This window comes from Methanocella arvoryzae MRE50 (assembly GCF_000063445.1).
Taxonomy (GTDB): domain Archaea; phylum Halobacteriota; class Methanocellia; order Methanocellales; family Methanocellaceae; genus Methanocella_A; species Methanocella_A arvoryzae.
Genome location: NC_009464.1, coordinates 1193551 through 2102326, shown reverse-complemented (window position 1 = coordinate 2102326; position 908776 = coordinate 1193551). Strand labels below are relative to the sequence as shown.

The following is a 908776-nucleotide window of genomic DNA, read 5'->3' as shown; positions in this document are numbered from 1 at the left end:
TAGTGCGCTGGTATTCAAGCATATAGAGGACTTATCCGACAATCCCCCTGTTGCCCGGCTTGCGCACATGTACCCAGGCAAAATAAGAGGTTGGGGAGTGCCCGGAGATCAGAGAGACTTTTTTCAAACTGAGAGGTCAGGGAGGTCAGGAGGTCTGAGAGGAGGAATGTGAGGAGCCAGAGAATTGGAGAGGAAAACCGGCTGTCGGGAATCGCCTGTTGAACGCCTGCATTCGCAGGCGTTCTCAAGGCGAATATCCGGCAAAGGAACTGTCCAAAAAGTTACAGGAAAGACCATACACGAAGTTTTACGATAAGATCATCTTACAGCATGCCGTTTTTACTGTACTTTGAGTACCTCGTGTACTTCGGGTACTTCGTGTAAATGGTACGAGCACTCGTACAAAACGTTCCAGTAAGGACTCGTGGATGAAAGGATATTTTCAAGGGGAGTATGAAAAATTGAAAGTTGGCCCCCATAGGTTGAAAATACCGCCAAGCCCGCCAAGAGGCCAAGAGCGCCAAGAGCTAATTTTTCATGGAACGCCAAGCCTTATTTAGCTATTCGTGACGGTCCTGATCGAAAAGCCTTTGGCGAGCCTGGCTTCCTGGCGAGCTTGGCAGCCCAATAACCATAGCCGAAATAACACATTTTTCACAATACTATAATCAGTTTTCGGTTTTTTCGAGATGTTGATCTGTTGCTAGGCGGCTGCTAATTGCGAGAAAAATAATCTGAGTATAAAAAGAGATAAAAGGGCTTACAGGTAGCCCTTCTTCTTCAGCAGTTCAGCGTTCAGCACGCTGGCGCCGGCGGCGCCGCGGATGGTGTTGTGCCCCATGCATACGTACTGGATTGAGTCTGCCTTGCCGGCCCTGATGCGGCCGACGGAGATGCTCATACCATTGCCCTGCATGCGGTCCATGCGGGGCTGGGGCCTGTCCGGCTCTTCCCGGACGATGATCGCCTTCTTCGGGGAAGTCGGCAGATCGGACAGCTTCGGGTCGAACTTGAGGAAGGCGTCCTTGACCTTTTCGGGGGTGACCTTCTTGTTGAACCTCGCCCAGATGGACATGGTATGGCCGTCGAGGACTCCGACCCGGTGGCAGGCGGCGCTCACCCAGAAGGGGGCCTCTTTGACCTGCTTGCCGTCGAAGTCGCCAAGGAGTTTCAGCGTCTCGGTTTCCATCTTGCCCTCTTCGCTACCGATGTAGGGGATCATGTTGTCGATGATGGCCATCGAGGGCACGCCCTCGTAGCCTGCGCCGCTGACCGCCTGCATCGTGGACACGTGGATGTTCTCGATGCCGAACTTCATGAGCGGCTTGAGGGTTACGACCATCATGATAGTGCTACAATTGGGGTTGGTGACTATGGCGCCGTCCCACTTGCGCTTCTTCCGCTGGACGTCGATGAGGCCCAGGTGCTCGGGGTTGACCTCCGGGATCACGAGGGGGACGTCCTTTTCCATGCGGTGCGCGCTGGCGTTAGAGCAGACCACCATGCCGGCCTTCGCGAAGTCGGCCTCGATCTTGATCGCGTCTTCCGCCGGAAGTGCCGAGAATACCAGGTCCGCGTCGACTGCCTCCGGCTTAGTCGGGACTACGGTTAACTCCCTGACTTCCTCTGGAAGATCGGTGTCCAGCCTCCATTTGGCGACCTGCTCGTAAGGCTTGCCCGCGCTCCTCTCCGAAGCGGCGAGGGCGGTGATCTCGAACCACGGGTGGCCTGCCAGCTGCTGGATAAACCGCTGGCCTACATTCCCTGTGGCCCCTAGTATTCCGACTTTGATCATATGCTCACCGACGTAATGTAATGTTACTATATATAGCTAAACTATATTAGTTCTTTTCGATCTTGATGGCCTGGGTTGGGCAGGCGTCGACGCAGGTGGCGCATTCGTTGCAGCGGGCCTCGTCTACTTTGGCGAACTCGTCGTCCATTTCGATGGCTGCTTCAGGGCAGGCATCTACGCATGTTCCGCATCCTACACAAGCTTCTTTGTCGACTTTTGCTGGCATGAAGTGTTTAGCCTCCGGTTAAATGTAGTAAAACTAAGTTGGCCATCGTACTTAAACGTTTTCTGATTGCGGCTGCCGCCACAACAAGCGTAGGGCAGGGGGAATTTCCCGGCCACAGACACGGGTAAGCATATGTAAGAAAAGAAACCACAATAACATGTTTCAAAATCATACGTCAGAGGTCGGAAAATGGACGAGCATGTCATCGAAGGCCTGGGAAGGGCCCGAATCGTAGTCAGAGACGGCAAAGTCGTAGAAGTAGGAGAGCCGCAGATCAGCTACTGCCCCATATTCGATAAGCACCGGGGCATTAAAAAGCTGGACCCAGAGACTATCAAGAAGAACATAGAGTTCCGCATCCAGGATTTCGGAATGTGCACGCCCGACAGAGTCCTGAAGATGAAGGACTTCCTCTCCTTCGGCGTATCCGAGATCGTCTGCACTGCCATGGTGAAGAAGCTGATCGACGCCGCGGTCATCGTCTGCGAAGGCACCGGCACCCTGGTGGTCACCGACCCGGAGATGGTGCAGGGCATCGGTGGCAGAGTTTCGGGCCTGGTCAGCACCACGCCCATCCCCGAGGTCATCGAGAAGGTCGGCAGGGAGAACGTCGTCGACCCGGCCACGGCGAAGATCGACCAGGCGGGGGGCGTGAAGAAGGCCATCGACATGGGCTACAAGAACATCGCGGTCTCCATCATCGACGGCACCGGCGCAAAGCAGATGAAAGAGATCGAGCAGCAGCACCCCGGCGTCAGCATCTACACCTTCGTGGTGCACACCACAGGCATGCCGGAGAGGGAGGCCGAGCTGGTCTACAGGTACGCCGACATAGCCACAGGCTGCGCCTCGAAGTTCATCCGGGAGTACGGCGCCAGATGCAACGTCTACAAGGTTGGCGACTCGATCCCGATGTTCGGCATCACTGAGAGAGGCATCCGCCTCATCGAGGAGCGCATCAGGTTCACAGGGAAGGAGATCAAGTCCAACCCGGACGCGCCCCAGCCGGATAAACTACTTTAAAGCGTTTTCTTTGCTCCCGGGCGGCGGTCACGCCGCTCCGGAGATATTCCGGGTATTTCTCCCTTCCAGCAGGTTATAGGCTGCCATCAGCAGGAAGAAGGGTATGAAGCACAGGAAAATCGCCTGCAGGCCTGTGAAGCTGCCGACGATGCCGCCGAGCACCGGCCCGGCCACCATGCCGGCCTTCTGCCCGAAGGAGAAGATGCCTGAAACCTTGCCCTTTTCCCCCTCGGTGCTGCCGACCTGGGTAAACGTGACCAAGGTCATGACGCCGGAGAACAGCCCGAGGATGACGGAGGCCAGCATGAGCAGCCAGACGTCTTTCGAGGTGCCCAGCAACAGCAGCCCTGCGGCTGAGAAGATAAAGCTGGCTACGTAGAGGCGATAATGGTTAAGCTCCAGCAGTCTTCCCCCGAAGAAGACGACCACTATATTCGCGAGGCCCCTGAGCGAGATCAGTAGTGCGGCCATGGCTATGCTGAGGCCGAGGCTGGTGATCACCATGACGGCGACGAAGGTGGAGAAGGTGATAGCGAAGGCCGTGTTGATGCATTCTGTGATCGTTGCCGACACCAGGATTCTGTCCCTCAGCAGATGACGGTAGCCGTCTACCGAGCCCTTCAGGCCTCTTTTCTTTCGGCTCGCCGGGATCATGAGTTCGCTCTTGCCGCCTAATGCCACGAGGATGGGGGCCAGCAGGAACATGCTTGCCGTGACGAAGTAGCCGGCGAAGCTGACGGCGACCGCCAGAGCGCCTCCGATGAGGGATCCAAGGAACTGGGCGCCCACCGTCATCGAGCCTTTGTACCATCCGCCCTTGCCGGCCCCGATGGTGTTCATGTGCTGGAAGAACGACGCGTTCAGCGAGGTGGTCCGGATCGACCGGGCCATGCCGTAGAAGATCATCATGACGATGAGCGCCCATGGCGTCCATGCCAGCGCCAGCAGGATTGTGATGGCCCCGCCCACAGCGCAGCTGGCGAGGTACATTTTTCTGGAGCCGAAGTAGTCGATGAGGAGGCCGGCAGGCAGGACAAGCAGCAGGTCCCCGACGCCTGAGAGCCCGCGCACCAGGCCTATTTCAAATGAGCTGGCGCCGAGCGATAGCGCGAAGACGGGGATGATGAAGTTGACCATGCCCACCCATGTGCCTGTGCATACGTTGATGAGCATGAATCTCATGATCAGATCGTTGCTCTTGTATAGCTGCTGAAGGTTGCTGCGAAGCTGCAGTCGTTCGAGGGGACGCATCATTACACCAGTTGTAACATACTGCCGATGAGTACACAGGCGCCTATGGCACATAGAGCGGCATTATGGGGCTGCTAAACTTTTACGACACGTCATTCAAATAGCTGCTGCATACCCAGATGAAACTATGGGGTACGGGCACCAGAATTTTATACCTCGCGGTACACTTCACAATTGTGACAGTGATGGGACTGTACGGCGTGGGAGTAGTTCATGCTTAAGAGTCATGGCGTCGTAGTACAATGACTGCAGAGGAGAGAGCGTATGGATAGTAGTGTCAGGAAGAAGGCCGAGCTTATCGAGGCGGGGGGCACCACAGTAGACGACAGTTTCCTGCCGTACCAGAGCAGGTCTACCGCGGGCCCGGGCGCCGGCCTGGAGTCAGTATTCGTCAACATTGACGGGCACAGGGTGAGGCTGGGAGTCCGCCAGGCGTCGAAGTTCAGCGCCACCCTGAAGGACGGCATGGTCACGATCTACGCCGGCGGGGAAGAGTTCGCCCACGGCAGGCTGGAGCACGCCATATCCCACTGCCCTGAGCAGGTGTACGTGACCGTCAGCGAACGGTGCGCCTTCGACTGCAAGTTCTGCCCGGTCCCGAAACTGCAGGGGAAAATCAAGTCGGACGAAGAAGTCCTGGAGCTGGTCAGGCAGGGCCTGAAAAGTCCCGACCTCAGAGCTATTACCATCACGTCGGGCGTGTGGACGACGCCGGAGGAGGAGGCGGGCAGGATTGCCCGGATCGTCAGGCTGATCAAAAAAGAGCTGGCCGGCAGGGACATCCCCATCGGCGTCTCCATCTACGCTACCGACAATTCGTCGGAACTGCTGAAAGAGGCGGGCGCCGTCGAAGTCAAGTATAACATAGAGACGGTGGACAGGGAACTGTTTGAGAAGGTCTGCCCCGGACTGTCTTTCGACTACATCGTGCAGGCCCTGGAACATGCAGTAGAGGTGTTCGGCCGTAACCACGTGGCTTCCAACATCCTGATCGGGATGGGCGAGTCCGATGAGACCGTAATAGAGGGCATGGAGATGCTCGCGAGTAAGGGCGTCATCCCGATCCTCAGGAAGACGAATCCGCACCCCCTTCGCGCAGGGGATATCAAGGTCGAGCCTGTGAGCGCTGACAGGCTGCTGAAGCTCGCCGGGGAGCAGCGCCGAATCCTGGAGAAGCACGGGCTTGACCCGACCAGGGCCCTGACAGGCTGCGTGCCGTGCACGGGCTGCGACATTACTCCACGGATAGACCTGTGAATCCTGCCACCATGCCCGTGATAAATAGGAAACACGGGCGGAGCACGCCTTATCGCGGCCACAGTTTTGCTGTCTGGCCGCGGAATCCGCAGCCACGTGAGGAGGGTGCCCGGTGAAACCGCCGGCGGCGGCGGGAAGTCCTGTCTGGCGCCCGGGAAAGGTATATCTGGCCGCTTTTATCCTGAACTGGTTAAAGATGGTAATAAAACGGAGGAATGGTGTTAAGATGAACCTGTTCAGGATCGAGCCTGACGCGCCGGATGAGTATGAGGAAAGTATGGAAAAACTGTGGACCTACGGGGAGTACGTGGCCGACATGGTACAGCTACCCCAGTACCGCAGGTTATTCATCCGTCTGTCCCGGATGATGCGGATCACCGGGACTATCGGGGGCAACTGGAGATCCATGTACAGGGAGCACGCGCTCGCCGAGCTGGCAGAAGTGATGGCCAGCCTGCACGAGATGGAGGCGGAAGCCGAGCGCATCCAGGACACCATGCTCCGGGAGCATGTCTTCGACTGGATCGACAGCATCGCCTGCATGCGCAGGTCGATCGCCGAGGAGATCCGGTGGGACCTGGAGGCTGCGAAAGCCGGCACAGTACCGATGGAGAGCTAAGACAGGAAAAACAGGGATACGATGGCACACACTAACGCAACAGATGTCTACGATGAAAGCTACGACTATGACGAGGAACTCATGGAGCCCGCCACCCGGATCAGTCCGGCAGAGTTCGCAGTAGCTATCCGATTATACAGCGACGCGGAATACAGCCAGAACCACGATGCCTCCTGGTTCCGCAGAATGCTCAGGCTGCACAGCGAGCAGGTACTCGTTGCCTGCTATGGGAGCCTGAACTGAACTAAACTATACAGATCAGTTTTGCCGCCTGTCCGTGACGGCCGCCAGAGTCGCCCTATATATCGATGACTCTGGCGTTTTCCACTTCATACTGTACTAGTTTATCGAACTCGAACTGCTCGTTCTCCATCCTCACTACCTCTTCCAGCCGGCCGTGAATCGACGGGTATTTCGGCACAGCCATACAGCCTCCGGCCTTACGGATAGAGATGTCGTAGGTGCCGATCTTTTTGGCGATGGTCATGATCTCCTCCTTGTCGAGGCCGATGAGCGGATGATAAATGGGAAAGTCGACGTCGTAGGCTTCGGCCATCATGTTCTCGGAAGTCTGGGAGGCGACCTGGCCCAGGGACGAGCCGGTAATGATGCCGTGGGCGCCCTCTTTTTCTGCAATGGCCCTGGCCACTTTGTACATGAGGTGCTTGCAGAAGACGCAGGTGTACTTTTTGTTGCCTTTCTGCAGGAACTCCCGAAGGGGCTGGCCGTGTGGGGCGATATACATCTTCATCTCCCGGCCCGGCGCCCACTCGTGGAGCTTGCGGACGATGTCGATAGTCTTAGCCTTAGCGTCTTCGCCCAGGTAGGGGGTGTTATCCATGTACAGGGGAATGATTTCGCAGCCCCGCTTCATCATGAGCCACGCGGCCACTGGGGAGTCGATGCCGCCTGAGATCAGCGCCACCATCTTGCCCTGGCTGCCGATGGGCATGCCGCCAACCCCCTTGACCATTTCGGTGAAGATGTAGGAGGCGGTGTCCCTGATCTCCACGTGGATGGCGTGGTCGGGATTTTTCAGGTTGACCTTAGGGTGCCGGTCGATCACGGCGTTGAAGACCGCGTCGCCGCACATGCGGCCGATGTCCTGAGAGGTGAAGCCCTTCTCCACTCCGCCCGAGCGGCGGGCCATGATGCCGAAGGACTGGCCTTCCCGGATGACCTCTCTGCCTACTTCCGCTGCCACGGCGCAGGCTTCTGCGATAGTAGGCCCGGTGGTTATGGCGGGGCTGCACGAGACTACTCCGAACACTTTAGCGACAGACTGCGGAGCCTTAGTGTCCTTTGTCTTCACGAAGATCCGGCCGCGCTCCTTGATAATTGCCTCGTACTCGATGTGATCCTGGTCGAGCATGGCCTTGAGGTTCTGGATGAGGAGGTCTTCGAACTTCCTCCTGATCTGCTCGCTCTTGATGGCGATTTCGCCGTACCTGACGATAGTGATATCCGAATCCACGATTGATACTCCCTGCGTGCGCCCCTGCTACAGCTGTCACAGGAGACCTGTTTCTGTACCTGATAAGGATCTTCTGGCGTATAATTTCAACGCATCATAGTTTCAGTCCGTTTACACCAAAGACATATATACTGAAATACCCTCTTTCCCGGCGGAAGCAGAAAGGCTCTGATTAAGAAGAGAAAAGAAAAGGGGCGCGAGGCGCCCCGTGTTATTTATGGCTAGTCAGTTTAGCTGATCACGATGTTCAGCGTGAAAGTCTTGTCTGAGTCTGTGGCAGGCTCCCATGCGCGCTTGTAGACGCCGCTGAAGGTCTGGTTGCCGTCACCCGTAGCGGTGATCTGGAAGGTGTGGTTGCCGCCGACGCCGACCATGCCCGGAGCTGCTTCGCCGTGGACATGGCCAAGGTCCTTAACAGTCAGCCCGTCGGTAGAGTTCACGATCCACATGTATCCGGTGGAGGGGTTCTCGGCAAGCTGGACAGCGATGCTGTCGCCCTTAGCCACAGTGACAATCTGGTTGTCGTTCGCCTCAGTGTAGGTCGTCATGTTCATATCGCCGATAGCCGGGATAATGTGGAGAGTGTAGGTGGTCTCGTTGCCGAGCACGGGGTCCGCCGACCTCTTCTCGATGGCGCTGAAGGTCTGGGCGTCGCTACCGGTCATCTTGAGCACCCAGGTGTGGATGCCGCCGGCGCCGATTAAGCCGCTCTCGTTGGCCGCGAAGGTGTCGTTAACGAGCTCGAGGCCGGGAGTAAGGGTCCAGTTCCAGGTGTAGCCAGTGGAGGGGTTCTCGCTCAGGCTGACGCTGAAGGTCGCCCCTGTCTCGACCTGTACTGTATGGTCATTGTATGCCTCGTCGAAAGCTGCTGCCGGCACCGTGCCGTCGCCCGGGACGTCAGTCGGAGTGGGCGTCGGCGTCGCGGTGGGCGCTGGAGTGGCTGTCGGAGTCGTACATCCCGCAACGATTGCGGTGATAGCGATTAGAGAGATTGCAATCGCAAAAAGTGTCTTATGGTTCAAACTCTCACCGTATGAATATCTGCATCAAGTATATTTAGCTATTGTTTAAACTACAGGTAAAATTGCAGTTATATAATTATAATACCATTTTCGAAACGGGGCTGAAAATATTTAGAGAAAAGGGCATGTGTCAGGTGATCTTACAATAAATGAGGGGCACCGCCCGGTGCCCGCTCAATCTTTGAACACGTCATCCATGGAATAAATGCCGGGTTCCCGGGAGACGATCCATCTCGCAGCCTTGACCGCGCCGGAGGCGAGGGCCTGCCGGGAGTGAAGCTGGTGCTTAATCTCAATCCGCTCGCCGTCGCATGCGAATAAGGCAGTGTGATCGCCGACGATGTCTCCGCCCCTTACCGCGTGGATGCCGATCTCGCCGGCAGTCCTCGGGGCCGTGCCCTCACGGCCGTAGACGTACTCAGGCTTCTCCGCTAACGCAGAGGAGATCACGTCTGCCGCCTTTAACGCGGTACCGCTGGGAGCATCCTTCTTCTTGTTGTGGTGGGCCTCGATAATCTCTATGTCACAGTCGCCGAGGTTCTTCGCCGCCTCCCTCAACAGTTTAAGGAAGACCTGGACGCCGAAGGAGTAGTTGGGTGATATGATAGCCCGGATTTTGCCCGCCTCAATGGCATTCTTCATCTCGGCGTTCTGGGCTTCGTCGAAGCCCGTGGTGCCGACGACGACGCTGACGCCGTTGGCCGCGGCCGCCTTGACGTTGTTCACGCAGGCCGCCGCGACTGTGAAGTCGATGAGGACGTCGGGCTTCGTGGCCTTCAGCACCCTGTCTATGTCGGAGACGCTGGAGACAGTGATATTGCCGATCTTCTTGCCGGCGACGAGGTCGAAGCCGGCGACGATCTCCATGTCGGGCTGGGCGAGCGCCGCGTCGGAGATCATCGTACCCATCCGGCCGTTGATGCCGGTGATTGCTACTTTGATGACCATGGGAATTCAGCTCGCCGGGTTATTTCCTCGCTGTCTTTTTGACAGGGGCCGCCTTCGGGGCGACTTTACCGCCGAGCTTTACGCCGTAAGCCTCGAGAAGTCCCCTCAGCTTCTTCTGGTTCTCGGGAGCCATCTCGGTCAACGGCAGCCTCAGCGAGCCTGCGGCGATGCCCATCATGTTGGCCGCTGCCTTGACGGGTATCGGGTTGGTCTCGATGAACATGGCCTTCATGATCGGGGCGATCTTGTAGTACATGTCGATGGCCTTGTCGTGGTTGCCCTCTTCGTAGTACCTGACGATGGTGCACATTTCCTTCGGCATGATGTTGGCGAGGACTGATACCACGCCTTTGCCGCCCATGGCCATGATGGGGAGAGTGAGGTTGTCGTCGCCCGACAATACGGTGAACTTCTTCCGGTAGTCCCGGGTGAGCTCGATGATCTTCTCCACCTGCTCCATGTTACCGCTGGCTTCCTTGACCCCGACGATGAACTCGTCCTTCGCGAGTTCCGCAATCGTCTCGGGGAGCATGTTGGTGCCTGTCCTTCCGGGCACGTTGTATAGGATGATCGGCATCTCGGCTTTCGCCGCGATAGTCCGGTAGTGGAGGATCTGCCCGGCCGGCATGGGCTTGTTATAATAAGGAGTGATCAGCATAGCAGCGGCAGCCCCGGCCTCTTTCGCGTACTGGGTCAGCTCCAGCGCTTCCTGGGTATTGTTTGACCCGGACCCGCCGATGACCGGTACTTTCCGCTTGTTCCTGTCGACCTGGTCGACGGCGATCTCGAGCAGCTTCTTCTGTTCCTCGAACCTCAAAGTAGCCGCTTCGCCCGTGCACCCGCAGGGCACGATGCCGTCGACACCGCCCTCTATGACGTAGTCGATATTCCGGCGGAAACCGTCTTCGTCGATCTCGCCGTTCTTCTTAAAAGGAGTAATGAGGGCAGGATAAACGCCCTTGAGCGTCTTGAGCTTCATTACTTCTTCCTGCCTTTGGATGCCATTTTTCTGGTCACGTAGCCAGCGATGCGGTTCCTGACTTCCTTGGTCTGGACGGACGCAAGCTGCTCGACCTTTGCCTTGTTAGCCGTGAAGTCAGAACCGAACTCGTTCGGGTACTGCCTCAGCAGGGCATCGGTGGTGCTCTTGATGTAAGTCTGCCTGATACTTCCCATGGTCTACCTCCTTTTGCGCTTTAACACGGCCGGCTCAGTCCGGCACGGTCGTCGCACGTAGATAGTCGTACTAAATATCTATACGACACCTATTATACATTGCGATTGTCGGCCGGGGTCGTGCGACAATCCTTAAACCTTAATGGTACAAATAATTTTTCTATCCATTTTACTATCTGGATGGCAGGCCGGGCTTCGCACGGCGAAAAAACGGGGCAAAGCCCCGGAAAAATCGCATTTTCCGGCTACTTGAAAGCCGGGCGCTGGCTGAGCAGCTTGGGCAGCGCCAGCGGCCGGTAAGGCCTGCCTGCACAGTGCCTCCTGACCTCCTGCGCCAGCTCTTCCCGGGTCATGGTCACCCGCTTGCCGGTTTCCCGGATACTGACGGAGAGCACGCCGGATTCCGCCTCCCGGTCTCCCACCACGGCAACGTAGGGGATCCACTCGGTGCTGGCTTTGGCGATCTTCTTCGCGAGGGTCTCGTCGCTGTCATCCACGTCGTACCGGACGCCGTCGATATCCAGGTATCTGCAGTACTCCAGCTGTTTCTCGGACACCGGGATGATCCTCACCTGGGTGGGCGAAAGCCAGACCGGCAGGGTGGGCTGCTCTTTCTTCAGCGCCTCCTCGAGGAGGGAGTAGTACCACCGCTCGATGCTGCCGATGCTGGAGTGGCAGATAATACAGCCTTTCTTTTTGCCGTCCCGGTCAGTATAGTCGATGCCGTACACCTGAGCGTCCTTGACGTCCAGCTGCACTGTGGAGAGCTGAATGCATCCCCGGGTCGAGTCCACGCCCTGGAATTCGTTCTTGACAGCCCAGTAGTGCTTGGCCTCAGACAGGACTTCGATGAAGGCCGGCTGGTTAGAGTATTTCACCAGGTCCACGATTCTGGACCGGTTCTCGTTATAAAAGGACTCCACGATGCGGAAGACAATCGCGTACTCTACGCCGGAGGCGTCCGCCAGGTCAGAATAGTTACGGTAGAGTTCCTGGTACTCCGTCCAGCCCTCTTCCATGTCCCGGCAGAAGCAGTGAATGTCGGGCATGTGGAAAGCCCTCAGCCTCTTCAGGCCGGACAGTTCGCCGCTCCGCTCGTACCTGAAGCTCTTGCTGAACTCGTACATCCGCAAGGGCAGGTTCCGGTAGCTGATGGTGGCGTCCTTCATGATCTTGAAGAGCCCGAAGTCGCCTGCAAACCGCAGGATGAACTCCCGGTCGGAGTCAGGCGGCCTGACCGAGTAGTGGCGCTCATGGAAGGTGCCCGCCTGCTCCCGGATTTGGGGGTCGTCCCACGCGTAGAGCAACGGGGAGTCGATCTGCAGGGCCTTGAACCTGTTCACCGCGATCTCGTTCGCCCAGTCGTGCAACAGTTGAAAGATCAGGTACCCCTTGGGATAAAACCGGAAATTGCCCGAGTCCGAGGAAGGCTCGTAGCCGACCAGCTCGTGCTGCTGCATGATCTTGACCGAAGGGGGCTCTATTCCGGGAGGCCTCTTCAGCTCCTCCGAAACCACGTAGGCCTCGAGCGGCTTACATTCCGCTTTCGCGAGCGCGGCCATGACTTCGTCCTCCTTCGAAAGGTCCACGGGCAGCTCAGTCCCGTCGGGCAGAAGGATGATCCGCCTGCTCTGAATGTTCTTCACGACTTCTTCCCTGTTTTTGAGCTCCATCAAGATCAAGTGCCTCCGAAAAGCTGAGCAGCGAGGGCTTCGGCGTCCTCACTGGCCATTAGTAGTAGTAGTGGTGGTAGTGGTAGTTGTAGTAGGGATAAAATTACTGGTATAAGGGCATATTAGTACGATTGTCGTAGGTACCACCATTACTACTATAAGCCCGCTGTATAAAAATATTACCGTGATAAGCGGTTAAGGTTTAACGCCCAGCACTGCGGGGTTAACGATATTCCGGGGCTTCCCCGACAGATAAAGCGCCACGTTTTCCGCAGCAATGGCGATGCTCTGCTCCTTCGCCTCCCGGGTATTGTATGCTATGTGAGGCGTAAGAAGCGTATTACTCATGGCTAACAACGGGCTGTCCGGAGGCAGAGGCTCCTGATCGAATACATCAAGGCATGCCCCGGCGATCCTGCCCTCGTCAAGAGCCCGAAGGAGTGCAGCCTGATCAACGACAGGCCCTCTTGCGGTATTGATGATGACCGCCCCGGGCTTCATCAGCCGGAACGATTCCTCATCGATCAGGCCACGGGTATCAGATGTCAGCGGCAGGTGTACAGTAATGAAGTCACTCTCAGCACAGAGCCGATCAAGGCCAACGTACCTGAGCTTCTCAGCCACCGCAGGATTACGGCGAACGTCGTAGGCGATAACATCCATACCAAAACAGCGGGCGATCTCAGCCACACGCAAGCCAATCTGCCCGGTGCCAATGATCCCCATCGTTTTGCCCCTGAGCTCCCGGCCCTCGAAAGCAGTACAATCGAACTTCTCCTCCCGTATCCAGAAATCGGCTTCGCTGATCCGTCTGATAAAGGAGAGAAGCATCGCGAAGACATGCTCTGCAACCGCTTCGTTCGAATAGCCCGGAGCATTGGCAACAGCAACTCCTTTCAGGGTCGCCGCGTCCAGGTCAACGTCGTCGTAACCAGTCCGGGTCAGAGCGACCAGCTTAAGAGTACTTGAATCAAAAGACCGGGCAGGCAGCTTAAAGTGACTGACCACAGCAACGTCTGCTTCGGCAATCCGACAGAGATATTCTTCCATCGACAAAGGCGGACCCCGGTATACCTTTAAATCCCCGATTTTACCGAAATGGTGCTCGTAAAGCTCGTGCTTCGAAACAGCATCCGCGATGACAATGAAAACCATATTGCGAAACAGTTGATTGATAGAGAGATAGCACTTTGTCTGTTAAATAACGGGTGATAGGATATGAAATAGCTGAAGCTATGAGATTATTATTGTAGTGATAAGAAGGTTGTTTTGGTTATTGTTGGTGGGTTGGCAGCGTATTATGGTTCCCAGGGACTCGCGTACCTTAGTACAGCATATTACGTGACCAGGCTTAACTTCCGGGTTCGGAATGGGACCGGGTGTAACACTGGTGCTATGGCCGCCAAAACCCACAAACAATTACAATGATTTATGAGTTAAGGATTCGGTTGGTTGAACTGTCTGTGTAAAGCTTGTTTCGCTCTGGATTTCGCTTTGGAATGAGAACCCCGACTATAACAAGTTGTTAGTTATAGTTAGTGTTTAGGACCCGGTACTCGTTGTTGTTTTTTGGCGGGTTGGACTTTTAGTGGTTGCAGGCTGAGCACCTCGTTACCTTGGTGTGTACACCTCAACTCTATCTAACTCATCTTTTATGAGTGTCCGTGTGAAAGTCTCTTTTCAGGGTGTTTTTCGGGCTTAGATGCTTTCAGCCCTTACAACTTAGCGTGTGGCTGCCCAGCGATGCCCTGTCGGACAACTGGTAGACTAGTGACGCCGTTGCCTTGTTCCTCTCGTACTAAAAGCAACTTCCCCTCAGACTTTCTTGCACCCCTAACAGATAGTAACCGACCTGTCTCACGACGGTCTAAACCCAGCTCACGATCTCCTTTAATAGGCGAACAACCTCACCCTTGGCAGCTGCTGCACTGCCAGGATGGAAAGAACCGACATCGAGGTAGCAAGCCGCCGGGTCGATATGTACTCTTGCCGGCGACGACTCTGTTATCCCCGGGGTAGCTTTTCTGACATCAATAGCCCTCACTTAGAAGGCGTAGTGGTTCGTTAGGTCCGACTTTCGTCTCTGCCAACCTCATTATGCGGTTGCCAGTCAAGCCAACTTATGCCCTTACACTCTCGGTCGAGTTTCTGACTCGATTGAGTTGACCTTAGAGCGCCCTCGATATTTTTTCGCGGGCGTGCCGCCCCAGCCAAACTGCCCACCTATCGGGGTCCTCATCTCTGAGTTAGGGTCGTAGTCCAAGAAGGGTAGTGTCTCATGAGCCCCTCCACCAAAACTAGCGTCTTGGTTTCGACGGGTCCTACCTACGCTGCACATCCAGGGCCACAACCCAGCGACAGGTTGCAGTAAAGCTCCACGGGGTCTTCACTTCCCATTAGGGGTCCCTAGACTCTGCACTAGGATGTAAAGTTCACCGGCGCGTGGCCAGGGACAGTAGAGCGCTCGTTGATCCATTCATGCAAGCCGCCAATTAAGCGGCAAGGTACTACGCTACCTTAAGAGGGTTATAGTTACCCCCGCCGTTGACAGGCCCTTCTTCCCCTTGAACGAGGTTTTCAGGTACCTGCACTGGGCAGGATTCACTGATCGTACTAGACTTTACAGTTTGGCGATCAGCTATGTTGTTATTAGACAGTCAGCGCTCCCTCGTCACTGCGACCTGCCATCTTCATGGCAGGCACCCCTTATCCCGAAGTTACGGGGCTAATTTGCCGAATTCCCTTGGCCACGGTAAACCGACACGCCTTAGTCTACTAAACTAGGGGCACCTGTGTCGGATCTCGGTACGGTTCTTGCATTCCCTTTTCATGGGCTCCAGGGTGGCATTTCTTACGTCATCACATGTTACCCCGCTTCTCACCATTACGGTTCTCCACGAGGCTATTAGCTTGAACAGGCAGACGAGCCTGCAAATGTTAACCTGAAGCGTTGGTTTCACTATGCAAGAGTACAGGAATATTAACCTGTTTCCCTTTTGACACATTCCGGTTAAGATGTATCTTAGGACCGACTAACCCTCGGCTGACGATCATTGCCGAGGAAACCTGGCCCTTTCGGCGGCAAGGATTCTCACCTTGCTAAGCTGCTACTAATGCCAAGATTTTCGTTTCCAGGTGGTCCACAAGACTTTACAGCCTTGCTTCTACCCACCCGGAACGCCTCCATACGCGATTACCTCTCGGTACGCCTGGGTCTCGGTTGTAGGCTTGAGCCCCGTCCATTTTCGGGGCCCCAAACCTCGACTGGTAAGCTGTTACGCTATTTTTAAAGGGTAGCTGCTTCTAAGCTCACCTCCCAGTTGTCTAGGGCTTGGGACGCCCTTCAGTGTTTACACTTAGCCTACAATTAGGGACCTTAACCCAGGTCTGGGTTGTCTCCCTTACGGACTAGAAGCTTACCCCCCAGCCCGGACTGCCCACAGTCTACAGCGAAAGCCGCTTTGGAGTTTGACAAAAGGACGAGCAGTTTCCCGCCCGGCTCCCTTAATCAGTGCTCTACTCGGCCTCCGGCCTCGTGTGAGGTCATACTACGATATGTTTCTGGAGGAACCAGCTGTTTCCAAGTTCGATTGGACTTTCACCCCTAGGCGTAGGTCACGGGAATGATTTGCACGTCAAAACCCCTAACGATCCTCCACGTAACTTTCGTTACGCTTCAATCTGCCCACGTCTAGATCACCTGGTTTCGGGTCGTACCCTAATGACTCCACGCACTTGTATACGTCGCCTCTCATTGCTTGCAGGCTTGTTGGTTTCCCTACGACTCCCCCACTACTGGGTTAGCCTCGCCATTCGAGTACACTCCTTGGCCCGTTCTTCAAAACGTACGACAAAACATTGGCAACCACTCTCGTACAACAACCTCGCGGTTGCTTCCTTCAAGTGGAAGATCCTTTAATGCCTTGTCCCTCCATCGCCGTCTCGTTTCAGGCTCTTTTAACCTCCCTTCTCAGGGTGCTTTTCAGCTTTCGATCACTCTACTATTGCGCTATCGGTCTCAAGATATTTTTAGCCTTGGAGGTAAGTGTCCCCCAATATTCCCGCGAGATTTCCGACCCACGGTACTCAAGCACACGCTACAACCACCAGATAGCGACTACGGGACTATCACCCTCTACGGTACCCCGTTCCAGGGGACTTAATCTTATATCTGGCCGATTTAAAAAGCGGGCTTAAAACACCACATCTCCCTTCCTCTTACAAGGAGGGATTCAGTTTAGGCTGTGCTGTGTTCACTCGCCGTTACTAACAGCATCACAAAGTTTGTTTTCTCTTCCTGCCCCTACGCAGATGTTTCAACTCAGGGCGTTCCCAACCCTTATCGGGTCAACACAAAAAGTGTTAGGAGTTCCTATTAGGAGATCCACGGATCAACGGTTCCTTGCGCCTCCCCATGGCTTATCGCAGCTTGGCACGTCCTTCATCGGTTCTTGAGCCCAGCCATTCACTAGACGGCATAGCAACGCCAAAAGACAATCGGAATTACCGAATCTTATCTCTTTGCAGTAACTAAACTATGCTAACATTAATTGCTATTATCGGAACATATTCACATTCCAATACAGCGTCCAGAGCAAAAATTCCTTTACACAGCATCATCGATCGCAAACTGGAAAGAAGACCAACTATTTTTTAGATCCCTTATTTGCGAACATCAACCCTTCCCACATAAACCCCAGTCTACGTGGTGCACCGATCATCTGTGAACTTTTAGATGAATATTACTACGTTATTTTCGCTTGCAACACTTTCCTTGTTTTGGGGTGTTGCGAGCTCCATACAAGTCGTGCTTCCTATTTAAGGATTACGCCCAGTGTATGGTAGTGGACTTGCTGGGATTTGAACCCAGGGCCTCCGCCTTGCAAAGGCGGCGCTCTTCCAACTGAGCTACAAGCCCCCGAGGCAATCAAGGCCTGGCACTGCGCTGAGCAGCTCCAGCAAACCATTCATACTTGATTGGTTGTTTATCGACTCCCCGACTGGTGACATAGGATCTTGATTCTATTAACCCGTTTTGGGGTTGTTCGTGTCCTGGGGACACGATTCGTTAGGAGGTGATCCAGCCGCAGATTCCCCTACGGCTACCTTGTTACGACTTAACCCCCCTTACAGAGCATGAATTCGAGCCTCTCAATGAAAGAGGCCCTCATTCAAACCCCACTCGGGTGGTTTGACGGGCGGTGTGTGCAAGGAGCAGGGACGTATTCACCGCACTGTTTTGAAATGCGATTACTACGGATTCCATCTTCATGAGGGCGAGTTACAGCCCTCAATCCGGACTAAGAACTGGTTTAAGAGATTGACCTCACCTTTCGGTGTCGTTACCCATTGTCCAGTCCATTGTAGCCCGCGTGTAGCCCGGGATATTCGGGGCATACTGACCTACCGTCGACCACTCCTTCCTCTGACTTAGCGCCAGCGGTCTCCACCGTGTACTCACCATCTATTTCTAGAAGTGTTAGCAACAGTGGATATGGGTCTCGCTCGTTGCCTGACTTAACAGGACGCCTCACGGTACGAACTGACGGCGGCCATGCACCTCCTCTCAGCTAGTCCGGCAAGGTCTTCAGCCTGGCCTTCATACAACTGTCGATCCCGGTAAGCTGTCCGGCGTTGAGTCCAATTAAACCGCAGGCTCCACCCGTTGTGGTGCTCCCCCGCCAATTCCTTTAAGTTTCAACCTTGCGGTCGTACTTCCCAAGTGGCTCGCTTCACGGCTTCCCTACGGCACCACAACAATTCACGATTGTTGTGACACCTAGCGAGCATCGTTTACGGCTAGGACTACCCGGGTATCTAATCCGGTTCGTGCCCCTAGCTTTCGTCCCTCACCGTCGGACCTGTTCTGGTAAGACGCCTTCGCCACCGGTGGTCCCCAAAGGATTACAGGATTTCACTCCTACCCCCTGAGTACCTCTTACCTCTCCCAGTCCCAAGCAATGTAGTATCTCCTGGCCGCCCAACGGTTAAGCCGCTGGATTTCCCAAAAGACTTGCAAAGCCGGCTACGGACCCTTTAGACTCAATAATATCGGCCACCACTCGAGCCGCCGGTATTACCGCGGCGGCTGGCACCGGTCTTGCCCGGCCCTTGCTAACCACCGTTTTTTAGACGATGGGACAGCCCACCAAAATGATGAGCACTCGATGTTCCCCTATCGCAGTTGCCTGCATTGTAGAGTTTTCGCGCCTGCTGCGCCCCGTAGGGCCTGGATTCGTGTCTCAGAATCCATCTCCGGGCTCTTGCTCCCACAACCCGTACGGATTACAGGCTTGACGGTACGTTACACCGGCAACAACCTAATCCGCCGCAGACCCATCCAAAGGCCCCGGAAGTTTCAACCACAAAACCTTCCAGTATTTGTGACCTATCCGGTATTATCCCCAGTTTCCCGGGGTTATCCCGAACCTTTGGGCAGGTTGTCCACGTGTTACTGAGCAGTACGCCGAGGCCATGACGCCTCTCGACTCGCATGGCTTAATCGAACACCGATAGCAGTGACCTCTGGCAGGATCAACCAGAATTAAGCACACAAAAGCTTATCTATTTTAATCCCACACAAGAGAAGTCTAAAATCTTAGTTCAAGGAATCAGATGCGGTACACCAACACACAGATTACCATGTGCATGTACACACACTAACTTATGTACTAACATTCAATATACTTCAACTGGTGAAATGACAAAACCCAAATCACCAATCAAGGAAATATCGAACAACCAACCAACATCAAAGCCACGACCACACCACAAAAAGGTGCGCCCCTCAGCTCCTCATTATGAGATTTATGATTCCCCGCAATTTATGCGGGATTGTACAAATGCCATTCTTAGTATTTATAGTTTTGCATTCGTCCGTTCGGAGAACCGAAACTTATGGCATATGTACCACGATATTAATCAAATATCGTGCCATTTTTTACTCGCACTTAAGCGCTGTCTTGCGACATGCCCCGTGCGGGAACACACATATACCGCATTAGTATTTATAGTTTTTCATTTGCCGGTCAGACGAATGAATAAAATGAGTATATTTACTATGGGCTAATGCAGATTTTTTAGCCGCTCTCCACCCTGCGCCGGATAGCAGGATCCTCCACCATTAAATCGTGCAGTACCTGCTCCGGAGTCTCTCCCGGGGCCAGCGGACGTTTGAGATATACGCCGGTCCGTCCCACGTCAGCCCTCCGCTCCAGGACTCTGAGCCGCTCTTCGACGATCTGCTGGCCTACTTTGAGCTTTCTGGCTACCGTGCCGGGGGAGAGGTCGGACAGGGGGGTCTCGATGTGGCCGGCGGGGGTGGGCTCTATGAGCATGAGGCGCTTGTCCACGCCGGGAGAGCGTTCGCCCTTGCGGAGCCTGGCGAGGTCTGCCGAGCCGCCGAACCGGTAGAACTCAAGTTCCACTTCTCTCGGGGATATCAGTGGGAAGGTGACTGTCGTGTTGTCCTCCAGCTCGACGTTGGCTTTCACCAGCGCCCGGGGAGTGGCCTGGACGATGGAAACTCCGAGGATGCCTGCCGGCTCCATGCAGAGCGAGACTGTTACCGAACTGACGACTGCAGGGATGAAGATGTCGATATCGCTGGCAGGCCTGACGTCACCCCGGGCTACGCTGCCGAAGACGAAGCCGTCGAGCTGGCAGGCTTCGAGCAATCCAAGTACTTCGATGGCCCGGGCTCGCTTCTCTTCCAGCAGCTTCCACCGGGCCTCGTCGTAGATGACTTCCCTGCGCTCGCCCATCTCCGCGGTTTTACGCCTCATTGTCTGCCAGTCTCTTTTCCGACCCATTCCAGATAGGGGCCGTGGCCGTCTGCGATGCGCCAGGAGGTGATGCAGGGGATCTCGTAGCTGTGGAGCTCTTTGATCCTCCTGATGGCGGCAGGCACCAGCTCAGTCCTCGTCTTGCAGATCATGGCGACTTCGCTGCCTTCCTCTATGTTGCCCTCCCACCGGTAGACGGAGGATACCACGAATAGGTTGGCGCAGGCGATCAGGCGCTCCTCGACCAGATAGCGGGCGATCCGCCCGGCCTCTTCCATGTCCCTGGCGATGACGTACACAGCTGAAAACATAGTAACCTTGCACCTCGTTCTGTGCAAGTACAGGTTAAAGGGGCGTGCTTAAAATAATTTTCCCGGAGGGTCTGGCTGAATGTTTTTATACTAAAAATATAGTAAAGCTACATAGACTGCCTAATATTTAAAGGAGAGACTTTCATTTGGATAACCTTATCTGGGTCGAGTTATTTGTCGGCTTTATCATATGGTGGACAGCCGTCACCATTCTGAACAAGGCGGGTGTGCTCAAACGCTATAATATTACAGCGTACGGCCCGCTCATCATGTGGAGAACCTACCGCGGCCAGAAGTTTCTGGATATGCTGGCGTCCCCGGCGAAGTTCTGGAAAGCGCTGATAACGATATGCATGCCGCTGGTGATCATATCGATGGTGCTGATGCTGCTCATGGTCCTGCTGACCAGCGTCATCATGATCTTCAGCACTCCGGTTCCCAGCCAGGTGAACGCCCCGCAGAACATCCTCGCCATCCCGGGTGTCAACGAGTTCATACCGTTCATCTGGGGCTGGCTGGCCCTGATCGTGGGCATGGTCGTCCACGAGTTCGGCCACGCCATCATGGCCAAGGCTGAGAAGATCAAGGTCAAGTCTCTGGGCCTGCTCCTGATCCCGGTGCCCCTGGGCGCCTTCGCGGAGATCGACGAGGAGGAGATGTTCGGCACGAAGTCGGAGAGCGGCACGGCCGAGATCCTGGGCCCCATGGACACCAAAGCCGAGGGGACCGGCAACCGCAAAGCCTCCAGCATGGCGCTCATCCGCATCCTGAGCGCGGGCGTCATCTCCAACATCCTGATCGCCATCATCGCCTTCGCGCTGCTGTTCGGCCCGGTGCTCGGAGCCATCGCGGCGACCAACACGGAAATGGTAGTCCTGAACGTGGCCCCCGGCTCTGCAGCGGACGTCGCGGGCATCCACAAGAACACGATCATCAAGTCCGTGGACGGCACTGAAGTGACCACCCCTGACCAGCTCAACAGCTACCTGAAGAGCAAACAGGGCAGTACCGTGACCGTAGAAGGCATGTCAGGCGATAAGCTGATCAGCTATACGATGAACGTCGGCGACACGAGAGGCATCTACATCCTCGGCGTCATCCCCGGGCTGCCCGCGGAAAAGGCAGGCATAAGCTCCAATGATCGGCTGCTCTCGATCAACGGCACGGCCATCAACTCGTACGCAGACTACAACGAGTACATGAAGAACACCGTCCCGGGCCAGGTGCTGACGCTCGGCATGATCGACGGCCAGGGCAACCCGGTCGAGAGGACGATCACGCTCAGCAGCGGCGTAGAGCCTAAGGGCTATATGGGCTTCACAGGCACCGACCTGTCCGATAACCCGCTCGGCATCATGGTAGGGACGTTCAACGCCCAGAACCACATCGAGATGCTCCGCGGCCTGCCGGCGCCCACCGGAGACAGCCTCGGGCAGAAAGCGATGAGCATGATCACCGGGTTCTTCATCATCTGGATCATGCCGGTCTGGGAAGTCACCGGAGGCATGACGGGCTTCAACGTATTCCAGAGCGACCTCGCCAGCCTGTACTACCCCGTGGGCTGGGCCGAACCCCTGGGCGGCGGCATCCTGTACATCGCGCTCGCGCTGTTCTGGATCGGCTGGCTGAACATCAACCTGGCCATCTTCAACTGCCTGCCCATGATTCCGCTGGATGGAGGCCACCTCTTCCGGGAGATGGCCCGCAAAGGCCTCAGCTACATCATCAGGGACACTGCGAGGGTGGATCAGATCTCCAAGACCGTCGTCAACATCTTCTCGGTCGTGCTGATCTCGTCCCTCGTCTTCGTGATGGTGGCGCCCTACATCGTCCATGGGCTGTAAGCTTAAGGGAAATAAGATAACGCGGGCATTATGCCCGCCCCCCTACTTTTTGCTGTTAGAAAAGATTAGAAAAGAAATGTTTTTTATTTTCTGGCCATCTTAAGCACGCCTTTGCTCACCAGCAAGTTCAGCACATAGTTCTGGAGGAGGGTGAGGATGAGCACGAGCACGAGGGCGATGACCATTGTGGGCCAGAAGCCGTACTGCTGGGACAGCACGGGCATGAGGCCGTAACCGACGCCGATGATGAAGGCGAACGCGAGCGAGTAGACGGCGCTGTAGATGGCTCTGGACTTCTGGTCGCCGTATTTCATGTAGAAGGGCGTCAGGAAGTAGCTGAGCAGAAAGAGGAGCACCCACGAGCCGAGGAAGACGACGACGGTGGTGGTGAGAAGACTTGGATAGTCCACGGTTACCATATTGATCAATCCATACAAGACCACGGCAGATGATAAAGTTAATGCCGCCGCCTATGCGGCGACGTACGTCCGGCGCTTTTCCTCGGGGCTGTCGGAGATCGGGGCCCAGAACTTCTGGTAGTCCTCGATGGTGCCGGGGAACTCGGCGTGCAAGGCCTTTCCCGGGCATACCCTGATGCACTGGAAGCAGTGCATGCCGCCGATGCACGTCCAGCTGAACTCGGGGAACGCTTCACCGGAGGTGATACTTTTAGTGGGGCACGATTTCTTGCAGGTCTCGCAGAAGAGGCACTGTTTATCGTCGAAGACGATCTTGCCCTGCACATTCTTGAAGATGCTCCTGAGCACCTCTTGCCGGGGCTTATTCCGGCTGCCGACGAAGAATTCGTTGGTGCTGGCCAGCTTTTCCGGGTCGAGGCTGCGGCCGGACCTGAGGGCGTCCAGGATTTTGCCGGCGAACTCGTCGACGGCGTTCATATCGGTGCCGTCAGGCCTGCCGGCGTTGATCCGGAGGGCGATACCCTGGGGGTAGTTGTCCGCTCCCTCTATTTTGAGGCCGCCGAGGAACCTGTAGCCCTTCTTAGCCAGCGCCGATGCCGCATCGTAGAGGCTGTCTCCCGCGGTGGCGCCGCCGTAGGTGGTGAACACGAAGGCGCCGGTGCCGTCTGCTTTGTCCAGCCCGGCGATCATGTCCAGGACAAACTGCGGGGGGTATCCGAAAAAGGTGGGGAAGCCGATGCCCAGCAGGTCCACTCCCTGCAGTGCCTCCGGAAAGTCAGCCACGTCCTCGAAGAGGAGCGGGGTCACTTCGTAGCCCGCCCGCTGGAGCTGGTCGGCCAGCTCGTAGGCGACCTTTTCAGTGTTGCCGGTCTGGGAGAAGTAAACGATAGTTGCCCTCATGGGAATCGCCTTACAGGAATTTGCTCGTCAGGTCGGCGACCATGACGTAGTTCTCCGCCACGCAGGAAAGCGGGTTGTCGTCCCTGAAGCACTGCTTGTCGAGCTGCTTCGTCGGGTCGGCGCCGGGCCAGATGCGCCAGCTGTCGTTGTCGATCACGTCAGCTATGACAATTTTGCCGTCGGACTGGCGGCGGCCGACCTCGATTTTAAGGTCGACGAGGGCGACTGGACCGTAGGCGGTCTCTACCTTTTTCCACGCCTCTTCGAGCGCCAGGAAGCAGGGCAGCATGATCTTGTTGACGATTTCGTCGAACTCGGCCTCTGTGCAGGGCGGCTGCGCCTCCATGAGGGGCTCGCCTTCCACGGGCTTCTTCGCAGGGTACAGGAACCAGTGGCCGTCCTTGACCTGGATGTACGGGTCGGTGTAGACTCCCTCCGCCCACTTGCCGTTCTTGAGAAACTTTGCCCGGGCCTCTTCCTCTCCCGTCTGGTAGGGCCTGTCGGTGATGGGCCGGGCTATTACTGACTGCTTGTGGAACAGCTCCCACACCGGCGTCTCGAATCTGTGGGGCCTGTCGCCCTTGAACTGGGGATTCCGGTACAGGTAAGAGCCCCACGCGTACCGCCTGACGACCAGCTCGAGAGGCAGCATGTCGCACCCGTAGCAGAGCAGCTCGTTCGGCGAGGCCCGGCGGATGAAGGCCGTGGGCAGGCCTTTCTTGTTCAGCAGCGAGAATACGTTAGCCGCCTGAGTCGTCTTATGGATGCCGATCTCGTGGATGGTCTCCTTCTTTGCGGCATCCCCGCCCGTGAGGACATCCTGCGTCTCGAGTAAAACAGTATGCGGCTCCGGGCCGGGCTTCACAATCTTAGTCTTCCCTTTCGCGATGATCATGATAACAGCTCCCGTGCTCTCCAGTGGAGCGACTTCGGGTTCCTGTATTCTATGATCGCCCGGTTACATAAATAGTCTATGATGGGGCGATAAATGCGAAGCCGGGCAAGCCAGGGAAAATGAACGTCCGGGGATAGCGTTGCAGAAAAGAGGTGACAGGCAGAGGTCCTGTCACGTTCCCTGCTCTATGGAAAAATCGCGGCACCATCCTCAAGGTTACTGATAGTAGGAACTGCCAAGGCCGACGCCGGGCGTGCCGTAGCCGGTGGTACCGACACCATAGCCGCCGAGGCCAGATGTGCCTACACCGTAGTTACCGAGGCTGGAGCCGATACCGCAGCTACCGGTGCTAAGGCTGGGTAAATAGCTGGACGTGCCGAGACCGTAGCTGCCGAGGCCGAGGCCGGGTGTACCAATACCACAGCTACCGAGGCCAGACCCCAGGCCATAGCCACCGAAGCCAGCGCCGGGAATGCCACAGCTACCGAGCCCGAGACCGGATACTCCAAGGCCTGGCGCTCCGAAGCCGCAAGGCGAGGGCGCGCATAAGGGCGCTGCGGGAACAGCGGCCGGAACAGGGGCCGGAACCGCTGCCGGAACGGGCACGGGCACGGGCACCGGGTATCCGAAGAGGCCGAACGGGAAGAGGCTGCCCCCGCAGCCGAACGGCCCGATCCAGGCCGCAGCGGGAGCGGCAAACGTCAGGACAGCCAGAGCTGCCAGGCTAAAAATTACTATTTTCTTTAAATCCATTGAATTCCCCCTACGCTTGAAACTGCTCCACTTATGGATAAAAAAGCAAATGTGAGTAATTATCGAAAAGCCGGCTGTTTTACTTGATTAGATTCAAAAACAGCTCGCTGATGGAAGATTGTGCCGGGGGCGGACGGGTCGATGCCGGCCGCCGCCACGGACCTTTCATTTACTCGTTTACGGCCCGTTATCAACAGAAACCGAAGCCGCCCAGCCCCAGGCCAAAGCCTGCCAGGCCGAGGCCGAATCCCGCCAGCCCCAGTCCGACAACCGCACTCTGGCCCAAAAAACGGTATCCGCTGCCGCGTTCCCGGCCTTACAGCCGAAAAGCCGTTAAGATTATATGTTATAACCCTAACAATAACGTGACGCGACTCTTATATAAGAGTTGTAATGCCGTCTGGATGGTACTATATGGTCAAAATAACGGACACGATCCTGCGCGATGCGCACCAGTCACTGGCTGCGACGCGGATGAAAACCGACGATATGCTCCCGGTTGTGGAAAAGCTGGACCAGGTAGGCTTCTATTCTCTCGAAGCCTGGGGAGGGGCCACTTTCGATACCTGTATCCGGTTCCTCAATGAAGACCCGTGGGAGCGGCTGAGAAAGATCAAGGGCGCTGCGAAGAACACTCCGATACAGATGCTTCTCCGGGGCCAGAACCTCGTGGGCTACCGGCACTACTCCGACGACGTCGTGGAGAAGTTCGTCGAGCTGGCGGCTAAGAACGGCGTGGACATTTTCAGGGTTTTCGACGCGGTCAACGATATCCGGAACATGGAAGTGTCCATCAAGGCTGCGAAGAAGGCGGGCAAGCAAGTTCAGGGTACCATCTGCTACACTATCAGCCCGGTGCACACCAACGACGCGTTCGTGGCCATGGCCAAAGAGCTCGCGGCGCTCGAGTGCGACTCCATTTGTATCAAGGATATGGCAGGCCTGATCGGGCCTAAGGACGCGGCCGATCTGGTGCCCCGCCTGAAGAAGGAAGTGGGCCTGCCCGTAGACCTGCACTGCCACTGTACCAACGGCATCGCCCCGATGAGCTACTATGCAGCCATCGAGGCAGGCGTGGACATCGTCGACTGCGCCATGTCCCCGTTCAGCTTCGGCACGTCCCAGCCGGCCACGGAGACCATCGTGGGCGCCCTTATCGGGACGAAGTACGACACTGGCCTCGACTTGAAGCTGCTGGCGGAGATCGCCGAGTACTTCCTGAAGGTCAGGGAGAAGTACGATGCCATCATCGACCCCATCACAGAGAGAATCGACGTCAACGTTTTAGTGTACCAGATCCCTGGCGGAATGCTCTCCAACCTCGTATCCCAGCTCAAGCAGCAGAATGCCATGAGCAAGTACGATGCCGTGCTCAAGGAAGTTCCCGTCGTGCGCAGGGAGCTCGGCTACCCGCCCCTCGTGACGCCCACCAGCCAGATCGTGGGCACCCAGGCGGTGCTTAACGTGGTGCTGGGCGAGCGGTACAAAGTCATTCCCAAGGAAGTCAAGGACTACGTCAAAGGCCTGTACGGCAGGGCCCCCGGCCAGATCGACCCGGAGGTGCAGAAGAAGGTCATCGGCGAGGATCAGCCCATCACCGGCCGGCCGGCCGACCTGCTGGCCCCCGAGATGGAGGAAGTGCGGAAGAAGGTCGACGAGCTCGGCCTGGCCAGCGTGAAGGAAGAGGACTACCTGACTTATGCCCTGTACCCGCAGATCGCCGAAAAGTTCCTGAAAGGCGAGATTGTCGCGGAGCAGATCAAGCCCAAGGCACAGTCGCTGCCCTCGAAGCTGGGCCCGAACGCCCAGAAGTTCCTCGTGGAGCTGGACGGCAAGGTCATGGAGATGCGCATCGAGGCCGTGGGCGCTCCCGCAGGCGCGATGCCGCTGTTCGCCCAGGCTAAGACAATGGAAGCCGCAGCGCCGGAGCCGGTAGTCGAAGGGGACGTGGACGGCGGAGTCATCAGCCCCATGCAGGGCACCATCCTGAAGGTCAACGTGAAAGTAGGAGACACAGTCAAGAAGGGCGACGTGGTAGCGGTCCTCGAGGCCATGAAGATGGAGAACGACATCGTGGCTCACAGCTCGGGCACCGTCAAGGCCGTGTACATGCAGAAGGGCAAGAACGTCGACGCCAACGCATTGCTGGCGGTCATCGAATAGACGGGCGTGGGGACATGTTCAACAAAGTACTGATCGCCAACCGCGGCGAAATTGCGCTGCGAGTCATCAGGGCCTGCAGGGAACTGGGCATCCAGTCTGTGGCCGTCTACTCCGAGGCGGACGCGAAGTCCCTGCACGTCAAGCATGCTGACGAAGCTTACTGCATAGGGCCGCCACCGGCCAAGAGCAGCTACCTGAACACCGACGCGATCATCGAAGTCGCCACGGATTCAGGCTGCGACGCCATCCACCCCGGCTACGGTTTCCTGTCGGAAAACGCCCCCTTCGTGGAGTCGGTCCGCAAGGCAGGAATTGAGTTCATCGGGCCCTCAGCATCAGTGATCAAGAAGCTGGGCGACAAGACCGTGGCCCGGAACACCATGAAGAAGGCCGGACTGCCCCTTATCCCCGGCTCGCCGGGCACCCTCAAGAGCGAGAACGAGGCCATCGAGCTGGCCAACCGGTTCGGCTACCCGTGTATCATCAAGGCCTCGGGTGGAGGCGGCGGCAGAGGCATGCGATTAGTGTTCTCGGACGCCGACGTCCCCGACGCCTTTCACAGCGCCAAACGCGAGGCGGAGGCGTTCTTCAACAACGGCGACGTCTACATGGAAAAATACCTGGAGGAGCCCCGCCATATCGAGTTCCAGATCATCGCTGACAAGAGCGGCAACGTCGTCCACCTGGGGGAGAGAGACTGCTCCATCCAGCGCAGACACCAGAAACTGCTGGAGGAAGCCCCGTCTCCGAGGATGACGGCAATGCTCAGGGAGACCATGGGCAACGCGGCCATCCAGGGTGCGAAAGCGGTCAAATACGAGAACGCCGGCACCTTCGAGTTTTTACTGGACAAGTACGGCAACTTCTACTTCATGGAGGTCAACACCCGCATCCAGGTAGAGCACCCGGTCACCGAGCTGGTCACGGGCATTGACCTGGTCAAGCAGCAGATACTTGTCGCTGCGGGCGAAGAGCTGCCGTTCAAGCAGAGCGACATCAAGATCAACGGCCACGCCATAGAGTGCAGGATTAACGCTGAGGACCCTCAGGAGAACTTCTTCCCGTCCCCGGGCAAGATCACCATGTACAACCCGCCCGGAGGCCCGGGCGTGAGGCTGGACGGCATCTCCTACACGGGCTACGAGATTCCCCCGTATTACGATTCGATGGTCGCCAAGCTTATCGTGTGGGACTCGAACAGGCAGGGCGCTATCAACCGCATGCGCCGGGCGCTGGACGAGTACACCATAGAGGGCGTAAAGACCACCATCCCGTTCCACAAGATGATCCTGTTCAACGCCTACTTCAGGAAAGGCGAGTACAGCACGAACTTCATCCCGAAGCGCATCCTGAACGAGGACAAGCTAATCCCGAAGGAGATCAAGAAATGCCTCAAGACGAAGGTCTTCGGGCACAAGATCCACTACTTCGAGGAAGTAGCGTCCACGAACCGGATCGCCAAGGAGATGGCGGCGACGGGAGCCGAAGAGGGCACCATGATCCTCGCAGAGACCCAGAGCGGCGGCATCAAGGGCCGCATCGGCAGAGAGTGGATCTCGCCCTTCGGCGGCGTCTCCTTCTCGCTGGTGCTCCGGCCCAAGGCAGCCCCCCGCAACGCGTCCAAGATCACGCTGGCGGCGGCCTCCGCCGTCTGCAAGACGATCAGGGAGATGTACGGCCTCGATGCCCGGATCAGCTGGCCCAACGACGTCCTGATCGGCGGCCGCAAAGTCTGCGGCATTTTGACCGACATCGCCATGGACGTCAACTCGATCAAGTACATCGTGCTCGGCTTCGGCGTCAACGTCAACGTGGAGATGCTCTCCTTCCCCACCAAGATCCAGAAGTCGGCCACCTCGATCAAGGAAGAGCTGGGCAAGACAGTTTCCCGCAAGGACTTCATCGACGCCCTGCTACGGGAATTCGAGATCCAGTACGAGCACTTCAACGAAGGCAGGTACGAGGAAATCCTGACCGGGTACAAGAGCCTGATCTATCCGCTGGGCAGCCGGGTCATCGTCAAAGATCAGGACAACCTGTACGAAGGAATCTCCGTCGACATCACCGAGGACGGCGCGTTCGTGATGAAAGCCAAAGACGGCTCCCTCATGACCTTCATGACCGGGGACGTGCACGCCCACCCGGACGAGATTATAAAGAAGCCTGCGCCTCAGCCTTCGTAAGTTTTAGAGGGGGTGTCGGGGGAACCTTTTCCAAAAAGGTTCCCCTGACTCTCGACACCCGAACAAGCCCCGAAGGGGCACTGGAAAGCGATGTTTTTGAGGGGGCGCAGGGGGAACTTTTTACTAAAAAGTTCCCCCGTACGCTAATTTTGGTAAAGATTTTTAATGCGTCTTTAACTTAAATCGGTATGAGTAATCGTAGATACCCGAGGTATGGCACTCTGTGCTTGGCCACACCCATGACCCACTCTTCTCTCACCGGCTCCAGCGGGCAGATGCCGGAATCCGGATATTGATCATACCGGCCGCCGTTGTTGTCGCCGAGGGTGATGTACCCCGAATGGGGGGCTGGCGGTCCCCGGGGCCACATGGGCTCGGATTCGTTGACCCAGTAGATGGCCCTGTGAATGACGGGGGTGACGTCGGTCCGGCCGGACGGCCGGTACACGATCACGTCGCCGTAGCCGCCGTAGGTCATGTAGCCGGTGATAAACGAGTCGTGGGCGGTGTGTATGCCAGCCTTGCCCGGGCTCTGGATGAACACCTCGTCTCCCCGGTGCATGTGGGGCTCCATGCTGGAGCTGATGATGCTCACCGCGGGGGGCCAGGTGCCTGCGTAGCCGTAGAGGACGACGATCAGCGTCAGAAATAGTATGATCGCCGGGAGAATTTCCACGGCAAGCCTGGCTGCCGGGTGAATCTTGGACGGGTCGTTGTCCGGGTAACGAGAAATCATGTCAGCTCTTTGATAAATGCCAGCCAGTTCTGGGCGTCTTCAATCCTGCGCCTGTTGACCGTGTGCCGTATGGTACACCGGTCCTTTTTACCGACCAGGCTTTTGAGGCTCATGATAGCCCGGAGCAGGCCTGCGGCTTCCTTGTAGATCTCCTTTGCCTCTTCGAGGGTGAGGTCGTTGTTGTGCAGGATCTCCTCGTCGGCCTTCTCGTGCTTAATCAGTTGCCAGATGAGCCTGCGCACGTCCTCTTTCTCATCTTCGGTCAGGCAGTCCTTGGAGAGCAAGTCCCAGACGATGTCGTGGAGGGGCAGTTTCTGGCCTTTGAGCTCGAACTCCAGCGGGGTCATCACGCCCACCCAGACGAGCAGGCGGTGCAAGCGAAGCTCCAGATCACGGCGCTCTTCCGGGGTGATCATCCGCTTCTCCGGCGGGATGAGCACCTGCGGCGCCGCTGGCCTGAGAAGCTCTTTTTTGAGCTTGCGGACGTCGCGGAGAACTTCTCCGGGCTTCGTGCCTTTGATGGCACTCATGGACTGGCGGTCGAGGGTCTTCTGAATAGAGAGGCCTCCGGTGGTTTCTCGCTGATTAAAAAGATAGTAAAAGGGGAAATAATTATTTCAGCTTCTTCTCGAGCTTTTTCAGCTTCTTCTTCGCAGAATCGCTGCCGGCTGCTGCCTGCTTGGCGAGCTCTTCTGCTTTTGCCTTCTGCACTTTCTTAAGCTTTTCCATCTGTTTCTTGCTTGTAGGCATAATAATCACCCGCCGGGTCTCAAGCTTTGTTTCAGCTTTTCACCCAGCCTTAGTTGTAAAACGGCTCCAAGGATTATGTACATTCCGGTCACGATCAGGGTCAGCACAGGGTCAAAGACAGGGACGGGGAAGCCCACGACTGACTGCATGATCGCGTCGATGATGGCCATGAAGTTGAAGGTGCCGTGCATCACGATGGCGATCGGCAGCCCCAGGAAGAATCCCGCAAACCCGAAGCTGCGCAGCGATCTCCGGGATTTCAGGAACCCGATGGCCCCGCCGGTGGCCGCGGTGAAGCACCCGTGGGCGAGGGAGCACAGGATGGACCGGTACAGAATATTGAAAGCCCATGGGCCGAGGCCTTCTACCGAGACCGGGTTGGCGTTGGCGGCGAAGTAGAGCCAGTTCTCGACCACGGCGAAACCCATGCCAACCGCAAAACCGTACAGGATGCCGTCAAAGGTATCGTCGAACTCGTGGTGGCCGGATACGATGAGCAGCCCCAGACCTTTCGCGGTCTCCTCCACGACAGGAGCGACGACGACGGCCGTGATCAGCGTGGCGATGCCCGAGCCGAGGAGCAGGCTGCCGAACAGGTCCAGCGTCGTGTTGAGGAAGAAAGATATGAAGGTCGCGAGGATGCCCCACATGAACATGGCGATGAGGAACCGGAAAGGCTCCCGCTCATAGTAGTCTGACACCCAGCAGATCACCAGGAAGATGACCGGCATGAAGATGGCGGCGACTCCGCCGATGACGAACACCAGCAGGCCGATATCCGAGGGCAGGGTGGCTATGGCAATGATGAACACGAAGAGGATGAGGATCGCCCCGAGGAACAGCTCCATACCCCAGAAGAAGGGGTGCACCAGGATGTTGGCGATCTTCTCCGCCAGCGGCCTCGCTTTCATGAGCGGGAAGAAGAGAGTCCACCAGGTGTACTCCCCCTTGTCGACTTCCTCATGCGTGGTGGCCGCCGCCACTGCGATCACACCTGCCATAACGATGAGGAGCACCGCGAGCATGACCACTGCGATAAACATGCCGACCACCGAGAGGGAGGACCTCAGGGTGTTTTCATACTCGGTCCAGTCCTCGGTCACAGAGAACGTTTTACCCACGTAGCCCGAGGCGGTCTCTCCGATGATGCCGAACCGGTCAGTCTCAGTAGCCTGCCCGGCGTACTTGAACTTGACAGGGTACTCCAGCATGGCACTCCTGCCAGGCTCCACGCTGCCGATCCTGTCCAGCACATTCCACTGGCCGTCCCGGTAGACGGCCAGGTAGACGGCCACTTTCGAGTCGGTCGGATTAGTGACGTCGAACGTCAGGTTCTGAGAGGACGTCGGATCGCTGAAAGCATAGTGCGTCGGGCTGACGAGCCTCACCGATAGAGAGCCATCCTTGAACGAGCCTGCAGGCAACACCTGTTCGGCCAGGCCGTTTTCCGGGCCCTGAGCCTGCGCCACAGTTCCAGACAGAAACAGTAGCAATGCCAGTGCCGGCAGTATGAGCAGCAGCTTTCTTCCCATCACATACACGTGTTCAAGTATGTATTCTGGAGCTTAAAACATTCGTGACCGGTTCAGGGCGACCATGGCCGGCGCACCGCCGGTCGTCCGACCCGTGTCTGGCGGTCGTCCGACCCGCGCCTGGCGGTCGTCTATTTATACGATGAGGGAGACCTCTCTAACGGTGATCTAGTGAAGAAAGCGGTGATAGAGACCGACAAGGGCAAGATCGAGCTGGTCCTGTTCGAGAAAGAAGCCCCCAACACTGTGAAGAACTTCGAGAAGCTGGCGAACTCCGGATTCTACGACGGGCTCAAGTTCCACCGGGTAATCCCCAACTTCGTCATCCAGGGCGGGTGCCCGAGAGGCGATGGCACAGGCGGCCCCGGCTATACGATCAAGTGCGAGATCAACATCCACAGGCACGGCACCGGCGCGCTCTCCATGGCCCACGCGGGCAAGGACACCGGCGGCAGCCAGTTCTTCATCACCCACTCCCCCCAGCCCCACCTGGACGGCGTACACACCGTCTTCGGCCAGGTCGAGAAGGGCATGGACGTGGTCAAGAAGATCCGCCAGGGCGACAAGATGAACAAGGTTACGGTCTTCGAAGCGCCTTAAAATAGCAATGAGCCGGCTGTCGCCGGACACTTCTTTTAATTTTACTCGAAGAGAGCCCGACTACTTCTTGTAGACGGCCCAACTACTTCTCGTAGACGGCCCGGCTATTTTTCATAGACGGCTATCATAGCCTGGCCAACTTCTTCCACGCTGACCGGGTCGAAGCTGTCGTAGAACCGCCTGAGCGTATTCTTATCCATCCAGGATTCGTCCTGGCTGTTGATGCCGTCGTCGTCGATGAGCTTGACGAGGTTCTTCGTGATCCGGTTCCTGCCCGGGACTTCGAAGGGCTCGCAGATGATGACCCGCTTCCTGACATCCCTGAGCACCCGCTCGACGAACTCCTCGTGGCGGGGGTTGATGTGGTGGAGCACGTCCATGACCACGCAGGCGTCGAACTCGTGGAAGCGATCGAATGTAAGGGCGTCCTGTTTCATGACGTTTCTGCCCCGCTTTCTGGCGTGGCGGAGGAAGTTGTCGTTCAGGTCGATCCCGAGATATGTACTGTCGGGGGGAAGGTATTCGAAAAGCTTGCCTGTCCCGCAGCCCACGTCGATCACGCTGTCACCGGCATGCCGGGCGATGTAGCTGTACCGCTTGTGAAGCGTCCGGCCGTGCATCATCGTAATGCCGGCGCTGTAGAGAGAACCCGACCAGTATAAAGGTGACTGCATCCCGACCCAACCCTCAGTTATCTCGACTCTAATGTATAATAAGCCTTTTGATATGAGGGCGTTGACTATGATTTCTACTGACTATAAAATATGCCTGCCATACTGGCCTGTCGGATGATCTCTTTCAAAACCCCGGTATCGACGTCTGCCAGCTTGTTGATATACAGGCAGGATTTGCCCGTCCTGTATTTGCCAAGCCGGCCCAACAAGGGCTGATAATCGGTTAACCCTTTATTAATGTATACAGTCAGGTTCTGCTTGCGGGGCGAGAAGCCTACCGGAAACCAGTCCAGCTCCCTCCCTGTCTCGTACCTCAGGTGGACGTCGCCGAAGCCCACGATGTTCGCGCCCCACATTTTCGGCTCCTGGCCGGTAGCCTCCCGCATGAGTTCGAGCAGGGTAAAGCTCTCCTGGCGCTTCCGCTCGTCCGCTATGCCATTGAGAAAGTCGGTAACGCTTGCCTCGGTCTTTCGGGTTTTGAGCTCAGCCATAGAACATCCTCCAGCCGATCGATCGGATATCTCTCGAACTGTTCTAATTATAAGCATCTCTTCGGCAAGCTATAATCTTTCTCGCTCTTGTCAGCTACCTGCCCCGGGAGACTGCCCGTGCTTTTGCTTTCCGCCCCGGCCTGACCGCGTACTTCAGCTTCGCTATACAGATCTCTGCCGGCATTACCACTTTCCTCAACAGCGGATCGCCGGGGTGCAGCCACCCGCCGTAACTGACCGGCGCCGTTTTCAGTTTCCTCGTGAGGTCGAGGGTAACGTCGGCGACGATGACGCCGTCCTCCTCCGGCCCCAGCCGGGCAAGCAGCGAACCGTCGGAGTCCGAGATGGAGGAATAGCCGGCATTACGGTATACCGCAGGATCAATCAGCCTGCCCAGGATTCCTTCCCAACGCTTCGGCCCTATGGGCCCCACGGCATTGACGAAGACAGATGGAACGCCCAGCATCCTGGCGAAAAGCTGAGAATACCCCTTCACGTTCTCCTGCTGCTCCCTGACATCCTCCTCTTTGACCACTCCTGCGGCCTTGAAAGGTATGGGCCAGGCGTGGGGCATCAGCAGCAGGTCGATCGACTTCTCCTGCATCTCCAGGGGCATGTCGATATAATGGTTGTCGGCACAGATTCCGATGCCGATCCGGCCGATCTCCGTGTCGATGATACGGGAGCCCTCGCCCGGCTTGAAAATGTTGTACTCGGTGTGCACTTTTCGCACCTTACCGGCGATCCTGCCGTCGGGCGATGCCAGCACGTACGTGTTATAGAAGTCCTCCCCTTCGGCCTCCTCGACCCCGATGCCAAGGTAGATGCCGAGCCTCTTCGCCGTCTCCTTCAGCCACTGGACGGTCGGCCCATCCACGGGCTCCGCGGCGATCCACATGCTATTCTCGATCGAGTACCCGGAAGCCGCCATCTCGGGCAGCACCACAAGCTGAGCGCCTTCCCGGGCCGCCTTCTCGATAAGAGGCGTGGCCCGCTTCAGGTTTGACTCCCTCTCGCCTATCTCTGACCTCATCTGGACGGCGGCCACCCTCAGCCGGTTTGTGCCGGCCCGGATATTCTCAGACATATTAAACGCCTCCTTTGCCCTGCGCTTTTCCCGCTTCACCCAGGATCAGCCTGTCGCCGATCTTGTTCAGCATGCCGACGAAAGCCCGGCGCTCTTCGTCGCTGTCCAGGGCCCCGAGCATCTTAGAGGCGCTGGCCAGCCGGACCTGCTGCTGCTCCTTCCTCAGGTCCGCCCCTTTCGCCGTGAGCTTCAGGCCGAACGACCGCCGGTCTCTGCCGCTGATGACGCGTTCGATGAGCCCCTTCTTCTCGAGCCTGTCGATCAGGCCGGTGAGGGTGCTGTTGGGCACGTCCAGGTAATTCCTGAGCTCCTTCAGGATTACGTCGGGCCGGGCCTCGATGAAGGCAAGTATGTGGAGGTCAAGTGGTGTCAGCCCTTCGAAAGCTGGAGACCACGCAGAGGGCCGGTCCACCCTCATCGCCCACATCACTTTCACCAGCCCGGGGAGCAGGGCATGGGCCTCGCTTTCGAGGCAGCATTGTCCGGCCACGACAGAGTTTTCACCGACTTTTTTCACATGAATCACCAACATTCAAATTATTACGTAACTCGTAATTTACTTAATACGTTATAAATTTACCGGTGACACCAGAGCAGCAAACGTCAGGGTAGAATAGCTATTTGGCCCGGGAAGACAAACAGGATTATTATGAAGATCACAGCAGACGCCCTCGAGATGGCCAGAGCCTCGGCCAGGGAATCGGAAGTGCCACTGATCCTGGTGGGCGAGCGCAGCGTAATCACAGACGTCATGATCGCGCCTGACCGCAAAGCTTACGATACCTCTGCAGGCCAGCTGATCAGCATGCTCCCAGTCGGCATCCGCAGGTACGGAAAAGTCGTCACCAAAGCCTCTCAGGACCTGGAGCCCGGCTACAACCTGATCGAGGACGAAAACGGTAACTGGAAGTTTGTGGATGAAGACGGAAAAGAAGTGCAGGTCGAGGTCGTCGAACCTGCGGACGAGAAGACTGACGGATAATCAATCATTCGACGCTCTCGCTCGTCGAAGCCTGGCTGGCCCGGGCGGCGACCATGATGCCCTTGACAGCCTCTGCAGGCCTGGCGGGGTTGTGCTGGACGCTTTCGCTGGTGCGCTCGATCTCCCTCGCCCGCAGTGCCAGTTCTCCTGCTTTGCTGGTGCTGGTGCTGATGCTCTCGGCAATCAGCTCCAGCGTCGAGACGAGATCGTACCTGCCGGTCACGCATTCTACGCTGAGGCTGCCGACGGTCTCATACAGGTCGCTGGTGTCACGCTTGACCTGGTCGATAGTCTGCCGGATGCTGGCGTAAGCCCGGAGCGAGCAGCCCTCGCATCGGTCTCCGGTATACGGGTTCCCCCGTCCGGTCCACCAGAGCTTGTGTGTCGTCTGGTAGTAGTACGTGGTGGCATCCTTCGTCAGGTACCGGCAGTTTGTACAGTCCTGCTTGAGCCAGTCTTTACAGTCCTTTTTCAGGCCGCGTGCGTCCATGGCGTGGTTTTTCTTGCACGTCCCGCTGGACGGCCTGACATGTCTACAGTTTGCACAGGTTTTCATGCTGACAGTACCTCCATTGCTTTGCTAACCGGAGCGTTCTCGAAGATCAGCGCCTCCAGCGCCCGGGCGATCTTGTCAGGCCGATCGCTCTGCCACACGTTCCTTCCGACTGCGACGCCGCAGGCGCCTGCGTCCAGGATGTCCCGGGTCTGCTGCATGAACGTGTTCGCGTCGGTCTTCAGGCCCCCCGCACAGACGACCTTCGACCGCCCGGCCATCTGCACTACCCGCTTGAACGTCTCCTTGTTCCCGGTGTACTTGACCTTGAGCACGTCCGCCCCCAGCTCGAGGCCTACTCTCGCCCCGTATGCGACGATCGTGGGATCGGTGTCGTTGGGCACGTACTGGCCGCGGGGGTACATCCACCCGATCACGGGCAGCCCGTATTCCCTCGCCTCTTCGTGGACCCGGCGGAAATCCTCCATGGCCTTCGATTCGAGAGGCGAGCCGACGTACAGCGTGTACCCCACGGCTTCCGCTCCGAGCTTCACCGCGTAGTCTACAGAGCAGACAACAGGGGAGAAGGGTTCAGTTTTAGCGATGTTGTCCTTCCCGTTGACCTTGACGATCAGGGGTATTTTGCCCGAGAAGTGCTCATGGTACTTCTCGGCCAGCCCCTTGTGAAAGATGAGCCCGGTGAACTTATTCTTGAGCGCTATGTCGATGATATAGCACGGATCGTAGTTCCTGTCGTTGAAATCCTTCGGGCCGTGTTCCAGGCCCTGATCGTAGGCCAGGAACATCGCCTTGCCATCCCTGAACAGACGGGACATGTATTTTTCAGACGCTCCGACCATAGGTATCAGAAAGTCGATTATTGCTACTATAATATATTAGTGAGCAACAGATTTTGCTGAAAAAAGCGGGGTTAGCTATGATTTAATTGGTAATTATAGAATAAATTCATGCCAATCAAGCCCCGATTTAGCCTCTGCTAGTACAACAAACCGGCAAACATCGCTATGATTCAATTTAACTGGCATCATAACGCCAATATTTTCAGTACGGGCTCTAGAAAAGCCTATTAAGCATGCGGTTTTAACCGTAGCCGGGGATCGATTGGACAGAACCGGCCACTTCGGAGGCTCGCTACTCCTCTTCTACGGCATACTATCCGTCGTCGGCGGAGGCGGGGACACAGCACAGACCTTAGCCCTCTCGCTGGTCGCAGGCGCCATAGCCGCAGCAATGTCCGTCTCGCCCGACGTGGACACAGGCCTCGGAGGCATCTTCCACCGCACCTGGATCACCCACAGCCTGACTACAGTATTCATCGCCACCGGCGCGACTTACATATTGTTCGACGACATCTTCCACGCCGGGCCCCTATCAGGCTACGTCACCCTCGCCGTCCTGAGCGCGACGCTGTCCCACGTGCTGCTGGACTCGCTGACCAGAAAGGGCGTGCCACTCTTCGGGCCCTTCGACGAGAAAATGCGCGGCCTCAAGTGGTTCAAGAGCAACAGCCTTGTGCTAAATATTATATTCCTGGGCGCCGGGCTGGCTGCTGCCGCTTATTACTATGGGCTGATAAGATTCTAAAACTACGCGAATTTAAACGACGGTGGACGGCTCATAATCCAGACATCTGGAAAACAAATGTCTAACCACGGCGACACGGCGACACGGAGGCAAAGTGAGAAACGACTGCTGGAGGGTTATTTAAACCACGGCGGCACGGCGACACGGAGACAACCGGTACCCGAATAACAAAGCCCTCTTTTTAGGTCCACGGTGACACGGCTGGCCGACGGCACAGTAACAATCCGTCTATTGTTACCATACTGGAGAAACCAAGTATCACTATAGAGAGTGGTTTACCGGATTTGTGATCATAACAATATACGGAAACACCTGGCCAGTAAACCGTTTTAGTTAATGGGCTGTCTCCGTGTCGCCGTGGACTGAAAAAGAAGTGCCTCGTTATGGTGTCCCAGTAGTCTCCGTGTCGTTGTGCCGCCGTGGTTTCAGTTTTTCTATCGGTCGTACTGATACCAATATGTCTCCGTGTCGTTGTGCCGCCGTGGTAAAAAAGTAAAATCCCTTTAGCCTGTCACGGTTTTGGGCGCGATCAGCGACACTAGATCGTAGAGCGCCTTCTTTGGGTCCTTTGCCTTGACCACGCCCGACGCTAGCAGCACGCCATGAGTGCCGAGCGCCAGCGCTGCCTTGACGTCGTCGCCGGTGCTGATGCCCGCGCCGCAGAGCACCTTGATCTCGGGGTCGGTGACCGCATTTACGGAGTTGCGGACGATGTCGGGGTTGGCTTTTGATACGGGTATGCCGCTGCCGATGAGCTCGGGCGGCTCGATGGCGATATAGTCGGGCTTGAAGGCTGCGACTTCTTTGACCTTCTCGACGCTCTCGGCACATACGACAGAGGTCAGCCCGTGCTTGCGGCACAGCTCCACGCACTTCCTGATCTGGTCGGCGGGCATCCGGTCCTCGGAGTGGTTGATCAGCGTTCCGGTGGCGCCGGCGCATTTCAGGGCCTCGGGCAGGATGTGCCCGGTGTGGCCGCCCGGCTCGATGGGGTCGACGTGCTGGGCGAAAATTTCAATATCCAGGTTCTTGTGATGGTACATTTCGGGCAGCTGCGGGCAGGCGACGATCCGGACGCCGGTCTCCTTCATGACCTCCATGGCCATCCAGGTGAGCTTCCGGCCCTGCTCGCCCATGCTCTCCGTGTAAGTCTTGTAATTGAGGATGATGACGGGTTCCTTCGCTGGCATAATGTGATCAGTATTGCCCCGACGGATAATAGATTCTTCCCTGTGAAAACATGATATACTCAGAGCCACACCGCAGAGAAGGCATCAGGTAGCGAGAGCTTGCATAACATCGGCAGTAGATGCGGGATTACTATGGCTTCAGCAGTCATCGTTATATGCCTGGCCGCCAATACTCTTGTGGTCATATCATGAGCTATCCTGGCGGCATAACCAAGGCGATCATTGCAGGCGTACTGATGGTCGCAGTCGTATCATTCGCAGTATACTTCGTCAGCCGGCTGATCCCGGCGAACCAGACAGTGTACTTCTTAGCCTGGGCCTTCGGAGCCGTGCCACTGGCCCTCATCCTGACGGGATGGCTTGCCGCCCGGGAAGCGTATTTCGCCTGCCTCGGCCCCAACTCATCAACCGCCAGCGCCGTGGGAGCAGCCCTGATAGCGGCCATCGCAGGCATGCTCCTGTGGTTCCTGATAGCGCCGATGCTCGGCGTCCCCGAGCAGATGCGCCTCTTTACCGACAGCCTCGACCGGTACGGCCCCTTAGAGCTAATCGCCATCCTGATCACCTATGCCCTCGCCGGGGCTATAGGCGGCATCTTCCACTACTTTACGCTAAAAGGCAGGAAGTGCGAGACCAGAAATAATAAACAATAGGCCGATCAGTTAGCCATCTTCGCTGCAGCGATCTTCACCACGCTGGAAACGTCAGCAGCGCTCCTGACCTCCAGCCTCACCGCCCGGCCTTCCACGTATTTCTGGGCTGAGTCGATGATCTCCAGCACCGAAGCGGGCAGATCGCTCTCGTGAAGGGCCTCCACGGCTTTTTCCCCAAGCGCAAACGAGGCTATAAAATAGTCTTTGCACGGAGTCATGTAGAGGACTACCCGCTTGCCCTTCTCCGCCCTCATCCGCATCCCCCAGCCCGATTTCTTGCTGGCATAGCCCCACTCGGGGGAGGCAGAGTAAGTCAATGCTATTTGGTTCTGTAGATCAGTCCAGAGAGCATACGCGCTGCCGAGGGTTGCTTTGAGGTATTCCTCGGTCGGCTGTTTAGACCTGTCATCAAAAGCGCTGATTGCCATTTGATACTTCCTCAGGGCTGTATAATCGAGATCAGGTTGCCGCACGTATCGTCGAAGATGGCGCCGGTGGCCAGACCCATCTTAGTCGGAGGCACTGTGAAGACGACGCCCAGGTTTTTCAGCCTCTCGTACTCCTTCTGAATATCTGCGACCTTGAACATGGTCGCCGGTATCCCCTGCTCACGTAAGGCTTTCTGGTACGCTCTGGCGGCCGGGTTCTCGTCAGGCTCGAGGAGTAGCTCTACGTCGGCCGGCCCTTCGGGAGAGACGATGGTCAGCCACCGAAACTGGCCGGCCGGCACATCTGTCTTTTTTATAAAGCCGAGGACGTCAGTGTAGAACTTCAAAGCTTTTGCCTGGTCGTCGACGAATAAGCTGGTGATAAAAATTTTCATAACTTATAACTCTTGAGGTTGGTATATCTAATTTTTCTGTGCAAGAATATACCGGTAAAGCGGTTATAAAAGAAGATATGAGGGCATGCTGAGCCCTCAAATGTATGTTTAGAAGTCCGTCATAATTCTGTATTGATCGATCTCGTCCTTCTTCATCGCCTGGAGGAACCTGCGGGACTCGCCCTCGATGTCCTTGGCGTTGGTAATAGAACGGCCAACCACAAGAATGTCTGCGCCGCCCTTTAATGCGGTCTCGACGTTCTCGACCTTGACGCCGCCTGCGACTGCCACGAGCAGCTTCTTGCCGCCCGCCGCCTTCTTGATCTCGGGAATGTTGCCCCACGCGTGCTCGGCAGACTGGCTTTCCGTATCAATGCCGCGGTGCAGCTCGACGATGTCCGGCTTGACCTTGAGAGCTGCGATGAGCTTGGCCGGGTTCTCGACGTTGAGGGTGTCGATAATGGAGTAGATGCCGACCTTGCGGGCTTCCTCGATGAACTTCTCGATCGTGGCGATGGGTGCCAGGCCGGAGCAGACGACTGCGTCGGCGAGGTTGTCGGCTGCCATGCGGGCTTCCAGGTTGCCGGTGTCCAGGGTCTTCAGGTCGGCGACGATGAAGGCGTCCTTCCTGATCTCCCGGATCTTGCTGATGACCGACAGGCCGTACCTCTTAATGAGCGGGGTGCCTGCCTCTATAATGAGGTGGTCGTTCTTGGGGACGTTCTTCAGGACGCGCTCGACGACGCCGAGGTCCGGCGCGTCGATGGCGATCTGCAGGTAGGGCGCGTCCCAGAGCCTCGTGATCTTGTAGCCCATGATGGCGTGTACTCCCCTGTCCTTCTCGTAGGTGACCTTGTCGACGCCCGGGAACTTCTCCATGGCCCTGGTCAACGCCAGCTTGGTCGCGCCGTAGTTGTACTTGTAAATCTTAGTGGGATCCTGGGCCTCGGGGTGGATGAACACCGAGACTATGATGACGACGTCCTCGCAGAGATCCTTGGGCACTACGCCTTCCTCTACTGCGTCGGCGACTGCCTTAGCGACGGCTGCCTGGGCAGGGCCGAAGATCTGGGCCGCCTGGCCCATGTTCTTGACGGTGACTTTCGGTACGATGAGAGTCGCGGGCTTGGGGATTAAGTTAGGCCTTACGACTGCGAGCAGGGGCGTGTGCCCCATGGATAACTGGGTCATGCCATTAGCGAAAGCGATGCCAACGGGGCCGTTCTTATCTCCGATAAGAAGGTCGATGTGGGCCACCTCGTTGCCCTCGCCGATGAGAGCTTCTCCGATCTGGTACATGAATAGAACCTCACTTCGTGTCCTAAGACACTCTTTATTAATAACCATTTGGGTAAACTGAAGAGTGGTGAATGGTTGTAGTGGGCCTTCGGCCCGGAGATGGTGTACTAATGAACAGGATAATCGCTAGGCCACACCATATGAAGTATAGCTCCACGACTGGTTTTCAACTGTTGTGTTACCGTTCTTGTTAGTCGAGACAATGGAATAAGTCCAGTTTCTGGGCAGGTACACTTGAGTGCCGGCACGTGGTGAACCCAGGAAGTTGTCTACTCCGCTGACTATCCGGATGTTGACACGCAGATCTTCGCCATCCTTGCTAAAGTGCACGGCATCGGGGCCCACGGTTGCGCCCCAGATCTTCACCTCAAGGTCGTTTCCACCAGAGTCGAGATATTCCACCTGATTAATTAGTACCGGGTCAAACTCGGCGTTGATCAGCACGCGATCGACTGAGCCGTTCCCGCTCAGGTTATAGCTATAATGATGATCAGGGGGTCTTTCAGTATTGACAGGCGGGTTCTGCAGGTAGCCGCACAACATGCAGATTCCCCACAGAGCAAGGAGTCCGAGGATAAAAACTATAACGGGTATTGGTTTTCTCTTTCCCTTCCCGGGCAGCATATAAAAACATCTGGCATTATAAACATATTATAGTTAGTGGTTGGCGGGTATCCGCTATTAGTTACCTCTGGCAGAGAAGATCAGCCTCAGCGTCTCCTCCGGCACCTCGTCTACAGCCAGCTTCCCCTGTACCATGTCTGAGATGAACAGCGACCTGGCGATCAGCCCGATGGGGGGCTCCGATGTCAGGCGGGGCAGCGCCTTGCTGTACCGGCGGAGCGGAGCGAAGTCGATGTCGGGCAGCCGTCCGGCCATGAAGTTTTCTCCGGGGGCATCGAGGATCTCGCTGAAGGCGTAGGCGAGGAAGATGTTCGGGGGAAACAGCGGGTTGTTCCGGGACGAATTTAAAAGGTAGTCCAGCGCGCTCGGGGAGTACCGCCTGACGGCGATTACCATGTCCCGCTGATAGGGTGGAATGATGAGGTCCTCCATGAGGGCGAAGAAGTCCTCGGAGGCCAGCAGCCGGACGATGCCGGTGAAAATGTCGCCCAGCTGGTCTATGTCGCCTTCTCTCATCATGTCCCCGATGGCCATGAAGCTGCCCGAGAGAGAATCGTCCCTATCGCTTGCCCGCACCCGGTCGACCCACGCCAGGATCTTCTCCCGATCATCGCCGGCCGCCTCCAGCAGGGCCTTGATCTTTTCGTAGCCCCGGTCGTCCTGGATGATCTCAGTCAGCTCCATCAGCGAGTTCCGGACGATGTTGGTCCTCATCCTCGTGTCGAAGGATTTCGAGGATGTATATTCCACGAAGTACTTCGTCTTCATCAGCGAGGGAACCATGCCATACTCGTTCAAATAATTGTGCAGCCGCTTCAGGCTGTTGAAGCCAGAGCGGATTCGATAAGAGTTGGCAAGGCCGGAGCCATGGGAGACCTTCTCCAGCAGCGCCAGCCGGTCGTCTGACGCCAGATCGTTCAGGTGCAGCTTCACGTCCTTGGAGCTCTTGATGTTATGCCGCTCCTGCAAATGTTCCCGTATCTCCGTGAAGGTGCTCTCGCCGTTATCCGCGAGGTATAGCAGGATGGCAGATTTCGTCCTGCCTGTAGGCTCCCGCTCGCCTCTCGCCCTTGTCTTGCCGCTCATATCCTGTCGCCCGAGTATTTTATGAAAGTATCATATACCCGGGTATATGTACCTGTCGAAAAATCGTTAATACGGTGCTACGCTATTGTGATGCATGGAATTAGTGATCAAGACAAGAAGCTATCACGTTAATTCGAGAGGTATCATGATGAGCACGAAGAATTGTAACCCCCTCAACTCCGTATATTGCAACTTAAAGATCAAGCTGGCCGGCAACCTGAGCGAGAAAGACCTCGCCGGCCTGTACAGCTGTACTCTGTGCAACGATTGCCACACCGCCGACTTCAACAGGGGCGCCAGAGAGATGGCGGTCAGCAGGAGCCTTGTCGCACCGCATGTCAGCACAATAGGCAGGAACATCCGGGAGAAAGGCAACCCCTACGGCATCTCGGGTAACAGAGCCGGCTCGGGCAAGTGCGACACCATCCTCTTCCGGGGCTGCACTCCCACATACAAGGCGCCTGAGATCCTGGCCGCCGTCGAAAGCCTGCTCGGGAAGAAGGGCGTACAGTACGGCCTGATCGATAACGAGACGTGCTGCGGCAACGTGCTGTTCAACCTGGGCGATAAAGCCTCGGGCGCAGAAGTCGTCAGGGCTAACATCGCTAAGTTCAAGGCCGCCGGTGTGAAGAAGATCATCACCGTCTGTCCCGGGTGCTACACCTCGTTCAACAAGTACTACAAGGGTCAGGACGGCTTCAACCCAGAAGTAGTGCTGGCAGTCGACCTGCTGAGCGGTTTCACCCTGGCCGGCGACTTTGCCATCCAGGATCCCTGCCACGGCAAGGAGAAAAGCGAAGTGGTCCGCAGTCTGCTGCCTGGCTCGGCGAACAAGAGCGTTAGCCCGTGCTGTGGTGCCGGATCCGGAGTAATGACTCACGACAGGCTTCTCGCCAGCTCGAAAGCGGAGAAGGCGGTGGGCGCCAGCCAGTCGAAGATCGTCACGTACTGTCCTTTCTGCTACCTGAGCCTGTCGGCGGCGAGACCGGAAAAGGTTTCGGACATATACGTGATGCTCGACAAACATGCCAGGCCCAGTGCCCCGGCGCATGAGTAGCCGGGCTGCACTTGCCGAATTCCTCCGCCCTGCCAGCTGGCTCTGGCATTATACTATTTTTCTTAATTAATTGCCAGATAATTTTTCAATTAACATTTTATGACATAAATGTTTTATAGCATATTGCCCAAGCCTTTCTTGCACGTGCATTAAACCACCATCAGGAGGGTATAATGTGCAGGATAGCGAAAGCTATTGTCTTTTGAAGGCCGAAGGCCTGACGAAGGCGTACGAAAGCGTAAAAGTAGTCGACGCAGTCGACCTCGAAGTGAAGGGCGGGGAGATTTTCGGGTTCCTGGGGCACAACGGCGCGGGCAAGACCACTACGATCAACATGATGGTAGGGCTGATAGAGCCTACTTCGGGAAGGTGCCTGGTGAACGGCATCGACGTGATCAGGAAGCCCACCGAAGCCAAGAAACTGATAGGCTATTTACCCGACGGGGTAGGGTGCTACTGGCACATGACCGCCCGGCAGAACATGAAGTACCTGTCGAAGTTTTACCGCTCCAGGGAGATCGAAGGCCGGATCGACGAGCTGATCAAGTACGTCGGCCTGGAGGGCGTGGAGAAGCCCGTGGGCAAGTATTCCAGAGGCATGAAGCAGCGGCTGGGACTGGCGCTGGCTTTGCTGCACGACCCGCAGGTCCTCTTCCTCGACGAGCCTACGAATGGACTTGACCCGGAGGGCGTGCTGCTCTTCAGGAAGATCATCAAGGAGCAGGCAGAGGCTGGCAAAGCGGTTCTGTTATCGTCTCACGTGCTGGAGGAAGTCCGGCAGCTCTGCGGCTCGATCGGCATCATCTCTAAGGGAAAGATTATAGCCCGCGGCCCCATCGACGAGGTTAAGCGCTCGTTCAGGCCGGACGGCAACGTCAGGGTGCGGGTGAAGGTATCGGGCACCATGCCGGCGCTGGATACGCCCGGCATCATCAGCGCCGTCTACTACGTGGACGGGGCAGAGGTAGTGGCCAGCGAGGACATCACCGACCGGATATCAGTGGAGCTGATCAATAAAGGCGTGCCAGTCAGGCAGCTGACCACCGTGGAGGCGTCTCTGGAAGACGTGTTCCTGGGCACCGTGTACAGGGGTGTCTGAAATGAGCGGCATCTTAACAATTGCGGAGAAAGAGCTGCGCGATTTCGTCACCGGCAAGCGATTTCTAATCATCTTCAGCATCATCGTCATCATGACGATCTTCGGCGTGATCACCGGCATGCAGGACTATGACAGACAGCTAGAGCAGTACAAGCAGCAGCAGGCGCAGAACCAGCCGATGATCGCGAGCATGCAGAAGCAGATCGCTGACGCTGAAGCTAGGGGCGACGACCCTGCGATGATCCAGGGCATGAAAGATCAGCTCGACTACCTGTTCAACCCGTGGATGCCGTCGATCGTCGACATCTTCTACCGGGTGTCCACGCCGATGAGCATGGCAGGCGCAGTGTTGGCCATCGTGATGGGCTTCGACCTGATCACGAGAGAACGGGAAGAAGGGTCCCTGAAGCAGTTGCTGACCCGGCCCATCTACCGGGACACGGTGATCATCGGCAAAGCGATCGCCGGCATCCTGGCCATCGTCATTATGATAGGCGCCACGTTCCTCATCGCCATGGCCATCCTGCTGATCAACAGCATGGTGCCGGCGGGAGACGACCTGCTCCGCATCTTAGCGTTCTTCGGGATATCGGTGCTGTTCGTCGTGTGCTACTTCACCCTATCCCTGATGGTCTCGACCATCACCAGATCGTCGACGCTGGCTATACTATGCATGCTCGGCCTGTTCCTGATCTTCTTCGCGGTGCCTAACATATCGTATGAGGTCACTGCGCTGATCACCGGACCCTACCCGATACAGCCGGACACATCAAGCATCTACCAGCCATCCTTCGACGGCAACTATACTCCCCCGACGGAAGCCCAGACTGCCGCCATGAACGAGGCTCAGTGGAAGTACCAGAACGAGACTATAGCCTATTATAAAAAACAACAGCAGATAAACGACATCATCTCGTACCTCTCCCCGCAGAGCAGCTATAACGCCCTGTATCAGGCGGCACTCAACAGGCAGAAGCAGTGGGATCCGGCAGAGGCGTACGCCGGCCACTGGTCGCAGAAGCCCCTGCCCATAGACCAGACGCTGTTCCCCAAGTGGTCCTACATGCTAACCTTACTGGCAGAGATCACCGCGGCCCTGGGGCTGTCGTACGTGCTCTTCATGAGAGCGGATGCCACATGAGACACTATATAACCATAGTACTCGTAGCGCTTTTGCTGCTGGCCGCCCCGGTGGCGGCCGCCGAGAGCGGCTACGAGGTACTGTATTCCCAGTGGACGAAGGACGGGACGATCGTGTCGGCCAACGGCTGCTACGTGACTCCCGAGATTACCAACGGCAGCAACGTCCACCTGTGCGTGAAAAAGCCGGGCGGCTATGCTGAGACGAACTACTCCGCCTCCGTGGATGGCTTGATCCACTACTATGATCAATTAAGGATCTACGTAATCGACGTCGACTATGCCGGCGGCCAGGTCTACCTGGAGCTGTCCAGGCCGACTTCAGGCGGCGGCAGCACTTCTGCTTCAACCGGCACCAGAGTCTCTTGCGATACCCCCGGACAGAGCGCCCTGGGAGGGGATAAGGTATCCTTCCCGATCGTCATCCAGAACAACGACAATGACGATCGGACGTACTCCCTGAGCGCCCAGAACGACTATCCGGAGCTGGGCTGGACGACCTGCTTCTCCTACGGGGACAAGACAGTATACAAGGTGAACGTGCCGGGGAAGCAGTCTAAGACCATCAGCTTCGACGTGCAGACCACGTCATCCTCCACGCTGGGAGAGAAGAAGCTGATCGCCAAAGTGGGAGACAAATCTATAGACCTTTACGTGGACATCACCAGCGTCAACCACACCGCGGATTTATCGGCGAAGTACGGCTCCGTAGTCGAGTCGATCGGCAACAAGATCTTTTATGAGCTGCGGATCAAGAACATGCAGCCCAACGAAAACGACTACCTGCTGTCCGTAACCGGACTCCCTGAGAACTGGTACGCCCAGTTCAAGGAAGATAAAGCCAGCACCAGCGAGATGGCCGAAGTGATCGTGCCCGCCGGCTCGGAGAAGACCATTTTCCTGGAGATCGTGCCCCCGTACAGCGTGCAGCCGGGCGAGTACAACTTCACCGCCGTGGTATCGGCACCCGGCAAGGACACGCTGACCAAAGACCTCACCCTGAAACTGAAGAGCAGTTCGGACATGGTCGTCTCCAGCGGCAGACTATCGTACGAAACCAAGCCCGGCCAGCCCGTGGAGTTCGACGTCTACGTGTCCAACACAGGCAAAGGCGCCGCCCTGACAAACGTGATGATCGAGACCCAGGCGCCCAGCGGCTGGTACGTCACCGTCACCCCGGAGAAGGCGAACAGCATCCAGGCCGGAGGCAGCCAGAAGTTCCACGTCAAGATCGACCCGCCCGGCAACATCGTAGCCAGCGACTACGGCGTCACGCTGAAGGTGAAGAGCGACCAGACAGCCAAGAGCATCGACTACCGGATCACCGTGACCACCGACTCGTACATCCCCTACATTGGAGGGGCAATCGTGGTGATCGTGCTGGTATCGCTGTTCGTAGTGGTGAAGAAGTTCGGGCGGCGGTAAAACACAGAGGGCATAGAGGTTTTACCACAGAGAACACAGAGACGCACAGAGGTATTACCACAGAGGCACAGAGATACACAGAGACGCACAGAGACTTATAACTGATTTACAGTTCAGCCTTATATCTAAAAATCTCTGTGCGTCTCTGTGCCTCTGTGGTAACCACTACTCTGTGAGCCTCTGTGGTGAACAGTCGATGTGCTGGTCGAAAATGAAGGTTGTTTTAAGATGCCTTTTCGGCGGTGATCGCCGCCATCGCCGGCTGGCTCATGTGGCTGTGGCCACTGAGCTTAATGAACGCAGTGCTGGCCTCAGCCCTGACGAAGTACTTCTTGTACTTGCCATCCTGCTCAAAGCCCACTAAACCGTCTTTCAGGAACCGCTCCATGTGCCAGTGGACGGTGCTCTTATCCAGCGAAAACCGCTCCGAGAGGACATTGTTCGTAATCCCGGGATTGTCCATGACGACCTGGAGGATGTTCCTGCTCGTGTCGTTTCTCAGGTAGGAGGCGACGACCTTCTCCATGTCGTTGACGCCGGCGTTGTTGTAAAATCTCGTAAACTTACCCATCCTGCGCTTGCTGACCTTGCCTTCCAGTTCCAGCATGAGCAGGTGGTACTTGACCGTACTATTGTTCATGTTCTGCCGGGCGGTGATCTCGGCCGGGGTGCAGCCCGGATTGTTGAGCACGTAGTAGAAGATCGCCTGACGATTGCTGTTGTCCAGCACGTCCTGAATCCGCCCGATGATGGCGGGGGCTACTCCGATCAGGCCGATGGCGATGAGGAGAGCATCGAGGGCGGAGGCGATTTTGACCCACAGGGGCAGGTTCCCATACGATGTCAAAGGCGCGTCAACCGGGGTCTTGCCCGCAGAGCCGTCCGGCGCGGCGGGGGTGACTACGTAGCCGCCGGAATCGCCGACCGTGACCGCCGGGGCCATGGTAGTGGTCAGCACTCCGAAGATGGTGACGGCTGACATGACAAGGATAGCCACTGCAGTAATAACGAGAGGTATGCGCATGTTTTCCCTGCCTGCCTTGTATTCCCTATGAAGTCTTCACGTAGTAGTCGGTCTCACCGATTTTTGCGGTATCGGAGACCTTCAGGTACCACTCGCCCGCGGCCAGGCCTTCGCTGCGGGTGATGTTCAGGTTGATCCGGTCGTCCGCTGCGCCGTCCGCGTCGTCGTAGTACGGGCCGAGGACTTTGCCGTCGGGGGTGTAGATCATGAGCCGGAGATCGCTGTCGCCCTCTTCCCACTTCAGGTCGACGTCCAGCGAGTCGATGGCTTCGGCCACGTTGACGGTGTGCCAGTTGTCGTCTCCGGCTTTGACGGCCTGGTTATACGGGCTCGGGCCTGCGCTGTACTGGCTGATTACGTAAGCACGGTCGGCCAGCGCTGCCTCGTCGAGAATGATTTTGCTGCTGAACTCGTAGATGTCAGACCTGTTCCCTGCATCGATCCCGCCTCCGGCGATCATCACGTGTGCTATGAACTCAGGCTTGCCGGGGAGATGAGAGCCGTTCTGTTCCCACCGTACAGGAAACTTTTTAGGGGTCAGGTTGCCGGGCTCGTACAACATCACGTTACCGACAAGGACTGCCTGAGCCTCAGCACCGGGAAGGTAGTTTGCAGTCAGGAATACGGCGCCTGTCGGGGTAAACGTCTGTCCCTCGAGAAGCCTGCCTTTGCCGGGGAACTGCGGCTCTAAGCGGATGCTCTCCATGTCGACGACTACTGTAGTATAGCTCACCCCGGCGGGAACTGCGTAGACTCTGTCGGAAGCCACGGCCACAGCCCCCTGCCCAGGGAACATCGTCACCCCGGGAAAAAGGCTGTGCGGCTCAGCCGTCACAGTGACCGTCGTGACCGTCGAATAGGCGGCCGTGTTGCTGACAGAGCCGACGGTAAAGGACAGTATCAGCATTATCAGCATAGCCACGGATGCAGTTCGCTTAAACATAAGCCCATTGAATATGAGAGCCTCGTGGATATATAACCATTTTGACCTGATCATCCAACTGAGGCCAATTCGAAGCCTGCTGGACGGTATTTCCCTTCTGCGATTTTATCGTTGGATGATATGGTCAGAAATGATTTATCAGCGCTCTCCAGACTATCGCTCACGACAGGGCATCCGGCATGGGTGCCCGGAGGCAAACCACATGATAAGAACGGAGAATCTGACCAAGGTCTACAACGGCGTCAGGGCCGTGGACTCGGTCTCCCTGAACGTGGGGAAAGGGGAGGTCTTTGGCTTCCTAGGCCCCAACGGCTCGGGAAAAACGACCACCATAGGAATGATCGTGGGCTTGATTGAGCCCTCTGAGGGCAAATGTTTCATCAACGATGTTGAGGTGACCCGCAATCCGCTCCAGGCGAAGAAGATCACCGGGTACCTGCCGGACGGCATAGGGTTCTACCCCACCCTGACGGCCAGGCAGAACCTCAAGTACTTCTCAAAGTTTTACGGCCTGAGCGACGCTGAGGCGGACAGGCGCATCGACGAGCTGCTGGAATATGTCGGCCTTAAAGGGGTGACAACGCAGACAGGCGGCTTCTCCCGGGGCATGAGGCAGCGGCTCGGCCTCGCCCAGGCGCTCATCAATGATCCGCAGGTACTCTTCATGGACGAGCCGACCAACGGCCTCGACCCCCAGGGAGTGGTTCAGTTCAGGCACATCATCTCTGATCTGGCGGGCAAGGGCAAGACAATCTTCTTCTCATCCCACATACTCTCGGAAGTCCAGCTCGTCTGCAAGAACATCGGCGTCATCTCAAAGGGAAAGCTGATCGCCAGCGGCACCACCGACGAGGTCAAGAGAAAGCTGCAGAAGGACGATCTGGTGACCATAGTGGTAAAAGTGCCAGGTAAGCTGCCGGAGCTCAAGACCCCGGGCATCGTCGAGGCGTCGTACAACTGCAGCACCGCCACGATCCGGGCCCGTACCGACATCCGGGACGAGATCTCGGACGAGCTGTTCAGGCAGGGCCTGCACGTCAGCGAGCTGAAAGTCGTAGAGCCGTCGCTCGAGGACGTATTCCTCGAAACAGTCTACGGGAGCGCGTAACATGGCTGCGAAAGAAACGAGCCCGGTTCTGATAGTGGCTGCCAAGGAATTCAAGGACTACCTTGCCAGCAAGAGGTTCCTGGCCCTGTTCGGGGTGCTCGCGCTGCTGACGATCATCGGTGCTATCACTGGCCTGATCAATTATAACGAGCAGCTGAGCGCGTACAATGACAACCTCCAGACCGTGAAATCGGATACCGCGGGCGTAGGCGGCATGGTCGTGAGGATGATCGGAGGAATGCCGTCGCTGCTCAGCATCTTCCAGTCCTATGGCTCCTACATAGCATCCTTCGGGATGCTGCTCGCAATATCCATGGGCTTCGACATGATCACCCGGGAAAAGGAAGAGGGCACCCTCAAGCTGCTGCTCACGCACCCGGTGTTCAGGGACTCCGTCATCAACGGCAAGCTCCTGGGCGCAGGCGCCATGCTGTTCATGGTGCTGGCGTCGACCTTCCTGGCGACGATCGCGATCATGATGTTCTTCGGCATCGTGCCGGGCATAGATGACCTCGCCAGAATAGGGGCGTTTTTCATGATGACGCTGCTGTTCCTGTTCACCTACCTGGCGATAGCGGTAACCGCCTCGACTATTTCCCCCAACTCGTCCATGGCGGTCCTGATCGCCATCTTCGTCGTGCTTATTGGCGCGGTCATCCCGGGCATCTCCAGCACGGTAGGCTCGGCCATCATGGGCCCTGCTCCCGTGATGATGATCCCCTCGACTTCGGGCTCTACGTCGGGCGATTCGGCGCTGCCGGGCTCAGTCTTCGTCGGCGGCCCGGGCGGCACGACGACGGTGGTCACCTACGCGGTCTCGGACGGAGGCCCCGGAGGAGCCCCCGGCATCAACAGGAACGGCACCCCGATGGCGATCAACCCCGAGTACACCAGCTACTGGAGTACCAGGAATACCATCGAGGGCATCATGAACGTCATCTCCCCGAGCTACAACTACGAAGTGATCTCCCAGGTCATCACTGAAAAGCTGGCCAGCCCCAGGACCAGCGGGTCTAACCCGGGCCTATTCCAGCGGTCGGCCGACCAGTCGGTCTCGCTGATGGAATCCCTCTCCTCGGTCTGGATGAACATCCTGGCCCTCGTGGTCATGATCGTCGTGGGCTTCGGCATATCGTATGTGAAGTTCATCAGGGCTGATGTCAGATGAGGCTGAGAACCCTGATAATCGCTTTTCTGGCGCTCTGCCTGGCCACTGCGGCAGTATCCGGGGCCGCCGAAGCTAAAACCAGCTACGTGTCAGTCTACTCGGGGTGGATCAGCGAAGGCAGCACTACGCCACAGAACAGCCTGGGGGTCTACGTGACACCCAGCTTCCCGAACAACAGCATAGCCTTCAACGTCACCAGCCTCCACATCAAGAGCTCATACTACAGCGGGAATAACGCCCTCCTGTCCGAAGGAGACTCGTACGACTACTATGACGTCGCCCGCATCACCGTGCTGGACACCAGAGTATACGATGGCGTCCCCCAGGCATACATCGACATATCGGCGATCACCTCGGTGAACAGGACCGAGGGCACCACGATGTACAGCGATACTCCGGGCCTGGTAGCCAGTGCCGGAGACACCGTGTCCTTCCCCATCGTGATCCAGAACAAAGATGCCGTTGACCACACGTACAGCCTGGCCGCCTCGAGCCCGGCGGACTGGGACACGGCCTTCAAGTACCAGAACAGGGAGATCTACCAGATCTACGTCCCCGCCGCCCAGTCGAAGATTATAACTCTCGAAGTGGACACCCCGTATACGGCAAGCCTGGGTGAGCAGCGGTTCACCGTCTACGCAAACTCGTACGCCATCAACCTCAAGGTGGACGTCAGGAGCGTCAACGAGTCGGTCGAAGTGTTAATGCCGGCCGGCTCGTCGGTGATCGCATCGCTGGGCAACAAGGCATACTACGACATCACCCTGGAAAACCTGCAGAACGAGCAGAACGGGTACAAGCTCTCGGTCGCCGGGCTGCCGGAGAACTGGTACTACATGTACCTGGATTCGAGGAGCAGCACCAGCGAAATGGCAGAGGCCATCGTGGCCGGCGGCGCTAGCAAGAGCCTGGTGCTGGCCATCGTCCCGTCGAACAGCGCGGAGGTAGGCGAATACAACTTTACGGCTGTGATCACCACCCCGGACGGCGTGGAGGTGACCAGAGACCTGACCCTGAAGCTGAAAGGCGGAGCCTCGCTGAGCACGAGCTACGATAAGCTCTCATACTCGTCTAAACCGGGGCAGCCGTTCACCATCAACGTCTACGCCACCAACAACGGCCAGGGCTCGGCGCTGACCAACGTGTACCCGAGCATAGAGGTCCCGTCCGGGTGGACGGTCAGCACCAGCCCGGAGTCGGTCAGCAGCATCAGGGCAGGGGAGACGCAGGTCTTCAAGGTGACAGTACAGCCTCCCGCCAACATCGTGGCCAGCGACTACAACGTGAAAGTGACGGTAAAGAGCGACCAGGCTACCGCAGACACGCTCGACTACAGGATCAACATCACCGCGGACTCTTACATCCCGTACATTGCGGGAGGCATCGTGGTCCTGGTCCTGGCAGGCATCATGGTGGTCATCAGGAAATACGGGCGGCGATGATCATTCGCCGTCACGCTCTTTTTAGCCCCGGGCACTGGTAGTACAGCGGCAAATGTTCCATCACCGCAGGCTTCGCGGCCTCTGACACACAGTAACCGCCATCGGCATCACCCTCGACCAGCCCGAGGCCTGCAAGTCGCACAAGGCACGCCCTGACGACGCCGGGCTCCAGCCTCGAACGATCGGCCAGCGTAGTTGCTGAGATGCCCGGGTTTTCCACCACAAGCCGGAGGATGGCGCAGACCTTATCGCTGGCGATAGCCGCCCTTACCGCGGCATCCATCCCATCGTCTTTTTTCCTGAGCCGGTCCCGGATGAACTTGAACATGCCAGATCAATAAGTGGACGCCGGGAGATAAATATCCGGCGACGGCATAAGACCAGCCAACGGGCTCTTTTTTCGTCATAGTTCTCGTGCACGCTTTTCCCCCTGTACGCGGAACATTGGCTGCAAGGGGGAGTTGGAAACGAAGAGCATTCACAAAATACTAGTCCTGGCTACCGCTGTGCTGCTGCTCACAGTTGCACTGCCGGCGGCTGTCCTGGCCCTTCAGACCTACGCGGGGGCCGGAGCAGGCACCTCTACGGGAGGAGGCAGCCAGTTCGTCGGCGTAGGCAGCACAGGAGGAGGAACTACGCAGACTTTCTCGCTCGGGGGCGGCTTCATGTACTCCATGACCTCGGTCAGCCCGGAAGACGCTGCCAGCCTGCAGCAGCAGGGCGTCAGGGTGATCAACGTCCCGGCGGGCACTAACGTGTACGTCACAGCAACCACAGGCCAGCCACCGCAGATCACCACCGGTACCGGGCCCACTAACATGATCGTCTTCGGCCCCGGAGGCTTCGTAGGCGCAGGCGCATACGCAGGCACCATTCCCGGAGTCGGCGTGGGCGTCCAGGTACCCGGAGCAGGAGCAGGCGCTGGAGCGGGAGCAGGAGCGGGAGCAGGAGCAGGCACGACAATTGGAGGCACCGGCGGCGGAGTCGTCGTAGGTCCGGGCGGCGCCATGCAGATGTACTCGTTCACCGGCAGTCCGGGTCAGGCCTTCCTGATCACCCAGCAGTCCGGCGGTACGATGGACAGAGTCCTCGTGGTGTTCCAGTAGGCCAGAGTTTAGTGGCTCACCATCTGGTGGGCCTTACTTTTTCTATAATAGTGTTATCACGATCCACGCCAGTATGAGGTAAAGTAGATCGGCAATAACAGGGTGGTAAATAGAACCACGGCAGCACAGCCCCTTATTCCGGCAAATGGAAATCAAATGATGGAACCACGGCGGCACAGCGACACAGAGACAATGCGATCAGCTACAAATAGATGGTAACTAGAACCACGGCGGCACAGCGACACAGAGACAATGCGACGCCGAACATGGTATTCTTTTTTAATCCACGGCGACACGGAGACAGTGCATTAACCAAAAACGGTTTACTGGCCAGGTGTTTCAATATATCCTTATGATCACGTGACCGGTAAGCTACTATCTATAGCGATTCCTGAGTTCTCCAGATAATAACAATGGAATGATTGTCTCCATGCCGTCAGCCCGCCGTGCCGCCGTGGTTCAATAAAAAGAGGACCTAGTTATTCCGATACGGTTGTCTCCGTGTCGCCGTGCCGCCGTGGTTCAAATAACCATCCAGCCATCGCTTCTCGCACGGTCTCCGTGCCGCCGTGCCGCCGTGGTTAGAATAATTATTCCCCAGTTGTTGGGATAAAAAGCCGTGACCGCCATGGTTTATTCCACGACGGCCCTGACGGTTCTGGTAGCCTGTTTGAGGCTGCGGACGTACGCCTGCAATTCCTCGGTGGTGGCACCCTTCGCTATAAGGTCCACGATGGCGCTGCCGACGATGGCGCCGTCGGCGCCCATGGATATGATCTCGGTGACGTGGTCGGGGCCGGAGATGCCGAAGCCGACTGCTACAGGGGTGTTGCCTGCGGCTGCTTTGGCCCGGTCGAGGACTTCCTTTATGCCGGCAGAGAGGCTGGCGCGCTTGCCGGTGACACCTCTGGTGGAGACAAGGTAGGCGAAGCCCGACGACTCGGCCAGGATCATCTGCATGCGCTCCGCGCTCGTGTTGGGCGTGACGATGTGGATGTAGTCCACGCCGTTGTCCGCGCATGCCTGCCGGACTTCCGCACCTTCCTCGTAGGGCAGATCGGCGATGATCACGCCGGAAATGCCCGATTTTTGGCAGGATTCGAAGAATCTCTTTACCCCGTACTGGAGCACGATGTTGTAGTACGTCAGGTACACGATGGGCACTTTCTTGTCAAGCTGCGCCGAGATCTCGAAAGCAAGGTCAGTGTTCATGCCGGCCCTCAGCGCTCTGTCGACGGCGTTCTGGATGACCGGCCCGTCTGCTATCGGATCGGAGAATGGCACGCCCAGCTCCAGCACGTCTACCGCGCCTGAGTCGATGAGCGACTGCGCTATGGCGAGAGACTCTACCGGGGAGGGGTCTCCCATGGTGATGTAGGCGACAAGGGCGCCCTCCCCGTTGCGGCGCAGCTCGGCGAATTTTTCGGACAGCTTCATATTTCTTCTCGACGTCATCAGATGTCGACCCCCATGCACCTGGCTACAGTGTACACGTCCTTGTCTCCTCTGCCGGACAGGTTGACGATGACCGTCTGGCCCTGGAACTGCTTCCTGTTCTTGATTACGTAACCCACTGCATGCGAGGATTCCAGCGCGGGCAGGATGCCTTCCACCATGCCCAGCTCCTGGAATCCGAACAGTGCCTCGTCGTCGGTGCAGTAGCTGTATTCTGCTCTCTTTAGATCCCTCAGTAAAGCGTGCTCGGGGCCTACGGCGGCATAGTCCAAACCAGCAGAAACGCTGTGGGTGTCCGAGATCTGTCCGTACCTGTCCTGCAGCACGTAAGTGTATGAGCCGTGGAGAACGCCTTTGGTGCCGGTCTGGAACCGGGCCGCGTGCCTGCCGCTTTCAATACCGCAGCCGCCGGCTTCCACGCCGATCAGGCGGACGCTTTCATCGGGTATGAACCCGGAAAATATCCCGATCGCGTTGCTGCCTCCGCCCACGCAGGCGACGACTGCATCTGGCAGCCTGCCTTCCTGATTCAGCACCTGCTCTCTGGCCTCTTTGCCAATGACACTCTGGAAGTCCTTGACCATTTCAGGGTATGGGTGGGGGCCGTATGCGGTGCCGAACAGGTAGTGGGTGTCGTCCAGACAGGTGACCCAGGACCGCATGGCTTCGCTGATCGCGTCTTTTAAAGTGCGGGTGCCGTTCTTGACAGATACTACTTCGGCGCCGAGCAGCCGCATCCTGAACACGTTCATCTTCTGCCGCTCGATGTCGACCTCACCCATGTAAATCGTGCACTTCATGCCCAGCGCCCTCGCCGCCGTTGCGGTAGCGACGCCGTGCTGGCCTGCCCCGGTTTCGGCGATCAGCCGGGTCTTGCCCATCCGCTTCGCCAGCAGAGCCTGCCCGATGGTGTTGTTTATTTTATGAGCGCCGGTGAAGGCCTGGTCCTCCCTCTTCAAATAGAGAGTGAAGCCGTACTTCCGGCTCATGTTCCTGGACTTCGTCAGGGGTGTGGGCCTGCCCACGAACTCCTTCATGTAAGCGTCGAGCTCTTCCCGGAACGCCGGATCGTTCCTGTATCTCTTGTAGCCTGCGTCGACGTCTTTCAGCGCCGGGACCAGCATCTCCGGCACGTAGGTGCCGCCGTACTCCCCATACCTTCCCTCTGTCATTTTGTAACCCTTACCTGCTCGATGAACTCCCGGACCAGCCGGAGGTCTTTCTTTCTCTTCTCTGCTTCCACACCGCTACACACGTCGACCGCGTAAGGCCTGGCGGCCTCAATAGCTTCGGCGACGTTCTTCGGTGACAGCCCGCCCGCCAGGATGACAGGCAGCCTTACCGAGCCGATGATCTCCCGGGACACATTCCAGTCATGGGTAATCCCCATGCCCCCTCCCCGGGCTGACGCAGTGTCCAGTAGAATGGCATCGGCTACACCCTCGTACTGACGGGCCTTCTCGATCTCGCCCCCCTCGCCCACGTGAATGGTCTTAATCAGCCGAACGCCGGGCACCTGCAGCTTGATGTGCTTTAAAAAATCGGGCGGCTCGCTGCCATGTAACTGGACCGCTGTCGGCCTGATTTTCCTGACAGCGTCGACCACTTCGCCCGGGGTGGACGGCTGCATCACGATAACGCTGGCGACGAAAGGCGGCAGCACCGACGTGATCAGCCTGGCCTGGTCGGCGGTGATACATCTCGGGGAAATCCTGACGTCCACCAGCATCCCGATGGCGTCGGCACCCGATACGGCACATGCAAGGGCATCCTCAGGCGTGGTTGTGCCGCAGATCTTTACTCGTGTCACGCTGCAGCCCCCTTCGAGAGCTCGATGTATCGTTCCATGACTGCCAGCGCCCTGCCTGAGTCGATGGAGTCTGCGGCAAGCTGCAACGCTTCCTTGATGGAGGTGGCTGCTCCGCCCACGTATATGCCGCAGGCGGCATTCAACAGCACGATGTCCCGCTTCGGGCCTTTTTCGAGGTCTCGCAGCAGCTTATAGGCCAGCTGAGCATTCTCCTCCGCGCTGCCGCCTTTAAGGTCCCGGGGATGCACCTGGGGGAGGCCGAACTCCCCGGGGCTGATCTCGTAGGTGATCACTTTGTCATCCTTTATCTCGGCCACTAAAGTCCGGCCGAAGGTGGAGACCTCGTCCAGACCCCCAATGCCGTGGACGACCATGCCCCGCTCGGCGCCGAGGTTGCGGAGCACTTTGGCCACCGGGACCACCAGTTTTGGATCGTAGACGCCTACGAGCTGGGCCTTTGCCGAGGCCGGGTTAGTGAGAGGGCCGAGCAGGTTGAAGACCGTCCTGATGCCGACCTCTTTCCTCGGCCCTATCGCATGCTTCATCGACCCGTGGAAGACCGGGGCGAACATGAAGCCGAAGCCTATCTGCTCGATCGAGCTCTGCACGTCAGCGGGTTTCCCGTCGATCTTCGCTCCAAGTGCTTCGAGGATGTCGGCGCTGCCCGACTTGGAGGTGACGGACCGGTTGCCGTGCTTGGCCACCGGGACGCCGGCCCCGGCGACGACGAACGACGATATCGTGCTGATGTTGAAGGTCTTGATCGTGTCCCCGCCCGTGCCGCACATGTCCACGACAGGCCGCTCCGTCTTCGGGCTGATCCTGGTGGCGAACTCCCTCATTGCCAGTGCAAATGAGGTGATGTCCGAGATGGACTCGCCCTTGACCCTCAACGCTGTCAGGAAGCTCCCGATCTGCGCAGGTGTCGCTTTGCCGGCCATGATCAGCCGCATTGCGTCAGTGGCCTCGGCAGGGGTGAGGTCGGTGCCTTCCACGAGCTTCTCGATGTAGTCCTTCATGGTGCCGCCGTACAGGAAGTTGAGCATCATCTTCTTCCCGTCCCCGGTCAGGATGGACTCGGGGTGGAACTGCACTCCCTCGATGGGATATTCCTTGTGCCGGACGCCCATGATCTCCGAATCGTCTGCGGAGGCAGTGACTTTCAGGCATTCCGGGAGCCCCTGCTGCTTGATGGTCAGGGAGTGGTACCGAGTGGCCTTGATCGGGCCTGTCAGGGTGCTGTAAATGCCGGTGCCGTCATGCTGGATCATGCTGGTCTTGCCGTGCATAGCAGCCGGAGCCCTGGAAACGGTGCCGCCGTAGGCGATGCCGATGCACTGGTGGCCGAGGCACACGCCCAGCACAGGTATCCTGGTGCCGAGCTGTTTGATGATCTCTACGCAGTTGCCCGCGTCCTCCGGCTTGCCCGGGCCGGGGCTGAGGATGATCCGGTCCGGCTCCAGCGCCTCTATCTCCTCTACTGTGGTGGTATTCGGCACTACCACAGGGTCTGCGCCAAGCTCGCCCACGTACTGGTACAAGTTGTAGACGAAGGAGTCCACGTTGTCGACGATCACTACTTTCATGTCACTTCCCTCCGGCTGCCGTCTCGAGCGCCCGGAGCATGGCGGCGCCCTTGCTCATCGCCTCGTAGTACTCGTTTTCGGGCACCGAGTCCAGCACGATGCCTGCCCCGGCCTGCACATATGCTTTTCCGCCTTTGAGGACGATAGTCCTGATGGTGATGGCCATGTCAGTGTTGCCGTTGAACGAGATGTACCCCACGCAGCCTGCATACAGTCCCCTGCGCCGGCCCTCCAGTTCTTCGATGATCTGCATGGCCCTCGTCTTCGGCGCCCCGGACACGGTACCGGCCGGGAAGGTGGCGGCGAGTGTGTCGACTGCATCTTTTCCATCGGCCAGGTCGCCGACCACGTTGGACACGATGTGCTGGACGTGAGAGTACTTTTCCACGCCCATGAAGTCGTCCACCTTTACAGAGCCGAACTTCGACACCTTGCCCACGTCATTCCTGCCCAGATCGACGAGCATCACGTGCTCCGCTACCTCTTTGGGGTCGGCCTTCATCTCGGCCTCCAGCACCTTATCCTCCTCGTCCGATTTACCCCGGGGCCGGGTGCCCGCGATGGGCCTGACGATGACCTTTTTGTCCTGCAGCCTGACCAGGATTTCCGGGCTGGAGCCCACGACTGAAATGTCCCCGAACTCCAGGAAATACATGTACGGAGACGGGTTGATCTGCTTCAGGTGCCTGTACAGGGCAACGTGGTCGACGTCGGTCTCCACTTCCTGCCGCTGGGAGAGCACGATCTGGAAGGCGTCGCCGTCCAGGATGTACTCCTTGCTCCGCTCCACCATCTTCATGTACTGCTCTTTTGAGGTGGGGCACTTCACCACGAAGGGCTTCTTCACGGCAGGCGGCCGGGAGACAGTACTGGCCGGGTGGGCGAGCCTGTCCTCCATGGAGCGAAGCCTTTCCCGGGCCTGCATGATCGCCGTGTCATCCATGCCGTCGGCGTTTGCTATGAGCAGTTTCTTCCGCCGCACGTGGTCGAAGACCACTAAATCCTGCACGAAGAGTAATTCGACATCAGGGCAGTTCAGGTCGTCGACTGCCGTGCTGCCGATCGGGTCCACGTACCGGACGAAGTCGTAGGAGATGTACCCGGCCAGCCCGCCGGAGAACGGGGGCAGAGGCGGGTTTTCACCGCTGAAGGACTCCTTCCTGACGTAGACCGGTGCCTGCTGCCTGTAGCCGGCCATGAAGTCCTTGAGGAAGGCCACCGGGCCTTTTTCGGACTTGACTTCGGCGCCACCGACTGTGATGCGGCCGTCTTTTACCACAATTGCTGTGGCCCCGCTGCCCACGAAAGAGTAGCGGGCCGACTTGCCGCCGATCTCGGCGGACTCGAACAGGAACGAGCGGCTGCCCGGCGCGGATAATCTTACAAATGCCTCGAGCGGGTCTAAGTCCAGCTCGAGGGCCTCCACGACGGGAACCATAAGCGCGGGCTTAGCCCGCCGGGTAACGATTTCCTCAATAAGCATAGCAGATCACCAGATCAGGTTCTGAAGAGCCGAACCCGGACGTTCAGCCCTCATTAACGCGGTGCCGACAAGGGCAGCGTCGGAATACGAGAGAACAAATTTCAGTTGATCGACGGTGGACACGCCGGACGCGCTGACTACAGTACCGTCTATCGCAGGAGCCAGATCCCTGGTGCGCCGGAGGTCGACCTTCAGGGTGTGCCTGTCGCGATTGTTGACCGCATACAGCGTGGCTCCCGCCGATGCGGAGCGCTCGACGTCGTCCCTGTCGTGCACTTCGACCAGCGGCTCCATGCCGTACCGCCGGCATTCGGCGATCATGGCGGCGAGGGAATCGGCAGAGAAGAAGGACGAGATCAGCAGCAGGGTGTCGGCACCATAATAATACGATTCTTTTACCTGGGAGAGGTCGAACAGAAAGTCTTTCCGCAGCACGGGCACGCTGATCCCGGCTGCAGACTGTAGATTGGCGAGCGAGCCGCCGAAGTATTTGGGCTCTGTCAGTACAGAGACACCGCAGGCCCCGGCACCGGCGTATTCTTTCGCGATCTCCGCCGGGTCGCCGACCGTCCTGATGGCGCCTGCCGTGGGCGACGCGGGCTTGATCTCCGCGATCACCGGCCGCCTGCCGTCCTTCTTCGCCGCGGCGATGCTGTCGACGAGGCTGGCGGGCTTCCTGGTCATCTCTACCGTGCCCTCAAAGGGCTTGTAGGATGCCTTGCAGGCCTGCATGATCTCGCCGAAGTCCAGTTTAGACACCACCATTATGTACAATGTTATACATTAACGATATATGTTGTACATCATACATAGTATATAAACATTACCCGTTGGAGCATCAGGACATAGCTACAGCTATACCGGAGCTTCTATGGGGAGCAATGAAGAAAGGCGATCGCTGTGCTGGCGCCACTGATTCCGCAGATTGATTCGGTCGTGAAAAGGGCATTTTCAAGTACAGCTCATGAAAAACTGGAGGTCGGAGAGTTCCCGGGAGTATGAGAGGATATTCAAAGTGGGAGGTCAGAGAGGATGGAGAGGTCGCAGAGGAGGTCTGAGAGAATGGAAAGGTTAGAGAGGATAATTTTTTAGTGACTCCCGGTTTCTCGGAGGGTCAGGTACCGTTTACACAAAATATAATCATTACTGAAACGTTTCGTACGAGTGCCCGTACCATTTACACGAAGTACACAAAGTACACAAAGTACACGAAGTACTGTAAAAAACGGCATGCTTTAAGATGATCTTATAGTAAACTTCGTGTACTTCGTGTACCTTGTGTACTTTGTGTAAACGGTACCTGACTGTCCTAAAAGTTTCAAGAATAAATATACACAAGGTAGACGAAGTATTGTCTATCCCAAAACTTTTTAAGCAGTTCCTGTGCCTGGATATTCGCCTTGAGAACGCCTGCCATGGCAGGTTCCAATCTGTGCAATTGGTCAGAATCGCCATATTCTGCATCATTTGTAGAATCTGTGACGCCTGCATAGCGCAGTGATCATCTTGCTTATCGGGTGATGAGATACTATCTGTCCGCATCACCCGGATAGCGCCGGGATAAAGCGCACTTATGCTTTTATATTTGGCAAATGAGTAGCAAAAGTTTTTAATTTTGGCTATCGTACAGGATACCGGGTGTATCAGCCTTGTCCCTGATCGATAATATTGTCAGTGAATTCTCCAACGACGACGGCAAGTTCGATCCCAACGAGAACATGGACAAGTTTGCGCTGATCTATATGGCTACACTCTTCGTGTTCTGCCTGGTGCTGAAGGCTATGGGCGTCATCTGATCACAGGAGAATCTTCCGGCAGCTAACCGGCAACTGGCGTACTTCACGTCTTTTTATGGCTCTGATAGTCTGTCGCATAGGGGTTGGGGTGCACGGGGAGCCAGGGGTGTGGCCCCCGTGCCGTGTTTGTGGGGTTGGCGGGGTTGGTATACCGCCGTTTTCGGAGAGTTGGGTTTGTGTACAAATTGTTTTGATAATCGTCAGTTAGCGGCGGCCGTATTTCCAGACGATGAAGCCGAAGGCCAGAATCGCTAGTAACGCTACACCGATGCCGATGCCGAGCCAGGAATTGCTCCGGGTCACACTTACTTCGACGTACTTCTGCTCCGTCTTCGCCTCAGCGCTCACCGCTCGCATGTACAGTCTGTCAGTGCCTTCGGAGGCGTCAGCCTTGGCCGTTATCTTGACTACGAACCGCTTCGACTCGCCCGGGCTGAGCTCGCCAGCTTCCCGAGTCACTACCTCTGCGTTCAGCGATTCCGGCACATCATCGCTCCCGATGTCAATCCTTACACTGGAAAGCTTACCACTGCCATTATTCTTAACGTAGACATCAACATTTTTACTCGTTCCGGCAGCGAGGCTAAGATTATCTGGTAAGGAGAACTCTATCTTGTAATCAGTATCCTCTGTGGAGTCCACGTATAACTGTACCTGGCCCGAGTCGCCTTCACTGCCAGCGATAATGGTAATCACATTATTGCCTGCCGATAAAGGAGTAGTCTTGACCTGGAAGGTCTTAGACGTTCCTTTCTCTACGAAGACCCGGCTGATCACGTCCGAGCCGGACAGTAATTGAACGTTCCACCCGGCGGGAGCATCCTTTACACTGACAGCGTACGACTTATCCACGATACCATTGTTAGTCAACGTGACGTCGAAGGTGACAGTCTGGTTGACTTTGATGACTTTCCCAGGGTAATCTGTAGTCAGCTTCACGCCGTTCAAACTAGTAATATTATTATCAGTAGCAATTGGCAGGTACCCGATGTACAGGCTGCTGTCCAGCACGTGGTACCCTGCACCCTTGTCATCCATTACGGTTAGCTGGTAGAATGGAGCCCTGACAGTAACACTGTAGTAACCGTTGGAGACGGGAATGCTGAATACGCCGTTGTCATTAGTGCCGCCGGTGTACGACTTATCAGTCTCCTTGTTAGTGATCGTTATTGCAGCATCCTTTACTGGCTGGCCAGTAGCCGAATCGATCACGGTGCCGCTTAACGTGTAGAGGTTAGTGAGAGTGATAGTAACCGTGGAATTGTCGCCGACCGTTGCAGTTCCACTTCCACTCGCATATCCTGTTTTTGAGGCGGTGAAGTAGTACTGGCCCGGGGGCAGGGAGAAGTTGCCGATACCGTTCAGATCGGTCTGCGTAGAATGGGTGACGCCGTTGACCTGCACGGACACCAGGGCCCCGCCGACCGCCCCATTCTTATCCTTCACCAGAACAGTGACGGGACTGTCGGCGAGGGCTGAGGTGGAGGTGGTAACTAAAAATATGGAAAGGAGGATTGGGAGGAGTAATCTAGTTGAGAGCTTCATTCTTTCACCTGAACAGGCCGGGTGACCTCTAAGAAGATCTCGTTCAACGTAGGCCGGTACACGTCTAACTCGGTGACCAGACCGCCGGTCCTGCATACAGCCCGGGACACGTCTTCCGAGACGTCCTCAGAAGCATTGATCACATAGAAACCATTATTCCTGGCGACAGAGGAGATGCCGGTAATGCCTGAAATGGAATTCCTCACGACCGGCTCGTCGATCTCTTTTACTCTTAATCTGAGCTGGTAACCCTGCCTACGGGAGAACTGGTCCACCAGTTGATCGACGTTGCCGCAGATCTTCATCTCGCCGTTCACGATGATACCGATACGATCGCAGATCGCCTCTACTTCGGGCATGACATGCGAAGTCAGGAAAATGGTCTTACCCTTCGCTTTCATTTCCAGCATGAGGTTGCGGAAGTCCTCGGCTCCCTGAGGGTCTATGCCGGCGGTGGGCTCGTCGAACATCATCACTGGTGGATCGTGGACGATGACCTGGGCGACGCCGAGCCTTTGCTTCATGCCTTTGCTGAACTTGTGTACCTTCTTGTGCTTGGCATCGTGAAGGCCGACCTTATCCAGCGTCTTATCCACCTTCTCTTCCAGTTCCTTGCCACGAATACCGTATAGTTTGCAGTAGAATTCGAGGTTCTGCCACGCAGTCTGATTCTCGTAGAAACCATAAGGATCGGGAAGGACACCGCAAGCCTTTCTCACCTCCAGCACATCGTGGATAATATCGTGACCGGCCACCTTGCCCGTGCCCGAAGTGGGCTGCACCAGCCCGAGAAGCATCTTCATCGTCGTGCTCTTCCCAGCGCCGTTCGGCCCCAGAAAGCCGAAGATTTCACCTGCACCTACGCTGAAACTCAGGTTGTTGACCACTGCCTTCTGATCATAAAGCCTGGTCAGGCTCTGCGTCTCGATCATCTGGAGGCCTCCAGCACGAGAGCTGCCCTTGCCCCTTTATCAGTCAGAGTAAGGTAGCAGCGGTCCTCAACCTCTTCACAGCAGACAAGACCGGTATTTACAAGTGAATACATTCTCTTGTACTTCCGGTCATCACCGATAACGGCCAGCTTGATGTTGGTATAGCCCAGCTTTGTCAGCTTGGACGCATCATACATTGTGGTCGTTTTCCCGACGGCCTTCAAAAACAAGAGTAATTCTTGCCTGACCGTGCTCCGTGACAGCGAATAGTAGACGTCAAAGCCAAGTTCTTTAAGCCCCTCCAGACGCTCACGTCTGCGGCTCTCTTTGGTTTGAACTATATCGTCCTGGAAATTTTCCGTTTTATACCAACCCCTTAACTCACTATAATAAGGGGTTAATAAGTAGGTGTATATAAATGGCCTCTCCTAATCGCCTAGGAATCGTGCGCTATATTATTTATTTTATACTATTCATCAAAAATTAGCCCAAAATAAGTACCTATCAACGAGAGGTAGTGATACGTATCAATACTACTTTATATAATTCCTCTTGTAAAACAATAAATCGGCAGGCAAGGCAATGCCTGCCGAACAATAAATGGATTTGGTATCGTGAAATACAACAAAGTCTTTGTATTGGCGTTTGCCGCAATAATACTTGCGGTGGTCGCCAGCGGAAGCGCATTTGCGGCATCACCATATGATGGCACGTTTGAAACGACCTATTCGGGTAGTTATCCATCAGTAAACGGGTACTCGTCCGGATCTCGGGATGTAACCAGTGGTAGCGATCTGCTTACCTGGTTTAACACTATGCACAACAATGTTGGCAGAAGCGTCACAGTTTACAATGATGCATTCGCAACAAACCGCTTTGGCCAGTATGCTGACGTGTTATACAATACTGAAAACACTTTCGGCATGTCGCAGAACAGTGTTACCTCCAACACATTCCAGACTCTGGTCGACGATTGGTCGAACTCCTATACGATTCAGGCGACTCACTCGTACAGGGATGGCTCATACAGCTACACATCTCCGGTAAATTCGCAGATGACGTTTTATTAAATGAACGGCTGAGGATGAACTCCTAAACTTTTATTTTTTTTAGTGAGGATTTTATGAGTAACATAATGGTCATGGCCAGGAAAGAATTCGTGGATTTGTTGAGTAATCCAGTGGTTCTTGTTGTTATTATAGCTTATTTGGTATATTCAATATTCGTTATTTATGACTATAGTATCGTTTTTTTCGGGGGCAGGCCAGGGGTTACTGTATTGTTTCAAGATAATCCTGGGGTTGCCTGTGCTAACTCGATCTTTTATTCGATAACCTGGATTGGCACATTGATTGGTATTATTATAGGATGTTCGACGATTTCTTCGGAGCGTTTCAGTAATGCCATTAATACTTTGATTGTTAAGCCGTTGTATCGGGATACGGTTATTAACGGGAAGTTGCTTGGCTCGATCGCTTTTCTCACATTTACGATGGTTTTGATCATTGCCACATTTACGGCGGGATTTCTAATATTATGCGGTAATGCCTTTTCTGCCTATTTACTCGATTACCTGGCCCGTCTGCCTTTCGTTTTGATATTCGCCTTGATCTACGTGTTGGTGTTCTTGCTGCTGTCGATGCTGATCTCATTGCTGGTCAGGGATCAGGCTTTCGCAATGATTCTTAGCATTCTTACCGTGTATTTGTCTCTGATCGTCTACTTCTATACAATATCCGCTTATATTGACAATATCTTGCCCGGTTCAGGATTGGGTGGTCTGCTGGTGAAGTTGTCGCCGAGGGGAATATTGGAGCATGCTCAGCCTTTGATCATGAACACGGGGGTAGATGCTTACGATGCGTTTCTCGACTGTCTTCCGGATTTCTTACAGTTGCTTCTGTACATGATCATCTGTTTAGTTCTGAGTTATATCGTCTTCGTGAAGAGGGATATTTTGTGAATATGAGGGTTATGCTTATGATCGCAATGCAGGAGTTTACTCATACTCTAACCCATCCGTTAGCACTCCTGGTAGGTGGTATCGTACTAGCGGTAGCTTATATCAACGGTGCTGGCGGTGTAGATACTCTTGAGATCGTAAATGCGCAGGCTGATCTGGACGCGGTCATGGTTGGCTTCGGCCAGTCCTGGCAGGCTACGTCTATGATCTGCACGATTATGGCAGCGTTTCTCGGGGCCACCACGATCCCGTATGAAAAGTGGAAACATACCCTAAACGTGCTTTTTACCAAACCCCTGTACAGAAAAGATTATATTGCCGGAAAATTCGTTGGACTGACCGCGTTTATGCTGGTCTTCAACACCTTTGCCGTCATGTTTACCGGCCTTCTGATCATAGTCTACTTCAGAGAGCCCTTATCCGTTTCGGATTTCCTGCTTCGGGTCATAGCGTACATCATTGTAATGACAATGTCCTGCTCTCTGGTGATTGCGTTAAATATGCTGATCGGTGTTCTGTCTAAAAACATCCTAGTGGTCACCTCAGCAGCCATGACCTATATCTACTTCGACTGGATCTGGAATAACGACCGTATGCTGGGCAACCTTGCCTTTTTAACCCCGATGAACCTGTATAACAAGCTTATCAATCCGATCACAACCCTGTATCCGACTCTGTACGATACGCTTACTCCGTTCACCTTGTGGTTTTCCAGCGCAGTCCCATATATCGGGCTCATGCTCATCGAAATACTCGTATTCCTGCTGGCAGGCATCCACCTGTTCACCAGGGAAGACAAAATCTGAAATGGAGAGAGAAACTTGTACTTCAAACTTACATCCATAGCATTCTTAGCAATATTGTTCATAGTGGTATTGCCGTGTACTGCCGAAGCGAGAGTGACTTCAATAGCAGCGGGTGGCGGACATGTGCTCGCCTTAAATGACGATGGGACCGTGTTAGCGTGGGGACATAACCGTATGGGTGAACTAGGCATTGGTGTGGCCGGAAACTCGCAAAAGACTCCTCAGAAAGTCCTCATCGATAATGTGACCGCTATCGCCGCATCGGGCTCCAATAGCCTGGCTTTGAAGAAGGACGGCACAGTCTGGGCATGGGGAAATGGAGCGGATGGTAGTCTAGGAAATGGCGGGACCGAACCTAAATATTCTCCGGTGCAGGTGACCGATCTCACCAATGTGACTGCCATTGCTTGTGGTTATGGCTGTTATGCTTTAAAGGACGATGGCACAGTCTGGGCATGGGGTAATAATTATAATGGTGCACTTGGTGATGATACCACTGAGAATCGGTTGATACCGGCCCAAATAAATGGGCTGACGGACATTGTTGCCCTGGGCGAAAAAGGATCGTTCGCCATTAAGGGTGATGGCACAGTCTGGGCATGGGGAAGTAACGACTACGGCGATTATTATACGATTTCATACGGTGCCCTCGGTGATACGACAGGGCCTGGGGTACGGACGCCATTCCAGGTGGGTGGCCTCCAGAATGTTAAGCAAATTATCAGAGGCGGGGAATCTTACACACTATATCTTCAGAATAATGGTACCGTGTGGGGATGGGGCGGCAAATTTTATGGTGAACTAGGAGATGGTAACCAGAATTCTTCCTGTTGTCCCCCGTTCGTTGAGGAGATTACCAATACCCGGGTGCAGGCAAAAATATCAGATGTAGAAAAGATATCCTCCACTTTTTATCACACTGTGGCGCTTAAGCGTGACGGTACTGTCTGGTTCTGGGGTAAGTTCATCGACGGCAGAACAATGTATAATAACGTGCAAGGTACGTCGACACCTTACCAGATTAGTGGTCTTGATCAAGTAGTGGACATAGCCGCAGGGGATCAATGCTGTATCGTGTTAAAAGAGGATGGCAGTATCTGGGGATGGGGAGATAACCACTATAATGCGTTACTAGATCATGGTAAATATGTAGCCGAGCCAGTTATGCTCCTTGAAGGTTCACCTGTGACGACATCTACTCAGATGATTGAGCCGACGAACACGGCCATAAATAATTCATCATTTCCGGGCACTCTTAACGATATAAGCACGGTCACGCCCAATACGCCTGTCACAACACCAGGCTTCAGCTTCAACAACATCGCCGGACTTTACAGCTTGTTAATTATCGTAGGACTACTGACAGGATTCGTGAGAAGAAAAGGCAGGTGACTTCCTGCCTTTTCAACTTCAATGGCTGCAATCGATAGAACCCTATTACTGACATTAGGAAATTGTTAGATAAAGAAGGAAAGCATCATGTGTATTGTCGATCTGGTACTTTAAATCTAATCCCATACGCTGAATATTATAATTATTTTTCCTAGACGATTAGTAGAGGCCAGTTAAGACAAGTTGATCAAACGATCGTTTGGTGGTTACATGCCAAACTATCGTCGCACCATCGTGTTTGCAACCTTTTTAGCTGCCGTTTTCCTCACGGCAGGTACGGCTGTCGCATCGAACGTAGATGCGGATTATGAGAGCAAAGGCGGATATATTGTGGAGCCCGGGACAAGTTACCCATGGTCATTTGGAATATTAACCATATCCGGATCGATTACTCAGGGAAATTTAAACCTGCACTATAAAACTGTCAGCGGCTACTATACGAATCTGCCTGTTGATCTGGACTGGGGGAATTCCGCGAACTCCCTGAGACTGAATGTATATTCTCCGGATAAGATTACCTTCGGACCATTTTACGACAATGCCGACGGAGTGATCGATGGTAAAATCAGCATTAACATAAGGAATTCCAACGGCATCGCACAGGGGACATGGAAATACGAGGTCTATGGGCATAGTGTGTCAGGAACGCAAAGTTATACTATTTGAAAGACTAATTAATAGCCCATGCACTGGAAGCCTCACCTCTGCGTGGGAATTCTAATTTTATTTCTCGCCATTTCCTGCTCTTTAGCATATGCAGAGGGCGGGTATGAGGTGGTAATTGGCCCCTATCCGGGCAACGTGAGTCCAAACGGAGGCGCTGCTGCAGGCTATGAAATCGTGCTCACCCCGCATCCGGACGACATATCTGCTACAGGCGGCGCTGATGGAGATCTAACCTTCTGGGACCTTCCGTTGTGGATTCAGATAGCTATCATATCTGGGGCGATCGGAGGACTTTCATTTTCTCTGTTAGGGATTGCTAAAATTATCCCATTCATTATAGCTAAAATTGCCGATGTCCTGGAAAACCAGAACAGAAGAAGAATTTACACCTACGTGGAAAAGAACCCCGGATGTACTACCGCCGAGATCTCCAGGAACGAGAGCCTCAACCTCGGCACTGTGAAACATCACACCAGCATGCTGGAGCGTTCGGCGAGGATCACCACGGAGAAGATCGGAAGATACGTCCGGCTGTTCAAGAGGTCCGACGACTATTCTGAAAGAGAAAAGCGATTGATTGCCGCCATGAAAAGTGAGACTGGCAGGATGATCCTGATTATCATAAGAGATAATTCAGGCATTACGAACGCCCGGCTGTCGGAGATGCTCGGCATCCCGGAGGGTACGGTACACTGGCATACCAGTCGATATATTCGGGACAGAATAGTCATCGCTGAGAAGAAGATGAAGCTGAAAGAGCTTTACATCCAGAACGACCTGAAGCCGGCCTTAGACATGATTATTGCCAGCGGCCAGGATTAGCCCGGCACGGAGCAGCGATAGTAATTACTACATGGGCTCATTGTTGAAAATCGACAGCGCCCGCTAAGCCCATTTTGTGAGATAACCGTTTACGCCCTATATCCACGACCGCAAAGTTATATATCACGCTCGATTATAATACCACTTTCATGCGATCGAAGCTCCTGATTTGCATGGCCTTACTACTCGTCGTGCTGGCATGGGCAGGCCCGGGAGCACATGCATATAACGAAAGCGACGTCATCCAGCGTGTGGGCCCCTATGAGGTAGTGCCTGCTCACGTTATTGAGAATGAGACTGACAATGCCAGCCTGATCGGCGACACCAGCGGCGCCGACGGCACGATCACCTTCTGGCAATTGCCCCTGTGGATCCAGCTCACCCAGGTCACCTGGATAGCCACGTTATCAGCAACTGCACTGGCCCTGATCCTCAAGTTCGGGCCGCTGATTATAGGCAAGCTGAAGACGCCCCGGGACAACGAGATCAGGGACCGGATATACAATCACATTAAAGACAACCCCGGGTCGACCGTGGCCAGCATCGCCCGTAAAGAAGGCCTCAACCTCGGCACCGTCCGCTACCACGTCGGCCAGCTCCAGTCCACCCACCGGATCACCCTGGTCAAGTCCGACAAGTTTGTCAGGCTCTTCCAGAACTCCAATACATATACCGACCGGGAAAAGACCGTCCTGTCAGCCATCAATCGCCCCACGGCCCTGTCCATCGTCTCGTACCTCCACGACCACCCGGGCACCACCACTCCCCAGATCGCCGGCAGCATCAACATCACCGACAGCGGCACCAACGTCCAGCTGAAAAAGCTGCTGAGAGACCAGATCATCAGGGCAGAGCCGGCCGGGAGGTACCTGAGGTATTACCTGAGAGAGGATGTTAAAGCTCTCATCGACAGGCAAAGCTCGGCCTGACCATATTCGATTTAAAAGAAATCGACTGACGTTTCATATGTAATATAGTCATGATTGATCTACGGTTGCCTGATCTTGTGTTTGTAGGCCGCCAAGCACTCGCCTAATGAAAAATGGATATTCAGGTAGAGGCTATGAAAAATTAATAGTTGGCCACGTATAGGTTGAAAATACCGCCAAGCCCGCCAAGAAGCCAAGCTCGCCAAGGGCTTTTCGATCAGAATTAAGACGAATATCTAATATGGCTTGGCTTTCCACGAAAAATGTGTTTCTTGGCGTTCCATGAAAAATCTGGGTCCGGGAGGTGTTGAGAAGTCGGAGGGGAGGTCGGAGAGGTTCACGGAGTATAGAGAGAACGTTCAAGCTGGGAGGTCATGGAGGTCATGGAGATCAGAGAGAAGGTTATGTGAGGTACCCGGAGGTCAGAGAGAATATCTTTAAAAAATCCTCCCAAACCTTTCCACACTCCCAATCCTCCTCTCAGACCTCTCCACCCTCCCCAACCTCCCAGCCTGAAAATCCTCCTAGACCTCCCGGGAACTCCCCAACCTCCAGGAGTTTTTCATCGGCTTTACTTGAAAAACCAGTTTTCATGAGGCGAGTGCTTGGCCCCTTGGCGAGCTTGGCGGTATTTTCGACTCACACGGGGCCAACTTCCAATTTTTCACAGCCTTTACCTGAATACTCCATTTTCCATAAAGCGAGTGCTTCGTGTAAATGGTACGGGCACTCGTACAAAACGTTTTAGGGAAAATATACTTCGTGCAAACGATTCTGGCACTCACATTAAACTTTTACCGATCCAGCACGTCGGCCAGCCTGCGGCCCTCTGGCGTCAGCGAGTAAACATTAAGCCCCCGGTTGCCCTTTTCCATCCGCACCAGCCCGAGGTGGATCAATGAGCGCTCTTTCCCGTACCTCTTCCCGAACCCGGCGATGGCCCCGGTCGCGTTGGTGTAGGCAGTCCTCGTGTCCCGGGCGATGTCGTACATCGTGGACGCGGTGGAGTGATACAGGTATAATAAAATCTTCTTCCTCACCGAGCTTCGCCCTATGGAAGCCACTATATCGTCGCTGAATTCTGACATGTTAACCCCATCAATCTACAAGGGTAAGAAGAAGTTGTATATAACAGTCGTCTACGATTCGCTTAAGAACGAACAAAATTAGACGATTGGAAAGCCGGAGGTCGGGGAGTACCCGGAAGGCGGGGGAGGATTTTCAAGCTGGGAGGTCAGAGAGGTAGGAGAGGTCAGAGAGGAGGTCCGGGAGTGTGGAAAGGTCAGAGAGGATTTTCTGATGTTAATCCTCTCCGGCCTCCTCACTTACCTCTCAGAGACTTTTGCATAATTCACTCGATGATTGTTGTCCGTGGGTTTGCTCCTTGTCTGATCTGGTAGAGTACTTGGATTTGTCGTGCGATCAGGGTGAGTCCGGTCTTTGCTGTAACCCTAAATATTCTGGTTGTTTTTACTCGTTTTAGGTCCAGATGCTCCTTCAAAAGGTAGTTCGTGTACTCGCAATGCATTCGATTTTTATATATCTTGTTCATGGTGATGTCATGGAAGGGTATCTTCTCCTGTATCCGGTACCTGGGCAGCTCTTTCTTACTGTTCCTCGGGTTGACCCGGTTAATCAAAGGTATGCCTACCTGGTAGAGACGCTCCAGGTTTTCTTTCGAGTCATACGCCATATCAGCGAGCAACCCATTCATCTGCAGTGTTCGTGCGCCCATTTTCTTTAGCAAAGGGAAGAGTTGAGTGGTATCATGGATGTTGGCGGGAGTAACTACACTGCAGATGGGTGCCAGTGTTAAAAGGTCGTACAGTAAGTGGATTTTGTACCCATAATACCATTCATCAGTGATATGATCGAGACCCCACGAGGCGTCAGGATCTTTCTGACTGTAAGCGTTCAGACTGGTACTGTCCACACCGACCATACACATGAAGTCCTGTTCCTCATCTTTAATCATGCTTGCGATGATAGTCAAGATCCGGTCGATATCCACAGTATCTTTGAACCTGCTGAACGTGCTTTCACTAGGCAACTTATTGAGACCGAGAACATTCATTTTATAATAGTCGCCCTTGAGTATTCTTACCAGTTCACTAACACTCGAGAGATTTGCCAGCTCCATATATAGAAGCGCCCGAAGCAAGGCGATCCGACTGTACGTGGAGGGTCTGCCCATCTTATTATTCTTCTCGAGATACCTGAAACGCTGCCAGTCAACCGCTTCCAGCATCATGAGCGGCACATCAGAAAGTATTTTACACTGGCAATCGAAGCAAGAAACGGGCATCTGCCAGCCCGTACCAACGTTTTTACTTAGCATGAAAAACGACACGGCTGCAATGCCCATATACTTGTTACCGACTTATGCAAAAGTCACCAGAGTCTTATCAACCTTCTCCTCCAGCTCCTTGCCACGGATGCCGTACAATTTACAGTAGAATTCAAGGTTCTGCCACGCAGTCTGGTTCTCATAGAAACCATAAGGATCAGGAAGGACACCGCAAGCCTTTCTCACCTCCAGCACATCGTGGATAATATCGTGACCGGCCACCTTGCCCGTGCCCGAAGTGGGCTGCACCAGCCCGAGAAGCATCTTCATCGTCGTGCTCTTCCCAGCGCCGTTCGGCCCCAGAAAGCCGAAGATTTCACCTGCACCTACGCTGAAACTCAGGTTGTTGACCACTGCCTTCTGATCATAAAGCCTGGTCAGGCTCTGCGTCTCGATCATCTGGAGGCCTCCAGCACGAGAGCTGCCCTTGCCCCTTTATCAGTCAGAGTAAGGTAGCAGCGGTCCTCAACCTCTTCACAGCAGACAAGACCGGTATTTACAAGTGAATACATTCTCTTGTACTTCCGGTCATCACCGATAACGGCCAGCTTGATGTTGGTATAGCCCAGCTTTGTCAGCTTGGACGCATCATACATTGTGGTCGTTTTCCCGACGGCCTTCAAAAACAAGAGTAATTCTTGCCTGACCGTGCTCCGTGACAGCGAATAGTAGACGTCAAAGCCAAGTTCTTTAAGCCCCTCCAGACGCTCACGTCTGCGGCTCTCTTTGGTTTGAACTATATCGTCCTGGAAATTTTCCGTTTTATACCAACCCCTTAACTCACTATAATAAGGGGTTAATAAGTAGGTGTATATAAATGGCCTCTCCTAATCGCCTAGGAATCGTGCGCTATATTATTTATTTTATACTATTCATCAAAAATTAGCCCAAAATAAGTACCTATCAACGAGAGGTAGTGATACGTATCAATACTACTTTATATAATTCCTCTTGTAAAACAATAAATCGGCAGGCAAGGCAATGCCTGCCGAACAATAAATGGAGTTAGTATCGTGAAATACAACAAAGTCTTTGTATTGGCGTTTGCCGCAATAATACTTGCGGTGGTCGCCAGCGGAAACGCGTCGGCAATGGTGCCGCAGGCATCGTTGAATGATGGGCCAAGCGCAGGATGGGATAACGATCCGAGTAACAGTTTTACTGTTGCACGAGGTAGTACTTTTTCCGAGACCTGTAAATGGGTGTATGCTACCGATGATATTTCGGGTAATATAGATGGTGTATACTGTTATTCCAGTATTTACACGTCGCCACAGTATAATCAGGTTCTCTACAGGGATCTGCTAAGTGCGCCAGGTCAGTCTCAAGAGAGGTCCACGACCGTGACGGCGAGTAGTACAAATTATGGTGCGAATAAGCCCTACAATATTTGCCTTGGGTTCTGGTGGGGTCTGAATAATTACTTCACGTCGACGGATCAGGAAACCATCACAGTGACTTAAAATGGTTGTGGAGTATCGAGATAGCCACATAGGTACCTAGGTGGCCCTTTTTTCGGAGGGAGTCTGTTGAGAAATATCGGTGTCATAGCTGTAAATGAGTATACTAACCTGTTGCGAAGTAAGCTGATTCTCGTAATTGGCGCCATCTATGTCTTGCTATTTGTCAAAGTTATGATCGAGATTCAGGCGCCCGGGAATGAGGCTTACTCACAGACGCTTTCTATGATTCATATGATGGGGGTAGGGGATTCTGATTATTATACGTCCGTTCTTCTCTGGAACATCGGATATGTCCTATGGTATTATGGGGCATTTTTCGGGATGGTTCTCGGCGTATATACTGTGGCTGCAGAACGGTACAATAATACTTTGAATACTTTGACAGTAAAGCCACTCTACCGTGACACTATACTTAACGGAAAGCTACTCGGCTGTTCTCTATTTATCTTATCTATCTTCGTCCTTTCCATTTTAATTTATACAGGTTACATTCAGTTTTTTTGGGGCGGCTCTTTTATCTCGTTGGCCGAGGGATATTTCGTCAGGCTTCCGATTATAGCACTAATTTCATTGCTCTATGTGCTGTTTTTCTTCTCCTTATCCATGCTGATATCACTGATCGTAACCGACCTTGCCTTCGCACTGATCCTGAGCATGATGGTAAAGTGTTTTTTTGTCGACGCCCTTTCGGTGGAAATTTCCGGGAAGTTAACTACTCTGCTCGGCATGAACTTTAATACCGGTAATCCATTCCACGATTTCATACCGAACGGTATCATGAGTAGCATTTTTAAAAAACCTATCGAGAGCAACAATATCCTGAGGCCTTCTAATGACTTGATCCTGGCTTTATCTGAATCGATGCCCAATGTTGTTAAATTGCTCTTGTATGTGGTTATTCTGGTTATTATAAGCTACATTATATTTCTGCGGAGGGATGTGGCCTGATGTACCGGAATCCGTTCAACGTACTTATTAATATTGCCCTGAATGAGTTTGCCCGAGTGTTTTATCATCCAATGACTCCGGTGATTGTTCTCCTGTTGTCGTTTTTAGCGGTTTTAAACGGGGCTGGCGGTACTGCTGCGAACTTTATAGGAGGACCCGATGAAGCTGGCCTGTACTATTGTATCGGTCAGACATTTATGTTCACGTCGATCTATGGTGTGGTCGTTGCCGTGTTTATAGGTGTGATGTCGGTCGCTGAGGAGAGACGGAATCATTCGCTGAACATCGTTTTATCCAAGCCTGTATACCGGAGAGATCTTCTCGCGGGGAAGTTCCTGGGTTTAAACTGCTATATGCTAGCAATTATTGTTTACAGTATGCTTCTTGCAGGATTGGTGCTATCACTATTTTATTTCACCCCTACGAATCCCCTAGATTTTCTCGCTAAGATCGTTATATACGTTATAATCGCGTTCTGCTATACGTCTATAACGCTGGCTATCGCTTTGCTGATCAGTATTATTTTTAGGGATTTACTGATCTCGACCACAGTGGCTATAGCGTATATATTCATGGACGGCTATGTCGGCTGGACGTGGCTGCTTCCAGGCCTGAGGAATTTCAGCCCGAGAAGTGCGATGTGCAACCTGTATATCAGTAGCGCAGCCAATCTTCAGAGTACTTCTTTAACGGTCAGCCAGTGGTTCAGCGCTAACCTACTCAACCTGTTTTTCCTCGCGGCAGCGATCGTTCTCATCTGTCTGGTTGCGATGTCCGTATACACGAAAGGTGATAACTTGTGATTATGTGTAAGAATTATATTAAACCTGTTATCATTCTGGTTCTGCTATCAGGTTTGGTCGCGATTATACCGGTGACCGCTGGAGCTGTCACTGTAAAGGAAGTATACGCAGGAGGCTTTACTAGCTATGCGGTGGATGTTGACGGTAATGTCTGGGTGTGGGGTAGTTTTCTCAATGAGAAGTATGCACATCCGACCAGGCTGTCGTTTATCGATCATGTGAAGATGATAGCCCCGGGTACTGCCGGGTGTGCTGTAGCGTTAAAAGATGACGGAACAGTTTGGGCCTGGGGAAACCTGCCAGCAAACTGTGCTGGTGCTTATCCTGGCGATAACAGCACTATGCCTATCCAGATCCCTATATCTGATGTGAAATTTGTCGCCTGCACAAGCTCTGGCAGTTCTGTATACATGGTAAAGGAGGATGGCAGCCTCTGGATGTGCGGAAGTGAGCTATGCCTGAGTATGGATGATATTTTACATACAGAGCATATTTACGATCCAGTACAGTGCCCCGTGAGTGATGTCAGTAATATAGTTGTGACGTCGAGTTTTGTGTATGTGCTGAAGGATGACGGTTCGTGGTGGAGCTGGGGCGAAAACAGGGATTACCAGCTAAATGATGGTACTAACGTCTCTCGGGATACGCCGGTCAGGATGCGGCTTGCTAACGTTAAAGAGGTCAGCGCTGAGTCCATGTGCTTTGGTGTCAACGATGAGTTCGTGTCTGCCTCCAGCGTGCTGGCGCTGGATGAGGTTGGACAAGTTTACGGTTGGGGTGACAATACATACTGGGTGGCCGGCGATTCCAGTTTCCCAACCAGCTCTATCGTTTCTTCCCCTCACCCCGTGCCACGGATGAGCAACGTCATTGAGATCGGCAGCGGAGTTGATTATTATGCAGCTTTGAAGAAGGATGGTACCGTCTGGGCATGGGGTAGTAATCCCTACTGCTATGATGGACAAAATTCCCTCGACAGCAACACGCCTGTAAAGCTGGCGGGCTTCACAGACATCGTCTCAATCGCAACGGGTAGTCAGCACCTACTCGGCGTTAAGAAGGATGGCACAGTCTGGGCATGGGGATGTAATAAACATGGTGAGCTGGGTAATGGAGAAATCTCTGGCATAGGCGGCAAACCCTATGCTGTGCAGGTGACCGATCTCCATGTGGATTTACGGGCAGTAACAGGTACCTCTTTGGTGACTTCGACACCAGCGCAGGCACCTACGTATACCGCTATTCCTAACATGGAGGATAATTCGACTGAAACATCCAAGCCTGCAGCAGTAGCCCCGGTTTCTCCGACTCCAGTCCCGTTACCAAGCGTAACCCCTGAATCTACCCCGGGCTTCGGCTTCAACAACATCGCCGGACTTTGCAGCTTGTTAATTATCGTAGGACTGCTGAAAGGATTCGTGAGAAGAAAAGGCATGTGACCCCCTGCCCTTTCAACTCCAATGGCTGCAATCGATAAAACCTTAGTACTGACTTTGTTGGAAATGTCCAGTAAAGTAAAGCACCATGTGTATTGTCGATCTGGACATTAGATCTAATATTATACTTTAAATATTATAATTATTTTTCCTAGACGATTAGTAGAGGCCAGTTAAGACAAGTTGATCAAACGATCGTTTGGTGGTTACATGCCAAACTATCGTCGCACCATCGTGTTTGCAACCTTTTTAGCTGCCGTTTTCCTCACGGCAGGTACGGCTGTCGCATCGAACGTAGATGCGGATTATGAGAGCAAAGGCGGATATATTGTGGAGCCCGGGACAAGTTACCCATGGTCATTTGGAATATTAACCATATCCGGATCGATTACTCAGGGAAATTTAAACCTGCACTATAAAACTGTCAGCGGCTACTATACGAATCTGCCTGTTGATCTGGACTGGGGGAATTCCGCGAACTCCCTGAGACTGAATGTATATTCTCCGGATAAGATTACCTTCGGACCATTTTACGACAATGCCGACGGAGTGATCGATGGTAAAATCAGCATTAACATAAGGAATTCCAACGGCATCGCACAGGGGACATGGAAATACGAGGTCTATGGGCATAGTGTGTCAGGAACGCAAAGTTATACTATTTGAAAGACTAATTAATAGCCCATGCACTGGAAGCCTCACCTCTGCGTGGGAATTCTAATTTTATTTCTCGCCATTTCCTGCTCTTTAGCATATGCAGAGGGCGGGTATGAGGTGGTAATTGGCCCCCCTCCGGGCAACGTGAGTCCAAACGGAGGCGCTGCTGCAGGCTATGAAATCGTGCTCACCCCGCATCCGGACGACATATCTGCTACAGGCGGCGCTGATGGAGATCTAACCTTCTGGGACCTTCCGTTGTGGATTCAGATAGCTATCATATCTGGGGCGATCGGAGGACTTTCATTTTCTCTGTTAGGGATTGCTAAAATTATCCCATTCATTATAGCTAAAATTGCCGATGTCCTGGAAAACCAGAACAGAAGAAGAATTTACACCTACGTGGAAAAGAACCCCGGATGTACTACCGCCGAGATCTCCAGGAACGAGAGCCTCAACCTCGGCACTGTGAAACATCACACCAGCATGCTGGAGCGTTCGGCGAGGATCACCACGGAGAAGATCGGAAGATACGTCCGGCTGTTCAAGAGGTCCGACGACTATTCTGAAAGAGAAAAGCGATTGATTGCCGCCATGAAAAGTGAGACTGGCAGGATGATCCTGATTATCATAAGAGATAATTCAGGCATTACGAACGCCCGGCTGTCGGAGATGCTCGGCATCCCGGAGGGTACGGTACACTGGCATACCAGTCGATATATTCGGGACAGAATAGTCATCGCTGAGAAGAAGATGAAGCTGAAAGAGCTTTACATCCAGAACGACCTGAAGCCGGCCTTAGACATGATTATTGCCAGCGGCCAGGATTAGCCCGGCACGGAGCAGCGATAGTAATTACTACATGGGCTCATTGTTGAAAATCGACAGCGCCCGCTAAGCCCATTTTGTGAGATAACCGTTTACGCCCTATATCCACGACCGCAAAGTTATATATCACGCTCGATTATAATACCACTTTCATGCGATCGAAGCTCCTGATTTGCATGGCCTTACTACTCGTCGTGCTGGCATGGGCAGGCCCGGGAGCACATGCATATAACGAAAGCGACGTCATCCAGCGTGTGGGCCCCTATGAGGTAGTGCCTGCTCACGTTATTGAGAATGAGACTGACAATGCCAGCCTGATCGGCGACACCAGCGGCGCCGACGGCACGATCACCTTCTGGCAATTGCCCCTGTGGATCCAGCTCACCCAGGTCACCTGGATAGCCACGTTATCAGCAACTGCACTGGCCCTGATCCTCAAGTTCGGGCCGCTGATTATAGGCAAGCTGAAGACGCCCCGGGACAACGAGATCAGGGACCGGATATACAATCACATTAAAGACAACCCCGGGTCGACCGTGGCCAGCATCGCCCGTAAAGAAGGCCTCAACCTCGGCACCGTCCGCTACCACGTCGGCCAGCTCCAGTCCACCCACCGGATCACCCTGGTCAAGTCCGACAAGTTTGTCAGGCTCTTCCAGAACTCCAATACATATACCGACCGGGAAAAGACCGTCCTGTCAGCCATCAATCGCCCCACGGCCCTGTCCATCGTCTCGTACCTCCACGACCACCCGGGCACCACCACTCCCCAGATCGCCGGCAGCATCAACATCACCGACAGCGGCACCAACGTCCAGCTGAAAAAGCTGCTGAGAGACCAGATCATCAGGGCAGAGCCGGCCGGGAGGTACCTGAGGTATTACCTGAGAGAGGATGTTAAAGCTCTCATCGACAGGCAAAGCTCGGCCTGACCATATTCGATTTAAAAGAAATCGACTGACGTTTCATATGTAGTATAGTCATGATTGATCTACGGTTGCCTGATCTTGTGTTTGTAGGCCGCCAAGCACTCGCCTAATGAAAAATGGATATTCAGGTAGAGGCTATGAAAAATTAATAGTTGGCCACGTATAGGTTGAAAATACCGCCAAGCCCGCCAAGAAGCCAAGAGCTAATTTTTCATGGAACGCCAAGAAGCCAAGCTCGCCAAGGGCTTTTCGATCAGAATTAAGACGAATATCTAATATGGCTTGGCTTTCCACGAAAAATGTGTTTCTTGGCGTTCCATGAAAAATGGCTCTTGGCGAGCTTGGCTCCTTGGCGGGCTTGGCGGTATTTTCGACTCACACAGGGCTAACTTTCAATTTTTCATAGCCTCTACCTGAAAATCCCCATTTATCATCCAGCGAGTGCTTGGCACCTTGGCGAGCTTGGCGGTATTTTCGACTCACACGGGGCCAACTTCCAATTTTTCACAGCCTTTACCTGAATACTCCATTTTCCATAAAGCGAGTGCTTCGTGTAAATGGTACGGGCACTCGTACAAAACGTTTTAGGGAAAATATACTTCGTGCAAACGATTCTGGCACTCACATTAAACTTTTACCGATCCAGCACGTCGGCCAGCCTGCGGCCCTCTGGCGTCAGCGAGTAAACATTAAGCCCCCGGTTGCCCTTTTCCATCCGCACCAGCCCGAGGTGGATCAATGAGCGCTCTTTCCCGTACCTCTTCCCGAACCCGGCGATGGCCCCGGTCGCGTTGGTGTAGGCAGTCCTCGTGTCCCGGGCGATGTCATACATCGTGGACGCAGTGGAGTGATACAGGTATAATAAAATCTTCTTCCGCACCGAGCTTCGCCCTATCGAAGCCACTATATCGTCGCTGAATTCTGACATGTTAACCCCATCAATCTACAAGGGTATGAAGAAGGTGTATATAACAGTCGTCTACGATTCGCTTAAGAACGAACAAAATTAGACGATTGGAAAGCCGGAGGTCGGGGAGTACCCGGGAGGCCGGGGAGGATTTTCAAGCTGGAAGGTTAGAGAGGTAAGAGAGGTCGGAGAGGAGGTCCGGGAGTGTGGTAAGGTCAGCGAGGATTACATTAAAAATCTCTGTGCGTCTCTGTGGCCTCTGTGGTGAACCGTTCTCTGTGAACCTCTGTGCGTCTCTGTGCCTCTGTGGTAAGCCGATCGCTCTGCTACGCCCGGGCTGAGAGAAAAATAAGGGGTAGATAAGCGCCGCTACGGACGCTTATCTTTAGCATGGCCCACGAAGGGCATCCACCAGTTGTACTTTTTCATCAGCACCATAATGGCGGGCACGAGCATGAGCCTGATCACCGTAGCGTCGAGGATGATTGCCAGGGACAGCACGAATCCGAACTCCTGTAGCTCGGCGCTGGTCGACAGGAGCATCGATCCGAAGGCCGAGGCCATGACGGCGCCGCACAGGGTGATGATCGAGCCGGTGGACTCGACGGCGGTTTCGATGGCTTCCTCGTCGCTCTTCCCTTTCATCACTTCTTCCCTCACCCTCGACACCAGGAAGATGTCGTAGTCCACTCCCAGTCCCATTAATGCGCAGAAGAGGAAGATGGGGAGGATCCATGAGGTGACGTAGCCGAACATTATCTGCATGATGAGCACGTAGGCGCCCAGGGTCCAGACTACGCTCATGAGGAGGGTGATGATCAGCCTGAGCGGGGTGAACACTGATCTCAGCACGGCGGCCAGCACCAGGAAGATGCCCACGAAGACTGCCAGGTACACGAGCGGGTAGTTGCTGGTGCAGGACTTCTGGTAGTCGTATATGCCCGCGACGCTGCCGCCGACCATGGTGGTGACGCCTGTGGCGGCGGTGTAGTCGGCCAGTTTGGCCCGTATCTCGTCTACGGACTGCATGTTCTCGTCCGAATACGGAGAGCCTTTGAAGGAGGCGTACAGGACCACGGTTCTGTCGTCATTGCCGAGGCTGTCGGTCATATACGACCGATAGTACTCCTTTTCCGTCATCGAGTAGACGGACAGGTTATTGTAGTTTATAGTGGCGCCCTCGGGCCGGGTGGGCGAGTTCACTTTGTCGATGCTATGGATGCCCGCGATCACGCCCGACAGATGTTCGATGGTGTCGAGCGAGGCGGCGGTATAGTTGCCCGATGCGTCGGTGACGTTCTGGGGCAGGGTGGCCAGGATCATGACCCGGTCGATGCTGCCGCTGCCCATCGCGGCGTTGATCGCGTCGAAGCCCTGTTTGCTCTCGATGCCGGGGGACATCATGGAGACGAAGTCGTTGCCCAGCGTGATCTGGGTGGCGAGCAGGACTGCGGGTATGCTGACCAGGATGGCGGCAATCAGGACAAGCCGGGAATGCTTGAGCACCTGTCTGGTGATCCTGGACCAAAGGTTCTTGACAATGCTGCTGTCGCCCGAGTTGTAGAGCTTGCGAGGCCAGAACAGCCGGTCTCCCACAAGCGTCAGTACCGCGGGGAGCAGCGTCGTCGCCACGAGGATGGCGCAGAAGATGCCGACGGCCACGCTGATGCCGATGCCGCCGAAGATGCCCCGGTCGACGAGCAGCAGCGCGCCGAAGCCGATCATGGCGGTGCTGCCGCTGGAGACGATGCTCTTGCCGGCGTGCTCTACGGCGGTGATGATCGACTCTTTCTGTTCCACGCCCTTCGACCGCTCCTCGGAGTACCTGGAGAGCAGGAAGACGCAGTAGTCGGTGCCCGCGCCCAACATGATCACCATGACGAAGGTCATGATCAGGCTGTACATGGGCATCACGTAGCTCAACAGGGTCAGCCCGCCGAAGGCGGCCACGATGGCGATGCCGATAGTTAATAATGGCACGAACGGGGTCAGGAATGATCTGAAGTACAGGCCCAGCAGGATCAGGATGAGGACGATCGCTATGCGGTCGATGTTGTTCACGTCGGCCATGGCCGCGGCTTCCGCGTCCAGGCTCATGGCGGTGCTGCCGGTGACGTGGGCGTCGACCTCGCCGTATTCGGGGCGGCTCTCGAGGCCGTCGACGCATGCCCGGATGGCGATGACGTTGTTCTTGGCGGACAGGGATTCGTCGCTGTCGCTGGTGCTGACCACGAACATCGTCAGGTTGCCGGCGGCGAGGTTCTTGACCACCGAGTCCGGCATCAGCTGCGGGTTTGTGTAGTCGTGGGTGGCCGCCCAGTCAGCGGCGAACGCCTCGACCTCTGCCTTCGTGGCGTTCCGGTCCAGGTCCAGCAGCGCGTACATGTAGGACAGGTTGCCGGTCAGGTTGAGCTCGTCGTTGACCTTGCCGACCACGAAGGCCTTGACCGTGGCGTCGCCCGGGTTGTCCCCGAGGTCGTAGACGTCGGCCAGAAAGTCCCTCTCAGTCTGGTTCAGGTCCTCGCCGGCCTTGCCCAGCACGTAGTCCCTGATGACAGTAGCGCCCGGGTTCGGGCCCCAACCGTAGATCACCAGGAAATCGGCCTTCTCCGACTCGTTCATGTCCTCAGTGGCCTTGCCGATAATGTATTTGTCGAAGGTCTCGTTAGTGGCCTGAGGGCCCAGGTTCCACGCGTCCCGGATCAGGTCTTTTACAGTGGAATTGTTCTGGGCGCTGACCGCTTTGTCGACGACGTAGCTGCCGATGCGGTTCCTGTCGTTGCCGAGGCCGTAAAGCTCACGGGCCTGCGAGGCTGCGTCGCCGTCCATGCCCGCTGTCACAAAGCCGAGAGTCAGTCCGTCGATGTCCCGGTTTCCGCTCTCCACCTGATCGTAGATGGCGTTCATCCGGGCACGATCGGCGTCAGAGGTCATCCCTCCCTGGCTCATGACCATGCCCACGAAGACGTTCTTTCTTGTCGAGGCGTCCTGGTATGCCTGTATCGACGGGAACGAGTCCAGTATGGCCTGCATCATCTGCTTCTCTTCAGCCGATGCAGGAGCGCTGTTGATGAAGTTCGCCGCGAAGCCGCCCTTAACGATGTCGCTGGCGTGCTGCACCGAGCTTCCGGACGGCGTCGTCCAGGTGGAGTTGAAGGCCTGCAGGTAGCCGATCGCCAGCTGCTGGGCCGGGCCAGATGGCACCGTACCAGCGATCTGATTGTATGCTGCCGCTTTTCTCGCTCCTTCGTCCATGCTGGTATTGGCAGCCCCGATGTCATCCCACGCCCGGGCGTAGCCCGCGGGCAGGCCGAAGAGCACGTCGCCGATGCCTTTCATCTGGGCCATGCCATCGTATGCTGTTTCGATCCCCGCCCTCGCATCGTACATCTGCTGGCTGGCGCCGGCCGCCTGGCCCCATGCGGTGTAGAGCTCGCTGTTGATCTTCGTGACGTTGTCCCGGAGGTAGTAAACGTCCCGGCTGGCGTCGGCCAGATCACGGGTGGCGTTGTACAGCTCGCGGTTTACGCTCGTGGTATTATTGTATAGATCGTGCAAGCCGGCGTGGAGGTCCGGCGAGGCGTTGACCAGCGCTTCCCGCTGGATGTCGTAGATCGACGACGTGGAAGTGATGTTCTTGACTGACCCGTTGTTGATCGACTGGTTCAGCTCGTCGATGAAGAGCGCGGAAGCAGTCTTGTTTTCTGACACTACGGCCACGATGATCTGGCTTTTGGCCGTGTCGGGGAACAGAGACTCGTAGACGTCGCCGGTCTTGACCGATTCCAGGTCGTCCGGGATGAAGGTTTCCATGTTGTATGAAAGGCGGTCCCCGAAGGTGATTGCCAGGGGAACTGCCGCCAGGAGTATGATGATCCAGACGGCGATGACCGCCACCGGGTGCCGGGTGATGAACTGGCCTAGTTCTTTGAACATGATGATCGCGCCTCCGGCGCTAACTATCCGTGAGTCGTGAATAAGCTGCGGTCCGTGGACGGGGTGATGTGCAGAGATCCTCTGGCGATGCCCAGTGCCCGTTCGATGAGCCTCTCGGCAGCCCGGAGCCGGGTATCATATCTGGCATCCTGTGGAGACCTGGACAGGGCGTCCTCCAGGTAGCCGAACGCGTAAGCCATCATCTCCACGGTCTCTTCGGGGTAGTCGACGTCGAACGCGCCCGCCTCGATGCCCTGCCTCACGATCTTCGTCATCAGCGGGATGGTCTCCCCGAACGACTTGATCATGTACTTCTGGTGGGTGACGAGGTTTTCCTCCGAGTGCAGGAACTCGACGAACTGCCGGTCGCAGGTGTGCATGCCGAGCGCGTCGTTCACGATGATCTCGACCTTTCTCAGGGGAGTCAGGCCCTCGTCAGCCAGCAGCCTTTCCAGCCCTGCCTTGTAGTTGTCGATGTAGTGGTCGATCACCGCGTTCAGGGCGTCGTCCTTCGAGTCGAAGTAGTAGTAGAAGGTGCCCTGTGCCACGCCGACTTTCTTCACGATGTCGCTGACCGAGGTCTGCTTGAAGCCTTTCTCGCGGAAGAGGATTTCTGCGGCCTCGATGAGCTCGCTCCTTCTGACGTCGGGGTTTTTCGAAACTCGCATTTTTATCACGACGTAATGATTGACTGATTGTAAGTCAGTGTTGACTGACGCTTAGTCAGTAAGAATTATTGGTATTTAAAGGTTTGCGAAATATGCTACAGACGCGTTACGGCAATCTATTTATTGCCCCGCCCCTTAACCAAATTCAGTTGTACTACCGCAACTTTACTTTAACAATCCATGACGAGGCATTTCATGACTATCCCCCGCATCATCGTCGCAGGCACCCACAGCGGCTGCGGCAAGACCACTGTAGCCAGCGGCCTGATGGCCGCGCTGGTTGCCCGTGGCTACACGGTACAGCCCTTCAAAGTAGGCCCGGACTTCATCGACCCGTCCCACCATACCGCCATCTGTGGCAGGGCGTCCCGCAACCTGGACGCGTTCATGATGGGCGAGCAGGGCATACTCGACACGTTTAATGCCGCCTCCGAAGGAGGCGCTGCCTGTGAGGGAGCCGATATTGCCGTCATCGAGGGCGTGATGGGCATGTACGACGGGCTGGAGGGTACGGATACGGCGAGCACCGCCCACGTTTCTAAAATCCTGAAAGCGCCGGTGCTGCTGGTCGTCGATACAGGAGGCATGTCCCGCAGCGCCGGTGCCCTGGTCAAGGGGTTCAGGGAGTTCGACCCGGCCGTCGACCTGGCCGGAGTGATCTTAAACCGGGTCGGAGGGGAGAGCCACAGGCGAATGATAGAGCCCTCCCTGCAGGTCAGGCCGGTCGGATGGATACCGTTCGAGAAGACGGTGAACGTGAAAAGCAGGCACCTGGGCTTAAATATGGCTCACGAGGCGGATACCCTGAAGAAGGCAGGGGAAATCGTCGAGAAATACTGTGATGTGGACGCGATTTTGCAGATCGCCGGACAGCCCCGCAAGACAGCGGCTGCCGACGGCGCGGGAATAACGGCCGCCAGGAAAGATGTCAAAATAGGCATCGCCATGGACGAGGCGTTCTGCTTCTACTACCGGGACAACTTCGACCGGCTGACCGAAGCGGGTGCAGATCTGGTCTTTTTCAGCCCCGCCCGGGACAGGCTCCCGGACGTCGACGCCGTTTACCTCGGCGGAGGCTACCCGGAGCTGCATGCCGGTAAGCTCGAAGCGTCCCGGTGCAGGGACGACCTGAAGAAAGCCGCAGAGGATGGCATGCCCGTCTACGCCGAGTGCGGCGGCCTGATGTACCTGACCGAGAGCATCTCCACGGCGGAAAAAGAGCACCGCATGGCCGGCATCCTCCCCGCAAAGGCGGTTATGACCACCCGCCTCCAGGCCCTGGGATACGTGGAAGCGAAGGCGATCGCCGGACCGCTGTTCGCCCGGGGCATGGAATACCGGGGCCACGAGTTCCACTATTCCAGGGTAGAGCACAACGGCGATGCCCGATTCGCCATCACGATGGCCAGAGGCAAAGGCATTGCAGACGGCCTCGACGGCATGTACGAGCACAACGCAGTCGGCACCTACACCCACGCCTACTTCACGCCAGAAATGGCCCGTGCCCTCGTCGACAGCGCCCGCAAGTATAGAAGAAGATAGGCCCTGTCCAATAAGCCAGCGCCTATTGAGTGCCGTTTGACGCTCTGATCTTTTTGAGCTCTGCCACGGGTGCTTCGGGGTGCTTTGTCAGGTGCTTTGCGGCCTCGGGGTGGTGGAGGAGGGTGCAGTCTTTGCAGCCCCATACTGGGCAGCCGCTGCTGCTCATGATCCATTCGCCCAGCTCGGGGTCTTCGCACGGGTACAGGGGGCAGAAGCAGTAGGTGCAGTCCTGGCCTTCGTAGTGGCACGGGTAGTATTTGCAGGCGCCTTTGCCGCGCTTCTCCGGGGGGAACTCGATCCACCGGAAGCCGTCGTCGCCGCTGGCGAGCACGAACAGCCTGCTTCTGAGGGCGCTTTCCTCGCCGATGCGGTGCTGGCGCTTGATGCCTTCAGTCACGCCCTTTTTCACGCACCGGTAGATGCTCTGGCCGATCTCGGTGGCGGTGCCGGAGTACTCGTACCGTGGGGGTTCGCAGATGCCGGTTTCCCGGGGCTCGGTGAGCACTGCGACGGCGTCAGTGGTGGTGCCGGTGAAGTCGAAGCCCATCTCGAACAGGGCTTTGGCTTTGGCTTCCGTGGCGGTGATGATGGCGCTGGACAACGCGCCTTCCGTCATCCTGCCGGGGATCACCAGTAGAATATTGATAGTGCCGGGCACGCCGGGGTCGTGGCACTGGTTGCTGACGCCGGCGGTGATAAACGCAGTGACGAGCCGGTCGCTGACGATGCACAGGTTGGTCATGTGCACGGCGGTCATGAAGCCGAAGTACGGGCGTTCCACTGCGAGAGAATCGGCTACCCCGTCCAGGTACTGCATCGGATCGGGCTCGTTGAAGTTTTTGCCGACCTCGTGGTTGATCACTGTCCGGACTCTGCCTCTGCCGCCGTTGATCCCGGTGCTGATGCCGTCGAAGTCGCCCTTTATGACCAGCGTTTTGTTCTTAACGTAGTATCTCACTTTCGCCACCGCCGCAGGGCCGGTCGGCCCGCGTGTTTTTCGATACTGTCTCCGCGCTGGCATAAATACTTAACTTGAGGCGGGGGCTTGCACAATAATCTATATATATGATCGTCATAAATACACAAGTAAATTTGATTTAACTTAAATTAATTTGAGGTGTGTGAATGATGAAGCGCATTACAATCGTAGCGATACTGATAGCACTGATCGTAGCTATGAGCGGCTGCACTACGCCGTCGCCCGGCCCTTCGGCCCCGGCGAGCCCTACCGCCACTCCGGCCGCCGGATCGGCTTTCCCCGTGACGATCACCGACGCCTTTGGCAAGACCACGACCCTTGATAAGGCTCCGGAGCGTATTGTGTCGCTCTCCGCCGCCAACACAGAGGTCCTCTTCGCCCTCGGGCTGGGGAGCAAGATCGTGGGAACCGACGACTACAGCGAGTACCCGCCCGAGGCGAAGAACATTACTCACGTCAGCGGGTATAGCGGCGTCAGCTACGAGAAGATCATAGCGGTTAACCCGGACGTGATCTTCGTGGAAGACATTGTGGGCGAAGAGGCTGTGACCAGCCTGAAGGATAAGGGATTCAAGGTCATTGAGGTCAAGAACAACAACATGAGCGCTATCGTGGAGACCATCGAGCTCATGGGAAGGGCCACGGGCACTGAGAGCAACGCTGCTGCGCTCATAGACGACATCAACGCCCGCATGGATGCCATCAACTCTAAGACTGCAGATCTGGACGAGAGTCAGAAGCCTACGGTGCTGCTGGTGGCAAGCTACCTGACCGGCGAGTCGATCTACGTGTACGGTGCCAACACCTACGGCGACGACATGATCAGGCTGACCGGCGGCATCAACGCAGCCGGAGACGTCACCGAGTACAAGGTCATGAGCACCGAGGCGATCATCGCGGCGGACCCGGACTTCATCATCATCCCGGTGGACGGCGTGATGACGACGCAGAGCAGCTTCGACAACTTCAGGTACGGCAACGAGTCGTGGATGCAGGGCCTGTCTGCCGTGAAGAACGGCAACGTGATCCAGGCCGACGGCAACGTGATGATGCGCCCCGGCCCGAGGATGCCGGACGCAGCCTTAGACATCGCCCGCGCGATCCACCCGGAGCTTTTCCCGTAAGCAACGGGTTTCTGACACAGTAAACGGCATGCCCTGTGTGCATGCCCCTTTTTTCCATGCCTTTTCATGGTAAACATTATTTACTAGATATCACTATCTACAATGGTCAATAATGATAGATTCCTCTACATGGGGATGCTCAAGTGTAAAATAATATAATAGATTGAGTCATATAAAAACTCAGGGATGCGGAATTGCAATGTTAGAAAAGATGTTTTACCCGGCAAGCGTTGCTGTTATCGGAGCATCGCAGGAGAAAGGTAAGGTAGGCAGAGATGTCCTCAACAACCTGATTGAGGAATTCAAGGGCGCGATCTACCCGATCAACCCCAAAGCGACGGAGATCGAGGGCATCAAGTGCTATAAAAGCGTGCTCGACGTGCCGGGCAGCATCGACCTCGCGGTCATCGTCATCCCCGCCAGGTTCGTCGCTCAGGCGGTTAAGGAGTGCGGCGAGAAGGGCATCAAGAACGTCATCATCATCTCCGCCGGCTTCAAAGAGGTCGGCGTAGAGGGTGCCCGTCTGGAGAACGAGGTCAAGGAAGTAGCCAAGAGCTACGGCATCCGCATCGTAGGTCCGAACTGCCTGGGCGTCCTCAACACGTACTCCGGGTGCAACGCCTCTTTTGCCAAGAAAATGCCGCCCCGGGGGCACATGTCTATCATTTCCCAGTCGGGCGCGCTGGGCACCGCCATCCTGGACTGGTCGGAGAAGACCGACATCGGCTTCGCCAACTTCGTGAGCTTCGGCAACAAGGCCGACCTCAACGAGATCGACTTCATGCAGGCGTGGAAGGACGACAAGGAGACCAACATCATCCTCGCATATCTCGAGAGCATTACCGACGGCCAGCGGTTCATCAACGTAGCCCGGGAGGTCTCCAGGGAGAAGCCCATCGTGATCATCAAGAGCGGCAGGACCAGCGCCGGCGCCAGGGCAGCCTCTTCGCACACGGGCAGCCTGGCCGGGGCTGACGCTGCGTACGATTCCGCATTCGCCCAGTGCGGCGTCATCAGGGCGGAGACCATGGACGAGTTCTTCGACCTCGCCGGCGGGTTCTCCAACCAGCCGATCCCCAAGGGCGACAGAGTCTGCATCGTGACTAACGCCGGCGGCCCGGGCATCATCGCCACCGACGCCTGCGAAAGGTACGGGCTGAAGATCGCCACGCTGTCCACCGAGACGGTGGACAAGCTCAAAACGACTCTGCCGCCTGCTGCCAACTTCTACAACCCGGTAGACGTGCTGGGAGACGCCCCCGCGAGGCTGTACGAGTTCGCGCTCAACACCGTGCTTGCCGACGACGGGGTCGACGGCGTCATCGTGGTCGCCACCCCGCAGTCCATGACGGACCCGGTAGGCATCGCCGAAGTCATCGCCAAGGCCAAGAAGACCACGGACAAGCCCATCTTGCCGTGCTTCGTAGGCGGCGTGGTCATGGACGAGGGCGTGAAAGTCCTCAGAAAGTACAAGCTGCTCAACTACAACGCCCCGGAGAGGGCGGCATACACTATGCGTATGCTGACGAAGTACAACAGCATCCGCAACAGGGTGTTCGAGAAGCCCCGGCAGTTCGAGGTGGACAAGGACACAGTACGCAAGGTCATCGACGACGCGAGGAAGGCAGGCATATCCGTCCTCGGCTTAGAGGCGCTCCCCGTCCTCGAGGCGTACGGCATTCCCACGCTCAAGTACCGCATTGTGGACAGCGCTGACAAGGCGGTCGCCACCGCGAAGGAGTTCGGCTACCCGGTAGTCATGAAGATCGTGTCCCCGCAGATCGTCCACAAGTCGGACGTGGGCGGCGTCAGGGTCGGCCTCGACAGCGACGAGGCGGTGCTGAACGCCTATAACAAGATGATGAGAGACGTCAAAGTGGCAGTGCCCCACTGCCAGATCAGCGGCGTCCTCATCCAGCAGATGGCGGTCGGGGGCAAGGAGGTCATCCTCGGCGTGAACAGAGACCCGCAGTTCGGCCCCCTCATCATGTTCGGCCTGGGCGGCATCTACGTCGAAGTGTTGAAGGACGTCCAGTTCAGGGTAGCCCCGCTGTCGGAGCACGACGCACTGGGCATGATCTACGGCATCAAGGCTCACCAGCTACTGGAGGGTGTCAGAGGCGAGAAGCCCGCCGACATCGAGAAGCTGGTAGAGTTCCTGCAGAGGCTGTCCCAGCTGGTCACCGACTTCCCGGAGATCCTGGAGCTGGACATCAACCCGGTCAAAGTGTACGAGAAGGGCACCGGCTGCCTGGCGCTGGACGCCAGGATGACCATCTCGTAAACGGAAAACAGCAAGGGCTGCCTCCGGGCAGCTCCGGACTATTTTTAATGCCGCCCGCGGAAGAAAGCATTTATTAATTCGCCCCCTAACCTACGGTAAAGAGAACAGTTGGGAAGGGTACGCTATGATCAGTTCGGGATTGAAGACTCAGATTCAGGACATCCTCGTGTCGCTCCTGATCATAGGCGTCATCGCGTCCATCCTCGCCATTCCCTTTTTCCGGCCTGAGTTGAGCATCTACATTACAATCATCGCGTTAGGGGCCTCGGTGGCGCTGCAGAAGTACATCGCCAGCTTCGCCGCCCACTTCGTCATCAGGCGGTCCAGCGCCGTCGACGTCGGCGACCGGATCATGATAGGCCACATCAAGGGCGACGTCCGGCACATCGGCCTCTTCCACATCATCCTCGACGAGGTCGGCGACGACGATAAAATGGGAGGCGAGCTCACCGGCAGGCTGCTCCACATCCCGAACCTGCTTGTCCTCGACCAGCCGGTGCGGAACTACTCCAAGGACTACTCGACCAGAGACCAGCTCATCACCTGCGACTACATCTTCGACGAGATCAGGATACCCCTGACGACCGATAGCGACGTCACGAAGGCGGCCCAGATATTAAGCGATCTGCTCAGGGTGGAAAACGCTGCCTTCGCCAGGCAGGCCATGGAAACCTTCAGTGAGGACGACCTGCCCAACTTCTTCCACGACCTGCAGAGCGGCCCTAAAATCACCATTCACATCGACGAGGAGAGGATCTGGATCAACGGCCGGTTCGTGACGACCATCAAGACCCGCAACGATCTGAAGACCAAGATCAGCCTTGAGTTTATAGAGAGGATACGGGGAGACGGCAGTATCCACCTTAAATAGCGGACATCTGCGCCGGCTACCTGACCGCATTCAGCTTATTCTCGTACCACTGCCTGAACTCCAGCAGCGCTCTCCGCCGATGGCTGACCTCGTTCTTCTGCTCCACCGTCATCTCTCCCACCGGGAACCTTCTGTATGAGAATATCGGATCGTACCCGAAGCCTCCGGTGCCGACTTCTTCGGTCAGCAGGTCGCCCCACCAGATGCCGGTGAACACGGTAGGCTCCTCGCCGGGGGCGCAGTAGGCCACTACTGAGCGGAACTCAGCCCGCCTCGCAGAAACGCCCTCCATCAGCTTTAAAATCCCCTTGTTGCCGATGGTTTTCTGGACGTACGCAGAATACGGTCCCGGGAAACCGTTCAGGGCGTCGATGAACAGCCCGGAGTCCTCGACGATGACGGGCCTGTCGAGCTCTACGGAGCAGTACCTTGCCCCGTACGCCGCTATCTTAGAGAGGTCATCCTCCTGCAGCTCCGGGTAGGTCATGTCGATCTGCTCGAGGTTGAAGTACTCCCGGAAGAGAGCCTGAGCCTCCCGGAACTTGCCGGCGTTGTGGGTGACAAAATAAAGTGTAGGTTTCTGCATAGTAGCTAATAGATTCCTGTGCAAAAAATTGTTTCGATAGGCACTTCCGGATAAATATATAATTATATAGGGGTAATATGGACTTAGCGGCTGAGTTAGTATGGCTGCCGCAGGCAGGATGTTTTTATGAAGACCGAGATCAGGCCCGGTATCTACTGGGTAGGAGCCATCGACTGGGACTTGCGAGACTTCCACGGGTACACCACCCCGAAAGGCTCGACGTATAACGCTTACCTCATCGTGGACGAGAAGGTGGCGCTGGTCGACACGGTCAAGGAGCCGTTCAAAGACGAGTTGTTGGCCCGCATCAGCGAGATCGTGGACCCGGAGAAGATCGACTACCTGATCGTCAACCACCTCGAAAGGGACCACTTCGGCTCGTTCGCCGGCGTCATGGAAGTGGCGAAGAATGCGCAGGTGTACTCCGGCACCATGGGCAGGAAGGGCATCGTGGACGTCTACGGAGAGCGGTGGCCGGTGACGGCGGTGAAGACAGGCAGCACGCTATCGCTCGGCAAAAAGACGCTTCGCTTCATCGAGACCCCCATGATGCACTGGCCGGACAGCATGATGACCTACGTAGAGGAGGATAAAGTCCTGCTGTCCAGCGACGCATTCGGGCAGCACGTGGCCTCATCGGAGCGGTTCGACAGGGACGCCAGCTTCGATCCGGTGGCGGAGGCTAAGACGTACTACGCCAACATCCTCATGCCCTTCTCCCACCTGATCCAGAGCCTGCTCAGCAAAGTGCCTGAGCTCAACCTCCAGCCAGAGATCATCGCCCCCGACCACGGCGTCATCTGGACAGACCCCGGAAAGATCATCGAAGCCTACGGCCGGTGGTCGAGGTTCGAGGCCAGGCCCAGAGTGGTCATCGCCTACGATACCATGTGGGGCAGCACCGAGAAGATGGCTCACCTGCTGGCCGAAGGAGTGATGGACGAGGGCGGAGTAGAGGTGAAGTTCTTCAACATCCGCAAGTCCACGAACAGCGAGATCATCAGCGAGATCCAGGACGCTAAAGCCGTGCTACTCGGCTCCGCCACGCTGAACAACGGCATATTCCCGCCGGTCGGAGGCTTCCTGTACTACCTCAAAGGCCTCAGGCCACAGAATAAGATCGCCATGGGCTTCGGCTCCTTCGGGTGGATGGGCGGAGCCGTAAAAGAGATCACCGCCCGGCTCAAAGAGACAGACATGGAAGTCCTGGACGGGCTGGAGATCCGGTATCCTGCCACTAAAGCTCAGGTGGAACAGTGCCGGGAGACAGGCAGGATGATCGCCAGGAAAGTCAAAGGAGGCCAGTAAAAAGATGAAATGGATGTGCAAAGTCTGCGGCTACATACACGAAGGCGAGGAACCCCCCGAAATATGCCCGATATGTGGGGCGCCGACAGAAGAGTTCGTGCAGGTGCCGTAAAAAAGTACAGGGGCAGCCGGGTTAACCAGCCCCCATACTCTTTAGGCTCTCAGGCCCCGAACTTCTTGGTATTGTTTATCAGGTCCATGGCGATGTTCATGACGTCCATGCCCCTGATGCGACACAGCCCGCCCTTGTGGGCGGTGAGCTCGGTGTACCTCGTCACTTCGTCGACTCTGACCCCGGGGCCGTTCATCAGGATGGGCACCGGGTCTGCGGAGTGATCTTTCAGCGTTACGGGGGTGCTGTGGTCGACGGTGATGATGACCAGCGTGTCCTTGAGGTTCTTGAGCGGGGCGAACGCTGCATCCACCGCTTCCAGGAACTGGACTTTTCTCTCGAAGCCGCCGTCGTGGCCGGCCTCGTCCGCGCCCTTGATGTTCAGCAGCACGAAGTCGTGGGTCTGCAGCGCCTCCAGGGCCTTATTCACCTTTACGCTGATCCGTTCCACCGGCTCCATGCTTTCCATGCCGCTGACGGTGAGGTGTTCAAGGCCGCACATCTTGCCTATACCGATAATCAGGCCGGCGTTGGCCACTACTGCGGCCTTCAAGCCGTGCCTCTCGGGGAAGGGCGGTATGTGAGGCACTTCGCCGGCGCCCCGGATGAGGATAACGTTGCCTGCAGGCAGGCCCATTTTGCGGCGCTCGACGTTGACCGGGCTCTGGTCGATGGCTTCCAGCACCTGCTTCGAGACGCTGTTCACGATTTCAGCCGTCCGCTTTGCCTCCGGGGAGTCGTCGGTCGGGTGGCACTCCTTAATAGGAAGACCTTCTTTCTTCGGGTCGGTGTCCGTGATCGCGGCGGAGAGGCCTTTTCCTCTTAGCACCAGCGCAGCCCTGTGGCCGGTGGAGCGCTTGAAGATGACCTCGACGCCGGGCACTTTGACCTTCTCGTTGATGGCCTTCGCCAGCTCGTCGGTATCCTCTATGCGGCCTGCCCTGCGATCGGTGACTATGCCGCCCTCCAGAGTGGCGAAGTTACACCTGAAAGCGATGTCCCCGCCCTTGACTTCGATGCCCACCCCGGCGGCCTCGAAGGGGCCTCTGCCAGTGTAATACTTATATGGATCGTACCCGAGGATGGCGAGGTGAGAGGTGTCTGACCCCGGCCGGATGCCCGGGGCGATGGTGTCCATGAGGCCGTTGATGCCGCCGAAGGCGAGCGCGTCCAGGTTGGGAGTGACCGCGTGAGCGAGCGGAGTGGTGCCGTTGACCGGACGATCGGACGCCCCGTCCAGCACGATGAGCAAAATTTTACTAGCCACGTCTGACATAGAAATCATACATAAATAGCCTGCCATGTATAAATAATTGCGAACCAGTTGTCAGTATAATAATAAAATTATGCGCCTTAAACGGGCCGGCGCTCGCATGTTTATAAACCCCTATAAGTAAATTTTTGTAACAATATGCTTTTATATGTTTTATTCTAATAGGTTACTGATGAACCTCCTGGACAACTTGACCAAGGAAAAGATCGAAAACAAAGTGGACATGGTGTTTAAGGAAATCAGGAACGCAAAGACTCCGGAGGAGATCGTCCCGCTCCTGATAGAGCTAACCGAGTTCATCGACCGGGAGAACCTCACCCCAGAGCAGCTTGAGGAACTGAAAGGCATGGGGGCCAGAGCGATGGCCAGACACAGCCGCATGGAGATGCTCAACAACATCGGCGCCGTTGTATCTATCGTCACCGCCAGCATGATCGCCGGCTCCGCCATCACGATCATGTACTACCTGCTCACGACAGGCATAGACAGCCCCGCCGCAATTCTGCTCACCCCGCTCGCGCTGCTGCCGGTCTACCTGCTATACTACGGCAAGACCCAGAAGTGGTTTAGCGAGTAGAGCATACGCCCACATTTTTCAAGAAGTTATCACCAGGCCGGCGGAAAACAAACAAGCGCTGTGCTATGACCGCAACTAGCCTATGCCCGCTTACTCGACTCTCCGAGGACAATGCCTGTCGCTATCAGGTGAGCGAGTCTCAGGGGCTCTGGCAGCCGGCTGTGGATGGCGGTGGCTGCGACGAGTTCTGCTGCGGCGGCGGTTTCGATGCCCTGGCACTGGATGTATACGGGCTGACCTCGCCAGGGGGTCTGCACTTCCGTAATGGGCCCTGCGTTCAGGATGGCCTGGTACCTTAGCTCCGGGTCCGGCAGATTGTCCAGCGCTGCTTTGATGCTGGCCATGTCGGGCAGGTGTCTCATGACTGCGATGACAGGCAGTCCCGTTGCCCGGTGCAGCTCTTTCAGGTCGACCACGTTGAAGCCCCCGAATGTGACGCCGTTCAGCATGACGATCCGGATCTGGCCGTAGTGCTTGCTTCCGGTGATCATGGCCGCAAGGCGCTCGCCTGCATCCGTGCCGTCTCTGGCGACGCAGGTGCTGAGCACGCCGTCTACCCAGCCGCTGCCCCGCAGCAGAGCTCCGACTACGAGGATGCGGTCGGATAAAAGGGGCGAGTCGTCGATGCCGAGGATGCGGATCTCGGGCTTTGGTTTAGAGCGCAACCGCTAGTCACCCCTGTCCTGTGCCCGGCGCACGGCCATGAACTATGCAGGGTGGACGGACGAGAAATTCGGGCAGTTTTACAGCGATCGCTATTGAGCTGAAAGCACTGCCGTAGAGAAGGAAAAGTCTCCGAGCCATAAGTGAACCCGCCCGCCTGAACCCCGCGGCGGGGCTATCATTTCAGGTATCTGGCGGGCCAAGCTATAATATTTTGCCCGCCGAAATTTTTTTCGTGTACAAAAAAATCCTGGTCCCGGTAGACGACTCGGAGCAGAGCTTCGGCGCGGTCAAAACAGCAGGCCTGATAGGGTCGACGACAGGCGCGTCCTTGACCTTGCTGCACGTGCGGAAGCCGGTGCCGGAAGTAATCACGGACATGGTGACGAGAGACAAGCTCTTCGAGCTTCCGGAGAAAGAGAAAGAAAAGGCGCTTTTCCAGCGGTGCCGCGAGGCCCTGGAAGAGTACGGGGTGAAGGCCGATGCCAGGACCGTCGTCAGCGAGAACGTGGCGGAGGCGATCATAGACGAGGCTTCGGCCGGGAATTATGACGCTATAGTGATGGGGCACCGGGGCCGCAGGCACTTAAAACAGCTGTTGATGGGCAGCGTCGCCCATGGAGTGCTGGTGGAAAGCAGGTGCACGACGATCATGGTGCACCAGCCGGACAGACAGGGGAGCAGGCAGTAGGGCAAGCAGGCAGATATGATGGTTGGCGGTAAGGCAGTGATGTGGGTATGAGAGAAAGGACGTTTGTGGGTAAGGTGCTGTTCAGGCGGGAGAGCCTGGTGCTGGACGTGCTGCATCGCTATCGATCTTCCCGGATGCTGCTGTTCATGGCCGCCATCATCATCGCAGGCTGCGTGCTCGTCATCGCCTTCTCCCAGATCGCCCTGCTGTTGCCGGGTGACATGCAGCAGAGCGGTTTTTACATGCTGGTCGTCTCGGGCCTGGCAGGGCTTTTTATCATATCAGCTCTCGTGGCGATCCTGGGCGAACGGAGGACCACGGTGATCACCGACGCTGGCATACTCTACGGCGACATGTTCCAGAGGTGGCCGGAGATCCGGTGCTGCGAAATGCGCAAGACCAGGCGGGGCCTGATCGTCTGGATCCGGACCAGAAAGCGCATCCGCATGTACTTCCGGGGCAGGGACTCGGAGATCGTGGAGAAGCTCTTCAGGTCTTTCTGCCGCAAGGATGCTTTTGATTACGAGTGCGCTTAGCCCCCGGAGCATAATCCATAAAGCCAACCGTAACATAATACGCAGAGGAGATAATTCTCATGTCTGCGCCGACCGGGGGCCCTTTCAGCCCCGATAATCCCCTGGTGGCAGGAGCCGGCAAATCCCGGAAGCCGCCACACATAATTACTCTGCTGTTGCTGCCGCTGGTCATCGTCATCGCGTTCTCGCTGATCGGAGGCATGATCCTGAATGCAGTTCTGCCGGAGAATATAGCAGGCTCGTCTCTGGCCCTGGCGTTAGTAGTCCAGAACCTCGACTACGTCATCCCGTTCGGGCTGATGATCGTCGCGCTGGCGGCGTGGGTGCTGCTCCGGGAGAAGAGGCCGCTGTCGACGCTGGGGCTGGGCAGGAGGGGTGCTGCCTGGAAATATGCGTTGGGCATGGCCTGCGGGATAGCCCTGTACCTGGTCTGCATGGCCTTGCTGATTGCAGCCGGCGCAGTCCGGGTGGAACAGGCTCTGGAATTTGGGCCGCTCGTCGCCCTGCTGGTCATTTGGGGCATGGCGGGCTTCGTCGTCCAGGGTGCGGCAGAGGAGATCATCTTCAGGGGCTGGCAACTGCCGGCCCTGGCGTCGAAGTACGGGATACCTGTAGCTGTCGGGCTCTCTGCCCTGACCTTTACCGCGCTGCACCTGATCGCCGATGTCGACAGCCTCCTGGTCTTCCCGTTCCTGTTCGTGTTCGCCGTGCTCCTGTCACTGTACGCACTGTCTGACAGGTGTATATGGGGTGTCTGCGGCTTCCACGCCGCGTGGAACTGGATGGACACCAACCCGTTCGGCATAGCGGGACAGGGAACCACGTTCAGTACGTCACTCTTCAGCTACACGGTCACCGGCGACCTGTACTACGCAATCAACATCGCAGTCCTGTGCGCCGGAATTGTCGTCCTGCTGGCCATGCTGGCTGCCAGGGCCAGAAATTCGGGTAGCGAGCCGCTCCCGGGCGAAAGAGTCAAAGAGAACGCGTGATACTGGCAGGCATTATGTTCCAGTGCAGAATCGACGCTGAAACCGAGCTCCGGCTGGTGGAAGAGCAGGATGTGCAGGAGATCTTCGAGCTGATCGACAGCAGCCGGGAACACCTCAGGCCCTGGCTCCCCTGGGTGGACCTGACGACCACCTCCGAGGACACGGCCGGGTTCATCCGCCGATCGCTGGAGCAGCACGAGAAGAACGAGGCGATCATCCTGGCCTTGATGTACAGGGGTAAGATCGCCGGCATTGTCTCGCTGGTCACCATCGACTGGGAGAACGAAAAGGCGGAAATGGGATACTGGATCGGCACACAATACAGGGGAAAAGGACTGGCGACCAGGGCATGCCGTGCCCTTGTCACGACAGCTTTCGAAGACCTCGGGCTGCACCGGGTGGAGATCCGCGTGGCGACAGAGAATGGCCGCAGCCGGGCGATCGCTGGGAGGCCGGGCTTTACTCAGGACGGGGTCCTCCGGGAGGCAATATTGCTCTACGGCCGCTACCACGACATGGTGGTTTACTCGATGCTGAAGGCCGAATGGCCGGCAGCACTGTCCCGCACCCGGCCGAAGGCGCCATGATTAAGGGGCCACTCTACATTTTTCTGGCCCGGAAAGAGCGGGCAACCTAATTATGCTTCGATGACGTCGTCTTCATGGGGATCATGGCATGGGCATAGATAAGAACGTCAAAGTCGAGCACGAGGATGTGGAGGAGCACAGGCCGCTGACCGGCGCTGAGAAGGCGGAAGTGAAAAGGTACGAGAAAGCGAAGGAAAAGCGCGAGATCGAGGCCGGCTACCGGACTGAGATTGACAAGGGCAAGTAATAGCTAGTATAGCCCTATGTGAACTTTTTTTAGGCCTGGCAAAGGATAAGTTTAAGGAGATGGCCCGTGTACCCCGCAGGAATATTATATAAACGTCGTGATAGTAGTTACCTGGTGAGGAGATTGTATGCCAGAGTTCGCTACTAATTTTTCGGGCATGAAAGCAGACCGGAAGCTGACCGACGAAGAGCTCAAGAGGGCGATACGCTTCGATATCGCAGCTGAATACGAGGCAGTCCAGCTTTACCTTCAGCTCGCCGAGTCTACGGATAACAAGCTGGCCATCGCGGTACTGAGAGACATAGCGGAGGAAGAGCTGGAGCACGTGGGCGAATTTCTGAGGCTGCTGGACGAGCTGGCTCCGGACGAGAAAGCGCACTACGAGGAAGGTGCCAGGGAAGTCGAGGAGATGATGAAGAAGCTCAAGGCCAGGAAAAAGTAGAAGACGTGACACTCGTCCCGTAATCATTTTGATAAAGCCCCGCATATATCCACATTTATGGCGGGGCAGGAATTCGAGGCAATTCTGGTCAAGGACGACGACAGCGGCGGAGCAGGAGTAAAGATACCCTTCGACGTGCAGCAGGCGTTCGGCCGAAAAGGCCAGGTGAAAGTGCGCTGTACCATAGACGGCGTCGAGTACAGGGGGTCAATCCACCCCTATGGAGGCGTCTATTACCTGGGCGTGGTGAAGAAGATCCGGGAGGCCATCGGCAAGGAGCCCGGGGATAGCGTGCACATAACCATGGACGTGGACGACGCGCCGAGAGTCGTAGACATGCCGGAAGACCTTGCCCGGGCATTGTCAGGCTGCGAGATGGCACGTTCGGCCTTCGAGAAGCTGTCCTATACCCATAAAAGGGAGTACATAGAGTGGATCACGGAGGCGAAGAAAGAGGAGACCAGAGCCCGGCGCATAGCGAAGACCATAGAGAAGCTGAACGGTAGCGCGGCTACTGTTAGTAGCGGTAAGTAGCGGTACTACTATTAGCGGGGATTATCCGTGATCAAGGGCAGTGTGACCACGAACTTCGCGCCTTTTGTATAATCCCCCTGCACCCTGTCCTCGACCTCCAGCCGGCCGCCGAAGTCCTCGACCAGAATTTTTGACAGGCACAGGCCGAACCCGCTGCCTCTCGCCCTCTTGTTGTCCATAGACAGCCTGTCGAACAGCTTGCCCTTCATCTCGTCCGTGATGCCCTGCCCGTCGTCTTCCACGGTCACCCTGCAGTAATCCTTGCCCCCTGCGCCGCTGATCTTATCCACGGCTACCCTGATGCAGACAGGCCCTTCTGTATGCTTGACGGCGTTGCCGACGAGGTTGTCGAACACTTCTCCCAGCAGTTCGTTGGCCATGACGGTGCAGTCCTCCCCGATGCACAGGCTCACCCGGACGTCTCTTCCTGCGAGGCCGGAGTACCGGGAGGTCACGCCTGCGAGCGTCTCGCCTACGTCGACCGGCTTGTGCCGGTACTCCCCGGCCTTCTCCTGCTGTAGCTTCCTGATGTTGTAGATGATGCGGGAATTGTGGGCCAGTGCTTCGATCGGCTTCGACAGCAGGTACAGGTCATCCTCCCCGAGCCGGCCTTCCTGCCGGAGCTTTTCTTCGGCGATCTCCAGAAAGCCCATCGCAATCTGGTTCATGTTGTTGACATCGTGGCCCATCAAATCGACGTATAGCTCGGTCTGCTTTTTTTCTATCACCAGCTGGTCCTCGAAGGCTTTCCGCTCGGTGACGTCGTCCAGGATGATGACAATGCTGGCGACGAGGCCGTCTGATCCGCGAGTCGGGAACGCCTTCATGCGGAAGTACGCAGGGGCTTTGCCGGCCCTCTCGATTCGCAATCCGTCGACGGTGAAAGCCCCGGTACCGGTCGTCAGCCGGGATAGAGGTGGCAATACTTTTCCTGCTTCAGGTAGCGCCTGAATGACGGTAAGCCCGCCCGGCGCATCGGGCCGGCTCAGGCCGCAGATGTCCAGGAAGCGATCGTTCGCCATCAGGATAGCGCCCGTGGTATCGCATATGCAGATGGCCAGCGGCGACTGCTCCACGAGGTCGGACATGAGCAGGGTGACATCGTTCAGCTTCCTGGATACCTCCTCCACGGTTATGACCTTGATGTTGCCCAGCGAATACGCCAGCAAGGCCAGCCCGGTAAAGTTGATCATGATCGCGTAGACAAAGCGCCCCACATCGAAAGCCTCGTACAGGTTCAGGCTGTCGATCAGCACAGCGACATCTGCCACCGTGCTGAGAAGGTAAGTGATGAGAATAATGGATAGCAGGTACCGTAGCTTGCCCTGCAGGTGGGTGAGGATCAGGACAGACGTCAAGGCCAGCACGACGATGTCGAGGAGGATCGACACGGTATAGTTTATGATGCCGAAGGTGTCCGCCCCTGCCCTGCCCGCGTTTGCGAGGGCGTAAAAGGCCACGACCAGCGCGGAGACGACGCTGAGAAATACGATAGCAGCTTTGTTATACGGCTCGATTTTCAGGTCCCTGGCCCGGGAAACCGCCAGCAGGGAGACTAGCAGAGGCAGATAGGTCAGGAGAGTGAGGAACTTGGTGACGTCTGTCAGCCAGAAGTAGCCGGGAAACTCTGCCAGATACCAGATGATAACTGCGAGAGAGGAGATCAGGAACACCATGATCAGCCCTGCGAAGAGTACCTTGAGCTTACGGTCCCGGCTCGAGAAGTACTGGAGAACAGACAGGGGCAAGCACAGCACCACGAGAGTGATGGTCGACACCGCGGTGATGATCGACATGAAAAGCCCGGACCCAAGGTAGGAGAGCAAGACGATGATGCCCAGCAAAAGGAGGAACTGGACCACTATCAGCAGTAAGATAAAGGTATTAAAGCCCTTGGCCAGCATGACCCTCCAGTCCATAATATAACACTATGTTTACTTCTTCTCATAAGGGTTGCTGATGCGGGAACACGCTGTGGACGGGAGGGTTAACGGATTTAAGGGTAGCTGCCGGAGCTTCACCACAGGATATAATCAGGTCTCGAGCCCCATCTCTTCTTTGAGCATCGCTTTGACGTATGGCATGATCTTCCCGTTGACGTGGATCTCGTCGGCCACGAACTCATCCTTTACAAAACCCTGCTTATCGGCCACGACCGAATATATGTCGAGATACTTGATCTGGTTCGCCTTGCAGAAGGCTTTCAGCTTTTCGTTGAACCGGCGGTTGATATAGCTGCGCATTTCTGGAGAAGCCTGGTAACGATAGCTGCTTTTAAAGCTGTTGACCAGCTCTTCCCGGATCTTCTTGGTGGAGTAGGGAGGGTAGCGGACCACGTCCCTCGCCGCCGGGACTACCCCGTACACCAGGAAGTTGATGCCCTTTTCCCGCAACTCGAAAAGGACCTTGCCGTAGTTCTCGATCGTCATGTCCATGAGGCTGTCAAGGGAAATTTTTCCGCCGTTTTTCATGTACTGGTTATAGAAGTGCACCCGGCAGTCGATCTCCCCGAATGTGAGGATGACGTAGTCCTTGCGCCGGTCGATCTTCCCTACAGCCTGAAGCAGTTTCCGGTACGACTGGATGGTGCTGTCCTGATTGCACAGATTGTAAGCGGTAGCCGGCCCGATGTTATTGATGATGAAGGACCTCTGCTTCTTAAACGCCCACGAGTGGCTGTCCCCGATAACGTAGATAAGAGGCTTGTTGAACACCCAGGCATACAAGTACGAGTAAACCTGGTACAGTTCCCTCACCACCATATCCACATATATGGCAAGCGTGTACTTGATCAGGAAAATGATGCCACGCTCACCGATAATTTCCGACACGAGCCAGTAATAGCGATTGGCGTATATGCAAATCAAGCCCCTAAATCAATATATTATAGTTATATTAATAATTTATTATATAATAATTTGGTCGAACGCCTCTCCAGGTGGAGTCGATGGCGGCATATACTATAGATATGACAGGAAATGCGCAGTAGATCCTTTGTGAGATATGACCGGCTAATCATCTGACGGGCCGGCCAACCACCGGCAGAATACCCCTTGAAGTAATATTATATAATAAGCCACATATTATATTTGTTGATAGGTAGCATGAGCACCACGGTCAAGCACTACTTCGGCGGGTTAAAACGCAGCCTGAAAGACCCGTTCTTCAAGAACTCTTTCTTCATCATGGCGAACAAAGGCCTGGGCGTTGCCGCCGGCTTCTTCTTCTGGGCGATAGCGGCCAGGCTATACTCAGTAAACGACGTCGGCAACGCCGTAGTCCTGATATCCGCCGCGTCCCTGATCCTCGCCTTCTCCAGCATGGGCTTCGACATATCACTCCTCCGCTACTTCCACCACTACGACAAGAGCAAGGCGTTCAACACCTCGATGGTGGTCATGGTATCCACCGCCTTAGTGCTGGGCCTGCTGTACGTGGCTACCGCACCGTACATATCACCCGACATCGCCGGCCTGCTCGACTGGCAGTACATCCTGATCTTCCTCGTCTTCGTCGGCACAGGCGCCGCAGGAGCCGTCGCCACCCAGACCTTCATAGCGATGAGGGACGCGAAATACACGTTCATCCAGAACCTGCTTTACCTGACGAGGCTACCCCTGCTGTTCCTGCTGGCCGCCCTCGGGTTCTTCGGCATCTTCAGCGCCAACGTGCTCTCCTATATAGTGGCCTTCATCTTCGTGGCCTGGATACTGCAAAAGGTGGTCAGGTTCGACCTGCGGGTAGACCCAGAGTTCATCAAAACCAGCTTCAGGACATCATCGAGGAACTACGTGGCCAGCATCCTCTATAACGCCGCCTACCTGTCAGTGCCCCTCATCATCTCAGCACAGCTGGGCGAAGCGCAGGCAGCCATCTACTACATTGCGTATACCCTGGGCAACTTCCTGCTCCAGATCCCGATCTCCCTGAGCACCTCCTTCTTCGTGGAAGGCGTATACGGGGAGAGCCTGAAGAAGAACTTCACCAGGGCAGCCCTGACCGTGTACTCCATACTCATCCCCGGCGCCATCTTCTTATTCTTATTCGGTCCCGCCATCATGGGCTTCTTCGGGCCCCGGTACCTCGAAGGCCTGGAGCTGATGAAGCTCATCGTCCTCGCCAGCTTCCCTTATACCATATACTCGCTATTCATCCCCGTGCTCAACATCAGGATGAACGTGAATACGATTATTTTGCTCAACGCCATCATCTTCGTAGTCCTGCTGGGCGGGACCCTCCTGCTGATACCCACCTACGGCAGCAGCGCTTTTGGGTACGCCCTGATAGCGACGTTTATTATCGTGGATATCGTAATCCTCATGCTAGCCAGAAGGTGGAAATGGATTTAAGAAGAGTGAGACAACAGACGGACGCTGAGCTGTGCCAGACCCTCAGAGATTCCCATGATAATCGGGGCAGCGTTCGGCGCCAGGCCGCCTTGTTATTAGTTCGCAAAGGCGCAAGGACGCTTGCAAGGCCGCCAAGCACGCCAAGAAGCCAAGCACGCCAAGGACTTTTTCGATCGGAACCACGCGGATCACTAAAATTATTGCTTGTCGTTCCGTGAAAAATTATATCTTGGCGAGCCTGGCTCCTTGGCGAGCTTGGCGGTATTTTCGACTCACGCAGGGCCAACTTTCAATTTTTCATAGCCTCTACCCAAATATCCTATTTATCATATGGCGAGTGCTGGCAGCTTTAATAGCGGGGAAACTGAGAACTGCCAGTTTTTCATCACTTATGCCTGATCAAGGCTCCGATCATCACCGGACTCTTTGCGATTAAAAAACGAGGCCTCTCGGGGCCGAGCCATCTGTGGAATCTCTGTGGGTCGGGCGCAGCGCAGCGTTCGTCCTAGTTCACAAGCTCATGATGCCATTGACTCAGTGTGATCAGCGAGGTTTGATCGCTACGGCGACGAGGCTGCTCGTCGACAGCACGATGCCGGCAGGGGTCCTGAAAGCTTCCAGTTCCCGGAGGATATCCTGCCTGGCCAGGGCTCGCAGATTTACGGGCACGTGAGCCAGCAGAGTGCCCGCAGAGTCTGCCTCCGCCTGCTCCAGTGCAGCCTCAGGAGAGCTGCGGACCCGGTTTAGCTCGTGGAGAGTCACATCAATGCTCCCGAAACCAGCCTCTGCCAGCATGGCCTCCAGCTCTTTCCGGCTCACTGGCCGCCTGGCAGCCAGAGAAGCATCCACTCTCCCCGCATAGGGCGGCTGAAGCATAAGCCGGTCCATGACTGCCGGTACGTTCCTGAGATCGCCAGCGTCGGCCGTAGTGATGCCGATCCGCCCGCCCGGCGCCAGAACCCTGAAAGCCTCTCGCAGTGCGGCCTTTTTATCGCTGATCCAGTGAAACACAGAGGAATAGTAGACGTGATCGAACGCCTGGCCTGGCAGGAAGCTCAAGTCTTCGGCCCTGCCGACGACGAACCGGACGCTGGAATGTTCACACGAGGCCAGCTTGCGCCGGACCAGCGCGATGCGAGGCTCCGAGGGGTCGACGCCCACCACGCACCCCGAAGGCCCCACAAGCTCAGAAACTCGCAAGGCCAGCCTGCCAGTCCCGCACCCCACATCAAGAACTCGATCCCCGGCCCCGATGCCCATGCGGGAGATCAGCACGCCGCCCTTCTCGAGCTGGCCGTCGCTAGTCCTGTCGTATGCCTCTGCGAGTTCCGGAGTATCAGGGCTAAAGTCACTCATAGATAGTAATCCGATGAACTGCCTTATGGTTGAAATACGTTATCCGCCAGAGTAAAGGTATGCTAGAAAAGTTGTTATCCAGTAAGATGAAATAATAAGCCGTGGATAAAAACTATTTCCTGGCCATCCTGACTGTAGTAGCCATAGCAGGGGCCGCGTTGATTTTCGCAGTACAGCAGGGAGGCTCGGTGCCAGTGGAGCAAATTACTCCGCCTGCTCCCGGCTATATCCAATCAACCCAAGTATACCTGATCGACTCCAATCTCAGCTACGATAGGTTCGAAGACAGCTACGTCTTGTACCTGATGGATAAATACTTCTACATAAAGGGAGACCCGTGTGTCGTTGTCAGGGGAACGATCAGAAATGACGGGGCCGACGACTGCTGGGTCGGCATCACTACCAGGCTCTATGATAGAGGCGGGCAGAGCGTCGGGACTGTAATAACAAAGTCGGCCAGGCCGTGGTTCCAGTCGGTCTTTGTCGAGAGTAATGGCACGGCATCGTTCGAGATACCTGTCAAGTACGGTAAAAAGGACGTTATGAGGTACGAGTTTGCCCTGAACTGGGGGCCGGCCGCAAATCCTCCGCCGTAGCCAGAGTGCTTTAGTTATTATTCAGCCCGTGGTCGACGGGGGCTTTTCGGGCTACAACAGATGACCGGGCACTGGTACCGGTACCCAAGCGCAAGCCATGGTCGAGAATGGTGAACTTCTATCATAAGCAGCCAATTATCCGATACTGAGAGAACCTATATTTAAGCTGTCACTGTTTATTCGATCAGTGGTTTGATGAAACGGAGCAGCATATTCACGGCGATCCTGATAGCAGCCCTCGTCTTCATGGCGGCGACGCTTGCCGCCATTATGCTGGATAACAATAGTGAAGGACCTGTGGAAATGTGGTCCGTCAAAATCAACGATACTGGCATTAATTCAAAACCATATGTCGAAGATGACGATACGTTCTATTTCATCAGTGGCAAAACACTTCACGCCATGGGCCCTCAAGGCGCCCGCTGGAATGTGGTTCTGCCAGTATATGACGAGGCAGCCGGCAAGTACGACAACTGGAATATGGAAACCGCTGTATCGGATAATAATACGATCTACATGTCAGTTTATCCGTCAAAAGGTAGCGTCCGCAATAATTGGAGCCGGGGAGAGAGTGAAATCGTAGCAGTCTCACGCAGTGGAACCATACTCTGGTCCAGACAGCTGAATAACTCCCAGACCGTAAAGCTGACCCTCTGCAACGAGCGAATTTACGCTTACGTAAACGGCTATTCTGTGATTGCGTTCGGTAAGAATGGTAGAGAGCTATGGCGGCAGGCTGGCATCCTCTTCAAACCTGCCTTCGATGAAGGAGGAAATATGTACCAGCTCTCCGGTTCGCTTGACATGACCGGAGTTATCGCCCGCTCGCCAAACGGAACGACAGCCTGGCAGCGCAGCCTCGCCGACTACGGAGTACCTTTCAGGGCGTGGAGAGCGATCTCCTACGATAACGGGACGGTGTACTTGTGGACGCATGACAGCCTTGTGGCCATCACTAAAGACGGCTCGCTGAAGTGGGTGAAGACCAGCCCGGAAGGATGGATGAGCCCTATATACGGCTACTTACCGGATGCTCAAGGCCGGTTTTTCGTGTCTGGAGGGGACGTCAACTCACCTATCCACATTATTACAGTTGATGGCGGAGAAACGATACTTGAAAACAATACCATGAGAATCAATACCGCCAACATAAAAAACGGCGTAGCATACAGTACAGATGTTAACGACGTAGGGGATAGACAGGTGGCTAACCTGTATGATTTCCAGCCTGTCAAGGTCAGCGCCCACTATTCGGAGACAGGCGAACAGATCTGGCAATACACCATTCCCGCAGGAAAGGTCTACGCAATCAGGCCAGATGCACATGAGTTCAACATAATCACGAACTCCTACGAACCCGCTTTCAGCGTTGAGGCCAACGAAACTCCTGCCGATGAGTGGTATCAGGAACGAGGCATGAAGCCTGGTTCGCAGATTATCAAAAGCCATGCCATCGCCTGGGTGGTACCGGGCAATAACACTGTATACGTTAGCTACTGGGTCTCAAACTACGAGTACCCCTTCTTCGCCGGCCGATCCAACTGCACGTATACAGGAGGAATATATGCGCTGGATATGGCAGATGGTCACCTGCTGTGGAGCCGGCCGACAGGCTCGCTTGTAATAGACATGGTCGAGCGAAATGGCACACTCTACTACAGGACTGCCGATGGCAAGCTGTCTGCCATCGGCTTCGGCATAGCAGCTGGTTTGGCTGCGGCGGCCGGCTACCTTTGCCTGCACGTTCTATCCGCGGGCACTATTACCCGCGCTCGCTCCAGGATCGACAGAAACGATAACAGGAACAGGTTATACAAGCTTATTGCAGATCGGCCGGGGTCCACCCTGCACGAGCTATCCAGGGAACTGCCGATGAACGTCGGTACCGTGAGGTATCACTTGCTGATCCTGTCGATGAACCACAAGATCACGGAGTACACCGACGACACTAAATACGTCAGGTATTTCACCAATTCCAACAGCTACTCGCCAGAGGAAAAGCTAATCATAGCCCTGCTGCGCAGGGAATCATACGGTCGGATGATACTTGTCCTTCTGAACAGCCCGGGCATCACAAACATGGAGCTCGCGGCGAAGCTGGGCCTGCCCGAGAGTGCGGTGAGCAAATACTTGCGTGTGCTATATGAGAAAAGTGTCGTCGCAAGGACGACAGAGACAGGACAGAAGCCGACATACAGGATCAGCGATCGATTCTTGCCGATAGTAAAGGCCTGCTGTGAGAAACCGGGGATTATAGATCAAGTAACCGATCCGCTAAGCGGAGCCTAGGGTAAAACGTATGGGTAAGCGGTCGACGGAGGCTTTTCGGGCTTGTCCTGCCATCAGGCAGGATGCGGAGATGGCCGGGTAATGGACGACTGCCCATGGCAGTCGTCGCCTACGAAGTGGCGTCGCTTAGGACTTGCGAAGCAACGTAAACCGGCGGCTGCGAAGCGCCAGCCGGGTTTCCGTTGCGAGGGTGCGAGTCCGGCCCGGACATCGGAGCACCCGAAAAGCCGGAGTAGGACGACCCGAAGGGTCGGACGTCGACTCGCGAAAGAGTTTATTGAACTGTAGTAATAGCCCTTTTAATGATAGGTGTTAGGGGGGCTTTTTGTAAAAAGCCCCCCTCGCCACCCCCTCAAAAACATCGCTTTAAAAATGCCCTTCGGGCTTATTCGGGTGTCGAGAGTCAGGAAAACCTTTTTTGGAAAAAGGTTTTCCGACAGCCTTTCGAAAAACTTAGTGGACACGTCGGGAATTGAACCCGAGGCCTCTTCCATGCCAAGGAAGCGATCTACCCCTGATCTACGTGCCCAAATGTGTAGAATCCAGCACTTCATAGTGCCACATAACTTATAAATCTATCGGTAGATAGCGACGGAAAAAAGGAGAAAAGTACGGCCATAGAGCACCAGGCATATAAACTATAAGTTCACCGGCCGCTCCTCTTGCAAGGTGCCAGCATCTGCAGGATCTCCCGGCCCCTCGGCGTCACCCGGTATGGGAAGCCGCCGGAGTCAGGGCTCTTCTCGATAAACCCGGGCTCGACGGCGCACGATATCTCGGCCAGAATAAGCTCGTCAATCTCCGCCCGGCTCATTCGCATGAGGTCCTTTTTCTTGTCAGGCTCCACGAATGCAAGCACGAGGTCCTCGATATCGTCTGGTATGCGCATAAAAAGAAAGAATGTCGGTCGAGCTACGATGGGCAGGGGATATCAGACACCATTCCCATCGTAGCATTCGAGCGGACTATTTTTGTCAGGCTACTGCGATCCTGCCTTCTAACGTCGGGCAAGCCCGAGCCGAAGGCTATTTTATCAGCAGGGCCGGCCTGCCGGGTATAGCATGCCGCCTCTTGTTCTCGGGGTCGGTCTCCGGGTTGACGGTCACGGTCATGCCGACCTCTCGACTAACAAAGTCCTTCGCCTCGTCGAGGACGGCCTTTTCGTCTACTCCGCTGTACACGAGCCGCTCGCTGACGACCTTGCCGACGTACTTGCTGACTTCCTTGCCATGCTTTCGCATCTCCGCATCCGCCATGACATCCTTCATGGCGTCGCCCATGTTCTTGCCGGAGGCCAGCTGTAAAGCCTTGTACTTCCACTCGTCGGCGGTGTAGATGAACACCTCTTTGGCCTCCTTGAGCTGGGCCACTTCGACGATCTCCTGGATGTCCTCGATCACGTTGCGGATGAAGTCCTCGGACTTCTCGATGGACTCGTCCACGGGCACGCTGTCGTCCCAGGACGGGTAAGGAGCCCTGGCGATGAAGCCCTGGCCGCCGATCTTCTCCCAGATCTCCTCGCAGACGTGCGGGCAGAAGGGGGCGAGGATCTTGGTCTCCGCCTCGATGAACCAGCTGATGAGCCGCTTGTTGGGCACGGGCGACCTTCTGATGTACCATTTGAGATACCGCTGCATATCAAAATACCCACGTTGAATTGCCGAGCGGAAGTCCATGTTGTCCATGGACTCTTTGGTCAGCTTGAGGGTCTTGATCGTCATGGACTCCAGCCACCGGTCGATGTACTTCTCATCGTCCCGGCCTTTGCCGTAGTTCTCGACGGCGAACTCGTACCACTGGGTCAGCCTCGGGCCGGCGTTGCGGGCGAACTCGCTGTCCCAGTTGGGGTCTTCGAGGCCTTCGCCGCCGTACATGAGGGTCATCCGGGTAGCGTCGGCGCCGTACAGGTCGCAGATGTGGCGTAATGTGTGGACGTTGCCCTTGCTGGTGGACATCTTCTGGCCGTCCAGCTGGAGGAAACCGTTGACGCTCATGCCCTTAGGCCAGTACTTCTCCGGGAAGAGGGCGGTGTGGTTGAAGATGCAGAATGCCAGGTGGTTCTGCACGAGGTCCTTGCCGCTGTTCCTCAAATCGAAGGGATACCAGTACTCGAACTCCTGCTTACACGTGTTGAGCAGGTCCTTGCTGATGCCGGTGTGCTTCGAGACGCTTTCGGCGTCGCCGATACTGAGGAACACGTAGTCGAAGAACTCGTCCGTGAGCTGCTCCGGCTTGATGCCGTACTCCGGGTTCTCGATGTACTTGGAGATCGTGTAGAACGCCATGTAGATGGTCGAGTCGGACAGGGATTCTACCACCCAGCGCTTGTCCCAGGGCAGCTCGGTGCCGAGGCCGTATTCCCTGGTGCACGCCCAGTCCTTGAGCCAGTCTATCACGTAGTCGAACTGTTTCCGGGCTTTCTCCGGGTACAGTTTCATCTGGTCGAGGGCTTTGTGGGCCTGTGCCTTCCAGATGGGGTTGCTGTAGTTGAGGAACCACTGGTCGGAGACGATCTTGACCACGCACCGGGTCAGGTCGCGACAGACAACCGGCTCGGGCAGCTCGTAGAAGATGGCGGCCTTGTCGGCGTGGACGAAGTCTGACACAAGCTCCAGCTTCGCCTCCATGACTTTCTTGCCCTTGTACTTGCCCGTGTTCTCGTTCAGGATGCCGGTGTGGAACTCCTTCTTATAGATCTCCTTCGTCGCTTCTTCCAGCTTGGGATCGTCCTGGTTCTTGATGTTCATGCCCTCGACGATCTCCTTGGCGGGGAACTTGCCGTAGCCGTCGATGGTGATGAGGTTGACGAGCTTGATGCCGCTGATGACGCTCTCGTCCAAGCCGAACTTCTTCGGGTCGTTCTCGATGTCCCTGAGCGCCGCGTAGTCATACGGAGCGTGGGCAGGCACGGACATGACCACGCCGGTGCCGACGCCGGGGTCGACGAACGTCGCGGGGAGAATGGGTATCTCGGTGCCGGTGACCTGGTTGAGGACCTTCTGGCCGATTAAAGTCTTGCCGGGGACCTTCTCCAGGATGGTCACGGCGAACTTCTGGTTCTCCAGCTTGCCGATGGTCTCCTCGGAAACGATCCAGACCTCGTCGTTGACCTTCGCCCTGACGTAGGTGACCTCGGGGTTGAGCCAGAGGTTGGTGACGCCGAAGGTGGTCTCAGGCCTGTAAGTGCCGCAGGGCAGAATTGCGTCGCCGACCTTGAACTTGATCAGGTAGATCTCCTCGGGGGTGACGCCCTCGCCCTCGAGCCTGCCGTGATCACCCACGGGCGACTTGCACCTGGGGCACCACACGACGGGGTGCTCGCCCATGACGATGTAGCCGCCGGCCTTGAGCTTCCGCATCTGCCACTGGATGAAGTGATCGTACGGCGGATTTAATGAGGTGGTGATGAACGACCGGGTCCAGTCGACCGCGGCGCCGATGCGCTTCAGGTCCTTCTTCGTCTCCCTGGGGAAGAACTCAGTCCAGTATACTGGGTCGGCGAACTTCGGGATCTCCTCCTCGGGGATGCCCATCTTGCGGAGGATGTCCATCTGCTTCTTCTCGCCCTCGGCGATGCGCTCGGCCGCTGCGACGATCGGCGTGCCGGTGCAGTGGAACCCGAACGGGAACAGGACGTTGAAGCCCTGCATGAGCTTGTACCTGGCCATGACCTCGGCCCGGATGCCGCTGAAAGCCCGGCCGATGTGGAAGTAGCCGTTCATGTACGGGTAGGGGAAGGTGATGAAGTACTTCGGCCGGCCCGGCTCGACCACGGGCTCGAAGGCCTTAGCGTCCTCGTAGCGTTTCTGCCACTTTTCTTCGATAGCCTTGAAATCCATGTTTGAATGCCTCGCTGGAGAATGATAGTGAATCTGTTAAGTCTTGTCGTAGTCTTATATAAGTATGACTGTATAAGGCTTTTCATTTCAGCATCGGCCGAGGCCGGGGACAGGGACAACACTTTGCGCTTCCCTATCTGCCGGGCTGCGGGTGAACGACAGCAGGAAAACTAATTAAACGCCAGGACGCCAGGACACCGAGTATTTTAGACTATGTAGCCCTGCAGCCAGATGATGCCGCTCACGTGGTCGCCCGGGGAGATCTTCTCCGAGATGGCGTTGGAAGTGGCGCAGAGGTACAGGTCGAACGGGGCGGAATCGGGGCCTGTGCGGGCGGTGGTCTTGATGATCACCGCTTTCTTGTCGAAGGCGGTGAAGTCTTTTACGCCCTGTACGACGCCTCTGAAAACGTAGTCGTCGACGTCGCCGTTCTCGTACCGGATGAGAACTTCGTCCGCGGCCGATTTTAGATCATGGGACTGGGCTCTGGCTTTGCTGAGCACGTAGGCGACGCCCGAGATGAGCACCCGCACGTCCTTGCCCGGGTAGTACGAGTTGCGGTTCTTGAAGTATAAAGAGTCGAAAAAGGTGGCTGTGCCCTCGTTCAGCCAGACTTCGAGCTGGCCTTCGTACGTGTTGTTACACTCGGTGATCTGGGTGATCCTCGCCGGGAGCGGCCTGCCCACAGGGAACAGGGGGTAGACGGCGAGAGTCTCGCCGTTTTTGGTGAGCGTCAGGATCTCCAGCGGGCCTTTGCCCGACAGGTAGCCGGAGATGTCGTCGGTGCCATAGTGCACCGTTTTCCGGTCCCTTGACGCCCCCAGCGCGTCGATGCACAGCCTGCCGGCCTCCTCGTCGTTCCTCGCCAGGATGCGGAGGTGCCCGGCGTGGTCCACGTTGCCCTTGAGGAGGTCGGGCTGCCGGATACGCTCCCCGCCCATGTCGGTCGTGGAGTCGGTAAAAGGCAGGAGGACTGGCGCCTCGATCTGGATGCGCTCCTGAACAGGCTGCTGTACTTTCTTAGCCGGCGTGACTGCGGCCTTTCCCTTCAGCGCTTCCCTGAGCTTGTCGAACACTGCTACACTCCCCCTTATCGATGGGACTTATATCAGCGTGCTGTATTAAGCCTTTTTATCGCGGGCTTAATATGCAAGCCTATAGTATCCAGAGATCAATGGGATAGTGATGGATATTCAGGTATAATCGCTGAAGTCTGCGCTCTGGCTCCGCGATACTTATTTGGTGGATGCAGCCCTGATCAGCCTCTGCTTACAGGTGTTACTTACTATGACCGACATTCCACGAGATCATCCGCGGTACCAGTCCCTGGTGACCAGGGAGATGCTGGTGAAGGGCGTGCGGGACGGCATCACGAGTATGCAGGGGCTCATCGCCCATGGCAGGGGCGAAGCTTTCGACTACCTGCTCGGCGAAAAAACGACAGCCCCGGCGCTCGGCGCTGAGAAGGCTGCCGTGGCGATGCTGTTGCTCGCCCGGAACCCGGTCGTCTCGGTGAACGGCAACGCCGCGGCCCTGGCGGCGCCGGAGATGGTGGCGCTGGCGAAAGAGGTGAACGCAGGCGTGGAGGTCAACCTGTTCCACCGGACCGAGGAGAGGGTGGGCAAGATCGCCGGCCTGCTCAGGTCTAACGGCTGTGAGCCCCTCGGAGTGCACCCTGACCGGCTTATTCCGGGCCTGTCTCACGACCGGGCGAAAGCTTCTTCGGAAGGCATCTTCACGGCGGACGTGGTGCTCGTGCCGCTGGAAGACGGTGACCGGTGCGAGGCGCTGGTGAAGATGGGCAAAAAGGTCATCGTCGTTGACCTGAACCCGCTGTCCAGATCTGCCAGAACTGCGACGGTCACCATAGTCGACAACATCGTCAGGGCGCTGCCGAACATGGTGAAGCTGGCTGAAGAGATGAAGAGCCTGCCCCGGCCCGAGCTGGAAAAGATCGCCGGGGGATTCAGCAACGAGACGGCGCTCTCCGCGGCCCTCGATGCCATGATGGAGACCGTGCAGAGCTCCAAACAGCACTAACCCTTCAGCCCGGCGCCGGGGCTGCTCCGCCTTCGGCGTCACCCCATACGTTTTTCTCTTTATCGATAGCCGTGCAATCGGTAACAAAACATTATTATATTATTAAATTAATACAACTGAGTGTTGATCGATATGGCGGAAGATGTAGAACAAATGATCGGTACCACCACGTCTACCCCGCATGCCAGAACACAGGCTGCGTTAAAGGCAGAGCGTTTAGTCGATACCACAGTATCCAGGGCTGACGAGATGAAATTGCATACAGCCGAGGCTCTTGCGGAAGCTGCCAGAAAGCTCAGGGAAGCAGACCTCGGATCCAAGGGCCAGGAAGTCAAGGCCATCATAGACGACATCGAGGCCCGCACCGCGGAGCTCAAGGCAGAGGTAGACAAGAAAGTGGAGCCGGTAGAGACGTTCATCGTCGAGCACCCGTTTGCTTCGGTCATGATCGCCGTGGGCATAGGCTTCATGGTAGGCTCGCTGATGACGAGGCGCGACTAAGACTAAAAGAGAGACCAGGATAGAGAGAAAGAGAGTGACTGAGAACATGGATCAGGCCACAGGCGGAACCACGGCAGCATCATCTGCCACAGCTGCAGAGGAAAGCTCGATTGAACAGGAGTTCGCCGATCTGGTCAAGTACTTAGATCTATACGTACGCCAGAAGACAGACCTGTATTTACAACACTATGTCTTCGACCCGTTCGACTTCCTGATCAGGCAGCTGATCTACGTTTCCGTGCTGGCCGCCCTGCTGGTCGCAGGAGCGCTGGCCCTCGTGGCCGGATCCATCCTCTTCATCTCCACGCTGATACCGCTCTGGGCAGCGCTCCTCATCATCGGAGTCGTAGCGATTGTGCTGGCAGCAGTCATCGCATACTTCCTGTTCTCCAGAGTGCCGGTCCTGAAGACACCCAGTACCACGGAGATGGTGCAAAGTGGCAAAGCATAAGGTGACCGAAGAGGACATCCGCCTGACAGAAGCACTGATAGGCCAGTCCTTCGGCAGGCTGAAAACGACTGTAGCCAGAGCCCCGCACGACCTCATCAGGCCGGCGACCAGCACGATCAGGGACCACCCATTCATGACCACCGCGGCCGCCGTAGGAACGGGAATCGTCGCCTTCAGGATAATCAGGATGCTCACTCCAAGAGTCGTGGTCAAGGAAGTCCCTGCCAAGCACAACATCACCGTACAGGAAGGCGGCGGAGGAGGCAGCATGGTCTCCCAGATACTGGCCCTCGCCGCACCATACGTCATGGGCGTCCTCCAGCAGGAGCTGGGAAAAATGATGGCCGGCCCCCAGCAGAAGAGCCGGTAGCTTCTAATTTTATTACAGGGTTGCGCCGATGGAACCACGACAGCACGGCGATTATTCACCACAGAGGCACAGAGAGCACCTATAACCACAGAGTGCACAGAGACTCACAGAGACTTACTTAATAAGTAATCATATCCAGAGATTAATAGAATATCTCTGTGAACCTCTGTGCGTCTCTGTGCCTCTGTGGTAACCAGTCCTCTGTGAACCTCTGTGCGTCTCTGTGCACTCCGTGGTGAATAATCGCTCTCGGTGAATTCTGCAGCAAAAAAGTTAATCAGTGCCCGTGATGCCCCTTGTGCCCATGTGGTCTGGACTCAAGGCGCTCGCCCGCGATTACCCGGAGCAGGTTGGGCGTCTCCAGCTCTCTGGTGCCCGCGCCGTAGCCGGCCTTCTCCACGCGCATCCGGGGCAGGGGGCCGAAGCCTTTGCAGGCCTCCGCGAGGATGGCGGCGCCTGTCGGCGTTGCTAGCTCGGCCTGGACGCCGGTGGAGTACACGGGTATCCCGGAGAGGATTTCGAGGGTGGCGGGGGCGGGTACGGGCAGCAGGCCGTGAGAGCTCCTGACGAAGCCGCTGCCCACGTTGACAGGGGAGGCGTAGACCTCTTCGATGCCAGCCTCCTTAAGGCAGATGGCGGCTCCGACTACGTCGGCGATGGTGTCCAGCGCCCCGACTTCGTGGAAGTGCACCTGCTCGACCGGGATGCCGTGCACCTTAGATTCGGCCGCGGCGAGGCGCCTGAAGACGGCCCGGGAGAGCTTGCGTACTTCGGGGGGCAGGCCGCTGCCGTCGATGATCCCGACGATCTCCGGGAGGTGCCGCTCCTCCGTAGTGTCGGGGACGGCCACGTCTACCTTCGTGGCCGCGATGCCGTTCCTCGTAACCTTCTCTGCGGTGACTTTCAGCCCCGGGAGGCCCAGCGCGTCCAGCCCCTGAGACAGCACTTCAAGGGGTACGCCCATATCTACCATGGCGCCGAGGAACATGTCCCCGCTGATGCCCGAAAAACAGTCGACGTATAAAATTTTCACTCTTATCGCCCCTTGAGTATCTCGTTCAGGCTGCCGGTGCGGAAGCCTTCGAGATCGAGCGCCACGTAGGTGAAGCCTGCCTTCTTCACCCGTTCCACAATCTCTTTCCTGAACTTGAGGACGCTCTCCAGCTCAGAGTCGGGTACCTCTATCCTCGCTACGTCCCCGTGATACCGCACTCGCAGCTGGCCGAAGCCGAAGCAGTGCAGCGCCCGCTCGGCCTCGTCCACCATTCGGAGTCGATCCCTGGTGATCTGCGCGCCGTAAGGAATGCGGGAGGCCAGGCAGGCCCGGGAAGGCCGATCCCATGTCGGCAGGCCCATCAGCCGGGACAGCTCCCTGATCTCGCTCTTGTACAGCCCCGCCTCCCGGAGGGGGCTGCGGATCCCGAACTCTTTCATGGCCTTTTCACCCGGCCGGTAGTCGGCCTCGTCATCCTTGTTCGAGCCGTCCACGATGTAGTCCAGCCCCAGCTCGTCCTTCAGGTGTACCAGCCTGGCAAACCGGCCCCGTTTGCAGATGTAACACCGCTCGGGAGTGTTGGCGACGAAGTCCGCGTTCTCCACCTCGTCGGACCGGATGATGATGTGCCGCACTCCCAGGTCCTTAGCGATCATCGCGGCGTCGTCCACGTCTTCCCGGTGGGTGATCTCCGAGATGGCCGTCGCAGCAGCAACTTTGTCGGCGCCCAGCGTGTCCACGGCGCACTTCAGCAGAAGGGTGGAGTCCACTCCCCCGGAGAAGGCTACGAGAACGCTGCCCAGCTCTCGCAAGATGCGCTGGAGCTTGAAGAGCTTCGCCTCTGGCGTAAGTTCGGGGGATACGAGTGTCATTGTACCTTAATTGGCATCCATGTATCTAATGGTTTGCGCGTGCGGCGCACGCTGAAAGTATTATGAGCCCGGGGCTGCCAGAATAACGTTCACCAATGCGAAAATTAGTTTGCAGGACCCGTAAACTCCCCAATGCGATGCATGGATACTTTCGCCGCATAGCGGCTATACTTTTGCGCAGCATACAGAGAAAGAATTTGAAGTATGTGGCCAAACTTTCCCGCTATATATTGATCATCTACAGCAGGTTATCTACACATGACAGCGAAGAGAAAGAGAAAAACGTATACGCCGCCCTCTTCCGTGAGCTACGCCACGCTCGATCACACGGACGAGGAGATACTCAGCCTGTTCGAGCCGTCGGTCCGCCAGTGGTGGACGGAGACCTTCGGCCCGAAAAAGCAGGTCAACAACGGCTATTTTACCCCTCCCCAGCGGCTCGCCATCCCCCTCATCCACCAGGGCAAAAACGTCCTCATCTGCAGCCCCACGGGCTCAGGTAAGACCCTGTCCTCGTTCACCGCCATCATCAACGAGCTGTTCCTGCTCGCCAGCTCTGAAGGGCTTGAGAACAGTGTCTACTGCATCTACATTTCACCGCTCAAGTCGCTCGCCAACGACATCCACAAGAACCTGGAGCAGCCTCTGGACCAGATTAGCAAGCTGTACGGCGACGAGAAGCTGATCCGGGCCGCCATCCGGCACGGGGACACCGCCAGCGACGAGCGCTCCTCCATGCTGCGCAAGACGCCCCACATCCTGAACACCACGCCCGAGACGCTGGCCATCCTCCTCAACTCTCCCAGGTTCGTGGAGAAGCTGGCGACGGTCCGGTGGGTGATCATCGACGAGATCCACTCCATGGCCGACACCAAGAGAGGCGTCTTCCTCTCGCTCGCCCTGGAGAGGCTGGAAGAAGTGGTCAGAAAGCCGTTCGTCCGCATCGGCTGCAGCGCCACAGTGGAGCCGCTGGATAAAATTGGAGAGTTTCTGGCCGGGTGCGAAAATGGCATACCCAGGGACGTCACGGTGGTAGACACACGCTTCGTCAGAGAATTTGACCTAAAGCTGTTATGCCCTGTACCCAACCTGATCGAGGCTTCCGCCCAGGAGGTCAACCACGCCCTGTACGAGATGATCCACGGGATGATCCAGGAGAACACCAACACCCTCGTCTTCACCAACACGAGGAGCGGGGCGGAGCGCATCCTGTACCACCTGCGCAAGGAGTACCCCGACTATTACAACGAGGAGAACTCAGGCTGCCACCACGGTTCCCTCTCCAAGGGAGGCCGCCTCGACATCGAGGACAAGCTGAAGGCGGGCACCCTCAAGGTCGCCACGTCATCGACTTCGCTGGAGCTGGGCATCGACATGCCGTACCTCGATCTCGTGATCCAGGTGGGCTCCCCGAAGTCGGTCTCCGCGCTGCTCCAGAGGGTCGGCAGGGCCGGCCACAGCCTGGGCCAGGTCGTCAAGGGCCGGGTCATCGCGCTGGACCGGGACGAACTGATCGAGTGCGCCGTCATGCTCAAGAAGGCGCAGGACGGCTTCATCGACGGCGTCAACATCCCGGAGAACTGTTTAGACGTCTTAATCCAGCACGTGTTCGGCATGGCCATCAACGAGCCCATGGAGCTGGAGAGGGTCAAGAAGATCGTCCGCCGGAGCTACTGCTACCGGAACCTGAGCGACGAGGACTTCGACGAGGTCATCAAGTACCTGGCGGGAAGTTTGCCGGGCATGGAGGACCGGAGCATCTACGGCAAGATCTGGCACGACCCGGAGACGGGAAAGATCGGCCGGAGGGGGAAGCTCGCCCGGATGATTTATTATACTAATATCGGCACCATCCCCGACGAGTTCTCCTGCGACGTCATCACGAGAAGCGACCAGAAGTGGGTGGGCAAGCTCGACGAGCAGTATCTGGAGAAACTGCAGAAGGGCGACGTGTTCGTGCTGGGCGGCAAGTTCTTCGAGTTCCAGTACCGCCGGGGCAGCAAGGTCTACGTCGACCCGTCCCACAGCCGGCCCACTGTCCCGTCGTGGTTCTCGGAGAGGCTGCCGCTGTCCTTCGACCTGGCGCTCCACATCCTCGACTTCCGGGACATGATGGCCCGCAGAGTGGGGGACCGCAGCACCCGCAAGTGGCTGTTAAATACATATCCGCTGGACGAGAACAGCGCGGAGAGCATCTACCAGATCTTCGACGAGCAGATCCGGTACAAAGGCGAGAACTCTATCTCCACGAGGAAAAAGTTCGTCATCGAGGAACATTTAGACAAGCCTCACTTCCGCCGGTACTACTACTTCCAGTCCAACTACGGCAGGCCGTTCAACGACGGCCTCAGCAGAGTATTAGCCTATATCGTTTCCCGCCAGCGCACCAGCAACGTGACCCTGTCGGTCAGCGACAGCGGTTTCTTCATCTCGGTGCCGCTGTCCAAAAAGCTGGACCTGCTGGACTACATCGAGTCGCTGGACGAGACCAAGGTCAAAGACTTACTAAGACTATCGCTCGAGGAATCTCAGCTGCTGAAGCGCATGTTCAGGATCAATGCGACCAGATCGCTCATGATCCTCAGGAACTACAAGGGCCACCAGAAGAGCGCCAAGCGCCAGCAGGTATCGGCAGACATGATGCTGTCGTACGCGCACAAGCTGGACAACTTCGCGGTGCTCGAAGAGGCCTACCGGGAGATCATCGAGGACAAGCTGGAGATAGCCCACATCCAGCAGATCATCCGGGGCATCAAGGACGGGGAGATAGAGGTCGAGCTGATCCCGGTGGAAACCCCGAGCCCGCTCAGCTTCGGCATCGCCTCGCTGTCGGCCTCGGACGTGGTGCTCGCAGAGGACAAGAACTCGCTGCTGAAAGAATTCCACCAGCGGGTCATGGAGAAAATCAAGGCATGAAGATCGAGTACCTGAACGGCGCCGCCTACTTCCCCGAGACCGGGACGTGCGCCGTCTCGGACGTCCACATCGGCATCGAAGGCGCCCTCCAGGCGGAAGGCTTCGCCATGCCGCTGGACGAGGACAAGGAGCTGCTTAAAAAGTTCAAGTCCATAGTGCAGCGGTTTTCCCCCAAAACGATGGTGCTGGACGGCGACGTGCTCCACGAGTTCCACAAGCTCCGGAAAAACACGAAAAAGTCGTTCGACCGGATCATGATGGCCCTCCTCTCCTCGGTGGACGAGGTAGTCCTAATTACGGGATCGCACGACAGGATGCTGGACGCCGCCCTGCAGGACGTCGACGGCATCAGGAGCGAGCAGTTCTACGTTTCAGGAGGGATCATGTTCGCCCACGGCGACGCCATACCCGAGAGGGCGAACGATAAGGACATCAAGCTCATCGTGATCGGCCACGAGCACCCCACCCTCGACATCGAGATGAAGAAGGAGCCCTGCTTCCTGTACGGTAAAAACGCCTGGCGCGGCAAGGACATCCTCGTGCTGCCGGCGTTCAATCCGCTCTGCGCCGGGACTTCCATTAATTACATGGACTCCCGGGACTTCATGTCAGCGTTTATAAGAGAAGGCGACATCGGGAGTTACCGGCCCATCATCGTCGTCGAAGGCGAGACGCTGGAGTTCCCGCCGCTGAGAGAGTTCAGAGACTGGATACAGTATCAGTGATTTTTCTGACAGACTGCACAGATGGGAATAGGAGGTAGTATTCGGCGCCTGGCCGCCTTGTTATTATTTCGCAAAGGCGCAATGACGCAACGGCGCAAAGAAATAAGAGGAAAAACTTAGCGTCCCATGAAACTTGTTGTTTCGGCGAGGGTTGCATGGCCCCCAAGCACTCGCCTTATGAAAAATGTGGTATTCAGGTAGAAGCTATGAAAAATTAGAAGTTGGCCCCACATAAGTCGAAAATACCGCCAAGCCCGCCAAGGGGCCAAGCTCGCCAAGAGCTAATTTTTAATGGAACGCCAAGAGATATTTTTCATGGAACGCCAGGAGGCCGGGCACACCAGGGACTTTTTCGATCGGAACCACACCGATCACTAAAATTATTGCCTGGCGTTCCATGAAAAGTCTGGGTCCGGGAGGTGTTGAGAGGTCGGAGGGGAGGTCGGAGAGGCTCACGGAGTTCAGAGAGAACTTTCAAGCTGGGAGTTCAGGGAGTTCATGGAGATCCGAGAGGAGGTTATGAGAGTACCCGGAGGTCAGAGAAAATATCTTTAAAAAATCCTCTCCGATCTTTCCACACTCCCAATCCTCCTCTATGACCTCTCCGCCCTCTCCAACCTCCCAGTTTGAAAATCCTCTCCCGTCTCCCGGGAACTCCCCGACCTCCAGGAGTTTTTCACCGGCTTAAATAGAAAAACCAGTTTTCATGAGACGAGTGCCTGGCCCCTTGGCGAGCCTGGCGGCTTTACAAGCGCAGAAACTGAGAACTGCCAGTATTTCATCACTTATACCTGATCAAGACTCCGATCATCACCCGACTCTTTGCGTCGGCGCCTTTGCGATCTAAAACCGAGGCCTCCTGGGGCCGAGACTACCCCATTTTTCATACCCACAATTTGAAAAACTCTTTTTCACGAGTTGGTATGCTCAGGAGTTTACCCGAGCATCATATCTTTTTCAGTCACATGCGGGTGGTGGTACCTGGCGATCGCAGGAGTTTTCTTGCCAAGCTGCACCGCCTGCTGTGGGCACCAGTGGAAGCAGGCGATGCACTTCGCGCATTTATCGCCCCACGTCACCGTGGTGCCGTTGACCTTGATGTTGCCGGCCGGACAGATATTCTCACAGGTGCGACAGCCTGTACAATTGCGTGTCGTGAAGAAGCTTTTCTGCGTGCAGCGACTTGCCGGTGCCGGAAAAATAATAGATAGTCGTTGTCAAGGTCATTCCTCCGCGAGGATCATCTGCCTAATCGCTTCCGCCAGCTCTACGAGCTTCCTGCAGTCCACCAGCTCAGGGACGTCTCGGGAAGTGTGGGTGATGTCGGCCGTCAGCTCCAGCAGGTACTCCGAGGTGAATGCGATAGTGGGCACTCCGCTCATGGCGAAGATCATGTGATCTCCCTGGGGCCACTCGGGCCCTTCGGCGATGCCGCTGAACTGCCCGAAGACCTCGTCTGCTTTCTCCTGCACCCCTTCCGGGCAGCCGTAGAACGAGTAAGCGGTCTTTCCTTTAACATACCCTGCGCCGTCGATGTTGAGGGCAAGGCGGACTCTGCCGATCTCCTCCCCGTACCTGCGGAGGTAGTCCATCTCCCCGGCGGCGCTATAATTATCCTCCCCGTTGATGGCAACGATCTCGATGCCTGTCGGGCCAGTGTAGTTTTCTAGCATTTCTGCCAGCAGCATCAGCACAACCACGCCGGAGGCGTTATCGAGGGCGCCTGGGGTCGTGGCCTTCGCATCTACGTGAGCGGTGACGACCACCTTTTTCACAGCATCTGGATTCCTGACGGCGATCACGTTACAGGCCGTCGACGGAATGCGCCGGGCATCGATGGTAAGCTCGACTGATTTCCCGCCGTGGGCTGATATCTCCTCCCCTAGCACGTCTGTGCAGTATGCAGAGGGTATGTCGAAGTTGCCGTCCTCGATCATTGGGTAAGGGTACATGCCTCCGACCATTGCCGGGTTCTTGCCCGTAGCGGTAATGATCGCTGCCGGCTGCTTCTTTTCCAGCAGCTTGTGCAGCGCCCTGTGGTGGTCGGGGTAGAAGAACGGATAGTCCTTCGGCATCAGCTGCTCCTCGCACAGCTCGCCCTTCAGGAGCAGGATCTTCCCCTTGCACCGGGCTTTCTTCAGCTCCCCGAGGGTGGAGGCGGCCACGAGCTTGCCCGATCCGGCATAGCCGGGAGAGTACGGGCTCGAATAAAGGTCGTACGATTCGCCGCCGCATTTTAACGACGAGGCCCCGCTCTCGAAGTCCAGGCACTCGAAAGGTGTGGTATCAACTGTAAACCCGAACCGGCCAAACGTCCGGGCGACGAAGCCAGTGGCCTCTTTGTTACCGGGCGAGCCCACGCTCCGACCGGGCTGGCAGGCGCATAAAGTATCGAGGTATGCCATGGCTTTTTGCGTTAAATCAGGTGATGTGGAAGGTACGCTAACTTGCTGTATGGTTCTCATATTGTATCAGTACAATATGGTACTAATGCAATATATAAAACTGTCGACGATCAGGGGGCATGGGAAAAATTACGTCAAATAATGGCTGGCAATTTAATCGAGGAGAACGCCGGGAAAAGAGGGAAGCATGGCGTTCCATGAAAAATCTGGGTCAGGGAGGTATTGAGAGGTCGGAAGGGAGGTCGGAGAGGTTCACGGAGTATAGAGAGAACGTTCAAGCTGGGAGATCAGGGAGGTCATGGAGATCAGAGAGGAGGTTATGTGAGGTACCCGGAGGTCAGAGAGAATTAACTTAAAAAATCCTCTCCGACCTTTCCACACTCCCCAACCTCCTCTCAGACCTCTCCGCCCTCCCCGACCTCCCAGCCTGAAAATCCTCCCCGGCCTCCCGGGAACTCCCCGACCTCCAGGGGTTTTTCATTGCTTATCTTGAAAAAACAGTTTTCATAAGACAAGTGCTTGTAGAGGGCGCAGATATTGACAGCGAGCTACTGCTCGCTGCACATCCTGCCGCCGATGGCCCAGTCCTCTTTCTTCACGCTGATCAGGACTACGTGGACCGCTTCGGCGGGCACGCCCTGGTCGGTGAATACTTTGGTGATCCCTTCGACGATCTGCTTCTTCTGCTCGGCCGTGCGGCCGTCCCACATCTTGACTTCTACGACTGGCATGAATTAAAGTAGAGCGCCGGCGCTTAAATATTTAGAGGTCGCCCAGCGTCTTGCTGGCGTGCAGGTAGAACGCCTGCAGCATCTTCACGGCCTTCTCCGTCTTTTTCTCTAAAGCGAAGGTCATGATCTTGTCCCTGTCAGAGTGGACGTACTCCAGCACCGCAAATGACATGGTATACGAGATACCCCTCGCTCTGCGCCTCGCCCAGTACGCCTCATTTTTCAGACCGTAGGCGTCGCACATGTAGCCGATGAAAAGATACGGGTTAAAGTCGGTCTGGTCCCCGGCCATGATGGCGGTGCAGAACCAGTAAATAGACTTCTCGAGGTCGCCCGTGCAGAAGTAGCACTCCGCCAGCCGCCGGCACAGGGCGCTCTTACCCCTGCACTTCTCTATTCCAGAGCGCAGGATGTCTTTCGCCAGCTCGTAGTTGCGCTTCTTCATGTAGTAGCTGGCGCACCAGTAGTACGGTACGTGGTAGTCGGGCTGCAGCCGGCGCTCGTCTTCGAAGGTGAAGATCTCCTGCGGCCGGGGGTTGTCCTCGTGGTCCTGGAAGTCCTGGATGGCGTCGGCCAGCCTTCTGTTGTGGGCCAGCATCCGGGGCTCCGGCTCGTCCCTGATCGAGGCGTCGTAGACCTGCTCGAGCCCGATCGGCAGCGGCTTTTCCGCCCTTCGGGACAGGAAATCGAGGATGCCCATAGTACTTGTATGGTACGGGCCGCGCATATATATTGATTATCGGGCCGGGCAGGGGAGCGAGTTCATTGCGGCCTGCGGCAATCCCTGATGCTTCTCCGGGCTTTTCCTGCGATCACCTTTTTGCTGCGCCCTCCGAATCTCGTATGGTGTTGGGTATGAAGCTGACAGTCATCGTAGTGGCAACAGTACTGCTGGCATGCATGGCGACAGGGATGGCGGTGGCGCAGAAGGTGTCTGCGGACCCCGTCCTGAGCGAACTGGACTCGCTCGCGCTCCGGGCGGACAACCTGAGCGACAGCGTGGAGTCTCAGCTGGTGGATATGAACGTCGCTGCGGGCGCAGGCGAGAATAATGCTACTGGAGTGCCTGAAAGCGATCCTGGAGCGCTCAGAATGATGGCGGAGAGAGGCAAGAACAACGCTGATACTTATGAGGCACAGCTATCCGAGATCGAAAAGGGCCTCCGGGATGTCCAGAGCCGGTACGACCCGGAGCAGTATGGCCACGGCGACGCCACAGCAATCGAGAGCCGGATGAGCTACCTGGAGAACAGGATCGGGCACATCCGTAACATGATCAATGACGTGCGGGCCGCTGCGGACAGGATCGGCCGGGCCACGTAGTCGAAAGATCTGTGAGCTGGCTGTAAGCGATTTGTACCTGGCCGGCGGTCGGGGGCATCCCCGCGGACACATCGAGATATCGCCTCTAGACAGCTTTTCTGTCCGCGGGGATGCTCCCGACCATGCGGAGCACAATGGTAGCAGGAGCCCGGCCAGTCAGTAAAGCTTTATAGCTTCCGGGGCCTATTCTTCGGCGATGGCAGCCGAAAGTAGCCTTCCGCCCGGGGACATGGAGATGAGCCTGTCGGAGCACCTCAGGGAGCTGAGGAACCGGCTGATCATTGTGATCGCCGTCACTCTTTTGCTTATGCTTGCTATCTTTCCGTTCTCCGCCGGCCTGGTGGACGCAGTTCTTGCCCATGCTGTGCCTTCTTACGTGAAGATCACGACTTATGCGCCGATGGAGATGTTTAAGGCGAGGCTGACCATGTGCTTCATCGGGGCGATCACCGTGGGCTTTCCGCTGCTGGTGTACGAGGCGTTCCGGTTTGCAGCGCCGGGACTGTACCCGCATGAGAAGCGTTTTCTGTACCTGGTGTTCCCGTTCTCGCTCCTGCTCTTCGTCGCGGGAGGCCTCGTCGCATACTTCGTGACCCTGCCGCTGTTCTTCAGCATCGTCATTGGGCATGGGCTGGAGGTAGCCGCGCCTGCGTTGTCCGTGGGCGAGACGTTCTCGATCGTGACCAACTTCGTGGCAGGCCTGGGCCTCGTCTTCCAGGTGCCGCTGATCATCGTGCTGGCGATCAAGATGGGCCTGGTGAAGAGAGAGACGCTGGTCAAAGGCCGGCTGGGAGTGTACGGGCTGCTTTTCGGCGTGGCCATGTTCTTCTCCCCGGACCCGACGTTGTTCTCCCAGCTCATTGTACTGGCTGTGCTGGCCATACTGTTCGAGGTAAGCATGGTGCTGACCCGCTTCCTGTGATATGAGAAAGAATTTTAAGAGCTAGTGCACTAAGTTATACAGCTATCAAGAGATGAGCCTCTGGCTCGCGGGCGGGATGGACGATGACGGGAGAAAAAATGGACGGCCCAGTATTGCCGGGGCTGGGCAGGAGAGCGTTTCTTGCACTGGCCGCTACGACCGGAGCCGCCGCTTTTCTCGCAATGCACAGCCCAGGCGTCGCCGCCGCGATCGCGGACTCCAGAAAGAAGCTTTTATGGCTGAGGGGCTCGGGCTGCGGAGGGTGTACTGCCTCGTTCCTGAACGGTGGGTACCCGGACGTGCTGGCGGCCCTCGACAGCGTTGGAGCGGTGATTACGTATCACGACGGCCTCATGGCCCAGCAAGGCATCACCCTCGACGGCGTGTCCAAGACTCCCGACACTTACAATGCGCTCAAGAAGCTCGACCTGCTCATCGATTCGGGCGACTACGTGCTGGTGGTCGAGGGCGCCATTCCTAACGGCCCTGATGGCACCGGCAAGTATTGCACCACCGGCGGCCGGGCGGTGAAGGAGATCTTTTCCGAGGCGGCGGAGAAGGCCGAGACGATCATCGCGCTGGGAACGTGCGCCGCTTTCGGCGGCATTTCCTCGGCCGGCCGGAGCGTCACCGACGCCCGCGGCGTCGCTTATACGGGCGCCTCCCGTTTTAATGGCATCCTGAGCGAGCTGAACATGCGCAAGAAGGTGATCAACGTCCCGGGCTGCCCCGCGCACCCCGACTGGTTCCTGCTGACGCTGGCCGACGTGCTCTCCGGCGCAGAGGTGACGGTGGACGATTATCGCCGGCCTGCGGCCTTCTTCAGCAAGAGCGCCATCCACGATACCTGTACGAGACGGGGCTCTTACGATCAGGGGCAGAGAGATACGCAGTTTGCAGGCGAAGGCTGCCTCTACGGCGCGGGCTGCAAAGGTATGATCACATACGCAGACTGCCCTGTCAGAAGGTGGAACGGCGGGGTAAGCACCTGCACCCTCGCAGGCGGGCCGTGCGTGGGCTGCGTCGAAGCAGAGTTCCCGGGCGCTTTCATGCCCTTCTTCAACAGGGTGGAGGACAGGAGCCTGATATCAGGCACCAACGTCGACCTCGGGGCCAAGGTGATCCTGGGCGCCGCCATTCTCGGGGCGGGCGTCCACGCGGTAAAACGCCTCGCGATAGGGGACAACGATAACGAAGGCGACGGCGACGAGGAGAAGCTGTCTGAAAAGCGCAGCAGGAGGGGTCGGTAACGGTCAGGATAGATATAGACCCGGTAAGCCGGACGCAGGGTGGGCTCCGGGTCTCGGTGGAGATGAAAGACGGCTCGGTCGTCGACGCGAGGTGCTCCGGCACCACCTACCGGGGCTTCGAGCAGATGATGATCGGCCGGGACCCCATGGACGCAGTATACTTTACCCAGCGGGTGTGCGGCATGTGCTCGACGCCCCACGCCACGGCGGCGGCCGGGGCAGTCGAGAGCCTGGCCGGGGCTACAGGCCAGATACCGAAGGATGCGCTGCTCGTGCGCAACATCCTGAACGGCCTGGCATGGCTGCGCAGCCACGTGGAGAACCTGTACCTGTCGTTCCTGCCTGACCTGGCGGACCCGATCTACGGCGATCTCCTCAGGTATTCCGACGTGGGCACCGCCCTGACCGGAGAGCTGGCCGGCAGGTTCAACGTGCCCGGCTACGCGTCTACAGGACATACGGCCCCGGGGTCGGCGTATACAGACGCGATCAGGTTCGTCAAGCTCACGGGAGAGGCGGAAGCCATTCTGGGCGGACGCTCCCCTCACTCCCCGGTAATTGTGCCGGGAGGCGTCACGGTCCGGCCTTCCGCCTCAGACCTCATGAAGCTCAAAGGATGCTACGCCAGCATCGTGGACTTCCTGGAGAGGCGGCTCACCTACCCCCTGTCGCTGGACGAGTGGCTCGAGAACACCCACAGCACGCAGGCTAACCCCGACTTCATCCTCAACCGGATCAAATCCCTCCCGACCGGAGACCTGTCCATGGAGAAGGGCTGGAATGACATGCAGCTCTTCTCGGTGTTCTGCTCCCGGATGATGAGCTATGACTTCCTGTCCATGCCCATCTACGTTGAGCTGGATACGCTGGGCGGCTACCCGCTGTACGATCAGCTGATCGGGTTCCTGAACTACGGCGGGTTCTACAGGGTCAGGGACAGGGCCGGCAACTTTACCGACGGCTATTCCCCGGTGGACGGCGAGGAAGGCACCTTCGAGATCCCCTCCGGATTCACTCCGGGCAGCATGCCCAACCTCTTCGACAGCCCCGGAAAAGCAGACCCCGCAATGGTGGCAGAGCAGGTAAGCGGCTCATTCTTCTCCTACAGTGGTGGTGAGACGGCCCTGAAGCCTGAGGCCGGAGAGACATCCCCCTCCCCCAGAGCGGCAGACATCGACTACTCGGGGCATAAGTACAGCTTTGTCAAGGCGCCCAGGTATGGCAACGTGCCCTGCGAAACAGGACCCCTGGCCAGGATGATCAACTCCAGAGAGCCCTACATCATGAACATCATGCAGATGATGCATTTCAGCAACCCTGTATTCTCGAGCGGCAAAAGCTACAACAGGACCAGCGTCTACACCAGAGTCCTGTCCCGCATGCAGGAGTGCCTGATCACCGCGCAGCTGCTCGGCAGGTGGATCGACGACCTAGAAGTCCACTCCGACCCGAGGAAGTACTGTGTACCGGTCACCCCCGGCCGCGGAGAGGCCGGGGCATGCATGATCGAAGCGCCTCGGGGAGCCCTCGGCCACTGGATGCGTCTGGACGAGGACGGAAGGATCGCCGGCTACCAGATCATCTCCCCGACCACATGGAACGCCTCGCCCCGGGACGCCGAGACCAAGTTCGGGCCGATAGAGCTGTCCCTGATCGGCGCCAAGACCACCCCGCGCGGGAACATACCCGGCTCGGAGGTCAACCCGATCAGCCTGTACCACATCATCCGCTCGTTCGACCCCTGCGTCTCCTGCGCCGTCCACACGATCAGGACAGGGTGAGATGAAATGATGGAGAAAGAGAAGCCGAAAGCCGGCAACCGGATGATCGTCGTCCGCCACACCACCCTGGAAAGGCTGTCCCACTACGCGAACATTGTCTTCCTGACCGCCCTCCTCCTGACCGGTTTCTGCGTCTACATGGGCCTCCCGTACCTGAGCTATAACGACGCCTTCGCGATACACGTCCTTTCTGGCGCCGCGTTCGTGGCAGTCAACTGGATCGTGGTGCCCTACAACGCCATCGTCAACGGCAAGCTGGCCGAATACTGGCTGTGGCCCTCCGACATCAGGAGGCTGGCCAGGACCCTGTCCAGCTTCTTCTCGGGCAAAGAATCCCCGCGCTACACGATCTACGACGAGCAGGGCCGCCGGTTCATAAACCGCCTGCACCCGGTCACCAAGCTGCTGATCTACTCCCATTATGTTGCCCTGTTCATCGCATCGTTTACCGGGCTGGTCCTCTACTCCACCACGCTGACAGTGCTGGACACGAACATATCTGGGATAGTACTGAAAGTGCTGGACTTCGTCGCGCCGACCATGAGCCTGTCGGGATTAGGGCTTGCCAGGTTGCTGCACATAGCGGCGGCTTACTGGTTCATCATCGAGACAGTCATCCACGTGGGCATGGTGCAGTTAGACCCGAGGAAATTTTTGCATATAAAATCGATGTTCCTGACAGGGAAGGAAGACCTGATGCAGGACTCGACTGCTGAAATTGTGAACACAAAAGAAGATTAAAATTCAGCTATTCGGCCGGCATGTCCTCCGCCCGGTTGACATTGACGAAAGTCTTCAGGTCAGGGTCGATCTCCCGCAGCTTTTCGACCGGCACGTAGACGACGTCTTTTAAATAGTCTAAAGGCGCCGCTATCCTTCTCCTGCCCCGGCGGATCGCTTCGTCTACCGCTTGTATCATCGCCTCTCGCCGGTATACGGCGTGGAGGGGCTCGATGAAGCCGTTCTCCCGGACAGGGACGGCGGCATCGTGGCCTTCGGCTGCCTTGAACAGGTAATCGACGACCTCCGGGCTGATGAAAGGCATGTCGCAGGCCACCACGACCACGTACTCCCCCTTCGCCGCCTTCAGACAGGCGTTGACTCCGGCTAGAGGGCCGATGTCGTGCAGCTCGTCGTACACGAAGGGCGTGATCTCTCTGAGGTAGGGAAAGACGAGGTCCCGCTGCTTCTCGTCCCGGACCGACACGATGATCTCGTCCACGACATTGTCCAGAGAGCCCTTGACCCTGCAGATCATAGGCATTCCCCCGACTTCCTTCAGCGACTTCTCCCCGCCGCCGAACCGGGTGGACCGGCCGCCCGCGAGGATGATACCCGACCTCATGCTGCCAACTTATTGGCTTAGCTGATATAAAAACACTTACATCTCAGGATTTATGGAGATTACTTGCTCACCACATAGCTCACAGAGAAACACATCAACTGTTCACCACAGAGCTCAAAGAGACGCACAGAGAAAGATTCACCACAGAGGCACAGAGAAACACAGAGAACGGCTTACCACAGAGGCACAGAGAAACACAGAGACGCACAGAGCGATTTTTTTATTATAAGGATATAACGGCAATCACCTATTAAGTAAATCTCTGTGAGCCTCTCTGCACCTCTGTGCCTCTGTGGTAAACCAGCCACTACGTGCACCTCTCTGGTGAGAATAATCGCCATACTGCTAACGCTCTGCATGTTAGCGTTTACATGAAGAACAAGTAGTAGACTGCCATGGCGAACAGCCCGCCGAAAAGCGTGGCTACGAAGTTGACGCCGGCGTTGGACAGTAAACCTCTCCGCTGTAATGTAGCTCCGAAGAGGCTGTCTATGTTTGTGCCGAGGAAGCCGGTGAGCACGGTGATGAAGACCATGGTTCCGACGCTGTTGGCACGGAGCCCCAGCGGGATGGCGATGACGGCGATGGCGAGCGCCCCGAAGATGGATGCGGCCTCGCCCAGCGGTGACACGCCGCCGTCTGTGCCTGGGGGCACTCTGCGGAGGGTGGTGATCATGATGGGCTGGCCCCGGTAGGTGCTGCCGATCTCGCTGGCCAGCGTGTCGGCCGTGGCGGTGGCCATGGCGCCGAGGAAGCCGATCAGGAATATCGACTGGTCGATGTAGCCGAGGTAGGGCACGTAGGTGGTGCCTCCCAGCACCCCGTAGGCGACGACGAAGATGAGGGGGACGAAACAATTGCCGAAGACGTTCTTGTAGCCCCTGGAGCCCTGGTTGGACTCGGCGGCGCCGACCTTGCGCTTGTACTGGTACTTGTACTTGGTGAAGATGGTGCCCAGGATGAGGAAGGCCAGCAGCAGGATGAACCACTCGAAGCCTCCGAATACTATCAGAAGTACGCCGCAGAGCACGCCGCTCAGGGCGCCCGAGAGGTCGACAGCGTTGAGCTTGTAGGTGACGATGCCTATGGCCAGGGGAACGGCGACGGCGAGGGCGATCTCTGCCGGGTCGGGCATGGCGGAGTATGCCAGCGAAGAGAAGAGCCACATGGCCATGCCCGCGCCCAGCGGGATGGCGATGTCGTCCTCGTCCACTATGGTATATAGTAAAGCTCCGGTGACTGTGCCGATGACGGCGAGGAAGAACATGAAGTGGACTGGATTAACGTTGATACTGGCGGGCAGGCCTCCGTTCACGATAACCCAGTAGCCGAAGAGGAAGGCGAAGGCGGTGCCGAGGACCAGCAGGGTGATGCTCCAGAATATGGCCGGGTCGCCCTTGACAAGCCGGGTGACGATGGTGGCCACCCCTTCTCCGAACGCCACTGTGCCGATCACCGCGGACAGCACGTACACCGGGAAGTCCAGCACCATGACCAGGATCGCGAGGAGTAATATTGCGAAGCAGAACTTCAGGGGGCCGAGGAGAACGCCGGTCTCCCGGTCCTTTTCGGACGAGAGTGTCTTGAACACCGGGGAATCCCGGGGCATGTACATGATGATCAGGGTGACGATGAACACGCCCAGCACGATCAGCCCTTTCGGCAGGAAGGGAAAGAGCAGCGCGAGGAGGCCGAGAGAAATGTACGCAGACTGCCGCTTAAGCTCGTACTTAAGGGAGTGCTGCGGGGAGTGCGGTGGCTGCTGTCTGCCTGCGCCTCCTGCCCTGGTGCCGGGATACATATGGGAGAGTCTATGCCCCCGTACAAAAAATACTTTACTATGTGAGCGTATTAGATGACTGGAATGCTCGCCAGACAAATTGCTTACAGGTTTTACGAGAAATCCATGCTCAGGAGTATCAAAGGCGAGCGCGTACCAAAGTGTATCGCGGTCGTCGTGTCGGACGCGGACCTCGTAGACAGGCCATCCACCCTCAAGCTCGCCAGCCTGGCGGAGTGGTGCACCGAGATGGGCGTCGGAGAACTATCGATCTACGTGAGCACAACCGAAGGAAGCACCGTGCCAGGCCTCGCGGACTGCATCTACCAGACCCTGCAGGGAGCCGGCTTTCCCGGGAAAGTGGTGTCCCCGGGCAAAGTCAGGCAGCTGACCGGCCACAAACCCCTGACCGTGAGCCTCTCTATCGGCTACGGAGGCAAACACGAGCTGACCAACGCCCTCCGGGAAATCATGGAAGACGTCAGGGCTGGCAAAATCCAGCCGAAAGACATAGATGAGGCCATGGTCGAAGCCCACCTCATCTTCCGGTGCGAGCCCGACCTCTTCATCAGGACCGGCGAAGAAAGGCTGAGCGACTTCCTCATCTGGCAGTCCGTCTACTCCGAGCTTTATTTTACGGACGTCAACTGGGAAGAGTTCCGGAAGGTGGATCTGCTGAGAGCCATCAGGGACTACCAGCTCAGGCAGCGGCGGTTCGGGAAATAGAACTTTTCTGCCATGAGCCGTGCTATAATCGGGCCGGCAGTTACTCAAGCTCAAGCCGGAAATTCTGATATACTATTGAAGCAATCTGGTATCATGATTTCCGAAGCCGACGTAAGGTTCCCGGACATTCCCTTCAGCAAGACGGCGATCCTCATCGTCGTAGGGCTGGTCATCTACTTTATTTACCTCTACCTGGTCGGCTTCGAAAGCCTGGCGAACGTGCTGAAATCGGTGAGCCTGCCGCTCATGGGGCTGGCCTTGCTCGTGGCTCTATGCGGCAACCTGTTCCACGCCGCCGGGTGGTGGGTGCTGCTGCGGGACACGGGGCACAGGATATCGCTCGGCTGGGCGTACCTGATCTACCTGTCCAGCATCTTTTTCACCAACCTGATCCCCTCGGCTGCGGCCAGCGGAGAGGTGGCGAAGCTGTACTTCGTGCAGAAATCGGTCGAGGGAGGCCGGTTCGATAAGACGTTTGCCGCCGGAGTCATGAGCCGGCTGCTGGAAGTCGTGCCGGTAGCGCTCGGCACCGTCGCCGGTGTCATATTCGTGGCGCTATACTATGAAGTGCCGACGTGGGTGCTCGCCTTCTGTATCTTCGTCGCGGCGACCGTCAGCATCGCCGCTGTCGTGATCCTGGCCCTGAGCATGAATGCCGGGCTGCTCAGGACTATTGCGAACTCGGTGGTGCGGGTGGTCGCCAGGGTGCTACGGAAGGGAGATCAGTCTGCCATGGAAGAGAAGGTCGGAGCGCTGGTCACCCAGTTCGACGGCAGCATGAGGACCATCGCGGGCAGGAAGCTGACCATCGTCAAATCGCTCGGCCTCATCCTGATCGCCTGGGGCTTCGACGTGGCAGTGGCGTATATTGCCTTCATGGCCATCGGCTACTCAGTCTCGCCCGGGGTAGTGGTGACGATCTTCTGCATCATGGTTCTCCTGCAGCTCATCCCGACCTTCCTGCCGGGAGGCCTGGGCATCGTGGACGCGGTGATGACCGTGCTCTACCTGTCCATGGGAGTGCCCCAGCTGGCTGCGGCAGGGGCGACCATCATGATCCGGCTGGTCACGCTCTGGTTCCTGACCGCCGTCGGAGGTCTCACGACACTCTACTTAGCCCGGGTGGCGGGCACCGGGGCGAGCACAGGGCAAAAGCCCGCATAAAGCCCCCACCAGGCCGCACATCAGGCGATTAAAACCAAATAAATATAGCCTAAAGTTATATACTCGAAAGCCGATGTGAGCTTATGAGCGATTACGTGCCGGTGAGCGTGAAGGGGGTCTACTTTGTGAGCACGATCACAGGGCCTCAGGCTGTCGTCTTTCTCTCGGACAACGAGGACATGATGGTGCCGATTTACATCGGGCCCGCGGAAGCGATCTCCATAGACGTGGCGCTCCGCAGGGAAACAACTCCAAGGCCGATGACCCACGACCTGCTCAAGACGATCATGGACAACTTCAGCATCGGCATCGACCGCATCATCATCGACGACCTCGACGAGCAGGTCTTCTACGCGAGGCTGATGCTCCAGGACGGGGACAGGCAGGTGGAGATCGACGCCCGCCCCAGCGACTGCATAGCCCTGGCAGTCCGGACCAACGCCAGCATCTTCATCGAGCGCGAGATCATGGAGAAAGTCTCGATAGACCGGAAGGATATCGAGGCCGCGGGGAACTTAGAGGACTTCGCGGAATAACTTTACACCAACAATACATCGGACGCCCGGCAGATTACTTTCACTACGGTGAATCTAAATGCTCATCTACTTATTTTCAATAATATGTAAACATGTTCATACCTCTCAACTCAACAGACGACAACGACTGGCCGAACATCCTCGTAGCCGGGGATACCGCCAGCGTGTTCTACCTGCTCGGGCTGCTCAGCCTGTACAAGCTTAACGTGTTCGTGGCCGACACAGGCGTGGAAGGGAGATCGCCCCTCCAGTTCAGGAGCGGCCGGGGCAACCGGAAAGACGTGGCCGGAGCGTACTACGACTTCTTCGAGGCGCCCTGCCGGATAGGTGCCGGCGTCCTCAGGCGGTTCGATCTTTTATTGCATACGACGGGCGACGGCTACCTCCAGGGCTGGGCGAGGCTCCTCCGGGTGCCTTCCATGCGGATTGAATTCCAGGCTAACGGTAAGGCTGCGCTGGAGCTGGAAGGCGCCGTACCCGGATCCGGCTGCGTCTCCAGTTGCCGGGACCAGGACAGCGCACTGACAGAAGCTCTTCTGGGATTCATCGACGCATCCGCATACGGCCGCTACAGGGGAATCGCCACCCAGGTGACCGTCGACGCCCGGGGGGCGGTACAGATCAGCCCGCCAGCGGCGCTGAAGCTGCCCGAAATGGCGGTGCCCGAGGAGACGAAGTACAGCACCTGGGACTATGTAGAGGACCTGCTGGAGGCCACCGGCACCCGGGTAGTCTACGCCGACGGCGAAACCCCTCTGGCCATCTCGGCCGGCGCCGGAAACGCCCGGATGATAGAGCTGGGAGTGCCCGAACTGCACATCCTCCGCTCATCGAAGCCGGAGCTGAAGTATGTCGAGCTCACAGGAGACGTGGGGAGAGTGTTCGACGAACTGATGTAAATTGTTAAAAAAGAGAACGTCGTGGAACTTTTAGAATATGGCTCAATAGCACCTGCACCAGAAAATGTGAGGTTATGCCATTGTGCTCGCAATGTCGGCCAGCCGGTCGAGGAGCTCGTCGACGCCCTGGCCCGTGGCGGCGGAAAATGGAAGGACGCAGGCGTTGCCCGAGTCCCGCCTGACCCGGTCGACGGAGGCGCCGGGAAGGTCTATCTTCGAGGCCAGTACCACGCACGGTACGTTGTGCTCTGTCAGCTCGGCGAGGATCTTCTTCTCAAAAGAGGTCATGCCCCGGACAGAGTCCACCACCACGATGCCGGCGTGCAGGCCGAAAGATACCACAGCCCTGGCCACCCCGAAACGATCCTGGCCAGGGGTGCCGTAGATGAATATTTTATAGCCCCGGTGTTCCCGGATGCCGAAGTCCAGAGCGACGGTAGTCCCGCCTTCTGGATTGTATGCCTCGGTCGTACGGGTAAGGGGGTCGATCGAACGGATCAGCGAGGTCTTGCCAGAGTGATATGAGCCGAAAGCTACGACTTTGACCCGGTTTTCCCGGTCTCTGACGCTGACCCTGGTCGCATGGTGTTCGAACATTAAATATGCGTATTTTCGGTGATAAATTATAAATTTTGCCCTTTAATGGCTTAAAGTGGCACTGAAAGCGATTTACGTGTAACCGGCTGAAATAAACCGTACTTTCCAATACGGCACATGGACCGATATACGGGCAACCGGCAAGCCATATCAACAAATTGATATAGTCACAACAATTATTATGGGACATGAACTCCAGAATCGGGACCTCAGAGCTCATCGAACTGCTGATCGCGTTCGTCGTGCTGACCTTGGCGTTCAGCTTCATGTTCGCAGGGGTAAGGCTGTTCAGCCCTAACTTCGGCAACCTGACAGCAGAAGTGTTTTTCGTCGCTGCGGTGGGCGTCGGCAGCGGATTCCTGCTCCACGAGCTTGCCCACAAGTTTACCGCCATGAGGTACGGTTACTACGCTGAGTTCAAGACCAGCCAGAACGGCCTGCTCCTCACCATCGGAAGCGCGCTGTTAGGCTTTCTGTTCGCGGCCCCTGGCGCGGTGTACATCTCCAGACCACTGTACGGGTACGATGGCAGCCCGGAGATAGCGGGCAACCCAGATGACGACGAGTACTGGGATAACCTGACCAGCCGCCGGAAGGACGATAAGGAGCTGAAGATCTCGATCGCCGGGCCGGTGACCAACCTGGTTCTCGCAGCGCTGTTCTTCGTCCTCATTCAGATGGGCGTCCTGTCAGGGCTGATCCTCACCGCCGCAGTATACGGTATCATCATCAACCTCATCCTGGCCGCCTTCAACATGATCCCCTTCGGCCCCCTGGACGGCGCCAAAGTCTTCCGGTCCAGCCCCATGGTCTGGGTAATCGTCGGCATACCTATGATACTGCTGGGCCTCGTCGCCATGTTCGCGCCGGGGATTCTGCTGTCGCTGTTCTAAAATGAGAGCCCTGTCTGGGGATTTTTCCCTTTTCCATTTTACATGAAATCCGCGAGCCCTGTCTGCTTGCTCTTGTCGTTCTCAAATAAGCTTTTGATCGACAGGCTCAGCAGCTCAAGCCGCTGGATCGTGTAGCTGGGGACTCCGTACTCCTTCGCGATGGCCAGGGAGACGTCCATGTACTTAGTCACCGCACCTTCGTGGACGGTCAGGATGACTCTGCCTCCGCCGCACCTGGGGCAAGTTCCGGTCAGAGGGGGCCTGCGGTACCTTTCGCCGCACTTGACGCACCGCATCTGTTGCGTCGAAAAGGCTCTCAGGTTGCCGATCAGGTCCGGGAGGAAGTGGGAGTTGATCACCCGCTCCGCCACGTCCTTCTCGTCCACCGCCCGGAGCCGCCGGCCCAGCTCGAGCTGGGCTTTGAGCTTATCCTCCATGCTGCCCAAGGTCTTATAGGCGGAGTTGGCGGGCCCGGCGGCGATGTCGCTGGTGCCGTGGGTGAACTTGAAGCCCTCGTACTGCTCCGGCGTTCCGAGCCGCTTGGAGACGAGGTCCATGATCTTCTCCACGTCCTTGGGGGCCTTGAATTCCCGGGTGGCGAGGTAGAACTCTTTTGGATAGCGGGCCATCACGTCGATGTTATGCGATTCCTTGTCGATCTCCTTGGGGTCGATCCGCATCGACAGCACGAGGGGGGCGTCCATCTTGCCGCCCCGGCGGTCAGGCAGGTAGGATAAAGAGAAGTTCAGCAGGCCGTCCATCAGCATCATCACACAGTCCTCGTCCCCGTCGCAGTTCCTCCTTTTAGCGGCGTGGAAGAAGGGGTGGGCGTAGCCTGCCGATGATGAGACGAAGCCTATGATGCGGCCGAGCACCCCGGCGGAGGTATGCGGAGCCAGCCCGATGACCAGGTGGCCGATCAAATCCTGCTCCTCGTGGACGTTGTAGTACCTGGGCAGGCCATAGTACTTCTCCAGTTCGTCGTCGAGGAACGCGCATACCTTCAAAAGGTAGTTAGAGGCATCGTGGGACAGGATGATGTCCTGCACCCGGAGCTCGCACACCTGCTCTGGCGACTCCAGGGGAGCCCCGTAGGTATCCTTCTCGTAGCCCAGTTCTCTGGCCTTCTCGACGCTGAGACCGATCTCCCGGGGGATAAAGTGGGTGAGGGGCACGTCGCTCATGTCGTAACGGATGGTGCCGTCCTTGAACACGAAGACTTCGTGCTTGGCCCTGAGAATGCCCTTCTCCAGCGGCTCCGGGGTCTTCTCCTTCGAGATCAGGCCCTGCACGCCCTTGAGCACCTCGAAGTTGTCCCGCTCCCCCACTCTCTTCAGGGCGGCTGCATAGAGGCCCTTGACGTCGATCTTCTGCTTCACGTTCGGCGTCGTAGGCTTGTGGCACTTCGGGCAGTCGCCCTCTATGCCGGAGATGCCGCAGTCGGGACACCCATAAACAGGGATGGTGTGCCCCCCGCACTCGCAGGCCACCATGTAGGTCATCTTCCCGCAGTCCGGGCATTTGCGCCTGCCGACCTCTACCTCGATCTCCCCGATCCTGTCGGTCATGGACTTACTGTAGGCGCTCGCGTCCTGCAGGGACCTGCGCATGCCCCCTGCTTCGCCCACGGGGAAGAGCACGTGTACCGGAGGCTTCATTTCCCGGAGCTTGCTTTTTTCAGGCCTGCCCATCCTCGCGCCGATCCGGGCGGGAGCCCGGTCCATGACTGTGACGCCGCACAGCGCTGACACAGCCTTCCAGGCGTGGGAGTCGAGGCCGGCATAGGCGTCCGGGTTCTTCATCGACAGGTCGGGGTTAAGGCCCAGGCATCTGCAAAGGATGTACGTATCCTCCGCTGAGAGGATGACAGTGTTATCCCGCACCTTCTGTGGGATGAGGAGGATTTCGAGCAGGCTCTTGGACCGCTGCTCGACAGGCAGCCGGAGTTCGCCGTTCTCCACCATGCCGCTGGCGCTGATGTACCGGGCGAGGTAGACCACGTCGTCCGTGGTCAGGTCCATCCACATGTACGTGTACTTCGGGTGCAGAGGCACGCCGTACTTCTCAGACACTGCAAAGGCTTCCTCCGGTGAGTTAACCTCTACCTTGTCCTTCGTCTTCTCCTCGAGGTCCTGGATCCACCACTCTTCCACGTATGGAGAAGGCACGAACGTGTGGTTGTTCTCCAGGAAGTCACCGTAGTTGATGATGATCTCCCCGTTGTCCAGGATCTGCGATACGTCCGGGCGCACTTTCAGCGCGGTCTTTTCATCGCTGATGCGCACCACGTCACCGTTGAACAGGCGCACGGTAGGCCCTTCGAGGCTGTCCACCGGGACCATGGCCGCAGCCTTGCCGGGGCGCTCCACTTTCAGCTGAGTGCCCGTGGCGATGAAGTCGTCCATGATCGTCATGGAGGCAGGGTGAATGCCTGCCGTGGCAAAGCCCGTGTTCCGGGACCGGCCGTACCTGAGCCGGAAGCCCCCTGCCCTCGAGGGATGCCCGAACACGGGGCGGCCTGCGATCAGGTCCGCCAAAAATTTGTCCTTGGGCTTGATCTTCTTCTCCTCTTCCTTGTTCTCTCCCCCGGCGGGCTTGGAGCCGGCGATGATCTTGTCCAGCCACTCCCATCCGTCGAACTTGAGCTTGTCCACATGCTTCTTGACTTTCGGGGCTTTGAGAATGATGCCCTCTGCGATAACCAGCGCTATGCCGCCCCGCACCCGGTTGGTCTCCACCCGTTCCAGATTGCGGTAGCCCTGGACTTCCTCCTGCTCCGTCGGTTCCCCGTCGATGCATACGGGGCAGTTCCGCACGATCAGCCGGATCTCCTCGTCGGTAGGGGTGTACTGCAGGTGGGCGATCGACTTGTAGAGCATGATCTCTTCTACAAAGCGCTCCACCTCGACGTCCCTGATCTTGTAGGGCGCCCGCCCGGTCTTACGGCGGACGTAGTCGGCGGCCAGCACGGCCAGCGCCTCCGCCGTGCCCCCGGCGCTCCGGATGGGGCCGGCAAAATAGACCTTGATGTACTCGGTGCCGTCGTCGTTCTTGGCCAGCTTGACGGCGGAGATGCCCTCCAGCGGCGCGGCCACCACGCCCTCGGTCAGGACCGCCACAGCAGTGCGGACGGCGCACTGGACGGCCTCCTCCTCGTCCTTGAACTTGCCGACGAGGCCTTCCGCAATATCGGCCGCCACCTGCAGCGAGGCCTCTTCACGGGACATCTTCTCCTCGCACTTGCGGATGTGCGCCGCCAGCCCGGGCACGCCCATGATGACCTCTACACGGTCAGCAAGGTCCGTTGCCGAGGGGATCTCGACCTCCAGAGAAGGATCATAGCCCTTCCTCCGGGCGGCGGTAGCGATCTCCCTGCAGTGGAGGAACTCCGCCTCCAGCTTCTTGAAATAGGCTTCCTGCGCTTCGCTGGTCTTCGGGGGCATAGCAATGACATGCTTAGTAAAGCGCTAATAAGGATAAGCCTGACGGATAAGCGGCTTGAAAATATATGGGTACGGGTACGCCATGGCGGAACAAAGTGGAGAAAATCTTACAATAAAATTTATGTGCGGTAGATTTATCTTGCCAACTATCATATATGATCACCGATAGATATGAAAAGCGGTCGCTTAGTAGCCGCGGCCATTACGCTGGCGGCATCATCGTGGATTATGGCAGTCCCGGCTCAGGCCAGCACTCGCGGGTACGACACGAGCGGCAACCCGTGGACAGGCCTGCTTATTACGATTTTAATACTACTGGCAGTGATAGCCTTCGCCCTCGCCTACATGTGCATGGACAGGCTCGAGCAGCGGAGGATCGACGTGAAGAAGAAGCGAGGGGATATCGACGGCCTGATCAAAGCCCTCCGTGTGCCCTGGCTGAGCACGAAGGCCGCCCGGGCGCTGGGGGAGATAGGGGACGAGAGAGCGATCGAGCCGCTGATCCAGGCCCTGAGCTGCCGGAGCGCCGAAACCCGGGAAGCCGTCGTGGACGCGCTGGGCAACATCGGCGACCAGAGGGCGGTAGAAAAGCTTAACGCTGCCCTGGACGACCGCTACGTCAGCGTCAGGGAGCACGCCCGCAGTTCTATCGAGAAGATCAGGAGCAGGGCACACCCCGCCGGCAATGGCAACGCCGGCGCCTGATCGAAGCTTACTTCGTGTAAAAGGTGCCTGGCCGTCCGGTGAACCCCACAGGTGATTAGATTATTACAATGATTCCTCCCGGGCCTCCGGGTAACTCTCATAACCTCCTCCCAGACCTCCCCCGTCCTCCGGGACCTCCCACTTTGAACGACCTCTCACACCTCCAGAGGCCTCCCGGGCCTCCTCGCTTATCCTCTCAGTACCTCCCGGGTCCAGAATTTTTCACAGTGTGCCGTAGCTGGCCATATGATAGGTCACCGGCACCGCAATGATTAATATTCCCACACCCGATCACTTGCGTAGCAAGCGTATGAGGCGGGGATATCACGGTTACCATATGCGTCATCGATACTGAGACTACGGGCCTCGGCATCTTCGGAAAAGAGCGCCGGGAGGATTACGCTTTGAGCATCGGCATGCTGGTCGCCGATATCGACCTCGAGGCGAGAAGGATAGAGTGCCGGGACTGCATGGATTCGCTCATCCGCATTCCCGACCCCTCGATGGCGGAGGATACCTTTTTCGTCCACGGCATCACCCCTGAGCAGGTGGCCGCCGCCCCTGCCCCGGAGGAGGTCTGCCGGAAGTTCCTCACGCTCCACAGCAATCACAGCTTCACCTTTGCCGGGGCGTGGAACCACAAGTTTGACAGGTATTTTGTCGATAAGCTGTTCAAGCAGACCGGAGTCAGGCAGCCGGGCCTGAGCTGGATCGAGATGCAGCCGAAGCCCTACGCGAAGCTTGACCACTACGCCGATTCCATCCAGTGCGAGAAGATCAGGGCCCTGCCCGGCCACAACGCGCTGAACGACTGCTTCAGGGCACTGGGAGTCTACGCTACGATGGGCGGCTTAGAGATGGATGTGTCGAAAGTCTCTGCCCGGTGGCTTTAACCCGCCGGAGAACATAGATTAGTGCTGACCAACAGAATTCCCGAGGGTAAGATAATGGAAAAGGCATCACACGAGAAGCACCAGGAGAAGTCGAAAGGCCAGTCCTACAAAGTAGCCGTCATCATCGCCAGCACTTCCAGGCACCAGCAGTATGGAGACAGCGACTCGCCGGAGAAGTGCGGCGACGAGTCGGGCAGGATCATCCTGGACTACCTCTCCGGGGCCGGGCACAAAACGGCATACCGGCTGCTCCCCGACGACGTGGAGAGGCTGAAGTCAGGGCTGCAGGAGATGCTGGATGAGGGCGCCGACGCTGCCATCGTGTGCGGCGGCACTGGCCTGACCAGGGCAGACGTGACGATCGAGGCTATCACACCCCTGTTCGGGAAGGTCATCCCGGGCTTCGGGGAGCTGTTCCGGCTGAAAAGCTACGAGGAGGTCGGCACCGCCAGCGTCCTGAGCAGGGCGGCGGCAGGCACCATCGGGGACAAAGCGGTATTCTGCATCCCGGGGTCCCCGAACGCGGCCAGGCTGGCACTATCCCAGATCATACTGCCCGAGCTCGGGCACATCATCTCCCATATCCGCAAGTGAGCGAGTAAGCGAGGGACCGAATACGACTACCGCAGCCGACAATATTTCCATACGCCCGTTCACGGCAGCTGACGCCGAGGACTGCTTCCGGATCAGGACTGAAGCCTTCGTCCGGGAATTCTACCCCATGCAGGACCCGGTCGTGATCGCCGCGGGCATCAACGCCTACATGCCATCCGACTACGTGCACATGGGCGAGACTATGATCGCCTTCGTGGCCACCTCCGGAGGCGAAGTGGTCGGCTTTTACTTCGTAAAGCAGCTCGACCCTTCGACGGCAGAGCTCATGCTGCTGTACGTGAAAGGCGGCTACAAGGGCAAGGGCATCGGCACAGTTCTCCTCGATCACATGGAAAGCCTGCTGCGGACCAGATACCCGGGAACCCGCAGGGTTGAGCTGGACACCATCGTGCCCGGGTATAACGGGAAGTTCTACGAGAAGAAGGGTTTCTGCCGCACGGGAGAGAGCGAACTGCGATACCCGGACCGGATCGTGAAAGCCGTGCGCATGGCTAAAGAGCTAAGGCAGACGACAGCCGGATAAAGTGGCTTGACTGAGAGGGCATGAATCGTGGCAGAGAATAAGAGGTACGTGAGGCTTGGCGCATATTTTGGCATGGCGGCCACCGCAGCGTTCGTGCTGTTCACGCTTATTGCAGTATATCTGTACCCGGGCCCGTTCAGCCCGCTGGAGAGCACCGTCAGCCACCTCGGCAACCCTTCGGCCAACCCGGACGGTCACCTTGTCTTCGACGCTGGTTGCATGGTCGGAGGTGTGCTGTTCTTGCCCTTCGTCGCCAGCCTGGCGTTCCTGAGGACTGCGAGCAAATGGCAGAGCCGTCTTGCTGCCGCGGCCGTAGTACCGGGCATAGTGGCGAGCGTCGGCCTGGCTTTGATCGGCCTGTACCCTGAGACCGTGCGAGAAGTCCATGTACCGGCCGCCATGTTGACCTTCCTCTGCCTGACCGCCATGCTACTGCTCGTTAATCTGGCACTGTGGGGAGAGCCGAAATACCCCGGCTGGCTGGCGTTTATCGGCGCCCTGGCGATCGTCAGCAACTTCGCCCAGATCGGCCTGGTACTAACGGGCAGCTTCCCCACCATCGTCGAATGGCTGTCCGCCTACCTGCCCCAGGCCTGGGTCCTGTTATTCTGCTGGCACACCCTGACTGAAGCCTGATAGCGATGTCTGGCAGGCCCGCATAGCCAGCATACTGCAGCTAGAAAACAGCATATATACCCTGACGTAAGATATTTAGAAGGGATTGAGATGGATGAGGCAGTGTTGAGAAGGCTCGGCGCCTGGTTCTTCGTCGCCGCCCTCGGGATATACGTTCTCTGCACGATCGTCTCGATCTTTTTGTTCGGGCAGATCATGCACCCGCTGAGCAACTGGATCAGCGACCTGGGCAGCACCACCATCAACCCGAACGGCGCCCTCGTCTACAATATTGGCCTCGTGCTGACAGGACTGCTGATGATACCCTTCGTCCTCAGCTTTGCCACCTGGCACATCGGCCCGAAGTGGTCGAGGTACACCCTCATCGTCGCCGAGATCGCCGGCATCGGGTTCTGCCTTGGCATGATCCTGCTCGGCGTCTTCTCCGAGGAGTCAGGAACCGTCCACCTGCGACTGTCAGAGTTCGTCTACGCCACCCTCACGGTCGTGATCCTCCTCGTCAACGTCGCCCTCATACGCAACGTCAGGTACAGGCTCTGGATCATCCCGGCATGGGGCTTCGTTGCCTTCCTGCTCAACTGCGCCCAGATCGTGCTCTACCTCATGGGCTACAAGCCGATCTCCTTCATCTGGCTGTCAGTATACTTCTCCCTGGGCTGGATACTACTCTTCTGCTACAACGCCCTCGCGACCAGAGCGCCAGACCTCGTCGAGACGAGGCACAAACTACTGTGAAGCTTTTTGAAGCAGTCGCTCGTAGACGTCGACTGCTTTGCGGAGCTCGGCGATTTCGATATATTCGTCGATCACGTGTGCCTGCTGGATGCTGCCGGGGCCGAGGATCACGGTGGGAATGTCCCGGGCACGGAAAGCCCACATGTCGCACCCGGCGGGGAAGCCGTTGGGCTCGGGGTTCAGGCCCATGCCGGATAAAACGGAGGACGCCATTTTGACGATCGGCTCGGACAGAGGGGTGGACGATGGGGGGTAAGAGGACAGCAGCTCTATCTCGGCCCGTGCCCTGTATTTTCTGGAGAACCGCCTGACGACCATCTGCAGGTCGTGGTAAGCCTCGTCGATGGTCTCGTTAGAGACCAGGCGCCGGTCGATGCAGACGGTGCACTGCTCGGGGATGACGTTGATGCGCTCCCCGCCCCGGATCATCGTGGCCTCTGACGATGATCTGCCCAGGAGAGGGTCCTTATTTTTGCTAACCCGGTAAGCGTAGGAGTTCAGGGTGACCAGCAGCTTGCCCATGGCGGAGATGGCGTTGACTCCCCTGCCGGGATGGGAGGCGTGGGCGGCCATGCCGTGGACGGTGATCGCCGGGCGGAGCGCGCCCTTGTGGGCGACGGCGGCCCGCAGGCCCGTGGGCTCCCCGATGATCGCCATTTCAGGCCGGTACTCGGTGAGTAGCCTGCGGGCGCCGATCGAGCGGCCGGTCTCCTCCTCGACGACGGCGGCGATCGCTACCGAGCCATTGAGCAGTTTACCCTTCAGCCTGGCCATCGCCTCCATCATTGCGGCGAGCGAGCCCTTTGCATCCGTCGCCCCCCGGCCGTAGATGCGGCCTTCTCTTTCCGAGGGCTGGAACGGATGAGTGGTCCACTTGGACTCGTCCAGCGAGGGGATCACATCCTCATGAGTGCAGAGCATGAGCCTGATCGGCCCTTCGCCCAGGGTGCCGATCACGTTGTAGCGGTCGCCGTCGACGTGCTGGACCCTCGTATCGAAGCCCAGGCTGTTGAATTTATTGACCAGGTAATCCTTGATCAGCCCCTCGGAGCCGGTCACCGACGGTATGGCCACCAGCTCTCTCAAAAAGTCCTCGCAGGGGGCGGCATTATCGCTCATCGACCAGCAGGTAGGCTGCGATCGTATATTGCTTTTGCTGTCTGCCTGGCAACGAAAACCATTTTACTGCCCGCACCCTATGTAATACTACAATGCCCCCCAACAACGACCTGCTGGAAACTATCCTGATGGCCGGAAAGTACGCCCTCTCCAACCTGGCCACGCTCCTGGTCGGGGGCATCGTCGTGGCGCTGTCGTTTTTAGTGATTGGCCTGCCGTTCTTCCTGGGCTTCGTGACCCGGTGCATGCGGGAGATCGTCAGGGGCAACGGAGTGCTGCCAGAATGGGTCGAGATCGGCCAGATGTTCGTGGACGGGATACGCATGACCCTCGTCTTCCTCGCCTACGCGGCTGTTTACGCCCTCATCGTGCTCATACCCGGCATACCCGTGCTGGTCTTCAGCTATACGGACATGACCTTCCTTCTCCTCATCAGCACCATCCTGCTCGTAACCACCATGGCCATCACCGCCGCGACTCTCGCGTTCGTATTCTTCGCCTCATGGGTGCTGTACGCCAGCACCGGCAGCGTGCGCAAAGCGATCAACATCAAAAAGGTCATCGGCTTCATCCTGTACAACCCCGAAGGCTTCCTCGTGGCCATCGCATCGTCCGCAGCCATCGCCGCAATAGGCGTCGTAGCCATGACGCTCGTCGTATCCATCCCCTGGGCCGTATTCACCATAAGCGTCGCCATAACGTTCATCTATGCCCGGTTCTACCAGGACACCGCCAAGCTCCAGCCGAGAATGGTCGAATGGCTGCGCTAAGGTCCTATGCACCACAAATTCACCACAGAGGGCACGGGGAACCACGGAGACGCACAGAGTAAGGTTTACCACAGAGGCACAGAGACTCACAGTGGTCAGTGCCCAAACATTTTTGTCCAACATCCGGCAATCTAAGATGTATGAGCGATTACCTGCCCCTCTACATCGACTTTAAAGGCCGGCGCATCGTCATATTCGGCGGGGGCGGAGTGGGCGAGCGGAAGGCGCGGTACTTTTCGGGCGTGGCGGACGTGACGGTGGTCAGCCCGGCGTTTACTCCCGCACTGGAGGCGATGGGCGGCATCACCCGTATTCAGAAAGCCGCTGCCCGGGAGGAGATCGGAGAGCTGATCTCCGGGGCCTTTCTGGTCATTGCGGCCACTGGCGACGAGGAGTTCAACAGTGCGGTGGTACGGGAAGCGCAGAGTGCCGGGATACTGGTGAATTCGGCGCACGGTGAGTCGGGGGTGATCCTGCCCTCGAGGATTACGAAAGGGGACATTTCCGTCGCCATCGCCACAGGGGGTAAGAGCCCCGCCATGTCGAAATATCTGCGGCAGCGGCTGGAGGCGGCGCTCGGCGAGGAAATGGCCGACATGGTGAGGCTGCAGGCCGACGTGAGAGAAGTCCTGAAGAAGGTAGTGCCAGAGCAGAAAGACAGAGAGCGGCTACTGTGGGACATCCTGAAAACGCCGGCAGTCTGGGAGGCGATGAAGACGTCGTACGACGACGCCCTGACGCTGGCGCTGATGATGATTGAAGAGAGAAGACCGTGAGGCTAATGGATAACGACCCTCTTGATGCCGTCTGCGATGTCCTCGCAGTTGAAATTGATCAGCATACCGACGCGCTTGTTGTAGATCCTCAGGTACGTCCGAACCTGCAGGTAGTGTAATGGTATAATCCTGTCGACGGCCTTTACCTCGATGATCAGGTCGTCCTCCAGCAGTAGATCGACCCGGTACGTGTCGCCGATCTTTTCGCCGTCGTAGATGACCGGCAGGTTTACCTGCCTTCTCACATTCAGGCCCTTTTTCCCCAGTTCTTTCGCGAGGCACTTCTCGTAGGATTTCTCCTTCAAGCCAGGGCCCAGCTTGTCGAATACGGTTGTAGCGGCTCTTTCTGTAAGTCTCACGTATGCATATGTCTCATAAGGGATGGGCCAGGGATTTACCTGATACTTACATTGTTTCATGGTCGCTCTGATGGTAAGTATAACTAATTTACAGTATGTTGCATATATTGTTTAACAGCCCCCTGACTGAAAGTATGCACCTGGCAATCTTTTACTCCGCAAGTTTTATCCTGTTATAGTGCTAAAAAATTAAGTAAAAGTGTTACTATATCATATGATTATACTTAAAAAGTGATCACATGGCTCAGGTTTGCAGCATCTCGGTCAACCACAGGCATGCGGGCATCGAAGGCATCGAGCGCGCCCGCTTCCGGGACCCGGATGTGGCGATGCTCAGGCTCCTCTCCCTGCCCGGGGTATCGGAGGCCGTCGTGCTGCAGACCTGCAACCGCGTGGAGATTTACGCAGTGGCCGAGTCGGTCGAGGATATCGTCGGCTTCGCCCGCGCCGAGGGCATGCCTCTCGAAATCGCCGAGGTCAGGGCCGGCGACGACTGCCTGAAAGGGCTGTTGAGGCTGGCCTGCGGCCTGGAGTCCATGATCGTGGGCGAGGATCAGATCCTGGGACAGCTGAAAACTGCGCTGCTGCAGGCCCGGCGGCTCGGGACTATAGGCCCGGTACTGTCGACCGCCATACAGAAATCCATTCACGTGGGCGCCCGCGCCCGTATTGAAACAGAGATCAACAAGGGCTCGGTCTCGATCGGGTCTGCGGCGGTAGAGCTCGCAGAGTCGCTGCTGGGCGACCTCCGGGGCCGTACTATCCTGGTGGTCGGCGCCGGGGAGATGGGCACCCTCGTGGCGAACGCGATGGCTGAGAAGAGCCTCCGGGCGATCTACGTCGCCAACCGCACCTTCGAGCAGGCTGAAAAGCTGGCCTCAAGCTTACAGGGCGTCGCCATCAGGCTGGAACGCCTGTGCGACTACATGGGCAGCGCCGACGTGGTGATCTGCGCCACGGGCGCACCTCATCTCATCATCACGAAGAAGATGGTGGAGCAGTGCAAGGGCGAGAAGCCCCTCATCTTCATCGACATCACAAATCCGAGGAACATCGAGGAAACCGTGGGAGAGGTGCCCGGGGTGACGCTGCACAATATCGACAGCCTGCGGCAGATCAACGAGGCCAGCATGAGGCGCAGGCAGGGCGAGGCAAGAAAAGTAGAAGCAATTATCGAAGAAGAGCTGGTTCTGCTTCAGCGGGACATCAGGCGCCTGCATGCCGATCGGGTCATCGGAGACCTGTACCAGCGCACCGATCACATCAGGGCGACGGAACTCCGCAGGGCGGTGGCCCGCCTGAGCACCGCGGGAAGCCTCACAGAACAGCAGATCAGCATCCTCCACGACTTTTCGATGGCCCTGACCAACAAGATACTGGCCGCCCCGACCAGGCAGCTCAGGCGGGCTGCCGAGCGGTGCGACGAGGACTGCCTCCGCACGGCGGAGGAACTATTTGACCTGTGGGTGGAAGAGAGCAATGGGATACCCGGTAACAAGACTAAGGCGTCTAAGACAGACTAAGCTCATCAGGGACATGGTCAGCGAAACCTCGCTCGACGTCAAAGACCTGATCTGCCCCATATTCGTGGACGAGAGCGCTGAGGAACGCAAGCCGATAGGCTCCATGCCCGGCATAGAGAGGCTGCCTCTCGCCGGCCTCGAAGCGGAAGCGGACGAGATCGCAAAGCTGGGCATACCAGCCGTCATCCTGTTCGGCATACCGGAGCACAAGGATCAGACCGGCGACGCCGCGTACGCAGCCGGCAACGTGATCGAGCAGGCCATCAAGGCGATCAAGCGCCGGAACAGAGACCTTTTAGTCATCGCAGACGTGTGCCTGTGCGAATACACCACGCACGGCCACTGCGGGCCGATCAAAAACAATACGGTCGACAACGACGCCACGCTGGACATTATCGCCAGGACGGCGGTCAACTACGCCAGGGCCGGCGCAGACGTGGTCGCCCCCTCGGGCATGATGGACGGCATGGTCCACGCCATCAGGAGCGAGCTGGACTTCTACGGGCTGAAGGATACCATCATCATGTCCTATGCAGCCAAGTACGCCTCTGCATCCTACGGCCCGTTCAGGGAGGCCGCCTCCTCGGGATGCCAGGGCTTCGACCGGTCGACGTACCAGATGGACCCGGCGAACTCTGACGAGGCGATCAGAGAAGTAGCCCTCGACCTTGAGGAGGGCGCCGACATCGTCATGGTCAAGCCCGCCCTGTCCTATTTAGACATCATCTACCGGGTCAAGTCCGAGTTCCGGGTGCCGGTAGCAGCATATAACGTGAGCGGGGAGTACGCCATGATCAAAGCGGCGGCCGCCAACGGGTGGATAGACGGCGAGAAGGTCGCCCGGGAGACGCTGCTCTCCATGCGCCGGGCGGGAGCGGACATGATCATCACCTACTTCGCGAAAGAGATCGCCCCCACGCTGGGGAAATAATTGTATAAAATGGACGTTTTACAGTAAGGCAATAACAGACAGAGGTATCATCTTGAAGCAGGATCATTCAGCGCAGCTATATGACGAGGCGAAGTCACTCTTCCCGGGCGGCGTGTCCAGCCCGGTCAGGGCAATCAAGCCGTTCCCATTCTTCACTAAGTCGGCAAGCGGCAGCCACATCACAGACGTGGACGGCAACGAGTACATAGACTGTTGCCTCGCCTACGGGCCGCTCATCCTCGGCCACGGGCACCCCGCCGTGAAAGAGGCGATCACGAAGCAGCTGGAAAACGGCTGCCTCTACGGCACGCCCAGTGAGATCGAGGTGAAGTACGGTAAACTAATACAGAAGTACTACCCCGGCATGCAAAAGCTGCGGTTCGTGAACACCGGCACCGAAGCCACCATGGGAGCGATAAGAGCGGCCCGGGGTTTCACCGGCAGGGACAAGATCGTCAAGATCGAGGGCGGCTTCCACGGCGCCCATGACGCCGTCTTAGTCAAGGCCGGCTCGGGCGCTACGACCATCGGCGTTCCCGATTCTCTGGGTGTCCCGGTGGACGTGGTGAAGAACACCCTGCAGGTGCCGTACAACGACATCCATGCGCTGGAGGAGACCCTGGAGGCCCATAAAGACGAGATCGCCTGCCTGATCATGGAGCCGGTCATGGGCAACATGGGGCCCATCCTGCCTAAAGACATGTACCTGCGGGCGGTGCGCAACGTGACGAGAGACTACGACGTCCTCCTCATCTTCGACGAGGTCATCACCGGCTTCCGGGTGAGCATTTTCGGCGCACAGGGCTACTACGGCGTCGAGCCCGACCTCACCACCCTGGGCAAGATCGCCGGCGGCGGCCTGCCTATCGGCATTTTCGGCGGACGGAAGGACATCATGGAAACCGTCGCCCCGCAGGGAGGAGTCTACCAGGCTGGCACGTACAACGGCAACCCGCTGTCGCTTACGGCCGGAATGGCCACAGTCGAGGTGCTGGAGAAGGAGAGCGTCCACCACAAGGTGAACGCAAAGGGCAAGGCCCTGTGGCAGTCTTTAACAGATATCGTACGGGGCCTCAGGATGGAGGGCCAGGTCACTCCTACCGGCATCGCCTCCATGTTCCAGCTGTTCTTCGGCCCCCAGCCCGAAAACTACGAGCAGGCCCTCAAGTGCGACAAGCTAAAGTTCAACGAGTTCTGGAAGCACATGCTCCAGAATGGCGTGTTCTTCCCGCCCTCCCAGTTCGAGACCAACTTCCTGTCGCTGGCGCACTCCCAGGCCGATATGGAGCAGATCGTGACAGCGTGCAAGAAGTCGCTGGCCGCGGTGAAATAGGAGCACCAGAATGAGGATAGGAACCAGGGGAAGCAAGCTGGCGCTGGCGCAGGCGGAGAAAGTCCGCCGCCTGCTCAAAGAGCAGGGCGTGGAGGCCACAATTACGGTAATCAAGACCTCCGGGGACGTGCAGAAGGACAGTCCGCTGTACATGATGAAGGGCTATGGAGCCTTCGTCCGGGAGATCGACGACTTACTGTTAAAAAACGAGGTCGACCTAGCCGTCCACAGCCTCAAGGACATCCCGACCGTACGCCCGGAAAATCTGGTGACCGCCGCCGTGCTCAAGCGCGAGTCGGCGCTCGACGTGGCGGTGATCAGAAATGCAGAGCGGCTGGCAGACCTGCCTGAAGGAGCGGTGGTGGGCACTTCCAGCACCCGCAGGGCGGCTATGATCTACCGCCACTACCCCGGGCTCGTCACCAAGGACATCCGGGGCAACGTGGACACCCGGCTGCGCAAGCTCCGGGACGGAGAGTACGACGCGATCCTCCTGGCAGAGGCCGGGCTGATCCGGCTGGGATTGGACTTGAAAGTAGAAAGACTTGACCCATACAACTTTGTCCCGGCGGCCAACCAGGGCGTCATCGCCATCGTGGCCAGACAGGGCACTCCAGAAGCTGAAGTAGTCAAGGAACTGAACGACGAGACCACCTGGATTGAGACGAGGGTGGAGAGGATCATCGCCGCCGGCCTCGACGGAGGCTGCGTAGTCCCGATGGGCGTCTACGCGACCAGAGTCGGGGACGAGATCGACGTGATCGGCGAAGTGCTCTCTCTGGATGGCAGGCAGCAGGTCAGAGTAAGGGAAACCATTCCCGTGGCCGGGTGCGAGGAACACGCGAAGCAAGTATCTGAAAAGCTCGTGCTGGCCGGCGGACTGAAGCTGGCCGAAGAGGCCCGCAAGGAGCTGGACAGGTGATGCCTACGACTGGAAAAGTGTACCTTATAGGCGGCGGACCGGGCGATCCGGAACTGATCACTGTGAAGGCAGTGAGAATCCTCGGGCAGGCAGACGTCATCCTGTACGACGCTTTAGTCGGCCCCGGCATCAGGCAGTACTTCAACCCTGCAGCGGAACTCATCGACGTGGGCAAGAGGGCGGACAAGCATACAGTGCCACAGGAAGAGATGAACCGGATGCTGGTGGAGCAGGCCAGAAAGCACCGCATCGTCGCCCGGCTGAAGGGAGGAGACCCCTACGTGTTCGGCAGAGGAGGAGAAGAGGCTGAAGAGCTGGCGAAAAACAATGTCGAGTTCGAGGTCATCCCCGGCATCAGCTCTGCCATCGCAGCCCCTGCAGCAGCCGGCATACCCGTCACCCACCGGGACCTGGCATCTTCAGTCACCTTCATCACGGGGCACGAAGATCCCACTAAGGGAGAAAGCGCCCTGAACTTCAAATCGCTCGCCGCGATGAACGGCACTTTAGTCATTTTAATGGGCGTCAGCCGCCTCAGGGACAACGTCAAAGCGCTCCTTGACAACGGTAAAGCCAGGGACACGCCGGTGGCCATCGTGGAGAAGGGCACGACCTCCGGGCAGCGGGTCACAATCGGCACGCTCTCCACCATCGTCGAGTTAGCGGAGAAGAGAGGCGTGGAAGCCCCCGCCATCGTGGTAGTCGGCGACGTCGTCAGGATGCACGAGGTGCTCGGCGGATGAAAAGAATAGCGGTCACCAGGCCGAGAAAGTTCCTGCCCGACACAGTCAGGATATTAAAAGAAAAAGGCCTCGAAGCCGTGCCCGTGCCCATGATGGAGATGATCCCCCGGAACGACGGCGCCCTCGAAGCCTTTTTCAAGAGGCTGGAGGCCGGCGAGGCAGACACGGTCATCATCACCAGCCAGAACGGGGTACAGTTCATCTACGATAAAGCCCCGGATCCGGCTGCGCTGACGAAGCAGCTGAACTCTGTAGAGGTCATCGGCATCGGCCCCAGGACTAACAGCGTCCTGACTGAGCGGGGCATCACCCACCTACAGATGCCCGGCACCTTTTCCAGCGAAGGCCTGGTGCAGGACTTCTGCGCTAAGCTGAAAGGCAAACGAGTCGAGGTGCTCCGCAGCAACCATGGCAACCCGATTTTAATCTCAGGATTGGAAGCCGGCGGCGCGAAGGTCAGGGAGATCATCGTCTACGACATCGTGCCCCTGAAGGGCGAGGAACAGGCAGCGTTCGTCAGAGAAGCCCTCGAAGGCAGGATCGACGCCTACACGTTCACCAGCACTATGACAGCGAGAAGCCTGCTCATGATGGGCGAGTCCATGGGCGTGCTGGATCCGTTGAAGCGCGAGATCAACTCTAAGAAAGTGGCTGTGATCGGCCACCCGACCGCCGACTTCCTCAAGAAGAGCGGCATCAGGGTCGACGCCGTGCCTGAGCGGTTTACCTTCGAGGATATGGTTGAGGCACTGCTCAGAGTTTTATAATCCACAAGTTTTAGTCGGCGCCAGGCCGCCTTGTTCTTAAATCGCAAAGGCGCAAGGGCGCAACGACGCAAAGGTTTACCATATTTTGTACGATTTTCTTCGCGCCCTTCTGTCACATTAAAAATTTTTCATAGTTCAGACTTAAGCGTACTGCTGCTCATCGATCAGACTCCTATGAAACTTGTTGTTACGGCGAGGGTTGCAAGGCCGCCAAGCACTCGCTTTATGAAAAATGGGATATTCAGGTAGAGGCTATTAAAAATTAATAGTTGGCCCTGTGTGAGTCTAAAATACCGCCAAGGCCGCCAAGGAGCCAAGCTCGCCAAGACCCAGATTTTTCATGGGACGCCAAGGGCTTTTTCTATCGGAACCTCGCCGATCACTATAATTATAGCTTGGCGTGCTTGGCTCCTTGGCGTGCTTGGCGGCTTTACTATCGCAGAAACTGAGAACCGCAAGTTTTTCATCACTTAAGCCTGATCAAGGCTCCGATCATCACCTGACACTTTGCGCCCTTGCGAACTAAAATCGAGGCCTCCCGGGGCCGAGATTATCCTTTCAAGCCACAGGAGGCCCTCTGTGCTCGGGGTTCTGCCGGCATATCAGGTCGTAGACCTGCCGTGCATCTTCGATGTCCTCGAACGCAAGGTCGAACAGCCGCTTTCCTCCCCGGACGTGCTCCATGCCCACATAGGTCAGTACGCCCTCGCCGAAGTAGATCGTGCCCCTCTCGCCGGAAGACATGCGAAGCCTGACCGGATTGCTTATATCTATCGCCACCAGCACGGGAACCCTGTACTGGAATAGGGCCAGCGCCCGCCGGTTCGTCAGTGCGTAGTACGCCTTCTTCCGGGCCAGGAAGCCTCCGCCGACCTGGTTGAAGGTGGCGTAGATGCACATGGCACAGAAGAGCAGGCCCAGAATGGCCGCTATCGCCCGGTACAGGGTATTGTGGACCAGCAGGCCGGCGAGCACCGCGAACAGCAGGGAGATGATCGCTGCAGCGCCGGTGACGAGCGTCGACTTAGGGTTCAGGGGCACTACCGAGTCCTGCCGGGGCCGGCCTGTCCAGACTATACGCTCTCCCCGCTCGAGCACTCCTTCGAAGACCTCAGAATAGTTTACAGGATTATCCGTAGCCATTTCCGCTCCCTCATAACCTGTACCTGATACTGGCTGCGATATTATCAAGGTATGGGTGCAGCATAACTATACCAGAGGCATCAGTATCATGGTCACGTGTCAACACTGCGGAGCCGATATCCCTGCGGGTGCCAGGTTTTGCCCCCGGTGCGGCAGCTACGCTGGCGGGCCCTTCGAGAAGGCCTACGGAGAGATCAAGCGTGGCTATCGCAAGAACACACGATGGTCGCGACAGCAAGGCCTGCTCAAAATGATCATGCTGGCTCTTCTGGTCATCTATGCCGGCGCCATCATGTACCTGACCTCGTCCAGCCTGACCAGCCTGATCGGGAGGCATAACGCCTGGGCGTACCTCCTCGCAGGCTTGGTAGCTTACCTGATCATTCGGGTTGCTGCCAGATATCTGATGAGGTAAGACTATCAGGGTTCGGCGCCAGGCCGCCTTGTTCTTAAATCGTAAAGAGTCGGATGATGATCTGAGTCTTGATCAGGTATAAGAGATGAAAAATCAGCAGTTTCCCTGATCTGCGCATATATCACCGCCAAGCTCGCCAAGGGGCCAAGCACGCCAAGCTACATATTGAGGATCGGTGCGATTCCGATCGAAAAAGTCCCTGGCGTTCCATGAAAAATTAGCTCTTGGCGGGCTTGGCTCCTTGGCGTGCCTGGCGGTGTTTTCGACCTACTCAGGGCCAACTTTCAATTTTTCATAGCCCCTACATGAATATCCCAGTATTCATATGGCGAGTGCTTGGCTCCTTGGCGTTCCATGAAAAATGTAGATATTATCGGCGCCGGGACGCCATATTTTTTGTTCGCAATATGCAAGGATTCGACCCTTCGGTCGCGTCGACGCAAGGGCGCAACGACGCAAAGGATATCTGAAAAATCTTTGCGCCTTTGCGTCGTTGCGTCTTTGCGATTTATAACCGAGGCCTCCCGGGGCCGAGATTTATTATTTCTTCGCCAGATCCACGTGGTACTTCACGAAGCAGCTGTGCTCGATCATGGCCGTGGTGTTGAAGCAGTCCGCCAGGTCTCCGCCTATCGCGAAGGAGCCGTGGCCCCGGTTGAGGGCGCCCTTGTACTTGCCCGTGGAGAAGAGCCTGGAGACGTTGTCATACAGTAGCTGTGAGCCGGTCTCGCCGTCGATGATGGGTATGGTGCCCAGGAAAGGCAGGCCTTCACTGTCCAGCGGCTTGACCTCGTCCTTCTGCAATAGCGACTCTATGATGCCGAACCTCGGGTGGGCGTGGATGATCGCTCTGGCGTTCGTAGATAAATAGATCGCACAGTGGCTGGGCGTCTCGGTGGATGCCAGCGACTCTATGGAGTCGTCTTCGTCATCCGAAGGGTGTAAGCCCACTTCGACGAGGTCTTCAGGTCCCTGGATGTTCCCGAGCATGACGCCGCTGCGCTTTATCAACAGACCGTTTTTCGTCCGCACGCTGATGTTGCCGAACCGGGAGCTGACCAGCCCCGCGTCGTCCAGCTTTTTACCCCAGTAGGCTATTTCTCGCCACATCACCTATGAATTAGCGACTACATTTTATAGCTCTTCCGCTACCTGATATAATGAGATACTCGCGGTGGGCTTGTTCCACAGGAAATAAAGGGGTTCTGAGGGCATGGAAGTTTCGCATCTGAAGGCGTGGAAGAAGGAATACTCCAGCGTGACCTGGAGGGGCCCCTATGATATCGGCCCGATCAGGGCGGCGGTACCGCCGGGAGCCCTGGTGCTGGACGTGGGCTGCGGCAGCGGCAAGATCATGGCTCCGCTCCTGCGGGCCGGCTATAACGTAGTCGGCATGGACGTGGCGAGGGAGGGGCTCCTGATGGTCAGGGAGGGAGAGAGGATCGAGGGAGATGCCCGGCACCTGCCTTTTAAGGATAGCTCGTTCGACGCGGTGGTATGCTACGATGTCCTGCAGCACCTCCTCGAAGCCGAGAGGCAGATGGCCGTGGCAGAAATAAAAAGGGTGCTGGCGCCGGGCGGAAGGGTCTTCGTAGAGGTCTTCGGCAGGGAGGACATGAGGTACGGCGGCACTGCGGTCGAGCCCCATACGTTCAGACGGGAGAGCGGGATCATCTACCATTATTTCTCTGAAGCAGAGCTTCTCGAGCTGCTGGAAGGGCTGGAGCCCCGTGTGGAAAGTCGGCTGACGCGCAGGGTTTTCCGGGGAGAGGAGCACGTGCGGCACAGGCTGTTTGCGGCCGGAAAGAGGCAAAAATAAAATGTAGTGCAACCATTAGTTTACATATGGATCAAATTTTATAATATGCTTGAGCGCTACAGATGATCGGTTGCCAAACGAAATATTTTAAATAGATTCGTGCCAGAATGATAGTGACTTTCGGGTGGACCTTTCCATGGACATATTAAGCCGCCTTTACGACCTCACTGGCACGTCGGACCCTGCCCAGCTCGCCGTTACTACCCTGATCGCGCTGGTGCTCGCAGGAGGCCTCGCAGCCCTGATACTGGAGGCTGTCAGGATCGTAAAAGAGTACTCCAGGCAGGAAGTACCGCACGCTGCCCCGGCGCCGGAGCCGAAGCCGGAAAAAGCGCCTGAAGCTCCGGGGGAAAAGCCTGCGGAAAAGCCTCCGGCGAAAGCCCCCGAAAAGCCCGCAGTCCCCGGGATCGAAGTGGTCAAGGGCACTGTGAAGGAAAGCATGGAAGCGCTGGAGAAGAAGTACAGGCTGAACGCCGTCACGCTTGCCACGGCAGACGGCCTGGTGATCGCCTCCACAATCAACGATCCCGACGAGGAAGCGGCCGTCTGGTCCGGCAGGTTCAACGAGATGCACAAGGAAAAGCCGGGCAGCTACTACCCGGTGGCCGACAAGGGAGTATACCTGTACTCGACGGAGAGTGCCGGCAACAAAGTCATCGGAGTGGCCCGAAGGACCGTTGCGCTGGAGCAGGACGAGATCAAAGGCCTGCAGGACGACACGAAGAAGATCGTGGACAAGTTCGCGCCGGCCGTCAGGAAACCTTAATTTTTTACCGCCGCTGCACAAAGATATTATGTTTATCGCCGGGAATGTATACGTGGAGTCATCATGGCCGGCATAGAGGCAGTTACTTTCGATCTCTGGTTCACCCTTATAGCCCACGATCACCTGTACGACGACCGGTTACGCGCCGCCCGCACGGCAGGCATCAGGGACGCGCTGGAAGCAGAAGGCATCTCAGTGACGGATGATGCGATTACCCGGGCATACGCCACCTCCGAAGGCTACCTGCAGCAGCGGTGGTCCCGGAACCTTGACGTCGACACCCCGGAACAGGTAGAGATTCTACTGAAATGCATCGGCATCAAGCCGACACCTGAGCTGGTCAATGCCGTCGATAAGCCGTATTCGGACGCAATCCTGCATGTCGAGCCGGACCTCGTCGACGGTGCAGAGGAAGTCCTGGACTCGCTGAACAGCACCGGAGTGAAGCTCGGGCTGATCTCCAACACTGGCCGAACCCCTGGCAGGTCTATGCGGAAGATTATGGACCGCCTTGGTATCCTGCGCTACTTCAAGGTGACCACGTTCTCCAACGAGGCAGGCTACCTCAAACCCGACGGGCGCATTTTCGCCTCCACGCTCGACCTGCTGCGGACAGTGCCGGAGAAAGCCGTCCACGTAGGCGATCACCCCATGCTAGACGTGCAGGGCTCGAAAGAGTTCGGCATGAAGTGCATCCATTTCACCCGATACGCCCCGGCTATCAAAGCCCCGCACGCCCCTGACCGGGCGGTGGAAACGCTGAGGCAGATTCCGGAAGCGATCTCTCATCTCGACCGGTGAACACTGAAGGAGCAGGCACTTATGACGATCGATACAGTAACCTTCGACGTGTGGAACACTTTAGTGGTACACGAGTTCTACGACGACCGGCTGAAAAACCACCGCATGAAGAGCATCCGCGATGCACTGCGGGAGCACGGCCATTCTTGCACCTGCGAGGAGATCAGGATTGCCTACGACTACACTGAGGAGTGCCTGACAAGGATATGGCAGACAGAGAGGGACCTCAGCAACGACGGCCACCTCGCCCTATTCCTGGAAGGAATGGGCCTCGATCCTGACGACGACACCATGGAGATCATCCGGGAACCGTACTCCTGCGCCTTGCTCGACTTCCGCCCGAAGCTGGTGGACGGAGCAGCAGACATAATCAATACCCTGAAAGACCAGGGCTACAGGCTCGGGCTCATCTCCAACACCGGCCGCACCCCGGGGAGGACGATGAGGGAAGTGCTGAGCGAATACGGCCTCGCCGGCTGCTTCACGGCCATGACCTTCTCGGACGAAGTCGGCCACATCAAGCCCGGCCGGCAGATCTATGACAGGGCACTGAAAAGCCTGGGCTCTGCCCCGGAGAAGACCGTCCACATCGGAGATAACCCGCTGCTCGACGTGTACGGAGCAAAGGCCTGCGGCTGGAAGGCTATTCTCTTTACGAAGTACATGGCCAGCTTCGAGAAGTACGCCTCCAAATATTACAACGCCAACGGCCGCACGGCCGAGCCGGACTACACGGTCGAGACGCTCGGCCAGATAGTGGATGCGCTGGCCGCTCTCGATAGCAAGAACGTAGAGTAAATAACCATACTCAGTATTCCTGGGCATGGGCATATCAAGTCCCTGCATGGTGGGACAGCAATACGAACGCTGCGCTGTGCTAATCCTCACAGATGCCACAGATTACGTTTGATTCCACAGATTATAGTAGAATAATATGATTAGGGGAGAATCCACGGATTATTACTCGATAGCACAGATGGGCCTTATTATGGTTAAGCGCTAATTGATAATTCTGATTATGCTTTTCTTCATATCTGTCGTATTGAAGTTAATAAGTAGAGCCAGCTTTAAGCCGCTAAGTTTTAAATAAGAAAGGGTCTGAGCATGATGTAACGCTGTTAGATTTTCTACTGCTTTAACTTCCACGATCAACGCTTTTTCTACCAAAATGTCGATTCTCATTTGCTTATCGAGACTTTTCTCGTTATACACGACTGGTAGTGACACCTCGGACTCTACTGATAGACCTTTGTGTTTTAGTTCTTCAATTAAACATGTTGTATAGATGCTTTCAAGCAACCCCGGGCCTAGTTTATTGTAAACTTTAAATGCAGCTCCCCTTGTTGCATACGTCAGCTCATTGAGTTTCTCAATGGGATAATGCACAAATCTCTGATCCATATGCCCTCTTTAAATCACTTAACTTATAACTATTTTTCTAATAATTGAAAATAAGATATGCGTTAACTACTCACACATCTTTAAAAATAACCTATGCACTGGAAAACTAGAGCCGCCTCTTTCAACTAACTCTGATGACGCTACAACAAGACGGGTACTGGGCTTTGCGTTTTTTGTTTCCGTGTGATGTGACAGCAAGACGAACGTTGCGCTGTGTAAAACCACACGGATTCCACAGATTGAAACCGATTCCACAGATAACGAAATAAATCAGACGATATCTCTCTGCCTGATAGATTACTGATTAATTAGAATTCCATGTATTTTCTTTCCGTGATATCATGTCAGTATCTGTGGATTCTCACAGTATTCCCATATAGTATAGTTATCTGTGGAATCAATTGTAATCTGTGGCATCTGTGTGGTTTAGCACAGCGCAGCGTTCGTATTGCTATCTTGGAAAAACCTATGCAATCAAGTAAGGTACAACTCAGCATTCGATTGTTTTTAACCAATTCTAACCGGGACAGAAGAAAAGTAAATATAAAATGAGTGGTGACGTGCCTGTGATGTACTCCGACACAGGGTCGGTCGACCTGCGCTCGACCATGGACATCCAGATCACCGCGCTGGAGTGGATGCCGTTTGGAGACGGATACCTCAAGTACTACCCCGATACCGACGAGGACGTGTACCTGGAGCAGACGCAGGACGGCTCGCTGATCGTCAGGCCGGAGAAGTACCGGGAGAGGGTCCTGTCCGAGTTCGACTACCCCCTCGACCAGGTCTACCACGGGGAAAATGAGTTGCTGCTGCGGCTGAAAGAGTACTATAAGAACTGCTGGGCCCTCAAGCTGCACGACCCCTACATTTCTCTCATAATCACCATTCTCACCCAGAACAAGACCGCGGACAGCGCCAGGAAGACGTTCCACCGCCTGCAGCACCACTACAAGGGCATCGACGTGTATAAGATGGCGTCGGCAGATAAAAAGGAGCTTGAGGAGCTGATCCGGACTTCGGGGCCTTACAAGGCGGATTTTATAATCAGGTGTTCGCAGGAGATCATTGACCGGTGGGGAGGCAGCCTCGAGTGGATGCGCACCGCCCCGACGCAGGAGGCCCGGGAAGCACTGATGAGCCTTTATGGGGTAGGCCCCAAGACCGCCGACTGTGTGCTTTTATTCGCTCTGGGCCATAGCGTCGTGGCGGTGGACACTCACATCTGCCGGGTCTCAGAGCGTACCGGCCTGAGCCTGGCCACCGGCGACAGCGAAGCAGCCAAGCGCAGGGTGAAGGAAGACCTCGAGCGCAAACACCGCATTCCTGGCATGGCCCACCTGCTCATCATCAACCTCGGCCGGGACTTCTGCAAGGCTGTGCTGCCGCTGCACCACGAGTGCCCGGTGGAGGACATCTGCCCGAAGAGGGGCATCAGGAAAGAAAAGGGACTGGGATTAATCGAGGAGTGACTCCTATGGCCAAAAAGCGCACCTCGACCATTATGGGCATCGACGAGGCAGGCCGGGGCCCTGTCATAGGCCCGCTGGTCGTCTGTGGCATAATTGTGGAGGAAAAGGATTTGCCGGCCATCGAGGCCATGGGCCTCAAGGACTCCAAGAAGCTCAGCGCCAAAAAGAGGGAAGAGTTCGCCGCCGCCCTCAAGAATAAGTACAAGTACGAACTCTCCGTTCTCCCGCCCCAGGAGATCGACGCCCGTTTCGAATCCGAGGACAACCTGAACCGGCTGGAAGTCAACTGCTTCGCCGGCCTCATCCGCTCCGCAAAGCCGACCATTGCGTATTTAGATGCGTGCGACGTGAACGCCGAGAGATTTGGCATAAACATCAAGAAATGCCTCGACTTCGAGCTTGAAATTGTATCCGCCCACGAGGCCGACAGCAAGTACCCCATAGTGTCCGCCGCTTCAATCATCGCCAAGGTACATCGGGATTCCCTAATCAGGGAGATCTCGGAAAAGATGGGCGAAGACGTGGGCAGCGGCTACCCCGCAGACCCGGTCACAATATCTTTTCTCAAGAACTATTACATGAAACACAAGTGCCTGCCCGACTGCGCGAGGAAGTCCTGGAAGACTTCTAACGCAGTTATCGCGGATTGCCTGCAGGCCCGGCTGTTCCAGTTCGAGTAAAGACCACGACGGCTCTTTTCAACCACGGCGGCACAGCGACACGGCGACAATCCAACCCTAAGCAACCAGATGGTAACTATAACCACGGCGGCACAACGACACAGCGGCAATCCAACCCCACACACAGGTCACTCCTTTTTTAGTCCACGGCGGCACGGAGACGGTGCATTAACCAATTACTATTTGCTGGCCAGGTGTTTCAGCATATCATTATGATCACATGACCGGTAAACTACTTTCAATAGTGATTCCTAGTTTTCACATATAATAACAATTGAAGGATTGTCTCCATGTCATCAGACCGCCGTGCCACCGTGGATCAATAAAAATAATGCTCTTGGCCGTGTCGTTGTGCCGCCGTGGTTAAAAACCTACTCTCACGTTGTCAGGATAAGGAGCCATGCCGCGGTGGTTCAAAAGTTTGCCGTTGCAGAAAAAAGAAGTGCTGTGCCGTGGTGGTGAGCACTGGCGGCACTTTTTATACGGTTCCGCTTGCGAGGAACCGCTGCTTCGGATCCTCTAATCTCGAGATCAGGAACAGGTCGCCCGTCGTATAAGCGACTTCCTTGTCGGTCTTGAGGTGGACGACGTACTTGCCCGCGGATTTGGTGGACTCGACTTCCTTGCCGTTCTCCAGGATCTTGACGATGTTGCCCGGGGTGGACTGCAATCCCGCATAAACGTGGACTTTGTCCCCGGGCTTGAACTCGCCCTTGAACTTAGCCGTTACGCAGTTTAGGGCTAATTCGTCGCCGACCTCTTCTTTTACCGAGAGGATGTGGCCTCTGTCGAGGTCCTTGCTCTGCACGTTCTTGAGCGCAAGTCCGACTCTCGAGCCTGTCGGGGCTTCCTTGACGTCCACGTCGTTCATCTGGATCGAGCGGATTTCGGCTTCCTGCTGGATGGGCCAGACCTTGATCTTCTCTTTCACGTGGATGGTGCCCTGCCTGACGTATCCGAGGATGACGGTGCCGACGCCGGTGACGTTAAAATGATGATCGATGGCCACGCGGGCTGGCTTATCGTTGAGCGCCTTGTTCTCTTCCTTCAGCTTGTTGTCCAGGTCGAACAGAATGTCCTTCAGCCTGTCGATGTTCTCGAAGGTCTTGGTCGAGGTGGGCAGGACTTCCCACGACTCCAGGACAGTGCCCTTCGTCATCAGCCTGATCTTGTTCTTCAGCTCGTCTATGGCATAGGGGTTGGAAGTGTCGGACTTGGTGATCGTGATCAGGCCGTGCTTCGGCTTGAGCAGGTCCAGCATGATGATGCACTCGCCGGCTCTTGCGTCCAGGCCTTTGGCGTCGATGCAGAAGACGATGACGTCGGACATGTTGGCCGCGTTCACCAGCGGCTTCGGGGACTTCGGGTAGCCCACCGGATCGATGACTGCGAGGATGTTGTCTCCCTTCACGAAGTTGTAGAGCACGATGTCGGACTCGGTGCCCTTCTTGCCCAGCTTGGCGGCCAGCGTGGTCTTGCCCGACTGCTCTCCGCCGATCAGTGCTGCGTTTACCATAAAAATCACTCTGCTTGCTTGGGTAGTAAGATGCGAATAATAGTTAAATATGTTACTCTGAATTATCAAAGCTGCGCGAAGGCGACAGATATCGAGGATGCCTGTTCGCCGGCGATTATCTCCCGGGCTTCGCGATAGCCCGGACTTCCAGCGCTGCTTTATCGATCGCTTTCAGGGCCTCTGCCAGCGTCGTTTTGGGCCCGACCATGGCGACCAGCAGAGCCATGGGCCCGGCGCCTACTTCGATGAGCCTGTGGTCCCCGGATTCGATGATCACCCTGCGGGGCACGCCTTGCTTCAGCTCGGATGTGACAGTCTCGGCAGCGCCCAGTACTGCAGCCGCCATGGCAGCGAAGGTTGCCTTCTCCTCTTCCCCTGCCTGCATTTCGGAGTGCAGGATGAAGCCGTCCCTGCTCACCACAGCGGAAGCCTCGATGCCGGACTCGTTGAGCTTGCGCAGGACTGAGCCAAGCTTGCCACTCCTGTCCTCCATCGTGCCTTCCATCATCAGCAAAACCCCATCTGTTGATCAGGATAGTAATTCCCCGGCATATGGAAATAATTAATGGTGAGCCGGAGTGCAGAGGGTTTCCCGGGCCGGAGATTATCGACTGCCACGAAGACATGTAACAGCGCCGCTATCGCCTGTATACGGACGATTTTCAATTATTTCACGCAATAGTTGCAAATTTAAGCAATTTTTCATTAATTTGTCGTAAAATTTTCATAAACCACTAAAACGGTTATATATATGGTCGTTCATACGATCAAGCATCAATATCCAGAGGAGGTTGAGATTCTGGACATGGATGAAAAAATGCGTAAGCTCCTGGCACTCGTTGCCATGGTGGCTATCGGAGCAGTAGTGCTCGTAATCGCGGGAGAGGTGGCGAAGTACATCATACCCCACGAGGCGCTGTACTTCCTGCTGATCAACAAGGTCTACTTCCTGGCCGCGGCCATTTTCCTGCTGCTGCTCGGCATCGACAAGATCAACATGAACAGCGCCCGCAATCTGTCGGCGACCTTCGTGCTGATCATCATCGGCGTTGTGCTACTGTGGTTGCTGGACAAGGCAGCCAGCGGCATGCTGTGGGGCGGAATGTACCCGTCGGTATACGGCCGGATCCCGGCACAGTACGTGACTCTGTTCCTCCAGGCCCTCGACATCATCGCCATCGCGCTGGGCGCCCTCGGTGGCTTCCTGGTCCTGCTGAAGGCGATGGACAAGATAAAGGATCTGCTCAACGGAGCCACTACAACTACGACGGTGAAGACCGAGACCAAGGAAAAAGAGATATAAAGAGAGCGAAAGGCCCTTTCAGACTCACCCGGAAAGGGCTGCTCTAATTTTAATATTATCCCGGATCAGCAGATTATCAGAGCCAGGCGATAGTAAGCTTTATCATATACGATGATAATATAAAGCTCGTATCAGATCCTTTATGTTTAGCAGGCCAGTCTTTGCGGGCCAATGCTTGCTAAACATATCTTTCAGATATCTTCGATAATGTTCAATCACTCAACCACCAGTATTCGCAGTAATCATCTCACTTAGCCTGCAAGTAATAAAATTATAAGGAAGTAATAGTACGTAGAGTACCTTGATCCTCGTTACCGGTAATTTTAAATGGCGTGCTGTTCTGTACCTTGCCATTATTTTCTGTCTGTAGTAGATATGTTCCCGGCTTCAGGTCTTCAAATATATAAAAACCGGAATACGGAGCCGGTTCTGACAGTGTTGAGCAAGCCCCGTCCGCAAGGGTATAAATTGTTTCCTCAGTACTACCCCGTTTAAGTAGAGTTACCTTGACACCGGGCATGTAATCATAGTAGAACATATGTCTTACCCACCCGTATACTGCGCCACCCGTGATATTGGCTGAGGCAGGTACCTGGAGATCAGGATCGTCAACCATTGTGCCGAGAACGCCACCGTCTGTCGCCGGTTGCATTAATCCACTACTTTTATAAGTTTTACCGTTTTTTTCTGAGACTATGACATAATTTCCGTATGGGACATTATTAAATTGGTAAACAGGGCCATAATTGCTCTTATCCGCGTTTACTGTATAAAGAGGATTGCCAGAGATGTCCAGCAGAGTTAAATCTGAATTATTATTTGAAGTATATATGCTCACTTTCGCGTCCGTAATGAATTTATTTTTTCCGTATTGTAACTGGTAATTAACCGTCCCCGTATCACCGTTGTTTTCGTGGTTGGGAAGGACAATGTTTGAATCGTGGGGTATACTATATACATTGGCAGGTGTCTCGTTGCCAGAGATGCTGTTAGATTTGACAACAACTGGGCCTGATTCTGCCTTTTTTTGGCCAATGATATAAGCGGCACTTACGATAACAATGCATATAACCAGTACGGCTGGAACTATTACAGATGTTTTCATGCGTTCTTCTCCGTTTATAATTCTTCTTTGTTAAATATAGTGCAGTTGATCAAGGTTATGACCACGACCTCGGCGACCATTAAAACGACGTAAGGTAGTGCATGACTAGCCCATGACAAGTAAGGAATTGAAGTTGAGTACAAATTTTGGTTAATACCGCAGGAAAACGCAGACAGGTACAGGCTTACCGGATTAATTATCTCTAGATCTCCGAGGAATGAAGGGACCCATGGTGTCCTGGCCAGATACTCAAGGGCTATAAAGGCTATGGAGGCCATCATTGCCTCTGCTTTACCAAGTAAGATACAGAAGAAAGTTGACAGGCCGACACTAAAGCTGCAATTTAAAAATAGCAGCAGGACAAATGATCCGGATCTCAAAAATAATTCCGAAAGTGAGCCTGGCCCTCCGTATACCACCATTATCAGAGAGACGAAAATGCTGACAGTAAAGGCCATCATCAGGAATAAAAACGACAGGATTCCGAATAGTTTGCCGCCGATAACATTTCGCCTGTAAACTGGTTTTGTAAGGAGAACCCTGAATGCCCCTTTCTTCTCATCTGAAAAAGACACAATCGTGATACAAACAGATAAAAATGAAAAAAGCGAGGAAAAATTCCATAAAAAATTACCCAGACCCACAAAAAAGAAGGCCTCGTCGTGGCTCATGAAACTGAACCTTGGTAACACCACAGAGCAGCCTGCAGCGTTCGTTAATGATAGGATGATCATGAGCATCACAAAAACGATTACTATAGGGCTCATGCACAACTTTGAAAACTCGCAACTGGCGATACAGAGCGTTACTCGAGCTTGATCACTCAATTGATATCCCTCCGAATAAATGCAATGTAGGTTATGATCACTGTGATAAAGGTATACAGTGATAATTTGATCAAATCGGTGTTGCCGTATACTGTAGTAGCCATCAGAAGGTCAGGCTGTTCAAGCACTGAATGTACCAGCCAGGAAGGTGAGAAACTACAAATTAAATACTCTAACTCTGAGCTATGGAAAAAATAAGATACATACCCCGCAAACCAGTTATCATTGATCAGGTAAAATAAAATGATCCATAACAGGCAACTGGAAAAGAGACTAAGTACCTGATCTTTAATCAAAATACAAACCATCATAGTCAGCGAATAGAAAAATATGATACATAAAATGGAGAGGAAAAACATCAAAGGCAGTATATTAAAGAATAAGGACAGGATTTCGACCGGGTCATTATAATAAATTAAGATAGCCAGTATATAGAGAACAGTAGTAAAAGCAAACAAGCCAACGGATAGTATCAGTGCGTTAAGCAATTTGCCATTGATAATCGTATCCCGGTATAACGGCTTAGTTAACAATGTATTGATAGCTTTTCCATCCATCTCCGCGAAAAAAGAAGAATAGCCAAGAGACATGGCAACCAAGGTACTATAATAACACGTAGAGTACGTAAATAGCATGAAAAGATTACCGATATTTTCCGATCTAAACGAAACGCTGTTGTTAAAGGAGAAGACAAATACTATAACATAAAAAATTAGCATGATCAAGACTAATTTACTATTTAAAATATCGGCAAGTTCTTTTTTAGCTATACATAAGGTGGTGTCCATGGTAATACAGCCCGGGTTAAATAAAAAATAAATAGATGTTTAATTTGTTTAGCAATACTGCTTGTCGTTTTGACCGTAGTTCATATCCTGACCGGCACAGTACCAATGCGTTACCGTCCATGTACCGGATGAAGAGCCTGCATTAACAGATCCATCCGGACACCACGCATAATTATAGCTTAATCCGCTGGGAGAACTCTGGAAACTTGAACTCTGCAGATCGCCTGACCACTCAAACCGTGGATAATAGTACGAGTTCGGTCTACCATTTACTAATGTATTTTGCCAGGTAAGCTGATCACCGGCCGATACCGATGGGTTTCCAGTAGCTTCCGAAGTATAGGTAACACTATCGGAAGTCAACACTGACCACTCAACATTACTATATGAATATGCTAAAGCGTTTCCGCTGGCCATCACCGCAAGCACAGCTGTGGCTATGGTCAGCATCAGAATTTTTTTATAGTTCGCCTTTGATTCCTCCTTAATATTTAACAAGCTATTGTCTTTGCGGGCCAATGCTCGCAAACCAATAATATGCATACCATATATTTAAGTTATATAAGGCAGGTACTAGAGTACCTGCCAAAAAACTATAAATAGTAGAAAAATATCGGAGTGCTCTGGCACGATCTCCCGAAAATTGAAACAAATGATTACACGTACTACTAATTATATAAACTAAAGACAATTGATCGATTGTGACATAAGCTATATATATATATCATGATTTCATTATCTTAGAAATAATAGTAGTGTAGGGGATTGAAAAATTTGGATAAAGCCATAGCTGGCAAACTCCGGGCTTACGGCGATATCATATACCATTCGATGATCAGAAGCCAGGCCAGAAGAAAAATACTGCTCGACCTAAAAAGAAACGGTCCGGGCAACACCACAGACCTCTCAACCCGTACCGGCTACCATTACAGCAACACCCGGGGAGCCCTCGTCGGCAACGGCGAAAAATACGACTCAGAACTATCGCTCGTCACAACCGGCCTGGCAAATGCAGACCCGGGAACCAAAGAGATAATTTACTCGCTGACACCGACAGGAGAGGAAGTCGCAAACATAGTTGAGCAGATCTGGGATAATTGAACCGTCTTAGACATTGTCATAGTAAAATGCTATGCGTCATTGGATAATAGAAACTACCAGGCCAAACGTAATAATAAAGAAAAAGGCCTGATCAGGCCTTCGGTTTTGCCTTAAACGCCTTAGCCTCGTGCTCGCTGCCATCCACGTTCACGTAGCCCTCCGCCAGCTTCTCCTTCACGTTAATCAGATCAGAGTACCCGTACGCGAAGTTATCGCCGCGGAAGATGACGGTCCTCCCCTTGAACTCCTTCTTGAAGCTCCCGACCGCCTTCATGAGCGTGCCGAAATCGGCGCCAGTAACTACGACGTCCACCGTATCGCCCGGCTTGCCCAGAGCAGCAGCGATAGTCTGCTGGACCAGTTCAGCCTGCAACTCCTTATTCTTCTTGCCCAGCTCCTTCCACTCGTTGAAGAACCTCTGAGCCGTCTTCGGGATGTCATCGTAGCCCACGCCCCACAGGTCGGAAACCTCCCTGAGGATGGACTCGTGGTGCTGGATCTCGCTCACCGCGTTGTCCAGCGACTTGAACTCGAGACGGACTACGCCGTCCTGGATGCGCTCGCTGGAGAGCATCTTGATGAAGCCCACCTTGGAAGTGTTGTCGACGTGGATGCCGCCGCAGGCCTCGACGTCGTAGCCGTCGATCACTATGATGCGCAGGATCTTGCCGGGCACCGCTCCGCCCTGGTAGATGCGCATCGAGTACTCCATCTCCGCCTCGGTCCTCGACATCTCCCTGACTACTACGGGGATCTGCTTCATGGCCAGGTCGTTAGCGACCCGCTCAATCTCCTGCAGCTGCTGGAAAGTCAGCGATTCATAGTGGGTGATGTCCAGACGGGCTTTCTCTGGCGTCTTCTCTGCGCCTGCCTGCCACACGTGGTCGCCGAGCACCTTTCTGGCGGCGTAATTGACGATGTGGGTGGCGCTGTGGTGGGCGGCGAGGATGCGCCTCCGGGCCTCGTCCACCTCTCCAATCACCTTAGTAGTATCGGGGGGCATCGGGGACTCGAGCACGTGGATGATCACGCCGTCCTGCTTGTACACGTCTTTCACCTTGATGCCGTTGACAAACCCGGTATCGCCGGCCTGGCCGCCGCCGAGCGGGTAGAACAGCGTCCGGTCGAGGACGAGCTTCGTCGGCGTCAGCAGCTTGACCACGTTAGCCTCGAACTTGAACTCCCGGGGCTTTTCGTAGTACATGGGCTCGGTCTTCGGCAGGCCCTGGGTCTCGTTGACCTCGATCTTGCGGGTGGCCTTCGCATCGTGCCTGGCCTGTACCCGGGCGTAGAAGTCCTCCGGGATGACGACGTCCGGCTTGGCCTCTTTGATCAACTCGGGAGAGATGCCCTGGGAGTCGTACAGTTCGACCAGCTTGTCCGCCGTCAGCGTTTCCTTCGCCTTGACCATCCGCTTGATGATGTCCTTGCTCTTGCGGCGGGACTCTTCGTACCTCTTCCGCTCCACGTCGATGATGTCGAACAGGCTGCCGTAGTCCTTTAATTCAGTGTACCAGCTGCCGAACTCGTCGATGTGCGATCTGAAAATGTCGTTGAGGTCGATGTCCCACTGGTACTGGTCGATGAGGGACCAGCACCTGCGGAGCAAATTACGCAGGTTGTAGCCGCCGCCGACGTTAGACGGCAGAGCGCCGTCGTGAATCGCAACCAGCAGGCTCCTCGTATGGTCGGCGAGGACGTACTGCGCCCGGATCTTGTAGACCATGTCTTTCAGTTCCCCGAGGTCCATCTCCATGCTCTTCGCCACGTCGTTCCACGCGGAGCCGACGTCCTCGATCTCCTCGACGTTCAGGATGCCCGCATACTTAGCGAACTTTGCGTGGAAGACGGGGTCGGCACGGTAGCCGGTCTTGTTATAGATGAACTCCATGGTCTTCGGGAACGTCGCATCGTACGACATCGGGCAGCCCTGGCTGAACCACGCCCACCTTTCGAGGCCGGCGCCCATGTCGATGACCTTGGTCCTTAATTCCTTGAAGCCGCCGTCTGGGGTCTGCTCGTACTGCATGTACACCTGGTTGCCCAGCTCTAAGCCCCGGGAGAAGTACTCGATGGAGGGGCCGAAGTTGCCGCCGCCGGCCCACACGTCCTCGTGGAACACGATCTCGTGCGCCGGAATACCTAAACCCTGGGTGAGGAAGTGCTGGATCTGGCCGATGCCTTCCTCTTTGAAGTAGACGTGTTTCTCGGGGGTGTTGAACGTGTGCTGGCCCACCATGATGAAGCCTGTATAATGCCGGCCGGTGATGCCCACGTTGTCGATGTCGTTGAAGCGTAAACAGAACTGGGGCTCGAGCACCGCCCTCGCGGGGGGCTCGATTTCGCCCGAGACCACGTACGGCTGGAAGTCGTTGATGCCCGCCGCCACAAAATAGAGATCCTCGTACCACCTGCATACGGTCGGGTACCTTTCGAGGGGGACGTAGCCCCACTGCTCGAACGTCTTGACGTAGGTGTCCCAGGCTTCCTTGTACTCGAACTTCTTCCGTGTCAGGCTTTCCCCAATAAACCTGTAGCCGCCGCTGCACTCCGCCTCGTCGCAGAAGTCCCGCTCCACCTGCGTCCAGAAGCCCCGGCCGCACTTCTTGCAAACCCTGCGGTGGTAACCCATCGCAGTCAGCGTCTGCACCGGATAGTACTTCTCGTAGTTCTTCGCGAACTCCGGCTTCATGAGCTTCTTGATCTCTTTATCGTCCATAGCAAAATTCCTCTGATAAGTGTGAAAATGGATGCTTCTTTCGCCTTATGTGGCCGCAACACATAAACATATCGGTTTTTGGATGTGATCGACCCCACAGTCCTTGTTAGGCCTGAAAAGACTGAAGCGCAGGCGAAACCTGAAAATTCGATCCCGCTCTCTCTGCCGGGACAGCTCCCGGCCGCCGAGGCCAAAAGGTTTATTGTATAGCAGATTAAAGTTAAAACGCTTCTGGCAGGTTTTATATGTCCGGCTCAAACACGACTCCAAAGAGGAAGTCCTTCGGCTTCGACAGCATCCTTTCTATTCTCGACGGCAAGAAGGCGAGGCCGCCTGCCCGGCCTGCACTGCCGCCTTCGCCGGAGCCCGAAATCCAGGCCGCTCCCGAGGTGGAGACGCCTCAGGCTCAGCAGCAGCCCCCGAAGGTCATCGCGCTGCCGGAAGACCACACTCTGGTGCCGAAACTGCTATCCGACATCGACCAGAAGAACGCTGAGATCATCAAGCTGAACAACGACGTGGTCACTCTCAGGTACGAGTTGCGGGAAAAGGAGTTCATGCTCAACAGCCTCACGCTGGACAACGCTAACAAGGAACTGCGTATCAAAGAGCTGCAGGCAGCTATCGACGATCTGAAAGCAGAGATCGCCACGCTTAAGGCAATCAGGCCTCAGCAGCCTGTCGTCTTTACCCCCGCCCAGGAACGGCAGCCACCTGTGGCCTCCGAGCCGGCTTCCCCGGAGCCTGAGGCCCCCCAGATTCCCCTGCAGATCACCCAGATCATGGAAGCAGTCCAGTCGGCCAAAACCGCTCAGCAGCCCCCGGCACAGCCGGAGACTTCCGCCCCTGCCCCGGCCCAGGTACAGGCAGATGCGGCCGGAACAAGAGCCATATCAGAGCAGTACAACCTCAAGGAAGACGTCGTCGAGGAAGACGTGGCCACCATCTTCAAGCGGCTGGCCATGGCACACGACGAGGCCCCCGCAGAGGGCGACAACGTCATAGAAGCCCCCCGGCGGCCGAGATCGGCCAAACTGTACGACCTGTAAGGTCGTCGACCTGTAAAGGTCGCCCTTATATTATGATTTCCTGCTTTTAAATAACTCGTCTGCCTGACCCAAAATCCACCGAAAACTTATAATACATATTAAGTAGGAAGTTACTTTCCGCCATTAAGATAATAAGCAACGGAAAGCTTAACTCCCACACATGACCAAAGTAACGAAGGACGTTGTGCTCCAGCGTGCCGAGACACTGGGCGTCAAGTTCATCAAGCTTCAGTTCTCGGACGTGTTCGGTACGACTAAAAACGTCGCGCTGCCGGTCTCTCAGCTGGAGAAGGCGCTCGATGGCGAAATCATGTTCGACGGCTCCTCCATCGAGGGCTTCGTCCGCATCGAAGAGTCGGATATGTACCTGAAGCCCGACTTTGACACGTTCTCCCTGATCCCCTGGCAGAGCGAAAATGGCCCCGTAGCGAGGCTGATCTGCGACGTGTACGGGTCGAACAACAAGCCTTTCCCGGGCTGTCCCCGCGTAAACCTGAAGCGGATCATCAAGGAGGCGGAAGCCATGGGCTTCACAATGAACGTGGGCCCGGAGGCCGAATTCTTCCTGTTCGAGAGAGACCAGGAGGGCAGGCCGACGACGAACACCAGGGATCACGGCGGCTACTTCGACCTCTCCCCGATCGACATGGGCGACGAAGTCAGGCGCTCCATGGTCGTGGCTCTCGAAGGCATGGGCTTCGATATCGAAGCCTCGCACCACGAGTGCGGGGAAGGCCAGCACGAGATCGACTTCAAGTACGCCAACGCCCTGGCGACCGCGGACAACATCGTCACCTTCAAGTTCGTCGTCCGCAAGATCGCGATGGAGTACGGCCTGCACGCCACTTTCATGCCCAAGCCGGTATTCGGCAAGCCGGGCTCGGGCCTGCACATCAACCAGTCGCTGTTCAAGAAGGGCAAGAACGGCAAGGAAGTCAACGCCTTCTACGACGAGAACGGCAAGTACAAGCTAAGCCAGACCGCGCTGAGCTACATAGCCGGCCTGCTGGCCCACGCGAGGGGCTTCTGCGCGATCACCAACCCGCTCGTCAACTCGTATAAGAGGCTCGTCCCCGGCTATGAGGCTCCGGTATACATCGCCTGGTCCGAGAAGAACAGGTCCCCGCTGGTCCGCATCCCCGCCCGCAGAGGCGTCGGCACCAGGGCCGAACTGCGCAACCCCGACCCCGCGTGCAACCCGTACCTCGCGCTGGCCGTGACGCTCAAGGCCGGCCTGGACGGCGTCAAGCGGAAGCTGGACCCCGGAGCGCCGGAGAACGTGAACATATACCACATGACGAGGGAAGAGCGCCTCCAGAGAGGCATCCGCAGCCTGCCGACCAACCTGTCGGAAGCGCTGGACGAGCTTGAGGCGGACGACCTCATCAAGAGCGCGCTGGGCGAGCACATCTACGACCGGTTCATGGAAGCCAAGCGCATCGAGTGGGACGACTACCGCACCAAGGTCCACCAGTGGGAGCTGGACAACTACCTGGCCACCTACTAAGACAGTATCAACGTCCTCGAGACTCTGGTTAAACGACGCTACGCCACTGGCGTAGCGTCCCTTACTTTTATCGATAGCCTGCCTCCCCTACGAGCAGGTACCTCTTGCCCTCCGCATCACACGCATACTCGATCTCCAGCGCATACCGGCCGCCATGCAGTACGACATGCTCAGCCTCGAGCACGGAGGACAGCGTCCCGTCACCCCCGGACCTGAACGATACGCCTGCGTCTACGACTATCGTCTTTTTACTGCCAGCCACTGAATAGCAGATGATGCCTCCGCTGGCACTTTCTCCCCCGGGATCGCAGCCGAGCCCGAAATACTCGGTGGAATCGGGAAGGGAAAGCTCCACAATTTTAGTGGCCCCCGCCGGAGACCCAGGGTCGTCAAGGTACCTCGGGGCGCAGGACAATAAGGCCCTGCAGTCTGCCGCCAGAGCTTCCGCCTGCGCGTCGACGGAGCCGGTATCCACAACTGGAGAGACGTTCCTGATTCCGGCTGCGGCTATACCGACGATGGCTGCAGCGATGAGCAAAGTGGCGATGAACGCGATCGGAAGGGTGTCCGCCCCGGCATCGTCCGTCATCATGAACCCCCTGATAGTACTGAGCAGGCTCCGGCAGAGAGGATAAAGGCTGCCAGAAGCGATGGCCCCAGCTGCCGGCCGCCACTATCATGGCGGTGCCTGTTTTTCGAGTCGGTCAGCCGGTACATCCACCTGACAGCGACTATGAGGGCCAGGCCGCTGGAAAAGGCAATGATGAACAACAGCACTGGAAAGGCCGGGCTGACGAGCAGCAGGGCGCCGAGGCAGGCCTTAGCGTCTCCGCCGCCCCATGACCCGGTGAACCACAGCAGATACGTCAGAGCGAGAGAGACTCCGGCTGTTAACGCGGCTGTCCATACGGGATACCCGTATATGCACTTTACTGACAGGATTGCCATGCCCGCCAGGATTGAGAGGAGCGTCAGCCAGTTGGGAATGCGACCGGACCTGACATCGATACAGGCGGCAACGGCGAGCAGGATACCTGCAGCCGCGATCGGCAGGAGTTCAGTCAGCGCCATAGATTTCCGGCTCTCCGCCGCCGTGCAGGCTCTTCCGCTGCCGGACTTTGATCACGTGGTAGGACTCGGTCGCGTCGTCCACCACTATGGCTGCACCCCTCGTGTTCCCCAGCCTGGCCAGCGCTTCTCGAACCGGCTCCTTGACGTAGAGTGGCCTGGCCCGTTCCAGCGCTTCCACGTCGTCCCTCAAAGTCAGCCGGTGGCAGACGATCACGTCGGCCTGGGACAGCACATCGTAGCCCAGCGCTGACGGCCGCTGGGTAGCCAGGACCAGCGAAAGCCCGGGCTGCCTGCCCTGCCGCAGCCACTCGTTGACCAGCACCCGGCCTGCACCGGAGTCCGGTTGCAGGAACATGTGCGCCTCATCGATCAGCATCCAGATCAGCGGCACCTCCCTCGACCCGTTCTCCCGCCGCCTGGCCCTGACCCGGACGTCGTATAACGCCCGGGCCAGCGACGCAACTGCACAGGATTTAATTCCGGGGTCGTGGCCGTAGCCGCTGAGGTCGATGATGTTGATGCTGCCCGGCTCGAGCAGAGAGGCAAAACTCGCATGCGGGGAAAACAGTTTCCAGGAAGATGCCATGGAGAGGAGGCCGCAGACTGCCGAGGTCACCCCGGGGGAGGCGGCTGAGGAGTGGATACGGTCGATCAGCGACTCGATGCTGAACGTGTCGCTCTCCGAGATCGCGCTGGCCAGGACAGCTCCATGGGGGCTTAGAGGCTCGATTCCCAGCAGTTCGCAATAGTCGTAGACAGACAGAGAGCCGGTGGGTATTTCGAAGGGCAGCGCCCCGGCAGGCATCTCGCTTAAAAACGGGGCCGGCGTGAAGACCCTGGCGCCGATGCCTCCGGGGCCGGCCATACTGCCGAATATGCCCATGGTGTCGACTACGATGACGGAAAAATTCCTGCGGAGCGCTTCGGGAAGGCCGGCGAACTCCTCCACGAGGACTCCCATGGTATACGATTTACCGTAGCCCCTTTTGCCACAGATCACCACCGCGTGGGGTTTCCTGACGTCCAGCAGCACCGGCGCTCCCTGAGATCCGTCCAGGGCGAGATAACGGCCGAGGTACAGGGAAGAGCGGCCGTCGCCGGCATTGCCCAGCAGGTAGTGGCGCCCTGTATACAGCATACTAATTTACATCATAATGAAAAATAATAAAGGTTTCTATGCCACGTATTGCTGCCGGGCGCGGATCAGCTCTTTGGAGGCACCAGCGTGCATGTGCCCAGGTCTGCCAGCACCTCTCCGTCCGACAGGTCCGGGAACTTCTGGTAATAGCTGGCCACCGCGAACGATCCCTGCTCCTGCACCGCCAGGCAGATGACTTCGTCCGCTTCCTCCTCCAGCCTCTCCACGGAAGTCCTCGGGCTGCAGGGCACCGCGACGACGACCTTTTTCGGGCCCTTCTTCTTCAGCGCCCTCACCGCGGCGATCATCGTGTACCCCGATGCCAGGCCATCGTCGACCACTATGACGTCCCTGCCTTTAGGGTCGATCGGCGGCCCGAGCCTGTACTCCCTTATCCGCCGTTGCACCTCGTCGAGCACCGCCATGGCGATGGAGTTGATCTCGTCCTGGTCCAGGCCAATTTGCGACACGAGGTCGTCGTTCAGCACTATGGTGCCGTCCGGCGCCACAGCCCCGAAGCCCGCCTCCGGATTGTACGGGACAGGGAGCTTTCGGGGAATGATCAGGTCCAGCGGAGCTCGGAGCTTTCTGGCGATCTCGCACCCTATGGGCACGCCTCCCCGGGGAATCGCGAAGACCACCGGCTGGTCCCACTGCTCCTGAGCCAGCCGCTCTGACAGCTTTCGGCCTGCATCTTTCCGGTCCTTGAACATCATGCCTGTGCCCTTGCCATCTCCGCTGCAGTCATGCTCTTCCCGGGGGACATGGCCTGTATGATAGCGTCGCAGAAGAACCCGAGGTCCGAAGGCTGCCGGGAGAATATGTACTGCTGGCTGATGACGACCGGCTTATCGATGTAGTTAGCTCCCGCGTCCTCCATGTCCACCCTGAGAGACTTCCAGGCCGTCGCGTCCTTGCCTTTCAGCAGGCGGGCGGTGATCAGGATCTGAGGCCCGTGGCAGACTGCGGCTATCGTTTTCCCGGTCCTGTCGAAGTCCTGCACGAACTTGATCACCTCCGGGTAGATGCGGATATGGTCCGGGCTCTGCCCTCCGGGGATGACCAGCGCGTCGAACTCGTCTGGAGCCAGGTCTCTGATCGCTGCCTCACTGGTGACGGGCACGCCGTGTTTGCCCTTCAAAGTCTGCCCTTTCTCGATCCCCGCCACCGTAACGTCGGCACACGCCTCGTACCTGAATCGGTACAGAGGATATAGTAGCTCCGAGTCCTCGAACCCGTCTCCAACGATCATCACGATCTTCCTGCCCTTTAGCTCGTTCATGTCTTCACCTGATCACAGTTTCGGCCGCGGGTACTTGAAGAGTCCCGGCGTTATGCGCGCCTGCAAACGTATTTATTCCTTGACAGACACTTATTTACAATCTGGTGTAAATATGTTTGACAGTGGTCTGCTACTCCGGCGGATAGCAGGACTGGCAGGGGCTGAAGAGAGTAAAGGCACGGCCTGTACGGCCCGGACGAGGGCGGGCATGACGGGCACAGAGATGATCATAGACTGCTCCCGGTGCAAAGGGAGGTCGTCCATGAACGATCCGGCGTGCAGGGAAGGCATCCTGGCCGCGCTTGCGGGCAAGGGCGGGATCGAGCGCCTGCAGCTCGAGCGGGACTTCGTCAGGGAATACGCTCACGAGTCTCTGGAAGCCATCCTTCGCCTGGCGGCGTTTTGCGAGGACGTCAGGCTGCACGCCTCGGCCTTCACAAGGTACGGGTGTGGCAGGTGCGACCCCCGGCGGGAGAACGAGACCCGCAGAGTGTCAGCGCTGGCATACCGTGACCCGCTCGACGCCGCCATCGAGATCAAAAGCCTGTACACGGAGAGCTTTGAGGCGGGCAGGACCGGGCAGTGCAGCCCCTGCGTGGACCGGTACGCCGCCTACGTGGGCGACCTGGCCATCATGGCAAGGGAAATAGAGGACGTCAGCTATTCGAAGATCGTGCCGTACATCAGGCCCCGGTTTTCCAGGTCCCGCATCCTCTCCGAGCCCCCTGACGGCTCCACATTTCTGAGGTCTTACGAGGTGGAGGGAACCGACGGCCTGTCTCCCCTCCTCCAGATCTCCATATACCGGCTGCCGGACAGCCTGGAAAAGCTCTACTTCGTGGTGCCGTGGGAATACGCGGTGGGAGGAGAAGACCTGTCGGTGATCGTTGCGGCAAGGGAGCGCCTGCTCAAGCACCGGCCTTACGACGACGGTTTCATGGACCCCGCGGGGGCCCGGGCGTTCTTCACCAGACAGGCCAGGGAAGCCATAGTGGATGCGGCCAGGGAAGCCGGCATATACCTGGACAGGCCGAGGCTGGAGAGGCTGACCTTCTCCTTCGTCAAGTACACGTCGGGGCTGGGCATCATCGAAGACCTGCTCAACGACCCTCACATCCAGGACGTATACGTCAACGCCCCGGTAGGCATGACTCCGTTACACGTGGTCGTCGACGGAGAGGAATGCACCAGCAACGTATACCTGTCGGAAAGCGACGTGGACTCGATGATCTCCCGGCTGAGGGCGATCTCGGGCAGGCCGTTCTCCGAGGCCAGCCCGGTGCTGGACATGGACCTCGGCGAGTTCCACACCAGAGTGTCTGCCATCGGCAGCCCCCTGACCAGAGGCCTCGCCTACGCATTCCGCCGGCACAAGAAGACCCCGTGGACGCTGCCTCAGCTGGTCAACAGGAAGATGCTATCGCCGTATGCAGCCGGATTGCTGTCAGTGCTGGTAGACGGCCAGGCCTCGATGCTGATCACAGGCTCCAGGGGCGCCGGCAAGACGTCGCTGCTCACCGCGCTCATGCTGGAAATAGCCCGCAGCTACCGGATCCTCGCTATCGAGGACACGCCGGAGCTGCCAATCGAGGACATGCAGCGGTGCGGGTGGAAAGTGCAGGGGATCGGCACCAGAGCAGCGGTTTCAGGCTCGGAGGCCGAGTTCCAGGCATCGGATGCGCTGAGGGCCACGCTGAGGCTGGGAGACTCGGCGATCGTCCTCGGAGAGGTCAGAGGGGCTGAAGCGCGTTCCCTCTACGAGGCGATGCGTGTGGGCGCCTCGGGCAACTCGGTGATGGGCACCATCCACGGCGCCTCCTGCAGAGACGTGTTCGAGCGGGTGGTCCACGACATAGGAGTGCCGCCAGCCTCATTTCGGGCCACGGACGCTGTGGCGGTCTGCTCCACGGTCCGGCCGGGAGGCAGCGTGATCAGGGAGAGGAGAGTGACCCAGGTGGCCGAGATCGTCAAGCGAGCGGCAGACGATGACCCTGAAAGCGCCTTTAACGACCTGCTTTTGTATGCCGCTGACAGGGACTCCCTCGTGCCCATGGACCGCATCGATACCGGCCGATCTGAGGCACTGCAGGCGATATCTGTCCGCTGGGGGCTGTCGCTGGAACAGGTCTCCGCCTGCGTGAGAGCCCGGGGAGAAATGATAGGAGCGGTAGCCGCTGCTGGAGAGGCCAGGCCGGACCTCATGGAGGCCCCGATGTACGCCCGGCACATGGACAAATACCGGGCGTGCTGCGAGACCATTCGCAGAGAGCACGGCACGATAGACTACAATGAAGCGCTGGCCTCCTGGAAACAATGGCTGGGCAGCGCCATCCGGGAGAGCAGATGAGATCTGCGCCGGGACTCTTTCCGCAGGCGTGCAAGGCATCCTGCCGCCTCTTAAGCCAGATTATAGGCAGGGAAAGGCTGGCCGGCTATGCAGAAGCCAGCACCAGCCCTGAGATGGAGGAAGCGCTCGCCTTTACCGGCATGGAGACAGAAGCTGTCGAGGTGCTGTCACTGGCGATCATGGCAGCGGCCGCCTCGTTCGCCCTGATACTGGCGGCCGGACTCACAGCATTTACAGCGGGAATGCTCGATAACATCACCGCAGGCATCGTGATCGCCTGCGCAGGCATCATTCCGGTGGTGACGTTCGTCATAGCGGGAGAATACCCTAAACGGCAGGCCTACTACATGCGGGTCCACTCCCTCGGCGACATGCCCGAAGTGGTCAGCTACATCGTCATGGCCATGAAGCTCAACCCCAACATGGAGCGGTCTTTACGGTTCACCGTCAAAAACTCGAGAAGGCAGCTCGCCCGGGATATTAGAAAGCTCATGTGGGACCTGCAGATCCGGGCCTACGACAGCATGGACGACGCGCTGGACGCGCTGGCAGGGCAGAACACAGGCTTCAGCGACCACTTCAAACGATCCCTCTTCATCATCAAAAGCTCGACCGGGGAGCGGGAAGTGGCAATGCGCACCATATCCCTTAACAGAGCATTGCAGGTGATACTCGACGGCACCCGCTCCCTCATGAGCACGTTCTCCTCCACGCTCCACGCCCCGACGCTGATCCTCTATTCGATCTTCGTCATGGTACCCCTCGCGCTGGTAGCCATGCTGCCGGCAGCGGCCGTGGTGGGCATCAGAGTGAACGCCGTACAGCTATTTCTCCTCTACGACCTCGCCTTTCCCCTCGTGACGCTGGCGTACGCCCACAGCATCCTGCTGAAGCGGCCTGCCGCCTTCGCCCCGCCGGAAATACCACCTGACCACCCGGAAGCGGCCGGGACGCCAAAATGGGCCTGGGCGCTGACAGGAATCGGCCTCGGGGCGGCTATAGCCAGCCTCTACTTCTTCCTGCCTGTGGATGCCCTGCCCTTTCCCGGGACGACGTTCATTCTATGGGGCATCACCGCAGCCATATCGATCTACTGCTACTGCGCCTACAGGCCATACAAGCTCATCAGGGACCGGATCGTAGCCATGGAAGGCGAGTTTGCCGACTCCCTTTTCGTGTTAGGGCGGCGTATATCAGAAGGCCGGTCCCCCGAAGAGGCGTTCGCCTACACCGCCCGAATCGTGACCGGCACGACAATCGGCAAAGCCTACGCCCGGGCAGCCTACAACATCCGGTGCCTCAGAACCACGCTGAGCGAAGCCGTGCTGGACCCCGATTACGGCGCCTTCTCCGACGTCTACTCCGACAGGATAAGGGCGACCATCAACATGCTTGTCGAGACCTCCGGCATGAGCGGCGAAGTCGCCGGCACCTCCGTCATCGTGCTCGCAGATCACCTGAAAGAACTGCAGGCTATCGAGCAGGAAGTGAGGAAGATGCTGTTCACCATGACCAGCATGCTCAGGACGACCTGCATCGCCTTCGCCCCCTTCATCGGAGGCGTCACCCTCGCCCTCTCAGGCGCAGTGACAGCCGTCATCGCCGAAACCGCCATCGATCTCCAGAATATGCCCGAGGCGGCCAAAGCCTACTTCCCCATGGTACCCCAGGTGACGGCGCCCCTGGTTTCTGCGGACGAGTTCATGCTCATCGTCGGCCTCTACATCGTGCTCCTCGTGATCATCCTCCTGAGATTCGTCAGCGGCATCGAGCACGGCGACGACGAGTACGAGTTCATGTACAGCGTGGGGACGACACTGCCCTTTTCAGTGGCTGTATTTACGCTTACTACCGTAGTATCAGGGGTCATGTTCAGCGGCATGATGTGACGAGAGTATCACCAGGATATGCATTTATGGTTGCTTATACGTCATGAGACAGCAAGACGATCGCTGCGCTGTGCCAGGGTCACAGATTGCACAGAGATAGCATACTTGGTTTCACACAAATGCAAATTTTTAAATACAATACTTGAATACTTATTTTCAATAATTTGCAAGTGATGCTCATGAGGAAGAAGGGATTCTTAAAGGACGAGGCAGGGGTGGAAGGCCTCCCTGTAAGGCTGATAGTGGTACTGGTGATCGGAGTCATTGCGCTAGCCGCAATGGTTTCAGCCCTGAACGGCTTCAAGCCCCAGAAGACGCTCTCCGCCTCTATTATTGAGGTGAGCGGCAAGCAGGGCAACATGCTGATCGTAGACAAGGCAGGCTTCGGTAAAGTAAACAAGACGTGGACGTGCAAGGTTAAAGTGACAGACGCCGCCGGCGACCCGATCGAAGGGGCCAGCGTAATCGTCTACGGCATGGGCGGCGCAGGCTCGGACATGACCAACAAGACAGGGCAGGCTTATTTGATAAAAACCAACGATATCGTGCTCAACCCCAACCAGAACTCCGGGTACATGACCCTCGAAGTTTCCGCCCCAGGGTACATCACCTACAAGAACGAGAACGCTCTGGTAGTAGTCAGAGCTGACTGATTTGAGAATTCACCACAGAGACGCACAGAGAGCCATTTTACCACAGAGGCACAGAGAATCACAGAGACGCACAGAGGATTACACGATAATAGGTTAAAATCAAGCATCAATATAAAAGTCTCTGTGCGTCTCTGTGCCTCTGTGGTAAAACAATAACTCTGTGAACCTCTGTGCGTCTCTGTGCCTCTGTGGTGAATAAGCGATTGCTGTCGTGGTCTAATTCACAGCTGTCTTTTTAGCCACTCGAACCCTTCGGCGGCGCCTTCGCCGTAGCTTTTCTGGCACACGTAGTCGGCCGCAGCCTTGACCTCCGGCGTCGCGTTGCCGACGGCGATGGCGATGCCGGCCTCTTTTAACATCGGTAAATCGTTCTCCGAGTCGCCCATGGCGGCGAAGTTCTGCGTGGACATGCCGAGGATTTCGGCGATTTTGCGCATGCCGGTGGCCTTGTTGACGTTTCTATGCTTGAGGTGTAAGGCGAACCGGGTGTCCACGATCTCCAGGCCGGGGTAGTCCTCTGCGATGATGCTCCTGGCTTTTTCAAGGTCGATGCCCCGGCGGAAGGCGAGCTCGGATTTCCGGTAGGTCTCGTCCAGCGACTCCAGTTCCGGGAATTCCTTTAGTAAAAGCTCTTTGCCCCGGCGGCACTCCTCGATGTCGGCAAGCACGATGGCCTTAGCATCGAAGCCGTGGAGTACCACGCCGCCGTTCTCCCCGATCATCGTGTTGCTGGCGCCCAGCAGCTTGGCCGCAGCCCGGACGAAGCAGATCACATTCCCCGAGCAGAGGATGACGGGGATCGGCATCTGCCGCATAGCGGCGACGGCCTCGAGGCTGATGAGGCGGCTCATGTCCGTCAGAGTGCCATCTATGTCGACTACTATCGCCTTGATTTCCGGGAAGCCGCTGCCTTCGCGCATGATGGAAGATAGAGAGGCGGAGAATGTAAAATAGCTGGTGGTTAGGACTCGTGGCTAACAAAAATGAATTGCTCGCCCCTGGGAGGCCTCGGTTTTAAATCGCAAAGACGCAAGGGCGCAAGGGCGCCAGGCACTCGTCATATGAATAATGGGATATTCAGGTAGAGGCTATGAAAAATTGAAAGTTGGCCCTGTATAGGTCGAAAATACCGCCAGGCACGCCAAGGAGCCAAGCCCGCCAAGAGCTAATTTTTCATGGAACGCCAAGAGGCCGGGCACGCCACGGACTTTTTCGATCGGAACCTCGTCGATCACTAATTATTGCTTGGCGTGCCTGGCCTCTTGGCGAGCTTGGCGGCTTTACTATCGCAGAAACTGAGAACTGCCAGGTTTTCGTCACTTATGCCTGATCAAGACTCCGATCATCACCTTACTCTTTGCGAACTAAGAACAGGCAGCCCGGCGCCGGGCTTATCGTATTTCCGTTATTTTGCCTCCGGGTGAGCCTTGATGAAGTCCTCAATAACCCGCCTGATATCCGCCACATCCTCAAGCACCGTAATTGAATCCATCTTCCTGATCCTGTCCACGTTCTCCACGTCCACATCCCGGATGTACAGCGTCAATTTTTTACCGCCCGGTAAGATCGTCTCCAGCTCGCCGGGCTTATTGTCGGGCGGGTACAGGTAGATGGGCACTCTTGCCTTGGCGCCCTGGGATACTGCGTTGGTGATCAGCGTGTCGGAGATGCCGTGCGCTATTTTGGCCGTGGAGTTGGCGGTGACGGGGGCGACGAGGAACATGTCGTAGTGGCCGGTCTGCAGTTTTCCGACCAGGAATGGGGAGTTGGCGTCGACCTCTACTCTTATGTCGTAGAACTCGTTCTCCAGCATCTGCCAGAGCTTGTACCATTTCAGCACAAGCTTCGCGTTCTTGGAGATGTAGATGTCCACGTTCAGGTCGTACTGCCTTTTGAGATCGACCATCATGTGGGCGATTTCTTCGATTTTATCCCCGCATCCTGTGATGCCCCATGCTATCTTAACCATCGGAATTACCTCTCGTCTTCTCCATTAGATCATAAAACCGCTTAACTGTCTTACGCACCGTCTTCAGCCCGTACTCGTCGGCCGCGATGCCCTCTGCGCCCCGGTCCTGCGACCACAGCGCCCCGCCGAGGTTGGCCCCGAAGCTGCCTCCGCCGGAGGGGATCATCTCGTTGAGTATGTAGTATTCGTGGATCTGCTGGAGGGCGATCTCCTGGCCGCCGGCCCGGTCGCCGCCTACTGCGAGGCCCATGCCGATCTTGCCTTTCAGGATCTCGGGGTCCTTCGCCAGGATGGCCCGGGATCGGTCCATCAGCGTCTTGACCTGGCCGCTCAGCATGCCGTGGTAGCAGGGCGTGCCTATGATGATGCCGTCAGCCCACATCATGCCTTCATAGTACTCGGCCAGCCCGTCCTTGTGAACGCAGCCTTTCTTCTCCCTGACGCAGTAATCGCAGTGGATGCAGAACTTGATGTCCTTGCCCCTCACGTGGAAGTACCTGGTCTCACAGCCCTTCTCTCTAAGGAGATTAAGCGCGTAGTTGACCGCATAGTCGGTGCCTCCCAGCCGGGGGCTGCCGCAGATGCCAAAAACTTTCATAAGTGTTCCTCGGGCGGCAATTTTCGCCGGATCGTTAAAAAGTAGTTATGGGCAGGAGGACAATAAAGTTTCTCATCTGCCCCTGGCGGAAAAAAGTTTACCGGCGCTTGGTCTTGACGTTGCCGGTCGTCTTGTTCTGCCGCATGATCTCGCCGATCCAGGCCATGATGATACGCTCATCGCTGCTCTTGATCTTGCCTGCGTCTATGGCGCTGCCGAACGCCTCGATGGCGTCCTGCACCTTGAGGAACTTTTTCTTTTCCATGCACTGGTCGATGTAGAGCGGGTATATCTCGTCCGACAGGCTGTAGAGTTCCTTTATAGGCGTCATCTTCTGCACGAGCTCCGCCTTGACTGATTCTTTGTTGCCGTTCGACAGCCCCCGGATGAGGTACGAAAAGACCGTGGCTGCGGTGTTCTCCTGCTCGAGCTTGTCCATCTCCATTTTTAGATCACCAGTTCCACCGAGAGATTAGTTTGTATATGTACGTACCAATCCATATGTGTGCGGCGATATAGACTTTCCGGTGCTGGAGGAAAGAGGTCAGTCCCCCCTATCAGTGCCACTTACGGGATGCGGACGTACACAGCACCTCGTGTGGCAGGCAGCTGACAATGCCGCCGTCCGATCGATGGCGGCTAACAGAGCGTGCAGCCCGGCCAGCAGCGCATAGTTGAGCCTGGTGAAGAACTCGATGACCAGCTCGAACAGGTCGCTGAGCCTGCCCAACTGCGTGGTCGCCACGGACACGACGGGAGGTACATGACGATCACCCAGATCGAAAGCGAACGGCTCGTGTGGAGGCTGGCGGTTATAGCCGGCAGCGCCAGGACCACGATAGTCGCGTCGATGGAGGCCATCAGCATCCCCATGACCAGTATCAGGAGTACTTTACTGTCCCTTTGCAAGTATTCCACCTTTATGTGGCACTTTTTAAAAATAGTCTGGAGAGAGCCCGGACGACAGTACAGACAGATACCCGGAACTTTTCCCTTAGCGCCTGATCTTCGACACTTGCTGGCCCGCCACGCCCATGTTTTCGCGGGGGAGCTCCCGTATGAGCACCACCATCGCCTCGGCCGGCATTCCGGTCACTTCGCAGACGTCCCGGGTGAAGGCGACGATGAGCTTCTCCTTCTGTTCGGTCGTCAGCGGCCCCATTTCCAGTGTAATAATTGGCATTAGTTCATTCCTCCATTGTTTCATGCATTTTCGGGCTGCGTGTGATCGATCTTCCGTCGCCATACCTACTACACACCGATAGTATATAGCGAAAACAGAATACAATGTGGTATATACTACCAGCCTGTATAGTGGTAGATGACAGGGGAAACTGTCCATGCAAAAGAAGAAGTACCACGGCCCGGTCGAGGCGACCGCAGACATTCTCAGCGGCAGGTGGAAACCCTTGATCCTCTGGGCTTTGAGAGACGGGACGCTCAGGTTCGGGCAGATCGAGGAAGAGCTCTCGGCCTATAAGCCTAACATCACCCAGAGGATGCTGACGAAGCAATTGCGCGAGCTGGAAAACGACGGGCTCATAGCCAGGAAAGTGTACCCGGAGGTGCCGCCCAGAGTGGAGTACACGCTGACAGAGCGATACAGGTCGCTGATGCCGATCGTCGAGCAGATGTACAACTGGGGCAAAGAGCACATGGCCGACCGGATCGAGCACGAGTGAAAAGTCCCTGCGAGGCGGGGATCAGCTTCTGTAATCCCCGCGCTCCTTGCTCTTCCGGATAGCCTCTCCCAGCTGGCCGATCTTCTTCCACTTCTTCCGCTCCTCGGCCATCAGTGCAGGGTTCTTCTTCCGCTCGATGGCGAGCTGCTCTTTCTGGAGTTTGCGGTAGCTTTCCAGCCGGACGACTGAGAGGGTGCCGTCGCTGAGCGCCTTTTTGATAGCGCAGCCGGGCTCGGTCTCGTGCCTGCAGTCGGAGAACTTGCACTGTTTCCCGAGCGCTTCGATGTCGGCGAACTGGCTCAGCAGCCCGTCCCCGGCGTCCCAGAGCTGCAGCTCCCTCATGCCGGGATTGTCGATGATGATGCCGCCTTTCTCCAGCATAATGAGAGTACGCTCGGTGGTGACGTGCCTGCCCCGGCTGTCGTCCTCCCGGATATCGCCGGTCTTCTGGACCTCCCGGCCTTCGAGGGCGTTGACGAGGGTGGACTTGCCGACGCCCGACGAGCCAAGGAGTGCGACGGTGCGGCCTTCCTGCAGATACGCCGAGAGCTGCTCCAGGCCCCGGTTTTCGGCGGAACTGATGGCGTGTACCGCGACGTCGGGGGCGATTTCCTTGACGGCGGCGATTCTCGAGGCCACATCATCGCAGATGTCGGCCTTGCTCAGGATCACGACCGGCTCCGCGCCGCTATCCCTGGCGATGGCGAGGTAGCGCTCCAGCCGCCTCAGGTTGAAGTCCTTATTGAGCGAAGTGACGAGGAAGACGGTGTCGATGTTGGTGACGAGCACCTGCTCGCCCGTGACCCGGCCAGCGTCCTTCCGGGAAAACTTGCTCTTCCGGGGCAGGATGGCGTGGATGGTTGCCGTGCCAGTAGCGTCTCTAGAGAGGGCTACCCAGTCACCAGTGGCAGGCTGATCGCCGTTCTGGCGGAGGCTGCCCGCAGCTCTTGCCCGGACTTCTCCGTCTTTAGTATATACAAGGTAACCGGTTTTGTGCACGGTCGAGACCCGGCCCGGCTCGTACGCTCCGGCGTATTGTCTGAAATTCTGTCCAAAAAAGGCGTTCCAGCCCAGTTTTTTAAGTGTTGGATCCACAATGGTCATCTCCGGAGCAAGCAATATATTTAGGGCTATAAATGGATGGCGGTAGCCGGAATCCCGACCGGGGGCCGGCGGCCGCAGAAAAATTTTTTAGTCGCCCTTCGTGCTACAGCACGAAGACCTGGCCTTGGCCTTGGGGTCGAACAGACCAACGCTGATGTCGTCGACGTTTCCGCCCTTGCGCACGTAGTCGCTGAGCGTCTTCTTCGTCCGTATGTACACTCCCTCGTACATCTCGAACGGGAAGGGCAGCGTCTTCTCCGCCGCGGCGCGGACCTGTTCGATGACCGGCGTGTCGGTGATCTCGATCCAGATCCTGCCGACCTGCACCGTGAGCTCCACCTGCTCGCCCTTGATGTTCAGGTACTTCTTGTCCGTGGCGCCGAACTTGCCTTCCAGCAGGTCGTCGGGGTTCTCCCTTGGCAGCCGGGGGCCGTGCACGACCATCCTCGTGATGCCGTCGATCTTGTTCAGCTCGTCGATCAGCTTCTGCGCCGTCTCCACGTTGAGCACCCTGAGCGGGAAAACCTCGATCTGCATCAGCCCTTTCTCGTTCCTCTTGCCGGATATTGGTGTGTTGAATCTGGACATATTGGACCTCCGTTATGAAAGTAAATCCGAAGACGCCCGCAGTATCTCACGCCGGCCTCCCGGAACATTTACATTAGCTGCCCCGGTACAAATATTAAACGGTTCATGAGCATGTACTTTGCCCATGGCAGAGAAGCAGAGACTCCTCTGGGCACCCTCGGGCTGGCGAAGGAGAGGGGCTGCGCCCCAACCTGGTGACCGGGATGAGACAGAGAATCATCCCGCGAAAGCTGTATAAAAAGGCGGGAACCTCGCGGTCGCCTTTATTGTTGGCCGGTCACCGCAGTATCCTGTACCGATCTTTTCTACGACTATGCGCTGCCAGACCGTTCAGCAGCCCGCCCAGGATGCCGAGGATGAAGCCTAAAGCGGCAAGCAATGCCGGAGTTCTCACCCCGCCGATCCCCGTCAGCGCGGTGATGCCGCTGAGCAGCGCCGAGTTGAAGTTGGGGAACATCTCGATGATCCACCCTACGATATAGCCGAACACCGCGCCGATGACGGCGCCTAACAGTATCCTGAGAATCATTTTGAAGCCTCACCGGAAACAAGTGCGCACGAGATAATCTAGCATTCCCGCTCTTTCTACGGCCAGCAGGCGAGCAGTTGCAGGAAACCAGGTGAAAGGCCACGTCGCAGGCAGTTCGATCGATTATCGGGTAACCGCTATAACTTTCACGGTGCTGCACATAGTTGTTAGACTAACAGACAAATATTTATAGTTAGTCTAACAACTAAGGCGTGTAAGACTCAAATACCGCCCGTCTGACAATCCGCCTAAAATTGTCAGACTGTTATTTTATACTAAGTCCCACAACTCACAGGCATATTCACTCACACCGAACGCGGCGAAAGCACCACCGCCGGATTATCATGACAGGCAGAGAAGGGAAAGTTAAACAGGCCATGTTGGACAAGCTCGAGGAGATCAGCGCCAGGACCGAGGCCATTAAAGCCCGGATCAAAGCCGGCGACAGCGACATCAGCCAGGACACCAGAGACCTGGACCGCCTGGTCAGGGAACTGAAAGCCTTCATCGGCCAGTCGGCCTTCGACAAGACTGCATATCAGCGGGAATACATGCGCAAAAAGCGCGCCGAAGACCCGGAGTACAGGCCCATCATGCAGGGCGTCAAAAGCCTGCCTGACTGGCGCAAGCCTCCCCTGGAATAACGATTATCACATACCAGCAAATGTCGGGCCGATCTGGACGAACGTTAGCACCCGAAAGGCCGGCCCGTCACTATAATTCATATTTCCACCCCTCAGTTTTCAGCGCCTTCTTTCTCGTGTCGCAGTCCGGCATGATCGACTTCAGGACAGCCCAGTACCGGGGGGAATGGTCTTTCACCTTAATGTGGCAGACTTCATGGGCGGCCACATATTCCAGCTGCTCCAGGGGAGCCATGACGATCTTCAGGTTGAAGTTGAGCAGGTTTTTCGCCGTGCAGCTGCCCCACCGCTTCGACTGGTTCTTCACCTTGAATGGGGGCGGGAAAACGTCGAGCGCCCTCGCGTAGGAGGCCACGGGCTCCCGGAGATAAGTTTCGGCCTGGAAACGGTACCACCCGAATACCGCCGACCTGATCGCCTCCCTGTCACCCGGGTCCTGGACGAACACGTTCAGCGTCTTATCCCCGAGCGTCACCAGGGGCTCGGGCCCCCGGGAAATTTGCAGCGCGTACTCCCGGCCGAGAAATAGGAAGATTTCTCCGTCGACGTACCGCTTCTTCACGTCCCGGGCGCCCTGCGCTTCGAAGGCTTTGAGCTTGCCGAGCACCCACCCGGCCTTCTGCTCCACGTACCGCCGGGCCTGGGCCTCGCTGGTCCGGGCGGGCACCGTCAGCCTCACCTCGCCTGAAGGGTACACAGTGATGCAGGCCGTCTTCCGCCGGGGGCTGCGGACTATGGAAAAGCTGATAGTCTCGGCGCCGTACCGGATGCTGCCAGGTTCAGATGTGGATAGGCCCATATCGCTATACTATACGCTTCTGATAACATAAAAAGTATAGAGGTCTGCGGCCTGAATTTGATACAATATGGGTACCAGAGCCGGATAACTTTCACAAAAGTAGTCTCAAATTGGTAAGATTAGCTTCTTATGCATTACCCGCTTACCTGATGGTATCAGGGGGACAGCGCCATGATGGAAACCCGAAAGCTGATTACAGGCCTGCTAATTCTGGCCACTATTGTCTTAGCCGCATACGGCGCGGCTACGGCTGCAGTTTCCGCGCAGGCGGCCGGCAATTCAGGCACCGTCACCGGCACGATCTACGATTCCATCGGCAACCTCGTGCCTGACGCTGACGTATACCTGTGCGACGATCAGGGCATCGTCACCGGGCTTACCGCAACGGACGGAAACGGGACATATACGTATACAGAGCTGGACCCGGGTAACTACTCGGTTATCGTTCAGGTGGACGGGTACGCCTGGCATAAGAAGTTCAGGGTGTCCGCGGGAGCCCTGAACGAGTCGAACGTTTACATACCCGATTACATCCACTACCCGATGGTCACCCCGTGGCCGGCCCTGAATGCGAAAGATAACTCTACATCAACTGACAACACGAAAGTGGCCACAGTAACTCCTACGCCTGAGCCCGCCCGGACAAACGAGACTATCGTCCACACGGCGCCGGATATGAGTCCCGAAGTCGAAAGCGGGCCTGCAGGGGAAGAGGAGAGCGGTGGATCGCCCTTAGACGATTTCATTAACGGCATCGTGAGCTTCTTTAAATCAATTTTGGGGATGCCAGAGTAATAAGCTAATGTATAAACCGTCATCCTCGCGGTTCGACGTCCGACCCTTCGGGTCGGCCTACTCCAGTTTTTAGGGTGCTACGCCGTCGGGGCCGCGCTCGCACCCTCGTCGGTACGACCTGGCTACGCCTTCGGCTGCGCCAGTCGAACCTCCTTCGCAAGCGCTAAGCGACGCCGCCTACGGCAGGCGTCCATTACCCCGCCGCCTCCGCACCCCTCCGCTTCGCTCCGGGCAGACCCTAAAAACCTCCGTCGAACGCTAAATATTAGAAGGGAATTGTCCCATTTGCTTGATCATTAAAATTCGTATTTCCATCCATCATTTTTCAGTGCTTCTTTCCGTTTCTCATATTCAGGCATGACAGACTTTAACATACTCCAAAACTTCGGTGAATGATCTCTAAATCTCATGTGGCAAAGCTCATGTGCAACAACATATTCAAGCTGAGAGACAGGAGCCATAGCAATTCTTGTGTTAAAGATCAATTGATTCTTAGCAGTACAGCTACCCCATCGCTTTAATTGATTCTTAACAACGAATGCAGGCACTGGCAGATTTGATCTTTTACAATAAAAGTTAATGACTTCTTTAATTTTTTCGGCAGCATGTGTCCGGTACCACTCGTATACTAATTTTTTAGCATACTCGCTCTTATCTGATCTAACACTTTCTGGAACACTGACATATAAGTATTTGCCTACTAGTTTTGCGGATGACTCTGATTTAGTTTTTAGTATTTTTAACCGGTACTGCCTGCCAAGGTATAGAAACGTTTCACCGCTCACATACTCTTTACTGGCAACTTCAGGGCTGATACACTGAAACATATCGATTTTTTTAATCACCCAAGGGGCTTTTTTTATCATCAGGGACTGCGCCTGATCTCTATTAGTATCCTGTGGAACAGCGATCTGCACAGTCCTATCTGGAAGGACAGTGATCGTTGCATTTTTCCTGCGCCTGCTCCTGATTAACTCGTACTGAATTGTTGTAGTTCCAAATTGAATACAGTCAGTTTCCATAGCCGGATAGCCTCCGGGCGGCGAGGTCCATGATCTTAGCAATCATATCTTGAATTTGTTCAGGAGGATACTGGACATCCTTCAGTTTTCGCTTGATGCTTTTCCGCATTTCGCGTTTGGTATCCTCCTTATGCTGCCAGTCTACGACTGCAAAGGTCTTCAATGTCGAATATATATCACCGGCAACCTGTTTCATAGCCTCGACATTATCGAACTTTTCGGCCAGCAGGGAGTAGAATGGGACTACGTCTGGCTCAAGCCCCATCTCAGAAGCTCTCTTTTCTGGTGCCCGAGTACTATCGAGAAGATCTCTTAATAGCTGGAGCTGTACGGCTGAGTTTATCCTTCCTTCGATGTAGTCCTTTATAATACGCTCAAGGCGAATCCTTAAAGATTCGAAGAATACCGGATCATCACCCATCTTCACGTTGATCTCATGCCTGATCGCATGCTCGATGTAGCTGGCTTTAGACTCAGCAGAGCCGAGCTTGTCGATCTCTTCATCGAACTTCTGGGAAAAGATCGGTACTGCCTCCACGAGGGTAGTAATGCCTTCGACTTTGATGTGCTCATCGATCAGCTTGCGAACTTTCTCGCTGCAGCCGTCCAGCGGTGTCTGCTCTTCACGGTAGACGTTACGGGCAGTCATGCGGATGCCGGCCATCCATTTCAGATCATGCATGAAGTCAAGCGCCCGGGGATCTGGCAGCAGCATGTCCATGTACCTGGAGAATAGCTTGAACCGCTGATCAAATGCAGCCCTGCGATCTTCGGGAGCCAGATACCTGACGCATGCCTCATCGAGCGTCTCTCCCGGCTTCTGTGTCGCCTTCGCGGCGTCGAAGAAAGTGATCGCGCTCCTGTATGCCATTTCCAGCCGGGGCAGAATCTCCACTTTATAGTTGGTCAGGATCATGCCCTGCCGCTCCTCGGCACTGTACATGTGCAGGGCTTCCTGCAGGTCTTCTGAAACGCCCCAGTAATCGATGACGATGCCGAAGTTCTTGCCCTCCCGCTTCCGGTTGACACGACCCATTGCCTGTAACAGCGTATGCTCACGCAGCGGGCTATCGAGGTACATGACCTGCTCGACCGGAGCATCGAACCCGGTCAGAAGCTTGTCGCATACCACGAGGATTTTCGGGTCGGCCTCTTCCTTGTAGCGGCGGATGACCTCCTTCTCCTCTTCTTTTGACTTCTGGAACTCCATCAGGTTCGACTCGTTGTGGCCGACTGTGATCAGTACCTCGCTCGATGGCGCTCCGAGGCTGTCCAGAGTTCTCTTGTACTTGACTGCCATCTCCCTGTTCTCGGCAACTATCTGGGCCTTGAAGCCATTTGGCAGAATATGGCTTTCATAGTGCTGGATAATGTCAAGACATATCGCGTTGATACGTGGCGTAGCCATAGCTATCGCTGCTGTAGTAGCGTACTTCTGTTTGATCCGTTCCCGGTCTTCCGGGGAATAGTCCCTGAAGATACGATCAAATAAAGCATCGAGAGATTTGCCGCTCACGCTCAGCTCGGGCATTCGGCTCTCGTATAAGATAGGGACGGTGACTTCATCCTGTACAGACTGGTTATGATCATAACGGTCGAGGTATGGCCCGAACTTGTCGAAGGTGTCCCGGTCACGCTTGAAGATGGGCGTGCCGGTGAAGCCGATGAAGCAGCCGTTCTTAATAGCACGGCGCATGTTCGCTGCCAGCGACCGGTATTGGGTGCGGTGTGCTTCATCCACCAGGACGAAGATGTTGTCATTCTCGGTGAGCACCGGGTACATGTCTGCCGCATCCTGGAACTTCTGGACCGTAGTCATGATCGTCTGCCCTACAGGGTCACGCAACAGTTCCTGCAGGTGCTTCGACGATTTTGCCTTCACAGGATTGGGGAAGCCGCACCGCTTGAACGTGCTGAAGATCTGGTCGTCAAGATCAGTCCGATCAGTGATGATGACGATGGTCGGGTTCTCCAACTCTTTGTTTAGCCTTAGCTTCACAGACGTCCAGAGCATGGTCAGGCTCTTACCGCTGCCCTGCCAGTGCCATACGACACCACCCTTGCGCTTTTCCCGTGATATGCCCCGCAGGATGTTCCTGACTGCCCGGTACTGCTGGTACTTGGCGATCTTTTTGACAGTCCTGCCGCTCTCCCGCTCGAAGACAACGAAAGTGCGGATGATATCCAGCAGGTTCTCTTTAGAGCAGACGCCATAGAGGAATATATCCTGCTCGGTAGGCGGCCTGCCGAGCTTCTTCGCGAGGTCGTCTAAGGTAAAGGGGAACGGCTCCCGCCAGATCGACCAGTCTCGCCGTGGAGTATAGTTTGTCGCGTACTTAGTCTTGTGCTTGAAGGTGGAGGCGACGATTTGCACCGTATGGAACAGCCTGGGAGCGCCCATGTTCCGGTCCGCATCCTCCATCTCCTGGTACCGGCAGATTTGCCTGATTCCCTCATCCATCGGGTTCTGGATCTTCGGGCTCTTACACTCTATAAGCACGAGAGGTATGCCATTGATGAACAGAGTGATGTCAGGAATTATATCTTTGTAGTGCTGCACTCTGAACTGCCGGACAGCCACGAACTCGTTGCGCTCCGGGTTCTCGAAGTCAATGAGAAAGACATCGTGGCTTTTGATGCCGAGGCCGTCGTTCTTGTCCTGCACGACAGTGACGCCCCGCTCCAGCATCGCGTGGATCTTCTCGTTTGCCTCCAATACTGACGTGGCCTGAACGTTCGAGATGTCCCGGGCGACACGGTTGGCGTTGTCTGTACTGATCCATGGGTTCAGCCGCTTGATTGCGGCGATGAGCATCGGGGTAATGACTGTCTCTTTAAGCGACGTGCGCAGTCGGTCGATGTCCTTCGCGAACATCTCCTTCCAGCCCAGGTGTCGGGTGAGGACTTCCAGGGCGGGATCTTCGACTTCGAGGATTTCGGAGTCGGACATTTTAAGGGGTCGCCTCCGGTGCAATAGTGTCGGGTTTTACGCGGATTCTGCCGGTGAGGAGGTCTTGCATGAGTGCTTTTTTAACAAGCTCTATACGCTCACGGTATCGAATTTCCCAAGTTATTTTACTATTGATTTCCCTGATAACCGATGCGATTTTTTCTTGCTCGTCTTTCGGAGGCAACGGAACCAATATATTATCGAGGTCGTCCTGGTTAATCGTCGATTGAGCGATCGCCGATTTCACGAATTTATTAACCTGATTGCGGTACATAGAACTCTGGATGAATAGACCCATGAACTCAGGGAGTATCATCGAGCGGTTGAGTCGGACACGGATATTTTTACTTTCGAATGTGACATGACCCAATCCTGCAGGCACAATACCTGCTTTACCGACAAGATCACGGCTGTTTACCCTGTTAATTAATAGGTCACCTTCAGCAAGCTCATATTCCTTTAACTCGGCATCTGTGACGTTTAAAAGCGGGGAATTGATAGTATTTACAGTACCATCCGCAATGTTATACATCCTGATGCAGGGGTACCCGGAGCCATAGTATTTATCGTGCTTATATATACCATTCTTATATGTGAGAGATAAGGTAGCAAACGGCACACATTTCCAGTGCTTGGGAATCATGCCGAGGGCAGTATCTTCAAGCTCTACATTTCCCATACCTTCCGTCAGGAACTCCTGTATCAACCCTTTCTTTAATTGCCCAGTTCGGGCTACAACACGGTCGGTCTCCTCGATCAGAGAGTCCAGAGTGCCAAGGATGGCGGCGATCTTGCGCTGCTCGCTAATTGGTGGAAGTAATATTTGCTGATCGAGTAGGTCATTATCGGTAACAGCAGGATATCCTGAACCACATTGCAAATCGCATAATTTACCAATAAATCTATCAGTAGTAACAGTTTGAAATACGAAATAAGGCTCTGCAATGTTTTTCATACACCGAAGTACACAAAATGCTGTTGAGCATAGTTGACCTTCTAGATCATCACATATTATGGCTACTCTTTTCAGATTCGGTCGTATGGTTGCAAAGATAATATCGTCGGTTCGTACTATTCTCCGAGCACGACTTGGAGCATTTATTCCTTTAAACTCGTTTACAGATACAACCTTTAAACTCTCATTAGAGACGCTTGAGACATCTATATATTTGAAATACTTGTCAGGCTGTTTTTGAGGGTCGATCTGCTCTGTTTTCTCAACTATGTTCTTTATACTTACGATGCTCCACTCTTCCGGTATTCGTCCCATCGGCGTTTCTTTGTACCCATCATCTGTTTTTCTATGTTCGAGATAATAGGATAGAGCCTTTGTATCCCCATTACTCGACATACCCCAGCTCCTTAAGGTAAGCATCCATCTTCTTCCCGATCTCCGCACGTCGCACCTCGATCTCCTTCAGCTCTTTCAGCACAGCCTTAATATCGATCGGAGGCTCTTCCATAGTAGTGTCGACATACCGGGAAATGTTGAGGTTGTAGTCGTTCTCCTTGATCTCGTCCAATGAGACAATCCTACTATACTTGTCAATATCAATATATTCCCTGACAGCTCGGACGATCTTCTCTATATCCTGATCTCGGAGATAGTTCTGGTTCTTGCCCTCCTGATACTCATCGACGGCGTTGACGATGATGATCTTGCCCTTTCTCTCGGCGGGCTTATCCCTGTTCATAATTAGGATAGCTGCGGGAATGCCTGTCCCATAAAAGAGGTTTGTCGGCAAGCCTATGATCGCCTCGATGAGGTCGTCTTTGATGATGCCTTCCCGGATTTTGCCCTCGGCCGCTCCTCTGAATAAAACACCGTGGGGAACAACTACGCCGAGCTTGCCTTTGCTGTTAAGGGTGGCGATCATGTGCTCAACGAAGGCGAAGTCGCCCTTGGTCTTGGGCGGTATGCCGTAGCTGAATCGGCCAAAGCCATCCTTTTCCGCTTCCTCCCGGCCCCATTTATCGAGGCTGAACGGGGGGTTTGCTATGACGCGATCGAATAGCATCAGCTGTCCGTCCTTGACGTGCTTGGGGTCTCTGATCGTGTCGCCCTTCTCAATGTTTACATCGACATAGCCGTGGAGAACCATGTTCATCTTACAGATGCCCCAGGTGCCGATGTTCTTCTCCTGGCCGAATAGCGATAGGTTCTTGGAGTTGCCGCCATGCTGCTCTACGTAGTGGGCCGATTCGATGAGCATGCCGCCAGAGCCGCAGGTAGGGTCACAAATGCGCATCCCCTCTTTCGGCTCTAACAATTCGACGATGAGCTTAACTACCATCCGTGGTGTATAGAATTCTCCGCCCTTCTTGCCGGCATCATCGGCGAACTTTTCTATCAGGTACTCGTAGACCCTGCCTAGCATGTCGGGCTCGGCAAAGTCGGAGTTCCGCATGGGGATTTTGGAGAAGTGCTGGATGAGCTGGGAGAGCGTGGCGTCGCGCTGCTTGGGTTCGCCGAGCTTGTCTGTGTTGAAGTCGATCGAGGCGAGCAGCCCTTCGAGGACGTTGTTTTTATCTTCGATGGCCTCACAAGCTTTGTTCAGCTTGTCGCCGATATTGGAAGACGATTTCTTGAGCTCCGACCAGCGGGCCTTTTCTGGCACGAAGAACTGGTGCTCGTCAGGATCGTTCCAGGCGGCGTCTTTGTCGCCAGTCTCCTTCTCGATCTTCTCCGCCTCTTCCTCGAATACATCGGACAGCCTCTTCAGGAACAGCATGCCGAAGATGTAATTCTTGTAGTCTGCCGAGTCTATGGAGCCTCGCAGAATATCGGCAGCCTCCCAGACCTTTGCCTTCATCGTCTCAAACGTCAGTTTCTCGCTCATTCCATGACATCTCCTATAATAGTATTTTTTAGCTGTTCTAAGATCATCTGCTCTCTATCCAGTAGTTTCCTGCGTTCCCGTGCCAGTCTCAGGTACCCGGCAATACTCGCCTGCTTATCCGGAGGAGGTACTGGCACAGCCACTTCGAGTAGCGTTCTGGTGTTCAGCCCAGGCATAGTTGAACCGCTTGCTCTTGCCCTCAGTTCTCGCTGACCATAAGGGCTGTTCAGGTATGCCTCCACGATCTCCGGCAGGATTCTATCATTTAGCGTGAACGCGATCAGGTTGGAGCTAATCGCATAGCCTTCATGTTCGCTCCCAGCCACTGCAGCCTTGTAGTTCTGGCCTTTGATGCTTACGACGATATCGTCTTTACTCAAGATGTTTTTAGCAAGTAGCTTCGTATCCTTGATCTTGACTTTATCGACCGAGCGAGTGATGATATTGCCATCCTGGAGGTCTTTGATGTTAACCATCGGTACCACTAAGTCGCCCCCATTGGTGTAATAGGAAGAAATCCCAGACTTTACCGAGACGACTAAGTTGCCGATTGACATTTTTGGTATTTCATTAGATGGCATATTATCACTTTGTCTATTGCAATAGATAATATAACATTATAGTATTTATAGGTTGTTAACGGAGGACTATCAAGCTATTAGTTTACTTTGATATAGAATCGTTTTTAAGGAGTTTTGTTTCATAGAATAATCGGAATATTTTCGGCCTGCATATGGCTCATGTTCAAAAGATCGGACGAATACACTTATGTACTCATAATATAATATGGGTAGGATAGGAAGCCATATGGACCCGATGGATGCAATTTTATTAACGATAGATGCGGCTGGCGGGACGGTCAGCGGCCGTACGGCGATCCAGAAGCTGGTATACTTTGAATCGCAGGCTACAGAAATAAACGCGTGTTATCAGCCGTATTATTATGGTCCGTATAGCGCTGAGGTCGCAGGTGCCACACAGTCTCTGGTATCTTTGCACTTTCTAACGGAAGAGATAGATTACAAAGAGAGTAAAAAATTGCACGGTTCCGAAGACTGGAAGACTTATAAATACAAGCTTTCCGACGACGGTAAAAAGGTTCTCGACATGATCAAGAAGAAGTACCCGGAAGAGTGCGAAGAAATTAAAAAGATCGTCGAGATATGCAAGCAAGAATCTGATTTGGATATTGGTCGGCTATCACGAGCAGCTAAAGTGCACTATCTTTTCAATACATTAACTTGCCAGGATGGAACTGCGTTATCCATATCGGACATATCAGTGATTTCTGAAGAGTATGGCTGGCAACTTTCTGAAGACGATGTCGAAAATGCGTTCGATCTAATCGGCTCGATACAGGTTAAAGCATCAGGAATATGAGCGGCTATTACAAGATAGTCAGAGATCCATTATATGGATATGTTGGCCTTACTCAGGATGAAGTCCGACTTGTAAATACGCCGATTTTCCAGAGACTCCGAAGAATAAAACAGCTGGGAGACGCTCACCTTGTATACCCTGGTGCGTGTCATACACGTTTCGAGCATTCTATCGGTGTTTTGCATGTTGCAGGGCAGATGGCTGATCGTCTAAACCTCAACCCTGATGAAACTGAGATTGTAAGATATGCGGCTTTGTTACACGATGTTGGCCATGGGCCTATGTCCCATAGTTTTGAAGCGGTCATCAATAGTGTGAATAAGACTTCCGGCCATAAGCAAAAGGTTGATCACGAGTATATCGGGCAACAGATCATAGATAATGATGCGGACATAACTGAAGTGATTGGTGATAAAAGAACACAAGTTATCAAATTATTGGCCGAGAAAAAAGATTCACCAATGAAGCAGATTATTTCCGGTAATGTCGATGCCGATCGCTTAGATTACCTCAGAAGAGATTCTTACCATATCGGAGTAGAATACGGTCATTACGATATCGACCGGATTTTATATACAATTAAACCCGTCAGGAAAGGGTCTAAATCGTTCTTCACCATTCACGAAAAAGGTAAGGATGCGCTTGAAAATTTCCGGATGGCACGTTACCTGATGTATACCCAAGTATACTTCCATCATGTGAAGCTAATTGCTGAGAAGATGATGCAGAGAGCTGTGGAAATCGCTGTAAGAGACAAAATAATCGATGGCGATTCGCTGACTTTCTCAAATCGACGATTTATTGAAAACTACCTGTCATATGATGACTATAACTTGTTTTATCGGATCATGTCATCGGACATAAAGAGTACTTCAAAAGAGATAATCAGCAAGATAATGAATAGAAAACTCTATAAAAGAGGATTCGATAGGAGTCTCATCAACATCGAAGACTCGGTATTGCGTTATAGGATATCACAGATGAAAGAAAATGATTTTAGGAGACTGGAAGAGGCTCTTGCAAGTAAATGTGGCTGCGATAAGGACTCTATCATCGTATTCATCCAGCAGATAAATAATCCATTGTATAACTCAACATACCAGATTCTCAAGGATAACCAGTTACCTGTGTATATATCGTTTAATGACAAGAATATAGAATATCTTAGCAATATATCCCCGTTCACTATGGATTCGGATCCCCTTGACAGGTTTTACGTATTTTGTGATGGCAAACACCGAGAGGATATTAAGAAATATACTCTTGATGTTGCAGATGAGGTTTTAGAGTAACACTAACTTAACTCCGATAATTTAATCGTGGTCGGCGAGGCGTTTCAGGCACCAGTCCTGCTCATCAGGGCAGGATGCGGAGATGGCCTGGCAATGGATGCCTGCCGTAGGCGGCATTGCTTAGCGCTTGCGAAACCATTGAGCGGAGCGAGCAAGCGAATCTGCGAGCTCTGCTGAATGACGAGGGTGCGAGCGCGGCTAGGACATTGAAGCACCCGAAACGACGAGTAGCCCGTCATCAGACAGGCGCCGAACCGCGAAGAGAAGTATTGATAACTGAGAGAACTGAAAGAACGGGCGCCGAACCGCGAAGGGAACGGTGTAAGTCAAAGATATCTGGTTTTGCTTCAAGCTGAAGTGATAATAAAAAAGAAAGAGACTGAACTTTTTTCAGTCCCTCAGTCCCTCGGTCGTCACCGAGAAGATCGCCTCGCCCTCGGGCAGGTTCGGGCTGTCGACCAGCCTTGCGATCCTCTTCTCGCCCTTCGACTTCCTCAAGTACAGACGGAACGTGGCTGTGTGCCCTACAATATGCCCACCAATAGGCCTCGTCGGGTCGCCGAAGAACGCGTCCGGCTTGGCCTGCACCTGGTTGGTGACGACGATGGCGGCGTTGTTGATATCGCCGAACCGCATCAGGTCGTGCATGTGCTTATTCAGTTTTTGCTGCCTGTCCGCTAAAGTTCCACGGCCCACGTATTCGCTCCTGAAATGCGCGGTCAGCGAGTCCACGATTATTAATTTTACAGGTCTGTCGGAGTCCCTCATCTTCTCCGCCAGCTCAGAGGCGCTCTCCACTAAGAGAATCTGGTGGTTGGAGTTGTACGCCCTGGCCACGTGGATGTTCTTCAGGAAGTCCTCCGGATCGAGGTCTTCTCCGCCTTTGAGGCCCTTGACCATCTGAGCGATACGCTCCGGCCTGAAGGTGTTCTCGGTGTCGATCATCACCACTGAGCCGCCCAGCCCGCCCTGTTCAGGGGGGAGCTGCACATTGACTGCCAGCTGGTGGGCTACCTGGGTCTTGCCGCTTCCGAACTCGCCGTAAAACTCGGTGATCGACTGCGTCTCCACCCCGCCTCCGAGCAGATCATCTAAGGAGTTGCAGTTGGTCTTGAGCTTGCCTACGGCTTTGCGCCTCTCGAACACGGTGTCGCCGGTCTCGAAGCCGCCGATGTTGGAGCATTTCTTGGCTGCGGCCACGATCTTGGAGGCGGTGTTCTCGCCGACCTCCGCTGCGGCTGCCAGCTCCGACGGCGATGCGACAGCGATCGCCTCGATGGATGTATATCCTGCCTCTTTGAGTTTTTCGGCGGTAGCAGGCCCCACGCCAGGTAAGTCTTCTATGGTTAGTTTCTCTGCCATTTTGTAACCTCACGGCTATTAATTAAATAAAATATCGCCTGTGTATATAGAACGTTATCGTAAGCGCATTGAAAGTATTACGCCGCCCCCACATACAGGCCTCTGTATCATCTAGCGGGTGGGCGATCTATGTATACTTTCTCAGCCCGGAAAAAAAGAAGAAGGCGGGTCCGGGCAGGGCGGCTGACAGGCAGGCATACTCTTGATAGTTCTCCTGTGGACACACTCTGCCGGGCCGTCATAAAAGTTTCAGGAATAAATAGACTATAAGAATATCAATTTGTAATTACTGGTTAGGTAGGTTATGTTTATTTTAATAGTGGGTGAAACAAGAGTTATTCGCGCGAGTAAGCCGGTTTAGCATCCCGTTGCCTGCGCTGACATCCCGGGTGGAAAATGAAGCTGCTTACTGGTACACTGGCCATTATGCCCTTTACTATTGCTGGCGTGATCCTGCCAGGGTACGGAGTGTCTCAAACCAGGGCGAATACGGTGAGAGACAGGAGCAGAACGGCGGCAGGGTACCAGGGATGTATCCGGCGGCGTGGCCGGGAGGAACAGCCGTGATCGGGTATACAGGAAGGTGCCTATACAGTTCTCTGACAGGGGGAGAGCGGACATGATCTTCTACTTTTCGCCATACATAGTCGTGCTGGTGATCTGCGCCATCATCTCGGCAGTTCTGGCAGCGTACGTCTGGCGGCGGAGGGCTTCGCCGGGGGCGGTGTATTTCATCCTCCTGATGGCGTGTGCCGCCGAATGGTCTCTTGCCGGCGCTCTGAAGATGGTCTCGCCTGACCTGCAGGCAAAAATCATCTGCACCCAGCTATCCTACCTGAGTGTCGTCTTCATCGGCCCGCTATGGGTGCTCTTCGCCCTGGACTACAGCAGGCACAGGGAGTGGATCACCGGCGGCAAAACTACGCTGCTCTGCATTATCCCCCTGGTCACGCTCGCTTTCGTGCTGACCAACGGGTGGCATGGGCTGGTATGGCCTCAGGTCACGCTCGCCTCAAATGCGCCGGAGGCCACCCCGATCTACCAGCACGGGATCGTGTACTGGATCCACACAGCGTACTCCTATGCTTTACTCTTCCTTGGCTATTGTATTCTGGCGATAACGGCAATTCGCTCTACCGGTCGGGAGCGCCTCCTGATCATGACAATACTGGCATGCGTCGCCGCCATGTGGGCAGGAAGTATGCCGTACGCCATCACGGGCGCCCCGTTAGTGGACGCGGACTTGACCCCGGTGGCAATGACCGTTACGGGATTCCTGTTAGCCTGGCTCATTTTCCAGAAACGGCTCTTCGACATAGTCCCTGTGGCCCGGGAAAAGCTGATCGCCAGCATGTGCGACGGAGTGATCGTGATCAACGACGAGGGCCTGGTCGTGGAGATTAACCCTGCGGCGCGTGAGCTAACGGGTGCCCGGGACGGGGATATTGGAAAGCCCGCCGCAGAAGTACTGAAGCAGTGGCCGGACCTGAGCCGCTGTTGTACTGATGGGGCTATCGGTGCCCCGGCGGAGATCCTGATGGATGGCCAGGGAGGACCGAAGTGGCTGGATATCAGGATATCGCCGCTGCAGAGCGCAGGATCCGGGCAGGCCGGGCGCCTGATTGTCATGAGGGACATTACCGAGCTCAGGCGGAGAGGGGAGGAGCTGAAACGGTCCCACGAGTCGCTGCAGGCCGAGATGTGGGAGCGGAAAAAGGCAGAGGAACAGATTCGGCATTCGCTCCAGGAAAAGGAGGTGCTCCTCAAGGAGATCCACCACCGTGTCAAGAACAACCTGCAGATCATCTCCAGCCTCCTCAGCCTCCAGGCCGGCACCAGCAGCAAGGAAAGCGCAGCCGCCTTCACCGAAAGCCAGAACCGGATCAGGTCCATGGCCCTGATCCACGAGAAGCTCTACCAGTCCAGTAACCTCTCCCGTATCGACTTCGGCGGGTACGTCTCCGGCCTCATGAGCCACCTCGTCAAATCGTATGCTCCCGGCCCCGGCATCTCAGTCGATATAGACATCGAAGACATCGCCCTCGACATCGACCTGGCCATACCCTGCGGCCTCATCATCAACGAGCTGGCCAGCAACTCGCTCAAGTACGCTTTCAAAGACGGCCGCCAGGGCAATATTCTGATCCGCATGGAGAAGACAGGGTCCCTGTACACGCTTACTGTAGGCGACGACGGCGTCGGCCTGCCGCGAATACTGGATTTCCGCGACTCCCCGTCCCTCGGCCTGCAGCTGGTCAACACGCTTGTCGATCAGTTAGAAGGCACCATCGAGCTCGGGCAGGATACAGGAACAACATTTAAGATAACCTTCAAAGAGATAACACATAAGGAAATGAGGGAACCCGGGTGAGCGTATGGTAAAGATTCTGGTAGTAGAAGATGAACACATCGTGGCGATGGACCTGCAGAGCAGGCTGGTAAGCCTGGGGTACGAAGTGCCCGAAACGGCCTCGTCAGGGGAGGAAGCGGTGGAGAAGGCAGGCCGCATCCGCCCGGACCTGATTCTCATGGACATCTTCCTGGGCGGGGAGATGGACGGCATCGACGCCGCCGGAAAGATCAAGGAGCTCTACAACATTCCCCTCATCTACATCACCGCCTACGCGGACGCCAGCACCCTGCAGCGGGCCAAGCTGACCGAGCCGTTCGGGTACATCCTCAAGCCCTTCGAAGAGCGGGAGATGCTCACCAACATCGAGATGGCCCTGTACAAGTCCCGTATGGACTCCCGGGTGAAAGACAGCGAGCGCTGGCTGGCCACCACCCTCAAGAGCATCGGCGACGGCGTGATTGCGACGGACGACAGGGGCGAGATCAAGTTCATGAACCCGGTCGCCGAAACGCTCACCGGCTGGATGCAGGGCGCAGCCATGGGCCGCAGGCTGACCGACGTCTTCAGGATCACCTCAGAGGCCGGAAAGCCCCTTGACGAATCGGTGGGAGAGCTGCTGGGCGGGGGCGAAACTGAGATTCCCCCTAACGTCCTGCTCATAGGAAGAGATGGAAAAGAGACGCCAGTCTACTGCAAGGCCGCCCCGATCAAGGCCGCCGAAGGAGGCAGCACGACGGGCGTGGTCGTCATCTTCAGCGACACCACCGAACGCAAGCGGGCGGTAGAAGCCCTGCGGCGTAAGAACCGCGACCTCGAAGTCTACAACGCGATCACCACTGCCATCAACCGGTCCGGAAGCATCGAGGAAATGCTCAACGAAGCCCTGAAAGAGTCGGTGGAACTGCTGGAGGCAGACTTCGGCGTGCTGTACCTCTTCGAAACTCAGGAGCGCTACGCACAGCTCGCGGCCATCGTGGCAAAGCCGGGGTCAGAGAAAGCCATCCGCTGCAGGCAGGTGCTCCACGACGTCGCCATACCCCTGGGCACAGTCTCCACAGGTGTCCAGTCTATCTTCGAGGACTCTATCGTTGCCACAGTAGTGCCCATTACGGCCAGAGGAAACCTGCTGGGCCTCATGGCATTCCACGTGTCCGGCGACTGCAAGGCCGTAGAGGGCTGTGACCGGGCAGCCATGCTCATCGGCGCCGGAGCCCAGATCGGCATCGCTGTGGAAAACTACCGGCTGTTCAAAAATGTGCAGGACACCAGCCGCTATCTCGCGGACATCATCGACGAGTCCCCCGACGCCGTGCTCACCGTGGACATGGGCGGCTTCATCGTCTCCTTCAACAAGAGCGCCTCCCGCCTGCTGAAATACACGCCCGCCGAGGTCAAGGGCCGGCACATCACCTCGCTCCTCCCTGACGAGGCAGGCGTCGACCGGGGCGAGAACAGAAACTACGTCCGGGACTTCAAGTGCAAGGACGGCTCCGCGATCACCCTGAACATCTCGACGTCCACCATCATCCGGGACGGCCGGAAGAACGGGTTCATAGTGACCCTCAAGGACCTGTCCGCGATCACGGGCCTCAAAATCACCCCCCTGATGGAAAAAGCCGTCGACACCGCCCAGCGGTACCACTTCGAAAAAGGGAACATATACCTCTTCGACCGGCGTGCCGGCCACCAGTATATGGAGGTATTTGCAGATCAGGTGAAACACAACATCCAGGGTTTATGTATAACGAGGCAGAACCCGAAGAAGGTCCGGGAGAAGTACGGCCTGGAAAAGACTCCCATCGTCTGGCTCACCGGCGGGGACGACCCCGGCGGAGAGATCACCATGAGGCCGGACAACCTCACCGGCCTGGGAGCGACGCTCGGCAAGTTCATCACAGGCACTCACAATGGCCTCGTCCTCATCGACGGCATGGAGTACCTCATGACCCGCAACGGCTTTGAGGCAGTACTAAAGCTCGTCCAGTTCCTCAACGACAGGATCATGCAGAGCGACTGCGTCGTCCTCCTCTGCATGGACCCGCTGACTCTGGAAGAACGGCAGTATAACATACTCAGGACCGAAACACAGGAATTCACCGGATAATACAAGGTGGCCGGCAATGGAACAGAAAACGCAGCCCGACGAAACAGAGAAGACGATAAGCAGGCCCGGATGCGACGTGCACTACTGGGTTTCCGGGAACAGCAGCAAGCCGCTGATCATCCTCATCCACGGCGCCTGTGCCGACCACCGGCAGTTCGACATGCAGATCCCCTGCCTGATCCAGGACTACCAGATCGTGCGAGTGGACGTCAGAGGCCACGGGCTTTCCAGACCCCTCGCAGGCCCTTTCAGCGTCCCCGACGCGGTAGAGGACATCGTCAGCATCCTGAAAGAGACGGGCCGGAACAACGCCATCTTCCTCGGCCAGTCCAACGGCACCTACATCATCCAGGAGCTTGAGTTCAGGCACCCCGGAATGGTCAGGGCCATGATCATCGTGGACGGCACCTACATCTTCCAGAAGCTCTCCCGGGCTGAAAAACTGCTTCTAAAGCTGACACCCGCCATAATGAGCCTGTACCCGTACGGCAGCCTCATCAAAAGCATGGCGGACGGATCCGCGGTGAAAGAGTCGACCAGAGCATACCTTCGGGAGACCTTCGGCCGCCTCTCCAAAGCCGAGATCATCAACATCATGAGCGGAGTCTCCGGCTGCGTCCACCCGGAGCCCGGCTACCGCACCGGATGCCCGCTGCTGTTGATTAGAGGAGAACATGATAAGCTGGGCAACATCAAGGCCGCGATGAAAGAATGGTCCCTCCGGGAGCCCCGGAGCAAATACGTCGTCATACCCGACGCGGGCCACTGCTCAAACCAGGACAACCCAGAGCAGTTCAACGCCATGATGATGGAATTCCTGAAAGGGCTCCCCGAGCTTGTAAGCTACAGCAGGTAAACGTATACGATATACACGAGCAGGGCGTTGATCATCGCGAAGGTCATAACCCCAGCCGCCCCCAGCGCCCCGGCGCCGAGAATGATCGCCGCCGTGATCGCCTTCTGCGCCAGGTTGTAGACCCAGTAGACCAGCCCGTAAATTTTTTTCACCACATACAGCCCGAAGCTGGTATAGCCAGCCGCTTTCCCCGGCCTGTCCCCGATGTAGCCCTGCAGTATGGCCAGAATGTCCCTGATGAGCTGGTTGACGATCTCCTGAAGAAAGTCTTTGACAGCGTTGACCAGAAAGTACCCTGCGACCAGAGCGCCCAGAATAACCATCCCCGCGATCAGGATGAAGTCGATCATGAGCAGGACAATGATGACCAGGTAGACCAGCCATTCAGAAGCCATATCACTAGTTCCATATGATATCTGAGATAAATAGTTTCACAATCGTGGTTACTGTATCAGCTGAAGCACAGTCATCCGGGGCATGAAGCCGAAGGACTCGTAAAACGGGATCGCCGCCTCGTTGCCGGCTGCGACTGCCACGATGATCTTCTCCGGGCCGGCGGCTTTCAGCCAGGCCAGCGCCCGGTACATGAGCTGCTCCCCTATGCCACTGCGACGATAGGCGTCCTCGACAAAGATAGAGTCGACCTCCCCCGTGTCCCCTGCAACGGTGCAGACGCAATAGCCGACGGGCGCCCGGTTGCAGATGGCGATGATGACTCTGAGCCGCTCCTTCTTCAGAAGATCAGCCTTGCGGACGTCGAAGGTCATCTGCTCGTAGTGCTGGCGGAAGCCGGGGGAGCGCACCAGGTGATGAACGTTCAGCTTCTCCCACAGGGGGCGGATTAATTCCAGGGACTCCGGGCCCAGCTCTAAGTAAGTGACGTCTGCCATACTGGTCGGCCTGATCATAGTACCTACATGCCTATTTGCTTTACTGTCGAGAACAACAGTGGATATAATAAGGTGTTATATAGTAAGCCGTTAATAGTTAGATACCATATGAAGTCAGGGTGGCAGGCATTATGGATCGTGCTGGTGCTGATAGCCGGCACGCTTGCCGTCAGCGGATGTACCTATGACAGCCAGATCACATCACCGCAGGGCAACGAGCAACTATCGCTGCCACAGGACAAGTACGTGGCTATCGAGGAACATCTACAGGTCAGCAGCAAGCTGATCAATGGCACGTACCCATTTCCGCCGCACATAAATTTGTCCGTGATATACAGCTATGATGGCATCATTGATCCGGGGCTAACATCAAGATATAATTACTACCCGGAGGTCAATGAAAGTTTTAATGTCCTGTACGGCACGACCTTCGCAAAGGACGTAACTTACTGGAATACCATGGTCGGCTTGAGAATCAAAGGTGTATATCACTTCCCATACACTGGAGAATCTGGCTTTAAGCTACAAAGAGTAGACAGCGACGGGACGATATACGCTAGTTACAATAACACTTCGATCGTTTTAAAGGCTGGCGACAAATGGGTATCCCCTACATACAGCGAGGCCAGAACAGATAGCGGAATGGCTTTTGGGGAAACCCCTTATCAGTACACTGCCGTATACAACACGACCTGGACTGTGACGAACCTGGGAGTCTTCGATAAGGCGAACCTTACGAAATATCATAATAACCAGTCAGATACCGGATTTTACATGCCGTATTAAGAAGAGCGGACAGGTGAGTAATAATGGCCCGAAGCATTACCAACTTACTTTTGTTATTACTTATCGCATGCATGCTTACATTGAGCGGATGTATCTCAGGTAGCCAGGATGCACAACCACAGAATATCGGAGAGAAAACCCTGCCTCAAGATATGTACGTGGCAGTCGAGGAACACCTGCTGGTCGACAGTAATCTAATCAAGGGAACATACCCATACCCCATGAGCATCCCGCCACCGTCCGCCTTTTATTATGATGGCACGACTGCAAGCTCATCCGGTCTCCCGTCATCCATCGACGAAGGCTACTACCCCGAGGTCAACGACAGCTTCCAGGTACTGTATGGCACGACTTCTAAGCGTAGCATCGCTCCGAATGCGGTCAGATCTGGCCTGCTGATAAAAGGTGTTTACAACCTTCCATATGCGGGTGAATCCGGCTTTACCATCCAGAATATCGCAAGAGATGGAACTATTTTCGCTAACTACGGTAATGCGTCTGTTACGTTGAAGCCCGGGGAAGAATGGGTTTCGCCTGTTACTACTGAGATCAGCAAGGGTAACGGCTCATTTGCAGGAGCCTCGTATGCATATACTACGATTATCAACACCACCTGGACCGTTACAAATCTTGGTGTCTACGACAAGGCGAACCTGACCAGGTATCGCAATAACCAGTCCGATACCGGCTACTATAGGAGTTATTGAGAAAGAGAACGTAAGAGAAGTCAACACTTTACGTTTTTAAATATGTGCTCGTACATATGACACGAAGTATAGTCACATGAAAAATTTTTTCATTGTTCAGACTTGAGCGTACTGCCGCTCATCGATCAGAAGCCTGCGAAAAATGCGTTATATCGGCTATGGGTATAGGGCCGCCAGGCACGCCAAGAGGCCAAGCCCGCCAAGAGCCATTTTTTAATGGAACGCCAGGGGCTCTTCGATCAGGATTGTTACGAATAGCTAAATATAGCTTGGCGAGCCTGGCACCTTGGCGGTCTTGGCGGTATTTTCGACCCTTTCAGGGCAAACGTTAAATTTTTAATATCCCATTACTTGAAAATTCCCTTTTCATCCACGAGTCATTACTGGAACATTTTGTACGAGTGCCCGTACCATTTACACGAAGTACCCGAAGTACGCGAAGTTCTCAAAGTACGGTAAAAAGGCATGCGGTAATATGATCTTATAGTAAAACTTTGCGTACTTCGCGTACCTTGTGTACTTTGTGTAAACGGTACCTGACAGTAAGAAAAGTTTCAAGAATGACTCTACTTGAAGTATGGTCTATCCCAAAACATTTTGGACAGTTCCTTGCCAGGATGTTCGCCTTTTGAACGCCTGCGAATGCAGGCGTTCTCAAGGCGATTCACGACAGCCGATTTTCCCTCCCCTTTCCTCCGGCCCCTCACTGTCCTCCTCTCAGACCTCCTGACCTCCCGGACCTCCCAGCTTGAAAAGTCTCTCAGACCTCCGTGCACTCCCCAACCTCACATTTTGCCGGGTACGTGTGCGCAAGCCGGGCTGACATGGAGGTTTCGGAGGCTCCGGAGATCAGAGAGAACGATCTCGGGGAGAGGTCAGAGAGGTCAGGAGATCAGAGAGGAGGACAGTGAGGAACCGGAGGCTCCGGAGGATTGAATGACGAATATCCAAAAAGTTACAGATACTTTTTACATCATCCGATGGTCGTCGGACTCAAAAAGGAAAATAGACAATTGCATTGAGTGACGCCGGCGTACAGGCGTCACGTCACAATAAGTTAAATCACTCGATCTTCCGGACCGTGCTGCGCCAGTTCGCCGAAAGCTCGATCTCCTGCTTCATGTTGACCCTGGCCTGGGCATCAGTTACAATAATCTTGTCGCCCACGGACAGCGCTTCTGCGACGTTGGCCAGCTCGCCCCAGAAGACGACTCTGATGCGGCCGGACTCGTCGGAGATGTGCACGCCGCACAGGCGCCCGGGCTTGCCGTCCTTGGTGGTGAACTCCCTGACGCCGTCGATGCCCGTAACCGTACCCTTGACATTATAGTACTGGTCCGGCACGATCTCGCCGATCTTGGTGACCTCTTCCTCGTACTGCACTGGCTTCTCTGCCTTTCTTATGATGCCCCGGCTGCCGACCTGCAGCTCGACGCCGCCGTTGAAGGACTCTCTGGTATAAGCATGTAATAGCTCGATGCTCTCCCCGGGCTGGAAGGGGTCGAGTTCGGCGATCTTGGTGTCCCACACAGTCACGCGGATCTTGCCGGTGTCGTCGCCCAGCATTAAGGAAGCGAGGCTGCCGGTGGAGCCGTCCTTCCGGGTGAAGGTCCGGGGCTCCTGCCGGGACAAGATGACTCCCTTTACGGACACGTTGCCCAGCCCGGCCTTGAGGTCCTTGATCTTGCTCATGGAGTCCTTGACGGTGATCTTGGCGTCATCCTTCATAAGCCCGCCGCCCCGGCCGATGCTGACTTCCAGGCCCTGCTGGCCCTCCTTGATGTATCCCTTGACCCGGATGACGTCGCCTTCCTTGAGGTCGCCGGTCTTTATTAAATCTGCGAGGTCGTCCCACAGTACTACCCGTATTTCCCCGGTCTCGTCGGCCACGAGGATGTTGGTGACCCTGCCTGCGGTGCCATCCTGGCGGGTGAACTCCCGGGGCGGGAAGGCGCCGGTGATCTTGCCCACGAACTCAGCGTTCCGCTTGTCCAGGGTGATGTCCTTGATCTTGATGGCTGCCGCTCCCTCGACTCCCAGGTCGTGCGCCACCAGCATGGCTGCCGTGCGCTCGTCACAGAGGCCTCCCATTGCCTCCATCTTCTCGTCTACCAGCTTGCTAAATTCCTTCTGGGAAATCTTACCGCCCAGCTTTTCGTAGATGTCAAGGGTATCGGACATGCTCAAGTCACTCGCTGAAAGTAAGCCTTAGAGTATATTAATGTTGTCGATGCGGGCCTGAAAAATGTAAAAAAAGCCGGCGGCTGAGGAGGTCTGCATCGCACTCATTAAAGATAGCCCTGCATGCGACGGCCTTCACCGGTACTTCTCTTTATTCTCGATGGCCTGCCGCAGCATGTCCAGGGTGAAGTAGACGATCTCATCCCTCGTCGCTGTCGGACTGCCCCTGGTAACATGGACCTCGTGGGAGGTCCGGATCATGGCGGTCGTGGCTTCCATAAGGAGCAGCGCAGTCTTGCGGGGCTCTGCCGTCGGGCGGATGGTGCCGTCCGCTATTCCGACCCTCACCGCCTCGACGGTGGTCTGCAGAGCCCGGTGCTTGGCATGGAGGAACTCGTCCCGGACGGTCTCGCTCAGAGTGCCGACTGCGCTGCGCTGCTGGGCGTCGAGCAGCATGCCGAAGTAGAAGGGGTATTTCCTGGAGAACTCGTAGTAGGCCAGCCCGCCTGCGTAGGTCTTGCTGATCCCCTTCTTCTCCCGGGCCATGGCCGCTCCGATCATCTCTCCAAGGAGGGCGACCCCCCGGAGGACGACTGCGATGTACAGCGCCTCCTTGTTCTCGAAGTACAGGTAAAGCGTGCCCTTGGCCAGCTTAGCCTCTTTTGCCACATCGTCCATCCTGACGCTGTCGTAGCCCTTCACAGAGAACAGCCGCTCGGCCGCGTCGACGATGGAAGCGCGGCGCTCTTCTTTTTCCTTCTCCTTTCGCTCTGCCGTGGTCCCCACGATCATCACGCCCTGCAATCCTCGATCATTTCATGACCAATGGTCATATGATGACTTATGGTCACTTTTGCATATATAGCTTTGCGTACTGCGATTTAGGATATAATTATAACTTATTTACACTGTAAAGTCACTTTAGTCCATGGGTAGATTTATAAAGGGCACAGAGCAACTAGCCAGTGTAATCATTATGGCCACCAAGCTGACAATCACTGAAAAGATCTTCGGCAGGGCCTCCGGGAAGAGCGTGAAGGCCGGCGATTTCGTGCTGGCCGACATAGACCGGGCGATGACTCACGACATCACCGGGCCGCTCGCCGTAGAGGGCTTCTACGAGATCGTGAAGAACCAGGAAGAGAAGAAGGTGTGGGATCCTGAGAAGATCGTCATCCTCTTCGACCACCAGGTGCCCGCGGACTCTCTCGCGGCGGCGCAGAACCACATCATGCTGCGCAAGTTCGCGAAAGACCAGAAGATCAGGCACTTCTACGACGTCTTCGAGGGCGTCTGCCACCAGGTCATGCCGGAGAAGGGCCACGTAGAGCCGGGCATGCTGGTCGTGGGCTCCGACTCGCATACGTGCGCCTACGGCGCGCTCGGCGCCTTCGCCACGGGCATCGGCTCCACAGACATGGCCGCCGCCTTTGCGCTGGGCAAGCTCTGGTTCAAGGTGCCCGAGACCATCAGGTTCGAGGTCAACGGCAGGCTGGACGATCGTGTGAGCAGCAAGGACGTCATACTCAAGCTCATCGGAGACGTCGGCGCGGATGGCGCACGCTATAAGGCCTGCGAGTACGCCGGCGAGGTCATCGAGAGCCTCGACATCTCCCAGCGGATGACGATCAGCAACATGGCCATCGAGATGGGCGGCAAGGCCGGCATCGTCGAGCCGGATAAGAAGACAGAGGAGTACGTGAAGGCCAGGGTCAAGGGCTACAAGCTCGACAAGAACATGAAGAGCGACGAAGGCGCGAAATATGCCGACGTACGGGAGTACGATCTCTCGGAGATGCCCCCGCAGGTCGCCTGCCCCCACAACGTGGACAACGTGGTCGACATCTCTGAGGTAGAGGGCAAGAAGATCGACCAGGTGTTCCTGGGCAGCTGCACCAACGGCCGGTTCGAGGACCTCAAGATAGCGGCCGAGATCATGGGGTCTAAACCCGTTGCCAGAGGCGTGCGGATGATCGTCATCCCGGCGTCGAGGACCGAATACATGAAGGCCCTGAGAGCTGGCCTGATCGACCAGTTCATGACCGCCGGCGCTATGGTCGAGAACCCGTGCTGCGGGCCGTGCATGGGCGGCTCCTTCGGGCTGCTCGGGCCGGGAGAGGTAGGCCTTTCCACCTCGAACAGGAATTTTAAGGGCAGGCAGGGCAGCGCGGACGCGTTCGTGTACCTGAGCTCGCCCGCAACCGCGGCGGCCTCTGCGATTAAAGGCAAGATCACCGACCCGAGGAGCGTGTGAGAAACATGAAGGTCTGGAAGTTCGGAGACGACGTGGACACCGACGCAGTGATCCCCGGCCGTTTCCTCATCATCAACGATCCCAGAGAGCTGGCGAAGCACGCCTTCGAGGGCGTCAGGCCGGAGTTCCGGGAAAAAGTGAAGCCGGGCGACGTCATCGTCGCGGGAGAGAACTTCGGCTGCGGCTCTTCGAGAGAGCACGCCCCGCTGGCGCTGAAAGGCGCCGGAGTCAGGTGCGTCATCGCGAAGTCTTTTGCGAGAATATTCTTCAGGAACTCCATCAACATCGGCGTCACCCTGCTGGAGTGCCCCGACACCGATAAAATATCGGAGGGCGACGTTCTTGAGATCGACGAGAAGAAGGGCGTCATCCTGAATAAGACAAAGAAGGAGAAGTACAGGGTCACCCCGGTGCCCGAGTTCCTGGCGGAGATCGTCCAGAGCGGCGGGCTGATCGAGTACGCCCGCAAGATGGTCGACTCCAGGAAGAAGCCGGCGAAGAAAGCGGCGGCTGCGGCGGGCAAGAAGAAGCCGGCCGGCAAGAAGGGGGCTCAATAATGGTTTCCTATAAAGTACCGGTCATCGCCGGCGACGGCATCGGCCCCGAAGTGATAGCAGAGGGCCGTAAAGTAATCGCAGCAGCCCAGGAAGTCTACAACTTCGACGTCGAGTGGATCGACATGCCGTTCAGCGCTGATCACTATGTGAAGACCGGGGAGACGATCAGCGAATCCTCGCTCAAGGAGCTCTCGAAGTACAGGGCGATCTTCCTCGGCTCGATCGGCGACGACAGGAAAGTCAAGCCTGGCGTGCTGGAGAAAGGCATCCTCCTCACCATGAGGTTCTACTACGACCAGTACGTGAATCTCAGGCCGGTCAAGCTCATGGAAGGCGTGGAGACCCCGCTGAAGGGCAAGACCGCGGCAGACATCGATTTCTACGTGGTGAGAGAGAACACCGAGGACTTCTACGTGGGCATCGGCGGCCGGAGCAAGAAGGGCACCAGCAAGCAGGAACTCGAGGTCATCAGGCAGATGTACTCCGTCAAGTTCGGCCTCGACGTGGAGACCGACAGCGACGAGATCGCCTACCAGCTCGGCGTCGTCTCTAAGGAGGGCGCGAAGCGGATCATCGAGTACTCCTTCGATCTCGCAAACTCGAGGCCGAAGAAGCACCTGTCCAGCGTGGACAAGGCGAACGTCCTGACGGACATCTACGGGTTCTGGAGAGAAGTCTTCACCGATACAGCGGCGAAATATCCCGATGTTAAGACGGACTTCAACTACGTAGACGCCGTAACTATGTGGTTCGTCAAGAACCCCGAGTTCTTCGACGTAGTCGTGTCCCCTAACATGTTCGGCGACATCATCACCGACCTCGGCGCCATGATCCAGGGCGGCCTCGGCCTCGCCCCCGGGGGCAATATTAATCCGGAGGGCACCAGCATGTTCGAGCCCATGGGCGGCTCCGCTCCTAAATATAAGGGTCTGAACAAGGTCAACCCCATAGCGACGATCTGGGCCGGCGCCATGCTGCTGGAGCACCTGGGAGAAAAGCAGGCGGCAGCAGGCATCGTCGACGCCATCGAGCAGAACCTGAAAGAGAAGAAGATCAGGACATACGACCTCGGCGGCTCTGCGGGAACGTCAGACGTCGGCACCGATATAGCGAGAATCGTCAAGCAGCAGGGGCGCCAATAACTATGCGCCTCTTTTTTTATCTGGAGAACTACTCTCTGCCCTTACAGGCTCACGAGAGCCGGCGAGCGAAGTATCGTCGATCGGTAAGGCCATAACGCTTAAGTATTCTACGGCACACAAATCAAAATATTACCGGATAGTATTCAGGCGTAAATATGAAAACAGGATATATCCACGTCATTGCAGCGATAATTACCATAGCGGCTGGTATCGCCATATTGAGTTATTGCGCTAACGATACAGGTGAAAAGGACGAATCCAGCAACTTCAAGAGTACACTGGGGTGGCCTGGCCGATGAAATCGCAAGAAATGATTCACGGTTCAGAGAACTGATAGGTAACGGCAGTAAAGTCAGCGGCATAATTGGGGAGGGAACCTACGCCTACCTGTACTATGACGCTCATGGTAAAACATACAATGTCAGCATCGACCTCAAAGATGGGGCTGTCACGTCCATCGAGGAGGTAAAGGACGAGAAAACGCTGCGATTTCTGCAGAATGCGAGAAGCCTCGCGGTGAGCGCGAGTAATACTACCCTGAGCCAGACAGCCCCCTGAACGCCATCATAATCGTTCTTGTGTAGCCGACTGGAAGCAGTCCGTAGCATAAAGATCACAGATTCTCAATATTCCCGCGCCCTAAAACAGTTGAACAAGCGGTCGCCATCGTCGAACGACATACTGATTATGTCGTTGTCGCCCGGCTTGCGTATCCGTACCCGGCAAAATGAGAGGTCGGGGAGTGCCCGGAGATCTTGGAGACTTTTCTCAGGGGGAGGTCAGGGAGGTCAGGAGGTCTGAGAGGAGGAAGGTTAGGAGCCGGAGGATTGGGAGGGGAAAATCGATTGTTGGAAATCGCCTTGAGAACGCCTGCATTCGCAGGCGTTCAACAGGCGAATATCCGGGCAAAGGAACTGTCAAAAATGGTTCAGGAAAGATTCATGGACGAAAAGGGTATTATCAAGTAGGGGTATGAAAAAATGAAAGTTGGCCCTGCGTGAGTCGAAAATACCGCCAGGCACGCCAAGAGGCCAAGCACTCGCCTTATGAAAAATGTGGTATTCAGGTAGAGGCTATGAAAAATTAATAGTTGGCCCTGTGTGAGTCGAAAATACCGCCAGGCTCGCCAAGGAGCCAAGAGCGCCAAGAGCCAATTTTTCATGGAACGCCAAGTTTTTTGGCGATATTCTGATCCTGATCACAAAGACCTTGGCGAGCTTGGCGGCGTTTTCGACCTATGCGGGGTCAACTTCTAATGTAACCATGGGCCACATGAGCAAGGAGGTGCCGGGAATATGTGACGCCAGCGCAGCGATCGGCCACGTTCACGGGTTTACATGCAACTTGTTCCGCCCGATCTGTCGGGCACTCTTTTCCCGTCCCGGCACAATCTTCAACCAGTGATCAGAATGGGATGGAAATGGATTTTACTGCCATGCCTGGCACTTGTACTCTTGCTGGCAGCCTCGGGCATAGCCAGCGCTGACAGGGCTGAAGTAGACGTGGACGCTCCGGATACGGCGAGGCCCGGGGAGACCGTTCAGGTAAAGCTGAATGTGCATCACGAGGACTCGGCGCCGGGGCATTACGTGGACAGCGTGAAGCTTTACGACGGTGACAGGCTGCTGAAAGAGTGGACTTATGACAATAGTAACTTTGAAAGGGCTGAAGAGTGGTCGGTCACATATACGGGCAGCTTCGACAGGGACGTGAATCTCCGGGCGGTAGTGAACTGTAACCTCCACGGGGGAGAACCGGATACTGAAGTTATTATAGTGCGGTGAACGAGAGGCATGATTGCAGGTGCGAAAAATTTTTTACCCGCATCATCGTAGAATCTCGATATGAAGATCGCCATATGCGGAAAGGGCGGCAGCGGCAAGAGCACGATCACGGCGCTGCTGGCGAAGAGCATGGCCCGGCGGGGCCGGAGAGTGCTGGTAGTGGATATGGACGAGTCCAACCTCGGGCTTCCCTTATACCTCGGCATGAAAGGGCACGACAGCCTCCTGGCACAGCTCGGCGGTAAAGCGGAGTACGGCAAACGAGCCCAGGGCGCCCGGCTATCGGGAAAGAGCATCTTCGACTCGAAGTGGAAGTTCGAGGACATCCCGGCTGACATGGCGGGGGAGAAAGACGGTATCAGGCTCCTCTCCGTGGGCAAGATCCAGAAGTTCGGGGAAGGCTGCGCCTGTCCGATCGGCACTCTTTCCAGGCAGTTCTTCGACAACCTGATCATGGACGAGAAGGACGTCGACGACATCAGAGATGTCGTCATTATGGATACGGCCGCCGGCGTAGAGCATTTCGGGCGGTCGGTCGAGAAAGGCTTCGACTACGTCATCGCCGTGGTGGAGCCCGCTTACGAGTCGGTGGTGCTGGCAAAGCAGATCCGGGACATGGCCTCGGGCCACGTCAGCCGGACTCTATTTGTAGTGAACAAGGCTGACGCCGAGACCAGAGAAACGATCATCCAGGCCCTGGGCAGCGAGGACGTGGCAGCCGTATTGCCTGCGGACAAGAGCCTGCTGAAGGCCTCGGTCACGGGCAGCGAGCTTACCATGGCCGTAAAAGAGATCGATGATCTGGCGGATATGCTCGAAAGAGATCACTACCAGAGCAAGTAATTTTCAGGAGGTCTCGTGGTAACTGTACTGTGAATAGGAGGTTGTTTCTGTGTGGGTGAACGTACACGAACGCTGCACTGCGCCTCACCTGATCACATAGGCTCCCCCGAGACAGCAAAACGAACGCTGCGCTGTGCTAATCCTCACAGATTCCACGGATTGCGATTGATTCCACAGATTCCCTCTGCTGAATCCACAGATTACTACTCGATATCACAGAAGGAATACTCTAATACTATTCGAACACTGATAGCAATCATAAAAGCACTCGATCAGAAAATTTTAGTTAATCTGTGGAATCGAGCGTCATCTGTGCAATCGGTCGAAATCTGTGGATTCTGTTTCAATCTGTGGCATCTGTGAGGTTTTGCACAGCGCAGCGTTCGTCTTGCTGTCACACCATACCCAAGCAACCAGAGAACGCACGGCACAGCGTTCGTCTTCCCGATCTCTTACAGCCCTCACAGCTTCAAATACCACGTAGCGAAACTCAGGTACACAAACACCCCGATGACGTCCGCGATGGAGGTGACGAGTGGCACGCTTGACGATGCGGGGTCGAGGTGGAAGCGGGTCAGGAGGAAGGGCAGGGACATGCCGATGAGGGAGCCGATGACGACGACGGCTATCATGCTGAGGCCGATGACGACGGCGAGGTCGGGGCCGCCGCGGTACAGGCCGAGGAGGGAGACGACGATGGCGAGGGTCATGCCGATCAGTAGCGCCACCATGGTCTCTTTGACCAGCAGTGCCAGCCAGTCCTTCACTATCACGTCTCCCGTAGCGAGGGCACGTACGACCAGTGTGGCGGACTGTGCTCCGGCGTTGCCGGCGCTGGCGACGATCAGGGGCATGAAGAAGACGAGGACTACTGCTGCGGAGATACTCCCCTCGTACATGGCGATGGCCGCGCCGGTGAAGACGTTCATGATGACGAGGATGAGCAGCCAGGGCACCCGCTTCTGGTAGAGGAGCCAGGTGCTCGCGTCTTTCAGGCTCGTCTTGATGACGCCGACGGAACCCAGCTTCTGGAAGTCCTCGGTGGTCTCTTCCTCTATGACGTCGAGGACGTCGTCGAAGGTCACCGTCCCCACCAGCCTCTTTTCGCTGTCCACCACCGCGATCGCAGGAAGGTCGTAGTCAACTACGATCCTGGCCGCCTCGGCCCTGGTTTCCGAGGTGTACACGAAGGCTTCCGGGTCTCTCGCGAGGTCTCCCATGAGCATGTCGGGCTTTGCTTTGATCAGGCTGCCCAGAGTCACGTAGCCCTTGTAGACGCGCTGGTCGTCGGTGACGAAGATCACCTGCATCTCGTCGGGCCGGAGGGGCGTGGCGTGGAGGGTGGATAGCACATATCCGGCGGTCCTGCTCGCTTTTGCTGACAGGTATCTCGAGGACATGATCCTGCCGGCGGTGCCCTCGGGGTAGCCCAGGATCAGGTTGACCGACTCCCTCGCCTCAGGGCTGAGCGCCCGCAGGAGCTTCTTGGTGACGATGGCGGGCAGTTCCTCGAACAGGCGGGCCCGATCATCAGGGTCCAGGCTCTCCACCAGCTTGATCGTCTCGGGGTCGCCCATCATGTCGATGAGCCGGGCCTGGTCCTCCACGTCCATCAGCTCGAAGAGCTGCAGTGCCTTATCTTTGGGGAGAAGCCTGAAGGCAGGCACCATCTGGCGGGGGTCTATGTCCCGGAACAGGTCGCTCAGCTCTACTCTGTCGAGGCTGTTCAGGTAGTCCCGCAGCTCTCCCCATCGTTTGTTTTCAAACAGCTCTTCGAAGGTAGAGTCGGGCATCTGAAACATCCTTTTATCAGAGAGATATAGGCGTACCTGCTATTATAGATTGGGAGCTAAAAAAGAAGAGGATGGCAGCGCAACTGCTAACGGCGACGTTTGCCGGCGGCTGCAAGACTGCCGGCAGCAAGTCCGGCGAGGATCGCTACGGCGCCTGCGGGCGTCGTTTCAGCGGCAGCAGGGGTCCTTTCCTGCTCTAAAACCAGCAGCTTGTTGTACTTGAGCACATCGGCCATGGTCGTCGTGTCAGGCACCGAGCCCGGGAAGTTGGTGAAGATCACCCGTTTCGCGTTGATGCCCTTGTCTTTCAGCGCCTCCTCCACGCCCTTGGCGAGCTCGGTGGACTGCATGTTCTCGATAACATATTTTACATTCCGGTACTTCTCGGGGTTCGCGTTGATGTCATCAACCAATTTCGCCGGAGTCTTGGTGCCGTTCATGACGAACTCGGGGGCGAAGAAGTTGACCACTTTCATGCCGAGCCAGTTCTCGACCGGGTCTTTCTGCCAGAACATGACGATGACCTCGGTCTGGCCGAGCTGCTCCCGCTCTTCGGCGGTCGGGCCGGCGGCGTCGAACGTTTTCACGTATTCGACGTACCGCTGCTCGTAGTAGTCCTGGTTAGCCGGGTCTTCGGCGACGAGCCAGCCCTTCACTTCTGCTGCAAGGGCTTTCGACTTCTCCGGAGTGTTCCAGCCGGCGCCCGGGGCGGCTGACTCCACCCAGGTAACGTTACCGTAGCCGTTGGCCTTCATGAAGTCGTTGACCGCGGGCATATTGTACGATACGTCGTTGTTATCGCCGTAAGCCACGAACAGGTCGGCCGTCCGGATGAACTCTCTGTTGAGCTGGAGCCGGTTGGGCAGGATGTCTGCCTGGAGGTGCGGGCACATCGTCGGGTCGGCCACCGAGATGGCCTCGACTTTCTCCCCGCCGATGAACTGGACGGGGTCCTGGAGAACTGAGGTCGTGCACACGACTTTTAGTTTCTCGTCTGCCTGCTGGGCAGAGCAGACAGGAGCTATCATCTCGTCTGCCTGCTGGGCAGAGCAGGCAGGAGCTATCAGTGAGATCGATAGCAGCACCATCAATAGAATTGAGGATAATCGCCAGTGTATCATACATATGAAGTAGTAACACTTAATATTTAATTCTTATTACAGGTTATCCGTCTTTTTGTAGATAGTATTACAGACAGCGCAAATACGAAAGTGAAGGCCATCCCAATGAGGGGCCCGATCGGCAGGTTGTACTCAAACCCCGCGAACACTCCGGGTATGCTAACCGCCAGTGCCACCAGCGGGGCCACGATGAACATGCCCCGGACGTTGAAGCAGAACTGGTAGGCGATCGCGGCCGGTACCACGAGCCAGACGTAGATGATCAGGCCGCCTACGATGTTGATGCTCAGCGCGACGGAGACGGCGATGATGAAGAGGAGGGCGTAGTAGACCAGCTTCGTGCGGATGCCGGAAGCCTCTGCGATCTTCATGTGGAACATCAGTGACAGGATTTCCTTGTAGAAGACCACGATGAACAGCACGGTTAGCAGGGAGACCAGCCCCAGCAGATAGATCTCTTCCCGGTAGAGGGAGATCAGATCGCCGAACAGGAGCCCTCCGGCCGAGATGCCTTTGCCGGAGTACTGCATGTACGAGATAAAGAAAACAGCGACCGCCATTGACATCGCGAAGAGGACGCCCAGCGTGGTGTCGGCCGACATCTTCGCCCTCTCACTGACCGGCCCGATCAGGGCAGCGACGCCCAGGCTGAAAATGACTGCGGTCAGGATCGAGTCCATGCCCAGAAACAGGCCGATCGCCGCTCCCGCGAAGGCGGCGTGGGACATGGTGAAGCCCACGGAGGAGATGTTCATCCTCGCGATGATGACCCCCAGGATGCTACAGGAGATCGACGCGAAGATCATCGCCTCTACCGCGTGGCAGACGATGTTGTTGGGGATGAGAAACTCGAGCACCTTCAGTTCACCGCCACGGCTGAGCGGCCGATCGAGAAACGGACCACGTCCTTCACTTCGGCGGGGGCGCAGGTAATGTCGCCCTTGACCTGGCCGTCCTCCATGATGATCATACGGATGTCCCGGTCCGGCAGGTCGTCGAACGCGTGAGAGACAATCACTACCGGCGTGCCTTTCTCCACCAGGCCGCTCAGGATGCCGGAAACGAACTCCCTCGCCTGAAAGTCGAGGTTGCTGAAAGGCTCGTCCAGCAGTAGGACGTCCGGCTCTTTGGCCAGGTTCTGGGCGATCAGCGTCTTCTGCTGCTGGCCGCCGCTCAAGGTTCCGATCGGCTTGTGCGTCAGGTCTTCGATGCCCACGAGCCGGATGGCACGCTCGGCGGCGTCAAAGTCTGCCTTTCCCGGGCGACGCAACATGCCCAGCCTGCCGTACCGGCCCATCATGACGGCCTGCTCCACTGTGAAGGGAGTGAACGGATCGAAGGAAAAGTTCTGGATGACGTACCCGACTCGTTTCCTCACTTCGCAGCCCGCCCTGCGGACGTCGATCCCGCATACCCTGGCACTTCCATGGGTAACCCTGACCATGCCGTTGATCGACTCGAGCAGCGTGGTCTTGCCCGCGCCGTTGGGGCCGCCGATGATCACGAACTCGCCTTTGCCGATCCGCAGCGAGAGGTCTCTGATGACGGGCCGATCGCCGCCCTCGTAAGCCGTGTAGATGCCGTCCAGCTCGATCATGGAGGACCTTGCCTACTGGGAGCTGACTTCGAACAGCTCTGTGTCGTCCATGCGGTACATGTCGACGGCAAGCTGCTCGATCTGGTGGAAGTAGTCCTCGCCCCGGGGAGGGAACTTCAAAGGCTTCGGCCTGATCACCATCTTCTTCCCTTCGGCGGATGTAAACTCGCACGCGATCGAGTCGCTGACCCGCAGCTCGAGGTTCCTCTTGCCAGTGGTGCAGCCGCTGCCGATCTGGACGCCGTCGGCGAGGCACGACTGAGGCGGAGTGCCAGAGCAGCCGACCACGGCGTGCATCTGGAAAGCGTCGTCGCAGAAATACTCTCTAGCGTACCGGCCGATGCGGTATCCGAGGACGATGTACGGGCCGAGGTGACCGTGGAAGGCGGCCAGATCTTCGATGGAGTACTCCCTGTCCATGTGCGTATATTTACAGCCTGGCATGTCGTGCATGCGGATAACTCGTCTTGCAAAAGCTTAAATCTTACTATTTTCATACGATTTAACACGTTTATAAAAAACGTGTTAAATAATCAAACGATACTCGATGATATTATGAGACTATTCCTGGCAGGGCCGTTTTTCGACGACGAAGAGGTAGAGAGGCTGGATAAAGTGAAGGCCAGGCTGGAAGACCTGGGCTTCGAGGTATATAGTACATCTCACAGGAACCAGAGGATAGACCTGAGGAAGCCGGAAGAGAAAAGCCGGCGGTTCAGGCTCCTGTGCGAGGAGATCCGGAGGAGCGACGGAGTATTCGCCGTACTCGACGGCAGGGATGCCGGTACTATCTGGGAGATGGGATATGCTTTCTCGGCGGGGAAGCCAGTCATAGCCTTCGCCGAGGAGGAGGGCTTCTTTTCCCTGATGATCGACCAGTCAGCCACGTATCTGGTTGGCTTCGACAGCCTCGACCGCAGGCTTTACGAGTACCTGCAGGCCCGAGACATCAACTCCACCCCGAAGTACACCGGCCACATGGTCGACGATTACTGAGATAAGGACGGGCCCGGCCGGGCCCGCCGGTTACCCCATTACTTGTGCTGGCACTTGCAGTCATCCGGGGCCATGCCGCATCCGGGGCAGCGGCCCTCCTTGAGTGGCTCTCCGCACTTGCAAGTCAGGCCTGATCCGTCTGGAGCGATGTGGTCTTCCATGATAAATCACCTGCACAGGTATCTACCGGCCTGGTTATATTACAGCAAGCAGACGATTTACGAATTATGTGTCTTTAGCCGCAAAGTTGCCGGGAACCGCCGGCGGCTATAGCCCCCGGAGCGAATCGGTGCTGAACACCGCCTCGATGACCTTCCGCCTCACCAGCAGATCGTTTGAGACTATGCGGGAGGGCAGTGTGTAGAACGTCTCCCCGACCGCTTCGTGGCTTTTGAGGTTTTTGAGGTCGTCGTAGATGTCCTTCCTTGTCTTGCCATACACGTCGATGACGACGCCGTCCGGCGCGTCCAGGCGCAGCATGTTCCACTTGTTCTCGATGCTGTCTACGATAGTCTTTCGATCGTGCTCGTCCCCGCCCTTGAAAACGATGTAGAGGCGGTTAGAGGTCATGCCCTGGAACATGCCGGGCTGGATGACGATCGTGTGGGAGAACGCGCCTCCGGTCAGGAGCTTTTCCATGCGCCGGTTCAGCGATCGCTCCGGAACTCCGAGGTCCCGGGCCATCTTATCCTCCGCTGCCCGGGGGTCGTCCATGAGATACTCCACGATCTTCCAGTCCTGGCCTGTCAACTGCACAGATGGCACAGGCTCGTGCGGCTGGAGAATACTTGTAATCCTCGACGGGCTGACCTTCGCCCGGATCAGGTCCACCGTGTCCCTGAGGTCCTGATCATCCCGGAACAGGACGTATGCCGAATAGATTTTGCTCGTGGTCTCCACGATCTGGGTGATCCGGTCGACGGTGCGCAGCGCCCTGACGTCTTTCTGCTTACAGTAGGAGCGGTAAGCCTCCGCCAGGACAATCGCCGGCCTGCAGCCGAACAGCAGGGGGCTGACCCTGGTGCGGTACTCGCTGATCACGCCTGCATCCCACATCAGGAAGACGCGGTTGATGATGACGCCTTCGGACACCCCTAACTCGGCAGCCATGGACTCATAGGAGAGCCGGGCGTTTCTAAGCAAGAGACCCAGTATACGGAAGTCGAGCGCGTCCACTGATGACCACTAGTGTTTAGATTAGATGCTTAAGGTATAAAAAATTAATGAATAATCGTGATGGTTTCACGAATTCGGAATCTACATGTGCTTGCACGCATCAGGCCCTTCAGACCGCCACTGTGCGCTTCACCGGGGCGGCTGCATAGGTTTTTAACCCTTAGAAACTTAAATTCATGGCATGACCACCGTTCAGCCTCATACCTTTACCTGTCCGCTCTGCAACAACGTGTTCGAGACCAATCTGGTCACATCCAGCAACTCTTTCGGGCCGCTCCACTCCGATTTCTACCGGGAGGCCGCCGGAGCGCAGCCGGTCTGCAACTTCGCCCACACCTGCACGAACTGCGGCTTCTCCGGCTTCGACGGTGACTTTGCCTCCCCGCAGGCTTTCACCGAGGAGTTCAGGCAGAAGGTGGCCGACGTCATCACCCCTGAGGTCAGGGCCAGAAAGATCGAGACTAACGGGCACTATTACCTCGTGGCGCTATGCGCCGAATGGCAGGGCGCCACCCCGCTGGCGCTGGGCCGGATATACCAGATGGGCGCGTGGTGCCACCGTACCAGAAACGAGCCGGAAAAGGAGAAATTTTTCCTCGCCAGGGCGGCGGAGTTCTTCGAGAGGGGCATTCAGGCAGGGGAGGCGCAGGGAGAAAATAAGGCGCTCTACACGTATATCCTGGGCGACCTGTACCGGCGCCTCGGGAACCCGGATATGGCAAAAGAGTGGTACAGGAAGGCCATAGAGACCGTCAGGATCGGCGGCGGAGACCCGAAAGTGGCCGAGATCGCAGAGCGTCAGCTCGCAGACCCGAAGGACATACTGTAAAAGAAGTTTTTTCGCAGGCCTCTTGATGAGGCCTGCTGCAAATACCCCTCCAAAATTTGGAACTGAATCGTGATCGTAAGAATTGTGCAAAGTAATGCGGGGCCCGCCGCGCTCGCATCTGGGGGTTAATTCGGGGGTATACTAAAGACAGCCGCGCGATTGCCTTTATACGGTTGCCTTGCGCGAGTATGAGCGGTCCGCGCCCTTCGCACTACAAGCTGTTAATAGTCAGGTGAATATAAAACGATACTTGCCATTGCAGAAATTTTAAAACTTTACAGTAGCTCGGATGGGCAATTGTAGCTTTATCGTACGTCTGATTCCTTTAAAGTACCACTTATTAAGGCTTATATCATTAACATGCTAAAAATTAGGCTTGTTTCGTGTTATTACCGAATAATATCAGGGGGACTTGAGCAGCCCGGGATGCTTGCCAGAGCACCCCCCAGAGCGGTCCCAGGCCATATCCCCCGCCTGCGCCATGGCGGCGATAAGTTTATGTAATGATGAGCACATTATGTGGAACGCAACTTCCGCGCCGTTTTACAGAGACGTGCCCCGATAGGGTAGTGGATATCCTTGAAGCCTGCGGAGCTTTAGACCTGGGTTCGAATCCCAGTCGGGGCGCTTTAAAGTTTTTCGAAAGGCCGTCGGAAAACCTTTTTCCAAAAAAGGTTTTCCTGACACTCGACACCGAAGCAAGCCCGAAGGGCATTAAAAAAGGTTGTTTTGGAGGGGTGCAAGGGGAACCTTTTACCAAAAGGTTCCCCTGTACACCACTCATCATCAATGGCTTCTCGAATGGTTCCCCTGTACACCACTCATCAGCAAGATCTCCTCAAATGGTTACCCTGTACGCCACTCCTGAGCAGCTTTGAGGGTTACTCGTTATGGACTTCCACATCCGGGAAGGGCAGCGTGCTGAACGCGCGCATGACCCGGTAGTTGACCGCCCGGGAGAAGGCCTCTGCGTACTCGATCTCGACCTGCATGCCCCTGTACCTCGCGGTGGCTTCCTCCCGCTCGATGAGGTGCTCTATGCTGCCGAGGTGTTCGACGCCCTCTTTCTCGTACAGGCTCTTGTGTTCTTTCAGCGCCTTGATCTTGGTCTCGAAGGTGCTCCCGATGTCGACGTAGATGTCTGCAGTGGAGTTTACCCCGCTTGAGGTCTCGGAGTAGTACAGGCAGGGCACCTTGTAGGGCTCATGCCTGGTCTTGACCTCTCCCACCCTCGCGAGCAGGCAGGCGCCCAGGACTGCCTGGGACAGGGCCCGGTGGTCCGGGTTGTAGTCGGTGGGCTGGTGGGTGATCACTATGTCGGGCCTTGTCGACCGGATAAGCTCGACGATCTTGTGTACGGTCTCGGTGTCGTTCTGGATCTCGCCCTCCTCGAGGTCGAGGAACATGGTTTCGCAGCCCAGGACTGTGGCTACCCGGGTTGCCTCTTCCTGGTTCTCTTCGCAGGAAGACACGCATATTACTCTGTTTCCTGCTTTGGCGAGCTTTGCCAGCGTGCCGCCGCACTGGTACGGCATATCAAAAGGATCGGCGTGGGCACCGATCGCTAATACAGTAAGCTTTGCCATGTATAATGCTCCTGAAATATTCTTATGCAGATATGTCGTTTGAGCTATATAAGTGCATGGCGATGATACCGGGGACGACAGACAAGGCCGGGCAGTTATCTGTGGGCTGTTGCGGCGGGTTTCCCCTCCCGTTCCTTAGCCTCGGCGATCATCGCGGATACGGTCCTCGCGATCAGGTTGAGAGTATCCATGCTCTGGTCGGAGAAGTCTCTGGCGCTCAGGTTAGAGTCGAGGATCATCGAGCCGAGGAAGTGTTCCCGGTCCATGAGAGGCAGGACTACCACGGACTTGATGCCCAGCCGCTCGATCATGTGCCGGTTTGCTGTGCACAGAGGATTTTCCTTGGTGTCCTCTACTATCAGGGGCTTCTTCGTCTCCATCACCCTCCGGGTGAACAACTGCTCGTCTTCCGCTGAGATGCAGGTCATGCGGTCTTCGCGCCTTGTCCCTTTTTCCGTTTCCCGTTCCGGCCACATCGCCTCGACAGGAGTGAAGGAGCGGTCCTTTTCGTCGTACAGGACTATGTCGCACCGGTTGGCCATGACGACCCGGGGGATGCTGGCAGCGATGGTGCTCAGCATCGCCGGCAGATTTGTGACTCCCCGTGTGGTCGCTCCCGTCCTTCCCGAGAGGTCGCGGACTGTCACCACACTGGAGAGCAGCCTGCCGCTTTCATCCCGGACGGGATGGCTGGAGTAGGAGCCTGTGAACTCCCTGCCGGTATCTCTGCGCTTCATGATCAGCTCTTCGTCCCGGTAATCCATGCCTCTGCCCGCCCGGGCGAGGGGGACGTCGCTGGCAGGCACTGCCCGCCCGTCAGAGTACCGGGCTTCGAAGACCGCCGGGTCCCTCATCATTTTGATGCCCTCGTCGGGTGAGCTGAAGCCGAACATCCTGGATGCGGCCGGGTTCATGTAAGATACGGTTCCTGAGTGATCGAGGGCGATGATTCCGTCGTCGGTATTGCCCAGTATGCCCTCCAGGAATCGCACCCGGTCCTCGCATCCCGTTTGGCCCGCCCTTTCTCCCGGCTTCGCAGCACCCTTTTCGCGAGTAATGCCCTCTCTTGTTTCTACGTCGTATTTCATGTCAGACACTCCACTGGTAATGTTAATGCTGATAAGTGGTTTAATAAGACCATTTATTATTCATTCACAAAATTTAATGATGAATTTATTATATTTTATAAGGTGATCTGCACCCAAGGCTAATAACTGTGGTGTTATCCTTTTCACCAGCGCCAGTTACTGTGCTACCTTCGAACTACAATCCTCAGCAGCACGTATATGAACATAATTATAATATGATTAATATAATTAAAATAGGGGAGACGTAAGCCGATTTCAATAATCGGCATGCGTAGGCCTCAAACCTGCATTTTCCGCGGAAAACGCACGCTATAACGATCACAACCGCGGAGGGCCAGTGTCTTTTCCGTGATGCGATAACACAGGTTTAAAGAACATAAGGGGACACCTATGACTTGAAATCCGTAAAATCGGAGAAGGTTAAAGCCATGATGACCCAATTTGCTACCACCCCCAGGACTGTACTGACATATAACATCACTGAGAACATCCGCAAGGATCTCGAGCAGAGCGTCAAGCAGATCGAAAGTATCAAAGTGGTCAAGTTCTCCGACAGGCTAAACACCAGAGGCGTCTACGTCTGCACCGGGGACGACGACGTGCTGGAAGAGATCGCCCCGACGCCGTTACAGGCATGCGGACTGGTGACGATTATGAACGGCAAGTTCGTGCTGATCGAGAGCGGGGGAGAGACCACGCTGCACTTCGCCAACGCGAAGTCCGAAGACGACGTCATCGACCAGGTACACGTCCTCTCAGAGGACAACGGGCTGGCAGACGGCATCAGGAAGTACAAGAGTATGATCGGTAAGCTCGAGCCGTTCAGCAAGGAAGTGATGGCCTGAAGGCCGTCACAGAAGCCTTATTTTATCAGAGTTGCACATAATTCGGAGTATGCCGGCACCATAAGTGCTATATGCGCAGAAGTCTACTTTTATAAGTATGAAGGTCACCGGCATCATCGGCAGCCCACGGGGCAAGAACAGCTCGACGCTGCGGCTCATGGAAGCCGCCATCGAAGGAGCCTGTCAGGAGGGGGCGGATACCGAGATCATCGATGCCACCCGGCTGCGGATCGGCTTTTGCAAGGGCTGCGGCGCCTGCTACCGCCGGGGCAGGTGCGAGCAGGACGACGATTTTTCCTACGTGATGGAGAAGATGCTCAAGGCAGACGGCCTCATCCTGGGCAGCCCGTCGTACATGGACGGCGTCACCGGCCAGATGAAGACGCTGATGGACCGCATGAGCGATGCCATCCACTGCCAGCAGTTCAGCGGCAAGCACGGCATGGCGGTGTGCACCACGGGCAGCAGCGGCGCTGAACTGGTCGCAGACTACATGAACAAGTTCCTGGTCAGCTGCGGAGCCACCGTCGTAGGCAAAGCCGTAGCCGCCATAGGCCAGCACCCCGGCTCGATCAACGATGCCGTCGAACAAGCATACCTCCTGGGCAAAGACCTGGTAATAGCGATCCGGGAGCGGCGTACCTACCCCGAGCAGGAGGCTGTCCACAGGAGGAACCGGGAAGTGTTCGGAGAGTCGATCAAGGCCAACAAGGAAAAGTGGGCCCACGACTACCTGTACTGGGTACAGAAAGGATGGGTTTAGAGCCCCTGATCGTGGATTATCGCTAATTTACAGGTTCGGAGCCAGCGTCTTGAGATACCCGAGGTAGGGCACCCTGAACTTCACGACCCCGTGGACCCACTCTTTCCTCACAGGATCGTTATAGCTGACGCTGCCGGCCTGGTCGTAGACGCCCCGGTTGTTGTCGCCCAGGGTGATGTAGCCTTCGTGAGGGGCCGCCGGGCCGCCGGGCCACATGGGCTCGGACTCGTTGACCCACCGGATTGCCCTGTGAATGATCATGGACCGGGAAGTGTCCCCGTGTGGGTAATACACGATCACGTCGCCGTACCCGTTATATGTGATATAGTCGGTGGCGATGGACTCTTCGTAGGTTTTGACCGGAGAGCGCTCGATGCTCTGCAGCAGGACCAGATCACCGGCCTGCAGGTTAGGCAGCATGCTCGTGCCGATGACGGCCGCCTCAGGGGGCCAGGTGCCCGCGTACGCATAGAGGATCAGCGCGATCAACGCCACGATGGCCAGCGAGAAGATGAGGTCCTGAGCGAAGCTGTAAATTTCAGGATGCTTTTCCTTGAATTTTTTTATCCAGTCACGTAAGCCGGCCATGAGAAAATGCTCCTGTAACAATCGTTATGGTGCTAAGTTAACAAGCCGTTTATATAAATATTTTATCCGGCACGTAGCCCGCCGGCAGGGGGCCACGGCTGAAAAAATCGGACTGCTGTGGCCTGGTGGTATTAACGTACCTGTCTGGAACTAGAGCCCTTACCCGGGTTCGCTGGCGCTGGCAATCTTTACCGGGCCGTGACAGGCTCACACCGCCGGAGTTAACATATTTACGATAAAATAAGCCCGCATAGGTTAGATTTTTCTATTATGTGACCGGTAATAAATAATGCGATCGCATGCCATATATTTATATAATAAAAAGTTGACAATATAATGATTGCTATGGCAGCAAATGCGAGGCTATCCAGGAAAGTCCACATCGGCGGCACGATTGACAGAGATGTTGCAGACTGGCTCGAGAGGACGAAAGGCAAGGAAAAATTTTCCACTCACCTGAACAATGTTTTACGGCAGGCCATGGAAGCCGGCACGACCAGTGAAGAGAGGGTCCTTCAAAGCTTTCAAGGCACCCTCAGCAACATAGAGGGGAAAATAAACGCACTTCAGGACCGGCTGAAAACCATCGAGTCGGGCGCTAAACAGGTCAGGCCGGAGGTCAAGCGCGGCAGAGGCAGGCCCAGGAAGATCAAGGCTGTCGATCATGTCAGGATAGGCGGCAAAGAGGTAGACACGCTGGCCACGGAGTACGACGTGCAGAGCGACATCAACTGGTACCTCAGCCACGACAAGTACAAGAAGATCAAGCCCGAGCCGCTGGTGAACGCCTTCGACTTCGTGGTCGGCAAGTTCGACACCGGCAAGCCCATCACGATCAAGACGATCGAAGAAGGGTATGACAGAGGCCAGATTGGCGTGCCCTTCCCGACTTTCAGGCTGTTCTACTTCCCGCTGATCCGGGACAGGCTGATGGAAAAGAAGATCATCGAGAAGGTGGAGAAGCCCGGTAAGAAGGGCGTCTACCAGAAGCGCACGTAAAACGGGAAATGGGGTTAGTCTTCCCCGGACTCCCCGGCGTCTTCCTCGAGGCCGCCGCCTTTCTCCAGCTCGTCGCCGATGCGGATCAGCTCCTCCCCGAGCTTGCGGGCGTACCGGGGGTTGAGCTTGAACCGGCCGATCTTCATTTCCTTCCGGACCTTGGCTATCTCGATGAACTGTTTGCCATACTTGTCCACGTCCATGCGGATGGTCATCTTCCAGCCGCTGCCCATATTGATTTCCCTTTCTTCCATTACACAATCCCCTCGGTTACAGGCGGCAAATCGGTTACACTGGCCGGGGTCGCTACCACAGGTGCATGCCGCCCCGATCATATTATAGTCATTCTTGAAACATATTATTCGGCCCGGCGCTGTGCACAGCGCCGGGCCGAATAAAAAGTTTCACAAAGGACTATCATAATCCGGCAGCTATATTATATGTTGCCTGTACGGTACTACTCATTATAAATACAACCTGCATGAAGAGGATAGGCGAGCGAAGCAGAGTGATCACTTATGATATTTGAAAAGATCAGCACCATACTAACCGCCGACGAGCTGGTGGACAAGGCGTTCTCCCGCTCTGTCCGGGCCGGCAGAGGCAAGATTGGCGGAGAATACACGGATAAGAAAGAGATCGAGGAGTCGATGGTGCTGACAGCGGGCAACATTCTCGGGGACAACCTGCGCAACGCCGTCAAGGACTGGCCGAACCTGGAGAGGATCGAGCCATTCTACAGGGACCTCACCGACATCCTCGTAGGCGTGGACGAGCTGCGGAAGAGGCTCGCCTCTGTGAGCTGGGCCTCGGAGAAGACGAGGGAGATTTCCCGCAAGTACGTGGGCATGATCCGGAAGAGCCAGGATCCCGTACTGCTGAGAAAGCAGGCGTTCGCCCGGATGGCGTCCATCGTCTACGACGTGGACAAGGACCTGCGCTTCCTGAACGACGCCCGGAATAAGTTAAGGCAGCTTCCCGACATCAAGGATGAGCCCACCATAGTCGTGGCCGGCTACCCCAACGTGGGCAAGTCCAGCTTCACCGCCGCGGTCACCGGGGCGAGGCCGGAGATCGCCCAGTACCCATTTACCACAAAAGGCATCATCATCGGCCACTTCACCAGAAACCGCATCAGGTATCAGGTAATCGACACGCCCGGGCTGCTCGACCGCCCCCTGGAGAAACGAAATGACATCGAGCTCCAGGCGATCGCCGCGCTCCGTCACGTCGGCCACGTGCTGCTCTTCATCATCGACCCGAGCGAAACCTGCGGGTTCACCCTCGAAGAGCAGATGAAGCTGCTCGAAGAAGTCCGGGACACCGTGAAGATGCCGGTGCTCACCGTGGCCAACAAGATCGACGTGGAGCACTCGAAAGCCGACGCGGACATGGAAATGTCGACGCTGAAAGGCGAGGGCGTGCTCGCCGTGAGGGACCGGCTCGCCGATATGCTCGAAGAGATACTGAAGCCGAAGCCGCCAGAGGAAAAGAAGAGGGAGCAGGAAGAAGAGGTCCACCAGATTCCCCCTTCCCGCAAGAAGAGGAAAGTCAAGACAGAAGAAGCCGGCGAAGACAAAAAGTAAAGTCACGGCCGGATCGCGGCCGCTTTTTTATACAGTTTAAAATGGTTTAAAAGAAGGGGTTGATCCCCGCAGCGAGGCAGCCCAGCAGGAACCCGGCTATGGCGCCAGTGCACAGGAAAGGCAGGCCGGCCTGAGGCTTGCCCTTCATCACGAAGTACATGAGGACCGCGTAGCTGACCAGGGTGCCTAAGATTACGCCGATGGCGGGCACGTTGGCGAACCCCAGGACCTTCGGCGCTTCAAGGAAGGCGCTGGCCGATACCGCGAGCACGGTGGGCATGACCGCGTCGCCCAGCCCCATGAAGTAGGCTTCCCGTTCCTTGCCAGGCTCCAGCTTCTGCGTTCTGCTCCGGACGTACGAGTAGCTGAGCTTGCGGGGCAGCACGAACAGGATGGGCAGCTTCAGGTCCATGACGCCTTCGGCGAGCTTGATCATGTGCTTGGTCTTGTACACCGCGATGAAGTCGTACACCGCGAGCAGGACGAGCAGGATGATGGTGGGGATGACCGAGAGGGATATGCCGAACAGGGCGCTGGCCCCGGCCGCGACCATGATTCCCACCGCGTCGACGATGTACCACTCAGGGTAGACGACCATGAGGGCCGTGAGCAGGATGGAGATGATGATGGAAGCCGCGAGGATGATCTCCCAGCCGTACTGTGGTGGCGGCAGCAGCATCGTGCCCATGCCGAAGAGCACGTATATGAGGGTGGAGAAGACGGCGAAGATCATGAAGAGCTGGATAATCCACTTCATGTTGAACTTGATGATGAGGAGCAGGACTGCGCTGAAGAGGATGATGAGGACGATGTAGAAGACCGGGTTCCAGACGCTCTGCGGGTTCTCGAAGGCCTTCAGGTCATAATAGTCGGTCAGCGGAGCTACAAGCAGCAGCGAGAGGATTTGCACTACCAGCATGAAGATTCCCATGCCGACAGGCCCGGCAAGATCAGTGAGTCGCAGCTTCAAACGTTATCACACTACCTTTCCAATAAGCGCTAAAGCGAAATAAAGATGACCCCCATAGTTGCCTGTGGTCGAAGCCTATGACTGGCAGTGGTGCCTGATTTGATCGGCGGCCCGGCGAAGGGGGCGGGTCTCAGCAAAAGTCTTCCTGCAGATAGCAGTATCCCCGATGGAATACCACCGGCGCCTGAAGATCAGCCCGGAAGGGTAAGCCAGCCTGAGCGCGCTAAGGAAGCCCCTGATGATCTCCCGGTCGCCCTCGGCGAGCAGCCCGAAGCACGTCTCCTTGAACCTGAGAGGCAGATGAGAGAGCCAGCCCGCACAGATCACGGTGGCAGGCCTCACCCCGGCCTCGGGGTCCATGACGATCATCCAGGTCTCGGCGCCATCAGAGCTATCGCCTGGACCGGGATTCGCTGAACATGTTGAACTCATACAGTCGTGTGAAGTAGCATTCCGGACACAACGTCCGGACCCGCCGCTCGTCCACGTTCACCTCGTTGTCCACGCAGTTACCGCAATTGACGCATTTACCAGTATACCGGAAGTTCCAGATGTCGTGGCGGAGGCGGAACGCCTCGTCCTCGAACGCCTCCGGAGGCGTATCCGGCACCTCGACTTTGTGTATCGTGTAGTGGCGCTCTGCCATACAGTTTGTACAGGTGATCACCGTCTCCACAGGGGTGATCTCTATCAACTGAATGGCGCCCTTGTGGCAGTTGAAGCACGCCGTTTCCTTCTCTATATCCCACCGCTCTCCAGTCATCGGCTGGTCCATCATAACGATCTCCTTGATACGTGATACCCTGAAGTATAAAACAGTGTCCCGCCGGAAGCGTAGTTTTTTGACCGCCTGGCATGCGCACGCCCGGTCAGCCTCTTGCTGCATCCTCGCCGAAGGTCTCCCCGATGTAGACCCCGCTGAGGCGGTAGTGCCTGGCAGCGCCGCAGTTCATGCAGGTCACGATAATCTCGTCAGGCCTGAGATCGATGCGCTGGATGGCCTCCTTACCGCAGTTGAAGCACTCCGTCGCCTTATCGAAATCCCGCTTCACCACCGACGGACGTCCCTTCGCGCCCATGAATAGTGGTTTTCCTGCGGAGATAAAAATCAATAACCTGTTATGAGCGGCAAGGCACTCCGGCCACGTTTCCCGGCGACGGTACCCGGAACGAGCGCAAGTATCGTAAAAAACTTATTTATCACATGCCACCAATAAGCACAGCAGGTGAATTACTTATGTTTCCGGGCATGGGCGGCAGGGGCATCAACCCCAAGCAGCTACAGAAACAGATGAGGGCCCTCGGCATCGACATGTACGAGATCGAGGACGTAAAGCAGGTCATTATCAGGACAGGCGACAAGGAGATCGTCTTCAACGACGCGCAGGTCACAGTCATGGACGCTAAAGGCGCCAAGTCTTACCAGATCGTCGGCACTCCGGAGGAAAAGACGCTGAGCATCGCCGAGCAGGCGGCAGCCGCAGGCAAGCCCGTCGAAGAGGCGAAGCCGGCGGAGATCCCCGAGGACGACGTCACCCTCGTGGCCACCCAGGCCAAAGTCAGCCGGGAAATGGCCAGACAAGCGCTGGTCGAGGCGAAAGGAGACCTCGCGGAAGCCATCATGAAGCTGGCCGGGGGCCAGTGAGGGCGCTTCGCGCTGAGGGTCGACGAACGCTACGCTGCTAGTGCCGCGTAGCGTTTACCTGAACTTTTCTATTACGGTATACTCATGATCGAAAATGGCGAGCAAATCCTCTTAAGGGCCGAAGGCAGGGAATATTTCGCGGTGGCGGGCGACGAGAAGCCCATGCATACCGACCTGGGCATCGTAGACCTGAAAGCCGTCCCGGGGAGGGAGTGGGGCGACACAATAGCATCTCACAAGGGCGTCGGGTTCACGGTCGTCAGGCCGAGGGCGCCGGACCTGTTCAGGCACATGAAACGGACGGGCGCCCCCGTCATGCCCAAGGACATAGGGGCTATCATCGCCTATACAGGGCTATGCCCCACGGACGTGGTGCTGGACGCGGGCACCGGCTCGGGCGTGCTTGCCGCCTACATGGGGATCATCGCCAGAAAGGTCATCACCTGCGAGGCCAGCGAGCAGTTCGCCGCCAACGCCCGCAAGAACATGCAGAAGGCGGGCCTGCACAACGTGGAAGTCAGGCACGCCGACATCCTCCAGGAGATGGAGAAGCTCCAGGGCGAAGGCCTCGTGTTCGACGTGATCACGCTGGACCTGCAGGACGCAGCCCTGGCAGTCCCGGGAGCCCGCAAACTCCTCCGCACGGGCGGATTCCTCGCAACATATTCCCCGTTTTTCGAACAGGCCTCCGCAGTGAGAGCTGCAGTGGAAACAGAGGGGTTCCAGGATATTTTCACCATCACCGTCAGCGAGCACGAGATGGAGTACAGCAAGCGCGGGACCAGACCTTCGACCAGAGTGGGGCACACCGGGTTCATAACAATAGCCCGGAAATTTTAATGCCCTTTTAAGGCTTGGGGGAAAGATAACGAACAATGCGCTGTGCTAGTCCTCACAGAATCCACGGATTGTGACAGATTCCCAGTATCCACGTGGTGTGTGGTGGTGGTTGGGTGGGTGTGGTTTGTGTGGGGTGGGATTGGTGTGCTTATCCGGGGGCGGGCTTATTTACGAGTCGGTGTTAAAAATTGGGGGTTTAATAGGTTTTTGTTGATAGCCTGAGCTATCCGGTTGGCTGTTACCAGGCAACTTTTAGGTGTTTTGAGATCATGTTGTCTGGTCTCTTAGGTAGTTGTAAAATTCTTTCCAAAAATTGTTTCAGCATGTTTTTCATCTGGTTAACAGTGATCTTTGCTTTTTGATGTGTCTTTTTCATGATGCCGTGCAGGTTCAGGATTAGGTGGCTTAAACCGAATACTAAGGTGCGGTAACCGTGATTCCGACTGTTTGTTTTTATCGTGTACTCCTTAGTCTCTTTATACCCGTTCTCAATATTCCAACGGTTAGCGTACGCTTCAGCAAGAATTGTGAAACTCATCCTGGTTACCGGGAGGTTGGTAGCGAAGCCACAGTACGCTTCAATTCCAAGATCCTCGAGGTACACGTCATACGTGTACTCCAAAGACTCCCCACCACGCATCGTGTACTTCCAATGAGACACTCCGGTAAGCTCTAACAACCGGTACAGGAGGGACATGCTACCATACTGTTTCACCGGTATAATGTACTTGTAACCCTGCTTGTCCACTGTTTTCATAACACTGCTCAGGTAGAATCCTTTATCCATGAGCACTGCGAAAACACTGAGTTCCTCCGGGACCAACTTTAAAAGTCGTTCCACCACCCGGTCCAGGGGTTCATCCCTCTTTTTAGGCGTAACCCCCAAAGTGAATTTAAAGTTCTTCGTCACGATACTGATCGAGGCATACCGGAGAACACTAACCCGTTTCTTCTTCCGCCCCTCCATCTTCAAAGTACGATGCACATATTCATTATCGACTCCATAATACCGTTTATCCGTAGTATCAATAGCCAAGAGGACCGGTGAATCCACGATATCCGGACAATACTGAACCGCTCTTTTCCATAACAACTTGAAAGAATGATACAGAAGCAGGTTCACCCCGCAAGTGATCTCTTCAATACTCATCCGCCCCAAGAATACAAAGAGTTGATCGCTGCTGAAAAACAATTTTTCAGACAAATCCTCCATACTAGTCTTCTCCAACGCACACCAGATCAATAGGAGGAAATACCAACCAGCCCTACTGAACTGGAAGTATGCATTAAACACCCGAGATAAAGACTTTAAACCAACACACTTATGATTCACATCTGAGGGCGGAAGAGGCTGTCTCATACGTTATTACCACAAACCATGAGATAACCCCGCCCCCACACAAATACCTCACTTTACTCCACCCCCCAAACCACCAGCAACCCAACCACCAACACCACAAACACGGGGATACTGGATTCCACAGATTCTGGCTCGATAGCACAGATGAATGAAGATATCGCAGGTACCGTTCATCGATCAGACAAGTTTGAGATGCATAGCCCATAACTTATTTTTTATTTGTGGAATATCAGAATAATCAGATTCTGCATAATCCGTAGGAATCTGTGGAATCTGGCAGAATCATCAGATTCTGCATAATCCGTGGAATCTGTGAGGTTTTGCACAGCGCAGCGTTCGTCTTGCTGTCTCGCCTCATATGAACAGTCCCAGGACTGTGATGTCGGCCATGTCTTTACTCTTACCTCTTTTCGCCATTTGGCGCCTTATCGTATGGCTGTAGGGACAATATAGGTTGCTATTCGACAGTTATCGTATTAGCAGGCTTGTTCCACAGGAAATGAAGGGGTTAAGACATTTGCATGGCGCTCTCCGCCAGAGCGATTAGGTAGTGCCTGCGCAGGCAAAAACGGGTACGGGCTGTGCCGCGATAGCCGGGCACAGCGTAGCGATGGTATATTTCTTACCGCCCGTACTTCGCGTGGGCCCGGGCGAGGTCGTGGGAGGCCTGCGCCCCTATCAGGGACAGTTCCCCGGCCAGGGATGCGGACGCGACGATCTCCGCCAGCTTGCGGGCGTTGGAGCCGGGCGGGTTGCCGCCTCCTCTGACGCCCAGCAGGTTGAGGCATTCGGCCTGGGTGCAGAGCCCGGTGCCGCCTCCGACGGTGCCCAGCGGCAGGGACGGCATGGAGACGGAGAACTGGAGGTCGCCGTTTTCGGTCAGTTCTGCGGAGGTGATGGCGTTGCTGCCTTCGACCACGTGGGCGGGGTCCTGGCCGCAGGCGATGTACATGGCGGCGACCACGTTGGCCACGTGGGAGTTGAAGCCGAACGACACGGCCCTGGCCGACCCCAGGAAGTTTTTGCGGTAGTGTACGTAGCAGATGCGCTCCGGGGTGGCCTTGAGCTTCGAGGCGACTATGTCTTTAGGGATGGTGATCTCGGCTACGGTGGTCCGGCCTCTGCCTTCGGTGACGTTGATGGCGGCCGGCTTTTTGTCCGTGCACATGTTGCTCGACACGGTGACGTGCCTGGTGCCGGGGAATTTCTTCTCGAGGAAGTTCATCACGGCCTCGCTGGCGATGGTGACCATGTTCATGCCCATGGCGTCCTTGGTGTCGTAAGCAAAGCGCAGGAAGACGCTCTTGCCTACCACATAAGGATCCACCCTCAACAGCTCGCCATGCCTCGTGGTCGTGGCCACTACGGCCCGGATCTCGGCCATTAGTTCAGGAGTCTTCAGCGCGGCCATGATCTCCTTCGCCTGCGCGAGGCTCTGGACAGTCATCACCGGCGCCCGGGTCATCTCGTCCTGGAAGACCACGGTGTTCACCCCGCCGGCCAGGGTGCAGACTGAGCAGCCCCGGTTGACGCTGGCCACGAGGGCTCCCTCGGTGGTTGCGAGAGGAATGTAGAAGTTTCCCTGCGCGTATTCGCCGTTGATGCGGATCGGCCCCGCCACGCCCACAGGCACCTGGACGGCGCCGATGGCGTTCTCGATGTTCTTCTTGGTGACGGTCTCCGTGTCGTAAGAGTAGTGGCCGATTGAATCCAGCCTGACGCCGGTGAGCGTCTCGATCGCGGCCCTGCGGGCCTCTACGGCGTCCTTCCTGGTCGCGGTGACTTCTTCCACCTGGTAAAACTTCAGCTCGCCGTTGACGAGCTTCCTGACGATCTCTTCCCTTTCCATCCCTGTACCCTCGAAACTTGTTAGAGTAAATGTTATCAGAGCAGGTGATCTGCGATCTCCTGGTCGATGACGTATTCGCAGTACGAACAGCGCAGCTGTATGTCGTCGCCTGTGCGCTCTACGGTGAAGCGGGAGGTGACCGGCTCGTTCGTGTTAGAAATGCAGTTGGGGTTGCCGCACCGGACCAGGCCCGAGACTTCCCGGGGCGGGTCCACCCGGTGCTTGCCCACGACTTCGTAGTTGCGGATGATGTTGATGGTCGCCCTGGGGGCGATCAAAGCGATACTGTCCAGTTCTTCAGGGTCTAGTTCCCTGTTCTCGATCTTGACCACGTCTTTGCCCTTCATCTCCCCGCTGGGGACGTTCATGAGCACGCTCACCACGTACCTGGAGGCGGCGTTGATGCCCAGAATTTTCAGCACGTTGAGGGACTGCCCTGAGGTGATGTGATCGATCACCGTGCCGTTGACGATCGGCTTGACCCTGAGCTCTCTTTTGCCTGTCATATGTCCACACCCATTACCAGCGAGAGGACTGCCATGCGTACGGGGACTCCGTAGAAGGACTGCTGGAAGTACCGCGCGTGCTTCGTCGCGTCTACCTCGGGGGCGATCTCGTCCACCCTCGGGAGAGGGTGCATCACGATCGTATCCCTGCCGACGCCGGCCAGCGTCTCCGGAGTGATCCGGTAAGTCCCGGCCACCTTCTGGTACTCGGCGGGGTCCGGGAACCGCTCCTTCTGGATGCGGGTCATGTAGATCACGTCCGCCCGGCCAAGCACGTCCTGCAAGCTGGAGGTCTCGGTGATGCTGAGGCCTTTTCGCTTCAAATAGTTGATGATGCTTCCCGGCATCTTCAGCTGCTCCGGGGAGACGAACGACAGGTTGGCGCCGTAGAGCGACAGAGCGTAGGCCAGCGAGTGCACGGTCCGCCCGTACTTGAGGTCTCCCACGATGGCCACGTTGAGGTCGCAGATGGCCTTTTTGCACTCCTTCCGCATCGTGTACAGGTCGAGCAGCGTCTGAGTCGGGTGATGCCCCGCCCCGTCGCCCGCGTTGATGACCGGCACCCGGGAGATCTCGGAGGCCATGCGGGCAGCCCCCTCCTTAGGGTGCCGCAGGACGATGGCGTCCGCGTAAGAGTCGATGATCCTGATGGTATCGGCCAGCGTCTCGCCCTTCACCGTAGAGGAAGAAGCGGCGCTGTCGAAGCCGATGGTCGTGCCGCCCAGCCTCTTGACAGCGGTATCAAAAGAAAGACGGGTTCTGGTAGAAGGCTCGTAGAAAAGTGTGGCAACAATGCTGCCGTTGAGAACAGTGCTACCCTTGCGGGCAAACGGCTCAAGCCTGGCCGCCCTGTCCAGTATGAAGTCAATCTCATCTCTGGAGAAGTCCTTGGTAGAGATGATGTGCTTCCTCTCGAAATTCATCGTAGCTAATTGGTGAAAGGTAGATAAAACGTTTTGGGAGTAGTTTTGGAGGGGGTGTCGGGGGAACCTTTTCCAAAAAGGTTCCCCCGACTCTCGACGCCCGATCACAGCCCGAAGGGCAATCAGGCTAGTGTGAGAGACGTATGCTCGTTGATAGATCGTGAGAGAAACGCTATATATATTCTCTATATTTTTTAATTTGTGATTACATGAGAGTCAATATATTTATCACGTGCTTGCTCATCGCAGTGCTGGCATTTGCATTTTTCGCCAGCCCTTCGCTCGCCAAAACGGGAACGATTGATTTAGTCCATGGCCAGGTAACAAATGCGAACTGGGAGCCGCTGCCCGGGGCCGACGTCGTGATCGAAGACGGCTCCCACAACCAGATCGCCAGAACGATCAGCGACAGCAGCGGCAACTTTAGTTTCACCAACGTCAGCGACGGCGGGACCGGCAGGATCAGAGTTATCACATGGTACACTCTGGGTGCCACCACGTACAATATTACCAGGTTTAGCCCGGAATGGTACCCGGCTAACCAGTCAATCATCAACGTCAGTCTGTCAGATACCCACATAGCCACGCCTATGACTACGCCCGCCGGTGATGCAGGGCAGGCAGGACAGTCTCTTGGTAAGCCATTTACGGCTCTGGGGCAGGTTATTGACGCTGGCGGCAATGGCATTGCCGGTGCGACAGTCACCCTCTACGATGGCATCTACCAGGTGATAGGGACTAACACAACCAATCAGGATGGCACGTTTGTCTTCACAAATGTGATAGCCAGTTCCCCCGGCTGCAAAGCGAAGGTGAACTATACTGCGGCAGATGGAACAAGTTATGAGACCCGGCTGAACAACGTGCTCTGGTATCCTACTGACACTGGCATTGTCAGGTTTAATGCGCAGGATACCCAGTTGACAGACTATCCTGGCCCATCTGATTCAGGATTCGTCTGGGGTAGCATCACCGATGCCGCCGGAAACCCGCTGACCGGCACCGTATATCTCGCCAACGAGACAGCGAACCTGACTATACCGACCTACGACTCCGCAGAGGCCCCGGGCTTCATCTCCGAAGTCCCCGTCGGCAAATACACCGCTTACGCTGAGCACGTCGACGCTAACGGCAGCCTCAAGTCGAAGCCGGTCAGCATCGACGTCCTGCCTGCCTGGAAGTACCTGGACACGAATGCCATGACCTTCGTCGCCGATCAGTTCACCCCGGCAGCCACAGATACGCCGGCAGCAAATGCCACCGCCCGGCCGGCGCCGTCGCCGTTCAACAATCCGGCCTTACTGATTATGGCGCTTATCGGAGCGGCCTTCGCCATCGGGGCGACAGGTTACCTGAAAAAGAGAAAATGAGTAAATGCAGGAGCGGTGTGCAGTTCACCGCTCTGCGTACTTTTATCTCCTGCATTGCGAATTCATGTGTTTTCAGACCTACTACCAACGCCTGACAGCGCAGCTTTCAGCCCCAGTAGACCTCGATCACGTCCACCACTCCTGGCGGGGTGTATGTGATCCAGTGGTATTCTTCCGAGTTCACGAGCTTGCTGCGCCAGGCTTTGAGGTTTGCGAGCTTGCTGTCGAGCTGTCTGCTCCACGCGTTCAGCCGGGACCACTCCGCGGAGTACTGGTCGTACTTATCGTCGAGCCGGGCTTTCCAGGCCTGCAGCTCGGCCAGGTTTGTGGGAGCGGGGGGCACTGGCTTGCTACCGGTCAGTATGGCCTGGTTGTGCAGGCTCATCTGGTAGTTGTAGGCTGCTATGGCTGCGGCGTACTGGTCGCATTCGGCGCTGTATGAGTCATAGAAGCGGTTGTTGGCGGCGGACTGGGCGTTGAAGGCGACCACTTCGAGGTTATACTCCGAGAGATTTTCGCCGTACTGTTTCCACTGCTCGTGGTAGGCGAGGATCTTCGCCTTGCGATCGAGGTAGAAGTCGTAGTCGAGGTTGCCCGCGACCTGTGTCATGGGGAGAGAGCCGAGCTCTTCTCCCTTTTTGAGGTAGATCACGTTGTCGGTGGGCCGGTCGCCGTCGGCGAGGCGGGTCTGGTTCAGGCCGGTGCTGTCGATGTAGACCAGTCCTTTGTCGGTGGTGGGGAACACGTTGAACGCGTGGCCGTCCTTCCTGCCCTCGAAGGATACGGCGACGATGCCGCTCTTGATCCCCGCCTCCCCGGCCCGGTCGTGCAGGGCTACCGCGAAGTCGAGGCAGGTGTACTCGGGCATGACGTAGATCTGGTCCTCAGTACGGTCTGCTGCGAGGAAGCGCTCCAGCTCGGCGTATGTTACGGGCTGCGAGTCCCTGCGCTCGATCGCTTCAGGGTGTCCTCCGCTGGCGTTCATCGGGGGCAGCCGGAACTTCCACGAGTCCCTGAGCAGCCGGATCCGGGAGTAGTCCAGCCCCGGGTAGTCGGAGGCGGAGACGTTCATGGCGGTCAGGTCGACGTAGACCATGCCTTCGTCCGTGGTATGAAACGCTACGAGGGCGTGGCGGGGAACGTTGCCGGCCATACTGGTGCCGATCACGCTGCAGTTGATCTGGTGCCGCTGGGCTTCGTCGTGCAGCAGGACCGCGTACTCCACCGGCCGGTATTGCGGATCCTCGAAGATCGAGGCCTCTATAGCCGGCGTTACAGAGTCTAGGAAGATGGAGAGGTTAGCTGCAGAGACGTCGGTAGCGTTGCGGTATTTCGTCACCACGTCGTACTGGCCTGTGCTGTTCTTGAATGGCAGTTCCTCCGACCATACTGGCGGAAACAGGATGCTGTAGCCGATCGCTCCGATGCCGGCCAGCAGAAGAATGGTTATGGCAATGGCGACCAGGAGGACCACTATCCTGATCCGGCCGGTTTCAGGCTCGCCGTCTGACATAGTTTAACGGCTTACTTGTATGCCGCTAAAGATATATCAACTATCTCGTTTTGCTTTTTAAGCATCTACGCTTCCGGCATTAGCACATCAGGACAGCCATCATCGTTAACGGGCCTGGTCGGCTAACCCTATAGGCCAGTAATAGAATTATTATCTGTCCGTCTTTTACTGAGCTTCGGCCTCCGTCGGCGCCTGTTCCGTGGTCTCCTCGGCCTTGAACGTATCTCCCGCCCGGGTCAGCCTGAGCTTGACGTTGCACCTCGGGCAGACCGTGATGCACCCGTCATACGTATTTGTGGTCACCGGAGTCTCGAGGCTGCAGACAGGGCATTCGTACTCGAGGCCGCCGACTTCCTCTGATTCGACCGGTACCGGGCCCTGTATGCTCATGACTGTCATCGGGTTATCGGCGGCCATGATCCCGTAGGCAGAACCTGCCGGCACGTAGATGGCTTCGTTGGCGTCTACCGACTTCTCCTCGTCGTCGACGAACATGATCCCCTGGCCCTGGACGACGTAGAGAAGCGTGTCGCTCCCGGGGTTCTTATGCATGGATAGCGCCTGCCAGGGCTGGAAGTCGATCACGCTGAACTCCAGCTTAGCCTCCGGCTCTTTCCGCTCTTCTCCTGCGGAGGCTTCACCGCTCATGTGAGAGAGCTCCGGCTCCGGCGGAGGCGTCTCGGTCGTCTTCTCAGCCCTGTAGCTGTCCTGCCCTTTGGTCAGCTTTACCATGGTCTCGCACCGGGGGCACATGTTGAAGTCTCCGGTCTCGGTCCCGGTGGTCAGCGGCGCCTCCAGCTCGCAGTCAGGACACCTGAAGAAAAGGCCTCGTTCCTGCTGTACTTCCACCGGCTTCGGGCCCTGCACCGTGACCACGTTCAGGTCGTTCTCCCCTGCCAGCACCCCGTAAGTGGCGCCGGCTGGCACATACATGGCATCGCCGGGGCTGACGGAGAACACGGCGTCGTTGATGAGCATGAATGCCTCCCCGTCGACGAAGTACATGATCGTGTCGCTCCCGGGGTTCCGCTGCATGGGCAGCGCCTGCCACGGCTTGAAATTGTAGAGGCTGAAAGCGATCTTATCAGTCTTCAGCGGGCTCTCGCGGTAAAACTCCCGGTCCTGAAATTGTTCGTCGACCTTGACATTCACAGTCTCCATCGGATCACCAAAATTATATGATGTGTTTATTATATTATTGTTGTGCGAGGACAAAGGGCGGCGCCAGCGGGTAGTACGCGAGAAAATGAGCCCTATGAACACTATCTAATGTAAGGTGGTTTTTCAAGTTAAGCCGACGAAGAGCTCCTGGAGGTCGGGGAGTTCCAGGGAGGACGGGGAGGATTTTCAGGCTGGGAGGTTAGGGAGGGTCAGAGGTCAGAGAGGAGGTCTGGGAGTGTGGAAAGGTTTGGGAGGATTTACTTAAATATATTCGCTCCTGCCCCCAGGTGCCTCACATAACCTCCCCTCAGATCTTCGGGCATCTCCCCGACTTTTGCCAGTCAGCCGGCCTGTAGAATTAGAACAGGCGTCTCTTAACGACGCCTGTAATATACTATTCCAACGACTGCCAGCGCAGCTGCGAGCAGCCCGGGGAGCGGGCACCATGAGGACTGGGGCTCAGGGCCGGCGGTGGGCAGAGGCACCGGGGTTGGGGTCACGGTCACGGTCGGGGTGGGCACGATCGTGGGCGTCACTGTCGGTGAGGGATTCGGGGTGGGGGTGGCCATGATCAGGGAGTCGGGCAGCATCAGGGAGATGACATCTCCATTCACGGTGGCGAAGTAGAGGTGTTTCTTCCTGTCCGTCCCCAGGCCCGCCATGGGGGTGGTGTCTACGGCGCTGCCAGCGTTGTACCTCCAGTACTCCAGGCCCATTCTGGCGTCGACGGCGTAGACGTGCCCGTCGCTCGAGCCAAAGTAGAGGATGCCGCTGTCGAAGCCGGGGGTAGCCCTGATACCGTTCTGGGCCGCGAACTTCCATATCTGCCTGCCGTTGGTTTCGTTGACTGCGTACAGGTTGCCATCTGCAGAGCCGAAGTAGACGGTGTTCAGCTGTACCAGGGGCCGGGATACGATGGCGCCGTCTGTTTCGAACTTCCACTGCACGTTACCGCTGAAGCGGTTGATACAGTAGAGTACCCCGTCCTGAGTGCCCACATAGATGTTATCCCCCGAGACGACGGGAGCGTTCACCCGGCTGTTGAGGTCCACCTTCAGCTTCTGCTTGCCGTTGCCGACGTCCAGGCTGTAGAGGTGGCCGTCCCAGGAGCCGAAGTAGATCTGGTTGTCCATAGCCGCCAGGCCGTCGCTGATCCACCCGTCGGCGGTGAAGTTCCAGCACTGGTTGCCATCCTCTGCCGACAGTGCGTACACTTTACCGTTGAAGGTGCCGAAGAAGATGACGCCGTTGTAGAGCACCGGGGTACAGTCGATGGAGGAGTCCGCCTGGAAGCGCCATACTTCTTTCCCATTGATATCAACAGCGAACAGGGTGCCCTGACCGCTGCCGAAGTATATCATGCGCTGTCGGGTCACCTCGTCAGTCGCCACAAGGGGTGCAGCAGATATAGCCGTTGGGGTCTTGTTGTCAGTGGTGAAGGTCCACTGGGCCGAACCGTAGGGAGCGTAGAGCGAGTAGAGCTTGCCGCTCTGGGTACCCACGTAGAGCACGTTGTTCTGGTACACCGGCGAGCCGGTAATGTACGCGTTCGTGGAATAAGTCCACTCCTGCTCCGGCTGTTCAGCCATGGCCGGCTGCGCGAACAGCGCCACGGCGAATACGATCAAAGAAGCGATCAACGCAAACCTTCTGAGCCTCAACACAAGAATACCGCCTTTTATTTTACCCGGTTAATACTAAGCGAATACTAGCCATATCAGGCGGTGGGATAATAAGCTTTACGTCTGCTGGAGTACGGGAATTCAGCTACTGGCGCCATTGCAGGATATCCGGGACGACAGGGCTGAAATACAGGCTTTCCAGTAGAAATAAAGGGGTTAATTATTGCGCTGGCATTAATGGAATAGGATACAACCGCGCCGGTACCGGCTGCCGGAGATCATTTGAGCCGGCTGCAACTGAAGGGCTTCCGGGGGCATCTAAAATGGAGACCAGAATCGCCCTGCCTGAGCCTCGAGGTACTCGATCACCGCGGTCATGAACGTGGAGTGCGACCAGGCGAGAGGGAGCACTGAGACGGGCTCACCCCTTTCGTTCACCTGCTCGGGCATGAGGCCCCCCTTTGCCGAATGGCTGATTGCCCAGCGGATCAGCGACATTCCCCGTTCCAGGTCTCCTCTGCACAGGTACCATTGTGCCAGCCACAATGTACAGAGGGGCCAGCTATTCATGAAGCCCTGGTACTGGTCGCCCTCGTATCTGGCGATCCCCCCGTCGGGCCGGGTGAGGCGGTCTTCCACCGCCTTCATGGTGCCCGAGGCCGCAGGATGGTCAGGCGGAACCAGGCCCAGGTACCAGACGGCGAACAGCGACGCGTCTACCGTATCGTCTCCGACGCCCCGCCTGAACCGGCCGAGCGCGGGATCATACATGCGGCGGATTGTGGCGTCCCTGACTGAGGCTGCAGCCGAGTCCCACCGGGCTCTGGCACCCTCGTCACCTATGAGAGAGGCCATTTCCGCGGCGCTGCGCAAGCCGGCATATACGCAGGCGCAGGAATAGGCGTAGACACCTTTGCGCTCCTCCCACAGGTCGAAGCTGGGCTGGGGCAGGCCAGTACCTGGATCGATGAAGCTTACGAGAAAGTCGGCGGCCGGCCGGACGAGGGGCTCGTACAGGGCCGAGATGGTCATGATGTTCCTGTCCTCCAGCCAGTGCCGGTACAGCGCGTACAACGGCAGCCCTGTCTCATCGATCTGGACCATGGGCAGGGGATGCCAGGTGCTTCCCAGATCGCCGGCTGGCGTGTACTTGTGGCGGAAGAAGCCCCGGCGGTCGAGGATTTTGCTGAAGAATTTGTAGGTGTTGCGGCACAGGTACCGGTAGCCGGCCCGGTCCAGCGCCATCGCTACCCACGCGGCGTCCCGGGGCCAGCAATAAGTGTAGTAATCGGCTCCCTGCTGCTTGATCTGGGAGTCGCAGGACGCTATGATAGAGCCGCCCCGATCGATGTGGCAGAACACCGTGAGCAGGCTCCGGGAGAACGCGTCCCGCACGTCGTCCGGCAGGGAGGAGTAACTGGATAGATGGCCGTGGCTCTGGGCTTTTACCGAGAAGGATTTCCAGTAGCGTGAGCTTTCCCGGTAGAGGCTGTCCAGGTCACGGGACCTGACCCAGTCGTGTACCTCCTTGGCCTCCCGGAAGTGGCGGCCGACGCAGACCCAGAAGTGCACTACCGCACTTTCGCCCTGCGGTAGCTCAGGCAGTGTCCAGCCCACGGTGGAGTCCACTGTGCCGTGGGCGACGATGTTGCCCTCCAGCACGCCGTCCTCCGCGTCCTTCCAGGTGCCCTGACGGTCCCTCCACTCGGAGATCCCCGTGGTGAACTGGTCGAACACCGGCCTGGAGCTCTGGATGAAGAACCGGTCTCGCTTGTAGTGGTTCAGCATGGGGCCGTCCCTCACCGCCGTGTTGGCGAAGTTGTTCTCCAGGATGTGGTAGCTCTGGGAGGAGAACAGCCGCAGCCGGGAAGGCTCTCCCGAGGTGTTTTTCACGGTGACGGTCCGTAGGAAAAAGTTCCGCTCGTGATGCACCATGCTCCTGACCGCCACCTCCGCCCCGAAGTCGGGGCTGAAGTAGTCCGTTTCCCCCACCATGGAGACATCGTATGCCGACCCTGAAAGGTCTGGCGCTTCCCGGACATAGCTCTGGCTCTTATCCCAGTCCTCCAGCCACGCGAACCGCTTCCTGGCGAGGTCGTACAGCCCGAGCCGCATGAACCCGCCGTGGTTCTCCATGCCGGCATACGGGTAGTAAAAGTCCCTCACTATGCCCCTCTCGTCCACGCAGACGAGGAGCGAGCCGTTTCCGAATATGAGCGGTCTCATCTGCACGTACCTGCGAGGAAAAGTCGCCCTCCGCTTTAAAATAATTATGGAATGGCAAATGCCGGTATCCGGACGAACGTTGCAGGCCGGGCAGGCTGGCGCCGGAGACGAGGGCGATCTTTAAGACATTGCAGACCCATGAGTGTTTCAGGCCAGAGAGGATTACTATGGTAGAACAGGAGAAGTCAGATCGGTACCGGAGAAGGTTGAAACTGCTGTCTATCGCGATCACGCTCCTGATCATCGTCTCCATGCTGGCGCTGGCCGCTTTCTTCGGCCTCTTCTTCGCCTACATAGGCTCGATCGACGATCCCTTTGCGCCCCGGGCCCCCTACTACGAATACGAGCTATCGGTCACCGGCCTCGAAGGCTTCGCCTCGGAAAACGGCACCGCCGTGATCATGATGCCCCTGCCCGGCGTCAACGGCACTCCGGTGCTTGAGGAGGGCTGGTGGGTAAACTACAACAAGGACGGCAGGTACAGGTACCACGGGATGCAAAGCCTGAAACCCGTGGATGCCACAGAAGGCCCCATGCTAGAAGCCCGGATCGTCACGACTGACTATTACGAGAGCTATGCCGGTGCTACTCCTATAGCCGTTTCTCCCGGCCAGGATACATCAACGCTTCCGGGGGTGGTGCCGGACAGGATCAACAAGACACCGTCCTTCGATGACGTGCATGTCATCGCTTCAGGGTATGTGGAGGCGCTGAACTACCCGACCGGCAGCGAAGGCCGGGCAGCGGTAAAGCGGTTCCTCGACACGCCGCTGCTGCCCGTCGCTTACGTGCCCGAGCTTTGCACCCTGGAGACCAATTACAGCACGTACATCTACGTAGACCCGGCGCTCAGGCCCCTCAGCAATGACAGCAACCTCCGGGTAGAGGGGAAGCTGAAGGTGAATCTCAACCACAACAAGGTGAACGCCCCGGAAGAGGGCGTCCGCAGGTTCGAAATCCACACCTACACGATCGACGAGACAATCCCCGGCGGCGTGACAGGCTACGTGCCGGTGGAAGTCCGCTACCAGTATTCGGTCGGCGTATAACGGGGATAACAAGAAAAGCGGACGTCCCGGCCTGCTGAACAGACCGGAAGATCTCTCAAAAAACTTAGCGCTCGAACAGCCGATCCACGAACCAGTCCGTCTCGAACTTCTTCAGGTCCTTGTACTCCTGGCCTACTCCCAAAAACAGGATCGGCTTGCCCGTGATATGGGCGATGGAGATGGCTGCGCCGCCCTTGGCGTCCGCATCAGCCTTGGTCAGGATAGTGCCGCTGACTGGCACGGCGTCGTTGAATAATTTTGCGCGCTCGACGGCGTCGTTGCCGGCGATGGCCTCGTCGACGAATATTACTAAATCGGGCTTCACGACGCGGTTGATCTTCCTGAGCTGCTCCATGAGGTTGATGTTCGTATGAAGCCTGCCTGCCGTGTCAGCTAAAACTATGTCTTTCTTGTTGTTTTTGGCGAACTGGACGGCATCGTATATTACAGCGGCGGGGTCTGCGCCCTGCGCGTGCTTGATCATCTTGATGCCGAGACGGTCGGCGTGCTTCTCGAGCTGCTCGATGGCCCCGGCCCGGAAGGTGTCGCCCGCGGCGATGACCACACCATAGCCCTGCTCTTTCAGGCGCTCGCCCAGCTTGGCGATGGTGGTGGTCTTGCCGGCGCCGTTGACGCCGATGAAGGTGATGACTACCGGCCTGTTGCTCTTCCTGACGAAATCGTCGAAGTCCAGTGCGTTAGTGTTAAGAATGCTCGCGATGGAGTCCCTGAGCGCATCCTCGGCCAGGTCTCCGGTGGAGCGTAGAAATTTCTTGTGCTGCCCGGTGAGGTCTTCCTTTACTCTTTTAATGATGGACTCGGCCACCGGGAGCGCGACGTCGCTCTCCAGCAGGGCCATCTCCAGCTCCCAGAGGGGGCCTTCGAGGTCCTTTTCGGACAGGACGACTTCACCCTTGGTCAGGGCAATTGCCTTGTTCAGGATGCCGCCGGCCGGCTTCGGCGCCGCCGGAGCTTCTGTGGGCTTGCCAGCGGGAGCTTCTGCCGGCTTTTCGGCCGGCGAGGGCTGCGGCGTGGCCGCCGCAGAAACCTGGGGCTGCGGCTGGGAAGGCTCTGGCTTAAGAGCCTCAGTTTCGGGAGTCGGCGCTTCCGATGGAGCTGGCGCTCCTGAGACTGCCTTAACCTTCTCGTCGATGGTTTGCTTGAATTCGTTGAGCTTTTGTTTGAGCTTATCGAACATCAAAGGCACCTCCGGCCGCTATTAGTCTCTGTCTATTGTCTGTATTTCTCAGCCTCTTGCTGGAGCCTCATGAGCTCTCCGGCGACCTTGTTGAGGACGCCGTTGGTCTCGGCCAGGGCTTTTTCAAGCTCGGTGCGCCTCGCCTGGAAAATTTTCCGGGCGTCGGCGACGGTCCGCTCGACGCTGATGTCCGCGCCCAGGCCGACGAGCACCTTGTCCGGCTTCGCGATGGTCGCGTGGACGAACGAGCCGGCGCCGATGGGAACCAGCAGTTCGTGGCCTTCGCCGGCGCCTTCCAGAGAGGTGATCGCCTTGAGGGCGGAGTCCACGTCGTTGATGGAGGCCTGGATCAGGTTAGCCTGCTGCTGCAGCGCCTCCATGCGGCCCTGGTAGGCCTGCATCTTCGCGACTAGTTCGCGAATCTGGTCCTCATTTGCCTCGGCTGCCATGGCTTACGCCTCTTTCACGGACTCGATCTTGATCAGCCGGCGCTCGACCTTGTGCTTGCTGCCGAAGGTGGTGTAAACCTTCTCCTCGGCGTTCCTGGCATTCACGGCCTCGACTTCCACGGAGAACTTCTCCCGCTGGACGCCGGCCTGGAAGGATCCCTGCACTACGAATTTAGCCATAATGAATTCACTCCTCGATAAAGCCCAGAGCATCCTCGATCCGGCCTAGCTCCGGACCGGATGTCCTGGTGCCTGTAATCAGTCCCTTAGTGGTAGCGAGGATGGCGGATCCCACGAGCGGGGACCCGAAGCTGACTGTGCCGATGTCCACCGGGAGCTTGAACAGGTCTTCTAATACTGTGAGCTCCTCCTCGGTCGCCCGGGGGTGGACGAGAATGCCCTTGTTGGTGGCGCATCCGGCCATGCCGACGGTTTTGAGGCCGCCGATAGTGCCTCGCCTGACTTCGACCTTGAGGGTCTTCTCGATCGCCTCGATGTTCTTGTCGGTCAGCGCCGGGTGAACCAGCGCAGCCGTATCGTTGGCCAGGATGAGGTTGCCTGCCGCGGTCATCTTGCCCTTGAGCCGGGTTACTTTGCCGTGCTCCTGCAGCAGATTCGCCTCCCTGTCCAGCGTCAGGTCCGAGACGATGAAGCCGTTGCTGTTGCCCGTCATCATGGAGCCTATCAGAGTGCTCTCGTTGATGAGGGTACGGACGACGGCTGTGCCCAGCGTCTCGGCGACGAGGTCCACGGTGGCCTGCGGCAGATCTGGCGGGAGCACTACCACCTGCTCTGTGTTCGCGGCGTAGATGCCCACGTACGGATAGCCGTAAAAGTCAATCTGCCTGATCATCATCGGTTAATCGCCTTTTAGTATCTCTCGCTTTACTCGCTGCCATTAATGAATAAACCGCTAATAGCGGTTTATTCGGCACCCACTACCTGCGCGGTCACGCCTTCCTCGGAACGGACGGCCTTGACACGGACTGCGCTGGGCGGCTTCTCGATGCCGTGCTCCCAGACAGCTTCGTTGAGCTCAGAGCTGATCTTGATCTTTTCCTCCTCAATCTTCATGTGCTTGCTGAGGTACTCACGGATGACCTTGATCGCCTTGTTGCTCCGCTTCCACACGGGGTAATCCTTGACTTCCCTGAGCGGAATAGTGTAGATCTGCTCAGTTGCCTTGTTCTCTTCTGCCATAATCCGACACTTCCTTTACTCGGGCAGGCTGGTTCTGCGCCAGCTCCGCCTCTGCGGGTGGCTCATGACAGCCCTGTTGGTCTTCATGATCACCCACGCCGGAACTCTTCTGTTCTGGTTGGTGTATTTTGCCAACCGCATCTTCTTGCCCTTCGACTTCTTAGTCATGAACTATACCTTCTCAGTACCCTTGACTGGGTATGCTCAGGGGGAAAAACCCTGTCATAGGTTTCAACCCCCAGGCGTGTCTTCATCGATGATCGGATCTCAGTCTCGTAATCTGCCTTTGGCACCGCCGAGGTGTCGCCCTCGATGATTTCGAGGTGCTCAGCGATCAAGTCTTCGATCGCGCGGCGGCCGTAACCTGCGAGCGGCCGGATATATCTGATACCATGCCGGTCTTCCAGGCTCCTGATTTCTCCCATTGAAAGCTTCGGTGCGCGGTCATCCCGCCTGGTGCCGTCGGCGACGTATTTCGCCTCTCCCAGCACTGCTACGGTCTCGAGCGCCCTTCTGTGCACGAGGCTTATCCCGTGCCGGGGGTACCCGAATTTGAGCATTACGTCGATGCCTTCGTCAAGGATCGCAGGATCGAGCCTTACGAGCTTGAACGGAAATCCTATCGCGCGGGCCGCTTCTTCAGCGTGTTCCCACGTGTTCTCCAGCCCGAACGTGCACGTCACAAGTTCCACGTCAAAGAAAGGTTCAAGCAATATGGCTGCCAGCGAGCTGTCTTTGCCCCCGCTGTACAGGACCTGTACCTTCATTTTCGGGTGATTCTTATATCGCGCTTCTTGGGCTGTATCTGTTCCAGAATCCTGACCAGCTGCTGGTCATCGATCTGTTTGGCGAGCCTGCCTGTCTGCGCCAGCCCGATGAGCTGGGCCTCGACGTTCTCCACGAAGTCTGGCCGGGTCATCCGGATGGTGTTAAGCCGCTCGCGGGCTTCCGGGGTGAGGATCTGACGTAAGATCATAGCCTTCTGCTGCTCGACCTGCTGTCGCTGCTGAGCTCTGGCTATATCATCCTGCTGGGCTCTCTGCAACTCTTCCAGCTTGCGCCGGCGAATTTCATCCAGCTCGTCACCACTCATCTTCATTCACTCCGGTTAGTGTTATATTACGTATATTACGTTGTTAGCAGTTCAGGTTTCAGGTTGCTTATGCCTGAGGCTTCTGCTGAGCCTTTTCGTTCACCATTTCCGTGGCGATCTTGTCCAGGAACGACATGCCTTCGGGGGTGATGACCCTGCCGTCTTTTACGGCCTTGACGTACCCTGCCTTCTCCAGCTGCTGGAGCGAGTTGCGGATGATTGCGCCGCCGCTGCGCTCGTGCCTGTCCGGACGGGCTCCACGGTTCTTCTTGCCGCCGTATAGCGACCTGAGCCTCTGTACGCCGACGGGACCATCTGTGTAGATCCTCCTCAGCAGTGAGGCGCTTCTGGTGTAGAACCAGTCAGGCTGTGCGGGCGGCAGCTGTCTGTGCATGCCGGTCTTGACGTCAGCTGCCCAGGCGGGCGGCGTGACTTTGCCGGTCTCCTTAAGCTTCTGTGCGGTCCTGTTGATAAATGCAGTGGCCGGCACATCATAAACTACTGCCATCTGATTCCTCCTTATAGGAAAGTTTAGCCTCTTTGATAAGGCCAGGTAGATAATCCAGCCTAATTGATAAGGCTCGATAATCCAGCACATTTGATGGGTTATGGGTACTTATAGTTTTTCATGGCCGGGCTGATGCCCGGCGGCATGCTGAAACCTGATTCCCGGCCGGATAACGCCGGCCGGCAAAGCTGCTGTTCATATTAAACCCGCATCCTCATAAATAGATAGGCCGGGATAATACGGGAGCAGTAGGACAGCGAGGATAAGAAGAATCTGGCGGTTTTCAGTCATTGCCGGCACCGGAGGAAATATTGGTCGGAGAGTGCCGGCATGACGGGAAGTTTTATTGAGGCGGCTGGTGCCTGAAACGGAGCTGGCTACGATCTCACTCGGACTCGAGGTCCTGAGAATCGTCCGCAGTCTCGGTCAGGGCTTTCTGGTCTCGTAGTGCGCACAGGCACCCGGGCTTTCCATAGTTTTTACAGTTTCCACCGCAGTTGCATCCCATGTTATTACCTCTTTCTTTGATCTGGCGCGGGGTTGCGGCACCGCGCCGACAAACACTACATGGCCGTTAGGTGGCAATAACGCCTCCCCGATCGATGTTCGGAGATGCCGATGCATCTCTAAAAAAACTAGACTCGCCGGTGCCGGCCCTAGTTTGCGATGCTGATAGCCTGTGCTCTCTGGCCGCCCTCAAGGGCGGCCACCAGCTTCTTCAGCTGCTCCAGCGACTTCGGGCTCAGGTGATGCTCGATGACGCAGGCGTCCTTATCGGCTATATCGGCGGGCACGCCGGCAATAGACAAAAGCCGGACAAGAGTATCGTGCCGGTCTTTGATGGTACGGGCGATCTCCTCCCCCTCCGGGGTCAGTACGATGCCTCCGTACTTCTCGTAGCGGCCGAGTGCCAGTATTCGCCATTCCGCAGATACCGCAGGACACCATTTTATCCGCGCTCTTCGTTTTAGTATCGGTGATACTGATGATCGGCGTATCTGACGAAGAGAAGAAGTGGATAGAATCATCGTGCAAGTGTCCGGAGTGTCCGACCAAGCCCAAGGAAGAGGCTAAAAAAGCGTACTGCTACAACGACCGGAGCGAGGCGAAGCCCAACGCGGTGGCCTGCATCTGCCCCACCTGCGACGTGTACAAGAACAAGAACTTCCTCGGCACGAACTACTACTGCATCACCGGCAGGCCTATCACGAAGATCGCCGGCGCAGAAGTGCACGAGGCCCTCGGCGGCGGCAGGTAGGCAGGTAAGTAAGTAAACTTACGCGGGCATACGGCCGCTCGTCGGAAGGCAGCCGGTAACCGGAGCCGCCAGGCCCCGGTTAAAATGCCGATTTTTTATCGGGTACTGTTTTATATAATCATTAAGCCAAATTTATTATGCTATTATTATATGAGGGTAGATAAACATGGCATCGCAAGAGCTACTAGATATGCTGAATAAAGCCATTGCGCGGGAACTGCAGGTATCCATCCAGTACATGTGGCAGCACGTGCAGTGGTCCGGGGTAAAGGGTTACGCGACCAGGGACGCGTTCAGGAGCATCGCCATCGCGGAGATGAAGCACGCGGAGAAGATCGGGGAGAGGCTGTTCTACCTGGGAGGGAAGCCCACCACGAAGCCGGAGGAGATCGTCGTCGGGGACAACCTGAAGCAGATGGTCGAGTCGGACATCGGGTCTGAAAAGTTCGCGGTCGACTTCTACAAGGAGATCATCCAGAAGGCTGAAAAGGAAGGGGACGTGACTACGGCCCACATCTTCAGGTCGATCCTGGAAGATGAGGAAGACCACCTGGACACGTTCACCTCGCTGAACGAAGAGATATAAGTAAAAAATGCCGAAGGCCAGCCCTGGCCGTGGCTGCCTTCACCTTTTATAGCTCAGCATCCGGCAGCCCGGCCCCGGCCGGCCCCGGAGGCGGCGGCCTCCGGCCCTATCCGGTAGGTGCCCGGCTTGACCGGCCTGCCGGATACGAGACGCTCGATGATCTTCTCGTAGATGTCCCGGTCCTTGGCGTCTTCCAGCCCGCCGTAAAAGCTGGGGTTGTCGTTGATCTCGATGCAGTAGTATTCGCCGTCGACCTCTTTGATGTCCAGGCCATAGAGACCGTCTCCGACGCACTTCGAGACCCTGACGGCCAGCTCTTCCAGCTTCCGGGGAATGTTCTTCCTGAAAATGGGCACGGTGTCGCCCCAGACGTGCCTGCCGTTGACGATGGACTTGACCTTCCACCCGCCCCTGGGCATCATATACTTGCAGAGATACAGCACTTTATTGTCGAGCATGCCGACCCGCCAGTCGAAGGAGGTGGGCATGAACTCCTGCAAGACGATAGGAGTGGCGTTCTTGAGGTACCGGGCCGTGACCTCCCTGAACTCAGTTTCGTCGTGGGCCTTCTCCACGTGGGAGGAGAACTTGGTGTACGGGGCCTTTACCACGATCGGGTATCCGAGGTAGCCGGATATGCTGCGCAGCCGCTCCGGGTGATAGTCGCCCTCGAACAGCAGCGACTTCGGCGAGGGGATGCCGTTCTGCTTGAACAGCCCGTCCAGCACGACTTTGCTCGAGCAGATCCTGATCGAGTGGGGGTCATCGATGACGACCTTGCCCATGGAGTCGGCCATCCGGGACACGACGTACGCCGTATTCATCGGGTCGGTGTTCGCCCGGATGAAGATCGAGTCGAAGTCCTGCAGCCGGTTGAGGTCCTTCTTGAAGATGAACTCGAAACCGTGCCCCATGGCCTCGGCCGCGCTTTTGAACCGCTCCAGTGCAAGGGTCTCGTCTTTGGTGTGGAAGTTATACTTCTCTACGAAGCACCCTATACGCATGATGAGCTCCGGAGGCAGCGCACCTGATCATGGACATAGCCCCAGTCGACCTCGCTCCTGAGCGCCGGCTCGAAGTGGGACAGGCGAGCCTCTCCGCCGTCGACCACCTGGAGGATGAGCTTGCCGATCGGAATCCTGAACTCCTCGTAGAACTTCCGGGCGATCGACTTAGCCTCGGGTACGTCAGTCTCCCCGAACACCTGTACAGCCTCGATGACGTCGCCCACAAGAGGCTGGACCGACACCGGGTAGCGGTTGTTCATGCTGAGGCTTTTGAGCGTGCGGAGCATCTTGGACTCCGACTTGACCTGGGTGACGGAGTTGCACGTGTACGGGTTTACGGCAAAGCACAGCGCCGGCAGGCACATGTTCCGCTCGTACCTTGAGACGAGGGTGTACGGGAGGCAGGGAATGCCCGCCCGGGCCGCCCGGATCATGAGCAGCGGGTTGCGGTGCGAGTCGAGGATGTCGGAGCACCTCGGGGTTACCGGGCTGCCGCACATCTCGGCGTGCATGGATACGTAATACCCCATTTTCTGGTACCGGTAGTCGTGTGATACGTTCAAAACGTCGCCCTTCACGGACGACTGGAGAAAAGCAAACGGACTATAATCCGCTTCGTCGTCTTCTTCGCTCACAATGATGGTCACTAAGGACACTTCCGTGTTAGCTGTAATTAGTCGTATGTTTGTATATAGCTTTGATGGTCCCTAAACCAAAAAAGCTGCCGTCTGAACGGTTATCAGGGCATATGGCCGTAAAAAGAGCGGTTGATCCGGCAATAAGCGCCGGAAACGCGAGCTTCCCCGGCCACCGGTGGAAGAATGGCAACAAAAAGACGGGCCTCGCCCCATAAGGCGGGCGCAGGCGGGTGGATTCCAGTAGAAATAAAGGGGTTAACGGCTGGAATTTCAGCCGTTGTCTCTGGACGGCTAAAGGCTTCAGCCGTCGACGGAGATCGTCTCCAGCTGGCTGGCGATGTTCCAGATCAGCGTCCTCGTGTGCAGCGGGATGTTGGGGTCGTTGGAAATCTCGTCGAGGATGGATATGCTCGACGCTGCCCTAACCGCCGGCGTCTCGCTGTTGTTGAGCAATATGTTTTTCACGGAATCCGCGTTTCTCCTGATGTTGCGGGGTACTGTGTCGTCGTCCTTGATACGGGACAGCACTTCCACACACTGCTTGATTACGGCGTCAGCGTTTGATGACATGTGGCACCACCTTGGTTGCTTGATCGATCGAAAATCAGATCAGTACGGCGCCTGTGAGGGGCTGCCGGTACTCATCGTTTTATGGAAAAAAATTTTCGGTCTTCTCTATATGAATAATCGCAGGGCATACATATAAACCTTACCGGAACCTTACCGGGCCAGGCTGTTAAGCGAGCGCAAGACGTATGAGCGTAGCTTGAGGTAGAATGCCACGCTTCTGGACAGGAAGATGGCGCAGACCGCAGCCAGGAAGTAGAAGATATAGAGGTTCTCCCGGCCCGGACCCGCCCAGGGCACGCTCAGCCCCAGCATGCCGAAAGCCGCAATGTAGGCCACGGTAGAGGCAATGGCAATGTAGAGCGTCGCTGCCCAGAGCGCAGCCCGGGCTTTCCCCCTGCCCGGAGCCCGGTGCTGGAAATCGCCCCTGAAAAAGCTGAACACCGCCCAGAAGCACGCGTACGAGACAAGGAAAGCAGCCAGGACGACGGCGAACGAGTACGGCGGTACCCCGAAGATCTTCTCGAAGTAGATCGCCCCGCCCAGAGTCACCAGAGTCAGGACACCCGTCACCACTACCAGCGCCCTCTCCATCCGCAAAATCTTCCTCGCCTGCGCCTCTAACGACCGGTTCAACACGTCGCTCATCATCTACTAGGCGGCATTTCAAGGCTATATACTTTAGCAGAGCAGGATAGGACAGGGCAGAGCCGGAGTGGGGGCAGAAGAAAACATTTATGATAACGCCCCTAAAACTGATAGGACGTGATACGATGGAAGACCAGGACCTGAAAAAGGTGACCCAGATGCTGGAGCGCGGCGGCACGATGCTGGCCAAGCACTGCCAGTGCGGCGCCCCCATGTTCAAGTACCACGGCAAGGTAGTCTGCCCGGTATGCGACTCCGGGGAGAAGAAGGAAGAGGAGTCCAGGCTCGCAGTGCCCGTGGAGACCAGGCCTGCTGTATCACCTCAGGCCTTAGAGCCCGTAAAGAAGGGCAGAGTGGCGGAGATACCGCAGCAGCGGCAGGTCAGCGTCGTCATGGGGGACACAAGTTTAGATGAGGCAGCGATCGAGACTGTTGTGATCGCCAAGATCAACGAGATAGCGGGCCGGATGGCTACCGAGATTTACCCCGAGCGCATCAAGATGTACATGGAGATCCTGGAGACCTCGCTGAAAGTGCTGAGAGAGCTCCGGAGCGTGTCCCGGTAAGTATTAAATCAGGAACTTCTGCGGCTGCGAATAGCCTGCAGAAGGCTCTTCTTTTTCGCCTTTATCTCCAGCGCCTGCTCATAGACCTTTAATAACTTGTCCGCCGACTTCTCCAGCGAGTGCTCTGACGCCGTCCTCAGCGCCCCGGCCTTCAGCTTCGCCCGCAGTTCGCCATCGGTCAAAATTCTGGTCAGGTGCTCTGCCAGCGCCTTGCTGTCGTCCGGCTTGAACAGGTAGCCGTTTTCCCCGCTGACCACCGCGTCGGGGATGGCAGCGGAGTCGGCGCCCACCACGGGCAGCCCGGTCGCCATGGCCTCCAGCACGATGAGGGACTGCGTCTCCACGGGGGAGTTGATGGCTAAAACGTCCGCGGCGGCGAACATCTTCGGGAAGTCCTCGTCGCTGACATAGCCGGTAAACACGACGCTCTGCTCGATCCCGAGGGCTTTCACTCTGCACTCTAAGAATTTCATCGCCGGGCCTCTGCCAACTATCATGAGCTTCGCGTCCGGCACTTTCTCTAAAACCAGAGGCATAGCGTCGATAACTCCCTCGATCCGCTTCTCGTAGCTGAGCCGGCCGCCGTGCATGATTACGGGCCCGGTCAGGCCGAACCGCTTCCGAACTTCCTCCCTGCCTTCGGGGCCATATCTCGAGAGGTTCAGGCCGTTGGACACGGTGACGATCGGCTTGTTCTTCACGTGAAGGTACTTCGCCGCCGACGGGGCGGGGACTATGATGATGTCGCACCGCTTGTAGAAGAAATCCTGGTACTCTCTGGCGATTCTCTTCAATAAACGCTGGCTCATTTTCGAGTGCTTCGCCACGTACATCACGTACTCGTCGACCGGGGTGTGAAAAGTGCCCACGAGGGGCACGCCGAGCCGCTTCGCCGCCATCCATGCGCTGTAGCCCATCATGAACTGGGTGTGGGCGTGCACGATGTCGGGCTTGAACTTGATGGCGCTCGCTGCGGGGCCGATCACGTTGGGCGAGGGCTCGAACTCGGGGTAGGGGGGCAGCGTGAAAGCGATGTACCGCCGGACTTCGGCGCCGTCCATCTTCGAGACCCCGGGCTTCTTGCCGGAGGTATAAACTGTAATTTCGTGGCCCCGGGCAGTTAGCTGAGAGTTGAAGTTGCGGATGGCGTTGACCACCCCGTTGACCTGAGGGTAGAAGGTGTCGGTGAATACGGCGATCTTCATTTTCATCTGAAGATAAAGAATGTTCATACGGTATAAGGTCTTTGCTTTCAGCAAATGTGATAGCGTAGCTAGCCTAATAAATCAAAATTGGCCCGGCTTAACAAACCGGGTAAGCAGAGGCAGTCCAAAGAAATGCGTACCCAGGCCGTATTTATAGTTCAATTTCGAGAACGATAGTAGCAAGCAAAGATCTAGTTTTGTGATTAAATAACCTATACGGATCATATGTTAAATTGATTTAACATATTGTAAATACAATTTTATACCATGAAGCTAAAACAGGCTTTGAAGAACTATGTCTCTCCAATCGTTTCTCGGGCGCTCATCCGAGATCACCATCGTCGACTTCCTGGCTGAAAACAACGATTTCGCTTATACCATCTCAGAGATCAGCGAGTTCACCGGGCTTTCCAGGCCTACTGTGCACAGTAAGCTGCCGATGTTAATTCATAACCGTCTCATAGAAATCGACAGCCAGGCAGGCCACGTGAAAACGTACAGGCTGGCCAGGAACGAATTTGTCGGGACTCTGATCACTGCCGTTTATCAGCACAGTTTCCTGATGGCCGACGCTGAAGCGGACAGCGTAGCACTCGATAAGATCGGCGCTGAGATCGACCGGAAGCCGGAGTATAGTGAGAACCGCTACTACACACCAGCGGAGCGTGGAAATAATAATAGAAATATGAAGCTTTCGTCGAGGCACCCTACGCAAATAAAATAATTATTTGGTTCTTCTTTAATTGTCAGGCGAAGATCGACGCGCCGATAATTGGCCATTGATCCTGCATAGGTCGAAAATACCGCCAAGCCCACCAAGGAGCCAAGCTCGCCAAGAGATAAATTTTTCATGGAACGCTAAGATTTATTTTAGCGATATCTTCCGATCCTAATCACAAAGTCCTTGGCGAGCTTGGCTCCTTGGCGAGCTTGGCGGCCTGCAAACACCAGATTAGAACAATAGCCGGTCACTTTTTACTCTCCGCCAGCAGCTTCTTCAGCTCGGCGATGTTCGTCAATATCTGCCCCTCGATCTCTTCTATCCTATGGATGATGACCTCGGGCTTCTCGTACTCCACTTCCTCGTACTCCATCTCCTTGTACCGGGATATCGAACGATCGTAGCCGTTCTCCCTGATCTCGCCGACAGGCACATAGAAGCACTTGCCGTCGATGAAGTTACGCTTGTCGCCAGGAGAAGCTCCGCCCTAAACTAGTGTGTCTGCCAGCACTCAATATTCTTAAATATCGGCCGATATTAAAATATGCTTATGTCAAACCGTTTTGTTCTCGTGGGCATGACAATACTTACCGTCGCCCTCTGCGTTCTGCTCTCCGGCTGCATCTTCAACCAGGCTCCGCCGCAGGAGGCTTTCGACGCTGCGGACCCCACCGCCGAGGCGGTGTTCCAGTCGTTCAACACCGGGGACTACGGCCAGTTCTCGGCGTACCTGACCGACCCGATGAAGAAAGGCGTAAACGAGAGCAGCTTCATGGACATCAGGAACCAGATCCACGACAAGTATGGCAACTACACCTCGAAGCCTGCTCCGCAGGGCAGCGTGATCAACGGGTACAATAACTTCTTCTACGATGCGCAGTTTGAGAAGGGCACCTTGAAGATCCGGCTGGTCATGAACCCTGATAACCAGTCCCTCGTCGACGGACTGTGGTTCCCCAACGGCATTTAGCGGAGAGGTGTCATCCGATGATCTCGTGGCTTAACCTGCTGCCCGGGCTGGGCATGATCGCTGTCGGCGCAGGCGCCATGGCGTACTGGTACTACAAGAAGCGGATCAGCCCCGTATACTTCCTCCTGGGAGGTATCCTGTGGGCGGCCGCCATAGCGATCAAATTGATAATGGACCTGACCATCAGCCCTGCGCTGGCCCAGCAGGCGATGATCATCTTCACCCCGCTCGCGGCCGCGGTCCTCCTTGGAATCTATTACGGCCTGAGGACGGGCATCCTCGAAAGCGGCATCTCGTACCTCGCCGTCCGGTTCACTAAACTCTCAAAGTCCGGTTTCGATGAGGCAGTAGCCCTAGGCATCGGGTTCGGGGGGACTGAGGCTGCACTGCTGGGCTTGCTGTCGCTCGTCAATACGGCTGCCCTGTTGATGGTGCCGGAACTGTTCGCGACACTGCCGGCATCAGCACAGGAACAGTTCGCGCTGTTCATGATACCGGTGCCGATCATCGAGAGGCTGTTCACGCTGTTCTGCCACGTCTTCGCCACGGTGCTGCTGGTCTATGCGGCCAGATTCCACGCCATCGTATGGCTGGCCTTATCGATACTATATAAGACGGTGCTGGATGGGATGCTGCCGATATCAAATTATCTCCTGGCAGGCATGGGCACGTACGCCAGGTACGGAATCATCGAAGTATTCGTGATCGCCATGGGCATCACAGGCCTGGCGGGGCTGGCCTGGATCAGGAAAAAGTGGCTGTTGAGAGCGCCGGACGGTAACAGGACGAACGAGTGATGTGCAGGTCAGGCTCGAATAGTTCCGTCACGGACTATAGTAAAGTATATGCTTGCATATCCAAAATGACAATCATGACAAAAATGACAAGAAATGACAATCATGACAAAAATGACACAGTGGTAGTATAAGATGCCTGGAAAGACTTGTGCAATATGTGGCAGGCAAGTGTACCCCGGGACAGGGATGTACTATAATGGCAGGCTTATCCACAAACGGTGCGAGGGAAAAGCGGAAGCATTGTGGTTCAGTGTCGGCAGGAGAAAGTGACAATCATGACAAAAATGACAAAAGCTAAAACCATGCGCTTCGTTAATCCTTTCAATGCCCAGGGGCCGACCAACCCGAAGTACTATGCTAACCGGGAAAAGCTCCTGCTGACCTTCCATCGCAGCGTAATGGCGGTATCACGGTCGGGAGGCGTCACTCGCCCGGTTAACATCGCTGTCATGGGGGGCTGGGGAGTAGGTAAGACGTCTACGCTCCTGAAGTTCAAGGATATGATTAAAAACGAGAGTGAAGGTGCCAGGATCTTTTCTGCATGCGTACCATTAAGCCCTAACTGCTGCTCTGATGCAGATACGTTCTTCGTATACCTCATGGAGAGCATATTTCGAGAGTACGAGAGCACTGTGGAGCTACCGCAGCGAGTCGTAGACTTTATCAGAGAGGAGCTGAACGTCTTCGAGAACTGGAAAATCTCAAAGGTATCTATGACCCCGGAGATCGAGCGCAGAGAACACTCTCCGCCCAGAGGTATAAATTTCAAGGAGACCATGATCAAGTTCTGGGAAAAGCTTCATGCCGGCGGGATCCAGCTTGCCGTCGTTATGCTGGACGACATTCACTATGCCCTCGCCTCCCGGGAAAACGCCGAGCTGCTGTACGACCTGCGGACGGTAATGCAGGGGTTGTCGGCATCTGGCGCCCAGTTCATGTTCATCATCACCGGGCCGGCCAACCTTTACCCGGAGATGAGGGATAAAGCCGAGCCGTTTACCAGACTATTCGAGCGGTTTGATCTGGAACCATTTGACATAGAAGGGACCCGCCAGCTAATCGAAAAGCCCCTCGAAGCCGAAGGCATTGATCTCACGATCGATGATCCCGTCGTCGAGAAAATTCACCAGATCACCGATGGCCACCCATATTTCTTGACTGTGACCATGCGGGACGTGCTCGACGAGATGAACGAAGGCCGCCTGACGATCATGGAATTCAAGGGAATCTGCCCGGCACTCATCGAGCACTTCGCAAGGCTTAAGTTCCACGATGATCTGGACAGAGCCTCGGATGCAGAACAAGAGTTGCTATTCCGGATGGCCCTGGCTCAGCAGAGCGAAATCACCCCGTCCGAGCTGAAAGGCAGCAGTGTGACCAAGCTATTGGACCGGCTTGTTAAAAAGGAGCTGGTCGTCAAGGTGGCCAGGGGCAGGTATCGTCTCTACAATCCGCTTTTCCGTGAATACCTGAAGAACGTCAGGCCGCTGGCAGAGTAAAAAGATCTGCACGTCCGAGGGTCATTTCTCCATACTTTTATAGCCCCACATCATCAGCGATATTTTCACCAATAGCTCCACTATCTCCTCATCGGAGTCGAAGGGCGTGGGGTAGACCGCGTGATGCAGCATGATGCTCTTGACTATGTCGGACCATTTGGCCATGAATAGTCGGGGCTCGCCCTTGTCGGAGAGGTCGATTCCCCGGAAGTTGCCCAGGAACAGGACGAGGCCGTCCAGGTTTTCCAGGCCGGCCTCCTCGAACCCCTCGAAAATCTTCCGGTCCTGGAGAGTGGCCACCATGAGAGCGGCGATGAAGCGTTTGTTATTTCGGTAGTACTCGACGGTCCTGCTGAAGAACACGCGCAGAAAGCCGGGGAAGTCGTCGAAGTCGACGCTGCCGGGCTTGCCCGCCCCGGTCATCTCGGTGATGAGGCCCATGCCGATCTCCCTGATAATTTCAGGCTTGCCCCCGGGGAAGTATTTGTAGATCAGCCCTACGCTGACCCCGGCTTCCCGGGCGATGTCCCGGATGGTGACATCCTGGTAGCCGACAGTTTCTATGAGCGTTTTACTGGCGCTGAGGATAGAGCGTATCTTCTCAGCCTTGTTACGCACAGTCTTTTTCTCCGGCATGCCATCCTCCGCCTCCGCCATCTTTTTATAGGACCTGGTGAACCTTGTTCAATAACTTTATTAATACCTTATTTACTTATCCTTTTTTGTAGTGAACGTCGTTCACTTTTTGTGAGCGCATTCACTTTACCATATGAGGCGAGTGCTATGATAGAAGTCAAAGACCTTACATTCACTTATCCGGGCGGCAAGAAAGAGGCCGTCAGGAACATCTCCTTCGAAGTGAAGCCCGGGGAAATCTTCGGGTTCCTGGGCCCCAGTGGCGCCGGGAAGAGCACTACGCAGAAGATCCTGACCGGCCAGCTCACGGGGTACAGGGGAAAGGTAGCGGTCATGGGCAGGGACGTCAGCTCCTGGAAGTCCTCGTTCTACGAGAAGGTCGGGGTCTCCTTCGAGATCCCCAACCACTATCTCAAGCTGACGGCCCTCGAAAATTTAAACTATTTCCGCTCGCTCTACAGCGGGGAGACCGAAGACCCCATGGAGCTGCTGAAGCTGGTGGGCCTGGAGACCGACGCCAACAACCGCGTGGCCCAGTTCTCCAAGGGAATGAAAGTGAGGCTGGGCTTCATTCGGGCGCTGCTGAACAAGCCGGACCTGCTGTTTTTGGACGAGCCGACCTCGGGCCTGGACCCTGTCAATAGCCGGATCATCAGGGACATCATCCTGCGGAAGAAGACGGAGGGCAAGACAATCTTCCTCACCACGCACAACATGGCCCTCGCGGACGAGCTGTGCGACCGGGTCGCCTTCATCGTGGACGGGGAGATCAAGCTCATCGACTCGCCCCGGCAGCTGAAGCTGCAGCACGGCAGGCGCGTCGTAAGGGTCGAGTACAGCGAGAACTCTCACGTAGAGACCCGGGAATTCAACCTTAAGGACCTGGGGGATAATGCCGAGTTCCTGGCACTTCTACGCTCGAATAGCGTCCAGACCATCCACACTGAAGAGGCGACGCTGGAGGACATCTTTATCAAGGCTACAGGAAGGAGTCTCGCATGATCAACAGGCTGGTCCCCACGCTGCTGGTAGACTTCAGGCAGCAGGTCCGGTACGGCTTTATCGTTGCCTCGCTGTTCACGATGATCGTCTTCATCGCCATGCTCAGCCAGTTCAGCCAGTACGGGTCCCCGGTTTTCGTCCCTCTGTTCGTCTTCGGCAACCTGATGATCGGCACCTTCTTCTTCATCGGGGGAATGGTGCTGTTCGAGAAGGGCGAGGGAGTCCTGCAGGCGCTGATCGTCAGCCCCCTCCGGGTGGAGGAATACCTGGGCTCCAAGGTACTTACGCTGACTGCGCTGGCCTTCATCGAGAACATGGCGATCGTCCTGGCCATCTTTGGCACGGGCTACAACGTGCTGCTGCTGGCCGCCGGCACTATACTGGCAGCGGTGATCTACGTCCTGCTGGGGTTCGTGATGGTGTCCCGGTTCAAGTCGATCAGCGAGTACCTCATGCCCGCTGCTTTCGTGATAGTCGCCCTGATGCTGCCGCTGGTCGACTACCTGCAGATCTTCGAGACGCCTTTAGTATACTTACACCCGATGCAGGCGCCGCTGCTGGTCATGAAGGCCGCATTTGTGCCGGTAGAGTCGTGGCAGCTCGCCTACGGCGTGCTGTATTCACTAATAGTGATTGCTGTAGCGTTCGTCCTCTCGAAGAGGGCGTTCGATCGACACATCATCAACAGGAAGGGAGGTAACTGAGATGGACTACCTGAAAATGCTCCGCTCTTTCGGCTCCGGCGACCTGCTGAACGTGATCCGGGATCCGCTGCTGAAGTGGATGATAGTGATACCCTTCGTGATCGCACTGGCATACCGGTACCTGATACCGGTAATCGCGGCCTGGGCTGCCCCGATGTTCGACCTGGTGCCGTTCTACCCCATGCTCATGGGCCTGCTGATAGTCATGATACCCATGTTCTTCGGGGTCTGCATCGGGTTTCTGCTGCTGGACGAGCGGGACGAGGGCATGCTGGCCGCGCTGAAGGTGACGCCGGTCTCCATGGCGCAGTACCTGGCGTACAGGATCTCGGCGCCGGTGATCGTGAGCTTCGTCACCACGCTGATCGCCTGCCCAATAGCCGGGCTGACCGGCGTCGACCTCACCACGCTGGTGGTGGTTGCGCTGGTCGCCTCTCTGGAGGCGCCCCTGTTTGCGCTGGTCTTCGGCGTATTTGCGGAGAACAAGGTACAGGGCTTCGCCATCCAGAAGATGCTGGGCACGGTCCTGTCGATTCCCCTGCTCGCCTACCTGATCGACCCGAAGTGGGAGTTCGTCTTCTACGTCATCCCGACCTTCTGGCCGGTCAGGGCGTTCTGGGAGGGCTCGACCGGAGGGGCGAACTTCTGGCCATACGTGCTGGGAGCGGCCGTCTTCCATGCGGTGCTGATCCTGGTATTGTTGAAGCTCTTCGATCGCAAGATGCATAAGATAAGTTAAAGGACTTTCAAATGCTGCCCTGCCAGCAGGCGGGGGAGCATCAATATTTTCAGCCAGCTTACATCACGCTTAATAGCCCGGCTGCCAGAGAAGCTCCCAGCTACTATTTGTACCATGGGCAGCCGGAGTGCGTAATGGATGGAGAGACTCGAGATCACCAGACAGCAGGCCCGTAGCTTTTTGCTCGCCCACCAGGGCCTGTGGCCGCCGGGAGAGCTGGAAGGCAAGGCAGGCGTATCGGCGTACATCAGGCGAGTCAACTGCATCCAGTTCGATCCTTTGAACGTCGCGGGCCCGAACCACGAGCTGGTGCTGCAGGCCCGGGTGAAGGATTTTCGCTCTTCCATGCTGCAGGAGCTGCTTTACCGGGACCGCACTTTGATCGACGGGTGGGATAAGAACATGTGTATCTATCCTGCGGAGGACTGGTCGTACTTCCGGCGTGCCCGGGAGAGGGCGAGGAAGAGACTGGGCGGCAAGTCCCACCCGATTACCCCTTACCTGGACCTGATCAGAAGAGAGATCGAGGAAAAAGGGCCGCTGACCTCTGCCGATCTGGCTTTCGACGACAGGATCGACTGGCCCTGGGGCCCGACAAGAGTATCGAGGGCCGCGCTGGAGAGCATGTACTTCTGGGGAGAGCTCATCGTCCACCATAAAGTCGGCACCCGCAGGGCCTACGACTTCGCACGCCGCCACCTTTCGGACGAGATCCTGAGCGCGCCCGACCGGAACCGGACGGAGAAGCAATATTACGACTGGTACGTTCACCGGCGGATAGGCAGCATCGGGCTGCTCTGGAACCGTGCGGGAGACGCGTGGCTGGGCATCCACGACATCAAGAGCAAGGACAGGAACGATGCGATCGGGCGGCTGCTCCGGCAGGAAAAGATCGTAGAGGTATGGGTGGAGGGTATCAGCCATCCTTTCTACCTCCGAAACGAGGACATGGCATGCATGGAGAGGGCGCTGAGGTCTCGCAGAAGCCCTCAGGCCCGGGCGTCGGTTCTTGCTCCGCTGGACAACCTGATCTGGGACCGCAAACTCGTGAAGGAGCTTTTCGGCTTCGAGTACCTGTGGGAAGTGTACAAGCCCGCCGCGGAGCGCCGCTACGGGTACTATGTGCTCCCGGTGCTGTACGGCGACCGTTTCGTCGCCCGGTTCGAGCCGGGCAGGGGCGAGGACGGAGCCCTGCTGATCAAGAACTGGTGGTGGGAGCCTGAGATCGAACAATCTGAGGAGCTGCGGTCCGGCCTGCTCGCCTGCTTCCGCCAGTTCTCCCGCTACCTGGGCGCGGGTCGGGTCGCTGCCGATAAGAAAGTTTCAAGAAGAGAGAAGCTGGACTGGCTGGCACAGTGAAACTGGCAGCCGTTTGCGCGGTAACAGGGCTCTCCGGCTGATGAAAGTATATAATCCAGCACCTTTTTCAAATGTAGCAATAATACTTTCAATTCGCTCTATCAGAGCGGTATTAACCTCTAAATACAGAAAATTCCCGTATATATGGCACCTAAAAACTGTAAGACGGCAAAGGAACTTGCAAAGGAAATGAAGGAGATCTCCTTCAGCGAGTTCATCGCCACTAACCCTCATTTAGTCGGCTTCGAGAGCTCGGTGAAGATGATCCCCATGTCCATCCACGAGATTCTCACCAACTCACTCGACGCCTGCGAATCGGCAGGCATCCTCCCCGAGGTCTGGATAGACCTGAAGAGCCTGGACGATAAGGGCCGGCTCAAGCGCTACAAATTGACGGTCCGGGACAACGGGCCCGGCATCCTCCCTAAGAATGTCCCTCTCGTGTTCGGCAAGCTGCTGTACGGCAGCAAGTTCGGCGTCCGCCGGCAGTCCAGAGGGCAACAGGGCATCGGCGTGTCCGCGGTCGTTCTCATATCGCAGATCAAGACGGGCGAGCACGCGATCGTGAAGACGTCGACGAACGGGAAGAAGTCCCACGTCTTCGAGCTTTCGGTGGACGTGGACCGGAACTCGGCGAAGGTGCACGACTCGCACGAGGAGAAGGCCGAAGGCTGGAAGGGCGTCGAAATCTCCGTGATCCTCGAGGCCCAGTTCTCCGCCCGCATCATGGAGTACATCGAGCTGACCGCGGCCATCAACCCGCATCTGAGCCTGCACTATGATGGCGTGAACGAGGCCGACCGGCTCGAAGTGCCCAGGCGCACCGAGGAGCTGCCGGCCATCCCGGTGGAGACGAAGCCCCACCCCTCGGGGGCTGACTACGACCTGCTGAAGCGGCTCGCCGCCAGGACAAGATATAGTACGCTCAACGATTTCCTGAAGGGCGAGTTCGACCGGGTCCGGTCCGACGTCTCGAAGCAGATCATCGCGGGCTGCAAGGACCGGCTAGACGTGAGGAAGAAGCCCGCAGACCTCTGCAAGGAGGAGCTGATGGCGCTCGCCGAAGCTATGAGCGGTGCTCAGACGCTCCCGCCTTCCACCGAGTGCCTGTCGCCAGTAGGCGAAGCCACCCTGGTGCAGGGCGTGGTGAGCAGGCTACAGCCCGCCTTTATCGAGGCGGTCACGAGAAAGCCCCGGGCGATGAGAGGCCAGCCATTCCTGGTGGAGGTGATCATCGCCTACGGCTGCGGCGCCGAGCTCGGCGGCACAGGGGAGTCCTCCATCGACCCGGTCACCGGCGTCTACATTCACCGGTTCGTCAACCGGGTGCCCCTCCTCTTCTCGGAGTCGGGCGACGTGACGCTGAAAGCGGCGAGGGACGCGGGGCTGGCCCGGTACGAGATCGCCCCGGAGACTCGCAGTCACTTATTCGTACACGTGGCGGGCGTGAACATCCCCTACACGAGCGAGAGCAAGGAGGCGATCAAGTTCGTGGACGAGTACTACGAGGAAATCCGCCTCGCGATCCAGGAGTGTGGTCGCAAGATCTCGAAGCATATCCGCCGGATCAAGAAGTCCGAGGAAGAGGCGGTCAAAGGCAAGCGGAAGGCGATCATTCACTCTCTGCTCCTGAGACAGCTCAACCGGTACGCGGGGGCGAAGGTCGCGGGCCCCGAGTATGCCGCTGCCTTCGGCTTCGACAACTGCGTCTCCGAGGTAGAGGAGGAGTACGGTCTGGACGTCTTCCGGGAGGAGAAGCCGGAGAGACGGGCCCCTGAAAGCAGGCGGGCAGTGGCAGCGGCGGGAGGTGACTGAGCGTGGCAGCGAGAAGGAAGAACGATAAGCTGTACGAGGCCATCGAGGACGCCGCCCTCGCGGACGAGTTCGAGGCTATTTTCGAGATTGCTCACGACGCAAAGCGCCAGGACTTCGTGAAGATGCTCGCCTCCCGGACCAGCGACGGCTCCACCATGGCCATGGCCCACGACATCCTGAAAGAGCGCCGCCTCACCAGGGATCAGGAGCGGTCTATCAAGGTGCTCTCGGCGTATTGCCTGGGCGCCGTGATCCGGGCCGAGAACGCCCTTCCGTACACGTTCAAGGCGCTGAAGGTCGATCGGGCCTCGGTCGAATACGACGACGTCGAGGGGTACAGCACATCCGGGGACACGCTCTCCATGACGACGGCCAACATCGACCAGGCTGCGTCGCTGGCGAAGCTGCAGTTCCTGATCAACCACGTCATCGAGACCATAGTGGCGAACTCGGTGTCGACGAAGAGGGACTGCTACTACATGCTCAAGAACCAGTTCCAGAAGTACCCGTGGATGGACCTGACCGGCCAGGGAGAAAGCGACCGGCTGATCGACACCCTGGAGCGCATCATCCGCCTCAACCGGGAAAACCTCAACGTAATCGCCGATCCCAAAGGGCTGATCTACGGCGACATCACCATCGTGGACGAGGAGGGCACCGAGTTCACCTGCGGGGAAAGGGAGCAGAGCATCACCGGGTTCGCCGGCCAGTGGGAGATCAAGAAGTACGGCGTCAAGGCTGTCATTCCGATAGAGAAGACCGGCGTGTTCATGGACCTGAAGAAGCTGAAGGTCGCGGACGAACTGAACATCGGGCTCGTCCACCTCGGAGGCCAGCCGGCAAGAGGATGCAGGGCGCTGATCAAGCTATTGTCAGAAAAGGGCATCCCCATAGGAGTCCTCACCGACTTTTCCCCGTGGTCGGGCATGATCGCCAAGTCCGTCATGAGCGGCAGCATCAACGCCGCGCACTTATCCGGCCTCCACGCCTCCAAGGCCGCCTTCCTCGGCATCGAGTCCGCCGACGTGGACACGTGGCTCAAAGACGTGTGGAAGAGCGTGCAGGAACCCCTGAGCAAGAACGATCTTTTGAGAGCGCAGAACAACCTGTCTCTCCCGTACATGCAGGACGACTACTGGAAAGGCGAGAACGAGTGGTTCGTCAGGCACGCCAGAAAGACCGAACTGGAAGCGTTAGGTACGGCCGCGGGGTCTCCGCTGAAGAAGAAGGAGTTCTACAAGAGCTACCTCCGGGCGAAGCTGCGGGAGAAGCTGAAAGTAAGAGTATAGGCGTACTGTGGTGATGCTTTCTAAAAAGGGGAAAAGTAAAAGCTTACTGGTTTTCCAGGAGCGGCTGCAGCCGCGACTCGATGTACTGCCGGGGCACGGCGCCGACGATGGTGTCGACTTGCTTGCCTTTGGCGAAGATGAGCAGGGTGGGGATGCTGAAGATTTTGAACTGCTGGACTACCCTGGTGCTCTCGTCGGTGTTGAGCTTGTAGAACTTGACTTTGCCCTCGTATTCCTGTGCCAGCGTCTCTATGGTGGGAGCGAGCATTCTGCATGGCCCACACCAGGGGGCCCAGCAGTCGATGACTGCTAGTGAGCTGGATTTGACCGCGTCGTCGAAAGTGGCGTCAGTGAGGTCCGTGACGAATTTTGATGTCTCTGCCATAAGTTTACCCCTAGGTTATAGGCGCTTAATGCTTAAATGGTTTCGGGCATGGCCGGGCTGTTGCTATAGCGTCGTTCACTTGAGGAGCGGCTCCAGCTTGCCCTCGATGTACTGCCTGGGTACCGCGCCGATGATGGTGTCGGCGAGCTTGCCGTCGGTGAAGATGAAGATCGTGGGTATGCTCCGGATGCGGAACTGGGACGCGACCTGCGGGTTTTCGTCGGTGTTGAGCTTGTAGAACTTGACCCGGCCGTCGTAGTCCCTGGCGAGACTCTCGATGGTGGGTGCCAGGATCCTGCACGGCCCGCACCATGGGGCCCAGCAGTCGACGACGACCACCCGGCTGCTCTTGATAGCGCTGTCAAAGCTGGCGTCACTGGTATCCATTACTAGCTGCGATGTCTCGGCCATGAAAATGACTCCTATATCATATGCAGGACGACGCTTTTATTTATAGGATTGGCGCGGTAAACGCGCTCGGCGGGAGGCAGAGGGACATACGCCCGGCCGGAACGGCTTCGGCCGTGGGTTTCACCCGGGCACGTCCGGTGCGGCCTCCGGCTCCGCGGCCGGTATCATGACCACGAACCTGGCGCCCCGGGTGTGATCGCCTGAGACTCTGTCTTCGACCCACACCTTGCCGCCGTAGCTCTCGACCAGGTATTTTACCAGGTACAGCCCCAGGCCTTTGCCGCCTGCCTTCGTCTCGCCCCTGCGGAGCCGGCCGAAGATTTTGTCCTTCATCTCGTCCGGTACCCCGGGGCCGTCGTCCTCGACGGTTATCCTGCAGTAAACCCTGCCGCCTTCTGCGCTTCGCCCGGCCCTGACTTTCACCACAGGCCTGCCCTTTTCAGCCGAGTGTTTGATCGCGTTGCCCACCAGGTTGGAGAAGACGTCGAACAGCAGCTCGTTTGCCATCACCTCGCAACCTGCAGGTCTATCATAGTCGACGAGGGCCTCGCCCCTCGTGCCCGCGTAGTGGGACTTCACCTCGTCCAGCACCTGCCCGACGTCGACTTTATGGCTGCGCATCTCCCCGGACTGCGCCATCTGGAGCTTCCGGACGTTCCGGATGATCCGGGTGCTGCCTTCCAGAGAGTCGATCGCCTTGTGCAGCAGCATCCGCTCCTGCCGGTCAAGCCGGGGGGAGTCCAGCAGCAGTTCCAGGAAGCCGATGCCTGCATGGTTCATGTTGTTGATGTCGTGGCTCATCAGATCAAGGTACAGCTCGGCCCGGGTCTTGGTCTCTTCCAGGGCGTCCTCCGCCCGCTTGCGCGCAGTGATGTCCCGGACGTGCTCGATGACTCCCGTCAGGTCGCCCCGGTCGTCCAGCAGGGGGAACGAGTATATTTCGAGCCAGCCCTTCTGCTCCCCGTGCTCGCCATGGAGGGGGACAATCTCGCTTTGCATAGTCTTGAGCTTCATCGCCCGAAGGCTGGGGCATACCTCGCAGGGCTTGTCCCTGCAATGGAAGGCGTGGTAGCACTTTTTACCCTGCAGAGGCATCATGTAGGGGTGCCAGTTCTCCATGATCCTGTTTACCCGGACGATGTTCAGGTCCTTGTCGAGGATGCCGATCCCGTCCTGGAAGCTGTTGAAGATGTGATTCAAAAATTTCTCGTTCTTTCGCAGGGTGTCCTCCACTTGCTTCCTCCCGGAGATGTCCCGGGAGAAGGAGATGATGTACTCCTGGGCTCCGTATTTCTGGTAGTGTGTGGTGACCTCCACTGGGATTCTGCGGCCCGATTTCGTGACGTGCTCGGATTCGAAAGTGAGAGCTTTACGCTCCTGGATGGATTGGATAAAAGCGGCGAAGCGGTCGCGGGAGTAGTTGGGGGCGATATCGGACACCGACATGGCCAGCAGCTCATCCCGGGTGTAGCCCAGCATGTCGCACGTCGCGTCGTTTACGTAGAGGATGCGGGCTTCCATGTCCGTCCAGATTGCCGACTCCGGGAAGTGGTCCATGGAGTACTGAGTCAGGCGAAGCCTCTCTTCCTGATCGACACGCTGATCTGGGACTGAGCCGGCAATTTTCCCGGGCTTTGGCCTTATCCCGGGTTTCACAGTATATGTAGGTCGGGACATATCACATCCGAATTTGCCATGGTATAATGATTATGTCTGACAGCCGTGCTTAAATAATGATGCTGCCTAATGCAGCTTAATGAAGCGAGCGGGGGCTCCCGGAGCCCGGAGCTGTTCAGGGGTGAGGCTCGTGAGCTATTCTCCACCTCTCTGTGCTTCGCCGATCGCCGGCAGGTACACTAAAAACCGGGAGCCTTTAGTGTAGTCTCCCAGGACCCTGTTCTGTACTTCGACGTAGCCGCCGAAGCCTTCCACCAGACTCCTGACGAGGTACAGGCCGAGTCCAGTGCCCTTTGTTTTCGTGTGCCCGCGCTTGAAGCGCTGGAAGATCTCATCCTTCTTCTCGTCGGGGATGCCCTTGCCATTGTCCTCTACTGCTACCCGGTAGTACGAGCGGCCGTTCAGGTTGATCTTGTGCAGGTCGATCCCTATCTCGAGGGGGCCGGAGGAGTGCTTCACCGCGTTGTCGATCAGGTTCAGGAACACGTCCCTCAGGAGCAGGTTAGCCCGTACTATGCTCCCCTTGCAGGGAGTGTAGGTCAGGGTGATGTCCCTGCCCGGTATGTTCGTGTAAGTGTTCAGGACGTCCTGGATCAGCGCGGCGAGGTCCAGCGCCTCCAGGCGATAGTCGCCGGTGTTCAGCTTCTGCAGCTTCCTCACATTATCGATCAGCCTGGCGGCCTTATCCATGGTTCTGGACAGGGACTGGAGTATCTCCCGGTCGTCGCCGTCCAGCTTTCCATCGCTCTGCAGGATTTCTTCCGCCAGCTCTATCTGCATCAGCATGATCTGGTGCATGTTGGAGATGTCGTGGGCGATCAGGTCCAGGTACAGCTCGGCCTGCAGCTTCGCCTCTTCCAGCTCTTTTTCAGCCTTTTTGCGGCGGGTGATATCCTGTCCCTGGGCGATCGTCGCCACCAGGGTATGGCTATCCTCGTCGTAGACGTTGGCGGAATTCCAGAGGGCTATGCGTACGCTGCCGTTCTTGTGCTGGATCGGTATCTCGACTGATTCCCAGTGCTCGCCCTTCAGAGTATTCTTGATCTGCTCCAGCGACTCATACCGGCTGGAGGCAGGGAAGAGGATGCTCAGGGGCTTACCGACGACTTCGTCTGCCATGTACCCGGAGATCCGCTCGAAAGCCCTGTTGAACCGGGTGATCGTGAAGCTGGGGTTCCACACGATGATAGGGGCGTTGGCGTAGTTGATCAGGCTCTCCAGGTAGACCTGCGTCTCTCTCAGCCGGGCCAGCAGCTGCTCATTTTCTTTTTCCGTCCTCTTTCGTTCCGTGATGGGCCGGGTGGTGATCACGATGCCGTCCACCCCTGGCACGCCGATCATGTTGACCCCGGTAGATTCGACGTCCAGGTATTCCCCGTCGGCTTTCCTGATCCTGAACTCCGTCGGCGTCCCCCGGTTAACGTTCAGGTAAACTTCGCCCAGGGAACTCTGTACAAGTTGCCTGTCGTCCGGGTGAATGAAGTCCAGAGGCGACCTGCCCAGGGTAAAGCTCGGGGGATAGCCGAGGATACGCTCTGACGAGGGGGAGTCGAAGATGATGCGGCCCTCCCGGTCAAGGATGCGGATGATGTCGAACGAGTTCTGGATCAGCGACCGGAACCTGATCTCGGTCTCCTGCAAGGCTTTTCTGGCCTCCTTCTGCTCCTTGCTTTCGATGAGCTTCCACTCGCCATCCCGCTTGCTCATGGCGAACTGGTGGGTGCTCACCACGTCCAGGATGTCGTTGGCACTGCACCGGTCGAGGGAATACGTACAGAGCGCGATCATGCTGTATTTGCCAATGGTATCGTTGATAGCCTGCTCGTAATCGAGGAAGTCATTCCAGCCGGACTTTTCCAGCCAGAACGTGTTCCCCGACAGCCTCAGCCCGCTGAAACCTCTGGACAGCGCGCTCTGCAGCTTTTGCACCCAGCCGCTGAGCACCCTGCCGGAGTCGAAGACGCCGTCGATCACGTACCACTGGTCGTACGGGATGATCTCTATCTGCCCCCGCTCCAGATACTTGCCGAAGTCGGGCACCGCCTCAAACATCCGGGCCTTCGCCTCGGCCTCCTCGAGGGGCTCGGACGTGATCCACACGCAATACTCGTTGTTCTCCAGGCCTGCCCGGAAATAGGGGATGAGAACGTTTGCCAGGTCCTGCCTCGTCTGGTAGAAAAGGCAGAAATGCGTACCCCATGGTATGCGGCCAAGCACTTCGATACCTGATTCCCGGATGTAAGTATTCACGACCACGCCTCAGATCAGATAAGCCTTAATATTAATCATATAAAATTTTTCTCAACAGGGTAATATATCAAAGATTTTGTAATATTTTATAATACGCCCATATCGTATATGGTTTTCCCGGATAACTGACACACATGAGCTCTACGTCGTGGGATACCAGTACACAGCTAAAGGCTCTGCCAGGATAGCGACCGCCAGGGGACTGGTGGGTTCTGGCATGGCGCAGGAAAGCTGGCGGAGCAACCCCTTATTCTGCCAGTACGGGCAGCAGGACGATGAACTTCGCCCCTTGCCCGGAATCTCCAGGCACCCGGTCCTCGACCCGTACCTTGCCCCCGAACTCCCTCGCCAGCGTTTTCACCAGGTACAGGCCGAGCCCTCTGCCGCTTGCCTTAGTCTGGCCCCTCTCGAACCGGCGGAAGAGCTTCGCCTTCAGCGCGTCCGGTATGCCAGGCCCGTTATCCTCTATGCTGATCTCGTAGTAATCCTTATCATCCTCCTTTTGCCGGCTCACGCGGACGTCGATCGTCAGCGGCTTACCGGGGTCCGAATGCTTGATGGCGTTACCGATGAGGTTGGAGAACAGGTCCTCGAGCAGCTCGTTGGCTATAACAAAAGATCCGGGCGGGCACTCGAAATTGACGGTGATCGGCCTGCCCGGGAGGTCGGAGCTCTTCCGGACCACCTCTCCCAGCACGCTGCACAGGTCGGTACGCTTCATTTTGAACTCCTGATTGCCCGCGGCCTTCTGCAGCTTCCCCACGTTGCTGATCAGCTCCGAGCTGTTCCTGATCGATCTCAGCGGCTTATCCAGCAACTCCCGCTCGTCGTCGCTCAAATCCATCGTACTAAGAGCCATTTCCAGGAACCCTATCGCGATCTGGTTCATGTTATTGATGTCGTGGCCCATCAGGTCGAGGTACAGTTCCGCCTGGGCCTTCGCATCCTTCAAAGCCTCCTCGGCCCGCTTTTCTTCCGTGATGTCCTGGATGATGGAGAGCATGTATTTAACTGATCGGTCGGGGTTGCGTATGCAGCCTGCCGAGAGGTACGTGGATACCAGGCTCCCGTCCTTACGGACGAACCTCTTCTCGAGTGTGTAGGTATCGATCTCGCCGGCTATGACCCTGTCTAAAAGCTCGACGTTTTTGGACAGGTCTTCGGGATAGGTCAGCATATCCCAGGTCATCTTTAAAAGCTCCTCCCGGGAATAGCCCAGGATCTCACAGGCCTTATCATTCAGGTCCAGCCACTGCTTATCAGGCGACGAGATGGCAATCCCGACCAGGGGAGACTCGAAGTAGCTGCGGAACCGGGCTTCGCTCTCCCGGAGCTGTGCCAGGCTCGCTTCCTGCCTGCGGGCCAGCTCTTCAATTTCCCGCCTGCTGGCATCCTGCTCCGCCATATTCCTCCTGATAGTATACACCATGTCGTCGAACGCCCGCGCGAGGTCTCCGACCTCATCCTTACGCTCCAGCGGCAGGAGCCTGCGATAGTCGCCCGACTCCTTCACTCTTTTCATGGCCATCGACATGCTGGCGATCGGAGACGCAATGCGGTTACCGACCAGTATGCCGAGCAGGACCGCCCCCACGGAAAAGATCCCGATCATCGCGGCCATGATCCACGCTGCGCCCCATACAGGCCGGTAAGCGATCTCCGTGGGCGTCGCCACGACCACGCCCCACCCAAACGACTCTACGGGAGCGTATGCTCCGATCATGAGCATCCGATCAACGGGGTTCTCGTACTCGAGGATGCCCGAGCCTCCCCCCAGCACACGCTCCACCACGGGCACGGAGGAAAAGTTAGTCATCATCCAGGCATGGCTGCGGTTAGTATGCGCCATGACGTGGCCGGTCCGGTTCACCAGATAGGCGCACTGTCCGCGACCTGCCAGCGACTCATCCATGATCTGGGAGTACTCTTCGAGGTCGACGATGCCCACCAGCACTCCCAGAACAGTGCCGTTCGCATCGACCACAGGTACGCCTACAGGCACCATCGGCCTCTGATCGAACCCCGGCTCCGCGTCACCGATGACCGGGCGGCCGCTTTTTATTACACCGCTGACGTAAGAATGGTTATAATAATCAGCACCGATAAGGCCGGCGACCTCCGAAGTACCCTCGATAATCTTGCCGTTGCTATCGGTGAAATATATGCCCCTGACCCTGGTGGAGTTATTCCCGTAGACGGCGACGGAGTGTAAAAGAACAAGGTCATTATTCTCCATCGCCCTGATCACCAAAATCCTGTCAGCAAGGCTCTTCAGGTACAGCTGAGAGCTTTGCAGATAATCCGGGGCGAGAGCAGAAATCGTCATAGCCGAGCCAAGCTGGTTGTCTTCGATATCCTGCTTTAGTATGCCCTGATAATAGAGAGTACCAGCTACGCCCAACAAGATGGTAGGAAGGGTCATAAGCAGCACGAGCAATACGATCTCCACCCTGATCGACTGCCACCATCGCTTTGCCGTGGAATGATCGTTTCCCCTGCTCATACCCCGCATCCGTTAAAGCAGCCCCATAAGCGGTAAATATAATTACATTAGTTATACTTACTATTATAACTTATAACTTTGTCATGCACAAGATCCTGATTATTACATGCAGGAATTTGGACTCAGCCGTTACTCCCATGTCTTCCTCGACATCATCTTCCAGCCCGAGATCGCCGACACGATCACGCAGGCCAGGAACCAGGCGTAGCCTATGCCGATCAGGCCCAGCTTTTGCAGCAACACGTAGCCGAGGCCGAGGGTCAAAGCCGTGACGGAAAAGCGGACGAAGTTCAGCATCACCAGGTTCTTCCGGACCTGCATCACCGTAAAGTAGACCTCGATGACCGCGTAGAACACGCTGGACAGGGCGAGCAGTAGTAGCAGCTCATAAGCGGCGGCCGAGTGCTCCGGGCTGAACAAGCGTAGCAGGTTATCGCCGAAAAAAACGGCCGCCAGCACCAGCGGGACCAGGATGGCGAGGGCGAACCTGAGCGATTTTTTTGCGGTTTCCCTGAGCGGCCGCTCGTGGGCACCTTCCACAAACATGGAAGCCACGATAGCGTCAGGGACCAGCAGGAGGAACGCGGCGATGGAATACGCCGCATAATAATACGCCTGCTGGCTGGCCCCCATCACGTTCACCACCAGGATCGGGATCAGCGTATACGGCGCAGTATACATGATCAGGGCCAGGTAGTTGCTGAGAGAATACTTCATGGTTCTCCGGGCCTGGCCGAAGTCTACACGGAGGTCCCGGGCTATGCCCAGCCGGTACAGGAACACGACGCCCACCAACATCATGATGAGGTAGGTGACGTCCAGGGCGAGGAAAATGCCGAACAGGCCGAGAGACCCGGTAATGAGCAGCAAAGGAATCCTGAGAAACAGGAGGGCGTATTCCATCAGCGCCAGATCTGCTCTCCTGCTCGCCACGAGGGTGGTGCCCTGCATGTTGCACACCGACGTGAGGAACACCAGCACCACGAACGGCAGAAGATACTGCCACTCCCGAAGAAAGAGCAGCGCCGGCGAGATCTGCCGCAGCCCCGCCATGAAACCAAAGAGGACGACGACCGTCACCGCCAGCATGATGGCGATCAGGGCATTCACAAACCCGCCCCTGTCCTTCGACTGCGGCAGGAACCTCGTGATGCTGTCATCCATGCCCAGCCGAGAGATTGCGGCGATCATCATCGACGCCGAAACCACCGCAGTGGCCAGCCCAACATGCTCAGACGAAACCACCCTGACCGCGAGGATCCAGAACACGTAGTTGAAGAGAGTGACCAGCCCCGTGTTAAGCATGATGAACACAGAGTTACGGTACAGAGGATCCTGGAAAAAGCTGGCCGGGCCCGGCATCGGTGTGCCACCGAATAAATGGTGATCTCGGTAAATGTAATACCTATCCCGGTAATTACCCGGGAATAAATGCAGAGAGAGCGCCGCCATCCTTCGCAAACTGCCCCGGCCCTTCATTGATCTTTGGCCTGGCCGGCGAATCACGCCCTATCTTGGTGGCTCTTGCGCTTGAGGTATAGAGAACGGATATGAAGGAAGAAGGCTCATGAACAGAGGAGGACGAGGGGCTGATCCTGGGAACGTCTAAAATAGGCACGCTGAACGAAAAGCCGCTGCACGAGGCCCTGAAGCAGTGGTACGCGCAGCCCGGTGACCTGTTCGAGGTGCCGGTGGACGGGTTTTACGTAGACATAGTGAGAGGCGACTGCATCACAAAAAGCCTCCTCATCGAGATCCAGACCCGGAACTTCAGTGCCATAAAGCGGAAACTGGAAAAGCTCTTAAGCAGCCATCCGGTGCGGCTGGTCTACCCGATAGCCAGGGAGAAGTGGATCGTAAAGCTGGCAGACAACGGGGACGGCCCTATCATCCGCAGGAAATCCCCTAAAAGAGGCGCCTTCGAAGACGCTTTCCTGGAGCTGGTGAGGCTGCCTGAACTGCTACGGAACCCCGGCTTCTCGATAGAGCTGCTGCTGATAGAGGAGGAAGAAGTCCGCCGGTACGACGGCGCCCGGGGCTGGAGGCGCAGAGGATGGGTCACAGAGGAACGCAGGCTGCTGCAGGTGGTGGATCAACGGACGCTGAGCACGCCGGCAGACATGCTCGCTTTCATCCCCGATACCCTGGCCGAACCATTCACAGTCAGCGAGCTGGCAGCGGCCACCGCCAGACCCGCATGGCTGGCGGGAAAAATGGCCTACTGCATGCGGAAAGCCGGCTGCCTGACACCTGTGGGAAAAAGGGGCAACGCAATATTGTATGCCCGGCGGCTGTCTGATTGAGTCGATCACCAAAACGGGTTACAGGTCAAAAGTCGATCTGCAGATGAACGCTGCGCTGTGCCTCACCTGATTGCACAGGCTCCCCGAGACTGCAAAACGAACGCTGCGCTGTGCCTCACCTGATTGCACAGGCTCCCCGAGACTGCAAAACGAACGCTGCGCTGTGCCAATCCTCACAGATGCCACAGATGTCAATTGATTCCACAGATTCCTCTGCTGAATCCACAGATTCCTACTCGATAGCACAGAAAGAAAACGCTAACAATTCGATCACCGATTGCAATCATAAGTCAATCGATCAGATATTTTTGTTTATCTGTGGAATCCGTCGCCATCAGTGCTATCGAGTAGGAATCTGTGGAATCCTGGCAGAATCCGTGGAATCTGTGTGGTTTGGCACAGCGCAGCGTTCGTATGCTATCTCACCGTACATAAGCAAGGGCAGGGTTTAGTCACCATATATTGTACAGGATACCCAGAATTATTCAACAGAGCAAGGTAATACGGCAGTGTTGAAGCTTCGGTGGGTCTATAGATCAGACGCGTTGAAGTAGCGGTTGTTGAAATCGGTTGGTATGAGGCTACCATCTTTCAGGAGTGCTTGAGATGGTGTCCATTCTTTTTATAGAGTCCGGATCAAGGGCAATTATACTCCGAATGTCTACTGGTTTGTAACTTACGAGTTCTGCGCTTACATTAATGGTTTTCGTTTCGCCGTTGATGAATGGATAGTTGTAGATGTCATTGTTGTGGGTGTGTCCGTGGATCGTCCACCCACCCCAATTTGGAATTGATTTTGGGGAATGGACAAGTAAAAATTGGTACTTACCATATGTCAGAATTTCATATGGTTTTGTATTAAAGCGGTCATGATTGCCGTCGATGAAGTATATATTGCCGTTAAGTTGGTTCATCCAGTAAGTTGCTCTACGCCCTTTGAAAACTAAATCCCCTAAGAAGTACACTGTATCGTTATTTGATATTGTATTATTCCAGTTAGTTAACAATACACTATTCATATCATGCACGTTTATAAATGGTCGGGCACAGTATCGTATAATATTCTCGTGGTCAAAGTGTGTATCAGAGTACAGAAATATTGTAGGCTCTGACGAGTATGAGGGATTATTTCGTTGCAACCCTTTTTTATTACGGAGTATGCTGAGTGTAGTGGCATATACGTCCCTGTTTAGTGCATTTGTACGGTTAAGCATCCGTTTTTGTAGCAGGTCGTATTCGCAGTAGATTCTGCGATTGTCGTTCAGCATTGTGATACGTACCCCATCCATTGGTAAATATGGACGAAATTGCCTTATTTGTGGTTTTGAACCTGTTAGGAATGAAAGCAGTTTTTGGATGAATGATTGTTTGCCAGTTTCGAGGTACTGGCGAACATTCTTGTACTGTGAGTATCGAAGTCGGTGAGCTATTGTGATATGAAATTTGAAGTCATCGTCAGAATCCCAATCTCTTAAAGATGGGGCTACCTTGATCATCTTACTACTTAGGTCACGTCTAAAATCCACGAGCGGTGTAGATGGTATGACCTTTAAAGCACATACATAACCATGTTTCCCTTGAAAGAAGTCGTATCCATCAATATGAAACGGTAATGTCTCATAACATTTTGCAGTTTCCATAATTACAGACTTTATCCTTGGAAAAGAGCTGGCTGGCGCTTTGAAGTCGCCATATAGAGTCATATGGGGGACGGTGTGCTTAGAATATAGTCCACTGCCCTTGTGAGCTTTTTGAATGATCTCTTTGATCTTTTCCTTTTCAGGCCCGATGCGAACTTGGATGATCAATTGTACCTCATTCCTGATGTGTCCCATACATTTGTGCGGAGTTGGGACATGGCTTCTTCTGTCACGTTTTTACCGCCCAATAGATTTCTAATGGCTGCCATAGGCGTCCATATAAACCCCCAAGGGAAGCCCCACCACCCAAAAAGAAGAGAGAATAGTGTCGCCGTATAGCGTTCGTTTGGGTATTTGCCATTTGGCTTAATATGGTAGATATCAGAACTGCTTAGGTTACTTACTATAAGAAGAGATACACATCTTTGGTATACTACGAATTTGCTACCGTTGTTTAATTCGTCAGAGAGTTGTTCATGGGTTATGCCCTCTAATCCAATAATTTTATTACCATTAGCCATAATATTCGGGGTTTCTTAAGTCTTTATCAAATTACACTTTGTAAATGAGATTCATCGCTATTTTGTAAAGAAGTTTACAGTAGCAGTTTTGCGATCCACGATAATGTTCCCTGAATAGATGATACTGCTACCGCTTCCATCCCAGATCATGATTGAGTAGTTGCCATATTGTAGATGGGTGATAGAATAGTACCCATTATTGTCGGTGGTTACTGATTGGGGTGTACCGGCGGGGACTAATACATAACCTGATTCTGTAAGGATGGCATCGCCCATTTTTTTATAAGATATAGTTGCATGCGACACTTGATCCGTCCCTTTATACACTTGACCTGAGATATCACCATATTGTACTTCGTAAGTAGATTGTGGTGAATCGGTGGGTAAAGGCGGCTGCTGTGGTGTGTAAGACTGTTCGGATTGTTGTGGAGTTGTAAGTGCACCAATTAGCATAGGCGTAGTTGCCAGCAATAACATGACTACAACTAAAGCAATTAAAAGGGTTTTTGCGTTAGCGTAAATCCAATTCACTGCCGTAACGATGGGGGATTGCTTTTCGGTTTTATTATTACCCATTGTATCAGTGCGGATAGTAGTTGTGTCTGTTCTGCTCTTTGTACAATGGTGGGCTTGTGAACTAATGTGGTCGCTACAATACAATCCTCCGCAGTATCTACATTTTTCAAGTACATCTTGAGCATAACAATATGAGCATCGTTTAGTTGTGTCTGAACTCGGTGGGCGTTGTTCAGGTTGTGGTTTTTTGGGTTGCTCTTTTGCGGTGTTCTGAAATGTTCTACCACAATCATGGCATACGAACGGTGGTAATACACTTGTGTTGTCATATCCTTCGCAGTATGGGCATTTTCTAGATTGATCGAACATTTTGTTTTTTCGCTTGATCCAATAGATGGACTCTCGTACAGCGTTCATCACCATTTCATTGTTTTCGTACTCCGTAGAGTCCATTCTTTGAAGATATAGCAACGCTTCGGGTGCTCCAATATTGCCTAATGCGACTGCTGTATCGAATCGAATTTGTGCCCAATCATCTTTTAACCCTTTAGCTACGTCCGCGACAACAATAGGATTTCCAAGCCTACCAAGTGAAATGATCGCGTTCCTCCGTAACATCATATTGGGCGATTTCATAAAGCTCAGTAGAGCGGATATAACAGTCTGGTTTGAGTAGTACTGCCTTGAACCAAGTTCTTCAATTGCCTGTCGTTTTACGTTTACATCTGCGCTATCAAGCATTGCCAATAATTTTTCAAGTGGCGTGAATTGTTTAGAATTATTTCCAGTGGTAGCACGAGTACTACGGGTACTCGTTGCCGTGTATTTAGGTATGTCAGGTCGTTTACCATCCTTCACATCAAGAAGGTACTCATATGCTTCTACGATTGCCCTAAACTTTTCAGGAGCATCTGGGCTATGATTGATATCGGGATGGTATTGCTTCGCCAATCTCCGATAGGCGTTTTTAATGTCATCACGAGTACAATCTCGATCAAGCCCAAGAATAGAATAGTAATCCTTCATGCCATTCAGAACGCTTAACAGTGCCCTTATCGGTAGGGTTATTGATGGATGGATGGAGTATATAAGCAGTTAATCATATTATAGTTTTTTAATAATCGCTTAGTGATCAAACATTTTATATTTACTTAAGTATCAATCATCATATAAAGATTACATTAGCCCTATAAGGTATGCTAATCTGCTCAGCTATAGACGAAGCGATCAGTGCTGTGTTGCGGTTCATAGCATCAACTATATTCGATTCACTCAAAAATATCGATCCCGGCTTTACCCAGTTCATAGGTGGCGATAATACCTTAACAATTATACAATTAAGTATAGTCCTGTTAGCCGTAGTATGTGATATATCGGCTTAATACTTGGACTCTTTATAGTGTTCACGAATCATCTAAGAGATATCCCGTTAGATTAGAACTATCTAAATCAATAAATCATCAACCGTTATCAACAATCGCAAATTCAACGCTTCTATTCTAAGTAGCCAACCGAAGTTTCAACACTGCCAGCAATACATACCCTTTTATAGTACCTGACCCTCTTGGTTAATGCGGAGAAATTCTTCGGTGGAGAAACATTTCTCCGGCGTGGAAACCTTTTCTGCTTGAGAATTTATCATGAGAGACAGTGGATTTAGAGGACCCCGGAGAAGCTTCGGTGGCCCGAGGGAGATGCACAAGGCGGTTTGCGCCGACTGCAAGAAAGAATGTGAAGTACCTTTTGCGCCCAGCGGAGACAGGCCGGTCTATTGCCAGGACTGCTTCCCCAAGCACAGAAAGCCCAGGTTCTAAGATTAAATATCTTATTGCATGAGCCTATCTTTTTCTTTTTAGATTTATAAAAATGAAAATGATTCAACTGAATTTTTAATCTGAAGGTGGAAAATTGTATAAACCAAGAAGCCAGGGAAAAAGGAAACCGGCACAAGCCGGCGGCGAAGTAACCAGGGTCAGGACCCCCCGGAGAGGTGACGGAGAAATTTTAGGTACCGTGACCAAGCTGTTAGGGGCAAGCCACCTGAACGTCGTATGCATGGACGGCGTCACCAGGATGTGCCGCATCAAGGGCACGATGAAAAAGAGGACGTGGATCCGCGAGGGCGACATCGTCATCGTGGTGCCCTGGGAGATCCAGGAAGATAAGGCCGATGTCGTATACAGGTACACAGGGCCGCAGGCAGACTGGCTCCGGCAGAAAGGGTACCTGAGCGCGCCCGGGTCCTGATCAAACAGATCTCTCAGATTCGCTCTGAGAGCCCCATAACTTTTTATTGCGCCTCCAAAGAGGCAATACGGTAGACGCCGTTCCGGGACACTGGCCATCATCGCCAAAAGAGCGAGCCTGCCCGTAATAGCATCGCTCTTCGTTGAGCACCCGGCCCCTAAAGAAGGGCAATAAGCCGGCCACAATACTTGCTGGCCCCGGCCCCGATGATAAGTTGACCCTTTCGGATAATTAGAACGATAGTCTTGTGTCAACTATTATCATTTTGGTTTCTTTCGGTTTTTTGGGTGAACGACACATGGATGATGATATCAGAAGACTAGTCGTGATACTACTCGCGCTGTCAGTTATCACAGGGCTTGCTGTACCGGCGCTCGCGCAGACCGCTGAGACTACGAGCCAGAACACGATCCTCCAGAACCTCGCCGGCAGCAGCGGCTACTCGACGCTGACCAACATGGCGAAGACCGCCGGCCTGGACAGCACGCTGGCCGGAGCCGGGCCTTACACGGTCTTCGCGCCGGGCAACACGGCCTTCGGCCAGATCCCGCAGGAGTCCGTCAGCGCGCTGATGAACGATAAGGCGAAGCTGGGAGAGCTGATGAGTTACCACGTCGTGCCCGGGAAACTGTCCGCTTCCGACCTGGCAAACCGGGACTCGCTGCAGACGATCGACGGAAAGACCCTGCCCGTGAGCCGGCAGCCGGACGGGACAATAACCGTCGGAGGCGCCACGGTTACAGGCTCGGGCATCGACAGCAGCAACGGCATCATCTATCCGGTGAGCGGCGTGATGACTCCCCCGGGCTTCGTCATGCCCCAGGCTGCCCAGTCCCCCGCTCAGGGATTACCCTGGTGGATCCTGCCGCTGGGCCTGCTGGCACTGATAGCGATTGGAGCATACATGATGATGAAGCGCAGAAGACATGCAGAGCCCGCACCGCGGGAGGCATACAGGGAGAAGGCTCCGGCTGAGCGGACCGCACCCCGCTACGAGGAAGAGCGGGCACATGCGGAGACCACCGGGCGCACACCCGAGGAGACCATGAAAGAAGTCCGGGAATCCACGGCCGCGTACAAAACGCCGCAGATCGCAGACATTGCCAAAAACCTCAACCTCCCGCTGTCAGGCGTCGCACTGGCCGGGCTGAACGCCCTCATCAGCAAGGGCACGTTCAGCGACAAGCAGGACTTTATCGGCTTCCTGGGGAAAACTTTCTTCGCGAACAACATGGAGTCTGCCATGGCCGGCGGTAAGGAGCCCAGCGAGTCCATGATCATGGACGTCATCAACAAGACTGGCATCGCGAAAGGCTTCTCCCGCGACGACACTATGAAGATGCTGGTGCCCCTGCTCATCACCGGGTTTACCGCCGTCTACAACTACCTGCACAAGAAGCCTGCTGCGGTGACCAGATAACCAGCCTCGCAGCTTTTAATATTTCTTAAGCCAGTTTACGATAGCGTTTAATGCTTCTTGATCAAGCTCTATGCCTGGCGCATTATAGTTCATGCTAACATACTGGGCGTCCAGCTTTTCTTCAGGGGCCTCTTCGTGCTTCAGTACGTGATTTGCGGTTTCAGGGTACACGAAAGATGCCTCTGAATTATGCCTGACTGCTTCTTCCAGGGCCTCGCCATCCGCCTTCCAGTCGACCTGGATGTCCTTTTTGCCGATGACGACGAGTAGCGGCTCATTGACCTTTGCAATGTGGTCTGCGAGGCTGTAAGCCCATAGTTCTCTGCAAAACGGCAAGTTGGAAGGGGTTTCTAGAGTTAGCAGTATGTTTTTGAGGACTTCCGGAAGCGAAGGATCGGGGGTAACTGGCTTACCGGCGATAAACCGTGCTATGGCCTCATCGTAATATTTCATGACGAGGTCTCCGCCGGGCAAAGGCTCAAACTGCCTGGAGAGCTGGACACTGGCCAAGTCGCCGACCGATCTTGCGGGCGCCCCGGTCAGCACCAGTCCTTTGAAGCGATTGATCTTTGCCTGCAACTGGTAGTTAACAGCATGAATAGTGCCTTCACTATTGGCCAGAACGAACAGATTATCCTTTTTAACGTTTGTTTCTGCCAGTAATGTTTCAACGGCGCCCGTAATCTCCTCTATGTAGTATTGCATGCTGATTTTGCCGTTAAACTTTGATAAGTTCTCTACGACGTTTGGTCCGGATCCGAGCTTGTCATAGCGCAGAGTAGCAAAGCCCTGGCTTGCGAGCGCTTCAGCCAGCAATCTGGCGCTGCCGTTCGTTCCGGGCAGGAGCGGCGTGCACCAGTCTCTGTCTGTCGGGCCGCTGCCTGCTATAAAGATAACTGCCGAATGCGCTTCTTTATCTGCCGGCGCCGTAATCGTCCCATTTACTGTAATACCCTGTACGTTCCACGATACTTCTCTGTTTTCGATTGCCGTTTTAGTCATGTTTTCCACTTTTCTCCTTTGAATCCTGTTTCCCGGTCCCGGCCTGTTCTCGCAGGAACCCGCCGCTGAACTTTCTGGCCGCCTCGAGGAACTGCTCGTCTTCTACCAGCCGCAGCATGATCGCGACCTGGTAGGCGTTAGCCACGACCAGGCGGTCTTTCTCCACCTGCTCCAGGCCCGACTGCTGCAATTCCGCTAGAATGGCCTTGCTTCTCCTGTCCATAGCCATCAGGTCGCGCTTCGCCTCGGCCATTTTTCCCGGCAAGACGTTGTACCCCATGTAGCTCAGCGACTTGATCAGCTTCTCCCAGAACTCCTCGTTGATGCCGGCCGCAACTGCTGCCGCAGCCGACGGGCTCGACGGATCAGAGATATTAAAGGTGAAGTTCATGGCCGCTTTCCGATAGTACTTCTTGACCACGCCTCCGACGATCTCTTCCCTGACCAGCTTGACCAGGCCATGCTTTTCCAGTTCCTTCATGTGGTAGTATACGGAGCCTGAATTGGCGCCGAGCTTCCGGGCCACGTCGGACACGGAAAACTCTTCCCCGCTAATAATCCGAATGATCTCAGCATACCTGGGACTGCATAGCAACTTGATGGCGTGGGGATCTTCGACAATCATGATTTCCTGAATCGCCGAGTCCGGCCTTTGCTTATGAGGCATGGCCTATCCTATGCACTGCCAGGTTATAAATTTTTTTATAGGTGCTAAATAAGTTATAAGGATAAAAAATTTTATACATGCCATGCTGGCCTGAATTTTTCACTCCGTAAGCTGGTCAGGTATCAGTTGGCCTGCGCTATCGATGCGGCTACTGGTACCATGATCGACGCCATGCCCGGGGCAGAAGTAACCGGCGTCGACCCAGACTAATTCAAGTATAGGTCCACGGAGTGCGGAAGCATTGTCTCTAAATATTTTGCGACCCATAGGACTCTTGATTAGCATGAGGATAGCGAGAGGTGCCCGGGTTGAGCGTACATGAAGACACTACTGTCAACAGTGAGCCGGCACATCTGTCCCCGGAAGAGGTGCGGTGGCAGCGTCTTCATGCTCAGCACCTGGATGTAAAGGCGCCTGTGGATCGGCTCGTTGAGGTTGTGCGTTCTTTATGCGGGGCAAACGCTCAGTCCAGACAGGCGATGATGTTATCGCTCAGGGCACGTATCGGAGGGCTTGAGCCGGCCTATGTAAACAAAGCGTTAGAGGAAAAACGCCTGGTGCGGACGTGGGCTATGCGTGGAACGTTGCACCTGGTCGATCCGCAGGACCTCAACTGGATAGTCCCGCTACTCGGCCCGGGCCTCATAAAAAAGGGCATGGGGAGACGCCTCGAGCTCGGGCTCGACGAGAAGAAGGTCGCACTGGGGCTCGAGGAGATTCGAGACATCCTTCGTGAAGAGGGGTCTCTCACCCGGAGCGAGCTTGTCGAAATGCTGAACGAACGGGGAGTGGATATTGACCCTAAAAGTCAGGCACCATACCATTTACTCGCCCGCGCAGCCCTCGAAGGTATTGTCGGCATAGGCCCGGAGAACGATGAGGGCAAGCAAACATTTTACCTCGTGGCTGACCCTGGCGCCATACGAAAGCGTATGTCTGACGAAGAGTGGCAGGCTGAACTCGCCCGGCGGTATCTGCCAGGGTACGGGCCTGCAAGCCTGAAAGACTTTACCTCGTGGTCCGGGCAGTCGGTTTCCAGGGCTAAGCGCGGCTGGGACATATTGCGGGAGAACGGGACCATTATGCCGGTTACGGTAGAAGGGCAGGTACTCTGGTCGCTCCGGACTCAAGATGAACATTCCGATAAATTGGCTGTTAGTGGGACGGTGGTGAATCTCCTGCCAGCATTCGACCCGTACGTCCTGGGCTATGATGACCGAAGATACCTCGTTCCTGAATCGTATCATGGCGAAGTATACCATGGCGGCCAGACCGTGCCTGTCGTGCTGATCGATGGCCTCGTAGCCGGCGTGTGGCGGTACGAGCGCAGTGGAAAACGGCTGGACCTGAAAATCAAGCCGTTTAAGCCATTTGACCACACCATTCGAAGGCTTGTAGCAGAGGAAGCGGAAGACACCGGACGTTTCCTGAGCCAGTCGCCATCGGTCGTCTACATCAAATAGCGTCATCCGAGAGAGTGAGAGTAAAAAATGATTAGACCGGGCGTCCGGCGACTGCACTATGGGAGCCAGATTCGTAGTTATGCTGCTCGCTGCTTAAACTGACTTATTTTTAATAGCTCAGAATTATATGACATAAAAAGAAGGGGATTTATATCCCCCAAATTTTTTATGGGACAACCCAGATTTGAACTGGGGTCCAAGCGTCCCAAACGCTCGAGGATGGACCAAGCTACCCCATTGTCCCGTCTTTGACTGAATCGTAGTCGCGCCGGGAAGATAAATATGTTGCGGTGCTTGCATGCTGCCAGATATCGCCCGTGCCTCCCCGAAAAAGACTGTCTCTACACTCTATTCTCCCATCACTATTATCCAGCCCTCCCTGACATCTGTACCTCCCTGACCTCCTTCTTTAAAACCCTCCTTTAACCTCGATGACCTCCCTGACCTGCCTCCTATCCTCCAGTGCCTCCCTTTACTCGGGTATATGCCGGGGATGGCCTGCACCAGCAAAATGCAGAGGACCAAGGAGGTTCAGGAGGAAAGGAGGCAGGTTAAAGGAGATACACGGAGGTCGGGGAGGGTTTAAAAAAGGGAGGTTTAAGGAGGTAAGGAGGTCGGGGAGGGTGATATCCGTCGCTGCAACACTCGCGGAGAAGGATTCACAAGCGAAATTCTGTGCTTTCTCCACAGGAAACCGGGGGCTTCCAATGGCGAGATTTCGACCGAGCTGGACATCCAGAGAGCATCGCCAGCCGGTGCACCAAAGAGCTTACTGACAGAGGACTGATCATCAGGGAGCCTGAGAGCAGGGGCTTCAGAGTGAAAGAAGAGTTCGGTGACCTGGTAGAGAAGATCGCCGGCAGGCCCTGAGAACGGCCCACCAAAGCTATTTGTATTCTCCTGTCCCACTAAAAGGCATATGCCAGTACTGCCCCGAGATTTCTACGATCGGCCCACGCTCGAGGTAGCCAGAGACCTGCTCGGCAAAACCCTCGTCCGGCAACTCCCTGCTGGCAGAGTCGCCCTGAGAATCGTCGAGACCGAGGCATATATCGGTGAAAACGACAAAGCCTGCCACGCCAGCAAGGGCATGACAGCCCGTAACCGGGTAATGTTCGGCCAGCCCGGCCACGCTTACGTCTACCTCATCTATGGCATGTACAACTGCCTCAATCTCGTAACGGAGAAAGACGGCTACCCCGCCGCAGTCCTCATCAGGGCAGGCGAGCCGATCGAGGGGGAGGAGATCATGTCCTCCCTCCGCCCGAAGGCCAGAAAGCACCATGAGATCGCCTCCGGGCCCGGCAAGCTGTGCGGCGCCATGAGCATTACCAGAGCCCTAAACGGCGCCGACGTCTGCGCTTCAGGCGAGCTGTACGTCGAGGACGGGCCGGCAGTGAAGAAGATCGTCGCCTGCCCGAGAATCGGCGTCGACTACGCCGGCGAAGATGCGCTACGGCCGTGGCGGTTCTATGACAAAAACAGCCCGTGTGTGTCTAAACGAGCGCCTGGCGACATATAAGATATCGATTTCACCACCGAGACATACAGAGTACTATTCACCACAGAGGCACAGAGAAACACAGAGAGCGGTTAACCACAGAGGCACAGAGAAACACAGAGTTTTTTTATGATCTGGATTGATAATCTCTAATAATTTAGTAAGCCTTTGTGCGTCTCTGTGAATCTCTGTGCCTCTGTGGTAAAACCAGTACTCCGTGAACCTCTGTGCGTCTCTGTGCCTCTGTGGTAAAACAGCCTCATGCCGTGGTGGTTAGTCTGAGGCAATGGATAAAAAGGTGTTTTTAGTCTATCTGCCTGTACAGCTTTGGATTGAGCCGGGGTATCATGGCCATGAGGACGCTCTGCTCTGTTAACTGAGTACGATCCAGCATACCACGGGATAAATAACCAATAGCGCCCATCTTCTGTCCTAAATTCTCAATGCCCGTGAGTTCGCTCATGACGTCGCCGACTTCTCTGCCGGTGAGCACTTCGGCGAGGACTGTGGGCGGGTACTGGAAGCCGCTGCCGCAGCCTGTCGTGCAGTCCAGGCCGTCGAAGACGGCGCAGAACTGGATGTCTAACACGTAGCCTTCCACGTCGGTCAGGCCGGCCTCGATGCCGACGCCGTAGTCGTAATCTCCTGTTCTGTAAGCGTTTTTGGCGCGGTTGATGGCGCCCTTGATGGTCTCGGATCCGAAGGGCTGGTCGGGCACGCCCGAGCCGACCTTGCGGCCTTCGACCTCTACGTTGTCAAACAGCTTGCCGAACACGTTTTTGACCGCGTTGACCTTGACCGGGTTCACGGTGCCAACTGCCACCTTCATCAGTAATCTCCTTCCTTTCTGGCCAGCAGGTTGCCGTGGGAGTCGATCTCGCCCTCTACGATCCGTGTGGAGGAAATGGGCCTGCCGTCCTCGGCGAGGACGTACTCCACCCTCACGACCTTGATCGGCTTCATGCCCTTTTCTTTGCGAATCTGGTTGATCTTCACGGCCGTCGGATACGTCTCGGGTGATACCACTATGTAATCGTAGTCCTGGACCAGCGTCTTCCCGTAGGGATCGTCGATCTTCATGATGTGGGGCTCGATGCCGAACTCTTTTTTGACCCAGTCCCGGACCGCCTTTTCTCTTTCACCGTACGTCTCCACGTCTCGGGTCCGCTTGCCGGTCGCCATGTCGTCGGAGGTGAGGCCGATGTCCACGTCGGCGCCGAGGTTATATGCTGTGCGCAGCAGCAGCTTGTGCCCGTCGTGCAGCGGCTGAAAAGTGCCGCCGACCGCGATCTTCACCACTTACTCATCTCCGCATCGCTTCCAGGTACTTCCTGGAAAGCTCAACGTACTCTTCGCAGTTGCCCTCGGGGTACTTCATCTGCTCGGGGGAAAGCTGCTTGACTACCTTCGCCGGGACGCCCACGACGAGCGAGCCTGCGGGGATTTTGTCGCCCTCTTTGACGACGGCGCCGGCGCCGATGATGCAGTGGTCGCCGATCTCCGCTTTGCTCAGCACTATAGCGCCCATGCCGATCAGCGCATACTTCCCAATCGTACACCCGTGGATAATCGCCCCATGGCCGATCGTCGTGCCCTCGCCGATGAAGACGTCCTCCCCTGGCCCGGAGTGCACCACAGAGTTATCCTGTACATTCGCTTTCCGGGCGACAGCGATCTTCCCCTTGTCTCCCCGGAGCACAGCGCCGTACCACACGCTAGCCTCGTCCTCCACGTGGACGTTACCGATCAGCACGGCGGTCTCAGCGACAAAAGCAGTTTTCGAGATTTCGGGTTTCCCAAAATAATCGAGGATCATGATTGGTCAATCATTCGTGTGCTAGTCTAAAAAACTAACGTTGTATTATGTCCATTGTGAAGAAAAAGCTCGATGTGCTCGGCCCCGGGAGGCCTCGGTTTTAAATCGCAAAGACGCTAAGACGCAAGGACGCAAAGATTTTTTGATGATCGTGGCGTCTTAGCGCCTTAGCGCCTTTGCGAACTAAGAACAAGGCGTCCTGGCGCCGAGCACACTATCAATAACGTTGAGCCTCAGGCTTCGAGCCTGAGCCTCCTGGTCACGAACTCTGTGTCCAGCGCCAGCACGAACGGCCCGAGTTTCGGGCCTCTGGGCTTGCCGAGCAGCAGTGTGTACGCGGTCTTGAACAGCTTGGCGGGCTTGATCTCCCTGCGCTTGGCCATCTCGAAGATCTCGTACTGCGTCTCCTCCTCGGTGTGCTTCGCCTCGATGTAATCGGCCAATTCCTTCAACGCGTCCTTCTCCGCCCCAGTGATGTCCGCGGGAATCTCCAGGTTGTCCTTGATGGAGATGTTATACTCGTCCGGGCCGTAGTGGTGAGCCCAGAAGCCGGCGAGGCTGACCCTCATAAATATGAAATAAATTTCATTTTTTTGTTTGATAAATATATCGAATAAATATCTATGACGAAAAATTAATAAATAATTAAGTAGTACAACCGCTTGCAAGATGAGACGTAGATGGAAACCCGGCGACGTTCTGGAACAACATGCCGGGCCGCCATCGCCAAAAGGCAAAATTAGGTAGACTCATGATCAAATATAGTTTACCTCTATTTTGCCTCCTTTTGAGACATCGACAGATTTTACTGTCGGGGAAACAAGTATAAAAACGACCGATGCGATTGCGAAAATGGCAAATAATTCCAGGGTAGAATCGGTGAAGAAAGACACCTACATGTTCCTCAATAAAACGCGTACTATCCAGACTAAGCCCGAAATAACCTATCCTGAAGAGTTAAAAAAGAAGGGTATTGGTTATAAATCGGATAGAGTAACAGTCGGTTTTTGGAAGCTTCCAGCATCCCTGGATGAATTTGGGAAAAAATACGGAGGCAAACTAGTTCAACCTACCGATGGAGATCTAAAATTGCAATCAATTGTCTATGAAACTGATAATATAGACAATTTCATTAACAAAGCATCAAGCGATCCATATGTAAGCAATATCTGCCCTGCTATAACTGGACATATTGATGGTTACTCGCCAAATGATCCCGGTTTCACAAGTGGCAATCAGAACTATTTAAATTCAATTTATGTTCCGGATGCATGGAACTATCAGAAAGGTGATAGTAATATCATAGTAGCCGTTCTTGATACCGGTGTTTGGAGCGGCCACCCCGACTTAACTGGACGTATATTGAGTGGTTATAATTTTATTAGTAATAATGCTAACACGAATGATGATAATGGGCATGGCACAATGATGTCCGGTATCATCGCTGCCACAATAGATAATGGGGTAGGTATTGCAGGTGTATCCCAATCGAGGATACTACCAGTTAAGATTATGGATAGCGCTGGAAGTACCGATTCGATCTATGCAAGACAGGGAGTAGAGTATGCAGCAAGCCATGGTGCAAGAGTAATAAGCATGAGTTTTGAGATAGACGGCGATGATCCAAACCTTCGGCAAGCAATTGATAATGCCTATGGTGCAGGGTGCGTTTTAGTTGCCTCTACTGGAAACACATACCCACAAGCCAATAGTATTATAATAAAATATCCGGCAGGATATGGAAATGTAATCGCTGTTGGAGCAATTGATAATAGTAACAACCGTATGGGAATCTCAAATTATGGCCCCCATGTTGATGTCGTGGCCCCTGGTGTACAAATAGCCTGTACACAAATTGGATCAACACCACAAACACAATATGGAACAGCCAGCGACACCTCTCCTGCCGCTGCTCTGGTTTCAGGTGTTGCCGCTTTAGTGGTATCACAGAACCCTTCGTACAGCAGTTGGAAGGTTGGAGATGTACTTAGAAGAACCGCTATTGATTTAGGTCCAAGTGGATTTGATAATGAGTATGGCTACGGTAAAGTCAACGCATATTCTGCAGTTACGACCGGGACGATAGGATTCGGAGGATCTGGTAGCCTACCTGCGCCGAATTATTATGGTTGGTGTACCTACAGCGTACCTGTCGATTCGTATACAACTGTAGTTATGGTCGGAAATGAAAATGCGGATTTCGACATCTATGCTAAGTGGAATTCGTTGCCTACGACAAGCAGCTATGATGCTAAGTCAGATTCCGTGGATTCCCTTGAACGCTTGACGATCAAAGGGTCAGGAACACTGTATGTGATGGTAATATCATATAGTGGTAGCGGCAATTTCAAGTTATATATAATGAATGGTAATCCATCGTATGTATCAACAAGCGGTGGAATTATTTCCGCAGGTGGTACAAACTCCGCAACATTCCAAAACAATGGTGAAGGAAGATGTTATACATTCAATTCAGGCCCCGATGGAAGTAACTTTAACTTGTACCTGAGATGGAATGCACCAGTGTCTACGACAAGCTATGATGCAACAGGCCAAAGCATAGATGCGCAGGAAATTGCGTTAACTTCATCGTGGGGAGGCACGTTGAACAACATGATATATGCGCAAACAGGAGGAGGGGAATATAGAGCATTAAGCTTAATATATTAATGCTCTATTTTTTATTTTTTGGTGATAAAATGAAAGAATTATTACAAAAATATTTTTTATCAATAATACTGATAATAGTACTATCGCTAACATTAACCTTGACCTATGAAATAATTACAGATCGTTTTTATAGCTATAGCAAACCAGAAATTGTGTACCCTAAAGACCTTGATGTGAAAGGAATTGAATACGATCATAACAATGTATCTGTCGTTTTCTGGAAACTTCCTGGCTCAATCCAAGGATTCGGGAAAAAGAATGGCGGAATGCCGATTCGCCTAACAGAGTGGAATATGCAGTCCCAATGTATAGTATATGAAACAGAAAACCAGACCGACTTTATAGAAAGGGCATCAAAAGACCCTCGTGTCAGGTATATTAACCCTGTTTACATAGGGCATTTAGTCCCAGCAAACGTGACAGTTGGCTTGCCTTCGATGAATGAACTTTCCAATTTATCAGCTGGAAAACCTGAAATTGTGTACCCCGCAGACCTCGATGAGAAGGGGGTTGAATACGATCATAATATTGTAACGATCGGATTCTGGAAACTTCCTGGTTCTCTGGAAAGATTCGGAGATAAATATGACGGAAAGGTATACCGCCTGACAGAGGAAAATTTGCATTTACAATCCATTGAGTATGAAACTAATAATCAAACCGACTTCATCGACCGAGCATCGAAAGACCCGTTGGTAAAATATATTCATCCGGTAGGTATCGGACACTTTACACCTGTCAATGGGACCTATGGTTTGCCATCGATCGATAATATTTCCGCAGACTCTACAGGGTAAGATTCGGCAAAACTGTTCTTATAAAAAGTTAAAATGCTCAGGCCTCGAGCCTGAGCCTCTTCGTCACGAATTCGGTATCCAGCGCCAGCACGAACGGCCCGAGTTTCGGGCCTCTGGGCTTGCCGAGCAGCAGTGTGTACGCGGTCTTGAAGAGCCTGGCGGGTTTGATGTCCCTGCGCTTGGCCATCTCGAAGATCTCGTACTGGGTCTCTTCCTCAGTGTGCCTTGCCTCGATGTAGTCGGCCATCTCCCTCAGGGCGTCCTTCTCGGCGTCGGTGATGTCGGCCGGAATCTCCAGGTCCTCCTTGATGGAGATGTTGTACTCCTCGGGGCCGAAGTTGCGGGCCCAGTAGCCGGCGAGCTTGACCCGGGTGAGGGCGTCCTGCTCCTGTTCCTTCGTGGCGTCGGCGGGCAGGTGGCCGGTCTTCTTCAGGGTGCGGAGGATGTGCTCCTCGTTCTTGGAGACGCTGACCATGGCGGCGAAGGTGTACGGTATCCTGATTTTGCGGCGCTTCTCGATCGGAAGCATGGGGTACACACGATCGGCCAGTTCCTTTTCCTCGGCGTCAGCCGCTTCCACTTCGTTATAGTATAAACGCTCGAACCGGTCGAAGCCGTCCACGAGGAAGTTGATGTTCTTGACTTCGAGGTTCTTCTGCTTCATGGGGTTGAGCGAGTAGAAGTACAGGAAGGCCTCGGGCTCCATGATTTTGTTCATGTCCTGGGTAATGTAGACGTTGCCGTGCCTTGTGGACATCTTGGCCGAGTTCACGAGGAAGAACTCGTATACTGAATACACGGGCGGCTGCCTCTTGAGGATGACCTTTGATATTTCCTGACCGGATGGCCACGAGCCTTCGTAGTGGTCCTTGCCGAAGGGCTCCATCTTGACGTCGAAGATCTGCCACTGGGAAGGCCATTCAAACCGCCACGGCAGCTTGCCGTTGTTCAGAGAGGTAGTGCCCTTGTGGCCGCAGCCCGGCACCTCGAACTCGCCCGCAAGCGACTTGCTTTCGCAGACGTAGTCCACGGTCCAGTTATCGAGGTCGACGGAGACTGCCTTTGCCGTGATACGGCCGCAGTTCTCGCATATCGGGTTAAAGGGAATGTAGTCCTCGGGGGTGTTCTTCTGGTATTTTGAGATGACTTCCCTCGCCAGGGGAATGTCCGAGAGGATCGTCCTCGTCGGAGCCTCGAACTTGCCCTCGTTATACAGGGCGTGATTGCTGTAGTCCTCTACTTCCACTCCAAGGGACCTGACGCCGTCGAGCCACACGTTGTTGAAGTGCTCTGCCCAGGACTTGCAGCACCCGAACGGGTCGGGGACATGCACATAGGGGAGGCCGACGTACTTGTTCAGCTCTTTCAGCTCTTGTTCCGTCAGAATTTTCCAGTTGCCCTCACGGTCGGGCATCCTCTCCGGGATCTTTCTCAATGGATCACGGTCGTCGCTGGTGTGGACATGCCTCGTCCTGACGCCCATGCTCTTGAGCGACTCCTTGATGAAATATCCTCTGAGAATGTCGTTGATGTTGCCGATGTGCTTGCCGCCCGAGGGCGACGCCGCGCACTTGACGACGACAGTGTCGTCGACTTCGCCGTCCTTGCCGTAGCGCTCGATCACTTCGTCGGCTAGAGTGTCTGCCCAGAAAACCCTGTGAACCATGATAGTGCCTGCCTGTCTGTGTCTCTGTTCGCCTGAATCTAATACATCATCGTATAAGTTATTTTCCAAGATACAGAGGCCGAATACATATTATATCATATGATATTATATTTATTACCATGAAAGAGGCTGCGGAAAAGCGAACTAGAACGTACCAGCTATACATGAAACTCAAGGGAACAAGTCCGCCCCTGTGGAGGAGGCTGAAAATCAGCGGAGATTCGACCCTTGCCGAGCTCCATAGCGCCATTCAGTGCCTGATGGACTGGGAGGAAGAGCACCTTCACGTCTTCCGGATCGGCAGGAAAGAATACGGCAATAAGAATTACGACGAGGATGTAATCGACGAGAAGTGCGCCAAAATAGAAAAGGCATTAAAGAATGTCAGCGAGTTTACCTACGTTTACGATTTTCGGTCGGAGCAGGTTGTAAAGATCAGCGTAGAAGCAATCCTGCCTCCGGAAGACCTTCCCTATCCTGTATGTACCGGGGGTCAGCGCCCGGGGCCAGGAGAGTACGAGATGTTATGGGGCGATGAGGAACCCCCGAAACGAAAACGTCGGCCGTCATTTGATCCTGAGACGGCAAATAAGTGTATTGCGAGCTGGGCTCCTAACCCGTATATGTTACACTAATTAGCCGGCAGTGATTTTCGATAAAAAATAGTCTTAGTCCACCAGGATGTCCGGCGACCCGTACCTGTTAGTCAAGTACATCAGCGCCCTCTGGTATCTGTCCAGCCTCTTCAAATCCCAGGATTCGACCTTCCTGAGGCGGCCGAGGTCGGAGTTGTGCCTGAGGTCGGCGATCTTGACTTTCGTGGCGAGGGGGTTCTGCTTAATGCGCCTGATATAATAGCTGTACCTCTCCTTGCCATTTATGTCGTAGACACCCGATCCGGCCTCGGCGGGGTTGGTTCTCTTGGTGAGGCAGTCGAGGGCATCGACGATGTTGTCCGGGTAGCCTTTCGACTGGAGGTCGCTGAGCGTGACACTGGTGTCCTCGACCACGTCGTGGAGGACCGCCACGATCATGGCGTCCTCGTCGGCCGGGTCCATTTCCATCATCACCCTGAGCGGATGGAGAATGTAGGGCAGGTCAGCCCGGTCCCGCTGGCCTTTGTGGGACTGGGTGGCGAGAATGATCACGTCTTCGAGGGAAGGCTTCTGCATCGGTTTCACCGGCTATGAGTGATTGGCCATCTAATCGATAAAAAGCTGTTCATCATCATGCCCTGCTCCAGATACGAGAATATAGCCAGATACTTTTTCCATCGGACGTACAGCGCTAGAAAGTCTTCGGAGGTCGGGGAGTTCACGGGAGGTCTGGGAGGATTTTCAGGCTGGGAGGTCTGGGAGGGTGGAGAGGTTTGAGGGGAGGTCGGGGAGTGTGGAAAGGTCTGAGAGGATATTTCTAAGTTAATTCTCTCGGACTACTATTACAATGACAAATGCCGATTTGCACTACTTTGATAACTCTGGCACCTCTTCAGCCCGCCTCGTTCCCTCTTCTATGAGCCGCCTCCTGTACTCCCCGTCCCAGAACCCCAGCGAAGCGATCTTGTACAGGGACTGGGATGTGTAGAATGGCAGGAGATCCTGAATCTCATTTCGATGCTTTCTATCCGGCTCATATGCCCTGATGAAATGCTGCACGTAAGGCTCTGCCTTGTTGCCGTCCCCGCCCTCGTAGGCGAACTGGTGCCACAGATCCGCCGCTATGCTTCCTAAGTCCACGCATTTGCTGCGCCTGGGCCGGCTGCGCTCTACGTCGAAGGCGTAGATGATGCCGTCTTTGATCTTGAAGTTCGAGGGGTTGGCGTCTCCGTGCACCGTGACGCCTCTCTGCCTGAAGAGGGGCTGGTGCTCGTACCACCTGGCCATGTTGCGCATTGCTTTCCTGTGGAAGCCTCCCAGCGCCCCTGTTTCTTCGAGGCGGAGGAGGGCTTTCAGGTACGAGTAGAACATCTCGCACTGGTCGATATAGTAGCTCTGGGGCATCTCTGTGTGGATGCGCCTGAGGAGGCCTGCGGTCAGCTCTAGCCCCATATACAGTTCGGCGGGGCCCCTCTTGCCGTGGATCACGTCCTGTATGAGGGACTGGAGGGTGAAGCCTCCCACGTATAAAGTGGCAAGCGCGCAGTCAAGGCGCTCGTCGCTGCCGAGGGCTCTCGCTACCTGATACTTGCCGGATCCGAACCCTCTTCGCTCGTATTCCTTGAGGGTGGCGAATTCCGTCGCCATCTCCCTGCAGGGCTCGTAGGTCGTGCTTGTAGGCCCCAGCGTTCTGCGGAAGAACTTGACGTGGACCCGCTTATCGTCGATCTGGTAGACTTCGGTGACGTGGGAAGAGGCGTGCTGCTCTTTGACGGGCCTGATCTTCCACTGCCCGCCTCTGCCGAAGATATCGGGGTTTTCCCTGGCCAGGCGACGCAGCCACCGGTGGATCTCACCGGATGTCCGTGGAGACTCTGATCTGGCGGATGCTCTTTTTTTCGTTTCCTGCACTGGAAATCACCGGGTAAAACTGCTGTAGATAGCTGAAAACCGGGCGGGCGACAGCCCCCCGGCGTACCTGTCCGATATGGGTGCGAATGAGATCGTGTGGAGATAAAAATGAGCCCTGACGGTGCTGCAAGTGTCCTGATCGACATCACTGATCGACATCATCAGACGAATTATATTATCTGCTGGAAATAAATATTATTCCCGGCCTTACGATACCGGGGCCGTGGAATCAGTCGCCTGGGAGAGGCTCAGATGACGGGGGCTCAGATGACACAGTCGATTTAGATGACAGAGTCGATCCAGACGACGTCAAAAGTTTCAAGATCGATGATGGCTGCCTGCCCTTCGGCCGCGTAGCCGGGATTGATCAGCCAGGCACCGTCTTTGACTTTGCCTCTGGCTTTGTGTATGTGGCCGCAGATGATCAGGTCGAACTTGTCCAGCGCTGCCCTGAGAGACTTGCTGCCCATGGCACCCTTCGGCGTCATGTCCAGCGTGTCCAGCGGAGGCGCGTGTGTCACGAGAACTTTTCTGTCCACCGCGGGCATCTCTCTAAAGAGCGTCTCGAGCTTGTTTGCGATCTCCTCCTCCGATATTTCCGATGGAGTATTGTTGCCTGTCGGGTTAGAGTAGCCTATGCCCATGAACAGCGTATTCTTGATAATCCTCGGAGACACGTCCAGGTTGATGGCATCAGTGTACCTGCCCAGGCCTTCGACGACTTCCCGGGTATCCCAGTTGCCCGGGACAAAGAGCACTGTCGGGCAGAGTTGCTTCAGCTCCGAGATCGTACGAACCGCGCTCACCTCCGGGCCTCCGTGAGTGATGTCTCCGCAGATGACGATGGCGTCTACCGGATCGCTCTTCTTGATAATTGCGTCGAGCCTGAAAAACTTACCATGCAGGTCGGATAGGGCAAGTACCTTCATAATAACAGCATTGGGCTGGTGGATAATATTTATTTCTATAGATGTTCTGTGGCACGACTATAATTGTAGCACGTCTGTAATTCTGTAGCATGTCTATAATAGCGATAGACATTGTTCTTACGTAAAAATTCCATAAAAATTTTTAGAGCTCACTCGCTAGCGGTAACACACCTACCCCTTTATTTCCAATGGAGCCGGTATATCGGGATTTTCGGCTCAAGATAGTCTGAAATTTGATGTAATATTGGAAAATAAGTCAAAATAATGATTATTTCATTATTCAGTACTATGGATCATCCCATATTCAAAAGATAATTTTCCCGCGAAAATCCATTCTATTTTAGATTAAACTTAATTAAATAAAAATAATCTATTAAGCTATAAATCGTTATCTATAAATACTTTGATCTGCAAACCACTACAACAAGGTATTTTCATCTGACAAATCTAAAGCTTGGCTTTGGATTTTCAGTTCCAGTAGAAATTAAGGGGTGGGGGTATCCGGCATAAAATAAGTTCCAGTGGAAATGATGGCCTTACGTCGGCACGATTTTTGATATTCTGGCTCTGGACACTTTATGGACTTACAGTGCAGAAGAAAAAATTTTTATTTGGCATTAAATATCGTTAAATCAAAAACACATCTCAAATTGTCCGAATTTCCACAAGAAATAAAGGGGTTCTCTCTACCACAACTATTAATACATGACAAATACTATCATTTCCTCTGGAAACGCCTGGTTCTGGTGCATATCTTATGTTGACTGACAAGACCACACCACCTCTTCCCCCTGGAGGTGCCGAGACTAACACCCCCACAGATGCTGGAGCATCTGCTGATGCTGGTAGAACATCTTCTGATGTTGGTAAATTATCTGGTGATAGTACAAAAGCATCTGCCGATGCCGGCATAGTGGCATCTGATAATGCTGCTAAAGAAGGTAATAAGGACAGCAAGGGACTTTTCGACAACCTTGTGAACAGCGCAGAAGATAAGTCCCTCGACAACATCTTCCAAAACCTGCTCAGCATGAAGGGCATATTCCAGAACCGTGAAGTTCTCCGTTCATCTTACACTCCTGACTACCTGCCTCACAGGATGGACCAGATCAACGCTGTGGCAGAGATTCTCGTATCGGCTCTCAGGGGCGAATCGCCGTCCAACATCCTGATCTACGGCAAAACCGGCACTGGGAAGACTGCTACGCTCGAGAGCGTGAGCAAGAAACTCATGGATCTGGCGGAAAAAATGAACGTCGAGTGCAGGGTCCTCTTCATCAACTGCGAGCGCATAGACACGCAGTACAGGATCCTCGCCCACCTCGCCAGGCACTACAACCGGGAAGTACCAATCACCGGCTGGCCCACCGACCAGGTGTTCAACGAGTTCCGGGACGCGCTGGACAAGAAAGAGCAGGTCGCCATCATCATCCTGGACGAGATCGACAACCTGGTAAAGAAGAGCGGCGACGACATTCTCTACAATTTATCGCGCATCAACTCTGACCTTAAAAAGGCCAAAGTCAGCATCATCGGCATCTCCAACGACCTCACGTTCACCGACTACCTGGATCCCAGAGTCAAATCGTCCCTGGGCGAGGAGGAGATCATCTTTCCGCCATACAATGCCCTGCAGCTCAGCGATATTCTGGAGCAGCGCAGCAAGATGGCGTTCAAGGAAAATACCCTCGAACCCTCGGTTATACCGCTGTGCTCGGCCTTCGCGGCCCAGGAGCACGGCGATGCGAGAAAGGCGCTCGACCTGTTGAGGGTATCGGGCGAGATCGCCGAGCGCTCTAGAGACTCGGTTGTCAAAGAAGAGCACGTGCGCAGGGCCAGAGAGAAGATCGAGCAGGACCGGATCACCGAGGTCGTCCGGACGCTGCCGACCCAGAGCAAGCTCGTGCTGTACAGTATAGTGCTGCTCGACAAGGGCAACGATACCCACGAGCTCAACACCGGTGACGTGTATAACGTCTACCGCCGGCTGTGCCGCATGATCGACTCCGACGTGCTCACCCAGCGCAGGGTCACAGACCTGATCAGCGAGCTGGACATGCTGGGCATCGTCAACGCCACCGTAGTCAGCAAAGGCAGGTACGGCAGAACCAAGGAAATCGCGCTGAGCGTGCCGGCGGAGAGCACCCGCAAAGTCCTCCTCGACGACTACCGGCTGAGGTCGCTCAAGGATAGCAAGCCGTTCTACAACCAGCAACGGCTGTAACTTTTCGCTATACCCCGAGCAACGTCCTTAGCTTCCCCAGGTATGGTATCCTGAACTGCGAGACCCCGAGGACCCACTCTTTTTTCACAGGCTGGTTCTGGGAGATAGGGCTGGACTGGTCGTACAGGTAGTTGTTGTCGCCCTGGGTGATGTAGCCGGAGTGAGGTGCCGGAGGTCCGCCGGTCCACATGGGCTGGCCTTCTTCTACGTAGTACATGGCCCGGTGGATGACGGGCGTCACTGTGGAGTCGCCCATAGGCTTGAAGACGATCACGTCCCCGAAGTCGTTGAACGCCTTGTAGCCCCGGTCGACGGCTTCGTTATACGTGGTTACGCTGGCCCGGTCGAGGCTCTGCATAATAATGAGGTCGTCGGGCTTCAGGTTGGGGAGCATGCTATGCCCTTCGACGGCGACCATCGGGGGCCACACCCCGGAGTAGGCGTACAGCAGCCCGACGAGCACGAGCACGAAGCCTGCCGTGAAGGCCAGATCCTTGGCCAGCTCGATCCAGAAGTCCTTCGACATAAAGATGGCTGCCAGGCCCCGGGAGCTTCGAGGTTCCATGATCGAGATATAGGGAGGCCGTCACATAAATTCTCGGGCATTTTCCTCCGAAAATCCGGGGAGTATTCCGCGAGGCAGCAGGTGATAAATACGGGGTAGAATCGTCTGGCAGTTTATTCTTGGGGACTCTATTTAACAATGCAGCCGAGAGATTTCTACGATCTGTATGTACAAGATGATCTTAAGGCTGGACGTGGGCAGCCGGGCGGAGGACGCCAGGCTGAAAAACGCCGATGGCAAAGACGTTTCCCTCAGCGACTACATAGGCAGGAGCAACCTCGTGATGATCTTCTTCCTCGGCGGCTTCGACCTGCACTCGATGCGCAGCCTCCGGGACTTCATCGACAGGTACCAGGACCTGAGAGAGCTCGGCGCAGACGTGATAGCTATCACCCCCGAGCTCCCCGGCAAGGTGAAGACGATCACCGAAAACCTCAAGCCGCCGTTTACGCTGCTGAGCGATCCTGAGCTCGACTCGGTCAGGAAGTACGACGTCTACAACCCCACGACCAACTGGACCTGGCCCGCTGCCTTCATCATCGACAAGGACGGCGTCATCCAGTACGCTTACCGCGGGGCCAGCCCGCCCAACGTGCCCGACCTCGGGTATATCACCATGAAGCTCAGGCAGATGGCCGGCGCTAAGTAATTCAGATCACAGCCCGAATATGCCGATCAGGCTCCGCACGTACCCCAGATACGGTATCCTGAACCTGGCCACCCCGAGGATCCAGTCTTCCTGGACAGGCGTGTTCGGGCAGATGGCGCAGCTCTGATCGAACAGGTAGTTGTTGTCGCCCTGAGTGACGAAGCCGCTGTTGGGCGCAAGGGTGCTGCCTTCCCACATGGGGCTCGACGCGTTGACCCGGGACATGGCCCGGTGGATCACGGGCGTAATATCGGTCCGCCCGAAGGGCCTGTAGACGAGCACGTCGCCGTAGCCGTCAAAAGTCTTGTAGCCTGACAGTTTAGCCTCTTCATAGGTCTGGATCTGGTCGGAGCTCAGCTTCTGTATGAGAATGAGGTCTCCGTCCTGCATGTGCGGGTGCATGCTGAGGCCGTTTACGCTCACCAGCGGCGGCCATGCCCCCGAATACGCGTACAGCGCCCCTGCTACCACCGCGATGAAGGCGAAGGCGAACAGGAATTCCCTCGCCGTAGAAACCCAGAAGTTCTTGCTCTTCAAAAATTTCCTTATAATGTCCACCCTATCCGCTCCAGAATAAAATATCAGCATTATTATAATATATAGATATCCGCTGGAGCCCTGTGATGCCGCCTGGTTAACCAAAAGTTAATTGGCACATCGGTACATTGCCTATACTGCCTATGTCCGGGATGGAGATCGTCAACAAGCTGGCCAGCAGAGGTTTCATGGTAGAGCCGGAAGCCCTGGAACTGCTCAAGGCTAAAAGCAGCCGCGACCTGGAGCGCCTTCTTGACGGGATGGACGCTTCCGCGTTCATGGTCACTGTGGAGGACGTCAGGCGAATCCTGTCCTCAGAAGAGGTGATCAGAGCCTCCGTATCGGGCAGCTCTGACAGATCTCATGGGAGCACTGTTCCGCCATCCCAGGCCACGCCTGCCTACAGGTCTCCGGCAAAGCCCAGGCAGATCCAGCCCGTCGCATCTGCAGGAGAAGTCAGGGTCCTCAACGACATTACTAACAATTCCACCTGTATCGGCGACTACGACGAGTTTGTAGGATATTTCCGCTATCGTTATACAAAGCTGGGCGACATGATCCGCAGCCGGGTCAGCTCCCGCCCCATCGAGAGCCTCAAAAAGGGCGGCCGCCGGTCCAGTAGCGGAGACGGCAAGAGCGAGGTCGCGGTCATAGGCATGGTCAGCGATCTTCGCCAGACGTCGGGAGGCCACCGCATGATCGAGCTGGAGGATCCCACGGGCTCGATCAACGTGCTGATCATGAAGGACAGTGACATCTTCGAGAGCCCGCTCATCCTCGACGAGGTGATCGGAGTGTCCGGCCAGCTGTCCGGCGACGGGGGCCTGCTCATCGCCAAATCCCTCGTCTACCCTGACGTGCCTTACACCAACATCCCCCGCCGCTCATCAGAGCCATCCATAGCAGCGCTGATCTCCGATGTCCACGTGGGCAGCGACACCTTCCTCGAGGACGACTGGATGAAGTTCCTGGACTGGGTGAACGGGGACTGCCCCACCGACAGAGACGCCGACCTTGTGTCCCGGCTCAAGTACATCATAGTGGCCGGCGACCTCGTGGACGGCATCGGCATCTACCCCGGGCAGGAAAAAGAGCTGCACATCCTCGACGTCTACGACCAGTACCGTAAGGCCGCCGAGTACTTCTCCATGATCCCGAAGCACATCCAGATCGTCATTTCTCCAGGAAACCACGACGCCGTCAGGCAGGCCGAGCCCCAGCCAGCCCTTTCCAGGGAAGTGCAGGACATGTTCAAACAGGGCAACGTCACCTTCGTCGGCAACCCGTCTGCAGTGGAAATAGAGGGGGTAAGAGTCATGATCTACCACGGCAGGTCCATCGACGACCTGGTATCCAATTTACCCGGCGCATCGTACTCCCGGCCCGAGCTCGCCATGGCCGAACTCCTCAAACGCCGCCACTTATCGCCCATCTACGGAGGCAGAGTGATGATCGCGCCCGAGGAAAAAGACCACTTCATCATCGACCCCATACCCGAGATCATCCACAGCGGCCACGTCCACACCGTAGGCGTCTGCAGGCACCGCGGCGTCATCCTGGCAAATTCCGGAACATGGCAGGGCCAGACCGAATTCCAGAAGAGAATGAACATCCAGCCCGACCCGGCCCGCATACCCCTCGTCGACCTCAATACCGGCGAGGTTTCGATAGTCGGGTTCCGTGAATAGCTCCATGGAATTGCTATCACCATAGAGGCACAGAGGTGCACAGAGTTCCTAGTTTACCACAGAGGGCACAGAGGGCACAGAGGGCACAGAGTACTGGTTTTACCACAGAGGGCACAGAGGTGCACAGAGGCTTATTTAACAAGTGATTATTTTTCAATACATTTCATCAAAATTCTCTGTGTGTCTCTGTGCCCTCTGTGGTGAACCACTCTCTGAGTATCTCGGTGGTGAATAGCCGATCCATCCTCTATGGTTCGCTGCGGGCTGCCTTTAAATACCGGGAAGGCGATACTTAAGTGATATCATGCCGGGGAACATCAAGCTCAAGCTGTACCTTGATTCGGGCGTCCTGCTCAGTTTGCTGAGGGATGAGGAAGCGAACGGTGTCAGGCTCGGGGAGAACGTGGCGAAGCTGCTCTATGAGGCGGCGGAGGGGAAATACCAGGTGCTCGTATCCGAGCACACCGCAGCCGAGCTGGTCGCCGCGGGGGCTCCGCGAGAGTACGTGGACCAGGTGCTGCGGCCTATGATGCTGCTGCACGGCGGGGATTTGCTGGTGGCCAACGAGAGCATCATCATCGGGGCGCTGAAGCTTTCGAGGACCTACGAGATCCCCTTCCTCCGGGCGCTGCACGTAGTTTTTGCACACCGGAACAACGCGCTGATCGTCACGAGGGATATGAATACCATGCTCAACGTGCGCAGCTTTGCCGGGATCATGTCCCCAGAAGACCTGATCAGCATGGGCTGACAGCCGCCGGTAATGTGACTGGCACGCTTTAAGACCGCCTCCCCCGGGAGGCAGTTCACATTTCTCAAAACAGTTCTATCGGCTGAACTTCCCGATCTCTTCCACGTAAGCCCGGGCAGCCTTCTCGTCGTCGCCGCCGGCCTGCTCCAGCAAGGCCTTCCACTTCTCCTCCCGGAGCTTCTCGATCTCTGCCACGGTATCGCCGGAACCCCGGCCTTTGAGCATGCCTTTCTGGTAGTCGATCAGCTGCTTCATGAGGCCTGCGATGGCGGCTTTCCTGTCGGGGTAGTCTCCCCTGGTGACTGCTTCGTCGATCTTGCTCTGTACGTCCGGTTCAGCCATTGGATCACGTCGATAGAATCTTGCCTGCAATACGCAGGCTATATTAAGTAGTCTCAGAGGATAAAAATAAAAAGCTGTCGCCTGCTATGCGCGTAATCCGCGCGGCCTCCGCGTATGCCTTATAAACGTCGACGGTTGCAACAAAATCCCTCCTCCATTCCGCCCACAAATTTTAAATATTATCTATGATAGGATTCTTGCTGGAGTTCAGTATGACATACGTTGACGACGACGACTTCGACGAATTTGATGCAAGGGACGAGATGGACGACGACCTGGAGGCTGACGAGTCCGGACGCTGCGACGAGTGCGGTCTCAAAGTCAAGAAGGACGACGCCACCGTATGCCCGGCCTGCACTGCCACCTACCACCGGTGGTGTGTGACCGAATGCAACCGCTGCAACACTCCGCTGAATTCCGACGAGGCCGAAGAACGCCGGCCAGTCAGGGCAGCAGGAAAACGTGCGGCACCTAAGAAGAAGACGACAGTCAAGGCTGCGTCCACTGTAAGAGCTTCGAGGGCGCGCTAAAGCATCTCGGCTCTATACTTTTTTGAATTGCTTTCATGCCGTATGTGTGAACTCAAAGGGGTGTCGTCTGCCTCGAGCTAGTTCAGCTTCTTAAATCATATTTTGCTTACATCGCCGGTCAATACCAGCAATAGCGATTTTCTATAACAATTCTCGCGGGTCGACGGCCGCCCAAAAAGAATATAACCTAACACGCGGGTCGACGGCCGACCTGATGGTCGGCCTACTACGGTTTTTCGGGTGCTGCGCCGTCAGGGCCGGGCTCGCACCCTCGCAATGACAGGCCGGCTGGCGCTACGCAGCCGCCGACCTCACATTGCTTCGCAAGCCCTAAGCGACGCCACTTCGTAGGCGTCCATTGCCCTGCCGCCTCCGCATCCCTCCGCTTCGCTCCGGGCAGACCCGAAAAACCTCCGTCGACCGCATACAGTTAGTACTTATTCTATCGGCGAATCGGTACTACTTGAAAGGTTTAGCGGTCGGCGAGGCGTTTCGGGCTTGTCCTGCCCATCAGCGATGATACGGAGATAACGGGGCAATGGACGCCTACGAAGTGGCGTCGCTTAGCGCTTGCGAAGGGGGTTCGACTGGCGTAGCCGAAGGCGCAGCCAGGTCGTGCCTCCGAGGGTGCGAGTGCGGTCCCGGCATCGGAGTACCAGAAAAGACGAGTAGCCCGTCAGTGGACGGGCGTCGACCCGCGATGAATTCTATGGAAAAACCGTATTATATAAAAAAGAAGATGTTTAAGCCTCTCACAAGGAAGCTTAAACCACCTCGATTTTCTCCAGGATCATGCCCTCGACCATCATGATCGGATTCCTCAGGGACTCTTTTATCGCAGCGTCCAGCTTCCACTCCTTGTCCGCATACAATGTAAAGAGTCCGTCGCCCTTCTTCACGTACTCCCCTTTCTTCTTGTGGAGAATGACGCCCACTCCTTTGTCGTGGGGGGCGCCGGCGAGGCGGCACATGTAGACCAGTCTCTTGTTGGATATTTCGAGGACGTAGCCGTCCTGGGGGGATAGCACGGTCGCGACCTTGTCGCCGATGGGGACCATGTCGGAGGTGACCTTTGGGTCGCCGCCCTGGACTTCGATGATCTCCTTGAACTTTTGCAGGGCTTTGCCGCTCTTGACCAGTTCGACGGCCATCTTCGCGCCCTCGTTCTTTGGGGCGACGCCGCCCATTTCCAGCATCATGCCGGAGATGGCGATGGTCTTCTCCAACAAGCTCCGGGGCCCTTCGAACTTTTCAAGCATGACCATGGCCTCCCTGACTTCCACTCCGCCGCCGATGGCCCGGCCCAGCGGGGTGCCGCCATACGTTAAGGCGCACTCGATCTTCATGCCTAACCGGTCGCCGAGTTCCATGAAGTCCCTGGCGAGCTTCCTGCCTTCCTGCACTGTCGGAATCTTGGTCTCGTTGCCGCACGGTATGTCGAGCACCATAGTGTCTGCGCCTACGGCAAACTTCTTGGCCATGACCGACGCCAGCAACTGGGATTTCGGGTCGATGGACAGCGGGTATTCGACGTTGATGATCTTGTCGTCCGCCGGGGCGATGTTGGTGGCCCCGCCCCAGACGAGGCAGCCTCCGACTTTGGTCGTCATCTTCTTGATCTCGTCCGCCCTGAAGCTGACGGGGCAGAGGATTTCCATGAGGTCTGCGCTGCCTCCGGCGCCGGTGATGGCCCGGCTGCTGGTCTTGGGGATCAGCAGGCCCGCCGCGGCGATGATGGGCACGATGCAGAGCGAGATCTTGTTGCCGGGGACGCCGCCGATGCTGTGGTGGTCCATGACCGGGTGGACGTCGAACGAGATCTGGTCGCCCGTCTTCACCATAGCCCGGGTCATCCACTCGATCTCGTCCGAGTCCATGGTGTAGATGTACGATGCCGTGACGAAGGCGGTCAGCTCGACCTCGGTGAGGTTGCCGTCCACGATGTCCTCGATGATGGCGTGCATCTCTTCGCTGGTCAGCTTTTGCTTGTCCATCTTCTTCCTGATGAAGGAGACTGACTTGGGCTTGGCCGCGGGCAGCACTTCGACCACCTCATCGGGCACTACCTTAATGGATTCCCACGCTTCGCGGTAGATGCCGATTTTGCCCGGGCTCACGATGGCGTCCGTCGTCTCTACGACCGCAGTAATAGTATCCTTGTCCTTCACCTGGACGCGGTCGCCCGCCAGCACGCCTAGCTCCTCCGCGTCGGCGGAGTTGATGATCACTTCGTACCGGCCCACTTCGATGTCATAGGGCTGTGCTCTGAGCTTCATTCATTAACCTCGATGGGGTTGATGTAATTAGAGTTACCCTGATGACAAATATACTTTCTTGGGATTAACTTCAGGGCCTTCAGCCTGGTACAGGTGTCGGTAAAGGTCGGCCTCGGCCCGGCCTAAGGTATGCCATATGGGGAAACCATAATAGAGTAATCGGGCGATCCAATCAGTTTACAGGCAACCGCCTGCTAACAGAAAGTATTTTTCCTTTTTAGCCGAGCTATAAGCGCCAAAAGCTGATACGACCAGTATTATTGGCGATATTTTAATAAGAAGGTGATCATTTGAACGCTCGGCTCGTGGCAATGGCGTTAGCCATGTTCTTATTCGCCAATATTCTTCTCTTCGCCGGCGCAGCAGGCGCGGAGGCCTCTGTCTCGACAGAGATCGTAGACACAGGGTATCGTCCCTGGACTCACGGCTTCTCTTTCCAGAATTTCGGCGACCCCGAGGTGTACTACGGCATCGACCTCGGTGCTGTGCTGGGATCCGATTTCCACGACGAGATCTTTCGCCACACGGGCCACTGCTACGGGATGGCCAGCGCGAGCGTCGACGACTTTCTGGCCAACCGCACTCCTGCAGACCAGCCGATCGACGAAGCCATGCCCTGCATCGACCGGATCCAGACAGATCAGTCCTTCTACTATATTGCGGAGTACGCCCGGTTTCCGTTCGGCGGCAAAGCCCTGGACAACCGGGCCGAGTACGAAAAGATCATAGAACGGCTGAAGTCGGGAAAGCCTGCGGTGATCGGCGTCTACTATTCGGCGGGAGGCCATCCGGGGCACGCGGTGGTCGCGTACCGGGCGGACGTCGGCGAAAACGAGACGCGTATTTCGGTCTACGATCCGAATCTGCCCCCTGCCATGTATCCCTATGTGGAAGCTCCGCTGACGGCCGTCTACTACCTGAAAAACGGGTCGTTTCAATACGATAATGGCCAGCCTTTCGACCAGGTGCGGCTGAACGACCTCGACGCCTCGGGCATCGCCGCAGGCCGGGCCCTTGCCGCCAGCCTGGCGTCTCTCCCCGGAGCCCTGCTTTTCCTGCTGCTCATGCGCCGATTTCCACCAGGACTTTAACGTCTTCCTTATCCCCTTTCAGGCCTTCTTTCACGTTCTCCAGGCGGACCCTGCGGCTGAACATCCGCTCCAGCAGGCCGGGCCACCGGCGCTCTATCGATGTCAGCCGGTCGATGCCCCGCTCGAAGTGGACCCGGTTGCTGCTCACCGTGCCGAAGACTGCCTTGTTGTGCATTACGAGATCCTGGTTTACGCAGTCGGTGCACACCGAATGTGTCCGCTGCTCCGGGGATAAGCCGGTCAGGCAGACGATCCCGTTGCTGTCAGTGAGGCCTATCGCCTTGAACGCGATCTCGCTGGAGCCCGTCGCCTCCACGATCATGTCTAAGGGCCCCTGCAGTTCGGCGATTTGCTCGATCGGGGTCTCCTTCACGTTAAAATACTCGATGCCGGCTGCTTCAGCTATCCGGGCCTTCAGGCTCTCCCGGCTCCGGGTGGCGAAGGTGCTCACCTCCAGCCCGACGTCTCTCAAAATAAGCGCAGCCAGCAGCCCGATGGGGCCTGCGCCCGCGACCAGCGCCCTCCGGGGACGCCAGATCATGCGTTCCTGGATCTTGAACGCCTGCTCGATGCCCTTCTCCACAATGCTCAGGGGCTCCAGCAGCACTGCGACCTTCCGCAGGGACTGCGGGACTGGGATCAGGTTTTCCGGGCGCTCGGTGTAGTATTCAGCCATATACCCGTGCATGCCCTTGATCCCCCGCTCGAGGTAGTCGTCTGAGTCGCACATGTCTGGCTGTCCCGTCCTGCACGCGAAGCACATCCCCGGGCACGACCGGCGGACGGTGGCCACGACCAGATCGCCTTTCCGAAAAGCCCTGACGTCCTTGCCCGCCTCTTCCACGACTCCGAGGTTCTCGTGGCCTATGATCAGGTAATCGCTGCCGGCAGGCGCCTCCCCGATGATGCCCAGGTTGAGCTCCTCGTCAGTGCCGCAGACGCCGGCCTCCAGCATCCTCACTAAAACTTCGCCAGCCCCGGGCCGGGGCCGATCGACGTCGATGACCCTGAGGCTGTCCTTCTTGCCGGGTGTGATGGCTGCCGCTTTCATAAACTACCTCGAGATCGCTGGATCAGGGATATTGCCGGAGGCCGGGATTATGGATTTATTACTGGCGATTCTCCGAATCCTGTCTTAGGCAGGGTCGCCCGCCGATCTTCCGGCTACAAGTACATGCTCTTCTCGATCTCCTTGCTGCCCTTCCGTTTCAGTTCTCCGCCCACGTTCTGGTAGAATCTCATAGCCTCGTCGGTTACCGAAGGCTCGGTGGTCTTCAGGGCTTCCATGAAGTGCTTCTTTCTGACGACGGTCGCCTTCAGGTCTTCCCTGAGCGCGAGCCTGCCGGCTTTTTTGCACAGGTAGGCGATGTCTGCGCCTGTGTACATATCGGTCCTGTCCACCAGCTCTTCCAGCTTCACGTCCGGGGCGACAGGCATGCGGCGCATGTGCACCTTGAAGATCTCCCTCCGGGCGCCCCGGTCGGGCACCGGCACCAGGATGATCTCGTCGAACCGGCCCGGCCGCAGCAGGGCGGGGTCGATGATGTCCGGCCGGTTGGTCGCGCCGATGACGACGACGCCCCTGAGCTCTTCCAGGCCGTCCAGCTCGGACAGGAGCTGGTTGACGATCCTTTCCGTGACCCTGGGCTCTCCGCTGGCCCCGCCCCTCACCGGGGCGAGTGCGTCCAGCTCGTCGAGGAAGACGACCGCGGGAGAGACCTGCCGGGCCTTCTTGAACACCTCGCTGATGTGCTTCTCCGACTCGCCGTACCACTTGGACAGCAGATCGCTGCCCTTCGCCGTGATGAAGTTCGCCTGGCTCTCGTTGGCGATCGCCTTGGCCAGCAGCGTCTTGCCCGTGCCGGGCGGGCCGTACAGCAGCACGCCCTTCGGGGCTTCGACGCCTATGCGCCGGAACGAGTCCGCGTATCTCAGCGGCCATTCCACGGCTTCCCGCAGGAGCATCTTGACGCTCTCCAGGCCTCCGATGTCTCCCCAGGTGACGTTGGGCACCTCGATCATGATCTCTCTCAGCGCGGAGGGCTGGACGATCCGCAGCGCCTCCTCGAAGTCCTGGCGGGTGACGCGCAGCTTGTCCAGTACCTGCACGGGCAGAGACTGCTCTTTCATGTCGATGTTCGGGAGCACCCGGCGCAGGACGTTCATGGCCGACTCCTTGCAGAGCGCGGCGATGTCCGCGCCCACGAAGCCGTACGTCCGGTCGGACAGCTCGTCCAGGTCCACGTCGGGGGTGAGCGGCATACTCCTCGTGTGGATCTGCAGGATCTCCTTCCTTCCGGCCTTGTCCGGCACCCTGAGCTCGATTTCACGGTCGAACCTGCCCGGCCGGCGCAGCGCGTTGTCGATCGCCTCCGGCCGGTTGGTCGCGCCGATGACGATGACGTTCTTCCTGGACTTCAGGCCGTCCATGAGGGACAATAGCTGGGCCACCACTCTGCGCTCCACCTCCCCGGTAACTTCCGCCCGCTTGGTGGCGATGGAGTCCAGCTCGTCGATGAAGATGATGGCGGGAGCGTTATTCTCCGCCTCCTTGAACACGTCTCTGAGGTGCTGCTCGGACTCGCCGTAGTACTTCGACATGATCTCCGGGCCGTTGATGGAAGTGAAGTACGCGTCCGACTCGTTAGCCACAGCTTTGGCCAGCAGCGTCTTGCCGGTGCCCGGGGGCCCCAGGATCAGCACCCCCTTCGGGGGATCTATGCCCAGCCTGTTGAACAGCTCGGGGTACTTCAACGGCAGCTCGATCATCTCTCTGATCTTCTGTATGGCGTCCCTGATGCCCCCCAGGTCTTCATAGGTCACCTCTGGCACCTCAGTCCTGGAGATCTCGGTCGCCTCCGGCATCAGCTGAATTTCAGTCACCTCGGTTATCTTTACTATGCCCGCCGGGACGGTCGACGCCACGGCCAGCTTGACCTCGCCCAGGCCCAGCGAAGGGTTGGAGAAGAAGTCGCGGAAGAACTCCTCGAACATCAGGTTGGAGTTGAACGACTGGCTCGGCGGGTTGTACGTCGACGTGGACACGATGTCCCCCTGGGACACCGGCCGGTTGAGAAATGAGGCCTGCAGGCTGTCGGGAGATGCGTAGATGCGTATGCCTTTCTGAACAGGCGTCAACACCACTTTCCTGGCCTCGTTCCACCGGGCGCGGGAAATCTCCACATAGTCCCCCAAAGTAGTCCCCGCGTTGTGCCGGACGATGCCATCCACCCTGATGATGTCCAGGTGCATGTCCGAGGGAAAGGCGCTGCCCACGATGGCCGAGGTGGTCCGGCGGCCCGTGATCTGGATGATGTCGCCGTACGAGACGCCGATTTCCTTGATGTGGCGCTCGTTGATCCTCGCGATGCCCCTCCCGACCTCGCGCTTATCTGCTTCCGCCACCTTCAGCCGCAGCTTAGCTTTCTCCTCTTTCTGCACGGTCATCGTCAAACCTCAACAGAATAATAAATATAATCAATATAATATAAATGTGAGTTTCGGTTATCACGGCATTTAGCGCAGGCTAGAATAATGGCATGCATGGCATGCGGTAGGCTGATCTTACAGGTGATCAAGCTGGCCAGATAATATAGTTATATACAAAATTGGATTTTTTAAGTCAAGCTGGTGAAAAACTTCTGGAGGTCGGGGAGTTCCCTGGAGGTCTGGGAGGATTTTCAGGCCGGGAGGTTGGAGAGGGTGGAGAGGTCTGAGAGGAGGATTGGGAGTGTGGAAAGGTCTGAGAGGATTTACTTATATATTCTCTCTGACCTCCGGGTACCTCACATAACCCCCTCTCAGAACTCCTGATCTCTCTGACCTCTCAGCTTGAAAGTCCTCTCTATACCCGGAGAACCTCTCCGACTTCATTTACGAGTGCCTGGCGGCATTTTCGACCAATAGCAGGGTAATAGCGCAGCGTACGCCGGTTATGGAAGTATTAAGGCTTAGCCTGTGCACTTTACTTAGCTATCCTTTGATCTTGACTCCATTGTACTTTCTGAGGACGTCCACTACTTCCCGCAGCTTGTCCTTCGGCTCCCCGTCATCGAACTCTCCGAGGGACTGCTCTATGAACTCGATCCGCTTCTCCACCTGCTTCATGCAGGCATCTATTGCCTGTTCCCGGGGCATGGTTTCGAGGTACATGAGGGGCAGGATGTAGGACTGCTGCAACGAGATCTTGTTCTCGTCGTCGATCCGGGTGAACTCGATCAGGTCGTCCACAATCTGGTAGGCGATGCCGAACTCTTCTCCCATCTTCCGGCAGAGCTCTGCCTTATCGTCGGAGACGCCCGCGATCCTCGCGCCGATCTCGAAGCACGAGGCGAAGGCCGTCGCAGTTTTCCGGCGGACGCACTCGAGGTAGTAGGCCTCGTCAGTCTTCGATCTCCTGGTTTTGATGTCGAGCACCTCTCCTTCGGCCAGCTCCAGGCCCATCCGGCCGAATGCCTCGATCGACTTCGCATCGTAGCCAGAGTAGAGCATCACTGCCCTGGATATCAGGTAATCGGCGGACACAGTGGCGATGAAGATGCCGAACTTCTCGTGGGAAGTCAATTCTCCCCGGCGCTTCAGGCCCTCGTCGAGTATGTCGTCCTGGATCAGGGACGCCGTGTGGATGCACTCTATCCCGAGCGCGGCGTTCAGCGCTTTTTCAACGGTACCGCCGTTCAGCTCTGCCATGATTAACAGCGTGAGAGGTCGCAGCCTCTTCCCGGAAGTCTTCAGCGAATGGGCCATGCCCTGCCTGATCTCCGGCAGCTCGACTCCGGCCAGCAGCTGATCAATACCCTCATTGATCGCCCTCATCTCTTTCCAGTTTTGCATACGAGTCACTAGATGATGATAGATTGCCGATTAATTATTGCTGCAAGCTTATATTTATTCCTGTCCAGCCGCTGCGCCCGCGTACAGATAGCGTAACTAATACAGGCGACTATATTACAGATGCTTTCTATCCGGCACCAAAAGGTTTAAGCGAAATCCCCCCGCATTTAATGCCTATAGGGGATAATATCGATGGATGGTGCAGGAACGACCATTTTCGACAGGATAGAGCAGAAGCTCTCCGCGGCTGGCGCAGAGGTCGACATCACGGACCTCAAAGAGGCGGTCAGCCAGTACGATGCGAAGATATCGGAAAACCCGGCGGACACCGAGAGCCGGATCATCGGCCTCGAGCTCAAGCTCGTCATGCTGGCCAGAATGCTGAATGCGGCCATGGACGTGCTGCCCAGTGGCAGCGCGGCAGCCTCAGCCAGCGTTCCCGAGACGCCCTTCGACGACGAAGCCTCCGCTCCTAAAGCGGCTCCGGCACAGGCTGCCACCAGCAACGGCCCGAAGAAGAAGCGCCTCAGGCAGAACCCCGCGACCGGCGTCATCGAGGAGATCGAGGACACGGAAGAGGACAACGTCATCGTGGCCGACGGCCGGATCAGGTTCAGCGGCGGCAAGGCCATCCCCGTGAGGGATGAGAAGAAGTGCGTCTTCATCAACGCAGTGGACGACGAAGCTCCCGGCCCGATCAAGAAGAAGTAAGTGGACCGATAGCGCAGAACGCCTGTCGTACTGACAATTATCAAAGATGGCTGTGCTTTAGATAGCCACAGCCATCTCCCCCCAATTTTAAGCGAGAGTTTCTCTGAATCTGTGGCGAACCGTTCTCTATGGGTCTCTGTGGTAAATTATTCACCACGAGCTAGTAGTCCTCGTCCTCATCGTCGTCCAGCGCAGCTTTCGCCTTCTTTCTCGGCGCATACGTCCGTTTCCTGGTGGTGCCCACTAAAGCGTTGTACTGCTCCTGGGTGATCTTCTCCGGATCCTCGACGCCCTCTCTCAGTAACTTAGCCTCCGCGGCGGCCGGGTTGAGCCGCTCGATGCGGGCGATCTCGTGGACGGCGTCCAGGTTTCTCACCGTGCGATCCAGATATCCCAGGATGTCGCCTTCGAAGGCGTTCAGGTTGTAGTCGGCGGCTATCGCTCTCGCTATGCCGTGGGGGTCTTTTCCTTTCAGACGATAGGCGATCAGCTTCTTGCTGAACTTGCGCTCGGCGCAGCCGCAGAACGGGCTGTCCTCGCACACGCAGTCCAGGAAGTCGGCGCTGAACTCCAGGAACTGGTCCCGCATCCCGTGGTCCATCTTCGCTATCGCGTCGCAGGAGAAGACGATGTCGAGGCTGGACGGGCTGAACACCCTTGAGGGCACGCTGATGCCGATGATCTTCGATAACCTGTCTGCTCCTCTGAAGTACACGGCGTCGAACGCCTCCAGCTCGACGGCGATGTCCAGCGGGGCGACCTTCTTTCGCAGCCGGTCCCGGATCAGGAGGGCGTTCGCGACGCTGAGGAAATGAGTCACGACAGCCCGGCCCATCTGCGTCTGCTTCACCAGGCCCTTTTCTTTGACCAGCAGGCCGCCGGAGACGCATTTCTGGACCAGCGCAGAGGTCGGGCAGGTGATGCCCAGCATCCCGTCGTTGATCTTCTCCAGCACCTTCTCCTCCGGTGCGACGCTAGTATTCGCCAGGCATTCCTCCATCTGCTCCGGCTCGTCATAGCAGACGTTCACGTGCTCGGCGCTGCCGCCCAGCAGGCGGAATGCGACCTCTTCCTCGCTCTCCCCCTCGATGGTGCTGTCGGGGTCGGAGAGGACGACGACCTTGCCGAGGTCGTGGAAGTCTGGCCTGCCCGCCCTGCCCTGCATCTGCTGGAACTCGCTGACCGACAGCCAGTCTTTGCCCATCGCCAGGGACTCGAAGATCACCTGCGAGGCGGGGAAGTCCACGCCTGCCGCAAGAGCTGCCGTGGTGACCACTACCTTGATCTCGCCCTTCGCGAACCGGTCCTCCACGCTCTTGCGCTGCGGGTACGTCAGGCCGGCGTGGTATGGGGCGGAGTTGATGCGGAGCGCCTGGCTGATGGAGTGGCACTTCTTCCTGGAGTTGGTGAAGACGATGGTCTGGCCCTTGAAGCCTTTCGAGGAGGTCTTCGAGTACTCCTTGGAGGCGTACTCGTCGATGAGGCGGTACTTCTCGTGCTCCTGCGCGAAGATCAGGTGCCTTTCGAGAGGCACGGGCCTGTGCTCGTACTCGACCAGCGTCCCGCCCAGGTGCTTTGCCACCTCTTTCGGGTTGCCGATGGTCGCCGATAAAAAGACGAACTGGGCGGCGGGGGCGCAGGCCTTGAGCCTCGCTATGAGCCCGTCCAGCCGGTGGCCTCTCTCCGGGTCCTCCAGCATGTGCACCTCGTCGATCACCACGGTGCCGATCTTTTTTACCCCGGCGGGGCCGGAGGTGCGGAGCACGTAGTCCAGGCCCTCGTACGTGCCCACCACGATGTCCGAGTCCAGCGAGGTGTTCAGCTTGACCGAGTTCAGGGAAATCCGGGACGTGCCCACCCGGATGGCGGTCTTCAGCCCGAGGGGGGAGTACCGCTTCTTGAACTGCTCGTACTTCTGGTTGGCCAGCGCGACCAGCGGCACCAGGAACAGCATCTTCCCTTTGCCGGCCAGGATGTTGTTGACGCCCGCGAGCTCGCCGATCAGCGTCTTGCCCGTGGCGGTGGCCGAGACGACGAGCTGGCTCTTGCCTTCGAGCAGGCCGGAGCTCACCGATTTGGACTGCACCGGGAGGAGGCTCTCCACCTTGCCGAGGAGTACCTCTTTGAGTTTCGGGTCGATCTTGAGGTCGGAGACCTTCACCGGCTTAATCCTCGACTCCGCCGCCGGGATCAGGTCGAACTTCGTCAGCTCCGGGGGCAGGTTGGACGGGTTGAGCAGGGCGAGCACCCGGTTCAGGTCCCTCGTCTTCTCGAGGATGGCCTCCATCCGGTCGAGGCCCTTCGAAGTGATCCTGCCCCGGAAGCTCAGCTCCCTCTTCAGCTCTTTTTTGGCGCAGTCCAGGCAGACCAGCTCGCTCTTGAACCTGACCATGTCGGGCTTCCTGAAGGTGATCTTATCCTCCATCAGGCAGAACCGGCAGACGCCTATCCTCTGGGACGTGAGCTGGTAGGCTTTCAGCATGTCGTTGAGCGGCTGCTCCTGGGCGTCCGCCATCATCGTGGTAAAAAGGCAGTCGGCGGCCTTGAGCAGTTCCGTGAACGTCGACACCGGCAGGTACTCGTCTCCCTTTTCCTTGATCACCCTCACCTTGAGCGGCCTGATGCCCCTGGAGGTCTCCTGCACGGTGAGCACGCCCGAGAAGACGGGCGTGCCCTCGCCTTTCACAGGGTAGACCCGGTACTCGTCCTTGCGGTAGGGCACGAAAACGACGTATAGCGCCATGTATTACTCGGAATAGATGATGCTGCTCATATAAATCGTTATTTGCTCCCGAGAATATATGCGGAATGAGCGCGGATAGTGCATCATGGATCTCGAAAGGCCCCGGTACCCAGAGTCTCTCATCGACCGCATGAAGAAAGAATACCCGTTATCCTGCATCGGGTGCGAGTTCCTGCGCGCTCTGCCCGACCGCACCACCCTGTGCACCTACGGCGGCAGCCCCAGAAAGGTCGACGTCCTCGACCCGCTGGTGTCCAACAGGACCTGCAAGCACAACAAGCCGGAGCCGGGCATACTGGACATGCCGGAAATCCCGAAGCCGGGATCGCCTTCCGGAGAGCGGTAGCTTTCCCCTGTTCTATCTGCCCAATCGCCCTGAGGGTGGATTAACAGATTATGACAGAAAGGGTTAATACTAGCAACCCAGATATCCTCCCGGCTCAGGCCTCGTTCTGGAGGCGGTCCAGGAAGTCTAACCGTGTCGGAAGGGCATAGATCATCTTCAATGTTGCTGGCGTGTCTGCTGTTCATCGGCGTGATGGTCGCAGTAGTTCTCTTCTACGGCGCGCTGTCCGGCAGTCAGGCAGAGCCTGTCATCGCTACGCCTACAGCGGGTAACATTAGTTTCGTGAGCGCCGATCTGGACCAGTGGCAGCCTCTCGGCAGCTCTCACTCGTCCACCGTCACTTTCCGCAGGGACTATTCGGGCGTGGAAGAGATCAGCGGCAACCTGACCTTCAGCCTTCCCGACGACGGTTATAGCGCTAAATCCGTCTCTTTCAAAAACTGGACCCGGGGCTCGGACCTGACCCTCGAGTTCGACTACACAGTGCCCCCGGACGGGTACGCGGGCGCCATCTCTCCGGAGTTCCGGCTCGACCTCGACGAGGTGAACGAGACGCTGGCCTTCGATTACCTCGACGAGACCGGGAAATATATTTTCGTCACCTTCGCCATATCCGATCCCGACCCCGCGGGCGACAACCTCGGGAACGACGATCTCAGCACCCTCGTGCCCACCGGCTACTATGATCAGCGTTTCTTCACGAGGCAGGCGGAGGCGTACAATAATTCCCTGCACGCTGCCATGGGACTGACCAACGGTGTGGAGCCCTACCGCACGAAAGACCTGTACGGGGCTATGAAAAACCTGACCTCGTACGTAAACCGCCAGATGACCTCCGATACGGACCGGTGGCAGAAAGACCCATATTATGGTGAATTCACCCAGAGCGACTGGTACATAGGGTTCAACCAGTCAGGCTACGGCCCCCGGTATCACGGGATCTGCAAAGACTACGTCTCGCTGGCCCGGTCCTACTACAGGTCCATGGGCATCCCGGCAAAGTTCATCATCTGCGTGGAAAAGAACCGGAACGACTCCGTCTACAGCCACGCCTGGCTCGAGGCCTGGGACGGCTCGAGGTGGATCCACGCCGACCCCACGTGGAACGTGTTCGACAATCCCCGGCACTATAAAGAGAATGGCTACTACGACATCCAGATCAGAGAGCTTTCCGTGTGCGTCAAAAAGCCGACCAGCATCAAGACCTCCGGCGTCGACGACCTGATCTTCCAGGCGTGGATCTACTGGGACTGGGAAGACCGGCTCGACTTCGACGTCGTGGTCGACAGAGGCATGGACCCTATGTATAACTAGTTGCAAACAATCCCGGGACGCGATCGTTTTTCTTCCCGCGCCTTCAGATGGGGAATATGTTCCTGGTGATCTTGCCCACCCGGCCGCCGATGACCCACCCGGCGACGGCCATAGCGGGGGCGAGTCCGCAGCACCCGCATACTGGATTGAGGCCGAGGCCCGGCTCGCCGAAGATGGCGGTGAATATGGTAGCCCCGGCGACTGCTATCGAGAGGGTGGCTGCCAGGGCGATGGCGCCGGCCATCCGGGCTTCGCCGTCGCTGCCGATGGATTTGCGAAGCTGGATCACGGTGAGCACCGGCGGGGCGAAGGTGGCGACGGCCGCCAGCATGAGCGCCGCGACCAGGCCGGGACGGGTGTCGAGGCGGATGCCCAGAAAGACGAACGCGACCGCTATGATCGCGCCTATGGTGGCGCCGGTGATCGCCGCGGCTACGAGGTTTTCGAACGAGAAGTAGACGGTGTGGTGGTAAACGTTGGTGTGCCGGGGGGCCTCGTATCCGTAATCGGCCCACGTATTGCCGGAGTATCCGGTGCTTCTGTATGTCTGGTACCCCGGCGAGGGCGATCGCAATGCCGCATCATATCGCTCTCTGGCTACGGGGTCTGAAAGCGTCTGGTACGCCTCATTGAGCTGGCGCATCTTCTCCGCAGCCTCTGCCGACTGGTTTTTGTCCGGGTGGTAGTGTAGGGCGAGCTGATGGTATGCCCGCTTGATTTCCCCGGGGCTAGCGTCCCGGCCGACTCCCAGCACATCGTAGTAGGTCCTCATTTTGCCTCCCGGAAGCTAGTGAAGTTTGATCGATCAGTCACGGCGGCAGGGATTATATATTTAATGCAGAGACGCGGAGAATCTATCATGGAGCTGATTCCTTGCTCGCGGCGGTGACCAACCGGGATTTCCCCATGCTGCGCGCGGTGCTCGCGAAGCTGTTCGAAATCGATCTCGAGTACGACCCGGCGCTGTTCCCGGACAGCAAAGCGTTCACCGGCCCCTTCAAGCCGGATAATGGCGACAGGCAGGGTAGCCGCCTACGATCGCTAGCTTCTTCTATGGGCCGCAGATATAAAGTATACAGAACCTTCCGACAGGTCGTCCGCCAGATCAGGGCCGCGGACCCGGAGAACAGGATAAGGATCGTTTTCGTCGACGGCGCCGAGGACCTCGCCTTCGGGATGGCACCGCACACGAACATCATCGGGTTCAACGTGGCCAGGCATAAGCTCATCTTCGTAGGCGTGCCTCCGGAGCTCGACCCCATCTCTCCGGACTGCGATCACACCCCGGAAACCATGGACTCTTACCTCGTGGCGGTGGCGCTCCACGAGCTGTACGAGAACCTCACCGGGGACGTCAGCCACTGCCGCAACCCCGGGAAGTGCATCAACTCTGTCTGCCGCCACCACGAGAACGGGACGTGCTGCGTCTGCATGGGCGGGCTGATCGACAAAAAGTACCCTGATTTGAGGCTGGAAGACCTGTTCTGCGAAGAAGATCTGTCGGAGCTCCGCAGGGCATTGAATAAGATGACCTGAGCCCGGGCTTCGGCTTCGTTCAGCTCTGGCTCAGATCGGCGATCTCGTACCCGACCCCGGCAGCCTCGAGCTTCTGGACCGCCTGCGGGGCCATGTCCTCGGAGATTACCAGCGAGGCTTTAACTCCCTTCATCGCCGCTTCCACCGCGGCTTCGACGGCCCCGAACCGGACTTCGGGCTTCAGCCCGGCCTTCCTCAGCGCTGCCAGCGCTTCGATGCCTGACACGCACACGATGCCGCTCACTGAGCGTTTCAGCGATGCACAGTCGACGTTATGCGAGCCGCCGCTTGCAATGGCCGGCACCCGGACCACAGTTACTTTTTCCTGCTTCAGCGGTATGAGGCCTTTCAGCCCTGACACGCCCACGTCCTCCCCGGCGCCCGCCGCGTTGATCGCGGTGCCGCTCGCGCTTCCGCTCCCCCGCCCGGCGTAGAGGACGCCCTCCTCCATGGTGAGGCTGACCACGTCATCCTTCTTTACCGGCTCCCGGGCGATCGCCGCCCAGACCGTAACCTGCCCGATCACGTTGTTGAGCACGTACTCAGAATAGTCTTTCAGCTCCCGCGCCCCGGAAATGATGGACTCTACACCCAGCGGTGTCACCGTGTACTGGCCCCGGCCCCCGGAGCTAATCATGCCCTCGGCTACCAGGTCTTTGATGTACTCAGATACGGCCTGCGGGGTAATCCCCAGGGAGTCGGCGATCTGGCTCTGCTTGATCTGGGGCTGGCTCGCGGCGACCTCCACGAGGATCTGGAACCGCGTCACCTCCCGCTTCTTCTCCAGCACCGTCATGATCTTATTCCCTGACTCGTCACGGCCGGTCCCTGACGATCTCCAGCCGCTGTCCCTTGACCGCGATGCGCCCCGACCGCTTGGCTATCGCCTTCAGGAACATGGGGCTCCGTTCGAACACCCGGGCGAGGTTGATCAGGGAAGCGTTCCCCTTTTCCACCTCGGCCTCGATGTCCTCGGCCAGCTTTCGCAGGCCCTCGTCCATCGAGAACGAGATCATGATCAGCTCGCTCATCTCCTTCATCGTGCACTGGAAGCTGGCTCGCACCTCGCTGTAGGAAGTACGGTACTCCAGCACCGGCTGCTGGCCGGGCTCAGGCATACGCCACCTGCTCTCGACAAGGCCGCCCTGCCGCAGGGCCTCAAGGCTCTTGGTAGTATCCTTGCCGGTGATCGTGTCCAGCTCCTCCTTCGTCTTCCACCCGGCCGACACCTCGTCGAATACCTGCGAGTGCAGTCGCGAGTTGAATACCTGCAAAAGCGGCACCATGTCCGCAGCATCATTGATGATCTTTGTCCTCTTAACGCTCGGCTCCATTAAACTGGGCTCCATCCATAAAACATGACATAGAAAAATATATCACAAATCGGCAATAAACTTTTTGAAGCATCACACCAATCTGAGCTAGTTTTATGAAAAAGGCAAAAATTACGGTAAAGGGTATTGTCCAGGGGGTTGGCTTCCGGCCGTTCGTCCACAGAATCGCAAACGAGGCCGGCGTCGTGGGATTCGTGCAGAACCTGGGCACCAGCGTCGCCATCGAGGCCGAGGGCGAAGACGCCGCCGTAGAGACCTTCATCGCCAAACTCAGGATCGGGCCGCCCCTGTCCCGCATCGACTCAGTGGAAGTAGAGTACCAGCCCTATGAGGTCAAATACAAGGAATTCGTAATCGAAAAGAGCGGCCTGTCCGGCTTCGGCGGCTTCATACCCCCCGACACCGGCATCTGCAATTCTTGCATAGACGACATGCGGCACACCGCTCACTATAAAGACTACTGGGCCACCTCCTGCGTAGACTGCGGGCCCCGGTACGCCATCATGGACACCCTGCCCTACGACCGGGAAACCACCTCCATGACAGACTTCCCGCTGTGCGAGGACTGCCTGAAAGAATATACCAATCCGAAGGACAGGAGGTACCACGCGCAGACCATCTCCTGCCCTAAGTGCGGGCCTAAACTCAGCTTCTATAATTCCGAAAGACAGGAGCTCTCGCCTCCCCTGGAACAGACGATCTCCGCCCTCCAGGACGGTAAAATAGTGGCCATCAAGGGCGTCGGCGGTTTCCACTTATGCTGCCGGATGGACGTGACGCCGCTGCTGCGGGAGCGCAGGAAGCGGCCGGAGCAGCCCTTCGCGCTCATGGCGCCGCTGCCCATGATCGAGGACTACGCCTGCGTATCCGAGGGCGAGCGCGGGCTGCTCGACTCGCTGAAGCGGCCGATTGTGCTGCTGCGGCGGAAGGACAACGTGCCCGAAGCGGTTTCCCCGGGCCTGCATACCGTGGGCTTCATGACCCCGTACACCGGCTTCCACCACCTGCTGTTCTCGAAAATTCGGGAGCCGCTCATCATGACCAGCGCCAACCTGCCCAGCGAGCCCATGGTCAGGGACAACGAGGAGGCTTTCGAGAGGCTGGGCGGCATCGCCGACTGCTTCCTGCTCCACAACCGCCGCATTTTGAACCGGTGCGACGACTCTGTCCTGAGGTGGAACAACGGCAGCATGTTCTTCACCAGGATGGCCAGAGGCTACGCTCCCACGTCCTTCGTCATGAAAGAGAAGGCGCCCAAAGCCATTTTAGCCATGGGCCCGGAGCTCAACTCGACCATATCGATCTACAAGGATAACCTGTGCTACGTCTCCCATCATCTGGGCAACATCACGAATCCGCTCGCGCTCGACAACCTCCGGGAAACCGTAGACCGTCTATTGAAGATGACCCAGGTGAAGCCGGAGATCATAGCCTGCGACCTGCACCCCTCCTTCCTGTCCACCCGGCTCGGCAGGGAGCTGGCGCAGAAGTTCGGCGCCTCGGTAGTGCCGGTCCAGCACCACCGGGCGCACATCGGCTCCCTCGTCATCGAGCATGTCGGCAGCGCCGACGTCAGCGTCGACGACATAGTCGGGGTGGCCATGGACGGCGTGGGCTTCGGGGAAGACGGCACCGTCTGGGGCGGGGAAATATTTACCGGCAAAGGCCACCCTGTCGGCCTGCTCCCGGTACCCATGCCCGGCGGCGACCTGGCCACCAGGTTCCCGCTGAGGATGGTCGCCGGCCTGCTGCACGGCTCCTCGATCGAGGATAGCCGCATTATAAAGATGCTGGAGCAGGGAATGACGGAGATCGAGGCGAACGTGGTCATGCGGCAACTCCAGACCGGCCTCAACGTAGCCCGCACCTCCAGCGCCGGCAGAGTGCTCGACGCGGTCGCCGCCGTACTCGGAGTATGCTACCGCCGGACCTACGAAGGCGAGCCCGCGATGAAGCTGGAGAGCGCCGCCTATTACGGCGACGCCAGCAACGTGAAGCTCCGCTGCGACCTGATCACGGAGAACGGCATGCAGTTCGTGGACTCCAGATCCCTGCTCGTATCAGTAGTAGAGGCACTGGATGCAGGCAAACGAAAAGCCGACATCGCCGCAGCAGCCCAGGAGACGCTGGCAAAGGCGTTCGCAGACCAGGCCTGCGAGGAGGCCAAGAAGGCCGGCAAAAACATCGTCGGCTTCAGCGGCGGGGTCGCAGTCAACGCGGCCATCGGCGCCGTCATCGAGAACACGGTGAAAGAGAATGGCCTCAAATTCGTCACCAACCACAAGCTCCCCTGCGGCGACGGCGGAGTCTCCTTCGGCCAGGCCGTGCTGGCCAACAGAACAGTCGAGAAATGAGCTTACGGGGGCACAGGGATTTAGTTTACCACAGAGGCACAGAGGTTCACAGAGATTTACTTAATAATCATGGGGCGTGCCCATATCTTTCTTTTAACTTATGGATTGGCCTACGTGCATCAGGCCTATATAGTTGATATAACCGAACAGCTTCGACACCCCAATACTTAAAATAGAATATTACTCTGTGTGTCTCTGTGTCTCTCTGTGCCTCTGTGGTGAGCCGTCGACGTGTTTCTCTGAAGCCTGTGGCTATTATTAAAAAAGGATTGCCGGGCCGGGGTAAGCCTTTATTCTATTTTTCCACTTTTTTGGTCACGATCTTGCCCCTGGTCTTTTTGGCCGGCTTTTTGCCGTAGTATTCGATGAGTCCATTGGACTGGAGCTCGCCGAAGGCCACGTCGGGGCGGATGACGGCGCTGCCTTTGCAGGTGACCTTGCCGAGGACTCTGGCGTGGTCGAGGGCCATGAGGTCGCCTTTGACGGTGAGGTCGCCTCTTATGATGGTCCAGGGGCCGAGGATCACGTTGTTGGCCTTGACGTCACCCATGGCCTGGGCGCCTTTGCTCAGGATGAGGTCGCCGTCTATGGCGACGTGTTCCAGCAGCCTCGAGTTCATTCCGGCCAGCAGGTTGACCCTGTAGTTGATAGGCTTGATATAGTTGGAATTTTTCCCTATTATCAGCGTATTAGACTCAATATGAGCCCTGATCGACGAACGATCCATCCCTTCAGCCATATACATTCACTTTTCAATCATAACGTATAAAAAGTTTATTTAACCCCACGGGTTTCAGGGCTCATAAATCGTATTATAATAAAAAGATTATCGTAAACTAATGGTTGCACTACTATTCCAGGACCCTGCGAATGCGTTCAAACCGCCTGTCGCCCTGGCCTTTGCTCTGCAAGAAAAACGGCCAGCGTCGCACTCATGGCCGATAGCTACCATCGCAGCCTCTGGCCGATGATAAGGGTAATTACCTCGGGGTCAGGCCTTTCCTCAGGGCAGTACGGGTATCGCAGAAGCCGGCGGCACATGTCCAGTGGGCATACTTGTGGATCAGAATATGACGCCCAGAGGTTACGGAAGACTTCCGGGCTGCAAGTAAGCAGCGCCTGTATGACGTGTCCCCTGAAAAGCTTCTCCGAGTATATATCGTCCACCCCGCCGCGCAAAGGAGTGTCTTTAAAAAATACTATATAATAATTATTGTCCTGCGGGCTGAAAGATCTATGCGGGGTACCGTCGCTTGCCTTTCGGTAGATCTGAGTTGTAAGCTCGTGCGGAAGAGAGGATCGCGGAAGCCCGACAAAGATATCGGGGGTTAGCCTGCGCTTTCAGCGCATGCGAGGTTTATCCGTGTGCCTCTTTACCGGATGATCAACAGCCCGCCAGCCTCCAGGATCGAAGCATCCCGGAAAGCTCAATAATTTATATAAACGCGTATTATTAAATCTTATAATGTGATTGCCCATGCTCAGGATTAACGACCGGGTTCCCGACTTCGAAGTGGATGCATTTGCTGACAACGATATCAAAAAGATCAAGTTTTCTGACTATAGGGGCAAGTGGATGGTGCTCATTTTCTATCCCGCCGACTTCACCTTTGTCTGCCCTACGGAGCTGGAGGAAATGGCTGACCTGTACCCGAAGTTCAAAGAGCTCAACGCCGAGGTGTTCAGCGTCAGCCGGGACACTGCCTTCGTTCACAAGGCCTGGCACGACAACTCCCCGGCGATCAAGAAGATCAGGTACCCGATGCTGGCCGATCCCACCGGTAAGCTATGCAGGGAGTTCGGCACCTACATCGAAGAGGAGGGCGTATCCCTGAGAGCCAGCTTCATCATCGACCCGGACGGATATCTGAAGGCGATCGAGATGCACGACAACAGCTTCGGCCGGAGCGCGAAAGAGCTGCTGAGAAAGCTGGAGGCGGCCAAGTTCGTCCACGACCACAAGGGGAGAGTATGTCCCGCCAGCTGGCAGCCGGGCGAAGAAACGCTTGAGCCCACCATTGATATGGTGGGCAAGATCTAGGGGAGTACCGCCGCTTGCCTTTCGGTAGATATGAGTTGTAAGGTCGTGCGGAAGGGAGGATCGCGGGGGCCTAACAAAGAGTATCGATGATTAGTCTGCGCTTACCAGCGCAGATATGTCGGGCCAGCCCTGCAATCCATCCATTAGTCCTCCGCCAGTCACCGTGGTATCGCGTGCCTCCATCTCTATCACTGATGCCTGCGGCCCATATTCTCACGGGACAGCAGGTCCCCGGCTTTCAGGGGTGTATACCACGCCGATTTGGCCCGCCACAGGCGGGCACGACCGACATATTTATTAATAAGGTGTGACATTTGGGTGTTGCTGAATTCTGGATGCCTCGGTGGCTTAGCCGGCATAGCGCGTCCTTGGTAAGGACGAGGTCGCGAGTTCAAATCTCGCCCGAGGCTCTAAAACTAATTCTTTGATTCTTCAACTTTTAGCTTTAGCTTAAGCTCTCTCAATCTCGCTAAGTACAAGGCCTGTTGCCCGAATTACCGGGTGTAGCGCCCTTCCTACCGGATCTTTGCCCCTGTAGCCTTTCTTATAGGTTCCAATTTTAGCGGTGAACGCTATCCGGTCGCCAGTTTGCAGCCGGAGCATCTCCAGCCTGCTGTCGTACCTGAACCACTGGTGATCTCTCACCAGATTGCCGTAGATGTCTTTGATGTCCACGAACAGGAACGTCTTTTCCCAGCAGAAGTTGTCCCGGACGATGCCGAACTCCTGGAAGATTCCAGTGTACTTCCCGTACTGGAGCTTCTCTGCTATGGCTCTGGCCAGGCTCTTCGGGGGCTTTCCGGAGTGCTTCTTTTCGAACCTGTGGCCGCATTTCAGGCACCGGTACTTCTGGAGCGACAGCCACTTCTTTTTTCCGGTACGCCTCCAGGCTACAGCGTACTCGTGGGGCTCGCCGGCGCACCTGGGGCAATGAACGGTCAATCGTGTCACTCCTTTTCTATACGAGTTCTATACAAGTGGTTTTATCTTGGTGTTATATAAGGGTTCTATCACAATCAGTTAATAGTAGATTTTTAATCAAATCTGCCTCTGCTGTATCCATTCACTTTCGCAGTAGCAGAATTCTTTCAATAGCCAGGAAACTTTCAGGCTGCACTTATGATAGCTTAATAATAGCTATGTCCTATATCACTTACAATACTATTAAATACAAGTATTAACTAATGGCTACTTGTCATGTCACATGTCAATATTTGTTGACATATAGTCTGGTGTAAGAGGTAGAGTTGAGGGGATATGGCTGAGTACGAGGATTTATTGAAGATATGGGCGAAGAGTGACCCTTTTCATCCTCTCCTATACCATATGATTGATGCTGGAAATGTTGCTCTGAGCCTTTTACAGACTCCTGCCTTCAAAGTAGTCGGAGATAAGTTCTCAAAGGCTACCGGCTGTCCACGAGAGGCATGCGACGTCTGGCTGGCATATCTCGTTGCCATGCATGATATCGGGAAATGCGATCCGAATTTCCAGCTCTTAAACGATGGCTACGCCGCTATCTTACGAGAACAGGGCATGCCTTTTCCTTCAGAGCCCGATAAGAAGTTTCGCCACGAGAGAAGTAGCTCTGAATGGGTCAGGGGATTACTGGAAGAAGCGGAATGGACTAGACGATCCCGCAATACGATTTCTAATAGCATACTCTTGCATCACAGCCGAAGTTCGGATGGAGAGCTCCTGAGCAGTCCCGAAATATGGGACACGATAAAGCGGCGGCTGGAAGAGGAGATTAAAAGGGTCTTCGATTACGATAACGAACCGGTCGATTTCAGCGACAATAGCGAAGCTGGTTTGCTGCTGAGCGGGCTCATCGTCTTAAGCGACTGGATAGCTTCGAATGAAGAGCTCATGTCCTGTAAGGGCCTTGAATGCTCAGTTCAGGATTATGCGTTAATTAGCAGGAACTGTTCCGAGAGGGCTATCACCCGTCTCGGGTTTAACGTTTCGGTATCCTGGCCTGAAAACAGCAGCTTCTCCGATGTGTGGCCCGGAGGTGGCTTCAAGGAACTACGCCCTGTCCAGAGGGCATGCGTAGACATTTTCCAAAGCGAAATTAAGCCGCGCCTGCTTATCATCGAAGCTCCGATGGGCGAGGGTAAAACTGAGGCCGGGATCTACTCGGCAGTTCAGCTTTTAAAGGAGTACGATCTATCCGGCATGTACGTCGCCCTTCCTACTGCAGCGACTAGCAATCAAATGTTCCAGCGGTTCAACGCGTTTCTCGACATGCACCAGAGCGATAAAACTGTAAAAGCACGCCTTGTGCACGGAATGTCATGGCTGGTCGACGATGCGAGCAGCTTCGCTGTCAAGGCCGAAAATGGCGATGGTAGCGACTCATATGAAATGATCGAGTGGTTCAAGCCTTCTAAGAGAGCACTCATCGCCCCTTATTCCGTCGGCACGATCGATCAGAGCCTGATGAGTGTACTGAAGGTTAAATTCGGCTTTCTAAGACTTTTCGGTCTGGCGAACAAAGTGCTGATCATAGACGAAGTACACGCCTATGACGCCTACATGAGCACGATCCTTAAACTGCTGCTCCAGTGGTGCTCTTGTCTGCAGATACCTGTGATCATGCTATCGGCGACCTTGCCTTCCGAGAAAAAGCTGGAATTACTGGAAATGTATAGAACTAGTTCTGATGAACCCGGCAGATTCAAGCCTTCCATGGATTATCCGCTTATCACTATTGTCAATGCAGATGGCGGGATATACGAGAAACTAGTACCAGGGTCTTCCAAACGCGTCAATATCCGGGTAACAAAGCATGAGGGATACCTCGGAGATTATGATCTGATCGCCTCACTGGCCATGGAACGATCTGTAAATGGAGGCTGCATATGCATTATCATGAATACGGTCAAGGGCGCGCAGAGCGTCTACGAGCGGATAAAGAATCTGTCAACTGGAGAGCATCAAGTTATGCTTTTTCACGCTCGCTTCACTGCGGGAAGGCGTGATGAGATTGAGAAAAATGCCTTACGGCTCTTCGATAAGCGCAGCCTCCTGGAAGAGTTCGATCCAGACTATCAGGCACGGCCAAAGAGGGCTATACTTGTTGCCACCCAGGTTGTCGAGCAAAGCCTCGACCTGGATTTCGATGAAATGATCACCGAGATCGCCCCGATCGACCTCCTCTTACAGCGGGCAGGCCGCCTGCACCGGCACGATCGTAAGAACAGGCCTACAGGTCCTGTTCCACAACTCCATGTCTTATTACCTGACGGGGAGAAGGCTAGTTTCGGAAGCTCGGAAAAGGTCTACGAACGATACGTCTTGCTAAGAACTATGGACACGCTCCTCGAACGTGATTTAATCGAGATTCCCTCCGATATCAAGACGCTTGTAGAAACTGTTTATAGGCCCTATACAGAGGAAATATCATCCGCCTCCAAAACGTCCTCTTCAGATGATCTGGCGGCAGCTTATAGTGATATGCGGAAGCGTTTACACGAGAGCGAAGGTCTGGCATCTAAGTATCTGATCGCTGATCCGAACCCGAAGGAGTTCACGATCAACACCTATTCCCTTGAAGAGGATGAAGCCGGAACCAAGTCGTATTTTAAAGCAAGCACAAGACTAGGAGATGATTCTTTACGAGTCGTAGTATTAAACGATGGGGAGTATTCCGGCATACTTGCATCTAAATCGGTCCCTCCAGTCAGCGTCATAAGAGAAATAATGCTAAAAATGGTAAACATCCCCCGCTGGTGGGTAAATGGATACACGCCGGAGCAGGGTTACGAGCCGATTCAGGAAGGCCCCGCCTGGCTAAAGGGCATTAGCATCCTGAAAACTATATCCGGCTCGTGGAAAGGGACGGATGATTCTGGCAATCATGCGATCATCATAAACGATGACGAACTAGGACTGAGATTTGAAAAATCGAGTGAAAAGAGGTGAACATTTGGTCTCATATAACTTGTTAACAGAACCGTGGATCACATCCATCGACCTGTCCGGAAACCCGGTGCAGGAGGGAATACTGGCGACTTTGAAAAACGCACATAAGATCGACAGTATTTTTGATCCGGCTCCTCCGGTAGAATTCGGAATATACCGCCTGCTGATCGCTTTTATAACAGATGTCTTCCAGCCTCAGGGACTGGAGGATCTGGCCGATCTCCTCGACCGTAAGCGGTTAGACCCCACAGCGCTGGACGAATATGCCGCCAGGTGGAGAGACCGGTTTGATCTGTTCGACGAAAAATACCCGTTCTTACAGCAGGCAATAACGGGGGTAATAAAGAAACCTCCCGAGCCGATCTCCAGGTTGATGCAGCATCTGCCGGCAGGCACTAACGTCTCCCATTTTCACCATGGACGCTGGGATGAGAACTCCTTCTCTTTCGAGCAGTGCGCCAAAGGGCTGGTGACTATAGCCCCGTTCATGACAGCCGGCGGCGCTGGCCTGTCCCCAAGCATTAACGGCAGCCCACCTTGGTACGTTCTTGTAAAAGGCAACAACCTGTTCGAGACTCTCCTCTACAACGTCTGCCAGATACCAATGACTGTCAAACCTATCGGAGATTCACCTGTAGCCTGGAGGAACGACAAACGAATCGATCCCGGCGATGAACCTAAAACCTTTTCCATCGTCGAAGGTCTGACCTGGAGGCCCAGGATCATTCAGCTTATCCCGGGAAACGGCAAGGGCACATGCACGTATACTGGAGAAAAAGACGTTGACACGGTCAGCCACATGCATTATTACCCGGGACAAAAATCGCCCGAGCCAGGCCTGTGGGTCGATCCTCAGGTAGCATATAAAAAGACTAAGGATGCCATCAGGCCGCTCAGGCCGGACGAGAACAAGGCGCTGTGGCGAGACATTGGGCCGTTGATGCTCCTGCAACACGGGGACTACTCGGGCAAAGACGGAAAAGTAAGCTTCGATCGGCCGGCGGTAGTTACTCAGTACAAACAGATGGTCAGCAATGGTATGATCAAACGCAGCGAGCCTTTAAGACTGGAAGTTTATGGTATCCGCACAGATGGAAAAATGAAGATTTACGAATGGTACCATGAAAAACTAGCTCTTCCCATAGAAATCTTGAAAAAGGCAAACTCCGGCCGACAAATACAGGACGCGATGGACCTCGCAGATAGCGTAGCTTACATACTCCGGAAAGCCATGAAAAAAGCCTACCCGAGAAATGCAAAATCTAACGAGAGTGGATTCGACAATCTCATTCTGAGCGTTCAGTCTTCCTACTGGAGCCATCTGAAAGGCCAGTTCGAAAGCATTTTCTTAAAAACGCTGTCTCAACAGGACGAAAATGATCTCGACGCATACACTAAGCTCATGGAACAGTGGAAGAAAATACTGGACGATACTGGAAAGAACGCGCTCGATAAAGGCCTCGGACCGCTGGATACTGACGGCGATTCGCTACGCCGCCAGGTCAAGGCGATGAACGAGTACAGTTCAGGCATCAGATTTGCGCTGTACCCTGATTCCATACAGGCGAAGAAAAAGAATCGACAGAAAAATAAGGAGGATAAATGACCGCTCCCAACGAAAACAAAGAGCACCAGAAGAGTAAAAAGGATGAGGAGTTCCTGGCGAACTTAGCAAAGATGGCCGAATCCGATCGTGGCGGTATGGCCATCCTGAAGCGAAACGCCGGCAACACGATAGCAGAGTCTCGCGGCGCGATGAAAACTTTCTATAGCCTGCTACCTTACGGCATTTCAGATTCCCCCTACGAGGAGATCTACTTCCTGATAGCCACTCTGTACGGGCATAATAAGTACCGATTTACAGGGGACTTCGGACAGACGATGAAGCTTGTAAGAGAGAGCTCAAACTCGGAAAGCATCGACCAGAGAGTGTCAACTCTGCTCGACAGCGAGTTCAACATCGTCGACGGGATAAAACCCGGCGGGGGAGAACTCGCCTATCGGCTGCGGCAATGCGTGAAACTGGCCAGCGGCCACGAGATCGGGGTAGACTGGTACAGGCTCCTGCAGGACCTGAAATACTGGGGCTACCCGGAAAAGAGAGTACAGAAGAGATGGGCCAGATCATATTTCGGCTACGGAAAGCCGGTAGAATCTGAAACTAAAGAGTCAAAAGAGGAGGCAAAAGCATGAAATTAATCGAGATACACATGATCCAGAACCACGCTCCCTGCAATCTGAACAGGGATGACACAGGAAGCCCGAAAGACTGCATGTTCGGCGGCATCAGGCGATCGAGGATATCCAGCCAGAGCATCAAGCGCAGCATCAGGATGTCCCCGATATTCAAGGAAGAGATGAAGGGAATCGAACTGGCGAACAGGACACGCAGGCTTCCTGAACTCGTCAAGGCCAAGCTCATCAGTGATGGAATAGACGAAAAGATGGCGGCCATAGCGGCAGAAAAGGCCACCGGTTTCGGAACCAAGGACGGTAAAGAACGCGAGGAAGACCTGAACACGGCCCAGACAATGTTCATAACCCAGTCTGACGTCGACGCTGTAGCATCGGTCATGAAGGATGCCATCCTGAAAGCCGGAAACCCTAAGGCATTCAAGGACATGAAAGCCGCCGATCTTCAAAAAGCCGCAGAACTCAAGGGATGGCGGCCTGTAACACCGGACCTGGCCCTTTTCGGCCGGATGATCACATCGGATGCATTCATGGACATCGAGGCATCCATGCAGGTGGCCCATGCGATCTCCACGAACAAAATGGACCACGAGTTTGATTACTTCACTGCCGTGGATGACCTTCAGAAGTCTTCCGACGGCCCCGGAGCAGATATGATCGGCGACGTCCAGTTCAACTCTGCCTGCTACTACAAGTACTTCTCACTGGATTACGATGCCCTGATACAGAATCTCGCAGGCTTGAAACCCGGAGATAATGCCACGGAAGCCGATAAAAAAGCCTATGCTGAATCGCTGGAAAACGCGAAAAAAGTCGCCGCGATCACTATCACCGCCTTTCTAAAAGCGGCCATCTACACGACGCCCAGTGGAAAGCAGAACAGCTTCGCCGCGCATCAGCTCCCCAGCGCCGTCCTTGTGGAAATTCGGCCAACAAAGACGCCAGTAAGCTACGCTAACGCGTTCGTTGATCCGGCCCGCCCGAGAAACGGTGTCGACATGGTGGAAGATACCCTGAACAAATTCGTGAAACATGTCGAGCTCCAGACTGAGAAGTTCAACCTGAGATCGACCAGGCGGCTCTGGTTCGTTGCGGGCGATAAGGCGCTCGCCGGAACGGAAACCTGCCAGACGATCAACGATCTAATATCCGGTATAAACAGTGCCCTCTAAACGGTGGTGACTGAATGGACAACCCATTGCTCCTGCTGTTGAGGCTGGAGGGGCCAATGCAGTCATGGGGGCTGAAAGCCAGGTGGGATATCAGAGATACCGGGGACGAGCCTACCAAGTCCGGCATCATCGGACTGCTCGGCTGCGCTCTCGGATATGCCCGAAAGGACCCGCGGCTGACTGACGAACTGGACTCACAACTTCGGATAGGCATTCGTGTGGAGTGCCCCGGCGAAATCGCCAGGGATTACCACACGGTCAGCGGAGAGCTTCGGACCGCCGAAGGTAAGCTCCGCGAAACGACGATTGTATCCTTCAGAGACTATCTCCAGGATGCAGCGTTCCTCGTAGTACTCGAAGGCCCGGGAGAACTGCTTACCAGAATAAGCAACGCTCTGAAAGACCCTGTATGGCCAATCTATCTGGGAAGAAAATCCTGCCCACCGACCCGCCCCGTCTTCGAAACCCTGACCACTGACTATGCTTCGATAGACGATGCACTGAGCCGACACCCGTGGAGTTCCGGGACTATGGAAGCCCGCAAAGCGCACCCCAAAGAATTAAAATGTATAGTCGAAGACCTCTCCGGACCTTACCAGAGGACTGATCGGATGACGAAAAGCCCGGCCAGAATGTACGGCATCAGGCACGTCCGGATGAGCACTGTAAAACTTCAAGCAGAAGGAGAGGGCCTTTAATGTATTTATCAAGACTGATCCTGAACCCGAGAACAAGGGCTGTCAGAAGAGACCTCGCTGACTGCCACGAACTTCATCGGACTATTCTGGGGGGCTTTCCGGACCTTAATGGAAAAGGAGGCGAAGCAAGGGAAACCTTCGGCGTTCTCCACCGGATCGACATCCACCCCAGAAGCGGCGCGATCGTACTACTGGTCCAGTCGCAGGAAAAGCCCGACTGGTCAAAGCTGCCAGAAGGCTATCTACTCGAAAATACGGGCACGGAAAATCCAGCCTGTAAGGCTATAGACGAACAGTACGGGAAAATAAAGGCCGGCGATGTCTATGCTTTCCGTCTTCGAGCCAATCCTACGAAAAAGATCGGCACGTCCCGGATTGAGGACATCAAAGCCGGCAAGCCTAAAAATAACGGGCGGCGGGTGCCGATCAGAAACGAGAGCGACCAGATCCTCTGGCTGAAAAGAAAAGGCGCGGCAGGAGGCTTCGAACTCATGTCCACGAAGAGGTTTAGCGAACTCTCCGATGTGCTCATCAGTGAAGAAGGCCATCAGAAAATATACACCTTCGACACTGGAATAAAAGCAAAAGTCCAGAAAAACGCCCGGGAAAATAGATTAACCTTCGGCTCGGTCCTTTTCGAAGGCACCCTGAAAGTGACAAATGCAGAAAAGTTCCTCGAAACCCTCAAATCCGGCATCGGCAGCGGCAAAGCCTATGGCTTCGGCCTCCTATCCTTAGCTCCGGCAAGGTGAGCCAATGCCCAAAGACCTGCACGAACTCCCCCGGGTCGAAGACGGGTGGAGCTACCTGTACGTCGAGCACTGCAAGATCGACAGGGAGGACAAAGCTGTAGCTATCCACGACGAGCGAGGCAAGGCCAAAGTACCCTGCGCCAGCCTCGCCTTGCTGATGCTGGGCCCGGGCACCAGCATCACCCACGAAGCGGTAAAAACACTGGCGGACAACGGCTGCCTCGCCGCCTGGTGCGGCGAAGGCGGCATCCGCTTCTACGCTCAGGGCTTCGGCGAAACCCGCCACTCTTCCAAACTGCTCAAACAGGCTCTTCTAGTCAGCCACCCGGCGCTACGGCTGAAAGTAGTGGAAAAGATGTACCGAATGCGTTTCAAGGAAATCCCTGAAAACCTGAGCATCCAGCAGCTCCGAGGCATGGAAGGCTACCGGGTCAGGCAAACCTACGCCCTGGCCAGCGCAGAAACGGGAATCCCCTGGAATGGCCGCAACTTCGACCCCTCCAACTGGATGAACGCAGACCCGGTTAACCGGGCATTATCAGTAGCAAATTCCTGCCTCTACGGCATCTGCAGCGCAGCGATAATATCGGTAGGGTACTCTACAGCGCTGGGCTTCATCCACACCGGCAAACAACTCTCCTTCGTCTACGACATCGCCGACCTCTACAAAGCCTCGATCACGATCCCCCTTTCCTTCCGGGCAGTAGCCGAACTCGGCAACGATAGCCTGGAGCGAAAGGTCCGACTCGCCTGCCGGGACAAATTCAATGACCTGGACTTACTGTCAAAGATCGTGCCCGATATCGAGAAAGCCCTCGATGTGCCGATACCCTCCGACCTGATCTTCGACGATTTCGACTCCGACCTCACAGTGCCCGGAAAAGTCTGGGACCCCGACAAAGGGCAGGTGCCCGGAGGCACGAACTACTCTAACGAAGCCGTGTGATCTTATATGGCATCTTTTTCAGTATTTATCGTAGAATCAGTCTCCCCATCTCTCAGAGGAGAACTGACCCGCTGGATGATCGAACCCAAGGCCGGCGTATTCATCGGCAAACTATCCGGAATGGTGAGAAACAAGTTATGGGGCAAAATCATTAAAAACATCAAAAAAGGAGGTTGCACAATGGCCTATTCGTACAACAACGAACAAGGCTACAAGATAGAAAGCTACGGAGATACAACCAGAACAATAGTAGACTTCGAAGGGCTATCTTTAGTGATGACTAAAGAAAAGCCTTAATAATTAAAACGAAGCTCTTTTTCAAGTAAAGTCCCCACAGGCGTGGGGGTGAACCGTGATCAGTAACCCGGTCACCATTAAACAGATTAAAGTCCCCACAGGCGTGGGGGTGAACCGTAATCAATCCGATAGGATCATAACCACTATCAAAAGTCCCCACAGGCGTGGGGGTGAACCGCAGAGCAAATCATAACCGAATACTGCCGGTGCAAAGTCCCCACAGGCGTGGGGGTGAACCGTTACAGAGCATTCTTCAGAGTGAGCGCGAGGGAAAGTCCCCACAGGCGTGGGGGTGAACCGAATGGGCGGCGGATGGTACGATAATCAAAGCCAAAGTCCCCACAGGCGTGGGGGTGAACCGACGGAGTTAGACCTGACGGCACACCGTATAAGAAAGTCCCCACAGGCGTGGGGGTGAACCGGTTGAACGTAGTGCCCCCGTCCCCGGCGCCGTGAAAGTCCCCACAGGCGTGGGGGTGAACCGTAGACCCCACCCGGGGTCTTCACGTACTGTGCAAAGTCCCCACAGGCGTGGGGGTGAACCGGCAGCTCAGGGAGAAGAGGCTCACGCCACTAAAAAGTCCCCACAGGCGTGGGGGTGAACCGACCTCAAGAAGCTCATGGCGGGAGCTAAGGCCAAAGTCCCCACAGGCGTGGGGGTGAACCGCCGGTGGGATGAATCTACCCCACGGCCCCGATAAAGTCCCCACAGGCGTGGGGGTGAACCGTTAAGAGAAATAATTTTGAAATAATATTAGACAAAGTCCCCACAGGCGTGGGGGTGAACCGAAGCCTGACCGCATCCGATGAGATACGCAATGAAAGTCCCCACAGGCGTGGGGGTGAACCGAGAACAGGCCGATTATATCATAGAGCAAACTGAAAGTCCCCACAGGCGTGGGGGTGAACCGTTTTACCCCAAAGTGTTTTGTCTGGCCGGATCAAAGTCCCCACAGGCGTGGGGGTGAACCGATGTTGAGTTTTGGTTACCTGTTCCCCACCCAAAAGTCCCCACAGGCGTGGGGGTGAACCGTCGTTGAAGATATTGAAAGAGGCAAAATCATAAAAGTCCCCACAGGCGTGGGGGTGAACCGAGCTGGTACATACAGGAGTTAATACGAGACGGCAAAGTCCCCACAGGCGTGGGGGTGAACCGGCGTTCAGGGCATCTACATTAATAAGGCCCTCAAAGTCCCCACAGGCGTGGGGGTGAACCGCCGGGCACTTACCGTGTAGCTCTTTTAGATCCAAAGTCCCCACAGGCGTGGGGGTGAACCGGTCGTCTGTAGTGGTGATATCGTGGCGGAGATAAAGTCCCCACAGGCGTGGGGGTGAACCGATACTGTGCAATTACCTGATTTCCATTAGTATAAAGTCCCCACAGGCGTGGGGGTGAACCGTTCCTGAAAAGCCATGAGATTAGCTTCATAAGAAAGTCCCCACAGGCGTGGGGGTGAACCGTTTACTTATTGGTGTTTTACTTGGTGCAATCAAAAGTCCCCACAGGCGTGGGGGTGAACCGCTTATAGTTGCTACCACTCTTGGGCCTGAGCAAAAGTCCCCACAGGCGTGGGGGTGAACCGGTATCCCCGTGGATACGGTGCAGAAGCGTGTCAAAGTCCCCACAGGCGTGGGGGTGAACCGGGGGGCCGAGCGCTGCAACTTCGGGCCTGCGCAAAGTCCCCACAGGCGTGGGGGTGAACCGGCCATTAAGACTTTGCAAAATCAGGCTATTGGAAAGTCCCCACAGGCGTGGGGGTGAACCGTATATCCGTCAGGAGCAGTAATAAGACTGCGAAAAGTCCCCACAGGCGTGGGGGTGAACCGTTATTTGATTGGAGTACGACCTACGTAGAATCAAAGTCCCCACAGGCGTGGGGGTGAACCAGACGGTATGGCCGAGATGGAACGAGTGTATGAGCAAAGTCCCCACAGGCGTGGGGGTGAACCGGTGTACCTTAACGCAAGTATAATTTGTAGTTAAAAGTCCCCACAGGCGTGGGGGTGAACCGAATGGTGATTGATATGAAGATGTACAATATTGAAAGTCCCCACAGGCGTGGGGGTGAACCGCGGCAATCGGCCCCGGCATCGTAGGCATCACCAAAGTCCCCACAGGCGTGGGGGTGAACCGAATCGTTCGACAACATCCTGAAATATCTGAACAAAGTCCCCACAGGCGTGGGGGTGAACCGAGGACGTCACCGAGACGATAGTGGATAAGCGGAAAGTCCCCACAGGCGTGGGGGTGAACCGCAAGCGATAGGAGAAATAGTATATGCTTGGACAAAGTCCCCACAGGCGTGGGGGTGAACCGTACAATAGCGGGTTAGACGATGTTACTGTCACAAAGTCCCCACAGGCGTGGGGGTGAACCGTATTATAATTCAATAGCGTATCTTGGGGTAGCAAAGTCCCCACAGGCGTGGGGGTGAACCTACACAAGTCACAAATCTGGCCATACCTGACGCAAAGTCCCCACAGGCGTGGGGGTGAACCGCATGTCTCGCAGCGGAGCACTGCGGAGCCTTGAAAGTCCCCACAGGCGTGGGGGTGAACCGTTAGCGTGTTCGTGAAATTGCCTTTCCCATACAAAGTCCCCACAGGCGTGGGGGTGAACCGAGTTGGTACGAGTTAAGGGACACAGTAATCGAAAAGTCCCCACAGGCGTGGGGGTGAACCGATACAAGATAAAAATTAATTTTTTGCGTATTCAAAGTCCCCACAGGCGTGGGGGTGAACCGTATGCCGCCGAAAACATGCTGGTAAGGAAACAAAAGTCCCCACAGGCGTGGGGGTGAACCGGAAGTTACTAAGGAGCAGATTCACGCAGCGGCAAAGTCCCCACAGGCGTGGGGGTGAACCGTTAAGCCGTCTATCCGTCTCGCCGGTCGCAGAAAAGTCCCCACAGGCGTGGGGGTGAACCGTAGCTAAAAAACGTGTTTGCCTCCTATTAAACAAAGTCCCCACAGGCGTGGGGGTGAACCGTAACACCAAACCAGTTTACCAAAGACGGCTTTAAAGTCCCCACAGGCGTGGGGGTGAACCGAATACCCTGTGCTTAAGATGCAGTCCGGCATAAAAGTCCCCACAGGCGTGGGGGTGAACCGGACAGCACCCACTAATAGATTTAAAAATTAAATAAAGTCCCCACAGGCGTGGGGGTGAACCGATGAGAGCTAAGACTAAGGCTGCACGTAAGAAAAAGTCCCCACAGGCGTGGGGGTGAACCGACCTTGATGGCATTGAGGTATCAAGCCAGCGCAAAGTCCCCACAGGCGTGGGGGTGAACCGATCCGAGACATTAACGGAAATAGTGTAGGGACAAAGTCCCCACAGGCGTGGGGGTGAACCGCGGCATCGGTTGGTGTTAGTATCATACATACAAAAGTCCCCACAGGCGTGGGGGTGAACCGAGAATGGAGAGGACGGCCAGAGCCGAAGCCCAAAAGTCCCCACAGGCGTGGGGGTGAACCGGTCACTAAGATCAAGCGGGGAGAGATCGCTGAAAAGTCCCCACAGGCGTGGGGGTGAACCGATCAGAGTGTTAAAGCTATGGAAGAAGCCGGAAAAGTCCCCACAGGCGTGGGGGTGAACCGACTACACAGGATTATTTTAAATGCTCCAAAACAAAGTCCCCACAGGCGTGGGGGTGAACCGATAGTAGCGCAGGAACCGGGAGACGACCATCACAAAGTCCCCACAGGCGTGGGGGTGAACCGAACGATATCCGCAGGATCACTACTGATAAAAAAAAGTCCCCACAGGCGTGGGGGTGAACCGCCGTGAGCGAGAACGTTAGTGCCGTCCTTTGCCCAAAGTCCCCACAGGCGTGGGGGTGAACCGCTTGAAAAGCTTCAGGAACAAATGAAGATAGTAAAGTCCCCACAGGCGTGGGGGTGAACCGAAAGTTGCACAGTGGAAGATTCAACCTAGAGAAAAGTCCCCACAGGCGTGGGGGTGAACCGCAAGCCAGTTATTCGATCAGGCTCATAAGATGAAAGTCCCCACAGGCGTGGGGGTGAACCGCGTTAAGCGTGAAGCACACCTGTACAAACAAAAAGTCCCCACAGGCGTGGGGGTGAACCGTTGATGAACCGTGTATCCATTGCAATTCTGTTAAAAGTCCCCACAGGCGTGGGGGTGAACCGGAACACAAAAGAACTGGCTTAAGCCAGTGGTGAAAGTCCCCACAGGCGTGGGGGTGAACCGGTGGCCTGTCCGTTGCTATTGGTGACCTTTCCAAAGTCCCCACAGGCGTGGGGGTGAACCGTTCCTGGTCATGTCGCCATGCTGACTCATAATAAAGTCCCCACAGGCGTGGGGGTGAACCGTCATCAAAGAATGACTGCTGCTCTGCCCATTCAAAGTCCCCACAGGCGTGGGGGTGAACCGCTGGCCCCGGCAGAAACTACGATGCTTCAAATAAAGTCCCCACAGGCGTGGGGGTGAACCGTTCTTTGCGATAGACCTTCCTACCGACTACGCAAAGTCCCCACAGGCGTGGGGGTGAACCGGGTGTATTTGTGGGTATTGAGGTTAAGCGTCCCAAAGTCCCCACAGGCGTGGGGGTGAACCGAGCAAGAGCTGACTAATAGGCTGCTGGCAGCGAAAGTCCCCACAGGCGTGGGGGTGAACCGGCGCTCTTGCGTGGGATACTGCCCCGTCAGCGAAAGTCCCCACAGGCGTGGGGGTGAACCGAAAGCTATCTTAAGAGTGTTGAAGCGGAGGAAAAAGTCCCCACAGGCGTGGGGGTGAACCGAATGGCGGCAAGTGTATAGATAAATGCCCAAAAAAGTCCCCACAGGCGTGGGGGTGAACCGGCCGCTATTATTGGGTATTCTTTAACTATTCTCAAAGTCCCCACAGGCGTGGGGGTGAACCGGGTATCAAAAGTACCTGGAAATCGAAGCCCGTAAAGTCCCCACAGGCGTGGGGGTGAACCGAAGCAGCAGATCATGACAACAAGGAGGTACAGAAAGTCCCCACAGGCGTGGGGGTGAACCGGGATGCATACTATCAATTGAATCTATCCTGCCAAAGTCCCCACAGGCGTGGGGGTGAACCGTTTAACACAAAAATTTTCCAGTTATATAATGAAAAGTCCCCACAGGCGTGGGGGTGAACCGACCGGCAAGCATCATCCAGCCTGGCACGACAAAAAGTCCCCACAGGCGTGGGGGTGAACCGCGATGATTACACCTGCAGCTGTGCAGGCGCAGAAAGTCCCCACAGGCGTGGGGGTGAACCGCCGGACCACGTATCGTTCACGGTCAACATGCCAAAGTCCCCACAGGCGTGGGGGTGAACCGTTTGTCTTCATCGATAACTGGTGGTTGTGCCAAAGTCCCCACAGGCGTGGGGGTGAACCGACATGATGGTAAGTTAATATGTCCATTGTGTCAAAGTCCCCACAGGCGTGGGGGTGAACCGATGGAGCAGGCGTGGGTGATAATGAAAACCCCAAAGTCCCCACAGGCGTGGGGGTGAACCGAAAGAAGACTGACTTACAGCCTTCTAATCTGAAAAGTCCCCACAGGCGTGGGGGTGAACCGGCATATGCTAAAACTTTTACTTGATACCCTATAAAGTCCCCACAGGCGTGGGGGTGAACCGTACCATTTCCCGATGTACGGGGGAGCCTATGAAAAGTCCCCACAGGCGTGGGGGTGAACCGTACGCCTGGACAGGTAGCGCTTCCGTGAAAAAAAGTCCCCACAGGCGTGGGGGTGAACCGGCGACGCCCCACACCCACGACGCCCCGACCGCAAAGTCCCCACAGGCGTGGGGGTGAACCGTTGTACCGGAGAATTTTTAGGGCAGACGTCGCAAAGTCCCCACAGGCGTGGGGGTGAACCGGTTAATGCGGTAGGACTTAGCGGACCAGACGAAAAGTCCCCACAGGCGTGGGGGTGAACCGTTGTCCCTGTCCTTACGAAGGTAGGCGACGCGAAAGTCCCCACAGGCGTGGGGGTGAACCGTACGAGTGTAAGACTCGGATCGGGGCTGTAATAAAGTCCCCACAGGCGTGGGGGTGAACCGGTTCGCAATCTGTGCGTTTATGATTTCGGTTGAAAGTCCCCACAGGCGTGGGGGTGAACCGAGGGCGGCAGCTCCGAACATTCCCGCAAGTGCAAAGTCCCCACAGGCGTGGGGGTGAACCGATCACCCCAATCTCGGACGGCCAGCAATTCAAAAAGTCCCCACAGGCGTGGGGGTGAACCGAATGAGCAACTACGATCTTTCAAAAGAGATAGAAAGTCCCCACAGGCGTGGGGGTGAACCGGCCAAAGACGAGAAGGCAGAGTTCGACGCCTGAAAGTCCCCACAGGCGTGGGGGTGAACCGATGGCGCACGGTTCAACATGAAGACCCAGATAAAAGTCCCCACAGGCGTGGGGGTGAACCGATGTCGACTCTTCGTTCTCGTATGACAGCCTCAAAAGTCCCCACAGGCGTGGGGGTGAACCGTAACGCAACCAAATCCCGGTACGTCGTCTAATAAAGTCCCCACAGGCGTGGGGGTGAACCGCGTAAGCTGCTCAATCGTATCGGGGCCTACTTCCAAAGTCCCCACAGGCGTGGGGGTGAACCGCGAAGATCAGGGCCGTCATGGAGAACTGGCGGAAAGTCCCCACAGGCGTGGGGGTGAACCGGGACAGTCAGCTATGAGGTTCATACGTTCGCCAAAGTCCCCACAGGCGTGGGGGTGAACCGATATCCAGGGGCGTTGCCACCCTCAAGAGGGCAAAGTCCCCACAGGCGTGGGGGTGAACCGCCGGCCGCTCCGGATCCCCTCGCGATAACTATAAAGTCCCCACAGGCGTGGGGGTGAACCGATCGAGCCGAACATCGCAGGCACCGATGTGGCAAAGTCCCCACAGGCGTGGGGGTGAACCGTCGTTGGCGTGGATATATAGGGATTGTTGCGAAAAGTCCCCACAGGCGTGGGGGTGAACCGTCAGTAGGCGCTCTATGAAAAGATAATATCATAGGTCCCCACGGATGTGGGGGTGAACAACCCTGCCCATGGCAATCAATATACAATTTATTATGCCTGTCAGCCACGGAAGTGTACTATGTCTTGCTGGATGCCAATTTATATTGATACAAAAAATTTATAAACCATGTCCTAATCCTATGTTATTGTTTTATCAGGCAGCGCCCCGATAATACTCTGGTCGGCGCACGCATGATAGCAAAGTTTAGGATGGCCACAGACTAAATAGAATTGTGTATTGCAGGCGTATTCCGCCGCGCTAAGAATTTAATCTGGGCTGTCCCGGAGAGACTTGTCAATGTCCAATTTATTGATCGAAGCGGTCATAGTCGTATTTCTGATCATTCTTAACGGCCTTTTTGCGATGGCTGAGATCGCCATTGTGTCCAGCCGTAAGGCCCGGCTGCAGCAGCTTGCCAACGAGGGCGATAAGAACGCTAAAGTAGCTCTTGACCTGGCCATGGCTCCCGGCGACTTCCTGTCGACTATCCAGGTCGGCATCACGCTGATCGGCGTCCTCGCGGGCGCTTTCGGAGGCGCTACCATTGCGGAGGACTTCGTACCCTATATCAGCGCCGTTCCGGCCCTCGCGCCTTACGCAGGGTCCATCGCCATTGTCTCCGTAGTCCTCATAATCACCTTCCTGACCATCGTGATCGGGGAGCTGGTGCCCAAGCGGATCGGGCTGGGCAACGCGGAGAGGATCGCCCTGATCATCGCGGGGCCGATGCGCTTCCTGTCCATGCTGGCTATGCCCGTCGTCAGGCTGCTGAGCTTTTCGACTGATCTGTCGCTGCGGGTGCTGCATGTCAAGCCATCCGCGGAGCCTCCGGTGACTGAGGAGGAGATCAAGGTCCTGATCGACCAGGGCGCCAAGGCGGGCGTCTTCGAGGAGGCGGAGAGCGACATGGTGGAGAGCGTGTTCCGGCTCGGGGAGCGGAGGATCAGTGCCATGATGGTGCCCCGGACTGACGTGACCGCCCTGTACACGGATGATACGGTGGAGGAGATCCGACAGAAGATCCAGGAGAGCGGGCACTCGATCTTCCCTGTCTGCGAGGGCAGCCTTGACGAGGTGCTCGGCATTGTGTATGCGAAAGACCTCCTGAGCAGGTACATGGCTAACCAGCCGCTGGATTTGAAGGCGAGCATGAAGGAGCCTCTCTTTATCCCGGAGAGCATGCCCGCGCTGAAGGCGCTGGAGCTGTTCAAGAAGTCGGGCAAGAACATGGCCCTGATCATCGACGAGTACGGCGGGTTGCAGGGGCTGGTCACCATCCATGATATCATGGAGTCCGTGGTCGGCGAGGTCTCCGAGATCGAGGGCCCCAAGGTTGTCCAGCGGGATGACGGCTCGTGGCTGGTGGACGGGATGCTGCCCATCGACGAGTTCATGAACGAGCTGGACATCGACAGCCTGCCCGAAGAGGAGAGCGGCATGTTCCAGACGCTGGGCGGCTTTGTCATGACCCGGCTGCACCGCATTCCGGCTGTGGGGAATAAGTTCACTGTGGACGGCTATACCTATGAGGTCGTGGATATGGACGGTATGCGCGTCGACAAGGTCCTGGTAACCCCGCCACCGCCGCCCGAGAGCAGGGAAAATGGAAAATAGTCTGCGAGGGTTCTTTCTAAAGCCTGCGCAGGCTTTCAGGCTGGCTTTTCCGCCCGGCTTCCACATCGTTCTAGGAAAGGCGGTTTACCGTATGAAAGGGCTTATCCTGCGGGGCTTCGGCAGGCTCACTTTTTCTCTTCGGCCTCTTCTCCCTTCTCTATGAGGTCTTTGACCTTCTGGCCGCCTTTGTGGCCGATCTTCGAGTAGAACTCGGGGCCTTTCTCTTCGGCTACTTTCTCGCCGCCCTTGTGGCCTATCTCCTGGTAGAACTCTTTGCCATGAGTTTCTGCCGTCCTCTCTCCGCCTTTTTCGCCTATCTCCTGGTAGAATTCTCTGCCGTGGGTTTCTGCTGTCTTCTCGCCGCCCTTGTGTCCTGCTTCGCGGACGGACATGCCGCCCTTCTTCTCTTCTTCCTTCTTCACCATAATATCACCGTAGCTATCAATTAAGACGAGGGTAGGACTGATAAATCGCTGCATCCGAAAGAGTAGAAATTTGGGGTGTCGATGAAGAATACCGGGAAAAACAGCCGAAGTATATTCTTTTCTAAAACATTTCGAACAATTCCTGTGCCTTGATATTCGCCTTTTGAACGCCTGCCATGGCAGGCGTTCTCAAGGCGATTCCCGACAGCCGCCTTTCCCTCTCCAATCCTCTGTCCCCTCACCTTCCTCCTCTCAGACCTCCTGACCTCCCTGACCTCCCAGCTTGAAAAAAGTCTCCCGGACCTCCGGGCACTCTCCAACCCCCCGTTTTCCAGGTATGTGTGCGCAAACCGGACAACAGGTAGGTTTCGGAGGCTCCGGAGATCAGAGAGAACGATCTCGGGGAGAGGTCAGAGAGGTCGGGAGGTCAGAGAGGAGTACGGTGAGGAATCGGAGGCCGGGGAGGGCCTGAATGGCGAACATCCAAAAAGTAACAGTAAAAACTATAACCGGATTCAGGAGTCTTTGCGGCGGGCGGCCAATATGATGGCAGCGTCCGCTCGTTTATCCCGCGCAGGCTCCCGTCCCTTTCTCCGGTTCTCTGGCGGAGACTGGCAGGAGCACGATGAACCGGGTGCCTTCGTGGTAGTTGCCTTTGACCCTGTCCTCTACTCTGACGCACCCGCCGAAGTCCTCGACTAGGGTTTTGACCAGGTAGAGCCCGAGCCCTCTGCCTGTCACCTTCGTTTTCCCCCGCTGGAACCTTATGAAGAGCCTGTCTTTCACGTCGTCTGGGATTCCCGGGCCGTCGTCTTCGACCGTCACTCTGTAATATCTGCTGCCAGCCCGCTTTGTTTCGGCCACCACGATGTTGATGTGCACGGGCTTTCCGGGCGTCGCATGCTTGATGGAGTTGTCTATCAGGTTCGTGAAGACGTCCTCTATCAGCTGGTTTGCGGTCACCATGCATGCCCGGCCTTCGGGGTAGGTGGCGGTGATGGTGATGTTTCCGGTGGAGTACCTCTTTTTCGCGCGGTCGATGACCTCGCAGAGGTCGACGATCTGCGGTTCCAGGCCCCTTTGTTCGGCCTGCTGGATTTTCCTGACGTTGTCGATGAGCTGGGTGCTGCTCGCCAGCATCTCCCCCGACTTTTCCAGCAGCGCCACGGTTTCTCTGTCTGCTTCCACCCTGCTCTTTGCCATGTCGATGTAGCCCATGGCCATGGTGTTCATATTGTTAATGTCGTGGCTCATCAGGTCGAGGTACAGTTCTGCCTGGGCCTTCGCTTCCCGCAGCTCTCTTTCCGTCGACTTCAGCCTGGTGATGTCGACGATGGTGGCGACTGCAGCGAGTATCTTGCCTTTCTCGTCGAGGATCGGGGCGCTGCTTACCAGCAGGCTCATCGTCCGGCCATCCTGCTTAATGTACTGCATCTCTGCGTCGATGATGCGTTTTCCCTGCTCAAGCGAGATCATGAAGGGCAGGTCGTTGTGGGTGAACGGGGAGCCGTCTGTCCGCAGCAGCCGGTGCTGTTCGATCATGGGGTTATAGATGTTGCCGGAGGCTTCTCCGGCGAAGATTTTTTCCGCCCCGGGCGAGCTGAAGGAGATGTTGCCATCCGGGGCGTTAGCGACGACGATGCCTATCGGGGCCGTATCCAGGATCCCCTGGAGAGTGCCTCTCGCCTGAGCCAGGTCCCGGGTGCGCTCCTGCACCCGCTTTTCCAGCTCGCCGTACGCCCGCCTCAACGCTTCTTCCGCCCGCTTGCGGTCCCGGATATCCCTGCATATGCCCTTGAAGCCTTTGATGTCCCCTTTTTCGTCGTACGTCAGTGTCAGCGTCATTTCCATGGCAACGGGGTCGCCCTTCTTGCTAAGCATCGTCTTCTCCGCTATGTCGTACTGCTTGTGCAGCCTGATCAGGTTCTGAAGTATGGCGGATATCCTCCTGGCTTCCGCAGGCTCCATGAAATCCCACATGGGCCTGCCGATGATCTCCCGGGGGGCATACCCCAGTAAATCCAGTACTCGAGGGCTAGAATAAGTGAATTCTACTTTCCTGTTCGCCTCCCATACCCAGTCGTGGATGCTCTCCACCAGGTCGCGGAACTTTTTTTCGCTCTCCCGCAGCGCAGCCTCCGCATTTTTCCGCTGGCTGATGTCCCGGGATACCCCCTGGATCCCGATGATTTTCCCGTTCTTGTCCACGATGGGAGAAGTCTTTACTTCGAATGGGACACGCTTCCCGTCCCGGTCTAAAACCACCACCTCGTATGCCTGCATGTCCTCTCCGGCCAGCCGCCGCTTCAGCATATCTTTCAGGATGCCCACGTACTCCGGCGCGACGAAGTCCCATACCATCTTTCCGATGATCTCGCTGGCTTTGATGTGGATGGCCTTCTCGACGTTGCTGGTCATGAACTGCCACCGGCCGGTCAGGTCTATGGTCCAGAGGATGTCCCCCGAGTTCTCGATCATGAAGCGGAACATATCCTCGTCTGGCTGGTATCCGTTTTTCTTATCGCCAGACCCTTCCGAACGGCCGTCCATATCTATCTCTATTCGCCCTGCCTCTCGCCATCTTCCGGCACTATGTGCGCTGTCGATGTCAAAATTCGTAGTTTCACTTTTCTGTACGCGCTGATTAGATTTGGCAGTGAAATTGCGGCGAAAATGCCGGAAAAACGGTTAATGTGAGCTTTCATGGCCTCGCACCCGGTCGAGCCACTCGTTGACCAGGCACTCGAAAACCGGCTGCTGCTCTACTTCGAGCCCGTGGCCTGCCCGGTCCAGCACCACCACGCTGCCCCGGGGGTAGTTGTCCGCGATCTGCAGCATGTCCTTGTACCCGACTGAGGCATCCTGTCGCCCGGCCAGCAGGAGCGACGGCCTGTCGAACGACCTTTCCAGCCTGTCTACGTCGAAGGTAAACGGGTACCCGTTTTTCATCAGATCTCTGACGAAGTCCTCGTCTCTCAGCCTGACGCCGGGCAGGATATCCTGCTGGAATCTCTCCCATCGCCTGCTGTCCTGCAGTACCAGCATGCGCTCGAACAGGCCTCTCGCCTCCGGCTCGATGCTTTTCAGGAGGGCCTCGTCCCTGGCGAACACGCTCCTGCCGGGGAGCGTCCTCTTCGCCTTCTCGGCGACGATGACCGGGCAGATCAGCAGCACCCCGGAGAGCCGGTGGGGGATCTTGTAGACCAGGCCCCGTGCCAGGTAGCCTCCGTAGGATTCTCCCGCGACCAGGAACGGCTCGCCGGGCACGGTTTTCTCGCAGAAGCCCGCGACTGCATCCAGTATCTGGTCGGAGTTCATGGGGTGGCCGGGGGCTCTGGTCCGCCCCATGCCCGGCAGGTCGAGGTAAATGCGGCGGTACCCTTTCCTTTTTAAGAAAACCGGCTCCATGCACCCGGTCATCACGTGGTGATCGATGCCGTAGCCGTGGATCATCACTACTGGGGTGCCCTCGCCATACTCTTCGTAATATATCTCAAGGTCTCCGACCTCGCAGTACATAGGCTGTACTTATCACTAAAAGGGCTAATAGCTATTGGGCGTTTAAGCCCGGATTACCCCGGAGGCGGGCTCGTCCACGTCGGCCCTGCCGTAGATCTGCTCCAGTATGGCCCGGCAGCCCCCTCTGCAGGCCCGGAAATCCTCGCAGCCCCGGCATTTCTCCGGGACGCAGCGCCTGAAGCTCTCCGCCGCTGCGGAAACCTTGATCTTCCTGAACGGCTCCCTCCTGAAGTCCCCGAGCACCCGGGGCGAATGGTTGCACATCCGCATCATGCCCTGCGGGTCTATCGTATAGTACGCCCCACGCCCGCCCGCGGGGCAGGTGCCGAAGGTGATCCGCCTGTATTCCCGGGTGTCCAGGACGCAGGGCAGGACGGGCACTCCGCAGTGGACCGGAATGCCGTACTGCTGGGACAGCTCTTCCAGCCTGTCAAGGTGGGCTTTCAGGGTGCTGGCCGGCAGCCGGAGCTCTTCCAGGTGCCTCAGCCCTTCGCCCCCGGGATTGAAGGGATTGTACATCAGAGTGCGGGCGCCGAGAGCGATGGCCATGAGGCAGGCGCCTTCGAGGTCCTCCGCGTTCACTTTCGTGGCGACGAAGACCGCCGCAAACCTGCCGCCCGCATCAGTGATGCTGGCCATGCCGTCCATGACCCTGTCGAACGCCTTAGACTGCGCAAGGTAGTCGTGCCGGGATGCTGTGTCACTGAGCAGGGGCAGCTCGTACATCGAAACGCTATCGATGGTCCTGGCGACGGCGTCCTCTGAGAGCAGGGTGCCGTTGGTGATCAGGTTGATGTCTATGCCTCTGGTCTTGATGTCCCCGAGTATTTCCGGCAGGTCTTCTCTAAGGAGGGGCTCTCCGCCGCTGACCGTGATCAGCCTGACAGAAGACTCCCGCTGCAGCTTGCCGGTGATCTTCGCCCACTCCGGGGCGGGCAGATCTCCCGGCGCAGTACGGCCGTGGCACTTCCACACGTTATAGCAGTACAGGCAACGGTTATTACAGGCTGCGGTGACCTCGTAGATGAACCCGGTTTCCGGCTCCTTCGCCGCCATGGAGTTCATGACCTCCCGAAACATAGCCGCCCTACTTTTTGATCTTATCATAAATGTGCCCGGGCAGCTTGCCGCTCTCCCGGAGCTTTTCAGCCAGCTCCAGCCTCATCGCGAGGGGCACGGCCATCGTGACCGACGAGGCGGCCGACGTATAGTCCGTCACCTCCGGAGGCTTCGGGGCATAGCAGGTCACCACCGGAGGAGGTGTCTGGGTGGCGATGACGTAAGCGGCGAGAAAGATGATGGCTCCCGGCACCACGAATGTAAGGAAGAGTCCCACTGCGAGCACGAGCATCCAAGCCGGGACTCCGCCGGCCGTCCGGCTTCTCTGTTTCAGGAAGAGGTAGAGGCTGCCTGCTACCATGCAGAGCCCCGCGAAGAAAACGACGCAGGCTGTGCCTGCGGCCAGGATTAAGATCAGCGTTTCGTCGAGCATTCAGTTGACCCCTGCCAACCCACTATTCATATGTTACAGTGTCCCGTTTAATAAGAATTAGGTAAGCTACGGGGCTGTTTGAACTTATGGCGGTACCATCTCCCTGCTTAACAGGTTTATGGCAGCGCCATCTCTCTGCTTAACAGGTTTATGGCGGTACCATGTCCCTGCCGAGCAGGAAGCTGAGCAGGGAGATGTACCTCTGGCCGTCTTTCTCGTAGTACACGCCGAAATAGGACCGGTCCCACCCTAAGTATGAGTAGTACCCTTCGGGGCCCGCGAGCCCCAGCCTGACCAGGTAGTTCCGGCCTTCGAGGAGGGGGAGCAGCTTCTCGTCGATCCGCCTTCCCTTGACTGTGAAGGAGGACTTCTGCAGCCCGTATAGTACGTCGGTGACGCTGCCGTTTATGTCTTCCTCGTAGGCGGCTTCGGAGTGCTCGTGGCCGCAGAGGATGGCGAAGCCGGGGTCGAGGGCATCTCGCACGGCGGCGAAAGCGTCTTCGGGCGGGTAGTGGTAGCCGCTCCAGTCGAAGTACCGCCGGCCGTCCCGGGATATCCTCTGCCACGTCCGGCCGTGCAGCCATGCCGTGAGGCAGTCGGCCTCCCCGGGGCAGATCTTCTCCGGGTCGATCGGCCCGCCGTGGGCGGCGAACAGCCGGGCCTCGTCGTCCTGCCAGTAGTTGTACCCCTTTTCTAAAAATCCCTCCCAGGTGCCCTGCGCCCGGCACTGCAGGCTGGCAGTCTCGCTCCGGTCGTCACTTCCCGATACCGGGCTGCCGCAGATGAACGCCTCGTCGTGGTTGCCCATCACGGAAGTCAGATGGTGCAGCGACCTGAGCCGGTCGATGACCTCGCACGGGTGGTAGCCCCGTTCGACCACGTCGCCCAGGTTGAGGACTCTCTCCACGGGGCCGAACCGCCCGGAAAAGCCCGGGTCGTGGGTCACCTTGAGGATGGCGTCCAGCGCGCCTATGTCAGCGTGGATGTCTGAGAAGAGTAGCGTACAGCCCCGCATCGATCGAGACAATGATTGCAGGATAAATAATTCTTACTATTTCAGCTGCCCCGAAGCCTTATCATACTCGAACATCCGCCGGGGGTTGCGCCGGTATCTCTTGAGCACGTCGGGGTTCAGGAAGTTGAACTTCGCCTGCCACAACGGCACGCAGTACATGTAGTTGGGGTTTGCCGGAGTGCCGCCTATGCCGATGATGACGAAGACTTTGTGCCCGGTCTGTGTTACATACCGCTGGTATTTCTGGGGCTGGTATTCCTTGGCCCAGGCGATGTTCCCGGCGAACAGGCCTGATCTGAATTTGCATTCCACCCCGAACACGGTCTTCGAGGGCAAATGTTCAATAATCAGGTCGGGGTTGAAGTCGATCTCCTGCCTGCTGCGCTGGCCGTCCTGCGCCCAGGCGACGATCTTGAACTCCTTTCCGAACAGGCTCATCACGTGCCGCTCGAACTCGTAGCCCAGCGTATGGGTGGGATCGGTGAAATCGGGCATCGTGCTCTCATTACCTTCCGGGCTGTTAAAAGTATCTATCCGTCTGCTGTCGCAGGCCGGTCGGCCTTTTCCTTAGCCTCTTCTTCTCCGCTGTGGCCGCCTTCTCTGGCCTGGGTGACGTAGAGGCCTGCCATGACGAGCGCAGCGCCGGCGATCGTGAAGGTGGTCAGCGTCTCTCCCAGCAGGAGCACTGCCAGCGCCACTCCTGCCAGCGGGGAGACGTAGATGGTGATGCCCACGTCTGCCGAGGGAAGCCTGCTCAGGCCGTGGTTGAAGATCAGGAATGCTATGACTGAGCAGCATACGGCTAAAAAGCCGATGGATGCCCAGGAGAGAGGGGTGAGGGCGGCGAGCGGGGTCATGGGGGTGGCGAAGTAGTATACCGGCAGCAGTCCCAGGATGCCGAAGAGGAAGGTGTAGATCAGGATGGTCAGCGGGCCGTACCTGTCCGCCACTGTCTTGGAGGCGATGGCGTACAGGCCGAAGAGCGCGGCGCTGGCCAGCCCCAGCAGGTCTCCTGACAGGTGCGCGAGGGATAAGCCTCCCGAGCCGCCGGTGACGATGAGGAAGACCCCTCCGAAGCCTATGAGCGCTCCGAGCGCCTGTTTTCCGGACGGGCGCTCTTTCAGGAGCAGCACGCCGAAGATCATGATGAAGATCGCGGAGAGGTTGAAGAGGAGGGAGAAGTTGGTCACCGTCGTGTACACCAGGGCCATGACCTGCAGGACGAACTGCAGGGAGACGCCCGCGACGGACATGAAGATCAGCACGGGGAGGTCGGCGGGGCGGACATTCAGCGCGTCCCGGTTGAAGAGGAGCGCGAGGGCCAGTACGGCGATGAACGCGACGGCGAACCGCACTGTGACTATCTCCACCGGGGTGAGCTGGATCAGGGCCTCTTTAGCCGCTATGGACGAGGCGCCCCAGAACACGTTGACGAGGACTAAGCCGATCATGATGACTGTGCCTGAATCTGAGACTGACCGCAGTTTTTCGAATATCAGTGTATGCACGCCCGTTTTGAAGGCTGACACGTCCTCGTTTTTTAAATCCCTTCGGGTCTGCCCTTCCGGGGGCGGGGCTGATAGATCGGCAGCGGGCGCCGCTATCTTTTTACCAAACCCTTTTATAATCCGGCGTTCGATAACGCTCTGGGGATGAATCATGGAGTGCAGTAATAAGTGCCTTATGCTTGCCTGTGTGGTACTTGCGCTGGCGGTACTGACCATCGGCCCTGCGGCCGCGCAGCTGGTGCAGACGGGCGGGTTTACCAGGACTTACCAGAAGAGCGTGGCCGGGGGCACCTTCGTGCCGCCTCAGGCCGAAGTCTCAGAGACGTTCTACCAGTACCCGGGGATCAGCGCATGGGGGCGCATACCCGGGCGGTGGCTATGCCTACGACTATGGCGTCGGCCTGACTCCGTACGGCTACGGGCCATACGGCGGCTTCACGTACCTCTGAGAAATCCTGTCGGAAAGAAAGCGAGTGAGTGGGTGAGCGGCTAAAAAATGCTCAGGTCCGGACCCGGGGCTTTTCATACAGGCGCTGCGACCACTTGGTCTTCCATTTGCTGCCATTGGTCTTGCAGTACCTGACTCTGTTGTCCGGGTCCTCTTTTACCCAGTTGAACAGGTACATGAACTGGTCTCTGCCCACTTCGATCTTCCTGATCTTCTCGGGGACGCCGATGCTGACCAGGTAGTCGCTGAACGAGTCCTCGATTAAAAACTGGAGCGGGTCTTCGATCTTGACGGACTTCCACGAGTAGCCCCCGTCGTCCAGCCAGATGCGAACCCGGTCGAAGATGTGCCCGGAGCAGATCTCGACCCGGTGGGTCTCGCTGGTGATGCCGGCAGACTGGAACAGGTCGTCGACGATCTCGACAGTGCGGTTCTGGTATTCCCGGGCCGCGTACTTGCCGTCCTGGAAGTACTCCACGTCGATCATGCCGTACGAGAAAGCGCTGGTCTCGACGTCGAGCATCCCTATGACTGCGCCACCTACGGGGGAACCGATGCCTGCGTCGTCGATCTGTACGACTTTCAGCCCTTCGCCAATCCCATCGCTCATAGCAGACGAGTTTTGATCGAATCCATTATATATTTTATTCTTGGGCTGCATGAAAGCCTCGCCGGCAGCGCCGGCAAAAAAGTAGAAGTTTTTTCCCGCAGAGGCTGCGGGAAGTGAACATTTTGGAATTACTGTAAACTCTGATTTACTTCAGCTTGTCGGTCAGCGACCTGAGCTTCTGAATGTTGTCCAGGTGCAGCTGAGCTTCGATGCGCTTGCGCTCTTCGAGAGTTGAAATGATGTCGGTAATGCTCGTGGCGAGCCTGTAGCACTTCAGCGGCCTGCCCTTGCCTTCCTTCTTGATTTCCCTCTCCTCAATCCAGTTCTGGTCGCGAAGCTCCCTCATGACGATGCTGACTTCGGGCTGCCGGAGGTCTGCTCCCAGCTCGATGTCCCTGCTGATCGTCTCGTCGACGTTGGCAAGATAGACTAACGTCTTGGCGACGTTTCTCTTCAGGCCCACGTTCACGAGGGTCTCCACGAATTCCTTGTCCTTTTCGTCAAGGACCGGTACTGTAAGTTTTTTCATTTATGTCCACCTCTGTCGAAAATTATTTTCTTATCAGAATTAAATATTTATTATAGGGATTCTGACAATGGTAGTATAGCAACCGTTATTATATATACTTTATCCTTATAGACGCGATAATAAAATATGTGTTGAATATTTTGCAGCGCCGATAGACCATAACCAATCGTTTATATTTAAATATTTCGGAACGATAATAATGAGACGAGGGAAAAGGGGTGTAGATAAGCTTTTACGGTCCCCTGGAGAATGTCATCAGATGAAATTATAATGCCTGGCACGGGGCTATACGCCAAATATTATATGATCGAAACTTTCACTCAAAATGGCGCATTTAACTTCTTTTATATGATGGCCAAAAAGAATTCGAGGCCGATGTTCATGGATTTTTAAATTTTGGCCTATAATTTGACCGGGAATCGGATGGCAATTTTAAGCTCGTTTACGGGCCGCTGCAGGCGAACAAAAGCATCAAATATCCCCGCCTCGTACCTCCTTAATTATGAAGCGTGCCTGCGTCCTGTACTCCGATCAGTGCCTTCTCCACGGGACAGAAAGCCATATCGAGAACGCTCGCAGGCTCACCGCTATCATGGGGGGCCTGAACTCTTCAGAATTAATGGGTCATGTAGACGTGGTCTCTCTGGGCAGGGCTGCCGAAAGGCAGCTGACCAGAGTGCATGATTTAGACTACGTCAGGCATATCGAGACATCTGGCACCGGCATGCTGGACCCCGACACCGAGATGACCGCCGGCTCTCTGGATGCTGCCCGGCTGGCAGCTGGTGCCGCTCTGGACGCGGTGGAGGAGGTCCGCAAGGGCAGAGAGCTGGCCTTCGGCCTAGTCCGTCCCCCGGGACACCACGCTCTCCCGGGCCGGGCGATGGGCTTCTGCATCTTCAACAACGCCGCGATCGGCGCCGCCCGGGCCCTGGATCACTATCGTAAAGTGCTCGTCGTCGACTGGGACGTGCACCATGGCAACGGCACCCAGCAGATCTTTTACCGCACCCCGGACGTCCTATACTTTTCCGTGCACCAGTCCCCCCATTTCCCGTACACCGGCGATGCCGCCGAGACCGGCGAGGGTGAAGGAGAAGGCTTTAATGTGAACGTGCCCCTGCCCGCAGGATCCACCGACGCCGACTTCCTCGAGGCCTTTCTCAGGGTGCTCACGCCCATCACGGACGACTATAAGCCAGGCCTGGTGATCGTGTCCGCAGGCTACGACCCGGCACAAGGAGACCCCCTCGGAGATATGCGAATGACTCCCCGGGGCTTTCAGAAGCTGGCTTACATGGTCAGAACGATGAGCAGCGCCCTGGGAGTCGTCGCTATGCTGGAGGGCGGGTACTCGGCCCTGCTGCCCGACTGCGTGGCCGCCTCCATACGAGGGTTTTTGGGCGAGGACGCGGAGATCGAGCCAGAGACAACCGCCGGTGCAGTATCCCACATTGGCGAGGCCGTCCGGATCCAGCGACAGTACTGGCGTATATAACAATGCGAAAAGTGGGTAGTGTTCGGCGCCAGGCCGCCTTGTTCTTAGTTCGCAAGGGCGCAAGGGCGCAAAGACGCCAGGGCTATCTAAAAGATCTTTGCGTCGTTGCGCCCCTGCGCCTTTGCGAATTAAAACCGAGGCCTCCCGGGGCCGAGCAAACTTTTTACCCGTCACCCAGGGCCTCTATTTCCTGTGCAGCAGCTCTCGCAGGAATTCGCCGATGCCTTCGCCGACGCTCAGCACGGAGGTGCCGGAGAGCACGATGAAGTCCTGGCGGATCGATTCGGAGACCTGCTTGCCCAACGCGCAGGAGGTGAGCCTCGCCCGGATGAGCTCGTCGGCCCGGGGGTATTTTCTCGGGATGTCGACGGCATAGCGATAGCCGAATACGTATGCATCAGGGTACTTATCCCGGAACCGGTCGGCGTGTTCCCGCTGCTCGAGCGGGGGGCCGAGGTGGCGCTCGATGTTGGGGAGAGACCAGACGAGCATTTCCAGCACGATGGCGCACCTCTTCCCGTTCGACCAGACGCCGCTCCGGTATACCTTGAACTCGTGCAGCTCCAGCATGCGCACGACCGACTCTTCCGCCTTCCTGAGCTGCGGGTACAAAGTATCCTCTACGATGTCCGGCGCCCGGAAGGTGATGGTCAGCAGCAGCGTGCCCCTGTCGTCGATGATCTCCAGCAGTTCCGGCTCGTCCACCGGCTCGACGGGGGGCGGAAAGAACATGTCGAGGCTCGGGGCCTTCTGGAAGCGCCGGCATGCGTCCACGAACTCGTAGAGCTTCTGCTCCGAGAGCGCCGCGGCCACGTTCCGCTTCGGGTCCACCGGGTCTATGACGATGAGAGGCTCCGGGTGCTTCACTCCCGGGTCCATGTGGTCCTCCACGTCGATGACCAGGCCCCGGTAAAAGTTCGCGCCCGCCTTAACCGTATCGAGGAATGAGCCGTACCTGATGATGAGCAGTTCCGCCAGGTAGCCGGAGAACCCCTGGGTCCGCAGCTCCGAGCCATAGACGCCGACGCCGTGCATGAACTGCTTGAGCAGGCGGGCTTCGTCGTTCAGGCCGTTGATGTGTGTGAGCACGTACTGGTTGTGGAACGGGCTCCGGTCGACGGCCGACTGGATCTTCGAGGCGTCCGGCACGTTGAAGCAGGGCACCAGGTCGACGTCAAAGCCCTTGTAGATCGCGCTGATGTACGGGTGCTCCGCGTACTTCTCCTCGTAGTCGTCGGACACGCTCCTGGCCAGCTGCAGCCCTTCCAGCTTCAGCTGCTCCCGGGGCGTCTCCGGGGGGAACATGAGGAAGATGTCGATGTCCCGCTTGCCCCTGAGCCACGTGTCCCGGGCGGTGGAGCCCACGTGGATAGCGTGGACGTTGAACCCTAGGCGGGCGGCCTCGCTGTCGATCCGGCCGATTATCTCCCGGGCCGTATTTTTCAGGTTATCTGCTTCGGCGGCGCTGGGCTTGACTCTCCCCGCCGCCTCTTTGAGGATGCTGTCCGTGATCAAAGCAGGATCTCCCGGATAGCCTCATACTTCGGCCCCTTCGGGCTTAAAGTGCTCTTCATCACGTGGATCCTGTCCACCGGCTGGGTGCCGGCGTAGAAGTCCCTGTACTTCTCGAACAGCAGCGGCAGCCGCTGCTTCTGCTCCGGGGTCGAAAATTTGATCCGGCCGATTGTGACGTGGGCGTTGAACCTGCCCTCCCTCTCGAAGCCGATACCGGCCAGAGCGTCCTCCACCTGTTTATTCAATGCCTCGAACGGCCCCTCGGCGCCGATCCAGATGACGCGAGGGTTCTTCGTCCCCGGGAAGCCCCCTATGGAGCGGAAAGTCGCCGTAAACGGCTCTACTGTGACGCCCTCTTTCAGGGCGTCGGCGATAGCGTCGATCCGGTCCTCCTCTACGTTGCCCAGGAACTTCAGGGTGATGTGGACCAGCTCCGGCTCCACCGTCTTCAAGCCCTTCATGTTGAAGTCCCCCACGGCCTCGGCAATCTTCTCCTTGATAGCCGGGTCCAGGTTGACCGCTATGAACGTGCGAATCATGATCATAGTACATTGCACCGCGTAGGGAAAAAAGGTTGCGCGCAACCATGAGCATTCCCGTGCCATGCGATCATTTTATTAAAGGCCCCGCAGATCATGCATAGAGCCTGATCTCTATGGACCCGAAAAGCCGCGCTGAGAATCCTAACGAGCAGATCTACATGGCCACCACGGTGCCGGGGATAGAGGACGTTGCAGCCGGGGAGATGCAGTCGAAGCTCGGCGGGCTGAAGGTGCTGACCAGGAAACGTGGAAAGATCTTTTTCCGGTTCGACCGCAGCTACGAGGAGTTGTTCTCCCTCCGGTGCGTGGACAACCTCTACTACTACCTGGGCTCGTTCGAGATCGGCCCCCATAAGGCCGACCTGGCCGAGATCCCCCGGAAGCTCGCGAAGCTGGGCCTGCGGCCACGTCTGGAGCGGCTGTACGGAGACCTGAGCGCCAGATCCGTCATCGTCAGCGGCAGCCGCACGGGAAAGCATACCTATAGCAGGTACCAGGCGGCCGACGCACTGCTGGACGCCCTGGTCAGGGTGCTCGGCTTCAGGCGGGGGTCGGTGGAGGCGCACGACCTGCATTTCAGGATAGACGTGGAAGGGGGCTCGGCATTCCTCCACGTCAAGCTGACACCGGCGACCTTCCGCTACCGGGGGCAGGAGAAGCAGTTCCTCTCCGCAGCCCTGAAAGCCTCGGTCGCGCACGCGATGGTATTAATATCCATGCCCCGGCCCGACGACATCTTCCTCGATCCCTTCTGCGGCTCAGGTACCATCCTGGCAGAGCGAGCCTCCTGTGAGGCAAAGGCCATCATCGGCAGCGACATATCACCCGAACGGCTGGAGATCGCCCGCCAGAACCTGCCCGGCTCGATCCGCATAGACCACAGGGACGCCCGCCATACCGGCCTGCCGTCCGGATCTGTGAACAAGATCGTCTCCAACCTGCCCTGGGGCAAACAGATAGAGGTTGGCGACGTAGACCAGCTATACGTAGAGTTCCTGGCCGAGGCGAAGAGGCTGCTCGCCCCCGGAGGCCTGATGGTGCTGCTGACCGACCAGGAAGAAGCTATCACCAGAGCTGCAGAGAGCTGCGGCCTTCATATTGAAAAGCGGTGTACACTCAGCCTGCACGGCCTGCACCCGTCCATCTACCTTATAAAAAAGAGCTAAATAATCAAACGCCAAGGCCAAAGATTTGATCTACAATTATTTAATAATCCATTGGCGTCCTGCGTCGCATGAATAACTTTTCATTATTCAGACTTGAGCGCAGTACAGCTCATCCATCGTACTCCTATGAAAAACATGTTGTTTCGGCTATGGTTGCAAGACCGCCAGGCACGCCAAGGGGCCAAGGGCGCCAAGATTTATTTGATCGTAATCGCACAAATCACCCGTATTTAGCTTGGCGTTCCATGAAAAATTAGCTCTTGGCGAGCTTGGCTCCTTGGCGTGCCTGGCGGTATTTTCGACTCACACAGGGCCAACTTTCAATTTTTCATAGCCTCTACCTGAAAATCCCCATTTATCATCCAGCGAGTGCTTGGCGGTATTTTCGACCTATGCCGGGCTATCTTTCAGTTTTTCTTAAGGCGAGTGCTTGGCGGTGATATATGCGCAGATCAGGGAAACTGCCGATTTTTCACCTCTTATACCTGATCAAGGCACCGTTCATCACCCGACTCTTGGCTTTTTATCTTTTTTTAATACCTCTCGATATATTCCAGCAGCGCCCCTGTGGACAGCGTGTTCAGAACTCTGGCCTTCGTGGCCCAGCCCCGGCGGGCGTTGTTGACGCCGAATTCCATGTAGTCCAGCTCGGCGATGCCGTGGGAGTCCGTGTCGATGGAGACCATGACGCCGGCGTCCATGGCCTTTTTGACGTGCTCGTCGCTGAGGTCGAGCCTGTCTGGATAGGCGTTTACCTCCAGGACTTTGTTGTTCTCTTTAGCGGCCTCTATGACCCGGTCGATGTCTATGGCGGTGGGCTCTCTCCTGCCGAGGATGCGGGACGTGGGGTGGGCGAGGATGGTGAGGTGCTCGTTTTCGAGGGCGTTGATCACTCTTCTGGTGACCACGTCGGCGTCCTGCCTGAGCTGGGTGTGGACGGAGCCGACGACGATGTCGAGGTCTTCGAGCACGTCATCCGGCAAATCCAGGCTGCCGTCGGGCATGATGTCGACCTCGCTGCCCTTGAGAATGGTAAAGTTCTCCAGCGTGTCGTTGAGGCGGTCGATCTCCGCCATCTGGTCCCGGAGGCGCTCGATGCTCAGCCCGTTCGCGATGTGCAGCGATTTCGAGTGGTCGCAGATCGCCACGTACTCGTACCCTTTCGCCCGGGCGGCCATGGCCATGTCCTGGATTGAGCTTGATCCGTCGCTCCACTCGGTGTGGACGTGCAGATCGCCGCGTATATCCTCCACGGTGATCAGGTCGGGCAGCGTGCCCTTTGCTGCAGCGTCGACTTCTCCCCGTCCCTCCCTGAGTTCCGGGGGTATGTACTCGAGGCCGAGCGCCCTGTATAACCCCTCCTCCCTGGGGAACTTGACCTTCTCTTCCCCGCCCTTGTAAAAGCCCTCCTTGCTGAGCCGGTCGCCTCTCGCCATGGCCCGCTTCTCCAGCTCTCTCAGGTGGGCCTTCGAGCCGGTATTGAGGGCGAGGCGCAGCCCGTAGTTGTCGCGGCTGACGATCTTCAGCTTCGCGTCCACGCGATACCGGGTCGTGATCTCGGCGTGGTGTTCTCCCCTGTCCTTGACTATCCGGGTGATGGGCATGTTGCAGAAGCAGTCGATCACCTCGGCCGGGTCGTGTGCGGCGGCCACGATGTCGATGTCGCCGATCATGGGGGCACGCCGCCGCAGGCTTCCCGCGACGTCCGCCTGCGCAAGGCCCTCGCAGTCCTTAAAGTACCCCATGATCTCGGCGGCGATGGCGGAAGCCCTGAATACAGGGATCCTGGTCTCGCTCAGGGCCTTGTTGTGCCGATCGAGGGCGTCGAGGATCTTCTTCTCGACCTTATCTCCCAGGCCTTTGATCCGCCTGATGCGGTGGGATCTCGCAGCGTCCCTGAACTCCTCTATCGTCGCGACCCCCAGAGCCCTGTGCACCTTCAGCGCCGTCTTCCGGCCTATGCCCGGCACCTCGATGACCTCGTAGAGCTCCAGGGGGGTTTCTTTTTTTAGCGTTTCCAGCAGGCCGCTCCTCCCCGTCCTCAGCAGCTCTTCGATCACCGAGCCGATGCTGGGGCCGACGCCGGGGATGTCCCGCAGCCTTCCCTCCTTGTAGTACTCCTCGATGTCCCCTTCCAGCGAGCTCACGCTTTGCGAAGCCTTCCGGTACGCCCTGATGCGGTACGCTTCCTCCCCTTCCAGCTCCAGCAGCCTCGAGATGTCGTATAATACTGCCGAGACTTCGTCGTTCTTCTTCATGTTCCGCTTCGCCTCACCTTTACAGCCGGGCATTTTTACAATTATTTTATCCTCCGGCACCCTTATAATCGCGCCTGCAATAATCACGCCCGGAGGGCAGATCGGCCCGCAGGCGTCCCGGGGCAGGCTTCGGCATCCGTCCCGGATCAGGCTCTGTCCTGGTTTACCGGAAGCTATCCGGATCATACGGCTGCACAAAGTTTATATTCTCGGGTAAAGTGGAAACAGTGGTGTTCCTCACGTTTGGGCTGGACTCGCTCCTCGGCAGCTTATCTAGCTTCATTACCAACCTTATCGGTAACATGGGCTACGCAGGCATCTTCATTCTCATGACCATCGAGAGCGCCGGCATTCCCGTGCCGAGCGAGCTCATCATGACCTACGGCGGGTTCATGGCATCCCAGGGCAAGATCAACTGGGTCCTCGCGGCCGTCGTGGGCTCTCTGGGCACCGGCCTCGGCTCGGCCATCGGCTATGCGATAGGAGCGTGGGGAGGCAAGCCTTTCGTCGACAAATACGGCAAGTACCTGGGCGTCACCCCGGACAAGATGGTCTTCGCCGAGAAGTGGTTCTGCAAGTTCGGAGAGTCCGCCTGCTTCTACACCCGGCTGCTCCCGGTCGTCCGCACCATCGTCAACGTGCCCGCCGGCCTGCTGGGCATGAACTTCTACAAATTCATGATCTACAGCATGGTCGGAGCGTTCCCCTGGTGCCTGGTTTTATCGTACCTGGGCTTCACCCTCGGGGAGAACTGGGAATCCATCATGGAGTACTCCCACCTGCTCAGCTACGCAGTCGGCGGCATCGTGGCCATCATCATCATCGCGGCCATCATCCTCTGGCTGCTCGTCCGCATGGGCGTCGTGGAGAAGAAGACGGTGATGAAGTACCTGTCCTTCTTCCTGCACGTGTAATCCGGATGGCAGGCGGAAATATCAACTATATATTCTAGAATCCGCCTATCTCTTTTAACATGAGCCAGTGCCTGCAGGTAGAGATCGATCCCCTTAAAATCACTGATCAGTATCTCAACGGTGTACTGCTGGCGGTCGACGTCATTCCCTTCTCGCGCGAGGAGTGCCCTTCCGAGCCGGACCAGCCCGTCTGCCTTATCGCGGCGGCGCACACCAGCGGCCTCAGCTCGATCAGCCGGGTGTACGCTAAGCTGTTCGTGGCGGCGACGGCCTCTGAGCTGGAGGAGAGGCAGGTCATGAAAAGCTTTCTCTCTTATCTGGACATGTTCGACGGGGGCACGCTGGCGGCGCACTACGGGGCGGTGGAGACGGCGGAAGAAGGCTTCGATTTGCCGTATCTGCTGCTGCGGGCACGGGACGTCCAGCCGGAGCTTTATCCGCACCTGAAGCACGCGCTGAAAAAGTTCAGGAAGCATGACACCTGCCTGTACGTCAAGAACAACATGAACCTCCCGTCCGCCGACCTCGACTACGTGGAGGGGTATTACGGCCTCCTGAGACGGCCGGAGGCCGTCGTGGACGACCCGAGGGCCGGCCTGGCAGCCTACTGGAGAGATGACGAGCGCTCGATCCTGAAGTTCGGCCTCGCCAACGTATATAATACACTCAGGATCGCCCAGGCCCAGATCAAAAAAAGCGTCTGTTACACGGATTTTCCGCTATAAAAGCGGCATTTCACTATTGTAATCAAAAAGATTTTAAACGCGCAATTATAGTAATTGTGTTCTGTATGACAAAGACTGATACTCCACCTGAGTCTTTCCCCGAGCCCATGATCGAGAAGGTCGGCATGCTCGAGAAGGAGAAACAGACAATCCAGGAGGAGCTCGAGTTGCTCAGGCTCCAGTACGAGGAGCTTAAGTCCCGGCTGCTTGAGTCCACCATGATTAATAATAATAACCTCAAGGAGATCCAGCGCCTCCAGCAGGAGAACGCTCACCTCCGCCGCACTCCACTCTTCATCGCCAGCGTCATCGAAATCGGTGAGGGAGGCATGGTTATCCTGCGCCAGCACGGCAACAACCAGGAAGTCTTAACCAAGCCCTCCGACGAGCTGCTCCAGAAGCTGACTCTCGGCACCAGGGTCGCTGTCAACAACTCCCTGGCCATCGTCAGGATCCTCGAGAAACCGGCTGATGTACGCGCGAGAGTCATGGAAGTCATCGAGGCCCCCAGTGTCGACTACCAGGACATCGGCGGCCTGGAGAAGGAGATCCAGGAAGTAGTGGAGACAGTCGAACTCCCGCTCACCCAGCCCGAGCTGTTCGCCAGCGTGGGCATCGAGCCGCCCAGAGGCGTGCTCCTTTACGGGCCCCCGGGCACCGGCAAGACCCTGCTCGCGAAGGCAGTCGCCCACCAGGCCAACGCGACCTTCATAAGGATGTCCGGCTCTGAGCTGGTCCACAAGTTCATCGGCGAGGGCGCCCAGCTGGTCAGAGACCTGTTCCAGATGGCGAGAGACAAGGCCCCCAGCATCATCTTCATCGACGAGCTGGACGCCGTGGGAAGCCGCAGGACCCACGACGGCACCACCGGCAGCGCAGAGGTCAACAGGACCATGATGCAGCTCCTGTCCGAGCTGGACGGCTTCTCGGAGAGAGGCAACGTCAGGATCATGGCCGCGACCAACCGCATAGACATGCTCGACCCCGCCATCCTCAGGCCGGGCAGGTTCGACAGGATCATCGAGGTACCCCTCCCGGACGAGAAGGGCAGGGAACAGATCTTCAAGATCCACACCCGCAAGATGACGACCGAGGAAGACGTGGACGTCCAGAAGATCATCGAAGAGATGGAAGGCGCAAGCGGCGCAGACGTCAAGGCCATCGTCACCGAGGCCGGCATGTTCGCCATCCGCAGGCGCAGCAAAGCCGTCAACATGGAAGACTTCGAGAAGGCCATCGACAAGGTGCTCCACAAGGAAACGCCCGTCGAGGTTCCGACCTCCACCGTCTACGCGTAAGCCAGAGTGTAAGGGGCTGCTACAAGCCCCTACTTTTTTATTTTCAAAAATCCACAGGCATAATCTCCCTGTGTATACTTTCCATACAACAATCCCTCTCGGTGCTCATAGCACTGCTTACCACAGATGCCCGAAATTTTCTCGTTATACGGGGTCCATGTTCTGAGTAAACGCCGCTCTTCCGTCGTAGAGGAAGGTGATCTGGGTGCTCTTGCCGTCCATGGGTATGCCTTTGGCGGCCACGTCGATGACGATCTCGAGGACGTCGCCATAGTGTAGGGCGCCGTCGTCATAGGCCTTTTTGAGCCAGGATAGCTGGCCGTCGTGGAGGCCCCACACGGTCCCATAGTCCTTGCCGGCGTGGGTGGCGTTCACCACGATCTTGTTCAGCTCGGCCGGGTGGGCGCCGGGCGCGAGGGACAGCGTGAAGGTGTAGGTCCTGCTGGCGCTGTCGCATTTCATGCTCTCTACCTTGAACGGGTTGGACGACTGGATGGGCGCGGAGGTCGGAGTGGCTATCCCTGCGGGAGTTGTCGCCGAGGGCGCCGGTTCCACTGCCGGCTCAGGCGTCACGGTTGTCTGGGGTGCGGGCGTCACAGTTGTCTGGGGCACAGATGTCGGCTGTTTTTCTCCCGGCACCAAGCCCAGGTAGATGTAGGACCCTGCCAGAATGGCCATTATGCATACGCATGCGAGGGCGGCCACGCCGATAACGATGCCTGCTCCGAGCTTCTGTCTTTTCTTGATGTCGTCCATTCTTCATCGCCTCCCGAATGGCTTTAATTGGTACGCTTAGACCGTATATCGATCAGTTAGCCGGGTGCAAATATATCCTTTCTCATACCAACCGTCAACAATCCTTCAAAAATGCCGGGATAATGCGCTGAAACGCAAATCGGGCCGCCGGCGTTCGAGACCGGAGGCCCGGAGGTTAATATCTGTTTGCCGTCCATGGGAGTGTAACGGTAAACTGAATGAAACCTGCGCGAAAGGTTTCACGTGTGCTATATAATAATACGCAGAGGGTATTTAAAGGGTTTATCTAACGAACCGTCAACAATCCCCACGTACGGTGATTACTGGCCAGAGGCCTGGACGGGTGGAGAGAAACCAGATTAATTCAGAGTACTGTAGTTCTCCCTGTACCTGATCTTCAGGCTGACTCCGTTCAGCATCATGGAGATGCCGAACTTCATGACGAGATCCGAGCAGTCGATGATGTAGTCCGAATGCTCCCCTTCTCGATGATCGCTTTGGGGTATCGTATTCTGTCTCAAGATTTCACACCTGCATCTCCCTAATGCGAAACATGATCAGTCGAAATCTCTCTCTTTTAGTACCTGGACGTACCCTCTGGTCCCGTCCACCCGGATGCGGGAGCCGTCTTTGATGAGCCGGGTCGCCCCTTCTACGCCCACCACTGCGGGGATCCCGTACTCCCGGGCTACGACGGAGCCGTGAGTCATCATCCCGCCGACTTCGGTGACCAGGCCCCTGGCCGAGCTGAAGAGCGGTGTCCACCCCGGGTCTGTATAGGGCGCGACCAGGATCTCCCCCGGGCTGAGGCGGGCGTCCTCCAGCCTGAGGATTACCCTTGCGGTGCCTTCGACGGTTCCCGCTGAGGCGGGCGTCCCGATAAGGGCACCTGAAGGCGCTCCCGTATCCTGCCGCTTCCCCGTGATCACCTCTCCCTCGCTAGTCACGACCCGGGGAGGCGAGAGCTTCCTGTCCAGCTCGTACTGGCGTTTCCTCGCGGCGACGAGATCCCGGGCATCGCCGGCTAACCGGCCATCCTCCAGCGCCAGTATCTCGTCCAGCGAGAGGTAGAAGATGTCCTGTTCGTTTTGCAGGCTGCCTCCGGCGACCAGAGTTTTCGCCTCTTCCAGCAGAGCCTGCTTACACACTTCCAGGTGGAGCATCATGATGTGCTTCGGGTATTCCCGCAAGCCCATGATGTTCCGGTACACCCTGATGAGCCTGGCCAGTACTCCTGCCTTGAGGAAGCCGAGCCTGGTTTTCCGGACGCCGTCCAGTATTTCGGCGGTCGCCCTCTCTGCTTCCAGCCTGCCCTCCTGGTGTTTTCTCCGGTGCTCCCCCGGGGCGGCGCCGGCCTGGCTCAGGACCACCGGCAGAAGCGCGGTGGGCGACTCTTTCCACCTGGGAGCGGTAATGTCAACCTCTCCTGAGCACCGCATCCCGAACCTGGCCATGAACTGCCCGAGCTCCCGCCTGAATTCCGGCCCTCCGGCGATGTGCTCCAGCCCGGCGTAGAATGTCTCATCCTTCGCCTCCCGCAGGTATTTCGCCAGCCCTGGATACTCTGTGACCGTATCTGCCAGGTCGCCCACCGCGAGGCCCAGTTCGGTCGTAATGCTGCCCGGCAGCGATTTGAAGAGCTGGCCCATCAGGCGGGTGCCCCGTTCCTCACCAAGCTGTCTCCTCAATATGCTATCGAGCACCTTCGACGACAGTATCGCCGGGGCCAGGCCGGGCGCAAACGTCGGGAACAGCGAGGGCAGCATCCTTTGTAAGCCCTCCTGTATCCGTCGGACCCTCTCCGGCCCCGAGGCTTCCCTGATCGCTTTTTCCTGGGCCGTCTGGAACCTGAGCAACCGGGCTGCTATGTCTTCTCTCACTTTCGCAGGATCGGCTGCGACAAGGTTGAACAGTGCCTTGCACAGGGCAGGGACTGCGATCGGCGCCACCTTTAGTAAAAGCCTGACAGGCACTTTCCTGCCATCCCTGTCCCAGTCCTGCCTGAAGTCCTCCCGGGCCGTCAGATCAGTGAAAGCTGCCGCGATCGACTCGTCCATCATGACACTCATGATCCGGGGCACCACTTTCCGCGCCGGCTTTATTGCCAGCAGCCGGGTGGGGTCTATAAACAGCCGGCTTCCAGCGTCCGCCATCAGGCCGCTGCCCGGGCCCATGCAGGTCTTCCAGATTGACAGGGTCAGCGGCCTCATCGCCTCAGTCATCATCTGGAAGTGGCCGAAAGAGACGAATACGTGCAGCCGGCTGTCGTCCGCCCTGGGCACAGGGTATAGCGAGGTGACCGGGCGGCTCTGGAGCACGTAGAACTGGCCGCCGGCCAGGCACCACTCGATGTCCTGCTCTGAGCCATAGTGAGCCTCTATCTTTTCGCCGATGGCGGCCAGCTCCAGGATCCCGGCGTCCGGGAGAGCCTGTGCTTCCTGCCTCTCCGGCGTGATTTCCTGCTTTATTGTGCCTCCGTCGGGAGAAGCGTAGATCGCAAGCTTCTTGGTGGATATCCGCTTTTCCACTATCTCGCCTGCTCTGACCTTGTACAGGTCGGCGGATACGATTCCCGAAACCAGAGCTTCGCCCAGGCCGAAGCTGGCGTCGATCACCAGCGTCTTCCGGTGGCCGGTGACCGGGTCGGCTGTGAACATGATGCCGGAGATTTCCGGGAAGACCATCTGCTGGACTACGACTGAAAGGAGCACCGAGCGGTGGCCGAACCCGTTTTTCGCCCGGTATGCGATGGCCCGGTCGGTGAACAGCGAGGCCCAGCAGTTCTGCACTGCCCGGAGCAGCTGTTCCTTTCCCCGGACGTTCAGGTAGGTGTCCTGCTGGCCCGCGAAGGAGGCGGTAGGCAGGTCCTCCGCAGTGGCGCTGGAACGGACCGCGTAAGCCCTGTCTTCCCCTGTCTTCCGCAGCGCCTGCAGGATGTCTGATCGGATGGCTTCAGGCATCTCCAGCGATCTCAGGTGTTCCCGTATCCTGTGTCCCAGTTCCTGTATCTGGCCCAGATCCTCGGGGCTCACCAGGTCGAGCTGGTCAAGGAGCCCGGCCATCTCGCCGCTCGTCTGAATGAAGGTCTTGTAGGCGGCCGTGGTGATGCAGAACCCCGGCGGAACCGGGAAGCCTGCCCTGGTCAGCTCGCAAAGGTTCGCCCCTTTGCCGCCTGCGGCCGGAAGCCATGTTTTATCCATAGACTCGAAGTACGCCACGTTTTCCGCCATGTTTCCTCCCTGAAGTGACCGCTGCCACCCTGAACAGCCGGCCACATCTAATTCCACGTTGCTCCTCGCAGGGCATCATCGAGGCCCTGTGCCGGTATTTTTGCTAACAACTGCTAGTTGTGCGGCAAGCTATAAAAAGGTTTGGGGGCGGTAGTTTTACAAAAAACTACTAATTACGGGTGGTGGCCAGGCTTGTTGCTCTCCGGGTACGTGAAGGGCATGCGCTCCCAGAGAGTCTGAAAAACCATCTGTGCCAGAGCGTTGATCATGGGGTTGCTGGTGGTGATCCCCGACCTGTTCTGGCTGGGCAGGGGAGGCACGTACATGAACCTGTCATCGTCCACCGCCATCAGGACGAGCCGGGTCAGGTTCGACGACGGCATGGGCAGCCGGATGTTTTTCAGGATGGGCTCCAGGTCGTGCAGGTCGACGCCAAATGCGTCTTTCATGGTCAGGTACTTCAGGCCGTATTTTCCGGGTATCGAGAGGTCTGCCCCGAAGGTGATGAGGTCTACAGTTATTTCCCTGTCCCTGAGGTGTTCCAGGTGGTGCAGGTACGCGTCGGGCAGGATGAGCTTTACCGACCGCCTGGCGTCGGTCAGCATCTCCTCGATCGAGTGGCCGATGTTTACCTCGCCGTACACGGTCCAGAGCATGTCGGGCAGGTCCTGCTCGATCCGGCTCTGCTCCAGCTCCTCCAGCTCCTGCAGAGCCGCTTCTTCGGCGCTGCGGTGGATTTCGGTGAGGTGCTTGATGGCGATCTTCGGCGGGGTGGCCCGGTACACGGCTGGCTTGGCGTTGACCACCTGGACGAGGCCTTTGTCCATCAATGTCTTTAAGCTCTGGTAGACGCTGGGCTTGGGGGCATCTAAGTATTCGTATATCTGCTTGACTTCCGCCCTGTCGAAGAGCACGAGGGCGGAGTAGACCTTGGCTTCGTATTCCGTGAGGCCGAGGGTCTTCAGTGAATCGACAAGGTTGCTCGATATGGGCTTCATGGTAGTTTTCGGTAATACTACCACTCGCCCAGGCATAAATCTTGTTATGCCTGACTTAACCCTTCACGTTCTCGATAGAGCGCAGCATCAACTCGATCGAGTAGTTGACGAACTCTTCCTGCATCCCGGTCGACGAGGCTGTGCTGATCACGCTGTCGATGGCCGCCGTCAGAAAGATGCCCGCTTTCATCGGGTCGAGATCGCTCTTCAGCGTACCGTCCCTGATCCCCTCGTCGAAGGCCGCGAGGATCATCCTGTTGTTGTCCCCGTGGATGCTGATCAGCTCGGCTTTATCCGGAAAATCCTTCTTCTCGAAGCCGTTGGCCACCATGTAGTTGAGAGTCGAGTAGTAGCCGGGGTACTTGCTGCCGTACTCATAAGAGGCGTACAAAGCGTGCCTGATCTTCTCGATGCCTGTCTTCCCCTTGCTGAGCGACTCCCTGTACAGGCGGTTCAGGATTTTAATGCCGCGGATGCCGATGGCGGCGATGATGTCGTCCCTGTTCTTGAAGTACAGGTACAGCGTTCCCCGGGCAAGCTCTGTCTCCTTCGCTATGTCATCCATCGTGACTTTCTCGAAGCCTTTCGAGAAGAGCAGCTTCTCCGCCGCGTCGATGATCTCGTTGCGGCGCCTCAATTTTTCTCTCTCTTTTCTCTCAGCTGTCGACATTTTTCTCTCGCTCCTTTCTAATTCAAGAGTGTGAATGACATAGCGTCATTCAATATACTACCTGTCATGATTTTATTTAAGCCTTTACCCGTCTGGCAGGCTCTACTTCGGCCTCAGGCTGCCCTGGCCAGCAGGTAGCGCTCATCCTCCGCAGTCTGAAGCAGGCTCTCGGTTAAGTCATAGTGAATGACCCGGCTGTCCTTGCCGCAGACGACCTCGTAGCTGCCCGTGCCCAGGCTGGTCCACGTGCCGGTGGTCTTGAAGATGCCCGCGTTCAGCGGCCGGTACTCGTAAGTGCCGTCTGCTTCGAAGATCCACCTTGCGTCAGTCAGGTCGAGTGTGTTCCCGCCATCCTTTACGACCGGGTTCACCATCTCCCAGGTGCCGACAATGGGATCGTTCGCCATCACGGGGTCTGCCGAGGCCGCCGGGTTTCCGGAAGCTTCGTTATTCAGGACGGGGAGGATCGCTCCCGCTCCCACGCACCCGCATACCAGCAGGGAGACCAGAAGCACGCCTGCTGCAAGTATTATGCTGGACTTCATTTCCACTTCCTCCTTAGATCACGAACGGCACGAACATCTTCGTCTTCTGCCTGTACTCAGCGTAGTCGTTGCCGAACTCCTGTTCCAGCTCCTTCTCTTCTCTCCTGGCGAGGCCGTAGTACAGGAACAGCAGCAGGCCGTACAGCAGGATCAGGGGTATGGTAGCCCATTCGCAGATCATGCCCAGGGTGATCAGGAAGAAACCCGTGTACTGCGGGTGCCTGATGAACCGGTAGATGCCGCCGGTGACCAGCTTGCCCTGGCCGCTTTCCTTGCTCCAGTAGTCCTTGTGGATCTGTTTCCAGCCGAGGACGACGAGCGCGATGCCGAGCAGCATGAAGATGATGCCGATGTACATGCCCCACAGGCCTATGTACTGGCCGAGAGTGTGTCCCCACAGGATGCCTTCAGGCAGCCAGATGCCGAACAGCCAGCCGATGATGTACATGCTGAAAGGCACGCCAAACATCTCCACCGCCATCGCGACGATGAAGGCCAGGTACGTCCCGGTCGGCTTGATCTGGCTCTTTTTGTAGAACGGCATAAACAGGATGAATATGCCGAAGATCACTATCCAGGCGAGCACTGCCCACCACGTTCCGAATTCTGATGCTGCTTCACCAATTGCTGACATTTAATATCACCGTTGAGTAGTTAATTTGACACATTTTCACTTTATGGTATTATGTCACTTACTGACGCATTGTCATGTGATGACGACATGTCACTATAAGTATATAAGGGTTTGCATCGGGACTGCAGTGGACTGCATAAGAGATCAATTGGGCTAGGAGAAGTACAGTTACTGACAGGCTGCTGATGCGAAATGGAAAAAAGCTGATAGATCAGGCAGCGCCGTGCTGGGACCGGGAAATAGGGAGCCGGGTTAAGGCTCTTTTCCAGCGCCCTGCCCTATTTCCTGAAGAACAGGACGTACCCGCCAGCCACTAGGACTATTACCGCTACCAAGCCAAAGGTCAGCCACAGCAGGTATCCTGAGTTCTGCGGCGTCTCCTCCGGAGTGGCCGTCGGGTTCGCAACCGGCGACTGTGAGATCGTCGGTGCTGCCGTGGCAGTTACTGTCGCCGTCGGCGCCGGTGTCACTGTCGGAGTCGGGGAGGGCGAGGGTGTCGCGCCTGGTCGGCCGTACATCTCGTCCATCGAAACCGTGCCGGGGGGCAGGTAAATCCTGGTGAAGGAAATGGTCTTTTCCGCTTCCAGGTTGCCGGCGAAGTCCGATGATCTGTAGTTTACTGTGCTGGTGCTGTCGAGGGTGAGCAGACCCGAATATCTGGCCCAGCTTCCGTTGTTGACTTTATACTCTGTATACTCAACGCCGGAAGTAGCGTCGACAGCAGAGAGGGTGATGGTTACCCTGGACGTGTACGCTCCGTTCTGCGTGTTGCCCGAAAGGGTGGCAGTCGTCGTCGGAGCGATCCTGTCGATGTTCAGCGACCGGCTGCCCAGGGCGGAGTTGCCCGGTATGTCCGTGGCATTCCAGTAGACCATGTTCGCGCCTTCGGTGGTCAGGGTAAAGCCGCCCGTGTACGGGTTCCAGTGTACGTTGTCCAGGCTGTACTTCAAAGACTCCATACCTGAGCCCCCCGGGTTGTCGGCGGCTGCCAGGGTAACTGGCACGTCGGCGACGAACCAGCCCGATGCCGGGCTGTCCGGGCTGCAGGTCACGACAGGGGCGGTGTTATCGACCAGGACGCCGGTCACGGCAGTAGCGGACTGGTAAAATATGCGGATCCTGTTGTTGTTCCTGTCGGCCACGTAGATATTACCTTCACTGTCCAGATCGACACTCATCGGATCATCAAACTGATCATCCCCTGCTCCTCCGATTCCCGTGCCGATGCTTCTGAGGTATGTTCCAGTATTATCGTAGATCTTCACCTTGTCATTCCCTGGATCGGCCACATATATGTTACCGCCGCCATCCACAGCGACATCGCAGGGGCAGTTAAACTGGTAGTTACCAGACCCGCTGGTTCCCGGCGTGCCGATGGTCCTGATCCAGGCTCCTGTGTTACTGAAGACGTGTACACACATGCCTCCCTCATCCGCCACGTAGACTGTACCGTCAGCTCCTACCTTACAATCCTTGGGGACGAAGAAGTGCGTCGTACCCGACGGTCCGAAGCCCGAAGCGCCGATGGTCCTGAGGTATGTCCCGGCGCTATCGAAGACCTGTATCCTGTTATTATATCCATCTACGACGTAGACATTGCCGGAACCATCGACAGTCACACCCTTCGGCCGACGGAACTCATAGTCGCCTGTACCTAAAGTTCCAGTGCCGATGCTTCTAAGGTAGGTCCCGGCGCCATCAAATATCTTGACCTTGTTGTTCATATAATCCGCCACATAGATGCTGCCTGCGCTGTCCACCGCGACGCTCATCGGCCTGTCGAACTGGGAGTCACCTGACCCTGGACCCGAGCCGACAGTCAGGAGGTAGGCTCCGGTATCGCTGTAGACCTGCACCCTGTTGTTCCCGTGATCCGCCACGTAGATTTTACCGTCGACGCCGACTTCCACATCGAATGGCCCATTAAACTGGTAATTGCCATTCCCGCGCGACCCCAGAGTCCCGTTGCTCGCAGCCAGGGTGATCGCGTAAAACCCGTCCGGAACAGGTGTACCATTGGCGTACGCGCCGTTCCAGGTCACGTTATGTATACCCGCTGCCTGCATGGGCAAATAAGCCGACCAAACAGTGGCGCCGCCCGCGCCGTTGACGATGACCTCGACATTGCCGTTGATCATGTTCGATAACGTGTAGCTGACGTTCGTGACAGAGCCGGTTTTTATGGCGCCCGGGCTGGCCGGGGCGGCAAGGGACAGGGATGCCGCCAGGGCAGGCGCGATCGCATACGTTACAAGAATGGCGATCATCGCCATCAGACAGAAGACTCGTTTTCCAGGCACTCTCGATCCTACTCCGAAATCTGAATGCCGCTATGTTGCCATCCACCCGTTTAGAGGCACACGACGGCAATGAATTTGGTTATTTTCTCTATAGGCCGCGTATAAATAGTTAACCTGGCAATCGCTGGTTCAATCGACTTTACCTTGCTGCTGACGGAATGTGACGCCTGCAGAAAGTACGGTAACAGCCACTGTCAATACTGCCGGTAACAATAAACTTTATATAACTGCAAATCTGTAATGATGTTGCTTTTGCCGGGATGGGGTAGTTGGTCATCCTACGGGACTGTGGATCCCATGAGCCGGGTTCGAATCCCGGTCCCGGCCCTTACATCATCAAAATATATTTAAACCATTTTTCGATAGGGATTTTTGCACAATGACGATCGAGGAAGAGATTAAGGCAATCCAGGACGAGATTGACAAAACACAGAAAAACAAGGCCACCGAGCACCATATCGGCCGTTTAAAGGCTAAGATGGCGCGCCTCAAGGACGACCTGATCAAGCAGGCCATGTCCAAGGGCGGCGGCACGGGCGGATACAGCGTCAAGAAGAGCGGCGACGCCACCGTCACCTTAGTCGGCTTCCCCTCCGTCGGCAAGTCCACACTTATCAACAAGCTGACCGACGCCAGGTCCGAGGTCGGCGCCTACGAGTTCACCACCCTCGACGTCGTTCCGGGCTCCATGGAGTACAGGGACGCGAAAATCCAGATCCTCGACCTGCCCGGCCTGGTCAAGGGCGCGGCAGCAGGCAAGGGCCGCGGCCGTGAAGTCATCTCGGTCATCCGTGGTTGCGATCTTATCCTGATGATCCTCGACGTGTTCAACTTCGACCACATAGCCGTCCTGGAGAAAGAGTTATACGACGCAGGCATCCGCATCAACCAGCGCAAGCCTGACGTCACAATCACGAGAACGCTGAAGGGCGGCGTAGTCGTCACATCCACCGTCGATACCACCATCGACCACGAGACCATCAAGACCATCCTCGGCGAGTACAAGATTCACAACGCTCTTGTAAATATCAGGGAAGACATCACCGCCGACCAGCTGATCGACGTGGTAAGGGACAACCGGGTATACATCCCGGCGGTCCTGGTGCTCAACAAGATCGACCTCGTAGATAAGGAGCACCTGAAAAAGTTCCCGAAGGACGCCATCAAAATCTCGGCGGACCGGGAGCTCAATCTCGACGTGCTCAAGGAAACGATCTACGACCATCTCGGCTTCATCAACATCTACCTCAAGCCCCAGGGCGACAAGGCAGACCTCGAAGAGCCCATGATCATGAGAGGCGGCGCCACCGTGGGCGACGTGTGCGACAGGCTCCACAAAGACTTCCGCCGCAAGTTCAGGTACGCCAAAGTGTGGGGCGACTCCGCCAAGCACGCGGGCCAGAGAGTGGGCGTCGACCACACCCTTTGCGATGGGGACATCCTGACCATAATTATTCAGAAATAGGTCCGCATAGTAGCCGGGAAGGCCCGGCGCTTAGTTCTTTTCTCCGGGCAGTTCCGCAGCCTGCTGGCTGGTAAAAACCCGGCACACCATTTTTGCCCCGGTAATCCTGTAAGTGATGGGGAACATTATGGGCGTGATGAAGAAGATGCTCAGGTATTCTGTAGGGATGGCAGTGGCAGGGATCGCCGGCTACGAGCTAGGCCGGATGGCGAAGAAGAGCTCCCGGGAAGGACGCATGGAGACCCGGGAATATGCACCTTCACGCGAAGAGCGTATGCAGACCAGAGAGTATGTACCCTCACGCGAAGAGCGCATGGAAGCGGCGGAAACTCCTGAATATCAGCGTGAAGAGCCGAGAGACCCGAGGGACTACCGCTCTATCTACAACCTCTAAATATCTGAGCCGCTTAAGTTTCGCTCCGGTCGGAGTGCTGGCGCTCGCCGATCTGCGCGCCAGGTGTCTCCGCCGTAGCCGGAGCAGAGCCTTATATCCTCAGAAGCAGACCTTCTGGCCATGGAACAGAACGTAGGCGAAACTGACAGGGTCATCCGGTTCCTGACAGGCCTGTTTCTCGCAGGCACAGGGCTCTTCCTGCTCTTCGAAGCGGCGACCGGCTGGTGCGCGACATACCAACTGCTGGGGATCAACACCAGAGAGACGCCTTACCTGAAGTAGCCGAAGGTCGTCGAAAACAGGGTTATCCGCCAATCTCCAGCGAATGCTCCACCTGTTGCAGCCGCTCCTTTCTGATCACGTATGTCGTCCTGCCGGAGGGCGTCATCTCTCTGTCCACAAACCCTTTTGCCGAGAGGTCTCGCATGTAGCTGCTGACTGCGCTTTCCGATATTCCCAGTGCCCTGGCGATCTCGGCGTTCGATATGCCTGGCTTCTCGCAGAGCACGCTCATCAGCCGGCGCACAGGCTCTCGTCGCAGCAGGGACATGACTTCCAGCTCTTCCGGAGTGAACGTCTGCGTGCCGGGGAAGTACCGGACGTATTTTCCGTCACGGTGTTCCCGGACCTTATGGTTGATGCATAGAACCAGCAGGTGGTAGCGCAGAGTGCCCAGGTTCATGTTCAGGTCACGGGCCACGTCGTACATGGTACTGCCAGGCTTATCGCGCACGAGCCTGAGGACAGACTGCCTGTTCTCGTTGTTATCCAGCCTGTTCCGGGCCCTGAACACGGCGCCCACAAGGAAGAACCTGAAAAACAGGTAGAGGGCCGCCGTGACTGTAAGACCGAGGGCGATCCGGTCACTGATAGCCGTAAGACCCCCGCCATTCGTACCATAGTAGATCGTCGAGTTGCCGATCGCGATCCCCGCCACCCGGGAATCGAGAGGCCTGTTCCAGAGAATGGTGCCGTTCCTGTCCAGAGCGGCGATGCCGCTGGCATAGCAGAATCGGGACCGGTTGAAGAGGGCCGGGTGGGATTCCGGGGGCTCGTACCCTGTGGACAGGCTGGTGAACTGCCGGCCTGACGAGTCACTCTCAGCGACCGCTATCGGGTACTCGTAGTTATAGCAGTAATAGCTGACGTACGACACGTTCCTGCCCTGGATGAAGCTCACCAGAGATTTGCCCTGGACATCGAAAATGACTTTCGGATTGGTAGCCAGATCCGGATATTGCTCGTTATACGCGAGAGAGGCGTATGCATATCCAGGGTATTCGAAGATCTGGAACACGTTCTGCTCATCTGCCACCACTACATTTAGCCTTGCCGCAGGCACTTCCAGGCTCCAGATGTCCTGCCCGGTCCGCAGGTCGCTGGCCACGATCCGTACCTCCATCAGACTCTCCAGGCCTGGCCTGTGACTGTCCATGGCGATTTTTTCAGCGTAGTAGGCGATCCCATCCGAGGCGCCGGCCAGGTCCGTGATCGGATGGTTCTGGCTGGCATTTGTGCTTTTCCCATCTTTGCTTATGGCGTAAACGTGCGTAGAAGTTTTCACCGGCCTGACGTACAGGTTGTCACTCTGCATATACGCGATGCCATCCGGGCCGAACGGCATTGACTGTAACATTGTCACGTTCTCGTCAAACCGCACTTTCCACTTCACCTCGCCTCCAGTGTCCATGGCCACCAGGCCATCTCGCACAGGCAGGTATAACACATTGTCCCGGCATAATGGCAGTGTGCCTCCGTCAGGGACCACAGCCCGGCTGATCGCCTGTCTCGTTACGTTATCCTCAATCGTCGATCGCCACCAGAGCGAACCGTTGGGGTAGTATGCCTCCACGGTACCGGAGGGCCCCCGGAAACTCCCGCCCGGATAGAATGTGCTCAGGCTTGCTGAAGCGACTGCCTTAACCAGGTATATCTCCCCGTCCGGGCCTATCGCCGGAGGGTCGGACACGTCGTCTATCCGGAACCGTGGCTCTCCATTCTTACCGACGACGTCGAGGCTGTACGAGTGGAAGATATACAGGCAGTCTCCGTGTTCCTGTATCCAGGCATCGTCGAAGTCGCCCCTGAAGCTGCTCCCATTCAGCTCCATGTCCCAGACCTCTCTGCCATTTCTTAAGGCGACCACCTTTTCATGCGATCCGATCATACCCCTGATATCCGCATCCCTCTGGAGGTACAGGTACAGCATTTCTTCGTCGTCGGCAAAAACTGCCCCGGCTTCGTGAGTCGTGGCGAGCCCGTTTCCTTCGGTGATCTCCGGCTTTCTCGACCATACCCCTATCGCCGTCCAGGGTTCCGGGACATTATAAGACCATTCGGCTTTTCCGTATCTGTCGATAGCCTTGACGGAATAATCGTTGAACAGGTAGAGAGTGTCATCGTGGCCCGTATACATGTACGGTGTGGCGTTGATCGAGGAAGTGCTCCAGTTTCCCGCATCCTCCGTCCCGCCTGCCGCTACCATTGTGACGAGCATAGCTCCGAGCAGGATGATCGATAGCACTACGGTCGCCTCGAAAGTTTTGGCCCTCTCCATACGATTACCTGACGAGACTATGAAAGGGGTAAAAATATAGTTTCTGTCACAACCGGTTAAGCATCTGCTGCTCTGCCATTTTCTGAAATTTCGAAGGCCGATCAGAGCGCCACGTTCGTGCTATGGTGAGGCTGCTGGCCGCCGTCAGCATCTACGTGGCCTGGCAGATCAACCCGTGGCTGGGGCTGATCCCGCTGATCATCGGCGTCTTCCTGATATACGAGGCCGCCATCGGGTGGTGTGCGTTGTACGCCCTGATGGGAAAGAACACGTGCCCGATCAGCCAGCGGTAAGCAGGAGTTTTACGCCCGGATTTTTCCGCTCTCCGTGGGCAGAGGTCATCAAATGCAGCGGCGTTACACCGTTATTTCGCTGAGGCCGGGCCCAACGAATTTTATGGCGAAGCCGGAAACCGTTGTCTGATCACGATGAAACCGAACATCGGCGTCACGGACCAGCTCATCCGCATGGGCCTCGGACTTACGCTCGTCGCCATAGGCGCGCCCGTAGCCATGAACATCAACACCCTCGCCGGCATTCTCCTGCTGTCTGTCGGTGCCTTCTCTGCGTATGAGGCCGCTGCCAGGTGGTGCGTCGTGTACGAGCTGCTGGGAAAGAACACCTGCCAGGCTTCAGAGCGGTGAATATAGTTGTATTACCACTTTCACCACAGAGGGCACAGAGGCTCACAGAGATGCACAGAGAACGGTTAACCACAGAGGCACAGAGATACACAGAGACTTACTTTATAACTGGTTATACGTCTGTCATTTTATCTAAAAATCTCTGTGCGTCTCTGTGAGTCTCCGTGCACTCTGTGGTAAACCAGTCACTCAGTGCATCTCTGTGGTTCTCTGTCCGCTCTGTGGTGAAAAATGTCTATATATCGTTGTGAGAAAAATGGGAGCGCCGCCGTGGTTCTCTGCCAGGCGGCAGGCGTAAAAAGGTTACTTGTGCTTCTCCGCGAGGTCGGCGACCCTCTGGGCGATGGGCTTCATGGCGGTGACGATCAGCGATCTGCCGTCGGCCGGCAGCTCGTCGACGCCGCTGTTCAGGGGGTCGAGGGGGATTTCGCCGATCATGCGGAGGCCGTACTGCTTGGCCAGGCGCTCGACTTTGCTCTCCCCGAACAGCCGGATCTTCCTGTCGCAGTCCGGGCACTGCATGTAGGACATGTTCTCGATCAGGCCCAGGACGGGCACGTTGATGGTCTTCGCCATGTTGATGATCTTGCTCACGTCCAGTACAGATAAATTAGAGGAAGTGCTGACGATGACGATGCCGTCCAGCGGGATCTGCTGCATGACGCTCATGGGCTCGTCCCCGGTGCCGGGGGGCAGGTCGATGAGCAGGTAGTCCAGCTCTCCCCAGTTGGTGTCCGTTACGAACTGGGTGACCAGCGTCGTCCTCATGGGGCCGCGCCAGAGCATGGGGGTGTCGCTCGTGGTCAGGACGAACTCTGAGGAGATGACCTTGATGCCGTTGCGGTTCATGATCGGCTCCAGGCCTTCCATCGAGGCCTCGAGCTTCCGGCCCTCCAAACCGAGTAAGTGGGGTATGTTCGGGCCGCTCACGTCCGCGTCCAGCACGCCTACCTTCTTGCCCAGCATCGACAGGCTCAGCGCCATGCTGGCCGTAACCGTGCTCTTGCCAACCCCGCCCTTGCCGCTGACAATTGCAATCCGGTGCTTTACTTTAGAAAGCCTCTGCTCGATCTGCTGCTCGGTTTCGGACTTCTTGGCTCTCATTTCCGGAGAGGCAGACGGGCAGGATGCGCACTTGCTGGAGCCCTTGCCGTCCTTGCAGGACGAGCACTCGGGGGCTGATAAGGTATTATCGTTAGTGTCGGACATGATAGGTCGACAGAATTTATACTTCAGCTTTAAAATATTTTCCTGTGCGGCCTTCGTCCTGGCCTGATGGCAATCATATAGCCTAACAAAGAATCGTCCCGGCCTGACAAAAATCGACGTAGCCTATGGCTTCGCCAGTTCAAAGGCTGGCGTACCCCGGTACTTTCTCAGCCGGGCGACAGCACAGCTATCGCACCCCTTCCGCCCGCAGTAACGCTTGCCATGCTCGACGATCAGCGCATGATAGTGCTGGTATACCGGTACATCCCGGGGCAGCGCATCCTCGAAAAGCCTCTGCAGCTCTGCGTAATTACCCTGTATGCCCATGCACCCGCACAGCTTCTTCGTATAAGCATCAATGACGAAGGAGGGCTTCCCGGCCACGTAGAGCAGGATGACGTCCGCAGTCTCGTTGCCGATGCCCCGGAGGGCGAGCAACTCTTTTCTTAGCACGTGCTGGGGCTTGTTCGACATACTATCGATCGGGCTGGCCGTGAAGTACTCTGCCACAGCTTTCAGGCTCTTCGCCTTGTTGCGGTAGAAGCCTGTGGGCCGGACGATATCTTCCAGTTCCTCGAGAGGCAGGGCAGCAATCGACCCGGGGCTCATGAGGTCTCGATTCTTTAGCTCAGTAAGAACCCGGTCCACGTTCTCCCACCGTGTCTGCTGGACCAGGATGGCGCCGGCAATTCGCTCAAAGGGGGAGCCGGCGACCCACCAGTCGTAAAGGGGGCCGAACTCGGCCGATAAAATATGGTAAAGCGTTTTTATGTCATTCATTTTCATTACCCGATCCTGAGCTGGGGCCTGCCGCGCAGAGCCTTAGCACTGAGCCGAAGGCTCTCAGGCTGCCCCAGTGGTTTGTCAGGCCGGGACATGCTCTTAGTTATTTCAAGTCCATACCAGCCCAAGCCGAAGGCTTACCATGAACTCTAAGCCCTCAGCTCACACAAACTTGATCGACAGCGGCTTCGTCTTGTTCTTTATTGCCAGGTTGATCAGCAGTGGCGTCAGCGACTCCACTAATTTTGCCTCCTCCAGGCTGCCGCCGTCCAGCGCTCTTACGCCTCCCAGGTCTTCGGCCAGCTTCATGGCGACCATCTTGGCCTCCTCGTCGTCGGCGCAGACGATCAGGTCGAACCCGAGCGGGTCTTTGAGATCGGCGAGCCTCGGCGCGGGGAGCGTGTGGAAGGTCGAGACGATGCGGATACCCGGAGGCAGTACTGCACATAACTGCCGGGATGCGCTGCCGGGCTCCGGGGGCGTGTAGGCGCACAGCCTGGACTTGGACATCGGGACGATGGGCGTGATCACGATCTTGTTATCCAGCTCGTCGAAGACGCTTTCGATAGTCGGGATCATGACCTGGTATTTCACTGCCAGGATTATTATCTGTGCGTTCTTCGTCGCCTCGAGGTTGGTCATGCCCTTGATGCCGCCCCTGAAGCCGTTCTCTTTCAGCACGTTGTTGTACTTCTCTGCGGCTTCCTGTGCCTTTGCCTCCTCACGCGATCCCACGATCACATCGTGCTTCAAGGCCAGGCGCAGTGCCAGACCCTCTCCGATGTCACCGGTTCCTCCCAGAATTGCGATCTTCATGATAATCACCCGAGGGCTTCGTTTCGAGTGGATAGTTTACCAGTACGCTCGACAGATGCCCTGACGTATATACTACTTAATCGCGCAATTATAAAACGGTATCGTGCTGAACATGGGGCGAGTACTGCCCTTGGTCTTTATCATGCGAGGGATTGCTTCCAGTCGGTCAAAATGCAGTGCTATCAGTACTTTCGATTGTCCTCTCACACAGCAGATTTATATACCATCCGGGAAACTTTTCTCCCGGACGGACAGGCTGAAGAACTCTGTGTATCGGATATACACAAATAATAAATATTAAGCGCTGTTACCAGCCAGCAAAGTTAATACGCACCGCCGCGTTATTATACTCACTGCATCGATCAATCGATCGATCTATCCTATCAACATCCTTCGGAGGACTAAATTTGGAATATAAAACACCGACCCGTGAAGAGAAGGTCGCTGCCCACGTCCGGGGCATCAAAATAGTGCTGCTGGCGTCCCTTATGGGCGCCGTCGCGGGGTTCCTGTCGAGCCCGTATTTCCTGAGCCCGGATCGCGCCAGCTTTTCGTTCCTGATCCTGGCGCTCGCCATCTACGCGCAGAAGTACCTCTTTCCGCTGATAGGGGTCAAGTCTTCCGAGTTCGCTTTCAAGGACTGGTTCTTCGTCTCGTTCATGACGTTCTGCTACTGGTACGTGACGTGGACGATCATTCTCAATCCCCCCATCGGGGGCCAGCCCCAGCTTTTCGGCCCGTTCTTCTAGACAGAGGGCCTTCGGCCCTGGCTTTATAATATTTTTAAGACAGGCTGCCGTATGCATGCCATAATAAAAACAATGTGACCAAAGGTGCTATAAAATGCGAATAGCCATCGTACAGAAGGACCGCTGCCAGCCCCGCAAGTGTGCCTCCGAGTGCATCAAGTACTGCCCGAAAGTGAGGAGCGGGGACGAAACCGTCGTCATGGGAGAGGACGGCAAGCCTATCATTTCTGAAGAGCTATGCGTGGGCTGCGGCATCTGCATCAAAAAATGCCCTAACCAGGCGATCATGATCATCGGCCTGCCCGACAAGCTGGCAGACCAGCTGACCCACAGGTACGGCCAGAATGGTTTCTCTTTATATGGACTGCCCCAGCCGTCTCCTGGCAAGGTCAGCGGCATCCTCGGCCCCAACGGCGTGGGTAAGAGTACCGCTATCAAGATTTTGTCCGGCCAGATGATGCCCAACCTGGGCGAGAAGGACACCACCTGGGAGGACGTATTCAAGTTCTACGCGGGCTCAGAGCTGCAGGATTACCTGCGCAACGTGGCGAGTAAAAAGGCGAAGACCGCCCAGAAACCCCAGTACGTAGACCTGATACCCAGGGCTTTCAAGGGCAAGGTCCGGGATCTTCTGGCGAAGGCGGACGAGCGGAAACTGCTCGGAGAGCTCTCCGGACAGCTCAACCTTACGGGCCTGCTGGACCGGGACATCGGCGCCCTCTCCGGCGGCGAACTGCAGCGCGTGGCGATAGCGGCGTGCATGGCCCGGGACGCCGGCTTCTACTTCTTCGACGAGGTCACCCCCTACCTGGACATCTACCAGCGGATCAAGGTAGCCAAGCTCATCAAGAAGATGGGCGAGGAACACAACGTCATGGTCGTCGAGCACGACCTGGCAATACTGGACTTGCTGGCCGACGTCGTCCACATAGGCTACGGCGAGCCGGGCGGGTACGGTGTCATCACCCACCCCAAAGGCGTGCGAGTCGGCATCAACGAGTACCTGAAAGGGTATTTGCCCGAGGAGAACATCAGGATAAGGCCGTACCCGATCGAGTTCGAGGTCAAGGCGCCCCGGGATCAAAAGGTAGTGGAGAACCTCATCGAGTTCGGCAACTTCAGCAAGACCCTCGGCACCTTCAGGCTAGACGTCAAGGGCGGCCATCTCCGCAAGAGAGAAGTCGTCGGCGTGGTGGGCCAGAACGGCATCGGCAAGAGCACTTTCGCCAAGCTGCTGGCCGGCGAGATCCAGCCGGACCAGGGCAAGCTCGACTACAACGTGAAGATTTCGTATAAGCCCCAGTATATCAAGGCCGACGATGCGGAGATAAGCGTGCGGCTCTATCTCAGGAGTATTACGCCGCAGTTCGACTCCAGCTACTTCCGCTCTGAAATTGTCACCCCGCTGGCGCTGGAGAGGCTCATGGACTGCAACCTGAACGACCTGTCCGGCGGCGAACTGCAGAGAGTAGCGATAGCGGCCTGCCTCGGCAGGGACGCGCAGATCTTCATCCTCGACGAGCCGTCCGCCCACCTCGATGTGGAGCAGCGGACTTTAGCGACGAAGGTAATAAAGCGGTTCGCGGAGAACAACGACGTCACCGTATGCGTGATCGACCACGACATCTACATGATCGACCTGCTGAGCGACAGGCTCCTCGTGTTCGACGGCGAGCCCGGCGTGCACGGCGAAGTCCACGGCCCGTTCGACATGCGGGACGGCATGAACCGGTTCCTGTCCAGCCTCGACGTCACGTTCAGGAGAGATGAGGAGACCCACCGGCCCCGTGTGAACAAGCCCGACTCCAGCCTGGACCGGGAGCAGAAGAAGCTGGGTGAGTACTACTACCTGCCTCAAGAGGAGTAATCTAGTGCAGATCTGAAGATCGGGATCAGAGCAACGTCACTCCTCTTTTATACTTTTTTAGCCTCGCCTGTCCCTCTACTGTCCCTCTACTTTCAACTGGCAGAACGGTCCGCTGAGCGCTCCGGGGTTACCAGGCAGTACCTATTCGGGCAAACATCTGGAGCTGATCGTATACGAAGAGGGCAGCACCGGTGTCAAGCACCTGGCCAGGCTCGTCGACGTGACCGGCAAGGGCAACGGTCTGTAGAGCGGCGGTCAGGTAGTCGTGGACGCAGCGACAGGAGAGGTACTTTTCAACAACAAGAACCTCTAATTTTTTCTTTTTTCGGTCCACCACCTTCTTTATATATTAAAATTGCAGATATTGTGGTTTATTATCTGACGTGGCGATGGATATGGGTATCAGGGATTTCCTCAGTACGTACCTAAAAGGGTCTCTCGGGGCCGGCATTTCTTTCGCTCTGATCAACTTACTCTTCTTCTTCGCGCTGTACAAAGCGTGGGTCCGGTTCCGGGCTCTGGCGTTCGCGGCCTCGGACATCTGGCAGAATCCGGGCTCGGCCAATGCGATCTACGGGGAGATGCTAGCTCTCGCCTTCCTGGCCATGCTCTGCATGGCTCTCCTGTTCGTTATGGTGGCGGTTGCCGGAGCCGTTTCAGCGTGGATAAACCAGATCTCGGGCGAGAGCGCCGCGGCCGCGAACGGCCTCGCGACGGGAGCTGTGATGTGGATCGTGACGGGCGCGGCAGGGCTGGCGGCTTTTCCAGAGTTCGGCCTCTTCCTGGTGAGCGGTACCCTGGACCCCTCGCATTACGTAGACCCTTACGGTAACGTAAAATATTTTCAGATACTGGTGATCCTGCTGGTCTGGGTCCACCTGCTGGTTCCTGTCCTGTTCACATTGTGGGCTTTCGTCAAATACTCGACCTTCGGATCCCTCTCCTCTTTAAACGCCCATGCTCAGCGAGCCAATCCGACCCGGGACTTCGTAATCTGGATCAGAGGATGCGTGGCAGCCTTTGGTAGACCATGGGTGAAAACCACTGTGATAGTCATGGCTATCGCCTGGCCTATTATCCTGTACTACTGCGCTATTGTGTGGATTCTATCGCTGCACTAATGGCAATTCGGAAGAGTGAGGCAGAGAGTACAGCCCAGAAAGTTTGTATCATATCTATAGTACTTGTTTCCAGTGGTCGGGTAGTAGGTGATCATCTCCCCCACGGGTGCCGGGTTCAGCTTCGAGCCAGGCAGGGCCGACGAGCCGGGATCGGAATATGCACCAATGTCGGTGTACTTTTGTAAGGTGTAGCAGCCAGAGGTGAGTAGCGTTACGGTCACTATCCCCAGTATGATCACACTCTTCCAGCCTGGCAACGGTCTCCACTCTGAGGGCTATTATACGAATATATGATATTAAATGATTTTTATCTGTGTGCAAGTGCAAGACTGTTCGGGAAGCAAATCTGGAAAAGTAGACCTCACCGGAAGAGCATTTCGATTAGCTCTTCCGGTGTCAAACCTGTCTGGACAGATACTGTTTTAATCATGCCCCGGAGAAGCCCGGGATCAAGCTCCTATACCTTGGAACCGCGATATGGCCCGACTTATACCGAAAAATCATATGGCTGCCTCGCTGTCTCTCGAAATTGTAGCCGCAGTATTGCGGCAAATTTTAAACCACTAACAACAGGCAGTCTCGGCATTATCTGTCACTGCCGGATCGATGTCCAGCACAATTCTGACGGAGTCTGCCGAAGGTATGTCAAAATAGCACTCGATAGCTTCCCGGATGTTCTTCATGAGCGAGTTCCAGCTCTTACCTTGTGTAAATATGCCCAGCTCTTCGTTGCTGGCGCATAGCATTTTCTCACCTTTGAAGACCCGTAGCCTGACTTCGAGTGTTCTGCTCATCATACGAGAATTCACCTTTGGGGATATATAGGTACTCTTGTGGCTCTTCGACAAACACTAATTTACAATATAATGAATGTTATATCTGCGGATATACTTGAGGCAAGAGCGTATCGAAAGAAATCGTCTGTCAGATAGAACTTGGTGTATAGCCCAATGAAAATGTGTTATATCGGCTATGGTTATCGGGCCGCCAGGACCGCCGGGAAGCCATGCTCGTCAGGGGCTTTTCGATCAGGATCAAGATGAATAGCTAAATATGGCCCGGCGAGCCTGACACCATGGCGTTCCATGAACAATTTATCTCTTGGCGGGCTTGGCACCTTGGCGAGCTTGGCGGTATTTTCGACCTATACAGGGCCAACTTTCAATTTTTCATACCCTACATGAAAATACCCTTTTCATCCAAAAGTCATTACTGGAACGTTTTGTATGGGCGCCCGTACCGTTTACACAACGTACGCGAAGTATAGTCATTACTGTAACTTTTGGACGCCAGTTCGATCAGGTCGTGGGACGCATGCCATTGTAGATTCTCGTGTGAACGTACGCGAACGTTACGCTGTGCGTTTCTGATTGCCCGGATTCGGTGAGACAGCAACACGAACGCTGCGCTGTGCTTGAACTCAGATTGCGCAGATGACACAGATCTACACAGATTCTAATAGATAATAATCAGAAATGGCTTCCCGTACTTCTATTTTTTTATTCAGGTAATCATCTGTGCCAATCTGTGCAATCCGTGCAATCTGTGTTCTGTATACAAGGGACTGCTTCCAGTCGGTCACAGCGCAGCGATCGTCTACGAATCGCCTCGAGAACGCCTGCCAAGGCAGGCGTTCAAAAGGCGATCCCCAACAGCTGGTTGTTCCTCCCCGTTCCTCTGGCCCCTCACTGTCCTCCTCTCTGATCTCCAGACCTCCCGGACCTCCCAGCTTGAAAAGTCTCTCTGACCTCCGGGCACTCCCCAACCTCCCATTTTCCATGGTACGTGTGCGCAAGCCGGATGACGGGGAGGTTTCGGAGGCACCTAAGGGTGCCACCTTTACGATTTTTACAAAAACTTCCCCTAACATCCAGCTATTGTAAGTTCTTCAGTCCCAGTCCACCAGTTCATATGTGATGGGACCGCTCACGATGCCGAAGCCCGGGTGCCAGAAGTATTTCCCCGGCTTCTCGTAAGTGGCCACGATCTTCGGCGGCAGGGCCAGGGAGGTGTTGTGCCAGACCCGGAAAGTATCATCTTCTGCCGTGATTTCGTACACGGTGCAGTTGTACACATCTCCTTTGAAGCGGATGGCCTCGTAGCCCGCGAGCTTCATCGTGCCGTCTGTGCCAGCATCGAATCTGGTCGACACGTCCTCTTTTCGGTAATCCTCGATCAGGAGCAGGTAGAGTTCGCGGCCTGCACAGGGCTGCCCATACGTTACGCCTCCCGTAACATTACCACTTAGGAGCGTTCCGTTGTCCTGGCCCTCCTCCAGTCTGAAGCCAATGTAGTTGTCCTCGTATAGCCAGGTTTTGTTGACCTGTGTATACTTGCTTCTCTTATCGCCAGGGTACTCGTAGCTGATGTCGAGCTTCACCTGTTCGGGCTCGTCGTTCACCCGGAGGGCTACTATGTACCGGTACCGGGAAACGTTTCGCATGTCAAACAGGGTTGACGATCCACGGTGGTTGCCTGTCTTTTCGCCATCCTGCGAAGCTCTGTCGTAGTCGTACTTGTCCGGGCTATACCCCCAGTCTTCCAGATCGTATGTCCACAATCCCTCCGGGAAGTCATCGGGGTACGTGTCGTCGATGACGACCCTCAACGGCAGCGGCAGGGACTCGTTGTGCCATATCCTGTAAGTCGCATTGTTACCGGGCATAGCGTACACGGTGCAGTTGTAGACCTGATCGCCGTACCTGACGGGCTCGAAGCCTGTGGTACTCAGAGTAGTATCTGTACTTGCGTTGAACCGGGTGGAAAGGTCGTACATTTTTAAGCCCGAGACGCCGCGGGCGCCCGGGGCAAGTGCAAATGGCGTACCGTTCTGCCAGCCTCCGAAGCTGGAGTCGATCGGAGTACTATCGGTACTACTCTCCCATATGTTGAATCCGCTTACCAGATCCTTGTGCAGCCAGAACCGGCTTATACTCGTGTGCTTTACCGGTACTCCTGTGCGATACGTCTCGTTAGCGTACTCAACTACATGCTTCTGGTATTCGACCGTATCCTTCGTCTGTTGCTGTACAGCGTACTGATACCATGAAATCCCGTCCATGTCGAACAGCCTGGAGGGCCCTGGCTCGTCATCCGTCACATTCGAAGGATAGTCTGTCGGTGTCGGGGCAGCAATGCTCGTGCTGTCCGGCTCTGCGCAGCCCAAAACCAGCGCTGCCATGACGATCATGCCAGCGATCACCGCTATTTTCCCGGCTCTCATTCTCTTTGCCTCGTCGAATACTATACAAATTATCGTATAGTAATTGTCTGTAACCCTATAATAGTCTCATGGTGGGAAATTACTAGGAGAATAGCCTGCCGATGTAGGCTTTGAGGCGGCATCAACAGCCAGTAATGCTTGAAAATTAAGAAAAGAAAAGGGCTGGGGCCTTAACCCCAGTCCCACAACTGATACAGCATCGAGTTACCCTGAATATCGTTGTACTTTATCTGCACCGCCATCGGCTTGCCGTCCACGCTGGCCGACCAGATCGACGTGCCGCCGTACAGGCTGTCTACCGAGTACTTCTTGCAGACGTGGGTCTTGCCGTTGATCGTCAGGGTCTCCGGCACTGCATTAGATAGATCATAGTCGTAGTTAGCCCAGATGGCGCCGACATCGTAGGCGTCGAAGGCATGTGCCATCGCTTCACCGCCGTACTCCATGGAGATCTCCTCGCCGTTGCTCAGGAGGCCGATCGCCTTGTCGCCCGTCGAGTCTAGATACACGGTCAGGGTGTCCGGGTCCCTGTCGTTGTCAGTGAAGGTGATTTTTTGTACTTTGTGTCCACGCCCTTGAAGTCTTCTGTGCCCCGCTCTACCCGGTAGTTGAACGTGTTGGTCTCGCCTTCCGAGGTGGACGTCCACCGCCACTCGTAGTAGTTGAGGTTGCTGTTGTCGAACAGGGATCTGGTCGAGAGCGGGTCGTCGTCATCGTAGTCATAGTCATCGTCATTGTTCCCCGGCAGGCTTGTGGGGATCCCGATGTCTACGTCCCCGCCCGGAAGCCCCGAACAGCAGCAGCATCCGGAAACGGATAGCGCTGCCGCTACCACCAGTGCTGATAGAATCATATATCTATTCATGTCATACCCTCCATAAACAGATGCAGTGCTTCCCGGATAGCTGGCTATCAAAGCAAGCCCATGCATCTCATGCGATAATTGAATTGTCTAAGGGATGATACATAATTCTTTCCTGTTGCCGCCGGAGAAGCTGACCTGCAGGAAGATGTCGGCACATTTTCGGATAGCCAGGAACGGCAATCGCCAGAGATGTCGTTAAAAAAGAAGGGGGAAGGGGCGTTTGTTTAGCCCCAGCCCAGCAGTTCGATGCTGTCGCCCTTTTCGTTCTTGTAGTACTCCTGGGTCATCACGGGCAGGGGTACGTTCGGGTCGATCCAGACTTCCATCCTGGAGGAGCCGTCCTTGCTGTAGGACTTCCAGAAGGTGTACTTGGTGCAGGCGTAGGTGTGGCCGTTGATGATCACCACGTCCGGGGTGGCGCCCTTGTATACGTACTCGGCGTATCCGCCGTCGGCGTTCGTGAAGGCGCCCACGGTCGATGCCGGGTCTGCCGTGTCGTAGGTGGACAGGTTCTGCTCGTCTACGATCGTCTCGATGCCCATGCCTGTGACCTTAGCGGCGATCGCCTTTCCGGTGGCCGTGCTGATGTAGACGTCGGAGACTATTTCCATGCCCATCATTTCCATGATCATCTTGAGGTGCCTGGCCGGGGTGCCCTCGTAGTCCTCCAAGGTCATCTCGTACCTGACCTTGGTCGGATTATCGTCGTCCGGGTCCGACTTCATGCTGTACTCGGCCCAGTTGAAGTTGCCGTTATCCTTCAGCTTGATCTCCGGCATGTCCGGCTCGCTGGTCTTCGCCGTCGGATTTGTGGTGGTTCCCGGGCTGGTGCTCGGATCTACGCTCGCGTTGCCGCCGGTACAGCCAGATACGGCTACCGCTACAGCAATGACCATAACAAGTAGAATTGCGATTGTCTTGTTCCTCATAATACTACCTCCACACCTATCGTCGATGCCCGGCAGGAGCTTTCGAATAAGCTGCCAGGGCTTGATGTAAATGCGGTAATGGAGTATTTGGTAAAATGCTATTTAATCGTTACGAAGCCATATGAATCCGATCTGAGCAGTAAAGGGCCTCAGGTTCGCCCGCAGCCTGGCAGGCAGAAGTGCAAGCTAATATCTAAAAAGAGGAAAGGTTGGGGTGTTTTAGCCCCAGCCGACCAGTTCCATATCCATGGTCTGGCCTTCCACCGTAGTGGAGTATTTTACCGGCAGAGGTGCCTGAGGCGAGGACCAGAAGTAGCTGGTACCCTCCATGTCGCTGTCGGTAACCGAGTACTTGGTACAGACGAACGTGCCTGCAGGTACCGTGACGGTCTCAGTGCCGACGTTCACGATCTTGGCGGTGGAGCTCCAATAGTCATCCGAATCAGCGTCAGAGCTGTCGGAGTCCGGCTTAGTGTAGAAGTCGTTGGTGGTCGTCTGGTCGCCCATGCCCGGTATGCTTGTCGTAGACGTCATCCTGATGTGCTCGCCCACGACGCCATCCTCCGGGTCAGCCGCCTGGCCCAGGAATTCCATCTTCGTCTTCATCTTCATGGTCATGCCCTCGCCCATGTCTATCATGTACTGGTACTCGTACCAGGTGAACTTGCTCATCTGGTACAGCGAGCTTAACGTGTCCATGAGGCCCGGCGATTCCGTTGCTGAAGCGGTCGGCTGTACGCCTGGCTCGTCGGTTGCGCCCGGCGTCGCCGTGGGTGTCGTCTTGCCGCCGTCGCCGCCCGGCGTGGTGCATCCTGAAACCGATAGTGCTGCCACTACAAGTAATACTAATAAGATACTGACGTATTTTTTCATGTCATACCCTCCTGATAATCCCGGCGTAGCCGGCAGATATCCTTCGTCCGCCTGCAGCGCCTCTGGATGTATTGATACTACTCACTCTGCCTCAAACAATATATACCTAATCACAGTCTTGGGAATCGATCGCTGAGCCGGCGATCTCTGGTCAGGCGTCCAGCCTGATACCGATCGGACAGTGGTCCGAGCCCATGATCTCCGTCATGATGAAAGCGGCTTTCAGCTGTTCTTTCAGGTTTTCCGAGACGAAGAAGTAGTCGATCCTCCAGCCTACGTTGCGCTCTCTGGCCCTGGTCACCGTGTCCCAGAACGTATACTGGCCCGGCTGATCGTTGAACAGCCGAAACGTATCCACGTACCCGTGCGCGATAAGCTTGTCCATCCACGCTCTCTCAACCGGAAGGAAGCCCGAAATCTTCGAGTTCTCCCGGGGCCGGGCGATGTCGATCTCCTTGTGTGCCGTGTTCACGTCCCCACACACCACGATCTTCCTGCCCTGTGCCTTCAGCCGGTCTGCGTACTCCAGAAACGCGTTGTAGAACCGCATCTTGTAGGCCAGCCGTTCCGGGCTCGCTTTGCCGTTCGGAAAGTAGATGTTCAGCAGCACGAAAGCCCCGTAGTCGGCGATCAGCACCCTCCCCTCCCGGTCGAACTCCGGTATGCCGAAGCCTCTGGCCACGGAGAGGGGCTTCACCTTCGACAGTATGGCCACGCCGCTGTACCCTTTCTTCTCCCCCGAGGCGAAGTAGACGTGGTAGCCCCACGAGGTCATGATCTCCGGGGGCAGTTGTTCCTCGGAAGCCCTGGTCTCTTGCAAGCAGAGAATATCCGGGTTCTTCTCCTGCATGAAGTCGACGAAGCCTTTCTTTAGAATAGCTCTCAGGCCGTTCACGTTCCAGGAGAGGATTTCCAGCTCGGTCATGACAGGAGAGTAGGCTTATTATTTGAAAAAGGTTGCTTATGCGCCGGTGAATATACACGAACGCTGCATTGTGCCGGCCACCACTACAAGGCTACATGTAAACAGTTGTCTCTGTGTGGGTGAACGCTGTCGAACGCTGCGCTGTGCCAGACCCTCACAGATGCCACGGATTCCGATTGATTCCACAGATTCCTTTGCTGAATCCACAGATTACTACACGATAGCACAGAAGGAATACGCAATATTATTCAATCACAGATAGCAAGCATATGACAATCGATCAGAATATTTTTTGTTATCTGTGGAATCAAGTGTCATCTGTGCTATCCATTACTAATCTGTGGATTCTGTATCAATCTGTGGCATCTGTGAGGATTAGCACAGCGCAGCGTTCGATTTGCTGTCTCGGGGAGCCTATGCGATCAGGTGACGCATAGCGCAGCGTTCGTCTTGCTGTCTCACCCGGTCAAAGCTGCAGGAACAGACCTTGTGCACTCTATATCGGAGGCAGCGGCGGCCCCTGTTTGTAGTCGGTGAGCATCATTGTAATGTTAAAGTCCCTTGTCGACATCAGGATCTTTGCCGGCACAGGCACGGCGGGGTGGATCCAGTAGGCGACGGTGAATCCCTGGTTGTCGGTTGCCGCATATACTGTGAGGTTCGCCATGCTGCCGTCGGGGCCTCTGGCGGTGACGGTGCGGATGGGCTGGAAGGGGACGAAGTAGTAGTTCAGCCCGGTGTCGGGGAGCGTCTGGATCTGCAGGGGCGAGACGTCGTGGTCCTGGTAGTAGTCGCCGATGCTGCCGTTCGCGTGCATGCGCTCCACCCGGTAGGTGGTCTGGTTCCACCATACGTCGTAGATGATGTCCATGCCGTTGCCTGAAGTGTGGATCACCATGTGCCTCGGGCTGCCGGCGTAGTTGTGCACGGTCATGTTCCACTCTGAGGACGTCTCGTTCGCGGACATGTTGACGGCGTAGGCCCACTGGCTGGCGTTGCCCAGATCGTAGAGCTTCTTGCCCGGGGTGGCGTTGGCGTAGGGCGAGCCCTGCATGCCGCTCACGCACCCTGACGCGAGCAAGGCCAGCAGTAAGAGTATCAGGATGGCAAGTTCACGCTTCACAGGCGGACACCAAGTGAAGTATAAATCACAATATATAAAAATATTGGCTGGCGATAATAACGGCTTTCATGTCCTCCCTGCCCTTCGTGTCAGGGCACGGCGCGGCGTAGTCCGTAGCTTAGTATTCAGCGCCCTCGAGGCGCAGCAGTTTTCTTTTGACGTCCAGCCCGCCGGTGAAGCCGCCCAGCCCGTTTGTCGCTACTACCCTGTGGCAGGGGACGATGATCGGCACGGGGTTCCTGGCCATGACGTTGCCCACTGCCCTGGCGGCTCCGGGGCTGCCGGCGGCCGCGGCGAGTTCGCCGTAGGTTACGGTCTCGCCAGCAGGCACCCGGCGCAGTGCCTCCATGATTTTGATGCGGAATGGGGTCAGCCCGGTGCGGTCGAAGTCGAAGCCACGGAGGACTTCGTCCGAGCCGGTGCGGAAATAGGCCTCGAGCGCCTTTGCCACGGGGGTGCCGGCGGCCTTGAAAGCTGGCTTTTTCCGGGTCATCTCCAGGGTCTCTACGGTTTTGCCGTCCACGTCCACATCCACGATCACGTAAAGGCCGATGGGCTCTGCATAAATCCAGTCCGCTACCATACCAATCCTACGATAAAGTTAATATGCGGGAATGAATACTTTGTCATTCCGGAGACGCCGTACGAGATGTTGGTCAGAAACGTGTTCGAGAGTGATTTCCTCGGTATTGTGGAGAAGTCAAAGGAATGGGGAGACCTGGTCATCGAGAGGGAGACGATCTACCACGTCATGTGCGTGCACTTCCGCGGCACCTGCTTTGTTGCTGAGGACAGGGGTGAGCTGATCGGCTACCTGCTGGGCTTCAGATCCCAGGCCTTGCCAGACCAGGCGTACATGCACCTGCTGCAGGTCGCCCCCTCATACCGGGGGCTGGGCGTGGGCCAGAGGCTTTTCAGCCAGTTTCAGCAGGCGGCCATTGCCATGGGCTGCAAGAAGATCACTGCAGTATCGAGGCCTCAGAACAAGACGGGCATGGCGTTTTACAAACGCATGGGCCTCCGGCAGGAAACAGCGGCCAACATGATCGAAGTTGAGGGGGTCCAGGCAATAAAAGACTACAACGGCCCCGGCAAGCACATGGTCCTGTGGAGCAAAGAAATATAAGGTATCATTTATCTAACCTTTTCTAGATATGCCGGAGCGGACATGCCGGCGTGTTCTTTGCGTCTCGCAGGTGTGGGATTATGGGTCGCTCTAAGAGGGCCGGGAAAGATAAGTCTGATAAAGCTGCATTATCAGAAGCCGAGAGCATAGAATCTTCTGTCCGTCTGGCGGAGCGGATAGCCCGGGAGGCCGGTATCGATGCTGCGGGGTGGCCGACGAAAAGAGCGCTTTTAGAAAACGCCCGCGCTGCAGATGCGCAGGAAATCCCGGGGGCGATGCCTGCAGTCCCGGAGCCGGCCGCCGATGATCTCGCTGCGGAGGTGGCGAGCATTGAATTCTCTGTCCGTCTGGCGGAGCGGATCGCCCGGGAGGCGGTCTTCGAGGGCCGGCCGCTGAAAGAGCCTTTTTTAGGTATGCCGGAGGCCCCTGAAAACCCTGTCTGGCCGAGGCTGAAAGGCAGGACCGCCGGGGAGATGCGGAGGGAAGCCAAGTACCAGATGTACTATGTCTACGAGCACTATCCCGAAGAACTGAAGAGCCTCGCGTTGCAGGTCATCGCCCGGGGCTGCCCCGAGCTGGACGAGAAAGGCGCGAAGAATTTCGTGAATAAGGTGTGGGCGAACAAGGCGCTGCAGGAAAATCTCCAGGGGGCCTTGAACGCCACTTACTACCGGGAGCTGTTCGAAGCAGAAGAGGAGCAGCGCAACCTGCACCGGACGGTCCCGGAGATATACCTCGACGGTGACAACCCCCGGTTCATTTTCAGCCGGCTGAGGACTTTCCTCTTCAAGAACCTGGAACTGCCTAACAGGATCTACCTTGTCAGGAGCAGAAAAGGCTACAACAAGCCTCTGCCGAAGCAGCTGTACGAGCTCTTCGAGGCGGAGAAATCCCGGGCCGCGAGGCGGATGAGGAACAGGCAGCGGTTCTATAGATAAAGACTTTTTGTGGATTGTAAGCGGCAGATCATACAGGTAATATGTTACCTGATGGAAATCCTTATATACCAATACGTAATATATTACCAGTGCAGGTAATATGTTACCTGTAGAGGATTTAACATGGACAGCAAACTCATACTCATCGCTACGGCCCTCATCGCCGTGCTCGCCATCATCGCGGCCGGCTCGGGGCTGCTTCTGCCGGACACGTACAAGAACGACACTATCTCGGGCGCAGCCCAGCAGCAGGGCAACGACTTAGTCGTGCTGGTGCTCTGCGTGCCGCTACTGCTCGTATCGGGCTTCTACGCCGCAAAGCAGTCGCTGCGCGGCCGGCTCATCTGGACGGGCACGGTGTTCTTCTTCCTGTACACCTACGCATCCCAGTCCTTCCTGACCGCCTATAACAACATGTTCCTGGTCTACGTGGCGGCGTTCTCAGTCTCGCTGTACACGTTCGCCTGCAGCGTGCTCACCCTGGACGTCGGCAAGGTCAGGCAATGCCTCCCGCATGCGCCTGTGAGGGTCACTGCGGCGTTTATGTTCTTCCTGTGTTTCGTCCTGCTGCTGATGTGGGTGGGCGGCATCATTTTCCCGTCGCTCCTGGCCGGGGAGAGGCCTCCCGTGCTGGAGACGTACACGACTCTGGTCATCCAGGCGCTGGACCTCGGCATCATCGTGCCGCTGGCGGCCATCACCGGGTACCTGCTGCTGAAGCGGGAAGCGTGGGGCTATGCTCTGGCATCGGTGGTCCTGATCAAGGGCTTCACCCTGGGCACGGGCATCCTCTCCATGGTCGTGTTCATGGCGATGAGCGGCGTAGAGATCGTCATCCCCCAGGTCGTCATCTTCGTCCTGCTTACGGCGTGCTGCCTCGGGCTGGCAGCAGCCTTCTACGGCAGGATGAAGCCCGCTGTGGCAGACCGCGCCATCTACAGATCCAGCGCATAGGCAGGAGGCAGGCAAATGGCTCACGTGCTCTACTACTCCATGACTGGCAACACGAAGAAGATCGCGGCAGCGATTGCCGAAGAGCTCGGCGCCGGGGCCGTGAGCGTAAAGGCTCTGGCCCGGGTTCCCGAAGAAGGCCTGCTGTTCATGGGCACGGGCAGCTATGGCGATAAGCCGGGCGAGGAGATGATGAAGTTCATCGAGAACAACACTTTCACCGGCAGAAAGATCGCCCTGTTCGGCACCTCCGGGAGCGGGCAGGGGAAAGAGGTACAGGTGATGGCGGAGGCTTTAAAGCGGAAAGGAGCCATAATCATAGGTAGCTACTATTGCAAGGGCAAGGCTTTCGTCGTGGTCAACATCGGCCGCCCCTGCAAGGATGATATAACAGCCGTCAGGCTGTTCGCGCGGGAGATGGCAAAGCTTGGCTGATGCCTCAGATGTAAAGGACGCTTTCGCCTCCAGCCGCCTCGGCATGGCGAGGTTCACCCTGATCATGGTGTTCCTCATCGAGCAGCGGTGGAGATACTACATAGAAAAGGAGCTGGAGCCGGACGGTATCACAGCAAAGCAGTGGCTCATGCTCATCGTCATAGGCGCCGGGTTCAGGCATGCTCCGTCAATCCAGGAGGTGGCGGACGCGATGAGCACCACCCACCAGAACGTCAAGCAGGTAGCCGCCGCCATGGAGCGGCGGGGCTTCATGACGCTGGAGCGGGACCCCGAGAACAGGCGGATCATCCGGCTCAAGGTGACCCAGAAGTGCCACGATCTTTTCCGGAACCGCGACGAGCACGACAAGCAGGCGATGCTGAGGATGTTCGAGGGCCTCGACGACGAGGAGATGAAGGCGCTGTTCAACATCGTGGCGAAGCTGGAGGCCCGTGCAAGCCGGCTGTACCAGGACGCGAAGGCGGCCAGGCTTAACGGCGGGAAAGAGGCAGGTTCAGAATAGGGCCGGTCGTCCGGGCTTCTTATTTTTTGTCCGCCAGCGCTTTTGCCAGCCTCGCGTTACTGTAGCTCTGCCGGGCTATCATCCGGGCGAACTTAGTATAGAAGCCCATGGTTTTCAGGACTTTTTCCCTGTCGACGCGCGGAACCCGGTCCAGTGCTGCCATGTACTCCTGTTTATCGAACCCGTACTTGTCCGCCTGTCTCTCGAAAAAGGCGCGGTCGATCTCCTCATCCTCGTAGAAGAACTGCCCGGAGTACAGGTTGGCAATATGCTTGCCGCACACGATGATCGGCGTCCTGATGTCCCATATGCCGTTCTTACACCTGTATACCTCGTATTCCCCGTCTGCCAGCTGCTTTCCCGACAGGTAAAGGTCGCTCTCCACGCAGTTTTTGCAGGTGCCCGGGTGGGACCGGTGGAACTTCGAGCAGATGTCCTGCCAGCCTTTTCCGGCCAGGACTTTGCCGTCCAGGCCGAGGATCCAGATCCCTATGCCTGTGACGTCATACAGCGAGTCTATGCTTTCCTGCAGCGCCGGCAAATCGAGGACTTCCTCCAGCGTCTTCTCGCATATGTCCCCGCCCGGCGCCAGCAGGGCGTCCAGCCGCAGCTTCAGGTACTCTTCCCGGTCCAGCAGCGCCTTTTCCATCATCACCCGCTCGGTGATGTCGTGTATCATGCCCACCGACCTGACTATCTGGCCTGAGGCGTCCCTGTAATGCTCGCACTTCTCGTGGACGAACCTGATCTCGCCGGTGGGCTTCCTTACCACCCGGTGGACGATCTCATATGTGTCCCTGCCCTCCCGGACCGAAGTGGTAAATGCTGTGTCAACGGCCTCCCTGTCGTCGGGGTGCACCATGTCTAGGAAAGCCTGGTAAGTGGCGGTGAACTGCTGCGGCTGCAGGCCGAAGATCCGGTACACCTCGTCGGACCAGGTCAGAGAGCCGCTCCTGATGTCCAGCTCCCAGCTGCCGAGATGGGCTATCTCCTGGGCTTTCTGCAGCCTTGTCTCATTTTCCCGGAGCGCCTCTTCTGTAAGCTTGCGCTCTGTAATATCGTAGTACGTGCAGATCAGCCTTTCCACGCGACCGTCCGGGGCCTTCAGCGGCTCGGCGTTGACCAGCGACCAGGTGATCCTGCCGTCTGTCAGGCGGCGGAAGCCTACCAGCATGTTCTTGATCGGGCAGCCAGTCCTGAAGGCTTTGATCGACGGCCGCTCGTCGGGTGGCAGTATCCGTCCATCGCTGTCGAACGATTCTATGGCGCTCCACTCCATGCCCCTGATGTTCAGGCTCTGCATATCCTCGTCCTTAAAGCCGAAGATCTGGAGAAAAGCCGGGTTGTAGACCAGAATCCTGCCGTCGGCATCCGCCAGCATGACGCCCGACCTGAGGTTCTGGAGGAGGGACCTGAACCGCTGATCGCTCTCCTTCAGCCGGGCCATGATGGTTTCCCTCTCCTTCTCCGCCCGCTTCTGCCCGGTCACATCCTCCATGATCACCGTGGCCCCGGGCTGCCCGTCGTCGAACACCACTGGCAGGAGCTTCACGTCGAAGTACTGCTCCTTCGACCTCTTCTTGTAGACCGCTTCGATCCTGGATTCCTTACCCAGAATAGCGTCGGCGATGCGAGGTATGATGGAAGGCTGGAACTCGAGAGGGAAGTACTCGGAGCCAATAACCTTATTTAAGATGTCCTCCCTCGCCGCGCCCATCTTCGCCAGAAACGCGTCGTTTGCGTTGATGATCTTCAGATCCCTGTCCAGCAGCAGGATCATGTCAGACGTTATGCTGAGCATGGCAGAGAGCGGCAGCCGCTGGGACAAATAGTACACCTTTGCCGGGCCAAAGGTCCTCATCTCCACCTGCCCCGAGATCACCAGCATCTCGAGGTACTTGGTCACCGACTGCCGGTGCATGTCGATCGCCGCGGCGATCTCAATCACGTTCATGCCCCTCGGATTTTTCTTCAGGACCTCCCGGATCCGGGCGAACTCTTCCCTGTCGGTTGCCATATCATCGTTACTTTTCGCGTGATTGACGATATACTCTTCGGTGTAAAGTAACGTACACAAGTTTTGTTGATAACTTATGTCGAACAAAGAGCGTAACTTATTTATACTATAGTTTAATAAGCACTTATTAAGCGCTGTCGAATAAAGTCGAAAAGTAGGCCGGGGTAATTCTTGGATCGTGCACACGGTCCGGAAGCTTATCACCTGCCTTATAGCTCAACCGAAAGGAGGTAATCAGACCATGTTTGACAAAATACCGCTGAAGGAATCGTATAATAGAAGTCAGGAAGCGATTCTCGAGTATCTTAAAAACGGCCTCAAGGCCGGCAAGTGCTACTTCAAGTCCAAGTACATCGCCCGGGATCTGGGCATGACCTCCAAGGAAGTGGGCACCAACATGAAGATGCTTTCCGACGACTGCGCTGACCTGCGGATCGAAAAGTGGAGCTACTCCAAGAGCACCACATGGCGGGTCGAGTCCAGGCCTGAAAAGCCTGCGTACTGCAATGCGCAGGCAAACGTACAGGCTTGATCAGGGCCGGCTTAGCCTGGCCCATAAATTATCCTCCCGAAGCAATCCCGGCCTATAACGGCTTGCTGAGAAACAAGCTCTATTCAATCCAGCCTCCTATGCCTCAGGCTGCCTGCCTTCCACTCGCAGGCAGCCAGCGGCAGGCAACAGCTGCTTTTTACTATATTGTCCGCCAGGAAAGATTTTTAGCGTTCGGCGGAGATTGCTTATCCCATGGCGAAAAACAGCCCGATCAGAGAAGTGGCGGCCAGAATTGTGGACGATACCATAGGCTCGCTGGCATACTGCGTATCCCGGCTGTCCGCGCTCTTCATCGGCGGCCTGTTCGTGATCCTGTGCTACGCTGCGGCCGGCATCCCGCTGCTGCTCGGCTACATGCACCAGTGCCTCACCTCAGTGATGGCAGGAAACGAGCGCCTTCCTGAACTCCGGGGAATCCGGGCGATGTTCGGCAACGGCCTCCGCATCACCGCCCTCGGAGTCGTCTACGGCGTGCTCATCATACTACCATTTGCAGCCCTGCTCCTCGTCGAAATCTTCACCCTCCCCGGGATGGCGATCACCCGTCCTGCAGGAGGCGATGACTTCCTGGGCTACAACATTCGCTACGCCGGCTTCTCCGCGACGGCGGTGATCATCACTATTACTATAATGGCGATGACCTTCACCTTCATGACGCTCTTCAGCAACGCGTGGCTCCGGTACGCTATTTACGGAAGCCTCCGGTCCGCCCTGAACCCCGTGAAAACGCTGAAGTGGACGATAGCGAACCCGGAGCTGCTGCTGAGCAAGATGTTCTCCTTCGGCATCATCGGCTTCATCTTCGCCGTGCCCGGGCTGCTGATCGCCGCGATGCCGGGCATCGACCGGACCTACTCGCTGCCCTTCATACTATTTACGGCCATATCGCCCTGGCTCTTCTTCGCGGGGCTGGCCTCGAACACCTTCCTCCGGGGCAGGCAGCTCCGCTACCTGCTGAAAAATGGGAAGCTTAAGAAAGTCCAGTAACTCTGTCGCCCGGCTGCTCACTTTTCTCTGCCGTCATAAGACGGCTCTCGTTGCCCGTACCTTCCCTCAGCTCTTCATCTGCCTGCTTCCTTGCAGCCGGCATGCTATGCGGCATCTCGACGGCCCAGGTCTTGATCTCGGGCAAAAAGCGGCAGAGCGTCAGGAGCCTGTCACCTGAATAATATTAAGATCTAGATCAGGTACCAGTCTGTATCGTTGACCGACTGCTCGGTGACGCCCACCGTGCGCCGGGGCGCCTTTTTCAGGTCACATAAAACATCGCTCAGGTCCTGCAGGTACGGCCTTCTCGATAATGACCCGTACTTGAAAGACTTCTCCGGCTGCACATTCTTCTCCAGTGTCTCGTCCTTCGGGGCGATCGTGACTGGAACATCGGTCAGCGTCAGCGCCTTCTGTATGGCCTTGCGGAAGTCTCCCAGGCAGTAGGCGACCCGGTGCTTGTAGTTGTGCCTCGTCTTCTCTAAATAAGCGGCCAGCTTCCTGCTCTCGTTCCTGACGAACTCGTCCTTCACGGAAGCAACGTCGCACCGGCCCAGCATGAACTCGTAGTTCATGAACGGGTACTCGGTATCTAGTTCCCTCGGGGTGACGCCGCATGTCCCGAACACGACGATGTGGGTCTCCTCGGGCTTTAAGACAGAGAAGATGATCCGGTCGTACATCTGGTGCGAGGGACTTAAATGGTACGGCTTGGCCTTGGCACAGGGCACGAACACGCAGTACTCCTTTTCGGGCGCCTGGTACTCGCGGAGGATCCATTCGTTGGCCCGGATCATGTCGGGGTGGCTTAATACGCGCTCGCCTTTCATTGGCTCTTTGCTGCGCTCGTGCTCGGGGATGATCATACTATCAAGACAGGCATACCTGCTTCATGAGTAAAACATTTTTCGCCCTGCCGGGGCCGATCAACAACGTAAAATATTACGAGTGGCAATATAACTGATCTTACAGTGCTGCATATGAGCAGGCGACGGCACGGTGCGTTGCCGCCTGCTACGGGGGCATACGCTATGGTCGATCAAGTAATCAATAAGGGCCTGGCTAAAGAGGCCGACGATCTCGCAGAGTGTAGAGCCCGGCTGGAGGAGACTGAAAAGAGGCACAGGGCGATCGAGACCGCTCTCAGGGCAGCCCTGTCCAGGTTCGAGGCGATCTTCGAGAATACTCCCATGGTAGCCATCCCGGGGTTCGACCCCGACGGCACTATCAGGCACTGGAACAGAGCTTGTACTGAGCTCTACGGGTACAGCCGGAGCGAAGCCCTGGGCCGGAAGATGCAGGACCTGCTCTTCAACGGGGAAGACGCCGGGAAGTTCGAAGAGCTTGTCGCCCGCATCGTGGAAACGGGCGCCGCAGCGCCAGAGCAGGAATGGAGGCTCAAGGTCCGGGACGGCACGTTCAAATGGGTGTATTCCAGCATGTTCCCGATAGTCGAGGACGGGCGGGTGGTCGAAATTTTCTGCACCGGCGTCGACATCACCTCGCTCAGACAAACCCTGGAAGAGCTCAGAAGCGTCAGGGACAGGCTGGAGAAGCGAGTGGAGGAGCGGAGCTCGGAACTGAGGGAAACCAACCGGTCGCTGGCCGGCGAGATCGCCCGGCGGAAGCAGAGCGAGGAGGCACTGAAGGACAGCCAGCGTTTCCAGTCCACCCTGATCGGAAACCTGCCCGGAATGGTCTACCGGTGCCTCAACGATCGCGACTGGACTATGGAGTTTGTCAGCGAAGGCTGCCTTGAGCTCACAGGATACCGCCCTGATGATCTCCTGGGCAACCACAGGATTTCCTACAACGACCTGATAGTTCCGGAGGACCGGCTTTACGTATGGCAGGAGGTACAGAAGGGGCTCCAAGAGCACCGGGTGTTCCGCATGACGTACAGGATTACCACCGCTTCCGGCACCGAGAAGTGGGTGTACGAGCAGGGGCGGGGAATCTCCCGCTCCGGCGCCACGTACGCCGAGATGGAGGGCTTCATCACCGACATCACGGAGAGGAAAATGGCGGAGATCGCTCTCCAGGAGGCGAAAGCCCAGGCCGAGCTATACCTGGACCTGATCTGCCACGACATCAACAACATGAACCAGGCGGGCGTCGGGTACCTGGAGTTCGCGATGGAGGCGCCGGAGATCAGCGCCGAAACCCGGAGGCTGATCGCCTGCACCCTTCAGGCGCTGCGAGACAGCTCCAGGCTGATCTCCAACGTCTCCAAGCTGCAGCGTATCCGGTCGGGCGAGATGGCGAAAGAGACCATCGACGTGAGCGCAGTGCTCTCAGAGACCGTCCCCATCTTCTCCGGCATCCCGGGCAGGAACATCCGGGTCAACTATACCCCTGTCTCGGGGTGCTACGTGGTCGCGAACGAGCTGATTAAGGACGTGTTCTCGAACATCCTCGGCAACGCGGTAAAGCACTCTACCGGCGACCTGGAAATCGGGGTGAGCCTCGACACCATCTACCTGCAGGGCAGGAAGTACTGCCGCATCAGCATCGAAGATAACGGCCCGGGGATCGACGACGAGACTAAAGCACGCCTGTTCACCCGGTTCCACCGGGGTGACACCAAAGCCAGCGGAAAAGGCCTCGGACTGTACCTGGTCCGGACGCTGGTGGAAGCCTTTCACGGCATGGTATGGGCGGAAGACCGGGTGCCGGGCGATCACAGCAAGGGCTGCAGGTTCGTGGTCATACTGCCCTTCGGAAATAATGTAAAATAATGGCGCTGTCGGACAGCTGCCAGAAAAAATGGTTGAGGCTGGCTTAAATTAAAGCCAGGCCTTCCAGCTCGCGGACGATCCTGTCCACGGCCTCTTCGGCGTCCTTCGGCTTCTTGCCGCCGGTGACGACCAGCTTGCCGCTGCCGAACAGCAGGACTACTACTTTAGGCTGGTCAATCCTGTACACCAGGCCCGGGAACTGCTCGGGCTCGTACTCGATGTTCTCTAAACCGAGGCCGATGGCGATCGCGTTCAGGTTGAGCACAGAGCCCAGGTCAGCCGAGGCGACGATGTTCTGTACGGTGATCTCCGGGTTGTCGGCGACCTTGATGCCGACGCTGTCCATCTTCTTGAAGACCTTCTTGAGGCCGCGGTCCACGTCCTCGATGCTCTTGGCACCGGTGCAGACAATCTTGCCGCTGCGGAAGATGAGGGCGGCGGTCTTGGGGTCCTTGGTCCTGTAGACCAGGCCGGGGAACTGCTCCGGGTCGTAGTCGGCGCCATCGAGGGCCAGCGTTACGGACTTCAGGTCGATCTCCTGGCCGATAGCGGTGGACGCTACGACGTTCTCGATAGTAATCGTCTTCTTGGCTTCGTCAGCTTTGCTCATTGTAAGGCCTCTTTCTTTAAGCTCATTTATGATGAGTATTTATACTCTTTATAACGAGTATTTATACTATATAAGATATTCGTATTACCGGCCATCTAGTAAGCGGCGAAATTCTGCCGCCGGTAAAAAGCCAATAATCGTTATCGCGCTATTTAAATATGTATTAAAGTCACATGGAGTATATATACTTTATATACTACCAGCCTGCGAGTATGAAAAAGTCATAATCTCTTTTAGACGCTGATCGGTCCGCCCGCTATCACGCCACCATCATCCCCGACCACGAAGTACCTGACGTGGGACAGCGTGGCCTCTCTGCCGCCGTAGGTGAAGGCGACTATCCAGGCCGGCCTGCCCTCATAGGTGGCCCGCACGGCCAGGCAGGGCAGCATATCGGGGTCGTCCAGCAGCCCCGTGGCGTTGATCGCGGTCTCCAGCGATCCGGGGTCGAGCTTCTGCGCCCAGGCCTTGAAGAGCATCTCGCTGACTATGTCCTTCCGAAGCTGCTCGCTGTACGGCGCGGGCGGGTAGGCGGTGGTCAAAGCGCCCGCCTGGGGCGGGGAGATGAACCTCTCCTCCACGCTCTCCCGGGTGAAGTCCTGCTGAGATCGCTCTACTGAGGGCGTATCGGGCGATATGTTAAAGCCGGTCGTATACCTGTCGGCTATCACCACCCGGTACTCCCCGAAGGGCGCCCGGGTGCCGTCGTCCAGCATCTGGTTCCACTGCCACTCCCTGAAAGTGCCGTTCTCCATGGGCACAATCACCTGCGCGGCCACAGGGGTGAACACGGTAACCCACCTGTCACCCTCCCTCTTCTGGATCTCGTAGGGCGCGGCGTTCATCAGCTCCATGCTCCCCCCGGCGTCGTTGGCCAGGCCGAACCATACCGTCTCGTTCGTGTTGTACGCGCCGTAGGGCGTATAAGCATATACCGGAGGCTTATCTGCCATTGTGTACCGGGTCAGGTTGCCGCCCTCCTCGAGGTAGATTAGATCGGGCACCCTCGACGTTCCCGGGTCCGCAGCGGCTACGTACACGCGCTTGCCCTCGTAAGACTCGCCTGTGTAATAAAGGTCCGCAAGGCTATATTGCGCCCCTCCCGCGGGCGTATAGTTAAGTCCAAGGTATTCTGCCTGCCTGTCCTGTCCTGCCTGTCCTGTCATGTTATCCGACTGTCCTCTGGCGATGAAGTCGAGCCAGTTGCTGCTCAGCCTTCCCGGCCCGGCATCCTTAGTGGCGTCCTTCAGGTAGTCGATGCTGATCAGCCCGCTCCTGGGGCTGATCTCCGGCATAGCCTCCCGATCAATCTTTCCGGGCCAGCCCCCGGAATGCGTAGCGAAGTTGAAGCTCGCCAGCATACCGGAAAGCAGTGCTGCCAGAGCGATGGTGGTAACGATTGCGATAGCGACTTTATACCTCATAGGAACGCCATTGAATCCAACTACCGCCATATTTATATTACTATCATAAAATAAAACTGATTTCTCGTGCCTCACGGCGAGCGCATACGACGGAAATCTCGCTGCGCTTACGTCACCCTGCGAGCGCCGGAAACGCGTTGAGCAGGCCTGATATCATCATCTCTGTAGCGATGGCGGCGAGGATGATGCCCATCACCTTGGTGAGGACTCTGGTGCCGTCCCGGTGGAGGATGGCGTAGAGCAGGTCGCTGTTCACCATCACGATCCACGAGCCCAGCATGGCGATCAGCACGGCAGAGAGGACGAGCGCCTGATCCATCAATCCGGCCGCCCTGTTCATGAAGACGACGGTAGCCGCCATCACTCCCGGCCCCACGATGAGGGGCGTCGCCATGGGGGTTATAGCTATAGAGTCGGCTTCTTCATCCTCATGGGTGGTGTTTTCTGTACTCTCCGTCCTCTTCGCGTGCAGGCCTGTGCTCATCAGCATGTCCAGGGCTATGAGCAGCAACAGCATACCGCCCGCGATGCTCAGCGCGTTCAGCGAGATTCCCAGCAGGTTCATAGCGGGCTGCCCGACGACGGCGAAAATGAAGATGATCACAGTGGCCGCAATGGACGCTTTCGTGATCACCCGCCGGCGCTGGGGGCGGTTCATGCCCCCGGTCAGCGAGAGAAATATGGGTATGTTGCCGAACGGGTCGGACATGACAAAAATGGAAATGGCTGCGCTGACGAACAGTTCAAAATTCACATGACCCCCTCTCGCTCATAAGGTGGAGCCAGAATGATGATAACTGTATTCACAAAGGGCGGCGGGATATCGCCGGTGCCGCCACATACCGCAGGCACGAGCATGGGGCAGAGGACATGGCAACAGCTATTTGACCCCGTTGTGATAATCATCAATTGTTAACTAGCCGCATTATAACCAGCAATTATAAATAGTGCAGGTTGTTATTACATAATGTAGCATGTAACGTATCACATTACGTATTGCGCGTATCAGGTGGAAGCATGGTACTCAGGACCATAGAAGAAATCAACCAGAAGATCAGGGAGGGCTCTGTCAACGTAGTGACGGCAGAGGAGATGACCTCCCTGGTACAGGAACTGGGCGTCACGGAAGCGGCGCGCCAGGTGGACGTGGTAACGACAGGCACGTTCGGAGCTATGTGTTCCACCGGCGTATTCCTCAACTTCGGGCACTCCGACCCGCCCATCAAAATGCAGCGCGTCTACATGAACGACGTGGAAGCCTACACCGGCGTAGCCGCAGTGGACGCATACCTGGGCGCAACCCAGCTATCAGAATCACGGGGCATGGAGTACGGCGGGTCCCACGTCATCGAGGACCTGGTCGCAGGCAAGGAAATCACTCTCAAAGCAACTGCCTATGGCACCGACTGCTATCCGCGGAAACAGATCGAGACGAGGCTCACGCTGGACGACCTCAACCAGGCCATCATGGTCAACCCCAGAAACGGCTACCAGAAGTACAATGCCGCGACCAACGGCTCCCCGAAGACCATCTACACTTACATGGGCACTCTGCTGCCTAACAACGGCAACGTCACCTACTCCGGCGCGGGCGTGCTGTCGCCACTGTCCAACGACCCGGAATACCGGACGATAGGCCCGGGCACCCGGATCTTCCTGGGCGGCGCCCCGGGCTACATCGTCTCGGAGGGCACCCAGCACAGCTCCGCCAGCGGCTTCGGCACGCTCATGGTGACCGGCGACCTTAAGAAGATGAGCCGGGACTACCTGAGGGCAGCATCCTTCTACCGGTACGGCACCACCATGTTCCTAGGCATGGGCATACCCATCCCCATTCTGGACGAGGACATGGCCCGGTTCACCGCCGTATCCGACGCGGACATCACCACCACGATCTACGACTACTCGGTGCCCCGCAGAAGCAGGCCGGCCTTCCGGGACGTGACCTACGAGCAGCTGAAGAGCGGCTCCGTGGAAATCAACGGCAAAGACGTGAAGACCTCCTCGCTGTCCAGCTTCTACAACGCCCGCAAAGTGGCCTTCGAGCTCAAAGCGTGGATCAAGGAAGGCAAATTCTTCCTCAACGGCCCCGCAGAAACCCTGAGCCGTACCTCCTCAGCCCGCCCGATGAAGGAGACCGTGGCCCTGCCGCTGGTGAAGGACATCATGGTTAAAAAGGTGGCGACCACCAGAGCGGGCGTCAGCGTTGACGACGCCGCCCGGACCATCATCAAGGACCGGTTCAACCACCTGCCCGTTGTGGACGATGAGAAACGCCTCATCGGCATCATCACCGCCTGGGACGTCTCCAAAGCCGTCGCCCTCTCGAAGAGGGACAGCCTGGACATGGTGATGACGAAGAACGTGGTCACAGTAGGGCCCGACGACCCCGTCGATCTGGCTGTCCGGCTGCTGGAAAAGCACAACATCTCCGCCCTGCCCGTCATCGACCACGACCGCAAGGTGCTGGGCATCGTCACCGCAGAATGCCTGAGCAAACTGCTCGCAAGGGGGCCTGTACAGTGAAACTACGACTGAAGTTCAACCCGGAGATCATCCGCCAGCCCATCATAGCCGAAACCATCCTCGAAACCGGCGCCAGAATCGACATCGAGCTGGCCCGGGTAGACGGGACCAGCGGCGAGATCGTCATCAGCGTCCCCGAGGAAAGCTGCCGCTCCATCGTCAGCGTGCTGCGGAAGAAAAAGGTAGACGTGACCAAACTCGGCGAAGCGATCGTGAAAGACGACAACCAGTGCGTCCACTGCGGCGCCTGCGTCTCCGTCTGCCCCGTCGACGCCATCTCGTACGAGCACGACTGGCAGGTCACCATCGACAAGGCCGCCTGTGTCCAGTGCGGCACCTGCACCCACGCCTGCCCGACCAGCGCCATCAGACTGACGGATAAACAATAAAAAGTTCCGGGGGTGCAAACCCCCTCTGTTTTTATGAGGAAGACGGCGAAGTACCAGATCCGGGAAACGATCATTACAGTGATAGCGGACGAGCCCTACCACCCGGTCTGCCTGGATACAATTTACCGGGTCCGGGGTGAACTGGAGGCCTTCATCGCCCGGGACCCGTATTTCCAGAGCACGCTGGAGCCCTACGAGTGCCCGGCAGATGCTCCGGACGTAGTGCGCCGGATGTGCGCGGCGACTGCAAAAGCCGGGGTCGGCCCGATGGCGGCGGTTGCCGGTACCATCGGGTGCATGGCTGTGGAGGCGATGGCAGCGGCCGGAGCGAAATACGCGTTAGTGGACAACGGCGGTGACATCGCTCTTGTCAACGACGAGCCCGTGGTCGTCGGCATCTATGCCGGGGAATCGCCCATCAAAGGCCTGGGCCTCGAAATACCGCCCCGGGACACTATCCTCGGAGTATGCACCTCCTCCGCGACAGTCGGCCCCTCCATCAGCTTCGGTAACTCCGACGCTGCGCTTGTCATCTCGGACGACGTTTCCCTGGCGGACGCAGCCGCCACCGCCCTCGGCAACCGCATCGTCGACGTGGCATCGCTGGCCACGGCCTTCGACTTCTTAAAAGAAATACCAGAGGTCACCGGCGCCGTCGGCATCATCGGCGACAAGATGGCCACCTATGGCAGGCTGCCCAAAATCGTGCGGGCCCACGTAGATTATGAGAAGATTACTAAAGGCGACTGAAGCTCATGCATGCGATATATCGGCGACATGCCGCCTCGTATTTAATTCGCAAAGAGTCGGGTGATGATCGGAGTCTTGATCAGGCATAAGTGATGAATAACTGGCAGTTCCTAGTTTCTGCGCTTGTAAAGCCGCCAAGCTCGCCAAGAGGCCAAGCACGCCAAGCTATAATTTTAGTGATTGGTGTGGTTCAGATCGAAAAAGCCCTTAGCATGCTTGGCCTCTTGGCGTTCCGTGAAAAATAGCTCTTGGCGAGCTTGGCTCCTTGGCGCTCTTGGCGGTATTTTCGACTCACCCGGGCCAACTTCTAATTTTTCGTAGCCTCTACCTGAATATTCCATTTTTCATAAGGCGAGTGCTTGGCGGCCTTGCAACCCTCGCCGAAACAACAAGTTTCATAGGGCGCCAGGGCGCCAGGGCGCCAGGGCTCCAGGACGCAAAGACATTTCGGAAAACTATTGCGCCCTTGCGCTTTTCAGGCTGTCTCATAATTCATTGCGGTTGCCTGTTAAGATAATATGCTACCCAAATGTAGAATTGTATTATTTCAGGATGCTCGCCTTTTGAACGCCTGCCAATGGCAGGCGTTCTCGAAGGCGATCCTCATACGATCGCTGTGCTGTGCGTTTTCTGATTGTCCTGGTCCGGTGAAACAGCAAGACGATCGCTGCGCTGTGCTGGGACGCAGATTTAACAGATTGTACAGATTGCACAGATGAACTCAATATATAATCAAGAAATGGTCGTCTTTACCATCCTGATTCGATGACCATCTGTCTAATCTGTCTAATCTGTACAATCTGTGTCCAGGCACAGCGCAGCGATCGTCATCGGATCGCCCGCATCGGACGCCTGCAAGTGCAGGCGTCCTGGCGGGCGAACATATAGGATAAGATCATACGGATTCTCTAAAAATGATACTTATCTCCTTATTGTTTAACGAACACGAATTATAGGACAGCCCGCCTTGCGTCTTTGCGATTAAAAGTCGAGGCTTATAGGCGCCAGGAATTTACCTTTTTGATTTAACGCACTGGCTCGTACTCCATCTCCCCGTACCCGAAGGCGTGTAATCTCAAAGTATTGGTGATGTGGAAAGAAACGGTTTTCATGTACCCCCATTTGCGGATGCGCCTGGTCGAGACGTAGACGACCGACTCTGGATTAAAAAGGATGCGCCCGAAGCATTTGATGCGGTTGCACAATTCTACGTCTTCCCCGGTGGAGAGGCGGACGTTGAAGCCGCCGGCCTTGTTGAAGGCGTCTCTCCTGACGGCGAAGTTGGCGCCGGGGACAGAGGGCCTGTTGATCTTCACCATCAGCTTCGAGTACGGTGGTAACACGTACCTGCAAAAGTGGTTTTCCAGCCGGTTGCCGTCCAGCGGCATCAGGTTCCCGTGTACGCCGGCCGCCTCAGGGTCTTCGAGGCTGGAGGCTAAGCTGGATAGCCAGTTGGGGGGAATGAACGTGTCGGCGTCGGTGAAGGCGATGACCTCGTACTTCGAGGCGTCTGCGCCGATCTGTCGGCCTTGAGAAATGGTGCTCTTGGGGTGGGTGATCACCCTGTCGGCGAGCGCTTCCGCTAGCTTTGCCGTCCCGTCGGTGCTGCTGTCATCCGAGACGATGACCTCGTAGTTCCCGCCGAACTGCTGGCGCTGAAGCGACTTGAGGCACCTCTCCAGGTACTTTTCCTCGTTATACGCGGGGATGACTACGGATATATCCATTTTTTCACCGTACTGAGAAGCCATGGCACACCCGGTCCGGCGGTGCGGCAGGTCGATCAAATAATGCTTTTCATGAGCCATAAGCCTTATCAATCTTTCGGGCAGCGCCCGTAAGTTGATATACCCCCGTACCCAATTATGGTAGAAGAGCACTACGCAGGCATGATCATGGACAGACTAAAACAGCTTCTGTATGCGACGCTGGCCGCAGTACTTATCGTTGCGCTGATAGCCTGCGCGCTGAACTACCTCGCGCTGCAGTCCGCCACCGAGGAGCTTGAGTATTATAAGCAGCAGCAGAGAGAAATTTCCAGGGCGATCATGACCGACTACCTGCCTGACATGCAGGCCGCCAAAATGGCGTGGGTGGAAGCCCACCAGGACGAGTACCGGGACCTCGGCCAGGAGGGGATCACGATAGAGGCCGACTACCTTACCACGCCTTACTACTCTGCCGTCATCGATCCCGCCGACCCGTACCGCATGATCATCGGGCCGCCCGGAGACGTAGAAGCCGGAAAAGTGAAGATCGGGCTCGGCCAGTACTATGCCGGCAACTATACCCGGGCCTCCGGCTGGTCGGTCACCTACGTCGTCGACCGGTCCACGCATTCGGTAGCCGGATTCACCGCCACGCTGGTCCAGAACGTCGCCTACCAGCACTACATGGAAAACGTCCTGCCGGGCATCCACGACCAGCTGGGAGTGGCCGAGGGAAGCGTCACCGGCGACAGCCCCGTCACCCTCGATACCAGCTACATGGCCGACAGAAACACATGGATCGATGTCACCGAGCACAAGTACCGGCTGAAAAACACAGACGTGACCCCATACCTGCTCATAAAGACGTACGTCGACGCGGACACAGAGCAGGTCACCGGCGTCGACATCTCCCGGCCTTACTACACCAGCCAGGCCAGAATAATGCGCTGATTTCGGATACCGGAATACATTGAGCGCGCGCCACTCAGGGCATCTCTGGCCGGCCTTCTGGCCGGCCTACTCCTCGTCGGTATAGTCGCCCAGGTACTGGTTCACGCTCTGCCGCTGCTCTTTGCGGTACTCCCGCCGGCGCTCGGACTTGTAGTCGGCGATGATGCCGTTGAACCACTCGACGTTCTTCTCCTTCTCTCTCTTCGCCAGCAACTGCTTCCACCGTTCGATGGCGGCATCCAGCTTGTGGCTGTCCAGCACCGCGAAGTCGTCGACGAGCTTGAGGCCGACGTCCTCCTTCGAGACGACGGGCATCTTCGCCTCGAGGAACTTTTCCTCGGCCAGGTGGGACATGAAGGTGCCCCGGATGACGACCCTGACTCCCTTTTCGATGAGCATCGAGGCCGCCTGCGGGCCGCCGCCCGCGTCTCTGATGAAAACGATGTCCCCGGGCTTGAGGCCCAGCTTCTTATCGCAGGCCATGATGGCGTCCTTGCTCAGGTTCTCGATGATCTTGACCGGGGACTTGTCGCCCCTGAACTCCAGCACCCGGATCTGCTTGAGCCGGTCGATGTTAGACCTGAGCTCCGCGTTCCGCTTACGCTCGTCGTAGACCTCCTTCTTGAGCCGGTCGATCTCCTTGTCCCTGATCGTGATCTCCTTACTCTTTCGCAGGTCGTCGAGGCCGCGCTGCTGTAAGCTGTTTAGCTTGCGCTCTCTGGCCTCCAGCCTCTGTCTGGCGTCCCGGGCTTCACGCTTCAGCTCGGACACGTAGGCGCGGAGGTTCTCGATCTGCTCGTCCTTCTTCCTGATCTGCTCCCGAAGCTCTGCCAGCCTGGCCTCCACATCCGCATTGCCCTCGACAGGCCCGGGAGCAGGCGCGGTTGCCCGGGATTTCGCAGCCGGCTTCGGTATCAGCCGGCTGATCGCAGCATCTATCGCGGTGCCGCCGATGGCCATGGCCTTCACGTCGTTAGCCAGGTGAGACGGCGCCTTGCGGTCGATCTGAGCGAACTTGTTCTTGTAGGTGTTGAACGCCTTGACCGCGGCCGATAACGCGTCCCGCTCGTGGTCGTTGTTATAGCCATAAGGCTTGCCCAGCCTGACCTTCTCATCCACCGAGATGCGCTCGTCAGGGGCGAACAGCGTGGCCTTGAACGACCTCTTGATCTTCTCCACGGTGTCTGGCGGGGGCACCACGTCAGTGGCCACGATTACCGGCTTGCCGAACTCCCGGATGTACTCGATCACGTCCGGGATGGACATGACCCGGGAACTGATCAGGCCTTTGAGCTCGCCCTGCAGGTTCAGCACCGCGACGCCGATCGTGGTCCCGGGGTCAACGCCGACGATCAGGTGCTCTCTGACTTTTTTCTCCAGCGGTATGAACTCGATGGTATCTTTCTCTACACTGGTTACTGTCACCTGTACGTCTTCCTCCCGGGAATTGTGTATTAAGGCGCCCAGTTCGGACCGCTTCTTATTAACGACGAAGGTGCCGTTGACCAGGCCTCCGAAGCCCTGGGTCACGCTTGCCTCGTGATCTATGGCTTTCAGCTTCGCCTCGATGTCTCTCACCTTCTCCCTCACCCTGCCCTGGACTTTGCGGCGGTACCGGTTCTGGCTCCACCCGCCCCTGCCCAGAGACCGTGCCCGGCTGACCTTGATGATCGTCCTGTCCTCGAACACGGATACTATGTACCCGACTCCCATGGCGGCGAGGCAGGCGCACGCGAACGCCTCCTCCACCGGGTTAAGCGGGTTGAACGTGATGCCCCTGTCCTTGGCCAGCCGGGTTAGCGGCTCCTGGTGCTCGTTGCCGGTCACCTGGACCAGCCTGACGTCGGCCGGCAGGCGCTTCAGCAGGGCGATAAGCTCTTTCCTGTTCGGGGCAAGCTCGGTGATGCTGTCCACTGCGAGTATGTCCGGTCGGTACTGGCGGATCATCCGTAAAAGCTTAAAAAGGCTGATGTCCGGGAAGCGCTCGACTTCGCCATTCAGGATAACGAGAGCGTACCGGGGAGTTTCCCGGGACCGGCTGGACCCGTGAACGATGTCGACGCCGAATATGACGTTGGTGGTCTGGGCTGGCATTGTCGTGTGAATCTGTGACTTTCGAATGTGCGCAATTGTGCAACACAATTGTGTAACACAATTGTGTACCACGGCTGTTCAAAAAGTTTTTCATGCCTCGAGTGCGGCGGTCCAGACGGCGTCAGGTGCGGCCTGCCTTTGCCTCACTCCCCGATTACTGTCAACATATAGCTGGTGTCAACATCTGGTTGGGCGGGGAGAGTATTAAAATTATCTGTATAAAATAGATTTTAGATGCACTGTGGTCAGCGAGTTTATGCCAGCTTTTTATCATCATTCTGATCAATCTAATATTGTAGGGGATACACATGACAGACATAAGGAAAATTGCGACATTCGCATTTGTGGCACTGGCAATCGCCACCATGATGGCGACGCCCGCGGCTGCACAGGCCTCGGCAGCGGCGAGCAGCTCTGCAGCGGCAGGCGGTGGCTTCGGAGGATTCGGCGGCGCCAGTGCAGCCAGCAGTGCCAGCGCCAGCAGCTTCGGCCTCGGCGGTTTCGGCGGCTTTGGCAGCCCGTTCTTCGGCGGCTGGGGTCTTGGCCTCGGAGGCTGGAACCCGTGGTTCAACAGGTGGGGCGGTCTCGGCTTCAACAACTGGGGACTGTGGAACCCCTGGTGGCAGCAGCGGGTGTTCTGGTAAGCTCCACTTAAAACCTCAGACCAATATGGATCGGCGTTCCGGCTCTGCCCGGAGCGCTTCCGCTTATTTTGACGGGCTTCATCCGGGAGACGACCGGAAAGGCGGGATGGTAACTGCTTCCATCCCCAGCCTCTGTGTGCCGTAAACCATAGCGGCCTGCCCTTGCCCTTGTTATCTGTAACACACCTGTTCTAATCGCCGCTTTTGTGATTTTCTGGCCTAGCCTTTTTATCGTCGGTGGCAGTGATTACTTTTTGTAGGGGGAAAACTTCTGACAAACCTAAGTAGAATCGCTATGTATGCCTTCGCGGCATTGGTAATCGGCTTTCTCGTGGCAGCACCGGCCTCGGCACAGCTGGGAAGCGCATCTGCGCTCTCCAGTGCGGGCGCGGGTTTCGGCGGCGCCAGCGCGGCCAGCAGCGCATCTGCACTGACCACAGGTTTCGGCGGCTTCGGCGGCCTTGGCGGCCTCGGCTTTAACAACCTCGGCTTTGGCGGCCTCGGCTTCAGAGGTCTTGGCTTCAGAGGCCTGGGTCTCGGCGGCCTCGGCTTCGGCGGCTTTGGCAGCCCGTTCCTCGGCGGCTTCGGCGGCTATGGTCTCGGTGGCTTTGGCAGCCCGTTCTTCGGTGGCTATGGTCTCGGTGGCTATGGTCTCGGCGGCTGCGGCATCGGCGGCCTTGGTGGCTGCGGCATCAGCAGCTGTGGAGTCTGCTGAGCAGTGATATAATAAGAGAAAAGAATACGGCCGACACTTTCCGGCCAGGGGCCGGGTGTCGGGCATATTTTTTAGCTTTTAGCTATTTTTAAGCCTCGCGATGAGCGCCGCTGTGGCGCCCGCGTTGAACCCGTTGTCGATGTTGACGACCACCAGGCCGGGGGAGCAGGACTGGAGCATCGTCGTCAGCGCGCCGATGCCGCCGGCTCCCAGGCCATATCCGATACTGGTGGGCACGCCTATTACGGGGACCGGCGCGATGCCTGCCACTACGGAGGGGAGCGCGCCCTCCATGCCCGCGACTACGATAATGCAGGCGACGCCCTCGGAGATCATCAGCTTGAGCGGGTCCAGGAGCCTGTGGATTCCTGCAACTCCGACGTCGTAGCCCCGGATCACTTCGCAGCCCATGACCTCTGCGATAATCGCGGCCTCCTCGGCCACCGGAATGTCCGAGGTGCCCGCGGTCAGGACGCCGACCTTACCCGTCTTCGCCGGCTTCTCCTTCCGCCTGTCCACCACGATCATCCTGGCCTCGGGCCTGTGGATGACACCGTCGCTGCCGATGCGCCTGATGATCTCCGCGTGGTCTGCCTCGGAAGCCCGGGACACGCTTATCATGCCCTTCTGCCTCACGACTGCCTCCACGATCTCCCCGACCTTCGCCGGCGTCTTGCCCTCTGCGTAGATCACCTCCGGGATGCCGGACCGGGCCTCCCTGGACATGTCGAAGACGGTGTGGTTGCCGATCCTCTCCACGTAGTCGATCTTCAGCAGCCGCTCCGCCTCTTCTACGCCGATCTCTCCCCGCTTCACCTTCTCCAGGACATCATGGACGCTCATCGTTTTCCCTCCGGGAAATTAGTATTTAGACTCATGAGGCCAGTGTTATTAAAGCTTTTCCGGTCTGCCGCCGCGGGGCTCCCGGAAAAGAAAAGGTGAGAAAAGTGTTCAGTAATCCCTGTCAACCAGGAACCGGCCGATGGCAATGAGATCGTCCATGGCTCTGCTGCCGGGGCAGAGGCCTTCCAGCTCGGCTAAGGCTTCGTCTCTGTACCGGTGAGCGGTCTTCATGGTGTACTCATAGGCGCCGGCTTCGGTGAGGATCTGGAAGACCCGGTCGATGTCGGCTTCGGAGAACTGCTCTTTGGCGTACAGCTGTTTCAGCTCTTCCTTCTGCTTCGAGTACTGCAGGGCGTATAATACAGGTAACGTCTTCTTCTTGTTCCTGATGTCGTTCCTCGCGGACTTGCCGGTCTTGGAGGGGTCGCCCCAGATGCCCAGCAGGTCGTCCTGGATCTGGAAGCCTATGCCGATCTTGTGGCCGAAGGCCTTGAAGTGGTCGATGACCTTCTGGTCGTCTGTGGCTGCCATGGCGCCGATGGCGGTGGATGCCTCGATGAGGGCGGCGGTCTTGCCGGTGATCATCTCGATGTACTCTTCCACAGTGACGGTCTTTCTGGTCTGGAAGTCCATGTCCAGGTACTGGCCTTCGCAGAGCTGCATGATGGTGTCGTTGAAGACCCGCAGGACCTTAATCATGGTCTCGGGCTTGACCTTCAGCTCTAATATGGCTATGTAGGAGACGACATCCATGGCATCTCCGGTGTTGATCGCCTGGGGAACGCCCCAGAGCTTCCACACTGTGGGCCGGTGGCGGCGCGTCTCGTCCCCATCCTCTATGTCGTCGTGAATGAGGGAGAAGTTGTGGACCAGCTCGACGGCAGCAGCCCCCGGCAGCGCGTTGTCGAACTTGCCGCTGATCGCCTCGCAGGCCAGCAGGCACATGGTGGACCTGAGCTGTTTTCCGCCCTTGGCCTCGCACGGGTTCAACTCCTCATCCCTCCATCCCAGGTGATACATCATCATGTCTCCGAGCAGCCCGACTTTCCTGCGGCTGTCTAGGATTCTCTTGATCTCCTGGTTCGTGTAAACTGAATAGCTTTCAAGGATAGAGATGACCGGGATTGCCATAGTGTTCATGTGCCTATTGACTTTTACGTATTAAAACCCTTCGTAGCCAGCGCTTATATAAAAATCTCCGAGAACGCCTCGCTGTGACCTGCTAGAACCAACTGTATGAAGGCCATGCGCTACTATGGGGCTGGTGATGGTCAGGCCAGGCACAGGCCAGAAAGCATTATATGCAAGATATTGTAAATAAGTCATTGGTGCTCCTATGGAACAGTCAGGCATCGAGGTCAGGAAATACTGGGACGCGGCCGGCGGCCGCATGGTGATCATCGTCAGAAACAACGGCCAGTCGGTTTGCCAGGCCACTGTCGAGGATGCCTATCCGGCGGATATCTCCGGCCTGTTATGCTTCGCTAAATCGGGCGGTATCGTTCCTGCCGCCACTGCCTCTGCCGGAAAGATCACCTGGCGGGTGGCAGGCCTGAAGCCCGGGGAAGTGCGGGAACTCGTTTACACCTCTCTGCCCCGGGAGACCCTGCGGGACCCATCCTCGAAAAAACGGCCGACTGACCGGGATGCCGCCCTTCTCTCCACCATGGGCGGCCTCCCTCCCAGACTGATCTTCGAGGACACGGCCATCGATCCCATCGCGAAAATTCCCCCGCCGGAAATCCCGGCGCCTTCCCCGGAGCAGCCCCCGGCCGGAGAAGAACCCGCCAGGGAGCTTCCTGCAGCTGAAAAGGCAGCTGTCGTTATCTCAGTCGGCGCAGGCAAAGGCGGCACGGGCAAGACCACCTTTTCCATCAACCTCGGCATCGCGCTCGCCGAAATGGGCTTCGACACAGTCCTGCTCGACGCCGACACCAGCATGAGCAACATGGCCTCGTACATGGGCATCGATGTCCAGTGCATGAAAGCCACGCTGCACGAAGTCCTGTCCGGCAAAGCGGAGCCTGACAAAGCCGTCTACCGGGCTTTCAACAACAGGCTTCGCATAGTGCCCAGCGGGCTGTCCATCGCGGGCTTCCTGGGCATGGACCGGAATCTGCTCGGCGACGTCATAAGCCACTTTTCCAGGGATGCCGACTTCATCGTGATCGACACCCCTGCGGGCTACAACAAAGAAGTTGCCCTGTCCCTGTATGCTTCCGACTACCTGCTCCTCGTGCTCAATCCTGACGAGGGCAGCATGATCGACGGCCTGAAGGTGCAGGAGATGGCCCGCATCCTGGACGTCCGGGTGCCCGGCATCGTCTTAAACCGATACGACATGACCGGCCACCAGTACAGCCGGTCCCAGATCGAGCAGTACTTCGGCACCCCGGTGATCGCCATGCTGCCCGAGGACGGGGATATGCGCCGGAAAGATAAGGTGCCCGCCATCCTCGCCAGCCCCTGCTCTAAAACGTCGAAAGAGATCTACCACGTCGCCGAAACCATCTCCGGCCGCAAGCGAGACACGCAGCCGGTCGCAAAGCCTTTTGCGACAAGGCTCATGGAAGCCCTGTTCAAACAGTAGCAGCAGCACATTTGTCATGACCAGCCCCGGATGTTGCCCGAAACTCGAAATAGCCTAATATTCACGCGGGCAGATACCTGATTCAGAACTTACAGTAGGGGATGTTCATGAAAATCAAGGACGTTATGACAAGCGAGATCGCGTGCGTGGACACGAAGTCCACGGCGGCGGACGCCGCGGCGAAGATGAAGAACCAGAACACCGGCACAGTTATCGTCGTAGACGGGGACAGCGTCAAAGGAATCGTGACCGACCGGCAGATAGCGATCAAGGCTGTGGCCGAGAAGAAAGACCCAAAGAACACGCCTGTATCCGACATCATGACCAAAGACATAGTCGGGTGCAGAGAGAACGACGACATCTTCGACGCCCTCAAGACCATGGGCGAGAACAAGGTCAGAAGGCTGCCAGTAGTCAATGACAACTCTCAGCTGGTAGGCATCGTCTCCATCTCCGACATCGCCCGGGAGATGCGATCGGGCATGGACAGCATGTTCGACGAGATCACCAAGTCGTCAAGGTAGAATTAACCATAACCGGCTGCCACCTGTGCCGGCAGGATTAAGCGTCCGGAACACCTACCTTAATCGGATGATCCGCGTCGGCACCTCAGGCTGGTCCTACGACGACTGGGCGGGAGCCTTCTACCCCCCAGGCCTGCCGAAACAGGCGTGGCTGAGCTACTACGGCAGATACTTCCATACAACGGAGATCAACAGCTCTTTCTACACGTTTCCCGCGCCCTTAGTAGTCCAGGAATGGATCCGGAAAGCCTCTTCCCTGAACGGCTTCGAGTTCTCCCTCAAGATGCCCGGTAAAGTGACCCACGACTCGCTACTGCTGGACGTGCAGACTGCGCTGGACTTCGAGGCAAAAGTGCTCTCACCGCTCAAAGCGGCCGGAGCGCTCGGCGCAGTCCTCCTGCAGATATCGCCATACGTCCGCTATCCCGACCACCTCGATAGGCTGGAGGCACTGCTGGAAACGCTCGACACCACGGCCATCGACTACGCCGTAGAGCTGCGGCACAGCTCCTGGCTGCAAAACAAGAAGGAGGTAATCCCCGACGTGCTGGCAGTCCTGCGGAAGTTCGAGGTGGCACTGTGCGCCATAGACGGGCCTTCCATGCCCGCTATAATAGAAAACACCGGCCGGCACTCCTACCTGAGATTCCACGGACGCAACCCCGACCTCTGGTTCTCAAAAAAGGCAGACTCCGAAGGCAGGATGAACCGCTACGACTACTCCTACACCCGGGAACAGCTACAGCCATGGGCCACTGCCATAGAGGCCATGCCCGGGACTATACGGGCGTACTTCAACAACCACCCCCGGGCGAACGCCGTCAAGAACGCTAAGCTCTTCGAAACCATGCTCGGGCCCGAACCCGAAGAAACCATGCCCCTCCCGACACAGAGGCAGACCGGGCTGTTAAGGTTCTTCGACGAATAAGCAATTGTCCTCTAATAATTTACCACAGAGACGCACGGAGATTTTACCACAGAGGCACGGAGACGCACAGAGGTTCACAGAGTATAGTCTTATGAAAAATGTGTTATATCGGCTATGGTTATAAGGCCGCCAAGCCCGCCAAGAGGCCAAGCTCGCCAAGGACATTGTGATCAGGATCAGAAGATATCGCCAAAAAATCTTGGCGCTCTTGGCTCCTTGGCGTTCCATGAAAAAATTTGCTCTTGGCGAGCTTGGCTTCTTGGCGTTCCATGAAAAATTAGCTCTTGGCGCTCTTGGCTCCTTGGCGGACTTGGCGGTATTTTCGACTCACACAGGGCCAACTATTAATTTTTCATAGCCTCTACCTGAATACCACATTTTTCATAAGGCGAGTGCTTGGCGGTATTTTCGACCTATTCAGGGCTACTTTCAATTTTTCGTACCCCTACTTGACAATACCCTTTTCATCCATGAGTCTTTACTGAAATGTTTCGTACGAGCGCCCGTACCATTTACACGAAGTACCCGAAGTACTCGAAGTACAGTAAAAACGGCATGCTGTAATATGATTTTATCGTAAAACTTCGCGTACTTCGTGTACCTTGCGTACTTCGTGTAAACGGTACCTGACTGTCCTAAAAGCTTTAAAAATATGGCTCTTCTCCGATTGTCGGGTGAGGAACTGCTAGTTGTAATGGGTGATTTTAAGCCACCGCTTGCCCTTGTAATGTTGGCACAATATCATGGGTAAGCGGTGTAAATACTCGTTAGTATTCAAGAGCCAGTTTAATTTTAAGGGATTTAAGATTGCTGGTATCAGTCATGATGATGAACGGCTTCTTGTCGAGTTAGAGAGATCAGGGAGGCCTTCTCTGTGTCCTCGTTGTGGCAGGCGTGTTAAACGTGTTGAGGATGAGTATGTCCGAGTGGTCAGGGACCTGGATTTGGGGTGTCTGCGTTGTTATGTGCAGTTCCCTCAATACAAGATCTTTTGCCGGTGTGGCCACAGGGGTCATGAGAAACTGGAGTTTGTAAGGGAGTACTCGAGATGCACGAAGAGACTGGAAAAGCATGTCTCGGTTCTCTGTAAGCATATGAGCATTAAAGAAGCCGCCCAGGTCGTAGGGTTAGACTGGAAGACTGTGAAGAGTATTGATAAGAATACGATGAGAGAATCCCTTGTCCCGTTGGATTCCAGTAATCCCCGGGTGATCGGCGTGGATGAGATCGCTTATGAGAAAGGCCATAAATACCTCACAGTAGTCCGGGATGTTGAAAAGGGCTGTGTTCTCTGGACGGGCATTGGGAGAAAAGAGGTGACACTCGACCTGTTCTTCGCCATTCTAGGATACGAGAAAAGCATGAACGTTAAAGCGGTGGTCATGGATATGTGGGATCCATATATTGCCAGCGTCCGTAAAAACACGAGGGCGGAGATCGTGTTCGATAAGTTCCATATCGCTAAGAAAGCAGGGGAATGCATAGACAGTATCCGTAGACGAGAATTCAGGGGTGCAGGCAAAGCTGAACGAAAACACTGGAAGGATAAACGGTTTCTCATCCTCAGCAGAGAGAAGAACCTCCCCAGTGAAAAGAGGGAGACTCTTCAGGAACTATTGGAGCTGAACCAACCCTTGTACAAGGCATACCTGTTGAAAGAACAACTCCTGGACATCCTGGACGCCCGATATCAGAACCATGCAATGCTCCGGTTGCAGACATGGAAAGAGAACGTGGAGAGTAGCGGATTGGAGGAGTTCCAAGCTCTGGTAAGGACATTGGATCGTTACATGTACGGTGTGACCGCCCTCTTCAAACATCATATCACTAATGCCGGTAGCGAAGGTTTCAACACCAAGATCAATATCATCAAAAGAAGAAGTTACGGCCTCCAGGACCTGGAGTATTTTATGCTTAAAATATTAACAATCTGCCGGAAACCCTCATCCTAAAAATGGAGAAGAGCCAAAAATATCTACTGGTCACCACAGAGGCACAGAGACGCACAGAGATATTTCTATAGACGATTGGATAGCGACCATCTAATATGTAAGTCCCTGTGAGCCTTTGTAGTTCTAAAATATCACGAGCTTACTGTCCGCTCGCCTTTTCCTCCGCAGGAGGCCTGTTGTCCGGAGCCGTAAATCTCAAGATCAGCAGGCTGAGTTCGTAGAATATGATGAGGGGTATGCCCACCATGATCTGGGTGAGGACGTCGGGGCTGGTGACGAGGGCGGCCACGATGAGGATGACGATGTACATGTGGCGCCGGTATTTCCGGAACACCCACGCCGGCACGATCCGGGCGCGGGCGAGGACGGTCATGGCCAGGGGGAGCTCGAAGACCAGGCCGAAGACGGCGGTGGTCATCACAGCGAAGTTGACGAAGTCCGAGACCTTCCAGCTGTTGGCTACACCAGCGGCGAGGGAGCTGGTCAGTAAATATTCGAACACCAGGGGCAGCATCAGCCAGTACGAGTACAGGCAGCCTACGATGAAAAGTACCAGCCCGACGGCGGTGGCCAGAAGCAGTTTCGGACCGCTGATCCTGAAGCGGTCTCCGAACTGCCTGCCGGCGAGGAACCTGTACGCGTAGAAGAAGACGACCGGCAGGGCAGCGATTACTCCGGCGATCACTGACAGTTTCAGCTCCAGCATCATGAGCTCCAGCGGCTGGGTCTGGATCAGCTGGTAAAGCTCGCCCGAGTACTTCTGCTGCGGTAGCAGGTCATTGCTCATGCGCATGATGACGTCGCCGGTGAACGGAAAAGCGATGACCGAGACCAGCAGGATATACAATCCCAGATATAGGAGGTTTTTCCTGAACCTGACGAACAGGGCGGCGAAGTCTTGCAGAAGCGGCACGGCTATCGTCCATCACTCTACTCTTTAAAAATAAATACTTAAGGGGTCCGCCTTTTCTGCCTCAGCAGATCCTCGTAGACTTTCTTCGTCTTCGCGGCGATGAGCTTCCAGTCGAACTCGGCCTCCGCGATGGCCCGGCTCTGCCGGCCCATCTCAGCCATCTTCACCTTATCTGAGAGCAGCTCGTTGATCTTCGCAGCGAGGGCCCCGGGATCGCGCATGGGCACAACGTAGCCGTTGACCCCATCTCTCACGAGCTCCCTGTTTCCGCCCGCGGTGGTGCAGACGACGGGCTTCGCCGAGGACATCGCCTCCAGAATGGCGATCGGGAGAACTTCCCACACCGACGGCAAAACGAAAATGTCGCAGGTGCCGTACGTCTCTTTCAGCTGCTCTTCGCTCAGGTAGCCGGAGAATAAAACGCTCTTTTCCAGGCCCATCTGTGCGACTTTCTTCTTCAAGCCCGGCAGGGCGTTGCCCCGGCCGACGAGGAACAGCTTTACGTCAGGGTGCTTTTCTAGTACGGCAGGCATGGCGTCGATCAGGTAAGGTATTCCTTTCTGGGTGATCATCCTGCCGACGAACAGCAGCATAGGGTCTTTACCTATCCCGTACTGTGTTCTTACACGCATGGCATCCGTAGGCCGGAAATCCTTGACGTTGATGCCATTATGGACCGGTATGATCTTGTCCTTGTTGATCCAGTACTTCGCGATGTCGCCCCTGACCCACTCCGACACTGCGATGATCCTGTCGGCGAGAGCGAACGGCCACCGGCCGATCAGCCAGTCGTACGCGAGGCCGAACACCGTGATTTGCGGGGCGATTCCTACAGGACGGGCGTTGTGGATCGTCATCATGAACGGCTTTTTTGCAAGCCTGGCGTAGATGGCCGCGGTATCGAAGTCCGGGAAGAACCGGTTCTGCAGGTGGATAATATCGAAATTATACTGTTTGTCCAGCTTCCTGAGATAAAAGGAAAAGAGCGGCGACACGATGTACGGGGGCGGGTACAGGCCCGGCACTCTGATCTCCAGGCAGGGGACCCGGTGCACTCTAACACCGTCGATCTCCTCGTAGGCCGGCAGCCCGCTCAGCCTCGCCGTAACGATCGTCACGTCCACGCCCTGCTTCACGAGCTCACGAGAGAGTTCGTACATGTGCTTCTCCACTCCCCCCGAGAAGGGGTGGAACAGGGCGTTGACCAGGCATATGCGCATGGAGTACACTACACGCCCGAACCGTAAAAGATTTTTCGGCCGGCCGGCCGGCGTTCCGCCGGCCAGAGAGTGGTTGTATGGTGTGAAACAGGCGCTTACAGCGCATGCTTACCAAGTGTTGTCAATGTAAAATACGGCGGAATATTCGGGGATTTTTGCCTCTTCGAAAGACCAAACCTTTAATTCCATGGGAAGCAACATACGGTTGTTATGGTCCTGTCCCCGCAAGGCTTCACGCTGGAGACTGGCAGCGAACTGACTGATGCCGCGGAGCGCCTGCTCGTCGAGTCGGCGGCACGCATCCCGCCCACGGGCGAAATCGATCGCAGGTACGTCCTGAGCCTTCCCGATCGGGTGCGCAGGGGGGAGCTCGGCGTGGTCACGCTCCTGAAGGGCCGGGAACCGATCGGCATCTTTTGCTACCGCAGCGTCGACCTCGAAGCGGAGCTTGTGTACGGGTGCCTCGAGCCCGGCAGCGAAGGCCTGGAACGGGTTTTCCTGCTCCACATTCTGGATGTCCTGTCTGATCAGGCCGTCCGGGCAGTGCGCAGCGGCTTCTCAGGGCCCGGGGCAGACCGGTTTGCCGTCGCGGCGATAGATATGGGCTTCCGGAAAGTGCCCCGCATGAGCATGACCAGAAGTGTGGACGAGGCTGAAATTTTCCTGTACAAGCCCGACCCCGGCGTTAACGTCCTGCCCTGGAGCACCAGCTATTTTGAGGACGTCTGCCGGCTCATGTACGAGGCGTCCGAAGCCTTCGACCGGGCCGTCTATCCGCTGTTCGGCTCTCCCGAAGGCTGCCGCACCCTGCTCCTCAGCATCCTGCAGGACCGCCACGGATTGTTCCTGCCCGAGCTGTCCCTCGTGGCGACCATCGACGATCAGGTAGTCGGCTTACTCCTCTCCTCCCAGATCGCGGACGGCAGCGTCCTCATCCTCGACATCGCCGTCGACAGCTCACACAGGGGAAAAGGGATCGGCGGCAAAATGCTGGAGAACCTGATCAGTAAAAGCGCCATGCTCGGCCGCAGGCAGATCGTGCTCGCCGTAACGCTGGATAACGAGCCTGCCATTGGACTGTACAGGAAAATGGGGTTCAGGCAGACGTCGATCTTCGACCAGTATGTGCTGGAGCTGGAAGAGTAGTTATAAGTAGCCTTAAACCGTAAACGCTCGATTTATTGATTTTAGTTCGCAAGGGCGCAAAGACGCAAGGTCGCCAAGCACTCGCCTTATGAAAAATGGATATTCAGGTAGAAGCTGTGAAAAATTGTAAGTTGGCCCTGTGTGAGTCGAAAATACCGCCAAGAGCGCCAAGGTGCCAAGCTCGCCAAGAGCTAATTTTTCACGGAACGCCAAGAGGCCGGGCACGCCAGGGACTTTTTCGATCGGAACAGCGCCGATCAATAAAATTATAGCTTGGCGTGCTTGGCTACTTGGCGTTCTATGAAAAATATGGATATCGTCGGCGCCAGGCCGCCTTGTTCTTAGATCGCTAAGGCGCAAGGGCGCAACGACGCAAAGGAATAACAGGAAAAACTTGGCGTCTTTGCGTCGTTGCGCCGTCGCGACCGAAGGGTCGAACCGTGCTGATTGCGATTTAAAACCGAGGCCTCCCGGGGCCGAGCTATTTCTATTTTTCAATTCCTCTACTTGAAAACACACCTTTCATTAGCGAGTGCTTGGCCCCTTGGCGAGCTTGGCCCCTTGGCGTTCCATGAAAAATCTGGGTCCGGGAGGTGTTGAGAGGTCGGAGGGGAGGTCGGAGAGGTTCACGGAGTATAGAGAGAACGTTCAAGCTGGGAGGTCAAGGAGGTCATGGAGGTCAGAGAGGAGGTTATGTAAGTACCCGGAGGTCAGAGAGAATATCTTTAAAAAATCCTCCCAAACCTTTCCACACTCCCAATCCTCCTCTCAGACCTCTCCACCCTCCCCAACCTCCCAGCCTGAAAATCCTCCTAGACCTCCCGGGAACTCCCCAACCTCCAGGAGTTTTTCATCGGCTTTACTTGAAAAACCAGTTTTCATGAGGCGAGTGCTTGGCGGCTTTACTAGCGCAGAAACTGAGAACCGCCAGTTTTTCATCACCTATGCCTGATCAAGGCTCCGATCATCACCTGATTTTTTGCGAACTAAATACGAGGCGGCCTGGCGCCGAAACCAGGTTGGAATCCTGGAAAAATCTTCATTCCCTTGGCCTGTACTCGGCATCCATGATCTCCCGGATGCGGGCGGCGGTCTTGGGCCCGACTCGCTCGACAGCGGTCAGCTCTTCGGCCGAAGCTTCCGCTATCTTTTTGACGCTGCCGAAGTGCCGCAATAAATTTTTCGCGATGACCGGGCCTACTTCGGATATCGCCGAAACAAGGTACTCCTGCCGCTCGGGCAAAGTCTGGCTGGCTTTGGTAGCGTGGGGGTGGACGCTCCTCTTGCGGTCCACCTGCTCCCGGCGGGCGATGCTGTAGATGTACGACGCCGTTTCCGCCTCGTCCGCCGTGAACAGGACTGGGACGCCGTAGTCGATGGTGATGGAGGCGATGATGCCCTGGATGGCGGCGGGGCTGATGCGGCGCTTCGTATACAGGCCTGAGCCTTCGATGATCAGCATGGGCCGGAGGAACTCGTGTTTCATGTTGATGATCTGCTCAAACATGTTTCTGTTGGCGTCGAAAATCGTGCTCAGGAAATCGTCTGTGGTCTTCCGCTCGATGCAGACCCTGTCTGACAGTACATAGTCCCCGACCTCAAGCGTCCTGAAGTCCAGCTTCGCTCCGTGCTCCTCAAGCTTTTTGACGACCTGGGAGCGCATCTCCCTGGTGTCCGTGAGCACGGTAACGCCATTATCCCGGGCGGCGAACAGCTCCAGCTTCGCCTGGCTCGCAGATGCAGGTGACGGGGGCTGCAGGCTGACCGTGCTGCTGCCTCCCGTCATCACGGCGGCATCCTCCACGGGCGGCTCCTCTGCGATGTCGTCAATAGTAGCCTGTGAAAACTCCGAATTGTGCTCCAGCATGCCGGCCATGGCCTCTCCGTCCTTCATGTTCTGCATGGTCTTGTACATCTTCCGCTCCTTGCTCTGGCTCGACCTGTAGGCAGCCTCGTCCCTCGTGCCTTTGGAGATCAGCACCACCACCCGGCCGACCGTGTTCCTCCCGGTCCGGCCCCGGCGCTGGATGCTCCTTATTTCGGAGGGCACCGGCTCGTAGAATAGAACTAGATCAGTGGACGGGATGTCCAGCCCTTCCTCTGCGACTGACGTCGCGATAAGAGTGTTGTACTCCCCCGCCCGGAACCTGTCGAGGATCTCCACCTGCTTCTTCTGGCTCAGCCCTTTGTCGTTCAGCTTCGAGGCCTGGCCGACGAACCGTACGGGCTTTATACCCTCTACCTCGGCCAGCCGCTTCGCCACCACATCAGCGGTGTCCCGGTAGTTGGTGAAGACGATCACTTTCGAGGCCGGATTCGCCTGGAGCTGCTCCAGCACGATCTCTGCGACCTTCTCAGTCTTGGGGTTGACCTCGTCAGTCTCGTTCGTGACTCGCATCGCGTGCTGCAGCCGGGCGTCCTCGAACAGCCTTCGGGTTGCCTTGCTTCCGCCCTTCGTACTGGCCTCTTCCTTCATCCTCTCAAAATAGCGGCGCAGCGGGAGCACGCCCTGCGTCTGGATGAGGTCGATGGCATGGCCGACCTTCATGATCTCCGCCACCACGGAGATCGCCTTGTAGCTCTCGGGGCTGCTGCCTCGGGCAATGGCGGCCTGGAGTCGCTGCTGTAAGAGTAATAATTCCTTCTTGTTCAGGACGATGTTCTTGGAGTAGATAACGCCCATCTCGAACAGCTTCTTCGCCCGGTCCTCCACGATCGCCTCCAGTAAAATGCGGATCTCGTTGGCCTTGTCCGGCACGTTGACCCGGATCCACTCCACGTCCTTGTCGTAGATATAAGGGGCTACGTCGGGGTCGTTCTCGGTCTTCACCTCTACCCGCTCGATCGCCAGGCTCTCCCGGACCTCGTTGATCTTCTCCGGGGTGCTGCCCGGGGATGCGGTGATGCCCAGGACCAGAGGGCTCCTTGCCTGCTCCATATACCGCTTCGCGATGTATACGTAAGCGTAGTTACCAGTTGCCCGGTGGGCCTCGTCGAACACGACCACTGTCACGTCTTCCAGAGTGAATCGCCTGCACAGCAGGTCGTTCTCGATCACCTGCGGAGTAGACACGATAACGGTGGCCTTATCCCAGAGGTCGGCACGCTCCTCGGGAGGCGTGCTGCCGGTGAAGACGACGATCTTCTCCGGGTCGATGGCCATGGCCTTTCTAAAGAATGAGGCGTGCTGCTCTACCAGGGGCTTCGTGGGGGAGAGCATGAGGACTTTTGCTCCAGGCCCTCCGGCCTGCAGCCTGTTCAAGATGACCAGCAGGGCTATGATCGTCTTCCCCAGGCCAGTAGGCAGGACGATCAGGCTCGACTTTTCCAGCGCCTTCTGCGACAGAGTCTCCTGGTAGGAGCGGCTCGAAACCGTGTTCGGCACCAGCAGCGGATGGCTGACAAAGTCCCCGGACATGTGTGTGGAAGTTTGAATGGCGAGGAGATATATAAGTTGCTAGAGCAGCGTGAAAATATTAGCTATCAAATTTTGATCTAATCAATATAGCTATTATCTCTGTGCAGGTGAACGATTACGAATGCGGTACTGTGCTGGCTTCTGATTACTCCGGCTCTCGATAATATGTTGTCTCTGTGCCCGTGAACGATGACGAACGCTGCGCTGTGCGTTTTCTGGTTGCTCCTGTGTGGTGAGATAGCATGTCGAACGCTGCGCTGTGCTAAACTACACAGATGCCACAGATTGAAACAGAATCCACAGATTACGACCGATTGCACAGATGACGCTCGATTTCACAGATAATTAAAAATGTTCTGATCGATTGTATTCTTATGATTGCTATTAGTGTTCGAATAGTATTAGAGTATTCCTTCTGTGATATCGTGTAGTAATCTGTGGATTCAGCAGAGGAATCTGTGGAATCAATCGCAATCCGTGGAATCTGTGAGGATTGGCACAGCGCAGCGTTCGTTTTGCTGTCTCGTGAAGCTTAAACAATCAAGTAAGGCGCAGTGCAGCGTTCGCTCTGCTATCTTGGGGATGTTGTGCAATCAGGTGAGGCACAGCGCAGCGTTCGTCTTGCTGTCTCACATTATCGTTATGGCTTTTTAGCCCAGTACAGCCCTGACCCCAGGTAGCCTAACATTCGAGGAGCTGTCAAGCTACTTTTCTTCCACCTCGCTTTCCTGACTTGCGGGTCTGTCACGCTCTTTACCAGCGCCGAAAGGTACTTCCTGATACCATACGCCTGGATCGGGGCGAACACCGCTATGTCCAGCCAGTCGAGAGGCCTGGCTTCCGAGGAGATGCCGGCGAATCCGGCAGCTTTGAAGGCGTCTGTCCATTCGGCCTCCGTCGCCACGACCGGCCTGAAACCAAAGTACTCTGCCAGCTTCTCCTTCTTATCCGGCGGTATTGGCCTCAGTGCGGTTACCTCGTTGCAGCCCAGCCTGCCACCCGGCTTCAGCACCCTATACAGCTCACTAACTGCACGGGGCACGTCGCAGAACACGAGGACTGACTCTACAATAACCGCGTCGAAAGTATTGTCCTTAAACGGCAGCCTCCGGGCATCGCCGGCTACGAGGCGCACCGAGCCTGCCACGCCATCCCCGGCCGCCCTCTGCTTCGTCAGCGCGAGCATTCCGGGCCTGAGATCGGCGGCTACGGCTTCGGCGCCGTACTTTTTTGCGATGAGCGTGGCAGTATAGCCGGTCCCGCAGCCGAGGTCCAGCGCCAGTTCTCCCGGCCGGATGCCGAGCTGCCTGAGCAGCTTTCTCGTGCCTCTCAGGCCACCGGGATGGCCGGTCATGCCCATGCGCTCCAGGGATTCTAAATACTGGTCGCCGCTGCCGTCTGCCATGTATCAGCTTTTGGCGCTACAGAATAATATTATAGAGCAGTAATGTCAGCGACATCAGAATGCCTACTGCCAGAGGGATGGAGAGGTTGTCATCGATCACGAAGCCGAGGAACCGCCATGGGAAGCAGTCGGCGATCACCGCCCCAAGCGCGCCGGCAGCGATGACGGCCAGCGGCAGTGCCGGATAGAACAGCATGCCGATGGCCGAGCACACCGAAAACATCACCAGCATCAGCACCGGGGATTTTGGATGGCTCAGGGCATACGCTGTGTCCCCGACGACCCTCGATATGATGCCTCTTCTGGCCGTGTCCTCCTGCCTGACGTCGGCAGTCATACGGCCCATGTACATGGACAGCACAACTCCCGCGAGCCCGGTCAGCGCGTCTCCGATGACGAGGCACAGCATCGCGACAACCGCGATGGTCTTCTCGAACAGGAGCACGGCCAGAAACAGCGAAACTGCAGCGTAGAAGTACCCGCCCAGCCGCTTATCCTCCGACGGCCTCATGAACTGCGAGCCGAAAAGACTCCTGCCATTGAGCCGCATATATTCGAGCACGCCGGCGCCCAGGATGCAGATGGCGAGGGCGGCGAGCATCCATTCTCTGGATAAGAAAAAGAAGTACGCTGCAGGGATGACGATCCCTGCCGCGTGAAAGGCTTTTCGTCCGAGCTCCTTAAAGAACAGGGAGCGATCGAATGCCATAGCCCTCTTTAAACCTTTGTACCGTAGCCTTCGAGCGGCTTGCCAGTGCAGAGCAGCTCACTGATCAGGCCTGCGAGGCCGTCTGCCGGGTACCTGATCTGGGCCATGCTGTCCCTGTCCCTGACAGTCACTGTGCCGTCCTCGATGGTCTGGTGATCGACTGTGACACAGAACGGGGTGCCGGCCTCGTCGTTGCGGCGGTACCTCTTGCCTATCGTGCCCGACTCGTCGTACTCGACGAAGTACCCGGCAGCCTTGAGGCCGCGGGCGATCTCGGCAGCCCTGCTGGCCAGCGGGTCTTTGCTGAGCAGCGGCAGCACGGCCACAGTGATGGGGGCCACGGTGCGGTCGAACCTCATGACGACGCGTCCCTCGCCCTCGACGATCTCCTCGTCGTAGGCATGCTCCAGCACCGAGTACAGGATTCTGTCCACGCCGTAGGAGGGCTCGACCACGTGGGGGATCACGTTCTCGCCGTTGATTTCGACGTCGACGGTCTTGTGATCGAACAGGTCGCTGGGAATGACGATCTCCTCGCCGTCGATGTTCAGACGCACCTCCGGCCTGTCGAGTTCCTCAGGCTTCATCGCCTTTAGCGCGGCCATGATCTTACCGGCCTTGCCCTTGAACTTCGGGCCGATGACGCCCATGTTCGGGGTCACGATGGTCTTCTTGACCTTCATGGGCGTGTCGAACGGGATGAAGACAGAGAGGTCTACTTCGCTGCGCTTCTGGTGCGCCGTAAGATCGTAGCTCGTCCGGTCGGCGATGCCCACGATCTCCACCCACTTGAACCGGTCCAGCAGGACTTCAGCGTCCCAGCAGTCCGTCGCATAGTGGGCGCGCTCCGTCTTCATGTGCTGGCGGAACCTCAGGCGCTTGCCGTCGATGCCCACTCCGACCAGAAACTGGTAAGTCAGTGCCACATAGTAAGCGAGATACTCGTTGGCGATAATTCCCTTAGCGACCGCGTCGCCCACGGTCATGGGCTTGGGCTCGCCGCCGCTCAGCTGTGCGTCCTCGTCGTACAGCGGGAGGACAAGGTCCTTTACTGCCGCGAAGTTGGGGTGTTTGTTTTTAAACTGGGGGTTGACGAACACCTCTGCCTCGGCCTGCGTAAATTCGCGAAGGCGGATGACGCCCTGCCTCGGGGAGATCTCGTTCCTGTACGATTTGCCGATCTGGGTGACGCCGAAGGGGAGCTTCTCCCTGTAGAACCTTAATAAACGGGGGAAGTCCACGAACATGCCCTGCGCCGTTTCGGGCCGCATGTATCCCTTCTTCTTCTGGCCGGGGCCGATCCAGGTGGAGAACATCAGGTTGAAGTCGTAGACGTCGCCTAAATCGCCGCCGCACTCGGGGCACTTGATGTGGTGCTGGTGGATGATCTCCGTCATCTGCTCCTTTTTGAGGCCGTCCGGGATCTCCATCTCGCCCTTGATCACGTGGTCGGCGCGGAAGGACTCTTTACACTTCTGGCAGGTGGTCATAGGGTCTGCGAAGCCGCCCACGTGGCCCGACGCCTCGAAGATTGCCTCGACGCCGATCGTCGGCGCCTCTATCTCATAGAAGCCCTCGCCCACGCAGTAGAACCTCCGCCACGCGTCCTCGATCTTCCGCTTCAACGTCGCGCCCAGCGGGCCGTAGTCGTAGAAGCCCGAGGCGCCGCCGTAGATCTCGAACGACGGCCAGATGAAGCCGCGGTTCTTGGCGAGCTCAAACACCTTGTCATACTTGTCCATTTAGTTACCTCGATGAATGTTAACGCACAACAAAAGAGCGTATAATGGGATATATTTTGTTATGACTGAATGGCAGGCAATCGGTTTAAGGTGAAGTAAAAAAGGGAAGGATCGCTGCCGGCCGGAACGAAGGTTATCGGTATTATCGCCTATCTACGGCTACTGGTATCACAATCACGGCTTGTTACCCCGTACAGGCGCCCCGGGTCGAGGGCGCCTGTGCAGGTGTCAGCGTAACCTTCTCAGATCATCTTGGTAAGACGGTTCTGAAACTTAGATGACAACTTTGCTTTCTTCTGTCTGGCCGCCGGAGAGCATGGTGCTCGGGTCGACGTTGAACATTTCCTTGAAAGCGTTCGGGTTGAACCTGAGCCTGAGCTTCGGCCTGCCCGGGCCTTTGTTGTGCATGGACTCGGTGTAGATGAGGCCGGCCCTGCGCATCTCGTAGATCCTCCTGGAGAAGGTCTCGACGCTGGCGATGCCCAGCTTCAGGCCGTCCTCGCGGAGGTCCTTGTACAGCATGTTGCTGTTGGCGCAGGCCAGGATGAACACCGAGGTCGAGTCCCGGAAGGTGTTCTTGATGGCGCTGAACCGGGGCTGGTTCACCTGGTTCATCATGCTAACGAAGTTGCCGGCTATCTCGTCGCCACACAACGTCCTGATGTTGTCTACCAATTCCTGAGAAGTGGAATTTTTGGTCATAGTTAATATGCTGATTTTTTTGGATTTAAATATTCCGGCGATAGTAATATTTTTCAAACAAATCCCGGCCGGATTAAAAAATCATGTTTTTTATAATGCATAAAAGTATATTACATTCGAGCCAGTCGCTTATAAAAATATAAGTCGGCGCTATCAGCCCAATCGTATGTTTAATATTTTTCTGCACAAGGCCTGATCTTTCGGGCATTTATGCGCCGTGGTAATAATGGAAAGGTATTTATGGGAGCAGCCTCGCAACGCGTTCTAGATTATCATGAACGCACCTCTGGACGTGAAGCTCTTCGGTTACTACCCGGGCGCCAACTGCACGAAATGCGAACATACCCACAGCTGCGGCGGCAAGGCTCACGAGTGGGACTTCACCGACGTCAAGGCCTCGCTGCTCTCGACATACGGCGACCGAATCCAGGTATCCCTGATCAACGTCTTCTCAGAGGAAGTCAAAGCCTACCCCGAAGTAGTCGAGCACCTGAAAAAGTTCGGGCTGCGCATCCCCATCCTCATGATCGAGGGCGAGATCATCTCCTGCGGCGGAGAGGCGAACGAGGACATAGTCAGAAAGGTCCTCGACTTCCTGCTGGCGGAAAGAGAGCAGGAAGCAGGTAAAGCGTAATACATCTTCACTATCTATCTCTGCTGCCCCGCGGGGCAGCCGCTCTTTTTTTCACGGCACTGGCAGCGTGTTCCTAAATCCACAAAGCGTAAATAGTTTCACAAGTATAGCAGCATCAGCATGGATGGTACTAAAAGGCTCGTCGACATGGGCTTCCTGCCGCTGCGCTACCGCACCAGCGGGGGCAACTACAAGCCGCACTTATCGATAGCGTTTAAGAGCGGGGGAGAGCGGCGGACCTTCGGTATCGATACCACCCGCAACGGCAAGAAGGACGACCGGCACTTTCTGATCACCCACGCCCATACAGATCACTATGGTAAGTCCGCCATGCTCTCCGAGCGCTCGATAGCCTCGGACAAGACCACGGTGACCCTGCAGCTCAGGCACGACCAGTATTTTAAAGGCACCACCTTCCAGGTCGGGGAGACCATCGAGGTGGACGGGGTCAAGATCAAGACTTACGACACCGGCCACTCCATCGGCGCTTCCGCCTTCTACTGGGAGAACGACCAGGGCGTCAGAATCCTCGTTACAGGCGACGTGAAGGACTTCCGGGGGCTGCCTAAATGCGACGTCCTCGTCACCGAGGCTACGTACGGCGATCCTGATGATCCGGGGTGCGCTTTCTGCGACGACCTCGACTCGTTCGCCGCGGCGATGGCCCATAAGCGGGTGGGCTTCGGGGCTTACGCTTTCGGCAAGGCCCAGCGGGCCGTGTCCATGATCCGGGAGCTCGGCTACGACGACGTCATCGAGATGGATAAGAGCTCGCTCCGCATCACCCGGCACCTGCTCGGCGATGCTGCAGGCGAGCTGGCGGAGATCGGCGAATACGGCGGGCGGATGTGCATCACCTCGCCGTGGCACCTCGACCGGCTGCCCGCGGGCATCAAAAAGTTCGTCCTCACCGGGCAGAAGTACTACGATCACCCCACCATCTGCATCAGCGACCACCTCGATTTCGGAGGGCTGAGAGATATGGTGTATGCGGTCGACCCGGAGCTGACGCTGGTCTACCACCCGGAGGAAGGCAACTCCCGGCGCTTCTCGGCCTTTTTGAACAAGAACGGGAAAGAGTCGATCACGCTCCCGGAACTGTCGTGCGCGGTCAACGACGACTCCCTGTAGCTCCGCCAGCTATTCTCTCCTCTGTCGGAGCTCTTTAAATAAATTTATATAAAAGATACGTAATTGATCGTGATCACGCGATTGTGAGATAAGCTTTATATGGCCTTTCCTCACATATGCGCATAATCCTGGAAAATGGAAGGGGATAAATCGTGAAACTGACAAGGCTTATACTGATCGCCTGCGTATTCTTCGCACTCATCGTGCCGCTCCAGGCCTCGGCCCAGACCGGCATGTACTTCGAAAACATCCAGGGCAAAGTCTACAACAAGGCTTTCCCCGCAGCCGGCGCCAAGGTGACCCTGTATTCCTATGACGGCAAGAAGCCCGGCTCCGAATACAGCAGCCTGACCACCGGCAGCGACGGCACGTTCAACTTCAGAAACGTCGCGTTCGACCCGGCCAACCCGGTCTCCTACATTATAAAGGCCGACCGTGAGGGCAACACTGCCTGGGCCTTAGTCCTCTACTACCCGCCCGGGGTCGGCCCGGACCAGCCTGCAGAAGTGCAGTGGATCAACATCGACGTAGCCTCTGACGTACCGCCCATGAGGGGCCAGACCACGGTCACAGTCTGGAGCACCGTAGGTCAGGGCCTGCCTGTCGGCGAAAACCTCGCCCGTGTCCTCGGCGCGACGGTCTCGCTGTATAACGTGGACCCCGTCACCAACAACCTGACACAGGTCAGCTTCGCCAGCACACCGATTACTGGCAGCGACGGACAGTACACTTTCCCTGCACTGCCCTACGGTAAATACTACCTGCGCGCCGAAAAGAACGGCAAGTACGGCGACCAGTACTTCTGGGTCACCCAGCAGGAGAACGCCCTGAACGTCATCACCGACATCGACGTCCCCAAGGCAACGCCCACCCCCGGCATAGGCCCCGGCGGTAGCACGCCCACAACCGGCAACGGCGGCTTCCTTGGCATACCGGGCTTCGAGGCCGTCATCGCCCTCATAGCTCTCGCAGGCGCAGTACTATACCTGAGAAGAGAGTAAAACGCTCTCTTCCATTTTCTACTTTTAAAACTCATTTTTTTAATCAATATCCTGCAGAGAGTCCCCGGACCTGGTTTTCAATACGAACGCATCCGTAGTTATAGAAAAGGCCTTTAATAAGGCCGTATTACATCTACTTGATGCCCGAAGACGACAAGATGCTCATAGTCCCCCTGGGCGAGGAATCGAAGATCATCACCCAGACCATCGCCAACGACACGGCGAGGAAAATCCTGGAGCTGCTGGCCGAGAGCCCGATGTCCACCTCCAACATAGCGAAAAAGCTCGACATCCCCCTCACCACCGCTCAGTACAACATCGAGAAGCTCATGGAGGCAGGGCTAGTCGTCATCGAGAAGACGAAGTACAGCGAAAAAGGCCGTGAGGTCAAGCTCTACGCGCCAGCCAAGCGCATGATCGTGCTGGTGCCCAAGACCGCCACGAGTCAGTCACTCATCGACGCGCTGAAGAAATACTTCGTATTACTGCCCATAGCCCTCATCGCATCCCTCTTCGTCGAGGCGGCCATGCTGCTGCAAAACGGGGCCAGTTTCCTGCCGGGCAACAAGCTCCAGGCCGACGGGGCCGGGGAATCCACAGACCCCCTGATGATGGCGACGATGAACAACTCCTACAACAACGCCGGCAACGCTGCCCAGGCGCCCGCCAGCGCTCCCATGCCACCCCTGCCCGAGACGACGACGGTAGCCTCTGACATGGTCCGGGAGCCGACAGTCTTCTTCGCGGCGGCCGATAACACTACAGCCGGCATCGAAAAAGCCGCAGGCGACGCAGCGAGCCGTGCCGCAGACAGCTGGACCGGACTGCCCGTAGCACCTCCGGCAGACACAGGCGCCGCTCAGTCTCTGATTCCTTACGACCTGCTCAACCACTGGGGCCTCTGGTTCCTGACCGGGTGCCTCCTCATCATCGGCGTCATGATCGTTTACGACCTGTATAACAGAGGCAAGAGCGGGAAAAAGTAAACACTATTTTTTGGCACAGGTTCACGTAGCGGATGGTTTACCACAGAGGCACAGAGGTACACAGAGATATATCTTATAATTGGCCATATTTCATTAGATCTCTGTGTTCCTCTGTGCCTCTGTGGTAACCAGTGTTTCTCTATGCCTTTCAGGCCGGCTCTTCGTCGACGCCGACCGCGGTGAGGAACCGGCGCCTGACGGCCTCGTCAGCCAGCTTTAGTAGCAGGTTTTTATCTTTGACTCCCATGAAGATGCCGAGGGGTATCTGGGCGGCTGCGGTGCGCTGGTGGCCGCCGGCGGAACCGATGTCGCTGAAGGCCCGGCTGATGATGTCGCCAATGTTGACGCGGATGTCCTTGCTCCTCGCGGACAGGTGGATCTTGTCCTCCGTCATGCCGAAGACGAGCACAGTGGAGATGCCCTCCAGTTTCAGGAGGTGGTCGGCGGCCTGGGGGAGGGTGTCCCGGTCGTGGACGAAGCCCACGTTGGAGATCAGGTAGCTGCCCTCGATCTTTTTATTCCGTATGGCCTCGCCGAGCACGTCCATGGTTTCGGCGGACATGGACGGCGTCTCGATCTGCGCCAGCACGTCCTGCTCGGCAAAAGCGTAGAGGAACGCGGCGCTGGTCATGTCGACGGCGGAGGTATTCCGCTTGAACTCGCTGGTGTCGGTCCTGATGCCGTACAGCAGCGCCGTCGCCAGGTTGCTGGAAATCTCAAAGTCGAGCTCCTGCACGTATCTGGTCATGATCGTGGAGGTGGCGCCCACGTCGGGGCGGATGTCTATGAAGTCCACGTTGATGTCGAAGGACTCCTGGGGCGCGTGATGGTCTATGATAATGTTGATCTTCGTGTCCGGGGGCAGGGAATTGTTCCGGCCGGGGGTGTTGCAGTCGACCATGGCGAGCACGTTGTACTCTTCCAGCATCCCGCTGTTGATCTGCCGGATGGGAACGCTGAGGAGGTTGATGAACGCCCGGGTCTCCTGGTGCCCGATGGTGCCGAAGTACAGGATCTCGGCCACCTTGCCCACGGACTCGGCCAGGTTTTTGAGGGCGAGCGCGCTGGCGATGGAGTCCGGGTCCGGGTTATCGTGGACGACGATGCCGATCCGGCTCTCCGGGCCGAGCGACTTCAGGTAGGTCATCAACTGCCATGCAGCGCCCCGAAGCTCTATCTTCTGCAGTTCTGTCAGCGCCTTGTCCGCCACGATGCTGGGCGGGTGCAGCAGGATGTCAGCGCCGTTAGAGTAGAGTTCCTCCGCAGTCACGAGATCGATGGCCCTGACCATGGCGAAGGACCGGGGCGACTTCTCCTTGACGAAGCGCAGCGCCTTGAGGTTCGCCTGGTAGTCGGAGGTGAGGATGAAAATGCCGTCAGACCCCTCGAGGGGTAACTCCTCCAGAGTCTTGTCAGTAGAGATGTCTCCCTCCAGCGCCTCGTAGTTCTGGTCCCGCAGCGCTCCCACCCTCGATTTATCCTTATCGATGATCAAAAACACTTTCTTCAGCTTGGCCAGCTCTTTGGCGACGGCGAGGCCGATGCTCCCCCCGCCAAGAATGACGTACGAGTACTTCTGTCGCTTGGGCGCTCTGATGCTCCGGACTTCTTTCTGCTGCTCTTCCATAAGGAACAAATATAGATTAGTCCTGCCTGTTATATAAGTTATCAACGCTATGCATGGTAACCAGGCGCAAGAGCACCGTATAAAGAGCACAACTGAGGTCGAACGACCGTAATCTATATATGTTAGACGTGACTTATACAAGGTTCGCAGCGGCGTGACAAGTCACAAGACAAAGCCGTCGCAGGCGCATAATTGTATTCGGCGTGGGCCCGTGGCTCAGTCAGGCAGAGCGGCGGACTCTTAATCCGCATGCCATGGGTTCAAATCCCATCGGGCCCGCCAAAAACTAACACTTTTACTGACGCTCTCAAAACTCCTTCCCTGCCTGCTGCATTTCTGATCTTTTAAACCCTTGTAGCAGACACCCTGTTGAATAGTTATCTCAGATTCCTATCTATAGCCCATAAAAACATATTTCGCACAGTAATCGCTTACACTTTTATTCGTGGGTGTTTTATGGACAATAATGGTAGCACTGATCTCCAGAAAGGGTTGGGCGATTCGGCCCTGCTGTCAGGCCTGGATATATCCCTGATCCTTGGCAGCATCGACGATTACGTCCTCTATCACGGCCCGGACATGAAGATTCTCTGGGTTAACCGGGCGGTAGAGCTTTCGGAGAGCCGGACCGCGGGACCCGTGATAGGCGAATACTGCTGGAAGGTCTGGCACCAGAAAAATACTCCATGCCATGGCTGCCCTGCCATCGAGGCCCTCCAGACGGGAGAGATGCGCAAGGCACTGGTCATGACTTCAGACGGGAAAGAGTGGCTGATCCAGGGCTATCCGGTCAAGGGCCCGAACGGGGCTGTGAGCGGGGTGGTGACGATCAACCGGGACCTCACTGAGTACATTAGATCAGATGAAGAACTTCTCAAAGCCAAGCTTCAGGCCGAGCTCTACCTTGACCTGATGGGCCACGACATCAACAACATGCATCAGATCGCCCTCGGCTACATGGAGCTGGCCCGCTGTCGGTATACCGGCCCCGATCCCGGGCGGAACGAATTCCTCGACAAGTCCATAGAGGTACTGCAGCGCAGCTCCCAGCTCATCCAGAACGTGCGGAAACTGCAAAAACTCCACAAGGGCGAGCTCCGGACCGCCGCCGTGGACGTCCCGGCGGTCCTCGCAGGAGTACAGGGCGAATTTGAAGCCGCCACCGGCCGGAGGATCACTCTCAACCTCAACGGCCACCAGCACTGCTACGCCCGGGCCAACGAGCTGCTCCACGACGTCTTCGCCAACCTTGTCGGCAACGCGGTCAAGTATGCCGGCGAACGCGCCGAGATCATCGTCGACATGGACGTAATAGAAGAGAACGGAAAGCGGTGTTGCCGGGTGATCGTCGAGGACAACGGGCCGGGCATACCTGACGAAGCCAAGGACGCGGTCTTCTACCGGATTGGCAAGAGCACATCCCACGGTATGGGCCTGGGCTTATACATAGTAAAATCGCTGGTTGAGGGCTATGGCGGCAAGGTATCGGTCGGGGACCGGGTGATAGGGGATCACACCAGAGGCGCCAGATTCGTGGTCATGCTGCCGGCCGCCGTGAACGAGTCCTGAGCTGAAAGTTGTTCACGGCCATAGCACCTTTTCGGGCTACAGCTCTATAAGCTTCTCCCGCCACGACCTCTTCGCTTTAGCTGCCATATCTCTCACTCCTGTTCTTCCGGCCCGGAGGTTAACCATTTCCATGCAGGAAGGACATTCACTCCATCGAACTTATCCGTCTCGTCCATGGTGATAATGAGCCCTTTCCCGATCTTGAGCTCGTCCATGGCCTCTGTTACTCCACCGATCTCTCTCTGCAGGTTGTCTTTAGTCAGCTTGTGGCAGACCTGTATAGCCTGCACCGGCCTGTTCTTCTCTACTACGATGAAATCGCACTCACGCTTGCCCTTATAATAGAATATCGAGCCGCTCGGGTGCGATCTCCTGAGGTGCAGGTACACGATGTTTTCGAGCAGGCTGCCGTTATTGTTCGTGAACGACACTGTGTTGGCTTTGATAAAGCCCGGATCGATGCCATAGACCTTCTTGGGGTTCACCAGCGTCTTCCTGTACGAGCAGGAAAACATCGGCACTGTGAAAAGCATGTAGCTAGCTTCGAAGTATGACACGTACTCCGTTATGCTCTTGGTCGTGACGCCGAACGTCTTCGCCAGTTTCGAGTACGAGAACTCCGATCCCACGTTAGACAGGAGATATGATGCCAGGCTCTGCACCATGGCTGCATTTCTCAGGCCATACCTGACCACGACATCCCTCGCGATGATGTCTTTAAAGAGCTGTTGCAGGATATCCTGAGTACCTATCCTGACGTATTCCGGGAACCCGCCTCTTTCAACGTATTCGCTGAAGGAGGAGAGCGAAGGAGACTGGTCTTTCGCTCTCAGCGCCTCCGAATACGAGAACGGGAAAAGCTCATAAGTCAGGTGCCTGCCGGTAAGCCGGGTTCCGAGCTCCCTGCTTAACATGGAGGCGTTCGAGCCTGTGATCACGAATTTCTTGCCCAGGTCCAGCTCTCCCCGGACATATCGCTCCCACCCGGGGACTAACTGGACCTCATCGAAGTAGTAGCAGCCCAGCTCGCCATGGATCTCCCGGAACACGGTATCCAGCTTCTCAAAATCGCCCAGATCAAAACCATCTGCCCTGCTGTCGTCGAAATTAAAAAAGTTACACTCGCCTGCCCTTTGCATCAGCTGCTTGAGCAGCGTGCTTTTACCGCATCTTCGGATGCCCGATATGATGATGGCGTGTGGAACATCCGTATTGATGCGGTTGAGCAGATCTCTCCCGACGCCGGCCGCCTGACTTCGAAAATTTTTCTCCTGCAGTCTGGCTATCTCTTTTATCGCCTGCTCGGAAAGCATAGAAACTACAATGCTCTGGCACTATATATCATTTGTGTATTAGTAATAAACAAAATTGTTTATCTGTAATAAATAAGATTGTTTACCCTGGATAAACAGTTTTAATATGTGCAGAAAACAGGCTCGATACCGTGCAATAGTCATGCTTGACATTTTTTATTGTCCGGCAGGTAGTATGTAACCTCTGCCGGACTGTACAATATGCTTATAGAATGACTTTAACGCCATTGCAAGTCAGATATCGTCCGATGATACCATAACTAGCATAGGTATTGAAACTGCGGGAGAGACCATTACATTCAGGGCGCACGTACGATAAATCTTAATGCTGGAGGCCCATTGTAGTCAGATAAGAGGGATGTCATATATGGCCGGCCAATACCACCTGGATACGGGGCAGTACAGCCTTGATAAATTCCGGCGACTGATCGAGTCGCAGGAGCTATCGCCGGGCAGGCGTATCCTGAAAGAGAAGCTTCAGGAGCGTTTCTCTGTGCTGGAGTCCCTGGGCATCTCTAATCTCGGGATGCTGATCGACAGGCTGAAAACTGCAGATCGGTTGAAGAAATTTGCCGCAGAGTCAGGATTACCCGTCGACTACCTTACCGTCCTCTCCCGCCACGCCCGGAGCCTGACTCCGATGCCACTGTCGCTGAAGGACATCCCGGGCGTTGATCCGGCTTACGTCAACGGGCTGGCCGCGCTCGGAGTTAAAAATGCGAAACAGCTCTTCGAGAGGTCGGTGACTCCTGCCGATCGGGCCGCGCTCTCCTCGCAGGCGAACGTGCCTGGGAAAGTGCTGTTAGAGCTCGTCCGCATGTCCGACATCGCACGCGTGGGCTACGTAGGCCCGATCTTCGCCCGCCTGATGTACGAGGCCGGCGTCGACAGCCTGAAAACGCTGGCCGCAAATCAGCCCGAAGACCTCTATGCGAGGCTGGTAGCGGTGAACAGCCGACTAAAGCTGACAAAAGGGTCTTTCACGGTCCGGGACGTCGCCTACTGCGTCGAGGCCGCGAAAGAACATACACAAATCATTGAATATTGACTTCGGGGTTGCGGTAACACCAAGGCTATAGCATCTTCACCATCGTACAGGTGCCGATTTTCTCCCAGCCTGGTATCAGCGGCCTTTTCGACGTCGTGCCGGCACACGTCCAGCTTTTCAAGCACCCTCTCTGACCTCTGCAGATTTCACACTTGTATTAAAAATATTAATATATAGTCACCGTACATCTTATAGTTCAAGGGCTTGCTATGAAACCCGTTCACATAAAAGGCATTCTTGCCGGTATTGCAGGCGGTCTGGCCGTTTCAGCAGTGCTGATGCTGCACACGTGGCTCTACGAGGCTACTAAGCCAATCATGTCTCCGGACAATGGCGCGATATCTTTCGGCCCTGGCATCTTTTCGCCGTATCCTAACGCGTTCACCATGCTCTGCCTTGGCCTGTACGGGGTAATCCTGCTGCTCACCGGAGCCGTGGCCGCGTGGCTGGCCAGAGAGCCGCTGCACGACCCTTCGAACGCCCTGAAACAGGCGGCCTTTTCAGGCGCATTAGCCAGCCTCATGTGGGTTGCCTGCAATGCACAGATCACCGTGGCCCTGCTGCAGTTCTTTTACATTGGGCTCGTGAGACCTGATGTCTCAGAAAGCCTGCTCGGCGTCGCAGGGCAGTTCATCGTGGTCAACATCGGCTGCTACAGTGCCGCATTTCTATTCGTGGGCACCGCTCTCGCGCTGATCGGCGGAGGCTTATGTTCGAAATTTATCCTGAATAATACGTCTAATCTTCAGGCGAGCGGAGCAACATAATCATCTCGTCTTCTGCATTTGTGAAGAGTAACAGTTTGTTTGATCTCCACGCGCGAATTCCGGCGGCATCTTTTTTCAGTTCCGCAGCCGGAGGCTGAACATATCTAGTATCTCGGAGGTTCTTTGTCATGGTGATGCTGGGATGGAAGGCAGGCCCTGAGCAGTACGATCCGGTCGAGCTGCTCAGCCAGGCGGTAGCCGCGGAGAAGGCGGGTTTTGAGAGCATAAACATGTCCGATCACTTTCACCCGTGGGACGAATCCGGCCAGGCGTGCTATACCTGGTCGTGGCTTGGTGCAGCCGCGGCGAGGCTGAACGGCATCGAGATCGGCACCGGCGTCACATGTCCCATTCTCCGTTATAACCCTTCGATCATCGCGCAGGCGGCCGCAACCGTCGAGCGGCTGAACAAGGGCCGCGTGTACCTGGGAGTCGGCACCGGGGAGGCGCTGAACGAGTATCCTGTCACAGGCCTGTGGCCAGACTACCGGATGCGGCAGGACATGCTGCGGGAGTCCATCGAGCTCACAAGGGCTCTGTGGACCGGCGACACGGTCACCTTCGACGGGGAGTACTACACGACGAAGAAGGCGAAGCTGTACACCGCCCCGGAGCGGCATATCCCGATCTACGTGTCCTCGATCGTGCCAGAGAGCGCCTTCTTTGCCGGATACTACGGCGACGGCCTGATCACCGGGGCAAACCCGCCGGAGATCATGCGCCAGATCCTGAAGAACTTCGAGGAAGGCGCCCGGGAGTCGGGCAAAGACCCGGCACAGCTGCCGAAGCAGGTGGAGTTCTTCGTGGCCTGGACGGACGACGAGGATGCGGCGATCGACATCTTCAGGCAGTACTGGGCCGGCACCATGGTCCACGCCATGTACACCCAGAACCTGTACACGCCCACAATGTCGGCCACCAACGGCGCCATCGCCGGCCGGGACACCATCCGGGGCCACATGTGCATCTCTACTGATCCAGATGAGCATGCCCGGTACGCCCAGCGCTTCATCGACGCAGGCTTCGACCGGCTCTGCTTCCACGACGTCAGCCTCGACCAGTATGAGTTCATCAACGCCTATGGACGGGAAGTGCTGCCCCGGATTCGAGAGCGAAACCGTCAGAGGGCCGAGGCAGTAGCGTAGAACTGCCTTGCGATCAATAATTATCACGACTGTAGATTGGTAATTCACCACAGAGAACACAGAGACGCACAGAGGTTTTACCACAGAGGCACAGAGAACACAGAGACGCACAGAGGTTTTTCTATAGATCATCTGATAGTAATCACTTATTAAGTAAATCTCTGTGCGTCTCTGTGACTCTGTGGTGAACCGTTCTCTGTGCGTCTCTGTGCCTCTGTGGTAAAACAAGCGCGCTGTGCCCTGTGTGGTGGATTTTTAATGGCCAGAGATCATCTGGAGCATGAGCTTATCTGCGGTGACCATGCCGGGGTTGTTGAGCCGGCCGAGGTTCTCGAATGTCTTCTCAATGCTCTGGCTGACGATGCCCATGCCTTCCTTGATATAGGCGTCTTCCAGCGATAGGTGGCCGAACTGGATGGCTAACGCTACGGACGAGCTGAGCTTGAAGGCGCAGGATTCCTTGGCGCCGTCGCAGACCATGCCGGCGAGGGTGCCGATGACGGACTGCATGGCGTGGGTAATCTCCTCGTAGCTGCCCCCGAGCAGGTAGACGGTACCGGCGGCCACGCCTGTCGAAGCTGCGACGGCACAGCCGCAGAACGCCGAAAGCTTCGTCGAGTGCTCTTTGATCGCAACGGTCACCGTCGAGCTGATGGCCAGCGCTTTGAGTAGCTTCTCTTCCGGGCTGGCCAGGGTTTCGGCCACCGCCAGTATCCCAAGGAAGCTGGCAATCCCGTGGTTGCCGCTGCCTGCAATCGCGATGATGGGCACCTGCATGCCGGACATCCTTGCCTCGCACGCCGCCGCGGTCAGCGCCTGCGCCCTGGCGGCGGCCATGTGCCTGACGCCAGCCCCGGCCAGGCCAGAGTATAGCGCCTTGCCCAGCGGGCAGGGCCCGCTTTCCAGCCCCGCCTCGGCAGCTTTGCGGTTCACCTCCGCTGCATCCCGGAGAAAGGTCAGCTCCTCTACCGTCATAGTATCGATGGACGTGAACAGCTCTTCCAGCGTGTAGCCTTTCAGCGATTCGTGCTTCGTTTTTACTGGCATACCGCGTGGAGACGATACCTTTTTTCCGTCGAGGCCGACTTCCACTATGCTGGTATAGTCGTCCCTGATGACCGCGTGGGCATAATGTGCTCCTGAGAACACTTCGGCCTTGATGTAAAGAGCGCTCGTAGTCTCGGCGTGAGTAATAGTCACTCTGCCGTTGTTGACAAGCTGCACTGCACGCTCGACGTCCGCCGGGTCGACCGCGTCCAGCAGCGCCAGACCGGAGCTCGTGCTTTTTATAACTGCCCCCAGTCCGGCTGCTATATGTAGGCCTCTCATGCCCGTGCCAGGCACACCGACGTTGATCCCGTTTTTGTAGATATTCGGGCTGACGGTGACGACTATCTTTTCCGGATCGACTCCGAGCTCAATGGCAGCGGCCCGGACGGCGAGACATACAGCCCCCGGATCAGTGCAGCCGGTCGTCCGCTCGATCTCGCTTTCCAGCGCTCTCAACAGTATCCGTTTATCCATGGTCTTCACGTCTCTCAGCCCGTCTACGGATATTCATATACGGGCAAGTCTGTACTGTAATCGCGCTGGCCTGTTAAATCCCTTCTGCGACACCGTTTAGTAATATCGGGGGAAGCTGCGGATTTATCATCATGAAAAACATATACTTTCAGAGCGAGGCGAGACTACGGCCAACAGAAAGATCGTTCTCCTGGGCATCGTCATAGGAGGTATAGCGGCAGTGATCTGGCTCCTGTACTACGCATTGATTTTAGTAGTTCCCCCGATGGCCGGGGGTATCTTCGCCTGGAGGCCGGACGAGTCGCTGCTCATCATCTTCCTCATCGGCCTCGCAATAGCAGTCGCGGGCTATTTTCTGCCAGGATACTAATGTGAGTAATAGCATTATTCGCAGGAAAATGGAAGTGGTATTCGGCGCCAGGCCGCCTTGTTCTTGGTTCGCAAAGGCGCCAGGTCGCAAAGGCGCCAGGAGATATCAATAAAACTTTGCGACTTACGGGCTGTCCCATAATTCGTGTTCGTTATACAATAAGGAGATATGTATCCTTTTTAGAGAATCCGTATGTTTATTCCCTATGTTCGCCCGCCAGGCCGCCTGCCATGGCAGGCGTCCGATGCGGGCGATGCGATGACGATCGCTGCGCTGTGCCAGGGTCACAGATTGTACAGATGATACAGATTGCACAGATGATCATCGAATCGGACTGGTAACAGCGACCCTTACCTGTTTTATCTATTGTGTTCATCTGTGCAATCTGTACAATCTGTTAAATCTGTGTCCCAGCACAGCGCAGCGATCGTCTTGCTGTCTCACTGAACCCGGGCAACCATAGAACACACAGCGCAGCGATGGTGTGAGGATCGCCTTCGAGAACGCCTGCCATGGCAGGCGTTCAAAAGGCGAACATCCTGAAAGGATACAATTGTACATGTGGGTAGCAGATTATCTTAACAGGCAATCGCAATGAATTATGAGACAGCCTGCTTAGCGTCTTTGCATCTTTGCGCCCTCGCGATTTAAAATCGGGGCCTCCCGGGGCCGAGTAGACTTACCTAATCTTCAGCAGGTCGAACGACCACCGGCTGACTCCGGGGGCGACGTTGCCGCACCGCCTGTACAGGACCGTTTCGAGGCCGAGCTTCCGGTACTCTTCGATCAGGCCCGGTATCTGCGCCTTTTTTCTGAAAGTGTAAAAATGGATCAGCCCGCCTTCTTTTACTACCGGGAGCAATGTCTCCAGTATGCTGTCCATCCCGTAGGGCGTGGGCACGATAGCCCGGTCATAAACGGCTTTGAGCATTCGTCCCAGATCGAACGCGTCTCCGTTGATGATCGCTATCCTGTCCCGGACCTTGTTGATCCTTGCATTTTCCATGAGGAGATGGCAGGCAGCGGGGTTCTTTTCTATCGCTGTAACCGTGGCGCCCCTGGCTGCGGCGGGGATCGCGAAGGGGCCGACTCCTGCGAAGGGCATCAGCACCCTTTCCCGGCCGGTCACCTGCGAGGCGACCCGTTGTCGCTCTTCCCCGAGCCGGGGGTTGAAAAATGTCTCCCGGAGGTCGAGCCGGTAAAAGAAGCCGTGTTCCCTGTGGACTGTCACGGTGCCTTCGCCGGCGAGCACCTCGTACCGGGCTACCCGGCGGTCGCCTTCGACCATCGAGACCTTATTCAATACCTTTTTCACGTGGGAGCGGCGGGCGAGGATGCCCGTGGCGATCGCCTCTCCGTAAGCTCTGGCTTCTTGTGGCAAGGCCAGGATGGCGGCGTCGCCGATCACGTCGTAGCCGTCGGGCAGGGCGGCGATGACGGCGTCCGGGGCGCAGCCGCCCGCGTCTTCCTTCAGGGTCACGGCATCACCTTTGATCGGTCATTCTACGTAGTACAGGATCTTGTAGCCCTGGCTTATGTACGCGGCTACGTCTTTCCATGCTTCCTCAGTGCTGGAATATTTTTTGATGATCTCTGCCGGCCTCATCTCCTGAGTGGCTCCTGGGCGCGAGAGGACTGCCCTCCATGTGCCATCCTCCCGCTCGAACTCCAGCTTTTCGACTCTGTTCCTGACAGAGCGCCTGAGTACGACTTCCTTCTCGGCCGTGATGTATGCCCCCGTTCTCGAAAATAGTTATCTGTTGCCGGCTGTATAATACCTTGCCGCCGATTGTTTAGCTATTTGAACCGGATCTCGAACCGGGCGCCTTTTTCCCTGTGCAGCGCCAGCTCCCCGTCGAGCTGCCCGACCAGGGCGTGGACCAGCTGAAGGCCCAGAGTGGGCGTATTACTCACGTCTATCCCCGGCGGCAGCCCGGGGCCGTCGTCCGCGACGACGAGGAGAATTCCGTTTTCATCCTTCCGCATGCTGATCTCCAGGGTTCCCCGCCTGCCGTCCGGGAAAGCGTACTTGAACGCGTTGCTGACCAGCTCGTTGACGATGAGGCCGCAGGGTATGGCGCGGTCGATGTCCAGCATGATGTTCTGCACATCGATCTGCACTTCGGCCGTCCGGGGCTGGTACGACGACTTCAGGTAGCTGGTCAGATTCCGCAGGTACTCCCCGAAGTCCACCTTGGCGAGGTCTCTGGCCCTGTACAGCCTTTCGTGGATCATCGCCATCGACCGGATCCGGTCCTGGCTTTCCTTGAACGCGGCGGTCATGTTCTCCGGGGTGGCGACCTCGGACTGGAGGCTGATGAGGCTGGAGACGATCTGGAGGTTGTTCTTCACCCTGTGGTGAATTTCTTTTAAGAGCACCTCTTTCTCCGCCAGGGACATCTTCAGCTGATCTTCCGACTGCTTGCGCTGCAGCAGCCTCCACATGCCCTCCATGAGCAGCACCAGTTCCCTGACGTCCCGTATGTCGTATGGCTCGGGCTTGTTGCCCACTCCGGCGACGACCACGATCCGGCCGTCGTCCATGATAGGGACGTTCATGTGCCTCTCTAACCGGACATGCCCCGGGGGCAGGCCTTTCTTATATGGGCTCGGAGCATTGTAGTCGTTGGTGATCACCGGCCTGCGCTGCCGGACCGCCTCTCCCCAGAGGCCCGTGTTTTTTATCGGGTACTCGATTGTCCGGTTAGAGATCCTGCACTCTTTCACGCCCTGCGCCGACCACGCGTGCATGGTCAGCTTTTCCTGCTCTTCGTCGTAGAAGGCCAGGTAGCCGATCCTGCTGCCGGTGAGCCGGACCGCCTCCTCGAGCGCGAAGTCGCAGATCCGGTTGATCGGCTCGCCGGTCATCTGGTTGAGCCTGAGGAGAGCTTCCAGCCTGGATTCCTCCAGCCTCAGCGCCTCCTCGATCTTTCGGTGCCGGCTCATGTTCCTGATGGTCGCGACGATGACGGGCTCGCCGTGCAGGCTCTTCCGGTGAAACGAGACTTCCGCGTAGAACGTGAACTTATCTGAAGCCCTGGAAATGGTGGCGTCGAAGCTCATCGGCCCGCCATCCTCTGCCGCGTGCGTGAAAAAACGCCTCCACTGGGCTATATTATCGGGCACTGCCAGGCTCTCCAGCTTCAACGGCTCGCCAGGCTCGTCCGGGACTCCGCACATATGCCTGAGGGCTGCGTTCATGTGTATGATCGATCCGTCGACACGGACGAGGGCTATGCCATCAGGCATACCATCCAGTATCTCCAGATCTATCAGATTACTTTTGGGGCCGGGCACAAAAATTCCAGAAAAACTGGTCGATTTCTATATACTTATCCTTTGTGTTATATAATTGAAAGGAGAAGTAATTGAAGAGCCTGCCGGCAATGCCCTCTGAAGAACTAAGCCAGGCCGCCATAAACATGCAGTTCCAGCTGTCTCATAACGTATAGTAAACCAAAACCTTTATATTCTCGGCATCACTCTGTACCTATGCATAATATGTACATATAAGAATTATGTGTATATCGAGCAAAAGTGTATAAATTCTAGAGGTATCAATGCAGGAAGATATCGACAAGTGGCTGAAAGAGCTCAAAAAGGGTAGCACCAAGCTCTCCATATTATCCTTGCTCCGGTCTGGCGATAAGTACGGCTACGAGCTGATACATGAGCTGGAGGTGCGCAGTGGAGGCATAATCATTATCAAGGAGAGCAACGCCTATCCTGCCCTGCACACCATGGAGGGCGACGGGCTCGTGGAAAGCTACTGGAAGGAGACGGGGGAAGGCATACCACCCCGCAAATACTACCGGATCACGCCCCGGGGAAGAGAGTTCCTCGAGGGGATGATCAGGGAGTGGAAACGGTATGTGAAAGCGATGGACGATATCTGGGGGGACGGGAGTGGAAATAAGTAAGGATGCAAAGGCGAGGCTCGACAACCGTGTGGCCCGCATAGTCGGGGACATCGACATCTATGAGACAGATAAACAGGAGATCGTTCGCGAGCTGACGTCCCACTTCTACGACGCGTCCATGATGCGTGCCCAGTCCAGAGGATCGAGGACGATCGAGAAGGACGACGTGGAGGCAGTGCTGGCCGACTCGGAAGATCCGAAGGAGATCGCCACGGCCTACATGAAGACCTACGTGGACTCGCTGGGCCGGGCAGGCATAGTCAGCCGATCAGTAGCGTTCCTCATCGATCTGATCCTGGCGCTGGTGGCGACCGTTATCGCGGTCGCGCTCCTGAGCCTGCCGCTGCTGCCGTTCTTCCCTGGCGCTATCCTGGTCGAGACTCTCGCCAACGGCGAGCTGAACCTGACCTTCGCCAGCGATCTGGCCGCCATGGTCTTCACGATAGTCTGGGGCCTCGGCTCCCTCGTGACCATGATCTTCTACTTCGTGGTGCTGGAGGGCCGGTTCGGGTACACGCCCGGCAAGTGGCTGCTCAGGCTGAGGGTGCTGAAGGACGACGGCACCCGGATCGGCTACGTCGATTCCCTGCTAAGAAACATGCCGAAGCTGCTGGGCAGCTTCTCGGTCCTCGCGCTGGACGCGCTGCTGATGGTCCTCCTGTTCAGGAAAGACCGCCAGCGCGGCTTCGACAAGATCGCCCGGACTATCGTAGTCCACAAGCACAAGAAGGAGGAAAAAGCATGAATTCAGTCGCCGACGCCGTCGTCGATATCGCCGGCGTCCGCAAGTCCTACATGATGGGCAAGAACGAGCTTGAGGTGCTCAAGGGCGTCAACGCGACCATAAGACGCGGCGAGTTCGTCAGCATCATGGGCCCTTCAGGCTCCGGCAAGTCGACCCTCATGAACCTGATCGGACTTCTCGACCGGCCCACGTCGGGCGAGATCTCCATCAACGGACACCCGATCAGCAAGCTCAACGACGTGGAGCTGTCGTCACTTCGCGGCAGGGAGATCGGCTTCATCTTCCAGTCGTTCAACCTGGTTTCCCGGCTGAGCGCGCTGAAAAACGTGGAGCTGCCCATGATCTTCCAGGAGACCGCCAAGCATAAGCGCACCGAGATCGCGAAGAAGTACCTCGAAGAGGTCGGCCTCTCCGATCGCATGACCCACCGGCCCAACGAACTGTCGGGCGGCCAGAGGCAGAGAGTCGCCATCGCCCGGGCGCTGGTCAATGACCCCGCGATCCTGCTGGCAGACGAGCCCACCGGCAACCTCGACACAAAGACGGGCGAGGAGATCATGCAGCTGTTCCTGGACCTGAACAAAAATGGCAGGACCATCGTCATGGTCACCCACGAGCCCGATCTCGCCGAGTACGGCGACCGGATCATCCGTATCCGTGACGGGGTCATCGTAGGCGATGACAGAAAGTAACGAATGACAATCACCAACTAACTTACCAGATTACTATACTATACGATACAAGGAGAACCAGAAATGAGAATATCCGTAAAACTGGCCAGCATTTGTCTGATGCTGGTGTTGCTGCTAACAATAACGACGCCGGCGTTCGCCGCCACGACGAACCCCGTGCTCTCCGTGACCGGCACCACGGTCGCCCCGGTGGCCTCCGTGACTCCGACCACCGCCACCGCCCCGCTGATGCCAGGCGACACGGGCACCGTCGTGGTGACCCTCACCAACACGCTCAAGTCGCCCGGCACGGGTAATACGACCGTGATCACCGAATCTCACCAGAACGTTTATCCACCGACCGCCGGGTCTGGAATAACCACGACCAGGCAAACCCAGACCAGTTCCAGCGACGGTTCCTCCGGCGCCTGTGAACTCAAGTTCGTGAACCTGCTCTCCGAAGGCCCCATCCATGTGCAGAACGCCGCGTACACCGATGTCGGCTACCTGGGCCTCGGCGACAGCGCCCAGTTCCAGTTCACCATCAAGGTCGACGACTCCGCTGCAGACGGCAAGTACTACCTGCCCCTGAAAGTGAAGACCGACAACGACGAGTGCTATGTCAACCAGGTCGTGCCCGTCGTGATCGACAGCACCCAGCCCCGGCTGGTCCTCAATGACGCCCCGTCGAAGCTGGGCACCTCCAGGGGTAACATCATCATCGACGTGGTCAACTACCGGTCCAGCGGCATCAACTCTGCGAGCGTAATCCCGGAGGGCGCCGAGTTTACCTTCAAGCCCCGGGCAGAGTACACCGTCGGCAGCATCGGCGCGGGAGAAATGTACACCGTGACCTTCGAGACCTCGAGCAAGAACGCGACCTACACCGGCAACCCGTCCTTCGTGCTCAAGTACAAGAACGGCGACAACTGGCACCAGACCGCCCCCCTCGTAGTGGGCATGGAACCTAAGACTGACGCGGCAGCAGCCGGCAACGGCGGCGGCGACAACACCCTGCTCATCCTCGGCGGCGTCATCCTCGTCGTGCTCGTACTGATCGGCGGCGTATACCTCTTCATGAGAAGCCAGAGGTCAAAGAAGTGAAATTCTCTGACGTGCTGGAGTACGTGGTCGTAGACTTCACAAGCAACAAGTTCAAGACCCTGCTCTCCAGCCTGGGCATCATCATAGGCGTCCTGGCCATCGTAGCCATGCTCACGTTCGGCGATGCCCTGTACAGCGGCGTGAGCTCGCAGTTCGGTACCCTGGAGCTGGATACCATGATCCTGCTACCCATCGGCATCGACATGAATACAGGCATGCAGGTCCAGAAACCCCCTGCCAAGTTCACCGACCGCGACGTCAACATAATCAGGGGCACGTCGGGCGTCAAAGAGGTCTACCCCGAAATAAGCACGAGCGCCATGGCCCAGTACAAGGGCGAAAACCGGACTGTGGCGGTCAGCGGGATCGTACCCCAGTATATGGGATCATACGCTTCCCAGGTCGACAAAGGCCGGTACCTGACCCAGTCCGACAAATACTCGGTAGTGCTCGGCAGCAAGGTTGCTAACGGTACCTTCGGGCGGAAGATTCCCACAGGCTCCTACATGACCCTGACCAACCCGTATACCGGCAAATCCCAGGACTACGTGGTCGTAGGCATCATGAATGAGCGGAACGGCTCGATTCTGGCCGGCGACCCCAACACAGCGGTCTACATGACGAAGGCAGGCATCAAAGCGCTGACGGACCAGGACACCTACAGCTACATCGCGATCAGGGCAGATACCGTCGAGGGGGCGGACATGACCGCGAGCAACGTGGACAAAGCTCTCAAGTCCATCCACCGGAACGAGGCTTACATGGTGCTGACTCAGAAGATGTTCGTGGACGCGATCAACCAGGTCTTCAGCATCATCAAGACAGCGCTCGCCGGCATCGGGGCGATCTCCCTTGTAGTGGGCGGCATCGGCATCGCCAACGTCATGATGCTGACAGTCCGGGAACGGGTTAAAGAGATAGGCCTGATGAAAGCCGTGGGAGCGACCTCCACCGACGTCAGGGTGATCTTCCTCACCGAAGCCCTGGCGCTGGGCCTGCTCAGCGGCATCGCAGGCGTGGTGGTCACGATGATCGCCGCATGGGCCATAGGTGAATATATCAACATGACCCTCACAGTCTCCCTGACCAACGCGCTGATAGGCATCGCGTTCGGCGTAATCATGACGACTGTCGCGGGCGTTTACCCCGCCAGTCAGGCATCGAAGCTCGACCCGATAGACGCGCTGAGGACGGAGTAACCAACCATGAAGGCAACAGACGTAGTCGAGTACGCGCTCGCGGACTTCAACAGCAACAAGTTCAAGACGCTGATGTCCAGCCTGGGCATCATCATCGGCGTCATGGCCATCGTGGCCATGATGAGCATCAGCGACGGCGTGTTCAGCGGCGTGTCCGCCGAGTTCGGCGACCTCGACCTGAACCAGATCATCCTGCTCCCCCAGAGCCTGGAAGACCAGAGCGGCGGCATGGGCATGAGCTACGGCATCGCCCAGACCAGCAAGCCCCCTGCCAGGTTCACCGACCGGGACATCCAGACCATCCTGAGCACGCCGGGCGTCGTCGAGGTAAACCCGAAGATCGAAGCGTACGGCACCGTCAGCTACCTCTCCGAGAACCGGAGCCTGTCCATCCAGGGCATCAGCCCCCAGAACGAGAAAAAGCTGGCGGCGACCCTGGACAAGGGCCGCTTCCTGTCCCCTTCGGACAGGTACTCCGTGGTGATAGGCAGCAAGATAGCCAACGGAACCTTCCCTAAAAACATCCGCACCGGATCCACACTCACCATCTACAACCAGATGACCGGCAAATCGCAGGACTACACTGTGGTAGGCATCCTCAAGGAGAGCAACGGCTCCATCGTTACGGGCAACCCCAACAGCTACATATACATGACTCAGGCAGGCATCTCCGGGTTCGCCACCCAGGACTATTACGACATAATCTACATCACCTGCGAATCTCCTGACCGGGTGGATGAGATCGCGGCCGCCGTGAAGGAAAACCTGGCTAAGACCCACCGCAACGAGGCCTTCGACTTCGTGACCATGAAGTCGTTCTCCCAGGCCATCACGGCCATCTTCGACTACATCAAGTACCTGCTCGGAGGCATCGCCGGCATCTCCCTCGTCGTCGGAGGCATCGGCATCATGAACGTCATGCTGCTCACCGTCAAAGAGCGCACTAAAGAGATCGGCCTCATGAAGGCGGTCGGGGCGACCACGGCCAACGTAAGGAACCTCTTCCTGATCGAATCCATGTCCCTCGGCTTCATCAGCGGACTGATAGGCCTGGCGCTGGCCTTCGTCGTCATGCTGATCGTCAGCAGCGTCATCGGCATGAACATGGGAGTCTCCCTGACCAACGCCGCGATCGGCATCGCATTCGGGTGCCTCGCCACCACCATCGCCGGCGTCTACCCCGCCAGCCAGGCCGCAAAACTGGACCCGATAGAGGCGCTGCGCACGGAATAATAGCGCAGTGTCTCGCCTTTTTCTTTTCTCATTTTACCTCATGAACCCGGAAACCCGGCGTGTGTACTATGAGATTTTCCGGAGATATTATGTCAGCTGAAAGTTTTAGACTCACAGTAATAAATCCATACATATCCACATTTTGCTATTTAACTGCTTATTATGGTTAAATACACTTAAAAAATGCAATTATCACTTTATATCCACATCCTCAAATTTCCATATACTTATGTCCGAGAAAGAGGAGGGTGACCCGCTCGAGGACTGCGAGGCCATGTATCACATGGTGGTCGCAGAAGTACTGCGGGAAATGGGGTATCATGACCGGGCGGAAGAATCTTTTATGAAGGCCGTGTCCATGGACCCGTGGAACATGGCGATCCGCGTGAGGTACGGCGCTTTCCTCGCGCATACCGGCCGCCTTGAGGCAGCCGTCTCCGAGTTCGAGCGCATCCTCGACCTTGAGCCCGGCAACATTACTGCCCGGCTAAACCTGTCCCAGGCCCTGGAAAGGTACGGGATGTATGACCGAGCACTGGCCGAAGTGTTTCACTGCCTCCGCCGGGAGCCTGACAGCCCCACGTTGCTGCACGCCTACGGCAGGCTGCAGGAACAGTGCGGCCACCCCCATGAAGCCGCAGCCTGCTACGCAGAGGCACTTCTCTCTGACGACGACAACCACGCCGTGCACTTCGATCTGGGGATGCTGCTGCTGGAAAATGGCGACGCCCGGGGAGCGGAAGAGGAACTCCGGATGGCCGCCATCCAGGACCCCGGGGATCTGGCAGCGGCATGCACCTACGGCAAAATACTCGAAGACCAGGGCCGCTACGCGGATACCGAAGCCAGGCTCAGACGACTCCTCTCTGTGGAGCCCTCGCTCCCGACCGCCCACTACCGGTACGGCCTCCTCTTAGAGCGCACCGGCCGATTCGACGAAGCTCTCGATCACTATGCCACTGCCGTCAGGCTTTGCCCCGACGACCGGGACGCATGCCTGTCCTACGCCGGCCTGCTCAGCCGGCTCGGCAACAAGGACGTCGAAAGCAGACTGGCAGACCTCATTGGCCTGTCGCCCGACGACGGGATCGTCCTCGAACTGGCGGCCGAAGCCGAAGAGCCCGAAAACATGCAGCGGGCGTACTACTACCATTTCGAGTAACCTGATTGTATTGGCTTCCAATAGCAAGCAAGACGAACGCTGCGCTGTGCTATTCCTCACAGATGCCACAGATTCCGATTGATTCCACAGATTTCTCTGCTGAATCCACAGATTATTACACGATATCACAGATGGAGTAAGTACGATAATATTAGATCACCGACAGCAATCATAAGAATACAATCTATCAGAACATTTTAATTATCTGTGGAATCGGTCAGAATCATCAGATTCTGCGTCATCTGTGCAATCGATCGTAATCTGTGGATTCTGTTTCAATCTGTGGCATCTGTGTGGTTTGGCACAGCGCAGCGTTCGTTATCGTTCACTGGCATAGAGACAACTTGTTTATCTGTTATTCTAATAGATTGTCTGCCCTAAATCAACAGCTTTAATACTCTATCCGTAGTACAACAGGCTTATGTGTCCCGGAATGGCCGACGATAATGCGGAAGCGCTGCCGACGATCATCGAATGCAGCCAGCTGAACTACTCGATGGCGGACGAGAAGGGCGAGCCTCTGGCAGGCGGCGAGGCGAGCGCCAGTATTAACGCGGAGAGCCTCTCTGTGAGCCCGAGGATGGGGGAGCCGCTGCTGCTGTCGCTGCGGGAGATCACAGCGCTGAACGCCGCGGACTACCGGCTGGAGATCGTGCTCTCCTCAGGCGAGAAGCTGGCTTTTTTCAACCTGGGCAGGAGGTTCGACGACTTCGTCCGGGAGCTGGTGAAGGCCCGGAACGAGATCCTGCTGAAAGACATGCTCATGGAGGAGAAAGTCCTGAAGCAGAGCGTCAAGGGAACGTACTCGCTGTCCGAAGGGGAGCAGGTCTCAAGGTCCGGCCCCTGCGAGGTCCGGGTGTACGAGACGGGGCTGCTCGTGCTGCCGGAGGCCTCCGACCCGTTCAGGCTGCCGTTCAGCTTCATCTCCTCCGCCCAGGCCCAGGACTACCGGCTGACGGTGACCACCGAGCGCGGCCAGACGCTGGTCCTGTCCATGCTGGGGCGGGAGTTCGACCCGCTCACCAGAGCGCTGAACGATGCCATGAACGCTCTCTCCCTGAAAGCACAGGCCACGTTCAAGGAACTCGTGCCGCTGGCCGACTCCTCCATGGTGCGGAAGGCGGCCCGCCACGCGAAGGACGGCCGGGCGGCGATGAAGAAGGACCTGGACGCGGTCTCCCCCAGGATCTGGCCGGAGATGGAGAAGAAGCTGGAAGCGGCGGGCGTCTTCGAGGAGTACCGCTACCTCAAATCTATCGGCCAGGCTGACCGCATGTGCATCGGCGTCAAGAAAGGCCTGCCCGCAGATCCTAACGTGGAGTACGTCTGGTACCTGACCCCCGTCTACGGGGAGGGAGGCAAGCCGGGGAACGCGCTGATCATGGAGGCGGTATCCATAGCTCCGGGCGAAACGCCCGAGGAAGAGGAGCCGGCGGAGCCGGAGGCTGAGGAAGAGGTAACTGAGGACGGGCAGAAGTCGATCGGCAAGGCGACCTACGTGTTCAGGATCGTCAGCAGGAAGGACTATCCCGGCATGAGCAAGGCAGACCTCGACCGGGCTGCGGAGGAAGCGGTGCGGACCCTGAACGACTGCATGATCGCCATCAACTTCCGCCGGGAGCCGATCTTCCTCTCTGACGAGAAGCTCCGGGAGCCGGCCAACCTGCAGTACCTGTACTCGGTGCAGCGGCTGCCCGAGCTGAGGTACCTGCGGGAGCGGTTCGTGGGCAGAGTGGCACACGCCGGCAAGGAGAAGTGGAAGAAGGACCTGAGCGCGCTGCTGGCCTTCAACGTCGGCACAGCCGACGATAGTGTAAGGTGGAGCAAGGCTTAAAGTTTTAATAGTTTAGGCGTATAAAACAGACAATTATGGCTGGATATAAGCAACCGTGCAAGTACTGCGGCAAGCTGGTACCACCGGACTCCAACATATGCCCTTACTGTGCACGGGCGGATCCAAACGGGCCCATGAAGTGCCCGAAGTGCCGTGCGACGGTAGAGCCGGGGTTCAAGGTGTGCCCCCACTGCGGACTACAGCTACAGCTCACCTGTCCTAAGTGCGGCAAGCCCACGTTCTTCGGGGCCCAGTGCGACGCCTGCGGCGGCTCGCTCAAAGTCAAGTGCCCCAATCCGAAGTGCGGGTTTGAGCAGCCTCCTACCGGTGAGAACTGCGTGAAATGCGGAAAACCGCTCAACGCTCCTAAGAAGTAAATAAAAAATGAGTGGATATTATGGAAATGCAAGCTTTTACCAAGAATTACGATGACCTTTGCACCGAGGCCGGCTTCCAGTTCGTGTTCAAGTGCGACCTCTGCGGGGACGGGTACAAGACCAAGTTCATCGAGTCGAAAACGTACCGGAAAAGAGGCCTTTTCGACACCATCGGCAGGGGAATCGGCCTGGCCGCCGACGTAGCCGGCATGAACCGTATCGGCGACGCCTTCGAGCGCGGCACCGACATCATCAACCGCCGCCACCAGGGCATGACCCCCGAATGGCACAAGGAGTACGAGAAGGCGTTCATGCTGGCCCAGAACGAGGCCATGGGCCACTTCCACCGCTGCCCGAGCTGCCGGAACTACGTGTGCGACGCTGACTGGAACGAAGAGGACAGCATGTGCGTGGAGTGCGCCCCGAGGGAGAACGTAGAGGTCACGAAGGCGAGGGCCCAGCGCATGAAGGACGAGATCCAGGAGAAAGCCCAGCAGGCCAGCGTCTTCACCGGCCAGATCGAGCGCCGGACGACCGTGTGCCCGGAGTGCGGCAAGCCCACGGGCGAAGGCAAGTTCTGCAACAACTGCGGCGCCCCGCTCGGCCTCCTCCAGTGCCCGAAATGCGGAGCCAGAGTCGCCATCGGCACCAGGTTCTGCGGCGAGTGCGGGAACAGGATGCAATAAGCTACACATGCGCCGGCAGGCCAGCCGAACGCGCTGCCCTGCCCCGCCCATTTTTCATTTCAAGGATTATCCATCCTTGTTTTAATGAATTGCAACCCAAGCGCAAAGCTAATATGTTAAAGGAGTAATTTGTAACGGAGCGCTAAGTAACGGTGGTAGATTGTCTCACGCAGAAATCGAGGAATTTTTCAGGCAGAATCCCGGCATCTATGCGGCAGCCTGTGAAGACGACTTAGATCAGCTGCGCAGGATCTACGAGCTGTACCCGGATCAGGTACGCCTCCTCAGGGAGGAGGAAGCCGTAGAGGCCAGCCGGTTCGAGTGCCGGCGATGCGGAACCTGCTGCGCCACGGTCAGGTTTATACCCGTCTGCCACGCCGACGTGCTGCGCTGGGTAGCCCAGAAGAGGTGGGACATCCTCAACCAGGTTGTAGTCGACCGCACCAGGACCCCGCTGATGGCCATCTGGGGCAAGGAATCCATCGCCAGAGCCCGGGCCAGCGCCGCGGCCGCCCTGGAAGGCCAGGAAATCGACGAAAACCTCAGGCGCCACGTCACCCAGGTGCTGTACGTCACAGACCTGGTGGAGAGCGCCGTCTACACCGCCAGGGAAGACAACCGGTGCATCTTCTTCTCCGTGGAAAGCAACTGCTGCATCATCCACGACACCAAGCCCCGGGTGTGCGACAAGTTCCCGTACTACATCGGGAAGTTTACTGATCCTAAGCTTTTAGAGTACGACTTCTGTCCGGGGCTGAAAGAGATCAAAGAGCAGAAAGCCTGATATTTTAAAATACGACAACCCGTGCTATATCTGTAAGGTTAGCGCAGCGTAGCGTTAGTCGTGAGTCACTTATTAAGTATCTCGAAAGTGCATGATGCTATAAAAATAGAAAAGGCGCCCGCCGTTTTAGGGCAGGCTCCACGTCTTACTTATTTGTTCAATATCTCGCTGATGATCTTGCCGTAAGCGGGCCTGGTGATGAATATCCCTATGGCCACGCCGACGATGGTCGTCAGGGCGAAGCCCCTGAGTGCGCCGAAGCCCATGAAGTACAGCGGGATCATGGCCACTACGACGGTCGCCGCGGACGAGAATATGATCTTGAAGGCCTGCGACATCTTCTGCAGGATCTTCTTCGTCGTGGGCGCTCTGCCGGTGGTCATCACCTCGTCGGTGATGATGATCAGTTGATCTATACCAGTGCCGATGACCGCGATGATGGCAGCCACGGAGGGCAGGTCGATCTCCCACCGGACGAACGGCATGGTGGCGAAGCCCAGCAGGATGAAGACTTCGAACAGCGAGGTCAGGAACATCGGGGCGATGATCCTCGGCTCTTTATACCTGAGGTACATGATGCCGCCGATGGCCAGCTGGGCCAGGATCATGGCGATGATGGCCACGGTCTTGAACTGGGCACCCTGCTCTGCGGGTACCTGGCCTGAGCTGACGACCTCTACGCCGAAGGGCAGCGCGCCGGCGCTCATGTGGACGTAGACCTTCTTGGCTTCCTCCAGGCCTTCGTCGCCAGATCCCGTAGATGCCACAGCCTGGTCTACAGGCCCAGCGAGCAGGCTCTGGGCAAGGCGTGATTCTATGGGTGCCCGGTGGAACTCTTTGCCGTCCAGGATCATCATGACCTGGTGGTTCTGAGGGTTGCGCAGGATGTCGTACTTGCTGGCGACCTCGTGGAACTTCTGGGCGCCCTCAGCGTTGAGGCGGAACGATACGCCGTGTGATCCGTCGGTCTGGCTTATTACGGACACTCCTGAAACGCTGTCACCATAGAGGATGTGCTCGGACTCGTTGCCGGGGCCTGACTGAATCCTCATCTCGAACTGGCCGGGTGTGCCCAGGATGTCCATAGCTTCGGTGTAGTTGATCCCGGCGAAGTCGATGAGCATGTAGGCGTTGTTATCGCCGTCTCTAACCGTCGTAATCGGGATGTTCTTGAGGCCGAAGGCGTTAACCTTAGTCTCCATGACTCCCTTGGTCAGCTCCAGCTGCTGGTCTGTAATCGTGTTATTGCTGCCGCTCTGGTTGATCAGCTTCAGCTTCAGCTGGGAGCCGCCTTCGAAGTCCAGCCCGAACTTGAGGTTCGTGGTGAACTGGCCGTCGGTAAAGGTGGGCCAGATGAAGATCGTCGACAGCAGCAGGCATATGATTAACGCGATGACGCGGTAGTCGGTGAGGATTTTCACCCAGAAGCTCTCGCCTTTCTCAGCCATATTTCGCCCTCCCCTGAGGAGATTCCATGTACCATTTGAGCACTCCCACGTTCAGGAACCAGGTATTCATGACGTCTGCGATCAGGCCGAAGATCAGGACCATGGCCATGGCTGACAGGGTCGGGATCGCCGCAAAGCCGACCAGGAAGGAGAAGGTCGAGAACAGGTACATGACCAGGAAAGCGACGATAGCCGCGATAGTCATGGTCAGGCCAGTGGCCCTGGTTGATCTGATCTTCTTGTCGATGTACTTCCTCTCGCCAAGCACCTTGGTCGTAAGGAGAATGTTCGTGTCAACCGCGTAGCCGATGAGCATGAGGAGCGCGGCGAAAGTGCCGAACGTCAGCTCGATGCCGATCAGGTTCATCATGGCCATGGCGAACATGATGTCCGCGAAGCCGGCGGTGATAATGGCGATTGACGGTATAACGCTGCGGAAGATGATGAAGACCGTGATTGCCATTCCTATAAAGGCCACGATCACGGCGAGGACTGCCTGGCTCTGGTTGGCCTCGCTGAACACTCCGCCCACCTGCTCGATCGGCGTGTTGCCGTAATTCGCGCTCACGTAGCTGGTCAGCTCTCTGAGCTGATCATCGCCCATCGTGGCGAACTGAAGGGACTTAGTGCCGTCGTTGCCCGTAGTGATGATCTTGAGAGGGTACTTAGAGAACTCCTCCTGCAGCTGCTGGTCTGACTTGTCAGTATTGAGCGTGATCAGCGTGCCGCCCTGGAATTCCAGCCCCAGGTGCAGCGGGGTTCCGGTGGTCGCGAACGTGTATCCGATGATGAGCAATGATACGAACATGATTGCCAGTGGCAGGCCGATCGCCTGCTTCGTGGGAAGCTCCGGGAAACGAAGCTTCGATAACAGCCCCTTTTGTGGCGGGGAGGGCTCAATATCCTCCTTTTTCGTCGCCGGGGCTTTAGGCTTGTTTATGTTATCCGCCTTCATCTAAATCAACTATCTCTTACACGTTAGTGCTTGAAAAAGCTTTTGTGCGACAGTCGCGCCCCGTGCTGGCTTCCAATTAATCCTTTTAATTTAAATATGATGGAACATGATAATTCCTTATTGCTTAAGTTAAGTTGAAAAAATTCTGTGAGAAGCGAAGTCTTTAAATACTTGATGGTGCATATATGGTATTCAGAGGGGAAGTATATTATGTTGAAGAAAATAACGCTGAAAGACCAGTACAACCACAGTCAGGAAGCCATCATCGAGTACCTCAAGAACGGTATCAAGGAGGGCAAGCGCTTCTTCAAGTCCAAGTACATCGCCCGCGACCTGGGCATGAGCCCCAAAGAGGTGGGCACCAACATGAAGATCCTGTCTGACGAATGCCAGGACCTGAAGATCGAGAAGTGGAGCTACTCCAAGAGCACCACCTGGAGTGTAGAGCACACGGCTTAGGCCGTCTGTAGTTTTTCCAATCTATTTCTTCCTGTTTTCATTTCTTCTTCTACTCTTATCATCCATCCTTTTCCGTTACCGAAGGATTTTATAATCTCACGACCGTTAAATAAGCAGAAAAGCGTTAACGCTGGTAATTTATGACGATCGTCTCTATAGTTAAAAACGCCGACCCGGCCAGAGCTCTCAAGGACGCAGTAGAGCTCATCGGCGGCCTGGATGTAAAAGGCACCGTGCTCGTCAAGCCTAACCTTAGCTGCGCCCGGCCTTCGGGCAGCGGCCTGGTCACCAACGTCGAGGTCGTCAAGGCGGTGGTCGAGATGGTGGCAGCCCGGGGCGCAAGGCCGATCGTGGGCGATCTGCCCATCCTCGGGTGGGATGCGGACGCTGTTTTCGACACGACGGGCATCAGGGAGATCGAGAAAGCCGGCGGAGAGTTCATAGACTGGCGGAACAACCACGTGGAAATCCAGCTCCAGGAAGCCGGTGTCCTGAAGAAGGTCCGGATCGCCCGGCCAGCCATCGAGGCGGACTACATCATCAACGTGCCCGTGCTGAAGCACCACTTCTTCACCCACATCTCCGGTGCGATGAAAAACCTGTTCGGAGTGGTCGAGCCCGACTTCCGCCCCCTGGTCCACGTGCTCGGGCTGGACGAGCCGTTAGTGGACTTATACGAGTTCCTCCGCCCCAAAGTGGCGCTCAACGTCCTCGACGCCACCTGCATAGCACAGTCAGTAAGGCCCTCCGGCCCCTACTACGGGCCTACCGCAGCACGTTCTGTCACAAAGCTCAACATGATCGCCGTCAGCCGGGACGCGGTAGCGCTGGATGCCACTGCAGCCAGGATGATCCGGGTAGACCCGGAAGCCGTGGAAATGGTCCGCCTCGCAGCCGGCCGGGGCCTCGGCACCATGAACCCCCAGACCATCGGCAACGCCCGGGGAGCCACCCTGCGGATAAAGAGATCACCCCTCGGGCGTATCCTGCCCTACGCCCAGGACGCCTGGTCCAGCGAGCGGCTGAACCGGATTTCCCACCCTCTGGTAAGGCGCATGTACGGCGATGACGTGGTCACCCTCGAGGACGCCCGTCACGAGATGGACCGGGCCGATCCCGCGAACATCGTCGTAGCCGGGGCCTGCAAACGCTGCGGCCTGTGCACCAGCGCGTGCCCGGTCAAGAACATCACCCTCTCCGGCAGCCGGCCAATCTTAGGGAACAAGTGCATCAAATGCTTCATCTGTGTGGAGATCTGCCCCGACGGGGCTTTAGCTATCGAGAGAAAATCTCAGTGATACCATGCGCTTCATCGTCATCGACGGCCTGGACGGCTCAGGAAAGGATACCCAGGCCAGGCTGCTGAAGGAGTACCTGGCCAAAAGTGGCAATCATATAGTTATCCGGGCCCATCCTGCCCAGGACAACTGCCTCGGCAGAATCTCAAAAAAGGCGCTGATGAGTCATGGCCAGCTCATGCGTATGGTCGCCACCCTATTTTACGGCTTCGATGTCATTCGATCGATCCTCCTCTACTGCAAGGGCGATAACACTGTTATCTTCGTCAGGTACATCATGGCCTCCGCCTACCTGCCCCGGCCCATCATCAAGCCTGTCTACGCAATCGTCAGCAGGGTGCTGCCCACCTCGGACGAGATGTTCTTTTTAGACGTCGCCCCCGAAGAGGCGCTCCGCAGAGTCAAGGCCCGGGGCGAAGCAGAGGAGATGTTCGAGACATTGCCTCACATGGAAAAAGTGCGCGGGAGAGCCCTGCTTATCACAAAAGGCTGGAAGGTCATCGACGGCAACGGGCCGCCGGAGCAGGTCTTCCAGCGCATCCTTGACGGGCTGCAGCGATGAGTCCGGCGCCTGACCGCCTTGTATTTAGTTCGCAAGGGCGCAAAGTTTTTTCAGATAATTCTTTGCGCCTTTGCGATTTAGGACCGAGGCCTCCCGGGGCCGGGGACTGCGCTTGCCTTTCTACTCCTTTCCACCCTAAAAAGCGTACAGCCCGGCCTTTTTCATCATCACCTTTATCAACTTTCAACTCCAACCTCTAAGCATATGATGACTATTTATGGCGTCGTCGGATACCCGGTCGAGCACAGCCTTTCCCCTGTGATGCATAATGCTGCGTTCAAGGCGCTGGACATGGACTGCGCTTACCACAAGTTCGAGGTGAAGGGAGAGCACCTGAAGGACGCTATCCTGGGCGCGAGGTACCTGGGCTTCGGGGGCCTGAACGTGACTATCCCTCACAAGGAAGCAGCCCTCCGGATCATGGAGCCCGACCGGACCGCGCTGGAGATAGGCGCCGCCAACACTCTGGATTTTAAGCAGATGCGGGCGTTCAACACGGATGCCGCAGGGGCTATCGATGCCCTGCGGGACGGCGGCGTGGAACTGGAGAACAAGGGCGTGCTGGTGCTGGGCGCGGGCGGGGCGGCGAGGGCGGTGGTATACGGGCTGGTTAAGGAAGGAGCCACTGTGACTATCGCCAATCGAACTACTGCGAAGGCCGCAGACCTGGCAGCCTACATGCGCAGCTTCGGCTCTGTCTTCGGCACCAGCCTGGACAGCCTGGGGGAGAAGGTAAGGGCTGTGGACATAGTCATCAACACCACGCCCATTGGCATGGGCTGGGAAGATAAGCCCCTTGTCACCCGGGACATGCTCGACCGTAGCCAGGCCGTGTTCGACCTCGTGTACCGGCCGGTGGAAACCCCTCTGCTCCGGGAGGCCCGGGCGGCGGGGGCGAAGACGATCGACGGCATCTCCATGCTGGCCCGGCAGGGGGCGAAGTCCTTCGAGATATGGACCGGCGTAAAGCCCCCGGTGGACGTGATGGAGCGGAGCGCGAGGGATGCCCTTTAAAGCACTGGTTGTCGGAGGCGCCGGCGACATGGGGCGGTGGTGCTCCCGGCTGCTGAAGCAGTCCGGCTTCGAGGTATCTATCAGCTCCCGGAGGCCTGACATCATGGCTATAGCGGAGTCCCTGGGGGCGGGCGTAGCCAGCGTGGACTATGCCGGCCAGTTCGACGTGGTCGTCCTCTCGGTGCCCATCGACGCGATCGAGGGCATCGCGGCGCAGGTGGGCCCGAGGATGAAGCCGGGGTCGCTGCTCATGGACCTGTCGTCCCTGAAAACGGGCCCGGTCGAGGCGATGCTCAAATACGCTCCCGAGAGCGTCGAGGTCATCGGGGCCCACCCCCTGTTCGGCCCGGGGCTGGAGACGCTGGAAGGCCGGACCATCGTGCTGGTCCCTACCGGCAGATCAGGCCGGTGGCTGTCAGTCATGAGGGACGTGTTCGAGACAGCGGGCGCAGCCGTCGAGATCTCCACCCCCGGGGAGCATGATCGTAAAATGGCGATCGTGCAGGGCCTGACCCACTTTCTGTACATCTCCTGGGGCAGGGCGATCCAGTGGATGGACGTCGATCTCAGGGACCTGGAAGCCTACCGAACTCCGGTCTACGGCGTCACCGAGACCATGGCCGGCCGTGTGCTGGCCCAGAACCCGGAGCTGTACGCCCTCATCCAGTCAGGGCATGACGTAGCCCCGGTGCGAAAGGCCTTCATCGAGGCGTGCACAGAGCTCGCGGCCATGATAGACGCTGGAGACCTCGAAACTTTCAAGGGCACGTTCTCCGCTGCTGCCGCCCATTACGGGGACCTGGAGGGCGCTAAGGAGAGGTCGGAGCGCATCGTCCGCCTGGGGCAGGGCGAACTGGCGGCGATCAAGAAATCAGCAGGCCTGGAGCGCGCCTTTGTGCTTCCCGGAGGCCGGAAGGTCTACGGCACGGTCAAAGAGTTGCAGAGGGAGGACTTCACCCTGGAAACGCCCTCCGAGACGCTGGTGCTGCGGTACGACGCAGTCTCCATGCTGGGCCCGGAAGGCCTGAGCAGCCTCAAAGACGGCTCGCCGTCCGTCGGCAGGGACATCCTGGTGAAGCTGCCCATCGGCGCAGACGTGAGAGTGCTGGGCTGGGTGCTAACCCGGATCGACGGCGTCACCGGCGTCAGCCATGAGACCCGCAACGCCATGGGCCCCGACCACGTCCTCTACCGGCTCACCGTGGGCGTCCGCCCTGAGAGGTCTGAGGATACACTGCAGCGGGTGCTGGCTACCATCTGGGGCCTGGGGTACGAGGTAAAATAATACTACAGGTTTCCCTCGCCCGACATCTCGTGCTGCCGGTCGATGCTCATCCTGATAAGGATGGAGAATACTTCCCTGACAGCGGCTGTGTCTACGTTGAGTTCCGTCGCTTTTTCCATCGCCCTCTTTAGTACCAGGGCGTTCTGCCTGTCGTCGTTGATGGGCAGGCCCAGCCGCTTCTTCTCCTTCAGCACCAGCTCGGCCAGCTCCATACGCCTGGCCAGCAGTCTTATGATGTCGTCGTCGACCCTCGCGATGTCCATTCTTATGTGTTCCAGCGACATTCTTCGCCCTCCAGCAGAAAAGCGCCCTCGTTGATCACTTCAGTCACAAATACCCGCCCCGGGTAAGCCGACCAGGCCTTCTTCAGCCGGTCCGCCTCTTCACCTTCCTCCGAAACCAGCGCCACATACGAAGGCCCGGTGCCCGACAGGCTGACCCCGGTGACGCCCAGCTCCAGCGCCGCCAGTATCGGCTCAGCGGAAAAGCCCAGCGCGCTGCAGTAGAGGAAACCGTTCAGCGCCATAGCCTTCCTGTAATCGCCTCTCATGGCGATGTCGAAAGCAGTCTCCACCCACGGGGCGATCAGCCTGGATTTTTTCACGTCTGTCTGCGCCGAGAAAGCCTTCTTATCCGGCGCATAGACTACGACCTTCGACTCCAGGACTTCCCGCTTCAGCAGCGCTTTTTCCCTGTTGTCCGTGAGCACCACCCCGCCCAGCATCGAGGCACACGCGTCGTCGAAGGCGCCTGTTACTGATACGCCCACGTCCAGCGCCGCCTGCACCCCGATCCGGACCATCTCCAGCGGGTCAACGCTCTGCCTGGCCGCCCTGCACGTGGCGATGATCGTGGCGTTGGCCGCAGCGCTCGACGATTTCAGGCCGCTGGCGATCGGGATCTCGCTGGTCGTCCTGATTTTTGCGCCGGAGTCCACTCCTAGCTTATCGAGTGTCAGCTCGCAGGCCCGCTCTATCAGGCGACTGTCGCCGCCGCCCTCGATCTCTCCCTCTATGAGATCGCCACGGAGCTCTACTGTTGCGTGGGTTTTGAGGTCGATGGCGAAGGCTGAGCCTTTCCAGACTGCGATGGCGTTGATGATAGTGCCTGCGCCGTAGGCGGTGCCGTGGGATTTCATTGGTTAAAACTCCGGGTCATTCTGGGTATGTATGCTATATGATAGCATATTGCATATAAGCCTTACGTTGTACTATTCTAATTAAAAGATGGATGCAGGCGGTATTAAAGATATGGCAGCTTCTGGTAAGAGTTCATTGTTAGTAATAATTCCCTGGTCTTTTACGCTCGAAAAATCTGCCACTAAACCATCTTAGCGGGTCGACGTCCGCCCTGAGAGGCGTCCTACTACGGTTTTTCGGGTGCTACGCCGTCAGGGCCGGACTCGCACCCTCGCAACGAAAACCCGGCGGGCGCTACGCAGCCGCCGGTTTACGTTGCTTAGCAAGTCCTAAGCGACGCCACTATCGTAGGCGTCCATTGCCCTGCCGCCTCCGCATCCGGCTGATGCCGGACAAGCCCGAAAAACCTCCGTCGACCGCTATTAGTGTTATTTCCCGCTCAGCTCTTCCTCGATACCCCTGAACTGCTCCAGTGCCGCCTCCAAGTTTTCCACAATCTCCCTCGCGATAACTTCCGGGGCCGGCAGGTTCTCCGAATCTTCCAGGCTCTCATCCTTTAGCCAGAAGATGTCCAGGCTCACTTTATCCCGCTGCATAAGCTGGTCATAGGTGAACGCCTTAAACCGCTCCGTCTCTTTCCGCTCGTGGCGGTTTTCGGGGTTATAGCACTGGATGAAGTCCTGCAAATCATCGTACTTTAGCGGGTTCGTCTTAAGCGTGAAGTGCATGTTGGTACGCAGGTCATAAATCCAGAGCTTCTGCGTCTGGGGGTCTTTGCTTGCAGGCCTGCGGTCGAAGAATAGCACATTGGCCTTGACGCCCTGAGCGTAGAAGATGCCGGTCGGCAGTCTCAGCAATGTGTGGACATCGCATTCCATGAGTAGCTTGTGCCTCACAGTCTCGCCGGCGCCGCCTTCGAAGAGCACGTTGTCCGGGACGACGATGGCACATTTGCCGTTGATCTTCAGCAGAGTTTTGACGTGCTGGAGGAAGTTGAGCTGCTTGTTGGACGTGGTAGCCCAGAAGTCCTGCCTCTCGTAGACGAGCGCTTCACGATCCCCCTTGCCGTCGCCATTTACTATTGTAATGCTGCTCTTCTTACCGAACGGCGGGTTGGTGAGGATGATGTCGAACCTGTCTCCCGGGTCGGCGACCAGCGCATCGCCCACGTCAACGGGGCTCTCGTCGCCGCCGATGCCATGCAAGTATAAATTCATCACGCACAGCCGGGCGACGTTGTCGACGATGTCTTTGCCCTTGAACGTGTTGAGCTTGAGGAACTTCTTCTGGTCCCTGTCGAGCTGGTACTTCTTAGAGATGTAATCGTGGGCGGCGAGCAGGAAGCCGCCGGTGCCACACGCCGGGTCGCAGATCGTCTCGCCGGGCTGGGGCCTGATCACGTCGACCATCGCCTTGATCAGCGGCCTGGGTGTGAAGTACTGGCCGGCGCCACTCTTGGTGTCTTCTGCGTTCTTCTGCAGCAGGCCTTCGTAGATCTCGCCCTTCACATCGATGTCAAGGCCTGTCCAGGTCTCGCCGTTGATGAGGTCGATTAAACGTTTCAGCTTGGCCGGGTCCTGGATCTTGTTCTGGGACTTGCGGAATATGACTCCAAGCATGCCCTTTTCCTGGCCGAGCTTCTTCAGGGTGTCGATGTAGTGCGTTTCCAGCTCGACGCCGTCTTTTGATAATAAACTGGACCAGTCGTAGCCCGCGGGTATGGTGGAAGGCTTGTTGAACGGCGGCTTAGATTGTTCATCCGCCATCTTCAGGAAGAGCATGTAGGTAAGCTGCTCGACATAGTCTCCATAGCTGACGCCGTCGTCCCGGAGGACGTTGCAGTAATTCCAGAGGCGCTGGACGATTGTTGAGGATTCGGTGGCCATTTCAATACTCTACCCGACTAAATAAGCTCTATCAGCATTAACAGCCTCTCGCAAACCTCGGAAGCTGTCTTCTCATCCATTCTACCATACTCGCTTATTATTCTTGCGTCGTGACAAATTTCCACTAGATGGTCCTTTAAAAAGTGGTACTGCGAGAATGCTTTTCCGAGGAAGCCAAGATCCAGGTCTGTACCACCATTTTCAGGATCTATCAAGGCCAGGACGTCTGCCCCATCCTTTATTGCTTTATCCTCTTCCCATCGTTGTCTGGTAGATTTACCTTCCAGGCATCTTTTCGTTCGGTCCCAGGATGCTTTTAACTTGTAAATCAAGAGCAATGATCGTGTCGGTATGAGCACTTCAGCCTCACCGATTTTTTTCGCGACTGTAAGATCAGGTATATCAAGATGGCCAAAGCCCAAATTGACCCCTGTACCATAAAACTCCCAGGGGTCGGATGTGGTGACGAAATCGATTATAATCTCCCCTCTTTCAGTCCTTTTCTCCAGAAACTTAATCCCGTCTTCATCCCTGCGCTGATAGCCCCTTTCTTCCACTAGATACTGGCTAAGACTGTGTCTCAGATCGCTACCTGTCACAAGATCTATATCGATCGATCCGAGCCAGGGGTTGTATAGATATACGGCCCAGCCGCCGATGAGGCACAACTTTTGGGTCGGATGTCTGGTTAGTCTCTGCTTTACCCATACTCCTATTGCCTCAATCTCAGCTAGGGATAGGCGGATGATCTCCTGATCATCTCTACTGGGTCTCATGATACTCTGCCATCGCCTTAGTCAACTCAACGCTGCCATAGCCGATGCCGGCCAGGTCAAGAAGTGTTTGCTCGGGAGAGGTAACCGTGACCGATTCCAGTTCTGTCGCATCCGAAAAGACATCCCGGTCAGGGGTATAGATCTTTACTTTTAGTCCACCACCATAATTTCTAGCGAACATATCTTTGAAATGCGCCAGGTCGTCCTTTTTTAAATACATATAAGCCATGTCATGCCGGATGACCCTGCCTGTGTATAAGCCACCGGCGGTAAAGCTGTTAAAGGCGCATTTGATACCGTAATCTTTCAAGTTATGACTGATCTCCCGGGCAGCTGTATATGGTTTGTCGTAAACTACGGCTACTTCGGCGATTTTTAACGATTCCAAAGGTCTTTCCCATGCAATACCGTTAAACAGCTTGGTCTGATCAGTGATTCTGGCAGAATCGTACTCTTTTACCGCCAGTCCCTGATCCGCCAGACCGGTGATCACCGCGTGTGCCCAGCCATAGGAGACTCCCGTGCATTTCGAAACCTGCTTAATCGATGCAGGACCATGCCGCAACAAGTAGTAAATGACCTTCCATGACCCTCTCGTCGTCATTTTTACCTTTTGGGAAGAGCCAGAGCGCTCAAACACAGATAACTTAAGATCAAGCGGGGCCCTTACAGGGGTGATCCCGACTTTTTCGGCGATGTCCTCAACTTTACTGGACATCGTTTTATAAAGCAAGATAAACCGATCATTTTCACGGTAATTGTTATCTGCCTTGAGCAGTTCCTTGAAAAGGGCTAGCTGTGATACTTTGTTCAAGCCCGACTTAGGGGCAATTTCCACATAGTAACGTCGGCATCCGTCGTCAAGTATCAAATCGGGGCGGACAGGACCGGTATCCTCGCCGATCTCCTGCTCTACGATCATATTTGTATCGCTACGGAGCCCAAATTGATGTACCATGAAGTTACGAATTTCACGATAAACCTGATCTTCGTCTCTCATATCTTAGATATCAGTATTTACTGATAATATTAATACTTATCACTGATATATGTCATTATTAACTGATATCTTGAAGATTATCAGTGATATAGGTTGGTGGTTGCACATCATCTGCATCACAAAACAATTTGTGTATCATAAAACGCCATATCGTGATGCACAAAAAGATTATCAATGAGTTCAATACTACCTGAAACGAGACCTCTTCTCTCAATCAGGCCAGCGTCGCCTGCTTCCGGGTCCTTCTGGGGCCAGAGTTCTGGGGCTTTCCTGCTGCCTGATTCAAACGCTCTGCCCTGATGCGTTCTAAGAGTTTCTCGGCCGGCTCGTCGTTCGGGTTCTGGGGGACGAGCTTGCCGGAGAAAGCTTGACTTAAGATGGACTGGCGGAGGGTTTCTGAGTAGGAGAGGCTTTGGTCGATTGTTTTTTCTATGTCTTCCATGATCGGAAATTTCTTTTCGATTTCTCCAACGATAATTTCTTGCTCTGCCAGAGGTGGTAGCGGAATCAAAGTTGATTTTATTATCCCAAGGTTTAAATTCGGTTGAACACCACCCGACGCCAACTTTCTTAAATCTTCATAGTTCTTCTGGAAATATAATTTTATAAACGGCTTTAAAACTACTGTTTGATCATTAAAAATAATTGCAGCACAAGCTTGATTCGTTGCGGCCTCAATTAATAACTCAGACACTTTCCCTCTGGTTTTTCCTTCTCCGTACAAAGCAATAATTAAACTATTTTTCGGAAATATCTTCGCGTTTGTTTCTTTTATTGCAAGCTCCGTAATAAATTCGTCAGCTTTGGTTATGTATTGACTATTTACTGCACTACTTGTGATCCATGGGATAGTGCCATTTTCGTAATAATTTTTATTACTTCGAAGTGGTGTTGCACCGGTGCCGATATCTGCAATTTGATAGAGTAGAACACCTAACCATCCATTTGGCATTTCCAATGTGGATTCTAATTGATCACAAACCGTTTTTCCATCCGTACTTCTTGTTTTTTGAACATTACTAATGAATTCCGATATTGGTGCAATATACTCTTTACTCGATAAGCGCCATTTTTCCGTTAATTTACCATTAAACGCGCTTTCCAATACAGCCTGCCTATACTGTTTTATCTGTTCCTTCGCCTTCTTCAGCGCCTCCACGCCTGCGTCTAACTGCGTGAAAAGCTCCTCGATTTTGGCGACGATACGGTGCTGCTCGGCAAGGGGAGGTAGTGCTATTTCAAATGAGGCAATTTTCTTAAAGTCAACCCTTGGGTGATTCACGCCAGTTGCATTTTGATTTGCATATCTAACAAAATCTGGACAAAGCATCCTGTACTTTAAAAGTTTATTAGACAGAAATCGCTGTTCGTTGAAGACTAATATATCTGTTGAACATATTCCATCAATCTCTGTTACACATACTTTATTTAAGTATGGCCTTAATTTCCCATATAGTAGGTCGCCTTTGTGAAAAACGGTCTTTGTGCTAGTTACTTCTGTTGAATTTCCGAACGATAATAGTTTGCCAGTATCCTTTTCAATATGTTCTAGGCCGATATAAGGAATAGACTCTGTTTTTACTGGCTCGATTTTTTCTTTCGACGGTGAGATGATGTCCCCTAAATCAGTCGAACACCATCCTGTAGGTAGTTCATTTTTTTCTATCATGCAACCAGCACTTCATTCAACTCTTCCAGCATCCAGTTCAACTCCGACCCAAACACCCGATACGCCCTGACCGGCCCGCCCTTCTGATCAAACGGCGTCAACTCCAGATCCTCTACGCTTATCTCCAGCGACGCCCCAATATGCTCCTTGATCATATTAAGCCATTCCATCTGCTCCGCCGTGAACTTCCGGCCGAGCTTCTCCTGCTCCTCCACCCACTTCCTGAACCTTGAATCTACCGTCTCCGGGAACGGCTCAAGCACGTCGCTCTGGCCCTCGGTAAACCTCACAAGCGAGATAATGTTGGTCAGCAGCTTCTGGGCTCCCGCGCCTTTCACCTTAGACCTCTCCAGGATCTCGTAGGCCTGCCATACCCTCTCTGGCGTCAGGTTTCTCGGAGGCTTCTGGATGGCCTCGGCCAGGTCTTTGATGTCCTTGAAGGCTAAGTGCCGCTTCGCGTAGGGCTGGCTGTAGATGATCTGCAGCGCTGTCAGCTCGTCCTTGTTGGCCTCGATGAACTCCTTGAAAGAGGTCACTACTGCCCGGGCCTTTTCCTTGGCGCCGTCGTCGAAGCCGGCCGATATGAGATTATCGATGCTGCCCTCGTCGATGATCTGCTCGCTTCTGGTCTTGACCTCTACCAGCGTGTCCCTCAGGGCGGGCTTGTCGAAGGGCTTGCAGGCTTCATCTGTCAGAGCTTCTTTAGCTTTCTCCAACTGCTCCCGCGTCGGGCTGTCTGTCTTGAACATCTGCTTCGCCCTGGCTTCCTGTGAGTCGGCGTCTATGGCGTCGACGAGCTTGTTGATGATCGTTTTTAACTGAACGCCGCCGGAGACATTCTCGATCTCCTTTCTTTCTTTTTCACCGATCTCCCTGTCGAGCCTCGTCAGCCTGGAGATCAGCGATGTAATGGTATCCTCGTCCCTCTTGCCTACGGCGATCGAGTACAGTAAATCCTTGAATGCTACGCTCTTCTTTCTCTCCAGCGGGCGGGAGTCGGTCTTGTCCCGCTCGCAGACGCCTACGGCGTCGACGATCACGAAGTGTGTCTTGTGGTGGGCGTCGCTGGAGACGGCCTTCAAGTCCGTGGGCGAGATGGTCCGGGTGCCACGGCCCTTCATCTGTTCGAAGTAGACGCCGGAGCGCACGTTGCGCATGAAGATGAGGCACTCTAAGGGCTTGATGTCGGTGCCGGTGGAGATCATGTCTACGGTGACCGCTATCCTGGGATAATACGAGTTCCTGAAGCTCTGGAGCAGCTCTTCCGGCTTCTCCCCGGTCGTCCTGTATGTGATCTTCTTGCAGAACTCGTTGCCGGCGGCGAACTCTTCCCGGATGATGTTGACGATGTCCTCGGCGTGGGAGTCGTCCTTGGCGAAGACGAGTGTCTTGGGCACTTCCTTCCTGCCGGGGAATATTTCTGTGAACAGCCTGTCTCTGAACGTCCTGATGACAGTGCGGATCTGGTCCGGGGCGACCACGTCACGGTCGAGCCTGTTGGGGTCGTAGACCAGTTCCTCGTCCAGCATCTCATGCCGCTTCTGCCTTGTGAGCTTGCTGCGCTTGTCCACGTACTCGCCGGCCTCGATCTTGCTTCCCTTCTCCGTTATTTCCGTCTTGATCCGGTAGACCTCGTAGCCCACGTTGACGCCGTCGGCAACTGCCCGCTCGTGGTTGTACTCCATGACCAGATTTTTGTTGAAGAAGCCGATCGTCTGCTTGGAGGGCGTGGCTGTCAGGCCGACGATGAACGCGTCGAAATAGAGAAGCGCCTGCCGCCAGACGTGATATATGGAGCGGTGGCACTCGTCCACTACGATGAAGTCGAACTCCTCGATCGGGATGTTTGGGTTATAGGCCACCTCTTTAGGTCGCTCGTCGGTAACGCCCGTGTCGAACCCGGAGCGCTCTTCGTTGCCCTCCTCGAACTCTGCCTCCCCCCGGAGCATTGAGTATAAGCGCTGTATTGTAGTGATGCAGACCTTGCTGACGGGATCGATGCTGTTCGAGGTCAGGTGCTGCACATTGTAAAGATCGGTAAACTTGCGCCCGTCGTCCGGCGTAGTGTACTGCTGGAACTCCCTCAGCGTTTGCCTGCCCAGGTTGCTCCGGTCCACCAGGAACAAGATCTTTTTTGCGTGGGCATGCTTGATGAGCCTGTAGATGAAGCTGACTGAAGTGAAGGTCTTGCCGCTGCCCGTGGCCATCTGGATCAGCGCCCTCGGCCTGGATTCTGCGAAGGATTTTTCCAGCTTCGTGATTGCCTCTGTCTGGCAGTCCCGGAGACCCTCAGTCCGCAATGGTGGTAAGTTCTTCAACCTCGACCTGAGTGTCTCTTCGTCCGACAGCCACTCCCTGATAGTCTCAGGCCTGTGGAATGCGAAAATGCTTCTGGACCGGGCGTCCGGGTCCCTCATATCCCGGAAGTAGGTCTCGACGCCAGTCGACTCGTAAGCGAAGGGCGGATTCTTCACCTGCCCGATGCACTTGGGGATGCCGTTCAGGTACTTCTGCGTCTGCTCTGCTACGCCACTCAGTGTCGTCCCTTCGGGCTTCGCCTCGATAACACCGACCGCTTTCCGGTCAACGAAGAGCAGGTAGTCTGCCTCGCCGTTATCGAGGGTAAACTCTCTCACGGCAATGCCCGGCCCGGCCCCGAGGTCCAGCTTGTCATGGTCCTGGACCTTCCACCCTGCGGCCTCCAGCAGCCTGTCGATATTCTTCCGCGCCTCTCGCTCCGGCTCCATCCCGATTACCAACACCAAGATTCTATCTACTGCTCTTTGTTACGAGCCATTAATAGTCCGGAAAAAGATATTTAAAATGTTATACTTTAAGTCTTCGCTATTACACTTTAATTCATCATAATGAAAAAATACTTGGTTTATTAGCGGTCGGCGAGGGGTTTTCTGGCATAGCCCCGAGCGTTAGCGAGGGGTGCGGAGGCCGCGGGGTAATGGACGACTGCCCACGACAGTCGTCGCCTACGAAGTGGCGTCGCTTAGGACTTGCGAAGCAATGTGGACCGGCGGCAGCGTAGCGCCTGCCGGGTTTTCGTTGCGAGGGTGCGATCTTCGAGCCGAAGGGCTTGGCACCCCTCCCACCAGCCCCGACGGCGGAGCACCGGAAAATCCCGAGGAGCATGTGCGGCGAAGCAAGTACGTGCGTCGACCCGCGGAGGGCTTTAGTATTATTGGGTTTTCTGCTGACAAATCTTCTGCGTCTTTTAAAAAGTTTTATCCGTGACAACCCCCTATCTCTAAACTATGAACGAGCTACGCCGGGACTATTTTACCGATCGCCGGGTGATCGTCGCCACGGAGCGGGCAAAGCGGCCGACCGATTTCGTCAGGCCCGGAACGCCGGAACAGCCCCAGAACCTCGAGTCCTGTCCCTTCTGCGAGGGCCACGAGCACCTCACCCCTCCCAGCAAGGCGACATACTTCTTCGAGAACGACATTCTCAAACACGAGCCCGACGTCGAAGGCCAGGCCCGCCGCTCCTCGTGGGCCGCCCGCATCATCCCCAACCTGTTCCCGGCGACGCAGGCCCGGCCCCCCGAAGTCCACTCAGACCAGCTTATGACCGCCTCCGGAGTTCACGAGGTGCTGGTCGAGTCGCCCGACCACTATAAGCAGCCGCAGGCTATGTCGGACGACGAGATCAAGTTGCTTTTCAAGGTCTACAGGGACCGGTTCGAGGACATCTCGAAGCTGCCCTATATCAAATATATCTCGGAGTTCCGCAACTACGGCAAGGATGCCGGGGCCTCCCTCGCACACCCCCACTCACAGATCATCGCCGTCCCGGTCGTGCCCCGGGTCATCAAAGAGCAGTACGGCTTTGACTACTCCGAGGTCATCGCCCGGGAGGAACACTCAGCCCGCCTGGTGCAGGCGTCGAAACACGCGGTCGCTTTTACCCCCTATGCCTCGGCATACTCTTACGAGACCTGGATCTTCCCTCGCCGGCACTGCAAGAACATCCTGGAGCTGACCGACGAAGAGCGGGACGACCTCGCCGTCGTGACCAGAGACCTGCTCAAGCGCGTCAAAGCCCTGCTCGCTGACCCGCCCTACAACTACGGCTTCATCCAGTCGCTCTCAGACCCGCTGCACATGCACCTCAGGATATACCCCAAGCTCGGCATCGAGGCTGGCTTCGAGCTCAACACCGGGATCAACATCAACTCCGTGCCGCCGGAAGAGGCGGCAAAGAGCCTGCACGACGTGACCTTGTGAAACTAATAATCCGCTAATGTGGGAGGCTTTTTACCACAGAGGCTCACATAGCGACTGGTTACCACAGAGACACAGAGATGCACAGAGGTTCACAGAGTACTATTTACCACAGAGTCCACAGAGGCACAGAGACGCACAGAGGCTTTCTTTATTATTCGTTATAAGGCCATCCTTCTATCAAAAAACTCTGTGCATCTCTGTGTCTCTGTGGTTGACCGTTTCTCTGTGCGTCTCTGTGGACTCTGTGGTAAAACCGTACTCTGTGCGTCTCTGTGGTTAATAGTAAATTCTGCCGGCATCAGCCGGCCTGAGGCCGCTTTATTCAGGCCCTGCCTGCGGAAAAAATCGCTGGTATCCTCCCCTGTGTTTTTTATTTTGCCCAGATTTTATTGAGATGGTGAGTGCACTCACATTAGTGAGTGTACTCACGTCATATAGACGACGGTGCCCGGGGAGCGCTTTCGGCGTCGAGGCCGGCCGCCTTACTTGATCAGTTGGGATTACGATGACGAGGCTTTGCATTGGATTTGAGGTCCACCAGCCGTACCGGCTGAACTCGGGATTCCGGCCGGGGAACTACGGCGGGAAAAGCCCTGAGGAGGCTTACTTTAGCGGCATCAACAGGGAGATCCTTGAGCGGGTCTGCCGGAAGTGCTATAATCCCGCCACTGCGCTGGTGCTGGAGCTGCTGGATCAGGGCTTCAAGTGCGCGTTCAGCCTTTCGGGGACGCTGGTAGAGCAGCTTGAGAAATGGGAGCCGGACACGCTGGGGCTGTTCGAGGAGGTCGCCCGGCACCGGAACGCCGAAATGTTGTGCCAGACGTATTACCACAGCGTGGCCAGCCTGTTCGACGACCCCTCTGAATTTGAGGAGCAGGTGAGGCTGCACAGGCAGTTAATGAGAGACGCGTTCGGCGTCACGCCTGCAGTGATGGAGAACACTGAGTTCCTCTTCAACAACGCCATAGCAGAGTCGGCAAAGCGTCTCGGCTTCAAGGCGATCTACTCCGAGGGCGTGGAGCGGCTGCTGGGCTGGCGAAGCCCGAACTACGTGTACTCCTGTCGGGGCATAAATCTGCTATTGAGAAATTATCAGCTGTCGGACGACATCGCGTTCCGCTTTACTAACAGGCAGTGGCCGGAGTGGCCGCTGACGGCGGACAAGTACGCGTCCTGGCTGGCGGCGACGCCAGGGGATTACGTGAACGTCTTCATCGACTACGAGACGTTCGGGGAGCACCAGTGGGAGGACACAGGCATCTTCGAGTTCCTCCGGTGGCTGCCCCGGGAGTGTAAAGCCCGTGGTGTCGAGTTCTGGAAGCCCTCGGAGATCGCCTCTTTGCCGGCGGCGGAGGCGCTGAACGTCGAGGAGACGGTGTCCTGGGCGGACGTGGAGAAGGACATCTCGGCGTGGCTGGGCAACACGATGCAGCACATGGCGATCAAGGAGGTCCAGAGGGGCGAGGCTTTCGCCAGCGATAAAAAGACCTGGCGGCTCCTGCAGACCAGCGATCACTTCTATTATATGGCCTCCAAGTTCGGGTCGTGCGGGGACGTGCACTCGTACTTCAGCCCGGAGGCCTGCACCAACATCGAGGCGTTCGACATGTACATGCGGGTGCTCTCCGATTTCGAGCTGCGGGCGGCGCAGAAGATGAAGCCGAAGCAGGTGGCGATGGAGCTGAGGTGCCTGCCTCCCGAGCAGGCTTTCAGGTTCCGCACTCCCCGGGCGTACACGGGCTTTTCAGCTTATAGCCTGGACGATTTCGCCGACCTGCTGAACTTCGTGCCTGAGGACTCGCTGCAGTACCACCTGAGCCGGGACGACTACTCTTCCTGGATCAGGGACGTGCTGAACGATCCGGGGCTGGCCGAGGACGTGTCGAAGTGCGGGAACCGCATTGAGCTTTTAGAGGTGACAGACCGGAGGAGAAAGGAACTGTGGAGCCGCCTGAAGGGGGCAGGACCGGCGGAGCGGCGGAGGGAGGAAGTGTGGAGTCGCTCAAGATAGCCTTCTTCTGCTGGGAGTCCATCTACTCAGAGCGCATCGGAGGGCTCTCCCCGGGAGCCACCTACCTCGCAGAATCTCTCGCGGCTAAGGGCCATGAGGTCCATTTCTTCACCCGTGGCAGCGCGGACCGGACGATCAAAGGAGTCCAGTACCACTACGTGCAGCCCTTCGCCAACAACATCGTGGACTATTCGAAGAGCATGAGCGACCTGATGGTCCGGCGGTTCCGGGACTTCGACGCCCCGGCTTTCGACATCCTGCACTTTCACGACTGGCACGTGACCGAGGCGCTGCACCAGCTCAAAGACCGGACCACTATCTTCACCTTTCACTCCACCGAGTACGGCCGGGCGGGGAACCAGATCGGCCAGTGGTGGGAAGCGAAGGAGATCTCCGGCAAAGAGTGGTACGCCGCGCTCACCGCCAGGCGCATCACCGCTGTTTCCCACGTCCTCAAGAACGAGATCATGTGGCTGTATAACATACCTTTCGAGAAGATCGACGTGGTGAGCAACGGCATCTACCCGGAGGTCTACGAGGCGATAATCGACCCCGGCCGGGTGAAAGAGGCCTACGGTATTCATCCTTACGCGCCGCTGGTGCTGTTCGTAGGCCGGATGGAGTACCAGAAAGGCCCCGACCTGCTGGCCAGAGCGGTTCCGCTGGTCTTGAGGCACAGGTGGGATGCCAGGTTCATCATGGCCGGCCAGGGCACGATGAAGTATGAACTGCAGCAGATGCTCGCCGGCCTTCCGGTCCAGTTCCCCGGCTACATCCCGGACTCCGAGTACGTGCGGCTGTTGAACGCGTCGGACGCGGTGGTGATCCCCAGCAGAAACGAGCCCTTCGGCCTGGTTTTACTCGAAGCGTGGAGCGCCAGAAGGTGCCCGGTCGTCGCTGACGTGGGCGGCCTTTCGGAGAACGTCACCAACTTTACCGACGGCGTGAAAGTGTACCTGGATCCCGCCTCCATCGCCTGGGGTATCAACTACGTGCTGAGCGATCCTTCCCGCGCCGCCGCATATGGCAGGAACGGCCGGAGAAAGGTCGAGCGCCACTTCCTGTGGAGCGTCGTAGCCGGCAAAATGCTGGACGTCTACCGGAAAGCACTGCAATAGAGGCGGTTAGCGTTCCATGAAAATCTGGGTCAGGGAGGTGTTGAGAGGTCGGAGGGGAGGTCGGAGAGGCTCACGAAGTTCAGAGAGAACGTTCAAGCTGGGAGGTCAGGGAGGCCATTGAGTTCAGAGAGGAGGTTATGTGAGTACCCGGAGGTCAGAGAGAAATAACTTAAAAAATCCTCCCCAACCTTTCCACACTCCCAATCCTCCTCTCAGACCTCGCTACCCTCTCGAACCTCCCAGCTTGAAAATCCTCCCCCGCCTCCCGGTAACTCCCCGACCTCCAGGAGTTTTTCATCGGCTTAAATAGAAAAACCAGTTTTCATGAGGCGAGTGCTGCGTCAATTGTTCACCGCTGTCAGGCGCTAAGGTCGAAATCCCGTACTGTCGGGCCGTCAAGAGTATGCTGGCCGGGCATCTCCTGGATCAGCGGCTCCTCCCCGGTTTCCAGGTACAGGGTCACCGTTGCCGTGAATGGCACGCCCTCATAGACGTCGTCGATACTGTAGTTCCCCGACATGTCGATCAGCCCGCCGGTAGAGGCAGCGCCGACGGTGAGCGGCGCGTACTTCTGCTCCTGTGAGTAGTTGAGCCTGACCACGCCACCGTATGCGGTCCCGTCTGCCAGCGCTCTCCTCTCCATGGACGGCGGCTGCCCGTTCAATGTGACCCGGCCGTACATCTGCGTCTTCTCCGCCTCGTTTGACCTGTCCGGCGTCGGGAAGAGGCCCGCGATACCGGTGCGGGCTGTAGTTGTCTCACTGTCGCTATCACCCGGCAGCGAACCAGTATCCTGGTGCCCGATCCACCAGGCTGCGGTGCCCACGAGCGCCACGATGAACACGGTGGCTACTACAGTGAGCACTATCTCGATCTTCTTCTCTTCCATCTTAACCCCCCGAATATGCTGGAATTATATATAACAGAGAAAGTTTGCCTTGCATTTATAGCTTATGTTCAGGCACGTGAAACTATTGTAAAAAGAGGGGCGGCCGTGAGGCCGCTGTGGCTTAAAGAAGCTCTTTCAGCTTCCCGGCTATGATCTCCGATACGTCCACTATGCCGGACTCGTTGTTGATCGTGTTGGTGGAAACGATTTCTTCCATGCCCGTCCGGTACAATCCGGTCAGCGAGTCTATATCGCTGAGCACGGCGTGAGTGCAGGCCACGTTGACCTGTCCGGCTCCCTGGGCCTTCAGCGACTTGATCACGTCCTTGATTGTGCCGCCGGTGCTCACGATGTCGTCGATGATCAGCACGTCCCTGCCTTTGACTGCCATGCTCCGGGGCCGGTGCTCGATCTCCCTGGCCGAAAGCCTGTGCTTCTCCAGCACGTCGTAATCTGTGCCCAGCACCCTGGCCGCCGCTGCTGCCCACCGCTCGGACTCGGAGTCAGGCCCCACGACCAGCGGCGTGGTCAGGCCTTTGCCCGCCCTGGCCGCCAGCAGCTCGACGGCGCTGACCTCGTGGATTTTGATGCGGCTGAAGCTGGCCAGCTCTTCGATGCCGAGGCGGTGCAGGTGCATGTCGACGCCGACTATATCATTTACGCCGGCGAAGTCCAGCATCTTGAGCATGGTCCTGATGGCGACGGCTTCGCCTTTGACGTGCCGGGCATCCTGCCTCATGTAGCCGACGTACGGGATCACGGCGATCACCCGCTCCGCGCCCAGCTCTTTCAGCAGGTCGACTGTCAGCATCATCTCGACCAGCATGTCGTTCGGGTGGGGGTGCATGGTCTGGACGTAGACGACGGTCTGAGCCGGCGTATAGTCGCCCTCCACCACGTGAATCTCGCCGTCCGGAAACTTCTCGATGCTGGGGAAGTGGGCTTTAGTGCCCATCCGTCTGGCAATGCTTTTGGCGAGCCCGGGCACGGACGAGCCGGCGATAATGTCTGATGTCATGTCAATTGCTCCTTCATTGATAGTTGGGCGGGCTGGTTTAAAATCATTGTCGACATTCGGCCCGCGCCCGATAGAAACGGAGGACTTATTTTATTATTTAAAGCGGATAAATATGCTGATGGCATGAGAATAGGCTTTTTCGTCTGGGAATACCCCCCGAGGCTGATCGGCGGGCTGGGTACGTATGCGGAGTACATCACCCGGGACCTGGTGAAGATGGGCCAGGACGTGGTGGTGTTCACCCTGAACCCCGGACAGCTCAAGACCAGCGAAGTCATCCACGGGGTAGAGGTCCACCGGCCTCTCAACGTGGACGCGTCGAGCGTGCTGAGGCTGTTCGTGGGCAACGAACTCCAGTCGTGGGGTGACCAGCTCAGGTTTTTCAGCTCGATCTTCACCAACGACATCCTGTGCACCTCCAAGTTCGTGAACAGCCTGATCCGCAAGGACGGGGTCCACTTCGACATGGTATGCGTCCACGACTGGCTCGGGGGCATGGCGGCGTCCATCGTCAAGTCAGAGACCGACCTGCCGGTGGTCTTCCACGTCCATTCTACTGAGTGGGGGAGAAGCAAGGGCATGGGAAGCAAAGTGGTCAACGACATCGAGTACCAGACCTCCGTCGTGGCCGATCGCATCATCACCGTCAGCTACGCCATGAAGGAGGACCTCGTCAACCACGGGTGGCCGGGGGAGAAGATCTTCGTCGTCTGGAACGGAGTAGACCCTGAAGTCTACAGCCCCGGAGCAGTGAGCAAAGCGGAGGTCAGGGCGCTCCGCGGCAGGTACGGCATCAAGGACGATGAGTCGATGATCCTGTTCGTGGGCCGGCTGAACTGGGTGAAGGGGATCATCAACCTGGTCCAGGCAATGCCTGCCATAGTGAAAGAATACCCTAAGGCGAAGCTGGTCATCCTCGGCACCGGGGACGAGGAGGCGAACATCCGCAACCTGATCAAGCGGCTCGGCATCGAGAAGAACGTGATCTGCCGGTTCGAGTTCGTGCCCGAGCACGAGCGGATAGTCCACTACGCCGCCTGCGACCTCGGCGCTTTTCCCTCGGTCTACGAGCCGTTCGGCATCGTCAGCCTCGAAGCCATGGCGCTGGAGAAGCCCATCCTCGTCGGCGCCCGGGGCGTCTCCGGGCTGCGAGAGCAGGTGGTCATCAGTGAGCCCGGCCAGACCGGCATACACGTGGACGGCGGCAGCCCCTCCGACATCGCCTGGGGCCTCCGCCAGATCCTCTCCAGTCCCGTAAAAGCAAAGCAGTGGGGCCGCAATGCCCGGCAGCGGGTCATCGACTACTTCACGTGGGAGAAGGCCGCCCGGCAGACCATGGACGTATACGAAGGCCTGGTAGAGTCATACCATCGCGGCAGAAGGAAGTGACTGAGCAGATGAGCAAAGCATCTCGCAGCAAAAAGAGGCCGGCTGTGCCCGCAAGATCAGGGAAACCCGGGCCGGAGAGGGCTATTGCAGAGGCCCTCTTCAGCCCTAAGGACAAAAAACCCTACTATTTTAACGGCAAGCCTTTACTAAATTTACAGGAGCTTGTCGACTACCTCGTGGCCTTCACCGGCGAGGAAGGCCTGTGGGTCGCCTCGTGGCTGGAGTATCTGGGAGACCGAGAGGTGGCAGAGCGGATCAGGGAGAACCCCATAGACTTCAAACATATAGTGCGAGAGCGATACGATGAGCTGAAAGCCGTCGTGGAAAGCGCTCCTACACCGACCTAATGAGGGATATAGGATCCCCATCGTAGTACGGCTGTAATTCACCACAGAGGCACAGAGATACACAGAGACGCACAGAGGCTTAATTATTGAGGGATTACTACCTCATTATTTATAGAAAAATCTCTGTGCCCTCTGTGCCTCTGTGGTGAGCCGTTCTCTGTGTTTCTCTGTGCCTCTGTGGTAAACCGTTCTCTGTGAACCTCTGTGGTCAGCAGTACGCCCCGCAATCTGTTGTAAATATCTGTTCTCCTTCCCGGTAAACGTTATAATGGTTGCAGGCGAACAGTATGATTAATGTACGCAGGTTCGCTCGCCGATCCCCGTGGTGACATCGGGCAGGAAATCGTCTACGCCAGAGACGCTGGCTTCGACTACGTCGAGATCAGCATGGAAGGGCCGAACAGCACCATAGAGAAGCTCAGCCCCGGTGCGCCCGGCCTGAAGAAGCTCAAGGATGAGTATGGGCTGTTCTACACCTGCCACACTCCCTGGGGCTGGAACATCGGCAACCCGTACCCTAAGATCCGGGAGGCCACAGTACGGCAGGTGCTCGAAGTGATCGAGTTCGCCGAAGCCGTCGAGGCAAGGCTGGTCACCGTCCACATGCACACCCGGTTCGGCCTGTACGACCGGCGAGAGCTAATCAGGAACATGGCCTCCTCGCTCACCGTTTTATGCGACCGGGCGGAGAAGAGCGGGCTCGCGATCACAGTGGAAAACGTCGACCAGGCACCCGAAGACTTCAAAAAGCTGTTCGAACTCGAGCCCCGGGCCAGGTTCCACCTCGACATCGGCCACGCCAACATCTCATGCACGGGCTGCAACAACATCGTCGCCTTCATCGAGGCCTTCAAAGACCGCTTATACCACGTACACGCCCACGACAACAAAGGCGGCCACAACGTCGAAGCCGACCTACACCTGGCGCTGGGCATGGGCAACATCGACTGGCCCCGGGTAGTCAGAGCGCTAAAAGCGGCCGGGTACAAACACACCGTCACCTTCGAAGTCTTCACCCACAACCGGCAGTACCTTGAGATCAGCAAAGACCTGTTCAGAGATTTATGGGAAAACGTTTGAACCGAAGTTCGAACCACTATAACTGGAGACTTTTCACCACAGAGACGCACAGAGAAACGGTTTACCACAGAGGCACAGAGAAACACAGAGATTTTTCTTTAAATAACTGGCCATCAATCTCTTATTGAATAAGTCTCTGTGCACTCTGTGCACTCTGTGGTAACTATTACTCTGTGAGTCTCTGTGTACTCTGTGGTGAGAAATAGAGCGCCGTCCGCTGCGGTTATTTCATAGGCGCTTTAGGTATGACGATCACGCCTTCATCATCCCCCAGCTCTTCGGCCAGCCCTTCGTCGTATAGCTTCGCTACCAGCGCAGCCGCGCAGGCGTCTCGCTCATGCTCTGTTCTGGGCGAAGCCCCGAAGTCTGCGTGGCCGAGGATGCGCATGCTGGTTCTGGGGTGGACTTCTATAAGCCGGTATCCTTCGGCCTCCAGGATTTTTCTGAGGGCGACGCCTCTGAGGGTGAGCTGTTTCATGAAGGAGAAGCCGGGCGGGAAGACCCTGTGCCCCCGGCTGATGAGCATGCGGTCGCATTCTCTGATCTTGCGAGTGCCGCAGCAGGCGTCGTCGAAGCAGCACCGGCCCCGGGGAAGGGTGAGGGGAGCGTCGAAGGCGATCACCGCAGGATTAGCGTCCCGGATGTACTGTAGAATCTCCTCGTCGGACCTCAGGGTGGTACAGCTGTACTCGCCGTCAGAAAGGGTGCAGGCGCCCGTCTGGTTTTTGGGGAGCGCCGCGAGGTCTACGCCCACGTAGCCGCTAGTAGACGAAGGACCGCAGGTTTTTCTGGTATTCCTGCGGGGAGTAGTACTCGCCATTTTCGCCCCAGACTACCTTGAACTTGACTATCATGAAGTCCACATCCTGGTGTTCGTCGGTCACCAGCCAGACCTGCCTCTGCTCTCCCCGGGCGAAGTCGCCGACGTCGAAGATCTGGTAGTGGATGTTGCTGCCGCCGTTGTCCCGGATGGTCAGGATGATGTTGACGTTCTTCACGTCCTTGCTGTCGTGGTTCCAGACGAACATGGTGAAGTTTTCGTACTGGCCGTTGATGCCCCTCTCGGCGGTGAAAACCTTAGTGTCCACCGGGGCGATGATCAGCTCCACGGCTTCGCTGGCCCGGGAGTTCGTCACCACTACCTGGGGAGCGTGGGTAGCTGCTGAGTTTGGTGCCGGGGTGGGGGTTGGAGTGGGGGATACCGGGCCGTAGATCACGTACGGGGTCGGGCTCGGCTTGCTCAGCGGATTGACGATGTCCGTGCAGCCGCCCGCCGAAACAGATAGCGCCGCAATTCCCAGAACCAGTGCGATTATCAGTGCTTTTTTCAGTATATAGCCCCCGTCTATATAGGGAAACCACGCCTGAGATATAAACATTACGTAGAAACAAGGTATCGATTCGCTGCCATTCGGTATTGTGTAAGACGCTTGCAGGCAAAGTGATCCGGGTCCGGTGACGATAATAGTTGTCGACACAAGGTACGATCCAGTGTCGAAAGTCAGGAAAACTTTTCCGGAAAAGGTTTTCCCGGCACCCTTTCCAAAACTTACCGACACGTATAATATCTTACAGCGGCGAGTATTACAGTACGAGATACAGGGGATTTTATGACCGAGATCAAGAACCGCGCCAGCTTCGGTATCGCTGACCTTGACAACGCTCTCGACGGGGGCATCCCGAGAGGCTCGCTGATCCTGCTGGAAGAGGACACGGGCGCCAGGTCGGGCATCCTGCAGACCAAGTTCGTCGCGGAGGGCCTGCTGAATAACGAGTACTGTTACCTGTTCAACATGGAGCACCCGCCCCAGGCGATCATCAACTCTCTGAGCACCTTCGGGCTGGAGCCGGAGGAGCACATCACCAACGGGCAGCTGATCGTCATCGATGGTTTCACCGATGCCTTTGGGTGGGGAGAGTTCGTCTCCAAGTGGAAGTACGTGTGCCACGACCTGTCCAACATCAACGAGGTCAGGGACGCGGTCAAGCAGGCGACGGCCGAGGTCGAGCCGTACAACAACCTGCGCGGCATCGTGGACTCGCTGACGACGCTGCTGCTGTCGAGCGACTCCGAGCGGGCCATCCTGCACTACATCCACCACCAGATGGCCACCCAGAAGAACAACGGCACCACTTCTCTGTTTACGATTCACATGGGAGCGCATAGGCCCGAGCTGGTCAAGGCGCTGGAGCACATCGTGGACGGGGTAATCTGGGTTTCCAAGGTGGACATGGAGGACAATCCCCGGGACGTGCTGCAGATCCGCAAGCTCCGGGATTCTCACTATTCGCCCCGCATGTACTACTTCAACGTGGATGACCACGACGCAACCTTAGAGGAGATGCACCCGGGCAGAAAGTAGCCGGGGCATCTGTACTTCTTTTAACGAATTCCGGGGCCTACAGATCTTCAGGCAGGCCGTGATGACGGAAATTTTGAGAGGTATCCTGCGGTAGCTGCACACCGTTCCCATCGATGGCATGCCCTTCAAAGTATCCCTTGACGAGCTGCCGGCGGGCACCCGGCAACCACCGCCAAGGATGCTGCATAGGCCTCGGAGCAGACGGCGGCTGACTATTTGTTATATCGCTCCCGTAAGGTGTTTTTATGTTGACTGCCCTGACATTTTTTCATTTTCTCGTCCGTATGAGAATTACTATGCCGAGGAGAACCGTGACAATAAATACGGCCATACCTGCAAGGCCAAGGTTCAAATCTGGCTGTGACTGACTACTTCCATCGTTACTGTCTACAGATAGTTTATCCTCAGTCACGGGGAGTTCCGTAGTATTAGAATCCTGTGAATCGACTGTGCCTTTGATTACTATCAAAGGCTTGACGACAGTTTCTGATCTTTCACCGTTACCGACAGCGCCGAAAATGTTCTTTCCCCATCCATATACCGTCCCATCATCTGACAGTGCAAGCATATACGAAGCTCCTGCCTTGACCGATACTATATTGTTTAAACCAGGTACTATCACGGGCCGGATACTATCCCGGCCGAATTTCAGCCCGTTGCCAAAGCGGCCCTCCTGGTTCTCACCCCATACCCAGAGCGTACCATCATCTTTCACGGCCAGCGAGTTCCGGGCACCTGCAGAGACTGAGGTGACGTTGTACAGGCCACCCGTTTTCCCGGGGACAAGCCTCTCGCTGCCTAAGTTTGATACGGGCAACATCATGCTTAAGGTGTCTTCCGCAGGATCTCCGAGCTGACCCTGCCCATTGTTACCCCATGTCCACACGGATCCATCGCTTTTCAAAGCTATCGAAGTGCCGTATTCCCCGGTATCTATCGCAGATACGTTATTGATGGATATCCTGACTGGCAGGCTCCTGATCTCTTTAGTCCCGTCCCCGATCTGACCGTATTCGTTTATGCCCCAGGCCCATACGGTGCCGTCACCTGTAATGGCTTTAGAGCCCATGTAGCCTGCAGAAATTTCTTTGACGCCGGACAGTCCTGGGACTTGTACCGGTGTCAATTCGTCATGGCCGACATTATCGTTACCAATCTGCCCGAAAAGATTACACCCCCAGGCCCATACGGTCCCGTCTCTCTTCAGCGCCAGGTTGTGGCAATCGCCTGCGGAAATGGCAACCACCTCGCTCAGGCACTGTACTTGAACCGCTTTCGAACTGTCGACTCTCGTCCCGTCTCCTAGCTGGCCGTATTCGTTGTCACCAATCGCCCACACGGTTCCGTCGTCCTTGAGGAACAACGCGTTAAAAACGCCTGCAGAAGCCGCAGTTATGTTAGTGATGTCGACTAAGACCGGTTCATCAGACCGGAACGTGCCATCCCTGGTATCGCCCCACATGAACACCGTACCATTGTCATTCAGGGCGACAGAAACATCCGCTTGTGCATCGATCGACACCACCTTTGAAAATGCCGTGGCAGGCATCAGGATGACGAATGCAGATAGCAATACTGTGATGCATAGTATTTTTCCGATAACACAAAGATATGTCTTACTCATGGTCTTACACCTCGTCTGATCTGGAGAAGATGATGCAATTTAACGCTACGATGGCGATGATCTCCAGCAGCATGAATAAAATATACGGGGCTGCAGCGCTGAGCCAGACATAGTACGGCACCGTCGTATCGATAAGCAGCTTAGCTTTGTCGACGTGAAAAATCGTAAAATACAGCTCGTGCGGGCTCAGTATCTTAAACGACCCCAGGTACCTGGTCAGGCTCCCTTCCCATTCGACGAATAAGAACGTTATCGTAACGGCAACTCCCTCGAGCAAATTTTTACACGCCAGCCCGAACAGCATGGTGATCCCGGACACCAGAGCACACTCCATCGAAAGTATCGCGATCAACGATACAGCCCTGATCAATAATTCGTCCATCAAGCCGGGTATCCCGTTGAATAGCATATGCATTAATAACGAGCCTGCCAGAGTGACAGTGATTAGAATAATCGAAAATAGGTTGATGCCGACGAATTTTCCAATCAGGACGTCTCGGCGATATACCGGTTTGGAGAGTAATACGTTCAAAGCGTGCGAATTTTTATCGTCAAGCACTGATAATACACCAAAAAACATGGCGGTGATGGCGCAAAATAACGATGTGTAATAAAATACGTCTCCGATAGCAATGCGTATAAACACATCCCCTTCTCCTGGCTGGCTTACCCATGCTTGATCAAAAAATTGGCTTCCGTAACCAGTTAAAAAAATGTTAACAATAAATATTATGTATATAATGATCACAAATGGGCTCTTATATATCCTGCCAAGCTCGTTGAGGGCTATTTTTGCTATGATGCCCGTTACATTTTGATTGCCCGTCATACTATATCCCTCCTCATAAATACCATGTAGCATACTATGACCGATAAAAAGAGGTAAAGGCATAGCCTGATGACGTAACTGCTCAACGATCCGATAACATCACAGACGCCGTAAATCGGGCTGAAAATGTTACTGTTATTAATTATTAAGCCTATAACTCCTTTCGGTGATAACAGGACGATGAAGTATTCAATTGCATCCATGTTTACTGGCATAATTGAATTTATTATGTGAGATATGGTTTGAGTTACGTTAACACCGACTATGAAATCGAACATCTCAACTATCAATGTGGATATGATTAACGCAATCGCCTGTTTGTCTACGATGATCGCGACGGTCATCGAAAGCGTGACAAAGATGAGATCGTAGATCAGCGACAGCAGGTAGACAAAAGCGATCTTTGCCGCGAAGTCGAGGATGAAGGTAGAGATATATTCCCCGGAAAGCATGAGCAGCCCCGATACGTATATGAGCAGGGCGAACCCGAAAACGAGAGACATAAAGCAGCAGGCCCCGAGGAGCTTTCCGTTTATGATCGTGTCTCTGTACAGCGGCTTGACGATTAGAGTATTTAGGGCGTGATTTTTCTTTTCGTTAGCTATGCTGGAGAACCCGATGATAACGGAGAAAAAGCTGCCGTAAAGCGTCAGCGTGCACATGGCTGAAAGAACGGAACTACTGAACTCTATGTTTTTTATCAGGCCGCTCGAAAGGGCATGATGATATTCGTACAGGTTTACGCCGACGTAAAGTAGCAACACCGCAGCGCCCAGCAGTACAATTTTACTGTTGATAAGGTCAACGCACTCTTTTTTTGCGATACTACCCAAGTTGCTCACGTTTAGCCTCCGAAAAAAGAAAAAAGAAAAAATATTAAGATCTGGTCATACGCTGCGCTGTGTTGAAGTCGGTACCCTTCCAGTACGGGTTATCGTCTTTATACAGGTGGTTGTTGTTTAACGTATCAGTGTATCCCGAGTAGGGCATATTCACTGCACCGGAATACATAGACACCGTACTACTTACACCGTAATACGCTGGCAATGTGCCTGAAGATTCGAAGGAGCCGCCACCTGCACATCCAGAACTCCACTGGCATTTGTAAAACAGTGGAGCGGAGTAGTCATTCTTCCATTCGTTTCCCCACGACAGGGTTACGCCGTTGCTGACGGAGATCGTCTGACTGATGGTACTTCTCCACTGCGGACTGTTGAAGTCGTTTGCTCTTGATTTTTCTATTCCGTCATTACTACTCCAGGAGTATGCAAACGCGTTTCCGCTTGCAATCACCGAAAGTAATAATGCTGATATGATCACTAATGGTAGTTTGTACTTAAGCATTGAATTCCTCCTTTGGGGGTATTCAGTCTTTTGTCTCGGATGGCTTACGCCTGCCAGGCCGATATTGGACCTCTGTCTGGCGGCCTGAGCCTTCCGGCCTATTCGTAGCATCTCAAATGCACTCACATCGCTTTTATGTCTCTTTAATCCCCTCCTTTTGATGTGCAACTCTCGTGGCAAGCATTACATCATGCGCTCGGGTTGCATGTACTTGTTATGGCTTCTCTGGTATTTATATCGGGGAGGGCAGATACTTTTGCAATTGTTAAAAGCCGTAAAATCGTATGCCGTCGTTTTCCTCCAAGGGCTGAAAATGCCGCTTTTAAAATAATTATTTAATCGTTAACGTTTTGTGACATAAATTATATGGCTACCTACTTTTATACACCAAACTGATGCCAATGGGTGAAGAAAGCGATTATGAGGACTACTGCCAGATCATGTATGCAATGCGAAAGAGCGTCGTTCGTATGAAAATTCTCGTCTACCTGTTCGTCTGCGGCGAGCCCCGCAATATTCAGCAGATCACGAATGTAGTAGGCACGTGGCCCTCCCATGTCAGGGGGGCTATGTGGGGCATGGGAAAGCGGTATAATGCTGAGAGCTCGCTGCTTGCCAGAGGCCTGGTCGCCCGGCTGTCCGGAGATATTAATTCTAATGTCACGACCTATACTTTAACTGAAAAGGGCAGGGCCTATGTCCTCCTTATATGTACCACACCTGAGTTTAACCGGAGTGTAAGAGCGATTATCGAGCAGTTCACCTGACTGCTGACAGAAGAGCTAATATCCCGGGGGAACAACTTTATACAAGGTCAATGTTCATGAAGGTTATTTTCCTCGGGACCAACGGCTGGTACGACAACGAGACCGGCAACACCGTCTGCGTGCTGATCGACGCCCCGGAGGGCTACATCCTCCTTGACGCGGGCAACGGCATCCACAAGCTGGACCGGTACATGACCGAGGATAAGCCCGCCTATCTTTTTCTGAGCCACTTCCACCTCGACCACATCGGGGGCCTGCACACCATCGTCCGGCTAAATTTCCCCCGGGGCCTGCAAATCTTCGGCCAGGAGGGCACCCGGAAGATTCTCGGCGATGTCCTGCGGCAGCCGTACTCGGTGCCGATCGACGGCATGCCCTTCAAAGTCGATATCCGGGAGCTCCCCGAAGACCTTGCGGCAGTGCCTTTCCTCGAGGACTTCAGGCCGCTGGTGCACGTTTCCCCGTGCACGGGCTTCCGGTTCCGGCTCGGGGGCAAGGTCATCACATACTGCACGGACACCGGATTGTGCGACAACCTGATCGAATTGGGCAGGGATGCAGACATTCTCATCACAGAGTGCTCGGCACTCTCCGGCCAGCAGCGTTCCTCCTGGCCCCACCTGGCGCCGGAGGACGCGGTCGTCGTCTCGAAGAAGTCGGGGGCAAAAAGGGTGGTGCTGGTGCACTTCAACGCCTCGCTCTACCCGACGGCGGAGAGCCGGCGGCAGGTGCAGGCCTTCGTCGGCCGGGAGGCGGACAACGTCACGATCAGCCATGACGACATGATCATCGAGCTGTAGCCTTATTTTCTGATCATCACGTAGGCCAGGAAGCAGATAAACAGAATACTGATCGCTCCTGCGATGTATATGCCGGATCTGGAAATGTCGAAGGGCTGATGCTGCTGGCCTGCGGGCTTCAGGTCATCGATATTGCCTGTCGGGGCGAGGACTTTGGTGTAGAGGGAATGAGCGGCGGAGGAGCTATCCGTCATGGCGCCTGCGCCGATGCCATTAATGATGATGTTAAGGTCTTTTACCCTGATCACCGGGCTGGTGGGGGTGACTATCAGGCCGCTGCTTGCAGTGTGGTTGTCGTAGGTGGCGTTGATCACGCCTGCTCCGGCTGACTGGAATTTCAGGACGTACATGCCGTCAGGCCCGGTGATGGCGGTCGAGCCGAAGCCTGTGACGACGACGTTTTCCTGGGGATGGCCGTCGACGGTGACCCGCCCCAGAATTATGCTGGGCTGATCTGCCGCAGCCACCTGTGCTACCGCGCTGCATGTAAGCAGTACCAGTATTACGGCAGTTGCCACCCTCCATATTCCTGTCAATTCATGCCTCCACTACCCCTTCCAGATCATGGAATAAGCTACGTAGCCCACTATCGCCGCACAGGCGAGGGTCAGAAAAAGAAGCGCTCCGGCTGGCAAGTCCACGCTTGCATATGCCGGAGGCTGGGCGCTCACGTTAGCTTTCCAGCCGGGGAGATTCACGGCGTCCAGCAACGCACCGTCTGGCAAAACCGTGTCCGCCCTTACCGCAGTACGATTCCCGGTCAAATTGTCCTGGTCATCCGCCGCTTCAGTTTCTGACTCCAGAGGGGGCGGGTTCAGCTCCCGGTAAGAGATGCTAAGCGGAGGCGTATTGGGTGCCCGTAAGCCGGGCGGCTCCTGAGCCAGGGCTGGTGCCGGCACCGGTGTAGATGTTGGAGTGGGCGCTGGTGTAGGCGCTGGTGTTGGCACTGGTGTCGCGGCAGGTGTGGGCGTAGGCGAAGGAGCAGTCGATGGGGCTGGAGCCGGTGTTACTCGGGGCCCTTTCCTGCCCTTCTGCCTATCCTTATATGCATTGTCTTTCCCGTCCTTTACTTTGGTCTCTTCCTTATCGTCCTCACCGTCGTCTATGTCCCCCATGTCCTTAACTTTGGTCTCTTCATCCCCCTTCCTGTCGTGGTTGTCCTTCTCCTCCCTCTTCTCTTTATCTTTGTCTTCTCTGTCCTTTACTTTGGTCTCTTCTCTATCGTCCGGTTCATGGTCGGTGATCAGAGATGTAAGGAAGCTTACGAGGCGGCTGCCGTCGCCGTCGTAGCCGGTGTGTTTGGCGATGGCCGCCGGCTGGGCCAGTGTGCCGAGAAGAAGTGCCCCGACGATAAGTAGTGTCACATATCTTGCCCTGATCATAATGAACCTCCCTTAGCACACGGACCGCTGAAGCAGTCAAAGATCAGCATGCGCTGTCGCAGACATACGTTAGCTAACGAACATTTAGTATAAAACAACTTTATAAATGTTATTAAATAAAAACCCAATATATTAGGCCGGCGGCGGTAGTACCGCAGCTTTCAGCCCTTTCTTATCACCGAGTAGGCCACAAACCCGACGTAGGCTGCACAGGCAACGATCAGCGCGAACAGCGGGATATCCACAGGCAGGGCTGGTAAACTGGCAGCAGTTCCAGAACTGGTATTTGGCTTCCATGATAGAGCGCCGGCGTCCTGGGCCAGAGCAGAACCGCCTCCGGACAGGCCTGCATCCGTTACCTCAGCAGCAGTGGTGGCATTTGACTGGTTATCCTGCAGTGCTAACGTATTGTTTCCGCCTGCGTTATCCCTTGTCATGGCCCACGAGATGTCAGCCGGAGGCCACACCACCGTTCCCACAGGTAATGAGTATCCGGCGACAGGCGTATCGGTCGGAACAGGCGTGGCTGTTGGCGAAGGAGTAATTGTAGGTGTAGGTGTGGGCGTGGGTGTTATAGTTGGGGTAGGTGTTGCGGTCGGAGCATGCGTGGCTGTTGGCGTAGGTGTAATTGTCGGAGTTGGCGTAACGGTGGGCGTGGGTGTGATGGTGGGAGCAGGGGTAATAATTGGGGTGGGTGTTATAACGGGCGTGGGGGTGGGCGTTACTACTGGCATGACGATGTTCAGGTTCACTTCGGGGTAGGGCGGATTCAGGAATGTCAGCTCTCCGCTTTCCACCGAGTATCCGGCAAATGTTGCAGTAATGGTGCCCTTGCTGCCATTAGGGATGGACGGCAGCTCGTATCTGCCCTGCTCATCTGTGACGTCGAAAAGGCCGAAGCCGCTGACGTAAACGCCGTGCTGCGGAACGCCGTTCACTGTGATGCAGCCCCTGACGCTGCCCGAAGTTTCCTCGGCGAACGCGTGGGGCATAATGCTGCCCCAAACGGTTACGACTATCAACGCTGTAATTAGAGTAACATTGATCGCTTTGCTCATCGTCTGCCTCCGCTTATCCGACAAGCTACTCTACGCTAAACATTTATATAATAATTACATGATATTTAACAGGCTGGCGGCGTCGTTTCCCGAAAAGTGTGGAGGAAAAGGGCCGGGGCCAAAAAAATAACGGATAGCCCGGCCGGCCGCATGATGTGACATCTGGCTGCTGATCGGCTATTTTTTCCTGAACGCCAGCATATAGACGGTAAAGCCTGCTACTGCAACCAGTAGTATCAGAAGTGCCGGGTATAAAAGTCCCGTTGTCGAGGAAGGCGTGGGTTCTGGCGCCGCAGAGATGTCGGCCTCCGTGAGGTTTCCTGGCGTAGTCTCCGATGTAACGTTCTCGTGGCTACCGTTCGCTATTTCAGTGACGTTAGAGGCTTCCGTATCGTTTATATCGGTAACCGACACCTCCCTGCCCGTAGTTCCCTCAACGCAGACCGTACAGGAGCCTGTGATGTTCCGGCTGATGCCGATCTTACTATACCCTGTCACGTTGACCTGGCCGGAGGTATTGCCTGAGGTCAGGTTAATGGTAGCCCGGCCGTCCGAGTCGGTCGCTATCTTCTTTTCAGCAGGCAGGTATCCGATCGTGTCGTTATCGGCGAAGAACGTAATCACGACCCCCGACCGTGAATACGGAGCGCCGTTCAGGTACAGCTGAGCCGTAATCACCGACAGGTTGCCTCCTGCCATGATCGTGTCAGGGTGCGCGCTCAGCCTGACCTCATCCGGCATGGGCACGTGCTGGACGACGAAGCCCGACGAGGCCCTGCCAGAGTCAGCTATGACGACATCAGCCCTGGTCGTCGATCTTTCTCCGACGCCGAACAGGTCGGACATGCCTTCGCCATATCCTGCCAGGCTGGCATAAACCCGGTAGACGGGACGGGGGTAGTCCCCTGCCACAGTGTTATTGACATGGGGGAACTGGAAATAGCCGTCCTCATCCGCCTGCCCCTCGTAGTACGCCTGGGATATGTTCGCCCCGTTCACGATCGCCACGTACGCTCCTGGTATGCCCTGGCCGGCATTCTGTGTGATCACTCTGCCGGTGACCGAACCATGGTTCGGGTATGCCGGATCCATGGGCGGGGGGCTGACCAGTTCAACTGAGTTTACGGCAAATGCAGGGCTCAGCCCGGTCATGATCAGAAGCAGCACCAGGGTGACGGGGGTAATTTTCGACAGGCCAGTCATATTTATCGTCGCATACCTGTAAATAATTCTGTATATATAAGGCTTCTATCATAATCGGTTAATTTATAGCCGCCTGTCCTTAAGTCTCCGTAACTACGGATGAAAAAAGCTGACGCCGGCGCCGGAACGCCAGCACCGGAGTTATAGCAGGCTCATGATCACGGGCACGATCTGCGCTATCAGCCCGCTGACGAGCAGCGCGAGGACGACGGTCAGGAGGGTGATCCAGGCGGTGTCCTTCCAGCCGAGGACTCTTTTGAGCATGGCGATCGAGGCGATGCAGGGCATGTAGATCGTGGTGAAGACCGCGAACACGTACATCTGCAGCGGCGTCATCGCCAGGCTGAAGTTTGCGGTGCCCGCCATGATGGCCAGCGTCTCCAGCGCCATCTCTTTCCTGAGGATGCCGAAGATCAGCGCGGTGGCGGTGAAGTCCGGGAGGCCCAGCCAGCCGGTGGTGATCGGGGAGAGCAGGCTGTTCATCAAGTCCAGGAAGCCGACGTACTGGAGCACGCCGAGGACCGCGCTGCCAGCGATGAGCAGCGGGAAGGCGACGTAGATGAACTCCTTCATCTGCATCCACGTCTTCTCCACAACGTCCTTGACCCCCGGAACCCGGAGCGGCACCATTTCCAGCACCAGCCCCATTTCCTCGCCCTTCACTATGCGCCCGAGAAGCCAGGCGACGACGACGGCGATGATCAGCATGAGGACGTAGATCGACAGCCCGGCCCAGATGGAGACGAAGCTGGCGACCAGGTCGAGGATGACGATGCTTCTCGCGGAGCAGGGCACCAGGCAGACCAGCGTCGAGGTGACAATCCGTTCTCTGCGGGTCTGCAGCGCCTTGGTCGACATGATGGCAGGCACGCTGCACCCGAACCCGAGGATCATGGGGATCATGGCCCGGCCGTGCAGCTTGAACCTGTGCATGATCTCGTCCAGCAGGAACGCTGCCCGGGTCAGGTAGCCGGAGTTTTCAAGCAGCGCCATGAGCACGTAGAAGGTCATGATGTACGGCACCACGATGCCGAAGCCTGCCTGCACCCCGATGAGGGTGTACTCGACGATGACCTGTATGAGTGGGTGCGCCGACAGCGCGGCCGTAACCGGTTGAAGTATGTATTGATCGAAGGTGCCGACGATCAGCTCTTCGAGGAAGCCGCCCACGAAGAAGACCGTCAGGAGCATGGCCAGCATGATGGCTGCCAGGATGGCGAAGCCCCACAGGGGGCTGACCAGCAGGTCGTCGATGCGCTCCCGCAGCGACATCTGAGAGGCGGGCTTGTGCCGCATGACGCTCCGGGCGATGAGGCCGGCTTCGCTGTACCTGTTGCCGGCCAGGATTTCCAGAACTGGCGCTTCGTGAGAGCTGGTGATCTCGTCCCTCATGATCGCCACAGCCGTCGCTATGTCTTCAGAGCGCCCCTCCGTGTTGCCGTGGGATAGCAGGAGGACGGCCTCATTCCGCCGCAGGCCCATGGCCTTGAGCTGTTCTATGTATGACTCGACGTGGCGATCGTAGCGCACGTGGCGCTGGCCGTCGGCAGCGTGCGGCGTACGGAACGCGTGCATCAGCTCTTCGAGGCCCGTGCCTTTCTGGGCCGAGGTCGGGATGACGGCGGTGCCCAGCAGGCCGGCGAACTGCTCATGGTCGATCTGTATGCCTATCATGGCCGCCTCGTCTACCATGTTGAGGGCGACGATGACCGGGGTATCCAGCTCCAGCAGCTCCAGCGTCAGGTAAAGGTTGCGCTCCAGCCTCGTGGAGTCGATCACGTTGAGGATGATGTCGGGCTTTTCCTCTTTCAGGTAGTTGAGGACAGTCTTCTCTTCCGGGTTCAGGGTGTCCAGCGAGTAGATGCCCGGCAAATCCGTAAGATCGAGCAGGATGTCGTCGTGCACCACCCGGCCGTGGGCCACTTCCATGGTGGTGCCGGGGTAGTTCGAAATCAGGACGCCGATGCCGGTCAGCCTGGAAAACAGTGTGCTCTTGCCCACGCTGGGGTTGCCAATGAGCGCTACCTTGAGCGCTTTTTCGGGCCTCATGGTATCACTTTAGGCGCGGTCTTCGAGACTAAAATCTTGCAGGCGATGTCCCTGCCGATTGCAATTTCCGATCCCTTGATCCTGACCAGCAGGCTGTTGGAGGGGAGCTTTTTCTTGACGTACACCGGCACGTCGGGCAGAAAGCCTAACGAAAGCATGTAGTCCCGGGTGTTGTTGTCTAAGGTGATCACCCTGATGACGCCCTCCTCGCCCTCGTTCAGCTCGAGCAAGGGCATCGAAACGCTGTCTGCCTTCTCACAGCATTCGCCCTTAGTGATGGGGTGGTCGTCAGGGCAGTACCGGGGGTGCCCGAGGTACGAGCAGATCCTCTCCATCGTGTTATCTGATACAGAGTGCTCCAGCTCACACGCCTCGTCGTGGGCGGTGTCGGTGTCAACGCCGAGCGTGCCTACCAGAAACGTTTCCAGCAGCTGGTGCTTGCGCTCCATCCTTATCGCCTCGGCGCGGCCTTCTTCGGTGAGCGCGGCGCCTTCGTAGGGCATGTAGTCGATGTACCCCTGGTCCCGCAGCTTCAGCAGCATCTCGCTTACGCTGGGAGGCTTGATGCCCATGGCCTGCGCGATGTCGCGAGTTTTTGCCCGGGCTCCGCCCCTCGTGAGGTACAGGATTGTCTCCAGGTACTCTTCTGTGATGTTTTTCCTCATAACAATCAGATGCAATTAGGTATGCCTAATGATTAGGCCTGCCTAATATTAATACTTTCCTATGTAAGTTGAGGGCATGCACATCGAGCAACATATGGGCCGATTGGCGGAATGACTGGCGGAATAATACACATATATATTTATTTTAATAAAATAAAGTAAGGAGGCTGGTGGCCGGTCGACATGGAAAAGGAGGCAACGGCTGAAGAAATGGCAGTAGAAGTCACCGATAGCCCGTCATTCGCCGGGCTGAGCAGCGATGAGGCGGCCCGGAGGCTGCAGGTTTACGGGCGGAACATCTTCTCGAAGGTCGAGGAAATCTCCTTTTTCAGGATAGCGATCAAAGAGATTCGGGAGCCGCTGATGCTGCTGTTACTGGGCGTGGGCGTCCTGTACAGCCTGTGGGGAGACCTGGAGGATGCGGCCACCATCGTCGTTGTCATAGTGCTGCTGCTGGCAGTAGAGATCGGTAACGAGTTCCGGGCCAAAAAGGCGATACACTCGCTGGCCAGGCTCGCCTCCCCGGTAACCCGGGTGATACGGGATGGCACGGTTCAGACCATCGAGACCGAAACCGTGGTGCCCGGGGACCTGCTCGTGCTGACGCCGGGTACGCTGGTCACTGCGGATGGAAAAGTTATCCGGTCGTACGGCCTGCAGGCCGACGAGTCCGCCCTGACGGGGGAATCGATGCCCCGGGACAAGTCTGACGGCGACCAGATTTTTGCGGGCACCATGATTATAGGCGGGGAGGGCAAGGCCGAAGCCCTGGCCACCGGGAAGGAGACGCGCATGGGCCGGATATCCAGCTCTGCAAAGACCATCGAGCAGCCTAAGACCCCGCTCCAGAAATCGATGAAGTCGCTGGCCAAGAAGCTGGTGGTCGTGGCAGTGTTCTTCAGCGTGACCATCCCGCTGCTCGGCTTCCTCCGGGGAGAGGAGCCCCGGCAGATGATCCTGACTGCCCTGTCCCTCGTGTTCGCCACCGTGCCGGAAGAGCTCCCGCTCATCATCACGATCGTACTCGGGGTAGGCGCCTTCACCCTATCCCGGAAGAACCTGCTGGTGAAGAAGATCAAGGCCGCGGAAGTGCTCGGCAACGCCACGGTGATTCTGACGGACAAGACCGGCACCATCACTTACAACCGGATGAGGGTCGCGAACATATACCCGGCCGAAGGCACGAAGGCAGTACTGGAGGCAGCTATGGGGGCGCAGACAGAGACTTCCACGTCTCCGACCGACCGGGCCATACGGGAGAAATGCCAGCAGGAAGGCGTACAGCCCCCCGAAGGCCCGGTGATCAGGCAGCGTGGCCTGGCTTCGGGGAAGAAGTCACGTGCCGTCCTCCGGGAGATCGACGGCCGTCTGGAGCTCTTCGTATCCGGGGCGCCAGAAGAAATCCTGGGGTCGGCCAGTGGCACCCCGGGCCCCGAAGTATTGGAAGCCATAGCGAAAGAGACTGGCGAAGGCCGGCGAGTCATCGCCATCGCAAGGCGCACCGTGCCTGCCGCTGATCGACCCCTGCCCTTCCCGGAGCTGGAAAGAGACCTTGCACTCGCCGGGCTCATCTCGATCGAGGACCCGCCCCGGAAGGAAGCCGGCGAAGCAATCGCCCGGGCCCGGAGAGCCGGGGTGCAGACCATCATGGTGACGGGGGACCATCCCCTTACGGCACGGCAGATCGCCGGCGCAGTCGGCATCCCCGCAGAAAAGGTACTCACCGGGGAAGATCTGGACGCGATGTCAGACGCACAGCTCATGGAAGCGATAAAGACCGTCTCAGTGTTCGCCCGCACCACCCCCGAGCACAAGTACCGCCTGGTCAGGGCGCTGCACCAGAACGGCGAAGTCGTAGCTGTCACAGGCGACGGGGTAAACGATGCGCTCGCGCTAAAGGGCGCCGACATCGGCATCGCCATGGGCGTCAGGGGCACGGACGCAGCGAAGGAGGCGGCCGACATCATCGTCGCGGACGACAATTACCGGACAATCGGAGACGGCATCTTCGAGGGCCGGAAGTTCTTTGACAACCTCAGCAAGGGCGTCAAATACTACCTCTCGGTCAAGTCCGCCCTCATCCTGATCTTCCTGATCCCCGTCGTCTTCAACGCGCCCTTCCCGTTCTCGCCTATCAACATCATAATCCTTGAGCTGACCCTGGACCTGATGGCGACCAGCACCTTCGTAGTAGAGCCCGCGGAGAAGACCATCTACACCCGGCCTCCCCGGGACCCCAAAAAGACGCTGGTGGACCGGCCCATGATGAAGCGGATCGCCTTCTCCGGCATCAGCCTCTTCCTGGCCGTAATGGTGCCCTATTCCCTGGCGCTGGCCTCCGGCGTCGAGCTACAGACCGCCAGGAGCATCGCCTTCTTCGCGTGGCTGGCCGGCCAGGTCTCCCTCGCCTACGTCGCCAGATCCGATCATGAGCCGTTATTGAGCCTGGGAGTCTTCTCCAACCGCATGCTCAACCTGATGCTCCTCCTCATAGCAGGCATCACCGTCGCAGTCATAGGCCTGCCCGGCCTCGCCGAGAGCATCAAACTCGCGCCCGTCCCGCCCGTCCCCCTCGCCGGGGTGATAGCGTTCGCCTTCTGCATGATCTTCTGGCAGGAACTGGTGAAGATGTGGAAGTTTAAGAGCTGGCAGTCCGGGAAATAGTGCCTGTGGAATCATGTTCTGTAGCGGAAACTTGCCCATGCATCCCGAAAACGTTCTACCCTCGGCGCCGGGACGCCTTGTACTTAGTTTGCAAAGGCGCAAGGGCGCAAAGACGCCAGGCACTCGCCTTATGAAAAATGGGATCTTCAGGTAGAGGCTATGAGAAATTAATAGTTGGCCCTGTATGGGTTGAAAATACCGCCAAGCCCGCCAAGAAGCCAAGCTCGCCAAGAGATAATTTTTCATGGAATGCCAGGAGGCCGGACACGTCAGGGGCTTTCTCGATCGGAACCACACCGATCACTAAAATTATTGCCTGGCGTTCCATGAACATCTGGGTCCGGGAGGTGTTGAGAGGTCGGAGGGGAGGTCGGAGAGGTTCATGGAGTTTAGCGAGAACGTTCAAGCTGGGAGGTCATGGAGGTCATGGAGGTCAGAGAGGAGGTTATGTGAGGTACCCTGAGGTCTGAGAGAATTAACTTAAAAAAACCTCCCAAACCTTTCCACACTCTCCAACCTCCTCTCAGACCTCTCCGCCCTCTCAAACCTCCCAGCCTGAAAATCCTCCCAGACCTTCCGGGAACTCCCCGACCTCCAGGAGTTTTTCATCGGCTTAAATAGAAAAACCAGTTTTCATCACTTATGCCTGATCAAGGTTCCGATCATCACCCGACTCTTTCCGACCTTGCGCCCTTGCGAATAAAAATCAAGGCGGCGGGGCGCCGAACTTTTCATGCATTTGGCTTGCGGACTAAGATTAAAACAAAAACTTTATCCACTGTAACGCCTGTAACGATATCACTGATAGTATGGACTTTTCCATCATCGTGCCCGCGCTGAACGAAGAGAAGCGGATTCGCCAGTGCCTCGACTCGATCAGGGCCCAGAAGACCTCCCGGTCCTGGGAGCTGATTGTCTCTGACTCGGGCAGCACCGACCGGACCGTGGAGATCGCCAGAGAGTACACTGATAAGGTGCACGTGTGCGCCGAAAAGGGCACCGCCCGTGCCCGCAATGAGGGCGCCAGGCTCGCCGAAGGCGAGGTCCTGGTCTTCATCGACTCTGACACGGTACTATTGCCCGGCTACCTCGACACGATCGGGAAAGCCTTCGAGAACAGGGATCTGATCGCCTGCTCATGCGCGTTCAAGTTCAGCAAGAGGAGCCCGAAGCTGCTGTTCGCTGAGTATGTGACAAACTCTTACTATATTCTGAGAAGCGTGTTCCGCGGCGCCACCCTGCCCGGGTTCAACGTGTGCATCAGAAGAGAAGTCTTCGAGAAGCTCGGCGGCTTCCGCCTGTGCCACCTGGAAGACCTTGACATGAGCATCAAGCTCCGGCGTATAGGCCGCACAAGGTATATCGCCCGGCGGAAAACGATCACCTCGTCCAGGCGCCTCGAAAAGGACGGCCTCTACGGAACGCTGAAATACTATATGGACCTGTTCGAGCAGACCCAGAACCGGAGGCTCGGGTTCCAGATCTTCAAGTTACATAAGACTGAGTACGAGGACTACGTCCAGAGAGATTAAAAGATCGTATCCCATTCACCTTCTTTAGAACCCGGCGCCGTTGCCGTCGGCACTGGCCGTCTCGTTTTCTCCATCCTCGTTACCGGCCAGATTTATCGTCGAAACACCCCCGATTAGGTTAAATATGTGTACTCCCAAACTCTTTTATTACAAACCCATGGAGTTGATCCTATGGTAACAGGGAGCAAAAAGCCTGAGGCATCTGCTACTAAGGTAAAGGCGGTAACTGCGAAGCCTAAGGCTACTGCAAAGGCAAAGACAACAGCATCAGAGACTGCAGCTTCGAAGACGCAGACTTCGAAGCCAAAGAAGACAACTACAACCGCGAAGCCTAAGACTTCGGCTAAGCCTAAGGCTTCAGCGAAGACACAGACTTCGACGGCAAAGCCGAAGCCGAAGCCGAATCTTAAGGCAGCTATTGCCCCCCGAAGGGTCGGCGAGATGGTCTACAACGACGAACTGCTCGAGTCGATGGCCGAGATGATCCTGTATGGCAGTAAAGCCGATCTAACCCCGGCTCTGCCTGAGATCAAGAAACAGCTGTTCGACTACGACATTTATATGGTGTCTTTCCTGAGCGACGGGGAGATCGGTGAGATCGGAGGGAAAGTGGCGGAGCTGTCCGGGGCCGATGCGGCGGACCTGACGGCGAGGCTACTCACGATCCGGGAGAGCGCCAGGGCTTTTGTCGCCATAGCTTGCAAGCACAACTCGGTGAGGGCGTTCATCGACCGGGCGATCGAGGCAGACGGAAAAGAGGCCGGTATCAGCCGCCTTAAGGAAGCCTTCCTGACCGGCGAGTACTGCATAGCGGACGTCGACCCGGCCACCTGCGAAGGCTTCCTGATGCTGTTCTGAGCGCGATAACATCGCGCTCTTTATTCGACTGAGACGTATTACTCAGTGGTAGCGGTTGCCATCATCTTTTTGTACCTGGATGCCCTTTTTTACCATGAATGGTCACGACATCGAAGCTTTTCTGCCCGAAGTGCGGTAAGGAGACAGAGGCCGAGGGCTTGTGTAATGCCTGCTTTGCGGAGAAATACGTGGTTTTCCAGGTGCCACAGACCCTGGACGTAAAGATCTGCGCCAAATGCCCCTCCTACAAGATCGGAGAGCTATGGGTAGAGACCAGCCTCGACAACTACGAGGACCTGGCGAAGAAGGCGGCCGCCAAGACAGTCCGCGCGGCCCTGTCGGTGAGCAAAGAGGTGGACCACCCCCAGATCACCGTCGTGCCCGAGTTTACCGGCCCCTACGTCTTAGTTATTCACGTGACCGTCACCGGCTCGATCGAGGGCAGGCCTGTCTCGACCTCGGCGGACGTCGAGGGCAGGATCCGGAAGGAGACCTGCGACATCTGCTCCCGCATGGCAGGCGGCTACTACGAGGCGGTCATCCAGATCAGGGCAGAGGGCAGGCTGCCGACCAAACAGGAAGTCGACCGGTGCCTCAAAATTATAGAGAACGTGTTCGTCCGGGCGTCGAAAGCCGGGGACCGGCTCGCCTTCATCACCGACGTCTTCCCGCTGCCCGAAGGCGCGGACCTCTACGTGGGCTCCACGACATGCGCCCGGCAGGCGTCACGCACCATCATCGACGAGTACGGCGGGTCCCTCATCGAGTCGCCCAAGCTCGTGGGCGCCGTGGGCGGAAAAGGAGTCTACCGGGTCACCTTCGCGGTGAGGCTGCCCGAGATCGTCGCCGGGGACATCGTCCGCATGCGCAACCAGGTAGTCCTGGTGGAAAAGCTGGGCAAGCGCACGTCCGGCGTCGACCTGACCACCGGCCAGAACACCTCAGCGCCTGAAGACCTGAAACTTGAAAAGATCGCGAACCGCTCCGAGGCCACGAAAGTGGTGATCGTATCCGAGGAGGGCGACTCCGTCCAGCTTCTCGATCCCGAGACCTACCAGGCGGTCACTATCCGCAGGCCGGCTTTCCTGAAGGCCGGGCCCGGCGACGAGGTGCCCGTGATCAAAACGAAAGACGGACTTTTCATACTGCCCGGAGGCGGCCGTGGGAAAGAATAACTCTAAAATGATGAACGCTCACAGGGGAAAGCCCATCCCCTCCAATCCTTTGAAATCTGTTCTAAAAGATCTCACGCCCGAAGAAGAGGCGGCACTGCCGAGAGGCTGGCAGCTGATCGGCGAAGTCCTGCTCGTCCATATACCGGAGGTGCTCCGGCCCCGCAGGGCGGAGCTGGGTGAAGCGTTGTTAAGCCTGTACCCGCGCTGCAAGACCGTGGTCGAGACGAAGCGCATAGCGGGGGAGTACCGGGAGCCGATCATAGATATCATAGCCGGCAACGGCACCGAGACCATCCACAAGGAAAACTACGTCCTCTTCAAGCTGGACGTGGCCCGGATCATGTACAGCCAGGGCAACTTCTACGAGCGCAGGCGCATGTCCACCGTCGGCAAAGACGAATACGTCGTCGACATGTTCGCCGGCATCGGGTACTTCACCCTGCCCATGGCCGTCCACTCCAGGCCGAAGCGGATCGACGCCATCGAGATCAATCCTGTATCCTTCGGATACCTCTCCGAGAACGTCCGTCTCAACAAGGTCGATGGCATCGTCCACCCGGTACACGGCGACTGCCGGGAAAAAACGCCCGAAGGAGTCGCAGACCGGGTCCTCATGGGCTACGTGGGCACGACGCACGAGTACCTGCCCTGGGGTATTAAAGCCCTGAAGCCAGGCGGTATCATACACTACCACGAGACAGTGCCCGAAAAGATCATGTACGAGCGGCCCGGCCAGTACATCACGGCCGCCGCAGCGGCCCAGGGCCGGAGGGCTGAGGTACTGCAGACCATCAAGATCAAGAAGTACTCCCCGGGCGTGTGGCATGTGGTCGTGGACGCTAAAATATTATAACTTCGGCCCCGGGCAGCCTTGTTTTTAGTTCGCAAAGAGTCGGATGATGATCTGAGTCTTGACCAGGTATAAGAGATGAATATCTGGCTGTTTCCCTGATCTGCGCATATATCACCGCCAAGCTCGCCAAGGGGCCAAGCACGCCAAGCTATAATTTTTGATGATCGGTGCGATTCCTATCGATAAAGTCCTTGGCGTGCCTGGATTCTTGGCGTTCCATAAAAAATTAGCTCTTGGCTAGCTTGGCTCCTTGGCGGGCTTGGCGGTATTTTCGACTCACACAGGGCCAACTTTCGATTTTTCATAGTCTCTACCTGAAAATCCCCATTTATCATCCAGCGAGTGCTTGGCGGCCTTGCAACCCTCGCCGTAACAACGAGTTTTCATATGACACAAAGGCGCAAAGGTTTTTCAGAGATCCCTTTGCGTCGCTGCGCCTTTGCGTCCTGGCGAATTAAAAACAAGGCGTCATGGCGCCGGGACCATGTTTATCTTCTGGCTTTTACCAGCATCAGAGCAAGCAGTACACTGGTTGCTATCAGGAACTCAAAGCCAGGGGCAGGCGCTGGCATGGCGGTCGGCGTGGTAGCGGGCAAAGGCGTTGCAGCGGGCGTCGGGGCCGGTGTCGGCGTGGGCACTCCGAATCCATCAAAGATTTTCACGGAAGCAAGCTTTTTGCCGCTCGCTTCGTACACCCACAAAATACCCTCGCCGTCTGCCTCTATGAACGTCGGCACGGTGCCGTTACCGAGTTCTGCAGCGGCGAACCTGCCATCGTCCGGGTAGAACTTGAGCACTCTGCCATTGGCTGAGTCAGTCACCCAGATGCTGTCGTTGACCGTGGTCAGGTATGCCAGTTTCGGCAGCCGGCCGTCCACTGTCGTCATGTTGTACTCTTCAAAGCTGAACAGGTCGGTGTCGAACATGCCCAGCTTGTTCGGGCCCGATTCGACGAACCAAAGCCTGCCTTCACTGTCTATGGACAGGCAGGTCGGATATGCCTCCGGGGTCGGGATCTCGAACTCAGGCACTGTGTCGTACATGCGGTAGTAGGTGCCGACCTTGTTTGCCTTGTTCTCCACGAACCACACGTTCCTGAGGCGGTCGATGTGGATGTCGAAGAGGTACGAGTCCATCTTGTAGGCGAAGTGGTCGGAAAACTCGTTCGTGACCAGGTTCAGCTCTCCGACTTCTTCCTTGCAGCCTATCCAGAGCGTGTCGCCTTCCCTGATGACGCTGGAAGGCGCCATTGGGCCGGGGAACGTGAAGGTGGCAGTGTGGTTCGTAGCAGGCGTGTAGGCGCCCACCCGGTTGCCTTTCAGGTCTGCGAACCACGCATTGCCCTCGGCGTCGACGCTCAGGCCGGAGAAGCCGGCGTTCTCGAAGCCCTTGATCGTATACTGGCTAAAGCTCCCGTTCTCCCGGGATAAGCGGTAAATTACGGGCGGGCTGTCCTGGATTAGCCACACGTCTCCAGAGGCATCGATGGCCATCGCGGTGGCGCCGGCATTCTCTGCGGGCAGCGGGTACTCTGTGACTGAATAAGTCTGATCGGCGGCAGCTATCGCCGAAAATAAGGCAGCCGATACGATTGCTAAAGCGATCAGGATGAGCAGGCGGCGTCCGGCCATTAAACAGACTCGAGCCCTATCCTATAAATAGATTATACTTGACAGATCTGCACCGTATATCCGGCAGGTATCGGCCTCCCCGATTCGTCACCCGGGCAGTTTTTGAATTCGCCGCTCAGGCCGCACCCTGTCCAGCCTGCGAGGGCTCTTCCAGGGTGCTCTGGCTGCCCGAATAACCGGTCCCCGGCAGCCAGTTTCCCTCGGCGTCGATGAGCCAGCTGCCATCCGGGCCCTGCAGGTATATTGACTCGCTGGTCCCCAGGCTGTAGATGGCTGTCTGGTTATTGGCTCGGCCTGTCTTCCGGGCTTCCCTCTCGTCCTGCAGGACGATGCTGACGTCGAGGTAAAGCCTGCCGCCGTCGGCCCAGCCGCCCGCGTACCGTGCCGGGTCAGCCATCTCCTGCCAGGTCTCCAGCATGTATTGTCGCAGCTCCACACTCACGGCCTCATTGTTGTCGAAGACCCTGCTGTACCCCTGCAGCGAGACAGCGTAGCCGCTTTTCGGCGTCGCGCCGTAGAGGGGGTTGTACGTAAAGCCGCCCTGCTCCCGGACCCGGGTCGCTAAGTCATCGAGTGTCAATCGTTCCCGGATAGCGCCGCATTCCAGATAATAAGCGTCTGCGGCATGCGATCGGTGAGCGTCCAGGGTATAGGCTGGCCTGTAGTCCCCTGACGAAGTTTGCCATCCGCCATCCTGGCCGGTTCCGCCGGCTATAACCACTGCCAGACACGCCAGGAATACCAGAGTTATTGCACACGTAGAAATGAAGAACCTGTCACTCATGCTACCCTGGAAAAAGAATGGGAGGCCTCAATGATAAAGCCTCCACCAGCCTCCGCCCTCTTTAATTAAAGAACGTCTTCGAGACCTTGTAGTAGCCTTCCGGCACGGTCTTCAGTTCCTTGACCGCTTCCTCTATAGGCACGGCCTCGACCTTTTCGCCTCGTAGAGAGGCCATCATGGCAAACTGGCCCTTCTCGATCATCTCCACGGCCTTGTAGCCTAGCCTCGTTCCCAGCACCCGGTCGTAGGCAAGCGGGGAGCCGCCTCTCTGCGTGTGGCCGAGCACGACTTCTCTGGTCTCTAAACCGGTGCGCTTCTCGATCTCCTTTGCCAGGGCCTTGGCGACTCCGCCCAGCTTGACGTGGCCGAAGGCGTCCGTTTCCCTGGATGCCGCCTCCACGTCGAAGTCGGAGAACAGCGCGCCCTCGGAGACGGCGATGATGCCGTACCGGTCGCCTCTCTCGTACCGGGCTTTGAGCATCTTGCAGCACTCGTCGACGCTGCCCTTGACTTCGGGGATGAAGATCCAGTGAGCGCTGGCCGACATGCCGGCGTCCGTGGTCATCCAGCCCGCATGTCTGCCCATGACCTCGCACACAATCACTCGATCGTGGCTCTTCGCTGTAGTGTGCAGTCTGTCCATCGCGTCGGACGCGATCTGCACCGCAGTCTGGTAGCCGAACGTGTAGTCGGTAGCGCCGAGGTCGTTGTCGATGGTCTTGGGCACGCCCACGCAGGCGAAACCCATCTTTGTTAATTTATTGGCCACGCCGAGGGTATCCTCTCCACCCACGGCGACGAGGCAGTCGATGCCCATCTTCTTCGCGTTCTCGATGACTTTCTCCGCTCCACCCTCGACCTTGAACGGGTTAGTCCTGCTGGTTTTAAGGATGGTGCCGCCCAGCGGCAGGATACCCTCGACGTCCTTCTTAGTGAGAGGAACGGTATCGGCGTTGAGCATGCCCTTCCAGCCGTACTTGACGCCTGCTACTTCCCAGCCGTTGTCGATGGCCTTGAACACCACAGCTCTTATTACTGCGTTGAGGCCCGGGCAGTCGCCGCCGCCGGTTAAAATGCCTATCTTTTTGATGTCTGCCATGAAAATCACCCTGTGATCAGGCTTTTCCGGAGCTGCCGAAGAGCCTCATCTTGCCCTTCGCCACTTCTTTCATCGCCTCTTCCGCGGGGCCGAAGATCTTCCTGGGGTCGAACTCCTCCGGGTGCTCAGTGAGCACCTGCCTGATGGCCGCGGTCATGGTGAGCCTGATGTCGGTGTCGATGTTGATCTTGGCCACGCCGAGGCTGATGGCCTTCTGGATGGCGTCGTTCGGGACGCCTGCGGCTCCCGGAAGCTTGGCCCCATACTTCGCTGCCTTCTCCAGCACTTCCTTGGGGACGCCCGATGCGCCGTGGAGCACTATGGGGATGCCGACCAGCTTCTCGATCTTCTGCAGCCGCTCGAAGTCGAGGTTGGCTTCGCCCTTAAACTTGAATGCTCCGTGGGACGTGCCGATGGCTACTGCGAGAGCGTCCACGCCGGTCTGCTCGACGAAGATCTTGGCCTCTTCAGGGTTGGTAAAAATGGCATCCTTCTCCGATACCGAGACGTGGCCCTCGACTCCGGCCAGCTTGCCCAGCTCGGCCTCGACGGAGACGCCGGCTGCGTGGGCGAACTCGACGATCTTCTTCGTCATCGCAATATTTTCCTGGAAGGGCAGCTTTGAGCCGTCGTACATGACGGAGGACCAGCCGTGCCTGATGCACTGGACGCAGTCCTTGAACTCGGTGCCGTGGTCTAAATGGAGCACTGTGGGCACTTTGGACTTCACGGCGGTGACCCTGGCGATCTCGTAGATGTACTCGATGCCCGCGTATTTGATGGCACTCGGAGATACTGCCAGAATTACCGGCGACTTCTCTTCTTTGGCCGCGTTACCGATCGCCTTGGCGATCTCCATGTTGTTAATATTAAAAGCGCCAACACCGTACTTGCCGGCCTTGGCCGTGTCCAGCACTTCCTTTAAAGTAGCAAACGTCATAGGATTATTCTCCGTGGGTTCGTTTCACTGATATGTCTATCTATGAAGGTCGAATATATTAATCGTTTGTAGCCTAAGCGACTGGCTATTATGGCAGTTATTTTCACTAATAAGTTTTACTGCGCGGGCATTTAAAACTTGATCTACGATTCCGGGGACTAAAACGGAACATGGCGGGAAATCGCCAGTTTTTACGGCCCTTCTTCACCGTATCCTTAAGCTGTTTACAGGAGAGATCGGCATATGCGGAATCGCTTTTTATAAATTTTACCAGATTGACCATAATTTATAAACAACTGCTTGTTATACAAATAATTGTAAATAACCCGGTAGGCCATTGAAGTAAATTCTTTCTGTGGAAAAAGGTGAGGCTGGTAGATAATTATGTCCGAATGCTTGCAAAAATTAGTCCTTAACTCTGAAGTGAGAAAAAATCTTGTGCTTCAGTTGCTGGAAAGGCCATCAGCGTTGACAGAGCTGGAAGAATATTTAAACGTGAGGCCTTCGAACCTGATTCCGCAGCTTAACAAGCTTAAAAGTAATAATCTGGTTATCAAGAATGATGGTAAGTTCCGCTTAACCTCTACCGGATCGATCCTGGCGAAAAATCTGCGTAGGCTAGATGCTCTTGCGAGGCTTATCGGGAAAAACGAGCAGTTTTTAAACGAGCACGACTTATCCCCGGTACCTGAGAGCTTGCTACACAGGATCGAGGATCTGGGTGACTGCACGCTGATTGAGAATAGTTTGGAGAACATAACGGCAACCTTCAGCGAGGTAGTTGATAAGCTGTCAAAGTCGGAAAAGATCTCAGTCATCTCTTCGGTTTTTGACTCGCGTTATCCAGAGCTCGTTTTATCGATGGCAGGCAGAAAAGTACCCGTTTCAGTTATTGTTACCGAGAACATTTTCGAGGTACTGGAGAAGGAGTATGCCGATGCACTCGAAGCATATTTAGAGCATGATAATGCTCGGCTGTATGTGACGGATGACGCACGGCTGGCGTTTGCCGTCACGGACACCTTCACGACCCTGTCCCTGTGTAAAAACGGAGCTTTCGATGTCTCGACCAGCCTGATGAGCTTCGGGCCGCCGGCGATAAGGTGGGGAGAGGAGCTTTTCGAGCATTACCGACAAAAGTCGCGGGAGATAAGAAATCCCTGATGAATAAGCTCTTTTTATTTGAATTATCTTCAACGGCTTCATGCACTTGAATAATAACGTATTATCATGGCGGCTCTAATGTTACATGATATTATACTCGTATCATAATTGTTTATAATGCATTAATAAGCGAGTATTTTTTTCGCAAAAATTATGATGTGATAAATATAAGTACTTGAAATCTAAGTACTTTTCTTGCAAGCATCTGATCTGATATTCATGAGGCTACAGCGCCTTTGCGTAGCGCTTGTATTCGGATTTGGAGCATCTGGTTGGATAGCTGGATGTACATGTTCAGATTACCTATGCAGTACTGGCAATCAGTGGGGATGTGATCAGTACGATAGCCATGATTGTGGGTAAATACTCAATGAATATAAATCGAGGAATAATATGAGTAAAACTTTTAAAATTTTTTATTATTTTATATTTGTTATATTACTTATTTTATTTATGTATAGTATTATATTTTATAATTTATATATATTATTTGCATCAATTGGATATATAATAATTTTAATACACATTAAAAATCCCATGCAAATCAAAAATAAACTTATTAATAAATCCTTATTATTTTTAGGATTAATGTGCATATTAATTTCATTTTATATTGGCATATCTAGGTCAACTAACGTTGAAGACTCACTATTATCAATATTAATATTTAGCATATTAATCGTAATCGTATTAATGATTATAAGGATCTATAGGGGGAATCATAAGTGAACTATAAAATTACGATACTGATCGGGATATTATTAACTATCCTTATATGTGGGTGCATTGCAGCACAAATCGCCATGGATGGTCAAGAATATAACTTAAATGACGGTGAATATATCTACCATTCAGAATACGTTGATCTGACCAAAAATAACATAATGCAAACACAAATAACTTTTTCTGTGACAAATAATGAAAACAATTCATATATAACAAAAACCACCGTTACACCTATTGATAATAACCTCACTTCCCGGTTTTTTGGTAACATGATTCAAGGCTCATGCGTTCGATGATGTCTTTCTGTTTCTTGGTCAGTTCTGACAGTAGCCAGTCTCCGTCCTCGAGTTTGATCATGTGTATTTTTTCGAGTTCCAGGATCAGGTCCTCGACGCAATACTTTTTATCGAGTCGGGTTTCTTCGAGGTGTTTCTGAAGGCGCATTCTCAATATCAAGGCGAGGAAGCAGATGAATAGGAATCCTTTCATCGTAGATTCTTTTCTCACATTCAAAGGCACAGCATCAAGATCGTTCTTCAAGTGGTGGAATCGTTTCTCGACCTGATCCCGTTCCTTGTATGTGCGGAGGCATTCTTCCCAGGTCATCTCCCCGTGATAGCAGAGGATGTACCTGCCCATCCGGTTGATCCGCTGACTCACCGCGTTCTTCTTGATCGTGACGGTGAGGCTGGAATCGATGTTTCGTTGAACTTCGATGTAATTGTACAGTTTGCCCGCGATACTGCGCACGATCCGTTCAGTATCATATGGATTTTTGATATGCCTGTTTTTCAGTTCGTCCACGACATTATACAATCGTTTGTAAAACAGGTTGGTATCCAGATTCTCCCGGTTCCTGTCGTAATAATAATAGCCCTTCACCACGAGGCCGTCAACGTCAATGGATACCGGTTTGACGAAGATGACCGTGTCATGGTACTTCCGAAGGTTGTCCGGGTCCTTGATATCATCATGCAAACTGGTGATCATTTCTTTAACCGATTTCAGAGTGGTGCTGGCAGGAATGACAAATACTACATTTTCATCAAAGAGCAGTTGGAGATTATCTTTACTAAAGAAACCCCTGTCAATAATCATGGTATACCTGGCGATTCCCAGATCCTTGATCCTTCGGACGGTATTGAACAGGGTGGATACATCGACGATGCTACCCGGGTAAACATCGTACATGAGGGGGATGCCCGAGTCCTTATCTGTAACAATGCTGAGATTGACCTGTGCAGTGCTCAATCCATCCCGGTTATACCCATACTCCAACATGTTGATCAGTTTAGAGTAACTGCTGAGACTGGTAAGATCGTAGATCAAAGCACCGGTGGAAAACCGTTGGATCATACCTTTGAACAATCCTGTAGAGGCGTCGCTTTCACCGATACGTTCCAGGAATTCGCTCAACCGTTGACTCGTAGTCTGGAGATCCCGGAACTCGGATTGCTCCGAGAGATAAGATGCCTCGTACCATGATTCCACGTTCCTCATGCTGACCGGCCTGAGGACACGGTTAAAAGCTAACAACAGAGCGGTTTTAACATCCCTATCAGGGAGTTCATCCTGCAGGATCTCTTTTAATCCCAGCTCCTCAACGATCTTTAGGAGTGGTTGGAATTCCCCGTAACCTAGAGCCCTCCGAGGCTTTTTGGCTGTCTCTCTGACCTTCACCGGTTTACCGTCAACATTCTTGCCCAGGTATTTCACCGTCTGCCGTATCTGTTTCTTCTCTTTATCATAATACGGGGTTACTTCATAGAGGTACTCCTGCCCTCCCCGTTTCCGCACCTGCACAAAACTCTCCACATGTTACCAATTGATAACATAACATGATAAAGGTTACGGATAGATAGATCGGCATACACTAACTACATTAAAAAATCAGGATATTACCAAAAACCGGGAACTCAGGATGTACCGATGAACAGAACTGTATTTGGTTCTTCTATGCAAAACACTGGGCTTTCCAATGGGTGTACTTCACATATTCCTTCTTCCCCGATTATTTCAGGATTTGTGGATATACTGAATGGAATAATGCCGGTATTAGTGATCCATATTAGATAATAAGTAAAATAAACCATGGTACTAATTGTATCATGGTTTACATTTTTATTCGACAGATCAACTGTGATAATGATGTGGTAAATAATGGCTAACATAAAAGTGGTATTGGTAGAAATTGCAAGCCAGCTGGTAGCATTAATCATATGCTATCTCTGGCTGATAAGCATCCTGATTGCGACTATCAGCGTTTATGGTGATGCTGATAAAACTCCTGTTATCATTAATACGATCAACCTGTGGGCAGTGATGCTATGGGTTGCTTTTGGAATGATCGCGGTGATCTCCATCCTTTGTCACACTGCGTTCATGATGTTGTATCTGAGAGGAACTGAACGGGCAGCGATGCTGAAACGTGACATCAGTTATCTCATACCAGTCGTATCGGGCATTATCATATGGTTTATCGGATTAATCTTCCTGGGAATACTTAACGTTCCTGTAGATAGTAAAACTGTCATCCTGCCTGGATATGTGGTGATTTTGCTTTGTCTTGCGCCAAAAATATTCGACATGTTCCGAAAAAGGCCGGCTACCCGGAGCGATACATAATCGCATGTCTCATCCTCGACTCCTTGATCAAGCTCGGGTCTTTTCAAACGACCGCAAGTCTTCGGCCCTATTTCCTATCTGAGTCAACACTATCGCGCTTATCGTCAATAGTACGCAATTTAGCCTATTTTTCAGTATGCGGAAGAAAACTTACGCTCTAAAACGCGTCCGGTCCAGTATTTCAGTTCCATGTATCTATCTGGCCCTGTATAACTGTCCAGCATCAGCTTAAATCGACTTTATGCAAGCCATTTCCTAAAATTTCGACTGTCGGCGGCCGTATTTCAAAATCGGCTCTTATATTCGCGAAGCGAATCGCAAAATATATAACCAAAATGCTAGTATCTACCACAGGTACACTACAATGAAGGCAGTATTAGGACTGGAAGACGGGACTTATGTGGTCGGTGATGGTTTCGGAAAAGAGGGCGTGACGTGCGGCGAACTGGTCTTCGCTACACCAACCACGGGCTACGAAGAAGCGCTTACAGATCCTTCGTACAAAGGCCAGATACTGCTTTTTACATATCCTCTTATCGGCAATTACGGCGTTAATAAAGCCAGTTTTCAGTCTTCCGGCATCAAGGCCGAAGGCCTCGTGATCCGGGAGCGCTGCGATCATCCTTCTCATAACCTTTCTACCCGTAACCTGAGCCAGTTCCTGGACGACGAGAACGCCTCGGGCATATGCGAGGTCGATACCCGCATGCTGACCATCCGGATCAGGACGGCAGGCACCATGCGCGCGGCCATGATCGTGGGTAGCGATGATGGGGAGAAGGCCTGCGAACTGGCCAGAAAGTGGCAGTTCCCGAAGGACATCGTCAACCAGGTCACCTGCAGGCAGCCTTACGAGATACCGGGCAACGGCCCGAGGGTGGTGGTCATGGACTTCGGCGTGAAGCGGTCCATCGTCGACAACCTGGCCCACAGGGGCGCCCACACCATCGTAGTACCTGCCACCACGTCCGCCGAACAGGTCATGGGCTACCAGCCCGATGCCATACTGCTCTCCAACGGGCCGGGCGACCCGGAGAACGCGACCAACGGCATAGCGGTCGCAAAAAAGCTGGCCGGCCAGCTCCCGATTTTCGGCATCTGCCTCGGCCACCAGATCGCCTCCCTGGCCCTCGGCGCCAGCACCTACAAGTTAAAATTCGGTCACAGGGGCGCCAACCAGCCGGTCATCGACCTCGAGACCGGCAAGGTCTACATCACCAGCCAGAACCACGGCTACGCGGTGGACCCCGCGAGCATCGATGGCAGGGACATCAAAATCACCCACGTCAACGCCAACGACGGCACAGTCGAAGGTATGAAGAACGACGCGCTGAAGGTCTGGAGCGTCCAGTACCACCCCGAAGCCAACCCGGGGCCGCAGGACACGAACTGGTTCTTCGACTCAATGTTACAGAGGATAGGTGGTCACCATGCCTAAGAGAACGGACATCAAGAAAGTATTATTAATAGGCTCGGGGCCCATCCTCATCGGCCAGGCCGCCGAGTTCGACTTTAGCGGCAGCCAGGCCTGCCGCTCGTTGAGGGAAGAGGGCATCCAGGTCGTCCTGGTCAACTCCAACCCGGCGACCATCATGACTGACCCGGAGATGGCCGACGCCGTGTACGTCGAGCCTATTACGCCGCAGGTCGTCGCCCAGATCATCGAGAAGGAGCGCCCCGACGGCATCATCGCGGGCCTCGGAGGTCAGACCGGCCTCAACATCACCAGCGAGCTGGCCGAGATGGGCGTGCTGGAGAAGTTCAACGTCAAACTGCTGGGAACGCCGCTCAAGGCAATCTACGATACCGAGGACCGGGACCGGTTCAAGCACGCGATGGAGAGCATCGGCGAGAAGGTGCCGAGGTCCATCCCCTGCCACTCCGTAGAAGAGGCGGTCAAGGCGGTCGAAACGCTGGGCCTGCCGATGATCATCCGCTCCGCCTTCACTTTAGGCGGCACCGGCAGCGGCGTCGCCCGCACCATAGAAGAGGTAAGGCAGATCGCAGAGATCGGCATCAAGCGCTCCCGCATTCACCAGATCCTCGTCGAGGAGAGCATCCTCGGGTGGAAGGAGTTCGAGTACGAGGTCATGAGGGACGCCAGCGACACCTGCATCACTATCTGTAACATGGAGAACGTCGACCCGATGGGGATTCACACCGGCGAGTCCATCGTCGTGACGCCGTCCCAGACGCTGTCCGACGCAGACCACCAGAAGCTGCGCACGGCGGCAATCAAGATCATCAGGGCCCTGGGAATCGAGGGCGGGTGCAACATCCAGTTCGCCTGGAAGGACGGGGACTACCGCATAGTGGAAGTCAACCCCCGTGTCTCAAGGTCTTCCGCGCTGGCCAGCAAGGCCACGGGCTATCCAATAGCCCGGATCGCCGCCAAGATCGCCATCGGCCTGCGGCTGGACGAGATCAGGAACAAGGTCACCATGGAGACCCCTGCCTCCTTCGAGCCGACCATCGACTACGTGGTTGTAAAAATCCCGCGTTGGCCCTTTGACAAGTTCAAGACCGCGGACAAGCACCTCACCACCTCGATGAAGTCCACCGGAGAAGTCATGGCGATCGGCCGCTCCTACGAAGAGGCGCTGCAGAAGGCGCTCAACTCCCTGGACATCAGCGAGTTCTGGGGCTACGGCAACTGGTCCAAGGACGAGATGGCGGAGATCCTGTCGAAACCTACCCACGAGCGCATGTTCGTCATCTTCAAGGCGCTCCGCACCGGAGCGTTCACCGTGGAGGAGATCGCTAAGCTCTCCAACATAGACCCATGGTTCATCCTCAAGATCAAGAACATCGTCGACATGGCCGAGAAGCTGAAGTCCGCCCCGCTCGACCGGGACCTCCTGCTGAAGGCGAAGCGGTTAGGGTTTACGGACGAGTGGATCGCCGAGATCCGGGGAGTCACCCAGGAGGAGATCAGCGACCTGAGGCATAAGCTCGGCATCATCCCCACGTACAAGATGGTGGACACCTGCGCCGCGGAGTTCGCGGCCAGCACGCCCTACTACTATTCCTGCTACGAGCAGGAATGCGAGCTCGCGCCCTCGGACAGGAAGAAGGTGCTCATCATCGGCGCCGGCCCGATTAGAATCGGCCAGGGCATCGAGTTCGACTACTGTACTGTGCACGCTGTCCAGGCTCTCAGGGAATCGGGCATCGAGGCGCACATCATCAACAACAACCCCGAGACCGTGTCGACCGACTTCGACACGTCTGACAAGCTCTTCTTCGAGCCGATCACGCTGGAGCACGTGATGAACATCATCGAGAAGGAGCGTCCCTTCGGCGTCATGGTCCAGTTCGGCGGCCAGACCTCAGTAAACCTGGCCATCCCCCTCCAGATGGAGCTGAACCGCAGGAAAGACCTTAATACCGTCATCATAGGCACCAGCCCGGACGACATGAACATCGCCGAAGACCGGGACCTGTGGAGCCGGTTGATGAAGGAGCAGGGCATCCTTCAGCCGGAAAGCGGCATCGCCTACTCCATCGACGATGCTAAGGCGGTCGCCCGCAGAATCGGCTTCCCCATCCTCGTGAGGCCGTCGTACGTGCTGGGCGGCAGGGCCATGGAGGTCGTCTACGACGAGGCCGACCTCGAGCGGTACATGACCGAAGCGGTCAAGGTCAGCCGCAAGCATCCCGTCCTTATCGACGACTTCCTGGAGAACGCAGTAGAGATCGACGTGGACGCGGTGTGCGACGGCAAGGACGTCCTGATCGGCGCCATCATGGAGCACATCGAGGAGGCCGGTATCCACTCCGGCGACTCCGCTTGTGTCATCCCGCCCCAGTCGCTGTCCCCCGATGTAATGGACCAGGTCCGGGTCATCGTGAGGAAGATCGCGCTCGCCCTCCGGGTAGTGGGCTGCATCAACCTGCAGATGGCCTACAAGGATGGCAAGGTCTACGTGCTGGAGGCAAACCCCCGGTCCTCGAGGACGATCCCGTTCGTCAGCAAGGCCACCGGAGCCCCCCTCGCAAAGCTGGCTGCAAAGGCCATCATCGGCCACTCGCTAAAGGACCTGGGCTACACGGAAGAGCCGAAGCCCAGGCACGTCTCCGTCAAAGAAGTCGTGCTGCCCTTCGACAAGCTGCCCGGCGCAGACCCGGTGCTCGGCCCCGAGATGAAGTCCACGGGAGAAGTCATGGGCATCGACCTCGACTTCGGCAGGGCGTTCTTCAAAGCCGAACTGTCAGCCTTCAACTCGCTGCCTCAGGAGGGCACCATCTTCATGTCCGTCCGGGACGCAGACAAGGAGCACATGGTGAAGATCGCCAAGATCCTCCACGACAACGGCCTGCAACTAATCGGCACCGCCGGCACCAAGGAGTTCCTCGAGTCCCACGGAATACCCATCAGGCAGGTGCTCAAGGTCTCCGAAGGCAGCCCCAACGTCATCGACCTGATGAGGGAAGGCAAGGTCCAGCTGGTCATCAACACCCCGACGTCCAAGCAGGCCAGGATGGACGGCTTCCAGATCCGCCGCGCGGCAGTCGACTACGAGGTGCCGTACGCCACCACCCTGCAGGCTGCGAAGGCATCCGCCGACGCCATCAACGCCATGGGCAGACGCAAGCCCACCATCAGGTCTCTCAACGAGTACCTGGACATGGACAGGCCCGTTGCCCCCGTCATAGACGCCGCCAAAGAGTAAAATTAGCAATAGGGGCGGGTATTCGCCCCACACCACTTTTTCGATTTTTCCAGGCAGAGCAGCCTGTCTCTCCACCTTCCGTATGCAGATCCCTGTTCAGTCTGGCGATTTTCTGTTCAGGAGCGGCTCTCGAAGATTTTCTCCGGAACGCTTGATAATATGATAAAAAACGGCCGGAAAATAAAAAAGAATTTGTACTTCCTCCTATAATGTCTATTTAGCGGCCGTGCACACTGACGGCCCGGGTAGTAACAATTATGATATCATGGATACGAGTGCCTCTGGCCACAGTTTTGTTTATCGGATCGGCAGCTTTGCTAATCTCACCTCAGTCTCCTATCCTTGGCCTGGATGGTTACTTAGGCGGCGCCGCTGCCATAGCATGCATCGGGTGCCTGGTGTACTCGTTCACGCTGTACTCCAACCTCGATATGGTCAAGAAGTAAAATACTGCGTATAGGGTGGCAGTCATCTGTTTTTACCAGCTTTCGGCCGCAGGCCGATAGCCTCTCCAAATTCTTACTCTTAAAAAAGAAGGAGATAAGCTCAGTAGCTTATCTCGATATCTCCGCCCATCGTGCTCAGCCTGATATCCAGCGAGCCTGCGCCGCCGTAGGTCTGGCCGACCAGCTTCGTTTTAGTCTTCTCAGTAGCGTTCATCTGGATGGAGCCGTGGGACACTTTGCCGCCCATGGTCGAGGCGTCGACGGTGAACAACGTGCCTGCCGGCAGCCTGACATCTATGTCTCCGCCCATTGTGTCCACATCGAGCTTGCCCGTGGTCTGGGATGCATCGACGTCGATCCTGCCGCCGAGAGTACGGAGGGTCACGTTAGACGCCTCGTAAGTTGCGATGATATCTCCGCCCATAGTGTTCATGTACACTGTCTCGTACCTGCCGCCGTCGAGCCTGAGCTTGCCGCCCATGGTATCCATGTAAACCTTCTTACCGTGGAGAGAAGGCACAGTGATGTCGCCGCCCATGGTGTGGAGGTCGAGGGCATACGAGGAGTTCCGGGGGACCGTTACGGTGACGTGGGCGCCCCAGTTGCCTGAGATGATCGATGTGCCCGGCCTGCGCTCTACCACAGCGGTGATGCGGGTCGTGTTGTCGTCTACCCGCACGCTCTTCGTGCTGGCCAGCATGTCGTCCAGCCTCCCTGCAGGCGCGTACACATCATAGGTGACCTCGATCCTGTCTCCAGCAGACTCTTCGATGACGACGTTGCCCCCGAGTGTATCGACGTATATCTCGACGTTCTCGGCCGCAGCGTGACTGGTCGTGACTTCCCTGTGATCTACATTAAACGTGTTTGTCTGGACGTTGTTCGCGAACATGCACAGCCCGCAGAATCCGATTCCTCCGAAGAGCAGGACCAGGATTCCGATGATCGCCAGAATGGCGAAGATGACCTTATCTATCATTTATTACTTCCTCTGATCTGTATTGAAACTCTTAAACGATCTCTATCCCGCCGTTGGATGTGCGCAAGTACACAGAGAAGGCCTCTGTATAGTTGCCTGCCGTATGCCCGGCGATACGGTTGCTCTCCTCTGTGGTCAGCACCATCGGGAAGGCAGCGTGCCTGATGCGGCCGTTCGAAGTCGACGCTTCGATCGAGAAGCCTGCCGTATCCGGCAGATCGACCGATATCCTGCCGTTGGAGGTGATCGCCCTCAGGCTGCCGGCCGGCTGCGTGGTGTCAAGGTCGATGCCGCTGTTGGAGGTCTCGAACACGACATCCGTAGCGTTGTACTTAGCGACGATCCTGCCGTTACTGGTCTTCGCATCGATGCGGCTGTAGTCGCCGCCCTCAACCGTGATGCCGCCGTTGCTGGTCTGGAGCTTCAGCGCCTCGCCGCTGAAATTGCCAACGTGAACCCGGCCGTTCGATGTCCGCACGTTTATATCGTACAGCGACTCCTCCGGAACGTAAACGTATACGTTGCCGCCGAGGTTGCCGAAGCCGGCGGCGACCACGTCAGAAGTCAGGCGCCTGACGTCGACGTTGACCTTCATGCTCTCGTTGTCTCCCCCGAAATTAGCGTCAGCAGTGATCTCCCCGATGCGTCCCTCTGGGGCATGCATAACTACCTTTACGTCTACCGTGTCTCCGTCCGACGGGAGCACTTCCACAGCGCCGTTGAACGTGCTAACGTCCAGCTCTATTCTGTCCGCTGCCGCGTGGCTGGCATTATACTCCTTCTGCTCAATTGCGAAGCCCGCCAAGCCGACGTTCTGCACCGGGGCTAAAGAGAGGAACGCACAGGCTCCCGCCGCTGCCGCCAGTACTGCCAGTACTGCCAGGATCAGGACCAGGGCAATGATGCCTCCTATTATGAGGACGAACCTGTCTCTGAATACTCCGCCATCCTTCACCGGGTAGCCTGCCGCGATCTTTTCGGCGGGCCCCATCCTCGCGAGGACCTCGCGTACGATAGATTCGTTCACCGCGGTGTTCCGCTCCGCCGCGAGTGCGTCCGCGCTGTCCAGAATGTGGGACCGCAGCTCGTTCCTGACATCGTCCCGCTGCTTGTGCCCCATGCCTTTGGTAACTTTGTTTAGATAATCGTCAATCAGCCTGTCGTACATCTACGCATCACCTGCCGTCATCTGCGATTCCAGGGTATCCAGCGCCTGGGTAACCGACTTCAGTGACTCCAGCAGCTTTTCTCTGATAACCCTGCCATTTTCCGTAATCACGTAGTACTTCCTCGGCCTCGGGCCGCTGGTCTCCCACCGGCTGGTGAGGATCTTCTCGTCGTCGAGCCTCCGCAGAATCGGGTACAGCGTACCCTCCTCCACCGCCAGGCCGACATCCTTGAGATGCTTGATGATATCGTAGCCATACAGCTCTTTTTCCAGGAGGCACATCACGGCCACCTGAATGACGCCTCTCTTCACTTCGGTCTCAAACCGATCCATTATATCGGCCATTGTACATCACTCTAAATGATACTACTATATACTACACATATGCTTGTGTGACGTACCATACTGTATGACTCTAAGTATAAATAAATTACTGGCGCCTGGAGCATTTGGCTCAAAATCAAGTGGCGATGGAAAGTTCAAAATAGCTTCAAAATAGCCCGAGCCAAAGGCTCTAAACATAAGAAAAAACTCCCGTACTAGCTTTACCATTGCAGGTGGCTCGTCATTGAGTCAGTGGATGATGGCTAAGTCCGTTTTTGAGGTGAGGTATAATTATGACGGACATGAGGTCCGTGCGGACTTGGGTGTCGGTGTTTGCGTGTTTGGCGTTTTTAGCGGACGGCGCATGCATACGGGAGGAGGGTTTGGCCGCCGGATAGTTTAGCTTGCAGCGACCAGCCTGCGCACATCAGCTGGTAAGAGTAGGCATCCACCTGCATTTATGGAGCCAGTACCGGAGGATAACGTATGGGCCGGCGGTTAGGTGTTCTCGGCCCTCATACGATCTCCATGGGGTATATATGGTTGCGGTATATTTTGGTTAGGGAACCTTGTTTCCCGTTTTTGTTTTTCGTTTTTACTTCGGAGTTGGTATGTATGGAGTTCTGAAATTGTCCTTGAAGCACTGACCCTGCGGCTTCATGGATGATTCCAAATGCAAGCCTTAGTATATATAGTTTTCGTTACTAGCTGTAAAAGTCTTTCCAATGGTAGATTATATCATTATTTTTATCCGTGCCTGAAGAAAATCGCTGTACTTATAACCCTTTTGTGCGAAACTGTTTTATACAGTACCTCCCATTTTACAGCTTTTTCCCGGGCGGGCCCGGGCCTTCGGCCCGTGTATAATATCGAACCAGATCTCTCTGCGGCGAAGCCGCTGCCCAAAGTTTTATCTTCTCTAACATTATTTACGATGTCGAAGGAAGACTATGGTCAAGAAGGTCGTTTTAGCGTATTCCGGAGGCCTGGATACCTCCGTGTGCATCCCCCTGCTGAAGGAGAACTATGGCTTTGACAAGGTGATCACGGTCACCGTCGACGTGGGCCAGCCCCCCGGAGAGATCGAGACCGCGACGAAGAAAGCCAAACTGATCTCTGACAAGCACTATACTATAGATGCCAAGGACGAGTTCGTCCGCGACTACATTTTCCCGATGATCAAGGCCAACGCAATGTACGAGGGCTACGTGATCGGCACCAGCATGGCCCGCCCCCTCATCGCGAAGAAGTGCGTCGAGATCGCCAAAAAGGAGAAGGCCGACGCCTTCGGCCACGGCTGCACCGGCAAGGGCAACGACCAGCTCCGGTTCGAGGCCGTCTTCCGCCAGACCGACCTTCCCGTCGTCGCCCCCATGAGGGAGATGAACCTCACCAGGGAGTGGGAGATCGAGTACGCTAAGAAGCACAAGATCCCCGTAGTAGCGACCAAGGCCAAGCCCTGGAGCGTGGACGAGAACATCTGGTCCCGCAGCATAGAAGGCGGTAAACTGGAGGACCCGGGATTCATACCCCCCGAAGACATCTACGAGTGGACCCAGGACCCCTTAAAGGCCCCGGAAAAGCCCGAGATCGTCTCGATCGGCTTCGCAAAAGGCGTCCCCGTGTCGCTCAACGGCAAAAAGATGGGCGGCGTAGCCCTCATCCAGGCGCTGCAGAAGATCGCCGGCAAGCACGGCGTCGGCAGGACCGACATGATGGAAGACCGGGTGCTCGGCCTGAAAGCGAGGGAAAACTACGAGCACCCCGCGGCCACAGTACTGCTAACGGCACACAAGGACCTCGAAAAGTTCTGCCTCACCAGGGCGGAGCTCAAGTTCAAGGAAACCGTGGACTCCCAGTGGGCGGAGCTCGGCTACATGGGCCTCGTCGACGAGCCGCTGTTCGACGACCTGAACGCCTTCATCGACCGCACCCAGGAGAGAGTGAACGGCACCGTTAAGGTAAAGCTCTACAAAGGCAGCTGCATGGTGGTCGCCAGAGAGTCGAAGACGGCGCTGTACAGCGAAGAGCTGGTGTCCTTCGACGGCAAGACGCTGGACCAGAAGGACGCGGAAGGCTACTGCAAGTTCCACGGCTTCCAGGCCCGGCTGTACAAGAAGCTGAACGAAAAACGTTAAAGTAGTACAGTAACGCTTATAAGAGAGTGTGTACTATACGCAAGTCGCATCATGATTATTTAAAGGAGAAATGAACATGGCAGAAGGTAAACAGGTAAGCAAGTGTGTCTCCTGCAAGGTCAACCTGACCGGCGAAGGCGCAGCCCAGTTCAAGTGCCCCATATGCGGAGAAGACATGGGCCGGTGCGGAAAGTGCAGGCAGCAGTCCAACCCGTACGTATGCCCGAAGTGCGGTTTCCAGGGGCCGTGAGCCACTATGGCAGACGTAGTAGCGTCTATCAGAGTCATGCCGGACAGCGCAGACCGTGACTTAAACGAGCTCATGGATGCGCTCAAGGCAGCAGTGCCGGCAGGCACCAAATTCCAGAAATTCGAACTCAAGCCCATCGCTTTCGGCCTGAAGGCGATCATGGCCACCGTCACCGTCGACGACAGCGAAGGCGGCACCGAGCCAGTCGAAGAAGCCTGGTCGAAGGTACCCGGCGTCGAGAGCGTCAACGTCGAAGCCACCGGCAGGGCATTCTAAGGCTAAGGCTAAGGCTAAGGCAGAAAGGGCGCCTGGGGATCATTGAGAGGTCCTACAGGCTTCGCCTTTTATGCGCTCGCCTCGCTCGCTTGCAGAGGGCGTAAATGCCCGCGAATAGTATTTATAGTACAAATGTTATTTGTATTTGCAAAACTGGGCTCTTAACTCAGGGGTAGAGTGCTACGTTCGCAACGTAGATGCCGCGGGTTCAATTCCCGCAGGGTCCACTAAGTTTTGGGAGGGTCTGCCAGGGAGCCTTTTTCAAAAAGGCTCCCTGACAGACCCTCCCAAAATTTATCTATTATGCCGTTCCTGTTATTCCCGTTGCATCAGAGGCAATGATTATGGCATCAAAAGGCGGTAAAAAGGCCCCTCAGAAGGGCGCAGGCAAAAAGAACTGGATGAAGGTAGCCATACCGGTTTTCCTCATACTGATCATGGTGTTATCGATCTTCGCGATCTTCACCAGTCCCCCCTCCGACGTATCGGATAACCCTGTCACTGAGATCAGGTTCAACTCCATCGTGGATGGCCTTGTGATCGTACCTCCGGGAGCGGACTACGTCAGGTATGCGGACATCCAGTCTGACGCCGGAATTGGCGACTGGACTATGAGTAACCTGAGCGGCAGCATTCCGGACCCGAACACGTTCGGCGGCCAGCCGCAGAAAGACCTGCTGGTCAACTACCCCGAGGAATATTTCGGCCCCTTCGCAGAGCAGTGGGTGTCGATCACCGACTTCGGGCCTAAGTACGTCATCAAGAACCCCAACCAGACCACCTACCAGGGCGTTCCCATGCGGGCTATCAACTCGCTCTACACCTACTCGGAGACGAGGCCTACCGTGAGCGGCAGGATCCAGAATGTCGCCGACATGATCCTGTACTGGTCCAACCCCGGCAACCGGAGCTCCTACGATAACTACTACGATCTCATCGTACAGCTGAAGGGCTACCCGGTCAACGCCACCGACGCCCGCCTGGCGGTCGTGGGCACCACGTCCCTGCTCAACGCCTCTGACCGGTACTACGCAGGCATCACCCCTGCTGCCGAAGAGGGCAAGTACCACTACCAGGCCGTGCTCCACTTTAACCGGACGCTCAACGAGACCGAGAAGCAGCAGTACAAGAACCAGTACGAGCTCATCGGGAACACCATAGCCGGCTTTGACGCGTACCAGATCAACTACCAGGGCGACTATATGATCCTGAACGCAAAGGGTGATCTGAACACCTGCGTCAAAGACATGACTGACTCCTGGCGGTTCATCAAGGCCTGATGGCCATAAAAGTTTAAGGTCTAAACAGGGGGCCTTATTTCAAGGCTCCTCCTGATTCTTTTTTTCTACGAAATCTTACAGGCAGGCAAAGAGCATCCGCTTCTTATGCCCTAAATCTTATAAAAAGGATAAGACGAAGCCCTCTTTTCAGGGGCTCGTCGGGGTGGTCTGGACTATCTTGTGTGCCTTGCCGTAGGTGTACCATATGCGGCAGGCGCCCTCGGTCGAGACCATGCATGCGCCCACTGGCTTCAGGGGGGTGCAGGCCTTGCCGAACAGCTTGCAGTCGGTCGGCTCTTTTACTCCCCTCAGCAGTTCGTTGCACAGGCATCCGGTGGTGCACTTGACGTCTTTGAGCTCGATGCCGAACTTCTTCAGGGCGTCGTACTTCTCGAACTGGGGCTTCAGCTTATAGCCCGAATCGGGGATGACGGGGAAGCCTCTCCACATGATGTCGCAGGGCTCGAAGACCTCTGCCATCATCTTCTGCGCCTTTAGGTTGCCCTCGGGCTTGACGGCCCTGGCGTAAGCGTTCTCCACGACCGCACGGCCCTCGACGATCTGCTTGACCAGTAAGTACAGCCCGTACAGGACTTCCATGGCGTCGAACCCTGCGATGACCTGGGGCACGGGGAACGCCTCATACTCGTGGATGCCCATGACTGTGCACACGTGGCCCGGTAAGAGGAAGCCGTTCAGGTTGGCCTCGCCCTGCTGCATCAGCCACTTCATGGCGGGAGGGACGAGCCTGTGGGAGACGATGATGGAGAAGTTTTCGGGCGGGTTTGACAATAATACAGCAGCGGTGGTCGGGGCGGTGGTCTCGAAGCCCACGGCCATGAATACTACTTCCCTGTCCGGAGTCTGCCTGGCGATGTCGACCGCCTGGGCGATGCTCTGGACGATGCGGATGTCTCCGACGGTGTCGTATAACGAGGACTTAGTGCCCGGGACTCTCAACAGGTCGCCGTAGGTGCAGATGATCTTGCCCTGCTCGGCTAATTCGACGCACGCGTCGATCTCGCTCTGGGGGGTGACGCACACCGGGCACCCGGGGCCCATGACTACCTTCACGTTGGCCGGCAACAGCGAGCGAATGCCACTCTTGGTGATGGTGTACTCGTGGGTGCCGCACACGTGCATGATCTTGATCTCTCTCCCGGCCGCGAGCTTCTCGATCTGCCCGGCCAGGGCTTTTGCCGCCTGCTCCTGTCCTGTCATAATTCCTCTAGCCTCTGCCGATTTCCAGCATTCTGTCCAGTGCTTTTTTCGCCCCGGTACGAATAGTTTCCGGTATCCTGATCTCGGTCTTCATGTCCCGGAGGCTGTCCCTGATCGTCTCCAGAGTGTTCATCTTCATGTTGGGGCAGACCACGTAGTTGGAGACGGGGTAGAAGTTCTTTCCCGGGTTCTCCTTCTTGAGCCGGTGGATGATGCCCACCTCGGTGCCGATGACCAGGTCCTTCGTAGTCGTTTTCGCATACTTGAGCATGCCGTCCGTGGAATAGACGCCGTCCGCGAGGTCGATGACCTCCTGCCGGCACTCCGGGTGCACGATGACCTCCGCCCCGGGGTGGTCCATCTTAGAGATCAGGATGTCCCCGGCGGTGATCTGGTGGTGGGTCGGGCAGAAGCCGTTCCACGGGTAGATCTTCTTCTTAGTGAAACGCTGGGTATACATCGCCAGGTTGTAGTCCGGCACGTGCAGGACCTCGTCCTGCTCCAGCGCGTTGACGATCTTAATGGAGTTGGAGGACGTGCAGCACACGTCGCTCTCCGCCTTGACCGCCGCGGAAGAATTGACATAGCAAACCACGGCCGCGTCTGGGTGCTCCTTCTTGAAGAGCTGCAGCTGCAGCGGCGTAATCATCGCCGACATCGGGCAGCCCGCCTCAGGCTTAGGGTTGAGCACGATCTTGTCCGGGTTCAGGATGGCGGCGGACTCCGCCATGAAGTCCACGCCGCAAAACACTATCACTTCGGCGTCGACCTCCACGGCCTTCTGGCTCAGGCCAAAAGAATCGCCACAGTAGTCGGCGATATCCTGCACCTCGCCCCGCTGGTAGTTGTGGGCGAGGATGACCGCCTTCCTCTCTTTTTTAAGTTTTAAGATCTCTTCTGCGAGGCTCATAATACACTTCTCTTGGGAGTTTTGGAGTAAAATAGACGTGCTACGCATTAAACTTAACTGTATGCCGGCGACTGCGACAACGATGGCATCAGCGACGGCGACGAAGTTCTGAACGGTACTAACCCACAGGAGGCTGACTCGGACGGCGACTTCATCCTGAGTGGCGAGGAGGCTCTCTACGGCGAGGATCCGACGATCTTCGACATCAATTCGCCAGAGGTCAGGGGCGAGGTCTGCTATTCTTAAGCGGTGAGCAGGTACAGCAGTGTCCCGGTCACGAAGGTCTCCAGAAACGCGGCGATGAGCAGGAGTGGCGCGATCCAGAAGATGAACACCAGCAACGCCTCTCGAAGGTCCTTCCAGATGTACTTCGCCCCGCTGTCCAGCTTCGTCAGCGCGTCGATCTTGAACACCGAGCCCGTCGCGGACAGGATCGCCCTCATCATGTCCGTTCCCAGCTTCAGGCCTATGGCCGCGGAAATGAACACCATCGGCATCTCGATGACCCCGTGGGGCACGATGCCGACGATCACGTAGAGTATCCCGGTCTTGACGAACGTGGCCCCGACCACGATGCCGATGACGAACCCGTTGGCGATGATGAAGATGATCGGCGCGATGCCCAGCGCCAGGCCCAGCACTACAGTCAAAAAGCACTTGATGACGTTGTTCTCGAAGATGGCCAGCGTCAATCCCAGCGCGGACATTTCCTTGAGCGGGCTCACTTCCTCCTGAAATCCCGAGATGGTACTCTCGGTGAACGCCGGGTAAACGGCGGCGACCGCAAAGCCCATGGCCATGAACAGGGCGAACAGCAAGATGATTGCCCCGAGGTGCCAGCGTAGCCTGTAGACGTACCCCGCGAAGTCCCGGGGCCCAGGTATCCTGTTCTCGAACGTCACTGTGCCCCCTCCGTGGAAACCGGGAGCCGGTTGCCTCTGTCCATGCCGACCATACGAACTTAGATTAAAATATTAATATATATAATATTGACGTGCATAAAAGGCTGGAAGAAAGGCAGGCGGTCGATGTGATGCCTTCCTATCCCCGAGCCCGTGAACGTTGTCGAACGCTGCGCTGTGCTGGCCATCATTACAGGTATACTGGCATATTGTTGTCTTTGTGTTCATGAACGTACACGAACGCTGCGCTGTGCCAGTCCTCACAGATGCCACAGATTCTGTTTGATTCCACAGATTCCGCTGCTGAATCCACAGATTACTACTCGATATCACAGATGGAATAAGTACGATAATATCGATCACCGATAGCAATCATCAGAGTAAAGTCGATCAGTTTTTTCTTGTTTATCTGTGCTATCGGTCGTAATCTGTGGATTCTGTCTCAATCCGTGGAATCTGTGAGGTTTTGCACAGCGCAGCGTTCGTATTGCTTTCTCACTACACAGGAGCAACTAGAAAACACACAGTCAAGCGTTCGTCTTGCTGTCTCCGTTGTCAGCCCATAAGGAAGTAAACCAGCGCCAGCGTCACGTAGCTCTCCACGAAAGCGGCCACGAACAGCAGCGGCACGAGCCAGACGACGAAGACCGATACGCCTTCTATAAGCTCTTTTTTGAGGTCTACAGCCTGCCGGAGGATGGCCATGAGTACGCAGTGCCCGAACCGGAGCCCGATGGCGGCGGAGATCGCGACGACCGGCACCTCGATGATACCGTGGGGGATCAGGGCTGCTGCGATGAACAAGGGGCCTGCAGTCATGGTTGACAGCGCGATGACCAGGCCCATGGCGAGGCCGTTGACGAATATGATCAGTAAAGGCAGCAGGCCGAGCCCGAGGCCGAGTGCCATCGCGAGCAGGCTGGCCCGGGTGTTGTTCAGGAATATGCCGATCATCAGATCGAACTGCGATGCGGAGAGCAGGGGCTTCATCTGGTTGCTGATGACCTCTACAAACTGCTGGCTCTCCTCTGGCATGGCCAGGGCCATAGTCGCCCCTATGAGGCTGGAGAAAATCCACAGCGCGGCTATCACCAGGATGTAGGCCCTGATATGGTAAAGGTAGGCCACGAATGTCCGTGGCCCGGGAAGTATCGTTTTTCGTGTCATGCTGATACGAACGTCATATGTAGTGTGTTCCGGATGCCGGGGCCTGCGCCGAGGACCAGGAGCACGAACTTGATGCCGTAGTACATCTGCGGGTCATCTTTGAAATACTTCTCGATGATGTAGATGACAGGGATGAAGACTGCCAGCTTCAGCGCGTACATGACGAACGAGGTGCCGAACAGGTCGATGAAGAATACCGGGACGACGTGTTCCTCGTACCACCCGCCGACGAGGTCGATCGCCGTGAAGGTGGAGCTGGCGTCGAACATGTGGGCGGCGAGGATGGCGATGTTCAGCTTGTTGGTGAGGAAGTCGAGCTTCAGGTGCCTTGCTATGACGTATATGGAGGCGGTGAAGGTGGCTGCCAGCAGTACGATGAGTACTGGGGCCCACCACAGCCGGACCTCCTGGGTGAACAGCATGCCTAGAACGATGACGATGCCGGCGACTCCGGTCCAGAAGTAGGGCTTAGAGTAGTCCTTGACGACGCCCGCCCGCTGCAGGCCGAGGCAGATCAGCAGCACTGCGGCTGTGATGACGAAGGCAAGGACGTAGACGAACGGGGTGATAAACATGTAGCTCAGGGGCGGCTGCACGAGCTGTACGTCCTGCACGACCCGGAGCGAGGCGCCCACGATGATGAACGGCACGGTGGAGACGACGAACTTCTCGTCGATCCTGACTTTCAGCATGTCCATTACCTTTAATATGGCGAAGAGGCTTATACCAAGGATAATGGCATAGGTGACGGTGTTTACCGGATTGTATCCCTCACCGGCATACACGATGGGATGAATGTAATACTTGTAGACGAACTCGCCAATGTCAAACGACAACATGTTCACCTTGGGGTGTTAATACGAGCAACAGTGACATAAATGTATCCAAAGGGGAAACAGGCGTCTCCAAGCATAGCGAGCGGTGGATGCAGCTTCCCCGGAACGTCATAGCGGGGCCTGGCGCCATCCGGAGCGTGGGCGACCTGTGCAGGAGCATGCGCCTCAAGGGCCGGGGTCTCATCGTTACCGGCAAGACCACTAAACAGATTGCCGGCGACATAGTTGCCGATTCGCTCAGGGAAGCGGGTTATGGCGCGGACTTTCTGCTCGTAGAGAACGCGACCATGGAGAACGTGGAGAAAGCGGAGGCCCTCGCCAGAGAGCTGAAAGCCGAGTTCCTGCTGGGCGTGGGCGGAGGCAAATCCATCGACATTGCCAAGATAGCCTCGACCCGGCTTAACATGTACTACCTGAGCATCCCGACGGCAGCATCCCACGATGGCATCGCCTCTTCCCGGGCATCCATCCGCCATGACGGCGAGACCGTCTCCATGCAGGCCGAGGCGCCTCTCTGCGTCCTGGCCGATACCAGCATCATCGTGAGATCGCCATACAAGCTGCTGGCAGCAGGCTGCGGCGACGTCATCTCCAACTACACCGCGGTCCTCGACTGGAAGCTGGCCTCGCGGCTGCGGAACATCTATTTCTCCGAGTACGCCGCGGCTCTGTCCCAGATGACGGCGGAAATAGTGGTCAACTCTGCCCACATGATCCGGCCCGGCCTGGAGGAATCCGCACAGGAAGTGGTCAAGGCGCTGGTCTCGTCCAGCGTGGCCATGAGCATAGCCGGATCTTCCGCCCCCGCCAGCGGCAGCGAGCACAAGTTCTCCCACGTGCTGGACCGGATCGCCCCGAAGCCTGCACTGCATGGCGAGCAGTGTGGCGTAGGCACCATCCTGATGATGTACCTCCACGGAGGCGACTGGGAGAAGATCCGCGACGCCCTGAACACGATAGGCGCCCCGGTCACCGCCAGAGAAATGGGCATCGAGGACAAGTACATCCTCCAGGCGATGACGGAAGCCCACAAGATCCGGCCCGAGCGGTACACCATCCTCGGCGATACCGGGATCACCCTCGAAGCCGCGGAGAAAGTGGCCAGGGCGACCGGAGTCATAGAGTAAGCAAGAAAAGAAAAAGCTTCCCGGTGTCCCGGCGTATTCTGGCGCCAGGCCCGGCAGCAATTGTTTTTAATAGGACGTCAGCCTGCTGATGACGTCCACGCGGGTGATCATGCCCTTGGGCCTGCCGTCCTCGGTGACGAGGAGCCTGCCGATCTTGTTCCTGTTCATGAGGGCGACCGCCTCATACATGGGCTTGTCCGACTCGATGGTGATGACTCTGGGCGTCATGAACTCGGTAACCCTGCTGTTGCCCTTGTCTGCGGAGATGGCGCGGCCGATGTCCGTGTAGGTGATGATGCCCACGATCTTGCCCCCCTCTTCTACGGGGACGCCGTGGATGTCGTTCCTCGCGAGGGCGACGAGAGCGTCCTTGACCGTCGAGGTGGACGGGACTGTGATCAACTTGTGGTTGATGTAGTCTTTGACGGGCTTCTTCGGCAGCGAGATCATCTCGTTGATGCTCAGCAGAACTATGCCGCTGATGTCGTCCCTGCCGACCACGTCGCCTCTGACCATCAGCTTGTTGACTGGCGTGGGGCCGATCTGAATGGTGTCGCCGACGTCGAAGTTCCTTATGTCTCCAAGTATCTGGATGCTGGCCCTGCACATGTCTGGATGCCTTACCGTGTTAAGATCGATGTCCGCCACGTTGGTGTTCAGGACTCGCTCGCCGTTGCGGTAGATGGGCACTTCCGCCTCTTTGTCCATGTGCGAGAGGTTCAACGCCTGGTATGCTGCGCTTGTCGCCTTGTAGCCGCCCTTGGGTCCCGGCACTCCTTCCACGAGGCCCAGCGCTTTCAGCGACTGCATCTGGTTACGGACGGTGCCCGGGTTGCGGTCGATCCGCTCCGAGATCTCCTCTCCCTTGATAGCACGGCCCTTCTCCCGGAATAAGTTGATCAGCGCAGATAAAATTTCTCTCTGGATTACCGTCAGTTCAACCATTATTATCACGTCAATTGCCGAATTACTGCGTTTCTCTAACCTTCCAGATTATAATGTTTTATCATTATATACTTTGCTAAACGAGCCTTGCCAACGTTCACAAATACAGGGGGCGCTGGTCGGCAAACGCCGTCCAAACGACGTGTGTAAAGCTGTCGCCCCGGATTATAAAAGTGTCGATGATCGAAGTACCGCCGCGGGAATCGGGGATTTAGTATCCTCAGGCCCTATCATGCCATAGACTCCCCTGCTCACATCAAGTGTTTATAATATGACGGTGTACTGACAGTCGAGAGACCATGGGCTACCAGAGCGACCCTGAAAAGAGCGGCTTAATCCTGCCGTTTTCCAGCGCGGTGAAGTTCCACGGGCACATCTGCCCGGGGCTGGCCATCGGCTACTACGCCTCTCACATCGGCATGCGCTGGCTGCACAGCCACATCGGCGACGACAGCGAGGTCATGGTGATGGTCGAGAACGCGGGCTGTGCAGTGGACGCAGTGCAGGTGATCACCGGGCGAACCATCGGCAACGGAAACCTGATCGTCTATGACTATGGTAAACAGGTCTACACTTTCATGATCAAAGGCACCGGCAAAGGCTTGCGCATCTCCCTGAGGCCTGAGTACACCCTCGAACGGATAGACCCCGAAATCGCCGCCCTGTGGGAAAAGACCTCAGCCGGAGAAGCGAAAGCCGGAGAAACCGTCGATCTGCCCCGCCGCGTCGAGCGAATCTGCCGGGCTATCCTGGAGACGTCGGGCGACGTAGTCTTCGACATCCGGGAAGTGGCCATAGATTTCCCCGGCCGTGAGCCCGGGGCCGGTAACGTGATTTGTGCCCGCTGCGGCGAGCCGGTGAGCTCGGACAAAGCGCGGAAAACCATAGACGGTTACTATTGTCAGCCATGCAGCCAGAGGAACTGACCACTTTTTCATTCCTCCCTGAGCCGGACATAAATATATATGTCTGATCATGCTTAATCTTTAGATGCCTCGGCGAGGGCTCATGAAGATCGACACACACATCCACACTACCTGTTCTGACGGCCGCAAGACTGTCCCGGAAGTATTTCAGCTGGCCTCAGAGCTTGGCATTCGCCTGCTCTCGATCACCGATCACGACACCGTCGCCGGCTACCCCGCAGCCTTCGGGGAAGCGGAAAAGCACGGCATTCGCCTGATTCCCGGAGTAGAGTTCTCAACCAGGAACGAAGACGGCCACGTCGACGTCCACGTAGTGGGACTGAGGATCGACCCTGACTACGCCCCCCTGCAAACCGAGCTCAAACTGCTCGCGGACGCCCGGGTAGAAGCCCGGATGCGGCTCCTCGACCGGGTCAACGCCTACCTGGCCGAAAAATACGAGGGCATCGAGCCCGTAAAATTCGAGAGCGTCAGGAAGCGGGTGTCTGGCACCATCGTGGGCAAGCCCCACATCGCCGCAGAGATCATCGAAACCGCCCGCAGATCAGGCATCGAGATACCCGAGGAAGAGCTGTACGCCATCTTCCGGCTCCCCGAAGTGGAGACTAAAAAAGCCTACGAACTCACCATGGCCGAATGCATCGAGCTGATCAAAGCGGCAGGAGGCCTGCCCGTCCTCGCCCACCCCTTCGAATACGCCCGGCCCGACGCAGTGTTGAAGAAGTTCAAAAAGCTCGGCGGCACCGGAGTCGAGCTCTGCAAGTACCGGCAGAAGACCAAAATGCGGTTTATAAGAAACATCGAGCCATACGCCCGCCTGACGATGGAAAGGCAGCTCAACATGAAAACGATAGAAATGGCCCGACGCTATGGCCTGAAACTCACCGCCTGCTCCGACTACCACGCCAAAAACGGCGAGCCCGGGATGGAGGCCGACGAGTACGGCATCGACATCGGGTGGCTCCTCGAATAAAACAAGCTCCTTATTACTCACCACCGAGGCAAACAGCGAACTAGTTACCACAGAGGCACAGAGGCTCATAGAGTACTGTTTTACCACAGAGGCACAGAGACGCACAGAGGCTCACAGAGTTATTGGTTCACCACAGAGGCACAGAGGCTCACAGAGAATTTCAACATGGCGATTATACTTCAATTGTCTAATTAGAAAGTCTCTGTGTTTCTCTGTGCCTCTGTGGTGAACCGTTCTCTGTGTTTCTCTGTGCCTCTGTGGTGAACCGTTCTCTGTGTTTCTCTGTGCCTCTGTGGTGAACCGTTCTCTGTGTTTCTCTGTGCCTCTGTGGTGAACCGTCGCCGTGCCCGCCGTGGTTTGTTTTTCAGACGTTCCTTAGCAGCGAAGCTATGGCGGACATCAGGCATATTACGCCGCCGGCGGCCATTGTGATCGCGACGACGGGGATGAGGAGGCTGTGGTCGGCTTCGAGGATCTGGCCATGGTAGCCGGCGAGGCTGAACTGTACTGTCAGGAGCAGTACGGCGAACGACGTGCCCAGGGTGAAGCCGAGGTTTCTCACGGTACTGGAGACGCTGGAGGCGATGCCGAGCTTCTGGCGGGGGAGGGCGCTCATCAGCTCCGTATTGTTGGGGCTCTGGAACAGGGCGCCGCCAATGCCGAGGAGGACCATGCCGGCGATGATGGCCGGGATGCTCGCAATGTAAGCTGCGTAGGCGTAGAGGAACATCGCCGCCGTGATGATCAGCATGCCAGCAGTGCTGTAGTACTTCGAGTGGTGCTTGTCGTAGAGCCACCCGCCGATCGGCGCCCCGATCATCATGATGATGGGGTTGATCAGGAAAAACATGCCTACCTGTGCAGGGGTGAAGCCCATGACGCCCTCGAAGTAGAACGGCCCCACTATTGTAACAGTAAAGCTGCCGACGAAGAAGAGGAGCATGCTCAGGCAGGGCAGGGTGAAGTTCTTGATCCGGAACACTTCCAGGTCGAGGATAGGCGATCTGGCCCGGCTCTCGATCCACACGAAGGCGGTGAGGGAGACGGCGAAAATGGCGGCGAGCGCGACGATGGGCGGGGTGATGGCTGCCGTATCCGCCAGCTGTCCCAGGCACAGGACCAGCGAGGTCATCGCGGTGACGAGGGCCCCGGTGCCCGCCCAGTCAAACCCGGCCTCTTCGTACTTCGTCTCCGGCATCCGCAGGTAAGCCAGCGCGGCCAGGAGCACGACAACGCCGATGGGCACGTTGATCAGGAAAATGTACTGCCAGCCCAGGGTGCTGACCAGGAACCCGCCGACCACCGGGCCCATGATGCCGCCTATTGCGACGGTTGAGCCGATGTAGCCCATAGCCCTGCCCCTCTCTTTGACGGGGAAAGCCTGAAAGAGGATGGCGCCGCTGATGCTGAACACCATGGCACCGCCGACGGCCTGCAGTACCCGGCAGCCGATGAGCACCGGGAGGTTAGGCGCCAGGCCACAGGCCAGAGAGCTGACGGTGAAGATCGCGAAGCCTGCGATGAATATGGGGATTTTACCTGTGCGCTCGGAGATCTTGCCGAACACGAGCAACAGGCTGGTGATGGTGAGGAGGTAACCGGTGATCACCCACTGCGACAGCGCGACGTCTACGTTGAAGTAGGAAGTGATCGTAGGAAGCGCGATATTGGTAACCGTGCCGTCTATGACCGACATGAAGATGCTGGGGAGCACCACCAGCATGATCTTGTACCTGTTTCTGTACACCTGTTCCGGGATCTGCTCCTGCTGTGCCTGCTGCATACCGTCACTCTATCACAGCAAACGGCACGATAGAGTATATAGTTTCGCGTAACAGGCCGGCCGCCTCATTTGCCGGCGATACATTCCTCAATCGCCTTTATCAGTGAATCCCTTTCCGGGGGGCCGTCGTACCGCGCCCCGTTGATAAAGAACGACGGGGTGCCATTTACTCCGCTGCGCACGCCCTCCAGGAACTGCCTGCGGATTCCTTCTTCATAGACATGGCTATCAAGCTCGCCGTTGAATCTGCCCGTGTCCAGCTTCAGGCCTGCGGCATAGCGCTTCAGGTCTTCGGCTTCCAGGGCATCCTGGTGCTCGAAGAGCACGTCGTGCATCTCCCAGAACTTTCCCTGCGCTGCAGCAGCCTCAGCGGCCTCTGCCGCCAGCATGGAGTGCGGGTGCACCTGTGTCATGGGAAAGTGGCGGAAGGCAAAGCGCAGCCTGTCGCCAAGCCTGCGCCGGACCTCTTTGATGACCGGATGAGCCCTCCCACAGTGCGGGCACTCGAAATCGCCGTACTCTACGAGAGTGGCGGGGGCGTTTTCCGGCCCATGCGTATGGTCTTCCGGGCCGACCGGCCGGACGAGCCTCGGCGCCTCAGTATGAGGCGCCTCATACTGTTGCGGCAGCCCTCTCGCCTCCGGCCTTCAGGTCTTCCAGCGCCTTGAGGACCCCGTCGGCGCCCGGGTTCACCTTCAGCGGGGATATGTAGCTCCACCGGATGATGCCGTCGCCGTCGATCAAGAACAGCGCCCGCTCGCTCATCCCATCCGTCTCCCTGTAGACGCCGTAAGCCCGGGAAACTTCCCCCTTCGGCTCGAAATCGGATAACAAAGGAAAGCGGAGGTTCCGGCTTTTCGCAAAGGCCTGGTGGCTCCAGATGCCATCCACCGAAATGCCCACGATCGAGGCCCCGTACCGCTCGAACTCGGGGAGCACCTCATTGAACAGCGCCAGCTCATCCGTGCAGACCGGGCTGAAATCTGCCGGGTAGAACACGAGGACCAACGGCCTGCCCTTGTAGTCGCTCAGCTTCACAATCTGGTCATGCCCGGCACGCAAGGCGAAATCTGGCGCTCTGGCACCAGGTGCCAGCGGTTTCGCTACCTTTTCGGACGGGTCCTTCCTGACCGCCGAACTATCCACGTTCTCCATAATAACCTCCTGAGTATCTGCAACACGGATATTGATCATACGGAAGAATGCCCTGCATGCCAACAAAACATCGCCCGGTTTTTCACGGCCCAATGCAACGCGGGGAACGTGACCTGACCTGGGAAGCGTTTATTTCCCAGCATGACCTATGATTCTGTGGTGGGTTAATGAAAAAGCTCCTATTACTCATACCAGTCCTGCTGGCAGTCGTCCTGATCAGCGGGTGCCTGAACGTGGCCATGTACACGAAAGTCGACAAAAGCGGCAACATCAGCAACCTGAAGATGGAGATCAACACGACCTCGTACGTCTACAACCTGATGGCCCAGAACATCCAGAGCGAGGGGTATTCCAGCATGAAAGAATACATCCTCTCCAACTACACTAAATCTCTGGACGGAAGCACGGCCGGCAATACCGTGGACTACAGCGAGGAATGGTCCGGCGACCATGTGAAGATGATCATCGACCTCAAGGGCTCGATCGTTCCCTCCGCAGACAGCGGCATTAAGATAAGCCGGGACGGAGACTTCCTCCTCTACGAGATGTCCATGGGCGACGACGATTCGTCCGGCCAGATGCCCTCCAGCTCAGAATTCGCCAACATGTCCGACGCGATGCTGAGCGCCATCACCTTCGACTACTACCTGGAGATGCCGGGCAAGATCGTGGACTCCAACGCCAACGAGATCAAGGGCAACAAGGCAGAGTGGCACTTCAACGGCAAGACCATGGCCAGCATGGATCGCCTGTACGCGAAGAGTGAAGTGCCTAAGGCGCCCGGATTCGGGGCGATCGTAGCGCTGCTGGCAGTGCTGTGCGGGTACGGGCTGATGGCCGCCGGGAGAAAGAGAGACTGAAAGCTGCACCCGGGAGTCATTTAAAAAAGTTATCCCTGTATGGTGTTAGGGGGGCTTTTTGTAAAAAGCCCCCCCTCGTCACCCCCTCAAAAACATCACTATAAAAGTGCCCTTTCAGGGCTTATTCGAGTGTCGAGACTCAGGGGGACTTTTGAAAAAGTCCCCCGAGAGCCCCTTTAAAACTTTTAGCGCCCCCACGGGGATTCGAACCCCGGTCTAGAGCTCCGGAGGCTCCAAGGATATCCACTACCCTATAGGGGCGTTTTGACGATCACTAATGCACTCACTTAGATATAAACTTTGAGTTGCGTTTTACCCGGGCGACCGGCTGCTCAGGAACAACCTTGGCGACAAATGTTCGGAGTCACTGCCGGCCGAGATCGCTCAATATCGAACTCCAAGGCCAGACTCTCGCCGTACTTATCCTTGTAGGTCTTGCCGTCTGCAGGCCTGGCGACGCACTCGGGGCATAGCGGTAAATCGTCTGAGCTTATCCTGATCCTTCTCCGGCACTCCCGGGCTCTCAGGAGTTAAATGCTCCGGCCTTCTCAAGGCATCGCTGTGCCACCACGGGACCCTGTGAAAGCCATGCCCGCCCGGAGCATGGCCTTACGGTCAGGGCAAGCGAGAAATGAGAAAATTGGGCTTAAAATTAACATTTCAGGCACTGTTTATTGCATGATGATTCTATGACGTCTCTACCTGTCCGAAATCAGGAGGAAGATCACCTCCTTACGCCGAAAAACTGTGTGCTGATCCTCATCGACTACCAGCCTCCGCAAATATTTACGACAAAGTCGATGGACCGCCAGCGAATGATTGACAACGTCGTCGCGCTCACAAAAATCGCGAAGAACTTCGGGCTTCCGATTATCCTCACCACGGTCAACGTCACTAACGGCGTGAACCCGCCAACGATTCCACAGCTACGCAGCATAATCCCGGAAGTGCGGGAGATCGACAGGACGACCATAAACTCGTGGGAGGACGAGGAATTTGTTAACGCGGTCAAGGCGACCGGCCGCAAGAAGCTGCTCATGGCTGCGCTGTGGACGGAAGCCTGCCTGATATTCCCCGCGCTCGACGCTTTGAAGGAAGGCTACGAAGTGTATCCGGTCATCGATTGCCTGGGAGGCACCTCGATAGAATCGCATCAGGCAGCCCTGAACCGCGCGGTTCAGGCCGGGGCACAGCTGACGACGTGGAACGGGGTCGGATGCGAACTCCAGCGGGACTGGGCCCGCAAAGAAACCGTGCCGGGCTGGATCAAGGCAAACATCGAGCAGGGCGAGGCCTGGGGCTGGTATCTCACGATAGAGCACGAGGTCAACGAGTTCCATAACTACGTGCCAAAGGCACACGGCGAAGCGGAGCCGGCACAGTCGGCCAGAAAGGAAGCGCAGGCGTGAAAACGGGCGGACATTGCCCGCTCGTGCTCGCAGGCTGGCTCAATCGAGGCCAGGAGCCCGGATTCCATCTATCCGTACGCTTTCTCGAATAATTCGAGCATGTTCCGCACGCCGAGCGCGACGCCCTCTACCTCAATGCCTCCCTTGCCCTTGGCGCCGTCGCCTACCACGAAGAGGCCTTTGACCGGCGTCAGGTTGCCGAGGTCGTAGCCGGAGGAAATGCGGTTGACCGGCCAGTCGTCCTTGTAGGACTGGACCATAAGCACCGAGTACTTCTTGCCGGGGAAAATCTTCTTCAAGTCCTCCAGGCCGAGCTTAATTTCCTGCTGCATGTCGGCACTCCGCAAGGTCTGGTGGGACATGGTGAGGTGCATGCCCTTCGGGGCTAAAGAAGGATCCGTGTGGGTGACCTCGTTGATGCCGTTCACCCTCCTGGTATACGGGGTGAACAGCACGCCGGGGTGGCCGACGAGGGGCTCTTCCGCCGCGAGGCAGATCTTGATGCCGGCCGAAGGCTTTACCTTCGTCAGCACTTCGGCGTACTTCGGCTCCAGGTACTTCCGGTCGTAAAGCTTAGAGGTCAGCTGGTGCCCGATGTTGGAGATGACCGCGTCGACCGGGACATTCTGTCCGGCCACGGATACGCCCGTAGCCCTGCCGTCCTCTACCTTGACCGCGTCCACCCTGGTGCTCAGGTTGATGCGGCCGCCGTTGTCCTCTACCACGCCTGCGAGCGCGTCGACGACGCCGCTGCAGCCTCCCATGGGTATTCCAGGCATACCGTACTTCTGCATGTTCTTCAGGATCGCGGCGATCTCTTCCATCGGAGTGTTAGCGGCGGTAGCCGAGAGCGCCCATCCGCAGAAGCTGTCTGCGAGGGGCAGCATGTCCGGGAAGCCTTTGAGGAAATCTGCGGCGGTGCCTGTTTTCTGGCCGAGAGCCTTCATCGCCAGCAGCGGCACCTTCAGCTTGGTCGCCGGCGACAGCACGTCGACGAAGTTCATGGCGCTGACCAGCTTGCCGTCCTGCATCAGGACGGTACCCTCAGGCTTCGACCTGACGATCTCGACGTCGGCGCCCACGTCTTTCAGCAGAAGAGCCAGCGGGCCGGTCGGGCCATGGGGTATCATGTGGAAAGCGCCCGTGGTGAGCTGGAAACCCTTGTAAGGCAGGTTTGTGAAACGGCCGCCGTACATGTCCAGCTGCTCGTATACCGTGACGTCGTGCTCTTTAGACAGGGCGGCCGCAGAGAGCAGGCCGCCCAGCCCGGCGCCGATCACTGCTATCTTCAACTTCAGTCCTCCCTGATGGCGCCTATCGGGCAGTATCCCTTGCATGTGCCGCATTCTGTGCAGCTTTCGGTTATCCTGCTGATGCCGCAGGTTTTTATGGCGCCGGCGGGGCAGAACACCTTGCACTGCCCGCAGCCGACACAAGTTTCAGCGATCCTCATGAAACCATCTGTCGTTTTTATAGCCCATTCTACCTATAATGCTTTTCCGTTATTTCCTGCCCTGCCCACTTATCGTTCGCAGACACTTTGACCGTGTGAGCAGCCTTCTGAGCCTTCTTCTTCGCGTCCTCCACGGTGCCCGCAGTGGCCAGGACCACGCCCAGGCGGCGCTCCTCGTAGGCCTCCGGCTTGCCGAAGATCAGCACGTTGGTATCGGGAGCGTAGGCGCCATCGACCTTGAACTGGGGGTACCAGCCCTCGGTGTGGGACAGGATCACGTGGGACGCCGCCGTAGAGCGGGGCTGGATGACCTTGCCTTCGCAGGCGATGGGGATGCCCAATACGGCTTTCGCGTGCAGCGCGAACTCCGAGTACCCGAAGGGCATGCTGGCGATGGTCACCAGGCCGGTGTCGTGGGGCCGGCACGCCGTCTCGTTAGCATACACCTTGCCGTTCTTCGTATCCACGAACATCTCGTGGGCGAACAGGCCATAGCCGCCCAGCTTGTCCATAATGCGGCCGGCGTAGTCGTAGATCTCCTTCTCCAGCTTATCGATCTTCTTATCCGTGGCATCGGTCCACGGGTGCCAGGAAGCATGGTAGTCGCCCTCGATCTGGTAATGGCCCAGCGGCCTGACAAACTTGCTCTCGGGCTTGCCCTTCCCGTTCAAATACCGGACCGAGAGGGCGGTGATCTCGACGTCGAAGTCGATGAACTCCTCTACAATGATCTTGTCCGAGGAGCCCCTGGCCTTGGCCGCCTCCTTGAAGGCCTTCTCTACATCTTTCGAGGATTTCAGCACGTAAGAGCCCTTGCCGCTCGACGACATGATGGGCTTGGACACGCAGGGGAAGCCGATCTTCTTGCACGCGGCCTTGAACGATTCCAGGTCTGTGGCGTACTCGTACTTCGAAGTCCTGGCCCCGGTGGAGGCGATCGCCTCTCGAAGCCGCTCCCGGTGCATGGCCGTCCAAACGGCGTTTGCACAGGGCGCCACGAAGAAGCCCTCCTTTTCTAGTTTGAAGAGCGTGTCCGTGTTAATCGCCTCGATCTCCGGGATGATCGCATCAGGCTTCTCTTTTTCAACGATGGCCAGCAGCGCCCGCTCGCTCTTCATGTTGGTCACGTACGACCTGTGCGCCACCTGCATGCCCGGCGAATTGGCGTACCGGTCGACGGCGACGATCTCGATGCCCATCCGCTGCGCCTCGATCATCGTCTCCTTGCCCAGTTCCCCGGCGCCGAGAAACATGAGTTTTGCCCCGTTTGCGTATGGAGTCCCTAAAACTTTCCGTGCTGTGATACCCATGGCAGCTACCTCTTGACTAAATCATATGAAGGGCGGGAAAGATAAAAGCTTTAGCTGTCCACGAAAAAACCGGGGGTTGCAGCCGGCTATGCTGGCGTTGCTGCAGGAACCGCCGAACGCTTAAAAAAATATTTGTATAAAATACAGCCAGAGCATTATTCATGGGGCAGCAGGCAGACCTGATCGCAAAATACAACCTGTACCGGAAGAAGAATAAGGAGCTCAACAACAAGCTGATCCAGTCCTGCCTCGATAGGGAGACTATCCTTAAAGCAGCAGAGTTGCTAGGCATGGTCGAGAATGGCAAGATCATGTTAGAGGACGTGCAGGAGTCCGACGTCCTCATGGACTTCGCTCTCAACGACTGCCTGAAAGACGGAAAAACCGCCGTCGAGCGATACGCCAATAAAGTCGGCGGGGCCGACGAGATCGAGCAGGAGATTCTCGAGGGCCTGCGGTCGTCTTATACATCGCTTTTCAAAGAAGCTGCAGTATCCAGGGAGAACCGGACCGTCGATCTCGATGATGTCCTGGGCAACAGGGGCAGGATACAGATCATCGACAACGGACTGAGCATGTCTTACTCGTGGAACACCTTGCTGTTCCTGCGAATCGTGCCGCTGAAGAGCTTCAGCATGACCTCCGGCATCTTCTTCGCCTTCGACCAAAAGACAGAGAACCGCATGCTGAGGGCGTACGAGAACTTTTATCAGAGAATACCGGCAGATACTGAAGATATCCGGCGGTTTGCGGCCTTCTTCAAGACGAACCGGATCTTCGGGAAACAGGGAATGTTCATATGATCTGTAGTTGTGATGTGGCGAGCATCGACCGCCTGGCTGACAGAAAGCAGGACGAGAACTGGCGGTTCCGCGCCTTCCTCAAGGAAGAGTGCGACCTGCCCGACGCGGAGGTCGACCGCATGGTCCATGAGCTATACGGCCAGGAAGCGGCGAAGATCGACTGCACGTCCTGCGCCCGGTGCTGCAGCACTGCCCCACTGCTGGACGACGAAGACGTGGGCCGGCTCGCCGGCTCGCTCGGCATTACCTCAGACGAGGTTACCTCCAGGTACCTGAAGATGGACGACGACTGGGGCGAGCTTACCTTCAACCAAAAACCGTGCCCGCTGCTGAAGGACGACCTTTGTACTTGTTACGCTGCCAGGCCGCACGACTGCTGGTCATATCCCCACCTGCAAAAAGAGGGCTTCCGGCACCGGTTGATAAGCGCCGTGAACAACGCCTCGGTCTGCCCCGTCGTGTTCAACGTCCTGGAGCGGCTGAAAGATGAGATGAGGCCCCACGGGTGGAACCGGCACACCTCCGGGCGAGGCCGGAACAGGTGAGCTGTTTATTATTTCATGTCCAGTTGGCCCTATGTGAGTCGAAAATACCGCCAGGCACTCACCATATGAAAAATGAAATATTCATGTTGAAGCTATGAGAAATTGAAAGTTAGCCCTGTGTGAGTTTAAAATACCGCCAAGCTCGCCAAGGTGCCAAGCACGCCAAGATACACATTTTCATGGAACGCCAAAATTTTTTTAGCGATATCTTCTGATCCTTATCACAAAGTCCTTGGCGTTCCATGAAAAATTGGCTCTTGGCGAGCTTGGCTCCTTGGCGCTCTTGGCGGTATTTTCGACCTATACAGGGCCAACTACTGATTTTTCATAGCCTCTACCTGAATATCCCATTTTTCATAAGGCGAGTGCCTGGCGGCCCTATAACCATAGCCCATATAAGGCATTTTTCATATGACTATGCTTCGTGTAAAAGGTACGAGCGTTCATCAGAAAAACTCTAATAATATCGTTATCCTCTCAGACCTTTCCACACTCCAGAACCTCCTTTCAGACCTCTCCACCCTCCTCAACCTCCCAGCCTGAAAATCCTCCTCCGCCTCCCGGGAACTCCCGGACCTCCCGGGGATTTTCGTTGTTGGTCGTGTAGAAAAACTCAGGAGATCGGTATGCCGTGGGTCTTGTGCTTCTCTGTCACCGGCAGGGTGATCTCCAGCACGCCGTTGTTGTAGGTCGCCTTCGCCTTGCTCTTGTCCACGTCAGAGGGCAGGGATATGGAGCGGTAGAACTTAGAGTAGCCCCGCTCGTGGCGGATGTAGCCCTTTTCCTCTTTCTGGCTCTCCATCTTCTTCTGGGCCGAGATTTCCAGCACGTTGCCTTCCTTAACATCGATGCTGATATCCTCCTTGCTGACGCCAGGCAAGTCGGCGGTGACGATGATCTCGTTCTCATGCTCCCTGACGTCCACGTGGGGCACCTGCACCCCTCGCTCTCCTGCCGCCATGGGCATTTCCATCTCGCCCATGATCCTGCTCAGCCTCTCCTGCATTCTCCGCAGCTCATCCATCGGGTCCAGTAAGTATTCTCTCATCTGCGATCCTCCTGATTCTGTTAAGGAATATCTGTGCGGAAGTGCACAAAACTTGCCCGCGGGAAATTCGGGCCAGATTGTTTACCACAATGACACGGTGGGACACAACGACTAGTAACCACAACGGCACAAAGACACAATGTTTTCTAACCACGGCGGCACGGCGGCACGGAGACAATGCGGTCCACGACCGGCCCGATGGTTATGTTAACCACGGCGGCACGGCGGCACGGAGACAATGGTGAGCCGCATATATAGGAACCCTTTTTTGTCCACGGCGGCACGGAGACAGTGCATTAACCAGGAGGTATGCACCGGGGAAAAGCGGGGTGCTCCCCGGTGCCTTGTATGGTGGGTTCTGGCAGGAGGTGAAAAACCTGCCATTGCTTGCAGTGCTGGTATTGGAGTAACCAGGGGTTTTGATAATCTTTACTTCACTCAGGTCAGCGGCGGCCGTATTTCCAGACGATGAAGCCGAAGGCCAGAATCGCTAACAGGGCTATGCCGATGCCGATGCCGAGCCAGGAATTGCTCCGGGTCACACTTACTTCGATGTACTTCTGCTCCGTCTTCGCCTCTGCGCTCACCGCTCGCATATACAGTCTTTCCGTGCCTTCGGAAGCGTCCGCCTTGGCCGTTATCTTGACTACGAACCGCTTCGACTCGCCCGGGGCAAGCTCGCTCGCTTCGCGAGTCACTACCTCGGCGTTCAGCGATTCTGGGATGTCATCATTTCCCATGTCGATCCTTACACTGGAAAGCTTACCCGAGCCATTATTCTTAACGTAGACGTCCACGTTCTTGCTCGTCCCTGCCGCAAGGCTGAGATTCTCCGGCATCGAGAACTCTAACTTGTAGTCGGTATCTATCGTGGAGTCCACGTACAATTGCACTTGGCCAGAGTCGCCTTCGCTGCCCGCTACAATAGTAATCACGTGACTGCCTGCCGATAACGGAGTAGTTTTTACTTGGAAAGTCCTGGAGGAGCCCTTCTCTACGAACACCCGGCTGATCACGTCCGAGCCTGACAGTAATTGAACGTTCCACCCGGCGGGAGCATCCTTTACACTGACAGCGTACGACTTATCCACGATACCATTGTTAGTCAACGTGACGTCGAAGGTGACAGTCTGGTTGACTTTGATGACTTTCCCAGGGTAATCTGTAGTCAGCTTCACGCCGTTCAAACTAGTAATATTATTATCAGTAGCAATTGGCAGGTACCCGATGTACAGGCTGCTGTCCAGCACGTGGTACCCTGCACCCTTGTCATCCATTACGGTTAGCTGGTAGAATGGAGCCCTGACAGTAACACTGTAGTAACCGTTGGAGACGGGAATGCTGAATACGCCGTTGTCGTTGGTGCCGCCGGTGTACGACTTATCTGTCTCCTTGTTAGTGATCGTTATTGCAGCATCCTTTACTGGCTGGCCAGTAGCCGAATCGATCACGGTGCCGCTGAGCGTGTACAGATTGGTAAGAATGATAGTAACCGTGGAATTGTCGCCGACCGTTGCAGTGCCGCTTCCACTCGCATATCCTGTTTTTGAGGCGGTGAAGTAGTACTGGCCCGGGGGCAGGGAGAAGTTGCCGATACCGTTCAGGTCGGTCTGCGTTGAATGGGTGATGCCGTTGACCTGCACGGACACCAGGGCCCCGCCGACCGCCCCATTCTTATCCTTCACCAGGACCGAGACGGGGGAGTCAGCGAGGGCAGAGGTGGAGGTGGCTATTAAAAATAGTGATAGGAGGATTGGGAGGAGTAATATGGTTGAGAGCTTCATTCTTTCACCGCTGCTACGGGCCGGGTGACCTCTAAGAAGATCTCGTTCAAAGTGGGCCGGTAAACGTCTAGCTCGGTGACGAGGCCGCCGGTCCTGCAGACTGCTCTGGATACGTCTTCCGAGACGTCCTCGGAGGCGTTGATCACATAGAAACCATTATTCCTTGCTACAGTGGAGATGCCGGTGATGCCTGAAATGGAATTCCTCACGACCGGCTCGTCGATCTCTTTCACTCTTAACCTGAGCTGGTAGCCCTGCCGTCTCGAGAACTGCTCCACGAGCTGATCGACGTTGCCGCAGATCTTCATCTCGCCGTTCACGATGATACCGATACGGTCACAGATCGCCTCTACTTCGGGCATTACATGCGAAGTCAGGAATATTGTTTTACCTTTGGCCTTCATTTCCAGCATGAGGTTGCGAAAGTCCTCGGCGCCCTGTGGGTCGATGCCGGCGGTGGGCTCGTCGAACATCATCACCTGCGGGTCGTGGACGATGACCTGGGCGACGCCGAGCCTTTGCTTCATGCCTTTACTGAACTTGTGTACCTTCTTGTGCTTGGCATCATGCAATCCCACCTTGTCCAGGGTCTTATTCACCTTTTCTTCCAGTTCCTTGCCGTGGATGTCGTACAATTCGCAGTAGAATTTGAGGTTCTGCCACGCAGTCTGGTTCTCGTAGAAACCATACGGGTCGGGAAGGACGCCGCAGGCCTTCCTCACTTCTAAAACGTCGTGGATGATGTCGTGCCCGGCGACTTTGCCGGTGCCCGAGGTGGGCTGTACCAGTCCGAGGAGCATCTTCATGGTAGTACTCTTGCCAGCGCCGTTAGGGCCGAGAAAGCCGAAGATCTCGCCTGCGTCTACTGTGAAGCTCAGGTTGTTGACGACTGCTTTCTGATCGTACAGCTTCGTGAGGTTCTGTGTCTCTATTACTGCTTGTCCCATCCTGTCATCCTCGAATCTTTTTCATTAGCTTCCTTGTTCCGGTAAAGGTTGAGTGTGTGTGTGTGTCGGGCCTATGCTGCGCTTGTAGTTCCTAAGCCGGTCCCTGATTCTGAATCCTTGCTCTGTGGCTCCGAAGGATTTGGCTATCTTTCGGTATAGCCTGATTTCGGCGGATTCCGCGAGGCCCAGCTCGATAAGGGCGTCATCATAAGAGAACGATATCCCGTCGCCTTCCAGGCTGCCTTTAAGGTTTGTCACGCTGTGGCGGGTCTCCTTCGACAGCTCCTGGATAAAAGCCTTCCGCGGGTATATCGAACACAAGTATTCGTATACGTCCTGGCGAACCCTGCTACTGTTTAAAGCGCTGTATATACGCCCGATATCAGGCGATCCCTTACTGTTGTTTTCCATGTTATCATCTCCGTATCACCACACTCTGCCAATCTATTGTTTTCTATGGTTATATATAAGTTTTATATCATAATCGGTTAATGAGCCAGCATTAACGGGTTTCCTTTCAAAACGGGTTTTGCTGCGGAAGTTCGTAGTATGGCAACAAGTGCGGTTAATTCTGTGAAGCTATGAGGGTAAAGGTATTATAAAAGTGGTGTGATTAATATTAACCAGAGTAAAATTTGATGACGGTCAGATGATAAATAATTATTAATAAACTACTTGTTATAATTTTTGTCATTACATCTATGTGTGTAAAACACGTAGCAGGTTGCCGATTTTATCAATCGAAATCCGACTTTTCCCTGATTAACCCGTCACTTAAGTCACGTATATGCATAAAATATAAATAGGCACTTATCGTAAAAAAGTTTGGAAACACAGCGCCCGGTGCACGGGGGGCGGGCAGACTTTAACGAATAAACTCAGTAATGACGTTTGCCGTTCTCGTGTGATACCAGACGCATTGCTTACTAAACCTGTAAGTGAGTTTAAGGCGCCCGGCCGGGGCGGGATCAGGGCTCTACCCAGACTGCCCTGTCATGTCCTGGCCGGGTTTGCTGTGCTTACTTACTCTACAAAGGTGTAATTTATGGCGAAGAATTGGATCATGACTTTGGTGCTCGCCGCAGCAGTACTCGCGGTAGTCACCAGCGGAACAGCATCGGCGTACTCTTTTTCGAACGTTGAATGGACGAAGTTATATTCCAGTGGTGTTTCGTATTACACTGAAGCTACAGGAACCCCCACGGTATCCGGCGGTGGATCTCTTACTTGGCAGAACACGTTAGAAAATGATATACCTAACTCGTATTACTATCCTATGGCCTCATGGTATTCGGATAACCTTCAAAACCAGGGATATGTCCAGAAAGCTGACGGAATTAGCTACCATTACGCTTGGGGACCGGACGCAACTGCCACCGCTATGTCTTCGTCAGGGGGACACACGCTTACCGTTAAGCATGAGTATTCCCTGACGAAAGGAACGCCGGGAACTTACGACAGTAAAGATAAAAGCTACACTGTAAGCTAAAATGCCATAAAAATGGTTGTGGCATTTTATTTTTTTATAGGTGCTTGGTGGTTGGGTTCATGGCAAATCTCCTGAGTATTACTAAAAAAGAGATAACGGACGTAGTTAATAGTAAAATATTGGCTATTATGGTCGCGTTTTATATCGTTTTGTTTGTATTATCATTTTTTACAAACATATGTAATAATACAAATAATTCGAACGAATTAATATTCGTGCTATTCATGTACTCTACATGTTATTATAGCACGTTAGTAGCCATGGCCCTTGGGTATTCTTCTTTTTTTTCCGAGATGGACGGAAAGGCAATCAATACTCTGCTGACTAAGCCATTGTACAGAGATACTATCATTAATGGTAAACTTTTGAGCGGAGTGATCCTATCAACTGGCTTATTCATATTTACGACGCTGCTTTACGTGACAGCGATCGGGATATACTTTAACGATCCGACAGAAGTACTGCCAGTAATATTTAATATTTTACCGTTAATGTTTGTGCTTTCGTTATCATCTACTATGTTTTTCTATTCTTTGACCTTGCTGATCTGCACTGCTCTTAAAGATCAAATGTTAAGCTTTTTCACGAGCTGCCTTTCGTGGATAATTCTATTTTATCTCATTAACGATGACTGGTTTGCAGGATATATCTCATATTATTTAAACAGCCCATCAGTGATATACACAATAAGTAGTTTTTCGCCGTTTACGCTGGTTAACTTTGCCTTAGCCGAGCCAGATATAATCATGGCAATAACAACGGATGGGGAGACGGCAATACTCAAATTGTTGTTGTACACCGGCATCATGATGTTCGTTACTTATACCGTATTTCTCAGGAGGGACGTCGCTTGAGAGAACTATCGAAAGGGATGATATTAATTGCATGTAACGAGATTTCCCGACTGTTCAGTAGTCCGATTGTAATAGTGTTTGCAGCACTAATGGTGATCCTGTCGTTTACAAATGCTGCGGGTGTTTCAGTTGTACTGCCTACGCGGTTTAGTTTTCTCGACCATGACGAAGCGTTTTTTTATGTCGGTCTTGGTAACTTTTTATGGAATATGTCTGCACTTTTTTCATTCCTTTCCATCTGTATCGGGATCGTGTCGTTCACGGACGAGAAAAAAGGGTCGCTGAGACTGTTACTCACTAAACCGGTGTACAGACGGGATGCCATAATCGGTAAATATCTGGGGATTATGGTATTTTTACTTCTGATGATAACTTTGACAGTATGTTTATTCGTATCGTTGACGATGATCGTTTTCGGAGGTCCTGAATCTGCAATAGAACTAGTGTTGAGAGCCGGGTCGTTTATCCTTCTGCTCTTTTTAAACTGTGGTTTTACTATTGGCCTGGTCACGTTCTTTTGTATAATTCTGAGCAAAGCAGAGGCTATGATGGCATCAATCGCTTTCATAGCTATGGAATACTTGGCAAGAATGCCATGGGTTCCCTCTTCACTCGGAGAGCTGCAGATTATTAATCCTGTAAACTTGTATATTGCAGCCTTTGCCATATCCCCCGGCAAAGACCTGTACTCCCTGGCATTGCCATATTCGACATGGCTTGATCACGCACTGCCTTACCTATTGCTGATGATTACCGAGATCATTGTAATCTTACTGATAAATTCGATCCTTCTTAGCCGTGAAGAGTTGTGACTATGGAGACTAGAATATGAACAAATCGATGATACTAATTACCATAATGGCGATCATATGCATCCTTTTCCTAAGTGCTGTATATATGATCGGTCAAAATACTGCAGTAGACTTTGGGTTATCAAGGTCCGACAACAGTTCAATCAATTCATCGGGTGAAACACCGGAAAAACTCAACGTAACCCAGAAACCAGATGCTATTGTTGATTCGAATAACAACGATAACCTGGGTACAATCAATTTTCAAATTAAGTATGGACAAAAGAAGTATATCACCGATGCATCGGTCAAACTGTATGCATACTCAGAAGAGAACAGCAATGACTTAAAACTGGTGGACACTGCAGGCAATCCGTTGATGAACTGTAATGCCGAACTGGACAGCTGGGGTCCCGTGTATCAGTTCAGAGAGGTTCCATACGGGCAATATAAGATTGTCTCCGAAAGAAACGGTTCCTCATGGATAGCTTATCATACTCTAGATCCTTCCACTGATGGTGCAATCAACGGTGTAGGCGCAGATGACCCGGATTTAAAGGTGCCAGACTCGATTAATCACAATCGTAATACTATATATGGATGGGTAAGAGATTCGTCCTCTATGGACTACCTACCAGATCTTGAAATTACTTTACTAAGGCAAGATACGATTAATGAAACACGTTACCTGCCAGCCGACGTCCCGAACAACCCCACCATATCAAAATCGGACCCATATACTGGCTTTTATTACTTCAATGACATTTCTCCGGGAATCTACAAAGTACAAGTTAAAAACGTAGGGTATGTAAAGAATAGTATACCTATAAAAATTGATGGAAGCGAGCAAGAGGGCACCCTATGCAACATAGGAATTTAATGATTAGCCGATGTATGACAGGTATCGATTTAAAAAGAAAATGTCCCAGAAGGTCTATAATCTGGTTGCCGAGAACAACTATAGGAGTTTCAATTGGACGATCTATGTTTCAGATGATGGCCGCAATAAGTATAAAATCTAATATCCGGGCGCAATGAATCGGCAAGGTGAGCGATGATAGGGCGTTAAAATGGCCAGGGGAATCAGGTAGGCAACTATGGAAGCAATTATCGTATCCGGCTCCCGGATTTGGAAGCACAGCGCCCGGTGCACGGGGGCGGGCAGACTTTAACGAACAAACCCAGTAATGACGTTTGCCGTTCTCTTGTGCTGTCAGACGCATTGCTTACTAAACAAATAAGTGTGTGTAATGGCGCCCGGCCTGGGCAGGATAGTCGAGTATTACCAGCCTATAGCGAAAAGCTGTAAGAAAACAAAAACTTGCATCGGGAAGCACAGCGCCGGGTTCACGGAGGCGGACAGGCCTAAACCCAGACAGCCTGTCGCCAGAACTTGCGGCGCTGTACTTACTAAACCTTTAAGGTGAGACGATAATTCCTGAGAACTATCGCCAATAGAATATAATGACGCCTGGTATTATAATACTATCGATTGCTGTCGTTAAGCTGTATCGAAAGATATACTATACAAGGCGTTGAACAGCGATTATGCGCCTGAAACATGCGCTAAATACACTAATCGTAATCCTGCTTCTCATCATAGTTTCCACTCTGCCCGCTTCCGCGGCTCAGACGACGGTGGACAACTACCCCATCCCCGGCCCCGGAGATACCAGCGGCGCCAGCGGGAATACAGTGGGCTTTTCTCCCATTCCCGGCCCCCGGAATTCGAGTGGCGCGAGCGGTGACACAATAAGCTTATCCCCTATCCCCGGTCCTGTAGATACCAGCGGCGCCGACGCCACGATCACCTTCTGGCAGCTGCCACTGAGAATCCAGGTCGAGCAGATCACCTGGATAGCCGCCGTCACCGCAGCCGCGCTGGCAGCAGTCCTCAAGCTCTGGCCCATCGTTATAGGCAAGCTGAAAAACCGGCGGGACAACGAGATCAGGGAGCGGATATACAATTACATAAAAAACAACCCCGGCACCACCATGGCCGACATCTCCCGGCGTGAAAACCTCAACCTCGGCACCATCCGGTACCATATCACCAGACTCCAGTCCGACCACAAGATCACCCTGGTCAAGTCCGAAAAATTTGTCAGGCTCTTCCGCAATTCAGGCGTTTATACCGAGAGAGAAAAGGCGATCATATCCTCGATCAGCCGGCCTGCCGCGATATCCATCGTCTCGTACCTCCGGGAAGCCCCCGGGGCGACCATCGACGAGATCGCCGGCCACTTACATATCACCAGCAGCGGAGCCTACGTACAGCTCAAAAAGCTGATAAGAGACGGAGTCGTCTATAGAGAGCCCGCCGGGAGGTTCCTGAAATACTACCTTAATGAAGAAGTGCTGGCGCTCATCGCCCGGCAGTTGCCGGTGAGTGTGTGAACGTACACGAACGCTGTGCTGTACCAGATCACAGAACGTCAGAATCTGTGTCGCATGAAAAAGTTGTTGTTTCGACGAGGGTTTCAAGGTCGCCAAGTAATAGCCTTATGAAAATGGGATATTCGGGCAGAGGCTATGAAAAATTAGAAGTTGGCCTCGCATATGTCGAAAACACCGCCAAGAACGCCAAGGGGCCAAGCTCGCCAAGAGCCAATTTTTCATGGAACTCTAAGAGGTCCGGTACGCCAGGGACTTTTTCGATCGGAACCACACCTATCATAAAAAATAATGCTTGGCGTACTTGGCCTCTTGGCGGGCTTGGCGGCTTTACCAGCTCAGAAACTTGGAACTGCCAGTTTTTAATCACTTATGCTTGATCATGGCTCCGATCATCACCTGACTATTTGCGATTTAAAACCGGGGCCTCCCGGGGCCGAGTCAGTCAACTTTTTCACATCCTCTACTCGAAAACCTACTTTTCAGGAAAGAGTTCTGTATACAAGAGACTGCTTCCAGTCGGTCACAGCGCAGCATTCATCTTGCTTAGTCACTGAGCAACCAGAAACGCTCAGTGCACCTATTTCGGCGACTGTCCCTGTTTGACGTTGATGGCGTTGACGAACTTCTCCAGCCCGGCCTTGCGGAGCCGTTCCCGGAGGAGTTTGCCCAGCACGTTGACGTCGCCTTTCTTGGCGACGATGGGGGCGACCTTGTCTATCCACTGGTTCCAGGGGGGCAGCATGTGGAGCCGGTCGCAGATGCCGTCGAGGAACTCGTCCCACGCCGACGGATGGATTTTATCCATCTTATTCACGGCGACGATCACGTCGAGGTCTAAATCGTATAAGAAGTCGTTGAGCTCTATGTCGATGGGGATCTCGCCTCTGCCGTCCCACCGATCCACGATCTCGGCGAAGGCCTTCGCGTCGACCACCTGCACGGCGCATATGATTCTGGATGCGTTATCCTCGAAGTATTTGACGATGAGGTCTTTGACTCTTTCCTGCTTGGCCCGGTCCACACCCTTCATGTACCCGTACCCGGGCATATCCGTAATAAGAAGATCGCCGAACTGGTAGTAGTTGGGCTTCTGGGTGACGCCCGGCCTGCGGCCTACCTTGACCTTCGCGCCTATGAGCTCTCGCATGATCGTGGATTTGCCCACGTTAGACCGGCCGATGAAGACGATCTCGTACTTAGCTTTCACGGGCTCGAATGACTTGTAGTCCTGCAGTGACATCAAATCAATAAGTTCTCTATATACATGTATACCTATCGCATTAACACGATAAGTATTATATATCGAACTTACGATCTATTAAATGAACGGTGGATCGATTGATCGAACTATTTGAGAAGTATGCCGATATGAAGATACTGGCTTATTTTCTATCTCGTCCGGGCAGGCAATTCTATAAGAAGGAGATTGCGAGAGCATTGAATGTCAGCCCGTCTACCGTAATCAAGGCCGTCGACTCTTTCCACGAAGAAGGTTTACTGCTAAAGGAAATCCGCGGTAGAGAGCATTTCTACTCTCTCAACACTGAAAATTGCGTCGTGCCTCCGCTGAAGAAAGCGTATGGCCTTGCGTTCGTGCTTTCCGCTAAGCCTGTAGCCCTGTTCCAGGAAGCAGACCCGGGCATTATCTCCCTCGTGCTCTACGGTAGCTATGCTCGTGGCGACTTCGACGATCTCAGCGACATCGACTTCTTAGCAATTACTCACTCGGATAAACTGAAACTGATACCCCCCTTAAAAGCGATTGAAGACCGGCTTGATAAAGAAGCCAACATCACTACTTTACGCCTTTCCGACTGTAAGTCTATGCTGGATAGAGGGGACGCTTTTTATAAAAGCGTCCTTAAAGATCATGTGCTCTTATTCGGGAGTGGTTTGATTGAAGCTTGACGACTGTTTTCAGAAACGACTGCTAATCCGCACGCATCCTGATATTGAGAATGCAAAGCGTTCATTAAGTCTTGCCCGGGAATATTTGACCGGGGCTCAAAAGAACGTCGATATCGGCCTGTACCGTATGGCTATCGTATTCGCTTATACAGCAATGTTCCATGCTGCGAGAGCGATCTTATATGTGGATGGCGTCAAGGAGCGCAGTCATGAATGTATCCCGCTGTATCTCAGGGAGAAGCATCCGTCCCTTAAGCGTTATGCGGTAGTTCTGGATTCCTACCGGAAAAATCGTCATGATGCAATTTATTCGCTAGAGTACGAGGCAGGAAAACAGGATGCTATCACTGCAGTAATGTTGGGGAATGACCTCGTGGCAGCCATAGAAAAGGTGTTTGAAACTCAGTAATCTCTCCCACGCTTCTTTCCACTATAACCCGGAATTCGTTTTAATCGCCCATATGCCAACTATTAATCATGGCCAGGGGAAAGAAGCGAGACGAGCCCATCCAGTACGTGCCGCCGGAGGAGAAGAAAACCGTAATAGAATTCCCGCCCCGGGAAGAGCCCCGGGAAGGCAAGGAAGGCGGGGAGCCGGAAGAGGTCCGGGAGACTGAATGATCTGTCTTCGGACAAAGGGCAAGCTCAAGGTGCCGAAAATAATATAAAAAGAGTTTTCCCTGCAGTCCAGCTTACCAGAAGCGGCCGTAGGTAAAGTTAAGGATCCAGATGAACGCGCCCGACGCGACCGCTGCAATGATAACAGTCTTGGGGTCGATTTTGATAGCGGATTCCTCGGCCTCGAAATAGCGCATCAGGCCTGCGGACGACATCAGACCGCCACTGCCACCGCTCGATTCTCTTCTTGCCATGTTAGCCTCCAGTTCGTATATCTAACACGATAAAGTAGTTAAGTCTTTCCCCGCTTTGCTGTTAAAAAGAGTTTCGGGGGTGCGATCTAAGGGGTTGTCCCTGTGCTCGTGAACGTGGGCGGACGCTGCGCTGTGCGTTCTTTGATTGCCCGGGTTCGGTGAGACAGCAAGACGATCGCTGCGCTGTGCAAAATCTCACAGATGCCACAGATTGGAACAGAATCCACAGATTACGACCGATTGCACAGATGACGCTCGATCTCACAGATAACTAAAAAATTTGATCGACTGTCTTATGACTGCTATCGGTGTTCGAATAGTAGTAAAGTATTCCTTCTGTGATATCGTGTAGTAATCTGTGGATTCAGCAGAGAAATCTGTGGAATCAATTGGAATCTGTGGCATCTGTGAGGACTAGCACAGCGCAGCGTTCGACATGCTGTCTCGGGGTAGCCTGTACAATTAGGCGAGGCATAGCGCAGCGTTCGACATGCTGTCCCCCCATCTTCAGCTCTATATTCTAATATTCTCCCGGCCCGGGCACAAAGGTATTTTTTACCGGGGCGCCAATATGTCTTGCTATGCCCGAAGAATACGTCGTCTCAGGTACTCTGCTCTACGGTGACGATTTCGAGGCCCGGGAGGGCTACCTGGTCATCCGGGACGGCAAGATAAGGGAGGTCGGCTTCGACAGGACTCAGGGGAGCATCCAGGGAATCGTGTGCCCGGCGTTCATCAACGCGCACACTCACCTGGGCGACTCGGTTGCGAAGGATCTGCCGTACATGCCGCTGGCCGAACTGGTCGCCCCGCCGGACGGGCTGAAGCACCGGATCCTCAGAGAGACGCCGCCCGAAACGATCGCTTCTGGGATGGCTTCGGCGCTCGCCGACATGGCGGCTACGGGCACCTGCCACTGCATCGACTTCCGGGAGAACGGCGTCGCCGGCGTCCGCCTGCTCCGGGACGTCGCGGGTAACCGGGCGACGATCATGGGCCGGCTGGCCGGTGCCGACAGTGTAGCGGAAGTGCTGCAGGCCGCTGACGGACTGGGCCTGAGCGGAGCTAACGACATGCCCCGGGATCTCCTGCTCAGCCTCGGGGCCAGCGCGAGGAAGGCGGGCAAGCTGCTGGGCATCCACGCCGGGGAGTTGAACGCCACTGACATCCCGGGGGCGATGGAGATCTCCCCCGACTTCATCGTGCACATGACTCATGCCACCGCGGCCGACATCAGGAAAACGGCAGACCTGGGCATCCCTGTGGTGGTCTGCCCCCGGTCTAACGCTCTCACCGGCGTCGGGCTTCCCCCGCTCAGGGAAATGGTCGAGGCGGGGGTGCAGCTTGCGCTCGGCACGGATAATGTCATGCTGAACGGGCCGGACATGTTCCGGGAGATGGAATGGGTATCAAAAGCATTTTTACATAACGATGCGTATACATTTAGAATGGCAACCTTAAATGGTGCCAGGCTCATGGGCTGCGGTGGGAGCAGGGGCTCGATTCTTCCCGGGAAGGACGCAGACCTGATTGTGCTGAGGCAGGGCTCGGACAACCTGAAGTTTAGCAGGAACCTGCTGGGCACGATCGTCAGGCGGGCCCGCCCGGACGATATAGGCTATACGATCATAGGAGGCAGAATATGGCAGAACTCTTCAAGAAAATCCTGATAGCGACAGATGGCTCTAAGAGGACTCAGAGCGCGGTAGAAACAGGCCTTCAGCTCGCGCAGCAGCACAAGTCTAAAGTATACGCAGTATACGTTGTGGATACAGTCACTTTTACGTCTATCCCCATGGACGTCACCTGGGAAAACATGTACCAGCTGCTGAAGGACGAGGGCGAGGCAGCCGTGAACCGGGTGAAGGAAGCCGGCCAGGGCATCGACATAGAGACCCACGTGCTGGAAGGCAACCCGGCGGTCGAGATCACCAGGTTCGCAAAGGACAATGAGGTCGACCTCATCATCGTCGGCACCCTGGGCAAGAGTGGCATAGACAGGATACTCCTGGGCAGCGTAGCGGAAAAAGTGGTTCGCATCGCTCCTTGCCCGGTACTGGTTATCAAGAGCCATAAAGAAGCCGGCAAATAAATAAGTATGTATATTATAAGAGCCATTCGAGGTGTGCTATGAAGCAGGCAGTTACAGTAGACGACATTATGATCAAGAACGTAAAGAGCATTGAGATTCCGGGGACAAGGGATGAGATTCTCGACCTCATGCAGAAGGAGCGTATCTCAGCCGTACCCGTAGTCAAGGAGGGCACTTTACTGGGCATCGTCACCCGTATCGACCTCCTGAAGCACCCTGAAGAGGAGCAGATAGCGATGCTCATGACCCGGGAGCCTGTCACGATCACACCCGACGCTCCCCTCTCCAGGGCTGCCGCCATCCTCCTCCAGACCGGCCTGCGCAGGCTGCCCGTCGTGGTCCGGGGCAAGCTGGTCGGCATCGTCACCGTCAGCGACATCATCGGCGCCATCGGCCAGATGGACATCCAGGACCAGATCAAGAACTTCATCCGGGACGGAGTCGTGGCCATATGGGATGAAACCCCTGTGCCCGTAGCCGCGGAGATCATCCGGCTGAGCAAAAGGGACGCGCTGCCCGTCCTGAACACCAAGCGCGAGCTGGCCGGCATCATCAGCATCACCGACATCATCAACCTCAGCCGCATCGAGGACTCCGTCGAGCGCTCAGACATGTCCGCCGCCTCCGATGAGGACAAGTGGACGTGGGAAAGCATGCGCGACACCATGAGCCTGTACTACGGCGTCTCGAGGATTTCGCTGCCTGACGTGCCCGTCAAGAGCGTCATGGTCAAGAGCGTCATCACCGCCTTCCACAAGACACCAGTCTCGGAAGTCGCCAAGAAGATGCGCCGCAACAGGATCGAGCAGGTGCCGGTTATTACGGCGGACAACAAGCTCGACGGTTTACTGCTGGACAGAGAATTGCTGGCAGTGATCGCGGAAAAGGAACAGTAGATCGAGGATCTAGGTCGATGGTTTCTATGCCATCGCCTTACTCGCTTTTTTCCATAAGGCCAAATGGCATTCCAGTAACGTTATCACTCAATCCTCGCGGGTCGACGCCCGTTCTGTCTGTAGTTCATGCGAATAATCGCGGGTCGACGCCCGCCTGACGGCGGGCTACTCGTCGTTTCGGGTGCTCCGATGTCCGGGCCGCGCTCGCACCCTCGTCGGTACGACCTGGCTGCGCCTTCGGCTGCGCCAGTCGAACCTCCTTCGCAAGCGCTAAGCGACACCGCCTTCGGCAGTCGTCCATTACCCGGCCATCTCCGCATCCCTCCGCTTCGCTCCGGGCAGACCCGAAACGCCTCGCCGACCGCTATACCCTTTGACCTTACTAGTACTCGCGGTCGACGAAGGTTTTTCGGGCTTGTCCGGCATCAGCCGGATGCGGAGGCGGCAGGGCAATGACCGCCTGCCGTAGGCGGCGGTGCTTAGGACTTGCGAAGCAACGTAAACCGGCGGCGGCGTAGCGCCTGCCGGGTTTTCGTTGCGAGGGTGCGAGTCCGGCCCTGACGGCGTAGCACCCGAAAAACCGTAGTAGGCCGACCATCAGGTCGGCCGTCGACCCGCGTGTTATGGTATAAAAAGCTTCGAGAACGGCCGTTGGCTCGCGTGTTGGGGCATAAATAATTTCAAGAAATCCTGCCGGCCAACGGCATGTAAGTGCTATATTGCCTTCTTTTACCTGCTTGGATGCATCGCGCACCACGGCTCAGCAATCCTGATGATCTGCTTTGCCAGGTGCCTCCTTGCCGTGGGCGGGACTTCGTAGAGCCCAAACTTCAGGTCTCTCTCGATCTCCTGAGTAATCTGCCCAGGCGCCTTTGTCTTGCACTTCCTGCACCGGTAGCCCTGGCCCGCGCCTGCGGACTCCATGTGCCGGCCGCACTGCGGGCAGACAGGAGACACTGTCCGAGTCAGGGGTACGAGATTTACGATCTCCAGCTTTTCCAGATTTACCGTCCGATCCTTGACGCTGCCGTAAACCTTCACCTCGTCTCCGGGCACCAGCTTGCGCACGATCTCTCTAAAATTCTTGGTCGGCTCGAAGGCGGAGCACTTTAAAACCCCGGTTTTGTCCCCGATCTCGAAGAAGACGTGGCCCCCCTCGATAGTATGTGGCGCCTGCGTCACTTTTCCCTTGAGAATATACGAACGGTCGTCCTTCGCCTCCACAATAGATCCGACCGATAGCAGGTGCATGTCCGTGCCCTGGTTGGTGATGAAGATCTGGCAACGCTCCACCGGCTCGGTTACCAGCATCCGCTGCGCTTTTAATAAAACATCAGGGCTGTTGCCCCGGATGCCGTACAGGACGGGGTCCGGGGTATGCGGTGAGAATACGATCACCTTGTTATGCAGGTCTACGTTGTCCCACGTATCGGGGTAGGTGGCAGCGTCCATTGCGTATACAGAGCTTCGGTCCAGCTGCCGGGGCTTCTCGTAGTTTTCCGGCATCCGGTAGGCCAGAAGCTCGTAAGTGTGGTCGTAGAGGTCCATGCAGATAGCCCCGAGAGCGCCGATGATGCCCCTGCCGATCTTGAACTTGTGGACGCGCATGCCGTACTTTTCTGCCAGGGCCTCTGCCTCGGATATCTCCACCACATCTCTGACCACCCGGAGGGCGTAATCCTTGAGCTCCTGAGTGATCTCGCCGCAATACAATACCACTCCGGGATTGGTGTTCTCGTCTTCCAGGCGGGCGTGCTCTTTGACGGCGGCCAGCGCAATCCGCTCTACCTCGTCCATCGCCCCGGGGCCTGCATCCAGTGCGAGCGCGAGGCCGGCGTTGCCTCTGGTCTTGTATTTGATGTTGGGGTTGAACCTGATCAGGCGGGGGAATCCGACAAGCCCGAACTTAGCGAGACGCTCTGCTAAAACTGCTGCCAGATACGTGGTACACATGCCGAGCTTCGAGTCGGTGTCGTCGAGTCCTACGTAGAGCATTTTTTCTCTCCACTTCTGTTTTTGTTCCGTGGGTCACTCTTTGTTTTTCCTTTCCCACGCATTAAATTAGTGCCGCCAGGCACCATTTCCCCATACAAAACGTATTAATATTTGAAAAATGACACTAACATGTTAAGGATATAACTCTTTCGGATTATGACCCGGGAAACGCTGCTGGACAGAGTCATCGCTCTGCTGTGGAAAGCAGAGTTCACCCTCTCGGAGAAGTGCGACATCCGGCCCCGAAGTTTTGACGTGGCGGCTCGAAGGGGTAAAACCCTGCTACTTGTCAAAGTCCTGTCGAACATCGAGGGCATGAGCGAAGAGACTTCCCAGGAGATGCGACGGCTGTCCGTGCTCTTCAACGGCTCTCCGATCGTGATCGGCGAGCACACCAACGACCACCCCCTGGAGATAGGGGCAGTGTACCTCAGGTACGGCATACCCTGCGTCAACATCGAGACGCTCCACGACTTCTTCATCGAGGAGGTGCCTCCTCTCGTGTACGCGGCGCCGGGCGGCCTGTACGTGGAGATCGACGGCGAAACATTGAGGTCGCTGAGAGAGGCTAAAAACATTTCTCTGGGCGAGCTGGCCATGGCCCTCGGCGTGTCCCGGAGGACCATCAGCAAGTACGAGAGCGGCATGAACGCTACTATAGAGGCGGCGCTGAAGCTGGAAGAGATCCTGGACGCGCCCATTGCGTGCCCCGTCAACATGATCGTCATGTTCGAGCGGACCGCCAAAGACGCGGACCCGTCTCCCAACGACCTGCGCAACGCCAGCGCCCTGGAAAAAGAAGCGCTCGGCACGCTCATGCACATAGGCTTCGAGGTGTTCCACACCACAAAAGCCCCGTTCAACGCGCTGTCCCAGGACGACGCAGCCAAGATGATCACCGGGGTCAGCGACTACAACGAAGCCATGCTGAAGAAGGCGAAATTCATGTCCAGCCTGGCAGACGTCGCCGGCACCTATTCCCTCTTCATAGTCAAAGGGCCTCACAGGCCCAAGGCAGTCGGGAATACGCTGCTGATCAAGAGCGAAGAGCTCAAGCAGTTCGACGACCGGAGCGATCTGTTCGACTTATTGTTGTCTCGTGAAGTGAAGAAGGCGAACGCGGGTAAGTAGCTCTCGATCGATCGCTTCTTCTTTTAGCACATATCCATGGCAATATCTCTTCTTATAGCGGGTCGACGGCCGCCCTGATGGGCGTCCTACTACGGTTTTTCGGGTGCTGTGCCGTCAGGGCCGGGCTCGCACCCCCGGAGGTACGACCTGGCTGCGCCTTCGGCAGCGCCAGTCAAACCTCCTTCGCAAGCCCTAAGCGACGCCACTTCGTAGGCGTCCATTACCCTGCCGCCTCCGCATCCCTCCGCTTCGCTCCGGGCAGACCCGAAAAACCTCCGTCGACCGCTATGTAATTAATGTCGTCCGGGTGTAGTATTTATATGCTACATTCTGACTATTTTCCGACTACGGCAATGTATATATCCTCTTGACAGACATACACAAATCCGGTATGTCAAAGGTGGAGATCCCGGACAAGGTCCACAAGGAAGTCAAGAAGTTCGCCGTCGATCACGACATGACGATCAAGGACGCTTACGCCTCGCTGATCGGCTTCGCGCTGGAACAGAAACACGACAAGCTGGCACTGAAGAAGATCCTGAAGGATAAGCCCGGGCAGGACGACATTATTGTAGGCTCCTAATCTAATGGGGGCAGGGCTGGCCGGGCCGGGTAACTCTTTACCTTCTTTAAACTATAGACTACTTCTGCAGAACTGGCCTCATCCCGATAGCAGTCGCTATATAATAGCGATGGCTACCGCTATTTTCGATCAAGGAAGGGCAACTTAAAAATGATCGCACGCTTCGTTTTAGCACTGGCTAATAAAATGGTCAGCACCGTGACCGCCCCGGAGAATATACGCTCCAGTATGGCCGTCACCGTGCAAGTATTTGATTATTTCTTCAGCTCTTTCTTCTTCGGCCTGAGACCTTCGTAACCGCACTTTCTGCAGCGCGTTGCCCTTAACGCGTTCCGCGCGTTGCATTTGCGGCAGATCTGGAGGTTCAGGGTCCGGGCCTCTGCTTCGGGGAATCTCGCCATGATAAGTACCTCTGTTATTTTAAGATGTTCCATCTAAAAGTGCTGGAAGCATATAACTATTTTGGTCAGGCAGAGCTATGATAATTACCGGATACCGCGGAAATGCGGGGAAAATTCCGGTTAAAAAGCTATTTTTTCTGTATATTCTACTTACCAACCCATTGAAAACCTTAAAATACTGGTAGGCGTTATCTTACCTGATGATAATTACATTAATATAACTATTACAACTTTAAGAGGATGTTTCTACTATGAAGGCAGTCGTTCTTGCCGCTGGCGAGGGTAGCAGGCTGAAGCCTTTTACGGCAACCCGTCCCAAGGTGATGATCCCGGTCGGCAACAAGCCTATTTTAGAATATGTAATCAACGCTCTCCAGGAGAGCGGCATCATCGACATTGTCATGGTGGTGGGATACAAGCGGGAAAAGATCATGGACTACTTCGGCGACGGCCACAAGTGGGGCGTGAACATCACCTACGTGGAGCAGTTCCAGCAGCTCGGGACGGCGCACGCGCTCCGGCAGGCATCCCACCTGATCAAAGACCACTTTTTGGTGATAAACGGCGACACCGTGATCGACGCGTCCGCCATTAAAGAGATCATCAAGTACAAGGTCGGGGACGCGACCATGCTCACGGTCAGCGTGGACAAGGCCCAGGCTTACGGCGTCGTGGAGACGCAGAACAACCTCGTCAAAGGCATTGAGGAGAAGCCGAAGTACAAAGAGGCCGGCAACATCGTCAACGCGGGCGTCTACTGTTTCTCCCCCAAGGTCTTTGATTTCCTGGAGTACATGGACATCTCCGAGCGGGGCGAATATGAGGTCACCGACGCGATCAGGAAGATGATCGAGAGCAACTACTCCGTTAGAGCCGTCCACACGAGCGCGCTCTGGATGGACGCCGTCTACCTGTGGAACCTCATCGACCTCAACGCGGCCACGCTGGCCGGGCGGAAGCCGGAGAACCATGGCACAGTCGAGGAGGGCGCCCGCATCCTCGGCCCCGTCTACATCGGGGAAAACACGGTGATCCGGTCCGGCTCATACATCGTCGGGCCCGTTTCTATTGGCGACAGCTGCGACATCGGCCCGAACACTGTGATTTTGCCGAGCACCAGCATCGGCAGCAACTCCACGATCGAGCCGTTCGCCAGAATCTCCAACAGCATACTCATGAACAACGTCAGAGTGTCGTCCTTCAGCAACATCTCCTCCTCAATCATAGGCGAAGGCACGACCCTCGGCTCCTCGTTCATCGCGGAGGCCGAGACGACCCGGGTAGAGGTCGAGAACTCCCTGATGCGCGCCACCATCGGCGCCGTCGTCGGAGATAACACAAACATCGGTGGCAGGGTGTTAGTCAAGCCGGGCAAGATCATCGGAGTCAGGTGCAAGATCGGCTCGGGGGCGCTGATCGGGTCGAGTGTGGCAGACAATACGAAGGTCCTGTAAGGGGTAGACCAAACATGTGTGGAATAGTCGGTTATATCGGATGCGGAAAAACGACTGAAGTACTGCTCGACTCGCTGGGCCGGCTCGAATACCGGGGCTACGACTCGGCAGGCATCGCCGTCGTCAACGGCGACGGAGTGGAGATCATCAAGTCGGCGGAGCGGATCGCCAGGCTCAAGGAGCAGGTGCCAAAAACGCTGATGTCCAGCGTAGGCATCGGCCACACCAGGTGGGCCACCCACGGCAAGCCCTCTCAGGCTAACGCCCACCCCCACCGGGACTGCACCGGCAGGATCGCCGTCGTCCACAACGGCATCATCGAGAACTACCAGGAGCTTAAGAAAGAGCTACAGGCCAGAGGCCACGTGTTCACCTCCGAGACCGACACCGAGGTCATCAGCCACCTCGTAGAAGAGTACTATACAGGCAACACACTCCGCGCCATACTCGAGGCGGTCCAGCACCTCAGAGGCTCTTTCGCCTTCGCGTTAATTAATAAGGACGAGCCCGACCAGATCATCGCCGCCCGCAAAGAGAGCCCCCTCGTCATCGGCATCGGGGACGACCAGTTCTTCCTCGCCTCCGACGTCACCGCATTCCTCCGGTACACGAGAAGGGCCGTCTTCCTCGACGACGGCGACATCGCCATCCTGACGCCGCACGGCCTCTCCATCAAGGACTTCAACGGCAACAGCGTACTGCGGGAAGTCCGCATCATCGAATGGGACCTCGAAGCGGCGGAGAAGTCCGGCTACGAGCACTTCATGCTCAAGGAGATCCACGAGCAGCCCAAATCCCTGAAAGACGTGCTCTCCGGCCGCATCAACGAGCTCACCGGCGACGTGGAGCTGCCGGAGATCAAGCTGACGCAGGAGCAGATAAACGACATCCGCCGCATCGTCATCGTCGCCTGCGGCACCTCCTACCACGCGGGCCTCGCCGGCAAATACGTCCTCGAAATGCTGACCGACGTACCGGTCAGCGTGGAGATCGGCTCGGAGTTCCGGTACTCCTCCAGCAGGACCGACCACCACACCCTCATCATCGCGCTCTCCCAGTCGGGCGAGACGGCGGACACCGCCGCCTCCGTCAAGGACGCGGTCAAGAAGGGCGCCTATGTCATCGCCGTAACGAACACAGTCGGCAGCACCATCGCCCGGGAATCCCAGAGCACGATCTACATGCGATGCGGCCCCGAGATCGGCGTCGCCGCGACCAAGACGTTCACCTCCCAGCTGGCCGTCATGTACCTGCTCTCCATCTACCTCGGCCGCAGGAGAAACACCCTCAACGCCTACAACGCCATGAAACTGCTGTCGGATCTGAAAAACCTGCCCAGGGACGCCCAGGCGGTCCTGGACCAGAGCGAGGCTATCGCCAGCTATGCTAAAATTTTCTCCAGGGCTAACCTGTTCCTCTTCGTAGGCCGCCACCTCAACTACCCGGTGGCGCTGGAAGGCGCTTTAAAGCTGAAAGAGATCTCCTACATCTTCTCCGAAGGCTTCGCAGCCGGAGAACTGAAGCACGGGCCGCTGGCCCTGCTGACCACTGGCGTGCCCGTCATCGCCATCACCACAAAGTCTCCCACGTACGAAAAAATGATCAGCAACATCAAGGAGATCAAAGCCCGGGATGCATCGGTCATCGCCATCGCCAGCGAGGGCGACGAAGCCATCTCCCAGCTGGTCGACGTGGTCATCAGAGTGCCGGACGTCGGGGAGATCGTCTCGCCCATCCTGTCCTCCATCGTGCTCCAGCTCTTCGCCTACCACGTGGCCGTCTGCACCGGCTGCCCGATCGACAAGCCCAGGAACCTCGCCAAATCAGTCACGGTGGAGTAAAATGGCGCTATTCGGCTCATCAGGCATCAGGGGCGTCATCGGCTCGGGAATGACCCCGGAGCTGGCGCTCAAAGCCGGCAAAGCTCTTGGCTTGCTACACAAGAAAATCGTCATCGGCCACGATCCCCGGACCTCCAGCCACATGATCGAGGACGCCATGGTCGCAGGCATGCTCTGCTCGGGAGCGAGGGTGACCCGGATAGGGCTGGTCTCCACGCCGACTCTCGCCTACGCCGCCCGCAACTACGACTGCGGCATCATGATCACTGCCTCCCACAATCCGCCCGAGTACAACGGCATCAAGTTCTGGAACCCGGACGGCATGGCCTTCTCGCTCAAGCAGCAGGACGAGCTGGAACGGCTGATCGAGAGCGACATCAGGGGCGTCGGGTGGGAGTACATCGGCTCCGAAAGCCACGCCAGCAACGCCATTCTGGATCACATCGACGTCATCCTCAGGAACGTCGAGAAGTGCAGCCTCAAAGTCGTCGTCGACTGCGGCTGCGGCGCCGCCACGACGATCACTCCCTACGTGCTCCGGGAGATGGGCTGCAAGGTGATATCGCTCAACGCCCAGCCCGACGGCTTCTTCCCCGCAAGGGACCCCGAGCCGATCGACGAGAACCTCTCCGAGCTGAAAGAGGCAGTGAAAGCCTTCGACGCCGACCTGGGGATTGCCCACGACGGGGATGCGGACCGCATGATGGCCGTGGACGACCAGGGCAGGCTCGTGACGGGCGACGAACTGCTGGCATACTTCTGCCGGTTCGAAGTAAAGGACTCTGTGGTATGCCCTGTGGACGCCTCCATGGTAGTGGACAGGTGCAAGCCCGGGGTCAAAGTATATCGTACCCGGATCGGGGACGCTTTTGTGTCGGAGGAAGTGCGCAAGGTCAACGCCGACTTCGGCGGGGAGACCAGCGGCACCTGGATCTTCCCGAGGATCTCCTACTGTCCCGACGGCATCTACGCTGCAGCCAAGCTCGTGGAGCTGGTGAGTAAAAATGGCAGGCTGTCGAAGGCGATCGCCGATCTTCCGAGGTACCCGCTCAAGAGGGGCGGCATGAAATTTTCACATGGTAATAAGGCCGACATCATGGGCGGCATCCGGGCGGAGATCGAACAGGCGAACTCCAGGATCAACACGCTGGACGGCGTGAGGGTGGAATACCCCGAAGGCTGGGTGCTGATCAGGCCGTCGGGCACCGAGCCCAAGATCAGGATTACGGCGGAGGCCGTCGATGAGGGCGCGGCCGAAAAGCTTTACTCTCAGGCCGAGTCTATCGTTAAAAGGTGCATCGACTCATGCGCGCAGTAATCCTGGCAGCGGGCGAAGGCACCCGCATGCGCCCGCTCACCGAAAACAAGCCAAAAGTGATGTTGCCAGTGGCTAACAAGCCCATGCTGGAGTACACCATACTCGAGGCTAAAGCGGCGGGCATCACGGACTTTCTACTTATCGTAGGCTACCGGAAAGAAGCGATCACCAGCTACTTCGGCGACGGCTCCCGGCTCGGCGTGAACATTGAGTACGTCGTGCAGGAAAAGCAGAACGGCACCGGCCACGCTTTTGGAATGGCGGCCCAGGCGTGCGACGACCGGTTCATCGCATTAAATGGCGATGTTACGGTGAGTTCCGGGCATTTGAAAAAGCTGATCGGCAGGAATGAGGACGCCATCATCACCGTGAAAGAGGTCTCCGACCCCCGGGCCTACGGGGTTATAGAGACTGACGGCGCCAGAGTCACTCGCATCGTGGAGAAGTCCCCCGAGCCGCCGACCAACCTGGCGAACGCGGGCATCTACTTATTCGATCCCTGCATCTTCGACGCCATCGAGAAGACGCCTCTGTCGCCCCGGGGAGAGATCGAGATCACAGATTCTTTGCAGTATTTAATAGACGGCGGCCGCTCCGTAGGCTACGAAGTCATGGACAGCGACTGGCTGGACATCGGCAGGCCGTGGCAGCTTTTAACGGCGAACGAGCTGGCGCTGAAAGACCTGAAACCTGCTATAGAGGGCGAAGTAGAGCCGAACGCCACGCTGAAAGGCCCTGTATCAGTGGGCAAAGGCACGCTGATCAGGAATGGCGCCTACATCGTCGGGCCCTGCATTATCGGCGAGAACTGCGACATCGGCCCCAACTGCTTCATCCGGGCATCCACGAGTATTGGTAATAACGTCCACATCGGCAACGCCGTGGAAATCAAGAATTCTATTGTAATGAACGGCACCAAGATCGGGCACCTCAGCTACGTAGGAGACAGCGTCATCGGCGAAAGATGCAACTTCGGCGCCGGCACCAAGATCGCCAACCTCCGGCTCGACGAGAAGACCATCCCCGTGACCGTCAACGGCAAAAAGACCGACAGCGGCAGGCGCAAGCTCGGCTGCATCATGGGCGACGACGTCCACACTGGCATAGGCAGCCTCATCAACGTGGGCACCTCCATCGGACCCGGGGCGTTTATCGGGCCCGGTGAGCTGGCGAAGGGCGAGATCAAAAAGGGCGAGCGCCTGATCACCAGATAATATTTTTCTTATTCTCTTTTACGTAAGCCGTTTTTTCTAAAGCTCACCATAAAATAGCTTTTCACATAACCAATATAATAATATACTATAATATGCTCACTTACTTATGCAATCGTTTCCCCCTCAAGGGTTACGATAATAGTTTGGGGTGCATATTATGCTAAGAACAAAGCGCAGCCTTGCGATATCGGCAATAGTACTGCTAATAATATCCATACTGGCTGTACCCACAGCCACAACTGCATCGAGTGTGAAAATTCTGACCGGCACTCCGGGCGACACGATCACCTACACTGGATCGGGCCCGGCCGACTCCGACATACCTGTCGAGCTGTCGACGATCATTTCCGTCGGCGTAAGCGACAATAAGTATTCACAGACGTTTTACGGTATCCATATACCCGACTATCAGAACTCCTTCACGGTCAGCGGCAACCCGGTAAACACGCTCTACGTGTCCGGCAGGGGATCGATGACTCTGGGCCTCTGGTCGCCCGACTTAGGCGGAGCCTCCAGCAGCTTCACCTCCCCGATCAGCATCCCTGAAGGAGATTACGATGTCAGAGTCCACGGCGACGCAGCCCCCGGCACGTCCACGGTAAACCTGAACGTGAAAGTCACTTCTTACGTACGCACCGACAGTTCCGGCTCGTACACGGTATCTCTCAGCACCGCAGGGCTCCCCGCGGGCCTGTACGTTCTCAGGCAGAGCGGCGTAGAGGTAGCGAACATCTACCTCGGCATCACTCCGCCTCCCCAGCCGCCCGAGCTCAGCAAGACCGCCACCATCAACCTGAACCAGGGCTGGAACCTGTTCTCGCTGCCGGTGAACCCCGCGTCGACTGAGATCACGGACCTCTTCACCCCGGAGCAGCGGGCCAACATCTACGTCATCTGGGACTACAGCGGCGGCGACTGGAAGTACTGGACCACTGAGCCCGGCTACACCAACCAGTTCAGCTCGCTGAACCCCAGGAAAGGCTACTACATCTACTGCTACGAACCGATGTCGGTCACAGTGTCAGGCGAGGAAGCGACTCCGCTGAGCTACAACGAGCTCCAGTCCGGCTGGAACCTGGTCGGCTACCCGAAGACTACCTCGGGCAGCATCAGCTCGCTGTACCCGGCAGCGGAACTGATCTGGGAATACCGCGGCGGCAACTGGTACTACTGGACCACCATCACTGGCTACGTCAACCAGTTCGACACCTTCAGCCCCGGCTACGGCTACTGGGTCTTCAAGTAAAACGGGAGACTGAAAAATGAGATCAGCAATACGCATCATATGCATCGCTCTGGCTATAGCAGTCTGCCTGGCGGTCACGGCACCCATCGCCAGCTCCGATCTGCCGATGCCGCCAATGCCGCCCTCCCTGCCCCCGCTCGGTACCCCCACGCCCACTCCGTCCGGCGGCGGAGGAGGCCCCTCCGGGCCCGGCCCCGTCACGTTCCAGAAATACGTCGTCGACATCAAGACCACCGACGGAATCCTGATCGGCAACATCACCGCGAACTCGCCCGACAGCCTCAAGCTATGGGTGGAGAGGATCGTGCCGATCGGCAGCTACAACTATACTGTAAGGATGACCGCCGACCTGGACGCAGTGCCCCAGGCCCCCCAGATGGACATCCTCGCGGCAGCCCCCGGTGCCGGAAAGCTCCTGGACTCTGACGAGTACACCAGCCTGGCAGCCTTCAACATCACCCGGTACTCCAAAAGCGGCAACTGGAAGCTGAAAGCCGGCACTGTCAACCTGTACGTCACCGCCCCGGCAGAAGCCCTGAACGGCACAGACACCGCAGCCCCGTACTACCTGCTGAAGAACGACACCTCGCGCGACATCGTCTACCCGGCAGCCCGGGATAACGGCGACGGAACGGTCACGTTCTCGACACTCCTGTGGTACGAGCCCGGCTCCCCGGCGGACACCGGCATATACAGCCTGCTCGGCAAGAGCGTAGAAGTACTGCCGGAGCCCACGGTAACCCCGACCGCTGCGCCCAGCCCGACCGGCACCGCCAGCGCTGACACCGAGGGAAGCAACGTGTTCGCCACGATCGGCGTGCTCATCTTAGGACTGATCCTCGGCCTCCTGGTCGCGCTCGGGTACATGTACCTGGCGAACAAGAAATAAGACCGCCCGAACAGGGGCCCGGTTATCCGGCTTCGCCGAAGGGCGGGCGGATAACCTCTTAACTTTTTTAATTTCACTCTACTTCAGCTTTACCCTGGCCATCAGAATACTGACAAGAAGAAGTCCTCCAGCACATGCGAGACCACCGAGGCCGACCAGGAAAAAAGCAGAATGGAGATGGCGGCCATAGCCAAAGCCAAGGACGTTGACCGGGTAGAAGTCCGGGGAGTATCCGAGGATCCAGTCCGGAATGTGGTCTGCGTCAACCAGTACGCCGGCAACCCCGCCGCCAAGGCAGAGAAGGATCCAAAAAGGAAGTGAGCCGCCTCGCTTGAAAGGATTAAGAAGACTGTCATCGAATCGATCATACGCCATATTCCTGCCTTACCGTCAATAACCTAAGAAATCCCAGAAAACTCAATGCCAGTTAAATGGGGATGGGGGCGGCAAAGCGCCGCCCGCCAATGGTGGAGTCGAAACTCGAGCCGCTTCAGAAGCAATAGTTAATCTCGCGCACAGGGATTTTAAACTAAGCGTCGATAATAGCGGCTTTCAGCGGGTTATGCCCGTGTAATGCCGGGGCCAGAGCTTTAATGCTTCACGTCGCCGTCATTCGTTGTTTATTCGTATTTTAAGACAAATTATTGGCTCAACGATCAGGGGCACGCCATTTTATCGGATAAATTTCCTGTCATATTATATATATTTGTTTTATTATATTTGGTTTCACTGGCTGCCTTACTACAGCAGCCGATCAAAAAGAGGCCACGCCATGTTCAAAATACCCACCGCTACCTTTGTCACGCTTTCAGGCCTGGTAGCTGCCTGCCTGCTTCTGATCGCCCTGACGGGAGAAAACGTCAGCTCCAGCATGGACGCACTTCCAGCCCTGTCACTGCCGCCGGGCATGCCGAATGCCATACCGTCGGTCCCGGCTGTGCCGACCTTCCTCCCATCGCAATCGCTCCAGCCTACCTCCACGCCTGCGCTCACGCCCACCCCGCAGGCTACGGCAGCGCCCGCGATCGAAAGCGGGCCGCCGGAGAGCATTCCCGGGCTGGTGAGGGTGACCGAAGTGCCGTCGCCGACGCCTGTGCCCGGACCTACGAGCATGCCGGGGGTTGTGATCGTGACCTCGACGCCGGTGCCGGCAATGGTGCCCGAAGTGAATAATAGTACTGACGCAATGCAGGTGACGGTTGAGCGCTCGTCTCCGTCTCAGTGGCTCATTCCTGGCTCGATCGCCTTGGTGGGCGTGATCTTTGTGGTATTCGGGGTTTACCGGATGATCAGGCGCAGGAGATAAGATCGCTGAGAATTGATCTTTTGGCCTTGTCAGCGGGTCCTGGAACGAGGCCAAACTTTTTGGGTTTATGTGAACCAGCAAATGCAGAGTATCAAGGAGGGTCTGGAGGATAGGAGGCGGGTTAAAGGAGATATACGGAGGTTAAAGGAGGGTTTAAAAAAGGAGGTTTAAGGAGGTCAGGAGGTTTAAGGAGACACGCTTGATCTATGCCAACAGCAATGATTTTGATCTGCTTTCTGAATACTCATATACAAGCTTATAGAAAAATTTATAATGATAATACTCATATGCGGTATTAAGTGTATAAAAATATCTATTTAACAGCACAAGAGCAACTCGTCTTCAACGCCATCTCTTCATATGATCTTATCTCGGTAGCGGAGATTGTCGATCTATTGCCCGGCATGAGCGAATATAAAATCAATAAAACCTGTGCGAACCTCGCATCTAAGGGATATCTATACCGACTACAGAAAAGTCTCTACCTTGTACAGAATAAGCCGTCGGACGTGCCTGTCATGAAAGACCCGTACAGAGTCGCTTTAACGCTATACAAAGGCTATATCGGTTTTTCATCCGCTCTCAGGATCTACGACCTCCTTGACTACGAGCCATTTACCATTTTCATAGTCACGAGCAACATGTCCCGGGAGAAACAGATCGGCGAATATGTCTTCAAAGCAGTAGCCATGGGAAAGCGGGCGACAGGGATGAGCTATTATAAAGGCATCTACACATCGACGCTGGCCAAGACTTTCTTCGACTGTTTCTACAAGCCTCAGTATAGCGGAGGCTATTCGACGATCACGAAAGCTATGTACGAATCGAAAGGCCTGGACTGGAGGGAGTTTGTCGGGTACTTCGATATGGCCTCTGATGCCCTGTGCCAGCGGACAGGGTATGTTTTAGACATGCTCAACCGGGAAACTTACATCGTGCCCGATCAGGCGCTAGAGTATTTCAGGAGCAGGATCAAGAACAATACCCGGCTCTTGCCATCTGGAGGCGGAAAAGAGACCTACAGCCGGGAATGGATGCTACAGGATAACCTGGGGAGAGAGAATATTCTGTCATGGTGGAACTATGGCTGACGAAGAGCTATTACGATATGCAGCCCTGAAGACCGGGCTCGGGCTCAAATACCTGTCCAAGGATGAGAAAGTGTCTCTGGCACTCGAACAACTGAGACCGCTATTCCCGGATGCGATATTCAAGGGAGGGACAGCACTGAACCGGGTGTACCTGGCGAAGAATGGCGTCAGCAGGTTCTCCGAGGATATCGACCTGGATTATATCTCCCACGGAAGCCTCGACGAGATGATCGCCCGGATTAAGACCGGCATATACGGCCTAAACGGGTTCAACATCTCCGGGCCTCGAATCATGCACCGGACCATCAGGTTCGACTGCGGCTACATGAACGAGTTCGGCGAGCGAGACCAGATAAAAATTGAGTTTTACCTGAATAACGTCAAATCGCTGCGAACTGAAGATGTTCTCGTTAAATCGCCCTTCATAGAGGCTCATACCACGCTATTTAAAACATACTCGCTCGAGGACCTGATAGCGAAAAAATTGATCGCCCTGCACAACCGGACTGAAGGAAAGGACATCTATGACTTGTTTTACAGTCTCGACCTGGACTACTCCTGGGACAAACTGAATCTGGCCCTGGACTTAGCCCGAGAGCATTACAAAGTAGAGAAAGAAGGCTTTTACGATCGCCTGGCGCAAAAGCTGCAGGACGCGAAGAAAAATTCCTTTTACGTCGGCAACTCTACTAACCACTTTATCCCGGCACGCCTTCGACCTGACTGGAAGATCTTCATCGCTACGCTGGGGCAAAAGATCGAACGTATGTCTGACGAGAATACATCCCACGAGGGCTGAGATAATGCCAGGAATTCATGATGTGACTACCCCCGATAATAAGTACCAGCCTAACCTGAGCACGATCAGGATGGTCGAGGCATTTATTAAAGAAAATAGTGGGAAGTACAAGAAAAAAGCACTCTGGCAGAACCTCCCGAAAAAGATGATGTACCAGACATATTGTAATATCATCGACTATCTTCTGGAGTCAAATAAGATCGCGATGGATAAGAACGGATACGTCGTCTGGATATGGGATCCTGAGATTGCTAAGAAGTACCTGCTCAGAGACGATCTCGCAATAAAGTAAGTACCAAAATCGCTAATCCATATTTTTACTCTCGACGATCTCCCGGAGCCCATTTTCAAGCACTACCTCAGGCTTATACCCGAGCAGCTCTCTGGCTCTGGAAATGTCCGCATAGCTATACTTGATATCCCCCGGCCTCTCGGCGTGCAACTCGGGCTCTAACTTTTCGTTGCCATACAGGCTGATAATGGTCCGGGCGAGCTGGCCAATGGTGGTGGAATGGCCGGTGCCGCAGTTGAAGACCTTGCCGACGGCAGCCTCTTTTTCCAGCATGAGCATGACCATCTGCACCACGTCGTGCACGGAGACGAAGTCCCTGGTCGCAGTGCCGTCGCCGAAGATGATCGGGGGCTGTCCCTGGCTGGCGCGATCGATGAACTTCGAGATGACCCCGCTGTAAGGGTTGGACGGATCCTGCCGGGGGCTGTAGATGTTGAACGGCCGGATCGCAGTTGTATGAACACCATAGATCTTCTGGAAGGCGAGAGCGTACTTCTCGCCCGAGAGCTTGCTGACGCCATACGGGGACATCGGGTTCTGGGGATGTTCCTCGTCAACCGGGAGGCGAAGAGGATCGCCATAGACGGCGGCGGAACTGAAGTAGACGAAACGTCTGATGTTAGCGTTTCGGGCAGCGTCGAGCAGGTTGATGGTGCCGAAGATGTTGTTGTCGGCGTCGAAGGACGGATCCTCGACGGAGCGGGCGACGAAGATCTGGGCTGCACAGTGGACGATCGCATCGACGTCTTTCACGAGGTCCTTCACAAGGGCCCTGTCCCGGATGTCGCCTTTAACCAGCCTCGAGCCCGGGATGCTGTCCCTGCCGTTCGAGGACAGGTCGTCCAGGATGACGACTTCTGCTCCTGATGTTAAAAGGGATTCAGTGATGTACGAGCCTACCTGGCCCAGGCCGCCTGTGACTAAGTACCGTCCCGCTTGCATGTGGGTTATTATTGCTTAAGAGGTATATATAACCTGATTTATTCATCGCATGAATAAGCTGAGTAAAAGGAGGTACTGGAGATCTGGCCTGTGCAAAACCATTAATAAAACGAACACTAAATATTAACTGGGTCACGTCACACATGAGGAAAGAAGTCGAACAGTGGTGGAAACAGGCGAAAAAGGACCTGGATACGGCTCGCCACTGTAAGAGTTCTGAAGACTATTACGCTTGCGCTTTTTTCTGCCACCAGGCTGTCGAAAAAAGCCTGAAAGCACTGTACATAGAGAAAAGACGGGCTTCGCCGGGAGCTACCCACTCTCTGATCTACCTGGCCACCGAAGTCGAGATGCCTGAAGGTTTCTTTTCCTTCCTGCGACAGATGACTCCAGTATTTGTCACCACCCGCTACCCTGACGCCGCATATGGGGTGCCATACGAACTCTATGACGAGACAATAGCAGGGGAAATTCTGGAAAAGAGCAGCGAGGTGATCGAATGGGTCGCATCACAGATCGAAAAGTCACAGAGTGGATAGACCTCTTCGTGGCGGCCGTCGCTGATAAGTACGATCCGGAAAAAATTATACTGTTCGGAAGCAGGGCCAGGGGAGATCATCTGGTAGACAGCGATGTCGACATCCTCATCGTCAGCAGTAAATTCGAGGGGATGAACTGGCTGAAAAGGATAATGGATGTGTCTCTTCTATGGACTGGCCTTGTTACGCTGGAGCCCATTTGCTATACGCCGGCTGAATTCGAAGATAAAAAGAAACTAATCGGCATCGTGAACGAGGCCATCAGGGAAGGCGTAGAGCTGAAGGCGTGATAATGTCTCGACTTTCCCCTATTCTATCTTTTTAGATATTCGTCATTCAAGTCCCCCCCAAGGCCTCCGGTTCCTCACTATACTCCTCTCTGATAATGAAAGTTGGCCCTGCATAGGTCGAAAATACCGCCAGGACCGCCAAGGAGCCAAGCAGGCTGCCTCATAATCCATAGTGTCCTGGCACAGCGCAGCGATCGTCATCGCATCGCCCGCATCGGACGCCTGCAATTGCAGGCGTCCTGGCGGGCGAACTTCCTTATTGTATAACGAAAACGAATTATGGGACAGCCTGCAAGCTCGTCAAGAGATAAATTGTTCATGGAACGCCAGAGTGCCATGCTCACCAGGCCGTATTTAGCTATTCGTCTTGATCCCGATCGGAAAGCCCCTGGCGAGCCCGGCAGCCCTATAACCATAGCCGATATAACACATTTTTCACAGGACTATAACTGTTGGTCACCGGTTTCCGATAATCAGGGCTATTACTGTTTTACCATCACAACGGGCTTAACAGAAACCGGCATCGGCAGTCTTCCAGTTAAAACAAATGCTCTGGCATTCTCCGGCTTGTAGAGCTTAAACCTGAGGACGAACCAGCCCAGGGCGAGGAGCCCGGCGATCTCGGGGAGGAACACGTCTGGCCTTGAGATCAGGTTGTTCAGGAGGTAGAGGATGTAATCTCCCCTCTCGTACTCGGGGAAGCCCCACCCGAACAGCGGCCAGAACCAGGTCCCTGCAGCGTTCCACATCTGGTCCTCCACCTGGTGAAAGGCAGCGCTGACTGTCAGGACTCCGACGCCCCAGTACCTGTACTTCCGGGCGACGAGCAGGGCTATAATGGCCAGGACGGCGATGAAGAGCAGCGTATGGCTGAAGATGCGGCCATTGTTGAACACGCTGTGGAAGATATACTCGCCGAGGGGCTTGTCGATGATGTCCGGCAACAGGGAGCCTACGATGACGAGCCGGTAGTCTACGCCGATCTTAAGAGCGAGGGCGACGAGGAAGACGACCAGCAGAGTGAGCCCGATGTGGCCGAAGAATAACATGTTCTTGAAAAAGTTATGGATGGTATAATTAGTTTTTCTGTCAGCCGTATATCGAATACTGCCAGATGACTCCAGCGCGGGTCGGTATCAGTTCTTAAAATAATACTGTAACGCGGGTCGACGGCCGACCTGATGGTCGGCCTACTACGGTTTTTCGGGTGCTCCTACGTCAGGGCCGGGCTCGCACCCTCGGAGGTACGACCTGGCTGCGCCTTCGGCTGCGCCAGTCGACCCTCCTTCGCAAGCCCTAAGCGACGCCACTTCGTAGGCGTCCATTGCCCTGCCGCCTCCGCATCCGGCTGATGCCGGACAAGCCCGAAAAACCTCCGTCGACCGCGTTGTCTACGTTTACACAATGCTGAAGTAGTAATCTTCCAGCACATGCGATAACACGCCCACAGACACGGCCATCAGCAGGATCAGAGTCCCCGAATGGCTCATGATGGCCCGGGTGACCGGGCCCGGGCTGGTGTCTGTCTGGGTTAGCTGCACTGTGGAATACAGCCAGTTATAGGCCGCCGTTATCAGCAGCCACGTCGCCAGCCCCGAGACGAAGGCGAGGAGGAAATGCCCCAGTTCGCACATCAGGATGTACTCCAGCGTCACTGCCATCATATCTGACCTCTGAAACTATCACTCCGCCGCCGGCGCCCGGCCGACGGCCTTCTGGATAAACCTGACCGCGCTCTTCGCAGTCGCCTTTACGGTACTTCTGATGCTGTACTGCAGCAGCAGCCCGGCGATCACTGTAGACGTCGCGAGGCTGAGGTAAAGCACCAGCGCGTGCAAGGATCTTCCCACACCCGCGAACCTCGGCCCGTCGAAGAACCCGGGGATCAGGAACACCGGCCCTATCCTCATGTTGAAGATGTAAAGTGGAATGTGATCGATATCTACCAGTACGCCTGCAATCCCGCAGATAATGCCTACTATTAGCGCTTTAGCCCCGAATCTGGGGCGTAAATCAAAGCCCATGACGTAGTCTCCGATTCCCCCCACTACCTGCTCACAGGACCCGAGCAATTTTTTATGCTCAAATTAATCAAATATTGAAAATTTGGAAATAAATATGTTTTCTACTTATTATGCAATTGCAGTAAGAGAATAAGCGCCAGACAATAGTTCAATGGTACTGACGATGCGCCATTCCTCGGATGGACCCGGTCGCTATTGAGGGGTTTTCAAGCAGGGGGTACGAAAAATTGAACTGGCTCGGCCCCGGGAGGCCTCGGTTTTAATTCGCAAAGGCGCTAAGAGTCATGTGATGATCGGAAGCCTTGATCAAGCATAAGTGATGAATAAGTGGCAGTTCATAGTTTCTGAGCTGGTAAAGCCGCCAGGCACGCCAAGAAGCCAGGTACGCCAAGTATTATTTTTTATGATAGGTGTGGTTCCGATCGAAAGAGTCCCTGGCGTACCTGGCTTCTTGGCGTTCCATGAAAAATTAGCTCTTGGCGTGCCTGGCCCCTTGGCGGGCCTGGCGGTATTTTCGACTCACACAGGGCCAACTTTCAATTTTTCATGCGACTATAAATCTTAATCCTCTATGACCTTCTTACCTCTCTATCCTCCCGGTTTGGAAATCCTCCTATGCTTCTCGGAACCTCCCCAACCTTTTAGCTGACCTTCCGGAACCTCCGGGAACTCCTCGCTTGCCCGCTCAGTACTGTAAACAAGGCCACTGAAAGCACCTGTTATACTCATATCGCCGGTCCTCCGCTACAATCGGTCGCTAATTTCATCAAATCTATCTTATAATCAGAAAATACGGTTACTTTTGCTTTCAAAATTAAAAATACTATATAATTACAAAAGCTTTATATTAATTCCACTAAAAGTAGAATTAATTGTACGACAGGCGCCAGAGAAACGGGCGCCAGAAGGGGTTTACTATGTCTTTTAACAGATCACTCAAAATCGCATTCGTCGCACTACTTGTGCTGCTCTGCGGGGCGGTCCTGATCCCTGCAGTGGCAGCTGCCGCGCCGGGCGGGCTGGCTCCGCCTCCGCTTCCGCCTGAACTGCCGCCACTGCCCATCCCGACACCTCCTGCAGACACGACACCGGCACCGGCACCTGCACCTGCGCCGGCATCAGTTGAAGAATCGCAGCCTGCCGCGCCTGCTCCGGGCGTAGCCACGGTCAGCATGGACATGTTCTACCAGCGCCCGACACCGACGCCTGTGCCCAGCGCCACCCCGGCTCCCGTCGATCTGCGGGCGAGCACAGAGGCCACCATTGCTCACCCGAGGGCTTTACAGCAGCCTGAGGCTACCACAGTCGCAGAGCCTGCTGACGAGGAAACCGAGCCTGCCACGGACGACGCAGCAGACCAGAACACCCAGCCGGCGCTGTTCCAGTGGCTCAGCCAGCTCGTGACCTTCATCAGGGGCCGGTAGATCTTCCGCTTACGATGGCCAGAGCGTTCCATGAAAAATGCAGATATCGTCGGCGCCTGGCCGCCTTGTTCTTAGTTCGCAAAGGTGCACGGCTAAGTCCCGAACTGCACGAATGCACTATTAATTGACATAATGCACGAAGGGCACGGCTTTAAAACACGAACAAGTTCCTCGAATGCTCGAAGACACCAAACTAAAACACAGTTGAAGAAGCCGTTGTCATCGTTGACCGGTATCCTGGCTGGGGTTATTCTTGAAACCTTTTGGGACAGATGCTGGATAGGTAAACACATCATATAGTCGCATGAAAATCATCATGTGGAGTACGTCTGGATGGGGATAAAACGCCAAACCGCCAGATTGCGCCAAAAGTCAGGTGATGATCGGAGCCTTGATCAGGCTTAAGTGATGAAAAACTGGCGGTTCTCAGTTTCTGCGCTAGTAAAGCCGCCAAGCACGCCAAGAGGCCAAGCACTCGCCTCATGAAAACTGGTTTTTCAAGTAAAGCCGATGAAAAACTCCTGGAGGTTGGGGAGTTCCCGGGAGGTCTAGGAGGATTTTCAGGCTGGGAGGTTGGGGAGGGTGGAGAGGTCTGAGAGGAGGTTGGGGAGTGTGGAAAGGTTTGGGAGGATTTTTTAAAGATATTCTCTCTGACCTCCGGGTACTTACATAACCTCCTCTCTGATCTCCATGACCTCCCTGACCTCCCGGCTTGAAAGTTCTCTCTGAACTCCGTGAACCTCTCCGACCTCCTCCCTGGCCTCTCAACACCTCCCTGACCCAGATTTTTCATGGAACGCCAAGCTATAATTATAGTGATCGGCGAGGTTCCGATAGAAAAAGCCCTTGGCGTTCCATGAAAAATCTGGGTCTTGGCGTGCTTGGCTCCTTGGCGGCCTTGGCGGTATTTTAGACTCACACAGGGCCAACTTTCAATTTTTCATAGCCTCTACCTGAATATCCCATTTCTCATAAGGCGAGTGCTTGGCGCCCTTGCAACCCTCGCCGAAACAACAAGTTTTTCATAGGACGCCAATCACTTCATAGTATGGCGTTTTGGCGTTTTCTCTGTTCCCAGATTTTTCATCCCCCACTACTTGAAAAACCATTTTCATCCAGGAGTTTTTGTGCTACCAACGCAAGCCCATACAAGGGCAGAGCACCGGACAGGTCAGTAATCACAAGCCAAACAAGCGCGGGGATACAGGCAATCTGTGTTCAAGCGCAGTGCAGCGATCGTCATCGCATCGTTGGCCATGCGCCGGGCTCATTTTTATATCCCTCGTTATAGTATGACCCAATCATACTACCATTAATCTTTAAATGCAATTATACAGATAAATAGTTCAAAGCAAGTTTATTCAGATTTATTTCACACTTATTTCACAAATGCAGGCTTTTTAACGAATATTTTAGAAAAAGCGCCACGTATGGAAAAGCTTAAGTCAGAAGCGCTATAAGGTATTGTGTACAACCAATCATTTGGTTTATATGGGGTATATAGTAATGAGGAAAAACAAGGGTGAGCAGAGACATCTGACGATCCCGATCGACCGGGTATATTTCGACGGGGATCACCTTCGCAAGACTCAGACTGACATCTCTCAGCTGAAGAACACAATCTCTGACGTGGGCCTGCTGCAGCCCATCATCGTGCGAAAAACCTCTTCTTCGCCTTCCTCTTCGGAGGGCTACACCGTCATCGACGGCCAGCGGAGGCTGCAGGCGCTCAAGGAACTGGAGGTGCCCGAGCTCATCGTGGGCCGGGACGTGATCATCGACGCCGACGAAACTGAGGCGGATGCCCGGTTCAAGCGGATTATAGCAAACGTCCAGCGGGAAGACATCAACGATATCGAGCTGGGCCACGCGTTCGTCGAGCTGAAGGAAAAGTACGGCTACAAGTACAACGAGATCGCTGAAATCATAGGCAAGACTCCGCACTACGTTTCGGCCAAAGTAGGGCTTGCAAAACGGCTTACCACTGAACTGCAGGATATCATCATCAGCGATTGGAACGCGGCGGAATGTATTCGGAGTAAATTTTCAGAGGAAGAGTCGGCCGATCTGCTCTACGAGATGAACATCAACATCATCGAGGAGATCGCCCGGCTGCCCGGAGAGCTGCAGAGGCCCGCCTATGATACGATACGGGCCCGGGAGATGGACAAGAAAGAGGCGCTCGAGTACCTCCGGTCCGTCAAGCGGGATGCGGAGGTCATGAAGCTGGCATCAGATGTGAAAGGGCTCATGGAGACGTATGCTTCGAACGAGCCTGCCCGGATGGAGCCGCTGACTCACCGCGAGCTGAAGGGTTATTTGAAGAAGATCAACAGGAACCTCGATCGCCTGGCTGTGGTCGCGAAGACCTCCGGCCCTGGGGAGAGGGAACAGGTCATACCCGTCCTGGAGTCTCTGATTGAGAAGCTGACTTCGCTTTATGCCGAGATCAAGGCCGGCGAGGCTGGCAGCGTCGAGGCCGAAGCAGGGTGAGATCCAGGCTATATATCTCTTTTTAACTAATCACTATCGAGGGCTGGAGGGTGCTATTCTCGCATCTACTTATGTGTATTGAACCGGTTCTTACTCCTGCCTGGCGACACTGTCAAGTGTTGAGTCCGTGGAGTGCCTGGAGGTCTGGAGGTAGTTCTGGGAGGTAGGGGGAGGTCTGGGAGGGTTTTTTAAAAGGGAGGTCTGGAGGTAAGGAGGTCTGGGAGGATTTCTTGATCGAGGGGTGGTCTCATAGCAAGTGTAGGTGTGATATTGTCCGGCCCTCTCTGACCTCTATACCTCGTGTCCTCCCTTTTTAGTTCCTCCCCGAACTCCGGTACCTCCCTGGACTACCTCCAGACCTCCAACCCCTCCCTTTCCTCAACACCCGGCGAAATAGCGAGCATAACCAAATTATTATCCGGACCAATTTTTAAAAAGTAGAAAATTCGCCTCTCTGTGCCTCTTCGGCCTCATAATCTGGCCTCTGAAGGCAATCCTCCAGGCTTGCGCTGACTGGTTTCTCCAATTCCCAAAAGCGCAGAGCGGCCGTTTTTTGGAATATTGAGCCAATTTAATTGCTAATAATATATCTTTACCACAAGAAACCATAAGCTTTAATATAGATTACCCTTCATAGGATTTAGAGGATTAAAGGCCCAATATAAAAACGATCCGGGAAAAATCCAGATAGCTATTACCGGGGGGTATATAGCCATGGCATCTGTGGCCATACCAAATAGTATTGAAGGGGAATCTTACTTATCATCTACCAGGGGTGGAGCCCACGTCCGACAGGCCCGGCCGAGGGTTGTCGAGGTGTCGGAGAGCACGCTCGAGGCCGGTAAGCCCATGGTGATCGTGGCCATCCCGTGCTACAACGAAGAGGTCGCCATCGGCAGCGTCGTTCTGAAGTCTCTACAGCACGCGGATCGTGTGGTCGTCATCGACGACGGCTCCAGGGACAGGACTGCTGAGGTCGCCCGCATGGCAGGCGCCGAGGTCCTGGTTCACGAGAAGAATCAGGGCAAGGGTGCCGGGATCAGGCACGCCTTCGAGTACGCCGCAAAGGTAGGTGCAGACATTCTCGTATTGATCGATGGCGACGGCCAGCACAACCCGGATGAGATCCCCCGGCTCATCGAGCCCATCATCAATGGCGAGGCCGACATGGTCAACGGCTCCAGATTCCTGGTCAAGGGCGGGCACAACGTGCCGAAGTACAGGCGTGTGGGGCAGGAAGTTCTGACTATTGCTACTACAGCAGGCGGGAGCTCGGGGATTACGGATAGCCAGAACGGGTTCAGGGCATTCCATAAGAATACGTTTGGGGCTTTTACGTTTCAGTCGAAAGGGATGGCGATTGAGAGCGAGATGCTGATGGACGCTGCCAGGGCTAATCTGAGGATCAAGGAAGTTCAGATTGATGTTAGGTATGATGTGGCTGGGTCGACGTATAATCCTGTGGCGCATGGGATGAGTGTGCTTGCTTCAATTATTAAGTTAATATCCCAGAAGCGGCCATTATTATTCTTCTGCCTACCCGGAGCGATCGCGATGGTTATAGGAATGGGATTACTGTTCCTAGTGTTAACAATTTTCAACGATACCCACAGCTTTGCAATTGGGTATACGATGGTCGGTATGCTTGGGATAATAATCGGAACCTTCGCAGTATTTACCGGTCTGACACTATCTTCAATTCAAAGTGTTAAAACAAGTAATTAAGTAGTTATTGTTTATACGTCGGTATTAGCATGGATAGAAAAAAAATTTTAATTGTTACTCAGCAATATCCACCAGAAGCAAATGCTTTTAGAATATCTGATATGGTAAAATATCTGAGTGACAATTTGGACGTAACGATCTTAAGTCCGCACCCAACCATCCCTATTGGAACGTTTAAAAGAAAATGGAAGGTGTCAGAATCAGTAGTGATCAACTCCATCAAAGTGGTTAATTTATGGACCTGGCAACCAAAATCGAGCGATCCTGGATTTCTCAGCCGGATGTCTTATTACCTGTTATTTTCATTGCATGCGACCATATGGTCTCTGATAAATTCTAAGAAATTTGATCTTATCCTGACCTCCACGCCACCGATATTTGTGAACCTTCCGGGATTAATCTGTAAACAATTATTAAAAAAACCTTGGATTGTAGACGTGAGGGATCTATGGATCGACGCAGCGATTGGACTAGGATTCCTAAAGGAAGGGAGTATTAATGAGAAGATGAGCAGAAAATTCGAGAAAGTATGCTACGAAAAATCGGATAAGATTTGTGTAACTACCAACGTTATAGAAGAAAAAATTTGGCTCTTCTCCATTTTTAGGATGAGGGTTTCCGGCAGATTGTTAATATTTTAAGCATAAAATACTCCAGGTCCTGGAGGCCGTAACTTCTTCTTTTGATGATATTGATCTTGGTGTTGAAACCTTCGCTACCGGCATTAGTGATATGATGTTTGAAGAGGGCGGTCACACCGTACATGTAACGATCCAATGTCCTTACCAGAGCTTGGAACTCCTCCAATCCGCTACTCTCCACGTTCTCTTTCCATGTCTGCAACCGGAGCATTGCATGGTTCTGATATCGGGCGTCCAGGATGTCCAGGAGTTGTTCTTTCAACAGGTATGCCTTGTACAAGGGTTGGTTCAGCTCCAATAGTTCCTGAAGAGTCTCCCTCTTTTCACTGGGGAGGTTCTTCTCTCTGCTGAGGATGAGAAACCGTTTATCCTTCCAGTGTTTTCGTTCAGCTTTGCCTGCACCCCTGAATTCTCGTCTACGGATACTGTCTATGCATTCCCCTGCTTTCTTAGCGATATGGAACTTATCGAACACGATCTCCGCCCTCGTGTTTTTACGGACGCTGGCAATATATGGATCCCACATATCCATGACCACCGCTTTAACGTTCATGCTTTTCTCGTATCCTAGAATGGCGAAGAACAGGTCGAGTGTCACCTCTTTTCTCCCAATGCCCGTCCAGAGAACACAGCCCTTTTCAACATCCCGGACTACTGTGAGGTATTTATGGCCTTTCTCATAAGCGATCTCATCCACGCCGATCACCCGGGGATTACTGGAATCCAACGGGACAAGGGATTCTCTCATCGTATTCTTATCAATACTCTTCACAGTCTTCCAGTCTAACCCTACGACCTGGGCGGCTTCTTTAATGCTCATATGCTTACAGAGAACCGAGACATGCTTTTCCAGTCTCTTCGTGCATCTCGAGTACTCCCTTACAAACTCCAGTTTCTCATGACCCCTGTGGCCACACCGGCAAAAGATCTTGTATTGAGGGAACTGCACATAACAACGCAGACACCCCAAATCCAGGTCCCTGACCACTCGGACATACTCATCCTCAACACGTTTAACACGCCTGCCACAACGAGGACACAGAGAAGGCCTCCCTGATCTCTCTAACTCGACAAGAAGCCGTTCATCATCATGACTGATACCAGCAATCTTAAATCCCTTAAAATTAAACTGGCTCTTGAATACTAACGAGTATTTACACCGCTTACCCATGATATTGTGCCAACATTACAAGGGCAAGCGGTGGCTTAAAATCACCCATTACAACTAGCAGTTCCTCACCCGACAATCGGAGAAGAGCCAAAAATTTCAAAAAGGTACCCACATATAGATAAAGAAAAGTTCCTCTTAATATCAAACGGTGTGGATATTAGATTATTCTATCCGGTGTCATGCGAGAAAAAACAGCAGATCATTTTTGTGGGGAATGTGGGCCACGCATATTGCTTGGAACAAATTATTCTATCGTTAAAAGAGATCAATAAATCAAAAAACTTAAAACTGTTGATCGTGGGTGCAGGAGATAAAAAAGCGGAACTCATGAAATTTGTTGATGATAATTGCCTGAACGATCTTGTTGAATTTACGGGATACCTTCCAAGGGCAGAAGTCCCAAAATTGATATCAGAGTCACTTTTAGGAGTAGCTCCTTTAAAAGACCTTGAAAGTCTCGAGTATATCGTGCCAATAAAAGCTTATGAATATATGGCATGCGGTGTCCCATTCTTGGGTTGTGGACGAAATGAAATCGAACAGATAGCAAATAAATCTGGGGCGGGAATAATTGTTAAAAATGATCCTAAAATAATATCCAGAGTGATCGTTGATCTTATTAAAAATAAGGATCTTTTAAAACAGATGGGTGAAAATGGGCGAAAATATGTAGAAAAATATTATGATCGCAAAGTAATCGCAGAGGAGCTAAACAAGTCCATCGATCTTTTATTAAGACCCTGAGGTATTAAGTAAAAATATACTTTTATATTATGATGCTAAGAGGTAAATAACGATATGGCCGAGGATAAACGATTAAAAAAAATTGATCTAATTGGCCACTATCCACCACCATACGGTGGAATACAAGTCCATATTCAAAGACTGCAGACGTATTTAGAAGACAATGGCTATACATGTATCGTCTATGATTTTAATGGTACAGTAAAACGTAAAAATATAATTGATATCAAACACAACCTACCTTCTTGCTTTTTACTTAATGGGGATATTATTAATTATCATGCTGCGGGCATGACGTTAAGTAATAGCTTAGCTATAATATTTTTTAGATTTATTTCATTTATAAATGGAAAAACATTCCTTATTACTTATCATAGCATGAGAAATAATTTATTATTTTATAATAACTTAACTAGGATTGTAGCTAAATTATTTTTAAGGTTAACCCCTTATTTTATTGTTGTGAACCAAGATATTAAAGATAGGTTGGTATCTTTAAATGTTAATTCTGAGAATGTCAAAATCATATCGCCATTTTTCCCCCCTGTCATTAATTCCTCAGACATAGAACTAGTTCCTTCTCATGTATGGGATTTCATTAATAGCCATCACCCCATAATTTCTGCTAATGCAAGTTCAATTTCATTTTATTTTGAAGAGGATTTATATGGAATTGACATGTGTGTAGAGTTATGTAAAAGCTTAATTGAATCTTATCCAAATATTGGATTTATCTTCTCATTGGCGAAGTTGAATAATGTGGATTATTTTGAAAAGTTAAAATCAAGGTTACAGGGTATTGAAAACAATTTTTTATTTTTAATAGGGCCATACCCGTTCTATCCCATACTGTTAAAAAGTCATATATTTGTCAGACCTACCAATTCCGATGGGGATGCAGTTTCAATATGGGAGTCTTTGTTTTTTAAAATTCCGACAATTGCAAGCGATTGTGTTTCAAGACCGGCGGGTACAATTATATTTAAAAACAGAAATAATTTGGACCTATTAAATAAAACAATTATGGTGCTATCTGAATATGATAAATATAAAATGAAAGTTGAATCTTTACAAATAAACCATAATGGGAAACAATATATTGATTTTTATAATTTAATTTTATCAAATAAATAATATATGCATAAATACTTCATATCTACTACGAATGATGTTGTTATAACCTGGGTGTCTCAATTTTGCTGTAAATTTTAGGCTGATAGCCTTGGCGCAAATGGATTGATGAAAAATATACAAAAACGTTGAGATGCGCTCAGTTAATTACCGGTTATCGTCATGGACTATTCAACAAAACTATTCGTATCTGCAGAGACAATAGACTATTCAGTGTTTATACTAAGCATCAAAACACTTTGAATAGATAACCATATATTTTATGATACTTTTGCTAGGCCTACCTATAAATAGTAAAACATAATCTAAGTGTATAACTGTCAAGGCGCTTCTCCTATGAAAATTTTGTATATCAATCCAAGTCCTACCGGTGGGATGTTACATTATTCGACCCAGCTTGTAAACAATATACCGGAGGAACACGAAAAAGCTTTAATTATCGGTAACCTAGGAGATAAAAAGTCATTATACTCAAATATTACAATTCATGAAATATCTTGGAAAAAAACTGAATTAGTGGCAAATGTGCTGGAAATCAGGAAAATTGTTAAAAGTTTTAACCCAGATATAATCCATTTTACGTCTTTTCACTTCATCCTCATACTGTTGGTACCCTTTTTTAAAAAATATCGAATAGTAGTTACCGCACACGATGTAGATGCTCATCAGGGAACAGACAACTTCTTTTATAAATTTGTGCTGGATCAATACCTGAAACTGGGCGATTTACTAATCACCCACGGAAAAAACTTAAAGGACAGACTAGTAGAAAAGGGATTTGATGAAAGTAAGATCTTCATTCTACCTCACGGCGACTATTCGTTCTTCCTTAATTATTCGGTAGAGAAGAATTCCAGCGTTGAGAATAGGGATACATTATTATTCTTTGGCCGGATCTTAAAATACAAAGGCTTAAACTATCTACTGGAATCGCTAAAATTAGTCATCCAGGAGCATCCCGATGTCAAACTGATCGTGGCAGGTAAAGGAAACATGGACGAATATCGAGACCTCGTCCAGAGTTTCAAAGCCGAGAACTTGGATATTCACAACTATTTTATCGAAGATAAGGACGTACCATCATACTTTTCTATGGCTGATATTGTAGTCTTACCTTATATCGAAGCTTCCCAAACGGGGATCATACCAATCGCCTACGCTTTCAGCAAACCGGTAATCGCTACAAATGTCGGCTCGATACCTGAGGTTGTCGATAACGGCATCACAGGCATACTAGTTCCACCCAAAGATGAAAAGGCGCTTGCAGTTGCCATACTGCGATTATTAAAAGATAAGCAGCTAGCTAAAGAGTTGGGGACAAACGCTTATCATAAGATGAAGGAAGAATTGTCATGGGATAAGATTGCCATAAGGACCATCAATATTTATAAGCAGCTACTGTAATTTAGATTGCACTATATATAACAGGCAATTTGCATCGAGTATGCCTACAACGGAGAAACCGAGTGTGTCTTCCTATTTCGAATATCGAGGCCAAAAAGTTCATAAGTACATCGTTTACTCGCTAATACTGAACGCGGTGTTAATATCAGTACTATACTTAGATGCTGAAGGCATCACCGTATCGGTTCTGAGGGGCGTGATCAGCTTCATTTTCCTGACGTTCGTCCCCGGATTCCTGATCGGAAAAATACTTAGACTGGATAAGCAAGGCTTTTTAGAATTTTTACTGTACTCAATAGGCCTTAGCTTGATGGCTATAATGATAACTGGATTCTTACTTAATATCAGTCTACCTATTATCGGTATACACCGGCCGATCTCGGAATTTTTTATCTTATCAGCCCTTTCGTCTTTGACTGTAGTCCTCTGTCTGATTTGTCACCATTACGATAATGATTTCAGCAATCAAGTTTCCTTTTCATATACTCGTAGCCACATCAAAATGTTACTGCTGATATCACTTTTACCTATTTTAGCTGTAATTGCGACATTTACTATGAATTATTATGAGACAAATATACTCCTATATATTTTATTGATACTCGTTTCATTGGTCATCGCTTTGGTTACAGTAAAAAACATCTTCCCGGAATGGATTTATCCCTACCTCGTCTTTATCATGGCCCTCTCCTTACTTTTCCATAACTCGCTGATATCGAACTATGTTTGGGGCTGGGACGTTCAACAGGAATACTATGTCTCTAAACTTGTAGTTGACAGCGGTTTCTGGAACTCTTCGATACCCACCAATGTCAATGCAATGCTAAGTATAGTCATCCTCGGACCGGTCTATTCGATCATATCCGGTTTAAGTATGGAGTGGGTCTTCAAAATCATTTACCAGTTTTTTTTCGCTCTTGTACCCATAGTCATGTATCTAGTTTTTAAAAAATTAACAAATCCCAAAGTAGCAGTCCTTTCGGTGATCTTTTTCATCACAACTCTAATATTTTATAAGGAAATGATCCAGTTGTGCCGACAGGAAATCGCCGAACTCTTTCTTACTTTGCTCCTGTTGCTGCTCTTAAATAATAACTTACCCGGACGAACATGGGGCATTTTGTTTTCTGTGTTTAGCTGTGGCATAATCATATCGCATTACGGTTTAACGTATATGGTTATTGGATTAATCGCATTATCCTACGTTCTTTTTACTTTTATAAATCTGGTTGCACGTTATATTAATACTGATAAGGTTATTATTCCGGTTACCCCGATACGGTTGAATTTTTTACATATATGCATTTTTATTTTCATCGCGTTGTCATGGTACATCGCTATAACTTCATCTACAGCCTTTTATTCCGTGTCATCAGTCATATACCAGGTTATCAGTAGCATGTTCACAGAGTCGCTAAATCCTACTGCGTCGCAGGGATTGGCGATAATTCAGAAAGTTCCGGTATCGCAAATGCATCTCCTCTATACTTATATATACTATTTCAATCAGGTATGCATCGTTTTGGGCCTTCTGTATTTGTCATATAAAACATTTGCTCGTAAAAATATGTATAATTATTCGATCATGCAACTCATTATGTGCGGAGTTGCTGTAATGGTGCTTGTGGGGAGTATTGTTTTACCCTATTTCGCTAGTGCACTGAATACTACGCGCATTTACCACATCATGCAGTTTTTTGTGTCACCAGTTTATATAATTGGCTTTATCTTTGCTTTGGAATCAATTCCCAAAGTCTATGCAAGGATTGTTAAATCTCCTTTTCGTTCTAATTTATCCTTTACTTACGGTATCATATCATTATTTTTATGTGTGTACTTATTATTTAATTCTGGCGTAATATTTCAAATATTAAATGATCATCCTTCATCTATGGCATTAGGTGGTGTGCCAGATTACCCTCTATACAACGATCTTGAGTTAGAGTCTGCAAACTGGATGACCGATCCAACAATCTACAGTGGTTACATTCCAGTTTATAGTGATTATTACCGATCGTTACTAATTTCTGGGAAAAACGGGAGATGGGATTACACTTCTGGTGGAATTACTAGCTATAACTGGTCTGATGCTAATATTTATGTACTTTCGTTAAATCAAAGTGGTACTTATTATACATATCTTGGATCATATAATATAAATAAACAGTTAGTGTATATTGATCCATATCCTCAACATCGGATAAAAAATTTAATTTATACTAGCTTAAATAATTTGGCATTAATTAATGAGATATATGATAACGGCGGGTCAGTTATCTACTACAATATCTAATTATTTTCATACATAAAAAAAGTGGTAAATTCTAGTAAATATCATTTCATACTTCCATTGCCTATGTAATATTGGATTGGGACCCATAAATGTTCCGTTAAGGGTTTCGTTAGCGTTTTATAATACCGTATGAGGCTATTGCATAAGTCATCCGATGATCATTGTTGGAGTGCCTCTATCGAATCATGGGGTGTACGTCAGAAAGTATTTTACATGGCAATCGAAGCAAGAAACTGGCATCTGATAGCCCAAACCAACGTTTTTACTAGGCAAAAAATGACATGGCTGCAAGCCCATATACATGTTTTCGACTTAAGCAAAAGTCGCATACCCTCCAGTAACCCCGAGTTTGAACTCGGAAGACCCTTTTTAGAGGTCTCCCTATCTAATGTGTTATTGATCTATATAATTCGATTTTAACATTGGAGATTTTTTTATTACCAGTATTAATAAAGCTAAGCTAACTATCAGGCCTATAGTATTGCTCAATACAATTGCAATTGCTGATGCAAAAATCCCTATCTCTGGTAGAAAGACAATGTTTATAACAATAATTATTAATAGTTGTGCCAGGTTTATTAGCCAGTAATACTTAATCAATCCAAAATTATACCCTATCATCTGTAATGGGTTCGTAAGCATATATATACAATATCCAAAACATAGGATCTGAGCAATTAAGACTCCGTCAATATATTTTTCACCAAAAATAAATGGAATTAATATGGGTATAAATATTGAATACATGATCCCGAATACTACAAGTATTATGCTTAACTGTGATATTTTCTTCAATTTATTCATTGACTCTTCGTATGAAAGAGCTGTAGATGTATGTGGTAATACGACTATTAACGTACCCCATAAAACTACAGATAATGGTAACGTGACTGAAGTAGCAATATAATAAATACCTATTTGAATTTTATCGACGAAATAGCCCATTATCCATATATCCAGCTTCTGGGTGATAGCTAAAATTATTGTTGATATTATTATAAAAAATAGAAATGAATCAGGATTCATAAATTGGTGTTTATTGTTGTAAAGTTTAGGTGCTTTTAAAACTTTACAATAGAAATTTCTAATTGTAATGTTTTTGAAATCTGTTGACGAAAATAAAACACTATTTGGTATTACTATAAATGATAATACAGTCCCTATAAATGTGGCAACGAAATTTATCACTACTACTATTGTTAATGACCAATAATTAAATATAGATAATAACAAAATACCGCAAAATATTATAATCGTTTGAGTAGTTGCTATTAATGCATACATCCGAAATTTTTTTTGCGATTGAAAATATATTTGTGGCACAAATGCCATAATAGAAAATACGCTAGTAATCAGACTAATTATTGTTAGTTTCCATAGATATTCTGCATGCCATATATTACTCAATATATATTTTGATACGATTATAAATAAAATAGTAACGACTATTGCCGTAATCATTCTCAAACGAAAAGCCCATCTTAATGCCATATGGTGTTTTTCAATATCGTTATTGGACAAAGCAATTGATGCATATCTTACAGCAGTTTGATTTATGCCCATATCTGATAATACTACTACTAAACTAGATATGCTTAGAATAATTGCATAATTCCCTATGTCTTCTGGCCCCAATCCTCTTGCTATCATCACTGATGTGATCAGTCCAATTCCCATTGCCAATGATCTGGGGATCATTGATATAATTATGTCTTCTATAAACCTACTATATTTATTTAGTAAATCTTTAATTAATAATATATTAAATGTACTTAACATGACTGTGTTGTTACTTACTATTTTATACCCACTTCAATTTATCGTTATATTGTTATATGTTCAGAGGCTTTTGCATAAGTCATCCGATGATCATGGTCCTGGGGCTTGCCCCTTATCTAACATAGTGGGGGGTCTGTATCCATCGTTCTATCGCCGTAAGTCTGATATTCACTCTAATTCTAAAGATTCTGGTAGTTTTTCCTCGGTTTAGGGTGAGTTGCTCTTTCAATAGGTAATATATGTACTCGCAATGCATCCTATTTTATATAATTTATTCAGAGTTATATTCTGGATGGAATATACTCCTAAATGCTGTACATCTGAAACATATTCTTAGTGCTCCGTCGATTAATACAATTGATCAAAGGTATGCTGATTGAGTATACGCATTCCATGTGCTCTTTTGAGTCATAGGCAATATTACCTAACAACCCCTTAATCGGGAGGATTCTCTTCCCGTTTTCATGATCAAGGGCAGTAGTTTGTGGTGTCGTGCATGCTTGCTGGAGTGACGACGATGCAGATCGGCGCCAGTGTCATTAGATCGTAGAATAAGTGGATTTTGTACCCGTAATACATTCCTCATTGATATGATCATACTTCAAGCAACAACAGGATCATTTCGGCTGTACTGGGAGGCCTACCAATTTTATTATCCTTATCCAAGTACTGGAAACACTGCCAGTCAACCACTTCCAGCATCATGAGTGGCACGTCAGAAAGTATCTTACCACGGCAATCGAAATCCTCTACCCATGCCCCACCGACAGCTTTATCCTCCTCTCCAAACCATCGTCTCATCCCATCCAGCAGACTAACGATAAACAAATAGATCCTGAGTTCCCGGCTTTTGGTAATATCCTGATTTTTTAATGTAGTTAGTGTATGCCGATCTATCAATCCGTAACCTTTATCATGTTATGTTATCAATTGGTAACATGTGGAGAGTTTTGTGCAGGTGCGGAAACGGGGAGGGCAGGAGTACCTCTATGAAGTAACCCCGTATTATGATAAAGAGAAGAAACAGATACGGCAGACGGTGAAGTACCTGGGCAAGAATGTTGACGGTAAACCGGTGAAGGTCAGAGAGACAGCCAAAAAGCCTCGGAGGGCTCTTAGCTATGGGGAATTCCAACCACTCCTTAAGATCGTTGAGGAGCTGGGATTAAAAGAGATCCTGCAGGATGAACTCCCTGATAGGGATGTGAAAACCGCTCTGTTGTTAGCTTTTAACCGTGTCCTCAGGCCGGTCAGCATGAGGAACGTGGAATCATGGTACGAGGCATCTTATCTCTCGGAGCAATCCGAGTTCCGGGATCTCCAGACTACGAGTCAACGGTTGAGCGAATTCCTGGAACGTATCGGTGAAAGCGACGTACCAATGGGATTGTTCAAGGGCATGATCCAACGGTTTTCCACCGGTGCTTTGATCTACGATCTTACCAGTCTCAGCAGTTACTCTAAACTGATCAACATGTTGGAGTATGGGTATAACCGGGATGGATTGAGCACTGCACAGGTCAATCTCAGCATTGTTACAGATAAGGACTCGGGCATCCCCCTCATGTACGATGTTTACCCGGGTAGCATCGTCGATGTATCCACCCTGTTCAATACCGTCCGAAGGATCAAGGATCTGGGAATCGCCAGGTATACCATGATTATTGACAGGGGTTTCTTTAGTAAAGATAATCTCCAACTGCTCTTTGATGAAAATGTAGTATTTGTCATTCCTGCCAGCACCACTCTGAAATCGGTTAAAGAAATGATCACCAGTTTGCATGATGATATCAAGGACCCGGACAACCTTCGGAAATACCATGACACGGTCATCTTCGTCAAACCGGTAACCATAGACGTTGACGGTCTCCAGGTGAAGGGCTATTATTATTACGACAGGAACCGGGAGAATCTGGATACCAACCTGTTTTACAAACGATTGTATAATGTCGTGGACGAACTGAAAAACAGGCATATCAAAAATCCATATGATACTGAACGGATCGTGCGCAGTATCGCGGGCAAACTGTACAATTACATCGAAGTTCAACGAAACATCGATTCCAGCCTCACCGTCACGATCAAGAAGAACGCGGTGAGTCAGCGGATCAACCGGATGGGCAGGTACATCCTCTGCTATCACGGGGAGATGACCTGGGAAGAATGCCTCCGCACATACAAGGAACGGGATCAGGTCGAGAAACGATTCCACCACTTGAAGAACGATCTTGATGCTGTGCCTTTGAATGTGAGAAAAGAATCTACGATGAAAGGATTCCTATTCATCTGCTTCCTCGCCTTGATATTGAGAATGCGCCTTCAGAAACACCTCGAAGAAACCCGACTCGATAAAAAGTATTGCGTCGAGGACCTGATCCTGGAACTCGAAAAAATACACATGATCAAACTCGAGGACGGAGACTGGCTACTGTCAGAACTGACCAAGAAACAGAAAGACATCATCGAACGCATGAGCCTTGAATCATGTTACCAAAAAACCGGGAAGTGAGGTTAGATAGTGAGATCAGGAATAACTCTACGTCCGGTGGACTGGTTACACAACTTTTAATTTGTGCGCTCAATAATGGTTTAATTACTGGCGCAGTTGTAACCCGAATGAGCAAGGATAATCCGTTGGTACCTGAACCCTTTATTGCCAGAACCCAAGAAGAAATCATCGAAGCCTCTTGTTCGAAATATTGCCCTGTGCCTGTTAATATGGCATTGAAAGAGCTTGTTAAAACTGGTTCAAAGGAAACGATTGCAGTCGTTGGGTTGCCATGCCACATTCACGGATTGCAGAAAGCCAAGTACAAGGGGCTATTCAAGTGTAATTTAATATTTTTTGGTATCTTTTGCGGTCATACGCCGAGCTTTAACGCTACTCAATGGCTGTTAAGGCAGAATGGTATTAACGTTGCAGACGTAAAGCAAATTGAGTATCGCGGTAAAGGATGGCCCGGTAGTATGACGGTGACTTGTATGGATGGGAGCAAAGTAAGCCTTGACTATCATATGTATTGGGATAGTGGATTTGGCAAGTATTTCTTCCCTCCACGCTGTACATTATGCTATGATGGTACGGCGGAATTCGCTGATATTTCGTTCGGTGATGCATGGTTGCCACGATTCAAAAATGACAGGATCGGTACATCAGTGATCATTTCTAGAACCAGCGTAGGCGACCGGCTGTTGTCGCAGTGTAAAGGTATTATAGAGCTTCAAAAAGTCGATAGGGATGAAGTAGTAGCGTCTCAGAGATCAATGCTTGCTTACAAAAAAAAAGGCTACTCTGCACGTAAAGCGATTCGTCGCTTTACACAGCATAAAACCCCCGATTACAATATTACCGAAGTCAAGCCGAAGTTTGTGGACTACTTAGGGGCGATCTCCGTCTACGTGTCCCTATGGATGGCAAAACATCACCTTTGGCCGCTCTTGAAAGTTCATAGCATTGTTACAAGGATATGTCGTTTTGTTTACAAAAGACAGAAAAATCCTTAACTCCTCTTTGAATGTAGCGTAATTTTATGTATTGTATACATGTATTAATAAAATGCTATGCAAGTCCACACCAGTATAGAAAAATATTATAAGGAACCCCTCTACCGTAATTCCTTTCTAAATATCTTGAACGGTGTGGTCGGTGCAGTCTTTGGACTATTGTTCTGGATGGTTGCGACCCGGCAAATGACTTCAGGTAACCTTGGCATTGTCAATGCAATAATTTCTGCTGCAACCTTGATACTGGTGGTATCCCGGCTGGGTATGGACACAGGCATTGTGAGGTTCCTGGCGAGATCTCCTGATAAAAATTCACTGTATAACGGATCGAGTTTCATAACCTTATCAGTAGCTTTAGGGCTTACGGCGGTCTTCATTATAGGTCTCGACTGGTTTTCCCCCACCCTGATCCTTCTTAGGCAAAGCGATATCCTGTTCGCTTTTTTTGTATATATCCTCGTGAACTCGATGTATTATATGCAGAGTATCACTTTACTCTCTTTAAGGAGATCGGATATTAATTTTGCTCAGAATCTGATACTCGGAATCAGAGTGCCACTACTGTTCTTCCTGTATTACCTTTTCCCAAACACCCTAGGTATTCTACTCATCCTCGATGTATCTTATATGGGGGCTTTTTTATTCAGCCGAATTGTCTTAAGTAAAACTGGTCTGCGGTTCACTACGAAAGTAAATTGGGGGCAGATCAGGAAATCCTGGAAATACAGCTTAGGAGGATATACTTCTAACCTATTTGCCATTATGCCTACTACACTCTTGCCGATAATTATCATTAACACCCTGGGCCCATCCAGTAATGCATATTTCTTCATCGCCTACACAATTGCTTCCTTTATAATGATGATCCCCAACTCAATTTGCTCAGCATTGTTTGTTGAGGGGTCACATGATATGCCAGTTCGTGATATCTCCATTAAATCTTTAAAACTAATTTTTGCGCTCCTTATACCCCTCTCACTGTTCATGTTTCTGTTCGGAGATATGATTTTGATGCTTTTTAACAAAGAGTATTCGCTTCAATCATTTGAAATTCTTAGGCTACTCGTACTATCGAACATTTTTTCTGCAGTTACGCTGTTTTACATATCAATTAAAAAAATCCAGAAGGACATGGGTATCGTCAACCTCATCAACTCGTCAATCACCGTGATGATCATCTTACTGAGTTACTTCTTTATAGGGATATACGGTTTAGTTGGCGTAGGGTATGCTTGGCTTCTGACCAATTTACTCGCCTTTATTTTCATTTTGGGTATCGTGTTAAAGACAAAAGCGTGGAGAAACAAAAATTTATTACACTGAAGCTCTAAAGACCCAATTGAATATTAATTGTCAACAAATTAAATGGAGGAAAAAAAATCGTCCGGTTTTTTATTTCGGTCAACCCAGGGTTTGCTAATAAAGGTGACGCAGCTCTACTTGAAGGGGCATTCAAATATATGCGAACCTTCGAAGATGCCCGGATATGTCTCTTGTCAAAGAACCCGGATTTTGACAGAAAACGATGTGACGTACCTGTCGTCGGACTAGACCAGACTAAAGCTGGTAAGCTGGACCGAACTCTCTTTAAGCTACGATACTTGCAGTATTTTCCGCTGGCACTGGTATACCATCTGACGGGTAAATACTTGGTTGACGACCGTCTGGTGGTGGCTAACTACCTGTGGAAAGAGTATTGCTTCTGTGATGTGATGGTGACTGGACTGGATGATGGGATGAATACGCTCTACGGCTCTGTCTCTTTTAACCTGATCTTTCTCGATACCTTGTTGGCTAGACTGTTAAATAAAAAGGTCGTCCTTTTTGGGGGTTCGATCGGGCCCTTCAGGAATAAAAGGTTTGAGAGACTGGGGAAATATATCCTACAGAAACCAGATCTGATCACCCTCCGGGAAGAGATCTCTTACGAGACTTTTGCATAATTCACTCGATGATCGTTGTCCTGGGGTTTGCTCCCTGTTTAACCTGGTAGAGTACTTGTATCTGTCGTGCTATCAGGGTGAGTCCGGTCTTTACAGTAACTCGAAGGATTCCGGTAGTTTTTACTCGTTTTAAGGTGAGGTGCTCTTTCAACAGGTAGTTCGTGTACTCGCAGTGCATCCTGTTTTTATATAATTTGTTCATGGTGATGTCGTGGAAGGGGATGTACTCCTGTATTCGGTACCTGGGTAGCTCTTTCTTCGTGTTCCGCCGGTTAACTCGGTTGATCAATGGTATGCCGATCGGGTATATGCGTTCCAAGTGCTCTTTAGAGTCATAGGCAATGTCAGCGAACAATCCCTTAACAAGGAGTATGCGACTGCCCATTTTCCTCTGTAATGGCAGTAGTTGTGTAGTGTCATGCATGTTGGCAGGAGTGACAATACTGCAGATCGGCGCCAGTGTAATCAGATCGTAAAGTAAGTGGATTTTGTACCCGTAGTACATTTTATCATTGATGTGATCGTACCCCCATGAGGCCTCAGGATCACTCCGGGTGAACGCAGGGAGGCTGGTACTGTCTACCCCAACCATGCTCATGAAATCCGGGTTTTTCTTCCAGATCATGCTTGTCAACAGGACCATGATCCGGTCGGTGTCTACCTGGTCTTTGAATCTGCTGAACGTGCTCTCACTAGGTAATTGGTCGAAGCCGAGAATCCGCATTTTATAATTGTCGCCCTTGAGTATTCTTACTAGTTCACTGACACTCGAGAGATTTGCCAGTTCCATGTAGAGAAGTGCTCGTAGCAAGGCGATCCGACTGTACTGGGGAGGCCTCCCAATCTTATTATTCTTCTCGAGGTATCGGAAACGCTGCCAGTCAACCGCTTCCAGCATCATGAGCGGTATGTCAGAAAGTATTTTACAATGGCAATCGAAGCAAGAAACGGGCATCTGCCAGCCCGTACCAACGTTTTTACTATGCATAAAAACGCCAACGGCTGCAATGCCCATATACTTGTTATCGACTTATGCAAAAGTCACATCTCTTACGAATACTTAAGAAAAATTGGGGTGACCAACCCTAACATTCACGTCACTGCCGACTTGGCTTTTGCCATTGATGCCGCCACCGATAAAAGGGTTGCAGAAATTCTACAAGTAGAGGGCGTTAGTGGTGTGCGCAAGCCAATAATAGGCGTTTCGTTAAGCAAGGTTATCTCAAAATGGGCGTTTCCAGATGTGTCGGATCCTGAGGAAAAATATAAGCGGTATGTCAAAATCATCGCTAGTATTCTGGATGATTTGATAGTCAAAACCGGGGGAACCATTGTTTTTATACCTCATGTATTCGGGTCCAGTGATAGTAATAATGACCGACAGACTCATAAAAAAATAAATGACTCGATGAAGTTAAAGGATCAAACCCTGTTAATTGATACCGAGTACTCGGCTGGAGAGTTACGAGGTTTAATTGGCAACTGCGATTTCTTCATAGGGGCGAGAACCCATGCTTTGATCAGTGCTGCGATGACCTGCGTGCCTTTCATAGGCCTCGAGTACGAATCCTTCAAGACCCGAGGTATCCTTGGCCGGATGCTTGGCTTTGATAGATATGTTTACAATATCCAGGAAATGGATGAGGGAAGCTTGAAACGATTAATACTAGATTGCTGGGATCAGAAAAGTTCGATCAGACAAGAGTTGGAACAGAAACTCCCGGGAATCCGCGAGCGAGTGTCAATCAATGACCGCTTACTACATGAGCTATTAGATAAAAAATAGTATATTAAACGAACTACTAAATATAACTCTTTACAGTAAGAATCTGGGGTTTAGTATCATGGTTGAGAAAATCGGGTATCTAGACGGTGTGAGGGGTGTTGCTGCTTTAATGGTTGCAATATCTCACTTCTTCTATGGGTTTTACCCATCGATAAGCTCACTGTCTCCATTACTTATCAATATAAACTCAATAAATATAACGCTAAATTTTAAACCATTAATATATATGATCATCCATAATCCCGCTTGCGTCCCTATCTTTTTTGTATTAAGCGGATATGTGCTAACTTATAAATTTTTTCAGACAAATAATCCTGAAAAGAAGCAAGATATCTACTTAGGTGGTGCTATAAAAAGGTACCCACGCCTCATGATCCCAGCTTGTGTATCCATAATAATCGCTTTTATCCTACTCTCTTTAGGATTATTTTACAATGACACTGCAAGTTCCTTACTTGGTCCAAAAAATATTTTTGAATCAGGGTTTGCAGAAAATTGGCAGTTTACTCCTAATCTCTTTGACGCTCTACGTCAGGGACTATTTAGCGCTTACTTTTCTGATAATAAAAATGGTACCGATCATAGCTTAGTCTCTTATAATGGGGTATTGTGGACGATGTATTGTGAGTTCACTGGCAGCCTCATATTATTTGCCATCCTCGCTATTTTCGGAGAATTTAAGTACAGACGGATATTGTACATACCGGTTATCCTGATTTTTATCGGGACTCACTATATGGGATTTATTTTCGGATTACTGCTTGCTGATTTGTTTAATAATCAGGAAGGGATAAGACATAAAGTTAACAACTTATACATATTAATCGCAGTATTGGCTATTTGCATAATATACTGGCTATTCATAAATAGATTGACTAACTTCCCATTATTGGGACTGTATAAACTCGATCTCATATATATCTATATATCAGTCGGCTTACTCATGTTCGTTATATTGTCGTCCAATTTCATGCAATGGCTACTTTCTCGATCACTCTTCTTGTTTTTGGGGAAGATCAGCTTCTCCATGTATCTCTTGCATGGGATCATTTTTGCTTCATTCAGTAGCCTAGTATTTATTTATTTATTTCCAAAAACGTCCTATTTAATATCCTTCTGTGTGACTTTTCTCTTGTCTATGATAGTTGTATTTGGAGCATCGTACTTGTATTACCACTGTGTTGATAGTCAGAGCATGAGGATATCTAAGGAAATATATAACCGTTTAAAAAATAGTAGCTGTCGTGTACCTATCACAAAAGATACTAAAATACCAGATAATCAGGGTTATCCCTGATTAATGGTATTAAATTTATAGCAGTAGAAATTTTCTGTTCGTAACGTTGGCGCTCTTTATCTTCTCGACAGGGAATTTTTCTGCAAAGATAACCTGCAGTTGATATAAGATAAAGATGTAGTATTTTTCATTTCGGCCAGCGCTAACCTTAAAACGGTTAGAGATGATCACCAGCATGCATGACGATATTAATGATATAGGGGATTTTTCCCAGTGTCCGCTCTGAGTTTGTACTAGTGATATATGGGTGTGCGTTTTTGTTTTTAGTGATGTAATGGGATTACCAATCGATTGTGGTATACGTCCTGCTTGTCAGAACGATTCTTGTGAGTTTTACCTGAAGTCTGAGGGGAGTCGTGTTGTTAAGAAGGGATTTAGCCGTGCGGGGCATCAGGTGTTTCAATGTCGGCACTGTGGTCGGCATTTTTGTGAGACGATTAATACTCCCATGTATGGTCGGCGTATTACCCGGGAAGATGTTATTCTGATTGGGAAACTGTTGAACGAGCGTAATGGTATCCGGGCTATTGAGCGTATTACCGGTCATCACCGGGATACGGTGATGCGAGTAGCTAAAGATCTTGCCCGGCATGCGGAGTTCTTGAGCAGTGTGCTGGGTGATGGCTTGAGCTCGGAGGCTGAGCATGAGGTAGATGAGATGTGGACGTTCGTTCAAAAAAAGAAGAGCATAAGCAGGTAGGGGATGAGGAATGGAGTGGCGACGCGTGGATCTACATGTGCGTGAGGCGGGAATCCTACTACTTCGTGGGTTTTAGCGTGGGCAGATGGACTCAAGGGACATGCCGGGTTATGCTCAGCCAGGTCAGCAACTCAGTTCAGGATGGCGTTTTCACCGTGTATTCTGATGGAAATGACGACTACTATTACACGCTCACCGATTTCTTCCAGGAGGTCAGATACGGGCAACTGGTTAAGATACGGGAGAAAGGGCGAGTCGTTGGTAAAGAGATCCGAGTCCTCATCGGGGACGTTGACAGCGAGCAGGTAGAGACATTTAACGTCGAGAACTTTAACAGCATACTCCGAGGCAGAGTGGGCAGACTGGTCAGAAAAACCAAGACCTTCTCCAAGATACCCGAAATGCTCTACTACTCGGTGGCCCTATTCCAGTTTTACTGGAACTTCATGAACCCCCTGCCATGCAAGCAAACACCAGCCACGATAGAAGAAATCACCACCAATGTCTGGACCCGGGAGCAATTCATCAGCTACCACCATACAATATAATCAAGGACACTGGGCATACTTCATTTGAAGAAGCTCCTTCTTTTTACCGCCTCGTCAAATTCTCTGACTTCTGTTTCATTGGATGTATCTATGGTCATCGATAGTTTTTCCATCAGGATGATCTTCTTGACCCTCGCCGCTAATTCTCGGTCGGGCGTACACTGAATTTTTTCGTAGCCGATTTTTTCCATCATGCCCATAATGGACTCTATAAGGGCGTCGGTATCGAAGGGCACATCCGATTCGCGGGCGAGCTGTTCGTCGATCAGTTTTCTGACCCGGAGCATTTGTCTGCTTTTAACCTCTACCTTGCGAATTGTAGACGAGTCTGTGACGACACTCCGGCTGAATAGCTTGCCCAGTGCTGGGTAAGACGTAGTGTGGCCCAGATTCAGCAAAGCTGCAACAACTCCTGGCTCGGAGATGGCGTACCTGCCGTTTATACATAGTGAGCCGCTTACCCCGTATTGCCCGAAACCGGTGACGGCGGGAGATGGTACTGACTGTGAACTACAGCCATCTTCAAAGAACGTTCGATTCGTGGAAAATTCATACCCGGCGGTCATTCGAACCTCCTGAGCAGATCATCGCTGATCAGGTTGAAAAAACAACTATCTGTTATTTCGTGTGCCTTGACGATCCAGTCTACAATCTCCTCTTTGTTATCGAAGATGACGTCGACTTCTGACTGTACTCTTGTTTCCCAGATCAACGCGTCTTTATTTTCCCCTTTATCATTCGTCTTCAAGCCGCGTGCAAACCGTAAACCGAGCATACCTTTTGGGACTTTTGTCGGGTATACAAACCTGAAATCGAAGTTGTGATTTTTCCTGTCAATTGTCTCTTCATCAAACAGTTTGTTATTGAGGTTGATCGTCGTTCCCATCTCTTTATGAATAAACTGGTAGATGTCGTTGTGGTCGAAGTCAAAATCTATTGCATCTATGTATCTCAACAAAAGGCTATTAATCTCAAGATTATTTCCCTCTGTCGGATATGCATCGAATAGCTCATCGACCATTTTTCTGGCCCGTTCCTCAAAGTCTTCCCAGATGTACGATTTTGTATCGTTTAGCGTTATTATCCCGGGGCCGATCTGGATGAGGGGCCATTCGTTTTCAGTTTTTCTAAACTGCTGTTGGACTACGTATGCAGAAATGTCTGCTGGTATATTAGATGTCGGTAACTCTACTGGATAGGGGTAGTCTGCGTTCAACCGGTCATATAATCTACCTATCACTAATTTATAGTTCGGATCAACGAATACTCCCGGGGATTTTTCCTGAAGCTTCCATCTGATCTCCAGGATGGCTTCGACCAATGGTTTATTTTTTAAATTCTTTCTTGCCATGACAAATCCCCCTGCGAATGCAGAAATACGAACTTAGAGAACTTTAGATCAATGCAATAGCATTATAATTGTAGCCTATGTACGCATTTTTAATAAATAATTTTAACTGTTGCCTTCTCCAATTGTCGGGTGACGAATTGATAATGGTCTAAGAGGCTGAGATTCCTTGTTTTTCAGCCTGACAGTCTAACTGGTCCCTCCCTGACCTCTGTACATCGTGTCCTCCCATTTTTAAGCCCCTCCCTGACCTCCGTACCTCCAGACCTCCCTTTCTTAAAGTCCCTCCCGGACCTCGGCGACCTCCCTGACCTGCCTCCTTTCCTCCGGTACCTCCTTTTACTCGGGCATTTTGCTGATTCATGCGTTCCCCGGTAAATGCCATAGCACAATGGCCGAAAATTATAATCCGAGATCCACACAAGAACCTGTTTTTATAAGGAAACCTTGAGACTTTTGCATAATTCACTCGATGATCGTTGTCCTGGGGTTTGCTCCCTGTTTAACCTGGTAGAGTACTTGTATCTGTCGTGCTATCAGGGTGAGTCCGGTCTTTACAGTAACTCGAAGGATTCCGGTAGTTTTTACTCGTTTTAAGGTGAGGTGCTCTTTCAACAGGTAGTTCGTGTACTCGCAGTGCATCCTGTTTTTATATAATTTGTTCATGGTGATGTCGTGGAAGGGGATGTACTCCTGTATTCGGTACCTGGGTAGCTCTTTCTTCGTGTTCCGCCGGTTAACTCGGTTGATCAATGGTATGCCGATCGGGTATATGCGTTCCAAGTGCTCTTTAGAGTCATAGGCAATGTCAGCGAACAATCCCTTAACAAGGAGTATGCGACTGCCCATTTTCCTCTGTAATGGCAGTAGTTGTGTAGTGTCATGCATGTTGGCAGGAGTGACAATACTGCAGATCGGCGCCAGTGTAATCAGATCGTAAAGTAAGTGGATTTTGTACCCGTAGTACATTTTATCATTGATGTGATCGTACCCCCATGAGGCCTCAGGATCACTCCGGGTGAACGCAGGGAGGCTGGTACTGTCTACCCCAACCATGCTCATGAAATCCGGGTTTTTCTTCCAGATCATGCTTGTCAACAGGACCATGATCCGGTCGGTGTCTACCTGGTCTTTGAATCTGCTGAACGTGCTCTCACTAGGTAATTGGTCGAAGCCGAGAATCCGCATTTTATAATTGTCGCCCTTGAGTATTCTTACTAGTTCACTGACACTCGAGAGATTTGCCAGTTCCATGTAGAGAAGTGCTCGTAGCAAGGCGATCCGACTGTACTGGGGAGGCCTCCCAATCTTATTATTCTTCTCGAGGTATCGGAAACGCTGCCAGTCAACCGCTTCCAGCATCATGAGCGGTATGTCAGAAAGTATTTTACAATGGCAATCGAAGCAAGAAACGGGCATCTGCCAGCCCGTACCAACGTTTTTACTATGCATAAAAACGCCAACGGCTGCAATGCCCATATACTTGTTATCGACTTATGCAAAAGTCACAGGAAACCTTATATACTGCTTAGTCAACTTTATCTCTCGGTAATCACCGCATGCTAACCAAAAACCAGCGCCTCGTCCTTGCCTTCGGCGGGTGGGCTTTGCTGACCCTGGCCATCCTCGTCCTGCTGAACAGCCTGGACATCGAGTACTTTTTCGTGCTCTGCCTCATAGGCTTCCTCATCATCGTGGAGCTGTCGGGGCCCTTTACCACGAAGCCTAAGTGGCGGTCCCGCGTCAACATAGTAATCCTCGCGGGCGTCGCAATCTTCGCGCTGATCGTGGTCAGGAAAGTGCTGGAGATCATCGCAAGGTAATGGCATGCATACTGTTCGTCAATTTACAGCAGGGCATCAATATATTCAATAGCCATATACGCCCTATCAGTCTATCATTCAATCAGTCAGTCAAGGTGAGTAGGTGAGAGGAATAATGTGGAGCAACCGAGCATGGCTTATCATAATACTTCTCTCACTGCTGGCTTCCTCTACAATAACTCCGTGCCTCGCCGCCGGCTCTCCGGGCCCGATCATCCACGAGGATCCCTCTGACGTCAAATCCATCTCCGGCCCGAATATCGATTCACAGATGCAGGCCCTGCTCCAGCTGATGATCGTCGACTCGGCCGACATCGCCAGCTACCTCAACGCTTCCGATTTTGCAGCCGCTAACCTATCGTACTGGGATTTTCACGTTTCTTACGATAGCTACAGGCAGCTGATGGAGCACTTCAACCTCTCCCAGTCTGATTATAACCTTCTCGTGGCTAACATCGACGCCCTGGACCTGGATATCTCCACGATGGTCAACGATTCGGTGAACTATAACGCCACTTATCAGGCTTACCGGCAATTCATGGCGGAGGGGGACCGGGCGAACGCGACTGAGTCCGCTTTAAAGCTCAAAGGCTACTATGATAGCATTAATCAGTCTCACGCCTCGCTCTTCAACAACATCACCCTCGTCCAAAATAAGCTCAGCGGCACTGGCGTCGACGCCAGCCTGCTTGACAGCTCCCTCAAGCGGCTGGACGACTATATGACGAGGCTCGATGTGGAGCAGCGAGACGTGGAACAGTTGCTCAGCGACTCTAACCTGACACTCGTTTCTGACGTCGATCAGGCTGCTGTCGGATCTACCATCACCTTCACTGCTTCCCTCAACAAGAAGGACGGCTCGCCGATCGGCAACGGCCCGGTCCTCCTTCACGTGAGCGGCCGCACGTCCGGCTCCGGGGTCACCGACGGCAACGGTGAGACAAGGATCAAGTATGTAGTCCCGCAGGACGCGCCGGGCAGGCTGACCGCCTATGCCACTTTCGAGCCCTCGGACAAGTCGCAGCTGCCGACTATCAGCGATATCGTAGAAATTTCTGTCCCGGCGGAAAATACCTCTATCTCATCCAGTGTCAGCCCCGGTACAGCCTCCTTCGGCGACACTGTGACAGTCTCCGGCGCCCTGTTATCAGAAAAGGGCATCGTCCTGCACGGCCGAACTATCGACATATACCTCGGCGGCGTCAGGGCTGGCACGGCGACCACCGGCGAGGACGGCACCTACGTATATAATCTCACGATCACCGGCAGCTCGCCAGGCGGCAATACCTCCGTCATGGCATCCTTCACGCCCGACTATAACGGGGTCTTCGCCGGCTCGACATCGGAAAGCCAGCTGAACATCATTCCAGTCGGAACTTCGCTCTCCCTCTCCTCCTCCGGAACGCAGTTCACAGGCGGCGACGCTGCCACTTTCTCGGGCATACTGAGAGCGGACAATGGCAGGCCGGTTTCCGACGCTGACGTCGCCGTCTACGCCGGGGACCGGAGGCTGGGCACCGCCCGGACCGGCAACGACGGCGGATACCGCCTCACCGTGGCAATTCCATACGATCTGCAGCCCGGCGACACCCGGGTGATGGCTGAATACGCGTCTTCCGGCGGTGCCCTGGCCGGCGTGAAAAGTAACGTGGTAGACGTGACTTTCGTCCAGTCACCGCCCGTCATCAGCGTGAGCAGCCCTGCTTCAATCGTCTTCGCCGGGGACGTCGTCGAGGTCAACGGCTCGGTAAAGCTGGCCGATGGCAGGCCGGTCTCCGGCCAGCCTCTCCTCGTCAGCCTCGCCGACAGGGGCATCGGCAGTCCGATCACAGGCCTCAACGGCTCGTTCAGCTTCTCCCGGGGCATCACCGGGAATGATTCGCCCGGCATGCAGCCGCTGATAGTATCCACGACAGGCGACGGGCTGATTTCGAAGTCGACGGTGCAGGCCGGGCAGGTGCTGATCGTGCCCTACGATAAAGCGTCTCTCCTCGCCCTGGCACTGTTGAGCCTCGCTATCGTGCTCCTGGTTATAGCCCGGCTGACCGGCTTCGACCGCAGGATTATGGGCGGGCTCAGAAACCTGCTGGCCAGGCGAACGGAGGAAGCTGCGCCCATATCACCGCAGGTACCGCCCGCGGAAGCCGTGCCCGAGGTCGCTCCCTTCGTGATCGAGGACGAGATCGCGAGCTTGAGCAAGGCGGCGGCATCCGGGGACATGGCGAGGGCTGTTACGGGCATCTACATGCTCTCCAGGCACATCGCCAATCTCAGAGGCATCGCAGTCCCGGACTCGGCCACTCACCTCGAGTTCTATGGAATCGTCATCGGCAGGCAGCCGGCTTTGCAGGCCTCGCTGAAGCCGATCATCGATCTCTACGAGGCAGAGGCTTTCGGCCGGAGGGTGATCAGCGGCAGAGACGCGGAGGCGGCTATGGCCTGTCTCAGGGACTTCCACCTTAAACTGGCGGAACTGCAGGAGAGTGCCGGGCAATGAAGAAGACGACGCTGATCCTGACACTGGCCGCCATAGTGATCGTAGTGCTGCTGGTCGGCCGGTTCTACTTCAGCGAGGCCGACTTCAGCCTGTCCAACCCGGCCTGGAACGGCATGGCCGGCATTTCCGGCGACGTCAACAGCATGTACTCCTTCTCCGCTCTCCCGGAGGCAGATGCGAACGGCACGCTCCTCATCGTGGGCCCGACGCAAAACTACACAGAGCAGGAGGCCGGGCTGGTGCAGGCCTACATGGACCGGGGCGGCCGGACGATAGTGATGGACGACTACGGCACCGCAAACAGCCTGCTCGAACTCCTCGGCTCGCCCGTGACTCTGTATCAGCAGCCGCTCTGTCAGGACGGCAGCTTCTACCGGACGCCGGCTTTCCCGATCATCGACGGCATCGGCAACTCCGGCGTCCTTTCGGGCACGGGGCCGCTGTACTTCAACCACCCTGTGCCGCTGAACGTGACCGGCCCGGGAGTTGTGCTGGCCAGCACTTCCAGCCTCGCCTGGATCGACTCGAACGATAACGCCCGCATCGATGAGGGGGAGCAGTTCGGGACCTACCCGGTCGCAGCCAGCGTCAGTTACGGCAAGGGCGAGCTGGTGGTGATCGGCGACCCGGACCTGCTGATCAACAGCATGGTCGAGCTGGGCAATAACAGTGCTTTCATCGGGAATGTCGTGAGCAAAGGCCCCGTCTACGTCGACGCTTCCCACGGCCACGGGGCGCCCCCGCTGGCGGTTGTGTACCACTTGCTTAAGACAGATATAGTCACCCAGGTGCTCCTCGTTCTCCTCACGGTCCTCGCCGGCTACGGCGTGTACCGGAGGGCTGACATTTTAGGGCGTTTTGCCCCCAGTAAGCCGGAAACCGGGGGGCGGCCGGACGTCAGGGACGATATAATTAGTTATATGATGGTTAAGCTTCCATTAACAGAAAGAGAGGCGAAAGAGCTGAAGAAAAAACTGTAGGCGATGGGTATGGAGATCAAGACACTGGAACAGGATATCGTGGACATGAGCGCGTTCACCGTGCTCGCCTCCCAGATCACGGGGGAGATCAAGAAGGCTATCGTCGGCAAGGATGATCTGATCACCGACATGCTGATCGCGCTGCTGTCCGAAGGCAACGTCATGCTGGACGGTGTGCCGGGGCTGGCCAAGACGACCATCGCCAAGGCTTTCGCTTCCACCCTCGACCTCGGGTTTGCCCGGATGCAGTTCGTCCCGGACATCCTGCCCTCCGACGTCACCGGCTCCTACGTCTTCAGCCAGAAGGACTCCTCTTTCGTGCTCAACAGGGGCCCGGTTTTCACCAACCTGCTCCTCGTGGACGAGGTCAACCGGGCTTCGCCCAAGACTCAGTCGGCGCTGCTGGAGGCCATGGAAGAAAAGCAGGTCACCATCGAGGGCAGCACTTTCCCGCTGCCCCGACCGTTCATGGTGATCACCACCCAGAATCCCATCGACGTGGTGGGGACTTTCCCGCTGCCGGAAGCGCAGATCGACCGTTTCATGTTCAAGCTTAAGGTGGATTATCCCACTGCGGATGAGGAGCTGGAGATCCTGAAGATGAAGGAGCGGGGGGAGCATGGCGAGGTTGCCCGGCTGCTCGCTCTCGACGATGTGGTGAGCATGATCAACCTCGTGAAGCGGGTGTATGTGGATGAGAAGGTCCTTATGTACATCCGCGACCTGATCATGGCTTCCCGCAGCCACGAAAAGCTGCTGCTGGGCGGCAGCCCCCGTGCCTCGATCGCCCTGCTGAGGGCATCCCGGGCGGTGGCCGCCATCCGGGGCCGGGAGTACGTCATCCCCGACGACGTGAAGTACCTGGCGCCCAGAGTCCTGAACCACCGGCTCATCGTCAAGCCGGAGTACGAGTTCGAGGAAGTGTCCCCGGCGGACATCGTCCAGGAGCTGCTGAATACCGTCAAAGTCCCGGAATGAGCGATCGATGGAAGTCAGAGACGTTAGCGTAGTCCTTGTCGGAGCGGCCTTAGCAGCCCTCGCAGCCCTCGCAGGTGGCATTGTGTTCTATGCTGCGCTCGGGGCCTACGCTCTCCTGCTGGCCTGCGATTTATTCCGGCTGCGGTCCCGGGCATCCGTCCTGGGTAAGATCGCAGTCGACAGGAAACTGGCGGTCTCCACCATCCGCTTCGGCTCGGCCGTCCAGTTCGACACCACGATCTCTTATCCCGGGCACGCCGAACTCAAGATCGAGTTCGAGCAGCCGCTGGATGCCCGGATCGCTTCCACTGCGCCCCTGCTCGGGCACGTCGTTTTCTCCGGGGGTCAGCTTCCGCTCCTGTCGACCCGGCTGAGCCCTTCCGGGTACGGCGAATTCTCCATTCCGCCGGTGACACTGGGCGTCAGCTCGTGGTTCTTCAGGCACCGGGTCCGGGCGGGAACCGGCCTGGCTCTCACCGTGCAGCCGGGTGTCACCGTTCCGGGCACTCACACCCAGGCTTCGCTTCGGTCCGCGAGCCACTACGACAGCCTGTACGCGGGGCACGTCGACAGAGCCCCCGACGGGACGGATTTCTCCTCCCTCCGCAACTATGCCCCGGGGGATAGCGTCAGGGACATCGACTGGGCCCGGTCCAGCCGGTCCGGCACCCTGGTGGTCCGGGAGTTCGAGAAGGAGTGGAGCCCCGCGACATATTTCCTGCTCGACGTGGACGAGTCCATGGGCACGGGCGAGCCCTCGGAGTTCTACGCGGCCACAAGCCTGGTCTCTTCCATGATCAGCCGGCTCTCCGTGGATAACACGAGGTTCGGCTTAATCTGTTTCTCCCGGGACGGGATCGTGAAGTTCCTGCCGGCCACAGTAGGGCGGGGGCATATCCTCGGAGCCCGGAAGCTGCTGGCCACGCTGAAGCCCGTCAGCCCGGAGAAAACCGCCGCAGGAAAGACGATGGCTATCTACGAGGCCAGCCACCTCAAGTCGCTGCTGAAGGATGCCCAGGGGCTGGGCATCATCGGGTCGGTCCTGGAAGAGACGCTCGACGACTACCGGGCTAATATCAGGGCAGAAGGCTTTACCATGGCTATCGGCAGGATCACGGCATCCGCCGGTTCCCCGTGCCATATCGTCGTCGTAACCAACCTGTCTATGGGCGTCGGGTGCCTGATGAACGGCGTACGCATGGCCACTTATCACGGTCACCAGGTTTCTGTGGCCCTGACGCCGCACCTGTGGTTCGGGCACGAGGCTGAGTCTGCCGAGGAGTGCTACGAGAAATACCGGGAGGTAAAGGCCGCCATACGCAGGATCAGGGGCTCGGGCCAGGTGCGGGTCATCGATCTTAGCAGCAGCGGTGAAAACCCGGAGGACGCACTGTCTCGCAGGATGCCAGTCCAGGCAATGAGAAGGTGACCATATGCAGGATCAGGAAATCTTAGTAGCAGCCCTCGATGCCCAGCGCAAAACGCTGAGGCGCAAGCTCGACGCCCAGAACCGGCGCACCATGAAGCACGCCTCATACGGGCTGGGGCTCATCGGCGGGGCAGTGCTCGCCCTCTGGCTGCTCACCATCGACGGGTCCATGATGTCCATGCTCCTCATGCTGACCGGCACCAGCCTGCTCGCCGTCGCCATCCTGCTGCTCTTCTTCTCCCCGAACAGGTACCTGCGGGACGAGGTCTACGATGCCATGTGCCAGACCGACGTGCTCACCATCGGCAAGATCCTGTCCTCCCTCCTCGTCACCTCTCACGGCATCTACATCCCCGCAAAAATCGCCGGGTCCACGAAGCTGTTCATCCCACTTTCCGGGGACCTCGGGAAAGAGGACCTCGGATCTCTGACCCCCGAAGGCGACCAGGTCTTCAGCGTCTCAGGCAAGGGACAGAAGGGTATCGTCCTCGACCCTCCCGGCCAGGGCCTGTTCCGCTACTCCCAGTCCATCGGCGCGTTCTTCACCCCTGAAGGGCTGGAGAACGAGATCAAGGACGTGCTGGAGAACAGCCTGGAACTGGCCTCGAAGGTCAGCGTTAAGGTAGACGGTGCCAGGGTGACTGTGACGATGTCCGACATCGCGACCGCGGGCATGTGCGAGGCCGTCAGAAAAGCGAACCTGGGCATATGCTGCCAGGCCGGCTGCCCGGTCTGCAGCCTCGCCGGCTGCATGGTGGCTGACGGCACCGGCCGGAGAGCCAGAGTCGAAAACGTCAGCGTCGAGGCGAAGACCATCCGCCTCGAATTCGAGCTATACGGGCAGGACAGGAGTGAGTCTTAAGTGGCGGCTAATAATCGTACCGATGCCAGCAGGGACCCGATGGAGGTCAGTATTGACCTGAAGAGCTTTATCGTTGACATGGCCATCGACCTCCGGCTCGTGCTAGGCTTCAGCGCGCTGGCCTTCCTCTCGATCTACCTGCCGATAATTAATGAGACCATCCTCCGCTCTGCCCTCGGCCACGCCATGGTGCTCTTCGTGCCCGGATACGCCTTCATCGCCGCGCTCTTCCCCAACAGGAAAGACCTCGACGGCATCGAGCGGGCCGCCCTCTCATTCGGCCTCAGCATCGCCGTCGTGCCCCTGATCGGCCTCGGGCTCAACTTCACCCCCTGGGGCATCCGGCTCGACCCCATCGTCGTCGCGCTCGCCATCTTCACCCTCCTCTGCGTCCTCGTCGCCAACCGGCGCAGACATGAGCTACCGGTCGAAGACCGGTTCAACATCGACTTCGGCAGGGCTTACGCCGACATTAAGGGAGAATTATTCCCCGCCTCCGAGAGCCGGCTGGACCGGATCCTGACCGTCATCCTACTCATCTCAATCGTCGCCTCCATCCTCGTCCTCGCCTACGTCTTCGTGGTGCCCAAGCAGGGCGAAAAGTTCACCGAGTTCTACATCCTCGGCCCGAACGGCAAAGCCGAGAACTACCCCACCCGCTTCATTTCCGGCGAGTCCAAACCCGTCATCGTCGGCATCGTCAACCATGAGTACCGCAACGTCACCTACGACCTCGTCGTGGCGCTGAACGACAGCCGGCAGATCACCCGGCTCTACACCCAGCAGGTCACTATAGCCGACAACCAGACCTGGGAGCGTCAGATCGACATAGCCCCCGACCGCCCGGGCACCAGCATGAAGCTGGAGTTCTTGCTCTACGCCGACGGCAACATGACGGCTCCCTACAGGGATTTACACCTGTGGATCAACGTGACCGGATAATATAGCGGTCGACGGAGGTTTTTAGGGTCTGCCCGGAGCGAAGCGGAGGGCTTGGCGATTCTACGGCGGGGTAATGGGCGCCTGCCGCAGGCGGCGTCGCTTAGGGCTTGCGAAGGAGGTCGACTGGCGCCGCCGAAGGCGCAGCCAGGTCGTCCGACGAGGGTGCGAGCCCGGCCCCGACGGCGCAGCACCCTAAAAACCGCAGTAGACCGACCCATAGGGTCGGACGTCGACCCGCTAAGATCAGAAAATAACTACTTTTCTATAGCCTTTACTTCTTCTCCCACTTGTACAGGTCCATAACCTCGGCGAGCGTGTGCCCTCTCTCGATCTCCACCCGCACCCGATCCTCGTTCTTCTTGACCTCCAGCGCGCGACGGGCCACCTCATACGCCCTCTCTTTCGGGACCACCATGACGCCGTTATCGTCGCCGATGATCCAGTCCCCGGGCCTGACCGTTAAACCGCCACATACGATCTCGGCGTTGATCTCCCCGAAGCCCTTGGGGTCGCCGGCATTGGGCACGATGGCCGACGCGAACGACGGGAACCTGATCCGGCGGATCTCGTCTATATCCCTGATTGCTCCATCGATCACGACGCCTGCGATGCCCTTCTGCATGGCGCCGTGGGATGCTAATTCCCCCCACGGAGCAACGTCTTTGGAAAAGTTGTTGATGACGATGATCTCCCCCGGCTGCGCCACGTCAGACGCTTCCACCGGCCTGGCCCAGTCACCCGGGAAGTTCTGCACCGTCACGGCCTTTCCGGCAATCTTGATGCCCTCGTACATCGGCTTGATGTCCTTCATGGCCGGGGCCCGGTGCATGGCGTCCGATATATTGGGAGTAGACACCTGCATGAACAGCTCCCGGATCTCCTCGTCCAGCGACTTCTTGACGATCTCGACAGGCCCCATACTATCGAGAGCCTGACGGACCGTCCGGGCAGCGCCGGTCACGTCCTTCGACCGGATGATGTTGCCCCCGACGATCACAATTTCTGCACCTAAGGAAGCCGCTGCAGCCGCAGACCTGGCATCCAGCCCTCCCGCAGCAGCGATCGGAATGCTTACAGCTTCCCGGACCGCTTTCAGCACCTCTATCGGGTCCTGGCCGACCATCTGCTGATCGATGCCCACGTGGACGCCCAGTATATCCACCCCAATCTCCTGCAGTCGCACCGCCCGTCCGACAGGGTCCGGCACGTTGATCAGATCAGCGGCGAGCTTCACCCCGTACTTCCGGGCCGACCGGAGCGCGTCCTCGATGGTCGAGTCGTGGGAGGCGCCCAGGATAGAGACGATCCCCGCCCCTGCCTTCGCCGCCATCTCCACTTCGGCTGCGCCAGTATCCATGGTCTTCATGTCCGCCACAATCACGTGGTCCCGGAACTCCTTTTTGAGCGTGCGCACCGCGTTCATGCCCTCGCTCTTGATCAGCGGAGTGCCCGCCTCCAGATAGTCGGCGCCGCCGGCGATCGCCTCCCGGGCGATCTCGACAGCCCTCCGCAGCTCAATTTCATCCAGAGCCACCTGCAAGATCGGTCTCATAAATGGTCGATCTAAAATAGGTGGCATAGAGCAATAAGGTTTCTAATTTTTAGGTCTATTGACGATATCAAAAATGCACCAGTTAAAATAGGGTGGTGTGGCAGGCAGGGACCCGGGTGAGTGTATGGTCCGTGCCTGCCAGGCCATTGTGTTTACATGTTTTTTGAGGACAGGCAAACCAATGGTAGAGATATGTTAATCGTGATCGCCTGCTCGCCTACGTAGGCGGCCTGCGAATTATATAGTAAGCTCCGGCTATGCCGAAGGCCATGGCGCCGACCAGCAACAGGACCGGTGTGAGGTAGCCCGGCGCTGTCTGGGCGGTCGTCATCTGGCTTCCGGCCATCGCCTGAGCGAGCCCGGCGGGAGCCTGAGCTCCGCTGAGCTGAAAGATGGATAAGAGTAATGAGATCAGTAAAACTGAGAAGACCAGCGATGCCAGTATGCCGGCGTCGATGACGGATTCAAGCCCCAGTACACCGGCAAGCCGGTCTCTGATAGCGATCGCTGTCTTCTTCATTACTATATACCCCCGAATCTCGTGGAACTCTCCTGTTTCCGCCCGGAATGCAGGCGATCCTGCATTGCCAGAGCAACAGGCTACGTACACTTCCACTGTGTACCAGTTGACAGAAACATTAACGATTTACTACCATATAAATCTTTTCTATGCGATTATTTGGCTTAAATTTGCACTATTCGGAAATCGATGCCCGCCATGCGGCCCACTCGACAACAGCCCCGTCGCATTTTTTATACCGGGCCAGGAGAGCAGCTTCTTTCTCGATCTCTTCCCGGGTCACTCTCGAAACTGGCCCGGACAATTCAACGGCCAGAGTGAGCAGTTTGCCTTTCTTCCGGCTCCGCCAGGTCCCTGCGAACTGTCTGCCGGCCAAAACGACGCCCGGGTTGCCTGTGGCTCTCCATATGTGCTTGTGTAGCGCCTTGTCAGGGACAAGCGTCGTCCTGTCCCGCATCTGCAGGTAAGGGTCGTGCGGGGGCAGCAGGCGGACGCCTTCCGGCTCCGGGAGGCCGGCGATGCCAGCGCAGTCATCCCGGAGCAGCCAGGCTCTCCCGCCCTCGAACTTGACCTCTGCAAGCTCATCCTTCACGTGTCCCCACGCTCTCGCTGCCTGCGCTGGCGAGATCCCCGCCCACCCGGCATAGTCTTTAGCAGTCGACGGGCCGTAGCAGTGCAGGTAGCGCCTGACCAGTTCTGCAGCCGCACGGCCGCTGTCTACGCCGGGCAGCGGCGCTCCCAGCCACTGGTCGGTGCGGATGAATGTTGCCTCGTTGTCATGCCGGGGCGCATAGCAGAAAGTGCCCCGGAGGGCGATGGCGTAAAAGGCGAACCGGACGACTGATTCTCCCAGGCTCTGGCCTTTGGCGTACCACGATTCCTCCTGCCATGCCTGTCGCTGGGGTGGAGACAGCCTCTCCAGCACTTTTCCCGCCACTTCCGCGCCCATCTGGTCCTTGGTCAGCTCTCTGCCGTCGAGGACCTCACACAGGGCGGCGGCTGTAAGGTCTGCCACCTCAGCGGCGCCGATGCCGATGTGCTCCAGCGCCGGCTTCACCCCCTGGATGAAATGCCTGAGGGCCTTCTCGTCGTCGGGCAGCAGTCCAGTAGTAAACACAGCCGCATCCTCGACCGGGAACATGTATGGCGCCCCCCGCAGGCTCATCGTCTGCACCAGCGTCTTATCTACTCTGAGGGCCCTGTCCAGATCGTCAGGCGAAAAGCCGGCCACCCGGGCGTGCAGCGACAGCGCCGCCGAGCCCGGCGGGCTGTCCTGAATACCGCAGGCGCCCGCAGCAGCCAGCAGTGAGCCGGGCGGGAGCCTCCTCGCAAGATTGTGGCCCGAGAGGCGAAAAGCGAGGGCCTGAGCCCGGGTTACGGGCATTAGATCAGAGGTCAGCACGCGTCCGGTCATTACAGGTACTATCTTCTTGTGCCCATAGATAGCTGCCGGTTTGGGCCAGAGTGCATATAAACTGATATCTGTCTTATAGGGTATGGCGTGGGGATAGTAAAATATTATTATATTTGGACTGTTCACAATTTTTCCTATTTTATTTCATAGTATCTATTCGGCGTAAGCCTGGCCAGGTATCTTCCAATATCTTAGTTTGTATAAATGGTAATCAAATCAAAAGACTTATAAATTTGTAATTACATATGGCTAATTACCAGTTGCTTGCCCGGCCGTTATGCCGGCGGGTACCGGTGGAGGATGCTCTGGATGGCAGACTATGCTGAAGCGCTTAAGACCTTTAACGAGACCGTGGCCAACCTGAACCAGATCGCCGACGTGCAGCGCATGAGCACGATCGCCGAGATCAACGTCATCCAGGCGCAGTCGATGGACCCCTCCGACATGGAGGCATACAACATGACGATGTACGGGATCGACCAGATCCACGGCATCAAGACCCACATTGTCACTACAGTCGGCAACTCGAGCAACTACGACCTCCCGGTGACAGACCCTACCCCTGTGGTCACCTCTGTGCCCTATGCTGTCGAGCACACCTCCATCTCGTCTTCGCTCGTCTCCCTTACAGGCGGCCAGGAGCACATTTTCTCCCACTTCCTCGCCGACCCCTCCAGCATTCTGCCCACCGAGCACCCGACCTTATGGCTCGTCTACGGCGCCTTCGGGCTGATCCTGGGCAAGTTCCTGATCCTGCGGCGCTGAGGGCCAGAGTATTGCCTTTATAACATATCTACCGCTGTGCAGGCGACTATCCCCTTCAACCATCCGCTACGCTCCCTGAAAAATTAGCTCTTGGCGAGCTTGGCTCCTTGGCGTGCCTGGCGGTATTTTCGACCTATACAGGGCCAACTTCTAATTTTTCATAGCCTTTACCTGAATATTCCATTTTTCATAATGCGCGTGCTTCGGTGAAATCTCGGTCACGGCGCCCTTTTTCCAGTCTTTCCGCCTGACTTGTTCATATCGTCGCGCGTAGACCTCTACACTGATTTACGGAGATGCTCATCTTTGACGCGGGAACAGCAGCAACAGCCCGGCCAGGGCGAGAGGGCCATGGAGTCCCACAGTGTCAGCCAGCCGAAAGGCGTGAACACCACCGCCGACATTGTGGCAGACAAGCTGATCGACTGGGGCGTGGAAGTGATCTTCGGCATCGTGGGGGACGGGATCAATCCCCTGCTTGAGGCTTTGCGGGTGCGGCAGGACCGGATTCGCTTCGTCGCTGTCCGGCATGAGGAGGCGGGGGCGTTCATGGCCAGCGGCTACGCAAAGTACACCGGCAAGCTCGGCGCCTGCCTGGCCACGACCGGGCCCGGGGCGGTTCATCTGTTAAACGGCCTGTACGACGCCGCCATGGACGGGGCGCCCGTGATTGCAATTACCGGCACCACTTACTCCGACGTCATCGGCACCCAGTACACGCAGGACGTCGACACCATGGCGCTGATGAAGGACGTTGCGGCCTACAGCGTCAGGATCACAGGGCCCCGGCATGCGCTGGCCGTGGTGGACGTGGCCTGTCAGGCCGCCCTCTCCCGGCAGGGCGTGGCACATCTCACGATTCCCGTGGACGTCCAGATGCGGCCGCTGCAGGAGGATAAGTCATCCACTGCCTACGGCCCGATCCGGGGTGCCCCGACCTGGACGCCGCCGGCCGGCACACCCCCCGCAGAACAGCTGGACGCAGCGGCAGAGCTGCTGAACTCCGGATCTAAAACGATGATTCTAGCGGGCAGAGGTGCCCTCGGCGCCCGCTCGGAGGTGGAACAGGTGGCAGACCTCCTGGGCGCGCCGATAGCGAAAGCCCTGCTGGGAAAGGCCGTCGTCTCCGACGATCATCCCTATACCACCGGGGGCATCGGCCACCTCGGCACCCGCCCGTCACAGGAGCTGATGCAGGAGTGCGACACCCTGCTGATCCTCGGCAGCAACATGCCCTACGCCGACTACTATCCGAAACCCGGGCAGGCCCGGTGCGTCCAGATCGACAGAGACACCACCCGGATCAGCCGGCGGTACCCCGCGAAGATCGGCCTCACCGGAGACGTCAGGCGGACGCTGGCCGAACTGCTGCCCCGGTTACAAAGGCGGGAGGACCGATCTTTTCTGCAGTCGGCCCGGCAGCGGATGGAAGAGTGGAGAAAGGCGCTGGCGGAGGCCGGGGAGAACCGGGGCATGCCTCTGAAGCCCCAGTACGTGATGACGAAGCTGAGCGGTTTGCTGGCTGACGACGCCCTCGTCTCTGTCGACTGCGGCGCACACACAGTATACTTTGCCCGGCACGTGCAGATGCGGGATACCCAGAAGCTGGCCCTCTCGGGCAACCTGGCCACCATGGGCCCTGCGCTGCCCTACGCCATCGCGGGAAAGCTCGCCTACCCAGGCCGGCAGTCGGTGGCCATCATCGGAGACGGCAGCTTCACCATGCTGATGGGCGAGTTAGCCACGGCGGTAAAATATGACCTGCCGATCAAGGTAGTGCTCTTCAAGAACGACAGCCTCCAGATGGTCCGGTTCGAGCAGCAGGGGATCGGCAACCCGGACTTCGGCGTGGAACTACAGCCCATAGATTTCGCTAAATATGCGGAAGCCTGCGGAGCCGACGCCTTCAGATGTGCCACACCCGACGAGGTCGAGCCGGCGCTCATGGCAGCGCTGGAATCGCCCCGGCCAGCACTGGTTGAGGCGATTGTAGACCCCGACGAGCCGATCGCCATGCCTGGCAAGACCATCGGGCCCTCGCCGACCTGAACATATGCGGGGTGAGGCATAAATGATGAAAATCCGCCTGTCACTATGACGTGCGTTTATCCCTGGCACCGGAAGGGTGAACGTACATGAACGCTGCGCTGTGCCTCACCTTATTGCACAGGCTTCACTATACAGCAAATCGAACGCTGCGCTGTGCTAATCCTCACAGATGCCACGGATTCTGATTGATTCCACAGATTCCTCTGCTGAATCCACAGATTACTACTCGATATCACAGATGGAATACGCCAATATTGCTCGACACCGATAGCAACTATAAGAGTACTAGATCAGAATATTTTTTATTTATCTGTGGAATCTGGCAGAATCTGACGATTCTGCATCATCCGTGGAATCTGTGAGGTTTTGCACAGCGCAGCGTTCATCTGCTATCTCACCAGACGTAAGCAATTCAGAACTTCTTCAGCATCCACTTCTTCAGCCGCTGCTGCACTGCCTCACTTTCCAGTTCCTTCACCGCGTCCCGGGCGATCCACCGGGCGGCTGAGCTGTCTGATTTGAGCAGCTCTCTCCCCACGGCGATGGCTTCTGCGTTCAGCGCCAGGTTCCTCTTCCCGATCTGCCGCAGCGCCCAGTTGACCGATTTCTTGACCATGTTGCGGCCGTCAGTCGATTCTCTGATAATGACAGGGAAGAACTGCCTGAACTGCCCGTCTGGCGCCTGCTTGTCGTACAGTGCCAGTGATGCCATATTAGCGAATGCAGCCCGCTTAACGAACTCCCGCTCGTCCAGGGACCACTCGAAGCACTTCTCATAGGCTATCGAGGTCCGATCGAACAATTTCATGCAGCACTGGTCACACATGTCCCACGAGTAGAAATCGGCGGCCCACCTGTCCATCTGCTCGCCGGTGACCAGCGCCGGGTCGTCCACGATGGCCGCAATCATCCGGGCCTCGTGGATGCCGGTGTCCCAGAGCATGAGGGCGAGGTCATGATCAGTGCCGATCCTGCCGGCGATCTCGTTGATGCGGGTCGTCGATACTCCGAGCGCGTGATCGGTAGGAATGCCATACCGGGGCATCCCCGCGATGATCGCAGGATCGGAGAACGAGCGCAGCAGGCTGACCACATCTTCACAGGTCAGCTTTTCGGGGTTCTGGCGCTTTGAGGGCATAATGTCCAATAGGTGCGGGTGATGATAAGCCTGTGTAGAGGCGAGTGAAAGTAGCCGGACGGGCAATTTTTATTAGCCGGGCCATCAGGATATAAGCAGATGATCGATATCCGCTTCTCCAGTATCACCGAATGCCCTGAGCTGCACGACAAAATCGCCGGCTGGCTCTGGAGCTTCTGGGGCAATTCATCCAATTACCCGTTCTACCGCAGCCTTGTGGCGAACGCACGGGACGACGATTTCCCGCTGGTCTACATGGCCTTTATCGGCGACATCCCCGTCGGCACCGTGGCTTTGTGGCGGGCGGACCTGCTCTCGAGGCAGGATCTCTTCCCGTGGCTGGCGGATCTCTTTGTGCCCCCGGAGCACAGGTCGAAAGGCATCGGCACGGCGTTGCAGAATTATGCTGTCGAGAAAGCAAAGGAATTCGGCTATCCTGCCCTGTACTTGTATACTCCTTTAGAGGGCTATTATGAGAAGAGTGGCTGGGAGTACGTGTGTGATGAGGTCGATAAAGAGGGGGAGAAAGTGCGGGTGTATAAAAAAGCTACAGGCTGCCATTGCGGCCGGGACGCACAGCGTTAAGGTGGCCTTCGACTGCAGTTACGCGCCGGTACGTGGAGGAGGCTGGCAATTCCATGACCTGTCCGCCAGTTTGAACGAGAGCCGATACATCAGACTGGAATAGCTCTAATACTAATTACCGCCCTCTCTAGAAGCTAACGATCAATTGTCGGGTTATGGTGAATTTATATGACCGGGGTTCTTAGTAGCATCGATAAGTGGCGCGTATCAGTAGTGCTCATGCTTGTCATCGCATGCATGCTTGTTATTTCATGTCAGCCAGCGCTGGCTGAATCCAGTGGCCTTTCCAGGGAATCTGCTCTCCCGGTGCTGAGTCCGACTGCGACTCCCACGCCAGTCACGCCTAATCCTGCCCTGTCTTCAGGCGTGATGCCCCGGGCTACAGTGGACCCGGCTATCATTAGCAACGCGATCAACTCGTACCATACCAGCTCGCCTCTGTTGTATGTAGTGGGCAATAACACCGTTTCCGTCATCGAAGTCGACACAAACAAGGTTATCGACGTCATCTATTTCAGCCCGGACATCGTGCTGGCGGACGCCGCGGTGAACGCAGACTACACGAGGCTATATGTCCTGTACTATAATAACACGGAATGGGGGGCCAGCCCGGAATACGAGTACATGCACTCAGCACCTGATTACTACATCGATACTATCGACCTCTCGGATAAGCAGGTCGTCGCTTCTACGAGGCAGAAAGGTAACGGCCGGTATGCTCTCTATGGTGATCCGGTCGAGATGCTGCTGTCTAAAGACGGCAAATACCTGTACGTGACGTTCGTCCACTACGGGGTCGGCCATCCCGAAAGCTGGCTTTACAGGTACGACACAGCTGCTAACGCGTATACCGCTGCAGTCCATGACCTCAATGCGGACAGCAGCCTCGTCTGGGTCACCGACATGGAGCTGGGCGACGACGGGTACCTGTACATAGCGGACCGGCAGGGGCACACAGTCTATCGCATTACGGAGCCTGCCCTGGACAAATTTTACCGGTACTTCCTCTGGGACTATCACTCGAAGGAAAAGCTGCTCTGGGGCCTTGACGTGAACTCTAAGACCGGGCGCATCTTCATCGCGGATACAGACAACTATCATGAGACGCTGAAGTCAGTCACCATCGTCGACATGGACGCTTTCGACTGGTACATCTGGGCCGGCATCTCGTCCTTTGAGACGACCAGCTCCCCCAGCCTGGTGACGCTATCGCCTGGCGGGGGCGTGCTATACGTGCTCGAGCCGACCGCCAAAATGGTGGAGGCGTTCTCTGCGCCAGCTTACAAAACCGCAGGTAGCTACAGCACCGGCAACCTCCCGGCCGACATCGCGCTGAGCCCGGACGGCTCCCGGCTGTACGTGTCGAATACCGGCGACAATACTGTCACGGCCATCGATTTGACCACCGGCACCCCCTTTGCCGGGTCGCCGATCAAGGCCGGAAACCTCCCGACAGGGCTCGTGATGGGCGTGCAGCCGCAGGGTAACATCAGCGTCAACAACTCCGAGCTGCGCTCCCGCATCTCGGCCAATCTCAAAGCTAACGCCCGGCTGGTTAACGTGCTGCCGAACATCACTGGCAACGCCAGTAACGGTAGTATGAGCGGGGGCATGGTGCTAATCGACCCAGACAGGGGGACGTTTACCAGAGTCGTCCTCACGGATATGACCCCGCAGGCCAATGCCTCTGACATAGGGCCAGCGTCGACCGTTACCCCGACGCCCGGAGCCACTCTTCAGGCGGATAACAAGACCGGCCCGGAAAACCAGCAGCAGGCCACCTCTGCCACAACGATGGCAACACCTGCCGGATCGGCAACGGCCCCCGGAGCTTCGGCGGCGCCGGGGTTCGGGTGGATCGTGGCGATATCCGGGATCACAGTAGTGGCGCTTATCAGCCTTCGAAGAAGCTAAAAAGCTACAGGCTGTAATAGAGAATTCTCTGCGCCTTTCTGGCCATCGAAAACAGCCCCGCTATCCTGAACGATAGCCTGTACGCCAGCCCCAGATTCTCAATATCCTCCGAGTCGGTAAAGTACCGCTCTACTTTCAGCCGGATGCCGTCCGATAGGGCTCGCTATGTATTACAGATATTGACCTGTTGAAGCATTATATTATCGAACGGAGCGCCTTTTTCATCTCCAGCCTGACCTCTGTCGGGGGCAGGTTGCCGATCGTATCGATGGCCTGAGAGATGATCTTCTTGTCCTTAGCCCTCAGCGCGTCTGCCATCGGGGTAATCAGGCTGCCGTCCTGAAGGTAGCCCAGGCCGAGTATTGTGCTCTTAATGACTTCGGCCTCTTTTTCGCCTTGCAGCAACCTGATCAACGCCTGCCTGGCCGCCCGGGGCTCTTCGGCAGACACAGCCGCCTTTGAGAGAAACTCCCCGAGCGCCAGCGAGGAATTCTTGCGTACTTCCATGTCTGCATCGCCCAGGGCCCTGGTCAGGACCGCTATGGCATCGTTTCTGCCCGTCATCCAGTGGTGCTCCAGCGCCCGGGATGCCGCCCTCCGGATTTCGACGCTTTCGTCGCTCATGTACTGGATAAGCTTCGGTATCCCTTCCTGGGTTTTAGCGTTGCCGTAGTACTGAATCTTTTTCACTGTGCCTGCCGTATCTGTCCCGAGTATCTTCTGAAAAAAGCCTGACATCTGTACCGACCCCTGTCCGTGCTTTAACAATTGTTAATTATTATCGTGTCCGCGGCCCATATAAATGTTAGGGTTGTATCGGACCGGTACATCAACGCAGAGTTACTGCATAGCCGCAGATGCTCCGGGAGATTGCTATCGGAGGATTGGCTGGTTTCGACAATCGTAAGCATGTAGATATCTGGCTTTAGCGACCCCGCCTGAACATGGCTTCAGCCCTGGATGTCTGTGGCATCATCGGCCAGATGCTTGAGGCAAATGCAAGTCATCTCCTTACTCTCTTCTGAATAATCGCTCTGCAAGACGCCGGATCTCCGTCTTCCGTGACCACGCTTCCCGGGCTACAGCGATTTCTGCGTCAGCTGCAGATTTATATTGCCCCTCGAACGCCCGATCCCGGGCGGCGCGGTAGCACCTGAAGCAGAGCGTTACTCCCTGAAACTCCTGGTAACTGCAGCCATCCGTTCTGCCGCAGTGCTCGCAAGAGACCATAAGTTGTAGTCAGACCGGTACGGGTAAAAATTTAGCGATTTTGTAATGTCGATAATGTCCGCAAGAGTAGTAGAATCTGCAAAACTTAAAAACTGTTAAAACTTGAGTAGCGGGGAATGGATTTGAACCATTGGTCTACGGGTTATGAGCCCGTCGGGATCTCCTGACTACCCCACCCCGCTATACAATAAAATCTTTGCAGCCCTATAACGCTGTCCGCGGTATATATAGTTTTCTGAATGCGATCACAGGCTAAGTATCCTTATACCATTCTCTTATTGGACTTATCCAGCGGTCGACGGAGGTTTTTCGGGCTTGTCCGGCATCAGCCGGATGCGGAGATGGCCGGGTAATGGACACCTGCCGAAAGGCGGCTACGCGACCGAAGGGTCGAGCGCTTGATGATCGCTTAGCGCTTGCGAAGGAGGTTCGACTGGCGCAGCCGAAGGCGCCGCCAGGTCGTGCCGACGAGGGTGCGAGCGCGGCCCGGACATCGGAGCACCCGAAAAACCGGAGTAGGCCGACCCGAAGGGTCGGACGTCGATCCGCTATCTGGTATTATTCCATGGTAATTGGTTTATCTTGAAAGAAGCCATCAGGCGACCGTCGACCCGCTCTGTAAAACAATAAAAGAATATGCAGGCCGTACTCTAATACAGCCCTGAAGCACATTCGATTCTGCTGCTTATCTTAGCTTTACTTCTTCTCCAGCTTCTTCTCTATCTCAGCCAGAAGCTGGTCATCTGTCTTACCGACGATATCGATGCCCATCTTCTTGGCCATGCCCTGAGTTCTGGTCAGCGCGATGTCCGCACCGGGCTGAGCAACCAGAGCGCTCTTTTCCGCCTGTAGCTCCCGCTCGATGTCTTGCTGGCCTCTCTTAAATTCTCCCATGGACCGGCCCATGGACCTGGCCAGCTCCGGGAGCTTGGTCGCGCCGAAGAGCAGCACGATGGCTAAAAAGATGAGGAGTAATTCCTGGGTACCTAGCATTGCCATGACGATAACCTACCTTCCAATTATACCGGAACGAACCTGTCCTGGTTAATCAACTACTTGTTATCCGGCATAATAAACTTTCTGCGGAACGCTATGCTATCGCCGGACGATATATACTTTACTTTAGCTGTTATGGACTTCTGTACATTCTACGTTGAATCTTGTCCTCATGAGGACTGATTACTATCCTCGTTGTGCTCTGCCCGGCGTTCTTTCCACGAATAATAATACCACACCGCAGCGAGGGTTGCAGCAACGACGATGAGCCCGGGTACGGATGCCTCGGGCCCGAAGGTGCCGCCGTTAACTAAATCGCTCCCGGTTTTGGTGATCTCCAGGGCGGCGTCCATGTGGCTGAAGCTGAAGACGTGGTACTGTAAAAAATTCCAGGTGAAGTGGTAGCCGATGGCGGCGAGCAGCCCCGCTTTGATGAACAGCATGGTCATCACGATGCTGGCGATAAATATCGTGGCCAGCGCTATGCCTGCCTCGATCATGCCTGCGTGCAGGAAGTACAGCGAGGGCAGATGCATGGCCGCAAAGCCCATGGAAGAGATTATGGCAGCAGTTTTTCTGCCCGCCAGCCTGTCCAGGTCGGCGAAGAGGTAGTGTCGGAAAGAGAGCTCTTCTCCGGTGGCGACGAACAACTGCAGTACTGCGCCCCACAGCAGGGCGTTTGCGAAGCCGGGCCGAAGGCCGTCGATGGAAAATCCGCCGGCGGCGAGGATGATCAGGAATACTGCAGCCATGGCCACTGCGGCAGTCACAATGCCCACGATCGGGTTGCCCCTCCTGAGCTCGATCCCGGAGACGAGCATGAAGGTCAGGGACAGCACGATGATGAGCAAATACGATGGTACTGGCCCGAGGGGGGAGAAGAGGACGATGGAGCCGATGATCAGGTAGAAAAACAGGATCCTGGCGACATCGACCGCTTTTATCGTCACTTAAAGCTCACCACTAGCTCGCACTGGCTGTTGCCGGCGCAGCACTTTCGGAGCGCTTTGACATCTGCGTCCTTGTTGACGGCCCGGACCAGGCCGAGGGTGTAGCTCTCGCAGATGTGCTCCCTTATGTCAGGATCGATGCCTTCGAAGACCTTTCCCAGCACGCAGCCTCCGGACTTGATGGTGATGTGCGGGAACTGCCGGGCCTTGTTGTCTCCTGTGACCTCGTAGTCTACGCCAGACAGGAGGGAGACGGTTTCCAGAGGGATAAGGCTTGCCCGGGGAGACTCTGGGTCTATGCGCAGGTTTTCGCAGATCTTGCGGCCGTCATCCAGCCCTATCTGGAGGGCTACCTCTGCCAGGGCTGCTTTCGCCTCGTCCCCGAAGCGGGCGACGAGCTTGCGGGCGAGGCCTGTGCTCAGGCGCTCGTCAACGCTGCGCTGCTGCCACCGCACTTTGGAAGAAACCCCCACGGTCTTCCAGGCGTTGGCAAACTTCGTGTACTTGTCCATTGATTACCCCCGAATCCGCCGCTCACGCTTTCGGGCGCTTCGGCTCGAACGGGCCGAGTACCGAGTACAGGAGCAGCAGGATGCCTACCAGTTGTATTGCGATCGCCGCCGTCCGGATGCCCGACTCGTCCAGCGCAGGCGTAATGGCCAGGAATTCCTGGGTGGCGGCGCTGAGGGTGCCCAGGTTGCCGCCGAAGATCAGGATGAAGAAGCCCAGCGCGAGGAAGATCAGGCTGGTCTGCCTCGTCTTGAGGTAAGCCTCGTAAATGAAAAGCACGAGCGCGCCCCCGAAGAGGTACGTCAGGATGGCTGCGAAGCCTTCGATTAGCGTTACTGTCATGTCACTCACTCACTCCTTCCTCGGTATGACGCATGTGTTCTCCTTGTGCCTCCTGGTCGTCAGGATGCTGCTGGTGCTGAGGACTCCGCTGGTGCCGTTGATGACTTTGAGCACCTTCTCCTTGAGCTCCCGGATGTCCTGGGTCCGGGCCTTGATGAAGATGTCGTAGGGCTCCAGCAGCTCGTACACCTCGAGCACGTTGTCGATGGACTTGAGGACCCTGACCACCTCGTCCTTCTTTTCGGCCTCCACGTTGATGCCTATGAACGTGGTCATGTTGCCGCCCGACTTGTCCGGGTTCAGGACGATGGTGAACTGCTCGATGATCCCTTCGTTGAACAGCTGGTTGACCCGCTTGTGCACGGTCGAGGTGGCCACGCCCAGATCTCCGGCGATCTCCGTACAGTGAGTGCGGCTGTCTCTCGATAGCTTTTCGAGAATAATGTAGTCCGTTTTATCCATCGGCATCTAAAACTTAGCTTTTGCCTCCGAGATGATAAATATTACGATAAATACAAAAATATAAGCTAAAAATTTCAGAGGCGGGCGAACTTCCGGATCTTCCGGACCCAGCCCCGGCCTATCTGGTACAGGTAAACCCTCACGGGCGTCTTCCGCACCTCTATACGGGTCCTCCCCTCCCGTATTCCTCTCAGGACGCTCTCCATATTCCGGTCCGCATCGATCTCGGTGACGGCGTTGCCCACCATCTCCGCCGAGTGGGCGTCGCTGCCGGCGACGGCCGACATCTTGCGCCGGCTGACCCTTCGCCCTGCCATAAAGTTATGCAGGCCCAGCAGATACCGGGAGTTATACACCTCGGCCGCATCGACGTCATGGGGGATGCGCATGCCGTGCCGCATCCGCTGGTCGGGGTGGGGGACGACAATGGTGCCGCCGAGCTTTCGGGCGGCGTGGATCGTATCCTTGACCGACATGCCCTTCGGGATGTCCTCGGTGATGCCCAGCACGATCAGGTGCCCCGCCTTCGTCGATATCTCCACTCCCGGGATCACTATGAGCCCTGGCGCCACCTTATCCACGACCTCCAGCGCATACCTGCCGCCCGCCGTGGTGTCGTGATCGGTGATGGCGACGCCGTCCAGGCCCCTGGCTTTCGCCGCTTTCAGGATTTCTTCAACGCTGCTGTGGCCGTCCGGAGAATAGTTCGAGTGGACGTGGAGATCAAAGCGTAGCATAACAGTTATTTATTTTGTCTGGCGCAATATAACACTTCTGTATGCGTGTATTGCTGGTCACCGGAAGGCTTGCCTACCCCGTGGTGAAAGAGGCTGCGGCATCTGCCAGTACAGTTGCTGTCGATGTAATCATGGCCGACGTGGGAGTCGCCGCCTTCGTGACGCCTAAGCTGCTCGAGCCTTTGATTGCCGATAAAAAGGACGACTACGACCTCATCTTAGTGACGGGCCTGTGTGGCTCCGACTTTTCTAAGCTGGAGGAGAAGCTGGGCGTCAAAATCAGGCTCGGCCCCAAGCACGCCTATGACATTCCCCTGGCCCTAAAATATGCGGACAAGATCGAGTTCTCCCACAAGATATCCGCCTGCCAGCTGCTCTCGGACGTCAAGCGGGATTCCGCCCTCAAGGATTTCGAGCGCATAGAGGCAGACGCTGAGCCGGCCTTCATGCTGAAGGGCGTCAAGGTCGGGGGAGGATCGACCATGAAGGTCATGGCCGAAGTGGTGGACGCCACCCGGCTGTCGGACGTGGACCTCATCAGGAAGATCGACTCCTACGCCTCGGCCGACATCATCGACCTCGGCATCCCACTGGAGTCCAGCCCGGACGCGGTCAGGCACGCGGTCAAGGTCGCCAGGTCAGCGACCTTCAAGCCGATCAGCGTGGACACCCTCATCCCCGAGTACCTCGAGGCCGGCATCGAAGCGGGCGCAAACCTGATCCTGAGCCTGGAAGGCTCCAACATGGAGAGGATTGCTCCGCTGGTAGCGAAGAAGGACATACCCGTAGTAGTCATCCCGGACGACGAGTCCCTCGGCAGCCTCATCCGGAACGTCGAGCGGGCGAGAGAGCTGGGTGTCAAGCATATACTCGCCGATCCCGTACTCTCCCCGATAGGACACGGCGTGGCAGAGGCGGTCTGCCGGTACCGGGACTTCCATAGGCTCTACCCCGACGTGCCCATCTTCTTCGGCGCGGGCAACGTGACCGAGCTCATGGACGCAGATTCCATCGGCGTCAACGCCATGCTCGCCGGCATAGCCATGGAAGTGGGCGCCAGCGTGCTCTTCACCACCGAGGCCAGCCAGAAATCGGCTGGCGGAGCGGAAGAGCTGAAGAAAGCCTGCATGATGATGGCGCTGGCGAAGCACCGCAAAGGCTCGCCCAAAGACCTCGGAATCGACCTTTTAGTCATCAAGGAAAAGCGCCCCCGCCGGGACATCGTCGAGCCGGGCACGCTCGTAGAGGCGAAGAAACACAAGATCCAGCTCGACCCCAGAGGCAGCTTCAACATCTGGATCGACGGCGGCAGGATCTACGCCAAAAACGGCGATATCACTGTCGTCGGTACGGACGCCGAATCCATCCTGCACACCATCGTCGATCGTGGGCTTGTTTCCCTGCTCGATCACGCCGGATATTTACAGGCTGAGTTAAAGAAGGCCGAGCTGGCGATACGGTTCCATCGCACGTACCTCCAGGATGATAAGTTCTAACTTATCAGGCCTGTGACTTTTTAGCCCGGCATTTCCCCGTGCAGCATGATAAAGCCGTGCATATGCCTGCATTTAACGTGCGGGTGATCATCCTTGTCAGACGTGCCATATACTCTTATACCCTCATGGGTGGTCGCTTCAGCCGTAGCGTAGGCACCTGTCATATTCGGATATCGCGGGACTATGAAAGCATATGCACCCGGGTAAGGCGGGTCCGAGGAGGTAATCAGTGTCAGTGTATAGAGCTCTCGTTCCAGGCCAGGAGAGTCGGTAACCAGCACGTGTAATGTGACGGTCGCATTACCATAAGGCCTCCCGTTCAAGTCCTGAACGCCACCGGAGAAATAGTACTTAGGCTCACTGCTGTTGTTCGTAGTGATGTCCAGAGTGATGCTAGTGTAGTCTGGGTCCGGGTGGCTATTTTCAGGTATCATAAAAGGGCCTTTATCTGGAATTTGCAATACGATGCGTGTCTGGGCCACTTTGTATGCTCCTTCGTATTTCAGCGAAAGGTTGCCGGACCTTCCGTAATATGTCACACCATCTCCCACGTCAGCCCGGGCATCCAGGTAACTGTAAGTGACCTCTGGTGACAGCGGCAGGTTATCAAATATGTACCAGCCTTCCATCCCCGGATCAGACCTTGACATAGTCGTAACGTTATAGACCTCCCTGCTCTCGCCTGAAGCATTTCCGTCCATCAGGTGCAGGGTAACCGGCTTTTCTACGAGCGGCCGGCCGTTCGAATCCTCGACTATGCCACAAACTGCGAATGCCTTGTACGGCGTTACGAGGATTGATTTGTTTACCCCGGGCTCCATCTCACAACTGGCGATAATCGTCATGTTATCCCCCGCGCTACTGGAGTTGACCCACCCAAAGTATGCCGTAGTCAGGCCGCCAGAAGTCTTATTTGTCACGGACCTCCGGCCAACGTAAGCCGGGTTAGGGCTCAACGAGCCATTTTTAAATGCATCCCACTCGTCTCCGCCCACAGTAAAGATAACCTCCGTACCATCCGGTGCCGGGCGTCCCCGGGCATCAGTGACCCGCGCGGTGATCGGGATATTATCGAACCCATTAGCTATCAGAATGTTATCAATTGACAGGTTAATCCCCGCCAGAGGAACCATAGATGGAAGACCTGCCGAATAGTTTTCTTTTCCAAAACTACCGTGATATAGCGGTTCCTGATTTTCTGCAGGCCTATTATGATTGCTGGGTGTTACTACAATGGCCAAAAAAGCCCCAAATAGTAAAATCAAGATTGCTATGATAATTATTGTTCGATCTGTCGGGAGCTTACCCATCCTTTCACCGACAGTCGGTTGTATCCTGATGTTATAAATATTTCGTTACCTATCATACTTCATATAATAGTTATCTAAAAATTTATGATCGGTAAGTTGAGTGTAGCATACTTGCCGGGCAATGATTTTATAATGCAGAGCGCTTTTTACTAGCGGGTGTAGTATGGACTTTCCCCCTAAAGTGGTGGCATCGGTAACTAGCAAGGATGACGCAAAAGAAGCGATTGCACTGGGCGCGGACGTCGTAGAAGTCCGGGTCGACCTGGTCGGAGGCGACGGCCCGGGACTCGTCGAAAGCATCTACTATGACATCGGCTGCCCGATCATCGTCACCATCCGCCCGAAGTTCGAGGGCGGGGAATTCGACGGCACAGACGCAGAGCGGGTGCAACTATTTAAAAAACTGACCCCTTACGCTGATTTTGCAGATTTCGAACTCCGTGCAAAGAACCTGGACGAGCTGCTCACTACTATAACGGGCACCGACGCTGTGCCCATCGTCTCTTACCACGACTTCGATCGCACGCCTTCGAACGAAGAGATGCTCTCCATCATCAACCGCTCCGTAGAAAAGGGCGCCATCGGCAAGCTGGCGGTGATGCCAAAAGACATGACCGACGTGCTGCGGCTTTTAGAAATCACCTTAAAATCAAAGCGCCCAGTATGCACCATCTCCATGGGCAGCCTCGGCCAGCACTCCAGACTCGTAGCCCCCGTATACGGCTCACTCCTGACCTACGGCTATGTGAGGCGGCCCGTCGCCCCGGGGCAGATCCGGGTAGATCAACTCCTCGAAGGGCTCAGGATCCTCGGGCTGAGGTAAAAACGGGCTGTTATTCAGGTAGAGGCTATGATAAATTTGAAGTTGGCCCTGTGTGAGTCGAAAATACCGCCAGGCACGCCAAGGAGCCAAGCTCGCCAAGGTGCCAAGCACGCCAAGCTATAATTTTAGTGATCGGTGTGGTTCCGATCGAAAAAGTCCCTGGCGTGCCTGGCCTCTTGGCATTCCATGAAAAAGTGTATCTTGGCGTTCCATGAAAAATTATCTCTTGGCGAGCTTGGCTCCTTGGCGGGCTTGGCGGTATTTTCGACCTATAAAAGGCCAACTTTCAATTTTTTGTAGCCTCTACCTGAATATCCATTTTTCACAGGACTACACTTCATGTAAACGGTACGAGCACCATCAGAACAGAAAAGTCAAGAATAATACCCTGTTAGCCTCTCAGACCTTTCCACACTCCCCGACCTCCTCCCCGACCTCTCTACCCTCTCAAACCTCCCACTTTAAAATTCCTCTCTAACCCCCGGGTACTCCCCGGCCTCCCTGAGCTTTCGGGGAGTTCGTTCGATAAAAAAATCGGCTGACAGAGGATAGCTATGATGATCCTGAATTTGTGTCTCCCCCGAACCGGGGCCGTTTCAGCATCTCCAGAATGTCCTCTCGATCGGTCAGCGGCAGGATGCACTTCCGGTCTTTGCAGAAGTACGCAGTAGGCCTGCCATTTTCTGCCTTTCTGCCCTCGAATACTGCCGGCCGCTGCCTGTACTGCCCGTGGTCGAGCATCACGATCTTCTTGATCAGCCTGCCGTTCACCAGATCTACCAGCTCCCTTCCCTCTTTCTCCGGGCCCACGATGGCGACCATCTCCGGCGGGTTAGCGTAGTAGTCCAGCGCCGCGAAGTACGTGCCGTGCCCGAGCGGGTACTGCCGGCACAGGTCGAAGAAGCCCTCCACCAGGGCGAGCGCCCGGTCCATGTACTCCAGCTTATCCCGGTAATTGGATAATTTGATCAGGTTCATCGCCATCTGGGGATTGCTGCCCGGGACGGAGAAGTCTGTCACCGGCTTGTCCTGCATCATGGGCGTCCGGTCTTCCGCCTGCACGAAGAAGTAGCCGCCGTGCTCCCGGTCAAAGAACTTCGCCTCGCAATCGTCCAGCAGTTTTTCTGCCTGGTCGAGCCAGCCCGCCTCCTGTGTGACTACATATAGCTCCAGCAGCGCCTCGATCATGCATGAGTAGTCCTCCAGGTAGCCGCTGTACACCGGCTTGTCCGTGTAGGTCCGGTACAGCGTGCCGTCCCTGTACATATGATCCATGATGAAGCTGGCAGACTCCACGGCGTAGTCCAGGCACCGGCGCTCGCCTAAGACTGAATAGGCCCGGGCCAGCGAGGTGATCATCAGCGCCGTCCAGCTGGTGTGGATGGACATGTCGACATACGGCTTTTCCCTCTTATCCCTGGCCTGGAGCAGCGCCTTCTTTTCCTTCGCAAACTGCGCCTTATCCGTCTCGCCTGTCGGGTAGAGCACGTTCTTCGTGGGCTCGAAGTTGCCGCCTCTCGTCACGTTGTACGCCTTGATGAAGGCGTCCGCCCTGTCTCCGAGGACGTCTCTGATCTCCTGCTCTTCCCACACGAAGTAGGCGCCCTCCTCGTGATGCACGTCTGCGTCGATGCTGGAGGCGAACCCTGCCGGCTCTCTCCTTAAGTCCCGGAAGACGAATTCGACGATCTCCGAGGCGACCTGCCTGTAATACTGGTTGCCGGAGAGCTGGTATGCCCCGAGGTAGGCGTTCAGCAGCAGCGCGTTATCGTTGAGCATCTTCTCGAAGTGGGGCACTTTCCACCCGGCGTCGACCGAATACCGGTGAAACCCGCCCCCTACCTGGTCGTAGACGCCGCCTGCCGCCATGTGGCTGAGGGTGTTGTCGACGATCTCCCACGCGGTCCTGTCTCCCGTGGACTCGTAGTACTGTAATAAAAACAGCAGCGCCTCTGAGTACGGGAACTTGGGTGAGGAGCCGAAGCCGCCGCTGACGGTGTCGTGGGCTGACCGCATTTGCTTTACCACTTCTTCGAGGTAGGCGGGATCGACGGGCTGCCGCAGCGGGGACACAAACGGGAAGCGCTGGGTGAGGTCGTTCACGATCCGCTCGACGCTGCCCCGGTCGTTGGTGTACAGGTCGGCGATGGCTGTGAGCACATCCCTGAATGCGGGCAACCCATGCCTGGGCCTGTCGGGGAAGTAGGTGCCGCCATAAAATGGCTGTTTGTCCGGGGTGAGGAAGACGGTGAGGGGCCAGCCGCCGTTGCCGGTGAGCGCCTGTACTGCCTCCTGGTAAGTGCGGTCGATATCGGGCCGGTCGTCCCGGTCCACCTTCACCGGGATGAATCGCTCGTTGATGATCGCCGCCGTGCTCCGGTCATGCCACGTCTCCCGGGCCATGACGTGGCACCAGTGGCACCACACTGCCCCGATGGAGAGCAGTACCGGCTTGTCTTCCGCTTTCGCCCGATCGAAGGCCTCGTCTCCCCACGGGTACCAGTCGATCGGCTCATCCGCCGCCCTGCGCAGGTAGCTGCTGTCCGCTTCCCCAAGCCTGTTCATAATATTAGAGATGGGCAGCCTCGATAAAAAGCGTGAGTATGCTTTTTGTAAAAATACCATCGGGCAGGCCGCGAATCTGGCCGATTTTGGCCACAGCATTATGAAGATGTCAGCCATCATCCTCATGGTACTGGCTAATATTTGCCTGCGATGTCCGTGGATCGGGTGGCGTACCACCTTCACGGCGATAGTATGTATGATGGGGGATATATTGTGCAGACGGAAAAGAGTGTAGATTCGTGTTTCATGTTACCTGTACAGCACGACAGGCTGGGCAGCCTGAAGAACTTCTGGGACGACCTCAACGAGAAGTATAGCGCTGACATAGACGGGCACCTCAAGCTTGCGGGAGTTCAGAAAGCCCAGGTGTTCCTGCAGACCATGCCGGACGATCGGGATTATATGGTCTTCTATATGCAGTCGAGGAACAGCCTGGACAGGACGCTGAAAGACATTTTCAGCTCCGATCTGGACTGCTCTAAAAGTCTGACCGACAGGTTTGCCGAGTTCACCGGCCTCGACTTATCGAAAGAGGAGAACATGCCGAAGCCGGAGTTGCTCATGGACTGGGAGGAGCGGCGGGAGTTCCTCGAGGAGCGGCAGATGCTCCTGATGCCCTGGTGCGTTGCGGCGCCCGTCAGGCAGGGAAAGACCGACGATCTCCGGAAGCTGATCGATGACATCGGCAAGTCAAGGATGGGCGATGTCGAGCAGCTGCTGCGAGACCATGACGTGCTCAGGGCGATCAGATGCCTTCAGCACACTCCTCAGGGTGATTTCGTGGTCGGGTACCTGCTCTCTTCCACCCGGTTCGAGGATCTGGCCAGCTCCATAGCATCCTGCACTGGCGAGATGTGCAACCTGGCCAAAAATGCCGCTAAGGAATACTTCGGCATCGATCTCTCCGATCCGAAGACCCTGCCTGATCTGAAGCTGCTGTTCAAGTGGGACGATACGGTCGGGTTCCAGACGGCTGAGCAGAGCATCGCCTATACTGAGTAAGGGTTATCTCACACGCGGCCGCGGCCCGGTCGACGAGTGACTACCGCAGAACAGGAGCGTTAATATCCGGATTCCACCGGGATGCCGGCAATGCGATATATAGCCGTGCCGCCTACACTGAGATCATGGAGAGCGTTACGGAGAAAGACCCTGTCTGCGGCAGAGACGTAGACCGGAGCCGGGCCATCGTCATCTTCAAGCTGGGCGAGAAGCGGTACCGGTACTTCTGCAGTGAAAAGTGTGCGCAGGTGTTCCAGAAGACTCACCTCGGCCTGTAACTACAAGTTTATCTTTTTTCCGTGCATAATTTACTGTGGTCAGCCAAGGCTAACCTGTTGCTATGAGAAAGACTGAACTGAAGATCACCGGCATGACCTGTGCCTCCTGTGTGGCCCGGGTGGAGAAGGCTATCCAGGAGACGAAAGGCGTAGAGAGCGCGACCGTAAACCTCGCCACAGAGAAGGCGACCTTTGTCTACGATCCGGCCCACATCACCATTGACGACATCGTGCGCTCGATCAGGGAGGCCGGCTATGGCGTCGAGGAGGAGAAGGTGACGCTGCCCGTCAGGGGCATGACCTGTGCCAGCTGCGTCAAGCGGGTGGAGGACGCCCTGAAGTCCAGCGAAGGTGTAGCAGACGCAGCGGTCAACCTCGCTACGGAGCAGGCCACCATCCGGTATTTCCCGTCGATCGTCACGGTCAACGATATCCGGAAGATCGTCAGGGATGCAGGGTACGAGATCCCGGAAGCGCCCTCCCCCGAGGAGTACGTGGACCGTGAGCGGGCATCCCGCGGCAGGGAGATGAGGGATCTCGTCGTCAAGTTCGCCATCAGCGGCGCCGTTGCCGCCATCATCATGGTCCTGATGTTCTTTGGGAGTTACATCCCCGGCCTTTCTTCGCTGAGCATGGAGCAGGTGAACTGGATCGGACTTATCCTGGCCACGCCGGTGCAGTTCTGGATCGGGTGGCGGTTCTATAAGGGCGCCTTCGCCGCTCTGAGGCACGGGACTGCGGACATGAACGTCCTCATCGCCGTGGGCACCAGCGCCGCGTACATCTACAGTGTGGCAGCGACCCTGTGGCCTCACCTGCTGATGATGGGCGGAGCGATGCCCGCCACGTATTTCGATACTTCCGTAACCATCATCGCCCTGATCCTTCTCGGGAGACTGCTGGAGGCGAGGGCGAAAGGCCAGACCTCCGAGGCGATCCGCAGGCTCCGGGGCCTGCAGGCGAAGACCGCCCGGGTCGAGAGGGACGGCAAAACGCTGGACATCCCGGTCGAGGACGTGCAGGTGGGCGACATAGTTGTGGTCAGGCCGGGCGAGAAGATACCTGTGGACGGAGTCGTGGTAGATGGCTATTCCGCCGTAGACGAGTCCATGGTTACAGGCGAGTCTATCCCCGTGAGCAAAAAGGAGAGCGACAACGTCATCGGCGCCACGATCAACAAGACCGGCTCGTTTAAATTTAAAGCGACCAAAGTAGGCCGGGACACGGTTCTCTCGCAGATCATCCGCATGGTGGAGCAGGCACAGGGCAGCAAAGCCCCTATTCAACGCCTCGCAGATCAGGTCGCCGCAGTCTTCGTGCCGATCGTCATCGCTATAGCGATCCTGACCTTCCTCGCCTGGTACTTCCTCGGCCCCCAGCCGGCGTTCCTCATGGCGCTGCTCAACTTCATCTCAGTCCTCATCATCGCCTGTCCCTGCGCCATGGGCCTCGCGACGCCGACCGCCATCATGGTGGGCACTGGAAAGGGTGCGGAGCACGGCATTTTGATCAAAGGCGGGGAGAGCCTGGAGAGCGCCTACAAGATCAACTCCATCGTGCTGGACAAGACCGGCACGATCACCCGGGGCGAGCCCGAGCTTGTCGCAGTCGTGCCCCAGCCCGGCTTTACGGAGCAGGATCTGCTACGGCTGGCGGCTTCTGCCGAACAGGGATCCGAGCATCCGCTGGGGGAAGCAATTGTCAGAGGCGCAACAGAGCGAGGCATCGGGCTGACCGGCCCCTCGAAGTTTGATTCGCTTACGGGCAGAGGCATAGTGGCAGAAGTCGATAATGCGCTGGTCTTCGTGGGCAACGCCCGGCTCATGGAAGATGAGGATATAGACCTCTCGGGCATGAAGCCGGACTTCGACCGGCTCTCCGCAGAAGGCAAGACGCCCATGTACGTCGCTATAGGCGAAAAGCCGGCCGGCGTCATCGCGGTGGCCGACACTATAAAAGAGGGCTCGGTCGAGGCGATCGCCGGGCTGAAGCAGATGGGCATCGAGCCGATCATGATGACCGGCGACAACCGCCGGACGGCAGAGGCCATAGCGAAGCAGGCAGGGATCACTAATGTACTGGCCGAAGTGCTGCCCCAGGACAAGGCCGGCGAAGTGAAGAAGCTGCAGGCGCAGGGCAAAACAGTGGCCATGGTCGGCGACGGCATCAACGACGCACCCGCTCTCGCCCAGGCAGACGCGGGCATCGCCATCGGCACCGGCACGGACGTAGCCATAGAGTCCAGCGATATCACCCTGATGAGCGGCGACCTGCGGGGGGTACTCACGGCGATCAAGCTCAGCCGGGCGACCATCAAGACGATCCGCATGAACCTCTTCTGGGCGTTCATCTACAACATCATCGGCATACCAATAGCGGCCGGCATCCTCATCCCATGGTTCGGCATCCAGCTAGACCCGATCATAGCTGCGGCCGCCATGGCTTTCAGCTCAGTGTCGGTCGTCTCGAACTCGCTGCTGCTGAACAGGTTCAAGCCCTAGGACAAAAAGCATACATTAATGTCGGATACCTGTCTATAAGCGACGGGTTGTTGGGATGGACAACGGGATACAGGCACCGGTAGACGACGGGATACAGGCACCGGTAGACGACAGGCTACCGGCCATTATCATAGGCGTACTCTTCAGCGTACTGAACGCAGTCGTCACCGTTTACCTGGCCATGAAGACCGGCATGGCCGACGGCATCGCATTTCTGCTCCTGTTCCTCTCCTTCTTCGTCTTCGTGGTTACGAGGACGGTGAAGTCCAGGGCTTTCGTGTACGTGATGGCCATCATGATGAGCTCCACGGCAGCGGTCGTCGCTTACACGGACGGCTTCGGGGCCATCATTATATCCGGGGAGCCGTTCGCCGTGCCCGATTATGTCATGGCCGCCCTGCTGAGCCTGGCAAGCATAATCGGCCTGCTGCTGTCCTTATATTTCACTGATTACTTCCTCAAGAGCGGCTTCCCATGGCCGATGCAGAAGGTGACGGCGGCCATCGTAACTATGCTGTCTGCGGAGAAGAAAGACGCGGCTTTCAAGGCTTCCACAGTACGCATGAGCATAGCGGGCCTCGCCTCGGGCGGGATATCCCTGTTAAGGGGCCTCGCGGTCATTCCCGAAACGTTAGGCACGACAGTAGCTGGTATAAGCCTGTCCCCGATGATGCTCGGCATCGGGCTATTGATCGGGTTCCAGGCATGCCTGCAGATAGCGCTGGGGGCGATCGCCTCGCTGGCCGTCCTGGTCTTCGTAGAGGGCTTTTCAACTGACTACATTGTTCACATGCGCAATCCCTGGGTCTTCTCGACGGCCATATCGATGATGGTGACCACGGCGTTCATTTCGCTCTACGTCATTGTCAAGCCCTACTTTTCCCGGCGCCCGAAGCCGGCCGGCGGGGAAGCCGGGGAAAAGCCTGCCACAGCGCCGGACGGTGGCAGAGCCCGCCGTCGCCTGCCGGGCATGAGGAGCCTGATGCTGGTTGCCGCCATAGGAGTGGCAGCGATCATCCTGCAGCTCTTCGTTGATGTGCCGGCCTTGGTCTTCCTCATCTGCATACCTATCGCCGTGCTCTTCATGATCATCGAGACGAGGGGCCGGGCCGAGATGTCCATGGGCGTCGGCATATCTTCCTTCGTGATCATCCTCCTGGTGGGCCTGGCGTTCGACAACATCGTGCCACTGCTCATCCTGGAAGGCTTCGTCGTGGCGATGGTCATGAGCTTTTCGCTGAGCCTGGCCCTGATCAAGACCGCTGAGTACAGCAATGTGGACGCCAGAGGTCTGCCATGGGTGCTCGTGATCGGCTCGATCGCCGGAAGCATCGTCTGCATTCCCATCATCCGGCTTCTCGATGCTATCTACGGCGTCGGCACGAACGCTCTTCCCGCCCCTTACAGCGTCATGTGGCTGGAGATGGCCACCTCCGCAGTCGCCGGAGCCCCCTCGCCCTCGATCGACTTTTATCTGATCCTCGCGGGCATCGTCATCGCACTGGTCCTGTACCGGTACAAGATATCTGCGGTCGCCGTCGCCATAGGCCTCCTGCTGCCCGTATCTGTGACGGCGATGATCTTCGCCGGCGGCATCCTGGCGTGGGCGATCCATAAGAAGGGATGGCTCAAGGACGATAACGGCATCACGGCCTCTGGCCTGATCGCGGGGGATATTCTCGTGGGTCTGGCTATATCGTTGCGGTCATTATTGTAGTGCTTGTCAGCGTCGAGATGAGTCAGACCCATTAAACTTTTGAGTAACAGATTTGTTACACAAAATTTTTTGTGTAACATTTTTTAGGGATTTTTGTTACACAAATGTTTTTGTGTAACAGATTGTTACCATAAGCTATAGCTTTTCAGTTATGTCAAGCAGCTGTCTGAACGAGTAAACTGTCGGCTGCCTGCCTCTTCCTTCTGCCATGATATCTAATATCCCGTTTTCTGTTAGCGCGCGTAATATTCTCTGGGCTGCCATTCGATTACTGCCAGCCACAGGAACAAACTGCGAGGTCTTAAATATCGGTCTTGAAAATATGGCGTCTATTACGTAAACCGCGTGTTTTGAGGGTACGATCTCGGGCACTTTGGATTTCATCTCTTTGTATAACTCAAGAATGGACCACGCTTTACTACTGTTCTCATCCGCCTGTTCCTGAATCGCCTGAAGGAAAAAGGATATCCACCCGTTCCAGTCGTTGTCCCTGGAAATGCCGAGAAGGCGCTCGTAATAAATATCCCTGTTCCGCTCCAGGTAAGCGCTGATATAGAACATCGGGCTGGACAGCATTTTTTTATTGTAGAGTATGAGCGGGACGAGCATACGCCCTATACGGCCGTTCCCATCGCTGAACGGATGGATTAGCTCGAACTGCGCTTTGAGTACCGAGAGCTGGACCAGCGGGTCTTTTTCTTCGCTGTGCAGGTACTGTTCCCAGTTAGAGAGTGCGTCCATCACTCGTGAAGGTGCCGGAGGGACAAAGATAGCCTTCTCTATGGGGCTACCGGGTCTTCCAATGTAGTTCTGTATACGCCGAATCTCCCCAGGCCACCGGTTATTACCCCTTACGTCGGATAGTAAAATACGATGCAAGTCCCTGATCATATCGATCGAGAGCGGGTGATCTTTTAGTTCGTTAACCGCATGCCCCATGGCTTTCCGGTAGTTGAGAACCTCGTGGATATCCTGCTCCCTTTCAGCTTTGAACGGCTCTTTTATATCCGCCTCGTATTGCAGGACATCCTCCAGTGATACCTGCGTACCCTCGATTTTGGACGAGAGCACCGCTTCTCTGGTGGTCAGCGGAGAAAGAAGTACCTTCGGGTTAACGATGCCCTGCAGAATCCCGTCATACCTGGCCAGCGCTGCGTTTGCCTTACCGATCAGGGTGACGTGAGATGCCCAGTCGATGTCGTCTAAGGGTAATATTCGGGGCTCATACGGCTTCATGGGTAGTCCTGGATACGATATCGTTAAATAGACATATACAAGGTCGTATTCTGGTAAATCAACTTTTCTCTATTCTTCCGGCGACTCTTTCAGGTACGTGATCGTTTGCGCAAACGTTGATGTCCCGGCCTCACGTTTATCCTTACATGGCGCTCCGGATAGACGATCGCATCCTGGCTGTACTACTGGGTATCGTCTTCAGCGTCGTGAACGCTTTCGTCTACATGTACCTGGCCTTGAAGCTCGGCATGGCCACCGGCCTGGATATCCTGCTGCTCTTCTTCGCATTCTTCGTCTTCGCGGCCGCCAGGAGTGCCAGGCCCCGGGCATTCCTGTATATGGTGGCAGTCATGGCCATGGCCATCGCTGCGGTCCTGGCCTATACGGACAGCCTCGGCTCGATCATCATGGCGGGTGAGACGCTGCCCGTTCCGGGCTTTGCGATGGCCGCCATCATCAGCATGTCCCTTATCCTCGGCATGCTCGCCTCTTCATATTTTACCGGCTACTTCATGAAAAGCGGCTTCCCCTGGCCCGGCCCAAAGGTGAGCGTGTCGATCATCGGCCTTCTATCCGCGGAGAAAAAGGGGCCTGAGTTCAAGGCATCAGCTGTGCGGATGGGTCTGGCGGGCGTCACAGGCGGCGCAGTATCGGGGCTGCGGGGCCTCCGCGCCATTCCCGAAACCCTCGGCCATGCCGTCGCCGGCTTCAGCCTCTCCCCGTTTCTGGCAGGCATCGGCATGATCGTAGGCCTCCGGGGCAGCATGCAGATCGCCCTCGGCGCTGTCGGTTCCCTGCTCGTCCTGTACCTCGCCGAGGGCGGCGCTGCCGACTACATCGCTCACATGCGCAGCCCGTGGATCTTTTCCACCGCCGTATCCATGATGGTGATCACTGCAGGCCTTTCCCTCTTCATGGTGCTGAAGCCGCTGCTGGTATCCGCCTGGCACCGGGCCCTTCATCCGCATCCGAGAGGGCAGGGCAGCCCGGAAAGCGGGGGCGATTCACGCAACCGGATGTCCAGGCTCGCCTATGGCGCTCTCCTGCTGGCAGCAACAGTCATCGCCGCAGCGCTGCTGTACACTTTCATCGGCGTTCCGGTGTGGCTGTTCGTCCTGTGCATTCCCGTGGCAGTGCTGCTCATGGTTATAGAAACCCGGGGCCGGGCAGAGATGGCCATGAGCGTCGGCATCGCCGCTTTCGTGGTGATCCTGCTGGTGGGGCTCGCGTTTCAGGATATCGTGGCCCTGCTCCTCTTCCAGGGCTTCGTCCTGGCGACGACCTTAGGCTTCGCCTCTACCCTTTCCCTGCACAAGGTGGCCGACGTCTTCAAAATCGATCAGGCCGGCCTGCGCTACATGCTGGTCATAGGCGCCTTCATCGGCGGCCTCCTCTGCGTCCCGTGCATCAGCCTGATCAACAGCATGTATGGCATAGGCACGGAAGCCCTGCCGGCACCGTACAGCGTCATGTGGCTGGAAATGGCCCGGTCGGCAGTGACCAAAGTCCTGTCACCCTCCATCAACCTGTACTTCGTGCTGCTCGGCGCCGTCATGGCGCTGATATTGTATAAACTAAAAATATCGGCGATCAGCGTCGCACTAGGGCTGCTGCTCCCCGTATCAGCCACGGCCGCCATCCTCGTCGGCGGCATTATAAGATGGGGGGCGGAGAAAAAGGGCTGGCTCAAGGACGATGCCGGCATCATCGCCTCCGGGCTGGTTGCAGGAGACATCCTCGTCGGGCTGCTGTTCGCGGTGACAACACTGCTTTAACTTTAGGTCAAACCATCGCAGCATGGTGATTTATTTAGTTACCACAGAGGCACAGAGGCACAGAGACGCACAGAGAACTGTTTTACCACAGAGGCACAGAGGTACACAGAGACGCACAGAGATCTACCTATTAGGTGATCGCTATCCAGTTATCTGCCGAAAAATCTCTGTGTTTCTCTGTGTCTCTGTGGTAAACCAGCCACTCTGTGAGCCTCTGTGTTTCTCTGTGTCTCTGTGGTGAACCGTTTCTCTGTGCTCTCTGTGGTGAATGTTCGAGGTTTCTCTGCAGAAAAAAAGTTATTTTTCCACCATGACGTTAACATCCTCGTCGAACACGACGGTGGAGAAGTGGAACTCCAGCGCCACCTCGCCTGACGGGTCTGGCTGTGGAAGCCCTTTGTCGGCGCCTGCTGGCTGCATGACGGCGGCGAGGTAGGTGTGGTGGTACAGTTTTCTCTCCAGTATGACGACTTCGCCGATGACGTTGCAATGGCCGCCCAGGCTGCGCATGGCGCTTTCTTTGAGGCTGACGAAGGACAGGTCCCAGCCTTTAGTGTGGACGGCGGAGGTTTCGAACTCGCCTTCAAATCTGGGCGTCAGCAGCCCGACGTCGGCGCCCATGGCTGCCAGATAAGCCTCGATCTCGTACGCCGGCTGGTAGGCTCGAACGGCTTCGAGGCGGAGGTCGGCGATCTCGTGCTCGCTGGCCGGGTTGTCCACGTTCAACGTCAGATACCTCTCCCGGATGCCTTTCAGAGTCTCTTCCAGCCGGGCGTATTCAGCTTTGAGCATGCCGGTGATCATGGCGATCGCCACGTCCCTGGGATGCTTTGCGGAGACGGTTTCGAGATGGAGCTTCAGGTCATCGGACGGTGACAGGCCTTCGGTCATAATAGAAGTGATTGACCGGGTGGTACAAGAACTTTTTTATTAAAAAAGAGGCCGCCGGTAACGGCGGCGATAGCTGGTCTTACAGGAACATCAGCAGCAGTGTGCCGTACTGGATCACGATGTAGATGATCGTCGGCACGAGGACTACGATGGCTGCAGACTTGAAGCTCAGCTTCTGGCAGTGCTTGAGGGCGAAGATGCCGATGATGCACGACCAGATCAGGCCCAGCAGGAAGACGATCTGGCTGGCGAGCACGAAGATGTTGGCGCTGAACTCGGCTGCTGCTTCCACGCTGGCCATCGGGTTAGTATCGCTGAGCTCCACGATGATGTACGGGGCCTGGGTAATCAGTATAGCCGAGATGATCACGGCAAAGATCTTGATCAGCTCGGAGTATCCGATGCCCGTCAGAAGCGAGGTGAACTTGCCTTCTCCGCCGAATGCCATGGCCAGCAGGAATAGTACTGCGGTCGAGATGAGCCACCCGACCAGGGGCATGACCAGTCCCATGATGATGGTGCTGATCATGGTGATCTGCTCCAGCCCCGGCATGTCCGACGCGTACGAGACGTGTGAGTTGTACAGGTACATGTAGACTGCCGTAATGATGGCGTACAGGCCTACGATGACCAGCGCCTCCTCCCACTTCGGCTCCTTGCATACGTCTGCCATCGTCTTGTCCGGGTTAGTGATAGTCCCGATAACTCTCTCTATAAAATTCATCCTTTAACCTCTTTTATGTCTTTGATAAACATGAGCGGGTACCCGTCTTTGAACTGGATGCCGACGCTCGCCTCGTATTCGTGGTACTTGATCACGGCGTCGACTTTCAGCATGGGCCCCTTCAGCTCAGTGTACCCGAACGAGCTGAGGTTATCCTTGATCATCTGTCTGTCGATCGAGACGGAGATCGATTTCACGAACGGCTGCACGGAGATGCTCTCTGCGATCGCCTTCTCCAGCGAGTCTGCGGTCTTCAGGCTGACGGGCGACCCCACGAACTGGTGGTAGAGCGCGCCGAGCTTGATGCCAGCCTCAAAGGCTGCGTTATCTCTCGGTGTCACGGACATGCAACTTCACCCATACTGACGGTATGTACCTATTATGCATATGTAATATAAAACTATGGCCGATCGTTATTAGTGACTATATGCCGACCGACCATATATCTCGACCGACATTACGCGTCCGTTTCGTCATCAAAGATGAACAGCTCGTCGATCTTCGCGTTCAGCACTTTCGCCACGTCGTGCGCCAGCTTGAGGGATGGGTTGTACTTGCCTTTCTCCAGGAAGACGATGGTCTCCCGGCGGACGCCGACCTTCTGGGCCAGGTCCTCCTGGGTCATGTCATACTTAGCCCGGTACTCCTTGATGCGCGTCCTCATGGCGTATCTCCTACGTCTTTCTCATATTCACGTCCAGCTTTTCAGGCTTGCGGCTCAAGCCCCAGAGCAAGCCTGCCACTGCAGCCAGGGCGAGGGCAGAATACGCCGATTGCCCGAGGATGACGAACCCCAAAATGCAGGAGGAAATCATTCGATGTCCCCCTTCCGGCCGAACCACACGTGAGTGACCATCATCGAGGTCGTCATGATGAAGACCACCGTCGCCAGCAGCTTCGGCGCCTCGAACGGGCGGCCGCTCATGCCACATCCCCCTTTCTCTGGAAGTACAGGTACCATACCCCGAAGAACAGGAGCATCGTAAACAACGTCATGCATAGCGTCCGCATCACCGTATACCGGGGCAGGTGCCCGAAGAGCTCCATCAGGATATTTATGATGGCGAAGACCAGCATCGTCAGCCACGAGTTGGCCATTGAGTGGGTGATGATCTTCATCATCCGCTCATCCGGGCAGCCCCGGCAGTTCATGTACTGGTACAGTGCATAGGTGATCAGCGCCACTCCCACGATGGCAGGTACTGCCAGCAGCGGGTACTGCACGTCGAAGACGAAGAGCGCCGCGAGCGCCGCTATCAGCACGACGTATCCCGTGATCAGGCTATATTTCTCCCATTCGGTCATTCGATATCCCCTCTCGTCCTGTAATACGCGTTGAAGGCCACCATGGTGCCCAGAAGCGTCAGCAGTATCAGACCCAGTGCCTGATTTGAATCCGCTTTGACTACTCCGTAGTAGTTCAGCAGGAACAGGGCCGAGGTGACGACCACAGCGGAGAACCACGACCACGAGGCCGCATAAGCGCTGAGCTTTGCCGTGCGCTCGTCCCCTCCACGCCTTTTTCCGAGAGCCCCGGCGGCGCCCGCCAGCGCCATGATCAGGCCGGCGACGACTCCTGAGATGGCCCACTGCTGACTTCCCTCGCCGGCAAGCGCCCAGGCTGCGATACCCATTGCGGCGACGGCCAGGCCGAGGGCCAGAAATAATACGCTGGCCATCCTGTTTTTCTTATTTTCTGCCATAATTCTCACTCCGTGACTCCTTTCCAGTTCATGTACCCACAGGCGCAGACCATCGAAATTGCCATGACCACGATGATGCCTGCCATAGTCACAGCTCAAGCTGCCTGCCTGTCCTTGCCGGGCTGTTCAAAGTTTTTGATCTGGCTCATCTGACTACACCTTGAGTTATGAATTTATCACATTATGTTATCAAATTCTAACATTTAGTTAGATGATTATAACATGTGGTAGATAAAGCTTGCGCTACATGGTATGGACGATGGTACCGGGGATTTTATATGTCTCTTAATACGATATACTGTAATTTGTTACAATATATCGAAATGCATTTCGATGTATTAATAGGAGTTATAAATGTTAGAAGTCTTCGATAAGTACGTAGACTGGAAAATTCTCTGTAGATTTTTGGCCAGTCCACGTAATGAGTTCTATGCCAGCCAGCTGGCAAAGCAGCTTCACATTAGTCCATCCAGTTCGAATGCGGCCGTAAAACGCTTCGCGGAAAAAGGGTTTCTTGTCGTCGAGGAAAAGGGGTTTGCTACACTCTATCGCCTAAATACGGCAAACGAGGTCGTAAAATCTTTGAAAAGGGCATATGGCATCGACTTTGTACTATCCTCGAAGCCGGAGGAAATCATCCTGCAAGGTGATCCCAATGTCCTGTCTATCGCTCTCTATGGAAGCTATGCAAGCGGCTTATTCGATGAAGGGAGCGATATTGACTTTCTCGTGGTCACGCCATCGGACAAAGAAGTTTACGTGAATACTTTCAGAAAACTTGAACAGACGTTTGATAAGGAGGTGAACTTTACTATCTTCAAGCTATCCGAATGGCGTACACTCGCCGGGAAAAAGGATGTGTTTTACACCAATGTTGTATCAAATCACATATTGCTGTATGGGGCGGGACTCAAGTGAGGACACTGGACGATTGCTATAAAAAGGGCTTAAAATTAATCGACAGCGATGCGGTAAGCGCCAGGAATTGTCTGATCAGCGCTGCCAGCCATCTCGACGATGCGGAGGCTAGCTTTAACATCAAGCGTTATCGGCTTACGCTGACTTCTAGCTATGAAGCAATGTTCCACGCGGCCAAGGCGTTGCTATTCATGGATGGCGTTAAAGAGCACAGTCATATCTGTGTTCCAGTTTACTTGAGGGAAGCTCACCCGGATCTTGAAGAGTATGCGAATACGCTTGATGCATACAGGCTTTTTCGTGAAAAGGCCACCTACGGCTTCGGCGTCAATGTCAGTGGGATCGAGGCTAAAGCAGCGCTGGAAAATGCGAAGCTTATCATCGAGAAGATTCAGGCTCTAATTTAGCTGATTTTTGATATTCAAGTAATAAGTATAAAAGAAGATTGGGGGAGCAATATGCTCCCGGCTTACAACTTCACGTACTTTGCGTCGTACAGCTCTGCTTCGCTGATCATCTGCTTCAGCGTGGCAGCCGGGACCTCGTCGTCCACGGTCAGGATCATGACGGCGTCGCCTCTGACGGCGTCCCTGCCGACGACCATGCCGGAGATGTTGATGTTCAGCTTGCCGAGGATCATGCCGACCTTGCCGATGACGCCGGGCCTGTCCTGGTGCCGTGTGACGATCATGGTGCCGCTGGGGACCGCGTCGACGCGGTAGCCCTGTATCTCGACGATCCGGGCGTCGCTCTTGCCGAAGATGGTGCCGCTGACCCTGGTCTCGCCCTTGTCCGTCTTTAACGTTAAGGTGATCAGGTTGGTGTAGTCGCCGGTCTCGGCCAGCTTCGTTTCCGCCACGTTGATGCTGCGGTCTTTGGCGATGTGCTTGGCGTTGACGTAGTTGACGGGCTCGCCGAGCTTTACGTCGAGCAGGCCTTTCAGCACAGCTACGGTGACGAGGGTGACGTCTTTCTGGGCGATCTCCCCGTTGTAGCTGACGATGGCTTCCTTGATCTGTCCGTCAGTGATCTGGGCGGCGAACTTGCCCAGCTGTTCAGCCAGGGGCAGGAAGGGCTTGACCTTCTCCATGACCTCGGGCTTCATGATGGGTATGTTGATGGCGGTGGTGACCGGCAGGCCCTTGAACGCGTTGAGGACCTGTTCTGCGATGGTGATCGCTACGTTGATCTGGGCCTCTGCAGTCGAGGCACCCAGGTGGGGGGTGACGATGATGTTGGGCTGCTCCAGCAGCGGGCTGCCTACGGGGGGCTCCTTCTCGAACACGTCGAGGGCCGCTCCCGCAACCTTGCCCGACTTGATGGCCTCTAACAGGGCCGCCTCGTCGATGATGCCGCCTCTGGCGCAGTTGATGATCCTGACGCCCTTCTTCATCTTCTCGAACTGGGCGGTGGAGACCATGTGTTTCGTGCTCGGGGTGAGCGGGGTGTGGACGGTGATGAAGTCGGCCTTCTCGTAGATTTCGTCCAGCGTGGTCAGCCTGGCGCCGATCTGCTGGGCCCGCTCTGCGGTCGTGAACGGGTCGTAAGCCAGCACTTCCATGCCGAAGCTCCTCGCCCTCTTCGTGATTTCCCCGCCGATGCGGCCGAGGCCGATGATGCCGAGGGTCTTGTTCATCACTTCGACGCCCATGAACTTGCTGCGCTCCCACTTGCCGCTCTTCAGCGAGGCGTTTGCCTGCGGGATGTTGCGCGACATGGCCAGCATCATGGAAAGCGTGTGCTCGCATGCCGCGATGGTGTTGCCCTCCGGGGCGTTGGCGACGATGATGCCCTTCTCGGTGGCTGCCGGGACGTCGACGTTGTCGATGCCCACGCCTGCCCGGCCGATGATCTTGAGGTTCTTGCCCGCAGCGATGACCTCTTTGGTAACCTGGGTTTCGCTGCGGATGATGAGCGCGTTATAATCCTTGATCTTCTCTATGAGCTGCTCTTTGGTGAGCCTGGTCTCGATGTCGACCTGCACACCGGGCTCAGACTTGAGGATCTTGATGCCTTCTTCTGAAATAGGGTCTGTAACGAGGACTTTCATGACCATTACCCCTGTGTAGAGTTTAATGCACGCTGCATGCTCATAAGTCTTTGGTAAAAGGCCAGGGCTGATAAAATATATATCTTGAGCGCCGCGAGTACTAGTTTGAGGAATATGGAAACGAGCTATAATAATGGCCAGGCCTGTATCACGGTCGAGAAAGGCCACTCGGCGGTACAGAACCTCTGCGCACTGCTCCTCGCCTTTGCGATCGACTTCGCGGACCTGGTGCCCGACGACCTGCTCTTCGCCACCGGTCTTCTGCCCGTAGCAGTAGGCACAAGCGCGGCCATCAGCGTGGTAGAAGCGGCTTACCTGAACCACCTCGGCGTCCCTATCGTCAACCTGCTGGTCATGAGCGGCACAGACATGCTCCCGTTTGTCGACGTCATCCCGTGGTGTACGCTCGCCGTGCTGGACCGGCGGTTCGGGGTGAAGATCCCGTACGTGACCAGGCTCTTCAACTACTATCCATAGTACGTGGACTGCCGATCGATCGGCAGCCGTCGATGAAAATGGTCCGGCCAGCGTGGCTGGCAGATCTCTGCAGGCGCAAGACGCGTCTGCCATCTACTTTTTCCAGACGGCAACTGTCGTAATTTTTCCATATGTGACGTAATACGTCACATAACCGTTATATAAGTAGAAAGCCCTTATACGCATGAGAACAGTAATGTTACACGTCGTGTAACATGGGTGTTTTATGTATACTCCTGAGTGGATTCTGAACATGGCTAACCAGGTGGCGGGGGACATCGTCAACTCGCCCGGGCGTGGCAGGCTCATTCAGGACTACCGGTGTAAGATGCACCTCACGCAGGACGAGCTGAGCCTGATCATGAGGCTCCGCCGGGAAACGATCTCCCGGATCGAGAACGGCAAAGTCACTCCTACGCTGGCCTTCATTCACGTGTTCTCGGGTGTTATGGCCTTAATGGAGGCGGTGAAGACTTTCAGGTCCCAGGGCAAGGGTATAGAGTACCCGTATTTCAGCCGCATCGGCGCTGAGCTGGGCGTGCCCCAGGACAGGATTATGTCGATCATCGACCTCGCGATCCAGAGTTTCGACGAAAAACGGAGGAAAGCGATTTGCAACCTTTCTTAAAACTCATCATACAGTCCGTAAGCGGGCGGAGCCCCCGGGCTTGTGTGAAAGTTTTAAGAAAGATCATCTCGCTGGAAGTGTGATGTTTTCATGGCAGGAAAGGAAAAGTTAGTTGTTTGGCTCAACGAAGTTCGCAATACTGACATCCCCATCGTAGGTGGCAAGGGCGCCAGCCTCGGCGAGATGACCAACGCACAGCTGCCGGTTCCCCCCGGCTTCGTGGTCACCGCGCAGGCGTTCCGGAAGTTCATCGTCGAAGCCGGCATCGTGGACAGGCTCTTCAAAGGCATAGACGTCAACGTCGACGACCAGAAGGAGCTGATGAAGGCTGAAAAGTTCGCCAAGGACCTGATCAACAGCCAGCCTATGCCTGCGTCGATCGCTAAGGAAATCACCGCAGCCTATGAGACCCTGTGCAAGCGTGAGGGTGGAGAGCAGTACGTCGCCGCCAGGTCGAGCGCGACTGCCGAAGACCTGCCGGATGCCAGCTTCGCAGGCCAGCAGGAGACCTTCCTCAACGTCAAGGGCAAGGCCGACCTGCTCAAGGCTGTCCAGCACTGCTGGGCTTCGCTGTACGGCGCCAGAGCCATCTATTACCGGGTGAAGCAGAAGTTCCCCCACGAGCAGGTGAACATTGCCGTGGTCGTCCAGAAGATGGTCGACGCGGACTCTGCAGGCGTCATGTTTACCCACCACCCCACCACCGGGGAAGACGTGCAGATCATCGAAGCGGCCTGGGGCCTGGGCGAGTCGGTCGTATCCGGCGCCGTGTCCCCCGACAACTATGAAGTCAAGAACGACAGGATCGTCAAGAAGAAGATCGCCACCAAGCAGATCAAGATCATCCGCGACCCTAAAACCCGTAAGACCGTGAAGCTGGACGTGGAAGAAGGGAAGAAGAACGCCCAGGTGCTTGCCGATGACCAGATCCTCAGGCTCGCCAGGCTGGGCAACATCGTGGAAGAGCACTACGGCAAGCCCCAGGACATCGAGTGGGCTTTCCAGAAGGGCGAATTGTACCTCCTGCAGTCCAGGCCGATCACCACTATCCAGAAACGCGAGGCTAAGGGCGGCAAGGTGCTGGGCGAGATCATCCTCGAAGGGCTGGGCGCCTCCCCGGGCATTGCCAGCGGCAAGGTCAAGATCGTCGACAGCATGGACGCTCTTGACAAAGTTTTAGACGGCGACATCCTGGTCACCAAGATGACCACTCCGGACATGGTGCCTGCCATGAAGCGCTCCGCCGCCATCATCACCGACGAGGGTGGCATGACCTGCCACGCGGCCATCGTGTCCCGCGAGCTCGGCACCCCGGCGGTAGTCGGCACCAAGGAAGCGACGAGGATGCTCGAGGACGGCTCGACGGTCACCGTGGACGGCGAGAAAGGCCACGTGTATATGGGCGCTGTCAAGACGGAGGCCGCCGCAGAGAAGGCCGAGCACGCCGAGGCCGCTCCCCGGATCGCCGTCACCAAGCCTATCACAGCCACCGAGGTCAAGGTCAACGTCTCCATCCCGGAAGCCGCAGGCAGGGCTAAGGAGACCCAGGCCGACGGCGTGGGCTTACTCAGGATAGAGCACATGATCCTCGGGCTGAATACGCATCCGCAGGTATACATCAATACCGGCCGGTCCCAGGAGTACGTAGACGAGTTAGTCAAGGGCATAAGGACCGTCGCAGACGCCTTCTACCCGAAGCCCGTCTGGGTCAGGACTCTGGACGCGCCGACCGACGAGTTCAAGGCCATGAAGGGCGGCGAGAACGAGCCGTTCGAGCACAACCCGATGCTCGGCATGAGGGGCATTCGCCGCGACCTCAAGGAAGTCGAGCACTTCAAGCTGGAGATGGCCGCCTTCAAGAAGCTGTTCGAGATGGGCTACGACAACATCGGCATCATGATCCCCCTCGTCCAGCACCCGTCTGAACTGCGCAGGGCCAAGGAGATCATGACCGAGTGCGGCATCGACCTCGAGAAAGTCGACGTCGGCATCATGGTGGAGATCCCCGCATCGGCCCTCATCATCGATGAGTTTATTAAGGAGGGCATCGATTTCGTATCGTTCGGCACCAACGATCTCACCCAGTATACGCTGGCGGTCGACCGGAACAACGAACTGGTCGCCGACCTCTACAACGAGCTGCACCCCGCGGTGCTCAAGCTCATCGAGTACGTGATCGGAGAGTGCAACAAGGCAGGCGTCAAGACTTCGATCTGCGGCCAGGCAGGCAGCAGGCCGGAAGTGGCGAGAAGGCTCGTCGCGATGGGGATAACCAGCATCTCGGCCAACATCGACGCGGTGGAGTCGGTCAGAGAGATGGTGGCCAGGACCGAGCACGCCTTGATCCTTGAGGCGGCCAGAAAAAAGCTGTGATGTGACATGCGGGAAAGGGGATTGGGTGAAGAGGAGATATTCGCCGAGCTCTGCGAAGCGAGAAGCCGGGACGTGCCCTACGGGCGCGTCCTCAGCTCCATGTGCACCAACCCCCATCCCATTGCCGTAAAAGCGCATCAGGAATTCGTCAACACCAACCTGGGCGACCCGAAACTCTTCCCGGGCACAGCGGATATCGAGCATCGGTGTATCGGGCTGATCGGCGATCTTCTGCACTTGCCTGCTGCCACCGGCTACATTTCTACAGGCGGCACCGAGAGCAACATCCAGGCGCTGCGAACCGCCATCCAGATGAAGCACACGGACCGGCGCAGGGCCAACATTGTGGTCCCCGAGTCCGCCCACTACTCTTTTGAAAAGGCGTCCCAGATGCTCGGCATCGCCATCCGCAGGGCTCCCCTGGACGATCTGCTGAGGGCGGACCCGTCGGAGATGGCGGCGCTCATCGACAAAAACACCATCGCCCTCGTCGCAGTGGCAGGCACCACCGAGTTCGGGCAGATCGACCCGATCGAGGAGATCGGGAGGTTGGCGCAGGAACACGATCTATACCTCCACGTGGACGCGGCGTTCGGCGGGTTCGTCATCCCCTTCATGGATCGTCCCGCGAAGTTCGACTTTGAGATACCGGGAGTCCAGTCGATCACGATAGATCCGCACAAGATGGGCCTCAGCACCATTCCTTCGGGCGGCCTGCTCTACCGCAGCGAAAGCCTGATGAAGGTGCTAGAAATAAACGCCCAGTACCTGACGAGCATGGTCCAGACCTCCCTGGCCGGCACCCGCAGCGGCGCCTCCGCCGCCTCGGCATACGCAGTCCTGCAGTATCTCGGCAGGGCAGGCTACAGGGAGATTGTCGCCACCTGCATGGAGAACACCCGCATCCTACGGGAGCAACTCGAGGACATGGGCATGGAGCCGATCATCGAGCCTGTGCTGAACATAGTTACTGCGAGGGCTAAGGATCCGGTAGGCCTGCGGAAAAAGCTCGCGGAGAAAAACTGGTACGTCTCCACGACCGTACATCCGTGCGCGCTGCGCATGGTCGTCATGCCCCACGTAACCGCAGACGTCATCGAGGCGTTCACGGCGGATTTGAAAAAGGTAATATAAGCCGATCGTGGCTCATTTCACCTGCCGGCTCTTTTAAGTTTAGAAAAAAAGCCTATATAACATGGGCGATAACCTACTTTCAGGTGGGTGTGAAAGATAGCTATAGATTATATAATCGATCAGCCCTGCCCGGCAAAGGAAGCGCTGACACAGGAGGGCATGATCGGCCTGATCAAGCAGCAGGCACGGGGTCAGGCGGTGCTCGACTTGCTGCTGAAGGAGGGTAAGACCAGAGAAGAAGCCCTCGATACCGTCATCAACCTCCAGATCCTGACCCCCGACGGAGTGGAAACCCAGGGCTATAAGGTATCTGAGCTTTTTGAAGAGGCCAGGGTGCTCGACGCTTACCAGGCCCACTGCGACCAGTGCCTCGCCGGTAGGGGAGAGCCGTTCGGCTGCCTGAAGACCATCCACTACCCGATATCCGGAAAAGCCGAAGAGTGGCTGGCAGAAATCTCCCGAAAAGCCCTGGAGAAGGGGATGCCGAACTCCGAGGCCCTACAGTATATCCCCGACAACGGCGTCACCGGAGAGCAGTTCAAGCTCATGAGGGCCGACAGCGGCGGGGCATACATGGAACTGAAAAAGCCTCTCAAAGTGACCCTGTCCAGGGGCATCATAAGCAGAAAGACGGTCGACACCGACCAGATCCTGCACATGATCCTCGGCTTCCCGAAGGTTCAGAACCCCCACCAGATGATCATGCTCCTGTTCCTCGCGGACGCCCTCCAGGTCACCGACACACAGCCCCCCGAAGGCTCCTGCGAAATGGCGGTCCGCTGCGCAGACGAAAACGGAAAAGAATCATGGCGGTCGTTCAACTTACCGGCAAGCCCCTCGGACGACCACTCGGTCAGAGAGCTCAAAGAGTTCTTCCGCACCGTGTTCGTCGCTTATGTGTTAGACCGCGAGATAATGGTGGACCTGTGACCAGAGAATCACCATGTAGTCGGGTCCGTATATCACTCTCAGCAACTCACATGCGGCGGTTTATTATAAGGGAAGCGCGTAGAGTATCCTTGAATTGCCGCAGGCATCCGGTTTGGAGCGAGCGGCTGTCTTAATACTGAAAAAACTCAACCATCAGGTGGGGCGCATATCCATGTTAAAAATTCTGAAAGAGTCGCTGAAGACGGCACCGATTGTAAAGCGAGGCACTTACAACTATTTTATTCATCCCATTTCTGACGGCGTGCCGGTCGTGAAGCCCGAGCTGCTGCGGGATGTCATCGCCTGCATCGTCAAGAATGCCGATTTAGACGTCGACAAGATAGTCACCATCGAGGCTATGGGCCTGCCCATCGGCGCCTCGCTGTCGCAGATCACCGACATCCCGTTCATCATCATCCGCAAGAGGAAGTACGAGCTGCCGGGCGAGATCGCCGTCCACCAGGCGACCGGGTACTCCAAGGGCGAATTGTACCTGAACGGCATCTGCAAGGGCGACCGGGTGCTCATCGTCGACGACGTGATCAGCACAGGCGGCACCCTCGCGGCCGTGATCAAGGCGCTGGAAATGGCTGGCGCAGAGATCAAGGACATAGTAGTAGTCATCCAGCGTGGCAACGGCAAGAAGATCATCGAGGACATGGGCTACAACGTCCAGACGCTGGTCACCATCGATGTCGACGAGAATGGGGTACAGGTTCTCGGATGCATCGACGACGAGTGCAAGTAGCTGCTCCAGGATTACGGAAATGGTGGCACTGCCCGGTGCTATCGAACTTTTTTAAAATTGCCCGTTGTCTCTTTGGACTCAGCCGGCAACTTAACATCGTTAACTATTTATAATCCGGTATGATAACAATTGTTAATAAACGCCGTGATACTATGAAGCCACCCTGTGAACTAATTGTCTGGTACGTGATCCCGACCATCCGGGCGGAGCTTTCCAAAGAGCTGGTCAAGATGGGCATGTCCCAGAAAGACGTTTCGGAGCGCCTGGGCATCACTCAGTCAGCCGTCTCCCAGTACATCAAGGACAAGCGCGGAAAAGGCATACCGATCAATAAAGATATTCGCAGGGGCATCAAGAACCTGGCTAAAGAGATCATGAACGAGAAGTCCCCCAGGGACGTCATCCCGGGCATCTGCATGATCTGCGGCATCGTCAAGGCCAGCGGCTCGCTGTGCGACCTGCATCGCCAGGAAGACACTGAGCTCGAAGGCTGTAATGTCTGCTTCGAAGGCAGCAAGGTCTATAAGCTCGACTAACTTTTTCTATCATTTTTTGCCTCAATCCCAATCTATATGTTATCCCCCGCCTATTAACAATTGTTAAGACACGCAGAAGTGGCAGAGTGGCTATGCAACTGGCTGCAGACCAGTGAAAGAGAGTTCGATTCTCTCCTTCTGCTCTTAACATTACCTAAAATCGCCGGGTACTGTTTACAGGGCCCGGTTCTCAAAATAAAGGCAGAATTGGCAGAGAGGCTATGCAACCGACTGCAGATCGGTTTAGGGGAGTTCGATTCTCTCATTCTGCTCTCAGGGTTTTTTATGTCCTCGACTATCCTCGAAGCGAAGCGTATCCGTCTCCAGGAGATCCTCCGGGACATGGGCTCGGTCCTCGTCGCATTTTCCGGCGGGGTCGACTCTACCTTTCTCCTCAGGTGTGCGGTGGATACCCTGGGCCCTGATCAGGTCGTGGCTGTGACGGCGACCTCCTCGACGCTGCCCCCGGAGGAGCGGGGTTATGCCGTAGAGCTGGCCGGCCTCATCGGCGCCAGGCATGTCCTGATCCATGCCGACGAGCTGGGCAGCCCTGATTTTGCCGCCAATCCTCCAAACCGCTGCTACTACTGTAAGCAGGTACGCTACACCGCCCTCAAACAGGTACAGCAGGAACTGGGTATCGAGAGCATCATAGATGGGGCCAACGCTGACGATACCGGCGATTACCGGCCCGGAATGGCCGCGGGCAGAGAGCTCGGTGTCAGAAGCCCGCTGCTGGAAGCAGGGCTCTCGAAAAGCGAGATCAGGGAGCTCTCGAAGCAGGCAGGGCTACCCACCTGGGACCGGCCTTCAGGCGCGTGTCTGGCGAGCCGGTTCCCCTACGGCACCCCGATCACTGAGAATCGTCTGAAGCGGGTCCACGAGGCTGAAAAGCTGCTGCGGGAGCTGGGCTTCCGGCAGTGCCGGGTGCGGTACCACGGGGATGTCGCCCGCATCGAGGTGCCCCCCGAAGACATCGAACGATTGATCGGGCACCGGGAGAAAATCGTGGATCACATTGGCAGGCAGGGCTTTGTATACGTGACCCTGGACCTGCGGGGCTTCCGCAGCGGGAGCCTGAACGAAGTACTGACAAGGTGATTGAGTTTGGATTTTGATACTGTCATTGTTCGCTACGGCGAAATTGCCATCAAGAGCGACCAGATCAGGAGAAAGTACGAAGACCTGTTGATAAAAAATCTCAAAGCGATGATGGGCCAGGATCAGGTAGCCTACGACCGCATCTCTAAGGAACGAGGCCGCATATTCGTCCATACCCGGGACCCGAAAGCACCGGAATCCATCGCCAGAGTGTTCGGAGTTGTCTCATGCAGCCCCGCAGTCTCCGCCCGGCCTGCCATAGGAGATGCCGCAGCCGTGGCTGCAGCTTTCGGCAGGGAGCTCATCAAGGACCACCAGACCTTCGCGATCATCCCGAGGCACTCCGGGGGCAAGAACCAGCCCTTCACCTCGCAGGACATAGGCCGGACCTGCGGCGACGCCGTGTTCGAGGCGGTAAAAGACAGGCACCCGAAGGTGGACTTAAAAAACCCCGACCATGCCATCCACGTGGAGATCAGAGACTCGGGCTCATACGTCTTCACCGAGATCGTCAAAGGCGTCGGGGGCATGCCTCTCGGCAGCCAGGGCAAAATGGTGGCAATGGTCTCTGGTGGCATAGACTCGCCCGTCGCAGCGTGGCTCATGATGAAGCGGGGCTGCGAAATAGTGCCCGTGTTCTTCCACAACGCTCCATACTTCGACGATACTACTATGAACAGGGCCCTGGACACCCTCAGGGAGCTCAGCAAGTGGTGCCCCGGCCACGGGATGACAGCGTACGTCATGCCCCACGGCCCTAACCTGCAGGCGTTTCAGGAAAAGGGCAACCAGAAGTACACCTGCGTGTTCTGCAAGCACCTCATGTACAAAGTGGCCCGGGCCATTGCAGAAAAAGAGGGCGCCCACGGCATCGTCACCGGCTCGTCCATCGGCCAGGTGGCTTCGCAGACATCCAACAATATGCTCGCGGAGATCTACGGCGTCGACTTCCCCATCAACCACCCGCTAATAGGGATGGATAAAGATGAGATCGTCGAGCTGTCCAGAAGGATAGGCCTGTTCGATCTGTCCACAAAAAAAGCGATGGGCTGCAAGGCAGTCCCTAAACACCCGTCCATCCACGGCCATCTCGAAGAAGTGATCAGGATGGAGCGGGAGCAGTTCGATTTCAAAGCACTGGTGCAGTACGAGATGGACAACCTCCAGAGGGTCGAGATCTCAGGCTAAAGGAGAAATACAGCAAAAGTTGCCTGAACAGCAGGCTGATTGCCCGCCAGAAAATAGTTAAAGGTCCAGGATGGGCGTGATATCGCAGCCTGTGCACGGTATGCAGCCAGTCAGCGCCTTTTTCGCGTCAAGCCCATACTTCTCGATGATGCGCCGCTGTTCCGTCGCCAGCTTGAGTAGTCTGGCAGCGCTCACCGGCTCTATCTTGATCTCCCCTGCACGGAGCGGATGTGGATTGGTCTTTCGGAGTATGGGAATGACGCCCTTGATAGCGAGCATCTCCATGCCCTTTATCACAGTGTCGTCTGATTCTCCCATGCCGATCAGGATGTTGGAGAAAACGTGGTTGCGGCCGAAGACCTCTACAGCGTGTTCCAGCGACTTGACGATGTAGTCGAATGACAGGCCCGGGCAGACTTTCTCGAAGATCTCCCTGTCGACCGTCTCGATGTTGTACTTGACCTCCGCGGCTCCGGCCTCTTTCAGCAGCTCCGAAGACTCGTCCGTGGCATAGATGGAGACTCCGATGGGAACGTCTCTGTCACCGAGCTCCTGCCTGATCAGCCTTACAACTCTGGCCACCTTACGGGCCTCCTCTGCGGGAGTCTTCCAGACGCCCGAAGTGATCGATATCGCCGAGAGCTCGGGGCTCCTCAGCCCGTCCCTGACAATCTGCCGGATTTCCTCGTCAGACTTGACCTTGCCCTGCAGCTTTGGCACAGGACAGAACTTGCAGTCGAACACGCAGCGCTCGCTCACTGTGATGTAGACCTGTTTCGGACAGTGGCAGATCGGCTGCTCGAGGCGTCCCCGGGCGAACTCTTTGCCCTCCGCGGAAATGACGACGATGCCGTCGTCGATAGTAGCGCTGAACCTCGAGGCCTGGCGGACGCCCAGCCTTACCCTGTGCCCGTCGATGTTCACGAAGATCGATTCCAGCCCTGCTCCGGGGCCCGCAGTTGCTTTACTTTTATAAGGGGCGAACGAGGAGTCGACGGTTACGCCGCCGGTCTCGATCAGCTCAGCTTTCTTCCTGACGCTGGATTCCATGCTCTGTCACTCTCCTGATAAATGTCTTGAAGTTGACTCTCTTGAGCACGCGGACGCTGCCTATGCCTGCCTTGTCCACGGCAAACCTGTAGCTGCCTGATTCTCTATAGAATATGTCTCTGGTCATATGCGGCTGTCAGCTCACCAGAGGCTTTGCCAGCCAGCTATTTATTTGTGAATATTGCGGCAATCTTTACTCGCTCAGCGTGGAAACCATAGATCATGCCATATTTGGCCTGAATCCTCAGCTTGATATTCCTGACAGTCCATCAGGTAAGTGATGAATTCCGAACTTCAAAACCAGAGAAGGGATGGCTTTTGCCACCCCGGGTACAGCCGCTGAACTCTCCGGGAGCCTCCTGCCGGGAAAACGTCGCACGGTCCAGGCCACGCTGGCAGCCGGGTACATGCCCTGGAGCACTCCCCCGCTTCCATACGATGAGAACGAGCTGCGCCGCTTCCTCCGAGGGGGGCTGGCTGCAAAATGATCGCTGGTAGCGTATATGCAGCCGGATCTGTTGTCGTGTACTATGGTCGGCGGCAGGCACTGCCCTATTGTTGACCAGGCACCCGCCTCTCACTTTTTTATCTGCTTTTACGAGCAGGCATTACCCGGGGGCGTTTTGCCTATAACCGCATGCTACGCCCAGAAATTTGCCTCCATCGAAAGACTTAACTATTGTTAAGTCTATTTAGGTGTGGTGAAACATACCATGAGGGATCGTTTTTGCCATCACTGGCAGTAACTCAGAAATCTCCGTATCGCCTAAGATCGAGCGTCTCCCGCCGTCGGCGAAGCTGGTCATCAAAGTGCTCGAGACCGGCACTCCTCTGACGCAGAAGGAGATCATCGAGCGGTCTTATCTTCCGCCGAGGACCGTGCGCTACGCGCTGAACCGCCTGCGCACCGAAAACGTGATTGTCGAGCGGTTCTGCTTCAAGGACGCCAGGCAGAGCCTCTACGGGCTCAACCCGGGGGTGTCTGGCGGGTAAGGAAATCACCCGCTTGGACATTGTTTTAACTCTATAGCACCGCCTTTTAGATCGCCTCCTCCCGGGCGATCTCACTCCTTCTGCTGCCGGGCTGACCGCAACTTGCCCGGCCGGCACCAGCCATCTGCTTTCTCAGTCTTATTAATTCCAACCGCAAGGCTTTTTATCCTGAGGGAAAGCCCGTCGCCAGGCTCATACAAGTATATTAACTTCAATATCGTTGCACCCAGGCGGTTGAAGTCTGGCACTGGCAACGGTTCCGGGAGTACGGCTTCGGCGAAAAGCTGGGAGCCGAACTGTACGCGGAGACGGATCCGCAAGAAATTTCCTCGTTCGTCACCTGGCTGATAAAAGAAAAATGCTCCAGACTATTCGATTTGTAATACCTGGTCCCCCGGCTTAATCTCGCCAGCCTGGCTGCCAGCACGTGCGTGGCGCCCGGTAAATCTGTATCCGGTTTTGCCGCATCAGATAGCTATAAAAAGGACCAGGGTATTATAACAATTGTTAAGTAAAGCAGAAGTGGCAGAGTGGCTATGCAACTGGCTGCAGACCAGTGAAAGAGAGTTCGATTCTCTCCTTCTGCTCTCCGGTATTCATACAATGATATATCTGCGCAAACCCTATTCAGAGACGGTTTGACCTTCTTCTCGTGCGACGATTCCTCTCCTATAATAACCTGCCATATAACTCTCGATATTACTGCAATGCATAATTTTACCATGATCGTATGCTTTATATAGCATGAATGCCATTAAACAATTGTTAATATGCCTGTGGTGCTACTGACGGCAGCGTTAGCAGGCAGACAGCGATTGTGTGGGCTGTAAGAATGGCCTCAAACCTATGCCTTATATATGTGCGGGGTCAGTAACAATTAGGAAATTAACAATTGTTATATTGCAGGCACATGTCATCCGGAAGCGTGCTGGTATTTCTACCGGATTTCCAGCAGGAATTCCGGCCATTGCTGTCAGGACGTGATTCAGTTGAGCAATCCAAGGATCAACAAGACATTCGAAGCGTTGTTCGCGCTCGAGGACATCAGGGAGGTCTTCAGGCAGTCCCTGCCCACCGGGCTCAGCTCTGCGGAAGAGCAGGCCCTGAAGGGCAAGCTGGCGGAGATCAGGAAGTACCTTGACGAGATCGAAGCCGACGGGGTCGGAAACGGCGCCCGCCAGAAGTATACCGGTAAGATCGGCAGCCTCGACGTCAGGACCAGGGAGGAAGAGTACATCAACATTCACCCGATCCAGGCGGCAGGGCGGCTGACTCCCGAGGCGAGGAAAGCCATCATCGCCTACGGCGACGGCTACTCGACGTGCGACTACTGCAGAAAGCCTTTCAGGCTCGACAAGATCACCAAGCCCGGCATCCAGGACTTCCACGGCGACCTCGCCAGGTGGCTCAACATGGATCAGGCGAGGGTTGTCCCGGGAGCCCGGAGAGGCTTCCAGGCAGTGGCCTCAGCGCTCGTCGAGAAAGGAGACTCCGTCATCGTGTCGGCGCTCGCCCACTACACCGAGTTTCTCGCAGTCGAGCAGGCCGGCGGCGTGGTCAAGGAAGTGCCGAAGAACGAGCAGAACCTGATTACGGCCGATGCCACGGCGCAGAAAATCGAGGACGTGCGGCGCACTACGGGCAAGCTGCCAGTGCTGATCATGATCGACCACTTCGACTACATGTTCGCCAACGAGCACGACGTCTACGGCATCGCGAAAGTCGCAAAGCAGTACGGCATCCCGTTCCTGTACAACGGCGCCTACACCGTGGGCATCGCCCCGGTCGACGGCAAGAAGATCGGGGCCGACTTCGTAGTAGGCAGCGGCCACAAGAGCATGGCCTCCGTAGCGCCTTCCGGCGTTCTCGCCACTACCGACGAGTTCGCGGCTAAGGTCTTCCGCACCACGCAGATGGTGGGCGACGTAACCAACCGCAAGTTCGGCATCAAGGAAGTGGAGAACATGGGCTGCACTTTGATGGGCGGCACCCTGCTGTCCATGATCGCGTCTTTCCCGGCTGTGGTTAAGCGCAGCCAGCCCCAGAACTGGGAAGACGAGGTCAGGAAGTCCAACTACTTCCTCGAGCAGTTCAGGCGGGTCCAGGGCAGCAACGTCCTGAGCGAGTGGCCGAGAAAGCACACCCTCACCAAAGTGGACACCACTGGCAGCTACAACAAAGTGGCCGAGACGCACAAGCGCCGCGGGTACTTCTTCAACGACGAGCTTACGGCAAAGGGCATCATCGGCGAGTTCGCCGGGGCGACCAAGACCTGGAAGCTGAATACGTACGGCCTGTCGTGGGAGAAGACTAAGTACCTCAGCGAAGCATTCCTCGACATAGCGAGGAAATATGATCTACCGATTAACTGACATACCATATCCTTCAGGAGCAACCTATAATGACTGAGAGAAAGCAAGGCATCGACACCCTGGCCCTGCACGTGGGCCAGGAATCACCTGACCCGGCCACGCAGGCCAGGGCAGTACCCATCTACCTGACCACCTCCTTCGTGTTCAAGAGCACCGAGCATGCGGCCAACCTGTTCGGGCTCAAAGAGTTTGGAAACATCTACACCAGGCTCATGAATCCCACGACCGACGTCTTCGAGAAGCGCATCGCCGCGCTCGAAGGCGGCATCGGCGGGTTAGCCACCGCTTCCGGCATGGCGGCCATCTCCCTCGCGATCCTCAACTTCACCAGGGTCGGCGACGAGATCGTCTCTGCCGACAACCTGTACGGTGGCACGTACCAGCTCTTCCACTACACCTTCCCCAAGCTCGGCAGGACTGTCAAGTTCGTCGACTCCACGAAGCCGGAGGAGTTCGAAAAGGCCATCGGCCCCAACACCAAAGGTATCTACCTCGAGACCATCGGCAACCCGAAGAACGACGTGCCTGACTTTGAGGCCATCGCGAAAATCGCCCACGACGCGGGCATCCCCCTCATCGTGGACAATACCGTGGGCTGCGGCATCGTCAGGCCGATCGACCACGGCGCCGACATCGTGGTTCTCTCTGCCACTAAGTACGTGGGCGGCCACGGCGCGGCCCTGGGAGGCGTGATCGTCGACTCGGGCAAGTTCAACTGGGGCAACGGCAAGTTCCCGGAGCTGACCGAGGCAGATCAGAGCTACCACGGGCTAAAGTACTGGGAAGCGCTGGGCAACATGGCATACATCCTCAAAGCCCGCGTCCACCTGCTCCGTGATCTGGGCCCCGCCCTGAGCCCCTTCCACTCCTGGCAGTTCATCCAGGGCATCGAGACCCTGCCGCTCCGCCTGAGAAAGCACTCGGAGAACGCGACTGCCGTGGCCAGGTGGCTCCAGCAGCACCCCAAGGTGGCTTTCGTCAACTACTCCGGCCTGGAGAGCGATCCTAATCACGAGAAGGCCAGGAAGTATCTGAACGGCTACTTCGGCGGCATCGTCTCCTTCGAGCTCAAGGGCGGCGTTCCCGCGGGCAGGAAGTTCATCGAGAGCGTCAGGCTGGCCTCGCATCTGGCCAACATCGGCGACTCCAAGACACTGGTCATCCACCCTGCGTCTACCACTCACCAGCAGCTGACCGAGGCCGAGCAGCGGTCGACCGGCGTGACTCCTGGCCTGATCAGGGCGTCCATCGGCATCGAGAACGTCGAGGACATCATCGCCGACTTTGAGCAGGCGCTGGACAAAATATAAGAGTGAACGAATGGTACCTGTCGGAGGTGCGGAAGTTGGGTAAAGACCTGGGGGCGGTGGAAACCCAGTTTTTCCACCTGCCCGAAGACCTTGTGCTGGAATCGGGCCGGCGGCTGAAGAACGTCACCATAGCCTACGAGACTTACGGTAAGCTCAACAAGGATAAGAGCAACGCCATCCTGATAGAGCACGCTTTCTCCGGCGACGCCCATGCCGCCGGCTGGCACGAGGGCGACAGGAAGCCCGGCTGGTGGGATACCGTCATCGGCCCCGGGAAAGCTTTCGATACTGACAAGTACTTCGTCATCTGCTCGAACATCCTCGGCGGCTGTAAGGGCTCTACCGGGCCGTCGTCGATCAATCCCGACACCGGCAGGCCGTACGGCCTCAGCTTCCCGGTGATCACGATCGCGGACATGGTGAACGCCCAGAAAAAGTTGATAGACTCATTCGGAATCAGGCAGCTGTTCGCCGTGGCGGGCGGCTCCATGGGCGGGATGCAGGTGCTCCAGTGGGCCGTCTCCTACCCGAAGATGGTCCGCAACGCCATCGCCATAGCGACCTGCGCGATATCTACGCCGCAGCAGATCGCCTTCAGCGAAGTCGGCCGGAGAGCCATCATCTCAGACCCCAACTGGAACAACGGCGACTTCTACGGCAGGGAACCGCCGATGACCGGCCTCGCTCTCGCCCGCATGGTGGCACATATCACCTACCTGAGCGACGAGTCCATGAAGCAGAAGTTCGGCCGCCAGCTCAAGGATAAGGAGAACTATGGCTTTGACTTTTCCACGGATTTCCAGGTGGAGAGCTACCTGCAGCACCAGGGAGACTCCTTCGTAAAACGGTTCGACGCTAACTCGTACATCTACATCACCAAGGCTATCGACTACTTCGACCTGACGAAGGACGGATCGCTGGACGAGGGCTTCAAAAACGTGAAGAGCCGCTTCCTCGTCATCTCGGTCAGCTCGGACTGGCTGTACCCTCCCTACCAGTCGAAGGAGATCGTCATGGCGCTGACCGCTAACAACGCAGAGGTCAGCTACTGCGAAATCAAATCGATGTACGGCCACGACGCGTTCCTCCTCGAAGCGGGGCAGATGAACTACCTGATCTCTAACTTCCTGTCGCCGAGGCTGGTCAGGGATGTCATGGCGCCGGCCGCGACCATCCGGGAGGTGGCCAGCATAGATCTGGCGGCCCGCATCCTTGTCGACCGCAAGGTCACCCACCTGCCCGTGGTTTCGGGGTCCGGGAAGCTGACCGGCATTGTCACCGCCTGGGACGTGGCGAGGGCCGTGGTCGAGCGGTGCGAGACTCTCGACCAGATCATGACCTCCCGGGTCGTGACTATCGAGGCCGACGCGACGCTGGAGGCGGCGGCCCGCAAGCTGGAAAAATACGACATATCGGCGCTCCCTGTGGTCGACAAGGACAAAAATGTGCTGGGGATCGTGACCAGCGACAGTATCAGCAAGCTCATAGGGCAGCGCAAGCAGGGCTGCAGCAGCATATAGCTGAACCCGCCGCCCCTGTCGATCGTCCCGGCCTGACAAAAACGGCAGTAACAGGTTTCACTCTGCGGCTTCATGAAACGTATAAGACGTAAGGCTCGGGGTGTAAAAATGCTGATATTCTGCGCATTACCGGCATCTGCGGGAGCATCTCCTGCCGCCCGGATCGACGGGTGGGGGACGAATAAGGACGAGTACCGGGCAGGGGACGCAGTCTCGGGGTTCATCCGGATCCGGAACGAGGGAAGCGCCCCGATCCGGAACATCGACATCGAGGTGAGGGTGGTGAAAGAGACGCTGGTCGGGGGCATCGAAGTCCACAGGAAAACCTACCGGGCATCCGACTTCATCCCGGATTTCAATATACCGCCGGGAGAGACTGTAATCTTCCACTTTCCACCGGCAGGCCAGCCGCCTTTCACCGTACCTGCCACCTCCCTCGCCAGGGGTAAGTACCACTTTACCGGGCGGCTCACTATCGGGGGAACAGAGATCGGCAGGGTGGAGAAGAGTATCCGGATCGTGCGGTGATATTTCCATTTTTTTAGAGGCACGGTGCAGGAGGTATTCTTTTTCTTACGCCTCCAAAACCTTTATATCACTTCACCTGATAATTAACAATTGTTAACTCAGGGGAACTGGCATGAGGATTCTCGCGATACACGCGGACAGCATGAGCTATAAAGCGAACCGCAAGACGAAGATCGCCGAGGAGATCGAGTTCAGGGAGGGCTCTATGGAGGACTGTGTAGTTCTCCTCTCGTCGGTGGAAAAGCTGGACGAGGTCAACCCTCCTAAGGTGATCGAGGCCTCGGTGAAAGAAGTGTTGCAGCGCCTCGAAAAGCTCAAGGCCATGCGGGTCATGATCTTCCCGTTCGCTCACCTCACCTCCACACTGAGCAGCCCTGCAGTGGCGCTACAGATATTGAACGGCATGCAGGCAGGCCTGCAAGATGCAGGCGTAGAGGTGAAGCGGGCGCCGTTCGGGTGGTATAAGGAGTACAACATCAAAAGCAAGGGCCATCCAATGGCAGAACTGTCCATGACCATCTGCCCGTACGAGGGCCATAGCTGTGATTTCCTCTGCCCGTACTGCGAAAACCCGATCAAGCTCCGGGACATGAGTGACATAGAGGCCGAACGCTCCGCAACGGCGGAGGCTGGCAATCCCGCCAGGGTGTCTCCATAAGTTCCTCACCAAGGCTTTAAATAATCTGCAAATTAATTATAATAACGACCTGAACGCGATGATGACTATGAAGAGGGTATATTTAGACAACAGCGCGACCACAAAGGTCAGCGACGAAGTGGTCAGCGCCATGCTTCCGTATTTCACGGAAAAGTACGGCAACCCGTCGAGCCTCCATTCAGCCGGCAGGGAAGCCCGGGAGGCGGTTGAGGCTGCCCGTGCCCGGGTGGCAGACGCCATAGGCGCTTCTCCTGCGGAGATCATCTTTACCTCCGGCGGCACCGAATCGGATAATATCGCGATCATAGGCGGAGCCCTGGCTAACAAAAAGAAGGGCAACCACATCATCACCTCCGCCATCGAGCACCCGGCAGTGATCGAGACATGCAGGCACCTCGAAAAAAACGGGTTCAAGGTCACCTACGTGCCGGTCGACCAGGAAGGCATTCTCAGGCTGGACGAGCTCGAAGAGGCGATCACTCCCGAGACGACTCTGATCACCGTCATGCATGTCAACAACGAGATCGGGACCATCCAGCCCATCAGGGAGATCGGCAAAATCGCGAAAGAGAAGGACATATACTTCCACACCGACGCAGTCCAGGCTTTCGGCAAAGTGCCGGTGAACGTGGACGATCTGGGCGTCGACATGCTCTCCCTGTCCAGCCACAAGGTACACGGCCCCAAAGGTGTCGGCGTCCTGTACCTGCGCAGGGGCACTCCGGTGAGGTCGCTGGTCTACGGCGGCGGACACGAGAAGGGCATCCGCAGCGGCACCGAGAATGTGGCGGGCATCGTCGGCATGGGCAAAGCCTGCGAACTGGCTGTAAGGGACTTCGACCGGAACGTCGAGCAGATGACACGGTTGCGGGACAGGCTCATGGACGGGCTGCTCAAGATCGACCACAGCCGGCTCAACGGCTCCAGGACAAAAAGATCACCCAATAACGTTAACATCAGCTACAGCTTCGTGGAAGGGGAGTCCATGGTACTACTTCTCGACATGAAGGGCATTGAAGTCTCCACGGGCTCCGCGTGCTCGTCGAAAAAGCTGGAGGCGTCCCATGTGTTGCTGTCCTGCGGGCTGGACCCGGAGACCGCTCACGGCTCTCTCAGGATGACCAACTCGAAGTACACCACCGAGGAAGAGATCGACTACGTGATCGAGACTCTGCCGGGCATCGTATCCCGGCTGCGGGAGATGTCGCCCCTGTATAAAAAATAAGATAGCGAGGTTACTGTTATGTATTCGCCCAAGGTAATGACCCACTTTTCCAACCCCCAGAACGTGGGGGAGATCCCCGACGCCGACGGCGTCGGGACCGTCGGCAACCCAGTCTGCGGGGACATGATGACCATCTACCTCAAGATCAAGGACGACCGCATCGAGGACATCAAGTTCAAGACGTTCGGCTGCGGAGCGGCCATCGCGACCAGCAGCATGGTCACCGTCATGGCCAAGGGCAAGACGCTGGACGAGGCCCTGAAGATCACCCGGGACGACGTGGCCAGGGAACTGGACGGCCTGCCGCCCCAGAAGATGCACTGCTCGAACCTGGCAGCCGAGGCGCTGACTGCGGCAATCGAAGACTACCGCAAGAAGCAGGCGGCGAAGAAATAGCGAGGTCATAAGACATAGAAGGCCTGACGGCCTCGGAGGGGTCTGACGGCCCTGAAATATTATGGAACACCTGCGGATAGGCCACCTCTCCACTTTTTATCATACCGCATTTATCCTGATGGGCAGGGATAGCCTTACAAAGGCCGGCATAGAAGCATCCTGGACGCTTTTTCCCACCGGGCCCGATCTGGTCAAAGCCCTTTCAGGGGGCGAGATCGACCTCGCTTACATAGGCTTGCCACCGGCTATGATCGGCATCAGCAAAGGCCTTGACATCCGGTGTGTCGCCGGCGGCCATATTGAAGGCACGGTGCTCGTGGCCACCGGGAAATACCGATCAGCGGCGGAACTGGGCAGTGAAAATGAAGCGCTTGCGCAGTTTGACGGCGGCGTGATCGGCTGCCCTGCAAGAGGCTCCATCCACGACATCATCATCCGGGACCTCGTCGCCAGGGCCGGCTTCGACATCGAAGTCCGCAACTACGGCTGGGCCGATTTTGTGCTCGCGGCGCTGCAGGACGGGGAGATTGAGGCGGCTGCAGGCACGCCGGCGCTCGCCGCAGGGGCCCGTCGCTTCGCAGGGGGAAAGATCATCCTGCCCTCGCACCTGCTCTGGCCCTGGAACCCCAGCTACGGCATTGTCGCGACAGGCAGCCTGCGGGACAGGGGGCCGACCCTGGCCGCATTTCTCAGGTCCCACGAGGACGCCTGTGAGCTGATCCGGAACGACCCCCGGTCGGCCGCCCGTATTGTAGCCAGGGTGACCGGCATAGTAGATGAGGCCTACGTGCTCGAATGCTACGGGATCTCTCCGAAGTACTGTGCCTCGTTGCCCGGCCCCTACATAGACTCGGCCATGCGCTTTGCCGGCACCCTCCACCGGCTCGGGTATATCTCCCGGCTGCCAGAGCTGCCTGAGGTGTTCGATACCCGTTTCATCGATCAGGTCCACCCGGGGCCGGCCCATTACCTGGGCGGCCTCCGGTTATGACATCCTTTGCCTCGATCACGGGCCTGATATACTTGATACTAATTACCATTCTAATCGCAATCAGCGAGGAGAACTATGACTGACAAGGAGCTAACTGACTACGATCGTAAGCGCTATCACCGCCAGATGCTCATACGCGGTTTCGGCGAAGCCGGACAGAAGAAGCTGAAAAACACCAGAGTCTTCGTAGCGGGGGCCGGAGGCCTGGGCAGCCCGCTGGCCACTTACCTGGCTGTGGCGGGCTTCGGCCATATCACCATCGCCGACATGGACGTCGTCGACCTTTCCAACCTGAACCGGCAGATACTGCACTGGGATAAGAACGTGGGCGATCCCAAGATCAGGAGCGCCCTGGAAAAGCTGCGGCAGATCAACCCGCAGATCGAGGTGGAAGGGTTCGAGGGAACGATCAGCGAGAACAACGTATACGACCTGACGAAAGGTCACGATCTCATCCTTGACGCGATGGACAATTTCCCGACCAGGTTCCTGCTGAACCGGGCCGCCCTGAAATATAACATACCGTTCATACACGCGTCTATCTGGGGACTGGAAGGCCGTATCACCACCATAGTGCCCGGCAAAACGCCGTGTCTGGAATGCATCTTCCCCCATGCGCCTCCTAAAGAAGTGTTCCCGGTGCTCGGCGCCACGCCCGGCGTACTGGCCACGCTGCAGGCCACTGAAGCTGTAAAAGTTGCAGCAGGCTTCGGATCCCCGCTGGAGGGGCGCCTGCTGGTGTACGACGGAGAATATATGGACTTCCACGAGATTAAAGTATGCAAGAACCCGAAGTGCCCCGCATGCGGAGGCAAATAATCACTGTCACGGAGAATCTGTCATGAAGATCAAAGTCAAGCTGTTCGCCAACTTCCGGGAAGCTACGAAACAGAAAGAAGTCGAGATCTCGCCTGAGGGCGATAGTGTAAAGGCCGTGATCAAAGGCCTGGTGACAAAGTACCCCAATATTGAGCCACTGCTGTTTCAGGATGGAGCGTTGAAACCGTACGTGAACGTGCTGCACAACGGCCAGACAGTTAAAGGCGAGGAAGGCCTCACCGCAAAGATCAAAGACGGCGATGAGATAGCTCTCTTTCCGCCTGTATCTGGTGGCTGAGCGAAGGGTATTCCGGGCTGGATATGCCCGATCAGGGATAAATTCTTTTGAACCAGGCAGGTGCCGCGGGCTCCTGTCCTGGTTACGTTCTCTATTTTTACCTTCTTCACCGGTCGCAAAGGTCCGTTTTTTGCCAGCCATCCCCATTGGCAGCTTTCCGCCCTTTTCATCGTCCTACATGTACATAATAATATCCCTATTGTGTTAATATACAAATTTTATTGGACAAACTATGGTAACTTTTATCTCCAACCAGGATAACAATCGATAGATGCCTCGATTCACGATCGTTATACCTGACCGGAGGATGTGACATGGACATAGATACAATTACAATTCGCGGCGGCACGGGAAAAGATGGAAAGCCCGAGCCGTTGTCGGCCGTTGAGTTCCGCATGGGAGACGTCGTGAGCATCGTCGGGCCGACCGGCTGCGGCAAGACGACGCTGATCAACGACCTCGAGCTGTTTGCCGACGGAGATACGCCGTCGGGGCGAAAGATACTGATCAACGGGCAGGCCCGGCCGGAGGAATTCCTGTCGGACCCTTCCCGAAATCCGATTGCGCTCATCTCACAGCACACCAACTTTTTATCGGACCTGCCCGTAGGCGAGTTCCTGCGTATCCACGCCGGGGTGCGCCAGAGCGGGAACCCTGAACAGCTGGTGAAGGAAACACTGGAGTTCGCCAACCAGTTGACCGGCGAGCCGCTTAACCTGCAGAGCGCGATGACCGAGCTCTCGGGAGGGCAAACTCGGTCGCTTCTCATCGCGGACGCCGTGATCATCGGCAACGCTCCGATCATCCTGCTGGACGAGATCGAGAACGCCGGCATCCACCGGACGAAAGCGCTCGAGCTGCTGCGAAAATACCGTAAAATCTTCGTCTTCGTCACCCATGACCCCCGCATCGCTCTGATGTCAGACTACCGCATCGTCATAGGCAACGGTGCCATGCGAGAGCTTATCGTCACTGACGAGGAGGAGAAGGCTGTCGTAGGGGAGATCAAGAAGATCGATGACCTGCTGCTCGATTTCCGCAGCATCGTCCGCGCAGGCGGGAGGCTCACAACCGGTGAGATGGCCCGGCGGATGCGGGCAATCGGGTACGTGGAGGGAGCATGAGGGGCGTGATCTGTGCCGGGCCGCCTACAAGCGGCAAGACTACAGTGCTGAAGCACGTGATCAGGAAGCTGCTTAAGGAAGGCTTCAAACTGGCGTACCTCAAGGTAGACGTCCAGTACGCGGACGAGGACGGGCTGTTCAAGGCCGAGTTCGGCATACCGGTGAAAAAGGTCTACTCCGGCGAACTGTGCCCCGACCACTGCAACGTCATGGTGCTCGGCGATGCAGTGGAATGGGCCGAGGAAGAGCAAGCCGATTTCCTCATCGTGGAGACCGCCGGCCTGTGCTTCCGGTGCTCACCCTACATAGAGGGAGCACTGGGCATAGTCGTGCTGGAGGCGACCAGCGGCATGAACCTGCCCAGGAAGATAGGCCCGATGTTATCCCTTGCCGATCTGGCCGTGGTGACCAAGATCGACCTGGTATCGCAGGCGGAGCGAGAAGTTTTCCGGGCCCGAATCCTCGAGACCTCCCCGGGCATGAACGTGGTGGAAACCAACGCGCTCTACGGCATCGGCGTCGACCGCATCCTCAAGAGCATCAAGGCATCTCCCGAGCTCAAGCACCCCATGTACCTGAAAGGTAATCCGCCCGTGGGGACCTGCACCATCTGCGTGGGCAAGAAGGAGATCGGCTGGAGACAGCACTTCGGCGTCCTCCGCCCCCTGGAGGGCGACATGTTCTACCGGGGTGAGTGAGACGGGGAAGATCTACCTCGACAACTCTGCGACCACCCGGCTGGACCCCCGGGTTTTCGAAGCTATGGCTCCCTACTTTATGGAGGCTTACGGCAACCCGTCCAGCCTGCACTCCTTCGGGGGAGCAGCCCGGGATGCTGTCGAGGAAGCCCGGGAGAGGCTGGCAGGAACTATAGGCGCCAGGCCGGAGTCCGTCGTCTTCACCTCGGGAGGCACAGAATCGAACAACCTGGCGCTCAAAGGCGTGGCATACGCCAGCCGCCGCAGAGGCAGGCATATCATTACTACCGCCATAGAGCACGACTGCATCCTCCACTCCTGCCAGTGGCTGGAACGGCAGGGCTTCGAGGTCACGTATCTCCCGGTGGATCGGGCGGGGCTGGTAAACCCGGATGACGTGGCCGGGGCTGTCCGGCCCGACACCATCCTTGTTTCAGTGATGCATGCCAACAACGAGATCGGCACCGTCCAGCCTGTCGAGGAGATCAGCGCCATCTGCCGGGAGAAGGGTGTGCCGTTCCATACAGATGCCTGCCAGTCTTTCGGTAAAATCCCGGTGGACGCAGGAGCCTTCGACCTGATCACCCTCAACGCCCACAAAATTTACGGCCCCAAGGGCGTCGGAGCGCTGGTCGTCGGGGACGGAGTCAGCATCGAGGCATGGCAGCACGGCGGCGGCCACGAGCACGGCCTGCGCAGCAGCACCGAGAACGTGCCTGCCATCGTCGGCTTCGCTACCGCCGCAGAGCTGGTCGTCGGGTCGATGGAGGGCGAGAGCAGCAGGCTCGCCCGCATGCGAGACAGGATCATCGATACGGTGCTGGGAGAGATTGAGGCCGCCTACCTGAACGGCCACAGGTCGCTCCGGCTCCCCAACAACGTGAACCTGGGCTTCCACGGCTACGAGGGCGAAGCGATCAAGCTGCTGCTGGGGCTGGACGAGAAAGGCATCGCCGTCTCCACCGGCTCGGCCTGCTCGTCCGGCACGGGCACCCACTCCCACGTGCTCGCCGCCATCGGCCTGAACCCACTGGAGGCTAGAGGGGCCCTGCGAATCACACCCGGGCGGTTTAACACCGACCAGGAGATCGACTACCTGCTGGAAGTGCTGCCGAAGGCCGCAAGATCGCTGAAGTCCATATCATCGCTAATCTGAGGTGGATTATTACATGAGTGACAACATAGTCGAAAAGATGGAACTGCCAGGCCTCGACTGTGGCCTGTGCGGGGCAAAGACCTGCGAGGAGTTCGCACATATCCTCGAGCAGAAGCCGGGTGAGCGTAAACGCTGCGTCCAGATCACCAGAGCACCCACAGCGAGAGGATCTTCGGGCCAGTGCGGAGAGTGTCCCTCGTCAAACCTCGTGGCCGCAGGCAAGGATTCGCTGGGCAGGGAGTACGACTTTGTCTTAGACGCCTTTCCCGAAGACCCCGGGCCGAGGGAAACGATCATACCCCACAACCCGATACTTACCCGGGAACTGGTGATTAAGAAAGGCGACATACTGATCGGCAGGCCGCTGGGCATGTCGTGCGGCTGCCCGGTCACACACAGCGGAGTGGTCATGGACGTTGATCCCCGGACCGGCGTCATAGTGTGGTGTGTCACCGGTCCGCTGGCCAGCCGGGGTAAGCCCGTGAAAAACCTCGGGTACTACTCAGCACAGGCCTACGAGGGCATCGTCAAAGATCCTGGCATAGAGCTCCAGATCGGCATGCGCTACTGGTACCTGCCCCGGCGGTGCATGCTCCAGTGGCGGCACAGCGGCATGGTGATCTTCATGAGCCGCACCAAAGAGGGCGTGCGGGTCAGAATTGAGGGCATAATGATCGGCTAAGCCGCCATTTTATTTTTCTATCCGGGGTGACTCCCGGAAAATAAAATAACTGCAGCCTCCCCTTCACTCTTCCATATGGCCGGATATCTCTGAACGAAGCCGGAACCAAACCGTTTTATACCATCGGACAGCTATCATCTATTATTTATGGGGTCAAGTAAGGGGAGCGATTCCTGCCACGAATGCGGCAGTGACCTGCTGCTGTATAAGTGCAAGTACTGCGGCATGGTCTTCTGCGAGAGGCACCGCCGTCCGCAGGATCACAAATGCCCTGGCCTGTCGAGCTACAAACAGCAGGTCGAGGCAGGCACCGTCGAGAAGCCGGGTATGGCGGCCGCGAGCTCTCAGGCAGAGGTGCCGGATAACCAGAGCACCAGTCGTCCGGCGATCATCCGCTGGTCTTTCCTGGGCATCAAAGTTCTAGCTCTGGCCATCATCGCAATGTCCCTTCTGGCCGCCCTCATCCTCCTCATCGGCTACATCGACGCCCGGACGACCATTACGTACGTGACGCTGCCTGTCCAGAACACCACCGGTGTCCAGGTCGTCCTGGCCAACAACCGCTCTGCGGTGGATCCGACATACGACGAGCTCGTCCGGTTCCTGAAAGCCGACGACACCAGCTCGATGAAGTACGTGAGCCCAGGGTGGACCTGCGCCGACTTCGCCAGGAGGCTGCACGACAACGCCGAAGCACAAGGGATCAAGGCCGGTTTCGTCGGTGTCGAGTTCTACGGCGACAGCATCGACTACAGCATCTACGACGACGGCTCGGGCAACCTTCTCTCTCCGCCTGGAGCGCCTGACATGGGCCACGGCCTGAACATCTTCAACACGGTAGACAAAGGCCTGGTATATGTCGATGCATCCTCTATCTACGAGGGCTCCACGGGAGACCGGATCGCCTACGTGGTCGAAGGCAGGGAGTTCAACGAGATCGATCTCGACTATGCAGCGGGTACTGACTACTCCTTCTATTCAGGATACCGGCAAAAGTACCTCGACTACATTCATGAACTGAAAGAGTACAACCGGCTGGCGAAGAACTACAACCAGGGCATCGCCGAGCCCGGAATGGAGCTCAATCAGATGGCCTTAGTCCTCAAGTCCCGAAGCGATGTACTAAATGCAAAGAAGGCCGAGATCGGGCCCTTCTACTATCCCTCTGGGACAGTGAAGAAGATTAATGTGTACTGGTAAGTTCGTCCGTCGGGCCTGAAAAGTCCGGGATTGCTCGGCGACAGGCCGCCTTGTTCTTAGTTCGCAAAGGCGCAAAGGCGCAAGGGCGCTAAGATAACAGATACTAATTGTAGCAGACTTTGCGTCCTTGCGTCCTTGCGACTTTGCGATTTAAAATCGAGGCCTCCCGGGGCCGAGTATTAAAGTTAAAAGAGTTTACAGGGGATTAGCTCCCCTGTACGATTACATCATCGACTTTTCGCCTAACTCAATCGTCCTCTTCATCTCGGCCTGGAGCTGTGGCGGTAAGCCCTTGACGTCCACGTCGAGGAAGCCTCTGACGATCAGCGCCGTCGCAGTGTCGGCGTCGACGCCGCGGGACATGAGGTACTGGATCTCCTCTTCGGCGATCTTGCCCACTGCCGCCTCGTGGCTGAGGTCGACGCCCGGGACGTGGCCGAGCAGTTCTGGCACTGCGTAGATGACGCCGCCGCTGCCGAGAAGGAGGCCGTGGCACTCCAGATGCGCTTTCGTGTCGGGCACGTCGCCCTGGATGAGGCCGCGGGAGGCGACATAGCCGCCGTCCTTGGCGATGGTCCTCGCGACGAGTTCTGCTCTGCAGCCCTTAGCCTTGAGAATGGCTTTTGAGCCGAGGTCAAAGTGGGAGCCGGGTGACGCGTAAACGATGGTGTTGTACCGGGCGATGCTGTTCTCGCCTTCCATGACTGTGCCCGGGTACATCTGGATGTCCTTTACGGGCGTCATGCAGACGTAGTTGCTCATAAACACCGCATTCTTGCCCATCTTAGTCGCAGACCGGGGGCGGACGACGACTTTCTCCGCCCAGTTGTGGACCATGGTGAAGGTCAGCTTGGCGTTGTCCTTGACGTAGAACTCGGAGATGCCGACGTGCAGGCCGCTGGTGACGTGCGTATCAGAAGTACAGCCTGAGATAATGTGGAATTCGCTGCCCTCCTCGGCGATGATGATGTTGTGCACGTTCTGGATCATGCCTTCCCGGCCCATGTACAGGCACGCCTGCAGCGGGAACACGATCTTAGCTCCCGGCAGGGCTCTGAGGAAGTACCCGGCGACCGGGTGGGTGGCGCTGTATGCAGTAAATTTATCCTGGTCGGGCTGTACCAGTTTGAAATAGTAGTCCTGGAGCCAGTCGTACTTTTTCAGGGCGTCGTTGATGTCCATGATCTCCAGCCCTTCCTGCATGGTGGTCGTGTGGATGACGGTCTGGTCGTGCATGAAGAACGAGCCGGACCTGTCTTTCATCGATGCGTCCACGCCGGCATGGATAGCCCTCTCCTGGACCCCTTTCGCGAGCTCTCCCAGCGAGGTGATCTTCTCCCTGGGCGGGACCTGCTCCAGGTACGCCTCCAGGTCGATGTCGTTGCCGTAGGCCGGCTTCTTGTTGATGGCCGCCTGGGCGCGCCTGATTATCTCCTCATGCATGACATGCACTCTCCGTAACCGTTCTTCCTGATGTCGTCGAGCAGCTCGACCGGGTTGCCCTGGCAGAGCATCTTACCCTTCATCATCACGTAGGCCTTGTCAGCCTTGACGAAGTCCAGGATGTTGCCGAAGTGGGTGATGATCAACCCTGATTTGGTCCGTTCCATAGTCTTCTTCTCTTTCTCCAGCAACTCGTTGATCGTGTTGCCGACGAGGCCGATGTTGACCAGGTCGACGCCGCTGTCCGGCTCGTCCAGCATGACAAACTCCGGGCGCTGAGCCAGCAATTGCAAAAGTTCCGAGCGCTTGATTTCGCCGCCCGAGAATCCTGAGTTGACGTCCCGGTCCAGGAAGGACTCGAGGTTCAGCTTTCTGGCGAGGCCGGCGATCTCCTCGTCCGTGATCTTCTTGCCAGGGTTTCTCGACTCCATGCTAATCCTGACCATGTCCCTGAGCTTGACGCCCCGGATGACTGGCGGGTGCTGGAACAGGATGCCGATCCCGAGCTTCGCCCTCTCGTCCATGGGCGCGTCGGTGATATCCTTTCGCTTGTAGTAGATCTTTCCATCAGTAACCTTGTACTTCGGAATTCCTGCGATGGTGAAGAGAAGCGAGCTCTTGCCTGTCCCGTTGGGCCCGAACAGGGCGTGGGTCTCGCCCTCGCGGATGGACATGTTGACGCCGTTGAGGATGCGCTTGTCATCCACCTCGACGGTTAAGTTTTCAATACTGAGCATTAGGGTCCCGTCCATAAAATACAAGTTTTGATAAGGAATACTGGCTGTTTTCCTTTAAAACTTTCCGTGTCCGATGGCCGTCCGATGGCCGGATGCGATGGGCGAGGCCGCAAAAAAGTTAACGATTGTTTATACCTTTCGCTTACCGCCATGAATTATTATCCGAGATTCGGAGAAGAACCTAAAAATAAAAAGGGTGGTGCCAGGAACTTACCTTTATAGGGTAAGCTCGCCGACGACCTTTGCGACCCGGTCGACCTGTTCCTTCGTGATCACGAACGGCGGCACCATTCTGATAACGGTGTCGGATGCCACGTTGATGAGCACGCCCTTCTCCCGGGCCGGGGCTACTAAGGAGTTGCCGTCCTTCTTGAGCTGGACGCCGATCATGAGGCCGAGGCCCCTGACGTGGTCGACGAAGTCCTGCTTGCAGCACTTCTCCAGCTGCTTGCGCATGTACTCGCCCATCTCCGCGGAGCGCTCGACCAGCTTTTCTTCTTCCATTGCCTGGATGGTGCCCAGCGCCGCGGCGCAGGCCAGCGGGCTGCCGCCGAAGGTGGACGCGTGGTCGCCCTTGCCGAATGCCTTCGCCATCTCGTCAGTCGCCATCATGACGCCCATGGGGAAGCCGCCCGCGATGCCCTTGGCCACGCACATGATGTCGGGCTGGACGCCGAAGTGGTCCTTACCAAACCACTTGCCGGTCCGGCCCATGCCAGTCTGGACCTCGTCGAAGATGAGGACGACGCCGGCTTTGTCACAGATCTTCTTGACTTCCTTGAGATAGTCCTTATCGGGGATGTTGACTCCGCCCTCGCCCTGCACGGGCTCGAGGATGACGGCTGCCGTGTCTGCATCCATCGTATTCCTGATCGCCTCGGCATCCCCGTAGGGGACGAACCTGGCTCCGGGGACCAGGGGCTCGAAAGGCTTTCTGTACTTCTCCTTGTGCGTGATGCTTAAAGCGCCCATCGTCCTGCCGTGGAAGCAGTGCTCTGCGGCGATGAAGCCCTTGTTACCCGTCTCCTTCCGGGCGAGCTTCAGGGCTGCCTCGATGGACTCGGTGCCCGAATTGGCGAAGAAGACCTTGTCCATGCCCGACAGCTTCGCCAGTTTTTCGGCGAGCACCGGCTGGAGGTCGTTATAATACAGGTTAGATGTATGGATCAGCCGCTCCACCTGCTCCTTGATGGCGGCGACGACGCGCGGGTGGCAGTGGCCCAGATTGTTGACCGCGATGCCTGCGACACAGTCGATGTATTCGCGGCCGTCCGCGTCCCACACAAGGGCACCCTGGCCCCTGGTGATCACAATGGGCTGGCGCCCATAGGTCTGAAAGACGTACTTTGCGTCTTTCGAGACAGCCTCCTCCCCGAAGGCTCTGCCAAGTACTGAATTCTTCATTTCCGGTTCACTCTTTTACTATGTGAATTGATAATACTGAGGTGGAACACTCTCCGTGGATTTTTACTCGAACTCTATGGTCGCGGGAGGCTTGGGCGTAATATCATATACTACCCGGGCCACCGAGGGGATCTCGGACGTGATCCTCGATGATATCTTATTGAGCGTCTCCCATGGTAATTCCATGTGATTAGCTGTCATGGCATCTCTGGATTCCACCGCTCTTACGGCGATGATCCAGCCGTGGCAGCGGTTGTCGCCCTTGACGCCGGTGCCCTTCTCCAGTAAGGCGGCCAGGCACTGCCAGGGCTTGAACTGGTGGACGAGTTCCTGCTCTACGATCGCGTTCGCTTCCCTGACGACGGCGATCTTCTCCCTGGTCACCTCGCCTATGACCCTTACGCTCAGGCCGGGGCCGGGGAAAGGCATGCGCTCCGATATCTCCTCGGGCAGCGGCAGCGCCCTGGCGACTTCCCTGACTTCGTCCTTGTATAAATCCTGCAGCGGCTCGATGATGCCCTTGAACTCGGTGACCGAGGGCAGCCCGCCTACGTTGTGGTGGGACTTGATGCCTCCCTCCGACTCGATCCGGTCGGGGTAGATGGTGCCCTGGATGAGGAAGTCCACCTCGAGGCCCTTGACGACGTCTTCAAAGACCCTGATAAACATCTCGCCCACAATCTTTCTCTTGGCCTCGGGGTCGGTGACGCCCTTTAATGCATTAAAGAACCTGTCGCTGGCGTCCACGACGTGCGGGTTCATGAACTTGAAGATCTCCCTGATGCGGTCGGTCTCTCCCTTCCTCATCAGCCCGGTGTCCACGTACACCGGAATGAGGCGGTCGCCCAGCGCCCGGTGCGCGAGGATGGCGCACACGGAGCTGTCTACTCCTCCGGACAGCGCTATCAGCGCCTTGCCGTTTCCAACTTTTAGCTTAATATCCGCGATGGCCTCATCGATAAATGCGTTCGCGTCCACCATGATTATACTCCGTTTGATTGCTGAAATTAGGACGTTCAGTATTTAAAAGTATCTGCGTGCGCTCAGAGGCCCTAAGGCCTGCGACGGGCTTTGAAAACATGGCATGGCACCTCATAGCAGGACCATCGACGGCTCGATAATGAGTCGTTACTGAAATGTTTTGTATGAGTGCCCGTACGATTTACACGAAGTACACGAAGTACACGAAGTACACGAAGTACGGTAAAAATGGCATGCTGTAATATGATCTTATCGTAAAACTTCGTGTACTTTGTGTACCTTGTGTACTTCGTGTAAAAGGTACCTGACTATCCTAAAAATTTTTAAACAGTTCCTTTGCATTGATATTCGCCTTTTGAACGCCTGCCATGGCAGGCGTTCTCAAGGCGATTCCTGACAGCCGGTTTATCCTCTCTAATCCTCCGGGCACTCACCTTCCTCCTCTCAGACCTCCTGACCTCCCTGACCTCCCAGTTTGAAAAAGTCTCCCTGATCTCCGGGCACTCCCCAACCTCCCATTTTCCCTGGTACCACTGATTACACTCCCGGCATGGGAACACTGGGAATCTATGATCAGTCGCACCGCAGCCTTCGACTTTACTCTGGCAGCGAATTCAGAGAATTGAACGCTTTCGAGCAAACGGCTACCAGTACTCTATATATATTCCAGGACGATTTTACCTCAGTAGACATCTACGGCTGTGGTACTCACGACAGAGAAGAAGAGGCAGGTACAATCAAAGCTGGGAGCCCTCGGCAGCGAGCCGGACTTCTATACCGTAGGATATGAGCGCCTGAGCCTGGAAGACCTATTTCTGCTGTTAAAAGATAACGGCGTGCACTGCCTGGTGGACGTCCGGGAGGCGCCGTGGTCGCAGGTGCCGGATTATCGCAAGGCCGTGCTGGGGGAAAGGCTGCCGGAGCTCAGCCGTTTTTACGGGTACGAGATCCAGTATGTATCGATGCCGTCGGTCGGCAACGTGTTCAGGAAGAATGACCTGCCGGATAAGGATATTAATGAAAGCTACCGCCGGCATATTGTTTCTAAAGGGGCAGAGCTTGAGGCGTTGCATGGCCTGATCACTCAAAGCAAAACTGCGCTCATGTGCTACGAGGCCGATCCGAAAGGCTGTCACCGATCAATACTTGCTTCGGTGCTCGCCGGGCGGTATGATCTGACTTACGTCGACTTACGGGAACTGAGATAACTTATCTTCATAGAGCACCAAATTCTTTAACCAACATGGTCAAATCTCCCAGTTCTTTCTTTACTTTCAACCTCAGCCAGTAGTGCCATAGACTGCTCCCTAAAAATGCATTTTCCCGATATTCGTAATATCCTGTTAAAAATTCGACAATGGCGATACCAGGGGGAGTGATCCTGTATCGCGCCGGGCCTTGCGAGGAGAGTTCCCGGCTTACCATGCCCTGGCTGACCAGACTACATCTACTTTCCATGCCTCCCGCCCCACCTTCCAGGGCTCCTATCACATGGGGGCGTTTTAAGGCTGTCGACTTTATAATAGCTATAGGATGGTAAGCGTTTTCCATGTTCGCGTGGAGAAAATCAAGGACTATGTCACGGCTTTTACACTCGTGGACCGACCTGATTTTGCGCCAGAGCCTGGATTCATCGTCCATATCCTTACCATTCTATCCTTGATCGAATAACGCTGCTGCCGTTTTCCTCTATGCAGACGAACGATAATTTTACCGTCGCGTCGCGGTTGTCCCGCCTTACCTTCTCAGCAAACGCGATACCCTCAGGCGTGATCTTGTACACTCTTGTTCCCGGTTCTTTTTCTCTGTAAGTGACGAGTCCCAGGCTGACAAGGGAAAGAGCCTTGCTATACCTTTTCTCGTACCCTTCCAGAGCGCCGGTTACGTTCTCGCTAGCTGATCGTATCCTGTGCGCCATATTGGGGGCGTCGAATTCCTCGCGCGGGTGGCTGGCCAGAAAAACTAGGACTTTGAAGCGGACCATGCTCTTTATAATCGCTGACATAACATGGTCCATTTTTAGCTTTTTCTCCATGTATACCACCATACGGGGTCACGAGGTATTATTATATAAGCGCTCTGTCACAATCCGTTAATTATAGTTCTTCGGCATATTTTTATATAAGTCAAAAATCGATAGCACTAGTATTGTTTTGGCTTTTTTACAACTACGCCTACAATGTAGGTTTCGAGGGTTTATATATTAGAATGTCTTTTATTTATCATGGGCATGCAGTCATTCCGATAAATCAACATGCCCATGAACTCCAAATAGTAGGATAGAACCTATGAAATACAAATACCTTATACCTTTGGTACTGTGCGGTCTTATGATCGCAATGGTAGCACCCGCATATGCGAGCGATGTTGGTATATTGAGTGCCCAATCTCGTCTTGACACGGATAATATTGCTAAATGGACTTCAAATTCGAGTTATCAGGAAGTTAATTTTAACAGCGGAGATCATCTCAACTGGTACGATTTTAAACACCACTATTGTTCATATGCGCCAAGTCAAAATGTTAAGTCCTATATAAAATATAGTGGGAACACCTACACGGCCACGGAGTATACACTTGGTTACCGGGATAGTTATGGTACGGAAGTATCATGGCAGCTGTGGGGAGATAATCTTAATGTCGTGAGGACTCATAAATACATGTCGAGTAATACTGAAACAGATCCAATGACTACTAGGTTAAACTAAACTTTTCTTTTATTATTTTTCGGTATTGTTATGTCCAACATATTTACTATTGCAATGAAAGATTTTTATGAGTTGATAGGTAACGGTAGTGTCATTACTATAATTTTAGCATTTATGTGCGTGATTGTTTTGTCGTCCATGTATACCCTGGATCAAATACGGCCGTCTACAGAAAAAGTAGAAGTTTCAGGTGTCATGCTAAATCAGCTATCCTATGATATAATGTCATATGGTAGCATTTTTGCTATAGTGATTGGGTTTTTCTCGATGTCGGTCGAAAAAACTGGTAAGGCCCTTAATACGTTAGTTACCAAGCCTGTGTTCCGGGATACTATTATCAATGGGAAAATGCTTGCATGTATGATTTTTCTCATGATGGTGTTTTGCCTTGTAATCGCCATTTATACTGCGGTATTGCTCATCTTAGGGGGCGATGCCGTGGGCAGTGCTTTGTATGATTATGTTTTACGGCTGCCAATTGTTTTAATTGTGGTAGTTCTGGATGCCATGTTTTACATGGCTCTCTCCATTTTACTTTCAATTCTGATAAGGAGGCCAGGAGTTGCACTGCTATCTACGATGGTTATGTTTATATTCCTCGATGTGATCGAGCCATCGGTCAGTTTTGCCTGTAATATTGTAACTATTCTTGGCGACAATGGCTTATATGATCACATCCGTAACTTTTCTCCGTCAACATCACTCTCAAGCTTGGTCTCCAGTGGGCTATTTGATGCTTCTGTCGATATAGATAGTGTTTTAAGCTCTTGCTGGGGGGACATGACCAGACTTTTACTTTTCGTAGTTATTCTCATGTTTTTATGTTATACCATGTTCATCCGGAGGGATATCTCATGAAAGAAATGCTGATGGTCGCATGTCACCAGATGCAGGATACGCTGAGGGAACCGCTAGTGCTCTGCATTACCGGTTTAATTATGTTTATAATACTACTCAACGCCGCCGCCAATGCCATTATTATCCCGGGGATTGATCTGCATGTAGATGATGGCAATGATCATTTTTTCTCTGTAGGAATGAGTAATCCGCTTTTCGAAACATCAATTTTAATGTCCATTCTCTCCTTGTTTATCGGATTGCTGACTATCACGGAAGAGCGGACGAACGGGTCTTTGAGGATATTGATACCTAAGCCACTTTACAGAAGAGATATCTTTATGGGAAAATATTTGGGCTTATCTTTACTGCTGTTATTTATCATTATTACTTTAATATTACTATGCGTATCGACGCAAATCATACTGTACCGGGCCCCGTTCTCCACCGAGGATCTGATTCTCCGGGTATCCTCATACATATTTGTACTATTTCTTTCCTGTGAGATGACTTTGGGTATTTCGATGCTGATCGGCGTATTGTTTAAAAATTTGCTTTCAGTACTAATATACTCTGGGGCATTTTTATGTTTGGAATGGTATTTTGTACCCCCCGAGTCATTGCGAGGGATCGTACGGTACGTCGTACCAAAACAATTATACATTACGGTACTCGAAGCAGATGGGAAAGCATTTATATTTGAGACAGTATGTTCATTCGAGTCCTGGCTACACGGCTCGCTTCCTCTGATAATTTTAATGATCGTAGAGATACTACTTTTAGTGTTGATATCTAGCTGGTTGTTCAGTAGGGATGATATTTGAAAGTGATTTAGGGGGATTGACTTATAAAGATCGATTGTAACTACAACAGGACGAGAATCGGGTGTTCCCTACTGCTATTAATCGTGTTCACGTTAAGTTCTGTATCTTGCTGTACAGCAGCCCCGTCCGACGATATCGTGGATATTAGTACAAGCGATATCCATGAACTGGTAGTTCTCTCCAATGGGACGGTGTGGGCGTGGGGAAGTAACTCTTACGGTCAGTGCAGCCCTGACATCCATGAAAATAACATCGATGCTAATTGTCCTGTGATGGTTGCCGGCCTGTCGGATATCACGGCAGTATCTGCCAGGTTATGTTCAACGTCATTGGCACTGAAGTCCGACGGCACAGTCTGGGCCTGGGGCAGTAATACAGGAGGCGGGCTTGGCAGGGGGATACCCACTGCGTATGACGCTTCCGACGACTTCTGGAAACCTGAGCCGGTTCCGGGCTTAACAAATGTCATTGCTATTGCAGCCTCGCCACAGACCGCTCTGGCATTAAAAGATGATGGGACAGTATGGGCGTGGGGCATGAACGATCGTGGACAACTGGGGACCGAAGCAATTCCCATGGGGGATTTTAGCTATGCTTCATCTCCTGTACAGGTCGAAGGCTTGAGTGATGTAAAGGCTATCGCTACAGGATGCCAAAATGGGTTTGCGGTGAAGAACGACGGGACCGTGTGGGCGTGGGGCGCTGGAAGTTCGGTGTTGTCATCCCAACATGGGTATAAAGTCGGTGTCGCGAGGACGCCTGTTTTAGTCCCGGGCTTTACTGATGTCAAGTCCCTTTCCATCGGGGGGAGCCATGCGCTCCTGTTAAAGAACGATGGGTCTGTGTGGGCGTGGGGTAGTGACTGGCGTGGGGCGCTGGGCATTAACTCTTCAGCCTATGATACTCCTGATTGCTATAATACCCGTACTCCGGTTCAGGTTCCCGGATTAGCTGACGTGGTAGCTATTGACGTAAGTAACGGCCATTCTGTCGCTCTTTGCGGTGATGGCAGTGTGTGGTCCTGGGGGGCTAATTATGGGGGGCAGATAGGCGATGGTTCGCTTGAGGATGTTAATAGGCCGTGGCGTGTGCCGGTTAAAGATATCGTGCTGATCAGTGGCTCCTCGATGGTCGACCGTGATGGAAACATCTATAAATGTACGAAACAGGGAGTATCGAAGCTTGATTTCAAATTCAACACTGGCCAGGAGCAGTCTCAGCAAGCTATTAACAATACTGAACTGAAACCTGTTGCGTCTGAACAGCCGGCGGCAACCGTGCCGGTTGAGCTTGCTCCTTCGGAACAGGCTACTAGTACGCCTGTCAGCAGTACTCTGCCCGGCGGAAACTCGGTCCTGACGATCGGAGTTTTATTAATCACGGTTGTCGCTATGGGCTTCATCGTGTACCTGGCGATCAGAAAATAGGGCGGACAGAAACCACCAAGGTCACATAGTCGGCTTCTCCCCTCCGATCGTGACACCCTGCTCCTCGGTCGCCTTCCGGCATGCGAAGCAAACCCCGGCATCAGCCAGCTTTTTACCTGCATTCACAGCCTCGTTCTTCGCTTTCTGGTCCAGCATGCCTTGCACCGCAAGCCCTGCAGTCAGAATGTCCGACCTGTGCACCATGTCGACCCCGAACGACTCCAGTATGCCCTCGATGCTCTCGATACACTTCGACTGCCCGCCTTCGCCCGTAGCGAAGGCGATCACTGGCTTGCCCTGGAACCTTTCTTTATACGGCAGGAACTCGTCGAACAGCATCTTCAGCTCCCCGCTCATGTAGCTGAAGTACGTCGGCGACCCGAAGGCCAGCGCCGAGGCCCGCCCGATGTCGTCCGGAGTGACGTCCCTCGCCCGCTTCACCTCAGCGGTCGTATTCCTCAGCGACCCGGCGCCCTCCGCTATCGCCCGGGCCAGCGCCTCCGTGTGTCCCGACATGGATGTGAAAATAACCAGCGTGAAAGGCTTGTCAGCCATAATACCACCAATGATCGTTGGCTGCGCAGGATGAAAACTACCACCCGCGGCCCTCACGGGTGAGAAGAGAAATATCTGCGTAACTCTCCAATTATTCACCACGGCGACACGGTGCTGTGTTGAATAATTAGATTTTCCTCGAGTTTTGTATCGGTGTCCGAACCATTGCCCTTGCACCTGAGCCCGTGAAGGACTACGAACGCTGCGCTGTGCTCGGACACAGATTTGACAGATTGTACAGATTGCACAGATGAATACCGGAAAATGATTCAACGCTATCCGATTTTAAAGTATCTGTACAATCTGTATAATCTGTATAATCTGTGTCCCGGCACAGCGCAGCGTTCGTCCAGCGGATCGCCTTCCAGAACACTTGCTAAAGCAGGTGTTCAAAAGGCATATACCACGATCAAGCAGAATTATTCAACACAGCAGCGACACGGCAGCAACGCGATCTTATAGTACTCGGGTGGTAACTGAAACCACAGCGGCACGGCGACAGAGTATTAACCATAAGCTTACTGACCAATCAGTTCAGCCGGATTTTTTATCAATAACCTGCATGAAGCGAAACCTATTTGTCGCTGTGACACCAGCCCGCCGTGCCACCGTGGATCTAAAAAAGAATGCCTTGCTATTCTTGTGCGGGTTGTCTCCGTGCCGCCGTGCCGCCGTGGTATGAATAACCATCCTGCCACGGCTTCCCGCATTGTCTCTGTGTCGCCGTGCCGCCGTGGTAAAAAATATTAATTTCCAGTTGTTGGTACAGGAGCCGTGCCGCCATGCTCAAAGTAAATTATCTTAGAGCTGGTACAGCCACTGCACGTCGATCCCGTACTCTGCCGGGTCCATGCCCATCGTGCGGCTTTCGTCGTGGTGGTCGGAGGCCATGGTGAGCTTGAGGCCGTGCTTGCGGGCCTGGCTGATGGTCCAGAGGTTCATGTCCCGCTCTCGCTTCATCAACTCGTCGTGGCTGAGCCCTGAGAGCGCATCGGAACGGACTTTGTAGCGGTATTTGCAGACTTCCACGGCTTCCCCGCCTGCGGCCAGAAACCGCTTGAGCACGAGGCCGGCGTCGTTGCTGAAGTCGAAGGGATGAGCCAGCACTGGCACCCCGCCCCATTTTTTGATGTACCCGACTGCTTCGTCTACCGTCAGCTCCAGTTCTACCGGAGTCCATAGATCCTTGTTCAGGATGACGTCCAGCATCTCCTTTTCTGACACCTGCAGGCCCATGGATTTAGCGTTCTGCAGGGCGTTCATGAAGACGCTTGGGTATATGCTGGTAACCGGCTCCCAGCCGGGATACCTGCGGGCCAGAAAGTCGTTCACGTTATCCAGGAAGCCCATGTTTGCGGCGTCCTGCGCTTTGACTACCCTGTCCAGGACAGAAACAGCTTCGGGGCAGATGTCGATGCCCAGGCCTACGATGTGCATGCAGGTGAACCCTGGCTCGTCCATGGTAGTCATCTCCACCCCCGGAATCACCTTCACGCCGCGGGCTTCGCCCAGGCTTATAACGGAGGGATAAGCCTTCACCCGGTCGTGGTCGGTGATGCTGAGCAGTCTGATCCCGGATTCGGCGGCAAGGCTGACCACGGTTTCAGGGGTTTCCAGGCCGTCGCTCAGGCAGGTGTGGACGTGGGTGTCGATCATCATAAGCCATCAAAAGTGCTACCGGAGTTTCTGCTGGAAAACGAAATACATTGCGGTGCCTGCCGGTGTCAGAACTCAAATTCCAGGCCTCTGCCTGCTTTCAGAGCGCGTTCGTAGACCATGTGGGCTACGGCCATGTCCTGGATGCTCAGGCCAGTGGAGTCGAACACAGTGATCTCGTCGACCGTGCGGCCGGGCTTGCGGCCGGTGATGACCTCGCCGATGGTGCCGGCCAGCTTTTCCTCGTTTATCAGGCCCTGGCTCCAGGGCACGTTGATCTCCCCTGAGTGGGACGCTTGCTCTACTGAGTCGACGAAGACTCTTGCTTTGAGGGTGAGTTCAGTATGTAGTTCCTGCTTGCCCGGGGCATCGGCGCCGATGGCGTTGATGTGAGTGCCCGGCATGATCCACTCATCCCTGATTATCGGGGATCTGGCCGGCGTGGTGGTGGCTACCAGTCTGGCATCGACCGCCTCCTCCGGCGTCTGGCAGGCTGTGGCATCGTATCCCATGTATTTTTGAATGCGGGCGGCCAGTGCCTCCGAGTGCTCGATGCGCCGGCTGTAAATTTTTACATGTCTGATCCGGTCCTTGAATATGCTACGATAGGCGAGTATCTGGGCCCACGCCTGGCGGCCGCTGCCGATCAGCCCGACTGTGGAAACGTCTCTGGCCAGGTGTTTTGCGGCAATGCCGCCGGCGGCTCCGGTGCGCAAGTCGGTGAGGTACGTGCCGTCCATAATTGAGATTATCCGGCCGGTCTGCGGGTCGTTGATCAGGACGGTGGCCATGACTGTGGGGAGCCGGTGCTCCCGGTTGCCGGGGTGGACGTTCACCCACTTGAGGCCTGCCGTGTTTAACGAAGGCACGTAGGCAGGCATAGCCCTGAAGTCGCCGCTGCCCGGGATGTCGAGGTACATCTTCGGGGGCATGATCACTTTGCCCTCTGAATACTCCCCGAAAATTCTCTCTACGGCAGGTATGACGTCATCCATCGCAACCGCCGCCTCGATGTCAGAACTGGATAAAAGCCTCACCATCAGTCGATAGCTCCATTATCCATGTCGCAGCGGTACGTTTAAATTCTTGCTACCGGTTAAGGCGGGAAATGGCGGGGTCCCTCTGCCTCTGGGTAAAAAGCGATAGCTATGCTTACAGCTATGCGGGAAGAGAAGAAAAAAGGTGATATAGGTCAGGCCTTAGTATTTATTCAGCCTTAACCTTCTTCATTACAGGCTTGATTTCGGCAGGGCGTACGCTTTCGTCGTACATCCTGGGCGTGACAGTCATGTTGCAGCCCTTTGCCCCGAAGTATTCCATGGTGAACTTCTTGACTGCCTCAGGCTCGAAGTCTGCGCAGGAGAACACGTCGATGTATGCAGAGTTGTCCGACTCGGAGAAGTGGCCGCTGATGCAGCTGGTCTCGATGAACTGGAACATCGAGTAGCCTGCCAGGGGAGTTCCCTTCTCGCCGAAGAGCTCTGTGTAGCAGGGACCGTAGCGCTTCATGTGGATGACATCGTCGCAAAGCTCTACTACGTAGTCGTTAAGTGCCTTACCGTCTTTGATCTTATCGTTGCACCCGAATAAGTCGAGGCTGACGAGCAGCCCCCATGCCTGACCCGTGGGAGAATATCTACAGTTCATTGAAGTGCCTCATTACAGTGGTTGAATATTTAAACTTTTTGGCGGCCTTCGGCCGCAAGAGAGTAAAAGATCATTGTGGCAAAGTATGCCGAAATAACGGGAAGCGGACTGCGGCATAAGCTTCATAAAACGGGCTGAAACAAAGAGTATGAAGTCAAGCCTAAACCGGGGAGAACACAATTATCTTTAATTTATCTTTAATACTAATAGAAAACGAGTAAAAGCCCCGGGACTCGCGTCCCCGGGCCACTCTGGCGCAAAAGCGCCCTTTCAGGCCTTCCACAGTCCGTGGAGGTTGCAGTACTCCCGGGCAGTAACCTTCTCTGCAGGGATGCAGAACTCAGCCTCCGGCTTGTCCCCGGGCTTCAAAAACTTTTTATAGGTCTTGCCGTCGGCGATGACTTCTATCATCTCAATGTAGTGCTTCTCCTCCATCGGGTGGGCTACGGAGCCTACGGTCACCTTGAAGCCGGCAGCCGTCTTCTCGATCACGGGCACGTGCTTCTCTTTGCTGGCATCTACTGTGTTTTCGTTCTGCAGTACCATGGGCTGGCCGCAGCAGACCAGCGCGCCGCCGCCTGCGTGGATGACCTCAACGATGTTGCCGCAGACCGCGCATTTGTAAACCTGGTTAAGTTCTGTCATTGTGTCGCCTCAGTAAGTCTCGCACTGTCTCTGGTAGTAGGACTTGTCGTGGTCGCAGGACGGGCACTTCTCCGGGGGAGCCATGCCGTGGTGCAGGTAACCGCACTTTCTGCATACCCAGTAGACGGGCTCCGGCTTCTTGAACAGCGTCCCGGCTTCGATCTCCTTCAAGAGCTTCGCGTACCTGTCCTCGTGGTGCTTCTCCGACTGGGAGATAGACCTGATGCGCCGGGCGATGTCCGGGTAGCCTTCCATCTCCGCCACTCTGGCGAACTCGGGGTACAGCGAGGAGTGCTCCATCCGCTCGCCTGCGATGGCCGCCTTCAGGTTGTCGGCCGTCCTGCCCCACGTGGTCGGCATATCTGCCTCGACGATCACGGGGTCCAGCTTTTCCCCGGTCTGGGTCAGGACCTGCTTGAGCATCTTGAAAAACCACTCTGCGTGCTCGTGCTCGTTATCGGCGGTGATGGTAAAGATCTCGGCGATCTGCTCGTAGCCCTCCTTTTTGGCAGTGCTCGCGTAGAACGTGTATCTGTTTCTGGCCTGGCTTTCGCCTATGAAGGCTTTGGTCAGGTTCTCGATTGTCTTCTTCATAGTAAGCGCCTCGGTTAATATAGCTTAGTTATATGCAGGAATCGTAGAAATACTTGCTAGTTTATCGCTCGCCACTATGGCGCTCCGGCTTACATTGTGGGCGTCTCGGCCAGTCTCACGCTGACGGGGCCTTCAAGGTTGCCACGCCTGATGATCAGGGTGATCACGTCGCCGATCTTCTTTTTCCTCACGTAGGAGGCCAGCTGGGACATGTCAGTCACCTTCTGGCCGTCGACGCTCAGGATGATGTCGTTGGCAGTGATGCGCTGCTGCCCTGCCGGGCTGTTGGCGAACGCCCGGGTGACGAGGATACCTTCGCTGGCGCTCAGGTTATAATAGTCGGCCAGCTCTTTCGTAATCCCCAAACCCAGGATGCCCAGCCAGGGTCGGACGACCTTGCCGTGCTCGATCAATTCTCTGGCGATGTGCATCGCCGTATTGATGGGGATGGAGAAGCCGATGCCCTGGGCGAACGGAATGTTCGCGGAGTTCATGCCGATGACTTCCCCCGCCTTATTAAATAGCGGCCCGCCGCTGTTGCCCGGGTTGATGTGGGCGTCGGTCTGTATGAGATTCTCGAAGACGCCCCTGTCGGCCTGGATGGTGCGGTTGAGCGCGCTGATCACTCCCACCGTCACGGTCGGCCCCCGGAGCATGAAGCCGAACGGGTTGCCGATGGCGATGGAGATCTGGCCGACACGGATCTTGTCCGAGTCGCCCAGCTTCGCCGCCTTGAGCTTCTTCTTGCCCGGGTCCACCTTGACAACCGCCACGTCCGACATCGGGTCGGTGCCGACCAGCTTGCCCTCGAATCTCGTGCCGTCGAAGGTGCTCACCACCATACTGTGGGTGTTCTCTACTATGTGGTTATTAGTCAGGATGTAGCCCTTCGGATCGATCACTATACCCGAGCCCATGCCCTGCTGGGGGGTGACGTTCATATAGGCGTCCTGCATCAGCATCACAGTATTGATGTTCACCACGCAGGGGCTGGATTTCTCGATGATCTGCACGAGCAGTTCCTCATCAACCGGTATAATAGTAAAGCCTCCTAAGAGTAAACGTATGGAAGGCTGGATATAAAAAGGCTTACAAGAATTAGCAGCGGGCTCTAAGGCCCGGCTGTTACTGTGTCGATCTCTTTTATGGCCATCCGGGCCGCCTCCTCGGCGACCTCGAAGGACTCGAAGGAATAGGCGAGCACGTACAGGTTGCTATACCTGGCCACGACGGTATAGCTGCCCTGGCCGAAGACGTCGGCCCGGTACTTCTCGCTGCCGTCGCCGACTGTGGAGCTGCCGGCATAGGTGATGTTGTTGACCCCGCCCCAGTTATATGAGGGGTTGTTGATGAACCAGAGCGACGAGTCCAGCAGCTGCCGCAGGGACTCGAAGCCCGTCATGACTGTGAAGGGGCTGCCTGCCTTCGCCACGTAGACGCCGAAGGTCTCTGCCTTTGAGCTCCCGGTGTAGTTGAAGTATTTGTACTCGTAGATGCCCGCCGTGTCTATGGCCTGATCTGTGGCAGTTTCGATGTCTGAGCGGGGATACGCGAGCTCGCCGAGGACATCGATGATGCCGGCCTTGACTTCGGCGCGGCTGAGCTGCGTGTCGGTTTCCCCGAGGTGGTACTGCTTGCCGCCGATCGACGGGCTGTCGGGGAGCGTGATCTCGGTGACGGACTTTTTGTACTTGCTCAGCTGGCTGTCGAGGCCGCAGCAGAAGATGCAGCCAGAGCATAGTGTCATGGCGGCGATTATGGTGGCGGCGAGGAGTATTTTAACGGCGTTCACTGGCAATACCTCAGGTTGCGGTCTGCGGAAGACCGGCTGTGCAACCGTTTGGACACCGTGGGATATAAAGACGACGGCATGGCAGCCAGGCACTTATCGCGGCAAGGTAATCCTTAAATAGTAAATGCAGCATTGAGGGGAGACCATCAGGTATGACATACCGGAGTATAAGCTACTATGTATGAAGAGCCAGTTCTGCTGGAAAAGATCGAAAAACTTTCCCCGCAAAAAATCACCGAAAGCGTGTTCGAAAAAGTGCAGACATTCTTTTTTCTGAGCATCATCATCTCGTGGTCCTGCTGGATGCTGCTGCTTGCATCGGCGAAAGGCGTGATACCCTTCCAGTTCGACGTTACCGGCAATGTCCCGGGTTTCCTGCTATATGCCGGCGCGATGACGGGCATGTGGCTTGCCGCTGTCTTCCTCCGGGAGCCCGGCAAAGGGCTGGCGCTGGCAGAGCTCAGGCCGATGTTTGCGGTCCTCGGAAACTGGAAAAAGAACCTCCACTGGTACCCCGTCGCTATCCTGGTCCCACTGGTCGCAGAACTGCTTGCCCCGACCGCATATTCGATCGCCGGAGGCAGCGTACACGGCTTCAATCCGGCCAGCCCGGACTGGCTACAGGTAGCCGCCCTGCTCGGCCTCGGCATCCACTTCTCCATCGCGCTGATGATCGCCGGGCCAGGCTACCTGCTACCCATGCTCGACAAGGCCGATATCGGCCGGCAGAAGGCAAGCTTCATCGCCACGCTCATCACCCTCGCGTGGCTGTTCCCCCTGATCATGCTGGTAGTAATCCAGCACATGAGCTCCGGGACCGGCGCCTATATGATCGAGACCGTCCCGCTGGCGCTGATGCTGTTCTGGCTGTACTACACGGCCAGAGTATAAGGGCAGGCCAGGCGAGGACAACTAAAAAAGAGCCTTCAGGCCGGGAGTATGACGCCCCTATAGCTCGAACCGCCACACTGCCCGGCCCTCTTCTTCGCCGGGCGAGACCCTGCAGCCCACGTTCTGCAGCCCCAGCCCCAGCCAGAAGTGGCAGGCACATATGCCGATGTCTACGTCGGGGTGCTCCCACTTGAGGTGCCTGTAGCCTGCAGGCATGGCGATGGTCACGGTCTTGAAGTCCGGCGAAACAGTAAAGCGCCAGTGCTGGCTGTTGGCGGCCGAAGGGGCTTTCCGGGCGAGGTCGATCGCGTAAGCAATTTCCCGGGGCAGGTCTTCTTCTTTAACGCCTCCCTCCAGCAGTTCTCCGACAGGCTTGCGCTTGTAGCTGATGAATGCCCCGGTCAACCGGTCCGCCAGCCTGATGCCCCCCTTCTCCCAGTACCCTACCGGCGAAATGCAGATGGCTCGCTCGCCAGGCACCACGCCACTGCCGTAGCCCCATTTAGGCTGAGGCTGCGCCGCGGCTTCTCCGAGGTGGGGCAGCAGCCGCTCCAGCTCAGCCATCGAGTAGTGGCCGTACCAGCAGGTGGCCAGCCCGAGAGCAGTAGCGTAGAGGATCACCATTTCCCCGACGAAACCGGCCGCAGATATTGACTTTACATCAGTCTTCGCCATAAACGCCACGTTGTCGGGAGGCGCCATTTTCAGGGCGTAGAGCCGGCTGCCCGGCGGAGCTTTGAAAAAGCGTACTTTGACACTGTGCTCGAAGGGGATCTGCATGCCTGACTGAGCAAATTCCCGGAGGTCGGACATCGTCTTCGCTTCCACCGGACGCGGCTCGTAGCTCCGGACAGACCTGCGGGTATTAATAGCAGCTTCCCAGTCGATGGTATCAGGCATTTCAGTCAGGCTCCAACCGAATATTTAGAGGCTGTAACATTATAATTGCTGCTTGAAAAGACGGCAAGAGCCAGTCTCTGCCAGACAGCCCCGGCATTTCTGCGCTCATCTGCGTCTCAACACTTTTATTCCCCGGTTACAGACTACCACGTCAAAGATGGTGGTGTTGAAATGGAACAAGCAAGCCTGACCAGAAAAGCGCTTATTGCACTGATACTAGTTTCGATGCTGGTCGTTCCCGCGCTGGCGACCTCGACTGAAGCGCAGCTCTACCAAAGCCAGTTCTCGCAGTTTGGCTCCGGCATATACGGACAGCAGCAGTACCCGTACACTCAGCAGCCCGGCCTGCTTCCGCAAAGCAGTTGTCCACCGGGCTATTATTACGACTCGTACTCCCGGCAGTGCGTGCCTGCCCAGCAGCCCTATCCCCCCGGCGGGCCGTGCCCCTCCGGCTACTTCTACGACCGGTTCAGGCAGCAGTGCGTGCCATACATGACGGCGCAGGGCTATGGCTATTGAAGAGAACGGCTGAAGGAAAAAGAAAGGAAAACCCGTTTTTATTTTTTACCTGCTCTGCCGGCAACCGCGAGCACCGTACCCAGTCCGATCAGCGCTATTGCAGTGATACCCATAGCGAAACCGGGTGTAGCCTGAGCCGTGGCTGCCTATGTCAGAGTTGCCGTCTGAGCGGTCGGCGGTGAAGCTGCTGGCATAGGCGGCCTGCGCCGAGAAGCCAGTCTCACCGGCCAGTTATCTCCCTGCACAGCATGTCTAATAGCAGCTCTTCAACAACCGGAGTATCAGCGTATATCCGCTCCTTGTTCATGACCGCCAGCCAGACCACGTTGAACAGCCCGCGGATTACTTCCGGCCCATGTTTGGGAGAGTATCCCTTAATCCTCAAAACTTCGAACAGCTCGTTGAAAAAGCACTCCTCATCCTGCTTGTGCTCACTCTGCTTCTCCTTCGAGAGGATGCGGCTGATTTCGTCGCTCTCCCCGGAGTCGTACAAAGTCTGCAGCAGCGGGCTCCGGCCGAGCATCATGAACAGCTCGCGCAGCGCCTCCCGGACATCTGCCGGTGTCACCTCGGGCAGCTGCGCCAGCCTGTCGACCAAAACACCGTAGGCCTGGTATTCCTCCCGGATCAGCTCGAAGACCAGTTCCTCTTTCGAAGGAAAGAAAAGATAGACGGTCCCCTTGCCGATCTCCGCCGCCCGGGCTATGTCATCGATGGTGGTCTTCTTCACCCCGTACCGGGCGAAGAGCGTCCTGCCCTCATGCATGATCTTCCGGCGGACTTCCGCACGATCTTCATCCGAAAATTTTCTGGCCATCTTTACACCTTTTTTCGAGTATATGCACCATCGATATTCAATGGAAAAGCGATCTGCAGTTGTTCTGATCTGGCGTTTGCAAGCCGCCAAGCACGCCAAGGAGCCAGGCACGCCAAGGGTACCTATATCTTTCTTGGCGTGCCTGGCTCCCTGGCGTTACATGAAAATGTATAACTTGGCGCTCTTGGCCTCTTGGCGTTCTTGGCGGTATTTTCGACATATGCAGGGCCAACTTCTAATTTTTCATAGCCTCTACCTGAATACCCCATTTATCATGAGGCGAGTGCTTGGCGGTATTTCAACCAGATGCTAGGTTACCGCTTATCGTTCATAGTCCGTATACGGAAATATTCGCAATCGCGATCGAATCATTCTGCGATTCAGGCATGATACACATTTTTTCTGTCACACGCTAATAATCGACATTTGGATTATAGCTTCCGGCAGAGGTAGCTGCGCATCACGAAGGGCACACTATACCGCATATCCAGTATCTCAAATCCATTAGCCTTCACCGCAGCCTCAAACTTCGCCCACCCGAAGGTATCTTCCTGAGGCTCCTCGACCACGAAGATCCCACCCTTGCGGAGCAAACGCGCAGCCTCTTTCACCGCTTTCGGCCAGTCCGGGATGTGATGTAGGACAGTGATTGCAAAGCAGGCATCAAGGCAATTATCCGGTAGATCGAGCCGGCGCATATCGCCCACGTAGAAGTCCACTGGCAGGCCTTTGGTTTTCGCCAGCGCGATCTGCTCGGGCATGTAGTCAAAAGCGATCATTTTCGAAGGGGCGAGTGCTTCCAGCAGGTATTTCGTGCCGAGGCCGGACCCGCATCCGGCATCCATGATCACTTTGCCTTCCAGGCTGATGCCGGCATTCCGCAGCATCTTGCGCATGATTCTTATTTCCTGGTTTTTCAGGAACCAGCCCCTCCAGGAACTGTCCAGTGCCCTCATCTGGCTCTCGGTGAGCCCTATCGACGGTATTTCATCCATTATATCACTATGACCAAATGACTAATTTGGTCATAGAGTCATTATGTGGCAGGAGGTACTTCAAGCTTGCGATCTGGAAATGGAAGAGGCGAAAAACGACTTATCAAGCGTGTCCTCCCAGGCGACCTCATCGGCCAGGCTGATGGGTATCGACCCGAGAAGAGCGGCAACGAAGCAGATTCCCGGCGATGCGGCGAGTTTCACCCGGTTAGTGCAGTCAATGTGAAACCCCTTTAAGAATTTTCATATGGGAAGACAGGGCTAACTAGGTGACCAGCATAATCAGGCATTTTTATATAAATAAACTGTCTTCGAGTCATATAGTATTACGTGTAGTAAAATCACATAACATAAGTCTAATATTCTTGTATTTGAAAATAAACTGTATCTATAAATATTATTGCAACAATTTTTACCGAAATCACCGGTCATGTAGCATATGAACATTTCATATATACTTAGATTACATTGCCTACATTCTCCGATTTTATCGTATTGAATATGATTGTTTAAGAAAAATTTATGCCGATAATACCTGATATTTCATAACAAACATTTAAATAGTAGTACAGGGAAGTTAGTTTCCGTAAGTCCAAGGTTACATGCGACAGCACGAACTCTACGGTCAATGCGGCACCGGCAGGCCGGCTTAAGCCGGGAATTATACCGCCGATGTTGGGCCCAGTATTATCGGGCCCATCTATGAACAAACTCGCCGGGACGTGTGCCTGTTGAGAGAGGCTGCGCCGGAAACCTGCGGCTACGCTTGAGATGGCGAAAGGCAGCTGCAACTGCAGCTACAACAGATAATCCAGGAGAACTAAACGATGCGACAAGTGGCAATTTACGGAAAAGGCGGCATAGGCAAGTCTACCACGACGCAGAATACGGTAGCTGCGCTGGCCGAGTCGGGCAAGAAGGTCATGGTCGTAGGCTGCGACCCGAAAGCCGATTCCACCAGGCTGCTGCTCCACGGGCTGAACCAGAAGACGGTGCTGGACACCCTGCGGGACGAGGGCGACGACATAGAGCTCGAGTCCATCCTCAAGACGGGCTTCGGCGAAACCCGGTGTGTGGAGTCGGGCGGCCCCGAGCCGGGAGTGGGCTGCGCTGGCCGTGGCATCATCACCTCGATCAACATGCTGGAGCAGCTCGGCGCTTACACCGACGACCTGGACTACGTCTTCTACGATGTGCTGGGCGACGTCGTCTGCGGTGGTTTCGCGATGCCCATTCGCGAGGGTAAGGCCCGGGAGATCTACATCGTGGCGTCGGGCGAGCTGATGGCCCTCTACGCGGCGAACAACATCGCCAAAGGCATAAAGAAGTACGCCGAGACCGGCGGAGTCAGGCTGGGCGGCATCATCTGCAACAGCAGGAAGGCGGACAACGAGTACGCCCTGGTCAAGGCGGTCGCCGAAGAGATAGGCACCCAGATGATCCACTTCGTCCCGAGGGACAACATCGTCCAGCGGGCGGAGATCAACAAGATGACGGTCATCGACTTCGACCCCGCTGCAAACCAGGCGAACGAGTACCGGAAGCTCGCGAAGGCGATCGACGAGAACCAGATGTTCGTCGTCCCGAAGCCCATGACCCAGGACAGGCTGGAGGAGCTGATGATGAAACACGGGTTCCTGGACGCGGTGTGAGGAGGTATCGGACAATGTTACTGATCAGATCAATCGTCCGGCCGGACAAGAAAGGCGTCGTCCTGGCAGAGCTGTCGAAAGCCGGCTTCCACGCCGCAACCGTGGTAGACGTGGTAGGCAGAGGCAAACAGAAGGGCATCAAGATGGGTAGCATGGTCTACGACGAGATCCCCAAGACCCTCATCATGATCGCCATCGAGGACAAGGACAAGGACGCCGTGATCGGCACAATCCTGAAGAGCGCCAGAACCGGGGACAACGGAGCCTTCGGCGACGGCAAGATCTTCGTGAGCCAGGTCGACGATGCCTACACCATCTCGAGCGGCCTGAAAGGCCTGTAATCTGGAGACGCTACGATGAAAGAGATCATAGCGATCGTGCGGATGAACAGGACGGGCGCGACCAAGAAAGCGCTGATCGAGGCGGGCGTGGCCGGCTTCATGGCGGTGAAGGTAGAGGGCAGAGGCAAGCTGGTGGCTGACCCGGCGCTCATCGAGAAGCGGAAGGCCCAGCTCATGTCCATGAGCTTCGACGACGTCACGGAGGCCGGGGCCACCGAAAAGCTGGTGACCGACTTCCTGGACGGGACCAGGCTGTTCCCCAGGCGGCTGTTCACCGTGCTGGCGCACGACGAGGACGTGCCCAGGATCGTGGAAGCCATCATGAGAGCGAACAGGACCGACTGCAAAGTAGGAGACGGCAAGATCTTCGTCATGCCCATGCACGATGCGGTAAGAGTCCGCACCGGCGAGGCAGGCGAAGCAGCCATATGGTAGTGAGGGAAGCGCAATGGCTATCACAGACAAGAAACTCGAGGACCTGCTGGCGACTTACCCCGATATCGTCAGGAAGAACCGGAAGAAGCATATCCTGATCAAGAACTCTGGCGAAGCCTGCCAGCAGATCGAGGCCAACACCAGAACCATACCCGGTATCATCTCCCAGCGAGGCTGCTGTTTTGCAGGCTGTAAAGGCGTGGTGGTCGGGCCGATCAAGGACATGGTCCACATCGTCCACGGCCCGGTAGGCTGCGCGTACTACTCGTGGGGCACCCGGAGGAACAAGGCGAAGGCGGACGACACTACGCCCAGGGAGAACATCTACTCCACCCTCTGCTTCACCACTGACATGCAGGAGCCGGACATCGTGTTCGGCGGGGAGAAGAAGCTGGCGAAGATGATCGACGAAGTGGTCGAGATGTTCCACCCGAGGGCCATCTCCATCAGCGCCACCTGCCCGATAGGATTGATAGGCGACGATATCGGCGCCGTGGCAAAGGCCGCACAGGAGCGGCACGGCATCCAGGTGGTGGCCTTCAACTGCGAAGGCTACAAGGGTGTCAGCCAGTCTGCCGGCCACCATATAGCCAACAACAACCTCATGGAGCACGTGATCGGCAAAGGCGCCCAGCGAAAGCCCGGGAGCTACGTCATCAACCTGCTCGGAGAGTACAACATCGGAGGCGACGGCTGGGAGCTGGAGCGCATACTGCAAGAGATCGGCTACACCGTGAACTGCGTGCTGACCGGCGACAGCAGCTACGTGGATATCAGGGGTCTCCATTTAGCGGACCTGAACCTGGTCCAGTGCCACCGCTCTATAAACTACATCGCGGAGATGATGGAGACTAAGTACGGCATGCCGTGGCTGAAGGTCAACTTCATCGGGGTGGATGCGACCGCAAAATCCCTCAGAGAGATAGCCCAGTGCTTCGGGGACGAGGCGCTTGTACAGAAGACCGAGGAAGTCATCGCCAGAGAGATGGCCATAGTGAAGCCCGTAATGGAGCACTACCGCAAGCTGCTCCAGGGCAAGACTGCCTTCGGGTTCGTCGGAGGCTCGAGGAGCCACCACTACCAGTACCTGCTCCGCGATTTAGGCATGGAGATGATCGTGGCGGGGTACGAGTTCGCCCACCGGGACGACTATGAAGGCCGGCAGGTCATCCCCACGATCAAGAGCGACGCGGACTCCAAAAACATCCCGGAACTGCATTTAGAGCCGGACAAGGAGCGTTACCAGGAGGCGAACGTCTACCTGAACATGTCGAAGGAGCAGTTCGAGGAGCTGAAGAAAAAGGTCCCTCTCAGCTACTACGAGGGCATGAACACGTCCATGAAGGACGGAGAGGTCATCATCGACGACATCAACCACCACGAGTTCGAACGTCTCGTCCGGGAGCTGAAGCCGGACTTAATACTTACGGGTGTCAGAGACAAGTACATCGCCCACAAGCTCGGCGTCCCGTCGAGACAGCTGCACTCGTACGACTACACCGGCCCATACGCAGGCTTCAACGGTGCGATGACCTTCGCGAAAGAGGTAGCGAACGCGGTGTCGACGCCGGCGTGGAAGCTGGTGACGGCCCCGTGGGAACAAGAAGAGATAAAGGAGTGATCAAGGATGCTTGAGTGTATCCCCACCAGAAAAGTCGAACATACCGCCGGCAAGATTAATCCGGCCAAAACCTGCCAGCCCATAGGCGCCATGTACGCCGCGCTCGGCATACACGGATGCCTGCCCCACAGCCACGGCTCACAGGGCTGCTGCGCGTACCACCGGATGGGCCTGACCAGGCACTTCCGCGATCCGATCCTGGCGAGCTCGAGCTCCTTCACTGAAGGGGCTTCGGTCTTCGGCGGCGGCGCTAACCTCAAGACCTCGATCAGGAACGTGTTCAAGATCTACAACCCGGAAATCATGGCGGTCCACACCACCTGCCTCAGCGAGACGATCGGCGACGACATCCCGACCATCATCAGGCAGGCAGAAATACCCGAAGGGAAGATCGTCATCCACGCCAACACCCCCAGCTATGCCGGATCCCACATCACCGGGTTCTCGAACATGACAAAGGCGATGGTCACCTACCTCGCCGAGGCAGACGGCCAGCCGAAGAAGAATAGAGTCAACATCCTGCCAGGCTGGGTCAACCCCGGCGACATGCGAGAAATCAAGCGCCTGGTAGCAGACCTCGGGGTAGAGATGATCATGTTCCCCGATACGTCTGACGTAGTCGACACGCCCCTGACCGGGAAGTACGAGATGTACCCCGAAGGCGGCGCCACTGTGGCCCAGATCAGGGACTCGGGTAACTCGAGGCTGACACTGGCACTGGGCGCCTGGTCATCCGAAGCCGCCGGTGCGGAGCTGCAGGAAAAATGCGGCGTCCCCTGCGTGCCGCTGCACATTCCGATTGGCCTGAAGGCGACTGACGATTTCATCATGGCCCTGAAGAAAGAGTTCGGCATCGCCGTACCGCACTCGCTCACCGTCGAACGGGGCCAGGTCGTCGATACCCTGATCGACACTCACTTCCACTACCAGGGGAAGAAGGTGGCAGTCGTCGGCGACCCGGACATGGTGATCCCGCTGACCGAATTCCTGCTGACCATGGGCATGATCCCGGTATACGTCATGACTGGCACCCCCGGCTCGAGGTTCGAGACCGAAATCAGGGCGATGCTGGAACAGGCGGGCATCAAGGACAGTGACGACAAAGTCGTCGTCAAGGCAGAGGGTGATCTGTTCGAGCTGCACAAGTGGATCAAGGATAACCCCGTCGATCTGCTGATCGGCAACACCCACTGCAAGTACATTGCCAGGGCGGAGGACGTGCCCATGGTGAGAGTCGGGTTCCCGATCTTCGACAGAGCGGTGCACTACCTGATGCCCATCGTGGGCTACAGGGGCTGCCTGCGCCTGATCGAGCTGATCAGCAACGCTCTGCTGGAGAGAAGGGACAGAGACGCTAAAGACGAAGATTACGAGCTGATCCTCTGATGATCAGCTCTTTGCAAAGGAGGAGATGAAAAGTGAACATGGACTGTACGGTGTCGCCGGCCCCCGAAGCGCTGATCGAGGAACGCCAGGGCTCTATCCAGACAAAAGGCAAGAGCAAGGGCCACATCAGCTGCACCAGCGACAGCCTCGCCGGAGCAGTCAGCCAGCGGGCCTGCGTCTACTGCGGAGCGAGGGTAGTCCTGAACCCCGTGACGGACGCGGTCCACCTCGTGCACGGCCCCATCGGCTGTGCCACGTATACGTGGGACATCAGGGGAAGCCTGTCCAGCGGCCCGGAGATGTACAGGAACAGCTTCTCGACTGACATGAAGGAGCGAGACATCATCTTCGGGGGCGAGCAGAAGCTGGCGGCCTGCATCGATGAGATCGTGGCAAAGCACAATCCTCCGGCAGTATTCGTATATTCCACGTGCGTCGTCGGCGTCATAGGCGACGACCTCATCTCCGTGTGTAAAGAAGCCACTCTGCGCCACGGCATAGACGTCATACCTGTGGAGTCGAGCGGCTTCAAGTCGGGTAACAAGGTCGTAGGTTACCGGGCTGCTGCCGAAGCCCTGATGAAGCTGATCAAGCCCGCCGAAGGCCATGTTATAGAGCCGACAAAGAAACTGAACTTCCTTGGCGAGTACAACCTGGGCGGGGAGATGTGGGTGGTGAAAAAGTACCTGCGGGAGATGGGCATCGAGCTCAACGTCGCCTTCACCGGCGACTCGACTGTCGCCGCTCTTAAACAGGCCCCGGGCGCCTGCCTGAACCTGGTGCAATGCACCGGTTCCATGCACTACGTGGCAAGCCAGATGGAGAAGGTGTACGGCATCCCGTACATGGACGTGAACTTCTTCGGAGCGGAGAACACCGCTGATTCGCTGCGTAAGATCGCCGCCTTTTATGGCGATGAAGAGATCATGCGCCGGACCGAAGCGCTCGTCGAGCGCGAGCTGTCGAGAATCAGGCCTGACATAGAGCGTTATCGTAAAAAACTGGCCGGAAAAAGGGCGGCGATCTACGTGGGCGGCGCTTACAAGGCCGCAGCCCTCATCCGCCAGCTGAAGGAGCTCGGCGTGGAGATAGTCGTCACCGGGACGCAGACAGGAAAGAAAGAGGAGTACGAGAACCTCAGCAGCCTCCTCTCGAATGGCGCCATCCTCGTCGACGATGCCAACCCCGCGGAGATCGAGAAGTTCCTCCGGGAGATGAAGGTCGACGTCATGGCGGGCGGAGTCAAAGAGAGAGTGCTCGCCTACAAGCTCGGCGTCGGGTTCATCGACCACAACCACGACCGGAAAGAGTGCCTGGCCGGGTTCGAGGGGGCCGTCAACTTCGCCAGAGAAGTCTATACGACGGCCTGCTCCCCGGTCTGGAAACACCTTAAGACGCCCCGGGAGGTGTCCCTGTGACCGACAAAGTGAGAATGGTCAACGAGAACCAGTGCCAGACGTGCATGCCGCTGGGCGGGGTGATAGCCTTCAAAGGCGTGGAGGGCGCCATGGCGCTGGTCCACGGTTCACAGGGCTGCAGCACCTACATGCGGCTGGCCAGCGTGGAGCACTACAACGAGCCGATCGACATCGCCTCTTCCTCGCTGAACGAGAAGCAGACGATCCACGGCGGCGAGGGAAACCTGCGGAAAGCCCTGGATAACGTTCTGAGGATATACCAGCCCGCGGTCCTCGGAGTAGTCACCACCTGCCTCACGGAGACGATCGGGGAGGACATACAGCGGATGATCAAAGGGTATGTCGACCAAAGGTCGATTGTCGACCAGAGGTCGGTTGTCGAGCGAGGCCTGAAAGGCGTGGACATCATACCGGTGAACACTCCCAGCTACGCCGGCAGCCAGTCGGAAGGGTTCTGGGCGGCCGTCAGGGCGATCGTCGAGTACTTTGCCAGGCCAGCTGAAAAGCACGGCGGTATTAACGTAATAGTACCGCACATCAGCCCCGCCGACATCCGGGAGATCAAGCGTATCCTGGACCTGGCGGGCATCGAGTACACGCTGCTGCCCGACTACTCCATGACGCTGGACCGCCCGTACGGGGGGCAGTACACCAGGATCGCCCCGGGAGGGACTCGCACTGCGGACATCGCCCGGATGGCCGGCGCCAGGGCCACCATCCAGTTCGGGCTGACCTGCCCGGAGGAGCTGTCGCCCGGACGGTACTTGCAGCAGGAGTACGGTGTACCATTGATCAATTTACCGCTGCCGATCGGCCTCGAAAACACCGACCGGTTCGTCGAAACGCTCAGTCAGCTCACCGGCATGCCTCTGCCCGAAACACTGGTCGTAGAGAGGGGCTGGCTGCTCGACGCCATGGCCGACACCCACAAATACAACGCCGAAGGCAGGCCGGTCATCTACGGCGAGCCCGAGCTGGTCTACGCCTTTGCCAGCGTATGCGCCGAAAACGGGGCTTACCCCGCAGTCGTCGCCACCGGCACCCGCAGCAGCCGGCTAACCGCCCGGCTAAAGCTGCTGCTGGCAGAAGCAGACAGACAATGTGTGCTTCTGGAAGAGACCGACTTCACGGCCATAGAATCTGCGGCAGTATCGACTGCCGCTAACATCGCCGTCGGCCACTCCGGCGGGAAGTTCCTGACCGAGCGGCGGGGCATCCCGGTGGTGAGGATGGGATTCCCCATCCACGACCGGATCGGTGGACAACGGATACTCTCGGCAGGCTACGCCGGCACGCTGGCGTTCCTCGACAGGTTCACGAACGCGCTGCTAGAGCAGAAATACGCCTCGTACAGGCAGCTGAAAAGAGAACAGCTCCTGGATCCTATTTCAATTGAAGGAGACCAGTAACATGCAGAAACCATCCAGACACATATTCATATGTACAAGTTCCAGACACACAGGCCAGCAGAAAGGCTTCTGCCACTCGAAAGCCGGTGTAGAAGTCTTGCAGAAGTTCATGGAAGAGATCGAGATGCGGGAACTGGGCGGCGAAGTGTTCGTCAACAACACAGGCTGCTTCGGCATCTGCGAGAAAGGGCCGATAGTGGTCGTGTACCCGGATAACGTCTGGTATAAGTCGGTCACGTCCGATGACGTGACAGAGATCATAGAATCGCACATCGAAGGCGGCAAAGTAGTCGATCGTCTGGCATTTTAGATAAGCGGAGAGAAAATGGCAAGGGAGATAGCAGTATTTCAGAATGCGGAAGGCGTCAGCGCATCGCTCGGCGAGCGGGGAAAAGTCGCCGTCTACCGGCGAGCCGGCGGCTCCTGGGACGTCGGCCGTGAAAAGGAATTTTCCATCGGTACTGTTAAGGGAATTCGCGAGCTTCGCCTGGGTATGAGTGATATGCTGCAGTTCCTGGCCGGCTGTAAGATCTTCGTCGCCCGGTCTGCCGCGGGAGTCCCGTACTTTGAGCTGGAAAAGGCAGGCTGCAGCGTCTGGGAAATCGCAGGCAGACCGGAGGAGTTCCTGGACCAGGTATGGGAGAACGAAGAGAGTGAGAGATCCACCCCGCCCGAGGCCACTTTCGCCATTCCCGTGCCCGCGGAGATCTCCCCGGGCAATTACTACATCTCCATCAAGGAGATCCAGGAGAAGAACGCTGACATCAGCAGCAAGCAGGTGCTGCAGCAGTTCGTCAGGCATGGGTGCTACAGCTCGCTGGTAGTCGTCTGCAGCCACGTGCCCCCATGGATGGAGGCGGAAACCACAGCAAACGGGCTTACATTCGAGACGGAGCGGCTGGGCAGAAGTGAGTTCATGGTAAGGATCGCCAGAGGGCCTGAAGGGAGGAGGTAGATACGATCACTTGCCGGACAGCACGAAGGGCCCTGCCGGATAAAAGAACCGGCGGTATCGGGCGCTCAGTCCCTTCGATCGGCCAGGTCTGCGGGAGTGAAGCTCTTCACTTTGATCGTCTCCACGTGCTGCTCGTCCACCCACCCGCTCCGCACGTGTTCCCGTGCGTCGAACTGTCGCACGTAGGGCTTGATATCGATCACCGGCGTGCCGTCCAGGATGTCGACGCCGCCGACCTCCAGCACGTTCCCGTCGACTCTCCGGAGCTCGACGATCGAGAGGCCGATGGGATTCGGGCGGTTGAAGTGCCGGATGGCGAAGATGCCTCGCTCTTTCTTGCCGTCCAGGAAAGGCTTGTGCACAATCGAGCGGCTGTCGGCCTGGTTGAAATGGTACAGGAGGTAAAGGTGAGAGAAGCCCTCGATGTCCTTCAGCCCGTCCGCGTACTCCGGGAACAGCTCTACGGTCCCTATCGCGTTGCTAAAGATGCTCTGGATCGGTGTAGCGTCCTTCCGGGTAAACTCCGAATGGACGACGCCTATTGCTTTATAGGTAAATTCCACGTACATTCCTCCGCCGGGCCCGGTCATGGCGATCCTGTACCACTGCCGGACTGTTGACGATAAAGTATTCGCGAACAGTCGAGATTTATACTTTTCGCGAACATACGGAGCAGGTTTAAGCGTTCGGTTGAACAATTCAACTGATCATAGGCCTAAGATTAGTTGCATGGTAAGGCGAACTTGTCCTGCATCCGCCGCTCACGATCCGACACAGCGTAGCCGCCGGCATATGTGGTTGTTGAGTAAAAATATTAAACATATTGAGTTTGATTAACAAAAGTTAAATACAAAAAGCCTTCATTGTGGTATCGGTGACTCTATGATTCAGAGGAAACGCAAATATCTGTTATCGATGTTACTGATCGCAGCCTTGTTAGCCGTACTGGCGGCGGGGTGCACGTCGCCGACGCCCACGGCGGTCCAGAAGACCGATCTGACCGTCTTCGCGGCAGCGTCGCTCAAGGACGCTTTCACGGAGGCTGAGGCGAAGTTCGAGACCGCCTACCCGGATACTAACGTCGTCTATAACTTCGACGGCAGCCAGGCGCTGCGGACCCAGATCGAGCAGGGCGCTACCGCAGACGTGTTCGCCTCTGCCAGCACCTCGCACATGAACGCCTTAAAAAACCAGGGCCTGATGAATAACTCGACAGTGGTTAACTTCGCCAATAACAAGCTGGCAGTCATCGTGCCCCGGGAAAATCCGGCAGGTATCAGCACTCTGGCTGATCTGGCGAAGCCCGGCGTGAAGATCGTGATCGGCAACAAGGACGTGCCGGTGGGCGGCTACACCCTCCAGATCCTGGACAGTGCAGCCAACAACTCCACGTACGGCCCTGACTTCAGGACCAAAGTGAAGGCTAACGTAGTATCCGAGGAGACCACTGTCAACTATGTCGTGTCCAAGGTAGCGCTGGGAGAGGCGGATGCCGGCTTCGTATACATATCGGACGTGCCGGCGGAGTACAAGGATAAAGTAAGCGTCATCGCAATCCCGGACAGCCTGAACGTGATTGCAGTCTACCCGATAGGCGTGATCGGCGATTCAAAGAACCAGGCCATGGCGCAGGCATATATCGACTTCGTCAGGTCGGACGAAGGCAAGGCCATCCTCCAGGCTTACGGGTTCACGCCAGTATAAACAAATATTAGTGAGGTGACGGGATGAGAAGAGGAACGAAGCTGTACAGTCTGCCGGCACTTCTCGTCCTGCTATTTTTCTGCCTTATCGTGCTATTCGTCTCCCTGCCGATCCTCTCCTTGTTCGTCAAGACTTCTCCGGACTCGTTCCTGCGGTCGCTGGACGCACCGTTCGTCATGGACGCGCTCAGGCTGAGCATCGTTACCTCGGTAGTTACGATGCTGATCGTCATCATCTTCGGCACCCCCGTGGCCTTCGTCAACGCCAGGTATAAGTATCCGGGCAAGGAGCTGATCGACACGATCATCGACCTCCCTGTAGTGATACCACCGGCAGTGGCGGGCATCGCCCTGCTCATGGCGTTCGGCCGGAGAGGCGTCCTGGGGCAGTACCTGAACCTGTTTGACATTACCATCGCTTTCACTACCGTTGCCGTGATCATGGCCCAGGTCTTCGTAGCCTCTCCCTTCTACATCAGGCAGGCGAAGACCAGCTTCGAGGACGTGGACCGGTCGTATGAGCACGCGGCGAGGACGCTCGGCGCAACGCCGCTCCGCACGTTCTTTCTGGTCACTGTGCCGATCGCCCTGAACGGCCTGATCTCCGGGGCGATCATGACCTGGGCCCGGGCGCTGGGCGAGTTCGGCGCCACTATCATGTTCGCCGGCAACTTCCAGGGGGTCACCCAGACGATGCCCCTTGCTATCTATACGGCCATGCAGGGCGACCTGGAAGCATCGCTGGTCCTGTCGATCATCCTGGTGATCATCTCCTTCGCCGTGATAGCTGCCGTAAAGATACTCATGAGAAGGAGGCTGATTCATGCTCAGGATTAGGGTGACCCGGAAGCTGCGAGACTTCACCCTGGACGTGAATCTTGCCGCCGAAAGCGGAGAGACGCTGGTGCTCATGGGCAGCAACGGCTCGGGCAAGACCACAGTGCTCAATCTTGTGGCGGGACTCCTGACTCCTGACAGCGGAAGCATAGAAGCCGATGAGAAGAAGCTGTTCTCGTCGGATGAAGGCATAGACGTGCCTCCCGAGCGGCGCGACGTCGGCTACGTGTTCCAGAACTACGCACTGTTCCCCCACATGACCGTGTTCGATAACGTGGCCTTCGGGCTTCGCATGCGGCACCTTCAGCGTGACGAAATACAGCGCAGAGTCAGGGAAGAGCTGGAGCCGGTCGGCATGTGGGAGCTGAAAGGCGTGAAGGCAGCGAAGCTCTCCGGCGGGCAGAAGCAGAAGGTGGCGCTGGCCAGGAGCCTCGTCATCGAGCCCGCGCTGCTGCTCATGGACGAGCCGCTGAGCGCGCTCGACGCCGGGGCGCATACCTCGATCAGGGACAGCCTGCAGCAAAGGCTAAGAAAAGATAAGATCACGACTATTATGGTATTACATAGCCTGAGGGACGCGCTGGCGCTCGGGGATAAGGCCTGCGTGATGGACCGGGGGCAGGTCGTGCTCTCGGGTAAACCGGGGGACATTTTAAAGCAGGGGCAAGGCCAGTTTGTAGATAACCTGTTTGGATGAGGGATGTACATGGAAGATAGCGAGATGACTGTAGAGGACTACCGGAAAATTCTGGAGACCGACCCAGATAACGCCGAAGTGAAGAAAGAACTTGCGGACAGGCTATCGGACGAGGACCGGCTAGATGAGGCGATAGAGGAGTACAGATCGTTGATCTGTCTTACTCCCGACGATCCCTGCGCACACTTCGGCCTGGGAGACGCTTACTATAAGAAAGGCATGGTAAAAGAGGCCATCGCAGAGACCCTGGAGGCCATCAGCCTCAGGCCCGGGTGGCCCTATTACCATAACCGCATGGGTAAGCTTCTCGAGGCGGCCGGAGACCTTGACGGGGCAATAACCCAGTACACTATGGCACTGGAGCTGAAGCCGGACTTCGGGGACCCGGCCGACAGTCTGGAGCGGCTGACCGGTAAACAGGGCCGGAGCCGGCGGTAAGGCTACTGCACTGGCCAGGATATCCGAGACAGCAAGCTTTATTGTTGCCGGTCATGATTTCTTTATATGCCTGCTGTGACTAAATCCGCTAACCTGCATAGCCCGGAAGCCGCCCTGGAGGCGTTTCTCGACACGGTGATACCGGTAGCCAGGGCTTCGGCGGTAGATCTGGAGTATGCGGACAACAGGGTTCTATCCGCGGACCTGGTGGCTCCGAAAGATTATCCGCACTACGACCTGTGCTTCATGGACGGGTTTGCGGTCAGGGCGAAAGATACGGCAGGCGCCAGGCCGGGCTCAGGCATAGCGCTCCGCTGCACGGAGGATGAGGAAGTCGGGCAGGGCGAGTGCGTGCAGGTACACACAGGCAGCGCCCTGCCCCCGGGAGCGGACGCGGTCGTCAAGGTGGAGGACACGGAAGTGGTCGCAGGAGGCATCCGAATCTACCGTGAGGCGGCTTCAGGCGATAACTTCACTCCCCGGGGAAAGTCGATCAGGCGGGGAGAGATCGTTTTCAAGGCCGGCATGCAGCTGAAGCCTACGAACATCGCGCTGCTGGCGTCGCTCGGCCTCACCGAAGTAGAGGTTTACGACAGGCCCAGGGTCCTCATCATCCCGACTGGCGACGAGCTCGTCGAAAGAGGCAAAGAGGCCGGACCGGGGAAGATCAACGAGAGCAACGGCCTCATGTGTCAGCTGCTGGTGAAGCGCTACGGTGGCAAGCCCGCGTTGTGGAATATCGTGCCCGATAACCTGGAAAAGCTGACAGAAGCGGTGAGGGCAGGACTGCGGTACGACCTGATCGTCACCACGGGGGGTACTTCGGTAGGAAAGCGGGACCTCATGCCCGGAATTGTGGCGTCTATGGGTAAGATCGTCGTCCACGGTGTCGGCATGAGGCCGGGACGGCCGGTCGGCATGGGGTATGTGGAAGAGGGCGATCGCCGGACGCCCATCGTCTTCCTCCCCGGCTTTCCGGACGCCTGCGCGGTGAGCGCCATGTTCTTCGTCTGCCCGGCCGTCAGAAAACTGGGCCGGTATCCCCCGATGCGGTATCCGACAGGCGCAGCGATCGTGGCGGGCGCCAGCCACATCGGCCACCGGAGCAGGTCGATCACTAAAGTGCGGGTGCAGGACGGTAGGGCGATGCCCGTGCCGACGGTCGGCCCCACACCACTGGAAGGTGAGTACACATACGTGATCACCCCCGAGAACGGAGAACATGGCGAGGGCGAGAAGGTCGAGCTGAAGTACTTCGAATGAGGGACCTTACCATAGCAAGAGCACGGAGGGCATGTAACTGCCCTTAATTTTATTACATTTTTTCAGATTATAGTACGATTTTTGCAACTGTTATCAGTTACTAGTCATGAAAAAGTAACAGTTATAAGTAACATTTATATATAGCCCTCAAATAACCCGTTACTTAACCTCCGCTTTTCGGCAGATCAATGCGGATGGAAGTCGAACAGTGATAGGCGGTATCATTAATCGGCGGTATGCGGTTTGCCGAAGTCAAAAGATTAGGAGGACAACAGATTGAGTAAACCAGAGTTAAAGTATGTGCCGACGACATGCCCCTATTGTGGCGTGGGCTGCGGCCTGAACCTCGTCGTCAGCGACGGTAAGCTCGTAGGTGTCGAGCCCTATAAGCGCAGCCCGGTGAATGAGGGCAAGCTCTGCCCCAAGGGCGCTACCTGCTGGGAGTTCGTCCACAGCCCCGACCGGCTGACCAAACCGCTGATCAAGAGGAATGGGAAGTTCGAGGAAGCCTCGTGGGACGAAGCCCTCGACCTCATCGTGAAGAAGTTCAGGGAAACCTCTGAGAAGTATGGCCCGAAAGGCATGGGCTTCCAGGTTTCCTGCCGCACCCCGAACGAGGACTGCTACATCATGCAGAAGTGGGCGAGGGTGGCTTTCAAGACTAACAACATCGACAATTGTGCCCGTATCTGTCACGGCCCGTCCGTAGCGGGACTGTCGCTGTCCTTCGGATCGGGAGCGGCCACGAACCCGTTCGAGGACGTCCTGAACTCCGACCTGATCATCATGTGGGGCTCGAACGCCGTCGAGGCACACCCGCTGGCGGCAAGGCGGGTAGTCCAGGCGAAGAAGAAGGGGATCCCCGTCATCGTATTCGACCCCCGGTATTCGCCCACGGCGAGGCTGGCGGACGAATGGGTCCAGTTCAACCCGTCCACACATATCGCTCTGATCAACTCCATGATGTACTGGATCATCAAGGAAGACAAGCACAACAAGGAGTTCATCGCAAAGCGGACCAAGGGCTTCGAGGACCTGAAGAAGACGGTCGAGAACTATGCCAATGTCGAGCACATCACGGGCGTGCCCACCGAGAAGGTCAGAGAGCTGGCGCTCAGGTATGCGGCGGCTAAGAACGCCGTCATCATCTACTGCCTCGGCATCACCGAGCTGACCACTGGCACGGACAACGTCCGCTCGCTGGGCAACCTGTCCATGCTCTGCGGCAACATCGGCAGGCCGGGCGTCGGTGTCAACCCGCTCAGGGGCCAGAACAACGTCCAGGGCGCCTGCGACATGGGCGCGTACCCGAACGTCTACTCCGGCTACCAGAAGTGTGAGGTCGCCGAAAACAGGGCAAAGATGGAGAAGGCCTGGGGCGTCACCGGGCTGCCGGACTGGTACGGCGCGACCCTGATCGAGCAGATCAAGCAGTGCGGCGACCAGATCAAGGCCATGTACATCCTCGGCCTGAACCCTGTCGTTACGTATCCGGACTCCAACCTCGTCATGAAGCAGCTTGAGAAGCTGGACTTCCTCGTCATCCAGGACATCTTCTGGACCGAGAGCTGCAAGTACGCCGACGTCGTGCTGCCCGGCGCTTGCTTCGCGGAAAAGGACGGCACCTTCACCAGCGGCGAGCGGCGCATCAACCGCGTCCGCAAGGCCGTAGAGCCCCCCGGAGAGGCGAAGGCAGACTGGGAGATCTTCGTCATGCTGGCGAAGAAGATGGGCCTCAAGGGCTTCGACTTCAAGTCTGCCAAGGATGTCTGGGACGACATGCGGGCCTGCACGCCCAACATGTTCGGCGCAACCTACGAGAGGATGGAGAAACCCGAGTCCGTCCACTGGCCCTGCCCGGCGCTCGACCACCCCGGCACCCCGATCCTGCACAAGGAGAAGTTTGCCTCGCCAGACGGACTGGGCACCTTCTTTGGCATCGAGTACCGCCCGCCCGCAGAGGTGGCCGACGGAGCCTATCCGTTCACCCTGATGACCGGCCGTCTCATCTTCCACTACCACAGCAGGACCCAGACAGGGCGCAGCCCGGTGCTGGACTACGAAGTGCCTGAGGCATATGTACAGATCAACACTCAGGACGCGAGGAGGCTGAACATCAAGGATGGCGAGAAGATCAGGCTGCTGAGCCGCCGCGGCGAAGTGGAGAGCCTGGCCCGCCTGACAGACGGCATCGCACCGGGCGTGCTGTACATGACCATGCACTTCGGCAACGGCGCTGTCAACAACCTCACCAACACGGCGCTGGACCCACTGTCCAAGATGCCGGAGCTGAAGCACTGTGCTGTCAAGATCGAGAAGATCACGGGGGTGAACTGAATGGTCCAGAAAGGTGATTTGCTCTACGCGTGGACCACAGACCTCGGCCTCGCGAAGAAGGCGGAGTGCGGCGGAGCAGTCTCCGGGCTGCTCAAGTTTGCGCTGGAGAGCAGGGCTGTCGAAGCGGTCCTCGCCGTAAAGAAGGGCGTAGACCTGTACGACGCCGTGCCGGCGCTGATCACCGACCCCGCGGAGATCGACCAGACGGCCGGATCGCTCCACTGCGGAACGCTCCTGCTCTCGAAGCTGATCAACAACTACGTGCCGGCTCTGAAGGGCAAGAAGGTGGGCATCGTCGTCAAGGGCTGCGACATGATGGGCCTGCTCGAGCTCGCGAAGCGGGGCCAGGTCAACCTGGACAACGTCCTCATGATCGGCGTGAACTGCGGCGGATCGGTCAGCCCGGTCCCGGCCCGGAAGATGATCGCCGAGAAGTACGGCGTCAGCCCGGATGACGTGGTGAAGGAAGAGATCGACAAGGGCCAGTTCATCATCCAGACCGCCGATGGAAACCACAAGGGAGTGTTCATGGACGAGCTGGAGGATTCCGGCTACGGCCGCAGGACCAACTGCCGCCGGTGCAAGGTGAAGATCCCCCGGCAGGCAGACCTCGCCTGCGGCAACTGGGGCGTCATCGGCGACAAGGCGGGCAAGGCCACCTTCATCGAGGTCTGCAGCGACAAAGGCGCAGACCTGGTGACGAAGGCGGCCGCGGCGAAGAAGATAATGGTAGAGCCGGCCAACCCAAAGGGCGTCGAAATCAGGGCCAAGGTCGAGAGCTCAATGCACAAGCTCGCGGACAAGTGGCGGATGAGGGACTTCAGCATGCTCTCCCCCCACCTCTGGAGAGACCTGGAAAAGGAGACCTCGCGGTGCACGAAATGCTATGCCTGCATAGACAAGTGCCCCGTATGCTTCCCGGCCGCGGACAGGCTCAAAAAGCCGTCCATCATGGTCCGCAGAGGCACCCTGCCAGTCGACCAGATGTTCCACCTCCGCCGCCTCGCGCACATCTCGGACTCCTGCATCAACTGCGGCCAGTGCGAGGAGTGCTGCCCGATGGAGATACCACTGGCGCTCTTCTCCCACGCGATCCGCACGGAGGAAGACAGCTTCTTCGAGCCGAAGCTGGGGAAATCGGAGTATAGCAATTAACTCTATGAAGCAACAATAGTACACCAGTAGCTTCAGACATATGGCGGGCTCTGCCCGCCACTTTTTTAATGCCTGCAAGGGCAGGCGATCCCACGAGAACGGGGAGAAGCCTTATCAGTATCACGGTAAACGCCTCTATTGCAGGAATCTTAATACTTGAGGGATGCAGGCATGCCCAATCTGGACTGGAAGGCGCTCTGGAAACAAGCTCAGCAGAACTCGCTGATGGATAAGTCGCAGCCGGACGAGGGAAAGTGGCTGTCGTTCTGGGATGCCGAAGCTCCGGCCTACCTGGAGAGAGTGAAAACTGAAGAGAACGTGTACGCAGGCATCGTGGACTACCTGCGGCGGGAGGGAGCGTTCCGGGAAAACGACTCGGTGCTGGACATCGCCAGCGGGCCCGGCACCTACACGCTGCAGTTCGCACCATTTGCCAAAATGGTAACTGCGCTGGACATCTCGGGCGGGATGCTGGCCGGGCTGAGGAATGAGGCAGACGCGAGAGGGCTGCGCAACATTCGGCCCGTCCAGGCAGCCTGGGGCGACTACCACGAGCCGGAGAAATACGATCTGGTCTTCACCGCCCTCTCCCCGGCAGTCACCGGCCCCGACGAGTTTCTCAAGATGGAGGAGTTTTCCACGCGCAGCTGCTGCTACATCACGACCGGGACGGAAGAGCAGTCCCGAACCAGGCACGATCTCTGGAGGGTCCTGGCAGGGGTGGAGAAGGGCAGGAAGGAGTTCAATATCACTTATCCCTTCAACTTGCTCGTGAGCATGGGCCGCAAGCCCAACGTCCGGTTCTTCGACTACCTGTCGGGCGAGCGGATGACCGTCGGGCAACTGACCGAGTACTACGCGAAGTTCTTCGGGAACTTCATGGAAATTGACGAGGAGAAGAGAGAGCGGATTGCTGCTTACATAGAGTCGATATCCTCCGGGGGCTACTGCGACAGCTGGAACAAGAAGTCGCTGGTGGCGCTCTACTGGGAAGTACCGGGCTGAACTCCGTGTAGCAGCCCGATCAGAGCGGCCACGCACGGTTCATTAGCTGGGTGCCTGGCAGAGTCATCCTCATGGCTTCTGTGATGAACTGGAACTGTGTGACGGGGACCATCGCCCGGAGAGGCGTGATATAGGTCGGATAGGAAGTCACGCCGGTGAAAGCCCTGTCAGTCGTGCTCCTGCCCACCGTATTCATCAGGAACCGCTCGAAGGCCGTCATGTTCTGAACCTTGCTCCGCTGGGCCTTGCCGGGGCCTGAAGGCCAGGAGAGCACAGCAGAGAAGGGCTTGTTCTGCTGGTGGTACAGCGGCTCGTCCGGCTTGATGATGTCGGGCGTCGGCGTAGCCGCAGGTCTGACACTTGCATTCGCAGAAGAGGCATTTTGCCTGGACGCGCTGGCGGATGAAACATTTGACTTTCCCGTAGTATAGCTATTGTTCAAGTACCCCATGCTGGCGTTCAGGCTGTTGTTGATCACGGGCTTGAAGTCGATACCACCCCGGGAACTATTTTCCGTAGTGGCGTTTGGGGCGGCGGGACTGTCCAGAACAGCGCCCACGCTTACTGGGGAAGCGGCCAGCATCAAGGTGTCGAAGGGGATCATCTGGGGGTAGATCATGCCGGAGCCGAAGAAAGTCCCGGTGACGAAGGGGTCCCCGATGACGGTGCCCATGAAGCCCGTTCCGATCCGGGCGGGCAGGATCAGGTCAGAAGTAGCGGTGGAAGTGAAATACCCCGTCTGGCTGCCGGCTACCGTGCCTGCCATAGTCTGGGCCAGGGTGATACCGCCTTCCGGCGTGCTGCCCAGCGCGAAGGCTTCCGTATCCGTAGCCACGTTGTCGGCGGCGTGAAACAGAGTCTGCCGGGTACTGGTGGAGTAGCTCTGGTTTTGCACGAGGAGGGGAGGATTGCTCCCCACCCACAGCTCAAACATGTCTTCGGTGTAAGCTAGCACCTGCACAGGTACCAGTGAAGTGATCAAGACGGTGAGCAGGAGAGCCAGGGCTACGCTTTTTACGACGTTAGAAAGAATTCTGCCATAAGCATCGCTCTCCCGGCATTTCATGTGACGCTACCTCAACACCTTCATTACCCAAACTATCACTGAGAGGCCAGAGTATTATAGGTTCACACGGTTTACTGCGGAGATACTGGCAGCCGGAGAGCCAAAATGTTCCCTGAGGCCATCGCTTATCGACAGGCGTAAATGATCTCATGCCGAATATTTCCTATAGTGGACAGCTTTCCGCTCTTCCTCCGAAATATCGTTTTTACCGATCGAAGGCCAGTTTCCAGTGGGGATTCGGGTGGCCGCGTGGTTCAAACTGGCACTTGTTACTGGCATAGTCATAGTAGCCCTGGCAGGACAGGCTGTAGCCCAGGGCGGGGATTCGGCTGGAAAAACTGGGACAACAGGGACAAAAGATACCTCTCCCGGCACCGGGGCGAAAAAAGCAGAAAGCAAGAGCGCTGGTGCCCCTGCGGCAGCTGGTAAAACCTCTGTAAGCGGCAAGGCTTCCAGCCCGGTAACGGCGCCCGTCACGGGCACCATGGGCAGCCTTTACACCGGCGGATGGTCGGGCCTCGGCGGAGGCTTCATCGGCGACTTCGGGCCGCAGTACAACACTTACCCCTGTGGCTTCGGCATGGAGAGCTGGAACGCCTTTGGGCCTCTGGGCATGTTCGGCCAGTACGGGATGTACGGCCCCTTCGGCATGTATGGGCCGGCCGGGCCCAGCTTCGGCAGCGGCCTCGGCTTCGGGGGGTTCGGGGCAGGCGACTCGTGGAGACTGTACAAGGGGTATAACATAGCGAGGGCAGCGGAGGCTCAGGCTTCTGCCGCGGCCGCTCCGAAAAGTGAGGGCGCCGGAAAGGCGCAGGCTCCGGCGTCATAGCCCGAGAACAGTTATGAACAGGAGGATACTATGCCTCGCTCATGATGGCAGTTAACGATTAATAGTCGCCTGTCGACGTTTTTTAAGGGAGAACCTAACTATGAAGGTAAGCGCACGAAACAAGCTGGCAGGCACTGTCAAGGAAGTTAGACTGGGAGCGGTCATGGCGATCGTCAAGGTCCAGGTCGGAGACAATATAGTTGAGGCTGCCATCACTAAAGACTCGGCCGAGGACCTGGGACTCAAAGCAGGCGATCAGGTCACGGCTATGATCAAGTCGACGTCAGTCATGATCATGAAGTAGTCCGCAAGTTACGATAATATATAGCATCGATAGACAAACGTTATCTATTTTTGAAGCGTACGTGCCAGTGAATGCCCGCGCCCAAGTTCACGCTGCCCGAGTTCACCGGCTCGCTGGCCGACCTCGGCACTATTATCCCGTTCATCCTCATCGCCGTCAGCGTGACCGGCATGAAGCTGGGGCCGATCCTGCTGGCCTTCGGGCTGTTCTACGTGGTATCCGGGCTGATCTACCGGCTGCCCGTCGCTGTAGAGCCGCTGAAGGCCGTCGGGGCCATCGCAGTCTCCTCGAGCCTCACCCAGGGGGAGATCGTGGGCGCCGGCATCTTCGTAGGCCTGTTCTTCCTGCTCCTTGGCGTTACCGGCCTCATCGATAAGATCGCGAAAGTGTTCCCGATCAGCCTCATCCGGGGCGTCCAGCTGGGGCTGGCGCTGGTGCTGCTGGTGAAGGGCGGCCAGTTCATCCTGGGCGACCCGTACCTGGGATTGCTCGCAGTCGGGCTCTTCGTCTTCGCCCGCTTCGTGAACCAGCGCCACAGCGATTTGAACTTCCCCGGGGCGCTGCTCGTCTTCATCATCGGCATCGCCTACGGTTTCTACGTCTTTGGAGTTCCGCCAGTGCAGCTCAGCATTCCCCTGGACATCTTCGTGCCCACGGCTGGCGACCTCGTCAGCGGCGCCTACAAGGCAGGCATCGCCCAGCTGCCGCTCACGCTGACCAACGCTGTCCTGGCCACCAGCCTGCTGGCCTCGGACCTGTTTAAGGAGAAGGTTTCGAACCGCAAGCTTTCGACCACCATCGGCGGCGCCTGTGTAGTCGCGCCCCTGCTGGGCGGCTTTCCCATGTGCCACGGCGCCGGGGGGATGGCGGCTCACTACCAGTTCGGGGCCCGTACCGGCGGGGCAGACATCATGATCGGGGTGCTGTTCATCGCCCTCTCCTTCGTGGCCACTTCCCCGATGCTCGCCCTGATACCGGCAGGGATCCTCGGCACGCTGCTGTTCTTCGCGGGAGTGGAAATGCTGAGAAACGCGGTGAGGACTGACCGGATGCTCGTCACTGCGGCGGCGGGCGTGGTGATGCTGCTGGTCGACCCGACCGTCGGCCTGGCAGCGGGTATTGTAATGTACGGACTGTCAAAACTATTCCGGCCTGACGGATGGGAATCTCCATGGCTTAAGCAAAAACGTTAAACATCTGGCGTAAGTAAATCGATATTTTTTTATAGCAGCCGGTACGACACCAGTTAAGATGACTCAGATGTACGGAAGCCTGGATGAGGCCATGAGCCGCTGCAAGGTAGACGAACGAGTACAGGGATACCTGCGTCGCTGCGTGGCATTCCACACGTTCCCCGCCGCCGGGCTGCTCATCGCGACGTTCATGGTCGACCTGGCCATGGAAAAGCTCGGCGCGAAGCCCGGTGAGAAGCTGTATGCTGTTTCTGAGACTCCCAAGTGCGCCCCGGACCCGCTGCAGGTACTGCTCGGCTGCACCATGGGCAACCACCGCCTCAGGATCATCAACACAGGCAGATACGCTATCACAGTCAACCGGTTTTCCGAGGGCACGACCGCGCCCGGCGTCCGGGTCTACGTAGACAAGGAGAAGGTCAGGAAGTACCCGACTCTGTACAGGTGGTACACTAACGACCCATCGTATAAAGGAGGGGTCTCCAATAGTATCCTGCTGGAGGAGATCCTCTGCGCAGGCCGGGACATCCTGTCATGGGAAAATGTGAAGGTGAAGTTCACCCCCAGGGAAAAGTGGAGCTCTGCCGTCTGCCAGAAATGCGGGGAAATGGTCCCGGAGCAGACTCTGGAGAACGGGCTGTGCAGAGGCTGCGGCAGTCAGGCGTACTACGAGAAAGCCGATAGCCCGGCTATCTGATGTTGACGTTCCCCTGCTCGTCCACCGAGACGTCGATCTCGCCCACTGTGACTCGGTGCTGGATGCGGTCCTGCGCCTCGGTCTTGAGCTTGACGACGATCATGGCCGAGTCGAGGGCGATCTTGATCTTTTTCCGGTCGGCCTCCTTGTAGACTAAAGGCGGCACGTCGTACAGATCGGTGCCAGGGGCCACGGTGATCCAGACAGGGGCCTCCATAGCCTTGAAAAACTTGAGCGTATTGCGCGCCTTCTCCACGTTTTTCAGGGCGGTGCTCTCGATGATGCAGATGTTGCCTCTCGTCGTCTTCAGCTGCCGGGCGATCTCCGCCTGAGTCATTCCCTTTTTCTTCATCCGCAGCACTTCGATCTGCTTCGAGGTAAGCAGCATATCCTTCTCATCCGCCCTCATTCAGGTCACCTGTTTAACACTTTTGTTAAAGCGACGGCAGATAATAAATCTTCTCCAGTCAGGACAATTTATTTTTATAATATTTAAATGTTCTATAAATTGCGTTGACGAACGTGTATAATGCTAATTATATAATATTTGTACACCTATTTGTTATCACATAATGTTAACATATTAAGCATACGTAATTTGTTGAGATAACTATTTAAGCTCGTTTTCGAGAACGACATTATGGACCCGGCTGCCGGAGGCCCTGGATGGAGCCGCAACCTCCGCCGGCGGATACGACAACCGGGCCATGATCGCATTAATCAACAGCTAACGTATGGAGTGTGTATGGAGTGATCTCCGAAAACATCGTAAAAAAAGACACGAGCGTCACTGACGGGAAAAAGATCACGTGTACTGATGTGACCTGCCCTGTCTGCGGCATGTCGTGCGACGATATCGTCATCGAGCTGACCGACGATAAGGTAGTAACCAAGAACGCCTGCCTGATGGGTGACGCCAAATTCCAGGAGCTGCGGAGCCACCACAGGATTACCAAGCCTCTGCTGCACGGCCAGGAGGCCGACTGGGACGCGGTGCTTGACTACACCGCAGAGATGCTGGTCAACGCGAAGAGGCCACTGTTATTCATGGGCAGCGAAACCTCCACCGAGGCCATGTCCGTGGGCATCGCGATGGCCGAGTACCTGGGCGCCCTCGTAGACGGCAACGCCACGATCTGCCACGGTCCGACAGTCATGGGCCTGCAGGACGCAGGCTGTGTTTCCGCCACCCTTGGCGAATGCAGGAACAGGGCTGATCTCAACATTTACTGGGGCTGTAACCCTGCTGACTCTCACCCGAGGCACATGAGCCGCCACTCCCACTACCAGAGAGGCTTCTGGACGGAGCAGGGCTTCAAGGGCCGCAAGATGATCGTCGTGGACCCGAGGAGGAGCCCGACCGCTGCGCAGGCTGACCTGCACATTCAGCTCAGGCCCGGCACCGACTACGAGTTCATGGACGCGCTCCTGACCATGATGAGGGGCCAGGAACCCCACGAGTCGACCTACGAGACCACTGGCATCCCGAGGGAGCAGTTCGTACAGTTCATCGACATGATCAAGGCCTGCAAGTTCGGCGTGATCTGGGTCGGACTGGGCATCGCCAGCAGCCACGGCAAGCACTACAATGCCTCAATCGCAATGCGTGTGACCCAGGAGTGCAACAAGATCACCAAGTTCGTCATCTCGGCTAACAGAGGCCACTGCAACGTCGCCGGCTTCAACCAGGTACTGTCCTGGCAGCACGGCTTCCCGTTCGCAGTAGACTTCTCGAGAGGCATCCCCCGGTACCAGCCCGGCGAGTATTCGACGGTCGACGCCCTTTACAGGGGCGAGGTCGACGCAGTGCTCTGCATGTGCGCAGACCTGGGTGGCCACCTGCCCAAGAAGGCAGTCGAGCGCCTGGCTGAGATCCCCGTGGCATCCATCGAGATCGCTCCCGGGCCGATGCAGTTCGTCAGCGACGCCGTAATGCCCGGAGTGCTGGATGGCATGGAGTGCGAAGGCACCTTCTACCGCATGGATAACGTGCCCATCTACGCCCGCAGCTTTACGACTCCGCCGTTCGACTTCACCAGGTCCAACGAGGACACGCTCAGGCAGCTGTTCGAGAGGGTCAAGCAGAAGAAGGAAGCAAGGAGGCAGTAAGTTATGGCAATGGACGTCTTACTCAACACCGGTTCCACGGTCTACCAGGGAGCCATCATCAAGGGCGGCAACAAGTTCACCGACGGGTACACCAGAGAAGCCTCGTACTGCGAGATCAACCCCGAGGACTTCAAAGCCCTCGGCAGGCCCTGGTTCGTCAGGATCACCAACGAGTTCGGGGACAGCGTCGTGCTCCGGGCCAGGAAAGCTTCGTCCCAGCAGAAGGGCGAGGTCTGGGTCGTCCGCGGCGTGTGGGCGAACATCGTCGTGACCCCTGAAACGGAGAGCACAGGCAGCCCGAAGTACAAGAACCTGCCGGTCAAGATCGAGAAGTGCGACGGCCCGGTCCTGGATCCGGTCACCCTGATGCAGCAGGCATACTTCAAAGGCAACAAGGAGAAGGCCTGGAAATAGGCAGAAGTGTATGTTTATGCGCAGCCTGCAGAAGGAAGACGTCGAGTGCGTAACGCTGGAAGTAACAGCTAACGACTGCAGGCCGGCGCATCTGCATCTCTGCCCCGAAGCCTATATCCGCCTACTTTTTAACGGCCGCCTGATAGCGGCCGAAACGATATACCCGAAAGACCTCAGGGCATTTGCCACGGGCCTCCTCCTGGCCGAAAAGCTGCTGGTCACGCCGACAGATATCAAATCTCTCACCATCTCGGAGGACACCATTGCAGTCGAGGCCGATGCCAGTGCCGGGCTTCCATCGCGGGAAAGCATCGCAGATCAGGTCGACCTCACCGTGATTTACCGGGGATACCTGGCTCTCGAAGACTGCGCCAGGGTCTGCCAGGCCACCGGAGGAACGCACTGTTCACTACTGCTGACCGCATACGGAGGTATCGTCTCCTCGGCGGAAGACGTGAACCGCCTGGCGAGCCTGGACAAAGCCATCGGGAAAGCCGCGCTGGCAGGCTACAGCCTCGGAGACTGCATCCTCCTTTCCACGGGGCGCACCACAGAGGATATAGTCAGCCACGCCAGCGCTGTCGGCATCAAGGTGATCGCCGCCTGCGGAGCACCATCGTCGAGGGCCGTCAGGCATGCCCTGGACCACGACATCTGCCTTCTTGCCATCCCCGGGCCGCACCAGGTCATCATCTACAGCGGCAAGGAGCGCATCCGGGAAAGTGAGTGGATACACCCCTCGGAGCCGCAAGCCTTCGGCTTTCAGTGACACAGGCTGCCAGCTTATAGTAGCCGGACGTTACACGCTGGCTGCCGCCGTTATAGTAAACAAAAACAATTACTATCGTATGTACATGCAACTATAATAGTTAACTATTTATGTGACGCGGTGGCAGATATAATATCGAGTTACAGGAGGAAGAGCATGACAACTGCGGGAGGAGTGTTACAGGCTTTACAGGCCTCTCAAGGCCTGACGGAGCGCTTTGAGGTCACGGCGATCGAGAGAGGCAGCATCGTCCCGACATGCGCCGAAGTCTGCGTGGAGGATAGCGTCAACCTGCTGCTGAACGAGATACGTGTGGCCAGCCTCACCATGACGCCCGACGAGCTGGTTCCTTTTGCTTACGGCTATCTAGTCTGCGAAGGGCTGGTCAGGTCAGTCGCCGAGGTGCGGGACGTGGCCATCGAGGGCACTGACGTGAATGTGATCGTCGACTCTTTCAAGCCCGACGACGTGGATCTCTGGATGGAGATCCGCAGTTCCGGCTGCGTCGGGGTCAGGTCGTCGTGGCTCGACCTCGAAGAGCCGGTCAGGTCACAGCTGAAGCTTGACCTGCAGACGATCTTTTCCAGCGTGAGCACCGTCAACGAGCTGGCAGGCCTGTGGCGGCGGACGGGTGGCACGCACTGCAGCGCCATCTTCGACCCGCTGGGCGGGTTAGTATCTTACGCGGAGGACATCGGCCGGCACAACACCATCGACAAGGCAGTCGGAAAGGCCCTGCTGGACGGCCGCGATCTCTCTGAGTGTTTCCTGGTCACGACTGGCAGGGCGCCGGCAGGAATGGTAGCCAAGGTCTACAGGGCTGGCATGCCGGCCATGATCAGCAACACGGCGCCTCTGAGCACAGGCGTCGAGCTGGCGCGGCGGCTCAATATGACGCTGGCCGGCTTCGCCCGGCCGCCCAGAATGTACGTATACAGCGGCCCGGAACGAATTAAGGAAGCTTCGCAGTAGATGATCGTGATGACTGGAGACTTCGAGCGGATGGTGCCGCTGCAACGGGCGCTGGAATTGATAGGCCTAATGAGGGACCGCCTTTATCGCGCACTCGGGACAGAGGCGGTCGACACCACTATGTCGGCAGGCAGGCACCTTGCCGCTGACGCAATAGCCCGGGCGACCTCTCCGCCCTGCGACATCTGTACCATGGATGGCTATGCTATCGCCTCTCTGGATTCCTATCCTCTCAGGATTGTCAGGGCGGCCTATGCCGGCGAGGCGCAGGCGTCCATTAAGCCGGGCGAGGCAGCCTACGTGACGACCGGGGCAAAGCTGCCCGCGGGTGCACAGGCAGTCATGAAAGCGGAGGATGCCCGGATAGAAGGGCATCTCCTGTACGGGCCCCGCATCGAGCCGGGCACTTTCGTCCTCCGGCAGGGAGCCGATTTTAAAGAGGGAGAGGTGCTGATCCCGGCAGGCACTGTCATCACCCCTTCGATGGTCGGTGTGCTGCAGGCTGCTGCCATACCCTCGGTCAGAGTGTACCGCCCGGTATCCGTGGCGGTGATCACCACGGGCGACGAGATCGCCAGCGGCGACATCCGGGACACCAACGGCCCCATGATATGCGCGCTCCTGCGCTCATGGGGATGCATCCCCGGCCTCACAGGCGCAGTCCGGGACGATCCGGATCTGGTGCGGGAGACAATCAAAGCGGCAGCCGCCTCCCACGATCTGGTCATCACCGTAGGCGGCGTCTCCGCGGGGGCTAAAGACTACGTAAGAAAGGTCGCGGAAGAGGGCGAGATCTTGTTCCGGGGCGTGAGAATGAAGCCAGGCATGCCCTTCACCGCCGGGTACTACGCTGGAAAGCCGCTCCTCTCTCTACCCGGAAAGCCCGCCGGAAGCTATGCAGGAATGGAGATGTTCGTCAGGAGACTAGTACATGAGGCCCGGGATAGCCCCACCGTGAGCATGCCCCTGAGCAGCGACGTGTCCTTCGGCGCGACAGGCTTCGACTACGTGGTCTTCGTAGAGCTAAAAGACGGCTGCGCCAGGCCGATGGGCTACAACGGCTCATCGCTCGGGCTGTTCAAGGGCACAGAGTATATGACTTCTCTCATATCGGCAGCATCGAAGTCGCTGCTGTCCCAGGGCTACATCCTGGCCAGAAACGACCTGCATGCCGGGGAATGCGTGGACGTTAATCTATTGTAAAACAGTGCTACTGACAAATTTTTAAACCTATAACAGGGATAATCGTAAACAGTTGTCTCTGTGTGCCCGTGAACGTACACGAACGCTGCGCTGTGTCTTACTTGATTGCTTAGGCTCCCCAAGACAGCAAATCGAACGCTGCGCTGTGTCTTACTTGATTGCTTAGGCTCCCCAAGACAGCAAATCGAACGCTGCGCTGTGTCTTACTTGATTGCTTAGGCTCCCCAAGACAGCAAATCGAACGCTGCGCTGTGCTAATCCACGCAGATTCCACGGATTACGACTGATTCCACAGATTCCTCTGCTGAATCCACCGATTACTACACGATGGCACAGAAGGAATACGTAATACTATTAGATCACCTATAGCAATCATAAGAGTAATCGATCAAAATATTTTTTGTTTATCTGTGGAATCGGTCAGAATCATCAGATTCTGCGTCATCTGTGCTATCCATTAGAAATCTGTGGATTCTGTTTCAATCTGTGGCATCTGTGTGGTTTTGCACAGCGCAGCGTTCGTCTTGCTGTCTCACCGCACCCAAGTAATAGGTAACGCACAGTGCAGCGTTCGTCTTGCTGTCTCACCGCACCCAAGTAATAGGTAACGCACAGTGCAGCGTTCGACATGCTGTCACATCACGCAAGTGCAACAATACTAATGGATCAGATGACCTCTATATCGAAGATATCCTTGATATCGCATTCCATAATACCCTTATAGTCCTTCATGAACTTCCGGATCCTGAACACTATAGTCTTCTCAGAGTCGTAGATGGAGTACGAGTCGCTCTCCCGCAGCTTCGGGTTGAGGTTGTAGTATAGCCTCTTGTTCCCGAGCCTGGCCCCGGTGATCCCGATCAAGGAGTCGGATATGCAGGCATTCTTCCCGATCAGGATACAGACGCTGCTGTTCCTCAGGTCTTTCTTCAGCGTGAGCGTGGCAAACGCCGCCATCCTGACCGCCATCGCCAGGCCCTGGCACTCTTCGCCGTGGTAGTTGACCGCCTGCCGGATCAGGTCGTCCCGGTACTCCGCGGGCATCATCTTCTTGATCGACTGGTACCGGTCCCGCCTCGCCGCCGAGAACACGCAGTCCCACCCGGGCTCATACGGTTTAAGATCGATGACCGGGGTGCCGTTGATGGCATCTAAGTGAGAGACGGTCAACAGCCGGCCACGGACCTGAATCAGTCTCGCAGTAGTGATCGAAACAGGATTAGGCCGGACGGGAGTACGGATAGCGAACACGCCCCTCTTCGGCAGATCGACGGAATATTTCCTCGGCGTCACCTGCAGCGTGTCCCGCTCAGCCTTATCCAGCCAGCACACCACGAACAGGTGAGAGTTCTCCTCGATGCCCATCAGGCCTTCTTCGTATTCCCTGAAGACCTCGATCTCCGCCTCGACCCCCTGCAGAGGCATATCCTTCCGCTCCCGGACCGAAGAATGCACGATCCCGATCGGCTCAAGCTTAATCTCTTCCACTGGACCCACCCTCCGATACCGACGACATGGTATACAATAGCGTACCGATCGGTGATAAAATTTGCTATACAACTGCAAAAGTTTATTAAAAACGATAAACGGAACGGAGAATTGTTTAAAACAAACCACAACGGCACAACGACTTTTTAGAACCACAACGGCACAACGACACAACGTTTCTCAATCATATAATTGGATAATAAACCATTGGGTGTGTCCACTTATTTGCTATAAAGTTCTGACCGACCTCGTTGCGTCAAAAGGGTCGGTCAGAATTTCATAGCAAAATCCGGACACACTCACACTATTTCTGTAGGTCTTTGTGCCGTAGTGCCGTTGTGGTTACCAATCGCCGTGCCGTAGTGCCGTTGTGGTTACCAATCGCCGTGCCGTAGTGCCGTTGTGGTTACCAATCGCCGTGCCGTAGTGCCGTTGTGGTTACCAATCGCCGTGCCGTAGTGCCGTTGTGGTTACCAATCGCCGTGCCGTAGTGCCGTTGTGGTTACCAATCGCCGTGCCGTAGTGCCGTTGTGGTTAATAGTTCCTATGCTGCCACAATTGTTCTCGCCGGCTCGATTAGCTTTTCAGCCCGAAGTGCTTCTGCCTCCACCGGAGGGCCACGTTCACCAGAGCGATCATGACCGGCACCTCGATTAAAGGCCCGATGACGGCGGCGAAGGCCTGGCCGGAGGTGATGCCGAAGACGCCGACGGCGACGGCTATGGCGAGTTCGAAGTTGTTGCTGGCGGCGGTGAACGACAGCGTGCAGGACTGCCCGTACTCCACGTTCAGCTGTTTGGAGATGAAGAACGACACCACGAACATCACGATGAAGTAGATGATCAGGGGTATGGCAATTCTCACGACGTCGAACGGGTTGGTGATGATGAAGTGGCCCTGGAGGGAGAACATGACCACGATGGTGAACAGCAAAGCTACCAGGGTGATCGGGCTGATGGCCGGGATGAACTTTTTATCGTACCACTCGGCGCCCATCCTCGGCCTGACCAGTATCCGGGTAAAGAACCCGGCAACGAAGGGTATGCCGAGGTATATGGCGACCGATTCGGCCACCTGTATCACGGAGATGTCGACTACCATGCTCTGCATGCCTATCCAGGACGGGACAAGAGTGATGAGCACGTAAGCGTAGATAGAGTAGAAGAACACCTGGAACACCGAGTTCAGCGCCACCAGCGCGGCAGCGTACTCCTCGTCGCCGCAGGCGAGCTTGTTCCACACGATGACCATCGCGATGCACCGGGCTATGCCGATGAGGATGAGGCCGGCGGCATATTCAGGGAAGTCCCGGAGCAGCAGCGCCGCGAGGATGAACATGAGGGCAGGGCCGATGATCCAGTTCTGGGCCAGCGACAGCGCCATGACTTTGACGTTGCGGAAGACCTTGCCGATCTCCTCGTACTTGACCCTCGCCAGGGGCGGGTACATCATCACGATCAGGCCTATTGCGATGGGTATCGACGTGGTGCCCCACGACAGGCTGTTCAGGTAGTTAGCGAAGGCCGGGTAAAAATAGCCCAGCCCGACTCCCAGCGCCATGGCCAGGAAAATCCAGACTGTGAGGTACCTGTCCAGGAAAGAAAGCCTCGGTGTCACCGCTTCTGTCATGCTATATGCTCCTCAGTAACCCCTGCGCAGGATCGTCGTCAGCTCGTCAGCAAGGGGCATGCTCTGCTCTATTTTTCTGCAGGTTGCATCAATATCGTAAGTTATGCGTCTTATTTCCTGCGTTCTGGTCGCCGTGTCGAGCACCATGCACGACGCCCGCCAGTCCTTATCTCTCGGCTGCCCCACGCTGCCCGGGTTGAGCACAGTAGTTGTCGGAGCTTTCAGCACCGCTGGAAAGTGGGTGTGTCCCGTCAGCAGGTAGTCGCTGGTTATGCCTGCGGTATACTCGGCCAGCTTTTCGGGCGCGATGTCCGGGTACAGGTAGTCGAAGAAGGACTCGGGGCTGCCGTGCACCATCTTTAACTTCAGTCCGTCGATCTCCAGGTCCCGGCTCAGAGGCAGCCCCCGCAGGAACTCCATGTCGGCGTCGGAGAGGACCTTCCAGGTGTACTCCCGGGTGGCAACGGACAGGTGCTTGTACTTGTAGCCGCACCCGCAGTCGACCATGAAGCCGACCGCGTTGTCGTGGTTGCCCCGGATGACAGGCACGTCGTTCTTCCTTACCCAGTCGATGACAGCACCGGGGTCGGGCCCGTAGTCCACCAGGTCTCCCATGCAGACGGCCCGGTCATAGATGACGTTCCCGAGGACGGCGTTCAGGGCCTCGAGGTTTCCGTGAAGGTCAGAGATGAGCAGCAGTTTCATCACTATCAGTCCCGTGTCTCGCCCGGCTTCCGAAAGTACTATTCACACCCGACAGCAGTGCCAGTGAATATTCTCCCGGCTCCAGGTTTAGAATATATCATATGTAGTAAGGATAATATTTCAAGTTTTCTCGAATAATGGACTATAGCACCTCTGACCATTCCGTGGGCCCCAGGATGCTCTGGCCATACACCTGTGACCCTGGTGCGGGCCGATGCGATGACAGGTGCCGCTAGATTCTGCCCGACATTAGTTCAAAATAATTAAAAGTCGATTTTTCTGCCCGGTGACCGGTAATTATAATAATACTTTTTTTAACTTTATGACAAAAAAATATTCATCTGGTTGTCATGAAGAGCGCATGGAAGATGGGGCTGCTGGCGATCGCAGCCGGTATGCTAGTGATCGTAGTAGCGATAGCTTTTGGATTGGTGCAGGCGGGATATGTCACGCTAGCAGCTGACCAGCCGGCCGCTGCCGTAGTAGAATCAGTGGACGCCGGCAGCGGGCCCGGTATTGTGGAACTGCTGTACTTCCACAGGACGGATCGTTGTACCTCCTGCAATAACGCCGAGCAGTACGCCCGGGAGACACTCGATCAATACTATAAGGACGAGGTAGAGTCAGGTGAGATCTCTATCCGGAGCATCGACTACCAGCAGGATAAGGCGACGGCAGATAAGTATAACGTCAAGGTGCAGGGGCTGAAGATCAGGACGGCTGCGGGAGGCCAGGAAAACGTGAAAGACGTGCCGGAGATCTGGTCCTACGTCAGCGACAGGGACGCGTACGTAAAATACCTGAAGACAGTCATCGACAAAGAGCTGGGCCGGTAGTATGGATCTCTCAGCGCTCACCGCAGTCAGGGAATTTCCGCTGCTGTACGCGTTTGCCATCGGCCTGGTGACAGCGATAGGGCCCTGTCCGCTATCGGCGAACGTGACAGCGATAGCGTATGTATCTTCCAAATTTTTGAGCTCCAGGGATACAGTGCTGGCTGGCACGCTGTACACACTAGGGAGGGCGGCAACCTACGGTAGTATTGGGCTGCTCATCTACGCCTTCGGGTCGGCGGTGATGGACAGTGCACCAGTGCTGCAGGATTACGAAAAGATCATCCTAGGGCCGATACTGATCCTCGTAGGAGTCGTGATGCTGGAGCTGGTAAAGCCAAATATTTCCGTCGGCGACAGCCTCAAGGCGAAGTACGGGCTCGAGCTGTCGAAACGAGGAGTAGCCGGATCCTTTTTCCTCGGAGTCATTTTTGCACTGGCCTTTTGCCCATACACTGCAGTGATGTTCTTCGGGCTGCTGGTACCGCTCGCGCTGGAGTCGAGCTACGTCGGAGTCAGCTACCCGCTGCTGTTCGGCATCGGCACCGGCCTGCCCGTGCTGATCTTCGCCATACTGCTGGGAGTGAGCGCCACGTTCGCCCGGGCTTACGTCGCCAGGATCGTGAAAGTCGAGCCGTACGTGAGGAAAGTGCTCGGGGCAGGCTTCCTGCTGTACGGGCTGTACCTCACGATCACGTACCTGCTATCGATAGCCGGACTATCGTAGACGAAAACGCCGGGTAGTAAAATCATTTAGAATTTTTCATTTCAAAAAAATTCGAAAAGGATTATATACAAGGTATTTCCATAATATTAGAAATGTGATAGTATGGTGGAAAGCCTCGTTAACTTCGGGTTAACGCTTATCAATGTGGGTATTGCCGCCGTGTTCGAGTACATCTCGCTGCACGTACTCTTTTGCCTCGTTCCCGCGTTCTTCTTAGCCGGCGCCATAGCTGCGCTATTTTCTAAGGAGTCGGTGCTGAAGTTCTTAGGCCCCGACGCTAGCAAGGTCGTATCTTACGGCGTCGCCGCGGTCAGCGGCGTGCTGCTGGCGGTCTGCTCCTGTACGGTGCTGCCGCTGTTTACCGGCATCTACAAGCGTGGCGCAGGGATTGGGCCTGCGACGGCTTTCCTGTTCTCGGCGCCCGCCATCAACGTGCTGGCGATCGTCTACTCGGCCCAGCAGCTGGGCTACGACATCGGCATCGCGAGGGCGTTCTTTGCGGTGACGCTTTCAATCGTCATCGGGGCCATCATGGCCATACTGTTCCAGAAGAAGCTTACCGAAGAGCTGAAAGGCCAGAAGAAGATGCCGTTCGTCATGACCTCCCAGGACGGCGGCACCGAGAGCTTCAAGTACCGGACACCCCTGACTTTCCTGCTGCTGGTCGTCATCCTCGTGTTCGGAGGATGGGCTATCGACTGGCTGATAAAGGGGCCTGTACTCGCGGCCCTGGTCGCTGCTACTGCCTATACCTCGTATAAGTGGTACAGCAGAGCCGAGCTCTCGGCGTGGATGAACGAGACCTGGTTCCTGGTAAAGAAGATCTTCCCGCTGCTCATCGCAGGCGTGTTCTTCGCGGCCATCATCATCTACCTGATCCCCACGAGCTACATCCAGGCATTCGTAGGCGGCGACAGCCTGCCCTCCATTACCGTCGCTTCAGTCTCGGGTGCGCTAATGTACTTCTCGACGCTGACGGAGGTGCCCATCGTGGGGCTGCTGATGGCCGAAGGCATGGGCAAAGGTCCGGCGCTGGCAATGCTGCTGGCGGGCCCCGCGCTGAGCCTGCCGAGCATGATAGTCATCACCAGCATCATGGGCAAAAAGAGAGGCCTGACCTACATAGGGCTGGTCATCCTGATGGCCATCATATGCGGCGCCATCTTCGCCGCGATAATTTAATGACAGATAGTGTAAAAGCAGATAAGGTTAGGTGAAAGTGATGAAGCTTCAAGTATATGGCACAGGCTGCGCCAAGTGCAGCATGCTGGAGAAGGCGGCCAAAGATGCGGTAAAAGAGCTCGGCGTGAGCGCCGAGGTAGTTAAAGTCAGCGACATCGACGAGATCGTCGAGGCTGGCATCCTCGCCACACCCGGCTTAGCGGTGGACGGCGAGGTCAAGTCCATGGGCAGAGTGCCCTCTGGCGACGAGATCAAGAAGTGGATCAAAGCAAAGATGTGAGCGAGAGAGTGAAAGATGGCGATGGAAGGATGTGCTTGTAGCGTCAAGGACAAGACAGAGTGCTTTGACTGCACCAAATAGGAGAAGTAATGGAAGAGTTACCTGTAAACCCGTACCCGCTGACTGAGGCTGAAAAGGAAGCGCTGGAGAAGATCAAAGCTAAAAACAGTAAGGTAGCGGCAGAAGTATGCAAAGCTATCGCCGACCCTGTCAGGATCAAGATCCTCGAGGCGCTCCGGCAGCGGGAGCTTTGCGTCTGCGTGCTTGTGGACCTGACCGGGCTTCAGTACTCCACTTTGTCCTACCACCTGAAGCAGCTCAAGGATACCGGCCTGATCTCCTCGGACAAGGACGGCAGTTACCTGATTTACTCGCTGACTCCGAAGGGAAAGGTCATCCACAGTCTGCTTCCGGTCCTCGACGACCGATTCTGATCCTGCTTTACAGCGCATATACCATAGTAGAACACCTGCTAACAACCGTATTTACGGCTTAAACAAGCTCTAATACCCTTTTTGTAATCCTTTTTTTGGATATCCCAATAAATAACAAAATTATTAAGCTTAACACCGTGAAACGACCAAATATTAAACGATCAGCTGAATGAGTGTTGCTGTTTAAAGCAATCGGCTGATCGTTGACAGTGTGGGTGAATAGTATGGTGAAAATTGACTTAAGGAGCATATCAGTTCAGCTACTGGTATTCATTCTAATTGTGGCGATCGTGCCGGTCGTGATCCTGACGCTCGCCAACAACATGACGCTGACCGGAATAGAGTCCAGCGTATATAAGGATAAGATAGACGATTCGGCTGCCATCGCCGCCAAGACGATCGACGGAGTCGTCGTGGAAGACGGGCTCATCACAGACAAGATGGCCCTCGACCCCGGCCTGATCGCAGCCGTCAAAAAGGATGACAGAAAGGCGATCAAAGCCATAGTCGACAGGTATCAGAAAGACTACCCCGAGTTCAACATGGTAACAGTTACCAACACCGAGGCTGCCGTGCTGGCCAGGGCGTCGAACGACGTGAGCGGCGATAAGATGAGCGAAGTCGAAGTCGCGGCGGCGCTGAAGGGCACCAGGACGAACGAGATGGACCTCATTTCGGCGGCCGCGATTAAGAACAACGGCCTGGACAGCTACATAGCAGCCACCAAGACACAGGAAGGCCTGGGTATCGTCAGCTGCGTCCCGATCAAGGATGAGAGCGGAGCGATCATCGGCGCCCTGTACACCGCAGACCTGCAGAACAACCAGAACGAGCTGGTCGATCAGGTAGGCGAGGCGTCCGAGGGCTACTCGACGCTATTCCAGGGCGACGTCCGGGTCTGCACGAACCTGAAAGACGCCAGCGGAAACCGTATCGTGGGCACCAAATCCAGCCCCGAGGTAGCGGCCAGAGTCCTGGACAAAGGCGAGACGTTCGAGGACCTGCTGACGGTCAACGGCATTCCCATGATGGTCCGGTACGTGCCGGTCAAAAACGGCGAGGATAAGGTCGTCGGCATGCTCTTCGTGGGGTACGACATCCGTGCCATGCAGAGCCAGATCAACAACTCGAACATGAATGCGATCATTATAGGCGTGATCCTGACGATCGCATCGATCGGCGTGGGCTTCATCATTGTCAGGAGGATTACCGGGCCAATCAAGAGGCTGGTCAAGGCGGCCGACAGCGTGGCAGCAGGCAACCTCGACGCTTCTATGGAAACCGGAGCAAAGGGCGGCGAGGTAGGCCAGCTCACTGAGGCCATCACCAAGATGGTGGCTAACATCAAGGAGCGTATTGCCTTCAACGAGTCGATCCTGAAGGCGATCAACGATCCGATGTCGGTGTACGATAACGAGCGGAACATCACGTACATGAACGACGTGGCCGCGAAGGCGATCGGCGTGGACCCGAAGGCCGTCATCGGCAAGAAGTGCTACGATGTATATACCAGCCCTGCCTGCAGGACGAACTGCGCCGTGCTGGAGTGCTGGAAGAGGAAGGAGCCGGTCAACAACTTCGAAACGACCGTAAAGGCGGCCGACGGCAGCGAAGTCTGGATCAGGGGCAACGCTTCGCCCATCTACGACAACCACGGCAGGATCATCGGCGGCATGGAGCTCTTCAAGGACATCACCAGGGAGAGGGCCGACCAGCAGAAGATCAGGGAAGCCCAGAAGGAAGCCCAGGAGAAAGCAGTATACAGCGAGTCTATCCTCAAGTCGATCAAGGCGATCCACCTGGTGCTGAACTCGAAGTTCCAGATCGAGTACCTCAACGACGCCGCCGAGCAGTACCTCGGCACGAAGCTGGCCGAATGCAAGGATAAACCGATCTCGGACCTGGTCAGCCTGAAGGTCCGGCCAGACGCGCCCCGGTCGGTCCTGTCGACGGGACAGGACCTGATAGGCGTAGAAGACGTCATGGTGATCGTCAGAAGCGGCAAGGCGATACCTATCCGCCTCGACATGTCGGCGATGAGAGACCTGAGCGGCAAGATCATCGGGGTGAGCTTCATCGCCAATGACATCACCAGGCAGCAGGAAGCCCAGGAAAACCTGAAGGCCATTATCAGGACGGTCAACGACGTCGCCGGGCGGGTGGCCGCCGCGGCCCAGCACTCCAGCGAGGCGGCCGGCCAGGCCATGGTCTCCTCCCGGCAGATCAGCGAGAGCATCACCCAGATAGCGGCGGGCAGCCAGAGCCAGGCGAAAGAAGTCGAGAATATCAGCTCCCTCATCCAGACCATCTCGACCGACGCCAGGGACGTCTCGAAGGGCGCCCAGACGGCTTCGAATAAGATGAAGGAGGCCAGCGAGGCCACGAAGAAGGTCGACGAGGCCTCCAAGCTGGCCATGCACAAGATGGCGGACATCCGGGTTTCTGTGGACGACTCGGCGGCCATCATCAAGGACCTGGGCGAAAAATCGAAACAGATCGGCAAGATCGTCGACGTGATCAACAGCATCGCCAGCCAGACCAACCTCCTCGCATTAAACGCCGCCATCGAGGCGGCCAGGGCCGGGGAGGCGGGCAGAGGCTTCGCCGTCGTCGCGGAAGAAGTCCGCAAGCTGGCGGAAGACTCGGCTAAGTCCACAAGCCAGATCAGCGACTTGATCAGCCAGATCAGAGAACAGACTGACCGGGCGGTCATGTCCATGGACAAGGGCACTGCGGAGGTGGCCAGCGGCAGCGATGTGGTGGCGAAAGCCCTTAAGTCGGTGGAAGAGATCTCCCGGCTGGTCGACGAGGTGGCGGAAGTCGCCCTGAACGTCTCGACCGCGACAGAGAAGCAGGTGAGCAGCACCATGGAGATCGCCAGAGCCATCGAGCAGATCAGCGCCGTGGTCGAAGAGAGCGCCGCGTCGACGGAAGAGGTCAGCGCCTCCGCGGAGGAGAGCACCTCCACCATGGAGGAGACGGCCAACATCGCCCAGCAGGTGCTGAAGATGGCCGAAGAGCTCAAGACCGAAGTGAACAAGCTCAAGGTGGAGTGAAAGCTCCACCACTTTCTTTTTTTAACGGGTACTTAAAGCTCAGTCCGAGACCTCTTCCGAATCATTGCCATTCAGGATTTTCAATAGTGTAAGAAAATACTTAAGTAATGAGACGGAATATACTTGCCTACCAGGCGATAAGACGATGGCATCACCGGATTATTCAAATAAAGCCACAAGTAAGATGAGAGAGGGCTTAAATGCGATAAGGCAGATCAACGATTCCGTCAAGCTCCTGTCTCTCAACGCCCGGATAGAGGCGGCCAGAGCAGGCGCTTCCGGGAAGACATTCGCCGTGGTGGCGGAGGAAATGAAGACCCTCAGCGACAGGGTACAGGTTATCGCCGAGAAGCTCGATTCGGAGATCACCATTACGGAGCAGGAAATATCCGCCACGGAGACCCAGGCCAGGGGCAACAGGCTCAGCGACCTCGCATTCAACGCCATCGAGGTACTGGACCGTAACCTGTACGAGCGGACTGCCGACGTCAGGTGGTGGGCCACGGAGGCCGCGTTCGTCGATGCCTGCCGGTCATCCGGGGATGAACACAGACGCCGGGTTGCAGTAAGCCGGATGGGCGTCATCCTAAAAAACTACACCATCTACAAAGAGCTGATTCTGGCGGACGTAAATGGCAGGATCATCGCTAACGGTAAGCCAGACAGGTACAGCCTCTGCGATACGGACGTGTCGGGCAGATCATGGTTTCAGGGCGCCATGGCAACTTCGACAGGCAACGAGTACTTCGTCCAGGACGTAGAAAAATGCCCGCTCACGGGAGATTTGGCAGTCATCTACTCTGCTGCCGTCAGAGAGGGCGGGGAAACTTACGGTAAAGTGATCGGAGTGCTGGCGGTAGTCTTCGACTGGGCCCAGGCGGACTACATTGTGAAGAACGTAAGGCTATCCGAAGAAGAAAAGAAAAACTCCAGGATTTTACTGTTCAACAGGGATGGTTATGTGATTGCCTCCAGCGACGGAAAAGGCATCCTGGCCGAAAACGTCGCCGGCCTGGAAGGAGTCCGGCGGGCGTTGAAAGGCGAGAAGGGCTTCACCATCGAAACGGCGGACCGCAAGAAAATTATGGTAGCCTTCGCCCGGACACCGGGGTATGAGACATACCGGGGCCTTGGATGGGGCTGTGCGATCTTAAGCCCCACCTGATTCGCTACTAAATTTTTAAGGTGTTAACTTACTGTGGTTAAGCAGCCATGCCCGGACACCTGCGATAATGAGAATATCGCGACCACGATGGCGCTCCACTTGTGCTATCATTTCTGATACTATACTAGAAAATTATATAACGGCAGACTCCTAGACTTCAATATATTGAGGTACAGGCGTTTAAAACCGACATGGCTCCCGATTATGGCGGGCGTCCGCGCGGTTTATCGCCGGGTATCATGGTAAGACCGCCAGTAGCTGGCGGCACCATTATGGATGGTGTGTGGTATGACCCGGATAGTTCCAGGTGTGGAGATTCAGGTAATCAAGGAGATCGTGCCCCAGCAGCTCAACCCGTCAGGGGTCGTAGCTATGATCGGCACGACCGAGAAGGGTGAGCCTCTGGTGCCCACCCCGGTGAGCAGCTATGCAGAGTTCGCCGACAAATTCGGCGCGAGCGACAAGTTCTCAGTCACGAAGGACGTCAGGCAGGCCTTCCAGAATGGCGTTTTTCAGGTTTTCGTGGTGCCCATCGCCGGCAGGAACGGCACGAAAGCCAGCCTGCTTCTCAAAGACAGAAAGGGCAGGGACACCCTCCTGCTGACGTCTAAGTCCATGGGCGAAGACGGCAACGTCATCAGCGTCAAGGTCGAGGACGAGCCCGAGGGCGACGCGGTGAAGATCATGATCTCGGATGGTGCGAACATCGAGATCTACGACCGCATTGACATGGAGACCGTCGAGACGATCAACAGGAAGTCAGCGCTGGTTACCGCGCAGGATTTGAAGTCCTCGTCCAAGGCCCCGAACAACAACCCTGCCCCTGTTGAGGCCAGCCTCGCCGGCGGAGTCACCGGCGTCATCAGCAAGGAAGACTACGAGGCGGCCCTGGAGAAGCTCGAGGGCGAGCCGGACATCGACCTCGTGGTGGCCTGTGACGTCACCGACCCGGAGATCCACGCGCTGGTCGAGGCCCACTGCATGAAGATGAGCCTGGAGGCCCGGAACCGGATCGGCCTCGGCACCGTGGCGAGCGGCGAGAGCGTCAGGGACATCTGTGCCAGGACGAAGACGCTGGCCAGCGACAGGTTCGTCTTAGTCGCACCTTACGGATGCACAGGTGCAGTCGCAGGCCTGATCAGCAAGCTCAACTACTACGAGTCGCCCACCTTCAAGCCCGTCAGCGGTCTACCTAAGCTGGAGGCTAACTATACGCCGTCCGAGCAGATGGAGATGCTCAAAGCCGGCGTCCTGCCCCTGGAGGCACAGCGCGGCCGGGGCATCGTGGTAGTCAAGGGCATCTCGACCAGCAAGGAGCAGATCAGCGTGACCCGGGTGGCGGACCACGCAGTCCGCGGCGTCAAGAACATCTCAGACCTCTTCATCGGCACGCTGAACAACGAGAACGGCAGGATGGCCCTGAAGGGCAACATCACTGCGTTCCTGACCCAGATGGAGAGGGAGAACGCCATCGTGCCGAGCACCGATGGCAAGGAGCCGGCGTTCCTCCTGGACGTGTACAGCTCGGAGATGGACTTCGCGCAGGGTATCGTGCGAGTCAATCTCGCGGTGAGGCCGGTCAGGGCGATCGACTTCATCTACGCGACGATCAAGGTGGAGGCTTAGGGGGGGTAAATCATGGCGATCAACTTATATTCTTCTTCGGAAAGCACCGTCCAGGTGGGCGACGAAGTGATCGAGGGCGTCCAGTCCATCGACTACAAGGTGAACAGAAACATGAGCTACGTGTACTCGTTCAACTCGCACCTGCGGACGGGCGTCAACTACGGCAATAAGGTCGTGACGGGGACCATCAAGGTCAAGTCAGCCAGCAACAAGCTGGACAGCCTGGTCCACAAGGCAGACTACGCGAACCCGGTCAACATCGTGGTCTCGCTGAAGAAGGGAGAGACTACCAAAGCTCTCACCTTCACCAACGTCTTCATCGAGGACCGCACCTTCAGCATGGATGTGAACGGCGTGGGCCTGTCAGCGTACACGTTCAACGCCGAGGATATCCAGGGCGAGAGCTAAGCAGGGGCATCGGCTGAATGAAGAGGCTGACCAAGGAGGACATCCTGCGGGGGAAAGACCGCAGGGAGGCCGTTCACGTCGAAGGCTACGATGCTGAAGTAGTCATCCGGCCGCTCACCGACGGAGAGCTCAGCGAAGTCTTCGCCATCGCGGGCGCCGGGGAGCCGGGCAAACCCGACCCTTCCCGCAATTTCAGGGCGCTCCGGCTGGTGACATCCATGGGCATGGTGGAGCCGAAGCTGACCCCGGAGGAAGTCGCCGAGATGAAGTTCGGGGTGCCCGAGGCGATCGGCACCCGCATCCTCGAGCTCAGCGGCATCGTCCCCGGGGCGTCGGTAAAAAAAAAGAATAGAGATGGATAGGTTCGTCGAGTCGCCGGAAGGCCAGGAGCTGGCAGTCCTCTGTCTGGACTACGGCTACAAGCTGGCCGATCGGCCCGCGGACCTCACCAGGCCTCAGGTCAGCTTTTTAGTCGCAGCGCTGGTAGACAGGCTGGAAAAGGAAGCCGCAGTCAGGTCAGAGGAGGCCGGAGTGAACCGGATCATCTTCACCGACGACGACGTAGATACGGAATGACCATGGACGATCCCCGGAGAGACGCAGTGGAAGCCATCGACTCAGCCATAAGGGAGCCGGATGCAGTACAGCACTTTCTGGATATGGCCGACCAGATCCAGGCACAGCTGGAGGGCATGTCGGCGATGCTGGTTGAGTTCAGGCTCCCGGCGGTAGAAAATGAAGAGGAGGATGTCGAACCCTCTGAGCCGGGTGGAGCGCAGGATAGCCAGAGCGTGACTGTCAGCCTCAACCTGGCGCTGTCAACGATAGAGCAGATATTCAATACCCTCGAGCAAGGTGGCGATTTTTACACGGCCGGCAGCACACTTACCAGCGCGTACGGCAGCGCCAGTGTGTCGATAGCAGCGCCCGCCACTGAAGGCCATGAAATTAGCTCTGTTCTGGAAGACCTGAGGAAAGCGTCGGATGCCATCCGCACAATCGAGCAAGTGAGCGAGAGCGTGGTCCCGATAGCCGACAGCTCTGAGGCCGGGATGCATGCGCAGATACACTCTAATTCTAACGAAGCCGCCCCTGAAAGCCGGTTACCCGGGGCCGGGCCCGTTCAGGCGAGGAGAGAGGCGGTCCGCGCCGGAAGAACTCTGGACATACCGTCTTTCGTCCCCCGCAAAAAGGCGCTGGAAGAGGCGAGAGCAAGAGCCGAGGAGGCTGCTTCCATAGTGCCGGACAGCGCCGAGGCATATAACCAATCAGTCGCCATGTCCCGGGAAACGCTGGCCTCAGCACTGGCTCAGTCACAGCCCCGGGAGACCGTATCTGATCACCTGCAGTCGATCAGCAGGCTGACAGAACTGGCGTCCGGGACAAGTTCCGTAGCAGAGCAGATGGTCGAGGCAATCGAAATGGCGGGAGCAGAATCGATCATCCGGGACAGCATTTTTAGCACAGAGATATTGGATAATAGCCGTACCGCCAGTACGATCACCCGCGTGGACACGACGATCTACCATCCGGGCGGACACAGCTCGATCAATCTTATAGAACAGGTAGTCAGCCTGGGCGATGTCATGCACCAGCACCTCATGGAATCGCTATACTTGTCCGGCGTGACTGAAAATGGTACTATTTCCGATCGCTCTATCTTCAACTACGGCTCCACCCTCCCTGCAGGCCATGGTAGCATGGATATCAGGACATACGAAGCAATCCGAACCCCGATCGAGGTGTTCACTCAGATGGCTGACAGTGTGGTGGCCCGGATGACTTCGGCCGCCCCGCAGCTTGCGCCGGTCAGGAATGTCCCGAGGGGTCTGCTGCCGGCGATAGGCAGCGTTCAGGTGGCTCCGGCGGAGAAGGAGAAGCCGGTCTCGCACACGGCGAACTTCAACAACACGTTCAACATCACCGTCAATGTCAGCGGCGGGTCCGAGGAGGCGGAGATGAAGGAACTGGGCCGGAAGATCGGCCAGATCCTCTCTGAGGAGCTCAAAAGGTACGGAGGCATGTAAGTGAAGATCGAGCTGGACGGCATACCGCTCGCCACCACGGTCTACGGGGGCACGGGAGGGCAGCAGGAGGTCCGCAACATCCGGCGGATCACTACCACGGACAGGCGTAACGTGATGGCCTACGAAGTGCCGGGCATGGAGGGCAGCACCTTCCAGAACCTCGGCAGGAGCGCTGTGCTCATCTCCTTCGAAGGGCTGATCACGGGCAAGGGAGCTAAAGGCGTGCTGGAAAACATCAGGGCCAGGTACAAGGGCGGCACCCCCGTGTCGTTCAATTCGGATATCACCGGGGCGGCGGACGTCACTAAAGTGATCATACAGGAGCTGGTCATCACCGAGACCACAGAGCTGATCGATCACTTCGAGTACTCCATCGTGCTCCGGGAATTCAAGGAGCCTCCCCCGGAGCCGACCACGCCGCCCTCGCAGGATGAGGAAGCGGAGGAGTGGGCACAGGCGGAGGCGAAGAAGGCTGCCGACACGAAGAGCCAGGTGAAAGGCAGCGTGAAGGACGGGGATGGCAAGCCCGTCGCGGGAAAGGAAGTCATCATCGCCGGCATGTTCGGGGAGTACAGCGTCACCACGGACGAGAACGGAGACTACTACGTCGAGGAACTGCCACCGGGCCAGTACGAGGTCAGCGTCAACGACCCGGCATACGAGGGCATGACCCGGACTATTGAGGTAAGTGGCGAAGAGACCACCGGGCCGGCAGGCGAGGCTGGGCTGAGCGAAGAAGCCCGCCGGGCCGGGACTGCGGGTGGGGCAGGAGATGCCGGAGCCGGCGGCAAAGCCGCAAGATCGGACACGGCAGTCCTGGAAGAAGTGGTAGACGAAGAAGACGTTACCATACAGGCTACCGGAGGAATCCGATCTCTGAAAGCGGGCGAGTGAGCGAGAAATGCAGAAGCCGTCCTATAAGATCAAGCTCGGGTCTCAGACCATCGAGCCGTCCTCGGCCACGGACATCGTGGGCATCGAGGTAGACCTCGCTCTCGACGTCCCCATCGACATCTGTAAAATACTGGTGAATAACGGCCCGCTGATCGGTGCCGTGAAGAGGGGTGACGAAGTCTCGGTGGAGCTGGGCTTCGACGGCAGCAACACTAAAGTCTTCACCGGTGGCGTGGATTCGGTGGACCCCGCTGTTTCAGGGGCGACGATCACCTGCCTCAGCCTGGCGTCGCTGCTCGCCCGTAAACGCATCAACCAGGTCTACGAGAAGCAGGCGGCCGGCGCCATCGTAGAGGATATCGCCGGCAGAGCCGGCCTGGCGGTCAAGGAACCCGACGATGGCCTGAGCTTTCCCTCGTACGTGATCGACGACAGCAAGACCGCCTACCAGCACCTTCGGGAGCTGGCCGAACTATCGGGCTGCGATCTCTTCCTGAATGCCGAAGGCCACCTGATCTTTAAAAAGTACGAGGAGCAGAAGCCGATAACCCTCAGGTACGGCAGGGATATCGTCGACGTGAGCGTGCAGGAGACTAACCCCCGGGTATCCGGGGTGAGGGTGTTCGAAGAGAGCCCGGCGAGCTCGATGGGCGACGACACCTCCCACTGGCTCTCCAAGAAGACGATGGGCGGCTCGTGCGGGGACGAGGACGGGCACCTGATCACCAATCCTGCTATAAGGGACAAGGACACAGCCGACCAGGTGGCCCGGAACTACCTCGAGAAGCACGCCGTATCCCTGTCCGGCACCGTCAAGGCGATCGGGGTGCCAAAAGCCGGCCTGTGCAGCACGATCAGGATCAAGGAAGCCCCCGATGCCAGGATGAACGGGGACTTCAAGGTCGTCAGGGTCACCCACACTTTCGGGGGAGAGCGGGGCTTCATGTCAGCTATCGAGTGGGTCAGGCCCCCGAAGGTCTCGAAGTCCGAGCCTCCGGTAGTCGAGAAGCCTCCCGTACCGGCCCCGCCGAAGAAGCCGTCGTTCATGGAGGAGATGCTCCAGAAGGCCAGAGACGAGCTGGAGAGCGCCAGAGAAGCGCTGGTAGAGGCGCTGGACGCCGCGGAAAGCTCGCTGGATGAGATGCTCCGGAAGGTAAGCGAGGCCAGGACCGAGATCGACAGGATGGCCGATCAGCTCCTGAAAGAGGCAGACGCCGCCCACGAGCAGGCGCTGGCGGCAGCCAGGGAGCCTCTGTCCACGGCCGACGGGCTAAAAGAAGAGCTGGAAAAGCAGAAGGCGCAGATGCTCCGGGTGCTCGAGGAAGTCCTGCAGGAATACCAGGGCCTGCGGCAGATGGCAGCCGATCAGGTGGCAGAGTGCGAGCAGGACTACAACGAGATCAGGCTGCAGATTGCAGGGGAAGCTATCGAAAGTTCCTCCGAAGAATTGAAGAGAAAGCTGAAAGAGGCCGAGGGGCGGCTTACACAGGCAAGAGAAGAGCTCGAGAAGATCGATGACGAGATCGAGAAGGCTTCTGAGGAAGGCAAAAAGAAGATCGAGGATACCGCCCGGGAAGCCCAGGCTGAAATCGATGCCGCCAGAAAGACGGCTGAAGACATCATCGCCGCCGCGAACGAGGACTACTCCCGGGCGAGGAAGAAGGCGGACGACGCGAAGCGGGAGGCAAACGAGGCCATCGACAGCCTGAACAAAGCCTATGGCTCGGCAAGAGAGGCCGTGATGGAAGGCCGGAAGATGGCAGGGCTGGAGTGAGTCAATATGATCGACGATATCAAAGACCTGGGCAGGAGCGGAAAGGATGCACTGGACACGGCGAAGAAGCTGCAGGGGATGCCCGAAGCGAAGCTGTCGGAGCTCAAAAGCCAGACGCTCTCGCCCATCGAGGAAATGAAGAGGGCGATCGAGGCCGCAAAGCAGAAAGCCGAAGCCCCTGTCAGGATGCTCCAGCAGAAGCAGCAACAGCTGAAAGCCACCACCGAGGCGGCGCAGCAGAAGGCTGACGCAGCCCGGAAACTCCTGGAGCTGAAAGAGCTGGCAGGCCAGAGGGCGAAAAAAGACGGCATAGGCCTGATCTCCGACCAGAAGGCGCTGGCTATCAAGGCGAAAAACAGCGTGCAGGACCGGGCTTCCGAGGTCAGGGCGAAAGGCGACGCAGTCATGTCGCTGATCCAGAAGATCGAGGCGCAGGCCAGGGGAGAGGTCAAGTGAACAGCATTGAGATCATCCAGAAAGTAGCCGGCAATGAGCTACGCAAACTCCGGACTATCGAGCTGGGCATCGTGACCTCGGTCTTCTCCCATGCCGACAGCGGCGATCGGGATAACTACGCGTGTAACGTGATGCTGAAAACGACCGAGCTGGAGCTGCGGAACGTGCCCGTAGCTACTCAGATCGTAGGCCTGGCCTGCGCCCCGAAGGCCGGCGACCTGGTCTTGCTGGCCTTCGTCAACGGCAGCATCCACGCTCCCATCGTGATCGGCCGGCTGTACAATTCGGAGGACCGGCCGCCACTCAACAACACGGGCGAGATTGTCTTCGAGCAGCGGGGAGACGAGGACAGCAGCCTGCGCAGGCTCTACCTGAAGTTCCCCGGCGGCACCGAGGTCACCATCAAGGACGACCAGGTAGACATATCGCTCGGGGGCTCGAAGCTGACGATCGAGAAGGACGGTGACGTGGTAGTCGAGGCCGGAGGCGACGTGAGGATCAGGTCCGGCGGGGACACGACCATCGAGGCCGGAGGCGACCTGAATCTGAAGGGCTCGGGCACCGTTAACATCAAGGGCAGCATGGTGAACATCAACTGAGGTGTGATGATGGGACAGCCGGCGGCGAAACAGGGAGACCAGATAGTGGCGACGGACACGCATATAGTCATGATCCCGTCGCCGGGAGGCCCGGTGCCTACCCCGCTGCCGCACCCGTTCACAGGCACCATCGGGGGAGGCCTGAGCTCCGACGTCAAGATCATGGGCATGCCTGCCGCCACAGTGGACAGCACTGCGGACAACCTGCCCCCGCACATACCGCAGGGAGGCTCGTTCCAGACGCCTCCGTCTAACAAGGGCAAGATCATCCTGGGGAGCGCGACCGTGATGATCAACGGCAAGCCTGCAGCCCGCAACGGCGATACCGCGACCACGTGCAACGACCCCGCCGATCAGCCGGTGGGTAAGGTCGTGGCATCGGGGACCGTGATGATAGGATAGGTAGGTAGGTTAGTAAGTAAAGATTGAGTGAGTGGAGGGGAACTGAGACATGGACGAAGATCTGTATGGGAGCGATCTGAAGCTCCTGGTAGAGACCGGCGAGTACGCCGGCATAGGAGTGGACCTGACGGTGAGCCGGAAAGGGGAGCTGACAACGGTGTCCGGGATGGAGAACCTGGGGCAGGCTCTGCTGCACCGGCTGCTGACGAGAAAGGGGGAGCTTGCCGACCTGGGACACCCGGCCTACGGCTCCCGGCTCCACGAGCTGATCGGCGAGCCCAACACTGCTGATACGAGAGAGCTGATTCGAATGTATGCCAAGGAGTGCATCATGACAGAGCCCCGGGTCCGGGACATCGTGAGCATCAAGGTCAACACCTACAAGGATAACCCCGGCGCCGTCATCCTCGACGTGGTAGTAGCGCCCATCGGCAGCACCGTTCCCCTCAACCTCGTGTTCCCCTACTTCCTGGAGGTGGCGTGATGACCTTCGTCCGAAAAGAATACCGCCAGATTACCGATTCCATGCTCAGCCAGATCACCAGAGGGGTGATCGAAGAAAAGTTCGAGCACACGGCCGGGCGCACCAAGTACAGGCTCGCATATCCCGATGTCGTGGACATTCTCAGGGTGGAAGGCACGCTGAAAAGCAGCCCGTTCACCTTCCGCAAGGGCACCGACTACCGGCTGAGCGGCAGCATGATCGAGTGGCTCCGGGACGGGGAGAAGCCAGCCTCGAAGACGACCTTCACCGTCTTCTACAGGATAGACGTGCCCATGGGCATCACAGACGTGAATCCCGGCAGCGTCGCCCGCACACTGATCGAGTCCATCGCCCTGGAGATGGATTACCTGAACGCCCAGATGCGCCAGGTGTACGACTCGGGCTTCATCGACACCGCCACCGGCAAGTCGCTGGACCTGGTCGTCTCCATCCTGGGCATCTCCCGCAAGATGGCCGGCTACGCCTCGGGCGAGGTCACCTTCGGCCGCAAGCGCGAGCCTGCCGAAGTGTCCGTGTCGAGAGAGGCCCACGTCTACGACGGCAAGAGCCGGTACGAGCTCAAGAACAGCCTGGTCAAGGGCGTCAAAGCGGCAGAGGGCACCACTGACGGAGGAAAGGCAGCCTATGCCCAGGGCAGGGACTTCGAGGTCCGTAACGGCGCCATCCTCTGGCTTCCGGGGGGTAAAAAGCCCGACCTTAACACAGTCTTCTACGTAGACTATTCGGCCTACGAGAAGATCGTCATCCCGCTGGACACCAGGGTCTCTACCTATTCCCGAAGGGCGGAGAACGTCAAGGTCTTCCGTACTGTCCGGGAAGTCACCCTGGCGAAAAACCCGGATGGGCGGTGGGAAGCCGACGTGCCGGTCATGGCGCTGGTGCCGGGCAAGGAAGGCAACGTCTTTGCGGGCAGCATCAACATCATGCCCAGGCCCGTCACGGGCATCGAGTACGTGATAAATAAGAAGGACATCCTGAACGGCACAGACGTGGAAACTGATTCCGAGCTGCGCGACAGGGGCAGAAGGGCGCTGGAAGTTGCGGGCAAGGCCACCCTCAGGTCGCTGAAGTCAGCGGTGGAAGGGGTGGACGGGGTAGTCGGCGAGGTCGTGGTTATCGACCAGCCGGACGGAGTGCCGGGAGTCATGCAGATCATAGCCAGCGGTGGCGATGACGAGGAGATCGCCCGGGTCATCGACGAGACCAGGGCCGCCGGCATCCTCGTGGAATTCAAGCGGCCTTCTCTGACGCCGCTGGACCTTAAGCTCACACTGGTCGTTCGCCAGGATCTGGACAGAAGCGAAGTCAGGGATAAGGCTGACCGGCAGATCAGGGAGTACGTGGGCAGGATCAACATCGGAGAGCCGGTGCTGATCAGCGGCATCATCAGGGCGGCGCTGGCAGTGGAAGGCGTGAGGGACGCGAGGGGCGTCACCATCAACGACAGGAGCGAGAACGCAGAAGTCCGGTCTGACGAGAAGTGCGAGCTCAGAACGCTGGAGATCTACGTGGAGGACTGAGGGGAAATGGGGAGAGCGGATAAGATAGTGGCCCGGCTGCCCCACTTCTACCGGGGCTGGGATAAGAGTTCCGCCGTCAGGACGCTGGCCGAAGGCGTGGGCATGCAGATGGACGAGGCGGAGAAAGACCTGGCCAGGATCATGCGCTCTCACTGGGTAGACACGGCGAGCGGCGAGGAACTCGATCGGATGGGCCAGCTGTTCAGCGTACGCCGGAAGGATGGCGAGCCGGACAGGGAGTTCAGAGGCCGCCTCAAAGCTGCCATCATCAGCTATAAAGGCGGAGGCACCACCGGGTCGATCTGTATGCTGGTCCGCATCACTCTGGGCCTGCCCCCAGAAACGCCCGTCACGATCGAGGAGAACCCGGCAGTGTCCATGAGAAAGGAGTGGAAGGTACGGGCAGGCATGGAGTGGACTGTCAACCCCGTGAGCGTAGAGGATGCCGTCCCTGAGATCACCATAACGGTGAACACCGAGGGCGCCAGAATCTCGGACCCGACTCTCGCCAACCTGACGACGGGTGAGTCGATCACGTTCAAAGGGGACATGGCCTTCGGGGACACGCTGGTCATCTCTGCCGGAAAGGCGACCCTCAACGGCAGCGACGTGACTCCCCGGATGTCGACGGCAGGCGTTCCGGCGCTGCCCCGGAGAAGATCGAAGTGGAGGTACACCGAAGCGGTGGGCGCTAACGTGGGCGCCTTCGACGAGGCGAGGTTCGACCAGTCTGTCTTCGCCATCGACATATCGTCCACGGTGACGATGGAATGGACTGCGAGGAGGCCGGCCACATTCGTGGTGAACGTGCCCCGGCCGTACCTGGACAGGGCAGGCATCTCTGCACGGTATCTGCAGGACCTGATCGACGGAGTCAAAGCCTGCGGAGTCAGGGCCGAGATAAAGGTTGTATGACAAGGAAGGAATGTAAGGTGGTATCATGGCGATTGAACTGAACTACAAGAAGCCGGGCGACCTGATCAGGTCGGACGAGTGGAACCAGATGCTGGATGAGCTGGCCAGCCTGCGCAGCTACATCGACAACATGACGAGGAGCGTGACGCTGACCTCGCTGTCGAGCCCCGTCGGGGCTTCCTGCGGGCTGGGCGGCGGCGTGCCGGACGAGTTCAACTATGGCACGGAGGTCATGGGCCTCATCACCAGGCAGTACTACGCGGGTAAAACTGAGGCCGGCGACATCTGCCGGTTCGGGCTGAACGACCACGCGGATACGATCTCTTACTGGTCGGGCGCCGCCTCCGGGGATAAGGAAGCGCTGTCGATCCTCATCGAGTACGTAGATGGCACTGTGTACGAGGCGAAAGACCTGTTTGTGCACGAGTGGTCCAGCCTCCGGCCCAAAGGCCAGAAAACCCCGTACGTCGAATACCTTCAGTCGCCTAATCAGCGCCTCTGGTACCGGTACGTGCTGGTCAATCCCAGCCCCGACTCGGAGATCAGGTATATCACGTTCAGGGATACGAGCAACGACTGTGCGGTAAAGGTCGCCAACGTGCTCCACTACGTGACCAGGGTACGGCAGCTCAACGTCAGGAAGTGAGGCGGACAGGCGATGATCGGGGAGATTGACGAAGCGCTGCTCGATACGCTGCGGAAGGCGGAGGTTCTGCCCGGCGAGAAGATCACCGCTGGGCTCTCAGGTACTCCAGAAGACAGATCGCTTGCTCTGGCCGGCAGAGGCCTGATAGTAGAAGAGCAGGGTATCGGCAACTCCCGCACGATCAAAAAGGAACAGGTAGCAGACATGTTCGACTGTGACGGCTCCAGAAAAGAGTTCGCATTATCGCAGGCGCCAGTCAAGCCCCTCCTCAGCGTGGAATCGCCGCCGGGCAGCCCCAGGAACGAGCCCGCGGACTATACTGTCGACTACGTCAGGGGCACGGTCACCTTCAGGGCTCCGCCAGAGAAGGCCAAAGACGGGCTCATAGTCCGCTATAACATCGCCAGAGCCACCGGAGAGGTCATACTCCTCAAGCTGAAGCTCGAATACGCTTTCTACGCCACCGCCAGCGACGCGGCGGAGAGAAACCGGATACTCCTCGCCACCATCGACACCCTGTACAGGGAAAAGGAAGCCCTGATCAAAGCAGGCATCGAAGAGCTCCGGATACGCAAAGCATGTCAGCTCCAGGACAGCGAAGGCAGGTACACCGATACTTCCGTGCTGGAATGCGACGCGTGGACCACCCGTCGCATAGAGCTGCCTCCAGGCACCGCCATGGGCAAGATCGAGGTTTCGCAGAGCAAAAAGTAAGAAAAGACAGGGGGACTGTTAAGCCCCCCACGCATTTTTATCACTGTTTATCCGGCTGTCTGGCGCCGCAGTGGTGGCAGAACCTGGCCGCTTCGGGTATGACGGTGCTACAGGCGGAGCACTGCTTTACGTCCGTACCTGACGGAGGCGTCCGGCCGCATTTGGGGCACTGGGAGGCTTCGAGGGACATGGGGGTGCCGCAGTGCATGCAGAACCGCTTGGGCATGCCCTTGAAGATCACTTTGCCTTCGCCGTGCATGTTGCCGAGGGTCGCCACGATGACGGCAGTGCCGCTCACCTCGCCTGCAGTAATATTTGTGCTCGCCGACTGAGTCCTCGCGGGCATCTGCAGCGCCGGAGCGATGGTGCCGAGGGTGGAGTTCAGAGTGATGGTCTTGTCTTCGAGCGGCGCTACAACGTTGCCCTTGCCGTCCATGATCATCACCGTGACGGCGGCCGAGGAAGCCCCGTCTGCCGGGATCGTACCGGGCTGCACAGTGATGTCCAGGCTGCCCTGCTCGACCGTGAAGTCCAGCTTCGTGACCGCCATCTTGCCACCTGCCCGGGTGGTCAGGGTCACCGGGCCGAACTCCTTCGACGAAAGGAGATCTGCGTCCACGTGGTCCTTGCCCTGGGGGATGACGGTGTTCTTGATCGTGCCGGCCGTAGTTTCAAACTCCACGTCGGTGTCCCGGCTCATCGTCTTCACCATGCCCAGGCCGTTGACGAACTGCACCCGCACCGGCACCTTAGATGATCCGTCCGCCGGAACCTTCGTCTTCTTCGGCACCACCTGGAGGCTCGACTTCAGCCACAGGAACAACGCTACGGCTGCCAGTATCAGGAGTAAGACTGCACCGATGGCTATGTAGATGCCGTAATCTGCCAGGATTGAAGCGTCGGTGCCGGGAGTTACTACGACCGGCGGAGGAGTAGGCGTTCCCTGATCAGGGGTAGGAGTGGGAGTGGGAGTGGGAGTCTGGGTCACTGGCGCGGCTGAGACCACGAGGCTCTGAGTGCCGGAGTCATCCTTGACGTTGCCGGGGTTGCCGGGGCTAAGAAATGTCTTGTAGGCCTGGGCAGTGATCGTGTAAGAGCCGGGGGCGTTACTAGTGAAGTCAGCCTTTGCCTCTCCCTTGTTCATTCTACCCACGATGGCGACAGATGAGGTGGTGGAGGCCGCCGGATCGAACGTCCCTGTGGCTGGGGAACAGGTGAACTCGACCGGGACGCCCGTGGCCGGTGTGCCGTTGGCAGCCCAGGTCACCTTAGCGGTCACCATAGCGTGCCCGCCTGCCGCAATCGAAGTCTGGTTCACCGTTACAGTGACGTTATAGCTGTTACTGGTTATCTGGTAAATGTCCGGATTGACTAAGATGTTCTTGGTTGGCTGCAAGGCATACGGCAGCGTAGAACTAACGTTTGCGGCGCTGGCTACGGGCACCAGCAGCAGGATTGCCATAAAGAAAACTACCAGGGCTGACAGAGCCCTGTGACTGCGATTAAACCCACGCATAGATCATACCCCGCCGGACGGCTTTTACCGCATGCGTCCGGCTATTAGAAGCTTACTGGAAGAACGTATAAAAATGTTTCTTATATGACCAGAGCATCAGCTGCGATGCCAAATGAGAACCAGTGGCATGACGAGGCACTGGCAGCGGGACTGTCTGGCATACTTATCAATGGCCGGTGGAGGTATTCCCGCATCCGGTTACCGGGCCGAGGGCGATTTACGGATACGGAGCCAGAGTAACTATATTCACAGGGGCGGTGGGCTGGACAGAGGTGGGGAAAGCCTGCCCGGACCCCTGTGATAATGAGAAGATCGCGATCGCAATGACGCAGATGGCGATGACGGCGATGATAGCTCCCGCTATCAGTAGCTTATTCTGCATAATCTCACAAACCAGAGGCGTTCCGCCCCGATGAATAAAATGGCAAAAGAGTATTTAAGGTTTCTATCACAATCCGTTAATTCACGAGCTTTCAAGCTCCTCGTCAGGCATTTGATGTGCCTCTTCAGCCTTCGCCTTGCGGAGCTTCCTGAAGCTGTCGATGAGGACCGAGCTGTCCCGGATGGCAGTGATGGACTTCCCGAGCAGGCTTTCATCGACGCGGAGCAGTCCCTCGCCGGGTTCGCCCACGCTGATCGCCAGCTCCAGGTAGCCGAGGGCAATCTGGTTGAGGTTGAGCAGATCGTGCTCCAGCCTATCATAGCAGATATCGGAAGATAGCTCAGCTCCCATCCCGGCGGGAAGGTTTACAGCGATAGCCCCGGCTACACATTGCTTCGACTTCACAGAATCACTCACCCGGCGTATTATGCCTTGATTAATAGAAATGAGTGAGTGGTATATAAGCATTATATCATAATCTGTTAATCTAGGTGCGGATAAGGGGAAGGACGTTTATTATGTGCCGGAGGAGATGAACGGCTGATCATGAGAAACCTGCGATAGGAACGATAATAAAAAATCTTCAGTCACCTATTCCAACGACTCGTCTCCGTCGTTGAACTCGCTATCTATGTGCGAGCCATCGCAGAATGGCTTATTGCCGGATCGTCCACACCTGCACAAGGTCACCCGGTTCCGGGTCTCGTATTTTCTGCCGTCCGCAGACTCCAGAGATACGCCGCCTTTAAGCCATATCGGCCCGCTTACCCCGGCATCAGGGTCCTCGACCAGGCTAACGGAGGGCTCGAAGAGGGGTTCGACCGGCTTCTCGGCCTTTTTATCCCAGATCACCAGCCGTCCCGAGGGACACTGGCCTGCGATCTTTTCCGCGAGCGCCCGGGACTTCTCGTCTTTCACCTTTGGGACCAGGTCCCAGATGCCTCCCGCCTGGTGGCAGAAGCGGGCGCTGGCGCACAGGTCGGGGGCGTCGAGCAGGGCGATGTCCTTCCCCGAGATAACGTCGGCCTGGTCTACGAACTTCTTGTGGCTGGCCGTCTCCGTGCCGTCGAAGCCCGTCCGGGCATGCATACCATCGCAGAACGGCTTGTGTTTCGACTCCCCGCACCGGCACAGCGCGTACACCTCCCGGTCGGGATATGTCTCGCCGGGCTGCCATTCGACCGGAGTACCATCCCCGTCGACGACTATGATCTCTTTAGCCAGCGGCAGCTTACCCTCTACGAGGTAAGGCCCGTTCTTTGCGATGGTCACTTTCCGACTCAAGTCTGGATTCCCCCACAAGATACTATGGATAACTCCTTTTGCGTGCCGAGCTAATATACTATCTGCAGAGGCGGACGAGCCCTGAAGGAACATTTATACACGATCCCAGTATTTTTTAGATTTTAATTAACGGATTGTGACATAATCTCTATATATAATTAAAAATTGTTTTTTATCTGCCGATTACCGGACAATGCCCATCACAGGCATACGAAGAGCCCGTAATTGACGGCATACAGGATTGTTTTACCCGCGTGAGCGGGGGTGTAGGAAGTGAAATTCGATAAGTTCGTGACAGGTATCCTTATACTAATCGTTGTTATGACTATTCTTGCCATTGCTGCAGTATACATCGCGCCTGCTAACAGCGTGAATGCTAACGTTTCTGCGACAGGAATTCCCACTGTGCTACCAACGGCAGAGCCCGGAACCCCGACGCCTGTAGTCGACGATTCGGCCTGAACCTGAGCGACACCTGCATGGTACAGGTGACCACATAAAACCCCGGTCCGGGAGGCTTGAGAGGTCAGGAGGTCAGAGAGAATATCTTTAAAAAATCCTCCCAAACCTTTCCACACTCCCAATCCTCCTCTCCTACCTCTCTTATCTCCCTAACCTCCCAGCTTGAAAATCCTCCCCGGCCTCCCGGGAACTCCCCGACCACCAGGACTCCAGACGTTAGTCAATACGGGTGCTACTTTACCCTATTATTGGCCCGGGGCAGGCCGGGAAATACTAAGGCAGATACGAGCAGAAGTACTTATCTCATCGTATACATACGATTATATAATTGAATATAAATAATTGTTATAGTCGCATGATATGCCATGTCCGAGGAAGGAAAATCGTACGAAGAGCTTGAGAGGGAAATAGCGAACCTGAAACGGCAGGTCTCCGAACTGCAAGATGCTGCCCATCGGCAAAAGGCGTCGGAGGAAGACCTGAAGCTGGACGAGGCGCGCCTCGAGGCGCTGCTGAGGCTGGGTCAGCTCGGTGACGCGTCCGAGCAGGACATAGCCAACTTCGCTCTGGAAGAATGCATAAGGCTGACCGGAAGCGAAATCGGCTGGATGGGCGCGCTGGACTACAAGAAGGGCGTGGTAAACCTGTACAACTATTCCAGCAAGACACTGCAGAGGTGTAATGTCCTGGGTATGCCTCACTCCTACGTCCTGGAAAGCGGTGGCATCTGGGCAGAGCCGATCCGGCAGCGTAAGGCGATCATCCTCAACGACTTCGCGGCACCTCACCCGGCAAAAAAAGGCTTTCCTCCAGGCCATCTCCAGCTGAAGAACTTCCTGGCCGTGCCCGTCTTCGACGACAACTCCGTGGTAGCCCTGGCTGAAGTCGCTAACAAGGACGGGGACTACAACCACTCTGACGCCCGGCAGCTCACCCTGCTGATGGACGGCGTCTGGCGGATCATCCTGCGCAAGAGGGCGGAAAAAGCGCAACAGGAGGCTAAGAATCAGGCCGAGATGTACCTCGACCTCATGAGCCACGACCTCAACAACCTCAACCAGATGACACTCGGATTCATGGAACTGGCCTTGCAGGAGCTTGACAAGGGAGGCCTGACAAAGGAAGAGCACCGGTACCTGATCGAGCGGCCGATCGAGACCCTCCGCAGCAGCATCAGGCTCATCGAGAACGTGAAAAAGCTGCAGAGCGCCAAAAAAGGCGGGCTGAAATCCCGGGTCTTTGATCTGGATGCGATCCTCCGGGAAGTCGTGCAGGAATACGCCATCGTCCCCGGGAGGGACGTCAAAATCAGCTACACCCCCGAGGAGGGCCTGTTCGTCCCTGCCAATGAGCTGGCCAAAGACATCTTCTCCAACATCATAGGCAACGCGATCAAGCACTCTCCCCCCGACAGGCGTCTCGAGATCAACGTCAGGGCCGCATGGGTGACAGAGCAGGGAAAACCGTACATTGCTACCATGATCGAAGATAACGGCCCGGGCATCCCGGACGATAAAAAAAGCCAGCTATTCAGCCGGTACAGCTGCGGGCCTGAAAAACGGTATAAAGGAGGGCTGGGGCTGGAGCTGGTCCAGACGCTTGTGTCCGACTTCGGAGGCAGAGTGTGGGTAGAAAACCGGATAGCGGGCGACTATACTAAAGGATGCCGGTTCGTCGTTATCCTGCCTGCCGCCGGGCGATAATCCCGTCACTCAAGCAGTAAAAGCATGAGCGCCGGCACCATCTCCGGCGCCGGGCTATACGGCGGACAGGTCGGCCGCTCGCCGTAGTGCTTGCACCCGAACTGGCATCTGTGAAAACGGGCTGTATGGCCCGATAACAAAAAGGGTAAATGGTGATGTTTTAGTTACTCTCGCAGGGAGCGATCGATAACGGGCCTTTAATGGCCTTACTTCTTTTTCTGCTGCTTCTTCGCGCAGCCTGCACATACCGGCCTGCCGTTCAGCTGCTCAGTCGCCTTTTTGCCGCAAAGATAGCACTTCTCATTCTTAGCCGCCATGCCTGGTCACCCCTTTCAGTTTTTATTTGGCCTCTGCCTGGAGCGGTATTAACTGTAAGACCTTGTATAAATAGGTAACCTTTAAGAAGGGTGTACTAGCGATGCCCGGAATCCCGGAACTGTATCTGCTCTGTCTCAAACAGAAAGTAAGAGATGGCGGAGAATCAAAAGAAGGAATGATATCCCTAAAAAAACTAATGCTCCGGTCGGGATTCGAACCCGAGTCGTCGGCTCGAAAGGCCGACATGATTGGCCGGACTACACTACCGGAGCGTCTAAAAGTGCGAACCTAAAATATGTCTGCCAGTATTTATACCTTCCGTGTCCAAATGCGGCCCGTTGTCATTTATGAAAAATTTTGTATAAGTATCCGTACCGTTTACACAATGTAGACGAAGTATAGTCTTATGAAAAATGTGTTATATCGGCTATGGTTATAGGGCCGCCAGGCACGTCTGGAAGCCAGGCACTCGCCTTATGAAAAATGGAACATTCAGGTAAAGGCTATGGAAAATTGAAAGTTGGCCCGGCATAAGTCGAAAATACCGCCAGGCACGCCAAGGGGCCAGGCCCGCCAAGAGCTAATTTTTCATGGAACGCCAAGGGCTTTTCGATCAGGATCGCTACGAATAGCTAAATATGGCTTGGCGAGCCTGGCACCTTGGCGGTCTTGGCGGTATTTTCAACCCTTTCAGGGCAAACGTTAAATTTTTCATATCCCCTTACTTGAAAATTCCCTTTTCATCCACGAGTCATCTCTGAAATGTTTCGTACGAGTGCCCGTACCATTTACACGAAGTACCCGAAGTATAGTCTTTACTGTAACTTTTTGGACATGTGCCCTATCAAGTCGTAGGGGGTATAGCCCTTGCAAATTCTCGTGCGAACGTACACGAACGCTGCGCTGTGCCTTACCGGATTGCTCTGATTCAGTGGGACAGCAATACGAACGCTGCGCTGTGCTTGGACACAGATTTAACAGATTGCACAGATTGCACAGAGGCTCATCGATAATGATCGGAAAAGGCTTCCCATACTTCTGTTTTTCAGTTAATCATCTGTGCAATCTGTGCAATCCGTGCAATCTGTGATTATGCACAGCGCAGCGATCGTGTACGACTCGCCTTCGAGAACGCCTGTGAATGCAGGCGTTCTCAAGGCGATTCCCGACAGCCGGTTTTCCCTCTTCAATCCTCCGGGCACTCACCTTCCTCCTCTCAGACCTCCTGACCTCCCTGACCTCCCAGTTTGAAAAGTCTCCCGGGCCTCCGGGCACTCCCCAACCTCCCGTTTTCCATGATACTTGTGCGCAAGCCGGGCAACAGGGAGGTTTCGGAGGCGCCGGAGATCAGAGAGAACGATCTCAGGGAGAGGTCAGAGAGGTCAGGAGGTCAGAGAGGAGGATAGTGAGGAACCGGAGGCTATGGAGGGCCTGAATGACGAATATTCAAAAAGTTCCAGAAATGGCTACGATTTCCGCCTATCAGAGGATTTAGCCTTCTTCGCCGGCGCTCTGGCTTTCTTCTCCGGCACTTTTTCCTCCGCGGGTTCGGCAGAGTAAAAGCCCAGCATCGGTATCCTCAAGTTTTCAGGCCCCTGGCCCACGATTTTATCCCTCGCCATCCTCGCCACAATATATACGTAGCCAACGTAGAACATGGCGTTCTTAGCGTAGTACACGTCGATCTCTTTAGCCAGGGCTTGCCGGAACTCCTCTGGGAAGCCGAAGTCTGCTTTCTTGATCAGCCGGCTCATGGACATGTAGTACCTGTCCCAGGCCGACTGGGGCACCATGGAGAGGTGAACGATCTCGAATCCGTTCTGCTCCAGCAGCCGGCGGTATCCGATTTCGTTCAGGAACCGGAAGGTGCCGTTCTCCTCGTAGACCTCTCTGATCTCCGGCGGCACGTCCTCCCGCAGGTAAATCAGGTCGGTCAGCGCCAGGTAAGAGCCATCTTTAAGGAGATCGGCGCAGCGCCTGAGTCCTTTTTCCCTGCCGATGTAGGTGAGCGCTCCGCCTTCGGCGAGGATCAAATCGTAGTGTCCGGTGCCGAAGTCCATTTTAGTGCCGTCCCGGACCTCGAACTGCACGATCTCGCCCACGCCGGTGTCCAGCGCCTTGTCGCTGGCGTAGGAGATCAGGCCCCGGTCGATGTCGAACCCTTCGACTTTACATCCGAACTGCTGCGCGATCGCGCAGGACGCTTCCCCTTTGCCGCAGGCGATCTCCAGCACTCTGGACCTGGCGTTCAGGCGGGCGATCAGCCCGGAAGTAAGCGTAAACGAGCGGCCGCCAGGGGCGAGGTAGTCGAAGTCGTCTGTGATCATGATAGCCAGCCTGAGAATATCAGTATGGGAACATATATTGCTATCGGTACCAGGAACTGTGATTTCTATCTCGTAGCCCGGTACCCCCGATAAAAACGTTGAAGAAAAAGAGATCTCTCGAGTCATATCCAGGTAGTTGAAGTTTCTGGTTATCACCCCCTTCTAAATTAGTTATCCGGTAGATTAGTCCCGCGTAGCAGTCCAATGATCGACATCATATCCGAAGCATTACTTTTCTCGCCTGTCGCTGAGCTAACACCTCCCTGTTTAAATCGGTCATCTGATCTACATGCGCGGCCAGCCCTGCCGTTCAGAGGTCAGGTAGCAGGCTAACCCTGTGACGGCACTGGCCTGACGAGTCCTGGATTAGCGTTATATTTGTACACCGGGGCAGGTATCGTTGTCCTGCCGCACTACAATACATAATTATTTTTAGTGATATATAATTTATATGCCTTCCAGTTGCGGAAATCGGAGAAGTTTCCGTCGTTTGAGCTTCGCCGTTTAATCCGAAGCAGCGATTTAGCGAAAGCCGGGAAAAATCGACGAGAAGTGCAGGGGCGTTCACCCCCGCAAGCCTCGTGCTGGATGCGGATAATCGTCATTGCGGGGAAGTGCAGGGATATCGGTTGCCCTGCAGATCCTCCGCGGAATGCGGATAATTTCTAAGGTCTGGAGGTGCAGGGGCATGCCACATGCCCCTGCGGTAATGCCGGGCTCCGGGCAGGATCACTCGTCGTCCAGCGTAGCGAGGTCGCCCAGGGGCAGCCCGAGCTCCTGTGCCTTCAGGACACGGCGCATGATCTTGCCGCTGCGGGTCTTGGGCAGGCTGCTCTTGAACTCGATCTCCCTGGGATAGGCGTGTGCCGCGAGCTTGGTCTTGACGAACTCGGAAATCTCCCGCTTCAGCTCCTCAGTGCCTTCGAAGCCGGGCTTGAGGGCGATGAAAGCTTTGATGATGTTGCCGTAGAGCGGGTCCGGCTTGCCGATGACGCCGGCCTCTGCGCATGCCGGGTGCTCCAGAAGCGCACTTTCCACTTCGAAGGGCCCGACCCTCTCGCCAGACGTCTTGATCACGTCGTCGACCCGGCCCATGAACCAGAAGTACCCGTCGCTGTCGACGCAGGCGCTGTCTCCGGTGACGTACCAGCCGGGGATGCGGAAGTACTCCTTGAACTTCTCCTCGTTGTTCCAGATGCCCCGCATCATGGAAGGCCACTCGGGCTTGATCACCAGGTTGCCCGGCACCCCGGGGGGAAGCACGTTGCCCTTGTCGTCAACTACCGCAGCCTGGATGCCCGGGACAGGCTTGCCCATGGATCCGATTTTCAGGGGCAGGTTGTAGAAGTTGGCGATCATGTTGCAGCCGGTCTCCGTCATCCAGTAGTTCTCGTGGATCGGGAGGTCGTAGACCTTCATGCCCCACCTGATCACTTCGGGGTTCAGGGGCTCGCCCACGCTGGTGATGTACCGCAGGCTCTTCAGGTTATACTTAGCAGCGACGTCGTCGCCCGCTTTCATGAGCATGCGGAGCGCCGTAGGCGCGGTGTACCAGACGGTGACCTTGTGGCGATCGATGATGGAGTACCAGGCGTCAGCCGTGAACCGTCCTGCGTATATGACCTGGGAGGCCCCGCAGAGCCACGGCCCGAAGATACCGTAGGACGTGCCCGTCACCCAGCCGGGGTCTGCGGTGCACCAGTAGACGTCGTCGTCCCTCAGGTCCTGCACCCACTTAGTGGTGATGTAGTGGCCGATCATGGCGTTGTGGACGTGGACGACGCCCTTCGATTTGCCGGTCGTGCCGGAAGTGTAGTGCATGATGACCGGGTCTTCGAGGTGGCACCACTCCATCTTGAACTCTTCGGGAGCGTAGGTCATCTCCGCGTCGAAGTTCAGCTCGCCTTCGCCATACTTGTAGCTCGCGTCCGCCTTGCAGACGATGACAGTCTCGAGGGACGGGACCTCGGCCCTGATCGGGTCGATACCGAGGCGCTTCATGTCCGGCGTAGTTATGACCATCCTGGCCTCGCAGTCGTTCATGCGATCCCTGACCGCCTCTGCCCTGAACCCGCCGAAGAGCGGAGCGAAGATTGCGCCCACCTTGGCGATGGCGATGGCGCTGATGTAAAGTTCCGGAATGCGGGGCAGGTAGACGAATACTCTGTCTCCCTTCTGGATGCCGGCCTTGCGCAGGACGTTGCCGAACTTGTCGGACAGGGCCTTCAGCTCGGAGAAGGTGTACTTCTCGTGCTCCCTGTTCGGGCCCTCCCAGTAGAGCGCAACCTTGTTCTTTCGCCAGGAGGCGGCATGCCGGTCGATCGCCTCGTGGGCGATGTTAACCAGGCCGGTGTAGTTCCAGTCAAAGTCCTTCTTTGCCTCGTCGAAGCACCAGCCGCTGTTGCAGGTCTTGTGGTAGTCCAGGTTGCACACGCCGAACTTTTCGACTACTTCGACAGAGCCGACTTTGCGCACCTGCCAGTTCTTACCACTGATGCCCTTGGTTGAGTTAAGCATTCCATTGCTCGTTGTGGCGGTCATTTAATGCCCTCAGATTGCTAATAAACAATCATGATAAATAAAGGTTTCCATTGTTAATGATTGGTAATTTAATTATTTCCGGCGGGTGAATAAAACGCTGATCTGCTAATCTTCCAGCCGCCACTCATTCAACGGCAAAAACAGCAATCGCCGCTCTACATATCACCCCAAATTATATAACCGAAAATCACATCATTGTTCTAACATTAGGTGAAAGAATGCAATTACTACTCATCCACTCCGACTTCATCGAGTACGAGGTGAAAAAGAGCACACCCGTCGCCGAAAAAATCGAGGACGCAGTCAGGTCCGGGCGAATGGAGGAAGCTCTCACTGCCTTCGCGGCAGTCGAGAAGCCGGACGAGTCCAATCCGCAGTACGTCATCGAAAAAGGCCTCGAAGCCATCATCAAGGTAGCCGAACAGGTCAAGACCACCCGTGTCATGCTTTACCCTTACGCCCACCTGAGCGCTAACCTCTCCTCGCCTAAGATGGCGGTGGAAGTCCTGAAAGGCCTTGAGGCGGCCCTGAAAGGCAAAGGCTTCGAAGTCGCCAGGGCCCCGTTCGGCTGGTACAAGGCGTTCACCATCAAGTGTAAGGGCCATCCGCTCTCCGAACTGTCCAGGACCATCAGGCCCGAGGGCGTAGAGGCAGTCAGCGTCACCCCGGCAGTTGCAGCGGAGAAGCCGGAAGTGGTCTCCGAGGCAGTCAAGGCCGAGGAAAAGCTCAAGAGCTATTTCTATATCTTAGACGTCGACGGGCAGTTGAAAGACCCGAAGACTTTCGATTACAAGGGCCATGACAAGCTCAAGGCGTTTGTTGACTATGAGATGGCCAAGAAGAGGGCCGTCGACAGAGAGCCGCCCCACGTGGAGCTCATGCGCCGGCTGGAGCTGGCGGACTACGAGCCCGGCAGCGATCCGGGTAACATGCGGTGGTATCCCAAGGGAAGGGCCATGAAGAACATGCTGGAGCAGTTCGTCCTCAGCGAGGCAGCCAAGAAAGGCGCCATGGAAGTCGAGACTCCTATCATGTACGACATGGAGCACCCGACTCTCAAGAAGTACCTCGACCGGTTCCCGGCCAGGCAGTACACCGTCATCGCGGACAAGAAGAACCTGTTCCTCCGGTTTGCGGCGTGCTTCGGCCAGTTCCTGATGAACCATGACATGACCATCTCCTACAGGAACCTCCCCCTCAAGATGATCGAGCTCACCCGGTACTCCTTCAGGAAGGAACAGAGAGGCGAGCTGGTCGGCCTCCGCAGGCTCAGGGCCTTCACCATGCCGGATATGCACACGTTATGTACTGACATGGACGGCGCCATAAAGGAGTTCGGCGATCAATATGAAATGTGTATCAACACGCTCGACACCATCGGCATCGACATCAAGACCGACTACGAGGTCGCCATCCGGTTCACCAAGGACTTCTATAACAACAACACCCCGTTCATCCAGAGCCTGGTGAAGAGGGCGGGCAAGCCGGTCATCGTGGAGATGTGGGAAGAGCGGTTCTTCTACTTCGTCCTCAAGTTCGAGTTCAACTACATCGACTCGCTGAACAAGGCCAGCGCTCTCTCCACCGTGCAGATCGACGTGGAGAACGCCGAGCGGTACGACATCAACTACGTCGACCAGAACGGCAACAGGCAGCGGCCCATCATCCTCCACTGCTCGCCTTCGGGCGCCATCGAGCGGTGCATTTACGGCCTGCTGGAGAAAGAGGCCATGGAAAGCGAGAAGGGCGCTGTCCCCATGCTGCCCGTCTGGCTCTCCCCGACCCAGGTCAGGATCGTCACCATCTCCGAGAAGCACGTGCCCTTCGCCGAGGCCCTCGCTGACAGGATGTGCAACGTCCGGGTCGACATCGACGACCGGGAAGAGACCGTGGGCAAGAAGATCAGGGACGCCGGCAAAGAGTGGATCCCCTACGTGGTCACCATCGGCGACGCCGAGATGAACGGCGACAAAATCCCGGTAGTAGTCAGGGCCGAATCTCAGCAGAACAAGCCTGCCAAGGTCGAGATGACCGTAGAGGAATTAGTCGAGCGCATCCACAAAGAGACGGCCTGCCTCCCGTACAGGCCTCTGCCTGTCGTGAGAAGCCTCGCAAAGCGCCCGAAATTCGTGGGCAGCATATAAACGGACGATGCAGAGGTATCCGCCTCTGCATAAGCTTTTTTAGTCGATATAAGCTGAAATACGGCTTGCCTGAGTCACCATTAATTAAATTTGGCAATATTTATAAATGTAAGCGTCCAATCTACTATTCAGACCTCCCGTGCCGCCAACGATCGGGGCGTACCCCGATTACGGCGCTACAACAGTCACGATTATCCGAACATGCCGAACAGCGAGGGCATGCATACAAACAAACAAGTGACATGTGTGGGTTTGAGGAAGGATGGAAAAGATCGATCGGGGCCGGCCGCTGCACGCACCGGCCCGGCGATCACCCTCAAGGCTAAGTGTAGCAGTAGGCCTCTTTGAGATATTGAGTCGCGAAAACGGCAGGGGACACATCACCGTGGTGGGTATTGAGGCCCTGCCGCCCGGCGACAAATTGCTATTAGATCAAGTTCACGCTATGGCCACTACTTTACACTGCTGTGGTATTGCGTTACCTGGTTGCTTCTGTATGGTTTACCTTCGCACTGCTCGCGGGAATACTTTATTTAACCGCAGGTGTAATTTACCCATAATATTGTTGCAGGAGCTTTTGATATGGATAAGCTAACCATTGGCGCTCAGCCTTTGATGTTCCCGATGCCCGCCGTGCTCGTGGGCTCGAATGTAAACGGTAAGGCAAACTACATGGCCGTGGCGTGGGCCGGGGTGGCCAACATGGCGCCGCCGATGCTGTGCGTGGCCATCAACCACGTGAGGCACACGTACAAGGGGATTGAAGAGAATGGCACCTTCAGCGTGAACATCCCCTCCTCTTCCCAGGTGGTCGAAACTGACCACTGCGGCATGGTTTCCGGAGCAAGGGAGGATAAGTCCGCGGTGTTCGAGACCTTCTACGGCAAGCTCAAGACTGCGCCGCTGGCCAGGGAGTGCCCGGTCAACGTGGAGTGCAAGGTGTTCCAGAAGGTGGACTGCGGCAGCCATGTCCTCGTCATAGGCCAGATCGAGGAGGTCCACGTCAGCCAGGACTGCATGACCGACGGCCACCCGGACATCTCTAAAGTTGACCCCATCATCTACTCGTTCGGGGACTCGGGCTACTGGAAGGTCGGGGAAAAGATCGGCAAGGGCTTCTCGGTAGGCCGGTCCTATAAAAAAGAGTGAGGGCAGGCGGGGAACCATGACAGACGTCCTCATCATCTACGACAGCAATACCGGAAATACCGAAAAGGCCGCAGCAGAGGTACTGGAAGGGGTGAAGGAGAGCGGGGCTTCGGCGGTGGCGAAGAAGGTTGAGGACGTGACAGAGGCTGATCTGAGAACCGCCCTCGCGGTCATCCTGGGCTCGCCTTGCCTTCACGACAGTATTACCGGCCGGATCCTCTATTTCGTAGAAGGCCTCATGCGCAACGTCAGTCTCTCGGGCAGGCCGGGCGCCGCGTTCGGCAGCTACAAGTGGAGCGGCGGTAACCTGTCCCGTCTGGAGGCGGAGTTGAAGAGCCAGGGTATCAGGCTCGTAGCTCCAGGCGTGAACTCTCTCCGCGCCCCGAACGCCGAGACGGCGCGGAAGCTCAGGGCTCTGGGACAGACCGTCGGCGAAGAGGCGCTGAAGCTGAAAAAGGACCTCTGAGGCTTCTTTTTTCTTATTCCTTGCCAGAAGCGCCAGTAAACCTGGCGACAGCTCTAGAAGTTAATTATTTATAAGTGGTTGATATAAGCTAGTTTTATTGCTTCGGCCTGATAATCTCGCAACCAATCTAAATTCTGCCAGAATTTTTTACATGCGACGGGCCAGGTGGGGGGAGGGCTTATTAAAGTCAGTATCCGTTTTGCAGCAGCCTGTATAGCTGTTTACGTACTGTTGTTGATCGCAACAGCGGAGGTCCACGCAGCCTCTGCGAGCACTACTATCACCGACGTTGTAGTGAATGCCGATCGCGTGACGATCTATTACGCTCTGTCCAATACGGCGCCGTCTTTGGTCCAGTTCGAGATCACCGATTCGAAGGGCAGTGTCGTCAGGACTCTTTCCGAGAGCGGTAAACTCCCGGGCAGCCACAATATTGTCTGGGACTGCAAGGATTCCTCTGGTAAAAGAGTTCCGACAGGCACTTACACTGTCAAGCTCGCGGCTACCGGTAAGATAATTGGAGGGTCTACCGAGGTGCTGCACGACTTTTACATAGACAGCGATGGGATGATCTTTGTCACTGCTGCCTTCGGTTCTTCTACGGGCAGTATACTTGTGTATAACAGCACAGCTTCGTATTGGGGTTCAATAGGTTCTGACCTGGAAGTTCCCTGGGGCATAGCAAAAAAGTTTGACAGCGGTCCCTATTATCAAGGCGGCACTTTATACGTGACCGATTATTATGGAGAAACTCTGAGCACCATCAAGGAGGGTAAACAGTCAACCAAAGGTCTTAGCTTCGAACCTAAGTGTGCCGCCTTTAACAGTACGGGATATCTATTCATTCTCTCCTCAGCAGGTGAGGGTCGCGTGTACGTGTTAGACTCATCCGGTAAACTTGCTTACAGTTTTTCTGTAGCATATCCTACGGGTCTATACATCGACAGTTCAGATAACATCTACGTTACTGGCAATGACAGATTGTCCATCTATACTCCTGCCGGCTCTCTCACCGGGACCCCGTTTAAAGTGATCGGCGTGGGAAAAGGTACAGGCAACAATCAATTCAATCAACCGACGGGAGTAGCTGTCTACAATGGGCGGATTTATGTTGCGGATAATATGAATAAGAGGATTCAGATCTTTGATAGCAATGGCAACTATATTCAGACGTACCTGATGATAAACACAGCTGGCGAGGGTGTCTACCCTGAATACCTGCACTTCGACAGTAACGGCAACCTGTATATGAGCACTGGCCATAGCCTGAATGCTATCTACGCCCCGTCTTCGAGGTCTTTCACTACTGTTGATATCTTTCCTCCCACGGTGACCTGCAAGACGAACGTGACCCCTCGCAACGGCTGGTATAACAGTGATGTGGAAGTGACGGTGTCGGTGACTGACGACTACGCCGGGGTAAAGTCGCTTAAAATGGGCTGGAATAATGATAGCATTTCCTTAGTTCCAGTGAACCTGCAAGACATACCGAAATTTTATTTTGATGATGAAGGGAACACGACTCTGTACTGGATGTGCGAAGACAATGCGAACAACGTAGTCTACGGCAACATCACGATCAGTATAGACAAGACAAAGCCGGAGATCTACGGCGCACCTGATCCGTTAGCGAACGCTTACGGGTGGCATAAAGGCGACGTCGTGGTCCGCTTTACCGCTTCTGATGCACGTTCGGGTGTGGCGTTCACCTCGTCCGATGTGACTGTGACGGGCGAGTGTACGAACTGGTCCGTGGTGGGATCCGCCGAGGACTGCGCGGGTAACCGGAATACCACTTCGGTCCTCGTCAGCATCGACAGGACTCCTCCGGTGATCACCGGCGGCCCGACGTCTGTGCCAAACTCGAATGGCTGGTATAACCGCTCCGTGCAGGTGAATTTCACCGCCACGGACGCCAGGTCTGGAGTGGAGCATATCTCGCCCAACGTGACGCTGGCAGGAGAGGGCTCCGGCCAGTCTGCGACCTGTACGGCCGTGGATAAGGCATGCAACACGGCCACGAAAGAAATCACTGGCATCAACATCGACCTGACGGCCCCGCAGACGAAGGTGAGCCTTTCGGGCACCACAGGTAGCTCCGGCTGCTATGTTGGCGATGTTACGTTGACCCTGTCCTGCAATGACAGCCTCTCCGGCGTCAAGACCACTGAGTACAGCACTGACGGCTCGACATGGACCACTTACAGCGGCCCTGTTACGTTCTCGAACGAGGGCACCATCACTGTATATTACCGCTCTGTGGACAATGCGGACAATGTCGAGGACATGAAATCGGTGACCTTCATCCTGGACAGGACTGCGCCTGTCTCTAGCGCAGCCCTCTCGGGTACGATGGGCGACAATGACTGGTACGTCTCGGACGTAGTCGTGACGATCACCGCAGTCGACAAAGGCCCGTCGGGCGTCAGGGCGACTGAGTATAGTCTGGATGGCTCGACCTGGCAGCCTTACACGGCGCCGGTGACTTTCCCGGCAGACGGCACTACCACTGTGTATTACCGGTCTGTGGATAATGCCGGCAACCTCGAAGCGGATAAGCAGGTGAGCTTCAAGATCGATAAAACTCTGCCCGCGATAACCGGTACCTTGAGCGGTGAGCGGAGCAGCCTGGGCTGGTTCGAAGGAGATGCTTCTCTTTCTTTGAGCTACGGCGATGACCTGTCTGGTGTCCGCAGCGTGATGTACAGCCTGGATGGCTCTTCCTGGCACACGTACACCGGTACGGTGAAGATCCCGAAAGCCGGTTCTCACTACGTGTACTACGGTGTCATCGATAATGCGGGTAACCGGAAGAACGGCACGAGCCACGTGTACTTCCCGCCGGCGAGCGTCCAGTACTTATGGAGCCTGATCTCGCCCACGGCGACTCCGACTCCGACGCCGGCTGTGACGCCGACGCCCGGAGCAGAAGTGACTCCGTCTCCGGCAGTGGCGCCGACTCCTGAGGTTACGCCGACACCCATGCCGACGACCACTGTGCAGACCTCGCCGGGGAACAACTGGTGGCTGTACTTGTCAGGCCTGCTGGTAGTCGGCCTGGCCGGGGCAGGAGCGTACTTCCTGTTCCTGAGGAAATGAGACATGGATGGAGCTTAACGCTCCATCTCTTTACTTTCATCTGATGGCGCCTGGCAGGCATTAAAAAATCTTAATGATGAACTTGCAGTGATGGTGCCCGGTACCATAGCACTCGATCTCCTCGATCGAGCACTGCACCTTTAGCTTTTCTTCGATGATGGCCTCGAGGATGCCCTCATCCATGGAGCACTGGGTCATGCCGATGTTCGGGATGGAACTGCAGTCGAAGCAGTCGTCCACAACAATAGTCGGCACGTCGCCTGCCACGATGCTCACTTTGCCCAGCCCCTGATCTTCCCAGAACTTCGACACCTCAGCCAGTAGCTCAGGCGCCGTCTTAGACTTGAAGCGGGGGGCGAGCATCCTGCCCACGTCCCTGCCGATCTTCTTCATCACAGGGCTGGTGTCCACGCCATAAGACTCCATGCCGCTGCGCACCAGGTGGAACAGCGCCTTGAGGAACGCGTACTGATCGCCTACGGCAGCCGGTACTGTATGCAGGATCGCGTTGTAGTGCACGCTGACCGGGGTGCGGGAACTGGCAAGCAGGTCGGTGTTGATGCCGAAGTACTTCTTCCGCCTGTCGTTCGGGTCCACTCTCTTGTAGATCATTCCCATGTCGAGCAAGTCGTTCAGGTGGACTGACATGGTGGATTTTGCCTTGCCGCAGACATCGATCAGCTGTTCGAACGTCAGTTCCCTGTCGTGGAGCTGCTTGAGGATTTTATTCTTAATAGGGCTCTCTATGGCGATCATGCCCTTCTTAGTAGAGTAGATCTCAACACTTTCCCGTTGCACGTTAGATACTCAATGCTTCCTGATATAAATAGGTTCGCTCATATCGAACTGTTCGTCGAAAACGAACCGGTATTGTCTGACTATCACTGGCACACCAGTAGGTATTTATATTTGGTACGTATACATACGAACTAATAAGTGTATTCGTATCATTACGAACTCAAATGGTAAATGGAGGAACTGAAAGAATGGCGGCAACTAACATGTTTTGCTATCAGTGCGAACAGACGGCAAAGGGCGAAGGCTGTACCATCTCCGGCGTGTGCGGTAAGAAGCCGGAAACTGCGGCACTTCAGGACCTGCTGGTCTACTCTCTTATCGGGCTGTCCGAAGTAGCGGTCGAAGCCCGATTGTATGGTGTAGTGGGCCACGAGTACGACGAGTTCACCGTGAAGGCGCTCTTCACCACGCTGACCAACGTCAACTTCGACGACGCGAGCCTGGCAGAGTACATCAACCGGGCAGTAGTGCTCCGGGAACAGCTGAAGTACCGGCTCAAGGCAGCGGGCGGCAGGGCGGAGTTTACCGACGCACCGGCGACCTTCAAGCCGGCAGCAGACCTGAACGGCATGATCGAGCAGGGCAGGAATGTCGGGCTGAAGTCTGACGTATTCGCCGCAGACGAGAACATCCGGTCACTGCAGCACATCACCCTGTTCGGCATCAAGGGTGTCGCAGCCTACGCAGACCACGCAATGATCCTGGGCCAGGAAGACAAGAAGGTCTTCGAGTTCATCTACGACGGCCTCGCTGCCATGCGGAACAGCAAGCTCGGCCTCAACGACTGGGTGGGCCTCGCGCTGAAGTGCGGCGAGATCAACATCCGGGCGATGGAGCTGCTGGACGCCGGCAACACCGGCACCTACGGCCACCCGACCATCACCAGGGTCCCGCTCGGCGCAAAGAAGGGCAAGGCAATCCTCATCTCCGGCCACGACTTAAAGGATTTAGAGATGCTCCTGAAGCAGACCGAAGGCAAGGGCATCAACATCTACACGCACGGCGAGATGTTGCCGGCCCACGCTTACCCTGAGCTGAAGAAGTACCCGCACTTCTACGGCCACTACGGTACGGCCTGGCAGAACCAGATCAACGAGTTCGCCGCCTTCCCCGGCCCGATCGTCATGACCACGAACTGCATCCAGAAGCCGAGAGACTCCTACCTTGGCAGCATCTACACGATGGGCTCGGTATCCTGGCCCGGAGCCGTTCACATCAAGAACGACAACTACGACCAGGTCATCAAGAAGGCGCTGGAGATGCCAGGCTTCACCGAGGATAAGCCCGGCAAGGAAATCCTCGTAGGCTTCGGCAGAAACACGGTGCTCAGCGTGGCCCCGGCGGTCATCGACGCCGTTAAGAACAAACAGCTCAGGCACTTCTTCCTGGTGGCAGGCTGCGACGGTGCCAAGCCCGGCAGGAGCTACTACACCGAGTTCGTGGAGAAGGTCCCCCAGGACTGCGTCGTCCTGACGCTGGCCTGCGGCAAGTTCAGGTTCTTCGACAAGGACATGGGCGCGATCGGCGGCATCCCGAGGCTGCTCGACGTAGGCCAGTGCAACGACGCCTACTCCGCAGTCAAGATCGCCATGGCGCTCGCCGACGCTTTCAAGGTCGGAGTCAACGACCTGCCGCTGTCCATGATCCTGTCGTGGTACGAGCAGAAGGCTGCAGCCATCCTGCTCTCGCTGCTGTACCTGGGCATAAAGGACATCCGGCTGGGACCGAGTTTGCCGGCGTTCATCACCCCGGCGGTGCTCGATGTTTTAGTGAAGAACTTCAACATCATGCCGATCACCACGCCGGAACAGGACCTCAAGGCGATCCTGGGCTAAAAATTATAACGCCGGGATCCCCGCCATCAGGAGGGCCCCTACCTCCCGGCTCTTTTTTTCTCAAAACTTTTATAGCCATTGGCCACCATCTGCTGGCCAGGCGATTTTTATAGCCCCCGACTGTTTGTGTAACAACTTATATCCTAGCAATGTGTATCTATCAATCATCGGTACGCTGTACTCCCGCCGGTACGTCGAAAGAGGGCACAAGAAGGGGAATGTTGTCGTCTCCGTCTGGCACGATGATACGTGGAGCGGCCCATCAGATGGCATGTGATAGAATGAAGCAGACAGGAAACAATCTCCAGGAACACGCACCGGTAAAAACTCTGCTGGTCGTATACTCGTACCACCACATGAACACCGCGAAAGTCGCCACCGTATTAGCCAGAGTGCTCGACGCGCAGGTAAAAATGCCCGGGCAGACGGACCCGGGAGAGCTCGCGAACTATGACTTCATCGGCTTCGGCTCGGGAATAGACAGCGGGAGGCACTACTCGGAACTGCTCGACTTCGCTGATAAGCTGTCACCGGTCGCCGGCAAGAAGGCTTTCATCTTTTCCACGAGCGCCATCATGGGCGCAGACAAGGTGTCCAAAGACCACGCGGCGCTCAGGGAAAAATTGCAGGCGAAGGGATACGTGATCGTCGACGAGTTTGCCTGCAAAGGATTCAACACGAACAGCTTCCTCAAGTACATAGGGGGTATGAACCGGGGGCGGCCCAACGCGGAAGACCTCAGGCGGGCGGAAGAGTTCGCCCTGAACCTGAGGCAGAAAGCGGGACTAACCGGCAGATGACGGTCGCCGACTGGCGTTATCCCCTCTACCCGCCCGGCGTCCCTCCTCAGGGCGATCTCCTGCTGATGGGGGTACATTATGCTGTACCCGCCCATCAGGCCCCTGACAGTGTTCACTTGGTCGACCTGGAAGAAGTCATTCAGTCCTGCCCCCTCACAGTTTATTTTTTAGTGTAGGTGGCCGGGACGATCGACTCTCTCATGATCCGGGAGAGATTGTACTCCTCCTCGAACGCAACCGAGTGGCCGGCGTTCTCGAACGTGATCATTTCCTTGTGCGGCGCTTCCAGCATGTTGTACCACTCTGTCGCGAGGTTTCTGCGAGAGGTGAGCTCATGCCCGGCGTCCAGGATGTATACGGGCACGTCCAGTTTAGTAGTGTCCTGCCGGTAGTCGATCTCCTGGAGCTGCGGGTACATGATGGAGAATACGTCGAACAGCCCTCTCACCACGTTCACCCTCTCCACGAAGCTGTATTCGCTGGCAAAGACCCCGTAGGGCCCGATATTAGCTCCCTGGCCTTTCTGCATGTACTCTGCAGGGGGCGTGTACGGCCCGGCGAGCGCGTCGTAGTAGCTCATGACGGTCATATACCCGAAGATGTCCTGGTAAGGTGGCTGGCCGTAGGCACGCATGGTGGCGCCGAGCTGCTCGTTGCCTGTCCTGTTTGCGTAGTCCTGCATATCCTGCCACAGGCGGCGGTCTGTTTCTTTCGGACTGACCATCTGGCCGCTGCCGATGTACGCGTAGTACAGGTCAGGCCGCTGCTTGACTGCCTGCACGCCCAGGAGAGAACCGTACGACTCGCCCATCAGGTATATCCTGTCTTCGCCGAACCGCTCCCGCAGGTAGTTGGTCAGCTCGATGGTATCGGAGACGGACTGGTTGAAGGTAAACTCAGACACAGGGTCGAGCGCAGAGTAGGATTTGCCGTTCCCCCGCTGGTCCCAGGACACGACTACGAAGTCTTTTTCCAGGTCCGTATAGAGCACTCTGCAAAAGGCCATGTCGCTCTGGCCGGGGCCGCCGCTGAGGTACAGGAGCACCGGGTTGTCGACGCTATGCCCGCGGATCAGGATCGCCTGGTCGTCGCCGTTGATCTTGACCGTCTGTAGCTCGGCGATGCTGCCGGGCAGGGGCTTCCCGTCCGCTCCGAGAATCGGCGGGGTGCCCGGGGGAAGGACAACCAGGACTGCAAGCCCGATGAGCACGAGGGTTACGATCACTGTCGGTGTCCACCGGGCAATCGTCTTAAGCTTGCTTTCCGCAGGGGTGGAACGGCCGGACAGGCGTCTGGCAAACCAGGCTCCGAGGCTGGCACCGAGGACCATCGGCAGCAAAACCATCAGGGCGTAGAAGCCCCTGCCGAAGATGAGCGCGAGGATACCGTACATATTGTCCAGCCTGATCGCATCTACTGTGACGCCCGGGACGCCGAGCCACGTGATCTCCATCGTGATCATGTGCGCGACCGGCGCCAGGAGCATCGCCCACCTCGACCGTGTCGCAATGCCGGCGATCAGGCCGGCGGCCAGGCCGCCGGACATGCCGAGCAGGGCCAGAGTCGCAGTCGTCGGCCCCCGGGGCATAATCAGGGCGACGAGTGCGCCGAATACAATCGCCGTACCTATTGCGATCGCCCAGCCTATCCGGTTGTCCCGCCAGATTGCTTCGAGGAAAGGGGGCAGTTTACCAGTATGAGAAGTATCGATAGTTGTTTTATCACTTTTTCTTTTTGTCATGCGCAATTCTCCTCTTGCTTAATATTATAAGGTACATATGATGTTTACGTACGCATTTACCCATTGGGGATACTGCCAGGCACGGCAAGGGGCCTGAGCTCCGGGAAACCAAAGATGTTTATACCCTGAGCTATATCAGGAAGCTGATTAAACATGTCAGCTGAAAAATCCAGGGTTAGGCCATTCTCGTTGTGGATCTACCTCGTTATCGTGTTCGCCCTCTCCTGGCCTGTACAGATCGCCTTTGTCGTCTGGGGCCAGACTGAGCTTTTGAGCTACTCTTTAAGTTCCCTGGCCATGATAATGGTGACAGTAGGTACCTACATCGCAGGCCGGTACGTTTTCCGGGACACCTTCGCGGATGCCGGGTGGAGCCTCGGCAAGCCGGTGCACTACGTCCTCGTCATCGGCCTCGGCGTCCTGCTGTGGGTGGTTCCTACGCTGGCCGGGCTGCTCCTCGGGTCCTACAGCTGGCCTGCAGGCCTGCTAATGTCCCAGGTAGTCCTCGTCTTCCTGATCAAGTTTATCGGCGTACTCATCCCCGCCTTCGGCGAGGAGTTCGGGTGGCGAGGCTACCTGCTGCCCAGGCTGGCGCAGATTCACTCTCCCCGGAAAGCCCTGCTGATTCAGTCCGTGATCTGGTGGGCCTGGCACCTTCCGGCTGTCGTGGGAATCGGCTTCACGGTGGCCGGAACTGGCGAGGGAATCACCGCGGGCGTGATCGTAACCGTTCTCGCTGTAGTGCTCATCACCATCGTCCCGAGCGTCATGCACGCGGTCATTTTCTCCTACGTGTGGGCTAAGAGCAAAAGTCTGGGCGTCGCGACCGTCTACCACGCGATATATGATTCGCTGAGGGAATCGATGGAGCGCACTACCGGGTTTGCGCCCATCACCGACCTGTGGACTAACGTGATCATAACCGCCATCGGCCTGTTCCTCCTGCTGAAGGCAGACTGGAAGACGCTGTTGCCCGGGAAGAGCGGATAATGGTCGCATCTTCGTACGGCCTGCCGGGGAATGTCCTGCGGGGCATTCGGCAGCCCGGCATTATCCCCCCGTCCTTATCCACAAAGTTTTAAACAGTTGTCACTATACCCCATGAGATTGTAGGCAGGTTGGTAGGTTGAATGGGCTATCTTGAGCTGTTCGCAATCATCCCCGGACTGATATTGTTTCTGTACGGGATCGAGCACTTCAGCGGGGAAATCTTAAAGGTAGCGGGGGAAAGGTTCCGTTCGCTGCTGGGTAAGCTGACGAGCACCCCGCTGCGAGGGGCCTTGCTGGGTGCCGGAGTGACTGCGATCGTGCAGTCCAGCACGGCGACCACTGTGATAGTCATAGGCCTGGTCAACGCGGGCACCATCTCCTTCGAGCAGAGCCTCGGAGTCATCATAGGGGCTAACGTCGGCGCCACCATCACGGCTCAGCTGGTAGCCTTCAAGCTCACGGTGTTCGCGCCGGTGTTCATCCTCATCGGCTTTTTGCTGAGCATCGCGGGCAGAAACTACAAGTTTCTCGGCAGGCCGATCTTTTACTTCGGGCTGGTCTTCTACAGCCTGACGCTGATCTCCTCTGCGGTCGAGCCTCTGAAATCCGATCCGGGCCTCCTGGCGCTCCTATCGAGCTTTAATGACCCGGTGATCGCGCTTGCCGCCGGCATCCTCTTCACCGTGCTGCTGCAGTCTAGCTCGGTGACCATCGGCCTGGCTGTGATCCTGGCTGGCAGCGGGCTGATCAGCCTCGATCAGGCGATACCTCTGATGCTTGGTGCCAACATCGGCACGACCGCCACAGGTCTCATAGTATCCTACGGCATGAGCCTCCACTCAAAAAGGGCCGCAGTAGCGCATCTTCTTTGCAGCCTTCTGGGCGTGGCCATTTTCATCCCGTTCCTGGGGCAGTTTACCGCTCTGGTTTTGGCTACTTCGGGAGACGCGGGCATGCAGGTGGCGAACGCCCACCTGATCTTCAACGTCATCCGCGCCGCCATTTTCCTCGCGGCCATCCGTCCGTTCAAGGCGCTCGTCGAGTGGCTGGTCCCCGGGAATGAACCCGAGATCCTGTTCAGGACCGAGCACCTTCCTGACCGGGTCCCGGATGATACCGTGGAGGCGTTCGACCTGATTGTCAAAGAACTGAAACACTCGACAGACCTTATCATCACCCTGTTCGACGAGTCCATGCGCACTCTGGAGACGCCGAAATCGGGCGATATCCAGAAGATCGAGAAGCTGGAGAGCCTCAGCGACTACCTCGACGAGCGCATCGAGCGGGCTATCCTCGAGATATCCCAGAGAGACATGGGAGCAAAAGAGGCCGGACAGACCGTGCTCCTCGTCAGGATTTCCAGCGCTATCGAGAACCTGGGCGACGCCGGAGAAGACGTGGGCTCTCTGGCAAAGAGCATTGACGAAAAAGGGCTGACACTGTCCCCCGAATCCCGGGAGGAGCTGATGACGGTATACCGGACGCTGAGAGCTAACCTGGAGATCATCAGGGACTCGCTGCCAGCGATCACTCCCGCCGCCGCAGAACAGATGAAACAAAACGATGCAGCCATGCGGGAGCAGATCAACGCCAGCTATCGTAAGCATATGCACCGGCTGTACACCCAGAAAGCCTACGCAGGCACCATGATCGTGGAGGTGCTCTCCGTCCTGGAGGCGTCCAACCTGAGGGCACGGGAGATCCGAAAGCTGATCGAGGCAAACGGCACCCGGCTCAACTCTGCCGGCAATGGCAATATCCTGCCTGCTACAGCGGTCATTATGCCAGAAAGGGTTAACCGTCAGCAGGACAATTAATTACTATCGTGTTCATAGTGTTCCGGTGATAACATGGCAGACAAGAAAGTCACTTTGCAGATCGATGGCATGCATTGCGGCCACTGCGCCGCGGCCGTCACGGACAGCCTGAAGAAAGTGAAGGGCGTGAAGGATGCAGAGACTGTCTACACGACTGGCAAGTCCAGAGTCCTGATAGACCCTGAAATGGCGAAAGTGGACGATCTGGTTAAGGCAGTCGAGGATGCTGGATATACTGTAAAGAGCGTCAAAGAGTGATCGCATGATAACTAAGGGTGAGGAGATGGAGCAGAGGGGAGTCGAGCAGGTCGCCGCTCTCATGTGTACCGCTGCGAGGACAGCCCCTAAAGGCAGGGGGATCGACAACCTGACCACACTGGTGGTCACGGGCAGCGATCTCCAGAAACTGTCCGCGGAGATGCGCAGGATAAGCGAGGAGTGCGAAGCGCCGTTCTTCGCCCGGGACGCGGCCAACGTAGATGCCTCCCGCGCAGTCGTGCTGCTCGGCCAGAGGCTGGCGCCGTTCAACCTGCCGGCCTGCGGGTACTGCGGCTTTAAGGACTGCAAGGAAGCCGTGGCGGCTAATGCAGCCTGCGCCATCAGCGCCGGCGACCTCGGCATCGCCTCCCTCTCGGCAGCAGCAGTGGCCGCCCGGCATCACGTTGACAACCGGATCATGTTCACCGTCGGCAGGGCCGCCCTGAACCTGGGCCTGTTCGGCGACGACAGGATCACCATGGCCTACGGTATTCCGCTGAGCGTGTCGGGTAAGAGCCCGTACTTCGACCGGAAGTAGCTGTGATTTTAAGGGGCGCGCTTTTCCCGCCGTCCTCCTTACACTCTTTTATGGAAAAAGAGGAGAAACATATACCGGAAGGCATCGAGCCGAAGCACCGCGAGCTGAAGGAGAAGAAGGAGTCCCGGGTGGGCGAGCATTCCACGCCCGAGGGCATGGGCGAACCTGGGGGAGAAGGCGGGCCTGCAGGGTGAGACGACAGGGCATCGCTGCCGAAATACACTGTTGTATGGCCAATCTTTTTATACGTTTACCCGAATTAATTTGTAGGAACTGGCATGGCTGACAACACGTGCGATTTTTGCGGGAAGCATGAGATGTTACCCTTTTCATGCAAGTACTGCGGAGGGATTTTTTGCGCCAGCCACCGCCTGCCGGAGTATCACAACTGTCCCGGGCTTCAGGCGATGAAGGCAAACCGCTGGGTGCCGCCTGCGCAGCCCCATCAACAGCGCCGGGGCACGGTCCAGCCCAAAAAACGGAAGTCCCGCCTGCCGAAGATCCGGCTCCCAGCGCAGGGCTACTATGCATACATCCTGATCGGGCTCACCGTGCTTGTGTACATCCTCCAGAAGCTCCTTCCGGTCTCTTTCACGTACAACTACCTCGCGTTCAGCCTGAGCTCGCTCTTCTACGCGCCATGGACGATCGTTACTCAGGTATTCGCCCACGACTGGTTTTCCTTATTCCACATATTCTTCAACATGCTGGCCCTGTTCTTCTTCGGGCCGCTTCTGGAGCGGCAGATCGGCAGCGGCAGGTTCCTGGGACTCTACCTGGGCACCGGCATCCTGGCCGGACTGGCACAGGTGCTCATCTTCCCGGGGGCCCCGGTCTTAGGAGCCAGCGGCGCTATCATGGGCATCATGGGTACTTTAGTCGTCCTGATGCCCAACCTGAGGATATGGCTCTTCTTCATTCCGATGAAGCTGATCTACGCAGTGATCCTCTTCGCCCTCTACGACCTGATCCTGCTACCCAGCGGGGACATGATCGCCCACGGCGCTCACCTGGTCGGACTACTCGCCGGCGTCATCTTCGGCCTCATGCTGAAGAAGCGCAAGGGGACAGTGCAGACGTTCTGGCATGTTTAGGGCTGTAGGAGCGGGCGGAGTGCAGAGGCCGTCAGCGTTCCCAGGACGCATAAGCTGCTCTTCCGGCGGAATCCTTCAAGCATCTTTTTAAAAGTGCGTCCAGATAACTGATCAGGTATCATTATAGCTGAACGCTTACCCGTGCCGGACATCGAAGGCCATCAGATACCCAGCCCTCTGGAGATCCGGGGTTATCCGGCAGAGGCCGGGATACCAGAGAAGATGAAGTACGGGTCGTAGCATGCGGGCAGGAGGGGTTTGAGGTGTCGAACGTCAGCCAGGTCCACAGGTCGCATACTCAGGCGAGGGATATTTTAGGCGCGCTGGTCATCCGGGAGAAGAACCTTACCCTTGTCACGAAGCACAACGGCGACATCCCCCAGGAGGAGAACTACGGCTACGGCCTGTACTTCAACGACTGCCGGTTTTTGAGCACTTACATGCTGCTGATCAACGGCCAGACGCCGACCGAGATCCTGTCCAGCGACGAGAAGGGGTACGCCTCGGTTACCATGCTTACCAATCCCGCCATCACCGACTGCAACGGCAAGCATGTAGAGAAAAACACGATCAGCCTCCGCAGGGACCGGTTTATCGCGGATGCGATCCATGAGTCGCTCACGATGGCCAGCTACAACGACTTTCCCGTGGACGTCGAGATACGCATGATCTTCGACTCGGACTTCGACGACATGTTCACGGTCCGGGGCATCACCAAAGCCACCGAAGGCGCACTGAAGCCCCCTTCATTCGAGGATGGAGTACTTTCGCTGACTTACGTCGGGCTGGACGGGCACACCCGGGTCACCCGGGTCTCGCCGGACCCGAAACCAGACTATACCGAGGGGGGCACATGCGTCTTCAACGTCCGTCTCCAGCCGGACAGCAGGGCTGTGATTCGCCTGACGATCAGTGTAGAAGACATCCTGCCGGGAGCCATGCCGGCTACTGTATCTCCCCCCGTCGATAAGCTCCTGAAAGGGATCAAAGCCTCTTACGTAGAGACCATGGAATGCTGCAGCAACGTCCAGACAAGCAACCACATTTTCAACAAAGTATTCCTGCGGTCTCTTTCCGATCTGCGCATGCTTTACATGATCCGGGACGACCACGTCTACTATTCCGCAGGCGTTCCATGGTACGACGCCCTGTTCGGCAGGGACTCGGTGATCTCCTCCATGCAGGTAATACCCTATAATCCGGGAGTGTCGAGGAGCACATTGCAGCTGCTTGCCAGCATGCAAGGTACCGAGTACTGCGACTGGCGGGACGAGCAGCCGGGCAAAATCCTGCACGAGCTCCGGGTAGGAGAGAAGGCTAACACCGGGGAGATCCCTCAGACACCCTACTACGGCAGCGTGGACTCCACGCCTCTGTTCCTCATCCTGCTCTCGGAGTACGTCGACTGGACCGGCGACATGGCGCTGTTTCACGAGCTCGGCAGTAACGTAGACCAGGCGCTGGCCTGGATGGACAGCCACACGAAAAACGACCCGGACGGCTTTCTGAGGTACTCGACGCGCTCCGAGTTCGGCCTGTACAACCACGGTTGGAAGGACTCGAACGACAGCATCAGCCACTCCGACGGCAGTCTGGCACAGCACCCCATCGCCCTCGCCGAAGTGCAGGGCTACGTGTACACGGCAAAACGCCGCATCGCAAAGCTGTTCGATCGGCTGGGCAGGCACGACGAAGCGAAGCGGCTCCAGAAAGAGGCGGCCAACCTGCTCTGGAAGTTCAACGACAAATTCTGGATGCAGGAAAAGCAGTACTACGCCCAGGCGCTCGACGCCATGGGCCAGTGCGACGTCATCTCATCGAATCCAGCACAGGCGCTGTGGACCGAGATCATAGACCGCCGCCGGGCCGACTGTGTAGTAAAGAGGCTGTTCGAGCCCGACATGTACACCGGCTGGGGAATACGGACGCTGTCCTCGGAAGAGAAAAGGTACAATCCCCTCGGGTACCACAACGGCACCATCTGGCCCCACGATAACTCCCTCATCGCCATGGGCCTCGGCCTGTACGACAAGAAAGACGAGCTCGTCGAGCTGTTCACCAGCATGTACGAAGCCGCCGGTTTCTACACGAGCTATCGGCTGCCCGAATTATTCGGCGGCTACCACCGGGAAGAATCAGATATCCCGATCAAGTATCCGGTCGCCTGCAGCCCCCAGGCCTGGTCCTCCGGGGCGATACCCTACATGCTCACTGCAGCGCTGGGCTTCATCCCCGACGCCCTGAACCAGAAGCTCAAACTCGTCAGGCCGAGGCTGCCAAAGTGGCTGGAATCGGTGAGGATCAACAGCCTCCACGTTGGCAACGCCGCCTGCAAGCTGGAGTTTCGGAGGGTGGGGGAGAGCACCCTTGTCAACGTGATGGAGAAGCGCGGTGAACTAGAGGTAGAGGTAGTCTATTAACCAGTATCCTGGATCAGCGTGACACAACGATCGCCTTTTATACGATGGAGGAGTATCCACAATAATTAATTCAGGTCACAGGACCTGGGTGATGTATCTTCGATCTCATCTGTGGTAGGGCTATGAAAATGATGGTGAAATCTTTACCTGTACTATTATTACTCGTGATACCCGTGTTAGCCAGCGGGTGTATCACGCCGTGCGCGTGGAGCCCCGTCAACCCGACGGCAACACCTTCCCCGGCCGTAACTCCCACTCCCTGGCCATCAGTCACTCCTGCTCCGACAGTTACCCCCTCTCCGATCGTGACGACGACTCCCTCCCCGGCGCCGAGCGTGACGCCCAAGCCCAACGACGACCCGTACGCGAGGCCGGGATGGCCGACTTATGGTGTGAGCCGGATCCTGGATTTGTCGTCTCACGCACCTACTCCGACTCCTGTGACTACTGGCTCGATCTTCGGCAGATTTATCGTCGAACCTTCGCCGATTGACCCCACCTATTTCAGGATCAGCGCGACGGTAGATCACGTCAATTACTATACCTCTCCCGTAAGCGACAGCGGCACTTACTCGCTGACCGGCCTGAGCTTTGGGACTTATGAGATCGGCTACGAGTACACGGATTACGGGCCGGGAACCTATACTGTTGTCGGGGATGTGACCATTAATGCGGCCCACCCGAACGTGGAGTTTAACATTAATTTATCGTACTACCCGTGAGGCCGGGTGAGGTGGTGGTCACACCCACTCCGGCTCCGACTCCGGTGACTCCGACTCCTGTGTGTAGTGGCAGGATTTTTAGCCATCTCTCTCAGGCGATCTATTATTAAAAGTTGGCCCTGTGTGAGTCGAAAATACCGCCAGGCACGCCAAGGGGCCAAGCTCGCCAAGCTACATATAGATGATCGGTGCGATTCCGATCTAAAAAGTCCTTGGCGTGCTTGGCTTCTTGGCGTGCTTGGCGGCCCTGCAACCCCTGTCGAAATAACAGCATTTTCGCGTGGCGGCCAGAACGTCTATCGATTCTATTATCATCTACGTTAAGATCTGTGACAGTTTGGCATTTAACATATATCGCGGTAGCAGTGATAATATTAACAATTCAATCATGACAACTGCAGGGATCAGATGTCCGGGCTATTTCTTTCTTGATTTATCCTTCGCTTTCTTGATATTCTCAGCCACTCTGAACTTAACGATCCTGGTTATCAGCTCATAAGGCAGCGGCTTATCGATGGGGAGCTGTATAGCCCCTTTTGAGGTTTTATAATCTGCCAGTTCCTCTTTGAACGCTTCGATTCCGCTGGGGGCGGGATAAAAGCCTATGTGCTTTTTGAAGGCTGCGAAGTGGACGAGGTTTCCATGTAGTGAGAAGGTAGGCATCCGGTAGCTGATCTTTTCTTCTGCGGCCGGAGCTGCCTCTTTGATGACTTTTCTCAGGGTTTTCAATTTTTCCTGGACTGCAGGGGGAAATTGTGCAATATATTCATCGATCGAGTTGTATGTGTCATTATTTCCTTCCATGATCTCACCACGTCATATTGATTGCTATGACTCATCCCTTTGATAATTCGTCAATTCTACCATATTTACATTAATGATTTATCGTAATTTTAAACTCCGTCCGCTCACCCTTCCCAATCTCCAGCTCTCCGTCAATCTGCTGCGTCAGCATCTCGACCAACTGCAGCCCCAGCGTCCCGGTCTTCCCGATCTCGAGCCCTTCGGGAAGCCCCACCCCGTTATCGCTGATAGTAAGCATGATCTTTCCCCCATCTCTCCGCAACTCCACCCATATCTCGCCTTCTCTGGCCTCCGGGAACGCGTACTTATAGGCGTTAGACACCAGCTCAGTTACAATAATTCCTATGGGGACGGCTCTATCAATATCTACGTTGATTGTCTCGATGTCCGTCCGCAGCGTTACCCGTCCTGATGCCTGATTGTACGAGCGGGATATGTTGTTGATCAGGCTGTTCAGGTACTCGGCGATATCGATATTCGACAGGTCCCTGGACTTGTATAACTGCTCGTGAACCAGCGCCATGGACTTTATTCTGTTCTGGCTGTCCCTGATCATCCCGGTATATTTCGGATCGTCCATGCCTGTCGACTGTAAATTCAGCAGGCTCGTAATGATCTGGAGGTTGTTCTTGACCCGGTGGTGGACTTCTTTGAGCAGCGCTTCTTTCTCCTTTAAGGATATTTTCAGCTGCTCGTCAGCGTACTTACGGTCCGTGATGTCGGTGAGCATGGCCAGCGTGGCCATGAACTCGCCCTTCTCGTCGTAGAGCGGCGAAGCCGAGGCGATGACCCATACGGAGTTTCCGTCTTTGCAGTTTAGCCTGTAGTCGTACTGCTCGGTTATGCCCAGCCTTTTTAAGGCAAGATTTTTGCGGAGGGCCTCGTGGTACTCGCTGCCGATGAAGTCGTAGGCTGATCGGCCGCAGGCTTCTTCGGGGGTAAAGCCTGTCAGGTCGGACGCTTTTTTGTTGATGAAGGCTACCCTGTCCTCTTTGTCGAGGATGCAGATGCCTTCGCTGGCTGTCTCCACCATCGTCTTATACCTGGCCTCGCTCAGGCGGAGGGCTTCCTGGGCCTGCTTCTGCTCGGTGACGTCCCGCAGGACGATCAGCGTGCCGATAGTCCGGTCTTTTTTATCCTGCAGGCCGGAGACGCTTGCCTCGATCCACTTCGGCCCTATGGTGACCTCAAACGAACGCCTTCCGGAATACGTGATGTGCCGGGCTAGGTGGGGCCATACTGCCACCGCCTTCTCTACCTTGTGTCCGATAGCCGTGTCTGTGATTCCCAGCATTTGCCTGGCAGCGCTGTTAACTTTTACGATTTCCTCCTGCAGGTTGAGGACCAGTATTCCGTCGGCCATGTTCTCGACCAGCTTTTCTGTGGCCACGGGCATCAGCTCGAAAATGTGGTACCTGTAGATACCCCATGAAACTGCCAGGCCTATAATAGCGAAGGCGAAAGGAGTTATGTCGGTTCCTCTCAGTGCGGACTGGCCGAACTCAGAGACGATGCTAGACAACGCTATGAAAACTGATCCTGTCAGGACTGTCACCGTCAGGTATCTGTTATCCTTGCTGCCACCTATGGCTTTCCTGATCAGCAGTGCGAGACCCGGAACTACTACTGCGATGGAATAAAGGAGGATGGCCCAGAAGGCGATGCCTTTGTTGTAGATCAGTATATATCCTGTTTCGGTGTTTACCTGTACTATGCTCGACCATATCAGCCCGTGGTAGTCGTTGGTAAAGACGAGGGCGACGAGGGTCGCCGGCAGTGTCCAGAGCAGGGTGTTCAGTTTCCAGCTAATCCTGCGGCCCGGATTTGAGTAGTCGAGGATGAAGAGTAGCCATAGCGGGAGTATCGCCATGGCGCCCACATAAGTCAGCCTGGCGAACATGATCTCGGTGCTTACGTCTGCCGCGGCGTATTCGAGGGCGCCAGCGAAGGCCCATTCCGCCGAGGCGGCCATGAGGAGCGCGAAGTATGTGCCGCCAGGCACCGATCGCCGCTTCCAGACGTAGAGGGCGACGAGGCTCATTAAGGCCGCAGTCGCGAACAGCGTGATCGAATAGAAAGACAGTTCCAGGATCAAGGAGTGTCCTCCAGCCCGCAGATGGCGACCTGCCGGCGCGCGTTCGATGGTAAAGCCTGTGGTCCTGGCATAATGTCTTCACTTTCCGGGGCTCGCAGATTTTCATCGACACACGTCTGGAATACCAGATTGAAGCCGATGGCATCTTAATACCATTTTTTCAGGGCTGATGCACCGGTTCAAGGGGAGCATGTGGCGATTTAACGTCTATCATCTACGCTTTGAGGCCAAAAGGGTTTAAACTTTTTTATTTCAATAGTCTAACTACTTCTGTGGTAGTAACAGTGATCTATGCAGAGTAACCAGTCTTTTCGTGCTACCCCATGCCAGCTATGGAACCGGTGAACACCGCCGGCTACAGAAAGCATGGCATCGGGGGCTGTTTATGCCCCCGGCGTCGTAGCGTTAGTCTGCTCTGCCGTCGGAGCGGGAGTAACCGTCGCCGTCAGGTTCGATGCAGCCGTCGAATTGTTTACCGCCGCAGATTCGTTCTCCGGCGTCTCTGTCGGCACGCCCTGCATTCCCTGTATATATGACAGTCCTACAAGCACTATGACGACTATCGTGATGCACCCTAAAATCAGATATCTTGTATTATTGTCCATATATTCCCATCCGTGTTTCTCGCTCGATCACATTGCCGGCTATATGTTATAAATCAATCGGGGCGAGGGGCTGCCGTCAGCAGCATTATAGCTGAATGATACCTTTCAGTTTAGTTCAGCTAAGCATGAGCACGGCGATGATGCCGCCTGAGATTACCATGGCGAGCGCCATAAAGATCGTGTACTCCCCGTACTTTTTCGTCCCGAAGTAGTACGCGTAGACTATCCTGATGCCAAGATTCACGAACACCGAGATCAGGATCGCCACGACTGCCACTATCGGCCCGATCGTGCCGTTCGCGGCAAGCTGGGAGGCCGAGATGGTCACCGCGTCCACGTTGGCCAGGCCGGCGAACAGCGATGTAATGTACAGGCCGTAGGTGCCGAAGTAGTTCGCCGCGAACTTGGAGACGAACAGGATGATGGTAATCAGCGCGCCGAAGGTCAGCGCGGGCTTGATGCTGAACGGGCTGCCGAGCTTCAGGGTCTGGCCCTGGTGGGATATGCGGTTGCTCTGCAGGTAGAAGTAGGATGCCACGAGCAGGCCCACAACTACCATGACTCCGAATGGTATGTAAATGTAGTACAGCAGGCTCGGGAAGAAGACCAGGACGATGAAGGCCACCCTGATCAGCATGACCGTGTTCGCGAGCGTCGCTGCCACCATCGCGTCGTTTTCCAGGCCCTGGATCTGCCTGGTATTAGCGCCCATGCTCGTGGTTACCGCGGTGCTGGACGCCATGCCGCCGACGATGCCTGTCAGCGCCAGCCCCGCGGTGGTGCCGAACCACTTGACCAGGAAGTAGCCGACGTAGCTGATGCCGGAGATGAAGACCACGATAAGCCAGATCTGGCTCGGATTGATAATGTCGGGCAGGCCATACTGTGGCAGCCCGAAAGACTGGTTGGGCAGGATCGGCAGGATCACGACTGCTATCAAGGCGAACAGCAGCGAGTCGTAAAACTCTTCCTTAGGTATCTTATGGGTGAACTCGTGCAGCTGCTGCTTGAAAGCCAGCAGGATGGCTACTATGACGACCAGGATGATGGCAGCCTGGGGGTTGAAGAAGGACACGCCGCCCAGGAGGAAGGTCACTATCACGCTCAGCTCTGTAGTGAAGCCAAGGTGCGGATGCATTCCGGTCGACCGGAAGTATGCTATGCCCAGGAGCGCCATGATCGCGAGCAGCACGACGCCGAAGATAAAGTACCCGTTCTGGGTAAAGGCCAGCGGGCTCCCCCCGGCTGACCCGATGCTGTTCGACGCGAGGTAAGCCGACAGGCCGCCGGCAAAGCCTGCCAGCCCGAAGGTCCGCAGGCCGGCAAATTTCACACTGGTCAGCTTCTCCTGGGCGATCTCCCTCTCAAAGCCCACGATCAGGCCGATCGCCAGCGAGATCAGCAGTTTCCACAGGGGATCGAGAGCCGGCGAGAGGTAAGGTGTGAAATCGACCATCTGTACTCTTTTTGCATATGCTGAAATAAATAAGTTCTTCTAATATGCTGTGATAGTGGCGTCATGGACTGGTATTTTCCCTGTCAGGCCGAAATAATCGCGTAACCCGGCGAATAATTTTATTTCCGGCCGTGCTGAGATTCTACCGGTGTATTTTGATGACGATGGAATTTAGCTGTAAAGCCGCAGGTTCAGAATGTCCTTTCGAGGTCAAGGATGAGAACACGGACGAGCTGGTCAATATAGTCCAGCAGCACGCCCGCGACATGCACAATGAACAGATCTCTCGGGAGGAGATCCTCCGGCTGGCCAAAAAGTCATAGCCGGGCTATCCGGTCACTTTTTTACAGTCGTAGCGGCCAAGGGGCAACCTGGGGCTGCTATCTCTATTCTCCTTTAAACGTTGTCGAACGCTGCGCTGTGCTAATCCTCACAGATGCCACAGATTCTGACCGATTCCACAGATTTCTCTGCTGAATCCACAGATTACTACACGATATCACAGAAGGAATACGCTAATACTATTCGAACATCGATAGCAATCATAAGAGCAGTCGATCAGAATATTTTTGTATTTATCTGTGGAATCGAGCGTCATCTGTGCAATCGGTCGTAATCTGTGGATTCTGTTTCAATCCGTGAAATCTGTGTGGTTTTGCACAGCGCAGCGTTCGTCTTGCTGTCTCACACACCAAAGCAACCAGGTAAGGCATATCGTGATATGCCTGACGGTATCCTATGCTTTGTGAAGGCTATAATAAAAATAAGGAATGAATTTTCGTTGTCTATGTTTAAGACGGGATCAGCACGTTGTCGATGACGTGGATGACGTTGTTGCCCGCCGGGGTGTCTTCCCTCGTCAGGAAAGCGTCTCCGACTTTTACGGAGCCCTGTCTCGGGACGACCTGAATGGTCCTGCCGTCGATAGTAGTTATCTGCTTACTGTCCAGCAGCTGGTTTGCGGTGTACCTGCCGGGGATGACGTGGTTCCTCATGACTGCCTGCAGTCTCGGTGTATCGTTCGACAGCGCGCTCAGTGTGCCGGGAGGCATCTTGTTGAAGGCATCGTCAGACGGGGCGAGAATGGTGTAAGGCCCGCCTGTATTCAGGGCGTCGCCCAGCCCGGCCTGGTTTGCGAGGGAAGTGAAGGTATTCAGGTTGCCCATCGCTCCGGTCGTCTGCAGGACGTCGCCGGCCCCCGGGGCAGGCGTCGCTGTCTGTGCGATGACGGCAGGCGCTGCACTCAGCAGTAAGGCTGCCAGTATAACTGAAGCTAAAATCTTTCTCACTCGATCAACTCCTGTATGTTTCGATCGGTGACACAGATTTTATAGCTGACAGCCAGCATTGCCGGAAATGAGCGGAGAGGTTCGAATCTTCCGCGTCGCTTCCGGCGCCAGCAGATCGGCGTTCTGCACTCAGATCTTCTGGCGAGGTGGCAGTGTCTGCCGGGGGTCTGCTGCCGTTCCCCGGTACCTCTGTCAAAGCAGCCGCTATGGCCGTGGCCATCGCATTTTTCCCGGCTGCAGTGCAGGCAAATGTTATGGTTGCTCTGGATTTATGAGGGAGATCGTTCAATATAGTATGGGCTTCAGTTTCGAAGCAGGCGGGGTTATACTATGCATACGACTGAACAATCTGGCATGCATCGGGGACTCCGATCGCATTTTCTGGTCCGGTGGCTGTTAATTCTGGCGGGCACCATATCGGTCGCCCTCGGTGTCGTGGGTATCTTTGTCCCGGTGCTGCCGACTACGCCGTTCCTGCTCCTGGCAGCGGCGTGTTATGCGGGAAGCTCTCCGGCGCTGCACCGGTGGCTGCTGACCAACCGGTGGTTCGGCAGCTACATCCGGAATTACCGGGAAGGCCGGGGCCTGCCTGTTAATGTGAAGGTCGTGTCTGTGCTTTCTCTGTGGCTGACTATTGGCTACTCTGCCATCTTCGTCGTCCCTGTGCTGATCGGAAAGGTAGCGCTGCTGGCAATCGGGGCCGCGGTAACTGCGCATATCCTGACCAGGCCTACCTACCGGCCGGAGTGATCTCGCCCGTGGACGACAGGTATCTGACCGGTGTCTTAAGTCTGCAACCGTCTCCATCTTACATCGTTTTCGGATTGTGGTATTCTATGGCGCTCCGATCAAGCGGCTGCGTATTTCTATAGTATGGGTAATATTCACAGTACCCTTGCTGTCATTATTTTTTATGATGCCGGAGAACTCACGCTCATATTTTCGCGAACCTATTTCCCAGATTTTCCCGAATCTGCTCCCGGGGATAACATGCAGATAAAGGCCAAAACTTTGAAAATATTGATGACAGTCGGCGCCCTGCTGGTGCTATTCACCGCACTGATGCCTGGCGCACTGTCTGATGGTGGCTATGGTAAAGACGATGACTCCTGCAAAGACAGCTATTGCAAAAAGGAGTCGTTCAAAGGCCATCATCACATTAAGAGCATAGACATGGTGAAAACAGTGACCAGCGTGAGGGACAATACAGTCTTCTTCCAGGTGCCCAGCGTTGCGATCACTACTAAGGATGGCAAAGTCTCCACGGTGACCTTCCCGACCCCGCTGACCGGCGCCTTTAACCTGAGGGGAGGCATGGGCTTCATTTCTGCGGGCGGCGCTAAGTCCGCGGATGTCGCCATCAGGCCTCTGGATACCGCCACTCTCAACATCAGCGGCACGTCCATGGTGATGACGATGAAGGACATCAGGGTGCTCATGCATGACAAGGAGAAGGACAAGTTCATGTTCGAGTACAATAAGGTGGCTGTACTGTTGCCTGATGGCACGGAGAAGGTCTACTGTCTCGACAGGCCCGTTCAGGTGGCGTACTCCAAAGAGCGGAAACTGGTCATGATCGACGCGTACCCGGCATACGGTGATATCCTCGCTTATGCCTTCACAAACATGGGCAAGTTCCCGGATGATCAGCCGCCGCTCAACATCAAGGACATGCGGGCTGCCGAGAGCACCGGCAGAGTCCAGTCGATCGGTACTGCGCCCATCCTGAGGCCGGCAGCGACTGCAGTGCCCACTGCATCGCCAACGACAACGCCGACCCCGACACCGGAGCCGACTGAGATGCCGACTCCGACTCCGGTCCCGACAGAAATTCCGACCGCCACACCGATCGTGACGCCAGAACCGACCGAGATGCCGACTCCGACGCCGGAGCCGACTGAAGTGCCAATCGTGACTCCGACTGAGATCCCGACTCCGGTTCCGACGCCCGTTACCGAGTTCTTTCAGCGGTGAATGCGGAGGTGATCCGGGCAGGTTTATCATCCCTGCCCTTGACTTTTTTTAGAGAGCCTCCTCAACTAATATTCGAAAGCTCGTGAATGCGCATGTCCCGGGCAACTATAGCGTCCCAGGCGAGCATCGAGACGATGGCCAGGGTCCCTGACTATCCATTATGCGGCTGGTCGAAGAATGCCATGTTTTATCCTCATACGGATAATTATATAATTATTTATCCTTAGGCGGTTATAGTTACCGCTTTACGTCTGCATTTTTGGCGTGCGTGTGTATCTGTAAAGAAAAAAGTAGAGTGCGAGAGAGCCTTTAGCTAAAGGCTCTCTTCGCGCTTTTTCGATTTTACCGGCGGCCGTATTTTCTGTACACTATGAACAGGCCTGCCACTACCAGCACTATGATGGCTCCTCCGATGTACGGGATGTAGGAGTCGACCGTGATGGTGATGCGGTAGTCCTTCTCTTTGCTGGCCTGATCGCTCTTCGCCTTGATGGTGATATCGTAGTCGCTGGCTACGATGTTGCCCGGCGGGGTCACCTTCACCCGGAAGGTCTGGGTCTGGCCTGCTTTGATGCTGTTGGTGCTGTTGGGGGTCACCTGTACCAGCCAGCCTTCGGGTGCCGTGGTTTCCAGGCCGACGTTAGTCAGCGCTGCCCCGTTGCCGGTGTTGGTGACGTACACGTCGATGTTGAACGACTCGCCCGGCTTGGCCGAGTACGCCAGCTTCGAGCTGGTCATGCTCATGTCGACGCTGCTCTTCAGCCGCAGGTTCAGGTCTTTGGCGATGACCTGGCCGTCCGGCGTGGTCACAGCAGCCGTAAAGTTGTACTCACCTGCCTGGACGCTGTTCGGGGGGACGATCTCCAGTACCAGGGTCTTCTCTCCGCCAGCAGGGATGACCGTCTCCGCCATCTCTTCGATGCTTACGGTGCTCTCCTTGTACCGGTAGTACCAGTTCTCCGGCAGGCCAGTCACTGCCAGCTTATAGATGTTCTCCTTTGGCTGCAGGTTCTTGATCCATATGTCGTAGTAGATCTTGTCGCCTATGGAGGCTATCTTCGATGTTACTTTGGTGCTGACCTCTGCCGACTGGTTAATGCTGGTGATCTGGACGTACAGGTCGATGTTCTTGTCGTCCACCGTGGCGGTTATCTTTTTCTCGCCCACGCCTGTTGCAGCATTAGTCATGACTTCAAGGTTCACCGTCGTGGACTGCATCTTCGGCACGAACACCTTATAGATGCCGTTACTGCCGGAGGTGAACCTGAGGTCCCATCCTGTGCCACTGGTGGCGGAGAGGGTATACGTCTTGTCCTCATTGTTGTTGTTCTGGATAGTTATGGGGAAGACGACCTTGTCGCCTGCAAGAGCCGTCTGGCCGGGGATATTGCAGGTCAGGCTCGTGCCGGTTGAAGAGCCGGAGCTGCTACCGTCCGATGTCGGCCAGGTGATGTGGACCTGCGCTATGCCTGTATTAGGATCTATGTCTATGAAATAAATCTCGAGTTTGCCAAAGTAATATATCCTGTCCCGTGTACCGTCAGAACTTACCGTATAGTTCTCAAGCTGAGGATGTTGGGCGGACTTTATGGTGACCTTGGCGGTATTTGAACCATTCACCGGATTGTACCAGACGAAACAGTTATTGAATACTCTGGGCTGATCTTGTGTTGTCTGAGTCAAGGTCCCGGTGTACTCATTGGCCGCTGCCATTGCTACTGGTACCATAATGGGCTGGAGCAGGCTAATGGCCAGCACCATCATCACTGCTCCCGATAATATTCTGCCAGCCTTCATCTCACATCCACCCTCAGGAACTTAACGTAAGCGACTGCGAACGCGATCAGTGTTTCAATGAGCAGCACCAGTATGTTTACCCATACTGAGGCGATCGATTCCCACAGGGTGACCTGGTGGGGGTAGTATGGCTTGACCATCAGGGCCGACCTGTAGATCATGTAGCCCTGGTTGAAGATCGCCGGGGCGATGTGGTTCTGGAAGTTGGACATCGGTGAGATGGCGTCTATAGCCTGCATGATCATGCTCTGGCGCTCGTAGTATTGCTGCCATTCCTTGTAGTATTCATCATATTCATCATTTGGCAATGGCGCTGGCAGTATACTTACGTCCCCTCTATCTATCGTGACGTCGGGATCGCTGCTGCTGATCTCGGCAGTGCTGGCCGCAACCTTCGTGTCGGCCTCAATCGCTATTGGTTCTGCGTACAAGATCGGCCCGCCGGGGTATTCGGGCGGGGGGCCGAGGATAAGCTGGGTGATGTTATACGAGAACATCGAGAGCACGACCATGAAGATGACCAGGCCGAGGACGTACATGACTGACATGGATGAGCTTTTTGCCAGCGTGGAGGTCATCATGGCAAGCGCGAAGAAGACCAGGCAGTACAGCAGTGCCATCACGAAGTACACGGCGATGGCCATCAGGTCGTTCATCTGGGGGATTACGCCGTAGATCAGCATGATCGCCATGGTGATGAGGAACGTGGCGCCGAGCACGATGCCCAGCACTCCGAAGGCGCCGAGGGTCTTGCCGTTGATGATCGAATCCCTGTAGACGGGGTGGGACAGCAGCGACTTGAGCGAGCCCTCCTCTTTCTCCCGGCTGATGAGGTCGAAGCCCATGGATACCGCCAGCACCATCCCGATGAGGGCGAAGTACTGGTTCAGGTTCTGGAAGACGAACAGCACCGATGGCATCGGCGGATTCGTAAACTGTTCCAGCTGGTACTTCAGGCTATCTATCTCCTCCTGGGGGGCGCCTCTGCTCTCGGCTTCAGCGATCATTTTCTGGTACATGGCCACCTGTTCCTGGTACCATGGCTGCTGAGGGTTTTCCGCTGCGGACTTCTTGTACTGGTCGAGCATCTTCTGGTAGTCGCCCATGCCGTTGACCATCGAGTAGATGCAGACCAGCATCAGGACAGCGAAGATCAGGATGAATCTCTTGCTGGTCAGGTGGTCGCGGAACTCTTTGGCGGCCACAATTAGTTCAGACCTCATGTTTTTCACCTCTGTAAATAGTGTTCAGGAACACCTCTTCGAGGGTCTGCTCTTCGAGGCGCAGTTCCCTGATGCGGATGCCGCTGGTGTAGAGCTGCTCCGAGATGTCGTCCCGGATGTCTTCTGTGGCGGTGATGATTGCGCTGCCGTCGACGTAGTCGGCGCTGACGATCCGGGAATCGCTGAGCTTCGGCATCGTGCCGATCACCTTGATCTTGATGGTGACATGCTCGTCCTTCCTCATCATTCTCCTGACCTCGTCAGGCGTGCCCTGGGCCACGATCCTGCCTTTCGAGATGATGCCGATGGTATTGCAGACCTGCTGCACCTCGTTGAGGACGTGGGAGGAGAAGAAGACTGTCCGGCCTTCTGCGGCCATCTCCTTGATGATGTTGCGGAACTGGATCACGCCTTCGGGGTCAAGCCCGTTGGTCGGCTCGTCGAGGAACACATATTTAGGGTCGTTCAGCAGGGCCTGGGCCAGTCCCAGCCGCTGCTTCATGCCTCTCGAGTAGCCCCCTACGGGCTTTTCAACCTTATCCAGGCCTACCCGCCGGAGCAATTCAGTAATCCGGGCATCTGAAGCCGTATCCGTCATCCCGTAAAATCGTGAAAAGTATTTCAGATTCTGCCTGGCCGACAGGTTGGCGTAGAAGCCCACTCCGTCCGGCAGGTATCCTGTGATCCGCTTTGCTTCCAGCGGCTTGCGCGTGACATCTATGTCATCTATCCAGCATTTTCCCCCGCTTGGCTCGATAAGGCCGACCATCATTCCGATCGTCGTCGTTTTCCCGGCGCCGTTGGGTCCCAAGAACCCAAAGACCTCACCGCCGCCAACCGAGAGGCTCACTGAGTCTACGGCTTTTACTCCATCGTAGACTTTTGTCAGGCTCTCTGTTTTTATCATAACGGTCATTTAACCATATAACCGTGAAATATAAAAGCATTATTAAAACTACGGATTGTGCCGTAGTCATATACTAGAGTATTGTAAGTGGTCTGGTACCAGGATAAAGGGCTCGCGGCTTACCTGAACTATTGAGTGCGATGGTAATCTATCCTCTATGAGATAAAATATTAAAAAATAGTCCTGCGCAGGCTAAATTTCTACGTTCTCATTTCACCAGATCGCTGCTGTTTGCCAGCAGCAGGTATTCCTTCACCTGCTCGTCGCTCAGGGTCTCGAACTCCTGGTAGTACTCTCCCACTGCTTCGAAGTCCTCGGGCGCCTGGACGTATACCAGCGGGGCTACATACTTGAGCTCTTCCACCAGCTCCGCGGGCATCACCGGGGTCGCGATCACCACCTCTTCCGGGCCCTGATCTCTGACTGCTTCCACTGCGGCGATCATAGTTGCCCCGGTGACGATGCCGTCGTCCACGATGAAGACTGTCCGCCCGTACAGCTTGGGAAAGTTGCCGAGGCCGACGCGCAGGTCATCCAGCGTCGCCTTCATCTCAGAGATGATGCGCCTCGCTTCTCCGCCGATGTACTCCCGGGATATCTGCCACCTGTCGACCATGGCCTGATCGAGCATGACTGCGCCGTTCCACGTGACCGCCCCTATGGCAAAATCCGGGTTGAACGGGGCGCCGATCTTCTTGCTCATGACCAGGTCCAGCGGCGCCCTGAAATCCCGGGCGATCTCGAAGCCCACTGGAACGCCTCCCCTCGGTATGGCGAGCACGATCACGTCTTTGCCCCGAAAGGCTTTCAGCTCTTTTGACAGTATCTTGCCAGCTTCCGCCCGATTTCTGAACTTCATAGTTTCACATCACACACGCTATGCTGTAACTTCGCTTGTCCTGGTTTCCGCTTTCACTCCTTTCAGCAGCTCTGACAGCGTTATGGTCGTAATATACTTATGCAGCTGCAGAAAGCCCCCTATGGAGTCAAAGGCCTTTACCTTACCCTGAATAGACTTCTGGGTTCCCGGGTCAGGCACGACGAAGACGAGGTGGTCGCAGTCGGTCCACAGAGCACTCATTGCTCCTGCCCCGATAACCTCAGGCGGGACATCTCCGCTGGACGTGATTAGCCTGAAGGCAATCTTGAGCTCAGGCAGGTTCGGGTGATCCTGCTTCGACCATACCTGGTCCAGGTTGCCCGCTCCGAGATTTACGTTATGCTCTATCTTGTACCCTAGCTGGCTGCCTACCGTATCGCACGCTGCGTTCATGCTTTGCTCATCCATGATTGCTGATACCCCCTGATTTCTATCCCTGGCCCATATATGCCGGCAACGCGATGCAGCCGGCCACTTCGGATGTATATGCGACATAAAGATGTTCGGATGTGTCGAAAAAGAGCTTATCACCACATAGAGCGAAAACGGGCAAGCTTACCCCCGTTGTCATATCTAAACGACCCGCGGATTCCGTCGATGATGGTTAATATGATAAAAAGCGACATAAACTGGGAGATTATATGGCTGGCGTTGGCAGAATAGGGGACTTCGGCAAACCGGACTACGAAGCGAATCTGGATATAGAGAACCGTCTGGATACCACGGATCCTCTCGTGGACGAGAACATACCCTACGAGAAGCGGGTGAAGGTCCTGATGGACCGCGGAATGACCCGGGAGCAGGCTGTAGAATGGATAGAGCACGCCCGGGAAGACATGAAAAAGAGGGAGTATCGCAAGAGAGACATCCTCATAGAGCAGTCACAATTCCGCAAAGAGCTGGGGGAGCTGAAGAACTGCACTCCCATCGACGAGAGCTGCCTGATCCCGGGTCCCGGGGGCGAGGAGAACAAGGATCCCGAAGCCAGGCGCAGGCAGGGACCGCTACCAGAGCAATAGCGCCTCGGGGTTCTAAGGCGTTATCCCGCCGGCTTCGGCTTCCTGAGGCGGCCAGTATTTTCATATTTTTATCCCCTGGAGGAAATACCGGGCATGTGCCAGAGCCTCTGTATCCTGGGATTATCCATGGACTCGTTGAAATTATTCCATTATGTCAGTAATGCCTTCCGGCCCGGAGGTCAGAAGCACCTGATCGAACATGGCGATCTGGCTGCTCTGCTGGTAGCCGGACTTACTTAGCTCTGCTAAAAAGATTTTCAGGCTTAGAAGTCGATGACTTCCACGGTCCTGAACTGTGCTATCTTACGCACGTAATTGGATAATTGCACCCCAACGTAGCTGACTATGACGGCTACGAGTATCGCTATGCCCAGGTGTTGTAAAGCTACTGATGTAGCATCCTGCATCCTGATGATGTAGTCGGTGCCGCCCCACACGAGAGTTCCCATGGCAACCAGGAAGAACGGCGTCGCCAGGTAGCGGTAGAGCGTCTCGCTCTCTTCCGTGTAAGCGTCTATAATCCAGCCTATGACGATGGCCAGCATCGAGGCCACAAACCACCATATTGCTGCGTTAAAGAACCATGCCGCCAGCATCAGGTATCCTGGCTGTCCGTTAGCAATGTTCAGCTGGTTGAATACTTCTAGTGCACCGCTGATGAAGGCCATTGTAATCAGGATCAAGGATATAAGGTAAGTGACGAAGGTCAGCTTGGCTTCCTGGAACGACTTGCGCAGGTTGTACGTAAATGTCTGCAGCAGATCGTCTAACCCCAGGCCTTTATATAGCATGTAGCTGCCGATCAGGGTGGCGATGGCGACAGGGGCTGCGTTCTGTATGCCTGTCAGCGTGGTAATCGCATATACCAGGAACGTGACGCCGGTGGGTATGAAGATGATCCTCGCAACCTTCGGGTCGCTTGCCAGCTCTTTTATGATATAATACGTGCTCTCGAGGTTCTGCGCCTGCTTGACAACGACTCTCCTGACGGACTCGACCTTCATCCTCGACTGAAGGATGGGGAGAACGGATTCATCTTCCGCGCCGTCGCTGACAAGTACCGCTTTCTCCACCTGCATCTTGAGCAGGATGTCGTCGAGCTGCTGGGCGATAGCCCTGTCAGATTTCAGGCCCAGCTCCCGGTGGCCTGCGATGCAGACTACTTCGACGTCGAAGCCTTCGGACTTGAGCTCATCGTAGACCTGGATGCCGCCGAAGATCGTGTTGATGTCCGAGTCCTCCGGGTCGGCAGCGCCCAGCTTGGTTGCTGCTTCGAGGCAGGCAGCTCTCCCGATCACCGGGCTTTGAACTCCTCCCTTGACTCCTATGTCATCGTCTTTATCGATACATACGATCAGCATGTCCAAGATGGTTACCTCGCAAGTGCGTAGAAGACTTCTATTCAGGTATCATCAAGGCGCTCGTCAATTATAAATCTTCTCTCGGCGATGCTGCCGGAATTTAGCTACAGTTACTGTAAGCTGCAGCTACTTTAAAATGAGTATAAAGAATTGGGCAGGTTCCTCGACGAGGAACCCTATGATCTCTATTTACAGTAATCCGGAGCGCTGTAACAGGAGCAGATCTTCGGTGTTGAGTTTCTCGCCGGCCTTGAACTGGGCGTAAACATCCTCTGCCTGCTTCTTGTACTCGACCTTGTCCTTGGTGTCCTTCTCGGCCTTGGTCTTCTTCTTGAGACCCACAATGACCTTGTCGAAGTCGCGGACTTCCTTCTGCAGCTTCAGGAACTGCTTGTGGTACTCGTCTGCAGTTTCCTGCGCCTTGACGAATTCCTTGTGCTGTGCGTCTGCATCTGCCCTGGTCTTGTCTGCTTCGCGGAAGCACTCGATCATCTTGTCGTGGTACTCCTGTGCCAGGTCGGCGTATTCCTTGACCTTTTTGTGGTATTCCGATGCCTGGTCCCTGTAGCTCTGCGCTTCTGTCAGGAAAGTCTTAAGCTCCTGGTTCTGCTCGAGCTGTTCCTTCTTCTTCCTGAACTCTTCCTTCATCTCGGAGATCTTGTCTACGAGTGCGCGCTCTTTCTCGGGGCTCAGCACTTCAGTCTGCTGCTTGAACTCCATGTGGTCGATTTCTTTCCTGAGTTCGTTCAGCGATCTGCCGCTGGTGGTGCTGTCCTTCTTGCGGATGCCATCTACCTTGCTGTAGACTTCGTTGGCCTTGTCATTCAGATCGTTGCGCAGCTCTTTGTTCGAGCTTACCTGTTCATTATACTCGTCTCTCTTGACGCGGTATTCCTGGGCTTTCTCGATCAGTTCCTTCGTCTTCTTGTTGAGTTCATCCCTCCTCTTGGCGAATGCGCTGGCCTTGGAGTTCCACTCGTTCCTGTTGTTTTTTAACTCCTCAGCCTCTTTAAGGAACTTTGATTTTTTTTCTTGCAGTTCTTTAAGCATGTTAGTCGTCTTCCTCCTCTTTTATCATAGGAATCAAGGATTCCATATTTTTGCCCTCTACGACTACGTCAGCAGCCTGGCGAACCACCGGTTTGGCATTGAAGGCCACAAATTTGCCGACTACGCCAACCCAGCACAGGTCGTTCGACCCGTCGCCCACCGCTATGCAGTCTTTCGGGCTAATGTTTTCCAGTTTGCAAATCTCTTCGAGAACCTCCTTCTTCGAGTTTTGCTTCGTCAGCGGCCCCCGGACTTCTCCGGTGACCACGCCGTCCTGGATCATAAGCTCATTCGCGTACACGTAGTCCATGCCGAGCATGGAGCCCACGCGCTCCGCTATAATCGTAAACCCTCCCGAGACGAGGCCGATGCGATATCCGCTCGCCCTCAGCTCGCTCATCAGTTTACTGGCACCGGGCATCAGAGGAACGCTTTCGGCGATGCGGATGGCATCGCTTTCAGTGAGGCCCCTGAGGAGCTTGACCCGTTCGATGAGTGCCTGTTCGAAGTCCAGCTCGCCGTTCATGGCGCGCCGGGTGACATCTGCCACGTAATCACCCACGCCTCTGGCGCGGGCGAGTTCGATAATGCCCTCGCAGTCTATGACTGTCGAGTCCATATCAAAGATGATCAGTTTTTTTCGAGAACAGTCTGCCTCCTTCGAGTCACCTGAGTGAAAACTCATAGGCACCATCGCCATCAAAGCAGTATTTGACTGCCTGATATTGTGACTTAAAGTGTACGACATCCTTTTTAACCTTTTCGGGTTCCTCTTTGTCAATGGCGACGCGCTTGATGAACTTTGCCACTTCTTTCATCTCCGGCTCGTTCATGCCCAGGCGGGTTAACTCCTGGGTGCCCAGGCGCAGACCGGACGGGTTGTCCGTCGTGTTCACATCGTCCCACGGGAACAGGTTCTTGTTAGTGATGATATTCGCCCTCTCCAGCTTCGACGCAAGCACGGAGCCGCCGCCGATCTTCGAGACGTCCACCGCAATCTGGTGGGACTTAGTGTAGCCGAGATCCTTGCACAGCACGTTGAAGCCGAGGTCATCCATCGCCGCTCCCAGCGCCTGCGAATTCTTCACTATCTGGGCCGCGTACTGCTTGCCGAACGCCTTCATCTCGGCCAGGGTAATAGCGAGGCCTGCCTTGTGGTGCAGGTGAGCGTTGCTCACGGTGCCGGGGAAAACTGCCTCATCGATGTCTTTTGCGAACTTTTCCTTACACAGGATAATGCCGCCCTGCGGCCCGGGGAAGGTCTTGTGAGTGCTGCCAGTCACGACGTCTGCCCCTTCCCTGAGCGGATCCTGGAACTGCCCGCCGGCGATAAGGCCGAGGACGTGGGCGCCGTCGTAGACGATGCTCGCTCCCACTTCATCGCAGACTTCTCTCGCCTCTTTCACCGGGTGCGGGAACAGGAACAGGCTGGCGCCGAACATGACTACCCTGGGCCTGATCTCCCTGATCTGCTTGATCATCCGGTCGACGTCGATGTTCATGATCTGGTTATCATAGGGATGGGTATAAATTTTAAGGCCTCTAATACCGGCCGCCGAAAACTTCGCGTGGCTGATGTGACCGCCGCTCGGCACCGCGAGCGCCATGAGCTTGTCGCCCGGGTCCGCCAGGGCGAAGAAAGCGGCGATGTTGCAGTTGACTCCTGAAACCGGCTGGACGTTGACATGCGGAGCCCTGAAGATCTCCTTCGCGAGCTCGATGGCTTTGCCCTCGATGACGTCCACAAAGCCGCACCCCTGGTAAAAGCGGTGCCCTACCTGGCCTTCGGCATACCTGTGGCCCAGGTCGGAGGAAAGTACCTTCCGCACCATCGGGCTGGTCACGTTCTCGCTGGCGATCATCGGCAGGGAATGCCTGAACAGGTCCTGGCTCCCTTCGACGGCGTCTACTATCGTCTTCACGTCGGGATTCAACACTATAACCTCGCTATTGCTATTGCTAAACATGGTCAAGGATAAAAAGGTTTGGGTGCGCAGAACAGGACGGCGGAGACGCAAGCCCTTATAAAAGCTCTCTGTTTCCCGGCATGGGCGTCGCAATACAGCTTACAGATAATTTACCACTTACATAGAAAATATTATCAATAGGTAATTACAAATTTGTAATTACTACCATGGCAAGCTTCAGGATCGTAAGGGCCGCCATTTGCCTGGCCCTACTGGCGCTAATCTTCACGTCGCTGCTCCCTGCTTCGGCCACCGCCGTCGCCTACGAAGCCCTGCCCGCCGGCAGCTTCGGCTCCCCGGGCCCGACTATGTACGGCAACAGCCAGTTCAAGGCCAGCATTGCCGATGCCATGGATTATCTACGCGAAGAGTACCCTGACGACTACGGTCGTGTCGCCTACTGGATATCGGAGATCAGACCTACGGGTACCTACACCCGGATCGACAACCACGGCATCTGCTACATCGATTCTGATGATGCCAGAGCATCTAAATACTGGCTGGCCGGAGTCCTCATCCACGAGGCCCAGCACACCTACGACGACAACGTCTACTTCTTAGATCACTCGTACACCGCCCGGGAATCCGAGGCCAGGGCGCTCGCAGTACAGGGTGCATATCTCGGCTCGGTCAACGGCTGGACTGAAGATCAGGTCCAGAGCTGGGTTGATGGTTACCTTGCCCAGAACTACTGGGAGACCATACCGGTCAAGTATGGGGACAGCCCGCTAAAGTAACACTAAGCCGAATTTGCGTTCGTCATAGACATTTATTGAGCTAATGCTTATGAGCCATAGAAGGGCGACGAACGCTGCGCTGTGCTAATCCTCACAGATGCCACAGATTCCGATTGATTCCACAGATTTCTCTGCTGAATCCACAGATTACTACACGATATCACAGAGGGAATACTCTATATTATTCGAACACCGATAGCAATCATAAGAGTACTCGATCAGAATGGTTTGGCACAGCGCAGCGTTCGTACTGCTGAGTCAGATATTATTCAAGGATATATAGCTTAAAAATTGTAAAAAGAAAGAGCTCAGGTCCTCGTTTTAATCTTGGGTGCCTGCTCTCTTTCCAGCTCTTGTAAGAACTCTGCTATTCTGTCCAGCGCCTCCTTGATCTGCTCCATATTTGTAGCGTAGGAGCATCTCAGGTGGCCAACTCCAGTCTCTCCGAACACGCTGCCGGGGACGGCGATGACGTGCTTCTCGAAGACAAGCCGCTCTGAGAATTCGGTGTCGGTAAGGCCCGTCTTCTTGATCGAGGGGAATGCGTAGAAAGCGCCTTTCGGCTCGAAGCAGTCGAGGCCCATGTCATTAAACCCTTTCACGATGACGCGCCTGCGGCGGTCGTACTCCTTGATCATTTCCTGCATGTCGTCCTGGCCGCTCTTGAGCGCCTCGATGGCCGCCATCTGTGCATTGATCGGTGCGCAGAGCATGGTGTACTGGTGCACCTTCATCATGGCTTCGATGACGTCGGGGTTGCCGCATGCGAAGCCCAGCCTCCACCCGGTCATGGCGAAGGCCTTGCTGAAGCCGTTTAAGAGGATGGTGTTGTCCCGCATCCCTTCGAGCGAGGCGATGGACGTGTGGGTGCCCTCGTAGGTCATCTTCTCGTAGACCTCGTCCGACAGTACCATGAGATCGTGCTCGATGGCCACGTCAGCGACCTCTTCGAGGTACTTCTTCGGCATGATTGCGCCCGTGGGGTTGTTCGGGTAGCTCATGATGATGGCGGTGGTGCGATCGGTGATCTTCGCCTCTAAGTCTTCTCTGGTGACCCTGAAGTCGTTGTCGACCGTGGTGTTCACGACGACCGGCTTGCCCCCGGCCATGATGACGCACGGCTTGTAGGATACATAGCTGGGCTCGACGACGAGGATCTCGTCCCCGGGGTCGGTGATCGCCCTGACGGCGAGGTCGATGCCCTCGCTCACTCCAGTGGTGACCAGCACCTCATTCTTTGGGCTGTAGTCGACGCCGGCTCCGTCATAGATGTATTTAGAGATTTGTTCCCTTAACTCTAAAAGGCCCCAGTTGGACGTGTACGTGGTGTAGCCCCGCTCCAGCCCGTAGATGGACGCTTCCCTCACCCTCCAGGGCGTCACGAAGTCGGGCTCGCCCACACCCAGTGAGATGGCGTCTGGTATCCCTGAAGCGATGTCGAAAAATTTCCGGATGCCCGAGGGGGGCAGGTTTCTGACCTTGTTGGAGATCTTCATGGGTGGACGACCAGCCTGGTATCTTCTTCTTTGTCGAACATGATCTCGCCCTCGGTCTTATAAGCCCGCAGCATGAAATGCGTGGCTGTGTGCTGGACCTGGTTCAGCGGCGCTATCTTCTCGGCGACGAAGAAGGCTACTTCTTTCATCGTCCTGCCCTTGATCACTAAGTGGAGGTCGTGGTCGCCGGAAACCAGCATGCAGGTGACCACTTCCGGGAACCTGGAGATACGCTCGGCGATCGTCTCATAGCCTACGCCCCGCTCCAGCGAAACCGAGACTTCGATGATGGCGTACACAGAGTCGTCCCCGAACTTTTCCCAGTCGATGACGGTCTTGTACCGCTTGATAATACCTCTGGCTTCCATGGCCTTGATGAAGTTGGCTACTTCGTTCTCGTCTAAGCCCGTCTGCGCAGCGATATCTTTGGGAGAAAGTCTTGCGTCCTTCTCCAGTAGCTCCAGTACTTCTCTCATAATGACCACGTTAAATGATGGCATTTTGTATGTCTATATTTAAAAGCTTAACCGATAAGCAAGCCGATAAATAACTGGCGTTCAGGCCGTGGGCTTTGGAGAAGGCTCAGAAAAGGGTGATAGCCCCTGAAGGGTATCGGATAAAATAGATTAAAGGTTAAGCCGCTCTACAGCCAGCTTAATGTCTTCGGCCTTGATAGTCTTCCTGCCTGCGTGCGCGCACAGCTTGCTCGCCTCGCGGCCGATCTTCAGGACGTAGTCCTCGGTATATTTTACCATCTCGTCGACGGCCTCTGCAGAGATCCTTTCGCCGCCCGCCTCGCTTAACAGCCTGGAAATTGGTGCCTTGGAAATCTCGGTCATATAAACTACCTCTTTATCGTATAGCTTAAGTAAGCACCCAATACCTAATAAAATTTTCTTTTCTCGCCGATTCTGACCTATTTATTCTTTTCGAGGCAATTATAGTCATAAAAAGCAAAATGGCGTTATATATAAAAGTAAAATGCCCAAAAGCTGATTTATTTATGTATCTGGCCACCTGCATCAGGGCAACAATATGCGGCCATCGAGCGGACAATACTGCAGAAGCCGCTCTTTTTGCCGGTGGCACTATAAGCCGGCGCCCTGTAGGGGCAGCCTGTACGGTTGCACTCCCGGTGATCTGTATGGTTATACATGATGCGCAGATGGGCAGGCTGGTATATAAGATGGCCCGGAGAGCAGGCCGAAAGTATTTCACCAGAACGCTTGAGTCATAAGGCTAACGCTGCACTTTACCGGCCATTATTACAAGGATAAGGTAAACAGTTGTCTCTATGTGGGTGAACGTTGTCGAACGCTGCGCTGTGCCAATCCACACAGATTCCACGGATTTCGGTTGATTCCACAGATTTCTCTGCTGAATCCACAGATTACTACACGATATCACAGAAGGAATATACAATACTATTCGAACACCGATAGCAATCACAAGAGCACTCGATCAGAATATTTTTGTTTATCTGTGGAATCAAGCGTCATCTGTGCAATCGGTCGAAATCCGTGGATTCTGTTTCAATCTGTGGCATCTGTGAGGGTCTGGCACAGCGCAGCGTTCGTCTTGCTGTCTCATGTCCTCAGATCAATCAGAAACGCACAGCGCAGCGTTCGTCTTGCAGTCACGAGCCCTTATCAAGATAATAAGGGCCGTAAACTGCTTCACTTATTAAGCAGCCGCATAACGTCGTACTTGGTGATGACCCCTACGGCCTTCCCCAGCTCCATGACGAGCACCGCGTGGTAGGTCTCGAGCAGGTGGGAGACTGTGCCCATGTCTGTGCCGGGGGATACTGCCGGGAAGGACTCTTCCATGAGAGCCCTGACCTGGGATGCGCTGACTCTGGCGAAGTCTTCGGTGCCCATGGCCTGTACGACAGAATTTTCCGAGATGCTGCCGACGGGCACGCCGCCGTCGATCACCGGGAGTTGCGAGAACCCGTGCTTCTCCATGAGCTTGACGGCGTTGTCCACTGTGTCGGATGACGTCACTGCGATCACCGGTGAGGTCATCAGGTCTTTGGCCGTCACCTTGCACCGCTCCATCTCGTCCAGGGCAGTCAGGATACTTCGGAGTGTAGATAGTCGGGGGTCCACATCTCCCGACTCGATGCGGGCGATCAGCGGCTGGCTGACGTTGGCCTTCTCCGCGAGGGAGGCCTGGGTGAGGCCGAGCTTGATCCGCCGCTTCTTGATGCTTTCCGGGGTTGGCAGTTCCATAATCGACTAAACTGCACGTGATGCATATAAATTTATCTATTAAGATAGCGTCAGCCCTTTTTACATTTATTCTATCGGAAATATATTTATTAATGCATGCCGAAGTCTGTGTGTGATACCGCCTGCAGGCTCTGTCTTTAAACGGAAAGTGCCGTCCTTCAGAGTTACTATCAAGCTCGCTATTGTGGCAGCAGCAATAGCTCTCCTGATCGCCTCAGCCTGTCCTGCCCATGCCCAGGCGATCAATGATACGAAGGCCGGGACTGAAACCGAGACAGAGGTTGAGATTCCTGACGAGGAAGAGGTGGAACCGCCTGAAGTACCCGATATAGAAATAGTGCCTGTGGTCTTGATCGAGGGCTACGTGAGCGAAGCGCCGGACATCCGTGACCGTCCCGGAGTGCTCATCCCCGTGCCTAATGCGCAGATCTACTTCATCCGCAACAACATCGTCTTCGCTACGGCGACGTCCAACGCCGTAGGCTTCTACTCAGTAGCCATACCTGCAGGCGACTATACCGTCGCAGCAGCGGCTCCCGGCTTCCAGACGCTGATCAGGGAACAGACATTCCGGAGCACTCAGACGCACGACATCGGTCTGACACCTATACCCTTCAACGGATTCGTGCCCTACGCGCTGTACCCCGTGCTCGAAACCAGCCCCGGCCGGGAATTCGACTGCACCATTGTAGTAGAAAACTTTCAGATCATCGATCAAATGGTCACCTTTACGGCGGTCACGCCCCCTGAATGGCAGGCATGGTTCCCTCTGGGCGAAGCGATGATGGTGCGGACAGGCGACTCCAACGAAATGATCTTCCGCATGAAATACACGGGCAAGCAACAGGGGGCGCATACTATAAAAGTAGTGGTCAACGGAGGCGCCTACTTCGCCGAGATCCCCGTGATCGTCGTGGTCAAGGACCTCCCCTTCGAGTCCATGGACTTCTACGCGACTTCCCCTGAAAAATATATCAAGCCCGGGAACACCGCCGATTTCATCCTGTATGTCGAGAATAAGTACGCCCAGGACAAGCTCATGAACATCAGGGTAGATGACATCCCTCCCAACTGGAGCGCCACGACCGGCAACGGCACTGAGCTCTTCATCCCGGACGGCAAGATCACCCAGACACACTTCTATGTATACGTGCCCGCCGAGACTCCTCCCGGCAACTATACTGTTAATGTGACTCTGTGCGGAGACGGGATCCAGTCTAATACTTTAACGCTGAAGCTCCGGGTAGAAGCTGACCCGCTCTACGACGCGATCATCAAAAGCCACAACCGTTCTCCTGAAGGCTACCCTGAGTTCAACGTATCGACCGGCACTGCCTTCGACATTCCCGTCAGGATCTACAATAGCTGGACCTTTCCCGTCAACATACAGGCCAGCGCCCTGATCGCCGATAACTGGCCTTACTACATAGACGGAGTGCCCGGCGGCAGAGTCAAGATCTCGCCCGGCAAAGCCCAGGAGTTCACCATCAGGACAATGGTGCCCAATGGCACCTACGGCACCTTCCCCATAAAGGTCTACCTCGAATCCCCCGGCAGAGACATGACCCTCACCGGCAGCATCGTAGTCCCTGCCCCGGAGCCCTCACCCACCCCCGAACTGCCAGCTACCCACGGCTGGGAAGGCCCGGCCCTCACGGGCATCACCGCAGGGGCGATATTATTCACTATCGCCGCTTCGCTGCTCCGGAAGATGAAATTCTGATTGCCACGATGGCACAGCCATGGTTCACTACCGAGACACACAGAGTGGCTGGTTTACCACAGAGGCACAGAGGTGCACAGAGACTTACTTGATAACTGGTTAGAAGATCATTCTTCAATAAAAAATCTCTGTGCGTCTCTGTGGTTCTCTGTGCCTCTGTGGTTACTTGTTCTCTGTGCGTCTCTGTGGTGAACAGATCGCCATGCACCCTGCGTTAAAAAAGTGAGTGCTCCAAGATTAAGCACTGGGTAATCTTACTCGACCTTGTCGAGTGTAACTGTGTCAATGTTGGCGTTTATGACGAGGTCGAAGGGCACTTTTCCTTCCCATCCCGCTTTGGCGAACATGTCCATGAAGCAGACGCCGATGACTTTGCCGCCGGGCTTGAGGACTTCTTTGATCACCTTGTTGGTGCCTTCGATGCCCAGGGAGCACGAGGGCATGGATATGCCGCCGAGGACCACGACGAAGTCGGCCCCGTGGGGGTCGACGTTGCCGCCGATCTGCATGCCGAGGCCGCTGACGTACCAGATACCCCTGGCATCGTCAATGATGCCGTCGGGGATGAGGATCATGCCGGGCATGGTTTCCCGGATCGTGTACGCGAATAATTCGATGAAGGGAACACATGTTCCAGAGCAGCCCACAAACGCTATGCGGTGGGTGGGCTGCAGCCCGAGCTTTTCCGTCATCGTAGCCTTGAACATCCTCAGCATGCCTGACAGGCCTTTTGACGTCTCTATAGTGTTCTTAACCATGCTAACTCCTACTCCATCTTCTTCAGTTCCCTGATGTTTATGACCGTGGCGAGCGGCATGATCCTGGTCTTGATGCCAAGCTCCACGAACGCTGCGAACGGGTTGATGCCCGAGTACTCTACGATGCCGCACTTGCCCAGCTCGATGGGTACCCCGAGCAGAGGCCTGACCGGCTCGCACCCGGACACCACGCCCAGGAACTCAGCGGCTTTCATCTGGTATATCAGCTCTTGCGCTTTCTCCCTGGCAGCGACGGGTATTTCCCTCACGTTGGCGAGCACTCCTCCCGTGCCTGTTTCGATGGCTTTGTTGACCGACGTCATCTTCCTGGAAGTGAAGACGCTCATCGGGTTGATCGAGGTGCCGCTGTAGTCGATAACGTCAGTGAAGCGCTGGACTTCGCCGTTTTGTATCCACAGGATGCCGCCGTATTTCAGGTTGACTGGTATGCCGTTCTTGAGGAGCACCCCGTCAAGCGTGATGCTGCAGACGCTGGCAAAGGCGACGCTACCCAGAGGCACGTCGTTCTCCAGGATCTCCTCACCTTCATCGACGATCTTGATCCTCGGGCTGATGGCGTACCCGGCGTTGACCACGCGCTTGATCGCGCCAAGCGCATCTTCGAACCGGTCCTTGGGAATGTAGCAGATGTTGACCGCCACCTCGCCTGTATTTGTGGCCGGATCATAGGTGGTCATCAGCTCGATCTCCTTGATCCTCGTCGATATGAACCCGATGCGGTCGGTGACCAGTGCCTGTTTCAGCTCATCCTCGCCGGTAGCGGTGAGGACCCGGCCGAGGTAGCCGTGCTTTTTGGTGAAGCCCCGCTCATCCAGCATCCGCAAGTGGTACCGGACCGCACGCTCGCCGAGATTGTAGCCTCTCCGGTTCATCTCCTCGGCGATCTTTCTCGCGCCCATCTCCTCGGTAGCTTCGCTGAGTATTCTTAAGATCTCTATGAGCTTACGCTGTGTATCCGCGTCAGGCATCCTTTAACATCCTTATAACTTTTTATTTATACACTGCCACTTTAAATCCTTACTGTCAGTGTCAGTAGCAACCCGGCTGCCGGGTGAAAAACCAGGGCTAGCCAGGCTTACCATCTGTCCGGCACAGTGGCAACGGCCAACAGAGCCTTCGCCGGGCTACGATAATCTAACAGCTATAGTGATAGGGGAATATCCGATATAAGTGTAGCGACGGGATACTTACCAGCGATCGCCTGTAGTGCAGACTCTTTCTCGCCCACCCAGGATGAAGGAGACCGCCTTCCCAGCCGCTGCCCCGGGAGCCCCCTCAAAACTATTTGTGGAGCATCGCCTCCACGAATCCCAAAAACGGCGGGGAGGGCCTCTCCGGCCTGGAGCGGAACTCCGGGTGGAACTGGGTGCCGAGGAAGAACTTGTGGCCGGGCAGCTCGGCGATTTCCATGCGGTTGTCGTTCTTGGCGGAGAACACTAAACCGTGCTGCTCGATGACGTCGATCATGTCCGGGTTGACCTCGTACCTGTGCCTGTGGCGCTCGCAGATTTTCGTAGTGCCGTAGAGCTTGTGGGCGAGGGTGTTTTCCTTGACCCACGCCGACAGTTCGCCGAGCCTCATGGTGCCGCCCATCTTCTTGATGTCCTTCTGCTCAGGCAGGATGTCGATCACGTGGGTGCCGGATGCCGAAAGCTCGCTGCTCGTCGCGTCGGGGAAGCCGGCCACGTGCCTGGCGAACTCGATGACGGCCAGCTGGAAACCGAAGCACAATCCCAGGTAGGGCACGTTCTTTTCCCTGGCGTACTGGATGGCCTTGATGTTGCCTTCCACGCCCCGGATGCCGAAGCCGCCCGGCACTAAAATGCCGTCGACGTCCTTGAAGAACGGCGTGACGTCCGTTGCCTGCTCCACGTCCTCCGACTCGATCCACCTGATATTAACTTTGCAGCCCATGGCAGTGCCGGCGTGCTTCAGCGCCTCCTTGACACTTAAGTAGACGTCTTCCATGCCGTACTTGCTGACGATGGCCACGTTGACGATCCTGTCCGCCGATTCCAGCTTGTGGACCATCTGGGCCCAGGACTGGTTGTTCTCCCTGATGGCGAGGTTCATCCGCTTCATCAGGTAGTCCGACAGGCCCTCCTGCTCCATCTGCAGAGGCACCTGATAAATATCCGCCGCGTCGTGGGCGCTGATGACGGCCGCTTCCGGCACGTCGCAGAACAGCGAAATCTTGCCCTTGGTAGACTTGTCGAGGGGCTTCTTGCACCGGCCTACGATAATGTCCGGCTTGAGGCCCAATTCTCTTAATTCCTTCACGGAGTGCTGGGTGGGCTTGGTCTTCTGGTCGCCCATGCTGTCTATAGGCACCAGAGTGACGTGGATCAGGCTGATGTCGTCTTCCTTCTCCTCGGCGAGCATCTGCCTGATGGCCTCCAGGAAGGGCATGCTCTCGATGTCGCCCACCGTGCCGCCCACCTCGATGAGGCAGATCTCGGCGCCGCTGTCCCGGGCGATCCTGCGAATTCTCTCCTTGATCTCGTTGGTGATGTGGGGGATGATCTGGACTGTCTTCCCGAGGTAGTCTCCCCTGCGCTCCTTCTCAATGACAGCCTTGTAAATCTTGCCCGTGGTGATGTTATGGTCCGAGGTGAGGTTGATGTCGATGAAACGCTCGTAATTCCCGAGGTCCAGGTCCGCTTCCCCGCCGTCCTTCAGGACGTAGACTTCGCCGTGCTGGAAGGGGCTCATGGTGCCCGCGTCGATGTTGATGTACGGGTCGATCTTGATCGCCGTCACGTTGTAGCCCTTGTTCTTGAGGATTCTGCCCGTAGAGGCTGCAGTAATACCTTTTCCCAGACCACTCATGACACCGCCTGTTACGACCACATACTTCATCACTATCACCAGTATATCCTGAAATTATAGTGTCGTCTTAGTGATATAGTTACTGATAAACCTGTCGCCAGGCCACTTCGTGGCCAGAGTGCATAGGGATCTATAAGCATGGGGCCCTGCGGGCCATTGCTGCCTTTTTACTCCGAGCCTAACAAACGGGCTGCTACAAAACAGATCAAAAACATAACAACCATTGAGGCGCCAAGGGCGCCATAGAACTGGGGGATTATAGCCTGCATAAAAGTGAAGTATAATATTATGGCGCAGACTATGACCCCTGCCACTGCCACTGTCAGCATCGAGCCTGCCGCCTCTCTCAACGAAGAAGCGTTAAACTTGAAGCCCCTGGATCGCCCGCGGCTGTGCCCGCGACTGCCGCTACCACTGTTGTGGCCAGATCTTGTAGCAGCTCCCATGCCGCCCCGGCTGTGCCTGCGTCGGGGACTGCTGTCCGCTCTGGCCAGCACTTCCGGCGGTATCTCGTAGCCTGCAGAGGGGGCTTCGCCGAACGAGGCAGCACCGCCGCTGTCGTCGTCTCCCTCGTAGGATGCGTAGTCTTCTCCCCTGCGGCCCATACTTATGCCTCAGCGTAGCTCAGGAGGAAGGAGGTTGGGTATGCCGTCCTGGATCGGGTAGCTCTCGTTGCACTGCTTGCAATAGAGTGTCCCCTCGATCACTTCGGCGCCTTCCTCTCTGGTAACCTGCAGCTCCAGATCGCCCTTGCAGACGGGGCAGCACAGGATGTTCATCAGGTCTTTCTTCACTGTCTTACCTCTTCCTGAGGTCGATGATCTCGTCCAGGCTCGGCCCGGTGGAGAGCAGGGTGAAGGGAACACCGACGTCTTTCTCTGCCTGGCGGATGAAGTCCTTGACCTTGTCAGGCAGCCTGTCCCAGTCGGTGACGCCTTTGCAGGCAGGGTCAATTCTGTCGAGGCCGGTGATCGCCGCCTGGGTGGCGCCGTTGATCATGGCCGAGTAGCGCGCCATCTCGGGGTCCCAGTAGCCGATGCGGCGGGCCCTGCCCGTGACGGTGCCGAACTCTGCGATGCCCCTCTTCTGGGCGTCTTCCCTGGTCATCTCGGTGGGGAACGGCCCTTCGCCGACTCTGGTCGGGAACGCTTTGAAAACTACTACCACTTCGTCGATCTTCGTGGGGCCGACGCCCACGTCTGCCGCGAGTTGCGAAGCCGAGGTATCCTTGGAAGTGACGAACGGGTAAGTACCGTAGTATAATGATATGCCGAAGCCCTGGGAGCCTTCGATGATGATACTCTCGCCTCTGTCGATGGCGTCGTTGCACTCCTTAGCCACGTCGGTGAGGTAGCTCTTGAGCGCCGGAACATCTTTCGCCTGCAGGGCGCTGCGCATGACGCGCTCCTTGTTGGCGGGGCCGCAGCCCGTTCCGGTGGTGCCGATCTTCTTGGCCAGCCGCTCGGTGCCCTTGTCCTCCTCGATGTGCTTCGCTTCTATGATCGAGCACCTGTAATCGACGCCCAGCCTGTTGCCGGCGTTCAGCAGCGCGACTTCCCTCTCCAGCACGACCGGGTCCACCAGGACGCCTGCGCCGATGAGGAGCCTTGCGTTATCATATATAAAACCGGAGGGGATCATTCTGACCCCGTGCTTCACTCCATCCTTGATGACCGTGTGGCCGGCGTTCGGCCCGACTCCGCCGCGGGCGATAATGGAGGGGTGATCGGTGTAAGCGATGTGGGCGACGATTTTACCTTTGCCTTCGTCGCCGAAGAATCCGCCTACGACAATCGTAGTGACCATTAAAATTTCTCTCCAGCTTTAGTATTGTGCCAATCATTAAAAAGGTTACTATTCCGGGTTTAAAAGATATGCTTGCGGGTAGTAGAAAAGCCTGCCCGGGCAGGCCTGCCCGACAGACCGGCAATTCATCGTCTATTGCCGATGATGCCCATAGTCATTTTGATAATGACTCAGTCATTTTGATAATGTAGAATATTACTGGCGGTCCTTGAAGGTTATGCTGAAGCTCGTCCCGCCCTCGCTGCCGATTTCCAGCCTGCCCTCAAGCTGCTCCACGAGGGTGGTCACCAGCTGCAGGCCTAATGTAGAAGTGTCCTCAACTACGAATCCTGCCGGCATGCCGACGCCGTCGTCGCTGACCGTGACTGTCACATATCCCCCGGCAGTCCGGCGCAGGCTTACCGTCACCTGCCCTTCCCGGCCGCCCGGGAACCCGTGCTTGAACGAGTTGGTGAGCAACTCGGTAACGATGAGGCCGCAGGAGATGGACGCGTCGATGCTCAACAGTATTTCCTCGCAGTCCACGGAGAGCCTGATCTTGGACGGGTCGGCGTACACCCTGTACAGGTCCGTCGAGAGGACTCTGAGGTAGTCACTGAAGTCCACTCTGGACAGGTCGTCCGACCTGTACAGCTTCTCGTGGATCAGCGCCATCGAGCGGATCCGGTTCTGGCTCTCCTGGAACACGGCCCGGATTTTCTCGTCCCTCAGGGCATTGCTCTGCAGATTCAGGAGACTGGACACGATCTGCAGGTTATTTTTTACCCGGTGGTGGACCTCCTTGAGCAACACCTCTTTTTCCCGCAGCGAGGCAATCAGGGTTTCTTCTGCCAGTTTGCGCTCCGTGATGTCTACGAGGGTCGCGATGCCTGCGGGCCGGCCCTGGTACAGGATCGGGCCTGCGGTGAGGTATATCCACCGTTCACGGCCGTCCCGGGTCACTATTTTCATCTCATAGCCGAACGTGTCCCCTTCTCCCCTCTGCCGGCTCATGCCGCGTTCCCTGACTATCTCCCGGTAGTCAGGGTGAATCCAGTCCCAGAAGCGCATGTCCAGCAGTTCCTGTGCCGAGTAGCCGGACAGCTTCACGTGGGCCGGGTTGTTGTAGATGTGCCGTTCGCCCTGATACAGGGCGATGGCCACGGGCGATGTTTCGGCCAGCACCCGGAACTTCTCTTCGCTCTCCTGCAGCGCCTTTTCGGCCGCTATTCTCTCTGTTATGTCCCTGACGATGCCGACGATGAACCGCTCTCCCGTCTTATCCATGTACAGGCGCTTCTTCGTCGATACGGTGTGCAGCACTCCTTCCGAGCCCGTGATGACCTCTTCATTGGTGTTCTCCTTCCCGGTTTCCAGCACCATGTCGTCCTTTTCGGTGAATACGTCCGCCTGGCTTTTCGGGAAGAGGTCATGATCGGACTTTCCGATTATCTCTTCCCGCCTGCGCCCGATAAAGTCGCACAGCGAGTCGTTGACCATGACAAATTCGTGCCTGCTGTTTTTTACGAATATGGGGTCCAGCACTGCGTTGATGATGCTGTTAAGGTAGTTTCTGGACTCTTCCTGCTGTTCCTGGGCGAGCTTACGCTCAGCGATGTTCTGCCTGAGCGCCGCCTCGGCTTTCCGCCTGATCCTGATCGAGTATACGAGCAGGCCGATCAGGCAGCACATGCCCACGATGATAGTTATCGTCAAATGCAGCACCCAGGCGTCGACTATGTAGACTGGTTTGTTAACGATCGTGCTGCCTGCGGGCAGCGATGATTCGCTAATCCCGTACTGCCTGAGCTTGTCGTGGTCGAAGATGTAGACGTTCGGGCTCTTTTCGACCACCGGGATAGCCGAAGGGGGCGTTCCGGCGATGATCTGCTGTACCATATCGCCTGCTATAACCCCCTGCTGGTAGCCCGCCGTAATCTTGCCCCCGACGATGCCGTGGCCCAGGTACATCTCGCCGTTACTGTACATAGGGACGTCTGTGCTGGCGGCCAGCAGGTCGCCGATCTCCTCGTAGGTGTACACGTTTCCCGCGCTGTCCCGGTTAAACGCTTCCAGCAATATGACGCTGTCCGGGGGCAGGTCTTTTATCCTCTCCAGCAGCTCGTCGAGGGTGACGTTGGACAGGAAGATAAACTCCGCCCTGTCCAAAAATTCGGGGATGTGGTCCAGGACCTGCCTGTGCATCGCCATGCCCGTGCTCGTCTCGTCGTGGATCACACAGACGTGCTTCGTGTCCGGGAACTGTTCGAAGGCGAGGTTCAGCGTACTCCGGATGTCGTAGTCCTCCACGACGCCGGTCATGTTCCGGTTGTCGGCGAGCATGTCCCCGGTGAAGTAGTTGACGCCGCAGAAAACCACCGGCACCCCGGGGAAGAGGTCGTCGTGGTACTGCCTTATAAAGTCGAAGGCGAAGTTGTCGGCGGCGACGATCACGTCGACCCTGACGTTCGAGTATTTATGCTTGTAAAGCCAGTACAGGTTTTGCAGGTGCTCCTCGTCAGAGATCCTCTTGCAGTCCATGTACTCTACCCTGAGGTCCACCTCGTTGCCCATGGGCTTCAGGCTGTCCTGCAGGCCCCTGTACTCCTCGTCGGAAAAGACCATGCCGGGGCTGTAGGAGTTGAGGAACAGCACCGTCTTTTTCGGGGGCTGCGCCGCGGCCGGCTGCAATAGACATGGAGATAAAAGGATAACCAATATGACCAATAGGCAGATATGCTGGTACTTTGTCCGTGCGCTGGACATGGCTGATACATCCACCGGTTAGATCATTTACCGGTAATATAGGGTATGACTGGAATTCAAAGCTGAGATGGGCCAATAATACAATCCACTTTTTTAAATGATCAAATGTTTACTGGCCGGCTAATAATTCTCCATTTATCTTTAAGCTGATAAGTTTTCTCTTATAATCTTGAAAGCCGATCGGCAGGTTCACAACCTCTTCCCGTTGATCAACAAATTTATATCTTTAATAATAGTGATACCTCCACGTGCAGTCCGCAATCGAATACCTGCGACTGCCTTCTGGTGCTGGCATGATTATTGAGGAGCTAAGAGCTATCCTGGGAGAAGACCGGGTTACTGATGACCCGGCCGAGCTTTACTGTTATTCATTTGATTCGTCGTACATCCGCGGCAGCGCCGACTACGTGGTCAGGCCGAAGTCCGCCGAGGAGATCTCAGCGATCGTCAAAATCGCCTCAAAATACAAAGTGCCGATCGTGCCCCGGGGCTCGGCCAGCGGGCTGACCGGGGGCTCCGTGCCTATCAAGGGCGGCATCGTGCTGGACATGGCCAGCATGAACCGCATCCTCGAGGTGGAGATCGACAACCTCCAGGTCACGATAGAGCCTGGCGTGGTTCACAGGGCGCTCAACAGGGAACTGGCAAAGCACGGCTTCTTCTTCCCGCCTGACCCCGGCAGCAGCGACATGTGTACCGTCGGCGGTTTAATAGCGAACGGCGGCAGCGGCATGCACTCCGTAAAATACGGCACCGTCAAGGACTACGTCCTCAACCTCGAAGTAGTGCTGCCGAACGGCGACATCATCAACACCGGGTGCAACGCGCCGAAATCGTCTTCCGGCTACGATCTGACGAGATTATTTGTGGGGAGCGAGGGCACCCTCGGCATCATCACCAAAGCCAGGCTCAAGCTGTTCCCTCTGCCTGAGACGAAGGCCATCCTCATGGCCTGCTTCGACAGGATCGAGGATGCGGGCAGGGCGGCAGTTACCACCCTCTCCTCTGGTGTCATCCCTGCAGCCATGGAAATCATGGACGCCAGCGCCATCCAGGCGGTCAAGAAGATCGACGCTTCGCTCGACATCCCTGACGTCGAGGCGATGCTGCTCTTCGAGGTCGACGGGTATAAGGAAGCTGTGGCCAGGCAGGTGCAGGGCGTAGTGGCGGCCTGCGAGAAGTGCAACGGCCGCACAGTGGTGGCAAAGGATAAGAACGAAGAGGAGCGGCTCTGGTCGGCCCGCCGTCTCGTCGGCGTGGCAGTCACCAAGCTCAATCCCGGCAAGGTCAGGGTTTACGAGGCGGAGGACATCGGCGTCCCGATCAAGCACGTCCCGTTCATGCTCAAGACCATCCAGGAGATCGGCAGAAAGCACGACATGCCGCTGGTCACATACGGCCACATCGGGGACGGCAACCTGCACACCGGCATCGCGATCGACACGAGGAGCGAAGAGGAGTGGAGAAAGGTCCACGCGATCAAGGACGACATCTATGACGTCGTGCTGTCGCTGGGCGGCACCCTGCCGGGCGAGCACGGCACCGGGGTCATACGCGGCAGCTATATGACCCGGGCGCACGGGAAGAGTTACGATGTCATGAAGGCGATCAAGCGCGCGATAGACCCGGACGGCATCATGAACCCTGGCAAGATGGGGATGTAAAAATGATCAAGGACCACATCGACGATATCCTGAAATGTACCCGCTGCGGGCGGTGCCGGGCACTGTGCCCGGTCAACGAGGAACTGGGCTGGGAGTCCACCAACGCCAGAGGCAGGATGCTGCTGGCCCGGGCGATGGCCGAGGGCGTGCAGCCGTCTGAAGCGATGAAAAATTCCTTCTACACTTGCCTGACCTGCGCTATGTGCTCCTCTACCTGCCCTTCCGGGGCAACGCCGGACGAGGTAGTCGAGGCTGCCCGGGCGGAGATGGTCCGGGCCGGCGCAGTCCCGGCCTACTACGGCATGGTAGAAGGTAACATAGCCAGCTTCGGGAATCCCCTCGGCGAAGCCGGTTCCAGGGCCGCGTGGGCTCCCGCGGGCTCCACTGGCAAATCCGATCTCATCTACTTCGCCGGATGCCTGATGTCTTACCGAAAACAGAAAGAGGCACAGGCTGCTTTCTCTCTGCTGAGCCGCTTCGGGGCGAAGCTCCTCGAGGATGAGCAGTGCTGCGGATCTCCGTTGCTCCGGCTGGGCGGCAAGCCCGCCACTATCGAGCACAACATCCGCCAGATTGAGCAGAGCGGGGCAAAGACGATAGTGACGAGCTGCGCCGGCTGCTACAAGACACTCAAAGAAACCTATGGCCTCGGCAACGTGGAAGTCCTGCACATCACCCAGTTCCTCGCCCGAAAGGTGGACGAGCTCGGCCTGAAGCCGCTGCCATTGAAGCTGACCTACCACGACCCCTGCCACCTCGGCCGGTGCATGCACGTCTACGACGAGCCCCGGATGATCATCAGGCGAATCGGCAGCTTCACCGAGATGGCCTCCTCGAAGAAGGACGCGAGGTGCTGCGGAGGGGGAGGCGGAGTGCGGAGGGGCTATAAAGATCTGGCCCGGAAAGTGGCCGCCAAGCGCCTTAACGAAGTACCCGCAGGCACGGATTACATAGTGACCGCCTGCCCGATGTGCAACTCCAACCTGGAAGATGCAGGCGCGAAAGTCATCGACATCTGCGATCTGATCCTGAGATCGATCGACGGAAAAGCAGAGGGGTAATACAATGACAATCATATCTTTAAAGTACGGCAAAGGTCATTTCGACGTCGACGTTCCCGAGGAAAATCTGGCTGGCATCATCCTGCCCGAGGAGCTCGCAGGCGTGCCGGACGAAGTCGCGGAGATACGCCGGGCGCTGGAAAACCCGATCGGCTCCCAGAGGCTCAGGGAAAAGGTCAAGCCGGGCATGAAAGTAGCCGTCATCATCAGCGACGTCACCCGGCCAGTGCCATCCTACAAGTTCCTGCCCATGCTGCTCGACGAGCTCAACGCCGGCGGCGTCCAGGACAGCGACATCACCGTCGTGGTAGCCCTCGGCAGCCATCGCAAGAGCACTCCGGAAGAGCACAAGGCGCTTATGGGGCAGTCCTACGGGCGGGTCCGGTGCATCGATCAGGACAAGTACGACGCTAAGTACGTCGGCACCTCCTCGTTCGGCCACCGCATTCACGTCTTCCGGGAGATTGTCGACGCCGACTTCGTCGTCTGTACCGGCAATATCGAGTACCACTATTTTGCCGGCTATTCCGGTGGAGTCAAGGCGATCCTGCCGGGGTGTGCGAGCCACGACACCATCCAGAACAACCACGAGATGATGCGCAGCCCCAAAGCCGAGACCGGCCGGATCGACAGCCCCATCAGGGTGGAGATCGACGAGGTTTACCACATGGTGAAGCCTGGCTTCCTGCTGGACGTGGTGCTCAACAGCCGGAAAGAGATCGTGGCTGTGGTGGCCGGCGATCCCATACAGGCACACCGCAAGGGCATCGAGTACGTGGACCGGATGTACAGCGCGAAAGTCCCGGTCGCCGACATCGTGATCACCAGCGCGGGCGGATATCCTAAAGACATCAACATGTACCAGGCTCAGAAGGCGATGGACAACGCCAAGCACGTGGTTAAGCAGGGCGGCACCATGATCATGGTCGCCGAGTGCGAAGAGTGCCTGGGCAATGACGTGTTCGCGTGCTGGGTGGACGAGGCCACGACTATCGAAGAGCAGGCCGCCCGCATGGACAAAAAGTTCGAGCTCGGGGGCCATAAGGCGTCGGTCATCGCCCGCACCGCCCAGAAGTGCGAAATCTTCCTGGTCTCGAAGATCCCCGACGAGACCGTCCGCAAGATGTTCCTGAAGCCGGTAAAGACGCCGCAGGAGGCGCTGGACGCAGCTCTAAAGAAGCACGGCCCGAACGCGAAGGTGCTCGTATCCCCGTACGGTGGTATGATGTTGCCCAAACCTGCATGAACGCTGGCAGTACGGCCATAAAATCTTCTTCTTTTCTTAGTTTTACCAGTATTAATGCTATAAGAAGTGCCCACTCTGTAAAAATGTGCCCTTTTCCCGTATAAGCTATTTATTCTGGCATGCAAACCTTTTTTCAAATATGGAGGGTATTGAAGATGAGGGTAAAATTATTAATAGCGCTGGCCATTGCCAGTGTCCTGTTGATCTTCACAGCAGGTACTGCCATGGCATGCTCAAATCCTAATTGCTGCTCGAGCTGCACCTGTGGCGATAAGTGTGTCTGCACCGGGGACAGCCCGTGCTGCGACGCATGCACCTGCGGAACAGCCCTGGACAGCGTTGTATCAACCACAGTTCCCGTAACCCAGGTTGACGGCACCGCGGTAGCTGAAGCGCTCCAGAAGGAAGCCTTTGCCGCCTCCAGTGCAGACGCGTTCGGATTCCCTGTCCTTGACGGCATCACCGCTGACGCTCTCGGCGCCCAGACGGACCTGGAGGCTATCAGCCTGATCAACAGCATCGACGCGTGCCCGCTCAACACTCTGGCCTGTGATGGCGACTGCGGCGTATGCCCGGAGTGCACCTGCGAGGAGAGGCTGACCACCTTCCAGGGACCCATCGTTAACCTTGGCTGCCCTGTCGTGAACACCGTGCCCCAGCGGGTAGACCTTGTGTCCCCGGTCATCAAGCCGGAGTTCCCGGTCATCAACCTGGCTCCGCAGGCGACCATCGCACTTCCGCAGGTCAACGCCAGGCTCAACTGCTTCGACATCGACTGCGGTGACTGCGGCTGCCCCGTGACTACGCCCACCCGCGTCAGGTAAGGCAGAGCTGGACTGACTGAGAGACAGCCATCGAATAGCAGGCAGCTCATCCGGCCGGCAACGGGCGTGATCGGGACGCCGCTATTCGATAGCACCTTTATGCTAATTTTCCACCGGGGTGCAGACGGCCATGCCTTTTCTGCAGTCCGCTAAATATATCACCGGAGAAGGCTCTTCTATATCTGTATGGCCAAGGACGAGATCCTGCGACTTCTGAGAGAGAAAGGGGACTACGTTTCCGGGGAGCAGATGGCCGAAGCGCTCGGCGTTTCCCGGGCTGCGATCTGGAAGCAGGTCCAGGCGCTCGTGCGGGACGGGTACGAGATCGAGTCCCACCAGAACAAGGGTTATAAGCTGACCGGTATACCCGATAAGCTCTACCCGTTCGAAGTCAGGTACGGCCTGCAGACCAGGCTGATCGGGAGCAAGATCGTCCACTTCAACGTGACCGGCTCCACACACCTCGTGGCGAGGCAGCTGGCGGAGCGGGGGATAGAGGAAGGTACGGTCGTCATCGCGGAGACACAGACCCGGGGCAAAGGCCGGCTGGGGAGAAAGTGGAGCGCGAGGCAGGGCGGCATCTGGATGACCGTGGTGCTCAAGCCGAAGATCGACCCCATGCACGCGGCCAGCATCACGCTGATGGCCGCCGTGTCAGTGACGAAGGCGCTGCGGGAGCTCGGCCTCGAAGCCGTGATCAAGTGGCCGAATGACGTTCTGGTCAACGGCAAGAAGATCTGCGGTATCCTGACCGAGATGAGCGCAGAGACCGACATGGTGAACTTTATCATCCTGAGCGCCGGCATCAATGTCAACAACGAAGTGCCACTGGACATTGCGACCACAGCCCGGGCAGAGCTGGGCCACAAGGTCGACAGGCTGAAGCTGGCCCAGAGCATCCTGGAGGAGCTTGACGAGGACTACGCCACCCTCCGGGAACAGGGCTTCACCCCGATCCTGTGGAACTGGCGCAGGTACTCCGACACCCTCGGCAGGCCGGTGGAAGTCACCTACCAGGGCGAGGCCATCCGCGGCATCGCACAGGACGTGGACGACGCGGGATCCCTCCTCGTGAAGCTGGCCGACGGGAGCGTCCGCAAGATCGTCTCCGGAGATTGCATTCACCTCCGGAGTTTGAAAAACTAATCTCTTCATGCGTCTGCGCAACCTTTATTATCCTCTCAGCCGACCATAAGCCAGTGGTTGCCTTGTGGTGGAAGAAACTTGCTCTGGTACTGGTTTTAGGAACGCTCCTGCTATCCCCGGCCATGGCCGCCGTCACCGATACGCCTCCAGCCGCCGCGTATCTTGGGGATGGCTGCGGTTTCATGATCAAGAACGACGGCTCTCTCTGGGCCTGGGGAAACAATAATAACGGCCAGCTTGGCGACGGCACGTACATCAATCGATTAGTCCCGGTGCTCATCAAGGACTATACGGACCTCCTCGGCGGTAACCTGATCGGCATCTCTTCGATAGACGGCGGCTATGGTTACACGGTCATCCTCAGAAACGATGGCACGGTGTGGACGTCCGGTAATAACGACGCCGGCCAGCTGGGGCAGCGGAACCGGGCAGACAATGCCGTATTCACTCAGATCCCTAACATGAGCAACGTTGCCCGCATCGACGCTGGCGAGGGGCACGTGCTGGCGCTGAAAGTCGACGGCACCGTGTGGAGCTGGGGCGATAACAGCTTCGGCCAGCTGGGCAACGGCAGCAAGGCGCTGACAGGTGAGCCTGCCAGAGTCATGGGCGTCCAGGGCATCCGATCGATAGCAGCCGGCGGCAGGCATTCCATTGCCACTTATGGCATGGAGGCTTACGCCTGGGGAGACAATCTTTTCGGCCAGCTTGGCGACGGCACTTACAACAGCAGCAACACGCCTGTGAAAGTCAGGATCAACGAGGTTACCGATGTCGCCGCGGGCGAATACCACTCTCTCGCACTGCTGGAAGACGGCACCGTCTGGGCCTGGGGAGGCAACGACTACGGCCAGCTTGGCGACGGCATCCCTAACAACAGCCTCGTCCCTGTCAAATGCGGGAACCTCCGGAACGTCAAAACCATAGCGGCCAGCGATCGCTACTCTCTGGCACTAAAGTACGACGGTACTGTGTGGGCCTGGGGCTACAACGGCAATGGCGTGCTGGGGACCGGAAGTGCGGACAATGAGAGGCACCCCGAGCCTGTGCAGGTGAAGGGGCTGTACGACATCAAGAAGATCTATGCAGCACCTACGGGATGCATGGCTATAGACACGTATGGCAACGTCTGGGTCTGGGGCATGAACCAGTTCGGTCAGCTGGGCGACGGTACGAAGACAGACCGGTACTCGCCGGTGCCCTGGTTCCCTTCCATGGCCCCCTGGTGGTACCCGGCAACGCCTACCCCGGTACCGGCGACGCCCACCCCGACACCGACGCCAGTGCCTACGCCTGTGCCTGCACCGTCTCCTGGCATAACGCTCCTGATGGCGGCTATCCTGGGGGCATATCTGATCGCAGGAAGAAGATGATCCCGACAGGTAATCTTTAAGTATTTGTAAACCACTAATTTTTTTGAGGTTTACAATTATATGCCCGAGAAGCAGGGTTACTCTGTTAAAAAGATGGTTTACGCGGCCCTATTCGCCGCTCTTACCGGCATCGGCAGCTGGATCGCCATACCCCTTCCTTATGTGTCTGTGACCTTGCAGACGCTGTTCACCATTCTGTCCGGGGCCGTTCTGGGCCCGTACTTCGGCGCCCTGTCAATGATCGTCTACGTTTTGCTGGGGCTGATAGGGCTTCCCGTCTTTTCCAGAGGCCAGTCCGGCCTGGGCGTGCTCTTCGGGCAGAGCGGAGGCTACCTGATCGGGTTCATCCTCGCCGCCATCGCCATCGGCCTGATCGTCAGGATGAAGGAAAAGCCGGGCTACTGGTGGTACTGTCTGGCCCTGACAATCGGTATACTCATCATCGACGTTTGTGGTGTCATACAGCTATCAATCGTAACCGGCCTGCCGATCGATAAGGCAATATTGGTCGGAGCCCTCGTGTTCGTGCCGACCGACATCCTGAAAGTGCTGATCGGCGCGTACATTGCAAAAAGGATCAAGGTTTAGGTATCGTCATGATCGAGCTCCGGCATGTAAGCCTCTCGTACGCTGGAACAGAAGTGCTGAAAGACGTCTCCCTGGAGATCCGCCCGGGCGAGATAGTCGCTCTCATGGGCCCTAACGCTTCGGGCAAATCGACGCTCGCCAGAATCCTGGACGGCCTGCTTATTCCCGGGAGCGGCGAATGCGTCGTCGACGGTGTCAGCACTAAGGATGATCCTCTTAATGCCCGGCTGCAAGTCGGGCTCGTATTTCAGGACCCCGATGATCAGGTGGTATCCCGCAGAGTCTCGGACGACGTGGCCTTCGGTCCCCTGAACATCGGGGCGCCGGACGTCGAGGCACGTGTTGCCGACGCTCTAAAAACCCTGGGCATAGAGCATCTTGCTGACCGGGATATCCAGACGCTCTCCGGAGGCCAGAAACAGCTCGTGGCCATTGCCGGCGTCCTGGCCATGAGGCCTGCGTACATTGTTCTCGACGAGCCTACCGCCATGCTGGACCAGGATGGGACAGGGTTGATCATGCAGGCTGTCGCGGCTGCGAAGTCTGCCGGAAAAGGCGTCCTGCTCATTACCCATGATCCGGATATCATGGGAGCGGCTGATCGTATACTCGTGCTAAAGGACGGGAGGATTGCCTCATATAATGCAATCGCACCGACCGACGCCGACATCGAATTGCCCGGGCTGGCGAGGTTCTGGAACCGGCTGGGCGAAAGGGGTATCAAAGTAGATCGGCCGCAACTGACCGTAGATGGTACCGTGGAGGTGCTATGCCAGTTAAAGCCGAAGGCGTGAGCCACTTTTATTACGACGTTACCGCCCTTGATGCCGTTGAGCTGGAGATCGGGCCCGGCGAACTTGTGGCAGTCTGCGGCAGGAATGGCTCGGGTAAAAGCACCCTGCTCAAGTGTCTTGCCGGCCTCCAGAAGCCTTCCATGGGCACCGTGACGATCGATGGCCAGCCTGCAGCAAAAGCCAGAAGCAAGGTAGGCCTGGCCATCCAGTTCCCGGAAAGGGCGCTCTTCGGAAAGACGATCTACGACGACCTGGCGTTCGCGCCAAAAAATGCCGGCCTGAAAGACGAAGACGTGAGCCGCCGGGTGGCTTATGCGAAGGAGGCCATTGGCATGCCCGACAGCCTGCTGACACAGCCCCACGCTTCGCTGAGCTACGGACAGAAACGCCTGGCTGGAATCGCTTCAGTACTCTCCGCCCGGCCTGCATATCTATTCCTGGACGAGCCCACCGCGGGCCTGGACTATCCATGGAAACGGCGAATTGCGGAGCTCCTCAGAAGCCTGAACAGGAGTGGGGTGACCATCGTCATCGCCTCTCACGATCCCTCTTTCTTCGCGGACATATGTAGCCGTCTGATAATCCTGGACGGAGGACAAGTCGTATCAGACGGTGCGCCCGTGAAAGTCGACCTGGCCAGGGCGGGTATCAGGTCTGATACGCTGGCGCTCGCCAGAAAGCTGAAGGAGTGCGGTTTCGACGTGCCGGAGACATTCTCCCCCGAGGATCTGGCAGACCGGGTGGCCGAGGTGATCAGGCGTGAAAGTGCCGGCCATAATTAAGCTGATCGGCCTGTCGGTCTTCAGCATAGGCATTGTCATCATAGGGGACCTTCGGATGCTCCTGGCATGCGTAGCAGTACTTCTCGCATGCGCGCTCCTCCTCGGCGCTGACATTAGCAGACTTTTAAAAATGCTCGTGCCCGCTATGCCTTTCATCCTCATCATAGCGCTATTCCAGTGGCTCATCTCCGGGCCGGACATTGCCCTGCTATCCTTCATGCGTATGCTGCTGCTCTACTTGGCCGGGTCTATCGTCACCATCACCACGACGGAGGCCGAGTTCGTCCGGGCAGTACAGGCGTTGCTATGGCCTGTCGGTAAAGTGACCGGGACTAACCTAGGCAGGGACATAGCGACCATGATGGTGCTGGCCATCGCTTTCCTCCCGATCATCAAAGAAGAGCACGACATAATCAGGCTCGCCCAGGAAGCCCGGGGCGTCAGCTTCGACGGGCCGGTACAGTACCTGAAAGGGGAGATCTACACCATCATACCACTGGTCAACGCCATTTCAGCAAGGGCTGACCGGATCGCCCAGGCTATGGAAGCACGATGCTACAGCATCAAACCTGAGCGTTGATCGCCATAGCCATCTTCTTAAATCTGATGGCGTCTTCGCCCATAGACATGTTATTGAACATGACGTAGACTTCCCGGGCATCAGCGTATGTGCCCAGCATGCCGAACAGCTTTTGTAAATCCTGATCCGTGTACCTGTACCTGAAGTTGGCATCCCCCGGGCCGATGCCGTTGAGCCGGAAGTATACAGTGTCCGTCTTTCTGGCCGGCTTATTCCTGAAGGGGTCGACGATGTGGATCAGGTTGAGGTCCTCGCACATTCCCCGTATTGTCTCGTTATCCCACCGTCCTCTGGGCTCCCACGCCACGGCGCAAGGTCTCTTCACCTTCGAGAAAAACGAGCGGACGTTCTGGATGTGCTCCCTCGTGGAATCGAATTTCGGGGGCGTCTGCACTACGAGAATTCTACACTCCAATATTTTGCATATCTCGGCGGTCTCAGCCCACGCCTTCAAGTTTTCTTCAGTAGGCTGCAGCAGGCCGATGTGCTCCGGGTTACCTTCCGGCAGCTTTCCCTGCCTCCAGGTCGGGCTGACAGAAGGGTGGGTGATCGCCTGCCAGGCTTTCATAGTGAACTCGAAGCCCGGCGGCGCCTCCTCTTTCCAGTGCAGGGCCGTCTCCGGCTTCGGGAGCCTGTTAAAAGTATCCTGCAGCTCGACCACCCCAAACTCGGAATAGTAGGCCTCGTGCCTGCCTTTCAAGCCCCAGCCGCAGGTGCCGATCTTGAGCTGCATATTAAATCCCTTCAATAATGATCTGGGAGATGTTGTATAAAAGATTGCGTTGAAAAGTACGGCTTGTCATAAATTATTTAGTCTCGGCTCCGGGAGGCCTCGGTTTTAGTTCGCAATATGCAGGAATTCGACCCTTCGGTCGCGTCGGCGCAAGGGTGCAAAGGCGCTAAGCAGGCTGTCTCATAATTCATAGTGTCCGAATTCGGTGAGATAGCAAGACGATCGCTGCGCTGTGCTTGGACACAGATTTAACAGATTGTACAGATTGCACAGACAGTAGTTCCGAGGTTGGTGTGTGATGGGTTGTGGTGGTGGAGCAGGTTTTAGTATTTAAAATGTGGGGGCGTTAGGGGCTTTGTGGTTTGTGGTAATGTATGAAGGCCTCTAACGGTCCCCGCGTTTGCAGTGTTAAGCATGTTGATATAAATCTTTTCGCGAGAATGTTTGCGGAGCGGTTCGATTTTCCTCGCAGCTCTGATTATGCGAGGTGTCTGGTTCATGCTGCTGTGCGAAGAAAGAGTCTTGAGTCCATATACAATAATCATAATGGGCTTCCCCCGGATAGTTTTTTCAATTTTTTCAAGTACTCCATGAGTACTGTAGTAGATGCGATGGACGGGTTTTTCCATCGTCAGGCGGGAATCCTTGGGGAGCAGGGGTGTGTGGTAGCTGTTGATACGAACGATGTGGAGTACTGGGGTGATACGGATGATGAGTACGTGCATTGCAAAAAGGGGATCAGCAAGAACGCGTATGTCCTCAGGTACGCCAGTGTATCCGTCGTTGATGAGAAACATAAGCTTACTCTGGCTTGTCTGCCGGTCAGTAAAAACGACGATCTCGCCGATATCGTTAAACTACTCCTGGAGAAAGCCAGAACCCTCGTCAAGATCGATACAGTGCTACTGGATAGGGGTTTCTACAGTACCAGGATACTTAAAATCATAAGAGAGATGGGCATGGACTACGTGATACCCTTAAAAAAGCAGAAATGGAGTGACCTTGTCTGGGAGGAATCCAAAGCAACGGGAGTGTTTAAACACCGGTACATTTTAAACAAGCCTGTCGACCCATTGCAAACCTGGGTGTACCTGTCAAAAAAGAAAGAGAAAAAGAACGAGAAAAAGAAGCAGGTGGAGGCAGGCACGAAAAGGAAAACTCGGAAGGTTAAGAAGCGGAAAGAACGGGAGTACGTGGGAGTGATCAGCAGCAAGAACGTTCACCCGGAAGCAGTCCCTGATTTCATGGACTGGTATTTCGTACGGAATAACGTGGAAATCAGTTATAAAGAGAAGAATTGTTACAAGATCCTCACATGCAGCACCGATAAGGCATTCCGACTCCTCATCTATTGCATATGCCATTACCTCATGAATCTATCACAGGTAGTAAGAACTGTTAACAGGACCTTCTTCAGAAATGACGAGCTGAAGAAACTGGTAAAACTACTTTTAGAGAAACCATTTACCGGAGAACACAGACTCTCAAGAACACTCGTAGTGATTGCTTAACAACCGCCCAATAGCCCTGGCTATCAAAAAACACCGGGGATAACCTCACCTCACTATTGAATAATCTGATTTTCTAGGAAAACAGGAAATTACGATATACCCTACATACGATTACGATCCAGCCCCTACCACCACCCACAGAAGAAAAAACCAAAAACCACATCGGAACTACTGACAGATGAACACAATAGACAAAAATAGGTAATGATCGCCTTTATCCGACTGATTCGATGACTATCTGTGTCAATCTGTGCTATCTGAGCAATCTGTGTTCAGGCACAGCGCAGCGATCGTCATCGCATCGCCCGCATCGGACGCCTGCAAAGCAGGCGTCCTGACGGGCGAACTTTCTTATTGTATAACGAAAACGAATTATGAGACAGCCTGCATTTTTATTGATATATCTTTGCCTCGTTGCGCCCTTGCGCCGACGCGACCGAAGGGTCGAATTCTTGCATATTTCGAACTAAAAACAAGGCGGCCTGTCGCCGATCATTTCTAAGCGATACCCTCAGCCTCGACATACCCTTTGATGACTCCCACGAACTCCCCGCCGTACTTTTCGAGCTTCGCCTTGCCGACTCCCGAAATTTTGGACAGTTCGGCCAGCGTCTTTGGGCAGGTCGTGGCCATCTCTCTCAGCGTCGTATCATGGAATACTACGTAAGGCGGCCAGCCATTGGCGTCTGCGATGCTCTTTCGCAAGCTTCTGAGCTGCTGGAAGAGCCTGGCATCGTATTTTTCCTGAACGGCAGGCTTGAAGGCCGCCTCTCCGCCTGATGTCGGCCTGGTCAGCCGCAGTTCCTGGATGAAGGTCACTTCCTTCGACCTGCTGTTGGTGGTGATGACCGGGTACTTGTCTCCCGCTACTGACAGATAGCCGAGCCGGACCAGCTCTTTGATGAAGCCGATCCACTGGACTCTGGTGTACGGCTTGCCGGTGTTGTAGGCAGGATTCCGGTTGTGCCGGTAGGCGATGATCGTCTGGTTTGAGGAGCCGCAGATTACGTCTGCTACGTGGCCGGCTCCGAACTTGCCGCCCAGCGCCGTGACACAGGTAACGATTTTGTTTGCGATGTCCCTACCGTCGATGGTGTCTTTCGGATGCAGGCAGTTATCGCAGCCGTCGCAGGCCGGATCATCATATTCTTCCCCGAAGTAGCTTAACAGGTATTTCCTGCGGCAGAGGCGGGTCTCGCAGAAGTCCCTCATGGCCTGCCACTTTTTCATGGCTACCCGGCTCAGGTGGTAATCGGTGTACTCTTTTTCCAGCAGGCCTCTCATTTTTAAAGCGTCCGCAGGCGAGTAGAACATAATACAATCGCTTGCCTCTCCATCCCTGCCGGCCCGTCCGGTCTCCTGGTAGTACGCTTCCAGGTTCTTGGGCATATCGTAGTGTATGACATACCGCACGTCCGGCTTGTCGATGCCCATCCCGAAGGCGACTGTCGCGCAAACGACCTCCACATCGTCACGGACGAACTTCTCCTGCGTGGCAGATCGGACCGTATCAGGCAGGTCGGCGTGGTAGGGCAGCGCCTTGATGCCCGCCCTGCGCAGCTTTTCCGCCAGCTCTTCCGTAGTCTTCCTCGCCAGGCAGTAAACGATGCCCGACTTGCCCCGGTTTCTTGCAATGTAGGAGAGGATCTGGGCTGTGGCATCCTTCTTCTCCCGGACCTCGTACCTCAAATTTATCCGGTTAAAGCTGCCGAGGTACTTCTTCGGGGAGACAAGCTTGAGCTGGCTGGCGATATCTTCTCTGACCTCAGGTATGGCGGAGGCAGTCAGGGCAATCATAGGGACTTTCGGGAATTTACTCTTGAGCAGCGATAGCCTTCTGTAGTCCGGCCTGAACTGGTGGCCCCACATGGAGATACAGTGAGCCTCGTCGATAGCGATCAGTTTCACGTCCAGCTTTTCCAGGAACTGCAAACACGAGTCCTGCGTAATCCTCTCCGGGGAAATGTACAGCACCTTGATCTTCCCCCCGAGCAGCTGATCCTCGATCGACCGGATCTCCCACAGCTCCATCGAGCTGTTCAATGTGGCGGCAGAAATGTTTCTCGCGAGGAGGTCGTCCACCTGGTCCTTCATCAGCGAGATTAAGGGAGAGACGACGATCGTCAGCCCGCCCGATACGAGGGCGGGAAGCTGGTAGCAGAGCGATTTGCCGCCGCCGGTGGCAATAATGGCAAGGACGTCCCGTCCTTCGAGCACGTCGGTGACGATCTCCTCCTGAAACGGCCTGAAAGTACTGTAGCCAAAATAGCGCTCGAGAGTATCCCGCAATAACTGTTTGTCGACTGCCATTTCCATCCCGCTGCCAGAGAAAACCGGGCATCAGGCACCCGGCACTTTCTGTAAGTTAGCGGGACGTTAGATAAAGTCGAAGTAATAGTGGGCTGAAAGTAATACTAATATATCTGTAAATTCGGCGATGGTTGCAAGGCCGCCAAGCACTCACCTTATGAAAAATGGGATATTCAGGTAGATGCTATGAAAAAATTGGAAGTTGGCCCTGTATAGGTCGAAAATACCGCCAAGCCCGCCAAGAGGCCAAGCTCGCCAAGAGCTAATTTTTCATGGTACGCCAAGAGATAGTTTTTTATGGAACGCCAAGAAGCCAGGCACGCCAGGGACTTTTTCGATCGGAATCACGCCGATCACTAATTATCGCTTGGCGTGCCTGGCCTCTTGGCGTGCTTGGCGGCTTTACAAGCGCAGAATCTGAGAACTGCCAGTTTTACATCACTTATGCCTGATCATCAAAATCCAGAGTTCCAGACTTTTTATTCAATCTTTTAGCAGAACCCTGGCATCCACAGCGATGGCTCCACTCTCGTAAGCCATGACAGGATTGGCATCCAGCTCCAAGATGTCCTCCCGCTCCATGATGAGCCGGGAAATATTTACGATCACGTCCGCCAGCGCATCTATATCTACGCTTTTCTGGCCCCGGAACTCGGTGAGCATCCTGTAGCCTTTGATCTCCTTGATCATCTCTATAGCTGTCTGGTGGTCTACCGGCGCTACCCGGATGGAGACGTCCTTGAAGACCTCCACGAACACGCCGCCCATGCCGAAGAGGACGATCGGCCCGAACTGGGGGTCTCTCTTGGCTCCGACGATGACCTCCCTGCCGGGGGCGGCCATTGTCTGGACTACTGCGGTGGCTTCCGGGTCGAGGGCCCTCGCTGCTGTGATGATGCGATCGTAGGCTCCCCGGGCGCAATCTGCCGAGGCGATGTTCAGCGCCACGAGCCCGAGGTCGCTCTTGTGGGAGATCTTGTCCGACAGCACCTTCAGGGCGACCGGGAAGCCCAGTTTCGCCGCCGCATCAGCCGCCTCTGTCGGGCTACTTACGGCCTGCCCTGCGTTTATCGTGATACCGTAGCTGGCCAGCAGTTCCTTGGCCTCAAGTTCATTAAGCAGCCTCGTAGACGCAGTCATCGCTTCACCTTCTTCCTGACCAGCGAGCTATCATATTCTATCAAAGTCCGCAGCGCCTCTGCTGCTCGCTCGGGCACAGGGTAGAACGGCACCCTGTTCTTGCGAAACATCCTCGCCACCGCGTCGATGTCTTCACCGCCCATCCAGCAGGCGACGACAGGCTTCGGGTATTTTTCCTTGAGCATATCTACCACTGCCTGGGCCGGCTCCATGGCATCGGTCATTCCTGCATGCGCATATATCACCATCACGCAGTCTATGTCCTTATCGTCGAGGAGCGCCCTCATCGCCTCTTTGTAGATGTGGTAGTCGGACTTCGCCACCGTGTCCACGGGATTTTTCACCGATGCGAATGCGGGCAGAAGCCGGGCGATGCCTGCCCTTGTGTACTTGTTGAGCTGCGGCACCTGCATGCCCCTGCGCTCGCACGCGTCGCTCGCCATGATCGCCATGCCGCCTCCGTTGGAGAGGATGGCTACCCTGTTACCTTCAGGCCTGGGCTGGGTGGATACCGCCATCGCCGCGTCGAACATCTCCTCCACGCCCTCGACCCTGATGACGCCGCACTGGCGGAACGCCGAGTCGTAGACTGCGTCGGAGCCTGCGAGGCTGCCCGTGTGGGAAGCCGCCGCCCTGGCGCCGGCCTGGCTGACTCCCGCTTTAATGGCCAGCATGGGCTTTTTCACCTTAGAGGCGGCCTCGATGAACCTGCGCCCGTCTTTCAGCCCCTCGATATACATGGATATGGTCCACGTGTCCTCGTCCTGATCGAAGTACTCCAGCAAATCTGCTTCCGAGACGTCCGCCTTGTTGCCGGTGCTGATGATGCAGTTCAGGCCCAGGCGGGAGCCGATGGACCAGTCCGTCAGCGCCAGGCCCAGCGCGCCGCTCTGGCTGATGAAGGAAATCTCGCCCCTGTATGGCATCCGGGGCACGATGCTGGCGTTCAGCGAGATGCTCCGGTTCACGAAGCCCATGGTATTCGGGCCGAGCATCCGCATCCCGTAAGCCTTCGCCTTCTTTTTCAGGTCTTCTTCCAGGGCCGCGCCCTCCTTGCCCACTTCGCTGAACCCGGAGGTGATCACGCACAGCGCTCCGACACCTTTCCTGCCGCAGTCGTCGATCACTGAAGGCGCTGCCTGGGCCGGGACGATTACTACTCCCAGGTCTACCTCGTCCGGGATCGAGGTGACGTCGGGAAAGCACTGCTTCCCCAGTATTTCCTGTGCCGAAGGGTTTACCGGGAACACTTTACCTTTGTAGCGGTTACTGAGAATGTTGTAGAGTACCTTGTAGCCCCACTTGGACTGGTCTTTTGAGGCGCCGATGACCGCGATGCTCTTCGGCTTGAGTAGTGGATCAAGAGTATGGCCGCTCATGAAAGCTCCTATAACGGTATGCTGCCCGGATTTATATAAATGATGGGCAGGTCCGGGCAGTCAACGCGTCCAGCAGCTCTTCCACGGTCAGCGGCCTTCTGTCGGGCCTGAGGCCCATTCGTTCGCAGTACGCATAGTATAGCTCTACAACGGCCGGCAGGGACAGCCCTGCGTACTCGATTAGCTCCCTGTCGTAAAACACGTCTCTCGGCTGGCCGTCAGCTATGATGCTGCCCTCCCGCACAATGCAGACCCGGTCGGCAATCCGGGAGGCGAGATTCAGGTCGTGGGTGGAGATCACCACGCTGATACCGTGGAAGCGCCTCATCTCTTCGATGATGTCCACGATTCTCCGGGAATGGACTTCGTCAAGGTCTGAGGTCGGCTCATCCATGCATATGATTTTCGGCCTCATGGCCAGCACTCCCGCGATGGCCACCAGCCTCTTCTGGCCTCCGCTCAGGTAATTCGGCATCTTGTCCACGAGGTCTGAGACACCCACGTGCTCCAGCGCACTGATCGCTACTTCCCGGGCCTCCTCTTTGCTCATGCCCAGGTTTATCGGGCCGAACATGACGTCGTCGAGTACCGTGGGCGCGAACAGCTGATCTTCAGGCCGCTGGAACACGAGGCCTACCTGCCTCCATATCGTGTCTTTTTTCTCTCTGAACGGCCTGCCCATGACGTACACGTGGCCCGACGTCGGCAGCAGCAGGCCGTTCAGGTGCTCCAGCAGCGTCGACTTGCCCGAGCCGTTAGCCCCGCAGATAGCGACGATCTCTGCGGGCTTTATGTAGAAGCACATGTCGTGGATACCCATGCTTCCGTCAGGATACCGGTGGCTGGCGCAGTCCACGTGGATCAGGCTGTTTTCCGGAGCGCACTGGCATTTAGGGCTGTATTTCTCTGACTCAGGTTCTCCCGGGCTCACAATGTAATTATCCGCACTGCGCGTAAAAGCCTCTTCGCCCGGGAAAGCCGGTTAAGGCTCCCGAAAACGTTTATAGTGCCGGAGAACTTATATTATAAGACATGCTGCAGCCACGACCCCTGTCCGGCAAAAAGGGCATACCGCTCAGAGCACATCATCTATTGTGCCTGCTCGGCTTCCAGGGCATCGGCTACTCCGCAGAGTTCATCCGCAACTTCCACAAAGTCAAGCGGATGGTCGACCAGAACCCGGAGCTCGACATCGAAGTCGTCGACGACTGCGACGTCGTCTGCCTCCAGTGCCCCCATTCCCAGGATTCCCTGTGCGTGAAAGGCGGGGCGCCCGACAACAAAACGGTCCGGGACATGGACCACAGAGTCATGGAAAAGCTGGAGATCAAGCCCCGTGACCGGTTCAAGGTCCGGGAGATCTACGCTCTGATCAAGGAAAAGATCCGTCCCGAGGACCTCCCGGAATTCTGCCGGGGCTGCGACTACCTCCAGCTAGGGTTCTGTACCAGGGGGCTCGAAAGCCTGCTCGCCGAGAACCGGTGAAACCACTTCTTTATATATGATTGCCCCCATCAAAAACTTTTGATAATATGTCCTACAAGATCTTCGTCGACGGCCAGGAAGGCACCACCGGCCTCCAGATCCACGAATACCTGGCCCGGCGCACCGACGTCGAGGTGCTCAGGATCGATTCCGCCAGGCGTAAGGACCCGGCTGAGCGGAAGCGGCTGATCAGCGAATCGGACGTCACTTTTCTGTGCCTGCCGGACGAGGCTGCCAGAGAATCGGCGGCCCTGGCCGAGAATTCTGATGCCTGCATCATCGACACCTCGACCGCTCACCGCGTCAACCCGGCCTGGGCCTACGGCCTGCCCGAACTGGACAAAGGCCAGAGGCAGAAGATCCGGGCGTCGAAGCGCATAGCGAACCCCGGCTGCCACGCAACTGCCTTCATCCTGGCTGTGAAGCCGTTAATTGCATCGGGCCTCCTGCCGGCCGACACCAGGCTCGCGGCCAGCTCGATCACCGGCTACTCTGGCGGCGGCAAGAAGATGATCGAGGACTACAACGGCCCTAAACGCGGCTGGTCGCCCAGGCCCTACGGGCTGCCGCTGGCCCACAAGCACCTGCCCGAAATGTGCGCTTACACAGGCCTGACCGTTTCGCCGATCTTCCAGCCCATCGTCGGCTCGTTCTACAAAGGCCTGACCGTGACCGTCTACCTCGACCCGAAGCAGTTTACCCGGGCGGCGGCTCCCGGCGACATCCAGAACCTACTGGCCGACTATTACGCGGGCGAACAGTTCGTCCGGGTAGCCCCGATCGATCTGGAGCGCAACACTCAGGGCGGCTTCTTCGACGTCGAAGGCTGTAACGACACGAACTACGCCGACCTGTTCGTCTTCGGCAACAACGACCGCATAGTGCTGATGTCCCGCCTCGACAACCTCGGCAAAGGCGCTTCCGGCGCTGCAGTACAGGCCATGAACGTGCACCTGGGGGTCGAAGAGAGCCTGGGTCTGATATAAATAGCGTTTTCTTTAAAACAAGAAAGGCCAGATATACCTGGCCTTCTATTTCCTCATCGCTTTTGCTGCCTTGAGCGCCTCTATGGCGGGCATGCGCTTGCCACTTAAGAAGTCTATCGCAGCGCCGCCGCCGGTGGAGACGTGGCTGATCTTGCCTTCGATGCCCAGGGTCTCGACTGCCGCGGAGCTGTGGCCGCCGCCTACTACTGAGAACTTCGCTTTGGTGGCCGCCATGAGCATCTCGTTGGTGCCGGCGCTAAAGTCGGGGTTTTCGAAGATGCCGGCCGGGCCGTTGAGGACTACCTTATCCGATTTCCGGACGATGTCGTTGAAGAGGGCGATGGTCTCTCTGCCGATATCTGAGACTACGTAGTCAGTGGGAAGGCTCTTGACGCTCATCTCGACGCGCTTGCCGTCTTTGTTGATGGCCACGTCGGTGGGCAGGACTATTTTGCCGTCGAAGGCTTTGAGGATCTCTCTGGCCCTGTCGATCTCTCCGAGGTACTCGTTCTTCTCTATGAAGGCCAGGTTAGGCTTGCCAATGTTTATTCCAGCGGCCGCGAGGAAGATGTTGGCGACGACGCCGGTGACCAGCACTTTGGTGGCGATGTTCTTCTCTAGCACGTTTCTGGTCACGCTGATGCTGTCGTCGACCTTGGCGCCGCCCAGGACATACGTCGTCTCCCCGCCGCCGGTGAGCGCCTTGTTCAGGGAGTCGATCTCTTTTTCCATGAGCCTGCCTGCCCCTGACGGGAGCACGGGGGTGAAGCCTACCAGGGAGCACTGGGACCTGTGGGACGCGCCGAAGGCGTCGTTCAGGAAAGCCTGGGCGAGAGGTGCGAGCTTCTTGACCAGATGCGTTTTAGCATGGGCCTCCGGTGCCTGCTCCAGCTGTTCTTCTGCATAGAAGCGCACGTTCTCGAGGAGCAGGACGTCGCCGGGCTCTGCCTCCACGATCTCTGACCGGGCGTGGGAGCCGAAGATGTCGTCCACATACCGGACGTTCTGCTCCAGGTATTTCTGGAGCCGCCTGGCATGATCCTCCATGGTGGTAAAATCCTTTTTGCCGGGCCTGCTCTGGTGTGCCAGGAGCACCACTTTAGCCTCGTCCAGCTCCCGGATCGTCGGCACGCTCTCCCGGATACGCTTGTCGTCGAGAATCTTGCCGTCCGGGCTCATCGGGGAGTTGAACTCTACCCGCAGCAGCACAGTCTTTCCCTTGAAGGAGAAATCATCCATCGTGTTATAGTCGCGCTCCATAACAATCCATCCTGCATAAGCATACGATTTGAATCATATCCTCAAATTATCCCGGCCTTTCAACTCTAACCGCATCCAGGCGCACCTTCATTCAGAGGGAAGGACAGCGCGTGACCGCCGGCCAGGAGATTACCTCTATGTGGCCTTGTTGCCATATTATTGTGCCAGTATGATATATCATTGTACCGCTTGCTAATGCATATATATCTCTCGGAGACTGTCCACAGCGTGGCTGATACGTCCTGTATACGTGGAAATAGCTGCCGGGCTGTCGTCGTCCGCCTTCGGCTGTGCAGACAGGCGTCATTTAATCCCGGAGCTGGCGTAAGCGCTGCTTACGGCCGACAGGCCCGGCCTCGATAAAGTTTTGTACTTTCCTGCCGTAAGCGATCGATGATCCTATGAACGGCGAGACCTCCCGTGGAAAAGCAGCGGCCGTCCTGGCGCTATTCGCCTTCATCCTGCTGTTGACCTACTTCTGGCCCGTACCCCTTTACGCCACCGACCTGCGGAACCTGACCCCCGACCCTTTCAGGGCTGACGTAGACCGGTACCTCGAAAAGCTGCCGCCGGAAGAACGGGCCGCTCTTCTCCTGCCCCCGCCCGAAATCGTGAGAGCGACGAACGCGACCCTCAACGACCTGGTGATCACTCATGGCGAGCTCAACGCCACCGCATGGATAAAGGAAAACACCCTGGATTCTGACAGGTTCGTAGCCGACATCTTCGGGGCGGAGCTCATCATGGGCATGACCACCCGGGTCTCGACCGAAGGAGGCGACTGGGCTAACGCCCCCGACCCCATCCAGAAGATGACAGACACCAACGAGATCTTTACTACAAAAGACCCTGCCCGGGCTTACCAGCTGGCCAAAGGGCTGAACGCCACCTACGCCTTCGTCCCCCAGCACCGCCGCCTCAACACAGGGTGGTGGGTCTCTCCTTCGGAAGTCAGTAAGGAGAAGTTCGAGGATGGGCGGTACTTCCAGAAGGTGTACAGCAACGAAGATGTGGCAATCTACAAGATCTTATAGTTTCCCTGATCGGCGACTCCGCAATACGAACGCTGCGCTGTGCTAATCCTCACAGATGCCACAGATTCTGATTGATTCCACAGATTTCTCTGCTGTGCTATCCATTAGGAATCTGTGGATTCTGTTTCAATCTGTGGCATCTGTGTGGTTTAGCACAGCGCAGCGTTTGTCTTGCTGTCTCACCACCCAGGAGCAATCAGAAAACGCACAGCGCAGCGTTCGTCATCGTTCGCGAGCTCATCTATAACTTTTATAAAAGAGGATTCGCCCGCCTGTCCAGCAGGGCGAAAATGGAAACTCTGTCTTCAGAACCCGATGCCGACCTTCAGGAAGAAGAACGTCATGATGCAGGTCACTGCCGTCAGCCCGAGGGCTACCCAGATGTTTATCTTCATGACCTCGCTCTCCGTCCTGCTGCTCTCCCCAAGGACTGCGCAGGCATTGTAGATCTTCGAGGGGGTGATGGCGCTGGCGATGCCGCCCGCCACTGCGAGAGAGCCGAAGGCGAGGGCGAACTTTTCGGCGCCGATGGTCTGGCTGACCGCCACGTTCTGGATCTTGGCGAACATGATATTCGAGGAGGTTTCGCTGCCGCCGATCACGCAGCCGATGAAGCCGGGGATTGGGGCGACGAGGCCGTAGTAGGCGCCGAAGGCGGCGGCGAGCGCCACTCCGATGATGCCGTCCATGTTTGCTTCCAGCACGCTCGTGGGGACGAACTGGCCCCCGATGACTGAGCCGCCGGAGTAGTACATGATGTAGGCGATGCAGAAGAACATCGTGTACGTCATGAAGGGGCTGAAGAAGCGTTTCACTGTCAGGTCCAGCGCTTGCGAGACCTGAGCTTTGCTGGCTCCCAGGGTAAAGATGCCTATGACGGAGGCGACCAGGATCCAGGTGTAGGCCTGGGAGAGGATGTCGAGGTCGACCTTCTGGTTGGCGAAGGCGGTGATGACCTCCAGGTTCCCGGGGACGCCCTTGAGGATGCCTGCGATCTGCGGGACGCTGGCGATGCTGACCAGGAGGATCAGGATGACCCACGGAGACAGCGCCTTGACCAGAGATATTCCAGTGGCTCTGGCCCCGCCGTCTGCCATGGCCGGCTGTTTCGCCGTCTCCTGCAGCGCAACCTCCTTTTTACCGAGGTACTGGCCGGCTATATGGTAGAGGTACAGCGAGAGCATGGAGGCACTGCCTGCAACGACTCCCACTATCGACAGGGGCACTATCTGGGTGTAGACCAGAACCAGAGCTGTCAGGGATATGACCAGGCCCGACAGGAGGGCAGGCACCCAGGACCGTTTCATGGCTTCCATCCCTCCCACCACTATCAGGATGGCGAAGGCGAAGAGGACGCTGATCACGGGGAGGTAGATCGAGATGTTCATGGCGAACGAGTGCTCGGTGATAGGTATTCCCATTCCTGCCGCGGCGCTGGCCGGGAGGGTGATCGGAAGGGAGAGCAGCGCGAACGAGCACAGCGGGTCGTAGCCAAGGCAGGCGATCGCAATTGCGGCCACCGGAGTAAAGCCCATGGCGACCAGCAGGGGCGGGAACAGCGCAGGCGTGACGAGCCCCAGCGCCGTCACGAAAGAGCCGAAGCCCATGCCCACGAACAGCGCCTTCTCTTCCTTATTGCCGGCCACGCGGTGGATGGCGTCTGAGATGCGGTTCAGCGCACCCGTGACCTGCATCAGGAACACCATGAACATAGCGAATACGACTGTTATGCCGATGCCCAGGGACTTGAGAACCCCCATGACTATCCCGCCATAGATGATATCGAGGCCGGTGTTGAAGTACCACCATGCCAGGAATGCGGTCAGCGCCAGAGCCACGATGACCATTACCGAGCCAGACTTCTTGAATAGCACGATCCCCGTGAATACGACGAGGAGGGGAAGTAAAGATATTATCAAGCCTGCTATGTCCATAGTAAAACCTTTGATCTCAGTTTAGACTCTGCACGATATGGATATACACATTTGTACATGATTGTACTTTTATGTACATAGATACCCACTAAATATAAATAGGTTGCTGTGCGGGACCAAACTCTAAGGGCGTAATATTATCGCATGTCCGCCCCGGCATAACTGCAAAAAGGATATAGCCCCACCTTTTACAGTGGGGCCGTATGGCAACTTAATTGTTAGAATCCCAGCCCTATCTTCAGGAACAGGAAGGTCATGACGCAGGTCACCGCGGTCAGGACGATGGCTACTCCCGCGTTGACTTTCATGACTTCGCTCTCCGTCTTGCCGCCCTCTCCCAGTGTGGCACAGGCGTTGTGGATTTTCGAGGGAGTGATGGCGCTGGCGATGCCGCCGGCGACAGCCATGGAACCGAAGGCGAGGGCGAACTTGTCCGCGCCGATGGTCTGGCTGACCGCCACATTCTGGATCTTGGCGAACATGACGTTGGAAGACGTCTCACTGCCGCCGATAACCGAGCCGATGAAGCCGGGGATTGGGGCGACGAGGCCGTAGTATGAGCCGAAGGCCGCGGCCAGAGCCAGTCCGATGATGCCGTCCATGTTGGCCTCCAGGGCTCCGGGGACGAACTTGCCCGCGATGACTGAGCCCCCGGAGTAGTACATGATGTAGGCGATGGAGAAGAACAGGCTGTACGCCAGGAACGGGCCCAGGAACCGTTTTACTGTAGTGTCCATGGCTTTCGATACCTGCTCTTTCGTAGCTCCCATAGTGAAGATGCCTATTACAGAGGCGACCAGGATCCAGGTGTATGCCTGGGAGAGGAAGTCCAGGTCTACCTTCTGGTTGGCAAAGGCGGTGATGACTTCAGCGTTGCCCGGCGCATCTTTGAGGACGGCGGAGATCTGGGGCACGCTGACGATGCCCACCAGCAGGATCAGGATGAGCCACGGGGAAAGCGCCCTCAGGAGGGACATCTTCCGGGCCGGAGCGCTCGTGGTTCCACCGTCTGCCGCTACTGTGGCAACAGGAGTCTCTTTCGACAGGTGGCTGCGGATTCTACTGTACGCATACAGGGTGATCATTGACAGTCCGCCTGCTACCACGCCTACGACCGATATCGGCACTATGTTCGTATAGACCATGCCGAGCGCGGATAGCGAGATGACCAGGCCCGACAGGAGCGCCGGCAGCCAGGACCGCTTTACGGCCTCAACTCCTCCCACCACTATCAGGATGGCGAAGGCGAAGAGGACGCTGATCACGGGGAGGTAGATCGAGATGTTCATGGCGAACGAGTGCTCGGTGATAGGTATTCCCATTCCTGCGACAGTGCTGGCCGGCAGGGTGATCGGCAGGGACAGCAGCGCGAACGAGCACAGCGGGTCGTAGCCCAGGCAGGCGATCGCTATTGCGGCCAGCGGTGTGAAGCCCATGGCGACCAGCAGAGGCGGGAACAGGGTCGGGGTGACGAGGCCGAGCGCTGTCACGAACGAGCCGAAGCCCATGCCGACGAACAGCGCTTTTTCCTCCCTGGTGCCTGCGATATTGTGGATGGCATCAGATATGCGGTTCAGCGCCCCGGTGATCTGCATGAGGAATACCATGAACATGGCGAACACGATGGCAACGGCAATGCCCAGGGACTTGAGAATGCCCATGATGATGCCGCCAAAGATGACGTCGAGGCCGGTGTTGAAGTACCACCATGCCAGGAATGCGGTCAGCGCCAGCGCGACAACGACCATTACCGAACCGGATTTTTTAAACAATACGATCCCCAGGAACACTACGATCAGGGGAAGCAACGAGATTATCAGACCCGCAATATCCATAGGTAAACCCCTCTATCTCTCCGACAAAGGGTCCGCCTAAAACCTATATATACCAGTATAACTTGATTGTACGTAGCTATATGGAGCAGCATTTCGACGAAAAAACGCTGTCAAAGCTCAGCATGTTCGGGATGACGGAATACGAGTCCAAGGTCTACCTGACGCTCCTGGTCAAAGGCGCCCAGGAGGCCAGCAAAGTATCCCGGTACTCAGGCCTTCCCCGCCCGCACACTTATTCCGTTTTGAAAACCCTGCAGATGCGCGGCCTCGTCACTGTCATACCCGAATCGGTGAACCGCTACCGTGCGGTGCCGCTGGACGAAGGGCTGGACCTGCTCATCGAGGAGAAGGAGAAACAGTTCTCGTCCCTCCGCATCGCCCGGGACCAGCTCCTGTCGGAGATCAAGCCGAAGGAAGCGATCCCCGACGGCAGCCATTCCATCGTTTCCCTGTACTACGGCCGGCAGAACGTCTACAAGCTGGTCGACGAGATGTTCCAGCGGTGCGAGCACGACGTGGATATCATGACCACTTCCCACGGCATCGTCCGGTTCTACAAATACTTCAGCGACGTGGCCTCGCAGTTCCGGAGAAAGGACATCGCCGTCCGGTTTATTGCCCCGATCACTCCTGACGTGGAGGACGTCGCCCAGAAGCTGGCCCGGCTGGTAGAGCTCCGGCGAATCGACACGCTGCCCCCCATCCGGTTCGTGCTGGTGGACGGCAAAGAGGTACTGTTCGCCGAGTACCCCGAAGACGACTTCAAGTCTACGGGCAAAGAGACCGGCATCTGGATCAACCAGCCCGAGCTGGGCCGGATGATGAAGACGCTGTTCGACAACACATGGAAGACTACCACTGCTTATCCTGAGCTGCAGAAAACGACGGAAAAAGAGGACTGAGCTCAGACTTTCTTACCTACTATAACCAGGCTGTGGGGAACGCCGTCCAGTTCCGCCACGTCCGGGAGGTAAGCCCACTGCTCGAAGCCGAATTTCTTGAAGAGGCTCAGGCTCGGGGCGTTGTGGGCGAAGATGAACCCCAGCAGGGTTTTTACACCGATTGCGGGGCTGTGATCGATCGCCTTCCCGAGCAGAGTTCCGCCGATGCCCTTTCCCCTGTGCTCAGGGGCGACATAAACGCTGATCTCTACCGTAGCGTTATAAGCGGGTCGGCCGTAGAACGAGGAAAAGCTGAGCCACCCGCAGATCTCTCCGTCGATCTCCGCTACCCAGAGAGGCCTTGTGGCCGGATTATGCTCTCCGAACCACTGCAGCCGGCTGGCTACGGTAACCGGCTCCGTGTCAGCAGTCACCATCCGGCCGGGCACCGTCGAGTTGTATATCTCGACTATCCTGGGAAGATCGCTCCCGGTGGCATCCCTGATTATCATCAGGCTACCCGTCGCTGATTAAGTATAAAAAAGCTGCGTCAGGCCGGCCCTGGCTGTACTGGCCGCTCCGTCCCGCCCTTCCCCTTCTCCTTATCTTTCCGGGTATCCGTCCGCCAGCTCAGCCCTCCGCCATATCGAATCAGCCGCATGCCGTTGAGGATGACGATGAAGATGCTGGCCTCGTGGATGAACATGCCTGACGCGAGCACGACGACTTTGAGCAGCACTCCCGCCACCAGCAGAAGGACGACCAGCAGTGAAAACGCCGTGTTCTGCATGATGATGCCCAGCGTCTTCCGGCTGAGCCCTATCGTATAGGCGATCCGGTCGAGGCGGTCGGACATGAGGGCGATATCAGCGGTCTCGATGGCCACGTCGGTGCCGGCGGCGCCCATCGCGATGCCGATGTCGGCGGCTGCCATGGCCGGAGCGTCGTTGATTCCGTCGCCCACCATGGCTACCACTCCGTGTTTCTTCAGCTCCTTGATTGCCTCTACCTTGTTTTCGGGCAGCAGCTCTGCCCGGTACTCGTCGATGCCCAGGCGGCCTGCGATAGCGCGGGCGGTGCGCTCGTTGTCGCCCGTCAGCATGACTACCTTCTTCACGCCCGCCTGCTTGAGCCTGGAGATCAGGTCCTTTGCTTCCTCTCTTACCGTGTCTGCCAGAGAGATCACTGCGAGCAGCTCTCCTTCCTCGATCAGGAATACCGCGGTGCTTCCTCGCTCTTCCTCCCCCTGCACGTACGCTTCGGCGACTGCCGTCAGGCTGAAGCCAGTTTCGGCCAGCAGCCGCCGGTTGCCCACCGTGAGGCTTCGGCCTCCGTGCCTGGCGATCACTCCCCTGCCAGGCAACACCTTGAAGTCCTCAGGATCCGGCAGGGCCACTCCCTGCGGCACTTTCTTTAGCACTGCCCGGCCCAGGTGGTGTTCGGACATCTTCTCCGCCACCGCCGCCTTAAACACTGCCTCGTCTGCCGTCCCCTTGAATGCCCGGACGTTCACCACTTCCAGCTCGCCCTTCGTCAGCGTGCCTGTCTTGTCCATGGCCACTATGTTGATACGGCCGGCCCGCTCCAGGTGAGCGCCGCCTTTGATGAGCACTCCCCGTCCGGCAGCGTTCCCGATGCCGGTAACCACGGCGATAGGCGTCGAGATGACCAGGGCTCCCGGGCAGGAGATGACCAGCAGCGTCAGCGCTACCAGCGGATCTCTCGTCAGGAGGAATACGCCTATGGCCAGCACGATGATCGCCGGAGTATAGTACTTCGCGAACCGCTCGATCAGCTGCTGGGTCGGGGCCCGCTGTTCCTGCGCTTCCTCAACCAGCGATATGATTCTGGCCAGCGTGGTGTCTTCCCCGCTGCGCCTCGTCTCGATCTCGATGAAGCCGACCTCGTTGACCGTACCGCTGAAGACCTGCTCCCCGGGGCCTTTGCTCACCGGTACTGACTCGCCTGTGATCGACGCCTGGTTGACCTGGGCTTCGCCTTTCAGGACGATGCCGTCTACCGGCAGCTTTTCCCCTGGCCTGACAATGACGATCTCCCCTGGCCTGACCTCCTGCGGATCCACGGTTACAATTTTCCCGTCTCTTCTCACCGACGCTGTGGTGGGAGCCAGGCTCATGAGCGACCGGAGCGCGTTCCTGGTCCGGTCCAGCGTCAGCGCCTCCAGATAGCCTCCGAAGGTGAACAGGAAAATGACCACGGCCGCTTCCCAGTACTCGCCGATGAGGATCGCCCCGATGGAGGCGATGGTCACCAGCGCCTGGATACCCAGTACCTTATATCGAAGCTGGATGACAGCGCTCTTAGCGATGCCGAAGCCGCCGATGACGGCGGCCAGTATCCACAGGGCGCTGCTTAACTGCTCGTACTGCAGCTTACCGGCGGCAAACGCGGCTACGAGTAATGCGCCGGAGATCACTGTCACGATCAGCTTGCCGTTCTTCCGGTAAAATTTTCTCAGGTCAGCCAGGGTCATATCGATCTACTGCTTGATGTCCTTCACGCCGTAGCCGATGCTCTCGATCAGCTTAACGATGTTTTCGACTTTCGTGACCTCTGGGTCGTAGACGACCTTCACCTTGCTGGAAGTGTACAGAACCTCGGCGTTCGAGACGCCCTTGCTGTTCCTGAGCACCATGGCGATCTTCATCGCGCAGTCCGGGCAGCTCAGGTTTTCGAGCTGCATGATCACTTTCTTCTCTTCCATCGATCACACCTTTCCCGTAACTATTTCTCGCACTCGAAGCACATCGTCTTGCCTTCGATGTCGGTGAAAAACTCTTTCTTGCACTTCTCGCAGATGACTTTACGGAAGCTGGGCCCTTTCGTGGGCTCAGCCATCTCCAGGTCTTTCATGTTCAGTCCACACAGGCACTTGTAGCTCATAAGATCACTCCTCAATACATCTATCTATACGGCTAAATAGTTGCCGTTCAGGGATTCTGTCAGTCATGCTGTCCGGTTAGATCGCATGATCTGTCGATCAGTAAGTTACCGGGGCGACAGATAAGGATAGTGTTACTTTAAGAAGGTGAAATCCAACTAGTATATCGTATGGTGCTCGACGAAAAAGTGCTGACAACTCTGCAGCGTATGGGCATGACCTATTACGGCGCTAAGGCCTATGCGGTCCTCGTGGCCAGCGGGCCCTCATCTCCCTCCGCCATCGCGAGAGAGGCGGAGGTGCCCCGGTCCAAGATTTATGAGACGCTGAAGCGCCTGGAAGAAAGCGGCTGGGTCCGGGTAGAGAGGAGCAGGCCGCTCACTTACAAGCCTGTATACCCAAAGGAAGCCATCGAAGAGCGCCGCAAGGCGCTTAATGCGGAGATCGAGTACGCGTCTGCCGAACTGTCCTCAGTATACGACCGGCAGGTCGATCAGGAGGCGCCTAACGTAAAGCTCATCAGGGGCATGGATAACATCGTGCCCCGGATAGAGGACATGATATCGAGGGCAAGGCACGATGTCTGCATGCTAGGGGCCCTGTACACCAGGGACGAGATCGCCAGAGTGAAAAAGTACCTGGCGAGCGCGAGGAAGCGAGGAGTGAACGTCCGCATCATCACCCGGCCGACGATCGCCACGGGTGAGGGCGGCATCGCCACTGTCGAGGCGTTTTCGATGGCGGGCAGCGATATCCGGCTCTTCAGGACGCCGTTCATCAAGTTCGTAGTGATAGATGGCCGCGAGATAATGATCATGTTCTCCCGGGTGGAAGACGACGTGCCTGACGCCCGGAATGCCGTGGCTATCTGGACGCCCAACCCGGACATATCCTCTTACATGCTGAGCAACTTCAACATGATGTGGGATGCAGCTGACGCCCCCGGAAAGTAGTTCCCGCATTTCGCCCGGCAGCCTTTTATCCTGCTGCACCCATATGGCCTTTCATGGCCGACGGGAAGATCAGAAAAGACGTAAAAATCGGCGCTACCGTGGACATCGTGCTCAAGCAGGACCAGCCAACCGGCAAGCTGACACGGGGCATCGTTGCGGCGATCCTCACTAATTCCCCTACCCATCCTCACGGGATCAAGGTCCGGCTGAGAGATGGGAGAGTGGGCAGAATAAAGGTGATAGTAGATCAAGCGTCGTAATTCGGACCTTTTCCGGAGATACTCAGAAATTTACCATATTATTCGGAAATAAATCGATTCTACCGCCTGTAATTCGAATTACTTGTTTAATCCTGCAGAATTCTGCCAGTTCGAAGACATAAATCTTTTAAACTAGCACATAGTATGTAGTTCTGAATTTACGGTAGGTGACCTTTCGATGATGAGAACGTACGAAGACATGCCCAAAATACGGCTCCCCCACTCGGCGGAAATCAAGATCAGCGACACGACCATTCGTGATGGCTGTCAGATGCCCGGCGTAGTGATGAAGAAGTCCCACAAGCTCCAGATTTTCGAGTACCTCCACGAGATGGGGGTGGAAAAGCTCGAGACGTTCGTCTATAACGACCGTGACAAGGACGCCTGTAAGAGTATGATGGACTACGGCTACGAGTTCCCGGAGGTCACCGGCTGGGCCAGGGCAAACCCGGCAGACATCGACGAGGTGCTCAAGGTCGACGGCATCAGGGAAACCGGCATTCTGATGTCGGTGTCCGACTCCCACATCTTCGACAAGATGGGCCTGAAGAGCTACGCTGAGGCGGAACAGAAATACCTCAAGGCGCTCCAGTACGCGATCGATCACGGGCTCAAGACCCGGTGCCACATAGAGGACACCTCCCGGGCTAACTACGAATTCGTATATCCCTTCGTCCAGAAGCTCATCGAAATAGACCCCGACACCATCATCAGGATCTGCGACACCCTGGGCTACGGCATCCCCTTCCCCGGGTATGAGGAGCCCTACGGCATCCCCACAGTGGTCAAGAATCTGAAAGAGATGGGCGTGAAACACATCGAGATGCACGTCCACGACGATTTCGGCCTCGGCATCGGGAACACGCTGGCCGGCCTGTGGTACGGCGCGGACTGGGCCAGCCTGACCTTCCTCGGCATTGGCGAGCGTGCCGGCAACACTGAACTGGAAAAGATCATGGCCTTCCTGATCACCAGGGTCGAGGGCTTCGAGAAGTACAACCTACAGAAGGCGACAGAGTTCGCGGAGTACATGGAACAGGAGATCGGCCTGCGCGTCCCGAGGAACAAAGCCATCGTGGGCAAGAACATCTTCTCCCACGAGTCCGGCATCCACACCGCCGGCATCATCAAGAATCCCTTCACCTACGAGCCCTTCCCGCCCGAGCTTGTCGGCGGCAAGAGGAACCTCATGATCGGCGACACCTCCGGCACAGATGTCATCCGCCTCAAGGTCGAGGAAGCCCTGTCAGAACTGCTCGGCATCAAAGCCCAGGTAAACAAGCACGACCCCCGCATCAAGTGCATCCACAAGGACATCCAGAAGATGTACGATGCCGAGGACAGGCGTTCCTCCGTATCGGACGAGGAACTGCACGACTTCGTGCGCAAGTACTTCGTATTCCAGGTGGACGGCGAAGACGAGCGCGAGGAGCATGAAGCCCCGGCCCCGGTAACCCGGAAGAAAGCGGTCACCGCTCCCCGGATTCCGGCCGAGCTGATGCCTGCCGTGAGCCCCGCTTCGATCAACCTCGGGCAGGGCCCCAAATTCAAGGTCTCGAAGAAGACGTCCGGGAAGAAGAAGTAATCCGGGCGCCTCTATTTTTAACCTTTTTTTCACCGGCTCAGCGGCACTTCCTTCCGGGGAAGCCTGTCAAAGGTAAACGTGTCCCCGTGCTTCAGGTATGTGACCCTTGATTCCAGCCCGGCTTCTTTCACCGCTTTCTGGAAATCCTCCAGCGGCGACTTAAACACGTCATAGTCGTTGTAGTGGATGGGTATGGAGTGCCCGGGCTTGATGATCCGGATCGCTTCGATGCCCTGCTCCGCGTCCATGGTCACGAGAATGCCCATGATCCGGGTGCCGCCGAGGTGAAACAGCGCCAGGTCGATATCGTGGTACCGCTTCGGTATCTCCTTCAGGTCGTCGAACACCAGCGTATCTCCCGAAATGTATATCCTGGGGCCTGAGACAGCGTTGCCTTTGCCCCATTCCAGCATGCTGCCCATCACTTCGGGCAGCGCGATGTCCAGGACTGGAGGGCCATGCTTGCCCGGCAGGGAGGTGATGCGCGCCCACACTCCTCCTTTATTGACGGTGATCTGGTCCCACGTATCGAGCGGCCGCGTGTTGGTGAAGCCCTTATCCTTGAGCACGCTCGCCGCTTCCGGGGTGGTGACGACCGGTATGTCTTTGCGCAGCTTTTCAGTGGCCACGTCATCCCAGTGATCGCCGTGCATGTGTGACAAAAGGCAGAAGTCGATCTCGGGCAGCCGCTCGATCTCGACCGCCGGATTCGTCAGTCTCTCTGCCGTCAGCCCGTACCCGAGGTGCACGTGATCACCTGCGTGGACGAAGTTCGGGTCGGTAAGAATGGTGAAGCCGTTATTTCTGATGATCGTGGTCGCTGTCCCCACGAAAAAGATCGAGCCCGGCTCGTCCGTGGCCCTGGCGCTTCCAGGTAAATTCAGCGTGTGATGTCTGGCCATAGTTAAACCTCCGGCGCCTGCAGGCTCAGGCATGACGGTTCAGCGCTGCAGCACGTCGTTTGGTATCAGTAATAAATCGCCGGCCCGGCTGATAGTGTTTCTCCACATTTTGATCAGCCGTGTTGAAGAGCCCGGGATTCAGGTACCAGTGAACTTTGCCAGGTACACGTCCCAAGTCTCTACGTCCCCCGGACTGCCGGTCGAGCCCACGATGACCAGATCTCCGTCAGCCGTCATCGTTCCCGCCCTGGTGAACACGTCCCTGTCCGCCCCGTATGTTTGCAGCCACCTGACCTCTCCGGCGAAGTCTGTCCTGATCAGCAGGCTCTCGTATCGCATGCCAGAGCTATTACTATCGCCAACGCCTGCCATGCCTATGATCACGTAGTCTCCCCCGGGCGTCTCGTGAACATTATAGCCCTTCTGCGTTCCACTCCCGCTGAACGCTTTCTGCCACATGAGATTGCCGCCGGCGTCGAGTTTGAACAGGCACACGCTGCTCGGGCCCTCACGCAGGTTGTCGTAGCCGACTGCGATGAAACCCCCGTCAGCCGTCTGTCTGGCGTAGTATGCTACGCTATCCTTATACCCGCCGAGCTTCTGGTCCCACTGCCAGTGGCCGCCGGCATCGATCTTGAGCAGGTAAGCGGCACTGCTGTTAGCCGTAACCCCGTGGCTCCCCGCAATGATGTACCCTCCGTCAGTTGTGGGCTCGATCGAGAGGGCCAGGTCGTTATAGGCTCCTCCATAAGCCCTGTCCCATTCCTTTTCGCCCCTGGCATCGGTCTTGATCAGGTAAATATCGCTGCTGCCGTTGCCGAACGACTCGGTCACGCCTGCGATGAGGTACCCGCCGTCCGGCGTCTGCAGCAGTGCCCGGCCTTCGTCATAGCCGGGTCCTCCGAACGTCTTCTCCCACAACGGGTTACCGGCCGCATCCGTACGGACAAGGTATACGTCGCCACTGCCCTGGCCGTAGGACTCGGTCGTGCCAGCGATGGCGTAGCCGCCATCAGCCGTCTCTATCACCGCATAGCCATAGTCGAAGCTCTCTCCTCCGTAGGTCCTTTTCCAGAGCTGGTTGCCATTCCTGTCGGTCTTCAGGAGGAACGCGTCCCTGTCCCCCTTATAGGTCGGGCTGGTGCCTCCCGTAACTGCATAGCCGCCGTCGCCGGTCCGGGCGACCGAGCTGCCGTAATCGTAGTAGCCCCAGTCGTATGCCTTGCTCCACTCTATCTGGGGCGGACTGTCGGCAGGCCGGGCCTGCAACGAAGCCGGAAAGACCCCCAGGATGGCGGCTATGACAGCGCCTGCCAGCGCAACTCCTGCGATCAGACGATAGCTGATATTGATCCCCGGTGATCATCTATCGCATCGCTGGTGTTATAGCTGTGCCGGGAAAATGTTACCAATCATTCCTGCAGAGATATCCAATCGCTCCGCTATGCATACCAGATGCTTAAATCCTTCACATTACTGAAAACCAGGAGGAAAAAATAATGAAGACACTAATAATCTGCGAATCCGTACACCACGGCTGCACCAAAAAGGTAGCCGACAGCATGGCCGGCCCGCTAAAGGCCGAAGTAAAGAAGCCCGGGGAAGTAGACGCCGACCTGCTCGCCACCTATGATCTGATCGGCTTCGGCGGCACCAACAAGGGCAGGCCGGACGAGAGCGACCTCGAGAAGGCCAGGGAGTTTGCGGCCAGAGTTGCCGGGAAGTAAAAGCCATATTTATGCTATAGCCACAGCAGTACGGCGATTATTAACCACAGAGGCACAGAGGTGCACAGAGGCTCACCATAATAGATTTAAATCTGTCCTTCTATCCAAAAATCTCTGTGCGTCTCTGTGTTTCTCTGTGCCTCTGTGGTGAACCGTTTCTCTGTGCGTCTCTGTGGTGAATCTGCCTCTGGGAGTCTCAGTGGTAGAAATGAAACATGGTGGGTTATGCTGTGCTAGTAATCGGATACAATTGCGGCCAGGTGTTTGCCGATCTCTTCGAACGTGGCCTCAAGCAGGTAAGTGTCGTTGTGGGCTGCGTTCTCAATGCATGTCACGGGCACGCCTTTTGTATTCTGCTCCTCACAGGCTTTGACTATCTCTGGTATGTCCCTGGAACCGTAGATGATAGCCGCCGGCCGGTCGCTTTGCTCCCACAAGGGCAGGGCCTCGCATATCTCGAAGATTGTCTCCGGAGAAGCTGCCCGAGCCCGGAAGCTGCGCTTTTTCATGCCGTCGTGTGTCTGCTGGGTATAGGTCTTACAAAGTGCCGGCGATATGGCGATTGCCAGGTCTGCGCTGCTCAGGAGGGCGAGCCTGCCTCCGAGGGAGTGGCCGACTACGGCAACCTTGCCGTAAGCCCTGCAGAACTGGACGGCGGTCTCCACATCCTCGATCACCCGGTCAGTCAGCATCAGCGAGTGCTCGCCGTGGCCGCGGAGATCGATCGTACACGTGGCGATACCCATCTCCGCTATCCTCCACGCAAGCCCGAGCTGTTCCTCTTTACAGCCGCCGTAGCCGTGGACGATCACGACTGCCGCTCCTGAGCTGTACGGCATCATAAGAATGGCCGGGATATGGAACCCGTCCCCGCGGATGATCTTTCGCTGGACTTCCATAAATATCACATACGAGATGATGGTATATATCAGGCGGCCATAGACGAAAAGACTTGTCTTCTCACCCGGTGAAAAAGAGAAAAGCCCGGGCCAGCGGCCCGTATGCTCATTTATAAGTTCTTGATTATCTCGTCAGCCATCTCGCTGGTCTTCGCGCTGCCGCCAAGGTCGTATGTAATGGTCTTGCCTTCGGCGATGACCTTTTCGGTGGCCTTGAATATCTTCTGGGCTGCCTGCTTCTCGCCGAGGTAGTCGAGCATCCAGGCGCCCGCCAGAATGGTTGCGACCGGGTTGGTCTTGTCCATGCCCCTGTACTTCGGGGCGCTGCCGTGGGCGGGCTCGAACATGGCCTTCTTATCGCCGATGTTGGCCGAATAGATTAACCCGATGCTGCCGACCAGCGCAGAGCACTCTTCGCTCAGCACGTCCATGAACAGGTTGGTCGAGAGCAGCACCTTCTGGTTGAATATTAAGGGATTCTTGATGAGCTGCTGGGCCACGTTGTCGATATGGTATTCTTCCAGCTCTATGCCCGGGAAGTCGTGCTTGACCTTCTCGCACTCCTGCAGGAACGTGCCGTCGGTCTTCTTGAGGATGTTGCTCTTGTGGATTGCTACAACAGCCTTCCAGCCCCTGCGCTGCGCTTCCTCGAAGGCGTACTTCGCGATGCGCATGCAGGCGGGCCTGGTGATCTTCCTGATGGCGATGACGACGTCGTCGGTGATCTGGATCTCTTCCCCGACGTACAGGCCTTCGGTGCCCTCCCTCACGCAGACGAAGTCAACTTCGCCCAGCGGGGACGGGGTTCCCTTGTAGGACTTGATCGGCCTGACGTTGGCGTACAGATCGTACCGCTGCCTGATGGAGACGGCCACGCTCTTGGGCGAGCCTATGCCGCCCGGGGTCGTGGTCGGGCCTTTGAAAATGGCGTCGGCCTCGTCCATGCTCTTCCAGGACTGCTCGGGGATGAGCGTGTTGCCGCCGTTGGCCTGCCACCACTCGGCTCCGCCCGGGCATTCGATAAACTCTACGTTAGCGCCGGTGGCCTTCATGACCTTCATGGCCGCTGCCATGAGCTCGGGGCCTACGCCGTCGCCGTTGAGGACTGCTACTTTCTTGGACATTACTGGTTGCACCCTTTGACAGGCCGGAGCCCGGTGATATTGTGCTTCGTGAAGTCGAAAACCGTGGCTCGCTCGCCGCCCCTGACTATGTCGAGGTGGCTGCCCGGCACTATCTTACCAATACGAGAAGCATTAAGTTTGTGGTTGTTGAAGACTTCGATTACTCTGGCAGTGTTCTCCGGCCTGCAGGTCACGATGAATCCCATGCCGGGGTACATTTTCAGCCACCGGTCCCAGTCAAGCGAGGCCGGCTTAGGTATGCTGTCGAGCTCTACCTCTGCGCCGGCTCCGGAGACTTCGAGGATCATGCCAAGCGTTCCGAGGATGCCGGGGTTGCTGACGTCCTTGCCCGCCGTGAGCAGGTGGCGTTCCCCCAGCTCTACCATCGATTCCATCTGGTGCCTGACGATTGCCGCTTCCTTCAGGAAGGTCGAGTCCCAGTTCATGTCGCAGGACGGGTGCACCCGGCCGTCGAGGTCTATGCCGAGCACTATGTCGTCGCCTTCCTTCGCGGTGCTGCTATAGATGATGCTGTCCTTTTTGACCCGGCCCAGAATGGCCACGTCGACAGCCGTGTAAGGTGTATCAGGGTGTATGTGTCCCCCCACGATGGGGACGCCCAGCTTCTCCACGCCGGCCTTCATGCCTTTGAGGACTTTTTCAGAAAGCTCCGGGGAGCTGGAGGAGAAAATATCGACCATACCCAGCGCCCGGCCGCCCATGGCTGCGATGTCGTGGACGTTGACCAGGATCGCGCAGTAGCCGGACCATTCCGGGTCAGCCCTCATCAGCCTGTCCCAGATGCCATCGGCAGCGAGCAGCAGCGCCTCCTCGCCGGCTTCGATGATGGCGGCGTCCTCCCCGAAGGAAGGGTTGGTGCCCTTCTCGTCGAACATGTTGACAATGTTTTTAATAGAATGCTTACGGGTGGCGCCGAGATAGTCCCGCAGCGATTCTGCCAGTGACTCCAGTTTCATCAAGGGTAGTATACCATCCAAATGTTAATTTACTTACGGGTAGAAATAGGGTTCGATGACTGCGGACAACGACACCCGGGACTGGACTGAGAAATACCGGCCGGTCAGCCTCGCCGATATCGTCGGCAACGATGCTGCCGTAAAAGCCCTCAGGCAGTGGGCGGAGACCTTCGGCACCGGCAAGAAAGCGGTCATCCTCTACGGCGGCCCGGGCGTGGGTAAGACTTCCGCAGCGCTGGCGCTCGCCCACGATATGGGCTGGGACTATATCGAGCTAAACGCCTCTGACGTCCGCACGAAGGACGCGATCAACCGGATCGCCGGTCCCGCGGCTATGGCGGGCACATTCGAAGGCACCGGAGGACGGCGTTTAGTCATCCTGGACGAGGCGGACAACCTGCACGGCAACTACGACCGGGGCGGAGAGGCGGCCATCATCAACGTCATCAGGAACGCCAGCCAGCCTGTCATCCTCATCGCCAACGACATGTACGCTATGTCTAAGCCCCTTCGGGAGTCGGCACTACAGATCCAGTTCCGGGCCATTTTGAGCACTTCCGTTGCCAAAGTCCTGAGGAAGGTCTGCGCTAATGAAGGCCTGAAATGCGATCCTGAGGCCCTGATGAAGATCGCCGAGCGGACGAACGATCTTCGATCTGCCATCAACGACCTGCAGGCAGCCGCCCAGGGCAGCGGCCAGGTCACGGTCGCGGACGTCTCGACCGGAGACCGGGACGTACCTGAGACCATCTTCAAAGTCATGGGCATGATCTTCCGGGGCAAGAACATGCGGGAGGCGCTGAACGCCACATACGGGCTGGACGAGAATCCCGAGGACCTGATCGGCTGGGTAGACGAGAACCTGCCTCGGGAGTACCAGGACGACGATCTGGAGCGAGGCTTCGAAGCGCTCTCCCGGGCCGACGTGTACCTGGGCCGGACGAGAAGGCGGCAAGACTATGGCATGTGGCGGTACGCCGGGTTCATGATGGTCTGCGGCGTCAACCGGGCCCGGCGCCGGCACTACGGCGGCTTTTCCCGGTACAGCCCCCCGACCTACTGGCAAAAGCTGGGCAGGGCGAAATCCACTCGCGTCACCAGGGACTCGATCGCCGCGAAGGTCGGCAAGGCCTGCCACTGCTCGAAAGCCGAGGCCCGCTCTACCTACCTGCCACTCCTTCGTTTCCTCTTTGATAAGGACGAGTATGCCATCAGGCTCTCGGCTCAGCTAAAGCTGGAGGAAGACGAGATCGCCTTCCTGCTCGATGCGAAGAAGGCGTCGAAAAAAGTGGGCGAGATATACAAGAAATCCAGGGCTCTGATCGAAGAGGAGATCGAGGAAGAGATCGATCTGTTCGCCCGCTTCGGCAAACGCCCTGGCAAGCCAGAGGCGGGAGAGCCGCGGGAATCCCTGTTCATGGCCGGGGAGGAAGAGGAAAAACCCTCCCGTGAGAAGTCTGCGAAGCTCGATGCCTTCGGGGAGATCGAAAAGCCGAAGAGGAAGCGCCGCAAAGCCCCTGACGGAGGAGCGCCGATCGAGGACGGGCCGGAAGAACCCGGGGAAGCGCCGATGGCAGCGGCGATGCCGGCTGCCACCGAATCTTTCGGGCCCGCCGGTGCTCCTGCACCACAGGAATCTCCTCTGCCAGAGCCGGAGAAGCCGCCTGCAGCCGAGGATAAATGCAGTAAAAAACAGCGTACGCTGTTCGACTTTTAAAATTCTGTCAGATCGAATGCGTGCTCCCAGCCGATAATACCGACAGGGATGCCCGAACACTCCGGCCTATTTTTTGCCTAGCCGGCTCTGCTTTTGCAGCCTCATGACATACCGGGAGATCAGGTAAGCGACAATCACGCCGGCAATGCTGATCAGTATGTACGTCTGGTTTTGAGTAAAGATACCATACGCGAGCAGAATAGAAACGACTAAGATTATTCCGATGCCGATAGCGACCAATATCCTTCTGAGCTTGAGGTTATCCATACCGAACTCAAAAAGGGCTTCTGGGGCAATAAACGTTTTGCAGGCAGGAGGGCGGAAAGTAGCACTCTGGCTGTGAATGTGCCACACAGGGCTTACCTCGGCCGCAATACTTTTCGATGCGTTTTCCGGGCGACCCGCGACGGAGTATAATGCCGACACCTGTAAGCGACTGGGGCATCGTCGCCACCTGTTCTGGCTATTTTCCATGTTATTATTTTATAGTCATGTATAAACAACGGTCTTATAATACAATGGATTGCATGAGTCGATATGATTGAGCTTAATAATTACATAATCAGCCTTGCCGGCTGGATCGAGCTGGTAGCTAATCTCATCAGCGTTATCATCATAGGGACTGGCATCATCGTGGCAGTCTACAAGGTGCTACAGGTGATCCGCCGGCCGGACCTGCTACACTTCAACCAGGCGCGCCTGGCCTTTTCCCGGTATCTGGTCTTAGGCATCGAGTTTCAGCTGGCCGCAGATATCATCAAAACCGCCGCCAATCCCAGCTGGAACGATCTAGGTATCCTGGCCGTAGTAGCCGCAATCAGGACGTTCCTGAACTTCTTCCTGCAGCGGGAGATGAGGGATGAAGAAGTGGCGGTGGAAAAAGCCAGTAAGCACTCGCCATATGAATAATGAGATATTCAGGTAGAGGCTATGAAAAAATGAAAGTTGGCCCCGCATAGGTCGAAAATACCGCCAGGCACTCGCCTCATGAAAAATGGAATATTCAGGTAAAGGCTATGAAAAATTGTAAGTTGGCCCTGTATATGTCGAAAATACCGCCAAGAACGCCAAGGAGCCAAGCTCGCCAAGAGCTAATTATTCATGGAACGCCAAGAGGCCAAGCTCGCCAAGAGCTAATTTTTCATGGAACGCCGGAGGATAACCTGTCCGGCCTCACTTTATCGGCATAAGCCATGGAGCCCGTCGGTACGATCTTTACTCCCCCAGGAAGAGATCGTCAGATAGTCGTAGCTCTTCAGCTAAAAGCAGACGCCGGGCTTGTGCCCGGCCGTTCTTTTACAGCAGCATAGTTATCTATGGGAGGAATCCAGTGATACCGGCTACTATCTTCAAGATCCGCACCACTATCCTCACCTTTTCCTTCGGGTCATCAGCCGAAGTCTGGTCAGGCTCTTCCGCCCGGATCTCCGGCATCGCATCCGGCGTTGCTTTAGATACGCCGAGCTGCGGCAGCCAGTGGTCAGGCACTCCTGTGGTGACCGTCGCGGGGAATGTCGGAGCAGGTACCGGGGCATGGTTAACCAGCTCGTAAATATCCGGGATGCTCGTCGGCCAGAAGTACAGGTAAGAGCTCCCGGTAGCGACGTTGCCTGCCACATCGAACGTCCGGTAGTAGACCTTGTTCAGGTGGCCGGGATATATGAGGAACGCTGACGTATACTGGCTCCAGATCATGTCATCCATACTGTACTCGATACTCCCTATGCCCGACTCGTTGTCCGCGGGGGTCAGGGTGGTCAGGACTGCAGAAGTAAACCAGCCCTGCGGCTTAGAGCCTTCAAAGATGCAGCCGACTGACGGAGCCGTCTTATCGATCCTGACGGCCAGCTTCTTCGGGTCTTCGGCGTTGCCCGCATGGTCGATCGAGCGGAAATAGATCGTGTTTTCACCCTCCCTGCTGACCGTGAGCTCGCTTCCGTAAATCCACTCTGAGCCGTCGAAGCTATACTGGGTCATGAGAACGCCGGTGCCGGCATCCTCCGCGGAGAAGTTCACGGTCACGTCCGACCGGTACCACCCATTTAAGCCCCCGGTGCCGGTTAAGGTGGCTTTCGTCACAGGCGGGACCGAGTCTACCCGGATGATGACGTAATTATGTTCCCCTTCGTTGCCCACGTTGTCAGTGCTCCAGTAATCCAGCTTATGCACGCCATTGGTGACGACGAACGCAGTGCCTGCACCGGCTATCCTGTGTACCGGGCCGTCATCCAGGACGTAGTTCAGCTCTTTCACACCCGATCCTGCATCCGTCGCTCTCAGGTCGACGAGGACGCTGGCATTGTGCCATCCGTCCTCTATTCTGCCACTCTGGATCGCCTCCGTAACCGGTGGAGTCCTGTCGACGCTGACCATGGTGTTGCCAGTGACGATCGGGGCGAAGACATCTACCCGGCCAGAATTCCCATCAACCGTATAAATGTGCCCCTGCAAGTCGATTCCTATGCTTACCGGATCGTATCTCTCCCCCAGTCCTACCATAGAATGATCTATCTTCGCGATGTAGTTCCCATCCTGGGTCAGTATCAGAACCCTGTGGTTCAGCATGTCTGCGACGTACACTAAATCGTTCCCGCCGACGGCGATGCCGCCGACCGAGCCGAACTGGTTCTCACCGCCGCCATAGCTGCCGAAACTCCTGATCATCTCTCCGGCAGGGCTGAAAACCTGGATCTGGTTATAGTACTGGCGATCCGGCGTCCATGGAGTATCTTTGTTGTCCAGCTTTCTCTCTCCGATGCACACCACATAAACGTAGCCGGACGAGTTGACCGCAATCGGGCCTGTATAGCTGTAGTCCGCCCCGGGCACAGGTGTGGCCTGCCAGCAGGCGATAAACCTGCCCAGGGGGTCGAATACCTGTACTCTGGAGTTGTAGTCGTCGGACACGAATACATAATCAGTGGAGTTAACAGCCACGTCTACCGGGCTCATGAACTCCCCTTCTCCGGTCCCTCCCCTCCCGAGGCGGGATATTTCGACGCCCTGCGGGCTATAGATCACCACGCTGTTATTCGCCGTATCTGCCACGTACAAACAGCCGGACGAGTTGATCGCCGTACCTTTAACCAGCCCCGGAACCCGCTCGTCCAGGCTCGAAATGCCGTCGAAAACTTTGACCAGCCCTGGCTGCCGGACACCGCCGATGCCAGCAAGGTGCATCAATATTGAATACTCCCCATCCGGAACTGCCACACCGTAACTGTTGGTGCCGTCCCAGACAAAGCTGTGGTTGCCCGCACTTCTGATTCCGAGAGGTATCTCCTTCACTTTGCCGCTCTGACCATAAATGCTGACGACCGGGCAGCCGTTAGTAATGTCTGCCAGCCTGTAACTGATCTCTACCGAGCCGGTATCCGGGTTGAAAAAAGCCCTGTCGGCAGAAACGCCGGCGATCGACGGTGCCGCCGTAGGAGACGGCGCTGCCGTCTGAGACGGCGCTGCCGTCTGAGACGGTGCAGTCGTCTGAGACTGCGCTGCTGCCGAAATCGGTGCCGAAAGGCACACCAGGGCCAGGACCAATAATACTAGGACGTACCTCATGGTAACACTCTACAGTTCCCGCCCCACGCCGCAAATTAACTGAGCCGTAATAATGGCCAGTAGTCCATACGATGATTGAAGAAAAGTCCGCCGGACAGTTTGTATACTTTTTGGTTCCGGCTGGTGCCGGCTTAGGCCGGCACAGAGATGATCGGCTCGTGAAGATTCGAGTTAAGAAGGAGTTATCACTTACTGTTGATCCGGATCTCGCACGACTGCGATCGGCGCTCATTCAGGGCGAGCCACTCGTCCCAGTTCGCCTCTTCGCCCGGCTTCAGCTCGAACCGGATGCCGCCGTCGCCTTCGTACGGGAAGCGGTGATCGTGGATGCCGAACAGGATGTCGTCGGGGATGCCCTCCGGGAAAGCGGTACACCGGGCGCCGTCGTCGCTTAGGTGTTTGCAGAAGATGCAGATAAACGCGGAGAGATCGGTCATCACAGATCACTTACATCAGGGGATATAAAGAACTTCCCGCTTACACGAAGCGGGACGATCTCACTCATGACAACCTATTTGTAAGAAGGGCCTGTGGTAATTGATGATGTGTGAACCAGAACCCCGCCTGAAGCACCTAGAAAAAGGGCATGGGCTGCCCCTTGAATATTCAGGGATCATCGATGAGGCACGGAATGCCGTAGCATCCACTGCTGCCGGTAAGGTGCAGCAGTGGATGCTGGAGAGCATCGATTCTATTCAGGCCGGCAAATACGACCTGCTTGTCATGCATTGCGGCGATTATGTAGCAGGCATCATGGGCTATAATATTCTGGAAAACGATGTCCAGATCTACTTTTGCCACGTGAGAGCGCCCTATCGTGTATGCGAAGGCTGGTTTTTCCGAACGGCGGTCAGCCTGTTCAAGGAGCAGGGTTTGCAGATCGTGAGGACGAGCTTCCAGTGGCCTTCCCCGGACGAATACGTCAAAGTAGCGGGGGAACTCGGCTTCATAGAACTGGAGCGCATCAGTATGCTGAGAGAAAACGACTCCAGCTACTCTGATAAGCCACTGCCCGAAGGGATAGAAATTCAGCCCTGGTCAGACGCTTTCCTCCTCGAAGCCGGGCAACTGCTCTTCGCGGAGGCGAACCCGGTAGACCGGCAGATCTACCCTCAGCTCAAGTCCCTCGAAGGCACCGTGGGCCAGCTCTCGAAAATTACCTGCAACTTCTACGGTAATTTCCTGCCGTCGCAATCTATGGTAGCGCTTCAGGACGGAAAGCTGATCGGCCTGCTGCTGGCTACAGAGTTTGGAAACGAGCTGATCCTGATCGCCGAGATCGCCGTCGCAAAAAGCCACCGGGGCAGAGGTATCGCCAGCGCCATGCTGGGCAGGCTTATCCGCTCCAGTGCGGTGCTCGGAAAGAGGCAGATGGAACTCGTGGTCAACTCGCAGAACCGGGAAGCGATCAGGCTTTATGAGCGCAAAGGGTTCCTGTCGTCGGTTACGTTCAAGCAGTACATACTCGTGTATAGGTAGACGTTCCCAAATCCGGCATAGGTATTCCTCAGTCATGTGCTGAAGTTCTCGATTATAATCCTCGCAGATTTGCAGTCGATGTAGTGGTGGCACCGAAAGGTGCCTCCGTTCCAGTTTTTCAGGTCATCCTTGATCATATATGCGTCCTTCTGGCATGTCTTTGTAATTCCATAGACGCGGCTTATACGGGTGGTCAGACTGGAAAGCGGAAAACGAGAAGAAGTAAACCGAGAAAGTCCAGGACATTTTTAATTACCGGTGTTAGGGGGGCTTTTTACAAAAAGCCCCCCTCGCCACCCCCTCAAAAACATCGCTTATAAAATGCCCTTCGGGCCTACCGACGTGTCGAGAGTCAGGAAAACCTTTTTGGAAAAGGTTTTCCCGACACCCTTTCTAAAACTGAGTGCACCGACCGGGAATCGAACCCGGGTATTCAGCTTGGAAGGCTGATATCATAGCCGCTAGACCATCGGTGCATACTTAAAAGATGCGGACTTATCATCAACTTACATAGTATTAATATTTTCGCATGGCTATCGCCAGCCGCCATCGTATCCTGCGCTTATCACGCAGTTCCGGGCGGTAATACTTGACTGGCGATGCCACAGCACAAATACTATATCAACTATCCCGGTTACTTTTGAGCATGGCAAAAGGTGCGCCGCCAGCCGGCTCGTTCATCATCGTCACTGTCATTATAATCGCATTGATCGCCTTCATAGCCCTCATCTACTTCACCCCCGGCGAAACGTACGTCGTCCACGTCACAGTGTTCAACAATGCGACTCCTGAATCTCCTCATTCGTCTGTCTACCTCGGGCACGATCTCAAGCCGACTACAAAGCTAAACGAGAGCCTGCGGCTTTCCCCCGGCGAGAGTTTGACGTTCGACGCTGACGAGTGGTTCCCGACCGGTAAGAACACGACATTCAAGTTCCAGGCTGCCGTCTCCGGGGAGGTTCTGAGTACCGTATCTTACCACGCGGATAAAAACGAGTCCAGCGTGAATCTGACCTGGGATGGAAGCGATCTGCACCTGTCGCCTTGAAGCCATCCGCGCTCGCGGAAAGCCTTAAGCTTTCCTGGTTCCAATCTACTGCTGCTATGGCCTCCTCCGAACTTCAGGCAGTGAAAGCCGCCATCCACGACATCGCCTCTTTCTACGGCTTAGAGGTCGTCGGCTTCCTGCGCCTCGATCAGGCCAGGACGACGATACCTGCGCACGAGATGGATTTGCTCAGGGGCGTCAAGTGGTCTGACGGCGAGGTCAGCCTCTCCAACGTTAAAAACCCGCTGGAGATCATGCCCACGGCTAAGACGATGGTCATTCTGGGAAAGCGCCTGCTGGACGATAAAAAGGATATATACTACCGGGTATCCGACAGCTATTCGGCGTCGATCGAGACCATGCTGCTCGACGTCGCTTCGCTTAAAGTCATCCAGGCACTGGAAGACGCTGATTTCCAGGTCGCCGAGTACACTTCTTACTATCTCAAGGTATGGGCCGTCCTCGCCGGCTTCGGGTGGATCGGCAAGTCCCGCATGTTCGTCCATAAAAACCACGGGCCCCGGCTCCGTTTAAAGGCAGTCCTCACCGACGCCGACATCGGAGACATAGCTGAAGTCATCCCCGACAAGAGCTGCGGGGACTGCCGGGAATGCATCGACGCCTGCCCCGTCGGAGCCATAAAAGAGACCGAGGTCGATCGGAAATTATGCGGCGCCTGCAAGCTCAACCACAGGCGAGTTTCGGAGAATGCCCTGTCTTATTGTACTCAGTGCACCGCCGCCTGCCCTATCGGCATCGGCAAAAAATAAGACCATTCACCACAGAGGCACAGAGGTTCACAGAGACTTATCTCCTAAGTCGTAGCTATCCGGTTATCTAAATATAATTCTCTGTGTTTCTCTGTGTCTCTGTGGTGAGCCGTTCTCTGTGAACCTCTGTGTCTCTCTGTGCCTCTGTGGTGAACCCTTCACTGTAGTTCTTGCTCAGAACCCGCAGGCGAGTTCGAGCGGACACCCGCCGCCGCACATGGGGTACTGGATGCACTTCTTGCACTTCTCGGGGGCGTACTTGTGTCCCCTGAGGCACAGGGCTAATTCTTTTTGCCAGACGTCCTTGAATTCGTCTGTCACCGCATTACCTAACGGCTTAAAGTAGGACTGGCAGGGTATGATGCTGCCGTCGGGCTCGACTGCGAGCGTCAGTCTGGCGGCGCTGCAGGATTTGACGCCGAGGCCCATCTCTACCGGGTTGAGCTTGTGGTACGGGGTGGGGGTGTACCAGATGAAGTCCATGTTGTGCTGTTCGGCGAGGGTGATCACCTGCGGCAGCAGCTCTTTCAGCTCCTCGTAGGTGACGCCGTCCGCATTCACACCTCTTCCGGCCCTGATAATGGCGTTCAGGCCGAAGCGCTTTACTCCCAGCTTAGAGAGGAAAGGCACCAGATCGAGTATGGTCGCCTTGTTGGCCCGGGTAATCGTCGTATTGGTGGTGGTGAACAGTTCCTGTACTGAGTTCTTGATTCCCGCCACCGTCTCGTCGTAGCAGTCCACTTTGCACATGGCGTTGTGGATCGTCCTGTCCGGGGACTCTATGGTGATCTGGGTGTAGTCCAGCCCCGCCTTCTTCAGCTTCGCTACCCGCTCTTTGGTGAGCAGCCTACCGTTAGTGATCAGGCCGGTGACAATACCCAGCTTCTCGGCCTGGGCTATCAACTCTTCTAGATCTTCGCGAAGCAGGGATTCGCCGCCAGTGAAGACGATGTTTGGGACCTCGAACTTCTGCGCCTTGTCGATGATCTGCTTCCACTCCTTCGTGGAGAGCTCTTTTGTCTGCCTGGGCCCGCCCGCGTAGCAGTGGCCGCAGTTGTTGTTGCACCTGTACGTTAAGGCGAGGTCGATGCGTAGCGGTGATTTCAGGTCGCCGTACTCCGGCGTTCTCACTTTGACGTCAAGGCTGGAGAAGGGGCAGGTGTTGCCCGAGGCGACGCCCCAGACGGAGTTCATGAGCCGATCGTAGTCCTGTTCGGCCGTCTTCTTGCCGACCTTGTACTTCATCATCACTCTAAGGACGACGTTGTCCCGGATGCTCCCTACGAGGGGCTTGTGGCTGTTGTAGTGGATGTAGTATTTGACGTAGTCGGAGCCGATACGGTCCAGGTAGAGTATGCGCGAGGCGTTTATGACTAAAAGCCCCGAGCCGTCGCTCTCCTCTCTCAAGTGCAGTTTGGCGTTGTTGATCTTTGCGGTCTTCATGTGCATCCCCCTCCTCCGCCCGCGCAGGCACAGGCGCAGGCACAATGAGCGCAGGCGCAGGCGCACGAGACGCAGGCGCACGACGTCCCGCCCTGCCGGGCCGGTGCAGGCTGAGCCGGCGGCGCATTCGCAGCGTTGCGGACTCCCAGGAACGATTCTATGCTCCCTACGACGCCCGCGGACATGGTCTCGACCGAGTTGCTCACCTTGTTCGCAAACGCCTCCACGCTCGAAGTGGTCTGATTGGTCGGCTGCTGCGGCTGGCTGACAGTCGTGCCAGTCTGCGGTCTCATGGCATCCGTAGTGGCGGAAGTCGTCGGAGTCGTAGCGGTCTGCTGGTGCCCGAAGTAGTAGGGATACCACCAGTAGTACGCCGGAATGGTCATCGTGTTCCATCCGGGAGCCCTGAGGTAGTCCTTCGTCTTCGTGGCGAACTGCTCGTCCGCCATGAGCCAGAGCATGGCCGTGTCGTACTTCTGCAGTTTCAGCTCCGGCGTGTCCACTGCCTTGACGTCGTCCCACTTCTCCTCGATCTTCTGCCTGTAGTAGGCTTCCGTGTCCTTGCGGCAGAACGGCCTGGTCTTGTCGACCACTCTCTGTGCCAGAAGTTTGAAGCACCTGACCAGCCGGTCTTCGTCCAGCGCATCCTTTATGATGGCGTCCATGAAGGCTGCCTCGTAGTAGTTCAGATCTTTGCGGGAGACCGGCTCCAGCCTGATCGGCTCAGTAGAAATGAGCTTGATGTTGCCTTTTTTCATCAGGTCGAACATGATCATGGTCAGGATGCGCCTCGGGTCGATGCGCAGGAGCATCGCAGCCTCGACCGGGTCGAGGTCCTTGTTGACGCCCACCCCGTCCATGCTGACGACCGGGGGAGAATATTGCTTGCGGTTGCCTGAGGCGATGATGCTGAAAATGATGATCAGGCCGATGCCGATGAAGGGTAAACAGCCTGAAGAGCAGCAGACGTCCGTGAAGAAGGCGCCGACGCCGTCGTCATCGCCCGTAGTGTAGACTGGGGGCGTGTAATCGTCCTTGGAGGTCACGGCTCCCGGGGCCAGGTACCTCTCCGGGAAGCTGACTGCTGTGTCGAACTGCTGGTTATTGGATAAATGTGTGCTGTTGAAGTAGACGATGGTGCGGCCGTTCTCGGTCCCGATGCCGGAGTACTCCCTGTTACCCGTAAAAACTTCGCTGACGTTGATCTCCGCAGGCAGCACGTACTTCACACTCGTATCACTGATGGTCATGTCCCACCATGGCGGGGTGAATGAGACGATGCCGTACCCCTCAATATTCGACTTGTAGATGAAGTTCGGCAGCGTCGAATAAATCGTGAGGCCGATGTGATCGCCCGGCCTTAAATCGTAGTCCTGGGTCTTGATCTGGCCGCCATCTATGTAGTAGCTGTGGCTTTTGCCTGTGCTGTCCACCACGCTGCTGATCTGCATGTTACTTTTAGTGGCAGGTATCCAGACCTCGTTCCAGACGCCTTTCTCAATAGTGGCGTCCACCTGGTAGATCATGCTGACCTGACCGGACTGGTTGATGTCCAGCGTGACGTGCTGGTAGTTGACCTGCCACCTGTACTCCTCTGCACTGGCGGCCGGCGAGGCTGCTATAGCCAGGGCCAGCACGAGCAGCGACAATACCAGTACTGCCGGCAGGCGTGTGTTTCTAACCATTGTTACTCTCCCTCTTCAGGTCTTCCGGCCTGGCCTTGTCCCACTCCACAGGAGCACCGCAGCTCGGGCACCTGACTGTATTCAGGTCTACCGGGGTGCCGCAATACTGGCACCGCATCCTGACCTCCTGCGGGAACATATAGGTCTTGACGCCGGAGTATTTTGTGGCGTCAAGGTTGATGTCGCACAGCCCCTGGCCCGCCATGTGATCCAGAATCGCCTCGGCGTCTTCTCCCCTGAAACCGACGCTCACCAGGTCTGCCGCCCGGACTACTCCGTTCCTCTTTTTGGCGACGGCCATGACCTGCCGCTCCATGTTATGCTCCCGGGCATCTTTCATCTTCTGTTCCTGGGCGGAGGAGTAGACCATGTATACCGGAACGGCGGCCGCCACCAGTAGAACGACGCCCAGAAAGCCCGTGGCCAGCGCCCATGACCTGCCCGCTATAAAAGCCATGAGGGTGATGAACCAGATCGGAAGGCTGATCAGGACGAGCACCACGCTGGCACCGATCAGCAGGAAGGAACGGTTATTCATGTGCTAACAATAAGAGGCGGGAGATATAGATATTTTACTATCCCGTAATAACGGCAGCGGCGGCCATGCAGAGAAAGGCCGCTATCGCGGTGAGGCAGTTGTCACCCCTGCCCGCGTACGCTTCCGCGATCATGCCGCCAGCCGCTCCCACAAGCGCGATCGGCCCGGCAACGAAGTACCCCGCCGAGCCTGCAATGATGATTCCCGCAAGCATGCCCGACCAGGTCTTTTTAGTACAGGGCAGCTTCGGCCCGCCGATCGCCCTGCCCGCGAGGGTCGCCACGCCGTCGCCCAGCGTCAGAACGATGATCGCCGCATCGCACGCCTCCGGCATGAACAGCAAAGAGATCGCCAACAACAATGTGATTGCCAGCAGGTAGGCCAGCGGCTCCGTCGCCGTGCCCGACATCTCCCCCTTCCGGTATACCAGCCCCGCCAGCTTCGGGTCCAGCTTACGCTTCACCAGCTCCAGCACAAAGAAAGCGCCGATACCCAGTATGGCCATTCCAAGAGCCAGGTACCGGTTGTACATCGCGAGCGGCACGAACAGCACACCGCCCATATGTACGAGCTTCCGAAGCGAGAACATTAATCATAGTGCTTTGCGCTCTGTAATAAAAAGATCGGCTCTCGCGATGCAAGAGCCATCGAAAAACTAGTTACCACATCTTGATGCCGCGAATTCTGCACCCTTCCTTGACAATTTTACCGACGATGGTACCATCCGTCATTTTCACGATGGCGCCGGCGTCCTGCTTATCGCAGATGATGACGTAGCCCATACCCATGTTGAAGGTGCGGTACATCTCCTCGTCCTCGATATTGCCGGTCTTCTGGATGAACTTGAATACTTCTGGCACCGGGAGCGGGTCGGTGAAGTCGAAGCCGTAGCTTGTAATGCGTTTGAGGTTCATCAAACCGCCGCCGGTGATGTGGGCCATGCCGTGGATGTTGAACCGCTTTGCGAGGCCGACGACTTCGGCGTAGATTCTGGTGGGGGTGAGCAGTTCCTCTCCCAGGGAGACCTTTTTGTTGTACGGGCAGGGGTCTGTGTACTTGAGGCCGGCGCTCTCCACGACTTTGCGGACGAGGCTGTAGCCGTTGGAGTGAATGCCGCTGGACGGCAGGCCAACGATGACGTCGCCGGGCTTTACGTCTTTGCCGGTGATGATCCGGTCTTTGGGGACGACTCCGACAGCCGTGCCGGCGAGGTCGAAGCCTTTGATGATGTCGGGCAGAGCCGCGGTTTCGCCGCCGACGATGGACACGTTGGCCTGGCGGGCGCCCTCGTTGAGGCCGATCATCGTCTGCCTGACCAGCTCCGGGTTCGGCTTTTCAAGTGATATGTAGTCGACGAAGGCAAGGGGCTCGATACCCATTACGTACAGGTCGTTCACGTTCATGGCGACGCAGTCGATGCCGATGGTATCCCACTTCTCGATGGCGTCCGCGATGAGCAGCTTGGTGCCCACGCCATCCGTAGTGATTGCCAGGGCGAAGTAGCCCATATCGATCAAGCCTGCGTAGTGCCCCTCTCCGCCGAGGGGGGCGCCGAAGCCGGTGCGTTTGAAGCTGAGGCTTTTGAGGATATCGGACTTAATGCCGTCCAGCTTCTTGATGTCAACGCCTGAGCCGGCGTAAGTCATGTGTTCTGCGGAAGCTTTTTTAGCCGTAGCCTTCCCGGCGGTAGCCTTTTTGGCCGCCGTCTTTCCGGACGGCGTGCTTACGGCGGCTTTACCCTTGACTGATGCCTTTTTCCCTGCCTTCTTCTGCATGTGCGATAGATAGCCTTAAAATATAGATATAACTTTTGAATCCTTCGATATAGTCCACCTGCACGGATGCGATTAAAAGGCGCCTATGGTACCGTGAAATACAGTAAAAAATGGGGGTATTGCTGGTTTATGAGACAAGGCAGCTTTTGATAGCGCTTGTCTCATAATCCCAGGGTGGTATTATGGGGTTATGGTTTGCCTTAAGGGGGGTATTGTCCGGACCTTAGGGTGGTACGGGTACCTTAAGGGGGTATGACCGATAGCTTATTTACCACTTATGATTAAATAGTTGTCGGTCTTTGTATACCAAAGCACTATCCCATCGTTAATGAGAAAATTTTTGTCGGCCAGCTATCATTATTATCTATCATCGCCAGGAAGGAAGTTGATATGGACGTAAACCGAAAGGAGCTATCCGCCATCAAGGAAGCGCTGAGGGAAAACTCCCGCGGCATGACGATCACTGAGCTTTCGAAGGCTGTCGGGCTGAACAGGCACTCGGTAGCCAAGTATACGGAAGTGCTGGTGGCGGCGGGGCACGTAGACATGCGATCTTTCGGGCCTTCCAAGGTGTACTTCCTGTCTCAGCGAGTGCCCATCTCTGCGATGCTGAGCTTTTCCTCGGACCTGATCATCACGCTGGACAAGGACCTGCGAGTGAAAAACGTAAACGACAGATTTCTGGAGATCATGAACCTGAGCAGGGAGCAATTGCTCAATAAAAACATCAAAAACTTCCATTATCACACAGAATATATCCTTGATCTGATGCCTTCCATCGAGGCTGCGCTGGGCGGCAAGGACACGTCTGTCGAACTGTTTTATCAGGGCAGGACCGGTGATCGCTATTTCGTCATGAAGTCGCTGCCCACAGTCTTCGAGGACGGGGAAACAGGCGTCACCCTGATCCTGAGCGACATCACCGAGAAAAAACAGGCGGAGGAGGCTCTACGCAGGGAGCGGGCGGAACTCGAGATCCGGGTGAAAGAACGGACGGCCGAGCTGGAGAAAGCGAACGAGAAGCTCAAGGCCGAGATTGAGCAGCGTATCAGGTCAGAGCAGGCGCTCCGGGAAAGCGAGGAAAAATACCGGAACCTGGTCGAGAGCATCAGCGACGTCTCCTGGGAGATCGACAGCGCGGGCCGGTTCACCTACATCAGCCCCCGCATAAAGGACATGATGGGCTATGAGCCGGCGGATTTCATCGGCAAAACTATCGAGGGCTTCCTGGCGCCCGGCCATGCCCGGGATATCATCGATAACGTCGCGCAGATCTTCGCCGATCCGAAACACTACAGCTTGCAGGAGACCCACGTCCTTCACAGAGATGGGCATGAGATCATCCTGGAAGCAAACGGCACTGTGCTCTATGATGACGGCGGCAACTTCCGGGGATACCGGGGAGTTATCAGGGATGTGACCGCCCGCAAACAGGCCGAAGAGGCGGTGAGACGGGCCGAGGAAAAGTACCGCAATCTCGTCGAAGACGTCAACGACTGGATCTGGGAGTGCGACCTGACCGGGCAATATACTTATTCCAGCCCTAAAGTTTACGATATCCTCGGCTATCATCCGGAAGAGGTAGTCGGATTACGCTCTATCGACCTGATGGCGCCGGAGAAGGCGAAAAAGATGGCCGAGACTATAGTCGCTACCCAGCAGGGCGGGACGCCGCCGCAGATGCTTGAGGTTGAGCTTCTTCACAAGGACGGCCGGACGATCTTCCTCGAAGTCAGCGGCAAGCCTATATCTGGTGAGCAGGGCGCTGTTATCGGCTTCCGGGGCGTCGCCCGGGACGTCACCGAGAAGAAGCACATAGAGCAGGCATTGCTGGAGAGCGAGAGCCGGCTCCGCAGCACTATCGAAAACGTCAACGACATCGTCTGGGAGATGGACCGGGAGGCGAAGTTCACCTACGTCAGCCCGAAGGTGAAAGACATCCTGGGCTACGACCCGGAATACTATCTCGGAAGAGTCATCGTGGAATTCATGCCACAGGAGGACGTGCCTCATTTTTCCGAAGGCTTCGGCCGCATCTTCGCCAACCCGAGGCCTTACAGCCTGGAGCACATGCGGATGTTCCACAGGAGCGGCAGGATCCTCTCGATGGAAGTCAACGGCTCGCCGTTCTACGATGAGAACGGGCAGTTCTGCGGCTTCCGGGGCGTGACCAGAGATATTACGAACCGGAAGCTAGTGAGCGTGAAGCCGGGCATCTCTTGATGCCCGAATTCTTCTCGAACCTATTTTCTCAGGAACAGCAGGTATGCAGCGACTCCGCCGACTATTGCCAGCCCCAGAGCACCGATGACAATATACAACACGTTACTGCTGCCCTGCGATTCCTGCGCAGGGGTAGCCGATGCATCTGGAGACGGCAGTGCTGTAGCCGTAGGTGTCACAGCCGGAGCCGGGGTAATTGCCGGCGTAGCCGTGGGCTGCGATGTCGGCATGGCTGTCGGTGTCGTTACCGGCGCTATCGGGGTAGCCCCAGAATAAAACGCGCTCATATCAATGGTGGTGCCCATTGGGATGATGTGCGGTAACCTCCCGGAAAAATCGTAGCCTGACGACAGGGTAACCAGCGGGAAGTAGTCGATCACGTCGCCGTTTACGTATGGCACGTCCCCGATCCCGTCGCCGTTCGTGTCAGCGCCAGTGTAATCGCTCCAGTAGTTACCTGTACTATTGTTGTATACATTCGCCTGATACGTGTACTTTGCAGGCACCGTCGTATTCCAGCGGGCGTCGGGGCTGTTTACGCTCATCGCATTATAATTCTGGTTATTCAGGAAAGTGTTCTGAACTACGGAAATATTCTGGCTGTCTTCAAGCGATAAGCCACAGCCATCGTTATCGGTAATCCTCGACTGGCGTAAGACAGAATTTGTACACTCTTTGATCATTATACCATCTCCATTGCCGGAGACGTTCAGGCCGGATAATAGTACCTGATCGCTCTTTTCTGCCTGGAAGCTCAAGGCTTGCGATCCAGTCAGCAAACTATTGAAGATGGCTATATTATTGCATTCTTCTATCAGGCAATTCCTCTCCAGGGAATCCTTTAGAGTCACGTTTGTTATCGTGAAGTCATTGCATTCAACCAGGTACAGGTTAACCATCGAGTTACTACAGGCTGTGTCATCCATCTCGACATCCCCGGCAGCAAGGAATGCAATGCCCATGGCAGATGTATTTACGGTTGTTACTTCACATCCGGTAATTCTGCTGTCGTGACTGAACTCGGAAATAATTCCCGTAGTACAATTAGTAATCGAAATGTTAAAATATGCCGAATGGTTGTTAAAAATGGAGAATATGCCCCATTCGACATTATCCATAGTCACATTTTCTATCGTAACGTAGTCAGTTAGTAGCAATAGGATGCTACACGGACCGTAATTATCCCTGAACGTGCAATCCCGGATAGCGAGGTGATGATTATACTGAAACGTCGTGATGTCAACCGCTAAGTTATCTGAGAAACTGCAATGGGTGATCTCTACGTTTTCTGAGACGTTCGCAAAGATACCCCTGTGGTTCGATTGTATATTGAGGTTCTTCAGCACAATATCGGAACCATCTATATGTATGCCGACCCCGGCGGTAGCTCCCTGTATCGTGAAACCGTCCAGTGTCACTCCGCTGGAAGTAATGCTCACAGCGTTGCCGCCATGCCCGGCCGCATCGATCACCGGCAGGTGTCCTGCCCCGTTGACGATGCCGATCAGCGTCACCGGCTTGTTGGCGTTGACGATTTCGGCATAGTTCCCCCCGTCGACATAGATGGTGTCTCCGGGACTCGAAGCGCTGATCGCGCCCTGGATCGTAGTATAGCTCTGGCCCGGGCCTACGTGCAGCGTTGCGGCCGCAGTCGTGCCCGGAATGACGATCAACGAGAAAAATATTATGGTAAGGATGCCAGTAAAATTACCTCTGATACTACCGCCTCTCCATATAGCGGAGTATCCCATAGGCCATTAAATTTTCGTTTTATGGGCTGACAGGAAAAATAACCTGTCAGCTACCCGAATCTTTTTTAAAGGTTATGCAACTCGAACTCGTCGTGCAGGATCTTCACTGCCCTCTGCGCATCTTCCTTATTAATGACAAAGGAGATGTTGGCCTCAGACGAGCCCTGGCTGATCATCCTTATGTTGACTCCGCTCTTGCCAAGCGCGGTGAAAATTTTGCCTGCAGTGCCCGGCGAGCCGGCCATGCCGGCGCCTACTACTGCAACGACACACACGTTGTTGTCGCAGGTGAGGTCCCGCTCGATCTCCCCGTTAAACTCCCTCCTGAGGGCTGCGATGGCTTTGTCGACCTGGGCTCCGTCTATCGCCATAGAGACGTTGAACTCGCTCGACGCCTGGCTGATCATTATAATGTTTATATCTTCCTTGCCCAATACACTGAAGATCTTGCCGGCGATGCCCGGGGTACCGGAAAGGCCTGCGCCGCTGATGTTGACCAGGCCGATGTTCTTGATCATGGTGACCGCCTTGATGGGGGCGCAGTTGGCGCTGTTGTCCTTCATCAGGACGACTGTGCCCGGGTGGTCGGGCTGGAAGGTGTTGAGCACTCTGACCGGTATGCCCTTCTTCACGGCGGGCTCGATGGTCTTGGGGTGGAGCACTTTGGCTCCGAAGTAGGACATCTCCATGGCCTCTAAGTAGGTGACAACCGGCAGCGTCTTAGCCTCTGGTACGATCCTCGGATCGGTGGTCATGATGCCGTTGACGTCTGTGTATACCCAGATCTCGTCAGCGTCCACGGCCGCGCCGATGATGGACGCGCTGTAGTCCGAGCCGCCTCTGCCGAGAACCGTGATGATGCCCCTGGAGTCTGCGGCTACGAATCCTGTGACCGCCGGTATAACGCCTTCCTGCAGCAGCGGCAGCAGCTTTTCCCTGACCTTGATGTCGGTGATCGGATCGGGCCTGGCGCTCTCATAGCGGCTGTCCGTGATGACTCCGGCTTCGCCGCCGGTGAACGGCTTCGACTTCGCGCCCAGATCCCGCAGTGCGCCGCTCAGGATGGGAACGCTCATGCGCTCGCCGAAAGAGTAGATGTAAGCCAGCGAGCGGTTTGTCAGCTCGCCCAGGTAGCAGACGCCTACCAGGGCGTTCTTCAGCTCTGAAAGACGTCGCTCAATCTCCGCCGAGACTTCCTGTCTGATGCCCTGGTCCTGGATGGCATCATGGATCGCTGTTTCGTGGCGCTTTGCCAGTTCGCCGAACCGCTTCTCGACGTCTGAAGTGCTGCAGGTGTCCTTGGCGACCTGTGCCATCTCGTAAAGCTTGTCAGTGACGCCGGTCATCGCCGAGGCTACTGCTATAACCTCGTTGCCCTGATCCTGGTATCCTTTCACAAGTCTGGCAACGTTACGAATCCGCGCCCCGTCGCCCACAGAGGTGCCGCCGAACTTCATGACAAGTCTCATCGTGTATCACAATCCGCCATGGATTATTTAATATGATAGTATCGTGCGTGTATAAGATGATTACGAGTATATGGTCTTGCCGGTAAATTCGGAGGGTGGCTGCCGGCTAAGACCCGTCACCGTTACCGCCGTGTAGCATGTCGGCAGACCCGGGCCAGTGGTGGCAGCGAGCAACCATTTCTGTTCTTTGTATCGTGAAAAAGCTGGAAAATGCAATATATATTAATTTAATATATATAAAGTGATGGCGAACGCAATGGCAATCGTCGAGGGCAGCGACCTGGTCAAGGATTACAACGGTCTGCGGGCTGTGGACCACGTCAGTTTCTCCATACCCCGGACGGAGTGCTTCGGGTTTCTGGGACCAAACGGTGCGGGGAAGACCACAGTCATGAAGATGATCTACTGCCGGTCACCGGTGACCCGGGGGGATATTCTGGTCAACGGCATGAGCGTGAAGACGGAGCCGAGGCGGATCAAGGCACTGATCGGGGTGGCCACTCAGGACGACAACCTCGACCGGGACCTTACCGTATGCGAGAACCTGATGGTCTACTCCCGCTACTTCGACATCCCTCACCGGACAGCCCGGAAGAGAATCGCAGAGCTGCTGTCCTTCTTCGATCTGCTCGAGAAGGCCGACACGCCCGTGGACGACCTCTCGGGAGGTATGAGACGAAAGCTGATCGTGGCCAGAGCCCTCGTGAACGATCCTGAGCTGCTGATCCTGGACGAGCCCACGACCGGCCTCGACCCCCAGGCCCGGCGGCAGATCTGGGATACCATCATCAGGCTCAAAGACGGAGGCAAGACGATCGTGCTGACCACGCATTACATGGACGAAGCCCAGGAGCTCTGCGATCGCATCGCGGTCATGTTTGGGGGGAGGATCCTGGAATACGGATCCCCCGCCGAACTGATCGGCCGTGTCGTGGGTACCAGCGTCTGCGAAGTGTACGCTCCCGAAGAAGCGCAGGTCAGCGCTATCCGGGATCAGGTGAAAGGCAGCATCGAGCAGGTGGGCAGCCGCCTCTACGTCTACGGCAACGATGCCGAAGTGCTGCGCAACAAATGCGAGGCGGCCACCGGCCGCCGCCACATCGTCCGCAAGACGAACCTCGAGGACGTTTTCCTGAAGCTCACCGGGAGGCAGCTGAAGTGAGGATCGAGCTGCCATCGTGGCGGGCGAGGCACGTCTGGGCCCGCAACTTAAGCGTATTCAAGAAGTTCTTCATCACCAGCATCCTGCCCTATTTTGCGGAGCCGCTGCTCTTCATCCTGGCGCTGGGCTACGGCCTTGGCCTGTTCGTCGGGCAGATCGGGGGCGTCAGCTATCCCCAGTTCCTGGCCCCCGGCATCCTCTCGTCCTCGGCCATGTTCGCCGCCTCTTACGAGTGTACCTACTCGACTTTCGTCCGCATGCACTTCCAGAAAACGTTCGACGCAGTGCTGTCCACGCCTGTCATGATCGAGGACATTGTCCTCGGGGAGATCCTCTGGGGCGCTACGAAAAGCCTGATCAGCGGCACCTGTATCTTCCTCGTGATCTTCCTGATGGGGCTGGCCAGGATAGAGTCTGCGCTGATTATTCTACCGACCATCATGCTGGTCGGCCTTATGTTCGCCTCGTTCAGCATGCTGTTTACGTCATTAGTGCCTTCTATCGACGCGTTCAACTATTACTTCACGCTGCTCGTATCGCCGATGTTCCTGCTCTCCGGGGTCTTTTTCCCGGTGGACAGCCTGCCCCCGATAGTCCGGGACATATCCTGGCTCCTGCCGCTCACTCACGCGGTCGACGTGATCAGGCCTGCAGCGACAGGGCTTGTATCCTGGAGCTTTGCCATAGACCTGGCGTGGATGGGGGTCTTCACGATCATATGCACAGCTATCTCGACAGTGCTGATGAAAAGAAGAATGATTCAATAGGTCCTGTAGAGGATCTACTAACGTTTTACTTCCAGGTCCTGCTTATCGCAGATAGCAGTCCCGTGCTCGCCGAAGTCGACCTCGAAAGTATTCCAGCCGCTGCCCGGTATTTTGGCCAGTATGACACCCTCGGCGCCTTCGGGGATAACGCTGCCGTCTATAGATTTTTTCAGCTCTCTTAGCAGGATGACCCTGTCGTTCGGTCGCATAGTAACCTTATTTAGATCGCTGATATCGTTTAAACTTTTGCTTGCGACCTGGGGCCGGAGAGTGCGTGGGGAGTGAACTCCCTGGCCTCTCGGCCGTGGCTTTTGTGATGAGGCCTGACAAATCAATCGATCTTGCCTAACAAAACACTTAATATCGCTCTGAAATATCTATGTCTCATGAGCTATATCGCCATGACCATCGCCGGCTCAGATTCCGGAGGAGGGGCGGGCATCCAGGCTGACCTCAAGACCTTTCAGGCGCTCGGGGTACACGGGACCTGTGTGCTGACTGCGATCACGGCACAGAACACGACTGGCGTCAGGGGAATCTTCGACGTGCCTGTCCAGGCCATCGAGAGCCAGATCGACGCTGTGATGTCCGACTTCAGCGTCAGGTATGCTAAAACCGGCATGCTGTCGAGAGTCGAGACGATCCGCTGCGTGGCACGCAAAGTGAAGGATTACGGGCTGAAACTGGTAGTCGATCCGGTCATGGCTGCAGAAGCCGGCGGCAGGCTGCTGAACCCGGACGCGGTCGAGGTCCTTAAGGCAGAGATCCTGCCTCTGGCTGAGGTAGTCACCCCGAACGTGTACGAAGCGGAAGTGCTGTCGGGTATCAAGATCAGGGACATGGACTCTGTCAGAGAGGCCTGTAAGGCAATCCGCGCCCTCGGCGTCAGGAACGTCGTCCTGACCGGCGGGCACTTCGGGGGCATAGATACGCTCTACGATAGCGCCGGCACATTCCACACCTTCCAGGGCGATCTGGTCAAAGGCGGCACCCACGGCACCGGCTGCACCCACTCGGCGGCAGTGACGGCCTATCTGGCCCGGGGAGAACCGGTGGTAGCTGCCTGCGAGAAGGCTAAAGTGTTTGTAAGGGGTGCGGTGGCAGGCTCCATGGACGTCGGCCACGGCGTACGGCCGGTGAATCCCGGGGGCATCAGGTAAAATAATCTTTTAATTTTTATTGGGCAGGTGTACGGGGAACTTTTTGGTAAAAACTGGGATGCCAGGCTTTACGTTCCTTAACGTGCGACAGCTCCTGTAAGTAATAGGTGTTAGGGGGACTTTTTGTAAAAAGTCCCCCTCGCCACCCCTCAAAAACATCGCTAAAAAATGCCCTTCGGGCCTGCTTCGGTGTCGAGACCCAGGGGAACTTTTGAAAAAGTTCCCCGGGAGCCCCTTCAAAACTTTTAGTGTCGGAGGGGGGATCCGAACCCCCGACCTTCGGATGTCTCAGGCTACTTGTCTCAAGTTATGGCGAGTATTCAATACCCTATGAGTCCGACGCCCTAACCAGACTAGGCCACTCCGACATTACGACAAACTTAGGAGTTTTGCATATCCTAAATAGCATTCTACGATATAATTCTTGTGGTTTACAGACTCCAGGAAAAACTGCGGCTGGCACGCTGCGGGCGACCTCCGGCAGCTTCTGTCGTGGCCCTGCATGCCATGCCCCGTTCACATCTTGCGCCGGAGGACCTCTACCCTGTTCTCATACCCCACGTACACCATGGCGGCGTTGGTGAAGATGCCGTGCTCCACCAGGCCAGGGATACGGGAGAGCTTGTCGCCGAGCAGCGCCGGCTCTTTGATCTGCCCGAAGGCGCAGTCCAGCACGAAGTTGCCGTTGTCAGTGATGATCGGGCCGTCCTTGCCGGTGCCGGTCCTGACCGTGCAGGTGCCGCCGAGCTTCAGGATCTCCCGCTCTACCAGCTTCACGGCGTACGGGAGCACTTCGGTAGGCACTGACCTGTCCAGAATGCTGCTGAACTTCTTGTCGTCAGCGACGATGACGAACTGCTTTGCGGACGAGGCGACGATCTTTTCCCGGGTGTGTGCCGCTCCCCCGCCTTTGATGGCGTTGAGCGAGGCGTCGACCTGGTCCGCGCCATCGATGGCGATGTCCAGCACGGGCGAAGCTGCCAGGCTGGTCAGGGGTATGCCGCACTCGATGGCCAGAGCCTCGGTCGAGTAAGAAGTCGGCACTCCTACGATGTTCAGCCCTTCTTCCTTCACCCACCTTCCGAGCAGCCGGATCGAATGGGCTACTGTGGAGCCTGTGCCAAGCCCCACGATCATGCCGTCGGTCACCAGCTCGCAGGCCTTTTCTGCGGCGTTCTTTTTCGCCGCGTCACTACCGGAAAGATTCTTCATCGAAGCCAAAAAGGGCTTTCGGGTGGAAAAATATTACGGTTATACCGCGTGGCAGATATAAGGCTGGCTAAGCAGAAACATCAGTGGCCATTGACCTGCCTGTGGATAGCGGCATACTGGTCCATGAGCGCCTTGATCTCCATCGAGCCCGTAGTATCGACCACGCCGATCGCGACGACCGTTTTTCCGTCCGCCTTTATGGGGGCGACGATTACCGGTATGCCCTTATACGCTCCTGCCGGGGGCCTGCCTTTTATCACGCGGCCTTCAGCCAGCACCTGTTCCAGAATCGGCCCGGTATACGATCTGGACCTGACCTGCCCGTCCTCCACCTGAACTCCCGGCCTGTTCATGCTTCTTGCGGTGACCGGGAGGCCGCCTGTGAGGGCATGGATGCAGAGAGCCAGGCTGGCCAGGTCGTCGGCTGAAGAGTCCGCAGAAATTGTTATCCGATCCATAATCTAACGTAGATGTGCGTGCTTTTATGGTTTTGCCAGGCTTCAGAAGCTATCCAGCACCTGGTTTTTAATACGCTGGCTGATCTGCGCGAATTCTTGCAGGCTTAGCGAACCCAGAGCATCTACGATGCCCAGCGTAGCTATTGTGAAGCCATCCGTATCCTCTATCGGGGAGATCATCATTGGCATCCCGGCGTATTTTCCGGTATCGACACGGGCCTTTCTTACGTGGCTGTTCAAAAAAACGCTGTCCAGCACTATACTCTCGTAACTGGTGTCCGCGGAGCCGTCGCTGTCGACGAACACGCCGGGCATATTACGGCTTTTAAGGGCGATAGGCATGCCACCCGTGGCCTGGTGGATCGACTCGGCCAGCTGTCGTAGCATCTCTGCTGGCGTATCCTTCGAAATTTCTAGCGAGCTCATCATGTATACACAGGCAAAATTTTCGTAAAAACGTTCCTTCTTCTTTTGACATGTATCACTCGCTGCGCCCGACGATTGAAGATAACGTCTGCGCCGTCCGAAAATTCCGTTTTGAGGGCCGGCAAGGGCAAGGGGAGCTGAAGGGTGAAAAAGAATTTAATAGTTACAGCACATCTGATTAACGAATGGTCTTCGATAGCGCTTTAAGCTACACGCTCTTCATACACGCCTTAGTAGGCGTCTTCGTCATAGTCAACCCGTTCGGCAACATCCCGATCTTCATCTCGCTCACATCTAAGCTGACGCCCGCCGAGCGCCGGACTGCCATCATCAAGTCCCTCCTCATCGCCACGGCGATCCTGCTGGTGTTCGCCCTCATCGGCCAGGCTGTCTTCACCTTGCTCAACGTGACACTGCCCTCCCTGAGAATTGCCGGCGGGCTGCTGTTGCTCGCCATTGCCTTCGACATGCTCATGGGGCGCAGCCCGGCGTCGAAGATCGACGAGTCCGACGAGCGCGAAGCGGTGGCCGTAACGCCGATGGCGACGCCGCTGCTGGCGGGGCCGGGCGCGATGAGCACGGTCATGATCCTGATGAACGAAGCGGCGACCAACGACCTGCAAAAGCTGTCAATTTTCCTCGCCATCCTGCTTGCCATGGGGGCGGCTTTCCTCATCTTGATAAACTCGGAGCTCTTATATTCCGTCATTAAGAAAGACGGATCGAGAGTGCTGACCAAAATCATGGGTATCGTGCTGGCCACGATAGCCATCGAGATGATGGTCAACGGCCTCCTGAAAGCGTTTCCGGTGCTTGCGGGAATGGGTATCTGACCCGAAGCATTCCGGTATTGTCCATGTGCTAAGCAACATATTTATATGCCAAAAGATGTAAAAGCAATTGCATCCGGGGACATACTATCTCTCGAAGTCCCACACCGTAGTCAATAAGAGGGCTAATACTAAAGATTGTGTCGGAAAATATGGCGAGAAGATATACCTTTCCGGCGCGTATACCAGCACGAAGACAAGGATAAACAACATGAGCGACGGGGACGATAAAAAACCATTTGTAGCTATAGTGGATGATGAGCCTGACCTCCAGAAGCTTTACAGGCTGGCTATCTCCTCCAGAGGCTATCCTATATCGTACATAGCCAGCGATGGCACCGACGCTCTGGAAAAGCAAAGCAAGGCCAACCATAAGCCCGACATCGTCATCATTGACCACCGGATGCCCACTAAGAACGGGGTGGAAACCACCAAGGAAATCCTCGCCACGACTCCCGCCACTCGCATCATCTTCGTATCCGCCGACGAAGCCGTGGAAAAAGAAGCCATAGAAGCCGGGGCGACCAAGTTTTTGAAAAAGCCTATCTCGTTAAAAGATTTGCTCCGCAACATCGATGAAGAAGCGAAAAAAGTGTCCGCTTGATGGTGGCAAGTAACTTATTCTTAAAACTTTTCTGATATTCGTCATTCAAAACCTCCTTGGCCTCCGGTCCCTCACTGTCCTCCTCTCTGATCTCCTGACCTCCCTGACCTCCCCCTGAGATCGTTCTCTCTGATCTACGGCGCCTCCGAAACCTCCCTGTTGCCCGGCTTACGCACACGTACCGGAGAAAATGGGGGGTTGGGGAGTGCCCGGAGGTCAGGGAGACTTTTCAAGCTGGGAGGTCAGGGAGGTCAGGAGGTCTGAGAGGAGGAAGGTGAGGAGCCGGAGGATTGGGGAGGGAAAATCGGATGTCAGGAATCGCCTTGAGAACGCCTGCATTCGCAGGCGTTCAACAGGCGAACATCTCGGCACGGAGTTATTTGCCTTGCTCACTAAATCTTATCTGATCAGCCCGCCGGTAGAGGCCGAAGTGACGTTCTTCGCATACCGGGCGAGGTAGCCTTTCAGCTGTTTCTGTCTGGGCTTGAACGTCTTCTTCCGGGCTGACATCTCTCCCTCGGTGAGGATGACATCGATCCGCTTCGCCGGTATGTCGATCTCGATGCGGTCGCCGTCCTTCAGCATGCCTATGGGGCCGCCGTCCACGGCTTCAGGGGAGACGTGGCCGATACATGGCCCGCGGGTGCCGCCCGAGAACCTGCCGTCGGTGATGAGGGCTACGGATTCGCTCAGGCCCATGCCTGCGATGGCGGATGTCGGGCTGAGCATCTCCGGCATGCCCGGGCCTCCCCTGGGGCCTACGTACCGGATCACGACCACGTCGCCTGGCTGGATCTCTTTGCCCAGGATGGCCTTGATGGCATCATCCTCAGTATCGAACACTCTCGCCCTGCCTGAGAACTTCAGCATCTTATCGCTCACGGCGCCGCTCTTGACGACCGCGCCCTCCGGTGCCAGGCTGCCGTACAGGATCGAGATGCCGCCAGTCTTGTGAACGGGGTCGGCCTGGGCGTGGATGACTTCGGGCCTCTCCACTCTGGCATCCTTCACGATGGCCTTGATGGTCTTGCCCGATACCGTGGGCAGGTCTTTCAGCCCAGCGATCTGGCTCATGACCGCAGGTATTCCTCCCGCCTCGTCGAGGTCCTTCATCGTGTACGGTCCTCCGGGGCTCATGTGGCAGATGTGGGGAGTCTCGCTGCTGATCCTGTCGAAGTCGTCCAGCTTCAGCTCGATGCCGCCTTCCGCAGCGATGGCGGTCAGGTGCAGCACTGTGTTGGTCGAGCCTCCGATGCTCATGTCAACTTTGATCGCGTTCTCGAACGACTCTCTCGATACGACGTCCAGCGGCTTGATGTCCTCTTTGACGAGCTGCACGATGCGGCGGCCGCTCTCCCTGGCGATTCGGTCCTTCTTGCCGCTGACCGCGTGAGCCGTGGCACAGTCCGGCAGAGACAGGCCCAGCGCCTCAGTCATGCAGGCCATAGTGTTAGCTGTGTACAGCCCCTGGCAGCTGCCGCAGCCCGGGCAGCAGAGGTCCTCGATCTCCTTGAGCTCTTCAGGCGTCATCCTGCCTGCCCGGACGCTGCCGATGGCCTCGAAGGACGAGATCAGGGTGAGATCTTTGCCGTCCAGCCTGCCCGGCAGCATCGGGCCGCCGGTCACCACAATTGTGGGGATGTTCATCCTGAGCGTCGCCATCAGCATGCCCGGGACAATCTTGTCACAGGTGCCCAGCATGACGATGCCGTCGAACCGGTGGGCCTGAGCCATGACCTCGATCGAGTCGGCGATGATCTCCCTGGAAGGCAGCGAGTAGCTCATGCCCTCGTGGCCCATGGCAATGCCGTCGCAGATGCCGATGACGCCGAACTCGAACGGCACGCCGCCGGCTTCCCTGATGCCTTCCCTGACCTTTTCCGCGAGTGCCCGCAGGTGCTTGTGACCGGGGACGATGTCGTTCCAGGCGTTGGCGATCCCGATGAACGGCTTGTCCATGTCGCTGTCCGTAACGCCCACCGACTTGAGCAGCGCCCGGTGCGGCGTCCTCTCCATTCCCTTCTTGACCTTGTCACTTCGCATGATTGACAGACCTCTGAAAACCTGCTTCAAGTTTGGCTGTTATAGATTAAATGTCGTTGCCGCGTGTGTTCGGGATGTACTATATAGCTGCCGGCAACCGGAGCATAAAACCGGCTTAAATGGGCGAGTATACCGTTACTAAATAATGTGAACATCCGGCGAATACGCAACTCATTTCGATTAACTTTTATAATGCCAGTTACTACATAAAGTTAATATGCATGTAGATAGTAAATGTTCTGCTAATGCAGAACGTGCTGATCGACGCATACGGACGAAGAATTTCCAGCCTCAGGATTTCGCTGACTAATCGTTGTAACCTCAAGTGCATCTACTGCCACAATGAGGGAGAAGAGGATAGCGGCAGCGAGATCACTGTGGAAGAGGTCGCCCAGATAGCACGGATTTGCGCCAGGTACGGCGTCGACAAGATCAAGTTTTCCGGTGGCGAGCCGCTGCTGCGCCGGGACTTCGACGAAATTTTAAGAGCTCTGCCCCCTATGCGGGACGTCTCCGTCACCACCAACGGCACCCTGCTGGCCGCAAGGGCGGAATCCCTGAAAGAGAGCGGGCTGGACCGGGTCAACGTGAGCCTGGACTCCATGGACCGGGACCGCTTCACCTTTATCACCCAGTGCAAAGGGCAGTTCGACAAAGTGCTCGACGGAATCGATGCCGCACTCTCCGTCGGCCTGACTCCGGTGAAGATCAACATGGTCTACCTAAAGGGCATCAACGAGGACGAAGTCGACCGCATGATCGATTACGTGAGAGGCAAGCCGCTGGTGCTGCAGATTATCGAGCTCATGAACTTCCACGGGGCTTTTAAATACCACGCGGACGTGGCCTCGCTGGAGCAGCGGATCAAAGAGAAGGCGGACAAGGCCGTGTGCAGGGAAATGCACCGGCGGACCAAGTACTACCTCGGCGGCGCAGAGGTCGAGATCGTCCGGCCGATAGACAACTCGGAATTCTGCATGAACTGTAATCGCCTCCGCATCACGTCCGACTACAAGCTCAAGCCGTGCCTGCTGAAAAATGACAATCTTGTCAGCGTCCGGGGCCTGAGCGATGCGGAAGTCGAGGCTGTGCTGATTAAGACCGTGGGTGCGCGAGAGCCCTTTTTCAAGTCCGAAACGGCGAAGGTCTGCCAGCCGTATAAAATATATGAACCATGACGGCCCATTTATATTAGGTCGTACCTACGCATGGAGCTTTTTGATTTAGTCAAGTTACTCGAGGCCATCGCCCCGCCCGATCTTGCGGAAGATTTCGATCACGGCAAGATCGGCCTGATCGTCCCGGGCTACCACAGGGTAAACAAGGTAGCCACGGCCCTGGACCCCACTCCTTTCGTGATCGAGCGGGCCATCGACATGCACGCCGAAGCCATCGTCGTCCACCACACGCTGATCTGGAACCCCGTGACAGCCCTCACCCCCGATATGGCGGGCGTACTGAAGTTACTGCTGGAAAACGACATCTCTCTCTACTCGATGCACACGAACTACGACCGGGCGCCGGGGGGCGTCAACGACACGCTTGCCGATCTGCTGGGCCTGAAAGATACCGTGGCCGTAGACCTCTGCCGGGCAGGCGTCGTAGAAACCCAGAGCCTGGCGGACTTCGCCGCCTCCGCCTCCAGAGCCCTGAAGGTCGACGTAGAAGTGGTCGGCCGGTTGAACAAGGACGTCTGCACAATAGTCACGGCTGCCGGGAGCGCTTTCAGGGAAGCCCTGCCCATCGCCAAACAGCTCAACGCCGACGTGCTGGTTTCCTCTGAGCTCAGGCACGACGTCATCCGGGACCGGGGTAACGTGGCCCTCATCTCGGCGCCCCACTACTTCACCGAGGCCCCGGCGATGAAGCGGCTCGCAGATGTGCTCAACAGCAAAAACGTCCGGGCGGAGTTCGTGGACGATCCCCCGGAGCTCAGGGTGATCCGGTCGTGAGCGCCATCGATACGCTAAGCACCGGGCAGATGGACAGCGATGCCGTAAGCGCCATCATCCGGGAGTACGGCACCAGAGGCAAGAACGCCGTCGAGCTGGTGCTCGCGGGCAAAGTCAAGAAGTACCGGGACTTCTTCGTCGTCCAGGGCCGGGAAAACCAGTACGTCGTAGAGGGCGACTTCTGCACCTGCCGGGACTATCTCTACAGGCTGGCCAAACAGGACGGCGTATGCTACCACTCTCTCGCCGTCAGGATAGCCAGCGTCACCGGGCAGTATGAGGAAGTAGATGCCTGGTATTCGGATACTATTTTGCAGAGGGAGTACGGGCAATAAGCATAGCCTGCAGCAATCGCCTCTCGCTCTTGCTAAAGGTTTTTATCCCGCCGAGTCAAACTTGTTCATATGAGTCCCGCCATGAAAGTCTGCATCCCGAAGAGTGACGCCAAGGTTTCCCGTCACTTCGGCAAGGCCCCGGAGTTCGCGTTCTACACGGTTGAAGAGGGCAAGGTCACCTGCACTGAGTTCGTCCCTAACCCGGGCAGAGAAAAGGGCCAGGTGCCCCACCTGATCATCGAACACCAGGCCACCCACGTCGTCGCAGCCGCCATCGGGCCCCAGGCCGTCGGCATCTTCCACGAAAAAAGCATAGAAGTCTACCCGGACGCCATCGGCATGGTCGACACCATCCTCGAACGGTTCCTCAAGGGAGAGCTGAAGCCTGCCGTGAACAAGAGCCAGACGCCCTGCGCCGGCGACAACATCTGCGGCGTCAAGAACAATTAGACTTCGATCTTACCCCGACAGGTGCAGGAACTATCCACCACAGGGCCTCACAGAGAAACGGTTTACCACAGAGGCACAGAGACGCACAGAGGCTCACAGAGATTTACTTAATTATTGGTCATCGGTCTATATCATTATATCAAAAATCTCTGTGTTTCTCTGTGTCTCTGTGGTGAACCGTTCTCTGTGTTTCTCTGTGCACCTCTGTGTCTCTGTGGTGAACAGTTCGCTGTGGTAAAATGCCCCGGTGAAAAAAGATGTTACAGATCGATCCGCCGCTCGATCTCTTTGGGGTCATAAGGCAGGGATATGATCCTGCTCTGCCCGCGGGTGCCTTTGCCGGTGCTGCTCAGGGTCACTAATTTTAGAGTTTCCAGCCGGTTCACCATCTCGTAAAAAGACGTATACCCCAGGTTAGTCTTCTCTTTGAAGCAGTCGTAGAGTTCGCCGGACATGAGTTCCTGCTTGCCCGAGTCCACGATGCACTTGAGGATCATCTTCTCCTCTTTCTTGAGGCTGCGCACCACGTAGTTCAGATGTACGTATCTCGAGCCTTCGTAGGCTTTTTCGACGTCTTCGACGGAGACGTTCCTGCTGGCCCGGCGCTCGGCATTTAAACCGGCCCGCTTGAGCATGTTGATGCCCACCCGCAGGTCGCCGGCCTCGCACGTATACTGGGTGACCTTCTCCAGCACCTCGTCCGACACTACGTTGGGGAAGAAGCCGTACTTGATCCTGTACTTGAGGATGTCCCTGATCTCGTCCACGGAATACTGAGGGAACACGATCTCCTCGGGCAGGAATACCGACTGCACCTGCGGCGACAGGTCTTTCGCCATGTCCAGCGTCATGTCGCTCAGGATGGATATCACGCCCACTTTGGCGCCGGGCTGCACTTCGTGCATGCGGAGCAGCGAATACAGGACGTCGTCGATCTCCTTGCTCATCATCAGGTAGTTGATATCGTCCAGCGCGACGATCAGGACTCTCTTCTTCTCCACGAGGTGCTTGGCGATCTGGGAGAAGAGCTTCTTGAACGAGATGCCCGAGGACGGAGGGGGATAGCCGAACAGTTTCTTGAAGATCTGGGCGAAGATCGCGTACCGGGTCGAGTCCACCTGGCAGTTGATATACACAGGAAGGACCTTCTGGGTGGCGTTCTCCACTTCCTCGAAAACCTTCAGCACCGCCGAAGTTTTACCAGTGCCCGGAGCACCTCTGCAGTACGCGTTGAGCGGCGTGGCGCCGCGCAGAGCCGGCCCTATGCTGAACTGCAATGATCTTATCTGCGACTCCCTGTGGAGCAGGTTCTCGGGCAGGAAATCGAGCTCGAAGTACTGCTCCTCCCGGAAGATCGTCTGGTCCCAGAGTAGTAAGTCCTTGTTCATACAGAGCCACCGGCTGAAATACTTTCAATTAGGTTTGTATTGTAAGTCCTTGCTTAAAAACTATCCTAAATGCGTGCTGAAAGTATTATCCAGAATCATATAAATAGGTTCTGTATGCTTGTTTCTAATATTTTCAGCTGGCGCCACTGGAGCCGGTCCTGTGATCCAGCAACATTAACGCTGCGCTGTGCCCACCTGGATTGCTCAGATAACGTGAGGCATTAAAACGAACGCTGCGCTGTGCCAATCCTCACAGATGCCACAGATTACGATTGATTCCACAGATTTCTCTGCTGAATCCACTGATTACTACTCGATATCACAGAAGGAACACACTAGTACTAATCGATCATCGATAGCAATCATACGACAGTCGATCAGAATATTTTTGTTATCTGTGGAATCAAGCGTCATCTGTGCAATCCAATAGAAATCTGCGGAATCTGTTTCAATCTGTGAAATCTGTGAGGACTAGCACAGCGCAGCGTTCGTATTGCTGTCTCACCGCACAGGAGCAACCAGAAACGTACAGCACGGCGTTGGCAAGATCTTAAAGCTCCACTTTGATACCATAGCACTTTTCAGGATTGTCCTTGTGTACCTTGTAGAAGAACTCTTCGGGGGTGCCGTTCCTGATCGCCTCTCTGGTCTTCCGGGGCACGGTTTTGGGCCCGAGGACAGCGCCGGGGCGGCTGGCGTCGTCGATGTAGTCGGTTTCCAGCATGAATCTGGAGCCCTGGGTGACCGCCTCTTCGAGGGCGCCTTTTGAGGCGATGACCGAGGGGAAGATGTTGAGGCTTTCGCACTTTTTAACCAGCGGCGGGGAGAAGTGCTTGATCACCCGCCACGGGGGAAGGCCGGCCATGGCTGCGATGTCGGAGAGGGACTCCATGGTGTTGTCCTCCGACTCGGTGTGGAGCTGGATGGCGCAGTCCTGCTCTTTGCACAGGTCCATGGCGTGGCGCATGAGCATGTTGGACTGCTCCCATATCTCCGGGGAAACCGGGTAGTGGGGTCTGCCGGACTTGACGCCTATTGCCTTGCCTTCTGCCACGTACCGGGCTGCTATGTCCAGCCCTTTCTCTACGATGGCGTACGCCTCGTCGATGCCCCTCGTCTCGGCCAGCCCTACAAACTCCGCGGGGTGGACGCCTACGACGGCGTAGGCTTTCACGATCTCGTTCGCCTGCCTGACCGCCTCGACGGTCAGGTCGTAGACTGCCTCGTAATCTCTGGCACTCGTAATCGTGAGCCCGCATTCCCCGGCCGGCAGCGATACGATGATCACGTGGGTGCCGCCTGCGTTGCGGAACTCTTTGACGGCCTCGATGCCCCGCCCTGTGCGGAGGTTGAGGTGCATGTGGTCGTCCATGATCGGCAGCGACGCGTTATTCATGAAAACAAGTAACGCTCCTCTCGTGATTAAAGATTGCTATGGTTACACCATACTCTGGGGACTATCTGACAGGCGGGGCGGAGTGCCACCGGCGGGCTTTCGGGGACAATCGCTGCCTGTCACTCTAATGCCTTTTACATATGCCGTTTTTGTGGAAAAACAAAAGATATTTACGGTATGTTGCTTATATTATAATACATACTCAGATTACTTAGGATGATTGATATTTGTGTCTCAGCCTGACATGAGCTTGACGATTTTAAAGGGCAGGCTCACTTTTCTGGTATCGTTCGACACCGGCGGCGAAATGGATAAGCCGACCTTGTCCGCCCTCTTCAAAGTCCAGTCCGGCAGCGAGTACAGCAAGCCTGTCGAGGTGGGCTTCGGTAACCTTACCGGGCTGCTGGTCTCCGAGAAGGAGAAGCTGAACAAGATCTGCACCGTCACTGGCTCCGCGGACCTCTACGCGATGGGCGTCGGGATCATCAGGGTCGACTTCGACATACCGGAGGGCATGACCGTGAGCGACGTCATCATGGCCATGCACATCAATGGCATTTATGTCGACGGCCTTGACCTGAACGCTTTTATCGCTCGCAAGATGAATGAGGTCCGGGAGCAGATCAGGCCGGGGTCGACGGCGAAGGCCAGGGCTTTTTACCAGCACACCAAAAAGTACAGCCTGCTCAAGCTGGAGAAATGCAACCCCTCCCTGGATCCGGGAGACCTGAAGACTCAGTTCGGCACGGACATAACCCGGTTTTTGTCCGGGGAGTCGTCTCAGCGGCGGCTGCACAGCAAGGAAATTGCGGACAAGCTGTCCCGCGACATCTCGTACTACGACGAAGATATGTTCCTCGTCTCCTACGAGGCTGCTGTAGTTCAGGGGTGCGACGACTACTTCAACGACATCAGGCTGTACCTCGAGCTGGGGCTGGCGTTGTCTTTCCTGTTCCACGTCTACGACTGGAAGATCGACGCCGAGATCAGCCAGGCGTTCAAAGCGATCAAGACTGCGCAGAAGTCTACCATGTTTACCCAGGCGCCCCGGCGGCTGGAGCGGTCGCTGCTCAAGGTCAGCGAGTTCAAGCTGGACATCCTGGACAACCTCGAGGACCTGATGAACCCGCTGAAGGTGACCTCGGACTGGTACTACCAGAGCGCCTACGAGCACATCCTCCGGCTGCTCAAAGTAAAGGACTACGAGGGGATCGTCACCCACAAGATCGACGCGCTGGAGGACCTGTACTCCACGTCGCAGGAGATCTCCTACAGCAAGATTGCGATCATCACGGAGATCATCATCATCCTCCTCATCGCTTTCGAGGTTGTGGCCTTCCTGCCTCGATAGCGGAGCGGGCATCTGTCTCGCCGGCGGCAAGGGCGCTGTCGATCCTCGCCAGCCCCCGGCGCAAGATCAGCTCCTCCTCTCCGGATATACAGTCGCTGCCTTTACGGATGACCTCTGCCAGCGGCTCCAGATCCTCCCTCTCGATCAGGATCTCCTGCCCTGGCTTGAATAGCGCTGCGAGGTTGCCGGCGACAACGGCCGTATTCGCCTTTTTCACCAGGTCCGCGTACTCCTCAGGCCCGGCCTCTGTGGCTTCGTCTGCCGCCGACTGTTCTCTGGCTGCTACGACAGCGCAGGCGATACGTATCACCCGTAGCTCTTCCTGATCAAAGGTGACTGAGCAGTATGCCCGGCCCACGTTGAACATCGACATGGTCAGAGTGTCGGAGAGCGGGCCGATAAAACGGGGTAAAAAGAAAACCGGCGTCAGCCGGCGATTGCGGCGTATCTTCGGAAACTCTGGCTCAGCTGTTCTTGATTTCTTCGATGACCAGGTCGGCGACTTCCTTGACTGCCGCTTCGACTTCCGGGGACATCTCTTTGGTGAACTCGGCCAGCCTGACGACTTCAACGCCGTAGATGATGATCTCGTCAGGCATCTTCTGTACTACCCTGCCGATGTTGATCGTGTCGACCAGGTTCAGGTCGTGGAGGGAGAGCATGAACATGTCCGAGGGGGGCATCTCTTTGTCCGTAAACCGGTATATGGTGCCTACCGGCTCGTTGCCCGTCTGGACTGAGTCGATGATGATGATCTTGTCTGCGTCCTCGATCCACGAGAGAATGGCCATGCCGCCCACGCCCGCGTCGATCAGCTCTACGTTTTCCGGTATCTCCCGGGTCTGCAGCTCCTCCAGGACCCGGGGGCCGAACCCGTCGTCCCCGACCAGGATGTTGCCGATGCCTAAGACTTTAATGTTCTTCATGATACCTCGTTTTCATTCCTTGATGATGGTGCCGATGGGCTCGCCTTTGACGGCCTTGATCAGGTTCTCCGGCTGCTTGCCGTTGACGACTACTGTCGGTATCCTCGAGCGCTTTACGATCTGGGCGCCCAGCGGGTCGAAAATGTTGTTCGCTCCGGCGGTCATCTCGATCTTGGTGACCATGTCGACCAGTTCCTGTGGTGTCATACTGTCGATCTTGGTCGCCTTCGGGTCGAGCTTCGGGTCGGCGGTGAACACGCCGTCGACGGAGGTGGTGCGGATCAGGAGGTCTGCGTGCACGTATTCGGCGAGTATGGCCGCGACTGCATCCGTGGTCTGGCCAGGGACGACGCCGCCCATGACCACTACTTTACCTGAGTACATGGCCAGCCCTGCATCTTTGTAGTCATAGGGGGGCTCGGGGTATGCGATGTCGCCGAGCGCCGAGATGAGTAGCCTGGCGTTCAGGCGGGATACGCCGATGCCGATATAGTCCAGAATCGAGTTGTTGGCGCCGAGTTGCTTGGAGACGTTGATGTAGTCCCGTGCCGGCGTCCCTCCGCCGATCACGATGAGGATCGTGTGATCTTCAGCAAGCTGCTTGATCACGTCCGCGTAATCCTTAAAGCGCTGTGCGTCCAGGCCCTGCACAATGGCTGAGCCTCCCACCTTTACTACGATCTTCATGGTTCGTTCCTGCCTCTCGTGGATACGTACCGGGCGTAGCGGCACGTTCACACGATAATGGCAATGGCACTATATAAAGGTGCGGTACAAGTTTATATTATAGTTGTCATGCCCCCAAACACGGTATAATTTTGGTTTTATTCGCTACTGATAAGCTTTATATCGTTGAACTGTATTAATGCATCTTCGATCAAAGGCCAGGGGTATATAGTGGTCAAGTTACAAGTGTTAGCATCCGTCATCTTTCTCTCTGTGCTGGTAGCAGCAGCTCCTGCACAGGCGGCTTCCGGCGATGCCGGGATCCACTACACTAAAATAGTCGTAGAGCCGGAAGGGCCGGACTTTCATGTGACCGTCTATTATAACACGGGCTTCATGACCAGGGTATTCTCCCTGTTGTTCGGCACAGGGTCGCTGAAAGCTGCCATAACTGCCGAAGTGGCGGGCTTCGGGGACATCGAACTGCAAAGCCTGGATACCTCGAACGAGGTCGCCAGTTTCATAGCCTACAACCAGTCTTCCTGTTCTGACGGCTGGTACATGTACGATGCTAACGCAAAGCTGCCGGTCCAGGTCGATCAGCTGGAGATTAGCGGCAAGGCACTCGACAGGCCTATTATCATTAACGACGCTACTGAAGTGCCGGATTTCTTCTACCAGTAGCCCCCACCGGGTACGATCTCGAAATCGTATAAACCCAAAAAATTATTTCTTCTTTCGCCAGCTCTTTTTGCCCGCCTTGAGTGCCGAAGGCAGGTCTACGAAGTAGCTGCCTTCCTCTTTTGACATGACCAGCTCTTTGCGGTTCATTAGGACCGGGAGGTTGATGTCGTAGGTGCCGGGCTCGATGATCCGGACACTCTCTATACGGGGCCCTTCCTGGCGGCCTGCGGGCGCTGAGGGTGAGGGTTCCGCTTGTTTTTCCCCGGGCTTCGCCGTCGGCTCTACCGACTTCTCTATGTTCTCCCTGGCGGCCTGGCTGGCCTCCAGCTCTGCCCTGGCCAGCTTCTCCGCCTGGGCGACATATTCTGCCACTGTCGGTGACGAAGCGGTCGAAGCAGGCTTTGCCACTTTTTTGGGCCGGACGTACTGGAATTTTTTACAGCCGCAGACGGGGCAGCCCATCTTCAGGTCGATGGAGCCGCTTTCGATGATGTTCTTGCAGTCGGTGCACCGGTGTGGCATGGGCTTACCTCAGGAGATCAGCGCGGAGATCATGTCTTTCTCGCAGCGGATTGTCTTCATTCTGTCGGCGGGGCCGATCACCGTCATCCGCCTGATGTCTTTCTTCACCAGTCTCTCCAGCCACGATCTCTGCTGCTGGTGGGGGTAGCTCTGGATCTCTATGCCGGAGAAGACTTCTCCAATCTGCGCCATGGTGGACTCGATCAGCCTGGCCTCCTCGAAGGGGTCCAGGCCGTTTTCCAGGATGACGATCTGCCCTCGCTTGACGTCTTCCAGGATCAGCGAGATCTTATCCGCTGAGCTGAGGGCGCTCAGCCGGTCGGCGGAAATCATGTTGATCTGGACGTCCATGCATTCACCCGAACCTGTGGGCGATAGTCTCGTAGAGCAGCTCGATGTTGGTGCCTTTCAGGGCTGATACCGGTACGACGGTATGCTGAGGAAACGCACCCTTGATGCGCTCGACCGAGGCGCCGTCCAGGTCCATCTTGTTGGCCACGATGAGCATCGGGAGGTGTCTGGCCTCCATGTTGCCGACCACAGTCACGTTGACCTGAGTGTAGGGGTCCTCCTTGGAGTCCATGACGAGGAGGACTCCGTCGAGGTTGTCCATCCACTTGATGGCCTCGATCACGCCTTCTGTCGCTTCCTTCGCCCTGCGGCGGGCCTCTTCCTCAGGTATGCCCATAGCCATAAAGTCGTGGAAGTCTATGCGGGTCGCCAGGCCCGGCGTATCGATCACGTCGAGCGTAATCGACGCCCCGCCCGCCTTGATCGTCACGCCCTCCCGCTTTTTAACCCTGCGGGTCTCGTGGGGGATAGCAGAAGCGCTGCCCATCTCCTCACCGGTGAAGTCTGAGACGATCCGGTTGGCCAGGGTAGTCTTGCCCGCGTTCGGCGGGCCGTAGATCCCTATTCTGGCCATCTTGCGCCGGGCGAACAGGCTCTTCACCTTCGCCAGGCTGCCCTTGATACTGGTAAATATTGACATCCTTTCCCCTGCCATTTTTCATTATGCTGTTGTACCTATATTAATCCATATGCTGCGGCCACAAGTGACCCTTTTGTATCATATGCCTTTAGTGTCCGCTGTGCAGTAGCCGACGCTGCGCTTACCTTCGTGTCGATCGTCGGCAGGGATGCCTCTGCCCGCAATTAAAATGGGTGAGCATGATATACGGGAAGTGCCGTGGTTTTATTATAGATAATATTTTATTCAATGCTACATTATAAATTTATGATGGAATCATGTTAGAATATGGAAGGAGCATGCCCATGGAGACGGACATATCAGTTAGCGACGTGATGTCGCGAAAGCTCATCACCGCCGACGTGTCTGAGACGGCGGAAACGATCGGAGGCAAGATGGCCGCAGCCAGGACCGGCTGTGTCATCGTCGTCCGGGACACTCAGCCCGTGGGCATCGTGACGGAGCGGGATCTGGTCGTCAAGGTGGTCTCGAAGAACCTGCAGCCCTCTACTGTCAAGGCAGAAGAGCTCATGTCGACTCCGCTCATCACTGTCACGCCGGATAAAAGCACCGAGCTGGCATCCCGGGAGATGGTGCGGCACAGGATCCGGAGGCTGCCTGTGGTACAGGGTAGAAAGTTAGTTGGTATAGTTACCGACTCTGATCTGCTCTCTATATCCTCAGAGTTGAGCGGGATCCTCCGGGACCTGATCCAGCAGAACAACCCCCCCGGAGAGTTTTCAGGAGGAAACGAGGCCGTGGTCTCGCCTGACTCCTTCAGGCAGGGCATATGTGAGGTCTGCCAGAACTTCAAAGAGTCCCTGATCAACATCGATGGCACTTACGTGTGCTCGAGATGCAGGGAAGAGCTGCCATTTTACCAGTGACTGCTGTGTGATAGTATGAAAGTGGAAGACGTTATGTCGGTAAACCCCGTGTGGGTAAGCCCTGGGGAGTTCGTTACTAAAGCCAGGGAACTCATGAGGGACAATAATATTCAGAGCCTGCCTGTGGTGAAGAACGGCAAGTACGCGGGCATGATTACTGTACAGGACATCATCAACGTGACCTCGACCAAGTCCAACGTCACCATCGACGGTTACGTGCGGCTGGACGTGCCGACGGTCACCCCCGATACCGACCTGGCCACCGCCGCCAGAAAGATCATCAGCACTGACGAGGGCCGGCTGCCCGTAGTCCTGGACGGCGGCCGGATCGTCGGCATGCTGAGCATCGTGGACATGTTCGAAGGCGTGGACGACCTCGGCCTGCCGGACATGCCGGTGAGCGAGGTCATGACCAGGAAAGTGGTCGTATGCGAGCCCGGGGACCCCATTTCAAAGGTGTGGAGGAACATGACGGAGTTCGGCCTCTACGGCTTTCCCGTGGTCCGGTCAGGCATGGAGGTCATAGGAATGATCACCAGGGAAGACATCCTCAAGCGGGGCTACGTACGGTTCCAGCGGGAGGATGAGGCCATGCGGAAGCCCTCCAGCATCGTCCAGATGATCATGAGCACCCCCGCCATTACCGTGAGCGAAGACGACCGTGTGAAAAAGGCAGCCGGGATCTTTGCTGAGCGGGGCATCGGCAGGCTGCCTGTAGTCAAGAATGGCAAGCTCACGGGAATCGTCGACCGCTACGATATCCTGAAGGTTTGCAGGAGGCTGTTGACCGTTGACTAGAGTGAACAGGAACGAAGTTGGTGAATTCGGAGGGCAGCGGCGCAGCCGGAGATACAATTCGGGGCGGTTCGAGGCCGACCTGCAGCGGGGCCAGGTGACCCGGGACCTGAACTTCAAGCAGCGCATCTCGAAGCGCGAAAGCGGCATCATGACCGTCTCTCAGAAAGAAGTCGTCACCATCCCGCCGACCACCACCGTGATGGGCGCGGCGAAAACCATGGTCGGGTACAATTACCGGCGGCTGCCGGTTGCCGATCCGGGCACGAAGCGGATTGAGGGCATCTGCACCGTGATGGACTTCATAGACTACCTGGGCGGCGGCGAAAAGCGGGCTATCATCGAGCGCAAATATGATGGCAATATGATTCTTGCGATCAACGCCCCTGTGACCGAGATCATGCAGTACGACGTGGTGACAGTGTCCGACGAGTCCTCGCTGGAAGACGCTATCTCCCTGATGATCAGCCGATCGGTAGGGGGCCTGCCCGTGATCGACGAAGAGCGCCGGATCGTGGGCATTCTCACCGAGCGGGACGTCGTCCGGATCATGGGTGACGCAGTTGTAGGACGAAAGGTGAGTGACATCATGAGCAGACAAGTGACGACGGCGCCGCCTGACATGACTATAGAAGAGGCTGCCCGGATGATGGTTTCGAGCGACTTCCGGCGGCTGCCGGTCACCGCGGGCAACCTGGTATGCGGCATCATCACAGCCACGGATATCATGCGCTACCTCGGCAGCGGGGACGCCTTCAGGAAGCTGGTCACGGGGAACGTCCACGAGGCCATGGGAGCCCCGATCAGCTCTATCATGAAGACCGACATCCTCACGATCAGGTCAGACGAAGACCTGGGCGGAGTCGCCCAGATCATGGCGAGGAACCGCATCGGGTGCATGCCCGTCATAGACAGCTCCGGGCTGACCGGCATCGTCACCGAGCACGATATTGTCATGTCCCTGAAGGAGGCAGTATGACTTCCGTCGAAGAGATCATGTCTGCGCCGGTCTTTGCCGTGTCGGCGCGGGATAACATGGCCAGGGCCAGGAACCTGATGCTCCGCAACGGAGTATCGAGGCTGGCTGTGGTCGACGAAGGCCGGCTGAGAGGCATCGTGAGCAGGAAAGACCTGGGCATGCGGCTGAACCAGTCTGAGCCACAGTGGAGAAGACGGCCGCTGGACCAGGTGCCAGTCGACCTGATCATGACGCCCGATCCTGTGACAGTCGAGCCGTCAGACGAAATACAGGCGGTAGCCCGGACCATGCTCGACCGGGACGTGTCGAGCCTCATCGTTTATACCGATCCCCAGGGGGTCCTGGGCATAGTGACCAAGTTCGACCTGGTCAAATACTTCACGCTGGTCGGCTGCCCGCTCCGGGTGGGCGACATGATGTCCGGCAAGCCGCCGACAGTAAGCCGTTTGCATACGATCAACAGCGTCCTCGACATCATGGCAGAGAACAACACTGACCGGGTGGTGGTCACCGACGCAGACAACGAGAAGGTCTGCTCAGGCATGATCACCCTGGACGACCTGGGCTTCGTGGAGATCAATCCCAGGGGAGGGAAGGAGTTCAAGGAATCCCGGAGAGTCCAGCCCGGAGGGCCCCGGCGGTACAGGGCCTATGTCGAGCTGCCGACTGTAGCGGAAGACGTGATGAACTCCCCTGTCATTGCCGTCCAGCGCAAGACCATGGCTGAAGATGCTGCCAAAATCATGGTGGAGAAAGACTTCGACATGCTCCCGGTGATCGACGACGTGCTCGTCGGGCAGTTCAACATGGAAAATATCCTGAAGTGGCTGTCGGAGGGCCAGGAATGACACAGTTAACACTAATGAAGCTCAAGGACGTCATGTCAAAGCCGCTGATCATCGACAAGTCAGATCGCATCACGGAGGCGCTCGACATGATGGACAAGCACCACGTGCGGAGGCTTATTGTCAGGCACTCCGGCCAGGTCATGGGAATCATCTCTATCCGCAGCATCTGCGAATCGCTCGGCTCCCGGCGGAAGTACAACCATCCGCCCTCGCTCTTCCACGCGGCGGACGCGCTGAGCAACAGCTTTGCGCTCCTCAGCCCTGACGACGAGCTGGAGAAAGCTATCCAGGCCCTCAAAGAAGTCGACGCGGTGGTGGTCGCAGATACCAGCATCCGGGGCTCGATCTCGACCAGCGATATCCTTCGCCATGTAGCCCCTTCGGGCCCGGTGGCGTCCCTCATGAAGACCCCGATAACGGCGCCGCCCGACGCCAGGGTTTCGCATATCCGCAGGCTGATGATGGAGCAGGGCGTCAGCAGGGTGCCCATCATGGACGGGGCCACTCTCGTGGGGATGGTCTCGGAGACCGACGTTGCCGCAGCTTTCAGGGGGGTCAAGCGCCGCTCGGCCCAGAACCACGAGGACAATAACGTCGAGCGCATGATCGCGATGGATATACTGAGGGTGAACGTCATCACCGTCAGCCCCGAGACCGACATCAGGGAGGCAGCCCGGATCATGCTCGAGAACGACATCGGCGCCCTGCCTGTGCTGGACGACCGCCGGCGGCTGGTGGGCATTATCACCCGGCGCGACATCGTTCGCGCCATCTAAATATCCGCGGCCCGGATACGCATCTCTCCGTCGGGCCGGCCGGATGCGATCGCCCCTTTCTGCGGTGCGGCCTAAAAGTTTAAATATTCCTGTAGCACTGTGTTTAGCGATGCAGGAGCCAGGCGCTACTATATCCGGGAATGGTACTGAGGCTGCGAATACTACAGCGGCTTCCAACGCGTCGGCTGTCACGGGCTTTTCCATCGACGTCCACCCGCTGGCGGACCCGATTCAGGCCTTTATCACCGCGACCACCGGCACCTCGGGCCTCGCGGCCGATATACTGACTGCGGGGTTCATCATTGTCATTTTCATGGCGCTCTCGGAAGTAGCCAGGTACCTCGTCAAGAAAGTCGCTCCTGTCCTTGTGAAGCACACCTCTTCGACGCTGGACGACGAGCTGCTCGCTTCGATCAGGAACCCGATCGCCGTGCTCTTTCTGGTCACGGGGGTTTACCTCGCGGTCAAATCCATAGATAACCTTTCCCCGGACCTGATAGAGACGCTCGACCACACGGCCCTCGCCGCGCTGGTCCTGGTCGTCGCGTATTTCGTCAGCAACCTTCTCACAGCCCTGCTCCGGTGGTACTCCCGGGAAGTGGCGCCTCATACAGACTCAGACCTGGACGATCACCTGATCCCGTTCGCGGAAAAGCTGGCTAGCGCCGTCATATACCTGCTGGCTTTCCTGATCATTCTCAGCGCCTTCGGCATCAAAATTACTGCGCTCGTAGCCAGCATGGGCATTGCAGGTATCGCCGTGGCCCTCGCCGCGCAGGAATCGCTGTCCAACATCTTCGGCGCTGTCGCCGTCCTCATGGATCGTCCGTACAGGGTGGGAGATCGCCTCCTCATCCCGGGCACAGGCCAGGGAGACGTGGTAGACATCGGCATGCGTAGCACCCGCGTCATGACCCGCACCCGCCAGCTCCTCGTGATCCCCAATAAAGATATGGCGAACGCCGAGATCGTGAACCTCTCGCTGCCCGACCCGCGGCTCCGCCTGAAACTACAGGTGGGCGTCGCGTATAACGCTGACCTGGACAAGGCCTGCAAGGTCCTGGTAGAGATTGCCGAAGCGAACGAGCAGGTTCTGAAGGAGCCCAGGCCCTCTTCCTACGTCGCCTCGCTGGGCGACTTCGCAGTCCAGATCGTCCTGCTCGCGTGGATAGACGACTACCGGAAAGACCTCGACGTGACCGACCAGCTGTACCGGCAGATCCTCGTCCGGTTCAAAGAAGAGAACATCGAGATCTCATACCCGGTCATGACCGTTCTGCCCAGGCCTGCTTAGGCCGGCGAAAATTTCTTTAGGGCTGTATGTCAGGCGATGCGCCTGGCCACGTATCTTCCCCTTACAACCACTTTTTTAATATACCCTAAAAATGATATTTACCGATTGTAAGAAAAAGCTTATCATATTTTTGCTCATATACACGCTCATGCTCCGACGATTGCTACCTAACCTCTCATCACGCATCCTTTTACTGATGCTGATCATCGTACTGATCCTGCCGGCGGTGGCTGCGGTATGTGCTACCGAGCCTTATCCTCCCATGCTGCCCGGCCATACGGCCGGCAGCGTGACGGGCAGAGTGACCACAAACACCAGCCAGCCCATGGCCGGCGTGACGGTGTATATAGTCAACGCTGCCAGCAGCAGCATACAGTACAGCAGCAGCACGACAGACAGCAACGGCTACTTCGCCATAGCCAGCGTCAACTCGACGAACGGCAGCCCGGTATACCGGATACTGGCGACCGAGCCAGGATATGACGACGCTACCTCTTCCGCGTTTGCCGTCAGCCCGGCCACCACTTCCATCGTTTACGTAACCATGACGCGGAACTATTCCATAGCTACGCCCACCCCGACGCCAGTGCCCTCGCCCGGAGCCATTGCGGGCACAGTGATAGACTCGAACACTACCAGAGGGGTCATCAACGCCAAAGTCTCGCTTGTGAAGGCTAACCACCAGTATGTCACGATCACCAGTGCTATCACAGACAGCAACGGACGGTACCGTTTCTCCGGAGTCGAGTACATCGATGCGCCGGGGTATAAGCTCCGGGTGGAAAAAACTGGCTATGAAGAGATCTTCACCGCCCCCATCATGATCGTCCCTGACTCCACAGTCACCCAGGACATCTACCTGACTCCTGTGGCATCATCTAACGGCGCCACTCAAAACGCTACGGCGACGCCCGGGCCTACTGTGACAGCTGAGCCGCCCACAGCCACACCTGCGCCTCAGACCAACTCCGCCGGCCTGCCCGGCTTCGGGATCGCATCCGCTCTCGCAGGGGTAACCCTGGCGTATGCGCTGGCGAGGAAAAAATAGGCTGAATAAGCGTATCCTCTTTTTATTTTTCTTTTGAAAACCCGGCACTTACGAGGCGTTGTAGCCTGCCGGCTCGTACCAGCAAACGTCCTCCTGCAGGCTCTTCTCCGCAAACCTGTACTCGAACGCCCGGGTTATCCGTGCGGCGGCATCGGTGGCCTGGAGTATGCAGAACCCGCCCATGATCACCCGCATCAGCAGCACGATGGAAAACGGCAGCAGGCCGTCGAACGGCGATATGAGGATGACGCATGCGAGGACCAGCGCGATGATCAGCGAGGCCAGGCCGTCGAGCAGTACAACCGGCCATTTGCTGCTCATGTGGCCGTAGATGTAGACAAGGAAGACTTTTCCGACGAGGATCAGGTTCATGATGCCCAGGAGCAGGCCAAAGCTGTTGATAAACGTGTCCAGCGCCACATGCTGGCTGCTTAAAGAATAGTACAGGGCTATGCCTATCCAGATCATATCCATGGTTACTATGAGGATGAGCGACAGGATCAGCCTGGCCATCGACCAGATCAGCCACGTGGGCGAGATCAGCCGCTTTTTAAGCCGCAGCAGGTAGCCGTCGGCCATAGCCGGGATGAGCAGGCTGGATACGGCCACGGCCAGTGCGAACAAATATGCAGTGGCGATGGCGGGGCCGATAAGGATGTACCTGAACGGCATCGACCACAGGCTGATCGCCGGCTCGATGCTATGTAGCAGCAACAGCAGGACGACAAGGCCGTTGCCCAGCGTGACAAACAGCAGAAACCAGAGCCTGTGCTCCATGGACTTCATGAGTATAACATAGTAGCAGGCTGTAACATAAGGTTTCCTATCTACCTACCTGTTATCGCCACATACTGTAGCTCACAAGCCGGCATCTCCTGGCACGGGAATATCTCCCTGTCTATGTACGATCCGGCACATACGTATATGCATCTACACTGCGTAGGTGGGAACGATACATAGCATATACGCCCGCTGTAATAATTAACAGGCCCGGGGAGACGAGATCATGTTATCAGATAAAACCAGGATCGATTTGGGTAAATTCAGAGATCGCATCAACAGAGCCGCTGCCAGCGAGTTCAGGACCGCTTCGTACTTCCAGGGAAAAGGCCAGCCCGCCGAGCAGATCGCCCTGGCCGTGAGCGAAGGCCTGCTGGACCTGCTGGAGGAAGGCCCGTCGAGGGACCCGAATACGGTCCGGCTCTACTGCGACTGGCTCTATAACCTGATCAGGAAGGAAAGCAAGAAGATCGATACCACCATGGACTTTCTCGACCGGTACGAGGCCCTGGTCACCCGGCACCTGACCAACGTCGAGGATGCGGACGTCGACGTGTTCTTCGAGATGTGCCGGGAGTACGTCCGGCGGAAGCACGGGCAGATCTCAGGATAGCGCGATAGGGGGACAACACCATGAAATCTCTAATCGGCGAAGCCCTTGTGGGCGAAGGCAACGAAGTGGCTCACATCGACCTGGCCATCGGGCTGAAAGGCACGCCTTTCGAGACGGCCTTCATGTCCGC

General features: G+C 56.0%; 896 protein-coding genes, 13 tRNA genes, 3 rRNA genes, 1 pseudogene and 1 CRISPR repeat array (1 of these 914 cut by a window edge). Of the genes and pseudogenes, 472 read left to right on the top strand and 441 right to left on the bottom strand.

Annotated features, from left to right (window positions below):
• Window positions 1–760: 760 nt before the first annotated feature.
• Both asd and RCI_RS10460 read right to left on the bottom strand, forming a co-directional pair.
• Window positions 761–1795 (bottom strand): aspartate-semialdehyde dehydrogenase, encoded by a 1035-nt coding sequence (gene asd, locus RCI_RS10465; protein WP_012036400.1) that lies wholly within the window; start codon window positions 1793–1795, stop codon window positions 761–763.
• A gap of 46 nt (window positions 1796–1841) precedes the next feature.
• Window positions 1842–2021, bottom strand: coding sequence for a 4Fe-4S binding protein (locus RCI_RS10460; protein WP_048198456.1), 180 nt, complete (start codon window positions 2019–2021; stop codon window positions 1842–1844).
• Window positions 2022–2210: 189 nt separating this feature from the next.
• Here RCI_RS10460 and RCI_RS10455 point away from each other — a divergent pair, with 189 nt between their 5' ends.
• A complete protein-coding gene (locus RCI_RS10455) occupies window positions 2211–3044 on the top strand; it encodes a methanogenesis marker 8 protein (protein WP_012036399.1) in 834 nt (277 codons plus the stop codon).
• Window positions 3045–3071: 27 nt separating this feature from the next.
• Here RCI_RS10455 and RCI_RS10450 read toward each other — a convergent pair whose 3' ends face one another.
• Window positions 3072–4298: an MFS transporter gene (locus tag RCI_RS10450; protein WP_197535219.1), complete on the bottom strand. Its 1227-nt coding sequence runs from the start codon at window positions 4296–4298 to the stop codon at window positions 3072–3074.
• Window positions 4299–4559: 261 nt separating this feature from the next.
• On the opposite strand from RCI_RS10450, the gene RCI_RS10445 reads away from it, so the two are divergent.
• From RCI_RS10445 to RCI_RS10435, 3 genes are all read left to right on the top strand, one after another.
• Window positions 4560–5552: a radical SAM protein gene (locus RCI_RS10445; protein WP_012036397.1), complete on the top strand. Its 993-nt coding sequence runs from the start codon at window positions 4560–4562 to the stop codon at window positions 5550–5552.
• Between the two features lie 196 nt (window positions 5553–5748).
• On the top strand, window positions 5749–6171 hold the full coding sequence (locus RCI_RS10440) for a hypothetical protein (RefSeq protein ID WP_148266595.1): 423 nt from the start codon (window positions 5749–5751) through the stop codon (window positions 6169–6171).
• Between the two features lie 21 nt (window positions 6172–6192).
• Window positions 6193–6414 carry a hypothetical protein gene (locus RCI_RS10435; RefSeq protein ID WP_012036395.1) on the top strand — a complete coding sequence of 74 codons (222 nt, stop codon included), beginning with the start codon at window positions 6193–6195 and terminating at the stop codon, window positions 6412–6414.
• 55 nt (window positions 6415–6469) lie between these two features.
• Here RCI_RS10435 and thiI (RCI_RS10430) read toward each other — a convergent pair whose 3' ends face one another.
• The 13 genes from thiI (RCI_RS10430) to cutA form a co-directional block, all read right to left on the bottom strand.
• The gene (gene thiI / locus RCI_RS10430) at window positions 6470–7645 is read right to left on the bottom strand and encodes a tRNA uracil 4-sulfurtransferase ThiI (protein ID WP_012036394.1); all 1176 of its coding nucleotides are present in this window, start codon (window positions 7643–7645) and stop codon (window positions 6470–6472) included.
• A gap of 230 nt (window positions 7646–7875) precedes the next feature.
• Window positions 7876–8667, bottom strand: coding sequence for a protease inhibitor I42 family protein (locus RCI_RS15880; protein WP_012036393.1), 792 nt, complete (start codon window positions 8665–8667; stop codon window positions 7876–7878).
• Window positions 8668–8841: 174 nt separating this feature from the next.
• Complete coding sequence (gene dapB, locus RCI_RS10415; RefSeq protein WP_012036392.1) at window positions 8842–9615, bottom strand: 4-hydroxy-tetrahydrodipicolinate reductase; 774 nt, start codon at window positions 9613–9615, stop codon at window positions 8842–8844.
• Between the two features lie 19 nt (window positions 9616–9634).
• Entirely contained in the window at window positions 9635–10594 is a 960-nt protein-coding gene (gene dapA, locus RCI_RS10410; RefSeq protein ID WP_012036391.1) for a 4-hydroxy-tetrahydrodipicolinate synthase, read from the bottom strand.
• The gene (locus RCI_RS10405) at window positions 10594–10791 is read right to left on the bottom strand and encodes a 30S ribosomal protein S17e (RefSeq protein WP_012036390.1); all 198 of its coding nucleotides are present in this window, start codon (window positions 10789–10791) and stop codon (window positions 10594–10596) included. Before RCI_RS10405 ends, dapA begins: the two co-directional genes overlap by 1 nt.
• A gap of 245 nt (window positions 10792–11036) precedes the next feature.
• Window positions 11037–12464 carry an aminoacyl--tRNA ligase-related protein gene (locus tag RCI_RS10400; protein ID WP_231844991.1) on the bottom strand — a complete coding sequence of 476 codons (1428 nt, stop codon included), beginning with the start codon at window positions 12462–12464 and terminating at the stop codon, window positions 11037–11039.
• Window positions 12465–12659: 195 nt separating this feature from the next.
• The gene (locus RCI_RS10395) at window positions 12660–13619 is read right to left on the bottom strand and encodes a 2-hydroxyacid dehydrogenase (RefSeq protein ID WP_012036389.1); all 960 of its coding nucleotides are present in this window, start codon (window positions 13617–13619) and stop codon (window positions 12660–12662) included.
• Window positions 13620–13749: 130 nt separating this feature from the next.
• Window positions 13750–13871, bottom strand: a 5S ribosomal RNA gene (gene rrf / locus RCI_RS10390).
• A 158-nt stretch (window positions 13872–14029) separates the two neighbouring features.
• Window positions 14030–16958, bottom strand: a 23S ribosomal RNA gene (locus RCI_RS10385).
• Between the two features lie 351 nt (window positions 16959–17309).
• Window positions 17310–17382: transfer RNA gene (locus RCI_RS10380), tRNA-Ala, on the bottom strand.
• Window positions 17383–17534: 152 nt separating this feature from the next.
• A 16S ribosomal RNA gene (locus RCI_RS10375) occupies window positions 17535–19009 on the bottom strand.
• Together the 16S, 23S and 5S rRNA genes with 1 tRNA gene alongside form the textbook arrangement of a ribosomal RNA operon.
• Before the next feature lie 534 nt (window positions 19010–19543).
• Window positions 19544–20248: a nucleotidyltransferase domain-containing protein gene (locus tag RCI_RS10370; RefSeq protein WP_012036388.1), complete on the bottom strand. Its 705-nt coding sequence runs from the start codon at window positions 20246–20248 to the stop codon at window positions 19544–19546.
• Complete coding sequence (gene cutA, locus RCI_RS10365) at window positions 20245–20559, bottom strand: divalent-cation tolerance protein CutA (RefSeq protein WP_012036387.1); 315 nt, start codon at window positions 20557–20559, stop codon at window positions 20245–20247. Before cutA ends, RCI_RS10370 begins: the two co-directional genes overlap by 4 nt.
• A gap of 146 nt (window positions 20560–20705) precedes the next feature.
• Here cutA and RCI_RS10360 point away from each other — a divergent pair, with 146 nt between their 5' ends.
• Complete coding sequence (locus RCI_RS10360; protein WP_012036386.1) at window positions 20706–22403, top strand: site-2 protease family protein; 1698 nt, start codon at window positions 20706–20708, stop codon at window positions 22401–22403.
• A gap of 83 nt (window positions 22404–22486) precedes the next feature.
• Here the strand turns inward: RCI_RS10360 and RCI_RS10355 are convergent, their stop codons facing one another.
• The 4 genes from RCI_RS10355 to RCI_RS17045 all read right to left on the bottom strand — a co-directional run bounded on the left by RCI_RS10355 (window position 22487) and on the right by RCI_RS17045 (window position 25370).
• Entirely contained in the window at window positions 22487–22822 is a 336-nt protein-coding gene (locus RCI_RS10355) for a hypothetical protein (RefSeq protein ID WP_048198454.1), read from the bottom strand.
• Window positions 22823–22873: 51 nt separating this feature from the next.
• Complete coding sequence (locus RCI_RS10350) at window positions 22874–23722, bottom strand: EFR1 family ferrodoxin (RefSeq protein WP_012036384.1); 849 nt, start codon at window positions 23720–23722, stop codon at window positions 22874–22876.
• Window positions 23723–23732: 10 nt separating this feature from the next.
• On the bottom strand, window positions 23733–24617 hold the full coding sequence (locus RCI_RS10345; RefSeq protein ID WP_012036383.1) for a phosphoribosylaminoimidazolesuccinocarboxamide synthase: 885 nt from the start codon (window positions 24615–24617) through the stop codon (window positions 23733–23735).
• A gap of 216 nt (window positions 24618–24833) precedes the next feature.
• Window positions 24834–25370 carry a hypothetical protein gene (locus tag RCI_RS17045; protein ID WP_012036382.1) on the bottom strand — a complete coding sequence of 179 codons (537 nt, stop codon included), beginning with the start codon at window positions 25368–25370 and terminating at the stop codon, window positions 24834–24836.
• A 414-nt stretch (window positions 25371–25784) separates the two neighbouring features.
• Here RCI_RS17045 and oadA point away from each other — a divergent pair, with 414 nt between their 5' ends.
• Window positions 25785–27533: a sodium-extruding oxaloacetate decarboxylase subunit alpha gene (gene oadA / locus RCI_RS10335; RefSeq protein ID WP_048198453.1), complete on the top strand. Its 1749-nt coding sequence runs from the start codon at window positions 25785–25787 to the stop codon at window positions 27531–27533.
• Between the two features lie 14 nt (window positions 27534–27547).
• Window positions 27548–29716 (top strand): acetyl-CoA carboxylase biotin carboxylase subunit, encoded by a 2169-nt coding sequence (gene accC, locus RCI_RS10330; protein ID WP_012036379.1) that lies wholly within the window; start codon window positions 27548–27550, stop codon window positions 29714–29716.
• Window positions 29717–29894: 178 nt separating this feature from the next.
• Here the strand turns inward: accC and RCI_RS10325 are convergent, their stop codons facing one another.
• The 4 genes from RCI_RS10325 to RCI_RS10315 form a co-directional block, all read right to left on the bottom strand.
• Window positions 29895–30452 carry a S26 family signal peptidase gene (locus tag RCI_RS10325; protein WP_012036378.1) on the bottom strand — a complete coding sequence of 186 codons (558 nt, stop codon included), beginning with the start codon at window positions 30450–30452 and terminating at the stop codon, window positions 29895–29897.
• Window positions 30449–30982 carry a DUF5788 family protein gene (locus RCI_RS10320; RefSeq protein ID WP_012036377.1) on the bottom strand — a complete coding sequence of 178 codons (534 nt, stop codon included), beginning with the start codon at window positions 30980–30982 and terminating at the stop codon, window positions 30449–30451. Before RCI_RS10320 ends, RCI_RS10325 begins: the two co-directional genes overlap by 4 nt.
• Window positions 30983–31064: 82 nt before the next feature.
• The gene (locus RCI_RS17185; protein ID WP_173363045.1) at window positions 31065–31202 is read right to left on the bottom strand and encodes a hypothetical protein; all 138 of its coding nucleotides are present in this window, start codon (window positions 31200–31202) and stop codon (window positions 31065–31067) included.
• A gap of 5 nt (window positions 31203–31207) precedes the next feature.
• The gene (locus RCI_RS10315; protein WP_148266725.1) at window positions 31208–32734 is read right to left on the bottom strand and encodes a PrsW family intramembrane metalloprotease; all 1527 of its coding nucleotides are present in this window, start codon (window positions 32732–32734) and stop codon (window positions 31208–31210) included.
• 171 nt (window positions 32735–32905) lie between these two features.
• Here RCI_RS10315 and RCI_RS10310 point away from each other — a divergent pair, with 171 nt between their 5' ends.
• Window positions 32906–33334, top strand: a complete 429-nt coding sequence (locus tag RCI_RS10310) for a peptidylprolyl isomerase (RefSeq protein WP_012036375.1) — start codon at window positions 32906–32908, stop codon at window positions 33332–33334.
• Between the two features lie 104 nt (window positions 33335–33438).
• Here the strand turns inward: RCI_RS10310 and RCI_RS10305 are convergent, their stop codons facing one another.
• From RCI_RS10305 to RCI_RS10290, 4 genes are all read right to left on the bottom strand, one after another.
• Window positions 33439–34008, bottom strand: a complete 570-nt coding sequence (locus RCI_RS10305) for a class I SAM-dependent methyltransferase (protein WP_012036374.1) — start codon at window positions 34006–34008, stop codon at window positions 33439–33441.
• A gap of 74 nt (window positions 34009–34082) precedes the next feature.
• Window positions 34083–34499 (bottom strand): DUF1801 domain-containing protein, encoded by a 417-nt coding sequence (locus RCI_RS10300; RefSeq protein ID WP_012036373.1) that lies wholly within the window; start codon window positions 34497–34499, stop codon window positions 34083–34085.
• 94 nt (window positions 34500–34593) lie between these two features.
• A complete protein-coding gene (locus RCI_RS10295; RefSeq protein ID WP_012036372.1) occupies window positions 34594–35586 on the bottom strand; it encodes a carbon-nitrogen hydrolase family protein in 993 nt (330 codons plus the stop codon).
• A gap of 1 nt (window position 35587) precedes the next feature.
• Window positions 35588–36103: a MarR family winged helix-turn-helix transcriptional regulator gene (locus RCI_RS10290; RefSeq protein ID WP_052309956.1), complete on the bottom strand. Its 516-nt coding sequence runs from the start codon at window positions 36101–36103 to the stop codon at window positions 35588–35590.
• A 132-nt stretch (window positions 36104–36235) separates the two neighbouring features.
• Between RCI_RS10290 and RCI_RS10285 the strand changes: the two genes are divergently transcribed.
• Entirely contained in the window at window positions 36236–36568 is a 333-nt protein-coding gene (locus RCI_RS10285; RefSeq protein ID WP_012036370.1) for a hypothetical protein, read from the top strand.
• Between the two features lie 4 nt (window positions 36569–36572).
• On the opposite strand, the gene RCI_RS10280 is transcribed toward RCI_RS10285, so the two are convergent.
• Window positions 36573–37124, bottom strand: coding sequence for a hypothetical protein (locus RCI_RS10280; protein ID WP_012036369.1), 552 nt, complete (start codon window positions 37122–37124; stop codon window positions 36573–36575).
• On the bottom strand, window positions 37121–37921 hold the full coding sequence (locus tag RCI_RS10275) for a class I fructose-bisphosphate aldolase (RefSeq protein ID WP_012036368.1): 801 nt from the start codon (window positions 37919–37921) through the stop codon (window positions 37121–37123). Before RCI_RS10275 ends, RCI_RS10280 begins: the two co-directional genes overlap by 4 nt.
• A gap of 262 nt (window positions 37922–38183) precedes the next feature.
• Between RCI_RS10275 and RCI_RS10270 the strand changes: the two genes are divergently transcribed.
• The gene (locus tag RCI_RS10270; protein WP_012036367.1) at window positions 38184–38666 is read left to right on the top strand and encodes a metal-dependent hydrolase; all 483 of its coding nucleotides are present in this window, start codon (window positions 38184–38186) and stop codon (window positions 38664–38666) included.
• 503 nt (window positions 38667–39169) lie between these two features.
• Here RCI_RS10270 and tpiA read toward each other — a convergent pair.
• Window positions 39170–39859 (bottom strand): triose-phosphate isomerase, encoded by a 690-nt coding sequence (tpiA, locus tag RCI_RS10265; protein WP_148266724.1) that lies wholly within the window; start codon window positions 39857–39859, stop codon window positions 39170–39172.
• Between the two features lie 185 nt (window positions 39860–40044).
• Between tpiA and RCI_RS10260 the strand changes: the two genes are divergently transcribed.
• On the top strand, window positions 40045–40509 hold the full coding sequence (locus RCI_RS10260; protein WP_048198450.1) for a hypothetical protein: 465 nt from the start codon (window positions 40045–40047) through the stop codon (window positions 40507–40509).
• Between the two features lie 5 nt (window positions 40510–40514).
• Here the strand turns inward: RCI_RS10260 and RCI_RS10255 are convergent, their stop codons facing one another.
• The 5 genes from RCI_RS10255 to RCI_RS10235 all read right to left on the bottom strand — a co-directional run bounded on the left by RCI_RS10255 (window position 40515) and on the right by RCI_RS10235 (window position 44341).
• On the bottom strand, window positions 40515–40937 hold the full coding sequence (locus tag RCI_RS10255; RefSeq protein ID WP_012036364.1) for a DUF3788 domain-containing protein: 423 nt from the start codon (window positions 40935–40937) through the stop codon (window positions 40515–40517).
• Window positions 40938–40948: 11 nt separating this feature from the next.
• The gene (locus RCI_RS10250; RefSeq protein ID WP_012036363.1) at window positions 40949–41332 is read right to left on the bottom strand and encodes a VOC family protein; all 384 of its coding nucleotides are present in this window, start codon (window positions 41330–41332) and stop codon (window positions 40949–40951) included.
• Between the two features lie 108 nt (window positions 41333–41440).
• The gene (locus RCI_RS10245; RefSeq protein WP_012036362.1) at window positions 41441–42631 is read right to left on the bottom strand and encodes a bifunctional 5,6,7,8-tetrahydromethanopterin hydro-lyase/3-hexulose-6-phosphate synthase; all 1191 of its coding nucleotides are present in this window, start codon (window positions 42629–42631) and stop codon (window positions 41441–41443) included.
• Between the two features lie 126 nt (window positions 42632–42757).
• The gene (locus RCI_RS10240; RefSeq protein WP_012036361.1) at window positions 42758–43255 is read right to left on the bottom strand and encodes a hypothetical protein; all 498 of its coding nucleotides are present in this window, start codon (window positions 43253–43255) and stop codon (window positions 42758–42760) included.
• A gap of 57 nt (window positions 43256–43312) precedes the next feature.
• Window positions 43313–44341: a hypothetical protein gene (locus tag RCI_RS10235; protein ID WP_012036360.1), complete on the bottom strand. Its 1029-nt coding sequence runs from the start codon at window positions 44339–44341 to the stop codon at window positions 43313–43315.
• A gap of 145 nt (window positions 44342–44486) precedes the next feature.
• Between RCI_RS10235 and RCI_RS10230 the strand changes: the two genes are divergently transcribed.
• The 4 genes from RCI_RS10230 to RCI_RS10215 all read left to right on the top strand — a co-directional run bounded on the left by RCI_RS10230 (window position 44487) and on the right by RCI_RS10215 (window position 49062).
• Window positions 44487–45398: a (Fe-S)-binding protein gene (locus RCI_RS10230; RefSeq protein WP_231844828.1), complete on the top strand. Its 912-nt coding sequence runs from the start codon at window positions 44487–44489 to the stop codon at window positions 45396–45398.
• A 175-nt stretch (window positions 45399–45573) separates the two neighbouring features.
• Window positions 45574–46497: an ABC transporter ATP-binding protein gene (locus tag RCI_RS10225; RefSeq protein WP_012036358.1), complete on the top strand. Its 924-nt coding sequence runs from the start codon at window positions 45574–45576 to the stop codon at window positions 46495–46497.
• Window position 46498: 1 nt separating this feature from the next.
• Window positions 46499–47638, top strand: coding sequence for an ABC transporter permease (locus RCI_RS10220; RefSeq protein WP_012036357.1), 1140 nt, complete (start codon window positions 46499–46501; stop codon window positions 47636–47638).
• Window positions 47635–49062, top strand: coding sequence for a COG1470 family protein (locus tag RCI_RS10215; RefSeq protein ID WP_012036356.1), 1428 nt, complete (start codon window positions 47635–47637; stop codon window positions 49060–49062). The genes RCI_RS10220 and RCI_RS10215 overlap by 4 nt, the downstream gene beginning before the upstream one ends.
• 223 nt (window positions 49063–49285) lie before the next feature.
• Here the strand turns inward: RCI_RS10215 and RCI_RS10210 are convergent, their stop codons facing one another.
• The gene (locus tag RCI_RS10210) at window positions 49286–50086 is read right to left on the bottom strand and encodes a winged helix-turn-helix transcriptional regulator (protein ID WP_012036355.1); all 801 of its coding nucleotides are present in this window, start codon (window positions 50084–50086) and stop codon (window positions 49286–49288) included.
• A gap of 25 nt (window positions 50087–50111) precedes the next feature.
• Complete coding sequence (locus tag RCI_RS15870) at window positions 50112–51029, bottom strand: hypothetical protein (protein WP_012036354.1); 918 nt, start codon at window positions 51027–51029, stop codon at window positions 50112–50114.
• A 202-nt stretch (window positions 51030–51231) separates the two neighbouring features.
• On the opposite strand from RCI_RS15870, the gene RCI_RS10200 reads away from it, so the two are divergent.
• The 3 genes from RCI_RS10200 to RCI_RS10190 are packed head-to-tail and all read left to right on the top strand — an operon-like array spanning window position 51232 to window position 54747.
• On the top strand, window positions 51232–52137 hold the full coding sequence (locus RCI_RS10200; protein WP_048198448.1) for an ABC transporter ATP-binding protein: 906 nt from the start codon (window positions 51232–51234) through the stop codon (window positions 52135–52137).
• A 1-nt stretch (window position 52138) separates the two neighbouring features.
• Window positions 52139–53305, top strand: coding sequence for an ABC transporter permease (locus tag RCI_RS10195; protein ID WP_012036352.1), 1167 nt, complete (start codon window positions 52139–52141; stop codon window positions 53303–53305).
• Window positions 53302–54747 carry a COG1470 family protein gene (locus tag RCI_RS10190; protein WP_012036351.1) on the top strand — a complete coding sequence of 482 codons (1446 nt, stop codon included), beginning with the start codon at window positions 53302–53304 and terminating at the stop codon, window positions 54745–54747. The genes RCI_RS10195 and RCI_RS10190 overlap by 4 nt, the downstream gene beginning before the upstream one ends.
• Before the next feature lie 10 nt (window positions 54748–54757).
• Here the strand turns inward: RCI_RS10190 and RCI_RS10185 are convergent, their stop codons facing one another.
• Entirely contained in the window at window positions 54758–55075 is a 318-nt protein-coding gene (locus RCI_RS10185) for a winged helix-turn-helix domain-containing protein (protein ID WP_012036350.1), read from the bottom strand.
• 133 nt (window positions 55076–55208) lie between these two features.
• Between RCI_RS10185 and RCI_RS17040 the strand changes: the two genes are divergently transcribed.
• Window positions 55209–55853 carry a hypothetical protein gene (locus RCI_RS17040; RefSeq protein ID WP_012036349.1) on the top strand — a complete coding sequence of 215 codons (645 nt, stop codon included), beginning with the start codon at window positions 55209–55211 and terminating at the stop codon, window positions 55851–55853.
• 633 nt (window positions 55854–56486) lie between these two features.
• Here the strand turns inward: RCI_RS17040 and trpA are convergent.
• Genes trpA through RCI_RS10150 form a run of 6 tightly spaced genes read right to left on the bottom strand, consistent with a single transcriptional unit; the run spans window position 56487 to window position 62952 of the window.
• Window positions 56487–57308, bottom strand: a complete 822-nt coding sequence (trpA, locus tag RCI_RS10175; RefSeq protein ID WP_012036348.1) for a tryptophan synthase subunit alpha — start codon at window positions 57306–57308, stop codon at window positions 56487–56489.
• The gene (trpB, locus tag RCI_RS10170; RefSeq protein WP_012036347.1) at window positions 57308–58480 is read right to left on the bottom strand and encodes a tryptophan synthase subunit beta; all 1173 of its coding nucleotides are present in this window, start codon (window positions 58478–58480) and stop codon (window positions 57308–57310) included. Before trpB ends, trpA begins: the two co-directional genes overlap by 1 nt.
• Window positions 58477–59118, bottom strand: a complete 642-nt coding sequence (locus RCI_RS10165) for a phosphoribosylanthranilate isomerase (RefSeq protein WP_012036346.1) — start codon at window positions 59116–59118, stop codon at window positions 58477–58479. The genes trpB and RCI_RS10165 overlap by 4 nt, the downstream gene beginning before the upstream one ends.
• Entirely contained in the window at window positions 59115–60704 is a 1590-nt protein-coding gene (locus tag RCI_RS16335) for a bifunctional anthranilate synthase component II/anthranilate phosphoribosyltransferase (protein ID WP_012036345.1), read from the bottom strand. Before RCI_RS16335 ends, RCI_RS10165 begins: the two co-directional genes overlap by 4 nt.
• Before the next feature lies 1 nt (window position 60705).
• Complete coding sequence (gene trpE, locus RCI_RS10155; protein ID WP_012036344.1) at window positions 60706–62187, bottom strand: anthranilate synthase component I; 1482 nt, start codon at window positions 62185–62187, stop codon at window positions 60706–60708.
• A gap of 6 nt (window positions 62188–62193) precedes the next feature.
• Window positions 62194–62952, bottom strand: coding sequence for an indole-3-glycerol-phosphate synthase (locus RCI_RS10150; RefSeq protein ID WP_048198446.1), 759 nt, complete (start codon window positions 62950–62952; stop codon window positions 62194–62196).
• 884 nt (window positions 62953–63836) lie between these two features.
• Between RCI_RS10150 and RCI_RS17035 the strand changes: the two genes are divergently transcribed.
• Complete coding sequence (locus tag RCI_RS17035) at window positions 63837–63983, top strand: hypothetical protein (RefSeq protein WP_158308907.1); 147 nt, start codon at window positions 63837–63839, stop codon at window positions 63981–63983.
• A gap of 204 nt (window positions 63984–64187) precedes the next feature.
• Here RCI_RS17035 and RCI_RS10145 read toward each other — a convergent pair whose 3' ends face one another.
• The 3 genes from RCI_RS10145 to RCI_RS17380 are packed head-to-tail and all read right to left on the bottom strand — an operon-like array spanning window position 64188 to window position 66723.
• On the bottom strand, window positions 64188–65528 hold the full coding sequence (locus tag RCI_RS10145) for a carboxypeptidase regulatory-like domain-containing protein (RefSeq protein WP_012036342.1): 1341 nt from the start codon (window positions 65526–65528) through the stop codon (window positions 64188–64190).
• Window positions 65525–66460: an ABC transporter ATP-binding protein gene (locus RCI_RS10140; RefSeq protein ID WP_012036341.1), complete on the bottom strand. Its 936-nt coding sequence runs from the start codon at window positions 66458–66460 to the stop codon at window positions 65525–65527. Before RCI_RS10140 ends, RCI_RS10145 begins: the two co-directional genes overlap by 4 nt.
• Window positions 66457–66723 carry an archaellum operon transcriptional activator EarA family protein gene (locus tag RCI_RS17380; RefSeq protein WP_269446500.1) on the bottom strand — a complete coding sequence of 89 codons (267 nt, stop codon included), beginning with the start codon at window positions 66721–66723 and terminating at the stop codon, window positions 66457–66459. The genes RCI_RS10140 and RCI_RS17380 overlap by 4 nt, the downstream gene beginning before the upstream one ends.
• Window positions 66724–67074: 351 nt before the next feature.
• Between RCI_RS17380 and RCI_RS16715 the strand changes: the two genes are divergently transcribed.
• From RCI_RS16715 to RCI_RS10100, 7 genes are all read left to right on the top strand, one after another.
• On the top strand, window positions 67075–67530 hold the full coding sequence (locus RCI_RS16715; RefSeq protein ID WP_012036340.1) for a hypothetical protein: 456 nt from the start codon (window positions 67075–67077) through the stop codon (window positions 67528–67530).
• Between the two features lie 71 nt (window positions 67531–67601).
• Complete coding sequence (locus tag RCI_RS10125) at window positions 67602–68423, top strand: ABC transporter permease (RefSeq protein WP_231844827.1); 822 nt, start codon at window positions 67602–67604, stop codon at window positions 68421–68423.
• A 2-nt stretch (window positions 68424–68425) separates the two neighbouring features.
• A complete protein-coding gene (locus RCI_RS10120) occupies window positions 68426–69229 on the top strand; it encodes an ABC transporter permease subunit (protein WP_012036338.1) in 804 nt (267 codons plus the stop codon).
• Between the two features lie 15 nt (window positions 69230–69244).
• Window positions 69245–70621, top strand: coding sequence for an RCC1 domain-containing protein (locus tag RCI_RS10115; protein ID WP_052309954.1), 1377 nt, complete (start codon window positions 69245–69247; stop codon window positions 70619–70621).
• Window positions 70622–70831: 210 nt separating this feature from the next.
• Window positions 70832–71287, top strand: coding sequence for a hypothetical protein (locus RCI_RS10110; RefSeq protein ID WP_012036327.1), 456 nt, complete (start codon window positions 70832–70834; stop codon window positions 71285–71287).
• A 135-nt stretch (window positions 71288–71422) separates the two neighbouring features.
• Window positions 71423–72109, top strand: coding sequence for a winged helix-turn-helix transcriptional regulator (locus RCI_RS10105; RefSeq protein ID WP_052309953.1), 687 nt, complete (start codon window positions 71423–71425; stop codon window positions 72107–72109).
• Window positions 72110–72258: 149 nt separating this feature from the next.
• Window positions 72259–73038, top strand: a complete 780-nt coding sequence (locus RCI_RS10100; RefSeq protein ID WP_012036325.1) for a winged helix-turn-helix transcriptional regulator — start codon at window positions 72259–72261, stop codon at window positions 73036–73038.
• Window positions 73039–73832: 794 nt separating this feature from the next.
• On the opposite strand, the gene RCI_RS10095 is transcribed toward RCI_RS10100, so the two are convergent.
• From RCI_RS10095 to RCI_RS17375, 4 genes are all read right to left on the bottom strand, one after another.
• A complete protein-coding gene (locus RCI_RS10095) occupies window positions 73833–74126 on the bottom strand; it encodes a putative transcriptional regulator (protein ID WP_012036324.1) in 294 nt (97 codons plus the stop codon).
• A gap of 263 nt (window positions 74127–74389) precedes the next feature.
• Window positions 74390–75376: a transposase gene (locus RCI_RS10090; RefSeq protein WP_048199243.1), complete on the bottom strand. Its 987-nt coding sequence runs from the start codon at window positions 75374–75376 to the stop codon at window positions 74390–74392.
• Between the two features lie 42 nt (window positions 75377–75418).
• Entirely contained in the window at window positions 75419–75784 is a 366-nt protein-coding gene (locus tag RCI_RS10085; RefSeq protein ID WP_269446471.1) for an ATP-binding cassette domain-containing protein, read from the bottom strand.
• Window positions 75781–76047: an archaellum operon transcriptional activator EarA family protein gene (locus tag RCI_RS17375; RefSeq protein ID WP_269446500.1), complete on the bottom strand. Its 267-nt coding sequence runs from the start codon at window positions 76045–76047 to the stop codon at window positions 75781–75783. Before RCI_RS17375 ends, RCI_RS10085 begins: the two co-directional genes overlap by 4 nt.
• Before the next feature lie 351 nt (window positions 76048–76398).
• On the opposite strand from RCI_RS17375, the gene RCI_RS10075 reads away from it, so the two are divergent.
• The 7 genes from RCI_RS10075 (at window position 76399) to RCI_RS10045 (ending at window position 82452) form a co-directional block, all read left to right on the top strand.
• Complete coding sequence (locus RCI_RS10075; protein ID WP_012036331.1) at window positions 76399–76848, top strand: hypothetical protein; 450 nt, start codon at window positions 76399–76401, stop codon at window positions 76846–76848.
• Window positions 76849–76914: 66 nt separating this feature from the next.
• On the top strand, window positions 76915–77796 hold the full coding sequence (locus RCI_RS10070) for an ABC transporter permease (RefSeq protein ID WP_012036330.1): 882 nt from the start codon (window positions 76915–76917) through the stop codon (window positions 77794–77796).
• Window positions 77796–78599 carry an ABC transporter permease gene (locus tag RCI_RS10065; RefSeq protein ID WP_012036329.1) on the top strand — a complete coding sequence of 268 codons (804 nt, stop codon included), beginning with the start codon at window positions 77796–77798 and terminating at the stop codon, window positions 78597–78599. Before RCI_RS10070 ends, RCI_RS10065 begins: the two co-directional genes overlap by 1 nt.
• Window positions 78600–78601: 2 nt before the next feature.
• Window positions 78602–80038, top strand: coding sequence for an RCC1 domain-containing protein (locus tag RCI_RS17635; RefSeq protein ID WP_012036328.1), 1437 nt, complete (start codon window positions 78602–78604; stop codon window positions 80036–80038).
• Between the two features lie 207 nt (window positions 80039–80245).
• Complete coding sequence (locus RCI_RS10055) at window positions 80246–80701, top strand: hypothetical protein (protein WP_012036327.1); 456 nt, start codon at window positions 80246–80248, stop codon at window positions 80699–80701.
• A 135-nt stretch (window positions 80702–80836) separates the two neighbouring features.
• Window positions 80837–81523, top strand: a complete 687-nt coding sequence (locus RCI_RS10050) for a winged helix-turn-helix transcriptional regulator (protein WP_052309953.1) — start codon at window positions 80837–80839, stop codon at window positions 81521–81523.
• A 149-nt stretch (window positions 81524–81672) separates the two neighbouring features.
• The gene (locus RCI_RS10045) at window positions 81673–82452 is read left to right on the top strand and encodes a winged helix-turn-helix transcriptional regulator (protein ID WP_012036325.1); all 780 of its coding nucleotides are present in this window, start codon (window positions 81673–81675) and stop codon (window positions 82450–82452) included.
• Between the two features lie 631 nt (window positions 82453–83083).
• On the opposite strand, the gene RCI_RS10040 is transcribed toward RCI_RS10045, so the two are convergent.
• The 3 genes from RCI_RS10040 to RCI_RS10030 form a co-directional block, all read right to left on the bottom strand.
• A complete protein-coding gene (locus RCI_RS10040) occupies window positions 83084–83377 on the bottom strand; it encodes a putative transcriptional regulator (RefSeq protein WP_012036324.1) in 294 nt (97 codons plus the stop codon).
• A gap of 348 nt (window positions 83378–83725) precedes the next feature.
• Complete coding sequence (locus tag RCI_RS10035; RefSeq protein ID WP_012036323.1) at window positions 83726–87292, bottom strand: MMPL family transporter; 3567 nt, start codon at window positions 87290–87292, stop codon at window positions 83726–83728.
• Between the two features lie 23 nt (window positions 87293–87315).
• On the bottom strand, window positions 87316–87960 hold the full coding sequence (locus RCI_RS10030; protein WP_012036322.1) for a TetR/AcrR family transcriptional regulator: 645 nt from the start codon (window positions 87958–87960) through the stop codon (window positions 87316–87318).
• A 180-nt stretch (window positions 87961–88140) separates the two neighbouring features.
• On the opposite strand from RCI_RS10030, the gene RCI_RS10025 reads away from it, so the two are divergent.
• Entirely contained in the window at window positions 88141–89502 is a 1362-nt protein-coding gene (locus RCI_RS10025) for a cobyrinate a,c-diamide synthase (protein WP_012036321.1), read from the top strand.
• A 22-nt stretch (window positions 89503–89524) separates the two neighbouring features.
• Here the strand turns inward: RCI_RS10025 and RCI_RS10020 are convergent, their stop codons facing one another.
• On the bottom strand, window positions 89525–90460 hold the full coding sequence (locus RCI_RS10020) for an adenosylcobinamide amidohydrolase (protein ID WP_012036320.1): 936 nt from the start codon (window positions 90458–90460) through the stop codon (window positions 89525–89527).
• 167 nt (window positions 90461–90627) lie between these two features.
• On the opposite strand from RCI_RS10020, the gene RCI_RS10015 reads away from it, so the two are divergent.
• From RCI_RS10015 to RCI_RS10005, 3 genes are all read left to right on the top strand, one after another.
• The gene (locus RCI_RS10015; protein ID WP_048198439.1) at window positions 90628–91605 is read left to right on the top strand and encodes an ABC transporter substrate-binding protein; all 978 of its coding nucleotides are present in this window, start codon (window positions 90628–90630) and stop codon (window positions 91603–91605) included.
• 199 nt (window positions 91606–91804) lie between these two features.
• Entirely contained in the window at window positions 91805–93889 is a 2085-nt protein-coding gene (gene acs / locus RCI_RS10010; protein ID WP_012036318.1) for an acetate--CoA ligase alpha subunit, read from the top strand.
• Window positions 93890–94013: 124 nt separating this feature from the next.
• Window positions 94014–94760 carry a mechanosensitive ion channel domain-containing protein gene (locus RCI_RS10005; protein ID WP_012036317.1) on the top strand — a complete coding sequence of 249 codons (747 nt, stop codon included), beginning with the start codon at window positions 94014–94016 and terminating at the stop codon, window positions 94758–94760.
• 16 nt (window positions 94761–94776) lie between these two features.
• Here the strand turns inward: RCI_RS10005 and RCI_RS10000 are convergent, their stop codons facing one another.
• The gene (locus RCI_RS10000) at window positions 94777–95346 is read right to left on the bottom strand and encodes an XTP/dITP diphosphatase (RefSeq protein WP_012036316.1); all 570 of its coding nucleotides are present in this window, start codon (window positions 95344–95346) and stop codon (window positions 94777–94779) included.
• Between the two features lie 126 nt (window positions 95347–95472).
• Between RCI_RS10000 and RCI_RS09995 the strand changes: the two genes are divergently transcribed.
• Both RCI_RS09995 and RCI_RS17575 read left to right on the top strand, forming a co-directional pair.
• Complete coding sequence (locus RCI_RS09995; protein ID WP_012036315.1) at window positions 95473–96654, top strand: FprA family A-type flavoprotein; 1182 nt, start codon at window positions 95473–95475, stop codon at window positions 96652–96654.
• Between the two features lie 4 nt (window positions 96655–96658).
• Window positions 96659–96766 carry a rubredoxin-like domain-containing protein gene (locus RCI_RS17575; RefSeq protein ID WP_048198438.1) on the top strand — a complete coding sequence of 36 codons (108 nt, stop codon included), beginning with the start codon at window positions 96659–96661 and terminating at the stop codon, window positions 96764–96766.
• Between the two features lie 49 nt (window positions 96767–96815).
• On the opposite strand, the gene RCI_RS09985 is transcribed toward RCI_RS17575, so the two are convergent.
• Window positions 96816–98042 carry a 2,3-bisphosphoglycerate-independent phosphoglycerate mutase gene (locus tag RCI_RS09985; protein WP_048199237.1) on the bottom strand — a complete coding sequence of 409 codons (1227 nt, stop codon included), beginning with the start codon at window positions 98040–98042 and terminating at the stop codon, window positions 96816–96818.
• 169 nt (window positions 98043–98211) lie between these two features.
• On the opposite strand from RCI_RS09985, the gene RCI_RS09980 reads away from it, so the two are divergent.
• Entirely contained in the window at window positions 98212–98616 is a 405-nt protein-coding gene (locus tag RCI_RS09980; RefSeq protein WP_048198436.1) for a hypothetical protein, read from the top strand.
• 80 nt (window positions 98617–98696) lie between these two features.
• Here RCI_RS09980 and RCI_RS09975 read toward each other — a convergent pair whose 3' ends face one another.
• Window positions 98697–99281 (bottom strand): endonuclease dU, encoded by a 585-nt coding sequence (locus RCI_RS09975; protein ID WP_012036312.1) that lies wholly within the window; start codon window positions 99279–99281, stop codon window positions 98697–98699.
• A 233-nt stretch (window positions 99282–99514) separates the two neighbouring features.
• On the opposite strand from RCI_RS09975, the gene RCI_RS09970 reads away from it, so the two are divergent.
• The 7 genes from RCI_RS09970 (at window position 99515) to RCI_RS09945 (ending at window position 103308) form a co-directional block, all read left to right on the top strand.
• A complete protein-coding gene (locus RCI_RS09970; protein ID WP_012036311.1) occupies window positions 99515–99970 on the top strand; it encodes a universal stress protein in 456 nt (151 codons plus the stop codon).
• 47 nt (window positions 99971–100017) lie between these two features.
• A complete protein-coding gene (locus tag RCI_RS09965; protein ID WP_048198435.1) occupies window positions 100018–100506 on the top strand; it encodes a hypothetical protein in 489 nt (162 codons plus the stop codon).
• A 59-nt stretch (window positions 100507–100565) separates the two neighbouring features.
• Entirely contained in the window at window positions 100566–101498 is a 933-nt protein-coding gene (locus RCI_RS09960) for a CPBP family intramembrane glutamic endopeptidase (protein ID WP_012036309.1), read from the top strand.
• 14 nt (window positions 101499–101512) lie between these two features.
• Window positions 101513–102085: a GNAT family N-acetyltransferase gene (locus RCI_RS09955; RefSeq protein WP_012036308.1), complete on the top strand. Its 573-nt coding sequence runs from the start codon at window positions 101513–101515 to the stop codon at window positions 102083–102085.
• A gap of 88 nt (window positions 102086–102173) precedes the next feature.
• Complete coding sequence (locus RCI_RS17030) at window positions 102174–102332, top strand: hypothetical protein (RefSeq protein WP_158308906.1); 159 nt, start codon at window positions 102174–102176, stop codon at window positions 102330–102332.
• Between the two features lie 127 nt (window positions 102333–102459).
• Window positions 102460–102774, top strand: coding sequence for a ferritin family protein (locus tag RCI_RS09950; protein WP_012036307.1), 315 nt, complete (start codon window positions 102460–102462; stop codon window positions 102772–102774).
• Between the two features lie 57 nt (window positions 102775–102831).
• A complete protein-coding gene (locus RCI_RS09945) occupies window positions 102832–103308 on the top strand; it encodes a YdeI/OmpD-associated family protein (RefSeq protein WP_012036306.1) in 477 nt (158 codons plus the stop codon).
• A gap of 11 nt (window positions 103309–103319) precedes the next feature.
• Here the strand turns inward: RCI_RS09945 and RCI_RS15860 are convergent, their stop codons facing one another.
• The gene (locus tag RCI_RS15860) at window positions 103320–105227 is read right to left on the bottom strand and encodes an ATP-binding protein (RefSeq protein WP_012036305.1); all 1908 of its coding nucleotides are present in this window, start codon (window positions 105225–105227) and stop codon (window positions 103320–103322) included.
• Between the two features lie 114 nt (window positions 105228–105341).
• The gene (locus RCI_RS09935) at window positions 105342–106139 is read right to left on the bottom strand and encodes an SGNH/GDSL hydrolase family protein (protein ID WP_012036304.1); all 798 of its coding nucleotides are present in this window, start codon (window positions 106137–106139) and stop codon (window positions 105342–105344) included.
• Window positions 106140–106400: 261 nt separating this feature from the next.
• Here RCI_RS09935 and RCI_RS09930 point away from each other — a divergent pair, with 261 nt between their 5' ends.
• Window positions 106401–107657, top strand: coding sequence for a lipopolysaccharide biosynthesis protein (locus RCI_RS09930; RefSeq protein WP_012036303.1), 1257 nt, complete (start codon window positions 106401–106403; stop codon window positions 107655–107657).
• Window positions 107658–108200: 543 nt separating this feature from the next.
• On the opposite strand, the gene RCI_RS09925 is transcribed toward RCI_RS09930, so the two are convergent.
• Entirely contained in the window at window positions 108201–109013 is an 813-nt protein-coding gene (locus RCI_RS09925; protein ID WP_012036301.1) for a class I SAM-dependent methyltransferase, read from the bottom strand.
• A 101-nt stretch (window positions 109014–109114) separates the two neighbouring features.
• Here RCI_RS09925 and RCI_RS09920 point away from each other — a divergent pair, with 101 nt between their 5' ends.
• Both RCI_RS09920 and RCI_RS09915 read left to right on the top strand, forming a co-directional pair.
• Entirely contained in the window at window positions 109115–109609 is a 495-nt protein-coding gene (locus tag RCI_RS09920) for a hypothetical protein (protein ID WP_012036300.1), read from the top strand.
• A 195-nt stretch (window positions 109610–109804) separates the two neighbouring features.
• Entirely contained in the window at window positions 109805–111898 is a 2094-nt protein-coding gene (locus tag RCI_RS09915; protein ID WP_048198432.1) for a PQQ-binding-like beta-propeller repeat protein, read from the top strand.
• 457 nt (window positions 111899–112355) lie between these two features.
• On the opposite strand, the gene RCI_RS09910 is transcribed toward RCI_RS09915, so the two are convergent.
• The 4 genes from RCI_RS09910 to RCI_RS09895 all read right to left on the bottom strand — a co-directional run bounded on the left by RCI_RS09910 (window position 112356) and on the right by RCI_RS09895 (window position 116813).
• Window positions 112356–112427 (bottom strand) — tRNA-Ala (locus tag RCI_RS09910).
• A 117-nt stretch (window positions 112428–112544) separates the two neighbouring features.
• Entirely contained in the window at window positions 112545–112787 is a 243-nt protein-coding gene (locus tag RCI_RS09905) for a hypothetical protein (protein ID WP_012036297.1), read from the bottom strand.
• Window positions 112788–112923: 136 nt separating this feature from the next.
• Window positions 112924–115737 carry a leucine--tRNA ligase gene (leuS, locus tag RCI_RS09900; RefSeq protein WP_012036296.1) on the bottom strand — a complete coding sequence of 938 codons (2814 nt, stop codon included), beginning with the start codon at window positions 115735–115737 and terminating at the stop codon, window positions 112924–112926.
• Window positions 115738–115943: 206 nt separating this feature from the next.
• Window positions 115944–116813, bottom strand: a complete 870-nt coding sequence (locus tag RCI_RS09895) for a hypothetical protein (protein WP_012036295.1) — start codon at window positions 116811–116813, stop codon at window positions 115944–115946.
• Window positions 116814–117024: 211 nt separating this feature from the next.
• Between RCI_RS09895 and RCI_RS09890 the strand changes: the two genes are divergently transcribed.
• The 4 genes from RCI_RS09890 (at window position 117025) to RCI_RS09875 (ending at window position 119099) form a co-directional block, all read left to right on the top strand.
• A complete protein-coding gene (locus RCI_RS09890) occupies window positions 117025–117777 on the top strand; it encodes a 4-phosphopantoate--beta-alanine ligase (protein ID WP_048198430.1) in 753 nt (250 codons plus the stop codon).
• Between the two features lie 132 nt (window positions 117778–117909).
• A complete protein-coding gene (locus RCI_RS09885) occupies window positions 117910–118278 on the top strand; it encodes a DUF883 C-terminal domain-containing protein (protein WP_231844825.1) in 369 nt (122 codons plus the stop codon).
• Between the two features lie 34 nt (window positions 118279–118312).
• Window positions 118313–118729, top strand: coding sequence for a hypothetical protein (locus RCI_RS09880; RefSeq protein ID WP_231844824.1), 417 nt, complete (start codon window positions 118313–118315; stop codon window positions 118727–118729).
• A complete protein-coding gene (locus RCI_RS09875) occupies window positions 118716–119099 on the top strand; it encodes a hypothetical protein (RefSeq protein WP_048198427.1) in 384 nt (127 codons plus the stop codon). Before RCI_RS09880 ends, RCI_RS09875 begins: the two co-directional genes overlap by 14 nt.
• 277 nt (window positions 119100–119376) lie before the next feature.
• Here RCI_RS09875 and larC read toward each other — a convergent pair whose 3' ends face one another.
• Both larC and larE (RCI_RS09865) read right to left on the bottom strand, forming a co-directional pair.
• Window positions 119377–120132, bottom strand: coding sequence for a nickel pincer cofactor biosynthesis protein LarC (gene larC, locus RCI_RS09870; protein ID WP_048198425.1), 756 nt, complete (start codon window positions 120130–120132; stop codon window positions 119377–119379).
• Between the two features lie 2 nt (window positions 120133–120134).
• The gene (gene larE / locus RCI_RS09865) at window positions 120135–120965 is read right to left on the bottom strand and encodes an ATP-dependent sacrificial sulfur transferase LarE (protein WP_012036291.1); all 831 of its coding nucleotides are present in this window, start codon (window positions 120963–120965) and stop codon (window positions 120135–120137) included.
• Between the two features lie 258 nt (window positions 120966–121223).
• Here larE (RCI_RS09865) and RCI_RS09860 point away from each other — a divergent pair, with 258 nt between their 5' ends.
• Both RCI_RS09860 and RCI_RS09855 read left to right on the top strand, forming a co-directional pair.
• On the top strand, window positions 121224–123881 hold the full coding sequence (locus RCI_RS09860; protein ID WP_012036290.1) for an ATP-dependent helicase: 2658 nt from the start codon (window positions 121224–121226) through the stop codon (window positions 123879–123881).
• Window positions 123878–124606, top strand: coding sequence for a metallophosphoesterase (locus tag RCI_RS09855; RefSeq protein WP_012036289.1), 729 nt, complete (start codon window positions 123878–123880; stop codon window positions 124604–124606). Before RCI_RS09860 ends, RCI_RS09855 begins: the two co-directional genes overlap by 4 nt.
• A gap of 935 nt (window positions 124607–125541) precedes the next feature.
• Here RCI_RS09855 and RCI_RS17615 read toward each other — a convergent pair.
• The 4 genes from RCI_RS17615 to RCI_RS09840 form a co-directional block, all read right to left on the bottom strand.
• Window positions 125542–125808: an EFR1 family ferrodoxin gene (locus RCI_RS17615; protein ID WP_394296435.1), complete on the bottom strand. Its 267-nt coding sequence runs from the start codon at window positions 125806–125808 to the stop codon at window positions 125542–125544.
• A 21-nt stretch (window positions 125809–125829) separates the two neighbouring features.
• Window positions 125830–127011 carry a M28 family metallopeptidase gene (locus tag RCI_RS09850; RefSeq protein ID WP_012036287.1) on the bottom strand — a complete coding sequence of 394 codons (1182 nt, stop codon included), beginning with the start codon at window positions 127009–127011 and terminating at the stop codon, window positions 125830–125832.
• Between the two features lie 548 nt (window positions 127012–127559).
• Window positions 127560–127742, bottom strand: coding sequence for a 2-hydroxymuconate tautomerase (locus tag RCI_RS09845; protein ID WP_012036286.1), 183 nt, complete (start codon window positions 127740–127742; stop codon window positions 127560–127562).
• A gap of 31 nt (window positions 127743–127773) precedes the next feature.
• Window positions 127774–128442 (bottom strand): hypothetical protein, encoded by a 669-nt coding sequence (locus RCI_RS09840; RefSeq protein ID WP_012036285.1) that lies wholly within the window; start codon window positions 128440–128442, stop codon window positions 127774–127776.
• Window positions 128443–128597: 155 nt separating this feature from the next.
• Here RCI_RS09840 and RCI_RS09835 point away from each other — a divergent pair, with 155 nt between their 5' ends.
• The 5 genes from RCI_RS09835 (at window position 128598) to RCI_RS09815 (ending at window position 133759) form a co-directional block, all read left to right on the top strand.
• Window positions 128598–129065 carry a hypothetical protein gene (locus tag RCI_RS09835; protein ID WP_048198423.1) on the top strand — a complete coding sequence of 156 codons (468 nt, stop codon included), beginning with the start codon at window positions 128598–128600 and terminating at the stop codon, window positions 129063–129065.
• 196 nt (window positions 129066–129261) lie between these two features.
• Window positions 129262–129987 carry a twin-arginine translocase subunit TatC gene (gene tatC, locus RCI_RS09830; protein ID WP_012036283.1) on the top strand — a complete coding sequence of 242 codons (726 nt, stop codon included), beginning with the start codon at window positions 129262–129264 and terminating at the stop codon, window positions 129985–129987.
• 98 nt (window positions 129988–130085) lie between these two features.
• On the top strand, window positions 130086–131237 hold the full coding sequence (locus RCI_RS09825) for a hydrogenase small subunit (protein ID WP_148266590.1): 1152 nt from the start codon (window positions 130086–130088) through the stop codon (window positions 131235–131237).
• A 62-nt stretch (window positions 131238–131299) separates the two neighbouring features.
• On the top strand, window positions 131300–133018 hold the full coding sequence (locus RCI_RS09820) for a nickel-dependent hydrogenase large subunit (RefSeq protein ID WP_048199228.1): 1719 nt from the start codon (window positions 131300–131302) through the stop codon (window positions 133016–133018).
• A 6-nt stretch (window positions 133019–133024) separates the two neighbouring features.
• A complete protein-coding gene (locus RCI_RS09815; RefSeq protein WP_012036280.1) occupies window positions 133025–133759 on the top strand; it encodes a cytochrome b/b6 domain-containing protein in 735 nt (244 codons plus the stop codon).
• A gap of 7 nt (window positions 133760–133766) precedes the next feature.
• Here RCI_RS09815 and RCI_RS09810 read toward each other — a convergent pair whose 3' ends face one another.
• Together RCI_RS09810 and RCI_RS09805 are read right to left on the bottom strand one after the other, a co-directional pair.
• On the bottom strand, window positions 133767–134363 hold the full coding sequence (locus RCI_RS09810; RefSeq protein ID WP_012036279.1) for a molybdenum cofactor guanylyltransferase: 597 nt from the start codon (window positions 134361–134363) through the stop codon (window positions 133767–133769).
• Window positions 134364–134730: 367 nt separating this feature from the next.
• Complete coding sequence (locus RCI_RS09805; protein ID WP_012036278.1) at window positions 134731–136164, bottom strand: DUF92 domain-containing protein; 1434 nt, start codon at window positions 136162–136164, stop codon at window positions 134731–134733.
• A gap of 54 nt (window positions 136165–136218) precedes the next feature.
• On the opposite strand from RCI_RS09805, the gene uppS reads away from it, so the two are divergent.
• The 4 genes from uppS (at window position 136219) to RCI_RS09785 (ending at window position 139468) form a co-directional block, all read left to right on the top strand.
• Entirely contained in the window at window positions 136219–136869 is a 651-nt protein-coding gene (uppS, locus tag RCI_RS09800) for a polyprenyl diphosphate synthase (RefSeq protein WP_012036277.1), read from the top strand.
• 93 nt (window positions 136870–136962) lie between these two features.
• A complete protein-coding gene (locus tag RCI_RS09795; RefSeq protein WP_012036276.1) occupies window positions 136963–138033 on the top strand; it encodes a lysylphosphatidylglycerol synthase transmembrane domain-containing protein in 1071 nt (356 codons plus the stop codon).
• Window positions 138034–138116: 83 nt separating this feature from the next.
• Complete coding sequence (locus RCI_RS09790; RefSeq protein WP_048198421.1) at window positions 138117–138569, top strand: bifunctional nuclease family protein; 453 nt, start codon at window positions 138117–138119, stop codon at window positions 138567–138569.
• Window positions 138570–138661: 92 nt separating this feature from the next.
• Entirely contained in the window at window positions 138662–139468 is an 807-nt protein-coding gene (locus tag RCI_RS09785) for a hypothetical protein (RefSeq protein WP_012036274.1), read from the top strand.
• A gap of 72 nt (window positions 139469–139540) precedes the next feature.
• Here RCI_RS09785 and RCI_RS09780 read toward each other — a convergent pair whose 3' ends face one another.
• On the bottom strand, window positions 139541–140065 hold the full coding sequence (locus RCI_RS09780; RefSeq protein ID WP_012036273.1) for a GTP-binding protein: 525 nt from the start codon (window positions 140063–140065) through the stop codon (window positions 139541–139543).
• Window positions 140066–140253: 188 nt separating this feature from the next.
• On the opposite strand from RCI_RS09780, the gene RCI_RS09775 reads away from it, so the two are divergent.
• On the top strand, window positions 140254–140958 hold the full coding sequence (locus tag RCI_RS09775) for a site-2 protease family protein (protein WP_012036272.1): 705 nt from the start codon (window positions 140254–140256) through the stop codon (window positions 140956–140958).
• 38 nt (window positions 140959–140996) lie between these two features.
• Here RCI_RS09775 and RCI_RS09770 read toward each other — a convergent pair whose 3' ends face one another.
• Window positions 140997–144401: a DNA polymerase II large subunit gene (locus tag RCI_RS09770; RefSeq protein WP_012036271.1), complete on the bottom strand. Its 3405-nt coding sequence runs from the start codon at window positions 144399–144401 to the stop codon at window positions 140997–140999.
• 171 nt (window positions 144402–144572) lie between these two features.
• On the opposite strand from RCI_RS09770, the gene RCI_RS09765 reads away from it, so the two are divergent.
• From RCI_RS09765 to RCI_RS09740, 6 genes are all read left to right on the top strand, one after another.
• On the top strand, window positions 144573–145106 hold the full coding sequence (locus RCI_RS09765) for a HEAT repeat domain-containing protein (protein WP_012036270.1): 534 nt from the start codon (window positions 144573–144575) through the stop codon (window positions 145104–145106).
• A gap of 323 nt (window positions 145107–145429) precedes the next feature.
• The gene (locus tag RCI_RS09760) at window positions 145430–145999 is read left to right on the top strand and encodes a 3'-5' exonuclease (protein ID WP_081477325.1); all 570 of its coding nucleotides are present in this window, start codon (window positions 145430–145432) and stop codon (window positions 145997–145999) included.
• Window positions 146000–146053: 54 nt separating this feature from the next.
• Window positions 146054–146593, top strand: coding sequence for a MogA/MoaB family molybdenum cofactor biosynthesis protein (locus RCI_RS09755; protein ID WP_012036268.1), 540 nt, complete (start codon window positions 146054–146056; stop codon window positions 146591–146593).
• 127 nt (window positions 146594–146720) lie between these two features.
• Window positions 146721–147137: a GNAT family N-acetyltransferase gene (locus RCI_RS15855; protein WP_012036267.1), complete on the top strand. Its 417-nt coding sequence runs from the start codon at window positions 146721–146723 to the stop codon at window positions 147135–147137.
• A gap of 27 nt (window positions 147138–147164) precedes the next feature.
• Complete coding sequence (locus RCI_RS09745) at window positions 147165–147773, top strand: DUF998 domain-containing protein (protein WP_012036266.1); 609 nt, start codon at window positions 147165–147167, stop codon at window positions 147771–147773.
• A 90-nt stretch (window positions 147774–147863) separates the two neighbouring features.
• Complete coding sequence (locus tag RCI_RS09740) at window positions 147864–148508, top strand: hypothetical protein (protein ID WP_012036265.1); 645 nt, start codon at window positions 147864–147866, stop codon at window positions 148506–148508.
• On the opposite strand, the gene RCI_RS09735 is transcribed toward RCI_RS09740, so the two are convergent.
• A complete protein-coding gene (locus RCI_RS09735; protein ID WP_012036264.1) occupies window positions 148500–149627 on the bottom strand; it encodes a M20 family metallopeptidase in 1128 nt (375 codons plus the stop codon). The genes RCI_RS09740 and RCI_RS09735 overlap by 9 nt on opposite strands.
• A 92-nt stretch (window positions 149628–149719) precedes the next feature.
• On the opposite strand from RCI_RS09735, the gene RCI_RS09730 reads away from it, so the two are divergent.
• Window positions 149720–150397 (top strand): DUF4013 domain-containing protein, encoded by a 678-nt coding sequence (locus RCI_RS09730; protein WP_012036263.1) that lies wholly within the window; start codon window positions 149720–149722, stop codon window positions 150395–150397.
• Window positions 150398–150537: 140 nt separating this feature from the next.
• Window positions 150538–151173, top strand: a complete 636-nt coding sequence (locus RCI_RS09725) for a precorrin-2 dehydrogenase/sirohydrochlorin ferrochelatase family protein (RefSeq protein ID WP_012036262.1) — start codon at window positions 150538–150540, stop codon at window positions 151171–151173.
• A 2-nt stretch (window positions 151174–151175) separates the two neighbouring features.
• On the opposite strand, the gene RCI_RS09720 is transcribed toward RCI_RS09725, so the two are convergent.
• Complete coding sequence (locus tag RCI_RS09720) at window positions 151176–151532, bottom strand: GxxExxY protein (protein WP_048198419.1); 357 nt, start codon at window positions 151530–151532, stop codon at window positions 151176–151178.
• Between the two features lie 239 nt (window positions 151533–151771).
• On the opposite strand from RCI_RS09720, the gene hemA reads away from it, so the two are divergent.
• From hemA to RCI_RS09690, 6 genes are read left to right on the top strand one after another with little or no spacing between them, the layout of a single operon-like run.
• A complete protein-coding gene (hemA, locus tag RCI_RS09715) occupies window positions 151772–153055 on the top strand; it encodes a glutamyl-tRNA reductase (protein ID WP_012036260.1) in 1284 nt (427 codons plus the stop codon).
• On the top strand, window positions 153012–153986 hold the full coding sequence (gene hemB, locus RCI_RS09710; RefSeq protein WP_012036259.1) for a porphobilinogen synthase: 975 nt from the start codon (window positions 153012–153014) through the stop codon (window positions 153984–153986). Before hemA ends, hemB begins: the two co-directional genes overlap by 44 nt.
• A 52-nt stretch (window positions 153987–154038) precedes the next feature.
• Window positions 154039–155319, top strand: a complete 1281-nt coding sequence (gene hemL / locus RCI_RS09705; RefSeq protein ID WP_012036258.1) for a glutamate-1-semialdehyde 2,1-aminomutase — start codon at window positions 154039–154041, stop codon at window positions 155317–155319.
• A 10-nt stretch (window positions 155320–155329) separates the two neighbouring features.
• Entirely contained in the window at window positions 155330–156241 is a 912-nt protein-coding gene (gene hemC / locus RCI_RS09700; protein ID WP_012036257.1) for a hydroxymethylbilane synthase, read from the top strand.
• A complete protein-coding gene (gene cobA / locus RCI_RS09695) occupies window positions 156241–156984 on the top strand; it encodes a uroporphyrinogen-III C-methyltransferase (RefSeq protein WP_048198418.1) in 744 nt (247 codons plus the stop codon). The genes hemC and cobA overlap by 1 nt, the downstream gene beginning before the upstream one ends.
• A complete protein-coding gene (locus RCI_RS09690; protein WP_012036255.1) occupies window positions 156981–157751 on the top strand; it encodes a uroporphyrinogen-III synthase in 771 nt (256 codons plus the stop codon). Before cobA ends, RCI_RS09690 begins: the two co-directional genes overlap by 4 nt.
• Before the next feature lie 558 nt (window positions 157752–158309).
• On the opposite strand, the gene RCI_RS09680 is transcribed toward RCI_RS09690, so the two are convergent.
• Window positions 158310–158894, bottom strand: coding sequence for a hypothetical protein (locus RCI_RS09680; protein ID WP_048198415.1), 585 nt, complete (start codon window positions 158892–158894; stop codon window positions 158310–158312).
• 88 nt (window positions 158895–158982) lie between these two features.
• Here RCI_RS09680 and RCI_RS09675 point away from each other — a divergent pair, with 88 nt between their 5' ends.
• Entirely contained in the window at window positions 158983–159309 is a 327-nt protein-coding gene (locus RCI_RS09675; RefSeq protein ID WP_148266589.1) for a zinc ribbon domain-containing protein, read from the top strand.
• 540 nt (window positions 159310–159849) lie between these two features.
• Here RCI_RS09675 and RCI_RS09670 read toward each other — a convergent pair.
• Window positions 159850–160419, bottom strand: a complete 570-nt coding sequence (locus tag RCI_RS09670; protein ID WP_012036252.1) for an aldolase — start codon at window positions 160417–160419, stop codon at window positions 159850–159852.
• Window positions 160420–160522: 103 nt separating this feature from the next.
• Here RCI_RS09670 and RCI_RS09665 point away from each other — a divergent pair, with 103 nt between their 5' ends.
• From RCI_RS09665 to RCI_RS09650, 4 genes are all read left to right on the top strand, one after another.
• On the top strand, window positions 160523–161128 hold the full coding sequence (locus tag RCI_RS09665) for a class I SAM-dependent methyltransferase (protein ID WP_012036251.1): 606 nt from the start codon (window positions 160523–160525) through the stop codon (window positions 161126–161128).
• Between the two features lie 136 nt (window positions 161129–161264).
• A complete protein-coding gene (locus tag RCI_RS17250; protein ID WP_048198414.1) occupies window positions 161265–161894 on the top strand; it encodes a hypothetical protein in 630 nt (209 codons plus the stop codon).
• Between the two features lie 63 nt (window positions 161895–161957).
• On the top strand, window positions 161958–162695 hold the full coding sequence (locus tag RCI_RS09655) for an HAD family hydrolase (protein ID WP_012036249.1): 738 nt from the start codon (window positions 161958–161960) through the stop codon (window positions 162693–162695).
• A gap of 21 nt (window positions 162696–162716) precedes the next feature.
• Window positions 162717–163493 carry an HAD family hydrolase gene (locus RCI_RS09650; RefSeq protein WP_012036248.1) on the top strand — a complete coding sequence of 259 codons (777 nt, stop codon included), beginning with the start codon at window positions 162717–162719 and terminating at the stop codon, window positions 163491–163493.
• Between the two features lie 201 nt (window positions 163494–163694).
• Here RCI_RS09650 and RCI_RS09645 read toward each other — a convergent pair whose 3' ends face one another.
• On the bottom strand, window positions 163695–164096 hold the full coding sequence (locus tag RCI_RS09645) for a GxxExxY protein (RefSeq protein ID WP_048198413.1): 402 nt from the start codon (window positions 164094–164096) through the stop codon (window positions 163695–163697).
• A gap of 569 nt (window positions 164097–164665) precedes the next feature.
• Here RCI_RS09645 and RCI_RS09640 point away from each other — a divergent pair.
• Entirely contained in the window at window positions 164666–165568 is a 903-nt protein-coding gene (locus RCI_RS09640) for an endonuclease III domain-containing protein (RefSeq protein WP_148266588.1), read from the top strand.
• A gap of 5 nt (window positions 165569–165573) precedes the next feature.
• The gene (rnhB, locus tag RCI_RS09635; RefSeq protein WP_012036245.1) at window positions 165574–166248 is read left to right on the top strand and encodes a ribonuclease HII; all 675 of its coding nucleotides are present in this window, start codon (window positions 165574–165576) and stop codon (window positions 166246–166248) included.
• 478 nt (window positions 166249–166726) lie between these two features.
• On the opposite strand, the gene RCI_RS09630 is transcribed toward rnhB, so the two are convergent.
• The gene (locus RCI_RS09630) at window positions 166727–167764 is read right to left on the bottom strand and encodes an EF-Tu/IF-2/RF-3 family GTPase (RefSeq protein WP_012036244.1); all 1038 of its coding nucleotides are present in this window, start codon (window positions 167762–167764) and stop codon (window positions 166727–166729) included.
• Between the two features lie 115 nt (window positions 167765–167879).
• Complete coding sequence (locus RCI_RS09625) at window positions 167880–168272, bottom strand: roadblock/LC7 domain-containing protein (RefSeq protein WP_231844823.1); 393 nt, start codon at window positions 168270–168272, stop codon at window positions 167880–167882.
• 243 nt (window positions 168273–168515) lie between these two features.
• Between RCI_RS09625 and RCI_RS09620 the strand changes: the two genes are divergently transcribed.
• Window positions 168516–169067 carry a hypothetical protein gene (locus tag RCI_RS09620; RefSeq protein WP_012036242.1) on the top strand — a complete coding sequence of 184 codons (552 nt, stop codon included), beginning with the start codon at window positions 168516–168518 and terminating at the stop codon, window positions 169065–169067.
• Window positions 169068–169338: 271 nt separating this feature from the next.
• On the opposite strand, the gene RCI_RS09615 is transcribed toward RCI_RS09620, so the two are convergent.
• From RCI_RS09615 to RCI_RS16700, 4 genes are read right to left on the bottom strand one after another with little or no spacing between them, the layout of a single operon-like run.
• Window positions 169339–170172 (bottom strand): hypothetical protein, encoded by an 834-nt coding sequence (locus tag RCI_RS09615; protein ID WP_012036241.1) that lies wholly within the window; start codon window positions 170170–170172, stop codon window positions 169339–169341.
• Window positions 170173–170186: 14 nt separating this feature from the next.
• A complete protein-coding gene (locus RCI_RS09610; protein WP_012036240.1) occupies window positions 170187–170999 on the bottom strand; it encodes an ABC transporter permease in 813 nt (270 codons plus the stop codon).
• Window positions 170996–171787 (bottom strand): ABC transporter permease, encoded by a 792-nt coding sequence (locus RCI_RS09605; protein ID WP_012036239.1) that lies wholly within the window; start codon window positions 171785–171787, stop codon window positions 170996–170998. The genes RCI_RS09610 and RCI_RS09605 overlap by 4 nt, the downstream gene beginning before the upstream one ends.
• Window positions 171788–171835: 48 nt before the next feature.
• Window positions 171836–172330, bottom strand: a complete 495-nt coding sequence (locus RCI_RS16700; protein ID WP_012036238.1) for a hypothetical protein — start codon at window positions 172328–172330, stop codon at window positions 171836–171838.
• A gap of 231 nt (window positions 172331–172561) precedes the next feature.
• Here RCI_RS16700 and RCI_RS09600 point away from each other — a divergent pair, with 231 nt between their 5' ends.
• Window positions 172562–172888 (top strand): helix-turn-helix domain-containing protein, encoded by a 327-nt coding sequence (locus tag RCI_RS09600; RefSeq protein ID WP_048198410.1) that lies wholly within the window; start codon window positions 172562–172564, stop codon window positions 172886–172888.
• 91 nt (window positions 172889–172979) lie between these two features.
• Here the strand turns inward: RCI_RS09600 and alaS are convergent, their stop codons facing one another.
• A complete protein-coding gene (alaS, locus tag RCI_RS09595; protein ID WP_012036236.1) occupies window positions 172980–175607 on the bottom strand; it encodes an alanine--tRNA ligase in 2628 nt (875 codons plus the stop codon).
• 245 nt (window positions 175608–175852) lie between these two features.
• On the opposite strand from alaS, the gene RCI_RS09590 reads away from it, so the two are divergent.
• Both RCI_RS09590 and glnA read left to right on the top strand, forming a co-directional pair.
• Window positions 175853–176656, top strand: a complete 804-nt coding sequence (locus RCI_RS09590; RefSeq protein WP_012036235.1) for a hypothetical protein — start codon at window positions 175853–175855, stop codon at window positions 176654–176656.
• Window positions 176657–176816: 160 nt separating this feature from the next.
• Window positions 176817–178163 (top strand): type I glutamate--ammonia ligase, encoded by a 1347-nt coding sequence (gene glnA / locus RCI_RS09585; RefSeq protein WP_012036234.1) that lies wholly within the window; start codon window positions 176817–176819, stop codon window positions 178161–178163.
• A 67-nt stretch (window positions 178164–178230) separates the two neighbouring features.
• On the opposite strand, the gene RCI_RS09580 is transcribed toward glnA, so the two are convergent.
• The 5 genes from RCI_RS09580 to RCI_RS09560 all read right to left on the bottom strand — a co-directional run bounded on the left by RCI_RS09580 (window position 178231) and on the right by RCI_RS09560 (window position 181654).
• Window positions 178231–178755 (bottom strand): hypothetical protein, encoded by a 525-nt coding sequence (locus tag RCI_RS09580; RefSeq protein WP_012036233.1) that lies wholly within the window; start codon window positions 178753–178755, stop codon window positions 178231–178233.
• Complete coding sequence (locus RCI_RS09575) at window positions 178752–179234, bottom strand: prepilin peptidase (protein WP_081477380.1); 483 nt, start codon at window positions 179232–179234, stop codon at window positions 178752–178754. Before RCI_RS09575 ends, RCI_RS09580 begins: the two co-directional genes overlap by 4 nt.
• Window positions 179221–180372, bottom strand: coding sequence for an ATP-binding protein (locus RCI_RS09570; RefSeq protein WP_012036231.1), 1152 nt, complete (start codon window positions 180370–180372; stop codon window positions 179221–179223). The genes RCI_RS09575 and RCI_RS09570 overlap by 14 nt, the downstream gene beginning before the upstream one ends.
• Window positions 180373–180437: 65 nt before the next feature.
• Window positions 180438–181088 carry a phosphoribosyltransferase gene (locus RCI_RS09565; RefSeq protein WP_052309951.1) on the bottom strand — a complete coding sequence of 217 codons (651 nt, stop codon included), beginning with the start codon at window positions 181086–181088 and terminating at the stop codon, window positions 180438–180440.
• Window positions 181085–181654: a type 1 glutamine amidotransferase domain-containing protein gene (locus RCI_RS09560; protein WP_012036229.1), complete on the bottom strand. Its 570-nt coding sequence runs from the start codon at window positions 181652–181654 to the stop codon at window positions 181085–181087. Before RCI_RS09560 ends, RCI_RS09565 begins: the two co-directional genes overlap by 4 nt.
• 112 nt (window positions 181655–181766) lie before the next feature.
• Between RCI_RS09560 and RCI_RS09555 the strand changes: the two genes are divergently transcribed.
• The 3 genes from RCI_RS09555 to RCI_RS09545 all read left to right on the top strand — a co-directional run bounded on the left by RCI_RS09555 (window position 181767) and on the right by RCI_RS09545 (window position 186543).
• The gene (locus RCI_RS09555) at window positions 181767–184001 is read left to right on the top strand and encodes a type II/IV secretion system ATPase subunit (RefSeq protein ID WP_148266586.1); all 2235 of its coding nucleotides are present in this window, start codon (window positions 181767–181769) and stop codon (window positions 183999–184001) included.
• A complete protein-coding gene (locus RCI_RS09550) occupies window positions 183998–185890 on the top strand; it encodes a hypothetical protein (protein WP_012036227.1) in 1893 nt (630 codons plus the stop codon). Before RCI_RS09555 ends, RCI_RS09550 begins: the two co-directional genes overlap by 4 nt.
• Window positions 185891–186069: 179 nt before the next feature.
• On the top strand, window positions 186070–186543 hold the full coding sequence (locus RCI_RS09545) for a carboxypeptidase-like regulatory domain-containing protein (protein ID WP_012036226.1): 474 nt from the start codon (window positions 186070–186072) through the stop codon (window positions 186541–186543).
• Window positions 186544–186764: 221 nt separating this feature from the next.
• Here RCI_RS09545 and RCI_RS09540 read toward each other — a convergent pair whose 3' ends face one another.
• The 6 genes from RCI_RS09540 to dmpI all read right to left on the bottom strand — a co-directional run bounded on the left by RCI_RS09540 (window position 186765) and on the right by dmpI (window position 190293).
• Complete coding sequence (locus tag RCI_RS09540; protein WP_012036225.1) at window positions 186765–187463, bottom strand: phosphoglycolate phosphatase; 699 nt, start codon at window positions 187461–187463, stop codon at window positions 186765–186767.
• A 485-nt stretch (window positions 187464–187948) separates the two neighbouring features.
• Window positions 187949–188512, bottom strand: coding sequence for an archaeoflavoprotein AfpA (afpA, locus tag RCI_RS09535; RefSeq protein ID WP_012036224.1), 564 nt, complete (start codon window positions 188510–188512; stop codon window positions 187949–187951).
• Window positions 188505–189110, bottom strand: coding sequence for a flavodoxin family protein (locus tag RCI_RS09530; protein ID WP_012036223.1), 606 nt, complete (start codon window positions 189108–189110; stop codon window positions 188505–188507). The genes afpA and RCI_RS09530 overlap by 8 nt, the downstream gene beginning before the upstream one ends.
• A gap of 97 nt (window positions 189111–189207) precedes the next feature.
• Window positions 189208–189555 carry a hypothetical protein gene (locus RCI_RS09525; protein WP_012036222.1) on the bottom strand — a complete coding sequence of 116 codons (348 nt, stop codon included), beginning with the start codon at window positions 189553–189555 and terminating at the stop codon, window positions 189208–189210.
• A gap of 99 nt (window positions 189556–189654) precedes the next feature.
• Window positions 189655–189840 carry a hypothetical protein gene (locus RCI_RS09520; RefSeq protein ID WP_048198408.1) on the bottom strand — a complete coding sequence of 62 codons (186 nt, stop codon included), beginning with the start codon at window positions 189838–189840 and terminating at the stop codon, window positions 189655–189657.
• Between the two features lie 264 nt (window positions 189841–190104).
• On the bottom strand, window positions 190105–190293 hold the full coding sequence (dmpI, locus tag RCI_RS09515) for a 4-oxalocrotonate tautomerase DmpI (protein WP_012036220.1): 189 nt from the start codon (window positions 190291–190293) through the stop codon (window positions 190105–190107).
• Window positions 190294–190450: 157 nt separating this feature from the next.
• On the opposite strand from dmpI, the gene RCI_RS09510 reads away from it, so the two are divergent.
• Window positions 190451–190792 carry a winged helix-turn-helix transcriptional regulator gene (locus RCI_RS09510; protein WP_012036219.1) on the top strand — a complete coding sequence of 114 codons (342 nt, stop codon included), beginning with the start codon at window positions 190451–190453 and terminating at the stop codon, window positions 190790–190792.
• A gap of 21 nt (window positions 190793–190813) precedes the next feature.
• Here the strand turns inward: RCI_RS09510 and rsgA are convergent, their stop codons facing one another.
• The 3 genes from rsgA to RCI_RS09495 all read right to left on the bottom strand — a co-directional run bounded on the left by rsgA (window position 190814) and on the right by RCI_RS09495 (window position 193013).
• Window positions 190814–191896, bottom strand: a complete 1083-nt coding sequence (gene rsgA / locus RCI_RS09505; RefSeq protein WP_048198406.1) for a ribosome small subunit-dependent GTPase A — start codon at window positions 191894–191896, stop codon at window positions 190814–190816.
• 87 nt (window positions 191897–191983) lie between these two features.
• Window positions 191984–192484: a methyl-coenzyme M reductase operon protein D gene (mcrD, locus tag RCI_RS09500; protein WP_012036217.1), complete on the bottom strand. Its 501-nt coding sequence runs from the start codon at window positions 192482–192484 to the stop codon at window positions 191984–191986.
• 277 nt (window positions 192485–192761) lie between these two features.
• A complete protein-coding gene (locus RCI_RS09495) occupies window positions 192762–193013 on the bottom strand; it encodes a hypothetical protein (protein WP_012036216.1) in 252 nt (83 codons plus the stop codon).
• A gap of 344 nt (window positions 193014–193357) precedes the next feature.
• Between RCI_RS09495 and RCI_RS09490 the strand changes: the two genes are divergently transcribed.
• On the top strand, window positions 193358–193657 hold the full coding sequence (locus RCI_RS09490; RefSeq protein ID WP_048198405.1) for a hypothetical protein: 300 nt from the start codon (window positions 193358–193360) through the stop codon (window positions 193655–193657).
• Window positions 193658–193727: 70 nt separating this feature from the next.
• On the opposite strand, the gene RCI_RS09485 is transcribed toward RCI_RS09490, so the two are convergent.
• Window positions 193728–194456: a M48 family metallopeptidase gene (locus RCI_RS09485; RefSeq protein WP_012036214.1), complete on the bottom strand. Its 729-nt coding sequence runs from the start codon at window positions 194454–194456 to the stop codon at window positions 193728–193730.
• 171 nt (window positions 194457–194627) lie between these two features.
• Here RCI_RS09485 and RCI_RS09480 point away from each other — a divergent pair, with 171 nt between their 5' ends.
• A complete protein-coding gene (locus tag RCI_RS09480) occupies window positions 194628–195251 on the top strand; it encodes a carboxypeptidase-like regulatory domain-containing protein (protein WP_012036213.1) in 624 nt (207 codons plus the stop codon).
• 296 nt (window positions 195252–195547) lie between these two features.
• Here RCI_RS09480 and RCI_RS09475 read toward each other — a convergent pair whose 3' ends face one another.
• From RCI_RS09475 to RCI_RS09455, 5 genes are read right to left on the bottom strand one after another with little or no spacing between them, the layout of a single operon-like run.
• Window positions 195548–196273, bottom strand: a complete 726-nt coding sequence (locus RCI_RS09475) for a M48 family metallopeptidase (RefSeq protein ID WP_012036212.1) — start codon at window positions 196271–196273, stop codon at window positions 195548–195550.
• Window positions 196263–199223, bottom strand: coding sequence for a type I restriction endonuclease subunit R (locus RCI_RS09470; RefSeq protein WP_012036211.1), 2961 nt, complete (start codon window positions 199221–199223; stop codon window positions 196263–196265). Before RCI_RS09470 ends, RCI_RS09475 begins: the two co-directional genes overlap by 11 nt.
• Before the next feature lies 1 nt (window position 199224).
• Window positions 199225–200574: a restriction endonuclease subunit S gene (locus RCI_RS09465; RefSeq protein ID WP_012036210.1), complete on the bottom strand. Its 1350-nt coding sequence runs from the start codon at window positions 200572–200574 to the stop codon at window positions 199225–199227.
• Window positions 200564–202063, bottom strand: a complete 1500-nt coding sequence (locus tag RCI_RS09460; RefSeq protein ID WP_012036209.1) for a type I restriction-modification system subunit M — start codon at window positions 202061–202063, stop codon at window positions 200564–200566. The genes RCI_RS09465 and RCI_RS09460 overlap by 11 nt, the downstream gene beginning before the upstream one ends.
• Window positions 202060–202620, bottom strand: a complete 561-nt coding sequence (locus RCI_RS09455) for a restriction endonuclease subunit S (RefSeq protein ID WP_048198403.1) — start codon at window positions 202618–202620, stop codon at window positions 202060–202062. The genes RCI_RS09460 and RCI_RS09455 overlap by 4 nt, the downstream gene beginning before the upstream one ends.
• Before the next feature lie 250 nt (window positions 202621–202870).
• Here RCI_RS09455 and RCI_RS09450 point away from each other — a divergent pair, with 250 nt between their 5' ends.
• Together RCI_RS09450 and RCI_RS09445 are read left to right on the top strand one after the other, a co-directional pair.
• Window positions 202871–203443: a hypothetical protein gene (locus RCI_RS09450; RefSeq protein ID WP_012036207.1), complete on the top strand. Its 573-nt coding sequence runs from the start codon at window positions 202871–202873 to the stop codon at window positions 203441–203443.
• Window positions 203440–204735 (top strand): HD domain-containing protein, encoded by a 1296-nt coding sequence (locus tag RCI_RS09445; protein WP_012036206.1) that lies wholly within the window; start codon window positions 203440–203442, stop codon window positions 204733–204735. The genes RCI_RS09450 and RCI_RS09445 overlap by 4 nt, the downstream gene beginning before the upstream one ends.
• 390 nt (window positions 204736–205125) lie before the next feature.
• Here RCI_RS09445 and radA read toward each other — a convergent pair whose 3' ends face one another.
• The gene (radA, locus tag RCI_RS09440; protein ID WP_012036205.1) at window positions 205126–206097 is read right to left on the bottom strand and encodes a DNA repair and recombination protein RadA; all 972 of its coding nucleotides are present in this window, start codon (window positions 206095–206097) and stop codon (window positions 205126–205128) included.
• A 619-nt stretch (window positions 206098–206716) separates the two neighbouring features.
• On the opposite strand from radA, the gene RCI_RS15850 reads away from it, so the two are divergent.
• From RCI_RS15850 to RCI_RS09425, 3 genes are read left to right on the top strand one after another with little or no spacing between them, the layout of a single operon-like run.
• Window positions 206717–208468, top strand: a complete 1752-nt coding sequence (locus tag RCI_RS15850; RefSeq protein ID WP_052309950.1) for a histidine kinase N-terminal 7TM domain-containing protein — start codon at window positions 206717–206719, stop codon at window positions 208466–208468.
• A gap of 4 nt (window positions 208469–208472) precedes the next feature.
• Window positions 208473–210554, top strand: coding sequence for a DUF835 domain-containing protein (locus tag RCI_RS15845; protein WP_012036203.1), 2082 nt, complete (start codon window positions 208473–208475; stop codon window positions 210552–210554).
• Between the two features lie 16 nt (window positions 210555–210570).
• The gene (locus RCI_RS09425) at window positions 210571–211410 is read left to right on the top strand and encodes an alpha/beta fold hydrolase (protein ID WP_012036202.1); all 840 of its coding nucleotides are present in this window, start codon (window positions 210571–210573) and stop codon (window positions 211408–211410) included.
• Here the strand turns inward: RCI_RS09425 and RCI_RS09420 are convergent.
• Both RCI_RS09420 and RCI_RS09415 read right to left on the bottom strand, forming a co-directional pair.
• On the bottom strand, window positions 211398–211805 hold the full coding sequence (locus RCI_RS09420) for a hypothetical protein (RefSeq protein WP_012036201.1): 408 nt from the start codon (window positions 211803–211805) through the stop codon (window positions 211398–211400). The genes RCI_RS09425 and RCI_RS09420 overlap by 13 nt on opposite strands.
• A gap of 48 nt (window positions 211806–211853) precedes the next feature.
• Window positions 211854–212300, bottom strand: coding sequence for a GNAT family N-acetyltransferase (locus RCI_RS09415; RefSeq protein WP_012036200.1), 447 nt, complete (start codon window positions 212298–212300; stop codon window positions 211854–211856).
• Window positions 212301–212408: 108 nt separating this feature from the next.
• Here RCI_RS09415 and RCI_RS15840 point away from each other — a divergent pair, with 108 nt between their 5' ends.
• Both RCI_RS15840 and RCI_RS09405 read left to right on the top strand, forming a co-directional pair.
• Entirely contained in the window at window positions 212409–213086 is a 678-nt protein-coding gene (locus tag RCI_RS15840) for a hypothetical protein (RefSeq protein WP_052309948.1), read from the top strand.
• Between the two features lie 152 nt (window positions 213087–213238).
• On the top strand, window positions 213239–213793 hold the full coding sequence (locus tag RCI_RS09405) for a hypothetical protein (RefSeq protein ID WP_148266584.1): 555 nt from the start codon (window positions 213239–213241) through the stop codon (window positions 213791–213793).
• 414 nt (window positions 213794–214207) lie between these two features.
• Here the strand turns inward: RCI_RS09405 and RCI_RS17025 are convergent, their stop codons facing one another.
• The 3 genes from RCI_RS17025 to RCI_RS09395 all read right to left on the bottom strand — a co-directional run bounded on the left by RCI_RS17025 (window position 214208) and on the right by RCI_RS09395 (window position 216766).
• The gene (locus RCI_RS17025) at window positions 214208–214351 is read right to left on the bottom strand and encodes a hypothetical protein (protein ID WP_158308904.1); all 144 of its coding nucleotides are present in this window, start codon (window positions 214349–214351) and stop codon (window positions 214208–214210) included.
• A gap of 504 nt (window positions 214352–214855) precedes the next feature.
• Window positions 214856–215974, bottom strand: a complete 1119-nt coding sequence (locus RCI_RS09400) for an OB-fold nucleic acid binding domain-containing protein (protein WP_048198400.1) — start codon at window positions 215972–215974, stop codon at window positions 214856–214858.
• A gap of 135 nt (window positions 215975–216109) precedes the next feature.
• Entirely contained in the window at window positions 216110–216766 is a 657-nt protein-coding gene (locus RCI_RS09395) for a TetR/AcrR family transcriptional regulator (protein ID WP_012036195.1), read from the bottom strand.
• Between the two features lie 184 nt (window positions 216767–216950).
• Here RCI_RS09395 and RCI_RS09390 point away from each other — a divergent pair, with 184 nt between their 5' ends.
• The 8 genes from RCI_RS09390 (at window position 216951) to RCI_RS09365 (ending at window position 222554) form a co-directional block, all read left to right on the top strand.
• Entirely contained in the window at window positions 216951–218228 is a 1278-nt protein-coding gene (locus tag RCI_RS09390) for a 3-isopropylmalate dehydratase large subunit (protein WP_048198398.1), read from the top strand.
• A gap of 5 nt (window positions 218229–218233) precedes the next feature.
• Complete coding sequence (locus RCI_RS09385) at window positions 218234–218785, top strand: 3-isopropylmalate dehydratase small subunit (RefSeq protein ID WP_048199208.1); 552 nt, start codon at window positions 218234–218236, stop codon at window positions 218783–218785.
• Window positions 218785–219927, top strand: a complete 1143-nt coding sequence (locus tag RCI_RS09380) for an isocitrate/isopropylmalate dehydrogenase family protein (RefSeq protein ID WP_012036192.1) — start codon at window positions 218785–218787, stop codon at window positions 219925–219927. Before RCI_RS09385 ends, RCI_RS09380 begins: the two co-directional genes overlap by 1 nt.
• A gap of 243 nt (window positions 219928–220170) precedes the next feature.
• The gene (locus RCI_RS09375) at window positions 220171–220485 is read left to right on the top strand and encodes a hypothetical protein (protein WP_012036191.1); all 315 of its coding nucleotides are present in this window, start codon (window positions 220171–220173) and stop codon (window positions 220483–220485) included.
• Window positions 220486–220669: 184 nt separating this feature from the next.
• On the top strand, window positions 220670–220903 hold the full coding sequence (locus RCI_RS16300) for a hypothetical protein (RefSeq protein ID WP_231844820.1): 234 nt from the start codon (window positions 220670–220672) through the stop codon (window positions 220901–220903).
• Window positions 220904–221136: 233 nt separating this feature from the next.
• Window positions 221137–221331, top strand: a complete 195-nt coding sequence (locus tag RCI_RS17020) for a hypothetical protein (protein ID WP_158308903.1) — start codon at window positions 221137–221139, stop codon at window positions 221329–221331.
• A gap of 5 nt (window positions 221332–221336) precedes the next feature.
• On the top strand, window positions 221337–221711 hold the full coding sequence (locus tag RCI_RS09370) for a desulfoferrodoxin family protein (RefSeq protein WP_158308902.1): 375 nt from the start codon (window positions 221337–221339) through the stop codon (window positions 221709–221711).
• Between the two features lie 60 nt (window positions 221712–221771).
• Complete coding sequence (locus tag RCI_RS09365; RefSeq protein WP_012036188.1) at window positions 221772–222554, top strand: ATP-binding protein; 783 nt, start codon at window positions 221772–221774, stop codon at window positions 222552–222554.
• A 461-nt stretch (window positions 222555–223015) separates the two neighbouring features.
• Here the strand turns inward: RCI_RS09365 and mgtE are convergent, their stop codons facing one another.
• The 5 genes from mgtE to RCI_RS09340 form a co-directional block, all read right to left on the bottom strand.
• Window positions 223016–224347, bottom strand: coding sequence for a magnesium transporter (gene mgtE / locus RCI_RS09360; RefSeq protein ID WP_012036187.1), 1332 nt, complete (start codon window positions 224345–224347; stop codon window positions 223016–223018).
• Window positions 224348–224433: 86 nt separating this feature from the next.
• The gene (locus RCI_RS09355) at window positions 224434–225468 is read right to left on the bottom strand and encodes a metal ABC transporter substrate-binding protein (protein ID WP_012036186.1); all 1035 of its coding nucleotides are present in this window, start codon (window positions 225466–225468) and stop codon (window positions 224434–224436) included.
• A gap of 26 nt (window positions 225469–225494) precedes the next feature.
• Window positions 225495–226325 carry a metal ABC transporter permease gene (locus RCI_RS09350; RefSeq protein WP_012036185.1) on the bottom strand — a complete coding sequence of 277 codons (831 nt, stop codon included), beginning with the start codon at window positions 226323–226325 and terminating at the stop codon, window positions 225495–225497.
• Between the two features lie 2 nt (window positions 226326–226327).
• Window positions 226328–227065, bottom strand: a complete 738-nt coding sequence (locus RCI_RS09345; protein ID WP_012036184.1) for a metal ABC transporter ATP-binding protein — start codon at window positions 227063–227065, stop codon at window positions 226328–226330.
• A 12-nt stretch (window positions 227066–227077) separates the two neighbouring features.
• On the bottom strand, window positions 227078–227518 hold the full coding sequence (locus RCI_RS09340; protein WP_048198392.1) for a formylmethanofuran dehydrogenase subunit E family protein: 441 nt from the start codon (window positions 227516–227518) through the stop codon (window positions 227078–227080).
• Between the two features lie 102 nt (window positions 227519–227620).
• Here RCI_RS09340 and RCI_RS09335 point away from each other — a divergent pair, with 102 nt between their 5' ends.
• Window positions 227621–228061, top strand: a complete 441-nt coding sequence (locus tag RCI_RS09335; RefSeq protein ID WP_012036182.1) for a nucleoside 2-deoxyribosyltransferase — start codon at window positions 227621–227623, stop codon at window positions 228059–228061.
• Window positions 228062–228099: 38 nt separating this feature from the next.
• On the opposite strand, the gene RCI_RS17510 is transcribed toward RCI_RS09335, so the two are convergent.
• Together RCI_RS17510 and RCI_RS09330 are read right to left on the bottom strand one after the other, a co-directional pair.
• Window positions 228100–228222 (bottom strand): hypothetical protein, encoded by a 123-nt coding sequence (locus RCI_RS17510; RefSeq protein ID WP_269446470.1) that lies wholly within the window; start codon window positions 228220–228222, stop codon window positions 228100–228102.
• Between the two features lie 106 nt (window positions 228223–228328).
• Window positions 228329–229237, bottom strand: coding sequence for an AsnC family transcriptional regulator (locus tag RCI_RS09330; RefSeq protein ID WP_012036181.1), 909 nt, complete (start codon window positions 229235–229237; stop codon window positions 228329–228331).
• 181 nt (window positions 229238–229418) lie between these two features.
• On the opposite strand from RCI_RS09330, the gene RCI_RS09325 reads away from it, so the two are divergent.
• Together RCI_RS09325 and RCI_RS09320 are read left to right on the top strand one after the other, a co-directional pair.
• Entirely contained in the window at window positions 229419–230066 is a 648-nt protein-coding gene (locus RCI_RS09325) for a DUF2225 domain-containing protein (protein ID WP_012036180.1), read from the top strand.
• A 555-nt stretch (window positions 230067–230621) separates the two neighbouring features.
• Window positions 230622–230693: transfer RNA gene (locus tag RCI_RS09320), tRNA-Arg, on the top strand.
• Between the two features lie 254 nt (window positions 230694–230947).
• Here RCI_RS09320 and RCI_RS09315 read toward each other — a convergent pair.
• Window positions 230948–231652: a PIG-L deacetylase family protein gene (locus tag RCI_RS09315; RefSeq protein WP_012036179.1), complete on the bottom strand. Its 705-nt coding sequence runs from the start codon at window positions 231650–231652 to the stop codon at window positions 230948–230950.
• A gap of 95 nt (window positions 231653–231747) precedes the next feature.
• Window positions 231748–232740: a GAF domain-containing protein gene (locus RCI_RS09310; protein WP_048198390.1), complete on the bottom strand. Its 993-nt coding sequence runs from the start codon at window positions 232738–232740 to the stop codon at window positions 231748–231750.
• A gap of 395 nt (window positions 232741–233135) precedes the next feature.
• Here RCI_RS09310 and RCI_RS09305 point away from each other — a divergent pair, with 395 nt between their 5' ends.
• Both RCI_RS09305 and RCI_RS09300 read left to right on the top strand, forming a co-directional pair.
• Complete coding sequence (locus tag RCI_RS09305; protein WP_012036177.1) at window positions 233136–233585, top strand: hypothetical protein; 450 nt, start codon at window positions 233136–233138, stop codon at window positions 233583–233585.
• Between the two features lie 97 nt (window positions 233586–233682).
• Entirely contained in the window at window positions 233683–234348 is a 666-nt protein-coding gene (locus RCI_RS09300; protein ID WP_012036176.1) for a flavodoxin family protein, read from the top strand.
• A 27-nt stretch (window positions 234349–234375) separates the two neighbouring features.
• On the opposite strand, the gene RCI_RS09295 is transcribed toward RCI_RS09300, so the two are convergent.
• Window positions 234376–234936 (bottom strand): S26 family signal peptidase, encoded by a 561-nt coding sequence (locus tag RCI_RS09295; protein ID WP_012036175.1) that lies wholly within the window; start codon window positions 234934–234936, stop codon window positions 234376–234378.
• A gap of 345 nt (window positions 234937–235281) precedes the next feature.
• On the opposite strand from RCI_RS09295, the gene RCI_RS09290 reads away from it, so the two are divergent.
• On the top strand, window positions 235282–235935 hold the full coding sequence (locus RCI_RS09290) for a hypothetical protein (protein WP_231844819.1): 654 nt from the start codon (window positions 235282–235284) through the stop codon (window positions 235933–235935).
• Between the two features lie 14 nt (window positions 235936–235949).
• Here the strand turns inward: RCI_RS09290 and RCI_RS09285 are convergent, their stop codons facing one another.
• Complete coding sequence (locus RCI_RS09285; protein WP_048198388.1) at window positions 235950–236189, bottom strand: hypothetical protein; 240 nt, start codon at window positions 236187–236189, stop codon at window positions 235950–235952.
• A gap of 264 nt (window positions 236190–236453) precedes the next feature.
• Between RCI_RS09285 and RCI_RS09280 the strand changes: the two genes are divergently transcribed.
• Complete coding sequence (locus tag RCI_RS09280; RefSeq protein WP_012036172.1) at window positions 236454–237521, top strand: NOG1 family protein; 1068 nt, start codon at window positions 236454–236456, stop codon at window positions 237519–237521.
• Window positions 237522–237567: 46 nt separating this feature from the next.
• Here RCI_RS09280 and RCI_RS09275 read toward each other — a convergent pair whose 3' ends face one another.
• From RCI_RS09275 to RCI_RS09260, 4 genes are all read right to left on the bottom strand, one after another.
• Window positions 237568–238491, bottom strand: coding sequence for a presenilin family intramembrane aspartyl protease PSH (locus tag RCI_RS09275; protein ID WP_012036171.1), 924 nt, complete (start codon window positions 238489–238491; stop codon window positions 237568–237570).
• Window positions 238492–238566: 75 nt separating this feature from the next.
• Window positions 238567–238860: a DUF2102 domain-containing protein gene (locus RCI_RS09270; protein ID WP_012036170.1), complete on the bottom strand. Its 294-nt coding sequence runs from the start codon at window positions 238858–238860 to the stop codon at window positions 238567–238569.
• A gap of 22 nt (window positions 238861–238882) precedes the next feature.
• On the bottom strand, window positions 238883–239377 hold the full coding sequence (locus RCI_RS09265; protein WP_158308901.1) for a hypothetical protein: 495 nt from the start codon (window positions 239375–239377) through the stop codon (window positions 238883–238885).
• Entirely contained in the window at window positions 239361–239570 is a 210-nt protein-coding gene (locus tag RCI_RS09260) for a hypothetical protein (RefSeq protein ID WP_048198382.1), read from the bottom strand. The genes RCI_RS09265 and RCI_RS09260 overlap by 17 nt, the downstream gene beginning before the upstream one ends.
• Window positions 239571–239728: 158 nt before the next feature.
• Between RCI_RS09260 and RCI_RS09255 the strand changes: the two genes are divergently transcribed.
• Window positions 239729–240136 carry a nascent polypeptide-associated complex protein gene (locus RCI_RS09255; protein ID WP_048198380.1) on the top strand — a complete coding sequence of 136 codons (408 nt, stop codon included), beginning with the start codon at window positions 239729–239731 and terminating at the stop codon, window positions 240134–240136.
• Window positions 240137–240220: 84 nt separating this feature from the next.
• Window positions 240221–240976 carry a methyltransferase domain-containing protein gene (locus RCI_RS09250; RefSeq protein WP_012036166.1) on the top strand — a complete coding sequence of 252 codons (756 nt, stop codon included), beginning with the start codon at window positions 240221–240223 and terminating at the stop codon, window positions 240974–240976.
• 238 nt (window positions 240977–241214) lie between these two features.
• On the opposite strand, the gene RCI_RS09245 is transcribed toward RCI_RS09250, so the two are convergent.
• The 4 genes from RCI_RS09245 to pyrB form a co-directional block, all read right to left on the bottom strand.
• A complete protein-coding gene (locus RCI_RS09245; RefSeq protein WP_231844818.1) occupies window positions 241215–242189 on the bottom strand; it encodes a transposase in 975 nt (324 codons plus the stop codon).
• Window positions 242190–242958: 769 nt separating this feature from the next.
• Window positions 242959–244185 (bottom strand): hydroxymethylglutaryl-CoA reductase (NADPH), encoded by a 1227-nt coding sequence (hmgA, locus tag RCI_RS09240; protein ID WP_012036164.1) that lies wholly within the window; start codon window positions 244183–244185, stop codon window positions 242959–242961.
• Between the two features lie 35 nt (window positions 244186–244220).
• Window positions 244221–244691 (bottom strand): aspartate carbamoyltransferase regulatory subunit, encoded by a 471-nt coding sequence (gene pyrI, locus RCI_RS09235; RefSeq protein ID WP_012036163.1) that lies wholly within the window; start codon window positions 244689–244691, stop codon window positions 244221–244223.
• Window positions 244688–245614 carry an aspartate carbamoyltransferase gene (gene pyrB, locus RCI_RS09230; protein ID WP_012036162.1) on the bottom strand — a complete coding sequence of 309 codons (927 nt, stop codon included), beginning with the start codon at window positions 245612–245614 and terminating at the stop codon, window positions 244688–244690. Before pyrB ends, pyrI begins: the two co-directional genes overlap by 4 nt.
• Window positions 245615–245823: 209 nt before the next feature.
• Here pyrB and RCI_RS09225 point away from each other — a divergent pair, with 209 nt between their 5' ends.
• The gene (locus RCI_RS09225) at window positions 245824–246984 is read left to right on the top strand and encodes a carboxypeptidase regulatory-like domain-containing protein (protein WP_012036161.1); all 1161 of its coding nucleotides are present in this window, start codon (window positions 245824–245826) and stop codon (window positions 246982–246984) included.
• 106 nt (window positions 246985–247090) lie between these two features.
• Here the strand turns inward: RCI_RS09225 and RCI_RS09220 are convergent, their stop codons facing one another.
• The 4 genes from RCI_RS09220 to RCI_RS09205 form a co-directional block, all read right to left on the bottom strand.
• A complete protein-coding gene (locus RCI_RS09220) occupies window positions 247091–248497 on the bottom strand; it encodes a hypothetical protein (RefSeq protein ID WP_012036160.1) in 1407 nt (468 codons plus the stop codon).
• 165 nt (window positions 248498–248662) lie between these two features.
• On the bottom strand, window positions 248663–249658 hold the full coding sequence (locus tag RCI_RS09215; RefSeq protein WP_048198376.1) for a cupin domain-containing protein: 996 nt from the start codon (window positions 249656–249658) through the stop codon (window positions 248663–248665).
• Window positions 249659–250032: 374 nt separating this feature from the next.
• A complete protein-coding gene (locus RCI_RS09210; protein WP_012036158.1) occupies window positions 250033–251322 on the bottom strand; it encodes a PQQ-binding-like beta-propeller repeat protein in 1290 nt (429 codons plus the stop codon).
• 276 nt (window positions 251323–251598) lie between these two features.
• Window positions 251599–253506, bottom strand: a complete 1908-nt coding sequence (locus RCI_RS09205; RefSeq protein ID WP_048198372.1) for a glycoside hydrolase family 15 protein — start codon at window positions 253504–253506, stop codon at window positions 251599–251601.
• Window positions 253507–253673: 167 nt separating this feature from the next.
• On the opposite strand from RCI_RS09205, the gene RCI_RS09200 reads away from it, so the two are divergent.
• Window positions 253674–254555: a hypothetical protein gene (locus RCI_RS09200; RefSeq protein WP_048198370.1), complete on the top strand. Its 882-nt coding sequence runs from the start codon at window positions 253674–253676 to the stop codon at window positions 254553–254555.
• A 64-nt stretch (window positions 254556–254619) separates the two neighbouring features.
• On the opposite strand, the gene ftsY is transcribed toward RCI_RS09200, so the two are convergent.
• The 11 genes from ftsY to RCI_RS16290 all read right to left on the bottom strand — a co-directional run bounded on the left by ftsY (window position 254620) and on the right by RCI_RS16290 (window position 260031).
• A complete protein-coding gene (gene ftsY, locus RCI_RS09195; protein ID WP_012036155.1) occupies window positions 254620–255753 on the bottom strand; it encodes a signal recognition particle-docking protein FtsY in 1134 nt (377 codons plus the stop codon).
• A gap of 32 nt (window positions 255754–255785) precedes the next feature.
• The gene (pfdA, locus tag RCI_RS09190) at window positions 255786–256202 is read right to left on the bottom strand and encodes a prefoldin subunit alpha (protein WP_012036154.1); all 417 of its coding nucleotides are present in this window, start codon (window positions 256200–256202) and stop codon (window positions 255786–255788) included.
• Window positions 256203–256205: 3 nt separating this feature from the next.
• Complete coding sequence (rpl18a, locus tag RCI_RS09185; protein ID WP_012036153.1) at window positions 256206–256382, bottom strand: 50S ribosomal protein L18Ae; 177 nt, start codon at window positions 256380–256382, stop codon at window positions 256206–256208.
• Window positions 256383–256389: 7 nt separating this feature from the next.
• Window positions 256390–257055 carry a translation initiation factor IF-6 gene (locus RCI_RS09180; RefSeq protein WP_012036152.1) on the bottom strand — a complete coding sequence of 222 codons (666 nt, stop codon included), beginning with the start codon at window positions 257053–257055 and terminating at the stop codon, window positions 256390–256392.
• A 71-nt stretch (window positions 257056–257126) separates the two neighbouring features.
• Window positions 257127–257402, bottom strand: a complete 276-nt coding sequence (locus RCI_RS09175; protein WP_012036151.1) for a 50S ribosomal protein L31e — start codon at window positions 257400–257402, stop codon at window positions 257127–257129.
• 15 nt (window positions 257403–257417) lie between these two features.
• Entirely contained in the window at window positions 257418–257570 is a 153-nt protein-coding gene (locus RCI_RS09170) for a 50S ribosomal protein L39e (RefSeq protein WP_048198368.1), read from the bottom strand.
• On the bottom strand, window positions 257567–258169 hold the full coding sequence (locus RCI_RS09165; protein WP_012036150.1) for an alpha hydrolase: 603 nt from the start codon (window positions 258167–258169) through the stop codon (window positions 257567–257569). Before RCI_RS09165 ends, RCI_RS09170 begins: the two co-directional genes overlap by 4 nt.
• A complete protein-coding gene (locus RCI_RS09160; protein ID WP_012036149.1) occupies window positions 258166–258501 on the bottom strand; it encodes a DNA-binding protein in 336 nt (111 codons plus the stop codon). The genes RCI_RS09165 and RCI_RS09160 overlap by 4 nt, the downstream gene beginning before the upstream one ends.
• Before the next feature lie 61 nt (window positions 258502–258562).
• Window positions 258563–259003, bottom strand: coding sequence for a 30S ribosomal protein S19e (locus RCI_RS09155; protein WP_012036148.1), 441 nt, complete (start codon window positions 259001–259003; stop codon window positions 258563–258565).
• A 385-nt stretch (window positions 259004–259388) separates the two neighbouring features.
• Window positions 259389–259511, bottom strand: coding sequence for a hypothetical protein (locus tag RCI_RS17505; protein WP_269446469.1), 123 nt, complete (start codon window positions 259509–259511; stop codon window positions 259389–259391).
• Between the two features lie 148 nt (window positions 259512–259659).
• Window positions 259660–260031, bottom strand: coding sequence for a metal-dependent transcriptional regulator (locus RCI_RS16290; protein WP_081477321.1), 372 nt, complete (start codon window positions 260029–260031; stop codon window positions 259660–259662).
• Here RCI_RS16290 and RCI_RS09145 point away from each other — a divergent pair.
• On the top strand, window positions 259989–260261 hold the full coding sequence (locus RCI_RS09145; protein WP_048198366.1) for a DUF2769 domain-containing protein: 273 nt from the start codon (window positions 259989–259991) through the stop codon (window positions 260259–260261). The two genes, RCI_RS16290 and RCI_RS09145, sit on opposite strands and share 43 nt — an antisense overlap.
• 166 nt (window positions 260262–260427) lie before the next feature.
• Window positions 260428–260847: a ferritin-like domain-containing protein gene (locus RCI_RS09140; RefSeq protein ID WP_012036145.1), complete on the top strand. Its 420-nt coding sequence runs from the start codon at window positions 260428–260430 to the stop codon at window positions 260845–260847.
• Window positions 260848–260900: 53 nt separating this feature from the next.
• On the opposite strand, the gene RCI_RS09135 is transcribed toward RCI_RS09140, so the two are convergent.
• The 4 genes from RCI_RS09135 to RCI_RS09120 all read right to left on the bottom strand — a co-directional run bounded on the left by RCI_RS09135 (window position 260901) and on the right by RCI_RS09120 (window position 263710).
• Complete coding sequence (locus tag RCI_RS09135) at window positions 260901–261851, bottom strand: ATP-grasp domain-containing protein (protein ID WP_012036144.1); 951 nt, start codon at window positions 261849–261851, stop codon at window positions 260901–260903.
• On the bottom strand, window positions 261842–262501 hold the full coding sequence (locus tag RCI_RS09130) for a RimK-like ATPgrasp N-terminal domain-containing protein (protein WP_048198365.1): 660 nt from the start codon (window positions 262499–262501) through the stop codon (window positions 261842–261844). The genes RCI_RS09135 and RCI_RS09130 overlap by 10 nt, the downstream gene beginning before the upstream one ends.
• Before the next feature lie 291 nt (window positions 262502–262792).
• Window positions 262793–263062 carry a UPF0147 family protein gene (locus tag RCI_RS09125; RefSeq protein ID WP_012036142.1) on the bottom strand — a complete coding sequence of 90 codons (270 nt, stop codon included), beginning with the start codon at window positions 263060–263062 and terminating at the stop codon, window positions 262793–262795.
• Window positions 263063–263212: 150 nt separating this feature from the next.
• The gene (locus RCI_RS09120; protein WP_012036141.1) at window positions 263213–263710 is read right to left on the bottom strand and encodes a hypothetical protein; all 498 of its coding nucleotides are present in this window, start codon (window positions 263708–263710) and stop codon (window positions 263213–263215) included.
• A 122-nt stretch (window positions 263711–263832) separates the two neighbouring features.
• On the opposite strand from RCI_RS09120, the gene RCI_RS09115 reads away from it, so the two are divergent.
• Complete coding sequence (locus tag RCI_RS09115) at window positions 263833–264273, top strand: Sjogren's syndrome/scleroderma autoantigen 1 family protein (protein ID WP_048198361.1); 441 nt, start codon at window positions 263833–263835, stop codon at window positions 264271–264273.
• Between the two features lie 8 nt (window positions 264274–264281).
• Here the strand turns inward: RCI_RS09115 and RCI_RS09110 are convergent, their stop codons facing one another.
• Window positions 264282–265484, bottom strand: coding sequence for a glycosyltransferase (locus tag RCI_RS09110; RefSeq protein ID WP_231844816.1), 1203 nt, complete (start codon window positions 265482–265484; stop codon window positions 264282–264284).
• Between the two features lie 289 nt (window positions 265485–265773).
• On the opposite strand from RCI_RS09110, the gene RCI_RS09105 reads away from it, so the two are divergent.
• The gene (locus RCI_RS09105; protein ID WP_012036138.1) at window positions 265774–266202 is read left to right on the top strand and encodes a helix-turn-helix domain-containing protein; all 429 of its coding nucleotides are present in this window, start codon (window positions 265774–265776) and stop codon (window positions 266200–266202) included.
• Window positions 266203–266446: 244 nt separating this feature from the next.
• Here RCI_RS09105 and RCI_RS09100 read toward each other — a convergent pair whose 3' ends face one another.
• Entirely contained in the window at window positions 266447–266632 is a 186-nt protein-coding gene (locus RCI_RS09100; RefSeq protein ID WP_048198359.1) for a hypothetical protein, read from the bottom strand.
• A gap of 117 nt (window positions 266633–266749) precedes the next feature.
• Here RCI_RS09100 and RCI_RS09095 point away from each other — a divergent pair, with 117 nt between their 5' ends.
• The 3 genes from RCI_RS09095 to RCI_RS09085 all read left to right on the top strand — a co-directional run bounded on the left by RCI_RS09095 (window position 266750) and on the right by RCI_RS09085 (window position 269465).
• Window positions 266750–267169: a DUF3887 domain-containing protein gene (locus RCI_RS09095; RefSeq protein ID WP_158308900.1), complete on the top strand. Its 420-nt coding sequence runs from the start codon at window positions 266750–266752 to the stop codon at window positions 267167–267169.
• A 17-nt stretch (window positions 267170–267186) separates the two neighbouring features.
• The gene (locus RCI_RS09090) at window positions 267187–267966 is read left to right on the top strand and encodes a YhfC family glutamic-type intramembrane protease (protein WP_012036136.1); all 780 of its coding nucleotides are present in this window, start codon (window positions 267187–267189) and stop codon (window positions 267964–267966) included.
• Window positions 267967–268241: 275 nt separating this feature from the next.
• Window positions 268242–269465 (top strand): P-loop NTPase fold protein, encoded by a 1224-nt coding sequence (locus tag RCI_RS09085; RefSeq protein ID WP_048198355.1) that lies wholly within the window; start codon window positions 268242–268244, stop codon window positions 269463–269465.
• A 21-nt stretch (window positions 269466–269486) separates the two neighbouring features.
• On the opposite strand, the gene RCI_RS15835 is transcribed toward RCI_RS09085, so the two are convergent.
• The gene (locus RCI_RS15835) at window positions 269487–270122 is read right to left on the bottom strand and encodes a TetR/AcrR family transcriptional regulator (RefSeq protein ID WP_012036134.1); all 636 of its coding nucleotides are present in this window, start codon (window positions 270120–270122) and stop codon (window positions 269487–269489) included.
• Window positions 270123–270248: 126 nt separating this feature from the next.
• On the opposite strand from RCI_RS15835, the gene RCI_RS09075 reads away from it, so the two are divergent.
• From RCI_RS09075 to RCI_RS09050, 6 genes are all read left to right on the top strand, one after another.
• Window positions 270249–271103 (top strand): ABC transporter ATP-binding protein, encoded by an 855-nt coding sequence (locus RCI_RS09075; RefSeq protein ID WP_048198352.1) that lies wholly within the window; start codon window positions 270249–270251, stop codon window positions 271101–271103.
• Window positions 271100–271807, top strand: a complete 708-nt coding sequence (locus tag RCI_RS09070; protein WP_012036132.1) for a fluoroquinolone export ABC transporter permease subunit — start codon at window positions 271100–271102, stop codon at window positions 271805–271807. Before RCI_RS09075 ends, RCI_RS09070 begins: the two co-directional genes overlap by 4 nt.
• A 1-nt stretch (window position 271808) precedes the next feature.
• A complete protein-coding gene (locus RCI_RS09065) occupies window positions 271809–272546 on the top strand; it encodes an ABC transporter (protein WP_012036131.1) in 738 nt (245 codons plus the stop codon).
• A gap of 138 nt (window positions 272547–272684) precedes the next feature.
• Window positions 272685–273905 (top strand): winged helix-turn-helix domain-containing protein, encoded by a 1221-nt coding sequence (locus RCI_RS09060; protein ID WP_012036130.1) that lies wholly within the window; start codon window positions 272685–272687, stop codon window positions 273903–273905.
• A gap of 144 nt (window positions 273906–274049) precedes the next feature.
• Window positions 274050–275720 (top strand): DNA topoisomerase VI subunit B, encoded by a 1671-nt coding sequence (locus RCI_RS09055; RefSeq protein ID WP_012036129.1) that lies wholly within the window; start codon window positions 274050–274052, stop codon window positions 275718–275720.
• Between the two features lie 2 nt (window positions 275721–275722).
• Window positions 275723–277009: a DNA topoisomerase IV subunit A gene (locus tag RCI_RS09050; RefSeq protein ID WP_231844815.1), complete on the top strand. Its 1287-nt coding sequence runs from the start codon at window positions 275723–275725 to the stop codon at window positions 277007–277009.
• A 43-nt stretch (window positions 277010–277052) separates the two neighbouring features.
• On the opposite strand, the gene trxA (RCI_RS09045) is transcribed toward RCI_RS09050, so the two are convergent.
• The 6 genes from trxA (RCI_RS09045) to RCI_RS09015 all read right to left on the bottom strand — a co-directional run bounded on the left by trxA (RCI_RS09045) (window position 277053) and on the right by RCI_RS09015 (window position 285549).
• The gene (gene trxA / locus RCI_RS09045) at window positions 277053–277394 is read right to left on the bottom strand and encodes a thioredoxin (RefSeq protein ID WP_012036127.1); all 342 of its coding nucleotides are present in this window, start codon (window positions 277392–277394) and stop codon (window positions 277053–277055) included.
• A 75-nt stretch (window positions 277395–277469) separates the two neighbouring features.
• Window positions 277470–277805, bottom strand: coding sequence for a thioredoxin (gene trxA, locus RCI_RS09040; RefSeq protein ID WP_012036126.1), 336 nt, complete (start codon window positions 277803–277805; stop codon window positions 277470–277472).
• 120 nt (window positions 277806–277925) lie between these two features.
• Window positions 277926–279461 carry a sensor histidine kinase gene (locus RCI_RS15830; RefSeq protein ID WP_158308899.1) on the bottom strand — a complete coding sequence of 512 codons (1536 nt, stop codon included), beginning with the start codon at window positions 279459–279461 and terminating at the stop codon, window positions 277926–277928.
• A 156-nt stretch (window positions 279462–279617) separates the two neighbouring features.
• Window positions 279618–281738, bottom strand: a complete 2121-nt coding sequence (locus tag RCI_RS15825; protein WP_012036124.1) for an MEDS domain-containing protein — start codon at window positions 281736–281738, stop codon at window positions 279618–279620.
• Between the two features lie 241 nt (window positions 281739–281979).
• Window positions 281980–284235 (bottom strand): PAS domain S-box protein, encoded by a 2256-nt coding sequence (locus RCI_RS15820; RefSeq protein WP_052309945.1) that lies wholly within the window; start codon window positions 284233–284235, stop codon window positions 281980–281982.
• Between the two features lie 129 nt (window positions 284236–284364).
• Complete coding sequence (locus tag RCI_RS09015) at window positions 284365–285549, bottom strand: lipopolysaccharide biosynthesis protein (RefSeq protein WP_158308898.1); 1185 nt, start codon at window positions 285547–285549, stop codon at window positions 284365–284367.
• 377 nt (window positions 285550–285926) lie between these two features.
• On the opposite strand from RCI_RS09015, the gene RCI_RS09010 reads away from it, so the two are divergent.
• Window positions 285927–286538, top strand: a complete 612-nt coding sequence (locus RCI_RS09010; RefSeq protein ID WP_231844814.1) for a hypothetical protein — start codon at window positions 285927–285929, stop codon at window positions 286536–286538.
• Window positions 286539–287119: 581 nt separating this feature from the next.
• Here RCI_RS09010 and RCI_RS15815 read toward each other — a convergent pair.
• From RCI_RS15815 to RCI_RS15810, 3 genes are read right to left on the bottom strand one after another with little or no spacing between them, the layout of a single operon-like run.
• Window positions 287120–288346 carry a 2'-5' RNA ligase family protein gene (locus RCI_RS15815; protein ID WP_012036120.1) on the bottom strand — a complete coding sequence of 409 codons (1227 nt, stop codon included), beginning with the start codon at window positions 288344–288346 and terminating at the stop codon, window positions 287120–287122.
• The gene (locus RCI_RS16695; protein WP_012036119.1) at window positions 288343–288699 is read right to left on the bottom strand and encodes a hypothetical protein; all 357 of its coding nucleotides are present in this window, start codon (window positions 288697–288699) and stop codon (window positions 288343–288345) included. Before RCI_RS16695 ends, RCI_RS15815 begins: the two co-directional genes overlap by 4 nt.
• 57 nt (window positions 288700–288756) lie before the next feature.
• Window positions 288757–290241 carry a DnaJ domain-containing protein gene (locus tag RCI_RS15810; RefSeq protein ID WP_012036118.1) on the bottom strand — a complete coding sequence of 495 codons (1485 nt, stop codon included), beginning with the start codon at window positions 290239–290241 and terminating at the stop codon, window positions 288757–288759.
• Between the two features lie 614 nt (window positions 290242–290855).
• Between RCI_RS15810 and RCI_RS16285 the strand changes: the two genes are divergently transcribed.
• From RCI_RS16285 to RCI_RS15805, 3 genes are all read left to right on the top strand, one after another.
• Window positions 290856–291029: a CxxC-x17-CxxC domain-containing protein gene (locus RCI_RS16285; RefSeq protein WP_081477319.1), complete on the top strand. Its 174-nt coding sequence runs from the start codon at window positions 290856–290858 to the stop codon at window positions 291027–291029.
• Window positions 291030–291123: 94 nt separating this feature from the next.
• Window positions 291124–291462, top strand: a complete 339-nt coding sequence (eif1A, locus tag RCI_RS08995) for a translation initiation factor eIF-1A (RefSeq protein WP_012036116.1) — start codon at window positions 291124–291126, stop codon at window positions 291460–291462.
• Between the two features lie 298 nt (window positions 291463–291760).
• A complete protein-coding gene (locus RCI_RS15805) occupies window positions 291761–292882 on the top strand; it encodes a fasciclin domain-containing protein (RefSeq protein ID WP_012036115.1) in 1122 nt (373 codons plus the stop codon).
• Between the two features lie 15 nt (window positions 292883–292897).
• Here the strand turns inward: RCI_RS15805 and RCI_RS08985 are convergent, their stop codons facing one another.
• A complete protein-coding gene (locus RCI_RS08985) occupies window positions 292898–293884 on the bottom strand; it encodes an alpha/beta hydrolase family protein (RefSeq protein WP_012036114.1) in 987 nt (328 codons plus the stop codon).
• Window positions 293877–294551, bottom strand: coding sequence for a winged helix-turn-helix domain-containing protein (locus RCI_RS08980; RefSeq protein ID WP_012036113.1), 675 nt, complete (start codon window positions 294549–294551; stop codon window positions 293877–293879). The genes RCI_RS08985 and RCI_RS08980 overlap by 8 nt, the downstream gene beginning before the upstream one ends.
• 368 nt (window positions 294552–294919) lie before the next feature.
• Here RCI_RS08980 and RCI_RS08975 point away from each other — a divergent pair, with 368 nt between their 5' ends.
• The gene (locus tag RCI_RS08975; protein WP_331436979.1) at window positions 294920–296014 is read left to right on the top strand and encodes a winged helix DNA-binding domain-containing protein; all 1095 of its coding nucleotides are present in this window, start codon (window positions 294920–294922) and stop codon (window positions 296012–296014) included.
• 169 nt (window positions 296015–296183) lie between these two features.
• Here RCI_RS08975 and RCI_RS08970 read toward each other — a convergent pair.
• A tRNA-Pro gene (locus tag RCI_RS08970) sits at window positions 296184–296258 on the bottom strand.
• Window positions 296259–296689: 431 nt separating this feature from the next.
• Between RCI_RS08970 and RCI_RS08965 the strand changes: the two genes are divergently transcribed.
• Both RCI_RS08965 and RCI_RS08960 read left to right on the top strand, forming a co-directional pair.
• Window positions 296690–296884 (top strand): hypothetical protein, encoded by a 195-nt coding sequence (locus RCI_RS08965; protein WP_048198347.1) that lies wholly within the window; start codon window positions 296690–296692, stop codon window positions 296882–296884.
• A 49-nt stretch (window positions 296885–296933) separates the two neighbouring features.
• A complete protein-coding gene (locus RCI_RS08960) occupies window positions 296934–297536 on the top strand; it encodes a DNA-3-methyladenine glycosylase (protein WP_012036110.1) in 603 nt (200 codons plus the stop codon).
• Between the two features lie 283 nt (window positions 297537–297819).
• Here RCI_RS08960 and yjjX read toward each other — a convergent pair whose 3' ends face one another.
• From yjjX to RCI_RS08940, 4 genes are all read right to left on the bottom strand, one after another.
• Complete coding sequence (gene yjjX / locus RCI_RS08955; RefSeq protein ID WP_012036109.1) at window positions 297820–298344, bottom strand: inosine/xanthosine triphosphatase; 525 nt, start codon at window positions 298342–298344, stop codon at window positions 297820–297822.
• Window positions 298344–298814 carry a phosphopantetheine adenylyltransferase gene (locus tag RCI_RS08950; RefSeq protein ID WP_012036108.1) on the bottom strand — a complete coding sequence of 157 codons (471 nt, stop codon included), beginning with the start codon at window positions 298812–298814 and terminating at the stop codon, window positions 298344–298346. The genes yjjX and RCI_RS08950 overlap by 1 nt, the downstream gene beginning before the upstream one ends.
• A gap of 4 nt (window positions 298815–298818) precedes the next feature.
• Window positions 298819–299331 (bottom strand): gamma carbonic anhydrase family protein, encoded by a 513-nt coding sequence (locus RCI_RS08945; protein WP_012036107.1) that lies wholly within the window; start codon window positions 299329–299331, stop codon window positions 298819–298821.
• Between the two features lie 233 nt (window positions 299332–299564).
• Entirely contained in the window at window positions 299565–299900 is a 336-nt protein-coding gene (locus RCI_RS08940; RefSeq protein ID WP_048198343.1) for a hypothetical protein, read from the bottom strand.
• 283 nt (window positions 299901–300183) lie between these two features.
• Between RCI_RS08940 and RCI_RS15800 the strand changes: the two genes are divergently transcribed.
• Together RCI_RS15800 and RCI_RS08930 are read left to right on the top strand one after the other, a co-directional pair.
• On the top strand, window positions 300184–302001 hold the full coding sequence (locus tag RCI_RS15800) for a S8 family peptidase (RefSeq protein ID WP_081477318.1): 1818 nt from the start codon (window positions 300184–300186) through the stop codon (window positions 301999–302001).
• 29 nt (window positions 302002–302030) lie between these two features.
• A complete protein-coding gene (locus tag RCI_RS08930) occupies window positions 302031–302798 on the top strand; it encodes a hypothetical protein (RefSeq protein ID WP_148266582.1) in 768 nt (255 codons plus the stop codon).
• Between the two features lie 37 nt (window positions 302799–302835).
• On the opposite strand, the gene lysS is transcribed toward RCI_RS08930, so the two are convergent.
• Window positions 302836–304464 carry a lysine--tRNA ligase gene (lysS, locus tag RCI_RS08925; protein ID WP_012036104.1) on the bottom strand — a complete coding sequence of 543 codons (1629 nt, stop codon included), beginning with the start codon at window positions 304462–304464 and terminating at the stop codon, window positions 302836–302838.
• A gap of 119 nt (window positions 304465–304583) precedes the next feature.
• Between lysS and RCI_RS08920 the strand changes: the two genes are divergently transcribed.
• Window positions 304584–305099: a plasmid pRiA4b ORF-3 family protein gene (locus RCI_RS08920; RefSeq protein WP_012036103.1), complete on the top strand. Its 516-nt coding sequence runs from the start codon at window positions 304584–304586 to the stop codon at window positions 305097–305099.
• A gap of 33 nt (window positions 305100–305132) precedes the next feature.
• On the opposite strand, the gene RCI_RS08915 is transcribed toward RCI_RS08920, so the two are convergent.
• The 4 genes from RCI_RS08915 to RCI_RS08905 all read right to left on the bottom strand — a co-directional run bounded on the left by RCI_RS08915 (window position 305133) and on the right by RCI_RS08905 (window position 307900).
• The gene (locus tag RCI_RS08915; protein ID WP_012036102.1) at window positions 305133–305636 is read right to left on the bottom strand and encodes a bifunctional (p)ppGpp synthetase/guanosine-3',5'-bis(diphosphate) 3'-pyrophosphohydrolase; all 504 of its coding nucleotides are present in this window, start codon (window positions 305634–305636) and stop codon (window positions 305133–305135) included.
• 291 nt (window positions 305637–305927) lie between these two features.
• Window positions 305928–306971, bottom strand: a complete 1044-nt coding sequence (locus tag RCI_RS08910; protein WP_012036101.1) for a phosphotransferase — start codon at window positions 306969–306971, stop codon at window positions 305928–305930.
• Window positions 306972–306977: 6 nt separating this feature from the next.
• Window positions 306978–307133, bottom strand: a complete 156-nt coding sequence (locus RCI_RS17015) for a hypothetical protein (RefSeq protein ID WP_158308897.1) — start codon at window positions 307131–307133, stop codon at window positions 306978–306980.
• Window positions 307134–307252: 119 nt separating this feature from the next.
• Window positions 307253–307900, bottom strand: coding sequence for a metallophosphoesterase family protein (locus RCI_RS08905; RefSeq protein ID WP_012036100.1), 648 nt, complete (start codon window positions 307898–307900; stop codon window positions 307253–307255).
• Between the two features lie 976 nt (window positions 307901–308876).
• On the opposite strand from RCI_RS08905, the gene RCI_RS08900 reads away from it, so the two are divergent.
• Window positions 308877–310124, top strand: coding sequence for an ORC1-type DNA replication protein (locus RCI_RS08900; protein WP_012036099.1), 1248 nt, complete (start codon window positions 308877–308879; stop codon window positions 310122–310124).
• A gap of 7 nt (window positions 310125–310131) precedes the next feature.
• Here the strand turns inward: RCI_RS08900 and RCI_RS08895 are convergent, their stop codons facing one another.
• On the bottom strand, window positions 310132–310689 hold the full coding sequence (locus RCI_RS08895; protein ID WP_012036098.1) for a S26 family signal peptidase: 558 nt from the start codon (window positions 310687–310689) through the stop codon (window positions 310132–310134).
• Between the two features lie 166 nt (window positions 310690–310855).
• Here RCI_RS08895 and RCI_RS08890 point away from each other — a divergent pair, with 166 nt between their 5' ends.
• The gene (locus tag RCI_RS08890; protein ID WP_048198340.1) at window positions 310856–311338 is read left to right on the top strand and encodes a peroxiredoxin family protein; all 483 of its coding nucleotides are present in this window, start codon (window positions 310856–310858) and stop codon (window positions 311336–311338) included.
• Window positions 311339–311344: 6 nt separating this feature from the next.
• Here RCI_RS08890 and RCI_RS08885 read toward each other — a convergent pair whose 3' ends face one another.
• Entirely contained in the window at window positions 311345–311896 is a 552-nt protein-coding gene (locus RCI_RS08885; RefSeq protein ID WP_012036096.1) for a S26 family signal peptidase, read from the bottom strand.
• Window positions 311897–312018: 122 nt separating this feature from the next.
• On the opposite strand from RCI_RS08885, the gene RCI_RS08880 reads away from it, so the two are divergent.
• Window positions 312019–313563, top strand: coding sequence for a DNA-directed DNA polymerase II small subunit (locus tag RCI_RS08880; protein WP_048198336.1), 1545 nt, complete (start codon window positions 312019–312021; stop codon window positions 313561–313563).
• A 304-nt stretch (window positions 313564–313867) separates the two neighbouring features.
• The gene (locus RCI_RS08875; protein ID WP_012036094.1) at window positions 313868–314314 is read left to right on the top strand and encodes a type II toxin-antitoxin system VapC family toxin; all 447 of its coding nucleotides are present in this window, start codon (window positions 313868–313870) and stop codon (window positions 314312–314314) included.
• A gap of 75 nt (window positions 314315–314389) precedes the next feature.
• On the opposite strand, the gene RCI_RS08870 is transcribed toward RCI_RS08875, so the two are convergent.
• Window positions 314390–314656: a hypothetical protein gene (locus RCI_RS08870; RefSeq protein WP_048198334.1), complete on the bottom strand. Its 267-nt coding sequence runs from the start codon at window positions 314654–314656 to the stop codon at window positions 314390–314392.
• 212 nt (window positions 314657–314868) lie between these two features.
• On the opposite strand from RCI_RS08870, the gene RCI_RS08865 reads away from it, so the two are divergent.
• Window positions 314869–315186 carry an RING finger protein gene (locus RCI_RS08865; RefSeq protein WP_148266581.1) on the top strand — a complete coding sequence of 106 codons (318 nt, stop codon included), beginning with the start codon at window positions 314869–314871 and terminating at the stop codon, window positions 315184–315186.
• A 764-nt stretch (window positions 315187–315950) separates the two neighbouring features.
• Here the strand turns inward: RCI_RS08865 and RCI_RS08860 are convergent.
• Window positions 315951–317462, bottom strand: coding sequence for an AMP phosphorylase (locus tag RCI_RS08860; RefSeq protein ID WP_012036091.1), 1512 nt, complete (start codon window positions 317460–317462; stop codon window positions 315951–315953).
• 290 nt (window positions 317463–317752) lie between these two features.
• Here RCI_RS08860 and RCI_RS08855 point away from each other — a divergent pair, with 290 nt between their 5' ends.
• Complete coding sequence (locus RCI_RS08855) at window positions 317753–318553, top strand: hypothetical protein (RefSeq protein WP_012036090.1); 801 nt, start codon at window positions 317753–317755, stop codon at window positions 318551–318553.
• On the opposite strand, the gene RCI_RS08850 is transcribed toward RCI_RS08855, so the two are convergent.
• Together RCI_RS08850 and RCI_RS08845 are read right to left on the bottom strand one after the other, a co-directional pair.
• The gene (locus RCI_RS08850) at window positions 318525–319604 is read right to left on the bottom strand and encodes a glucose 1-dehydrogenase (RefSeq protein ID WP_012036089.1); all 1080 of its coding nucleotides are present in this window, start codon (window positions 319602–319604) and stop codon (window positions 318525–318527) included. The two genes, RCI_RS08855 and RCI_RS08850, sit on opposite strands and share 29 nt — an antisense overlap.
• A gap of 113 nt (window positions 319605–319717) precedes the next feature.
• Window positions 319718–322000 carry a CDC48 family AAA ATPase gene (locus RCI_RS08845; protein ID WP_173363043.1) on the bottom strand — a complete coding sequence of 761 codons (2283 nt, stop codon included), beginning with the start codon at window positions 321998–322000 and terminating at the stop codon, window positions 319718–319720.
• Window positions 322001–322183: 183 nt separating this feature from the next.
• Between RCI_RS08845 and RCI_RS16690 the strand changes: the two genes are divergently transcribed.
• Window positions 322184–322366, top strand: a complete 183-nt coding sequence (locus tag RCI_RS16690) for a hypothetical protein (RefSeq protein WP_148266580.1) — start codon at window positions 322184–322186, stop codon at window positions 322364–322366.
• A gap of 159 nt (window positions 322367–322525) precedes the next feature.
• Here RCI_RS16690 and RCI_RS08840 read toward each other — a convergent pair whose 3' ends face one another.
• Complete coding sequence (locus RCI_RS08840) at window positions 322526–323386, bottom strand: polyprenyl synthetase family protein (RefSeq protein WP_048198332.1); 861 nt, start codon at window positions 323384–323386, stop codon at window positions 322526–322528.
• 192 nt (window positions 323387–323578) lie between these two features.
• Between RCI_RS08840 and RCI_RS08835 the strand changes: the two genes are divergently transcribed.
• Entirely contained in the window at window positions 323579–324097 is a 519-nt protein-coding gene (locus RCI_RS08835) for a hypothetical protein (RefSeq protein ID WP_048198331.1), read from the top strand.
• A 160-nt stretch (window positions 324098–324257) separates the two neighbouring features.
• Here RCI_RS08835 and RCI_RS08830 read toward each other — a convergent pair whose 3' ends face one another.
• Window positions 324258–326840: a DUF5814 domain-containing protein gene (locus tag RCI_RS08830; protein ID WP_012036085.1), complete on the bottom strand. Its 2583-nt coding sequence runs from the start codon at window positions 326838–326840 to the stop codon at window positions 324258–324260.
• Between the two features lie 85 nt (window positions 326841–326925).
• On the opposite strand from RCI_RS08830, the gene RCI_RS08825 reads away from it, so the two are divergent.
• Window positions 326926–327186, top strand: coding sequence for a hypothetical protein (locus RCI_RS08825; RefSeq protein WP_012036084.1), 261 nt, complete (start codon window positions 326926–326928; stop codon window positions 327184–327186).
• Between the two features lie 159 nt (window positions 327187–327345).
• Complete coding sequence (locus tag RCI_RS08820; RefSeq protein WP_048198329.1) at window positions 327346–328500, top strand: transglutaminase-like domain-containing protein; 1155 nt, start codon at window positions 327346–327348, stop codon at window positions 328498–328500.
• Window positions 328501–328543: 43 nt separating this feature from the next.
• Here the strand turns inward: RCI_RS08820 and RCI_RS16685 are convergent, their stop codons facing one another.
• Window positions 328544–329272, bottom strand: coding sequence for a J domain-containing protein (locus tag RCI_RS16685; protein ID WP_012036082.1), 729 nt, complete (start codon window positions 329270–329272; stop codon window positions 328544–328546).
• A gap of 101 nt (window positions 329273–329373) precedes the next feature.
• On the opposite strand from RCI_RS16685, the gene RCI_RS08810 reads away from it, so the two are divergent.
• Window positions 329374–330036 carry a hypothetical protein gene (locus RCI_RS08810; RefSeq protein ID WP_012036081.1) on the top strand — a complete coding sequence of 221 codons (663 nt, stop codon included), beginning with the start codon at window positions 329374–329376 and terminating at the stop codon, window positions 330034–330036.
• 19 nt (window positions 330037–330055) lie between these two features.
• Here the strand turns inward: RCI_RS08810 and RCI_RS08805 are convergent, their stop codons facing one another.
• Together RCI_RS08805 and RCI_RS08800 are read right to left on the bottom strand one after the other, a co-directional pair.
• Window positions 330056–330832, bottom strand: coding sequence for a DUF7839 domain-containing protein (locus RCI_RS08805; RefSeq protein ID WP_012036080.1), 777 nt, complete (start codon window positions 330830–330832; stop codon window positions 330056–330058).
• Window positions 330833–330851: 19 nt separating this feature from the next.
• The gene (locus tag RCI_RS08800) at window positions 330852–331370 is read right to left on the bottom strand and encodes an ArsR family transcriptional regulator (protein ID WP_012036079.1); all 519 of its coding nucleotides are present in this window, start codon (window positions 331368–331370) and stop codon (window positions 330852–330854) included.
• A 95-nt stretch (window positions 331371–331465) separates the two neighbouring features.
• Here RCI_RS08800 and hypF point away from each other — a divergent pair, with 95 nt between their 5' ends.
• On the top strand, window positions 331466–333724 hold the full coding sequence (gene hypF, locus RCI_RS08795; protein ID WP_012036078.1) for a carbamoyltransferase HypF: 2259 nt from the start codon (window positions 331466–331468) through the stop codon (window positions 333722–333724).
• A gap of 295 nt (window positions 333725–334019) precedes the next feature.
• Here the strand turns inward: hypF and RCI_RS08790 are convergent, their stop codons facing one another.
• Window positions 334020–334463, bottom strand: a complete 444-nt coding sequence (locus RCI_RS08790; RefSeq protein WP_148266579.1) for a polymer-forming cytoskeletal protein — start codon at window positions 334461–334463, stop codon at window positions 334020–334022.
• 738 nt (window positions 334464–335201) lie between these two features.
• Between RCI_RS08790 and RCI_RS08785 the strand changes: the two genes are divergently transcribed.
• Both RCI_RS08785 and RCI_RS08780 read left to right on the top strand, forming a co-directional pair.
• Window positions 335202–335765 (top strand): peroxiredoxin, encoded by a 564-nt coding sequence (locus RCI_RS08785; protein WP_012036075.1) that lies wholly within the window; start codon window positions 335202–335204, stop codon window positions 335763–335765.
• A 337-nt stretch (window positions 335766–336102) separates the two neighbouring features.
• Window positions 336103–336175 (top strand) — tRNA-Thr (locus RCI_RS08780).
• A 40-nt stretch (window positions 336176–336215) separates the two neighbouring features.
• On the opposite strand, the gene RCI_RS15790 is transcribed toward RCI_RS08780, so the two are convergent.
• Window positions 336216–336707 carry a hypothetical protein gene (locus RCI_RS15790; RefSeq protein WP_052309940.1) on the bottom strand — a complete coding sequence of 164 codons (492 nt, stop codon included), beginning with the start codon at window positions 336705–336707 and terminating at the stop codon, window positions 336216–336218.
• Window positions 336708–337022: 315 nt separating this feature from the next.
• On the opposite strand from RCI_RS15790, the gene RCI_RS08770 reads away from it, so the two are divergent.
• The 9 genes from RCI_RS08770 (at window position 337023) to RCI_RS08730 (ending at window position 354364) form a co-directional block, all read left to right on the top strand.
• On the top strand, window positions 337023–339692 hold the full coding sequence (locus RCI_RS08770; protein ID WP_012036072.1) for a CRISPR-associated helicase/endonuclease Cas3: 2670 nt from the start codon (window positions 337023–337025) through the stop codon (window positions 339690–339692).
• A gap of 19 nt (window positions 339693–339711) precedes the next feature.
• On the top strand, window positions 339712–341298 hold the full coding sequence (gene casA, locus RCI_RS08765; protein ID WP_158308896.1) for a type I-E CRISPR-associated protein Cse1/CasA: 1587 nt from the start codon (window positions 339712–339714) through the stop codon (window positions 341296–341298).
• Window positions 341295–341885, top strand: a complete 591-nt coding sequence (casB, locus tag RCI_RS15785) for a type I-E CRISPR-associated protein Cse2/CasB (RefSeq protein WP_012036070.1) — start codon at window positions 341295–341297, stop codon at window positions 341883–341885. The genes casA and casB overlap by 4 nt, the downstream gene beginning before the upstream one ends.
• Window positions 341882–343057, top strand: a complete 1176-nt coding sequence (cas7e, locus tag RCI_RS08755; protein ID WP_012036069.1) for a type I-E CRISPR-associated protein Cas7/Cse4/CasC — start codon at window positions 341882–341884, stop codon at window positions 343055–343057. Before casB ends, cas7e begins: the two co-directional genes overlap by 4 nt.
• A gap of 14 nt (window positions 343058–343071) precedes the next feature.
• Window positions 343072–343755, top strand: a complete 684-nt coding sequence (cas5e, locus tag RCI_RS08750; protein WP_012036068.1) for a type I-E CRISPR-associated protein Cas5/CasD — start codon at window positions 343072–343074, stop codon at window positions 343753–343755.
• Window positions 343755–344507: a type I-E CRISPR-associated protein Cas6/Cse3/CasE gene (gene cas6e / locus RCI_RS08745; protein ID WP_012036067.1), complete on the top strand. Its 753-nt coding sequence runs from the start codon at window positions 343755–343757 to the stop codon at window positions 344505–344507. Before cas5e ends, cas6e begins: the two co-directional genes overlap by 1 nt.
• A gap of 4 nt (window positions 344508–344511) precedes the next feature.
• Window positions 344512–345453, top strand: a complete 942-nt coding sequence (gene cas1e / locus RCI_RS08740; RefSeq protein ID WP_012036066.1) for a type I-E CRISPR-associated endonuclease Cas1e — start codon at window positions 344512–344514, stop codon at window positions 345451–345453.
• A 6-nt stretch (window positions 345454–345459) separates the two neighbouring features.
• On the top strand, window positions 345460–345750 hold the full coding sequence (cas2e, locus tag RCI_RS08735; protein WP_012036065.1) for a type I-E CRISPR-associated endoribonuclease Cas2e: 291 nt from the start codon (window positions 345460–345462) through the stop codon (window positions 345748–345750).
• A 27-nt stretch (window positions 345751–345777) separates the two neighbouring features.
• Window positions 345778–352710: direct repeats of the CRISPR family, unit length 29 nt; unit sequence AAAGTCCCCACAGGCGTGGGGGTGAACCG.
• A gap of 337 nt (window positions 352711–353047) precedes the next feature.
• A complete protein-coding gene (locus tag RCI_RS08730) occupies window positions 353048–354364 on the top strand; it encodes a hemolysin family protein (protein ID WP_012036064.1) in 1317 nt (438 codons plus the stop codon).
• 125 nt (window positions 354365–354489) lie between these two features.
• Here RCI_RS08730 and RCI_RS08725 read toward each other — a convergent pair whose 3' ends face one another.
• The 8 genes from RCI_RS08725 to RCI_RS08690 form a co-directional block, all read right to left on the bottom strand.
• On the bottom strand, window positions 354490–354789 hold the full coding sequence (locus RCI_RS08725) for a KGG domain-containing protein (protein ID WP_048198325.1): 300 nt from the start codon (window positions 354787–354789) through the stop codon (window positions 354490–354492).
• A 564-nt stretch (window positions 354790–355353) separates the two neighbouring features.
• A complete protein-coding gene (locus RCI_RS15780; protein WP_012036062.1) occupies window positions 355354–357339 on the bottom strand; it encodes a PAS domain-containing protein in 1986 nt (661 codons plus the stop codon).
• 138 nt (window positions 357340–357477) lie between these two features.
• Window positions 357478–358308 carry an alpha/beta fold hydrolase gene (locus RCI_RS08715; RefSeq protein ID WP_012036061.1) on the bottom strand — a complete coding sequence of 277 codons (831 nt, stop codon included), beginning with the start codon at window positions 358306–358308 and terminating at the stop codon, window positions 357478–357480.
• Between the two features lie 42 nt (window positions 358309–358350).
• Window positions 358351–359388 (bottom strand): radical SAM/SPASM domain-containing protein, encoded by a 1038-nt coding sequence (locus tag RCI_RS08710; protein WP_048198323.1) that lies wholly within the window; start codon window positions 359386–359388, stop codon window positions 358351–358353.
• 7 nt (window positions 359389–359395) lie between these two features.
• Complete coding sequence (locus RCI_RS08705; RefSeq protein ID WP_012036059.1) at window positions 359396–359800, bottom strand: hypothetical protein; 405 nt, start codon at window positions 359798–359800, stop codon at window positions 359396–359398.
• A 148-nt stretch (window positions 359801–359948) separates the two neighbouring features.
• The gene (locus tag RCI_RS08700; RefSeq protein WP_012036058.1) at window positions 359949–360815 is read right to left on the bottom strand and encodes a metallophosphoesterase family protein; all 867 of its coding nucleotides are present in this window, start codon (window positions 360813–360815) and stop codon (window positions 359949–359951) included.
• A gap of 36 nt (window positions 360816–360851) precedes the next feature.
• Window positions 360852–361310 carry a hypothetical protein gene (locus tag RCI_RS08695; protein ID WP_012036057.1) on the bottom strand — a complete coding sequence of 153 codons (459 nt, stop codon included), beginning with the start codon at window positions 361308–361310 and terminating at the stop codon, window positions 360852–360854.
• Window positions 361311–361345: 35 nt separating this feature from the next.
• Entirely contained in the window at window positions 361346–362266 is a 921-nt protein-coding gene (locus tag RCI_RS08690; RefSeq protein WP_012036056.1) for a DMT family transporter, read from the bottom strand.
• A 208-nt stretch (window positions 362267–362474) separates the two neighbouring features.
• Here RCI_RS08690 and RCI_RS15775 point away from each other — a divergent pair, with 208 nt between their 5' ends.
• Complete coding sequence (locus tag RCI_RS15775) at window positions 362475–362816, top strand: hypothetical protein (protein ID WP_012036055.1); 342 nt, start codon at window positions 362475–362477, stop codon at window positions 362814–362816.
• 7 nt (window positions 362817–362823) lie between these two features.
• Here RCI_RS15775 and RCI_RS08680 read toward each other — a convergent pair whose 3' ends face one another.
• Window positions 362824–363381, bottom strand: coding sequence for a hypothetical protein (locus RCI_RS08680; protein WP_048199164.1), 558 nt, complete (start codon window positions 363379–363381; stop codon window positions 362824–362826).
• 145 nt (window positions 363382–363526) lie between these two features.
• Window positions 363527–363910 carry a hypothetical protein gene (locus RCI_RS08675; protein ID WP_012036053.1) on the bottom strand — a complete coding sequence of 128 codons (384 nt, stop codon included), beginning with the start codon at window positions 363908–363910 and terminating at the stop codon, window positions 363527–363529.
• A gap of 502 nt (window positions 363911–364412) precedes the next feature.
• Between RCI_RS08675 and RCI_RS08670 the strand changes: the two genes are divergently transcribed.
• Entirely contained in the window at window positions 364413–365408 is a 996-nt protein-coding gene (locus RCI_RS08670) for a histone deacetylase family protein (protein WP_012036052.1), read from the top strand.
• A gap of 183 nt (window positions 365409–365591) precedes the next feature.
• Here the strand turns inward: RCI_RS08670 and cca are convergent, their stop codons facing one another.
• Window positions 365592–366923, bottom strand: coding sequence for a CCA tRNA nucleotidyltransferase (cca, locus tag RCI_RS08665; protein ID WP_012036051.1), 1332 nt, complete (start codon window positions 366921–366923; stop codon window positions 365592–365594).
• Window positions 366920–367468, bottom strand: a complete 549-nt coding sequence (gene thpR / locus RCI_RS08660) for an RNA 2',3'-cyclic phosphodiesterase (RefSeq protein ID WP_231844812.1) — start codon at window positions 367466–367468, stop codon at window positions 366920–366922. The genes cca and thpR overlap by 4 nt, the downstream gene beginning before the upstream one ends.
• 110 nt (window positions 367469–367578) lie before the next feature.
• Here thpR and RCI_RS08655 point away from each other — a divergent pair, with 110 nt between their 5' ends.
• Complete coding sequence (locus RCI_RS08655) at window positions 367579–368631, top strand: methyltransferase domain-containing protein (protein WP_012036049.1); 1053 nt, start codon at window positions 367579–367581, stop codon at window positions 368629–368631.
• 533 nt (window positions 368632–369164) lie between these two features.
• Here the strand turns inward: RCI_RS08655 and polX are convergent.
• Entirely contained in the window at window positions 369165–371075 is a 1911-nt protein-coding gene (gene polX / locus RCI_RS08650; RefSeq protein ID WP_231844811.1) for a DNA polymerase/3'-5' exonuclease PolX, read from the bottom strand.
• A 44-nt stretch (window positions 371076–371119) separates the two neighbouring features.
• Here polX and RCI_RS08645 point away from each other — a divergent pair, with 44 nt between their 5' ends.
• The 3 genes from RCI_RS08645 (at window position 371120) to RCI_RS08635 (ending at window position 373826) form a co-directional block, all read left to right on the top strand.
• The gene (locus RCI_RS08645; protein ID WP_012036047.1) at window positions 371120–371803 is read left to right on the top strand and encodes a DedA family protein; all 684 of its coding nucleotides are present in this window, start codon (window positions 371120–371122) and stop codon (window positions 371801–371803) included.
• A 59-nt stretch (window positions 371804–371862) separates the two neighbouring features.
• On the top strand, window positions 371863–372528 hold the full coding sequence (locus RCI_RS08640) for a hypothetical protein (RefSeq protein WP_012036046.1): 666 nt from the start codon (window positions 371863–371865) through the stop codon (window positions 372526–372528).
• A 65-nt stretch (window positions 372529–372593) separates the two neighbouring features.
• A complete protein-coding gene (locus tag RCI_RS08635; protein ID WP_012036045.1) occupies window positions 372594–373826 on the top strand; it encodes a proteasome-activating nucleotidase in 1233 nt (410 codons plus the stop codon).
• A gap of 144 nt (window positions 373827–373970) precedes the next feature.
• Here RCI_RS08635 and RCI_RS08630 read toward each other — a convergent pair whose 3' ends face one another.
• The 8 genes from RCI_RS08630 to RCI_RS15770 form a co-directional block, all read right to left on the bottom strand.
• Window positions 373971–374582 (bottom strand): hypothetical protein, encoded by a 612-nt coding sequence (locus RCI_RS08630; RefSeq protein WP_012036044.1) that lies wholly within the window; start codon window positions 374580–374582, stop codon window positions 373971–373973.
• 359 nt (window positions 374583–374941) lie between these two features.
• The gene (locus tag RCI_RS17010) at window positions 374942–375103 is read right to left on the bottom strand and encodes a hypothetical protein (protein ID WP_158308895.1); all 162 of its coding nucleotides are present in this window, start codon (window positions 375101–375103) and stop codon (window positions 374942–374944) included.
• Between the two features lie 36 nt (window positions 375104–375139).
• A complete protein-coding gene (locus RCI_RS08625; protein WP_012036043.1) occupies window positions 375140–377812 on the bottom strand; it encodes a phosphoenolpyruvate synthase in 2673 nt (890 codons plus the stop codon).
• A 173-nt stretch (window positions 377813–377985) separates the two neighbouring features.
• Window positions 377986–378834 carry a TrmB family transcriptional regulator gene (locus tag RCI_RS08620; RefSeq protein ID WP_231844810.1) on the bottom strand — a complete coding sequence of 283 codons (849 nt, stop codon included), beginning with the start codon at window positions 378832–378834 and terminating at the stop codon, window positions 377986–377988.
• Between the two features lie 31 nt (window positions 378835–378865).
• Complete coding sequence (locus tag RCI_RS08615) at window positions 378866–379480, bottom strand: TetR/AcrR family transcriptional regulator (protein ID WP_012036041.1); 615 nt, start codon at window positions 379478–379480, stop codon at window positions 378866–378868.
• Between the two features lie 113 nt (window positions 379481–379593).
• Window positions 379594–380025, bottom strand: a complete 432-nt coding sequence (locus RCI_RS08610) for a lipocalin-like domain-containing protein (RefSeq protein WP_048198321.1) — start codon at window positions 380023–380025, stop codon at window positions 379594–379596.
• A gap of 13 nt (window positions 380026–380038) precedes the next feature.
• On the bottom strand, window positions 380039–380659 hold the full coding sequence (locus RCI_RS08605; RefSeq protein WP_012036039.1) for a methyltransferase family protein: 621 nt from the start codon (window positions 380657–380659) through the stop codon (window positions 380039–380041).
• A gap of 278 nt (window positions 380660–380937) precedes the next feature.
• Window positions 380938–382959, bottom strand: coding sequence for an OmpL47-type beta-barrel domain-containing protein (locus RCI_RS15770; RefSeq protein ID WP_012036038.1), 2022 nt, complete (start codon window positions 382957–382959; stop codon window positions 380938–380940).
• A 254-nt stretch (window positions 382960–383213) separates the two neighbouring features.
• Between RCI_RS15770 and RCI_RS08595 the strand changes: the two genes are divergently transcribed.
• The 4 genes from RCI_RS08595 (at window position 383214) to RCI_RS16270 (ending at window position 385100) form a co-directional block, all read left to right on the top strand.
• Window positions 383214–383286 (top strand) — tRNA-His (locus tag RCI_RS08595).
• 52 nt (window positions 383287–383338) lie between these two features.
• A complete protein-coding gene (locus tag RCI_RS08590; RefSeq protein ID WP_012036037.1) occupies window positions 383339–384424 on the top strand; it encodes an OBG GTPase family GTP-binding protein in 1086 nt (361 codons plus the stop codon).
• A 127-nt stretch (window positions 384425–384551) separates the two neighbouring features.
• The gene (locus RCI_RS08585; RefSeq protein WP_048198319.1) at window positions 384552–384818 is read left to right on the top strand and encodes a hypothetical protein; all 267 of its coding nucleotides are present in this window, start codon (window positions 384552–384554) and stop codon (window positions 384816–384818) included.
• 120 nt (window positions 384819–384938) lie between these two features.
• On the top strand, window positions 384939–385100 hold the full coding sequence (locus tag RCI_RS16270) for a YgaP family membrane protein (RefSeq protein WP_081477314.1): 162 nt from the start codon (window positions 384939–384941) through the stop codon (window positions 385098–385100).
• Window positions 385101–385122: 22 nt separating this feature from the next.
• On the opposite strand, the gene RCI_RS08580 is transcribed toward RCI_RS16270, so the two are convergent.
• A complete protein-coding gene (locus RCI_RS08580) occupies window positions 385123–387375 on the bottom strand; it encodes a winged helix-turn-helix transcriptional regulator (RefSeq protein WP_012036035.1) in 2253 nt (750 codons plus the stop codon).
• Between the two features lie 107 nt (window positions 387376–387482).
• Between RCI_RS08580 and RCI_RS16265 the strand changes: the two are divergent.
• Together RCI_RS16265 and RCI_RS08575 are read left to right on the top strand one after the other, a co-directional pair.
• Window positions 387483–387668, top strand: a pseudogene (locus RCI_RS16265) (YgaP family membrane protein); the annotation flags it as partial.
• A gap of 135 nt (window positions 387669–387803) precedes the next feature.
• Window positions 387804–388019: a YgaP family membrane protein gene (locus RCI_RS08575; protein WP_012036034.1), complete on the top strand. Its 216-nt coding sequence runs from the start codon at window positions 387804–387806 to the stop codon at window positions 388017–388019.
• Window positions 388020–388322: 303 nt separating this feature from the next.
• Here RCI_RS08575 and RCI_RS08570 read toward each other — a convergent pair whose 3' ends face one another.
• The 3 genes from RCI_RS08570 to npdG form a co-directional block, all read right to left on the bottom strand.
• The gene (locus RCI_RS08570) at window positions 388323–389228 is read right to left on the bottom strand and encodes an Mrp/NBP35 family ATP-binding protein (RefSeq protein WP_012036033.1); all 906 of its coding nucleotides are present in this window, start codon (window positions 389226–389228) and stop codon (window positions 388323–388325) included.
• Window positions 389229–389351: 123 nt separating this feature from the next.
• Window positions 389352–390008, bottom strand: a complete 657-nt coding sequence (locus RCI_RS08565; RefSeq protein ID WP_048199156.1) for an endonuclease III domain-containing protein — start codon at window positions 390006–390008, stop codon at window positions 389352–389354.
• Between the two features lie 165 nt (window positions 390009–390173).
• On the bottom strand, window positions 390174–390827 hold the full coding sequence (gene npdG, locus RCI_RS08560; protein ID WP_048199154.1) for an NADPH-dependent F420 reductase: 654 nt from the start codon (window positions 390825–390827) through the stop codon (window positions 390174–390176).
• A gap of 407 nt (window positions 390828–391234) precedes the next feature.
• On the opposite strand from npdG, the gene RCI_RS08555 reads away from it, so the two are divergent.
• Together RCI_RS08555 and RCI_RS08550 are read left to right on the top strand one after the other, a co-directional pair.
• Entirely contained in the window at window positions 391235–391576 is a 342-nt protein-coding gene (locus RCI_RS08555; RefSeq protein WP_012036029.1) for an EMC6-like membrane protein, read from the top strand.
• Window positions 391577–391670: 94 nt separating this feature from the next.
• Entirely contained in the window at window positions 391671–393443 is a 1773-nt protein-coding gene (locus RCI_RS08550) for a ribosome biogenesis/translation initiation ATPase RLI (RefSeq protein ID WP_012036028.1), read from the top strand.
• 127 nt (window positions 393444–393570) lie between these two features.
• Here RCI_RS08550 and RCI_RS08545 read toward each other — a convergent pair whose 3' ends face one another.
• Window positions 393571–393777, bottom strand: a complete 207-nt coding sequence (locus tag RCI_RS08545) for a hypothetical protein (RefSeq protein ID WP_048198317.1) — start codon at window positions 393775–393777, stop codon at window positions 393571–393573.
• Between the two features lie 49 nt (window positions 393778–393826).
• On the opposite strand from RCI_RS08545, the gene RCI_RS08540 reads away from it, so the two are divergent.
• Window positions 393827–394564: a hypothetical protein gene (locus tag RCI_RS08540; protein WP_012036026.1), complete on the top strand. Its 738-nt coding sequence runs from the start codon at window positions 393827–393829 to the stop codon at window positions 394562–394564.
• On the opposite strand, the gene RCI_RS08535 is transcribed toward RCI_RS08540, so the two are convergent.
• The 10 genes from RCI_RS08535 to RCI_RS08485 form a co-directional block, all read right to left on the bottom strand.
• The gene (locus tag RCI_RS08535) at window positions 394561–394821 is read right to left on the bottom strand and encodes a hypothetical protein (RefSeq protein ID WP_012036025.1); all 261 of its coding nucleotides are present in this window, start codon (window positions 394819–394821) and stop codon (window positions 394561–394563) included. The two genes, RCI_RS08540 and RCI_RS08535, sit on opposite strands and share 4 nt — an antisense overlap.
• Before the next feature lie 306 nt (window positions 394822–395127).
• Window positions 395128–395361 (bottom strand): hypothetical protein, encoded by a 234-nt coding sequence (locus tag RCI_RS08530; RefSeq protein WP_048198313.1) that lies wholly within the window; start codon window positions 395359–395361, stop codon window positions 395128–395130.
• Between the two features lie 1091 nt (window positions 395362–396452).
• On the bottom strand, window positions 396453–397787 hold the full coding sequence (locus tag RCI_RS08520; RefSeq protein ID WP_012036022.1) for a hypothetical protein: 1335 nt from the start codon (window positions 397785–397787) through the stop codon (window positions 396453–396455).
• A gap of 170 nt (window positions 397788–397957) precedes the next feature.
• Window positions 397958–398296: a hypothetical protein gene (locus RCI_RS08515; protein WP_012036021.1), complete on the bottom strand. Its 339-nt coding sequence runs from the start codon at window positions 398294–398296 to the stop codon at window positions 397958–397960.
• Window positions 398297–398298: 2 nt separating this feature from the next.
• Entirely contained in the window at window positions 398299–398640 is a 342-nt protein-coding gene (locus RCI_RS08510; protein WP_048198309.1) for a hypothetical protein, read from the bottom strand.
• 236 nt (window positions 398641–398876) lie between these two features.
• Window positions 398877–399581 carry a hypothetical protein gene (locus tag RCI_RS08505; RefSeq protein ID WP_148266578.1) on the bottom strand — a complete coding sequence of 235 codons (705 nt, stop codon included), beginning with the start codon at window positions 399579–399581 and terminating at the stop codon, window positions 398877–398879.
• A 219-nt stretch (window positions 399582–399800) separates the two neighbouring features.
• Window positions 399801–400454 carry a hypothetical protein gene (locus RCI_RS08500; protein WP_012036018.1) on the bottom strand — a complete coding sequence of 218 codons (654 nt, stop codon included), beginning with the start codon at window positions 400452–400454 and terminating at the stop codon, window positions 399801–399803.
• Window positions 400455–400605: 151 nt separating this feature from the next.
• Window positions 400606–401379, bottom strand: a complete 774-nt coding sequence (gene xth / locus RCI_RS08495) for an exodeoxyribonuclease III (protein WP_012036017.1) — start codon at window positions 401377–401379, stop codon at window positions 400606–400608.
• 496 nt (window positions 401380–401875) lie between these two features.
• Complete coding sequence (locus RCI_RS08490) at window positions 401876–402502, bottom strand: hypothetical protein (protein ID WP_048198305.1); 627 nt, start codon at window positions 402500–402502, stop codon at window positions 401876–401878.
• Window positions 402503–402620: 118 nt separating this feature from the next.
• Window positions 402621–403085 (bottom strand): methylated-DNA--[protein]-cysteine S-methyltransferase, encoded by a 465-nt coding sequence (locus tag RCI_RS08485; protein ID WP_012036015.1) that lies wholly within the window; start codon window positions 403083–403085, stop codon window positions 402621–402623.
• A gap of 66 nt (window positions 403086–403151) precedes the next feature.
• Here RCI_RS08485 and RCI_RS08480 point away from each other — a divergent pair, with 66 nt between their 5' ends.
• The 5 genes from RCI_RS08480 to RCI_RS08460 all read left to right on the top strand — a co-directional run bounded on the left by RCI_RS08480 (window position 403152) and on the right by RCI_RS08460 (window position 406475).
• Entirely contained in the window at window positions 403152–403628 is a 477-nt protein-coding gene (locus tag RCI_RS08480) for a GNAT family N-acetyltransferase (RefSeq protein ID WP_012036014.1), read from the top strand.
• A gap of 80 nt (window positions 403629–403708) precedes the next feature.
• The gene (locus RCI_RS08475) at window positions 403709–404566 is read left to right on the top strand and encodes a hypothetical protein (RefSeq protein WP_048198303.1); all 858 of its coding nucleotides are present in this window, start codon (window positions 403709–403711) and stop codon (window positions 404564–404566) included.
• A gap of 123 nt (window positions 404567–404689) precedes the next feature.
• Window positions 404690–405520: a hypothetical protein gene (locus RCI_RS08470; RefSeq protein ID WP_012036012.1), complete on the top strand. Its 831-nt coding sequence runs from the start codon at window positions 404690–404692 to the stop codon at window positions 405518–405520.
• A 15-nt stretch (window positions 405521–405535) separates the two neighbouring features.
• A complete protein-coding gene (locus RCI_RS08465) occupies window positions 405536–405952 on the top strand; it encodes a flavodoxin family protein (protein ID WP_012036011.1) in 417 nt (138 codons plus the stop codon).
• Window positions 405945–406475 carry a MarR family transcriptional regulator gene (locus tag RCI_RS08460; RefSeq protein WP_231844809.1) on the top strand — a complete coding sequence of 177 codons (531 nt, stop codon included), beginning with the start codon at window positions 405945–405947 and terminating at the stop codon, window positions 406473–406475. Before RCI_RS08465 ends, RCI_RS08460 begins: the two co-directional genes overlap by 8 nt.
• 19 nt (window positions 406476–406494) lie before the next feature.
• Here the strand turns inward: RCI_RS08460 and RCI_RS08455 are convergent, their stop codons facing one another.
• On the bottom strand, window positions 406495–408492 hold the full coding sequence (locus RCI_RS08455; RefSeq protein ID WP_048198301.1) for a PocR ligand-binding domain-containing protein: 1998 nt from the start codon (window positions 408490–408492) through the stop codon (window positions 406495–406497).
• 241 nt (window positions 408493–408733) lie between these two features.
• Between RCI_RS08455 and RCI_RS08450 the strand changes: the two genes are divergently transcribed.
• Both RCI_RS08450 and RCI_RS08445 read left to right on the top strand, forming a co-directional pair.
• Entirely contained in the window at window positions 408734–409024 is a 291-nt protein-coding gene (locus RCI_RS08450) for a DUF7123 family protein (RefSeq protein ID WP_012036008.1), read from the top strand.
• A gap of 213 nt (window positions 409025–409237) precedes the next feature.
• Window positions 409238–410032, top strand: a complete 795-nt coding sequence (locus RCI_RS08445; protein ID WP_012036007.1) for a DUF4013 domain-containing protein — start codon at window positions 409238–409240, stop codon at window positions 410030–410032.
• Here RCI_RS08445 and RCI_RS17005 read toward each other — a convergent pair.
• Window positions 410016–410177, bottom strand: a complete 162-nt coding sequence (locus tag RCI_RS17005; RefSeq protein WP_158308894.1) for a hypothetical protein — start codon at window positions 410175–410177, stop codon at window positions 410016–410018. The two genes, RCI_RS08445 and RCI_RS17005, sit on opposite strands and share 17 nt — an antisense overlap.
• Before the next feature lie 46 nt (window positions 410178–410223).
• On the bottom strand, window positions 410224–410898 hold the full coding sequence (locus RCI_RS08440) for a DUF5591 domain-containing protein (RefSeq protein ID WP_012036006.1): 675 nt from the start codon (window positions 410896–410898) through the stop codon (window positions 410224–410226).
• Between the two features lie 165 nt (window positions 410899–411063).
• Between RCI_RS08440 and RCI_RS15765 the strand changes: the two genes are divergently transcribed.
• Window positions 411064–412770 (top strand): sensor histidine kinase, encoded by a 1707-nt coding sequence (locus tag RCI_RS15765; protein ID WP_052309936.1) that lies wholly within the window; start codon window positions 411064–411066, stop codon window positions 412768–412770.
• Window positions 412771–412813: 43 nt separating this feature from the next.
• Here RCI_RS15765 and RCI_RS08430 read toward each other — a convergent pair whose 3' ends face one another.
• The 3 genes from RCI_RS08430 to RCI_RS08420 form a co-directional block, all read right to left on the bottom strand.
• Complete coding sequence (locus tag RCI_RS08430; RefSeq protein WP_012036004.1) at window positions 412814–413380, bottom strand: TATA-box-binding protein; 567 nt, start codon at window positions 413378–413380, stop codon at window positions 412814–412816.
• Between the two features lie 233 nt (window positions 413381–413613).
• Window positions 413614–414804 carry a hypothetical protein gene (locus RCI_RS08425; RefSeq protein ID WP_048198299.1) on the bottom strand — a complete coding sequence of 397 codons (1191 nt, stop codon included), beginning with the start codon at window positions 414802–414804 and terminating at the stop codon, window positions 413614–413616.
• Window positions 414805–414916: 112 nt separating this feature from the next.
• Window positions 414917–415558, bottom strand: coding sequence for a MarC family protein (locus tag RCI_RS08420; RefSeq protein ID WP_012036002.1), 642 nt, complete (start codon window positions 415556–415558; stop codon window positions 414917–414919).
• Window positions 415559–415821: 263 nt separating this feature from the next.
• Between RCI_RS08420 and RCI_RS08415 the strand changes: the two genes are divergently transcribed.
• Genes RCI_RS08415 through RCI_RS08405 form a run of 3 tightly spaced genes read left to right on the top strand, consistent with a single transcriptional unit; the run spans window position 415822 to window position 418469 of the window.
• A complete protein-coding gene (locus RCI_RS08415; RefSeq protein WP_012036001.1) occupies window positions 415822–417330 on the top strand; it encodes a homocysteine biosynthesis protein in 1509 nt (502 codons plus the stop codon).
• Complete coding sequence (locus RCI_RS08410) at window positions 417327–417719, top strand: 4Fe-4S binding protein (RefSeq protein ID WP_012036000.1); 393 nt, start codon at window positions 417327–417329, stop codon at window positions 417717–417719. Before RCI_RS08415 ends, RCI_RS08410 begins: the two co-directional genes overlap by 4 nt.
• A 33-nt stretch (window positions 417720–417752) precedes the next feature.
• The gene (locus RCI_RS08405; protein WP_048198297.1) at window positions 417753–418469 is read left to right on the top strand and encodes a UPF0280 family protein; all 717 of its coding nucleotides are present in this window, start codon (window positions 417753–417755) and stop codon (window positions 418467–418469) included.
• Window positions 418470–419494: 1025 nt separating this feature from the next.
• On the opposite strand, the gene RCI_RS08400 is transcribed toward RCI_RS08405, so the two are convergent.
• Window positions 419495–420196, bottom strand: coding sequence for a glycosyltransferase (locus RCI_RS08400; RefSeq protein WP_012035997.1), 702 nt, complete (start codon window positions 420194–420196; stop codon window positions 419495–419497).
• A 138-nt stretch (window positions 420197–420334) separates the two neighbouring features.
• Here RCI_RS08400 and RCI_RS08395 point away from each other — a divergent pair, with 138 nt between their 5' ends.
• Window positions 420335–421129 carry a hypothetical protein gene (locus RCI_RS08395; protein ID WP_012035996.1) on the top strand — a complete coding sequence of 265 codons (795 nt, stop codon included), beginning with the start codon at window positions 420335–420337 and terminating at the stop codon, window positions 421127–421129.
• Window positions 421130–421195: 66 nt separating this feature from the next.
• Here the strand turns inward: RCI_RS08395 and RCI_RS08390 are convergent, their stop codons facing one another.
• On the bottom strand, window positions 421196–423223 hold the full coding sequence (locus tag RCI_RS08390; protein WP_012035995.1) for a DUF460 domain-containing protein: 2028 nt from the start codon (window positions 423221–423223) through the stop codon (window positions 421196–421198).
• A gap of 308 nt (window positions 423224–423531) precedes the next feature.
• Here RCI_RS08390 and RCI_RS08380 point away from each other — a divergent pair, with 308 nt between their 5' ends.
• Both RCI_RS08380 and RCI_RS08375 read left to right on the top strand, forming a co-directional pair.
• Entirely contained in the window at window positions 423532–423867 is a 336-nt protein-coding gene (locus tag RCI_RS08380; RefSeq protein WP_148266577.1) for a hypothetical protein, read from the top strand.
• Between the two features lie 313 nt (window positions 423868–424180).
• On the top strand, window positions 424181–424582 hold the full coding sequence (locus tag RCI_RS08375) for a hypothetical protein (RefSeq protein ID WP_162097773.1): 402 nt from the start codon (window positions 424181–424183) through the stop codon (window positions 424580–424582).
• A gap of 78 nt (window positions 424583–424660) precedes the next feature.
• Here RCI_RS08375 and larB read toward each other — a convergent pair whose 3' ends face one another.
• Both larB and RCI_RS08365 read right to left on the bottom strand, forming a co-directional pair.
• Window positions 424661–425425: a nickel pincer cofactor biosynthesis protein LarB gene (gene larB / locus RCI_RS08370; protein WP_012035992.1), complete on the bottom strand. Its 765-nt coding sequence runs from the start codon at window positions 425423–425425 to the stop codon at window positions 424661–424663.
• Between the two features lie 108 nt (window positions 425426–425533).
• Complete coding sequence (locus RCI_RS08365; RefSeq protein ID WP_012035991.1) at window positions 425534–426556, bottom strand: polyprenyl synthetase family protein; 1023 nt, start codon at window positions 426554–426556, stop codon at window positions 425534–425536.
• A 205-nt stretch (window positions 426557–426761) separates the two neighbouring features.
• Between RCI_RS08365 and RCI_RS08360 the strand changes: the two genes are divergently transcribed.
• From RCI_RS08360 to RCI_RS08350, 3 genes are all read left to right on the top strand, one after another.
• Window positions 426762–428015, top strand: coding sequence for an AAA family ATPase (locus RCI_RS08360; RefSeq protein WP_012035990.1), 1254 nt, complete (start codon window positions 426762–426764; stop codon window positions 428013–428015).
• A 107-nt stretch (window positions 428016–428122) separates the two neighbouring features.
• A complete protein-coding gene (locus RCI_RS08355) occupies window positions 428123–428539 on the top strand; it encodes a CBS domain-containing protein (RefSeq protein WP_012035989.1) in 417 nt (138 codons plus the stop codon).
• Window positions 428540–428606: 67 nt separating this feature from the next.
• A complete protein-coding gene (locus tag RCI_RS08350) occupies window positions 428607–429467 on the top strand; it encodes a DUF72 domain-containing protein (protein WP_012035988.1) in 861 nt (286 codons plus the stop codon).
• Window positions 429468–429585: 118 nt separating this feature from the next.
• On the opposite strand, the gene RCI_RS17000 is transcribed toward RCI_RS08350, so the two are convergent.
• Window positions 429586–429738: a hypothetical protein gene (locus RCI_RS17000; protein WP_158308893.1), complete on the bottom strand. Its 153-nt coding sequence runs from the start codon at window positions 429736–429738 to the stop codon at window positions 429586–429588.
• Window positions 429739–430210: 472 nt separating this feature from the next.
• On the opposite strand from RCI_RS17000, the gene RCI_RS08345 reads away from it, so the two are divergent.
• Window positions 430211–431419: an ISL3-like element ISArch13 family transposase gene (locus RCI_RS08345; protein WP_012035826.1), complete on the top strand. Its 1209-nt coding sequence runs from the start codon at window positions 430211–430213 to the stop codon at window positions 431417–431419.
• 139 nt (window positions 431420–431558) lie between these two features.
• Here RCI_RS08345 and tatC (RCI_RS08340) read toward each other — a convergent pair whose 3' ends face one another.
• On the bottom strand, window positions 431559–432332 hold the full coding sequence (tatC, locus tag RCI_RS08340; protein ID WP_012035987.1) for a twin-arginine translocase subunit TatC: 774 nt from the start codon (window positions 432330–432332) through the stop codon (window positions 431559–431561).
• Between the two features lie 38 nt (window positions 432333–432370).
• Window positions 432371–433552, bottom strand: coding sequence for a glycosyltransferase family 4 protein (locus tag RCI_RS08335; RefSeq protein WP_012035986.1), 1182 nt, complete (start codon window positions 433550–433552; stop codon window positions 432371–432373).
• A gap of 210 nt (window positions 433553–433762) precedes the next feature.
• Here RCI_RS08335 and RCI_RS08330 point away from each other — a divergent pair, with 210 nt between their 5' ends.
• A complete protein-coding gene (locus tag RCI_RS08330; RefSeq protein WP_012035985.1) occupies window positions 433763–434698 on the top strand; it encodes a GNAT family N-acetyltransferase in 936 nt (311 codons plus the stop codon).
• A 1039-nt stretch (window positions 434699–435737) separates the two neighbouring features.
• Here RCI_RS08330 and RCI_RS08325 read toward each other — a convergent pair.
• From RCI_RS08325 to RCI_RS08305, 5 genes are all read right to left on the bottom strand, one after another.
• A complete protein-coding gene (locus RCI_RS08325) occupies window positions 435738–438116 on the bottom strand; it encodes a DEAD/DEAH box helicase (RefSeq protein ID WP_012035982.1) in 2379 nt (792 codons plus the stop codon).
• A 640-nt stretch (window positions 438117–438756) separates the two neighbouring features.
• Window positions 438757–439521, bottom strand: coding sequence for a class I SAM-dependent methyltransferase (locus RCI_RS08320; protein ID WP_052309935.1), 765 nt, complete (start codon window positions 439519–439521; stop codon window positions 438757–438759).
• A 16-nt stretch (window positions 439522–439537) separates the two neighbouring features.
• Window positions 439538–440230 (bottom strand): diacylglycerol/polyprenol kinase family protein, encoded by a 693-nt coding sequence (locus tag RCI_RS08315; protein ID WP_012035979.1) that lies wholly within the window; start codon window positions 440228–440230, stop codon window positions 439538–439540.
• Window positions 440231–440238: 8 nt separating this feature from the next.
• Window positions 440239–441972, bottom strand: a complete 1734-nt coding sequence (glyS, locus tag RCI_RS08310; protein ID WP_012035978.1) for a glycine--tRNA ligase — start codon at window positions 441970–441972, stop codon at window positions 440239–440241.
• A gap of 273 nt (window positions 441973–442245) precedes the next feature.
• Complete coding sequence (locus tag RCI_RS08305) at window positions 442246–442674, bottom strand: transcriptional regulator TbsP domain-containing protein (protein ID WP_012035977.1); 429 nt, start codon at window positions 442672–442674, stop codon at window positions 442246–442248.
• A gap of 274 nt (window positions 442675–442948) precedes the next feature.
• On the opposite strand from RCI_RS08305, the gene RCI_RS08300 reads away from it, so the two are divergent.
• The 4 genes from RCI_RS08300 (at window position 442949) to RCI_RS08285 (ending at window position 446426) form a co-directional block, all read left to right on the top strand.
• The gene (locus tag RCI_RS08300; RefSeq protein WP_012035976.1) at window positions 442949–443308 is read left to right on the top strand and encodes a hypothetical protein; all 360 of its coding nucleotides are present in this window, start codon (window positions 442949–442951) and stop codon (window positions 443306–443308) included.
• Window positions 443309–443428: 120 nt separating this feature from the next.
• Window positions 443429–444439: an MBL fold metallo-hydrolase gene (locus RCI_RS08295; RefSeq protein ID WP_012035975.1), complete on the top strand. Its 1011-nt coding sequence runs from the start codon at window positions 443429–443431 to the stop codon at window positions 444437–444439.
• A 152-nt stretch (window positions 444440–444591) separates the two neighbouring features.
• Window positions 444592–445440, top strand: coding sequence for a PGF-CTERM sorting domain-containing protein (locus RCI_RS08290; protein WP_012035974.1), 849 nt, complete (start codon window positions 444592–444594; stop codon window positions 445438–445440).
• 140 nt (window positions 445441–445580) lie between these two features.
• The gene (locus RCI_RS08285; RefSeq protein ID WP_048198289.1) at window positions 445581–446426 is read left to right on the top strand and encodes an ArsR/SmtB family transcription factor; all 846 of its coding nucleotides are present in this window, start codon (window positions 445581–445583) and stop codon (window positions 446424–446426) included.
• Window positions 446427–446574: 148 nt separating this feature from the next.
• Here the strand turns inward: RCI_RS08285 and RCI_RS08280 are convergent, their stop codons facing one another.
• On the bottom strand, window positions 446575–448053 hold the full coding sequence (locus tag RCI_RS08280; RefSeq protein ID WP_048198287.1) for a DHH family phosphoesterase: 1479 nt from the start codon (window positions 448051–448053) through the stop codon (window positions 446575–446577).
• Window positions 448054–448258: 205 nt separating this feature from the next.
• Between RCI_RS08280 and RCI_RS08275 the strand changes: the two genes are divergently transcribed.
• Both RCI_RS08275 and RCI_RS08270 read left to right on the top strand, forming a co-directional pair.
• Window positions 448259–448335 (top strand) — tRNA-Lys (locus RCI_RS08275).
• A 174-nt stretch (window positions 448336–448509) separates the two neighbouring features.
• The gene (locus tag RCI_RS08270) at window positions 448510–449622 is read left to right on the top strand and encodes a PAS domain-containing sensor histidine kinase (RefSeq protein WP_012035971.1); all 1113 of its coding nucleotides are present in this window, start codon (window positions 448510–448512) and stop codon (window positions 449620–449622) included.
• A gap of 92 nt (window positions 449623–449714) precedes the next feature.
• Here the strand turns inward: RCI_RS08270 and RCI_RS08265 are convergent, their stop codons facing one another.
• Window positions 449715–450935: an ATP-binding protein gene (locus tag RCI_RS08265; RefSeq protein ID WP_012035970.1), complete on the bottom strand. Its 1221-nt coding sequence runs from the start codon at window positions 450933–450935 to the stop codon at window positions 449715–449717.
• A gap of 367 nt (window positions 450936–451302) precedes the next feature.
• On the opposite strand from RCI_RS08265, the gene RCI_RS08260 reads away from it, so the two are divergent.
• From RCI_RS08260 to RCI_RS08250, 3 genes are all read left to right on the top strand, one after another.
• Entirely contained in the window at window positions 451303–451983 is a 681-nt protein-coding gene (locus RCI_RS08260) for a DUF4332 domain-containing protein (protein WP_048198286.1), read from the top strand.
• Window positions 451984–452192: 209 nt separating this feature from the next.
• Window positions 452193–452750 carry a hypothetical protein gene (locus RCI_RS08255; protein WP_012035968.1) on the top strand — a complete coding sequence of 186 codons (558 nt, stop codon included), beginning with the start codon at window positions 452193–452195 and terminating at the stop codon, window positions 452748–452750.
• Between the two features lie 128 nt (window positions 452751–452878).
• The gene (locus tag RCI_RS08250; protein WP_012035967.1) at window positions 452879–453895 is read left to right on the top strand and encodes a TIGR03557 family F420-dependent LLM class oxidoreductase; all 1017 of its coding nucleotides are present in this window, start codon (window positions 452879–452881) and stop codon (window positions 453893–453895) included.
• Between the two features lie 255 nt (window positions 453896–454150).
• Here the strand turns inward: RCI_RS08250 and RCI_RS08245 are convergent, their stop codons facing one another.
• Complete coding sequence (locus RCI_RS08245) at window positions 454151–455419, bottom strand: L-cysteine desulfidase family protein (protein ID WP_148266576.1); 1269 nt, start codon at window positions 455417–455419, stop codon at window positions 454151–454153.
• A 220-nt stretch (window positions 455420–455639) separates the two neighbouring features.
• Here RCI_RS08245 and RCI_RS16995 point away from each other — a divergent pair, with 220 nt between their 5' ends.
• The gene (locus RCI_RS16995) at window positions 455640–455789 is read left to right on the top strand and encodes a hypothetical protein (protein ID WP_158308892.1); all 150 of its coding nucleotides are present in this window, start codon (window positions 455640–455642) and stop codon (window positions 455787–455789) included.
• A gap of 679 nt (window positions 455790–456468) precedes the next feature.
• Here RCI_RS16995 and RCI_RS08240 read toward each other — a convergent pair.
• Both RCI_RS08240 and RCI_RS15760 read right to left on the bottom strand, forming a co-directional pair.
• Window positions 456469–457269 carry a class I SAM-dependent methyltransferase gene (locus tag RCI_RS08240; protein ID WP_012035965.1) on the bottom strand — a complete coding sequence of 267 codons (801 nt, stop codon included), beginning with the start codon at window positions 457267–457269 and terminating at the stop codon, window positions 456469–456471.
• A 317-nt stretch (window positions 457270–457586) separates the two neighbouring features.
• Window positions 457587–459086 (bottom strand): sensor histidine kinase, encoded by a 1500-nt coding sequence (locus tag RCI_RS15760; RefSeq protein WP_012035964.1) that lies wholly within the window; start codon window positions 459084–459086, stop codon window positions 457587–457589.
• Window positions 459087–459349: 263 nt separating this feature from the next.
• Here RCI_RS15760 and RCI_RS08225 point away from each other — a divergent pair, with 263 nt between their 5' ends.
• From RCI_RS08225 to RCI_RS08175, 11 genes are all read left to right on the top strand, one after another.
• A complete protein-coding gene (locus tag RCI_RS08225) occupies window positions 459350–459709 on the top strand; it encodes a PadR family transcriptional regulator (protein ID WP_012035963.1) in 360 nt (119 codons plus the stop codon).
• A complete protein-coding gene (locus RCI_RS15755; RefSeq protein ID WP_052309933.1) occupies window positions 459696–460454 on the top strand; it encodes an RDD family protein in 759 nt (252 codons plus the stop codon). Before RCI_RS08225 ends, RCI_RS15755 begins: the two co-directional genes overlap by 14 nt.
• On the top strand, window positions 460451–461146 hold the full coding sequence (locus RCI_RS08215) for an ABC transporter ATP-binding protein (RefSeq protein WP_012035961.1): 696 nt from the start codon (window positions 460451–460453) through the stop codon (window positions 461144–461146). Before RCI_RS15755 ends, RCI_RS08215 begins: the two co-directional genes overlap by 4 nt.
• Window positions 461147–461209: 63 nt before the next feature.
• Window positions 461210–462229: a hypothetical protein gene (locus tag RCI_RS08210; RefSeq protein WP_012035960.1), complete on the top strand. Its 1020-nt coding sequence runs from the start codon at window positions 461210–461212 to the stop codon at window positions 462227–462229.
• Entirely contained in the window at window positions 462226–463428 is a 1203-nt protein-coding gene (locus RCI_RS08205; RefSeq protein ID WP_012035959.1) for an ABC transporter permease, read from the top strand. Before RCI_RS08210 ends, RCI_RS08205 begins: the two co-directional genes overlap by 4 nt.
• Window positions 463429–463434: 6 nt before the next feature.
• A complete protein-coding gene (locus RCI_RS08200; RefSeq protein ID WP_012035958.1) occupies window positions 463435–464661 on the top strand; it encodes an ABC transporter permease in 1227 nt (408 codons plus the stop codon).
• 229 nt (window positions 464662–464890) lie between these two features.
• Complete coding sequence (locus RCI_RS08195; RefSeq protein WP_012035957.1) at window positions 464891–465823, top strand: tetratricopeptide repeat protein; 933 nt, start codon at window positions 464891–464893, stop codon at window positions 465821–465823.
• Window positions 465824–466244: 421 nt separating this feature from the next.
• Window positions 466245–467657 (top strand): hypothetical protein, encoded by a 1413-nt coding sequence (locus RCI_RS08190; protein ID WP_012035956.1) that lies wholly within the window; start codon window positions 466245–466247, stop codon window positions 467655–467657.
• A gap of 35 nt (window positions 467658–467692) precedes the next feature.
• Entirely contained in the window at window positions 467693–468034 is a 342-nt protein-coding gene (locus tag RCI_RS08185; RefSeq protein ID WP_012035955.1) for a double zinc ribbon domain-containing protein, read from the top strand.
• A gap of 20 nt (window positions 468035–468054) precedes the next feature.
• The gene (locus RCI_RS08180; protein WP_081477310.1) at window positions 468055–468720 is read left to right on the top strand and encodes a zinc ribbon domain-containing protein; all 666 of its coding nucleotides are present in this window, start codon (window positions 468055–468057) and stop codon (window positions 468718–468720) included.
• 160 nt (window positions 468721–468880) lie between these two features.
• Window positions 468881–469504 (top strand): YkgJ family cysteine cluster protein, encoded by a 624-nt coding sequence (locus tag RCI_RS08175; protein WP_012035953.1) that lies wholly within the window; start codon window positions 468881–468883, stop codon window positions 469502–469504.
• Between the two features lie 149 nt (window positions 469505–469653).
• Here the strand turns inward: RCI_RS08175 and RCI_RS08170 are convergent, their stop codons facing one another.
• Window positions 469654–470952 carry a preprotein translocase subunit SecD gene (locus tag RCI_RS08170; RefSeq protein WP_012035952.1) on the bottom strand — a complete coding sequence of 433 codons (1299 nt, stop codon included), beginning with the start codon at window positions 470950–470952 and terminating at the stop codon, window positions 469654–469656.
• Window positions 470945–471907 (bottom strand): protein translocase subunit SecF, encoded by a 963-nt coding sequence (locus RCI_RS08165; RefSeq protein ID WP_012035951.1) that lies wholly within the window; start codon window positions 471905–471907, stop codon window positions 470945–470947. Before RCI_RS08165 ends, RCI_RS08170 begins: the two co-directional genes overlap by 8 nt.
• 210 nt (window positions 471908–472117) lie before the next feature.
• Here RCI_RS08165 and RCI_RS08160 point away from each other — a divergent pair, with 210 nt between their 5' ends.
• The 5 genes from RCI_RS08160 (at window position 472118) to RCI_RS08140 (ending at window position 476525) form a co-directional block, all read left to right on the top strand.
• Window positions 472118–472366, top strand: coding sequence for a DUF7123 family protein (locus tag RCI_RS08160; protein WP_012035950.1), 249 nt, complete (start codon window positions 472118–472120; stop codon window positions 472364–472366).
• 140 nt (window positions 472367–472506) lie between these two features.
• Window positions 472507–473664 carry a DUF362 domain-containing protein gene (locus RCI_RS08155; protein WP_012035949.1) on the top strand — a complete coding sequence of 386 codons (1158 nt, stop codon included), beginning with the start codon at window positions 472507–472509 and terminating at the stop codon, window positions 473662–473664.
• Between the two features lie 4 nt (window positions 473665–473668).
• Entirely contained in the window at window positions 473669–474226 is a 558-nt protein-coding gene (locus RCI_RS08150; protein WP_012035948.1) for a thymidylate kinase, read from the top strand.
• Between the two features lie 204 nt (window positions 474227–474430).
• The gene (gene aroE, locus RCI_RS08145) at window positions 474431–475240 is read left to right on the top strand and encodes a shikimate dehydrogenase (RefSeq protein ID WP_012035947.1); all 810 of its coding nucleotides are present in this window, start codon (window positions 474431–474433) and stop codon (window positions 475238–475240) included.
• A complete protein-coding gene (locus RCI_RS08140; RefSeq protein ID WP_012035946.1) occupies window positions 475230–476525 on the top strand; it encodes a prephenate dehydrogenase/arogenate dehydrogenase family protein in 1296 nt (431 codons plus the stop codon). The genes aroE and RCI_RS08140 overlap by 11 nt, the downstream gene beginning before the upstream one ends.
• Window positions 476526–476527: 2 nt before the next feature.
• Here the strand turns inward: RCI_RS08140 and RCI_RS08135 are convergent, their stop codons facing one another.
• From RCI_RS08135 to RCI_RS08105, 7 genes are all read right to left on the bottom strand, one after another.
• Window positions 476528–476809, bottom strand: a complete 282-nt coding sequence (locus RCI_RS08135; protein WP_012035945.1) for a chorismate mutase — start codon at window positions 476807–476809, stop codon at window positions 476528–476530.
• Complete coding sequence (locus RCI_RS08130) at window positions 476791–477663, bottom strand: shikimate kinase (RefSeq protein ID WP_012035944.1); 873 nt, start codon at window positions 477661–477663, stop codon at window positions 476791–476793. Before RCI_RS08130 ends, RCI_RS08135 begins: the two co-directional genes overlap by 19 nt.
• Before the next feature lie 429 nt (window positions 477664–478092).
• Window positions 478093–479550: a type I restriction-modification system subunit M gene (locus RCI_RS08125; protein ID WP_012035943.1), complete on the bottom strand. Its 1458-nt coding sequence runs from the start codon at window positions 479548–479550 to the stop codon at window positions 478093–478095.
• A gap of 17 nt (window positions 479551–479567) precedes the next feature.
• A complete protein-coding gene (locus tag RCI_RS08120) occupies window positions 479568–480326 on the bottom strand; it encodes a hypothetical protein (RefSeq protein WP_048198282.1) in 759 nt (252 codons plus the stop codon).
• Window positions 480313–481326 (bottom strand): MarR family transcriptional regulator, encoded by a 1014-nt coding sequence (locus RCI_RS08115; protein WP_012035941.1) that lies wholly within the window; start codon window positions 481324–481326, stop codon window positions 480313–480315. Before RCI_RS08115 ends, RCI_RS08120 begins: the two co-directional genes overlap by 14 nt.
• A gap of 214 nt (window positions 481327–481540) precedes the next feature.
• Window positions 481541–482995, bottom strand: coding sequence for a restriction endonuclease subunit S (locus RCI_RS08110; protein ID WP_012035940.1), 1455 nt, complete (start codon window positions 482993–482995; stop codon window positions 481541–481543).
• Window positions 482992–485742 (bottom strand): type I restriction endonuclease subunit R, encoded by a 2751-nt coding sequence (locus RCI_RS08105; protein ID WP_048198281.1) that lies wholly within the window; start codon window positions 485740–485742, stop codon window positions 482992–482994. The genes RCI_RS08110 and RCI_RS08105 overlap by 4 nt, the downstream gene beginning before the upstream one ends.
• 519 nt (window positions 485743–486261) lie before the next feature.
• Here RCI_RS08105 and RCI_RS08100 point away from each other — a divergent pair.
• The 3 genes from RCI_RS08100 to RCI_RS08090 all read left to right on the top strand — a co-directional run bounded on the left by RCI_RS08100 (window position 486262) and on the right by RCI_RS08090 (window position 490365).
• Complete coding sequence (locus tag RCI_RS08100) at window positions 486262–487236, top strand: galactose-1-phosphate uridylyltransferase (RefSeq protein ID WP_012035937.1); 975 nt, start codon at window positions 486262–486264, stop codon at window positions 487234–487236.
• Between the two features lie 505 nt (window positions 487237–487741).
• Window positions 487742–489247, top strand: a complete 1506-nt coding sequence (locus RCI_RS08095) for a glycoside hydrolase family 57 protein (protein ID WP_012035936.1) — start codon at window positions 487742–487744, stop codon at window positions 489245–489247.
• Window positions 489229–490365 (top strand): glycosyltransferase family 4 protein, encoded by a 1137-nt coding sequence (locus tag RCI_RS08090; RefSeq protein WP_012035935.1) that lies wholly within the window; start codon window positions 489229–489231, stop codon window positions 490363–490365. The genes RCI_RS08095 and RCI_RS08090 overlap by 19 nt, the downstream gene beginning before the upstream one ends.
• 358 nt (window positions 490366–490723) lie before the next feature.
• Here the strand turns inward: RCI_RS08090 and RCI_RS08085 are convergent, their stop codons facing one another.
• Both RCI_RS08085 and RCI_RS08080 read right to left on the bottom strand, forming a co-directional pair.
• Window positions 490724–491254, bottom strand: a complete 531-nt coding sequence (locus tag RCI_RS08085) for a hypothetical protein (RefSeq protein WP_012035934.1) — start codon at window positions 491252–491254, stop codon at window positions 490724–490726.
• A gap of 121 nt (window positions 491255–491375) precedes the next feature.
• Window positions 491376–492272 (bottom strand): ribose-phosphate diphosphokinase, encoded by an 897-nt coding sequence (locus RCI_RS08080; protein ID WP_012035933.1) that lies wholly within the window; start codon window positions 492270–492272, stop codon window positions 491376–491378.
• Between the two features lie 123 nt (window positions 492273–492395).
• On the opposite strand from RCI_RS08080, the gene RCI_RS08075 reads away from it, so the two are divergent.
• The 3 genes from RCI_RS08075 (at window position 492396) to RCI_RS08065 (ending at window position 495088) form a co-directional block, all read left to right on the top strand.
• On the top strand, window positions 492396–493661 hold the full coding sequence (locus RCI_RS08075; RefSeq protein WP_012035932.1) for a glycosyltransferase family 4 protein: 1266 nt from the start codon (window positions 492396–492398) through the stop codon (window positions 493659–493661).
• Between the two features lie 8 nt (window positions 493662–493669).
• Window positions 493670–494008 carry a hypothetical protein gene (locus tag RCI_RS08070; protein ID WP_231844808.1) on the top strand — a complete coding sequence of 113 codons (339 nt, stop codon included), beginning with the start codon at window positions 493670–493672 and terminating at the stop codon, window positions 494006–494008.
• Between the two features lie 294 nt (window positions 494009–494302).
• Window positions 494303–495088 carry a sugar phosphate isomerase/epimerase family protein gene (locus RCI_RS08065; protein WP_012035930.1) on the top strand — a complete coding sequence of 262 codons (786 nt, stop codon included), beginning with the start codon at window positions 494303–494305 and terminating at the stop codon, window positions 495086–495088.
• Between the two features lie 223 nt (window positions 495089–495311).
• Here RCI_RS08065 and RCI_RS08060 read toward each other — a convergent pair whose 3' ends face one another.
• The gene (locus RCI_RS08060) at window positions 495312–495908 is read right to left on the bottom strand and encodes a DUF429 domain-containing protein (protein ID WP_081477309.1); all 597 of its coding nucleotides are present in this window, start codon (window positions 495906–495908) and stop codon (window positions 495312–495314) included.
• Window positions 495850–496647, bottom strand: a complete 798-nt coding sequence (locus RCI_RS08055; protein WP_012035928.1) for a hypothetical protein — start codon at window positions 496645–496647, stop codon at window positions 495850–495852. Before RCI_RS08055 ends, RCI_RS08060 begins: the two co-directional genes overlap by 59 nt.
• A 51-nt stretch (window positions 496648–496698) precedes the next feature.
• On the opposite strand from RCI_RS08055, the gene RCI_RS08050 reads away from it, so the two are divergent.
• Window positions 496699–497451 carry an RAD55 family ATPase gene (locus RCI_RS08050; RefSeq protein WP_012035927.1) on the top strand — a complete coding sequence of 251 codons (753 nt, stop codon included), beginning with the start codon at window positions 496699–496701 and terminating at the stop codon, window positions 497449–497451.
• A 268-nt stretch (window positions 497452–497719) separates the two neighbouring features.
• On the opposite strand, the gene RCI_RS08045 is transcribed toward RCI_RS08050, so the two are convergent.
• From RCI_RS08045 to RCI_RS16680, 4 genes are read right to left on the bottom strand one after another with little or no spacing between them, the layout of a single operon-like run.
• Window positions 497720–499075, bottom strand: a complete 1356-nt coding sequence (locus RCI_RS08045; protein ID WP_012035926.1) for an RCC1 domain-containing protein — start codon at window positions 499073–499075, stop codon at window positions 497720–497722.
• A gap of 4 nt (window positions 499076–499079) precedes the next feature.
• The gene (locus RCI_RS08040; RefSeq protein ID WP_012035925.1) at window positions 499080–499904 is read right to left on the bottom strand and encodes an ABC transporter permease; all 825 of its coding nucleotides are present in this window, start codon (window positions 499902–499904) and stop codon (window positions 499080–499082) included.
• The gene (locus tag RCI_RS08035; protein WP_012035924.1) at window positions 499901–500746 is read right to left on the bottom strand and encodes an ABC transporter permease; all 846 of its coding nucleotides are present in this window, start codon (window positions 500744–500746) and stop codon (window positions 499901–499903) included. Before RCI_RS08035 ends, RCI_RS08040 begins: the two co-directional genes overlap by 4 nt.
• A gap of 34 nt (window positions 500747–500780) precedes the next feature.
• A complete protein-coding gene (locus tag RCI_RS16680) occupies window positions 500781–501248 on the bottom strand; it encodes a hypothetical protein (protein ID WP_148266574.1) in 468 nt (155 codons plus the stop codon).
• 395 nt (window positions 501249–501643) lie between these two features.
• Here RCI_RS16680 and RCI_RS08025 point away from each other — a divergent pair, with 395 nt between their 5' ends.
• Window positions 501644–502015, top strand: a complete 372-nt coding sequence (locus RCI_RS08025) for a helix-turn-helix domain-containing protein (protein ID WP_081477306.1) — start codon at window positions 501644–501646, stop codon at window positions 502013–502015.
• 50 nt (window positions 502016–502065) lie between these two features.
• Window positions 502066–502815, top strand: a complete 750-nt coding sequence (locus RCI_RS08020; protein ID WP_231844807.1) for an MBL fold metallo-hydrolase — start codon at window positions 502066–502068, stop codon at window positions 502813–502815.
• Between the two features lie 2 nt (window positions 502816–502817).
• Here RCI_RS08020 and RCI_RS08015 read toward each other — a convergent pair whose 3' ends face one another.
• From RCI_RS08015 to RCI_RS07980, 6 genes are all read right to left on the bottom strand, one after another.
• Entirely contained in the window at window positions 502818–503351 is a 534-nt protein-coding gene (locus RCI_RS08015) for a hypothetical protein (RefSeq protein WP_012035920.1), read from the bottom strand.
• A 12-nt stretch (window positions 503352–503363) separates the two neighbouring features.
• The gene (locus RCI_RS17245) at window positions 503364–504197 is read right to left on the bottom strand and encodes a hypothetical protein (RefSeq protein WP_012035919.1); all 834 of its coding nucleotides are present in this window, start codon (window positions 504195–504197) and stop codon (window positions 503364–503366) included.
• A gap of 161 nt (window positions 504198–504358) precedes the next feature.
• Window positions 504359–505255, bottom strand: coding sequence for a hypothetical protein (locus RCI_RS17240; protein WP_012035918.1), 897 nt, complete (start codon window positions 505253–505255; stop codon window positions 504359–504361).
• A 177-nt stretch (window positions 505256–505432) separates the two neighbouring features.
• Window positions 505433–506458: a carboxypeptidase regulatory-like domain-containing protein gene (locus RCI_RS15750; RefSeq protein WP_012035917.1), complete on the bottom strand. Its 1026-nt coding sequence runs from the start codon at window positions 506456–506458 to the stop codon at window positions 505433–505435.
• Between the two features lie 141 nt (window positions 506459–506599).
• Window positions 506600–508507, bottom strand: a complete 1908-nt coding sequence (gene feoB / locus RCI_RS07985) for a ferrous iron transport protein B (protein ID WP_012035916.1) — start codon at window positions 508505–508507, stop codon at window positions 506600–506602.
• Window positions 508504–509172 (bottom strand): metal-dependent transcriptional regulator, encoded by a 669-nt coding sequence (locus tag RCI_RS07980; protein ID WP_012035915.1) that lies wholly within the window; start codon window positions 509170–509172, stop codon window positions 508504–508506. The genes feoB and RCI_RS07980 overlap by 4 nt, the downstream gene beginning before the upstream one ends.
• 183 nt (window positions 509173–509355) lie before the next feature.
• On the opposite strand from RCI_RS07980, the gene RCI_RS07975 reads away from it, so the two are divergent.
• The 5 genes from RCI_RS07975 (at window position 509356) to RCI_RS07955 (ending at window position 516254) form a co-directional block, all read left to right on the top strand.
• Complete coding sequence (locus tag RCI_RS07975; protein ID WP_012035914.1) at window positions 509356–511836, top strand: cation-translocating P-type ATPase; 2481 nt, start codon at window positions 509356–509358, stop codon at window positions 511834–511836.
• 809 nt (window positions 511837–512645) lie between these two features.
• The gene (locus tag RCI_RS07970) at window positions 512646–513368 is read left to right on the top strand and encodes a glycosyltransferase (RefSeq protein WP_048198270.1); all 723 of its coding nucleotides are present in this window, start codon (window positions 512646–512648) and stop codon (window positions 513366–513368) included.
• A 171-nt stretch (window positions 513369–513539) separates the two neighbouring features.
• The gene (locus tag RCI_RS07965) at window positions 513540–514226 is read left to right on the top strand and encodes a hypothetical protein (RefSeq protein WP_048198268.1); all 687 of its coding nucleotides are present in this window, start codon (window positions 513540–513542) and stop codon (window positions 514224–514226) included.
• Window positions 514227–514324: 98 nt separating this feature from the next.
• The gene (locus RCI_RS07960) at window positions 514325–515401 is read left to right on the top strand and encodes a 60S ribosomal export protein NMD3 (protein WP_012035912.1); all 1077 of its coding nucleotides are present in this window, start codon (window positions 514325–514327) and stop codon (window positions 515399–515401) included.
• Entirely contained in the window at window positions 515388–516254 is an 867-nt protein-coding gene (locus tag RCI_RS07955) for a class I SAM-dependent methyltransferase (RefSeq protein ID WP_148266573.1), read from the top strand. The genes RCI_RS07960 and RCI_RS07955 overlap by 14 nt, the downstream gene beginning before the upstream one ends.
• A 488-nt stretch (window positions 516255–516742) precedes the next feature.
• Here the strand turns inward: RCI_RS07955 and RCI_RS07950 are convergent, their stop codons facing one another.
• The 4 genes from RCI_RS07950 to RCI_RS07935 all read right to left on the bottom strand — a co-directional run bounded on the left by RCI_RS07950 (window position 516743) and on the right by RCI_RS07935 (window position 520708).
• Window positions 516743–517885, bottom strand: coding sequence for a Vgb family protein (locus RCI_RS07950; protein ID WP_012035910.1), 1143 nt, complete (start codon window positions 517883–517885; stop codon window positions 516743–516745).
• 115 nt (window positions 517886–518000) lie between these two features.
• Window positions 518001–518669 (bottom strand): hypothetical protein, encoded by a 669-nt coding sequence (locus tag RCI_RS07945; protein WP_012035909.1) that lies wholly within the window; start codon window positions 518667–518669, stop codon window positions 518001–518003.
• Between the two features lie 61 nt (window positions 518670–518730).
• Complete coding sequence (locus RCI_RS07940) at window positions 518731–519768, bottom strand: 6-phosphofructokinase (RefSeq protein ID WP_012035908.1); 1038 nt, start codon at window positions 519766–519768, stop codon at window positions 518731–518733.
• Between the two features lie 16 nt (window positions 519769–519784).
• The gene (locus tag RCI_RS07935) at window positions 519785–520708 is read right to left on the bottom strand and encodes a class II fructose-bisphosphate aldolase (RefSeq protein ID WP_012035907.1); all 924 of its coding nucleotides are present in this window, start codon (window positions 520706–520708) and stop codon (window positions 519785–519787) included.
• A gap of 384 nt (window positions 520709–521092) precedes the next feature.
• Here RCI_RS07935 and RCI_RS07930 point away from each other — a divergent pair, with 384 nt between their 5' ends.
• Window positions 521093–521872 (top strand): helix-turn-helix transcriptional regulator, encoded by a 780-nt coding sequence (locus RCI_RS07930; protein ID WP_012035906.1) that lies wholly within the window; start codon window positions 521093–521095, stop codon window positions 521870–521872.
• A gap of 972 nt (window positions 521873–522844) precedes the next feature.
• Here the strand turns inward: RCI_RS07930 and RCI_RS07920 are convergent.
• Window positions 522845–524401 (bottom strand): IS1634 family transposase, encoded by a 1557-nt coding sequence (locus tag RCI_RS07920; protein WP_231844973.1) that lies wholly within the window; start codon window positions 524399–524401, stop codon window positions 522845–522847.
• A gap of 357 nt (window positions 524402–524758) precedes the next feature.
• On the opposite strand from RCI_RS07920, the gene RCI_RS07915 reads away from it, so the two are divergent.
• The 4 genes from RCI_RS07915 to RCI_RS17500 all read left to right on the top strand — a co-directional run bounded on the left by RCI_RS07915 (window position 524759) and on the right by RCI_RS17500 (window position 530342).
• Entirely contained in the window at window positions 524759–525223 is a 465-nt protein-coding gene (locus tag RCI_RS07915; protein WP_012035903.1) for a hypothetical protein, read from the top strand.
• A gap of 364 nt (window positions 525224–525587) precedes the next feature.
• Window positions 525588–526661: a glutamine-hydrolyzing carbamoyl-phosphate synthase small subunit gene (carA, locus tag RCI_RS07910; RefSeq protein ID WP_012035902.1), complete on the top strand. Its 1074-nt coding sequence runs from the start codon at window positions 525588–525590 to the stop codon at window positions 526659–526661.
• A complete protein-coding gene (gene carB, locus RCI_RS07905) occupies window positions 526654–529896 on the top strand; it encodes a carbamoyl-phosphate synthase large subunit (protein ID WP_012035901.1) in 3243 nt (1080 codons plus the stop codon). The genes carA and carB overlap by 8 nt, the downstream gene beginning before the upstream one ends.
• A gap of 314 nt (window positions 529897–530210) precedes the next feature.
• Window positions 530211–530342 carry a hypothetical protein gene (locus RCI_RS17500; RefSeq protein ID WP_269446494.1) on the top strand — a complete coding sequence of 44 codons (132 nt, stop codon included), beginning with the start codon at window positions 530211–530213 and terminating at the stop codon, window positions 530340–530342.
• Window positions 530343–530442: 100 nt separating this feature from the next.
• Here RCI_RS17500 and RCI_RS07900 read toward each other — a convergent pair whose 3' ends face one another.
• From RCI_RS07900 to RCI_RS07890, 3 genes are read right to left on the bottom strand one after another with little or no spacing between them, the layout of a single operon-like run.
• Window positions 530443–531321: a DUF4097 family beta strand repeat-containing protein gene (locus RCI_RS07900; protein WP_012035899.1), complete on the bottom strand. Its 879-nt coding sequence runs from the start codon at window positions 531319–531321 to the stop codon at window positions 530443–530445.
• Window positions 531322–531352: 31 nt separating this feature from the next.
• Window positions 531353–532489, bottom strand: a complete 1137-nt coding sequence (locus tag RCI_RS15745; protein WP_012035898.1) for a DUF4097 family beta strand repeat-containing protein — start codon at window positions 532487–532489, stop codon at window positions 531353–531355.
• On the bottom strand, window positions 532490–532834 hold the full coding sequence (locus RCI_RS07890) for a PadR family transcriptional regulator (protein WP_012035897.1): 345 nt from the start codon (window positions 532832–532834) through the stop codon (window positions 532490–532492).
• Between the two features lie 929 nt (window positions 532835–533763).
• Here RCI_RS07890 and RCI_RS07885 point away from each other — a divergent pair.
• The 5 genes from RCI_RS07885 (at window position 533764) to RCI_RS07865 (ending at window position 536757) form a co-directional block, all read left to right on the top strand.
• Window positions 533764–534951 (top strand): argininosuccinate synthase, encoded by a 1188-nt coding sequence (locus tag RCI_RS07885; protein ID WP_012035896.1) that lies wholly within the window; start codon window positions 533764–533766, stop codon window positions 534949–534951.
• A gap of 76 nt (window positions 534952–535027) precedes the next feature.
• Window positions 535028–535201, top strand: coding sequence for an HVO_2753 family zinc finger protein (locus RCI_RS07880; RefSeq protein WP_081477379.1), 174 nt, complete (start codon window positions 535028–535030; stop codon window positions 535199–535201).
• Between the two features lie 6 nt (window positions 535202–535207).
• Window positions 535208–535477, top strand: coding sequence for an elongation factor 1-beta (locus RCI_RS07875; RefSeq protein WP_012035894.1), 270 nt, complete (start codon window positions 535208–535210; stop codon window positions 535475–535477).
• 155 nt (window positions 535478–535632) lie between these two features.
• Window positions 535633–535704, top strand: a tRNA-Ala gene (locus RCI_RS07870).
• A 117-nt stretch (window positions 535705–535821) separates the two neighbouring features.
• Complete coding sequence (locus RCI_RS07865; protein ID WP_048198264.1) at window positions 535822–536757, top strand: hypothetical protein; 936 nt, start codon at window positions 535822–535824, stop codon at window positions 536755–536757.
• A gap of 147 nt (window positions 536758–536904) precedes the next feature.
• On the opposite strand, the gene hypD is transcribed toward RCI_RS07865, so the two are convergent.
• Complete coding sequence (hypD, locus tag RCI_RS07860; RefSeq protein WP_012035892.1) at window positions 536905–537978, bottom strand: hydrogenase formation protein HypD; 1074 nt, start codon at window positions 537976–537978, stop codon at window positions 536905–536907.
• A gap of 7 nt (window positions 537979–537985) precedes the next feature.
• Window positions 537986–538888, bottom strand: coding sequence for a quinolinate synthase NadA (nadA, locus tag RCI_RS07855; RefSeq protein ID WP_012035891.1), 903 nt, complete (start codon window positions 538886–538888; stop codon window positions 537986–537988).
• 57 nt (window positions 538889–538945) lie between these two features.
• Between nadA and RCI_RS17610 the strand changes: the two genes are divergently transcribed.
• Complete coding sequence (locus RCI_RS17610) at window positions 538946–539134, top strand: thrombospondin type 3 repeat-containing protein (RefSeq protein WP_394296434.1); 189 nt, start codon at window positions 538946–538948, stop codon at window positions 539132–539134.
• On the opposite strand, the gene RCI_RS07850 is transcribed toward RCI_RS17610, so the two are convergent.
• From RCI_RS07850 to RCI_RS07840, 3 genes are all read right to left on the bottom strand, one after another.
• Complete coding sequence (locus tag RCI_RS07850; RefSeq protein WP_012035890.1) at window positions 539131–539790, bottom strand: stage II sporulation protein M; 660 nt, start codon at window positions 539788–539790, stop codon at window positions 539131–539133. The two genes, RCI_RS17610 and RCI_RS07850, sit on opposite strands and share 4 nt — an antisense overlap.
• Before the next feature lie 555 nt (window positions 539791–540345).
• Window positions 540346–540918 (bottom strand): stage II sporulation protein M, encoded by a 573-nt coding sequence (locus tag RCI_RS07845; RefSeq protein WP_052309932.1) that lies wholly within the window; start codon window positions 540916–540918, stop codon window positions 540346–540348.
• A gap of 35 nt (window positions 540919–540953) precedes the next feature.
• A complete protein-coding gene (locus tag RCI_RS07840; RefSeq protein WP_048198262.1) occupies window positions 540954–541796 on the bottom strand; it encodes a DUF63 family protein in 843 nt (280 codons plus the stop codon).
• 35 nt (window positions 541797–541831) lie between these two features.
• Between RCI_RS07840 and RCI_RS07835 the strand changes: the two genes are divergently transcribed.
• Complete coding sequence (locus tag RCI_RS07835; RefSeq protein WP_269446497.1) at window positions 541832–542920, top strand: NAD(P)-dependent glycerol-1-phosphate dehydrogenase; 1089 nt, start codon at window positions 541832–541834, stop codon at window positions 542918–542920.
• Window positions 542921–542986: 66 nt separating this feature from the next.
• Here the strand turns inward: RCI_RS07835 and RCI_RS07830 are convergent, their stop codons facing one another.
• Window positions 542987–543865 carry a CBS domain-containing protein gene (locus RCI_RS07830; RefSeq protein ID WP_012035885.1) on the bottom strand — a complete coding sequence of 293 codons (879 nt, stop codon included), beginning with the start codon at window positions 543863–543865 and terminating at the stop codon, window positions 542987–542989.
• A gap of 299 nt (window positions 543866–544164) precedes the next feature.
• Here RCI_RS07830 and RCI_RS07825 point away from each other — a divergent pair, with 299 nt between their 5' ends.
• Window positions 544165–544791 (top strand): FmdE family protein, encoded by a 627-nt coding sequence (locus RCI_RS07825; protein ID WP_012035884.1) that lies wholly within the window; start codon window positions 544165–544167, stop codon window positions 544789–544791.
• Window positions 544792–544855: 64 nt separating this feature from the next.
• A complete protein-coding gene (locus RCI_RS07820; protein ID WP_081477303.1) occupies window positions 544856–545764 on the top strand; it encodes a PHP domain-containing protein in 909 nt (302 codons plus the stop codon).
• A gap of 364 nt (window positions 545765–546128) precedes the next feature.
• Here the strand turns inward: RCI_RS07820 and RCI_RS07815 are convergent, their stop codons facing one another.
• From RCI_RS07815 to RCI_RS07805, 3 genes are all read right to left on the bottom strand, one after another.
• Entirely contained in the window at window positions 546129–547547 is a 1419-nt protein-coding gene (locus RCI_RS07815) for an MFS transporter (RefSeq protein ID WP_012035882.1), read from the bottom strand.
• A gap of 65 nt (window positions 547548–547612) precedes the next feature.
• Window positions 547613–548176 carry a DsbA family protein gene (locus RCI_RS07810; RefSeq protein WP_048198260.1) on the bottom strand — a complete coding sequence of 188 codons (564 nt, stop codon included), beginning with the start codon at window positions 548174–548176 and terminating at the stop codon, window positions 547613–547615.
• Window positions 548160–548702 (bottom strand): redoxin domain-containing protein, encoded by a 543-nt coding sequence (locus RCI_RS07805; RefSeq protein ID WP_012035880.1) that lies wholly within the window; start codon window positions 548700–548702, stop codon window positions 548160–548162. Before RCI_RS07805 ends, RCI_RS07810 begins: the two co-directional genes overlap by 17 nt.
• A gap of 167 nt (window positions 548703–548869) precedes the next feature.
• Between RCI_RS07805 and RCI_RS07800 the strand changes: the two genes are divergently transcribed.
• The gene (locus RCI_RS07800; protein WP_012035879.1) at window positions 548870–549562 is read left to right on the top strand and encodes a hypothetical protein; all 693 of its coding nucleotides are present in this window, start codon (window positions 548870–548872) and stop codon (window positions 549560–549562) included.
• A gap of 189 nt (window positions 549563–549751) precedes the next feature.
• On the opposite strand, the gene RCI_RS07795 is transcribed toward RCI_RS07800, so the two are convergent.
• Window positions 549752–549823, bottom strand: a tRNA-Arg gene (locus RCI_RS07795).
• A 428-nt stretch (window positions 549824–550251) separates the two neighbouring features.
• Between RCI_RS07795 and RCI_RS07790 the strand changes: the two genes are divergently transcribed.
• Window positions 550252–550971 (top strand): hydrolase, encoded by a 720-nt coding sequence (locus RCI_RS07790; RefSeq protein ID WP_012035878.1) that lies wholly within the window; start codon window positions 550252–550254, stop codon window positions 550969–550971.
• Between the two features lie 68 nt (window positions 550972–551039).
• On the opposite strand, the gene RCI_RS07785 is transcribed toward RCI_RS07790, so the two are convergent.
• The 3 genes from RCI_RS07785 to purT are packed head-to-tail and all read right to left on the bottom strand — an operon-like array spanning window position 551040 to window position 553734.
• The gene (locus tag RCI_RS07785) at window positions 551040–552263 is read right to left on the bottom strand and encodes a phytoene desaturase family protein (RefSeq protein WP_012035877.1); all 1224 of its coding nucleotides are present in this window, start codon (window positions 552261–552263) and stop codon (window positions 551040–551042) included.
• 2 nt (window positions 552264–552265) lie between these two features.
• Window positions 552266–552424 (bottom strand): 4Fe-4S binding protein, encoded by a 159-nt coding sequence (locus tag RCI_RS07780; protein ID WP_048198259.1) that lies wholly within the window; start codon window positions 552422–552424, stop codon window positions 552266–552268.
• A 29-nt stretch (window positions 552425–552453) separates the two neighbouring features.
• Window positions 552454–553734, bottom strand: coding sequence for a formate-dependent phosphoribosylglycinamide formyltransferase (gene purT / locus RCI_RS07775; RefSeq protein WP_012035876.1), 1281 nt, complete (start codon window positions 553732–553734; stop codon window positions 552454–552456).
• 161 nt (window positions 553735–553895) lie between these two features.
• On the opposite strand from purT, the gene RCI_RS07770 reads away from it, so the two are divergent.
• Both RCI_RS07770 and RCI_RS07765 read left to right on the top strand, forming a co-directional pair.
• Complete coding sequence (locus RCI_RS07770; protein WP_012035875.1) at window positions 553896–554537, top strand: hypothetical protein; 642 nt, start codon at window positions 553896–553898, stop codon at window positions 554535–554537.
• Window positions 554534–555082 (top strand): YkgJ family cysteine cluster protein, encoded by a 549-nt coding sequence (locus RCI_RS07765; protein ID WP_012035874.1) that lies wholly within the window; start codon window positions 554534–554536, stop codon window positions 555080–555082. The genes RCI_RS07770 and RCI_RS07765 overlap by 4 nt, the downstream gene beginning before the upstream one ends.
• Before the next feature lie 613 nt (window positions 555083–555695).
• Here RCI_RS07765 and RCI_RS07760 read toward each other — a convergent pair.
• From RCI_RS07760 to RCI_RS15740, 4 genes are all read right to left on the bottom strand, one after another.
• Entirely contained in the window at window positions 555696–556130 is a 435-nt protein-coding gene (locus tag RCI_RS07760; protein WP_012035873.1) for an Hsp20/alpha crystallin family protein, read from the bottom strand.
• A gap of 443 nt (window positions 556131–556573) precedes the next feature.
• Window positions 556574–557914 (bottom strand): carboxypeptidase regulatory-like domain-containing protein, encoded by a 1341-nt coding sequence (locus RCI_RS07755; protein WP_012035872.1) that lies wholly within the window; start codon window positions 557912–557914, stop codon window positions 556574–556576.
• Complete coding sequence (locus tag RCI_RS07750) at window positions 557911–558861, bottom strand: ABC transporter ATP-binding protein (RefSeq protein WP_012035871.1); 951 nt, start codon at window positions 558859–558861, stop codon at window positions 557911–557913. Before RCI_RS07750 ends, RCI_RS07755 begins: the two co-directional genes overlap by 4 nt.
• A 24-nt stretch (window positions 558862–558885) precedes the next feature.
• On the bottom strand, window positions 558886–559272 hold the full coding sequence (locus tag RCI_RS15740) for a helix-turn-helix domain-containing protein (protein ID WP_012035870.1): 387 nt from the start codon (window positions 559270–559272) through the stop codon (window positions 558886–558888).
• Between the two features lie 634 nt (window positions 559273–559906).
• Here RCI_RS15740 and RCI_RS07740 point away from each other — a divergent pair.
• From RCI_RS07740 to RCI_RS07720, 5 genes are all read left to right on the top strand, one after another.
• A complete protein-coding gene (locus RCI_RS07740) occupies window positions 559907–560350 on the top strand; it encodes a hypothetical protein (protein WP_012035869.1) in 444 nt (147 codons plus the stop codon).
• 59 nt (window positions 560351–560409) lie between these two features.
• Window positions 560410–561204 (top strand): ABC transporter permease, encoded by a 795-nt coding sequence (locus RCI_RS07735; protein ID WP_048198257.1) that lies wholly within the window; start codon window positions 560410–560412, stop codon window positions 561202–561204.
• Window positions 561201–562016 (top strand): ABC transporter permease, encoded by an 816-nt coding sequence (locus RCI_RS07730; protein WP_012035867.1) that lies wholly within the window; start codon window positions 561201–561203, stop codon window positions 562014–562016. Before RCI_RS07735 ends, RCI_RS07730 begins: the two co-directional genes overlap by 4 nt.
• Window positions 562017–562032: 16 nt before the next feature.
• A complete protein-coding gene (locus RCI_RS07725; protein ID WP_012035866.1) occupies window positions 562033–562875 on the top strand; it encodes a hypothetical protein in 843 nt (280 codons plus the stop codon).
• Between the two features lie 668 nt (window positions 562876–563543).
• Complete coding sequence (locus tag RCI_RS07720) at window positions 563544–564392, top strand: winged helix-turn-helix transcriptional regulator (protein WP_012035865.1); 849 nt, start codon at window positions 563544–563546, stop codon at window positions 564390–564392.
• A gap of 577 nt (window positions 564393–564969) precedes the next feature.
• On the opposite strand, the gene engB is transcribed toward RCI_RS07720, so the two are convergent.
• Window positions 564970–565632, bottom strand: coding sequence for a GTP-binding protein EngB (gene engB / locus RCI_RS07715; protein WP_012035863.1), 663 nt, complete (start codon window positions 565630–565632; stop codon window positions 564970–564972).
• Window positions 565633–565721: 89 nt separating this feature from the next.
• Here engB and RCI_RS07710 point away from each other — a divergent pair, with 89 nt between their 5' ends.
• The 3 genes from RCI_RS07710 (at window position 565722) to RCI_RS17180 (ending at window position 566921) form a co-directional block, all read left to right on the top strand.
• A complete protein-coding gene (locus RCI_RS07710; RefSeq protein ID WP_148266572.1) occupies window positions 565722–566300 on the top strand; it encodes a nucleotidyltransferase domain-containing protein in 579 nt (192 codons plus the stop codon).
• Entirely contained in the window at window positions 566290–566709 is a 420-nt protein-coding gene (locus RCI_RS07705; protein WP_052309930.1) for a HEPN domain-containing protein, read from the top strand. Before RCI_RS07710 ends, RCI_RS07705 begins: the two co-directional genes overlap by 11 nt.
• A gap of 68 nt (window positions 566710–566777) precedes the next feature.
• Window positions 566778–566921 (top strand): hypothetical protein, encoded by a 144-nt coding sequence (locus RCI_RS17180; protein ID WP_173363042.1) that lies wholly within the window; start codon window positions 566778–566780, stop codon window positions 566919–566921.
• Between the two features lie 71 nt (window positions 566922–566992).
• On the opposite strand, the gene RCI_RS07700 is transcribed toward RCI_RS17180, so the two are convergent.
• Window positions 566993–567172 (bottom strand): preprotein translocase subunit Sec61beta, encoded by a 180-nt coding sequence (locus RCI_RS07700; RefSeq protein WP_012035860.1) that lies wholly within the window; start codon window positions 567170–567172, stop codon window positions 566993–566995.
• Window positions 567173–567753: 581 nt separating this feature from the next.
• On the opposite strand from RCI_RS07700, the gene RCI_RS07695 reads away from it, so the two are divergent.
• From RCI_RS07695 to RCI_RS07685, 3 genes are read left to right on the top strand one after another with little or no spacing between them, the layout of a single operon-like run.
• Window positions 567754–568842: an amidohydrolase family protein gene (locus RCI_RS07695; RefSeq protein ID WP_012035858.1), complete on the top strand. Its 1089-nt coding sequence runs from the start codon at window positions 567754–567756 to the stop codon at window positions 568840–568842.
• On the top strand, window positions 568815–569264 hold the full coding sequence (locus RCI_RS07690) for a universal stress protein (protein ID WP_012035857.1): 450 nt from the start codon (window positions 568815–568817) through the stop codon (window positions 569262–569264). Before RCI_RS07695 ends, RCI_RS07690 begins: the two co-directional genes overlap by 28 nt.
• A 38-nt stretch (window positions 569265–569302) precedes the next feature.
• On the top strand, window positions 569303–570160 hold the full coding sequence (locus tag RCI_RS07685; protein ID WP_012035856.1) for a CBS domain-containing protein: 858 nt from the start codon (window positions 569303–569305) through the stop codon (window positions 570158–570160).
• Window positions 570161–570889: 729 nt separating this feature from the next.
• Here RCI_RS07685 and RCI_RS07680 read toward each other — a convergent pair.
• On the bottom strand, window positions 570890–572155 hold the full coding sequence (locus RCI_RS07680) for a tRNA(Ile)(2)-agmatinylcytidine synthase (protein ID WP_012035853.1): 1266 nt from the start codon (window positions 572153–572155) through the stop codon (window positions 570890–570892).
• Between the two features lie 156 nt (window positions 572156–572311).
• Here RCI_RS07680 and RCI_RS07675 point away from each other — a divergent pair, with 156 nt between their 5' ends.
• Window positions 572312–573286: a transcriptional regulator gene (locus RCI_RS07675; protein ID WP_012035852.1), complete on the top strand. Its 975-nt coding sequence runs from the start codon at window positions 572312–572314 to the stop codon at window positions 573284–573286.
• 89 nt (window positions 573287–573375) lie between these two features.
• Here RCI_RS07675 and RCI_RS17495 read toward each other — a convergent pair whose 3' ends face one another.
• Window positions 573376–573507, bottom strand: a complete 132-nt coding sequence (locus RCI_RS17495; protein ID WP_269446493.1) for a hypothetical protein — start codon at window positions 573505–573507, stop codon at window positions 573376–573378.
• Between the two features lie 170 nt (window positions 573508–573677).
• On the opposite strand from RCI_RS17495, the gene RCI_RS07670 reads away from it, so the two are divergent.
• On the top strand, window positions 573678–573869 hold the full coding sequence (locus RCI_RS07670; RefSeq protein ID WP_048198254.1) for a hypothetical protein: 192 nt from the start codon (window positions 573678–573680) through the stop codon (window positions 573867–573869).
• A gap of 254 nt (window positions 573870–574123) precedes the next feature.
• Here the strand turns inward: RCI_RS07670 and RCI_RS07665 are convergent, their stop codons facing one another.
• Window positions 574124–574270, bottom strand: a complete 147-nt coding sequence (locus RCI_RS07665) for a 50S ribosomal protein L40e (RefSeq protein WP_012035849.1) — start codon at window positions 574268–574270, stop codon at window positions 574124–574126.
• Between the two features lie 251 nt (window positions 574271–574521).
• Here RCI_RS07665 and glmU (RCI_RS07660) point away from each other — a divergent pair, with 251 nt between their 5' ends.
• From glmU (RCI_RS07660) to RCI_RS07610, 11 genes are all read left to right on the top strand, one after another.
• Window positions 574522–575724, top strand: a complete 1203-nt coding sequence (gene glmU / locus RCI_RS07660) for a bifunctional sugar-1-phosphate nucleotidylyltransferase/acetyltransferase (RefSeq protein WP_012035848.1) — start codon at window positions 574522–574524, stop codon at window positions 575722–575724.
• Between the two features lie 14 nt (window positions 575725–575738).
• Window positions 575739–577565 carry a glutamine--fructose-6-phosphate transaminase (isomerizing) gene (glmS, locus tag RCI_RS07655; protein ID WP_012035847.1) on the top strand — a complete coding sequence of 609 codons (1827 nt, stop codon included), beginning with the start codon at window positions 575739–575741 and terminating at the stop codon, window positions 577563–577565.
• 1 nt (window position 577566) lies between these two features.
• The gene (gene glmM / locus RCI_RS07650) at window positions 577567–578883 is read left to right on the top strand and encodes a phosphoglucosamine mutase (protein ID WP_012035846.1); all 1317 of its coding nucleotides are present in this window, start codon (window positions 577567–577569) and stop codon (window positions 578881–578883) included.
• On the top strand, window positions 578871–580097 hold the full coding sequence (glmU, locus tag RCI_RS07645) for a bifunctional sugar-1-phosphate nucleotidylyltransferase/acetyltransferase (RefSeq protein WP_012035845.1): 1227 nt from the start codon (window positions 578871–578873) through the stop codon (window positions 580095–580097). The genes glmM and glmU (RCI_RS07645) overlap by 13 nt, the downstream gene beginning before the upstream one ends.
• A 157-nt stretch (window positions 580098–580254) precedes the next feature.
• On the top strand, window positions 580255–581343 hold the full coding sequence (locus RCI_RS07640; protein ID WP_012035844.1) for a hypothetical protein: 1089 nt from the start codon (window positions 580255–580257) through the stop codon (window positions 581341–581343).
• Between the two features lie 16 nt (window positions 581344–581359).
• A complete protein-coding gene (locus tag RCI_RS07635) occupies window positions 581360–582232 on the top strand; it encodes a hypothetical protein (RefSeq protein ID WP_012035843.1) in 873 nt (290 codons plus the stop codon).
• Between the two features lie 177 nt (window positions 582233–582409).
• A complete protein-coding gene (locus RCI_RS16990; protein WP_158308891.1) occupies window positions 582410–582553 on the top strand; it encodes a hypothetical protein in 144 nt (47 codons plus the stop codon).
• Window positions 582554–583004: 451 nt separating this feature from the next.
• Complete coding sequence (locus tag RCI_RS16670) at window positions 583005–583538, top strand: hypothetical protein (protein WP_148266571.1); 534 nt, start codon at window positions 583005–583007, stop codon at window positions 583536–583538.
• 299 nt (window positions 583539–583837) lie between these two features.
• Window positions 583838–584629, top strand: a complete 792-nt coding sequence (locus RCI_RS07620; RefSeq protein WP_012035841.1) for a type IV toxin-antitoxin system AbiEi family antitoxin domain-containing protein — start codon at window positions 583838–583840, stop codon at window positions 584627–584629.
• Window positions 584622–585428 carry a nucleotidyl transferase AbiEii/AbiGii toxin family protein gene (locus RCI_RS07615; RefSeq protein WP_012035840.1) on the top strand — a complete coding sequence of 269 codons (807 nt, stop codon included), beginning with the start codon at window positions 584622–584624 and terminating at the stop codon, window positions 585426–585428. Before RCI_RS07620 ends, RCI_RS07615 begins: the two co-directional genes overlap by 8 nt.
• A 4-nt stretch (window positions 585429–585432) precedes the next feature.
• On the top strand, window positions 585433–585720 hold the full coding sequence (locus RCI_RS07610) for a hypothetical protein (protein ID WP_012035839.1): 288 nt from the start codon (window positions 585433–585435) through the stop codon (window positions 585718–585720).
• 12 nt (window positions 585721–585732) lie between these two features.
• On the opposite strand, the gene RCI_RS07605 is transcribed toward RCI_RS07610, so the two are convergent.
• Window positions 585733–586662: a GDP-mannose 4,6-dehydratase gene (locus tag RCI_RS07605; RefSeq protein WP_012035838.1), complete on the bottom strand. Its 930-nt coding sequence runs from the start codon at window positions 586660–586662 to the stop codon at window positions 585733–585735.
• Window positions 586663–586805: 143 nt separating this feature from the next.
• Between RCI_RS07605 and RCI_RS07600 the strand changes: the two genes are divergently transcribed.
• Together RCI_RS07600 and RCI_RS07595 are read left to right on the top strand one after the other, a co-directional pair.
• Complete coding sequence (locus RCI_RS07600; RefSeq protein ID WP_012035837.1) at window positions 586806–587201, top strand: HEPN domain-containing protein; 396 nt, start codon at window positions 586806–586808, stop codon at window positions 587199–587201.
• Complete coding sequence (locus RCI_RS07595) at window positions 587162–587491, top strand: nucleotidyltransferase domain-containing protein (RefSeq protein ID WP_052309929.1); 330 nt, start codon at window positions 587162–587164, stop codon at window positions 587489–587491. The genes RCI_RS07600 and RCI_RS07595 overlap by 40 nt, the downstream gene beginning before the upstream one ends.
• Window positions 587492–587973: 482 nt before the next feature.
• Here the strand turns inward: RCI_RS07595 and RCI_RS07590 are convergent, their stop codons facing one another.
• The gene (locus tag RCI_RS07590; RefSeq protein WP_012035835.1) at window positions 587974–588540 is read right to left on the bottom strand and encodes a metal-dependent hydrolase; all 567 of its coding nucleotides are present in this window, start codon (window positions 588538–588540) and stop codon (window positions 587974–587976) included.
• Window positions 588541–588672: 132 nt separating this feature from the next.
• On the opposite strand from RCI_RS07590, the gene RCI_RS16985 reads away from it, so the two are divergent.
• Window positions 588673–588843: a hypothetical protein gene (locus RCI_RS16985; protein ID WP_158308890.1), complete on the top strand. Its 171-nt coding sequence runs from the start codon at window positions 588673–588675 to the stop codon at window positions 588841–588843.
• 45 nt (window positions 588844–588888) lie between these two features.
• Here RCI_RS16985 and RCI_RS07585 read toward each other — a convergent pair whose 3' ends face one another.
• Together RCI_RS07585 and RCI_RS07580 are read right to left on the bottom strand one after the other, a co-directional pair.
• Window positions 588889–589155, bottom strand: a complete 267-nt coding sequence (locus tag RCI_RS07585) for a hypothetical protein (RefSeq protein ID WP_012035834.1) — start codon at window positions 589153–589155, stop codon at window positions 588889–588891.
• An 18-nt stretch (window positions 589156–589173) separates the two neighbouring features.
• On the bottom strand, window positions 589174–589539 hold the full coding sequence (locus RCI_RS07580) for a hypothetical protein (RefSeq protein WP_048198247.1): 366 nt from the start codon (window positions 589537–589539) through the stop codon (window positions 589174–589176).
• Between the two features lie 893 nt (window positions 589540–590432).
• Here RCI_RS07580 and RCI_RS17490 point away from each other — a divergent pair.
• The 4 genes from RCI_RS17490 to RCI_RS16225 all read left to right on the top strand — a co-directional run bounded on the left by RCI_RS17490 (window position 590433) and on the right by RCI_RS16225 (window position 595798).
• On the top strand, window positions 590433–590939 hold the full coding sequence (locus RCI_RS17490) for a hypothetical protein (protein WP_012035831.1): 507 nt from the start codon (window positions 590433–590435) through the stop codon (window positions 590937–590939).
• A 1506-nt stretch (window positions 590940–592445) separates the two neighbouring features.
• Entirely contained in the window at window positions 592446–593432 is a 987-nt protein-coding gene (locus RCI_RS07570; protein ID WP_048199107.1) for a ParB/RepB/Spo0J family partition protein, read from the top strand.
• A gap of 849 nt (window positions 593433–594281) precedes the next feature.
• The gene (locus tag RCI_RS07565) at window positions 594282–595157 is read left to right on the top strand and encodes a glycosyltransferase family 2 protein (protein ID WP_052310018.1); all 876 of its coding nucleotides are present in this window, start codon (window positions 594282–594284) and stop codon (window positions 595155–595157) included.
• A 29-nt stretch (window positions 595158–595186) separates the two neighbouring features.
• Complete coding sequence (locus tag RCI_RS16225; RefSeq protein WP_012035827.1) at window positions 595187–595798, top strand: glycosyl transferase; 612 nt, start codon at window positions 595187–595189, stop codon at window positions 595796–595798.
• Here RCI_RS16225 and RCI_RS07560 read toward each other — a convergent pair.
• Window positions 595761–596969, bottom strand: coding sequence for an ISL3-like element ISArch13 family transposase (locus RCI_RS07560; RefSeq protein ID WP_012035826.1), 1209 nt, complete (start codon window positions 596967–596969; stop codon window positions 595761–595763). The genes RCI_RS16225 and RCI_RS07560 overlap by 38 nt on opposite strands.
• A gap of 150 nt (window positions 596970–597119) precedes the next feature.
• Here RCI_RS07560 and RCI_RS07555 point away from each other — a divergent pair, with 150 nt between their 5' ends.
• The 4 genes from RCI_RS07555 to RCI_RS17570 all read left to right on the top strand — a co-directional run bounded on the left by RCI_RS07555 (window position 597120) and on the right by RCI_RS17570 (window position 602541).
• Window positions 597120–597713, top strand: a complete 594-nt coding sequence (locus RCI_RS07555; protein ID WP_012035825.1) for a glycosyltransferase — start codon at window positions 597120–597122, stop codon at window positions 597711–597713.
• Between the two features lie 54 nt (window positions 597714–597767).
• Window positions 597768–598847, top strand: a complete 1080-nt coding sequence (locus RCI_RS07550; RefSeq protein ID WP_012035824.1) for a glycosyltransferase family 1 protein — start codon at window positions 597768–597770, stop codon at window positions 598845–598847.
• 333 nt (window positions 598848–599180) lie between these two features.
• Window positions 599181–600248, top strand: a complete 1068-nt coding sequence (locus RCI_RS07545; protein ID WP_052309928.1) for a glycosyltransferase family 4 protein — start codon at window positions 599181–599183, stop codon at window positions 600246–600248.
• A gap of 40 nt (window positions 600249–600288) precedes the next feature.
• Window positions 600289–602541 (top strand): DUF2206 domain-containing protein, encoded by a 2253-nt coding sequence (locus RCI_RS17570; RefSeq protein ID WP_048198244.1) that lies wholly within the window; start codon window positions 600289–600291, stop codon window positions 602539–602541.
• Between the two features lie 393 nt (window positions 602542–602934).
• Here the strand turns inward: RCI_RS17570 and RCI_RS07535 are convergent, their stop codons facing one another.
• The 3 genes from RCI_RS07535 to RCI_RS17345 form a co-directional block, all read right to left on the bottom strand.
• Window positions 602935–604320, bottom strand: a complete 1386-nt coding sequence (locus tag RCI_RS07535) for a lipopolysaccharide biosynthesis protein (protein ID WP_012035820.1) — start codon at window positions 604318–604320, stop codon at window positions 602935–602937.
• 468 nt (window positions 604321–604788) lie between these two features.
• Complete coding sequence (locus tag RCI_RS17350; RefSeq protein ID WP_231844983.1) at window positions 604789–604860, bottom strand: hypothetical protein; 72 nt, start codon at window positions 604858–604860, stop codon at window positions 604789–604791.
• Window positions 604861–604914: 54 nt separating this feature from the next.
• Window positions 604915–605121: a hypothetical protein gene (locus RCI_RS17345; RefSeq protein WP_231844971.1), complete on the bottom strand. Its 207-nt coding sequence runs from the start codon at window positions 605119–605121 to the stop codon at window positions 604915–604917.
• Window positions 605122–605272: 151 nt separating this feature from the next.
• Here RCI_RS17345 and RCI_RS07525 point away from each other — a divergent pair, with 151 nt between their 5' ends.
• Genes RCI_RS07525 through RCI_RS07510 form a run of 4 tightly spaced genes read left to right on the top strand, consistent with a single transcriptional unit; the run spans window position 605273 to window position 609767 of the window.
• A complete protein-coding gene (locus RCI_RS07525; protein ID WP_231844970.1) occupies window positions 605273–606829 on the top strand; it encodes an IS1634 family transposase in 1557 nt (518 codons plus the stop codon).
• A complete protein-coding gene (locus RCI_RS07520; RefSeq protein WP_081477301.1) occupies window positions 606805–607824 on the top strand; it encodes a Coenzyme F420 hydrogenase/dehydrogenase, beta subunit C-terminal domain in 1020 nt (339 codons plus the stop codon). Before RCI_RS07525 ends, RCI_RS07520 begins: the two co-directional genes overlap by 25 nt.
• Window positions 607825–607881: 57 nt before the next feature.
• Complete coding sequence (locus tag RCI_RS07515; RefSeq protein WP_012035815.1) at window positions 607882–609147, top strand: lipopolysaccharide biosynthesis protein; 1266 nt, start codon at window positions 607882–607884, stop codon at window positions 609145–609147.
• A gap of 20 nt (window positions 609148–609167) precedes the next feature.
• On the top strand, window positions 609168–609767 hold the full coding sequence (locus RCI_RS07510; protein ID WP_331436977.1) for a polysaccharide pyruvyl transferase family protein: 600 nt from the start codon (window positions 609168–609170) through the stop codon (window positions 609765–609767).
• A gap of 1 nt (window position 609768) precedes the next feature.
• Here RCI_RS07510 and RCI_RS07505 read toward each other — a convergent pair whose 3' ends face one another.
• Complete coding sequence (locus RCI_RS07505; RefSeq protein WP_012034999.1) at window positions 609769–610755, bottom strand: transposase; 987 nt, start codon at window positions 610753–610755, stop codon at window positions 609769–609771.
• On the opposite strand from RCI_RS07505, the gene RCI_RS07500 reads away from it, so the two are divergent.
• From RCI_RS07500 to RCI_RS07485, 3 genes are all read left to right on the top strand, one after another.
• The gene (locus RCI_RS07500; RefSeq protein ID WP_048198240.1) at window positions 610750–611553 is read left to right on the top strand and encodes a polysaccharide pyruvyl transferase family protein; all 804 of its coding nucleotides are present in this window, start codon (window positions 610750–610752) and stop codon (window positions 611551–611553) included. The two genes, RCI_RS07505 and RCI_RS07500, sit on opposite strands and share 6 nt — an antisense overlap.
• 58 nt (window positions 611554–611611) lie before the next feature.
• The gene (locus tag RCI_RS07495) at window positions 611612–612850 is read left to right on the top strand and encodes an acyltransferase family protein (protein ID WP_012035813.1); all 1239 of its coding nucleotides are present in this window, start codon (window positions 611612–611614) and stop codon (window positions 612848–612850) included.
• 660 nt (window positions 612851–613510) lie between these two features.
• Window positions 613511–614098, top strand: coding sequence for an IS1 family transposase (locus RCI_RS07485; RefSeq protein WP_148266568.1), 588 nt, complete (start codon window positions 613511–613513; stop codon window positions 614096–614098).
• A 20-nt stretch (window positions 614099–614118) separates the two neighbouring features.
• Here RCI_RS07485 and RCI_RS16665 read toward each other — a convergent pair whose 3' ends face one another.
• From RCI_RS16665 to RCI_RS07470, 3 genes are all read right to left on the bottom strand, one after another.
• Complete coding sequence (locus RCI_RS16665) at window positions 614119–614664, bottom strand: hypothetical protein (RefSeq protein ID WP_012035810.1); 546 nt, start codon at window positions 614662–614664, stop codon at window positions 614119–614121.
• Complete coding sequence (locus tag RCI_RS07475) at window positions 614661–615449, bottom strand: TIGR04255 family protein (protein WP_012035809.1); 789 nt, start codon at window positions 615447–615449, stop codon at window positions 614661–614663. The genes RCI_RS16665 and RCI_RS07475 overlap by 4 nt, the downstream gene beginning before the upstream one ends.
• Before the next feature lie 462 nt (window positions 615450–615911).
• Window positions 615912–616898: a transposase gene (locus RCI_RS07470; RefSeq protein ID WP_012034999.1), complete on the bottom strand. Its 987-nt coding sequence runs from the start codon at window positions 616896–616898 to the stop codon at window positions 615912–615914.
• 107 nt (window positions 616899–617005) lie between these two features.
• Between RCI_RS07470 and RCI_RS07465 the strand changes: the two genes are divergently transcribed.
• The 7 genes from RCI_RS07465 to RCI_RS07435 all read left to right on the top strand — a co-directional run bounded on the left by RCI_RS07465 (window position 617006) and on the right by RCI_RS07435 (window position 624957).
• Window positions 617006–617269, top strand: a complete 264-nt coding sequence (locus tag RCI_RS07465; RefSeq protein ID WP_012035807.1) for a hypothetical protein — start codon at window positions 617006–617008, stop codon at window positions 617267–617269.
• Window positions 617270–617384: 115 nt separating this feature from the next.
• On the top strand, window positions 617385–619766 hold the full coding sequence (locus tag RCI_RS07460) for a DUF4129 domain-containing protein (protein WP_012035806.1): 2382 nt from the start codon (window positions 617385–617387) through the stop codon (window positions 619764–619766).
• The gene (locus RCI_RS07455; RefSeq protein WP_012035805.1) at window positions 619763–620746 is read left to right on the top strand and encodes a DUF4350 domain-containing protein; all 984 of its coding nucleotides are present in this window, start codon (window positions 619763–619765) and stop codon (window positions 620744–620746) included. The genes RCI_RS07460 and RCI_RS07455 overlap by 4 nt, the downstream gene beginning before the upstream one ends.
• Before the next feature lie 9 nt (window positions 620747–620755).
• Window positions 620756–621724 carry an AAA family ATPase gene (locus RCI_RS07450; protein ID WP_148266567.1) on the top strand — a complete coding sequence of 323 codons (969 nt, stop codon included), beginning with the start codon at window positions 620756–620758 and terminating at the stop codon, window positions 621722–621724.
• Between the two features lie 7 nt (window positions 621725–621731).
• A complete protein-coding gene (locus RCI_RS07445) occupies window positions 621732–623153 on the top strand; it encodes a DUF58 domain-containing protein (protein ID WP_012035803.1) in 1422 nt (473 codons plus the stop codon).
• A gap of 4 nt (window positions 623154–623157) precedes the next feature.
• Window positions 623158–624015: a hypothetical protein gene (locus RCI_RS07440; RefSeq protein ID WP_052309926.1), complete on the top strand. Its 858-nt coding sequence runs from the start codon at window positions 623158–623160 to the stop codon at window positions 624013–624015.
• 39 nt (window positions 624016–624054) lie between these two features.
• Window positions 624055–624957 (top strand): DUF1616 domain-containing protein, encoded by a 903-nt coding sequence (locus RCI_RS07435; RefSeq protein WP_148266566.1) that lies wholly within the window; start codon window positions 624055–624057, stop codon window positions 624955–624957.
• 271 nt (window positions 624958–625228) lie between these two features.
• Here RCI_RS07435 and RCI_RS07430 read toward each other — a convergent pair whose 3' ends face one another.
• The 3 genes from RCI_RS07430 to RCI_RS07420 form a co-directional block, all read right to left on the bottom strand.
• Window positions 625229–626509: a bifunctional hexulose-6-phosphate synthase/ribonuclease regulator gene (locus tag RCI_RS07430; protein ID WP_012035800.1), complete on the bottom strand. Its 1281-nt coding sequence runs from the start codon at window positions 626507–626509 to the stop codon at window positions 625229–625231.
• A gap of 217 nt (window positions 626510–626726) precedes the next feature.
• Window positions 626727–627029: a hypothetical protein gene (locus RCI_RS07425; protein ID WP_048198237.1), complete on the bottom strand. Its 303-nt coding sequence runs from the start codon at window positions 627027–627029 to the stop codon at window positions 626727–626729.
• Between the two features lie 175 nt (window positions 627030–627204).
• The gene (locus RCI_RS07420; RefSeq protein WP_231844969.1) at window positions 627205–628443 is read right to left on the bottom strand and encodes a winged helix DNA-binding domain-containing protein; all 1239 of its coding nucleotides are present in this window, start codon (window positions 628441–628443) and stop codon (window positions 627205–627207) included.
• Between the two features lie 264 nt (window positions 628444–628707).
• Here RCI_RS07420 and RCI_RS07415 point away from each other — a divergent pair, with 264 nt between their 5' ends.
• Both RCI_RS07415 and RCI_RS07410 read left to right on the top strand, forming a co-directional pair.
• A complete protein-coding gene (locus RCI_RS07415) occupies window positions 628708–629208 on the top strand; it encodes a hypothetical protein (protein ID WP_012035797.1) in 501 nt (166 codons plus the stop codon).
• A gap of 306 nt (window positions 629209–629514) precedes the next feature.
• Window positions 629515–631257, top strand: coding sequence for a thiamine pyrophosphate-dependent enzyme (locus RCI_RS07410; RefSeq protein WP_148266565.1), 1743 nt, complete (start codon window positions 629515–629517; stop codon window positions 631255–631257).
• A 412-nt stretch (window positions 631258–631669) separates the two neighbouring features.
• Here RCI_RS07410 and RCI_RS07405 read toward each other — a convergent pair whose 3' ends face one another.
• Entirely contained in the window at window positions 631670–632395 is a 726-nt protein-coding gene (locus RCI_RS07405; protein WP_012035795.1) for a DNA alkylation repair protein, read from the bottom strand.
• A 99-nt stretch (window positions 632396–632494) separates the two neighbouring features.
• On the opposite strand from RCI_RS07405, the gene RCI_RS07400 reads away from it, so the two are divergent.
• Both RCI_RS07400 and RCI_RS07395 read left to right on the top strand, forming a co-directional pair.
• Entirely contained in the window at window positions 632495–632980 is a 486-nt protein-coding gene (locus RCI_RS07400; protein WP_012035794.1) for a GNAT family N-acetyltransferase, read from the top strand.
• A 168-nt stretch (window positions 632981–633148) separates the two neighbouring features.
• The gene (locus tag RCI_RS07395; RefSeq protein ID WP_012035793.1) at window positions 633149–634894 is read left to right on the top strand and encodes a YncE family protein; all 1746 of its coding nucleotides are present in this window, start codon (window positions 633149–633151) and stop codon (window positions 634892–634894) included.
• A gap of 195 nt (window positions 634895–635089) precedes the next feature.
• On the opposite strand, the gene RCI_RS07390 is transcribed toward RCI_RS07395, so the two are convergent.
• From RCI_RS07390 to RCI_RS07355, 8 genes are all read right to left on the bottom strand, one after another.
• A complete protein-coding gene (locus RCI_RS07390) occupies window positions 635090–635632 on the bottom strand; it encodes a HEAT repeat domain-containing protein (RefSeq protein ID WP_048198231.1) in 543 nt (180 codons plus the stop codon).
• Window positions 635633–636231: 599 nt separating this feature from the next.
• Window positions 636232–636306: transfer RNA gene (locus tag RCI_RS07385), tRNA-Met, on the bottom strand.
• Between the two features lie 514 nt (window positions 636307–636820).
• Entirely contained in the window at window positions 636821–637123 is a 303-nt protein-coding gene (locus tag RCI_RS17485) for a Sec-independent protein translocase subunit TatA/TatB (protein WP_197535242.1), read from the bottom strand.
• Between the two features lie 167 nt (window positions 637124–637290).
• On the bottom strand, window positions 637291–638070 hold the full coding sequence (locus tag RCI_RS07375) for a CPBP family intramembrane glutamic endopeptidase (RefSeq protein WP_012035788.1): 780 nt from the start codon (window positions 638068–638070) through the stop codon (window positions 637291–637293).
• Complete coding sequence (locus RCI_RS07370) at window positions 638067–638582, bottom strand: hypothetical protein (protein WP_012035787.1); 516 nt, start codon at window positions 638580–638582, stop codon at window positions 638067–638069. The genes RCI_RS07375 and RCI_RS07370 overlap by 4 nt, the downstream gene beginning before the upstream one ends.
• 22 nt (window positions 638583–638604) lie before the next feature.
• A complete protein-coding gene (locus RCI_RS07365) occupies window positions 638605–638922 on the bottom strand; it encodes a hypothetical protein (RefSeq protein ID WP_148266564.1) in 318 nt (105 codons plus the stop codon).
• A gap of 9 nt (window positions 638923–638931) precedes the next feature.
• Window positions 638932–639390, bottom strand: a complete 459-nt coding sequence (locus RCI_RS07360) for an Lrp/AsnC family transcriptional regulator (protein ID WP_012035785.1) — start codon at window positions 639388–639390, stop codon at window positions 638932–638934.
• Window positions 639391–639458: 68 nt separating this feature from the next.
• Entirely contained in the window at window positions 639459–640121 is a 663-nt protein-coding gene (locus RCI_RS07355) for a PHP domain-containing protein (protein ID WP_012035784.1), read from the bottom strand.
• Between the two features lie 41 nt (window positions 640122–640162).
• Here RCI_RS07355 and RCI_RS07350 point away from each other — a divergent pair, with 41 nt between their 5' ends.
• The gene (locus tag RCI_RS07350; protein WP_012035783.1) at window positions 640163–641617 is read left to right on the top strand and encodes a dihydropteroate synthase-like protein; all 1455 of its coding nucleotides are present in this window, start codon (window positions 640163–640165) and stop codon (window positions 641615–641617) included.
• A gap of 20 nt (window positions 641618–641637) precedes the next feature.
• Here the strand turns inward: RCI_RS07350 and RCI_RS07345 are convergent, their stop codons facing one another.
• On the bottom strand, window positions 641638–642750 hold the full coding sequence (locus RCI_RS07345; protein WP_148266563.1) for a hypothetical protein: 1113 nt from the start codon (window positions 642748–642750) through the stop codon (window positions 641638–641640).
• A gap of 340 nt (window positions 642751–643090) precedes the next feature.
• Here RCI_RS07345 and aroD point away from each other — a divergent pair, with 340 nt between their 5' ends.
• Window positions 643091–643750 carry a type I 3-dehydroquinate dehydratase gene (gene aroD / locus RCI_RS07340; protein ID WP_012035781.1) on the top strand — a complete coding sequence of 220 codons (660 nt, stop codon included), beginning with the start codon at window positions 643091–643093 and terminating at the stop codon, window positions 643748–643750.
• A gap of 552 nt (window positions 643751–644302) precedes the next feature.
• Here aroD and RCI_RS07335 read toward each other — a convergent pair.
• Entirely contained in the window at window positions 644303–646315 is a 2013-nt protein-coding gene (locus RCI_RS07335; protein ID WP_148266561.1) for a thioredoxin domain-containing protein, read from the bottom strand.
• A gap of 213 nt (window positions 646316–646528) precedes the next feature.
• On the opposite strand from RCI_RS07335, the gene RCI_RS07330 reads away from it, so the two are divergent.
• The 4 genes from RCI_RS07330 (at window position 646529) to RCI_RS07320 (ending at window position 651813) form a co-directional block, all read left to right on the top strand.
• Window positions 646529–647317: a hypothetical protein gene (locus RCI_RS07330; protein WP_148266560.1), complete on the top strand. Its 789-nt coding sequence runs from the start codon at window positions 646529–646531 to the stop codon at window positions 647315–647317.
• A gap of 125 nt (window positions 647318–647442) precedes the next feature.
• Window positions 647443–647595, top strand: a complete 153-nt coding sequence (locus RCI_RS16980; protein WP_158308887.1) for a hypothetical protein — start codon at window positions 647443–647445, stop codon at window positions 647593–647595.
• Between the two features lie 62 nt (window positions 647596–647657).
• Entirely contained in the window at window positions 647658–650096 is a 2439-nt protein-coding gene (locus RCI_RS07325; RefSeq protein WP_012035778.1) for a heavy metal translocating P-type ATPase, read from the top strand.
• 55 nt (window positions 650097–650151) lie between these two features.
• On the top strand, window positions 650152–651813 hold the full coding sequence (locus RCI_RS07320) for an OPT/YSL family transporter (protein WP_012035777.1): 1662 nt from the start codon (window positions 650152–650154) through the stop codon (window positions 651811–651813).
• Window positions 651814–651948: 135 nt separating this feature from the next.
• On the opposite strand, the gene RCI_RS07315 is transcribed toward RCI_RS07320, so the two are convergent.
• Window positions 651949–653049, bottom strand: coding sequence for a Fic family protein (locus tag RCI_RS07315; RefSeq protein ID WP_012035776.1), 1101 nt, complete (start codon window positions 653047–653049; stop codon window positions 651949–651951).
• 146 nt (window positions 653050–653195) lie between these two features.
• Here RCI_RS07315 and RCI_RS07310 point away from each other — a divergent pair, with 146 nt between their 5' ends.
• The gene (locus RCI_RS07310) at window positions 653196–654824 is read left to right on the top strand and encodes an OPT/YSL family transporter (protein WP_231844968.1); all 1629 of its coding nucleotides are present in this window, start codon (window positions 653196–653198) and stop codon (window positions 654822–654824) included.
• Between the two features lie 297 nt (window positions 654825–655121).
• On the opposite strand, the gene RCI_RS07305 is transcribed toward RCI_RS07310, so the two are convergent.
• The 7 genes from RCI_RS07305 to RCI_RS07280 form a co-directional block, all read right to left on the bottom strand.
• On the bottom strand, window positions 655122–655715 hold the full coding sequence (locus RCI_RS07305; RefSeq protein ID WP_012035774.1) for a hypothetical protein: 594 nt from the start codon (window positions 655713–655715) through the stop codon (window positions 655122–655124).
• Window positions 655716–655794: 79 nt separating this feature from the next.
• A complete protein-coding gene (locus tag RCI_RS07300) occupies window positions 655795–656439 on the bottom strand; it encodes a Yip1 family protein (RefSeq protein ID WP_012035773.1) in 645 nt (214 codons plus the stop codon).
• The gene (locus RCI_RS07295; RefSeq protein WP_012035772.1) at window positions 656436–656786 is read right to left on the bottom strand and encodes a dihydroneopterin aldolase family protein; all 351 of its coding nucleotides are present in this window, start codon (window positions 656784–656786) and stop codon (window positions 656436–656438) included. The genes RCI_RS07300 and RCI_RS07295 overlap by 4 nt, the downstream gene beginning before the upstream one ends.
• A gap of 110 nt (window positions 656787–656896) precedes the next feature.
• Window positions 656897–657103 (bottom strand): helix-turn-helix transcriptional regulator, encoded by a 207-nt coding sequence (locus RCI_RS07290; protein WP_012035771.1) that lies wholly within the window; start codon window positions 657101–657103, stop codon window positions 656897–656899.
• Window positions 657104–657113: 10 nt separating this feature from the next.
• Window positions 657114–657254, bottom strand: a complete 141-nt coding sequence (locus RCI_RS16975; RefSeq protein ID WP_158308886.1) for a hypothetical protein — start codon at window positions 657252–657254, stop codon at window positions 657114–657116.
• Window positions 657255–657360: 106 nt separating this feature from the next.
• Window positions 657361–657744 carry a hypothetical protein gene (locus tag RCI_RS07285; RefSeq protein ID WP_012035770.1) on the bottom strand — a complete coding sequence of 128 codons (384 nt, stop codon included), beginning with the start codon at window positions 657742–657744 and terminating at the stop codon, window positions 657361–657363.
• Window positions 657741–658142 (bottom strand): hypothetical protein, encoded by a 402-nt coding sequence (locus tag RCI_RS07280; RefSeq protein WP_048198227.1) that lies wholly within the window; start codon window positions 658140–658142, stop codon window positions 657741–657743. Before RCI_RS07280 ends, RCI_RS07285 begins: the two co-directional genes overlap by 4 nt.
• A 354-nt stretch (window positions 658143–658496) precedes the next feature.
• Here RCI_RS07280 and RCI_RS07275 point away from each other — a divergent pair, with 354 nt between their 5' ends.
• Together RCI_RS07275 and RCI_RS07270 are read left to right on the top strand one after the other, a co-directional pair.
• A complete protein-coding gene (locus tag RCI_RS07275) occupies window positions 658497–659060 on the top strand; it encodes a nucleotidyltransferase domain-containing protein (RefSeq protein WP_012035768.1) in 564 nt (187 codons plus the stop codon).
• The gene (locus tag RCI_RS07270; protein WP_012035767.1) at window positions 659057–659467 is read left to right on the top strand and encodes a HEPN domain-containing protein; all 411 of its coding nucleotides are present in this window, start codon (window positions 659057–659059) and stop codon (window positions 659465–659467) included. Before RCI_RS07275 ends, RCI_RS07270 begins: the two co-directional genes overlap by 4 nt.
• Window positions 659468–659529: 62 nt before the next feature.
• Here the strand turns inward: RCI_RS07270 and serA are convergent, their stop codons facing one another.
• Window positions 659530–661110, bottom strand: a complete 1581-nt coding sequence (serA, locus tag RCI_RS07265; RefSeq protein ID WP_012035766.1) for a phosphoglycerate dehydrogenase — start codon at window positions 661108–661110, stop codon at window positions 659530–659532.
• A 114-nt stretch (window positions 661111–661224) separates the two neighbouring features.
• Between serA and RCI_RS07260 the strand changes: the two genes are divergently transcribed.
• The 9 genes from RCI_RS07260 to thiI (RCI_RS07220) all read left to right on the top strand — a co-directional run bounded on the left by RCI_RS07260 (window position 661225) and on the right by thiI (RCI_RS07220) (window position 670225).
• Window positions 661225–661587, top strand: a complete 363-nt coding sequence (locus tag RCI_RS07260) for a hypothetical protein (protein WP_148266558.1) — start codon at window positions 661225–661227, stop codon at window positions 661585–661587.
• Between the two features lie 253 nt (window positions 661588–661840).
• Entirely contained in the window at window positions 661841–662215 is a 375-nt protein-coding gene (locus RCI_RS07255; RefSeq protein ID WP_231844967.1) for a helix-turn-helix transcriptional regulator, read from the top strand.
• Between the two features lie 90 nt (window positions 662216–662305).
• On the top strand, window positions 662306–664588 hold the full coding sequence (gene ppsA, locus RCI_RS07250) for a phosphoenolpyruvate synthase (RefSeq protein WP_012035763.1): 2283 nt from the start codon (window positions 662306–662308) through the stop codon (window positions 664586–664588).
• A 6-nt stretch (window positions 664589–664594) separates the two neighbouring features.
• Window positions 664595–665722: a tyrosine decarboxylase MfnA gene (gene mfnA, locus RCI_RS07245; protein WP_012035762.1), complete on the top strand. Its 1128-nt coding sequence runs from the start codon at window positions 664595–664597 to the stop codon at window positions 665720–665722.
• A gap of 159 nt (window positions 665723–665881) precedes the next feature.
• Window positions 665882–666652 carry a hypothetical protein gene (locus RCI_RS07240; RefSeq protein WP_012035761.1) on the top strand — a complete coding sequence of 257 codons (771 nt, stop codon included), beginning with the start codon at window positions 665882–665884 and terminating at the stop codon, window positions 666650–666652.
• Window positions 666653–666824: 172 nt separating this feature from the next.
• Window positions 666825–667400 carry a hypoxanthine/guanine phosphoribosyltransferase gene (gene hpt / locus RCI_RS07235; protein ID WP_012035760.1) on the top strand — a complete coding sequence of 192 codons (576 nt, stop codon included), beginning with the start codon at window positions 666825–666827 and terminating at the stop codon, window positions 667398–667400.
• A 152-nt stretch (window positions 667401–667552) separates the two neighbouring features.
• Window positions 667553–667936: a transcriptional regulator gene (locus RCI_RS07230; RefSeq protein WP_012035759.1), complete on the top strand. Its 384-nt coding sequence runs from the start codon at window positions 667553–667555 to the stop codon at window positions 667934–667936.
• Window positions 667937–668221: 285 nt separating this feature from the next.
• The gene (gene larE / locus RCI_RS07225; RefSeq protein ID WP_012035758.1) at window positions 668222–669037 is read left to right on the top strand and encodes an ATP-dependent sacrificial sulfur transferase LarE; all 816 of its coding nucleotides are present in this window, start codon (window positions 668222–668224) and stop codon (window positions 669035–669037) included.
• A gap of 6 nt (window positions 669038–669043) precedes the next feature.
• Window positions 669044–670225: a tRNA uracil 4-sulfurtransferase ThiI gene (gene thiI / locus RCI_RS07220; RefSeq protein WP_012035757.1), complete on the top strand. Its 1182-nt coding sequence runs from the start codon at window positions 669044–669046 to the stop codon at window positions 670223–670225.
• A gap of 57 nt (window positions 670226–670282) precedes the next feature.
• Here thiI (RCI_RS07220) and RCI_RS07215 read toward each other — a convergent pair whose 3' ends face one another.
• Together RCI_RS07215 and RCI_RS16970 are read right to left on the bottom strand one after the other, a co-directional pair.
• Entirely contained in the window at window positions 670283–671275 is a 993-nt protein-coding gene (locus RCI_RS07215) for a radical SAM protein (protein ID WP_012035756.1), read from the bottom strand.
• A complete protein-coding gene (locus RCI_RS16970) occupies window positions 671247–671402 on the bottom strand; it encodes a hypothetical protein (RefSeq protein WP_158308885.1) in 156 nt (51 codons plus the stop codon). Before RCI_RS16970 ends, RCI_RS07215 begins: the two co-directional genes overlap by 29 nt.
• A gap of 184 nt (window positions 671403–671586) precedes the next feature.
• Here RCI_RS16970 and RCI_RS16965 point away from each other — a divergent pair, with 184 nt between their 5' ends.
• From RCI_RS16965 to RCI_RS07130, 17 genes are all read left to right on the top strand, one after another.
• A complete protein-coding gene (locus tag RCI_RS16965; protein WP_158308884.1) occupies window positions 671587–671763 on the top strand; it encodes a hypothetical protein in 177 nt (58 codons plus the stop codon).
• A 232-nt stretch (window positions 671764–671995) separates the two neighbouring features.
• Entirely contained in the window at window positions 671996–672268 is a 273-nt protein-coding gene (locus RCI_RS07210; protein ID WP_048198225.1) for a MarR family transcriptional regulator, read from the top strand.
• 980 nt (window positions 672269–673248) lie between these two features.
• Window positions 673249–674640, top strand: coding sequence for an O-phospho-L-seryl-tRNA:Cys-tRNA synthase (gene pscS / locus RCI_RS07200; protein ID WP_012035753.1), 1392 nt, complete (start codon window positions 673249–673251; stop codon window positions 674638–674640).
• A gap of 29 nt (window positions 674641–674669) precedes the next feature.
• A complete protein-coding gene (locus tag RCI_RS07195; protein WP_012035752.1) occupies window positions 674670–675950 on the top strand; it encodes an O-acetylhomoserine aminocarboxypropyltransferase/cysteine synthase family protein in 1281 nt (426 codons plus the stop codon).
• A gap of 35 nt (window positions 675951–675985) precedes the next feature.
• A complete protein-coding gene (gene metX, locus RCI_RS07190; protein WP_197535241.1) occupies window positions 675986–677470 on the top strand; it encodes a homoserine O-acetyltransferase MetX in 1485 nt (494 codons plus the stop codon).
• Window positions 677471–677578: 108 nt separating this feature from the next.
• Window positions 677579–677998 (top strand): hypothetical protein, encoded by a 420-nt coding sequence (locus tag RCI_RS07185; protein WP_048198222.1) that lies wholly within the window; start codon window positions 677579–677581, stop codon window positions 677996–677998.
• Between the two features lie 112 nt (window positions 677999–678110).
• A complete protein-coding gene (locus RCI_RS07180; protein ID WP_081477297.1) occupies window positions 678111–678656 on the top strand; it encodes a threonyl-tRNA synthetase editing domain-containing protein in 546 nt (181 codons plus the stop codon).
• A 67-nt stretch (window positions 678657–678723) separates the two neighbouring features.
• The gene (gene nifS / locus RCI_RS07175) at window positions 678724–679881 is read left to right on the top strand and encodes a cysteine desulfurase NifS (RefSeq protein WP_048199088.1); all 1158 of its coding nucleotides are present in this window, start codon (window positions 678724–678726) and stop codon (window positions 679879–679881) included.
• A gap of 18 nt (window positions 679882–679899) precedes the next feature.
• The gene (gene nifU / locus RCI_RS07170) at window positions 679900–680277 is read left to right on the top strand and encodes a Fe-S cluster assembly scaffold protein NifU (RefSeq protein ID WP_012035748.1); all 378 of its coding nucleotides are present in this window, start codon (window positions 679900–679902) and stop codon (window positions 680275–680277) included.
• A gap of 61 nt (window positions 680278–680338) precedes the next feature.
• Entirely contained in the window at window positions 680339–681268 is a 930-nt protein-coding gene (locus RCI_RS07165) for an ABC transporter substrate-binding protein (RefSeq protein WP_012035747.1), read from the top strand.
• A gap of 75 nt (window positions 681269–681343) precedes the next feature.
• Window positions 681344–682087 carry a HesA/MoeB/ThiF family protein gene (locus RCI_RS07160; RefSeq protein ID WP_012035746.1) on the top strand — a complete coding sequence of 248 codons (744 nt, stop codon included), beginning with the start codon at window positions 681344–681346 and terminating at the stop codon, window positions 682085–682087.
• Window positions 682088–682109: 22 nt separating this feature from the next.
• Window positions 682110–682385 (top strand): ubiquitin-like small modifier protein 1, encoded by a 276-nt coding sequence (locus tag RCI_RS07155; RefSeq protein WP_012035745.1) that lies wholly within the window; start codon window positions 682110–682112, stop codon window positions 682383–682385.
• A 314-nt stretch (window positions 682386–682699) separates the two neighbouring features.
• Entirely contained in the window at window positions 682700–683509 is an 810-nt protein-coding gene (locus tag RCI_RS07150; protein ID WP_012035744.1) for an ATP-binding cassette domain-containing protein, read from the top strand.
• Window positions 683506–684207 carry a GTP-binding protein gene (locus tag RCI_RS07145; protein WP_012035743.1) on the top strand — a complete coding sequence of 234 codons (702 nt, stop codon included), beginning with the start codon at window positions 683506–683508 and terminating at the stop codon, window positions 684205–684207. The genes RCI_RS07150 and RCI_RS07145 overlap by 4 nt, the downstream gene beginning before the upstream one ends.
• Complete coding sequence (locus tag RCI_RS07140) at window positions 684200–685363, top strand: cysteine desulfurase family protein (protein WP_012035742.1); 1164 nt, start codon at window positions 684200–684202, stop codon at window positions 685361–685363. Before RCI_RS07145 ends, RCI_RS07140 begins: the two co-directional genes overlap by 8 nt.
• 13 nt (window positions 685364–685376) lie before the next feature.
• The gene (locus tag RCI_RS07135) at window positions 685377–686045 is read left to right on the top strand and encodes a (Fe-S)-binding protein (RefSeq protein WP_048198220.1); all 669 of its coding nucleotides are present in this window, start codon (window positions 685377–685379) and stop codon (window positions 686043–686045) included.
• A 147-nt stretch (window positions 686046–686192) separates the two neighbouring features.
• On the top strand, window positions 686193–687245 hold the full coding sequence (locus RCI_RS07130) for an AN1-type zinc finger domain-containing protein (protein ID WP_012035740.1): 1053 nt from the start codon (window positions 686193–686195) through the stop codon (window positions 687243–687245).
• A 222-nt stretch (window positions 687246–687467) separates the two neighbouring features.
• Here RCI_RS07130 and RCI_RS07125 read toward each other — a convergent pair whose 3' ends face one another.
• From RCI_RS07125 to guaA, 4 genes are all read right to left on the bottom strand, one after another.
• Complete coding sequence (locus tag RCI_RS07125; RefSeq protein ID WP_012035739.1) at window positions 687468–688688, bottom strand: SufB/SufD family protein; 1221 nt, start codon at window positions 688686–688688, stop codon at window positions 687468–687470.
• A complete protein-coding gene (locus tag RCI_RS07120; protein ID WP_048198218.1) occupies window positions 688673–689440 on the bottom strand; it encodes an ABC transporter ATP-binding protein in 768 nt (255 codons plus the stop codon). Before RCI_RS07120 ends, RCI_RS07125 begins: the two co-directional genes overlap by 16 nt.
• Before the next feature lie 201 nt (window positions 689441–689641).
• Window positions 689642–690829 carry an acetylornithine transaminase gene (locus tag RCI_RS07115; protein WP_012035737.1) on the bottom strand — a complete coding sequence of 396 codons (1188 nt, stop codon included), beginning with the start codon at window positions 690827–690829 and terminating at the stop codon, window positions 689642–689644.
• A gap of 63 nt (window positions 690830–690892) precedes the next feature.
• Window positions 690893–691810, bottom strand: a complete 918-nt coding sequence (gene guaA / locus RCI_RS07110; protein WP_012035736.1) for a glutamine-hydrolyzing GMP synthase — start codon at window positions 691808–691810, stop codon at window positions 690893–690895.
• A gap of 701 nt (window positions 691811–692511) precedes the next feature.
• Between guaA and RCI_RS07105 the strand changes: the two genes are divergently transcribed.
• On the top strand, window positions 692512–693018 hold the full coding sequence (locus RCI_RS07105) for a DUF488 domain-containing protein (protein WP_012035734.1): 507 nt from the start codon (window positions 692512–692514) through the stop codon (window positions 693016–693018).
• Between the two features lie 7 nt (window positions 693019–693025).
• On the opposite strand, the gene RCI_RS07100 is transcribed toward RCI_RS07105, so the two are convergent.
• Window positions 693026–693451, bottom strand: a complete 426-nt coding sequence (locus tag RCI_RS07100; RefSeq protein ID WP_012035733.1) for a putative transcriptional regulator — start codon at window positions 693449–693451, stop codon at window positions 693026–693028.
• 4 nt (window positions 693452–693455) lie between these two features.
• Window positions 693456–693845 carry a helix-turn-helix domain-containing protein gene (locus RCI_RS07095; RefSeq protein WP_012035732.1) on the bottom strand — a complete coding sequence of 130 codons (390 nt, stop codon included), beginning with the start codon at window positions 693843–693845 and terminating at the stop codon, window positions 693456–693458.
• Window positions 693846–694572: 727 nt separating this feature from the next.
• Here RCI_RS07095 and RCI_RS07090 point away from each other — a divergent pair.
• From RCI_RS07090 to RCI_RS07080, 3 genes are all read left to right on the top strand, one after another.
• Window positions 694573–695376, top strand: coding sequence for an ABC transporter permease (locus tag RCI_RS07090; RefSeq protein WP_081477378.1), 804 nt, complete (start codon window positions 694573–694575; stop codon window positions 695374–695376).
• Window positions 695373–696179, top strand: a complete 807-nt coding sequence (locus tag RCI_RS07085; protein ID WP_012035729.1) for an ABC transporter permease — start codon at window positions 695373–695375, stop codon at window positions 696177–696179. Before RCI_RS07090 ends, RCI_RS07085 begins: the two co-directional genes overlap by 4 nt.
• Before the next feature lie 83 nt (window positions 696180–696262).
• Entirely contained in the window at window positions 696263–697606 is a 1344-nt protein-coding gene (locus tag RCI_RS07080; protein WP_012035728.1) for an RCC1 domain-containing protein, read from the top strand.
• A 21-nt stretch (window positions 697607–697627) separates the two neighbouring features.
• Here RCI_RS07080 and RCI_RS07075 read toward each other — a convergent pair whose 3' ends face one another.
• The 8 genes from RCI_RS07075 to RCI_RS07040 all read right to left on the bottom strand — a co-directional run bounded on the left by RCI_RS07075 (window position 697628) and on the right by RCI_RS07040 (window position 704495).
• Window positions 697628–698161, bottom strand: coding sequence for a flavodoxin family protein (locus RCI_RS07075; protein ID WP_012035727.1), 534 nt, complete (start codon window positions 698159–698161; stop codon window positions 697628–697630).
• 801 nt (window positions 698162–698962) lie between these two features.
• On the bottom strand, window positions 698963–699820 hold the full coding sequence (locus RCI_RS07070) for a PHP domain-containing protein (protein ID WP_012035725.1): 858 nt from the start codon (window positions 699818–699820) through the stop codon (window positions 698963–698965).
• A gap of 65 nt (window positions 699821–699885) precedes the next feature.
• Window positions 699886–700857: an ornithine cyclodeaminase family protein gene (locus RCI_RS07065; protein WP_012035724.1), complete on the bottom strand. Its 972-nt coding sequence runs from the start codon at window positions 700855–700857 to the stop codon at window positions 699886–699888.
• A 166-nt stretch (window positions 700858–701023) separates the two neighbouring features.
• Window positions 701024–701464 carry an S-adenosylmethionine decarboxylase gene (speD, locus tag RCI_RS07060; protein WP_081477294.1) on the bottom strand — a complete coding sequence of 147 codons (441 nt, stop codon included), beginning with the start codon at window positions 701462–701464 and terminating at the stop codon, window positions 701024–701026.
• A 270-nt stretch (window positions 701465–701734) separates the two neighbouring features.
• The gene (locus tag RCI_RS07055; protein ID WP_012035723.1) at window positions 701735–702109 is read right to left on the bottom strand and encodes a desulfoferrodoxin; all 375 of its coding nucleotides are present in this window, start codon (window positions 702107–702109) and stop codon (window positions 701735–701737) included.
• Between the two features lie 9 nt (window positions 702110–702118).
• Complete coding sequence (rbr, locus tag RCI_RS07050; RefSeq protein WP_012035722.1) at window positions 702119–702703, bottom strand: rubrerythrin; 585 nt, start codon at window positions 702701–702703, stop codon at window positions 702119–702121.
• An 89-nt stretch (window positions 702704–702792) separates the two neighbouring features.
• Window positions 702793–703716: a S1C family serine protease gene (locus tag RCI_RS07045; protein WP_012035721.1), complete on the bottom strand. Its 924-nt coding sequence runs from the start codon at window positions 703714–703716 to the stop codon at window positions 702793–702795.
• Window positions 703717–703814: 98 nt separating this feature from the next.
• On the bottom strand, window positions 703815–704495 hold the full coding sequence (locus tag RCI_RS07040) for a hypothetical protein (RefSeq protein WP_048198216.1): 681 nt from the start codon (window positions 704493–704495) through the stop codon (window positions 703815–703817).
• A gap of 177 nt (window positions 704496–704672) precedes the next feature.
• Here RCI_RS07040 and RCI_RS07035 point away from each other — a divergent pair, with 177 nt between their 5' ends.
• Window positions 704673–705386, top strand: coding sequence for a hypothetical protein (locus RCI_RS07035; protein ID WP_012035719.1), 714 nt, complete (start codon window positions 704673–704675; stop codon window positions 705384–705386).
• A gap of 57 nt (window positions 705387–705443) precedes the next feature.
• Here RCI_RS07035 and RCI_RS07030 read toward each other — a convergent pair whose 3' ends face one another.
• Window positions 705444–706286: a nitroreductase family protein gene (locus tag RCI_RS07030; protein ID WP_012035718.1), complete on the bottom strand. Its 843-nt coding sequence runs from the start codon at window positions 706284–706286 to the stop codon at window positions 705444–705446.
• Between the two features lie 171 nt (window positions 706287–706457).
• Between RCI_RS07030 and RCI_RS07025 the strand changes: the two genes are divergently transcribed.
• A complete protein-coding gene (locus RCI_RS07025; protein ID WP_048198215.1) occupies window positions 706458–706805 on the top strand; it encodes a hypothetical protein in 348 nt (115 codons plus the stop codon).
• A 220-nt stretch (window positions 706806–707025) separates the two neighbouring features.
• Here the strand turns inward: RCI_RS07025 and RCI_RS15735 are convergent, their stop codons facing one another.
• The 3 genes from RCI_RS15735 to RCI_RS16960 form a co-directional block, all read right to left on the bottom strand.
• On the bottom strand, window positions 707026–707622 hold the full coding sequence (locus RCI_RS15735; protein ID WP_012035716.1) for a TetR/AcrR family transcriptional regulator: 597 nt from the start codon (window positions 707620–707622) through the stop codon (window positions 707026–707028).
• Window positions 707623–708053: 431 nt separating this feature from the next.
• Entirely contained in the window at window positions 708054–708617 is a 564-nt protein-coding gene (locus RCI_RS07015) for a class I SAM-dependent methyltransferase (protein ID WP_081477293.1), read from the bottom strand.
• A gap of 60 nt (window positions 708618–708677) precedes the next feature.
• On the bottom strand, window positions 708678–708821 hold the full coding sequence (locus RCI_RS16960; RefSeq protein WP_158308883.1) for a hypothetical protein: 144 nt from the start codon (window positions 708819–708821) through the stop codon (window positions 708678–708680).
• A gap of 623 nt (window positions 708822–709444) precedes the next feature.
• Between RCI_RS16960 and nifH the strand changes: the two genes are divergently transcribed.
• The 9 genes from nifH to RCI_RS06970 are packed head-to-tail and all read left to right on the top strand — an operon-like array spanning window position 709445 to window position 717834.
• Window positions 709445–710269, top strand: coding sequence for a nitrogenase iron protein (nifH, locus tag RCI_RS07010; protein WP_012035713.1), 825 nt, complete (start codon window positions 709445–709447; stop codon window positions 710267–710269).
• A gap of 14 nt (window positions 710270–710283) precedes the next feature.
• Window positions 710284–710610: a P-II family nitrogen regulator gene (locus RCI_RS07005; RefSeq protein ID WP_012035712.1), complete on the top strand. Its 327-nt coding sequence runs from the start codon at window positions 710284–710286 to the stop codon at window positions 710608–710610.
• 15 nt (window positions 710611–710625) lie between these two features.
• A complete protein-coding gene (locus RCI_RS07000) occupies window positions 710626–711045 on the top strand; it encodes a P-II family nitrogen regulator (RefSeq protein WP_012035711.1) in 420 nt (139 codons plus the stop codon).
• A 13-nt stretch (window positions 711046–711058) separates the two neighbouring features.
• On the top strand, window positions 711059–712666 hold the full coding sequence (nifD, locus tag RCI_RS06995; protein WP_012035710.1) for a nitrogenase molybdenum-iron protein alpha chain: 1608 nt from the start codon (window positions 711059–711061) through the stop codon (window positions 712664–712666).
• Between the two features lie 6 nt (window positions 712667–712672).
• Window positions 712673–714052 (top strand): nitrogenase component 1, encoded by a 1380-nt coding sequence (locus RCI_RS06990; protein ID WP_012035709.1) that lies wholly within the window; start codon window positions 712673–712675, stop codon window positions 714050–714052.
• A 38-nt stretch (window positions 714053–714090) separates the two neighbouring features.
• A complete protein-coding gene (gene nifE, locus RCI_RS06985) occupies window positions 714091–715470 on the top strand; it encodes a nitrogenase iron-molybdenum cofactor biosynthesis protein NifE (protein WP_048198213.1) in 1380 nt (459 codons plus the stop codon).
• Complete coding sequence (locus tag RCI_RS06980) at window positions 715467–716879, top strand: nitrogenase component 1 (protein WP_012035707.1); 1413 nt, start codon at window positions 715467–715469, stop codon at window positions 716877–716879. The genes nifE and RCI_RS06980 overlap by 4 nt, the downstream gene beginning before the upstream one ends.
• 1 nt (window position 716880) lies before the next feature.
• Window positions 716881–717189 carry a 2Fe-2S ferredoxin gene (locus RCI_RS06975; protein WP_012035706.1) on the top strand — a complete coding sequence of 103 codons (309 nt, stop codon included), beginning with the start codon at window positions 716881–716883 and terminating at the stop codon, window positions 717187–717189.
• Window positions 717190–717204: 15 nt separating this feature from the next.
• Window positions 717205–717834: a Fe-only nitrogenase accessory AnfO family protein gene (locus tag RCI_RS06970; protein WP_012035705.1), complete on the top strand. Its 630-nt coding sequence runs from the start codon at window positions 717205–717207 to the stop codon at window positions 717832–717834.
• Window positions 717835–717899: 65 nt separating this feature from the next.
• Here RCI_RS06970 and tsaA (RCI_RS06965) read toward each other — a convergent pair whose 3' ends face one another.
• Entirely contained in the window at window positions 717900–718403 is a 504-nt protein-coding gene (gene tsaA, locus RCI_RS06965; protein WP_394296433.1) for a tRNA (N6-threonylcarbamoyladenosine(37)-N6)-methyltransferase TrmO, read from the bottom strand.
• A 313-nt stretch (window positions 718404–718716) separates the two neighbouring features.
• Between tsaA (RCI_RS06965) and modA the strand changes: the two genes are divergently transcribed.
• From modA to RCI_RS06925, 8 genes are all read left to right on the top strand, one after another.
• Complete coding sequence (gene modA, locus RCI_RS06960) at window positions 718717–719538, top strand: molybdate ABC transporter substrate-binding protein (protein WP_012035703.1); 822 nt, start codon at window positions 718717–718719, stop codon at window positions 719536–719538.
• A gap of 23 nt (window positions 719539–719561) precedes the next feature.
• Complete coding sequence (locus tag RCI_RS06955; RefSeq protein ID WP_012035702.1) at window positions 719562–720374, top strand: ABC transporter permease; 813 nt, start codon at window positions 719562–719564, stop codon at window positions 720372–720374.
• Entirely contained in the window at window positions 720361–721071 is a 711-nt protein-coding gene (locus tag RCI_RS06950) for an ABC transporter ATP-binding protein (protein WP_012035701.1), read from the top strand. The genes RCI_RS06955 and RCI_RS06950 overlap by 14 nt, the downstream gene beginning before the upstream one ends.
• A 9-nt stretch (window positions 721072–721080) precedes the next feature.
• Window positions 721081–721509 carry a tetratricopeptide repeat protein gene (locus tag RCI_RS06945; RefSeq protein WP_158308882.1) on the top strand — a complete coding sequence of 143 codons (429 nt, stop codon included), beginning with the start codon at window positions 721081–721083 and terminating at the stop codon, window positions 721507–721509.
• Between the two features lie 66 nt (window positions 721510–721575).
• A complete protein-coding gene (locus tag RCI_RS06940) occupies window positions 721576–722772 on the top strand; it encodes a molybdopterin molybdotransferase MoeA (RefSeq protein WP_048198211.1) in 1197 nt (398 codons plus the stop codon).
• A gap of 276 nt (window positions 722773–723048) precedes the next feature.
• On the top strand, window positions 723049–725109 hold the full coding sequence (gene fdhF, locus RCI_RS06935; RefSeq protein ID WP_012035698.1) for a formate dehydrogenase subunit alpha: 2061 nt from the start codon (window positions 723049–723051) through the stop codon (window positions 725107–725109).
• A complete protein-coding gene (locus RCI_RS06930; protein ID WP_012035697.1) occupies window positions 725110–726264 on the top strand; it encodes a Coenzyme F420 hydrogenase/dehydrogenase, beta subunit C-terminal domain in 1155 nt (384 codons plus the stop codon).
• A 171-nt stretch (window positions 726265–726435) separates the two neighbouring features.
• Window positions 726436–727269: a class I SAM-dependent methyltransferase gene (locus RCI_RS06925; protein ID WP_148266556.1), complete on the top strand. Its 834-nt coding sequence runs from the start codon at window positions 726436–726438 to the stop codon at window positions 727267–727269.
• A 19-nt stretch (window positions 727270–727288) separates the two neighbouring features.
• Here RCI_RS06925 and RCI_RS06920 read toward each other — a convergent pair whose 3' ends face one another.
• On the bottom strand, window positions 727289–728335 hold the full coding sequence (locus RCI_RS06920) for a hypothetical protein (protein WP_012035695.1): 1047 nt from the start codon (window positions 728333–728335) through the stop codon (window positions 727289–727291).
• A 241-nt stretch (window positions 728336–728576) separates the two neighbouring features.
• Between RCI_RS06920 and RCI_RS06915 the strand changes: the two genes are divergently transcribed.
• From RCI_RS06915 to RCI_RS06900, 4 genes are all read left to right on the top strand, one after another.
• Entirely contained in the window at window positions 728577–729164 is a 588-nt protein-coding gene (locus RCI_RS06915; RefSeq protein ID WP_048198209.1) for a hypothetical protein, read from the top strand.
• Window positions 729165–729264: 100 nt separating this feature from the next.
• Window positions 729265–729468 carry a TOBE domain-containing protein gene (locus RCI_RS06910; protein WP_012035693.1) on the top strand — a complete coding sequence of 68 codons (204 nt, stop codon included), beginning with the start codon at window positions 729265–729267 and terminating at the stop codon, window positions 729466–729468.
• A gap of 71 nt (window positions 729469–729539) precedes the next feature.
• Window positions 729540–730661: a putative sulfate/molybdate transporter gene (locus tag RCI_RS06905; RefSeq protein WP_012035692.1), complete on the top strand. Its 1122-nt coding sequence runs from the start codon at window positions 729540–729542 to the stop codon at window positions 730659–730661.
• Window positions 730662–730719: 58 nt separating this feature from the next.
• The gene (locus tag RCI_RS06900; protein WP_012035691.1) at window positions 730720–731358 is read left to right on the top strand and encodes an FmdE family protein; all 639 of its coding nucleotides are present in this window, start codon (window positions 730720–730722) and stop codon (window positions 731356–731358) included.
• Here the strand turns inward: RCI_RS06900 and RCI_RS06895 are convergent.
• Complete coding sequence (locus tag RCI_RS06895; RefSeq protein ID WP_012035690.1) at window positions 731351–731767, bottom strand: Tfx family DNA-binding protein; 417 nt, start codon at window positions 731765–731767, stop codon at window positions 731351–731353. The genes RCI_RS06900 and RCI_RS06895 overlap by 8 nt on opposite strands.
• Before the next feature lie 395 nt (window positions 731768–732162).
• Here RCI_RS06895 and RCI_RS06890 point away from each other — a divergent pair, with 395 nt between their 5' ends.
• The 5 genes from RCI_RS06890 to RCI_RS06870 all read left to right on the top strand — a co-directional run bounded on the left by RCI_RS06890 (window position 732163) and on the right by RCI_RS06870 (window position 736825).
• Window positions 732163–733467 carry a formylmethanofuran dehydrogenase subunit B gene (locus RCI_RS06890; RefSeq protein ID WP_148266709.1) on the top strand — a complete coding sequence of 435 codons (1305 nt, stop codon included), beginning with the start codon at window positions 732163–732165 and terminating at the stop codon, window positions 733465–733467.
• A 3-nt stretch (window positions 733468–733470) separates the two neighbouring features.
• Window positions 733471–733881 (top strand): molybdopterin dinucleotide binding domain-containing protein, encoded by a 411-nt coding sequence (locus RCI_RS06885; protein WP_231844965.1) that lies wholly within the window; start codon window positions 733471–733473, stop codon window positions 733879–733881.
• A 10-nt stretch (window positions 733882–733891) separates the two neighbouring features.
• Entirely contained in the window at window positions 733892–734650 is a 759-nt protein-coding gene (locus RCI_RS15730) for a formate dehydrogenase accessory sulfurtransferase FdhD (RefSeq protein ID WP_052309924.1), read from the top strand.
• Between the two features lie 156 nt (window positions 734651–734806).
• Entirely contained in the window at window positions 734807–735622 is an 816-nt protein-coding gene (gene fdhD / locus RCI_RS06875) for a formate dehydrogenase accessory sulfurtransferase FdhD (RefSeq protein ID WP_148266555.1), read from the top strand.
• Window positions 735623–736825 carry a molybdopterin molybdotransferase MoeA gene (locus RCI_RS06870; RefSeq protein WP_048198208.1) on the top strand — a complete coding sequence of 401 codons (1203 nt, stop codon included), beginning with the start codon at window positions 735623–735625 and terminating at the stop codon, window positions 736823–736825.
• Between the two features lie 666 nt (window positions 736826–737491).
• Here RCI_RS06870 and tsaA (RCI_RS06865) read toward each other — a convergent pair.
• The 3 genes from tsaA (RCI_RS06865) to RCI_RS06855 all read right to left on the bottom strand — a co-directional run bounded on the left by tsaA (RCI_RS06865) (window position 737492) and on the right by RCI_RS06855 (window position 740647).
• Window positions 737492–738313: a tRNA (N6-threonylcarbamoyladenosine(37)-N6)-methyltransferase TrmO gene (gene tsaA, locus RCI_RS06865; protein ID WP_231844964.1), complete on the bottom strand. Its 822-nt coding sequence runs from the start codon at window positions 738311–738313 to the stop codon at window positions 737492–737494.
• A 576-nt stretch (window positions 738314–738889) separates the two neighbouring features.
• Window positions 738890–739942, bottom strand: coding sequence for an ACR3 family arsenite efflux transporter (gene arsB, locus RCI_RS06860; RefSeq protein ID WP_012035683.1), 1053 nt, complete (start codon window positions 739940–739942; stop codon window positions 738890–738892).
• 12 nt (window positions 739943–739954) lie between these two features.
• Window positions 739955–740647, bottom strand: coding sequence for a metallophosphoesterase family protein (locus tag RCI_RS06855; RefSeq protein ID WP_012035682.1), 693 nt, complete (start codon window positions 740645–740647; stop codon window positions 739955–739957).
• Between the two features lie 350 nt (window positions 740648–740997).
• On the opposite strand from RCI_RS06855, the gene RCI_RS06850 reads away from it, so the two are divergent.
• The 22 genes from RCI_RS06850 to RCI_RS06745 all read left to right on the top strand — a co-directional run bounded on the left by RCI_RS06850 (window position 740998) and on the right by RCI_RS06745 (window position 760810).
• Window positions 740998–741483 (top strand): nitrophenyl compound nitroreductase subunit ArsF family protein, encoded by a 486-nt coding sequence (locus RCI_RS06850; RefSeq protein WP_012035681.1) that lies wholly within the window; start codon window positions 740998–741000, stop codon window positions 741481–741483.
• Between the two features lies 1 nt (window position 741484).
• Entirely contained in the window at window positions 741485–742207 is a 723-nt protein-coding gene (locus tag RCI_RS06845) for an aromatic aminobenezylarsenical efflux permease ArsG family transporter (protein ID WP_012035680.1), read from the top strand.
• A 102-nt stretch (window positions 742208–742309) separates the two neighbouring features.
• A complete protein-coding gene (locus RCI_RS06840) occupies window positions 742310–743389 on the top strand; it encodes a permease (RefSeq protein WP_012035679.1) in 1080 nt (359 codons plus the stop codon).
• A gap of 40 nt (window positions 743390–743429) precedes the next feature.
• Window positions 743430–743669: a thioredoxin family protein gene (locus tag RCI_RS06835; protein ID WP_012035678.1), complete on the top strand. Its 240-nt coding sequence runs from the start codon at window positions 743430–743432 to the stop codon at window positions 743667–743669.
• Window positions 743670–743758: 89 nt separating this feature from the next.
• Complete coding sequence (locus tag RCI_RS06830) at window positions 743759–744103, top strand: ArsR/SmtB family transcription factor (RefSeq protein WP_012035677.1); 345 nt, start codon at window positions 743759–743761, stop codon at window positions 744101–744103.
• Between the two features lie 224 nt (window positions 744104–744327).
• Window positions 744328–747159 (top strand): methyl-accepting chemotaxis protein, encoded by a 2832-nt coding sequence (locus tag RCI_RS17480; protein WP_012035676.1) that lies wholly within the window; start codon window positions 744328–744330, stop codon window positions 747157–747159.
• A 184-nt stretch (window positions 747160–747343) separates the two neighbouring features.
• Entirely contained in the window at window positions 747344–748324 is a 981-nt protein-coding gene (locus RCI_RS17475; protein WP_052309922.1) for a methyl-accepting chemotaxis protein, read from the top strand.
• A gap of 288 nt (window positions 748325–748612) precedes the next feature.
• On the top strand, window positions 748613–749950 hold the full coding sequence (locus RCI_RS06815) for a phage tail sheath subtilisin-like domain-containing protein (protein ID WP_148266554.1): 1338 nt from the start codon (window positions 748613–748615) through the stop codon (window positions 749948–749950).
• A gap of 12 nt (window positions 749951–749962) precedes the next feature.
• Window positions 749963–750358 carry a hypothetical protein gene (locus tag RCI_RS06810; RefSeq protein WP_012035673.1) on the top strand — a complete coding sequence of 132 codons (396 nt, stop codon included), beginning with the start codon at window positions 749963–749965 and terminating at the stop codon, window positions 750356–750358.
• A 17-nt stretch (window positions 750359–750375) separates the two neighbouring features.
• A complete protein-coding gene (locus RCI_RS06805) occupies window positions 750376–750720 on the top strand; it encodes a hypothetical protein (RefSeq protein WP_012035672.1) in 345 nt (114 codons plus the stop codon).
• A complete protein-coding gene (locus tag RCI_RS06800) occupies window positions 750713–750934 on the top strand; it encodes a hypothetical protein (RefSeq protein WP_012035671.1) in 222 nt (73 codons plus the stop codon). The genes RCI_RS06805 and RCI_RS06800 overlap by 8 nt, the downstream gene beginning before the upstream one ends.
• Window positions 750931–752385: a hypothetical protein gene (locus RCI_RS06795; RefSeq protein WP_012035670.1), complete on the top strand. Its 1455-nt coding sequence runs from the start codon at window positions 750931–750933 to the stop codon at window positions 752383–752385. Before RCI_RS06800 ends, RCI_RS06795 begins: the two co-directional genes overlap by 4 nt.
• Window positions 752386–753279, top strand: coding sequence for a carboxypeptidase regulatory-like domain-containing protein (locus RCI_RS06790; protein WP_012035669.1), 894 nt, complete (start codon window positions 752386–752388; stop codon window positions 753277–753279).
• Between the two features lie 7 nt (window positions 753280–753286).
• Entirely contained in the window at window positions 753287–755053 is a 1767-nt protein-coding gene (locus tag RCI_RS06785) for a phage late control D family protein (protein ID WP_012035668.1), read from the top strand.
• 6 nt (window positions 755054–755059) lie between these two features.
• A complete protein-coding gene (locus RCI_RS06780) occupies window positions 755060–755509 on the top strand; it encodes a hypothetical protein (RefSeq protein WP_012035667.1) in 450 nt (149 codons plus the stop codon).
• A complete protein-coding gene (locus tag RCI_RS06775) occupies window positions 755506–756108 on the top strand; it encodes a phage baseplate assembly protein V (RefSeq protein ID WP_012035666.1) in 603 nt (200 codons plus the stop codon). The genes RCI_RS06780 and RCI_RS06775 overlap by 4 nt, the downstream gene beginning before the upstream one ends.
• A 9-nt stretch (window positions 756109–756117) precedes the next feature.
• Window positions 756118–756510, top strand: coding sequence for a PAAR domain-containing protein (locus tag RCI_RS06770; protein ID WP_048198205.1), 393 nt, complete (start codon window positions 756118–756120; stop codon window positions 756508–756510).
• Between the two features lie 49 nt (window positions 756511–756559).
• The gene (locus tag RCI_RS06765) at window positions 756560–756994 is read left to right on the top strand and encodes a GPW/gp25 family protein (protein ID WP_012035664.1); all 435 of its coding nucleotides are present in this window, start codon (window positions 756560–756562) and stop codon (window positions 756992–756994) included.
• Entirely contained in the window at window positions 756994–758535 is a 1542-nt protein-coding gene (locus tag RCI_RS06760) for a baseplate J/gp47 family protein (protein ID WP_012035663.1), read from the top strand. Before RCI_RS06765 ends, RCI_RS06760 begins: the two co-directional genes overlap by 1 nt.
• 6 nt (window positions 758536–758541) lie before the next feature.
• Window positions 758542–759450, top strand: coding sequence for a hypothetical protein (locus tag RCI_RS06755; RefSeq protein ID WP_012035662.1), 909 nt, complete (start codon window positions 758542–758544; stop codon window positions 759448–759450).
• A 25-nt stretch (window positions 759451–759475) separates the two neighbouring features.
• Window positions 759476–760096, top strand: coding sequence for a hypothetical protein (locus tag RCI_RS06750; protein WP_012035661.1), 621 nt, complete (start codon window positions 759476–759478; stop codon window positions 760094–760096).
• Between the two features lie 12 nt (window positions 760097–760108).
• Window positions 760109–760810, top strand: coding sequence for a hypothetical protein (locus RCI_RS06745; protein WP_012035660.1), 702 nt, complete (start codon window positions 760109–760111; stop codon window positions 760808–760810).
• A gap of 40 nt (window positions 760811–760850) precedes the next feature.
• On the opposite strand, the gene RCI_RS06740 is transcribed toward RCI_RS06745, so the two are convergent.
• The 4 genes from RCI_RS06740 to RCI_RS06730 form a co-directional block, all read right to left on the bottom strand.
• A complete protein-coding gene (locus RCI_RS06740; protein ID WP_048198203.1) occupies window positions 760851–762272 on the bottom strand; it encodes a double zinc ribbon domain-containing protein in 1422 nt (473 codons plus the stop codon).
• A gap of 271 nt (window positions 762273–762543) precedes the next feature.
• Complete coding sequence (locus tag RCI_RS16955; RefSeq protein WP_158308881.1) at window positions 762544–762708, bottom strand: hypothetical protein; 165 nt, start codon at window positions 762706–762708, stop codon at window positions 762544–762546.
• Window positions 762709–762789: 81 nt separating this feature from the next.
• Entirely contained in the window at window positions 762790–763113 is a 324-nt protein-coding gene (locus tag RCI_RS06735) for a hypothetical protein (protein WP_148266553.1), read from the bottom strand.
• 186 nt (window positions 763114–763299) lie between these two features.
• Window positions 763300–764010, bottom strand: a complete 711-nt coding sequence (locus RCI_RS06730; RefSeq protein WP_012035656.1) for a CDGSH iron-sulfur domain-containing protein — start codon at window positions 764008–764010, stop codon at window positions 763300–763302.
• 255 nt (window positions 764011–764265) lie between these two features.
• Here RCI_RS06730 and RCI_RS16655 point away from each other — a divergent pair, with 255 nt between their 5' ends.
• Window positions 764266–764454 carry a hypothetical protein gene (locus RCI_RS16655; RefSeq protein ID WP_148266552.1) on the top strand — a complete coding sequence of 63 codons (189 nt, stop codon included), beginning with the start codon at window positions 764266–764268 and terminating at the stop codon, window positions 764452–764454.
• Window positions 764455–764518: 64 nt separating this feature from the next.
• Here RCI_RS16655 and RCI_RS16950 read toward each other — a convergent pair whose 3' ends face one another.
• Window positions 764519–764656, bottom strand: a complete 138-nt coding sequence (locus tag RCI_RS16950) for a hypothetical protein (RefSeq protein WP_158308880.1) — start codon at window positions 764654–764656, stop codon at window positions 764519–764521.
• 163 nt (window positions 764657–764819) lie between these two features.
• Here RCI_RS16950 and RCI_RS06725 point away from each other — a divergent pair, with 163 nt between their 5' ends.
• Window positions 764820–766157 carry a sensor histidine kinase gene (locus tag RCI_RS06725; protein ID WP_012035654.1) on the top strand — a complete coding sequence of 446 codons (1338 nt, stop codon included), beginning with the start codon at window positions 764820–764822 and terminating at the stop codon, window positions 766155–766157.
• A gap of 5 nt (window positions 766158–766162) precedes the next feature.
• Here RCI_RS06725 and RCI_RS17605 read toward each other — a convergent pair whose 3' ends face one another.
• From RCI_RS17605 to acsA, 4 genes are all read right to left on the bottom strand, one after another.
• The gene (locus RCI_RS17605) at window positions 766163–766297 is read right to left on the bottom strand and encodes a DUF2284 domain-containing protein (RefSeq protein ID WP_148266551.1); all 135 of its coding nucleotides are present in this window, start codon (window positions 766295–766297) and stop codon (window positions 766163–766165) included.
• Between the two features lie 375 nt (window positions 766298–766672).
• Window positions 766673–766747: transfer RNA gene (locus tag RCI_RS06720), tRNA-Glu, on the bottom strand.
• 1194 nt (window positions 766748–767941) lie between these two features.
• Complete coding sequence (locus tag RCI_RS06715; protein WP_012035653.1) at window positions 767942–768802, bottom strand: SAM-dependent methyltransferase; 861 nt, start codon at window positions 768800–768802, stop codon at window positions 767942–767944.
• Between the two features lie 729 nt (window positions 768803–769531).
• Entirely contained in the window at window positions 769532–771319 is a 1788-nt protein-coding gene (gene acsA / locus RCI_RS06710) for an acetate--CoA ligase (RefSeq protein ID WP_048198200.1), read from the bottom strand.
• A gap of 242 nt (window positions 771320–771561) precedes the next feature.
• Here acsA and RCI_RS06705 point away from each other — a divergent pair, with 242 nt between their 5' ends.
• The 4 genes from RCI_RS06705 (at window position 771562) to RCI_RS15720 (ending at window position 778201) form a co-directional block, all read left to right on the top strand.
• Window positions 771562–773487 carry a threonine--tRNA ligase gene (locus RCI_RS06705; RefSeq protein WP_012035651.1) on the top strand — a complete coding sequence of 642 codons (1926 nt, stop codon included), beginning with the start codon at window positions 771562–771564 and terminating at the stop codon, window positions 773485–773487.
• Between the two features lie 582 nt (window positions 773488–774069).
• Window positions 774070–774636 (top strand): flavin reductase family protein, encoded by a 567-nt coding sequence (locus RCI_RS06700; protein WP_012035649.1) that lies wholly within the window; start codon window positions 774070–774072, stop codon window positions 774634–774636.
• 16 nt (window positions 774637–774652) lie between these two features.
• Window positions 774653–775102: a flavodoxin domain-containing protein gene (locus tag RCI_RS06695; protein WP_012035648.1), complete on the top strand. Its 450-nt coding sequence runs from the start codon at window positions 774653–774655 to the stop codon at window positions 775100–775102.
• Between the two features lie 231 nt (window positions 775103–775333).
• Window positions 775334–778201 (top strand): OmpL47-type beta-barrel domain-containing protein, encoded by a 2868-nt coding sequence (locus RCI_RS15720; RefSeq protein WP_158308879.1) that lies wholly within the window; start codon window positions 775334–775336, stop codon window positions 778199–778201.
• A gap of 60 nt (window positions 778202–778261) precedes the next feature.
• On the opposite strand, the gene RCI_RS06685 is transcribed toward RCI_RS15720, so the two are convergent.
• Window positions 778262–778999 carry a V4R domain-containing protein gene (locus tag RCI_RS06685; RefSeq protein WP_012035646.1) on the bottom strand — a complete coding sequence of 246 codons (738 nt, stop codon included), beginning with the start codon at window positions 778997–778999 and terminating at the stop codon, window positions 778262–778264.
• A 203-nt stretch (window positions 779000–779202) separates the two neighbouring features.
• On the opposite strand from RCI_RS06685, the gene hcp reads away from it, so the two are divergent.
• From hcp to RCI_RS06675, 3 genes are all read left to right on the top strand, one after another.
• Window positions 779203–780834, top strand: a complete 1632-nt coding sequence (gene hcp, locus RCI_RS06680) for a hydroxylamine reductase (RefSeq protein WP_012035645.1) — start codon at window positions 779203–779205, stop codon at window positions 780832–780834.
• A gap of 151 nt (window positions 780835–780985) precedes the next feature.
• Window positions 780986–781111 carry a hypothetical protein gene (locus RCI_RS17470; protein WP_269446492.1) on the top strand — a complete coding sequence of 42 codons (126 nt, stop codon included), beginning with the start codon at window positions 780986–780988 and terminating at the stop codon, window positions 781109–781111.
• Between the two features lie 4 nt (window positions 781112–781115).
• On the top strand, window positions 781116–781634 hold the full coding sequence (locus RCI_RS06675) for a flavodoxin family protein (RefSeq protein WP_012035644.1): 519 nt from the start codon (window positions 781116–781118) through the stop codon (window positions 781632–781634).
• A 160-nt stretch (window positions 781635–781794) separates the two neighbouring features.
• Here RCI_RS06675 and RCI_RS06670 read toward each other — a convergent pair whose 3' ends face one another.
• Window positions 781795–783375, bottom strand: coding sequence for an alpha/beta fold hydrolase (locus tag RCI_RS06670; protein WP_012035643.1), 1581 nt, complete (start codon window positions 783373–783375; stop codon window positions 781795–781797).
• 153 nt (window positions 783376–783528) lie between these two features.
• Here RCI_RS06670 and RCI_RS06665 point away from each other — a divergent pair, with 153 nt between their 5' ends.
• The 8 genes from RCI_RS06665 to RCI_RS16645 all read left to right on the top strand — a co-directional run bounded on the left by RCI_RS06665 (window position 783529) and on the right by RCI_RS16645 (window position 791214).
• Window positions 783529–784365 (top strand): CPBP family intramembrane glutamic endopeptidase, encoded by an 837-nt coding sequence (locus tag RCI_RS06665; RefSeq protein WP_012035642.1) that lies wholly within the window; start codon window positions 783529–783531, stop codon window positions 784363–784365.
• Window positions 784366–784505: 140 nt separating this feature from the next.
• The gene (locus tag RCI_RS06660) at window positions 784506–786182 is read left to right on the top strand and encodes a Na/Pi cotransporter family protein (protein WP_012035641.1); all 1677 of its coding nucleotides are present in this window, start codon (window positions 784506–784508) and stop codon (window positions 786180–786182) included.
• A 33-nt stretch (window positions 786183–786215) separates the two neighbouring features.
• Window positions 786216–786440: a heavy-metal-associated domain-containing protein gene (locus tag RCI_RS06655; protein WP_048198198.1), complete on the top strand. Its 225-nt coding sequence runs from the start codon at window positions 786216–786218 to the stop codon at window positions 786438–786440.
• A 4-nt stretch (window positions 786441–786444) separates the two neighbouring features.
• Complete coding sequence (locus RCI_RS06650; protein ID WP_012035640.1) at window positions 786445–786978, top strand: ferredoxin domain-containing protein; 534 nt, start codon at window positions 786445–786447, stop codon at window positions 786976–786978.
• A gap of 50 nt (window positions 786979–787028) precedes the next feature.
• Complete coding sequence (locus tag RCI_RS16945; RefSeq protein WP_158308878.1) at window positions 787029–787172, top strand: hypothetical protein; 144 nt, start codon at window positions 787029–787031, stop codon at window positions 787170–787172.
• A gap of 84 nt (window positions 787173–787256) precedes the next feature.
• Window positions 787257–788072: a rhomboid family intramembrane serine protease gene (locus tag RCI_RS06645; protein ID WP_012035639.1), complete on the top strand. Its 816-nt coding sequence runs from the start codon at window positions 787257–787259 to the stop codon at window positions 788070–788072.
• Window positions 788073–788335: 263 nt separating this feature from the next.
• A complete protein-coding gene (locus tag RCI_RS06640) occupies window positions 788336–790492 on the top strand; it encodes an amylo-alpha-1,6-glucosidase (RefSeq protein ID WP_012035638.1) in 2157 nt (718 codons plus the stop codon).
• 122 nt (window positions 790493–790614) lie between these two features.
• Window positions 790615–791214, top strand: a complete 600-nt coding sequence (locus RCI_RS16645; protein WP_012035637.1) for a hypothetical protein — start codon at window positions 790615–790617, stop codon at window positions 791212–791214.
• Window positions 791215–791631: 417 nt separating this feature from the next.
• On the opposite strand, the gene RCI_RS06625 is transcribed toward RCI_RS16645, so the two are convergent.
• From RCI_RS06625 to RCI_RS06610, 4 genes are all read right to left on the bottom strand, one after another.
• The gene (locus tag RCI_RS06625) at window positions 791632–792018 is read right to left on the bottom strand and encodes an iron chaperone (protein WP_012035635.1); all 387 of its coding nucleotides are present in this window, start codon (window positions 792016–792018) and stop codon (window positions 791632–791634) included.
• Between the two features lie 70 nt (window positions 792019–792088).
• The gene (locus RCI_RS15715) at window positions 792089–794113 is read right to left on the bottom strand and encodes a histidine kinase N-terminal 7TM domain-containing protein (RefSeq protein ID WP_012035634.1); all 2025 of its coding nucleotides are present in this window, start codon (window positions 794111–794113) and stop codon (window positions 792089–792091) included.
• A 383-nt stretch (window positions 794114–794496) separates the two neighbouring features.
• Window positions 794497–794718 carry a hypothetical protein gene (locus tag RCI_RS06615; RefSeq protein WP_012035633.1) on the bottom strand — a complete coding sequence of 74 codons (222 nt, stop codon included), beginning with the start codon at window positions 794716–794718 and terminating at the stop codon, window positions 794497–794499.
• A gap of 115 nt (window positions 794719–794833) precedes the next feature.
• Window positions 794834–796174: an MgtC/SapB family protein gene (locus tag RCI_RS06610; protein WP_012035632.1), complete on the bottom strand. Its 1341-nt coding sequence runs from the start codon at window positions 796172–796174 to the stop codon at window positions 794834–794836.
• Between the two features lie 158 nt (window positions 796175–796332).
• On the opposite strand from RCI_RS06610, the gene RCI_RS06605 reads away from it, so the two are divergent.
• Complete coding sequence (locus tag RCI_RS06605) at window positions 796333–796497, top strand: DUF1059 domain-containing protein (protein ID WP_048198190.1); 165 nt, start codon at window positions 796333–796335, stop codon at window positions 796495–796497.
• Window positions 796498–796965: 468 nt separating this feature from the next.
• On the opposite strand, the gene RCI_RS06600 is transcribed toward RCI_RS06605, so the two are convergent.
• The gene (locus RCI_RS06600; RefSeq protein ID WP_012035631.1) at window positions 796966–797463 is read right to left on the bottom strand and encodes a fasciclin domain-containing protein; all 498 of its coding nucleotides are present in this window, start codon (window positions 797461–797463) and stop codon (window positions 796966–796968) included.
• Window positions 797464–797793: 330 nt separating this feature from the next.
• Between RCI_RS06600 and RCI_RS06595 the strand changes: the two genes are divergently transcribed.
• Window positions 797794–798213 (top strand): YbaN family protein, encoded by a 420-nt coding sequence (locus RCI_RS06595; protein ID WP_012035630.1) that lies wholly within the window; start codon window positions 797794–797796, stop codon window positions 798211–798213.
• Window positions 798214–798453: 240 nt separating this feature from the next.
• The gene (locus RCI_RS17235; RefSeq protein ID WP_048198189.1) at window positions 798454–799437 is read left to right on the top strand and encodes a hypothetical protein; all 984 of its coding nucleotides are present in this window, start codon (window positions 798454–798456) and stop codon (window positions 799435–799437) included.
• A 342-nt stretch (window positions 799438–799779) separates the two neighbouring features.
• Here RCI_RS17235 and RCI_RS06585 read toward each other — a convergent pair whose 3' ends face one another.
• The 5 genes from RCI_RS06585 to RCI_RS06565 all read right to left on the bottom strand — a co-directional run bounded on the left by RCI_RS06585 (window position 799780) and on the right by RCI_RS06565 (window position 804652).
• Complete coding sequence (locus RCI_RS06585) at window positions 799780–801234, bottom strand: COG1470 family protein (protein WP_012035628.1); 1455 nt, start codon at window positions 801232–801234, stop codon at window positions 799780–799782.
• The gene (locus tag RCI_RS06580; protein ID WP_012035627.1) at window positions 801231–802457 is read right to left on the bottom strand and encodes an ABC transporter permease; all 1227 of its coding nucleotides are present in this window, start codon (window positions 802455–802457) and stop codon (window positions 801231–801233) included. Before RCI_RS06580 ends, RCI_RS06585 begins: the two co-directional genes overlap by 4 nt.
• On the bottom strand, window positions 802447–803364 hold the full coding sequence (locus RCI_RS06575; protein ID WP_048198187.1) for an ABC transporter ATP-binding protein: 918 nt from the start codon (window positions 803362–803364) through the stop codon (window positions 802447–802449). Before RCI_RS06575 ends, RCI_RS06580 begins: the two co-directional genes overlap by 11 nt.
• 208 nt (window positions 803365–803572) lie before the next feature.
• Window positions 803573–804223 carry a phosphoribosyltransferase gene (locus RCI_RS06570; RefSeq protein ID WP_012035625.1) on the bottom strand — a complete coding sequence of 217 codons (651 nt, stop codon included), beginning with the start codon at window positions 804221–804223 and terminating at the stop codon, window positions 803573–803575.
• Window positions 804224–804241: 18 nt separating this feature from the next.
• Window positions 804242–804652, bottom strand: a complete 411-nt coding sequence (locus RCI_RS06565; RefSeq protein WP_148266550.1) for a hypothetical protein — start codon at window positions 804650–804652, stop codon at window positions 804242–804244.
• 233 nt (window positions 804653–804885) lie between these two features.
• Between RCI_RS06565 and RCI_RS06560 the strand changes: the two genes are divergently transcribed.
• Window positions 804886–805263, top strand: coding sequence for a hypothetical protein (locus tag RCI_RS06560; RefSeq protein WP_012035623.1), 378 nt, complete (start codon window positions 804886–804888; stop codon window positions 805261–805263).
• A 263-nt stretch (window positions 805264–805526) separates the two neighbouring features.
• Here the strand turns inward: RCI_RS06560 and RCI_RS06555 are convergent, their stop codons facing one another.
• The 4 genes from RCI_RS06555 to glyA form a co-directional block, all read right to left on the bottom strand.
• Window positions 805527–806624, bottom strand: a complete 1098-nt coding sequence (locus RCI_RS06555) for a DUF373 family protein (RefSeq protein ID WP_048198185.1) — start codon at window positions 806622–806624, stop codon at window positions 805527–805529.
• A gap of 189 nt (window positions 806625–806813) precedes the next feature.
• On the bottom strand, window positions 806814–807674 hold the full coding sequence (locus RCI_RS06550; RefSeq protein WP_012035621.1) for a coiled-coil protein: 861 nt from the start codon (window positions 807672–807674) through the stop codon (window positions 806814–806816).
• Window position 807675: 1 nt separating this feature from the next.
• Entirely contained in the window at window positions 807676–808359 is a 684-nt protein-coding gene (gene serB, locus RCI_RS06545; RefSeq protein ID WP_012035620.1) for a phosphoserine phosphatase SerB, read from the bottom strand.
• On the bottom strand, window positions 808340–809611 hold the full coding sequence (gene glyA, locus RCI_RS06540) for a serine hydroxymethyltransferase (protein WP_012035619.1): 1272 nt from the start codon (window positions 809609–809611) through the stop codon (window positions 808340–808342). Before glyA ends, serB begins: the two co-directional genes overlap by 20 nt.
• 197 nt (window positions 809612–809808) lie before the next feature.
• Here glyA and RCI_RS06535 point away from each other — a divergent pair, with 197 nt between their 5' ends.
• Window positions 809809–810378 (top strand): hypothetical protein, encoded by a 570-nt coding sequence (locus RCI_RS06535; protein WP_012035618.1) that lies wholly within the window; start codon window positions 809809–809811, stop codon window positions 810376–810378.
• A 308-nt stretch (window positions 810379–810686) separates the two neighbouring features.
• On the opposite strand, the gene RCI_RS06530 is transcribed toward RCI_RS06535, so the two are convergent.
• The 4 genes from RCI_RS06530 to RCI_RS06515 form a co-directional block, all read right to left on the bottom strand.
• Window positions 810687–811874: an aminotransferase class I/II-fold pyridoxal phosphate-dependent enzyme gene (locus RCI_RS06530; RefSeq protein WP_012035617.1), complete on the bottom strand. Its 1188-nt coding sequence runs from the start codon at window positions 811872–811874 to the stop codon at window positions 810687–810689.
• Entirely contained in the window at window positions 811871–812350 is a 480-nt protein-coding gene (locus tag RCI_RS06525; RefSeq protein ID WP_231844980.1) for an Lrp/AsnC family transcriptional regulator, read from the bottom strand. The genes RCI_RS06530 and RCI_RS06525 overlap by 4 nt, the downstream gene beginning before the upstream one ends.
• Before the next feature lie 150 nt (window positions 812351–812500).
• The gene (locus RCI_RS06520; protein WP_012035615.1) at window positions 812501–812713 is read right to left on the bottom strand and encodes a histone family protein; all 213 of its coding nucleotides are present in this window, start codon (window positions 812711–812713) and stop codon (window positions 812501–812503) included.
• Window positions 812714–813550: 837 nt separating this feature from the next.
• Window positions 813551–814108 carry a CBS domain-containing protein gene (locus RCI_RS06515; protein ID WP_012035613.1) on the bottom strand — a complete coding sequence of 186 codons (558 nt, stop codon included), beginning with the start codon at window positions 814106–814108 and terminating at the stop codon, window positions 813551–813553.
• 112 nt (window positions 814109–814220) lie between these two features.
• Here RCI_RS06515 and RCI_RS06510 point away from each other — a divergent pair, with 112 nt between their 5' ends.
• The gene (locus tag RCI_RS06510) at window positions 814221–815831 is read left to right on the top strand and encodes an NEW3 domain-containing protein (RefSeq protein ID WP_158308877.1); all 1611 of its coding nucleotides are present in this window, start codon (window positions 814221–814223) and stop codon (window positions 815829–815831) included.
• Window positions 815832–816085: 254 nt separating this feature from the next.
• Here RCI_RS06510 and RCI_RS06505 read toward each other — a convergent pair whose 3' ends face one another.
• The 7 genes from RCI_RS06505 to RCI_RS15710 all read right to left on the bottom strand — a co-directional run bounded on the left by RCI_RS06505 (window position 816086) and on the right by RCI_RS15710 (window position 823915).
• Window positions 816086–816589 (bottom strand): DUF2124 domain-containing protein, encoded by a 504-nt coding sequence (locus RCI_RS06505; RefSeq protein ID WP_012035611.1) that lies wholly within the window; start codon window positions 816587–816589, stop codon window positions 816086–816088.
• An 8-nt stretch (window positions 816590–816597) separates the two neighbouring features.
• Window positions 816598–817578 (bottom strand): DUF128 domain-containing protein, encoded by a 981-nt coding sequence (locus RCI_RS06500; protein WP_012035610.1) that lies wholly within the window; start codon window positions 817576–817578, stop codon window positions 816598–816600.
• A 313-nt stretch (window positions 817579–817891) separates the two neighbouring features.
• Window positions 817892–819469: a glutamine hydrolyzing CTP synthase gene (gene pyrG, locus RCI_RS06495; RefSeq protein ID WP_012035609.1), complete on the bottom strand. Its 1578-nt coding sequence runs from the start codon at window positions 819467–819469 to the stop codon at window positions 817892–817894.
• A 137-nt stretch (window positions 819470–819606) separates the two neighbouring features.
• Window positions 819607–820044, bottom strand: a complete 438-nt coding sequence (locus tag RCI_RS06490) for a hypothetical protein (RefSeq protein WP_012035608.1) — start codon at window positions 820042–820044, stop codon at window positions 819607–819609.
• Between the two features lie 9 nt (window positions 820045–820053).
• Entirely contained in the window at window positions 820054–820233 is a 180-nt protein-coding gene (locus RCI_RS06485; protein ID WP_012035607.1) for a methytransferase partner Trm112, read from the bottom strand.
• Between the two features lie 4 nt (window positions 820234–820237).
• A complete protein-coding gene (locus RCI_RS06480) occupies window positions 820238–821245 on the bottom strand; it encodes an adenylosuccinate synthetase (RefSeq protein WP_012035606.1) in 1008 nt (335 codons plus the stop codon).
• A 195-nt stretch (window positions 821246–821440) separates the two neighbouring features.
• Window positions 821441–823915, bottom strand: coding sequence for a PAS domain S-box protein (locus RCI_RS15710; RefSeq protein ID WP_052309918.1), 2475 nt, complete (start codon window positions 823913–823915; stop codon window positions 821441–821443).
• A 368-nt stretch (window positions 823916–824283) separates the two neighbouring features.
• Between RCI_RS15710 and RCI_RS06470 the strand changes: the two genes are divergently transcribed.
• The 10 genes from RCI_RS06470 (at window position 824284) to RCI_RS06425 (ending at window position 834048) form a co-directional block, all read left to right on the top strand.
• Complete coding sequence (locus RCI_RS06470) at window positions 824284–825654, top strand: FAD-binding oxidoreductase (protein ID WP_012035604.1); 1371 nt, start codon at window positions 824284–824286, stop codon at window positions 825652–825654.
• Window positions 825655–825656: 2 nt separating this feature from the next.
• Window positions 825657–826715, top strand: a complete 1059-nt coding sequence (locus RCI_RS06465) for a (Fe-S)-binding protein (protein WP_012035603.1) — start codon at window positions 825657–825659, stop codon at window positions 826713–826715.
• A gap of 4 nt (window positions 826716–826719) precedes the next feature.
• The gene (gene larA / locus RCI_RS06460) at window positions 826720–827961 is read left to right on the top strand and encodes a nickel-dependent lactate racemase (protein ID WP_012035602.1); all 1242 of its coding nucleotides are present in this window, start codon (window positions 826720–826722) and stop codon (window positions 827959–827961) included.
• A 155-nt stretch (window positions 827962–828116) separates the two neighbouring features.
• The gene (locus RCI_RS06455; RefSeq protein WP_048198179.1) at window positions 828117–828785 is read left to right on the top strand and encodes a hypothetical protein; all 669 of its coding nucleotides are present in this window, start codon (window positions 828117–828119) and stop codon (window positions 828783–828785) included.
• A gap of 186 nt (window positions 828786–828971) precedes the next feature.
• Window positions 828972–829931: a biotin--[acetyl-CoA-carboxylase] ligase gene (locus RCI_RS06450; RefSeq protein WP_012035600.1), complete on the top strand. Its 960-nt coding sequence runs from the start codon at window positions 828972–828974 to the stop codon at window positions 829929–829931.
• A 53-nt stretch (window positions 829932–829984) separates the two neighbouring features.
• Entirely contained in the window at window positions 829985–831304 is a 1320-nt protein-coding gene (locus tag RCI_RS06445; protein WP_012035599.1) for an RCC1 domain-containing protein, read from the top strand.
• A 60-nt stretch (window positions 831305–831364) separates the two neighbouring features.
• A complete protein-coding gene (locus tag RCI_RS06440) occupies window positions 831365–831892 on the top strand; it encodes a biotin transporter BioY (protein ID WP_012035598.1) in 528 nt (175 codons plus the stop codon).
• An 8-nt stretch (window positions 831893–831900) separates the two neighbouring features.
• Complete coding sequence (locus tag RCI_RS06435) at window positions 831901–832686, top strand: energy-coupling factor ABC transporter ATP-binding protein (RefSeq protein ID WP_012035597.1); 786 nt, start codon at window positions 831901–831903, stop codon at window positions 832684–832686.
• Window positions 832662–833468, top strand: a complete 807-nt coding sequence (locus tag RCI_RS06430) for an energy-coupling factor ABC transporter ATP-binding protein (protein WP_012035596.1) — start codon at window positions 832662–832664, stop codon at window positions 833466–833468. Before RCI_RS06435 ends, RCI_RS06430 begins: the two co-directional genes overlap by 25 nt.
• A complete protein-coding gene (locus tag RCI_RS06425; protein ID WP_048198177.1) occupies window positions 833446–834048 on the top strand; it encodes an energy-coupling factor transporter transmembrane component T family protein in 603 nt (200 codons plus the stop codon). Before RCI_RS06430 ends, RCI_RS06425 begins: the two co-directional genes overlap by 23 nt.
• Here RCI_RS06425 and RCI_RS06420 read toward each other — a convergent pair.
• Window positions 834032–834781 carry a DUF72 domain-containing protein gene (locus RCI_RS06420; protein ID WP_012035594.1) on the bottom strand — a complete coding sequence of 250 codons (750 nt, stop codon included), beginning with the start codon at window positions 834779–834781 and terminating at the stop codon, window positions 834032–834034. The genes RCI_RS06425 and RCI_RS06420 overlap by 17 nt on opposite strands.
• A gap of 374 nt (window positions 834782–835155) precedes the next feature.
• Here RCI_RS06420 and RCI_RS06415 point away from each other — a divergent pair, with 374 nt between their 5' ends.
• Window positions 835156–836292, top strand: coding sequence for a transposase (locus tag RCI_RS06415; RefSeq protein WP_012035593.1), 1137 nt, complete (start codon window positions 835156–835158; stop codon window positions 836290–836292).
• Window positions 836293–836790: 498 nt separating this feature from the next.
• Here the strand turns inward: RCI_RS06415 and recQ are convergent, their stop codons facing one another.
• The 4 genes from recQ to RCI_RS06395 form a co-directional block, all read right to left on the bottom strand.
• The gene (gene recQ / locus RCI_RS06410; RefSeq protein ID WP_148266548.1) at window positions 836791–838602 is read right to left on the bottom strand and encodes a DNA helicase RecQ; all 1812 of its coding nucleotides are present in this window, start codon (window positions 838600–838602) and stop codon (window positions 836791–836793) included.
• Window positions 838603–839085: 483 nt separating this feature from the next.
• Window positions 839086–839742 carry an acetate--CoA ligase family protein gene (locus RCI_RS06405; RefSeq protein WP_012035590.1) on the bottom strand — a complete coding sequence of 219 codons (657 nt, stop codon included), beginning with the start codon at window positions 839740–839742 and terminating at the stop codon, window positions 839086–839088.
• Window positions 839739–841121 (bottom strand): acetate--CoA ligase family protein, encoded by a 1383-nt coding sequence (locus RCI_RS06400; protein ID WP_012035589.1) that lies wholly within the window; start codon window positions 841119–841121, stop codon window positions 839739–839741. Before RCI_RS06400 ends, RCI_RS06405 begins: the two co-directional genes overlap by 4 nt.
• Window positions 841122–841152: 31 nt before the next feature.
• Complete coding sequence (locus tag RCI_RS06395; RefSeq protein ID WP_012035588.1) at window positions 841153–841977, bottom strand: energy-coupling factor ABC transporter ATP-binding protein; 825 nt, start codon at window positions 841975–841977, stop codon at window positions 841153–841155.
• A 176-nt stretch (window positions 841978–842153) separates the two neighbouring features.
• Between RCI_RS06395 and RCI_RS06390 the strand changes: the two genes are divergently transcribed.
• Complete coding sequence (locus RCI_RS06390) at window positions 842154–842606, top strand: DUF1284 domain-containing protein (RefSeq protein WP_012035587.1); 453 nt, start codon at window positions 842154–842156, stop codon at window positions 842604–842606.
• Between the two features lie 47 nt (window positions 842607–842653).
• A complete protein-coding gene (gene argC / locus RCI_RS06385) occupies window positions 842654–843592 on the top strand; it encodes an N-acetyl-gamma-glutamyl-phosphate reductase (protein WP_012035586.1) in 939 nt (312 codons plus the stop codon).
• A gap of 45 nt (window positions 843593–843637) precedes the next feature.
• On the opposite strand, the gene RCI_RS06380 is transcribed toward argC, so the two are convergent.
• Window positions 843638–844852, bottom strand: a complete 1215-nt coding sequence (locus RCI_RS06380) for a phosphoglycerate kinase (RefSeq protein WP_012035585.1) — start codon at window positions 844850–844852, stop codon at window positions 843638–843640.
• Window positions 844853–845253: 401 nt separating this feature from the next.
• On the opposite strand from RCI_RS06380, the gene RCI_RS06375 reads away from it, so the two are divergent.
• The gene (locus tag RCI_RS06375; RefSeq protein ID WP_012035584.1) at window positions 845254–845886 is read left to right on the top strand and encodes a hypothetical protein; all 633 of its coding nucleotides are present in this window, start codon (window positions 845254–845256) and stop codon (window positions 845884–845886) included.
• A gap of 305 nt (window positions 845887–846191) precedes the next feature.
• On the opposite strand, the gene RCI_RS06370 is transcribed toward RCI_RS06375, so the two are convergent.
• The gene (locus RCI_RS06370) at window positions 846192–847820 is read right to left on the bottom strand and encodes an L-lactate permease (protein WP_012035583.1); all 1629 of its coding nucleotides are present in this window, start codon (window positions 847818–847820) and stop codon (window positions 846192–846194) included.
• A gap of 218 nt (window positions 847821–848038) precedes the next feature.
• On the bottom strand, window positions 848039–849655 hold the full coding sequence (locus tag RCI_RS06365; RefSeq protein WP_012035582.1) for an L-lactate permease: 1617 nt from the start codon (window positions 849653–849655) through the stop codon (window positions 848039–848041).
• 80 nt (window positions 849656–849735) lie between these two features.
• Between RCI_RS06365 and RCI_RS06360 the strand changes: the two genes are divergently transcribed.
• On the top strand, window positions 849736–850557 hold the full coding sequence (locus tag RCI_RS06360; RefSeq protein WP_012035581.1) for a TrmB family transcriptional regulator: 822 nt from the start codon (window positions 849736–849738) through the stop codon (window positions 850555–850557).
• A gap of 2 nt (window positions 850558–850559) precedes the next feature.
• Here RCI_RS06360 and RCI_RS06355 read toward each other — a convergent pair whose 3' ends face one another.
• From RCI_RS06355 to RCI_RS17175, 4 genes are read right to left on the bottom strand one after another with little or no spacing between them, the layout of a single operon-like run.
• Window positions 850560–851048: a GNAT family N-acetyltransferase gene (locus RCI_RS06355; protein ID WP_012035580.1), complete on the bottom strand. Its 489-nt coding sequence runs from the start codon at window positions 851046–851048 to the stop codon at window positions 850560–850562.
• Window positions 851049–851086: 38 nt separating this feature from the next.
• Complete coding sequence (locus RCI_RS06350) at window positions 851087–853030, bottom strand: heavy metal translocating P-type ATPase (protein ID WP_012035579.1); 1944 nt, start codon at window positions 853028–853030, stop codon at window positions 851087–851089.
• A gap of 6 nt (window positions 853031–853036) precedes the next feature.
• Window positions 853037–853261 carry a cation transporter gene (locus RCI_RS06345; RefSeq protein ID WP_012035578.1) on the bottom strand — a complete coding sequence of 75 codons (225 nt, stop codon included), beginning with the start codon at window positions 853259–853261 and terminating at the stop codon, window positions 853037–853039.
• Window positions 853262–853281: 20 nt separating this feature from the next.
• Complete coding sequence (locus RCI_RS17175; protein WP_173363041.1) at window positions 853282–853440, bottom strand: hypothetical protein; 159 nt, start codon at window positions 853438–853440, stop codon at window positions 853282–853284.
• 168 nt (window positions 853441–853608) lie between these two features.
• Between RCI_RS17175 and RCI_RS06340 the strand changes: the two genes are divergently transcribed.
• The 3 genes from RCI_RS06340 to RCI_RS06330 all read left to right on the top strand — a co-directional run bounded on the left by RCI_RS06340 (window position 853609) and on the right by RCI_RS06330 (window position 856236).
• Window positions 853609–854391: a TrmB family transcriptional regulator gene (locus RCI_RS06340; RefSeq protein WP_012035577.1), complete on the top strand. Its 783-nt coding sequence runs from the start codon at window positions 853609–853611 to the stop codon at window positions 854389–854391.
• 53 nt (window positions 854392–854444) lie between these two features.
• On the top strand, window positions 854445–854651 hold the full coding sequence (locus RCI_RS06335) for a YwbE family protein (protein ID WP_012035576.1): 207 nt from the start codon (window positions 854445–854447) through the stop codon (window positions 854649–854651).
• Window positions 854652–854829: 178 nt separating this feature from the next.
• Window positions 854830–856236 carry a LeuA family protein gene (locus tag RCI_RS06330; protein WP_012035575.1) on the top strand — a complete coding sequence of 469 codons (1407 nt, stop codon included), beginning with the start codon at window positions 854830–854832 and terminating at the stop codon, window positions 856234–856236.
• Between the two features lie 29 nt (window positions 856237–856265).
• Here the strand turns inward: RCI_RS06330 and RCI_RS06325 are convergent, their stop codons facing one another.
• Both RCI_RS06325 and RCI_RS06320 read right to left on the bottom strand, forming a co-directional pair.
• Window positions 856266–857138, bottom strand: coding sequence for an MBL fold metallo-hydrolase (locus RCI_RS06325; protein ID WP_048198175.1), 873 nt, complete (start codon window positions 857136–857138; stop codon window positions 856266–856268).
• A gap of 138 nt (window positions 857139–857276) precedes the next feature.
• The gene (locus tag RCI_RS06320) at window positions 857277–858407 is read right to left on the bottom strand and encodes a hypothetical protein (protein ID WP_012035573.1); all 1131 of its coding nucleotides are present in this window, start codon (window positions 858405–858407) and stop codon (window positions 857277–857279) included.
• Window positions 858408–858637: 230 nt separating this feature from the next.
• On the opposite strand from RCI_RS06320, the gene RCI_RS06315 reads away from it, so the two are divergent.
• Window positions 858638–858865 (top strand): hypothetical protein, encoded by a 228-nt coding sequence (locus RCI_RS06315; RefSeq protein ID WP_012035572.1) that lies wholly within the window; start codon window positions 858638–858640, stop codon window positions 858863–858865.
• Window positions 858866–859098: 233 nt separating this feature from the next.
• Here RCI_RS06315 and RCI_RS06310 read toward each other — a convergent pair whose 3' ends face one another.
• The 3 genes from RCI_RS06310 to RCI_RS06300 all read right to left on the bottom strand — a co-directional run bounded on the left by RCI_RS06310 (window position 859099) and on the right by RCI_RS06300 (window position 861865).
• Window positions 859099–859764 (bottom strand): alpha/beta hydrolase, encoded by a 666-nt coding sequence (locus RCI_RS06310; protein ID WP_048198171.1) that lies wholly within the window; start codon window positions 859762–859764, stop codon window positions 859099–859101.
• 110 nt (window positions 859765–859874) lie between these two features.
• The gene (locus RCI_RS06305) at window positions 859875–860888 is read right to left on the bottom strand and encodes an isocitrate/isopropylmalate dehydrogenase family protein (protein ID WP_012035570.1); all 1014 of its coding nucleotides are present in this window, start codon (window positions 860886–860888) and stop codon (window positions 859875–859877) included.
• On the bottom strand, window positions 860888–861865 hold the full coding sequence (locus RCI_RS06300) for a methanogenesis marker 2 protein (RefSeq protein WP_012035569.1): 978 nt from the start codon (window positions 861863–861865) through the stop codon (window positions 860888–860890). The genes RCI_RS06305 and RCI_RS06300 overlap by 1 nt, the downstream gene beginning before the upstream one ends.
• A gap of 55 nt (window positions 861866–861920) precedes the next feature.
• Between RCI_RS06300 and RCI_RS06295 the strand changes: the two genes are divergently transcribed.
• Window positions 861921–863582 carry a replication factor C large subunit gene (locus tag RCI_RS06295; RefSeq protein WP_012035568.1) on the top strand — a complete coding sequence of 554 codons (1662 nt, stop codon included), beginning with the start codon at window positions 861921–861923 and terminating at the stop codon, window positions 863580–863582.
• Between the two features lie 66 nt (window positions 863583–863648).
• On the opposite strand, the gene RCI_RS16635 is transcribed toward RCI_RS06295, so the two are convergent.
• Complete coding sequence (locus tag RCI_RS16635) at window positions 863649–863849, bottom strand: hypothetical protein (RefSeq protein ID WP_148266547.1); 201 nt, start codon at window positions 863847–863849, stop codon at window positions 863649–863651.
• Between the two features lie 270 nt (window positions 863850–864119).
• Here RCI_RS16635 and RCI_RS06285 point away from each other — a divergent pair, with 270 nt between their 5' ends.
• The gene (locus RCI_RS06285) at window positions 864120–864491 is read left to right on the top strand and encodes a DUF1622 domain-containing protein (protein WP_012035566.1); all 372 of its coding nucleotides are present in this window, start codon (window positions 864120–864122) and stop codon (window positions 864489–864491) included.
• Between the two features lie 405 nt (window positions 864492–864896).
• Here RCI_RS06285 and RCI_RS06280 read toward each other — a convergent pair whose 3' ends face one another.
• Both RCI_RS06280 and RCI_RS06275 read right to left on the bottom strand, forming a co-directional pair.
• Window positions 864897–867143 (bottom strand): OmpL47-type beta-barrel domain-containing protein, encoded by a 2247-nt coding sequence (locus RCI_RS06280; protein ID WP_012035565.1) that lies wholly within the window; start codon window positions 867141–867143, stop codon window positions 864897–864899.
• Between the two features lie 185 nt (window positions 867144–867328).
• Window positions 867329–867580 (bottom strand): hypothetical protein, encoded by a 252-nt coding sequence (locus RCI_RS06275; RefSeq protein ID WP_048198164.1) that lies wholly within the window; start codon window positions 867578–867580, stop codon window positions 867329–867331.
• 103 nt (window positions 867581–867683) lie between these two features.
• On the opposite strand from RCI_RS06275, the gene RCI_RS15705 reads away from it, so the two are divergent.
• Complete coding sequence (locus tag RCI_RS15705; protein ID WP_052309916.1) at window positions 867684–868622, top strand: GNAT family N-acetyltransferase; 939 nt, start codon at window positions 867684–867686, stop codon at window positions 868620–868622.
• A 404-nt stretch (window positions 868623–869026) separates the two neighbouring features.
• Here the strand turns inward: RCI_RS15705 and RCI_RS06265 are convergent.
• A tRNA-Gly gene (locus tag RCI_RS06265) sits at window positions 869027–869098 on the bottom strand.
• 170 nt (window positions 869099–869268) lie between these two features.
• Here RCI_RS06265 and RCI_RS06260 point away from each other — a divergent pair.
• Window positions 869269–869670: a hypothetical protein gene (locus tag RCI_RS06260; RefSeq protein ID WP_048198162.1), complete on the top strand. Its 402-nt coding sequence runs from the start codon at window positions 869269–869271 to the stop codon at window positions 869668–869670.
• 56 nt (window positions 869671–869726) lie between these two features.
• Window positions 869727–870440, top strand: coding sequence for a 4Fe-4S dicluster domain-containing protein (locus RCI_RS06255; RefSeq protein WP_048198161.1), 714 nt, complete (start codon window positions 869727–869729; stop codon window positions 870438–870440).
• Between the two features lie 174 nt (window positions 870441–870614).
• On the opposite strand, the gene RCI_RS06250 is transcribed toward RCI_RS06255, so the two are convergent.
• From RCI_RS06250 to purM, 5 genes are all read right to left on the bottom strand, one after another.
• Entirely contained in the window at window positions 870615–871883 is a 1269-nt protein-coding gene (locus tag RCI_RS06250) for a radical SAM/SPASM domain-containing protein (protein ID WP_012035559.1), read from the bottom strand.
• On the bottom strand, window positions 871880–873568 hold the full coding sequence (locus RCI_RS06245; protein WP_048198158.1) for a hypothetical protein: 1689 nt from the start codon (window positions 873566–873568) through the stop codon (window positions 871880–871882). Before RCI_RS06245 ends, RCI_RS06250 begins: the two co-directional genes overlap by 4 nt.
• Complete coding sequence (locus RCI_RS06240) at window positions 873561–874106, bottom strand: zinc ribbon domain-containing protein (RefSeq protein ID WP_012035557.1); 546 nt, start codon at window positions 874104–874106, stop codon at window positions 873561–873563. The genes RCI_RS06245 and RCI_RS06240 overlap by 8 nt, the downstream gene beginning before the upstream one ends.
• A 37-nt stretch (window positions 874107–874143) precedes the next feature.
• Window positions 874144–874695, bottom strand: coding sequence for a phosphatidate cytidylyltransferase (locus tag RCI_RS06235; protein WP_012035556.1), 552 nt, complete (start codon window positions 874693–874695; stop codon window positions 874144–874146).
• A 70-nt stretch (window positions 874696–874765) separates the two neighbouring features.
• Window positions 874766–875752: a phosphoribosylformylglycinamidine cyclo-ligase gene (purM, locus tag RCI_RS06230; protein ID WP_012035555.1), complete on the bottom strand. Its 987-nt coding sequence runs from the start codon at window positions 875750–875752 to the stop codon at window positions 874766–874768.
• 519 nt (window positions 875753–876271) lie between these two features.
• Between purM and RCI_RS06225 the strand changes: the two genes are divergently transcribed.
• The gene (locus RCI_RS06225; RefSeq protein WP_012035554.1) at window positions 876272–878104 is read left to right on the top strand and encodes a PAS domain S-box protein; all 1833 of its coding nucleotides are present in this window, start codon (window positions 876272–876274) and stop codon (window positions 878102–878104) included.
• Window positions 878105–878124: 20 nt separating this feature from the next.
• On the opposite strand, the gene RCI_RS06220 is transcribed toward RCI_RS06225, so the two are convergent.
• Window positions 878125–879777, bottom strand: a complete 1653-nt coding sequence (locus RCI_RS06220; RefSeq protein WP_012035553.1) for a NosD domain-containing protein — start codon at window positions 879775–879777, stop codon at window positions 878125–878127.
• 143 nt (window positions 879778–879920) lie between these two features.
• Window positions 879921–881324 carry an aspartate kinase gene (locus RCI_RS06215; RefSeq protein ID WP_012035552.1) on the bottom strand — a complete coding sequence of 468 codons (1404 nt, stop codon included), beginning with the start codon at window positions 881322–881324 and terminating at the stop codon, window positions 879921–879923.
• A 244-nt stretch (window positions 881325–881568) separates the two neighbouring features.
• Here RCI_RS06215 and RCI_RS06210 point away from each other — a divergent pair, with 244 nt between their 5' ends.
• Window positions 881569–882486, top strand: a complete 918-nt coding sequence (locus RCI_RS06210; RefSeq protein WP_231844957.1) for an ABC transporter ATP-binding protein — start codon at window positions 881569–881571, stop codon at window positions 882484–882486.
• Window positions 882483–883253, top strand: coding sequence for an ABC transporter permease (locus RCI_RS06205; protein WP_012035550.1), 771 nt, complete (start codon window positions 882483–882485; stop codon window positions 883251–883253). The genes RCI_RS06210 and RCI_RS06205 overlap by 4 nt, the downstream gene beginning before the upstream one ends.
• A gap of 17 nt (window positions 883254–883270) precedes the next feature.
• Here the strand turns inward: RCI_RS06205 and RCI_RS06200 are convergent, their stop codons facing one another.
• A complete protein-coding gene (locus RCI_RS06200) occupies window positions 883271–883462 on the bottom strand; it encodes a hypothetical protein (RefSeq protein ID WP_048198152.1) in 192 nt (63 codons plus the stop codon).
• Window positions 883463–883639: 177 nt separating this feature from the next.
• On the opposite strand from RCI_RS06200, the gene thiD reads away from it, so the two are divergent.
• Window positions 883640–884413: a bifunctional hydroxymethylpyrimidine kinase/phosphomethylpyrimidine kinase gene (gene thiD / locus RCI_RS06195; protein ID WP_012035548.1), complete on the top strand. Its 774-nt coding sequence runs from the start codon at window positions 883640–883642 to the stop codon at window positions 884411–884413.
• A gap of 249 nt (window positions 884414–884662) precedes the next feature.
• On the opposite strand, the gene RCI_RS06190 is transcribed toward thiD, so the two are convergent.
• The 4 genes from RCI_RS06190 to RCI_RS06175 form a co-directional block, all read right to left on the bottom strand.
• Window positions 884663–884781, bottom strand: a tRNA-Met gene (locus RCI_RS06190).
• Window positions 884782–884929: 148 nt separating this feature from the next.
• Window positions 884930–885625 carry a ribose-5-phosphate isomerase RpiA gene (rpiA, locus tag RCI_RS06185; RefSeq protein WP_048198150.1) on the bottom strand — a complete coding sequence of 232 codons (696 nt, stop codon included), beginning with the start codon at window positions 885623–885625 and terminating at the stop codon, window positions 884930–884932.
• Between the two features lie 80 nt (window positions 885626–885705).
• Window positions 885706–886083: a DUF2111 domain-containing protein gene (locus tag RCI_RS06180; RefSeq protein ID WP_012035546.1), complete on the bottom strand. Its 378-nt coding sequence runs from the start codon at window positions 886081–886083 to the stop codon at window positions 885706–885708.
• A gap of 42 nt (window positions 886084–886125) precedes the next feature.
• The gene (locus tag RCI_RS06175; RefSeq protein ID WP_012035545.1) at window positions 886126–886512 is read right to left on the bottom strand and encodes a DUF2111 domain-containing protein; all 387 of its coding nucleotides are present in this window, start codon (window positions 886510–886512) and stop codon (window positions 886126–886128) included.
• A 182-nt stretch (window positions 886513–886694) separates the two neighbouring features.
• Between RCI_RS06175 and RCI_RS06170 the strand changes: the two genes are divergently transcribed.
• Together RCI_RS06170 and RCI_RS06165 are read left to right on the top strand one after the other, a co-directional pair.
• Window positions 886695–887342 (top strand): MarC family protein, encoded by a 648-nt coding sequence (locus RCI_RS06170; RefSeq protein ID WP_012035544.1) that lies wholly within the window; start codon window positions 886695–886697, stop codon window positions 887340–887342.
• Window positions 887343–887409: 67 nt separating this feature from the next.
• Window positions 887410–887943 (top strand): response regulator, encoded by a 534-nt coding sequence (locus RCI_RS06165; protein ID WP_231844956.1) that lies wholly within the window; start codon window positions 887410–887412, stop codon window positions 887941–887943.
• Window positions 887944–888342: 399 nt separating this feature from the next.
• Here RCI_RS06165 and ilvD read toward each other — a convergent pair whose 3' ends face one another.
• Window positions 888343–889986 (bottom strand): dihydroxy-acid dehydratase, encoded by a 1644-nt coding sequence (gene ilvD / locus RCI_RS06160; protein ID WP_012035542.1) that lies wholly within the window; start codon window positions 889984–889986, stop codon window positions 888343–888345.
• Between the two features lie 245 nt (window positions 889987–890231).
• On the opposite strand from ilvD, the gene moaA reads away from it, so the two are divergent.
• The 4 genes from moaA (at window position 890232) to RCI_RS06140 (ending at window position 892723) form a co-directional block, all read left to right on the top strand.
• Window positions 890232–891164 (top strand): GTP 3',8-cyclase MoaA, encoded by a 933-nt coding sequence (gene moaA, locus RCI_RS06155; protein WP_048198148.1) that lies wholly within the window; start codon window positions 890232–890234, stop codon window positions 891162–891164.
• 30 nt (window positions 891165–891194) lie between these two features.
• Window positions 891195–891938: a Nif3-like dinuclear metal center hexameric protein gene (locus RCI_RS06150; protein ID WP_012035540.1), complete on the top strand. Its 744-nt coding sequence runs from the start codon at window positions 891195–891197 to the stop codon at window positions 891936–891938.
• The gene (locus RCI_RS06145) at window positions 891935–892273 is read left to right on the top strand and encodes a hypothetical protein (protein ID WP_012035539.1); all 339 of its coding nucleotides are present in this window, start codon (window positions 891935–891937) and stop codon (window positions 892271–892273) included. The genes RCI_RS06150 and RCI_RS06145 overlap by 4 nt, the downstream gene beginning before the upstream one ends.
• 69 nt (window positions 892274–892342) lie before the next feature.
• Window positions 892343–892723: a NifB/NifX family molybdenum-iron cluster-binding protein gene (locus RCI_RS06140; RefSeq protein ID WP_052309915.1), complete on the top strand. Its 381-nt coding sequence runs from the start codon at window positions 892343–892345 to the stop codon at window positions 892721–892723.
• Window positions 892724–892983: 260 nt separating this feature from the next.
• Here the strand turns inward: RCI_RS06140 and RCI_RS06135 are convergent, their stop codons facing one another.
• Window positions 892984–894111 carry an ORC1-type DNA replication protein gene (locus RCI_RS06135; RefSeq protein WP_012035537.1) on the bottom strand — a complete coding sequence of 376 codons (1128 nt, stop codon included), beginning with the start codon at window positions 894109–894111 and terminating at the stop codon, window positions 892984–892986.
• A gap of 550 nt (window positions 894112–894661) precedes the next feature.
• Window positions 894662–895507 (bottom strand): TatD family hydrolase, encoded by an 846-nt coding sequence (locus tag RCI_RS06130; protein ID WP_012035536.1) that lies wholly within the window; start codon window positions 895505–895507, stop codon window positions 894662–894664.
• Between the two features lie 244 nt (window positions 895508–895751).
• Here RCI_RS06130 and RCI_RS06125 point away from each other — a divergent pair, with 244 nt between their 5' ends.
• Window positions 895752–896858, top strand: a complete 1107-nt coding sequence (locus RCI_RS06125) for a hypothetical protein (protein WP_012035535.1) — start codon at window positions 895752–895754, stop codon at window positions 896856–896858.
• Here RCI_RS06125 and RCI_RS06120 read toward each other — a convergent pair.
• From RCI_RS06120 to pyrH, 3 genes are all read right to left on the bottom strand, one after another.
• The gene (locus tag RCI_RS06120; protein ID WP_048198146.1) at window positions 896821–897231 is read right to left on the bottom strand and encodes a hypothetical protein; all 411 of its coding nucleotides are present in this window, start codon (window positions 897229–897231) and stop codon (window positions 896821–896823) included. The two genes, RCI_RS06125 and RCI_RS06120, sit on opposite strands and share 38 nt — an antisense overlap.
• Before the next feature lie 91 nt (window positions 897232–897322).
• On the bottom strand, window positions 897323–897784 hold the full coding sequence (locus tag RCI_RS06115) for a hydrogenase maturation protease (protein ID WP_012035533.1): 462 nt from the start codon (window positions 897782–897784) through the stop codon (window positions 897323–897325).
• A gap of 12 nt (window positions 897785–897796) precedes the next feature.
• Complete coding sequence (pyrH, locus tag RCI_RS06110) at window positions 897797–898471, bottom strand: UMP kinase (RefSeq protein WP_012035532.1); 675 nt, start codon at window positions 898469–898471, stop codon at window positions 897797–897799.
• A 165-nt stretch (window positions 898472–898636) separates the two neighbouring features.
• Here pyrH and RCI_RS06105 point away from each other — a divergent pair, with 165 nt between their 5' ends.
• The gene (locus RCI_RS06105) at window positions 898637–899134 is read left to right on the top strand and encodes a hypothetical protein (protein WP_012035531.1); all 498 of its coding nucleotides are present in this window, start codon (window positions 898637–898639) and stop codon (window positions 899132–899134) included.
• Window positions 899135–899176: 42 nt separating this feature from the next.
• On the opposite strand, the gene RCI_RS06100 is transcribed toward RCI_RS06105, so the two are convergent.
• From RCI_RS06100 to RCI_RS06090, 3 genes are read right to left on the bottom strand one after another with little or no spacing between them, the layout of a single operon-like run.
• Window positions 899177–899656, bottom strand: a complete 480-nt coding sequence (locus RCI_RS06100; RefSeq protein ID WP_012035530.1) for a Zn-ribbon domain-containing protein — start codon at window positions 899654–899656, stop codon at window positions 899177–899179.
• Between the two features lie 9 nt (window positions 899657–899665).
• Window positions 899666–900007, bottom strand: coding sequence for a DUF2073 domain-containing protein (locus RCI_RS06095; RefSeq protein ID WP_012035529.1), 342 nt, complete (start codon window positions 900005–900007; stop codon window positions 899666–899668).
• 4 nt (window positions 900008–900011) lie between these two features.
• Window positions 900012–900647 (bottom strand): Era-like GTP-binding protein, encoded by a 636-nt coding sequence (locus RCI_RS06090; RefSeq protein WP_012035528.1) that lies wholly within the window; start codon window positions 900645–900647, stop codon window positions 900012–900014.
• A 257-nt stretch (window positions 900648–900904) separates the two neighbouring features.
• On the opposite strand from RCI_RS06090, the gene RCI_RS06085 reads away from it, so the two are divergent.
• The 7 genes from RCI_RS06085 to RCI_RS06055 all read left to right on the top strand — a co-directional run bounded on the left by RCI_RS06085 (window position 900905) and on the right by RCI_RS06055 (window position 907253).
• Complete coding sequence (locus tag RCI_RS06085; protein WP_231844953.1) at window positions 900905–901513, top strand: CBS domain-containing protein; 609 nt, start codon at window positions 900905–900907, stop codon at window positions 901511–901513.
• A 15-nt stretch (window positions 901514–901528) separates the two neighbouring features.
• Window positions 901529–902311, top strand: coding sequence for a CBS domain-containing protein (locus RCI_RS06080; protein ID WP_012035526.1), 783 nt, complete (start codon window positions 901529–901531; stop codon window positions 902309–902311).
• 1 nt (window position 902312) lies between these two features.
• Window positions 902313–903287 carry a CBS domain-containing protein gene (locus tag RCI_RS06075; protein ID WP_012035525.1) on the top strand — a complete coding sequence of 325 codons (975 nt, stop codon included), beginning with the start codon at window positions 902313–902315 and terminating at the stop codon, window positions 903285–903287.
• Complete coding sequence (locus RCI_RS06070; protein ID WP_012035524.1) at window positions 903284–904135, top strand: CBS domain-containing protein; 852 nt, start codon at window positions 903284–903286, stop codon at window positions 904133–904135. The genes RCI_RS06075 and RCI_RS06070 overlap by 4 nt, the downstream gene beginning before the upstream one ends.
• Window positions 904132–904911, top strand: coding sequence for a CBS domain-containing protein (locus tag RCI_RS06065; RefSeq protein ID WP_012035523.1), 780 nt, complete (start codon window positions 904132–904134; stop codon window positions 904909–904911). Before RCI_RS06070 ends, RCI_RS06065 begins: the two co-directional genes overlap by 4 nt.
• 109 nt (window positions 904912–905020) lie before the next feature.
• A complete protein-coding gene (locus RCI_RS06060; protein WP_158308876.1) occupies window positions 905021–906205 on the top strand; it encodes a mechanosensitive ion channel family protein in 1185 nt (394 codons plus the stop codon).
• A gap of 130 nt (window positions 906206–906335) precedes the next feature.
• Entirely contained in the window at window positions 906336–907253 is a 918-nt protein-coding gene (locus RCI_RS06055) for a carboxypeptidase-like regulatory domain-containing protein (RefSeq protein WP_158308875.1), read from the top strand.
• A gap of 48 nt (window positions 907254–907301) precedes the next feature.
• Here the strand turns inward: RCI_RS06055 and RCI_RS06050 are convergent, their stop codons facing one another.
• Window positions 907302–908039: a hypothetical protein gene (locus RCI_RS06050; RefSeq protein WP_012035520.1), complete on the bottom strand. Its 738-nt coding sequence runs from the start codon at window positions 908037–908039 to the stop codon at window positions 907302–907304.
• A 220-nt stretch (window positions 908040–908259) separates the two neighbouring features.
• Here RCI_RS06050 and RCI_RS06045 point away from each other — a divergent pair, with 220 nt between their 5' ends.
• Entirely contained in the window at window positions 908260–908646 is a 387-nt protein-coding gene (locus RCI_RS06045) for a hypothetical protein (RefSeq protein WP_012035519.1), read from the top strand.
• A gap of 20 nt (window positions 908647–908666) precedes the next feature.
• Window positions 908667–908776, top strand: the start of a protein-coding gene (fae, locus tag RCI_RS06040) for a formaldehyde-activating enzyme (RefSeq protein WP_012035518.1). Its footprint extends 382 nt past the window's final position; 110 of the gene's 492 nt are visible here — the first part of the coding sequence; the start codon lies at window positions 908667–908669; the stop codon falls past the right edge of the window.

Excerpts from the sequence above, each read along its gene's own strand:
- asd (WP_012036400.1), bottom strand. The coding sequence starts at position 1,795 with ATGATCAAAGTCGGAATACTAGGGGCCACAGGGAATGTAGGCCAGCGG.
- RCI_RS10460 (WP_048198456.1), bottom strand. The coding sequence starts at position 2,021 with ATGCCAGCAAAAGTCGACAAAGAAGCTTGTGTAGGATGCGGAACATGC.
- RCI_RS10455 (WP_012036399.1), top strand. The coding sequence starts at position 2,211 with ATGGACGAGCATGTCATCGAAGGCCTGGGAAGGGCCCGAATCGTAGTC.
- RCI_RS10450 (WP_197535219.1), bottom strand. The coding sequence starts at position 4,298 with ATGATGCGTCCCCTCGAACGACTGCAGCTTCGCAGCAACCTTCAGCAG.
- RCI_RS10445 (WP_012036397.1), top strand. The coding sequence starts at position 4,560 with ATGGATAGTAGTGTCAGGAAGAAGGCCGAGCTTATCGAGGCGGGGGGC.
- RCI_RS10440 (WP_148266595.1), top strand. The coding sequence starts at position 5,749 with ATGGTAATAAAACGGAGGAATGGTGTTAAGATGAACCTGTTCAGGATC.
- RCI_RS10435 (WP_012036395.1), top strand. The coding sequence starts at position 6,193 with ATGGCACACACTAACGCAACAGATGTCTACGATGAAAGCTACGACTAT.
- dapB (WP_012036392.1), bottom strand. The coding sequence starts at position 9,615 with ATGGTCATCAAAGTAGCAATCACCGGCATCAACGGCCGGATGGGTACG.
- dapA (WP_012036391.1), bottom strand. The coding sequence starts at position 10,594 with ATGAAGCTCAAGACGCTCAAGGGCGTTTATCCTGCCCTCATTACTCCT.
- RCI_RS10405 (WP_012036390.1), bottom strand. The coding sequence starts at position 10,791 with ATGGGAAGTATCAGGCAGACTTACATCAAGAGCACCACCGATGCCCTG.
- RCI_RS10400 (WP_231844991.1), bottom strand. The coding sequence starts at position 12,464 with ATGGAGCTCAAAAACAGGGAAGAAGTCGTGAAGAACATTCAGAGCAGG.
- RCI_RS10395 (WP_012036389.1), bottom strand. The coding sequence starts at position 13,619 with ATGGTTTTCATTGTCATCGCGGATGCTGTTTCGAAGCACGAGCTTTAC.
- RCI_RS10370 (WP_012036388.1), bottom strand. The coding sequence starts at position 20,248 with ATGAGGCGTAAAACCGCGGAGATGGGCGAGCGCAGGGAAGTCATCTAC.
- cutA (WP_012036387.1), bottom strand. The coding sequence starts at position 20,559 with ATGTTTTCAGCTGTGTACGTCATCGCCAGGGACATGGAAGAGGCCGGG.
- RCI_RS10355 (WP_048198454.1), bottom strand. The coding sequence starts at position 22,822 with ATGGTAACCGTGGACTATCCAAGTCTTCTCACCACCACCGTCGTCGTC.
- RCI_RS10350 (WP_012036384.1), bottom strand. The coding sequence starts at position 23,722 with ATGAGGGCAACTATCGTTTACTTCTCCCAGACCGGCAACACTGAAAAG.
- RCI_RS10345 (WP_012036383.1), bottom strand. The coding sequence starts at position 24,617 with ATGATCATCGCGAAAGGGAAGACTAAGATTGTGAAGCCCGGCCCGGAG.
- RCI_RS17045 (WP_012036382.1), bottom strand. The coding sequence starts at position 25,370 with ATGGATTTAAAGAAAATAGTAATTTTTAGCCTGGCAGCTCTGGCTGTC.
- oadA (WP_048198453.1), top strand. The coding sequence starts at position 25,785 with ATGGTCAAAATAACGGACACGATCCTGCGCGATGCGCACCAGTCACTG.
- accC (WP_012036379.1), top strand. The coding sequence starts at position 27,548 with ATGTTCAACAAAGTACTGATCGCCAACCGCGGCGAAATTGCGCTGCGA.
- RCI_RS10325 (WP_012036378.1), bottom strand. The coding sequence starts at position 30,452 with ATGATTTCTCGTTACCCGGACAACGACCCGTCCAAGATTCACCCGGCA.
- RCI_RS10320 (WP_012036377.1), bottom strand. The coding sequence starts at position 30,982 with ATGAGTGCCATCAAAGGCACGAAGCCCGGAGAAGTTCTCCGCGACGTC.
- RCI_RS17185 (WP_173363045.1), bottom strand. The coding sequence starts at position 31,202 with ATGCCTACAAGCAAGAAACAGATGGAAAAGCTTAAGAAAGTGCAGAAG.
- RCI_RS10315 (WP_148266725.1), bottom strand. The coding sequence starts at position 32,734 with ATGGGAAGAAAGCTGCTGCTCATACTGCCGGCACTGGCATTGCTACTG.
- RCI_RS10305 (WP_012036374.1), bottom strand. The coding sequence starts at position 34,008 with ATGCAGTCACCTTTATACTGGTCGGGTTCTCTCTACAGCGCCGGCATT.
- RCI_RS10300 (WP_012036373.1), bottom strand. The coding sequence starts at position 34,499 with ATGGCTGAGCTCAAAACCCGAAAGACCGAGGCAAGCGTTACCGACTTT.
- RCI_RS10295 (WP_012036372.1), bottom strand. The coding sequence starts at position 35,586 with ATGTCTGAGAATATCCGGGCCGGCACAAACCGGCTGAGGGTGGCCGCC.
- RCI_RS10285 (WP_012036370.1), top strand. The coding sequence starts at position 36,236 with ATGAAGATCACAGCAGACGCCCTCGAGATGGCCAGAGCCTCGGCCAGG.
- RCI_RS10280 (WP_012036369.1), bottom strand. The coding sequence starts at position 37,124 with ATGAAAACCTGTGCAAACTGTAGACATGTCAGGCCGTCCAGCGGGACG.
- RCI_RS10275 (WP_012036368.1), bottom strand. The coding sequence starts at position 37,921 with ATGGTCGGAGCGTCTGAAAAATACATGTCCCGTCTGTTCAGGGATGGC.
- RCI_RS10260 (WP_048198450.1), top strand. The coding sequence starts at position 40,045 with ATGAGCTATCCTGGCGGCATAACCAAGGCGATCATTGCAGGCGTACTG.
- RCI_RS10255 (WP_012036364.1), bottom strand. The coding sequence starts at position 40,937 with ATGGCAATCAGCGCTTTTGATGACAGGTCTAAACAGCCGACCGAGGAA.
- RCI_RS10250 (WP_012036363.1), bottom strand. The coding sequence starts at position 41,332 with ATGAAAATTTTTATCACCAGCTTATTCGTCGACGACCAGGCAAAAGCT.
- RCI_RS10245 (WP_012036362.1), bottom strand. The coding sequence starts at position 42,631 with ATGTACCAGATCGGAGAAGCTCTCATCGGCGAGGGCAACGAGGTGGCC.
- RCI_RS10240 (WP_012036361.1), bottom strand. The coding sequence starts at position 43,255 with ATGCTGCCCGGGAAGGGAAAGAGAAAACCAATACCCGTTATAGTTTTT.
- RCI_RS10235 (WP_012036360.1), bottom strand. The coding sequence starts at position 44,341 with ATGAGCGGCAAGACAAGGGCGAGAGGCGAGCGGGAGCCTACAGGCAGG.
- RCI_RS10230 (WP_231844828.1), top strand. The coding sequence starts at position 44,487 with ATGATGAGCACGAAGAATTGTAACCCCCTCAACTCCGTATATTGCAAC.
- RCI_RS10220 (WP_012036357.1), top strand. The coding sequence starts at position 46,499 with ATGAGCGGCATCTTAACAATTGCGGAGAAAGAGCTGCGCGATTTCGTC.
- RCI_RS10215 (WP_012036356.1), top strand. The coding sequence starts at position 47,635 with ATGAGACACTATATAACCATAGTACTCGTAGCGCTTTTGCTGCTGGCC.
- RCI_RS10210 (WP_012036355.1), bottom strand. The coding sequence starts at position 50,086 with ATGCGCATACCTCTCGTTATTACTGCAGTGGCTATCCTTGTCATGTCA.
- RCI_RS15870 (WP_012036354.1), bottom strand. The coding sequence starts at position 51,029 with ATGTTTAAGCGAACTGCATCCGTGGCTATGCTGATAATGCTGATACTG.
- RCI_RS10200 (WP_048198448.1), top strand. The coding sequence starts at position 51,232 with ATGATAAGAACGGAGAATCTGACCAAGGTCTACAACGGCGTCAGGGCC.
- RCI_RS10195 (WP_012036352.1), top strand. The coding sequence starts at position 52,139 with ATGGCTGCGAAAGAAACGAGCCCGGTTCTGATAGTGGCTGCCAAGGAA.
- RCI_RS10190 (WP_012036351.1), top strand. The coding sequence starts at position 53,302 with ATGAGGCTGAGAACCCTGATAATCGCTTTTCTGGCGCTCTGCCTGGCC.
- RCI_RS10185 (WP_012036350.1), bottom strand. The coding sequence starts at position 55,075 with ATGTTCAAGTTCATCCGGGACCGGCTCAGGAAAAAAGACGATGGGATG.
- trpA (WP_012036348.1), bottom strand. The coding sequence starts at position 57,308 with ATGACGTCGAGAAGAAATATGAAGCTGTCCGAAAAATTCGCCGAGCTG.
- trpB (WP_012036347.1), bottom strand. The coding sequence starts at position 58,480 with ATGACAGAGGGAAGGTATGGGGAGTACGGCGGCACCTACGTGCCGGAG.
- RCI_RS16335 (WP_012036345.1), bottom strand. The coding sequence starts at position 60,704 with ATGAAAGTAGTGATCGTCGACAACGTGGACTCCTTCGTCTACAACTTG.
- trpE (WP_012036344.1), bottom strand. The coding sequence starts at position 62,187 with ATGCTTATTGAGGAAATCGTTACCCGGCGGGCTAAGCCCGCGCTTATG.
- RCI_RS10150 (WP_048198446.1), bottom strand. The coding sequence starts at position 62,952 with ATGGTGGTGTCTAAACTGGACTTCGGCGAGATCATGCAGGCCTGCAAG.
- RCI_RS10145 (WP_012036342.1), bottom strand. The coding sequence starts at position 65,528 with ATGAAGCTCTCAACTAGATTACTCCTCCCAATCCTCCTTTCCATATTT.
- RCI_RS10140 (WP_012036341.1), bottom strand. The coding sequence starts at position 66,460 with ATGATCGAGACGCAGAGCCTGACCAGGCTTTATGATCAGAAGGCAGTG.
- RCI_RS10125 (WP_231844827.1), top strand. The coding sequence starts at position 67,602 with ATGGCCAGGAAAGAATTCGTGGATTTGTTGAGTAATCCAGTGGTTCTT.
- RCI_RS10120 (WP_012036338.1), top strand. The coding sequence starts at position 68,426 with ATGAGGGTTATGCTTATGATCGCAATGCAGGAGTTTACTCATACTCTA.
- RCI_RS10110 (WP_012036327.1), top strand. The coding sequence starts at position 70,832 with ATGCCAAACTATCGTCGCACCATCGTGTTTGCAACCTTTTTAGCTGCC.
- RCI_RS10100 (WP_012036325.1), top strand. The coding sequence starts at position 72,259 with ATGCGATCGAAGCTCCTGATTTGCATGGCCTTACTACTCGTCGTGCTG.
- RCI_RS10095 (WP_012036324.1), bottom strand. The coding sequence starts at position 74,126 with ATGTCAGAATTCAGCGACGATATAGTGGCTTCCATAGGGCGAAGCTCG.
- RCI_RS10090 (WP_048199243.1), bottom strand. The coding sequence starts at position 75,376 with ATGCTAAGTAAAAACGTTGGTACGGGCTGGCAGATGCCCGTTTCTTGC.
- RCI_RS10085 (WP_269446471.1), bottom strand. The coding sequence starts at position 75,784 with ATGATCGAGACGCAGAGCCTGACCAGGCTTTATGATCAGAAGGCAGTG.
- RCI_RS10065 (WP_012036329.1), top strand. The coding sequence starts at position 77,796 with ATGTACCGGAATCCGTTCAACGTACTTATTAATATTGCCCTGAATGAG.
- RCI_RS17635 (WP_012036328.1), top strand. The coding sequence starts at position 78,602 with ATGTGTAAGAATTATATTAAACCTGTTATCATTCTGGTTCTGCTATCA.
- RCI_RS10055 (WP_012036327.1), top strand. The coding sequence starts at position 80,246 with ATGCCAAACTATCGTCGCACCATCGTGTTTGCAACCTTTTTAGCTGCC.
- RCI_RS10045 (WP_012036325.1), top strand. The coding sequence starts at position 81,673 with ATGCGATCGAAGCTCCTGATTTGCATGGCCTTACTACTCGTCGTGCTG.
- RCI_RS10040 (WP_012036324.1), bottom strand. The coding sequence starts at position 83,377 with ATGTCAGAATTCAGCGACGATATAGTGGCTTCGATAGGGCGAAGCTCG.
- RCI_RS10035 (WP_012036323.1), bottom strand. The coding sequence starts at position 87,292 with ATGTTCAAAGAACTAGGCCAGTTCATCACCCGGCACCCGGTGGCGGTC.
- RCI_RS10030 (WP_012036322.1), bottom strand. The coding sequence starts at position 87,960 with ATGCGAGTTTCGAAAAACCCCGACGTCAGAAGGAGCGAGCTCATCGAG.
- RCI_RS10025 (WP_012036321.1), top strand. The coding sequence starts at position 88,141 with ATGACGAGGCATTTCATGACTATCCCCCGCATCATCGTCGCAGGCACC.
- RCI_RS10015 (WP_048198439.1), top strand. The coding sequence starts at position 90,628 with ATGATGAAGCGCATTACAATCGTAGCGATACTGATAGCACTGATCGTA.
- acs (WP_012036318.1), top strand. The coding sequence starts at position 91,805 with ATGTTAGAAAAGATGTTTTACCCGGCAAGCGTTGCTGTTATCGGAGCA.
- RCI_RS10005 (WP_012036317.1), top strand. The coding sequence starts at position 94,014 with ATGATCAGTTCGGGATTGAAGACTCAGATTCAGGACATCCTCGTGTCG.
- RCI_RS10000 (WP_012036316.1), bottom strand. The coding sequence starts at position 95,346 with ATGCAGAAACCTACACTTTATTTTGTCACCCACAACGCCGGCAAGTTC.
- RCI_RS09995 (WP_012036315.1), top strand. The coding sequence starts at position 95,473 with ATGAAGACCGAGATCAGGCCCGGTATCTACTGGGTAGGAGCCATCGAC.
- RCI_RS17575 (WP_048198438.1), top strand. The coding sequence starts at position 96,659 with ATGAAATGGATGTGCAAAGTCTGCGGCTACATACACGAAGGCGAGGAA.
- RCI_RS09985 (WP_048199237.1), bottom strand. The coding sequence starts at position 98,042 with ATGTCAGACGTGGCTAGTAAAATTTTGCTCATCGTGCTGGACGGGGCG.
- RCI_RS09980 (WP_048198436.1), top strand. The coding sequence starts at position 98,212 with ATGAACCTCCTGGACAACTTGACCAAGGAAAAGATCGAAAACAAAGTG.
- RCI_RS09965 (WP_048198435.1), top strand. The coding sequence starts at position 100,018 with ATGAGAGAAAGGACGTTTGTGGGTAAGGTGCTGTTCAGGCGGGAGAGC.
- RCI_RS09960 (WP_012036309.1), top strand. The coding sequence starts at position 100,566 with ATGTCTGCGCCGACCGGGGGCCCTTTCAGCCCCGATAATCCCCTGGTG.
- RCI_RS09955 (WP_012036308.1), top strand. The coding sequence starts at position 101,513 with ATGTTCCAGTGCAGAATCGACGCTGAAACCGAGCTCCGGCTGGTGGAA.
- RCI_RS17030 (WP_158308906.1), top strand. The coding sequence starts at position 102,174 with ATGGGCATAGATAAGAACGTCAAAGTCGAGCACGAGGATGTGGAGGAG.
- RCI_RS09950 (WP_012036307.1), top strand. The coding sequence starts at position 102,460 with ATGCCAGAGTTCGCTACTAATTTTTCGGGCATGAAAGCAGACCGGAAG.
- RCI_RS09945 (WP_012036306.1), top strand. The coding sequence starts at position 102,832 with ATGGCGGGGCAGGAATTCGAGGCAATTCTGGTCAAGGACGACGACAGC.
- RCI_RS15860 (WP_012036305.1), bottom strand. The coding sequence starts at position 105,227 with ATGGACTGGAGGGTCATGCTGGCCAAGGGCTTTAATACCTTTATCTTA.
- RCI_RS09925 (WP_012036301.1), bottom strand. The coding sequence starts at position 109,013 with ATGAGTGACTTTAGCCCTGATACTCCGGAACTCGCAGAGGCATACGAC.
- RCI_RS09915 (WP_048198432.1), top strand. The coding sequence starts at position 109,805 with ATGAAACGGAGCAGCATATTCACGGCGATCCTGATAGCAGCCCTCGTC.
- RCI_RS09905 (WP_012036297.1), bottom strand. The coding sequence starts at position 112,787 with ATGCGCATACCAGACGATATCGAGGACCTCGTGCTTGCATTCGTGGAG.
- leuS (WP_012036296.1), bottom strand. The coding sequence starts at position 115,737 with ATGGATTTCAAGGCTATCGAAGAAAAGTGGCAGAAACGCTACGAGGAC.
- RCI_RS09890 (WP_048198430.1), top strand. The coding sequence starts at position 117,025 with ATGACCGACATTCCACGAGATCATCCGCGGTACCAGTCCCTGGTGACC.
- RCI_RS09885 (WP_231844825.1), top strand. The coding sequence starts at position 117,910 with ATGGCGGAAGATGTAGAACAAATGATCGGTACCACCACGTCTACCCCG.
- larE (WP_012036291.1), bottom strand. The coding sequence starts at position 120,965 with ATGACACTCGTATCCCCCGAACTTACGCCAGAGGCGAAGCTCTTCAAG.
- RCI_RS09860 (WP_012036290.1), top strand. The coding sequence starts at position 121,224 with ATGACAGCGAAGAGAAAGAGAAAAACGTATACGCCGCCCTCTTCCGTG.
- RCI_RS09855 (WP_012036289.1), top strand. The coding sequence starts at position 123,878 with ATGAAGATCGAGTACCTGAACGGCGCCGCCTACTTCCCCGAGACCGGG.
- RCI_RS09850 (WP_012036287.1), bottom strand. The coding sequence starts at position 127,011 with ATGGCATACCTCGATACTTTATGCGCCTGCCAGCCCGGTCGGAGCGTG.
- RCI_RS09845 (WP_012036286.1), bottom strand. The coding sequence starts at position 127,742 with ATGCCAGTCGTAGAAGTCAAGATGTGGGACGGCCGCACGGCCGAGCAG.
- RCI_RS09840 (WP_012036285.1), bottom strand. The coding sequence starts at position 128,442 with ATGGGCATCCTCGATTTCCTGTCCCGAAGGGCGGAAAAGCCGCTGCCG.
- RCI_RS09835 (WP_048198423.1), top strand. The coding sequence starts at position 128,598 with ATGAAGCTGACAGTCATCGTAGTGGCAACAGTACTGCTGGCATGCATG.
- tatC (WP_012036283.1), top strand. The coding sequence starts at position 129,262 with ATGGCAGCCGAAAGTAGCCTTCCGCCCGGGGACATGGAGATGAGCCTG.
- RCI_RS09825 (WP_148266590.1), top strand. The coding sequence starts at position 130,086 with ATGGACGGCCCAGTATTGCCGGGGCTGGGCAGGAGAGCGTTTCTTGCA.
- RCI_RS09820 (WP_048199228.1), top strand. The coding sequence starts at position 131,300 with ATGAAAGACGGCTCGGTCGTCGACGCGAGGTGCTCCGGCACCACCTAC.
- RCI_RS09815 (WP_012036280.1), top strand. The coding sequence starts at position 133,025 with ATGATGGAGAAAGAGAAGCCGAAAGCCGGCAACCGGATGATCGTCGTC.
- RCI_RS09810 (WP_012036279.1), bottom strand. The coding sequence starts at position 134,363 with ATGAGGTCGGGTATCATCCTCGCGGGCGGCCGGTCCACCCGGTTCGGC.
- RCI_RS09805 (WP_012036278.1), bottom strand. The coding sequence starts at position 136,164 with ATGTATCCCGGCACCAGGGCAGGAGGCGCAGGCAGACAGCAGCCACCG.
- uppS (WP_012036277.1), top strand. The coding sequence starts at position 136,219 with ATGACTGGAATGCTCGCCAGACAAATTGCTTACAGGTTTTACGAGAAA.
- RCI_RS09795 (WP_012036276.1), top strand. The coding sequence starts at position 136,963 with ATGATTTCCGAAGCCGACGTAAGGTTCCCGGACATTCCCTTCAGCAAG.
- RCI_RS09790 (WP_048198421.1), top strand. The coding sequence starts at position 138,117 with ATGAGCGATTACGTGCCGGTGAGCGTGAAGGGGGTCTACTTTGTGAGC.
- RCI_RS09785 (WP_012036274.1), top strand. The coding sequence starts at position 138,662 with ATGTTCATACCTCTCAACTCAACAGACGACAACGACTGGCCGAACATC.
- RCI_RS09780 (WP_012036273.1), bottom strand. The coding sequence starts at position 140,065 with ATGTTCGAACACCATGCGACCAGGGTCAGCGTCAGAGACCGGGAAAAC.
- RCI_RS09775 (WP_012036272.1), top strand. The coding sequence starts at position 140,254 with ATGAACTCCAGAATCGGGACCTCAGAGCTCATCGAACTGCTGATCGCG.
- RCI_RS09770 (WP_012036271.1), bottom strand. The coding sequence starts at position 144,401 with ATGCCCCCGAAGACCAGCGAAGCGCAGGAAGCCTATTTCAAGAAGCTG.
- RCI_RS09765 (WP_012036270.1), top strand. The coding sequence starts at position 144,573 with ATGAAAAGCGGTCGCTTAGTAGCCGCGGCCATTACGCTGGCGGCATCA.
- RCI_RS09755 (WP_012036268.1), top strand. The coding sequence starts at position 146,054 with ATGGAAAAGGCATCACACGAGAAGCACCAGGAGAAGTCGAAAGGCCAG.
- RCI_RS15855 (WP_012036267.1), top strand. The coding sequence starts at position 146,721 with ATGCAGGACCCGGTCGTGATCGCCGCGGGCATCAACGCCTACATGCCA.
- RCI_RS09740 (WP_012036265.1), top strand. The coding sequence starts at position 147,864 with ATGGATGAGGCAGTGTTGAGAAGGCTCGGCGCCTGGTTCTTCGTCGCC.
- RCI_RS09735 (WP_012036264.1), bottom strand. The coding sequence starts at position 149,627 with ATGAGCGATAATGCCGCCCCCTGCGAGGACTTTTTGAGAGAGCTGGTG.
- RCI_RS09730 (WP_012036263.1), top strand. The coding sequence starts at position 149,720 with ATGCCCCCCAACAACGACCTGCTGGAAACTATCCTGATGGCCGGAAAG.
- RCI_RS09725 (WP_012036262.1), top strand. The coding sequence starts at position 150,538 with ATGAGCGATTACCTGCCCCTCTACATCGACTTTAAAGGCCGGCGCATC.
- hemA (WP_012036260.1), top strand. The coding sequence starts at position 151,772 with ATGGCTCAGGTTTGCAGCATCTCGGTCAACCACAGGCATGCGGGCATC.
- hemB (WP_012036259.1), top strand. The coding sequence starts at position 153,012 with ATGGGATACCCGGTAACAAGACTAAGGCGTCTAAGACAGACTAAGCTC.
- hemC (WP_012036257.1), top strand. The coding sequence starts at position 155,330 with ATGAGGATAGGAACCAGGGGAAGCAAGCTGGCGCTGGCGCAGGCGGAG.
- cobA (WP_048198418.1), top strand. The coding sequence starts at position 156,241 with ATGCCTACGACTGGAAAAGTGTACCTTATAGGCGGCGGACCGGGCGAT.
- RCI_RS09690 (WP_012036255.1), top strand. The coding sequence starts at position 156,981 with ATGAAAAGAATAGCGGTCACCAGGCCGAGAAAGTTCCTGCCCGACACA.
- RCI_RS09680 (WP_048198415.1), bottom strand. The coding sequence starts at position 158,894 with ATGGCTACGGATAATCCTGTAAACTATTCTGAGGTCTTCGAAGGAGTG.
- RCI_RS09675 (WP_148266589.1), top strand. The coding sequence starts at position 158,983 with ATGGTCACGTGTCAACACTGCGGAGCCGATATCCCTGCGGGTGCCAGG.
- RCI_RS09670 (WP_012036252.1), bottom strand. The coding sequence starts at position 160,419 with ATGTGGCGAGAAATAGCCTACTGGGGTAAAAAGCTGGACGACGCGGGG.
- RCI_RS09665 (WP_012036251.1), top strand. The coding sequence starts at position 160,523 with ATGGAAGTTTCGCATCTGAAGGCGTGGAAGAAGGAATACTCCAGCGTG.
- RCI_RS17250 (WP_048198414.1), top strand. The coding sequence starts at position 161,265 with ATGGACATATTAAGCCGCCTTTACGACCTCACTGGCACGTCGGACCCT.
- RCI_RS09655 (WP_012036249.1), top strand. The coding sequence starts at position 161,958 with ATGGCCGGCATAGAGGCAGTTACTTTCGATCTCTGGTTCACCCTTATA.
- RCI_RS09650 (WP_012036248.1), top strand. The coding sequence starts at position 162,717 with ATGACGATCGATACAGTAACCTTCGACGTGTGGAACACTTTAGTGGTA.
- RCI_RS09645 (WP_048198413.1), bottom strand. The coding sequence starts at position 164,096 with ATGGATCAGAGATTTGTGCATTATCCCATTGAGAAACTCAATGAGCTG.
- RCI_RS09640 (WP_148266588.1), top strand. The coding sequence starts at position 164,666 with ATGTACTCCGACACAGGGTCGGTCGACCTGCGCTCGACCATGGACATC.
- rnhB (WP_012036245.1), top strand. The coding sequence starts at position 165,574 with ATGGCCAAAAAGCGCACCTCGACCATTATGGGCATCGACGAGGCAGGC.
- RCI_RS09630 (WP_012036244.1), bottom strand. The coding sequence starts at position 167,764 with ATGGTAAACGCAGCACTGATCGGCGGAGAGCAGTCGGGCAAGACCACG.
- RCI_RS09625 (WP_231844823.1), bottom strand. The coding sequence starts at position 168,272 with ATGATGGAAGGCACGATGGAGGACAGGAGTGGCAAGCTTGGCTCAGTC.
- RCI_RS09620 (WP_012036242.1), top strand. The coding sequence starts at position 168,516 with ATGGTCGTTCATACGATCAAGCATCAATATCCAGAGGAGGTTGAGATT.
- RCI_RS09615 (WP_012036241.1), bottom strand. The coding sequence starts at position 170,172 with ATGAAAACATCTGTAATAGTTCCAGCCGTACTGGTTATATGCATTGTT.
- RCI_RS09605 (WP_012036239.1), bottom strand. The coding sequence starts at position 171,787 with ATGGACACCACCTTATGTATAGCTAAAAAAGAACTTGCCGATATTTTA.
- RCI_RS16700 (WP_012036238.1), bottom strand. The coding sequence starts at position 172,330 with ATGCATATTATTGGTTTGCGAGCATTGGCCCGCAAAGACAATAGCTTG.
- alaS (WP_012036236.1), bottom strand. The coding sequence starts at position 175,607 with ATGGACGATAAAGAGATCAAGAAGCTCATGAAGCCGGAGTTCGCGAAG.
- RCI_RS09590 (WP_012036235.1), top strand. The coding sequence starts at position 175,853 with ATGTCCGGCTCAAACACGACTCCAAAGAGGAAGTCCTTCGGCTTCGAC.
- glnA (WP_012036234.1), top strand. The coding sequence starts at position 176,817 with ATGACCAAAGTAACGAAGGACGTTGTGCTCCAGCGTGCCGAGACACTG.
- RCI_RS09580 (WP_012036233.1), bottom strand. The coding sequence starts at position 178,755 with ATGATGACGGACGATGCCGGGGCGGACACCCTTCCGATCGCGTTCATC.
- RCI_RS09575 (WP_081477380.1), bottom strand. The coding sequence starts at position 179,234 with ATGGCGCTGACTGAACTCCTGCCGATCGCGGCTGCAGGTATCCTGCTC.
- RCI_RS09570 (WP_012036231.1), bottom strand. The coding sequence starts at position 180,372 with ATGCTGTATACAGGGCGCCACTACCTGCTGGGCAATGCCGGCGACGGC.
- RCI_RS09565 (WP_052309951.1), bottom strand. The coding sequence starts at position 181,088 with ATGATGTTCAAGGACCGGAAAGATGCAGGCCGAAAGCTGTCAGAGCGG.
- RCI_RS09560 (WP_012036229.1), bottom strand. The coding sequence starts at position 181,654 with ATGAACGAGCTAAAGGGCAGGAAGATCGTGATGATCGTTGGAGACGGG.
- RCI_RS09555 (WP_148266586.1), top strand. The coding sequence starts at position 181,767 with ATGTTTGACAGTGGTCTGCTACTCCGGCGGATAGCAGGACTGGCAGGG.
- RCI_RS09550 (WP_012036227.1), top strand. The coding sequence starts at position 183,998 with ATGAGATCTGCGCCGGGACTCTTTCCGCAGGCGTGCAAGGCATCCTGC.
- RCI_RS09545 (WP_012036226.1), top strand. The coding sequence starts at position 186,070 with ATGAGGAAGAAGGGATTCTTAAAGGACGAGGCAGGGGTGGAAGGCCTC.
- RCI_RS09540 (WP_012036225.1), bottom strand. The coding sequence starts at position 187,463 with ATGCGCGAAGGCAGCGGCTTCCCGGAAATCAAGGCGATAGTAGTCGAC.
- afpA (WP_012036224.1), bottom strand. The coding sequence starts at position 188,512 with ATGGTTAAGATAGCATGGGGCATCACAGGATGCGGGGATAAAATCGAA.
- RCI_RS09530 (WP_012036223.1), bottom strand. The coding sequence starts at position 189,110 with ATGAAAGTTTTTGGCATCTGCGGCAGCCCCCGGCTGGGAGGCACCGAC.
- RCI_RS09525 (WP_012036222.1), bottom strand. The coding sequence starts at position 189,555 with ATGGAGATGGACAAGCTCGAGCAGGAGAACACCGCAGCCACGGTCTTT.
- dmpI (WP_012036220.1), bottom strand. The coding sequence starts at position 190,293 with ATGCCAATTATTACACTGGAAATGGGGCCGCTGACGACCGAACAGAAG.
- RCI_RS09510 (WP_012036219.1), top strand. The coding sequence starts at position 190,451 with ATGCAAAAGAAGAAGTACCACGGCCCGGTCGAGGCGACCGCAGACATT.
- rsgA (WP_048198406.1), bottom strand. The coding sequence starts at position 191,896 with ATGACCATTGTGGATCCAACACTTAAAAAACTGGGCTGGAACGCCTTT.
- mcrD (WP_012036217.1), bottom strand. The coding sequence starts at position 192,484 with ATGTCCAGATTCAACACACCAATATCCGGCAAGAGGAACGAGAAAGGG.
- RCI_RS09495 (WP_012036216.1), bottom strand. The coding sequence starts at position 193,013 with ATGATTCTCAGGATACTGTTAGGCGCCGTCATCGGCGCGGTGTTCGGC.
- RCI_RS09490 (WP_048198405.1), top strand. The coding sequence starts at position 193,358 with ATGACAGGCAGAGAAGGGAAAGTTAAACAGGCCATGTTGGACAAGCTC.
- RCI_RS09485 (WP_012036214.1), bottom strand. The coding sequence starts at position 194,456 with ATGGGCCTATCCACATCTGAACCTGGCAGCATCCGGTACGGCGCCGAG.
- RCI_RS09480 (WP_012036213.1), top strand. The coding sequence starts at position 194,628 with ATGATGGAAACCCGAAAGCTGATTACAGGCCTGCTAATTCTGGCCACT.
- RCI_RS09475 (WP_012036212.1), bottom strand. The coding sequence starts at position 196,273 with ATGGAAACTGACTGTATTCAATTTGGAACTACAACAATTCAGTACGAG.
- RCI_RS09470 (WP_012036211.1), bottom strand. The coding sequence starts at position 199,223 with ATGTCCGACTCCGAAATCCTCGAAGTCGAAGATCCCGCCCTGGAAGTC.
- RCI_RS09465 (WP_012036210.1), bottom strand. The coding sequence starts at position 200,574 with ATGTCGAGTAATGGGGATACAAAGGCTCTATCCTATTATCTCGAACAT.
- RCI_RS09460 (WP_012036209.1), bottom strand. The coding sequence starts at position 202,063 with ATGAGCGAGAAACTGACGTTTGAGACGATGAAGGCAAAGGTCTGGGAG.
- RCI_RS09455 (WP_048198403.1), bottom strand. The coding sequence starts at position 202,620 with ATGTCAATCGGCAACTTAGTCGTCTCGGTAAAGTCTGGGATTTCTTCC.
- RCI_RS09450 (WP_012036207.1), top strand. The coding sequence starts at position 202,871 with ATGGACCCGATGGATGCAATTTTATTAACGATAGATGCGGCTGGCGGG.
- RCI_RS09445 (WP_012036206.1), top strand. The coding sequence starts at position 203,440 with ATGAGCGGCTATTACAAGATAGTCAGAGATCCATTATATGGATATGTT.
- radA (WP_012036205.1), bottom strand. The coding sequence starts at position 206,097 with ATGGCAGAGAAACTAACCATAGAAGACTTACCTGGCGTGGGGCCTGCT.
- RCI_RS15850 (WP_052309950.1), top strand. The coding sequence starts at position 206,717 with ATGATCTTCTACTTTTCGCCATACATAGTCGTGCTGGTGATCTGCGCC.
- RCI_RS15845 (WP_012036203.1), top strand. The coding sequence starts at position 208,473 with ATGGTAAAGATTCTGGTAGTAGAAGATGAACACATCGTGGCGATGGAC.
- RCI_RS09425 (WP_012036202.1), top strand. The coding sequence starts at position 210,571 with ATGGAACAGAAAACGCAGCCCGACGAAACAGAGAAGACGATAAGCAGG.
- RCI_RS09420 (WP_012036201.1), bottom strand. The coding sequence starts at position 211,805 with ATGGCTTCTGAATGGCTGGTCTACCTGGTCATCATTGTCCTGCTCATG.
- RCI_RS09415 (WP_012036200.1), bottom strand. The coding sequence starts at position 212,300 with ATGGCAGACGTCACTTACTTAGAGCTGGGCCCGGAGTCCCTGGAATTA.
- RCI_RS15840 (WP_052309948.1), top strand. The coding sequence starts at position 212,409 with ATGAAGTCAGGGTGGCAGGCATTATGGATCGTGCTGGTGCTGATAGCC.
- RCI_RS09405 (WP_148266584.1), top strand. The coding sequence starts at position 213,239 with ATGTACGTGGCAGTCGAGGAACACCTGCTGGTCGACAGTAATCTAATC.
- RCI_RS09400 (WP_048198400.1), bottom strand. The coding sequence starts at position 215,974 with ATGTCCGATACCCTTGACATCTACGAAAAGCTGGGCGGTAAGATTTCC.
- RCI_RS09395 (WP_012036195.1), bottom strand. The coding sequence starts at position 216,766 with ATGATCGTGGGGACCACGGCAGAGCGAAAGGAGAAGGAAAAAGAAGAG.
- RCI_RS09390 (WP_048198398.1), top strand. The coding sequence starts at position 216,951 with ATGGCCACCAAGCTGACAATCACTGAAAAGATCTTCGGCAGGGCCTCC.
- RCI_RS09385 (WP_048199208.1), top strand. The coding sequence starts at position 218,234 with ATGAAGGTCTGGAAGTTCGGAGACGACGTGGACACCGACGCAGTGATC.
- RCI_RS09380 (WP_012036192.1), top strand. The coding sequence starts at position 218,785 with ATGGTTTCCTATAAAGTACCGGTCATCGCCGGCGACGGCATCGGCCCC.
- RCI_RS09370 (WP_158308902.1), top strand. The coding sequence starts at position 221,337 with ATGGGATGGAAATGGATTTTACTGCCATGCCTGGCACTTGTACTCTTG.
- RCI_RS09365 (WP_012036188.1), top strand. The coding sequence starts at position 221,772 with ATGAAGATCGCCATATGCGGAAAGGGCGGCAGCGGCAAGAGCACGATC.
- mgtE (WP_012036187.1), bottom strand. The coding sequence starts at position 224,347 with ATGCCCGACTCTACCTTCGAAGAGCTGTTTGAAAACAAACGATGGGGA.
- RCI_RS09355 (WP_012036186.1), bottom strand. The coding sequence starts at position 225,468 with ATGATACACTGGCGATTATCCTCAATTCTATTGATGGTGCTGCTATCG.
- RCI_RS09345 (WP_012036184.1), bottom strand. The coding sequence starts at position 227,065 with ATGATCGAGCTGGACGGCATCTACACGGCTTACGAGGGCGGCGATCGG.
- RCI_RS09340 (WP_048198392.1), bottom strand. The coding sequence starts at position 227,518 with ATGCACGACATGCCAGGCTGTAAATATACGCACATGGACAGGGAGTAC.
- RCI_RS09335 (WP_012036182.1), top strand. The coding sequence starts at position 227,621 with ATGAGACTATTCCTGGCAGGGCCGTTTTTCGACGACGAAGAGGTAGAG.
- RCI_RS17510 (WP_269446470.1), bottom strand. The coding sequence starts at position 228,222 with ATGGAAGACCACATCGCTCCAGACGGATCAGGCCTGACTTGCAAGTGC.
- RCI_RS09325 (WP_012036180.1), top strand. The coding sequence starts at position 229,419 with ATGACCACCGTTCAGCCTCATACCTTTACCTGTCCGCTCTGCAACAAC.
- RCI_RS09315 (WP_012036179.1), bottom strand. The coding sequence starts at position 231,652 with ATGGCAAAGCTTACTGTATTAGCGATCGGTGCCCACGCCGATCCTTTT.
- RCI_RS09310 (WP_048198390.1), bottom strand. The coding sequence starts at position 232,740 with ATGAAATACGACGTAGAAACAAGAGAGGGCATTACTCGCGAAAAGGGT.
- RCI_RS09300 (WP_012036176.1), top strand. The coding sequence starts at position 233,683 with ATGAAGGTCACCGGCATCATCGGCAGCCCACGGGGCAAGAACAGCTCG.
- RCI_RS09295 (WP_012036175.1), bottom strand. The coding sequence starts at position 234,936 with ATGGCCGGCTTACGTGACTGGATAAAAAAATTCAAGGAAAAGCATCCT.
- RCI_RS09290 (WP_231844819.1), top strand. The coding sequence starts at position 235,282 with ATGGCAGCAAATGCGAGGCTATCCAGGAAAGTCCACATCGGCGGCACG.
- RCI_RS09285 (WP_048198388.1), bottom strand. The coding sequence starts at position 236,189 with ATGGAAGAAAGGGAAATCAATATGGGCAGCGGCTGGAAGATGACCATC.
- RCI_RS09280 (WP_012036172.1), top strand. The coding sequence starts at position 236,454 with ATGATATTTGAAAAGATCAGCACCATACTAACCGCCGACGAGCTGGTG.
- RCI_RS09270 (WP_012036170.1), bottom strand. The coding sequence starts at position 238,860 with ATGATCGTCATGGACCCCGAGGCCGGGGTGAGGCCTGCCACCGTGATC.
- RCI_RS09265 (WP_158308901.1), bottom strand. The coding sequence starts at position 239,377 with ATGCAGCAAGAGGCTGACCGGGCGTGCGCATGCCAGGCGGTCAAAAAA.
- RCI_RS09260 (WP_048198382.1), bottom strand. The coding sequence starts at position 239,570 with ATGGGCGCGAAGGGACGTCCGTCGGTGGTGAAGCGGGATTTCGATAAG.
- RCI_RS09255 (WP_048198380.1), top strand. The coding sequence starts at position 239,729 with ATGTTTCCGGGCATGGGCGGCAGGGGCATCAACCCCAAGCAGCTACAG.
- RCI_RS09250 (WP_012036166.1), top strand. The coding sequence starts at position 240,221 with ATGATCGAAAATGGCGAGCAAATCCTCTTAAGGGCCGAAGGCAGGGAA.
- RCI_RS09245 (WP_231844818.1), bottom strand. The coding sequence starts at position 242,189 with ATGGAGGATTTGTCTGAAAAATTGTTTTTCAGCAGCGATCAACTCTTT.
- hmgA (WP_012036164.1), bottom strand. The coding sequence starts at position 244,185 with ATGGAAAGGGAAGAGATCGTCAGGAAGCTCGTCAACGGCGAGCTGAAG.
- pyrI (WP_012036163.1), bottom strand. The coding sequence starts at position 244,691 with ATGACAGGCAAAAGAGAGCTCAGGGTCAAGCCGATCGTCAACGGCACG.
- pyrB (WP_012036162.1), bottom strand. The coding sequence starts at position 245,614 with ATGAATTTCGAGAGGAAGCACATCATCTCTACCAAGGACTTCTCCAGA.
- RCI_RS09225 (WP_012036161.1), top strand. The coding sequence starts at position 245,824 with ATGAGAGTCAATATATTTATCACGTGCTTGCTCATCGCAGTGCTGGCA.
- RCI_RS09220 (WP_012036160.1), bottom strand. The coding sequence starts at position 248,497 with ATGTCAGACGGCGAGCCTGAAACCGGCCGGATCAGGATAGTGGTCCTC.
- RCI_RS09215 (WP_048198376.1), bottom strand. The coding sequence starts at position 249,658 with ATGGAGACTGTGAATGTCAAGGTCGACGAACAATTTCAGGACCGGGAG.
- RCI_RS09205 (WP_048198372.1), bottom strand. The coding sequence starts at position 253,506 with ATGAGACCGCTCATATTCGGAAACGGCTCGCTCCTCGTCTGCGTGGAC.
- RCI_RS09200 (WP_048198370.1), top strand. The coding sequence starts at position 253,674 with ATGGTAGAACAGGAGAAGTCAGATCGGTACCGGAGAAGGTTGAAACTG.
- ftsY (WP_012036155.1), bottom strand. The coding sequence starts at position 255,753 with ATGTTCGATAAGCTCAAACAAAAGCTCAACGAATTCAAGCAAACCATC.
- pfdA (WP_012036154.1), bottom strand. The coding sequence starts at position 256,202 with ATGGCAGCCGAGGCAAATGAGGACCAGATTCGCGAACTAGTCGCGAAG.
- rpl18a (WP_012036153.1), bottom strand. The coding sequence starts at position 256,382 with ATGGCTAAATTCGTAGTGCAGGGATCCTTCCAGGCCGGCGTCCAGCGG.
- RCI_RS09180 (WP_012036152.1), bottom strand. The coding sequence starts at position 257,055 with ATGATCAGGCAGATTGACTTTTACGGCTATCCGTACGTGGGCATCTAC.
- RCI_RS09175 (WP_012036151.1), bottom strand. The coding sequence starts at position 257,402 with ATGGCAGAAGAGAACAAGGCAACTGAGCAGATCTACACTATTCCGCTC.
- RCI_RS09170 (WP_048198368.1), bottom strand. The coding sequence starts at position 257,570 with ATGACTAAGAAGTCGAAGGGCAAGAAGATGCGGTTGGCAAAATACACC.
- RCI_RS09165 (WP_012036150.1), bottom strand. The coding sequence starts at position 258,169 with ATGAAGGTACAGGTCCTGTACAGCGGGGGCAAAGACAGCTCGCTGGCA.
- RCI_RS09160 (WP_012036149.1), bottom strand. The coding sequence starts at position 258,501 with ATGAAGATGAGTGGTGACGAGCTGGATGAAATTCGCCGGCGCAAGCTG.
- RCI_RS09155 (WP_012036148.1), bottom strand. The coding sequence starts at position 259,003 with ATGGCAGTAGTTTATGATGTGCCGGCCACTGCATTTATCAACAGGACC.
- RCI_RS17505 (WP_269446469.1), bottom strand. The coding sequence starts at position 259,511 with ATGGGATGCAACTGCGGTGGAAACTGTAAAAACTATGGAAAGCCCGGG.
- RCI_RS09145 (WP_048198366.1), top strand. The coding sequence starts at position 259,989 with ATGATCGGCGTATCTGACGAAGAGAAGAAGTGGATAGAATCATCGTGC.
- RCI_RS16290 (WP_081477321.1), bottom strand. The coding sequence starts at position 260,031 with ATGATTCTATCCACTTCTTCTCTTCGTCAGATACGCCGATCATCAGTA.
- RCI_RS09140 (WP_012036145.1), top strand. The coding sequence starts at position 260,428 with ATGGCATCGCAAGAGCTACTAGATATGCTGAATAAAGCCATTGCGCGG.
- RCI_RS09135 (WP_012036144.1), bottom strand. The coding sequence starts at position 261,851 with ATGCGTATAGGGTGCTTCGTAGAGAAGTATAACTTCCACACCAAAGAC.
- RCI_RS09125 (WP_012036142.1), bottom strand. The coding sequence starts at position 263,062 with ATGTCATCAAACGCTGACGCCGTAATCAAGCAGTGTGTGGAAGTGCTG.
- RCI_RS09120 (WP_012036141.1), bottom strand. The coding sequence starts at position 263,710 with ATGATGAGCGACGTGTTGAACCGGTCGTTAGAGGCGCAGGCGAGGAAG.
- RCI_RS09115 (WP_048198361.1), top strand. The coding sequence starts at position 263,833 with ATGGAAGACCAGGACCTGAAAAAGGTGACCCAGATGCTGGAGCGCGGC.
- RCI_RS09110 (WP_231844816.1), bottom strand. The coding sequence starts at position 265,484 with ATGAAAATGAAGATCGCCGTATTCACCGACACCTTCTACCCTCAGGTC.
- RCI_RS09105 (WP_012036138.1), top strand. The coding sequence starts at position 265,774 with ATGTCTCTCCAATCGTTTCTCGGGCGCTCATCCGAGATCACCATCGTC.
- RCI_RS09095 (WP_158308900.1), top strand. The coding sequence starts at position 266,750 with ATGTCAAACCGTTTTGTTCTCGTGGGCATGACAATACTTACCGTCGCC.
- RCI_RS09090 (WP_012036136.1), top strand. The coding sequence starts at position 267,187 with ATGATCTCGTGGCTTAACCTGCTGCCCGGGCTGGGCATGATCGCTGTC.
- RCI_RS09085 (WP_048198355.1), top strand. The coding sequence starts at position 268,242 with ATGACAAAAATGACAAAAGCTAAAACCATGCGCTTCGTTAATCCTTTC.
- RCI_RS15835 (WP_012036134.1), bottom strand. The coding sequence starts at position 270,122 with ATGGCGGAGGCGGAGGATGGCATGCCGGAGAAAAAGACTGTGCGTAAC.
- RCI_RS09075 (WP_048198352.1), top strand. The coding sequence starts at position 270,249 with ATGATAGAAGTCAAAGACCTTACATTCACTTATCCGGGCGGCAAGAAA.
- RCI_RS09070 (WP_012036132.1), top strand. The coding sequence starts at position 271,100 with ATGATCAACAGGCTGGTCCCCACGCTGCTGGTAGACTTCAGGCAGCAG.
- RCI_RS09065 (WP_012036131.1), top strand. The coding sequence starts at position 271,809 with ATGGACTACCTGAAAATGCTCCGCTCTTTCGGCTCCGGCGACCTGCTG.
- RCI_RS09060 (WP_012036130.1), top strand. The coding sequence starts at position 272,685 with ATGGAGAGACTCGAGATCACCAGACAGCAGGCCCGTAGCTTTTTGCTC.
- RCI_RS09055 (WP_012036129.1), top strand. The coding sequence starts at position 274,050 with ATGGCACCTAAAAACTGTAAGACGGCAAAGGAACTTGCAAAGGAAATG.
- trxA (WP_012036127.1), bottom strand. The coding sequence starts at position 277,394 with ATGGCAGAGACATCAAAATTCGTCACGGACCTCACTGACGCCACTTTC.
- trxA (WP_012036126.1), bottom strand. The coding sequence starts at position 277,805 with ATGGCCGAGACATCGCAGCTAGTAATGGATACCAGTGACGCCAGCTTT.
- RCI_RS15820 (WP_052309945.1), bottom strand. The coding sequence starts at position 284,235 with ATGAGCAGGGGAAACGATCATTCCACGGCAAAGCGATGGTGGCAGTCG.
- RCI_RS16695 (WP_012036119.1), bottom strand. The coding sequence starts at position 288,699 with ATGGCTAATGGTAATAAAATTATTGGATTAGAGGGCATAACCCATGAA.
- RCI_RS15810 (WP_012036118.1), bottom strand. The coding sequence starts at position 290,241 with ATGAAGGATTACTATTCTATTCTTGGGCTTGATCGAGATTGTACTCGT.
- RCI_RS16285 (WP_081477319.1), top strand. The coding sequence starts at position 290,856 with ATGAGAGACAGTGGATTTAGAGGACCCCGGAGAAGCTTCGGTGGCCCG.
- RCI_RS15805 (WP_012036115.1), top strand. The coding sequence starts at position 291,761 with ATGGATGATGATATCAGAAGACTAGTCGTGATACTACTCGCGCTGTCA.
- RCI_RS08985 (WP_012036114.1), bottom strand. The coding sequence starts at position 293,884 with ATGACTAAAACGGCAATCGAAAACAGAGAAGTATCGTGGAACGTACAG.
- RCI_RS08980 (WP_012036113.1), bottom strand. The coding sequence starts at position 294,551 with ATGCCTCATAAGCAAAGGCCGGACTCGGCGATTCAGGAAATCATGATT.
- RCI_RS08960 (WP_012036110.1), top strand. The coding sequence starts at position 296,934 with ATGCCAGTACTGCCCCGAGATTTCTACGATCGGCCCACGCTCGAGGTA.
- yjjX (WP_012036109.1), bottom strand. The coding sequence starts at position 298,344 with ATGAAGGTGGCAGTTGGCACCGTGAACCCGGTCAAGGTCAACGCGGTC.
- RCI_RS08945 (WP_012036107.1), bottom strand. The coding sequence starts at position 299,331 with ATGATCCTCGATTATTTTGGGAAACCCGAAATCTCGAAAACTGCTTTT.
- RCI_RS08940 (WP_048198343.1), bottom strand. The coding sequence starts at position 299,900 with ATGAGGGTCAGCCTCGCCGGCTTCTGGGCTCACCACTACGGCCCGGAC.
- RCI_RS15800 (WP_081477318.1), top strand. The coding sequence starts at position 300,184 with ATGGCAAATAATTCCAGGGTAGAATCGGTGAAGAAAGACACCTACATG.
- RCI_RS08930 (WP_148266582.1), top strand. The coding sequence starts at position 302,031 with ATGAAAGAATTATTACAAAAATATTTTTTATCAATAATACTGATAATA.
- lysS (WP_012036104.1), bottom strand. The coding sequence starts at position 304,464 with ATGGTTCACAGGGTTTTCTGGGCAGACACTCTAGCCGACGAAGTGATC.
- RCI_RS08920 (WP_012036103.1), top strand. The coding sequence starts at position 304,584 with ATGAAAGAGGCTGCGGAAAAGCGAACTAGAACGTACCAGCTATACATG.
- RCI_RS08915 (WP_012036102.1), bottom strand. The coding sequence starts at position 305,636 with ATGCAGAAGCCTTCCCTCGAAGACGTGATCATTCTCGCCACCCAGTCC.
- RCI_RS17015 (WP_158308897.1), bottom strand. The coding sequence starts at position 307,133 with ATGATGTCGATCAGTGATGTCGATCAGGACACTTGCAGCACCGTCAGG.
- RCI_RS08905 (WP_012036100.1), bottom strand. The coding sequence starts at position 307,900 with ATGAAGGTACTTGCCCTATCCGACCTGCATGGTAAGTTTTTCAGGCTC.
- RCI_RS08895 (WP_012036098.1), bottom strand. The coding sequence starts at position 310,689 with ATGGAACCTCGAAGCTCCCGGGGCCTGGCAGCCATCTTTATGTCGAAG.
- RCI_RS08890 (WP_048198340.1), top strand. The coding sequence starts at position 310,856 with ATGTACAAGATGATCTTAAGGCTGGACGTGGGCAGCCGGGCGGAGGAC.
- RCI_RS08880 (WP_048198336.1), top strand. The coding sequence starts at position 312,019 with ATGTCCGGGATGGAGATCGTCAACAAGCTGGCCAGCAGAGGTTTCATG.
- RCI_RS08875 (WP_012036094.1), top strand. The coding sequence starts at position 313,868 with ATGCCGGGGAACATCAAGCTCAAGCTGTACCTTGATTCGGGCGTCCTG.
- RCI_RS08870 (WP_048198334.1), bottom strand. The coding sequence starts at position 314,656 with ATGGCTGAACCGGACGTACAGAGCAAGATCGACGAAGCAGTCACCAGG.
- RCI_RS08865 (WP_148266581.1), top strand. The coding sequence starts at position 314,869 with ATGACATACGTTGACGACGACGACTTCGACGAATTTGATGCAAGGGAC.
- RCI_RS08860 (WP_012036091.1), bottom strand. The coding sequence starts at position 317,462 with ATGAAGCTCAGAGCACAGCCCTATGACATCGAAGTGGGCCGGTACGAA.
- RCI_RS08850 (WP_012036089.1), bottom strand. The coding sequence starts at position 319,604 with ATGAAAGCGGCAGCCATCACACCCGGCAAGAAGGACAGCCTCAGGGTC.
- RCI_RS08845 (WP_173363043.1), bottom strand. The coding sequence starts at position 322,000 with ATGACCGTGCAGAAAGAGGAGAAAGCTAAGCTGCGGCTGAAGGTGGCG.
- RCI_RS08840 (WP_048198332.1), bottom strand. The coding sequence starts at position 323,386 with ATGCAAAACTGGAAAGAGATGAGGGCGATCAATGAGGGTATTGATCAG.
- RCI_RS08835 (WP_048198331.1), top strand. The coding sequence starts at position 323,579 with ATGGATGGTGCAGGAACGACCATTTTCGACAGGATAGAGCAGAAGCTC.
- RCI_RS08830 (WP_012036085.1), bottom strand. The coding sequence starts at position 326,840 with ATGGCGCTATACGTCGTTTTCGTGCCCTACCGCAAGGACGAGTACCGG.
- RCI_RS08825 (WP_012036084.1), top strand. The coding sequence starts at position 326,926 with ATGGATCTCGAAAGGCCCCGGTACCCAGAGTCTCTCATCGACCGCATG.
- RCI_RS08820 (WP_048198329.1), top strand. The coding sequence starts at position 327,346 with ATGTTGCTGGCGTGTCTGCTGTTCATCGGCGTGATGGTCGCAGTAGTT.
- RCI_RS16685 (WP_012036082.1), bottom strand. The coding sequence starts at position 329,272 with ATGAGGACCTACTACGATGTGCTGGGAGTCGGCCGGGACGCTAGCCCC.
- RCI_RS08805 (WP_012036080.1), bottom strand. The coding sequence starts at position 330,832 with ATGACGGTGCTGGAGAAGAAGCGGGAGGTGACGCGGTTCCAGATCCTC.
- RCI_RS08800 (WP_012036079.1), bottom strand. The coding sequence starts at position 331,370 with ATGGAGCCGAGCGTTAAGAGGACAAAGATCATCAATGATGCTGCGGAC.
- hypF (WP_012036078.1), top strand. The coding sequence starts at position 331,466 with ATGAAAAAGGCAAAAATTACGGTAAAGGGTATTGTCCAGGGGGTTGGC.
- RCI_RS08790 (WP_148266579.1), bottom strand. The coding sequence starts at position 334,463 with ATGGCTGAAGGGATGGATCGTTCGTCGATCAGGGCTCATATTGAGTCT.
- RCI_RS08785 (WP_012036075.1), top strand. The coding sequence starts at position 335,202 with ATGCTCAGGATTAACGACCGGGTTCCCGACTTCGAAGTGGATGCATTT.
- RCI_RS08770 (WP_012036072.1), top strand. The coding sequence starts at position 337,023 with ATGGCTGAGTACGAGGATTTATTGAAGATATGGGCGAAGAGTGACCCT.
- casB (WP_012036070.1), top strand. The coding sequence starts at position 341,295 with ATGACCGCTCCCAACGAAAACAAAGAGCACCAGAAGAGTAAAAAGGAT.
- cas7e (WP_012036069.1), top strand. The coding sequence starts at position 341,882 with ATGAAATTAATCGAGATACACATGATCCAGAACCACGCTCCCTGCAAT.
- cas5e (WP_012036068.1), top strand. The coding sequence starts at position 343,072 with ATGGACAACCCATTGCTCCTGCTGTTGAGGCTGGAGGGGCCAATGCAG.
- cas6e (WP_012036067.1), top strand. The coding sequence starts at position 343,755 with ATGTATTTATCAAGACTGATCCTGAACCCGAGAACAAGGGCTGTCAGA.
- cas1e (WP_012036066.1), top strand. The coding sequence starts at position 344,512 with ATGCCCAAAGACCTGCACGAACTCCCCCGGGTCGAAGACGGGTGGAGC.
- cas2e (WP_012036065.1), top strand. The coding sequence starts at position 345,460 with ATGGCATCTTTTTCAGTATTTATCGTAGAATCAGTCTCCCCATCTCTC.
- RCI_RS08730 (WP_012036064.1), top strand. The coding sequence starts at position 353,048 with ATGTCCAATTTATTGATCGAAGCGGTCATAGTCGTATTTCTGATCATT.
- RCI_RS08725 (WP_048198325.1), bottom strand. The coding sequence starts at position 354,789 with ATGGTGAAGAAGGAAGAAGAGAAGAAGGGCGGCATGTCCGTCCGCGAA.
- RCI_RS15780 (WP_012036062.1), bottom strand. The coding sequence starts at position 357,339 with ATGGACGGCCGTTCGGAAGGGTCTGGCGATAAGAAAAACGGATACCAG.
- RCI_RS08715 (WP_012036061.1), bottom strand. The coding sequence starts at position 358,308 with ATGTACTGCGAGGTCGGAGACCTTGAGATATATTACGAAGAGTATGGC.
- RCI_RS08710 (WP_048198323.1), bottom strand. The coding sequence starts at position 359,388 with ATGTTTCGGGAGGTCATGAACTCCATGGCGGCGAAGGAGCCGGAAACC.
- RCI_RS08705 (WP_012036059.1), bottom strand. The coding sequence starts at position 359,800 with ATGCTCGACGAAACGCTGATCTTAATCCTGGCCGCAGGCACAGCCTGC.
- RCI_RS08700 (WP_012036058.1), bottom strand. The coding sequence starts at position 360,815 with ATGCGGGGCTGTACGCTACTCTTCTCAGACATCCACGCTGACATAGGC.
- RCI_RS08695 (WP_012036057.1), bottom strand. The coding sequence starts at position 361,310 with ATGCCCGATTTCACCGATCCCACCCATACGCTGGGCTACGAGTTCGAG.
- RCI_RS08690 (WP_012036056.1), bottom strand. The coding sequence starts at position 362,266 with ATGATCGGCTTAGTCCTCGTCAACGTGTTCTGGGGCGCCTCGTCCATA.
- RCI_RS15775 (WP_012036055.1), top strand. The coding sequence starts at position 362,475 with ATGGAGTGCAGTAATAAGTGCCTTATGCTTGCCTGTGTGGTACTTGCG.
- RCI_RS08680 (WP_048199164.1), bottom strand. The coding sequence starts at position 363,381 with ATGAGCGATGGGATTGGCGAAGGGCTGAAAGTCGTACAGATCGACGAC.
- RCI_RS08675 (WP_012036053.1), bottom strand. The coding sequence starts at position 363,910 with ATGAAAAAACTTACAGTACCGGTCCTTGACGAAAAGGACAAGGAATTC.
- RCI_RS08670 (WP_012036052.1), top strand. The coding sequence starts at position 364,413 with ATGAAGCGTGCCTGCGTCCTGTACTCCGATCAGTGCCTTCTCCACGGG.
- thpR (WP_231844812.1), bottom strand. The coding sequence starts at position 367,468 with ATGATCATGATTCGCACGTTCATAGCGGTCAACCTGGACCCGGCTATC.
- RCI_RS08655 (WP_012036049.1), top strand. The coding sequence starts at position 367,579 with ATGGACCCGAAAAGCCGCGCTGAGAATCCTAACGAGCAGATCTACATG.
- polX (WP_231844811.1), bottom strand. The coding sequence starts at position 371,075 with ATGATCCGGATAGCTTCCGGTAAACCAGGACAGAGCCTGATCCGGGAC.
- RCI_RS08640 (WP_012036046.1), top strand. The coding sequence starts at position 371,863 with ATGAGCCAGTGCCTGCAGGTAGAGATCGATCCCCTTAAAATCACTGAT.
- RCI_RS08635 (WP_012036045.1), top strand. The coding sequence starts at position 372,594 with ATGACAAAGACTGATACTCCACCTGAGTCTTTCCCCGAGCCCATGATC.
- RCI_RS08630 (WP_012036044.1), bottom strand. The coding sequence starts at position 374,582 with ATGGACGACATCAAGAAAAGACAGAAGCTCGGAGCAGGCATCGTTATC.
- RCI_RS08625 (WP_012036043.1), bottom strand. The coding sequence starts at position 377,812 with ATGGCGGAAAACGTGGCGTACTTCGAGTCTATGGATAAAACATGGCTT.
- RCI_RS08615 (WP_012036041.1), bottom strand. The coding sequence starts at position 379,480 with ATGTCGACAGCTGAGAGAAAAGAGAGAGAAAAATTGAGGCGCCGCAAC.
- RCI_RS08610 (WP_048198321.1), bottom strand. The coding sequence starts at position 380,025 with ATGAAGTCCAGCATAATACTTGCAGCAGGCGTGCTTCTGGTCTCCCTG.
- RCI_RS08605 (WP_012036039.1), bottom strand. The coding sequence starts at position 380,659 with ATGTCAGCAATTGGTGAAGCAGCATCAGAATTCGGAACGTGGTGGGCA.
- RCI_RS08590 (WP_012036037.1), top strand. The coding sequence starts at position 383,339 with ATGACGATCGAGGAAGAGATTAAGGCAATCCAGGACGAGATTGACAAA.
- RCI_RS08585 (WP_048198319.1), top strand. The coding sequence starts at position 384,552 with ATGGGCGTGATGAAGAAGATGCTCAGGTATTCTGTAGGGATGGCAGTG.
- RCI_RS16270 (WP_081477314.1), top strand. The coding sequence starts at position 384,939 with ATGGAACAGAACGTAGGCGAAACTGACAGGGTCATCCGGTTCCTGACA.
- RCI_RS08580 (WP_012036035.1), bottom strand. The coding sequence starts at position 387,375 with ATGGAGAGGGCCAAAACTTTCGAGGCGACCGTAGTGCTATCGATCATC.
- RCI_RS08575 (WP_012036034.1), top strand. The coding sequence starts at position 387,804 with ATGAAACCGAACATCGGCGTCACGGACCAGCTCATCCGCATGGGCCTC.
- RCI_RS08570 (WP_012036033.1), bottom strand. The coding sequence starts at position 389,228 with ATGTCCGACACTAACGATAATACCTTATCAGCCCCCGAGTGCTCGTCC.
- RCI_RS08565 (WP_048199156.1), bottom strand. The coding sequence starts at position 390,008 with ATGAATGACATAAAAACGCTTTACCATATTTTATCGGCCGAGTTCGGC.
- npdG (WP_048199154.1), bottom strand. The coding sequence starts at position 390,827 with ATGAAGATCGCAATTCTGGGAGGAACCGGTGACATCGGAGAGGGTCTG.
- RCI_RS08550 (WP_012036028.1), top strand. The coding sequence starts at position 391,671 with ATGCGAATAGCCATCGTACAGAAGGACCGCTGCCAGCCCCGCAAGTGT.
- RCI_RS08530 (WP_048198313.1), bottom strand. The coding sequence starts at position 395,361 with ATGATGAGCAGAACACTCGAAGTCAGGCTACGGGTCTTCAAAGGTGAG.
- RCI_RS08520 (WP_012036022.1), bottom strand. The coding sequence starts at position 397,787 with ATGAGAGCCGGGAAAATAGCGGTGATCGCTGGCATGATCGTCATGGCA.
- RCI_RS08510 (WP_048198309.1), bottom strand. The coding sequence starts at position 398,640 with ATGATTCTATCAGCACTGGTGGTAGCGGCAGCGCTATCCGTTTCCGGA.
- RCI_RS08505 (WP_148266578.1), bottom strand. The coding sequence starts at position 399,581 with ATGAGGAACAAGACAATCGCAATTCTACTTGTTATGGTCATTGCTGTA.
- RCI_RS08500 (WP_012036018.1), bottom strand. The coding sequence starts at position 400,454 with ATGAAAAAATACGTCAGTATCTTATTAGTATTACTTGTAGTGGCAGCA.
- xth (WP_012036017.1), bottom strand. The coding sequence starts at position 401,379 with ATGACCGAGCTGGAAATCCTCTCCTGGAACGTGAACGGCCTGAGAGCT.
- RCI_RS08485 (WP_012036015.1), bottom strand. The coding sequence starts at position 403,085 with ATGGTAGCGGACTGGATTTATGCAGAGCCCATCGGCCTTTACGTGATC.
- RCI_RS08480 (WP_012036014.1), top strand. The coding sequence starts at position 403,152 with ATGTTGGTCAGAAACGTGTTCGAGAGTGATTTCCTCGGTATTGTGGAG.
- RCI_RS08475 (WP_048198303.1), top strand. The coding sequence starts at position 403,709 with ATGGGTCGCTCTAAGAGGGCCGGGAAAGATAAGTCTGATAAAGCTGCA.
- RCI_RS08470 (WP_012036012.1), top strand. The coding sequence starts at position 404,690 with ATGGACAGCAAACTCATACTCATCGCTACGGCCCTCATCGCCGTGCTC.
- RCI_RS08465 (WP_012036011.1), top strand. The coding sequence starts at position 405,536 with ATGGCTCACGTGCTCTACTACTCCATGACTGGCAACACGAAGAAGATC.
- RCI_RS08455 (WP_048198301.1), bottom strand. The coding sequence starts at position 408,492 with ATGGCAACCGACAGGGAAGAGTTCGCCCGGATCCGGGAGGTCCTGAAG.
- RCI_RS08450 (WP_012036008.1), top strand. The coding sequence starts at position 408,734 with ATGTTTGACAAAATACCGCTGAAGGAATCGTATAATAGAAGTCAGGAA.
- RCI_RS08445 (WP_012036007.1), top strand. The coding sequence starts at position 409,238 with ATGGCGAAAAACAGCCCGATCAGAGAAGTGGCGGCCAGAATTGTGGAC.
- RCI_RS08440 (WP_012036006.1), bottom strand. The coding sequence starts at position 410,898 with ATGATCATCCCCGAGCACGAGCGCAGCAAAGAGCCAATGAAAGGCGAG.
- RCI_RS15765 (WP_052309936.1), top strand. The coding sequence starts at position 411,064 with ATGGTCGATCAAGTAATCAATAAGGGCCTGGCTAAAGAGGCCGACGAT.
- RCI_RS08430 (WP_012036004.1), bottom strand. The coding sequence starts at position 413,380 with ATGAGCAAAGCTGACGAAGCCAAGAAGACGATTACTATCGAGAACGTC.
- RCI_RS08425 (WP_048198299.1), bottom strand. The coding sequence starts at position 414,804 with ATGAGGTATAAAGTCGCTATCGCAATCGTTACCACCATCGCTCTGGCA.
- RCI_RS08415 (WP_012036001.1), top strand. The coding sequence starts at position 415,822 with ATGGTACTCAGGACCATAGAAGAAATCAACCAGAAGATCAGGGAGGGC.
- RCI_RS08405 (WP_048198297.1), top strand. The coding sequence starts at position 417,753 with ATGAGGAAGACGGCGAAGTACCAGATCCGGGAAACGATCATTACAGTG.
- RCI_RS08400 (WP_012035997.1), bottom strand. The coding sequence starts at position 420,196 with ATGGATATATCCGTAGTCATCCCCGCGTATAACGAGGAAAAGTACCTG.
- RCI_RS08395 (WP_012035996.1), top strand. The coding sequence starts at position 420,335 with ATGGTAGAAGAGCACTACGCAGGCATGATCATGGACAGACTAAAACAG.
- RCI_RS08390 (WP_012035995.1), bottom strand. The coding sequence starts at position 423,223 with ATGCCAGCCCAGACCACCAACGTCATATTCGGCGTCGACATCGTTCAC.
- RCI_RS08380 (WP_148266577.1), top strand. The coding sequence starts at position 423,532 with ATGACAGACATAAGGAAAATTGCGACATTCGCATTTGTGGCACTGGCA.
- larB (WP_012035992.1), bottom strand. The coding sequence starts at position 425,425 with ATGAGCGTCCATGATGTCCTGGAGAAGGTGAAGCGGGGAGAGATCGGC.
- RCI_RS08365 (WP_012035991.1), bottom strand. The coding sequence starts at position 426,556 with ATGGCAATCCCGGTCATCTCTATCCTTGAAAGCTATTCAGTTTACACG.
- RCI_RS08360 (WP_012035990.1), top strand. The coding sequence starts at position 426,762 with ATGGAACAGTCAGGCATCGAGGTCAGGAAATACTGGGACGCGGCCGGC.
- RCI_RS08355 (WP_012035989.1), top strand. The coding sequence starts at position 428,123 with ATGAAAATCAAGGACGTTATGACAAGCGAGATCGCGTGCGTGGACACG.
- RCI_RS08350 (WP_012035988.1), top strand. The coding sequence starts at position 428,607 with ATGATCCGCGTCGGCACCTCAGGCTGGTCCTACGACGACTGGGCGGGA.
- RCI_RS17000 (WP_158308893.1), bottom strand. The coding sequence starts at position 429,738 with ATGGAACGCCAAGAAGCCAAGCTCGCCAAGAGCAAATTTTTTCATGGA.
- RCI_RS08345 (WP_012035826.1), top strand. The coding sequence starts at position 430,211 with ATGGGTAAGCGGTGTAAATACTCGTTAGTATTCAAGAGCCAGTTTAAT.
- RCI_RS08335 (WP_012035986.1), bottom strand. The coding sequence starts at position 433,552 with ATGCGCATATGCCTGGTCAACGCCCTGTTCCACCCCTTCTCGGGGGGA.
- RCI_RS08330 (WP_012035985.1), top strand. The coding sequence starts at position 433,763 with ATGGTCCTGTCCCCGCAAGGCTTCACGCTGGAGACTGGCAGCGAACTG.
- RCI_RS08325 (WP_012035982.1), bottom strand. The coding sequence starts at position 438,116 with ATGTCCGGGGACTTTGTCAGCCATCCGCTGCTGGTGCCGAACACGGTT.
- RCI_RS08320 (WP_052309935.1), bottom strand. The coding sequence starts at position 439,521 with ATGGCAGACGGCAGCGGCGACCAGTATTTAGAATCCCTGGAGCGCATG.
- RCI_RS08315 (WP_012035979.1), bottom strand. The coding sequence starts at position 440,230 with ATGGCATTCGATCGCTCCCTGTTCTTTAAGGAGCTCGGACGAAAAGCC.
- glyS (WP_012035978.1), bottom strand. The coding sequence starts at position 441,972 with ATGGACAAGTATGACAAGGTGTTTGAGCTCGCCAAGAACCGCGGCTTC.
- RCI_RS08305 (WP_012035977.1), bottom strand. The coding sequence starts at position 442,674 with ATGACCAAAAATTCCACTTCTCAGGAATTGGTAGACAACATCAGGACG.
- RCI_RS08300 (WP_012035976.1), top strand. The coding sequence starts at position 442,949 with ATGAACGCACCTCTGGACGTGAAGCTCTTCGGTTACTACCCGGGCGCC.
- RCI_RS08295 (WP_012035975.1), top strand. The coding sequence starts at position 443,429 with ATGGATGGTACTAAAAGGCTCGTCGACATGGGCTTCCTGCCGCTGCGC.
- RCI_RS08285 (WP_048198289.1), top strand. The coding sequence starts at position 445,581 with ATGCCCGAAGACGACAAGATGCTCATAGTCCCCCTGGGCGAGGAATCG.
- RCI_RS08280 (WP_048198287.1), bottom strand. The coding sequence starts at position 448,053 with ATGGAAGAGCAGCAGAAAGAAGTCCGGAGCATCAGAGCGCCCAAGCGA.
- RCI_RS08270 (WP_012035971.1), top strand. The coding sequence starts at position 448,510 with ATGGACAATAATGGTAGCACTGATCTCCAGAAAGGGTTGGGCGATTCG.
- RCI_RS08265 (WP_012035970.1), bottom strand. The coding sequence starts at position 450,935 with ATGCTTTCCGAGCAGGCGATAAAAGAGATAGCCAGACTGCAGGAGAAA.
- RCI_RS08260 (WP_048198286.1), top strand. The coding sequence starts at position 451,303 with ATGGCCGGCCAATACCACCTGGATACGGGGCAGTACAGCCTTGATAAA.
- RCI_RS08255 (WP_012035968.1), top strand. The coding sequence starts at position 452,193 with ATGAAACCCGTTCACATAAAAGGCATTCTTGCCGGTATTGCAGGCGGT.
- RCI_RS08250 (WP_012035967.1), top strand. The coding sequence starts at position 452,879 with ATGGTGATGCTGGGATGGAAGGCAGGCCCTGAGCAGTACGATCCGGTC.
- RCI_RS08245 (WP_148266576.1), bottom strand. The coding sequence starts at position 455,419 with ATGGATAAACGGATACTGTTGAGAGCGCTGGAAAGCGAGATCGAGCGG.
- RCI_RS08225 (WP_012035963.1), top strand. The coding sequence starts at position 459,350 with ATGCAGGAAGATATCGACAAGTGGCTGAAAGAGCTCAAAAAGGGTAGC.
- RCI_RS08215 (WP_012035961.1), top strand. The coding sequence starts at position 460,451 with ATGAATTCAGTCGCCGACGCCGTCGTCGATATCGCCGGCGTCCGCAAG.
- RCI_RS08210 (WP_012035960.1), top strand. The coding sequence starts at position 461,210 with ATGAGAATATCCGTAAAACTGGCCAGCATTTGTCTGATGCTGGTGTTG.
- RCI_RS08200 (WP_012035958.1), top strand. The coding sequence starts at position 463,435 with ATGAAGGCAACAGACGTAGTCGAGTACGCGCTCGCGGACTTCAACAGC.
- RCI_RS08195 (WP_012035957.1), top strand. The coding sequence starts at position 464,891 with ATGTCCGAGAAAGAGGAGGGTGACCCGCTCGAGGACTGCGAGGCCATG.
- RCI_RS08190 (WP_012035956.1), top strand. The coding sequence starts at position 466,245 with ATGTGTCCCGGAATGGCCGACGATAATGCGGAAGCGCTGCCGACGATC.
- RCI_RS08185 (WP_012035955.1), top strand. The coding sequence starts at position 467,693 with ATGGCTGGATATAAGCAACCGTGCAAGTACTGCGGCAAGCTGGTACCA.
- RCI_RS08180 (WP_081477310.1), top strand. The coding sequence starts at position 468,055 with ATGGAAATGCAAGCTTTTACCAAGAATTACGATGACCTTTGCACCGAG.
- RCI_RS08170 (WP_012035952.1), bottom strand. The coding sequence starts at position 470,952 with ATGGCTGAGAAAGGCGAGAGCTTCTGGGTGAAAATCCTCACCGACTAC.
- RCI_RS08165 (WP_012035951.1), bottom strand. The coding sequence starts at position 471,907 with ATGAAGGCGGATAACATAAACAAGCCTAAAGCCCCGGCGACGAAAAAG.
- RCI_RS08160 (WP_012035950.1), top strand. The coding sequence starts at position 472,118 with ATGTTGAAGAAAATAACGCTGAAAGACCAGTACAACCACAGTCAGGAA.
- RCI_RS08155 (WP_012035949.1), top strand. The coding sequence starts at position 472,507 with ATGACGATCGTCTCTATAGTTAAAAACGCCGACCCGGCCAGAGCTCTC.
- RCI_RS08150 (WP_012035948.1), top strand. The coding sequence starts at position 473,669 with ATGCGCTTCATCGTCATCGACGGCCTGGACGGCTCAGGAAAGGATACC.
- aroE (WP_012035947.1), top strand. The coding sequence starts at position 474,431 with ATGATGACTATTTATGGCGTCGTCGGATACCCGGTCGAGCACAGCCTT.
- RCI_RS08140 (WP_012035946.1), top strand. The coding sequence starts at position 475,230 with ATGCCCTTTAAAGCACTGGTTGTCGGAGGCGCCGGCGACATGGGGCGG.
- RCI_RS08135 (WP_012035945.1), bottom strand. The coding sequence starts at position 476,809 with ATGTCGCTGGAACACATAAGAATGGACATCGCGAGGGTCGACGACGAC.
- RCI_RS08130 (WP_012035944.1), bottom strand. The coding sequence starts at position 477,663 with ATGAAATCCCACGGCACCGCCTACGGCGCAGGCACTATCATCAACGCC.
- RCI_RS08125 (WP_012035943.1), bottom strand. The coding sequence starts at position 479,550 with ATGGCCACCGAATCCTCAACAATCGTCCAGCGCCTCTGGAATTACTGC.
- RCI_RS08120 (WP_048198282.1), bottom strand. The coding sequence starts at position 480,326 with ATGAGACCCAGTAGAGATGATCAGGAGATCATCCGCCTATCCCTAGCT.
- RCI_RS08115 (WP_012035941.1), bottom strand. The coding sequence starts at position 481,326 with ATGAGAGACGAAGATCAGGTTTATCGTGAAATTCGTAACTTCATGGTA.
- RCI_RS08110 (WP_012035940.1), bottom strand. The coding sequence starts at position 482,995 with ATGATAGAAAAAAATGAACTACCTACAGGATGGTGTTCGACTGATTTA.
- RCI_RS08105 (WP_048198281.1), bottom strand. The coding sequence starts at position 485,742 with ATGGAGCCGGAGCGAGAGGCGCGGAAGAATATCGACAGGCTGCTGGAG.
- RCI_RS08100 (WP_012035937.1), top strand. The coding sequence starts at position 486,262 with ATGAACGAGCTACGCCGGGACTATTTTACCGATCGCCGGGTGATCGTC.
- RCI_RS08095 (WP_012035936.1), top strand. The coding sequence starts at position 487,742 with ATGACGAGGCTTTGCATTGGATTTGAGGTCCACCAGCCGTACCGGCTG.
- RCI_RS08085 (WP_012035934.1), bottom strand. The coding sequence starts at position 491,254 with ATGGAAGAGAAGAAGATCGAGATAGTGCTCACTGTAGTAGCCACCGTG.
- RCI_RS08080 (WP_012035933.1), bottom strand. The coding sequence starts at position 492,272 with ATGACATCAGACATTATCGCCGGCTCGTCCGTGCCCGGGCTCGCCAAA.
- RCI_RS08075 (WP_012035932.1), top strand. The coding sequence starts at position 492,396 with ATGAGAATAGGCTTTTTCGTCTGGGAATACCCCCCGAGGCTGATCGGC.
- RCI_RS08070 (WP_231844808.1), top strand. The coding sequence starts at position 493,670 with ATGAGCAAAGCATCTCGCAGCAAAAAGAGGCCGGCTGTGCCCGCAAGA.
- RCI_RS08065 (WP_012035930.1), top strand. The coding sequence starts at position 494,303 with ATGTACGCAGGTTCGCTCGCCGATCCCCGTGGTGACATCGGGCAGGAA.
- RCI_RS08060 (WP_081477309.1), bottom strand. The coding sequence starts at position 495,908 with ATGGCGAGTACTACTCCCCGCAGGAATACCAGAAAAACCTGCGGTCCT.
- RCI_RS08050 (WP_012035927.1), top strand. The coding sequence starts at position 496,699 with ATGACCGAGATCAAGAACCGCGCCAGCTTCGGTATCGCTGACCTTGAC.
- RCI_RS08045 (WP_012035926.1), bottom strand. The coding sequence starts at position 499,075 with ATGAGTAAGACATATCTTTGTGTTATCGGAAAAATACTATGCATCACA.
- RCI_RS08040 (WP_012035925.1), bottom strand. The coding sequence starts at position 499,904 with ATGACGGGCAATCAAAATGTAACGGGCATCATAGCAAAAATAGCCCTC.
- RCI_RS16680 (WP_148266574.1), bottom strand. The coding sequence starts at position 501,248 with ATGCTTAAGTACAAACTACCATTAGTGATCATATCAGCATTATTACTT.
- RCI_RS08025 (WP_081477306.1), top strand. The coding sequence starts at position 501,644 with ATGCCAATGGGTGAAGAAAGCGATTATGAGGACTACTGCCAGATCATG.
- RCI_RS08020 (WP_231844807.1), top strand. The coding sequence starts at position 502,066 with ATGTTCATGAAGGTTATTTTCCTCGGGACCAACGGCTGGTACGACAAC.
- RCI_RS17245 (WP_012035919.1), bottom strand. The coding sequence starts at position 504,197 with ATGATCAGGGCAAGATATGTGACACTACTTATCGTCGGGGCACTTCTT.
- RCI_RS17240 (WP_012035918.1), bottom strand. The coding sequence starts at position 505,255 with ATGAGCAAAGCGATCAATGTTACTCTAATTACAGCGTTGATAGTCGTA.
- RCI_RS15750 (WP_012035917.1), bottom strand. The coding sequence starts at position 506,458 with ATGACTGGCCTGTCGAAAATTACCCCCGTCACCCTGGTGCTGCTTCTG.
- feoB (WP_012035916.1), bottom strand. The coding sequence starts at position 508,507 with ATGAGGCCCGAAAAAGCGCTCAAGGTAGCGCTCATTGGCAACCCCAGC.
- RCI_RS07980 (WP_012035915.1), bottom strand. The coding sequence starts at position 509,172 with ATGAGGAAAAACATCACAGAAGAGTACCTGGAGACAATCCTGTACCTC.
- RCI_RS07975 (WP_012035914.1), top strand. The coding sequence starts at position 509,356 with ATGGAAAAGGAGGCAACGGCTGAAGAAATGGCAGTAGAAGTCACCGAT.
- RCI_RS07970 (WP_048198270.1), top strand. The coding sequence starts at position 512,646 with ATGGACTTTTCCATCATCGTGCCCGCGCTGAACGAAGAGAAGCGGATT.
- RCI_RS07965 (WP_048198268.1), top strand. The coding sequence starts at position 513,540 with ATGGTAACAGGGAGCAAAAAGCCTGAGGCATCTGCTACTAAGGTAAAG.
- RCI_RS07960 (WP_012035912.1), top strand. The coding sequence starts at position 514,325 with ATGGTCACGACATCGAAGCTTTTCTGCCCGAAGTGCGGTAAGGAGACA.
- RCI_RS07950 (WP_012035910.1), bottom strand. The coding sequence starts at position 517,885 with ATGGCCGGACGCCGCCTGCTCATCCTGATCGCTTTAGCAATCGTATCG.
- RCI_RS07945 (WP_012035909.1), bottom strand. The coding sequence starts at position 518,669 with ATGAGTGACAGGTTCTTCATTTCTACGTGTGCAATAACTCTGGTATTC.
- RCI_RS07940 (WP_012035908.1), bottom strand. The coding sequence starts at position 519,768 with ATGGCAGACATCAAAAAGATAGGCATTTTAACCGGCGGCGGCGACTGC.
- RCI_RS07935 (WP_012035907.1), bottom strand. The coding sequence starts at position 520,708 with ATGACGTTTGCTACTTTAAAGGAAGTGCTGGACACGGCCAAGGCCGGC.
- RCI_RS07930 (WP_012035906.1), top strand. The coding sequence starts at position 521,093 with ATGTCCGAATGCTTGCAAAAATTAGTCCTTAACTCTGAAGTGAGAAAA.
- RCI_RS07915 (WP_012035903.1), top strand. The coding sequence starts at position 524,759 with ATGGCTAACATAAAAGTGGTATTGGTAGAAATTGCAAGCCAGCTGGTA.
- carA (WP_012035902.1), top strand. The coding sequence starts at position 525,588 with ATGAAGGCAGTATTAGGACTGGAAGACGGGACTTATGTGGTCGGTGAT.
- carB (WP_012035901.1), top strand. The coding sequence starts at position 526,654 with ATGCCTAAGAGAACGGACATCAAGAAAGTATTATTAATAGGCTCGGGG.
- RCI_RS07900 (WP_012035899.1), bottom strand. The coding sequence starts at position 531,321 with ATGATAGATAAGGTCATCTTCGCCATTCTGGCGATCATCGGAATCCTG.
- RCI_RS15745 (WP_012035898.1), bottom strand. The coding sequence starts at position 532,489 with ATGTACGACAGGCTGATTGACGATTATCTAAACAAAGTTACCAAAGGC.
- RCI_RS07890 (WP_012035897.1), bottom strand. The coding sequence starts at position 532,834 with ATGGCCGATATAATGGATCGGTTTGAGACCGAAGTGAAGAGAGGCGTC.
- RCI_RS07885 (WP_012035896.1), top strand. The coding sequence starts at position 533,764 with ATGGTCAAGAAGGTCGTTTTAGCGTATTCCGGAGGCCTGGATACCTCC.
- RCI_RS07880 (WP_081477379.1), top strand. The coding sequence starts at position 535,028 with ATGGCAGAAGGTAAACAGGTAAGCAAGTGTGTCTCCTGCAAGGTCAAC.
- RCI_RS07875 (WP_012035894.1), top strand. The coding sequence starts at position 535,208 with ATGGCAGACGTAGTAGCGTCTATCAGAGTCATGCCGGACAGCGCAGAC.
- RCI_RS07865 (WP_048198264.1), top strand. The coding sequence starts at position 535,822 with ATGGCATCAAAAGGCGGTAAAAAGGCCCCTCAGAAGGGCGCAGGCAAA.
- hypD (WP_012035892.1), bottom strand. The coding sequence starts at position 537,978 with ATGACAGGACAGGAGCAGGCGGCAAAAGCCCTGGCCGGGCAGATCGAG.
- nadA (WP_012035891.1), bottom strand. The coding sequence starts at position 538,888 with ATGAGCCTCGCAGAAGAGATCTTAAAACTTAAAAAAGAGAGGAAGGCG.
- RCI_RS07840 (WP_048198262.1), bottom strand. The coding sequence starts at position 541,796 with ATGTTGTCGTTTGACATTGGCGAGTTCGTCTACAAGTATTACATTCAT.
- RCI_RS07830 (WP_012035885.1), bottom strand. The coding sequence starts at position 543,865 with ATGGTTGAACTGACGGTAATCCAGAGAGAAATTTTATCTGCGCTGATC.
- RCI_RS07825 (WP_012035884.1), top strand. The coding sequence starts at position 544,165 with ATGGGCTACCAGAGCGACCCTGAAAAGAGCGGCTTAATCCTGCCGTTT.
- RCI_RS07820 (WP_081477303.1), top strand. The coding sequence starts at position 544,856 with ATGCCTCGGCGAGGGCTCATGAAGATCGACACACACATCCACACTACC.
- RCI_RS07815 (WP_012035882.1), bottom strand. The coding sequence starts at position 547,547 with ATGCAGCAGGCACAGCAGGAGCAGATCCCGGAACAGGTGTACAGAAAC.
- RCI_RS07805 (WP_012035880.1), bottom strand. The coding sequence starts at position 548,702 with ATGGAGAACGTGGATAGTTCGGCGGTCAGGAAGGACCCGTCCGAAAAG.
- RCI_RS07800 (WP_012035879.1), top strand. The coding sequence starts at position 548,870 with ATGAAAAAGCTCCTATTACTCATACCAGTCCTGCTGGCAGTCGTCCTG.
- RCI_RS07790 (WP_012035878.1), top strand. The coding sequence starts at position 550,252 with ATGACGTCTCTACCTGTCCGAAATCAGGAGGAAGATCACCTCCTTACG.
- RCI_RS07780 (WP_048198259.1), bottom strand. The coding sequence starts at position 552,424 with ATGAGGATCGCTGAAACTTGTGTCGGCTGCGGGCAGTGCAAGGTGTTC.
- purT (WP_012035876.1), bottom strand. The coding sequence starts at position 553,734 with ATGGGTATCACAGCACGGAAAGTTTTAGGGACTCCATACGCAAACGGG.
- RCI_RS07770 (WP_012035875.1), top strand. The coding sequence starts at position 553,896 with ATGGGGCAGCAGGCAGACCTGATCGCAAAATACAACCTGTACCGGAAG.
- RCI_RS07765 (WP_012035874.1), top strand. The coding sequence starts at position 554,534 with ATGATCTGTAGTTGTGATGTGGCGAGCATCGACCGCCTGGCTGACAGA.
- RCI_RS07760 (WP_012035873.1), bottom strand. The coding sequence starts at position 556,130 with ATGAGAGAATACTTACTGGACCCGATGGATGAGCTGCGGAGAATGCAG.
- RCI_RS07755 (WP_012035872.1), bottom strand. The coding sequence starts at position 557,914 with ATGAAGCTCTCAACCATATTACTCCTCCCAATCCTCCTATCACTATTT.
- RCI_RS07750 (WP_012035871.1), bottom strand. The coding sequence starts at position 558,861 with ATGGGACAAGCAGTAATAGAGACACAGAACCTCACGAAGCTGTACGAT.
- RCI_RS15740 (WP_012035870.1), bottom strand. The coding sequence starts at position 559,272 with ATGGAAAACAACAGTAAGGGATCGCCTGATATCGGGCGTATATACAGC.
- RCI_RS07740 (WP_012035869.1), top strand. The coding sequence starts at position 559,907 with ATGGCGAAGAATTGGATCATGACTTTGGTGCTCGCCGCAGCAGTACTC.
- RCI_RS07735 (WP_048198257.1), top strand. The coding sequence starts at position 560,410 with ATGGCAAATCTCCTGAGTATTACTAAAAAAGAGATAACGGACGTAGTT.
- RCI_RS07725 (WP_012035866.1), top strand. The coding sequence starts at position 562,033 with ATGAACAAATCGATGATACTAATTACCATAATGGCGATCATATGCATC.
- RCI_RS07720 (WP_012035865.1), top strand. The coding sequence starts at position 563,544 with ATGCGCCTGAAACATGCGCTAAATACACTAATCGTAATCCTGCTTCTC.
- engB (WP_012035863.1), bottom strand. The coding sequence starts at position 565,632 with ATGTCACTGCAGGACTACAAGTCATTCGAGCCCGTGAAAGCTAAGTAC.
- RCI_RS17180 (WP_173363042.1), top strand. The coding sequence starts at position 566,778 with ATGGCCAGGGGAAAGAAGCGAGACGAGCCCATCCAGTACGTGCCGCCG.
- RCI_RS07700 (WP_012035860.1), bottom strand. The coding sequence starts at position 567,172 with ATGGCAAGAAGAGAATCGAGCGGTGGCAGTGGCGGTCTGATGTCGTCC.
- RCI_RS07695 (WP_012035858.1), top strand. The coding sequence starts at position 567,754 with ATGCCCGAAGAATACGTCGTCTCAGGTACTCTGCTCTACGGTGACGAT.
- RCI_RS07690 (WP_012035857.1), top strand. The coding sequence starts at position 568,815 with ATGGCAGAACTCTTCAAGAAAATCCTGATAGCGACAGATGGCTCTAAG.
- RCI_RS07685 (WP_012035856.1), top strand. The coding sequence starts at position 569,303 with ATGAAGCAGGCAGTTACAGTAGACGACATTATGATCAAGAACGTAAAG.
- RCI_RS07680 (WP_012035853.1), bottom strand. The coding sequence starts at position 572,155 with ATGCTCTACGTAGGACTCGACGACACCGACTCGAAGCTCGGCATGTGT.
- RCI_RS07675 (WP_012035852.1), top strand. The coding sequence starts at position 572,312 with ATGACCCGGGAAACGCTGCTGGACAGAGTCATCGCTCTGCTGTGGAAA.
- RCI_RS17495 (WP_269446493.1), bottom strand. The coding sequence starts at position 573,507 with ATGGACGCCTACGAAGTGGCGTCGCTTAGGGCTTGCGAAGGAGGTTTG.
- RCI_RS07670 (WP_048198254.1), top strand. The coding sequence starts at position 573,678 with ATGTCAAAGGTGGAGATCCCGGACAAGGTCCACAAGGAAGTCAAGAAG.
- RCI_RS07665 (WP_012035849.1), bottom strand. The coding sequence starts at position 574,270 with ATGGCGAGATTCCCCGAAGCAGAGGCCCGGACCCTGAACCTCCAGATC.
- glmU (WP_012035848.1), top strand. The coding sequence starts at position 574,522 with ATGAAGGCAGTCGTTCTTGCCGCTGGCGAGGGTAGCAGGCTGAAGCCT.
- glmS (WP_012035847.1), top strand. The coding sequence starts at position 575,739 with ATGTGTGGAATAGTCGGTTATATCGGATGCGGAAAAACGACTGAAGTA.
- glmM (WP_012035846.1), top strand. The coding sequence starts at position 577,567 with ATGGCGCTATTCGGCTCATCAGGCATCAGGGGCGTCATCGGCTCGGGA.
- glmU (WP_012035845.1), top strand. The coding sequence starts at position 578,871 with ATGCGCGCAGTAATCCTGGCAGCGGGCGAAGGCACCCGCATGCGCCCG.
- RCI_RS07640 (WP_012035844.1), top strand. The coding sequence starts at position 580,255 with ATGCTAAGAACAAAGCGCAGCCTTGCGATATCGGCAATAGTACTGCTA.
- RCI_RS07635 (WP_012035843.1), top strand. The coding sequence starts at position 581,360 with ATGAGATCAGCAATACGCATCATATGCATCGCTCTGGCTATAGCAGTC.
- RCI_RS16990 (WP_158308891.1), top strand. The coding sequence starts at position 582,410 with ATGGCGGCCATAGCCAAAGCCAAGGACGTTGACCGGGTAGAAGTCCGG.
- RCI_RS16670 (WP_148266571.1), top strand. The coding sequence starts at position 583,005 with ATGTTCAAAATACCCACCGCTACCTTTGTCACGCTTTCAGGCCTGGTA.
- RCI_RS07615 (WP_012035840.1), top strand. The coding sequence starts at position 584,622 with ATGGCTGACGAAGAGCTATTACGATATGCAGCCCTGAAGACCGGGCTC.
- RCI_RS07610 (WP_012035839.1), top strand. The coding sequence starts at position 585,433 with ATGCCAGGAATTCATGATGTGACTACCCCCGATAATAAGTACCAGCCT.
- RCI_RS07605 (WP_012035838.1), bottom strand. The coding sequence starts at position 586,662 with ATGCAAGCGGGACGGTACTTAGTCACAGGCGGCCTGGGCCAGGTAGGC.
- RCI_RS07600 (WP_012035837.1), top strand. The coding sequence starts at position 586,806 with ATGAGGAAAGAAGTCGAACAGTGGTGGAAACAGGCGAAAAAGGACCTG.
- RCI_RS07595 (WP_052309929.1), top strand. The coding sequence starts at position 587,162 with ATGGGTCGCATCACAGATCGAAAAGTCACAGAGTGGATAGACCTCTTC.
- RCI_RS07590 (WP_012035835.1), bottom strand. The coding sequence starts at position 588,540 with ATGTTATTCTTCGGCCACATCGGGCTCACTCTGCTGGTCGTCTTCCTC.
- RCI_RS16985 (WP_158308890.1), top strand. The coding sequence starts at position 588,673 with ATGGTCGGCCTACTACGGTTTTTCGGGTGCTCCTACGTCAGGGCCGGG.
- RCI_RS07585 (WP_012035834.1), bottom strand. The coding sequence starts at position 589,155 with ATGATGGCAGTGACGCTGGAGTACATCCTGATGTGCGAACTGGGGCAT.
- RCI_RS17490 (WP_012035831.1), top strand. The coding sequence starts at position 590,433 with ATGTCTTTTAACAGATCACTCAAAATCGCATTCGTCGCACTACTTGTG.
- RCI_RS07570 (WP_048199107.1), top strand. The coding sequence starts at position 592,446 with ATGAGGAAAAACAAGGGTGAGCAGAGACATCTGACGATCCCGATCGAC.
- RCI_RS07565 (WP_052310018.1), top strand. The coding sequence starts at position 594,282 with ATGGTGATCGTGGCCATCCCGTGCTACAACGAAGAGGTCGCCATCGGC.
- RCI_RS16225 (WP_012035827.1), top strand. The coding sequence starts at position 595,187 with ATGGATAGAAAAAAAATTTTAATTGTTACTCAGCAATATCCACCAGAA.
- RCI_RS07560 (WP_012035826.1), bottom strand. The coding sequence starts at position 596,969 with ATGGGTAAGCGGTGTAAATACTCGTTAGTATTCAAGAGCCAGTTTAAT.
- RCI_RS07550 (WP_012035824.1), top strand. The coding sequence starts at position 597,768 with ATGGCCGAGGATAAACGATTAAAAAAAATTGATCTAATTGGCCACTAT.
- RCI_RS07545 (WP_052309928.1), top strand. The coding sequence starts at position 599,181 with ATGAAAATTTTGTATATCAATCCAAGTCCTACCGGTGGGATGTTACAT.
- RCI_RS17570 (WP_048198244.1), top strand. The coding sequence starts at position 600,289 with ATGCCTACAACGGAGAAACCGAGTGTGTCTTCCTATTTCGAATATCGA.
- RCI_RS07535 (WP_012035820.1), bottom strand. The coding sequence starts at position 604,320 with ATGTTAAGTACATTTAATATATTATTAATTAAAGATTTACTAAATAAA.
- RCI_RS17345 (WP_231844971.1), bottom strand. The coding sequence starts at position 605,121 with ATGAGACGATGGTTTGGAGAGGAGGATAAAGCTGTCGGTGGGGCATGG.
- RCI_RS07520 (WP_081477301.1), top strand. The coding sequence starts at position 606,805 with ATGTTACCAAAAAACCGGGAAGTGAGGTTAGATAGTGAGATCAGGAAT.
- RCI_RS07515 (WP_012035815.1), top strand. The coding sequence starts at position 607,882 with ATGCAAGTCCACACCAGTATAGAAAAATATTATAAGGAACCCCTCTAC.
- RCI_RS07500 (WP_048198240.1), top strand. The coding sequence starts at position 610,750 with ATGCATAAAAACGCCAACGGCTGCAATGCCCATATACTTGTTATCGAC.
- RCI_RS07505 (WP_012034999.1), bottom strand. The coding sequence starts at position 610,755 with ATGCATAGTAAAAACGTTGGTACGGGCTGGCAGATGCCCGTTTCTTGC.
- RCI_RS07495 (WP_012035813.1), top strand. The coding sequence starts at position 611,612 with ATGGTTGAGAAAATCGGGTATCTAGACGGTGTGAGGGGTGTTGCTGCT.
- RCI_RS16665 (WP_012035810.1), bottom strand. The coding sequence starts at position 614,664 with ATGACCGCCGGGTATGAATTTTCCACGAATCGAACGTTCTTTGAAGAT.
- RCI_RS07475 (WP_012035809.1), bottom strand. The coding sequence starts at position 615,449 with ATGGCAAGAAAGAATTTAAAAAATAAACCATTGGTCGAAGCCATCCTG.
- RCI_RS07470 (WP_012034999.1), bottom strand. The coding sequence starts at position 616,898 with ATGCATAGTAAAAACGTTGGTACGGGCTGGCAGATGCCCGTTTCTTGC.
- RCI_RS07465 (WP_012035807.1), top strand. The coding sequence starts at position 617,006 with ATGCTAACCAAAAACCAGCGCCTCGTCCTTGCCTTCGGCGGGTGGGCT.
- RCI_RS07460 (WP_012035806.1), top strand. The coding sequence starts at position 617,385 with ATGTGGAGCAACCGAGCATGGCTTATCATAATACTTCTCTCACTGCTG.
- RCI_RS07455 (WP_012035805.1), top strand. The coding sequence starts at position 619,763 with ATGAAGAAGACGACGCTGATCCTGACACTGGCCGCCATAGTGATCGTA.
- RCI_RS07450 (WP_148266567.1), top strand. The coding sequence starts at position 620,756 with ATGGAGATCAAGACACTGGAACAGGATATCGTGGACATGAGCGCGTTC.
- RCI_RS07445 (WP_012035803.1), top strand. The coding sequence starts at position 621,732 with ATGGAAGTCAGAGACGTTAGCGTAGTCCTTGTCGGAGCGGCCTTAGCA.
- RCI_RS07440 (WP_052309926.1), top strand. The coding sequence starts at position 623,158 with ATGCAGGATCAGGAAATCTTAGTAGCAGCCCTCGATGCCCAGCGCAAA.
- RCI_RS07435 (WP_148266566.1), top strand. The coding sequence starts at position 624,055 with ATGGAGGTCAGTATTGACCTGAAGAGCTTTATCGTTGACATGGCCATC.
- RCI_RS07430 (WP_012035800.1), bottom strand. The coding sequence starts at position 626,509 with ATGAGACCGATCTTGCAGGTGGCTCTGGATGAAATTGAGCTGCGGAGG.
- RCI_RS07425 (WP_048198237.1), bottom strand. The coding sequence starts at position 627,029 with ATGAAGAAGACAGCGATCGCTATCAGAGACCGGCTTGCCGGTGTACTG.
- RCI_RS07420 (WP_231844969.1), bottom strand. The coding sequence starts at position 628,443 with ATGACCGGACGCGTGCTGACCTCTGATCTAATGCCCGTAACCCGGGCT.
- RCI_RS07405 (WP_012035795.1), bottom strand. The coding sequence starts at position 632,395 with ATGCCCTCAAAGCGCCAGAACCCCGAAAAGCTGACCTGTGAAGATGTG.
- RCI_RS07400 (WP_012035794.1), top strand. The coding sequence starts at position 632,495 with ATGATCGATATCCGCTTCTCCAGTATCACCGAATGCCCTGAGCTGCAC.
- RCI_RS07395 (WP_012035793.1), top strand. The coding sequence starts at position 633,149 with ATGACCGGGGTTCTTAGTAGCATCGATAAGTGGCGCGTATCAGTAGTG.
- RCI_RS07390 (WP_048198231.1), bottom strand. The coding sequence starts at position 635,632 with ATGTCAGGCTTTTTTCAGAAGATACTCGGGACAGATACGGCAGGCACA.
- RCI_RS17485 (WP_197535242.1), bottom strand. The coding sequence starts at position 637,123 with ATGGCAATGCTAGGTACCCAGGAATTACTCCTCATCTTTTTAGCCATC.
- RCI_RS07370 (WP_012035787.1), bottom strand. The coding sequence starts at position 638,582 with ATGGACAAGTACACGAAGTTTGCCAACGCCTGGAAGACCGTGGGGGTT.
- RCI_RS07365 (WP_148266564.1), bottom strand. The coding sequence starts at position 638,922 with ATGACAGTAACGCTAATCGAAGGCTTCGCAGCCATCCTGACGTACCTC.
- RCI_RS07360 (WP_012035785.1), bottom strand. The coding sequence starts at position 639,390 with ATGCCGATGGATAAAACGGACTACATTATTCTCGAAAAGCTATCGAGA.
- RCI_RS07355 (WP_012035784.1), bottom strand. The coding sequence starts at position 640,121 with ATGCTACGCTTTGATCTCCACGTCCACTCGAACTATTCTCCGGACGGC.
- RCI_RS07350 (WP_012035783.1), top strand. The coding sequence starts at position 640,163 with ATGCGTGTATTGCTGGTCACCGGAAGGCTTGCCTACCCCGTGGTGAAA.
- RCI_RS07345 (WP_148266563.1), bottom strand. The coding sequence starts at position 642,750 with ATGGTTCCTCTGGCGGGGATTAACCTGTCAATTGATAACATTCTGATA.
- aroD (WP_012035781.1), top strand. The coding sequence starts at position 643,091 with ATGGACTTTCCCCCTAAAGTGGTGGCATCGGTAACTAGCAAGGATGAC.
- RCI_RS07335 (WP_148266561.1), bottom strand. The coding sequence starts at position 646,315 with ATGAACAGGCTTGGGGAAGCGGACAGCAGCTACCTGCGCAGGGCGGCG.
- RCI_RS16980 (WP_158308887.1), top strand. The coding sequence starts at position 647,443 with ATGGAGAGCGTTACGGAGAAAGACCCTGTCTGCGGCAGAGACGTAGAC.
- RCI_RS07325 (WP_012035778.1), top strand. The coding sequence starts at position 647,658 with ATGAGAAAGACTGAACTGAAGATCACCGGCATGACCTGTGCCTCCTGT.
- RCI_RS07320 (WP_012035777.1), top strand. The coding sequence starts at position 650,152 with ATGGACAACGGGATACAGGCACCGGTAGACGACGGGATACAGGCACCG.
- RCI_RS07315 (WP_012035776.1), bottom strand. The coding sequence starts at position 653,049 with ATGAAGCCGTATGAGCCCCGAATATTACCCTTAGACGACATCGACTGG.
- RCI_RS07310 (WP_231844968.1), top strand. The coding sequence starts at position 653,196 with ATGGCGCTCCGGATAGACGATCGCATCCTGGCTGTACTACTGGGTATC.
- RCI_RS07305 (WP_012035774.1), bottom strand. The coding sequence starts at position 655,715 with ATGACCGAAGGCCTGTCACCGTCCGATGACCTGAAGCTCCATCTCGAA.
- RCI_RS07300 (WP_012035773.1), bottom strand. The coding sequence starts at position 656,439 with ATGAATTTTATAGAGAGAGTTATCGGGACTATCACTAACCCGGACAAG.
- RCI_RS07295 (WP_012035772.1), bottom strand. The coding sequence starts at position 656,786 with ATGTCCGTGACACCGAGAGATAACGCAGCCTTTGAGGCTGGCATCAAG.
- RCI_RS07290 (WP_012035771.1), bottom strand. The coding sequence starts at position 657,103 with ATGAGGACGCGCATCAAGGAGTACCGGGCTAAGTATGACATGACCCAG.
- RCI_RS16975 (WP_158308886.1), bottom strand. The coding sequence starts at position 657,254 with ATGATTTCCTCCTGCATTTTGGGGTTCGTCATCCTCGGGCAATCGGCG.
- RCI_RS07285 (WP_012035770.1), bottom strand. The coding sequence starts at position 657,744 with ATGACCGAATGGGAGAAATATAGCCTGATCACGGGATACGTCGTGCTG.
- RCI_RS07280 (WP_048198227.1), bottom strand. The coding sequence starts at position 658,142 with ATGGCAGAAAATAAGAAAAACAGGATGGCCAGCGTATTATTTCTGGCC.
- RCI_RS07275 (WP_012035768.1), top strand. The coding sequence starts at position 658,497 with ATGTTAGAAGTCTTCGATAAGTACGTAGACTGGAAAATTCTCTGTAGA.
- serA (WP_012035766.1), bottom strand. The coding sequence starts at position 661,110 with ATGAAAGTCCTCGTTACAGACCCTATTTCAGAAGAAGGCATCAAGATC.
- RCI_RS07260 (WP_148266558.1), top strand. The coding sequence starts at position 661,225 with ATGGAAACGAGCTATAATAATGGCCAGGCCTGTATCACGGTCGAGAAA.
- RCI_RS07255 (WP_231844967.1), top strand. The coding sequence starts at position 661,841 with ATGGCTAACCAGGTGGCGGGGGACATCGTCAACTCGCCCGGGCGTGGC.
- ppsA (WP_012035763.1), top strand. The coding sequence starts at position 662,306 with ATGGCAGGAAAGGAAAAGTTAGTTGTTTGGCTCAACGAAGTTCGCAAT.
- mfnA (WP_012035762.1), top strand. The coding sequence starts at position 664,595 with ATGCGGGAAAGGGGATTGGGTGAAGAGGAGATATTCGCCGAGCTCTGC.
- RCI_RS07240 (WP_012035761.1), top strand. The coding sequence starts at position 665,882 with ATGATCGGCCTGATCAAGCAGCAGGCACGGGGTCAGGCGGTGCTCGAC.
- hpt (WP_012035760.1), top strand. The coding sequence starts at position 666,825 with ATGTTAAAAATTCTGAAAGAGTCGCTGAAGACGGCACCGATTGTAAAG.
- RCI_RS07230 (WP_012035759.1), top strand. The coding sequence starts at position 667,553 with ATGAAGCCACCCTGTGAACTAATTGTCTGGTACGTGATCCCGACCATC.
- larE (WP_012035758.1), top strand. The coding sequence starts at position 668,222 with ATGTCCTCGACTATCCTCGAAGCGAAGCGTATCCGTCTCCAGGAGATC.
- RCI_RS07215 (WP_012035756.1), bottom strand. The coding sequence starts at position 671,275 with ATGGAATCCAGCGTCAGGAAGAAAGCTGAGCTGATCGAGACCGGCGGC.
- RCI_RS16970 (WP_158308885.1), bottom strand. The coding sequence starts at position 671,402 with ATGACCAGAGACATATTCTATAGAGAATCAGGCAGCTACAGGTTTGCC.
- RCI_RS16965 (WP_158308884.1), top strand. The coding sequence starts at position 671,587 with ATGGCTTTTGCCACCCCGGGTACAGCCGCTGAACTCTCCGGGAGCCTC.
- RCI_RS07195 (WP_012035752.1), top strand. The coding sequence starts at position 674,670 with ATGACTGAGAGAAAGCAAGGCATCGACACCCTGGCCCTGCACGTGGGC.
- RCI_RS07185 (WP_048198222.1), top strand. The coding sequence starts at position 677,579 with ATGCTGATATTCTGCGCATTACCGGCATCTGCGGGAGCATCTCCTGCC.
- RCI_RS07180 (WP_081477297.1), top strand. The coding sequence starts at position 678,111 with ATGAGGATTCTCGCGATACACGCGGACAGCATGAGCTATAAAGCGAAC.
- nifS (WP_048199088.1), top strand. The coding sequence starts at position 678,724 with ATGAAGAGGGTATATTTAGACAACAGCGCGACCACAAAGGTCAGCGAC.
- nifU (WP_012035748.1), top strand. The coding sequence starts at position 679,900 with ATGTATTCGCCCAAGGTAATGACCCACTTTTCCAACCCCCAGAACGTG.
- RCI_RS07165 (WP_012035747.1), top strand. The coding sequence starts at position 680,339 with ATGGAACACCTGCGGATAGGCCACCTCTCCACTTTTTATCATACCGCA.
- RCI_RS07160 (WP_012035746.1), top strand. The coding sequence starts at position 681,344 with ATGACTGACAAGGAGCTAACTGACTACGATCGTAAGCGCTATCACCGC.
- RCI_RS07155 (WP_012035745.1), top strand. The coding sequence starts at position 682,110 with ATGAAGATCAAAGTCAAGCTGTTCGCCAACTTCCGGGAAGCTACGAAA.
- RCI_RS07150 (WP_012035744.1), top strand. The coding sequence starts at position 682,700 with ATGGACATAGATACAATTACAATTCGCGGCGGCACGGGAAAAGATGGA.
- RCI_RS07145 (WP_012035743.1), top strand. The coding sequence starts at position 683,506 with ATGAGGGGCGTGATCTGTGCCGGGCCGCCTACAAGCGGCAAGACTACA.
- RCI_RS07135 (WP_048198220.1), top strand. The coding sequence starts at position 685,377 with ATGAGTGACAACATAGTCGAAAAGATGGAACTGCCAGGCCTCGACTGT.
- RCI_RS07130 (WP_012035740.1), top strand. The coding sequence starts at position 686,193 with ATGGGGTCAAGTAAGGGGAGCGATTCCTGCCACGAATGCGGCAGTGAC.
- RCI_RS07125 (WP_012035739.1), bottom strand. The coding sequence starts at position 688,688 with ATGCATGAGGAGATAATCAGGCGCGCCCAGGCGGCCATCAACAAGAAG.
- RCI_RS07120 (WP_048198218.1), bottom strand. The coding sequence starts at position 689,440 with ATGGACGGGACCCTAATGCTCAGTATTGAAAACTTAACCGTCGAGGTG.
- RCI_RS07115 (WP_012035737.1), bottom strand. The coding sequence starts at position 690,829 with ATGAAGAATTCAGTACTTGGCAGAGCCTTCGGGGAGGAGGCTGTCTCG.
- guaA (WP_012035736.1), bottom strand. The coding sequence starts at position 691,810 with ATGGTGGACGCGAACGCATTTATCGATGAGGCCATCGCGGATATTAAG.
- RCI_RS07100 (WP_012035733.1), bottom strand. The coding sequence starts at position 693,451 with ATGGACGATGAATCCAGGCTCTGGCGCAAAATCAGGTCGGTCCACGAG.
- RCI_RS07095 (WP_012035732.1), bottom strand. The coding sequence starts at position 693,845 with ATGGAGAAAAAGCTAAAAATGGACCATGTTATGTCAGCGATTATAAAG.
- RCI_RS07090 (WP_081477378.1), top strand. The coding sequence starts at position 694,573 with ATGAAAGATTTTTATGAGTTGATAGGTAACGGTAGTGTCATTACTATA.
- RCI_RS07085 (WP_012035729.1), top strand. The coding sequence starts at position 695,373 with ATGAAAGAAATGCTGATGGTCGCATGTCACCAGATGCAGGATACGCTG.
- RCI_RS07075 (WP_012035727.1), bottom strand. The coding sequence starts at position 698,161 with ATGGCTGACAAGCCTTTCACGCTGGTTATTTTCACATCCATGTCGGGA.
- RCI_RS07070 (WP_012035725.1), bottom strand. The coding sequence starts at position 699,820 with ATGATGATCGACACCCACGTCCACACCTGCCTGAGCGACGGCCTGGAA.
- RCI_RS07065 (WP_012035724.1), bottom strand. The coding sequence starts at position 700,857 with ATGGTGAGGCTTTTATCCAGTTCTGACATCGAGGCGGCGGTTGCGATG.
- speD (WP_081477294.1), bottom strand. The coding sequence starts at position 701,464 with ATGAACTGTAGATATTCTCCCACGGGTCAGGCATGGGGGCTGCTCGTC.
- RCI_RS07055 (WP_012035723.1), bottom strand. The coding sequence starts at position 702,109 with ATGACAGAACTTAACCAGGTTTACAAATGCGCGGTCTGCGGCAACATC.
- rbr (WP_012035722.1), bottom strand. The coding sequence starts at position 702,703 with ATGAAGAAGACAATCGAGAACCTGACCAAAGCCTTCATAGGCGAAAGC.
- RCI_RS07035 (WP_012035719.1), top strand. The coding sequence starts at position 704,673 with ATGTATGAAGAGCCAGTTCTGCTGGAAAAGATCGAAAAACTTTCCCCG.
- RCI_RS07030 (WP_012035718.1), bottom strand. The coding sequence starts at position 706,286 with ATGCCTGATACCATCGACTGGGAAGCTGCTATTAATACCCGCAGGTCT.
- RCI_RS07025 (WP_048198215.1), top strand. The coding sequence starts at position 706,458 with ATGGAACAAGCAAGCCTGACCAGAAAAGCGCTTATTGCACTGATACTA.
- RCI_RS15735 (WP_012035716.1), bottom strand. The coding sequence starts at position 707,622 with ATGGCCAGAAAATTTTCGGATGAAGATCGTGCGGAAGTCCGCCGGAAG.
- RCI_RS07015 (WP_081477293.1), bottom strand. The coding sequence starts at position 708,617 with ATGGATGAAATACCGTCGATAGGGCTCACCGAGAGCCAGATGAGGGCA.
- nifH (WP_012035713.1), top strand. The coding sequence starts at position 709,445 with ATGCGACAAGTGGCAATTTACGGAAAAGGCGGCATAGGCAAGTCTACC.
- RCI_RS07005 (WP_012035712.1), top strand. The coding sequence starts at position 710,284 with ATGTTACTGATCAGATCAATCGTCCGGCCGGACAAGAAAGGCGTCGTC.
- RCI_RS07000 (WP_012035711.1), top strand. The coding sequence starts at position 710,626 with ATGAAAGAGATCATAGCGATCGTGCGGATGAACAGGACGGGCGCGACC.
- nifD (WP_012035710.1), top strand. The coding sequence starts at position 711,059 with ATGGCTATCACAGACAAGAAACTCGAGGACCTGCTGGCGACTTACCCC.
- RCI_RS06990 (WP_012035709.1), top strand. The coding sequence starts at position 712,673 with ATGCTTGAGTGTATCCCCACCAGAAAAGTCGAACATACCGCCGGCAAG.
- nifE (WP_048198213.1), top strand. The coding sequence starts at position 714,091 with ATGGACTGTACGGTGTCGCCGGCCCCCGAAGCGCTGATCGAGGAACGC.
- RCI_RS06975 (WP_012035706.1), top strand. The coding sequence starts at position 716,881 with ATGCAGAAACCATCCAGACACATATTCATATGTACAAGTTCCAGACAC.
- RCI_RS06970 (WP_012035705.1), top strand. The coding sequence starts at position 717,205 with ATGGCAAGGGAGATAGCAGTATTTCAGAATGCGGAAGGCGTCAGCGCA.
- tsaA (WP_394296433.1), bottom strand. The coding sequence starts at position 718,403 with ATGTACGTGGAATTTACCTATAAAGCAATAGGCGTCGTCCATTCGGAG.
- modA (WP_012035703.1), top strand. The coding sequence starts at position 718,717 with ATGATTCAGAGGAAACGCAAATATCTGTTATCGATGTTACTGATCGCA.
- RCI_RS06955 (WP_012035702.1), top strand. The coding sequence starts at position 719,562 with ATGAGAAGAGGAACGAAGCTGTACAGTCTGCCGGCACTTCTCGTCCTG.
- RCI_RS06950 (WP_012035701.1), top strand. The coding sequence starts at position 720,361 with ATGCTCAGGATTAGGGTGACCCGGAAGCTGCGAGACTTCACCCTGGAC.
- RCI_RS06945 (WP_158308882.1), top strand. The coding sequence starts at position 721,081 with ATGGAAGATAGCGAGATGACTGTAGAGGACTACCGGAAAATTCTGGAG.
- RCI_RS06940 (WP_048198211.1), top strand. The coding sequence starts at position 721,576 with ATGCCTGCTGTGACTAAATCCGCTAACCTGCATAGCCCGGAAGCCGCC.
- RCI_RS06930 (WP_012035697.1), top strand. The coding sequence starts at position 725,110 with ATGGTCCAGAAAGGTGATTTGCTCTACGCGTGGACCACAGACCTCGGC.
- RCI_RS06925 (WP_148266556.1), top strand. The coding sequence starts at position 726,436 with ATGCCCAATCTGGACTGGAAGGCGCTCTGGAAACAAGCTCAGCAGAAC.
- RCI_RS06920 (WP_012035695.1), bottom strand. The coding sequence starts at position 728,335 with ATGAAATGCCGGGAGAGCGATGCTTATGGCAGAATTCTTTCTAACGTC.
- RCI_RS06910 (WP_012035693.1), top strand. The coding sequence starts at position 729,265 with ATGAAGGTAAGCGCACGAAACAAGCTGGCAGGCACTGTCAAGGAAGTT.
- RCI_RS06905 (WP_012035692.1), top strand. The coding sequence starts at position 729,540 with ATGCCCGCGCCCAAGTTCACGCTGCCCGAGTTCACCGGCTCGCTGGCC.
- RCI_RS06900 (WP_012035691.1), top strand. The coding sequence starts at position 730,720 with ATGACTCAGATGTACGGAAGCCTGGATGAGGCCATGAGCCGCTGCAAG.
- RCI_RS06895 (WP_012035690.1), bottom strand. The coding sequence starts at position 731,767 with ATGAGGGCGGATGAGAAGGATATGCTGCTTACCTCGAAGCAGATCGAA.
- RCI_RS06885 (WP_231844965.1), top strand. The coding sequence starts at position 733,471 with ATGGCAATGGACGTCTTACTCAACACCGGTTCCACGGTCTACCAGGGA.
- RCI_RS15730 (WP_052309924.1), top strand. The coding sequence starts at position 733,892 with ATGTTTATGCGCAGCCTGCAGAAGGAAGACGTCGAGTGCGTAACGCTG.
- fdhD (WP_148266555.1), top strand. The coding sequence starts at position 734,807 with ATGACAACTGCGGGAGGAGTGTTACAGGCTTTACAGGCCTCTCAAGGC.
- RCI_RS06870 (WP_048198208.1), top strand. The coding sequence starts at position 735,623 with ATGATCGTGATGACTGGAGACTTCGAGCGGATGGTGCCGCTGCAACGG.
- arsB (WP_012035683.1), bottom strand. The coding sequence starts at position 739,942 with ATGACAGAAGCGGTGACACCGAGGCTTTCTTTCCTGGACAGGTACCTC.
- RCI_RS06855 (WP_012035682.1), bottom strand. The coding sequence starts at position 740,647 with ATGAAACTGCTGCTCATCTCTGACCTTCACGGAAACCTCGAGGCCCTG.
- RCI_RS06850 (WP_012035681.1), top strand. The coding sequence starts at position 740,998 with ATGAAGAGCGCATGGAAGATGGGGCTGCTGGCGATCGCAGCCGGTATG.
- RCI_RS06845 (WP_012035680.1), top strand. The coding sequence starts at position 741,485 with ATGGATCTCTCAGCGCTCACCGCAGTCAGGGAATTTCCGCTGCTGTAC.
- RCI_RS06840 (WP_012035679.1), top strand. The coding sequence starts at position 742,310 with ATGGTGGAAAGCCTCGTTAACTTCGGGTTAACGCTTATCAATGTGGGT.
- RCI_RS06835 (WP_012035678.1), top strand. The coding sequence starts at position 743,430 with ATGAAGCTTCAAGTATATGGCACAGGCTGCGCCAAGTGCAGCATGCTG.
- RCI_RS06830 (WP_012035677.1), top strand. The coding sequence starts at position 743,759 with ATGGAAGAGTTACCTGTAAACCCGTACCCGCTGACTGAGGCTGAAAAG.
- RCI_RS17480 (WP_012035676.1), top strand. The coding sequence starts at position 744,328 with ATGGTGAAAATTGACTTAAGGAGCATATCAGTTCAGCTACTGGTATTC.
- RCI_RS17475 (WP_052309922.1), top strand. The coding sequence starts at position 747,344 with ATGAGAGAGGGCTTAAATGCGATAAGGCAGATCAACGATTCCGTCAAG.
- RCI_RS06815 (WP_148266554.1), top strand. The coding sequence starts at position 748,613 with ATGACCCGGATAGTTCCAGGTGTGGAGATTCAGGTAATCAAGGAGATC.
- RCI_RS06810 (WP_012035673.1), top strand. The coding sequence starts at position 749,963 with ATGGCGATCAACTTATATTCTTCTTCGGAAAGCACCGTCCAGGTGGGC.
- RCI_RS06805 (WP_012035672.1), top strand. The coding sequence starts at position 750,376 with ATGAAGAGGCTGACCAAGGAGGACATCCTGCGGGGGAAAGACCGCAGG.
- RCI_RS06800 (WP_012035671.1), top strand. The coding sequence starts at position 750,713 with ATGGATAGGTTCGTCGAGTCGCCGGAAGGCCAGGAGCTGGCAGTCCTC.
- RCI_RS06795 (WP_012035670.1), top strand. The coding sequence starts at position 750,931 with ATGACCATGGACGATCCCCGGAGAGACGCAGTGGAAGCCATCGACTCA.
- RCI_RS06785 (WP_012035668.1), top strand. The coding sequence starts at position 753,287 with ATGCAGAAGCCGTCCTATAAGATCAAGCTCGGGTCTCAGACCATCGAG.
- RCI_RS06780 (WP_012035667.1), top strand. The coding sequence starts at position 755,060 with ATGATCGACGATATCAAAGACCTGGGCAGGAGCGGAAAGGATGCACTG.
- RCI_RS06770 (WP_048198205.1), top strand. The coding sequence starts at position 756,118 with ATGGGACAGCCGGCGGCGAAACAGGGAGACCAGATAGTGGCGACGGAC.
- RCI_RS06765 (WP_012035664.1), top strand. The coding sequence starts at position 756,560 with ATGGACGAAGATCTGTATGGGAGCGATCTGAAGCTCCTGGTAGAGACC.
- RCI_RS06760 (WP_012035663.1), top strand. The coding sequence starts at position 756,994 with ATGACCTTCGTCCGAAAAGAATACCGCCAGATTACCGATTCCATGCTC.
- RCI_RS06755 (WP_012035662.1), top strand. The coding sequence starts at position 758,542 with ATGGGGAGAGCGGATAAGATAGTGGCCCGGCTGCCCCACTTCTACCGG.
- RCI_RS06750 (WP_012035661.1), top strand. The coding sequence starts at position 759,476 with ATGGCGATTGAACTGAACTACAAGAAGCCGGGCGACCTGATCAGGTCG.
- RCI_RS06745 (WP_012035660.1), top strand. The coding sequence starts at position 760,109 with ATGATCGGGGAGATTGACGAAGCGCTGCTCGATACGCTGCGGAAGGCG.
- RCI_RS06740 (WP_048198203.1), bottom strand. The coding sequence starts at position 762,272 with ATGGCAATCCTGCTGCTGGTGCCCGTAGCCAGCGCCGCAAACGTTAGT.
- RCI_RS16955 (WP_158308881.1), bottom strand. The coding sequence starts at position 762,708 with ATGCAGAATAAGCTACTGATAGCGGGAGCTATCATCGCCGTCATCGCC.
- RCI_RS06725 (WP_012035654.1), top strand. The coding sequence starts at position 764,820 with ATGTCCGAGGAAGGAAAATCGTACGAAGAGCTTGAGAGGGAAATAGCG.
- RCI_RS06715 (WP_012035653.1), bottom strand. The coding sequence starts at position 768,802 with ATGATCACAGACGACTTCGACTACCTCGCCCCTGGCGGCCGCTCGTTT.
- acsA (WP_048198200.1), bottom strand. The coding sequence starts at position 771,319 with ATGCTTAACTCAACCAAGGGCATCAGTGGTAAGAACTGGCAGGTGCGC.
- RCI_RS06705 (WP_012035651.1), top strand. The coding sequence starts at position 771,562 with ATGCAATTACTACTCATCCACTCCGACTTCATCGAGTACGAGGTGAAA.
- RCI_RS06700 (WP_012035649.1), top strand. The coding sequence starts at position 774,070 with ATGGATAAGCTAACCATTGGCGCTCAGCCTTTGATGTTCCCGATGCCC.
- RCI_RS06695 (WP_012035648.1), top strand. The coding sequence starts at position 774,653 with ATGACAGACGTCCTCATCATCTACGACAGCAATACCGGAAATACCGAA.
- hcp (WP_012035645.1), top strand. The coding sequence starts at position 779,203 with ATGTTTTGCTATCAGTGCGAACAGACGGCAAAGGGCGAAGGCTGTACC.
- RCI_RS06675 (WP_012035644.1), top strand. The coding sequence starts at position 781,116 with ATGAAGCAGACAGGAAACAATCTCCAGGAACACGCACCGGTAAAAACT.
- RCI_RS06670 (WP_012035643.1), bottom strand. The coding sequence starts at position 783,375 with ATGACAAAAAGAAAAAGTGATAAAACAACTATCGATACTTCTCATACT.
- RCI_RS06665 (WP_012035642.1), top strand. The coding sequence starts at position 783,529 with ATGTCAGCTGAAAAATCCAGGGTTAGGCCATTCTCGTTGTGGATCTAC.
- RCI_RS06660 (WP_012035641.1), top strand. The coding sequence starts at position 784,506 with ATGGGCTATCTTGAGCTGTTCGCAATCATCCCCGGACTGATATTGTTT.
- RCI_RS06655 (WP_048198198.1), top strand. The coding sequence starts at position 786,216 with ATGGCAGACAAGAAAGTCACTTTGCAGATCGATGGCATGCATTGCGGC.
- RCI_RS06650 (WP_012035640.1), top strand. The coding sequence starts at position 786,445 with ATGATAACTAAGGGTGAGGAGATGGAGCAGAGGGGAGTCGAGCAGGTC.
- RCI_RS16945 (WP_158308878.1), top strand. The coding sequence starts at position 787,029 with ATGGAAAAAGAGGAGAAACATATACCGGAAGGCATCGAGCCGAAGCAC.
- RCI_RS06645 (WP_012035639.1), top strand. The coding sequence starts at position 787,257 with ATGGCTGACAACACGTGCGATTTTTGCGGGAAGCATGAGATGTTACCC.
- RCI_RS16645 (WP_012035637.1), top strand. The coding sequence starts at position 790,615 with ATGAAAATGATGGTGAAATCTTTACCTGTACTATTATTACTCGTGATA.
- RCI_RS06625 (WP_012035635.1), bottom strand. The coding sequence starts at position 792,018 with ATGGAAGGAAATAATGACACATACAACTCGATCGATGAATATATTGCA.
- RCI_RS06615 (WP_012035633.1), bottom strand. The coding sequence starts at position 794,718 with ATGGACAATAATACAAGATATCTGATTTTAGGGTGCATCACGATAGTC.
- RCI_RS06610 (WP_012035632.1), bottom strand. The coding sequence starts at position 796,174 with ATGGTCGATTTCACACCTTACCTCTCGCCGGCTCTCGATCCCCTGTGG.
- RCI_RS06605 (WP_048198190.1), top strand. The coding sequence starts at position 796,333 with ATGACGATGGAATTTAGCTGTAAAGCCGCAGGTTCAGAATGTCCTTTC.
- RCI_RS06595 (WP_012035630.1), top strand. The coding sequence starts at position 797,794 with ATGCATACGACTGAACAATCTGGCATGCATCGGGGACTCCGATCGCAT.
- RCI_RS17235 (WP_048198189.1), top strand. The coding sequence starts at position 798,454 with ATGCAGATAAAGGCCAAAACTTTGAAAATATTGATGACAGTCGGCGCC.
- RCI_RS06585 (WP_012035628.1), bottom strand. The coding sequence starts at position 801,234 with ATGAAGGCTGGCAGAATATTATCGGGAGCAGTGATGATGGTGCTGGCC.
- RCI_RS06580 (WP_012035627.1), bottom strand. The coding sequence starts at position 802,457 with ATGAGGTCTGAACTAATTGTGGCCGCCAAAGAGTTCCGCGACCACCTG.
- RCI_RS06575 (WP_048198187.1), bottom strand. The coding sequence starts at position 803,364 with ATGATAAAAACAGAGAGCCTGACAAAAGTCTACGATGGAGTAAAAGCC.
- RCI_RS06570 (WP_012035625.1), bottom strand. The coding sequence starts at position 804,223 with ATGAAGTTCAGAAATCGGGCGGAAGCTGGCAAGATACTGTCAAAAGAG.
- RCI_RS06565 (WP_148266550.1), bottom strand. The coding sequence starts at position 804,652 with ATGGATGAGCAAAGCATGAACGCAGCGTGCGATACGGTAGGCAGCCAG.
- RCI_RS06560 (WP_012035623.1), top strand. The coding sequence starts at position 804,886 with ATGGCTGGCGTTGGCAGAATAGGGGACTTCGGCAAACCGGACTACGAA.
- RCI_RS06555 (WP_048198185.1), bottom strand. The coding sequence starts at position 806,624 with ATGCTGATCGTATGTATCGATAAAGACGATGACATAGGAGTCAAGGGA.
- RCI_RS06550 (WP_012035621.1), bottom strand. The coding sequence starts at position 807,674 with ATGCTTAAAGAACTGCAAGAAAAAAAATCAAAGTTCCTTAAAGAGGCT.
- serB (WP_012035620.1), bottom strand. The coding sequence starts at position 808,359 with ATGAGTTTTCACTCAGGTGACTCGAAGGAGGCAGACTGTTCTCGAAAA.
- RCI_RS06535 (WP_012035618.1), top strand. The coding sequence starts at position 809,809 with ATGGCAAGCTTCAGGATCGTAAGGGCCGCCATTTGCCTGGCCCTACTG.
- RCI_RS06530 (WP_012035617.1), bottom strand. The coding sequence starts at position 811,874 with ATGAAGATCTCCAACAAGGTCAGAAACCTGCCCCCCTCGGGCATCCGG.
- RCI_RS06525 (WP_231844980.1), bottom strand. The coding sequence starts at position 812,350 with ATGAGAGAAGTACTGGAGCTACTGGAGAAGGACGCAAGACTTTCTCCC.
- RCI_RS06520 (WP_012035615.1), bottom strand. The coding sequence starts at position 812,713 with ATGACCGAGATTTCCAAGGCACCAATTTCCAGGCTGTTAAGCGAGGCG.
- RCI_RS06515 (WP_012035613.1), bottom strand. The coding sequence starts at position 814,108 with ATGGAACTGCCAACCCCGGAAAGCATCAAGAAGCGGCGGATCAAGCTC.
- RCI_RS06505 (WP_012035611.1), bottom strand. The coding sequence starts at position 816,589 with ATGGTTAAGAACACTATAGAGACGTCAAAAGGCCTGTCAGGCATGCTG.
- RCI_RS06500 (WP_012035610.1), bottom strand. The coding sequence starts at position 817,578 with ATGCCTGACGCGGATACACAGCGTAAGCTCATAGAGATCTTAAGAATA.
- pyrG (WP_012035609.1), bottom strand. The coding sequence starts at position 819,469 with ATGAAGTATGTGGTCGTAACAGGCGGTGTCATGAGTGGTCTGGGAAAA.
- RCI_RS06490 (WP_012035608.1), bottom strand. The coding sequence starts at position 820,044 with ATGGGCCGCAGGGGAGAAGACTACGCATCCTACGAGGGAGACGACGAC.
- RCI_RS06480 (WP_012035606.1), bottom strand. The coding sequence starts at position 821,245 with ATGGTCACTACGATTGTCGTAGGCGGATTCTTCGGCGACGAAGGCAAA.
- RCI_RS06470 (WP_012035604.1), top strand. The coding sequence starts at position 824,284 with ATGATTATTGAGGAGCTAAGAGCTATCCTGGGAGAAGACCGGGTTACT.
- RCI_RS06465 (WP_012035603.1), top strand. The coding sequence starts at position 825,657 with ATGATCAAGGACCACATCGACGATATCCTGAAATGTACCCGCTGCGGG.
- larA (WP_012035602.1), top strand. The coding sequence starts at position 826,720 with ATGACAATCATATCTTTAAAGTACGGCAAAGGTCATTTCGACGTCGAC.
- RCI_RS06455 (WP_048198179.1), top strand. The coding sequence starts at position 828,117 with ATGAGGGTAAAATTATTAATAGCGCTGGCCATTGCCAGTGTCCTGTTG.
- RCI_RS06450 (WP_012035600.1), top strand. The coding sequence starts at position 828,972 with ATGGCCAAGGACGAGATCCTGCGACTTCTGAGAGAGAAAGGGGACTAC.
- RCI_RS06440 (WP_012035598.1), top strand. The coding sequence starts at position 831,365 with ATGCCCGAGAAGCAGGGTTACTCTGTTAAAAAGATGGTTTACGCGGCC.
- RCI_RS06435 (WP_012035597.1), top strand. The coding sequence starts at position 831,901 with ATGATCGAGCTCCGGCATGTAAGCCTCTCGTACGCTGGAACAGAAGTG.
- RCI_RS06430 (WP_012035596.1), top strand. The coding sequence starts at position 832,662 with ATGCCAGTTAAAGCCGAAGGCGTGAGCCACTTTTATTACGACGTTACC.
- RCI_RS06420 (WP_012035594.1), bottom strand. The coding sequence starts at position 834,781 with ATGCAGCTCAAGATCGGCACCTGCGGCTGGGGCTTGAAAGGCAGGCAC.
- RCI_RS06415 (WP_012035593.1), top strand. The coding sequence starts at position 835,156 with ATGAAGGCCTCTAACGGTCCCCGCGTTTGCAGTGTTAAGCATGTTGAT.
- recQ (WP_148266548.1), bottom strand. The coding sequence starts at position 838,602 with ATGGCAGTCGACAAACAGTTATTGCGGGATACTCTCGAGCGCTATTTT.
- RCI_RS06405 (WP_012035590.1), bottom strand. The coding sequence starts at position 839,742 with ATGACTGCGTCTACGAGGCTGCTTAATGAACTTGAGGCCAAGGAACTG.
- RCI_RS06400 (WP_012035589.1), bottom strand. The coding sequence starts at position 841,121 with ATGAGCGGCCATACTCTTGATCCACTACTCAAGCCGAAGAGCATCGCG.
- RCI_RS06390 (WP_012035587.1), top strand. The coding sequence starts at position 842,154 with ATGCTGCAGCCACGACCCCTGTCCGGCAAAAAGGGCATACCGCTCAGA.
- argC (WP_012035586.1), top strand. The coding sequence starts at position 842,654 with ATGTCCTACAAGATCTTCGTCGACGGCCAGGAAGGCACCACCGGCCTC.
- RCI_RS06380 (WP_012035585.1), bottom strand. The coding sequence starts at position 844,852 with ATGGAGCGCGACTATAACACGATGGATGATTTCTCCTTCAAGGGAAAG.
- RCI_RS06375 (WP_012035584.1), top strand. The coding sequence starts at position 845,254 with ATGAACGGCGAGACCTCCCGTGGAAAAGCAGCGGCCGTCCTGGCGCTA.
- RCI_RS06370 (WP_012035583.1), bottom strand. The coding sequence starts at position 847,820 with ATGGACATAGCAGGCTTGATAATATCTTTACTTCCCCTCCTCGTCGTA.
- RCI_RS06365 (WP_012035582.1), bottom strand. The coding sequence starts at position 849,655 with ATGGATATTGCGGGTCTGATAATCTCGTTGCTTCCCCTGATCGTAGTG.
- RCI_RS06360 (WP_012035581.1), top strand. The coding sequence starts at position 849,736 with ATGGAGCAGCATTTCGACGAAAAAACGCTGTCAAAGCTCAGCATGTTC.
- RCI_RS06355 (WP_012035580.1), bottom strand. The coding sequence starts at position 851,048 with ATGATAATCAGGGATGCCACCGGGAGCGATCTTCCCAGGATAGTCGAG.
- RCI_RS06350 (WP_012035579.1), bottom strand. The coding sequence starts at position 853,030 with ATGACCCTGGCTGACCTGAGAAAATTTTACCGGAAGAACGGCAAGCTG.
- RCI_RS06345 (WP_012035578.1), bottom strand. The coding sequence starts at position 853,261 with ATGGAAGAGAAGAAAGTGATCATGCAGCTCGAAAACCTGAGCTGCCCG.
- RCI_RS17175 (WP_173363041.1), bottom strand. The coding sequence starts at position 853,440 with ATGAGCTACAAGTGCCTGTGTGGACTGAACATGAAAGACCTGGAGATG.
- RCI_RS06340 (WP_012035577.1), top strand. The coding sequence starts at position 853,609 with ATGGTGCTCGACGAAAAAGTGCTGACAACTCTGCAGCGTATGGGCATG.
- RCI_RS06335 (WP_012035576.1), top strand. The coding sequence starts at position 854,445 with ATGGCCGACGGGAAGATCAGAAAAGACGTAAAAATCGGCGCTACCGTG.
- RCI_RS06330 (WP_012035575.1), top strand. The coding sequence starts at position 854,830 with ATGATGAGAACGTACGAAGACATGCCCAAAATACGGCTCCCCCACTCG.
- RCI_RS06325 (WP_048198175.1), bottom strand. The coding sequence starts at position 857,138 with ATGGCCAGACATCACACGCTGAATTTACCTGGAAGCGCCAGGGCCACG.
- RCI_RS06315 (WP_012035572.1), top strand. The coding sequence starts at position 858,638 with ATGAAGACACTAATAATCTGCGAATCCGTACACCACGGCTGCACCAAA.
- RCI_RS06310 (WP_048198171.1), bottom strand. The coding sequence starts at position 859,764 with ATGGAAGTCCAGCGAAAGATCATCCGCGGGGACGGGTTCCATATCCCG.
- RCI_RS06305 (WP_012035570.1), bottom strand. The coding sequence starts at position 860,888 with ATGTCCAAGAAAGTAGCAGTCCTCAACGGCGACGGCGTAGGCCCCGAG.
- RCI_RS06300 (WP_012035569.1), bottom strand. The coding sequence starts at position 861,865 with ATGAAACTGGAGTCACTGGCAGAATCGCTGCGGGACTATCTCGGCGCC.
- RCI_RS06295 (WP_012035568.1), top strand. The coding sequence starts at position 861,921 with ATGACTGCGGACAACGACACCCGGGACTGGACTGAGAAATACCGGCCG.
- RCI_RS16635 (WP_148266547.1), bottom strand. The coding sequence starts at position 863,849 with ATGGATAACCTCAAGCTCAGAAGGATATTGGTCGCTATCGGCATCGGA.
- RCI_RS06285 (WP_012035566.1), top strand. The coding sequence starts at position 864,120 with ATGATTGAGCTTAATAATTACATAATCAGCCTTGCCGGCTGGATCGAG.
- RCI_RS06280 (WP_012035565.1), bottom strand. The coding sequence starts at position 867,143 with ATGAGGTACGTCCTAGTATTATTGGTCCTGGCCCTGGTGTGCCTTTCG.
- RCI_RS06275 (WP_048198164.1), bottom strand. The coding sequence starts at position 867,580 with ATGACCGATCTCTCCGCGTTTATCTGCATCTTCTGCAAACACCTAAGC.
- RCI_RS15705 (WP_052309916.1), top strand. The coding sequence starts at position 867,684 with ATGATGTGTGAACCAGAACCCCGCCTGAAGCACCTAGAAAAAGGGCAT.
- RCI_RS06260 (WP_048198162.1), top strand. The coding sequence starts at position 869,269 with ATGGCAAAAGGTGCGCCGCCAGCCGGCTCGTTCATCATCGTCACTGTC.
- RCI_RS06255 (WP_048198161.1), top strand. The coding sequence starts at position 869,727 with ATGGCCTCCTCCGAACTTCAGGCAGTGAAAGCCGCCATCCACGACATC.
- RCI_RS06250 (WP_012035559.1), bottom strand. The coding sequence starts at position 871,883 with ATGAAGACCGCAAAGATCAACAACGCCAAACTGCACTTGAGAGAGGAG.
- RCI_RS06245 (WP_048198158.1), bottom strand. The coding sequence starts at position 873,568 with ATGGTTAGAAACACACGCCTGCCGGCAGTACTGGTATTGTCGCTGCTC.
- RCI_RS06240 (WP_012035557.1), bottom strand. The coding sequence starts at position 874,106 with ATGAATAACCGTTCCTTCCTGCTGATCGGTGCCAGCGTGGTGCTCGTC.
- RCI_RS06235 (WP_012035556.1), bottom strand. The coding sequence starts at position 874,695 with ATGTTCTCGCTTCGGAAGCTCGTACATATGGGCGGTGTGCTGTTCGTG.
- purM (WP_012035555.1), bottom strand. The coding sequence starts at position 875,752 with ATGACTTACGCCGGCTCAGGCGTTGACATCAAGAAGCTGGACGGCATT.
- RCI_RS06225 (WP_012035554.1), top strand. The coding sequence starts at position 876,272 with ATGGACGTAAACCGAAAGGAGCTATCCGCCATCAAGGAAGCGCTGAGG.
- RCI_RS06215 (WP_012035552.1), bottom strand. The coding sequence starts at position 881,324 with ATGAGACTTGTCATGAAGTTCGGCGGCACCTCTGTGGGCGACGGGGCG.
- RCI_RS06210 (WP_231844957.1), top strand. The coding sequence starts at position 881,569 with ATGGCGAACGCAATGGCAATCGTCGAGGGCAGCGACCTGGTCAAGGAT.
- RCI_RS06200 (WP_048198152.1), bottom strand. The coding sequence starts at position 883,462 with ATGCGACCGAACGACAGGGTCATCCTGCTAAGAGAGCTGAAAAAATCT.
- thiD (WP_012035548.1), top strand. The coding sequence starts at position 883,640 with ATGAGCTATATCGCCATGACCATCGCCGGCTCAGATTCCGGAGGAGGG.
- rpiA (WP_048198150.1), bottom strand. The coding sequence starts at position 885,625 with ATGAAGAATCTTTCCGGTAGTGACGCGGCGAAAAAGAACGCCGCAGAA.
- RCI_RS06180 (WP_012035546.1), bottom strand. The coding sequence starts at position 886,083 with ATGGATCGGATAACAATTTCTGCGGACTCTTCAGCCGACGACCTGGCC.
- RCI_RS06175 (WP_012035545.1), bottom strand. The coding sequence starts at position 886,512 with ATGATGAGCTCGCTAGAAATTTCGAAGGATACGCCAGCAGAGATGCTA.
- RCI_RS06170 (WP_012035544.1), top strand. The coding sequence starts at position 886,695 with ATGGTCTTCGATAGCGCTTTAAGCTACACGCTCTTCATACACGCCTTA.
- ilvD (WP_012035542.1), bottom strand. The coding sequence starts at position 889,986 with ATGCGAAGTGACAAGGTCAAGAAGGGAATGGAGAGGACGCCGCACCGG.
- moaA (WP_048198148.1), top strand. The coding sequence starts at position 890,232 with ATGCAGAACGTGCTGATCGACGCATACGGACGAAGAATTTCCAGCCTC.
- RCI_RS06150 (WP_012035540.1), top strand. The coding sequence starts at position 891,195 with ATGGAGCTTTTTGATTTAGTCAAGTTACTCGAGGCCATCGCCCCGCCC.
- RCI_RS06140 (WP_052309915.1), top strand. The coding sequence starts at position 892,343 with ATGAGTCCCGCCATGAAAGTCTGCATCCCGAAGAGTGACGCCAAGGTT.
- RCI_RS06135 (WP_012035537.1), bottom strand. The coding sequence starts at position 894,111 with ATGAACAAGGACTTACTACTCTGGGACCAGACGATCTTCCGGGAGGAG.
- RCI_RS06130 (WP_012035536.1), bottom strand. The coding sequence starts at position 895,507 with ATGAATAACGCGTCGCTGCCGATCATGGACGACCACATGCACCTCAAC.
- RCI_RS06125 (WP_012035535.1), top strand. The coding sequence starts at position 895,752 with ATGAGCTTGACGATTTTAAAGGGCAGGCTCACTTTTCTGGTATCGTTC.
- RCI_RS06120 (WP_048198146.1), bottom strand. The coding sequence starts at position 897,231 with ATGTCGATGTTCAACGTGGGCCGGGCATACTGCTCAGTCACCTTTGAT.
- RCI_RS06115 (WP_012035533.1), bottom strand. The coding sequence starts at position 897,784 with ATGAAGAACATTAAAGTCTTAGGCATCGGCAACATCCTGGTCGGGGAC.
- pyrH (WP_012035532.1), bottom strand. The coding sequence starts at position 898,471 with ATGAAGATCGTAGTAAAGGTGGGAGGCTCAGCCATTGTGCAGGGCCTG.
- RCI_RS06100 (WP_012035530.1), bottom strand. The coding sequence starts at position 899,656 with ATGCCACACCGGTGCACCGACTGCAAGAACATCATCGAAAGCGGCTCC.
- RCI_RS06095 (WP_012035529.1), bottom strand. The coding sequence starts at position 900,007 with ATGGACGTCCAGATCAACATGATTTCCGCCGACCGGCTGAGCGCCCTC.
- RCI_RS06090 (WP_012035528.1), bottom strand. The coding sequence starts at position 900,647 with ATGTCAATATTTACCAGTATCAAGGGCAGCCTGGCGAAGGTGAAGAGC.
- RCI_RS06085 (WP_231844953.1), top strand. The coding sequence starts at position 900,905 with ATGTTAGAATATGGAAGGAGCATGCCCATGGAGACGGACATATCAGTT.
- RCI_RS06080 (WP_012035526.1), top strand. The coding sequence starts at position 901,529 with ATGAAAGTGGAAGACGTTATGTCGGTAAACCCCGTGTGGGTAAGCCCT.
- RCI_RS06070 (WP_012035524.1), top strand. The coding sequence starts at position 903,284 with ATGACTTCCGTCGAAGAGATCATGTCTGCGCCGGTCTTTGCCGTGTCG.
- RCI_RS06065 (WP_012035523.1), top strand. The coding sequence starts at position 904,132 with ATGACACAGTTAACACTAATGAAGCTCAAGGACGTCATGTCAAAGCCG.
- RCI_RS06060 (WP_158308876.1), top strand. The coding sequence starts at position 905,021 with ATGCAGGAGCCAGGCGCTACTATATCCGGGAATGGTACTGAGGCTGCG.
- RCI_RS06050 (WP_012035520.1), bottom strand. The coding sequence starts at position 908,039 with ATGAAGTCCATGGAGCACAGGCTCTGGTTTCTGCTGTTTGTCACGCTG.
- RCI_RS06045 (WP_012035519.1), top strand. The coding sequence starts at position 908,260 with ATGTTATCAGATAAAACCAGGATCGATTTGGGTAAATTCAGAGATCGC.